This window comes from Vibrio sp. E14 (assembly GCF_020515785.1).
In the GTDB taxonomy this organism is placed as follows: Bacteria; Pseudomonadota; Gammaproteobacteria; order Enterobacterales; family Vibrionaceae; genus Vibrio; species Vibrio diabolicus.
Map to the genome: position 1 here is coordinate 57,672 of NZ_JAHPJI010000001.1, position 922,746 is coordinate 980,417.

The 922,746-nt window shown below is 44.1% G+C and carries 779 protein-coding genes, 2 tRNA genes, 9 pseudogenes and 2 riboswitches (1 of these 792 cut by a window edge); of the genes and pseudogenes, 418 read left to right on the forward strand and 372 right to left on the reverse strand.

Going from position 1 to position 922,746, the window contains the following annotated elements:
• Nucleotides 1-659: the 5' portion of a cytochrome ubiquinol oxidase subunit I gene (locus LIX84_RS00265; protein WP_226420312.1), read on the reverse strand. Its footprint begins 730 nt before the window's first position; 659 of the gene's 1,389 nt are visible here — the first part of the coding sequence; the start codon lies at nucleotides 657-659; its stop codon lies beyond the left edge, outside the window.
• 162 nt (nucleotides 660-821) lie between these two features.
• On the opposite strand from LIX84_RS00265, the gene LIX84_RS00270 reads away from it, so the two are divergent.
• Complete coding sequence (locus LIX84_RS00270; RefSeq protein ID WP_226420313.1) at nucleotides 822-2,066, forward strand: NADH:ubiquinone reductase (Na(+)-transporting) subunit B; 1,245 nt, start codon at nucleotides 822-824, stop codon at nucleotides 2,064-2,066.
• A gap of 300 nt (nucleotides 2,067-2,366) precedes the next feature.
• Entirely contained in the window at nucleotides 2,367-3,767 is a 1,401-nt protein-coding gene (locus LIX84_RS00275; RefSeq protein WP_226420314.1) for a tryptophanase, read from the forward strand.
• Nucleotides 3,768-3,840: 73 nt separating this feature from the next.
• Here the strand turns inward: LIX84_RS00275 and LIX84_RS00280 are convergent, their stop codons facing one another.
• Together LIX84_RS00280 and LIX84_RS00285 are read right to left on the reverse strand one after the other, a co-directional pair.
• Nucleotides 3,841-4,452: a DUF2913 family protein gene (locus LIX84_RS00280; protein WP_226420315.1), complete on the reverse strand. Its 612-nt coding sequence runs from the start codon at nucleotides 4,450-4,452 to the stop codon at nucleotides 3,841-3,843.
• Between the two features lie 32 nt (nucleotides 4,453-4,484).
• Nucleotides 4,485-4,568, reverse strand: a tRNA-Leu gene (locus tag LIX84_RS00285).
• A 562-nt stretch (nucleotides 4,569-5,130) separates the two neighbouring features.
• On the opposite strand from LIX84_RS00285, the gene LIX84_RS00290 reads away from it, so the two are divergent.
• A complete protein-coding gene (locus LIX84_RS00290; RefSeq protein ID WP_005393641.1) occupies nucleotides 5,131-6,339 on the forward strand; it encodes a NupC/NupG family nucleoside CNT transporter in 1,209 nt (402 codons plus the stop codon).
• Nucleotides 6,340-6,393: 54 nt separating this feature from the next.
• On the opposite strand, the gene LIX84_RS00295 is transcribed toward LIX84_RS00290, so the two are convergent.
• The gene (locus LIX84_RS00295; RefSeq protein ID WP_226420316.1) at nucleotides 6,394-7,482 is read right to left on the reverse strand and encodes a DUF3541 domain-containing protein; all 1,089 of its coding nucleotides are present in this window, start codon (nucleotides 7,480-7,482) and stop codon (nucleotides 6,394-6,396) included.
• A gap of 69 nt (nucleotides 7,483-7,551) precedes the next feature.
• A complete protein-coding gene (locus LIX84_RS00300; protein ID WP_226420824.1) occupies nucleotides 7,552-8,157 on the reverse strand; it encodes an alpha-ketoglutarate-dependent dioxygenase AlkB family protein in 606 nt (201 codons plus the stop codon).
• Nucleotides 8,158-8,288: 131 nt separating this feature from the next.
• On the opposite strand from LIX84_RS00300, the gene LIX84_RS00305 reads away from it, so the two are divergent.
• Nucleotides 8,289-9,644 carry a diguanylate cyclase gene (locus tag LIX84_RS00305; RefSeq protein ID WP_193448185.1) on the forward strand — a complete coding sequence of 452 codons (1,356 nt, stop codon included), beginning with the start codon at nucleotides 8,289-8,291 and terminating at the stop codon, nucleotides 9,642-9,644.
• 388 nt (nucleotides 9,645-10,032) lie between these two features.
• On the opposite strand, the gene LIX84_RS00310 is transcribed toward LIX84_RS00305, so the two are convergent.
• Nucleotides 10,033-11,589 (reverse strand): DUF3612 domain-containing protein, encoded by a 1,557-nt coding sequence (locus LIX84_RS00310; RefSeq protein WP_134645377.1) that lies wholly within the window; start codon nucleotides 11,587-11,589, stop codon nucleotides 10,033-10,035.
• A 176-nt stretch (nucleotides 11,590-11,765) separates the two neighbouring features.
• Between LIX84_RS00310 and LIX84_RS00315 the strand changes: the two genes are divergently transcribed.
• Entirely contained in the window at nucleotides 11,766-12,344 is a 579-nt protein-coding gene (locus tag LIX84_RS00315; protein ID WP_005393653.1) for a malate synthase, read from the forward strand.
• Between the two features lie 102 nt (nucleotides 12,345-12,446).
• Here the strand turns inward: LIX84_RS00315 and gefA are convergent, their stop codons facing one another.
• Nucleotides 12,447-13,460 (reverse strand): diguanylate cyclase GefA, encoded by a 1,014-nt coding sequence (gene gefA, locus LIX84_RS00320; protein ID WP_005393654.1) that lies wholly within the window; start codon nucleotides 13,458-13,460, stop codon nucleotides 12,447-12,449.
• A 366-nt stretch (nucleotides 13,461-13,826) separates the two neighbouring features.
• Between gefA and LIX84_RS00325 the strand changes: the two genes are divergently transcribed.
• From LIX84_RS00325 to LIX84_RS00335, 3 genes are read left to right on the forward strand one after another with little or no spacing between them, the layout of a single operon-like run.
• Nucleotides 13,827-15,161: a DASH family cryptochrome gene (locus LIX84_RS00325; RefSeq protein WP_226420317.1), complete on the forward strand. Its 1,335-nt coding sequence runs from the start codon at nucleotides 13,827-13,829 to the stop codon at nucleotides 15,159-15,161.
• 3 nt (nucleotides 15,162-15,164) lie between these two features.
• Nucleotides 15,165-16,709: a cryptochrome/photolyase family protein gene (locus LIX84_RS00330; RefSeq protein WP_226420318.1), complete on the forward strand. Its 1,545-nt coding sequence runs from the start codon at nucleotides 15,165-15,167 to the stop codon at nucleotides 16,707-16,709.
• Nucleotides 16,709-17,416 carry an SDR family oxidoreductase gene (locus LIX84_RS00335; RefSeq protein WP_226420319.1) on the forward strand — a complete coding sequence of 236 codons (708 nt, stop codon included), beginning with the start codon at nucleotides 16,709-16,711 and terminating at the stop codon, nucleotides 17,414-17,416. Before LIX84_RS00330 ends, LIX84_RS00335 begins: the two co-directional genes overlap by 1 nt.
• A gap of 68 nt (nucleotides 17,417-17,484) precedes the next feature.
• Here LIX84_RS00335 and LIX84_RS00340 read toward each other — a convergent pair whose 3' ends face one another.
• Both LIX84_RS00340 and msrB read right to left on the reverse strand, forming a co-directional pair.
• Nucleotides 17,485-17,631 carry a DUF2256 domain-containing protein gene (locus tag LIX84_RS00340; protein WP_074189751.1) on the reverse strand — a complete coding sequence of 49 codons (147 nt, stop codon included), beginning with the start codon at nucleotides 17,629-17,631 and terminating at the stop codon, nucleotides 17,485-17,487.
• A gap of 51 nt (nucleotides 17,632-17,682) precedes the next feature.
• The gene (msrB, locus tag LIX84_RS00345) at nucleotides 17,683-18,825 is read right to left on the reverse strand and encodes a peptide-methionine (R)-S-oxide reductase MsrB (protein ID WP_226420320.1); all 1,143 of its coding nucleotides are present in this window, start codon (nucleotides 18,823-18,825) and stop codon (nucleotides 17,683-17,685) included.
• Between the two features lie 203 nt (nucleotides 18,826-19,028).
• Between msrB and LIX84_RS00350 the strand changes: the two genes are divergently transcribed.
• From LIX84_RS00350 to LIX84_RS00370, 5 genes are all read left to right on the forward strand, one after another.
• Nucleotides 19,029-19,427 carry an OsmC family protein gene (locus LIX84_RS00350; RefSeq protein ID WP_005393675.1) on the forward strand — a complete coding sequence of 133 codons (399 nt, stop codon included), beginning with the start codon at nucleotides 19,029-19,031 and terminating at the stop codon, nucleotides 19,425-19,427.
• A 129-nt stretch (nucleotides 19,428-19,556) separates the two neighbouring features.
• The gene (locus tag LIX84_RS00355; RefSeq protein ID WP_005393677.1) at nucleotides 19,557-20,111 is read left to right on the forward strand and encodes a sugar O-acetyltransferase; all 555 of its coding nucleotides are present in this window, start codon (nucleotides 19,557-19,559) and stop codon (nucleotides 20,109-20,111) included.
• Between the two features lie 87 nt (nucleotides 20,112-20,198).
• A complete protein-coding gene (locus tag LIX84_RS00360; protein ID WP_005393681.1) occupies nucleotides 20,199-20,432 on the forward strand; it encodes a hypothetical protein in 234 nt (77 codons plus the stop codon).
• A gap of 1,030 nt (nucleotides 20,433-21,462) precedes the next feature.
• Nucleotides 21,463-22,332, forward strand: a complete 870-nt coding sequence (locus LIX84_RS00365; RefSeq protein WP_005479976.1) for a hypothetical protein — start codon at nucleotides 21,463-21,465, stop codon at nucleotides 22,330-22,332.
• Nucleotides 22,333-22,363: 31 nt separating this feature from the next.
• Entirely contained in the window at nucleotides 22,364-26,482 is a 4,119-nt protein-coding gene (locus LIX84_RS00370) for a M66 family metalloprotease (RefSeq protein ID WP_226420321.1), read from the forward strand.
• A 416-nt stretch (nucleotides 26,483-26,898) separates the two neighbouring features.
• Here LIX84_RS00370 and LIX84_RS00375 read toward each other — a convergent pair whose 3' ends face one another.
• From LIX84_RS00375 to LIX84_RS00385, 3 genes are all read right to left on the reverse strand, one after another.
• Nucleotides 26,899-27,585, reverse strand: coding sequence for a helix-turn-helix transcriptional regulator (locus tag LIX84_RS00375; RefSeq protein ID WP_005497912.1), 687 nt, complete (start codon nucleotides 27,583-27,585; stop codon nucleotides 26,899-26,901).
• A gap of 47 nt (nucleotides 27,586-27,632) precedes the next feature.
• Nucleotides 27,633-27,947, reverse strand: a complete 315-nt coding sequence (locus LIX84_RS00380; protein ID WP_226420322.1) for a hypothetical protein — start codon at nucleotides 27,945-27,947, stop codon at nucleotides 27,633-27,635.
• 115 nt (nucleotides 27,948-28,062) lie between these two features.
• Complete coding sequence (locus LIX84_RS00385; RefSeq protein WP_226420323.1) at nucleotides 28,063-28,986, reverse strand: LysR family transcriptional regulator; 924 nt, start codon at nucleotides 28,984-28,986, stop codon at nucleotides 28,063-28,065.
• Nucleotides 28,987-29,123: 137 nt separating this feature from the next.
• Between LIX84_RS00385 and yjjG the strand changes: the two genes are divergently transcribed.
• Both yjjG and LIX84_RS00395 read left to right on the forward strand, forming a co-directional pair.
• Nucleotides 29,124-29,798, forward strand: coding sequence for a pyrimidine 5'-nucleotidase (gene yjjG / locus LIX84_RS00390; RefSeq protein WP_029800868.1), 675 nt, complete (start codon nucleotides 29,124-29,126; stop codon nucleotides 29,796-29,798).
• A 51-nt stretch (nucleotides 29,799-29,849) separates the two neighbouring features.
• Nucleotides 29,850-30,389: an NUDIX domain-containing protein gene (locus tag LIX84_RS00395; protein WP_020834877.1), complete on the forward strand. Its 540-nt coding sequence runs from the start codon at nucleotides 29,850-29,852 to the stop codon at nucleotides 30,387-30,389.
• A 79-nt stretch (nucleotides 30,390-30,468) separates the two neighbouring features.
• On the opposite strand, the gene LIX84_RS00400 is transcribed toward LIX84_RS00395, so the two are convergent.
• The 5 genes from LIX84_RS00400 to LIX84_RS00420 form a co-directional block, all read right to left on the reverse strand.
• Nucleotides 30,469-30,903: a hypothetical protein gene (locus LIX84_RS00400; protein ID WP_005480927.1), complete on the reverse strand. Its 435-nt coding sequence runs from the start codon at nucleotides 30,901-30,903 to the stop codon at nucleotides 30,469-30,471.
• A 20-nt stretch (nucleotides 30,904-30,923) separates the two neighbouring features.
• Nucleotides 30,924-31,475, reverse strand: coding sequence for a YtfJ family protein (locus LIX84_RS00405; RefSeq protein WP_042523371.1), 552 nt, complete (start codon nucleotides 31,473-31,475; stop codon nucleotides 30,924-30,926).
• A gap of 79 nt (nucleotides 31,476-31,554) precedes the next feature.
• The gene (locus LIX84_RS00410; protein WP_069515017.1) at nucleotides 31,555-32,274 is read right to left on the reverse strand and encodes a carbonic anhydrase; all 720 of its coding nucleotides are present in this window, start codon (nucleotides 32,272-32,274) and stop codon (nucleotides 31,555-31,557) included.
• Between the two features lie 78 nt (nucleotides 32,275-32,352).
• Nucleotides 32,353-33,702, reverse strand: a complete 1,350-nt coding sequence (locus LIX84_RS00415; protein WP_226420324.1) for an OmpP1/FadL family transporter — start codon at nucleotides 33,700-33,702, stop codon at nucleotides 32,353-32,355.
• Between the two features lie 719 nt (nucleotides 33,703-34,421).
• Nucleotides 34,422-35,678 carry a type 2 secretion system lipase gene (locus LIX84_RS00420; RefSeq protein WP_150917147.1) on the reverse strand — a complete coding sequence of 419 codons (1,257 nt, stop codon included), beginning with the start codon at nucleotides 35,676-35,678 and terminating at the stop codon, nucleotides 34,422-34,424.
• A gap of 466 nt (nucleotides 35,679-36,144) precedes the next feature.
• Here LIX84_RS00420 and LIX84_RS00425 point away from each other — a divergent pair, with 466 nt between their 5' ends.
• Together LIX84_RS00425 and LIX84_RS00430 are read left to right on the forward strand one after the other, a co-directional pair.
• Nucleotides 36,145-38,178 carry a S8 family serine peptidase gene (locus LIX84_RS00425; protein ID WP_006741281.1) on the forward strand — a complete coding sequence of 678 codons (2,034 nt, stop codon included), beginning with the start codon at nucleotides 36,145-36,147 and terminating at the stop codon, nucleotides 38,176-38,178.
• Between the two features lie 9 nt (nucleotides 38,179-38,187).
• A complete protein-coding gene (locus LIX84_RS00430) occupies nucleotides 38,188-38,535 on the forward strand; it encodes a hypothetical protein (protein WP_005395359.1) in 348 nt (115 codons plus the stop codon).
• A 122-nt stretch (nucleotides 38,536-38,657) separates the two neighbouring features.
• Here the strand turns inward: LIX84_RS00430 and LIX84_RS00435 are convergent, their stop codons facing one another.
• From LIX84_RS00435 to LIX84_RS00445, 3 genes are all read right to left on the reverse strand, one after another.
• Nucleotides 38,658-39,929: a PTS ascorbate transporter subunit IIC gene (locus tag LIX84_RS00435; RefSeq protein ID WP_226420325.1), complete on the reverse strand. Its 1,272-nt coding sequence runs from the start codon at nucleotides 39,927-39,929 to the stop codon at nucleotides 38,658-38,660.
• Nucleotides 39,930-39,938: 9 nt separating this feature from the next.
• Nucleotides 39,939-40,226, reverse strand: a complete 288-nt coding sequence (locus LIX84_RS00440; protein ID WP_226420326.1) for a PTS sugar transporter subunit IIB — start codon at nucleotides 40,224-40,226, stop codon at nucleotides 39,939-39,941.
• Nucleotides 40,227-40,293: 67 nt separating this feature from the next.
• On the reverse strand, nucleotides 40,294-40,737 hold the full coding sequence (locus LIX84_RS00445; RefSeq protein ID WP_226420327.1) for a PTS sugar transporter subunit IIA: 444 nt from the start codon (nucleotides 40,735-40,737) through the stop codon (nucleotides 40,294-40,296).
• Between the two features lie 236 nt (nucleotides 40,738-40,973).
• Between LIX84_RS00445 and LIX84_RS00450 the strand changes: the two genes are divergently transcribed.
• Complete coding sequence (locus LIX84_RS00450; protein WP_226420328.1) at nucleotides 40,974-42,002, forward strand: LacI family DNA-binding transcriptional regulator; 1,029 nt, start codon at nucleotides 40,974-40,976, stop codon at nucleotides 42,000-42,002.
• 76 nt (nucleotides 42,003-42,078) lie between these two features.
• Here the strand turns inward: LIX84_RS00450 and phnX are convergent, their stop codons facing one another.
• From phnX to phnW, 3 genes are all read right to left on the reverse strand, one after another.
• On the reverse strand, nucleotides 42,079-42,894 hold the full coding sequence (gene phnX / locus LIX84_RS00455; protein WP_226420329.1) for a phosphonoacetaldehyde hydrolase: 816 nt from the start codon (nucleotides 42,892-42,894) through the stop codon (nucleotides 42,079-42,081).
• A gap of 89 nt (nucleotides 42,895-42,983) precedes the next feature.
• Nucleotides 42,984-44,363, reverse strand: a complete 1,380-nt coding sequence (locus LIX84_RS00460; RefSeq protein ID WP_226420330.1) for an aspartate aminotransferase family protein — start codon at nucleotides 44,361-44,363, stop codon at nucleotides 42,984-42,986.
• Nucleotides 44,364-44,389: 26 nt separating this feature from the next.
• On the reverse strand, nucleotides 44,390-45,493 hold the full coding sequence (gene phnW / locus LIX84_RS00465; RefSeq protein ID WP_226420331.1) for a 2-aminoethylphosphonate--pyruvate transaminase: 1,104 nt from the start codon (nucleotides 45,491-45,493) through the stop codon (nucleotides 44,390-44,392).
• A gap of 266 nt (nucleotides 45,494-45,759) precedes the next feature.
• Between phnW and LIX84_RS00470 the strand changes: the two genes are divergently transcribed.
• The 5 genes from LIX84_RS00470 to LIX84_RS00490 all read left to right on the forward strand — a co-directional run bounded on the left by LIX84_RS00470 (nucleotide 45,760) and on the right by LIX84_RS00490 (nucleotide 51,686).
• Nucleotides 45,760-46,770, forward strand: coding sequence for a putative 2-aminoethylphosphonate ABC transporter substrate-binding protein (locus LIX84_RS00470; RefSeq protein WP_226420332.1), 1,011 nt, complete (start codon nucleotides 45,760-45,762; stop codon nucleotides 46,768-46,770).
• 325 nt (nucleotides 46,771-47,095) lie between these two features.
• Nucleotides 47,096-48,202: a putative 2-aminoethylphosphonate ABC transporter ATP-binding protein gene (locus LIX84_RS00475; RefSeq protein WP_226420333.1), complete on the forward strand. Its 1,107-nt coding sequence runs from the start codon at nucleotides 47,096-47,098 to the stop codon at nucleotides 48,200-48,202.
• A gap of 8 nt (nucleotides 48,203-48,210) precedes the next feature.
• A complete protein-coding gene (locus tag LIX84_RS00480) occupies nucleotides 48,211-49,935 on the forward strand; it encodes a putative 2-aminoethylphosphonate ABC transporter permease subunit (protein WP_226420334.1) in 1,725 nt (574 codons plus the stop codon).
• A 9-nt stretch (nucleotides 49,936-49,944) separates the two neighbouring features.
• Nucleotides 49,945-50,646, forward strand: coding sequence for a phosphonate utilization transcriptional regulator PhnR (phnR, locus tag LIX84_RS00485; RefSeq protein ID WP_053808131.1), 702 nt, complete (start codon nucleotides 49,945-49,947; stop codon nucleotides 50,644-50,646).
• Between the two features lie 131 nt (nucleotides 50,647-50,777).
• Entirely contained in the window at nucleotides 50,778-51,686 is a 909-nt protein-coding gene (locus LIX84_RS00490; protein WP_085343331.1) for an EamA family transporter, read from the forward strand.
• Between the two features lie 47 nt (nucleotides 51,687-51,733).
• Here LIX84_RS00490 and LIX84_RS00495 read toward each other — a convergent pair whose 3' ends face one another.
• Complete coding sequence (locus tag LIX84_RS00495; protein ID WP_226420335.1) at nucleotides 51,734-52,285, reverse strand: porin family protein; 552 nt, start codon at nucleotides 52,283-52,285, stop codon at nucleotides 51,734-51,736.
• Nucleotides 52,286-52,336: 51 nt separating this feature from the next.
• Complete coding sequence (locus LIX84_RS00500; protein WP_226420336.1) at nucleotides 52,337-53,245, reverse strand: VirK/YbjX family protein; 909 nt, start codon at nucleotides 53,243-53,245, stop codon at nucleotides 52,337-52,339.
• A 424-nt stretch (nucleotides 53,246-53,669) separates the two neighbouring features.
• Between LIX84_RS00500 and LIX84_RS00505 the strand changes: the two genes are divergently transcribed.
• The 6 genes from LIX84_RS00505 to LIX84_RS00530 all read left to right on the forward strand — a co-directional run bounded on the left by LIX84_RS00505 (nucleotide 53,670) and on the right by LIX84_RS00530 (nucleotide 60,264).
• On the forward strand, nucleotides 53,670-54,029 hold the full coding sequence (locus tag LIX84_RS00505) for a DUF3316 domain-containing protein (protein WP_226420337.1): 360 nt from the start codon (nucleotides 53,670-53,672) through the stop codon (nucleotides 54,027-54,029).
• Nucleotides 54,030-54,246: 217 nt separating this feature from the next.
• Nucleotides 54,247-55,647, forward strand: coding sequence for an FAD-dependent oxidoreductase (locus LIX84_RS00510; RefSeq protein WP_226420338.1), 1,401 nt, complete (start codon nucleotides 54,247-54,249; stop codon nucleotides 55,645-55,647).
• 113 nt (nucleotides 55,648-55,760) lie between these two features.
• Complete coding sequence (locus tag LIX84_RS00515; RefSeq protein ID WP_005395332.1) at nucleotides 55,761-56,885, forward strand: M14 family metallopeptidase; 1,125 nt, start codon at nucleotides 55,761-55,763, stop codon at nucleotides 56,883-56,885.
• 457 nt (nucleotides 56,886-57,342) lie between these two features.
• Nucleotides 57,343-58,323, forward strand: coding sequence for an OmpA family protein (locus tag LIX84_RS00520; RefSeq protein WP_226420339.1), 981 nt, complete (start codon nucleotides 57,343-57,345; stop codon nucleotides 58,321-58,323).
• Between the two features lie 136 nt (nucleotides 58,324-58,459).
• Entirely contained in the window at nucleotides 58,460-59,329 is an 870-nt protein-coding gene (locus LIX84_RS00525) for a LysR substrate-binding domain-containing protein (RefSeq protein WP_226420340.1), read from the forward strand.
• A 161-nt stretch (nucleotides 59,330-59,490) separates the two neighbouring features.
• A complete protein-coding gene (locus LIX84_RS00530; protein WP_226420341.1) occupies nucleotides 59,491-60,264 on the forward strand; it encodes a phosphotransferase enzyme family protein in 774 nt (257 codons plus the stop codon).
• Here LIX84_RS00530 and LIX84_RS00535 read toward each other — a convergent pair.
• A complete protein-coding gene (locus LIX84_RS00535; RefSeq protein WP_104972261.1) occupies nucleotides 60,261-61,136 on the reverse strand; it encodes a LysR family transcriptional regulator in 876 nt (291 codons plus the stop codon). The two genes, LIX84_RS00530 and LIX84_RS00535, sit on opposite strands and share 4 nt — an antisense overlap.
• A 256-nt stretch (nucleotides 61,137-61,392) precedes the next feature.
• On the opposite strand from LIX84_RS00535, the gene LIX84_RS00540 reads away from it, so the two are divergent.
• The gene (locus LIX84_RS00540) at nucleotides 61,393-61,629 is read left to right on the forward strand and encodes a hypothetical protein (RefSeq protein WP_226420342.1); all 237 of its coding nucleotides are present in this window, start codon (nucleotides 61,393-61,395) and stop codon (nucleotides 61,627-61,629) included.
• A 77-nt stretch (nucleotides 61,630-61,706) separates the two neighbouring features.
• On the opposite strand, the gene LIX84_RS00545 is transcribed toward LIX84_RS00540, so the two are convergent.
• Complete coding sequence (locus LIX84_RS00545) at nucleotides 61,707-63,203, reverse strand: peptide MFS transporter (protein ID WP_226420343.1); 1,497 nt, start codon at nucleotides 63,201-63,203, stop codon at nucleotides 61,707-61,709.
• A gap of 333 nt (nucleotides 63,204-63,536) precedes the next feature.
• Nucleotides 63,537-64,907 (reverse strand): L-serine ammonia-lyase, encoded by a 1,371-nt coding sequence (locus LIX84_RS00550; protein WP_226420344.1) that lies wholly within the window; start codon nucleotides 64,905-64,907, stop codon nucleotides 63,537-63,539.
• Nucleotides 64,908-65,038: 131 nt separating this feature from the next.
• On the opposite strand from LIX84_RS00550, the gene LIX84_RS00555 reads away from it, so the two are divergent.
• Nucleotides 65,039-65,881, forward strand: coding sequence for a YdcF family protein (locus LIX84_RS00555; RefSeq protein ID WP_226420345.1), 843 nt, complete (start codon nucleotides 65,039-65,041; stop codon nucleotides 65,879-65,881).
• Here the strand turns inward: LIX84_RS00555 and LIX84_RS00560 are convergent.
• Both LIX84_RS00560 and LIX84_RS00565 read right to left on the reverse strand, forming a co-directional pair.
• Nucleotides 65,871-66,527 (reverse strand): hypothetical protein, encoded by a 657-nt coding sequence (locus LIX84_RS00560; protein ID WP_226420346.1) that lies wholly within the window; start codon nucleotides 66,525-66,527, stop codon nucleotides 65,871-65,873. The genes LIX84_RS00555 and LIX84_RS00560 overlap by 11 nt on opposite strands.
• Nucleotides 66,528-66,776: 249 nt before the next feature.
• Nucleotides 66,777-67,043 carry a putative hemolysin gene (locus LIX84_RS00565; RefSeq protein ID WP_226420347.1) on the reverse strand — a complete coding sequence of 89 codons (267 nt, stop codon included), beginning with the start codon at nucleotides 67,041-67,043 and terminating at the stop codon, nucleotides 66,777-66,779.
• Between the two features lie 278 nt (nucleotides 67,044-67,321).
• Between LIX84_RS00565 and LIX84_RS00570 the strand changes: the two genes are divergently transcribed.
• Entirely contained in the window at nucleotides 67,322-67,840 is a 519-nt protein-coding gene (locus LIX84_RS00570; RefSeq protein WP_226420348.1) for an NUDIX hydrolase, read from the forward strand.
• A 435-nt stretch (nucleotides 67,841-68,275) separates the two neighbouring features.
• Here the strand turns inward: LIX84_RS00570 and LIX84_RS00575 are convergent, their stop codons facing one another.
• From LIX84_RS00575 to flgA, 4 genes are all read right to left on the reverse strand, one after another.
• Nucleotides 68,276-69,022 (reverse strand): lytic transglycosylase domain-containing protein, encoded by a 747-nt coding sequence (locus tag LIX84_RS00575; RefSeq protein ID WP_226420349.1) that lies wholly within the window; start codon nucleotides 69,020-69,022, stop codon nucleotides 68,276-68,278.
• A complete protein-coding gene (flgN, locus tag LIX84_RS00580; protein WP_006741304.1) occupies nucleotides 69,003-69,440 on the reverse strand; it encodes a flagellar export chaperone FlgN in 438 nt (145 codons plus the stop codon). The genes LIX84_RS00575 and flgN overlap by 20 nt, the downstream gene beginning before the upstream one ends.
• A gap of 20 nt (nucleotides 69,441-69,460) precedes the next feature.
• Nucleotides 69,461-69,742: a flagellar biosynthesis anti-sigma factor FlgM gene (gene flgM, locus LIX84_RS00585; protein ID WP_006741305.1), complete on the reverse strand. Its 282-nt coding sequence runs from the start codon at nucleotides 69,740-69,742 to the stop codon at nucleotides 69,461-69,463.
• A gap of 135 nt (nucleotides 69,743-69,877) precedes the next feature.
• Nucleotides 69,878-70,675: a flagellar basal body P-ring formation chaperone FlgA gene (gene flgA / locus LIX84_RS00590; protein WP_047008010.1), complete on the reverse strand. Its 798-nt coding sequence runs from the start codon at nucleotides 70,673-70,675 to the stop codon at nucleotides 69,878-69,880.
• 77 nt (nucleotides 70,676-70,752) lie between these two features.
• Between flgA and flgB the strand changes: the two genes are divergently transcribed.
• From flgB to LIX84_RS00650, 12 genes are read left to right on the forward strand one after another with little or no spacing between them, the layout of a single operon-like run.
• Entirely contained in the window at nucleotides 70,753-71,115 is a 363-nt protein-coding gene (flgB, locus tag LIX84_RS00595; protein ID WP_005395306.1) for a flagellar basal body rod protein FlgB, read from the forward strand.
• Between the two features lie 2 nt (nucleotides 71,116-71,117).
• Nucleotides 71,118-71,552, forward strand: a complete 435-nt coding sequence (flgC, locus tag LIX84_RS00600) for a flagellar basal body rod protein FlgC (protein WP_005395305.1) — start codon at nucleotides 71,118-71,120, stop codon at nucleotides 71,550-71,552.
• Complete coding sequence (gene flgD, locus LIX84_RS00605; RefSeq protein ID WP_005395303.1) at nucleotides 71,552-72,235, forward strand: flagellar hook assembly protein FlgD; 684 nt, start codon at nucleotides 71,552-71,554, stop codon at nucleotides 72,233-72,235. The genes flgC and flgD overlap by 1 nt, the downstream gene beginning before the upstream one ends.
• Nucleotides 72,236-72,262: 27 nt before the next feature.
• Nucleotides 72,263-73,459, forward strand: a complete 1,197-nt coding sequence (gene flgE, locus LIX84_RS00610) for a flagellar hook protein FlgE (protein WP_046873843.1) — start codon at nucleotides 72,263-72,265, stop codon at nucleotides 73,457-73,459.
• A 12-nt stretch (nucleotides 73,460-73,471) separates the two neighbouring features.
• Nucleotides 73,472-74,203, forward strand: coding sequence for a flagellar basal-body rod protein FlgF (gene flgF / locus LIX84_RS00615; protein WP_006741308.1), 732 nt, complete (start codon nucleotides 73,472-73,474; stop codon nucleotides 74,201-74,203).
• Nucleotides 74,204-74,230: 27 nt separating this feature from the next.
• Nucleotides 74,231-75,016, forward strand: coding sequence for a flagellar basal-body rod protein FlgG (flgG, locus tag LIX84_RS00620; RefSeq protein ID WP_005395297.1), 786 nt, complete (start codon nucleotides 74,231-74,233; stop codon nucleotides 75,014-75,016).
• Nucleotides 75,017-75,048: 32 nt separating this feature from the next.
• On the forward strand, nucleotides 75,049-75,720 hold the full coding sequence (gene flgH / locus LIX84_RS00625) for a flagellar basal body L-ring protein FlgH (protein WP_005395295.1): 672 nt from the start codon (nucleotides 75,049-75,051) through the stop codon (nucleotides 75,718-75,720).
• Complete coding sequence (locus tag LIX84_RS00630; RefSeq protein ID WP_031780462.1) at nucleotides 75,720-76,841, forward strand: flagellar basal body P-ring protein FlgI; 1,122 nt, start codon at nucleotides 75,720-75,722, stop codon at nucleotides 76,839-76,841. Before flgH ends, LIX84_RS00630 begins: the two co-directional genes overlap by 1 nt.
• A 10-nt stretch (nucleotides 76,842-76,851) precedes the next feature.
• Nucleotides 76,852-77,400, forward strand: a complete 549-nt coding sequence (locus tag LIX84_RS00635; protein ID WP_005395292.1) for a rod-binding protein — start codon at nucleotides 76,852-76,854, stop codon at nucleotides 77,398-77,400.
• The gene (gene flgK, locus LIX84_RS00640) at nucleotides 77,401-78,774 is read left to right on the forward strand and encodes a flagellar hook-associated protein FlgK (protein WP_226420350.1); all 1,374 of its coding nucleotides are present in this window, start codon (nucleotides 77,401-77,403) and stop codon (nucleotides 78,772-78,774) included.
• A gap of 11 nt (nucleotides 78,775-78,785) precedes the next feature.
• The gene (flgL, locus tag LIX84_RS00645; protein ID WP_226420351.1) at nucleotides 78,786-79,685 is read left to right on the forward strand and encodes a flagellar hook-associated protein FlgL; all 900 of its coding nucleotides are present in this window, start codon (nucleotides 78,786-78,788) and stop codon (nucleotides 79,683-79,685) included.
• A 17-nt stretch (nucleotides 79,686-79,702) separates the two neighbouring features.
• Nucleotides 79,703-80,743 (forward strand): flagellin, encoded by a 1,041-nt coding sequence (locus tag LIX84_RS00650; RefSeq protein WP_226420352.1) that lies wholly within the window; start codon nucleotides 79,703-79,705, stop codon nucleotides 80,741-80,743.
• Nucleotides 80,744-80,831: 88 nt separating this feature from the next.
• Here LIX84_RS00650 and LIX84_RS00655 read toward each other — a convergent pair whose 3' ends face one another.
• Nucleotides 80,832-83,462, reverse strand: a complete 2,631-nt coding sequence (locus LIX84_RS00655) for a DUF2339 domain-containing protein (RefSeq protein ID WP_443083695.1) — start codon at nucleotides 83,460-83,462, stop codon at nucleotides 80,832-80,834.
• A gap of 439 nt (nucleotides 83,463-83,901) precedes the next feature.
• Here LIX84_RS00655 and LIX84_RS00660 point away from each other — a divergent pair, with 439 nt between their 5' ends.
• The 4 genes from LIX84_RS00660 (at nucleotide 83,902) to LIX84_RS00675 (ending at nucleotide 88,095) form a co-directional block, all read left to right on the forward strand.
• Nucleotides 83,902-85,701: a cation:proton antiporter gene (locus tag LIX84_RS00660; RefSeq protein WP_226420354.1), complete on the forward strand. Its 1,800-nt coding sequence runs from the start codon at nucleotides 83,902-83,904 to the stop codon at nucleotides 85,699-85,701.
• Nucleotides 85,702-85,940: 239 nt separating this feature from the next.
• Nucleotides 85,941-86,960 carry a type 2 isopentenyl-diphosphate Delta-isomerase gene (gene fni / locus LIX84_RS00665; RefSeq protein ID WP_006741316.1) on the forward strand — a complete coding sequence of 340 codons (1,020 nt, stop codon included), beginning with the start codon at nucleotides 85,941-85,943 and terminating at the stop codon, nucleotides 86,958-86,960.
• 192 nt (nucleotides 86,961-87,152) lie between these two features.
• Nucleotides 87,153-87,416: a DUF3012 domain-containing protein gene (locus LIX84_RS00670; protein WP_005395285.1), complete on the forward strand. Its 264-nt coding sequence runs from the start codon at nucleotides 87,153-87,155 to the stop codon at nucleotides 87,414-87,416.
• A gap of 280 nt (nucleotides 87,417-87,696) precedes the next feature.
• The gene (locus tag LIX84_RS00675; protein WP_005395284.1) at nucleotides 87,697-88,095 is read left to right on the forward strand and encodes a GFA family protein; all 399 of its coding nucleotides are present in this window, start codon (nucleotides 87,697-87,699) and stop codon (nucleotides 88,093-88,095) included.
• Nucleotides 88,096-88,191: 96 nt separating this feature from the next.
• Here the strand turns inward: LIX84_RS00675 and LIX84_RS00680 are convergent, their stop codons facing one another.
• Complete coding sequence (locus tag LIX84_RS00680; RefSeq protein WP_226420355.1) at nucleotides 88,192-88,542, reverse strand: rhodanese-like domain-containing protein; 351 nt, start codon at nucleotides 88,540-88,542, stop codon at nucleotides 88,192-88,194.
• 269 nt (nucleotides 88,543-88,811) lie between these two features.
• On the opposite strand from LIX84_RS00680, the gene LIX84_RS00685 reads away from it, so the two are divergent.
• From LIX84_RS00685 to LIX84_RS00710, 6 genes and pseudogenes are all read left to right on the forward strand, one after another.
• A complete protein-coding gene (locus LIX84_RS00685; RefSeq protein WP_005373989.1) occupies nucleotides 88,812-89,102 on the forward strand; it encodes a co-chaperone GroES in 291 nt (96 codons plus the stop codon).
• A gap of 33 nt (nucleotides 89,103-89,135) precedes the next feature.
• Nucleotides 89,136-90,734, forward strand: coding sequence for a chaperonin GroEL (groL, locus tag LIX84_RS00690; RefSeq protein ID WP_005463958.1), 1,599 nt, complete (start codon nucleotides 89,136-89,138; stop codon nucleotides 90,732-90,734).
• Nucleotides 90,735-90,839: 105 nt separating this feature from the next.
• A complete protein-coding gene (locus LIX84_RS00695) occupies nucleotides 90,840-91,049 on the forward strand; it encodes a hypothetical protein (RefSeq protein ID WP_226420356.1) in 210 nt (69 codons plus the stop codon).
• Between the two features lie 154 nt (nucleotides 91,050-91,203).
• The gene (locus tag LIX84_RS00700) at nucleotides 91,204-92,175 is read left to right on the forward strand and encodes a leukocidin family pore-forming toxin (RefSeq protein WP_005463923.1); all 972 of its coding nucleotides are present in this window, start codon (nucleotides 91,204-91,206) and stop codon (nucleotides 92,173-92,175) included.
• A gap of 135 nt (nucleotides 92,176-92,310) precedes the next feature.
• Nucleotides 92,311-92,638 (forward strand): annotated as a pseudogene (locus LIX84_RS00705) (LysR family transcriptional regulator); the annotation flags it as partial.
• 59 nt (nucleotides 92,639-92,697) lie between these two features.
• Entirely contained in the window at nucleotides 92,698-93,069 is a 372-nt protein-coding gene (locus LIX84_RS00710) for a VOC family protein (RefSeq protein ID WP_005395273.1), read from the forward strand.
• A 101-nt stretch (nucleotides 93,070-93,170) separates the two neighbouring features.
• On the opposite strand, the gene LIX84_RS00715 is transcribed toward LIX84_RS00710, so the two are convergent.
• Nucleotides 93,171-93,392, reverse strand: a complete 222-nt coding sequence (locus LIX84_RS00715) for a hypothetical protein (RefSeq protein WP_226420357.1) — start codon at nucleotides 93,390-93,392, stop codon at nucleotides 93,171-93,173.
• Between the two features lie 125 nt (nucleotides 93,393-93,517).
• Here LIX84_RS00715 and LIX84_RS00720 point away from each other — a divergent pair, with 125 nt between their 5' ends.
• Nucleotides 93,518-94,045: a TetR/AcrR family transcriptional regulator gene (locus tag LIX84_RS00720; protein WP_139060795.1), complete on the forward strand. Its 528-nt coding sequence runs from the start codon at nucleotides 93,518-93,520 to the stop codon at nucleotides 94,043-94,045.
• 44 nt (nucleotides 94,046-94,089) lie between these two features.
• Here the strand turns inward: LIX84_RS00720 and LIX84_RS00725 are convergent, their stop codons facing one another.
• Nucleotides 94,090-95,040, reverse strand: coding sequence for a helix-turn-helix domain-containing protein (locus LIX84_RS00725; RefSeq protein WP_226420358.1), 951 nt, complete (start codon nucleotides 95,038-95,040; stop codon nucleotides 94,090-94,092).
• Between the two features lie 184 nt (nucleotides 95,041-95,224).
• On the opposite strand from LIX84_RS00725, the gene LIX84_RS00730 reads away from it, so the two are divergent.
• The 4 genes from LIX84_RS00730 (at nucleotide 95,225) to LIX84_RS00745 (ending at nucleotide 100,187) form a co-directional block, all read left to right on the forward strand.
• Nucleotides 95,225-96,637, forward strand: a complete 1,413-nt coding sequence (locus tag LIX84_RS00730) for an ethanolamine ammonia-lyase subunit EutB (RefSeq protein WP_005388715.1) — start codon at nucleotides 95,225-95,227, stop codon at nucleotides 96,635-96,637.
• The gene (gene eutC / locus LIX84_RS00735; RefSeq protein ID WP_213895808.1) at nucleotides 96,630-97,514 is read left to right on the forward strand and encodes an ethanolamine ammonia-lyase subunit EutC; all 885 of its coding nucleotides are present in this window, start codon (nucleotides 96,630-96,632) and stop codon (nucleotides 97,512-97,514) included. Before LIX84_RS00730 ends, eutC begins: the two co-directional genes overlap by 8 nt.
• Before the next feature lie 11 nt (nucleotides 97,515-97,525).
• Complete coding sequence (gene eat, locus LIX84_RS00740; RefSeq protein WP_047008022.1) at nucleotides 97,526-98,929, forward strand: ethanolamine permease; 1,404 nt, start codon at nucleotides 97,526-97,528, stop codon at nucleotides 98,927-98,929.
• 187 nt (nucleotides 98,930-99,116) lie between these two features.
• Nucleotides 99,117-100,187, forward strand: coding sequence for an NAD(P)H-dependent flavin oxidoreductase (locus tag LIX84_RS00745; protein ID WP_226420359.1), 1,071 nt, complete (start codon nucleotides 99,117-99,119; stop codon nucleotides 100,185-100,187).
• Between the two features lie 31 nt (nucleotides 100,188-100,218).
• Here the strand turns inward: LIX84_RS00745 and LIX84_RS00750 are convergent, their stop codons facing one another.
• The 8 genes from LIX84_RS00750 to LIX84_RS00785 all read right to left on the reverse strand — a co-directional run bounded on the left by LIX84_RS00750 (nucleotide 100,219) and on the right by LIX84_RS00785 (nucleotide 116,209).
• Nucleotides 100,219-102,699, reverse strand: coding sequence for a GH92 family glycosyl hydrolase (locus LIX84_RS00750; RefSeq protein WP_226420360.1), 2,481 nt, complete (start codon nucleotides 102,697-102,699; stop codon nucleotides 100,219-100,221).
• A gap of 89 nt (nucleotides 102,700-102,788) precedes the next feature.
• A complete protein-coding gene (locus tag LIX84_RS00755; RefSeq protein WP_226420361.1) occupies nucleotides 102,789-105,245 on the reverse strand; it encodes a GH92 family glycosyl hydrolase in 2,457 nt (818 codons plus the stop codon).
• Nucleotides 105,246-105,316: 71 nt separating this feature from the next.
• Entirely contained in the window at nucleotides 105,317-108,022 is a 2,706-nt protein-coding gene (locus tag LIX84_RS00760) for a GH92 family glycosyl hydrolase (protein ID WP_226420362.1), read from the reverse strand.
• A gap of 47 nt (nucleotides 108,023-108,069) precedes the next feature.
• A complete protein-coding gene (locus tag LIX84_RS00765; RefSeq protein ID WP_226420363.1) occupies nucleotides 108,070-110,490 on the reverse strand; it encodes a GH92 family glycosyl hydrolase in 2,421 nt (806 codons plus the stop codon).
• A gap of 132 nt (nucleotides 110,491-110,622) precedes the next feature.
• On the reverse strand, nucleotides 110,623-113,454 hold the full coding sequence (locus tag LIX84_RS00770) for a GH92 family glycosyl hydrolase (RefSeq protein WP_226420364.1): 2,832 nt from the start codon (nucleotides 113,452-113,454) through the stop codon (nucleotides 110,623-110,625).
• A 129-nt stretch (nucleotides 113,455-113,583) separates the two neighbouring features.
• Nucleotides 113,584-114,984 (reverse strand): fructose-specific PTS transporter subunit EIIC, encoded by a 1,401-nt coding sequence (locus LIX84_RS00775; protein ID WP_152813424.1) that lies wholly within the window; start codon nucleotides 114,982-114,984, stop codon nucleotides 113,584-113,586.
• An 11-nt stretch (nucleotides 114,985-114,995) separates the two neighbouring features.
• Nucleotides 114,996-115,436 carry a PTS sugar transporter subunit IIA gene (locus LIX84_RS00780; RefSeq protein ID WP_170892187.1) on the reverse strand — a complete coding sequence of 147 codons (441 nt, stop codon included), beginning with the start codon at nucleotides 115,434-115,436 and terminating at the stop codon, nucleotides 114,996-114,998.
• Between the two features lie 299 nt (nucleotides 115,437-115,735).
• Nucleotides 115,736-116,209, reverse strand: coding sequence for a peptide-methionine (S)-S-oxide reductase (locus LIX84_RS00785; RefSeq protein WP_226420825.1), 474 nt, complete (start codon nucleotides 116,207-116,209; stop codon nucleotides 115,736-115,738).
• Nucleotides 116,210-116,402: 193 nt separating this feature from the next.
• Here LIX84_RS00785 and LIX84_RS00790 point away from each other — a divergent pair, with 193 nt between their 5' ends.
• Complete coding sequence (locus LIX84_RS00790; RefSeq protein WP_005429448.1) at nucleotides 116,403-116,792, forward strand: VOC family protein; 390 nt, start codon at nucleotides 116,403-116,405, stop codon at nucleotides 116,790-116,792.
• 91 nt (nucleotides 116,793-116,883) lie between these two features.
• The gene (locus tag LIX84_RS00795; protein WP_053808097.1) at nucleotides 116,884-117,624 is read left to right on the forward strand and encodes a DeoR/GlpR family DNA-binding transcription regulator; all 741 of its coding nucleotides are present in this window, start codon (nucleotides 116,884-116,886) and stop codon (nucleotides 117,622-117,624) included.
• Nucleotides 117,625-117,627: 3 nt separating this feature from the next.
• Here LIX84_RS00795 and LIX84_RS00800 read toward each other — a convergent pair whose 3' ends face one another.
• Genes LIX84_RS00800 through LIX84_RS00810 form a run of 3 tightly spaced genes read right to left on the reverse strand, consistent with a single transcriptional unit; the run spans nucleotide 117,628 to nucleotide 119,425 of the window.
• Nucleotides 117,628-117,984, reverse strand: coding sequence for a VOC family protein (locus LIX84_RS00800; protein ID WP_048624733.1), 357 nt, complete (start codon nucleotides 117,982-117,984; stop codon nucleotides 117,628-117,630).
• A gap of 29 nt (nucleotides 117,985-118,013) precedes the next feature.
• Nucleotides 118,014-118,667 carry an isochorismatase family protein gene (locus tag LIX84_RS00805; RefSeq protein WP_226420365.1) on the reverse strand — a complete coding sequence of 218 codons (654 nt, stop codon included), beginning with the start codon at nucleotides 118,665-118,667 and terminating at the stop codon, nucleotides 118,014-118,016.
• Between the two features lie 32 nt (nucleotides 118,668-118,699).
• Nucleotides 118,700-119,425, reverse strand: coding sequence for an NUDIX domain-containing protein (locus LIX84_RS00810; RefSeq protein WP_005373953.1), 726 nt, complete (start codon nucleotides 119,423-119,425; stop codon nucleotides 118,700-118,702).
• A 299-nt stretch (nucleotides 119,426-119,724) separates the two neighbouring features.
• Between LIX84_RS00810 and pncB the strand changes: the two genes are divergently transcribed.
• The 4 genes from pncB to LIX84_RS00830 all read left to right on the forward strand — a co-directional run bounded on the left by pncB (nucleotide 119,725) and on the right by LIX84_RS00830 (nucleotide 123,412).
• Nucleotides 119,725-121,035: a nicotinate phosphoribosyltransferase gene (pncB, locus tag LIX84_RS00815; protein WP_074190011.1), complete on the forward strand. Its 1,311-nt coding sequence runs from the start codon at nucleotides 119,725-119,727 to the stop codon at nucleotides 121,033-121,035.
• A 334-nt stretch (nucleotides 121,036-121,369) separates the two neighbouring features.
• Nucleotides 121,370-121,729 (forward strand): hypothetical protein, encoded by a 360-nt coding sequence (locus LIX84_RS00820; protein WP_005373947.1) that lies wholly within the window; start codon nucleotides 121,370-121,372, stop codon nucleotides 121,727-121,729.
• 214 nt (nucleotides 121,730-121,943) lie between these two features.
• The gene (locus LIX84_RS00825) at nucleotides 121,944-122,462 is read left to right on the forward strand and encodes a glycine zipper 2TM domain-containing protein (RefSeq protein WP_226420366.1); all 519 of its coding nucleotides are present in this window, start codon (nucleotides 121,944-121,946) and stop codon (nucleotides 122,460-122,462) included.
• Nucleotides 122,463-122,632: 170 nt separating this feature from the next.
• Complete coding sequence (locus LIX84_RS00830) at nucleotides 122,633-123,412, forward strand: hypothetical protein (RefSeq protein WP_005392660.1); 780 nt, start codon at nucleotides 122,633-122,635, stop codon at nucleotides 123,410-123,412.
• Nucleotides 123,413-123,476: 64 nt separating this feature from the next.
• Here LIX84_RS00830 and LIX84_RS00835 read toward each other — a convergent pair whose 3' ends face one another.
• The gene (locus tag LIX84_RS00835; RefSeq protein ID WP_226420367.1) at nucleotides 123,477-124,379 is read right to left on the reverse strand and encodes a DMT family transporter; all 903 of its coding nucleotides are present in this window, start codon (nucleotides 124,377-124,379) and stop codon (nucleotides 123,477-123,479) included.
• Nucleotides 124,380-124,473: 94 nt separating this feature from the next.
• Between LIX84_RS00835 and LIX84_RS00840 the strand changes: the two genes are divergently transcribed.
• The 3 genes from LIX84_RS00840 to LIX84_RS00850 all read left to right on the forward strand — a co-directional run bounded on the left by LIX84_RS00840 (nucleotide 124,474) and on the right by LIX84_RS00850 (nucleotide 127,981).
• Nucleotides 124,474-125,358 (forward strand): LysR family transcriptional regulator, encoded by an 885-nt coding sequence (locus tag LIX84_RS00840; RefSeq protein WP_182037067.1) that lies wholly within the window; start codon nucleotides 124,474-124,476, stop codon nucleotides 125,356-125,358.
• 180 nt (nucleotides 125,359-125,538) lie between these two features.
• Nucleotides 125,539-126,153, forward strand: coding sequence for an outer membrane beta-barrel protein (locus LIX84_RS00845; protein WP_005373936.1), 615 nt, complete (start codon nucleotides 125,539-125,541; stop codon nucleotides 126,151-126,153).
• A gap of 160 nt (nucleotides 126,154-126,313) precedes the next feature.
• Complete coding sequence (locus LIX84_RS00850; RefSeq protein ID WP_124007507.1) at nucleotides 126,314-127,981, forward strand: ABC transporter substrate-binding protein; 1,668 nt, start codon at nucleotides 126,314-126,316, stop codon at nucleotides 127,979-127,981.
• Nucleotides 127,982-128,056: 75 nt separating this feature from the next.
• On the opposite strand, the gene ompV is transcribed toward LIX84_RS00850, so the two are convergent.
• The 4 genes from ompV to LIX84_RS00870 form a co-directional block, all read right to left on the reverse strand.
• Nucleotides 128,057-128,833 carry an outer membrane protein OmpV gene (ompV, locus tag LIX84_RS00855; RefSeq protein WP_005392665.1) on the reverse strand — a complete coding sequence of 259 codons (777 nt, stop codon included), beginning with the start codon at nucleotides 128,831-128,833 and terminating at the stop codon, nucleotides 128,057-128,059.
• Nucleotides 128,834-129,052: 219 nt separating this feature from the next.
• Nucleotides 129,053-129,589, reverse strand: coding sequence for a copper resistance protein NlpE (locus tag LIX84_RS00860; RefSeq protein WP_046873821.1), 537 nt, complete (start codon nucleotides 129,587-129,589; stop codon nucleotides 129,053-129,055).
• Nucleotides 129,590-129,841: 252 nt separating this feature from the next.
• Nucleotides 129,842-131,071: a quaternary amine ABC transporter ATP-binding protein gene (locus tag LIX84_RS00865; protein ID WP_199804216.1), complete on the reverse strand. Its 1,230-nt coding sequence runs from the start codon at nucleotides 131,069-131,071 to the stop codon at nucleotides 129,842-129,844.
• On the reverse strand, nucleotides 131,064-131,963 hold the full coding sequence (locus LIX84_RS00870) for an ABC transporter permease (protein WP_046873819.1): 900 nt from the start codon (nucleotides 131,961-131,963) through the stop codon (nucleotides 131,064-131,066). Before LIX84_RS00870 ends, LIX84_RS00865 begins: the two co-directional genes overlap by 8 nt.
• Nucleotides 131,964-132,465: 502 nt before the next feature.
• Between LIX84_RS00870 and LIX84_RS00875 the strand changes: the two genes are divergently transcribed.
• Genes LIX84_RS00875 through nqrM form a run of 3 tightly spaced genes read left to right on the forward strand, consistent with a single transcriptional unit; the run spans nucleotide 132,466 to nucleotide 133,479 of the window.
• The gene (locus LIX84_RS00875) at nucleotides 132,466-132,756 is read left to right on the forward strand and encodes a DUF134 domain-containing protein (RefSeq protein ID WP_048625148.1); all 291 of its coding nucleotides are present in this window, start codon (nucleotides 132,466-132,468) and stop codon (nucleotides 132,754-132,756) included.
• A complete protein-coding gene (locus LIX84_RS00880) occupies nucleotides 132,753-133,268 on the forward strand; it encodes a NifB/NifX family molybdenum-iron cluster-binding protein (RefSeq protein ID WP_161442895.1) in 516 nt (171 codons plus the stop codon). Before LIX84_RS00875 ends, LIX84_RS00880 begins: the two co-directional genes overlap by 4 nt.
• Nucleotide 133,269: 1 nt before the next feature.
• Entirely contained in the window at nucleotides 133,270-133,479 is a 210-nt protein-coding gene (gene nqrM, locus LIX84_RS00885) for a (Na+)-NQR maturation NqrM (protein WP_054866942.1), read from the forward strand.
• On the opposite strand, the gene LIX84_RS00890 is transcribed toward nqrM, so the two are convergent.
• Entirely contained in the window at nucleotides 133,457-134,251 is a 795-nt protein-coding gene (locus tag LIX84_RS00890; RefSeq protein ID WP_226420368.1) for a phosphotransferase, read from the reverse strand. The genes nqrM and LIX84_RS00890 overlap by 23 nt on opposite strands.
• A gap of 208 nt (nucleotides 134,252-134,459) precedes the next feature.
• On the opposite strand from LIX84_RS00890, the gene LIX84_RS00895 reads away from it, so the two are divergent.
• A complete protein-coding gene (locus LIX84_RS00895) occupies nucleotides 134,460-134,654 on the forward strand; it encodes a hypothetical protein (RefSeq protein ID WP_164665409.1) in 195 nt (64 codons plus the stop codon).
• A 75-nt stretch (nucleotides 134,655-134,729) separates the two neighbouring features.
• On the opposite strand, the gene fusA is transcribed toward LIX84_RS00895, so the two are convergent.
• From fusA to LIX84_RS00920, 5 genes are all read right to left on the reverse strand, one after another.
• Nucleotides 134,730-136,754 (reverse strand): elongation factor G, encoded by a 2,025-nt coding sequence (gene fusA / locus LIX84_RS00900; RefSeq protein WP_226420369.1) that lies wholly within the window; start codon nucleotides 136,752-136,754, stop codon nucleotides 134,730-134,732.
• Between the two features lie 293 nt (nucleotides 136,755-137,047).
• Complete coding sequence (dgcA, locus tag LIX84_RS00905) at nucleotides 137,048-138,040, reverse strand: N-acetyl-D-Glu racemase DgcA (RefSeq protein ID WP_226420370.1); 993 nt, start codon at nucleotides 138,038-138,040, stop codon at nucleotides 137,048-137,050.
• 50 nt (nucleotides 138,041-138,090) lie between these two features.
• Nucleotides 138,091-139,095 (reverse strand): N-acetyltransferase DgcN, encoded by a 1,005-nt coding sequence (gene dgcN / locus LIX84_RS00910; protein ID WP_074189823.1) that lies wholly within the window; start codon nucleotides 139,093-139,095, stop codon nucleotides 138,091-138,093.
• Between the two features lie 101 nt (nucleotides 139,096-139,196).
• Nucleotides 139,197-140,078 (reverse strand): LysR family transcriptional regulator, encoded by an 882-nt coding sequence (locus tag LIX84_RS00915; RefSeq protein WP_226420371.1) that lies wholly within the window; start codon nucleotides 140,076-140,078, stop codon nucleotides 139,197-139,199.
• Between the two features lie 155 nt (nucleotides 140,079-140,233).
• Nucleotides 140,234-141,442: an MFS transporter gene (locus LIX84_RS00920; protein ID WP_226420372.1), complete on the reverse strand. Its 1,209-nt coding sequence runs from the start codon at nucleotides 141,440-141,442 to the stop codon at nucleotides 140,234-140,236.
• Nucleotides 141,443-141,643: 201 nt separating this feature from the next.
• On the opposite strand from LIX84_RS00920, the gene soxR reads away from it, so the two are divergent.
• Complete coding sequence (soxR, locus tag LIX84_RS00925) at nucleotides 141,644-142,075, forward strand: redox-sensitive transcriptional activator SoxR (protein ID WP_005392679.1); 432 nt, start codon at nucleotides 141,644-141,646, stop codon at nucleotides 142,073-142,075.
• Nucleotides 142,076-142,084: 9 nt separating this feature from the next.
• Here soxR and LIX84_RS00930 read toward each other — a convergent pair whose 3' ends face one another.
• Both LIX84_RS00930 and LIX84_RS00935 read right to left on the reverse strand, forming a co-directional pair.
• A complete protein-coding gene (locus LIX84_RS00930; protein ID WP_005373896.1) occupies nucleotides 142,085-142,480 on the reverse strand; it encodes a DUF2391 family protein in 396 nt (131 codons plus the stop codon).
• Between the two features lie 13 nt (nucleotides 142,481-142,493).
• A complete protein-coding gene (locus LIX84_RS00935) occupies nucleotides 142,494-143,339 on the reverse strand; it encodes a tetratricopeptide repeat protein (RefSeq protein WP_005392681.1) in 846 nt (281 codons plus the stop codon).
• A gap of 200 nt (nucleotides 143,340-143,539) precedes the next feature.
• Here LIX84_RS00935 and LIX84_RS00940 point away from each other — a divergent pair, with 200 nt between their 5' ends.
• On the forward strand, nucleotides 143,540-144,010 hold the full coding sequence (locus tag LIX84_RS00940) for an ASCH domain-containing protein (RefSeq protein ID WP_226420373.1): 471 nt from the start codon (nucleotides 143,540-143,542) through the stop codon (nucleotides 144,008-144,010).
• A gap of 50 nt (nucleotides 144,011-144,060) precedes the next feature.
• Here the strand turns inward: LIX84_RS00940 and LIX84_RS00945 are convergent, their stop codons facing one another.
• Nucleotides 144,061-144,648: a class I SAM-dependent methyltransferase gene (locus LIX84_RS00945; protein WP_226420374.1), complete on the reverse strand. Its 588-nt coding sequence runs from the start codon at nucleotides 144,646-144,648 to the stop codon at nucleotides 144,061-144,063.
• Between the two features lie 89 nt (nucleotides 144,649-144,737).
• Entirely contained in the window at nucleotides 144,738-146,255 is a 1,518-nt protein-coding gene (locus LIX84_RS00950) for a phospholipase D family protein (RefSeq protein ID WP_046873810.1), read from the reverse strand.
• A 518-nt stretch (nucleotides 146,256-146,773) separates the two neighbouring features.
• On the opposite strand from LIX84_RS00950, the gene LIX84_RS00955 reads away from it, so the two are divergent.
• The 5 genes from LIX84_RS00955 to LIX84_RS00975 all read left to right on the forward strand — a co-directional run bounded on the left by LIX84_RS00955 (nucleotide 146,774) and on the right by LIX84_RS00975 (nucleotide 154,506).
• A complete protein-coding gene (locus tag LIX84_RS00955) occupies nucleotides 146,774-147,931 on the forward strand; it encodes an efflux RND transporter periplasmic adaptor subunit (RefSeq protein ID WP_085343282.1) in 1,158 nt (385 codons plus the stop codon).
• Between the two features lie 13 nt (nucleotides 147,932-147,944).
• Entirely contained in the window at nucleotides 147,945-151,097 is a 3,153-nt protein-coding gene (locus LIX84_RS00960) for an efflux RND transporter permease subunit (protein ID WP_226420375.1), read from the forward strand.
• 342 nt (nucleotides 151,098-151,439) lie between these two features.
• On the forward strand, nucleotides 151,440-151,706 hold the full coding sequence (locus tag LIX84_RS00965; protein ID WP_226420376.1) for a hypothetical protein: 267 nt from the start codon (nucleotides 151,440-151,442) through the stop codon (nucleotides 151,704-151,706).
• A gap of 674 nt (nucleotides 151,707-152,380) precedes the next feature.
• Complete coding sequence (locus tag LIX84_RS00970) at nucleotides 152,381-153,688, forward strand: hypothetical protein (protein ID WP_226420377.1); 1,308 nt, start codon at nucleotides 152,381-152,383, stop codon at nucleotides 153,686-153,688.
• Nucleotides 153,688-154,506, forward strand: coding sequence for a hypothetical protein (locus LIX84_RS00975; RefSeq protein WP_226420378.1), 819 nt, complete (start codon nucleotides 153,688-153,690; stop codon nucleotides 154,504-154,506). Before LIX84_RS00970 ends, LIX84_RS00975 begins: the two co-directional genes overlap by 1 nt.
• Before the next feature lie 29 nt (nucleotides 154,507-154,535).
• Here LIX84_RS00975 and LIX84_RS00980 read toward each other — a convergent pair whose 3' ends face one another.
• Genes LIX84_RS00980 through LIX84_RS01005 form a run of 6 tightly spaced genes read right to left on the reverse strand, consistent with a single transcriptional unit; the run spans nucleotide 154,536 to nucleotide 159,796 of the window.
• A complete protein-coding gene (locus tag LIX84_RS00980) occupies nucleotides 154,536-155,195 on the reverse strand; it encodes an HAD family hydrolase (RefSeq protein WP_226420379.1) in 660 nt (219 codons plus the stop codon).
• 2 nt (nucleotides 155,196-155,197) lie between these two features.
• The gene (locus tag LIX84_RS00985) at nucleotides 155,198-156,217 is read right to left on the reverse strand and encodes an ABC transporter ATP-binding protein (RefSeq protein WP_226420380.1); all 1,020 of its coding nucleotides are present in this window, start codon (nucleotides 156,215-156,217) and stop codon (nucleotides 155,198-155,200) included.
• Nucleotides 156,214-157,002, reverse strand: coding sequence for an ABC transporter permease (locus tag LIX84_RS00990; RefSeq protein ID WP_226420381.1), 789 nt, complete (start codon nucleotides 157,000-157,002; stop codon nucleotides 156,214-156,216). Before LIX84_RS00990 ends, LIX84_RS00985 begins: the two co-directional genes overlap by 4 nt.
• 2 nt (nucleotides 157,003-157,004) lie before the next feature.
• Nucleotides 157,005-157,895, reverse strand: a complete 891-nt coding sequence (locus LIX84_RS00995) for an ABC transporter permease (protein WP_047008046.1) — start codon at nucleotides 157,893-157,895, stop codon at nucleotides 157,005-157,007.
• The gene (locus LIX84_RS01000; protein ID WP_046873802.1) at nucleotides 157,892-158,716 is read right to left on the reverse strand and encodes an alkaline phosphatase family protein; all 825 of its coding nucleotides are present in this window, start codon (nucleotides 158,714-158,716) and stop codon (nucleotides 157,892-157,894) included. The genes LIX84_RS00995 and LIX84_RS01000 overlap by 4 nt, the downstream gene beginning before the upstream one ends.
• Nucleotides 158,717-158,728: 12 nt before the next feature.
• Nucleotides 158,729-159,796, reverse strand: a complete 1,068-nt coding sequence (locus tag LIX84_RS01005; protein ID WP_226420382.1) for an ABC transporter substrate-binding protein — start codon at nucleotides 159,794-159,796, stop codon at nucleotides 158,729-158,731.
• Between the two features lie 210 nt (nucleotides 159,797-160,006).
• On the opposite strand from LIX84_RS01005, the gene LIX84_RS01010 reads away from it, so the two are divergent.
• Entirely contained in the window at nucleotides 160,007-160,735 is a 729-nt protein-coding gene (locus LIX84_RS01010; protein WP_005387087.1) for a UTRA domain-containing protein, read from the forward strand.
• A 62-nt stretch (nucleotides 160,736-160,797) separates the two neighbouring features.
• On the opposite strand, the gene LIX84_RS01015 is transcribed toward LIX84_RS01010, so the two are convergent.
• Entirely contained in the window at nucleotides 160,798-162,384 is a 1,587-nt protein-coding gene (locus LIX84_RS01015; protein ID WP_005392697.1) for a BCCT family transporter, read from the reverse strand.
• 304 nt (nucleotides 162,385-162,688) lie between these two features.
• Here LIX84_RS01015 and LIX84_RS01020 point away from each other — a divergent pair, with 304 nt between their 5' ends.
• Nucleotides 162,689-165,097, forward strand: a complete 2,409-nt coding sequence (locus LIX84_RS01020; protein WP_226420383.1) for a beta-mannosidase — start codon at nucleotides 162,689-162,691, stop codon at nucleotides 165,095-165,097.
• A 101-nt stretch (nucleotides 165,098-165,198) separates the two neighbouring features.
• Here LIX84_RS01020 and LIX84_RS01025 read toward each other — a convergent pair whose 3' ends face one another.
• From LIX84_RS01025 to LIX84_RS01045, 5 genes and pseudogenes are all read right to left on the reverse strand, one after another.
• Complete coding sequence (locus tag LIX84_RS01025; protein WP_046875806.1) at nucleotides 165,199-165,453, reverse strand: hypothetical protein; 255 nt, start codon at nucleotides 165,451-165,453, stop codon at nucleotides 165,199-165,201.
• Nucleotides 165,454-165,673: 220 nt separating this feature from the next.
• Nucleotides 165,674-167,140, reverse strand: a complete 1,467-nt coding sequence (locus LIX84_RS01030; protein ID WP_226420384.1) for an efflux transporter outer membrane subunit — start codon at nucleotides 167,138-167,140, stop codon at nucleotides 165,674-165,676.
• On the reverse strand, nucleotides 167,137-170,199 hold the full coding sequence (locus LIX84_RS01035; protein ID WP_226420385.1) for an efflux RND transporter permease subunit: 3,063 nt from the start codon (nucleotides 170,197-170,199) through the stop codon (nucleotides 167,137-167,139). Before LIX84_RS01035 ends, LIX84_RS01030 begins: the two co-directional genes overlap by 4 nt.
• Nucleotides 170,200-170,209: 10 nt before the next feature.
• Complete coding sequence (locus tag LIX84_RS01040) at nucleotides 170,210-171,292, reverse strand: efflux RND transporter periplasmic adaptor subunit (protein ID WP_226420386.1); 1,083 nt, start codon at nucleotides 171,290-171,292, stop codon at nucleotides 170,210-170,212.
• A gap of 104 nt (nucleotides 171,293-171,396) precedes the next feature.
• Nucleotides 171,397-172,277: pseudogene (locus tag LIX84_RS01045) on the reverse strand (LysR family transcriptional regulator).
• 112 nt (nucleotides 172,278-172,389) lie between these two features.
• On the opposite strand from LIX84_RS01045, the gene LIX84_RS01050 reads away from it, so the two are divergent.
• Nucleotides 172,390-172,749 carry a DUF6559 family protein gene (locus LIX84_RS01050; protein WP_181869521.1) on the forward strand — a complete coding sequence of 120 codons (360 nt, stop codon included), beginning with the start codon at nucleotides 172,390-172,392 and terminating at the stop codon, nucleotides 172,747-172,749.
• Nucleotides 172,750-172,827: 78 nt separating this feature from the next.
• Here LIX84_RS01050 and tyrS read toward each other — a convergent pair whose 3' ends face one another.
• The 4 genes from tyrS to ppsA form a co-directional block, all read right to left on the reverse strand.
• Complete coding sequence (tyrS, locus tag LIX84_RS01055) at nucleotides 172,828-174,087, reverse strand: tyrosine--tRNA ligase (RefSeq protein WP_226420387.1); 1,260 nt, start codon at nucleotides 174,085-174,087, stop codon at nucleotides 172,828-172,830.
• An 82-nt stretch (nucleotides 174,088-174,169) separates the two neighbouring features.
• A complete protein-coding gene (locus LIX84_RS01060) occupies nucleotides 174,170-174,976 on the reverse strand; it encodes a response regulator transcription factor (RefSeq protein ID WP_054866994.1) in 807 nt (268 codons plus the stop codon).
• Between the two features lie 193 nt (nucleotides 174,977-175,169).
• Complete coding sequence (locus tag LIX84_RS01065) at nucleotides 175,170-175,949, reverse strand: hypothetical protein (RefSeq protein WP_006741381.1); 780 nt, start codon at nucleotides 175,947-175,949, stop codon at nucleotides 175,170-175,172.
• 170 nt (nucleotides 175,950-176,119) lie between these two features.
• Nucleotides 176,120-178,492, reverse strand: a complete 2,373-nt coding sequence (gene ppsA / locus LIX84_RS01070) for a phosphoenolpyruvate synthase (RefSeq protein WP_226420388.1) — start codon at nucleotides 178,490-178,492, stop codon at nucleotides 176,120-176,122.
• Between the two features lie 251 nt (nucleotides 178,493-178,743).
• Between ppsA and ppsR the strand changes: the two genes are divergently transcribed.
• Nucleotides 178,744-179,580 (forward strand): posphoenolpyruvate synthetase regulatory kinase/phosphorylase PpsR, encoded by an 837-nt coding sequence (ppsR, locus tag LIX84_RS01075; RefSeq protein ID WP_005392709.1) that lies wholly within the window; start codon nucleotides 178,744-178,746, stop codon nucleotides 179,578-179,580.
• Nucleotides 179,581-179,664: 84 nt separating this feature from the next.
• On the opposite strand, the gene ansB is transcribed toward ppsR, so the two are convergent.
• Both ansB and LIX84_RS01085 read right to left on the reverse strand, forming a co-directional pair.
• Nucleotides 179,665-180,729, reverse strand: a complete 1,065-nt coding sequence (gene ansB, locus LIX84_RS01080; RefSeq protein ID WP_006741383.1) for an L-asparaginase 2 — start codon at nucleotides 180,727-180,729, stop codon at nucleotides 179,665-179,667.
• A gap of 370 nt (nucleotides 180,730-181,099) precedes the next feature.
• On the reverse strand, nucleotides 181,100-182,356 hold the full coding sequence (locus LIX84_RS01085; protein WP_226420389.1) for an adenylosuccinate synthase: 1,257 nt from the start codon (nucleotides 182,354-182,356) through the stop codon (nucleotides 181,100-181,102).
• A 105-nt stretch (nucleotides 182,357-182,461) separates the two neighbouring features.
• Between LIX84_RS01085 and LIX84_RS01090 the strand changes: the two genes are divergently transcribed.
• The 3 genes from LIX84_RS01090 to LIX84_RS01100 all read left to right on the forward strand — a co-directional run bounded on the left by LIX84_RS01090 (nucleotide 182,462) and on the right by LIX84_RS01100 (nucleotide 184,421).
• Nucleotides 182,462-183,331 carry a LysR family transcriptional regulator gene (locus LIX84_RS01090; protein WP_226420390.1) on the forward strand — a complete coding sequence of 290 codons (870 nt, stop codon included), beginning with the start codon at nucleotides 182,462-182,464 and terminating at the stop codon, nucleotides 183,329-183,331.
• Between the two features lie 3 nt (nucleotides 183,332-183,334).
• Nucleotides 183,335-183,727: a ribosome recycling factor family protein gene (locus LIX84_RS01095; protein WP_226420391.1), complete on the forward strand. Its 393-nt coding sequence runs from the start codon at nucleotides 183,335-183,337 to the stop codon at nucleotides 183,725-183,727.
• 79 nt (nucleotides 183,728-183,806) lie between these two features.
• Entirely contained in the window at nucleotides 183,807-184,421 is a 615-nt protein-coding gene (locus tag LIX84_RS01100) for a LysE family translocator (RefSeq protein ID WP_006741386.1), read from the forward strand.
• 94 nt (nucleotides 184,422-184,515) lie between these two features.
• Here LIX84_RS01100 and LIX84_RS01105 read toward each other — a convergent pair whose 3' ends face one another.
• From LIX84_RS01105 to doeA, 10 genes are all read right to left on the reverse strand, one after another.
• Nucleotides 184,516-185,037 (reverse strand): DUF2058 domain-containing protein, encoded by a 522-nt coding sequence (locus LIX84_RS01105; protein ID WP_226420392.1) that lies wholly within the window; start codon nucleotides 185,035-185,037, stop codon nucleotides 184,516-184,518.
• Between the two features lie 47 nt (nucleotides 185,038-185,084).
• Nucleotides 185,085-185,861: a maleate cis-trans isomerase family protein gene (locus tag LIX84_RS01110; protein ID WP_226420393.1), complete on the reverse strand. Its 777-nt coding sequence runs from the start codon at nucleotides 185,859-185,861 to the stop codon at nucleotides 185,085-185,087.
• A gap of 56 nt (nucleotides 185,862-185,917) precedes the next feature.
• Nucleotides 185,918-186,877 (reverse strand): cyclodeaminase, encoded by a 960-nt coding sequence (locus LIX84_RS01115; protein ID WP_226420394.1) that lies wholly within the window; start codon nucleotides 186,875-186,877, stop codon nucleotides 185,918-185,920.
• 14 nt (nucleotides 186,878-186,891) lie between these two features.
• Entirely contained in the window at nucleotides 186,892-187,866 is a 975-nt protein-coding gene (gene eutB / locus LIX84_RS01120) for a hydroxyectoine utilization dehydratase EutB (protein ID WP_226420395.1), read from the reverse strand.
• Nucleotides 187,867-187,952: 86 nt separating this feature from the next.
• Nucleotides 187,953-189,359, reverse strand: coding sequence for an aspartate aminotransferase family protein (locus LIX84_RS01125; protein WP_053808062.1), 1,407 nt, complete (start codon nucleotides 189,357-189,359; stop codon nucleotides 187,953-187,955).
• A 41-nt stretch (nucleotides 189,360-189,400) separates the two neighbouring features.
• Nucleotides 189,401-190,921: an NAD-dependent succinate-semialdehyde dehydrogenase gene (locus tag LIX84_RS01130; RefSeq protein ID WP_074190437.1), complete on the reverse strand. Its 1,521-nt coding sequence runs from the start codon at nucleotides 190,919-190,921 to the stop codon at nucleotides 189,401-189,403.
• Between the two features lie 155 nt (nucleotides 190,922-191,076).
• Nucleotides 191,077-191,556, reverse strand: coding sequence for an Lrp/AsnC family transcriptional regulator (locus LIX84_RS01135; protein ID WP_006741393.1), 480 nt, complete (start codon nucleotides 191,554-191,556; stop codon nucleotides 191,077-191,079).
• Nucleotides 191,557-191,659: 103 nt separating this feature from the next.
• Complete coding sequence (locus LIX84_RS01140) at nucleotides 191,660-192,673, reverse strand: TRAP transporter substrate-binding protein (RefSeq protein ID WP_226420396.1); 1,014 nt, start codon at nucleotides 192,671-192,673, stop codon at nucleotides 191,660-191,662.
• 332 nt (nucleotides 192,674-193,005) lie between these two features.
• On the reverse strand, nucleotides 193,006-194,013 hold the full coding sequence (doeB, locus tag LIX84_RS01145) for a N(2)-acetyl-L-2,4-diaminobutanoate deacetylase DoeB (protein WP_226420397.1): 1,008 nt from the start codon (nucleotides 194,011-194,013) through the stop codon (nucleotides 193,006-193,008).
• Nucleotides 194,014-194,067: 54 nt separating this feature from the next.
• Nucleotides 194,068-195,255: an ectoine hydrolase DoeA gene (gene doeA / locus LIX84_RS01150; protein WP_005392731.1), complete on the reverse strand. Its 1,188-nt coding sequence runs from the start codon at nucleotides 195,253-195,255 to the stop codon at nucleotides 194,068-194,070.
• Between the two features lie 273 nt (nucleotides 195,256-195,528).
• On the opposite strand from doeA, the gene ehuR reads away from it, so the two are divergent.
• The 3 genes from ehuR (at nucleotide 195,529) to LIX84_RS01165 (ending at nucleotide 198,926) form a co-directional block, all read left to right on the forward strand.
• Nucleotides 195,529-196,962, forward strand: a complete 1,434-nt coding sequence (gene ehuR / locus LIX84_RS01155; protein WP_104973447.1) for a MocR-like ectoine utilization transcription factor EhuR — start codon at nucleotides 195,529-195,531, stop codon at nucleotides 196,960-196,962.
• A gap of 132 nt (nucleotides 196,963-197,094) precedes the next feature.
• Nucleotides 197,095-197,652, forward strand: a complete 558-nt coding sequence (locus LIX84_RS01160) for a TRAP transporter small permease (protein ID WP_226420398.1) — start codon at nucleotides 197,095-197,097, stop codon at nucleotides 197,650-197,652.
• Nucleotides 197,649-198,926, forward strand: coding sequence for a TRAP transporter large permease (locus LIX84_RS01165; RefSeq protein WP_226420399.1), 1,278 nt, complete (start codon nucleotides 197,649-197,651; stop codon nucleotides 198,924-198,926). The genes LIX84_RS01160 and LIX84_RS01165 overlap by 4 nt, the downstream gene beginning before the upstream one ends.
• A 64-nt stretch (nucleotides 198,927-198,990) precedes the next feature.
• On the opposite strand, the gene LIX84_RS01170 is transcribed toward LIX84_RS01165, so the two are convergent.
• On the reverse strand, nucleotides 198,991-199,992 hold the full coding sequence (locus tag LIX84_RS01170; RefSeq protein ID WP_226420400.1) for an AraC family transcriptional regulator: 1,002 nt from the start codon (nucleotides 199,990-199,992) through the stop codon (nucleotides 198,991-198,993).
• Nucleotides 199,993-200,123: 131 nt separating this feature from the next.
• Here LIX84_RS01170 and LIX84_RS01175 point away from each other — a divergent pair, with 131 nt between their 5' ends.
• From LIX84_RS01175 to LIX84_RS01185, 3 genes are read left to right on the forward strand one after another with little or no spacing between them, the layout of a single operon-like run.
• Nucleotides 200,124-200,885, forward strand: a complete 762-nt coding sequence (locus tag LIX84_RS01175; protein WP_226420401.1) for an SDR family NAD(P)-dependent oxidoreductase — start codon at nucleotides 200,124-200,126, stop codon at nucleotides 200,883-200,885.
• A gap of 40 nt (nucleotides 200,886-200,925) precedes the next feature.
• Complete coding sequence (locus LIX84_RS01180; protein WP_226420402.1) at nucleotides 200,926-201,438, forward strand: 2,4'-dihydroxyacetophenone dioxygenase family protein; 513 nt, start codon at nucleotides 200,926-200,928, stop codon at nucleotides 201,436-201,438.
• Nucleotides 201,439-201,442: 4 nt separating this feature from the next.
• Nucleotides 201,443-202,501: a zinc-binding dehydrogenase gene (locus tag LIX84_RS01185; protein WP_226420403.1), complete on the forward strand. Its 1,059-nt coding sequence runs from the start codon at nucleotides 201,443-201,445 to the stop codon at nucleotides 202,499-202,501.
• 83 nt (nucleotides 202,502-202,584) lie between these two features.
• Here the strand turns inward: LIX84_RS01185 and LIX84_RS01190 are convergent, their stop codons facing one another.
• Together LIX84_RS01190 and grxB are read right to left on the reverse strand one after the other, a co-directional pair.
• Nucleotides 202,585-203,709, reverse strand: coding sequence for an alkene reductase (locus tag LIX84_RS01190; protein ID WP_226420404.1), 1,125 nt, complete (start codon nucleotides 203,707-203,709; stop codon nucleotides 202,585-202,587).
• Between the two features lie 10 nt (nucleotides 203,710-203,719).
• Nucleotides 203,720-204,349, reverse strand: a complete 630-nt coding sequence (grxB, locus tag LIX84_RS01195; protein ID WP_226420405.1) for a glutaredoxin 2 — start codon at nucleotides 204,347-204,349, stop codon at nucleotides 203,720-203,722.
• 199 nt (nucleotides 204,350-204,548) lie between these two features.
• Here grxB and LIX84_RS01200 point away from each other — a divergent pair, with 199 nt between their 5' ends.
• Complete coding sequence (locus LIX84_RS01200) at nucleotides 204,549-205,484, forward strand: LysR family transcriptional regulator (RefSeq protein ID WP_226420406.1); 936 nt, start codon at nucleotides 204,549-204,551, stop codon at nucleotides 205,482-205,484.
• Here the strand turns inward: LIX84_RS01200 and LIX84_RS01205 are convergent.
• Complete coding sequence (locus LIX84_RS01205; protein ID WP_226420407.1) at nucleotides 205,437-206,348, reverse strand: LysR family transcriptional regulator; 912 nt, start codon at nucleotides 206,346-206,348, stop codon at nucleotides 205,437-205,439. The genes LIX84_RS01200 and LIX84_RS01205 overlap by 48 nt on opposite strands.
• Before the next feature lie 220 nt (nucleotides 206,349-206,568).
• Between LIX84_RS01205 and LIX84_RS01210 the strand changes: the two genes are divergently transcribed.
• Nucleotides 206,569-209,448, forward strand: a complete 2,880-nt coding sequence (locus LIX84_RS01210) for an amylo-alpha-1,6-glucosidase (protein ID WP_226420408.1) — start codon at nucleotides 206,569-206,571, stop codon at nucleotides 209,446-209,448.
• Between the two features lie 105 nt (nucleotides 209,449-209,553).
• Here the strand turns inward: LIX84_RS01210 and LIX84_RS01215 are convergent, their stop codons facing one another.
• Nucleotides 209,554-211,122: a DEAD/DEAH box helicase gene (locus tag LIX84_RS01215; RefSeq protein ID WP_226420409.1), complete on the reverse strand. Its 1,569-nt coding sequence runs from the start codon at nucleotides 211,120-211,122 to the stop codon at nucleotides 209,554-209,556.
• Nucleotides 211,123-211,840: 718 nt separating this feature from the next.
• Between LIX84_RS01215 and LIX84_RS01220 the strand changes: the two genes are divergently transcribed.
• Genes LIX84_RS01220 through LIX84_RS01230 form a run of 3 tightly spaced genes read left to right on the forward strand, consistent with a single transcriptional unit; the run spans nucleotide 211,841 to nucleotide 215,538 of the window.
• On the forward strand, nucleotides 211,841-213,196 hold the full coding sequence (locus tag LIX84_RS01220; RefSeq protein WP_226420410.1) for a diguanylate cyclase domain-containing protein: 1,356 nt from the start codon (nucleotides 211,841-211,843) through the stop codon (nucleotides 213,194-213,196).
• On the forward strand, nucleotides 213,183-214,499 hold the full coding sequence (locus LIX84_RS01225) for a glycosyltransferase family 2 protein (RefSeq protein WP_226420411.1): 1,317 nt from the start codon (nucleotides 213,183-213,185) through the stop codon (nucleotides 214,497-214,499). Before LIX84_RS01220 ends, LIX84_RS01225 begins: the two co-directional genes overlap by 14 nt.
• Nucleotide 214,500: 1 nt before the next feature.
• Nucleotides 214,501-215,538 (forward strand): HlyD family secretion protein, encoded by a 1,038-nt coding sequence (locus LIX84_RS01230; protein ID WP_226420412.1) that lies wholly within the window; start codon nucleotides 214,501-214,503, stop codon nucleotides 215,536-215,538.
• Nucleotides 215,539-215,600: 62 nt separating this feature from the next.
• On the opposite strand, the gene LIX84_RS01235 is transcribed toward LIX84_RS01230, so the two are convergent.
• Nucleotides 215,601-216,311 carry a lipoate--protein ligase family protein gene (locus LIX84_RS01235; RefSeq protein WP_226420826.1) on the reverse strand — a complete coding sequence of 237 codons (711 nt, stop codon included), beginning with the start codon at nucleotides 216,309-216,311 and terminating at the stop codon, nucleotides 215,601-215,603.
• Nucleotides 216,312-216,507: 196 nt separating this feature from the next.
• On the opposite strand from LIX84_RS01235, the gene LIX84_RS01240 reads away from it, so the two are divergent.
• Nucleotides 216,508-216,837, forward strand: a complete 330-nt coding sequence (locus tag LIX84_RS01240) for a DUF4156 domain-containing protein (RefSeq protein WP_005392758.1) — start codon at nucleotides 216,508-216,510, stop codon at nucleotides 216,835-216,837.
• A 103-nt stretch (nucleotides 216,838-216,940) separates the two neighbouring features.
• On the opposite strand, the gene LIX84_RS01245 is transcribed toward LIX84_RS01240, so the two are convergent.
• Both LIX84_RS01245 and LIX84_RS01250 read right to left on the reverse strand, forming a co-directional pair.
• Nucleotides 216,941-217,969 (reverse strand): hypothetical protein, encoded by a 1,029-nt coding sequence (locus tag LIX84_RS01245; protein WP_226420413.1) that lies wholly within the window; start codon nucleotides 217,967-217,969, stop codon nucleotides 216,941-216,943.
• A gap of 411 nt (nucleotides 217,970-218,380) precedes the next feature.
• Nucleotides 218,381-219,529 (reverse strand): aminotransferase-like domain-containing protein, encoded by a 1,149-nt coding sequence (locus tag LIX84_RS01250; protein ID WP_182018749.1) that lies wholly within the window; start codon nucleotides 219,527-219,529, stop codon nucleotides 218,381-218,383.
• Nucleotides 219,530-219,655: 126 nt separating this feature from the next.
• Here LIX84_RS01250 and LIX84_RS01255 point away from each other — a divergent pair, with 126 nt between their 5' ends.
• The gene (locus LIX84_RS01255) at nucleotides 219,656-220,525 is read left to right on the forward strand and encodes an AraC family transcriptional regulator (protein WP_226420414.1); all 870 of its coding nucleotides are present in this window, start codon (nucleotides 219,656-219,658) and stop codon (nucleotides 220,523-220,525) included.
• 114 nt (nucleotides 220,526-220,639) lie between these two features.
• Here the strand turns inward: LIX84_RS01255 and LIX84_RS01260 are convergent, their stop codons facing one another.
• The gene (locus LIX84_RS01260) at nucleotides 220,640-221,677 is read right to left on the reverse strand and encodes a DUF4382 domain-containing protein (RefSeq protein WP_226420415.1); all 1,038 of its coding nucleotides are present in this window, start codon (nucleotides 221,675-221,677) and stop codon (nucleotides 220,640-220,642) included.
• Nucleotides 221,678-221,909: 232 nt separating this feature from the next.
• On the opposite strand from LIX84_RS01260, the gene LIX84_RS01265 reads away from it, so the two are divergent.
• On the forward strand, nucleotides 221,910-222,149 hold the full coding sequence (locus tag LIX84_RS01265; RefSeq protein WP_005392770.1) for a YdcH family protein: 240 nt from the start codon (nucleotides 221,910-221,912) through the stop codon (nucleotides 222,147-222,149).
• 73 nt (nucleotides 222,150-222,222) lie between these two features.
• Here LIX84_RS01265 and LIX84_RS01270 read toward each other — a convergent pair whose 3' ends face one another.
• Complete coding sequence (locus LIX84_RS01270; RefSeq protein WP_226420416.1) at nucleotides 222,223-222,894, reverse strand: cupin domain-containing protein; 672 nt, start codon at nucleotides 222,892-222,894, stop codon at nucleotides 222,223-222,225.
• Between the two features lie 206 nt (nucleotides 222,895-223,100).
• Here LIX84_RS01270 and LIX84_RS01275 point away from each other — a divergent pair, with 206 nt between their 5' ends.
• The 5 genes from LIX84_RS01275 (at nucleotide 223,101) to LIX84_RS01295 (ending at nucleotide 227,646) form a co-directional block, all read left to right on the forward strand.
• Nucleotides 223,101-224,243, forward strand: coding sequence for a hypothetical protein (locus tag LIX84_RS01275; RefSeq protein WP_226420417.1), 1,143 nt, complete (start codon nucleotides 223,101-223,103; stop codon nucleotides 224,241-224,243).
• Nucleotides 224,233-225,159: a metal ABC transporter solute-binding protein, Zn/Mn family gene (locus tag LIX84_RS01280; protein ID WP_226420418.1), complete on the forward strand. Its 927-nt coding sequence runs from the start codon at nucleotides 224,233-224,235 to the stop codon at nucleotides 225,157-225,159. The genes LIX84_RS01275 and LIX84_RS01280 overlap by 11 nt, the downstream gene beginning before the upstream one ends.
• Before the next feature lie 3 nt (nucleotides 225,160-225,162).
• Entirely contained in the window at nucleotides 225,163-225,957 is a 795-nt protein-coding gene (locus tag LIX84_RS01285) for a metal ABC transporter permease (RefSeq protein ID WP_053809276.1), read from the forward strand.
• 300 nt (nucleotides 225,958-226,257) lie between these two features.
• Nucleotides 226,258-226,977, forward strand: a complete 720-nt coding sequence (locus tag LIX84_RS01290; protein WP_046875840.1) for a beta-ketoacyl-ACP reductase — start codon at nucleotides 226,258-226,260, stop codon at nucleotides 226,975-226,977.
• 324 nt (nucleotides 226,978-227,301) lie between these two features.
• A complete protein-coding gene (locus tag LIX84_RS01295; RefSeq protein ID WP_053809278.1) occupies nucleotides 227,302-227,646 on the forward strand; it encodes a hypothetical protein in 345 nt (114 codons plus the stop codon).
• A gap of 109 nt (nucleotides 227,647-227,755) precedes the next feature.
• Here LIX84_RS01295 and LIX84_RS01300 read toward each other — a convergent pair whose 3' ends face one another.
• Entirely contained in the window at nucleotides 227,756-228,100 is a 345-nt protein-coding gene (locus LIX84_RS01300) for a hypothetical protein (protein ID WP_053809279.1), read from the reverse strand.
• A 208-nt stretch (nucleotides 228,101-228,308) separates the two neighbouring features.
• Between LIX84_RS01300 and LIX84_RS01305 the strand changes: the two genes are divergently transcribed.
• Complete coding sequence (locus tag LIX84_RS01305; protein WP_181869518.1) at nucleotides 228,309-228,449, forward strand: hypothetical protein; 141 nt, start codon at nucleotides 228,309-228,311, stop codon at nucleotides 228,447-228,449.
• 584 nt (nucleotides 228,450-229,033) lie between these two features.
• Entirely contained in the window at nucleotides 229,034-230,407 is a 1,374-nt protein-coding gene (locus tag LIX84_RS01315) for a carbohydrate porin (protein WP_226420419.1), read from the forward strand.
• Nucleotides 230,408-230,470: 63 nt separating this feature from the next.
• Here LIX84_RS01315 and LIX84_RS01320 read toward each other — a convergent pair whose 3' ends face one another.
• A complete protein-coding gene (locus LIX84_RS01320; protein WP_009698245.1) occupies nucleotides 230,471-231,457 on the reverse strand; it encodes a LacI family DNA-binding transcriptional regulator in 987 nt (328 codons plus the stop codon).
• Between the two features lie 235 nt (nucleotides 231,458-231,692).
• On the opposite strand from LIX84_RS01320, the gene LIX84_RS01325 reads away from it, so the two are divergent.
• The 3 genes from LIX84_RS01325 to LIX84_RS01335 all read left to right on the forward strand — a co-directional run bounded on the left by LIX84_RS01325 (nucleotide 231,693) and on the right by LIX84_RS01335 (nucleotide 235,707).
• The gene (locus tag LIX84_RS01325; protein WP_048624798.1) at nucleotides 231,693-233,132 is read left to right on the forward strand and encodes a sucrose-specific PTS transporter subunit IIBC; all 1,440 of its coding nucleotides are present in this window, start codon (nucleotides 231,693-231,695) and stop codon (nucleotides 233,130-233,132) included.
• Between the two features lie 165 nt (nucleotides 233,133-233,297).
• Entirely contained in the window at nucleotides 233,298-234,221 is a 924-nt protein-coding gene (locus LIX84_RS01330; protein ID WP_226420420.1) for an aminoimidazole riboside kinase, read from the forward strand.
• A gap of 31 nt (nucleotides 234,222-234,252) precedes the next feature.
• A complete protein-coding gene (locus tag LIX84_RS01335) occupies nucleotides 234,253-235,707 on the forward strand; it encodes a sucrose-6-phosphate hydrolase (RefSeq protein ID WP_226420421.1) in 1,455 nt (484 codons plus the stop codon).
• 79 nt (nucleotides 235,708-235,786) lie between these two features.
• Here LIX84_RS01335 and LIX84_RS23495 read toward each other — a convergent pair.
• Nucleotides 235,787-235,897 (reverse strand): annotated as a pseudogene (locus tag LIX84_RS23495) (dihydrofolate reductase family protein); the annotation flags it as partial.
• A gap of 254 nt (nucleotides 235,898-236,151) precedes the next feature.
• On the opposite strand from LIX84_RS23495, the gene yghU reads away from it, so the two are divergent.
• The 4 genes from yghU (at nucleotide 236,152) to LIX84_RS01355 (ending at nucleotide 241,517) form a co-directional block, all read left to right on the forward strand.
• Complete coding sequence (gene yghU, locus LIX84_RS01340; protein ID WP_006741427.1) at nucleotides 236,152-237,009, forward strand: glutathione-dependent disulfide-bond oxidoreductase; 858 nt, start codon at nucleotides 236,152-236,154, stop codon at nucleotides 237,007-237,009.
• A 1,203-nt stretch (nucleotides 237,010-238,212) separates the two neighbouring features.
• A complete protein-coding gene (locus LIX84_RS01345; protein WP_226420827.1) occupies nucleotides 238,213-239,382 on the forward strand; it encodes a D-alanyl-D-alanine carboxypeptidase family protein in 1,170 nt (389 codons plus the stop codon).
• A gap of 212 nt (nucleotides 239,383-239,594) precedes the next feature.
• Complete coding sequence (locus LIX84_RS01350) at nucleotides 239,595-240,002, forward strand: SPOR domain-containing protein (protein WP_006741205.1); 408 nt, start codon at nucleotides 239,595-239,597, stop codon at nucleotides 240,000-240,002.
• A 234-nt stretch (nucleotides 240,003-240,236) separates the two neighbouring features.
• Nucleotides 240,237-241,517: a S1 family peptidase gene (locus LIX84_RS01355; RefSeq protein ID WP_203343468.1), complete on the forward strand. Its 1,281-nt coding sequence runs from the start codon at nucleotides 240,237-240,239 to the stop codon at nucleotides 241,515-241,517.
• A 57-nt stretch (nucleotides 241,518-241,574) separates the two neighbouring features.
• On the opposite strand, the gene LIX84_RS01360 is transcribed toward LIX84_RS01355, so the two are convergent.
• The 5 genes from LIX84_RS01360 to cspE form a co-directional block, all read right to left on the reverse strand.
• Nucleotides 241,575-242,048: a peroxiredoxin gene (locus LIX84_RS01360; RefSeq protein WP_226420422.1), complete on the reverse strand. Its 474-nt coding sequence runs from the start codon at nucleotides 242,046-242,048 to the stop codon at nucleotides 241,575-241,577.
• A 129-nt stretch (nucleotides 242,049-242,177) separates the two neighbouring features.
• Nucleotides 242,178-243,191: an adenosine deaminase gene (locus LIX84_RS01365; protein WP_145472742.1), complete on the reverse strand. Its 1,014-nt coding sequence runs from the start codon at nucleotides 243,189-243,191 to the stop codon at nucleotides 242,178-242,180.
• An 89-nt stretch (nucleotides 243,192-243,280) separates the two neighbouring features.
• Nucleotides 243,281-243,380, reverse strand: a riboswitch (purine riboswitch).
• Nucleotides 243,381-243,629: 249 nt separating this feature from the next.
• Nucleotides 243,630-243,770 carry a PA3496 family putative envelope integrity protein gene (locus LIX84_RS01370; RefSeq protein WP_176319174.1) on the reverse strand — a complete coding sequence of 47 codons (141 nt, stop codon included), beginning with the start codon at nucleotides 243,768-243,770 and terminating at the stop codon, nucleotides 243,630-243,632.
• Between the two features lie 50 nt (nucleotides 243,771-243,820).
• The gene (locus tag LIX84_RS01375; protein ID WP_053807947.1) at nucleotides 243,821-244,030 is read right to left on the reverse strand and encodes a hypothetical protein; all 210 of its coding nucleotides are present in this window, start codon (nucleotides 244,028-244,030) and stop codon (nucleotides 243,821-243,823) included.
• A gap of 240 nt (nucleotides 244,031-244,270) precedes the next feature.
• On the reverse strand, nucleotides 244,271-244,480 hold the full coding sequence (cspE, locus tag LIX84_RS01380) for a transcription antiterminator/RNA stability regulator CspE (protein WP_005396336.1): 210 nt from the start codon (nucleotides 244,478-244,480) through the stop codon (nucleotides 244,271-244,273).
• 391 nt (nucleotides 244,481-244,871) lie between these two features.
• Between cspE and LIX84_RS01385 the strand changes: the two genes are divergently transcribed.
• Complete coding sequence (locus LIX84_RS01385; protein WP_114323390.1) at nucleotides 244,872-245,720, forward strand: pirin family protein; 849 nt, start codon at nucleotides 244,872-244,874, stop codon at nucleotides 245,718-245,720.
• Between the two features lie 143 nt (nucleotides 245,721-245,863).
• On the opposite strand, the gene LIX84_RS01390 is transcribed toward LIX84_RS01385, so the two are convergent.
• From LIX84_RS01390 to LIX84_RS01435, 10 genes are all read right to left on the reverse strand, one after another.
• The gene (locus LIX84_RS01390; protein ID WP_226420423.1) at nucleotides 245,864-246,712 is read right to left on the reverse strand and encodes a patatin-like phospholipase family protein; all 849 of its coding nucleotides are present in this window, start codon (nucleotides 246,710-246,712) and stop codon (nucleotides 245,864-245,866) included.
• 387 nt (nucleotides 246,713-247,099) lie between these two features.
• Nucleotides 247,100-247,438: a hypothetical protein gene (locus LIX84_RS01395; RefSeq protein ID WP_226420424.1), complete on the reverse strand. Its 339-nt coding sequence runs from the start codon at nucleotides 247,436-247,438 to the stop codon at nucleotides 247,100-247,102.
• A gap of 632 nt (nucleotides 247,439-248,070) precedes the next feature.
• Nucleotides 248,071-248,502: a YccF domain-containing protein gene (locus tag LIX84_RS01400; RefSeq protein ID WP_005373685.1), complete on the reverse strand. Its 432-nt coding sequence runs from the start codon at nucleotides 248,500-248,502 to the stop codon at nucleotides 248,071-248,073.
• A gap of 217 nt (nucleotides 248,503-248,719) precedes the next feature.
• Nucleotides 248,720-249,652 (reverse strand): Gfo/Idh/MocA family protein, encoded by a 933-nt coding sequence (locus tag LIX84_RS01405; RefSeq protein WP_226420425.1) that lies wholly within the window; start codon nucleotides 249,650-249,652, stop codon nucleotides 248,720-248,722.
• Nucleotides 249,653-249,775: 123 nt separating this feature from the next.
• Nucleotides 249,776-251,431: a phosphoethanolamine transferase gene (locus LIX84_RS01410; RefSeq protein WP_226420426.1), complete on the reverse strand. Its 1,656-nt coding sequence runs from the start codon at nucleotides 251,429-251,431 to the stop codon at nucleotides 249,776-249,778.
• Between the two features lie 22 nt (nucleotides 251,432-251,453).
• Complete coding sequence (locus LIX84_RS01415; protein ID WP_012842368.1) at nucleotides 251,454-251,810, reverse strand: diacylglycerol kinase; 357 nt, start codon at nucleotides 251,808-251,810, stop codon at nucleotides 251,454-251,456.
• Nucleotides 251,811-251,953: 143 nt separating this feature from the next.
• Nucleotides 251,954-252,346 (reverse strand): glycine zipper family protein, encoded by a 393-nt coding sequence (locus LIX84_RS01420; protein ID WP_005396344.1) that lies wholly within the window; start codon nucleotides 252,344-252,346, stop codon nucleotides 251,954-251,956.
• Between the two features lie 117 nt (nucleotides 252,347-252,463).
• A complete protein-coding gene (locus LIX84_RS01425) occupies nucleotides 252,464-253,759 on the reverse strand; it encodes an ATP-binding protein (RefSeq protein WP_048624808.1) in 1,296 nt (431 codons plus the stop codon).
• The gene (locus LIX84_RS01430) at nucleotides 253,759-254,472 is read right to left on the reverse strand and encodes a response regulator (protein WP_005396348.1); all 714 of its coding nucleotides are present in this window, start codon (nucleotides 254,470-254,472) and stop codon (nucleotides 253,759-253,761) included. Before LIX84_RS01430 ends, LIX84_RS01425 begins: the two co-directional genes overlap by 1 nt.
• A gap of 214 nt (nucleotides 254,473-254,686) precedes the next feature.
• On the reverse strand, nucleotides 254,687-254,983 hold the full coding sequence (locus LIX84_RS01435) for an isoamylase early set domain-containing protein (RefSeq protein ID WP_005396349.1): 297 nt from the start codon (nucleotides 254,981-254,983) through the stop codon (nucleotides 254,687-254,689).
• A 284-nt stretch (nucleotides 254,984-255,267) separates the two neighbouring features.
• On the opposite strand from LIX84_RS01435, the gene LIX84_RS01440 reads away from it, so the two are divergent.
• Both LIX84_RS01440 and LIX84_RS01445 read left to right on the forward strand, forming a co-directional pair.
• Nucleotides 255,268-255,648, forward strand: coding sequence for a hypothetical protein (locus LIX84_RS01440; protein WP_226420427.1), 381 nt, complete (start codon nucleotides 255,268-255,270; stop codon nucleotides 255,646-255,648).
• A gap of 83 nt (nucleotides 255,649-255,731) precedes the next feature.
• Entirely contained in the window at nucleotides 255,732-256,331 is a 600-nt protein-coding gene (locus LIX84_RS01445) for a thiol:disulfide interchange protein DsbA/DsbL (RefSeq protein WP_005396351.1), read from the forward strand.
• 70 nt (nucleotides 256,332-256,401) lie between these two features.
• On the opposite strand, the gene LIX84_RS01450 is transcribed toward LIX84_RS01445, so the two are convergent.
• From LIX84_RS01450 to LIX84_RS01515, 14 genes are all read right to left on the reverse strand, one after another.
• Entirely contained in the window at nucleotides 256,402-256,647 is a 246-nt protein-coding gene (locus tag LIX84_RS01450; protein ID WP_005373664.1) for a hypothetical protein, read from the reverse strand.
• Between the two features lie 152 nt (nucleotides 256,648-256,799).
• Nucleotides 256,800-257,243: a DUF3429 domain-containing protein gene (locus LIX84_RS01455; RefSeq protein WP_226420428.1), complete on the reverse strand. Its 444-nt coding sequence runs from the start codon at nucleotides 257,241-257,243 to the stop codon at nucleotides 256,800-256,802.
• 10 nt (nucleotides 257,244-257,253) lie between these two features.
• A complete protein-coding gene (locus LIX84_RS01460; protein ID WP_371343671.1) occupies nucleotides 257,254-257,754 on the reverse strand; it encodes a glutathione peroxidase in 501 nt (166 codons plus the stop codon).
• Between the two features lie 149 nt (nucleotides 257,755-257,903).
• Nucleotides 257,904-258,560, reverse strand: coding sequence for a 3,4-dihydroxy-2-butanone-4-phosphate synthase (ribB, locus tag LIX84_RS01465; RefSeq protein WP_005373655.1), 657 nt, complete (start codon nucleotides 258,558-258,560; stop codon nucleotides 257,904-257,906).
• Between the two features lie 113 nt (nucleotides 258,561-258,673).
• Nucleotides 258,674-258,813, reverse strand: a riboswitch (FMN riboswitch).
• Between the two features lie 104 nt (nucleotides 258,814-258,917).
• Entirely contained in the window at nucleotides 258,918-259,535 is a 618-nt protein-coding gene (locus tag LIX84_RS01470) for a cobinamide adenolsyltransferase (RefSeq protein WP_104972346.1), read from the reverse strand.
• Nucleotides 259,536-259,652: 117 nt separating this feature from the next.
• A complete protein-coding gene (locus tag LIX84_RS01475) occupies nucleotides 259,653-261,506 on the reverse strand; it encodes an MFS transporter (protein WP_104972347.1) in 1,854 nt (617 codons plus the stop codon).
• A gap of 146 nt (nucleotides 261,507-261,652) precedes the next feature.
• Nucleotides 261,653-262,411, reverse strand: a complete 759-nt coding sequence (locus LIX84_RS01480; RefSeq protein ID WP_226420429.1) for a helix-turn-helix domain-containing protein — start codon at nucleotides 262,409-262,411, stop codon at nucleotides 261,653-261,655.
• Nucleotides 262,412-263,050 carry an HD domain-containing protein gene (locus LIX84_RS01485; RefSeq protein ID WP_226420430.1) on the reverse strand — a complete coding sequence of 213 codons (639 nt, stop codon included), beginning with the start codon at nucleotides 263,048-263,050 and terminating at the stop codon, nucleotides 262,412-262,414.
• Between the two features lie 261 nt (nucleotides 263,051-263,311).
• Nucleotides 263,312-264,589 (reverse strand): cytosine deaminase, encoded by a 1,278-nt coding sequence (locus LIX84_RS01490; protein WP_226420431.1) that lies wholly within the window; start codon nucleotides 264,587-264,589, stop codon nucleotides 263,312-263,314.
• A gap of 9 nt (nucleotides 264,590-264,598) precedes the next feature.
• Nucleotides 264,599-265,837: a cytosine permease gene (gene codB, locus LIX84_RS01495; RefSeq protein WP_226420432.1), complete on the reverse strand. Its 1,239-nt coding sequence runs from the start codon at nucleotides 265,835-265,837 to the stop codon at nucleotides 264,599-264,601.
• 807 nt (nucleotides 265,838-266,644) lie between these two features.
• Nucleotides 266,645-267,991 carry a magnesium transporter gene (locus tag LIX84_RS01500; RefSeq protein WP_226420433.1) on the reverse strand — a complete coding sequence of 449 codons (1,347 nt, stop codon included), beginning with the start codon at nucleotides 267,989-267,991 and terminating at the stop codon, nucleotides 266,645-266,647.
• Between the two features lie 112 nt (nucleotides 267,992-268,103).
• Nucleotides 268,104-269,426: an ABC1 kinase family protein gene (locus LIX84_RS01505; RefSeq protein ID WP_226420434.1), complete on the reverse strand. Its 1,323-nt coding sequence runs from the start codon at nucleotides 269,424-269,426 to the stop codon at nucleotides 268,104-268,106.
• A gap of 98 nt (nucleotides 269,427-269,524) precedes the next feature.
• A complete protein-coding gene (locus tag LIX84_RS01510; protein ID WP_029835213.1) occupies nucleotides 269,525-270,748 on the reverse strand; it encodes an HlyD family secretion protein in 1,224 nt (407 codons plus the stop codon).
• Nucleotides 270,748-271,074: an MFS transporter gene (locus LIX84_RS01515; protein ID WP_226420435.1), complete on the reverse strand. Its 327-nt coding sequence runs from the start codon at nucleotides 271,072-271,074 to the stop codon at nucleotides 270,748-270,750. The genes LIX84_RS01510 and LIX84_RS01515 overlap by 1 nt, the downstream gene beginning before the upstream one ends.
• A gap of 112 nt (nucleotides 271,075-271,186) precedes the next feature.
• On the opposite strand from LIX84_RS01515, the gene LIX84_RS01520 reads away from it, so the two are divergent.
• Nucleotides 271,187-272,161: an AraC family transcriptional regulator gene (locus tag LIX84_RS01520; protein ID WP_226420828.1), complete on the forward strand. Its 975-nt coding sequence runs from the start codon at nucleotides 271,187-271,189 to the stop codon at nucleotides 272,159-272,161.
• Nucleotides 272,162-272,246: 85 nt separating this feature from the next.
• On the opposite strand, the gene LIX84_RS01525 is transcribed toward LIX84_RS01520, so the two are convergent.
• Both LIX84_RS01525 and LIX84_RS01530 read right to left on the reverse strand, forming a co-directional pair.
• Nucleotides 272,247-272,936, reverse strand: a complete 690-nt coding sequence (locus tag LIX84_RS01525; RefSeq protein WP_226420436.1) for a hypothetical protein — start codon at nucleotides 272,934-272,936, stop codon at nucleotides 272,247-272,249.
• Between the two features lie 12 nt (nucleotides 272,937-272,948).
• Nucleotides 272,949-274,490 carry a hypothetical protein gene (locus tag LIX84_RS01530; protein WP_226420437.1) on the reverse strand — a complete coding sequence of 514 codons (1,542 nt, stop codon included), beginning with the start codon at nucleotides 274,488-274,490 and terminating at the stop codon, nucleotides 272,949-272,951.
• Nucleotides 274,491-274,856: 366 nt separating this feature from the next.
• Here LIX84_RS01530 and LIX84_RS01535 point away from each other — a divergent pair, with 366 nt between their 5' ends.
• Together LIX84_RS01535 and LIX84_RS01540 are read left to right on the forward strand one after the other, a co-directional pair.
• On the forward strand, nucleotides 274,857-275,549 hold the full coding sequence (locus LIX84_RS01535; protein WP_226420438.1) for a response regulator transcription factor: 693 nt from the start codon (nucleotides 274,857-274,859) through the stop codon (nucleotides 275,547-275,549).
• Nucleotides 275,550-275,552: 3 nt separating this feature from the next.
• On the forward strand, nucleotides 275,553-276,875 hold the full coding sequence (locus LIX84_RS01540; RefSeq protein ID WP_226420439.1) for an ATP-binding protein: 1,323 nt from the start codon (nucleotides 275,553-275,555) through the stop codon (nucleotides 276,873-276,875).
• Here LIX84_RS01540 and LIX84_RS01545 read toward each other — a convergent pair.
• On the reverse strand, nucleotides 276,856-277,512 hold the full coding sequence (locus LIX84_RS01545; RefSeq protein WP_226420440.1) for a pyridoxamine 5'-phosphate oxidase family protein: 657 nt from the start codon (nucleotides 277,510-277,512) through the stop codon (nucleotides 276,856-276,858). The genes LIX84_RS01540 and LIX84_RS01545 overlap by 20 nt on opposite strands.
• A 100-nt stretch (nucleotides 277,513-277,612) precedes the next feature.
• Between LIX84_RS01545 and pdxR the strand changes: the two genes are divergently transcribed.
• Entirely contained in the window at nucleotides 277,613-279,058 is a 1,446-nt protein-coding gene (gene pdxR, locus LIX84_RS01550) for a MocR-like pyridoxine biosynthesis transcription factor PdxR (RefSeq protein ID WP_226420441.1), read from the forward strand.
• Here pdxR and yjeH read toward each other — a convergent pair whose 3' ends face one another.
• On the reverse strand, nucleotides 279,059-280,321 hold the full coding sequence (gene yjeH / locus LIX84_RS01555; RefSeq protein WP_226420442.1) for an L-methionine/branched-chain amino acid transporter: 1,263 nt from the start codon (nucleotides 280,319-280,321) through the stop codon (nucleotides 279,059-279,061). It abuts the gene before it with no gap.
• Between the two features lie 327 nt (nucleotides 280,322-280,648).
• Between yjeH and LIX84_RS01560 the strand changes: the two genes are divergently transcribed.
• From LIX84_RS01560 to LIX84_RS01575, 4 genes are all read left to right on the forward strand, one after another.
• Nucleotides 280,649-281,104 (forward strand): Lrp/AsnC family transcriptional regulator, encoded by a 456-nt coding sequence (locus LIX84_RS01560; RefSeq protein WP_005396378.1) that lies wholly within the window; start codon nucleotides 280,649-280,651, stop codon nucleotides 281,102-281,104.
• Between the two features lie 42 nt (nucleotides 281,105-281,146).
• Entirely contained in the window at nucleotides 281,147-282,082 is a 936-nt protein-coding gene (locus tag LIX84_RS01565) for a LysR family transcriptional regulator (RefSeq protein WP_226420443.1), read from the forward strand.
• Between the two features lie 75 nt (nucleotides 282,083-282,157).
• Nucleotides 282,158-282,772, forward strand: a complete 615-nt coding sequence (locus LIX84_RS01570; RefSeq protein ID WP_046875874.1) for a LysE family translocator — start codon at nucleotides 282,158-282,160, stop codon at nucleotides 282,770-282,772.
• A gap of 328 nt (nucleotides 282,773-283,100) precedes the next feature.
• Nucleotides 283,101-283,430 carry a hypothetical protein gene (locus tag LIX84_RS01575; protein WP_226420444.1) on the forward strand — a complete coding sequence of 110 codons (330 nt, stop codon included), beginning with the start codon at nucleotides 283,101-283,103 and terminating at the stop codon, nucleotides 283,428-283,430.
• A gap of 126 nt (nucleotides 283,431-283,556) precedes the next feature.
• On the opposite strand, the gene LIX84_RS01580 is transcribed toward LIX84_RS01575, so the two are convergent.
• Both LIX84_RS01580 and LIX84_RS01585 read right to left on the reverse strand, forming a co-directional pair.
• Nucleotides 283,557-283,778 carry a hypothetical protein gene (locus tag LIX84_RS01580; protein WP_005397748.1) on the reverse strand — a complete coding sequence of 74 codons (222 nt, stop codon included), beginning with the start codon at nucleotides 283,776-283,778 and terminating at the stop codon, nucleotides 283,557-283,559.
• 240 nt (nucleotides 283,779-284,018) lie between these two features.
• Nucleotides 284,019-285,452, reverse strand: coding sequence for a glyceraldehyde-3-phosphate dehydrogenase (locus LIX84_RS01585; protein WP_182034009.1), 1,434 nt, complete (start codon nucleotides 285,450-285,452; stop codon nucleotides 284,019-284,021).
• A gap of 615 nt (nucleotides 285,453-286,067) precedes the next feature.
• Here LIX84_RS01585 and LIX84_RS01590 point away from each other — a divergent pair.
• Nucleotides 286,068-288,704 carry a hybrid sensor histidine kinase/response regulator gene (locus tag LIX84_RS01590; protein ID WP_226420445.1) on the forward strand — a complete coding sequence of 879 codons (2,637 nt, stop codon included), beginning with the start codon at nucleotides 286,068-286,070 and terminating at the stop codon, nucleotides 288,702-288,704.
• A gap of 62 nt (nucleotides 288,705-288,766) precedes the next feature.
• On the opposite strand, the gene LIX84_RS01595 is transcribed toward LIX84_RS01590, so the two are convergent.
• Both LIX84_RS01595 and LIX84_RS01600 read right to left on the reverse strand, forming a co-directional pair.
• Nucleotides 288,767-290,104 carry an MATE family efflux transporter gene (locus tag LIX84_RS01595; RefSeq protein ID WP_226420446.1) on the reverse strand — a complete coding sequence of 446 codons (1,338 nt, stop codon included), beginning with the start codon at nucleotides 290,102-290,104 and terminating at the stop codon, nucleotides 288,767-288,769.
• A 121-nt stretch (nucleotides 290,105-290,225) separates the two neighbouring features.
• Nucleotides 290,226-290,540, reverse strand: coding sequence for a DUF496 family protein (locus LIX84_RS01600; protein ID WP_005373603.1), 315 nt, complete (start codon nucleotides 290,538-290,540; stop codon nucleotides 290,226-290,228).
• 220 nt (nucleotides 290,541-290,760) lie between these two features.
• On the opposite strand from LIX84_RS01600, the gene LIX84_RS01605 reads away from it, so the two are divergent.
• The 8 genes from LIX84_RS01605 to LIX84_RS01640 all read left to right on the forward strand — a co-directional run bounded on the left by LIX84_RS01605 (nucleotide 290,761) and on the right by LIX84_RS01640 (nucleotide 299,012).
• Nucleotides 290,761-290,985 carry a hypothetical protein gene (locus tag LIX84_RS01605; protein WP_005397742.1) on the forward strand — a complete coding sequence of 75 codons (225 nt, stop codon included), beginning with the start codon at nucleotides 290,761-290,763 and terminating at the stop codon, nucleotides 290,983-290,985.
• Nucleotides 290,986-291,150: 165 nt separating this feature from the next.
• A complete protein-coding gene (locus LIX84_RS01610) occupies nucleotides 291,151-291,801 on the forward strand; it encodes a YceH family protein (RefSeq protein WP_047008119.1) in 651 nt (216 codons plus the stop codon).
• On the forward strand, nucleotides 291,798-292,118 hold the full coding sequence (locus tag LIX84_RS01615) for a GIY-YIG nuclease family protein (protein WP_031780655.1): 321 nt from the start codon (nucleotides 291,798-291,800) through the stop codon (nucleotides 292,116-292,118). The genes LIX84_RS01610 and LIX84_RS01615 overlap by 4 nt, the downstream gene beginning before the upstream one ends.
• Before the next feature lie 320 nt (nucleotides 292,119-292,438).
• Nucleotides 292,439-293,536: an autoinducer 2-binding periplasmic protein LuxP gene (locus LIX84_RS01620; protein ID WP_226420447.1), complete on the forward strand. Its 1,098-nt coding sequence runs from the start codon at nucleotides 292,439-292,441 to the stop codon at nucleotides 293,534-293,536.
• Nucleotides 293,536-296,112, forward strand: a complete 2,577-nt coding sequence (gene luxQ, locus LIX84_RS01625; RefSeq protein WP_226420448.1) for a quorum-sensing autoinducer 2 sensor kinase/phosphatase LuxQ — start codon at nucleotides 293,536-293,538, stop codon at nucleotides 296,110-296,112. The genes LIX84_RS01620 and luxQ overlap by 1 nt, the downstream gene beginning before the upstream one ends.
• 300 nt (nucleotides 296,113-296,412) lie before the next feature.
• Nucleotides 296,413-296,868 carry a MarR family transcriptional regulator gene (locus tag LIX84_RS01630; protein ID WP_005397727.1) on the forward strand — a complete coding sequence of 152 codons (456 nt, stop codon included), beginning with the start codon at nucleotides 296,413-296,415 and terminating at the stop codon, nucleotides 296,866-296,868.
• Between the two features lie 35 nt (nucleotides 296,869-296,903).
• The gene (locus tag LIX84_RS01635) at nucleotides 296,904-297,962 is read left to right on the forward strand and encodes an HlyD family secretion protein (RefSeq protein WP_053807920.1); all 1,059 of its coding nucleotides are present in this window, start codon (nucleotides 296,904-296,906) and stop codon (nucleotides 297,960-297,962) included.
• 12 nt (nucleotides 297,963-297,974) lie between these two features.
• On the forward strand, nucleotides 297,975-299,012 hold the full coding sequence (locus LIX84_RS01640; RefSeq protein WP_046875880.1) for a DUF2955 domain-containing protein: 1,038 nt from the start codon (nucleotides 297,975-297,977) through the stop codon (nucleotides 299,010-299,012).
• Nucleotides 299,013-299,014: 2 nt separating this feature from the next.
• On the opposite strand, the gene LIX84_RS01645 is transcribed toward LIX84_RS01640, so the two are convergent.
• Entirely contained in the window at nucleotides 299,015-299,677 is a 663-nt protein-coding gene (locus tag LIX84_RS01645; protein ID WP_065646235.1) for a flagellar brake domain-containing protein, read from the reverse strand.
• A 94-nt stretch (nucleotides 299,678-299,771) separates the two neighbouring features.
• Nucleotides 299,772-300,698 (reverse strand): DMT family transporter, encoded by a 927-nt coding sequence (locus LIX84_RS01650; RefSeq protein WP_047008123.1) that lies wholly within the window; start codon nucleotides 300,696-300,698, stop codon nucleotides 299,772-299,774.
• Between the two features lie 148 nt (nucleotides 300,699-300,846).
• On the opposite strand from LIX84_RS01650, the gene LIX84_RS01655 reads away from it, so the two are divergent.
• Both LIX84_RS01655 and LIX84_RS01660 read left to right on the forward strand, forming a co-directional pair.
• Entirely contained in the window at nucleotides 300,847-301,302 is a 456-nt protein-coding gene (locus tag LIX84_RS01655; protein WP_031780652.1) for an Lrp/AsnC family transcriptional regulator, read from the forward strand.
• 5 nt (nucleotides 301,303-301,307) lie between these two features.
• Complete coding sequence (locus LIX84_RS01660) at nucleotides 301,308-301,931, forward strand: class I SAM-dependent methyltransferase (RefSeq protein ID WP_109168968.1); 624 nt, start codon at nucleotides 301,308-301,310, stop codon at nucleotides 301,929-301,931.
• Between the two features lie 526 nt (nucleotides 301,932-302,457).
• On the opposite strand, the gene LIX84_RS01665 is transcribed toward LIX84_RS01660, so the two are convergent.
• Complete coding sequence (locus LIX84_RS01665; RefSeq protein ID WP_226420829.1) at nucleotides 302,458-303,006, reverse strand: ATPase; 549 nt, start codon at nucleotides 303,004-303,006, stop codon at nucleotides 302,458-302,460.
• A gap of 103 nt (nucleotides 303,007-303,109) precedes the next feature.
• Between LIX84_RS01665 and LIX84_RS01670 the strand changes: the two genes are divergently transcribed.
• The 4 genes from LIX84_RS01670 (at nucleotide 303,110) to secF (ending at nucleotide 307,292) form a co-directional block, all read left to right on the forward strand.
• The gene (locus LIX84_RS01670) at nucleotides 303,110-303,778 is read left to right on the forward strand and encodes an SH3 domain-containing protein (RefSeq protein ID WP_226420449.1); all 669 of its coding nucleotides are present in this window, start codon (nucleotides 303,110-303,112) and stop codon (nucleotides 303,776-303,778) included.
• 125 nt (nucleotides 303,779-303,903) lie between these two features.
• Entirely contained in the window at nucleotides 303,904-304,383 is a 480-nt protein-coding gene (locus LIX84_RS01675) for a hypothetical protein (RefSeq protein WP_226420450.1), read from the forward strand.
• A 165-nt stretch (nucleotides 304,384-304,548) separates the two neighbouring features.
• Nucleotides 304,549-306,387, forward strand: coding sequence for a protein translocase subunit SecD (secD, locus tag LIX84_RS01680; RefSeq protein ID WP_226420451.1), 1,839 nt, complete (start codon nucleotides 304,549-304,551; stop codon nucleotides 306,385-306,387).
• A 2-nt stretch (nucleotides 306,388-306,389) separates the two neighbouring features.
• On the forward strand, nucleotides 306,390-307,292 hold the full coding sequence (secF, locus tag LIX84_RS01685; RefSeq protein ID WP_226420452.1) for a protein translocase subunit SecF: 903 nt from the start codon (nucleotides 306,390-306,392) through the stop codon (nucleotides 307,290-307,292).
• Between the two features lie 62 nt (nucleotides 307,293-307,354).
• Here the strand turns inward: secF and LIX84_RS01690 are convergent, their stop codons facing one another.
• Complete coding sequence (locus LIX84_RS01690; RefSeq protein ID WP_012842361.1) at nucleotides 307,355-307,621, reverse strand: hypothetical protein; 267 nt, start codon at nucleotides 307,619-307,621, stop codon at nucleotides 307,355-307,357.
• A 16-nt stretch (nucleotides 307,622-307,637) separates the two neighbouring features.
• On the reverse strand, nucleotides 307,638-308,258 hold the full coding sequence (locus tag LIX84_RS01695; RefSeq protein ID WP_048624835.1) for a LysE family translocator: 621 nt from the start codon (nucleotides 308,256-308,258) through the stop codon (nucleotides 307,638-307,640).
• A 1,006-nt stretch (nucleotides 308,259-309,264) separates the two neighbouring features.
• Here LIX84_RS01695 and LIX84_RS01700 point away from each other — a divergent pair.
• From LIX84_RS01700 to phaC, 4 genes are all read left to right on the forward strand, one after another.
• A complete protein-coding gene (locus LIX84_RS01700; protein WP_226420453.1) occupies nucleotides 309,265-310,005 on the forward strand; it encodes an SDR family oxidoreductase in 741 nt (246 codons plus the stop codon).
• A gap of 12 nt (nucleotides 310,006-310,017) precedes the next feature.
• Nucleotides 310,018-311,226 carry an acetyl-CoA C-acetyltransferase gene (locus tag LIX84_RS01705; protein ID WP_226420830.1) on the forward strand — a complete coding sequence of 403 codons (1,209 nt, stop codon included), beginning with the start codon at nucleotides 310,018-310,020 and terminating at the stop codon, nucleotides 311,224-311,226.
• A gap of 44 nt (nucleotides 311,227-311,270) precedes the next feature.
• The gene (locus LIX84_RS01710; protein WP_005398278.1) at nucleotides 311,271-311,618 is read left to right on the forward strand and encodes a phasin family protein; all 348 of its coding nucleotides are present in this window, start codon (nucleotides 311,271-311,273) and stop codon (nucleotides 311,616-311,618) included.
• Nucleotides 311,619-311,698: 80 nt separating this feature from the next.
• The gene (gene phaC / locus LIX84_RS01715; protein ID WP_226420454.1) at nucleotides 311,699-313,474 is read left to right on the forward strand and encodes a class I poly(R)-hydroxyalkanoic acid synthase; all 1,776 of its coding nucleotides are present in this window, start codon (nucleotides 311,699-311,701) and stop codon (nucleotides 313,472-313,474) included.
• 203 nt (nucleotides 313,475-313,677) lie between these two features.
• Here phaC and LIX84_RS01720 read toward each other — a convergent pair whose 3' ends face one another.
• The 6 genes from LIX84_RS01720 to napF form a co-directional block, all read right to left on the reverse strand.
• Nucleotides 313,678-313,812, reverse strand: coding sequence for a TIGR02808 family protein (locus tag LIX84_RS01720; RefSeq protein WP_005373546.1), 135 nt, complete (start codon nucleotides 313,810-313,812; stop codon nucleotides 313,678-313,680).
• 11 nt (nucleotides 313,813-313,823) lie between these two features.
• Complete coding sequence (locus LIX84_RS01725) at nucleotides 313,824-314,402, reverse strand: NapC/NirT family cytochrome c (protein WP_005398274.1); 579 nt, start codon at nucleotides 314,400-314,402, stop codon at nucleotides 313,824-313,826.
• Nucleotides 314,403-314,430: 28 nt separating this feature from the next.
• Entirely contained in the window at nucleotides 314,431-314,886 is a 456-nt protein-coding gene (locus LIX84_RS01730; RefSeq protein ID WP_031780699.1) for a nitrate reductase cytochrome c-type subunit, read from the reverse strand.
• Nucleotides 314,887-314,964: 78 nt separating this feature from the next.
• A complete protein-coding gene (napA, locus tag LIX84_RS01735) occupies nucleotides 314,965-317,454 on the reverse strand; it encodes a periplasmic nitrate reductase subunit alpha (protein WP_006741149.1) in 2,490 nt (829 codons plus the stop codon).
• Nucleotides 317,451-317,759: a chaperone NapD gene (locus LIX84_RS01740; protein ID WP_005398456.1), complete on the reverse strand. Its 309-nt coding sequence runs from the start codon at nucleotides 317,757-317,759 to the stop codon at nucleotides 317,451-317,453. The genes napA and LIX84_RS01740 overlap by 4 nt, the downstream gene beginning before the upstream one ends.
• 41 nt (nucleotides 317,760-317,800) lie before the next feature.
• Nucleotides 317,801-318,286: a ferredoxin-type protein NapF gene (gene napF, locus LIX84_RS01745; RefSeq protein WP_005398455.1), complete on the reverse strand. Its 486-nt coding sequence runs from the start codon at nucleotides 318,284-318,286 to the stop codon at nucleotides 317,801-317,803.
• A 247-nt stretch (nucleotides 318,287-318,533) separates the two neighbouring features.
• On the opposite strand from napF, the gene narQ reads away from it, so the two are divergent.
• Both narQ and LIX84_RS01755 read left to right on the forward strand, forming a co-directional pair.
• Nucleotides 318,534-320,270: a nitrate/nitrite two-component system sensor histidine kinase NarQ gene (narQ, locus tag LIX84_RS01750; protein ID WP_226420455.1), complete on the forward strand. Its 1,737-nt coding sequence runs from the start codon at nucleotides 318,534-318,536 to the stop codon at nucleotides 320,268-320,270.
• Entirely contained in the window at nucleotides 320,257-320,889 is a 633-nt protein-coding gene (locus tag LIX84_RS01755; protein WP_005398453.1) for a response regulator, read from the forward strand. The genes narQ and LIX84_RS01755 overlap by 14 nt, the downstream gene beginning before the upstream one ends.
• Before the next feature lie 89 nt (nucleotides 320,890-320,978).
• Here LIX84_RS01755 and LIX84_RS01760 read toward each other — a convergent pair whose 3' ends face one another.
• The gene (locus tag LIX84_RS01760) at nucleotides 320,979-321,152 is read right to left on the reverse strand and encodes a hypothetical protein (RefSeq protein ID WP_005373524.1); all 174 of its coding nucleotides are present in this window, start codon (nucleotides 321,150-321,152) and stop codon (nucleotides 320,979-320,981) included.
• Nucleotides 321,153-321,413: 261 nt separating this feature from the next.
• On the opposite strand from LIX84_RS01760, the gene LIX84_RS01765 reads away from it, so the two are divergent.
• Entirely contained in the window at nucleotides 321,414-322,277 is an 864-nt protein-coding gene (locus tag LIX84_RS01765; protein WP_226420456.1) for a DUF6279 family lipoprotein, read from the forward strand.
• Between the two features lie 170 nt (nucleotides 322,278-322,447).
• On the forward strand, nucleotides 322,448-323,677 hold the full coding sequence (gene pepT, locus LIX84_RS01770) for a peptidase T (RefSeq protein WP_048624837.1): 1,230 nt from the start codon (nucleotides 322,448-322,450) through the stop codon (nucleotides 323,675-323,677).
• Between the two features lie 87 nt (nucleotides 323,678-323,764).
• Here pepT and LIX84_RS01775 read toward each other — a convergent pair whose 3' ends face one another.
• A complete protein-coding gene (locus LIX84_RS01775) occupies nucleotides 323,765-324,229 on the reverse strand; it encodes a dCMP deaminase family protein (RefSeq protein ID WP_005373515.1) in 465 nt (154 codons plus the stop codon).
• A 417-nt stretch (nucleotides 324,230-324,646) separates the two neighbouring features.
• On the opposite strand from LIX84_RS01775, the gene vmeY reads away from it, so the two are divergent.
• Nucleotides 324,647-325,774 carry a multidrug efflux RND transporter periplasmic adaptor subunit VmeY gene (gene vmeY / locus LIX84_RS01780; RefSeq protein ID WP_005396140.1) on the forward strand — a complete coding sequence of 376 codons (1,128 nt, stop codon included), beginning with the start codon at nucleotides 324,647-324,649 and terminating at the stop codon, nucleotides 325,772-325,774.
• 8 nt (nucleotides 325,775-325,782) lie between these two features.
• Nucleotides 325,783-328,935, forward strand: coding sequence for a multidrug efflux RND transporter permease subunit VmeZ (gene vmeZ, locus LIX84_RS01785; RefSeq protein ID WP_046875892.1), 3,153 nt, complete (start codon nucleotides 325,783-325,785; stop codon nucleotides 328,933-328,935).
• Between the two features lie 91 nt (nucleotides 328,936-329,026).
• Here vmeZ and LIX84_RS01790 read toward each other — a convergent pair whose 3' ends face one another.
• Both LIX84_RS01790 and arfB read right to left on the reverse strand, forming a co-directional pair.
• Nucleotides 329,027-330,796: a methyl-accepting chemotaxis protein gene (locus tag LIX84_RS01790; RefSeq protein ID WP_226420457.1), complete on the reverse strand. Its 1,770-nt coding sequence runs from the start codon at nucleotides 330,794-330,796 to the stop codon at nucleotides 329,027-329,029.
• Between the two features lie 101 nt (nucleotides 330,797-330,897).
• Nucleotides 330,898-331,311, reverse strand: a complete 414-nt coding sequence (gene arfB, locus LIX84_RS01795; protein ID WP_005396137.1) for an alternative ribosome rescue aminoacyl-tRNA hydrolase ArfB — start codon at nucleotides 331,309-331,311, stop codon at nucleotides 330,898-330,900.
• Between the two features lie 76 nt (nucleotides 331,312-331,387).
• Between arfB and LIX84_RS01800 the strand changes: the two genes are divergently transcribed.
• Nucleotides 331,388-331,990 (forward strand): beta-phosphoglucomutase family hydrolase, encoded by a 603-nt coding sequence (locus LIX84_RS01800; protein ID WP_226420458.1) that lies wholly within the window; start codon nucleotides 331,388-331,390, stop codon nucleotides 331,988-331,990.
• Between the two features lie 87 nt (nucleotides 331,991-332,077).
• Here the strand turns inward: LIX84_RS01800 and LIX84_RS01805 are convergent, their stop codons facing one another.
• Complete coding sequence (locus tag LIX84_RS01805) at nucleotides 332,078-333,070, reverse strand: OmpA family protein (protein ID WP_005396135.1); 993 nt, start codon at nucleotides 333,068-333,070, stop codon at nucleotides 332,078-332,080.
• Between the two features lie 460 nt (nucleotides 333,071-333,530).
• On the opposite strand from LIX84_RS01805, the gene aroG reads away from it, so the two are divergent.
• The 3 genes from aroG (at nucleotide 333,531) to LIX84_RS01820 (ending at nucleotide 337,671) form a co-directional block, all read left to right on the forward strand.
• The gene (aroG, locus tag LIX84_RS01810) at nucleotides 333,531-334,583 is read left to right on the forward strand and encodes a 3-deoxy-7-phosphoheptulonate synthase AroG (protein ID WP_005396134.1); all 1,053 of its coding nucleotides are present in this window, start codon (nucleotides 333,531-333,533) and stop codon (nucleotides 334,581-334,583) included.
• A gap of 141 nt (nucleotides 334,584-334,724) precedes the next feature.
• On the forward strand, nucleotides 334,725-335,897 hold the full coding sequence (locus LIX84_RS01815) for an MFS transporter (RefSeq protein WP_085343905.1): 1,173 nt from the start codon (nucleotides 334,725-334,727) through the stop codon (nucleotides 335,895-335,897).
• 211 nt (nucleotides 335,898-336,108) lie between these two features.
• The gene (locus LIX84_RS01820; RefSeq protein ID WP_226420459.1) at nucleotides 336,109-337,671 is read left to right on the forward strand and encodes a methyl-accepting chemotaxis protein; all 1,563 of its coding nucleotides are present in this window, start codon (nucleotides 336,109-336,111) and stop codon (nucleotides 337,669-337,671) included.
• Nucleotides 337,672-337,812: 141 nt separating this feature from the next.
• Here the strand turns inward: LIX84_RS01820 and tkt are convergent, their stop codons facing one another.
• Together tkt and tal are read right to left on the reverse strand one after the other, a co-directional pair.
• Nucleotides 337,813-339,804, reverse strand: a complete 1,992-nt coding sequence (tkt, locus tag LIX84_RS01825; RefSeq protein WP_145472775.1) for a transketolase — start codon at nucleotides 339,802-339,804, stop codon at nucleotides 337,813-337,815.
• 123 nt (nucleotides 339,805-339,927) lie between these two features.
• Nucleotides 339,928-340,878, reverse strand: coding sequence for a transaldolase (tal, locus tag LIX84_RS01830; RefSeq protein WP_226420460.1), 951 nt, complete (start codon nucleotides 340,876-340,878; stop codon nucleotides 339,928-339,930).
• Nucleotides 340,879-341,344: 466 nt separating this feature from the next.
• Here tal and LIX84_RS01835 point away from each other — a divergent pair, with 466 nt between their 5' ends.
• A complete protein-coding gene (locus LIX84_RS01835) occupies nucleotides 341,345-342,346 on the forward strand; it encodes a sugar-binding transcriptional regulator (protein ID WP_005396112.1) in 1,002 nt (333 codons plus the stop codon).
• A gap of 131 nt (nucleotides 342,347-342,477) precedes the next feature.
• Nucleotides 342,478-343,770, forward strand: a complete 1,293-nt coding sequence (locus LIX84_RS01840) for a glycoside hydrolase family 18 protein (protein WP_226420461.1) — start codon at nucleotides 342,478-342,480, stop codon at nucleotides 343,768-343,770.
• A gap of 25 nt (nucleotides 343,771-343,795) precedes the next feature.
• On the opposite strand, the gene LIX84_RS01845 is transcribed toward LIX84_RS01840, so the two are convergent.
• From LIX84_RS01845 to moeA, 7 genes are all read right to left on the reverse strand, one after another.
• The gene (locus tag LIX84_RS01845) at nucleotides 343,796-346,087 is read right to left on the reverse strand and encodes a bifunctional diguanylate cyclase/phosphodiesterase (RefSeq protein ID WP_226420462.1); all 2,292 of its coding nucleotides are present in this window, start codon (nucleotides 346,085-346,087) and stop codon (nucleotides 343,796-343,798) included.
• Nucleotides 346,088-346,108: 21 nt separating this feature from the next.
• A complete protein-coding gene (locus LIX84_RS01850) occupies nucleotides 346,109-346,939 on the reverse strand; it encodes a sulfurtransferase (RefSeq protein WP_226420463.1) in 831 nt (276 codons plus the stop codon).
• Between the two features lie 39 nt (nucleotides 346,940-346,978).
• Nucleotides 346,979-347,275, reverse strand: a complete 297-nt coding sequence (locus LIX84_RS01855) for a hypothetical protein (protein WP_005396101.1) — start codon at nucleotides 347,273-347,275, stop codon at nucleotides 346,979-346,981.
• Nucleotides 347,276-347,415: 140 nt separating this feature from the next.
• Nucleotides 347,416-347,865: a hypothetical protein gene (locus tag LIX84_RS01860; protein WP_085343911.1), complete on the reverse strand. Its 450-nt coding sequence runs from the start codon at nucleotides 347,863-347,865 to the stop codon at nucleotides 347,416-347,418.
• A gap of 10 nt (nucleotides 347,866-347,875) precedes the next feature.
• On the reverse strand, nucleotides 347,876-349,987 hold the full coding sequence (locus tag LIX84_RS01865; protein ID WP_124007727.1) for an LruC domain-containing protein: 2,112 nt from the start codon (nucleotides 349,985-349,987) through the stop codon (nucleotides 347,876-347,878).
• Between the two features lie 185 nt (nucleotides 349,988-350,172).
• The gene (gene moeB / locus LIX84_RS01870; protein ID WP_226420464.1) at nucleotides 350,173-350,922 is read right to left on the reverse strand and encodes a molybdopterin-synthase adenylyltransferase MoeB; all 750 of its coding nucleotides are present in this window, start codon (nucleotides 350,920-350,922) and stop codon (nucleotides 350,173-350,175) included.
• Nucleotides 350,923-350,931: 9 nt separating this feature from the next.
• On the reverse strand, nucleotides 350,932-352,167 hold the full coding sequence (gene moeA, locus LIX84_RS01875; RefSeq protein WP_226420465.1) for a molybdopterin molybdotransferase MoeA: 1,236 nt from the start codon (nucleotides 352,165-352,167) through the stop codon (nucleotides 350,932-350,934).
• Between the two features lie 286 nt (nucleotides 352,168-352,453).
• Here moeA and folE point away from each other — a divergent pair, with 286 nt between their 5' ends.
• Both folE and LIX84_RS01885 read left to right on the forward strand, forming a co-directional pair.
• Entirely contained in the window at nucleotides 352,454-353,107 is a 654-nt protein-coding gene (folE, locus tag LIX84_RS01880) for a GTP cyclohydrolase I FolE (RefSeq protein ID WP_006741127.1), read from the forward strand.
• A gap of 275 nt (nucleotides 353,108-353,382) precedes the next feature.
• Nucleotides 353,383-354,621, forward strand: a complete 1,239-nt coding sequence (locus LIX84_RS01885) for an NRAMP family divalent metal transporter (RefSeq protein WP_226420466.1) — start codon at nucleotides 353,383-353,385, stop codon at nucleotides 354,619-354,621.
• A 45-nt stretch (nucleotides 354,622-354,666) separates the two neighbouring features.
• Here LIX84_RS01885 and LIX84_RS01890 read toward each other — a convergent pair whose 3' ends face one another.
• The gene (locus tag LIX84_RS01890; protein WP_074190502.1) at nucleotides 354,667-355,614 is read right to left on the reverse strand and encodes a TDT family transporter; all 948 of its coding nucleotides are present in this window, start codon (nucleotides 355,612-355,614) and stop codon (nucleotides 354,667-354,669) included.
• Between the two features lie 261 nt (nucleotides 355,615-355,875).
• The gene (gene clcA, locus LIX84_RS01895; RefSeq protein ID WP_074190503.1) at nucleotides 355,876-357,279 is read right to left on the reverse strand and encodes a H(+)/Cl(-) exchange transporter ClcA; all 1,404 of its coding nucleotides are present in this window, start codon (nucleotides 357,277-357,279) and stop codon (nucleotides 355,876-355,878) included.
• Between the two features lie 491 nt (nucleotides 357,280-357,770).
• Here clcA and LIX84_RS01900 point away from each other — a divergent pair, with 491 nt between their 5' ends.
• Complete coding sequence (locus LIX84_RS01900) at nucleotides 357,771-358,349, forward strand: hypothetical protein (protein WP_226420467.1); 579 nt, start codon at nucleotides 357,771-357,773, stop codon at nucleotides 358,347-358,349.
• On the opposite strand, the gene LIX84_RS01905 is transcribed toward LIX84_RS01900, so the two are convergent.
• Entirely contained in the window at nucleotides 358,330-358,743 is a 414-nt protein-coding gene (locus LIX84_RS01905; RefSeq protein WP_065645146.1) for a helix-turn-helix domain-containing protein, read from the reverse strand. The genes LIX84_RS01900 and LIX84_RS01905 overlap by 20 nt on opposite strands.
• A 95-nt stretch (nucleotides 358,744-358,838) precedes the next feature.
• Between LIX84_RS01905 and LIX84_RS01910 the strand changes: the two genes are divergently transcribed.
• The 5 genes from LIX84_RS01910 (at nucleotide 358,839) to LIX84_RS01930 (ending at nucleotide 364,663) form a co-directional block, all read left to right on the forward strand.
• Complete coding sequence (locus LIX84_RS01910) at nucleotides 358,839-359,747, forward strand: aldo/keto reductase (RefSeq protein ID WP_203343429.1); 909 nt, start codon at nucleotides 358,839-358,841, stop codon at nucleotides 359,745-359,747.
• Nucleotides 359,748-360,113: 366 nt separating this feature from the next.
• Nucleotides 360,114-361,118: a response regulator gene (locus LIX84_RS01915; protein ID WP_006741121.1), complete on the forward strand. Its 1,005-nt coding sequence runs from the start codon at nucleotides 360,114-360,116 to the stop codon at nucleotides 361,116-361,118.
• A complete protein-coding gene (locus LIX84_RS01920; protein ID WP_005396081.1) occupies nucleotides 361,118-361,555 on the forward strand; it encodes a PAS domain-containing protein in 438 nt (145 codons plus the stop codon). Before LIX84_RS01915 ends, LIX84_RS01920 begins: the two co-directional genes overlap by 1 nt.
• Nucleotides 361,556-361,641: 86 nt before the next feature.
• Nucleotides 361,642-363,183, forward strand: coding sequence for an NAD(P)H-hydrate dehydratase (locus tag LIX84_RS01925; RefSeq protein ID WP_226420468.1), 1,542 nt, complete (start codon nucleotides 361,642-361,644; stop codon nucleotides 363,181-363,183).
• A gap of 436 nt (nucleotides 363,184-363,619) precedes the next feature.
• Nucleotides 363,620-364,663, forward strand: coding sequence for a GMP reductase (locus LIX84_RS01930; RefSeq protein ID WP_005396079.1), 1,044 nt, complete (start codon nucleotides 363,620-363,622; stop codon nucleotides 364,661-364,663).
• Between the two features lie 147 nt (nucleotides 364,664-364,810).
• On the opposite strand, the gene LIX84_RS01935 is transcribed toward LIX84_RS01930, so the two are convergent.
• From LIX84_RS01935 to LIX84_RS01945, 3 genes are all read right to left on the reverse strand, one after another.
• A complete protein-coding gene (locus LIX84_RS01935; RefSeq protein ID WP_226420469.1) occupies nucleotides 364,811-366,106 on the reverse strand; it encodes a linear amide C-N hydrolase in 1,296 nt (431 codons plus the stop codon).
• A gap of 465 nt (nucleotides 366,107-366,571) precedes the next feature.
• Nucleotides 366,572-366,898, reverse strand: coding sequence for a hypothetical protein (locus LIX84_RS01940; protein WP_047008149.1), 327 nt, complete (start codon nucleotides 366,896-366,898; stop codon nucleotides 366,572-366,574).
• Between the two features lie 87 nt (nucleotides 366,899-366,985).
• On the reverse strand, nucleotides 366,986-368,677 hold the full coding sequence (locus tag LIX84_RS01945; RefSeq protein WP_226420470.1) for an FAD-binding oxidoreductase: 1,692 nt from the start codon (nucleotides 368,675-368,677) through the stop codon (nucleotides 366,986-366,988).
• Between the two features lie 283 nt (nucleotides 368,678-368,960).
• On the opposite strand from LIX84_RS01945, the gene LIX84_RS01950 reads away from it, so the two are divergent.
• Nucleotides 368,961-369,434, forward strand: coding sequence for a DUF1842 domain-containing protein (locus LIX84_RS01950; protein ID WP_226420471.1), 474 nt, complete (start codon nucleotides 368,961-368,963; stop codon nucleotides 369,432-369,434).
• A gap of 134 nt (nucleotides 369,435-369,568) precedes the next feature.
• Here the strand turns inward: LIX84_RS01950 and LIX84_RS01955 are convergent, their stop codons facing one another.
• The gene (locus LIX84_RS01955) at nucleotides 369,569-372,742 is read right to left on the reverse strand and encodes an AAA family ATPase (RefSeq protein WP_226420472.1); all 3,174 of its coding nucleotides are present in this window, start codon (nucleotides 372,740-372,742) and stop codon (nucleotides 369,569-369,571) included.
• Between the two features lie 868 nt (nucleotides 372,743-373,610).
• Between LIX84_RS01955 and LIX84_RS01960 the strand changes: the two genes are divergently transcribed.
• The 5 genes from LIX84_RS01960 (at nucleotide 373,611) to LIX84_RS01980 (ending at nucleotide 385,849) form a co-directional block, all read left to right on the forward strand.
• Nucleotides 373,611-374,909, forward strand: a complete 1,299-nt coding sequence (locus tag LIX84_RS01960; protein ID WP_226420473.1) for a hypothetical protein — start codon at nucleotides 373,611-373,613, stop codon at nucleotides 374,907-374,909.
• A 7-nt stretch (nucleotides 374,910-374,916) separates the two neighbouring features.
• A complete protein-coding gene (locus LIX84_RS01965) occupies nucleotides 374,917-375,864 on the forward strand; it encodes a formyltransferase family protein (RefSeq protein WP_226420474.1) in 948 nt (315 codons plus the stop codon).
• Nucleotides 375,865-376,010: 146 nt separating this feature from the next.
• Nucleotides 376,011-376,625: a phage tail protein gene (locus LIX84_RS01970; protein ID WP_164665489.1), complete on the forward strand. Its 615-nt coding sequence runs from the start codon at nucleotides 376,011-376,013 to the stop codon at nucleotides 376,623-376,625.
• 120 nt (nucleotides 376,626-376,745) lie between these two features.
• Entirely contained in the window at nucleotides 376,746-385,460 is an 8,715-nt protein-coding gene (locus LIX84_RS01975) for an Ig-like domain-containing protein (protein WP_226420475.1), read from the forward strand.
• Between the two features lie 236 nt (nucleotides 385,461-385,696).
• Nucleotides 385,697-385,849 carry a hypothetical protein gene (locus tag LIX84_RS01980; RefSeq protein ID WP_226420476.1) on the forward strand — a complete coding sequence of 51 codons (153 nt, stop codon included), beginning with the start codon at nucleotides 385,697-385,699 and terminating at the stop codon, nucleotides 385,847-385,849.
• A 127-nt stretch (nucleotides 385,850-385,976) separates the two neighbouring features.
• Here LIX84_RS01980 and LIX84_RS01985 read toward each other — a convergent pair whose 3' ends face one another.
• Together LIX84_RS01985 and LIX84_RS01990 are read right to left on the reverse strand one after the other, a co-directional pair.
• Entirely contained in the window at nucleotides 385,977-387,131 is a 1,155-nt protein-coding gene (locus LIX84_RS01985; protein WP_226420477.1) for an aminotransferase-like domain-containing protein, read from the reverse strand.
• 20 nt (nucleotides 387,132-387,151) lie between these two features.
• Nucleotides 387,152-387,379: a GntR family transcriptional regulator gene (locus LIX84_RS01990; RefSeq protein ID WP_226420478.1), complete on the reverse strand. Its 228-nt coding sequence runs from the start codon at nucleotides 387,377-387,379 to the stop codon at nucleotides 387,152-387,154.
• A gap of 359 nt (nucleotides 387,380-387,738) precedes the next feature.
• On the opposite strand from LIX84_RS01990, the gene ampC reads away from it, so the two are divergent.
• Together ampC and LIX84_RS02000 are read left to right on the forward strand one after the other, a co-directional pair.
• On the forward strand, nucleotides 387,739-388,890 hold the full coding sequence (gene ampC, locus LIX84_RS01995) for a class C beta-lactamase (protein ID WP_226420479.1): 1,152 nt from the start codon (nucleotides 387,739-387,741) through the stop codon (nucleotides 388,888-388,890).
• A 94-nt stretch (nucleotides 388,891-388,984) separates the two neighbouring features.
• Entirely contained in the window at nucleotides 388,985-389,629 is a 645-nt protein-coding gene (locus LIX84_RS02000) for a CatB-related O-acetyltransferase (RefSeq protein ID WP_085343962.1), read from the forward strand.
• 183 nt (nucleotides 389,630-389,812) lie between these two features.
• Here LIX84_RS02000 and LIX84_RS02005 read toward each other — a convergent pair whose 3' ends face one another.
• Together LIX84_RS02005 and LIX84_RS02010 are read right to left on the reverse strand one after the other, a co-directional pair.
• On the reverse strand, nucleotides 389,813-390,811 hold the full coding sequence (locus tag LIX84_RS02005) for a 2-oxoacid:ferredoxin oxidoreductase subunit beta (RefSeq protein WP_104973529.1): 999 nt from the start codon (nucleotides 390,809-390,811) through the stop codon (nucleotides 389,813-389,815).
• Nucleotides 390,801-392,414 carry a 2-oxoacid:acceptor oxidoreductase family protein gene (locus tag LIX84_RS02010; RefSeq protein ID WP_226420480.1) on the reverse strand — a complete coding sequence of 538 codons (1,614 nt, stop codon included), beginning with the start codon at nucleotides 392,412-392,414 and terminating at the stop codon, nucleotides 390,801-390,803. Before LIX84_RS02010 ends, LIX84_RS02005 begins: the two co-directional genes overlap by 11 nt.
• Before the next feature lie 266 nt (nucleotides 392,415-392,680).
• Between LIX84_RS02010 and LIX84_RS02015 the strand changes: the two genes are divergently transcribed.
• Nucleotides 392,681-393,610 carry a LysR family transcriptional regulator gene (locus tag LIX84_RS02015; RefSeq protein ID WP_226420481.1) on the forward strand — a complete coding sequence of 310 codons (930 nt, stop codon included), beginning with the start codon at nucleotides 392,681-392,683 and terminating at the stop codon, nucleotides 393,608-393,610.
• A gap of 249 nt (nucleotides 393,611-393,859) precedes the next feature.
• Here LIX84_RS02015 and LIX84_RS02020 read toward each other — a convergent pair whose 3' ends face one another.
• Nucleotides 393,860-394,837: a M23 family metallopeptidase gene (locus LIX84_RS02020; protein ID WP_226420482.1), complete on the reverse strand. Its 978-nt coding sequence runs from the start codon at nucleotides 394,835-394,837 to the stop codon at nucleotides 393,860-393,862.
• A gap of 252 nt (nucleotides 394,838-395,089) precedes the next feature.
• Between LIX84_RS02020 and LIX84_RS02025 the strand changes: the two genes are divergently transcribed.
• The 4 genes from LIX84_RS02025 (at nucleotide 395,090) to LIX84_RS02040 (ending at nucleotide 414,086) form a co-directional block, all read left to right on the forward strand.
• Nucleotides 395,090-405,631, forward strand: coding sequence for a tandem large repeat (locus LIX84_RS02025; RefSeq protein WP_226420483.1), 10,542 nt, complete (start codon nucleotides 395,090-395,092; stop codon nucleotides 405,629-405,631).
• Nucleotides 405,632-406,398: 767 nt separating this feature from the next.
• Nucleotides 406,399-408,150 (forward strand): hypothetical protein, encoded by a 1,752-nt coding sequence (locus tag LIX84_RS02030; protein WP_226420484.1) that lies wholly within the window; start codon nucleotides 406,399-406,401, stop codon nucleotides 408,148-408,150.
• 72 nt (nucleotides 408,151-408,222) lie between these two features.
• Nucleotides 408,223-409,347: a Tricorn protease domain-containing protein gene (locus LIX84_RS02035; protein WP_151515697.1), complete on the forward strand. Its 1,125-nt coding sequence runs from the start codon at nucleotides 408,223-408,225 to the stop codon at nucleotides 409,345-409,347.
• Entirely contained in the window at nucleotides 409,344-414,086 is a 4,743-nt protein-coding gene (locus tag LIX84_RS02040) for an OmpA family protein (protein WP_226420485.1), read from the forward strand. Before LIX84_RS02035 ends, LIX84_RS02040 begins: the two co-directional genes overlap by 4 nt.
• 90 nt (nucleotides 414,087-414,176) lie before the next feature.
• Here LIX84_RS02040 and LIX84_RS02045 read toward each other — a convergent pair whose 3' ends face one another.
• Nucleotides 414,177-415,808: a sigma-54-dependent Fis family transcriptional regulator gene (locus tag LIX84_RS02045; protein ID WP_226420486.1), complete on the reverse strand. Its 1,632-nt coding sequence runs from the start codon at nucleotides 415,806-415,808 to the stop codon at nucleotides 414,177-414,179.
• Nucleotides 415,795-418,473 carry a type VI secretion system ATPase TssH gene (gene tssH, locus LIX84_RS02050; protein ID WP_109169966.1) on the reverse strand — a complete coding sequence of 893 codons (2,679 nt, stop codon included), beginning with the start codon at nucleotides 418,471-418,473 and terminating at the stop codon, nucleotides 415,795-415,797. The genes LIX84_RS02045 and tssH overlap by 14 nt, the downstream gene beginning before the upstream one ends.
• A gap of 456 nt (nucleotides 418,474-418,929) precedes the next feature.
• On the opposite strand from tssH, the gene LIX84_RS02055 reads away from it, so the two are divergent.
• The 13 genes from LIX84_RS02055 to tssG all read left to right on the forward strand — a co-directional run bounded on the left by LIX84_RS02055 (nucleotide 418,930) and on the right by tssG (nucleotide 434,444).
• On the forward strand, nucleotides 418,930-419,448 hold the full coding sequence (locus LIX84_RS02055; protein ID WP_005373415.1) for an Hcp family type VI secretion system effector: 519 nt from the start codon (nucleotides 418,930-418,932) through the stop codon (nucleotides 419,446-419,448).
• Nucleotides 419,449-419,520: 72 nt separating this feature from the next.
• Entirely contained in the window at nucleotides 419,521-421,599 is a 2,079-nt protein-coding gene (tssI, locus tag LIX84_RS02060) for a type VI secretion system Vgr family protein (protein WP_109169809.1), read from the forward strand.
• Nucleotides 421,600-421,601: 2 nt separating this feature from the next.
• Complete coding sequence (locus tag LIX84_RS02065; RefSeq protein WP_182018675.1) at nucleotides 421,602-422,084, forward strand: hypothetical protein; 483 nt, start codon at nucleotides 421,602-421,604, stop codon at nucleotides 422,082-422,084.
• 94 nt (nucleotides 422,085-422,178) lie between these two features.
• Nucleotides 422,179-423,498 (forward strand): hypothetical protein, encoded by a 1,320-nt coding sequence (locus tag LIX84_RS02070; RefSeq protein ID WP_226420487.1) that lies wholly within the window; start codon nucleotides 422,179-422,181, stop codon nucleotides 423,496-423,498.
• The gene (locus LIX84_RS02075; protein ID WP_226420488.1) at nucleotides 423,479-424,471 is read left to right on the forward strand and encodes a DUF2169 family type VI secretion system accessory protein; all 993 of its coding nucleotides are present in this window, start codon (nucleotides 423,479-423,481) and stop codon (nucleotides 424,469-424,471) included. The genes LIX84_RS02070 and LIX84_RS02075 overlap by 20 nt, the downstream gene beginning before the upstream one ends.
• Nucleotides 424,464-425,408, forward strand: coding sequence for a hypothetical protein (locus tag LIX84_RS02080; RefSeq protein WP_176319280.1), 945 nt, complete (start codon nucleotides 424,464-424,466; stop codon nucleotides 425,406-425,408). Before LIX84_RS02075 ends, LIX84_RS02080 begins: the two co-directional genes overlap by 8 nt.
• Before the next feature lie 237 nt (nucleotides 425,409-425,645).
• Nucleotides 425,646-427,646 carry a serine/threonine protein kinase gene (locus tag LIX84_RS02085; RefSeq protein WP_226420489.1) on the forward strand — a complete coding sequence of 667 codons (2,001 nt, stop codon included), beginning with the start codon at nucleotides 425,646-425,648 and terminating at the stop codon, nucleotides 427,644-427,646.
• A complete protein-coding gene (gene tssA / locus LIX84_RS02090; protein ID WP_226420490.1) occupies nucleotides 427,633-429,201 on the forward strand; it encodes a type VI secretion system protein TssA in 1,569 nt (522 codons plus the stop codon). Before LIX84_RS02085 ends, tssA begins: the two co-directional genes overlap by 14 nt.
• Before the next feature lie 26 nt (nucleotides 429,202-429,227).
• Complete coding sequence (gene tssB / locus LIX84_RS02095) at nucleotides 429,228-429,734, forward strand: type VI secretion system contractile sheath small subunit (RefSeq protein WP_006741091.1); 507 nt, start codon at nucleotides 429,228-429,230, stop codon at nucleotides 429,732-429,734.
• Between the two features lie 8 nt (nucleotides 429,735-429,742).
• Complete coding sequence (gene tssC, locus LIX84_RS02100; RefSeq protein WP_005392635.1) at nucleotides 429,743-431,218, forward strand: type VI secretion system contractile sheath large subunit; 1,476 nt, start codon at nucleotides 429,743-429,745, stop codon at nucleotides 431,216-431,218.
• A 61-nt stretch (nucleotides 431,219-431,279) separates the two neighbouring features.
• Nucleotides 431,280-431,690, forward strand: a complete 411-nt coding sequence (tssE, locus tag LIX84_RS02105; protein WP_226420491.1) for a type VI secretion system baseplate subunit TssE — start codon at nucleotides 431,280-431,282, stop codon at nucleotides 431,688-431,690.
• A gap of 10 nt (nucleotides 431,691-431,700) precedes the next feature.
• Entirely contained in the window at nucleotides 431,701-433,449 is a 1,749-nt protein-coding gene (gene tssF, locus LIX84_RS02110) for a type VI secretion system baseplate subunit TssF (RefSeq protein WP_006741090.1), read from the forward strand.
• The gene (gene tssG / locus LIX84_RS02115; RefSeq protein WP_226420492.1) at nucleotides 433,446-434,444 is read left to right on the forward strand and encodes a type VI secretion system baseplate subunit TssG; all 999 of its coding nucleotides are present in this window, start codon (nucleotides 433,446-433,448) and stop codon (nucleotides 434,442-434,444) included. Before tssF ends, tssG begins: the two co-directional genes overlap by 4 nt.
• A gap of 54 nt (nucleotides 434,445-434,498) precedes the next feature.
• On the opposite strand, the gene LIX84_RS02120 is transcribed toward tssG, so the two are convergent.
• Genes LIX84_RS02120 through LIX84_RS02130 form a run of 3 tightly spaced genes read right to left on the reverse strand, consistent with a single transcriptional unit; the run spans nucleotide 434,499 to nucleotide 439,713 of the window.
• Nucleotides 434,499-434,951 carry an Lrp/AsnC family transcriptional regulator gene (locus tag LIX84_RS02120; protein ID WP_005373369.1) on the reverse strand — a complete coding sequence of 151 codons (453 nt, stop codon included), beginning with the start codon at nucleotides 434,949-434,951 and terminating at the stop codon, nucleotides 434,499-434,501.
• A gap of 28 nt (nucleotides 434,952-434,979) precedes the next feature.
• On the reverse strand, nucleotides 434,980-438,372 hold the full coding sequence (tssM, locus tag LIX84_RS02125; protein WP_226420493.1) for a type VI secretion system membrane subunit TssM: 3,393 nt from the start codon (nucleotides 438,370-438,372) through the stop codon (nucleotides 434,980-434,982).
• 27 nt (nucleotides 438,373-438,399) lie between these two features.
• Entirely contained in the window at nucleotides 438,400-439,713 is a 1,314-nt protein-coding gene (locus LIX84_RS02130) for a type VI secretion system ImpA family N-terminal domain-containing protein (RefSeq protein WP_226420494.1), read from the reverse strand.
• 538 nt (nucleotides 439,714-440,251) lie between these two features.
• On the opposite strand from LIX84_RS02130, the gene LIX84_RS02135 reads away from it, so the two are divergent.
• From LIX84_RS02135 to LIX84_RS02190, 12 genes and pseudogenes are all read left to right on the forward strand, one after another.
• Nucleotides 440,252-440,851, forward strand: coding sequence for a hypothetical protein (locus LIX84_RS02135; RefSeq protein ID WP_005392629.1), 600 nt, complete (start codon nucleotides 440,252-440,254; stop codon nucleotides 440,849-440,851).
• Nucleotides 440,852-440,860: 9 nt separating this feature from the next.
• Nucleotides 440,861-442,354 (forward strand): type VI secretion system-associated FHA domain protein, encoded by a 1,494-nt coding sequence (locus LIX84_RS02140; RefSeq protein WP_226420495.1) that lies wholly within the window; start codon nucleotides 440,861-440,863, stop codon nucleotides 442,352-442,354.
• Entirely contained in the window at nucleotides 442,347-442,847 is a 501-nt protein-coding gene (gene tssJ / locus LIX84_RS02145) for a type VI secretion system lipoprotein TssJ (RefSeq protein ID WP_005392625.1), read from the forward strand. Before LIX84_RS02140 ends, tssJ begins: the two co-directional genes overlap by 8 nt.
• An 11-nt stretch (nucleotides 442,848-442,858) precedes the next feature.
• Nucleotides 442,859-444,184 carry a type VI secretion system baseplate subunit TssK gene (tssK, locus tag LIX84_RS02150; protein WP_006741084.1) on the forward strand — a complete coding sequence of 442 codons (1,326 nt, stop codon included), beginning with the start codon at nucleotides 442,859-442,861 and terminating at the stop codon, nucleotides 444,182-444,184.
• On the forward strand, nucleotides 444,181-444,972 hold the full coding sequence (icmH, locus tag LIX84_RS02155; RefSeq protein WP_006741083.1) for a type IVB secretion system protein IcmH/DotU: 792 nt from the start codon (nucleotides 444,181-444,183) through the stop codon (nucleotides 444,970-444,972). Before tssK ends, icmH begins: the two co-directional genes overlap by 4 nt.
• A gap of 148 nt (nucleotides 444,973-445,120) precedes the next feature.
• Nucleotides 445,121-445,693, forward strand: a pseudogene (locus LIX84_RS23550) (DUF4150 domain-containing protein); the annotation flags it as partial.
• Nucleotides 445,694-446,590: 897 nt separating this feature from the next.
• Nucleotides 446,591-448,699, forward strand: a complete 2,109-nt coding sequence (locus tag LIX84_RS02165) for a hypothetical protein (RefSeq protein ID WP_226420497.1) — start codon at nucleotides 446,591-446,593, stop codon at nucleotides 448,697-448,699.
• Nucleotides 448,696-449,343, forward strand: a complete 648-nt coding sequence (locus LIX84_RS02170; RefSeq protein WP_226420498.1) for a hypothetical protein — start codon at nucleotides 448,696-448,698, stop codon at nucleotides 449,341-449,343. Before LIX84_RS02165 ends, LIX84_RS02170 begins: the two co-directional genes overlap by 4 nt.
• A gap of 249 nt (nucleotides 449,344-449,592) precedes the next feature.
• Nucleotides 449,593-449,991 (forward strand): hypothetical protein, encoded by a 399-nt coding sequence (locus LIX84_RS02175; protein WP_053807870.1) that lies wholly within the window; start codon nucleotides 449,593-449,595, stop codon nucleotides 449,989-449,991.
• A 372-nt stretch (nucleotides 449,992-450,363) separates the two neighbouring features.
• Complete coding sequence (locus LIX84_RS02180) at nucleotides 450,364-450,747, forward strand: hypothetical protein (RefSeq protein ID WP_226420499.1); 384 nt, start codon at nucleotides 450,364-450,366, stop codon at nucleotides 450,745-450,747.
• 203 nt (nucleotides 450,748-450,950) lie between these two features.
• A complete protein-coding gene (locus LIX84_RS02185) occupies nucleotides 450,951-451,361 on the forward strand; it encodes a hypothetical protein (RefSeq protein WP_006741077.1) in 411 nt (136 codons plus the stop codon).
• Between the two features lie 223 nt (nucleotides 451,362-451,584).
• Complete coding sequence (locus tag LIX84_RS02190; protein ID WP_226420500.1) at nucleotides 451,585-452,688, forward strand: alpha/beta hydrolase; 1,104 nt, start codon at nucleotides 451,585-451,587, stop codon at nucleotides 452,686-452,688.
• Nucleotides 452,689-452,801: 113 nt separating this feature from the next.
• Here LIX84_RS02190 and LIX84_RS02195 read toward each other — a convergent pair whose 3' ends face one another.
• Entirely contained in the window at nucleotides 452,802-453,938 is a 1,137-nt protein-coding gene (locus LIX84_RS02195; protein WP_226420501.1) for a multidrug effflux MFS transporter, read from the reverse strand.
• Nucleotides 453,939-454,037: 99 nt separating this feature from the next.
• Here LIX84_RS02195 and LIX84_RS02200 point away from each other — a divergent pair, with 99 nt between their 5' ends.
• Complete coding sequence (locus tag LIX84_RS02200; protein WP_226420831.1) at nucleotides 454,038-454,811, forward strand: AraC family transcriptional regulator; 774 nt, start codon at nucleotides 454,038-454,040, stop codon at nucleotides 454,809-454,811.
• A 93-nt stretch (nucleotides 454,812-454,904) separates the two neighbouring features.
• Here the strand turns inward: LIX84_RS02200 and LIX84_RS02205 are convergent, their stop codons facing one another.
• Entirely contained in the window at nucleotides 454,905-455,813 is a 909-nt protein-coding gene (locus LIX84_RS02205) for a LysR family transcriptional regulator (protein WP_226420502.1), read from the reverse strand.
• Nucleotides 455,814-455,948: 135 nt separating this feature from the next.
• Between LIX84_RS02205 and LIX84_RS02210 the strand changes: the two genes are divergently transcribed.
• The 9 genes from LIX84_RS02210 (at nucleotide 455,949) to mnhG (ending at nucleotide 464,020) form a co-directional block, all read left to right on the forward strand.
• Nucleotides 455,949-456,668, forward strand: coding sequence for an SDR family oxidoreductase (locus LIX84_RS02210; protein ID WP_046875926.1), 720 nt, complete (start codon nucleotides 455,949-455,951; stop codon nucleotides 456,666-456,668).
• A gap of 396 nt (nucleotides 456,669-457,064) precedes the next feature.
• Nucleotides 457,065-458,000 (forward strand): universal stress protein, encoded by a 936-nt coding sequence (locus tag LIX84_RS02215; RefSeq protein ID WP_046875927.1) that lies wholly within the window; start codon nucleotides 457,065-457,067, stop codon nucleotides 457,998-458,000.
• Between the two features lie 110 nt (nucleotides 458,001-458,110).
• The gene (locus LIX84_RS02220) at nucleotides 458,111-458,302 is read left to right on the forward strand and encodes a hypothetical protein (RefSeq protein ID WP_005392611.1); all 192 of its coding nucleotides are present in this window, start codon (nucleotides 458,111-458,113) and stop codon (nucleotides 458,300-458,302) included.
• A gap of 165 nt (nucleotides 458,303-458,467) precedes the next feature.
• Nucleotides 458,468-461,137 carry a hydrogen gas-evolving membrane-bound hydrogenase subunit E gene (gene mbhE / locus LIX84_RS02225; protein WP_226420503.1) on the forward strand — a complete coding sequence of 890 codons (2,670 nt, stop codon included), beginning with the start codon at nucleotides 458,468-458,470 and terminating at the stop codon, nucleotides 461,135-461,137.
• Entirely contained in the window at nucleotides 461,137-461,487 is a 351-nt protein-coding gene (locus tag LIX84_RS02230) for a Na+/H+ antiporter subunit C (protein ID WP_226420504.1), read from the forward strand. The genes mbhE and LIX84_RS02230 overlap by 1 nt, the downstream gene beginning before the upstream one ends.
• Nucleotides 461,487-462,983 carry a Na+/H+ antiporter subunit D gene (locus LIX84_RS02235; protein ID WP_226420505.1) on the forward strand — a complete coding sequence of 499 codons (1,497 nt, stop codon included), beginning with the start codon at nucleotides 461,487-461,489 and terminating at the stop codon, nucleotides 462,981-462,983. Before LIX84_RS02230 ends, LIX84_RS02235 begins: the two co-directional genes overlap by 1 nt.
• The gene (locus LIX84_RS02240; protein ID WP_053807862.1) at nucleotides 462,980-463,456 is read left to right on the forward strand and encodes a Na+/H+ antiporter subunit E; all 477 of its coding nucleotides are present in this window, start codon (nucleotides 462,980-462,982) and stop codon (nucleotides 463,454-463,456) included. The genes LIX84_RS02235 and LIX84_RS02240 overlap by 4 nt, the downstream gene beginning before the upstream one ends.
• Nucleotides 463,449-463,727, forward strand: a complete 279-nt coding sequence (locus LIX84_RS02245) for a cation:proton antiporter (RefSeq protein WP_005392606.1) — start codon at nucleotides 463,449-463,451, stop codon at nucleotides 463,725-463,727. Before LIX84_RS02240 ends, LIX84_RS02245 begins: the two co-directional genes overlap by 8 nt.
• Entirely contained in the window at nucleotides 463,727-464,020 is a 294-nt protein-coding gene (mnhG, locus tag LIX84_RS02250) for a monovalent cation/H(+) antiporter subunit G (RefSeq protein WP_005392605.1), read from the forward strand. The genes LIX84_RS02245 and mnhG overlap by 1 nt, the downstream gene beginning before the upstream one ends.
• A gap of 19 nt (nucleotides 464,021-464,039) precedes the next feature.
• On the opposite strand, the gene LIX84_RS02255 is transcribed toward mnhG, so the two are convergent.
• The gene (locus tag LIX84_RS02255; protein ID WP_005373312.1) at nucleotides 464,040-464,747 is read right to left on the reverse strand and encodes a GntR family transcriptional regulator; all 708 of its coding nucleotides are present in this window, start codon (nucleotides 464,745-464,747) and stop codon (nucleotides 464,040-464,042) included.
• 180 nt (nucleotides 464,748-464,927) lie between these two features.
• Between LIX84_RS02255 and LIX84_RS02260 the strand changes: the two genes are divergently transcribed.
• Together LIX84_RS02260 and LIX84_RS02265 are read left to right on the forward strand one after the other, a co-directional pair.
• Nucleotides 464,928-466,256, forward strand: coding sequence for a 6-phospho-alpha-glucosidase (locus tag LIX84_RS02260; protein WP_226420506.1), 1,329 nt, complete (start codon nucleotides 464,928-464,930; stop codon nucleotides 466,254-466,256).
• A gap of 55 nt (nucleotides 466,257-466,311) precedes the next feature.
• A complete protein-coding gene (locus LIX84_RS02265; RefSeq protein WP_226420507.1) occupies nucleotides 466,312-467,862 on the forward strand; it encodes an alpha-glucoside-specific PTS transporter subunit IIBC in 1,551 nt (516 codons plus the stop codon).
• A 178-nt stretch (nucleotides 467,863-468,040) separates the two neighbouring features.
• Here LIX84_RS02265 and LIX84_RS02270 read toward each other — a convergent pair whose 3' ends face one another.
• From LIX84_RS02270 to LIX84_RS02280, 3 genes are all read right to left on the reverse strand, one after another.
• On the reverse strand, nucleotides 468,041-470,068 hold the full coding sequence (locus tag LIX84_RS02270) for an acetoacetate--CoA ligase (protein ID WP_226420508.1): 2,028 nt from the start codon (nucleotides 470,066-470,068) through the stop codon (nucleotides 468,041-468,043).
• A gap of 87 nt (nucleotides 470,069-470,155) precedes the next feature.
• Complete coding sequence (locus LIX84_RS02275; protein ID WP_226420509.1) at nucleotides 470,156-471,082, reverse strand: electron transfer flavoprotein subunit alpha/FixB family protein; 927 nt, start codon at nucleotides 471,080-471,082, stop codon at nucleotides 470,156-470,158.
• On the reverse strand, nucleotides 471,079-471,831 hold the full coding sequence (locus LIX84_RS02280) for an electron transfer flavoprotein subunit beta/FixA family protein (RefSeq protein ID WP_226420510.1): 753 nt from the start codon (nucleotides 471,829-471,831) through the stop codon (nucleotides 471,079-471,081). The genes LIX84_RS02275 and LIX84_RS02280 overlap by 4 nt, the downstream gene beginning before the upstream one ends.
• Nucleotides 471,832-471,988: 157 nt before the next feature.
• Between LIX84_RS02280 and LIX84_RS02285 the strand changes: the two genes are divergently transcribed.
• From LIX84_RS02285 to LIX84_RS02330, 10 genes are all read left to right on the forward strand, one after another.
• Nucleotides 471,989-473,626: an electron transfer flavoprotein-ubiquinone oxidoreductase gene (locus LIX84_RS02285; protein WP_226420511.1), complete on the forward strand. Its 1,638-nt coding sequence runs from the start codon at nucleotides 471,989-471,991 to the stop codon at nucleotides 473,624-473,626.
• A gap of 241 nt (nucleotides 473,627-473,867) precedes the next feature.
• Nucleotides 473,868-474,668 (forward strand): ABC transporter ATP-binding protein, encoded by an 801-nt coding sequence (locus tag LIX84_RS02290; protein WP_005392600.1) that lies wholly within the window; start codon nucleotides 473,868-473,870, stop codon nucleotides 474,666-474,668.
• Nucleotides 474,668-476,620 carry a long-chain fatty acid--CoA ligase gene (locus LIX84_RS02295; protein ID WP_226420512.1) on the forward strand — a complete coding sequence of 651 codons (1,953 nt, stop codon included), beginning with the start codon at nucleotides 474,668-474,670 and terminating at the stop codon, nucleotides 476,618-476,620. The genes LIX84_RS02290 and LIX84_RS02295 overlap by 1 nt, the downstream gene beginning before the upstream one ends.
• Entirely contained in the window at nucleotides 476,620-477,513 is an 894-nt protein-coding gene (locus LIX84_RS02300) for a branched-chain amino acid ABC transporter permease (protein ID WP_005392598.1), read from the forward strand. Before LIX84_RS02295 ends, LIX84_RS02300 begins: the two co-directional genes overlap by 1 nt.
• 11 nt (nucleotides 477,514-477,524) lie before the next feature.
• A complete protein-coding gene (locus LIX84_RS02305; RefSeq protein ID WP_005382737.1) occupies nucleotides 477,525-478,592 on the forward strand; it encodes a branched-chain amino acid ABC transporter permease in 1,068 nt (355 codons plus the stop codon).
• Between the two features lie 45 nt (nucleotides 478,593-478,637).
• Complete coding sequence (locus LIX84_RS02310) at nucleotides 478,638-479,882, forward strand: ABC transporter substrate-binding protein (RefSeq protein ID WP_226420513.1); 1,245 nt, start codon at nucleotides 478,638-478,640, stop codon at nucleotides 479,880-479,882.
• Nucleotides 479,883-479,962: 80 nt separating this feature from the next.
• Nucleotides 479,963-480,784: an ABC transporter ATP-binding protein gene (locus tag LIX84_RS02315; RefSeq protein ID WP_005392594.1), complete on the forward strand. Its 822-nt coding sequence runs from the start codon at nucleotides 479,963-479,965 to the stop codon at nucleotides 480,782-480,784.
• Between the two features lie 9 nt (nucleotides 480,785-480,793).
• Nucleotides 480,794-481,996 carry a phenylacetate--CoA ligase family protein gene (locus LIX84_RS02320; protein WP_226420514.1) on the forward strand — a complete coding sequence of 401 codons (1,203 nt, stop codon included), beginning with the start codon at nucleotides 480,794-480,796 and terminating at the stop codon, nucleotides 481,994-481,996.
• Nucleotides 481,997-482,120: 124 nt separating this feature from the next.
• Nucleotides 482,121-482,726: a methyltransferase domain-containing protein gene (locus tag LIX84_RS02325; RefSeq protein WP_226420515.1), complete on the forward strand. Its 606-nt coding sequence runs from the start codon at nucleotides 482,121-482,123 to the stop codon at nucleotides 482,724-482,726.
• Nucleotides 482,727-482,876: 150 nt separating this feature from the next.
• Nucleotides 482,877-484,790 (forward strand): BCCT family transporter, encoded by a 1,914-nt coding sequence (locus LIX84_RS02330; protein WP_226420516.1) that lies wholly within the window; start codon nucleotides 482,877-482,879, stop codon nucleotides 484,788-484,790.
• Nucleotides 484,791-484,881: 91 nt separating this feature from the next.
• Here the strand turns inward: LIX84_RS02330 and LIX84_RS02335 are convergent, their stop codons facing one another.
• The 3 genes from LIX84_RS02335 to budA are packed head-to-tail and all read right to left on the reverse strand — an operon-like array spanning nucleotide 484,882 to nucleotide 488,155.
• Complete coding sequence (locus LIX84_RS02335; RefSeq protein ID WP_226420517.1) at nucleotides 484,882-485,640, reverse strand: SDR family NAD(P)-dependent oxidoreductase; 759 nt, start codon at nucleotides 485,638-485,640, stop codon at nucleotides 484,882-484,884.
• A complete protein-coding gene (gene alsS / locus LIX84_RS02340; protein ID WP_047008215.1) occupies nucleotides 485,637-487,340 on the reverse strand; it encodes an acetolactate synthase AlsS in 1,704 nt (567 codons plus the stop codon). Before alsS ends, LIX84_RS02335 begins: the two co-directional genes overlap by 4 nt.
• 29 nt (nucleotides 487,341-487,369) lie before the next feature.
• On the reverse strand, nucleotides 487,370-488,155 hold the full coding sequence (gene budA / locus LIX84_RS02345; protein ID WP_226420518.1) for an acetolactate decarboxylase: 786 nt from the start codon (nucleotides 488,153-488,155) through the stop codon (nucleotides 487,370-487,372).
• A 97-nt stretch (nucleotides 488,156-488,252) separates the two neighbouring features.
• On the opposite strand from budA, the gene LIX84_RS02350 reads away from it, so the two are divergent.
• The 3 genes from LIX84_RS02350 (at nucleotide 488,253) to LIX84_RS02360 (ending at nucleotide 490,487) form a co-directional block, all read left to right on the forward strand.
• Nucleotides 488,253-489,134 (forward strand): LysR family transcriptional regulator, encoded by an 882-nt coding sequence (locus LIX84_RS02350; RefSeq protein WP_048624919.1) that lies wholly within the window; start codon nucleotides 488,253-488,255, stop codon nucleotides 489,132-489,134.
• Nucleotides 489,135-489,263: 129 nt separating this feature from the next.
• Complete coding sequence (hxpB, locus tag LIX84_RS02355; RefSeq protein ID WP_054867451.1) at nucleotides 489,264-489,965, forward strand: hexitol phosphatase HxpB; 702 nt, start codon at nucleotides 489,264-489,266, stop codon at nucleotides 489,963-489,965.
• 15 nt (nucleotides 489,966-489,980) lie between these two features.
• Complete coding sequence (locus LIX84_RS02360; RefSeq protein WP_226420519.1) at nucleotides 489,981-490,487, forward strand: hypothetical protein; 507 nt, start codon at nucleotides 489,981-489,983, stop codon at nucleotides 490,485-490,487.
• A 122-nt stretch (nucleotides 490,488-490,609) separates the two neighbouring features.
• Here the strand turns inward: LIX84_RS02360 and LIX84_RS02365 are convergent, their stop codons facing one another.
• The 3 genes from LIX84_RS02365 to LIX84_RS02375 are packed head-to-tail and all read right to left on the reverse strand — an operon-like array spanning nucleotide 490,610 to nucleotide 493,159.
• On the reverse strand, nucleotides 490,610-490,738 hold the full coding sequence (locus LIX84_RS02365; RefSeq protein ID WP_124007763.1) for a DUF2474 domain-containing protein: 129 nt from the start codon (nucleotides 490,736-490,738) through the stop codon (nucleotides 490,610-490,612).
• Between the two features lie 20 nt (nucleotides 490,739-490,758).
• Nucleotides 490,759-491,766 (reverse strand): cytochrome d ubiquinol oxidase subunit II, encoded by a 1,008-nt coding sequence (gene cydB, locus LIX84_RS02370; protein ID WP_170901805.1) that lies wholly within the window; start codon nucleotides 491,764-491,766, stop codon nucleotides 490,759-490,761.
• A gap of 28 nt (nucleotides 491,767-491,794) precedes the next feature.
• A complete protein-coding gene (locus tag LIX84_RS02375; protein WP_170901804.1) occupies nucleotides 491,795-493,159 on the reverse strand; it encodes a cytochrome ubiquinol oxidase subunit I in 1,365 nt (454 codons plus the stop codon).
• 154 nt (nucleotides 493,160-493,313) lie between these two features.
• On the opposite strand from LIX84_RS02375, the gene LIX84_RS02380 reads away from it, so the two are divergent.
• A complete protein-coding gene (locus LIX84_RS02380; protein ID WP_226420832.1) occupies nucleotides 493,314-494,729 on the forward strand; it encodes an aminotransferase-like domain-containing protein in 1,416 nt (471 codons plus the stop codon).
• 9 nt (nucleotides 494,730-494,738) lie between these two features.
• On the opposite strand, the gene LIX84_RS02385 is transcribed toward LIX84_RS02380, so the two are convergent.
• Both LIX84_RS02385 and LIX84_RS02390 read right to left on the reverse strand, forming a co-directional pair.
• Nucleotides 494,739-495,287, reverse strand: a complete 549-nt coding sequence (locus tag LIX84_RS02385; RefSeq protein ID WP_005499187.1) for a sugar O-acetyltransferase — start codon at nucleotides 495,285-495,287, stop codon at nucleotides 494,739-494,741.
• 243 nt (nucleotides 495,288-495,530) lie between these two features.
• The gene (locus LIX84_RS02390) at nucleotides 495,531-495,851 is read right to left on the reverse strand and encodes a DUF1840 domain-containing protein (RefSeq protein WP_005392576.1); all 321 of its coding nucleotides are present in this window, start codon (nucleotides 495,849-495,851) and stop codon (nucleotides 495,531-495,533) included.
• Nucleotides 495,852-495,983: 132 nt separating this feature from the next.
• Between LIX84_RS02390 and LIX84_RS02395 the strand changes: the two genes are divergently transcribed.
• Both LIX84_RS02395 and LIX84_RS02400 read left to right on the forward strand, forming a co-directional pair.
• Nucleotides 495,984-496,820: a phosphate/phosphite/phosphonate ABC transporter substrate-binding protein gene (locus LIX84_RS02395; protein WP_329958986.1), complete on the forward strand. Its 837-nt coding sequence runs from the start codon at nucleotides 495,984-495,986 to the stop codon at nucleotides 496,818-496,820.
• Nucleotides 496,821-496,831: 11 nt separating this feature from the next.
• The gene (locus LIX84_RS02400) at nucleotides 496,832-499,453 is read left to right on the forward strand and encodes an ATP-binding protein (RefSeq protein WP_226420521.1); all 2,622 of its coding nucleotides are present in this window, start codon (nucleotides 496,832-496,834) and stop codon (nucleotides 499,451-499,453) included.
• Nucleotides 499,454-499,539: 86 nt separating this feature from the next.
• On the opposite strand, the gene LIX84_RS02405 is transcribed toward LIX84_RS02400, so the two are convergent.
• From LIX84_RS02405 to LIX84_RS02430, 6 genes are all read right to left on the reverse strand, one after another.
• Nucleotides 499,540-500,442, reverse strand: coding sequence for a hydroxymethylglutaryl-CoA lyase (locus tag LIX84_RS02405; protein ID WP_226420522.1), 903 nt, complete (start codon nucleotides 500,440-500,442; stop codon nucleotides 499,540-499,542).
• The gene (locus tag LIX84_RS02410; protein WP_226420523.1) at nucleotides 500,423-502,471 is read right to left on the reverse strand and encodes an acetyl/propionyl/methylcrotonyl-CoA carboxylase subunit alpha; all 2,049 of its coding nucleotides are present in this window, start codon (nucleotides 502,469-502,471) and stop codon (nucleotides 500,423-500,425) included. The genes LIX84_RS02405 and LIX84_RS02410 overlap by 20 nt, the downstream gene beginning before the upstream one ends.
• Complete coding sequence (locus LIX84_RS02415; RefSeq protein ID WP_226420524.1) at nucleotides 502,464-503,246, reverse strand: enoyl-CoA hydratase-related protein; 783 nt, start codon at nucleotides 503,244-503,246, stop codon at nucleotides 502,464-502,466. Before LIX84_RS02415 ends, LIX84_RS02410 begins: the two co-directional genes overlap by 8 nt.
• Nucleotides 503,247-503,351: 105 nt before the next feature.
• Nucleotides 503,352-504,959 carry a carboxyl transferase domain-containing protein gene (locus LIX84_RS02420; protein ID WP_226420525.1) on the reverse strand — a complete coding sequence of 536 codons (1,608 nt, stop codon included), beginning with the start codon at nucleotides 504,957-504,959 and terminating at the stop codon, nucleotides 503,352-503,354.
• A gap of 97 nt (nucleotides 504,960-505,056) precedes the next feature.
• A complete protein-coding gene (locus tag LIX84_RS02425; RefSeq protein WP_074190552.1) occupies nucleotides 505,057-506,226 on the reverse strand; it encodes an isovaleryl-CoA dehydrogenase in 1,170 nt (389 codons plus the stop codon).
• A 45-nt stretch (nucleotides 506,227-506,271) separates the two neighbouring features.
• Nucleotides 506,272-506,658: a MerR family transcriptional regulator gene (locus tag LIX84_RS02430; protein ID WP_005373242.1), complete on the reverse strand. Its 387-nt coding sequence runs from the start codon at nucleotides 506,656-506,658 to the stop codon at nucleotides 506,272-506,274.
• A gap of 209 nt (nucleotides 506,659-506,867) precedes the next feature.
• On the opposite strand from LIX84_RS02430, the gene LIX84_RS02435 reads away from it, so the two are divergent.
• The 14 genes from LIX84_RS02435 to choV all read left to right on the forward strand — a co-directional run bounded on the left by LIX84_RS02435 (nucleotide 506,868) and on the right by choV (nucleotide 524,568).
• Nucleotides 506,868-508,046 carry a thiolase family protein gene (locus LIX84_RS02435; RefSeq protein WP_226420526.1) on the forward strand — a complete coding sequence of 393 codons (1,179 nt, stop codon included), beginning with the start codon at nucleotides 506,868-506,870 and terminating at the stop codon, nucleotides 508,044-508,046.
• A gap of 70 nt (nucleotides 508,047-508,116) precedes the next feature.
• Nucleotides 508,117-509,610, forward strand: a complete 1,494-nt coding sequence (locus tag LIX84_RS02440) for a CoA-acylating methylmalonate-semialdehyde dehydrogenase (RefSeq protein WP_226420527.1) — start codon at nucleotides 508,117-508,119, stop codon at nucleotides 509,608-509,610.
• A 95-nt stretch (nucleotides 509,611-509,705) separates the two neighbouring features.
• Nucleotides 509,706-510,860, forward strand: coding sequence for an acyl-CoA dehydrogenase family protein (locus tag LIX84_RS02445; RefSeq protein ID WP_226420528.1), 1,155 nt, complete (start codon nucleotides 509,706-509,708; stop codon nucleotides 510,858-510,860).
• A gap of 49 nt (nucleotides 510,861-510,909) precedes the next feature.
• Complete coding sequence (locus LIX84_RS02450; RefSeq protein ID WP_226420529.1) at nucleotides 510,910-511,686, forward strand: enoyl-CoA hydratase; 777 nt, start codon at nucleotides 510,910-510,912, stop codon at nucleotides 511,684-511,686.
• Between the two features lie 10 nt (nucleotides 511,687-511,696).
• Nucleotides 511,697-512,827 (forward strand): enoyl-CoA hydratase/isomerase family protein, encoded by a 1,131-nt coding sequence (locus LIX84_RS02455; protein ID WP_226420530.1) that lies wholly within the window; start codon nucleotides 511,697-511,699, stop codon nucleotides 512,825-512,827.
• Between the two features lie 18 nt (nucleotides 512,828-512,845).
• On the forward strand, nucleotides 512,846-513,742 hold the full coding sequence (gene mmsB, locus LIX84_RS02460) for a 3-hydroxyisobutyrate dehydrogenase (protein WP_226420531.1): 897 nt from the start codon (nucleotides 512,846-512,848) through the stop codon (nucleotides 513,740-513,742).
• Nucleotides 513,743-513,751: 9 nt separating this feature from the next.
• Nucleotides 513,752-514,510: an SDR family oxidoreductase gene (locus LIX84_RS02465; protein ID WP_226420532.1), complete on the forward strand. Its 759-nt coding sequence runs from the start codon at nucleotides 513,752-513,754 to the stop codon at nucleotides 514,508-514,510.
• Nucleotides 514,511-514,966: 456 nt separating this feature from the next.
• A complete protein-coding gene (locus tag LIX84_RS02470) occupies nucleotides 514,967-516,988 on the forward strand; it encodes a diguanylate cyclase (protein WP_443083696.1) in 2,022 nt (673 codons plus the stop codon).
• 525 nt (nucleotides 516,989-517,513) lie between these two features.
• Entirely contained in the window at nucleotides 517,514-518,113 is a 600-nt protein-coding gene (gene betI / locus LIX84_RS02475) for a transcriptional regulator BetI (RefSeq protein WP_005392557.1), read from the forward strand.
• A gap of 18 nt (nucleotides 518,114-518,131) precedes the next feature.
• Nucleotides 518,132-519,592, forward strand: coding sequence for a betaine-aldehyde dehydrogenase (betB, locus tag LIX84_RS02480; RefSeq protein WP_012842338.1), 1,461 nt, complete (start codon nucleotides 518,132-518,134; stop codon nucleotides 519,590-519,592).
• A gap of 181 nt (nucleotides 519,593-519,773) precedes the next feature.
• Nucleotides 519,774-521,489 carry a choline dehydrogenase gene (gene betA, locus LIX84_RS02485; RefSeq protein WP_226420534.1) on the forward strand — a complete coding sequence of 572 codons (1,716 nt, stop codon included), beginning with the start codon at nucleotides 519,774-519,776 and terminating at the stop codon, nucleotides 521,487-521,489.
• A gap of 38 nt (nucleotides 521,490-521,527) precedes the next feature.
• Nucleotides 521,528-522,466 carry a choline ABC transporter substrate-binding protein gene (locus LIX84_RS02490; protein WP_005392553.1) on the forward strand — a complete coding sequence of 313 codons (939 nt, stop codon included), beginning with the start codon at nucleotides 521,528-521,530 and terminating at the stop codon, nucleotides 522,464-522,466.
• A 78-nt stretch (nucleotides 522,467-522,544) separates the two neighbouring features.
• Complete coding sequence (choW, locus tag LIX84_RS02495; RefSeq protein ID WP_005392552.1) at nucleotides 522,545-523,387, forward strand: choline ABC transporter permease subunit; 843 nt, start codon at nucleotides 522,545-522,547, stop codon at nucleotides 523,385-523,387.
• 2 nt (nucleotides 523,388-523,389) lie between these two features.
• On the forward strand, nucleotides 523,390-524,568 hold the full coding sequence (gene choV, locus LIX84_RS02500) for a choline ABC transporter ATP-binding protein (RefSeq protein WP_226420535.1): 1,179 nt from the start codon (nucleotides 523,390-523,392) through the stop codon (nucleotides 524,566-524,568).
• Nucleotides 524,569-524,671: 103 nt separating this feature from the next.
• Here the strand turns inward: choV and LIX84_RS02505 are convergent, their stop codons facing one another.
• Nucleotides 524,672-525,328 (reverse strand): NAD(P)H-dependent oxidoreductase, encoded by a 657-nt coding sequence (locus LIX84_RS02505; protein WP_031780265.1) that lies wholly within the window; start codon nucleotides 525,326-525,328, stop codon nucleotides 524,672-524,674.
• A 238-nt stretch (nucleotides 525,329-525,566) separates the two neighbouring features.
• Between LIX84_RS02505 and LIX84_RS02510 the strand changes: the two genes are divergently transcribed.
• Nucleotides 525,567-525,971 carry a globin gene (locus LIX84_RS02510; protein WP_226420536.1) on the forward strand — a complete coding sequence of 135 codons (405 nt, stop codon included), beginning with the start codon at nucleotides 525,567-525,569 and terminating at the stop codon, nucleotides 525,969-525,971.
• An 84-nt stretch (nucleotides 525,972-526,055) separates the two neighbouring features.
• Here the strand turns inward: LIX84_RS02510 and LIX84_RS02515 are convergent, their stop codons facing one another.
• From LIX84_RS02515 to LIX84_RS02525, 3 genes are all read right to left on the reverse strand, one after another.
• On the reverse strand, nucleotides 526,056-526,838 hold the full coding sequence (locus LIX84_RS02515; RefSeq protein WP_104972458.1) for a slipin family protein: 783 nt from the start codon (nucleotides 526,836-526,838) through the stop codon (nucleotides 526,056-526,058).
• Nucleotides 526,839-526,848: 10 nt separating this feature from the next.
• The gene (locus LIX84_RS02520; protein WP_104972459.1) at nucleotides 526,849-528,225 is read right to left on the reverse strand and encodes an NfeD family protein; all 1,377 of its coding nucleotides are present in this window, start codon (nucleotides 528,223-528,225) and stop codon (nucleotides 526,849-526,851) included.
• A gap of 254 nt (nucleotides 528,226-528,479) precedes the next feature.
• Nucleotides 528,480-531,203: an EAL domain-containing protein gene (locus LIX84_RS02525; RefSeq protein ID WP_226420537.1), complete on the reverse strand. Its 2,724-nt coding sequence runs from the start codon at nucleotides 531,201-531,203 to the stop codon at nucleotides 528,480-528,482.
• Between the two features lie 645 nt (nucleotides 531,204-531,848).
• Between LIX84_RS02525 and LIX84_RS02530 the strand changes: the two genes are divergently transcribed.
• The 3 genes from LIX84_RS02530 (at nucleotide 531,849) to LIX84_RS02540 (ending at nucleotide 535,733) form a co-directional block, all read left to right on the forward strand.
• Nucleotides 531,849-532,817 carry a cytochrome-c peroxidase gene (locus LIX84_RS02530; protein WP_226420538.1) on the forward strand — a complete coding sequence of 323 codons (969 nt, stop codon included), beginning with the start codon at nucleotides 531,849-531,851 and terminating at the stop codon, nucleotides 532,815-532,817.
• A complete protein-coding gene (locus LIX84_RS02535; RefSeq protein ID WP_226420539.1) occupies nucleotides 532,810-535,167 on the forward strand; it encodes an ATP-binding protein in 2,358 nt (785 codons plus the stop codon). The genes LIX84_RS02530 and LIX84_RS02535 overlap by 8 nt, the downstream gene beginning before the upstream one ends.
• A gap of 98 nt (nucleotides 535,168-535,265) precedes the next feature.
• A complete protein-coding gene (locus LIX84_RS02540; protein ID WP_005392541.1) occupies nucleotides 535,266-535,733 on the forward strand; it encodes an OsmC family protein in 468 nt (155 codons plus the stop codon).
• Nucleotides 535,734-535,808: 75 nt separating this feature from the next.
• Here LIX84_RS02540 and gdhA read toward each other — a convergent pair whose 3' ends face one another.
• Nucleotides 535,809-537,161 carry an NADP-specific glutamate dehydrogenase gene (gene gdhA / locus LIX84_RS02545; RefSeq protein ID WP_039437518.1) on the reverse strand — a complete coding sequence of 451 codons (1,353 nt, stop codon included), beginning with the start codon at nucleotides 537,159-537,161 and terminating at the stop codon, nucleotides 535,809-535,811.
• A 302-nt stretch (nucleotides 537,162-537,463) separates the two neighbouring features.
• Here gdhA and LIX84_RS02550 point away from each other — a divergent pair, with 302 nt between their 5' ends.
• On the forward strand, nucleotides 537,464-538,474 hold the full coding sequence (locus LIX84_RS02550; protein WP_226420540.1) for a DUF2804 domain-containing protein: 1,011 nt from the start codon (nucleotides 537,464-537,466) through the stop codon (nucleotides 538,472-538,474).
• 7 nt (nucleotides 538,475-538,481) lie between these two features.
• Entirely contained in the window at nucleotides 538,482-539,339 is an 858-nt protein-coding gene (locus LIX84_RS02555; RefSeq protein ID WP_085344412.1) for a sterol desaturase family protein, read from the forward strand.
• Between the two features lie 17 nt (nucleotides 539,340-539,356).
• Here LIX84_RS02555 and LIX84_RS02560 read toward each other — a convergent pair.
• Nucleotides 539,357-539,431 (reverse strand) — tRNA-Gly (locus LIX84_RS02560).
• A gap of 371 nt (nucleotides 539,432-539,802) precedes the next feature.
• Between LIX84_RS02560 and LIX84_RS02565 the strand changes: the two genes are divergently transcribed.
• Nucleotides 539,803-540,321 (forward strand): DUF4136 domain-containing protein, encoded by a 519-nt coding sequence (locus tag LIX84_RS02565; protein WP_005397138.1) that lies wholly within the window; start codon nucleotides 539,803-539,805, stop codon nucleotides 540,319-540,321.
• A gap of 575 nt (nucleotides 540,322-540,896) precedes the next feature.
• Nucleotides 540,897-541,577, forward strand: coding sequence for a DedA family protein (locus LIX84_RS02570; protein ID WP_048624942.1), 681 nt, complete (start codon nucleotides 540,897-540,899; stop codon nucleotides 541,575-541,577).
• A gap of 125 nt (nucleotides 541,578-541,702) precedes the next feature.
• On the opposite strand, the gene LIX84_RS02575 is transcribed toward LIX84_RS02570, so the two are convergent.
• The 4 genes from LIX84_RS02575 to LIX84_RS02590 all read right to left on the reverse strand — a co-directional run bounded on the left by LIX84_RS02575 (nucleotide 541,703) and on the right by LIX84_RS02590 (nucleotide 546,747).
• Entirely contained in the window at nucleotides 541,703-542,026 is a 324-nt protein-coding gene (locus tag LIX84_RS02575) for a hypothetical protein (RefSeq protein WP_182032857.1), read from the reverse strand.
• 86 nt (nucleotides 542,027-542,112) lie between these two features.
• Nucleotides 542,113-542,571: a hypothetical protein gene (locus LIX84_RS02580; protein WP_226420541.1), complete on the reverse strand. Its 459-nt coding sequence runs from the start codon at nucleotides 542,569-542,571 to the stop codon at nucleotides 542,113-542,115.
• Nucleotides 542,572-542,901: 330 nt separating this feature from the next.
• Nucleotides 542,902-543,543, reverse strand: a complete 642-nt coding sequence (locus LIX84_RS02585) for a murein L,D-transpeptidase catalytic domain family protein (protein WP_226420542.1) — start codon at nucleotides 543,541-543,543, stop codon at nucleotides 542,902-542,904.
• 837 nt (nucleotides 543,544-544,380) lie between these two features.
• On the reverse strand, nucleotides 544,381-546,747 hold the full coding sequence (locus tag LIX84_RS02590) for an EAL domain-containing protein (RefSeq protein ID WP_226420543.1): 2,367 nt from the start codon (nucleotides 546,745-546,747) through the stop codon (nucleotides 544,381-544,383).
• Nucleotides 546,748-547,219: 472 nt separating this feature from the next.
• Here LIX84_RS02590 and rbsD point away from each other — a divergent pair, with 472 nt between their 5' ends.
• From rbsD to vctC, 13 genes are all read left to right on the forward strand, one after another.
• A complete protein-coding gene (gene rbsD, locus LIX84_RS02595) occupies nucleotides 547,220-547,639 on the forward strand; it encodes a D-ribose pyranase (protein WP_226420544.1) in 420 nt (139 codons plus the stop codon).
• A 23-nt stretch (nucleotides 547,640-547,662) separates the two neighbouring features.
• A complete protein-coding gene (gene rbsA / locus LIX84_RS02600) occupies nucleotides 547,663-549,168 on the forward strand; it encodes a ribose ABC transporter ATP-binding protein RbsA (RefSeq protein WP_139061059.1) in 1,506 nt (501 codons plus the stop codon).
• Nucleotides 549,165-550,148, forward strand: a complete 984-nt coding sequence (rbsC, locus tag LIX84_RS02605; RefSeq protein WP_006741011.1) for a ribose ABC transporter permease — start codon at nucleotides 549,165-549,167, stop codon at nucleotides 550,146-550,148. The genes rbsA and rbsC overlap by 4 nt, the downstream gene beginning before the upstream one ends.
• A gap of 77 nt (nucleotides 550,149-550,225) precedes the next feature.
• A complete protein-coding gene (rbsB, locus tag LIX84_RS02610; protein ID WP_006741010.1) occupies nucleotides 550,226-551,104 on the forward strand; it encodes a ribose ABC transporter substrate-binding protein RbsB in 879 nt (292 codons plus the stop codon).
• A 225-nt stretch (nucleotides 551,105-551,329) separates the two neighbouring features.
• A complete protein-coding gene (rbsK, locus tag LIX84_RS02615; protein WP_226420545.1) occupies nucleotides 551,330-552,247 on the forward strand; it encodes a ribokinase in 918 nt (305 codons plus the stop codon).
• A gap of 33 nt (nucleotides 552,248-552,280) precedes the next feature.
• On the forward strand, nucleotides 552,281-553,303 hold the full coding sequence (locus LIX84_RS02620) for a substrate-binding domain-containing protein (protein ID WP_005397164.1): 1,023 nt from the start codon (nucleotides 552,281-552,283) through the stop codon (nucleotides 553,301-553,303).
• A gap of 500 nt (nucleotides 553,304-553,803) precedes the next feature.
• A complete protein-coding gene (pnuC, locus tag LIX84_RS02625; protein WP_226420546.1) occupies nucleotides 553,804-554,535 on the forward strand; it encodes a nicotinamide riboside transporter PnuC in 732 nt (243 codons plus the stop codon).
• A gap of 10 nt (nucleotides 554,536-554,545) precedes the next feature.
• Complete coding sequence (locus LIX84_RS02630) at nucleotides 554,546-555,277, forward strand: nucleoside phosphorylase (protein ID WP_226420547.1); 732 nt, start codon at nucleotides 554,546-554,548, stop codon at nucleotides 555,275-555,277.
• 132 nt (nucleotides 555,278-555,409) lie between these two features.
• Nucleotides 555,410-556,090 carry a Crp/Fnr family transcriptional regulator gene (locus LIX84_RS02635; protein WP_006741007.1) on the forward strand — a complete coding sequence of 227 codons (681 nt, stop codon included), beginning with the start codon at nucleotides 555,410-555,412 and terminating at the stop codon, nucleotides 556,088-556,090.
• 163 nt (nucleotides 556,091-556,253) lie between these two features.
• The gene (locus tag LIX84_RS02640; protein ID WP_134645591.1) at nucleotides 556,254-557,162 is read left to right on the forward strand and encodes a siderophore ABC transporter substrate-binding protein; all 909 of its coding nucleotides are present in this window, start codon (nucleotides 556,254-556,256) and stop codon (nucleotides 557,160-557,162) included.
• A gap of 22 nt (nucleotides 557,163-557,184) precedes the next feature.
• Nucleotides 557,185-558,120: an iron chelate uptake ABC transporter permease subunit VctD gene (gene vctD / locus LIX84_RS02645; protein ID WP_041853077.1), complete on the forward strand. Its 936-nt coding sequence runs from the start codon at nucleotides 557,185-557,187 to the stop codon at nucleotides 558,118-558,120.
• Entirely contained in the window at nucleotides 558,113-559,063 is a 951-nt protein-coding gene (gene vctG / locus LIX84_RS02650; RefSeq protein WP_226420548.1) for an iron chelate uptake ABC transporter permease subunit VctG, read from the forward strand. Before vctD ends, vctG begins: the two co-directional genes overlap by 8 nt.
• A 2-nt stretch (nucleotides 559,064-559,065) precedes the next feature.
• Nucleotides 559,066-559,821, forward strand: coding sequence for an iron chelate ABC transporter ATP-binding protein VctC (gene vctC / locus LIX84_RS02655; protein WP_226420549.1), 756 nt, complete (start codon nucleotides 559,066-559,068; stop codon nucleotides 559,819-559,821).
• Nucleotides 559,822-559,875: 54 nt separating this feature from the next.
• On the opposite strand, the gene cueR is transcribed toward vctC, so the two are convergent.
• Nucleotides 559,876-560,262 (reverse strand): Cu(I)-responsive transcriptional regulator, encoded by a 387-nt coding sequence (gene cueR / locus LIX84_RS02660; protein ID WP_226420550.1) that lies wholly within the window; start codon nucleotides 560,260-560,262, stop codon nucleotides 559,876-559,878.
• A gap of 87 nt (nucleotides 560,263-560,349) precedes the next feature.
• Nucleotides 560,350-561,318 (reverse strand): helix-turn-helix transcriptional regulator, encoded by a 969-nt coding sequence (locus tag LIX84_RS02665; protein ID WP_226420551.1) that lies wholly within the window; start codon nucleotides 561,316-561,318, stop codon nucleotides 560,350-560,352.
• A gap of 116 nt (nucleotides 561,319-561,434) precedes the next feature.
• Between LIX84_RS02665 and LIX84_RS02670 the strand changes: the two genes are divergently transcribed.
• Together LIX84_RS02670 and LIX84_RS02675 are read left to right on the forward strand one after the other, a co-directional pair.
• Nucleotides 561,435-563,441, forward strand: coding sequence for a TonB-dependent siderophore receptor (locus tag LIX84_RS02670; protein WP_226420552.1), 2,007 nt, complete (start codon nucleotides 561,435-561,437; stop codon nucleotides 563,439-563,441).
• Nucleotides 563,442-563,483: 42 nt separating this feature from the next.
• A complete protein-coding gene (locus tag LIX84_RS02675; RefSeq protein ID WP_006742780.1) occupies nucleotides 563,484-563,765 on the forward strand; it encodes a DUF2218 domain-containing protein in 282 nt (93 codons plus the stop codon).
• A 98-nt stretch (nucleotides 563,766-563,863) separates the two neighbouring features.
• On the opposite strand, the gene LIX84_RS02680 is transcribed toward LIX84_RS02675, so the two are convergent.
• The gene (locus LIX84_RS02680) at nucleotides 563,864-564,109 is read right to left on the reverse strand and encodes a YgjV family protein (RefSeq protein WP_005397186.1); all 246 of its coding nucleotides are present in this window, start codon (nucleotides 564,107-564,109) and stop codon (nucleotides 563,864-563,866) included.
• A gap of 860 nt (nucleotides 564,110-564,969) precedes the next feature.
• Here LIX84_RS02680 and LIX84_RS02685 point away from each other — a divergent pair.
• Nucleotides 564,970-580,341, forward strand: a complete 15,372-nt coding sequence (locus LIX84_RS02685) for a retention module-containing protein (protein ID WP_226420553.1) — start codon at nucleotides 564,970-564,972, stop codon at nucleotides 580,339-580,341.
• Nucleotides 580,342-580,500: 159 nt separating this feature from the next.
• On the opposite strand, the gene LIX84_RS02690 is transcribed toward LIX84_RS02685, so the two are convergent.
• The 3 genes from LIX84_RS02690 to yccS form a co-directional block, all read right to left on the reverse strand.
• Complete coding sequence (locus tag LIX84_RS02690; protein WP_170901767.1) at nucleotides 580,501-580,803, reverse strand: hypothetical protein; 303 nt, start codon at nucleotides 580,801-580,803, stop codon at nucleotides 580,501-580,503.
• 80 nt (nucleotides 580,804-580,883) lie between these two features.
• Entirely contained in the window at nucleotides 580,884-581,114 is a 231-nt protein-coding gene (locus tag LIX84_RS02695; RefSeq protein WP_041853076.1) for a hypothetical protein, read from the reverse strand.
• Nucleotides 581,115-581,298: 184 nt separating this feature from the next.
• Nucleotides 581,299-583,452 (reverse strand): YccS family putative transporter, encoded by a 2,154-nt coding sequence (gene yccS / locus LIX84_RS02700; protein ID WP_170901766.1) that lies wholly within the window; start codon nucleotides 583,450-583,452, stop codon nucleotides 581,299-581,301.
• Between the two features lie 323 nt (nucleotides 583,453-583,775).
• Here yccS and helD point away from each other — a divergent pair, with 323 nt between their 5' ends.
• Entirely contained in the window at nucleotides 583,776-585,845 is a 2,070-nt protein-coding gene (gene helD / locus LIX84_RS02705; protein WP_006742784.1) for a DNA helicase IV, read from the forward strand.
• A gap of 77 nt (nucleotides 585,846-585,922) precedes the next feature.
• On the opposite strand, the gene LIX84_RS02710 is transcribed toward helD, so the two are convergent.
• Both LIX84_RS02710 and torT read right to left on the reverse strand, forming a co-directional pair.
• The gene (locus LIX84_RS02710) at nucleotides 585,923-586,378 is read right to left on the reverse strand and encodes a methylglyoxal synthase (RefSeq protein ID WP_005376571.1); all 456 of its coding nucleotides are present in this window, start codon (nucleotides 586,376-586,378) and stop codon (nucleotides 585,923-585,925) included.
• A 64-nt stretch (nucleotides 586,379-586,442) separates the two neighbouring features.
• Nucleotides 586,443-587,492: a TMAO reductase system periplasmic protein TorT gene (gene torT / locus LIX84_RS02715; protein ID WP_080936816.1), complete on the reverse strand. Its 1,050-nt coding sequence runs from the start codon at nucleotides 587,490-587,492 to the stop codon at nucleotides 586,443-586,445.
• 43 nt (nucleotides 587,493-587,535) lie between these two features.
• On the opposite strand from torT, the gene torS reads away from it, so the two are divergent.
• Nucleotides 587,536-590,499 (forward strand): TMAO reductase system sensor histidine kinase/response regulator TorS, encoded by a 2,964-nt coding sequence (torS, locus tag LIX84_RS02720; RefSeq protein WP_226420554.1) that lies wholly within the window; start codon nucleotides 587,536-587,538, stop codon nucleotides 590,497-590,499.
• A 49-nt stretch (nucleotides 590,500-590,548) separates the two neighbouring features.
• Here the strand turns inward: torS and LIX84_RS02725 are convergent, their stop codons facing one another.
• From LIX84_RS02725 to LIX84_RS02735, 3 genes and pseudogenes are all read right to left on the reverse strand, one after another.
• Complete coding sequence (locus LIX84_RS02725) at nucleotides 590,549-590,740, reverse strand: hypothetical protein (RefSeq protein ID WP_005376565.1); 192 nt, start codon at nucleotides 590,738-590,740, stop codon at nucleotides 590,549-590,551.
• 18 nt (nucleotides 590,741-590,758) lie between these two features.
• A pseudogene (locus LIX84_RS02730) lies at nucleotides 590,759-593,113 on the reverse strand (fatty acid cis/trans isomerase).
• Nucleotides 593,114-593,202: 89 nt separating this feature from the next.
• The gene (locus LIX84_RS02735; RefSeq protein ID WP_226420555.1) at nucleotides 593,203-593,574 is read right to left on the reverse strand and encodes a winged helix-turn-helix domain-containing protein; all 372 of its coding nucleotides are present in this window, start codon (nucleotides 593,572-593,574) and stop codon (nucleotides 593,203-593,205) included.
• A gap of 330 nt (nucleotides 593,575-593,904) precedes the next feature.
• On the opposite strand from LIX84_RS02735, the gene LIX84_RS02740 reads away from it, so the two are divergent.
• Nucleotides 593,905-595,452 (forward strand): arylsulfatase, encoded by a 1,548-nt coding sequence (locus LIX84_RS02740; RefSeq protein WP_226420556.1) that lies wholly within the window; start codon nucleotides 593,905-593,907, stop codon nucleotides 595,450-595,452.
• A 123-nt stretch (nucleotides 595,453-595,575) separates the two neighbouring features.
• Here the strand turns inward: LIX84_RS02740 and LIX84_RS02745 are convergent, their stop codons facing one another.
• Nucleotides 595,576-596,433, reverse strand: coding sequence for a LysR family transcriptional regulator (locus LIX84_RS02745; protein ID WP_005396661.1), 858 nt, complete (start codon nucleotides 596,431-596,433; stop codon nucleotides 595,576-595,578).
• A 140-nt stretch (nucleotides 596,434-596,573) separates the two neighbouring features.
• On the opposite strand from LIX84_RS02745, the gene LIX84_RS02750 reads away from it, so the two are divergent.
• From LIX84_RS02750 to yegS, 11 genes are all read left to right on the forward strand, one after another.
• On the forward strand, nucleotides 596,574-598,100 hold the full coding sequence (locus LIX84_RS02750) for an arylsulfatase (RefSeq protein ID WP_104972475.1): 1,527 nt from the start codon (nucleotides 596,574-596,576) through the stop codon (nucleotides 598,098-598,100).
• Between the two features lie 106 nt (nucleotides 598,101-598,206).
• Complete coding sequence (locus tag LIX84_RS02755) at nucleotides 598,207-599,508, forward strand: anaerobic sulfatase maturase (RefSeq protein ID WP_226420557.1); 1,302 nt, start codon at nucleotides 598,207-598,209, stop codon at nucleotides 599,506-599,508.
• 85 nt (nucleotides 599,509-599,593) lie between these two features.
• Nucleotides 599,594-600,577: an AAA family ATPase gene (locus LIX84_RS02760; protein WP_226420558.1), complete on the forward strand. Its 984-nt coding sequence runs from the start codon at nucleotides 599,594-599,596 to the stop codon at nucleotides 600,575-600,577.
• A 12-nt stretch (nucleotides 600,578-600,589) separates the two neighbouring features.
• The gene (locus tag LIX84_RS02765; RefSeq protein WP_015313118.1) at nucleotides 600,590-601,552 is read left to right on the forward strand and encodes a DUF58 domain-containing protein; all 963 of its coding nucleotides are present in this window, start codon (nucleotides 600,590-600,592) and stop codon (nucleotides 601,550-601,552) included.
• Complete coding sequence (locus LIX84_RS02770; RefSeq protein WP_226420559.1) at nucleotides 601,553-602,131, forward strand: DUF4381 domain-containing protein; 579 nt, start codon at nucleotides 601,553-601,555, stop codon at nucleotides 602,129-602,131.
• Nucleotides 602,124-603,194: a vWA domain-containing protein gene (locus LIX84_RS02775; protein ID WP_226420560.1), complete on the forward strand. Its 1,071-nt coding sequence runs from the start codon at nucleotides 602,124-602,126 to the stop codon at nucleotides 603,192-603,194. Before LIX84_RS02770 ends, LIX84_RS02775 begins: the two co-directional genes overlap by 8 nt.
• Complete coding sequence (locus tag LIX84_RS02780) at nucleotides 603,187-604,917, forward strand: vWA domain-containing protein (protein ID WP_226420561.1); 1,731 nt, start codon at nucleotides 603,187-603,189, stop codon at nucleotides 604,915-604,917. Before LIX84_RS02775 ends, LIX84_RS02780 begins: the two co-directional genes overlap by 8 nt.
• On the forward strand, nucleotides 604,914-606,230 hold the full coding sequence (locus LIX84_RS02785) for a BatD family protein (protein ID WP_226420562.1): 1,317 nt from the start codon (nucleotides 604,914-604,916) through the stop codon (nucleotides 606,228-606,230). Before LIX84_RS02780 ends, LIX84_RS02785 begins: the two co-directional genes overlap by 4 nt.
• Before the next feature lie 49 nt (nucleotides 606,231-606,279).
• Nucleotides 606,280-606,705 carry a bifunctional diaminohydroxyphosphoribosylaminopyrimidine deaminase/5-amino-6-(5-phosphoribosylamino)uracil reductase RibD gene (locus LIX84_RS02790; protein WP_005498583.1) on the forward strand — a complete coding sequence of 142 codons (426 nt, stop codon included), beginning with the start codon at nucleotides 606,280-606,282 and terminating at the stop codon, nucleotides 606,703-606,705.
• Nucleotides 606,706-606,878: 173 nt separating this feature from the next.
• Nucleotides 606,879-607,784 (forward strand): LysR family transcriptional regulator, encoded by a 906-nt coding sequence (locus tag LIX84_RS02795; protein ID WP_226420563.1) that lies wholly within the window; start codon nucleotides 606,879-606,881, stop codon nucleotides 607,782-607,784.
• A gap of 8 nt (nucleotides 607,785-607,792) precedes the next feature.
• The gene (gene yegS, locus LIX84_RS02800) at nucleotides 607,793-608,695 is read left to right on the forward strand and encodes a lipid kinase YegS (protein ID WP_226420564.1); all 903 of its coding nucleotides are present in this window, start codon (nucleotides 607,793-607,795) and stop codon (nucleotides 608,693-608,695) included.
• A gap of 77 nt (nucleotides 608,696-608,772) precedes the next feature.
• Here yegS and LIX84_RS02805 read toward each other — a convergent pair whose 3' ends face one another.
• The 4 genes from LIX84_RS02805 to LIX84_RS02820 all read right to left on the reverse strand — a co-directional run bounded on the left by LIX84_RS02805 (nucleotide 608,773) and on the right by LIX84_RS02820 (nucleotide 612,850).
• A complete protein-coding gene (locus LIX84_RS02805) occupies nucleotides 608,773-609,108 on the reverse strand; it encodes a NirD/YgiW/YdeI family stress tolerance protein (protein WP_226420565.1) in 336 nt (111 codons plus the stop codon).
• 15 nt (nucleotides 609,109-609,123) lie between these two features.
• Nucleotides 609,124-609,771: an AcfA family outer membrane beta-barrel protein gene (locus LIX84_RS02810; RefSeq protein WP_104970624.1), complete on the reverse strand. Its 648-nt coding sequence runs from the start codon at nucleotides 609,769-609,771 to the stop codon at nucleotides 609,124-609,126.
• Nucleotides 609,772-609,936: 165 nt separating this feature from the next.
• Nucleotides 609,937-611,550: a VRR-NUC domain-containing protein gene (locus tag LIX84_RS02815; protein WP_226420566.1), complete on the reverse strand. Its 1,614-nt coding sequence runs from the start codon at nucleotides 611,548-611,550 to the stop codon at nucleotides 609,937-609,939.
• Nucleotides 611,551-611,617: 67 nt separating this feature from the next.
• A complete protein-coding gene (locus LIX84_RS02820; RefSeq protein ID WP_226420833.1) occupies nucleotides 611,618-612,850 on the reverse strand; it encodes an L-lactate MFS transporter in 1,233 nt (410 codons plus the stop codon).
• Nucleotides 612,851-613,426: 576 nt separating this feature from the next.
• Here LIX84_RS02820 and LIX84_RS02825 point away from each other — a divergent pair.
• A complete protein-coding gene (locus LIX84_RS02825) occupies nucleotides 613,427-613,783 on the forward strand; it encodes a hypothetical protein (protein ID WP_005398137.1) in 357 nt (118 codons plus the stop codon).
• Nucleotides 613,784-613,851: 68 nt separating this feature from the next.
• On the opposite strand, the gene LIX84_RS02830 is transcribed toward LIX84_RS02825, so the two are convergent.
• The 4 genes from LIX84_RS02830 to LIX84_RS02845 form a co-directional block, all read right to left on the reverse strand.
• Nucleotides 613,852-615,741 (reverse strand): M48 family metallopeptidase, encoded by a 1,890-nt coding sequence (locus LIX84_RS02830; RefSeq protein ID WP_226420567.1) that lies wholly within the window; start codon nucleotides 615,739-615,741, stop codon nucleotides 613,852-613,854.
• The gene (locus LIX84_RS02835; RefSeq protein WP_005398201.1) at nucleotides 615,741-616,331 is read right to left on the reverse strand and encodes a LemA family protein; all 591 of its coding nucleotides are present in this window, start codon (nucleotides 616,329-616,331) and stop codon (nucleotides 615,741-615,743) included. The genes LIX84_RS02830 and LIX84_RS02835 overlap by 1 nt, the downstream gene beginning before the upstream one ends.
• A 226-nt stretch (nucleotides 616,332-616,557) precedes the next feature.
• On the reverse strand, nucleotides 616,558-617,925 hold the full coding sequence (dcuC, locus tag LIX84_RS02840; RefSeq protein ID WP_226420568.1) for an anaerobic C4-dicarboxylate transporter DcuC: 1,368 nt from the start codon (nucleotides 617,923-617,925) through the stop codon (nucleotides 616,558-616,560).
• Nucleotides 617,926-618,280: 355 nt separating this feature from the next.
• A complete protein-coding gene (locus LIX84_RS02845) occupies nucleotides 618,281-619,405 on the reverse strand; it encodes an acyl-CoA desaturase (RefSeq protein WP_005398197.1) in 1,125 nt (374 codons plus the stop codon).
• A gap of 272 nt (nucleotides 619,406-619,677) precedes the next feature.
• Between LIX84_RS02845 and LIX84_RS02850 the strand changes: the two genes are divergently transcribed.
• Nucleotides 619,678-620,226, forward strand: coding sequence for a GNAT family N-acetyltransferase (locus LIX84_RS02850; protein ID WP_226420569.1), 549 nt, complete (start codon nucleotides 619,678-619,680; stop codon nucleotides 620,224-620,226).
• Nucleotides 620,227-620,312: 86 nt separating this feature from the next.
• Here the strand turns inward: LIX84_RS02850 and LIX84_RS02855 are convergent, their stop codons facing one another.
• Complete coding sequence (locus LIX84_RS02855; RefSeq protein WP_226420570.1) at nucleotides 620,313-620,930, reverse strand: HAD family hydrolase; 618 nt, start codon at nucleotides 620,928-620,930, stop codon at nucleotides 620,313-620,315.
• A gap of 367 nt (nucleotides 620,931-621,297) precedes the next feature.
• Here LIX84_RS02855 and LIX84_RS02860 point away from each other — a divergent pair, with 367 nt between their 5' ends.
• Nucleotides 621,298-623,343: a hybrid sensor histidine kinase/response regulator gene (locus tag LIX84_RS02860; RefSeq protein WP_182033029.1), complete on the forward strand. Its 2,046-nt coding sequence runs from the start codon at nucleotides 621,298-621,300 to the stop codon at nucleotides 623,341-623,343.
• A 104-nt stretch (nucleotides 623,344-623,447) separates the two neighbouring features.
• Here the strand turns inward: LIX84_RS02860 and cqsA are convergent, their stop codons facing one another.
• Both cqsA and ylqF read right to left on the reverse strand, forming a co-directional pair.
• Entirely contained in the window at nucleotides 623,448-624,629 is a 1,182-nt protein-coding gene (cqsA, locus tag LIX84_RS02865; RefSeq protein WP_226420571.1) for an alpha-hydroxyketone-type quorum-sensing autoinducer synthase, read from the reverse strand.
• 340 nt (nucleotides 624,630-624,969) lie between these two features.
• Nucleotides 624,970-625,914 carry a ribosome biogenesis GTPase YlqF gene (gene ylqF / locus LIX84_RS02870; protein WP_005376521.1) on the reverse strand — a complete coding sequence of 315 codons (945 nt, stop codon included), beginning with the start codon at nucleotides 625,912-625,914 and terminating at the stop codon, nucleotides 624,970-624,972.
• An 805-nt stretch (nucleotides 625,915-626,719) separates the two neighbouring features.
• Between ylqF and LIX84_RS02875 the strand changes: the two genes are divergently transcribed.
• Both LIX84_RS02875 and LIX84_RS02880 read left to right on the forward strand, forming a co-directional pair.
• A complete protein-coding gene (locus LIX84_RS02875) occupies nucleotides 626,720-627,154 on the forward strand; it encodes a type III secretion system chaperone (protein ID WP_226420572.1) in 435 nt (144 codons plus the stop codon).
• Nucleotides 627,155-627,164: 10 nt separating this feature from the next.
• Entirely contained in the window at nucleotides 627,165-629,915 is a 2,751-nt protein-coding gene (locus LIX84_RS02880) for a hypothetical protein (protein WP_226420573.1), read from the forward strand.
• 457 nt (nucleotides 629,916-630,372) lie between these two features.
• Here LIX84_RS02880 and LIX84_RS02885 read toward each other — a convergent pair whose 3' ends face one another.
• Nucleotides 630,373-631,110, reverse strand: a complete 738-nt coding sequence (locus LIX84_RS02885) for an EAL domain-containing protein (protein ID WP_226420834.1) — start codon at nucleotides 631,108-631,110, stop codon at nucleotides 630,373-630,375.
• Between the two features lie 179 nt (nucleotides 631,111-631,289).
• The gene (locus LIX84_RS02890) at nucleotides 631,290-633,506 is read right to left on the reverse strand and encodes a M9 family metallopeptidase (RefSeq protein ID WP_226420835.1); all 2,217 of its coding nucleotides are present in this window, start codon (nucleotides 633,504-633,506) and stop codon (nucleotides 631,290-631,292) included.
• A gap of 265 nt (nucleotides 633,507-633,771) precedes the next feature.
• On the opposite strand from LIX84_RS02890, the gene LIX84_RS02895 reads away from it, so the two are divergent.
• The 3 genes from LIX84_RS02895 (at nucleotide 633,772) to LIX84_RS02905 (ending at nucleotide 639,352) form a co-directional block, all read left to right on the forward strand.
• Nucleotides 633,772-636,807, forward strand: coding sequence for a M6 family metalloprotease domain-containing protein (locus LIX84_RS02895; protein WP_226420574.1), 3,036 nt, complete (start codon nucleotides 633,772-633,774; stop codon nucleotides 636,805-636,807).
• Between the two features lie 46 nt (nucleotides 636,808-636,853).
• Nucleotides 636,854-637,834, forward strand: a complete 981-nt coding sequence (locus LIX84_RS02900) for a GlxA family transcriptional regulator (RefSeq protein WP_046876016.1) — start codon at nucleotides 636,854-636,856, stop codon at nucleotides 637,832-637,834.
• Between the two features lie 609 nt (nucleotides 637,835-638,443).
• Nucleotides 638,444-639,352, forward strand: a complete 909-nt coding sequence (locus LIX84_RS02905; protein WP_124007822.1) for a LysR family transcriptional regulator — start codon at nucleotides 638,444-638,446, stop codon at nucleotides 639,350-639,352.
• 52 nt (nucleotides 639,353-639,404) lie between these two features.
• On the opposite strand, the gene LIX84_RS02910 is transcribed toward LIX84_RS02905, so the two are convergent.
• Nucleotides 639,405-639,848, reverse strand: a complete 444-nt coding sequence (locus tag LIX84_RS02910; RefSeq protein WP_046876018.1) for an A24 family peptidase — start codon at nucleotides 639,846-639,848, stop codon at nucleotides 639,405-639,407.
• Between the two features lie 194 nt (nucleotides 639,849-640,042).
• Here LIX84_RS02910 and LIX84_RS02915 point away from each other — a divergent pair, with 194 nt between their 5' ends.
• From LIX84_RS02915 to LIX84_RS02990, 16 genes and pseudogenes are all read left to right on the forward strand, one after another.
• Nucleotides 640,043-640,294: a Flp family type IVb pilin gene (locus LIX84_RS02915; protein WP_046876019.1), complete on the forward strand. Its 252-nt coding sequence runs from the start codon at nucleotides 640,043-640,045 to the stop codon at nucleotides 640,292-640,294.
• A gap of 56 nt (nucleotides 640,295-640,350) precedes the next feature.
• Nucleotides 640,351-641,106, forward strand: a complete 756-nt coding sequence (locus tag LIX84_RS02920) for a pilus assembly protein CpaB (RefSeq protein ID WP_124007824.1) — start codon at nucleotides 640,351-640,353, stop codon at nucleotides 641,104-641,106.
• Between the two features lie 2 nt (nucleotides 641,107-641,108).
• The gene (locus tag LIX84_RS02925) at nucleotides 641,109-642,452 is read left to right on the forward strand and encodes a type II and III secretion system protein family protein (protein ID WP_226420575.1); all 1,344 of its coding nucleotides are present in this window, start codon (nucleotides 641,109-641,111) and stop codon (nucleotides 642,450-642,452) included.
• Nucleotides 642,452-642,901 (forward strand): hypothetical protein, encoded by a 450-nt coding sequence (locus LIX84_RS02930; protein ID WP_005445974.1) that lies wholly within the window; start codon nucleotides 642,452-642,454, stop codon nucleotides 642,899-642,901. Before LIX84_RS02925 ends, LIX84_RS02930 begins: the two co-directional genes overlap by 1 nt.
• Nucleotides 642,902-642,904: 3 nt before the next feature.
• The gene (locus LIX84_RS02935) at nucleotides 642,905-644,104 is read left to right on the forward strand and encodes an AAA family ATPase (RefSeq protein ID WP_005445972.1); all 1,200 of its coding nucleotides are present in this window, start codon (nucleotides 642,905-642,907) and stop codon (nucleotides 644,102-644,104) included.
• On the forward strand, nucleotides 644,101-645,366 hold the full coding sequence (locus LIX84_RS02940) for a CpaF family protein (protein WP_005445970.1): 1,266 nt from the start codon (nucleotides 644,101-644,103) through the stop codon (nucleotides 645,364-645,366). Before LIX84_RS02935 ends, LIX84_RS02940 begins: the two co-directional genes overlap by 4 nt.
• A complete protein-coding gene (locus tag LIX84_RS02945) occupies nucleotides 645,363-646,277 on the forward strand; it encodes a type II secretion system F family protein (protein WP_226420576.1) in 915 nt (304 codons plus the stop codon). Before LIX84_RS02940 ends, LIX84_RS02945 begins: the two co-directional genes overlap by 4 nt.
• The gene (locus LIX84_RS02950; RefSeq protein WP_226420577.1) at nucleotides 646,277-647,143 is read left to right on the forward strand and encodes a type II secretion system F family protein; all 867 of its coding nucleotides are present in this window, start codon (nucleotides 646,277-646,279) and stop codon (nucleotides 647,141-647,143) included. Before LIX84_RS02945 ends, LIX84_RS02950 begins: the two co-directional genes overlap by 1 nt.
• The gene (locus LIX84_RS02955; protein WP_226420578.1) at nucleotides 647,143-648,231 is read left to right on the forward strand and encodes a pilus assembly protein TadD; all 1,089 of its coding nucleotides are present in this window, start codon (nucleotides 647,143-647,145) and stop codon (nucleotides 648,229-648,231) included. Before LIX84_RS02950 ends, LIX84_RS02955 begins: the two co-directional genes overlap by 1 nt.
• On the forward strand, nucleotides 648,228-648,770 hold the full coding sequence (locus tag LIX84_RS02960) for a TadE family protein (RefSeq protein ID WP_226420579.1): 543 nt from the start codon (nucleotides 648,228-648,230) through the stop codon (nucleotides 648,768-648,770). Before LIX84_RS02955 ends, LIX84_RS02960 begins: the two co-directional genes overlap by 4 nt.
• Nucleotides 648,760-649,338 (forward strand): tight adherence pilus pseudopilin TadF, encoded by a 579-nt coding sequence (tadF, locus tag LIX84_RS02965; protein ID WP_226420580.1) that lies wholly within the window; start codon nucleotides 648,760-648,762, stop codon nucleotides 649,336-649,338. The genes LIX84_RS02960 and tadF overlap by 11 nt, the downstream gene beginning before the upstream one ends.
• Nucleotide 649,339: 1 nt before the next feature.
• On the forward strand, nucleotides 649,340-650,722 hold the full coding sequence (locus LIX84_RS02970) for a TadE/TadG family type IV pilus assembly protein (RefSeq protein WP_226420581.1): 1,383 nt from the start codon (nucleotides 649,340-649,342) through the stop codon (nucleotides 650,720-650,722).
• Nucleotide 650,723: 1 nt separating this feature from the next.
• Nucleotides 650,724-651,287 carry an OmpA family protein gene (locus LIX84_RS02975; protein WP_226420582.1) on the forward strand — a complete coding sequence of 188 codons (564 nt, stop codon included), beginning with the start codon at nucleotides 650,724-650,726 and terminating at the stop codon, nucleotides 651,285-651,287.
• A gap of 318 nt (nucleotides 651,288-651,605) precedes the next feature.
• Complete coding sequence (locus LIX84_RS02980) at nucleotides 651,606-652,148, forward strand: chromosome segregation ATPase (RefSeq protein ID WP_203342552.1); 543 nt, start codon at nucleotides 651,606-651,608, stop codon at nucleotides 652,146-652,148.
• A 2-nt stretch (nucleotides 652,149-652,150) separates the two neighbouring features.
• Nucleotides 652,151-652,354: pseudogene (locus LIX84_RS02985) on the forward strand (diguanylate cyclase domain-containing protein); the annotation flags it as partial.
• Nucleotides 652,355-652,490: 136 nt separating this feature from the next.
• Nucleotides 652,491-653,378, forward strand: a complete 888-nt coding sequence (locus LIX84_RS02990; RefSeq protein ID WP_226420583.1) for a LysR family transcriptional regulator — start codon at nucleotides 652,491-652,493, stop codon at nucleotides 653,376-653,378.
• On the opposite strand, the gene LIX84_RS02995 is transcribed toward LIX84_RS02990, so the two are convergent.
• Nucleotides 653,375-653,983 (reverse strand): response regulator transcription factor, encoded by a 609-nt coding sequence (locus tag LIX84_RS02995; RefSeq protein ID WP_226420584.1) that lies wholly within the window; start codon nucleotides 653,981-653,983, stop codon nucleotides 653,375-653,377. The genes LIX84_RS02990 and LIX84_RS02995 overlap by 4 nt on opposite strands.
• A 478-nt stretch (nucleotides 653,984-654,461) precedes the next feature.
• On the opposite strand from LIX84_RS02995, the gene LIX84_RS03000 reads away from it, so the two are divergent.
• Entirely contained in the window at nucleotides 654,462-655,442 is a 981-nt protein-coding gene (locus tag LIX84_RS03000; RefSeq protein ID WP_025998672.1) for a chemotaxis protein, read from the forward strand.
• A gap of 48 nt (nucleotides 655,443-655,490) precedes the next feature.
• Here the strand turns inward: LIX84_RS03000 and LIX84_RS03005 are convergent, their stop codons facing one another.
• Complete coding sequence (locus LIX84_RS03005) at nucleotides 655,491-656,027, reverse strand: type II secretion system protein (protein ID WP_104972517.1); 537 nt, start codon at nucleotides 656,025-656,027, stop codon at nucleotides 655,491-655,493.
• A 446-nt stretch (nucleotides 656,028-656,473) separates the two neighbouring features.
• Between LIX84_RS03005 and LIX84_RS03010 the strand changes: the two genes are divergently transcribed.
• From LIX84_RS03010 to LIX84_RS03025, 4 genes are all read left to right on the forward strand, one after another.
• On the forward strand, nucleotides 656,474-657,196 hold the full coding sequence (locus tag LIX84_RS03010; protein ID WP_226420585.1) for a sulfite exporter TauE/SafE family protein: 723 nt from the start codon (nucleotides 656,474-656,476) through the stop codon (nucleotides 657,194-657,196).
• Nucleotides 657,197-657,297: 101 nt separating this feature from the next.
• Nucleotides 657,298-658,203, forward strand: a complete 906-nt coding sequence (gene rarD, locus LIX84_RS03015; RefSeq protein ID WP_005395245.1) for an EamA family transporter RarD — start codon at nucleotides 657,298-657,300, stop codon at nucleotides 658,201-658,203.
• Nucleotides 658,204-658,410: 207 nt separating this feature from the next.
• Entirely contained in the window at nucleotides 658,411-658,797 is a 387-nt protein-coding gene (locus LIX84_RS03020) for an MAPEG family protein (RefSeq protein WP_012842326.1), read from the forward strand.
• Nucleotides 658,791-659,324 (forward strand): hypothetical protein, encoded by a 534-nt coding sequence (locus tag LIX84_RS03025; RefSeq protein ID WP_047008291.1) that lies wholly within the window; start codon nucleotides 658,791-658,793, stop codon nucleotides 659,322-659,324. The genes LIX84_RS03020 and LIX84_RS03025 overlap by 7 nt, the downstream gene beginning before the upstream one ends.
• 292 nt (nucleotides 659,325-659,616) lie before the next feature.
• Here LIX84_RS03025 and LIX84_RS03030 read toward each other — a convergent pair whose 3' ends face one another.
• On the reverse strand, nucleotides 659,617-660,981 hold the full coding sequence (locus tag LIX84_RS03030; protein WP_226420586.1) for an endonuclease/exonuclease/phosphatase family protein: 1,365 nt from the start codon (nucleotides 660,979-660,981) through the stop codon (nucleotides 659,617-659,619).
• 352 nt (nucleotides 660,982-661,333) lie between these two features.
• Here LIX84_RS03030 and LIX84_RS03035 point away from each other — a divergent pair, with 352 nt between their 5' ends.
• Together LIX84_RS03035 and LIX84_RS03040 are read left to right on the forward strand one after the other, a co-directional pair.
• Nucleotides 661,334-663,439 carry a M4 family metallopeptidase gene (locus LIX84_RS03035; RefSeq protein WP_226420587.1) on the forward strand — a complete coding sequence of 702 codons (2,106 nt, stop codon included), beginning with the start codon at nucleotides 661,334-661,336 and terminating at the stop codon, nucleotides 663,437-663,439.
• A gap of 150 nt (nucleotides 663,440-663,589) precedes the next feature.
• On the forward strand, nucleotides 663,590-663,904 hold the full coding sequence (locus LIX84_RS03040) for a DMT family transporter (RefSeq protein ID WP_005395239.1): 315 nt from the start codon (nucleotides 663,590-663,592) through the stop codon (nucleotides 663,902-663,904).
• A gap of 83 nt (nucleotides 663,905-663,987) precedes the next feature.
• Here LIX84_RS03040 and LIX84_RS03045 read toward each other — a convergent pair whose 3' ends face one another.
• Nucleotides 663,988-664,893: a DMT family transporter gene (locus tag LIX84_RS03045; protein WP_005395238.1), complete on the reverse strand. Its 906-nt coding sequence runs from the start codon at nucleotides 664,891-664,893 to the stop codon at nucleotides 663,988-663,990.
• 184 nt (nucleotides 664,894-665,077) lie between these two features.
• Between LIX84_RS03045 and LIX84_RS03050 the strand changes: the two genes are divergently transcribed.
• The 3 genes from LIX84_RS03050 (at nucleotide 665,078) to LIX84_RS03060 (ending at nucleotide 667,761) form a co-directional block, all read left to right on the forward strand.
• Nucleotides 665,078-665,536, forward strand: a complete 459-nt coding sequence (locus tag LIX84_RS03050) for an NUDIX hydrolase (RefSeq protein WP_170892629.1) — start codon at nucleotides 665,078-665,080, stop codon at nucleotides 665,534-665,536.
• A gap of 114 nt (nucleotides 665,537-665,650) precedes the next feature.
• On the forward strand, nucleotides 665,651-666,223 hold the full coding sequence (locus LIX84_RS03055; RefSeq protein WP_054867401.1) for a GNAT family N-acetyltransferase: 573 nt from the start codon (nucleotides 665,651-665,653) through the stop codon (nucleotides 666,221-666,223).
• Between the two features lie 125 nt (nucleotides 666,224-666,348).
• Complete coding sequence (locus tag LIX84_RS03060) at nucleotides 666,349-667,761, forward strand: coniferyl aldehyde dehydrogenase (protein ID WP_226420588.1); 1,413 nt, start codon at nucleotides 666,349-666,351, stop codon at nucleotides 667,759-667,761.
• A gap of 170 nt (nucleotides 667,762-667,931) precedes the next feature.
• On the opposite strand, the gene LIX84_RS03065 is transcribed toward LIX84_RS03060, so the two are convergent.
• Entirely contained in the window at nucleotides 667,932-668,411 is a 480-nt protein-coding gene (locus tag LIX84_RS03065) for an aminoacyl-tRNA deacylase (RefSeq protein WP_006742302.1), read from the reverse strand.
• A gap of 157 nt (nucleotides 668,412-668,568) precedes the next feature.
• On the opposite strand from LIX84_RS03065, the gene LIX84_RS03070 reads away from it, so the two are divergent.
• The 4 genes from LIX84_RS03070 to LIX84_RS03085 all read left to right on the forward strand — a co-directional run bounded on the left by LIX84_RS03070 (nucleotide 668,569) and on the right by LIX84_RS03085 (nucleotide 673,557).
• Nucleotides 668,569-670,110, forward strand: coding sequence for a glutamate synthase-related protein (locus tag LIX84_RS03070; protein WP_104972522.1), 1,542 nt, complete (start codon nucleotides 668,569-668,571; stop codon nucleotides 670,108-670,110).
• 185 nt (nucleotides 670,111-670,295) lie between these two features.
• Nucleotides 670,296-672,467 carry a catalase/peroxidase HPI gene (gene katG / locus LIX84_RS03075; protein WP_226420589.1) on the forward strand — a complete coding sequence of 724 codons (2,172 nt, stop codon included), beginning with the start codon at nucleotides 670,296-670,298 and terminating at the stop codon, nucleotides 672,465-672,467.
• 165 nt (nucleotides 672,468-672,632) lie between these two features.
• Nucleotides 672,633-673,085: a type II RES/Xre toxin-antitoxin system antitoxin gene (parS, locus tag LIX84_RS03080; RefSeq protein WP_006742299.1), complete on the forward strand. Its 453-nt coding sequence runs from the start codon at nucleotides 672,633-672,635 to the stop codon at nucleotides 673,083-673,085.
• 1 nt (nucleotide 673,086) lies between these two features.
• On the forward strand, nucleotides 673,087-673,557 hold the full coding sequence (locus LIX84_RS03085; RefSeq protein WP_226420590.1) for an RES family NAD+ phosphorylase: 471 nt from the start codon (nucleotides 673,087-673,089) through the stop codon (nucleotides 673,555-673,557).
• 80 nt (nucleotides 673,558-673,637) lie between these two features.
• Here LIX84_RS03085 and LIX84_RS03090 read toward each other — a convergent pair whose 3' ends face one another.
• On the reverse strand, nucleotides 673,638-675,488 hold the full coding sequence (locus tag LIX84_RS03090; RefSeq protein WP_226420591.1) for an acyltransferase family protein: 1,851 nt from the start codon (nucleotides 675,486-675,488) through the stop codon (nucleotides 673,638-673,640).
• A gap of 241 nt (nucleotides 675,489-675,729) precedes the next feature.
• Between LIX84_RS03090 and LIX84_RS03095 the strand changes: the two genes are divergently transcribed.
• On the forward strand, nucleotides 675,730-676,005 hold the full coding sequence (locus LIX84_RS03095; RefSeq protein WP_226420592.1) for a nitrogenase-stabilizing/protective protein NifW: 276 nt from the start codon (nucleotides 675,730-675,732) through the stop codon (nucleotides 676,003-676,005).
• A 118-nt stretch (nucleotides 676,006-676,123) separates the two neighbouring features.
• On the opposite strand, the gene LIX84_RS03100 is transcribed toward LIX84_RS03095, so the two are convergent.
• The gene (locus tag LIX84_RS03100) at nucleotides 676,124-677,224 is read right to left on the reverse strand and encodes an alkene reductase (RefSeq protein WP_226420593.1); all 1,101 of its coding nucleotides are present in this window, start codon (nucleotides 677,222-677,224) and stop codon (nucleotides 676,124-676,126) included.
• 11 nt (nucleotides 677,225-677,235) lie between these two features.
• On the reverse strand, nucleotides 677,236-677,622 hold the full coding sequence (gene gloA, locus LIX84_RS03105) for a lactoylglutathione lyase (protein WP_226420594.1): 387 nt from the start codon (nucleotides 677,620-677,622) through the stop codon (nucleotides 677,236-677,238).
• 211 nt (nucleotides 677,623-677,833) lie between these two features.
• On the opposite strand from gloA, the gene LIX84_RS03110 reads away from it, so the two are divergent.
• Nucleotides 677,834-678,262: a PaaI family thioesterase gene (locus LIX84_RS03110; RefSeq protein ID WP_226420595.1), complete on the forward strand. Its 429-nt coding sequence runs from the start codon at nucleotides 677,834-677,836 to the stop codon at nucleotides 678,260-678,262.
• 26 nt (nucleotides 678,263-678,288) lie between these two features.
• On the forward strand, nucleotides 678,289-678,678 hold the full coding sequence (locus LIX84_RS03115; RefSeq protein WP_226420596.1) for a MazG nucleotide pyrophosphohydrolase domain-containing protein: 390 nt from the start codon (nucleotides 678,289-678,291) through the stop codon (nucleotides 678,676-678,678).
• A gap of 43 nt (nucleotides 678,679-678,721) precedes the next feature.
• Here LIX84_RS03115 and LIX84_RS03120 read toward each other — a convergent pair whose 3' ends face one another.
• Nucleotides 678,722-679,597, reverse strand: a complete 876-nt coding sequence (locus tag LIX84_RS03120; RefSeq protein ID WP_226420597.1) for a universal stress protein — start codon at nucleotides 679,595-679,597, stop codon at nucleotides 678,722-678,724.
• Nucleotides 679,598-679,809: 212 nt separating this feature from the next.
• Here LIX84_RS03120 and LIX84_RS03125 point away from each other — a divergent pair, with 212 nt between their 5' ends.
• The 8 genes from LIX84_RS03125 (at nucleotide 679,810) to def (ending at nucleotide 685,737) form a co-directional block, all read left to right on the forward strand.
• Nucleotides 679,810-679,980, forward strand: a complete 171-nt coding sequence (locus tag LIX84_RS03125; protein ID WP_226420598.1) for a hypothetical protein — start codon at nucleotides 679,810-679,812, stop codon at nucleotides 679,978-679,980.
• Nucleotides 679,977-681,155, forward strand: a complete 1,179-nt coding sequence (locus LIX84_RS23505) for a magnesium transporter (protein ID WP_329958987.1) — start codon at nucleotides 679,977-679,979, stop codon at nucleotides 681,153-681,155. Before LIX84_RS03125 ends, LIX84_RS23505 begins: the two co-directional genes overlap by 4 nt.
• 271 nt (nucleotides 681,156-681,426) lie before the next feature.
• The gene (locus LIX84_RS03135; RefSeq protein ID WP_021821594.1) at nucleotides 681,427-681,963 is read left to right on the forward strand and encodes an AAA family ATPase; all 537 of its coding nucleotides are present in this window, start codon (nucleotides 681,427-681,429) and stop codon (nucleotides 681,961-681,963) included.
• Nucleotides 681,964-682,076: 113 nt separating this feature from the next.
• Nucleotides 682,077-683,522 carry an N-acylglucosamine 2-epimerase gene (locus LIX84_RS03140; RefSeq protein WP_226420599.1) on the forward strand — a complete coding sequence of 482 codons (1,446 nt, stop codon included), beginning with the start codon at nucleotides 682,077-682,079 and terminating at the stop codon, nucleotides 683,520-683,522.
• Nucleotides 683,523-683,622: 100 nt separating this feature from the next.
• The gene (locus tag LIX84_RS03145) at nucleotides 683,623-683,874 is read left to right on the forward strand and encodes a DUF2999 family protein (RefSeq protein ID WP_005395194.1); all 252 of its coding nucleotides are present in this window, start codon (nucleotides 683,623-683,625) and stop codon (nucleotides 683,872-683,874) included.
• 316 nt (nucleotides 683,875-684,190) lie between these two features.
• On the forward strand, nucleotides 684,191-684,520 hold the full coding sequence (locus LIX84_RS03150) for a YceK/YidQ family lipoprotein (RefSeq protein ID WP_329958988.1): 330 nt from the start codon (nucleotides 684,191-684,193) through the stop codon (nucleotides 684,518-684,520).
• A gap of 31 nt (nucleotides 684,521-684,551) precedes the next feature.
• Nucleotides 684,552-685,010 carry an ABZJ_00895 family protein gene (locus LIX84_RS03155; RefSeq protein WP_226420601.1) on the forward strand — a complete coding sequence of 153 codons (459 nt, stop codon included), beginning with the start codon at nucleotides 684,552-684,554 and terminating at the stop codon, nucleotides 685,008-685,010.
• A 220-nt stretch (nucleotides 685,011-685,230) separates the two neighbouring features.
• Nucleotides 685,231-685,737 (forward strand): peptide deformylase, encoded by a 507-nt coding sequence (def, locus tag LIX84_RS03160; RefSeq protein ID WP_006742287.1) that lies wholly within the window; start codon nucleotides 685,231-685,233, stop codon nucleotides 685,735-685,737.
• Between the two features lie 66 nt (nucleotides 685,738-685,803).
• Here the strand turns inward: def and LIX84_RS03165 are convergent, their stop codons facing one another.
• Nucleotides 685,804-686,211, reverse strand: coding sequence for a helix-turn-helix domain-containing protein (locus tag LIX84_RS03165; protein WP_226420602.1), 408 nt, complete (start codon nucleotides 686,209-686,211; stop codon nucleotides 685,804-685,806).
• Between the two features lie 84 nt (nucleotides 686,212-686,295).
• Between LIX84_RS03165 and LIX84_RS03170 the strand changes: the two genes are divergently transcribed.
• The 4 genes from LIX84_RS03170 to LIX84_RS03185 all read left to right on the forward strand — a co-directional run bounded on the left by LIX84_RS03170 (nucleotide 686,296) and on the right by LIX84_RS03185 (nucleotide 689,951).
• On the forward strand, nucleotides 686,296-686,799 hold the full coding sequence (locus LIX84_RS03170) for a DUF2938 domain-containing protein (RefSeq protein WP_226420603.1): 504 nt from the start codon (nucleotides 686,296-686,298) through the stop codon (nucleotides 686,797-686,799).
• A 232-nt stretch (nucleotides 686,800-687,031) separates the two neighbouring features.
• Nucleotides 687,032-688,060 (forward strand): phospholipase A, encoded by a 1,029-nt coding sequence (locus LIX84_RS03175; protein WP_226420604.1) that lies wholly within the window; start codon nucleotides 687,032-687,034, stop codon nucleotides 688,058-688,060.
• Nucleotides 688,061-688,154: 94 nt separating this feature from the next.
• Nucleotides 688,155-688,613 carry a hypothetical protein gene (locus LIX84_RS03180; protein ID WP_005395188.1) on the forward strand — a complete coding sequence of 153 codons (459 nt, stop codon included), beginning with the start codon at nucleotides 688,155-688,157 and terminating at the stop codon, nucleotides 688,611-688,613.
• Between the two features lie 333 nt (nucleotides 688,614-688,946).
• Nucleotides 688,947-689,951, forward strand: coding sequence for a metal-dependent hydrolase (locus LIX84_RS03185; RefSeq protein WP_226420605.1), 1,005 nt, complete (start codon nucleotides 688,947-688,949; stop codon nucleotides 689,949-689,951).
• Nucleotides 689,952-689,991: 40 nt separating this feature from the next.
• On the opposite strand, the gene LIX84_RS03190 is transcribed toward LIX84_RS03185, so the two are convergent.
• From LIX84_RS03190 to LIX84_RS03200, 3 genes are all read right to left on the reverse strand, one after another.
• A complete protein-coding gene (locus LIX84_RS03190; protein ID WP_104970657.1) occupies nucleotides 689,992-690,384 on the reverse strand; it encodes a hypothetical protein in 393 nt (130 codons plus the stop codon).
• Nucleotides 690,385-690,885: 501 nt separating this feature from the next.
• Entirely contained in the window at nucleotides 690,886-692,646 is a 1,761-nt protein-coding gene (locus LIX84_RS03195) for an ABC transporter ATP-binding protein/permease (RefSeq protein ID WP_226420606.1), read from the reverse strand.
• Between the two features lie 173 nt (nucleotides 692,647-692,819).
• Nucleotides 692,820-693,434: a 3'-5' exonuclease gene (locus LIX84_RS03200; protein WP_226420607.1), complete on the reverse strand. Its 615-nt coding sequence runs from the start codon at nucleotides 693,432-693,434 to the stop codon at nucleotides 692,820-692,822.
• A 195-nt stretch (nucleotides 693,435-693,629) separates the two neighbouring features.
• Here LIX84_RS03200 and LIX84_RS03205 point away from each other — a divergent pair, with 195 nt between their 5' ends.
• Together LIX84_RS03205 and LIX84_RS03210 are read left to right on the forward strand one after the other, a co-directional pair.
• Nucleotides 693,630-693,890, forward strand: a complete 261-nt coding sequence (locus tag LIX84_RS03205; RefSeq protein WP_176296782.1) for a DUF5062 family protein — start codon at nucleotides 693,630-693,632, stop codon at nucleotides 693,888-693,890.
• A 241-nt stretch (nucleotides 693,891-694,131) separates the two neighbouring features.
• Complete coding sequence (locus LIX84_RS03210; RefSeq protein WP_226420608.1) at nucleotides 694,132-694,626, forward strand: YcxB family protein; 495 nt, start codon at nucleotides 694,132-694,134, stop codon at nucleotides 694,624-694,626.
• A 119-nt stretch (nucleotides 694,627-694,745) separates the two neighbouring features.
• On the opposite strand, the gene LIX84_RS03215 is transcribed toward LIX84_RS03210, so the two are convergent.
• The 3 genes from LIX84_RS03215 to LIX84_RS03225 form a co-directional block, all read right to left on the reverse strand.
• Nucleotides 694,746-695,486 (reverse strand): helix-turn-helix domain-containing protein, encoded by a 741-nt coding sequence (locus LIX84_RS03215; protein WP_226420609.1) that lies wholly within the window; start codon nucleotides 695,484-695,486, stop codon nucleotides 694,746-694,748.
• Between the two features lie 104 nt (nucleotides 695,487-695,590).
• Complete coding sequence (locus LIX84_RS03220) at nucleotides 695,591-696,052, reverse strand: carboxymuconolactone decarboxylase family protein (protein WP_226420610.1); 462 nt, start codon at nucleotides 696,050-696,052, stop codon at nucleotides 695,591-695,593.
• Between the two features lie 191 nt (nucleotides 696,053-696,243).
• On the reverse strand, nucleotides 696,244-697,161 hold the full coding sequence (locus LIX84_RS03225; RefSeq protein ID WP_226420611.1) for a DMT family transporter: 918 nt from the start codon (nucleotides 697,159-697,161) through the stop codon (nucleotides 696,244-696,246).
• A 93-nt stretch (nucleotides 697,162-697,254) separates the two neighbouring features.
• On the opposite strand from LIX84_RS03225, the gene LIX84_RS03230 reads away from it, so the two are divergent.
• The 3 genes from LIX84_RS03230 (at nucleotide 697,255) to LIX84_RS03240 (ending at nucleotide 699,909) form a co-directional block, all read left to right on the forward strand.
• Nucleotides 697,255-698,160, forward strand: a complete 906-nt coding sequence (locus LIX84_RS03230) for a LysR family transcriptional regulator (RefSeq protein ID WP_065646283.1) — start codon at nucleotides 697,255-697,257, stop codon at nucleotides 698,158-698,160.
• 267 nt (nucleotides 698,161-698,427) lie between these two features.
• On the forward strand, nucleotides 698,428-699,255 hold the full coding sequence (locus LIX84_RS03235) for an MBL fold metallo-hydrolase (RefSeq protein WP_226420612.1): 828 nt from the start codon (nucleotides 698,428-698,430) through the stop codon (nucleotides 699,253-699,255).
• Between the two features lie 252 nt (nucleotides 699,256-699,507).
• Nucleotides 699,508-699,909, forward strand: coding sequence for a VOC family protein (locus tag LIX84_RS03240; protein ID WP_006742276.1), 402 nt, complete (start codon nucleotides 699,508-699,510; stop codon nucleotides 699,907-699,909).
• A 243-nt stretch (nucleotides 699,910-700,152) separates the two neighbouring features.
• Here the strand turns inward: LIX84_RS03240 and gcvP are convergent, their stop codons facing one another.
• The 3 genes from gcvP to LIX84_RS03255 form a co-directional block, all read right to left on the reverse strand.
• Nucleotides 700,153-703,017, reverse strand: coding sequence for an aminomethyl-transferring glycine dehydrogenase (gene gcvP, locus LIX84_RS03245; protein ID WP_226420613.1), 2,865 nt, complete (start codon nucleotides 703,015-703,017; stop codon nucleotides 700,153-700,155).
• Nucleotides 703,018-703,145: 128 nt separating this feature from the next.
• Nucleotides 703,146-703,526: a glycine cleavage system protein GcvH gene (gene gcvH / locus LIX84_RS03250; RefSeq protein WP_046876056.1), complete on the reverse strand. Its 381-nt coding sequence runs from the start codon at nucleotides 703,524-703,526 to the stop codon at nucleotides 703,146-703,148.
• A gap of 53 nt (nucleotides 703,527-703,579) precedes the next feature.
• The gene (locus LIX84_RS03255) at nucleotides 703,580-704,875 is read right to left on the reverse strand and encodes a serine hydroxymethyltransferase (protein WP_226420614.1); all 1,296 of its coding nucleotides are present in this window, start codon (nucleotides 704,873-704,875) and stop codon (nucleotides 703,580-703,582) included.
• Nucleotides 704,876-705,251: 376 nt separating this feature from the next.
• Here LIX84_RS03255 and LIX84_RS03260 point away from each other — a divergent pair, with 376 nt between their 5' ends.
• Both LIX84_RS03260 and gcvT read left to right on the forward strand, forming a co-directional pair.
• Entirely contained in the window at nucleotides 705,252-705,875 is a 624-nt protein-coding gene (locus LIX84_RS03260) for a helix-turn-helix domain-containing protein (protein WP_005395176.1), read from the forward strand.
• A gap of 260 nt (nucleotides 705,876-706,135) precedes the next feature.
• Nucleotides 706,136-707,254 carry a glycine cleavage system aminomethyltransferase GcvT gene (gene gcvT, locus LIX84_RS03265; protein ID WP_104973651.1) on the forward strand — a complete coding sequence of 373 codons (1,119 nt, stop codon included), beginning with the start codon at nucleotides 706,136-706,138 and terminating at the stop codon, nucleotides 707,252-707,254.
• A 133-nt stretch (nucleotides 707,255-707,387) separates the two neighbouring features.
• On the opposite strand, the gene vdeR is transcribed toward gcvT, so the two are convergent.
• Nucleotides 707,388-708,116 (reverse strand): efflux transporter transcriptional repressor VdeR, encoded by a 729-nt coding sequence (gene vdeR / locus LIX84_RS03270; protein WP_006742273.1) that lies wholly within the window; start codon nucleotides 708,114-708,116, stop codon nucleotides 707,388-707,390.
• Nucleotides 708,117-708,277: 161 nt separating this feature from the next.
• Between vdeR and LIX84_RS03275 the strand changes: the two genes are divergently transcribed.
• From LIX84_RS03275 to LIX84_RS03290, 4 genes are all read left to right on the forward strand, one after another.
• Nucleotides 708,278-709,351, forward strand: coding sequence for an efflux RND transporter periplasmic adaptor subunit (locus tag LIX84_RS03275; RefSeq protein ID WP_006742272.1), 1,074 nt, complete (start codon nucleotides 708,278-708,280; stop codon nucleotides 709,349-709,351).
• Nucleotides 709,351-710,412: an efflux RND transporter periplasmic adaptor subunit gene (locus tag LIX84_RS03280; RefSeq protein ID WP_226420615.1), complete on the forward strand. Its 1,062-nt coding sequence runs from the start codon at nucleotides 709,351-709,353 to the stop codon at nucleotides 710,410-710,412. Before LIX84_RS03275 ends, LIX84_RS03280 begins: the two co-directional genes overlap by 1 nt.
• Nucleotides 710,412-713,471, forward strand: coding sequence for an efflux RND transporter permease subunit (locus LIX84_RS03285; protein ID WP_226420616.1), 3,060 nt, complete (start codon nucleotides 710,412-710,414; stop codon nucleotides 713,469-713,471). Before LIX84_RS03280 ends, LIX84_RS03285 begins: the two co-directional genes overlap by 1 nt.
• 175 nt (nucleotides 713,472-713,646) lie before the next feature.
• Entirely contained in the window at nucleotides 713,647-714,360 is a 714-nt protein-coding gene (locus LIX84_RS03290) for a hypothetical protein (protein ID WP_226420837.1), read from the forward strand.
• A gap of 82 nt (nucleotides 714,361-714,442) precedes the next feature.
• On the opposite strand, the gene fruA is transcribed toward LIX84_RS03290, so the two are convergent.
• Genes fruA through fruB form a run of 3 tightly spaced genes read right to left on the reverse strand, consistent with a single transcriptional unit; the run spans nucleotide 714,443 to nucleotide 718,315 of the window.
• The gene (gene fruA, locus LIX84_RS03295) at nucleotides 714,443-716,182 is read right to left on the reverse strand and encodes a PTS fructose transporter subunit IIBC (protein ID WP_226420617.1); all 1,740 of its coding nucleotides are present in this window, start codon (nucleotides 716,180-716,182) and stop codon (nucleotides 714,443-714,445) included.
• Nucleotides 716,183-716,200: 18 nt separating this feature from the next.
• Nucleotides 716,201-717,172 (reverse strand): 1-phosphofructokinase, encoded by a 972-nt coding sequence (gene pfkB / locus LIX84_RS03300; RefSeq protein WP_226420618.1) that lies wholly within the window; start codon nucleotides 717,170-717,172, stop codon nucleotides 716,201-716,203.
• A 9-nt stretch (nucleotides 717,173-717,181) separates the two neighbouring features.
• The gene (fruB, locus tag LIX84_RS03305; protein ID WP_226420619.1) at nucleotides 717,182-718,315 is read right to left on the reverse strand and encodes a fused PTS fructose transporter subunit IIA/HPr protein; all 1,134 of its coding nucleotides are present in this window, start codon (nucleotides 718,313-718,315) and stop codon (nucleotides 717,182-717,184) included.
• 374 nt (nucleotides 718,316-718,689) lie between these two features.
• On the opposite strand from fruB, the gene cra reads away from it, so the two are divergent.
• Nucleotides 718,690-719,670 carry a catabolite repressor/activator gene (cra, locus tag LIX84_RS03310; RefSeq protein ID WP_226420620.1) on the forward strand — a complete coding sequence of 327 codons (981 nt, stop codon included), beginning with the start codon at nucleotides 718,690-718,692 and terminating at the stop codon, nucleotides 719,668-719,670.
• Between the two features lie 17 nt (nucleotides 719,671-719,687).
• On the opposite strand, the gene LIX84_RS03315 is transcribed toward cra, so the two are convergent.
• Complete coding sequence (locus LIX84_RS03315) at nucleotides 719,688-720,641, reverse strand: endonuclease/exonuclease/phosphatase family protein (protein ID WP_182018568.1); 954 nt, start codon at nucleotides 720,639-720,641, stop codon at nucleotides 719,688-719,690.
• 226 nt (nucleotides 720,642-720,867) lie between these two features.
• Between LIX84_RS03315 and LIX84_RS03320 the strand changes: the two genes are divergently transcribed.
• Nucleotides 720,868-721,401 (forward strand): RNA-binding S4 domain-containing protein, encoded by a 534-nt coding sequence (locus LIX84_RS03320; protein ID WP_164665603.1) that lies wholly within the window; start codon nucleotides 720,868-720,870, stop codon nucleotides 721,399-721,401.
• A 103-nt stretch (nucleotides 721,402-721,504) separates the two neighbouring features.
• On the opposite strand, the gene LIX84_RS03325 is transcribed toward LIX84_RS03320, so the two are convergent.
• From LIX84_RS03325 to LIX84_RS03355, 7 genes are all read right to left on the reverse strand, one after another.
• Entirely contained in the window at nucleotides 721,505-722,323 is an 819-nt protein-coding gene (locus LIX84_RS03325) for an EAL domain-containing protein (protein ID WP_226420621.1), read from the reverse strand.
• A 92-nt stretch (nucleotides 722,324-722,415) separates the two neighbouring features.
• Nucleotides 722,416-723,336, reverse strand: a complete 921-nt coding sequence (locus tag LIX84_RS03330) for an amino acid ABC transporter permease (RefSeq protein ID WP_226420622.1) — start codon at nucleotides 723,334-723,336, stop codon at nucleotides 722,416-722,418.
• Between the two features lie 81 nt (nucleotides 723,337-723,417).
• Complete coding sequence (locus LIX84_RS03335; RefSeq protein WP_199804354.1) at nucleotides 723,418-724,236, reverse strand: transporter substrate-binding domain-containing protein; 819 nt, start codon at nucleotides 724,234-724,236, stop codon at nucleotides 723,418-723,420.
• A gap of 9 nt (nucleotides 724,237-724,245) precedes the next feature.
• Nucleotides 724,246-725,043 carry an amino acid ABC transporter permease gene (locus LIX84_RS03340; protein ID WP_134645644.1) on the reverse strand — a complete coding sequence of 266 codons (798 nt, stop codon included), beginning with the start codon at nucleotides 725,041-725,043 and terminating at the stop codon, nucleotides 724,246-724,248.
• Nucleotides 725,043-725,777, reverse strand: a complete 735-nt coding sequence (locus LIX84_RS03345) for an amino acid ABC transporter ATP-binding protein (protein WP_226420623.1) — start codon at nucleotides 725,775-725,777, stop codon at nucleotides 725,043-725,045. The genes LIX84_RS03340 and LIX84_RS03345 overlap by 1 nt, the downstream gene beginning before the upstream one ends.
• A 170-nt stretch (nucleotides 725,778-725,947) precedes the next feature.
• Nucleotides 725,948-726,595 (reverse strand): lysoplasmalogenase, encoded by a 648-nt coding sequence (locus LIX84_RS03350; RefSeq protein ID WP_104972557.1) that lies wholly within the window; start codon nucleotides 726,593-726,595, stop codon nucleotides 725,948-725,950.
• 296 nt (nucleotides 726,596-726,891) lie between these two features.
• The gene (locus LIX84_RS03355) at nucleotides 726,892-728,040 is read right to left on the reverse strand and encodes an iron-containing alcohol dehydrogenase (protein WP_226420624.1); all 1,149 of its coding nucleotides are present in this window, start codon (nucleotides 728,038-728,040) and stop codon (nucleotides 726,892-726,894) included.
• A gap of 206 nt (nucleotides 728,041-728,246) precedes the next feature.
• Here LIX84_RS03355 and LIX84_RS03360 point away from each other — a divergent pair, with 206 nt between their 5' ends.
• Nucleotides 728,247-729,128 carry an AraC family transcriptional regulator gene (locus LIX84_RS03360; protein WP_226420625.1) on the forward strand — a complete coding sequence of 294 codons (882 nt, stop codon included), beginning with the start codon at nucleotides 728,247-728,249 and terminating at the stop codon, nucleotides 729,126-729,128.
• Nucleotides 729,129-729,405: 277 nt separating this feature from the next.
• Nucleotides 729,406-732,570 (forward strand): chitinase C-terminal domain-containing protein, encoded by a 3,165-nt coding sequence (locus LIX84_RS03365; protein WP_226420626.1) that lies wholly within the window; start codon nucleotides 729,406-729,408, stop codon nucleotides 732,568-732,570.
• A 98-nt stretch (nucleotides 732,571-732,668) separates the two neighbouring features.
• On the opposite strand, the gene glgC is transcribed toward LIX84_RS03365, so the two are convergent.
• The 4 genes from glgC to LIX84_RS03385 all read right to left on the reverse strand — a co-directional run bounded on the left by glgC (nucleotide 732,669) and on the right by LIX84_RS03385 (nucleotide 738,289).
• Nucleotides 732,669-733,886 carry a glucose-1-phosphate adenylyltransferase gene (gene glgC / locus LIX84_RS03370; protein WP_065646271.1) on the reverse strand — a complete coding sequence of 406 codons (1,218 nt, stop codon included), beginning with the start codon at nucleotides 733,884-733,886 and terminating at the stop codon, nucleotides 732,669-732,671.
• Nucleotides 733,887-734,296: 410 nt separating this feature from the next.
• Complete coding sequence (locus tag LIX84_RS03375) at nucleotides 734,297-736,045, reverse strand: formate--tetrahydrofolate ligase (RefSeq protein ID WP_226420627.1); 1,749 nt, start codon at nucleotides 736,043-736,045, stop codon at nucleotides 734,297-734,299.
• A gap of 236 nt (nucleotides 736,046-736,281) precedes the next feature.
• Nucleotides 736,282-737,586, reverse strand: a complete 1,305-nt coding sequence (locus LIX84_RS03380) for an inosine/guanosine kinase (RefSeq protein WP_226420628.1) — start codon at nucleotides 737,584-737,586, stop codon at nucleotides 736,282-736,284.
• A gap of 232 nt (nucleotides 737,587-737,818) precedes the next feature.
• Nucleotides 737,819-738,289, reverse strand: a complete 471-nt coding sequence (locus LIX84_RS03385; RefSeq protein ID WP_005397614.1) for a CreA family protein — start codon at nucleotides 738,287-738,289, stop codon at nucleotides 737,819-737,821.
• Between the two features lie 266 nt (nucleotides 738,290-738,555).
• Between LIX84_RS03385 and LIX84_RS03390 the strand changes: the two genes are divergently transcribed.
• Both LIX84_RS03390 and LIX84_RS03395 read left to right on the forward strand, forming a co-directional pair.
• A complete protein-coding gene (locus tag LIX84_RS03390; protein WP_226420629.1) occupies nucleotides 738,556-739,065 on the forward strand; it encodes a flavodoxin in 510 nt (169 codons plus the stop codon).
• A gap of 194 nt (nucleotides 739,066-739,259) precedes the next feature.
• On the forward strand, nucleotides 739,260-739,928 hold the full coding sequence (locus LIX84_RS03395) for an HAD-IA family hydrolase (protein ID WP_005397612.1): 669 nt from the start codon (nucleotides 739,260-739,262) through the stop codon (nucleotides 739,926-739,928).
• Between the two features lie 429 nt (nucleotides 739,929-740,357).
• Here the strand turns inward: LIX84_RS03395 and LIX84_RS03400 are convergent, their stop codons facing one another.
• On the reverse strand, nucleotides 740,358-741,788 hold the full coding sequence (locus tag LIX84_RS03400) for a methyl-accepting chemotaxis protein (RefSeq protein ID WP_226420630.1): 1,431 nt from the start codon (nucleotides 741,786-741,788) through the stop codon (nucleotides 740,358-740,360).
• A gap of 568 nt (nucleotides 741,789-742,356) precedes the next feature.
• Between LIX84_RS03400 and LIX84_RS03405 the strand changes: the two genes are divergently transcribed.
• Complete coding sequence (locus LIX84_RS03405) at nucleotides 742,357-742,959, forward strand: acyl carrier protein phosphodiesterase (protein ID WP_226420631.1); 603 nt, start codon at nucleotides 742,357-742,359, stop codon at nucleotides 742,957-742,959.
• Between the two features lie 67 nt (nucleotides 742,960-743,026).
• Nucleotides 743,027-744,286, forward strand: coding sequence for a DEAD/DEAH box helicase (locus tag LIX84_RS03410; protein WP_226420632.1), 1,260 nt, complete (start codon nucleotides 743,027-743,029; stop codon nucleotides 744,284-744,286).
• A 27-nt stretch (nucleotides 744,287-744,313) separates the two neighbouring features.
• On the opposite strand, the gene LIX84_RS03415 is transcribed toward LIX84_RS03410, so the two are convergent.
• Both LIX84_RS03415 and LIX84_RS03420 read right to left on the reverse strand, forming a co-directional pair.
• Nucleotides 744,314-745,102: an EAL domain-containing protein gene (locus LIX84_RS03415; RefSeq protein WP_226420633.1), complete on the reverse strand. Its 789-nt coding sequence runs from the start codon at nucleotides 745,100-745,102 to the stop codon at nucleotides 744,314-744,316.
• Between the two features lie 185 nt (nucleotides 745,103-745,287).
• Complete coding sequence (locus LIX84_RS03420) at nucleotides 745,288-745,920, reverse strand: hypothetical protein (RefSeq protein WP_005395531.1); 633 nt, start codon at nucleotides 745,918-745,920, stop codon at nucleotides 745,288-745,290.
• A 186-nt stretch (nucleotides 745,921-746,106) separates the two neighbouring features.
• Between LIX84_RS03420 and LIX84_RS03425 the strand changes: the two genes are divergently transcribed.
• The 3 genes from LIX84_RS03425 (at nucleotide 746,107) to LIX84_RS03435 (ending at nucleotide 747,629) form a co-directional block, all read left to right on the forward strand.
• Nucleotides 746,107-746,349 (forward strand): DUF2164 domain-containing protein, encoded by a 243-nt coding sequence (locus LIX84_RS03425; RefSeq protein ID WP_005395529.1) that lies wholly within the window; start codon nucleotides 746,107-746,109, stop codon nucleotides 746,347-746,349.
• 174 nt (nucleotides 746,350-746,523) lie between these two features.
• Nucleotides 746,524-747,063, forward strand: coding sequence for a cytochrome b (locus LIX84_RS03430; protein WP_124007873.1), 540 nt, complete (start codon nucleotides 746,524-746,526; stop codon nucleotides 747,061-747,063).
• Nucleotides 747,060-747,629, forward strand: a complete 570-nt coding sequence (locus tag LIX84_RS03435; RefSeq protein ID WP_226420634.1) for a YceI family protein — start codon at nucleotides 747,060-747,062, stop codon at nucleotides 747,627-747,629. The genes LIX84_RS03430 and LIX84_RS03435 overlap by 4 nt, the downstream gene beginning before the upstream one ends.
• A 138-nt stretch (nucleotides 747,630-747,767) precedes the next feature.
• On the opposite strand, the gene focA is transcribed toward LIX84_RS03435, so the two are convergent.
• Nucleotides 747,768-749,219, reverse strand: a complete 1,452-nt coding sequence (gene focA, locus LIX84_RS03440; protein WP_012842317.1) for a formate transporter FocA — start codon at nucleotides 749,217-749,219, stop codon at nucleotides 747,768-747,770.
• A 304-nt stretch (nucleotides 749,220-749,523) separates the two neighbouring features.
• Between focA and LIX84_RS03445 the strand changes: the two genes are divergently transcribed.
• On the forward strand, nucleotides 749,524-750,429 hold the full coding sequence (locus LIX84_RS03445) for a LysR substrate-binding domain-containing protein (RefSeq protein ID WP_005395522.1): 906 nt from the start codon (nucleotides 749,524-749,526) through the stop codon (nucleotides 750,427-750,429).
• 434 nt (nucleotides 750,430-750,863) lie between these two features.
• On the forward strand, nucleotides 750,864-751,346 hold the full coding sequence (locus LIX84_RS03450) for a DUF1097 domain-containing protein (protein ID WP_226420838.1): 483 nt from the start codon (nucleotides 750,864-750,866) through the stop codon (nucleotides 751,344-751,346).
• A gap of 151 nt (nucleotides 751,347-751,497) precedes the next feature.
• On the opposite strand, the gene LIX84_RS03455 is transcribed toward LIX84_RS03450, so the two are convergent.
• On the reverse strand, nucleotides 751,498-753,132 hold the full coding sequence (locus LIX84_RS03455; RefSeq protein ID WP_104972571.1) for an ATP-dependent endonuclease: 1,635 nt from the start codon (nucleotides 753,130-753,132) through the stop codon (nucleotides 751,498-751,500).
• Nucleotides 753,133-753,409: 277 nt separating this feature from the next.
• Here LIX84_RS03455 and LIX84_RS03460 point away from each other — a divergent pair, with 277 nt between their 5' ends.
• The 3 genes from LIX84_RS03460 (at nucleotide 753,410) to LIX84_RS03470 (ending at nucleotide 757,265) form a co-directional block, all read left to right on the forward strand.
• Nucleotides 753,410-755,152 carry a bifunctional metallophosphatase/5'-nucleotidase gene (locus LIX84_RS03460; RefSeq protein WP_226420635.1) on the forward strand — a complete coding sequence of 581 codons (1,743 nt, stop codon included), beginning with the start codon at nucleotides 753,410-753,412 and terminating at the stop codon, nucleotides 755,150-755,152.
• 623 nt (nucleotides 755,153-755,775) lie between these two features.
• Entirely contained in the window at nucleotides 755,776-756,795 is a 1,020-nt protein-coding gene (locus LIX84_RS03465) for a TerC/Alx family metal homeostasis membrane protein (RefSeq protein ID WP_012842313.1), read from the forward strand.
• Nucleotides 756,796-757,073: 278 nt separating this feature from the next.
• Nucleotides 757,074-757,265 (forward strand): hypothetical protein, encoded by a 192-nt coding sequence (locus tag LIX84_RS03470; RefSeq protein WP_005376351.1) that lies wholly within the window; start codon nucleotides 757,074-757,076, stop codon nucleotides 757,263-757,265.
• Between the two features lie 191 nt (nucleotides 757,266-757,456).
• On the opposite strand, the gene LIX84_RS03475 is transcribed toward LIX84_RS03470, so the two are convergent.
• The 4 genes from LIX84_RS03475 to LIX84_RS03490 form a co-directional block, all read right to left on the reverse strand.
• On the reverse strand, nucleotides 757,457-758,014 hold the full coding sequence (locus LIX84_RS03475; RefSeq protein ID WP_005395511.1) for a PhnA domain-containing protein: 558 nt from the start codon (nucleotides 758,012-758,014) through the stop codon (nucleotides 757,457-757,459).
• Between the two features lie 289 nt (nucleotides 758,015-758,303).
• Complete coding sequence (locus LIX84_RS03480; RefSeq protein WP_041853072.1) at nucleotides 758,304-758,513, reverse strand: YgdI/YgdR family lipoprotein; 210 nt, start codon at nucleotides 758,511-758,513, stop codon at nucleotides 758,304-758,306.
• Nucleotides 758,514-758,648: 135 nt separating this feature from the next.
• A complete protein-coding gene (locus tag LIX84_RS03485; protein WP_226420636.1) occupies nucleotides 758,649-761,054 on the reverse strand; it encodes a VolA/Pla-1 family phospholipase in 2,406 nt (801 codons plus the stop codon).
• 20 nt (nucleotides 761,055-761,074) lie between these two features.
• Nucleotides 761,075-762,319 carry an outer membrane protein transport protein gene (locus LIX84_RS03490; protein ID WP_226420637.1) on the reverse strand — a complete coding sequence of 415 codons (1,245 nt, stop codon included), beginning with the start codon at nucleotides 762,317-762,319 and terminating at the stop codon, nucleotides 761,075-761,077.
• A 423-nt stretch (nucleotides 762,320-762,742) separates the two neighbouring features.
• Here LIX84_RS03490 and LIX84_RS03495 point away from each other — a divergent pair, with 423 nt between their 5' ends.
• Entirely contained in the window at nucleotides 762,743-763,771 is a 1,029-nt protein-coding gene (locus LIX84_RS03495; RefSeq protein ID WP_047010406.1) for a site-2 protease family protein, read from the forward strand.
• Between the two features lie 74 nt (nucleotides 763,772-763,845).
• Here the strand turns inward: LIX84_RS03495 and LIX84_RS03500 are convergent, their stop codons facing one another.
• Nucleotides 763,846-764,634, reverse strand: a complete 789-nt coding sequence (locus tag LIX84_RS03500; RefSeq protein ID WP_152814675.1) for a M48 family metallopeptidase — start codon at nucleotides 764,632-764,634, stop codon at nucleotides 763,846-763,848.
• A 203-nt stretch (nucleotides 764,635-764,837) separates the two neighbouring features.
• Between LIX84_RS03500 and LIX84_RS03505 the strand changes: the two genes are divergently transcribed.
• From LIX84_RS03505 to cutA, 5 genes are all read left to right on the forward strand, one after another.
• Nucleotides 764,838-765,272, forward strand: a complete 435-nt coding sequence (locus LIX84_RS03505) for a hotdog fold thioesterase (protein ID WP_226420638.1) — start codon at nucleotides 764,838-764,840, stop codon at nucleotides 765,270-765,272.
• A 6-nt stretch (nucleotides 765,273-765,278) separates the two neighbouring features.
• The gene (locus LIX84_RS03510; protein ID WP_005395503.1) at nucleotides 765,279-765,512 is read left to right on the forward strand and encodes a DUF3389 domain-containing protein; all 234 of its coding nucleotides are present in this window, start codon (nucleotides 765,279-765,281) and stop codon (nucleotides 765,510-765,512) included.
• Nucleotides 765,513-765,591: 79 nt separating this feature from the next.
• Nucleotides 765,592-767,301 carry an SgrR family transcriptional regulator gene (locus LIX84_RS03515; RefSeq protein ID WP_226420639.1) on the forward strand — a complete coding sequence of 570 codons (1,710 nt, stop codon included), beginning with the start codon at nucleotides 765,592-765,594 and terminating at the stop codon, nucleotides 767,299-767,301.
• Nucleotides 767,285-767,536, forward strand: a complete 252-nt coding sequence (locus LIX84_RS03520) for a hypothetical protein (RefSeq protein WP_012842304.1) — start codon at nucleotides 767,285-767,287, stop codon at nucleotides 767,534-767,536. Before LIX84_RS03515 ends, LIX84_RS03520 begins: the two co-directional genes overlap by 17 nt.
• 14 nt (nucleotides 767,537-767,550) lie before the next feature.
• Complete coding sequence (cutA, locus tag LIX84_RS03525) at nucleotides 767,551-767,883, forward strand: divalent-cation tolerance protein CutA (RefSeq protein WP_041853070.1); 333 nt, start codon at nucleotides 767,551-767,553, stop codon at nucleotides 767,881-767,883.
• Here cutA and LIX84_RS03530 read toward each other — a convergent pair.
• On the reverse strand, nucleotides 767,845-768,441 hold the full coding sequence (locus LIX84_RS03530) for a DUF2238 domain-containing protein (RefSeq protein ID WP_074190660.1): 597 nt from the start codon (nucleotides 768,439-768,441) through the stop codon (nucleotides 767,845-767,847). The genes cutA and LIX84_RS03530 overlap by 39 nt on opposite strands.
• Before the next feature lie 242 nt (nucleotides 768,442-768,683).
• Here LIX84_RS03530 and LIX84_RS03535 point away from each other — a divergent pair, with 242 nt between their 5' ends.
• Entirely contained in the window at nucleotides 768,684-769,523 is an 840-nt protein-coding gene (locus LIX84_RS03535) for an isopenicillin N synthase family dioxygenase (protein ID WP_005376329.1), read from the forward strand.
• A gap of 190 nt (nucleotides 769,524-769,713) precedes the next feature.
• Nucleotides 769,714-770,334, forward strand: a complete 621-nt coding sequence (locus LIX84_RS03540; RefSeq protein WP_226420640.1) for a DNA-J related domain-containing protein — start codon at nucleotides 769,714-769,716, stop codon at nucleotides 770,332-770,334.
• Between the two features lie 82 nt (nucleotides 770,335-770,416).
• Here the strand turns inward: LIX84_RS03540 and LIX84_RS03545 are convergent, their stop codons facing one another.
• From LIX84_RS03545 to tesA, 4 genes are all read right to left on the reverse strand, one after another.
• Nucleotides 770,417-772,072, reverse strand: coding sequence for an ABC-ATPase domain-containing protein (locus LIX84_RS03545; RefSeq protein ID WP_085343677.1), 1,656 nt, complete (start codon nucleotides 772,070-772,072; stop codon nucleotides 770,417-770,419).
• Nucleotides 772,073-772,143: 71 nt separating this feature from the next.
• Nucleotides 772,144-774,054 carry a bifunctional diguanylate cyclase/phosphodiesterase gene (locus LIX84_RS03550; RefSeq protein WP_053808423.1) on the reverse strand — a complete coding sequence of 637 codons (1,911 nt, stop codon included), beginning with the start codon at nucleotides 774,052-774,054 and terminating at the stop codon, nucleotides 772,144-772,146.
• Nucleotides 774,055-774,234: 180 nt separating this feature from the next.
• Entirely contained in the window at nucleotides 774,235-775,434 is a 1,200-nt protein-coding gene (fabV, locus tag LIX84_RS03555) for an enoyl-ACP reductase FabV (protein ID WP_226420641.1), read from the reverse strand.
• Nucleotides 775,435-775,516: 82 nt separating this feature from the next.
• Nucleotides 775,517-776,119 carry a multifunctional acyl-CoA thioesterase I/protease I/lysophospholipase L1 gene (gene tesA / locus LIX84_RS03560; RefSeq protein ID WP_005395483.1) on the reverse strand — a complete coding sequence of 201 codons (603 nt, stop codon included), beginning with the start codon at nucleotides 776,117-776,119 and terminating at the stop codon, nucleotides 775,517-775,519.
• Between tesA and LIX84_RS03565 the strand changes: the two genes are divergently transcribed.
• From LIX84_RS03565 to LIX84_RS03575, 3 genes are all read left to right on the forward strand, one after another.
• The gene (locus tag LIX84_RS03565; RefSeq protein ID WP_005395482.1) at nucleotides 776,118-776,810 is read left to right on the forward strand and encodes an ABC transporter ATP-binding protein; all 693 of its coding nucleotides are present in this window, start codon (nucleotides 776,118-776,120) and stop codon (nucleotides 776,808-776,810) included. The genes tesA and LIX84_RS03565 overlap by 2 nt on opposite strands.
• Entirely contained in the window at nucleotides 776,810-779,266 is a 2,457-nt protein-coding gene (locus tag LIX84_RS03570) for an ABC transporter permease (protein ID WP_226420642.1), read from the forward strand. Before LIX84_RS03565 ends, LIX84_RS03570 begins: the two co-directional genes overlap by 1 nt.
• Before the next feature lie 353 nt (nucleotides 779,267-779,619).
• Complete coding sequence (locus tag LIX84_RS03575; RefSeq protein ID WP_226420643.1) at nucleotides 779,620-781,059, forward strand: FAD-dependent oxidoreductase; 1,440 nt, start codon at nucleotides 779,620-779,622, stop codon at nucleotides 781,057-781,059.
• Nucleotides 781,060-781,086: 27 nt separating this feature from the next.
• Here the strand turns inward: LIX84_RS03575 and LIX84_RS03580 are convergent, their stop codons facing one another.
• From LIX84_RS03580 to LIX84_RS03590, 3 genes are read right to left on the reverse strand one after another with little or no spacing between them, the layout of a single operon-like run.
• Nucleotides 781,087-782,022 carry a biotin-dependent carboxyltransferase family protein gene (locus LIX84_RS03580; RefSeq protein ID WP_226420644.1) on the reverse strand — a complete coding sequence of 312 codons (936 nt, stop codon included), beginning with the start codon at nucleotides 782,020-782,022 and terminating at the stop codon, nucleotides 781,087-781,089.
• Nucleotides 782,019-782,702: a 5-oxoprolinase subunit B family protein gene (locus LIX84_RS03585; RefSeq protein WP_226420645.1), complete on the reverse strand. Its 684-nt coding sequence runs from the start codon at nucleotides 782,700-782,702 to the stop codon at nucleotides 782,019-782,021. Before LIX84_RS03585 ends, LIX84_RS03580 begins: the two co-directional genes overlap by 4 nt.
• Nucleotides 782,702-783,457, reverse strand: coding sequence for a 5-oxoprolinase subunit PxpA (locus LIX84_RS03590; RefSeq protein WP_167427495.1), 756 nt, complete (start codon nucleotides 783,455-783,457; stop codon nucleotides 782,702-782,704). Before LIX84_RS03590 ends, LIX84_RS03585 begins: the two co-directional genes overlap by 1 nt.
• Before the next feature lie 319 nt (nucleotides 783,458-783,776).
• Here LIX84_RS03590 and LIX84_RS03595 point away from each other — a divergent pair, with 319 nt between their 5' ends.
• On the forward strand, nucleotides 783,777-785,735 hold the full coding sequence (locus tag LIX84_RS03595) for a diguanylate cyclase domain-containing protein (RefSeq protein ID WP_226420646.1): 1,959 nt from the start codon (nucleotides 783,777-783,779) through the stop codon (nucleotides 785,733-785,735).
• A 54-nt stretch (nucleotides 785,736-785,789) separates the two neighbouring features.
• The gene (gene galE / locus LIX84_RS03600) at nucleotides 785,790-786,806 is read left to right on the forward strand and encodes a UDP-glucose 4-epimerase GalE (RefSeq protein WP_226420647.1); all 1,017 of its coding nucleotides are present in this window, start codon (nucleotides 785,790-785,792) and stop codon (nucleotides 786,804-786,806) included.
• 336 nt (nucleotides 786,807-787,142) lie between these two features.
• On the opposite strand, the gene LIX84_RS03605 is transcribed toward galE, so the two are convergent.
• Nucleotides 787,143-789,224: a TonB-dependent hemoglobin/transferrin/lactoferrin family receptor gene (locus tag LIX84_RS03605; protein WP_226420648.1), complete on the reverse strand. Its 2,082-nt coding sequence runs from the start codon at nucleotides 789,222-789,224 to the stop codon at nucleotides 787,143-787,145.
• 232 nt (nucleotides 789,225-789,456) lie between these two features.
• Here LIX84_RS03605 and LIX84_RS03610 point away from each other — a divergent pair, with 232 nt between their 5' ends.
• A complete protein-coding gene (locus LIX84_RS03610; protein ID WP_005395465.1) occupies nucleotides 789,457-790,344 on the forward strand; it encodes a LysR family transcriptional regulator in 888 nt (295 codons plus the stop codon).
• Between the two features lie 76 nt (nucleotides 790,345-790,420).
• On the opposite strand, the gene LIX84_RS03615 is transcribed toward LIX84_RS03610, so the two are convergent.
• Entirely contained in the window at nucleotides 790,421-793,054 is a 2,634-nt protein-coding gene (locus LIX84_RS03615) for a bifunctional acetate--CoA ligase family protein/GNAT family N-acetyltransferase (protein WP_226420649.1), read from the reverse strand.
• Nucleotides 793,055-793,290: 236 nt separating this feature from the next.
• Here LIX84_RS03615 and LIX84_RS03620 point away from each other — a divergent pair, with 236 nt between their 5' ends.
• The 5 genes from LIX84_RS03620 (at nucleotide 793,291) to LIX84_RS03640 (ending at nucleotide 796,755) form a co-directional block, all read left to right on the forward strand.
• Complete coding sequence (locus LIX84_RS03620; RefSeq protein WP_226420650.1) at nucleotides 793,291-793,860, forward strand: SPOR domain-containing protein; 570 nt, start codon at nucleotides 793,291-793,293, stop codon at nucleotides 793,858-793,860.
• Between the two features lie 149 nt (nucleotides 793,861-794,009).
• On the forward strand, nucleotides 794,010-794,999 hold the full coding sequence (locus tag LIX84_RS03625) for a D-alanine--D-alanine ligase (RefSeq protein ID WP_226420651.1): 990 nt from the start codon (nucleotides 794,010-794,012) through the stop codon (nucleotides 794,997-794,999).
• Between the two features lie 128 nt (nucleotides 795,000-795,127).
• Nucleotides 795,128-795,514, forward strand: coding sequence for a DUF3319 domain-containing protein (locus LIX84_RS03630; protein WP_005395460.1), 387 nt, complete (start codon nucleotides 795,128-795,130; stop codon nucleotides 795,512-795,514).
• Nucleotide 795,515: 1 nt separating this feature from the next.
• Nucleotides 795,516-795,827 (forward strand): stress response translation initiation inhibitor YciH, encoded by a 312-nt coding sequence (gene yciH / locus LIX84_RS03635; RefSeq protein WP_226420652.1) that lies wholly within the window; start codon nucleotides 795,516-795,518, stop codon nucleotides 795,825-795,827.
• Between the two features lie 502 nt (nucleotides 795,828-796,329).
• Nucleotides 796,330-796,755: a phage protein gene (locus LIX84_RS03640; protein WP_226420653.1), complete on the forward strand. Its 426-nt coding sequence runs from the start codon at nucleotides 796,330-796,332 to the stop codon at nucleotides 796,753-796,755.
• Nucleotides 796,756-796,758: 3 nt separating this feature from the next.
• On the opposite strand, the gene LIX84_RS03645 is transcribed toward LIX84_RS03640, so the two are convergent.
• From LIX84_RS03645 to LIX84_RS03745, 22 genes are all read right to left on the reverse strand, one after another.
• Entirely contained in the window at nucleotides 796,759-798,375 is a 1,617-nt protein-coding gene (locus LIX84_RS03645) for a tetratricopeptide repeat protein (RefSeq protein WP_226420654.1), read from the reverse strand.
• A gap of 236 nt (nucleotides 798,376-798,611) precedes the next feature.
• Nucleotides 798,612-798,797, reverse strand: coding sequence for a hypothetical protein (locus tag LIX84_RS03650; protein WP_029823315.1), 186 nt, complete (start codon nucleotides 798,795-798,797; stop codon nucleotides 798,612-798,614).
• Nucleotides 798,778-799,005 (reverse strand): hypothetical protein, encoded by a 228-nt coding sequence (locus LIX84_RS03655; RefSeq protein WP_226420655.1) that lies wholly within the window; start codon nucleotides 799,003-799,005, stop codon nucleotides 798,778-798,780. The genes LIX84_RS03650 and LIX84_RS03655 overlap by 20 nt, the downstream gene beginning before the upstream one ends.
• A gap of 62 nt (nucleotides 799,006-799,067) precedes the next feature.
• Complete coding sequence (locus LIX84_RS03660) at nucleotides 799,068-799,538, reverse strand: structural protein (RefSeq protein ID WP_226420656.1); 471 nt, start codon at nucleotides 799,536-799,538, stop codon at nucleotides 799,068-799,070.
• A gap of 2 nt (nucleotides 799,539-799,540) precedes the next feature.
• Nucleotides 799,541-800,665 (reverse strand): CalY family protein, encoded by a 1,125-nt coding sequence (locus LIX84_RS03665; protein WP_226420657.1) that lies wholly within the window; start codon nucleotides 800,663-800,665, stop codon nucleotides 799,541-799,543.
• 3 nt (nucleotides 800,666-800,668) lie between these two features.
• A complete protein-coding gene (locus tag LIX84_RS03670) occupies nucleotides 800,669-801,385 on the reverse strand; it encodes a hypothetical protein (protein ID WP_226420658.1) in 717 nt (238 codons plus the stop codon).
• Nucleotides 801,382-801,897 carry a chemotaxis protein gene (locus LIX84_RS03675; protein WP_226420659.1) on the reverse strand — a complete coding sequence of 172 codons (516 nt, stop codon included), beginning with the start codon at nucleotides 801,895-801,897 and terminating at the stop codon, nucleotides 801,382-801,384. Before LIX84_RS03675 ends, LIX84_RS03670 begins: the two co-directional genes overlap by 4 nt.
• Complete coding sequence (locus LIX84_RS03680) at nucleotides 801,898-802,284, reverse strand: hypothetical protein (protein WP_029823319.1); 387 nt, start codon at nucleotides 802,282-802,284, stop codon at nucleotides 801,898-801,900. It abuts the gene before it with no gap.
• Nucleotides 802,269-802,466 (reverse strand): hypothetical protein, encoded by a 198-nt coding sequence (locus LIX84_RS03685; protein ID WP_226420660.1) that lies wholly within the window; start codon nucleotides 802,464-802,466, stop codon nucleotides 802,269-802,271. The genes LIX84_RS03680 and LIX84_RS03685 overlap by 16 nt, the downstream gene beginning before the upstream one ends.
• The gene (locus tag LIX84_RS03690) at nucleotides 802,463-802,606 is read right to left on the reverse strand and encodes a hypothetical protein (protein WP_005457439.1); all 144 of its coding nucleotides are present in this window, start codon (nucleotides 802,604-802,606) and stop codon (nucleotides 802,463-802,465) included. The genes LIX84_RS03685 and LIX84_RS03690 overlap by 4 nt, the downstream gene beginning before the upstream one ends.
• Entirely contained in the window at nucleotides 802,606-802,914 is a 309-nt protein-coding gene (locus LIX84_RS03695) for a hypothetical protein (protein WP_005457431.1), read from the reverse strand. Before LIX84_RS03695 ends, LIX84_RS03690 begins: the two co-directional genes overlap by 1 nt.
• Before the next feature lie 9 nt (nucleotides 802,915-802,923).
• Nucleotides 802,924-803,751 carry a major capsid protein P2 gene (locus LIX84_RS03700; protein ID WP_047010301.1) on the reverse strand — a complete coding sequence of 276 codons (828 nt, stop codon included), beginning with the start codon at nucleotides 803,749-803,751 and terminating at the stop codon, nucleotides 802,924-802,926.
• Complete coding sequence (locus tag LIX84_RS23465; RefSeq protein ID WP_005457441.1) at nucleotides 803,751-803,879, reverse strand: hypothetical protein; 129 nt, start codon at nucleotides 803,877-803,879, stop codon at nucleotides 803,751-803,753. Before LIX84_RS23465 ends, LIX84_RS03700 begins: the two co-directional genes overlap by 1 nt.
• Nucleotides 803,880-803,991: 112 nt before the next feature.
• Nucleotides 803,992-804,750 (reverse strand): hypothetical protein, encoded by a 759-nt coding sequence (locus LIX84_RS03705; RefSeq protein ID WP_226420661.1) that lies wholly within the window; start codon nucleotides 804,748-804,750, stop codon nucleotides 803,992-803,994.
• Nucleotides 804,722-805,177, reverse strand: coding sequence for a hypothetical protein (locus tag LIX84_RS03710; RefSeq protein WP_226420662.1), 456 nt, complete (start codon nucleotides 805,175-805,177; stop codon nucleotides 804,722-804,724). The genes LIX84_RS03705 and LIX84_RS03710 overlap by 29 nt, the downstream gene beginning before the upstream one ends.
• Entirely contained in the window at nucleotides 805,167-805,712 is a 546-nt protein-coding gene (locus tag LIX84_RS03715) for a hypothetical protein (protein ID WP_226420663.1), read from the reverse strand. The genes LIX84_RS03710 and LIX84_RS03715 overlap by 11 nt, the downstream gene beginning before the upstream one ends.
• Nucleotides 805,705-806,016, reverse strand: coding sequence for a hypothetical protein (locus LIX84_RS03720; RefSeq protein ID WP_138940278.1), 312 nt, complete (start codon nucleotides 806,014-806,016; stop codon nucleotides 805,705-805,707). Before LIX84_RS03720 ends, LIX84_RS03715 begins: the two co-directional genes overlap by 8 nt.
• Nucleotides 806,017-806,019: 3 nt before the next feature.
• Nucleotides 806,020-806,175, reverse strand: coding sequence for a hypothetical protein (locus LIX84_RS03725; RefSeq protein WP_226420664.1), 156 nt, complete (start codon nucleotides 806,173-806,175; stop codon nucleotides 806,020-806,022).
• A gap of 55 nt (nucleotides 806,176-806,230) precedes the next feature.
• The gene (locus LIX84_RS03730; protein ID WP_226420665.1) at nucleotides 806,231-808,087 is read right to left on the reverse strand and encodes a hypothetical protein; all 1,857 of its coding nucleotides are present in this window, start codon (nucleotides 808,085-808,087) and stop codon (nucleotides 806,231-806,233) included.
• The gene (locus LIX84_RS03735) at nucleotides 808,084-808,434 is read right to left on the reverse strand and encodes a zinc ribbon domain-containing protein (RefSeq protein WP_226420666.1); all 351 of its coding nucleotides are present in this window, start codon (nucleotides 808,432-808,434) and stop codon (nucleotides 808,084-808,086) included. The genes LIX84_RS03730 and LIX84_RS03735 overlap by 4 nt, the downstream gene beginning before the upstream one ends.
• A 13-nt stretch (nucleotides 808,435-808,447) precedes the next feature.
• Entirely contained in the window at nucleotides 808,448-808,744 is a 297-nt protein-coding gene (locus LIX84_RS03740; RefSeq protein WP_226420667.1) for a hypothetical protein, read from the reverse strand.
• Complete coding sequence (locus tag LIX84_RS03745; protein ID WP_005457445.1) at nucleotides 808,741-808,932, reverse strand: hypothetical protein; 192 nt, start codon at nucleotides 808,930-808,932, stop codon at nucleotides 808,741-808,743. Before LIX84_RS03745 ends, LIX84_RS03740 begins: the two co-directional genes overlap by 4 nt.
• Nucleotides 808,933-809,074: 142 nt before the next feature.
• Between LIX84_RS03745 and LIX84_RS03750 the strand changes: the two genes are divergently transcribed.
• A complete protein-coding gene (locus tag LIX84_RS03750) occupies nucleotides 809,075-809,341 on the forward strand; it encodes a helix-turn-helix domain-containing protein (protein WP_005388732.1) in 267 nt (88 codons plus the stop codon).
• Nucleotides 809,342-809,381: 40 nt separating this feature from the next.
• On the opposite strand, the gene LIX84_RS03755 is transcribed toward LIX84_RS03750, so the two are convergent.
• Together LIX84_RS03755 and LIX84_RS03760 are read right to left on the reverse strand one after the other, a co-directional pair.
• Nucleotides 809,382-809,642, reverse strand: coding sequence for a hypothetical protein (locus tag LIX84_RS03755; RefSeq protein WP_226420668.1), 261 nt, complete (start codon nucleotides 809,640-809,642; stop codon nucleotides 809,382-809,384).
• Between the two features lie 458 nt (nucleotides 809,643-810,100).
• On the reverse strand, nucleotides 810,101-810,430 hold the full coding sequence (locus LIX84_RS03760) for a hypothetical protein (RefSeq protein ID WP_226420669.1): 330 nt from the start codon (nucleotides 810,428-810,430) through the stop codon (nucleotides 810,101-810,103).
• A gap of 108 nt (nucleotides 810,431-810,538) precedes the next feature.
• Between LIX84_RS03760 and LIX84_RS03765 the strand changes: the two genes are divergently transcribed.
• A complete protein-coding gene (locus LIX84_RS03765; RefSeq protein ID WP_226420670.1) occupies nucleotides 810,539-811,378 on the forward strand; it encodes a LysR family transcriptional regulator in 840 nt (279 codons plus the stop codon).
• 306 nt (nucleotides 811,379-811,684) lie between these two features.
• Nucleotides 811,685-811,897 (forward strand): hypothetical protein, encoded by a 213-nt coding sequence (locus LIX84_RS03770; RefSeq protein ID WP_012842272.1) that lies wholly within the window; start codon nucleotides 811,685-811,687, stop codon nucleotides 811,895-811,897.
• Between the two features lie 102 nt (nucleotides 811,898-811,999).
• Here the strand turns inward: LIX84_RS03770 and LIX84_RS03775 are convergent, their stop codons facing one another.
• The 10 genes from LIX84_RS03775 to LIX84_RS03820 all read right to left on the reverse strand — a co-directional run bounded on the left by LIX84_RS03775 (nucleotide 812,000) and on the right by LIX84_RS03820 (nucleotide 821,906).
• Entirely contained in the window at nucleotides 812,000-812,389 is a 390-nt protein-coding gene (locus tag LIX84_RS03775; protein WP_012842271.1) for a universal stress protein, read from the reverse strand.
• 926 nt (nucleotides 812,390-813,315) lie between these two features.
• Nucleotides 813,316-813,477, reverse strand: a complete 162-nt coding sequence (locus tag LIX84_RS03780; RefSeq protein WP_005394474.1) for a YoaH family protein — start codon at nucleotides 813,475-813,477, stop codon at nucleotides 813,316-813,318.
• Between the two features lie 42 nt (nucleotides 813,478-813,519).
• Nucleotides 813,520-814,641 (reverse strand): conjugal transfer protein TraF, encoded by a 1,122-nt coding sequence (locus LIX84_RS03785; protein ID WP_046875459.1) that lies wholly within the window; start codon nucleotides 814,639-814,641, stop codon nucleotides 813,520-813,522.
• A 60-nt stretch (nucleotides 814,642-814,701) separates the two neighbouring features.
• Entirely contained in the window at nucleotides 814,702-815,583 is an 882-nt protein-coding gene (locus LIX84_RS03790) for a DUF2861 family protein (protein WP_005394478.1), read from the reverse strand.
• A 6-nt stretch (nucleotides 815,584-815,589) separates the two neighbouring features.
• Nucleotides 815,590-816,252 (reverse strand): response regulator transcription factor VxrB, encoded by a 663-nt coding sequence (vxrB, locus tag LIX84_RS03795; protein WP_005394480.1) that lies wholly within the window; start codon nucleotides 816,250-816,252, stop codon nucleotides 815,590-815,592.
• Nucleotides 816,227-817,681, reverse strand: coding sequence for a sensor histidine kinase VxrA (vxrA, locus tag LIX84_RS03800; RefSeq protein WP_005394482.1), 1,455 nt, complete (start codon nucleotides 817,679-817,681; stop codon nucleotides 816,227-816,229). The genes vxrB and vxrA overlap by 26 nt, the downstream gene beginning before the upstream one ends.
• A gap of 155 nt (nucleotides 817,682-817,836) precedes the next feature.
• Entirely contained in the window at nucleotides 817,837-819,213 is a 1,377-nt protein-coding gene (pntB, locus tag LIX84_RS03805) for a Re/Si-specific NAD(P)(+) transhydrogenase subunit beta (protein ID WP_134645671.1), read from the reverse strand.
• 8 nt (nucleotides 819,214-819,221) lie between these two features.
• Complete coding sequence (locus tag LIX84_RS03810; protein WP_005394487.1) at nucleotides 819,222-820,778, reverse strand: Re/Si-specific NAD(P)(+) transhydrogenase subunit alpha; 1,557 nt, start codon at nucleotides 820,776-820,778, stop codon at nucleotides 819,222-819,224.
• A gap of 436 nt (nucleotides 820,779-821,214) precedes the next feature.
• The gene (locus LIX84_RS03815) at nucleotides 821,215-821,496 is read right to left on the reverse strand and encodes an HlyU family transcriptional regulator (protein WP_226420671.1); all 282 of its coding nucleotides are present in this window, start codon (nucleotides 821,494-821,496) and stop codon (nucleotides 821,215-821,217) included.
• Nucleotides 821,497-821,537: 41 nt separating this feature from the next.
• Complete coding sequence (locus LIX84_RS03820) at nucleotides 821,538-821,906, reverse strand: late competence development ComFB family protein (RefSeq protein ID WP_226420672.1); 369 nt, start codon at nucleotides 821,904-821,906, stop codon at nucleotides 821,538-821,540.
• A gap of 254 nt (nucleotides 821,907-822,160) precedes the next feature.
• Between LIX84_RS03820 and LIX84_RS03825 the strand changes: the two genes are divergently transcribed.
• Nucleotides 822,161-823,399: a GGDEF domain-containing protein gene (locus LIX84_RS03825; protein ID WP_048625059.1), complete on the forward strand. Its 1,239-nt coding sequence runs from the start codon at nucleotides 822,161-822,163 to the stop codon at nucleotides 823,397-823,399.
• Nucleotides 823,400-823,423: 24 nt separating this feature from the next.
• On the opposite strand, the gene LIX84_RS03830 is transcribed toward LIX84_RS03825, so the two are convergent.
• Both LIX84_RS03830 and LIX84_RS03835 read right to left on the reverse strand, forming a co-directional pair.
• Complete coding sequence (locus LIX84_RS03830) at nucleotides 823,424-824,416, reverse strand: Solitary outer membrane autotransporter beta-barrel domain (protein ID WP_047009190.1); 993 nt, start codon at nucleotides 824,414-824,416, stop codon at nucleotides 823,424-823,426.
• Nucleotides 824,413-825,372, reverse strand: a complete 960-nt coding sequence (locus tag LIX84_RS03835; protein WP_012842266.1) for a GGDEF domain-containing response regulator — start codon at nucleotides 825,370-825,372, stop codon at nucleotides 824,413-824,415. Before LIX84_RS03835 ends, LIX84_RS03830 begins: the two co-directional genes overlap by 4 nt.
• 273 nt (nucleotides 825,373-825,645) lie before the next feature.
• On the opposite strand from LIX84_RS03835, the gene LIX84_RS03840 reads away from it, so the two are divergent.
• Nucleotides 825,646-826,083, forward strand: a complete 438-nt coding sequence (locus LIX84_RS03840; RefSeq protein ID WP_005394495.1) for a DUF3069 domain-containing protein — start codon at nucleotides 825,646-825,648, stop codon at nucleotides 826,081-826,083.
• Nucleotides 826,084-826,154: 71 nt separating this feature from the next.
• On the opposite strand, the gene modC is transcribed toward LIX84_RS03840, so the two are convergent.
• From modC to LIX84_RS03860, 4 genes are all read right to left on the reverse strand, one after another.
• Nucleotides 826,155-827,261 (reverse strand): molybdenum ABC transporter ATP-binding protein ModC, encoded by a 1,107-nt coding sequence (gene modC, locus LIX84_RS03845; RefSeq protein ID WP_226420673.1) that lies wholly within the window; start codon nucleotides 827,259-827,261, stop codon nucleotides 826,155-826,157.
• On the reverse strand, nucleotides 827,261-827,947 hold the full coding sequence (gene modB, locus LIX84_RS03850) for a molybdate ABC transporter permease subunit (protein WP_150916537.1): 687 nt from the start codon (nucleotides 827,945-827,947) through the stop codon (nucleotides 827,261-827,263). The genes modC and modB overlap by 1 nt, the downstream gene beginning before the upstream one ends.
• Nucleotides 827,948-827,974: 27 nt before the next feature.
• Nucleotides 827,975-828,730: a molybdate ABC transporter substrate-binding protein gene (gene modA, locus LIX84_RS03855; protein ID WP_226420674.1), complete on the reverse strand. Its 756-nt coding sequence runs from the start codon at nucleotides 828,728-828,730 to the stop codon at nucleotides 827,975-827,977.
• A gap of 69 nt (nucleotides 828,731-828,799) precedes the next feature.
• Complete coding sequence (locus tag LIX84_RS03860) at nucleotides 828,800-830,251, reverse strand: cobyric acid synthase (RefSeq protein ID WP_226420675.1); 1,452 nt, start codon at nucleotides 830,249-830,251, stop codon at nucleotides 828,800-828,802.
• Between the two features lie 155 nt (nucleotides 830,252-830,406).
• On the opposite strand from LIX84_RS03860, the gene LIX84_RS03865 reads away from it, so the two are divergent.
• Nucleotides 830,407-830,781: a YgiW/YdeI family stress tolerance OB fold protein gene (locus tag LIX84_RS03865; protein WP_085343791.1), complete on the forward strand. Its 375-nt coding sequence runs from the start codon at nucleotides 830,407-830,409 to the stop codon at nucleotides 830,779-830,781.
• Nucleotides 830,782-830,934: 153 nt separating this feature from the next.
• Nucleotides 830,935-831,471, forward strand: a complete 537-nt coding sequence (locus LIX84_RS03870) for a hypothetical protein (protein WP_226420676.1) — start codon at nucleotides 830,935-830,937, stop codon at nucleotides 831,469-831,471.
• Between the two features lie 113 nt (nucleotides 831,472-831,584).
• Here LIX84_RS03870 and LIX84_RS03875 read toward each other — a convergent pair whose 3' ends face one another.
• From LIX84_RS03875 to LIX84_RS03885, 3 genes are all read right to left on the reverse strand, one after another.
• Nucleotides 831,585-832,268 carry an ATP-dependent zinc protease family protein gene (locus LIX84_RS03875; RefSeq protein ID WP_226420677.1) on the reverse strand — a complete coding sequence of 228 codons (684 nt, stop codon included), beginning with the start codon at nucleotides 832,266-832,268 and terminating at the stop codon, nucleotides 831,585-831,587.
• 11 nt (nucleotides 832,269-832,279) lie between these two features.
• On the reverse strand, nucleotides 832,280-833,467 hold the full coding sequence (locus LIX84_RS03880; RefSeq protein WP_048625063.1) for an amino acid aminotransferase: 1,188 nt from the start codon (nucleotides 833,465-833,467) through the stop codon (nucleotides 832,280-832,282).
• Nucleotides 833,468-833,622: 155 nt separating this feature from the next.
• Nucleotides 833,623-834,480, reverse strand: coding sequence for an AraC family transcriptional regulator (locus LIX84_RS03885; protein ID WP_226420678.1), 858 nt, complete (start codon nucleotides 834,478-834,480; stop codon nucleotides 833,623-833,625).
• A gap of 120 nt (nucleotides 834,481-834,600) precedes the next feature.
• On the opposite strand from LIX84_RS03885, the gene LIX84_RS03890 reads away from it, so the two are divergent.
• Nucleotides 834,601-835,986, forward strand: a complete 1,386-nt coding sequence (locus LIX84_RS03890; RefSeq protein WP_226420679.1) for an MATE family efflux transporter — start codon at nucleotides 834,601-834,603, stop codon at nucleotides 835,984-835,986.
• Nucleotides 835,987-836,070: 84 nt separating this feature from the next.
• Here LIX84_RS03890 and nrdG read toward each other — a convergent pair whose 3' ends face one another.
• Together nrdG and nrdD are read right to left on the reverse strand one after the other, a co-directional pair.
• Nucleotides 836,071-836,541: an anaerobic ribonucleoside-triphosphate reductase-activating protein gene (gene nrdG, locus LIX84_RS03895; RefSeq protein WP_005394529.1), complete on the reverse strand. Its 471-nt coding sequence runs from the start codon at nucleotides 836,539-836,541 to the stop codon at nucleotides 836,071-836,073.
• Between the two features lie 84 nt (nucleotides 836,542-836,625).
• Nucleotides 836,626-838,746 (reverse strand): anaerobic ribonucleoside-triphosphate reductase, encoded by a 2,121-nt coding sequence (nrdD, locus tag LIX84_RS03900; protein WP_005394532.1) that lies wholly within the window; start codon nucleotides 838,744-838,746, stop codon nucleotides 836,626-836,628.
• Nucleotides 838,747-839,055: 309 nt separating this feature from the next.
• Here nrdD and LIX84_RS03905 point away from each other — a divergent pair, with 309 nt between their 5' ends.
• Entirely contained in the window at nucleotides 839,056-839,922 is an 867-nt protein-coding gene (locus tag LIX84_RS03905; RefSeq protein ID WP_226420680.1) for an endonuclease/exonuclease/phosphatase family protein, read from the forward strand.
• An 87-nt stretch (nucleotides 839,923-840,009) separates the two neighbouring features.
• On the opposite strand, the gene LIX84_RS03910 is transcribed toward LIX84_RS03905, so the two are convergent.
• Genes LIX84_RS03910 through LIX84_RS03930 form a run of 5 tightly spaced genes read right to left on the reverse strand, consistent with a single transcriptional unit; the run spans nucleotide 840,010 to nucleotide 845,624 of the window.
• Entirely contained in the window at nucleotides 840,010-841,065 is a 1,056-nt protein-coding gene (locus tag LIX84_RS03910; RefSeq protein ID WP_226420681.1) for an efflux RND transporter periplasmic adaptor subunit, read from the reverse strand.
• Nucleotides 841,062-844,370, reverse strand: coding sequence for an efflux RND transporter permease subunit (locus LIX84_RS03915; RefSeq protein WP_226420682.1), 3,309 nt, complete (start codon nucleotides 844,368-844,370; stop codon nucleotides 841,062-841,064). The genes LIX84_RS03910 and LIX84_RS03915 overlap by 4 nt, the downstream gene beginning before the upstream one ends.
• 28 nt (nucleotides 844,371-844,398) lie before the next feature.
• Entirely contained in the window at nucleotides 844,399-844,857 is a 459-nt protein-coding gene (locus tag LIX84_RS03920) for a YeeE/YedE family protein (protein ID WP_226420683.1), read from the reverse strand.
• A gap of 10 nt (nucleotides 844,858-844,867) precedes the next feature.
• Nucleotides 844,868-845,287, reverse strand: coding sequence for a YeeE/YedE family protein (locus LIX84_RS03925; protein WP_048625069.1), 420 nt, complete (start codon nucleotides 845,285-845,287; stop codon nucleotides 844,868-844,870).
• Nucleotides 845,288-845,315: 28 nt separating this feature from the next.
• Nucleotides 845,316-845,624, reverse strand: a complete 309-nt coding sequence (locus LIX84_RS03930; RefSeq protein ID WP_012842251.1) for an ArsR/SmtB family transcription factor — start codon at nucleotides 845,622-845,624, stop codon at nucleotides 845,316-845,318.
• A 178-nt stretch (nucleotides 845,625-845,802) separates the two neighbouring features.
• Here LIX84_RS03930 and LIX84_RS03935 point away from each other — a divergent pair, with 178 nt between their 5' ends.
• From LIX84_RS03935 to LIX84_RS03950, 4 genes are all read left to right on the forward strand, one after another.
• A complete protein-coding gene (locus LIX84_RS03935; RefSeq protein ID WP_012842250.1) occupies nucleotides 845,803-845,988 on the forward strand; it encodes a YgaP family membrane protein in 186 nt (61 codons plus the stop codon).
• A gap of 70 nt (nucleotides 845,989-846,058) precedes the next feature.
• Entirely contained in the window at nucleotides 846,059-846,187 is a 129-nt protein-coding gene (locus tag LIX84_RS03940) for a hypothetical protein (protein WP_046875441.1), read from the forward strand.
• Nucleotides 846,188-846,310: 123 nt separating this feature from the next.
• A complete protein-coding gene (locus tag LIX84_RS03945) occupies nucleotides 846,311-848,014 on the forward strand; it encodes an FAD-dependent oxidoreductase (RefSeq protein WP_226420684.1) in 1,704 nt (567 codons plus the stop codon).
• A 439-nt stretch (nucleotides 848,015-848,453) separates the two neighbouring features.
• A complete protein-coding gene (locus tag LIX84_RS03950) occupies nucleotides 848,454-849,110 on the forward strand; it encodes a HEPN domain-containing protein (protein ID WP_025499129.1) in 657 nt (218 codons plus the stop codon).
• Nucleotides 849,111-849,170: 60 nt separating this feature from the next.
• Here the strand turns inward: LIX84_RS03950 and LIX84_RS03955 are convergent, their stop codons facing one another.
• From LIX84_RS03955 to LIX84_RS03985, 7 genes are read right to left on the reverse strand one after another with little or no spacing between them, the layout of a single operon-like run.
• Nucleotides 849,171-850,001, reverse strand: a complete 831-nt coding sequence (locus LIX84_RS03955; RefSeq protein WP_046875439.1) for a hypothetical protein — start codon at nucleotides 849,999-850,001, stop codon at nucleotides 849,171-849,173.
• Nucleotides 850,002-850,006: 5 nt separating this feature from the next.
• Nucleotides 850,007-850,471: a hypothetical protein gene (locus LIX84_RS03960; RefSeq protein WP_226420685.1), complete on the reverse strand. Its 465-nt coding sequence runs from the start codon at nucleotides 850,469-850,471 to the stop codon at nucleotides 850,007-850,009.
• Nucleotides 850,472-851,104 carry a hypothetical protein gene (locus tag LIX84_RS03965; protein ID WP_226420686.1) on the reverse strand — a complete coding sequence of 211 codons (633 nt, stop codon included), beginning with the start codon at nucleotides 851,102-851,104 and terminating at the stop codon, nucleotides 850,472-850,474.
• 23 nt (nucleotides 851,105-851,127) lie between these two features.
• The gene (locus LIX84_RS03970) at nucleotides 851,128-854,115 is read right to left on the reverse strand and encodes an ATP-binding protein (RefSeq protein ID WP_226420687.1); all 2,988 of its coding nucleotides are present in this window, start codon (nucleotides 854,113-854,115) and stop codon (nucleotides 851,128-851,130) included.
• Nucleotides 854,116-854,121: 6 nt separating this feature from the next.
• Complete coding sequence (locus LIX84_RS03975; RefSeq protein ID WP_080936791.1) at nucleotides 854,122-854,757, reverse strand: hypothetical protein; 636 nt, start codon at nucleotides 854,755-854,757, stop codon at nucleotides 854,122-854,124.
• 9 nt (nucleotides 854,758-854,766) lie between these two features.
• Nucleotides 854,767-857,532, reverse strand: coding sequence for a molecular chaperone DnaK (locus LIX84_RS03980; RefSeq protein ID WP_226420688.1), 2,766 nt, complete (start codon nucleotides 857,530-857,532; stop codon nucleotides 854,767-854,769).
• A 37-nt stretch (nucleotides 857,533-857,569) separates the two neighbouring features.
• Nucleotides 857,570-858,532 carry a helix-turn-helix transcriptional regulator gene (locus LIX84_RS03985; protein WP_226420689.1) on the reverse strand — a complete coding sequence of 321 codons (963 nt, stop codon included), beginning with the start codon at nucleotides 858,530-858,532 and terminating at the stop codon, nucleotides 857,570-857,572.
• A 940-nt stretch (nucleotides 858,533-859,472) separates the two neighbouring features.
• On the opposite strand from LIX84_RS03985, the gene LIX84_RS03990 reads away from it, so the two are divergent.
• From LIX84_RS03990 to LIX84_RS04015, 6 genes are all read left to right on the forward strand, one after another.
• Complete coding sequence (locus tag LIX84_RS03990) at nucleotides 859,473-860,153, forward strand: GGDEF domain-containing protein (protein WP_226420690.1); 681 nt, start codon at nucleotides 859,473-859,475, stop codon at nucleotides 860,151-860,153.
• 519 nt (nucleotides 860,154-860,672) lie between these two features.
• Nucleotides 860,673-861,425 (forward strand): chromosome partitioning protein ParA, encoded by a 753-nt coding sequence (locus tag LIX84_RS03995; protein WP_226420691.1) that lies wholly within the window; start codon nucleotides 860,673-860,675, stop codon nucleotides 861,423-861,425.
• Between the two features lie 89 nt (nucleotides 861,426-861,514).
• Complete coding sequence (locus LIX84_RS04000) at nucleotides 861,515-863,020, forward strand: relaxase/mobilization nuclease domain-containing protein (RefSeq protein WP_226420692.1); 1,506 nt, start codon at nucleotides 861,515-861,517, stop codon at nucleotides 863,018-863,020.
• Nucleotides 863,021-863,199: 179 nt separating this feature from the next.
• On the forward strand, nucleotides 863,200-863,976 hold the full coding sequence (locus tag LIX84_RS04005; RefSeq protein ID WP_226420693.1) for a hypothetical protein: 777 nt from the start codon (nucleotides 863,200-863,202) through the stop codon (nucleotides 863,974-863,976).
• Nucleotides 863,977-864,072: 96 nt separating this feature from the next.
• On the forward strand, nucleotides 864,073-864,330 hold the full coding sequence (locus tag LIX84_RS04010) for a helix-turn-helix domain-containing protein (protein ID WP_226420694.1): 258 nt from the start codon (nucleotides 864,073-864,075) through the stop codon (nucleotides 864,328-864,330).
• Nucleotides 864,331-864,925: 595 nt separating this feature from the next.
• Complete coding sequence (locus LIX84_RS04015) at nucleotides 864,926-865,585, forward strand: hypothetical protein (protein WP_031847057.1); 660 nt, start codon at nucleotides 864,926-864,928, stop codon at nucleotides 865,583-865,585.
• Nucleotides 865,586-865,945: 360 nt separating this feature from the next.
• Here the strand turns inward: LIX84_RS04015 and LIX84_RS04020 are convergent, their stop codons facing one another.
• The 3 genes and pseudogenes from LIX84_RS04020 to LIX84_RS04030 form a co-directional block, all read right to left on the reverse strand.
• Entirely contained in the window at nucleotides 865,946-866,809 is an 864-nt protein-coding gene (locus LIX84_RS04020; protein ID WP_194552883.1) for a hypothetical protein, read from the reverse strand.
• Nucleotides 866,806-868,452, reverse strand: a complete 1,647-nt coding sequence (locus LIX84_RS04025; RefSeq protein ID WP_226420695.1) for an ATP-dependent nuclease — start codon at nucleotides 868,450-868,452, stop codon at nucleotides 866,806-866,808. The genes LIX84_RS04020 and LIX84_RS04025 overlap by 4 nt, the downstream gene beginning before the upstream one ends.
• Before the next feature lie 388 nt (nucleotides 868,453-868,840).
• Nucleotides 868,841-869,227 (reverse strand): annotated as a pseudogene (locus tag LIX84_RS04030) (HNH endonuclease family protein); the annotation flags it as partial.
• Nucleotides 869,228-869,316: 89 nt separating this feature from the next.
• Between LIX84_RS04030 and LIX84_RS23555 the strand changes: the two are divergent.
• Nucleotides 869,317-869,550 (forward strand): annotated as a pseudogene (locus LIX84_RS23555) (diguanylate cyclase domain-containing protein); the annotation flags it as partial.
• 294 nt (nucleotides 869,551-869,844) lie between these two features.
• Here LIX84_RS23555 and LIX84_RS04040 read toward each other — a convergent pair.
• From LIX84_RS04040 to LIX84_RS04065, 6 genes are all read right to left on the reverse strand, one after another.
• Entirely contained in the window at nucleotides 869,845-871,971 is a 2,127-nt protein-coding gene (locus tag LIX84_RS04040) for a hypothetical protein (RefSeq protein ID WP_226420697.1), read from the reverse strand.
• A gap of 328 nt (nucleotides 871,972-872,299) precedes the next feature.
• Nucleotides 872,300-873,028: an NYN domain-containing protein gene (locus LIX84_RS04045; protein ID WP_122016005.1), complete on the reverse strand. Its 729-nt coding sequence runs from the start codon at nucleotides 873,026-873,028 to the stop codon at nucleotides 872,300-872,302.
• 23 nt (nucleotides 873,029-873,051) lie between these two features.
• Nucleotides 873,052-874,482: a sigma 54-interacting transcriptional regulator gene (locus tag LIX84_RS04050; protein WP_226420698.1), complete on the reverse strand. Its 1,431-nt coding sequence runs from the start codon at nucleotides 874,480-874,482 to the stop codon at nucleotides 873,052-873,054.
• A gap of 4 nt (nucleotides 874,483-874,486) precedes the next feature.
• The gene (locus LIX84_RS04055) at nucleotides 874,487-876,088 is read right to left on the reverse strand and encodes a phospholipase D-like domain-containing protein (protein ID WP_226420699.1); all 1,602 of its coding nucleotides are present in this window, start codon (nucleotides 876,086-876,088) and stop codon (nucleotides 874,487-874,489) included.
• A gap of 3 nt (nucleotides 876,089-876,091) precedes the next feature.
• Complete coding sequence (locus LIX84_RS04060; protein ID WP_226420700.1) at nucleotides 876,092-877,207, reverse strand: hypothetical protein; 1,116 nt, start codon at nucleotides 877,205-877,207, stop codon at nucleotides 876,092-876,094.
• Nucleotides 877,204-880,014: an AAA domain-containing protein gene (locus tag LIX84_RS04065; RefSeq protein ID WP_226420701.1), complete on the reverse strand. Its 2,811-nt coding sequence runs from the start codon at nucleotides 880,012-880,014 to the stop codon at nucleotides 877,204-877,206. The genes LIX84_RS04060 and LIX84_RS04065 overlap by 4 nt, the downstream gene beginning before the upstream one ends.
• 602 nt (nucleotides 880,015-880,616) lie before the next feature.
• On the opposite strand from LIX84_RS04065, the gene LIX84_RS04070 reads away from it, so the two are divergent.
• The 14 genes from LIX84_RS04070 (at nucleotide 880,617) to brxL (ending at nucleotide 904,654) form a co-directional block, all read left to right on the forward strand.
• Nucleotides 880,617-881,522, forward strand: coding sequence for a helix-turn-helix transcriptional regulator (locus tag LIX84_RS04070; RefSeq protein WP_226420702.1), 906 nt, complete (start codon nucleotides 880,617-880,619; stop codon nucleotides 881,520-881,522).
• A gap of 9 nt (nucleotides 881,523-881,531) precedes the next feature.
• Nucleotides 881,532-882,131: a DUF1819 family protein gene (locus tag LIX84_RS04075; protein ID WP_100754283.1), complete on the forward strand. Its 600-nt coding sequence runs from the start codon at nucleotides 881,532-881,534 to the stop codon at nucleotides 882,129-882,131.
• Nucleotides 882,131-882,694, forward strand: coding sequence for a DUF1788 domain-containing protein (locus LIX84_RS04080; protein WP_100754282.1), 564 nt, complete (start codon nucleotides 882,131-882,133; stop codon nucleotides 882,692-882,694). The genes LIX84_RS04075 and LIX84_RS04080 overlap by 1 nt, the downstream gene beginning before the upstream one ends.
• A gap of 133 nt (nucleotides 882,695-882,827) precedes the next feature.
• A complete protein-coding gene (brxC, locus tag LIX84_RS04085; RefSeq protein WP_226420703.1) occupies nucleotides 882,828-886,574 on the forward strand; it encodes a BREX system P-loop protein BrxC in 3,747 nt (1,248 codons plus the stop codon).
• A 105-nt stretch (nucleotides 886,575-886,679) separates the two neighbouring features.
• The gene (gene pglX, locus LIX84_RS04090; RefSeq protein ID WP_226420704.1) at nucleotides 886,680-890,342 is read left to right on the forward strand and encodes a BREX-1 system adenine-specific DNA-methyltransferase PglX; all 3,663 of its coding nucleotides are present in this window, start codon (nucleotides 886,680-886,682) and stop codon (nucleotides 890,340-890,342) included.
• Nucleotides 890,343-890,395: 53 nt separating this feature from the next.
• Nucleotides 890,396-891,580 (forward strand): YecA/YgfB family protein, encoded by a 1,185-nt coding sequence (locus LIX84_RS04095; RefSeq protein WP_226420705.1) that lies wholly within the window; start codon nucleotides 890,396-890,398, stop codon nucleotides 891,578-891,580.
• Nucleotides 891,581-891,610: 30 nt separating this feature from the next.
• Nucleotides 891,611-893,707 (forward strand): DUF262 and DUF1524 domain-containing protein, encoded by a 2,097-nt coding sequence (locus LIX84_RS04100; protein ID WP_226420706.1) that lies wholly within the window; start codon nucleotides 891,611-891,613, stop codon nucleotides 893,705-893,707.
• A 167-nt stretch (nucleotides 893,708-893,874) separates the two neighbouring features.
• Complete coding sequence (locus LIX84_RS04105) at nucleotides 893,875-894,966, forward strand: hypothetical protein (RefSeq protein WP_226420707.1); 1,092 nt, start codon at nucleotides 893,875-893,877, stop codon at nucleotides 894,964-894,966.
• A complete protein-coding gene (locus tag LIX84_RS04110) occupies nucleotides 894,959-896,089 on the forward strand; it encodes a hypothetical protein (RefSeq protein ID WP_226420708.1) in 1,131 nt (376 codons plus the stop codon). The genes LIX84_RS04105 and LIX84_RS04110 overlap by 8 nt, the downstream gene beginning before the upstream one ends.
• A complete protein-coding gene (locus tag LIX84_RS04115) occupies nucleotides 896,074-897,624 on the forward strand; it encodes an Hsp70 family protein (RefSeq protein WP_226420709.1) in 1,551 nt (516 codons plus the stop codon). The genes LIX84_RS04110 and LIX84_RS04115 overlap by 16 nt, the downstream gene beginning before the upstream one ends.
• A gap of 342 nt (nucleotides 897,625-897,966) precedes the next feature.
• Nucleotides 897,967-898,707 carry a DUF3944 domain-containing protein gene (locus LIX84_RS04120; protein ID WP_140325594.1) on the forward strand — a complete coding sequence of 247 codons (741 nt, stop codon included), beginning with the start codon at nucleotides 897,967-897,969 and terminating at the stop codon, nucleotides 898,705-898,707.
• Nucleotides 898,707-899,585: a hypothetical protein gene (locus tag LIX84_RS04125; RefSeq protein WP_226420710.1), complete on the forward strand. Its 879-nt coding sequence runs from the start codon at nucleotides 898,707-898,709 to the stop codon at nucleotides 899,583-899,585. The genes LIX84_RS04120 and LIX84_RS04125 overlap by 1 nt, the downstream gene beginning before the upstream one ends.
• Before the next feature lie 167 nt (nucleotides 899,586-899,752).
• Nucleotides 899,753-902,470 (forward strand): BREX-1 system phosphatase PglZ type A, encoded by a 2,718-nt coding sequence (gene pglZ / locus LIX84_RS04130; RefSeq protein ID WP_226420711.1) that lies wholly within the window; start codon nucleotides 899,753-899,755, stop codon nucleotides 902,468-902,470.
• A gap of 144 nt (nucleotides 902,471-902,614) precedes the next feature.
• Entirely contained in the window at nucleotides 902,615-904,654 is a 2,040-nt protein-coding gene (gene brxL, locus LIX84_RS04135; protein WP_198288624.1) for a protease Lon-related BREX system protein BrxL, read from the forward strand.
• Between the two features lie 70 nt (nucleotides 904,655-904,724).
• Here the strand turns inward: brxL and LIX84_RS04140 are convergent, their stop codons facing one another.
• The 7 genes from LIX84_RS04140 to LIX84_RS04170 form a co-directional block, all read right to left on the reverse strand.
• On the reverse strand, nucleotides 904,725-905,105 hold the full coding sequence (locus LIX84_RS04140) for a hypothetical protein (RefSeq protein ID WP_226420712.1): 381 nt from the start codon (nucleotides 905,103-905,105) through the stop codon (nucleotides 904,725-904,727).
• Between the two features lie 239 nt (nucleotides 905,106-905,344).
• Nucleotides 905,345-905,764, reverse strand: a complete 420-nt coding sequence (locus tag LIX84_RS04145; RefSeq protein ID WP_226420840.1) for an AAA family ATPase — start codon at nucleotides 905,762-905,764, stop codon at nucleotides 905,345-905,347.
• Nucleotides 905,765-905,771: 7 nt separating this feature from the next.
• On the reverse strand, nucleotides 905,772-906,476 hold the full coding sequence (locus tag LIX84_RS04150; RefSeq protein ID WP_226420713.1) for a hypothetical protein: 705 nt from the start codon (nucleotides 906,474-906,476) through the stop codon (nucleotides 905,772-905,774).
• A gap of 465 nt (nucleotides 906,477-906,941) precedes the next feature.
• Nucleotides 906,942-907,721, reverse strand: a complete 780-nt coding sequence (locus LIX84_RS04155; protein WP_226420714.1) for a hypothetical protein — start codon at nucleotides 907,719-907,721, stop codon at nucleotides 906,942-906,944.
• Nucleotides 907,694-908,341 (reverse strand): hypothetical protein, encoded by a 648-nt coding sequence (locus LIX84_RS04160; RefSeq protein ID WP_226420715.1) that lies wholly within the window; start codon nucleotides 908,339-908,341, stop codon nucleotides 907,694-907,696. Before LIX84_RS04160 ends, LIX84_RS04155 begins: the two co-directional genes overlap by 28 nt.
• A gap of 890 nt (nucleotides 908,342-909,231) precedes the next feature.
• Nucleotides 909,232-911,577 carry a hypothetical protein gene (locus tag LIX84_RS04165; RefSeq protein ID WP_226420716.1) on the reverse strand — a complete coding sequence of 782 codons (2,346 nt, stop codon included), beginning with the start codon at nucleotides 911,575-911,577 and terminating at the stop codon, nucleotides 909,232-909,234.
• A 251-nt stretch (nucleotides 911,578-911,828) separates the two neighbouring features.
• Nucleotides 911,829-913,481 carry a recombinase family protein gene (locus LIX84_RS04170; protein ID WP_226420717.1) on the reverse strand — a complete coding sequence of 551 codons (1,653 nt, stop codon included), beginning with the start codon at nucleotides 913,479-913,481 and terminating at the stop codon, nucleotides 911,829-911,831.
• A 48-nt stretch (nucleotides 913,482-913,529) separates the two neighbouring features.
• Between LIX84_RS04170 and LIX84_RS04175 the strand changes: the two are divergent.
• A pseudogene (locus LIX84_RS04175) lies at nucleotides 913,530-915,119 on the forward strand (FAD-dependent oxidoreductase); the annotation flags it as partial.
• A gap of 76 nt (nucleotides 915,120-915,195) precedes the next feature.
• Here LIX84_RS04175 and LIX84_RS04180 read toward each other — a convergent pair.
• From LIX84_RS04180 to LIX84_RS04195, 4 genes are all read right to left on the reverse strand, one after another.
• Complete coding sequence (locus LIX84_RS04180) at nucleotides 915,196-915,891, reverse strand: aspartate/glutamate racemase family protein (protein WP_203342477.1); 696 nt, start codon at nucleotides 915,889-915,891, stop codon at nucleotides 915,196-915,198.
• Nucleotides 915,892-916,036: 145 nt separating this feature from the next.
• On the reverse strand, nucleotides 916,037-916,837 hold the full coding sequence (locus LIX84_RS04185; RefSeq protein ID WP_150916512.1) for a PhzF family phenazine biosynthesis protein: 801 nt from the start codon (nucleotides 916,835-916,837) through the stop codon (nucleotides 916,037-916,039).
• Nucleotides 916,838-916,978: 141 nt separating this feature from the next.
• The gene (locus LIX84_RS04190; protein WP_226420718.1) at nucleotides 916,979-917,455 is read right to left on the reverse strand and encodes a DM13 domain-containing protein; all 477 of its coding nucleotides are present in this window, start codon (nucleotides 917,453-917,455) and stop codon (nucleotides 916,979-916,981) included.
• A 297-nt stretch (nucleotides 917,456-917,752) separates the two neighbouring features.
• Nucleotides 917,753-920,077 (reverse strand): FdhF/YdeP family oxidoreductase, encoded by a 2,325-nt coding sequence (locus tag LIX84_RS04195; RefSeq protein ID WP_226420719.1) that lies wholly within the window; start codon nucleotides 920,075-920,077, stop codon nucleotides 917,753-917,755.
• Nucleotides 920,078-920,744: 667 nt separating this feature from the next.
• Here LIX84_RS04195 and LIX84_RS04200 point away from each other — a divergent pair.
• Entirely contained in the window at nucleotides 920,745-921,629 is an 885-nt protein-coding gene (locus tag LIX84_RS04200; protein WP_226420720.1) for a LysR family transcriptional regulator, read from the forward strand.
• Nucleotides 921,630-921,682: 53 nt separating this feature from the next.
• The gene (gene fdhD / locus LIX84_RS04205; protein WP_025509306.1) at nucleotides 921,683-922,513 is read left to right on the forward strand and encodes a formate dehydrogenase accessory sulfurtransferase FdhD; all 831 of its coding nucleotides are present in this window, start codon (nucleotides 921,683-921,685) and stop codon (nucleotides 922,511-922,513) included.
• The last annotated feature ends 233 nt before the right edge of the window (nucleotides 922,514-922,746 follow it).

Here is a 922,746-nt window from a genome sequence, read left to right on the forward strand (position 1 = left end):
AACATAATTCTGGCTAGAGGGTTATGGTTTGCTTTTAGTAAGTGATAAGCGGCAACGCCCGCTACAACAAAGGCGGTAGTGAGGTAAGCGGCGAGCAACATATGAACGAGCCGGTAAGGGAAAGAAGGGTTGAAGACAATCGCCCACCAGTCTTCTGGGATAAACTGTCCGGTTTCGTTGATACTATAGCCCGCTGGTGTTTGCATCCAACTATTAACCGAAAGTATCCAAAACGCAGACAAAAACGTCCCGAATGCAACAATACAAGTCGCGGCGAAGTGAAGCCTCTTACCTACCTTATCCATACCGAAGAGCATCACGCCTAAAAACCCCGCTTCGAGGAAAAACGCAGTGAAAACTTCATAGCCCATTAACGGGCCTAAGATTGGGCCTGTTTTGTCGGCAAATACGCTCCAGTTGGTCCCGAATTGATAGCTCAACACGATGCCACTTACCACACCCATACCAAAACTGATAGCGAAGATTTTGAGCCAGTATTTATAGATCTGCATGTACTGTTTGTTGCCCGTTTTTAAGTACAAGCCCTCTAACACGGCGAGGTAACTTGCCAAACCAATCGTAAACGCTGGAAAAATGATGTGGAAAGAGACAGTAAAGGCAAATTGGAATCTGGCTAAATCGATGGCGAGTGTGTCCATGGGCATTCCCTTTTAAGTTTCGAATTAACAGTTCGCCGAATTAGAAGAGATGAGGGAAGAGCGACGAACAAAATGGAATACGAAGAAGGAAGGCTAAGAGATTAAAAAACGATCGCTTTTTACGGCAGTGCGTACCATCTTTTAGGTAAAAGAGGAGTTGTTATGAGCCTTAAACACTACTTTGAGAAAGCGACACCTAAGTTTGGCCCAGGTGGGAAGTATCACAAGTTCTATCCATTGTTCGAAGCTGTCGAAACCATTTTTTACACGCCTGGTAAGGTTAACCAGGGCATGACTCACGTTCGAGATAGCATCGATTTAAAACGTATTATGATCATGGTGTGGCTGGCGGTCTTCCCTGCCATGTTCTGGGGTATGTACAACATAGGTCAGCAGTCCAGCGATGCTTTGTTATATGGAATGGATCAAGCCTCAGCTCAGCAAGCGCTGGCTTCTTCGTGGCAACTGAGTTGGGTATGGGGCTCGTTAGATGCGGTTTCACAAGCGGGGTGGGCAAGTAAAATGTGGCTTGGTGCTACTTATTTTCTACCCGTTTATGCGACGGTGTTTATCGTTGGTGGTTTCTGGGAAGTTCTGTTTGCTATTGTGCGAAAGCACGAGGTAAATGAAGGTTTTTTTGTTAGCTCTATACTCTTTGCGTTGATCCTTCCTCCGACAATTCCACTGTGGCAAGCGGCTTTGGGTATCACTTTCGGTATTGTTGTGGCGAAGGAGATTTTCGGTGGTACGGGGCGAAACTTCTTAAACCCGGCACTAGCAGGGCGAGCCTTCTTGTACTTCGCTTATCCCGCTAACATGTCTGGCGGGGCTGTTTGGGTTGCGGCAGATGGTTACTCTGGCGCTACACCGCTGAGCCAATGGTATGAAGGTGGACAAAGTGCCTTGATAAATAGTATGACGGGACAGCCAATTTCATGGGGAGATGCTCTTGTTGGTAATTTGCCAGGCTCGATGGGTGAAGTCTCCACGCTGTTGATTGCATTAACAGGCTTTATTCTTATCTTTATGAAGATAGCGTCGTGGCGAATCGTTGCGGGCGTGTTGGGCGGTTTAGTGGCGGCTTCATTACTATTGAATGCGATCGGTTCGGTCTCTAACCCCATGTTCTCCATGCCGTTTTACTGGCACTTCGTGATTGGTGGGGTCGCGTTTGGTACCTTCTATATGGCGACAGATCCCGTCTCGGCGGCTTTTACCAATGGCGGTAAATGGGCATACGGACTATTAATCGGTGTGATGACGATTTTTATCCGAGTGCTGAACCCAGCTTATCCAGAAGGCATCATGTTAGCGATTCTATTTGCTAACTTATTCGCGCCACTTTTCGATTATTTAGTCAAAGAAAGTAATATCAAACGCAGAATGAAAAGGGCGAGACCTTCTTAAAATGAGGATGACTTCACTGAAAGTTGATTGAAAACTGCACTATATTGAAAAGGTCAGAAACATGGGGTTTCTGGCTTTTTATTTTTATCAGGAGGACGAAGACGATGAGAATAAAGGATATTCTCGATAGCCGTTTGGTGCTGTCGTTCTGGTACAACCTAGACTACTGCTTGTCTCTTCTTAGTAAAATTTCTTCTCGTTGATTTCCTCAATGCAACCGCATTGAAAAGCATTTTTATCTATTTGTTTTTTTAGTCTTACGTGATAGCGCGTAGGGCAATGCGTATAAGGAAATTAACAATGAAACGTATTCCAGAACCTTTCCGTATCAAAATGGTTGAGCCAATCAAAATGACCACTTTGGCAGACCGTGAAGTCGCGTTAAAAGAAGCGGGTTATAACCCATTTCTTCTTCGTAGTGATGATGTTTATATCGATTTGCTGACTGACTCTGGCACTGGTGCCATGAGTGATAATCAGTGGGCTGGCATCATGATGGGGGATGAATCCTATGCGGGTAGCCGAAATTACTACAACCTGTGTGATGCAGTAGAGCACTTCTTTGGTTATAAGCTCACCGTGCCTGCGCACCAAGGGCGTGGTGCCGAGCAAATTTTGTTCCCAGCTTTGATTGAGCGTATGCGTCAGGTGCGTGGTGGCGAAACGCCAGTATTTATCTCGAACTACCATTTTGATACCACAGCGGGTCATATTGAACTCAATGGCGGTAAAGCGATTAACGTGGTAACGGAAGAAGCATTCGACACCACTACGCCTTATGATTGGAAGGGCAATTTTGATATCGATAAGCTGGTGGCAACAATTGAAGCGCACGGTTCACATAACATATGTGCGATTATCACCACGATTACTTGTAATAGCTCCGGTGGCCAGCCTGTGTCGATGGAAAACATGCGCAGCGTGTACGAAATCGCAACCAAGTACGATATTCCAGTGGTGATTGACTCGGCTCGTTACTGTGAGAACGCCTACTTTATTAAGCAGCGTGAAGAGGGGTACGACGATAAATCGATTCTGGAAATCATTCGCGAGATGTATCAATACGGCGATATGTTGACGATGTCGGCTAAGAAAGACCCGATGGTAAACATTGGTGGTATGTGTTGTATTCGCGATCATAAAGAGTTGTTCCAAGCAGTGCAGACGCGTTGTGTACCCATGGAAGGATTTGTGACATACGGTGGTATGGCTGGGCGTGATATGGAAGCGCTCGCTCGCGGTTTGTATGAAGCGGCGGATGAAGATTTTCTTCACTACCGAATTAGCCAAGTTCAATACTTAGGTGAGCGCTTACGTGAGGGCGGTATTCCAATTCAATACCCAACGGGTGGTCACGCAGTGTTTGTGGATGCCGCTAAGATTTTGCCACATATTCCAGCGGATCAGTTCCCTGCGCAGGTATTGTGTAATGCCTTGTATTTGGAAGCGGGCATTCGAGCAGTAGAGATAGGATCGCTGTTGCTTGGTCGAGATCCGGAAACGGGTAAACAAAAAGCGTCAGAGCTTGAGTTGATGCGTTTGACCATTCCACGTCGTGTCTACACAAACGATCATATGGATTACATTGCGGATGCGATTATCGAACTGAAAAATCGTGCTCATGAGTTAAAAGGACTCACTTTCGAGTACGAGCCACCAGTGCTGCGCCACTTTACTGCTCGGTTTAAAGAGAACGATTAATTAAGGCTGAATATAGAAAAGCAAAAGGCCGCGAGTTTCGCGGCCTTTTTCGATTTGTTTCTTAGCGTTACACTTACGCCAACTCTAATGTAATACGAACGAACTGATCGTCCTGGTACTGCACTTCATAATTGAAGGTGCCACTGGCGTAAATACTGCCAAGGAAAAGTGAACGTTGGCTCATTGGTCCACGGAACAGCATCGAAATAGGAGCGATTAGGGCGTTATTATCATCGAAATGCTGATTTAAGTTCTCAGAAAGCACACATAGCAAACAGCCGTGTTGGTCGTGAGATAAGTCGACGTCTTCCGGTCGAGATAATAATATAGTAGTCCCCAACTTCTTCTCAATCTCGTTAATCAACAGCAAGTAGCTATCTAGATCAGGTTGAGGGTTACTTGGTTTATCTGCACCCACGCAACGTTCGAGTAACGCTTCCAGATTTCCGTTCTCGCCTTTTGCCTGTTGAGTCAAAGACTTTAACGGCTTTTTAATCAGCTTATAGCGATTACTCTTCAGTTTTGGCTTCAGCCATTTCTGCAGTAAGTCGTTACGCTCTTTAAGGGAGAGACCATCTGAGGACGCGTGAATTTTAAAGTGCAGGTGCAATAAAGCGTGAACCGCAAGCTCACTCAGAAGTTGGTTAGCATCTGTAGACTGTCTTGCCTGCTTAGAACTTTGCATTACACTCGAACAAAATTAGGGAAGAAGGATAATGGTGCCGAGAGAGGGACTCGAACCCTCACACCAAAGGCACTAGCACCTCATGCTAGCGTGTCTACCAATTTCACCATCTCGGCATCATGATGCTCTGAATACTCAGAGGCCTCGAAAAGAAGCACCGCGAATTGTATAACCAAAATCCATCTGTTGGCGAGAGCAAAATGACGAATTTTGGATCTTTCGAGTTTGATTGCGTATTTATTGGTCACTTTTGCGTTTTTTACCATCAAAGTCTGTCCTTATGCCCTTACTTTTATTAACGGTATGACGACAAAAGAACGTTTTTGCCTAAATTTTGAACGCTTGAACGTTTGCGTAAATAAATGTGATGAATATCTCTTTTTGTTGGCTATACTTGCGTCCCGTTTAAGCGGGAATTAGGGTTTAGTTGTTCAGGACCCTTACCCATACAAGCCGTCACATGGAGCAGGCTAAGCAATACGCTCGCCAGCAGTGAATGACCCCACGGACCGGACCAGCTACGTTCAATTGCTTGTATAAGGTAAAAATAAGATGTCGAACTATTCGTTCTGTCTACATTCTGGATCTGAAGGCGAGTTATCACTCGCTGCGTTGTCCCTTTCTTCTGCCAATTCCTTTGGCTCTTTTTTCTTTTTCAACGTTCAGTAGGTCCAGCTCATGAGTGTTCTATTTAGTCTATTTGGTATTGTTGCACTGCTAGGTTGTGCTTTCCTACTTTCTGAGGGCCGTTCTTCCATTAATTGGAAAACCGTATCTCGCGCCTTGATGCTACAAATGGGATTTGCTGCCTTAGTGCTTTATTTCCCGTTAGGTCAGGCGGCGCTGGCGAGTTTAAGTAATGGTGTCGCGGGGCTACTCAGCTTTGCTGATGAGGGGATTAAATTCCTCTTTGGTGACCTCGCTTCTTCTGGCTTTATCTTCGCTATTCGTGTCCTTCCTATCATCATCTTCTTCAGTGCTCTTATCTCCGCCCTTTACTACTTGGGCATCATGCAAAAAGTGATTCAATTTATTGGCGGCGCTATCCAGAAGTTCTTGGGTACGAGTAAAGCAGAGTCTCTGGTTGCAACAGGTAACATTTTCTTATCTCAAGGCGAGTCCCCACTTCTTATTCGTCCATTTCTTTCGAACATGACTCGCTCTGAACTGTTTGCTGTGATGGCTGGTGGTATGGCTTCAGTGGCGGGCAGTGTGCTTGGTGGTTATGCCGGTTTAGGTGTCGACCTAAAATACTTGATTGCGGCAAGCTTTATGGCAGCTCCAGGTAGTTTGATGATGGCAAAAATTATCGTTCCTGAACGCCAAACGCCAAGCGATTACAACGATATTGAGCTAGATAAATCAGAAGAAAGCAACGTTATTGATGCGCTAGCAAGCGGTGCCATGGGCGGTATGAAAGTGGCCGTTGCTGTTGGTACCATGCTTATCGCTTTTGTTAGTGTTATCGCGATGGTGAACACGGGACTAGAAAACTTAGGTGACATACTTGGTTTCTCTGGTGTGACGCTACAAGCGATTTTTGGTTACTTGTTTGCACCTCTAGCGTGGTTGATTGGTGTGCCAAGCCACGAAATCCTTGCTGCGGGTTCATACATTGGTCAGAAAGTGGTGATGAATGAGTTTGTTGCGTTCATCGATTTTGTACAGCACAAAGCGACGCTCTCTGAGCATACTCAAGTCATCATCACTTTTGCGTTGTGTGGCTTTGCAAACATTGGTTCAATTGCGATTCAGCTGGGTTCTATCGGCGTGATGGCACCTGAGCGCCGCAAAGATGTTGCAAGTCTAGGCCTAAAAGCGGTTGCTGCTGGCACACTCGCTAACCTGATGAGTGCGTGTTTAGCGGGTATTTTCATCTCGCTCTAATTTAGATTGAAGATGCACACTAAAAACCCGCCCAAATGGCGGGTTTTATTATTTCTAAGGCTTAGGTATTAAGCCGTAGGGTATTGATTTAAAAGCGTCAGGGTGCTCTTGATAAGTTGGCGCTTTATGTACCCCTTTCCAATCGAGCAGCATGATGGCTAGCACATTACGGTGCTCGCCGTACTTGAGATCAAAACTCCCATCGGCTGATGGAATCATCCCTTTTTCAGCGTTGATTGCGTGACGAATGGCTTGGCGGGTTTTCTCGACGACCGGATCGTGATCCAAGCCTGCTAACAAAAACGAAATGCCGACTTCTGCAATCACGTCTTCTTTGGCTCTTAGCAGGATTGTGTCGATGTTGTTGCGAAAGTAATCATAAATCCATTGGTGTTTCTTTTCGCTTACCCGCACTTGATAGTACTGTGAGTCGGCAAAGATGATGTGCGTCATACCATAGAGTTTATTCCAATACTGCTGAGCTGACAGCATCTTATCTTTATCGTCGGGATAGGTACTGCGAAAGGTTTGAGTAAATTCCTCGACCACATCTTGCTCACCAAGCTGGCGAAGCCAGTAGACTTGGTTTGCGAGCTGAGCTGCCCACGCCTCTATCATTTCTTTGTCCGTAACGTAACGCGAGAAATCGTAGCGCCTCAGGATCTTTCTCAGCGTTTTGTCTTGCTTATGTTTCAGACCATATTCGTTTGCTCTTGCCATTGCGCCAAGCAAATCCACGCCAAGATAAAGATATTCAGGATGGTGTTTAGTGACGGTATAGCGTCGTTGCCCTCGCTCACTTTCTTTCTCTTGATACGCGGTCAATCTTTGTGATGAATAAAGAATAATATCTTCAGGTTCAACGACTTCATTAGCAAATCGGTTTAATCGGCTAGCTACTTGTGCCATGTCGGTCCAAACGGCAGCGTGATATTTCTCATCTAATGTCTGGCGGTACATGCGTAAGCCAAAGTGCCCCTCTTTAAACGCAGGTAAAGTGAACAGTTCCTGCTCGTAGGTATTACGAATCAACTGTGCTGATTGAGCATTATCTAGGAGCGGTATCTCTTCCTGTGATGCCTGAACAGCAAAGGTAAGTGAGCAAGAGAGTAAGACCGCTAAGCTAAGAGGTTTGATACGCATAAATCCATTCCCTATGAAGTCCTGAATCTAAACCTACCATCAATATTAATTAAGAATGTAAAAGCTGAGTCAATAGTTAAAAATCTGTCGAAAAGTCAGATTGATACGTTCACCTTTGGTTTTCGCGGTTTTTGGTACACAGTGTTTCCAGTGATGTTGGAGCTCGCCAGCCATAACCAGTAAGGAGCCGTGAGAAAGCTCATATTCAATCTCAGTTTTACAATGTAAATTTCTGAGCAAAAATCGACGTGTTTCACCTAAATTCAAAGAGGCGATAACCGGGTTTCTACCTAGCTCTGGTTCATTGTCTTGGTGCCAGCCCATCGAATCTTGGCCGTGTCGGTATAGGTTGGCAAGTACAGAGTTGAAGGCTACATCCGCAATCGTCTCACAGCGCACTTTGAGCTGAGTTAACTCAGGAGTCCAAGGGTGAGGCTGCATGGTTAAGCCTGAGTAAGTATATGCTGCATCACCGTGCCACGCTTGTAAACGAGGTTGAAGTACTGACTTGCCGAACATGGTAATGCGCTCTTGATGCCATGGCAGTGTTTCCAGAAGTTGGTCAAAGTAGTGATCCGCTTCTAGATTGCTAAGAAAGTAAGGATCGTAATAGAGTTTACCCCTTTCTACTTCTTGCCACTGAGTACCGCCAAATAAATCGCCTTGTTGATGCATCATCTCATACCTAAAACATAAAAAATTTTAATCACTGTTACCTTTCCGATTGGGATTGGTTATTCTTGTGATAGTAAGAATTTTAACAATAAATAAAAATCTCGTAACGATATACGAGTTGTGGGGAGAAAATGCGTTATTTACCCAGAAAGCGATGCTATTTTGCATTGTTCTTCCTCTGTTTTTTCGCTTTATGCGTTGGGGTTATTGAGCTGTTGCATCGAAATCAGCAAGAGCTTCACCAAGAGCGAGTTCAAGTTGAGGCCAAAGAACAACTTTCCACCCTCCGTTCCAATTTGGAAGCGGTACTTATGGCGGATATCTATAAAGCCAGTACCTTGGCGACACTTATTACTTTACTGCCTAAAAACCAAGAAGACGAATTGAACATTGCGGCTCACCGCATCCTGAGCAAAAGCAAACATATTACGATCATTGGCATTGCGAAGAATGATGTTATCAGTCATATATTTCCCCGCCAAGGTAATGAGCGTTTAATCGGCCTCGATTACCGAACGGTGCCACAGCAGTGGGTGCAGGTGCAAAAAGCCAAGGATATACAAGAAATATTCATAGCAGGACCTGTCAACTTGATTCAAGGCGGCAAAGGCTTGATCGTGCGGGTTCCGGTTTTTCTTGACCCACCGTTGAACCAAGATTATTGGGGGGTGATCAGTGCGGTGATTAATTTTGACGCTCTGATGCGAGAAACTGGCGTGATCGATTTCTCTTATCGCTATCCTTTGATGATTCGTGGTTACGACAGTGGCGGTGCTTTTGGTGACGTTTTCTTTGGCGCGCTGAGTGAAACCAAAACGCCATACGCGAAAGAAATGGTTCATTTTCCTTATGGTGGGTGGAGTATGGTGGTTTTCTCCGGAGACAAACTCGACCGTCAAATTCCTTGGCATCAGCTTTATTTAGCAAGGCTCATCGGTTATCCCATTGTTTTTGCACTGAGCCTCGCGCTTATTGCGATTTATCGCTTGTACACCATTGCGGATGATAGAGCACTGCATGATGAACTGACACACTTACCAAACCGTCGCTATTTTATGAAGTTTTACAAGCAGCAGTTTGAAATAGCGAAACGTTACAAAAAGCGTTACAGCTTCGCCTTAATCAATATAGATCTGGATAGGTTTAAACATATTAACGATACCTATGGTCATGACGCAGGCGACAAGGTCTTAGTCGCTACGGCTGAAAGAGTGAAAAGCTCTCTGCGTAAATCAGATATAGTGGCCCGAATGGGAGGTGATGAGTTTTTAGTTGTCGTTCATAACCCTGGGACGGAAGAAAATGTTCAGTCTCTGCTACAAAAGCTTAGGTTAGCTTTATGTTCGACGCCCGTGATTTACGATGAAGCGCTCATTTACCTGAGAACCAGCATTGGGTACGCGATATTTGATCCGGACATGTCATCTCCAGAGCAAATGATGAAAATAGCCGATGAGAGAATGTATCAACAAAAACATGGCGGATGAACCTGAGCCCAATTTCAATCAGGGCTTTGGAGCAGTGGTAAGGTTAAGAATCCGAAATCTCACCATCATTTGGGTATAAGAATATATGACTTTACATGTTAATAGACTCTTTGCTGAGAGAGTCATTATTAGCAGTGCATGAAGTGGCATATTCGCATGTTGTTGCATTTTGCAAATGCAGTTTGCGAAATTTATGGTCAATAAAGCAACGATATGCATCTGGATCTATTAAAAAACGGCCTTTTTAAAGTTGGCACGCATCGTGCTTTATCTAGAGTGACCCTTATTAAGCCGAGGGTCACCTAGCCAACTGACGTTGTTAGTGAATACACATTGTTCACAAGTATATACCGCCAATCACGATTATTGTGATTGGCGTTTTTTCTTTCTAGAGACCAATAATATTCACGTTGTCACCTGTCTCATCGGCTTCTCCGCACTTACTGTAACAACTAGGCTGCCTTGGACAAACGGCCCCTCTTGAGCAGATTAGCCTAGCTTGGGTTTGAATACCTCGTTCTATCCAATTGATGTTTAATATCTTAGCAATGGTTGTTAAGTCTTTTTTGATGTGGGGAGGAATGACACTACTTCCGCCGGAAGCGACACAAAGTGACTTCAGCTCTTCCGCAATAGAAACCGCATCACCACCTTGTGCAGAAATCGCAGGGTTTAAATCTATCCCCGCGCACAACACTCGGTTGTTCCCCGCAGGGTCAAATACGTTGACTGATTCACAACAGTAAATACGTGGCTCGTCGCCCACATTCAAAATCGAAATTTGCGCTGAACTGGTATCCAAAGGTTGGGCTAGACGTCTAAATACGGCCCAGTGTTGGCAAGGATCGTTCACTTTGCGCATATTGCCCCAAGGAAGCGGGATGCCATTTCCACGATATACCGCTTTCAACTTGCCCGGACCATAGGCATCAAAGTAGTGCCAATGAGGGTACGGAGAAACCACGGTCATACGACGCATCGCAACGGAAGGAGAAACGCCGGCCTTTTTGTGAACATCAATTTCGTAACCGGAACGGTCAAGCAACTGACGAAATGGTACTTTGGGGCAAAGCAGGGCACCAGCAAAAAAGCTGGACTCAAAATCGCGCCAAGCTTGTAGGATATCTTGCGAGTTGAGCTCAGAGTTGGAAACTGGGCTGTCCATTTGCTCCCAGTTGTTTTGATGCCCAATAGATAAAACGTTATTCATTGCATCACTGCTATGGAGCACGCGATGGCCGATGTATACCGCCAAGTCATATTTCAATCGGGTTGGGTAGTCACGCATTCGTTTATTGAGATAAATGGTGCCAGGTGGTTCCATGAAAGACGTAATCAACTGTTTGGCGCTGACGCCCAGTTCATCAATCACATCCTGTGGTGCTCGGTCTACCCAGCGGATATCCAACCCCATACTTTTCGCGATATCTATCAGATCTTCTACCGATAGATTCAGGCGCTTCAAGCCGACCTCTTCAGCTGCGCGTTCTAAATCAGGAAAATGGTTTTGATGGTTCTCTTGGTGCGCACGGATCAACAAGTGGGCGAATTGACGTCCAGTAATACCCGTTTGAGACAACATCTCTGGAATCGCGATTTGGAGAATATCATTGGAGAACAAAAAGCTTGGCTCCAATGCCATACCGTTGATACCGCCACGATTCCCTTTGTTGGGGGTAATGGCCTCTAATTCCGGTTCATCATCTAAAAACCACGTAGGATCTTTTTGAAAAACTTCCGCGATTACTTCGAGCATATCAATACTCGGAACGCGTTTTCCGCGCTCTATCATCGAAAGGTAAGATACCGACGGTGCGTACTCAGGATTGATCCTTACACAGCGTGCAGATAAATCCTCCATCGTTAAATGGTTGTTTTTCCTTAGGTTGCGAATTTTCGTACCTAGAAAATGGGACTGACGGATAAGGCTTTTTGACACAGACATTTTGTAAAATTCACATTGTAAAATTTTTGTTGTGAAATTGTAGTCAATATTTCGCTAGTCTACATAATAAGCAGGCAAGGAAATTAACCATCAACTTCACAGAATTGCCTGAAACTTAAACGAAGGAATTAAGTTTTTACTCTAGGACGAGTTTTTTTAAGTGCGAGGATATGACGATGAATATGCTGAACTTCGATAAAAAAGAGATGCAACAACAACAACGCCCATTTATCGCTGAAGCTGTATTTGCCGTCGAAGCGGTAAGTGCTGAGCAGCAGAGCGAGAAGCAAGTAAAAGCGAAGCAACTACTAGACCGCATGTTCCCATTGGAGAACGGGTCGCACCAAGATGTATCAAGTTACGTAATTGATTACCGCCATGTATTGGCTTACTTCAAAGACGGCACACACAGCGGCCTGAAAAGCCCAAAACACTTTGTGGCGTATACGGGTGAGAAAGAAGATCCAAAATCGATCTTGTTTAAAGACGATTCAGGTAACCACGTAGAAGTGCTATTTGGCTGTCATAAAGGCACCGGTTGTGTGGAGTTGATGGATATTGATGACATTCAACTGGAAACACGCACTACGTTTAATCCTGAACTAACGGGCAATGCGCCGACGGCGATGCGCCACTGGATCAGCTTAATCAAAGGCGACAAAAAAGGTAAGCCGATGGCATGTAGTGAAGATAAAGAATACACTGCGAAAAACGGTGACGACTATATTCTAAGCTATTGCTACAGTGTCGATTAAGATGTGAAGCGCCAGATAAATAGACCCCGCATTTAATAGTGCGGGGTTTTTATTCTATTTCGAAAGTCGGTCCTATTAACCAAGCTTACATAACAAATTGATTTAAATGGGCATCACGCGGTTACGACCGAGTTGTTTTGCCTCATAAAGTTGCTTATCGGCTTTATTGACCAGAGCTTCAGGCGTATCACCCACCTCATATTCTGCTACCCCAAAAGAAGCGGTAATGCTGTGAACTTGTGTACCAGAACGCTTATCTCTGATGCGCAGTTTTTCTATCATGCGGCGTAGTGTGTCTGCATATTGGCGAGCAATTCGCAGAGACTTATTGGGCACAATTAAGGCGAACTCTTCACCACCAAAACGATACGCGCATATTCCATCTCGACAGCTTTGTTGTAGTCGACGGGCAATGGCTTTTAGCACCGTATCGCCGAAAAGGTGGCCGTAATTGTCGTTAAATGACTTGAAATGGTCGATATCAAGCATGATCAAGGTCATTGCTTGATTTGATGCGATAAGCGAAGACAGATCTTTATCAAAAGCTCGACGGTTGTAAAGGTTGGATAGACCATCAAATAATGCGTCTTGCTGTACTTCAGCCAGCTGATTTTTGAGGCGAGAAATTTCTTCACTCGCATTAGTTAATTGGCTATTCAAAAACTTTGTCGAGTGACGAATTTCGTGTGACTCTGCGACAAGTTGACGAATCACCACCATCACTTCTTCAATACTTAAGCTGTTGTCTTCAACTTTTTCTAGCTTATTAAAACTTTTGTCTACCATTTCAGAAAAGGAAGAAGTATCTGAAAGTGTATCGCTCATCGAGCTGGACACTTCATGCAGCAGAACTTCTACATTGGTTCTAAGATCTTCAAGGCTAGTTTCTGCTTTACTGGCAACATAGTTGTTATAAAGCTGTTTATTGGTTGCAGGCGGGCAGATACCGTAGTTTTCTAACACCGTATCCAACTCAAAGTTGAGTTCAGGAATGGTCTTGTCAACGTAGGTATACCAAAGCGCATAGTTGGCTGGCGTGGCAGCAACATGATTTTTGATCATTAGTGGGACCGCTTTTTTCAAATTAGCGGTCGATTTTTTAAACTCGTCGGTCATTTCTGCGATGGTACTAGCAAAATGGAATTGGACTTAGATTAACGGATATTAACCAATATCGCTTTAATTTTTATCATTTTTGCATGGTTTATATAAAAAATGAGTGATTAAGACCGTTATCAATATCGCCAAATTTTAATTTTATAAAATCTTAGTATGAAACATGCGCGAACGATGTTTTGGTGTTAAGGGCTCTAAGATGACCAGCCAATTGGTTTAGTGAGATTGTCAGTAACCTAATGATCGTAAAGCTCTATTGCCCGTACAACAACGAGTGGAATAAAAGACTTAGCGCTTAGGCTATTTGCAACAAGAACGCGGGGATACCGAGTTTACAAAAAACGAGTTTACAAAAGAGGGGGCGACTTGGATAAGATAATAGGACTGTATTGGTTCACTAATGACCTGCGTTTGCATGACAACCCGCTGTTGGTAGACGCTTGTGCAGAAATGGATGAGTTAATTTGTTTGTATTGTCGCCCCTCGGTGACACCTTACTTGCAGCACTTTGCGCAGGAGACCTCTTTAGGGCGTGCGAAATTGCAGTTTCTCGAGGCATCGCTTAATGAACTTAATCAATCTTTAGCTAAATTGGGGCAACGATTATGGACGGTTGAACTGACGCCCTATCAAGCGATCAAATATGCCATCAGTCATTTCGGTATCACTCATATTTATGCTGATGCGTTTGCTGGTTCGGATGAGCAACAGGCACTAGAGCGTGCAATTGAAGACACTCCCCATGTGAACATCAAACAGCAAGCGATCCGCACTTTGTTGTGCGAAGAACAGCTGCCATTTGAATTAAGGCAACTGCCTGCGACCTTCACGAAATTTAGAAAGCAGGTCGAAGGTTTAGACCTCTCTCAACCTTACGAGAGCGTTCATGCTTTACCGCCAGAACCTTCAGGTATGAATTTTCCTACCGCCACGACATATTACTTTGACACCAAACCAGCATTTGATGGCGGAGAACTGAGCGGTCTTGAACATTGTCGACGCTATTTTGCTTCAAGTTTAGCGAGTGAATATAAACAGACGCGCAATGGGCTTGATGGGGTGGAGTATTCAACTAAATTTTCACCTTGGTTAGCTCATGGTTGCGTCTCTCCTACAATCATTTATGCCATGCTCAAACAATATGAGCGGAAGAACGGAGCAAATGATTCAACCTATTGGATCTATTTCGAGTTGTTGTGGCGGGAATACTTTTATTGGTACGCGAGAAAGTATCAACAGAAGTTGTTTCGATTTGGCGGTATCGCCAACCAGCCACCACTGACCAGTTTTTATGCGCAACGCTTTAAGCAGTGGAAGAAAGGCGAGACACCTTTTCCAATAGTTAACGCATGTATGCATCAGCTTAATAAAACGGGTTATATGTCTAACCGAGGGCGCCAACTGGTCGCGAGTTGTCTGGTTCATGAACTCGGACTCGACTGGCGTTATGGTGCTGCTTATTTTGAAACTCAGCTGATTGATTACGATGTCGGCTCTAATTGGGGCAACTGGCAGTATTTGGCTGGTGTTGGCGCTGACCCACGTGGCTCACGTCAGTTTAATCTAGAAAAGCAGACACAAACTTATGACCCAGATTTTTCATTTATCGACAAATGGCAGGGGAGATGCGTAGGCGTACATCTTGATAGTGTCGATATGGTGGATTGGCCGATTGCGCCAAAAAAAGAGAGCGGGAGATAACCAATGCATTACGAGACGGTTCGGCTCATTCTTGGTGACCAACTTAATAGCGAGCATTCGTGGTTTCAACGTGTAGACGACTCGGTGCTTTACCTTGTTGCTGAGTTGAAACAAGAAAATACTTACGTTACGCATCACATTCAAAAGGTGTGTGCTTTTTTCTCTGCGATGGCGAATTTTGCCAACGAGCTGCAGGAAGAAGGGCATCAAGTTTTGCACCTTACGTTGGATGACACACAATCTTTCGAGGATCTTGCGCAAGTCTTACAACACTACGTGAGTGAAGTTGGTGCAAGTAAGTTTGAATATCAACGCCCCGACGAATACCGTTTACTAGAGCAGTTAGCCAAACTAAAGCTTGATGGGGTCGTGATGCGCAGCGTCGATTCGGAACACTTTTTGTTACCGTTTGAGGAAATAGAATCGCAGTTTCCCCAAGGTAAACACATCATGATGGAGCACTTTTATCGCCGTATGCGTAAGCGTTTCAACATTTTGATGCAAGACGATAAGCCTATTGGTGGAAAGTGGAACTACGACGCCAATAACCGAAATAAACTTAAAGCAAAAGACATTGAACAGCTGCCAAAGCCATTAATGTTTAGTCATGACGTCAGTGATATTGTCGAGCGCTTAGGTCGGCACAACATTCAAACCATAGGTAAATTAAATGGTGATTTACTTTGGCCAGTAAATCGCTCTCAAAGCTTGTCTTTACTCGCGCATTTTTGTCAGGTCTGTTTGCCACTGTTTGGTCGTTTTCAAGACGCCATGACAGGTCAGCACGAGGCTAAATGGAGCTTGTATCACAGCCGGATTTCGTTCTCGCTGAACAGCAAGCTGCTGAATCCGCGAGAGGTGATTGACGCTTCACTTAAGGCATTTCATGCCAATGCCGACATCGATATTTCTCAGGTAGAAGGTTTTATTCGTCAGATCTTGGGGTGGCGAGAGTACATCCGAGGCGTTTATTGGGCGAACATGCCTCATTACCCGAAAAAGAATGAACTGGAAGCGAGTAGAAAGCTGCCAGACTTCTTCTGGAACGGCGAAACCAAAATGGCCTGTATGCGAAACGCGATTGGCCAGTCTCTTGATTACGCTTACGCGCACCACATTCAGCGCTTGATGGTAACCGGTAACTTTTGTTTATTAACCGAGATCGACCCAGATCAAGTGGATGAATGGTATCTCGGTATCTACGTTGATGCGATTGAATGGGTAGAAATGCCCAATACGCGCGGTATGGCACTGTTTGCAGATGGTGGGATTGTTGGTACCAAACCGTATGCGGCGAGTGGCTCTTACATCAACAAAATGAGCGATTACTGTAAAGGATGTCACTACGATAACAAAGCACGCAGTGGTGAAGGTTCATGTCCGTTCAACAGCTTATATTGGCGCTTTATGAACAAACACGACAAACGCTTAGCAACGAATCCACGTATAGGGATGATTTTCCGATCTTGGGACAATATGGAAGAGCAGCAACGCCAAGCGATATTAGATACCGCAGAGCACTATATGGAAAACTTGGAGAGCTTGTAATGGACATACTGATCGTTGGTGGAAATGGCGGCATTGGATTGGCGATGGTTCAACAAGCGCTAGTTCGCTTTCCCCAAGCTCGCGTGCATGCCACTTATCGTAAGCACCAACCAGATTGGCAACACCCAAATGTAGTTTGGCATCAAGTGGATGTATCGCAGGACGAGCAGGTGAAAGCACTCGGTGAGCAAATTGAACATGTTGATTGGTTGGTGAACTGCGTTGGTATGTTGCACACCCAAGAGAAAGGCCCTGAGAAGAATCTTAGCTCGCTCGACGCAGACTTTTTTCAGCAAACCATCATGGTTAATACTTTGCCGAGTTTACTGTTGGCGAAATACTTCACGCCCAAGTTAAAACGCAGTGCCAACCCTAAGTTTGCGACCATTTCGGCCAAAGTTGGCAGTATTAGTGATAATCATTTAGGCGGTTGGTACAGCTATCGTGCATCGAAAGCCGCGTTAAATATGTTCCTCAAAACCATGTCGATTGAATGGCGGAGAATGGTCAAACACGGGACTGTACTCGCTCTTCACCCAGGCACAACAGATACGGCTTTGTCGGCACCTTTTCAAGCGAATGTACCTGAAGGAAAGCTGTTTAGCCCAGAGCGTGTCGCGCGAGACTTATGGGGATTGATTGACAAAGCAACCCCGCAGGATAGCGGGGCATTTTGGGCTTATGATGGTGCCTTGTTACCTTGGTGAAGCGCAGCTTGTGGGCCACGTTACCTTGGAAAATAAGGCTAGCAGTGCGGCATAAAGTTTTTGTGGTTCTAACTTTTGACTGATTTGTTTCTTCGGCAGCGCTCAGAACAGTAAACGACTTCGTCCCAATTTCTTGCCCATTTCTTTCTCCAAGAAAATGGGCGATGGCAAACAGAGCAGATTTTGGTTGGTAATTGTGTTTTAAAACCTTTCATCTGGTCCTCCCCATTCACCATCGTATGCCCTTGAAGTTGAATGAATACGAACTAGTTATCAAAGAGATAAAGATACTCTTCATACCCCTGCGTTTTCATTTCACTTACAGGGACAAACTTCATTGCCGCAGAGTTCATACAGTAGCGTAATCCTGTTGGCTTCGGACCGTCTTTAAAAACATGACCAAGGTGAGAATCGCCAAACTTACTGCGAACTTCCGTTCTTGGATAAATCAGCTTGTAATCGGTTTTTTCAACGATGTAACCTGGGTTGATTGGCTTAGTGAAACTTGGCCAACCCGTCCCCGATTTGTATTTATCGGTAGAAGAAAACAACGGCTCACCAGTTACGATATCAACGTAAATCCCCGCTTCTTTGTTGTCCCAATATTCGTTGTCAAACGGACGCTCGGTGCCTTCTTCTTGCGTTACGTAGTATTGCAAATCCGTTAAGTTTGATTTGATCTCGGACTTAGCAGGCTTACTGTACGCTTTCACTTTTGATATCAACTTTTTTTCTTCGATCAACTGACGAAGCGTTTTTGGGGTCTCTTTACGATCATCACCAAATACTTCATCCAAGTATTTATCTCGACCAGACGCATAGCGGTAATACTTATACTTTAAGCTGCTCTTTTTGTAGTAGTCTTGGTGATACTCTTCTGCGGGATAAAACTTCTCAAACTCGATCAGTTCTGTTTTCAACGGTTTTGGATAGATCATCGCCTTGTCGATTTCCATCATAAACTGTTCTGCGATCTGCTTTTGTTCCGCGTTATGATAGAAAATAGCAGGGCGATACTGTGGACCACGGTCGACAAAAGAGCCTTTATCGTCAGTAGGATCGATATGACGGAAAAAGTAGTCCAACACTTGCTCGTAACTAACCACTTTAGGATCGTACTTAACTTCGATCACTTCTATGTGACCTGATTTACCTGATGAAACTTGGCGATAAGTTGGGTTTTCAACATGACCACCAGAATAGCCTGATATGACATCGACTACGCCAGTCAACTGTTCCAAATCAGATTCTGTACACCAGAAACAGCCGCCAGCCAGTGTGGCGATTTCTGCATTCTCTGAAGCCTTCATCTTATCCATCGTATCGGCGGTGCCTGCTTTACTCAAAAGTAGGAACAAGACAGGAAGTGCGAAAGAGAATCCGACCAATAACTTAGATATATTCTTCATAGCTACCTCAACGTTGTTTTCCGTAGAAAGTGTGACTGAAATAAAAAGTGTTACGTATAGAGAAAGGCAACCGAGCGAAAAAATTACAGCAATGTTGAAAATTCCGTTGCCCTTTTATGCGAGAAAGCTAAAGTATCGACACGAAATACACCGCTTGATAGGGCAACGATGTCTTCAACGAGCGATGCTAAATGAGGTAAATCATGCAAGCAGAAGTTAAATGGGTAGAAGATTTTAAATTCCTTGGGCAATCTCAGTCGGGTCACTCCGTAGTGATGGATGGCAATGGCGGTGCAACGGCACCAAGCCCAATGGAAATGGTACTAATGGCCGCTGGTGGCTGTAGCTCTGTCGATGTTGTCGACGGTTTGAAAACGGCAGGACAAAAGGTCTTGTCTGTTAATGCCAAACTAACCACAGAGCGTCGTGAAACCGCACCACGTATCTTTACGCAAGTGAATATCCACTTTGAAGTTTCAGGTGACGAGCTTGACCCAGAAGTCGTAGCAAAAGTGGCGGCTGACTCGCTAGAAAAATACTGCTCGGTTTGCTTAATGCTAGGTGAAGGTGTTGAGATGACCCACAGCTGGGAAATCGTGTAAGTCGACAGACTCCACAAAATATAAAAACAGGAAAGAGAAAAGTGCAGGCTTTTCTCTTTTTTTATTCCGCAATTCACGTACCGTGTGATTAATCTGAAAGTAGTAATTGCAGGTTTTAGGAGTCTCCCAGTGACAGAACTCGAAAAAATGATGTCTGGTCAAATCTTTGATGGCATGGACAAAGAAATTGACGCAATTAGAAGTCATGCTCTTCAAGCACTTAGAGCGCTCAATAACAATACTGACGAAAGTCAGCGCGACGAATTACAAAAACAGCTGTTTGGCAAAGCGGGTCTTTGCATTGTTCAAGCACCTTTCCATTGCGAGTTCGGTAAAACCATCGAAATCGGCGAAGAAACCTTTATCAACATGAATGTGGTCATGCTTGATGGCGCTAAAATTACCATCGGGAACCACGTGCTAATCGGTCCAAGCGTGCAATTGTATACGGCTTCTCATTCTGTTGATTACCGAAGTCGCCGACGTTGGGAGACGTTTTGTAAACCTATCACGATTGAAGATGATGTGTGGATTGGTGGTAACTCCGTCATTAACCAAGGTGTAACGATTGGTGCTCGCTCGGTGATTGCGGCGAACTCGGTCGTCAACCATGATGTGCCGCCAGATTGTCTATACGGAGGCACACCTGCTAAGTTGATTCGTCGTCTCAACGAAGAAGAGTAAGAATCGATAGTGATGGTATGATGACTCGCTTTACAGGCATAAGAGAATCATGCCATCAGAAAGGGATAATTCGCCAAGGAGTCTAAGATGTCGAACAAGACAGAAGTCCTCATGTGCCCGACATGTGGGGTAGAAACGCATCATGTAGTGGTGTTAGTCAGAAAGAAAAGTGGCTTTGAAGGCGATAAAAATCGCAACAAGAAAGAGTTCATCGCTGGATTTCTCAAAAGTGTAGTGTTCGGCGCCTTCCTTGCTTCTATGGATGAATTTGAACGTCACTTGATCTGCGAAAACTGTGGTCATAAAACCATTCAACAGTAACTGATAGTCTTTCTTTCTCTGCATAAGTTCATAAGTGCGGTTTGAAGCACTGGTTATTCAAATCGCATTATCCTCTTTTAGTGCTTTTGCTCTTCTTATGTTCCTTTCTCAAAAATGAGTCACACCAGTACACATTTTAACCGCTTGGATACAGGTAAATCACTGCTATGTATAATAAATTTGGTGGGAAATACGTGTTTCAGCTCGATGTTTAACCTCTGTTCTATCGACACGTTTTGGGTCCGTAAACACTTAAATTTCGTTTGCTTTATGTTATATACAGTGCGGTTTTGTGAAATTGGTCACATTAATGTTTAATTTATAAAAAAACATTTAATGAATAGTAATTCACAAATATGCTGACCGTATGTGCTATTTAGTTTTGACTTATCCTTTGAATATTCACTTGGTGAATGCTTTGTTGGTTTTAGATTGACTGAAAGTTTGATTTTCTATTCAAACTTGTGAAGGGTTGAATAGATATATTAGAAAACATGAATTTGATCTTGTTTCTATCTTTTGTTTTAAATGCGAAATTCATTATTAACAACGGATGGTTTTGATGATTTCTCTTATGTGTATCCCACCAATTTTAGAAATTGAAAATTAAACTTTCTCAATACAATAACGACTAAAATTAAACGGAATGATGTTCTTATATTTTTTTGTATTTTAACTTATACATTTTGACTCATTCATTTTAACTGTTTTTGTTGATTTTAAGTTGTTGATAATAATTGTCTTTTGACTTTTGTTTTAATGGCGTTGCTTTGCTGCTTCTTTAACGTTGTGGTGAGTGGCTTTATTTATAAAAAGTCATTTTAAAGTACGTTTTTAAGCAAAGTAGAACACGACAATACTAAGATAAATAGTATTAAAAAATTAAATAAGGATTTAACCATAAGAGTAATTTTATGGTTGATAGGTTTATTGGGGGTGATTATCTGAATTTTTATGGAATTTCATCCCAATAATCTGTTTGTCTTTAAGTTTATTCTAATGAACTTAATTCTCATGGAAGTTTCAAAACATGCAGCACACAACAAAGTGGATGATGACGCCGCTTGCAATGTTGTTGGGTACGCTGTTTTCAGCGCCATCATTCGCGGTGGAAACGAGTGTAATTGATAGCACTAGCACGCCTGAATCTACACAAAATGAAGGAGATACGTCCTGTATTGTTTGTAAGTTTAGTGGGGCCGTTTACCTATCTTACGATACAAACATTTACGATAAAGACGACTACCGTTCTGTCCGCAATTTCTCGTGGGGAGGCGATCTCGTTTATTCCTTTTCGAGCGACACAAAAGCCTATTTTTCTACGGGTGGCTATCGTGCCCTAGAAGATGAAGTCGGCACCTACGCGACAGATTCGGTGTTGGGCTTGCAATACACGAACCTATATCGCTTTGGAGATACAGGGAAAATCGGCGTTGCGGGTCAGCTCACCATTCCAACTTCAGAAACATCTCGTAAAGATGAACTGCACACCGCGGTTCGTTTAGATGTGCCGATCTCTTTTTCAGCTTGGAGCGTCGATTTTTCGGTTTCGCCAAGATTGAGAAAAAATTTCCACGAATACAAAACCATGGGTGGACGCTCGCTGACTGAGTGGACTTACTCGTTGTTTGCTGTTGCAGAAAAGTCGTGGGAATCGTTCGCAGTGGGGATCACGGCGTTAGGTGGTAACAGCATCAGTTATCAAGGTACGCGCAGAAGCAGTTGGCAGTATGAGGGGGCGTTGTACGGCACATACGAGTTTGATGAAAGCTGGTCATTGCTACTCGCGGCGTCATCAACGGGTTTCTATCAAGATGCAGAGCGAGGCACCTTGGGCAACATCGATTTGTTGGACCAAGAGAAAGCGTCTTACATCGCGACAGTGACTTACTCCTTCTAGGAAAATAACAACAATTAAGGATATCCAAATAATGTTTAAAAAATTGACTCTGGTGTCAGCAATAACGGCCGCACTTGCAGGCTGTGGCGCAGATGATCAGGCGTATGACTATGTCGAAAGAGATGCAAAAGAAGTCGCAGTAAAAGATCTTAAAGACGGTCGTTGGTTTTACGTTCCGACGACTGGTGCCGCGCCACGCTTTGCTCTGAACCAATTCCCATTCTTGCAAGGTTCACCTCGTTACGTTGAGCTTTGTTTTACCAAAGAAGGTCTGGAAGTTCGCAGTTACGATAAAAACTACCCAGACGCGCATCTAAGCAAAGATGCTAATAATTACTGCGGTGAAGAGAAATTTGTCGCAGACGACGACGGCGTTAACTTCGCGCAAGTGCTGACGATTCCGGGTGACTTTGCGGCGTATCGCTGTCAAGAAGACGCGCATGGTGATTGCACCAACAAAGAAGAAACCAACGAAGACGCAAGCCTAAGCTACAAGAAGAAAACCCACTTCACTCCTCGCCCTGAAGATCTTGAAATTGCAGAATTCAATATGGAAGATCTGTATGGTATTACCGAGGGCATTGATGAAATTGGCGCACCACGATTGATCTCGTGGGACTTTGACCCTAAAAACGGTCTTCTCAATTTCGAACTAGAGCGCACGTTCCGTATCGATTTAGATAATATTTCCGACTACATCAACTTTGCAACGAAAGCGAGCTTGGATGAGGCGCTTGTAGATGGCGCGTTTAAATCTCGTTTCTACTACTCGTTAGTGCACGAAAGTGAAGTGGCAACTGAAGGTTACCAACCGATCTTGTACCCAGTGGGTGATGAGAACGACATTGGTTTCTTCACCACGTCGACGAAAAAGCTTAACCCAGTCACGAATAAATACGACCGTGATGTGGTTTACCTCAATCGTTTCAACCCAGATCAAGGCTCTATTAAATATTACTTGAGCGACAATTTCTTTGAAGAGAAGAACAAGTTGTTCTTGGATGCAACGCTGCAATCGATCGACAAGATGAACCAAGCGCTGAATGTATTTGGGGCGGATGCAGGCAAGCCCGAAATCGAGATTGTGAACAAAACCAAAGCGGCTGGTATTCACCCAGGCGACCTGCGTTACAACGTGATTAATCTGATTGACGAGCCTCTAGCGAACGGTCTGCTTGGCTACGGCCCGTCGGTTTCTAACCCGATGACAGGGGAAATTATCAAAGGTCACGTGAACCAGTACGCAGGCGTTGCAAGAACGGGGGTACCTTTCTACTGGGATAACTTGGCGCGATTCTACAATCGTAATCAGCTGGACTTAGATGGATTGGATCCACTGCCGACTAATAGTGAAACGGTGAAAACAGAGGTCGAGGATAGAGTTGAAGCCCTCTCGACAATGGCAGCAATGGCGAGCCTGAAATCGGATGAAAACATTTATGCGCCTTTCGTATCAAAAGAAGACATCGTTTCTGGCAAGGCGGCGACAAAGAGCCCAACTCAGCTAATGAAAAACTTCAATGATGATATGGAGTTTGAAAAGGTGGTTGCCGCTGAAGAGAACCGTTTGTCTTTTTGGGCAGAGAACAACGTCTATCCAATCGAAGCGTCGTGGGTTTCTTCAACTAACAAGGCTATGTTGGACAACTTGAAGTTGGACGACGAGCGTTACTTTGAGAGCAAACTCGATGACGCAGGTAACGAAGTATCGCGTCAGCTTAAGCGTTGGAAATACCTGCCAAAAGAGTTGCAAGTGAAAGCCGCAGATGCGATTACGGTTGCGACTTACAGCAATACGCTCGTTCACGAGCTTGGCCACAACATGGGTCTGCGCCATAACTTTAAAGGCTCAAATGACAAAGCGAACTACTACACGTTAGAGCAAGCGCATCAACTTGGTTTGAACAACATTCCTGCTTACAGTTCGACGATGGACTACGCACCAAGCATGTTGGATGAAACGCCAACTTGGGGTCTGTACGACATTGCGGCGTTTAAGTTTGGCTACGGTCGTAAAGTCGAGACGATTCAAGATTCTTCAGGCTCGGCTCCTGCACCTGTTGCGAAACCGGCAGACAGTGCGAGCGATGAAGACAAAGCGTCATACGCTCGTTACCTCGCTGATCAGCAAGCCTACCAACAAAGCTTTGCATACCAGTTTGGCAACAATCCAGACAATACATCGCTGATGGTGTGTTCTGAAGTGAAGGCGCTAACGGGGAACGAGAAAGGCAAATCACTCTACAACTGTGATTTCAGCCGATTCGATACTGCTGCATTGTCTGATGATCCTGAACTGAATGCGAAAACTCGTTATGGCGCACTTTACTACCTAGATAAAGTGAATGAAATTGAGCGTAAGTCTTACGATTTCTGTACCGATGGGAACGTTTCTCTAAACAGCGACTGTAACCGTTTTGACGAAGGTACAAACCTAGAAGAAATTGTTTCTTACGAGTGGCAGAACTATCTCGATAGCTATGATCGACGCAACTTGGAGTTATATGGGACGACGGGATTATTCTCATCCGATTATCCTGGTTACTTAGTGCGCCGTTACATGGAAATGAGCGCTATCCGTGACAAGATGGAAGATCTTGAGCGCATCGATAACCTGTACACCAATCTTGGTTACACTTCGTCAACGGATAAGCCGGGTGATTTCTTATTGCGCATTGCTTCAAACCCTCAATACTGTAGCGAAGGCAAAGCCGATAACTCATGGTTCTGTGATTACGCGAATGGGGCGAAAAAATCCGCGGCGTTCTTCCTTGATATCTTGCGCACACCAGAGCATCAATGTGTGATAGAAAATGCGGCAGGCAACCAAAAAGTGATTTCTTTTGGTCAACTGTTAGACAACAACTCACACCAAATCCCGGCTGATTACGATCTTTCAACAGCCAGCTGTTTTGATGATTTGGTAGCACGCTTTATCGAAGATTCAGATGAGGGCTATATAGCTGTTGCGGAAACTGCGAATGGACGCTTCCTAAACTCAATTGGTAGCTTTGACCCGGATTACCCTTGGTCAAATGCGGTGTCTGTGTTGGGTAACTGGCCAGACAAAGCGCTTGCGAGCTATTTCTTAGCACGTCGATTCTCGAACCGTTTTACCGATGAGGTGAGCTTTGCATCGCTGCTTGATATCCCTGGGGTGCAAGCTGAATACGAAGACATCATGGGCAACATCGTGGCAAATGACGCGTTAAATACGCCAGTCAAATTGGTGGGTAAAGACGGTAAGGAATACACCAATCTAAAAAGTGTTACTGTGAACCTACACATCACTGAGCAAATGGAGTCCCTACCACCAATGCCTCGTGGCATTGCAAGATTCCTTGATATTGGCGCAGAAGGTCGCGGACGTGTTGGCGATGTTATCCTGAGAATGGGTGTGCGCCAAATGAAGTCTTACGATTATACAGTGAAGACTCGTGGTCAATCTCAGTTTGATACGTTTACGAAGCAGCAAGACCGTTACGGTATCATCGCGGGTGACAAGGTTGAGTTTGTTATCGACGGCGAGAAGTTTGTGGCAACAAAAGCAAACAAGCTGGCTTACGACTACGCAAATCAACTGGTGACGTCCAAAGGTTACGATCTAAAAACGTACCTAGATAGCTATGAGCCTGCAACACTAAACAAGGTTGCAGAGAGCATCGATAGCGCTTGGGGGCCATTCCGAACAGCGATTGTCCCAGCGTTCCACGATCCTGTATTGCTGCTGGATGCGCCAATGGTCAACGCAATGAAGCGAACCATTGATGCGGATATCGCGGCAGGTATGCTGTCGTTTAGCCAGTCTTTCATCAACTTTACGACAGCGAATGTGACTTCGGGTGATTTGGTCATCGATGCAACTTCGGGCACATTGAGCTACAAAGGTGGTAAAGCGCACGATGAGCTGAAAGCGTTCGAAGCTTACACTGATGCGATGCTTTTGATTTACAACGATCACGCCGAAGACATGATGTTCGCGGTCGACAATGTGTACGCAGGGTACATGGCGTCTTCAGATGCTGACAAAGAACTTTGGCTGAAAGATCTCAATATGATTCAAGCGTATTTGCGTGGTGATATCGGCGCTGTGGCTGGTGATTACTACAAGATGCTTGATCGCCTACCAACTGCAGTGAGTTTCCAGTAAATAACTCTTAATTCACTCATACAAAGGCCTGCAGTAATGCAGGCCTTTTTCGTCATAGGATTGATGGAATTTAGGAGTGAAAGATGATCTGTCCGTCTTCTGTCATCACAAGTGTCGCTTTGCTTTGTTCGATAAGTTGGGCAGCATAAGAAGGGGTAACGGCCTGCATATCACCTTTAGATCGAAGAGTTAAAGACTCCCACGCTTGATCTCGATATTTCCCTGCTTGGGTGTATTGAATCAGTACTTCATAGCTTCACGCTCCGGTGTGGTTGACGTGCTACTTAAGTTAACGATCTTAGGTTGGTTACGCATCTGTTAAAAGTGAAACATTAGTTTAACCAAATGTGCCTTTCCAAATATCACGCATTGAGCAGAGCAATTTAGAATCCTTGTGATGGAAGGATGAAGAACACTTAATCTTTCGATTCATACTGCGCAATATAATGTTTGAGAGATTTGGTTTCCGCACTCTGAAACTCTTCATCGTGCATACGCAGTGCTTGGATACGGTCGAGGCGGAACTGACGGTAATCATCGCGCAATTCGCACCAGGCGACCAGCGTCCAGACTTTGCCCCAAAAGAACTGGCCTAACGGTTGGATTTTTCTTTCGGTCACTTGTCCGCTTTCATCTTGGTAATCCAAACTGACTTTAAACTGATGATCAATCGCATGGCGCAGAAGCTGCCCTCGTTTGGCAGTCTCGGATTGGGTGTGATAATCGGGCACTATCAGCGGACAATCTTCCACTTGTTGTTTGAGCTTATCGGGCAATACCGAAAGTATTTTGGTGGACGCAGAGTGAGACGCTTCGGCGAGTTCGGCATCCGACCAGGCTCGAACCATCCGCATACCCAGTTCAAGCGCCATCATCTCTTTTTCTGAGAACATCAAAGGCGGCAGATGAGAGCCAGCTTGCAATAGATAGCCAACACCTGCTTCACCTTGAATAGGAACACCAGAACTAAGCAACGACTGAATATCGCGATAAATCGTACGTTCGCTAACTTCCATTCTTTCTGCGAGCTCTTTCGCTGTCACGGCGTAACGCTTTGCGCGCAAAAGCGTCAGTAGCTCAAACAGTCGTTCTGATTTGCTCATGATGTTCCTTATCTAGACCTACTGGTTGTTAGTGGTAGTGTGGCTGATTACTTCTCTAGCTCACTGCACATTTTTAAGTTGTGATGTTTAAGCTCGAAGCTTTCGCAGTCAATCATTGATAACAGAGGCTGAAATTCAACGGCTTGCTTAATCTGTTTTCCCGCCTGTTTTGCATCGTCCATTGAACGCCAGTAAATGATGTCTGTCCACACCTCGTCCGTCGCTTCGTGACTGAGTGAGCGATACAAAAAGCCCGGCAGATTCTTCACAAACGTTTGTGACTGCTTGGCGGCGGCGATCACGTCTTGCTCTGTTGTGCCTGCTGTTAGACGAAATTGCACAGTTTCGATAATGGTTTCCATATTGTGATTCCTTATTGGTTTTGGCGGATTGCCTGTTGAGTTCCAAATAAGGTTACGCGGACGGAATGTCAGAACATGTCAGTAGTGAACTCTCACTCACTTATTATCAATATGGTTATTTTTCTGGGCTGTTGTAACGATCCCAGTAAGGTAAATCTGTGCCGAGTTTTTCGCTGATAAAATCGATAAAGGCTCTTACTTTCAACGGCATGTGCTTGCGCTCAGGGAACACCGCATAAATGGCATGTTCTGGTAGAGAATACTCTTCCATCACCGGTTTTAGATTTCCTGCGCCAAAGTCTCTTCCTGCAATAAACGTCGGTAGTTGCGCAATGCCCGAACCTCTTAACAGCAACTGACGAATGGCTTCGCTGTTATTGACGATAAAGTTTCCTTTTGGAAGCACCTTGTATTCGCTACCATTGTTGATGAACATCCATTCGACGCCGCCACGGAAATAGGAGTAGCGCAGGCAGTTGTGACTGACTAAATCACTTGGTTTTTGTGGTGTGCCGAACTCCGCTAAGTAATCTGGCGAGGCACAAAGCACACTTTTGCAAGGGGCGAGACGTTTTGCGATTAGATTGGAAGAGGTGAGTTCACCAATACGGATCCCCAAGTCAAAACCGTCTTTAACCAAATCGACCATTTTGTCTTCGAGGTTTAAATCCACTTCAATTTTCGGGTAACGAGCGAGAAACTCGCTGATCAAAGGCGCGATATGCAGCACACCGAAAGACATCGGCACGGTAATTTTGAGCCGACCTTGTGGAGAGCCTTGCAGTTCCGATACCGCGTCTACGCCTTGCTGGGCTAGGTTGAGCGCTTGAGAGGCGTACTCAAAATAGCGTTCTCCCGCTTCGGTCAGGCTCAGCTTACGCGTGGTTCGGTTAAGGAGACGAATGCCCAAATCGTCTTCTAGTTGGTTGATGCGTTTGCTGATCGCCGATTTCGTCAGATTCAGCTGTTTGGCCGCAAGGGAAAAGCTGCCGCATTCGACAACAGCAACAAAAACGGGCAGGGAGGCAATCGCGTTCACATCAATCTCCTATTATCATGAAGCATTTATTGTTGAGCAAAAGGATACAATTAATTTCCAATTATAGAGATTATCTTCAAGAAGAAAACAATCTAGACTATGCACCAGTATTACGACCTTGATTTTGGGAAGAAGAAATGAAGTACGATTGGATCCTGTTTGACGCTGACGAAACCTTATTCCACTTTGATGCTTTCAAAGGTTTGCAGCTTATGTTTTCTCGCAAAGGCGTAGATTTTACTGAACAAGATTTTGCTCATTACCAAACCGTAAACAAACCGCTTTGGGTGGATTACCAAGATGGCAAAGTAACGGCAGATGAGCTAAAACATAACCGCTTTACCGAGTGGGCTGAGAAGTTGAATACCACAACAGCAGATCTCAATAGCGCATTTTTAGAAGCAATGGCCGATATTTGCAGTTTGTTGCCAGGTGCAAAAGAGCTGATGGAAGCGCTGCAAGGCAAAGCTAAAATGGGCATCATCACCAACGGTTTTACAGAGTTGCAAGCGATCCGCCTTGAGCGCACAGGGATGACTGAGTACTTCGATAAAGTGGTGATCTCTGAACAAGTGGGCGTCGCAAAACCGGACTTAGGCATTTTTGAATACGCGATGCAGCAAATGGGCAACCCATGCAAAACGCGTGTACTGATGGTGGGTGACAACCTGCATTCCGATATTCTTGGTGGCAATAACTTTGGTATTGAAACTTGCTGGTTAAATACCACAGGCGCAAGCGTTGATGAGCGTATCGCACCAAATTACACCGTTGAGTCTTTGAGTGAACTAAAGAACATTTTGGTGGCGTAACCGAATCGGGTATTATTCCGCAGTAACCCTCAGAAAAATCAAGGAATAACCATGTCAGACATCAAACAGCTAGACAGCAAAGTCGTTTACCAGAACAAGTGGATGACGGTGCGTGAGGACAAAATTTTACGTCCGAGCGGCGCAGAGGGCATCTATGGTGTGGTCGACAAACCTGATTGTGCTGCGATTCTGGCTATCGATAACGGGATGATTCACTTGGTTCAGCAGTACCGTTACACCGTAGGTCAACGTTGTTGGGAGATCCCACAAGGGGCGTGGGAATCAAACCCAGATGCGGATCATCTTGAGCTTGCCAAAGGTGAGCTACGTGAAGAAACGGGCATGCAGGCGAGCGCAATGGCGTATGTCGGCGCGCAGTTTATCGCATACGGCTTTTTGAATCAGACATGTCACGTCTACTTCGCCAGTGACTTAACGGACGTGGGCAATCAACTCGACAGTGAAGAAGAGGATTTGATCACTCGCGCTTTTTCTGTTGAGGAGTTCGAACAGATGATGATCGACGGCACGATCAAAGATTGTGTCACCATCGCCGCTTATGGTTTGGCGAAGCTGAAGAAATTCATTTAGTTATCCATGACGATTTTTTAATGAAAACAGCGGCCTAGTGCCGCTGTTTTTAGTTTGGGTGAGTTCGTTGAGCCATCGCTTACTCGTCGATTTTCTTACCTAAGATTTCCACTTGCGCTTTTTTGGTCACCCCCGCGACTTGCAGCGCTGTGCTGCCAACCGATTCATAGTTCAACTCGATCTTGTCTAATTTCGCGTTATCTTTTGTTGGTAGGCTTAAGCTTCTTGATGACATGCCTTTAGTCAGAACCCCTAAACTGTCGAACGTCTTTTCCTGACCATCTTTCATGATTACTTTAACGCTTTTCAGATCGACCGTACCTTGCGTACATTTGATTTTTATGTGGCTGAAACGAGCGTTAGCAAATGGGGACAGTGGATTGACTGTGTCGGTTTCCGATTTAAAACTGACGGTTTTATCTGCAATCTTGTCCCAATCGTTGTCTCCAGCAACCGATTGGAAAGAGGCTACAGCCGCTAAAAGACAGAGTGCGATGGTGTTGAACAGTTTCATAGCTTTTCCTTACCTTAGGTTTAGATATTCTGTTTAATCAGTTCGATGACGTGTGTGACTTCGTCTTGAGTTAAAGCCCCTTCTTTCACGAATAAAACTTCGCCTTGTTTATTTTGTACGATAATCGCAGAACTTTCTTGCTGTAGATCCCAAGTTGTTGCTAATACGCCATTTTTGTCTAACACCATGGAAGACCAAGAGAATGTCTTTTTGCTGTCCTCTGCCGACGATTTAACAAATGTACCGGTTCCCCAAATGGCGTCTTCTTGGTTGATCACGGTTGTGGTCTGATACTGATCTTCAGGAAAGTGAGCGGCAGTGATTGCTGACATCAGCGGCGCGTTCATCTCTTTGGCTTTACTACGACCTGCAATGGCTTGTATCACACGGACTTTGCCTAACATCTGCTGAGTTGCCCAAGGTTGATAAGCCACATCGTCTCCTTGCAGCGTCATTTCGCCATAGGTATCAATGCTGACGGAAGGGGTGGTTTGACCGACAGAAAGGTTATGAGAGAAGGCGAATGTCGGGGCGAGTGCGAGTAAGAGTGACAGAACAGATGGAGTTTTCATTGGGGGTTCCTGTAACGAAGTGAGGTTAGAGCGAATCAAAATAAGGGGCAAATACGATGCCCCTTATCGGATGTGGCGTTTAGTTAGAAAGTACAACGCGCGCATTTAGCGGTTGCAGCGGACGATTGTTTTGTCCCATGACTTCCATCAGTTTCGCGGCTTGATCTTTGGATAAGGTTTGAGTGTCTTTAAGCACAAACCAGCGCACACCTTCTGAACATGGTGGTGTGGTTAAAGAGCCGTTAAATCGATAGTAGTTTGCAGTTTTTGGCAGTAAGTCGTTAATCTCAAACGTATCTTTAAAGAAAGTGGTTTGATTCTCTTGTGGGATTGCGCTGATCAGTTTAGACAGTGCTGCGTTTTGACCGCCAGCATCAAACATCACCGAAATTACCGCCAACTCGCCGTCTGCGTTGGCGTGTACAAAGTGCGCTTCAAGTGGATATTGGCGGCCTTTGATTTGGTTTTCTGAAGGTGTGTGGAAATGGAACTGTTGCAGCTCGAACGTCTCGCCATCGATGGTGAAGCTGTTACGTCCGTTCACTTGCGCTTGCAGCGTATGACCATTGTTGGTTAAACCAATGACCTGACCAGTGTACGAAAGGTTCAGTGCTTCCAGTTTTGCGTCGGCTGGGTTGTCGATGTTGATTGGGCTTTGGTTTTTCGTGGTTGCGCAGTCTTTGGCGATTTCTCCCCAGTGTTCTGGCCCGTGTTTGTCATTGCCATAGCCCCATTCAGAAGCCTGAGCAGCGCTTAGAGTGAGAAGTGAGAGTGAAAAAGCAAGTAGTGTTTTGTTCATAATAATGTCTCTGTTCGGTCGCTTTGATAAGCGTTGTTACAAGGCAATGACCTAGAGGTTTGATCACTGCCTGACAAATTAGAAACGGTGGCTGAGTTGGGCACCAATTAGGAACGCATTTGAATGGGTCACGCCCGTTACCATCGGTGCAGGAACACCTTCATACGCGTACTCTTCTACGTTGACATCTTCACCAATCAAGTACGTCATGCCGATGTCAACCGTGGTATCTGATGACCATTGGTAAGAGGCTCCCGCAGATAACCAGTGGCGGTTCGAATCTGGAATAGAAAGCGAAGTCAGCTCATCGACAGGTGTTTTGTCGAACATGTAACCCGTGCGAAGTGTCCAACGTTCATTGGCGTACCAAGTCGCACCGATGGAGTAGTGCGCGGAGTCTTGCCACTGAAAATCTTTTAGCAACTGATCATCAGCTTTCAAGCTGTCAAATGCTGACCAACCAATCCACTGCACAGAATAGTGCAGGGCAAATTTAGGTAAGACGCGGTGATAACCGGAAAACTCCGCAATATCCGGTAGCGGCATAGCAAGCGAGTCGTACGATTCGCCAGCAAAGTGGATGTCGCCCTTGGCATCTATGTTAGGGCTGTGCTTGTAGCTTAAACTTAAGCGATGACGTTCGTTAAACTCGTACATCATGCCAATGTTCGCGCCAAGCCCAATGCCGCCAGCTTCCACATCAAGTGCGTTGCCTTTTACGGATCCACAGCGTTGTTCTAGTTCGTTTCCAAGTATGTTCCCACCAACGCAAACACCCACGTCCATATCGCGGTACAGCTCACCAGAGCCGTAAATCACATCAATACCACCACCGATACTAAAACGATCGTTCACCTTGTATGCCAAGCTTGCGCCAAGGTTGACACTCGCTACGCTGGTGACACCGCCAAAAACAGGTGCGCCATAGTTTGGTTTAAACTCCATGTCGGTTCCGAAGTTGGAGTATGCCGATAAGCCTAGATACCAGTCGTCGTTGATAGGGTGAATAAAGTAAAAATTGGGTACAACGGCTGGTTGACCAACGCCATCGACGTCATCAATGTCGGTCACGGTCTCTGATGGGGTAACACTTACACTTGGTGGTTGAAGGTTGGGTATCAATCCACCTCCCATGCTAACATCGACATCCGCATTAATATTAGCTCGATGATATTGCGCATTTTTAACGGTAACGTCAGGTTTGACGTAAGTGACACCGAACGATAAGGCATTTTGTTTAAACAGCGTCATCGCTGCGGCGTTGCGGCTGACTACAGACGCATTATCACCAATGACGGCATCACCAGCAAAAGCACGACCAAGACCCGTCGCCGAATGTTCGTTAATTTGAAAACCACCGGCATACGCCGTCGATGAGGCTAAACCGATTAATAAATAAATCGGTGAAAGAGTGAATTGTCGCTGCATGTTTTTTCTCATGAATTAATTAGAGGTTGTATTGCAACGAAAAGCAGTAAAATAAACAAATCTGACCAGTATATTTAGGGGTAAAACTAACAGTATGTTGACAATAAATAAATTTAACTTAATAAATATTTATTGATGAATTTATTAATGGTTCATGTCGTGAATGTGGTGATTATTTTACGTGTAAATTAAACTCAGAGCCTCTATTTTTATTTTTGCGGTATTACTTCTCTATTTTTATTGTGCTGACTGTTCCCTAACAAACAGAGGCAAATCCAGCGATAAAGTGTCCGTGATGGAAACTCTGAGTCATTTGTATTTCCATTGCATCCCAACGTTGGTAGTTCGAATCAGCAAGAGAACTATCGTTTTAAACCCACATGACACACTCCTCTCGGTCTTACCTGTGTTATGTGGGTATTTTTTATTTAACTTGTCACTTAACTCCTCTTGAAATTCAACAATTAAAAAATGGTCATAATGAAATTTAAATGGGTGGCATGTTGAATAATTTTGTATTTTACTGGTTTGTTGGTATTTAAAAGTTTTGTTTATAATACTTATAACTTGAAATTTTGTATTTCAATTATTGTTCATCTATATTTAAATATAAATTAGACTCATGTATATGAAAACAAAATGGCCACGAAATATCGTGGCCATTTTTAATCATCAACGTATTTATGATGATTAAGAGTTTAACCTATAAGAAAGTCTTATTAAAAGCGAAACTCTTCTAAGTTATTGCTGCTTTCCAACATTTTTTCAGCAACATAACGATGCGTGGCTGTAGTTGGGTGAGTCACATCCCAGAACACAAACTTATCTGCGCCAGATGCCGCACACTCAGAGCGTAATGAATGGGTGTACATGTAATCCACAGAAGATGAGCGGTTGATGTCCAGACAAGGCTCACTTGCATTCACGAACCCGTGTTCTTCTGGTGCCGAGGTTAACGTCTCAAACAGTGCGTGCGTATCAAACAATGAAATGTTGTAACCTTGAGCTTTATAGTACATCGCTTGTGCTTTGATGAACTCGTTCATTTTCAATACTTTCGCGCGAATCGTTTCAATTTCTTCCTGCGTTGAGTATTTGAACTGTGGTGCTTTGGTTGCGTCTGGCAGTGTCATCAACATGAAGTTCTTCGCGCCCGCGTCTGTTAGACGAATCAGAGCTTCAGCGTAATCCGCTTTTACTTCCGGCACGCTACGGTTGTAGTTCATGAAATCATTTAAACCAAACTCCAACGTAAACAATGTGTTTGCTGGGTTGTAGTTTTTCGCCAGTTTTGTGTAGGTCAAGTAAGAAGAAACTTGTTCGCCGACACCTGTTAGCGCAATGTATTGGTTCTCACCTGCTGCGCCGCCAACTGCCCAGTTATAAAGCGGTAAGTTTTTGGCTTTAGCAACGTATTCCGTCCAAACAAAACCGTTCGAGAAGTGACCTAAGAACCAGCTGTTTGGGTTAGGGAAGCGCCATTGGGAAGCGTTAAAGATGTTGCCTGTATCAGATAAGCTGTCGCCCAAAGCCACTACTTTGTTGATTTGATCTGGTTGCATTGCAGCATCATTGCTCCAGATCGTGTGGTTATAAGAATAGCGATTGTCAGCAGCAAAAAACGTAATGTCTGCGTTCTCGTTCGCCAGATCTAGTGTTTCTTCACAGCGCTGGCGAATCACGTTTTGTGAGGTGTTGGTGTAGAACATGTTTTTAAATGAAACAGAGCTCCACCAATAACCGTCGATAGTGAAGTCACTACCATCTTGGTTTTTCGCCCATTTCCAGTCGGTAGCCGCATCATCCTTAGAGTGGCTCGTACGATACCAGCAGCGAACGTAAGTATAGGTTTGATTTTCTTGCGTGCTGACCACTTCAGACGCAGAAACCATTTCTGGTGATAATGTTGGCTCCTCTGCAACGGCAGAGGCAAGCGGAAGTAATGCAGTTAATAGTGTGATTGTTTTTTTCATCATTCACTCTTCTTGTAATGGTTATGGTTCCGAATACGTGAATACGCTCGGCTATAACAGTATTTAGATGAGAATTTTTCTCACTAAACCTTCTAATTCTGAGTAAATACTCAAGACAGTCAACAACTAAATATTCAATATTTCAGTTTTGGCACCACGGTCAAAAAATCCATTCAGCATAGCAATCGATTAAATGTGTACTATTTAGAATAATTACTCACTAACATTAATTTAACATGCACTTTTTGTTAATTAAGTGATTGCTTTATAAGGTTTTGTTTATGCTTTTTGATGTTAACTAAAAATGTTTATTGAATGATCTTTTGTACAAAGTTGTATATTCATGAAACAAATTGTTTGGCATTTTTGGCCTATAAACTATAGCTGAAGCTCTCATGCAAACATCATGGTGATGACTTTTCATGGGAATATAGTGAATAAAAATTAGCTCAAATAAGGAATAGGGCAAATGCACTACACAACAAGTAAAAAACAAGGCTTATTTTCGTTGTCTGCCGTAGCGATAGCACTGACCACTTCTATGTCAGCGTTTGCGGCTCCACCAATGGGATTTGATGAATCTAAGTTACCGACGAAGTACATCGTCAAATTCAAAGAAGATGCAGTCAGCCGATCTTCAATGGGTGGTAACTCATTTTGGGGACCACGAATCGCGCAGGAGTCTGTTTTAGAACAGGTGAAGGCACGTAAGGTGGAAAAACTAGGTAATCGCGCCATTTACAGCGTTGAGTTGGATGGTGATGACTTAGAACCACTTCGTAATCGCAGTGATGTGGAATATGTCGAAGTCGATCCGCCTCGCTATTTGCTAAGCGAAACTACCCCGTGGGGTTATGAAGCGGTTAATGCTCAACAGTTAGATGACTTCAATGCTGGTAATCGCACTGTATGTATTATCGATTCAGGGTACGACATCTCGCACAACGACCTAAGCGGTAACCGTGTTGCAGGTACCAACGATAGTGGTACAGGATCATGGAGCGATCCGGGTAACAATAACGCCCACGGTACTCACGTTGCAGGTACTATCGCAGCGATTGCCAACACCGAAGGTGTGAAGGGTGTGATGCCAAACCAGAATGTGAATTTGCACATCGTGAAAGTATTTAACGAATCAGGTTGGGGTTACTCATCTGGACTTGTTAAAGCGATCCAAACGTGTGCAGATAATGGTGCCAACGTTGTGAACATGAGTCTTGGTGGTAGTCAATCAAGCCGAACTGAGCAAAATGCACTGCAAAACATTTACGATCAAGGCGTTCTGCTAATCGCCGCAGCTGGTAATGACGGTAACACCGCACACAGCTACCCAGCTTCTTACGATTCAGTTATGTCTGTTGCTGCTGTCGATAACCAAAATGATCATGCGGCATTCTCGCAATCTACTGATCAAGTTGAGATCTCTGGCCCAGGTGTGGCGATCTTATCAACGGTTACGGTAGGCGAAGGTAAACTTTCTGATATTACCTTGAATGGCGTAAGCCAATTTGATCGCGGCATTGTCCCTCACAATCGTTTGATCAATAACGGCTCTTCGTATGTGCCAGATCCAATCGCTGGTTCAGTAACAGCAATGCTAGATAGCTGTGATGTATCTGGCGGTAACTTTAACTGTGGTGATATGTCGGGCAAAATTTGTTTGACTGAGCGTATTGGCAACCAGTCTTCAGGTAACTACCCAGAAGTGGATGCAGTTCAAGCTTGTTACAATGCAGGTGCACGAGCGGCAATCGTATACAGCAACTCTGAACTACCTGGTTTACAAAACCCATTCTTGGTTGACACAAACAACGCTTATCGCATGGTTTCGGTGACGGTTGACCGTGCATTTGGTCAAGAGTTGCTGGGGTATGTAGGTCAAGAAATTACGGTTTCAACTACCTCTGGTGAAGATTACGAGTACTACAATGGTACATCGATGGCAACACCTCATGTAACTGGCGTAGCTGGCTTGGTGTGGAGTTACCACCCAACGTGTACAGCAGCGCAAGTACGTAATGCCCTAGTTCAAACGGCAACAGACATTGATGTCGCTGGACGAGACAACCGCACAGGTCACGGCCTAGTGAATGCGGAAGCGGCGAAACTGTTCTTGGATGCGGGCTGTAACGGTCCTGACGGTGGCGGTAGCTCTTCGGACTCTAGCTTCTCAAACACCAGCCCTGTTGCGATTCCTGACAACAAATCTTCTGGCGCAATCAGCGCAGTAGATGTCGATCGCTCTGGTGATTCAGGTACAGTAAGTATTGACGTTGATATTAGCCACACTTACATCGGTGACCTACGAGTGACGCTAACTTCACCGACTGGTGGAGAAGTCGTGCTTCACGATAATACTGGCGGCAGCGCTAACGATATCAAAGCCACTTTCCAAGCGGATTTCTCTGGTTTTGAATCACAAGGTTCTTGGGAACTAAAAGCGGTAGACAGTGCCAGAAGAGACACAGGCACAATCAACAGTTGGACTCTGACTTTTCAATAAGGAGTGGCTATGAAGAAGTTGACCTTACTTTCTTTGTCTGCGGTGAGTGCTACCGCACTATTGGCAATCGGACTGAGCTCGGCCAGCTTGGCGAACAATCAAGGATTTCCGCTCGTGGATGAACGTTCTGAACAAGCTGAGCAACAACCTACGCGTTACTTTGTTAAGTATCACAAAGGGAAAGAGAGCGAAGTGAGAGCGCTTCTTCGTCAACATAACCTTAAAGTGGTTGATGCGTTGGTGAAGCAACAGGTACTGGTGGTGAGCGGCGAACAAGCGGACGTCGATAAGCTATCTGGTAATGAATCCGTTGAATACACCGAGCAAGAACCAACGAGAAAGTTGTTGTCTCAATAAGATAGCCTCAATATGAAAAACGCCCCTCACGTGAGGGGCGTTTTGTTTGAGTGCTTTTCCTGCTAGAGCCTTTGAGAGATGAATGCCGACGAGCCTAATTCTGCATTCATAAGAATAAAAGCTTAGCGCACAATCAGGCCAAGCAGGATACCTACAATGCCGAAGTCAGCATCACTGAATGTTGTGTTTGCAAAGCCAAGATCACCCAGTACTGGCATTAGGAAGACAGGTAGGAAAGTAATCAGTAGACCTTGTGCAAACGCACCTAGAATTGCGCCGCGACGACCACCTGTTGCGTTACCAAATACACCCGCAGCCGCACCCACAAAGAAGTGTGGAACTACACCAGGGATAATCACAGTAAGCCCCATCACGTACAGCAGGAACATGCCCACTAGACCGGCTGCAAAGCTCGATAGGAAGCCCACCAATACCGCATTTGGTGCGTATGGGAACACAACCGGACAATCCAGTGCAGGTTTTGCGTTTGGCACTAGCTTGTCTGAGATGCCTTTAAATGCAGGAACGATTTCTGCGATAACCATACGTACACCTTGCAGGATAACGTACACACCACCTGCAAATGTGATGGATTGCATTAGCGCAAACATAGACCAATGTTTACCGCCACTGACTTCACGGACAAAATCACCGCCAGCGAACAAACACGTCACCATAAAGATGATGCCCATGGTGAAAGAGATCGCCACTGGCGTATCGCGCAAGAACAACAAGCTCTTAGGTACGTTCATCTCTTCAGTAGAGTGTTCTTTGTTACCGAACTTGCTGCCAATAAAGCCCGCTAGTACGTAAGAAAGGGTAGAGAAGTGACCAATCGCAACGTCGTCAGAGCCTGTTACTTGCTTCATGTACTTGTGAGCAATCGCAGGGAAGAACACCATCACAGAGCCCACCATCACAGAGCCCACAACCAGAGAGCCAAGTGCGATCAGTGGAACACCTTTCATGCCGCTAGATGCCAGAATCGCTGCTACCATCATCGACATAAATAGCGTGTGGTGACCGGTTAGGAAGATGAATTTCCATGGCGTGAAGCGAGCGATCAAGATGTTCACTAACATACCGAAGAACATGATCATCGCCATCTCTTTACCAAACGCTTCTTGCGCGATAGAGACGATAGCTTCGTTGTTTGGAACCACGCCTGTAATGCCAAATGCGTGTTGGAAAATGGTCGCGAAGTCGCCTAGCGAGCTCACAACTAAGCCTGCACCTGCGCCAAGCACGATGAAACCAAGAATGGTTTTTACCGTGCCTTTAATGCACTCGGTAACTGGTTTTTTCTGGGCAATTAAGCCGATTAGAGCGATGAGACCGACCAGAACCGCTGGCTCTGATAGGACATCGTTCATTAAGAAACTGAAGAATTCCATAACGCCACCTTATAGAGCGCCAAGCTCTTGAAGTGCTAAAGATAAACGCTCTTTCATTGCGACTTTATCGACCATGTTATCAAGCGCTACGATACGTTGCTCAACGCTAAGAGCTTCCAACTGTTCTGCAATGTCTTTTGTGCCGATGAAAATGTCGCAACTTGTGCCTTTTGCTGAGCCAAGATCGATGTGATCCACAGCGGCATCGACGTTCAATTCTTTTACGATGCTTTTGATGCTCATTTCCATCATTAGGCTAGTGCCAAGACCGTGACCGCAAACAACCATAATTTTCATAATTCAGACCTTTTCTTTTTTATAGGGGGTATACCCATTTGTGAATGGGGTATGTCAGGAGTAAAACTTAGTATTTGTCGATGATCGCAAGAACATCTTCTTTGCTTTGAGCGTTGCAGATGGCCTCTACATGCTCTTCATTCATAAACAACTCAGCCAGTTTAGAAATCGCATCCACGTGCGAGTTACTGTCTGTCGCTGCTAGCGTAACCAGCATTTTCACTGGATCGTTACCTTCAGAATCGAAGTTCACGCCGTTTTGAATCACCGTGATGGCAAGAGACAAACGGTTAACGCCATCTTCAGGGCGAGCGTGTGGCATCGCCATGCCCGGACCTACCACGTAGTAAGGGCCAAGCTCTTCGTGCGAGCGGTAAATTGCTTCAACGTAACTTGGTTCTATCGCGCCATTTTCAATCAAAGCTTCACAAGATTTGCTGATCGCATCTTTCCAGTCGGTTGCGTCAGAATGGATGCGAATGACATCAGAGGTAATCAGTTCACGTAGCATTGGAATGTTTCCGATTTGTTGTTTTGTTGCTGCGTACTTTATCGATCAATTTTCCAGAAAAACCTGAGAATGATCACAAATGGTAGCGCTACCATTAATTGTGATAGCGCTATCATTTTTATCAGGCATCGAAGTTTCATGTGCTTGTGTTCGAGTTCTAATGCGCTAATATCAAAACCATTAAAGCGCTGTGATAAGATGTCGCAGCTGAAATTAGAGAACATTAAATAAAAACAATGAGCGAACCTCGCAAACGAAGAAGTACCGGCAATGTCACTTTGGCTGATGTCGCCAAACAAGCAGGCGTAGGCACTATGACGGTGTCGCGAGCATTACGAACGCCAGAGCTTGTATCCGATAAGCTGAGAGAAAAAATTCAACAAGTGGTTGATGAGCTCGGCTATATCCCGAACAAAGCCGCAGGGGCACTCGCATCTGCAGAAAGTTATTCCATCGCTCTTATCATTCCGTCACTGTTTGAAAAAGCATGCGCGCATTTCTTACGAAGCTTCCAACAGGCGTTAAACAAAGCGGGTTATCAATTATTACTGGGTTACAGCGACTACTCGATTGAGCAAGAAGAAAAGTTGCTTTCGACCTTTTTAGAGAGCCGTCCTGCGGGCGTTGTACTGTTTGGAAGTGAGCATAGTCAGCGAACGCATCAACTGTTAGAGGCGTCAAATACGCCAGTGTTAGAGATTGCCGAACTGAGCTCAAAGGCCAGTTATCTCAACATTGGCGTGGATCACTTCGAAGTGGGTAAGGCCTGTACCAGACACCTGATTGAACAAGGTTTTAAGAACGTTGGTTTTATCGGGGCGCGCGGGAATCACTCGACGTTGCAACGCCAGTTACACGGTTGGCAAAGTGCGATGATTGAAAACTATCTCACCCCAGATCATTTTCTGACGACTCATGAAGCGCCATCTTCACAATTGGGTGCGGAAGGATTGGCGAAGTTATTGCTGCGCGATTCAAGCTTGAATGCTTTGGTGTGTAACCATGAGGAGATAGCAATTGGTGCGCTCTTTGAGTGCCATCGCCGAGTGCTCAAAGTCCCGACAGACATTGCCATTATTTGTCTTGAAGGTTCTTCTATGGGGGAGCACGCCTATCCAAGTTTGACATCGGCAGAATTTGATTACGAGCGCATGGGCACCAAGGCGGCAGAAAAACTGTTGCATGCCATCAAAGGTGAGCCAGAAGAACGGCCAACCAGTATGGGCTTTAAGCTAAAGCGTCGAGCAAGTACCGCGATTAACTGACACTTCCGCTTTCCATAAATACAAAAAGCCTCTCAATATGGAGAGGCTTTTTACATTCTGAATTCGCGAGCGAAAACTACGGACGTTCGCCCGCGGCTAGGCGTTGTTCGATATCTACGATCACCTCTGGCAGATCGGAGATGGTGTCGATTAAGTAGTGAGGTGCACTCTTGATAAACTTCGCGCGTGCTTTTTCACGAGCTTTCTCTAAGGTTGCTTCGTCTGCGGCTTGGTATTCTTCAAATGTCAGACCCGCTTCGTTACCAGAAAGCAGCAGACCCACCGTCCACATGCCCGCATTGTGACCTTCAAAGATGCCTGGTGCTGAGTCGTCCACTTTGACGCATGCTTTAACGTCGGTTACACCAAGCTCAATCACGTTTTTCAGTGCCATAAACGGCGCAGGGCGACCGCCTTGTGTCAGATCGTCTGTCGCGACAACATAATCTGGTTGGTAGCCGTAGTTCGCTGCAACTGGAATCAATACGTCCATTACTTCGCGAGGGTAACCAGAACAAGAACCGATCTTGATGCCTTTGTCTTTCAGACCGTTTACCACTTCAACTGCGTTGAGGATTGGTTCTGCGTGGTCTGCCACTTTTGCTTTTTGCAGAGGCATAAATGCCGCGTAGATAGTGTCGATGTCTTCGCTGGTCATTGAGCGACCAAACTTTTCATTCCAACGCTTATCAACAGTAGGAATACGACCCACTGCTTGGATGTGGTCCCACTTACCAAGTCCCATTGGCTCACGCGCTTCTTCAAGGTCGATGTCAAAATCAAAGCCTTGTTTGAACGCTTCCACAAAGATACTGGTTGGCGCAAAAGAGCCGAAATCGACGATAGTGCCAGCCCAGTCAAAGATCACTGCTTGAATTGGTGAGTTGCTCATGTTCAATCCTTTTTCTTGCTTGCCAGAGCGCTTGCCTACACGTCGGAACTGCGCTCAGGATAAATTGGTTTTGTTGAGGTCTATTGACCCTAAAAGTAGTTAAAGTCTTTACACACTTTGGCGATCGCTTCTTCGAAGATCGCCAACGCTTCTGTCAGTTGCTCGCGAGTGATGATCAGCGGTGGGCTGAGTTGAATCACGTTACCTTGCGATACCTTGAAGCTCACACCATTGTTGAGGCATTGGTAAAGCACAGCTTCCGCTTCGTCATACGCGCGTACTTTGCTTTCGTGGTCGGTGACCAGTTCAATGCCCCACAACATGCCGATGCCACGCACATCACCAATCACTGGGTACTTGGCTTTCATCTCTAGCAGTTTTTCACGCATAAACTGGCTGTCGGCTTTAGCCTTATCTAACAAGCCTTCTTGCTCAATAGCTTCCATGGTTGCCAGTGCCGCAGCGCAACCGATAGGGCTTTTCTCATGAGTGTAGTGACCCATGGAGATTTGCTCGGCAGTGTTGTATTTGTCTTTGGTTACCATGGTTGCGATAGGCACTAAGCCTCCGCCCAAGCCTTTACCGATGCAGAGCATATCTGGCTCGATGTCGTAGGCTTGGTAGGTAAACCATTCACCGCTGCGACCCATACCATTCGGGATGTCGTCGATGATCAGCATGACATTGTGTTTGTCACAGATTTCACGGATGCGTTTCCAGTAGGCTTTGCTCGGCACTTGTACGTCGGTATTACGAACTGCTTCTGCGATAAACGCGCCCACGCCGCCTTCTTTCTCAATCACGTACTCAAGGTAGTCGGCATAATGCACATCGCTACCGTCGGCAACTGGGAAAGCGCCACGGTAAGATACGGCTGGTGGAATGCGCTCAACACCTGCCATTAATGGCCCCATGCCCTGGCGGAAACACGCTTCGCCGCCCACAGAGATGGCATCCAACGATGCGCCGTGGAAGGAATCCCACAGAGAGACCACCTTGTAGTTGCCCGTGATGTGGCGCGCTAGTTTAAGTGCCATGCCCACTGCAGATGTGCCACCCGGAGCAAACAGCACGCGGTTCAATTCGCCGCCACAGATTTGCGTGAGTTTTTCGGCACATTCAATCGCGGTCTCGTTGGTAAAACGACGTGGCGAAAACGGCAGTTTGGCAATTTGCTCTTGCACACGTTTAATCACATGCGGATGACCGTAGCCCAGCTGATGGACGTTATTGCCATGGAAATCCATGTACTTTTTACCGGTAGAATCTTGCATGTAGATGCCCTCTGCTGCTTCCAAGGTATCTAAGCAAGGCGTCGACATGGCTTGATGAAGAAAGACCTCGGAATCGCGCTTCAATAATGCTTGCGTGCGTTCGTCGTCCATCGACGCATTCCAAGCTTGGCGCGCCGGTGTCGTGTTGACATCGCCTTCACTACGAAAATGGGTCGGTTTGATATTCTGAGTCATAGCGCTCTCTCAATCAGAAGGCTGCTTTAAGCAACTTGCCAGTACATTGCTTTTTCAATCGCACCGATTAAGCGCTCGATATCTGCTGGGTAAACTTCACCAATGTTGCCGATACGGAAGCAATCTGCGTTCGATACCTTACCCGGATAAATCACGAAACCTTGCTCTTTCAAACGTGTGTAGAACGCTTTGAATTGGTAATCACTGTGCGTCGGAGAGTAGAAAGAAGTGATGATTGGGGAGTGAAGCTCATCATTCAGTAGCGGTTCGAAACCCAAAGAGCGCATACCTGCAACCAGTGTTTTCTGGTTAGTTTGGTAACGGTTATGACGAGCCTCAATGCCGCCTTCTTGTTCTAGCTCTAGCAATGCTTGGTAGAAAGCGCGCACCGTGTGCGTAGGAGACGTGAAACGCCATTTGCCGTGATTCACTTCCATGCAGTGCCATTGGTCGTAAAGATCAAGGCTCAAAGAACGTGCTTGACCTTTGCACTTTTCGAGCTCAGTTTGTTTTGCAATCACAAAGCCAAAGCCCGGTACGCCTTGAATACATTTGTTTGCAGAGCTGATCATAAAATCGATGCCTAGCTCAGCGATATCGATAGGAATGCCACCAAAGCTTGACATGGCATCCAGAATCACCACTTTGCCGTGCGCTTTTGCTGCAGAAGCAAATTCTTCAATTGGGTTAAGCATGCCAGTGGTTGTCTCACAGTGAACAATCGCCACGTGTGTGATAGCAGTATCCGATGCCAATGCAGTTTCCACCTCGTTCAAGTGTGGCTGTGATGTTTCGCCTGGGGAAACTACATGGCATGGAATATTTAGGTAGTCAGCGATCTGAGCGATACGCGCACCGTAAGCACCGTTGTCGACTACCAGCAGTTTTCCATCTTTGCCAATGGTGCTGCCAATCGTCGCTTCTACTGATGCGGTGCCGCTACCTTGCATGAGCACGCTGGTGTAGCCGTCTTGTTGAGTCGCCAGTTTTACAAGCTTAGTGCGGATCACTTCTACAATGTCTTTGTTGTATTCATCATCCCAAGTACACCAGTCTTTTAGCATGGCTTCACGTACCGTTTCAGAAGTAGATAGAGGACCTGGAGTCAGTAGTAGGTATTCGTTTTTCATCTCGATTTCCGTCAGAATAGGCTAATTGGTCTACACCAAATTTCCAGTTCACTCTAGCGAGGAAGAAAAGGGCAGTAAATAGGCGAATCTCCAATTTCATAAAACTTTAATATCCAGAAAATGGCGCATCAATTGAACGATTATTCATCGCAAATTTTCGTAAAACTGCCATTTAATGGTCATGATTTCGTCACAAAGGCTCAGTAGGGTGGTTATCGCTAATTGGTACAGACCAAATGAAAACTTAGCCAAATTAACTGGAGAAAATGATGAAAAACCGTTTGATGAAAGGATCGCTGGCTGCACTTGTCTCTCTGCTAGCTACGAATGCAATGGCAGCACAGGAAGTCACGGTTTACACCGCTTTCGAAACTGACATTCTTGCTAAATACAAGTCTGCGTTTGAGAAAGATAACCCAGATATCAAGATTAAGTGGGTTCGCGATTCCACCGGTATCATGACGGCGAAATTGCTGGCAGAAAAGAACAACCCTCAAGCGGAAGTGGTTTGGGGTCTTGCTGGCTCGTCAATGGCACTACTTAAAGATGAAGGTCTTCTTAAGCCTTACGCACCAAAAGGTTTGGAAGAGCTGCACGCGAACCTAAACGACCCTCAATCAAACCAAGCTTGGTTCGGTAACGATGCGTTCTTTAACGCAGTTTGTTTTAACGAAGCGGTAGCGAAACAACTTAACCTACCGAAACCAACGTCTTGGGAAGACCTAACAAAGCCGGTTTACAAAGGTCATATTGCAATGCCTAACCCAGCTTCTTCAGGCACTGGTTACATGCAAGTTTCTGCTTGGCTACAAAACATGGGTGAAGATCAGGCATGGAACTACATGCGTGACCTAGACAAGAACATTGCACACTACACGCACTCTGGCTCTAAGCCATGTGTTCAAGCGGGCATGGGTGAAGTGGCTATCGGTATTTCGATGGCAAGCCGCGGCGCGAAGTTGAAAACACAAGGCGCGCCACTAGCGGTGATCACACCAAAAGGCATCGGTTGGGAATCAGAAGCCGTTGGTCTAGTAAAAGAGTCGGATGCAGCGAAACGTGTTGTCGACTGGTCAATCTCTAAAGCGGCAAACGAGCTTTACGTAGAAATGTACCCAGTGGTTGCACATAAAGAAGTGAAAGCTACTGTGTCTAACTTCCCTAATGTTCAAGAGAACATGGCGAAGATGGACTTTGCGCAAATGGGCAGCAAGCGTGCAGAGATTCTAGCGGCTTGGTCTGAGAAGTTTGACGCGAAATCAGAGCCAAAATCTTAATTGAATTTGCTTTGAGTTGAATACTGAAATCCACCTCGGTTGAGGTGGATTTTTTGTTTTCTCTGTTATTTCAGAGTTTGCTGAAAGTAGATTCCTAGTCTCACCTAGGTTCGCTGGAACGACGGACTTAAGAAAGTTGGGAGCTTCTATCCGCACTCATGATGTCATTCTCGAGAGCGACGAAGGAGTGAGTCGGAAATCTCTAATTATCACTTAAACAAACCTCATCGCCCTTCATCTATTTGTCATCTTCTGGCTATAAATTTGTCATTGGAACGTAACACTCCAAAACTAAAGTTGGTATATACCATTTGGAGCGTGTGTTATGTCAACTAACCAACCTTATCTCAATATCGAAAATGTCGTGAAGCAATTCGGACAGTTCACTGCATTAAAGAAAATCTCGCTAGCGATTGAAAAGGGCGAGTTTGTTTGTTTTCTTGGTCCTTCTGGCTGCGGTAAAACCACTCTATTACGTGCTATTGCAGGTTTAGACTTGCCAACGTCTGGTGCGATTTTTCAAAACGGTCAAGAGACCACATTCTTGCCACCAGAGAAGCGTGATTTCGGTATCGTATTCCAGTCATATGCATTGTTCCCAAACCTAACTGTGCAAGAGAACATTGCGGTGGGTTTGAAAAACCAAGGTATGTCGACCAAAGAAGCGCTAGAGAAGGTGGACTACTGGTTAGAAACCATTGGTCTTCCAACCTCTGGCGAGAAATTCCCTAACCAACTTTCTGGTGGTCAACAGCAGCGTGTGGCACTTGCTCGCGCATTAGCGTTGTCTCCGGGTCTACTGCTACTTGATGAGCCGCTGTCAGCGCTGGATGCAAAAGTACGTGTTCACTTACGTGACGAGATTTGTAAGCTGCAACGCAAGCTGGGCATCACCACCATCATGGTTACGCACGATCAGGATGAAGCGTTGTCGATGGCGGATCGTATCGTGGTAATGAACCATGGTGTGATTGAGCAAGTCGGCACTCCTCAAGAGATCTACCAACAACCAGCCACGCGCTTTGTTGCTGAGTTTGTCGGCAGCATGAACTTTATTGAAACCTCAGTTGCAACGGACTCCCAAGTGCGCATTGCTGAAACCTTGATGCCAGCGCCAAGCTTGACCAATCGTAAGATCCAACGTGGTGACCGCTTCGACCTTGCGGTGCGTCCTGAAAGCATCAAGTTCGTTGAAAACTACAACAACTCTTTACCAGTGCGAGTTACGGCAACCGAGTTTCTAGGGGCGTTTTTCCGCATTGATTGCGTATTGCAAAACGACAGCTCAACGAAAACCATCGTCGTGGATGTGCCTGTGGAAACGGTTCAAAAACTCAATATCAAGGCGGGCGATGTACGTTACATCCAGTTTGCTGAAGAAGGGCTGCATGGTTACGCCGTGCCCTCGGTTGATAAAGCGCTAGCAGCGTAGGTGTAAACATGGATGCGAAGACAATGACGATGAATAGCCTAACCACACAAGACAAAGCAAAATCCCTACTCGGACGTGTTAGCCGCGACAACCTTGTGTTGTTTGGTTTGCTCGCTGGCTTGTCGACCATGATGGTGCTGTTCATCTTAATGCCGCTTTGGGCAATGTTGACCAAGAGTGTGCAAAATGCCAATGGCGAATTTGTCGGATTGGCAAACTTTGCGACATACTTTTCTTCTTCAAGCTTGTGGGTGTCGGTGGGCAACACTTTTACTTTGGGCGTAATAGTGACCTCGGTAGTGGGTGTGCTTGCGTTTGGTTATGCCTACGCGCTGACTCGTTCATGCATGCCGTTTAAAGATTTGTTTCAAATCCTAGGTACCGCGCCGATCCTCGCGCCTTCGTTGTTGCCGGCGATCAGTTTGATCTTCCTTTTCGGTAATCAAGGCATTGCCAAAGAGATGTTGTTAGGAAACTCGATTTACGGGGTGATTGGTATTTCGATGGGTTTGATTTTCTGGACTTTCCCTCATGCATTGATGATTTTGACCACTTCGCTGCGTACTTCAGATGCCCGCTTGTATGAAGCAGCCCGCGCACTGAAAACTTCACCAATCAAAACCTTCTTTATGGTGACGTTACCTGCGGCGAAATACGGTTTGATCAGTACGCTTATCGTGGTCTTTACACTGGTTATCACGGACTTTGGTGTGCCGAAAGTGATTGGTGGCAGCTACAACGTTCTGGCGACTGACATCTTCAAACAAGTTGTGGGACAACAAAACTTTGCTATGGGTGCAGTGACCAGCATTATGTTGTTATTCCCTGCGGTAATGGCATTCGGCGCAGACCGCTGGGTACAGAAAAAGCAGAAGAGCTTGTTCGACACACGTTCAGTGCCTTACCAGCCGGAACCTAACAAAGCGCGCGACAGCATTTGTTTGGTTTACTGCAGCATCATTTCTATCGCAGTGTTGGCTGTGCTTGGCATGGCAGTGTATGGCTCGTTAGTTACGTTCTGGCCTTGGAACAAAGCGCTGACGCTAAACAACTACAACTTTGCTGAAATGAGCACTTACGGTTGGAGCCCATTCTTCAACTCACTAACGCTGGCAGGTTGGACGGCAGTTATTGGTACTGCCATCATCTTTGTCGGTGCTTACTGCATTGAGAAAGGGCGTGCGTTTGGTCCAATTCGTCAAGTGATGCAAATGCTTAGCGTGGTGCCGATGGCGGTTCCAGGTATGGTGCTTGGCTTGGGTTACATCTTTTACTTCAACGATGCGAACAATCCTCTGAACGTGCTTTATGGCACCATGGCATTCTTGGTGATTAACACGGTAGTGCATTACTACACCGTGGGCCATATGACAGCACTGACAGCGCTAAAGCAGTTGCCATCGGAGATTGAAGCCACGGCGGCATCGGTGAAGCTTCCTCAATACAAGTTGTTCTTTAAAGTGACATTACCGGTTTGTATGCCTGCTGTTTTGGACATTGCGACTTACTTGTTTGTTAATGCATTGACCACCACTTCTGCGGTAGTATTCCTTTACTCAACCGATACGATTCCGGCTTCGGTCTCGATTCTGAATATGGACGATGCAGGTCAAACTGGCGCTGCAGCGGCAATGGCTGTGATGATCATGATTGCTGCCGCAATTGCGAAGATTGTTCAGATGACTTTGGGTAAATTGTTAGAGAATCGCACACAAGCTTGGCGCAAAAGATAAGGACACTTCGTGCAATACGTAAAAATTAAAGATTCGATTGTTGAACAGATTGAAGCGGGCATGCTATCGCCGCGTCAAAAACTGCCAGCAGAGCGTAAGTTGGCGGAGTCGTTCGATACTACACGCGTCACTCTGCGTGAAGCTTTATCACTGCTGGAAGCAGAAGGTCGAATCTATCGCGAAGATCGCCGAGGTTGGTTTATCTCACCTGAGCCATTGCGTTACGACCCAACCCAAACGTTGAACTTCCCAAACATGGCAAAAGCGCAAAATCGCGTGCCAAAAACAGAAGTGATAGCCGCAAAAGGCACCTTGGCTAATAAATTGGCCGCTCGTTTGTTGGACCTTCAGCCGTTTTCAGACGTATTTCGTGTCGACCGCGTTCGTTACCTAGAAGAGCGTCCGGTGGTTTATGTCACGAACTACATTCGACCAGACATATTTCCCAACTTATTGTCTTATGATTTATCAAACTCGTTAACCGACATTTATCGTGAACACTACGGTGTGACGTATCAAAAAATTCGTTACCGAATTTCGACTAGTACTTTGTTGGGTGAGGTGGCACAGGCATTGCGCGCGACGTCTGGTACGCCTGCAATGGTGGTTGAACGTATCAACTACAACCAACATGGCGAGTTGATTGACTGTGACATCGAATACTGGCGTCATGATGCCATCAGCATCGAGTCTGTCGCGGAGCTGAATTAATCTCTGTTTGCTGGGCATCTGTCTAGTTGGCAGCGAGCAATTTATATCTCAAATTCAAAGGCTCCATATTGGGGCCTTTGTTGTACCCAAGCACCTTGTGGGTATCTAAATATCATAAACAGGAAAACGGAATGGATCTCTTGGCAATCGCACTCGTTGTATTGTCTGCGGTTATGCATGCTGGCTGGAATATTCTTGGTAAAAGCAATGCTGGTTCAGGGCTCGCGTTTACGATGGCGGCAAGTTTATCTGCTTGCCTTCTGCTCACGCCTTATCTTATTTGGTATCTCTTTAACATTGGCTGGGCGACGTTGCCCAACGTGTTTTGGGGAATGCTGTTTATCAGTGGTTTATCTCAAATCGTCTATTTGGTTGGTTTGATCGTGGCCTACAAGCACGCCGATGTGGGAGTGATTTATCCGATTGCGAGAGCACTTCCTGTAATGATGGTGGGCGCACTCACCGTCGCCTTAGGTTATGAGTTGAACGCTCAGCAGTGGTTGGGTTTCCTGCTTATTACTTTAGGTTGTGTCCTAGTTCCAGTGACCAGTTTTCGTCAAATTACTTTTGGGGAGTACCTGAATGTTGGTGTGTTTTGGGCCTTGATTGCGGCGTTTGGCACGACGGGTTACTCCGTTGTGGACAAGCAAGCACTGAATCTGCTAACTCAACAAACATCGACCATTCTTAACGACCACTATAGCGCGATTTTTTATCTAGGCGTGCAGTTTTGGGTTATGGGAGTACCGGTTTTATTGTGGTGTATTGTTTCGGGGAGTCAGCAAGAACTACAAACCGCTTGGATGATTCGCAAAAGTGCGAGCATGGCTGGCATCATGATGGCATCAACCTACGGCTTGGTGCTGTTTGCGATGACCATGACTGATAACGTCAGCCTTGTTGTGGCTTTGCGACAAATCAGCATTGTATTTGGTTTATTAATGGGCGTGTGGTTGTTGGCTGAAAAATGGTATTTCACGCGAGGCGTCGGGGTGCTGTTGATCCTGAGCGGAATCATTCTGTCATTGAGCCCTGCTTGAGGTATAAGGCACCGATGTCGATTCGGTGCCTTGGCACAGCTAAATTTTTAAAATCGCAATTGTGCACCAAACATCACACCGCCAGAATCAAAGTCGCTATTCTTGGCGTAGTTGTACTCCAAGTTCAAACCAAAGTGTTTATAGGCCCAAGCGACACCAGCAGCGGCCTCGCCTCCAAGGCTGGACTCATCATATTCTTTGTTCTGACCATTATTTTTAAATGTATAACTTAACGTGTAGTAAGTGATACCGCCTTTCCCGTAAAGCTCAAAACCAGCTCCCAGAGGGTAACTTGCGTAACCGCTGAGTCGAGGTCCGCCATAACTGACATCGGTGATTTCTGTTAAGGGACTGATAAGTACGGAGCCAATGCCGTTAAATGCGCCCTTATAGCCAGCTTCAATGCCAAAGTTGTGATCGAACATGTAACGGTAATATACATCACCAAGGAACATGTCACCTTCATCATGGCTATTGTTCACATCGTAACTAACATTACCGTAGCCTAAATTTGCTCCAACAACATGTTGGGGTGGTTGTGCATGAGCCGTTAAGGAAAGTGCGGACAGTAAGCATGCAACGGCGTACTTGTAAGACATAAAAACTCCGAATCATAAAATGAAAAACAAAACGTCATGTGCTGCGTTGGGTTAACGTAGCCTTGCCATGAACTCCGCTTTGGTATTGTCTAACCATTCGTAACGACGTCTATACATCGAGCGTTTAGAACGCGACATGCCTTCGATATCACGACGCGGGGCATTCACATCGAGTGAGTAGAAATGACGGTTGTATTCGGTGCCGCCCAACTCTTGCCAGAGTGCATCGTAATCCGTTTTGATTCGTCCTTTACTGTAGCGTCGTGCAGCATAAGTATGGGATTGTGTTTTTACCGCTAGAATCGTATTCACTTCCCAAATTTGCGCGAGTAAAGTAAGCAAACTCACCATCAAGCTTTTTGGTCTTTGCCCGTAAAGTTTACGAGTTAACTTTTTAATTTTCGCGTTGTTCTCTTCACTGCTGCGTGGCCCTTGCAAGCCGCCAATCATAATGCTGCGTCCAGATTCTATGTGGCCGAGAGTAAATGAGAGCGTATAGAAGTTGCCATCCTCCGCGCTGTGTAGCACTAGGCTCATGTCGCCTTCTTTTTGGTAACGCGCTTCGTACACCAATCGCACAGAGTACAATGTCTCGTCGATTTCAAATGATGTTAATGCTAAGCCTGTCGAATCGGTATAGATCTCTTCAATGGTCTGTTTAGAAAACAGCTCTGAAATGGTTTTGTAGTGATCAACCACTAGGTTTGAACGATCGAACGCTGAGTTATTTTTGATGATGTAGGGACGAAACGGTTTTTCTAAAAATCGGTGCGTACGTGCACAAAGCATCTTTAGCAATGACGATTCAATATTATCTGACAGGTGCTTAAACGCTCGTTTGTAGTAAAGTGCGCGCAAGATGAACTTAGCTCTATAGGTCCAAATTGGCTTATAGACATCAGCATAATCATCTGAGTAAATTGATTTGCTATGGTAAAAAATGGATTTGTTCGCGGTCATTTTCACTCCAGATTAACGTGTGCTCAACAGCCACAATTAAGAACCGACGGACGAGCAGCGAAGAACCCGAAAAAGGGGGAAATGCAAAGCACTACTAAAAGGGGAGGTTTTGCTGTGCCCGACGTTTATATAAGGTTTTGAACACTGTTCTTTTGTTGGGATTCTAAGAGAAAATTGACCTTAGGTATTGTATGGGTTGGTAAGGAAATGTCAGTTTGGAAGCCACTTTGAACGTTGTGACTACGAGGTAGAAAAATGCTCGTGTTGGCAGAGTATGATGCCGTGTTGCTAAGTTAAAGTGAAATGAGTTGAACAAGAATTGAACGTTATTTGAAATTATTTTGACGTGTTTCTGGTCTTTATACGTACCTTATAAATATCGAGCCAATTTAGGCCCGATATAAAGGTAAGTAAGGAGAGGTTTATGAAACGCTTAATAACTTTAGCAAGTATGATTGCTCTGACTGCTGCACCTTCTGTTGTTTTTGCTGGTGGCTATCAGTGGACAAACGATACCGAAACGATCCATGGTGATGTTATGGATAGCAAACAAGCGGCTTATGAAATGGGTCGTGACATGATTCAGAACTATCAAAGCAAATCACCAGGTCAGCTTCGTGACGAGTTTACAAGCCTTACAGAGTATGTTGATCGCCAGTCGTTTTTTATCACCGACTCAAAAGTCATGGTGAATGAGTTCTTGCAAAGTGACGGGCAAGTTGTATACCAGCCTATTCTCAATGTTCAATACGAGTACCGCATGCGTGAAACCGGTAAATACTAACCAGTAAGACGGTCTCGATTTTCCGATAATTTATATCCTTGCTGTTTGTTTTGGGGAGCGCTGCTCCCCATTTTTGTATTCATTGATAGCAGAAACTTCCACTCTCTCAGCGCAACATTTGCTATCGCTCAGCGTTAGATATTCTTGCTCGTTGATTGTGCTCATCGTTTGTAAAGTGTTTGCGGAAATGGATGTAACGCACTAACGAGGATACCCGATGACACATCATTCATATTGGTTCAAGAAGGCAATTGAAGCTGAGCAACCAGAAACGCCGCAACCATTACATCAAAATATTGATACCGATATTGCTATTGTCGGTGGTGGCTACACCGGACTTTGGACAGCGATTATGATTAAGCAGCAATCTCCTGAAAAACAGGTGGTTGTTATCGAAAAGGGCTTGTGTGGCAGTGGGGCATCTGGCGCGAATGGCGGCTGTATGCTGACATGGTCTACCAAGTTCCCGACGTTGAAACGGTTATTCGGTGAAGAACATGCTGTTTGGTTGGTAAAAGAGTCGGAACAAGCGGTGTTGGAGATTGACGACTTTTGTCAGCAATACAATATCGATGCGCAATTATCGTTAAAAGGGGTTTATTACACCGCAACCAATCAGACTCAGAAAGGTGGAATGCAGCCAGTTGTCGACGAGTTACAACGGCTAGATGTGAACAGTTGGCGTCGTTGCTCGGTGGAGGAACTGCGTGCCAATGCGGGTTCACCTCGCCATATTGAAGGCTATCACTCTCCGGTTGCTGCTAACGTACAACCCGCCTTACTCGCACGAGGGTTACGCCGTGTTGCTATTGAGTTGGGTGTGGAAATTTATGAGAACACGCCAATGACGCGTCTAGATTATGGAGAACCTGCGACTGTTTGTACTCCTGAAGGCAAAATTCAAGCACATAAGGTGGTGTTGGCATTGAACGCATGGATGGTTGAGCAATTTAAGCAGTTCAAAAACAGTATTGTTGTGGTGTCTTCGGATATGGTTATTACCAAACCGCTTGGTGATACTTTGTCTCAATCTGGTTGGCAAGCAGGTTCGAGTGTGTTGGACTCACGCATCTTCGTACATTATTACCGAGATACGCCAGATAGCCGTTTGATGCTAGGTAAAGGCGGTAATCAGTTCTCTTTCAACAACCAAGTTGACGCGATGTTTAACAAGCCGACGCGTTATCAAACGCTACTAAAAAAATCATTCGACAACCTTTTTCCTCGCTTAAAAGGGGCTGAATTTGAGTACTCTTGGACTGGCGGTTCGGATCGCTCCGCAACTGGGTTTCCTTTTTTTGGCCAATTGGATGAGCAAAGTAATGTCTTTTACGGATTTGGTTATTCAGGTAACGGCGTTGCCCAAACTCGAATGGGTGGAAAAATTTTATCGTCGTTGGTGTTAGGGCTAGATAACGAATGGACGCGAAGTGGTTTAGCGCAAGGACCGCTTGGGTATTTTCCACCAGAACCAATACGTTGGCTGGGAGCAATGATGGTACGAAATGCTGTTCGCCGAAAAGAGGAAGCGGAAGACAATGAGAAACATCCGTTTGTTTGGGATAAATGGCTAGCGAAACTCGCAGGACCAGCAGGCAAAGCGGATAAGCTCGACTAAACTGAAGACTTTAGCCACAAACGAGACAGTTTGCAGTGAAAGTCATTGGGGGGCGATGTAGCCTTGTGTTAGCCTCTGTCTTTCAAGCTCAGATTTAAAAGGTGAGTAATATAATGAAAGTATTCAGCAACTTCGATAGCGGCAGCATTCACGTAGTGAAAGCGGACGACAAAAATGACATCCAACTTAAAATCCCTAATGACAATATGTCGGAATTCTATCAGTGGTTCCATTTCCGTCTAGAAACCGAAGCCGAGCAGTCGCACACGATCAAACTGCTTGATTTGGCTAAGTCGGCTTATCCAGAAGGGTGGCAAGGTTATGATGTCGTAGCGTCTTACGACCGTGAAGAATGGTTCCGTATACCAGCAGAGTTCGATGGCGACACGCTGACTTTCACTGTTATCCCTGAGCGTAGCTCAATTTACTTCGCGTACTTTGCGCCTTACACATACGATCGTCATTTAGACTTGTTACACATGGCACAAAGCGCGCACCATTGCCAACTAGAAACACTAGGCCACACATTAGACGGCAATGACATGAGCTTGCTAACGTTTGGTGAGCCGGAAGAAGGCAAAAAGAAAATCTGGATGATTGCACGCCAACATCCGGGTGAAACCATGGCTGAATGGTTCATGGAAGGTATGATCCAACGTCTACTGGACGAAAATGACACGGTTGCGCGTGCATTACTGGAAAAAGCAGTGCTTTACGTGGTACCAAACATGAACCCAGACGGTGGTATTCGCGGCCACTTGCGTACGAACGCGGTAGGCGTGAACTTGAATCGTGAATGGCAAACGCCATCAATGGAAAAGAGCCCAGAAGTCTACCTTGTGCGTCAGCGCATGCTGGAAACGGGTGTTGACATGTTTTTAGATATTCATGGAGATGAAGCGATACCGTATAACTTCGTCGCTGGCTCAGAAGGTATTCCTTCTTACGATGAAAATCTTGCCGCTTTAGAGGCATCATTTAAGCAAGCGCTACTGACTATTACCCCTGAATTCCAAGATGAGATTGGTTATGATAAAGATGAGCCGGGTAAAGCGAATTTGACGGTAGGCTCAAACTGGGTCGCGGAGCAGTTCAAATGCCTGTCGTACACGATCGAGATGCCATTTAAAGACAACAACAATCACCCAGATCCGCTTTATGGTTGGTCACCAGAACGCAGTGTATTATTTGGGCAAGATGTCTTAGCTGCAACGCTTACCGTGGCGGATAAAATCTAGTTCGATAAGTTCACGACTGTTCATTATTTCGAAAACAGCTCATTTCAAATGAGCTGTTTTTTTATGCCTTCGATATCCATTCTCTCCTGTAAAAATTTGTTGCCATTCACAGGCTTAAATGTCGATTCTTAAATTTGAGAAAATGGGTTTTTATGGTGATTTGCGTCACAGAAAACTGGCTATTTTGTGATATTCTCCGCAACGAATTGACTATGGCTAAACCAACGCAACGAGACTTTATTTCTCGGTTGGGTATGCGGATGAAGCTCATGAATAGATGGTCTTGAGGTTATCTTTCTCCGTTTTACGTCATTGGCGTTTGAATATCATTTTTTGATTCTTTCCTACGCTATTTAGCTATTTCTGTTCGAAGAAAAGAGAAAGTTACGGCTTCATATTTTACGGCAGTATGCTGCCTCGATGTGTTGCTTTGTGTACAAGAAAAAGGAAAAGAATAATGAAAAAAATCGCTATAGCAGTGGCTACTGTACTTGCTGGTGGTGTGATCTCAAACGTTGCACTTGCTGACACTTACATGGGCGGTAAAGTAGGTTACAACTCTCTAAACGATGCGTGTTACCTAAACGAACCTTGTGACGACGACAGTTTTGCAGCATCTATGCACTTAGGCTACAGCTTCAACAAGTACGTTGCGGCAGAGTATGGTGTTGATTACCTTGGTGACTTCACTGCAAACTTCAAAAAGCCTGGCCTAAACACCGTTGATGGTGATCTTTGGGCATTGACGCTTGCTCCTAAATTTAACCTACCACTAACGGATTCTTGGAATCTATTCGCGAAAGTTGGTGCTGCATACATGATGGCTGGTGACGAGAAAGATTTCGTACCAACTGGCTCTCTGGGTGCTGAATACCAAATCAACTACAACTGGAGCCTACGTGCTGAATACCAACGTTACCAAGATATGTCTGATGACGTGATTGAAGATATGGATTCAGATTTCTTCGGTATTGGTTTTAACTACAAGTTCGGCTCTGAACCAGTAGTTCAAGAAGAAGTGGTTGAGGAAGTAGTAGAAACACGCCCTGCAACACGCATTGTTGAGCATGTTTACCCTGCTCAAACAACAGCGACAGTACAATTCGACCTAGAAAGTGCAGAAGTGAAAGATGCATCGACCCTTTCTGGTACCGTTGATCTGATGAACACTTACCCACAAGCTCAAGTTGAGATTACGGGTTACAGTGATACGACGGGTTCTGCTGCGTACAACCAGCAACTTACAGAAAAACGCGCGAAAGCCGTTGCTGACGAGTTCCAAGCAAAAGGTATTGCGGCTGAGCGTATGACAGTGAAAGGCATGGGTGAAGCTAACCCAGTAGCAAGCAACGAAACACGTCAAGGTCGTCAAATGAACCGTCGTGTTGAAGTAGTTGTCCCTGCGTTTGAATACCAAACCACTGAGAAAGCAGAATAATTCCTGCTTAAGAGACAGTTCCAAAAGCCAGCGTGTATCACGCTGGCTTTTTTGAACCCGCTTAACAAAGTCAGCACTTTCATCAATGTGTCATCACCAGTTCATACCATGGCTACTGAGTATTTGGGAGAGTGTTATGCAAAGTTTACCGCCGCTTAATTTGCTCCGAGCGTTTGAAGCCACGGCGCGATTACAGAGCTTCACTAAAGCCGCAGAGGAGCTCAATGTGACCCGTGCGGCCGTCAGTCAGCAGGTGAAATCGCTAGAACTGCAGTTAAATGCAACATTATTCGAGCGCAAGGGTACGCACCTTACGCTGACCAGCTCAGCAAAAGAATACTGGCCTGTGGTTAACCATGTGCTTCAAACCTTATCAACCTCGACCCATCATTTATTTACTCGCCCACAGAACAAGCAAATTACCTTACATGTCGCCCACAGTTTTTGCTCGCAATGGCTAATGCCAAGGCTGGCCGATTTTCAGCGTCAATTTCCAGATGTTTCCTTTAAGATCTCGACAACCGCGAATACGGTTCCAAACGCCAGTGCGATCGCAGATATAGAAATTATTAACGGAGATGGCGATTGGCAAGAACAACAAGCTATTCAGCTTACCCAAGAAAACTGGATCGTTGTAGCAAGCCCCGGCTTTATTCAGTTAAATCCGATTGATGACCTCACGAAGTTGTCTCAAACACCTAAAATTTGCACCGGCGGTTATCATGAATCTTGGCAGGTGTGGTTTGCGTACCAAGGTTATCAAGGCAAGGTGAGCAAAGTGATAGCAGAATTTGAACATTCATTGCTTGCTATTCAAGCTGCAACCAATCAACTTGGTATATTGCTGGTGAGAGACTTTCTTGTTGAGGATGAGTTGCAACAAGGTATATTAGTGCAAATCGGAGATTGGCGTATGCCCAGCTCCGGCGCACACTATATGATGGTTAGAGCATCAGAAAAGTCACACGTAAACACCTTTGCCCAATGGTTAATACAAAGCCTTTGATGTTTTACGGTCTATTTTTACAGCGGTACTTATTCTTGCGATTTACCTAACAAAATGCGCGGTTTCTTATAGGGTCAGTCAACCTTCTCTAAAAGCTTTGAGTGTATGATGATCTAGCTTTACGTTATCTGATGCGCGATTAATCCACACAGGATACTGTTATGGAAACAATGCAAGGCGGTAGAGAAAATGCCATCTATCGAAAAGGGAATTTGATATCTCGTCCTGCCAGTTATTGGACGATGACTATCCATCAGCTACTTACCTATCTTCATTCACGAGGCTTTACGGCATGCCCTAAAGCGGTTGGTATTGAAAAAGGAAAAGAGTGGGTTAGCTATGTCGAAGGAGAGACTTACAACTATCCATTGATTGGCAACATTGCTTCTGTTTCCGCGCTCCAATCTGCGGCAAAAATGTTACGCGATATGCACGATGCATCTGAGGGTTTCCTTAAGCAATATCAAAATGAAACGCTGCACTGGATGCTGCCACCACGAACACCACAAGAGGTGATTTGTCATGGTGATTTCATGCCATATAACGTGGCACTCCGTGGAGAGTTTGTCGTTGGTGTGTTTGATTTTGATACGGCGCATCCGGCGCCAAGAGTTTGGGATATCGCTTTTTCGGTCTATGGTTGGGCACCATTTAAAACCGATGAGCACGATAAAATGGGCTATTTGGAGCAACAAATTCAGCGTGCAAAACTCTTCTGTGACGCTTATGGGTGTTCGAGATTGGAACGGGAAGAGCTGGTGGAGGTGATGACACATCGACTCTCCGCGTTAGTTGATTATATGAGAGGGGTCGCAGCTCAAGGTGATGATAGGTTTCAAGCGAACCTAGAAGATTGCCATCATACCGCTTACCTCAACGATATCGAGTACCTAAGAAAACATAGACAAGTCATCACCCTAGGACTTTTAGGTTAGGGCTGGGTGATATCTTTAATGACATTGAATAACCACTGGTTTATCGGGGCTTGCTGTTGTGATCGACGACAGCTCATCACGTAGCGAACATCAAGCTCTAACCCGCCAGGAAGCGCGATACTTCGGCAGCCCTTAGGCACATGTCCACTCATGGTTATACCAAAATGATCCGTTTGTAGGAGCACTTTTTGAATCATCGCAGGATGTTCAATTTCTACCTTAGGTGTGGTTCTGAACCCCATATGATTGAGCCTTTCCAACAACGGGTATCGGTAGTCGTTCCATCCCGGCGTTTTGAAAAGTAAAAAGGGGTAGTTTTCTAGCTCTTGGAAATGTTGAGCGGGATGCTCATCTCGAACAAAAAATACGGCTTTTCCTCGACCTAGTTCGTTTTGAATAATTGACTGCGGAAGATCCTCATCAAAATAATGAATCGCAATAGCGTTTTCACCCTCAGTTAATCGCTTTTTCGCGTCGCTACCCCAACGTAAACAAGAGAACTTTGCTTTTGGGGCGTGTTTTAGTAATTCTAAGTAAAACTTGTCACCAAAGTAATCCCAAAACAATGTGTTCGCATAAATAGTGATCGAGCCGTCAAAATGAGCGGGTGAAAAACTCTGTGGTTTGATGGAATCAATACTGGTGAGGATTTGTTCAAAATGTGGCATGTTCGCTTCGACAAAAGCGGTCGGTTCAAAGCCATTTTTAGTCTGAATGAACAAAGGATCATCGAGCTGCGCTTTCATTTTTGTCAGGTTTTTGCTGATTGAACCTGATGTCTTTCCGAGTGAATCTGCCACCAATCGGACGCTACGTAACTCATACATCCGTTTTAGTACCAATATGTTTTGAATGTCCAGATTAATGCTCATACATCGTCTCATTTATCTTCTGCCGAGAAATCATATCTCTGAATTTCTGAATAAAAGACAACGTTCGGTCAATTTAAGCATGCTGTCGTATCTTATGGTTTATTGAAGGCGACGGTGGACAGCAAATAGGCTTGGTCAAATCAATTTAGTGGTTTGGATTTCCATTTGGTAAATGATGACTTTCCTCGTATGAACACGTTTCTGTTGTTACAGTTTTTTCGTCGAAAGAAAGTAAGAACAAAAACAGAGGTGACGTATGAAAAAATTAATCGCACTTGGTTTGATGGTTTGCTCAACAAACATAGCATTAGCTGGCGATGGGTCATACACGGGCACGATTGATATGACGATGGCTACGAAAAATCAGGTCGACGTCGAGCGAGCAGACTCTCAGCTGACGCTGAAAGGTCGAAATGAAACGGCCTATGGCGGAGTAATCATCCGAACGGATGCTGCTACACAAAAAATTGAACTTCGTGGTCGATGTGATTAATCGAACATGTTGTTGTTAAGAAAATGCCGCGAATATCGCGGCATTTTTTATATTTTGAGATAGGTAAATCATCAAACTCAGCTTTGAACTTCAACCCCAGCTTCGATCTCGACTGGTTGCGCTTGAGTATCGCTTTCTTTCGCCGCATCAAGCATCTTGCGAATAATGAGTGACGCTGCCATTGCGATAGCGACCATCACGACAGCAAGGACAGTGAGTAATTGGAAATAATCACCATATACGTTTTGTACAATGTCTTGTGTGATGGTCTGTCCTTTCTCTAACGCGATAGAGGTTGAGAATGCAGCACCAATAATACCGCTTAATGCGATTGCAACAGAAAATAGGCTCACAGAGAAGTTTTCGATGTGCTTCGGCGCGACGGAAAGAATAAACGCTACGACCATCGAACCCACGATGACTTCTGCAATCGCCTGGAAGAAGTGAATAGCGAGAAAGATTTCTGGCATGATCACGACATCTTCACCCACGGTAGTCACGGCAAACGTCAATATACCAAACGCTATCGCGGTCAGTACAAATGCCAAGGCTATTTTTGTCGCGGTAGAGAGGTAGATATCGCGCTTTTCCAGCAACCCAAAAAAGCCAGCTACGATAGGACCACCAACCATACACCAAAGCGGGTTCATTGCCATTGCTGCTTCTGGTTCGAGCGGAATAAAACCAAATAGAGAGCCTTTTAATGTGTTGATAGCAACCATGTTCATCGAGGTCATCATTTGTCCGTAGTAAACAAAGAAACAGGTTGTCAGCAAGGTCACAATTAAGATGGTCCCCATCTTCAAAGACTCAGCTTTGCTTGCTTTAAACATCAGAGATATGAAGTATGTGATCGCCGCCCCTCCGATGGCGTATACGATATTTTGGCCAATATCCATGTTTGAAAACATGAAAAATACCAACGCGATCATTGCCAATGAAATCAATGCAAAAAGTACCCAGTTTTTTAAACTTACGGTTTTTTGATCAAGCTCAGAGGCTACGCCAACAAGATCTTTGCGGAATACCAATAGCATGATCAATGCCGCTGCTGCCATAACAGCAGAGATGGTAAAACCGCCATTAAAGCCGCTCACAAGGACAATCATTGGGAACAAATATTGACCTAAAAAGGCGCCAACATTATTCACTGAATAATTGATTGGATATCCTTTTTCAAAATCTTCTTGTGATTTGAACGTTCGTTTATAGAGGCTAGGGTAAGAGGGTGACATCAGGCCGCGGCCATAACTGGCGAGCGCAATACCACACATTGAAAGTGGAACGTTAGAAGCAGAAGCCCCCAACACGAGTAATACGTAACCGGATGCAAAAGCGAAATATGCGATAGAAAGTGAGCGATAAGCGCCTAAAAACTTATCTGCAATAAAGCCGCCCGCGATCGCGAAAAGTGGTCCGATCGCCGAAAAAGCACCAACGATCATCATCGTATCGGCTTCGTTGTAATTTAGATCCTCTAGAAAAAATCGAGTTAGACTTACTAATACACCGTAAAATGATAAGCCAAACATCATTTGGCAGAACATCATGGATTTATTGAGTTTATTCCACATAATTTTGTACTCACATTAGCGGAGAAAGGTAGGTATTGTTATTTCTATTAAATAGTAATGAAACGAAAGATTGAGTATTGAAATAATTGTCGCATAATGTGGAAATGGTGCACTATATTTTCTAATGCTTAGTTGGCTAAATGCTAATGTGTTGTTCTAGATCAATTTGAATAAAGCAGTGCTTAATTCTGTTTTTGTTTAATTTTGTTGTATTTATTACTGATTGGGGCTAATGGGGTTTTATAGGATTACTGGCAAATAAAAAGAGGTCTTGCGAGAAAGGAAATTGCTGACGAAGTGCATCGCCAGCAATGATATAGCGGGCTTATTTGACTATTCGCATGGCGGTGCCATATGAATGACGGCCAAGCCACCTAAGGAAGTTTCACGGTATTTTTTGTTCATATCTTTACCAGTTTGATACATGGTTTCGATAACTTTATCTAATGAAATAAGGCATTTGCTCGTGCGCTTTAATGCCATACGTGAGGCGTTAATGGCTTTCATTGCGCCCATGGCATTTCTTTCAATGCAAGGCACTTGAACCAAGCCGCCGATCGGGTCACAAGTCATTCCTAATGAATGCTCCATCGCAATTTCCGCAGCAATACAAATCTGCTCGTTACTGCCGCCTCTGAGCGCCGTTAAACCAGCGGCTGCCATGGATGAAGAAACCCCGACCTCTCCCTGACAACCCACTTCGGCGCCGGAAATTGACGCGTTAGTTTTGTATAAGATGCCGATAGCGCCAGCGACTGCAAGAAAATCTTTCAGCTGTTTAATATCAAGCTCTTTGATGAAGCGATGGTAGTACATCAATACCGCCGGAATCACCCCCGCAGCGCCATTAGTTGGAGAAGTAACGACTTGTCCGCCAGCTGCATTTTCTTCGCTAACCGCAAAGGCAAAGAGGTTAATCCAATCCATGATCTCCATTGGATCATTCTCAACTGCAGCGTTGGCTTCGAGCTTCTTCAAAAGGTTTGGTGCACGACGAGTGACATTGAGACCACCTTCTAAAATCCCTTCCGTATCGAAACCACGTTGCATGCAGAGCGACATCACTTTCCAAATTTGTTCTGCTCTTTGGCTAATTTCTTCATCTGAGCGGAATGCCAGTTCGTTTTGTAGAATCATACCTCCCAAACTAAAACCGTTAGTCTCGGCTTTTTCCAGCATCTCATCCGCTGATGTGAAAGGAAATGGTACCGCGATTTCATCTTGTTGCGTGCCGTTTTCTAGTTCGTCAGCGGTGGCGATGAATCCGCCTCCGATGGAATAATAAATTTCAAACGCCACTTGGTCTCCCGCAGCGTCTAGTGCAGTAATCGTCATTCCGTTTTCATGCAGGGGAAGGTTGTCACTATGAAAGACGATGTCATGGTCGTAGCTAAACTCAATCTGGTGCGTACCAGCGAGCAGCAGCGTGTTGTTGTCTATAGTATTTTGTAGCGCACTTTTAGCGCTACTCATTTTGATGGTATCGGGTTTATTTCCCATCAAACCAAGGACAGTGGCTCGGTCTGTGTGGTGCCCTCTACCAGTGAGCGATAATGAGCCATAAAGGTCCACTTGCACCCGATGCACTTTCGCCATAGAGTCGCTAACTAGTTGAGTGAAATGGAATCCGGCAAGCATAGGACCATTAGTGTGGGAGCTAGAAGGCCCAACACCAATCTTAAATATATCGAAAATCGACAGCATAATTGACTTCCTTTAGCAGTGAACCTTTATAAAGGTCTCTAGAACAGTGTTGTTAACTAGATGTTAAAGCCTGTAGGCCGGGAGTGAAAGAAGATTTTTGTAACACTGCCAACTAAGCGCGAGATTTTGAAATGAAGTTACACAATGTGGTCATCGTTTTAGGTAAACGCCTCGTCAATAGCAGATTGACCGTTGAGGGGGTAACAAGAGTCGAAGCGTTATCTAATGTGATTGCGTCATTGCCGACAGAGCGAACGGCGATTATTTTTTGTGGTGGATTAACGCAAGGTCAACGCATTTCTGAAGCAGATGCAATGTACAGTTATTTTAAATCTCTAAATGCGGCCGCTGTGCATTCGTTCCCTGAACATCAAGTACTTTTAGAAAATCGCTCTTTGAATACGTTTCAGAACATGCGTTACGCTTCTCGCGTTTTGTGTGATAGTGGTTTGTTCCAGTTATGGTCAGCGCGTCCGGTTGAGGTCACCTTGTTGTCGAATGACTACCACCTTGAGCGAATCATAGAAATCCAAACCTTGATGGATGAGCAGGGATTATTACGAGTACTAAAATCTGAATGCGCCTCCATGGGCGTTACTCTCAACTTACCCTTGGATATCAACAAACATATCAGCGTACCATACCCACATAAAGGGCCTGTGGCGGCGGCATTTTTATTACTGGATGAACTCACGACTTACCGAGTTTATTTAGAAGGGGTCAAGCAGGGAGCGTTTTTACGAGACTTATCGGTTGTCCGAAAGAAGCCGCTTATGATCGCGAGACATGCCATTCAGCAATTGCTCGCTTTACCACTCGATAAAGATAGTTTGCAACAGATTGAAGATATGAAAAAGGCCATCGAAATGACGGCCTTGGATGAATCTGTAGGAGCTGCGGAACAAGCGTTAAGGATCGTTCATCCGATATTAACTGCATTGAACCGCCGCTTGGATCCTGAGTCTATTCATTAAGTTCGCGTTTTGTGCGGACTGCGCTCAATGCGATCAAACAGTAGCAAAGGAGTTCCATGCCTTCTTCCGAAATATTTTTAACATCACGGATGTAGTTCTCGTCCATCACTTGTTGCCAAAAACTGCCCATGCCATACAAGCGAGAGAAGACCAACAATAGCATCACCGCACCAATTAACAGTTTCATGTGGGGAACCGTTAAGATGGTCGCCATTTCGTTCATGGTACCTTTACCACCTTGGTAAGCTTTGGCGCAAGCCAGTGCGGTTACAGCTAGCGCAGGGAAAACCCAAGAACCATGACGAATCATGTCTGTCCAATAGTCTGTTTCACGAATAATGAGCACCGCGAAAAAGCCGGCAATCAAAATGGCCGCATGCTTTAGCTGAGGCTGTTGTTTAGATAGGCTGAAAAATGACCATGACGCAATCGCGAGCATCACAAGTTGGAGTGTTTCTGTTATGGAAAGCTCACCAAGGCTTGAACCCAACACGACATAATCAAGGCGAAGACTGAGGTTAACGAGAATACTGATAGCGACAATCATCAATACGCTTAAACTCGATTTATAAATGATGCGCTTTGACTCTTCAGTAACAACGTTGCTTGGGGCTGACTCGGCTTCTTTTACTATTTGTGTTTTCATCTTGCTCACCTGTTCCAGAAAATGTGGAAGAAATGTGAATTAGTGTGATCTGTGTTTGGAATTTTATTGTCCAAGTGGAAAGTTATGTCAGAGGAATGTCAAGAATAGAACACTGTTCGATATAGTATCGATGTGCGGTAAAGTCAGAGGTATGTAAAAATGAAGTGAGAAAGTTTTGATAAATCAAATAAAAAAGGAGCCTAAAGGCTCCTAAGTGATAGAGGGAATCTGACGTGTCGACAAAAAAATTTAGTAGTCGCCACTCTCACTTTCTTTATGATTGTCGCGATAGTATTCCCATTGCTCGACACGATTATCGTCAGACAGTACGCAGTAAGTCACACGTTCGCCATTTTCCGAAACGGTATCCAACTCACCACCTTGCTGAACACAGTAAACGGCTGCAGGATTTGCGACGGAGGCATACTCAGTCGAGCGAGTGGCACCTTCGTAAGTTGAACAACCAGCCAGTACCAACGTTGCAGCCATAGCCATCATTAAATTTGTCTTTTTCATTCTTTATCTCCGCATGGGGTGGGCGAGTATTGTATTGATTATAGGCAACTTTCAGAGATTATTGTCTTATCGATGTTAAAAGTAAGAGGGACGTATAAGAATTTAGATATTCTCATCTTTTACTGGTTATCACGTCACACTTCTATTTGTTGCGGATTGTTACGAAGGTTAGAACCGTTGCGTTCAAACCAATGTCTTGAACGCATTTGGACCGACAACGATGATTTAAAGCGTGAAGTTCGGTAATATGCGCGCAAAACATGACAGTGGTATTTTCGATGAGACACTTAAAATCGACCGTTCATCCGGACATTGAGCACTTGGACGACAAAATTATTTGCCAGCGCAATGCGGCACGCGCCATCGTACTAGATGGTGAAGATGTGTTGTTGCTCTATACAGAGCGTTACCATGACTACACTTTGCCAGGTGGTGGTATTGATGATGGTGAAGATGTGATTGCTGGACTAGTTCGTGAACTAGAAGAAGAAACCGGCGCGCAGAATATCCATGGTATTAAGCCTTTCGGGATCTTTGAGGAGTTTCGTCCTTGGTACAAAGACGACGCTGACGTAATGCACATGGTGTCGTATTGCTATACATGTAAAATTGATCGTGAGCTAGGCGAAACGGCTTATGAAGACTATGAAGTTAAAAATGGAATGCGTCCAGTATGGATGAACATTCACGAAGCGATAGCGCACAATGAAAAGACCATGGCAGAAAGCCCGAAAAAAGGCATGAGCATCGAGCGCGAAACGTTTTTGCTTCAGTTGATTTCTAAAGAATTACTATAAATAACTTAGCTTGCCTCATAGTGACCTACCCACTCGTTGTTCTGTTGATAGGTGAGACTTTAAATCGATAAAAAAGTCCGGACTCCCCCCCGGAACCCGGACTTATTCCAGACGCGCAAGCAAAGCGTCATCTTGATATTTTAAATTTGTTTCGAACTATGAAAACAATAGCTGTTTTACATTTAGTGTGTAAATAATTATTAGGTCCAACCATTGGTTTTCATGTTTTTTGCAAACGCAATGTGACGCATATCTACCCAATTGGCAAGCGCAATTTGGGTACCTTTTAATAAACCACTACTCTTTCTTATCTTTGAGATACCTTACCTCAACTTTTTTGCACACGTTTGCATAGAGATCACGAGTTTTCAAATTGGCCGAACACGATCTTGTAATTTTACGTTTTTCTGACATTGGATTTTGTCGTGATTTTTATCACAAATTGACCAACGGAGGTAGTGGACTAAAGTCGATCAGCGGTTGCGAAACCATCGGAGCATCTGAAGCAAATAAGAGTAAAGGTTGAAATGATGAGGATTGTAACTGACCGATATCTATCAACTTTTCCAGCGCGAAGAATCGACTAACGTATTGGCGAGTCTCTTTAGGTAGTGTGAGCTTCTGGAAGTCGTTACTGCCTGCTCGCTGAATAGCGCGTGCGACACGCCCTTCGCCTGCATTGTAGGCCGCTAATGTCAGCGCCATGTTTTGATCGAATTTGTTGTATAAAAACGTCAGATACTTGAGTGCTGCAGCTGTGCTTGCTTCTGTATCAAAGCGATCGTCTTGTTTTGTATCTACAGTCAACCCGAATCGTTGAGCTGTTGCTGGTATCAGTTGCCAAAGTCCGGCGGCGTTGGCATGAGAAACGGCTTTGGGGTTGTAAGAGGATTCCAACATTGGCACTAAGGCTAGACTCTTTGGTAAAGAGTGGCTTTGCAGTTGTTTGAAAATGTGATGAATCACCGGTCTGGATGAATCGAGACGTTTGGCGATTTGTGGCTTGTATGGGGCTAAAACTTGATATTGCGTTTGAATATCAGCTGAGCTTGGTTTCGCCTGGCAGGTGATTGAAAGGCAGGATAGTAAGGCGATAAAAATAAAAAGGCCTACAGTACTCAGCCGAGATGGCGACTGAATCTGTAGGCAAGACGAACATCGTTTAGAACGATTTATCTTCATAAGTGTGTTGCACAGGTTGTTTGAGTTGACTGACCAACTCATGGAACGCCGCAGAGCTGTGGCCATTGCTCTGATTGTATTGTTGGCACTGACTTACCAACGTTTCCAATAGCGCCCATTGTTTTCTAGCTTGCATACCTATTTGGGCAGGCAAAGCATTGAAAATTCGTTTTACGCTGGCGTCATTACACGCTAACCCCAGCTCTCGCATACACTGGCTTCTATCACTGGCTGAGCGGCTAAGTTTATTGAGTATTGGCATTTGTTTCTGAACATTGTTGCTCAGTGCCTCACCATCAAACTTTAAGTACAACGTTTTTTGCTGTTGAAGCAAAGGGATAAGTTGTTGATAGAGCTTGATATCCTCAGGTATTGAGCGAATAAATTGTTGAATTCGCTGCGATACTGCGCTTGCCATGATCTCTTCCTAGTGTGTTATTACTCGTGACCTGTATGGAATTGCATGATCGCCTTTGATAGTGCTTTTGTATCTAGGCTAAGTTCGCCACGCGCTAATGCGTTACGTACTTGTTCTACTTTTTCCATATCAACATCAGGTAGTGATGCCATTTCAGCTTGAGCGCGATCTATCGCTACGGTATTCGCTTGAAATGCAGGCTCGTGTACCTTGCTCTGTTCGACGACGTCGACAGGCTGTTTGCTTGCTTGCTGTAATTTTGTTTGTGGGACATGACCGCCCGCGACTTTGTCGATTTTCATGCTGTGGTCCTCATCATCATGTTCTAAATTAAATAGGCGGTTAGGATGTGATAAACATTAAATATTTTTTTTGTACTCGAAATTCAGCGTTACTGACGAGAGCCAAAATTAAAAAATGTTACTCTGAGTCCAAAATCAAAATTGAGTATGAACCTGGTTTAACCCGGTTACGACAGCTCTAATGACCTTGCCAGAACTTAGGTTTTCTACTTCAATTTGTTGCCCTTTCGCACCATCTTCTAAGGCGACTCCTTTCGTGCTGGCGCTAAATCCATTTTTGCTCGCAATCACTATGACTTCATTGCCTTTTTCGATTAAAGGTGGAGCCGATAAATTGGATGGGTTGACCACTTGCCCTGCACGTAAACGGCGAGAGGTTTCTAAGCCTATTGCTTGTCCTGGGCGAGTATAAAAATCGTCTTGTCGCGAGATGGTGCGCGTTTCCAGTTTAACGTGCTTGGCAGTCACTACTTCATTTCGACCGACCGTGGTTGTGGCAACCAAGACAGGCAGTGTCAGAGAAGATTTTATCGTGACGTTAATTCGCCAGGGTGAAGCGATGTCATCGCAACTTACTGAGCGCTTAAGGTTTCCAACTGGCAATGCTTGATTGTCGCGACCAGTGATGACCAGAGGCGACTCACACTCAGGTAGGTGATTCGCTGAGCCTGGTACCCACATGTCGAAATCCAGTTGGTATTCTCCCCACTGGTTAGAGTGAGCATTTTGGGCCACTTCTTGTTTGAAATGCTCTGCTACAACAGATTTTATCTCCTCAACGCTTAGGGTTCTGCCAGAGGTGTTGGCGAAAGTTTGTCCTGGTACTAGAGCAAGCAGAGTTAGCATTAATGTTGAGGAAGTAAGCACTTTCCCCTTGCTTTTAATGCTTTCCGTGAGCCGGAAGTTTGGCTTCCATCCTTGTTTGTAAATCATTGATATATATAGCTATTTTTTATGGCATGCATCTTGTTTGTATGTTGGCGTATTCGAGCCAACTGTAAGGAAGATGCATGGCGATCACATTTGAAAATGCTTTAGGTGTACATCCAGAGGCACTTAATTTTCGCGTTCAGCGTACCAAAGTCCTTGCCAGTAACCTAGCAAATGTTGACACCCCTGGGTATTTGGCGAAAGACCTAAGTTTCACCACCGTAATGAACCAGGTGGCTGCAGGCGGTGTGAACAAACCAGTGCCTAAGTTTCAGGTTCAGGCCCAATACTCGGTGCCTTACCAGAACAGCAAAGATGGCAACACTGTAGAACTGGGTGTTGAACAAGCGAAATTCACGCAAAACAACATGGACTTTCAAACTAGCCTGACGTTTCTCAACATGAAATTTAATGGCTTAACGAAAGCGATTGAGGGACGTTAATTATGTCATTCACTGATATTTACTCGATCACTGGATCCGCGATGACGGCACAAACTGTGCGTCTTAACACGGTCGCCAGTAACTTAGCTAACGCGGACGCGGTGTCTGCAAATCCAGATGACGCTTATAAAGCGCTGAAGCCCGTATTCGCGACTGTGTACCAAAAAGCGCAGCTGACAACGGAAAACGGGGTTTATCCCAATGCTGAAGTTCGCATTGTTGACGTTGTGAAAAATGCGGGAGAAGCCGAGAAACGCTTTGAGCCAAACAACCCGTTGGCCAATGGTGAAGGTTATGTGTATTACCCAGATATCGATGTCGTGGCTGAAATGGCAGACATGATGTCAGCGACACGTAGCTTCGAAACCAATGTTGAAGTGTTATCAAATGTGAAAAGTATGCAGCAAGGTCTGCTTAGATTAGGGCAGGGCAGTTAATGAGTCTCGCACAATATACACCTTTATCGTCTGATGCTCCTGTGAGCACTAAAGCAAAAGAGAACAATGGCATTGCACCAAATCCTAAAGATATGAACAGTGCTTCTTCATTAGAGAACGAATTCATTTCTTTGATGGTGGCGCAGATCCAAAACCAAGATCCACTTAACCCACTTGATGGCACGGAATACGTTGGTCAGTTGGCTCAATTCTCTCAAGTTCAAAGTACCGAGAATATGTCCAAGACAATGCAACAGAGCATGATTCTCCTCGACAACATGCAAGTGCTATCGACAGCGGGGCTCGTCGGACAAACTGTTTACGTCAACTCCAAAGAATTTGAGCTTGGTGAAGGCGTACAGAACGGAAAAATCGAACTCGCTCATAGCTCAAACCAAGTGACGTTAGTTGTGAAAGATGAGTTTGGTCAATCCACTAAAGTGCCATTAGGTGCTCACGGCAAAGGTGACGTCGACTTTTCAATTAATCCTGAAGAACTTGGTCTTAAACCAGGCAAATACTCAGTGGCAGTAGAAGTGCAAGAAGGGCAAGCAAGTCCAAATGTGCTCATGGCTGGCACTGTTGAGCAAGTGCGTATTCCAAATACTGGCGGCGCAGCATTAGTCAATGTCCATGGCGTTGGCAACGTTCCTTTCTATCAAATCACTCAGTTTGGTGCTTAACCAAATAGGGAAATCAGAGGTCTTTTTATGAGTTTTAACATCGCACTAAGTGGTCTGGACGCGACCAACACAGAGCTAAACACAATCAGTCACAACATTGCCAACGCATCAACGTATGGTTTTAAAGGTGGCCGCACAGAATTCTCCGCAGTATACAACGGCATGCAACCTGGTGGTGTAGAAGTCGCGTCAATTTCACAGAACTTCGACAAAGACGGCAGTATCTCAGGAACTGGCCGTGCGATGGACTTGGCGATCAACGGTGGCGGATTCTTTGTCACTAAAGACAATATGGGTCAAACGCTATACACGCGTTCAGGTGTATTCGCGACAGATAAAGATAACTTTGTTACAGCTAACAGTGGCGCAAAACTGCAAGGTTACAGTGTGGATAGCAACAACAACCTGATGACAGGCTCTGTGGGCAATATCCAAGTATCTACGTCATCACTGAATGCAAAAGCGACAGACGGTCTTGATTTTGTTGCAAACTTTGATGCAAGTGCGTCTGCCATTGATAAAACGGTAACGCCGTTTAATCCGGACGATCCAAACTCATTCAATTCGTCTTACACCACAAAAGTCTATGACTCGCTGGGTAACTCGCACACGGTAACCCAGTACTTCACTAAGACCGCTTCTAACTCTTGGGAAGTGAATGTTCAAGTGGATGGTGGTGCAACACCAGTGACAACGGTACCAGTAACGTTTGACAAAGACGGTTCGCTTTCTTCACCGACGGCTCCGTTTAATGTTTCATTCCCTGCGGCAGGCGCAAACGCGATGAGTGTCGACATTAACTTGAAAGGCAGCACGCAGTTTGGTGCGAAATTCGGCGTAAGTACTAACAGCCCGAACGGTTACACATCCGGTGAGCTTGCAGGTGTACGCGTTGAAGGTAATGGCATGGTTTACGCGACCTACACTAACGGCCAATCACAGCTGCAAGGTCAAGTTGTACTTGCAGACTTCGCCAACACACAAGGTTTAGCAAAAGTGAGTGGTACGGCATGGACTCAAAGCTTTAGCTCTGGTGCGCCAATCATGGGGGTCCCTGGTTCAGGTACGTTGGGTGATTTAACCCCAGGTGCGCTAGAAGGTTCTAACGTTGACCTAACCAGTGAGCTTGTGGCGCTTATGACCGCACAGCGTAACTACCAAGCAAACGCGAAAACCATCTCTACCAGCGACAAGCTAACTCAAGCTTTGTTTAACGCGGTGTAATGGGAGTTTTGCATGGATAGCTTGTTATTTACTGCAACGTCAGGTGCGAGTCGAGTTCTTAAGGCTCAGCACGTGCGTTCAAACAACTTATCAAACGCTGATACTGCTGGCTTTCGAGCGGATATGGAGCGCGTGCGCAGTGTAGAAATGCAAGGCCCAGGTTTTGATGGTCGCACTATGGTTGTGACCAACTCTGCCTCAACGCGCTTTGATTCTGGCGACATTATGAAAACGGGACGCCCGTTGGATGTCGCCATCATGGGTGAGGGTTATCTTGCTGTTGAAACCCCTGCGGGTAACGAAGCGTACACGCGAGCGGGCAATATCCAAGTCGACACTTTTGGTGCCATGACTATCAACGGTTTCCCTGTTCTTGGTGAAAATGGGCCTTTGGTTGTGCCTGATTATCAAAAGATTGAAATCAGCGAGCGTGGTCAAGTATCCGTGATTCCGCCAGGTGGTGGCGCAGAAATCGTCGCGGGAACGTTGAAGTTGGTTAAACCAGAAATGAACCAACTTCAAAAAGAGAGTGACAGCCTACTGCACAGTGTAGATGGCGTGCCATTCGCTGCCGATGAAACCGTGCAACTTTCTCCTGAGCACATTGAGGGCAGTAACGTATCTGCCATTGATGAGTTGATTAGCGTGATGTCGTTAACGCGTAACTTCGAGATGCAAGTTCGCATGATGAAAACGGCCGAGACGTTGGCACAAGCTGGTAATAAATTAATGGCGGCGAGATAAGTCTCGCCCCGCAAGGAGTAATAAAAAATGCATTCAGCATTATGGGTAAGTAAAACAGGCATGGCAGCGCAGGACACGAAGATGACTGCCATTTCTAACAACCTAGCGAACGTAAATACAGTTGGCTTTAAGCGTGACCGAGTTGTATTCGAAGACCTTTTCTACAGCATTCAGCGTCAACCTGGTGCTCAAGTAGACCAAGTTAACGAGTTGCCAAGTGGTATTCAGCTAGGTAGCGGTGTTCGCGTAGTTGGCACGCAAAAAGTGTTTACGCAAGGTAACACTCAAAATACAACACAAGAGTTGGACCTTGCCGTTATGGGACAGGGTTTCTTTCAAATCGAAAACTCGGATGGACAGATCATGTACACACGTAATGGTCAGTTCCATGTCAACTCTGAAGGCTTGATGGTTAACAGCCAAGGCTTGCCGTTAGAGCCACAAATTCAGATCCCAGATAATGCCTCTTCATTCTCTGTTGGTGTTGATGGCACGGTAACAACAACGACGGCGGACGATCCAACGCCACAGCAGCTTGGTCAAATCACACTTGCAAAATTCATTAACCCAGCAGGCTTAGAGGCGGTGGGTGGTAACTTGTTCCGTGAAACGGAAGCCAGCGGCCCGGCAGATGAACTGATTGCTGGTGAAGATGGCGCAGGCCTCATCAAGCAAGGTGCATTGGAAGGTTCAAACGTACAAGTAGTGGAAGAGATGGTCGACATGATCACGACTCAACGTGCGTATGAGATGAATGCGAAAGTGGTCTCTGCTGCAGATGACATGCTGAAGTTTGTTTCGCAATCAATGTAAGTATGAAATTGGTGATGATGAAGGAAAAAGCAATGAAATGGCTTTCTAAGAGTTGGGCAGTAGCCGCCGTGTTGCTGGTGGGATGTGCCGGCCGTCAGGAATTTATTCCGCCTGAGCCAAATGCCGAGGAATACGCACCACCAACGCTCGATTACACGTTGCCGGAAACCCAGTCTGGTAGCCTTTATCGTCACCAATACACGATGACCCTGTTTCAGGATCGTCGTGCTTACCGAGTTGGCGATGTGTTAACGGTTCAACTATCAGAAGAAACCTCATCGAGCAAAAAAGCGGGTACTAAGTTTGGCAAAAGTTCAGCGGTTAATTTCGCGGCGCCGACCATTGGAACGAAAACGTTCGATGAGCTAGGGGTTAGTGTCGATGGCAGCCGCAACTTTGATGGCAGCGCTTCAAGCTCACAGGGTAACAAGCTACAAGGTGCTATCACCGTAACGGTACACGAGGTGTTACCTAATGGTGTATTGCGTATCAGTGGCGAAAAATGGCTGCGCCTTAACCAGGGAGATGAGTTTATTCGTCTCACTGGCATTGTTCGTGTGGATGATATTAATCGCAGCAACCAAGTTTCTTCTCAACGAATTGCTGATGCACGAATTACCTACGCAGGTCGCGGAGCTCTGGCTGACAGCAACGCAGCCGGATGGCTAACTCAATTCTTCAACAGCCCATGGGTACCTTTCTAATGAAGACAATGCAATCTTTCTTTACGTCTTTCCTATTGGTGTTGACCTTGGGATTACCAACCACTTCACATGCTGAAGTGGAAATTCCGATCATGGACTTGGTCGATGTACGCGGCATTCGAGAAAACCAATTGGTTGGTTATGGTTTGGTGGTTGGCTTAGCTGGCCAGGGTGACCGAAACCAAGTGAAATTTACTTCTCAATCTATCACCAACATGCTCCGTCAGTTTGGGGTTCAAATTGATGACAGTATGAACCCTAAGCTACGAAATGTGGCTTCTGTGAGCGTGACAGCAACCGTAGATCCAATGGCAGGTCCTGGACAAACTTTGGACGTGGTCGTGTCTTCTATTGGTGACGCGAAAAGCCTCCGTGGCGGTACGCTATTGTTGACGCCTTTACGCGGTATTGATGGTGAAGTGTATGCCATTGCACAAGGAAACGTCGTGGTGGGCGGTTTGTCTGCAGAAGGGCGAAGCGGCTCCAAAGTCGAAGTTAATACACCAACGGCAGGTCGCGTCCCGAATGGTGCGACGTTAGAGAGAGAAATCAAAACTGATTTCAACCAGCGTGATGAAGTCACCTTAAACCTGCGTAAACCAAGTTTCACAACGGCAAAAAATATCGCGCGTGAAATCAACAACACTTTTGGGCCTAACGTTGCTGTTGCGATCAATAAAGCGCGCATTGATATGCGTGCACCAAAAGATACCCAACAGCGCGTAGTGATGATGTCGATGCTTGAAGAAATGAGCGTCGTGGAAGGCCGCAAGCCGGCTCGAATTGTCTTTAACTCTCGTACGGGAACGGTCGTGATCGGTAAGAGTGTCAAAGTGAGTGAGGCAGCAGTGAGCCATGGCAACTTAACCGTGCGAATTTCTGAATCACAACAAGTCAGTCAGCCAAATGCGTTTGCAAATGGCGATACGAAAGTCGTTAACCAAACGGATCTTGATGTGAACGAAGATTTAGCTCAAATGGTGATTTGGCCTCCAGGCACGGAGCTCAACACTATTGTGACTGCGGTAAACAGCTTAGGTGCCACACCTACTGACTTAATGTCTATCCTGCAAGCACTGAGCGAAGCGGGTGCATTGAACGCTGAATTGGTCGTGATTTAAGGAGTTAAGGATGAAACTAGACAGTACCAATGAACAAACTCAACTGAATTCGATGCTGTATCACGACAACAGCGCACTTGCCAACATCAAGCAGAGTCGAGATCAGGAAGGCGCGCTTGAAGTAGTGGCGGGTCAATTTGAGGCGATGTTTTTACAAATGGTGCTGCGTCAAATGCGCAGCAGCAGCGATGTTCTAGCGGATAAAGACAGCCCGTTTGCAAGCCAGCAGCAAGGTGTTTTCCGCGATATGTACGATGGGCAACTGGCAATGGAACTGGCAAAAAAGCAGAGCTCCGGCATTGCCAATATGCTCATCCAGCAACTTAGCCCCTCTATGCGCGAAGTCGCCTTTGATGCTGCGCGTAACATCTCATCTGCAAACGATGGTAAAGGTGCGAATTCTGAATCTATCTCACAGCTTGATGCTAACGAGATTGAGGGGAACTCAAGCTTATTTAATACCGCCTCTCAAGCCGTCGCCTCTGTAAAACAGGTGCTCGGTGAGGCCGGTATGACTACCGCGTTTTCTCAGCCGTTGATCAGGAAAATGGAGCTGTAAATGAACCTAGTTAATATTGCCCTTTCAGGTTTAGGCGCGAACCGCGTGGCCTTAGACGTAACGGCACAAAACGTGGCGAACGTGAATACTGTGGGCTACAGCCGTCAACAAGCGTTGATGGCATCAGTTGATGACGGAAAAGCCAACCGCTTAAGCCCTGGTTTAGGGGTAGAGGTCACCAGCATTCGCCGCGTTACAGACCAATTTCTGATTAAGCAAACGTGGTCCACTAACAGTATGGCGGCGTACGCTTCTGGCTACACCAGCAACATGAGCCAATTGGAAAATACGCTAGGGGCCGATGGCTTCAGTATTTCTGCTGGTTTGGACTCTCTAAACGCTGCGCTTAACGATGCTACGGTTAAGCCTGAGTCGATCCCTTTCCGTCAACAAATCATCAACGAATCTGAAGCGTTGGCGCGCCGCTTTAATACGTTGACCGAGTCTTTGCACAACCAACATAAAGATATGAGCGACCAGCGTAATGCGGCACTCAACCACGCGAATAGCCTCATGGAAAACATCGCGAAGGTAAACAAGCAGCTGGTTGAAATGCAAGGAACAGGTGGCAACCCATCGCAACTTATGGATGAACGAGATAAATTGATCGGCGAGTTATCTCAAACCATCGAAATCAGAACAACAGAACAGCCTGACGGCAGTGTTCAGGTGACGTTGACCTCTGGTCAGCCACTTGTGATGGGCACGGACCATGGCAAACTCGCAGCCGTTCCAGACCCTAGTGACCCTTACGTAGCAGACTTACACGTAACATTCTCAAGCCAAAGTTTTGCGATTGGTGATTCTCTTGGTGGCAAATTAGGTGCGATTAACGATTATCAAACCGATGTATTAAAACCAAACCAATTGGCTTTGAATGACATGGCGAAAGCATTAGCGGATGAATACAACGCTGTGCTCGCTACTGGACAAGATTTAAATGGTAACCCAGGTAAACCATTGTTCAGTTACGACCCTGCCAACCCAGCGGCAAGTTTGGATATCACTGAGTTGACTCCAGGTGAGCTTGCGTTTTCAAGTGATGGTACGCCAGGTAATGCGGATGTATTGCAGTCGTTGATTAATTTAAGCAACAAGCCTGTTTCTGTGACTGGCTATGGCTCTGTGAGCTTGAATGACGCATTCAGTTCTATGGTGGGTCAAACCGCGATTAAAGCACGCCAAGCAGACGCCGATTACCAAGCTAAGTTAGCCATGAACAAGCAAGCACATGCGGCTCGTGACAATGTAAGTGCCGTTAACAGTGATGAAGAAGCGGCTAACTTAATGACGTTTGCTAATGCACACAATGCCAACATGAAAGTGATCAGCACAGCGAATCAGCTGTTCGATTCTGTATTGCAGTTATTCTAAAGGAAACCCAGATGCGAATCAGTGACAATCAATTTAGCCAAATGATGCTGCAAAGCCTGCAAGGTAACAATGCAGGTCTGGGGCACGTGCTACAACAAATGACGACAGGTGAGCGTCTAACTAAGCTATCTGACGATCCAATGGCATCGATTAAGCTGCTTAATTTGGATCGTGAAAACAGCGCCATCGCCCAATATCAAAACAATATCGCAAACGTCAAAACCACGCTTTCGAGTCAAGAAACACATTTAGACTCAGTGAAAAAGAGCCTGATGAGCATGCGTGATATTGCGTTGTGGGGCGCGAATGGCTCACTGACTGATCAAGACCGTACCGGTATGATCACGGAGCTAAAGAGCTATCGTGATTCAATTGAATCGTCTTTCAATGCTCAGGATGAAGAAGGGCACTACCTATTTTCAGGCACCAAAACTGACACCCCTGCTATAAACAATGCAAGCGGTAGTTATGTCATCGAGGGCAACAGCGATAAACGTGTCGTGACGATTGCGAAAGGCGTAACGATGGATTCCAACATGACGGCAAAGGACATTTTGGACCTTGGTGGCGGCAAAAACGTACTGGATCAAATTAATAATCTAATTACAGAATTTGAGAACCCGAGTCCGAATTTCCAAGCTGAAGTGGACGCAAGCCTGAGTGCCATTGATGATACGTTGGCAAGCGTACTTGGCACGATGACGGAGATTGGTGGCCGACACAATAACCTAGATTTGGTTGGCGGTGCTCATGGTGAGAATAAACTGTTCGTCGATAAAGTATCAGGTGACCTCTCAGCTCTGGATTACGGTGAAGCATCGGTACGCTTGAGCAATTACATGGCGGCTTTGCAAGCAACGCAAGCGAGCTATGTAAAGATCAATGATCTATCGTTGTTTGACCGTCTATAAGGTTAGGAAGTTCTTTTATGGTAATGAGTACAGTAGAGGTTAGACCCCATAGCATACGCTTGGGTGGGCAAGAACAAGCCTCTATCATGCCGACCCGTTCTGCAGACTCAAGTACTGCAATTAAACCGCGCCCGGTGCAAGTTCAGGCTGACACTGCGTCAGCCTACTCTGTCTCTGGGATTCAACTGACCCAGGGTCAGCAGCAAGCGACGGCAGTGCAGATCGCATCGAAATCGTTGCAGGTGATTGGCAAAGAGCTGACTCAAATTAAACGTGGTTTGACGCAAGCGGTGAATCAAGGCGTGCAAAATGTGCCTGGCTTGCAAGATACATTGGTTCGTTCTAAAGCCACCATTCAGAACGTTGTGGAGCATGCTCGTTTCGACGGCCAGAAAGTGCTCGACAACGAACTGCATTTAAAGCTAGATAAAGCAGACATTCGTCGCTTTTCTATTCCTGGCTTGAACGTACATCGCTTAAGTGACAAGGCTGAGCAAATTCGTTTGGATTTCCCTCAGGGTCAAGCGGTAATGATTCAGTTCGATGGACAAGCCGATGGTGCTCGAACTGTCAAAATGCTTGACCGAAGCTTGATTGCTTTAGGGATGCGTGCCTCATTAGCTGACGATGGCAGTATTTTATTTGAAGCCAGAGACAACGCTTATCAGCAAATGCAGCAGAAAGTGATGGTCACGGGCGAAGGGCACCGTTTTCCTGCGGGCCAGCCGAACGTTCTAAATCTAAAGTCAGAGCCAGATGGTATTGCAGAACTTGGGTTTGATTTGGCATCACGCGATGGCATGAAACAGACGATTGCCAAAGTGAACCAGCATCTAAGACAAGTGCAAACGAGCTTGCAGGAAGCGAAAGCATTTCATGGTGAATTGAATACTCAAATGCGCTCAATTCAAAATAAAACCGCGCAGCTTTCTGTGGATGATGTGAATGCAAAACTGGATGGTTTTGTGCAGAAGTCCGGTGAGTTCACCTCGACTTTTCAAGCGTTGAATGCACAAGCAAACGTGCGTCGTCATACGGTTGTTGCGTTGCTAAAATAACGAACACTCCAATGATTCCCGGCTTTGCATCGCTATCGCCCCCCAATAACGAGAACGGTGCATTGTCGGGAATCTCTCTTTAATTCATTTATGGTTCGAGTGCTTTTGCCACCGAGCGATTCAATTTCTGGAATAACCACCCAAGCGCGATTAAAGATGCTCCTAAACCTAAGAAGCTGATTGCTCTCCAGAACCCATCCAGAGAACTAACATCCCATAAGAATACTTTTAGTGCGACAAAAGCTAAAACCACTAGACCCACGCGCTGCATCATCAACCCTCTGTGTATCACACCGCGCCAAGTAAGCAATCCACCCACGAGCAAACCTGCTACTGAATAACTGAACAGTTCTGCCATGCTGGTCGGTTGGTACAGCATCATAGATGTGGTTTGCCAGAATTGACGGATAGACATACCTAACCAAATAGCAGCAAGTGCAAAGCCTAGGCTAGCAACCGCAAATCGATGAACCTGTAACGTATTCCAGCCTCTAAAGGTTGCGATAAGTAGGATGCAAGCTGGCAGCAACCAGCCGACGCTTAGCATATTAATGACGGGAAGTGCTTGTGCTGAGACGTTGTCAGTCACCAATGGCGACTCTGCCGTATTAAGCAAAATTATCAGCAATGCGAAGGCACACCAAAGCAGGTAGCTGTAGGCTTCATAGATGCGGCTTAAGCGTTGTGCAAATTGGCTACGGTAGCTGTACACCATACCCATAACCAACGCTTGGTTAGCAAAAACGATGGCGCTGGTGAAATCAAGGTGTCCTAAATAGCCGTACTGCCCAGTTAACCAGTAGTTGGTTTGGGTGAATAGCGCCATTAAGAATACATGCAAAAATGCGCTTTCAAACCAGTTGGTCAGTTCGAGGTCCACTTGCTTTAGCGTTGCTCGAGCATAGAGCAGGATGATGAGAGGCGGTAGGTAACTCACAATAACCCAAGCCCAATGTCCTGCTTCTATGGGTTGCCATTCAGGGATGAAGGGTAAAAGTGTGAGGCGGATGACCAGTATCCCCATCGCCACTTTGATCGCCCAACTTGCGGGGCGAAATAACCCTGATTGCGTCTGTAGCGCCATTACCGCAACTTGTATCGAGATTGTTGTCGTCAACCAGGTATCGCTTAACCAAACAAAGGCGACGCCTACGATTAAAGCGTGCATGACGGCTGAACATTCCAATGCTAGCGAATGCAAGCGTTGACCAAGTACAACGTAATAAACGGTCACCAATGCGCAGAATGCAGTCCAGTGCCACAGGTAGCCTTGCATAAATTCGTCGATATAAAACAACGTAATCAAACTTATTGCTGGAGCCAGTACCAACAGAAGTACGCCGCTGAGTTGCGATCGGTCACTGAGTGACTGGCAATAAGTTCGACAGCAGATCAGTGCAATACTGGTGGCCAATGCGAGTAAGATACTGGCACCATGTTCTGGCATATACAAAGCGTCAAACGCGACAGTGAGGACAACAAGTGCGGTCGCAGAGACCAATATGGAAGGCAAAAATACGCGCAATGACCAACCTGTGCGAACCGCTGGGAGCCATACTGTCGCAACGAGCAGCGCATAACAGTACACCATTTGCAGTGTGTCCAATTCTGGCATTCTGGTGACAGCCGAAAAGGTCAATAACGCAATCGCGATAGAGGTAGCGGTCGGCGGATTTGTCCACTTATTCTGGCAGTGATGATAACGAGGATTGAGTGTCCAACCCAGTCTTGGAACGGCGAAAATAAGATAAAGCGTAATTGAGAGATAAATAGCCAGCCAAGAAAAAAGTGTCTCAAGCGTCATGCTTTCAATGAGCAACAGCATCCAAACAACATGTGGAAGCGCGATGCTTGGAGAAATCCATGCACTATGCACTTTTTGCATTAGCAATGTTGCCGCGACCGAGATCGCGCTGATATACCCAGCTAATAAGAAGTAATTAGGCTCGCTTCCACCAATCCATAACGGTGCGGTATATCCACCAATCAGACCAAGCACCGCCATCAACGGCCCTTGCTGTAAAGATAGAGCCAAGCTGCAAAATGCGGCAGCGGCTAAGATGATCAGCGAGACACTAGGCGTCAGCATTTGATAAACAACAAACGCAAAGATAACCGTGCAGTAAATACCAGTTAGCCCGGTTCCGGTAACGGCGGCAGGCACATAAGTAAAGCCTTGGGCTCGTGTTGCTCGTTGAGGATTTTGTTGTTCTTTGCGGTGGAACCATTCGCCAACAAGCACCATAAGTAACGAGAGTACAAACGCAAAGGACACACGCATAAGTGGCGAAAACTCAATGTGACTACCAATAACCTGTACGAGATACCCCCCACCAATTAGCATTGCCAGCGCGCCCACCCAAACCAACCAGTTTTCTTGAATGTTGCTAAACAGACTCTGCACTCTACTTGGCAATATAGACTCTTGTTCTTGACTAAAAACGTCCAGTTGAACTTCGCTTGTCTGGTATTGAGCTTGATGTGTTGCGTTTGGATAAGATGCTCGGTCGGTAATCGGGTCATGCTCCTTAGAGGATGAGGAGTTTGCCTCTTTTGTTACCTCTTCAACACTGGATTGTTGGCGCGTTGGTTGGTTCGAGTCCTTATTTAGACTGACTCGCAGTGATGTTACCTCTTCACGAAGTTTGGTTAGCTCTTTTTCTAAAAGTGCAGCTCGGTTGGCGGCTTTCACTCCGATGAGGATGGCGAGCAACGCCATGAACAGTGCTAGTATTACGTACAATCCATTTCTCCTTGCGTACGTCGCGTGACACACGATTCTTAACTTTGAGCACGTACGCTAAAGCTTAGTCCAAGCGCTTTGCCTTAGCTTCATATAGTGCTAGGTTCCGCGCTTTATTTAAGAATCATTCTACATAATGAAACTCAATGCGTAATGATGAATTCGACGAAGCGACATACTTGTGTGTCACTTTAAGACCTGATGAACAGAAATGAGTCGTTAAGTCATTGGGGTTCAACTATATTCATAATTCTGGTGCGATACCCAAGTGACCTCAAAAATGTGCATTTCAGAGGCATGCTGTCGAAGGTAAGCCGTTTAGTCTGCATGCCAAGTCATTCTTATTGAACCGCACGCCCGAGGTTATTTGGGTATAGCGCATTCACGCGAAAAAAGACAAAACGGGTAATGATTAATGCAAGTGGGTAATGAAGCGCTGGTTCTATCAGCGGTTGGGGTCATTGGTTTAGGTTGTCAGTGGTTGGCATGGCGATTGCGCTTACCAGCTATTTTATTTTTGCTACTAGCTGGGTTGATTGTCGGGCCATTTATGCAGTGGTTAAATCCAGATGAGATTTTAGGGAATTTGCTCTTTCCGTTGGTTTCATTGGCGGTTGCGGTGATTCTTTTCGAAGGCAGCTTGACCCTAAACTTTAAAGAAATTCGCGGTGTGAGTGGCTCAGTCTGGAGTATCGTTTCCATCGGGGCCATCATTTCGTGGGCAGCAACCAGTATTGCGACGCACTATTTCCTCGGTTTTACTTGGGAGCTCGCCATGTTGTTCGGCAGCTTAACCGTGGTAACAGGTCCGACGGTGATCGTGCCACTTCTTCGGACGGTAAGGCCTAACAGTACGCTTGCTAATATTTTACGTTGGGAGGGGATCTTGATTGACCCACTCGGTGCGCTTTTTGTTGTGATGGTTTATGAGTTCATCGTATCGCACAGCGCGATAAATAGCGTTGAAGTGTTCGGGACGCTCATTGCCGTGGGCGTCATTCTTGGTGCAGCCTCTGGCGCAGCAGTCGCGACAATTATGCGCCGTGCGTGGCTACCGGAATACTTGCAGCCATTTGCAGTTTTGATGATCGTGCTCGGCGTATTTTCCGTCTCCAACCATATCGAGTCTGAAGCCGGATTACTCACGGTTACTGTAATGGGTATGTGGCTTGCCAACGCAAAGGGCATCAATATTCAACAAATTCTGCACTTTAAAGAGCACTTGACCATATTGCTGATCACCGGCCTATTTATTTTCCTTGCTGCACGCATCAGCTTGGAGGATTTTGCTGCGCTGGGTAGTGGCGCGTTATTGCTGTTTGTATTTATGCAGTTGGTGTCGCGCCCGTTGTCGATTTTCCTCTCAACCATCCGCAGTAACTTGAGACTTAAAGATAAACTGTTTCTGTCTTGGGTTGCACCGCGCGGTATTGTCGCTGCCTCTATTTCGTCTCTTTTCGCGATCAAATTGACCGAATACGGTATTGATGAAGCGATTTTACTGGTTCCTATGACCTTCATGGTGATCATCGGAACGGTTGTTTTACAAAGTGCAACGGCGCGTCCTGTCGCATTGATGTTGGGCGTCGCGGAGCCAGCGCCACGTGGCTTCTTGTTGATTGGTGCTAACCGAGTAGCCAGAGAAATTGGTCAAGCGTTGGCACGTTATGACCGCCGCATATTGATGACCGATTCTAACTGGGAGTACATCAGTCAAGTTCGTATGTTGGGGCTGGATTACTACTACGGAAATCCGATTTCTAGTCACGCAGATGACAATTTGAACCTGATAGGGGTGGGACAAGTCGTTGCATTAACGCCTGACCAGCATTTCAACATTATGGCTTGCATGCAATTTGTCGACGAGTTTGGTGAAGATAAAGTTCACTGCTTGCAAAAAGTGAAAACCAACGGCAATGGTAGCGAGAAGCACTCCGTGGCTCAGGAGTACCACGGTAAATTGCTGATGGGCGGTAACGTAAGCTATACCCAGCTGGCCAGTTTGTTGAGCCGCGGTGCAGAGATAAAACACACGAAGTTGAGCGACAACTTTACGTATCAAGACTATTTAGCGCATCACAAAGGGAACTCGGTAGTGCCGTTGTTCCACGTTGAAGAAAAAGGAAAAATTCAATTCTGTGATGACCCTGAGCAGTTTGCTCCAACCACCACAAGTACCGTTGTGTCTCTGATTCTGTCAGAAAGCGCAAAGTAAATTAGAGAAGTATGCGGCTCATTTTTATCGTGGTGTCTCGCACGCTGATTACTTCAACTTGGTGAAACACTCGCCTGCTTGTTTAAAACAGAAGGCGAGTTTCTCTTCCTATAATGTCAGAGTAAGTCGTGATTCATTACTGGTTTCGGAAAAGTAATCTCGTGAATTCAGAAAATTCGCATTGACGTTACTGATAAGGATCGCAATACTGCGCGACTGTTTTACTTTAGGGTGACATTATGGCTCCGCAAACTAACCGAAAAGATTTACATCTAGACGCTGTTTTACATCATGACATGAGCATGAAGCATAAAACGGCGGGCTTTGAGTCTGTCGAGTTTGAACACTGCGCGCTGCCAGAATGTGACTTTCAGGCGATCGACCTGTCGACTGAGTTTCTTGGCCACCGACTGGCGCTGCCGTTTTTGATTAGCTCGATGACAGGTGGAGCGAAAGACGCTGAAGTGATCAATTGTCGTTTGGCTGAAGCTGCCAGTGAATTAGGCATTGCGATGGGCGTGGGGTCGCAGCGTATTAGCTTAGAAGAGCGCCAACACGCAGGTCTAGGCAAAACCATTCGTGATTTAGCCAAAGATGTGCCGCTTTATTCCAACCTTGGAGCCGCTCAATTGCGCGACAAAGGTAAACTTGATAATGCGCAGCGTGCGGTTGAATCCATTCAAGCGGATGCGTTGTTTGTACACGTAAACCCAATGCAGGAAGCGTTTCAGAAAAATGGCGACCATAATTGGATTGGGGTCTTACACGCTATCGAGCAGCTTAAATCTCGCGTGAATGTTCCGATCATTATTAAAGAAGTCGGTTTTGGTATTAGTGGTCACGTTGCGCAGCGATTGGTTGACGCCGGTGTGGATGCCATTGACGTAGCGGGCGCGGGTGGCACAAGTTGGAGCGCGGTTGAAGGCTATTGCCAAGATAACCCGAAAATGCAGCGTGCAGCCGAGCTTTTCCGCGATTGGGGCATCCCAACGGCAAAATGTTTGACTCAAATAAGAGCACAGCATCCTACATTACCTTTGATCGCCTCAGGTGGTGTGCACAACGGACTTGAAGCGGCGAAAGCCATACATTTGGGCGCCAATCTCGTTGGGCAAGCGGGCGCAGTCTTGAAAGCGGCTACCATAAGCACTCAAGCGGTGGTCGAGCACTTTGAGCAAATGGCGTTAGAGTTACGTTTATCATGTTTTGGCACGGGGTCTTCTAAGATCAGCGCATTAACGCAAGCGCGCTGCCTATAGGTGTTTATGGTGTCATTTACGCAGCTTGGCTCAATAATTTTTCGGTGTCTTAACACGTAGACTGATAATTTCGTTATAGTTGATACAAAAGTCACTTCAACAAGTGACTGCTTAGTTCAGACCGTTGAATGGGCATTTGTTGAAGCGATTGAGTTTTATTTTAATATTGTTTGCAACTGGAACCTTAAATTTATGAAAAAACTAGTCATGCTGATGTTGGCGGCTTCTGCTTTAACCGCTTGTAGTGATGAAGTGGGCACTGAAGGCTGGTGTAACGACATGCGCGATAAGCCAAAAACAGAATGGACAGCAGACAATGCAGTAGACTTTGCGAAGCACTGTGTTCTTCAAGATGGTGTGGGCAGCGAGCAATGGTGTGAGAACTTGAAAGATAAGCCAAAAGGTGACTGGAGTGCAAACGAAGCCACCAGCTTTACTAAGCACTGCATTTTCTAAGCACTACACTTTCTCAACACGGCGTCTTTTATTAAGAGCGATGACTGTGTTAGACAAAATATTAAGAAAACACCAAGCGTCTTGCTTGGTGTTTTTGTATCGACAATAGCTTGGGCTTTCACGTTCTGAGCACACCTATCTTTCCTCTGAGTAGAGTGTTTTACATTTTCGTTTCATTTTTGAAAACCTGTATTACCTGCCTTTAATTTTTCGCATTGCAGTGGCATGGTGTCGGTGTATTCGTCTAATTCAATTAGATTCATAACAAAAAGGGACTCAAATGGAAGTACTCAAAGGCTCATGTCTGTGTGGTAAGGTGAAACTGGAAGTGGCAGATGAATTCAAGTACATGGGAAATTGCCATTGCTCGGAATGTCGAAAATTTACTGGCTCTGACTATTCATCGGCGGGCGGTATTGCTCTAGATAAGTTGCTCATTATCCAAGGAAAAGAGGATATTCAAACTTATCAGAAAAGCGAAAATACCATGTTATGTTTTTGTCGCCATTGCGGGTCGAGCCTGTATTCGAAAAAGAACAATGGGATTGTCAATATTCGCCTAGGGGTCTTGGATGATGCACCATCCCACAAGCCAAATTTCCATATTTTTGTCGCGTCCAAAGCGCCGTGGCTTGAGATATCGGATAACCTGACTCAGTTTGAGGCCGGGCCCAAATAGAGTAGTAGCGGAAGAGAATTATTTAGTAACAGAGGGCGTTGCAATAAGTCTACAACGCCCTCTACGCTTTTATTTTTGAAATTAGAACAGAGATGATTATTTGGCGTCTTGCAGTTCTTCTAAGCCACCTGCATTGTGCAGATTCGTGAACCCTTGCGATTGCAAATATTGATACGCTTTACCAGAGCGGTTACCACTGCGGCAGTACAATACGATCGCTTGATCTTTATCGACGTCTTGGAAATGTTTATCAAGCTCAGATAGAGGGAAATTGACCGCATTGTCTACATGCCCCTCAGAGAACTCTTGCGGCGTGCGCACATCGACGATTATTGCGCCTTGTTCTATCAGCTGCCATCCTTGTTCCGCGCGTTCAGAAGCTGCTACATTGGGAGAAAGCAAACCAACGCACAATGTTACAAGAAACAGAGATACGACCTTTTTCATTGTTTGATTATCCTTTTTAAGAGTATGTAACCACTCTAGATTTGATTGAACACATTTTCCATCATAAAGAGGTTTTAAGTGGTCGTGAATGTCAAAAATTTCGATAGAAGATTTTATTCAATTCAATAAAAAATTTTTATGAAATCCACCTCTTGAACTCCAATTTTTCGACCTTATTATTCTCATCGAAAGCGAGCGGTCGACTCGCAAATCCATCTTGATGTTTATTCTGTCTTTTATTTTTGGTTCCAAGTAGGAGGCACTTAAAAATGAAAATTCGTCCTTTAAATGACAAGCTAATTGTTGAAAGACAAGAGGTGGAAAATAAATCTGAAGGGGGAATCGTTTTAACTTCTCAGTCGGTGAAAAAATCAAACCGCGGGAAAGTCATTGCTGTTGGTTTAGGTAAACGCCTTGAAAATGGCGAACGCGCTGCGATGGAAGTCAAAGTGGGCGACCAAATCATTTTCAATGACGGTTACGGCGTGAAAACCGAGAAAATTGACGGCGCAGAATACTTGATTCTGTCCGAATCTGATGTGTTAGCAATCGTTGAGTAATTATTTTTGTAGTAGTTTTTTGAGGAGATAATTATGGCTGCAAAAGACGTATTATTTGCTAATGACGCACGTCAAAAAATGCTGAAAGGTGTGAACTTACTGGCGGACGCAGTAAAAGTGACACTAGGCCCTAAAGGCCGCAACGTTGTGCTTGATAAATCTTACGGCGCGCCAACCATTACTAAAGATGGTGTGTCGGTAGCGAAAGAAATCGAACTGAAAGACAAGTTCGAAAACATGGGCGCACAAATGGTGAAACAAGTGGCGTCCAAAGCGAATGATGAAGCGGGTGACGGTACAACGACCGCTACTGTACTGGCGCAATCTTTCATCAACGAAGGTCTTAAAGCGGTAGCTTCTGGCATGAACCCAATGGACCTAAAACGTGGTATCGACAAAGCTACTGAAGCGGCGGTTGAGAAACTACGTGAAATGTCTAAGCCATGCAGCGACAAAGAATCCATCACCCAAGTGGGTAGCATTTCTGCAAACAGCGATCGCGCGATCGGTGAAATCATTGCAGAAGCGATGGAAAAAGTGGGTCGCAATGGCGTGATTACGGTAGAGGAAGGCCAAGGTCTAGACAACGAATTGTCTGTGGTTGAAGGTATGCAATTCGACCGCGGTTACTTGTCGCCATACTTCATCACTAACCAAGAAAATGGCAGCGTAGAGCTAGACAACCCTTACATCCTATTGGTGGACAAAAAAGTCAGCAGCATCCGCGAGCTATTGCCAGTGCTAGAAGAAGTGGCGAAATCTTCTCGCTCGCTATTGATCATTGCTGAAGACATCGAAGGTGAAGCGCTAGCGACATTGGTTGTGAACAACATGCGCGGCATCGTGCGTGCGACTGCGGTGAAAGCACCTGGTTTTGGTGACAACCGTAAAGCGATGATGGAAGACATTGCGGTACTAACCGCAGGTACGGTCATCTCTGAAGAAATCGGCCTAGAACTCGAAAAAGCAACGCTAGAGCAACTAGGTAGCGCGAAGAAAGTGACCATCACCAAAGACACAACAACCATCGTGGGTGGTGCAGCAGAAGCAAGCGCGATTGCTGATCGTGTGGCTTCGATTGAAAAACAAATCGAAACAACCACTTCTCAATACGATAAAGACAAGCTTCAACAACGTGTTGCGAAGCTTTCTGGCGGCGTAGCGGTGATCAAGATCGGCGCTGCAACCGAAGTTGAGATGAAAGAGAAGAAAGACCGCGTGGACGATGCGCTACACGCTACTCGCGCAGCGGTTGAAGAAGGTATTGTTGCTGGTGGTGGTGTTGCTCTAACTAAGATCGCGAAAGAATTGGCGGATCTAAAAGGCGACAACGATGACCAAAACGTGGGCATCCGAGTTGCGCTACGTGCAATGGAAGAGCCTCTTCGTCAAATCGCAACCAACGCAGGTGACGAAGCTTCAGTTGTGGCGAATGCTGTCAAAGCGGGTGATGCCGATTACGGTTACAACGCTGCGACAGGTGAATACGGCAACATGATCGAAATGGGTATCTTGGACCCTGCGAAAGTAACACGCTCAGCGCTTCAATTCGCAGCGTCTGTTGCCGGCTTGATGATCACCACTGAAGCGATGATCACCAACCACGTTGAAGACAAAGAACTTGATATCTAACGTTACCAATCGTTAGTGATTAAGTAAGCGTTAAAACAACAATAACATTGCAAAACCTAAGCGGGCTCGCTTGAGCCCGCGAATCAGTCATTTGAGGTAAGTGTTATGACCCGTTTGCCTGCGTTTTCTTTCTCAATATCTGAGCCGGGCGGTAATGAAGCTTCGTCAACGTGGCCGACTGCTATTCACTTCCCCCTCGTTTCAGCTGGGCCAGAGTTTTCGATCGAAAATGCTCTGCCTAAACGTCCGACAGTGACGATATTCACTATCGATCTGTCTCAGTTACTTAAAGGGGACGCTCGGGTCATTCATTAACTGCATCGAAACAGCCAACGTAAGTTGGCTGTTTTTTTTCATTTCTGGGTGTAGGTCAAACTATTGATAATGTGAATCGTTTCCCTCACGTTGATGCAGTACATTCAATATGTTAGCTTGATTTGGGACTGTTCCCAAGTAAGGTGATAAAATAATGAATAAGAAAATACTGCTTCCCCTAATGTTAGGGATTTCCGCTACTGCTGCTGCTTCTGATAACAAGGTTGTAGAAAGTGTCTTGATTGATAACATCGCGCTAGAAGGTTACGTAAAGAAAAGTTATGAGGTCGTGATGCAAAGCGAGCCTGAGCTTTTCCCGTACGAGTTTCGTGGTAGCCGTGTGCAGATGAAGTTACTGGTTGAGTTATTCCATAACTCAAAGAACGACAAAAAAGCGGCTCGCGTGATCACTCTAGGGAATGGTTATGTACCAGGTAAGCCGGGTGTAAAACACACTTTTGATGCAGCGATTGTTGACCGTTTTACTCAAAACTACCCAGTTGCGTTCGATTACAGCATCTATCAAGCTGGTGGCACGCCTGTATTTAGTGAGGATTACTCACCGCAAAACGAAGCCAATGATGTTTCGGTATCGACAACCACGGTTGCACCGTCTATTGGCTTAACCGCGACTGCAACACCGGGCTCGGCACCAAGTTTTTCTGGCTCGTTGACGACCGATCTCGGTGTGGCTTATACGTCTCGTTACTCGAGTAAGGATTACGTCACCGCAGCCAAACCAAAGGCTTCCATGGAACGCGGTATGGGCGTTAAGTGGACCACCTCTCTTAGCCAAATTTACACCAACGACTACCAGTACTACGGTAAATGGGCGGGTGTTTACCACTACACAGGTTGTTCAAACGAAAACCTATTACCAGAAGAGAACTTGCCGCGTCTGATCTACGGCTTCAAACCGAAATTCCAGTACGTGTTCACACCAGAATTTGAGCGCGGAGAAGAGCCCAAAACGGAGATGATTGCACGAGCGGGCATGAAAGAAGTTGACGAAGGTTTCTCTCGCAATGCGTGTAACTGGTACGATCAAGGCACAACGAGCCACTACACTGAGGCGCAAATTCGCTTCACGATTGATTGGGATAAGCTCACCGTTATCACTCAATAAACGTTTCACTTATCAGACCGAAGGTTTGTGGATTGTAATGCGGCTCCAGTAGCCGCATTTTTTGTGTTCAAAATCTGACCGCAAACGTATTAAGCCTTTAAGCCCAGCATCGCGCCGAAAATGACCAAACCCGCCCCACATGCTTGGGCGGATTGGCAGCAATCAACACGTTGTGAAACCTTCAACGACAACACTCAGCAATCATTTGCGCATTTTTATTTTTGCATACAAGCCGCGGTGGATGGCTTAGGCGCGGCGATGGGATCGTATCCTTTTGTTATGGACGATATTAAGCGCGATAATTTGGTCGCGCCATTTGGTTTTGTGCTATCAGGTTGCAATTATGTTTTATTGAGCCAAGATAAAGCGTACAGAACTCGAACATAAATTCATCACGTGGTTACAAACGCAAAAGGTAGAGTGTGTACCACTACCATCGCAGCAAAATACGCAAGGCGAATAGAAGGCGCAGAGCGTGATTACGTCAGTCAGTTTGATGGAAAAGGGCTTAGGAAATTGGAAATGGAAAACCTCAATATTGTTGAAATCAAATCATTTGTTCCAGCGAAAGATTATGCGCTCTCAAAACGTTTTTATGAGGCGATAGGCTTTGATATGGCGTCAGACTTCGGTGATGTGGCGTACTTCTCTCAAGGCAGCTGCGCGTTTCTTTTACAGAATTTTTATGAGCCAGAACACGGCAACAACTTCATGATGCACTTGCTCGTAGAAGACGCAGAAAGCTGGCATCAGCACTTATCCAAAGTGGGCCATGAGGAATTTGGTTCGCGTTTAACTGAGCTGGTCGAGCAACCTTGGGGTATGCGCGAATGTTGTTTGTTTGACCCTAGTGGCGTTTTATGGCGAATCGGTCAGAACATGAATACTGACTAACGCCAGTCCTCTTTTCATCACATCTATATCGCGCAGGTATTGATATCTCGATACCTGCGCGTTTTGTTTTTTGCTTAACCTTGCCAACGTTTCTCGCGCACTCATGCCTTTTTCGAGGTGGTGTGTGATGGACTGACCCCAAAAAGCTCCTCAAGCAGCATGGCTTTGAGTTCCGCCCTGACTTCTGTCCCTCCGATTAACGCCAAAAGTGCGAGTCCACTTGGTATGAGAATCACCATCAATATGGGTCTTAAAATATAAGAAAAGCAGAATATGGTCGGCAAGAAAATCAATCCTTGGCCTAGTTTTTTTAATACGTACATGAGCGATTCCTTTTGTTTTTATATAAAAATTGAGCGCGCTCATTTTTTATAATTGAGCGCGCTCAATTTGTCAATATCAGCCGCTCAAGGTATCATCCTTTCAGGCTCATTAAGCAGATACATCAATGACGAAGCGACAACAAACCAGAGACAAAATCCTAAAAGCCGCGTGGGCATCTTTTGCTCAGAATGGCTATGACATGACGACCACAAGGCAGATTGCGAGAGAAGCAGGAGTCGCCGATGGTACGGTGTTCAGCCACTTCCCGACCAAACTGTCGATTTTGCGCGAAGGGATGCTGACGCAACTGCAACAGATCAGCCAAGAGACGCTAGTCAGTGTGGAAGGTAAGACAGCTATCGACATTGGTTTGGCGCTGACGGAGAAATACTATCGCTACTATTTTGCGAACGTCGAGCTGAGCCGAGCCTTGTTGAAAGAGGTGATTTGGGATTTGGATTATTATCAGTCGTTTAACCAAGCTTTGTTTCAATCTGTAAAGGGAAGCTGCGTCCTTGAGGGAAAAATACCGCTGATTTTTGACTGCTATTTTATGACGTTAATCTCGCACTTGAGCCGTGCAGAACCGGATGTTGAAGCGGCACTTGAAGAGCTTCATGCTAAGTTTCAACAAATCATTGCGACTGCATAACATGGCCCCAACGCAGGATCTGAAAGAATATACTGCCTGTCATTTTATTTGCTGGACTCCCATTTTCTCGTTTCAGTTGGCGTCTCACCAAATAGCCGCTTGTAGCTTTGACTGAACTGCCCGAGATGGAAAAAACCAAAGTCAAAAGCGATTTCTGCAATTGTTCGATTATCTTCAGGGCTTTGTAGCACTCTACGTACTTGATTCAGCCGAATTCGGTGTATGAATTGCTTTGGGGAAGTATTACAGCAATGTTCAAAGGTGTACTGTAGTGTGCGACGACTGACGTGTACTGCGTCACACAGTTCACTGACGGTTATCGGTGTACGGTAGTCTAGATCCTGTAGCTGTTGTTTTATACGGTGCATCACGTGTTGACGATGAGAGATTGATATCGGATGGCTCGTGTGCAGTGAACTGAGTGAGAACAACTCCAGCACAATATCTTTTAAGATTGCTTGATGTGTGGTTTCAGACCATCTTGGCTCGGCGGAACCAAGTAACGTGCCTAAGTAGTATTTAAGTTGTTGAATGTGTTTTTCCGTCAAACCCGTTAAGTGCAATGTGTTGTTTTGGATACTCCCAAGCTCAAGTTGATTTTCTATGATGTGAACGAAGTTTTTGTCGAGCACTATTCCATAGATAGAAAACTGCTCCGGTGTCATTAACTCAAAATCAGCGCCACCTTGCCTAAGCAAAAGTTGGCTTGAATTAAACTGACTGTGATTTAGGTGTAGCGGCTTATTTTCCGCACTCAAACCCAACCAAATACCTCCCTCTTCAACCCTGCATTGCTGTCTTAGCGAGCGGTTACTGTCTTCACGAAATACATGGAAATTGGGAAATCGTCGTTCTCGAATTTGACCTAAAAATCGACCATCGCTGAGTTGGTCATATTCCTGTTGCCAGTTTATCAGACTCGCAGCTTGTTGGTTTGCATCCTTAGTGTGATGGATGCACAGCATTGGTGCAGTTTGGGGCATTTGGTTACTCATCCTTGTGATACTCATTCCTTTTTTGTGAGTCATGTTGGAGCAGTATTTATATAACTCATTGTTTATTATTGGTTTATAAATGTTGCCAGTTTTTGATAACGCTACGGAACACATTTGGCAATACTTTCTTAAAGCTTATTGATAGTTCAGCAAAAAGCGAACCAAACAGTGAAGAGGAAGAGCAATGACGGCAACTTATCGTCGGCAACAAGGCAGTAAAGTCTATACCTTTAAGTCATTAGCTGACTTGATGGCGAAAGCGACACCGGAGCGCTCAGGCGATGCGTTAGCCGGGGTTTGTGCTCAGTCAGCGGCAGAACGCGTAGTCGCACAAATGGCGCTGTCTGAGTTACCACTTAAAACGTTTCTTAACGAGGCGGTTATTCCATACGAAAGCGACGATATCACTCGCCTAATTATCGATACGCATGACCTTGAAGCCTTTAAACCGATTGAGCACTTGACGGTCGGGGATTTTCGAAATTGGCTGCTGAGTGAAGAAGCCGATGGTGAAACGTTGGCTAAAATTCGTCAAGGTTTAACACCAGAAATGGTGGCCGCAGTCAGTAAGATTATGCGCAACCAGGATTTGATTCTCGTTGCTAAAAAATGCCAAGTTGTCACGGCTTTTCGGAATACGATTGGTTTGCCGAGTCGCCTGTCTACTCGCTTACAGCCGAATCACCCCACTGATTCTCTCAACGGTATCGCAGCGACCATTTTTGATGGTCTGATGTACGGAAATGGCGATGCGGTTATCGGTATCAATCCGGCAACAGATAATGTGCCTCAAGCTATTAAGTTAATGAACTTAATGGATGAGGTGATTCAACACTATCAAATACCGACTCAGTCTTGTGTGTTAACTCATGTCACGAACACGATCGAAGCCATTGAAATGGGTGCACCAGTCGATCTCGTTTTTCAGTCGATAGGCGGCACACAAGGAACGAATGATACCTTCGGAATAGACTTATCGATTTTGAAAGAGGCCCATGAAGCGGCATTGTCTTTGAATCGAGGTAGCGTAGGAAACAATGTGATGTATTTTGAAACCGGACAAGGTACAGCGTTGTCTGCGAATGCATTTCATGGGGTCGATCAACAGACTTGCGAAGCTCGTGCTTATGCTGTCGCGAAACAGTTCGATCCTTTGTTGGTCAATACAGTCGTTGGGTTCATTGGCCCAGAGTACCTGTTTGATGGCAAACAGATCATTCGTGCTGGGCTTGAAGATCATTTCTGTGGGAAGCTGCTTGGTTTACCTATGGGTTGCGACATCTGTTACACCAATCATGCCTATGCCGATCAGAATGACATGGATAATTTGCTGACACTGTTAGGCGTGGCCGAGTGCTCTTTCATCATGGGTATTCCAGGGTCTGATGACATCATGCTCAACTATCAAACTACCTCATTTCACGATGCCCTTTACGCAAGAAAAGTACTCGGTCTGAAGCCAGCTCCAGAGTTTGAACAATGGTTAATGGAGATGCAGATTTTCGAGAGCGTGCAAGACGTTCGGTTAAGTGAGCAAATCTCTCGCTCGTTTTCGGGAGCAATTAACCAACTGAATAAGGGGTATTCTCATGGGTAAAGTAATCACCATTGCTCAGTCCCCACAAGACGAGTCTGAAGTTGTCACACACAACCCGTGGGGCAAGTTACGTGACTTCACCTCTGCTCGGATCGCTCTGGGTCGTAGCGGGAACAGTGTACCAACCAACGAGTTACTCTCATTTCAGCTGGATCATGCCCAAGCTATGGATGCAGTGCATTGCAGTTTGAATATTGAGTCTCTCGTTGCTGGTTTGTCGGACTCTTACTCGATTCTTGAAAATACCTTAGAGCCTCCAGTGGTAGTGAGCAGCCAAGTGAGTGATCGGCTTATGTACCTGCAAAGGCCCGATTTAGGAAGGCAGCTCGATGAATCTTCTTGGCAAACGCTCAACTCGATAGCAAATGAGCATAACACTGACATTGATCTTGCGATTGTTATTGCTGATGGACTTTCTTCCGTTGCAATTCAAAACCATGCCGTGCCTGTTGTTACTCGATTGATTTCTCTTTTAAGCGCTGATGATGAACATCAATGGAAATTCGCGCCTATCACAATCGTAAAGCAAGGAAGAGTAGCGGTAGGGGATGATGTTGGTGAATGTTTTAACGCCAAGGCCGTGCTGGTTTTAATTGGAGAGAGGCCCGGTCTAACTTCTCCGGATAGCATGGGTATGTATCTCACTTGGGGGGCTAAACGAGGCTCTAAAGACTCCCAGAGAAACTGTATTTCCAATGTGCGTCCTCAGGGGCTCAATTATGACGATGCCTGTGAACGCGCATTTTACTTGCTCAAGGAGGCTCGAAAATTACAACTGTCAGGAGTGAACCTGAAAGATCGCTCCGATATCAATGAGCCAAGTGGCGCAAGCGTTGAAGATAAACACAGCGACAACTTTTTAATTTCATCAAAGTAGAAGGATTTACTATGTCTAAACATCAGGAGTACTTGGCCAAAAGGCAGCTAAAAAGAGGCACCGCAGGTTGGATTTTACTTGCTGGCTTAGGTGTCTCGTATGTTATATCTGGTGACTTCGCCGGTTGGAACTTTGGCATCGCTCAAGCAGGATGGGGAGGCTTTCTTATTGCTGCTATCGCGATGGCAGTAATGTATTTCACGCTAGTATTGTCTTTAGCTGAAATGTCTGCGGCGATTCCTGCTGCGGGTGGTGGTTACAGCTTCGCAAGACAGGCGATGGGGCCGACAGGCGGCTTTTTCACTGGCTTATCAGTTTTGATTGAATATGCGCTCGCGCCTGCTGCGATAGTAATTTTTATTGGCTCAGCAGTGAATGAATTGGTTGGTATCGATGGCCCTGTTGTTTACGCACTTTTCTACGCCGTCTTTATCGCTATTCATATGGCAGGGGTTGGCGAAGCTCTCAAAGTAATGATGGTCATCAGCGGTTTGGCTGTGTTAGCCATTCTCATTACTGCAGGTGTGCTTATTGGTCACTTTGATGTGAACAACTTATTCGATATTGCTCCGGCGACGGCTCAGGCAACAGAAATCTTGCCGTTTGGGTGGTATGGCGTATGGGCTGCGTTGCCATTTGCAATGTGGTTGTTTCTTGCGGTTGAAGGTGTGCCTTTAGCGGCAGAGGAGGCAAAAAATCCGGCGAAAGATGTTCCAAAAGGCATCATTGGTGCGATGTTGTTTTTATTGCTAACCGCAACTCTGGTGGTCGTTCTTTTGGCTGGTGCGGTTGGTTCAAAGGTCATAGGCGATAGCGCTGTGCCATTAGTTGACGCGCTGAAGCTTACAGGCAACTCAACGATAGCAATGGCCGTGAACTTACTCGGGTTAGCTGGTCTTATCGCTTCTTTCTTCTCTATCATTTATGGTTACAGTCGCTTGGTGTTTGCGCTTTCCCGCGCGGGTTATTTGCCGCAAACTTTGTCATTAACCAGCGACAAAAAAGTGCCTTCTCGTGCGCTTTTGGTTCCGGGCGTTTTTGGGTTCTTGGTTTCTCTTACGGGGGAGGGGGACTTAATCTTGGCGATGGCTGTTGTCGGCGCGACGGTATCGTACGCATTAATGTCCTTGAGCCATATTTTATTGCGAATTAAACAGCCGGAGTTAGCTCGCCCATATAAAACGCCTGGCGGGGTAATCACTTCGAGTATTTCTCTGGTGCTTTCTTTGATCGCAATGACAGGTGTTTATGCTTTTGATCCCTCAGCCTTCTTCATGACAATGGGATTGTTTCTTATCGGTGGTGTTTATTATGGTTTATACAGCCGCAACAAACTGGTGGCAGCAACCGCGGAGGAGGAGTTTGCCATGCTTTCTGTTGCAGAATTAGAGCTTGAATCAGATGTAGCACGATAGCCATTTCAATTCTTGTTCGCCACTACATCAAGGGAGCCATGTGCTCCCTTTGTCATTTCTATCAAAAGTGCATAGCGCACAAATGCATCACTTTAACTTTATAAGTGGTTAATCATGTGAAAGTCTAGTCTGGATAACTATGGAGCATAGCCACCACTGGTATAGGTTAAGTTTTCAAGGAAGGATCATGAAAAACAACGCATTTAATACACTTTTTGGAACAGAGTTACCGATTATTCAAGCACCAATGGCCGGCGTGCAAGACAGCCAAATGACCATAGCTGTCAGTAATGTTGGCGGGCTTGGCTCGTTACCTTGTGGAATGCTGAATAAAGACGCCATCGTTAAAGAACTTCAACTTATCAAACAGGCAACCAACCGACCGTTCAACCTCAACTTCTTTTGCCATGAAATGCCGGAATATGACGCCAACAAGCACGAAGAGTGGCAAAAAACGCTGAAACCGTATTTTGCTGAAGTGGGTGCAACCGTACAGGCTCAGCCAAATGCTCCGACAAGGATGCCTTTCAATCATGATATTGCTGACGCGATTGAACCATTTGCACCGCCAGTGATCAGTTTCCACTTTGGTTTGCCTGCCGATGACTTGTTAGCGCGAATTAGAGGCTGGGGAGGGAAGATCCTTTCGACAGCGACTACGGTGGACGAAGCACTTTGGCTAGAAGCAAAAGGCGTTGACGGTATTATCGCCCAAGGCTTGGAGGCTGGTGGACACCGAGGCATGTTTTTATCGGATGATTTATCTACTCAATTAGGCTTGATGGCGTTATTACCACAAATCGCCAAACGGGTGAATTTGCCTGTTATTGCTGCAGGCGGAATCGCTGATAGAAGTGGGGTGGAAGCCGCGTTGAGATTAGGAGCTAGTGCCGTTCAAGTTGGCAGCGCCTATTTGTTGTGTGATGAGGCGAAAACATCGTCTTTACATCGATATGCCATTGCCAGTGAGCGCGCGCAGCATACGGCGGTGACTAATGTTTTTTCGGGCAGGCCAGCACGAGGCATTGTGAATCGCGCGATGTCGGAGCTAGGTTACATCTGTGAGTCTGCGCCGAAATTCCCATATGCTTCCATTGAAATGACTCAGTTAAGAGCGCTTATGGAGAAGCAAAACCGAGATGAATTTACGCCGTTGTGGTGCGGACAAAATTCGTCGGGTTGCAAAGAAGTTTCAGCAGCAGAAATGACACTATCATTAGTGGAAGGGATTGATTTGAGCTTGTGTTCCTCAGACTGATTTGGCCTGAGGAACACATTTCAAGTGAAGGTTATTGAGGCGCTTTCATCGCTTCAGATTGCTCGCCCGTCATCACGAAGTGCAACTCACCACCCGGTTTGAACTCGGAATGGTCGAAGAAGAAACCGTTATCCAAAGCTTTGCCATTGATGGTGACAGACTTGATGTACATGTTGTCATCGGCGTTGTTCTCTGTGGTGATCGTGAACGTGCCGCCTTTCACCGGAATCACGGCTTTGTCGAATAGCGGGCGACCCACAGTGTAGATAGGTTCTGCTGCGTTCACTTGGTAGAAGCCTAATGCAGACATCACATACCAAGCGGACATTGCGCCCACGTCTTCGTTACCAATGACGCCTTCTGGCGCAGCAAAGTACATGTCATCAAGAATGTGGTCGACGACTTGTTGTGTCTTCCATGGTTCTGCGGTCCAGTTGAATAGGTAAGGAATGTGGTGCGAAGGCTCGTTACCAAACGCAACTTGACCAATCAAACCAGACATATCCGGTGTTTCTGTCCCTTGGCTTTCTGCGGTGAAGGTTGCTTCTAGGTTCTTCTGGAACTCAGCATCGCCACCCATGATGGTTTTTAAACCCGCGATGTCATGCGGTACAAACCAAGTCCACTGCCACGCGTTACCTTCGGTGTAGTTGCCTGTTTCGTGTTCTGTGCCGTATGGGTCGAATGGCGTCATGAAGGTTTCATCAATCATCACTGGGCGCATGAAGCCCGTTACACCATGTTCTGCGTATTCCGTTGGGTTGTAATCGAAGTACTTTTTGTAGTCTTTTGAGCGTTCAAGGTATTGCTCTTCCGCTTGAGTATCACCGGCTGCTTTGGCGATTTGCGCGATAGCCCAATCGTAGAACGCGTTTTCTAGACCGTAAGAAACAGACTCAACCGTGTAGTCTTCAAATACTGGCTCACCATCGACACGTTGGATAGCTGGCGTGAAGCCGTTTTTCTCAATGTAATCGATGTGCTTGGTTAAAGTGCGATCTAATACGCCCTGATCCCAATCGGCTTGCAGTGCTGGGTAGTTGTCGTAAGTCGAAGAGTCGATCGCGGCTTTCAGCGCCAGCTCTTTCTCTTGCTGAGTAAACTCTTCTGGGAATTTGGTGATCGCATCTGCAATCACTGCTACCGCTGGGTAGCCGACCATGGTGCCTGTCTCGTCACCTAAGTGTTCCCACTTCGGCAGCAAGCCGCTTTCAGTGTACTTCTGAACTAGGTTTTTCGCGTATTGCACTGCGCGGGTTGGCTCTGTGATGGTTTTTAGTGGGTGTAATGCACGTTGGGTATCCCATAGAGAGTAAACCGAGAAGTTTGGCTGTTCTTCCGTTGCTTGACCGTAAGCGATGGAGTATTCTCCTTCGCCTTCACGAATTGAGCCTTTGCCCATGCCTCGGAATCGACCATCCACGTCTTGATGCACCATCGGCGCAATTTTGGTGTGGTAAAGCGCAGTGTAGAAGATCTCTTTCTGATCTTCCGTGCCCCCTTCGATAGAGAAGTTGAGCGCTTTTGCCCATTTCTCACGTGCGTTGTTGCGCGCAGTATCGAAAGAGACATTCGCTTCGGCATCGTAGTTGTTTTCTGCACCTTGTGGGTCAACCGCAGATAACGCCACTTGCGCGTTCAACTCTTGTGAGCCTTCATCTTCAAATTCGATGTAGGCCGTGACGTCCGCTTTTACACGCTTAACTGGATTACCTTGGTCATCGTAAATCAATTCAGAAACGTGCTCTGCCGTTAGACCGTCAACAGGCTTACCATTGGCAAGGATGTAGACGTCTTTGATCTTCTTATCGAAAGTCGCATAGAAGAAGATTTTTTGGTTTTTCGCCCAACCAGAGAAGTGTGCTGCATCGCGCTCGCCCGTGATGGTATGACCGTCTTCGCTCACCGTCAGTTTGTTGCGCAGAGAAGTCGAACCCCAATCACTGTTAAGGATGGAGTTGAGGTCTACCTTCAGACGTTGTGGTTGACCTTGCGGGTAGGTGTAACGATGGAAGCCGACACGTTCAGACGCCGTAAGCTCAGCTTTGATACCGTTCTCAGCAATCTTTACAGAGTAGTAACCCGCTTCTGCCACTTCAGAGGTTTTGTCCATCTTGACTGAAATCGCTTCGCGGTAGTCGTCGCTGTCTTCGATATACTTGGCTTTGTCTTCGGTAAACGGCAGGAACAGAATGTCACCTAAGCCGCCCATGCCCGTGCCGGATAGGTGAGTGTGTGAAAAGCCAAATAGAGTCTTTTTATCGAAGTGGTAACCTGATGAAGAGTGCCAGCCGATCAGCTCGGTATCTGGAGAAAGTTGCACCATGCCTTCTGGCACAACAGGGCCCGGGAATGTGTGTCCGTTAAAGCCGGTACCAATGAATGGGTCGACGTATTTTAGGTTGGAAGTATCGACGCTTGGTGAGGTGTTATCGTCGTCATCGTTGCAGCCAGCCAAACCAATAACACTTGCAATCACAGCGGTGGCGATAGCGGTTTTCGTAAAGTTCATAATCTTGATTCCTTAGGCAGGAAGCGAGTTACGTCCTGCCACTGAGTTAATCTATCTGCTTATTCTTTAAGCATGAATTACATAAAACGTTACTGAGCTTGAAGCGCTTCTTGCTTGTCACCCGTCATGACGAAGTGAAGCTCGCCGCCCGCTTTGATTTCGCTGTGCTTGAAGGTGAAGTTGGCATCCAGCGGTTTGCCGTTGATGGTTACGGACTTCACGTACTTATTGTGTGGGCTGTTGTTGTCTGCGATGACTGTGAATTCGCCGCCTTCCACTGGAATGGTGATTTCATCAAACATAGGACGACCGATGGTGTACACCGGATCCGCAGGCGTCACTTGGTAGAAGCCCATTGCTGACATCAAGTACCAAGAGCTCATTTGACCTACGTCTTCGTTACCAATCAAACCAGTTGGCTCGCTGGTGTACATCTCTGACATGATGCGGTCTAGGTACTCTTGCGCTTTCCATGGCTCATCCGTTAGCGCGTATAGGTAAGGAATGTGGTGCGATGGTTCGTTACCGTGCATGTACTGACCGATGTAACCCGTTAGGTCTGGCAGTTCTTCACCTGTGTTTGAAGAACGCGCGTTGAATAGCTCGTCCAAGTCTTCACGGAAGGCTTTCTCTGGCGTGGTGTCTTTGCCTTGCGCCAAGTCTGCTTGGTAGATTTCTTGTTTCAGACGGTTGAAATCGTGCATTGGTTGGAACTTCCATTGCCACGCGTTCCCTTCGGTGTAGGCAAACTCGTCCACGTAGTAAGGGTCGAATGGTAGCAGTGGGCATTTCTCTTTCATCACGCCAGAGCCTTCTGGCCACTCAACCATTTCACACTCATCCAAACGCTCTTCATCAATCGGTTGGTTGAACTCCAAAGGCGGTTTGTTTGGTGATGAACTCATCGGATGGTTCTTTGGACGTAAGAAGCCTGTCTCTGCATCCCAATGGTTGAGCCAGTTGTCGGCACGAGTCATAAACTCTTCTTGCAGTTTTACATCGCCAGCCATGCGCGCGATTTCTGCCATTGCCCAATCGCCATATGCAAACTCAAGCGTGTAAGACGCACTGTTCCAGTAGCCGTGATGAACAAAGCCGTTTTCTTCGTACACCTTCACTTGCACAACGTTTGCGGCGCCGATGTTGTTGTCTTCCGTCCAATCTGGGAACTCAGAAGCCTCGTGGTAGCGCACCGTAAACTCAGCCGCGTCTTTTGCAAGTTGTGGGTCGATGTCTAAGCCTTTCGCCATCGCGTCAGCAATGATAGAGACAGCAGGGAAGCCGATCATAGTGCCTGTGTAATGGCTGTGCAGTTCCCATTTCGGCAGGATGCCACCGTCTTCGTATTTAAGAATTAGATCGTTGGCAAACTCTTCGGCACGTTCTGGGTCGATGATGGTTTTCAGTGGATGCGCTGCACGGAAGGTATCCCACATGGAGTACACAGAGTAGTTTGGTGTGTCACCCGCGTCTTTTTGAATGCGAGTTCGCATCGCAGGGTATTGACCGTCGACATCTTGGAAAATCATTGGTGCGATAGAAGCGTGGTAAAGCGCGGTGTAGAAGATCTCTTTTTGATCTTCTGTGCCGCCAGATACCATCATGCGGCTAAGCTCTTGGTGCCATGCGTCGTTGGCTTGAGCGCGCGCAGTATCAAATGACACACCTTTCGCTTCTGCTTCTAAGTTCTTCTCCGCACCTTCTGTGCCTGTCGGTGACAAGCCTACTTGGATTTCTAGCGGTGTTGATGATGGTGCGAATTCTAGGTAAGCGATGGTTTTCACTGCGTCGATGTTGTCATTGTTCACATCGATTTCCGTTTCTGCGCCGTCAACCAAAGCAATGGCTTTGACGATAGGTTGGTTGAAGGTGGCGTAGAAGTAGACGCGCTGGTTGTTCGCCCAACCGTTAGAGCTGCGTAAACCGCGAATGGTGTAAGCGTCGATGAACTCTAAATCACCCTTCATGGTGCGGTTGTTGAAGTGACCTTTGTTGAGGGTGTGGTCTAAATCGAACTTGATATGTGGCGTAGTGCCTTCTTTGAAAGTATAGCGGTGGAAGCCAACACGTTGCGTGGTGGTTAGCTCGGCTTTGATTTCGCCTTTGTTCAGTTTAACCGCGTAGTAGCCCGCTTCTGCAGTTTCGTTGTCTTTATCGAAGGTGTTGAAAACGGCGTTTTCTTTCTTGGTAAAAGGCAGAACTAAGATATCACCAAGGTCGGTAATGCCTGTGCCAGAAAGGTGAGTGTGGGAGAAGCCATATACTGGGATTTCAGTCAGCTTGCCGTGGTCGAAGTAACCTGCGGCAGAGCCCCAACCTTCCATTTCGGTATCAGGAGATAGTTGTACCAAACCGTAAGGTACAACCGCCCCCGGGAAGGTGTGACCGTCTGCGCCCGTACCAATCAATGGGTTGACGTATTGGGTCAGAGTGGTGTCGAGGGATGGTGTACCAGAGTTGCTGTTGTCGTCATCACTGTTACAGCCAGCAAGACCAAACATGGCAGCGAGAATAGCGGTAGAGATAAGGGTTCTTTTTAGTTTCATTTTTATGGTTCCACTGAAGTGAAGTTTTTAGGGGGCTAGATGCCCCCTTTCGTTATTTGGATCGGTGTCGGTTATTGCGCTTTCATCGCTTCAGATTTGTCTGAAGTCATAACGAAATGCAGTTCACCACCGTCTTTCAAATCGCTGTGCGCGAAGCTGAAGTTGTCACTCAATTGTTTGCCGTTGATGGTCACCGACTTCACGTAGATGCTCTCTTGGCTGTTGTTTTCTGAGGTGATGGTGAATTTACCGTCCGCGACTGGAATCACGGCTTTGTCGAACAGAGGACGACCGATGGTGTAACTTGCTTCGCCCGGTGTGACTTGGTAGAAGCCCAATGCAGACATCACATACCACGCCGACATCTGACCGACGTCTTCGTTACCGATCAGACCTTCATGCGTTGGGTGGTAGAACTCGTTCATCGCTTGGTCGACGATTTCTTGTGTCTTCCAAGGTTCCGCCGTCCAGTTGTATAGGTAAGGCACGTGGTGATCAGGCTCGTTACCCATCACGAACTGACCGATGTAGCCCGACATGTCGTGTGATTGGCTCGTATCGGCGTTGGAGTCCGCATTAAACAGTGCATTCAAGTTGGCTAAGAATGCCGCTTTGCCTTGTTCGGTTACGTCTTCAGGAAGAGAGAAGTCAGTACGGTTGATGTGCTCGCCACCCATCACGTTGGCTAGACCGTTCAAGTTGTGCGGTGCAAACCATGTCCATTGCCATGTGTTGCCTTCGGTGAAGTCTTCACCACGGTGCTCGGCACGGTAAGGCCAGAACACGTCGCTTTCGTTGAGTGCTTTGCGGTCTTTACAGGCGTTGTAGTCCATACCGTCTGGGATAGACAGAGCCGTGTTCTCGTCCAAACATTCGGCTTTGAGGTTGTTTGCCCAAACTTTGCTGCCGCTGTTCATGTAAGCCGGACGCATAAAGCCCGTCGCGCCCAATGCGTTGTCTTTGGTGTCTTGCAGTTTGCCGTATTGTTCAGGGTTGTAATCGAAGTAGTTCTTGAACGATTCAGAACGTGCCATGTAGCGGTCGTACTGCTGGTCGTTGCCTGCAAGTTTAGCGATCTGAGCGATACACCAGTCGTAGTAAGCGTTCTCAAGACCGTAAGACACCGACTCGTTCACGAGCTCGTCGTATTTGTCGACTTTCAAGCCTTCCACGTAACCCGGTTTGTCACCAGAGTCCGGTGCCCATTTAGTGTTAGCTGGAATAAAGCCGACGTCTTCTTGGTAGTCGTTGTGACGTGTCATGACCGTGAAGCGTTTGTCACCGTTCCAAGCATCTTGGTAAGGCACCCAACTTTCGGTTTTATCAAAGTTGAAGTTGACCGTTTCGTCAGCGGCTTTAAGTGCCAAGTCAAACTCAGCTGCGGTAAAGGCTTCAGGGTGTTTGACCATGATATCGGCAATAACCGAAACAGCAGGATGACCGACCATTTCACCGGTGTAATCCGAGTGCAGTTCCCATTTTGGTAGTACGCCGCCCGTTTGGTATTTGTTCAATAGATCGCGTGCGTGTTCAATCGCGCGGTCTTTATCGATGATGGTTTTCAGTGGGTGTGCGGCGCGGAAGGTATCCCACATTGAGTACACTGAGTAGTTCACTAAGCCGTCTTCTGCTTGGTGCACTTTGCCATCCATGCCACGGTATTTGCCATCCACATCTTGGTATAGGAATGGGGCAACGAACGTACGGTAGAGCGAGGTGTAGAACATGGTCTTGTCAGCTTTGTTGCCGCCTTCCAGTTCAAACTCGCCAAGGATGTTTTCCCAAGCCACTCGGTTTTGTTGTACGACATTGTCGAAATCCCAGCCGTTAGTGTCTGCTTCTAGGTTTTTCAGTGCGCCGTCAACACCAGTACCAGAAATCGCTACCTTGACCACCAATGGCTCATCGCTCTTACCAAAATTCAAATGAGTCAGGACATCGTTTGCGCGTTTTGCCAAACGTTCTGGATCAGGTTCTGGTTCGCCCGGCATTGGTTTGTGCTCTGCGTAGCCGCGGTAATCTTCCAAGCCGACTTCGGTAGCGTCAGTTGGAGTCAGTTTGCTTTCAGAAGCCAGCTTGGTGTACAGGTTCTCTTCAATGATTGGATCAGAGAATTCTGCCGCGAAGAAGACGGTTTGCCATTGACCCCATTCGTTTGAGGTGCGCGCGCCTACGACGGTGGTGTCATTAACGCGTTTGTAGTAGATGCTGCGAGAGTGGTTGCCGTATTGCTCCAACAGTTCGTGTTGCAGGTCGATACGCACTTTACGATCTTCACCCGGCTTGAAGGTGTAACGTTGGAACGCCACGCGGTCGGTTGCTGAAAGCTCAGCTTTTACGCCAGTTTCTACAAGGTCAACCGAGTAGTAACCAACCTCTGCCACTTCCGAGCTTTTCTCCATGGTCACGGCATCAGTATTGAAACCTGTGTATGGCAAGAAGGCGAAGTCGTTTAGGTCACCTTTACCTGCGCCAGAAATGTGGGTCATTGAGAAGCCAGAAAGCAGGCTGTGCACAGGATCGTATTCAACAGGTGAGCCTTTGCCAGTCCAACCGTTTGGATCGAAGTTATCTGGGGATGGCTGAATCATACCTTCTGGCATGACTGGAGACGGGTTAACGTTGCCAAGACCTTTAGTGCCGATCAAGGTATCAACGAATTCCAAAGTAGGGGTAGAGATAACCGGAGTTTCCGGATCAGAGTCGCTGCCACAACCAGCAAGACCAAGCATGGCGGTTAACACTGCAGTAGAGAGTAGGGTTCTTTTTAGTTTCATTGTTTTTATTCCACGAGAAAAGGGGACACGAGGTCCCCTCAAAATCATTATTCGCCTAGGTTGGCTTGCATTGCTTCAGACTTGTCAGCCGTCATCACGAAGTGTAGTTCGCCGCCTGCTTTGAATTCGCTGTGCTGGAAGGTGTTGTACACATCCAGAGGCTTACCGTTGATGGTCACTTCTTTGATGTACATGTTGTCTGGACCGTTGTTCTCAGCCGTTACCGTGAAGGTGCCAGAGCCAATGTCTACCGTCGCTTTGTCGAAGATTGGACGACCGATGCTGTACGTTGGATCGGTTGGCGAGATTTGGTAGAAGCCCAGTGCTGACATCAAGTACCACGCCGACATTTGACCTACGTCTTCGTTGCCGATGATGCCGTCTGGCGTCGGTTTGTAGAACTGGTCGTAAACTTGGTCTAGGTATTCCTGCGCCTTGTAAGACTCTTCTGTACGGTTGTACAAGTAGATGACGTGGTGCGAAGGTTCGTTACCGTGAATGTACTGACCGATGTAGCCTGTCATGTCTTGGTGCGCTTCGCCGCCATTTGGATCGGCAGTAAATAGGTTGTTCAGCTTGTCGTTCAGACCTTGCGTGCCGCCCATGATTTCAGTCAGCTTGTCTAAGTCTTGCATGAATGCCCATTGCCATTGCCATGCGTTACCTTCTGTGTAGTAGAACGCGTCAGATTTGTAAGGGTCGAAATCAGTTGAAGCGTATTTCATTGCACATGGGTCACCTTCTTTCAGTTCTGTCGGTACAAAGAAGCCCGTGCCGTCTGCGTTACCTGCTTTTGCATCCCAGTGTTTCAAAGAGTTGTAAGAACGAGCTTTGAACTCTTCATACGCGTCCATATCGCCAGCGGCTTTTGCCATTTCTGCGATCGTCCAATCGTAGAATGAGAATTCCAACGAGTAAGATACTGAGTTCCAGTTCGGGTAACGAACACACTGTTCTTTCTCGTGGTAGTTCAACTGACCTGCCATAAGTGAGCTTAGGATGTCATCATGAATCTGTGGGTACTCATGCGGTGTGTATCGAGCTGATTTCACTGATGCGGTGTAAGCTTGCTCTGCATCAATCAAGCCTTTGGTTACGGCATCGCCCAGAATCGCTGCCGATGGGTAGCCGATCATGGTGCCGGTTTCTGAACCATGACCTTCCCATTTCGGCAATAAACCAAACTCGTCGTTAGATTTACGAATCAAGTCTTTGACGTATAGCGTTGCTTGGTCTGGGTCGATGATGGTCCACATTGGGTGAACGGCGCGGAACGTATCCCACGTTGAGTAAATCGAGTAGTTTGGCGTGTCGCCATCTTTCAGTGTGCGCACTGTGCCAAGCATATCCACGTATTGACCATCCACATCGTAGAACTCGATTGGTGCGATCATCATGTGGTACATGCCGGTGTAGAAGTTGGTTTTCTCAGCTTCTGTGCCGCCTTCTACTTTGATTTTTGCTAGCTTCTCAGCCCACGCGTATTCCGCGTCTTCTTTCACTTGTGCTAGGTCGAAACTTGGTGCTTCCGCTTCTAAGTTTTTCTGTGCGCCTTGCCAGTTAACAGGAGAGATACCCACGCGGATCTCAATTGGCTCTTCGCCTGTGCCGAAGTTTAGGTAAGCGGTCAGATCATCGCCTGAGTAAACCGCACCATCACGCATTTCGCGAGTTGGTTCTAGGTCTTGTTCGCCTAACAGTGCTTTGGCGATTGGTTGGTTGAATTTCGCGTAGAAGAAGATGTCCTGACCTTGGTGATCTTGCCCTTGGAACCAGCCTGTTGATGTTTTACGACCGCGAATGGTGTATTCGTCCACGACTTCTACTTTGTTCTTCAAAGACTTGCCGTTGTTGTTCATTAGGGTATGACCCAAATCGAACTTCACGTTGCGGTCTGCGCCATCAGCAAAGGTGTATTTGTGTAAACCAACGCGTTTGGTTGCGCTCAGTTCCACTTCGATTTGACCTTGGTTTAGCTTGGTTTTGTAGTAGCCTGCGCTTGCTTCTTCATTGGCTTTGTCGAAAGAGTTCAGTTGTGTGTTCGCCATGTCTGCGTATGGCAGAACCAAGATGTCGCCTAAGTCCGTTGCGCCTGTACCTGAAAGGTGAGTATGTGAGAAGCCGTACAGCGGAACGTCAGTGTTAACCACTTCGCCAGTTTCGTAGTTGGATGAATCCCAGTAGCCAGAAGCTGAGTGCCATGGGTTAAGTCCTGATTCGTGATCAGTGTTAGAACCGATGAAAGTATCTGGAGACAGTTGAACCATACCTGCCGGTACCGTCGCGCCCGGGAATGTATGACCAGAAGCTGCTGTGCCGATCATAGGATCGACGTATTTCAATACCGCAAGATCAACAATTGGATCGCCCGGCAGTGAAGAGGAAGAATCGTTGTCGCTGTTACAGCCAGCCAAGCCACCCGTCAGACCAACCAGGATAGCCAAAGAGATAAGATTACGTTTAAACATGTGCATACCGTTTTGTCGTTATTCGTATATAAAAGTGTTTATAAGAGACTGTTTCTAAAGGACTGCTTATAAAATTTGCTTGTAGGGATAGCCGGGAGATGCGCGCTCCCGGCTGAGTTGTCACTATTGGGATTAACGAGAACCTGCTGACATCTCGTCTTCATGCAAGAACTCACCGATGCCTTGTGCTGGTGGAAGATCTTGCTCTAGAGAGCCCCAACGTTGATTTGGTTTGTCGCCCATCACGAACTCCAACTCACCGCCGTACATGATTTCGTCATGAGTCAGGTAAGTACGGTTGAAGTCTTTGCCGTTGTAGCGAGCCGATTGAATGAAGATGTTTTCGCGGCTAACGTTCTTCGCGGTAACCGTGAACTTCTGGTTGTTGCCGACATCGATAGACGTGCTTTCAAACAGCGGAGTACCGATTTCGTAGATGCCAGAAGAAGCGTTCACTGGGTAGAAGCCAAGTGCACGGAACACGAACCACGCAGAGAGCGTACCGAAGTCGTCGTTACCACAAATGCCGTCAGCGGTGTTCTTGTAGCAAATGTTGGTTGCTGCGGCGATGGCTGCCTGACCTTTCCAAGGTTGACCTACGTAGTTGTACAAGTAAGGCACGTGGATATCTGGTTCGTTACCTTGTACGTGCTGACCAACGTTACCTGTGTTGAACACTGGGAATTGGTTGTCGCCTGCGTTGCGATCTGGGTAGGTTGACCAGTATTCATCCAAGCGTGCTGCGAACAAGTCACCGCGTTCTGCTTCAGGGTTTTGTGTCTTATCGAAGCGTGTCATCAGGTCAATCAAGCCATGAATGTCGTGCTGAACACTGAACGAGTATTGCCAGCCGTTCGATTCAGAGAATGACCAGTTGAACATGTCTGGACGCCAATCCTTACCCACCGCACGACCGGTGATTGGGTCTACCCAACCTGCATCGATAAACTCGCCATCGTAGTCACGGGCTTTGAACCAACCTTGGTATTGCTTACCGCCGAAGTCGAATTGCGCTTGCCAGTTTTTAGAACGGTTAGCGAACTCGGTGTAGCGTGGATCTTCTTCACCGAACACTTCTTTGATCGATTGTGCGATTGCCCAGTCGTTCATTGAGTATTCAAGCGAGTAAGATGCTGTCCAAGAGTCTTTAAATGGTGAGTGACCGCCGTAAGAATCTGGTGGAGTGTCGTGCAATTGCGCTGGCACGTAACCTTGTTCTTCGTACTCTTTGATCCATGCTACGCCTTGGCTCGTTGCGGCGCGCGCGTCAGTGATCATCGCTTCAACTAAGCGCTCTTTAACGTCTTTGCGCTCAGCTTCTGTGAAGCCAAGATCGATCATGCGTTTTTCTAGTGAACCTTTCGACAACACATCGTGAATCACAGGCGTTGAGTGCATGCCCATCATCATGCCTGTTTCGTTGCCTTTGAATGTCCACTCAGGCAGGCGACCTTTACGCACGTTGCCTTTGTCATCCACCCATTCTTCTTCGGCGTAAGACAGCATAGACAGCACCACGTCTGCTAAGCGGTCAGGTTCAAGAATCGAAGACAGCGGTTGAACTGCGCGGTAGGTATCCCACAATGAGAAAGTGTCGTAGCGCGTGAAGTCTGCTTTGCCATCTTTGTTGGCATCGGTAGTGCGGATTGACTCTTTCAGCGTATCAATCTTATCGCCCCAAGGGGTGTTGCCATCTGGGTAAGCGTTGCGACCTTGGTGAACTTGGCGGTAGCGACCATCTAAGTCAGAGTGAATAGTTTGACCTAGGTACGAGTGGTACATCGCGGTGTAGAACGTCTGTTTGTAATCTTCGTCGCCAGAGACTTGGATCTTGCCGAGTTCGTCTTCCCATTTCTTCGTTGCCGCTTCGCGTACTTGGTCGAAGTTCATGCCAGCAACTTCTGTCATGTTAAGAGAAGCACCTGACTTGCCGTTCTCGCCGATTTCAACGTTTGATAGCGCCAATTTCGCTTCAACCGTTAAGCCGTCTTTGGATGTGTCGAACTCTACGTAAGCGCGCGCGTATTGGTACTTGCCACGTGTCTCGTTACCGATTTCAGTGATGCCTTCTGGCACGTCCATGTAACGACCTTGCTCTTTATCGTAGTAAGCAAAGCGCACGTTTTTGATTGGCTGGTCGAATTCCATCACGAAGAATTCTTTTTGGCTTGGTGCCCAGCCATCAGAGAAACGGTGACCTTCAAGACGGTTATTGTCTTTGTCCCATTTCAAGTAAGAATCTGAGGTGTAGTCCCAGTTAATTTTGAAGCCAGTGTTCACGATGATTTCTGACTTCTCATCACGAGGGAAGGTGTAGCGGTGTACACCAACGCGATCCGACGCCGTCAACTCGGCTTTGATGTCGTAATCCAATAGATCGACTTTGTAGTAGCCTGCCGTAGCTTGCTCGTCACGATGTTGGAAGCGAGACGCTTCTAGGTTTAGCGTTGCCGAACCTTCATCAATCATGTAATCCGAACGCGAGTTGATTGGCATGACAAGAATGTCGTTCAAGTCGCCAGCACCTGCTCCGGAAAGGTGGGTATGAGAGAAACCGGAAGTACGTGCGTCGTGGTAGTAGTAGCCTGAAATGTATTCCCAGCCGTTAGAACCGTTGTTTGGAGAAAGCTGCACCATGCCGTGTGGTGTGGTTGCACCAGGGTAGGTGTTGCCTAGGTTACCTGTGCCGATGAATGGGTTGACGTAGCGTGTTACGTCCATATCGGCGAAATCTACTGGGATGTGAACGCCCATGTCGATTTCAGGTGTTTCTGGGTTTGGCTTGTCATCACAGTCGCCATCGCCAACTGGAGGACATACTGGCTTGCCGCCGTCAGGAATATCCGGCAGTGCAGGGTTGGTGTCACCGCCTTCATAAATGTTGGTTGTGTCGTCGTTACAGCCTGTCAGACCGACTAGACCACTGAGAACTGCGCAAGCGAGTAGGGAAGGTTTGAATTTCATTTTTAAAGCCTTGTAAATTGTAGGGTTATATAATTAAAAAAATCAGGGGTATTACTAAAACTTAAAAACTTAAAAACTTGAAATAGAGCCCTTTGGGGGAAAGGGCTCTTAGGGGGAGGAGCTTAAGGTTTAAGCTTTCACAAGAGTCGCTGCGTTACGCATCGCTTCTTTCGTTGAACACTCAACAACGTTTGCTTTTGCAAAGCGGTGAGCGTCTTTTACTTGGATATCGTGAGCTAGAATAACCAGCTTCGCGTTTGCTACATCTAGGTCAGTGATGCGGTTCTGGATACCGTTTTGACCTTGAGTTTCTACTTTGATTTTCAGACCCGCTGCCGCACCTGCTTTCTCTAGTGCTTTCGCTGCCATGAATGTGTGTGCTACGCCAGATGGGCAACATGTTACTGCTACGATGTCGTACTCGCCTTCGCCTGCTGCTGGAGCCGCTTGAGCTTGTGCAGGTGCTGCTTCTACGATTTCGTCTTCTGCTTCTTCTTCAGCGACTGGTTTCCAGAAGCCAACGATAACTGCTGTTGTTAGTGAGCCTAGTGCGATACCCACAACGTACATAGGGATGTTGCTTGATACAGGTGCCGTGATTAGACCGCCCCATGGTGCGTGTAGCAGTACGTCTGTTAGGAAGCCGAACACACAGCCAACGATACCACCAGCAACGATTGAAGGAAGAACGCGTACAGGGTCGTTTGCTGCGAATGGGATAGCACCTTCAGAGATACCGATAGAACCCATGATTGCTGCTGCTTTACCTGCTTCTTGCTCTTGCTTAGTGAACTTCTTCTTGAATAGGAATGTTGCTAGTGCCATACCTAGAGGAGGCGTACAGATAGCGATACCAACACCGCCCATTAGCCATGGTTGAGTGTCAACTTGAGTTTGAGCGAATAGCGTTGCTACTTTATTGATTGGACCGCCCATATCGAATGCAGTCATACCACCAAGAATCGTACCTAGAACCACTTTAGAAGCGCCAGCCATAGAAGCTAGGAATTCGTTCATAGACGCCATGAAGATCTTGATTGGTTCACCGATACCCCAAAGAACGATACCTGCAGAGATAAGCGTACCAACAAGCGGGTAGATAAAGTAAGCGCCCAACGCAGTCATGTTAGCAGAAAGAGGGATCTTCTTAAGTTGTAGAACTACACCACCAGCGATAAAACCAGCGACGATACAACCTAGGAAGCCGCCGCCCATGTCAGCCATGATGCCAGAAGAGATCATCGCTGGCGCTAGTGCTGGTTTGTCTGCAATTGAGTAACCGATGAAGCCACCAAGAATAATTGGGAACAACACCAGACCTTTAATACCGATATTAGAAATATCAGCCAATAACCCGTCTGCAGGAACCGCACCTTTACCGGATGCCATTACCGCCAGAGCCAGTAGTACACCACCCGCAACGATAAATGGAAGCATGTGAGAAGTACCGAATAAAAGGTGACCTTTCATGGTACTTAGGAGTTTTTTGAAATCGCTATTATTGCTAGCTTGAGCTGTAATTGTACTCATAATTTCACGCCTTATGAATTAATTAAAATATTTAGTATTTGGTTTTCGTCTTTTGCGTTATGAATATCTTCAATAAACTCTTCGCTAAATTTTCCGAATAATTCTTGAAGAACATAAATATGGTGGTCGGTACCGTTATCTGGTGAAGCAATCATGAAGAATACGGTTGGTTTGACTCCCTCTTCGTCGCCATACTCGATGCCTTCGCGCTTTACGCCAACGGCGATTGCAGGCTCTGTAACCGCTTTGCTTTTTGCGTGTGGGTAAGCGATGCCGTCCATTGAAGTCACGCTTAATACTTCACGTGCTTCGATGTCGGTTAAAAAAGCCTCTTTGCTGCTGATTCGATTATTTTCGAATAGCATTTGTGCTAGCTCTTCAAAGACTTCTTTTTTATTATTTGCTTGAAGGTTGCTTTTAATTAAATTGACGTTTGTTAGTTCTGTAATCATTTTGTGACTCATTGGTGCTGAAGTAATGAGTCAAATTTAATTAATGAAGTGGTTTTCGGAAATAGTAAAAAAAAACCAATAACTATACTTTTGTATCACTCAATCTTAAGTGTGATAGCCGTCATTAATAATGCGGAATATTATAAAATTTATTATGTGATTTATATTCCAGTTATTTTGAAATAAATAACTAGACATGAAAATGAACTGGAGGAGGATCAATAGCCCTGGTTAGGATGCAAAAAGAGGCGTTGCGCCTCTTAGTTTGAGATAATAGAAACAGCGATAAAAGCTGGCCATTAATTTTTATATTTATGCAGCAAATCTAACGGGATATGGCAGTAGTCGTTGGGAAATCGCGTGAGTCGGTCTTGGTGCTCATCATCACTTGGCACGTAGTTTGTGAGTGGCAGTACTTCTACGGCGATTTTATCGGCATCCGGTCTTGCTGCGATAAACGCTTTAGCAATCGTTAGGTGTTTCTCGTTTTGGCTATAAACACCTGTACGGTACTTTTCACCTACGTCTTCACCTTGCTTGTTAACGCTGTACGGGTCGATGATCTCAAACAGATACCCCATTAAAGTTTCAACCGAAACTTGTTCGGGGTCGAATTGGGTTTTCACGCATTCTGCGTAACCATCGTATTCGGATTGAGTGTTATCCGTCGTGCCATTTGCTCGTCCTGCTTCGGTGCCAATTACGCCCGGAAGGTGGCGCATAAATTCTTGCACGCCCCAAAGGCAGCCGCCTGCGAAGTAAATCTCTTCCATCATTTTATCCTGTAAAACTTTGCGCCATTATGGACATCACTTTCGCTCAAACACAACTCCAACCATAGATTTAATGACTCATCGATGAGCAGTTCGGACATAAAACAGGAACAACTCGGTGGTGATTTGCTCTCTTTTTTGTGCTGCTTTTCCTCGTTAGATTGAGCGCAGTTAAGAGCTAAGGGGAATCCTAATGAAAATTGAACATATCGCGATTTGGACAGAACGTTTGGAAGAGTTAAAAGCCTTCTATGAGAAATATTTTAACGCGGTGTCTAACGATAAATACCACAATCCAACTAAGCAGTTTTCATCTTACTTTCTTTCGTTTGAAAGTGGAGCACGATTGGAGTTAATGTCGATGGAAGGTGTGACCGCTTGTGAAAAATCTCATGCGATGCAGGTAACAGGATTAGCACACTTTGCCTTCGCTTTAGGATCAGAGCAGGCAGTGGATCAATTAACCAAAACCTTAGTAGATGATGGCTACCAATGGATCGACGGTCCGAGACAAACGGGTGATGGTTACTACGAAAGCTGCGTATTAGATCCAGATGGCAACCGTCTTGAGCTTACGGTGTAACGCGACTTAGCTTATTTCTATCGTTCATAGGCTGCTTTCATATGAAAGTATTCGGGCGTATACTGCAAGCTCATTAATAAGGAGCGAGCCTGTGAACCCAAGACAAAATGAAATCCTGCAATTAGTGAATGATCGTAAACGCGTTCAAGTCACGGAGCTTTCTGACATTATAGGCGTGTCGGGCGTGACCATCAGGCAGGATTTGAATTTTCTGGAGCAACAGGGCTATCTAAAGCGCGTACACGGCGCAGCTACCGCATTGCAAAGTGATGATATTGATACCCGATTAGAAGTCCGTTTCGATATTAAACAATCACTTGCAAATAAAGCGGCGGACTTGGTATCACCAAACGAAACCGTATTGATCGAGGGCGGCAGTGCTAATGCGCTCTTGGCTCGCACTTTAGCTGAACGCGGCGATGTGACCATCATTACCCCATCGGCGTACATCGCCCATCTCATCCGTAACACTTCTGCCAACATCATCTTGCTTGGTGGTGTGTATCAGCATCAAGGCGAGAGCCTCGTTGGCCCGCTCACCAAACTCTGTATTGAGAACATTCACTTCAGCACGGCTTTCTTGGGTATCGACGGATTTCACCAAGACACTGGTTTTACTAGCCGGGACATGATGCGTGCCGACATCGCAGAGGCCATTCTGGCAAAGAATAGACGTAACATCGTACTGACGGACTCCAGTAAATTTGGACAGATTTATCCTTCTTCAATTGGCAATACCAACGAAATATCGGTGTTGTTAACCGACAAAGCCGCTCCGAAAAGCGACCTTGAGCAAATCAAAAAACTAGGTGTGGAAGTGGTGTTGGGGTAAGTACTAATGGCTCTCCGACCATACTGCGAATTCATTTCCACTTGGTTCGGTGAAGTGGAATCGACAGCCGCCGGGAAATTCGAAAATAGGGCGGATAATTTTTCCACCATGCTGCTCAACTTTTATCTGCGTGGCCTGAATATCTGAGCTATAAAACACTAAAAGTGCGCCACCATTTGCGGTTTGGTTTACAAACTCAGATTTGAAGAATCCGCCATCTAACCCTTGTCCTGAAAATGCAGAGTATTCAGGACCATAATCGATAAAGGTCCAGTCAAAGGTACGCTCAAAAAATTGTTTTGTAGCGTTAATATTGGTGGAACCAAATTCAACGTAATTCAATTTTTCATGTTGATGCATAGTGAAATCCTTCTCGGTTACTATCGTCTCTAGGCGAATTTTTCTACGATGATGTCATCCGCTTTTTCGACAAATAATGCGCCTTGATCCTTGAGCTCTGTCAGCACATTTTCAACATTATCAGGCAGTACTGCGCGAGTTGAAGCAAGGTTGACCACCACATTGTAGCCAAGATCCAGTGCTTGCATGACGGATTTCTTCACACAAAAATCTAGCGCGAGACCACCGATCACTAGGGTATCAATCCCGTTGAATTTTAGAAATTCATGTGCGCCTGTCGTTTTAGTATCGGCAATATCATGGAAGAAAATACCGTAAGGATGCGCATCAGGATCCATGCCTTTATTAACTTGAAAATCGTAGTCCAACACGGGTGGTAAACCGTCTAGCAGTTCAGAACCTGTTGTGCCAAGCACACAATGGCGGTTCCATTTTATATCCACATTGGGTAGACCGACGGGTTCAAGCATGTTGGCTAGTGTTTCTGCATCCCATTTTGCTTTCGGTGGGTGCAAGTCACGGCTCACCAGTTTTAATCGGCCTTTGGCATGATTACTCAGAAGCTCCGGTACGATTTCCAACGCACCTGCAACGGGTAGTTCATTTGGACATAACTCACTAAAGCCTTTCTCTGGATCAACGTCGATCACTGCTGTAGTTTGATAGTTTACTCGAACAGTCATGGCAGACTCCTTGTCTGTCTGATTGCCTGCGTTTATCCACGCAAACAGTTTTGAAAAAAGGTTACTTCGTCGCTGGTCAGCGTATATACCATTGCGGGTTTTCCACCTTTGCCTTTGTTGGTAGAAGCGACTTTATTGGTGGGCTTTAGTACGCCTGAATCTATCAAGCGGCGCTTAATCGTCATTCGGCTAATATCAATACCAAACTCTTGATAAGCAGAAATGATGTCGGCAACCAAAAACTCTTTGTCTAATGCAAACAAAAGAACCGATGTGTATTCAATGGATGCACGAAGCTTCTGCCACGCTTTTTCAATGGTTTTTTGATGGTCAAACGCGAGGGTCTCTTCTCCATTGAGTATAGCTTGTAGCGAAAACCATTTAAGTTGACACTCTGGTACACCTGCATTGTTGATTTGCTCTACATTGTTACGATCGACTAAGGCGTAGTGCGTAATGTTTAAGCTCCAGTCTTCTGGATCACGTTTGGGATCGCCGTCGATAAAAGCTTCACTAAAGTGACGAGGGTAGGTATGGATTTTCTCGCGGCAAATTCGGCGACGCGCCGCCTCAAAGTTTTCATCGGCCGGGCGTCCTCCTTCACTGGTTAAGTCTTTATCAAAGACAAATCCGCCCGGTAGTGCCCAGACTCCATGGTATGGCCGATTTGGATTTGAACGTTTAATCAACAACACTTCCAATCCCTTATCGGCACAGCCAGATAGCCTGAATGGAATAATGTCGACAGATACGATCATGGTTGAGTCCTAATATTGATTTGTAAGTAATCTAGCGCATAACAAGTGGTCAATCAATGGGTAAGTAACGAGTTGTGCGAAACGTTTTTGGTAGTGCTTCATAGTACGCCTTGAGTATAAATCTACGAATGAATCTGACTTATTCACAATCTGTGTGCGAATTCTAGACAGAAAAACCTTATAAAAATGAGTGGTTAGTAACAAAAGTTGACAAACTATAGATGGGTGTTTATTGTTTACGCAAATTAGTTAGTAACAAAAAGTTATATACCCAGGAAGGGCGTGTAGAAGGGCACCTAATGACCACCAAACTATTTTCTTCCCGCATCATTCAAAGCGCTTTGGATTTTGATGTTTACAAAGTCAATATGATGAGCGCAGTAACAGCGCTTTACCCTGATGCGATGGTGTCATACAAGTTTATTGTGCGTAGCGAGGAAGATCTCTCTGAACTGCTACCAGAGGTAAAAGCAGAAGTTCTTAAACTGCAAGACATTCAATTTACGCAAGAAGAAATCGAATATATTAAGCGTGTCGCGCCTTACCTGAATCCTGATTTTGTTGATGCATTGCGCCATTTCCGGTTTAACCCGCAAAGTGATGTCTCTTTCCATAATAAAGCCATGGCTGATGGCTCAAGCCAGTTACGCATTACTATCAATGGTTTGTGGCGAGATACTATTTTGTACGAAACGATCATCATGAGTATCGTGTCTGAAGTTCGTAGCCGTCAGCGTTGGTCTGATATCCCTGTAGCGCAATTTACCACCGTTTTAGAAGAGAAAGTTCGGTACCTAAAATCCGAACTAAAGCGTCGTAACATCACTAACTTTAAGTTTTCTGATATGTCGACGCGTCGACGTTTCTCTTTTCAAGCTCAGCGCACCATGCTGGAGTTCTTGTGCCAGGAAGTGCCGGAATGTTTGACAGGAACAAGCAACTACCACTTAGCAAAAGAACTGAATTTGACGCCTATCGGTACCGTTGCTCATGAATGGTTTATGGGCCATCAAGCTCTGGTGAATGTGCGAGATTCGCAAAAAGTGGCTTTGCAACGTTGGCAAAAAATGTTTAACGGTGCACTAGGTATTGCACTGACCGACACGATTGGTATTGATGCCTTCCTTAAAGACTTTGATGAAGAGCTAAGTAACGCGTATTTCGGTGTGCGTCACGATAGTGGTTGCCCTTATAGCTGGGGTGAAAAAATGATTGCACACTACCAGTCGCTTAATATAGACCCATTAACAAAAACACTGGTGTTTACCGACGGACTTAACTTCGAACAAGCGTTAGATATTTGCGAGTATTTCCAGGGACGTATTCAGGTGAGTTTTGGTATCGGTACTTTTCTTGCGAACGATATGGGTGATTATGTTAATAAAGAGGGTGAAGCCTACCAGCCACTTTCTATCGTGATCAAAATGGTCACGTGCAATGGTTCACCAGTCGCAAAAATCAGTGACGAACCTGAGAAAGCCATGTGTGAAGATATCTTCTTTTTGATGAACCTCAAGCGCCGCTTCGAGCAACCTCTTGATTTAAATGAGTGTCGTAAACTGATTGATCGTCTAGAAACTGAAGGTCAAAACTATCTCATCGACGCGTAGGCGTTATCCTCTCTCCTTGATAAGCACCCTCTATCGTTACGACAAATTTATATAGACAAACGTAGAGGGTGATTTCGTTATAGTAATACGCAGAAGTAACCAGATACAGCGTAGGAAAGCACTCGAAAATAAGGTTGTTTTTTTGATGTGCGATGTGCCTATGATTGGTGTAAATCGATACGTTACAGCATCGTGGAAGGTGTATTTTCATCGGACACTAAACTCAGTCTAATCACGTAGTTTATTCCCATGTACCATGAGGTCACTCGGGTATAGACGTCTATCTGCTTTTATGACTTTGGGCTTCGCGTAATTGCTTGAATCAGGAGTCAAAATGAACCTAGTAGTACATTTGCAAAAAAAAGCGATTCGAAAATATGGCTATGAGATGGCCACTCGTCAAGCATGGAAATGTGGCATCAAGGCAAATCTTGTTAAGCGCGTGATCGGCCTTTTTAAAGGACAAATTGTTTGTGTGGTTGAAGGCTGTCGCGCAGAGTTTTCTTCTCCTCTTAATAACCCCCTTCACGAAGATGACAAGCAAGGGCGATATGTGTTTGTTGGCGGTGTATGCTGGGAACCAAACAACATTATTGCTCCTGGTTTTCCTGACTTTATGTTTATGCACGTGCGTAACCTGAGTCACCGTCATAAGTATTTAACGGACGACGAACTGTTTTTAAGCTTGGCTTAAAAATAAGCCTCATAGGTTAATCAAGCTTAATCATAATCAGTAATGATACGGTTTTAGCTCAGTTGACATTCTGTTGAGTGTTTCTTGACGTACCTTTTATAAAACAGTGTTTCTTTACTCGTTAATGACAGAGGGTTTGTTTTCGCCTGATGTGATTTCCTAATTGCGATTTACTATACCGCTCATCAAAGCAAACCATACTGGGATGTAAATCATGAATATGAAATCTATCGCAATTGCAACGGCAGTTGTTGCTGTACTAGCAGGCTGTAAAGACAAAACGCCACCAGCTCCAACTCAAGCAAACATTACTTTGGTTGAAGCGGTGACTGAAACGGTGAAAAAGCCGCACCAAGTATGTAAAGACGTGGTAGTAACCGAGCAAGTTGCCCCTACGGATGACAATAAAATTATTGGTACGGTTGGTGGCGCAGCAGCTGGCGCGGCATTGGGCAACCAAATCGGTGGTGGCTCAGGTAAAGTGATTGCAACTGCAGCTGGTACGATTGCTGGTGCATTGACAGGTCGTAAGATCCAGGAAAATGTGCAAAAAGGCGATGTAGTAACAACGACTAAAAAACAGTGTCATACAGAATATACGACATCTGATAAAGTAGTGGGTTACGACGTCACTTACGAAGTTTCAGGTGCGCCAACGACGGTTCGCTTGGCGAGCAAGCCAGCGACAAAAACGTTCCCAATTCAAGATGGCAAAGTTGTTCTTCCGCAATAACTAGCTCCTCAACCGAAGTAATTAACAAGCCCTTTTATCTTTGAGACGAAAGGGCTTTTTCACATAAGCGGTGTTTTCATCTATTTTCCCACGGGAATGTGCAGCCAGAATTACCAGTTAATTTCAGCGTTCGATACAATCACTTTTCTAAAAGTACGAACGGAAAATACATGGAAGATTTTTACCTGACCGATCGCGGTTTAGCTGGTTATTTCGAAGCGCAATGGTTCGACAAGTTCATTGAAGATAAGCAGATTGAGACGATAACCAGTCGCTCAAAACAAGTCCCACTCTCTTTTTTGTCATCACCACATTGTTCCCAAGTCGCTGACTTTATTGCGCAGACGGCACTTGAGAGCGGCGTTCAGCCGTGTTCCCTACTTGAGGTTGGGGCGGCCCTGGGAAGAAACTATTATGAGTTAGTGCAACGCTTACCTAGCCTTAAAGAAGCGACGCTGGTTGAGCCTTCAAATAGGTTAATGGATGGCTTTAAGCAGCTTTTAATAGAAGAACAACGGGTCGAGTTAACTTATCTGCACGATGTGAACACCATAAACACGTTAGAAGTAGAGAATAGAGATATCGTGCAAAAATGTGCTCATGTTGATTTGACGCTGATTAACCAACCTTTTGAGCACGATACTCTCCAGTCTAGCTTTGATTTAGTCGTATGTTTGAACGTGGTTGATCAATGTGAGTCGCCACTTAGCGTGATCAACGCTCTAAAAGAAGCCACCAAGGTTGGCGGGCTGATGGTTGTCTCTTGCACTTATCAGTGGAACGCGAAACACATCAAAAATGAAGAAGAAGCGGTCGATGATATCAAAGAGTACTTTGCTGAAGGTTGGCGTTTAGTATCGGAAGCCGATCATGAATATCGCATCCGGTTTAATGATCGTTTTGCAAGGCAGTTTTTATCTCATGTGGTCGCTTACATCAGAATGGATTAGAGCCACATAAAAAAACCGAGTACTTACGACTCGGTTTTTTTAGTCTTTGAGATAGAGCGCGATTTTAAGTAACGTGCGCCTCTTGTTGCTCTCGCTCTCGCTCTTGCTGAGCTTGCAGCTTTTTCTTGCGACGTTCTCGTTTAGAAAGCCAAACCAGCGGCACAACAATCATTATTGTTCCTATAGCCATAAATATGTCTGGCACTTCTCCAAACCAGATTAATCCCACAAACACGGCACCAATTAAGCCACTGTATTCAGCGCTGGCAATTTTGTTGCTATCAATCGAGCGGTAAGCGATCACACATGTTGCCGCATAAATCATGATGAACAAACTTGAGCCAGCAGCGACAGGGAAAGCACTCCAGTCCCAAGGTTCCGCTTCGATCAGAACAAGTAAGAAAGCCACGGGAATACCTGCCAAGTTTGTCATTAATAGCGTTTGCATGACGGACTGATTTTTTGGCAGTTTTCTAATAAGCAAGTTATTGATTGCCAGGGTAATAGCCACAACTAAAGCCGAAATCGCTGCCCAGTCGATTTGATCTGGACGAATGATGACCAACACACCAGCAAAGCCCATGATCGCAGCCGCGACCGATTGTTTAGACAGCTGTTCGCCAAAAAATATCGCGGCAAGCGGCAGCATGATTAATGGCGCGGCGTAGAAGATTGCGTTCGCAGTTGCGAGCGGTAAAGATGAAATCGCCAAAACCATAAATATAGCACCAAGCAACCACACGTGAGCGCGGACAGCATGCCATTTAAATCCTTCAAGAAAATGAGTCTTTTTTGTCAGCAAGCAGACAGGCAGTAGGAAAAGCACTGCGGAAATTTGTCGGAAAAAGACAAACTGAAAAATAGGCACTTCATTTCCGACACTTTTAATTAAAGAGTCCGAAAGCACCGCAATGAGATTCCCAACAATTAATAGCAGCATAGCTGCGCCGACCGATGTAACTTTCACTTATTTCCTCTCCTCTTTCTTTGCCAAAGAGTAGGTGATGTCATAGGATGAAGTGAAGTGATATTTATTAGTTTAAGTATGAGATTTTTAGATAATGAAATTGCCACCACTCAGAGCGGTTCACTGTTTTGAATCTGTCGCTCGAAACTCTAGCTTTTCGCTTGCGGCTGAAGAGCTCAATGTGACGCAAAGTGCCGTTAGTCATCAGATACGATTATTGGAAGATTATTTGGGCGAGTCATTATTTATTCGTCAAGGAAGAAAGCTCTCTTTATCGGATACTGGTGCTCGTTATTTAGAGGATATTAGCCCGGCAATTAGCTCTATTGCGATGGCCAGCCAAAAGGTGAGAGAAGGGGACAAAGGCAGCATACGTTTAGCGATTTATAGCTCGCTTGCCGTAAAGTGGCTTATTCCGCGTTTGTCTGATTTTAAGCGGTTACATCCGGAAATCGATCTGACACTCAATATGGTTGTTGGTGATCCTGAGCAGACAGATAGTGTTGGTGATTGTTTTATCACGGTAGAGAAGCCAAAGCGCAACTATATGTCGGTGAAGTTATACGCGGAAACGCTGTATCCGGTATGCAGCCATAAAATTTGGAAAGAGTTACAAGATCAACCCATTCCAGAAGCGCTTTGGCGATATCCTATTTTGTCGACAGACTCTATTTATCGTGAGAGAGGAAAAGACTGGGCAGAGTGGTGCAGAGCGGGTGGTTACACTTTGCCAAAAGATGTCGATGTTCAACATTTTAGTCATATGTTGTTGGCAATTGAGGCTGCACGTTATGACCAAGGCATCGCATTTGCGAATGATTTTATGCTCAATGAAAGAGATAAAGCGCATGATTTGGTGTATATCCCTTCTCATGGATTAGAGACGGGGGACAGCTTTTATTTTATTCATAAAAAGAGCCGAACCAAGCAGGCGGAAATTATCAAACTCACTAATTGGTTGAAGCAACAGTGCTTATGAAATGACTAAATTGTCATGATTAAGAAAGAAGGTGGCAAAGTTGTGTTTAAATATTTCATGTTTTATTGAGTTTTTATTCATTAACATCAACTTGGTTTTGAAACCGAGTGAAATGGATAGCATGACGTGCTTAAGGATGGGCAAAACACAACCTCAATAATTAACAGGCAGTGAAATACAATGTTTAAAAAAACATGGCTAATGACAGCCCTTTTAGCAACATGTTCTGTTGCAAACGCAGCTCCTTACGTTGGTGCATCGGTAGGTCAAGCATCGTTTGGTGATGTTAATGGCTCTATCAATGGTGGTGGTACCAACGCTAGCACTAAGCTTAAACTTGAAGATGACTCAAGCCTTTCAGGTAAAGTATTTGGTGGTTACAAGTTCAACGAATACATTTCTCTAGAAGCAGCCATTGGTGGCTACGACGCTTTAGACGGCAAAGTTGTTACTGTTGGTGATATGAAGTATCTATCGATTCAACCAAAGGCGACTCTACCGATTGGCGATCGTTTCAACCTTTTTGCTAAAGCTGGTCTTTCTTACTTCAATGCTGAATTCAAAATTAGCAACTCTGTGATTGACGGTAGCGCAGGCCATACCACAATTTCTGACAGCACTGTAACAGGCATGTACGGTTTAGGCGCAGAGTTCGCTATTACTGAAAACTTTGCTCTGCAAGTTGAATGGGAATACATGATGCCTGAGCTAGACATTGCGAAATTTGGCAATGAAAAAGTAACGGTTGATGCAGACATCAATGTGTTCTCTGTAGGTATGAGCTACCGTTTCTAATAATACTTATTCAAGTTACCTCTTGGCTTAGTACACGTTTTTGACTTCTGTTGGTCGAGCTGAGTCCAAGCTTTGAATATATTTAGATATAGCACAGGAAGTTTAATTGCTAAGCGTCCTGTGCTATTTTTTTGCTTTGGAATAACTCTTGGGAATCTTTGTGAACGATGTCAATCTTAGGTATCTGGATCTACTGTTAAAGCACTTTGAACCTCATCAATATCACTTCGTTACGCTGTCGGAGCTTGAAGTGGTAATTTGTACGTCAAGGCGCAATGTTTCTATTGTGATGAAAAAGCTTGCCTCTTACGGTTGGGTAGATTGGAAACCTGCAATTGGCAGAAGTAACGCCAGTCGTCTGAATATTACTATTTCCCTTCAACAAGCGATGACCGAATTTTTGGTTGAGGAGCTTGGTCGGGGAAGAATGAACTCGATAACAAAACTTATCGATTGGTTCGGCCAAAGTGCTGTCAGGGCGCTGACGATTGCCTCTGAAAAAGTGAACCAGTTGAATGAGTCAAATAACGCTATTTTGATCTCCTCTTATCCTTGGGTGTCTAAGGTCGATCCTGCGAACACTTATCGTCATACTGAACTGCATGTGGCGAAAAGTGTTTATGATGTTTTGCTGACTCAAAATTCCAATGGTGGCATTGAGCCTTCGCTAGCACATGAGTGGAAAATGGAAGGCAATGTGATGACGTTATGGTTGAGGCCTGGAATATATCGTCACGATGGCGAACTTCTCAGCATACAAGATGTTGTTTGGAGCATCGAAAGACTTAAGGAAATAAAAGGACCAGTACACGAGCTCTGGCAGTGTATTGACAGTGTGATTGCCGAAACATCGAGCTGCTTAAAAATTACATTGAAACATCCGAACATGTTTTTTCCATACATGCTAGCCACTCCTCACGCTTCTATTCTTTGTCGAGATGTTGTTTCTTTCGGTTCTGGTTATTCTTACCACATAGGCACCGGACCATTTAAAATCAGTGGTTGGAACCAAGAGAGTATGCTTCTTCAAGCACACAAAGAATATTTTTCAGCGCGCGCATTGTTAGACCAAATTACGCTGTCTCATGGTAATGTTAAGACCTTGAATATGTTGAGTTTTAACCAAACCTCTGATCACGTTGAAGTGGAAAAAATCAGCGCATTTTCATATTTGACCTATCGGCAGCGCGCGGACTCTAATCTCGCAAAAGAAGACTGGCATCAACTCGCCGATTACATCAATGCGCAAAAGAGAATCTATGAGGCGCAAAGTGCCGTTGACAGCATTCAGTTAGCGACTCAAGATCAAGATTTACTAATCGCAGAGGCTGTTGTGACGCCTAAGCTACAGGGTAAAGTAGCGCTAGCCGAGCCAATCTGGACGATACCAAGTTTAATTCGTCACTCTGAGTGGTTGCACCGTGTGATTCGGGCGACGGGATTAGAGCTAGAGATCGTCATTATTGATGACATTAGTTTTCCTGAAGTCGTATCACATCGAGCGGACTTGCTCCTAATTGAAGAAGTCATGGAAGCGCCGTTTGAGTATGGCGTATTTGAGTGGCTATCGATAGCAACAGGTTTGCGTTTTAGTTTTGATCAAAGCCAGATGTTGCTCCATCGAGAAAACCTTCGCGAAGCCATGACAAATGCTCAATCTTTACAATCTCTTTTAGGCGTAGAAAAAGCGTTACGAGAGCAGTATCTTTATTTGCCTTTATTTGTTGGCTATGAAGAGGTGACAAAAACACAGCAAGTGCGCGGTGTTCAGGTGAAAAATACGGGTTATAGCGATTTGCATCGTCTCTGGATCGCTCACTCTAACTAGCATATTTCGATACGGTGAGCATAGAGTATGAATACATAAAGCCATCGCAGTGATGGCTTTATGTGGAATGTAGAGTTAGAAGTTGTACGACACACTCGCACCAACAACCCATTGGTTTGCACTATCAACAATTGAGGAATCGCTGATACCGCTGCCTAGGCGAGTGTATTGTGTCATTTGGCTCACTTGCCAGTTATCGTTGATTGGCATGACTAGCTTGTAGCCTAAACCATAGCTTACTGTTGAATCACCTTTGTACGCTTTGCGGTTTGCATTTGCTTCGCGTTGTTTTACGCCAAAGTAGTAATCTACGTAGTCTTCACTTTGATAAGTTAGGTTAGCAAAAGGAACAAAATCAACACTACCGAAGTTCATAATGTGGAAGTAAGTTGCGCCCGCTAAGTAACCTTTGTAAGCACCACTGATATCATGTTGAAGGTATGTTGAAATCACATTGTGTTGATCTAACGTAAAGTCAGTGTTCAAACCTAAATCGACAGCAAAGCGACGTTTATCCGTGCCTTTCAGGCTTTTTGCAATATCACCGTCACGCATGACACCACTACCAACAAGGTAGGCACTCATGTTGATTAATTCATTGGTGTTACCGAAGAAACGGTAGTTAATGCCACTTAGATCCGCGTTAAAGTCGTCACCATGGTAACCGCCATTTAGAATTGGAGCTGTATTGTATTTTTGATCTTTGAAAAGATCGCTGCCATGAGCCACTCCGACTTCCGCGTTCCAGCCACCTTCATTGTTGTAGATGTTACCGTTACGAATATAAGTATCACCAGCAACCGCTGAACCAGCAGCAGTCAGAGTTAGTAGTGCAATTAATGTCTTTTTCATCATTTTTCCGAGTTGTTCTGATTTGTTTTGAACACTGTACAAAATGAAGTTGTAAGCCTCTATCAGCAAAGCGTATGGAAATGTAATGAACCATCAGGATAAGAAGCGGAATGTAAGATCAGAGGAGGAAGATAAGAAAGGCAACCGCCGTCGATGGAAAGAAAAAATCCGAGTTGGGGTAGCTCGGATTTAGATTATTTATCAGGTATCGATACGAACTTATTGTTGTTTCGTTAAGTTGTATAACGGTGCTAGGTCACCTGTTACTTTTTCGCCATTCATGTCTAGCTTCATAAGTACATTTTCACCAACAAAGTATTGGTTTGGCGCATCTTCGTTTGTCAACGTTACGATGCTGCCGTTTGCATCCCAAGTGAATTGGCCTTCAGACTTTGACTGACCGTCTTCTTTGTCTTGGTAGCTTTCTTCAAGTACATAAGTGCCATCTTGATTTAGTGTGATGGTCATGTCGATACCTGAACAATCCGCACATGGAAGCGTACCTTTATATGTGCCGTTCCAGTCCAGGGCATTTTGTGCGTTATGCTCAGAGTCTACAAATGTTTCTTCAGTGATGACTTGTTCTTCTGCTACTGGCAGCGTGTCAATTGTCTCTGTAGTAACTTCTGCGCTAGTAGTGACTTCAGTTTCCGTCGCTTGAGGTACTTCAACTGCGCTTGTTTCGGCAGGTTTCTCATCTTGACAGCCTGCAAGAATGATTACCGCGCCTGTTAGTGCCAACATTGTTTTTTTCATTTTATCCCTCTTTAAATCAAGATTTTGTATGAGAGTAATAGTAGACATTTATCAGGTATTTGCGTCATCAAAAAGCAATAGAATGATCTATCTATGTCAATAAAACCGAATATGAGCATGAAATTGTCAGGAAAATCAGAACAATGTAAATGTTGATTGGGATATCAAGCTTGAGTCTACAAATAAATATCTAGAGGGGGGCAGAGATAGTGAAAACAGCCTACATTGCTGTGAGCTGTTTTATTAAATCAGTTAAGAGGCCTTATCGATGTTTGAACGTGAGGTGCTTCGTTTTGTGCTGTCTTCATCAGCGAATAAACCAGCAACAGTACGACGCTCTAATTCACCTTTCAAATGACCATGCTCATCGACAACGGGCAGTGAGTATTCGCACGACATGGTTTCAGTCAATATTTGCTCAATGGCTGAATGGGGAGAGATGATAGGCACTTCTTCATAGATATCATCATCCCAGCTTGGGGTTTGAGCTAACTTCGTCGCGTCTAGTAACCCTTGTTGCGTTATCACGCCTTGATAGCCTGCATCGGTCACATGATAAGCATAATCACGTTTTACACGTTTCATCTCACTGAGCGCTTCTTCAATGGTTTTAGCGGCAATGCGATATGAAGGTGGCTGCATCACAGTCTCAACCGTCAATGCTCGCGCTCTATTGACGTCTTTTACAAAGGCTTCAACGTACTCATCGGCAGGATGCAGCAATATTTCGTCTGGTGAACCTTGTTGGACAAGCTCACCGTCTTTAAGGATCGCAATGCGATCGCCAAGGCGCAGTGCTTCATCTAAGTCGTGAGTAATAAAAACAATCGTTTTGTGTAACTGCTGTTGCAGTTCTATTAACTGATCCTGCATTTCGCTTCGAATCAGTGGGTCCAACGCTGAGAATGCCTCGTCCATTAACAGTATTTCGGCGTTGGTTGCCAATGCTCGCGCGAGGCCTACGCGTTGCTGCTGACCACCTGATAGCTGAGCGGGGTATTGGTTCTCATAACCCGTTAATCCAACGGTATCCAACCATTCGTTTGCTTTTTCTAAGCGTGCTTCTTTATTTATTCCTTGAATTTCTAAACCGTAAGCGATGTTGTCGATAACAGTGCGATGAGGCAATAAGCCAAAACGTTGAAACACCATCGACATCTTATGACGACGAAACTGCTCTAACTCCTTGTTAGAAAGCTGCATGACATCTACCCCTTCCACCAAAATCTGTCCCATGGTTGGATCGATTAGGCGATTGAAGTGGCGAATCATGGTGGACTTTCCTGAACCGGATAATCCCATGATGACGAAAATCTCGCCCTTTTTAATTTGGAGGTTGATGTCTTTTAGCCCGACCGTGTGGCCCGTTTCCGCCAACACGTGTTCTTTACTATGTCCCAACTTGACGCGCTCAATCACGCTGTTGGGTTTGGGGCCGAAGATTTTATACAGACCGCTGATTTCGATAAGTGGACTAGTCATGCTTTAAATCTCCTAGATGGGCTTGAGTGCGTTTCGCATACGCTTGTGAAGCGCGGTCGAAAAGAATCGCTAGGGCGACAATGGCTAGACCATTTAAAAGACCAAGAGTGAAATATTGATTGGTAATCGACTTAAGAACGGGCTGGCCCAAACCTTTTACCCCAATCATCGATGCGATGACAACCATCGACAGTGCCATCATTATCGTTTGGTTGATTCCCGCCATGATGGTTGGCATTGCGAGCGGAAGTTGGACCCCAAAAAGCCGCTGTTTACTGCTGGCACCAAATGCGGTTGCGGCTTCCAACACTTCTTTATCCACCAAACGAATACCCAAATTAGTTAAACGAATAACAGGTGGAATCGCGTAGATTACTACTGCGATGAGGCCAGGAATTTTGCCGATCCCGAGTAACATCACAACTGGGATGAGGTACACAAATGCCGGCATGGTCTGCATGACGTCGAGTAATGGCGTCACAACAGACTGAATACGATTAGAGCGCGCCATGGCGATGCCGATAGGGATCCCGAGTGTGATTGCCAGCATGGTACACACCGTGATAATACTGAGCGTGCGCATTGTGTCTTCCCACATGCCGAAGTAGCCAATCAGGATAAGTGAGCCAAAACATGCGATAGCCAGTTTCCAAGAGCGACTAGCGGCATAAACGAGGGCGGTGCAGACGCCTAAAACAACGACCCAAGGTGTTGAAATAAGCAGTTTTTCAAACCAGACAAGAAATGAAAGGAGCGGATCAAAGAGAGACTCGATAAGTTCACCATATTCACGAGAGAAATCTCGGTAGGCGCCATCGAGTGTTTTGCGAATCGCTCTAAGATCAGAGCGATCCATTTCTGGGAATTCGCTGAGCCAATTCGAGTCAGACATATTTACTTCCTTTTCTGATATATCTAGGTGCCCTCAAGAGACGTGATTCAGCAAGAATGGCTGGGATCGTAGACCAAGTAATGATTGGTGGTTCGATAGGTCCTCCATCTATTGTTTTACCCTTTAGGCTCATTTCAATGCAGTCGACCTGCACTTTATAGTTACTTAGGGAGACACTCTTTTAATAAAATAATCATTAGTGTTCAAATGAGTGATTTGATCGGATTATAGTTTTTCTTCTCCAATAAAATGAATACATTAGCGCGTATTTGTATGAAAAGTCTGCGCAAACTAACGTTTTTATTATCTAGATAATTAGAATTGATCTTTTTGCTCGTTTGTCACCAAAGTTTGTAAATTTTTAGATGTCTAATTAATCCTGATGTCTTACGTATTTATCGTGTCGATTTTTGCAAACTTAGTTTATTGGCATATGCTAAAAATGTTATTGGCATATGCCAACTTAAGGCGTAATTTGACCCTGTGTTTTCGAGGGATAATGATGGCAAGACCAAAGATAGAAAGACGAATATGCGGACGTGCTGCACACCATTGTTTCAAACCCAATGGCGTGCCATTTCATCAGTTGGAGCAAGTCGCCATATTACCAGAAGAGCTAGAAGCACTGCGTTTGGCCGATTTAGAGGGGCTTAGCCAGCAGCAAGCTGCTGATCAGATGGGTGTCTCTAGACAAACTTTTGGTAACACAGTAAAAAGTGCAAGATTGAAAGTCGCAAAAAGTTTAGTTGAAGGTCATGCATTAGTTTTTCCGGATGAGGAGTCAAACTTATGATTTATGCTATTCCTAATGATGGTGAGCGGGTGGCAAACCACTTTGTTAAAGCACCATATATTGCTATTTATTCTGATACTGACGGTATGCTAAAAAACTTAGCGAACATTGCTTCGATGCCACAAGCAGGTTGCAATGCGAAGTCTCAGTTAATTCAGTCTCTGCAAGAGTATAATGTGGAGGCTGTACTTGTACGAAATATCGGTGAACGCGCACTAGAAAAATTACTTCGTAGTGGCACGCAAGTATTCAGGCTTTCTACCCGTAGCTCATTGGAAGATGTACTTGCGGTTCCAAGAGAGCCTCTCATTGAGCCGTCTCAAGGTCGTCCCTCAAACAATCATAAGAAAAATGCTCACAAGCCAAAAGGCGGTTGCGGTTCCTGTGGTTGTGGTGGCAAAAAATCCAAACCCTCCTTGCTGGCAAGACCGAAAGCACCAGCAGGGCTACTTAAAGTGACATCTCGCCCTGCTATACTTAGGCTAAAGACGATGGCTAATAAGGCAGGTTAATATGGTTTGGTTATTTACCTTTCTTGGTTTTCTCGCAATCATTTTGTTGATGTCGCTTGGCGTCATTTTCCACAACAAGCGTATTCAAGGGAGTTGTGGCGGATTGAATAATGTCGGTGTTGATAAGGTGTGCAATTGTGAAACCTCTTGTGCAGAGCCTGCAAGACGTTTGTATCAAATATCCGAACCTAACTCGTCATCTGAGCGCTAAGATCTTTTGCCCATTTCGGTAAGGTGTGTTTAAACCAGTCAATGTATTTACTGGTCTGCGGGTTCTGTCTCGAGACCAGTATGTTCACCACTTCTACCACCATCCACGTTTTAGCTATTGCAATCGTTCTTGCTAAATTACTCGCATCGCCTTGCTCTGCCGTCTTGGTATAGGTATGCGCCACACCAAGATAATCTTCGTATGTGCCCATGCCTTTGACTAGTGGCGCTAAATCTATCGCGATATGCCCTGTCGAAAAACGTTCCCAGTCGAACAGCACCAAATCGCCATTATCTCGTCGCCCCCAGTTCCCGGCATTGGTGTCTCCAGAGATCAAATTTTTGGCGTTGAAAAGCGGGCCGGATTGCTCTTGTAGCTGATAAAAGAACCACTCTGTTTTTGCGTCTAGTTTGAGCGTGCTTAAAGCTTGGGAAGTGGCTGGTTGTGTCCACTGATGAGGATGATAAACACCATCTGATGTCGGAGATAGTCTATGTATTTTAGCTAGTTGTTCTATCACGCGCGGCTCTTCAAGCAGGAATTCTTGATTGACAGAGTGCGGGATATACTCGATTCGTAACGTATTTTGTTGGTGATCGTAATCAATGAGCTCAGGTACAAGAATGCCAAGTTCATTGAATGGTTTAGCCTGGTGTTGATAAAAAGCGACCTCAACCTGTTCTACCTGTTGCTTTTCAATGAATGAAATGCCGTGTTTTTCTACCAGATAAACTTTGGCACTGCCCATCTGGTTAAGCTCTTGCTTTGACATGAGACATCCTGTCTTTTGATGGTGGAATCTTCACTTACCTTAAACGCGAAAGGTGTGTGCCAAGAATACTTAAAGAGAACATCGATACAAAATAATGCAATGGTTTGAGTATAAAATTGTCGCTAGTGTCTAAATTTTACACAGTGGCTTTTACGCATCGCTAACCACGTTCTACGCTTAATGTTCGATTTAAACAAGGAGAACCACTATGGCTGTAATAAAGCAGGATATTCCAAATCGTGTAACGGTTTATCATGACAATATCGATCAAGAACAAGAGCTGAAAAATGCGATGCTGCCAGAGAAACCGCGCTACTTTAACGGTGCTCCGACTTACAAAGCGAACAGCATCGAAGAGTTTGAAAATAAAATCAGTCAGATCGGTTTGTCTCTCGATAAATAAATTTTAATTTACCTAAAAGCGCCCTCAAAATGAGGGCGCTTTTTTATTTGTATGATTGATTTTAATCGTAGGGAATTAACCTTGTTGAGCACTGCCTTGGCAGACTTGTTTTTGCACTGCTGGTGGCGCGGGCTCGTAATGGCTTAAAGTCATACTAAAACTGCCTTCACCACCCGTGATAGCTCGCAATCGACGAGCGTAATCTTGCAACTCGTTTACTGGCGATTTGGCTTTCAACAACGTGAATTGGCTATCAATCGGTTCGGTGCCTTCTATTAATCCTCGATTACCTGACAAATCCCCAGACACGTCACCGACGTTTGTGGTTGGGACGTGTAACTCCATTTGGACAATGGGCACTAACACAATAGGATCAGCGTTGTTGATCGCGTCTAAAAAGGCTTTCTTACCTGCGATGACAAACGCAATTTCTTTTGAATCGACAGAGTGATATTTACCGTCATAAACGGTGACTTCCACATCCTTGATTGGGTTGCCAGAAATCGCCCCTTCTTCGAGTACTTGTAAAATACCTTTTTCGACCGCGGGAATAAGCGCGGTTGGAATGGCGCCACCCACCACTTTGTTGATGAACTTAAATCCGGCGCCACGTTCGAGTGGACGAACCTTCAATTGCACTTCACCAAACTGGCCTGCACCGCCACTTTGTTTTTTGTGTCGATAATGCCCTTCGGCAGGTTTGGTGATGGTTTCAAAGTATTCGACGCTTGGTTGGCAGGTTTCGACGTCCAGCTTGTACACGTTCGCCATCTTTTCTAATGCGACTTTGAGGTGAAATTCCCCTTGGCCGCTGATGATGGTTTCGTTGGTGCGAGCGCGATGTTCGATGCGCAGCGAAGGATCTTCGCTGGCGATTTTATTCAGTACATCGCCTAATTTTTGCTCATCTCCACGCTTAAGAGGCTTCAAGCACAAAGAATACATGGAGTCAGGAAGGTCCAACGTCTTGAGTTGAACACCATCTTCTTCGTGAGAGTCATGAACGATTGAATCGAATTCGAGATCATCCACTTTGGCTAAAACGCAGAAGTCGCCGGCAAGCGCGCGAGGGATCTCGGTTCTATCTTTGCCCTGCAGTTGATATAAGTGCCCAACTTTAAATGCCTTGTTGCTTTCGCCAATATAAAGCTGGCTGCCCGCATTGATTTCACCCTGATACACACGTAAGTAGGCAAGTTTTCCCATATATGGGTCGACGCTGACTTTGTACACGTGTGCGACGGTGTGCTCTAAGGTTTCGCAATTTACTTTGATTTTTTTGCCGTTCTTTTCCAATAGAGGAGGGTTACCTTCGTTTGGCATGGGCATGATCTCCGCCAAGGTACGAAGCAGAAGCTCGACGCCCGCGCCGGTTTGTGCTGAGACAAAACAGACCGGAATCACATGTCCAGTTCTCAGTGCTTCTTCAAACGGATCATGCAGTTGCTCTGCGGTGAGTTCGGAACCTTGTTCCAGATACAGTTCCATCAGTTCTTCATCGACTTCGATAACTTGGTCAATCAAGGTCTCATGAGCTTCATCTACCGTTGCAAGTAAGGTTTCTCGTCCCAATTCTGGTTCGAAATAGCAGTCAACTACAGATTCCCCGTCAGCCGAAGGTAAGTTGATCGGTAAGCAGTGGTCACCAAAATGCTCAACGATGTTCTCCATCAATCTCTCTAACTGATGACCGTGGTTATCGAGCTTATTGATGATGATCATCTGACATTTTTGCTGCTCTTTAGCAAAGGTAAATAAGCGATCGGAAGTTTGGTTAAATGGTGTTTGAGGGTCGATGACAAGGGCGGATGTTTCAACGGCAGGAAAAACGCTGATAGTACGGCCAAGTAACTCGTTTTGTCCCGGAGTGTCGATGATATTGAGCCGGTGTTTGTTCCAGCGCAGTGCGACTGGCGTTGCTTCAATACTGTGTTGATATTGGATGGATTGAGGGTCGAAGTCGGTAACGGTATCGCCTTTTTCTACGCTGCCTAAATGGTGCGTGGCATCGCAGGTGAAGAGCAGTTTTTCTATCAGCGTGGTTTTACCGGTCCCGGTTTGGCCGACAAAAGCGATATTGCGTATTTTGTTTATAGGCATAGAGCCTCCTTGCAAGATGGCGTGAAAAACCTACGAATTGCTAGGAAGTGGGTTGTTAGAGAAACCCACGAACTGCATTGGAGTAGGGCGGGATTACCGCCTATTCGTCTTCCATGTCATTTTCCGGATGACTCGATGCATAAGACCACCTTCTTGGACTACTGTAATCTTAGCATGCCGTAATAACCGTATAATTTATGTGACTTATTTCATGATGGGGCTGATTGTTTTTTAATCGAGATCATAAACTCAGAGGTTCTGACTTTTCGATCAAAACCTCTGGATTGTTTAGGCTATTTGGAAAGAACGATTTCGCCGTCGCGATAAACTAAGCTCGGCGTTACATCTTGTCCGAGCAACACCGGGCCATCAAGATCGACAACGCTCGCCTGAGCAGCAATGGGTAACGCAGCACGCATCGCCAGCGACGTCCCCAACATACAACCGGACATGAGGCTAAAACCGAGTTTTTTTGCATCGTCGGCTAGTAATAGTGCTTCTGTGAGCCCGCCCGTTTTATCTAGCTTAATGTTCACCATTTCATATTTGCCAACAAGCTGATGTAATTGCTCTTTGGTGTGACAACTTTCATCGGCGCAAAGTGGAATGGGGTGCGGAATGCTGGCGAGTACGTCGTCGCAGTCTTGTGGCAACGGTTGCTCGATCATGGTGATATTAAACGGTTGGAGTTGAGCAAATACCGTAGCGAGGTCGAGGTTTTGCCATGCTTCATTCGCATCTAAGACAATTTGCGTGTGCGGTGCGGCGTCACGCACTGCTGCAACGCGCTCAATCACGTGTTCACCATCCAGTTTTACCTTAAGCAGTTTTGCGCTTTGGCTAAGGTAAGCTTGCGCCTGTTTTGCCATCGCTTGCGGCGTATCGATAGAAACCGTCATCGCCGTCACAATCGCCTCAGGTAACGTAAAGAGGTCGTGAACTTGTTGCTTGTGGCTCAAAAGTGCAAGAAGATGCCAAAGGGCGCAATCCAACGCATTTCTTGCCGCTCCTGCGGGCAATAATGATTGAAGCTGGCTTTTGAGAGCCATCACATCAGCGTCACCTTTGGCGTACAAACTTTGCAGTTCATGCGCGGCGTGAGAAACCGCCTTAATTACCGATTCAACTGATTCACCATAACGAGGGTATGGCGTGCATTCTCCTTGGGCGATCATGCCTCGGTGTTCAATTGTCACGCGGACTACGTGGCACTCTGTCCGACTGCCGCGAGAGATGCGAAATGGTGTCGCCATAGCAATCGTGACGGGTTCTACATGAATTTTCATCTCACTAGTTTTCCCTAAACCGCAGTTATTTTCTAAACCGTAAATGTTTCTTAAATCGTAAGGAGCCTATCTGCAACCGCATCAACGCCAAAACGCACAGGGTCGGTGACGGGCACCCGATATTTGTCGCTCCAATCCTGGCATAGTTGGGCTGCATCTTCTTCGCTGATCGCCGAAGTGTTTAAGCAAATACCCACTAATTGAGCTTTTGCATTTGTGAGGCGAGCAGCGGCCAGATTCGCTTCTATCGTTTGTTCAATGGTTGGCAAGCTCGCATGTGGTAAGTTGCGGATGTGCGGGCGACCAATCTCATGGCACAGTACCAGAGCGTCCGCTTGTGCGCCGTGAAGTAAGCCCAAACTTACGCCAGCAAACGAAGGGTTAAATAACGAACCTTGCCCTTCGATGATGTCCCAATCGTGGTCGGTGAAGTCGGGGCTGATCGCTTCTACTGCGCCGGAGATAAAATCGGCAACTACGGCATCAATTGAAATGCCACTGCCTGCGATGAGAATTCCGGTTTGACCCGTTGCTTTGAACTCTGCACGACAGTTTTTACGCTTCAATGCATGCTCAATGGCAAGGGCAGAGTACATTTTGCCAACGGAGCAATCTGTCCCTACAGTAAGTACTCGCTTGCCTGCGCGAGCTTTGCCATTGCCGACCTTGAGCGGGGCATCATAATGGCGAACATCATACAGTTTGGTTAATCCGCGTTGTTCTAGATCGGCAAGAGGAGCAAATTCCGCCAAACGTTGGTGCATGCCCGATGCAATTTCAAATCCCATTTCTGCCGCTTCAAGTAAGGTAGCTTGCCAAGCTTCAGGAATGACGCCTCCTGGATTTGCAGTGCCAAGCACCAGCGTTTTTGCTCCTTGCTGCTGCGCTTGTTGTAGTGTCATGTCGGTTAAACCAAGCGATACGGTTTCTGGCGTCAGGCGGATTTGGCCAAGACAAATCTCAGGTCGCCATTGATATATGCCACGCGCGGTTTTTGCTGCGAGTGGATCGGTTACATCGCCAAGAAAGAGTAGGTAAGGTTGAGCAATTTGCATGATGGTTCCCTTCGTCATCGTTATTGCTCATTAATGTAGCCAGACTGATTTAGGAAACCGAATGCTTATTTGTTAGGCAGGTATAACTTCAGGTTATACCTTTAAACCATCTGTTGTTTTAGGGCGGTGATAAATTGCTTTGTCGCAATGGATTGAGGTGTGTGCTCTGAGAATAAAATAGAGACAGAGAAGGACATGTTTGGCTCCAAAGCATGCACGGAGACGGCATCATCTTGGCGATATTGTTTTGCAGTCCATGGATCGACAATGGCGAATCCTGCTTGGTGTTTCACCAGTTCAGCCGCTGCGGAGTAGCTGCGTACGGTGATGGCATGTTGATAATGCTCCTCACGCGCTGACAAGGTTTGATGTAACAGCAAGCCCAGAGGGTCTCGGCTATCTAAACCGATAATGGGTAAATCGTGCCTGATGAGTTCTTCTAAAATGACGGTTTTTTCTGCGGGTATCGCTGCGCTTTTAGGAGCGATCAGTGCTAAGTTTTCTTTCAATAACAGGTGCCCCATGATCGCTGGTGGTGTTTCTTCACCGAACGCAATGGCGACATCCAGTTCATGTTTCAGTAATCCTGAGCACAGCTCATCGCGATTGGCCGTTAAGAGCTCAAAGGAGATGCCGTGCTCTTTCGACAGCAACGCGACAGTCGGCGCTAACAAGTGTGCGGCCAAAACAGGCGGGGCACCGACTCGTAAATGTTGAGTTCCCTGTTTGACTTTGTTGGTCAGAGAGCGAAATTGTCCGAGTTGTTGATAGACCTTTTCTGCCTCTGGCAATAAGGCTTTGGCTTCTTGAGTGGGAACGAGACGCCCCTTTACACGCTCAAATAAAGCGAAGCTCAGTTGTTGTTCTGTATGGGCGAGAACTCGAGTGACATTAGGTTGGGAAACGTGCAGTAAGCGAGCAGCACCAGACACCGTTCCTGCTTGCATAATGGCGTAAAAGACTTCCAATTGTCTTAAGTTCACTGCGAATTCCTTCTGCTCATGTTGGTCACCTCAGAATACCCAACCTTGCTGATGAGCGATAGAGAAAAAAGTACTGGTGTAGAAAATTAGGAAGACGATTTTGGTTATCTTCTTATCTCGCTTTTTCAATTTCTCAACTTCTCAATTTCTATGCTTCACTTTGCCGCTGCATGAAGGGGCAGGTCGTTAAACGGCTCGACGTCTCGGCTGAGTAATCCCATCAATACCACTGCTAACACCATGACAACAGCTGCTATTACAAAACCGTATTGTGTTAGCTCGTAATGACTCAACATCGCGATTAATACATAACTGAGAGCTTGAATGGTGGTGGAAAACATGCTGATGCCGCCATCAACACGACCACGTTGATGAACCGCTACGGTGTGATGCATCCAGTTGACTCTTGCAATGCGATTTAGCGCGTTAAACACACCAAACAGAGCCGTAAACAATAAGATGGTCAGTGGGCTTATCGCAAAACTCATTCCGATAAACGCCAGAGATACCATGACCATCGAAGCAAACATAATGTGGCTATGAGAGGCGCGGCTTAGCACTTTGGTGACAATAAAGCCGGTTAGCAACGAGCCGAGGCCAAAACTGATGTTGAACCCTGCAAACCAATCGCCAGAGATGCCTTGTTCAGAAAACCAAATCGGCACCAGTTTGCTCAAATACGTCAATGCAGGATAAGAGAGGCAAGAGAGCAGAATAAAGCCATAAAATCGGGGTTCGAGACGGAATATTTGTTTGCTCTCTTTGAGTTGCGCGATGAAAGCAACGGATTTTGATGCCCTTAATTGTTGAGTATAAGGCGTCAGAATATAGAACATCGCTGCTAACGCAGAGGCGCTGGCCGCAAACAAAGCAAACTCTTTCATACCCCACATTTCAAGCAAAACAATACCCAACGCGCCAGCTCCGAGGGTCGTGGATTGCATTACAATTTCTTGCTGACCCGAAATTTTCGCATACTCATGGTGCTGATAATTTTCTTGGGTGAAGGCATTGTTGGTCGTCCATGCAAAATTACTCGAAACCCAATACACCAATTGCGCAAAAGCCAGCAACCAGTGTGACTCAAACCCTAACCAATAAGCAATGAACACCACCAAAGCCATACCCGATTGAATCCATTGATTGAGCACGAGTAGTACTTTGCGTGAATGTCGGTCAATTAAAGTGGAAAAGAAAGGCGTAGCTAGAAAAGAAATCGCGGTGCAGCTCAGAGAAACTAAAGCGACGAATGTACCCATGTTAGGTTCGGAAAGCATGACCCATGGCAGTGCCATCATGAACAAGCCAGAGGAAATGCTGTCGAATAAGCGGCCAGCTAAGTACGACTGAGTTTTATTTTTCATTATGTTTGCCTCTAACTCCCGATGGATTTCAAAAGGTTGATGTCCAACTGTTCTGTGTTTGACAACCAAGTCGTTCGCGCTGAACACATTATCTTGAGATCGCCGGGGTTTAGCGTTAATTAAGATGGTGCAACTTTAAAACCTCAAGTAAACTTGAGGTAAAGTATTTTTTTAACAAAATTGATACACAGGGAGTCAAGGATGGAAATCAGCGTAGGAGAAGTGGCAAAACGTTCTGGAGTGAAAGTATCTGCCCTACATTTTTACGAGCAAAAAGGACTAATTTCGAGCTGGAGAAATCAAGGGAATCAGCGTCGCTATCATCGAAGTGTGTTGCGCCGTGTTGCGGTGATTAAAGCGGCACAGCAAGTGGGGTTGTCGTTAGAAGAAATCAAACATGCGCTAGATGAGCTGCCGAAACATCAAGCGCCAAACAAACAGCAATGGGAAGTCATGGCGAGTCATTGGCATGAACAGTTGGAGCAAAAAATTCAAAAGCTCAAAGCCCTGCAAAACGATTTGGGTGGATGCATTGGCTGCGGGTGTTTGTCGTTAGAAACCTGCGCGCTGCGAAACCCAGAAGATGTGTTAGGCAAAGACCACTCGGGTTCTAATTTAACGTTAGAAGAGTAGGTGCTATTCCTATTCTTTGTCGAAACTGTCCACCACAATTGCACCCATTGACGCCGGCATTGTGATGACGATGACCCGTTTTATCGCAACCAAAGGCTCATTCATTAGTGGCAGCTTATCAAGACAGAAAAGAACTAACGCCACCACAACGGCCGCAATGAGGTACGCGATAACCACACGAAAAATAAAAATGGATACGCGATTTTTGATGTGGCTTTGGAACACGCTTTGATAGGCGAAAAAACTGAGGAAAATGACAGAAAGGCTTAACAGCATGAGCAGGTTTGCCATTGGCAAGCTTTCACCCAGTCGCCACGCCTCTTCAGAAAAAGAGATGGGTACGGCGAGGGCAAAAGCGCCAACCAACACTTGGCTGGCGTCTTCTAAGTTAAAGTGACTACTCATGCTGCTCATTCCATTATTCGTTTGCTAGGTGTAAGAGCTTTTCAAAGCGCTCGTTACCATGCAGCAATTCGAGGTCTCGCTCTTCGGCAAGCAAGTCACGAATAGATGGGCTGTATTCAATAGCGCGTTCCAAGTCTTCAATGGCTTGCTCTTCAATGCCAAGACGAGAGTATGCACAAGCACGTTGATACAGTGCAGGACCATTGGTGTAATCGACTTCAAGTACGCGGTTACAGATGCTAAGTGCCCAGTGGTATTCGTTGATTTCCATCGCGGCGTCTGCTTTGTAAGTCAACGCTTCTAAATCACCTGGGCGAATCAGCAAGATCTCATCATAGATTTCAATACGTTGCTCTGGTGTTTGTGAGCTTTGCGCACGCAACCATAAGTTATGGATCTCGTTGATTTTCTCAATTTCTTTATTGTTTTCACTGATAATGCGAGTTTTGCGTTTTAAATCTCGCTCCAGTGCGACAAATTTCTTCTCGTATTCTTGGGCGATCTTTTCTAATCGTTTATCCGCCATCTCTTTGGTGTTGTGTTTAAACTCACGCAGAGATTGCCAGCCTACAAAGGCGATCAGCGATGCGACACCTGCGATGATGTAGAAGAAGTAGGTTACGGTCACGTTGGCATAGTTCAACGATTTATCCGCAACCGTCAGCTCGCGGTCGGTGATCTCTGTGATCATTCGTTTTTCTAGGCTCTGATAGTCCTGACGCAGTGCTTTTAGCTCATCTAAAATATAGCGTTCCATTAATGGTCTATCTAACAGATCCGATTCTGAATACTTTTCGTCCGATGCCATTGTCGGCAAGGCAAGTATCAGCGAGAAAAAAATACCAATAAATAAGCGCATATAACGTCCTTTCACGAGAAGAGTACAGATAGACCATGCAACAATAGCAAATAGCACAAACGTTTAGCAAAGTTATTACAAAAGAAATAATTGTCGTCTACGTAAAAGTCATATTCTTGTTGTTTTTCAGTTTGTTCCTGGTGGTTATTTGCCGTGATATCTTTTATCCTCCTTGCGAATTTATGATTAATGGAGTGAGCATGGACGCGCGAGCTAAGGATTACTTAGAGCTGTATCTAAAATTATTATCACCAGAACAAAGAGCAGCCGTACCATCAGTTAGTGCTGACTATTATTGTGCCGATGAATACAACGCCAACGTATGCGCCGATTTGGTTCGAATTGGACAGAAAACCGCCTCTTGCAGTATGGAGCTTTGGTATCGAGAGCATGGCGAAAGCATGCCACAAGTGGGCCATTTACAAGTCGTCACGAATTGGAACGGTGACCCCGTTTGTGTGATACGAATTACTGACGTAAGTACATGCAAATATGAGGATGTAACCGCAGAGTTTGCCTACGCAGAAGGCGAAGGTGATAGAACCTTAAACTGGTGGCGTGACGCGCATACTGCATTTTTTAAAGCTGAATGCGATGAGTTGAACATAGATTGGCATGAGAAACGTACGCTAGTTTTGGAGCGTTTTGAAGTGGTTTATCCAGTCAATTAATCGCTGATAGCAGCACTGATTTGAAGTGCTGCTTTCTTGAGAGACCGCTTTTAGCGCTTGCGAGCGGTTACACTAAACATGTGCCAGTGTTTTGGGCTTCCGACTACCGTGGTTCCGTCTTCATCTCTTTCATTCAATGAAATGAGTTCGTAATCCGCGAATAAACTTTCCACTTCCTTTTTCGTTAATGCGGTAATGTTCGGATGCATTTCTGATGCAACCCAGGAGTCTTTTACTCCTAAGAAATCACCGCAAAAGATACCGCCAGGTTGTAAGGCACTGTCTATTTTGGCCCAAACTTGCTCAAAGCTTTCGTCCGGGCAAAAGAACAAACTGGCATTCGCGATAACTAGGCTGCATTGAGGGTAGTCAAACTCAGTAAAACAGCACTGTGAAATTGAGAAACGCTTATGGCCTTCAAAGCGTGTTAAACAAGTTTTTACTGCATCTTCATGGCTATCAAATGCGTGAACGTTAAACCCCTGTTCGAGGAGGAAATGACTGTCTCGACCTATTCCGCAGCCAATATCAAGAGCGACTTTGCTCTCGAGTTTCAGTAGGTTTACGGCATTTTCCACGTTTGGGCGGTGAGGTTGGTTTAAAATTTTCTGATAGTACTCGTTCCATTGTGCTGACATTGAACTTCCTTGTATTTATTGTGTTTCCCCAAATCTAGTGTCCATTCTTGTATTGCTTTATCGGGGAGGTTTTGAAACATTGGCAATTGTTATAGCTGATCTTCAATTGGCAATATGCCGGAGAACCAAGCGCCCATTTTTCGCCATACTCCGGCCTCTGGTTCAGAATCATATTCTTTGCCTGTTTTTATGTCAGTCCAGACAATGTCTCCGTCGCGTAGAGTTAAGGCATAGGCGTTATTCGACAATTGATTCGGCAGTTGTTCTAGAAACATTTGCACATATTCTGGCTGTTCGATAACAACGGCCATTTCGGTATTCAAAGCGGCTGAACGTGGATCCCAGTTCATCGAGCCAACAAACAGAGTTTTGTCATCAATCGTCATTGCTTTTGCGTGTAAACTTGCTCTGCTGCTCCCCGTGAGGCTCCACTTGCTTTTGAGTTTCGCGCTCGCTTTTACTTCCCATAGCTTGACCCCAGCTTCGAGTAGGTCTGTTCGATATTTTGCGTACCAACCATGCACGGCAAACACGTCGTTAGAGGCGAGACTATTGGTCACAATCGTGATATCAACGCCTCGCTTGGCCGCGTTACTCAATGCTTGTGTGCCGACTTCGGTTGGGACGAAATAGGGGGAGATAAGAACAAATGAATGTTCAACACTTTTAACCAGCTCCGTTAAATTATCAATAAGTTGGCTCTCTCGGGTCGCAACTTTATCGGGTAAGTCAAACCATACTTTTGCTTCTCCCCAGTAGAGCTTGAGATTGCCTTGTTTGAGAGCTTGGTACATATCCAGTTTAGTGAAGTCATAACGGCCGGTTGAGAACTTTTCCTCTAGCTGGAGTTTGTCGACCTGCTTTTGAATCGCCAGGTCAGTAATTTGCTGTGAGTCCGGTGTTATCCATTCCATTGGTATCGCATAGGCGCTATTCCAATAGAGGTCGAACTGATCTGCAGTTTGTTGTACCGCCTCACCATAGAGCAGTAGATCAAAATCACCAAATTCGACTTGTGATTCAAAAGAAAAGTACTCATTGCCGATATTCCTACCCCCGACAATGGCAGAAACACTGTCTGCAATCAGAGATTTATTGTGCATACGGCGATTAAGACGTTCAAAGTCACTGGCAAGTGCGAACCAGCGGGAGTCGCGATACTGATGCGGATTGAATAAGCGGATTTCGATATTAGGATGTGCATTGAGGGCAGCCATCACGTCATCGTTTCGCTTTTGCATATCGTCAAGCAACAGCCTTACTCGGACTCCACGCTTTGCAGCTTCATACAAGCGCCACGTTATTAGCTGACTCGTTTCGTCACCACGGTAAATATAGTATTGAAGATCAAGGCTTTTTTGTGCGGACTCGATTAGAGAGGTGCGAGCAAGAAGGGCATCGTGTCCTTGATTTAAAGGAGAAAAGCCAGTGATTGACTTTGGGTCTTTCCCGTAAGCTTCAAAGTACTGTGCAAGCACAGAGTCACCTTGATACCCAAGTTGGAAGCTAGTGGATTTTTCACTGGGATCGTTCAATGACACGGATGAACATGCCGATAAAATTGTGAATAAAGAAGGGAAGAGCAGCTTAGCGAGTGTATGTAACAAAGTACATTTCCTTGTCTTACAGAGTGTTACTTATCAGAAATTATAGACCTAAGTTGCCGCAGCGTGCATCCAACAAGGTTGGATAACGGGCTATTAATCAATGAATTGTCATGTTCTCGGGATTAAGTTCACCTTTTTGAACGCAGATAATCATTTATTTTAATTATGATTGTGTCTGAATTGGTCATAATCACTAATATCTGGTGATTATGACCAATAGCACACTGGTTAAAATAGTTGAGTAATAATAACTATTTGAATTTTAATAAATAAATGCCTGGCACGTCCCTTGCTATTTAAAAGAAGAGTTAAGTCAGGGCAACTTGCGAAGTTGGTTAATTTTTTGTTAATTTTATTAACTTTGAATTGGCAATAACTCTGTAGTTAGCAACCGAAAAAGCAAGGTACGCGCTGCTTTGACGTCTATTCAAATGTAATTCCCTCACCATCATGCTTACAGGGAGTCAAAGATTTAATAAAAGCATGGTGATGAAAACAACAATAAAAAAGGATTTTCGATGTTAGCAAAACCCGTATTACGTTGGCTTTTACCTTTCGTTGTCGTTGGTGGCTCTTATGCAGGATATGCCGCAATCGCCGCGACAGCTCCGGAAAAAGAGTCAACTAAAGATGCCATTACAGAGCCTACCGTTCAGGCTTCTTCTCTTTTTCCTACCGATCATAAAGTGGTGATAACCAGCCATGGTGAGTTAGTCCCTTTTGAAAAAACACATCTTTCCGCGCAAGTCAGTGGTGAAGTGATAAGTTGGCACCCTAATTTTGTAACGGGTGGGATCGTGAAACGAGGAGAAGTGCTGTTCACGATTGAAAGTGACAACTACGAAGCGTCGGTTTTGCAAGCCGAGGCCAATTTAGCTAGCGCACGTGCGAGCTTGATTGAGGAGCAAGCCAAAGCGGAAGTGGCAAAACGCCAGGCTAAGAGACTGAGCGATAAGCAAGTGACAGACCTGTATTTACGTAAGCCTCACGTTTTGAGCGCGCAAGCGCAAGTGAAGTCGGCTCAAGCGGCACTCAAACGAGCAAAAAGAGATTTAGAAAATTGCAAAGTCGTTGCACCTTACGATGCGCTGGTTGTTGAGCGTGATATTGGTGTTGGTCAATTTGTCACATCTGGCTCTCGAGTTGCCACGCTAAACAACATTGAAGTGGCGGAGGTGCACGTACCAATCGCCGGTTTTGATAGTGCATTTTTACCCGAATCCATTGATGAGCTCACTGCGAAAGTGACGCAGCAAGGTGTATTTTCTACCACTAGAGAAGGTCGAGTTGTTCGTGATTTAGGCATGATTGATAGCGCTACCCGAATGATTAACATGGTCATTCAAATCGCTGACCCATATGGTATTGATAATCAGCAGCCTCCAATTAAATTTGGCTCCTACGTTGAAGTGAGTTTCACAGGTAAGGAGCTAAAGCATATCTATCGCCTGCCACAGGAATTAGTCAAAAACCGCACGGTATGGGTAGTGAATGGTGAGAATCAACTTCAACCTCGGACGGTAACGGTCTTGAGAGCAGAAGGTGAATTTTTACTTGTGGGGGAAGGCTTAGAGCAAAGTGATAAGTTGGTACTTACCTTGCCGGAGTACCCTCAAAAAGGCATGGCGGTACAAATCGCAAAAAAGAGTGACGACTCCGAAACCGTCGTACAGTAAGTAGGAGTTTGTCATGGAAGATACTAAACAAAAGGGCTTAATTGCTTATTTTGCGAATAACCCCGTCGCTGCCAACCTTTTGATGGTGTTCATCATCATCATGGGTGTGGTGAGTTTTCTCTTTATTCAAAGGCAGATGTTTCCGAACATTGAGGTGAACTACATTGATGTTCGTGCGACTTATCCTGGCGCTTCACCTCAAGAAATTGAAGAAAGTATTCTCGTTAAGGTTGAGGAATCGATTAAAGATGTCACCGGGATTAAAAAAACGGTCTCAACGGCCTCTAGAGGTAGCGCGTATGTCTCTATCGAGGTAGACGTTAATGCTGATATCAAGCGTGTCTTGGATGATGTAAATCAACGCATTGATACTTTATCCAACTTACCTGCCGGTATGGAACCGATCAATGTCTACCAAGTTGAGTGGCGTCAAGATGTGATAGAAATGGGGTTAGTTGGGGACCGACCGCTTGAAGAGCTCAAACCCATTGCTAAGCAAGTCGAGGATGAATTACTTCAACTCAAAAATGTCATGTTGGTGTATTTGAGTGCACCAGAGGAAGAGATAGCGATTGAAGTTGATCCACTCGTTCTTCGTAAATACGACTTGACGTTGAGCGATATCAGCAGCGCGATCAGTCGTTATTCTGCCAACTTTTCTGCGGGCGAAGTCAAAACAAACTCAGGGATGATCGCAGTAAGGATTGAAAATCAGTACTACCGTGGTGATGAGTTTAGGAATATTCCTGTAAAGCTTGGCGCAAATGGTGCGAAGGTTTTACTGCAAGATATCGCCACGATCAAAGATGGCTTTACGGAAGAAGAGCGCTACTTTGAGTACTCAGGGCAAAATGCGATCTACATGTCTGTTGAAGCGACTCGTGATCAGAACATTATCCCTGTTGCCGAGTCTGTTCGTAATTATATCGAAGCAAAAAATAAGACATTGCCGCAGGACGTTAAGCTCAAAGTCTTAGTGGATACGACCTATTATTTAAATGGTCGTCTCGACATGATGTTGAAAAACTTGCTGCAAGGCGCTGCTCTAGTGGCGATTATGCTGACCATTTTCTTGCGCTTTCGCTTGGCAATGTGGGTAATGATTGGGCTACCAGTGTGTTTTCTTGGCGCGGTGATGATGATGCCTGCATTAGGGATCACGGTAAACATCGTATCTCTTTTCGCCTTCATTATGGTGCTCGGTATTGTGGTCGATGACGCCATCGTGATGGGAGAGAGCGCCTACAGCGAAATTGAAGAGAAAGGCGGTGGCGTAGAAAATGTGGTTCGCGGTGTCAAACGTGTTGCCACGCCAGCTACTTTTGGCGTTTTAACCACAATTGCCGTGTTTGCCCCTTTCTTGCTGTCTAGCGGTATTGACAGTGCTTTCTTCTATGGTATTGCGGGCGTTGTGATTCTTTGTTTGATCTTCAGTTTGATTGAATCGAAGTTAATCCTTCCTGCTCACCTCGCACATACTCACTTTAAGCCAGTTAAACCTGGTGGCTGGCGTGACCGATTTAACCAACACTTTTTTGGCTTTGTAAACGGCACTTATCGTAACTTTGTCACGACATGTACGCATTGGCGCTGGACAGTGTTTGCTGTGTTTTGCGGTTTACTGCTGATCAGTGCGGCTTTGGTCAACGCGAATTATGTTCGGGTGATCCCTAACCCTAAAGTGCCTACTGATTATCCTGCGATCACTATTGAAATGAACGATACCGTTTCAAGTGAGCAAACAATCAGTGCTCTTAAGACCATCGAACGTGTGATGCAAAAAATTGAATCAGAGACCATCGCAGAACATGGTCAAGGTATGATTCGTGATGTGCTTTCATACAACAGAAGCCGTACCGAAGGCCGTGTTTTGGTGCCATTGGTTGATGAGGAATTACGCCCGTTCAATACATTTGAACTTGCTCGACGTTGGCGTGAAGCTATGCCAGTTATTCCTGGAATGAAGAGCATCAAAATCCGCGAGCAGAGCGCGGGTGGCGGTGACAGAGATGAGTTTGGTTACTTGCTGTTTGGTTCTAATATTAATGAATTGAACGAGGCTGGGCGTTACTTGATAGAGCGTTTACAGCAGGAAGAAGGGTTATACGATATTTCATCTTCTATTGATTCAGGAAGCAAAGAAGTACTCCTCTCTCTTGCGCCTGTAGCGTACGATCTCGGACTGGATCTCACCATGATCGCAGAGCAAGTGGGTGGCAGCTTCTACGGTGGTGAAGCACAGCGTCTTATTCGTGATGGTGAAGAAATCAAAGTTATGGTGCGTTACCCGCAACTGACACGTGAAGCATTCTCATCATTACGTTACGCTGTGATTACCACGCCAGCAGGTAAGAAGGTCATGCTGGGTGATGTGGTTAAGATCAACGAGCAGCCGGGCGTGAGTAGCATTCGGCGTGAAGGCGGGTATCAAACCGTTTATGTCTATGGTTCGATAGACGAAGAATTGGTTGAACCTCAAGAAGTAGTGAAGGTCATCGACGACAATATCTTACCGGACATGAAGCAAGTCTTCCCGAGTGTGAAAACGGAATTGGGTGGTGATATTGAAGAGCAAGCAGCGCAGCGTAATGAACAGATTCTGTTCTTTATTGCAGGCATGATCATCGTCTACATCTTGTTAGCCGTACCGTTAAAAAGTTATACCCAACCTTTGATTGTAATGTCAGTCATTCCATTTAGTCTGACGGGGGCGATTTGGGGTCACTTCTGGCTAGGTTTGGATATCAGTATGATGTCGACATTTGGTTTGATCGCCGCTGCTGGCGTGGTTATCAACGACTCTCTAGTTATGACAGATTACGTAAACCAAGTGAGAGAAAAGGGTATGAACATCAAACAAGCGGTGGTTGAAGCGGGCTGTGCACGCTTTCGAGCGATCACGCTCACCTCCATAACGACGTTTGCGGGTGTATTGCCGATTATGTTTGAAACGAGCTTGCAGGCGCGTTTTGTCATACCAATGGCTGTAGCTTTGGGCTTTGCGGTGTTGTACGCAACGGTTCTGACTTTAGTGCTGGTGCCTTGTTTGTATTTAATGCTTGAAGATATTAAAAATATTTTCAGATCGATTAAGGGGTTTATTCATCGCTTTATCAATCGTTTCAGAAAGTCGCCAGTGACGTCGAGCGTTGAAGTAAATATATAGAGTTAACAAGCTTGATGTTAACGATTAGGAGCAGCCTTCGGGCTGCTTTTTTATTTCTGTATTTTGATTCAAAGCAGTTCTAGAGTGGGTTGTTACGTAATTTATTCGATGAAAGAACAGCGAGAAAATCTCCTGATAAATTATTCTTTTTATGAATACCTTTCGCTTGTTTGATTCCCCTGGTTAATTTAACACTTGGTTAGCGAAATTTACCAGATGGAGATAATGATGAATATATGGGATTGGTTAAGCTGTTGAAAAATAACAAAATAAAAATTGGCATCGTATGTGCAATATATAAATGGTAACTAAAACGAACTGCTAATCCTCAAGGAGCTTATTATGAAAAGCGTATTTCTATCTACTCTAAGTCTTATTGTTGTAATGTCATCATCAATCGCTGCTGCTAACACTTTAGACAAAGAGGAGTGGAGCTCAGATTTACGTCAGGACTTTTCTGAAATGAAGCATGAAGCTGTAGCAGATATTCAGCAAATGAATATGGATGCCATACACGCACGCGATGAGCGTATCGTGAAAAACATTAAAGATGAGCAAGAACAGTTAGTAAAGGTAACGTGCCACAAAGAGAAAGCAAGCAAGTCATAACCGCCGATAAAGAGACTAACAGACGAAAATGAATCCAATACGAGTTCGGTGTTAGTTAGCAGTAAGCACTGACCTTGTTGCTCTACTTGCCAGCCTTTTAAGGCTGGCTTTTTTGTTTTTACTACCAGACCAATAAAGCTGGAAGAAAAAAGCCCGCAAAGAATTTCCTCTGCGGGCGTAATAAAGGGCACCAAATTGGGTGTCTATTCATTTTGGAGGTGGTCGAACGTCCATATAAAACTGACAATAGGCTTGGTGAGAGGCTTACCACCAGCGCGACCAACGGAGCTAAAGTTAACATTGTTGCAATGATTGTTAAAATGTTAATTCTTCAATCAATGTTTTCATTATCGTTAGTCTGGATTGTGAATATGTTGTTCTATTGTTCCTGGAATGCTTGACTGTCGAATTTGAATACATCATGAGATATAGATGGCCCTTTCTTTATCCATTTTGGTTATATAAATCTTGTCATATCACACTGCTAAATATTCATAATTTTTAGCAACCCGGCATAGGTTAGGCAGGATTGTTACTGGTGTGTAAGTATCTTTGATTTTCGTTAGTTTGAACTTTGCATTGTACTTCTTGGAACGAGAAAGTCGCTCACATGGAGATTCAAATTATAAGATTGTCTTTTTATCCTTTGTGTAACTGTGGTAATAATAAGTTACATGCTTTTACCGCTTTCCTCTAAAATAATAAAATTGCTCTTTAGATTAGAATATATATTGAGTAATGTTGGCCTTATTTTAAGTTTGGAGCCTAATATGACTTGGGAAATACTTAACCAAAAGCCAACAGAGAGTAATGCTAGAGATGTTGTTGTATTGAATAGATCTAGCAACTTTTTAGGTCAGTTCGATATTGATCCTAGAATATTAGATAAGAGAGATGTTAAGATTACAAGGCAGGCGATTTTAGTTATTCAAGCAATGACAGACTTTGATCGCAAGAATGTGATAAAAGACATTTATAAAATTATAGATAATCCTAAAAGGGCGAGTCTAACTAAGCATAGCAGAAATCCTTTTTGGCGTTTGGCAAGGAATATTGACCCTTTTAGAACTTATCATTTTTTAATTCTTTATCGTATATCTGACAGTGGTTCTGTAGTCATTGAAGAGATTATGCTAGATAGTAATCTCCATGGTTCAAAGTTAGAGTCAAAAAAACAAAGAACTATGTTGTACGATGTAAGAAAAGAAACAAAATCCCGCTACTCAGAAGATAAAAATACTAATGAAGATATTCAGTCTGCATTGAATAGTTGGGATGGGAAAGGTGCCAATATCATTCCGAAGATTAACTGTGAACACGTTACTATAAATGGTATGAATAACGATTATGATACAGCATCAAAGTTAATGGGTGTTCATACTGACGTCGCATATAGGAAAGATAATATAGTTAGGTATAATTTGTTTCATAACCCTACAGATGGAGGGGTTTTTGATTTAGCAGAGTGTATCTTTGATCAAACTCGTATATTTAAAAGTAGAAATGCGAAGCAACTTGCTTCTTTAATTATTAAAACACACAGTGAGCGTCGTCGAGTAAAATGGACTGTTCATAGTCAAGGAGCTATTATATTTCGCTCTGCGATTGAGGAAGTAAAAAGTCTAAGGCCTGAACTAAGATTAGATGGACATGAATTGGCAGTGCATAGCCCTGGTGGTAATTATGGTATTTTATCAATGAAAGCAAAGCGTTTAGGTATGAAAGTTCAGCCACTTAGAGCTAACCCTGCAGACTTTGTACCTAACGTAATCGGGTTAAATGGTGTAACAAGCATAACCAAAATGAACTTGAGCTTGAGTCCTGTTTTTATTTGGGCTTGTTTTTTGTCCAAAACCATAGGTGGCAGCCCTCATTCATTACCTTATCTTGGGTTAAATACTTATGAAAAACAGCTGAGAGAGTCTGGTGCCCGGCAAAAGGCTAGGGTGATAGGTAAATATGCGAAAATTGGTAAGCATTAATGAGTATTATGTCTCTTCTAAAATTAAAATTTCGATCAGGAGCGAAATTATCTAAACCTAGCCACAGAATCTATAGGTTTGGGAGACTCGTTTGTGATTTGACCGTGCCTGGAGGGGGGTACGAATCACATAGAGCTGAAGAGGACTCAGAGATTACGAGTGATTTCTTAGAAAGTAATGTTAGGAATGATTACCATAATCAGTTTTTTTTGGTTGGGCGCTTAGAGTGGCCTTACCACACGATAATTCCATATCCTGGAACATACGATTATTATGGACAGTTAACAATGAAGCTTAGCTTGATTCCATATGTTAAGAGCTCAAATATTAAAAAATCACTATATGATATACGAGATGATATTTTCTTTCGATATGATGATTTTTACAATGCCGAAGAGCATGATCCTAAAACGGGTAGAGGTTACAATAAGTATAAAGCAAAATCTATATATAAGCATTACACCGAAGAGGTGGTTGTGGGTAATGAAGATTTAAGAAATAAACTTATTAATACTAGGGTTTCAGATATATTGGTAACTCCCCCTAATATAAGCTTACATAATAATTATATTAAATATGAGTCTGAGAAAAGTTTATCTAAATTTAAGAATCATTATTGCTTTTTATTTAATGAATATTGTTACCTGTGCATAGAGTTCCATCATGATGGATGGACTGATCGCTATATGAAAGTATGCCTTGAAAATGCGCAGGAGGCTGAAAATATGATTGTATCATCGATAAATATATCAGAGTTATTAGATGAAGAGCTTCCTGATAATGAGGTACGTAACATAAAACCAAAGAGCAGCAATTAGCTGCTCTTTATTTCTATAAAGACTGAAGGCTAATTCCAACGTAATAGCGTCCAGTTTGACCGATTCGCGTGTTCTTTTAGGCGTGGGCATGGATTTACAAGGTAACTGTAGTCTGCGTATTCACATAAAGGCAAATCGTTGATTGAATCGGTATAGAAATGGATTTCTGAATAAGGCTCAGGTTGATTTTCTAGCCACTGTTTTAAGCGCGTGACTTTACCTTCACGATAACTAGGGACACCGTCGATTTCAGCAGTATAACGGTTGTCTTTCTCGATTAAATCGATGCCGAGTGCGGTTGGAATATTAAGACGGCGACCAACGGCTTCCACCAAAAAAGTGACGCTGGCAGAGATGATAACCATATCTATACCATCACGAGACAGTTGCTCAATCAGGGTTTTGGCTTGAGGAAACTGTTTAGCCAGAATATGGCTTTCAACACATTCTTCAACCAAGGCGTTTACTTCTTCAATCGGCATGTTTTCTAGTGGCTTCATGGAGAACGCTAGGTAATCTTCCATGTCCATTTTGCCTTCAGAGTATAAGGCCATTAGACGCTGATCTTCCTTAATAAATAAAGGATCAGTTGCGATGCCTCTCTCAACCATAAACTCGTTCCAAATCATTGCGCAGTCAGCGTTTATTAGGGTTTCATCCATATCAAAAACATACAAAGGTTTGGACATGTTTAGGCTCTCACTGGTTGAATTTCGTTTAGGTTAAAGAGTAGCTCTAGTTGGCTGCCATTCGCTAGTAAGCGTTCTGAAGAGCGGTTAAGCAAGTCAACAGTGAGCTCACACTCTTCAACGTTCACTTGGTAGCGAATAACATTACCTAGAAGCTGATGGTTGGTGATCGTACCTACTTGCGGCGCTGAGATGTGGCTATCATATTGACGACCTTGCTCTTTTACATATATAGACTCTGGGCGAATCGCTACTTTCCATTCGGTATCAATGTTGAAGAGTTGCTTGGCTTTATTGGCCTCTACAAGGTTGTAGTGTCCCATGAAACCGGCCACAAACTCGTTAGCAGGATGAGTATAAATTTCTTCAGGTGTTCCTGCTTGAACAATTTCCCCTTTACTCATTAGGAAGATACGATCAGACATAATCATCGCCTCTTCTTGGTCATGAGTTACGAAGATAGTGGTGAGATTCATTTCTTTCTGAATATCTCGGATTTGCTGACGAAGATGTTTGCGGATTTTGGCATCAAGCGCAGAAAGTGGCTCATCAAGCAATAATATGCGAGGTTTCACCACCAACGCTCGGGCGAGTGCGACACGCTGGCGCTGACCGCCAGAAAGTTGATGCGGATAGTGTTTTTCTTTACCTGCCAGGTCCACCAGTTTGATGACTTTAGCTACTTCACGTCGAATATCATCATTCGCAAGCTTTTTCATTTTTAAGCCAAATGCAATGTTGCCTTCAACGGTCATATTGGGAAACAGCGCATACGATTGAAAGACCAGCCCAATACCACGCTCTTGCGGGACTTGATGCGTGATATCTTCTCCGTTTACCCAAATCTCGCCGCCATCGACAGGGTTAAGCCCTGCAAGGCTGCGAAGTAGCGTCGATTTACCACAACCGCTAGGGCCCAAAAGCGTAATGAATTCACCTTGCTCGATGTTAAAGTGAATGTCCTCAAATACGGTGTTATCACCAAAACGTTTAGTCAGATTTTTCGCAGTGACGTAGCTCATTGTTTGACTCCTCGGCTGAAACGACTTGCCAACCAAGTCAGGAAAAAAATAAATAGGAAGTAGGTCATCACTAAGGCAGACGTGAAGTGGCCGCTTGTCTGACGCATGTTATACAAGTAGATTTGCAAGGTTTCATAACGTGTGCCGACCAAAATATTGGCGAACACAAACTCTCCCAGTAGAAATGAAAATGAAAGGAAAAGCGATGCCATCAGCCCTTTCTTGAGGTTAGGTAAAATGACCATCAAGAACGCTTTGGTTGTGCTTACCCCTAGTAAGTGTGCCGCGTCCATTAAATCATTGAGGTTAATTGCTTCGAAGCTATTGGAAATCGCACGATACATGAACGGTAACGCGATGGTGAAGTAAGTGCCTATTAAAATCCAAGGGGTACCGATAAGAGATATTTCACTGTCAGCATAAAGTTGAAGCAAGCCGACGGACGACACGACTGGTGGTACAGCGAATGGTAGCAAAATCAATACGTTCATGAGCTTATCGAGCTTCGGAAAGTAGTAAAACACCACGAATATCGCTGGCAGAACCAGAATGACACTGAGGGTTAGCGAAGCAATACAAATAAACAGCGAACGCCCAAACGCTTGCAAGAAACGTGGGTCGGTCAGCAATTTAACGTACCAATCAAAAGTGAAACCATCCGGAAGCACCGTGGCGCCCCAGCGTGATGAAAGCGAATAGACAAAGGTCGCTAAAATCGGGATGAGCATGATCCCAACAATGGAATAAACCACCGTTTTATGGAATCGAGTATTAACGTTGTACATGACTACTTCCTACCTGCATAGCTTTTCGAAATGAGCCATTGGTTAATCACTGTGATAAAGGCAAGTAACGCCATTAGAATCACCGAAATTGCAGCGGCGAGATTAGGTTCAAGGAACAGGTCTCCCGATACCAGACTCGCAATTCGAATTGTGATGACGTTATAGTTACCGGAGGTCAACGCATAAACACTCGCATATGCGCCGATTGCGTTGGCTATTAAGATAATAAAGGTACCGAATAAGGCTGGTGAGAGCACTGGCAGCGCGATTTTCGCCCAATACTGCGATGTTTTGGCTCCCAGTAGCGCAGCAGCTGCTTGCCAATCATCACTCAACGCGTCGAACGCAGGGTAGATCAACAACACCGCCAGCGGGATTTGGAAGTAGATGTAAATGGCCAGCAGGCCCCATTTACCATAAAGGTCGAAATCACCGAGTAAGCCATACTGCTTGAGCAAAAGGGTAATCGCCCCATTGGTGCCCAAAATAATAATAAAAGCGAATGACAGAGGTACGCCTGCAAAGTTGCTGCTCATGTTCGTAAACGCAATCACACCGTCGCGGACTTTAGAATCGACTCTGCGTAGAGAAGAGACCAACAAAGTCGCAATGGCTAAGCCAAAAATGCTCGACCACACCGCTAACCACAAGCTGTTGCCAAACGCCTGCATCATGAAGGCGGAGTCGAGCACTTCAATGTAGTTATCTAAGGCAAACTCGCCATCGTAGATAAAGCTGTTTAACAGTACCCAAATCATCGGTGCGAGTTGAAATAGGTAGAAAAACAGCGCGAAAGGCACTAACCAAATGGCTGGCTTAAAGCGCTTTAACCAAGTACTTGCCAAATTTGAGCGTGATTCGCTAGAGCTTGGGGAGAGGACAGAACTGCTCATAGTGCTAACAATTCCTGAGTGTATGGCTTCGTGTGGTCAAGGTTTAGCAATTGACAAACGGTGCCACAAATATCAGTTTGCTTAATATGACAATCCTGATGGGTAAACTTATCGCCAATGACAAACAGAGGAACTTCTCGCTCTTCAGGTAAAATCCCACCGTGAGAAAGATCGTTGTTCATGCCATGATCGCTGGTCACAATGATTTGATACCCATCAGCAAGCCATTGTTCGATGTAGTTGGAAAGAATAATGTCTGCACCTCGCGCACAATTGCGGTATTGACGAGAGTCTAGGCCAAACTTATGTCCTGTATCGTCGATATTCATCGGGTGGATCAGTAAGAAATCAGGTTGATAGTTTCGACGTAAATACTCTGCGTCCAGGAACAAGGCTTCATCAGGATAATGATCCCAATGGTAAAAGCAGCCGTGCTGGATATTCAGAGTTTCATCATGCGTGAAACGATCGCGAACAGGTTCAAATGGCGCGCGATTATAAAGCTCACTTACCCAGTGGTAGGCAGCCGCAGCGGTCACTTTGCCTTGGGCTTTTGCCAAACTGAAAATGGAATCGTGTTTGGATAGACGAACGATATTGTTGTTTACGATGCCGCTTTCTACAGGGCGAACGCCCGTTAAAATGCACTCATAAAGTGGGCGAGACATAGAGGGCAGCTCACATTGCACAGGATAAAGCGTTGCGCGAGTTTCTTGTTGGGAACGACTTTGTTCTAGAAGACCATTGAGGTAGCCCATGCAATCACGGGCTACCTGATAGTTCAGTCCATCTAGAACAACAAGGATGACCTTATTGCTCATAACGACTTACTCTTATTGCTGGTGGATTAAGACACTTTCTTGCCATTGACGTGGCAGCTTACGCGCGGACTTTTCCCAAGCTGAGAAGTCAGTCACTGGGTGAACATTGCTGTATTGGTCGTTAGCAATTAGCTTGTCTTGCACTGCTTGAGGCAGTGTGATGTTGGTGCGGATTGGACGCGCATAACCTTCTGCTAAGTTGATTTGCCCTTGATCGCTGAAGATGTACTCACGAGCAAGCTTTGCTGCATTAGGGTTCTTCGCGTATTTATTGATTATGGTTGTATAACCAGAAATCACAGAGCCATCTTGAGGAATGCTCACTGTAAAGCGGTCGCGGTCAATTTTGTCGCGGTAGTTCAACGCATTGAAGTCCCACATGATCGCCACTTCCACTTCGCCTTTTTCTAGGTTGGCGATGTTCGGATCGGTAAATGAAAGACGACCTTGCTTCGCGAGTTCAGAAAAGAACTTGAGCGCAGGCTTGAGGTTGGATTCGTCCCCACCGTTGGCGAACGCTGCGGCGAGAACTGCGTTGTTTGCCTGTGCTGCTACGCCGACGTCACCTACGGTCACTTTGTAGTCGCCTTTTAATAGGTCATCCCACGTTTTTGGCGCGTCTTTTACGAGGTTATTGTTGGAGATAAAAGAAATAGTGCCAGTGTAAGCAAGTGCCCAATGACCATCTTCGTCTTTTGCCCAATCTGGAATGTCATTCCAAGTTGTTGGTTTGTATGGCTGAGTGACGCCTTTTTTAACCGCTACACGTGCGAAGGCAAAGCCTACGTCACCAATGTCTGCGGTCGCGTTTTTTTTCTCAGCTGCGAATTTTGCGATTTCTTGAGCCGAGCTCATATCCGTGTCTTGGTGCTTAAGGTTGTAATTTGACTTTAAATCAGCCCAAGTGTCTTTCCAGTTCGCCCAACTGTCGGGCATACCTACACTGTAAACCGCCCCTTCTTTTTGTGCTGCGGTAACCAATGACTCAATATCGGCTTCTTTCGCTACTGTTGGCGCAGCGAGCGTTACCGCAATGATTGCCGCTGGTGCGGTAATTGAACGACTTAGCAAAGTTTTCATTGTCTCCATCCTTCTGGACTAGGTCAGTAAGTTCGCTTTGTATGCTATGGATGGAATGTGACGATTTAGCGCAAGTAATTTGACAGTTTTTATGAATTTCTATGGCACTTATATTTCATACGCTCAATATGTGTTCTGTTGATTAATGTCATATTTTTGTTACGTAAACGCCTTATGTTATTCGTCAAATTATCGTTGGACTAGATCAGAATGAGAGCGACAGGCACCGGACAATTTGGTACCCAATTAGGAAAAATTAGAAGCAGCTTAAAACAGCAGATTCTTTCCGGCATCATGTCGGAAGGACAAAAACTGCCGTCAGAGAGAGAGCTCAGTGAGCTGTTTTCTACGACTCGAATCACTATCAAAGATGCGTTGGTGTCTTTGGAAACTGAAGGTCTTATTTATCGAGAAGAGCGCCGGGGTTGGTATGTATCTCCTGAGCGTATCTGTTACAACCCGTTGTCTCGTTCTCACTTCCATCAAATGATTCGAGAGCAGCATCGTATTGCGGAAACCAAATTACTCAACGTACGAAGTGAAATGGCCGCAGGTGAGTATGCAAAATCGTTAGAGGTTGAGCGAATTACCCCAATTTATGTGATTGAACGGTTGCGTTTTATTGATGGGCGAGCGGTATTGTTTGTTGAAAATGTACTCAAAGCGGCACTATTTGAAGGTATATTGTCTGAGAACCTCACCATGTCCCTGACGGGCATTTATCGTGAGAAGTATGGTTACGAGACAAAGCGCTCTCGTTTTGATGTGATTCCTACGTCAGCACCTGCTCATGTCGCTAAAGCGTTGAACTTGGCTGAAGGACAACCCGTTCTGAAAATTCGTCGAGTAAACTACAAACAAGATGGGCATTTAATGGACTGCGAATTCGAGTATTGGCGTCCAGATGCAGTGATGATTCGCATTGATAGCGTAGGATAAAGCGCAGAATTAAAAAGAGCCCAATGAAGGGCTCTTTTTCGTATATTGGTTAGAGAGGCGGTTTAAACGAGGCCTTGCTCTTTCGCCATTTTACTTGCGATGCCAGGTGCTTTCCAAATGCTTGGCAGCAAAATGAAAGACACAGGCACGGCGGTAATCACAATGAAAGACTGCAATGCAGAAATACCACCAGAGCCCATTGAGATAAGCGCAATAGCGACAATACCCATCATCAAGCCCCAGAATGAGCGAATCACTGCGTTTGGTTCCGTAGAGCCCGTCATTACCACACTGATTGTGTAAGTCATCGAGTCACCTGTCGTCACGATAAATGTTGTCGTTAAGATCAGGAACAGAACCGAAATGATCATTGGGTAAGGTAATTCACCGGTAATCGCTAGCAGTGCTGCAGGCAAGTTAAAGCCTTCAAACGCAGATGAAATCAAGCCAGGGTTATCAAGCTCAAACGCAAGGCCACTGCCGCCAACAATACTAAACCAGAAGCAAGTAATCAGCGGTGCTGCGATGCTAATAGACATGATCAGCTGGCGAATTGTACGACCACGAGAGATACGAGCAATAAAGATCGCCATCATTGGGCCATAACCGATAAACCAACCCCAGAAGAATACTGTCCACCAGCTTAGCCAGCCCGTATCACCACGGTAAAGCGCCATTGGGAAGAAGTTATCTACCATGCGACCAACGCCTTGTACATAGCCATCAACAATAAAGCTTGTCGGTCCAAAGAACAGGATGTAACCAATTAACAGCACAGACAAAATAATGTTGTAACGACTGACGATTTGAATACCTTTGCTTAAACCGCTTAGTGCGGAAAGGGTATACATCAGGATCGCTGCCATGATAACCATGCTTTGCGTTACGAACGTATCTGGCAGGCCAAACAATGAGTTTAGCGCGTAGCTAATTTGTAAACCTAAGAAGCCTATAGGGCCGATTGTTCCTGCTGCTACGGCAATAATGCTACATGCGTCAGCAACATCACCAATCCAGCCTTTAATGGCTTTATCGCCAAACACAGGGTAAAGCAGAGTACGCGGCTTAAGAGGCAGGCCTTTATCGTAATGCAAGTGCATTAAGACAATGGAAGATAGGCCACCAAGGATCGCCCAAGCTAAGAAGCCCCAGTGCATAAAAGACTGAGATAGAGCATTGATTGCGGCAGTTTTCGGTGAAGCTTCACCGTATAGAGGTGGGGCAGTCACAAAGTGCGCGATAGGCTCAGCAGCGGCCCAGAACACACCACCACCTGCAAGTAGGGTACAGAGTACAATTGACAACCACTTAAAGTTATCAATATCAGGTTTCGCTAGACCACCTAGACGCACATAACCAGTGCGACCAAACGCAAGAGCCAAACCAATAAGGAAATTCAGAAGAAGCAGTACTTGCCAGTAAGCTCCGAAATATTTAGTAGCAAAGCCGAAGCCGGTGTTAACCATTGCGGTTAGAGAGTCGGTATTCGTTAGGGCAAGTAAAACGAATAGAGTGAGGAAGCTACCACTTAACCAAAAGACAGGATTGGTGAGTTCGAGGCGCTTGAGCAGAGATGGGGGATGAATAGCAGAATAGTCAGCATCCTGAATAGGCGCTGTGTGGGAGGCGGCATTCGTCATATTTGACATAATTACTTCGCTTTTTAGGGCTATGAAGCCGTGCATTTCCCCTCACATCGTTTCGACGAAAAGTGTGAGGATGTTCAAAAAGCCGATGATGTTAACATGTCGAAGTTGCAAATATAACCTTAGATTTCGATTAATTTTTAACAGGTTAGCCAAGTTGCTGATTTTTGGGTAGAGATCAAAGGAAAGTGTTTTTACGTGAAGTGCACCGCATTTCGTATGTAAATAACATTTCCCTTGTTTTTGCATGGATTACTCAGGATTACATTGAGCAAACATGTTTCTTCTCCAAACTGAGGTTTACTCAATGGCTCACTTCGAACTTAATGGACAGTGGTTACTTACCTCGCCACAGCGTCCCGATATTGAAATTCCAATGTCTATTCCGGGCGATAATATTTCGGCGCTTTTGCAAGCAGAGCGCATTCCGGATCCTTATTTTGCCGATAATGAAAACAAAGTTCGTTGGATTGAAGAGTGTGAGTGGCATATCTCGCGTGAGTTTGAAGTCGACGCGTTTACGTTGTCTGCCAAGCAAGTTTGGATGACGCTAACTCGTGTCGATACCTTGGCAACTTTCTATATTAATGGTGAGTTAGCACTAACTTGCAGCAACATGTTTACTCAACAACGAGTTGATATCAAGCCTTATTTAAAGCAAGGCATAAACACTGTTCTTGTTCAATTCGCCAGAGTCGATATAGAAGGTGTGGAACGTGCCAAAAAATTGCCTTTCCCAATCCCTTCCGCAATGGGAAATAATCAAATTCCGCATATGAATTTGATCCGAAAAACGCAATGTCATTCCGGATGGGACTGGGGTATTTGCTTGATGGTATCGGGTATTTACGACCCCATTCAAATCGACATTGTGAATGAGCTTTGGCTCAAAGGCTTCTCGACAGAGCAGCAATGGCAAGCCGATGAGAGTGTGTTTCTTGATGTAGTAGTTGAAGTTGAAACGGACAGTCAACGCCATGAAATGATGGTTGAATTTAATGGCGAGCGTCAATGCATTCAAACAAACGGAAGTGGTCACTATCATTGCCAGTTCCACATTTCGGAGCCTCAACGCTGGTGGCCATCGGGTTATGGCGAAGCTTATCTTTACCCAATTACCATTTCTTGCAGAGAGCAAAAGTTAACGCGCAACGTTGGTTTGCGTCAGTTAACCCTAAATAATCAAGCTGACGAACACGGCTCTGCGATGGAATTTATCGTTAATGGTGTACCAATTAATGCCAAAGGTGCCAACTGGATCCCTATTGACGCAATGCCGGGGCGAGAGTGCGAAACACGTTATCGCAACCTTTTGCAAAGTGCGGTTGACGCCAACATGAATATGATACGTGTGTGGGGGGGAGGTCAGTACGAGAGTGAGATCTTTTACAATCTGTGTGATGAGCTCGGCTTGTTAGTATGGCAAGACATGATGTTCGCATGTTCACTGTACCCATCTGATAATGTCTTCTTAAAAGAGGTCGAAGGTGAGCTTCGATACCAAATATCGAGGCTTAAGGAGTACCCATCAATAGCACTTTGGTGTGGTGATAATGAAGTGATTGGAGCTATTGGTTGGTACGAAGAATCTAAGCACAACAAAGTCAAATACACGGTTAACTACGATCGCCTCAACCGCATGATTGAGCAGGTGATTACCGAACAAGATAGCGCTCGTCGTTTCTGGCCAAGTTCCCCGTGTAATGGTGAACTGGATTTCGGTGACGCGTGGCATGATGATAGTAAAGGTGATATGCACTTTTGGGACGTTTGGCATTCAGGAAAATCATTCAATGCCTACCTTGACGTGAATCCTCGTTTTTGCTCTGAGTTTGGTTTTCAATCTTGGCCGTCTTTTGCAGAAGTTAAGCAGTTTGTCCCGGAGCAAGATTGGAATATCACGTCCCTAACCTTTGAACAACATCAGAAGAATCCTCGTGGTAACAGTATCATCACAGAGATGTTCACGCGTTATTTTCGTTTTCCTTCTGGATTCGAGAGCATGCTGTATTTAAGCCAAGTTCAGCAGGCAATCGCGATCAAAACTGCGTGCGATCATTGGCGCGCCATTTCTCCAGTTTGTCGCGGTATGCTGTATTGGCAACTCAACGACAACTGGCCTGTCAGTTCTTGGTCTAGCTTGGAATACAGTGGTCGTTGGAAGCAGTTGCACTACCATGCAAAACGCTTTTTTGCGCCGCAGTATTTGGTATTTTCCGAGCATACAGGCAAGTTGAGCCTGCATTTGCTCAATGATGCCAAAGAGCCCGCAAGCGTCAACGCACTGCTCAAGTGGGTAGATTGGCAAGGGGAAGAAACGCAATGTTGGAGCTTAGAACAAACAGCCATAGCAGACAGCAATACGATTTTGTGGCAATTGGATGAATCGATTGAGAAGGATGAACTTACGTCAGGCTTCCTCTATGTTGAAGCGCAAATCGGTGAAGACAGAATAAGCAACACATGGTTTAGTACTCACGAGCTAAAAACTTTGCCTATGGCAAAAGCCAATCTTGATGTCTCTATTGAAGGAAGCCAAATTACATTGATTGCTGACAAGCCTGCGTTTTTTGTTCATTTGGAAAGTGATGTTGATGGAAGGTTCAGTAATTCCAGTTTTACTCTGCTGACCAACGTTCCAATGACGGTTGAGTATTTAGGTGATGATGTTTTAGGCATGCAACAATCGTTGAGGGTATACCACCTTAATGATTAAAACGGGCATAGAACATCTATATGCTGATATCTGGGAAGGGGGCCTTTGCTCCCTTTTCAGCTATTAAGTATCCGTTATTAAGCTCAGGTTGAGACAGAAGTTTATTTAAGTTTCTGATGAATACGGTAGCCAACAACAAAACCTATGTAGAATAGCGCTGCGAGAGTAAGCATTGCCGTCGCGTACGCCAGTAGGCTGTTTAACCCTAAACCAAAAGCCAGAGTGAAGGCGATACCATGAATGGCTTCCGCAGGGATTCGGTACCAAGCAGCGTGGACGGAAGATCCGAAGAGGATAAAGGTACTAAGTAAGACAATCGTGCCGCCTATAAAGCCGACCCATCTGCTGTTGTTCATGTTGTAATCCAGGGGTTACCGAAGTAACGTAACAAAATATTTCAGAGCCGGCATTATACAACCGAGAGAGGGTATAGGTGGTAGAAATATTTGCCTTACAAACTAAGAGGCCATCTAAGTGGCCTCTTTTTAACCGATTTTACGGCATCCGTTATGACGCAAAGGTGTGAGGCTTGTAAGAAACCTAACCTTTGGCATTCGTTTCGGGTTGTGCTTCTGGTTATAGCGTCCAATCACCACCAAGTGATTTGTAGAGCGCAATCGTAGCTTGTGCGGTTTGTAACTTTGCTGCGACTCGCTGATCTTGCATCATGCGTTGCTGACGTTGCGCATCTAAAACCGATAAGTGATCAATCAAGCCAGCTCGGTACAGTGACTTGGCTTTGTTGACGGCGTTATTGGTGGCTTTCAATGCCTCATCGATTCGACGCTGATTTTCTTGGCTGCGACCATAAGTAAACAGCGTGGATTCGGTTTCTGCCAAAGCCGCCTCTACCGTATGTTGATAAGACAATGTCGCCGAATCAAAACGCGCTTGGTTGATGGCTTCAATTGCCTCGCCACGACCCCCATCGAACAAGTTCCAGCTTACGCCTGCCGCGCCCATCCAACCGAAAGAATCGCTACTGAAAAGATCGTCAAAGCTTGACGCCGACAACCCCGGAGCGCCCGTCAAAAAGAACTTCGGATATTGTTCAGCAACGCTTGCTGCTAACTCTTCATTGAGCGCGGCCATTTCGCGCTCGGCTAAGCGAATATCGGTACGACGTTTCAACAGATCGGAAGGTAAACCGACCGGCACCATGTCTTGCATGACAGGTACACTATGTTGCTTAGACAGACGGATTTCGACTTGCGTTAGCGGCTCACCAAGCAATACTGCTAAACGATGTTTGTGCGCTTGTTGTGCAATCTCTAACTGCGGAACGAGCGATTCCATCGCCGCAAGCGTGGCCTTTGCTTGGGCTAAATCGAGATCAGAGCCGTAGCCGCTGCGCACGACTTTCTCGACGAGGTCGAGTGTACGTCGTTGATCTTCTAAGTTCGACTTTGCCAACTCAAGGCGCTCGCTTGCACCTTGGTATTGCAAGTAGTTGTGAATCAAATCCGCCGTGATCACCGTGTTCAAGCCGCTTTGATAAATCTGAGCTTGTTCGAGACGAATTTGTGCCGCGTTCGCTTGGCGGTCAATGCGCCCAAACAGATCAGCCTCCCAAGCGATACTCGCGCCTGCAAATACGCCATCGTGCTGATTATCCATTAGGGTGACGTTACCAATTTGAGGTGGCAGACCCGACACGGAATCACTGAGCGGATTCAATATCGGACCGAGTGAAGAGTCATTTTTACTGAACTGATAGTTCATGTAACCCGCACCAAGATTAATTGTCGGAACCTTGAATGACTCCACCATGGTTTTATAGTTGTTGGCCATTTTCACCCGCTCGGCCGCCACTTTCAGCGGAATGTTTTGGCTCTGCATGTCTTGAACCATTTGATTCAACACCGGATCGTGAAACTTAGTCCACCAAAACTCAACGTGTTGTGAATCGGTACTCAACCCTGCATTTTCGGCGTTCAAGTAGGTTTCTGCCATGCTGGTGGTCGGTGCTTGGTAGTCTGGCCCCACTGCACAACCCGCTAAACTTAGGGCTAGAACGACAGGCGTTAGAATGAATTTTTTCACGATGACGCCTCCTCTAGCTCAGCGTTGGTTTGTGTGGATGGTGCTTTTTCTTTGTAAGCAAGGCGATACAGCGCAGGCATGACAAACAGTGACAATATGGTTGCGGCTGCCAAGCCTCCGATGATGGTTGCCGCCATTTGGTCAAACAGCAGATCTGACAGCAGCGGGATCATGCCGAGCGCGGTCGTTAACGCACCCATAGAAATGGCCATAGTACGGTTGACCGTGGCTTCTTTGATGGCGTCAGACAAGCTCATGCCATTTGCGCGTTCGAGCTCAATTTGATCCATTAGTACGATGCCATTTTTGATGATCATCCCGGTCAGCGTGATGGCTCCGATCAGCGCCATAAAGCCAAATGGTTTATCGAATCCAAGCAGAGCAAACACAGCACCTGATGCTGCCAGTGGTAGCGTTGCGAGGATGATGATTGGCTGCTTAAAGCCGTTGAACATCGCGACTAGGATGATCACCATGATCAGCATTGCTTTTGGTTGCTGCTTCATGATGTCGGTGACCGCTTTGTCTTCATCGTAATATTCGCCGCCCCATTCCATGCTGTAACCCGCCGGAAGTTGGATAGCTTCAACCTGATCTTTAATGGCATTTCTTACGTTCGCTGGTGTGGAGTCTCGGCTCACACCCGCTTGAACTGTAATGGTTTTCACGCGGTCGCGTCGCCAAATCATGCTCTCTTCGGTGACCAGCTCGAATCCATCCACCACTTGACCAAGCGGAACGCTGTTAAAGCCAAGTAGAGAGCGCACAGGTAGCGTTTCTAGTGACGCCATGTTTTGCGATGTGCCACGTAACTGAATTGGAATCAGCTCATCATTCAGGTTCATTTGTCCGAGCGGCATGCCGTCTGATGCACGTTTTAGCGCGAAAGCGACATCGGCGCGGTTAATGCCTGCTTGACGCATTTTGTCTTGGTTTAGAATCGGCTTGAGCACTTTGCTTTCTTGGCGCCAATCATCGCGAATGTATTTTGCATCTGGGTTTGAAGCAAAAATCGTTTTCGCTTCTGCCGCTAGTTGATGTAATACGGTTTCATCCGGACCAGAAAAACGCACCTCAACCGCGAACTTATCTTTGGTTGCCAGCTTCAGCGCTCGGAAGCGAGGTTCGGCATCCGGAAACGCCTCTTTCAGCCAATCATCACCACGCGTTACCAAGTGACTGATGCTCTCGTAGTCTTTGGTGTTGATCAGAATCTGCCCGTAGGCAGGGTCGAGCGGCTCAGGCTCTACCGTTACCGAGAAGCGAGGTGCACTGGTGCCGACATAGCTAGAGATGCTTTCCACTTCTGGTTGTGCGACCAACCATTCTTCAACTTTGCGCATGTCTGCCGAGGTTTGTTCAATCTTGGCACCATTGGGTAGCCAGTAATCGAGAAACACAATTGAGCGATCCGACTGAGGAATAAAGTTCACGGCCACATACGGGATTGCCACGGCGGTGATTAAAATCAGCGGAACCAAAGCGGCTAATGCTTTACGCGGGTTGTCCACCGTCCAGAATACCAACTGTTTATAACGGCTCGGTTTGGTCTCTTCGCTGTTAGCTTTTGGCTTGATGAACATCCACGCCATTAATACCGTAAACGTCATCGCGACGATCCATGAAAGCAACAGTGACGATGCCACAATGTAGAACACAGAGCTCGCAAACTCGGCAGAGTCGGTTTTGGAGAACAACACTGGGCTTGCGCCCATAATCGCGATGATTGTTGCGCCTAAAAGTGGCACAGCGGTTTCTTTGACGGAATCAATCGCGGCGCGAGTTCGCTCGATACCTTTGTTGAGCTTTGCGATCATCATATCGGTGATCACAATGGCGTTATCCACCAACATGCCCAGTGCGAGAATAAACGTACCTAGCGAGACACGGTGCAAATCGATGCTGGCGATGTTCATGTATACAAGCGTGAGCAAAATCGTCAGGAGCAAGCTTGCGCCAACGATGGTCGCACTCTTAAAGCCCATGAAAACCAACAACACCACAAAAACAATCGCGACACTTTCAAGCAGGTTGCCAACAAAGTCGTCGATAGACTTTTGTACTTCTTCAGGTTGATAAGCAACGGTCGAGATGTCGACACCCAGCGGCAGCGTTGCCTGGTAGTTAGCGATGATGTCTTGAATCGTATCGCCAAGTGACACCACGTTAATGCCTTGAACTGGGCTCACCGCCAAGGTGACAGCGGGCTCTCCGTTGTAGCGGTTTTCTGCCAATGCTGGTGTTTGATAACCCATGGTGATGTCGGCGATGTCACCAAGACGAATCAACCCCGAGCCAAACTCGCCGGTGCCACCATTGATGATTAAATTGCGAATGTCTTCTAGAGACTGAAACTCACTGGTTTGCGCAATACGAATACGCTCTGTACCCACATCGAATTTTCCCGCTTCGAACGTGCTGTTTTGTGTGCTCAGTTGGTTCCAAACTTGTGCGATCGACAAACCATATTGAGCCAAGCGCTCGTCTGGCATATCGATATGTACAACGCGAGGTTGAATGCCGTGTAGCTCGATCTTTTTGATGCCGTCGACGGCTTTGATTTGGCGTTGCAGCTCTTCGGCGTAGCGACGCAACTCTTCTGGCGCAGCATCTGTGCTGTGGATAGAGAAAAGCATACCGTAGACTTCAGAGAACTCGTCTTGTACTACGCTGATCTGCGCGCTGGAAGGCAGCTGCAGTTTTACATCGTCCACTTTGCGTCTCAATAAGTCCCATTCCTGCGGAAGTGCTTTGGAGTTAAGGCTCTCTTTGAGGTCAACAAAGACCATAGATAAACCGGGGCGAGACAATGAGCGCAAGCGATCCAACTCTGCCATTTCCTGCAATTTGGTTTCCACGGTATCTGTGACTTGGTGCTCGACTTCTTCGGCAGATGCACCCGGGTAAAGGGTCACGACTACCGCAGTTTTTACCGTAAAGCTCGGGTCTTCCAACTTGCCTAAGTCGAAGTAAGAATAGATGCCAGCGATCACGCTCAATACGATAAAGAACAGAACGAACTTACGTTGGCGAATCGCGAATTCAGCTAAATTGATCATGGATTCGCACCTACAACGTCTTGATGGTCAGGTTTGGGGCGGCATCGCCCTCGCTCAGATAATGGCTACCGCTGATCACCACATAATCGCCTTGCTCAAAACTTCCGGTCACACACGCTTGGTATGCGTCGATAGAGTCAAGATTGACCGGCTCTGAATGAATAACCGCATCACGAACCACATTCACGTGCAGAGTTTGTTTCTCCCCCAAAATTGCAGAATAAGGGAAGCAATGGCTTGAGTTGCTGGTGTTGAGCGCGGTATTTACCGTGACTGCTTTACCGTTGAATAGCGCGCTGGAAATCGAATCGATGTCTAGCGTGACGGTATAGGTTTGTTTGAGCAGGTGCTTTTTCGGCGCTATTTCTGCCACTGTTGCTCGGTAAGATTGCTCCGAATCATACCAAGTCAACGATGCTGGCTGACCTAGTGCGAATTGCGCAATCATATTTTCCGGCACGTCGATGTCGACTTCCCAGCTGCCTTCTTGCTGAATTGACACAACACTGCCGCCCGGCAAGGTTTGCTCATGTGGATCAATAGAAACGTCGGCAACAATGCCAGGGAATGGCGCACGTAGAGTGGTGTAACGTAGGGCATCTTTTGCACGTTGGATGTTTTTCTCAACCACTTTGACGGCAGAGACGCTACGTTCGTAGCTGCTGATGGCTCGATCTAAGTTTACGCTGGCAATGGCATCATCAGAAGTTGCTTGTTTTACGCGCTTTAACTCGGCTTTCGCGAGTTTGTGTGCTGATTGCGCTTCTAACATGCGCGCTTGTAATTCTTCTAGTGAGACTTGGTAATCGTGCTTGTCCAGCGTGGCAATGACTTGGCCTTTTTCTACCACGCTGCCTTTATTTACGAACACGCTTTCCACGGTGCCAGGTACACGAAAAGAGAGTGAGGCGGTTTCTTTTGCTTTTACGATCCCGCTGAATGATTTGTTGAGTTCTTCATTCCTTTCATTGACTTCAATCACTTGAATGGGTCTGGATGCGCTTGGCTCCTCAACCTGAGGTTGAGCTTGATTACAGCCGAGTAGAGAGAGCGCGATAGTGCTCAGCGCAGCGGTTTTGATTTGATGATTCATAAGATGGCTCCATAATTTCGGCGCCATCTTATAATTCACAGATGTTCAGATAATCATGCGTACGCATGATTCAATGTCACAAAATTTATGACAATAAATGTAAACTACAAAAGTTTTGGTATTTTATTGCACAAGTGTTCAATAAGTAACCGGCTAGCTTGGTTCAGCGTTTTCGGCTTAGGGTAGAGCAACCACCCCGTTTCTTCTGTGACGGCATATTGAGACAATACTTGCACCAATGCACCGGATTCGAGCTCATTTTTTACCAACAGTTTTGGGATATAACTAATGCCGCGGTCAAGCACTGTGGAGCTTTTGATAAAGCCGATGTTGTTGGAAATGAGTTTCGGTTTGAGCGCTACGTTTTGTTCCTGAAAATGCCAAAGGTTGTCGACATTGCCATTTGGCCAACGAAAACAAATGCACTGATGATCGCTCAACTCTTCTAATGTAGCGGGCGTGCCGTGAGTTTGAAGATAGTTCGGTGAGGCAACGACACATCGGTCTAGCGTTAAGATCTTTCTCGCGACAATGTCGAATCAAACAGCATGCCGCCGTGCAGCGCGATGTCCAACCCCTGCTGAAACATATCAATAAAACCATTGTTGATATTGCGAATGTCGAGCTCAACCTGCGGATATTGATCCTGAAATTCAAACAAAATGGGTTGAAGAGGTTCATAGGTTTCTGGCAGAAGGCCAAGTTTGATTTTTCCTCTGACCTCGATGCTTTCGTTACTGGCTTGCTGGTTTGCCGAATCAAGCAAGGTGAGTACTTTTTTTAGGTCTTGGTAGTAGGCATCGCCTTTGTTTGTCAGCGAAAGGCTGCGAGTGGTGCGGTGAAAAAGTTGCGTTCCGAGGTAACGTTCCAGTTCTCCAATGCGTCGGCTAACATTTGCTCGTGGCAGGTCCAAAGCATTGGCTGCCGCTGTAAAGCTACCAAGTTGGACGACTTTGGTGAACAGTTTTAGATCGTCAATTTTCACTCTTGAACTCCATACTCTTTGAGCGCCGTGCTAAACCCTGACACTCTAGAGTATTGATGTGTGGTATACAAAACTTATTATTAATTATCGAAATATAAATAAGGGCTTCAACATGTTGAGATTTATACAACGTCGCCGTATTAAGAAAGTGATTAAGCTAATGAGTACCAGATTGGTGGTGGGATACGGCAGTCGTGAGTACTTTTCCGTCGGTCAGGTAAAGACGAGCACCAGCGAGTTAAGCTCGTGCCAACAAAAAATTGCGTTGGCGCTGTTCGCGAATCCGCAAGATCTTGATTTGGAAAATCAACCAGAGTTGCAAGCCATCCGCTCTGATGTGGCGAATGACTTCTTTGCTGGTGCCGATTATACCGCTCAAGATGTGCTTAATTTATTCGGTGCTGGTGGCTGGAAAGGCGGCCGAATGGAAGATGGAATGTCTCATCATTTTGGTATGCACAGCCGATACTAGAGCGAGCTAACCTTATAAAGTCTTGTCAGTTAACTCGCTATATCACTTTGCCTTGTGAGGTGTCACTCCGATGCTTTGTTAAGCGGCACGCTTTACGAGGCAGAAGTGCTTTTTACCGCGTTGCAGTAACCAGTATTGGTCAAACAGTGGGAAGCTTAAACTCGGGTTATCAGCCGACACTTTTTCACCGTTTACACTGATGGCGTTGTTGCTGATGTGTTCGCGCGCAACACGTTTCGAGCTTGCTAAGCCCGACTCAATCAATAGCTCAACCAAATCTTGTTGTGTGCTCTCAATGCTTGGTAAACCATCTAATTCCAACTGTTTTAATTCACCCAAACTCAGTTGTTGCACATTACCGCTGAACAGTGCTTGAGTGATGCGCTCGGCACTAGATAGGCCGTCTTCGCCATGCACAAATCGCGTCATTTCTTCAGCGAGAATACGTTGTGCTTGTGGCTTGCCTTGGCTTACTTGGTCTTGCGCTTCAATGCTGGCAATTTCTTCGCAGCTCAAGAACGTGTAGTAACGCAAGAAGTGGTAAACGTCGGCGTCTTCTGCGCCAAGCCAGAACTGGTAGAAGGCGTAAGGCGAGGTTTTGCTAGGATCTAGCCACACTGCGCCGCCTTCGGTTTTGCCAAATTTGGTGCCATCGGATTTGGTGATCAGCGGCAGAGTTAAGCCAAATACTTGCTCACCATTTTGGCGACGAGTTAAATCGATCCCGCTGACGATGTTTCCCCATTGGTCATTGCCACCGATTTGCAGACGGCAACCGTATTGACGGTTTAGCTCGGCAAAATCGTACGATTGCAGCAGAGCGTAGCTAAATTCGGTGAAGGAGATACCTTGGTCAGGTCGTTGCAGGCGTTGTTTTACCGATTCTCGGTTGATCATAGTATTGATCGAGAAGTGCTTACCCACATCGCGGAAGAAGTCGATCACATTGATCGCTTTCATCCAGTCAGCATTGTTCACCATGATCATTGGCTTAGTCAGTTGGTGATTCATCAACTGCTGAATTTGATTAGAAAGATCGTTAACCCAACCTGAGACGATTTCTGAAGAATTCAGGCTGCGCTCGGTCGCTTTAAAGCTCGGGTCGCCAATCATGCCCGTTGCACCGCCAATCAAGGCAACAGCTTGGTGTCCGGCATCTTGAAAGCGCTTAAGCATGATCAAAGGCACAAGGTGGCCGATGTGCAAGCTGCCTGCTGTAGGATCGAAGCCGCAGTAAACGGTTTGTGGCTGTGAGAGAAGTGTCTGAATTTCTTCCAAATCGCTGGCCTGTGCAATCAAGCCACGATCTTGTAAATCTTGCAGTAATGGTGTCGTCATTCTTTTTGTCTGTCTTAGTGGTTGTTGTATTCAGACTAAAACGCGACACCTTTTGTCGATATATCCCTTAAGGGACAGTTTTTTATCTTGAATGGAGAATAAGGTGATTGAGGAAAAGCTGGAATAACTCACTCAATGAAGACACATTTAACTGCGAGTAAATGCGTTTTCGATGATTTTTGACCGTGCCTTGCACTAAGTGTAACCGCGCGGCAATTTCTTTGGTGTCAAACCCTTGAGCGAGAAGTGAAGCCACCTCTTGCTCGCGACGAGTGAGTGATTCTACGCCAAATGTTGCTAAAGCTTGCTCAATGGCCAATCGCATACTGCCAGAATAAGCACTTTGGGCAAAAACAGGCTCAGAAAAGGTAAACTCCGTTTGTTTCCAGTGCTGCTGACAAAGCGATTGGATTATCGGGAAGTAGGGCTTTAATTTATTGATTTGCTGTTGAGAAAAGTATTTTCCACCATTCATATACCCGAAGTACAGCATGACCCAACGGCCAGGTTCGACTTCGACTAGCATGCTCAGTTCGTCTTTCCACCCGGTCTGATGGTAGAACTGTTCGCAGTAGGAAGTAAAATCAACGCCTTTGCGTGCTACGTCTTTGAGTGTAAATACGCCTTGTTGCTTTGTCTCGTTTAGTTTGAGAAAAAAAGGGTCATTTTGAAATGAGTCCGTAAGGTAGCGTTGAAAAAGTAATTCTCGCTCGTTCTCAATCGAGTCGTAGAGATAAATAGGATGTTTACCTTCTCGATAACCTAAAATAACCGCGCAATCAAAATGAAAAAGAGTGCGAATGACACGCATAAGCTTAGGAGTAAAGTTAGGCGTATTAAGAGCAGAAATTGCTTCTGCCAGCAGATTATTAAAGTTATTGTCAGGCATGGGATACCGAATCGCAGATGGTTTTGGGCAAGCATAACGAAAAGCCATCCAACGAGAAAGGGAAGTCACCATCTTCTGGTGACTTCCCATGAGAAAGTTGCACAAGTACTCAGTTTTGAGGAGTCATAGCTGCGTTAACTTATTGATAAGGGTGCATAACAACCGTTCTGTTTAAGCGATTAGTTGCTATGCGTTACTGCGAGTTGGTGAGCTCTTCGTTAACCCAATATTTAGAACCAGACACGTTGGCATCGATGAGCAAGCCTTTTGCATTCAACTGATAAACGGCGACGCCACTGTTAAATTGTTTTGAAAGTTGCTCTGAGTCTTCGCCAGCTACAGCAGAGGCTTCACTGGTCGCTTCCCATCCTTCGTTGACGAACGTATCAAAGTCTTCTTTGCTCTCAAACAGAATCACTTGTTGGTAAAACTTGCCGCCAGCCCCAAGTGCGACGCCCAAACCAAACATATTCATATAAGTGCGTTTTTCTGTTTCCTTATTGACTGCGACACCTGACCCTGAGTTGGTGTGAAACAACAAAGACAATTTACGAGAATCAAAGACCGCGTAGCCGTAAGCGTTGTCGTAAATGGCTTTGGCCTCCGGCTTTTCATTAAACAACTTGAGTAAAGCACTATCCGCCATTAAGTCTACGGCTTGGCGAGCTTCTTCTGGCGTGTCGCCTTCCATCAGTTCATCAATTTTCTTGTCGGCTGCATCTATCCATTCTTTGCTTTTCTCAATACTGGCTTCTGTCCACTCGCCCGCGGTATTGATTGCTTCCTCGGACCAGTTCGTGAAATCTTGCCACGCTTGTTTTGAAAAGGCTTTGGTATCGTCCCAAGCATCTTGCGCAGTATCAGAAACCGCTTCGCCTAGCTCAGACATTTTGTTGGAAATATCATCCCAATCTGCGTAAGCGGGAGATGCTAGGAGCATCAATGTGGTAATGAGTGCGATAGACTTTTTCATCAAATTCTCTCTGGAGTTGTCGATACATCATTCATTCTAGGTCATCAGACTTTGATAATGAAATTGACTAAATGGCGATCTTGAGAGAGGAATCACGAACTGATTGCGAAATGACGTATGAATAACAAAGCCCTCACAAGGGGAGTGTGAGGGCTTGAGTTTTTAGCGCGTTACTTGCTGCTAACTTTACCGAGCTGTAACCAAGTATCGATAACGGTGTCTGGGTTTAGTGAAACAGAGCTGATGCCTTGCTCCATCAACCATTCCGCCAAATCTTCATGATCTGATGGGCCCTGACCACAAATACCCACGTACTTGCCAGCTTTGGTTGCTGCGTCTATTGCCATTTTCAGCATGATTTTCACTGCTGCGTTACGCTCATCAAACAGATGTGCCACGTCGCCAGAATCACGGTCCAGACCAAGCGTTAGCTGAGTCATGTCGTTTGAACCGATAGAGAAACCATCGAAGTACTTCAAGAACTCGTCAGCAAGCACGGCGTTGGATGGCAGTTCACACATCATGATGACTTTCAGACCTTGGTCGCCACGGCGCAGATCAAACTTCGCTAGTAAATCAATCACTGATGCTGCTTCGCTTGGTGTACGCACGAATGGGATCATGATTTCAACGTTTTTCAGACCCATTTCGTTACGAACGCGCTTGATAGCTTGAGTTTCTAACTCGAAGCAATCTTCAAACACTGGAGAAATGTAACGAGACGCACCACGGAAGCCGAGCATTGGGTTTTCTTCATGCGGTTCGTAGGCTTTACCACCAACCAAGTTGCTGTATTCGTTCGACTTAAAGTCAGACATACGAACGATGACGCGTTTTGGCCAGAAAGCAGAAGCGATAGTCGCGATGCCTTCAGTCAGCTTGCTCACGTAGAAATCGATAGGATCTTTGTAACCACGAATGCGCTGTTTAATTTCTGCTTTTAGCTCATCGCTTTGCGCATCAAAGTTAAGTAATGCTTTCGGGTGAATACCGATCATCTTGTTGATGATGAACTCTAGACGAGCAAGACCAACACCTTCGTTTGGAATCTGAGCAAAGTCGAATGCGCGATCTGGGTTGCCCACATTCATCATCACTTTGGTCGGCAGTAGTGGCAGTTCATCAACAGAAGAGCGTTTTACATCAAACTCAAGTTCACCTTGGTAAACGTAACCCGTTTCGCCTTCTGCACAAGATACTGTTACTGTTGCGCCATCAGTCAGTTTGCTTGTCGCATCGCCACAGCCAACGATTGCAGGAATACCAAGTTCACGAGCAATGATTGCTGCGTGACAAGTACGTCCGCCACGGTTGGTAACAATAGCAGAAGCTTTCTTCATCACTGGTTCCCAGTCTGGGTCAGTCATGTCGGTAACCAGTACGTCACCTTCTTGAACCAGTGACATTTGGTCCAGAGAGTCAACCAAACGTACTGCACCTTTACCGATACGTTGACCGATTGCACGACCTTCAATCAAAACATCTGCTTTGTTCTGTAGTTCGTAGCGCTCAATAACGTTTTGTTCCGTTTGTGAACATACGGTTTCAGGACGCGCTTGAACAATGTACAGCTTGCCGTCGATGCCATCTTTTGCCCACTCAATGTCCATTGGACGCTGATAGTGCTTCTCGATGATCATCGCTTGTTTGGCGAGCTCTTTGATCTCTTCGTCGTTCAGTGAGAACGTGTTGCGCTCTTCATCAGAAGTATCAACGATATCAACTTGTTTGCCGATCTCTTGGTTGTTTGAGTAGATCATTTTGATCAACTTAGAACCAAATGTTTTCTTAACGATCGGGTGCTCACCTGCTTCAAGCATTGGCTTATGAACGTAGAATTCATCAGGGTTTACTGCGCCTTGAACGACCATTTCACCTAGGCCCCATGAAGAGGTGATGAAGACAACTTGGTCGAAACCAGACTCAGTATCAAGCGTAAACATTACACCCGAAGAAGCTTTGTCTGAACGCACCATACGTTGGATACCCGCCGATAGCGAGATACCACGGTGGTCGAAACCTTGGTGTACACGGTAAGAGATCGCACGGTCGTTAAATAGAGAAGCGTAAACGTGCTTAGTTGCTTCTAGTACTGCGTCGATGCCTTTCACGTTCAAAAACGTTTCTTGCTGACCAGCAAAAGAGGCATCAGGCAGGTCTTCTGCCGTAGCAGATGAACGAACTGCGACTGAAAGCTCAGGGTTGCCTTCAATCAGTTCTTGGTAGTTTTCACGGATTTCTTGTTCAAGGTCCGCAGGGAAAGGGGCCTCTAATACCCATTGACGGATGGTTGCACCTGTCTTACGCAGAGCTTCCACATCCTCAACGTCTAGTTCATCAAGTAATTGGTGAATACGCTCATCCAAACCTTCGTGGTCAAGGAATTGGTTAAACGCGTATGAGGTTGTCGCAAAACCATTTGGTACAGAAACGCCTGCGTTCGCTAGGTTAGAAACCATTTCGCCAAGTGAAGCATTCTTACCGCCGACTTTGTCGACATCATCCATGGATAGGCCATTGAACCAGAGGGTGTTCTTTTGCATGTCTTTCTCCAGAAACATTGCAGCTTAGTAGGGGGACTTAAATCGCTCTAAACAATCGCATGTTGGCTGTTATTACACTTTGACCATACATTGCTTCATTTAGATTGATATCAAAGGCAAACGATTACGTTCTGGCTGAAAAAAATTCAAAAGAATTTTTAAAGCTGTGGTGAACCTAACTGAAAGCCAAACTGATTTATTAATATTATGTTTACCATCCTACTCAAAAGATTTTGAAAAATTAAACAGAAATGCAAATAAATAACCAAAGTCGTGATGTGTTCTATGTTTCTGACGGTACGGCGATAACATGTGAGACATTAGGGCATGTTGTTCTCGGTCAATTTCCGTTCATTCCTAACGAAAAAACCTTTCCGTTCGTAGAAAGCCAGGACAAAGTTGCTGACGTTGTAAAAGAAATTGAAACTTCCTACCAACGCAATGGCGTCAAACCTCTGGTGTTTTTCTCTATCGTGGTGCCAGACGTACGTGAAATGCTGCTGGAAGCGCCTGCATACAGCTACGATGTGTTGGAAAGCATTGTACAGAAAGTGCAAGACGACATTCAGATGGCACCAAAACCCAAGTTGCAGCGTTCTCGCAGTGTGGGGAAAGATTCCGATACCTATTTCGACCGTATCGCGGCCATTGAATATACATTGGCGCATGATGATGGCATCACGCTAAAAGGGTTGGAGCAAGCCGATATCATTCTGCTGGGAGTATCGCGCAGCGGAAAAACCCCCACCAGCTTGTATATGGCGATGCAGTTTGGTTTGCGTGTCGTGAACTACCCATTTATTGCGGAAGACGTGAAGATGATGCGTTTGTTGCCTGAGTTTGAGATCCATCGTCATAAATTATTCGGGCTTACTATCGACCCTGAACGTTTGACTGAAATCCGTGAGAATCGTTTGTCTGGAAGTGATTACGCCAGTACTGAGCAGTGTAAGTTGGAGCTAGACACCGTAGAGGCGTTGTTTAGAAGAGAGGCGATCCCATACATCAATACGTCCTCTCTCTCTGTGGAAGAGATCACCACGCGTATTCTTGAAAAAGCAGGGATGAAGCGCCGTTTGTTTGGTTAACCAGGGGCGCCAACATCGTCGTGTGCAAGAGGAGGCGAGTAACACCTCCTCTTGTGCATCTAAAGATGCCTTACACAGAATGATTTAATAGTATTGGAACATCTTTTGGATGTCTTGATAGTTTTTGGTTTGAGTCAGTGACAGCATCAGTAAGATACGTGCTTTTTGTGGGTTTAGTGTGCCTGAGGCAACAAAGCCATATTTGTCGTCATCAATTTCAGCATCCAAAGTGGTTGATCCGGTTGGTGTGCGAGAGCTCCTTACAACAACAACGCCATCTTTGCTCGCTTTTTCTAACTCATCAAAGACCGTGTGGTATAAGTTACCATTACCGACACCAGCACTTACGATGCCGTCAAACTTCGCATCCACAAAGGCTTTGACTGGTAAGCTCGACGCATTTGCATAGTTATAAACAATGCCTACTTTAGGTAGTGTGTTGAGTTTTGATACATCGAATGGGGTTTCTGTCGTATGTTTACGCTCTGGGCTTCGTTGATATTTGGCATCGCTATTATGAATGTAACCGATAGGACCAAAGTTAGGTGACTGGAAAGTACTGACGGAAGTGGTGTTTGTTTTAGTTACGTCTCGCGCATCGAAAATAGTGTCATTCATCGCGACTAACACGCCGCGCCCTTCAGAATCTTCATCGGTGGCTGTCACGACGGCGTTGTATAAATTAACTGGGCCATCAGCACTCATTGCGGTGGAAGGACGCATTGCACCGACGATCACAACTGGCTTTTTGCTCTTGACGGTCAGATCAAGGAAGTAAGCGGTTTCTTCTAATGTATCGGTACCATGAGTAATGACGATACCGTCAACATCATCTTGAGCGAGCAGTTCGTTGACGCGTTTGGCTAATTTAAGCCATACCTCATCATTCATATCTTGTGAACCAATACTGACCACTTGCTCTCCGGAAATATCGGCAATGTTGGTCATGCTAGGTACCGCAGAAATCAATGATTCGACACCGACTTTACCTGCGGTGTAGTTTGACTCTGTCGCAGATTGACCTGCGCCTGCTATGGTGCCGCCAGTGGCAAGGATTTTAATGTTCGGAAGATCGGATTGCGCAAAAGAGAACGAACTGATGCATAAACCGAGAGTTATCGTACTGAGGCGGAAAAGATTTTTCGTCATAGGAATCACCTGCTGTTAGGTTGGATGTTGGGGAACTCATCTATCCTAAAAACAGCGGGTTAGATTTTTTGAGCACTAGTTCAACAAATTGCAGATGAAGATCGTGATCAAGCAATCAGTTAAAGAACATTAATTCAAACAATTAACTTAAATAACGTGCTTCTTTAACAAGTGAGATGTACTAATAACGTGCACAATGCGTTATATGCTCTAATCTATTGATTGATAAATAAAGAGGGAAGGGAGGCGCGATTAGGTTACTAAACACGAATTGAGAAGTGCAATTTCTTCAAAGTTTACAGTGTAAAAAAAAGCGGCTTTACCCCGGAACAGATAAAAGCCGCTTGCCAATGATGTGTTAATTCACATCTTATCGCATAATCATTTGTTCACGGCCTGGACCCACAGACACCATTTTTACTGGTACGCCCATCAGTTCCTCAATGCGTAGAACGTATTTCTGTGCTGCTACTGGAAGCTCTTCAAACTTACGACAACCTGTGATGTCCTCGCTCCAGCTTTCCATCTTCTCGTAGATTGGCGCAAGAGATGCCGTTTGAGGCCAGATTGGGTTTTCGCTGTGGTCGCCTTCGTATCCAACACAGATTTTCAGATCGTTAAGGCCAGTCAAACAGTCTACTTTCGTTAGTGCAATTTCAGTTGCGGCTTGCAGTTCAACGCCATTCTTCGTAGCGACTGCGTCGAAGTAACCCATATCGCGCGGACGACCTGTAGTTGCACCGAACTCGCCTGCAAGTTCTCGGAAAGCATCTTGCTCTTCCATTGCAGTGATCAACGTACCAGTACCTACTGATGAGCTGAATGCTTTTGCAACCGCAATCACGCGTTCAGGACGAAGTGCCGGAAGACCACTACCGATACCCGCATACATTGATACAACGTTAGAAGATGTTGTCCAAGGGTACTCACCGTAAACAAGGTCACGACCCGCGCCAAGCTGCGCTTCGAACAATAGTGTTTTGTCTTTCGCTTGTAGTTCTTTTAGAGGAAGCGTTACGTTGCAAATTGAATCGCGCCAAGGTGCAGACACTTCTAGCAACCAGTTCGCCATTTCTTCCGCGGTTTGCTCGAACTCGAACGTCGGGTAAAGCGCACGCAGTTGCGGCAGTTTCCAATCCATCATGAATTGAAGGCGTTCAACCAATACTTCTGGTTGCTTCAACCAACCAACAAGAATGCCTTTCTTCATTACGCGGTCACCGTACGCAGGTGCAATACCTTGACGAGTTGAACCGTATGCTTTGTCGCCTAAACGTTGTTCTTCTAGCGTATCTTCTAGTGCGTGTATAGGTAGACACAGTGTTGCGCGATCAGAGATGCACATATTCACTTTTACGCCCGCTTCTTCAACTTCCGCAATCTCCTGAGACAGCAATGCAGGGCTGATAACCATACCCGGACCTAATACTGCCAAACAGTCTGGGTTGAAAACGCCACTTGGTAGCTGGTGCAGCTTGAACGTACCTAGGTCGTTAACCACGGTATGACCCGCGTTGTTACCACCTTGGAAACGAATGCTCGCAGAAGCTTGCTCTGCCAAAAAGTCAACGATGCGGCCTTTGCCTTCATCACCCCAGTTTGCACCCACAACAACGATAGACGACATAATTTAATCTCCAAAAACAGATGCAAAAATCTTAAGGCGTTCGCCATAATAAGAGAAATTAATTATACTCATTAACTTGATAAGAATCCCATATCGGAATTGGCAATGTTAGATTTGAACTGGCTGCGAACCTTCGTAACTCTTGCAGAGGTAAAACATTTCGGCAAAACAGCGACGGAACTGCACATGACGCAGCCGAACGTAAGTTTGCATATCAAGCAGTTGGAGCAGGCCACGCGCACGAAATTGATTGAGCGAAATCCTGTGCAGTTGACGCAAGCGGGAAAGCGTTTGTTAGATACGGCTCAGCGAATGCTCAATGAGCTGCAAATTTGTCAGTCTGATCTCAATGCCATCAATGATCTTACGCAGGGGACACTTTCTATTGCGGCGAGCGATATCGTTTCACGTTTACTGCTTATCAAACCGTTCCAGCAATTCAAAAGTGAATACCCGGGTATCGACTTGGCATTGTTCAATACCACGTCTTCTCAAGCGGTGGATTTGGTGAAAAGTGCGCGTGCCGATATTGGCTTTGTTATCGCACAAAAAGAGAGTCAACCGTTGCATTTTACGCCTCTCACGCAAATTCACTGGTGTGCGTTTGGCGATAACATTTTTGAGTGGCAGGACAATCGAAAAGAGAGCCAGACGCTGATTCTGCTAGGGCACGACACGCGAACCCGTGAGCTGATAGATGCATCTTTACCTGAGTTAAATCTGCCTAAGCATCGTGTGATGGAAGTGGGCAGTGTGGAAGCACAAATCGATTGGGCAGAAGCAGGATTTGGGACCGCCATTGTGCCGGACTTCTCTCTTGATCCGAGGTTAACGCTTTCCCGAGAGATCACGCCTTTGCTTAGTTTTCCAAACACCGATTTCGGCTACATTGTGCGCCAAAATCAGGTACTCTCCAAAGCCGCCAAACAGCTACTCACCTGGGTTGGAGAGAATGTGTCAGTAGTGGGAGAGTAACGGATGAAAGATGACAACATTATTGTTTCGCTTCCCTCTCTGATTCATCGCATTGGCGGTGAGAATGCTAAACGCATTAAAGTCATTGCGGCGGATTGCGGGTGTGACGTTAAGCGAGTTAGGCGCTCTCGTCATTGGCAAGTTTCTGGAGAAGCTTTGAACTTAAAAGCGTTACTTGATCAGCTAAAAGCAGGGCAGTGTGAAGAGCTAAGGTTTGTGATGAATAAGTTGGAGAAAGGGTTATCCGTTCATCAGGACAAACTGGAACCGTTGGAAGAAAAACTGATTCGGTTGGTGGTGCAAAACCCAAATATTACCTTGGCGGAGTTGATGACAGAAACGCACTGTACGATTGCGCAAGCCAGAGCAGCTCGGTTTGAAGCGGGAATGCTCTAGCGTAGAATTTTTATTTACTCATTCTAGCAGCCAATGTTACGGTGCGGGCTATTACTAAAAATTAAGGCCATTTTTTACCATGGATATTTGGAAGCTCCTCCTTTTTATTCCCGCTTGCTTTGCTCTGAATATGACTCCAGGCCCAAACAACTTATTGGCAATGAATAATGCGCGTTGTTACGGTTTTCGTGCCGCGTTTGTCGCTAGTTTAGGGCGTATTACGGCATTTTCTGGCATGATCGCGCTGTCTGCCTCTGGGCTCGCCGTGATTTTGTACACATCAGAAATGCTGTTTTTAGCGTTAAAGCTGGTGGGGGCGTTGTATCTATTGTGGATTGCATTCAACCTTTGGCGTTCGGAATCGAGCCCGATCTCTGAGTTAACTAACTCACGCAACTATGCAGGGCTTGCGAAGCAAGAATTTACGCTTGCCGCCGGCAACCCGAAGGCGATTCTTATTTTTACTGCATTTTTGCCGCAGTTTGTAGACGTGAACGCTAACGTTCAAGAGCAGTTTTTTGCCCTTGGCTCCACGTTTTTGATATTAGAAATGGTCGCCATTTCAATTTACGCGATTTTTGGTTTGTACCTTAGACATTGGTTCTCAAATCCAAAAATGGCGAAACGTTTTAATCGCGGATGTTCGCTGTTTTTAGCCGCATCTGGTGTGAATTTGCTACTAAGTAAGCAATAACGCACATCATTTCTGTAGCGTATTTTTTCTATTAAAAAAGAGCCGCTGATGTTATATCAGCGGCTCTTTTCGTTGATGCATCTATTGTTTGTTGTTACCACATCAAGTCATCTGGCACGACGAAATCTGCGTATGGATCGTCTTCTACTGGAATGTCCGATTCTGGTTCTTTCTGTTCGATGATGACGGATTCATCACGTTGAGCAATTTTATTCGCTACTCCGCGTGGAATGACAACGTAGCTTTCACCGACAATCGCAATGGCTAGAATGCCTTTAATCAACTGTTCACGGATGAGAGCATCAACATACAGTGACTTAACCAAGGTGCCATGGGTGAAGTTGTACTTAATATCGCCATCTTTTAAGTCGATCTTGTTCATCTCAATCAATTGATTGATTTGCGCTTTGATCTCTTTATTCAAACGCTCGGCATTTTGCTGTTCGCTCAATTGTTTATCACGCTCTAACTGTTGGCGTTTATTCTCTTCAACCGCCGCTTTTACTTCGCGTGCTTGAACGCGTGATTTTTTAGAGCCTTTCTTCGCTTTCTTTAGTTTCTTTTCATTAACTAAGCCAGCTTTCAGCATTTGTTCTTGAAGGGTAAGTTTTGCCATGTTTCATCCAGTTAGTGCGCAATTTTGTGCATTTTAGCGAGTCCTTATCAGCAAGGAAAGGGCGATGATGACACGTCGGAGAAATTATCGGACTCAAGCAAACGCAATGCGTCCCAAAGCATCACTTGGTTGGAGCTTAGTACAGGAATACCAAAGCGGCTTGAGAAATAAGGTAGTAGATGCATGACTCGCATGTTCGTGCATGAAATAAATACCGCGTCCACAGTGCAATCAATCGACTCAAGCAGCTGCGCTAAGGCATTTTCTACGTCTTGTCCTCCAATGGTTGGGATATGGGGATCGTAGTCGAGATTGAAATACCCAAAGGCCAGAACGTCAATACCATGTTCGGTCATGGACTCATAAAGTGGGTGATTGACGTCATTGGTATACGGCGTCAGCATAACGATTCTTTGAGCTTGATGGTGTTCAAGCGCTCTCAGTGCGGCTTGCCAAGGGTTAGTTGTTATGGCTTCGGGTCTCTCTTGACTAATTAAATCAGTGATTTGATCGGAGCCAATGAGCACACTAGCTGACGTACAGCCAAACGCCATGACGTTGATTGGCCACATTGGCACGATGGTGCGTACACACTCGCGGATACTGTTTTCCATGTCTGTTAAGTGCAGAGGATCGACAGTACCTGTGGTGAGAAAGCGTGAAGTGTATAAGCGAACATCTGCGGGTAAATGCTCGCGCCATTCGTTTTCTAGCACATAGTCGGTCGCGAGTTGAATGAGTCCGATTGAACGTTGATAAGCGGAGACATCCGCCGAAAACTCAAACTGAGTGGTTAAAGATTGAAACGTACAGAGCTCTGGCATGTTACGGCCCTCAAAAAGTGCGGTGGTTGCCCACCGCCAAAGTCACAGGGAATAAGTTACATCGTGGATTGAATGCTGATGAGTTGTTGAGCGGTATAGTCAGCGATTGCGGTGTCTTGAACGCCAGTCCCTGTTAAATCACATACCGAAACATCGTCAACACGCCTTGAGTAGGGGTGTTTGCCGCAAATGATGTCACCAAGTTCGACTAGGCTGCGGGTGAGCGGTTTATCTACACTGCGTAACTCGCCAAGCGACTCTGACTGACTAATTCGATCAACCACCAGATGCTCAGCATTTAGAATGACTGACGTGGCAAGTTCACGTTTATGAGGGCTGTCTGAACCCATAGCGATCACGTGTGCTCCTGATGGAATATCTTCCCAATTCAGCAAAGGTTCTTTTGATGGTGTTGTCGTGACAATAATGTCGGCTTCTTGGCATGCTTGCTGGATAGAGGAGTGCACAGATACGGATAGATCGTATCGTTGCTCCATGCGTTGTTTGTAAGCCTGCGATTTTGTGTTGTCTCTTGCCCAGATGTTCACTTGGGAGATTGGCCTAACTAATTTTATTGCAGCGACTTGGAGTTCTGCTTGAAGCCCACTGCCAATAACCGTAATTTTGGATGCTTCTGAGTTCGACAGGTATTTCGCGGAGATAGCGCCGGCGAGAGCAGTACGAATGTCGGTTAGATACCCTTCGTCAAACAATACGCTATCAACCAGCCCTGTTTTCGCGCTAAAGAGCACCATCAAACCATTTAGGCTGGGTAGTCCCAGTTTTGGGTTATCAAAAAATCCTGGGCTGATTTTTATCGCGAAGCGCTCATTACCTTTGATATGCGCCGTTTTTACATCCACTTCGCCGTTATGCTCTTCGATTGCCATACTAAGAACCGGAGGCATGGTGACGTTGCCTTGCCCAAGCGCTTTGAAGCCATTTTCCACGGCCGCTAACGCATTAAGATCTAACTGAGTTACTTGCTCTATCTGAGACTTATTATAGATTTTCATTCGCACGACCTCGGTTATTCTTTGACTTGGCGGCCGATTTTTAATGCCGTCTCAAAAGTGTCTGAAGAGACGTTTTTTCCACTGAGCACCAAAACGACTTTCTTACCGCGTAAGTCCAGTTGATGCTGGTGAATGGCGGCAAGCCCCACTGCGGCCGCGCCTTCTACGGCAAATTTTTCTGCATCGAAAATATCTGCCATGCCTTTGGCGATGTTGTGTTCACTGACTAAAAACGCTTTATCCATGGCTTCTTGCACGAGTTTGAAGGTATAGCGATTGTCTAAACCTATGCCGCCACCTAAGCTGTCAGCAAACGATTCGTGCTCTTCAACTTGTACTGGTTTTCCTGCTTTAATGCTTTCTACCATCGCAGCGCCTTTGTCCATGGAAACGCCATACACGTTCACTTTGCTGCTGTTTGATTTTGCGGCCAAGCCAATACCACCAATCAATCCGCCGCCAGATAGCCCGGCGAAAATGACGTCGACATCAGGAAGATCTTCAATGATTTCTAGCCCAATGGTCCCTTGTCCGGCGATGATGTCTGGATGTTCGAATGGTGAGAGATAAGTCATCGACTCTTCTTCCGTTAGCCTCAATGCTTCTCGCTCCGCGTCGTCTTGAGCTTGACCAACTATTCGAACTTCTGCGCCTAATGCTTTAATTGCGTCGACTTTGTTTTGTGGCACTAAATTGGACATACAAATCACGGTGCGGACTCCTAGTCGTTGCCCAGCATAAGCCACGGCACGGCCGTGATTACCAGTAGAGCAAGTGACGACGCCATGTTGTTTTTGTTCCTCACTCAGTTTGTTCATGGCATGAGTCGCTCCACGCAATTTAAAAGCACCAATAGGTTGTAGTGTTTCCAGTTTTAACCAAATTTCACATTGATATTGTTGCGATAACAGTGGTGAGTGAAGTAATGGTGTGCGACTGACTAATCCGTTAATCGCTTTCTTTGCGGCAAAGATTGCTTGTGTTTCCATGTAGTACGTCTCTTAGGACCGCCCCCTCTAATTTGGTCAGAGGGGGCGGTAATCATTGGTAGGTTTGTGAGTTGGTTAATTCGCGGCTATTTTGGCTGCCACTGTTTAGACGTGACGAGGTTATCCATCACTTTATTGACCGCTTGGTGCGCTTTGTCGACAATAGTGTCGATGTCATTACGATTCGCGATAAGCGGTGGAGCAAAGCCGAGGATGTCACCATGTGGCATGGCGCGAGCGATTAAGCCTTGCTCTAAACAGGCCGCCGCGATTTGCGGACCTACTTTCAAGTTTGGATCAAAGTGTGCTCGGCGGAGTTTGTCTGAAGAAAACTCCAACGCATGCAACAAGCCAACGCCACGAGTATCACCGACTAATGGATGATCGTTAAACGTCTCCGCCATGCGTTGCTGCAAGTAAGCGCCGACTTCGGCTGCGTTTTGCACCAAGCCTTCACGTTCAATGATATCGAGGTTGCAGTTCGCGGCTGCCGCTCCCATTGGGTGACCGGAGTAGGTATAACCGTGTCCGATAGCGCCCCATTGGTCGGTGCCGTTTTCTAGCACACTCCAAACTCGTTCACCGACGATCACGCCAGACAACGGTTGATACGCTGAGGTTAACCCTTTCGCTACCGTGATAAGATCCGGTTTCATGTCGTAGTGCAGCGAGCCAAAATCGGAGCCGAGGCGACCAAAGCCACAGACCACTTCATCCGCAATCAAGAGTACATCGTATTTGTCGAGTACTTTACGAATCGCCTGCCAGTACCCTTCTGGTGGTGGCACAATACCGCCAGTACCGAGCACTGGTTCCGCAATCATCGCTGCGACCGTTTCTGGGCCTTCTTCCAAGATCATCGCTTCGAGTTGATCCGCACAATATTGAGAGAATTCAAGCTCAGACATACTCTCGTCTTCACGGCGATAGTAATACGGCGCCATGGTGTGCTTGATGCGCTCAAGCGGTAAATCAAAATGTGCGTGGAAAAGAGGCAGCCCTGTCATTGAACCCGAAGCGATACTTGAGCCATGGTAGCCGCGATCACGGGAGATAATTTTTTTCTTCTCTGGTAGACCACGAGCATTGTTGTAATACCACACCAACTTAAGTTGAGTTTCGTTCGCATCACTGCCTGACATGCCGTAGTAGACTTTACTCATGCCTTCAGGCGCCATTTTGATGATGCGATCTGACAGTGTCACTAGTGCTTCGTTCGTATGACCGACGTAAGTGTGGTAGTACGCCAGCTCTTTGGCTTGTTCATAAATAGCATCGGCCATTTCAGTCCTGCCATAGCCAATGTTCACACAATACAACCCGGCAAAGCCGTCTATCAGCTCGATGCCTTCTGAATCGGTGATGCGTATTCCGCTTCCGCTCGAGATAATTCTTCCCGAAAGCTCCCCAGCCGCATACTGCTTCAGGTGGGTTGAGGCATGAAATACTCTCTGACGGTCGATCTCTAAAAGTTGTTGGGTTTTGTTGCTCATGATCCTTCTCCTCGAATAATTGGATATCCATATTTCGTGCCTTAACTGCCACTGACGGTTGGTAAAGCGCCTAAGCAGCAGTATTTGATTTCACTGTATTCTTCAAAGCCGTGGCGACTGCCTTCTCGTCCAAGTCCAGACTGTTTCACACCGCCGAATGGGATAGGGTGGCCAGTCATCTTGACGGAGTTCACGCTCACCATGCCAAACTCCAAACCACGCATGCAGCGCCAAATTTGGTGAATATCGTGACCATAAACATAGGCAGCTAAGCCGTACTCAGTGTCGTTGCTCATTTCAATCACGGTATCTAAGTCTTGGTAAGGCAATACGCCTGCCACAGGACAAAAATTCTCTTCGCGATACACCGCCATATCAGGGGTGACATCGGCCAGCAATGTCGGCGCAAAGAAGTTTTCGCCTGGTACGGGCTGGTGGTATCCCGCTACCAATCGCGCGCCTTTGTCGAGTGCGTCACGCACCAAATCATGCGCTTTATCCACCGCAGTGCGATTGATCAGCGGCCCCATGGTGGCTTTTTCATCTAAACCATTGCCTAAAACGATGTGGCTCATTTCTTTGGCAAACGCTTCCAAAAATGCTTCGTACTTATCTTCGGGGACGAAAATACGGTTTGCGGCCAAGCAGTCTTGTCCTGCTGTTTGAAACTTGGCATCCACGGCAGCTTTGGCTGCTTGCTCGACATCCATATCTGGCAGCACGATGAAAGGGGCATTACCGCCGAGCTCCATGCTGCACTTCTTCACGGTTTGTGCCGCGTCGCGCAGCAGCAACTTACCCACTCGAGTTGAACCTGTGAACGAGAGTGCTTTGACTTTATCGGAGTGACACAAGGTTTGTGACACCATCACCGCATCGCCAGTGATCACGTTAAATACACCAGGTGGAAAGCCAGCTCGGTCTGCTAATTCTGCCAAGGCCAATGCGGAGAAAGGCGTTTCACTGGCAGGTTTGATGAGCACCGGACAGCCTATAGCTAATGCTGCGGCGGCTTTACGGGTGACCATTGCATTAGGAAAATTCCATGGTGTAATCAGAGCTGCGACACCAATCGGCTCGCGTACCGTCGATAGCTGCGCATTCGGAATATGACTTGGGATGGTTTCGCCATAGCTGCGGCGTGCTTCCTCTGCAAACCAACGAACAAAGGATGCGCCGTAGTCGATTTCACCCAAAGCATCACCTAATGTTTTGCCTTGCTCCATAACCATCAAACGAGCAAGATCTTGTTTTGATTCTAAAATCAGATCGTGCCAACGCATGAGAATTTCAGCGCGTTCTTCTGCTTGCATTTTTCGCCATTGACGAAAGGCTTGGTCGGCTTCATCAATCGCTTGATAGAGTTGTTGCTGAGATAGCTTGGTAATGTAGCCGATGACCGTACCATCCGCTGGATTATCCACCGGATGAAATTGGTCACCACTTACCCATTTGCCATTTACGTACGCTAAACCTCTCACCAAACGTACGTCTTTCATTATCGCCATCATGTCGTGCGAGGCTTTTAATTCCTCAGCATGTAAGCTGTGCAGTGCTGTCATGAGTCCTTCTCCCAGCGTCGTTGTCCATAGTTAAACTGTAATGGAGAAGTGACCGAAATAATTTCTGATGCCGAGGTTTAAACCATCAAAACTTTCTTTTCCACACCGTCAGATATGGTGATTTTTCTGGTCGTCTTTTAAGCGTGTTTTCCCTTTTAGAACAAGGCGTTTTGGTTCACTTCTAATGTGCCTGCATCACGTTTGATTGTTTTCGTCACGATGTAAGTAAAGTAGCGCTCAATGCCCACTTCTGACTCTAACCAGTTGTCGATAAGCCGCTGATATTGGTCAATATCTTCCGACTGAATTTTGAGGATGTAATCGACACCGCCGCCTGTAGCATAACAATCAGTGACTTCTGGTGAGTGTTGAACCAGTTGCTCGAAACGTTTGAACGCTTGGGCGCTGTGCTCTTTGAGCGTAACTTCAACCATGACCGATGTTCGTTTGAACAAAACATCGGTATTTACTTTTGCCCCGTAGCCTTCAATGATGCCTGCTTCTTCCAGTTTTTTGACACGCTCCCAGCAAGGGCTCACGGATAGGTTAATGGCCTCGGCAAGGTGAGATTTGGTAATACGGCCATTGTCATGAAGTATCTGTAGAATTTTTACGTCGTAGCGATCGAGGCGCATAATTGGTCTCCCTGTAAAATACCAATCAGTTCAGAATAGTTGATGACTGGTCAACCGCTATAAGGTGGCCCGAAGGCCACTCCTTTTTCTGTTATTGATTCTGTTATTGATTGAACTCTTGTTCCAGTGAGCTCAGCACTGCTTTACCGCTGTCGCCTGTAAGCTCGATGTATTTGTCCCGCATTGGCATAGAGGCTTGTTTAAATGCTGCACGTTCGTCACTGTCGAGTTTGATCATCTGCATATCTGGTTTTGCTTGCTTAATTTGATCAAGACGTTTTTGGTTAAACTCATCCTGTTTTTCAAATATAAAGTCAGTCATACCAGCGATGACTTTATTGACCTGATCTTGGCGGTCTTGTGGAAGGGTTTCGAACCAACTGTTGTTGGTAATGACAGTAGTAGTAAATTGTTGTTGTCCTGCCCAGATCATGTAGTCGTTCACTTCGTAGAACTTCATTTCTTCGATAGCAAAAACGGAGTTTACTTGACCATCGATCATTTTAAGTTGCAGTGCACCATAGACTTCTGAGTAGGGTAAAGGCGTAGGGTCGGCTCCAAACGATTTATAAGCCTCAACCAGCATTGGCGATGCCATCACGCGCATTTTGAAGTTATCAAAATCTTTTGGAGAACGAATCTCACGGTTGGTCGTCCACACCATTTCACCTTCTGGATACATAGTGAGAAGTTTGAGGTTTTTCTTTTCTAGCTTTCCGCCGAGTGTGTCATAGATAGTAGGGCTTGAACTCAGCACTTTTTTATTCACATCATTGTCTTGCGACAAAAGGTAAGGGATGGAGAAAACCTGCATTTCGGGCACGAATGAACCAAAAATACCTGGCGATGCGTTGGTAAATTGGATAATACCGTTCGCAGTAAGCTCGGTAAGATCTTCTGACTGACCCAATGTACCGTATGGATAGACTTCCACTGTGACGTCGCCATCGGTTGCATTTTCGATGCGCTTTTTAAACTCTTGCGCATAAGCATCTTGCACCGAGCCTTTGACTTCTTCTAGAGCGAATTTCCACGTCTCAGCATAAACATTGCTGGTGGCAAAGCTGGCAGCGATCAGTACGGCACTCGTTAGGTAGCTGTGTTTCATCGGATTCATCCATTTCTTCCTTAATCAGTTTGTGAGTCAATTCACCAACGGCAGGTGATACACCAGACTCGATGTTGTGTCGTGTTTAGGGCGTGTTGACCTTTCGAGCTGATTTTTGCAGCGCTTTGTGGGTGGCCTACATAAAAAGCCGATAACGCAGTAGAAATGAACCACAAAGGCTGCTCGAAGGGTTCGAGCTAGGCGCCCCCGCAAAAATCGTTTTATGCTTTGTTGAAGACTATTTGCTTAGAATGACTAGGCTGCATAGTCTTTGCCGCGCCTAAAACGATTTTACCTCGAACAAAATTTAACCGCGAAAGGTCAATACGCCCTAGTAAGAGTTAGTTTAATTCGCCACAGTCTTCGGCAATTACGGCGACCGTGTCACCAATGTTGACCATGGCAGGGAAACGACGTGCAGCAAAAATCCCACTGCGCTGCGCTTTGTATTCGATAGGGTCGCTCCCTGTACGCTCGGTTGAATAGATTCTTGCCAGTACATCGTCTTGTTTGATGGTATCGCCAAGCTCAAATAAGTATTCGGTGATACCGTTGTGCTGGCTTTGCACGTAGCAACTTGCATCGGGCATATCAAGCAACCTAGTTGGCAGGGGTGGTTTTTCGTAATCACCTGATAAGTTGCCCGAAAAACGCAAGAAGTTACGAATACCTCGGTCGGCATAAGCGATGGTTTCTGGAGTGCTGGTTCCGCCACCTCTGAGCTCTGTGGTGACGAAAATTTTGCCTTGAGATTCCACAGCGGTGTCGTATAGGCTGGTGGCGTCCATTTCGAGCAAGATCATGGTGTAAGGTGCGCCAAACAGCTTTGCACCTAAGATGCATGCTTCTTCTTGATCGAGGTTGTCGAGGCGATGGGCTGCGGCGAAAGGCACGATGTCTAACGTTTTACCACCTGAATGAATGTCTAACGCAAAATCGCACATGGGTACCAAGTAACGAGTAAAGTAATCCGCGATTTTTTCGGTCACTGAACCTACAGGGTTTCCGGGAAAGCTGCGATTTAAATTCCCTTTATCGATAGACGATGTGCGCGAGGCATTTTGTACCGCAGGTAAGTTCATCATTGGCACAATAATGACGCGACCTTGGATTTGCTCTGCTTGCAGCGAGTTTGCCAATTTAAGCAGGCTGGTAATACCTTCGTATTCATCACCGTGATTACCGCCAGTAAGCAGCGCCGTTGGCCCGTGACCATTTTTGATCACGGTGATAGGTATCATGATGCTTCCCCAAGCGGAGTCATCATGGGAATAGGGCAGCGCTAAAAAGCCGTGCTGCACGCCTTCTCGGTCAAAGTCTACGGTGGCTGTGATCGAGCTCTTTTGCATATCGAGTCCTTTTTGTTCTTAAGCCTAGTTCAACAGAACTTACGGTTTGAAAAATTAGTGTTTAACAAATAAGTGGCGTGGGAAATCACACAGTGTTTTTGCACCATCACGGGTGATCACAATGCTTTCGGTGGTTTCTAACCCCCAATCTTCAAACCATAGCCCTGGCATAAAGTGGAATGTCATGCCTTCTTTTAATACGGTTTTATCAGTGTCTCGCAAGCTCATGGTTCGTTCCCCCCAATCAGGTGGGTAGCTCAGACCAATTGGGTAACCACAGCGGGCGCCTTCACGTGAGAATCCTGCTTTATCGAGGACTTGGTTCAATGCATTGGCGATGTCGGCGCAGGTATTGCCTGGTCTTGCCACTTCTAAGCCTGCTTCGAGACCTAAAGTTAATGCTTCATCTGCACGTTTGAATTTGTCGTCCGGTTCTCCAAGAAAAATAGTGCGAGAGAGTGGGCAATGGTAACGGCGATGCGCGCCAGCGATTTCGAAAAAAGTACCTTCGCCTTTTTTGAAAGGCCTATCATCCCACGTTAGGTGAGGTGCAGAAGCATCAGAACCAGATGGCAAAAGCGGTACGATCGCGGTGTAATCGCCAAAGTGATCTTCATGCCCAAGTACTGCTTGGCGGTTAATCTCGGCGACAAGGTGATGTTTCGGCAATCCTGGCTCGATCATATCGAACGCGACGCGATGCATGTTTTCAACAATGCGAGCTGCGCGGTACATATAAGCCAGTTCTTGATCAGATTTAACGGCGCGACACCAATTGACTAGCCCGGTTGCATCGAGAAGTTGAGCATTCGGTAAGTGCGTGGTGAGTGACTCGTAAGCAGTGGCGCTAAAGTAATAGTTATCTTTTTCCACCCCGATACGGCCGCGATCCCAAAGACGCGGGGCGAGTACCGCTTCTACCAGAAAATCCATTGGGTGTAATGGTGGGTTCATTACATAATGGTCTGGGTAGTAGGTGATATTTTCTGCCGACATATACGCAGTTCTGTATGCCCCATTGGCATCTTGGCAGCGCCCAAACCAAACAGGCTCGCCAGATGATCCTACAACGACACATTGTGGGACATAAAAAGACCAACCGTCATAACCTGTCAGCCATGCCATGTTAGAAGGATCGTGAATGATAAGGACATCCAACTCTCGTTCTTCCATCGACTGCCGAACTTTTGTTAATCGGTCCTGGAATTCATCCAGTGTAAAATGCAAAGCAACGCCTCTCATATTTTCTCCTTGTTAAAAATCCGACGCCTTATGGGCCTTCGGAGACGTTGAGGTATTTCTACCTTCCACCAGGTCAGCCAGACCTGCGTTTAAAAACTATTGCAACTCACCACTGCGGCTGGGTTTGGATTAAACGATGCCATTTAACATGTTTGTTGAATCTATATTTCTCATGTCAATCATTACAATTGTGGCTCATTTTTGTGCATTACACCGCATTTGATGGCTAAAAACTCGCCATTTGTTAAATTGAAGTTACAATGAGCATTAAAAATGAATCAATTAAAATATTGTGTCATGACAATTTCTTTGAACCCGATCATTCGCCCAGGCACCGCTAAGTACATCTCCATTGGCAATTATCTTGTCGAATGTGTCCGCAGTGGTTACCTAAAACCCGGTACTCGACTACCCACACATCGTGAGTTTGCGGAGCAAATTGGCGTGAGCGTACAAACCGTCAGTCATGCATATGGTTATGCAGAGAAAAAAGGTGCGCTCGAGTCTTGGGTGGGAAACGGTACGTTTGTAAAATCAGGCTTTGTGGATGAAAGCACGGACACGGAGTTCATGCTGACGCAAGAGATGAAAGAAACGCCGGATGAAATTGATATGTCGATCGCTCATCCGGTAGTAACCGATCGCCACATTACGCTTTTTAATCAGGCGTTAATGGAAATTGCTGGGCAAACAAACAATCGCAGTTTGATCAGTAAAGCAAAGCCAGTAACAGGTCAGCCTCATCATATTGAGTCCGGAGCGCGATTTCTCAGTAGCCAAGGACTGGACGTTGGTACCGATCAAATATTACTCACAAATGGTGCGTGCCATGGCTTGACCTTGGCTTTAAGCACCGTTGTTGAACACGGTGATTTAGTCGCTTGTGGTCACTTAGTCGATCATGGCTTGATCTCTCGCTCGAGAATGCTTGGATTTAAGTTACAGCCGCTTGAGATGGATGAATTTGGTATCACGCCGGATGCATTTGAATGGGCATGTAAACACAAACCAATCAAGGCGCTGTGTTGCACACCGAGCATGGCCAATCCGAATAGTGCGCATATGGATATTTCGCGCCGAGAGGCGATAGCAAATATTGCGAAGCAGTATGAGATCTACGTGATTGAAGATGACGTGTATGGGGCACTAGAGCCCAATCGTGTCCCACCTCTCGCCGCACTGTTACCCGAGCAGGCTTTTTATGTCACCAGTTTAACCAAAGTCGTAGCGCCAGGTATGCGTACGGGCTATTTAACGGTCCCACGTCATTTTTTGCAGCATGCGATTGGCCGTTTAGCAGCGACGAGTTGGTCTGCGACCCCGCTACCGTTTGAAGTCGCTCATTTGTGGATCGAAAACGGTACATTAAATCGACTTATTCGATTTCAAGTCAATGAATTTGCCAAGCGCCAGCGAATAGCAAAAGCCACTTTAGAAGGGCATGTTTATAGCTCACACCCGAATGGTCAGCACATTTGGTTGAGGTTACCCGAGCAGTGGAGCAGTGATGATCTGGTCGCTTCGGCTAAGCGTTCTGGGGTGCAGATAACGGGGTATAAACCTTTTGTTCTCGATACTAATCAGCCAATGCCTTACGTGCGAATCAGTTTGGGAGCAGAGACTAATCGAGGCTACATCAAGCATGGGTTATCTGTGATTGCAGAAATTCTCGATACAAACCCTCCAACCTCTCACTTTTTGGTCTGAGCAGTATGCTCTGACCAATTTTTTCTGCGAAAGCGCCAAGTTCAGAAAATCTTTCTTATTCACCTGATTGACTTGATTGTCATGAAAAGGATAACGTTTCATTAACATTTTTGTTGATCAGGAGCAGCGCGGATGAAAGGGATTTTTCAGTGGCTAGATAAATATATACAGAAAGCGGAGGCGGCACTGCTCATTGGCTCGGTGCTTCTTATTGCGTTGAACTCAATTGCTAACGTGTTAGGGCGCTACCTCTTTAGCCAAAGCATCTACTTTTCGGAAGAACTCAATTATTTCCTCATTATCGCCGTCACGTTTATTGGTTGCAGTTATGCTGCCCGCCAATCTCGCCATATCCGTATGACGGCATTTACCGATATGCTTCCAAAGCGTATACAAACTTTAGCCAACGGCATTATTTATTTACTCACCGCCGCATTGGTGGCGGTGCTAACTTGGTATTCGTGGCAATACATTGGCAAGGTGAGCCAAATGGGGCGTCTTTCTCCTGCAATGCAAGTACCTCTGAGCTGGGTGTACTTAATCGCACCGATTGGCCTTTTCTTTAGCACGGTTCAGTTCGCGCGTGTGGGTGGTCGCCATATCAAACGTTTCATAACGCTGACAAAGCGTTCACGCTCATCTCGACCAGATGGCATCGGCTCTGCCACTAAGCAGGAGAAAGCGCTATGACGACCGCTCTTGTTGCAACGATGATCACGTTGTTGGCTTTTGGCTTTCCGATGTTGGTACCGCTATTAGCGGCGACCATGTTGGGATTTATTGTTTTTCTTGGCTTGGGACCAGATTTTATGATCCAGCAAATGCTTGCTGGCATCAAACCCGCTGCGTTGATCGCTGTGCCTATGTTTATTCTCGCGGCAGAAATTATTACCCGAGGCGTGGCAGCAACGCGCTTGCTAGATGTCGCAATGGCGTTTGTTGGGCACGTTCGTGGCGGTCTGGCGATCACCTCATCGCTTAGCTGTGCGATGTTTGGTGCGGTATCGGGGTCCACACAAGCCACCGTTGTTTCTGTTGGCTCTATTATGCGACCGAAAATGTTGGAGTATGGTTACAAAGACAGTTTTGCTCTGGCTTTGATTATTAACGCGTCTGACTTAGCGCTCCTTATTCCACCGAGTATCGGTATGATCATCTATGGTGTGGTGTCTGGAACATCGGTTGCTGAGCTGTTTATTGCTGGTATTGGACCGGCGATCATGATTTTATTGATGTTTTCTGCCTACTGTTATTTTTATGCAGGAAAAAGCTCTGTAGAAAATGCCCCGCGAGCCAGCTGGAAAGAGCGTTGGACCACAATACGTAAAGCGGTTTTACCATTTGGTTTTCCGATCATTACTGTTGGCGGTATTTATGCTGGAGTATTTAGCCCTACCGAAGCGGCGTCGGTTTCGGTGTTGTACGCTGTGTTATTAGAAATGGTTATCTTCCGGAAAGTGAAATGGAAGGAGCTTGGCGAAATCGCGCTTTCTACGGGCATGGTTACCGCGGTGGTATTTATCTTAGTCGCAGCAGGGGCTGCTTTTTCTTGGGTAATTTCATTTGCCCAGATCCCGCAAGAATTGTTGGGTATGATCGGGATTAATGATCTTTCGCAAACCGAGTTACTGGTCGTTATTTCAATTGCGTTCTTTATTGGTTGTATGTTCGTTGATCCAATCGTAGTGATGCTGATTTTGATCCCTATCTTTGCACCTGTGATTAAGTCCTCTGGCATTGACCCAGTACTGGTCGGCACCCTCGTGACCTTGCAAGCAGCGATAGGTTCTGCAACGCCGCCATTCGGTTGTGATATTTTTACCGCGATTGCCGTGTTTAAACGTCCTTATGTGGAAGTGATTCGCGGGACACCACCGTTTGTGTTCATCTTGCTTTTGGTCTCTGTGATGCTGATTTTCTTCCCTTCGATTTCACTTTTCTTACGTGATTTAGCGTTTCGATAGTATCGACTAAACGCTCAAAGCCGCTGAATATCGGCGGCTTTTTAATCTATGCTCTCAAACTGGTTCAACTTATTCTGTTCTCCAGTCTCCATTGGCTAGGCGACTTTCCTGTCCAACTGCGAAAGTGGCGGCTGAATACCGCAGTTTCTGCATAACCCAGTTGCAACGCGATATCGGTAATACTCTGAATATTCTCACTTAAACGCTGCTCGGCGAAATCCTGACGCACTTGCTGCAACAGCTGTCGATAACTCGTGCTCTGCTGCTTTAGCTTGCTTTGCAGCATTCTCGGATGCAGGTCTAATGCTCTTGCAACGCGCTCCACGCTGCATTCTCCCGTCGACAACAAACGACCAATCATATTCGCTGCTTGATCACTCAGATTGTTAGGATAGCGGGTTTGTAAATACTTGAGGTGCTGTTGAAAGTGGCGATCCAGTGCGTCTTCGTCTTGGTGATTCTTAGCGTTGAGCAGGTTGGCTTTGAGCAATACACCGTCAAACTTATCACCAAAACGCAGTTTGTTCTGTTGGGCAAACTTGCTTTGCTCTACTTCCAAGGTTGCGTGTTGAGTCAGATGTAACGCGAAGTGGCTTGCTTCAATATCGAGCAAACTGGCGATAAACATGGCTAAGTGCGACACACTGAGCTGCATCAACTGCGCAATACCGCGGTCACTATTCACATCAATATTGAGCGACAATCGTACCCAATCATCTTGTGGCGTCATGTTGAGAGTAACGCCTGACGAATGCAGATAGAGATAATCATTCACCCGCGCCAATGCATCACCGACCGTTTCAGCACGAGAAACCAGCATCGGCAAATCGCCTAAACTTTGCAGGTTTTGGCGCTCGGCGAGTAACGCACCAAACAACGGTTGCTTACAACGAGCAGCCGCTTCCTCCAGCAATTCAGCCAATCTTGGATAAGCGAGATAGGTATCGGGATCGCGAAACTGCGCGGCAGATAGGCCAACAGCGGCCATTATCTCTTGCGGATTCTGACCTAATTCTGAAACCAAGCTATCAAACTTATCGGCAGCGCCACTTCGTACAATATACATGTCTCGATTTTAAAATGTTAACAGGTTGTAAATCGCAATATATCAAATTTACTTCGTAAAAGGTCAAGTGAGTTTCTGCGAGTTGATCTAAGTTACATTTCGATAACAACAACGCATGGATGAGAAGCTGTATGGAACTTATCAATAAAACTGCCATCGTGACTGGCGCTGCGGGTGGAATTGGGCAAGCTATTATTGCAAAGCTAAGAGAGCAAGGAGCCAAAGTGCTTGCTGTCGATATTTCAGAGCAATCATTGCAAATGTACGCAAGTTTTGGCTCTAAGCAGTTGGAAAGCTTTGTTGCGGACGTCACCGATTACCAACAAGTCGAAGCCATGGTGAAGTACGCGGTCGAACAATTTGGCTCACTTGACATCATGGTCAACAATGCAGGCATCGGCGCACCGAAACCTCTGCTTGAACATGATCCTATCGCCGACTTTGAGCCTATCTCTAAAGTCAACCAAAACGGCGTTTACTATGGAATTCTCGCCGCTGGACGACAATTCCAAGCGCAAGGGACACCGGGCGTGATCCTCAATACCTCTTCCGTTTACGCCCAAATGGCCTCCGAGATGACGTTTACCTACAACGTCAGTAAAGCCGCAGTCGATATGATGACCAAATGCGCCGCTCTAGAGTTAGCGCCTCTGGATATTCGTGTGTGTGCCGTCGCTCCGGGACGCGTTGATACTCCGATGTTAAGGCAATACGAAGAGATCGGCTTGTGGAACCACATCTGCAAAGAACAGATGCGCCAAAACTTCACGCAACCAGAAGAGATTGCCAACGTGGTAGCGTTTCTTGTCAGCGAGAAAGCCAACTGTATCAACGGCTGCACCATCAGCGCATCTGACGGTTTCGAGAATTTTAAGTACCCACTCATGGGATAGGCGAGCACGCCACATTACAGCAATAGTGAGGATGTAAGTTATGTCATTACCAGAAGTTATTCAGCATCAAGATTTCCTATTAACTCTTAATACGAATGAAGAGTCGATCATCAAAGACGCGCTACCGGGTGTTGATGTTTACCCGCTGTTTCTTGATCCAGAAAACGGTACGTGGGTGATTCGCGCCAAGTTCAAACCGGGCGTGACTCTACCTAAGCACTTCCACACTGGTGTGGTGCACTTCTATACCCTAAGCGGCGCTTGGCACTACATTGAATACCCAGACCAAGTTCAAACCGCAGGTAGCTATTTATATGAGCCAGGTGGTTCGATTCATACCTTCCACTGTCCAGAAGAGTCGGGTGGTGCAGATGGCTTTATGGTGATCCAAGGTGCGAACATTAACTTTGACGAAGAGGGTAACTTCATCAACATCATGGACGCAGGTTGGATTGAGCAAGTGGTGGTTGCCGCCGCCAAAGCGCAAGGTTTTACTGCACGCTACATCAAGCCGGGTGCGATTGCGGCCCTGAGTGATGATCTTGCGGAGTAATCTCATGCAACAGATGAACAGTATCGTAATGCAGGATGGTAGTGTCCGCCTGCAGCAAGTCGAAATACCCCAGCCCGCAGCAGGACAAGTGTTGGTTCGAAGTCTCGCTTGTGGCATCTGTGGCTCCGACCTTCACATTACTCGCCACGCGGATGAAGTATTTGATGTATTCCACCAGCTTGGGTTGATGCCAAACGAAGTGAATGATCATGCCCAAGTGATGTTGGGGCATGAGTTCTGCGCGGAAATTGTCGAATACGGCGCTGACACGCAGCAAACGTTGCCCGTTGGTAGTCGAGTCACGTCTGTGCCGATGTTGCTCAGCCAAAATGGCGCGGGCGTTGGTGTTACTCCGGGTACTTATGGTGCTTACTCTGAGTATTTCCTACTTGATGAAGCGCTCCTACTGCCAGTGCCCGACGAAATGCCGTCTGAAGCGGCAGCGTTAACCGAGCCGCTGGCGGTCGGTTTGCATGCGGTCAATCGCAGTGAAATCGAAACGGAAGATACAGCGCTGGTTGTCGGTTGTGGCCCTATAGGGCTGGCGGTGATTGCAGCGCTCAAACAACGCGGTGTGAGCAACATTCTTGCGGTCGATCTTCAGGAAGAGAAGCTGCAACTTGCCAGCGAGTTTGGCGCAAATCGATTGATCAACCCGACCAAGGAAGACGAGATCGCCGTCGGGGCACAGTACGCAATGAATTCACGTTTGGTCATTTATGAGTGTGTTGGCAAACATACTTTAATTGATGATTTCATGCGCCGTGCTCCTGCCCGAGCACGAATCGTTGTATCAGGCATTCATACGACTCCAGCAACCGTTAACTACGCGTACGCGACGGTAAAAGAGCTCGATTTGAGATTCTCTTACTACTACCAACCACACGAGTTTGAGCAATGCCTACAAGCGATTGCCGAACATAAGTTGCCTTGGCAGAAAATGCTCACTGCCAAAGTGGGAATCGATGGTGTGGAAGATGCGTTTAGACAGTTAATGACGCCAAATGATCACATCAAAGTCGTTATCGAACCTTGGCGCAGCGGCGCGTTAGAAGTGGTTTAACTCTTAGCCAACTTAAGCTAGCCAAAACCAAGTTTAGTTTGGTGACAGCCCCAACCGTAGCAGCTAGGTTGGGGCTTTTTTTGTTAGGCCTGTTCTGCGCATTTCTGTTGCAGAGCAGGGTAATCGGTGTAGCCTCGTTCGTTTCCGCCAAACAACGTTGAGCCATCGAGTTCTGCCAACGGATGGTGATGTTGCAAGCGAGAGACTAAGTCTGGGTTTGCTACGAATGGCCGTCCGAATGCGACAAGATCCGCGTAGCCTTTCTCTAATACTTCGTTTGCTCGTTGAGGATCGTAGCGACCTGCAACAATAATAGCGTTGCGAAAGCGCTTTCTAAGTTCGACTCGAAACGCCTCAGGAATCGTTGGAGCATCGGCCCAATCGGCCTCGGACAAGTGTAAGTAGGCAATGTCGCGCTCCTGTAGTTGCTTTGATGCTTCTAAGATTGTTGGCACGATATCTGGGCAGTCCATATCTTTAAACGTAATGAATGGTGCCAATCTCACTCCAACTCGATGCGCACCAACAGCGGCGATAACTGCATCCACTACTTCGATAAGAAAACGGATACGATTTTCTCGTGGACCGCCGTAGTTGTCTGTTCGATGGTTTGAGTTGGTTCTTAAGAACTGATCGATCAGATACCCATTCCCGCCGTGGATTTCTACACCATCAAAACCCGATTCAATGGCGCGTTTGGCTGCGTTCGCGAAATCACCGACAACTCGGTTGATATCCGCTTGTGTCATGGCGCGTGGCTCAACACAATCGACCATATTGCCGTTGCCTTGTTCATCCGCAATCCAAACTTGCGTCTCTACCGGAGCGAGCGCAGATGGCGCGATAGGCTGTTCACCATTTTGGAATGTTGGGTGAGACACTCTGCCCACATGCCATAGCTGACAAAACATCGCTGCGCCTTGTGATTTGACCGCTTGGGTCACACCTTGCCAGCCCGCCACTTGCGCATCGGTGTAAACGCCAGGGGTGAACGAATAACCTTGAGAATCGTCCGAAATTTGTGTGGCTTCGGAAATGATCAGCCCGGCAGAAGCGCGCTGTTGATAATACGTTGCCATCATCTCATTCGGGATGTTGCCCGGCTGAGTGGTGCGTGCGCGAGTCATTGGTGCCATGACAATACGGTTTTGTAGTGACAACGCTTTCAGTTGAGCTGGTTCAAACAGCTTATTTGTTCTTTGTTTCATGTTGCGCTCCTCAGATAAGTACTGGCACGTTGGTCGCTTTACGAGCGGTTGCCATCCAGTGAAGTACGGCTGGATCCCATTGCACTTCGGGCGTACTGAAAAAGCCGCGTAGAATGGAGAACATAATGGCCTGATCAACCAGTGACGTTTGCTTTTCTGAACTTAGGTTGAGCAAGGGCTTGGTTTGTTCTATCAAAGCGGCGACTTCTTTCGCAATCGCAGGTGTATCGTTAATCAAAGCTTCAAAATTTAACGCTTCGGTTTCCTTTTTTGCACGCCATGCTTGTTTAGCGGTTTCTGTTGCAAATTCCGGTAACGTCATGTTTGACCAACGCGGATACCCGACTTTTTGTAGCGGTAAAAACGCTTGTTTTTGCCAGTCTAAAACCGGTGCTGAGGGTTGGCTGTTCTCGCTGGAAGATGCCAGCTCAAGGAAGTAGTTGATGATGTCTAAGCTTTCCGCCATGGCTTCACCATCGTCTTTGATCAAAAGAGGAACTTGTTTTGCGCCGATGAGGTTTGTGGTGGTGCTCTCGTCGTCATAAGCAATGTTGATGACGTCGAGCTGAATATTCAGCATGCCTGCAACAAAACGGACGCGGGCGCTAAAGGGGCAATGTTCATAAATGTACAGTTTCATTTTTTGTTTCCTATCTCTTGGCTGGGCAGGGCGTGTTGTTGTGCGTTGAACAGCGTTACGGCGTTTAACTTTGCCCTGTCACATAATGTTCTGGGTCTAAACAATGTCGATAGGGTCAGTATATGGATTCGACTTAATTTGATAATTGGGTAATATCTGAATTGATTATTCAGTTTTTCCAAATAATAAGGGCGCGAAGATGGATAAGTTTTCGGATATGACGTTGTTTGTCAGCATCGTTAAACATCAAGGTCTGGCAGCGGCGGGAAGGGAGTTAGGTTTGTCTCCGGCGACGGTAACGGCAAGGCTGCAAGCGATAGAAGAACGCTATGGCGTAAAGCTGCTCAACCGAAGCACACGCCACGTATCACTCACGGACGCAGGGGCAATGTACCATCAAGCTTGTCTGAACATCATTGATAGCGTGAAAGAGACGGAAAACTTACTGCAAACGGGTATTTCGGAAGTGCGCGGAACGTTGAAAATTTCAGCTCCACGAGATATTGGCAAACAAATTATTTCGCCGATGGTGTCGGCTTTTTCTGAGCAATATCCGGATGTGACGCCTTATCTTTATCTTAATGACAATTTATCGAACTTGGCTGAATCGGGGCTCGATTTAGTGATTCGTTACGGCGAGTTAGCGGACAGTAATCTCATTTCGCGCAAGCTGGCGTCGAGTCAACGCGTGCTGTGCGCGTCACCTGATTATTTGTCGAAGCAAGGTGTCCCAAACTGTCCACAAGATCTCGCGGATCATCGCTGCCTAGCCATGGTGCGCAGCAATGAAGAATTAAAAACGTGGCACTTTAAAGATGAAGAGTCTCACCAAACGATCACGGTCACGCCAAAGCGATTTTCTGATGATGGTGAAGTGATTCGACAATGGGCGTTGGACGGTGCGGGGATTGCGTTGAAGTCGATTTTAGATATTCAGCAAGACCTAAAACAACAACGTTTAGTAACGGTTTTGGATGGGTATATAAAAAACTTCAGCGCTTTTTCGCAAGGCGCTGAAGCGGATCTGCATGTCATTTATCAAAGCCGCCAATATCAACCGAAAAGAGTTCGCCTGTTTTTGGACTTTCTAGTTGAGCAATTTAGCGCGCTGAGTGATGCCCGCAATCAGATCTAGATGCGATTCCGAGGTTTCTCGGCGGTGGCGATAAATCCCGACGGTGCCAGCGTTTGGTTCGTTTTCCATAGTTAAGTATCGTAAGCCAAAGGATTCCAAATACGATTGCAGATGGCGGGTATAAGACATCACCGCGACGCTTTCTTTCAGTACATCAATACTGGCGAGCAGAGAATCCACTTCGTAAGTCGGTCTGTCATCCAGTTGCTGCCTTTCGCGTTCATTTTGTTTCGGGATTGGGTTATCGATGACGTGAGCGAATTTCTTAGCGTCATAAGTGACCGAAAGAGCGGGGTATTCGTGCAGCATCTCCTCGGTGACGGTTTTCCCTAGAAGTGGGTGGCTTGGGGAAACAAAATAGGCATCAACCGTTTGAAATAGCGGAATAAACGTAACATCGCATTTAGACGACAAGCCGACAATCTCGTGGCCGATGAAGAATTCAATCTGTTCGTTGATTAATGAATCCATCAAGCCTAAGTGGTTGCCAAATTCGACGTGCGTAGATGCCGATGGCTGCTTGGTCAGATGTTCATTGAGTGCTTGCTTGACGAACAGCGGCCACCACGCATCGCCAGTACCCATTTTAATTTTTCCGACTTGGTACTGTTTCCGTTCATCAATGCTTTGCATCATTTGGTTGTATTCATGCTGCATCGCGTTGCTATGGCGATAGAGGATGCGTCCGTATTCGGTCAACACCATGCCATTAGGATAACGCTCAAACAGCGTCACGCCGAGATTCTCTTCCAGCTTCTTTAAATTGCTTGTTACCGTTGGCTGGCTTAACCCTGCCATTCTTGCCGCAGCACTGATGCTTTGGCAGCGTGCAACCAGTAAAAATTGCTGCAGAGATTTGTCCATTTTCTTTCCCCTCTAAGAACGAGGGGTATTTTGCACAATTTCATTTATAAATCACAAATCTGTAATCTCATTTGATTGAAATTATGCGCATTTCATAGATCTACATCACTGTTGGGGTTTGACGTATAGATGTTATCTATAGCTCGCTCCTGACTTCCTATTTTCCCCTCAAAAAGGTGTTCTTTAGACTGTCGCCAAAACAACAATCTAAGGGATGAACATGAAACTGAGTTTTATTGCGCTTGCTGTCGCGTCTTGTATTGGTCTCGCTGGATGTGGATCAGATTCTTCTGATGCGCCTGTGCCGGTCGACAAACCAATTATTTCAGCCGACTTATATTTACGTGGTTTAAATGGGGATTGGGGCACGGCAGAGCATGCCAAGCTAAACTATTTGGGTAATAACGAGTACGAAACCGTACTGCGCGTCGCTCGAGGTAGCAATCAGTTCAAGATTGCTGATCCGGGTTGGCAGATCCAATACACCTATTTTGAGGAGCCCGCGGCGTTCGACAAAGCTCAGGAGTACCTGCCTAAACCAGACACGAATGACGCGTGTATGAACGATGATTGCAACTCTGAGATCACGTTTGAAGACAAAGGGTATTACAAGTTTTCTGTGAGCTTTGCCGATGAAAGTCGCGCGACAATGACTGTGACGAAAGCAACGCAAGAAGAAGCGGAAAAATACTACTCTGATGCGATTCTCGACCCTGCAATGGTGCATGAAGGGCATCAGAGTAAAGAAGTGAAACTGTTCGCCAATTACGATGACTCGAGTGATACCGTGATTTTTTCGGTGAAAGATCCTAAAGCTGAGCTGCGTGAATTTGGTATTTCAACGACGACAGAATTGCGTGATGCGCTCGACCAAGGCTTAGTGATTAATGAGCAAACAGGGCCGCGAGTGGTGTCGGGTGATGTCGCGTTTGACGCGTTGTTTGCGTTGACGATGAAAGAGCTAGACCAGCTTGCCGTTTCTGAAATCAAAGACGGCAATTACAACTACAACAACCCAATCAAAGCGGAAGTTTTTGAGACGGGCGCGAAGTGGCATTACGTATGGACGCGTGATTTGGCGTACGCAGCAGACCTTTCGCTTGCATTGATGAATCCAACGCGCGTGCAGAATGGTTTGAATTTCAAATTGTCCGCTTTCCGCGACACGACCGATCAGCAATATGATGGCGAGCAGATTGTGCAAGACACGGGCACTGGCGGTAGCTGGCCAATCAGTACCGACCGCACGACTTGGGCGCTTGGTGCAGAACGCTTACTTTCGGCATTGGATGGGGAAGAGTACAACCAATTTGCCGAGCGCGCTTACAAAGCGATCAGTAATACACTTGAAGCCGATCGCCTGGCGGCTTTTGATGCGAAATCTGGTTTATACACTGGCGAACAATCCTTCCTCGATTGGCGTGAGCAAACGTATTCAACGTGGATGCCAAACGATGTCAACGCGATTGGTAACAGCAAAGCGTTATCAACAAACGTGGTTCACTACCGCGCGATTCAGCTCGCGGCTAAGTTGGCAGAGAAGTACGATTCAACCAACGCGGTCAAATACACTGAATGGGCTGCGCAGTTAAAAACCGCTATCAACGATCAGTTTTGGAATGCTGCACGCGGTATGTACGTGAGTTATTTGTTTGATAATGGCAAAGACATCGCGGTTGACAAATACGACATGTTGGGCGAAGCACTGGCGATCATCAGTGGTGTAGCAAGTGATGCGCAGTCGAAACAAATCATGGCCAATTACCCACACAGTGAGTTTGGCGTGCCGGTTTACTTCCCTCAACAACCGGACGTGCCTGTGTACCATAACCGCGCAATTTGGCCATTTGTTACCGCGTACAGCTTGCGCGCCGCGCATCAAACACAAAACGTGGCAGCAGCGAACAATGCCATTCAATCGTTGGTTCGTGGTACGGCAACCAATTTATCCAACATGGAAAACTTAGAGTGGCTTTCTGGTAAGTCATTCATTATCCATAGTGATCATGGCGAAGATCCGAGCTTGGATGGCCCAGTGATTAACTCTCAGCGTCAGCTTTGGTCTGTGGGTGGCTACTTGAACATGGTGGTAGAGACCCTATTCGGCATCCATACCGAAACGGGTAAGTTGGAAGTGAAGCCGTTTATCACAAGTTGGGTGCGCAATAACTTGTTGGCTCAGTCTGAACAAATTACGTTGGAAAACTTTGCCTTTAAAGGAAATAACTATTCGGTAACCATTGATTTGCCTGAAGTAAGCAAAGATGAAACAGGTTACTACCCAGTTGAAAATGTCACGATGGACGAAGAGGGGCATTTCCACGTGACACTGGGCGCGCTTGTGAATGTAGATAGCAGCATTACTTTAGTCTCTGGTGTGAAACCGTATGTGAGTGAAGATAGCCGCGTTTATTCTCCGCAAGAGCCAACATTGGTGGTAACAAGCGTTGATAATTCGGTTTCGATTGACGTGACGAGCAAGTACAACGTGAACTTGTATCGCAATGGCGAGCTGATTCAAAAGAACGTGATTGCTCAATCTTATTCCGATACGCCAACAGGTTTTGCTTGTTATTTGGCTGAAAGCATTAACGATAAAGGCTTCCGTTCTAACCCAAGCCAACCAGTTTGTGTCGGTGAAGAGAGCCGCATCAAACTTGCTGGCGAATATCAGCCACTCAAAGACAATGTCTCAGTGGTTACGGTGAGCAAAGACAGTGGCATCGTAAAGGGTGCAGAGTCGTTTACAGCTCCTGTAACGGGCACTTACCAGTTCGATGCTTGGTACAACAATAACCTAGGGCAACTTAATACTGGCATTACGAACACCGTGAAATTGTTAGAGGTATTGGATGATGCAGGTAAAGTGGTTGGTCAAGGTTACTTGCAGATGGGCCATATTGGTGAAAACCAAGGTATGCGTTACTCAACGCCAATTGAAGTGGCGTTGGAGCAGGGGAAAACCTATCAGATCGCGCTGAAGGACCACTTCAATATGAGTTACCTCACATCGAATGAAACCTACATCTACGCTGGTGGTATTGAGGGTGAAAAGAACGAAGCTCAAATCGCAGATATTCGAATCACACCTTTAATGTAGGCTGTTTTAACAAAGCTGCGTTCTAAAAACTGTGTTCTAAGAAAAACAAAGCCGCTGAGATTATCAGCGGCTTTGTTGTATTTGCTATCGGAGGCCGTTTACAGGTTAGTTTGCAGTTTGCGGACGAGGCTTACGGCGCTGACCTGACGGTTTGTTTCCTGCAGGCTTAGCATTGTTTGGCTTGCGGTTACCTGACGGTTTACCAGCGTTGCCACTCTTACTACCGTTTGGTTTATTTCCATTCGGTTTATTGCCATTTGGCTTGTTGCCGTTAGGTTTACGGTCATCTGGTTTACTGTTTGTACGACCTTGGCCTTCACTGTTGCCTTTAGGCTTGCCCGCACCACCTTGATTGGTGCTGTTTTTGTTGCCGTTGTTACCACCGTTGAAGCGACGTTTAGGTTTGTTTGCACCATTGCCTGCTTTCTTTTCGGTTGCTGGAGCGTTTTCACCCGCAGCATTTGGCGCTTTTGGTTTTTTCGGCTTCTTAGGTTTTTTTGGTTTGATTGGTCGAGTATCCAGTTTAGATTCTGGCACTACATTGGTTGGCGCAAAACCTTCCAACTCTTTACGTGGTAGCACTTCTTGAATCAAACGTTCAATCGCAAACAACTCAGATGCTTCTAGCGCACATACCAGTGAAATCGCTTTACCTACTTCGCCCGCGCGGCCAGTACGACCAATACGGTGAACGTAGTCTTCTGCCACTTTAGGTAGCTCAAAGTTCACCACTTGTGGTAATTGAGGAATATCGATACCGCGCGCAGCAATGTCCGTCGCGACCAACACACGAATTTCACCCGATTTAAAATCCGCCAGTGCTTTGGTACGCGCGCCTTGGCTCTTGTTGCCGTGGATGGCTGCAGCCGGTAGATTTTGTTCGATAAGGAACTTCGCCAGACGGTTTGCGCCGTGTTTCGTTTTCGTAAACACCAGCACTTGCTTCCAATCGCCGTCTTTGATCAATTTAACCAACATCGGTGCTTTCTTCTTCACGTCTGCTGGGTAGATGCTTTGCTCAACCGTTCTCGCCGTCGAGTTTGCCGGGTTAACGGAAATCTCAACCGGGTTGTTCACCAAGCCTTTCGCAAGGTCGCGGATTTCATCCGAGAAAGTCGCCGAGAACAGTAGGTTCTGACGTTGTTTTGGTAGTAGTGCTAGGATCTTACGAATGTCACGGATAAAGCCCATATCCAGCATGCGGTCTGCTTCGTCCAGTACTAGCACTTCCAGTTGGTCAAACTTGACCGCATTTTGGTTGTACAAATCCATCAGGCGGCCTGGTGTCGCGACCAGCACATCCGCACCTTTGCGAAGACGCAGCATTTGCGGGTTGATCTTCACACCACCAAAAACAACTGCACTGCTTAGTGGAAGGTGACGGCTGTACATAAACACGTTTTCTTGCACCTGAGCTGCAAGCTCACGTGTTGGCGTTAGGATAAGTGCACGGACTTGGTTAGCACGAACGCGAGGGCCGTTCGATAAACGCTCAAGAATCGGTAGCGTAAAGCCTGCAGTTTTACCTGTACCAGTCTGCGCTGCTGCCATTACGTCTTTCCCTTCCAAAATAGCAGGAATTGCTTTTGCCTGAATTGGCGAAGGGGTGTCGTAGCCTTTTTCTTGAATAGCTTTAAGGATTGGAGCAGATAGACCTAAAGAGGTAAAACCCATATGTATGATTCTCAATTGTAGAGTTAGATAACAACGCGCCGAAAACAAATCGGTACGAAAAGTGCGACATTCTGAGGCTTTTACGCGCTGGCTTCAACTAATTCTGTTGTGGATAAATATTTGAACTGGATCTCATTTCTTTTTTGAACAAAAAAGAGCATAGAAAAGTGACGTAGATTCATTCTGTAGTTTGAATGTGTTACGTGTTCTTTCGGAAAAAACAGCGAGAAAAATGGTGATTATTAATCACTCAAACGGCTTAAAAATACTTGTTTGATAAATAATCAAAATGATTGAATATTATTCAGTGTTTTGCCACTCAATTTTAATGGGAATTAGTTAGTAAAGTATTACCAAGTCTCAGATTTGATACATGTCGGTATGGTTAAATGCTGAGCAGAAAGGAATCGACTGATATAAAACAATGAGCTTGATGTGAATGCAAGGATCTCATTCATCATCAAATCGCACTATTATCCCAGCTTGCTAACAAAAGGTTGTACTATGCGCTTTGCTATCCGATTTCTCTACTCACGGCCTCCTTCACACTTTATTCAGAGATCTTTCTGCTTTTACTGCCTGAGTTAAAGCTCTCTAAATATTTGTTCTATTGTTGTATTTAACGGTGGCAAGGCTTGTCTACCTAGAGTGCTTTGTTACTGCAAGTTCTATATTTCTGATGTTATGAATTAATTTTGTGGTTGTGAGAACTAATAAAATGTCGTCAATAAATAACAATTTCTACTGGGTTGGTGAACAGCCTGTCAGTGAGTTAGCTGAAGATATGGTTTTGGTTAATCATATTGATGAGGTGGCAACGGGACTCGGTGGCATGGTGTGTATTGCTTATCAAGATCCACACCAAATAGATACTGCTCTGAAAGCGTTTTATCAGGAGAAAGGGCGTTGGTCTTGGGCGGTTTATGTCTCCGTGGAAACCCCTTATTCTCGATGCGTTACCGACGGTGTATTTGAAGTTAGAGAATCAATAAAAATTTGGCGATCTATTCAAAATAAGCTCGATGCCATTGATGAACCGGAAGTGTTAGACCCTTTGATTGGTTGGCTTGGGGTCAATCGTCAGCGAAGAGTGACTGCTTTAAAAAGTTTAGAGTCTATGTCGGTTTATTCGTACCCAATCATCGATATGTTGTTTCCTGATATTTATTCGACTTATCGATACGTGCTCTCAGAGCAAGGTCGCGGAGTATTAGAAGCGGAAGTACTGATCGATAGAATTCGTGTTTGTTCTCATTGCAACAGCGGACACTTGAATTATGTAGAGGTGTGCCCGGATTGCAGCAGCATCGATATCGACTCTCAAAGCTCTTTGCACTGTTTCACTTGTGGCCATGTTGGTGAACAACACAGCTTTCAGCGCCGTGGAAAGCTTGAGTGCCCTAAATGTTTGACCCAGCTGCGCCATATCGGCGTTGATTATGATCGCCCGCTTGAAAACCACGTTTGTAATAGTTGCTCCAGTTTATTTGTTGAAGCTGCGACGATCAGTCAATGTTTAAGTTGTGACTCAAAGATCAAAGTCGAAGAGCTTGTTGTCCGTAAAATTTACCAATATCGACTTGGTGAAGTGGGTGAATACATTTTCCAACACGGTAAGTCCATTCAAGCTCCTGAGCTCTCGATCAAAGGCAAAGTGGAAGTCAGCTTTTTCCAAAATTTGCTTGTATGGTTAAATAAAGTCGCGCTGAGACACAAAGAACAGCACCTTCTACTTGGACTGCATTTACCGACGATCGATGAATACGGTAAGCAATATGGCGATGCAAAATTGTTCTCATTGATGGATCAACTGACGCGTCGTCTTAGCGGCTTGTTTAGAGATACCGATATCTGTTGTCAGTACAAACAGGATGTGTTGCTTGTCCTAATGCCAAATACGACCAACGCGAGCCTGTCCATTTTACAGCAAAAATTATCGGATCTGGGTGAACTTGTTGAAGACGAAGAGTTTGAGTTGGATGTCTTTGCTTGGGACCTGCCCGATCCGATCATTGAAGATGGTGTTTCTGTTTGGATGGAATCGCTGATGGGTGAGATTTATGCTGCAAGATAGTCTCGTTCTGCTCGACTATCTTCGAGGTATGCTACTTCACAACGAAGAGTTATGGCTATTGCTGTTTCCCGTCATGATCATTATCGAGCTACCTCTATATTTGCTGGTGCTAACAGGGATATTTCGTTGGTCATATGCGCAAGAAGACCCAGAATTAAAGCGGTTTCCTTCAGTGAGTTTCGTTATTACTTGTTATGGTGAAGGTGATGCGATTGGGATCACTATCGATACGTTAGTTGAGCAAGTTTACCCAGGTCATATTGAAGTACTTGCTGTGGTTGATGGGGCGGTACAAAACCAAGATACCTATCATGCCGCGTTAAATGGTGAGAAAAGGCATGCAGGCGTTCGTAATCGTAAAGTACGCGTGTTGCCAAAATGGCAACGAGGAGGCCGGGTTTCAACACTGAATGCCGGCTTATCAATGGCTAGCGGTGAAATCGTCATTAACGTGGATGGAGATACGTCATTCGATAACGACATGGTCTTCACCATGATGAAACAGTTTGCGGATAAAAATGTGATTGCGAGCGGTGGTGCGTTAAGAGTTCGTAACCATAACGCCAACTTGTTGACCAAAATGCAATCCTTGGAGTACATGCTGTCGATGCAAGCCGGTAAAACGGGGATGGCGACATGGGGTGTTCTCAATAACATTTCTGGCGCATTCGGAGCATTTCGGAAGAATCTGCTTAAGCAAGTGGGGGGCTGGGATACGCATACCGCAGAAGATCTCGACTTAACCATGCGCTTGAAGCAATACAAACGTCGTTACCCTGATAATAAATTGGCCTTTTCGACGCACTCCATCGGCCATACTGATGTACCAGATACGTTGAAAGGTTTGGTATTGCAGCGGTTGCGTTGGGATGGCGATTTATTATTTTTGTTTTTGCGTAAACACAATGAAGGGTTGTCTCCACGGTTACTTGGTTGGGGAAACTTCTTATTCACTTTGGCTTATGGCGTGATTCAAAACGTTTTATTGCCGCTGCTTGTGGTGATATTTAGCGTGTACATGGTGATTGTCTATCCACTTAAATTTGTATTGGCGTTGATGCTAATGCTCTATTTTGTCTACCTCTTCTTATCTTCTCTGATTTTTGTTGTCTACATTGGGCTTGTATCAGAGAGAAAAAAAGAGGATTTGAAGTCAGCGAAATGGTTATTTCTTTACCCTGTCTACCAGTTTTTCATGCGTTTGATTACCGCTTTCTCAATGGTTAATGAAGTTGTGAGGAGAAGTCATGAAGAGTCGAGTATGGCACCTTGGTGGGTATTGAAGCGAGGTAAAAAGTTTTAGTATGAAAGTTAACTTTCACTTAGATAAGAAAAACAAACCGCAGTCTGAGAACGGGATGAAAGTCGTCTACGGACAGGCAAAGCGTGGCGGTTATCGTCTCCGTTGGTACTTGATTTTAGCGATTGTAATCAGTCCGCTTTTGTTTATGGCTTATTACTTGTTTAGAACGCAAGTATTAGTGACTGCCCCTGCCATTATCACGTCACATCCACTTACGGTGACGGCAACTCGCTCTGCCATTGTTGGGCCAGTGCCAGTGAATGTCGGTACGGAAGTGACTCTGGATCAAGCGCTGCTGTTGTTAAAAGATAATGCGTTGAATAAAGAGATTGATTTCATTAAAGATGAGCTGGTGAAACTGTCTAAAAATCAGGTGCAAAGTACTGATGAGCTATACAAAAGTGCTATTGAAAGCTCAGCCGAAGGCTTGAAGAAGGTCCGTGATATTCAAAAAAAATACGACCTTTACAGAAAGAAAGGGCAAGTGTCTGAGGTGGATTACGCGGCTATTGTGAGTGTGAATAACTCACTGAGTAATCAGTTAAGCAGTCAGAAAATTGCTTATGTGGATGCGATGCGTAACTTGGAAGAGTTAGAGTTGGCTGGTCCAGTGACACAAGAGTATCGTTCTTTAATGCGTGAGCTGGTAGTAAAGCGTGCTCAACAAGAAGATCTCACCTTCCGTTCTCCTATGAACGGTCGTGTACTCGATATTCATGTGCATGAGGGGCAAAATGTATCGGAAAATACGCCATTGCTCACGATTGCTCGCAACGTGACACCTGAAATTACGGCTTTTCTAAATCCTAAATACCTCGAATACAGTAATATAGAAACCAAAGCAAAAGTCGTATTTCCTGATGGTCGAAAGTTTAATGCGACGGTATCGAAGCCAGTTGAGGTTGTGAACAAATTGCCTTCAGAACTTCAAAGCCCATTTGAAGGGCAGCCTGCCTATTTAAAAGTCACACTGAGCTTTGATGAGCCGTTGGAAAAAAGTCGATGGATTGAAGGGGTCGAAGTGGAAGTTCGCTTTTAACGTTGGTTGATTGAGTAGGAAAGGAGCGAAAAGCTCCTTTCCTTTTGGTTGTTAACGCGCCTTTAGTGGCCTTTAGCATGCATTAAAAACGCGCTAGTCAGTTGCTGAAAGAGTGAATCTACCGACGGACGGTCGGATATATGATGGAAGAGCGGTGTGTGGACATCACCACGAATATCATCGTTGTAACCGCAAAGTTGATTACACAATTTTACCGGTGCGACAATCTTTTCAACGTCGGCATCAATCAGAATGCATGCTTGTGACAATACCACTTGTCCACCGCCTTTTTTAAGTAAAACACGCTGCGCGGTTCCCACGACTTTTTGACCACCAATATTGAGGTTGTACTCGCCATCACAGTAGGAATAAGGCGTAGCATGGACATCTACTTTCACGCCCAGTTGCTCAAAGAAAACTGTCAAAATCGCACACAAATCGAGATACGCTTTCTTGATGTCGTAAGGCTCACCGTCTGGCCAGTGATAGATGTGGGATAGATTAATAATACCCGGTACTTGAGGGACGGGGGCACCACCGGTTTTACGGGAAAAGAGTTTCCAGCCAGACATGTTTAACGCATGTTCTAACTCATTAGACACTGGCCATTTCTTACCCGCGGGAAGCACGAGCGTCGGGCTTTTTACTTGCCAAAGTAATAGCACTTGCGAGAGTTGGTTGGACTGAACTTGTTTAATGAGCTCATCTTCTTTTTCAAATGCATCAGCGACTTCCGTAGCCGTATAGCGAATTAGCTTATTTTTAGCAACCAAAACTCTATCCCTCATCCGTATATTATCGCTACTGTTTTATCTTAGATGCCATGTGATTACTAGCGGTATACGCTGCCTTTAGAGTTTTCTTCGCTTCCATTATTTCTATTTAAAGGGGCGATAGAAATATTTTGTTGGTCATCACATAAGCAATTCATAAAATCCGCCATCTAAATAATTTTTAGGCGATATGACTATGAAAAAGCGAGTGATGTGTCTTGCGTTAGCGGCGTCATTGACGGGATGTGTGACGTTCCCGACCCAAGAATCTGAGCAAGTCCAAGTGCTTTGGGACAACGTGAATGCGATTGAAAACTGCGAGCTAATGGGAACGGTAATTGGCTCGGAAGGGCACTTTTATGATTATTGGCTGCACGCAGATAAAGACATGGTCTGGGGTACGTTAAACCAAATGCGCATCAAAGCGGCAGATTTAGGCGCAGATACATTGTATTTATATGAGCCGTTGGACTTCTCCACATCGGTTACCATGTTTGCCAATGCTTATAAGTGCAAACAGCCATAATTTTACTTTTCCGAAAGCAAAGACAGGCGAAATGTGCCTGTCTTTGAGCTTGCTGCCAAACAACAAGTTTACGTCTGTGCGCGTTGTGATGAGCGCTTTTCAGTTAATTTACGTTCGCTGTAGCCACTGCCGTCGTGTCAGAAAACGACAGCGTGAAGTCCTGTTCGGTATTTAATACTTTGGCCGGGAACTCCAAGCTTAACTGTGTGTGTGGTGCGACTTCTGACGCGATACTGGTGACGAATTTTCGGGTTTCACCCGGAGAGATTGACAAGCTGTTTCCCCCTCGTGATGAGAGCTCTGCGATCCCCATGGTTTCAAGCGTGTTACCCGCAGTATCTGCTAAGTTCAACAAAGACTCCGATTTATACACTAGCTCTCCGCTTTCGGTGCGATAGGCATTAAACGTGTTGAAGTTTGGCTGTAATGAACCTTGTGAACCGACGTTAGTGACGGAAAACGTCACATTAGAGCCATCAAAATTCTCGACTTTCACCAACACGTTACCGTCTTGGTAACGCGCTGCTGCGGCAGCACTGGCTTGCTGCTTCTGTCTCTGTTGTTCTTTCTCGATGTTGCTTAACTGTTCTTGCTCGCTAGCAATTCTATTTTCTGCCATGGCGTAAGATTGATCCACCATTGCTAACAAAGCGGGGATTGAATACAACGTGAGACCTTCCAAATGGTCAAAGTCGATTTTGGCATGCTGAGTAAGTTCGTGGTTCGAGAACTGGCAGTAACCATCAATCAAGCTAACAAATGCGACTTCAAAAGTACCTTGTAATCGGCTCACTTCCTGTGCGGCTTTTTCTAAATCTGAGCGTACTTTTCTGATCTCTTCCAATGTCTTTTGTGGCAAACGTCCATTGGGTGACACGTCGTTGGAAACCGAGACCAGAGCTTCGGTCACAAATGGATTGTTTTTGGCTGGAATCACCGTGGTGATGCGGTTGGATTTAGTGATGTCTTCGCCCAGTAAAACCATCATTTTTTGCGATACGGCAGTTGTGTTGCCCGCTAAAACATCACTACAGTTTGGAGACGTATTCGCATACGCGGCGAATGCGGTAAAAAGTGAAAAGATAACGGACCAGCCAGTGGCGACGAGTCCTGTCGTGGTTCGAGTGTTCATCCTGATAACCCCTCTGTCATTTGGTGCGATTCACTGACGTAATTGCCAATCAAAAGATTGGCTCGCGACATTCAGAATGGTTCTGGTCAATCCTTCGTAGTGGGTATGCCCGCAGATGCTTTCTAGTCGTTTACTCAATCGCTAAGCCACGACTGAGTAAAGTGTCTGAAATTGAGAACATTAATGCTGCGAAGTTGATGTCTTTTGTTTGAAAGATAGACGTAACTTTTCTAACCATCAAATACGTGATTAGGTTCTCATTTTTATATGAGTGAGAGGATCAAGAGAAAACAGGTACTTACTGTAGAGAGTTGATTTGAGAGAAAATATAAAATTTTTTGGGGAACTTTTTTGATGCTGCCTTTGAGACTTTTTCGAATCTCAAAGGCAGATTCTAACGTATGCGCTCAATTACAAAGCGTTGAGTACATCCGCAAGTCGAGTGACAGCAGTCGTCAGTTCTTCTGGTGTGGCATTGGTAAAGTTAAGACGCAGAGCGGCTTTTACCTTTGAACCTTCCGGATAAAATACCGGGCTTGGCACCACAGCAACCCAGTTTGCAAGAAGGGTCTTCGCAAGTTCGAACGTGTCACATTCTGGAATCTCGACCCAGACAAACATGCCACCATCGACAGGTTTGAGTACGCAACTTTCTGGCAGCTGTTTTTGCAGCTCAGTAAACATGACATCGTAACGCGATTTGTAAAGCGCACAGATGGTTGAAATGTGCGTTTCGAAGTTGTCATGTTGCAGTAGACCATGCAGCAAAGCTTGCATAGGAATACTAGAGTGCAGATCGGCACCTTGTTTGATTTTGATGAGTGGCTCAAGGTAACTGCGTTTGCCCGTTACCACACCAATACGCAAGCCTGGTGAGGCGATTTTGGAGAAAGAGCGCAACACGATGGAGTGCTGCGGGCAGAAATCCGAAACCAGCGGCAGTGCTTCACCAGAAAAACGCAGCTCGCGGTATGGTGCGTCTTCAATGAATGCCACGTCGTATTGGATACAAAGCTCGGCAACTTTTTGGCGAGTCTCTAGCGCCCAGCATACGCCCGTTGGGTTGTGAAAATCAGGTACGGCGTAGAACATTTTTGGTTGCTGCGTGGCAAAGCATTGCTCGAGTTCTTCAAGGTTTGGGCCACACTCGGTTTGCGAAACGGTCACGATGTTGGCTTGCACTAAACCGAATACTTGCATAGCACCAAGGTAGCTTGGTGCTTCCATCACCACTTTATCGCCCGGATTCACGTACGCACGCGCAATCAAATCTAGCCCTTGCTGAGAACCCGTTGTGATCATCGCCAAATGAGATTCTGGCAGCTGGTAATAATCGGTCAAAAAGTTAAGTAGCGGTGCGTAGCCTGCTGTTGCGCCATATTGAAACACCTCTGGCATGTTCGCGAGGTTTTCGAGCGTCGGTTTCATTAAGTCGATCGGGAAGGTTTTTTCGTCCGGTAAGCCACCCGCAAGAGAAATGACGTTCTTATCGCTCGCTGCTGCGAGGATCTCTCGGATGTAGGATGACTTAGTTTGTTGTAATGACTGTGCGATTTCCATGTGCTGTGCTTCTCGTAATTGTCTTTTTTTTATGTCAGAAATAGTATAGGTAAATTGCCAAGCTTGGTGTGTCCATTTATGCTGTTAAACATGTCCATTTATGCTATTTAAGTGAAAGTTTACTCCGTGAGCCATCAACAAGTTTCCAGAATCAATGACGTGTTGTTTTACATTCACCAGGACATTAGCAGAGAGTTATCGGCTAAAGAGCTGGTGGATGTAGCAGCCTATTCTGAACAACACTTCCACCGTATTTTTAAAGATGTAGTGGGGGAGTCCATCCATCAATATATCCGCCGTACAAGAATGGAATACGCTGCCAATCAACTTATGTTTGATACCAGCTCATCGGTGTTAGACATTGCTAACAAGTGCGGCTTTAGCTCGGTATCTTCTTTTAGCCGAGCGTTTAAAGCGACGTTCGCTATGTCACCTGGTGCGTGGAGAAAGCATGATTTACAAGTCGCAGAAAAACCGTATTTGAAGGATCCGGAAGTAGCAGCGGGTTATCATCGTGTTGCGAAACGCGAGTTGCCAGAACCTAAAATTATGGAGGTTCCACAACGCTTTGCGGCGTATGTAAGGCATGAGGGTTATAGCCGTTCCATTCGCAACGCGTGGCTGATTTTGAAAGCGTGGGCAAGTTCTGAGAATCGGGACTTTTCGGTTCAATACGGCTTGCATCACTCCAATCCTGCTTGGGTCGAACTCGACAAGTGTCGTTATGTGGCTTGTATGGCGATTGATACGCCGCTCAAAGTGCGCGGCGTCGTGAATCAAATGACCATCCCAGGCGGTTTACATGCCGTCTTTCGCTTAACGGGCGTATATGGTGAGCTTCTTCCTCAACTGAGTATGGTACTAGAGAAGTGGTTGCCTAACTCTGGCTTTAAACAGCGTTCTACACCCGCTTATGTCCATTATCATAAAAATCACTTTCTCAGCCATGATGAGGCGTTTGAGCTGGATTTCTATCTGCCCATTAGCTTCTTCTAAGGATGAAAATGAACGTATTATCGTGTGAGTCGGTTTATGGCGAGCAAAGAACTGACCAAGAGCGCCATGAAGAAAAGGCAGAGCTTGTGCTGACTCTGCCATTTCTAGGGGATCTTAAAAGTTTGCGTCTGTATCAGTACCAACGGATACGTTAAGTCCGCTAGTTGATTGATAAATGCTGAAAGTTTCGCCAGCGACAATACCTTCTTCAGAATCGTCATTTGCCGTACAGGTATAACCGACCGAGTAAGTACCAGGTTCTACAAAACCGAATTCGTACTCGTAATTTGCATCATCAACGTCTTGAACCACGTTCGCTGCTGCGATTGGCATTGCTTGGCCTTCTGCGCCGGCAAATGGACCCATGTTTTCTTCGGCGATATTTCCTTGATATAAGTAGACCGCGTGCGAATATCCATTTGCACTTGGGGTATCCGTTTCGCAGCTTTGATAGGTCAATGTTGCGACATCACCCTGAATCTCCCCCGTTGTAACCGTGTTAATTAAAGTGACGGAGGTGCGTTGAATGCTGTAGCCTTCGTTTTGGCCTGTTCCGTCTTTTAAGCCACGGCGCAGATCAAATTCAACTACGAACTCATTATTGTCAGGGTTGACTGCAAAGGTGTTGTTAAAGAACAGTACCCCAGAATCAGGATCCTTTCCGACACCTTGTGGGCAAGCACCATCACCTTTGACGGTCAGTGGGATTTGATTTCCTGTCGCTTCGTCAATCACATACGATGGGTAGTTTGGATGATCGCCATCATTAGCAAACACGCAGAGTTTATAATTACCAGTTGGTATCAGTTCATCATCCACCAATTCTTGTGCGTCACTGCCTTGGAAGTTGAGTAAGTTAACACTTAGGGGCAGTGGATCTTCACCATCGGGAAGGGGGTTACCATCTTCGTCGACCAAATTGCCTTCTTCGTTTGTTTTATACACATCGAATACTTGTGGTGTGCCACCATCAAGAGGAAGAAATGCAACTTTGTTATATGTGATCACCACTTCTGATACGTCATCAATAGGGGCATCTGATACAGACAAAGTAACAGGAGTCATTGTGCTGACAGAGTCACTGTCTGAATTACAGCCAATAAGTGCAACGGCTATTGATGCACTGATTAGGCCAATTTTCATGCTGTTCATTAGATGTACCTTTTTATGAGAAGTGTATTAAATGTAGCCGATTATTGGCAAAGTACAGAATAACAACGAGCGGAGTTACCGGGTCGAAAACAGTGACGAACCATCATTAAGACGTTCAGTAAAAGTGTGCTCAAATCGACGATATTGTGCTCAATGAAGTGCTATGGTTAAGAATGTGTCGCTCAAAAAATGAGCGGAGATATACATCAATAACTCTAGCCAAGAGGTCTCTATGTTAGGTGAAAATCACTCATTAACTCATGAATTCCCAGAACATTTGGATACCATTACTCAGCTTGCCGAAAACGATGCATCATTTGCTGAAACCGTTAAAAACTACAATGCTTTAGATAAGGAAATCCGCGTACTAGAACTGCAAGGAAGCCCGATTGATGATCACGAAATGAACGTGTTAAAACATAATCGAGCTGAGCTCAAAGATTGGCTCCACTCGAGAATTATGGGCTCTTAGCGACGCAATGATCATCGGCTCGTAATCTACGAGCCGATTTTAGTTTCAAGGGACGATGCCAAGTATTCCAACATTAGGATTGCTGAGCAGGAGCTTGGAGTGGCAGGTGGCCTGTTTTTACCCAAATGACCGTTTCTTGCTCTACAAAAGGAAAGTGCTCACTCATATGTGGACTGCGTATCCAAGAGTAGGGAGGATAGGTTCCTAGCTCGTCTTTAAATTCCCCCGATAACACAAAAATTTCTTCACCACCAAAGTGACGGTGTGCTTGAAACTTCTCGCCTTTCGGCCATTTAACCAATGCGACATGTTCATGCTCAAAATCATGCAATGGCATGACTTTCAGCCCACCGATGCCAGGTAACCAATTCGCTTCGTTCGTGTTGATGCGAACTGTTTCAAGATCATCAGAATTGAATTGATTTAGTTTAACTAAAATCACACAGCCTTCTTTGCTATAGGGCGCATGTTGACTTCCAGGAGGGTTACGCAAGTAGGTTCCAGCAGGGTAGTCACCATCTTCGTCAGAGAACACTCCTTCGAGCACTAATATTTCTTCTCCGTGAGGATGAGGATGAGTCGAAAAGTGCGAGTTTGGCTCATACTTCACTACGCTGGTGGTGTGCCCTGATTCTTTGGCTTCTCTTTCCAAAGGTTTACGCCACACGCCTTTGGAAGGGCTGGCGATCCACTTCTGTTCATCTGTTTCTATCACGATTCTTTTCGAGAAATCCATATTCAACATACTGAAATTCCGTTACTTATCTAATGATTGACTCTCAATAGTATACGTATAAAAAACATCAATTGATTCACTTGTGGATAGTCAAAATCAGGGATTGAATACGAGCTAGCAGTCGGAACCGAGTTAAATTTCTGCTTGTGTAATGATAATTGTTATATTATAACACCACCAAATTGAACGTTATAACATAACAAAAGGAAAAAGTAGTGAATAAGAAATTGGTTTCTCTCGCGATCGGTAGCATTTTTGCGTCCCCTGTTTTTGCCGATACATTATCGAACCCACAGATTGGTGTTGTTGTTGATGGCTACTACCAAGATGGTCAACGTCATAATTCCGATCGCGAAGAAGGTTTTGGTCTAGGCCATACGGAATTGAACTTATCATCAAATATTGACGACAAGTTTCACGGTGCGTTGACCGCTGTTCTTGAAAGTCATGGCGATGAGACAGAATTAGAGCTTGAAGAAGCATTCATCGAAACTTTGGCATTGCCTTACGGTGTAAACGTGCGCGCAGGCCGATTCCTATCTGACTTCGGTTACCTCAACAATCAACACATGCACACTGACAGTTTCGTTGAACGCCCAATTACTTACCGTACTTTCCTTGGTTCGCATTACTATGATGACGGTGTACGCGCAAACATCGTTCTGCCAACCGATCTTTACGTGAAGTTTGGTGTAGAAGCATTAAGCGGCAACAAGATGTCTTCTATTGAAGGTGGCTCTAAAGTTGGTGTTTACACGACAACGATGAAGCTTGGTAATGATTTCTCTGAATCTTCAAGTTGGCAGTTTGGTTTAAGTTACCTGCGTAACGAAAATGGCAAAGTTAAAGAATTCGAAGATCACGACCATGGTCATGGTCACGAAGAAGAACATGACCACAGCCACGCTGCTGCTGTAACGGGTGCGAACCTATACGGCGCAGATTTTGTGTGGAAGTGGGCACCAGATGGTAACTACAAGTACAGCAACTTCACGCTATCTGCGGAATACATGTTGTTAGACGGTGTAGTAGACAGCAAATACAAGAACGATGCAGAGTCACCAGACAACCTAAGCGCATACTATGTTTCGGGCGTTTACCGCTTCAACCCAAGTTGGTCAGCTGGTCTACGTTACGGCGAAGCAGAAAGCTACGATGGTCATGCACACGGCGACCACATGCATTTCACAGCACTGAATGATAAAGAGATGGATGCGATGATCGCATGGGATTCTTCTCATTTCGGTACGATCCGTGCGCAATACACTCGCATTGATAACCAAGACAGCGAAACAGACAACGTGTTTACTCTGCAATACGTGATGACATTTGGAGCGCACGGTGCACATGCGTTCTAAACTTGCGATAAGTAAATGCAGTTTAGTGATGATGGCGGCGGGAGCTGCCATCATCTCTTCGCCTGCTTTGGCTCTCAACATTTTCGTTTGTGAGCCTGAATGGAAAGCTTTTCTTGAAAGTCATGCCCCAAACGCCACCATTTACTCAGCAACCACGGCTAAGCAAGATCCGCATTATGTTCAAGCTCGTCCGTCTTTAATTGCCAAGATGCGCCAAGCTGACATGGCGATGTGCTCTGGCGCTGAGTTGGAGGTAGGTTGGTTGCCGATGCTTCAAAATAGAAGTGGCAATAGTGCTGTTCAAAATGGTGCTCAAAGCATGATTTATGCGACCGATTTCGTGCGTATGTTGGACTCTCATGATCATGTTGACCGCAGCATGGGGGATATCCATGCGCACGGAAACCCACATGTTCAGTTTGCGGCAAATGACATGATTCCATTATCTCGTAAAGTAACTGAGCGCTTAAAAGCGATTGATCCCGACAACGCGCAAAGTTACCAAGTGAATGGTATGAAGTTTCGCGCGCAGTGGCAAAAAAAGCTCAATGAATGGAATGAGAAAGGTGCGGCTTTAAAGGGTAAGCAAGTTGTCGGTTATCACGCGACGTATCGTTATTTGTACGATTGGCTCGGAATGAAGCAGATTGCCGATCTCGAACCTAAACCGGGCATTTCACCGGCCACATCTCACCTGCAATCACTTACCAAGTTAGATGCCGACAGTTTTGATGCGATTGTTTACTCCTCTCATCAGGATCAGCGTCCAGCGAACTGGTTGCAGGAGCATACTGACAAACCTGTGATTCAACTGCCATTGACCGTTTCTGAGGGTGAAAGCTTGGATGAGATGTACGATCAGGTCATTGATGATTTACTGGATGTGTTAGTGCCACCCGTTCCAGTGAAGATCTAAGTCATGGCAGATTATGCATGGCTTTTACCTGCGGTTTTGTGTGGCTTAATTGCGTTAGTTGGCAACATCGTTCTGGGGCAACAAGTTCTTAATCGTCAGATCATCTTTATAGATTTGGCGGTGGCGCAAGTTGCGGCATTGGGGGCAGCACTAAGCCACTACTGGTTGAGCCAATACGCGCTGTTCTCAGGCTCATTCTTTGGTGAAATGATTGGCCCTTGGGTTATGTCTTTGATGCTTTGCGGTTTGATTGCCTTAATGGAGAAACGATACCAGCAACATTTAGAGCCCATGATTGGCAGCTTGTTTGTGGTGTCTGCATCGCTGGCGATCCTGCTGGTGAGCAAAGACCCACACGGCGGAGACTTTATTCAAGGCATTCTTAATGGGCAACTGTTATGGGCGACTTGGGCAGACGTTTGGCCTTTGGCACTCATTACCGCTGCGATGTTGCTATTGGTTTGGTTAAAACCTGCGTTTATGTGTGGTAGTGGTTTTTATCTGATCTTTGCTATCCTGATGCCCATTACGGTCAAGTTAACCGGCATTTATTTAGAATTTGCTTTGTTGGTTATTCCAGCTTTATGTGCGGCAGCATTGAAGGGAACTCGATTCTTTGTCGCCAGTATCAGCATCGGTATTGTTGGGATTTTATCGGGTATTGCCGCATCGGCTCGCTACGACTTACCAAGTGGTGCGAGTATTGTGATCACCCTGTTTATTACTGGAATGTTGTTTAATCTTTTGCTTCAACCTTTTCTGGTGAAAATAACAAAACCAGCTTTTGTAAGAGATTAAGAGACAAGTAATATTGGTCTGATGAAGTAGTATTTGAGTCATCAGATCAATACTTTTCTATCCAAGTCCTCCAATCGTGTAACTTTGCTCCTTCCAACACACTTTCTTAAGTTGAGCTTGCCATAGTCATCAAGTTGCCTTGATTAGTTCACATCCGACTCCCAGACTGTTTCTATAGTTTTTATAAGATATAAAAGACCCTGCGTATGAGAAGCGCAGCTGTAGCGCGACTAGGCATAAAAACAAAAAACGCTAGGGATACAAGCGAATTTGTACTCTCAACATTTAAGGAAGACCAAGATGAAAGACGAAAAAGTCGCCGTCGTTACAGGAGCTGCTCGCGGTATAGGGCAGGCCATTTGCGAGCAATTACTCGAAGATGGATTCCACGTCGTGGGACTAGATATCTCGCCTGTGGAGTGGAGTCAGTCGCCAAACCTTTCAAGTTATCAAGTGAATCTCTGTGAGGCCGCAGCGGTAAGTGAAGTGGTCGACCGCATCGTCGCGAAACATCAACGCATTGATGTTCTGGTCAACAACGCCGGGATAACGAGAGATGCACTGCTGCCAGACATGTTAGAGCAAGACTGGGACAGCGTTATCGACGTGAACCTAAAAGCGGTGTTTTTACTCACCCAGCGCGTTGCACCTGTCATGCTAGAGCAAGGCGCAGGCAGTATTGTCAGTATTTCGTCTATCGTGGGAACGGATGGCAATATTGGTCAAAGTAATTATGGCGCGAGTAAAGGTGGCGTGATAGCGATGAGCAAAGGCTGGGCGAAAGAGTTAGCAAGAAAAGGCGCTCAAATCCGAGTCAACTGTGTTGCTCCAGGTTTTATCGCTACCGACATGACAAAGAGCTTGCCTGAAAAAGTCATTCAAATGATGGAAAGTAAAACGCCTCTGGGACGCATGGGCTCGGCGCAAGACATTGCGAATGGCGTTGCGTTTCTAGCGTCTGATAAAAGTGCGTTTATAACCGGACAAGTGCTCAAGATTGATGGTGGGTTGGTGTTATAACTCGCTAATCAAAACATCAAATAACAAACGCCCTTTACTTATGTGAAGGGCGTTTTGTTGGGTAACGTTAATTGCGCTGCTGGCGCGTTTTTGCCCCATTCCAATTTAGCTCGTTTTATCGCAACTTTCTTTATAAAATTACTGTATATACAGACAGTGCTTGTTACAAATCTCGACGTAATTGGTTTTAACTTTCTAGAACAACTTAACCCACAAAAATAAGGAATAAAAATGCTCGAAGAAGTTTTTAAAACCGTTAAAAATGACCTATCTGAAATACGATGATGTGATTGGTATTAGTATTAGCTTTGCTGAAAAGTAGAGATGGTGAAAGCTAAGAGCTCAGTTTCAGGTGAAGAGGCAGATGCAGAGTTTTTGCGCCTTATGGAGCTATTCCGTAAGATCGGGAATCGTAATATTTATGGCAACAACTGTACTATATTTAGACCGCCTTCAGGCTTTAGATTTACCGATGAAGTAGCTTATACTTACTATCACATGTATGAGGGTGCTCTTAAGGTATTCGAAGCTTTGAGCCTTCTAGAAGCGTTTTTTAACGCTAGTCTAGAGTACGCAGTTGGCGGTGGTCCAACGAGCATGATTCGATGGATTCTCGAAGTTGGCCGCGCTATTGCCATGCAAGAAATTGAGAACCAAATGATGTTCTGAATCCTACGCTAACTTACCTAGCAAATCAGTCATATCAAAGCCCTCTGACAACAGCATATATCTTTGGTTAACAAACTAGGAAAAAGTGGGTGTGTTAACACTAACTTTTTTAACAGGTTTCATTCAAAAGTACCTTGTAGTATTTCGGTAAGAACAACTCACCTTTTTGCCATTCTAATTGAACGTGTTGGCATCGGCCTTGGTAAAGATAGTTACCGTCGGCGTAGATTGACTTGCCTTTATCTATCACCTGATTAAGGAGCACTGCTTCTTCTATTTTATCGTCCACTCTGATTTTTGTTTGCAAGTCTCTATCATCATCTATTGCTATCGTCAGAATCCTATTTTTGGCGCTGAACTCTACAGATCTAAGATTATTAATTTTGTCTTCATCGCCACTGGTGTAAAAGTAGAACGCTACTGCAATTAAACCCAGAATAACAAATATTTTCATTTCATCCCCATAATTAATGCGTTGTATAATCAGCTATTTTAACACGTTGTTTTAGAGAGAAAAATTGATTGAAACGGCAGTCTTGTTGGAGTATTCAATAAAGAAAGATGTTTCAAAGGCCTTAGTAGAGTAAGAGAAGTTTCTTCACGTTAGGGCGTTTGACTCTAACGATCGTAAAGAGGTTGAAGACGGGGCTGCTGAAGATTACATGAAGGCAAACCAAATGGAGCCAGTAGAAGTTGCGGTATACGATGTGATTTTTCCTGTACCTACAGACAGCACAATGCCACCAACAATGCTACTAATTAGTTCAAGTTATAAGGTACTAAATAACAAGTGGCTGCATTAAATTAGCACATAACAAAGCATTTAGAGTGATTTGCAACGCGTGGCATTTTCACTATACATTGGTTTTAGTGGTTGAGGTGTTATGCGGCAGCATCAGTATTGCGTTGATCACCTCAACAGGGCGTTAAAAGCCTTTTATGTCGTTTGAACCAAGGTATCGAGATCCGCTTCGCTCTTAGTCACTTTCAAGCTTAGCCGCTGATCTTCTAGAGGTGCGTCGTCACCAAGTAGATTGGGGAAGTGAGTGATTATCATTCCCTCACGCGAACATCAAATTCCCATTCACAACCTGATATCTTCAAACTAATTCCGCTAGAACGAATAATTTAACTGTGCGCTGGTTAATGATTTTTATGTAAGTAACACAATTGAACGTGATAGAAGTAACAAATTCGCTTCCTTGCGGTAACGTTCCCGAAAATTTTATATATTATCGCCCCATTAACAAAAGTGGTAGAGACGCTCTGTATCTGAGCGCTCTGAAATTCAGACTTTAGATGGGTATTTAAAGTCACCATAAGTTTGCAATTTTACTTGGGAACGTTTGCAAATAACCTAAGTATAAATTTACGTGAGACTATGGAAATGAAACTACACACTTTGACGATGGCAGTAGCGTTTGGGCTGGTTACAGCACCTGCATTCGCAACAACAGATGTTGACGCTCTTGAAAAGCGAATTAATGAATTAGAACAGAGACTTGAACAGACAGAAAAAGTATCCACAGAAGCAAATGAGAAAGCCTCAAGCTTTGAGTTTCATGGCTACGCTCGTTCCGGGCTGCTCATTAATGATGATCTGAATGGTGCAGTGGGTACTGGTCCTTACATGACGGCAGCTGGTGCTATTGGCGCGCCAATTGGACGATTAGGGGTTGAGGATGATCATTATGTGGAAGCAAACCTTATTCACAAACGCTTTGCAGATGATGGTTCCAGCGCATTGTTCCGAATCATGTTGGCAGATAGTACGGAAACCAATAACGAATGGACAGCGAGTGAGAGTCAATTAAACGTTCGTCAGGTATATGCTGAGCTAAACAAGTTGAGCATGTTCTCTGAATCAAGTGCGTTTGCTGACGCAACGTTTTGGGCAGGTAAACGATTTGACCGTGATAACTTTGACATTCACTTCTTTGACTCGGATATCGTTTTCCTATCTGGTACTGGTGCTGGCGTGTATGACGTCCAAATGAGCGATTCGTGGAAAGCAAACTTCTCGATCTATGGTCGTGATTTTGGTGAGATTGATAGCTCGTCAACTGATGTTGAAAACTATATCGCGACAATGAACAACCGTTTTGGTAATTGGCAATTGATGCTGAGCGGCATGACGTCTGCTGATAACAATGATCGCGTAGAAGGTGCAGCAGACAAAGGTTTACATGCGATGTTTGCCTACCATGGCGATAACTTCTTTGGCATGAGTGAAGGCTTCTCTAAAACTGGTATTTTGATGGGTGATGGACTGGGTGCAGAACTTAAAGGCATTGGTTCAAACGGTGATTTGCTAGAAGACGCAAAAGCCGTACGTTTGTTCAGTTATGGTGTAACACGCATCGGCGACAACTGGCGTGTAGCACCTGCGTTGCTAGCAGAACATAGCCAAGATCGCTTTGCTAAAAATGATGAATTTACGTGGGCATCGTTCAACATCCGCTTAGCGCAAGAGTTTACACAAAACTTTGAGATGGTTTATGAAGGCTCATACCAATACATGGACCTAGACAATGCGATTGATAAAGCAAGTGGCAGTTTTTACAAAGCGACAATTGCACCAACGCTTAAGATGTCTACCGCAGCAGGTTTCTTTGACCGTCCGGAGCTACGTTTTGCTGTTAGCTACGTTGATTGGAGCGAAGACTTGAATGGCTACTCGATTAGCCAGGAAGCGGGCGCTGCAACGATGGGTGATGGTGGTGAAGTTCTGTTTGCACTGCAAATGGAAACTTGGTTCTAAAGGGATCTAACCGACAAAGAGTAATAAGAAAAGCGCCAACTGATTTCAGTTGGCGCTTTTTCATTAACAGGACTGACGCTCAATTGTTTTGAAGGTTAGTACCATCTTACTCATTTCAAAACTTCTGTTGGCAATTCTATCTAGTAACAGTTTCGCACCATTTTCCCCTGCTTTATCAAATGCATAGTTAAATGTTGATAAGGTTGGGGTGCACACTGATGCGAGCTCATCATCACCAACTCCTAGCACTAAAACGTCTTTACCCGGTGTTAACCCGAGCTCTTGAATCGCTCTCATCGCACCGATAGCAATACGGTCTGTCGCACAGAACAAGCCATCTAGCTTAGGGTTCTTTGTTAAGTGTTGTTTTGCCAATGAATAGCCAGAATCGATTGTAAAGTCACCACGAGCATGGAAGGCGAGCTCAAAACCATGGTGTTGTAGCGCTTGAACAAATCCTTCAGAGCGTTGCTTATCTACCGCGATATCGTCACCTTGCACACCAATAAAACCCATGGTTTGGCAACCTTTTGCAACCAGTCTATTTCCCGCTTCAAACCCTACTCGTGCGTCATCATGAATGATGCTTGGAATATTAAACATGGAACCATCTTGACCGACGAGCACAACTGGGACAGCTGAGTTTTGAATTGCTTTTACCAGCTTGGAATCGAGGTGGGTGGCGTAAAGAATGATCCCTTCAACCCGTTTTTGGTTAAAGATCTGAATGTATTCCAGTTCTTTTTCGTGGGCTTGGTGAGTGCTAGCAAGTAAGACATGTTTCCCAGCTTTTTCAAGGACATCGGTTAATCCATCGACACCTTGGGATGTGGCATGAGAGGAAACCCGAGGAACAATGACACCAACCAGATTGGTCTTTTGAGATTTTAGATCTTTAGCGACTTGGTTTGGCACATAGCCACACTCAGCTACTGCTTGGCGGACTTTCTGTTTTGTCGCTTCTTTTACGCCATACTCATCGTTTATAACCCGTGACACTGTTGATTTTGATACGCCAGCCAGACGGGCGACATCATGCAGACTCGCCATTGTTCCTATCCATTCTGTTTTTCGTTTTTGGGATTGTTTGCAAAGAGAAGATGAAAAGCTCTTTGATAAGTAGCGATTCTAACCTCCTATACTGCTTTTAGGGAGAGAATTTGACGATCATTCTCACATTCTCTCTGCTTTATCTTTGATCATTTGGTTTTATTGAGCAAAAATCTGTTTTGCAAACGTTCCCGAAAATTTCGCAAGCTCAGATAATAATCCAATGGGGTATGAAATGAATTATCCGGCAGTAGCAAAAGAGTTGTTAACTCTATTAGGTGGTAAAAGCAACATAACCGCACTTGCGCATTGTGCGACACGCTTACGCCTTGCCGTTGCAGATGAGCAAAAAATAGATGAACAAGCGATTGATAGCCTTGAAGGGGTAAAAGGGCAGTTCAAAGTTGCGGGTCAGTACCAAATCATTTTTGGATCAGGCATCGTAAACCAAGTTTATGCAGAAATGGCGAAGTTGACGGGGATGAGTGAAATGTCCACCAACGACGTTGCGTCAGCTGGCGCAGAGAAACAAAACATCGTTCAGCGCGCAGTGAAGGGGCTGTCTGATATTTTCGTCCCAATCATTCCAGCAATCGTCGCTGGCGGTTTGTTGATGGGTATTTACAACCTACTGACTGCCCAAGGCTTGTTTATTGATGGTAAATCCTTGATTGAGGCCAATCCAGGACTGACTGACTTGGCGAACATGATCAACACGTTTGCAAACGCGCCGTTTGTTTACCTGCCTATCCTGTTGGCATTTTCAGCCAGCAAGAAGTTTGGCGGCAACCCATATTTAGGGGCAGCGCTAGGTATGTTGATGGTTCACCCTGACTTGCTGAATGGTTGGGGATTCGGCGGCGCATCTGTGTCTGGCAACATTCCGGTTTGGAATATTCTAGGTTTTGAAATCCAAAAAGTGGGTTACCAAGGTTCAGTGTTACCGGTTTTGGTATCGGCATTCATTCTTGCGAAGGTTGAGTTAGGCTTACGTAAAGTCATACCTTCTGTTTTAGACAACCTTTTAACGCCATTACTGGCGATTTTCATAGCGGGTTTGCTGACGTTTACTGTCGTCGGTCCGTTCACGCGTGATATCGGTTTCCTATTGGGTGATGGTCTGAACTGGCTATACAACACAGCTGGCTTTGTTGGTGGTGCGGTATTTGGTCTTATTTATGCTCCGTTTGTTATTACTGGTATGCATCACAGCTTCATTGCGATTGAAACTCAACTTCTTGCGGATATTGCAACGACGGGCGGCACCTTTATCTTTCCTATTGCGGCGATGTCTAACGTTTCTCAAGGAGCGGCAGCGTTGGCGGTGGGCGTGATGAGCAAAGATAAGAAGATGAAAGGTATTGCGATTCCATCTGGTGTTACGGGTTTGCTGGGTATTACAGAACCAGCCATGTTTGGTGTTAACTTAAAACTACGTTACCCATTTATTGCGGCAGTTTGCGCTGCGGCGTTATCAAGTGCGTTCATCACAATGTTTAATGTGAAAGCTCAGGCATTGGGTGCAGCTGGTCTTCCAGGCATCATTTCCATCACGCCAGATAAGATTGGGTACTACATCGCGGGTATGGTGATCGCGTTCTTGACCGCATTTGTTCTCACCATTGTTCTTGGTATGCGTGACCGCGCTAAAGTCGGTAAAAAAGCAGCGGCTTAATCTGAACTCCTTAAGGGTGGAGTCCCCCAAAATCCACTTCTTTTCCTAAATGTTTGGGGCGCTAGCCAAGCACTCATGGCTTGGCTAGCCTTTTTCAATTTTTACTTGGTAGTGAAGGTGTTCAACACGTTGGACTATCAGGGCTTTAATTTTAAGGTAAGCAAGATGAATCAAGTGTGGGTAACTGGTGATGCTGTTGTCGATCTAATACCGGAATCTGAGACTTCTTTACTCAAATGTCCCGGTGGTGCACCAGCGAATGTCGCCGTAGCGATTGCTCGTCTATCTGGTAAGAGTGCGTTTTTTGGACGTGTAGGTGATGACCCATTTGGTCGCTTCATGCAATCAACGCTCGATCAAGAGGGCGTGAGCACGGAGTTTCTCGTTAAAGACCCTGCGCAAAGAACATCAACAGTGGTGGTGGATTTAGACGATCAAGGTGAACGCAGCTTTACATTTATGGTGAAACCGAGCGCTGATCAGTTTATGTCTGTTGAAGACATCCCTAACTTTAAGCAAGGTGACTGGCTGCATGTTTGCTCGATTTCACTGGCAAATGAGCCAAGTCGAAGCAGCACATTTGAGGCGATCAAAAGAGCAAAAGCCGCTGGTGGTTTCATTAGCTTTGACCCTAACTTGCGCGATGAAGTGTGGCAAGATCAATCAGAAATCCAAGCTGTCGTGATGAAGGCTGTAGCGATGGCTGACGTGGTTAAGTTCTCTGAAGAAGAGCTTTTGTTCTTAACTGACTCAACATCGATGGCACAGGGTTTACAACAAATAGCCGCTTTGAATATTGCGTTGGTCTTGGTGACACAAGGTGCGAAAGGCGTTTGGCGCGTCTTTGAAAGCCAGAGTGAGCTGATCACTGGTCAAGTCGTTAGTCCGGTTGATACTACAGGGGCTGGTGATGCTTTTATCGGAGGGCTACTGGCATGTTTGTCTCAGCATGACGATTGGAAAAATCATCGAGTTGTTAGCTCTGCGATTCAATGGGCAAATGGCTGTGGTGCATTAGCGACTACGCAAAAAGGCGCAATGACCGCGCTTCCGACCCAGACAGAATTGCTGCAATTTATTGGGCAATGATCTTCAGATCCAATTTCAGTTGAGAAAAATTATGAGCTTAAACAACCGTTGGACTGTAGAGCAAAGATATCGCCGACTTGAGCAAATCCCTCAGTGTGATATCGAAGAAATGACACTTTCACGTCAGCAAGATAAAGGCTTTCCTAGTTTTCATATCGCCCCTAGATTTGGGCTGTTAAATGACCCAAATGGGTTGTGCTATTTCAATGGTGAGCACCACATCTTTTACCAGTGGACGCCTGTGGGACCAGTCCATGGAATGAAGTATTGGTATCACCTTTCTACTAAAGAGTTCATCCATTTTACTGATCATGGCGTGGGTCTTCATCCCGACCAAGACTACGATTCACATGGCGTCTATTCGGGCGGCGCTTTAGTGGAAAACAACAAGGCTTTGCTGTTTTTTACTGGTAACAAGCGTGACCAAAACTGGAATCGAATCCCAACACAGTGTTTTGCCACCATGGGTTCAGATGGCAACATTGAAAAGCATGGTGTGGTCATTGAGAACGAACATTACACGGAGCACTTTCGTGACCCAAAAGTTTGGAAGAAAGGCGACGACTATTTGATGGTGGTGGGTGCTCAAACCAAAACCGAGCATGGCTCAATGGCGCTCTATCAAAGCAAAGATTTGAAAACGTGGCAGCATAAAGGTCCTATCAAGACCAAGTTTTCTGACCTTGGGTACATGTGGGAGTGTCCTGATTTCTTTGAGATTAATGGTCAGTCGGTGATGTTGTTTTCGCCACAGGGCGTGAGCAGTAGTAATCCTTATGATTTCAAAAACATCTATTCTGTCGCGTATATCGTGGGTGATCAGTTGAACCTAGAGTCGATGACTTTAGAAAACCACCAAGATATTTTACAGCCAGATTATGGGTTTGATTTCTACGCCCCACAAACCTATTTAGATGAGAGTGGGCGTCGCATTCTTATTGCATGGATAGGGTTGCCAGAAATCGACACACCATCGGTCACACACCAGTGGGCAGGAATGTTGTCTCTTCCTAGAGAACTAACGTTGAAAGATGGTTTTCTTGTTCAAACTCCACTCCCTGAGCTGAAGAGTTTAAGAAAAGAAGAGGTGGTCTTTGCACAATCCCATACACTGGAAAGCACCAGTTGTTTGATCCAATTAGACCTTGTGGTCGATGGCTTTGAACTTGAGCTGAGTAACCTCAAAGGTGACAACATCGTCTTTAGTGCGACAGAGCACGAGTTTATGCTGGACCGTCGTCACATGTCTCATTTGTACGCAGAAGAATTTGGTAGCATTCGAAAAGCACCAAGATCGGACGCTAAGCAGGCGATTGATATATATATCGACAATTCTGTCATCGAGATTTTCATTAATGGTGGCAAACACACGATGACCAGTCGTTTCTTTATTGATGACTTAAATACGGTAACGTTGAGAGGGTTGGAGCAAGCAAGGCTTTTCCCTTTGAAAGGCATCACTGGTTTGTTTGAATCAGCTAAGTAACGGTTTCGATTACAAAGATATTAAAACGCCCTTCATTGATTCAGTGAAGGGCGTTTTTCTTTTTAACTATCTAGCCTAACTATCTTTCACGTACGTAAGTCGTTTGAACTAAGGTGTCTAACACCACTTCGCTCTTGGTGATTCTAAAGTTTAGCGGTTGTTCTAAACCACCAAACAGAGGTGCGCCGCCGAGTTGAGCTTACTCATTATTGTTAGCATCTCGAACCTAACTCACATTAACACAACGTTTTTCCTTATAGCGTGAAAGAAAATCCCATAACCAAAGGTTCTAATTAAGTGAAAGGTCAGGACTTTTATTTGAAGATTCCGGCCTAATATCTTGGGTATGCCCATTTATCGAATGCGGTGGGTTACTTCATCATGCTTGCTGGCGCACTAAGTTTGCCAGTTTGATAATGCATTCAAACACAATAAGGGATAACAATGGCTAACGAATACATTCCACCAAAAGTTTGGACAAACGATAACGAAAACGGTGGTCAGTGGGCGAGCATTAACCGCCCGGACTCAGGCGCTCGTCATGAGCAAGAATTGCCTGTTGGGGAACACCCATTCCAACTTTATTCCATGGGGACTCCAAACGGCCAGAAAGTAACGATCATGTTTGAAGAGCTTCTGGCGGCAGGCGTAAAAGAAGCAGAATATGATGCATACCTGATCAAGATTGGTGACGGCGACCAGTTTGGTTCTGGCTTTGTAGCTGTTAACCCAAACTCTAAAATTCCGGCATTGGTTGACCGTTCGGGTTCTGAGCCAGTGAACGTGTTTGAATCTGGCAACATCTTGTTTTATCTAGCAGAGAAGTTTGATCATTTCTTACCAAAAGAAGGCGCTAAGCGTGCTGAGGTAATGAACTGGTTATTCTGGCTGCAAGGTTCTGCGCCATACCTAGGCGGTGGTTTTGGTCACTTCTACGCGTACGCACCAGAGAAGTTCGAGTACCCAATCAACCGTTTTACAATGGAAGCAAAACGTCAGTTAGATGTATTAGACAAGCGCCTCGCAAACAATGAGTTCCTAGGTGGCGATGAGTACAGTATCGCTGATATCGCAACATGGCCATGGTACGGCAACCTTGTACTGGGTCGTGCTTACGATGCGGCTGAATTCTTAGACGTAGAAAGCTATAAAAACGTTGTGCGTTGGGCGAAAGCGATTGATGAGCGAGAAGCTGTCCAGCGTGGTCGTATTGTGAATCGCTCATGGGGAGAAGAGTGGGAGCAGTTACCTGAACGTCACAGCGCAGAAGATATTGATAAGGTATTGAAGCTTAAACCATAAGCAAACTTGGCTCAGTCACTTCAAGTAAGTTTGTTTTCATCCGAACTCATACTCCAAAACTGATCAAATCCGTAGCGCATCTTACTAGATGCGCTACTTTTATTTGAATTGTAACCCCGTTGAAGATTATTCAATCTATAGATGGTTCTTTGCTTCTATTTGTCGTTTTCATATTCAACAAGCCCTCTGCATTTCTATTAACTATTAGCTGATGATATTCTAAAAATTTATACTTTAGATAACCTTAAATTTATAACTTAATTTTATATCTAGTATAAATAAACTTAATGATAATTAATCTTTGACATAACCTTTTATTTTGTGTGGAATGTGCAGGTTAATCTATTTAAATTTAAATTAAAATTTATAGATAAATAAAATTTAAATAATTTACTGAATTCTACATCTAGCTTTGAGCAATGTTTAATTACAACTGCTTATACCATGAAAGAGGATATGTATAATGTCGTCGTTTGATTCGTACTGGGTTGGGGTACGTGAAAGAATTGCTATACAAACTGAAGGTAACCGAAATTTAAAGTCTTTAGTGATAAAAAAGCAGAGAGTGAACTTAAATAACAGTGGCTTATCTTTTCGTGCTAAAGCCGGATGCCTTATCCCTCATTGTTACACTCAGTTTACTGATGACGATACAAACTCAAAGGCATCGAAAAAAGCCTCCCTTAGTTTTAAGAAAGGGAAATTATACTTTTCTCCTGTCTAGTAATAGATAATATTTATGTTATATATAAATTAAATTTTTATTTTTATCTGAAATTCTAACAATAAATTATTATGTTGTTATGACCGAGATGAAGCATTGGTTAGTAAATGATTATTTCGGATTATTAATTGAATTGTAGATTTTCTTAGTTGCCCCTAGTTAGATAGTGATAAAATTTTTAGCTATCTTTTCCCGTACAAGCTTAGTTTTAGATCTGGCTTGTACGGTTTTTTCTCTGAACACGAATTACATAGCATAACGGCATGATTTCTCGCCTCTTGTCTCATCTTTCTAGACGAAAGCTCTACCTACCTCTCATTATTCTCGACAAACATTGAGTAAAAGTAACTAATCGTAACAAGGTGGCTGTAACTGAGCGCCGTTTCAATATACTCGCTCTTTACCTAGGTAACCCTGCGCTTTGAATTCATTCGGGTACCGTTTGTAAGCCTTAAATGCTACTAAGATAAGATGTCATGATGAGAAAAAGTACTATATTAAACACAGTGTTAATTACAGGGTTCGCTGCTGTATCTTCGTTGGCTTATGCAGCACCAACGGTTGTGCCAAATGCACCGGAACTCAGTTCTCGTGGCTATGTTTTGATGGACTTTCACACTGGGAAAGTGCTGGTTGAACGTGATGCACATAAACGGCTAAATCCTGCGAGCTTAACGAAGTTAATGACGGCTTATGTGGCTGGTCAAGAAATTAACGCAGGTAATATTACTTTGGATGATGAGGTCGTCATTAGCCGAAATGCTTGGGCAAAAAACTTCCCAGATTCCTCAAAGATGTTTATTGAAGTCAATACTTCCGTTTCTTTATCTGACTTATACCGTGGCCTGGTTGTTCAATCAGGTAATGATGCTAGTGTGGCCATTGCTGAACATGTCGCAGGTAGTGAGTCAGGGTTTGTAAGCTTGATGAATAGTTGGGCTGCTAAGCTTGAATTAACTAACACGGCTTTCACCAACCCTCATGGTTTAGACAGTGACGGTTTATATTCAACACCTTATGACATTGCCAAGTTGGGTCAGGCTATTATTCGTGACTTACCTGATATCTACCCACTGTATAGCGAAACCTCGTTTACCTACAACGGCATTACGCAATATAACCGCAATGGTTTGCTTCGTGATCGCAGTATGAATGTCGATGGTATGAAAACTGGTTATACAAGCGGTGCGGGTTATAGTCTAGCGACTTCTGCAACACAAGGTGATATGCGTTTGATTGCCGTAGTGATGGGAGCGAAGAGTGAGAATGTTCGTGAATCAGAAAGCAAACAACTGCTAAGTTATGGCTTCCGCTTTTACGATACGGTAATGCCGACTGAGGCGGGTGCGGAACTTGCGAAAGCTCGAGTTTGGATGGGCGAAAAAGACGAGCTTACTGTTGGCGTAGCTAACGATGTTTATCTCACTTTACCAAAAGGGGATGTGAAAAAGCTACAAGCTGAAGTTGAATATAATGGCGATTTGGTAGCGCCAATTTCTCAACAACAAGTGGTTGGTAAAGTGCTTTACAAAGTCGAAGGTAAAGTTGTGAATGAAGCCGAACTTGTTGCGTTGGAATCGGTGGAAGAAGGCAGCTTATTCAAGCGAATTTTAGACTGGTTTAAGCAATTGGTCGCGAGTTGGCTCTAAAAAACAGCTAACTTCTGCCATTATCACTCTATCTTGTTATTGTTCTATTAAATCAATTTACTAAGGCGGCCAACGTGGTCGCCTTACTTTTTTGGAATACTCGTTGCGCTAAAACATCGAACCTTCTGTATGGGCTATTTTCGCCTAATTAGAAGCGTTTTTGTGTTTTTGAGTGCGAGAAAAAAGAAACTAGAACAAAAATGGAGTGACACGTGCACAAGATTTTATCTTTGACATTGATTTTATCGCTCATGGGCTGCGCTATGCCTTACCAGCAGCAGGTCGATAGTGGCCAATGTGTTGGAGTAATGACCTCTCAGGATGCGTATGGTTATTTAAACCCAAACCATTACACGATGCAGGTACTCGCGCTAAAGCAAGAAAAAGATGTGAAAGATTACATTCGTTATATCGATCCTAAGCATCCGGTTTGGGTTAACTGGAAAAACAGCCGAGGCACGCGTTGGTATACGGTAACTGTTGGCGATTTTAAAACGAAACAGGATGCCTACAATGCGCTTTCTTCACTGCCGAGCCGCGTAAAGCAGTCATCCCCATTTGTGCTGACTTTTGCGGAAATGCAGCGTAAGCAACAAACGAGTGTTGTGAGAATGCGTTAACCCTTTAGCTCTTCTCTAGGCCCCCTACAACAGGATCTAATCAAGTAGGGGGCCTCGTTTAAGGGTCTTATTTATTGGAATGCAATCACATAATTTTCAACTTTAGGTAGAAATTAAGTCAATAGTTGAATGAGCACCTACACTCTCTAAGAACACTTATCTATGCATGTGAGTGCAATTGAAGCTCAGCATGCATTTATCTCTGTTTCAATAAACTTAGGGGGAGGGGGTAGTATGTTGAACAGATGGAGATTTTTAATCAGCTTATTGATCACTTGTATACCAGCGTATGCAATTGTTGTTGAAGACAATTATACCGTACCAACTCAAGATGAGTACGAAACTCACTATTCCTTTATGGCATCAGTAAGGGCTAGTATTTTCGCCGAAGACCACTCTTGTGGCGGCACTATAATCAGCAGTCGCTGGGTGCTGACCGCTGCACATTGCCTAGTTGCTTCGGATGCAAGTTATGAGGACGGTAACGAAAACAAAGATGTCTTCACCAATTTCGATGTAGCAAAACCAAAAGAAATATCGGTGACTGTAGGGAAGTCTGACTTGGAAAGAGTTGAGCTACCAGATATATATAAAGTTACTCATGTCGTTATTCATCCCGATTATTATCCTATTAACTCAGTAACCACTGACGAATCAGGTTTGACGGTAGTTGATTCGACCGCTTTTCAAAATGATTTAGCACTGCTATATGTAGAGAGGGAATTTCCAGATGAAATGGTCAGTTCCTTATTATTGGGCAACTCTGATAGTGATCAGATGCTGTTAGATTTGGTAAATCCTGAGAGTGATTGGGACTCTGGAGAGCCAGAGCCGAACCTCAAGGTCGCGGGGTGGGGGACTGGAGGAGATAACGACCCAGATATAGGTGAAAGTAATACAAAATTTAGAGAAACTGATGTCTCTTATTACCCAGTTTCTCTTTGCTACAACCGTTTAGAGTCTGCGGAAGATCTACCTATCTACATTGAATCCCCGGTTGATCCCACAAAGTTATGTTCATTGCCTACGAAGAGCATTACGAGAGGGGACAACATTTATGGAAATGGAGCATGTGGGGGGGATACAGGAGGCCCATTGTTAATATATAGCATTGATGATAATAGCTTTTATCAAGTTGGAATTATTAGTGCTAGCCCCATAATAAATACGGTTTGTAGTTCAATCACTCTGCCTACTTGGTATACCAATGTTTCTCACTTTAGAGATTGGATCGATTCATTTACTACGTCTACAGAACCTCCAGAGGATATAGTTACCAAGCCTGATTTTTTATTAAGCTCTGATGATGAAGCTCAAGAAGACGAAGATAGCGATAGCCCAAGTGATGAAGAGGAAGTAACTGACACTAGCCAATGTGATAATCCGAGTCAGATCAATATTGGAGGAGAAGAAACAGAATTTGGTTGTAATGATGAAAGCAATAGTGGAGGAGCCACCGAGCAGGCTTACTTGTTCGCTATGTTACTGATAATGTGGATTCGAAGAAGACAGTGAGAGAAACATTAAAAGATGAACGCCCCACTAGCTTGTGGGGCGACAGTTATTCTTAGTTTAAAGCGCCGCTAAAATCGTTTCTGCTTTGCTTGCTTCAAACTTTTTGGGTTCTTCAACGTTAAGTTTGGTCACAATGCCGTTTTCAATGATCATGGCGTAGCGTTGTGAGCGAATACCACCAAAGCCGCCGGTATCCATTTCAAGACCCAATGCTTTAGTAAAGCTTGCGTCGCCATCACCCAACATCAGGATTTCTGAAGCGTTTTGAGCTTCGCCCCAAGCTTGCATCACAAATGCATCGTTTACAGAAACACACGCAATTAAATCAACACCTTTTGCCTTCAACTCGTCGGCTAATACCACATAGCCTGGTAGGTGAGCTTCCGAGCACGTTGGGGTGAATGCGCCAGGTACAGCGAAGAGTACGACTTTCTTGTTTGCAAACAGCTCAGTAACGTCGTGGTTAACCATACCATCGGCAGTCAATTCGCTTAGAGTCGCAACTGGTAGAGCTTGGCCTTGTTGAATCATGATTTTATTCCTTTTTGTGTGCTAGTTTAGCTTTCTCAGTCTAGCGCTTATAAATGCGGTTAACCACAGAGCTTTTGTAAGGTTTTAGCACCTAAGTGTTTGACCCAAGATGTAGCACTGATGGCTTTATTACAACGCTTCATGCTGACTTACGTATTGACTAACGAGATGGCGATACTTCGCTTTCAACTCATTATCGATGAAGCTAGCATCAATCGCATTCATTGTGAATTGAGCTAGTTCATTCTTACTCATTGGGTGTGCGTTGTTGACGGCTAAAAAGTTATCTGTCATGTAACCACCAAAGTATACCGGATCGTCCGAATTAATTGTCACAGCGACCCCTTTGCGCAGTAGCTCGACAATATTGTGATCGTTCATATCGTCAAATACACACAATTTAAGGTTCGATAATGGACATACCGTCAGTGGCATTTTGCTTTCAATTAACGACTCGACTAATGCTTCATCCTCAACACAGCGAACACCATGATCCACGCGGCTGACGTGAAGCATTTCAATTGCATCGGTAATGTTTTGTGCCGGGCCTTCTTCACCTGCATGAGCAACAGTCAGTAAGCCTGCTTCTACCGCTTGTTTAAATACTCGTTTGAACTTAGCTGGTGGATGGCCTTGTTCTGAAGAATCTAGACCAACACCAATGATCTTATCACGGTATTTCAGAACGGCTTGCAGAGTCTCCATGGCGCTTTCTTCTGAAAGGTGACGGAGGAAACACGCAATGATTTGTGAAGTAATGCCGAGCTTCTCGTGCCCATCTTGTAGTGCGCGGGCGATCCCGTGGATAACGGTGTCAAAGTCAATACCGCGCTCTGTATGCGTTTGCGGGTCAAAAAAGATTTCGGTATGAATAACGTTATCCGCTTTACAGTGCAGTAAGTATTCCCAAGTGAGATCGTAAAAGTCTTGCTCTGTACGCAAAACATCCGCCCCTTGGTAATAAAGGTCAAGGAATGACTGTAAGTCTTCGAACTGATACGCGCTGCGTAGTTCACTCGGAGAAGAGTAAGGAATGTCGATGCCGTTTCGTTGCGCCAGCTTGAAGAGAAGTTCTGGCTCAAGTGAACCTTCGATATGTAAGTGCAGCTCTACTTTTGGAAGACCTTGAATAAATGCGTTCATATTCCACCTTATGTGTATTGTGGATGCAGTTACTCTAAGAATAGGTATAGATAGGAATAAATCGAACGCTATCACAAAGAGTAAGACCCACGATGATCTCAACTCTTCGTAATCAGCACTTTGCGGGAACTGGTAGAGACCCCCAAACCATATCATTGGGGTTATACGAAGCAAACGAGGCGATTATACGCAAAATTCTCAATTTGGCTATACGCAAATAACCTAGTTGTCAGTAGTCGAAGGATTTTTCTAAGAAAAGTAACTGGCAACCGTATAAGTCACTTGGGTATAGAGGAGCAAATTGGTTTTTGAGCGTGAACGAGGCTTATCGTGTTGTTATAAGCGAGGAAAAGAGTGAGGCTTCGTTTGAGCAAAGGTAGGTGGCGGTACCTTGCACAACGATGGAGCAGAGAGAGAATTGAAAGAGTCAAGGATAGCTTATAGATCAAATAACTTGTCAAATTCTCTTTGTTCCATAATGTCTTCTATACGGCGTCGCGTTTTTTGTTTTACCGCCGCCGCGTTTTGCTCAGACTCTTTTTTGTCTTTTTCTGCTTGCTTCTTACTTTTTCTAGTCATTGGATACCTTCCAAATTAGTTGCATCATTCATTAATGCATGAAAACTGAATTAGTTAACAGTAAAACTTCCTAACTTTGAACCTGAATCACAGAGAATAGTTCCAGATTGCGTTTTCTCACAATATTCAAAATCGATCATGTAGCTATGAGAATGAAGCTTAGGTAATACGTGTCTTCGTAAAATATCACCATTTAATTGATGTATTTTAGCGTTCCAAGAGGTGTGAGGTTGTTCTAGATTAAATTCAATTTCTAACATTTATTCTCCTGTTTCTTAGTGATTTTGTCTTTGTTAAGTAATTGATACCAATGCCTTTGACGGCCTGTTCTTTTTGAGGACATGATTTTTCCTATAAATAATAAATTAAGCAGTACTATCCTATTTATTTTAGGTAGCACAAAGCAATGCCTGATATTAGGCTGAGTGATTAAAGTGAGAATATTTTTGAAGGAGAGAGATTTGGTGCAGCATGGGCATGCTACACCAAGAAAAGCAGTCTTATAGAGGAGTTACTTCAGTCGCTTGAGGACCTTTTTTACCTTGCTCTACGTTGAAGCTTACTTTCTGACCTTCAGTCAGTGTTTTGAAACCGTCAGAAACGATAGCGTTGAAGTGTACGAATACATCTTGACCACCGTTGTCTTGAGATAGGAAGCCAAAGCCTTTAGTTTCGTTAAACCATTTTACTGAGCCGTTTACTTTAGACATAAAAATACCTTTGAATTAAACATTAAAATTTGAATTTGTTTTGTGGATCTTTTCTAAGCTATTGAATGTTCAATCAAGAGGAAGTTGTACGCAGGTGTCTGAATTGGGGGATTCAAGATTTTACTGAGAGGAAACTTAAACTAAATGTTGCATTAACAGCTCTCTTCTAAGAGCCAAGGCCTACTATACACCTTGTTTAGGAAATAGCTACACTTATTTTTAAATATATGTCGACAGCTTGGATAAGTGGGCTGTTCGAAAAATTTGAATAAGTAGCTCAAATAGCAAGGCTCATGATTATTTTTCTTCAATCTAAAATAGAACCATATCGATAGCCATGGCTGAACATGCGGTTTGCAAGCGGCCACAAAGGTAAACGAGGAGAAATAGTATGAGCACATTCAGAGAAATTCGTCAGCTTATTCAATCACAACCCACTGCTGATGGTGACGGAGTGAAAATTCGTCGAGTAGCAGGGTTTAATAATGCGAGCTTTTCTCCATTTTTGATGATGGATGAACTTAAGTCTGACGACCGTGCTGATTATGTGGGTGGCTTTCCTCCTCATCCGCATCGCGGCATCGAGACGCTTACTTATATGTTGAAAGGTCATTTCCAGCATCGTGACCACATGGATAATGTTGGTGAGCTTCGTTCTGGTGGCGCTCAATGGATGGCGGCAGGAAGAGGCGTCATTCATAGTGAGATGCCTATTATGCAGGAAGGTGAATTGCATGGTTTCCAAATTTGGATAAACCAGCCTGCGAAAAATAAGATGGCACCGGCTCAATATCATGACTTTCAACCTGAAACGATAACGGAATTCGAAACTCAAAGCTCGGGCGTTGTACGCTTGATTGCTGGTCATCTGACTATAAACAACGAACGTATTCAGGGGCCTTTAACAGAAACAGGTGTTGCTGCCACAGTGGCCGATTGGAGAGCGATGGTTGGTCACGCTTTGAATTTGACCACGGAGCAAGACCACAACATGATGATCTACGTTTATAAAGGTCGTGTTCAGTTAAAAGATCGTGAGATCAATCAAGGCGAAATGGCGATTCTATCGAAAGGTGAATGGGTTGAATTACAAGCCGAAAAGGAGAGTGGTGCTCTGATTTTTATTGGCGAACCAATCAATGAACCAGTGGTTCACTATGGCCCTTTTGTAATGAATAGCATGGAAGAAATAGAACAAGCAATCCAAGACTACAATTCAGGATTGTTTGAAACCTACTAGCGTCAACATCCTAACTCCCTTTTCTGTGAGTAGCGCAGTTATCAACAGTCTTGAGCCTGACTATTGGGCTCGACCAGAAGCAAATACGATAATCCACTGCCATCGAATTTGCGTTAGCCACGTCTAATCCACGTGGCTTTTTTCTACTTCTGATTCCATCGCATGATGGCTTCTTTTCCTGCTTCAATACCTAACTCATAAGCTTGGCGCAATGGTGCTGGCGAGCGACTCAATCGTTTTAATTTAAATGATTCAGGAGGACAAACTTGGATGATTTCGACTCCCGATGGTGGATTGTCGATCAGTGCTAAAGTTTGATTATAGCGAACTTCACGCGTCAACATCGGCTCAATTAATCCTGGCGTTTCTTTCAACATCCGTTTGGTTAGTGCGCTGAACTTTCCTTTCGGCTTTTGATAGCTGGAGGGTTGACTGCGTAAAACCATAATCTTTTTGGCTCCTCGCTTTATTGCTTCTGCGACAGGAAGTGCATCAGAAACCCCGCCATCAACGTATCGGGTGCCGTTCAGTAAGACACCATTTCGGTAAAGTACGGGAAGCGCGCTGCTGGCTTTCATTGTTTCTGCGAGCTCGTCGACATTGGGAGTATGGTACTCGGCTTGGCCATTGTCTTGACGTGTTACGCCTAAAAAGAAAGGTCTCGAATCCGCTTTTAGTACGGACTTGTCGATACCAAGCTCTTCGAGAGTGACGTCCCACATCCAATCTAAGTTCATCATATCGCCGCCACGTAGAATCTGAGATGGTGAGATGAATTCTTTCCTTAAACTGTAATCGAGATAGATTTTTAAGTTGCGTCCGGGCATTTTAGCTAAATACGCCGCCAAGTTACTTGCGCCCGCCGATACGCCCCAAAAGCTATCAAATGGAGAGAAATCGTTAGCGAGAAAATGATCGAGTATGCCGCAAGAAAATACACCTCGCATCGCACCACCTTCGACAATCAACGCACGCTCTCCTACTTGTTCCATCACTGTGTTCCATTCTTTACCTATTGGATGAATAGAATGCAGCTTAACGCATAACGGTTTTATACCCAAGTGCTCCTAAGTGCTAGGGCATCTCCTTAAGTAAAAGAAAAGGGCATCGATGGATGCCCTTTTTATATTAAGCCTAGGGAGTTACAGGTTATTGAGCAGCTCATTTAGTGAAAGTGCACTGAATAAATATGTCACTCCCACACAGAAAGCGGCGCCTGTAATTCCGATACTGATCGTTGTTGTAATTAAAAGAAGTGTTATCTTAGACATACAAGATCAAACTCCTTTTTTATATTTAAGTGGGGCGTCGTGCGTCTGGTTATCGTTTTGAATCATGATGCAAGGGCCCTAAGTTTATTGTTCTAATAAAAGTGATGATCACTTGTCAAAAAAGCAGATAAATAGCACCCAAACTGTCGTTAATGCGAGCAGCGTAGTGAATACTTTCTGTATAGAGGCGCCATCGGTTAGGTTGTAGATTTTGATGGATTCGTTATAAAACGCCCGCTTGAACGCCTTAAAAGAAATATCATTTTTCACATGAGATTGCTCATAGTGTAGGTGTGCTGCGTCTGATAGTTGGTATTCTAAGTCTTGGAGTTCGTACTCTTTGTTAAGAAATGCCTCCCAAGCCGAAAGGCGGGCTATCGTTTTTGGAGATTGATTACCCTTTAACTTCTCTAGACGTTTGGCATAAGCAACTTGATATTTATCCACGGTGTATTCCTGTCTGAATAGACGTTGATTTAGAACATTTGTAAAAAGAAAAACGAGCAAAAAAGGGGCTTTACGTTCTATGTCTGTGATAAATGCTAAGGAGCTCAATGGTCTATTTCTCTGATGTCGCGAATAATATTGATTGAACTTAAATGCGACAAACAAAATAATTTACTCAAGATAACAACGAATATTTGTTGCCTTTTAAAGAAAAGCGATAGTGATGCGAAGTGGTGGCTTTGATCGGGAAGAAACCCGCTTTCGTAACGGCTTGCGTTTACTGAGAAAAAGTAAACGCTGGAACTATCGCTGGATTGGTGTGAGTTATTTATCGTCAAAAATCATTAATATCAACTATGCTTATAGTTCGACTTTTCGTAAATGAGCTCAATTTAGAGGAGCAGAAATAATACTGATTTTTGAGCGTGGGTGAGCTTGGAGGGTTAAGCTAATCCATTGATTAATAAAAAGTAAAGTAGTACCGAGCTAGGGTTAACTTCAACTTAAAGGTGACGGTATGGATATACAATCAACCATTATTGAATATGCGATAGCGATAATAGGCTTACTTTTGACGGGAGTTGCCCTCTGAGCAATACTGCCCAGAGGATAGAAAGTATATTGGCTGTTTGTTAGCGGTTGATATTGTACCGAGCCATTGCAGCTTCTTCTGACGACACAACCGTTTTACCAATTGGTGCGAGTGAAATAACCGCAAGCTTCAGGTGTTGGAGTGCAAACGGAATACCAATGATGGTTACAAAACACGCTGCGGCGGAAAGTACGTGACCGATTGCCAACCAAAGACCTGCAAAGACAAACCAAAGGACGTTACCGATAACGCCTAGAGGGCTCGTACCAATGTCCATTTCATTGGTCAATTCATCGCGTGAAATGGCTTCTTTTCCGAATGGGAAAAAGGAAAAATTACCCATAACGATACACGCACGCCCCCAAGGTATTCCGATGATGCTAATAAAGGCTAAGATACCGAAAAACCACCATAGCAACCCCATAAATACGCCACCAAATACAAACCAAATGATGTTACCGAGTGTTCTCATTCTATTTCCTTTACTCTTGAATATGACGATGCAGGTTCCTGAGGGTATAGTAATGTAAAACTAGAACCACTCCGTTAATAAACGTGATCCGTTCCCTCATTCACTTGCTTGATAGAATAGCCGCATAAGTATTAACAGAGAATGAATGACTCCCTGAAGCTATGTTTGTTTTAGTATAGAGCGTAATACTCGATTAAGCGTATAGCCAAGAATTAAGCTACCTATAGGTAACTTTCTCGATATATTGACAAATTTGCTCTGCTAACTGATGGCTAGCAATGTTGCGTTTCACTACTTCACTGGCGATTTTTCCAGATTCAACGACGCTAAACCAGTCGAGCAACATCGCATGGAAACCTTTGCTCGTTAGCATTGGCGTCCAATCTTTCAAATGGATTTTTTGCTCTTGGTTCGCTTGCCATCGTTTCCCTTCAACGAAAGAGTCGAATTCCACTGCTTTGTTAGCATAACAAGCTTGAACGCGCTCCATAGTCACACCGAAGTGACGATTCATCGAAGCGTGGAGTAAAGTATCTCCGTGTTGCCACTGAATATCTAAACGCGCCAATTGGTCACCCTCAAGCTGATGCGTTATGTAAGCCTCTTTTAAATCGGTCTTGGCTGTCACGTTAATACTGTCTAATGGGTGAATAAAATCATCAAATATAAAGGTACGAATATCGCCTGGTAGTTGGTGACGGTTCTTTTCCCAGCGTAGCGATTTTAGGTCAGAAATGTTGCCTTGCTGTACCTCTGGCATGTGTTGGTTGTAAAGCGGAATATGACGTCGGTTGAAGCCCACATAAAGTGGTTGTTTTTCTTTTTCGGCAATATCGTACAGTTTTTCCACGTCATCAGCGGTGTCCGCTAATGGTTTGTCGACAAAGGTTGGGATTCCATTCTGCAAAAAGAATGCTGCGATTTGAGGATGTACGCTTGTTGCTACATGAATCATGACAGCATCTACGCCAAAGTGCAGAAGCTGCTGGTAGTCTTGACAGGTCTCTGAGATTCGATATTGCTTAGCCAGACTCTCAAGTGCATTTGCGTTGCGGGTACAAAATACAAGTTCGATATTTGGAAGCTGAGTGATAACGGGAAGGTATGCTTTCTGAGCAATATCTCCTAAACCAATAATACCAATTTTCATCCTAGTCCTTATTTCGATGTATGGATGGCAGGTTGTAGTATAACGCTTGGCAAGCTGATGAGTTTAAATGCCTTGTTAGAAAAGAGCCTGACTCACATTTTGAGTCAGGCTTTGTTGGTCCACTTAGGAAGTCGTGCGGCAATCTTTGAATATATCTAACTTGTCGTCGTAGGTTTGGGTTTGTACATCCATAATGCCTAATAAAGAGTGGAACACGTTATCATGTGAGTACTGGCCTGCCTTTTGCGCTTCATTCGACAAACAGTCGGTGTTGATTTGTTTCACTTGCTTAAAGCCGGAAGATAGCCACATGAGCAAAGGAACACGTTTTTGGAAGTCTGGTGCAAGGCCGTAAGGCATGCCATGTAAGAACAATCCGTTTTCGCCTAATGATTCACCATGATCCGATACGTAGATGAGAGCGGTATTATATTGAGACTCTAATGCTTTGAGTTTGTTGATGGTTTCAGCCAACACAAGATCAGTGTAGCGTATCGTATTGTCGTACGTATTCACGATTTGTTCGACGCTACAGTTTTCTATATCTGCACGTGGGCAGTCTGGTTTGAAAAACGCTTTGTCTCTAGGATAACGCTGGAAGTAGGTAGGACCATGGCTTCCTATAAGATGCATGGCGACAACGCGATTGCCGTGCATATCCGCAACTTCTTGATCAAAGTGATCTAACAGCGCCATATCGTAACAGGTTTGACCGTTACACAGAGGACTTGTTTGCTTTCGATTTACTTCAATTTTCTTGATCTTGTGGGCGACTTCTTTGTCTCCGCCGTCGTTTTCTTTCCAGATGAGGTCAACTCCAGCGCGCTGCATGATGTCGAGAGCATTATCTTGGTTATCTGCCTTGGTCCGTTCAAACTCGCTTCGCGTGAGCTGAGAAAACATGCAAGGCACAGATACTGCAGTTGCAGTGCCACAAGATGCAACCTCTTGAAATGAAATTACATCCAGCTTACTGGTGTAAGGGTTTGTCTCTCGCTTATAGCCATTGAGTTGGTAGTTCTGCGTTCGAGCGGTTTCTCCGACAACAAACACCAGTAGTGTCGGCTTGTTCTGTGCTTGCTTTACTGCGCTATCTGACTGCTTTGCATCGATTCCAATCTCGCGGTACGGTTCTGGCGCGGTGAAGTATTTCTCCTTTACATACCCAGTCGCGCTGTAAACGAATTGAGTGGGAATAATGATTTTTTTCAGATAGCTGTTATTGCGACCGACAGATGCATAGTCTTGGTAGTAAACACTGGCAATAACAGCAATTACTGCAAGAGATGACAACATCGACACCAACTTCGTGAGAGAAAAATACAGCAATTGGTTGCGCTGAGATTGCAACTTGACCTTATAGACAATCATCGCAGGGACGCCCCCCATAAGTAGCGTCCAGATTACAGAATAAGCACTCAGGTAAGAGCTTGCCTCGCTCGAATCGGTTTCAGCAATATTAGCAATCATTCCAGAATCGAAAAGCGTGCCATAGTTGTAACTTGCGTAGCTCACCATACTCGAAATTATGAGCAAAATAATAAAGAATGGCTTTCCAACCCAAGGCCAACTAAATAAGTTAAAAAGGAAATTGAGCGCGGCAAGAAAGAAAATGGGTATCGTAATAATAAAACCAATTTTGACATTATCTAGGCTTGAAAAAATACCATTCAGCTCTTTGTAAATAGGAATGTTTACAACCAGCGCGAAATAGAGTGCCAACAAGAAAGTAAAGGTAACGTACGAGATACCTTTTTGTTGCAAATTATGTGTCTTCATAAGTAAATGTCTTGAATCAAAATCAGAGCAAGAACGAAGCCCAAACAAAAAGGGCAAGAGTGAGCGCAACAAATACTGCAGCCGAGCCGATATCTTTGGCTCTACCACTGAGCTCGTGCCAGTCATCGCTAACACGGTCGACAACCGCTTCTACGGCGGAATTAATAAGTTCGACGATCAGGACCAATAACAGGCTACTGATCATCAGTACTCTTTCAAATGTGGTGACTGGAAGGAAAAAAGCACAGACGGAAAGCACTAAGGCTAGAATTAATTCTTGTCTGAAGGCGGCTTCGTATTTCCATGCGGCTTTCAATCCCTGAAATGAATAGCCGGTCGCATCCATGACACGGCGTAGACCTGTTTTTCCTGGCTTCAAAATATGACCTTACTACAGCTTAATAATTTAGATTGTGCATCTATCCAAACGATGAAATGAGACTAATCGTTCTTGCGTGAAACATTTGTGAATGGCATTCATCACACAACGATATAGGGTTTGAATAAGAAAAAAGAGTTGAATTAATCAAGGTCGTAGACGGTATAGCCTTTATTCTGAAGGCATTTTCGCAGTACGAGAGATTGTGTCTTGGTGGAGTCATTGCTTCCACTCAACGCTCCGGCCCCTGCTCCTACAGCACCGCCTGCAGCGGCACCCACAGCAGCCCCACCTATCCCGCTTTCTAGCGCTCCAGCTGCTGCCCCAATTAGTGCACCTGTAACTGCGCCATTAGCGGCTTCAGATTTTGCAGCTTCCGTTTTGTCTACGTTGTCCGCATACCCTTGGCAATAAAGAAAATCTTGTTCATATTTAGCAGGATCAACATTAGTCATGTCGACAACAGGCTTTTGATTATAAGTACAAGCGCTAAGAGTAGAGGCAAGCGTCATAACCAGAATAAAAGGTTTGTACATGAGTATTATCCATTTGTTCTGTGAATTTATGGATTAAATGTACACTGTTTTATTGTTGAGCTCTGTCGCTGGAGTGTATTGAAGTGTCGTCTTCTGTAAAGGACGAAAGACGTTAACTTAACTGTCTGATTTTGGAAGACGAAGTGTGAAGCAAGCACCACCAAGTGGGCTATGAGAAATCGAAACCTCACCATGTTGAAGTTCCATTATCTGCCTGACGATCGCCAAACCGAGCCCAAATCCACTCGTGTTTTTGTTTCGGGACTCATCCGCGCTATAAAATGCTTCAAAAAGGTGAGGCCAATGCTGCTCTTCTATACCTATACCATCATCATGTACATGGATTAAACAGCTTTGCTGATCACTTTTTATCTCAACCATAATTTGAGTATTTGCGTATCGCATTGCATTGCGTAGCAGATTATCCAAGGCACGTTTTAGCAGTTTTGGATCGGCGAATGCGCGCGCGTTTTCAGAGTTTGTTTCATTGAGTGAGATTGATAATTTGGTCTCTTTTTGCCATCTCTGTTTTAACTCATTAACTAACTTGGCGAGCGCTACGTTTTCTGTTTGCAACGCCGTATCTGGGCGTTCCATTTTGGCGTAATAAAGCAGCTCTTCAACCATATCTTCCATCTCGTCAATGTCCTCGACGATACTACGTACATGCTTTTTCTGTTGTTCGGTTAATGTAGAGTCCGATAACAAGTCAGCTTGCCACTGTAAACGAAAAATAGGAGTGCGTAATTCATGCGCAACTGCATTGGTCAGCATTTTATTGCTAGTGATCAGGCGAGAAACTTTGTCAGCCATCGTATTAAAGCTTTTGTTCAGCGTTCCAACGGACTTGGCGCTTGAGGTGCTTGCTCGTGCTTTGAAGTTGCCTGAAGCAAACTCTACCGTGACTCTTTCTAACTCACGAATTCGACGGCTCAAAAACCAGATCAGCAGTATGCAATACAGAGCAAATCCGGCTAAAAAGAATAACCATACAATGTTGTCATCAAAGTTAATCGCCTGAATAACTGAGCTATCCGGATCATCGATCATTTTGAAAATAGGGGTGTCCGCATCTAGGCGGAACCATATATCCCTTTCTTCGTCGTAAGCCACGTTAACAGAGGTGTCACTTTCAAATGCTTTTCTGATGTCCTCTGGAAGTTCTTCGAGCGTGTGAGGAATCAACAAGCGATGGCTGGACGTGGCAAATTGCTCAAGCTGTTGTTGAGTGTATTCTAGTCCGTGCTCTTCGTAGATAGGATAGATAAGATCGTGGAAAGCTTGACCTTCTTGCTCTTGTAGCAGGTAATCGTAATCTGTGTTGATCTCATAGACTAAGAATTCGTAACCCCACAAACTCACCATAAATAGAATGATAAGACCGACAAAGCTTTCCAGATAAATCCGTCTCATTATTCATTCCATGCATCAGGCATAAATAGGTAGCCTTTGCCGCGAACCGTGATGATTTTTTGTGGAGAGCAAGAGGCATCGCCTAATTTTTTTCTCAATGTCACAATGCGGTTGTCAATGGTGCGATCTGTACCGTCGTACTCAATACCACGTAGTGTTTTTGTTAACCACTCACGTGAGAGTGTTTTTTCTGCGTGTGTTGCGAGAACCCATAATAAATCGAACTCACCGTCAGTCAGCGCAATTTCTTCCTGGTTCATGACGCATGATTTACGTAATCGGTTTAAACACAGCACTCCAATTTGTAGACCGTTTTCGGACTCGGTAGAGGCTGCCTCTTTTCTTCTCAATAGCATGCGAATGCGTGCCAGCAGCACGCGAGGTTTGATAGGCTTGGTAACAAAGTCATCGGCGCCAATTTCTAATGCGGCGACGTGATCGAAGTCGTCATCACTCGCTGTCAGCATCAACACTTTGCCTTTGTAGCATTCACGGATTTGACGACATACGCTCAGGCCGTCTTGTCCAGGTAGCATCAAATCTAACAAAACCACGTCTGGCTGTGTGTCAATAATCGCTTCCGGTGCGTCTGTCCCGTTGTCGATACATTTGACCTGGAAACCTTGTTCAACAAAATACTCTCCCAGCATAGCTTGTAATTTGGGATCGTCTTCCACAATGATTAAAGATGGTTTGACTTGTTGTGCGTTCATTTGAGTGATGTATACAATATTTAATATCACTGGAACTTAAACAAATTTACGAATTATTTCAAATAAAGCTTTCTCAGAATAAGGTTATCGGATGAGTTGATTCGATAAATACCCCAAGTAATGATTCAAACTTAATCATTAATCACATTTTGAAAAGTCTAAAAAAGGCGCAACTGTTGCGCCTTAATATGGAATATTAGGGTGAACTTACGTTTTATTCGGTGGTGCACACGACGCTGTTGTCGCTGCCAAAAGCATTGGGAACATAAGCGTCGGCTTGAGGATCGTTTTCCCACTTTGCATCATTGAGCAAGTAGCGGAACTGAACATTCTGCTCTTTAGGTAAGCGCGTTTTAAATTTAAATTGACGGCTTTTCTTCACTAATTTCATCGGTTCTGGCTGCCAGTTGTTAAAATCCCCAGCAATATGGATGGAGTCCCACTGGTCTTTATCTAGCTCGAACGTGACTTCAACTTCATCTTTTGTCTTAAAGAATCTCTTTTTAAGCATTGATCTTTCCTTGTTCGTACAAAAACTGTTCTAACTATTACTCGTGTTTCATAACGATTTCAAGTTTTATCGAATTGTCGCTGGTATCAGGTGAAGAACTATCTAAATGATGAATAGCTTAATCGCTATGAGTTCTTGTGAGAGGGGAGCGGTATTGAGAAGCCTCAAGGATATGGAACCGTTAACGTACCAAGTTTTTAGGCGAGGCGGAACTCAGAGTCCGTATCTTGAAGTCAAACCGTTATCATGTATTATCTTAAATCACCATTTTTGTTGATGTAGCTATGTTGAAGTTTAACCGTACATTGTTGACCGCGATAGTTTGTTTAGCCGCTATGCTTTTGAGCAGTGTCGCTCCTATGGCGAAGGCTTCAGCCCCGGTGAAAACAATTGAAGTACGCGATATTATTTTTCAACAGTCTGCTCTGCACAAACAACTTGGCGTCAATGACGACTGCGTAGAATCACATCACGATGAGTCAACTATCAATAAGGTGCAACAGTCTCACACGAGTTGTAGCTCTTCCTGCATGGTCAAAATTCCCGCCAACTTATCTCAAAACGACTTACTGCTTCTTCCTTACAGCCTTGCATTGATTGATAGGCCTTTAGTCGAAAAAGTAGTGACAGTGATCACCAAGCTTTATCGTCCTCCGATTGTTTAATTCCTCATCTCAAATTACTTGGGGTTTCCCCCTTTTTACCAAATGAAATGATTTGGCATTTGAATGCCACAAGGAAATAAACAATGAAAAAACTACTTGCCTTATGTAGTGCACTTTTACTGACTTTTACCGCTCACGCAGCGCAATTTGAAGAAGGGAAGCACTACAAAGTTCTGGATGTTAAGAAAGCATCGAAACCTGTTGTGACGGAATTCTTTTCTTTTTATTGCCCACATTGCTACAAGTTTGAGTCGCTTATTGAGCGTTTAAAACCTGCTCTGCCAAAAGAGGCAAAGTTTGAAAAGGTACATGTGGGGTTCATGGGCGGAGATATGGCGATTCCGATGGCCAAGTCCTACGCGACGATGGTGTCGCTCGGGGTTGAAGATACAATGATTCCTGCCATGTTTGCCCAAATTCATCAAAAGCGACAAGCGCCAAAAGATGAAGCTGAGCTGAAACAGCTCTTCGTTGATAATGGCGTAGAAGGTAAGAAGTTTGATGCCGCTTACAATAGCTTTGCCGTAAACTCAATGCAGAAAGGCTTTGACAAACAATTTGCAGCCAGCACGTTAAGAGGGGTTCCAGGTGTGGTTGTGAACAATAAATACATTGTTTTGGCCAACGAAATTCGTACTTACGACGAGTACAATCAATTAGTTAATTACTTATTGACGCTGTAACTATAAATAGCATTGATGCTTAAAAATGGCGACGGTAGAGTCGCCATTTTTTATGCTTATCACTTTCGTATTATCTAAGAACGCTTGTACATGCTTGAGTCGGAACACTAGTCATAAATATGGCATGCGGATAAAACAAGCTAGCAGCAGTGATTGCAACATTACATGGCTGAGCAATCGTAGTTTTAATCACATTGGTAAGCACGGCGCCTGTATTATTTACTGTTTGAGCGGCGGCTTGTTGTGCCTGGTAAGACACGCAACCTGTCGTTGCATTGATCATCGCAGTGCTAAACAAAAGTTTGCGAAAAAACATATTCATATCCTTTGTGAATGCTTTGAATTACTTATATGTGGATTGATTCATAAATGAAACAAAACAGTGTTCAAAATATGTGTGCATTCACGAAATGAACATTGTTTTATAAAAAGACGTTTTTTTGTGATCTTAGCACTGGACAGACCAGGTTATGAAACTAAAGCTAATCCGTGCATTACGATTACGCCGAAGGTCAGTTTGCTCCTCATTCCTTGATATCCCTTGGGCTCGGCGTCTTGTTCGACTTTCCTCACGAGTTTTTCTGCATACCAAACAGCAAGATACCCAATTGCTAAGAGTAGGGTAGCGACCGCGTAATGTTTGTGACCCTGCAGTAATGCGCCCCAAGCAAGTAAGACAAAAAGGTTGCTGAGAATTAATATATTTCTGCTAAGGCGGTGGTAGTAATGCTCAATGCCGTTACCCCAAAGGATGCCGGATAAAAAACTTAATATAACGGCGCTGTATGTGATGAAAAATTGCTGGCCACTTAAATTGAACAGTGAGATGTCAGTGAAAATCAGCCCTAAACTAAACACAAATGGAACCAGACCTAAGTAACCGAGTTGTAGCATGGTTGAGCGTGTTGTCATGGTCGTCACCTTACAATTGTTGCTCTATCATATTGGTAAGCGTAGTACTTGTCGGTGAAGTGGAGCTTGGAAAAGTAGCAATAACTTTGCCTTCAGAGCTAATTAGAAACTTATAGAAGTTCCATTTTGGTTTGATGCCAGCTTGGTTAGTAATCTCGCTGAATACGGGGTTTGCATCTACGCCTAATACTGAGGAGCGAGCCATCATTGGAAAGGTGACCCCGTAATCGAGATAACAGACTTTCGCTGTGTTTGTTTCGCTTCCTCTATCCTGTCGGAAGTCATTACTCGGGAAACCGATAACGGTGAAGTTTTGCTCTTTGTAAGTTTGATAGAGGGTTTCTAACTGTTCGAACTGAGGAGTGAAGCCGCACTGGCTTGCTGTATTGACGACTAGTAGTGTCTTTCCCTTAAAGCTTTCGCATAGATCGACTTCTTCTGTTGAGTTTAACAACCTTTGCTTACCTTGAAGAATATCAGGGCACTCAGATGCAAGAGTAAGCGAAGTCATGGAGATAAAGCCAACGAGAGCGACGAGTTTCAGTAATCCTTTCATGGTGTTGTTCCCTTTGTTTTCAATAAGTATAACTACTCAAGCGCAAAGAGGATCGATCAAAAAAGCCGCACAAATGCGCGGCTTCTTTCTGAGCTGGGATTTAATTATGCCAGTTTCAACTCGAACTGGTTTAGGTACATTACCATGTCTTCAATCGTCAGCACTGGCATGTTGTGCAGGCGACCAAACGCAACGATCTCTGGTGCTTTTGCCATCGTGCCATCTGGGTTGGTCACTTCACATAGTACGCCAGCGGGTTGAAGCCCTGCCATTTGCATCAGGTCAATCGTACCTTCTGTGTGACCACGGCGAGTCATTACACCACCTGGACGTGCGCGCAGAGGGAATACGTGGCCCGGGCGAGCAAGATCTTCAGGTTTTGCGTGCGGGTTTGCCGCCGTTTTAATGGTCGTCACTCGGTCTGCTGCTGAAACTCCCGTTGTTACACCAACTTTCGCTTCAATAGAAACCGTAAATGCGGTTTGGTTTGCACTGTTGTTGTTTACCACCATTGGAGGCAGTTCCAGTTTGTCTGCTTGAGCATCTGTTAAGCACAAACAAACGATGCCGCTACATTCGCGGATCATCAATGCCATTTGCTCGTTAGTGAGGTGCTCGACTGAATAAATGATATCGCCTTCGTTTTCGCGATCTTCATCATCAAGAAGAAGTACGCCACGGCCTTCTTTTAGAGCGATAAGTGCGTTTTCAACGCGAGTAATTGGGTCGCCGAATTCGGCAAGTAGTGATGACTGATTCATGGTTAACTCCTAAATTTCACCAGAATCAGGGCGGTATGAGAGCTCGTCGTAAAATACGATCAAAAAGAAGTGCACCAGCACTCTTAGCAATCTGACTCGCTATGCTGGTGTATTCTTATTCTCTTTCATCCGGACTATAACCGTCGGCTCTGGCATCTCACCAGATCTGCTGACCTCGACGAATCGAGCGCTCGCGGGCTCACTTGAAAAGTATACCGCCGGTGGGGAATTTCGCCCCGCCCTGAGAACAATTAAAAATGTGCCACTTCATTCAAGTTGTGAGGAAGTGGAGCTAGGATAGTACTGCGAACTGAATAGCTTGGAAAGTCGATTCCATCTGTATGATGGAAAAGTGTGCTATCGACGGAAATAATCTGTGCGAATAAAGTGATCAATCTGCAGCGGCACGAAAGTGTTGTAAATCAGACTCGTATGCGTTTGCTTCACTTCGATATGATCTTGCATACCTTCTAGTCTTGTCTCTTCTACGGTAACCGTACCGTCCGACATGGTGTTGTCATTACGGATCAATAATGGGCGAGCACCAATCGGCATCGTTCCTGCGATACTGCCGAGTTTTTGCGGAAAAGCCCACGCATCATCATGTTTGTTTAATCCGTGATGTGGCGAATTGCCTAAAATTGCACCCAACCCGAGATCTTGAATCCGACCTACTATGGACGCGCCTTTAAGAGGTGAACCGATAGCGACAACATGAGAGATTAAGCTGGTGGTTGGCTTTCTGTTGGCGAGATAGCGCTTAATCATCAAGCCTCCCAAGCTGTGCCCCACGAGCACGTTTGTGGTCAGTGGATTAAGCGAATGATCAATAGAATCAAACAGTGAAGACTCATCGATAGCAACAGTGTTATAGCTGAGCACTTGCGTTTCGTATCCGAGCTTTCGCAGCTTTTGGCTAAGAGGCTGCATGACCAGCCCATGCATATAAAGACCATGTAAGATGATGATTTTCATAATACCTCCTAGATTTATGACGTTGTAGATATCCTACTCTAATTAACAAAGAACTACTTGTGCTTTGTTGTGCATATTTACGTTTTGCTGCAAAGTTTGATCGGTAAAGCAAGCATATCAGCCCAGTAAATCCTGTACTTGTTGTTGCAATTGATGACGATTTAAAGAAGCTGGGCTTAACACGTCACCGATAACAACGTCCACTTTTGACCAAAAACGAGTCGGTCGTTTTGTGAGAGCATGTCCGCCTTTGTGGCTGAAAAAAGAACCCCAAAGCCCTTTTAGTGCCATAGGGATGACAGGTACAGGATTACGTTCAAGGATTTTTTCCACACCAGGGCGAAACTCACCCAATTGACCGTTAGACGTTAAACGACCCTCAGGGAAGATACAGACAACTTCACCGTCGTTAAGTGCTTGTTCAATCTGTTCAAATGCTCGTCGATAAGTGTCGGCACACTTACGTGGAGAACAGATCGGGATAACACCTGCATGACGGAAAACATATCTAAGAACAGGCAGCTCGCTGATGGACTTGTCCATCACAAAACGAACCGGGCGAGTAGAGGTTCCCATCAAAATCAACGCATCGACATAGCTAACATGGTTAGCCACGATTAACGCAGCACCTTGTTCAGGAATATGTTGGCGCCCCTTTACTGACACACGATACATACAATGGCTGAGTAAATAACTGATAAAGCGTTGTGTAAATTCTGGTACTTGACGATAGACATAGATTGCCACGAAGAAGTTACCTATTGCCATCATGGCAAACAGTTCCACAATAGAAAGCTCTAGTACGCTGAGTACAACGATCGAAACCAAAGCAGACACCACCATAAACAACGCATTCATGATGTTATTAGCAGCAATGGCACGTGCACATTCACCTTTGTTTGAACGCGATTGGATGAACGCATAAAGAGGAACAATAAAGACACCGCCGCTTACACCAACAAGGAATAGGTCAATCATGACGCGCAGATGTTTGGATTCAGCAACAAAGCTTTGCACATCATAAAAGTGCACCGGAAGTGATGGATAACTTGGGACTGCCCATAGCAAGTCGACGCCAAAGACTGTCAGACCAAGGATACCGAATGGCAAAATACCAAGCTCAACGTGGTTGAAAGAAAGTTTTTCACACAACCAAGAGCCTGTCGCGATACCAATGGAAAATAATGCCAACAGTAAAGAAACGACAGTACTGTCTGCAAACAAATGTTCACGCGCAAAGTTAGGGAATTGAGTCAGGTAAGTCGCCCCCATGAACCAAAACCAACTGATGGCTAGAATAGACATCCAAATGCCTCTCTGTTTTTTTGCCACTTTTAACGTGTTCTTTAAACCAGAAATCGGTTCAAATTTCGCTTTGTCATTCGATTGGCTAGGCATCGTTGGAATGTTCACACTGCTCATAAACCCAAGCAAAGACAAGGCAATCACGACACAAGAAGCAATCAAGGTACCATTAGGAATGGCTAGCAGCAGGCCTGCGCTAAGCGTACCGATAAGAATCGAAAGGAACGTGCCCATTTCAACCCAAGCATTTCCTTTAACAAGCTCATTTGGTTTGAGCGCTTGTGGTAGTAAGGCGTATTTTACGGGACCAAAATAGGCCGATTGAGTGCCTGTCATAAACAAAAGAGCCAGCATCAGCATGGCACTTTGAGTGGCAATAGCGGTTGCAGCGCAAGACATGATAGCCAGCTCGATGAGTTTTAGACGCCGGATTAATTTGGCTTTGTCCATGCTGTCAGCGACGGCACCAGCATGCGCAGAGAATAGAAAGAAAGGTAGGATGAATAAGCCTGCCGCCAAATTAACGAATAGATTGACGGATATTGGTAGGTTATCAATTTGGCTGTAAGTCACCATCAATAACAGAACGTTTTTGTAGATGTTGTCATTGAGTGCGCCAAGACACTGCGTCACAAAGTAAGGAAAAAAGCGTTTTGAGAAAAACATGCTGGCCCCGATTAAACAAAGTCGAATGAGATGGGAGCACTTTATGCTCAATGAACGATTAAACCAGCTTTCTCTTTCAAGTGACGTTGTATGCCACCAAAAGTAACGAAATTCGTTACTTTCATTTCCACTTGTTTATTGAGTTACTAATTTCGAGACTTCTGAGTGCATTTTCTTTCCCATGGTTCAAACAGAGGGAACGTCCAGCGACGCATCGCAATAATGAGAGAGGTGCCGTGCTTTTCGTCCATATCGAGAGAGCTATCACTTTGGCAAGCCTGATAAAACTCATCGATGACCTTTTGCAGTTTCTGTTGCAGCTTCTTGTTGGTTGGTACGCTCATCAATCCTGTTGCCATGGACAACTGTTCATCTTCACCAGCAAAGTAGCTTTGGAAAAAGGCGTCTTGAACTTGCTGTTGGAAGAACCGTTGAATAGGGCCGCCCATCTGCCACTTAAATGTCGGAGATATACGCAAACGAATTTTGTTATTTGTCTGCAAGTCGATGATGTTCAGACGATCCAACTGAGCAAGTTTTTGCACCAGTTCCAACTCATTGAAAGTGTATTGCTGAACGATTTGTTCAAACTGATAGCCATTTACAACACAGATCGCCACGAGTAGCAGGGCTTTATCGTCAACCAACTGCTTTTCTTGCTCTAATGTTAGCGACTCTAGACCTTTATTGTGCACAGCCGCGAGCTTAAACAGTTCCGCCATTTCTAAACCAATCAATTGGCAAATGCGTTCTAAGCGTTCAAGGCTAATGTGTTGACCTTCAGCGAGTAAACGTTTGACGCTTCCTTCACTTAAATCAAGGTGTTGTGCAACATCGGCATAATGCAGCCCAGCTAACTTTAGTTGGCGTTTAAGCTCTTTAATTAACGTATAGCTTTCTGACATTTATGCTGTCACCTCGTCGTGTAATTGCTCTATATACGCTTGCATAAAGGCTTTGCGTTTTTGCGCTTCGCGTCTCGCTGACTCCGTGTTCATAGTTTCAGCGATTTTGAATAACTTGGTTTGAAAGTGATCCAGAGTGAATTGTTTATCGTCGAGCTCTCGCTGTTGAGCAAAGATGTCTTTGTCATCGTAAAGTTGCGCATCAAACTCAGTGCTCACTTGTATACAGCGAGTAATGCCAATTGCGCCTAAAGCGTCCAGACGGTCGGCATCTTGAACGACTTTTGCCTCCAATGTGTTGGGTCTGATATTAGCGCTAAAGCTGTGTGCTTCTATCGCATGGGCAATGGCATCATGGTATTGCTGCGGATAATCGATACTTTCTAAAAACGCGACCGCTTTTTTGGCTGCAATGATTGAGCTCTGCTTGCGGTTTGGATGATCTTTCGGATAGGTAAAACAATCATGTAAATAGGCGGCGGGAAGCACAATAGATAAGTCGGCGCCTTCTTCCATAGCCAGTTTTTTTGCGGTGTTTACGACCCGTTGAACATGGCTTATGTCATGTGCCGCATCGACTTGCATCTCTTGCTGCATAAATTCCAAAAATTGCGATTCTATCTGGCTTAATAAGGTCATGAGTTATATCTACCACTAAAGTGAAGGCAGAAGTATGCCGAACGCAGAGAGGAATTTCCAAGTTCGATAGTGTAATTGAGATTTAGCCATCAGAACCTTATGCAACTTAGTAAGTATCGGGTCATCTTAAATAGCATTTTTGTACGTTCGGTTGGCTACTAAGGTCGTAAGACACAGAACAGCAGTGACGTTTGCCAATAGCAAAAGGGCCTGATGATTTCGTCAGACCCTTTTTCGTTTTAGTCGGTATTTTTACGAACCTCAGCGCTTGAACGTCACTTGCTCTGCTTGTTCAAGATGAATATGAGTCGTCGCAGGCTGTGTTTCTGCAATCACTTTACCGTGACGAACAGAGTAGCGAACCGGTACTTGGCGACGTACGACGTCAAAACCATTTTCTGCAGGAAGAATCAGTAGGCTACCTGGTTTGCCTTCTTCAATTCCATACTTGTCTTGAATGTTCAGTGTACGTGCTGAATTGGTGCTGATCAGATCCAGTGAGTTGTTGATTTGGTCGTAACCCATCACCTGACACACGTGCAGACCCATATGCAGCACTTGCAGCATGTTTGCAGTGCCTAGTGGGTACCAAGGGTCAAATACATCATCGTGTCCAAAGCAGACGTTGATGTTGGCATTCAGCATCTCTTTCACTCGTGTTACGCCGCGACGTTTTGGGTAATCATCAAAACGGCCTTGTAAGTGAATGTTCACCAATGGATTTGCCACGAAGTTGATACCGGACATGCGTAATAAACGGAACAGGCGAGATGCGTATGCACCGTTGTAGGAACCCATCGCTGTTGTGTGACTGGCCGTGACTTTATTTCCCATATCGAACTTGTGCGCTAATGCTGCCAGCGTTTCAACGAAGCGAGATTGCTCGTCATCGATTTCATCACAATGCACGTCGATCAGACGGTCGTATTTTTGTGCTAACTCGAATACGTAGTGCAGTGATTCAATGCCATATTCGCGTGTGAATTCAAAGTGTGGAATCGCGCCAATAACGTCCGCCCCCAATTTGATTGCTTCTTCTAGCAGCTCTTTGCCATTTGGGTAAGAGAGAATACCTTCCTGCGGAAACGCAACGATTTGGATGTCTACCCACTCTTTCATCTCTTCACGCACTTCTACCATCGCTTTTAGGGCAATTAGGGTAGGGTCTGAAACGTCTACGTGAGTTCGAACGTGTTGTACGCCGTTTGCGATCTGCCATTTTAAGGTTTGTTTTGCGCGCTCTTTCACGTCTTCAATCGACAGCATTTCTTTGCGCTCAGCCCAACGTTCAATACCCTCAAACAATGTGCCAGAGATGTTCCAGCTTGGCTCGCCTGCGGTTTGCGTTGTATCTAAGTGGATGTGCGGCTCGCAGAAAGGCGCCACCGCCATGCCGCCTTCAGCATCGATGGTGTCACCGTTATGATTAAGCGCCACATCGTTGCTTTCAATGCGCTTGAATTGACCATCTTCAATCAAAATTTGCTGCAGACCTTCTTGTCCTTTTAGCGTTACGTTTTTGATCAGTAGTGTTGTCATGATGGTTCCTTACGCTGGCTGTGTAGCCAGTGCTTTTTTGTTAAGAATAGGATTAAGAATCAGGAAGCTAATTGCGCCGCCAAGTACAGCGTTAATCGGTACCACGCCAGGAAGGAAGTGTCCCGCACTAACGCCAATCGCTACAGCGATAATGCCAGCCCAGTTTACGCTTTGGAACTGGGCGGCTTCAAAGTTTGCGTAGCGCTTACGGTTCGTGAAGAAGTCAGCGATGATCACGCCGCCAATCGGTGGAATTGCCAACGATAAGAAGGTTAGCCAGCCAACAAAGTTATTGTAGAGCCAGAGAGCGCAAAGTGTGCCAACAAGCCCGTTCGCCATCGAGATGTATTTGCTTGGTAAGCCAGTGATGTTGGAAAATCCAAGACCCGATGCGTAGAGCGCGTTGTCGTTGGTCGTCCAAATGTTTAACCCAAGTACGATGATGGCAGGAATCAATAAACCTTGCGCAATCATCACTTCAGAGATGTCTGATTGACCAGTCACCGACGCACCTGCCGCGCCAAAGATAAACATTAACGAGTTACCGATGAAAAATGCCACCATGGTGATCATCACGGCGCTGCGCGGCTTTTTGCCAAAGCGCACGAAATCTGCCGTTAATGTACCAGCACTGACAAAAGAGCCGACAACCATCGCGAGAGCTATTGAAAAATCGAGTGGCTCGGTTGGTTGAACCTGTTGTAGTTCGCTAATACCGCCAACGCTATTTACTGCCTCGATGACAGAGTAGCCGCCAAGTAGCGCAATGGCAGGAACGGCAATTGCTGACAACACCATCAGTGCTGAGATGCCAAAGTAAACGGTCGCGGTCATGAGCAAACCGGAGACAAGGATCAAAGTATTGGTATCGATGTCCGTTGCTTTATGCACCGGAATCGCAAACATCGCGACACCAACTCCAAACCACCCAACTTGAGTACCACCAAGAAGAGCAGAAGGAAGCCAAGATCCTTTAGAACCAAAAGAGAAACGAGCAAGAAGGTGAGTAGAGAGACCAGTAGAAGCGCCGATGTAACCGAGGAAAGAAGTGTAAATACCGAGGATTAGGTTACCGATGAGAACAGCGAGGAAAAAATCATTAAAGGAGAGCCCAGTACCGAGAGAACCCCCTGTCCACATACTTGCGGAGAAAAAAGTGAGTCCTAACATCACCATGGTTAGTGACGCCACGCCTTTTCTGGCCGTGTTGGGAACTGGTCCAAGACTGTAGTTATTGTCTCCAGCCATTATTACCTCCGCACATTGAAATGTTAAATTATAGCACCTGGTTTTCAGGCAAACGGCGCGTATTATCGTGATGTAAATTTGATAGTCAATGATAAAATTTCAACTTAAACGTTTGCTTGATTTTTGTTTTCTATTTTTTCTTTTAATAACAACAGTTTGCTTTTTAATTTCTAAAAGTGAAAAGTTTATTTTTACGTATTTTCTATGATTTATAGACAGGTTTTCTATGTGAAATGAATGTTTTGAATTGCTATTTGTTTTTATGGATTAAATTTATCTATAACTCTGGATTGTTAAGTCGATTTCTATGAAAAGAAAACGATTCTATGATGAGATTTTTGGTTTGGACGTTATTTGTTCTTTTTTGGGGTGTGTTTTCTTGGTTTTATTTGGGTTAGGTGGTTTATTTTTGTTGAAATCGGTATTTTTGGTGGGTTAGTGAGGGAATATTTGAATTTTATAAACAGTAAACAGTCGGGTGAGGGCAAGAAAAGTACAACTGATCTCGTTCAGAGGATAAAGGAGAGCAGTAGCCACATAAAAAAATAGCCAACCGCAAAGAGTGCGATTGGCTTATATACATGTGAACAAAATCAAGCTCACTAACAACGTCAGTTGGCTAGGTGACCCTCGGCTTAAGAAGGGTCAATTTATATAGTGCAGTTACTGTGCCAACTTTAATATGCCCCAAAATACGTAGTTTCTGTGACATGCGTTGCTTAAAGTTTGAGTTTGTTTGCAATTTGCAACTGCGTTATGCAATTTGACTCTATTATGCTAATGATTGATTAATAAACAGTGGACTTTTTAGAGCATGACTAAACTCGCCGTTCCCAAAAAGGCGAAGAAACCAACCACATCTGTCACCGTCGTTAGAATAACCGAACCTGCTAAGGCTGGATCCAATTTAAACTTATCCAAAATAATGGGTATCAACACACCAAATAAAGCAGCGGTAATAATGTTGACGATAATGGCCAGCGCGATGGTTCCGCCTAAAACTGGCGATTGGAACCACAATCCGGCTAACCCGCCGATGATTAGCGCCCAAGCAATGCCGTTCAGTGAGCCTATGCCCAACTCATTTTTTAAGAATTTGAATCGGTTACCTGGGGTAATCTGATTAAGCGCCATCGCACGAACCATTAGAGTCAGCGTTTGGCTGCCTGCAATGCCACCCATCGATGCAACAATTGGCATTAGTACGGCCAAAGCCACCACTTGAGCAATCACGTCTTCAAATAGCCCGATAGTGACAGACGCTAAAATTGCAGTCAGCAAATTGATGCCCAGCCACACGCCGCGTTTTTGCGAGCTTTTTAATACTGGCGCAAACAAGTCATCGCCTTCATCCATACCAGTACCGGCCATTAAGCGCGCTTCGTAGATTTCACGTTGCGTACTTAATGCAAATTGCCAATCGACTTCACCAATCAGAGTGTGGTCTGCATCGGTCACAGGCAGAGCGGGCAGTGTACTGTGCTCTAATGCTTCTACCGCTTCGGGAAGCATCATCTTACTGTCTAGCACCGTCACCGCTTCAATAACGAGTGTTTTCAAGCGAGTATCAGGATCACTACGTAAAATTTCGTAGTAATTGACTGTCCCTCGATACTGTTTATTACGGTTGATCAGGTAGACCTGTTGAGGCGTGTCGTAGCTATAGCGCTCCATTAACTGCTTAGCGGTTCCAATCGTAATATTAAAGGGCAGGGTGATGATTTTACGCTCAGCCCAGTGGCCGAGTTCTTCATCTTCATATTCGTTTGCCTGATCGTAAAGCTCTAACTCATCTTTTTCGATTAACGCGAGCGCTTCGTTGATGATCGACTCAGGCAACGAATCCGCCCATTCGATCAGCGATAAGTTATCAAGTTTAGCGAGGGTGAGTTTTAGCTCGACTTCAGATAATGCATTGATGATAGAAAAACGTACGTCGGCACGCATTTCCGTTAACACGTCGATATGCAGTTCTAGTGGCAAAGCTCGCCATAAGCGAACACGATCATCGATTGGAAAGGCTTCCAGAATTAGGGCGACTGCGCCAGGTTCGAGACCCGCTTCAATAGATTCATTGAGCGTTGCGACTTGATCCGCTTCTTCGGCTTGGCCAATTTGCTGGATTAGAGTGGAGAGATCTTGAAACTTGCTCACCGAGTACCCCGATAGTTAATTCGTTTTATGGAAGTATGGCATGTTATTGAGATGCACAACTATGCATCTTAACCTTGCTCAAGGTACTTGAAAGTAACAGAAAAACAATAGGCTATTCGCTGTTGATAGTGAGATATGGCTGTACCAACTGGCGAATGTTCACTTTTGCGCCAATTCTCGCTGCGAGCAAATACATTCCACCAATTTTACGATGTAAAAATAGGGCATCGGCAGGTGGGGTATGCCAGTACTCTTGTTCCATGCTCAAAATAGTGCCAGCTTCGCGAAGTTTTTGCGCTAAGCCACTGGCTTTAAAATCATATGGCTCATCAACTAACATGGGTTCACATGCCATTTTTACTAAATTGAGAATCGCTTGGCGCTGGTCAGGTAGGATGGTTTGGCTGAAGAAGCCAATTTGTTCAAGCGCGTCATTCAAGCCTTGTTCGTCATTATTCATGACGGACGCAAAGGCTTTGCGATAGCCGGCACTGAATCGTTCGCTGTATTCGCGAGTCGCCCCGAAATCTAACAAGCCGATTTGGCGAGTACTTTCAATGTACAAGTAATTGGCGAAGTTAGGATCGGTTTGCACCATCTTGAATTCGAACAGCTCTCTGAACAGCAATTCGAGCAAACTGTGCATGACAAAATCCCGTGTACTCTGATCATAATGTTCGATTTTCTCAATCGGGCTACCATCAATGAATTCCATCGCGAGAACGGAGTCTGAGCAACTTTCAGTATGAATCTTCGGCACGACAAAATGAGGGTGCTCCTTCAAAGCGTCATGATAACGAATGGCAAATTGCGCCTCTCGTGCGTAATCGGCTTCATCATGCAGTTGCTTTTTGGCTTCTTCTAGTAGCCCTTTGTAGTCGACGGATTCTGGAATCAACCCAACGACTTTAAGCAGCGTACCTACGTTGTCTACGTCGCTATCGATACTTTTTCGTATGCCCGGATATTGCACTTTGACGGCTAGGTTATCGCCCGCATCGCTGTAGGCTTGGTGCACCTGTCCTATTGATGCACTGGCGATTGGTTTGAAGTTAAATGATAGAAACTCAGCTTTCCAACTCGTTCCTAGCGAACTTTCCATGACTCCGTTCAGTTGCTTGGCAGGCATTGGGTCTGCGTTGGAGCGAAGACGGGAAAGAATATCGGCGAGTTCAGGTTCCAAAACATCACCAGCATCCATTGAGAGCATTTGACCAAGCTTCATTGCAGCGCCACGTAGGTGAGCAAGTTGGTCTGTCAACCGTGCGATGTTTTGTGGCGTCAGCAAGAGGTCTTTCGCTTTTGGTTTATTGCCTTTGGCGATTTGTTTCGTGCCTTCTGCAATCACATTGCCTGCGACACGGGTAGCAAGTGAAGCGAACTTGCTGAACCTTGAGATACGATGGGTAGGTAGGCTTCTTTCCTTTGCCGACATGAATCTTCTCCGCTGTTTACTAACTAATTGTTATACGGGAAAAGGATGTGTTTGGATACAAATGAAAAAACCGCCAGCGAAACTGGCGGTTTGTGAGTTTAGATGGAGTAGAAGAAGTACAGCTGAGACTTCATTCGAATGATGATCCCGCGAATCACATCCAAGAAGGCCATGAAGCCTATCGGTTTTTCACCGCTGACCCATGCGAGGCCAACAGAGCCAACAGGAATGTCGTAGCCTTCTGGCTCATCAATCTTAAGACGAACAAAGTGGTGTTTGTTCTGTAAGTTCTTGCCGGTTGTAACGCGAACAGAATCATCGAAACCCAGCAGATTACCTTGTGACTCACCTGTTGCTTCAACAATGCCTTCGACGGTCGCTGAGAAGATCTTGCCTGGGTAAACGGACGAAGAGAATTCCGCAGGTTGACCCGGTTTGATGTTACGAATCGCCTGGTGGTTGACTCGCATCAGCACATACTTCTCGTTAGTGTACATATTAATACGTGGCATCATCGAAACACGCTGACCTTCACGCAGGATAAAGTTGGTGACAAAGCCATCTGTTGGGGCATGAACTTTGGTGCTGTTCAAATCCCATTGCGCTTTTGCAATTTGCTCTTCAGCTTGGCGCAGTTCGGCTTGTTTGGTTTCAACTGCGAGCTCTGCTTTATGAATCGCCAGTTTTGCGCGGGAAATATCGACTTGTTTCTTCTTAATTTGAGACTCAAGGGTCAACACGTTGTGACGTGCCATATCAACCGCACTCGATTGTTTGTCGATGTCGCTTTCCGTGATGGTGTTTTGCACCACTCGGTTTTGCTCAACATAACGATCTAGCATCTTTTTCTGCAATTTGTAGTCAACTTTCGCCGCTTCCAATTGGCTCTTTGATGTTTCTAGATCTTGCACCAATGCTTGATGATTCGCTTCTTCAATCTCGATGTCGCCTTTTGCCGTAGCTAATGCGACTCGTGCAGAATCGGCGGATACGTTCGCCTGATTTAATGCGATTTCGTATTGAGTTGGGTCAAGTTCATAAATAAGCTGACCTTCTTTAACTTGTTGATTTGGCTTAATGTAAATGTGGTCAACTTTACCCTTCACATTGGTTGAATCTGGACGCAATTGGATGTGTGGTGACTGCACGACAGAACCACCGGATAAATCCATCGGGGTGAAGTTAATCAAACCTACCCATACGAACATCAGCCAACTCAAACCGCCAAGATAAGCGAACGATTTGGTTGCTTTGTTCCAAGGCATGCCAACCAAACGCAGCAAATAGATGAAGAGTGCCCATACCGCTAAACCTTCTAACATTACGCTTCCTCTTTTGGCTGTGTTTCTGTTTGCGGTTTACTTTTCCATGTATCACGCAGATTGATGATGGCTTTTTCCATATCAACGAATGCAAAGATAACAGCTAGCACCCAAACCCAGTGCCAGACAAACCCTATCCAGGTGAGCGCAGTGATGAGCCCTATCTGATGATGGTCTTTGCTGTGCGCCTTATTAATTGGCAACTCATGGATTTTCCAAAAGCCGTAACACGCGCCCGCGACACTCGCGATTAAAACGACGGCAGCGACAATATGTAACGCTGTATCTGCACCAGTTCCGACAAATGGGACACTCAGTAAACTCATTAAACACTCCTCTATCAAACGGTTGGCGTATTGTGATCTGGATTTGATTTAGGTCTTTCTTTGTGACAGATTCAATCAATAGAGGATTAAATTTGATGTGATTGGTCGCGCGATGGGCATTCTAAACATGCATAACCTCGCGTTATCTAAATATAATGTGGGCTCGGATGAACTGGGGATTCCGTCGTCGGTATTTCACAACCCAATGACACTGATCCCGCTAAAAGCCGTCGCAGAATGGTATCGTTGTGTTGAACAAGCCAGTAGTGATCCAGATGTGGTTTTGAGTCTCAGCCGAGGTATTGAACTGCAAAAGCTTGGACCTGTGGGACGCTGGCTATTTTCTGGGAATGATTTAGCCAGCGCGATTCGACGCGTTAATTATGGTGCGAGTAACTTACAATCTGGGGCGTTTTTTGCTGGCGAACAGTCGGGCAAAATCATCAAATGGACTTACCACAATCCGTTTATAGAAACGTCAGTAAAGGTGCACGATAGTATCCGCTGTGCGGTATTTATGATTAAAGTGCTACGCGAATTTCTTGGTAAAGACTATCAGCCTTTGCGCGTGAAGGTTTCAGGGTCGAGAAAAAATACTGAACCATACCGAGAATATTTCGGCTGCGAGGTGGAATGGAGTCAGCCAAAAACAGAAATATGGATCCCGGGAGATGACCGATTAGCTTCTCGACAAGTGAGCCTCCGAGAAGATAGCCGCTTAGCGATGAGTTTTTCCGATTTGGATGATTTGCTTAATATGCCCGACCCAGAAGATGAGTTGAAAGTGATTTATGAAGTGGTGAACTACAGCAGTCATTATGGATTGCCAACGTTAGAGCGCGTTTCTTCTCTGCTTGATTTATCTGAGCAGCAGTTTCAACGTCGTTTGCACAAATTAGGCCTCAACTTCTCGATGGTATCCGGCTATGTATTGAGTAATGTTGCGGCTGGGTTATTGAGTAAGCGCGTGAGTATTGATGACATAGCCATGCGCCTTGGTTACACCAATGTGGCGAGCTTCAATCGTATGTTTAAGAAGCATCGTGGATTAACGCCCAAGCAGTATGCGGGAAGATTAGAAAAGTAATGCTTCACTTGTCTTTATGAAAACAAGCAATAAAAGCCCTCAAGGTAGAGGGCTTTGCTATTTTTGGTGTTGTTTAATGTAATGGCTATTTCTTAGGGCGCCAGCTTAGTGCACTTGCAACAGCGCCGATGGCAATCACATCCTTTTTTTGTTCACTAAGTTCTGGGAGCATTTGTACCGCAATGGTACCGTTCGTCTGTACAGCGGCAATTTCTTGTGTGCCTTCCTTAAAGCTATAACCCAATGGAATGTCTACCGCCATCATGGCGTCGGGACTAGTATGTACGGTTTCTACATTAAAGTGGGTGCTGCCGATACGCACTACGCCAGTCTCTTTTTTCTCGAAGCTGATGTCGATGAGAGCGGATTTTGGCTCCATCGCAAATTCTCCCACTTTGACGCCATCTTGGGTGATATCACAGGTGTAAGGATCATTCCCACCAAAATCGACGCCCATGTAGTTAACCGACATACCGCCTCCAGAGCAGCTCAGAAGCCAAGTTTCCCCGTTGTCGATACGAGTCACTTCTGCGCCCATCGTACCTTCTTTGAAAGAGATATGGTTAAACCAACTTGAGTTAGAAGCACTGAGTGAATAGTTGCCTTTGTACTTACCAGCAAAATCAAAATGACCATCTGCACCGAATCCCCAAAAATCACCGTCGGTTTTGATCAGCATTTCTGGTTGTGCTTTTACGGCATCAGTACGATCCATGACGGCTAGGCCACCACAACCAGCAAGGAGCAAGGGAGTGAATAGAATAAGTTTCTTCATGTTTTTCATTGTTTATAGCTTGGTTACATCTAGGGTTTGGTCAGTGAATTGGATGTTCTGAATGTCGTACAACTCGTCAGTGCCTGTATTTGGGCACTCAACAGAAACGCTCTTTGCTTTGATAACAGTACATTCCGCCAGTTTGTGTGGCACGATATAGGTGTTGATACCGCCTTCACCATAAATGCTGTTGTCTTTGCTGTTGCCTTCAAAAGTATTGTTTTGATCATTACCGATCACATTCATCGCGTCGTCGCCAATGATCTTCACTTTTGTTAGCCACTGAGATTTGTAGGTGTACGCTTCTATCAAACCGTCTTTGTTGGGAGCCATACGGAAGGTAGGTACTGTGCCTGGATTTGTCTTTTCTGTGTAGAGCTTGACGCCCGCAGAGTCGATATTCGCGGTATATTGCAAGTATCCGTGGAATAAGCCACTGATCCAATCAACGGCTTGTGGATCTTGGGTTTGCATTTCTTCACGCGTTAACGCTTGGTAGCCATCTAAACCATGTCCGTTTGCTTTTGCTACGCCCATGTACGCTTCAAAAGCGGCAGCAAAATATTCGTGAGAATATGAAGGGCCCGTTTGTTTCACACTTTCAGGATCGAAGTCGTCCGATTTCCAATCGTCCCAGTCATACTGAGTAGGGCGCCACACCGTCGGTTTGCCCGATTGAATATCGTTATAGATGCTTAACGTATGAGCTTGAATGTCATTTTGCAGTGCCGCAGTCGCCGTGTTAGGTGCAATACCTTGCGCTTGGACCAAGTGTAAAATTTCTTCAAAAGCGGCGTCTCGTTCGGCTTTTTTACCAAGATTGGCGCAGTAATCGGCAAAATTACTCATGTAATGGCAATCGCCTTCAACTGTCAGTTCTCGATACATTAAAGATTGGCTATTCCTTAGCCAGTTTGGTGTTTCTTTACTAGTTACTAATGTTGACGCGATAGATGTGACAAGTGTATCCATATCATCTTCGTTAAGTACGATCATGCTTACAACAAACTTTTCTAGAGAACTCGTATCAAAAGAGTGTGCTAAGCCCGAGTTTGTAACTGCATCGTTCAATTTATCTTGGCGAATCAGTTCGTTGATAAAGATTTTGGTTAACATCTCATCATTCTGTTCGTCGTTTTCGGTCAGCATTAGTGTGGCATCACGCTCGGCTAATGTCTTAGCGATACGAGACTTGTCAGCACCGTACTTAGAGTCTGGTTGGTTTGTGAGAAGGTGTTGGATGATTTTGGCTGCACGAAAGATTTTTTCATTATTCGCACCGTCATCAACAGCCACAATGTGAAATGTATCATTGTTGTTTGCTTCAGAAAGGGAGATTTTCACATAGTGGGTGAAGCCCGCATCAGCAGCCACTTTTAACTTGGCTGGAAACTCTGTAGAAACGACAGTTGGGATTGTGACAGTGCTCAATGTTGGCGCTGGTGGTGGTGGAGGTGTCGTTGTCGATGGTTTCGAATTAGATTCACTGCCGCCACAAGCAGTTAGACTTATCGCGCAAAATATGGCTAAAGGTGTTAATTTGGAATATCTCATTTCATGTTACTCGTAGACTTTATTAGAGCAAGAAACTTAGAAGCAACATAAAGTCCTGTCTATATAAGCAAACTAAGTCATATATGTTGATATTGTTTTTTGGTAAGACCTATTATTCGATACATTTAAAAATATAGTGGATTTTTATTCCGAATTTTATTTTCTATGTGAAGCTATATTCTGATAATGAATAAAACCTCAGGTTATTGCATGGTTTTAGAGGTATAGAATGATTAGGATTATCGTATATGTATGGTTTGTAAGCGTATGTAAGCCTGCTTTTTATTAAAATTATCATTTAAGTGGGTTGCGCAGTATAGGACGAGCGATATACTCCCTCCATCATATTGGTGGAGTAAATGATTCATGGTGGGCAATACAATCTTACTAGTAGAAGACGACTCAGAGATTGCTCGATTAACCAAAATGTACCTCGAAGCCGAAGGGTATACGGTAGCTGTCATCGATAACGGTCAAAATGCATTAGAAACGATTAAGGGGCTCAAGCCGGACCTAGTGCTGTTAGATTTGATGTTACCAGGAAAAAATGGCGCAGAAATATGCCAAGAGGCGCGTAAGTTTTATCATGGTATTATCATTGTTTTGACTGCGACCGATGATGAAATGAGCGAGGTGAGCTTATTTAAGTTCGGTGCTGATGATTACCTTACCAAACCGATAAAAGGCAATATTTTGCTCGCCCGTATTGAAGCAGCGTTGCGTCGCTATTGTCGTCAAGTTGATATCGTTGAAGAAGAAAAGCTGAGCCGATATGGCATTAATCTTTGTCTTCGTCGTTCCCAAGCATTTTATTTGGAAAAAGATATTGGTTTAACGAGTTCTGAGTTTGAAATTTTAGAGCTCCTGATGCTGAATGTCGATAAGCCAGTATCTCGTGAATCATGTTGTCGTCTTGCCCGAGGCATTGAATACTGCATTACTGATCGTTCGATTGATATGCGTATATCCTCGCTAAGGAAGAAATTCTCCAAGGTTCATATCCATACGGCTACCATTAAAACCATACGTCACCACGGCTACATGCTGACAGGTAAATGACGCGTGTTTTCCCTGTTTACTCGTCTATATGTGGGGTTAGTTACCGGCCTTGCGCTGACTGTTGCTTTGTTTCTCTTTATGGTGGAAGAGTACATGCGCAAAACAGAAGTCGGCGTTTTTTTGAGTGATGGTGCTTATTTTGTCGATCAATACATTGAGCAACGAGGCACTCCGGACTCTCTCTACAAGAAGTTAACCGAAAACGGCAAGCAAGATTTCTTTATCTTTGATTTAACATTGGTTGAAAACTGGGACGGATCACCGCCTTGTCGAGATTGTAAGCTGCTGTACCGAATACAAGGGATACCTGTTTATCTTATTGATGGCAGTACCTATGCTGCGGTATTCCCTTTACCTAACACCTCGAAGAGTTTAGTTTTCAAAGAAAAAACGGATTTCTTTAGCCCAGATGTTGATTGGAATGAAGATTCTGAGATTGTATTTATACTGACTCTACTTTTGGTTGTTGTGTGCAGTTTAGGTGTTATGGTTTACATACCTGTACGACGTCTTGACCGCCAAATTCGGCAACTAACGGCTGCACAACAACAATTTGGTTCTGGTGAGTTGAATACGCGAGTCGATCTAAAGCAATTTTCGCAACCCGTGAAAGAGCTCGCCCAAGGCTTCAACTGCATGTCTGAAGAGATTGAGAGACGAGTACGTCAAACACACATCTTTACTCAAGCTATTCCTCATGAAGTGCGCACTCCGCTGAGTCGTATTCAGCTAGCGACGGATTTAGCTAGGCGCACGAGTGGTGAAATGCAGGCAGAGTTACATGACGATATTGAACGATACGTTGATGTAGTGACGGACTTAACGTCCGACATTGTCATGCTGTCTCGCTTGAGTGTGAAAAACCATTCTTTGAGCGATTCTGTTGAAACCATGGAACTGCCTCTTTGGTGTAAAAGCCGCATGAATTACCTAGGCTTAGAGTCCGCCATGTTGAGAGCAGAAAATGAACTCGCGAACCAATTGATTCACTTTCAGCCTACTTTGGGTAACCTCGTCCTCGATAATTTATTGCAAAACGCCAAGCGTTACGGTGAATCCTGCGTTGAGGTGACGATTCGAATGGTAGCGGATTGCTGGAGCATCGATATTGAGGACGATGGTCCGGGCATCCCTGAATCGATGCGAGAAGAAGTGTTTATGCCATTTTCACGTTTAGACAAAAGCCGTAACGCCGACGTGAAAGGTTTTGGTTTAGGGCTTGCCATCGCTACCAGTGCCGCGAGGCAACTGGGGTGGGAGCTTTCCGTCGGCGAGAGTCACTTAGGCGGCGCACGTTTTACGGTGCTTATTCCTGCCAACGATTAGAGTAGGCACTGCGGTAGTCTGGCTCAGCGATACCTTCATACAAATCGTCACAAGCTTGCAGTGGACCTACGACGGTTCGGTAGGGTAGGACACCTGCCCAAACAGCAATGTCCATGTCTTCCGCATCGTCGTTGACGCCAAAATTACTGATTTTCACAGATGCCTCTGTGAGTGGGATACGCAGCAGCATGGTGGCTTTGAGCTCTTTTTCATTGCTCAAACGGACTTGTTTTGTTCTCCCTGGAGCGATCTGTTCGATAAAGTGATTCAACAACCTGTCTTTCTCTTGGTTATCCTCCACCATCTCAAACTGGCCAAAGACCACTGCACTGCGATAATGCGCACTGTGGTGAAACGCACTTCGAGCCAATACCCAACCATCAAACAAAGTAAAGGTTAAGCACGTTTGCACTCCTTGTTTGAGTGAGCGTAACAGTCGACTGTTGTTGGCACCATGGATATACACGTAATCATCGACACGCCATGCCAGTATAGGGATGACCACAGGGCCTGACTCGTTGGTTATCGCAATATGAGCGATTAGGCTTTCATCTATGATGGCGTGCAGTTTGCTAACATCAGAGACGGCTTTATGTGCGCCTTTCTTAATTTCCGTTCTATTGGTGTTGGATAGCATTTTCTCTCCTTGTTTACTCACGATTATGAGCCATTGATCCTCACTCTTTGATTGCAATGTAGCGTTTAACTGGTAGCTTAAAGAGAGCCAGTTTTAACTAATGGATGGATCCAGTTTGTCTTTGATTGATATCGGTGACCTACATTTAAAAGACAGTGATGGAACGCGTCAGCAAGCGTTGTTTTTTGCTATCCGCGAGAAGATTGTTCAAGGGTTGTGGGCGAAGAATGGGAAATTGCCGTCTACGCGAAAGCTTTCACAAGCGCTTAATCTAAGTAGGAATACCGTGATTTCTGCCTACGAACAGTTAGTGGCGGAAGGGTACTTGAACAGCCAAAAAGGTTCTGGCTTTTATGTTGCCGTAGAACTGCCGGAGCAGTACTTGCCTGAACCTAATTCAGTTCAGAGAGACTCATCACCGAAAACCAACTTTGACATCAACCGCGCATTTGCACCGGGTGTGCCGGATTTGGACGCATTTCCGATGGCGCAGTGGCAAAAGCTAGTTGCTCGCCACATGTCCCGCACCTGCTTGCTAGGGAATCAAGATATTCAGGGCAGTTGGGCATTGCGCTGTGCTTTAGCTGACTACCTTGCATCAAGCCGTTCAGTAAATTGCTCCCCAGAGCGCATCATTATTACCTCTGGGGCACAGCAAGCGTTGTCAATCGCGACGATGGTAGCTCTAAAACAAGGTGATAAGGTTTTGATGGAGCAACCGGGTTACGCGCAAATGCGGAAGTTGATTCAGTTCCAAAACTATCAATTTGAGCCTTTGTTCGTAAGAGAGAAATTAGGCTTTGATGTGGAAGCTGTGACCTCAAGCGATGCCGATGCGCTGTATATCACACCAAGTAATCAATATCCGATGGGTACCACACTCAATACCGAGCAAAGAGGGAAGATCATCAACTGGGCGGTCGAGCAATCAAGTTGGATCATCGAGGACGATTATGACAGCGAATTTCAGTTTGCTCATCGTCCCTACACCAGCTTACAGGGGCTAGCAGCTCAAATGGGTCGAGATGATCGTGTGTTGTATGTGGGTTCCTTCAGTAAAGTGATGTTTAACGGATTGCGGCTTGGCTACCTTGTGGTTCCTGAACGTTTAGTAGAGCAATGTTTGGTGGTTAAAGATGCGTTAAGTGGTGATTCACCGACGCACACTCAAGAAGCGTTGGCGGATTTTATTACCGAGGGTGGGTTGTTGCGCCATATCCGAAAAATGCGCCGAATATATAAAACCAAGCATGAACAGATGCATTTATCCATTCAACAGCATTTTGGCGACAGTGTTTGCATCGTTAGCCAAGCGGCGGGGCTTCATATTACGTTGAAATGGCAAAACGGTATAGATGATCTGCGTTTTACAAAACTGGCAGAGCATGAAGGGATCATCTTGCGACCTTTGAGCTATTATGAACACCCAGATTTTCAAGCACGTCACTGGCATGGTGCCGTGCTTGGTTACGGCAATATCGCGTTAGAGAACATAGACGCTGGTATCCAACGTTTAGCTCACATATTTCGAAATGGGAAGCGATGACTATTCAACTACACGTGTTTGTCGCTTATGTCGCCACTGTTTCCAAGGCAGTAAAAGTAGAGTAAAAATGCCAAGTGCATAAAACATTGACCAGCCTAAACATATAAAAACACCGGTACAAAGCAGTAGGGACAGTCCCGCAAGTGTTTTACCAAATCCTCGAAGCAATTTAAAAGCGGCTAACATCGCCAACATGTAAACCAGAACGAATACACTGTTTGCGAGTTTTAGGAAAAACTCCAGATCGAGCTGTGATAGGGTTCCTATCACGCAAGATAGTAGCAGTACTCCGCCAACTAATAAGGTGGCTGAGAAAGGGACACCACGACGCGAAATCTTGGCTAGTGGGCTGTAAGGACGATGTTCCCGAGCTTGAGCCCAGACCATTCGCGCTAGGCTCTGTGTGTATAAGTTAACGCTCGCGAAACAAGCGGAGAATCCGATCAAACTGATTATCCATTTGGCCCCATCGCCAAGTAGTTGAGCACTCAACCATGGAATCGATGCATTATCGAATTGAGCATTACCATATGCACCAAACTTTAAAATAACAACAGAGCAAGCCCAGTACGTAGCTCCCGCTACAAAACAACCGACAATAATGGCAATAGGGAAGTCTCTTTGAGGGTTTTTGAATTCTTCCCCCATATGAGCAAAAGCCTCTATGCCAACAAAACACCAGAACATCACGCCAAGCGCTGCGGTAATAGGCCAAATTGACTCTTGTGTGATAGCTGGCATCACGAGATCGGCGCTGTTAACGTCGCCTTTCCATAAAAATGTGCCAACGAGCGCAAAGACACTCAAAGCAATAAGAGTTTGTAAATGACCTGATGACTTAGTGCCCATCAAGTTGACGAACACAAGAAGTGATACCGTTAGAATTTGTGCAAACAGATTATTGCTAATAGGCTCTGGCAATATTTGCTGTAGAAAGCCTGCGGCGAGTGCAATCGCGGCCGGAACCCCTACCGGAATGACACTAACAAATAGCCAAGCTACACTACTTTCCAGCTTGGCGTTAAATGCTTTACGCACAAAAAATGCGGTTCCGCCCGCGTTGGGATATCGCTTGCCTAGCTGGGCAAAAGTCAGCGCAATAGGACAAATGGCGATGAATAATAAAATCCAGGCCCATAGTGAAAAATGACCCGCTATGCCTGCTGCAATGGCTGGTATCATAAAAAGCCCCGTTCCCATTAATGTTGTGGATAGTTGGGCGATACCGGATGTGAGTGAAATGTCTTTTTTGAGCTGTTCCATGCTAATTGATTCATCCAATGTTGTAGGACTTATGACGAAAACGCTTGTGGCTTCTAATTATCTCATTTATTGGAGTTTAATGAGCCCGCTAGTGCGCTGAGTGCATAAGAAGCGTATTTGATTTCAATGCGTTATCGCTCTTTTATTTGAATGGATAACGGTGCTCATCTCATGCTTACCAAATAGCATATCCAAAATCTTAATAACAAAATGATTTACTGAACCGTCAATATGACGGTTGTTTTAAATATTTCCAACAAAATGTTGGTTTCTTATGCAGTTAGAATCGGTATAGAATGAGAAAAATAAGGAAAGCTTGGTAAGTATATGGACAAGTTTGATCACAAGATTGTGGATCTTCTCCGACACAACGCTCGGCTGTCGGTGACTGAAATTGCGGATAAAGTGAACCTTTCTCGTTCTGCGGTGACGGCTCGTATTCGTAAGCTAGAACATGACAAAGTGATTCTCGGGTATCACGCTGAAATTGCCTCTTCAGGCGGGGACTCGATTTGTGCTTATTTTGCTCTAAAGTTCGATAAATCTACATCCACGTATTATTGCGAATCATATGCCGACGAACTATACAAAATCGATGGCGTAAAATGGTGCCATGCAATCAGTGGTGAAACGGATATGATGGTTTTTGTCGAAGTACCTACGATGACTCGTTTGAACGAAATCAGAGATCAAATTCAACGTTACCCAGAGCTAAGGCACCTCATGACTCATACCGTTTTAGCTGAGTTCTTTAATACGACTGGCAACCAGTTTGTGAAATAAGCATCATGGGTGCCATTATTTATTAAACCTTCTTGAGCCGGTATGTTAAACAACATCAATTTGAATCTACTTAGATCCTTGCATGTACTTTTAGAAGAGTGTCATGTCAGCCGAACTGCAGAGCGTTTGCACATTACGCAGTCTGCGGTTAGCCGACAGCTTGCACAATTGCGCGATCTGTGTGGTGACCCACTGCTTATTCGTCAAGGTAATCAGCTGATACCAACTCCGCGAGCAATAGCGTTAAAATCAAAGCTTGATGCGTTACTGGCTGAGTTTGACCATTTACTCGATGACAAACCTTTTGAGCCGCAACTATGGCAAGGCGAGCTGGTTATTGCCTCAAGCGATTACGTGGCACAATACGTTTTGCCCGATATTGCCTCCCACTTGGGTGAACAAGCACCACAATTGGATTTGGCGTATCGACTGTGGCAGCTAGATTTTATCGATAAGCTTCACGAGTTAGGAATCCACCTTGCTTCTTCTATGTATCCCACTCAGCCTGAAGGTGTATCTAGCATCAATATTGGTTCTGATAAGTCAGTTTGTTTGATGAAGGCGTCTCACCCTTTAGCTGGTAAGGCTTCGATTTCTGTAGAGGACCTCATCAGTCATTCGCATATTCAAGTGACGGGTGGGGGAGACAAAGACTCAAGTACCGATATGGCACTAAAAGACAGGGGGTTGATGCGTCATGTTACCTTTAAAGTGCCTTTTTTCTCTGCGGCGGTAAATCGTTTGGTCTCAAGTGAGCACTTAATGGTAGTTCCGGAGCACATTGCAAATAATTTGGCCAAGCACTGGCCTTTGGTTCATAAAGCGCTTCCTTTTGAGACACCTACCCATGAATATTGGCTGATGTGGCATCCTAAATACGACAATGATCCAGCTCATCAGTGGGTGCGAGAGCAAATCCACGCGGTGATGAAAATATCGGAATACTCCATCCATAAAAGTTATGATTTTAAATCATGACTTTTATGCGAAACTTTGATTTCAAATTATAGCTCTTCAATTGATAGATTGAATTCAAATGGAGAGAGGTTATTTATGACACTAACAGTTTGGTTATCACTTTTTACCGTGTGTTTACTCGGTGCTATGTCACCTGGGCCTAGCCTAGCGATTGTGGCAAAACATGCCTTGGCTGGTGGACGCATCAATGGCTTGGCAACGGCTTGGGCACACGCTTTTGGAATTGGCATTTATGCGTTTATTACGCTGATTGGCCTCGCTGTTGTTTTGCAGCAAAGCCCGATGTTGTTCAAGACGATCAGCCTTGCAGGCGCGGCATATCTTGCATATTTAGGGTTCAATGCGCTGCGTTCGAAAGGCGGTGTGGCGGCGAAGTTGGAGTCAGGCGAGGAAACAACGGTAAGTCAGTCTGCACGGGAAGGCTTTTTTATCTCGATTTTAAGCCCCAAAATTGCCTTGTTTTTTATCGCATTATTCAGTCAGTTTGTAGCGCTAGGTAATGATTTGAGCAATCAAATGATCATTGTGGCTACACCATTTGTTGTGGACGGGCTTTGGTATACCTTTATCACCCTAGTGTTATCAAGCTCTAAAGTGGTGGACAGAATTCGTTCTAAAGCAGTGTTAATTGATCGTTTGTCAGGGATTGTTCTCATGCTATTGGCACTTCGAGTGGTCGTAACCGTATAAGTTTGCAAAGACAACAAAATATTAAAGGCAGCCCGGACGGCTGCCTTTTTCTGCTCTCAGTAAACCCTCATATAATTTACGTAATCTTGACGCTAAATGCAGCTAAAGTTAATACTATCAATAGTGTTACTTTGGTTCACATTATCATTTGTAGTAAGCGCAGCTTTCCAACGCACTGTTATAATTAGAACGAGAGCCACTTAACGTTAATACTAACAGTGTCGCATATTAAGTCGAGAATGCTTTATTGGGTAAAACGGACTTTCCTCTTACTTATCCTATGAAAGGGGTAGAGACTTCATGACCGTTTAGAAGGTGAGAGAGCAATATGCAAAGAATAGTAAATCTAGCTCTAGTAGTAATTTTGACCAGTGTTTGCAGCGTTGCTTGGATATTTCTTTCAATAAAGAGCATATGGGTGTTTTTTGAACTGTTTGTATTCACGATGCTTGGTTTTGGGCTTTTGTACGCGCTACTACAAAAGGTTGATCCTCAGCACTTTGACTTCGTTTTAAATCACATAGAAGAAATAAAGAGAGAAGGCAGAGAAGCTTGCCAAAATGGGACCCCGAAAGAATCTAACCCATACTCTGGTGTTGATGGTGATTTGTGGGAGGCTGGCTACACAGCCTCTCACAACACAAAGATAAAACAATAAGCCGCTAGTTGCTTATTTGACGTTGTGCTTTTCAAAAAAAGCACCCTGCCATTGTAAAGACAGGGTGAAAGCAAGAAGTTTCTCAGGAGCAGTCGGGGGAGAGAAACTTATATAAATTCTATTTACTTATCGGCGAACCTCTTCGAACTCACCTTCAATAGCATCGGCTTTACCAGTATTGAATTCATACTCTTCATGCATTTCTTTCTGCATTTTCTTCACGCGCTTCTCAATACGTTTGCCTGTAATTAATGCTGCGATGGTCAACGGAATCGCAATGATCAAGCTAAAGACTAATGTAAAAAAGCCCGTAATCAGTGCCAGTGCGGTAACAATAATCCGATTCATAATCATGACCTCTCTGTAATTCATGTGTTCAGATTAATGCTGTGAACATGAACAAAACATGAATGATAGTCTTCACTTTGTCCGGAGAGTGTCAAATGAGCGAAATGAAAAAACGCCTGAGGGTGATCAGGCGTATAAACGGGGAAAAATATTAGTAATGCGCTTCGCGCTTATTATTTAGAACAAATATGAGATATTGTCCGTTACGCTATGTGGTTAACGTTGTGGAGCAAAGTTCACCTATCGAGGGAATGTTTGGTAACGAACACCCATCATTTGTTCCATACAGTGCACAACTTGGCAGCTGTAACCGAATTCGTTGTCGTACCAGATGTAAAGTACGCAACGTTTGTCTTGTGCGATAGTCGCTTGACCATCCACGACGCCTGCATGGCGAGAACCAACTAAGTCAGTTGATACAATTTCTGTTGAATCGGTGTAGTCAATCTGTGCCGAAAGCTCAGAGTTCAACGCCATTTCACGCAAGTAATCGTTCAGTGAATCACGGTCTACGTCTTCACCTAAGTTTAGGTTAGCGACTGCCATCGAAACGTTTGGTGTCGGTACGCGAATTGCGTTACCTGTTAGCTTACCAGCTAGCTCTGGCAGTGCTTTTGCTACTGCTTTAGCTGCGCCAGTAGAAGTTAGAACCATGTTCAGAGAAGCACTACGTCCACGGCGGTCACCAGAGTGGAAGTTGTCGATCAAGTTTTGGTCGTTTGTGTATGAGTGCACGGTTTCGATGTGACCAGAAAGGACACCATATTTATCATTCAGCGCTTTAAGAACCGGCGTGATTGCATTTGTGGTACAGCTCGCTGCAGAGATGATGGTGTCATCTTCTTGAATAACTGATTCATTTACACCGAATACAACGTTTTTGATATCGCCTTTACCTGGTGCCGTTAGCAGCACTTTCTCTGCACCTTGACACGCTAAGTGTTGGCTTAGACCTTCAGAATCACGCCAAACACCTGTGTTATCAACAACAAGCGCGTTGCTAATACCGTAAGCAGAGTAGTCCACTTCGCTTGGATTGTTTGCGTAGATGATTTGGATGTAGTTACCGTTAACGATCAGAGCTTTACGTTCCTCATCGATCACGATGCTACCGTTGAACTGACCGTGGACTGAGTCACGACGCAGTAAGCTAGCACGCTTCTCTAAATCGCCTTTTTTACCGCCACGAACCACAATCGCTCGTAGTCGTAGTGGGTAACCTGGGCCACTTTTCTCGATCAGAAGGCGAGTTAGTAGTCGACCAATGCGACCAAAACCATAAAGAACTACATCACGCGCTTTCAATGAAGAGTCTGCATCGCGTGCGCCATCGAGTGCAGTGATAAGGAAATCATTTAGAGATGCAGTATCGTCATGCTCATTCCAGTACTTAGTTGCCAATTGGCCAACATCGACACGACACGAAGAAATGCTCATTTCACATAGCGCTTGAATGATAGGCATCGTGTGCTCAAGTGAGAGTGGGCTGCCTGTATAACGTCTTGCAACGCGATGAGTTTTGAGAATGTCTATAGTAGTAGCATTGATAAGCGTTTTACCAAACAGAACCACTTCGATTCCTTTTTGACGATATAGCTTACCAATTAGAGGGGAAATAGATTCAGCAATCGTTTGGCTAGTTTGCCAGTCTTGGAGATATTTCTCTGGACTCATTGTTGTATTAGACCTTTCACGTTTTGGGGGCTAACCATACTCTCTGCTGTTGCCTCTTCGGCAGCGTGCAAGAGTGTGGTGGGTTATGTAATCGGGTTGTAATAGTTATGTGTGCGGATTCTAAGGTCGGAGCCCTTATTCTGCTAGGAAAATTAAATCTAGTGTAAAACACTAGTTAAGGTCGTGTTAGTGGTGAATTAATGTGACTAAAGCGGTGGTTTTCACGTATTGACATTTAAAAAGTCATCCACTTTTTTCGCGATGATAATGTGTGTTTTCAAATTAGTTTTGTTGTCACTGTGAATTCGTTTGCATTTTTGTGTGATTTGTCTCGATAAGGCAACGAAATAGGTGAACATATGGTTTGGAATTTTATGAAAAGTGATGTGCATCTTAGGTATGAGTGAAACTTCACTGTTTGTACTCAGCTTGAAGATCAAAAAGTATGATTCGAGTCACAATTACCATTTCATCGGCCGATGGCGAAATAAGCAGAAAGACCATGGCTTTGGTAGGTGAATGTTGTTTTAAAGTAACCATGTCTTATATGCCTTTCAATGCTAGAAACTAGTCTAGTATTAAATAATCGGATGAGATCAACCATTGGGCTGATGGATGTTGAGATTATCAATAAAAACACGCTTAGCACTCCTCGCACTATTACCCACGGTGGTGATAGTGGTTTTTGCAGTTCAGCAGTTTTCTGACAATGCGTTGCGCGTAAGCCGTCTCAATCAAACGGTAATCAATATCCAAGGTTTCCAGTTGATATCCCAAGCCTCTCATTTTATTTACTCCATAGAGAAAGCACGCCGCCAGCCTACGCTTCAAGCATCAGCCGCACTTAATATAGAAGAACAAGACGGTGTTATTTCTTCCATGCATCAAAAATTCGTCAGTAACCCCAATACCGCTGAATATGCTGATGAGCTGAAAGAGGCCATGCTAGGGGTATTATCAGGTAGGTTGGACGAGATGGATGACCTGGGCGATTGGGCATTTCAACTGCTTCAAAATATGTCGCGCTCTTTGCTACAAAATCATCAGTGGTATGGCAGTGAGGACGGCATTCGAATGCAGAATTTTATTGCTTACCTTGCTCAGCTGTCTTTTTGGACACAGAAAGAAGCCTGGTTGACACATCGCCTAGTTCAAGATCCTAAGAGTCGGTTGAGTCAGAGTCTGTTTTTTCAGGCTATTGATCGACAGCAGCAAAATTTGGATGCGTTTTTAAATTTAGGAGGGTCATACGATCAAGTTGATAAATTGCTAGGCTTGTTTACGTCGCCGAGATATCAGAGAAATTTGGCATCTCGTGGGCGATTAATGTCAGGGGACATGTCACGTAGTGACTATGAAGCGTATTTGAGAGAACTCGATTTCCGTGTGCAACGCTTGCAAGTACTCATTGATGGGTTCACGAAACAAACAGAGCAGTCGCTCCTAACACAAGTTCATGAACAAAAGACCAATATTGCGATGGTTACCTCTGGCGTTATTTTGGTTATCGTCATGCTTTGCTGGCTTGGCTTTGGCACTTGGTTTCGGGTTAATAGCAAACTAGATGCGATTATTCATACCTTAACGGCGCTGATCAACGATGAAGAGAAACAGACGAAAGTCAAAGTCGATGGCAGTGATGAACTGACGATTTTCGCTCAGCAAGTGAATCGAGTGGTTGAAGAAAAGCAGAGACAAACAGACGAAATACTCCATGCTAAAGAGTCAGCAGTGTCTGCTAATCGCGCTAAATCAGTATTTCTTGCCAACATGTCGCATGAAATACGCACCCCCCTAAATGGTATTATGGGCATGACGGAGATACTCTCTCAAAGCGAGTTATCTTCCCATCAACAAGAAGTCGTTGATGACATTGACTCTTCATCCCAAACATTACTTACTTTGCTTAACGATATTTTGGATCTTTCTAAAATCGAATCTGGTCGACTGGAGTTGTCGCTAGTCGAGGCCGATATCCGAGAAGTGGTGTACCAATCGATGGTTTTATTTCAATCCAAAGCCACATCTAAACAGCTAGAGCTGGGGATTAACTTAGCTGAAAACATTCCAACTCGAGTGATGGTTGATGATCATCGCATCAAGCAGGTCATCACGAATCTGGTATCGAATGCGGTCAAGTTTACCGAAAGCGGTCATATACGTGTTGATGTCAGTTATGACGAGTTACCTGAGAACGAGCGCGGAACGCTGATGTTTAAAGTCGAAGATACCGGGATAGGCATTGAACAAGATAAGTTAACGACGATTTTTGAACCCTTTACTCAGGAAGATGAAGGGGTGTCGAGGCAGTTCGGCGGAACGGGACTGGGATTGGCAATCTGTCGTCAACTGGTATCCATGATGGGAGGGCAGCTTATAGCGACATCCACAAAAGGAGTGGGCACATGCTTTGAATTCTCTATTGAGGTTGACGTTATTCCGGTGTTTGGCTGGCGCTCGGACGTGATAAATAAAGGGCTCTTGATCTGCACAAATTACGATTACGCTGATCAACTTTTGAAAGAGTGTCGATTAGCAAAAATCAATCTCTTTGGTACGAATAATGTTAATGAAGTAAAAGCAATAAACGATGACTTTGATGTCATATTTCTGTGCCATAGTGACGACTCCAATTCGGATGAAGCCTTAGATGAGTTGTCACTCAAGTATGATCTTCGTCGTGTGATTATTTGTCAGCATCATCTATCCACTCCCTACGACAATGCAGAAAGAGTACATGCTGTACTCACATTGCCTTTTCTTGGCAATCGATTTAAGCATGTCATTGACGACTTAGCGAAGGTAGAAAAAACCATTTCAAGTGACACTGTCACTAATGGTGTTCCAAAGTCTGAATATCGAACGTCGCGCTCTCACAGGAGGATCTTAATCGCGGAGGATAACTTGATGAATCAGAAAATCGCGAGTTTTTTTCTGGATAAAGCAGGGTATGACTATTTGATAACAAGCAATGGACAAGAAGCGTTAGAAGCCATCACAAAGGGAGAAGAATTCGATGCAATTTTAATGGATTGTATGATGCCGGTGATGGATGGACTGACCGCGACGAAAGAAATTCGTCGTTGGGAAAAGAAATCGGGGCGTGAGAAAACGACCATTATTGCGCTCACCGCGAGTGTTTTGGAAGAAGACATTCACAACTGTTTTGCTGCAGGTATGGATGCTTATTTACCTAAGCCTTATAAATCGAATCAGCTATTTGAGCTCTTTAATGAATTAAAACTCGCCTAAATCGATAACATTTCAAGACGATAAAGCCCCAATCAAAGGGGCTTTAATTTAACCATTCATTGTCATGCGTTTGCTTGAGCGCCAGCGAGTTTACGTATGGTTTGTCGATAGGTTAGGTAAGCGGAAATGCCCGCCAGAATGTTGCCGATACAAGCGCCTAAAAGTAGACCTCGGATTCCCCCCATTTGAGCGCCAACCCATAAGCAAGGAAGGAAAAAGACAAACAAGCGTAGCGCTGAAATGGTGAGCGCGGTGTAAGACTTACCTAATGCATTGCAAAGAGAAACCATCAACATACATACACCTAGTGAACCTAAGCTGATAGGAACAATCAGCAAATGCATTTCTAATACTTGCTCTACTTGAACATCACTGGTCATCAGTAGTGCAAGTGGGTTTGCGACGACAAACGTAATGGCTGCGATCAAAAGTTGAAAGCCCAGAATGAATTTTACGGCAATACTGACTAGCGATTGGATATCTTGGTAGTTCTTTGCGCCAAGTAAGCGCCCGACCATTGGGGGCATAGACATTGTCAGCGCTAACACCGAAACGATAGCAAAGAATTCGTAGCGTGAACCGAGCGCCCAAGCGGCGACTGCTGCGGTCCCGAAGCTTGCCAACAACTTTGTTGCTAACATGGACGACAACGGAGGCAGCAGTTGGCTGATCATCGCAGGTCCCATGATGTTACCGATAGACGCAACACTTTTAGTTACGTTGAGGTCGTGCCACTGCGTTGTTGCCCAGTGATTCTTCTTTACGCGAGGCGCGACGACTAAAATACCAAACCCAAAAGCAACGATGGTTGCTATTGCGGCTCCGTTAATGCCCAAGTCAAACGTGAAAATAAATAGTGGATCGAGCACAAGGTTCACGCCGCTGGTCACCATCATCATTGTGCCAGGCAACATGGTGTTGCCGTTAGCCCGGCAAATACTGTAGTAAAAATATAAAACCGCGCCAGTCCATGAACTTAGCAGCCACCAAGGCCAGTAGCTGTCGATAATCGGCATCACAGACTCTGGAGCACTTAATAGAGATAAAATGGGGTAGCGCAAAAGCCAAATTAGCCCTCCAAAAACGGCTACGCCGATTGAGCCAATCATCAAAACTAAGCCACCGAGCTGTTTGGCATAACGACTTTCATTCGCACCAAGCGCTTTAGAAATGACAGCGGTCGTGGCGATACCTAAACCGACTTGAATGCCGATAATGACCATTTGCAACGGAAGAGTAAAACCTTGAGCGGCCAAAGGTAAAACGCCGAGCTGACCGATAAACGCACTATCTACAAGCTGAAAGCTCATTAAAGATAGAACGCCAAATAGCATTGGCCAAGTCATCGTAAATAATTGTTTTGCAAGTGTTGGTTGTGTACTTGTCGTAGTTGAGGACATAGAAAGCTGAATGCGTTAGGAATAAGAGTTGGATTGATTGTACACGGCGCTTAGTTTAGAGACAAAAATAAACCCCGAGTAAGGTAGCCTTACTCGGGGTTGGAAAATCTAGCTTACGTGTTTACTTTTTGCCGCTAGTTTGCTTGTCTTCTTCAGTCAGTTCGCGAATACGACGGCTGATGTCACGACGTGCTTTAGAGATTTCTGCACTTTTGATGATGTGGTCATCAACACGATCTTCGTAGTCTGCTTTCATATTTTTGATGATTGCGACGATTTCATCGTGAGTCATTTCTGGTTTGATGTAATCTAGAAGGTTTTCTAGAAGGTCAACACGTTTGCGGTTATCACGAACTTTCTTTTCGTTATCAAGCAGCTCACGTTTTAGTTTGTTTTTACGACGAGCTTGGTTAACGATTTCAAATACGCTACTCATAGTTCTCTTTCCTAATTTTATGAATATCTCTCTCGATTAAAGCACAACATCCAGTGGCATAACAGTCTTTAGATCAATCACAATGCAGAGTTGAACATTTCTCAACCAATTGCGATGTGTCCACATAATCACGCTTCTTTAATCGAGTTTTGGGCAACATCGTAGAATCCATCGATGCATTGTCATAACGTGGCCTTCACTATATTATCAACACCATTGAATGCAAAATGATGAACTTGATATGGACTCTGGGAACACTGCGGAGCAAGTAAGTAGTCAAGATAATGAGCAAGCCACTCGCTCTGTGGCTGAAAAGTTAAAAACAGCGTATATCAACGCTCGCGAGCAACTCGAAATCATCGAAGTTGAGCTGAATCGTTCAAAAATAATGATGGTTGATCAAGATGGCAATTTGACGAAAGTGCCAATTCTCTCGGAGCATTGATACCTGACCCGATTCGCAAAGGGTGCCAGGTCTTGCGCTATGCTTTAGCCTGACACCGACACCTGAATCGTTAACGCTTCTTGCATCTCTTTGCCAATGTATGATGCATGACTTCGAAGCGATTTAGGTACCAAGTCAAATGCAAAAATAATAAGGAAATGCATTATGAAAGTTGAGCTAACGGCAATTGAAGCACGAGTCATTGGTTGCTTGATCGAAAAAGAAGTCACCACCCCAGATCTTTACCCCCTCAGCCTAAACGCTTTAACCAACGCGTGTAATCAAAAAAGCAACCGTGATCCCGTAATGTCGCTCTCTGAGTCAGACGTTCTCGATGCCGTTGATGCTCTAATTGAGCGTAGGCTCGTCAGTGACGAAAGTGCGTTTAACAGCCGTGTTAGCAAGTATCAGCACCGTTTCTGTAATACGGAGTTTGGTGATTTAAAACTGACAGAACAAGAGAAGGGAATCGTATGTTGTATGCTTTTGCGTGGTGCTCAAACGCCTGGGGAAATTCGCACTCGTACCAATCGTCTCGCGACATTTCATGATGTAAAAGAAGTTGAAACGGTTCTGGAGCACTTAGCAAGCGAAGACAAAGGGCCATTAGTGGTCAAGTTACCGCGTGAAGCCGGAAAGCGAGAGTCACGCTATATGCATTTGTTCTGTGGCGATGTTGACGTCTCAGAGCTCGCAGTGCCAGTGTCAGCGGCTGGCTCTAATTCTGATCGAGTCAGCCAGCTAGAGCTCGAAGTTGCACAGCTTAAAGAAGAGCTCGATGAGCTTAAAGCTAAGGTCGAGTCACTACTTTCATGATTGAAAATACAGCGCAGCGTTGGAGTGTCTATTTGATACGAAATAACCGCAATGCGCTGTATTGCGGTGTTACAAACAATGTTGAGCGAAGATTCAATCAGCACCAAACGGGCAAAGGAGCGAAAGCTTTAAAAGGAAAAGGTCCCTTGGTATTGGAGTGGTCTTCGGATTTTGATTCAAAGACGCTTGCCATGCGGGCTGAGTATTATATTAAGCAACTAACAAAAGCTAAGAAAGAGCTACTTGTTACGTCAAAAGCAAGTATTGTCGTTGATGAAAATCAGCAGATGACGTTAGAAATGGCTTTATCGAAATAAGCGTTCGCGACATGCCGAATAACAAAGAAACCGTCCACTGAGGCGGTTTCTTTTTAGTTTTGGAGTACCATGTAAGAACAAACTGACGCATAATGGGTTGGTGTTCTGTTTAAACACTCAGAGTATGAAAAGGAGAAATGATATTTTGTGACCTTGTAATTAGGTACACAATAAACGTTTATTCGTTCCAACTCAGACTAAGAACCAATTTATTATTGAAACAGGCACTCAGAGGAAGGTAGATTACAAGAGTAAAGGATGACTCGGCTAGGTAACGAATAGAGCTGAATTAGGCTCATAAAAAGCTAAAAGAGCAGTAGATGAAAAAAGCGTTAGTATTCTCCCTGATGTCAATGGCCACTGTCGCGCCGATAGCGCAAGCCACTCAAGTCCTCAATGGGTATTGGGCGTATCAAGAATTTTTAGACCAGTTTCCAGAACAGAAGCAGTTAACGAATGCGTTGGCTGACGCCGTGCGAGAGACTCCTGTTCCGGTTGAAAGAGACAAAAAGCGTCCGTTAAAAATTTCTGTGGTTTATCCAGGTCAACAGATTTCGGATTATTGGATTCGAAATATCGACGCATTTGAACAGCGTTTAGATAAACTCGATATCGACTATCAACTTAATCAAGTATTTACCCGTCCCAACGCAGATATTAAGCAACAAAGTTTGTCTTTAATGGAAGCGCTGAAGAGCAACTCCGATTATCTGATTTTCACTCTCGATACCACTAGGCATCGTAAGTTTGTTGAACACGCCTTAGACTCAAAGAAAACCAAGTTGATCTTACAAAATATCACTACACCGGTAAGAGATTGGGAGGATCACCAACCGTTCCTTTATGTTGGTTTTGATCATGCTGAAGGCAGCCGTGAGCTTGCCGTGGAGTTTGGTAAGCGTTTTCCAAAACAGAGCCATTATAGTGTGCTCTACTTTTCAGAAGGATATATCAGCGATATCAGAGGCAATACCTTTATCAATCAAGTCAACCGTGATAACAACTTTGAACTACAATCTGCTTACTATACTAAAGCGACAAAGCAGTCTGGGTACGAAGCAGCAAAAGCGAGTTTGGAAAAATACCCTGACGTCGATTTTATTTATGCGTGTTCTACAGATGTTGCGCTAGGTGCTGTTGATGCGTTGAAAGAGTTAGGGCGTGATGATGTCATGATCAATGGCTGGGGTGGCGGCTCTGCAGAATTAGAAGCGCTTTCGAAAGGGGAGTTAGACGTTACTGTTATGCGTATGAACGATGATACTGGCATTGCAATGGCAGAAGCGATTAAGTGGGATCTTGAAGGGAAACCCGTTCCAACCGTTTATTCTGGTGATTTTGAAGTCGTCACGAAATCTGATTCTCCAGAAATAATTGAAGCATTAAGAAAACGCGCATTTAGATACTCAGACAATTGATGACAACTACATCAAAAACAAGAAAGCGTCGCTCATTGTCGACGCTTATTACGAAAATAATCATTCTCGTACTTGCTCCGATCATTTTAGGCATCTTCGTTCAGAGTTATTACTTCTCGAAGCAAATTATTTGGCAAGAAGTGGATAGAACTAAGCAACAGACGTCAGCGCTGATTCTTAATATTTTTGATAGCCATTTTGCTGCGATTCAGATTCATCACAACAGCAACTCGAAGAGTGATGTTGTTTTAGATTTTTATACAGAACGGGATGAAGAAGCTCTCAATTACTTTTTCATGAGTATTGACCAGAGTGATCCTTCTCATACGCCAGAATTTCGCTTTCTCACCGATCATCAAGGCATTATTTGGGACGATGGGAATGCGCATTTCTATGGCATCAATAACTTGATTCTCAATGGCCTCGCGAGCCAAGTGACTTTTAGCAACAATTGGTATTACCTCCCTTCACATACCCCAATGGGAACTCGCCATCTGTTACTGCGTCGTGTGCCGGTTTTACAACCTAAAACCGGTGAAGTGATGGGGTATTCTTACAATGTTGTTGTTCTAGATAACAACTTCGGGTTGATGGAAAGACTAAAAAACGAAGGGAACGTTGATAATGTTGTTTTGGTGGCCAACGATACGCCACTAGCCAGCTCACTAGTCGGAGATGAAGCGTACAAAATATTTGATGTTCTGAAGCGGCGCGAGTCTCAGCAAAAGCTTGACCAGTTGTTGATCATTAAAACCCCTATCGAAGTCAATGCTGCCACGACGGATTTGTGTTTACTAACCGTGCAAGACAATCAGAGTGTTGTGACGCTGCAAATCCAGCACCTTTTGGCGATGCTGGCTTCGGTTATCGGGATGGTGATGATTGCGTTGATGACCAAAGAGTGGATTGAGAATCGAGTCGTCGAAGAGCTTGGCTCGTTGATGGCATACACTCGTTCGGCTCGTGAAGAAAAAGGGTTCGAACGATTTGGCGGGTCGGATATCGAGGAGTTCGATCATATTGGTTCGACACTAGAAAACACCTTTGAAGAGCTGGAAGCGCAAAAGCGTTCATTCCGCGATCTGTTTAACTTTGCGTTATCGCCGATTATGGTGTGGTCAGAGTCTGGCGTACTCATCCAAATCAATCCGGCAGCCCGCAAAGAATTGGTCATGGAAAACGACATTGAAACTATGCACCCAGTGTTTAAAGGCTTCAAAGAAAAGTTGATGCCGCACCTGCGAATGGCAGCTCAAGGAGCCACGTTAACTGGCGTCAATGTACCAATTGGAGACAAGGTATATCGCTGGAACTTATCGCCGATTCGAGTTGACGGTGATATCAGCGGTATCATTGTTCAAGGTCAGGATATTACGACGCTTATTGAAGCGGAAAAACAAAGTAACTTGGCACGTAAAGAGGCAGAAAAATCCGCCCAAGCACGTGCCGATTTTCTGGCTAAAATGAGCCATGAAATCCGAACGCCAATCAATGGCATTCTAGGAGTTGCTCAATTATTAAAAGACTCGGTCGAAACGGAAGAACAGAATAACCAAATTGACGTACTTCGACATAGTGGTGAGCACTTACTTGCTGTTTTGAATGATATTTTGGATTTTTCGAAGATTGAGCAGGGTAAGTTTAATATTCAAAAGCACCCGTTTTCGTTCACTGACACGATTCGAACGTTAGAAAACATTTATCGTCCAATTTGCGAAAATAAAGGCGTTAACCTCGTCATTGAAAACAAGATTGATCCCAATGTTGAAATCTTTACTGACCAAGTTCGTCTGAACCAAATTTTATTTAACTTAGTCAGTAACTCAGTCAAGTTTACCCCCTCGGGCAGCGTACGCTTGCATGCTGAACTGGAGCAGTTCTACGGCGCAGAAAATAGTGTGTTGGTAGTGGAAATCACGGATACGGGCATCGGCATAGAGCCCGATAAGCTTGACCAAATGTTCGAGCCTTTCGTTCAAGAGGAAGCAACGACCACTCGAGAATACGGTGGCAGTGGTTTGGGACTGACCATTGTGAAAAGCCTCGTCGATATGCTGGAAGGTGACGTTCAAGTACGTAGTCAAAAAGGTTTAGGCACGACCTTTGTTATTACAATGCCAGTGAAAGATCGTGAGCGAGTGCTCACCCCTCTTGATTCAAGCTTGAGAGTTAAACCTGGTGAGTTATTCGCAGAGAGTCTAAAAGTACTGTTGGTAGAAGATAACCATACTAATGCCTTCATTCTCGAAGCATTTTGTAACAAGTACAAAATGCAGGTTGATTGGGCAAAAGATGGATTGGAAGCGATGGAGTTCTTAAAAGATCATACTTACGATTTGATTTTGATGGACAACCAACTGCCGCATCTTGGAGGAGTTGAAACAACCAAAGAGATCCGACAGAAGCTGAAGTTAGGCACGCCAATTTATGCTTGTACTGCCGATACGGCGAAAGAAACCAGTGATGCGTTTATGGAGGCGGGCGCGAATTACGTATTGCTCAAACCGATTAAAGAAAATGCGCTGCATGAAGCCTTTGTTGACTTCAAGCAGCGATTCTTAATTGAACGAACGTGATGAACTCATTCGCTATGAGCCTTAATTGATAATTCAATCGTTCACTAAACCGAAAAGCACAACGCCATAACTTAGGGTTGTGCTTTTTTGTATCTCAATGCTTCACTTGTTGATAAGCCAGGAGTGCTGATATCACCTTTAGTGTCGTATATCACTACTATTCAACCCAAGTACTACGTTGAGTTACGCAAACTTGTTCCACAATGGCATATTCTATGTGATTTAAATCACAAAAACTTATTTACTTAGCGTGCTAACTATTTTATATTACTTAGCAAGCTAAGTAATTGAGTAGATCTTATGATTCAAGACATCAACAGTTTGCGCGACCTTTCTCTGGCTGAAAAGTTATCTCGCGTTGCCCGTTTGTGGAAAATGGTTGCAGATCGCGAGTTGGAGCCTTTAAACCTGACGTACCCGCGTTGGACTGCGTTATGGAAACTTTATCGAATGGGCGACAACGTTAGTCAGAAGCATTTGGCTGAAGCGCTTGAGATTGAGTTGGCATCGCTGATGCGCACATTAAAGCTATTAGAAGAGCAATCTCTGATCACTCGCCATTGCAGTGAGCATGACAAGCGAGCACGCATTGTTAGCCTTACAGAAGAAGGTAAAACCCTACTCAAGCAAATGGAGACTCGAATTCTTCAAGTACGGAGCAAGCTACTGACGGAAATCAATGACCAGGAGCTTCAAAAGCTTTCATTGATCCTAGATCAGATTGCTCACAATGCACTTGATTCACTTAGCGAATAAGTCAGAAACCCGAATTAAAAGAGAAGTAAACGCCTATGACTCCAGATCAAAAATTCGCACGTTGGATCAAGTATTCTTGCGTCGCGTTTGTCCTTGTCTTTGCCTATTTTCTAGTCGCAGATCTCGCCATGCCATTGACGCCTCAGGCAATGGCAACGCGAGTGGTAACTAAAGTAGCTCCCCGTGTGAGTGGACAGATTACGCATCTTTATGTTGCCAACAACCAAGAAATAAGCCAAGGCGATCTACTATTCCAGATTGATCCACAGCCTTATCAGCTCGCCGTAGAAAAGGCTCAACTTAACCTTGAGCGTGTGATTCAAAATAATGAACAGCTTGATGCCTCTATTGCAGCGGCAAAAGCGGACGTTGAAGCGAGCAAAATTGTCGCCGAGCAAAAAGTTCGCGAAGCCAAACGTCTTGATACATTGTTTCATCGCAATGGCACCTCGCAACAACAGCGTGACGACGCACAAAGTAGTGCAACGGCAGCCAGAGCAAACTTACTGGCCGCGCGCGCTCGTTTAAAAGAGTTGGAAGTAAACCGAGGCGATTTAGGTGCAACGAATGTAAATATCCGCGTGGCACAAAACCAGCTAAAACAAGCGGAACTTAATCTGTCTTACACTCAAGTAATTGCTGAGCATGATGGCGTTGTCGCTAACTTGCAGCTGGAAACGGGTGCCTATGCGGCAGCTGGTACGCCTCTTGTGGCTTTAGTCTCGGATGACGTGGATATTATTGCCGACTTTCGTGAAAAGAGTCTGCGACACTTCAATCAGAACAGTCGGGCGTTAGTGGCCTTTGATAGCTTGCCAGGTGATGTATTTGAAGCTCGTATTACGAGTGTGGATGCAGGGGTAAGCTCAGGCCAGTTTGATGCAGATGGCCGCTTAGCGACACCGACTGACTCAAACCGTTGGGTGAGAGACGCGCAGCGTTTACGTTTACATTTAGCTATCGATGAGCCTCAACAGCGCGCATTTCCGGCCGGGGCACGTGCGACTGTGCAACTGTTGCCAGAAAACTCGTTATCTGGCTGGTTAGCGAGATGTCAGATCCGATTTTTGAGTCTTCTTCATTACATTTATTAACGGGGAGGCGACATGAAGTTATGGGATCATCCCATGTCGGAAAACGACTTCCGTCAGTGTTTGCGCATTGCAACTGGCGCGACCATTGGCTTCACCTTATGTAAGGTCTTTGGCTGGAATTATGGCGTATTTTTTACCGTAACACCGATGTTGTTACTTGGAATGGTACCAGTCATGAGCCTGCATGCTGCACGACAGCTGATTTTTTCAGCGGTCGTATGCGGATTGGAGGTCGGTATTCTTGGTGGGCTATTTGGTGGACATCCTGGCATGATGACGATAATCGCCTTCGGGTTGTTTTTGTATAAGTTCGCCTGTATGTCAAAAGGGAGCTTATTCCTGTTTGGGGCAAATAGCGTGCTGAGCTTGAGCATCATGCTGCATTTTGCGAGTTATCCAACAACCGACTTAAATGATCTGATATTCAGCAACCTACAAGCGAATGTTATTTCAGTGATCGTGGCCTACGTCGTGACATTTTTGATCCCTGATGCAGAGCCTCGTCAGCCACCGGCAAAACCATCTCAGCCTAAACAGAGTCACCGCATGCGTCATGAAGCCCTTATGGGGGCGAGCATCGCTACAATGTCTTTCCTTGTATTCCAGCTATTTGACCTCAGTGATTCTATGTCCGCTCAGGCGACAACCTTGCTTTTATTGTTTCCTATGCATTGGAACGGTGCTTTAGGGTATGCGCGCAAAAGAGCAATGGGGACCTTGATGGGGGTAACCTTTGGTATTGCTGGGCAGCTCGTACTATACGATTGGTCGGATACCTTGCTGTTTATCGTCCCATTGCTGTGGATTGGCGCGATGATGTTCAGCTATATGCATGTAAAAGAGTCTAGTGGGTCAGGAGCTGGGTTTGGCGGATTAACTACATTAGGTATTTTATTTGGCCAATACCTTACTCCGGATGGCGATTTAATGTTCAGCGCGCTGTATCGCGTGAGTAGTATTTTGTTTGCTATTGTTGTCACTCTGCTCGTGACCTATGCGGTGCACAGAGTGCTCAACAGCTTTGAGGCGACGCGCTTTAGCCAGCAGTAAGTTCAGACGTTACTGGTTAGAAAGGACTGCTCCAGTAACTCTGTTTTTAGCTCGTGACTCATCGCTATTGGGCTTTCAAACTTAATTCCTATTACCCAGCCTTTCACCAACTTCTTAATGTTGGCAATGACACACCGATTTTCTTCTCCGATATAGTGACTTAGAGAAGAGTCGATAGTGACACTTTCACCAACGTTGAATTCAGGCTCTATAAAGGTTGAGATACCAATACCTGCCAGTGAGAAGTCGATAAGGCTACCGTCGTAAACATTCCCCGCGTGAACAATCTTACAATCCATTTGCAGCTTATATCGTTCGTGTTCCCGGACTGGTTTGGTTGCAAATGTTCCTGGAATTCGAATAAATAAAAGGGGCGAAGGACGAACCGCAGTTGTTAGAACACTGGATTTAAATGCAATGACATGGCCTAACTCCGTATCTGATACACCACGCACGATGACATCGGCGTTTGGGAGCTTTCTCATCACTTGCTCTTCAAGCAAACGCATCGGTATATCAAGAATCAAATACGCGTTCTCTTTCATCCCAAGATAGGTGGTGGAATACGTATACTGGTCCTTAGGCCCAAACTCGAAATTAGTCGAAAGTTTCATTCCCGGTTTGAGGAATCTATGCAGTTCATCTTTAGTATGAGTGGCAGGCATTACATTGGCGTTTTAATTATTGGTTAAATCGAGGCTATCAAAACGCCATTTTGTTATTCAAGATAGTAGGACAAAAGTTTTTGTAAAATAATCGCTATCTGTGAAGTGGTGGGCGATAAGTTTGGCTCATTCCATCTTTCATAAAGATTTGGCTTGCCACAATACTGCCGCAGGTTACCAGCATCAGCGCTAACCAAGTCAGTGAATCTGGTTGTTCACCAAAAATTGGAACGGCAAGAAGTGTCGCGACGACTGGAGTTAATGACCCAAAAGCAGCACTGGCTTCGGCGCCAATAATTCGGATTGCATAGATAAAGGTAAAAGAGGCGATTAAGCCTGCGCCGACACCTTGCAACATCGCGTGGCCAAATAATTCTTCCCACGGCCACTGACTGATCGGCGTTATCGCTAGGTAACTATCTACCCATCCGAAGCCAACCGCAATGATGAGCAGTGCCAAAGACGCGATTGCAACGAATCCAGCACAGACATGCGCATTAAGGTTAGCAACACGAGCACTGATGGTGAAAACTGCCCACATAATGCTACCGGTTAGAAACAGGATGTGGCCTTGTAATTGAGACCAGTTGTACTCTGCACCGCTATTAGAAAGAAGAAATACGAAAATCCCTAACAGCACCGTAGAAAGCCCGATTAAGCGGTGAGCACTCAGCGACTGTTGATAGCACAACACCGCGATAGCAGAAACAAATAATGGCAAAGTGCCAGGTACTAATGCACTGCCGTGCGCCACGGGAGCGAAGTGCATAGCTGTGCCGACGACCAGCAGGTAGGGCAGGCCACTCCCTACCACAACACCAGTTAGGTAGCGTTTAGGCACGACGCGAAGCGCCTGCTTATGCTTAATCACAAATGGTAATAAAATTAAACTTGGGATTAGAAAGCGAACTAACGCGATATCGGCTGGCTGCAAGTTAGAAATTGCGCCCCCTTTTAAAGAAATAAAGAAACCAGACCAAAGCAGTAAGGTCGTTAATATAGCTGCGTATCCCAATATCATTGTCGGCATGTCCATTTGTAAATGATGTGTTAATTGTTGAATAAAACTCGTGCCAAAGGGAGGCAAAGTTTGACGTAATTAAGCTTGATGTTGGTGATAAAGCGCGTATAAATGTTAATTGTTAGTGATTATTGGCATGGAAGGGCAAATGGACAAAATTGACAGGCAACTGATCAACTTGATGCAGAAGGATGCGACCCTGACTACGGCAGAGCTCGCTGACAAAGTAGGATTGTCGGCATCACCTTGTGCAAGACGCATTAAGCGTTTAGAGCAGGAGGGCGTAATTAGCGGTTATCGAGCCATTGTGTCCAGAGACACGGTGGGTATTGCGATGACCGTATTTGTTGAAGTCAGTTTGAACAACCACCAAGCTTCTTCGATTGATGAATTTGAACATGCTGTTGTTGAAATGGACGAAGTGATCTCGTGCCATGTTGTATCAGGGGCTTATGATTATTTGTTAGAAGTGGTCAGCAAAGATCTCGCTGGTTATGAAACATTCACTAGAAAGCTACAACGATTAGAAAACGTAAAAGATATCCATACGCACTTGGCGATTAGACAAGTGAAAGGAAATGGAAGCTTGCCGATTTATGCATAAGAAAGATGAAATTTCTCGATAGACTTAAGATTGCTCACTATCACCGAAAGCGATACCGACAGTTCGGTACAGACAGAGCGCGAACGCTGGGATGGAGGGATAAGTACAGCCAAATCAGTCGATTTGAAGCCTTGTGCCGTGGGTTAACGTTAGACGGTTCAAGTCTTTTAGATATTGGGTGTGGCTACGGAGACTTATTAGCGTTTATTGAGTTCAACAATCTGCGCCCCCAAAGTTATATTGGCATTGATCAGCAAAAACAGTTTATCTCTGAGGCCAGAAAGCGGGACTTTCGTACTCAAAGTGAGTTCGTATGCGGTGACTTTTCAACGTTGGTATTGCCCCGTAGTGATTATGTCTTTGCTTCTGGATCATTAAATTATCAATCCGCGAATCCAAATCATACCATTGAGATGATCGAGAAAATGTACCGGGCCGCAGAGAGAGGGTGCGTGTTTAACTTATTGGATGAAGAAAAGCTGCCGAGCATGAGAATGCTCGCATCGCATAATAAACTTGGGGTGTTACGCTATTGCCGATGGCTATGTCCAGACGCACAATTGATCGAGGGTTATTCCGATCATGACTTTACGATTGCGATGATCAAAAAAGCGGAATCAGTTTCCTGACTCCGCCTTATAAATTCTTAAGCCTTATTGGTGCTTGTATTGTGAGATTTCACAGTTACCTGTGTATCTATCAACCTTGAATGAGAACGCAGCTGAATGGTATTCCCTCCCATCACTCCAAATTGTTTCTCCGAAGATTTTACAAAGGTCCAAATCACTGATTGAACCAAACTCTTTTACGTGCCTAACTACTGACAAAAACTTGGCTTTGGTAGCATTAGGACAGTCCCTGTTACTTAATCGATTGATAACCATGGTTGTAGCATCATCTCCAGCCAAATGTGACTTTTTATTAAATTTTATTAATGGGTAAATTAACCAAAAATTGGCCATAAGTAAAGCATTATTGTGACGTATGTCTCTATAAGTTGCCTCTCTTGGTCATGGTTTAGTCAAGTTTGTAAAAGGGAACAGTCCCATTTTTTACATATAACGTTGGGATCACTAAAAGAGGGAATTAAAGCACGAATAACGTCCAATATTGGAGTGAAAACCCGACATCGTCTTTTCAAAACGGGCTCGATTTTTACCTCGAAACATCTTGAGCGTATTGAAGCGATCTCGCTTCTTTATCATAGAGTTGCGCTAGTGCTTGGTACTGTGAAGAAAGGCGTTTGTAATCCTCGGTAAGTTGCAAAGCGTTGGTGTTATACCACTCCGCAGTGATTTGATTGGCAGTTTCGTTTGACTCACGGCACTTTTGGGCAAGTTTCTTCCATCCATTTGCTGACCATTGAGATTGTGTGCTCAATTTAATCAACTCATTAGCTTTAGTCGTGAGTTCTTCTTTATATTGAATCGAGGCTTTTAATTGAGTTTTGAACGCATTTTGGTTCGAGCGGGCGCGCCAAAGTGACACGAGTTCATGTAGGGAAAAGGTTTGGGACAATAACTGGCGCTGCTTATGTTCGGCTAAAAGTGCATTGAATACCTCAACATGCTTATTGTAATTGGACTCTAAACGATTGAATTGGGTAAGATTGTCATTCCACGACGACGGGTTACATTGAATATTGGCGTGCCCCATTATGGGGAACAGAAGAAGCAACAGTATCCAATTGAGTTTGTTGATCATTATTGCTCGCGTTAGTTGACCGACCCTTTTGAGTATATACCCAAATTTCCGCGACATGCGTGTTGCCGGTGAGATAAGAACAAAGAATGAAAAGGAAAAGTACATGAAGAAAATTCTCATCGCATTGATTGTCATACTGTTGCTCGGTGGGGCGGGTGCTGGATACTATTTCTTCTTTATGCAGAAAGATGAACCTGAGGCGCCAAAAGCTGCGCAAGTGGAGCAAGCGCCAGTGGAAGAAGAAATATCCAAACCGGTTCTGGATTTAGAAACCTCCCCTCCTGAAGTGACCGAATACTATGTCATTGAGCGTCGAATCAATGTTTACAATAAGCCAAATGCTAATGCTTTGGTTGTCGATACGCTCTATAAGGGAGAAAAAGTATCGGTGTTAGAAAAAGTGGATGGTTGGTATCGAATCTCTGGTTACCTTGTTTATGAAGAGGGCGGTGAAGAAAAAGCTGAGTGGTTGAATGCCGAGGGATTATCTGATGCAGAGCCAGTTATTAAAGAACAAGAGCGTTTAGAAATACTGGATGGATATTTGCAGAAGTCGGATGATTTAAAAGTTCACTTGGACATCTTCCGCAAGAAAACACAGCAATTGTTAGACGATGAAACCTGTGATCCGAGTGATTTTGAAGAGCTCGGCGGCTGGGTTCGTTCGGTTACTTATGACAAGCGCAATGTGTACTTCATTTATTGTGGTGGTTTGGAGCAAGAAAACAAAATCTATTTAGATGTCGATAAAGGCGATATCTTTTACCGCTAACAGAGCGCCTTTAGTTTAAAGCCTCTAGAGATTTATAACTTTTTAGTTGTTAACCATAATTAATAGGAATACTATCATCGAGTTGAGTGAAAAAACTCGACTCGTTTTGTTTTTAGTGAGTTCTTATGTCTCAGATTTGCTTGAAAAAATTGCTTTTTATGCTGCTTGCGATGGTATTGCTACCAGCGCATGTTTTTGCTGCGCAAATCGATCAGAAAGCTCATTTACCTTACTTTTCTAAGCTGCAACCATTTGTTGCGAGTATTGCTTTTGCAAATACCTCAATCAATTTTTCTGAAGTCTCAGAAGAAACGACGCAGTCTCCGATTTCTGAAAGTCACGCAAGACTCGATACGCTAGCCCTATTTAACACTCAACGTTGGGTTTCTCACTTACGTGAAGGCCTCGATGATGAGCATGTTGACGTTATTGGTGACCTAAACACGCCTTTCTATGCTGACGCAGGTTATGCCTACAGCCTGATGGATATCAATTGGCGTCAAAACCAGTACACTTTTTATCATTTCACAAGCGATCATCGCATTTCTGGTTGGAAAGAGACCAACGCAATGTACGTCGCACTCAATAGTCAATTTTCTGCCTAAACACCATCTATTTGCACCATTGTGCACTCTTAACACGACGATTGTATTCAACAGGGCGTAACCGTCCTGAGCATTTCATACCCTGAATTTTTTTCTGGGGGCATCTGTCGTGTGTTAAGCCTTGTTATTAAAAGCTTCACTTCGTAGTGAAGGGATGATGTTTACATGAAAAAAACAGCAAAGCAGCAAAAGAACAGAAAGCTGATGAATCACTATTCAGCTTGGAAATATGTCGTATTAATCACGACGGTCATTATCTTAACGTTAAGCGCGATTCCGACTTGGTTCGGTGAGCAACCATCGATCCAGCTAACGTTTTCAAACCAAAACAGCAGTGAAATGTCGGTTGTTCAGTTGAATCAACTACTGAAAACCAATCACATCTCAGCAGACAAAATCATCGAAAAAGATGGCAAAACAACCATTGTATTCGATGATGAAAATGCGCAAAGCAAAGCTCGTGCGTTACTAAACAATGAGCTAAATAAAGAAGACAGCATTACCTTCTCATATGTGTCTGTTGCTCCAGAGTGGCTGAATGAGATGGGTTTTAGCCCAATCAAACTCGGTCTTGACCTTCGCGGTGGGGTACAGTTCCTTTTGAATGTCGACGTAAATAAAGCATTTGAGGAGCAACGTAATGCTTTGATCGATGAGATCAAAGCAAGCCTGCGAGATCAGCGCGTGCGTGGTGTACAAATTCGCGCAGAAAGTGGTAACCGCATTGCGGTATACAGTGAGAGTGATACCGCCCTAGCTGAAGTAAACAAATTCTTGCGTCAAAACTATCCAGGTTGGGTGGTGAAAAGCTCGTCGCGCGGTTTTGTTCTTGAGCCAAGTGAGCAGAATATTCAAGAGTTCCAATCAACGACATTGCAACAAAACTTGAAGATTATGCGTGGTCGTATTGAAGAGCTAGGCATTACGGAAGCATTAGTTCAGCGTCAGGGTAAAGACAGCATTCGTATTGAGCTCCCAGGTGTACAAGACCCGGCACAAGCGAAAAACGTTATTGGTGCCACTGCGAGTTTGGCATTCTACGAAGTGAAAGATGCAAGCCAAGCGCGAAGCGGCCAAGATCTTGTGCTGAAAGATAACGATGGCCGAACTGTTATTCTGGAGAAACGACCAGTCCTAACGGGTGAGCACATTGTTAATGCTCGTGCAGGCGTCGACAATATGGGTATGTCAGAAGTTAACATCTCGCTTGACCACGCGGGCGGTAAAAAGATGAGTGATTTCTCTGCAACGCATATTGGCAAGCCAATGGCGACGGTTTACCGCGAATACAAGACAAACGATCGTGGCGTAACGGAGCGCAGCGAGCGCGTTATCAGCGTTGCGACTATTCAATCTCAACTTGGTAGCCAATTCCGTATTACCGGCGCTGGCAGCATGGACGAAGCGCAGCAGTTAGCGCTATTACTTCGTGCGGGGTCGCTAACAGCCCCGGTTACTATCGTAGAAGAGCGCACTATTGGTGCTTCTTTGGGAGCTGAAAACATTGAAAATGGCTTTGCGGCACTTGCTTTGGGTATGGGGTTAACACTGACCTTTATGGCCCTTTGGTACCGCCGCTTAGGTTGGGTGGCGAACGTGGCGCTTTGTGCAAACATGCTTTGTTTGCTTGGCTTAATTGCCTTGTTACCAGGTGCGGTGCTAACGCTTCCAGGTATTGCAGGGTTGGTGTTAACCGTTGGTATGGCAGTGGACACCAACGTTATTATCTTCGAACGTATTAAGGACAAAATGCGTGAAGGCCGCAGTTTCGCTCAAGCGATTGATCTGGGCTTTGATAGCGCGTTCTCGACCATCCTTGATGCCAACATTACTACCATGATCACCGCCGTGATTTTATACGCCATCGGTAACGGTCCAATCCAAGGTTTTGCCTTAACACTCGGATTAGGTTTGTTAACCAGTATGTTTACAGGCGTATTTGCCTCTCGAGCAATGATCAATTTAATTTGGGGCCGAGATGCCCGTCGTGATGTGAGGGTTTAATCATGGTCGAAATGCTAAAACAAAATATTCGTAAAATTCGCCACTTTACTACGCTAGTTTCTATCGTTTTGACGGTGATCGCACTTGGTGCTCTGGGCTTTAAAGGGTTGAACCTAGGCTTGGATTTTACTGGTGGTATGGTGACAGAAGTGAAAGTCGATAAGTCGTTAACCAACCACGATCTGCTTGATGCACTACAACCAAAACTTGGTGAATCAACCTCTGTCACCCGCACAGGTGAAGATGGTCGTTGGCTTATTCGCTACTCCGCCCCAGAAGAAGGACAAACTCTGCCGAGTGTGGAAGAGGTATTAAAGCCAGTTTCACATCAAGTTGATGTCGTTAGCAACAGTATTGTTGGTGCTCAAGTTGGTCAGGATTTGTTTGATCAAGGCGGTTTAGCACTATTGATTTGTGTGCTGAGCATCCTTGGTTACTTGTGTTTCCGTTTTGAATGGCGCTTAGCGAGTGGCTCTGTATTTGCTCTGGCTCATGACGTAATTGTCGTCCTCGGCTTCTTTGCCGTTACCCAAATGGAATTCAACTTAACGGTTTTTGCTGCCGTATTGGCAATTTTAGGCTACTCATTGAATGATTCGATCATCATTTCAGATCGAATTCGTGAGCTACTGATCGCGAAACAAAGTTGGAAAATGGAAGACATCAATGACCAGGCTGTCATCGCGACGTTCTCTAGAACGATGGTGACTTCAGGCACAACAATGATTACTGTTGGTGCACTATGGATTATGGGGGGAGCCCCGCTAGCGGGTTTCTCAATAGCGATGTTTATTGGTGTGTTATCAGGTACATGGTCTTCCATTTCCATTGGTACCGTATTACCTGAACTGTTCAAACTAGAACCGAAGCATTACTTGCCTGTTGAGATTGATACCGCGCCGTAATGCGAGGTGCTGAAGGTAAAAAGTGCTTGCGCCACTCAGTTTGAGTGGCGTTTTACTTTGTGCTATTTCACACGCATCAGGCGGTGTTTGACGTGACCTAAATCGAACTCAATGATTTGAGAGCGCTTCATCGATTCAACCAGGCGCAGCATGGATGTGTGATAACCTTTCTTTTTCATCCATTGCAATGGCTCGGAAAAGCTGTCTTCGTTTACAACGTAAGATTCGCCTTTGTGTTCTCCAGCATAAACGTTTACGACCCAAACCCGGGCCTGAAAATCTAATACTTCACTTATGTTTCGCGTAATTTTTCTTAGGATATTTTTCATCATTTCCAGCGTTGCTTTAGCTCAGTAATAGCCAAACACCAACCCCCATCATTAAAGTGCCCGCGATACGGTTCATCAGGCGCACATTCTTTGATTGACCCAACACGCGTTTCAGTCCTTTACCACCCGTGGCATACAGAGACATACAAATGAACTCAAAAAGAAGAATGATGGAGACAAGCACGATTAGCTGTGGAGCAAGAGCCGCATTTTGATCGATAAAAGGCGGCAGTAGAGAGATCATAAATGCCCAGCCTTTTGGGTTTGCGATAGCGGTAACGAAGCCTTGCATGATGAGCGCGACGTTGCCACTTCTGGGTTTTTCTAAATTATCGACATTTATTGCTAACTTACCTCGAGATCGCCACATTTCTACACCAAGATAGAGTAAGTAGCCGCCACCAATAAACTTTAGTGCGATAAACATCCAAGGATAGTTGAGCATGATCGCTGCGATCCCTAATACGGCCGAGACTGAAACCAGCGCGACACCGACGAGTTCACCAATCATCATCCATAATGTGCGGCGATAACCGATACTCATTCCTAGCGTTAAGGCGAGCGTCATGCACATTCCTGGTGTAATTGAGACAAAAAAGAAGGTAGGGATGAACATACTGAGCAATGCAAGATTCATGTTTGTTGATAACTAAGTGATTTGATAGAAGCCACAAAGATAGTGCAAATTGATAAAGGATACTATCCCCAAATATCCTCAAATAACCTCAAGGTGCCAGGTTCAGCGAGAATGACTTGGCTCACAGGCACGGCAACGATTTGAAGATCTAGTGGTTCTAAATCGAAAATCGTTAACAAAGGCTGTGGGAAAAGGCAACTCGCCCTTCGGAGCATGTCACCGACATGACTCCTGCATCTTGACGCCATTTGGGTACAACATCAATTTACTTGGGGTAAAGAATCTAGATGATTGCTTTAGGAGATGGTACCACCGAATATTGCACCGTACTGGTACTTCAATAGATAAAAAGTGATTCGATACGTTAAATGCTAGTTAATTGATGTTATTTAGATATTTAAAATAAAACTGAAATTATTTTTTAATTGTTGCGTCATAATAGTGCGAACTGCACCAAAATGAGACGTTTTCTTCTATTGTTTACATTCTAAATATACCACTTTTCATAAACGAAACTATAAATGTAAAATTAAGTTTATACTGTCTTAAATATCATTTAAGTTAGTAATTAAATGATATTACTGACAATTGCTTATATTGATATTTGAATTATTATTTTAATCGTATTTATAGAGAACAACTCTCAGCATGAGAGTTGTATCTGAAATCATGAGATGATGTAATGTCCACTGTTCGGTATGTAACTTATTGATAAATAATGCTTAAATTTATGTTCTGATAAGCTTGTGTTTAACTTTATTTTATTTAAAACAATGACTTATAAAGAGTTAATCATTTTATAACATTTCATGTTTAATGAGATCTAAATCAATCTTATGCAAATGGATTAGTTTTTTATTTGAAATGTAATATTTCTGGTTTAAATTAAAATAAAAGGCATCACAGGATTGATAGCCAAAAGAATAAATAAACACGTCAGTTGGTGATGTATTTCATCAGTGTATTTAGTTTGCTTTTTTAAATGCCGTTAAGAATGGAGTCTTCGATGAAGAAAGTCGCTTTGATCACCGGATCAAAAGGCGGAATTGGTTCTGCTATTTCCTCTCAATTAGTGAATGATGGTTACCGTGTAATCGCTACTTATTCCACAGGAAACTATGAATGTGCGTTGGAGTGGTTCAACAGTAAAGGGTTTACCAAAGATCAGGTTCGCCTTTTTGAGTTGGACGTAACAAACACTGCAGAGTGTGCAGAAAAGTTAGCGCAATTGCTTGAGGAAGAAGGGACCATTGATGTCGTTATCAACAACGCAGGTATCACACGTGATGGCGTGTTTAAAAAGATGACTGCGCAAGCTTGGAATGACGTCATTAATACCAACCTCAATAGTCTATTCAACGTTACGCAACCTCTGTTCGCTGCGATGTGCGAAAAAGGCGGTGGTCGTGTCATTAATATCTCCTCAGTCAATGGCCTAAAAGGGCAGTTTGGTCAAGCAAACTACTCGGCGGCGAAAGCTGGGATGATAGGTTTCTCTAAAGCGTTGGCGTATGAAGGTGCTCGCTCGGGTGTGACAGTAAATGTTATTGCGCCAGGTTACACTGGTACACCAATGGTTGAGCAAATGAAGCCAGAAGTATTGGAATCCATCACGAATCAAATCCCAATGAAACGTCTTGCTACACCAGAAGAAATTGCAGCATCAGTGAGCTTCTTGGTCAGCGATGCAGGGGCCTATATCACCGGTGAGACTTTGTCGGTGAACGGCGGCCTATACATGCACTAAGGAGAGAAGATGATGGAAAAAGTGTTTATCGTAGCAGCGAAGCGCACTCCAATTGGCGCCTTTGGTGGTAGCCTGAAAAATACCTCTGCTGGCAATTTGGCAGCAGTAGCGATTAAAGGCGCGTTAGAAGCGGCGAAGTTGAATGGCGACAAGATTGACGAAGTCATTGTTGGCAACGTTGTCGGCGCAGGTCAAGGCATGGGGGTTGGTCGTCAGGCGGCATTGTTCGCTGGGGTTCCGGACGCGGTTCCTGCGTATGGCGTAAACATGGTTTGCGGCAGTGGCATGAAAACGGTCATGGATGCAGTTTCACATATCCGTAGTGGCGATACAGAGATTGTTGTTGCAGCAGGTGTTGAGGTCATGTCTCAGATTCCGTTTGCCGCGCCAAGTAGTATTCGTGATGGCAACAAAATGGGCAACCTAGAGCTGAAAGACCTGCTCGTAGCGGACGGTTTAACCGACGTTTACAACCAATATCACATGGGTGTGACGGCAGAAAACGTTGCAAAAGAAATCGGCCTAACCCGTCAACAGCAAGACGAGTATGCGCTGTCTAGCCAACAGAAAGCGGTGGCGGCGATCGAAGCGGGCAAATTCAAAGACGAAATTGTGCCCGTAGAAGTAAAGCAACGCCGTGAAACGGTGCTATTCGATACCGACGAATACCCAAAGGCTAATGCGACCATGGAAGCGTTAAGCAAGCTGCGCCCTGCTTTTGACCGTGAAGGCACTGTGACTGCGGGGAATGCATCAGGTATTAACGATGGTGCGAGTGCAATTATCGTCGCGTCTGAGAGCGCAGTTAAAGCACATGGACTCACGCCTATTGCTGAGATCGTAAGCTATGCGCAATCGGGACTTGATCCGAAAATCATGGGTCTAGGTCCAGTGGAGTCAGTCAATAAAGCATTAGCAAAAGCAGAATTAACGGTAAACGACATTGACGTTTACGAGTTAAACGAAGCATTTGCCGCGCAAGCACTTGGCGTGATTCATCAGTTGGCGGAAACCAACCAAGTTCCCGTTAACGCGATTCAAGATAAAGCGAACTTTAATGGTGGTGCTATCGCGTTAGGTCACCCACTTGGTGCATCGGGCAACCGAATCTTAGTGACGCTTGTTCACGAGCTTCATAAGCAAAATGGTCAATATGGTGTCGCATCACTTTGTGTGGGCGGCGGCATGGGGACGGCTGTGGTTATAAAAGCAGTTAAGTAATTATTTAAACGGACATTTTTAATTCTTTCTCTAGGAGATAAACCATGTACACAGATTTCTTCAAAACCTTTAGCGATCAAACTGAAAAAAATCTAGAACCTTACTTGAAGTTCAACAAGCTAGTGACAAAAAACGTAGAAGTGTTGACTGAGCTTCAACTGAATGCAATTCGTACTTACAGCGAAGTGGGTCTGAACCAAATGAAAGCGGCATCAGAAATCAAAGACGTAACGTCATTGACTGCTTTCAACAGTCAGCAACTAAGCGTTCTTACTAAGCTTTCTCAACAAATGATGGATGACAGCAACAAGCTTCAAGCTATTGCAAAGGAGTTCAAAGAAGACGTTGAGAAAATGACTTCGGAAAATCTAAAGACTGTTACTCCAGCGTAATTTGTCCGATTCTCGCCGCCTTAGGGCCTCTAGACCCTAATTTGGGCGGCGTTGTTTTTTCCGAATATAGGAGTAAGACTATGTTTCAGCACTTCTTTTCGGACTATCTTGTACAGCTTCAACAAACCAATCAACAGTGGTGGCATGATTTCGAAGTGAACAAGGCAGTCGTGAACTCTCCTTTAAATAAGGCCATGCAAGAAGTGAACTTGGAAGACACTGCCAAACTCTTCGAACAAGCTGTAAATCAGCCTGCTGCGATCTTAAAACTGCAAGCAGAATGGTGGGAACAGCAGCTACAAATTTGGCAGAATGTCGCGTTGGCGGGTAATCAAAAACAGGTCATCGAAGCAGAAAAAGGGGACAAGCGTTTTTCTAATGAAGCGTGGCAAAATGAGGTGATGTATAGCTTCATTAAGCAATCCTACCTGTTATTCAGTAAGACTTATTTAGATACAATTGAGTCACTCGAAGGTTTGGATGAAAAATCTAAAGAGCGAATACTTTTCTTTTCTCGTCAAGCCATCAATGCACTTTCCCCCTCGAATTTCATCGCGACGAACCCGGAACTCTTGAAACTGACACTTGAGCAAAACGGTCAAAACCTGCTGGCTGGCTTAGAGCAGTTAAAAGAAGACGTTGAGTCCAGTGCGGACATTTTGAAAATTCGTATGACGAACAACAATGCGTTCCGTGTGGGTGATGACGTTGCGACCACCCCGGGCGATGTGGTTTTTCAAAACGAATTATTTGAGTTGATTCAATATCGACCTCTAACAGAGAAAGTGAACGCGACGCCACTGCTCATCGTTCCGCCTTTCATTAATAAATACTACATCCTTGACTTAACAGCGAAGAACTCAATGGTTCGATGGTTGCTAGAGCAGGGACATAGCGTATTTATGATGTCTTGGCGCAACCCAGGCAAGGCACAAGCGCATGTAGAGTTTGGTGACTATGTGACAGAAGGCGTCGTCAAAGCCGTCGCCGCAATTGAAGATATAACGGGCCAAGAGCAAATCAACGCGGCTGGTTACTGTATTGGTGGTACGGTTCTGGCGAGCACGGTTGCGTACTATGCGGCAAAACGTATGAAGAAGCGTATTAAGTCAGCGACTTTCTTCACCACATTGCTCGACTTTTCTCAGCCAGGCGAAGTTGGTGCGTACATCAATGACACCATTGTGAGTGCAATTGAGGCGCAAAACAACGCAAAAGGGTATATGGACGGTCGTTCATTAAGCGTCACATTCAGCTTACTGCGCGAAAACAGCTTGTACTGGAACTACTATGTCGACAACTACTTAAAGGGTAACAGCCCAGTCGATTTTGACTTGTTGTACTGGAACAGTGACAGCACCAACGTGAGTGCCGCCTCCCATAACTTCTTGCTTCGTGAGCTCTATTTAGAGAATAAGCTAGTGCAAGACAAAGGCGTCAAAATTGGTGGGGTATGGATTGACCTAAATAAGATCAAAATTCCTAGCTATTTTGTATCAACGAAAGAAGACCATATAGCGTTATGGCAGGGAACTTATCGTGGTGCACTGAACACTGGTGGCAACAAAACGTTTGTTCTCGGTGAGTCGGGTCATATTGCGGGTATCGTGAACCCTCCAGCGAAAAATAAGTATGGTTATTGGTTGAACGATACTTTGGATGATTCGGCTGACGAGTGGTTGAATAATGCCGAGCACAAAGAGGGGTCGTGGTGGACACATTGGAATGAATGGCTACTTCAATTCAATCCAAAAGAGCAAGTCGAACCATTCCCTATTGGCTCGGAAGACCACCCAGCAATCGATGAAGCGCCAGGGCAATACGTCAAGCAGGTTCTGCCAGTTAAAGAGCCTTAAACAACTCCCTATAGCAGTAAATTTTAGCGACCTTTATGGTCGCTTTTTTTGGTCGTTACTGGCTACCTTATTACACCGATTGAATATATGTATCGGTTGAGGACATTTTGGGTCGAAAGTGACGGTGAATAAAAAAGCGCCGAGTAGATACTCAGCGCTTAGTGTCAACAAATAGGCAAGTTGACGGGTAGAAGTGCGTTACGTTACACCTCTTTATCCTTACCAAATGACAGCAGCCAGAGAGAGATTGCTGCTACTGCCACAAAGCCGGAAAGAATAATCACAGGCATGGCGCTATAGCCAAGGATATGCCAAATTACAGATTCTAAAGTACTCATGGGAAGTCTCCTTAGTGCCAGCCTTCAACGCCGCTCATGTCCGGTAGTTTGTGCGCGATGCCTTTGTGACAATCTACGCAGGTTTTCTCTCCAGAAGCTAGCGCAGTAGAGTGCTGCTCCGCTGCTCGTGAGCCTTGTTGAGAGTAATCCATGTAATCAAACTCGTGACAGTTACGACACTCAAGAGAGTCATTCTTTTTCATTCGCGCCCACTCTCGCTCAGCAAGGTGTCCTCGACGCTCTTGGAACTTCTCTGGTGTATCGATAGTACGTAGAACATAGTGAGCGAATAGCTCTTTGGATGCTTGTACTTTACGAACGATCTTATCTGTCCATTCATGAGGAACGTGACAGTCTGAGCAGATGGCACGAACACCAGAACGGTTAGAGTAGTGAATTGTTTCTTGAATTTCAGCAACGATTGGTGCGTGACAGCCAGAACAGAACTCTTCTGTGTTGGTTGCCTCCATACCTGTGTTGAATGCGCCCCAAAACAAAAGACCGCCAGCAAAACCTAAGAACAAAACCACACCAGCGGCAGCTTTACTTGGGTTCTTCAGTCTTTTCCAAAACGCTTTAAGTATTTTCATAAATAACCTCTTCGTACTCGCGTTTCAATTACTGAAGCGAATCAACTGCCTCGAACTTGTTTTCAACTAGTGGCTTAGCATTAGTTTGCGGCACGTGGCATTGCAAACAGAAGTAACGACGAGGAGACATATCCGCCAATACAGCATCTTCTCGGTTTACATAGTGCGTTACGCTAATTTTAGTCGCGCCTGACTCTTTTGCATTTTTCCAGCTGTGGCACGCAAGACACTTGTTAGCATTTAACGATACTTCGTAGTGACGGATGCTGTGTGGGATCAACGGTGGTTGATAAACAAAGCTATCTTCAACAATCTGGTCTTTTGGGAAGTCTTTGAACTCATCTGCTGGGCGTGTGTCTTCCAATTGAGACATTCCACGTAGAGACTCTAGACCACCAATGCCACCTGGATTATCTAACTCAGCTTGCGCAATGCCTGTCACTAAAGCACCTACAGATAAAAGTGCGACAAGTAATTTTTTCATCATTTCATCTCCGCCTTTATGGCTTAAATTCTTTATTAGGCCGCCATAGTGACGGCCGTAGCATTCGGTATCTGAAGGTTAAGCAATCTTAGTGATTTTGACTGGACACTTCTTAAAGTCTGTCTGTTTAGACAGTGGGTCAGTCGCATCTAGGATGAGCTTGTTAATCAAAATACGAGCATCAAAGAACGGTACGAATACCAAACCTTTTGGCGGACGGTTACGACCGCGAGTTTCAACACGAACGCGTACTTCGCCGCGTTTGTTTGCCATGAGTACTTCTTCACCACGACGCACGTTACGCGCTTTTGCGTCTTCAGGGTGCATGTAACACACTGCGTCTGGTACTGCTTTGTATAGCTCAGGTACACGACGAGTCATGGTGCCTGTGTGCCAATGTTCAAGAACACGGCCAGTACATAGCCACATATCAAACTCATCGTTTGGCACTTCTGGTGGCGCTTCATATGGTGCAGAGATAATCTTCGCTTTGCCGTCAGCATTGCCGTAGAAATCCCAACCAGAACCTTCTTTTGCGTATGGGTCAGAACCTTCTTTAAAGCGCCATTGTGTTTCCTTACCATCAACAACTGGCCAACGTAGACCACGCACTTCATGGTAACGGTCGTATGGTGCTAAATCATGCCCGTGACCACGGCCAAAAGTTGCGTATTCCTCAAACAGACCTTTTTGAACATAGAAACCGAAGTGGTGGGCATCGTCATTCAATTCGCGAGCTTCTTCGATAGGGAACTTGTCGACATTACCATTGCGGTATAGTACGTCGTACATGGTTTTACCACGGTACTGAGGCGCTTTCGCTAGTAGCTCTTCAGGCCACACTTCTTCCATTTTGAAGCGTTTCGAGAACTCCATTAGCTGCCACAGGTCAGATTTTGCCTGACCGACCGTGCCCACTTGTTGGTACCAAGCTTGAGTACGACGCTCTGCGTTACCGTAAGCACCTTCTTTCTCAATCCACATTGCTGTTGGAAGAATAAGGTCTGCTGCTTGTGCTGTCGCTGTTGGGTATGGGTCAGACACAACGATGAAGTTTTCAGGGTTGCGGTAACCTGGAAGACGTTCTGTGTTGATGTTTGGACCCGCTTGCATGTTGTTATTACATTGAACCCAGTAACAGTTCAGAACACCATCATTCAACATGCGGTCTTGCAATACGGCGTGGAAGCCAGGTTTTGGTGGAATCGTCCCTTCTGGCAGTTTCCAGATGTCTTCCGCAATCTTACGGTGTTTCGGGTTAGCTACTACCATGTCTGCAGGTAGACGGTGAGCGAAAGTACCAACCTCACGAGCGGTACCACACGCAGATGGTTGACCCGTTAGTGAGAATGGGCTGTTACCCGGAGTCGAGATCTTACCGGTTAGTAGGTGGATGTTGTAAACCAAGTTATTCATCCACACGCCACGAGTATGTTGGTTCATACCCATTGTCCAAAGTGACATTACTTTCGTATTTGGATTGGCGTATTGCTTCGCAAGCTCGATAAGCTTTTCTTTTTCAACACCAGAGATTTCAGAGGCTTTCTCAGCGGTGTAAGGTGCAACAGACTTTTTGTACTCTTCGAAAGAGATAGACGTTAGTTTGCCTGAGTTAGGATTCTTCGCTGCTTTTTGTAGCGGATCATCGTCACGTAGGCCGTAACCGATGTCGGTATCTGCTTGAGTGAAGTTAGTGTGCTTGTTCACGAAGTCCCAGTTTACCGCATCGTTTTCGATGATGTAGTTCGCGATGAAGTTAGCAATCGCTAGGTCAGACTGTGGATTAAAAATGTAGCCGTGATCTGCCAACTCAAATGAACGGTGGTAGTAAGTAGAAAGCACGTTCACTTTAACGTGAGGGTGACTTAGGCGACGGTCAGTAATACGAGTCCATAGAACAGGGTGCATCTCTGCCATGTTCGAGCCCCATAGAACGAATGCGTCTGCGTTCTCAAAGTCATCGTAACAACCCATCGGCTCATCGATACCGAATGCGCGCATAAAGCCAACTACAGCAGAAGCCATACAGTGACGAGCGTTTGGATCAATGTTGTTTGAACGGAAGCCCGCTTTCATTAGCTTTGACGCAGCGTAGCCTTCCATTACTGTCCATTGGCCTGAGCCAAACATACCTACGCTTGTTGGACCTTTTTTCTCGAGGGAAGCTTTCCATTTCTCAGCCATGATGTCGAAAGCGTCATCCCAAGAGATAGGTGTAAATTCACCGTCTTTGTGGAATTTGCCATCTTTCATTCTCAGCATCGGCTGGGTCAGACGGTCTTGACCGTACATGATCTTAGAAAGGAAGTAGCCTTTAATACAGTTTAGGCCTTTGTTTACTGGTGCTTCTGGGTCACCCTGTGTTGCTACCACTTTACCATTTTGAGTACCAACAAGAACAGAACAGCCTGTACCACAGAAACGACAAGGTGCTTTGTCCCATGTGATTTTGGTTTGATCAGAGCTTGCAATCAGGTTGGCTGCAGATGCTGGTAGTGTCACACCTGCGACAGCAGCAGCTGATGCAGCCGCGTTTGCTTTCACAAACGCACGTCTTGTCATTTTCATACTTCACCCTCGATTTGGGAATGTTGTGTTCCAGTGTCTTCTTCATCCGTTTCTTCAAGCCCAGTTTCGATTTGGTGATAAACCAATACCGTGCTCAAGACATTCGGTAAATTGTTAATGGCATCGATAGTGTCTGTGATAAAACCTTGGTTCTCGGTTTCAAGCACGACGATAATCTTGCCTTCTGGACTGTCACCATAGATTTCCGCATTTTCATGTGCTTCGATCTGTTGTTTGATTTCGTCCAGATGTTCTGGCAGTACGTGTACTACCAAACTTGAAATATGCACTTCATTTAGTGACATATAGCTCTCTCATTTATTGCCTTTGGCCGACGACATACGGCTTAGGCTGTTATATTGCTCACATTGATGGATGAAGTCGGGCATACTGAAACACAGGCGCCGCAGCCGTTACACTCATCAAGGTCTAAATTGGGTTGTGCTACTTTCCCCAGCTCTAATTTGAACTGAATTGCCATCGGGTCGCACATATCCCCACAGCTTCGGCATTCGACATTTTGTTTTGCTAAGCAGCTATCATTGATGCTTGCTTTCGCTTGCCAAGGTTGCTCTGTTTTTGGCAAGAAAAGGGGCTCAGGACAGGCGTCTGCACACTGATAACAAAATGTGCATTCATCAATAGAAAAATCGACCGAAGGGAATCCGCCATCACTTTTAGTTATAATCTTTGTTTCGCAGGCCTCAATGCATTTACCGCAGCGAGTGCAATCGTCCGTAAACTGTTCTGGCTTGGTTAACCAAGGCAAACGTACGGCGTTGTCGGGGTGCGCTTTTCTTGCAAAGAGTCTTCTTCTGGAAAGGTCTACCACTTAGTCACCTCGAAACTTGGAACCCAAACTAAGCATAGTCCACAATTTTCATTAATAAACTGTCATTTAAACTAACGAAATTGTAGTTTTTGACATATTTGTATAAATACCTCTTAGGAGGTAAATGGGATGCAATATTGTTTTGGATCAATAAATTCCGTCGCAGGTGATCACATATTGATAAAGTTGAAAGGTAATGGGTTCATTGCACGTACAAATAGGGTTGTTAATGGGCGAGGAACTCAGATTGTTTAAAAATGTGAAAAAGTCAGTGACGCGCACGATTGCGTCCGCGATGCTTCTTATTTTGCTGCTTTCAGTTGCTACGACTGGTTTTGCAATTTTTACGTTAGCGTCAAGCTTGAATGATGCAGAAGCCGTCAATGTTGCTGGCTCAATGCGAATGCAAAGCTACCGTCTGGCGAATGATATTCAGGTTAAATCTGTTGACTATTCTTCACATATTGACGCATTTGAACATTCGATATACTCACCTTCCATGAAAGCACTCCGGCATTGGTCAGTGCCAGAAGACATTACTCATGATTACTACCGTCTTATTATGAGATGGCATGAGCTCAAGTCGGTGTTGAGAGGAGACAACCCGGCGGAGTACCAACTCCTAGTGGCTGGTTTTGTAAAGCAGATCGATGAGTTTGTATTTAAGCTGCAAAGCTTTTCGGAGCAAAAGCTGATTAACTTAGCTTGGATTGGCGGGTTAGGGTTAGGCGGTATCCTTTGTGTCAGTATGTTTGTTGTCCATTTTGTGCGCCTCGAAGTTGTACGGCCTTTGCGTGCTTTAGTTTTTGCTAGCGAGCAAATTAAGAATCGCTCATTTAATATATCGCTTGATGTATCCAGCGATAATGAAATGGGGATCCTGACTCGAACCTTTAATCGGATGGCGACGGACCTTGGTAAGTTATACCGAGGGCTAGAACAAGCGGTTGATGAAAAAACGCGTAAATTACAGCATGCGAATCAGTCTTTAGAAGTATTGTATGACTCGTCGAAAGAGTTAACGGCTTCGCGTATTAATCAGGATAACTTCCAAGCCATATTACAACATATTGCAAGTCTTGAAGGCATTAAAGCGGTCAAACTTGAAATAGAGCAATTGGGAGAACCGAGTTGGATATTGATGGAAGGGGAAGAATGCTGCCACGACTGTGATGAAGATTGCCACAGTAAGGCTCTAACGTTGGACGGTGAGCACTTAGGCTATTTGTATTGGAAGGCCGGGTTACCTTGTCCGAATGAGGCACTGATTGACAACTTTGTGCAGATTTTATCGCGTGCCGTGTATTACAATCGAGCCCAACGCCAAGCAGAACAAATCCTACTGATGGAAGAGCGAGCCACCATTGCTCGGGAACTGCATGATTCATTAGCTCAAGCACTCTCTTATTTAAAAATTCAGGTCGCTTTATTAAAGAGAAGCGTAAAGAATTTGCCTGATGAAAAAGCGATAGCTCAGGCGAATCAAGTCATTGCCGAGTTGGATACGGGCTTATCTGCTGCTTATACCCAACTACGCGAATTACTGACGACGTTTCGTCTTACGATTAAAGAGGGTAGTTTTGGCCAAGCATTGCAAGATATGGTCGAAACGCTCAACGAACAAACCGTCGCTGACATTACGTTAAAAAATAGACTTTCTTCAACTGAACTGGATGCACACCAGCAGGTTCATTTACTACAGTTGATAAGAGAAGCGGCAATTAATGCCATCAAGCATGCGCAAGCAGATAATATTCACATTCAATGTCTTGATAATGATGGAAAAGTCACAGTAACCGTTACCGATGATGGAATAGGCTTTGAACATCAAGACGAAAAATTAAATCATTACGGTATGAGTATCATGCAAGAGCGAGCCGCTAGGCTGCATGCCGATCTTCACATTGAAGCATCGATCAACAAAGGCTGTACCGTAAAACTAGAATTCCAACATAGTAAGGAAGTAAACAGTGACAGTGTGTAAAGTAATGCTGGTGGATGATCATCCACTCATGCGACGAGGTATTCACCAACTTTTAAGCTTTGAGCCTGAGTTTGAAGTCGTTGCAGAAGCAAGTAATGGCGCAGATGCGGTAGCGAAAGCGCATGAGCTGGAACTGGATCTTGTACTTCTTGATCTCAATATGAAAGGCATGTCAGGCCTCGATACCTTACAAGCGCTACGTGCTGATGGTTGTGAAGCTCGAATTGTTATCTTAACCGTATCGGATAGTCCTGCTGACATAGAAGCAATAGTTCGAAGTGGCGCAGATGGCTATTTATTGAAAGATACTGAGCCTGATGAGCTGGTTGAGTTGCTAAAACAAGCGCATCAAGGCGACAAAGCTTACAGCCAAGAAGTTTCTAAGTATTTGAGTGAGCGTTCAGGACAAGAGGACGTTTTTGATACGCTGACGGATCGCGAAACGCAGATCTTAAGAGAGGTGGCAAGAGGCTTCCGCAACAAGCAGATTGCCGATCGTCTTTTTATTTCTGAATCAACGGTTAAAGTGCATATGAAGAGTTTACTTAAAAAGCTTCAAGTTCCTTCTCGTACTGCGGCAACCGTTCTTTATCTTGAGCGCTTTGGCGACATCAAATAATACAGTTGAAGAACAATCCCAAACCACCAATGGAATCAATCGTTTAGCGTGATTTTAATAATAAAAAAACCGCCTTTAAGGCGGTTTTTTTATTTGTCTGGGCGAATAGAGTACAAGTCACTGTTGTGCTTACCGCACTCTAAATAGTACTGATAAGCCACTTTTTTGCTTTCAGCAATGACTCTCATGCAGTGCATTTTCCCCTGTTCAAAATATCGAATCTCATATTCTACACTGGTATCAAGTTGCTCAGCGGCTGCCATACTTCGCCTCCATAAACCATCCAAAAAACATCCATGCAAATTATATGCCGTTATAAGGAGCGTCGTTCGGTGTATTTTTTAGCCGATAATTGCGCTCTAACTCACTTTTTTGCGGATAGCTGTGATCAAAAAGTTAATTTCAAACTCTATATATTATTAAGGTGGCAATCAATATTTGTCACACTGGTGTAAGTTTGCCGCAATATTAAGTGATACAAGTTGAGTATAGAACTTAATCAATAGAAAAGGGAATACGAATAAGTGACTAAATTACAGGGTGTATCTAATAAGGGGCTTGGTTATGGCCTTCTATTTTGTTTCGTATTTCTTCTTGCCGGATGTACGAAGAAGTTTCTATACAGCAATATCGATTGGTTCGTTATCGATTACATAGAGGATTATGTTTCTCTGCAAGGTGAACAAGAAGTCTTGGTCGAAGAACGCTTATTATTGTTAGCAGAATGGCATAAGAAAGAAGAGTTACCGTTATATATCGATCATTTAAAAGAGCTTGAGAGATTAAAAGCGAGCGATATAACCCTAAATTATTTGCAGGAAAATCGAGATAGAATGCGAGCGCATTACGATAGAGTGGTAAGCAAAGCGGCACCAGACCTTTTTGCTTTGAGTTTACAGTTAACGAAAGATCAAGAACGGGAATTTCTGAGTAATGTACAAGAGCATTATCAAGAGCGAAACGCAAAATATGCGGATAAAACGGAAGATGAAATACGTGAAATTATTCTAGATAACACAGAAGAATGGATGGAAGAGTGGTTGGGAAGCCTATCAGAAAGTCAGCGCCAATTAGCTCAAACGTTTTCTCAACAAGTCACTCTTAACAGTCCTTTATGGAGAGGTTATCGAGCAACGATATATCAAGAGCTCGAATATCTGTTCGACAACAAGTCCAATGCTGTCACTTATCAGGATATATTTATGCGCCTGTTGTTCGAGCCAGAGAGCTATTACAGTGAGCAGCTTTCTAAAAATATTGATTCTAACTTTGTGCTGGTCGATCAACTGACATTAGATATTTCTCAATCTATGACCGATAAACAATGGCTTCATTTTCGCGGTAAGGTAAAAGAGTGGCGAGTACTAGCTGAGGAATTATTAGATTAGATTCATGCTTCAATTGACGAGGGGATGTGCAGTAGCCTTTCTTATGAAAAAATGATTCAAAGCAAATTCTTATTGAGCTAAGAGCGTAACATAGCTTGAGGTTTGATGAGGTAAGGTCAGCTTGCTGATGGTTGATAAAGCCTCATCGTATAAAAACAATGAGAATAAATATGAAACATTTAGTTGAAAGATTTCTTCGCTACGTCACGTTCGATACCCAATCAAATCCACATGTTACGCTTTGCCCAAGCTCGCCTGGTCAGCTTGTGTTTGCTGAGTTGCTTAAGAAAGAGATGATCGAACTTGGCTTAAGTGATGTGACATTAGATAAAAATGGCTACTTGATGGCTAGACTGCCAGCTAACGTTGATTATGAGGTGCCGCCTATAGGCTTTATTGCCCATATGGATACCGCGCCTGACGCCTCAGGAAAAAACGTAAAACCGCAATTTATTGAAGATTACCAAGGCGGCGATATTGCGCTAGGGTTGGGGGATGAAGTGTTATCTCCGGTGCAATACCCAGATTTACATCATCTACATGGCCACAATCTTATCACTACCGATGGCACTACATTACTTGGCGCGGATAACAAAGCTGGTATTGCTGAGATTCTCTCTGCAGTCGCGCTGTTACTAGAAAATCCAGACATTCCACACGGCGACATTTGTATCGGCTTTACACCAGATGAAGAGATTGGCCGGGGCGCAGATTTATTTGATGTTGAAAAGTTTGGCGCGAAATGGGCATACACTATTGATGGTGGCCCGCAAGGTGAGCTGGAATACGAAAATTTTAATGCGGCAAACGCCGATGTGATTTTTCATGGTGTCAGCGTTCACCCTGGTACTGCAAAAGGTAAAATGGTTAATGCGATGAACTTGGCTGCGAAATTTCAGGTTCAAATGCCTCAAGATCAAACTCCCGAAACAACAGAAGGCTACGAAGGGTTCTTCCATTTAAAATCGGCAGAAATGGGCGTGGCGCGAAGCGAACTTGGTTACATTATCCGAGACTTTGATCGTCAGGGCCTTGAAGAGCGAAAAGCCTTTATGCAGAAACTCGTTGATGACATGAACGCGGGCTTACGCCATGGTTCTGTAGAACTGAAAATAACAGACAGCTATTACAATATGAGAGAAATGGTTGAGCCTTACCCGCATATCATTGAGCTAGCGAAGCAAGCGATGGAAGCGTGTGATGTGGAGCCGATTATAAAACCTATTCGTGGTGGTACAGATGGCGCTCGTTTATCTTTTATGGGGTTGCCGTGCCCGAATATCTTCACTGGTGGTTTTAACTTCCATGGGATTCATGAGTTTATTTCGGTTGAAATGATGGAGAAGTCAGTGCTTGTCATCGTCAAAATTGCTGAAATCACCGCGAAAAAACACGGTTAACAGACCAGGTCGAGCGGTTCTTGTCGATTGAATGGGGAAAAATAGCCCAGAGTCATCTGGGCTATTTTTAAATTCAAAAACGAAACATTAACGTACGTCTTTGTCTTCAATTTCAATGTCTTCTAGTGGTAGCCAGTCGACTTTCACACCCGCTTGATCGAACATGTCTTGGCTGACTTGGATTTTATCTCCCCAGCGAGATAGAAAGTCTTCAGATTGCTCAGGGCAGTGCACGTGTGAGATCCCTGTTTGAATGATCTTTGCCGCGCAGTTAGGACATGGAAAATGCGTCACCCAAATATCACATCCGTCTAAATCACGTTTTGAGAACAAAATTGCGTTCTCTTCTGCATGCAGTGTTTTTAGATATTTCAACTCGCGTTCATCGGTATCGACACTGTCAGAAACACCGTGCGGGTAGCCATTAAATCCAACAGATACAATGCGATTCTGTTTAGTGATAACTGCACCGACTTGTGTTGATGGGTCCTTACTCCAAGACGCCACTAGTTCTGCCATCTGGTAAAAGCGTTTTGCCCATTTAGAAATCATAGTCATCCTCTCTGTCGAAGGCGTTGAATTAATTGAATGATAACCCATTTATATTAAAAAAATAGTCAAAATCGGGGTCTTGAGTATGAAGGCGTCATTTTTTGTCTTTTTAACCATAAAACGTTCTTATCTTGAGCACCGAATCTCACTTTCCGTCTTTATACGATATCTCACTTAGTGTTTCCTGGCGCCTCTAAATGCACGATGCCTGAGAGTGTATATCAAATAGTTATGACTGAGCTGCTTGTATATTGTTTGTTAAATATCACTGTTAACTAAATTACTTTATTTTCTTTTTGTTTCTCATGTTTACATTTAGAAACATTTTGGGGGCTTTTGAGTGAAGTTTTCAGTTGCAGCAAGGAGTAAGGTTGATGGGAATTCAACAATATCCTGTTCTATAAAGACGGTAAATACATGCAAAAGAAACCACTTGTCGCACTAATGGCGGCTACAGCAATCCTCGCTGGATGCGGGGAAGCTAATAATGCCCAAAGGGAAGGCCAAGCGCCTCTCGTAGTGACTCAGGATGTCACGGTTATCGACTACCAACCGAGCAAGTCTTATATCGGTCGCATTGAAGCAGTAGAAGATACCAATATTACCGCGCAGATTTCTGGCTATTTAAAAGCTCGTCACTTTGAAGAGGGGCAAATGGTAGAAAAAGGGCAGCTTCTTTATTCTATCGAGCCATCTTCTTTTGAAGCACAAGTCGCGAGCGCTAAAGCGGCACTTGCACAAGCAAAAGCCGCGCTAAAAAAAGCGGAACTAGACCACACCCGAGGTAAAAACTTGTTGCCTCGCGGTAGTATCTCTCAATCTGAGTTTGACGCCTTAACTGCGGCACTTCTTGGTGCGAAAGCCGAGCTAGAAGCAGCAAACGCTCAGCTTAAGCTTGCTGAAGTTAACCTTTCTTATACTCAAATCCGAGCTCCGTTCAGCGGTCGCATTAGCGATACCAAAGTGAGTACTGGTGATCTTGTTTCCCCTTCATCTGGCGTGCTGACGACATTGGTGAGCTTAGACCCAGTGCATACTTCATTTAGTGTGAGTGAGCGCGAGCGTTTAGCCATGGGTATGGATCAAGTCAAAGGCGACGGCTCAGCAGAATCAAACAGAGTTGAAGTTCAGCTTGAGCTGGAAAATGGTCAGTTTTTTGAGCATCTCGGTAAGCTCGATTTCTTAGGTAATCGTATTGATACCAAAACTGGTACGATTGCAATGCGTGCGCTAGTGCCAAACCCAGAGCAGAAGTTACTTCCGGGTCAGCACATCAAAGTGAACTTGAGAGATAAGAACACAAAAGACGTTATTGTTATCCCACGACGTGCCGTACAGACTGACTTAGAAGGTGACTTTGTGATGGTGATGGCTGAGGGAAGTGTGGCTGAGCGTCGTAACGTCGAGCTTGGACCTCAGGTTGAACAAGGCATTATCATTCGAGAAGGCCTCGAACAGGAAGATACGGTTATTACACAGGGCCTACAGCGTGTGCGTAATGGTGTAGAAGTGCGCATTCAAACACCTGCTGAAGATAAGCAGTAGGGGGCACTATGTTAAGTCGTTTCTTTATTCAGAGACCTAAATTCGCGCTGGTTATTTCGATCATATTAACGCTAGCAGGCGCGATCTCACTGGCGATTTTGCCAGTGGCGGAGTACCCACAGATAAGTCCGCCATCAGTCAGCGTTTCGGCATACTACACCGGTGCGAGTGCGGAAGTTGTCGAGCAGGCCATTGCGGACCCCATAGAGACGTCGGTCAATGGCGTTGAGGACATGATCTACATGTCTTCAAAGAGCGCGAACGATGGCTCATACAGCCTAAACGTTACGTTCGATGTCGGGACCGATCCAGACATGGCGCAAGTAAACGTGCAAAACCGTGTGTCACAGATCGAGTCAAAACTGCCTCAAGAAGTGCGCATGGTTGGTGTGACGGTGAAAAAGCGTTCACCTGACTTGCTGATGGTACTTAACTTCTATTCACCTGATGGCAAATACGATGATCAGTTCTTGATTAACTACATTAACTTGAATGTAAAAGATCAGCTGGCTCGTGCGAAAGGCATTAGTGAAGTTAACGTGATTGGTGGTGGCGAATACGCAATGCGTGTTTGGTTAGATCCGGAAAAAATGGCCAACCTTAAGCTAACCACGTCAGACGTATACGCCGCTTTGGCTGAACAGAACGTTCAAGTTGCGGCAGGGCGTGTTGGTGCAGCACCATACAACAATCCGCAAGAAGTTCAGTTTAACCTTGTGACCAAAGGTCGCTTGGAAAGCGTGAGCGAGTTTGAGAACGTTGTCCTTCGAGCTAATCCAAATGGTTCCACGGTTTATCTGAAAGATGTCGCTCGTGTCGAACTAGGTAAAAAGTTCTACGATGGTAACGGTAAATTCCGTGGTCAGGACGCGTCAATTGTTGCATTGTCTCTTCAATCGGATGCGAACGCGTTAGAAAGTGGTCAGGCCGTCATGGAGCTGCTTGAGGACTTGAGTAAAAACTTCCCTGAGGGCATGGCGTATGAGACCAGCTACGATACAACCGTGTTCGTATCTGAATCGATCAAAGGGGTAGTCAAAACACTGATTGAAGCGATTCTATTGGTGATTGCTGTAACTTACTTGTTTTTGGGTAGTGCGCGCGCAACTTTGATTCCTGTTGTTGCGATCCCCGTTTCTCTGATTGGTACGTTTGCCATCATGCAGGCGACGGGCTTCACCATCAATACGGTCACTTTGTTTGGCTTGATCCTCGCGATTGGTATCGTGGTGGACGATGCGATTCTGGTTATCGAAAACGTCGATACCACCATGGCGAAAGACCCAACCATTTCACCGCGTAAAGCGACATTGCTAGCGATGAAAGAAGTAACGGGCCCAATCATCACGTCGACCTTGGTTTTACTTGCGGTATTCATACCAGTCGCGATGCTGCCGGGTATCACTGGTATCATGTATCGCCAGTTCGCTTTGACCATCTGTATTTCGGTTGTGATCTCATCCATTAACGCATTGACGCTGTCTCCAGCACTTTGTTCTTTGGTATTGAAGCAGGGTGGGGGCAACACGGCTAACTGGTTCCAGGCTTTCAACCGAGGCTTAGAGCGTATCACAACGCGTTATGGTCAGGTCGCTGGTTTCTTGGTGAAGAAATCTTTGCTGCTCGTGACGTTCTTTATAGTCGCTATCGCGGCGGTAACTTTCTTTGCGAAAACCACCTCAACAGCGTTTGTTCCTCAAGAAGATAAAGGCATTTTGCTGGTTAACGTTCAGCTACCAGATTCAGCTTCTTTATCTCGTACTGAAGAAGTCACCAATGATTTAATGAACATGATTGGTGAAGAGCCTGGTGTGGATGGCGTGACGGTTGCGAACGGTTACTCGTTTATGACAGGCGCAGCAGCATCAAACGGTGCATCTGTGTTTATCAAACTGCATGACTGGGATACTCGTAACTCGTTGCAAGGGGAGCACTCTGCCAATGCCATCGCGGCGCGTATTAACGGTCGTGCTGCAACAGAGTTGCCTCAAGCGGTTGTGTTTGCGATGGGACCTCCGGCGGTTCCTGGTATGGGCGCTGCGTCTGGTTTTGAGTTTGTGCTTGAAGATACGCTAGGGCGAAGCCGTACCGATTTGTCGATGGTCATGGGAGAAATGATCCAAGCGGCCAACCAAGCCCCTGAAATTGCCTACACGTTTAGTACGTTCCGCGCGAATGTCCCTCACTACTACGTTGATATCGACCGTGAGAAAGCACAGCAGTTGGGTATTTCACTGTCGTCTATTTTCCAAACCTTGCAAGGCAACTTAGGTTCGCTTTATGTGAATGACTTCACCATGTTTGGTAAGAACTTCCGCGTAACCATGCAAGCTGATAGCCAGCACCGTAGCAGCATGGAAGATCTAGAGCGTTTCCATGTTCGTTCTTCGAACGGTGATATGGTTCCGCTAAGTACGCTAGTGAGCTACGAGCAAGTGTTTGAGCCTGATGTGGCATGGCGTTACAACATGTACCGCAGTGCTATCATTCAAGGCCAACCAGCTCCGGGCTACTCTAGTGGTGATGCGATTGCCGCAATGGAACGCGTTGCTGCAGAGGTTCTTCCGCAGGGCTACACGTACGAATGGACAGGCATGGCTTATCAGGAAGTACTTGCGGGTAACCAAGCCATTTATGCGTTTGCGCTGGCTTTGATCTTCATTTACTTGTTCATGGTTGCACAATATGAGAGCTGGAGTATTCCATTAGCCATCATTTTGGTGGTGCCAGTAGCAACGTTAGGCTCCTTCTTGGCGTTGAATCTGACTGGGACACCGCTTAACTTGTATGCGCAAATTGGCCTTGTCTTGCTCATAGCCTTGGCGGCGAAAAACGCAATTTTGATTGTGGAGTTCGCCAAGCAAGAACGTGAAGAAAAAGATGCTGATATCGATAGTGCAGCGGTTAAAGGAGGCACGTTACGTTTCCGCGCTGTGAATATGACATCTTGGTCGTTTATCCTGGGTATCTTCCCACTGATCTTCGCCGCAGGTGCAGGGCACGTGAGCCAAAACTCGCTCGGCGTGTCGCTGATTGGTGGTCTATTGTGTGTGCTTCTAGCAGGTACATTCTTGATCCCAGGCTTCTACGCTCTGGTGCAAAGACAGCGTGAGAAAGTTCATGGCGGCAACACCAAGCTGGTTCCTCTTGATGATGAGTAATCACACCCGCTGTGCACAGTAGAGCACGAAGTTAAAGTCGAAAAAAAGCCCGAAGCAATGATTGCCTCGGGCTTTTTATTTGTAGGGAAGGTTATTTTAGCGCGGTTTTAAATTGTGCAACGGCTTCGTCCATATCATGAGCTTGAGCAGAAACAGAGTTCACTTCGTGCAAGCATTCCTGAGCGGATTGCATGTTGTTTTCAGATATCGCGTTAAGCTCGGTGATTGAGCCACTAACTTGGTTCATCACGATACCTTGCTCCTCAATCGCAGAAGCAATGCGCTCCGAATTGCCTTGAATTGCATGCATGTCAGTGATGATCTGCTGCAGGCTAGAATCAAGTTTTTCAGAGGCATTAAGCGTTTGTTGTCCTTGCTCGTTACATTGATCAATATCCGCCACGACCGTCGACATTTGAGCTTGAATATCAACAACAACTCGCGTGATTTCCTCGGTAGATTGATGAGTTCGGCTAGCTAGGGCACGTACTTCATCGGCAACAACGGCGAAGCCACGACCTTGTTCGCCCGCTCGCGCGGCTTCAATTGCTGCATTGAGAGCCAGTAAGTTAGTTTGTTCCGCAATTTCTTGGATGATGTTCACCGCACCACCAATTTTATCTACATGCTGGTTCAACGAGCCAATCGACTGCTGACTGTTCGATAAAATACTGGTCAATTGACCAATGTTGGTTACAGTGGTTTCAACAACACTTCGGCCTTGTTCGGCATTATTCGCGGCTTGATGTACACCCTCTACCGCAACCGACGTGCTTTCCGATATTTCACCTATCGTTGCCACCATTTGCTGAACCGCAGTAGCCATCGATGCAGTGTGGTCAGTTTGAGTATGGAACTGCTCCATAACCCCTTCTAGCTCACGATGCATATTATCGGTACTGGCCGTTAACTGCGCCGATTTTTCTTGGGTGCCACTGATTAACTGCTCAAGCTTATCCAACAGATCATTGAGGTGGTGGCTGATATCAAATAGCTCATCTTTGCCTTTCAAGTCAGAGCGCAGTCCCATGTTGTTTGTTTCGCTAATGCTTCGAATGGTGCCAAGCAAGCTGTTTACTCGTGTATTGATTGAGCGAGAGATCTGCCAAATCAATGCGAAAATAACACCTAAGATCAGAGCAGTAATGACTTGCTTGATGGTCGACATTTGTTCATCACGCTTTGCAGCAGCAGAGCTAAGGGCTGTCGAAAAGGTTTCAAATTGCTCTTCTACGGCATGAGATAATGCGCGAGTTTCACCAAGTAGGCCTTGGTCGTAAGCGACCCCTACAACTTGTTTTTGTGCCGCTACTAGCTTACCTGTTTTGGTGAGCTCCGGAGCATATAGACCAACAAGCAAATCACTATTGAATTGACCTGATTTTACCGCAGAGTCAAAACGAACCAACGCCAGCAATTGCTGGTGGTCGGAGCGTTGCTTGGCTTCTAACAGTGCTTGCTCGTAACCAGAAAGAAGGCCACTCTTTGCATCAAGTCCGTAGCGTTGGTAAGCACTGACCAGATTCTGAAAGCCCTTTTGGTATGCAAGAAGGTCTTGTTTGAATCGTTGACTGGAAGGTAATTCATTGCTCGTGAGTATGCTCGCAAGCTCTTTTTCGGTATTTAGAAACTTATCAACATTCGCATCAAATTTGTTTAAGTATTTGTCATTACTACGCAGTAAGAAATCTTTCTCGTTTCTGCGTAAGTTGAGTAAACGTATTTCTAGATCGCCAACGAGTTTGATGGCGTGGTTAAGTTCATTGCTCTTATTGGCGAAATGGGATGACGTACCCAAAAGGGCCACGATGCCTAAAATGGCGATAACTCCGAGGAAGTAGAGTTTTTGCCTAATAGTCATATTGTTGTTTCCTGAATAAGTAACTAAAAAGAGAAATCCAATGAGATTTCCCAAGGGCTAGCAAACGTTGTTCAACTAACATGTCGAGAAAACGACATGCATTAATACAGCACTTTCTTACGTTGCTGCTTTTTCGCTCCATGCTTGTTCTTGGTATCAAGTCTTCGGCGTTGAGAAGCGCGGGTTGGTTTCGTTTTAATACGCTTCTTCTCCTGTAAGGCGGCAGCTTTAATTAAAGCTTGAAGCCGATTCAGGGCGTCTTCCTTATTTTGTTCTTGCGTGCGAAATTGTTGCGCTTTGATGATGATCACGCCATCTTTAGTTATACGACTGTCAGAAAGAGCAAGTAATCGTTCTTTGTAGAAGTCAGGTAAGCTGGAATGTCGGATATCAAAGCGTAAATGTATAGCGGACGCTACCTTGTTAACGTTCTGGCCACCATTTCCTTGAGCTCTAATTGGGGATAATTGAATTTCCCACTCTTGAATTGTGACGGAGTTCGAAATTTTGAGCATGATAAGTAAATGCCGGTAAGGACGATTGAAAGAGCTGATAAATTAACATCACAGATGTACAAATAGAAGAAAAGACATGAGCACGATTGATTTTAGGTCCTATGAGGGATTCATATTTGATATGGATGGTACTTTAATAGATACCATGCCAGCCCATTTGGCTGCTTGGCAAGCAACCGCAGATCGCTTTGATTTTCCGTTTTGTCAGGAGTGGTTTCACAGTTTAGGGGGCATGCCGAGCTTTAAAATTGTTGAGGAGCTAAACCGTGTGCATGAGCTTTCATTAGATCCTAAAACCGTCGCTACATTTAAAATGGAAACGTTCGCTGCTATGGAGCTGCACGGGGACGTTATTCCGTGCACTAACATCGTGTTAGAAGAATATTTAGGCCACAAGAAAATAGCGGTCGGGACTGGCAGTCAACGAGAAAGTGCCATGCGCTTATTGAGCCACTCCGGTTTATTGGACAAGTTGGATGTTGTGGTAACAGCAAGTGATGTAGAGAACCATAAGCCTTTTCCGGATACCTTTTTGGTGGCGGCCGAGCATCTTGGGTTGGAAGCGTCACAATGTCTTGTATTCGAGGATACCGAGCTAGGTAAACGAGCGGCGCATGCAGCGGGTATGGATTGCGTTATGGTGCAAGATAACGAGTTAATCTTTTTTCCAAAACCATAGTAAAAAGAGCGATAAAGCGAGATCAAAATGGGGTGCAAACGCACCCCATTAACTGTTACAACATCATAGATAAAGTATCATAGATGTTTATTCAGGTTGAACTAGCTCTTGATATTCAAACGAAGGAACCACAACCTCTACGCGACGGTTTTTCTCACGACCTTCACGAGTGCTGTTGTCAGCAACTGGGTTTTCTTCACCCATGCCTTTCACAGTTAAACGATCTGAGTCAATGCCTGCAGCAGTTAGGTAATCCGCAACAGATTGAGCACGACGCTCAGACAGTTTTTGGTTGTAAGTCGCAGGACCAGAGCTATCCGTGTAGCCAGTGATCTCTACTTGAGCTTGAGGGTATTCGTTCAAGAATGATACGAAGTTGTCTAGACGCTCCGAAACAGAGTCTGTCAGCTTAGCACTGTCGAATTCAAACGTACCTGTACCGTACTCTTCTTTGTGCACTTTGCTCATCATCACTGGTTCTGGATCTGGCTCAACCACTTCTTCTGTTACAACTGCCGCAACCACTGGCGCAGCCGCAAATTTGTAGTTAAAGCCGATACCGAAGAAGTTAGCGTCCATGTCGTCCCATACGTCATCAGACAGGTCTTGATAGCGTTGATATTCTGCGCGTACGCTCCAGTTTCTGTCGATAGTGTATTCAGCACCTAGCGAGCCAGTTGGAACGAAATCTTTTTCGTCATCAGACATCATGTAAGCACCACCGATCTTAGCGAATAAGTTCCAAGATTCGTTTAAGTGCCAGTTGAATTTAGGTGCGAGAGTTAAAGCCGTTAAATTGCCGTCGATCGTATTAACTGTATTAGCCCCTGACTTAAAGTTAGCTTTGTAATCGCCTAAGAAGTCGACACCATACTCTAGCCCGATGATATCGGTGAAGTCATAACCGATATGTAGTCCAGCACCAAAAGCTTCATCATCACAAGGGCTATTTAGATAGCAAGCATCGTCAAGTGTAGTCATGCCTACTTTGCCCCCGATATACATTTCAGCTTGAGCAGAGTTTAAAAGCGCGCTACTACCAGCTACCACTGCTGCTACTGCAATTGCTACTTTGTTCATAATGTTTCCTTGTATTGATTGCATATTAACTTCTACTTCGTTTTATCAAAAAATTAGAAAAAACCAGCGTTTATAAGAAATTAGTTTAATATTCTAATCGTTTCATATCAAGCAACAATATCTTTGAACTTGATCAACATTTACTAACCAATAACACCTCACAAACTTCTGATATTTCTTACATTGTAGTAAAGATTTTTGGGGTCATAAGAAAATTGATGATTATTTTGAACTTTTTTCGTAAAATTAATTTTACATTGTGCGCGGTAGTTAACAGGTGGTTTTTATTTGCATTTATTTGCAAAAACTGATTGCAAGTCTACGCCTAAGCCGATAAGTTACTTAAACGCTAGACAGAAAATGACCAGAGCCCTTGATGCTGCTCGCTTTGTGAACAATGTTGCAATGAGTTCAGTTGGCAAAAAATTGGGTCGGAAATAAAAACCAGGAAGTAGAAGTAATGTTTCAAACTGATGATGTAAGAATAAATAGAGTAAAAGAGTTATTGCCACCTGTAGCAGTATTAGAGAAGTTCCCAGCGACTGAAACCGCTTCTTCGACCACTTTTGATTGCCGTAATGCCATTCACAATATTCTTGAAGGAAAAGATGACCGATTGCTTGTAATTGTTGGCCCGTGTTCCATTCACGATCCTGCTGCTGCGGTTGAATATGGTAAAAAGCTAAAAGTATTACGTGATGAACTTGGTGAACAACTAGAAGTTGTGATGCGAGTTTATTTTGAGAAACCGCGTACAACGGTAGGATGGAAAGGTCTGATCAACGACCCTTACCTAAATGATACCTACAAGCTGAATGATGGTCTGCGTATTGGACGTAAGCTTCTTCTTGATCTTACCGATATGGGCTTGCCGACCGCGAGTGAGTTCTTAGATATGATCACGCCCCAGTACGTGGCGGATCTGATCAGTTGGGGTGCTATCGGTGCTCGTACGACAGAATCTCAGGTTCACCGTGAGCTTGCTTCTGGTCTTTCCTGCCCTGTTGGGTTTAAAAATGGTACAGACGGGAACATTAAGATCGCGAGCGACGCGATTCGTTCTGCAAGTGCTTCTCATCACTTCCTATCAGTAACAAAATACGGTCATTCTGCGATCGTAGAAACCGCTGGCAATCCTGATTGCCATATCATTCTCCGTGGCGGTAAAGAGCCAAACTACAGTGCAGCGCATGTGGCTCAAATTAAAGATGAGTTAGATGGCGCAGGGCTACCGAAAAAAGTGATGATTGATTTTAGCCACGCTAACAGCTCGAAGCAGTTCAAACGTCAAATGTTGGTGTCTGATGACGTATCAGAGCAAATAGCTGGTGGCGAAGAAGCAATTTTTGGTGTGATGATTGAGTCTCATTTAGTTGAAGGTCGCCAAGACTTAGTGGATGGCAAAGCGGCCACTTATGGTCAGTCGATTACCGATGCATGTATCGGTTGGGAAGATACGGAAACCGTACTTCGTCAGCTTTCTGATGCAGTAAAAGCGCGCCGTAACAAATAAGCTCAACAGAAAGAACTTTTTTAAAGAGCCAGAGGCATTGTGCCTCTGGCTCTTTTTATTGAGAATTACTCGCATCTCTTTCTATTGTTTCTGCTTTCCTATATGTTATCTGTATGCGCTGTAACCAAAAGGAATTTGGAATTGAATCGTAATGTATGGCTATTATCCCTTTGCCAAGCCCTATTAATGACAGGGAATATTTTACTCATATCTGTTATTGCCCTTATTGGCAAAACACTTGCGCCGTCATCAAGTTTTATTACGTTGCCCGTTGCGCTGCAATTTTTAGGACTGATGGCTGCGACGATCCCAGCATCACTGATTATGGGCAAGTTAGGACGTCGCCTTGGGTTTAGTCTCGGTAATGTTATTGGCATTTTGGGTGCCAGCCTAGCGACGTATGCGTTAAGTCAACAGAACTTCTATCTATTCTGTGTTTCTACCTTTTTGCTTGGTGTTGGTATTGGCTTCGGAACGCTATACAGATTTGCTGCTATTGAAGTGTGTGAAGAGTCGGCAAGACACAGGGCGATTTCGATATCTATGGCGGGAGGGGTACTAGCGGCGATACTTGGCCCTAATTTGGCAGTGTATTCGCAGCAATGGTCAGATGATGGTTTGTACATTAGTGCTTTTGCCGTGCTTATTGGACTTTATATAACTGCGTTGATCGTGCTGCAAACGATTCGTTTTCCACCAGCACACACACAAGTTCTACATACTAAAGCGGATAAAGTGGGGCACATTATCCGTCGACCTAATTTCATGCTAGCGGTTATCGCCGCAATGGTTGCGTATGCGGTAATGAACATTTTAATGACAGCAACGCCTCTGGCGATGATTGGTTGTGGCTTTGATTTTGACAAAGCGGCAGGAGTGATCGAATGGCATGTGCTGGGCATGTTTGCACCGGCGTTTGTCACGGGACGCTTGATAGAGCGGCTTGGCGCGAAGAATATGATTTTAGCCGGTGGATTGCTATTTGTTGCTTGCATTGGAATTAACATACACGGAGTGTCCATTTGGCACTTTAGTCTTGCTTTAGTTCTGTTAGGCGTTGGTTGGAACTTTATGTTTATCGCGGCAACTGGGTTATTTAGTCAAAGCTATGAAGCGAAAAACAGGAGCAAGGCTCAAGCATTTAATGAATTCTTCGTGTTCAGTTGTGTCACTATCACTGCATTACTATCTGGCTGGCTTGAATCCACCGTAGGTTGGCAAAACCTTAATTTGTACGTTCTTCCTTTTGTGCTACTCGTCATCGTGATGTTTGCTTTGAAAACGAACAAAGAAACGGAATCCCAAACTGCTTGATTAAATCTTCTATACATGGCCCGGCATAACGTGTCGGGTTTTGTTTATTAGCTCAACTCCACAACTTCTTCTTTATGTTTTTATTGATAATGTGAATTCCCACACTAAAAATGTCGAATTGATAAGACTTTTTGTCTAACTTTTTGTAATAAAAATAAAAATCCTGTATATATCTTGCCGAAAATCAATAAAAACTACAGAAGTTTCGTCTATGTCAGCCAATATTTCTCATAAAGCTCAAGAAACTCTCGTGAGGGAGTCTGAGGAACTCGTCTCAACAACGAACCTACAAGGTGTTATTACGTATTGTAACGAAGCCTTTTGCCGTGTTGCTGAGTACACTCACGAAGAACTCGTCGGTCAGAACCACAATATCGTTCGCCACAATGACATGCCTAAAGCCGCTTTCGGCGATATGTGGGCTCGTCTTAAGCAAGGCAAAGCCTGGCGCGGCATGGTTAAGAATGCCACTAAGTCGGGCGGTTACTATTGGGTTGATGCCTATGTCACCCCTATTTATGAAAATAACCACGTTGTTGGTTATCAATCTGTGCGCGTGAAGCCAAAGCGAGAGTGGGTTGATATAGCCACGAAAGCCTACAAGAGTATGCGCGCCGCCGAGAAATCAGGTCGTACTTGGTCGTTGAAACTCAATGAAACCATTCGCTATGCGATTCTACTAGGCGCATTGACCGCACCTGCAGCCGCATATGCATTGTCTATTGAAGGTCCATTAGCTTGGCTTTCAAGTGCACTACCTGCAAGTGTTCTAGCGTTGTTATTCCGCCAAGAATTAATTGATACGCCTCAACAACTGAAAAAGTTACAAAAGCAATACGACAGCGTGAGTCGTTTGATCTATTCCGGTAATACGGCATTTTCGATTGCCGATTTCCATATCAAAATGCTGTCCGCAAGAATTCGAACCGTGTTGGGAAGAATGACAGACTCCGCACTGCCGTTGCAGCATTGTGCTGAAGAATTGAGCCAAACCACAGCAGAAGTTTCGGCTGCATTAAATCAGCAAAACACCGATATTCATCGCGTACGTGACGCGACTCAAGAGGTGGAGTCTTCGGCGAATTCAGTCTCTTCTAGCACCAATGATGCCCATATGCTAATTGATGATACATTGAAGTCATGCTTGATGGCGAAGGAGACCATCGATCAAACGCACACCAATCTAGCGCAATTAAGCCTTCAAGCTGAAAAAGCGACGGAAACGACGTATCAGCTGAGTGATCAGGCGCAGAAAGTGAATCATTTGATGGAAGAGATTGGCGGGATCGCAGAACAAACCAATTTACTGGCACTTAACGCGGCAATTGAAGCGGCGAGGGCGGGTGAGCAAGGTCGTGGTTTTGCTGTTGTTGCCGATGAGGTGCGCGCGCTCTCTGGTCGCACATCCAATGCAACTGAACAAATCCAAGCGTCTATCTCTGCTATGTTGGCGACGATACAAAGTTGGCAAAAAGACATTCTGGCAAACAAAGAGCAAACGGATACATGTTCTCAGGTTGCCGAACAAAGCGCGCTTCGTTTGTCTGAGGTTGAACAGATGATGCAAAGCATGAGTGGGTTGATGGTCGATGTGGCGGAAGCGGCGAATAACCAGCTGAAGCTATCCAGCGATGTAAATCAGCATATTCACTCTATTGCTTCTACGGCAGAGCAAAACTTGGCAGCAACGCACTCCGTAGAGCAAAACAGCCGTCAGTTGAAAGAGCAAGTACAAGATTTCTATCAGCTCGCGCTTCGATTTGAAGACAAATAGCCGTAACGAAAGTCGTTGTGTTCACTTTCTGGCTGTGTTTATACAAATAGGGGCCAGATAAAAGAAAGCCCCGCCATTGCTGGCGGGGCTTTTCAGTTTTCACATTCGCAATAGAGAAAACTGATTATCTTTTTACTGCAATTACGCTAGTAGTTCTTTTGCTGTATTTACTACGTTTTCCGTAGTGAAACCGAACATTTTGAACAGTTCACCAGCAGGTGCAGATTCACCGAATGAAGTCATACCGATGATGCGACCGTCGAAGCCTACGTACTTGTACCAGAAGTCAGCAATACCTGCTTCGATAGCGATACGAGCTGTTACGTCTGATGGTAGAACGGCTTCACGGTAAGCGGCGTCTTGCTTGTCAAATGCATCTGTTGATGGCATTGAAACAACGCGTACTTTCTTACCTTCAGCAGTTAGCTGTGCTGCTGCTTCTACTGCTAGTTCAACTTCAGAACCTGTTGCGATAAGGATTAGCTCTGGCTTGCCTTCGCAATCTTTCAGGATGTAACCACCTTTCGCGATGTTTGCTAATTGCTCAGCATCACGCTCTTGTTGCGCTAGGTTTTGACGAGAGAAGATAAGCGCAGTTGGTGCATCTTTACGTTCAATCGCTAGTTTCCAAGCCACTGCTGATTCAACTTGGTCACATGGACGCCATGTGCTCATGTTTGGCGTTAGACGTAGCGATGCCATTTGCTCAACCGGTTGGTGAGTTGGGCCATCTTCGCCAAGACCGATAGAGTCATGCGTGTACACTTGGATGTTCTGAATCTTCATCAGAGCCGCCATACGCATTGCGTTACGAGCGTATTCCATGAACATTAGGAATGTCGCGCCGTAAGGAACGAAACCACCGTGTAGCGCAATACCGTTCATGATCGCCGTCATACCGAATTCACGTACACCGTAGTGGATGTAGTTACCAGAGAAGTCGCTTGCTTCTAGAGACTTAGAACCAGACCACATGGTTAGGTTAGAAGGCGCTAGATCAGCAGAACCGCCCATGAACTCAGGTAGTAGAGCACCAAATGCTTCTAGAGCATTTTGAGACGCTTTACGTGACGCAATGTTTGCTGGGTTTGCTTGAAGATCAGCAATGATTTGGCTTGCTTTCTCTTCCCACTGTGCAGGAAGCTCACCGTTTACGCGGCGTTTAAATTCAGCTGCCAGCTCAGGGTACGCTGCTTCATAAGCTGCAAATTTCTCGTTCCACGCTGCTTCCTTAGCTGCGCCTGTTTCTTTCGCTGACCATTCTGCGTAGACTTCTTGCGGAATTTCAAAAGGACCGTGCTCCCAACCTAGTTCTTTGCGTGTTGCTGCGATTTCTTCTGCACCTAGTGGTGCACCGTGACAATCGTGTGAACCAGACTTGTTTGGTGAACCAAAACCGATGATTGTCTTAGTACAGATAAGTGTAGGGCGAGGATCCGCTTTCGCCGCTTCGATTGCTGCGTTGATCGCTTCAGAATCGTGACCGTCTACTGCTGGGATTACATGCCAGCCGTACGCTTCAAAACGCTTAGGCGTGTCGTCAGAGAACCAACCTTCAACGTGACCGTCGATAGAGATGCCGTTGTCATCCCAGAATGCGATCAGTTTGCCTAGACCTAGTGTACCAGCTAGAGAGCATGCCTCGTGCGAGATACCTTCCATCAGACAGCCGTCGCCCATGAACACGTAAGTGAAGTGGTCAACGATGTCGTGGCCTTCTTTGTTGAACTGTGCTGCTAGTGCTTTCTCAGCTAGAGCCATACCAACCGCATTAGTGATGCCTTGACCTAGAGGACCCGTTGTGGTCTCGATACCAGGCGCGTAGCCGTACTCTGGGTGACCTGGAGTCTTAGAGTGAAGCTGACGGAAGTTTTTCAGATCATCGATAGATAGCTCGTAACCGCTCAAGTGCAGTAGAGAGTAAATTAGCATTGAGCCGTGGCCGTTAGACAGTACGAAACGGTCGCGGTCTGCCCACTCAGGGTTTGATGGGTTGTGGTTTAGGTGAGAGCGCCAAAGAACTTCAGCGATATCAGCCATGCCCATAGGTGCACCTGGGTGACCAGAGTTAGCTTGTTGAACACCATCCATGCTTAGCGCACGAATTGCATTTGCTAGATATTTACGATCCATAGTGATTACTTCTCGATAAGGGTTTGAATAGAGGGAACTCGTCGAAACAAGTTCAAATAGAAAATCTTGAATAAGCGCTGATGGTAAAAGCGAGTAGACGGGCTACTCGCTTTTGGTAAGCAATTAAAGCTTAGCTTCGATCATCGCTTCTAGTTTACCTTGGTCAACGGCGAAGTTGCGGATGCCTTCAGCCAGTTTCTCAACCGCCATTGGGTCTTGGTTGTGTTCCCATAGGAACTCAGAATGAGTCATTGGTGCAGGACGCTCAGCTGCGCCTTTAGAGTCAACCAACTTCTCAACCACTTTGCCTTCTGCCGCTTCTAGCTCAGCAAGTAGAGCAGGAGCGATAGTTAGACGGTCACAGCCAGCCAGTTCTAGGATCTCACCGATGTTACGGAAGCTTGCGCCCATTACTACCGTTTTGTAGCCGTACTCTTTGTAGTAGTTGTAGATCTTAGTTACAGACAGTACGCCTGGATCTTCTGAAGCTTCGAAGTCACGGCCTTCTTTCGCTTTGTACCAGTCCATAATACGGCCAACGAATGGAGAGATTAGGAATACGCCAGCTTCTGCACAAGCACGCGCTTGAGCGAATGAGAATAGAAGCGTTAGGTTACAGTTGATGCCTTCTTTCTCTAGGATTTCTGCTGCGCGGATACCTTCCCAAGTAGACGCTAGTTTGATAAGGATGCGGTCGTTCGTGATGCCTGCATCGTTGTACATTTTTACTAGTTGACGTGCTTTCGCTACGCTGCCTTCCATATCGTAAGATAGGCGTGCGTCAACTTCTGTAGAGATACGACCTGGAATAGTTTTTAGGATTTCTTTACCGATGTTTACTGCAAGCATGTCACAAGTGTCTTGAACTTGTTGAGCTTTGTCGTTGCTCTGTGCTTTAGCATATTCGATTGAAGCATCGATTAGAGGTGCGTACTCTGAGATTTGAGCGGCTTTCAGGATAAGAGAAGGGTTAGTTGTTGCGTCTTCTGGTTGATACTTTTTGATTGCATCAATTTCGCCAGTGTCTGCTACTACAGTCGTTAGTTTACGAAGTTGCTCTAACTTGTTGCTCATAATCGATCATCCTATTTAAATGGGCTTAAGCGTGATTTTTGTTATCACAGCTTGTGCATTTGCAAGCGAGTTAGCTAATCGTCTCATCGCATTTAATGAGACATCTGCTCAGCCAACTACGGAAAATTTCGTTACCGAACAAATGCAATGAACATTTGATCGATAGCTGAGTAAATGATGTGTCCATATTTATCCTATCTATGCTGAAAGTCAATCGGTGAAATCGACTTATAGTGAACTTCATCAACGTTTTTTTACTGTGTGTTTAGTGGTTAACCCAAATAAACGTTTGCCCTTATTGTTCAAAGGTTGAGCGTTGTAAGTGAGGGTAAAAAATTGTAGTGAGAAAATGTTATTGCGATGAGCAAATGTAGCGTTTAAATTGATAAAGAACATATGCTAAGTCAATGAGCATATGCTCACTTATTGCATACAATATCGATCCTCTTAAAGGGCGAGAGAAACCATGAGCAGTTCTAATCAAGATATTTCCATTGAAAACACGGATTTGTTGACAGAGATTTCCGTCGCGTATTATCAAGACGGTGCGACTCAGGAAGAGATATCGAGAAAATTTGCCATATCACGCGCAAAGGTCGGGCGAATGCTCAAGCAGGCGCGTGATGAAGGCATCGTTGAAATCACCGTTAAATACCACCCGGTGTTTAGCGCCAAGATTGAACAACGTTTGATCGAGCGATTCGGCGTCAAGCGCGCGCTTGTTGCTCTTGATCAGCCGAATGAAGAAGCACAACGACTACAGGTGTCGGGATTGGTGTCCAATTATCTCACCAGCACGCTTAAAAACGGCATGGTGGTGACCGTTGGACAGGGGCGTAACGTATCTTCTGTTGCTCATCACATTGGGGTGATCACCCCGCGCGACTGTAAATTTGTGTGTGGTATCGGCGGTATTCACCCACGTGGTGGTATGTATAACGCCGACCACATTTGTCGTCAGTTAGCTAAAAAGTACGGCGGAACGTCCGAAACGCTTTACGCGCCGGCTTACGCAGAAAATAGAGAACAGAAGTTGGCCTTCATGCAAAATGCAACCGTGAAACAAACGCTCGATTTGGCACGTAAAGCCGATGTCGCTTTGGTCGGTATTGGTGACATGAGCGAAAACAGTTACATGGTGGACTTAGGTTGGTTTACGCCTGATGAAGTGGTTCAGTCGAGACTTCAACAAGGCGTGGTCGGGGACTTTGCAGGTTATGATTTCTTTGATATTCACGGTAATGTTGCCAACACCGTAATGAGTGACCGAGTGATTGGCCTTGGTATTGAAGAGTTTCGCCCAATATCGGAAGTCATCGCGATTGCAGCGGAGAACAGCAAGCCGCTCGCCTTACTTGGAGCATTAAGAACCGGAGCGATAGACGTGATCGCCACGAGCGTCAGCAACGCATTAACGGTACTCAACTTAGATGAGCAAATGCACGGCAACGCGGCATCTGAGAGTTAGCACAAATAATATGCAACTTATGTAATCAGGCTGCGAGGAGTTATAAATGACTCGCAGCCTGATTTCGTTTTCAAGTTAAAAATATTCTCTAGGAGTAGCTTTAAATTTGTACATCTACTCTGGAGAACACAATGAAAAAGACACTTCTTGCTGCACTGATTATGGGGCTGACTGGTGCGGTGCACGCCGAGCAAAAAGTCGTAGCAGGTTACTTTGCGGATTGGCAGTACGCTAATGCAGAAAACCCATACACGGTGAACGATATTCCCGCCGATAAACTGACGCACGTGATTTACGCGTTTCTTAGTATGTGCGGCCCTCATACCGGTGCTTCTGAAACGGTACAAAAACTGGTTGCCGAACAATGTGAAGGAAAAGATCCGTATACGGCGATCATTGTCGATACCGAAGCAGCATTAGAAAAGGACTTTGGCGATGTCTCCGTTAACGTGCCATACAAAGGCCACTTCGCTCAACTTGCTGAAATGAAGAAACAACATCCTGATCTTAACATTCTCCCTTCTTTTGGTGGTTGGACAATGTCCGAACCGTTCCATGCTATGGCGAAAAGCAAACAAGCGATGGATCAATTCTCAAAAAGTGCCGTTAAGTTGATTGCTCAATATGATTTCTTTGATGGTGTTGATCTGGATTGGGAATACCCAGGTGGTGGCGGTTTAACAACGTCACCTTGGAACCCTGACACCAAGCTTTCTGATGAGCAAAAAGCATCTGAGCGTGAGGCCTTTACCTATTTAGTGAAAACCATGCGTGCAGAGTTAGATGAACTCACAAATCAAACCAAACGTGAATACGAGCTCTCTACTGCTGTAGGCGTTGGTCCAAAAGCAGCAGGTATCGATTGGAAAGCCGCGGAGCCGTACCTAACTAACATGTTTGCAATGACGTATGACTTCCTTGGTGGTTGGGGGCAGCAAACCGGGCATACTACCAACTTGCATGCGACTGAGCGAAGCTGGTGGGGCATGGGCGCAGACGTGTTCATCAACCAGATGATCGAGCTCGGTATTCCAAGTGAGAAACTGGTGATTGGCGCTGCGTTTTACGGGCGTGGCTGGCAAGGCACCAAAGACTTCTCGGGTGGCTTACCAACGCAAGATCTTGTATCCGAGCAAGGAGCGCAGTTTGGTACGGGTGAGAACGGCTATTTCATGTTTTGGGATTTGGTGAAGAACTATGGAGCGGAGCAGGGCTACGAGTACAAGTATGATGAGCAATCTCAAGCGCCTTACTTGTGGCATCCTGTAAAGAAAGTCTTTATCTCTTACGAAGATCAACGCTCGATCAAAGCCAAAGCAAATTGGGCTAAACAGGCGAACTTAGGTGGCATTTTTACCTGGGAATTATCAGGCGACCCGAAAGGCGAGTTGGTGGAGGTGATGTACCAAGAAATGAATAAATAAAACCTTCTAAGCAAAGCGATCGTAGTTATTCAACTACGGTTTCTTTGCTTTGGTTCTGCTTCGTAAAAGCGATCAAGTCTTCAAGCGATAAAGGTTTAGAGTAGAAGTAGCCCTGAATCAAATCACAACCGCAAGCTTTTAACTCATTCAGTTGTTGCAGCGTCTCTACTCCTTCAGCTAGTACTTTCATTTCAAAGTTTTTGCCGATAGAAATGATATTCTTAACCATATTCAGCGCTTTTTTGTCATGCTCAATGTGATCGATAAAGCTCTTGTCAATCTTCACTTCGTCAATAGGTAGCGTACGCAACATGCTTAATGAAGAGTAGCCAGTCCCGAAATCATCGAGCGAGATTTTAAAGCCAAGAGCATGCAAGCGCTCGCAAATTGGTGCGAACTTTTCAAGATCTTCAATAAACAGGTTTTCGGTGATCTCTAGGGTAATCTTTGAACATTCGATGCCTCGTTTCTCAATAGCATTCATAAGATTAGTAATGAATTTGGCGTGAACAAACTGTTTGACCGAGATGTTAATAGACATCTGGATAGATGTATCAATATTACCAGTCAGTTTAGCCATATCTGTCAGGCTATTTTCAATGATTTGTTCACCAATACGAACCATCAACCCAGTGCTTTCTGCGACGGGAATAAATTCACTTGGTGGGACTAAGCCGAGCTCATCATCACTCCAACGAATAAGCGCTTCGACACCATAAATATCGCCTTCTAGGTTTAACTGAGGTTGATAAACCATATGAAGCGCTTGCTTATCTATCGCGAGCCTCAAGCGTTGCTCAATTTTCATTTTACGCAGGTGTGTAGCTTGCATCTGCTGATTGAACAGGCTGTATACGTTGCGTTGTTTTTTCGCTTGATACATCGCAATATCGGCTGAAAGGAGCAGTTCATCTAATGTTTCACCATGGTGTGGATAGCAGGCAATACCAATACTGCAACTGAGCAGGAACTGACTGTCATTGACTTCGTAGGGTTCTGATAGCGCCGTTATTAAGTCGCTCGCTAGTCTTTTAACGCTTACTTCATCAATTCGATTTGTTAGAAAAATAAACTCGTCACTGGCTTCACGGATGATTAATCGGCCATCGTTAACAAAGGTGTTTAAGCGGATAGATATTTGTTTTAGAACTTCGTCGCCAAAGTCATGACCATGTGTGTCGTTGACTGATTTGAAATTATCAATATCGATAAACATCAAAGAAAAAGGATTCCCTTTCCCAGAGAGCCAGTGTCGAATGTTTGCGCGTAGGTACTCTCGGTTTGGTAATCCAGTGAGATGATCGTGGTTCGCTTGATAGAGCAAACGCAGTTTTGTTTTGTGTTCATTGTTCGCAATGGAGCGGAATAAAGCGTAAAAAGCACCTTGGACGATAAGAAAAACAATCGAGTACAGTGCAAACTGTTCGTAAAATCCGCGCTTAATAAAATTCAAATCTGTCGAGGAAGAGGCCCAAAGATGATAATCAGGAAGGTATCTCAATGTGATTAACTCACTCAGGCGAGAATTGTCGACAACAATATTTAGCGCTCGTGTGAGCTCTTTTAGTTGCGCCATATCCCAGCCTGAATCTTTTGTGATTTGAGCCATAACGGCTTTTATATCTAAATCATTGGCAGGTTTTAGGTAATCTTCTAGGGTTGTATCTTCTGACGAGCTAAAAGTAAGGTAGCCATCACTGCGGATCAATGTGACCCGGTTGTGCTCATTGGCATGGATGTCGTTACGAAAAACCGAAGATGAATTCATATTAAAGCCAGCCGTCATCACTGCTTGTACAACACCATCTTTATTTGGAATTGCTTTTCGGATCGGAATCACAAGTGAATCTTGAGCTGGCATAAAATACGTTCGACCTATAATCATTCGGTCGGAGTTGAGCGCTGCCAAAAAGGTATCACGAGTCAGTGGATCTTGTTTTAGATTATGCAGCTTTGCCAAGATCAAATTGGAGCTTACGGCGATGTAGTCTCCATCGGGGTTGGTTAGGCCGAATCCAATAATCGCCGGATGGATACTGAGCAGTTTGTCCAGCATCGGGCGAGTTTGAACTGCTGCTGTACGAGTAAAGTCATTTCTCTCGACCAACTGATGACCAATGACTTCAAGTAACGATTCTTGTCCTTTCAGAAGTGATTCGACAGAAGAGGCAAACAGCTCCAATTGTAGGAGCTGCTTATCTTTGTACTTATTCAGGGTTGACTCATAATGGTAGCGGCCAAACAACACGAACAGCACGGCGCTTATCGTAAGTAGCGCCATGTATAGTGTCCAAATGTTCTTCTTTAACCTGACCATGCCGCTTCGATAGCTCCTAGATTAGCGAGTAATGGGTAATGAGTAGTCTGCGCCCCATTCTGTCCATGACCCGTCATAGACCGATAAATCACGCCAACCTAACTGGTATGCTGCTAGCAGCAAAATACAGGCCGTTACACCTGAGCCACAACTGAAAATGATTGATTTATCATTATATAACGTTAGTGCACTAAATGCTTGTTTCAATTCCGAGTCTGCCTTTATAAAGCCATTACTCAATAATGTTTGGAAAGGGAGGCAAACAGAATTAGGAATATGACCAGAACGCAGTCCTTCTCTTGGCTCTGGTACCTCGCCTAAAAAACGTGCACGTGAGCGAGCGTCAACAATGTTTGCACTGCAATTGTTTGAGTACTCTAATATTGCATTTGCGTCCAAAAAAGCATGTTTATTTAATTTCCCGGTAAAGTTTCCAGGCTGCTTAGCTTCTGACAAGGCATCCGTGACAGGCAGTCCAGCCTCAATCCAAGCCGGTAGGCCACCATTAAGCACTTTGACATTATCATGTCCCATTGCCTTAAACATCCACCATGCGCGCGGAGAGGCGAGTGTTCCAGAGTTGTCATAAACAATAATAAGGTCTTCGTTGTTCAGGCCAAGTTTCTGAGCGCTGTGATTAAACCCTTCTTCTGTTGGCATCATATGAGGGAGATTGGTATCTGGCAGACAAAAGTCATTGTCGTAGTCGAAACGCAATGAGCCTGGAATCCACTTATTGGTGACCTTTTTCCCTTCGGAAGGAATTTGAAAACGAATACTCGCGTCTAGAAGTTTTACATTTGGTTGGTCTAATAAAGCATGAAGTTCTTTGGCATCGATCAATGCTTGCATGGTTAAATCCTTCTGATTTGGGAAGTCCGCACAGTATTTTTACTCACAGCGAATGAATGAAAGGGATGAGTCAAAACTTGAGCGGGATGCTTGGTGGAACAACGCAATAGAGCCCACTGGACAAGATGCGGACACTGGAACCGTCACTCGTTGTTGCTCTATCTCAGGTGAATTGATAGTGAGGTACCGACGTTGACCATCAAGGGACTGAGTTAAAGTATTGCTAATGACGGTGGCTGAAACCGTGTTTTCATCCGTTTGCTTAATGAGCAACAAGAGCACAAGTAGGGCAATGAAACCGCTGAAGACCAACATATAGGTTTTGGGATTATCCAATTTGCGCTCCATTGCTATTGTTTCAAGTAATCATTTTGTTTTACAACAAAAAAATCGCATGTTCAAAGAACGATGCGATTTTGTCTTAAAACCTGTGGCTTGCGCCAGTCCCGAGTATCAATGCTCACCAATAGAGCATCTTACATGCGCCATGTCGTATTTCCGGTTGAGACGACTTTTTGAAGAGGTTCTGAGCCATCGTAGAACCAAATTTCGACTAACAGGTTATCTTGGCTGTCCGAGGTGGAGAAGTCTAATTTAGCTTTCCCACTCGTCAGCGCAGCAGAAGCAATATTGCTCGAATATTTCGCTTGGTAGGTTCCAGACGCATCTTCACGGTACTCCTTATAAATGCTCAGATGTGCGCGCTGTAAAGAGTAACCACTAATATCTACCGCAAGTGAGCTTTCTAACCTTGGGTCATAATCGAACCCATCTGGTACGTCTAAATTTTGCATGCTTGGCTCTTCAACAATAACGGTAGTTTGAGCTGGAGGTGGAGTAGCGCTATCGTTGCTTTTGTCTCCACCGCCGCCACCGCCGCAGGCTGTTAACGCTAATCCCATGATGATTGTGATTAAGTTTTTCATGATGTTTCTCCTATGGAATGTAACGTTTGTTTGCTTTAGGTTGGGTATGCCAGTTTGCTCCTTCTCGCCCACCAGACTCGGCGTAGGTGGCAAACTCTGGGTAAGCGTCAACTAAGTCAACTTTCTCTAGCGGCCAATTCCACTCTTCGACGATAAGCAATGCCCAAGGGAGGTTGTTCGCTGTTTTGAAGTACACGCCTCGAGCCGGGTCACTTGCGTCTACGCCCACGCCATATAGGTTTGCGTCATCAAACTGCTCAGTTGGTGCTTGGTCTGGCAAATGTACTTCCCATTTTCTACCTGGTTGAAAGGTGATGCCATCGCCGTGATATGTATTGGGGGTGGCAAAGATAAATGGGTCATAAGGCATGGCCTGTAGCGCTGAGCGGTCGGCTCCTTCCTTAAAGTAGATGGTCAGTGTGAAAGACAACGCGACGTTATCATTACAACCCGTTTGGGTTCGAAAATACGCACATTGACTTTGCGCATACTGACTGAGGTCGTCACTGATAATGAAGATGGCTTCTTCTGATATCGCTTCTAGACCGTTGGTCGGTTGTTCTTTGCCATTAAACGTTAGCTTTGTTAAGCCGTTTTCAATGCTTGCTTTCGAAACGCCAGGTAGACGAATAGCAAAGCCATTTTTATAGCCAGCCCCATAGGCGGCCAGATCTCCGCTAATTTGGATATTTTCCACCGTGCCGTCCATACGTGTTTCAGTCATACGGAACTTAATTACAACGTCATTCATGTCGTAGTCAGCGGTGTAAGGCCAGTTGTCTTCATACGCGACCGTTGCGTAGGAATCGGCACTTGGGAAGTGCTGTACGGATACGCCGTTTTCAGTGATTGTGATTGGGTAATCTTCTACTTCACCTGATGTTGATCCGCCATCGAAGTTCAGACCAGTTTGTTGGCTAAAGCGGAATCGGCTCCAGCTAGGACCTGCGGTTGCCAGTTCAGAGACGACAAATGGAAGCGTATTGCTGCCTGCAGAGAGTAACTCATCAGTGAATACTTGCTCACCTTCGTCAGCAAAGTCACCATCTCGGTTCCAGTCAAACCAAGCTGACAAGTAGCCGGATGTCGATGCAGTTACGTTCACTAGTGAACTTAACCCTGGGTCGAGTGCGGTAACAAAGCCGACGCCATCTTCATCTGCTGTACCAACTTTGTTATCTCCAGACGGAGCCACTTGTCCATCGGCATCACCATCTGGCGCAATGGTGCCAAGCCAAGTTATACCATCAACAGCGTGGCGTGGTCCGTTAGAAGAGAGCAAGGTAGCGTAAGTGTCAGGTGCGTCACCAAAGTCAATTGGCTCGTCTTCGTCAATAACAGGAGCGTTCGCGCATCGGGCACCGTCATTTTGGCTGGAACTTGGACCGTTAGACACAAACTCTACAGCAGGAACAATGCCCGCAGCGATATTGGCGGCGTTATTTTCTGATAAGTCGACGCGATAAATTTTGCCGTCCTGGTTACGCGATACGTAGTAGTTTCCGTTTACATCAAAGTAGCCTGCACCAAAGGTACCCGTTTCCCCTGTATTGCCGATCGCGGTTGCTTGGCCTGTTTTTGTATCGAATTTATACAATACGCCAGACCCATTATCGATACCATAGAGCGCACCGTCGCCAGGGTGGAACGCAAAGTCGGTTAAACTCACACTTGCATTTGATGTGATTTTATTCAGGGTTAAGGTAGCATTTGGGTCCGTATCTAACGGCGACAGATCAATGGAAAACAGCCCTTTACCTTTGCGATACAAGTAGTAGACGTGGTTGTACACGTCGCCGACAAAAAACGTATGGCTAGGAAGCCCTTGTACGTTGAGAGTTTCTGCTTGAAAGTCCTGGCCTAAACGTACGATTTTCAAGTTGGTTGTATCGTAACCATAGATGTATCGATCAGTGAAGTTGAAACCGACGCCGTTAATACCAGATGCTAAGCCCACATCGTCGGTCAGTAACTTGGTTGATCCGGTAACCAGATTAACGCCGTAAACTTGCACTGGGGTCGATTGGAATAAATATGCTTTGCTCGGACAAGTGTCGAATGGCGCTGCGCTTACGTATGCGCTTGCGAACAGAGATCCAAGTAATAGTGATGTCCTTTTCATGATTCGCCCTCTCATTGGTTTGTATGATATGCAATGAAAGGAGTGTGCCAGTTTTTAACTTACTGTTTATAATGATTTTTATATCGGTAAGTTATTTGGTTCGAAATATGAATCTCAGAATAAGAAAAAGCTCAACGTTACGTTGAGCTTTTTGAGAATCTTCATTGATAAGCTGACAGCGTTACTTAGCCACAAACAGGGCAGGTCGGCATTTTCATCAAATTCATTTCCCGCCAGGACATGCTAAACGCATCGAGAATGAGGATCTTCCCTTTTTTGGGTTGGCCGTAATTTGCAATCACCTTGATGGTTTCCATCGCTTGTACAGCGCCAACAATACCTACAACAGGCGCCATGACGCCAGCTTCAACGCAACTTAATGCACTGCTGCCGAATAGCGCGCTCAAACACTGATAGCACGGTTGAGTTGGGTCGTCGTACGTAAACACACTCACTTGGCCTTCCATACGAATGGCTGCACCAGAAATAAGCGGTGTTTTTGTTGCAAAGCAGAGTCGGTTGAGTTGATTGCGAGTGTCGACGTTATCTGAAGCATCGACCACCACAGTGTGTTGTTCAATCAAAGCCTGAAGCTGAATGTCGTCAAGGCGTTTAGCAACGGTGTTTATCTTTATGTGAGGATTAAGTTCCCGCAACGCATCCGCCGCGGAGTCAACCTTTTTACGGCCAATATCGGCGTCGTGGTGCAATACTTGGCGTTGTAAATTGGAGAGTTCAACAATATCGTCATCGATAAACGTAATATTGCCAACACCAGCCGTGGCAAGGTATTGGCTAGAAGCGCAACCTAAACCGCCAGCACCCAAAATAAGCACCGAGCTTTGTTTGAGCGCTTCTTGCCCTTCGAAATCGAACTGGCGAAGAATGATCTGGCGGTTATAGCGCAGCATCTCCTGATCGGAAAGAATATCCACGGTATGTTCCTAGTATAACGTTGAGTTAAACAGTTGGATTTGAACCGTTTCGCCAACTTCCACACGGCCACGCTCACGTTCCAACACAACAAAGCAGTTTGCCAAACTCATTGAGCGAAAGGCTCCTGAACTTTGGTTGCCAGTGGTTTCAACGACAAATTTACCGTTCTCTAGAGTATAGATACCGCGTTGGTAGTCTGTACGTCCCGGCGCTTTCTTAAATGCGGTTTTAGTCGTAGCAGGGATAGACTCAGGTGCTTTCCATTCAGTGTGGCCAGCCAATTTAGCCAACATTGGTTGAACAAGTACGTACATGGTTAGCACCGCAGATACAGGGTTACCTGGTAGCCCACAGAACCAAGCAGTACTTAACTTGCCAAATGCGAAAGGTTTACCCGGCTTGATTGCCAGTTTCCAGAAACCGATTTCGCCAAGTTCTTCAAGAATGTCTTTGGTGTAATCTGCTTCACCAACGCTGACGCCGCCAGACGTTACAACTACATCCGCGAGCGTTTGTGCTTTTTCGAATGTTGCTTTTAGTGTTTCTGGGCAGTCAGGGATAATGCCAAGATCAATCGCTTCACAGCCAAAGTTTTCGATTAGCGGCTTAATACCGTAACGATTACTGTCGTAGATTTGACCCGCCTTGAGTGGCTCACCCAATGGTTTAAGTTCATCACCTGTGGAGAAAAATGCCACCTTTGGCTTACGCACGACGGTGACATGGCTGACACCAAGAGAGGCAATCATTGGAATATCGCGCGGTGTCAGGCGCGCGCCTTTTGCCAATACGATATCGCCTTGCTTGATGTCGTCACCCGTAGGGCGGATGTTATTTTGCGGCTTCACATCCGTTTGGTTGAACTGAATACCAGCGTCGGTCACTTCCGTATTTTCTTGCATGATAACGGCATCACAGCCTTCCGGAATTTTCGCGCCAGTCATGATTCGAACACAAGTGCCTGCCGGCCATTCATCTTCAAAAGGCTGACCAGCGAAGGATTTACCTGCCAGAGGCAACACTGTAGACACTTCTAGGTCTTGAATACGAATGGCATAACCGTCCATCGCTGAATTGTCGAAAGGGGGCACTTGAATTGGCGATAAAATGTCTTCAGCCAGCACAAAACCCAGAGCGTCAGCAAGAGGAAGAGAAAGTGTCGTTTGGATAGGTTTGATTCGCGATAGCATCTTATCCATCGCTTCTTCAATTGGCATCAAGCCAGGTGCGTCGCAGCAGCCCATTGAGATAATCCTATGTTCTTTTGTTTTGTGGCAACTCTACCATAAAAGGGGACCGAGTAAGAATGTCCACCTATAAAATATGGGTGTAATTATTCAAAAATCCGAGTATCCTTGTCACCCATCCGAAAGGGGTAAAGTTCCTACGGAGCATGAGAAAATAGCTCAGTGTATTCTTGTTATGTGCCTTGGCGTTATAAACATCGGACTGAGCGACTTTAACGCTACGGGATGAAACACGGCAATTGTATTTCACACCGAGAGTGGTAGTTACAAAAGAGGAAGTGGAATGTCAGGTCTTAGCGAGTCAGCAAAGTTAGTGAAAGAAGCGCTAGAGCAACGCGGGTTAGAAACACCAATGCGCCCTAATGCCGTTAGCCGTGAAGAGAAGAAGGAAAAGATTGAATACCACATGCGTGAGATTCTTGGTCTGCTTCAGCTCGACCTTACGGATGATAGCTTAGAGGAAACGCCACACCGCATTGCAAAAATGTACGTGGACGAGATTTTCTCTGGTTTGGATTACTCCAACTTCCCCAAGATCACAGTTATCGAAAACAAGATGAACGTGAGCGAAATGGTTCGCGTGAAAGACATTACTGTGACCAGTACGTGCGAGCACCACCTTGTGACAATCGACGGTAAAGCCGCTGTTGCTTATATTCCTCGCGGTAAGATCATTGGCCTGTCTAAGATCAACCGTATTGTTCGTTTCTTTGCGCAACGCCCTCAAGTTCAAGAGCGTATGACCCAGCAAATCCTTGTTGCTTTGCAAACATTGCTTGAGTCTGACGATGTAGCGGTGACTATCGACGCGACGCATTACTGTGTGAAATCACGCGGTGTGATGGATGCCACCAGTGAAACCACGACTACAGCGTTAGGTGGTATTTTTAAGAGCAACCCAGCGACCCGTGCTGAATTTCTGCATGGCCTGCGTTAATCAAATCGACAAATAAAATTGAGAGAGGATGGCGAGTTGCCATCCTTTTTTATATCTTTTATATCCAAATCATCGTCAAGTGAGTCGCAATAAATAGTAATTATGCAATTGTGTATTGACAGTCACATTCGTTGCTCTTAATATATGCGCCCAATGAACGGCTACAACTTGTAATCGTTTGTTTTAAAAAGAGATATTTCTCTAAGTTCAGCTGATCTCGGTCAGTTGTCTTTCTATTTTCTAATAATAGAAAGACAACAAATTTGGGACTCGGCATGACTACACAAAGCACTATCAGCACCTCCTCTATTTCAGCTCCAGTTACAGAAAGCAGTTGGCAAAAGAAAGCCATGCTTAGTGTCGCTTTTTTGATGGCGACAACCTCTGTTGGTCCCGGCTTTTTGACTCAAACCGCAGTCTTCACAAATATCTACAAAGTCGACATGGCATTTCCAGTTTTGGCTTCTATTTTTATCACGTTTGGTATCGTGATGAACTTGTGGCGTATTGTCGGCGTTTCTGGCATGCGAATCCAAGACATTGCGAACAAAGTGGCACCCGGCATGGGTTATGGTGTTGGTATTCTCCTTGCGCTTGGTGCAGTGGCGTTTAACTTTGGCAACGTGAGTGGCGCAGCGTTAGGCATCAATGTGCTAACGGGCGTGGACACAACATGGGGCGCACTGTTTACCGGTGTCGTTGGCTGTTTGTTGTTTGTGGTTCATAACGCCTCCAAGCGAATGGACCAAATGGCCCGCTACCTTGGCTTGTTCATGATTGTTCTGATTGCATACGTTGCAATGACGAGCTTACCTCCGATGGGAGAGACACTAAGTGCAGCGGTGATGCCTATGGATGTTGGTAGTTTGCTTCTGCCTACGTTGACTATCGTTGGCGGCGCAGTTGGCGGTTACTACACGGGTGCACAACGCCTAGTAGACATCGGCTTGAAAGGCAAAGAGAACGTGCCTTCCATCACCTTAACAGCGTGGGCTGGTATTTCTATCGCGGTGGTTATTCGAATCCTACTGTTTTTGGCGGTGTTTGGCGTTATCGCGACAGGCGCAACGCTGGATACGGCTAACCCTGCGGCGGATGCTTTCCGTCAAGGTGCTGGCCAGCTTGGTTACTTCATCTTTGGCTTAGTACTGTTTGTAGCTTCCATCACGTCTGTGGTTGGCAACTCTTACATGGCTATATCATTAATTAAGACGCTTTTCCCAGTTGTGGCGCGAAACGAGAAAGCGTGGTGTGTTGGTTTCATTATCCTAACCTCGCTAGGCACGGTAACCATGGACATGCCAATTCTTCTTTTGATGCTAGCGGGCCTAGTGAACAGCATTATTCTTCCTATCGTTTTGGGCACTGTATTGGTTGCGACAAAGCGCAAAGATATTGTCGGTGACTACCAACACCCAATGTACTTAACGCTAACTGGAGCAGCGATTGTTATCGTAATGGCGGCATCGAGTTTGACTAACATTGGGAACTTCATGGCGAAGTTTGTGGGTTGATGTCTTATTGATGAGATGAACAGCGGCCTCAGATGAGGCCGTTTTTTATGCTTGTTTAGAGGGCGACTTAACGATTTCTGGCCAATACATTTTGACGTAACCTGCCGATACCCAAACCACCAACACAGTCGCAATGCTGAGCTCTAAAAAGCCAAAATCGTGTAGCCAGTGCCAATGTGGATGCGATTCGGCAAAAAAGGAGGTTAAGCGGTGCATCGCAATGGCACTGATCACGGAAGGAAAGGTTACCGCCGCGATAGAAGGTTGAAACTTCAATCGAAGTAAGCGGAAGTAACACAGGTAGATCAATAACGTCATTGTGATAGCAATCCCTGCTAATGCGCCAGTCAGTATCGGATCGGGCAGGGGAAAGTTCACCAAGTATGCCGCCAATGACAAGTTTACCGGTGCGGCCATAATTGCGAGGGTCGGCCTGGCTCGTCTCGGTAGAGATCCGAAAAACACCAAACGATAGAGCACCAGCGGTAACATAAAGAAATAAATGCCAATGCACATCATCGCTAAGGTTTCAGAGAATAGGTTGTGACCCAATTGGGAGCCTGCTAATGAGCTGCTGATCAGTCCCACTGGATAGAGAAACCAGCTAGGTACAATATTCGACATTTTGAAGTTCATTAGCTGAAAGCTAAAAAACAGTACCATCATAGTAAAATGCAGCAAAAGTGCCATAAACCAGAGTGGATAAGCAATGATTGGCGCTACAGAAGCAAGATAATCTGCAAGGATCAGTAACGCCATACTCATGGGGGCCATTAAGCTACCGCTCAATGGGTGACGAATGTCGACCATAAATAATCGTGGATTCGTGGCATATTTTATCAGCACAGGGGCGAGTAAAAGCGCGCCGAGTGACGCTAAAAATGGGCGTATTGGTTCACCAATTTCAGGGACATAGAGTGCCCAAGCTTGTCCTAAACCTATCATACCTAGCGCTAACGCGGCTTGAGACGGCGGAACGCTATAAAACTGCACAAGTCTTCTCCAGTTCAAATCTACTCCATTTGATTTTTGCCTGAATGAAACGAAACGTGATGATTTGGATGAAATGCTCTATTTGAGTAGCGAATACTAGCAAGTTTAGAGAGTGCTTACTCATGAAAGGTGGTGAGGAAATATCAGAGAATGGTGTTTTTGTGAGTTTGGTATCGAATATTTTGGAAAAGATGTAAAAATGTAGAGTTTATCGCTCCAAACCCTTCGATAGTTTGGAGCGAAATAATAACAAAGCGAGAATTATGTCGATTGGTTTTCAGGAAGATCCTGCTGACGTAACTTATCGTTTTTGATTGTACGATGTAGCAACTGGCTGTAAATCGGTTGTCCGCCAAACAACTGAGCAATAATCACGGCACCTAAACAAGTAATGATAAGTGGTAGAATTAAGTAGTAGTTATTGGTCATTTCAATCACCAACAAAATGCCCGTGATCGGTGCGCGTACCGTTGCAGCAAACAGGGCCCCCATGCCCGCAATAGCAAATACGCCAGGTTCGATATCAAGCGTAGGAAGCAACACATCAGCACTCGCTCCGAATGCATAGCCAAACAAGGTCCCCAGAGCAAGCATCGGTGCAAAGATACCGCCCGGCGCACCAGAGCCAAAGCATAGCAACGTCGTGATGACGCGACCAAAGAAAAGCAGAACTAAAACGGATACCGAGTAGTTGCCATTGGTAATATCAGGAATAAGGCCGATGCCACCGCCAGTTAGCTGTGGCACGTATAAGAGAAGCAGACCAAAAATGCCACCAAGTAGTGAACCCACGATTAAATAGCGTTTACGATCGTTTTTGTGAATTGCGACAAAACTGTCTTGTGCCACGGTAATCAATTTATTGAAGATCACTCCGAATACGCCAAACAATGCGCCAAGCAATAAAAATAACCAAAGGGACTGAAGCTCTGGAGAGTGATATTGCGGCATTGTGATGACAGCGTCTTGCCCGTTGATGGCACGAAACACAATATTGGCCATAATAGCAGAGATGATCACCGCGCGAATTGAGATCAGAGAATAGCGAAACTGAGGTCGCATTTCCTCCACAACGAACATAATGCCAGCGAGTGGGGCATTAAAGGCGGCAGCCAAACCACCAGCGGCACCTGAAGCGAGTAGGGAATGACGAGTATCGTCATCTTTCACACGGAAAATATCGGTCACCATTCGACCGACAGCACCGCCCATTTGCACCGTTGGGCCTTCACGACCGAGCACCATTCCGGAGCCAAGTGCGCCCATGCCGCCGAAGAATTTTACTGGCAGGACTCGCCACCAACGCACAGGGCGAATGTTGTCCATCGCGCCTTCAATTTCAGGGATACCTGAGCCCGCCGCCTCTGGGGCAAAGCGGTGAACAAGAAAGTAGCCAATAAAAGCAAGCAACGCGCTGATCAGCACCGCAGCAAGCCAAAGAGGAAGTACGCTACCGATTTCGCTTCTCAGCCATTCGGTACGGGTTTCAGAAACAAAATGAACCGCAAGTTCGAAGTAAGTGCCGACAAAACCAGCTAGTGTGCCAACGATTGCGGCCATAATCAGGACAGAAAATGGTGTGGACCCTCGAGAGACAAACTGGTTAATCGCATCTTTCGGTACGTGCGCTAACACAGATTTCACAATTCTCTCTCGTTTGGTCATTAACAAGTTCTCCTGTTGCTGGTGGAAGGGACGCGAGAAAGTATACGCTTCGCAGAGTCTAGACCTAATCAATAAAGATGCAATTTAGCTTTTCACTATTGAGTGTTCGAAGTGTCGCGATATCATTCATTCACCAAAACTGTGCTATTGCTCTCATAATTTGGGATAAAAAACTTGTTTTTTGAGCAAAATGAACCATGCTTTAGGTGTAAAGCAACATGACTGCTTCAGAAGGAGGGATGTGAGGTTTTACACACAATTTGGATGGATTCAAACCCTACGGTAAGTCCTCGTTTTATGTTCGGGATGTATCAATAGACATCTTCGATTCGCACACTCACGATTGAGTAACGAGGTAGAGGCGCACGCAAATGTGCGCCTTCTTAATTTCTGCTCTACAACTTTCCGCACTACCTGCCACTATTTTTATCTTGAACAATTTCTACTAGTCGGTAATGTCTGGGTTCGATGTTAATCAACCAGAGTAATTCATGCGCTTTTATCCTCGAGTCCTGTTTTCTTTATGTTGTTTTTCGGTAACGTTTCCAGCATTTTCGACGCCGAGTTGGTGGCAGGACACGTTGTCTTCAATGCCGTACTCCAATTTAAAAGAGCGTATAGAAACAAAGGGAAGCTGGTATCGCTGTGACGTGCAGCAGCAAGATGCTTCAACGTATTTCAGCACATTTTGTTTGGACGATTTTTCGTACTATCAGCAGCATCTGTATGGTGAAGTTGTTTTGGGAAAGGACAGTGCTCTGTTCTCTTTTTTGACCGAATATCAATGGCAAAGTCTCAATGACTTAATCCTCAATTTAAGAAAAGACGGGTTGGTTTTACGTAGTATAACTATCGGACAAGAGCACTATGACGTCGTTGAAGCGCTGGAAAAGAAATCTTCTGAGCTTGTCGATAAAGAAGTTATCTTGTTGATAAACCGCTATCCGCAAGAAACGATTCGAAGCTTACTTTGGGTAAAGCCGGACGAGTTTGCGTCGCCATCACCGTCTTTAAATGTGGAATTGCACAGCGATGGCGAAATTATCGATGTTAAAGTGACTCGTTTTTAGATTCTTTATGGAGAGATAGGAAGGTCGCCATCGCAGACTCGTCTAAAAATCCATCCGATTTTTTGTGCGCACGCAGGTATTGATAGCCAGCGATGAGATTACGGTGCTGTTCTTCTGCCTCATCTGGCAACGGCTGATTCATAACGTGTTGAAATGCAAGTTTGTACGCATCCATATCTACGACTTCAGCGCGGCGATATAAATAACCACATCCGGTCGCTAACCATTCAAGAGAGCAGTTGGCTCGCATCGCAATTTGATTTGCTTTCGTAAGGCTCGGTTCACTGCCTTTTAAATATTTGCGTATTAAAGCTTCAGACACATCAACGCGTCGTGCAAATCCGCTGATGCTTTCTTCTCCAATCAAGGTGGCTAGGCGTTGGGCAAAAGACATATTTCGTACTCTAGTTCGAATTGCCAAAGTTTACCCGTTGAGCCGATGTGAAAACAAGACTACGATGAATGCAGATCAATTGAAGGAGAAAAACCATGGTTGCAAAAGTTGTGACTGCACCAAAAGGCCCTGAGTTCTCAGAGCTGGTCCAAGGATATTGGCGTGCAGTTGATTGGGGCATGACTGCTCAAGAGCGTTTGTCATTCCTCAAGCAACATATTGAGTTAGGCATTACCACGGTCGATCACGCGGACATATACGGTAATTACGAGTGTGAGAAATTGTTTGGTGAAGCACTTGCTCTCGATAAGAGTGTGCGAGAGCAGATTCAGATCGTCACAAAGTGTGATATCAACCTGTGCGGAGATAAAACACCAGAGCGTAAGATCAATCACTATGATACGAGTTCCGCTCACATCTACCAATCGGTGAATAACTCGCTTGAGCGTTTGAATGTGGACGAAATCGATGTGCTTTTAATCCATCGCCCTGACGTGTTAATGGATGCCGATGAAGTGGCTGAAGCATTCTCAGAGTTACACAAAGTGGGTAAAGTGAAGCACTTTGGTGTATCTAACTTTACTCCACGTCAGTTTGAGCTGTTGCAATCTCGTTTGGGTAAGCCTCTTGTAACTAACCAAGTGGAAATCAACCCGCTTAATTTTGAAGTTGCACACGATGGAACGCTTGATCAAATGCAAATGCTGCGTACGCGCCCAATGGCTTGGTCTTGCCTCGGTGGTGGCTCCATCTTCAGTGGTGACAGTGAGCAAGCCGTTCGTGTTCGCAACGAATTAGAAGCAATTCGTGAAGAAGTGGGCGCAGCGAGTATTGACCAAGTAATTTATGCCTGGGTACGTCGTTTGCCATCTAACCCTATTCCAATCATTGGCTCTGGTAAGATTGAGCGTGTGCAAACGGCAGTAAATGCGCTGAATATCGAATTGACTCGTGAGCAATGGTATCGCGTATGGGTGGCTTCGAAAGGTCACGGTGTGCCATAGAAGTGACACTTTATTGATGAATACATTATTCAAGGCACCCTATGAAAGGGTGCTTTTTTATTGCTACGCGGTACCGATTTCCCCAGTACTCATACTGAGCGGATAGAGAGGGAGTAAAAACGGATTTTTAATTTAAAATGCAACTTTGTGCTTATTTTTAATGGAGGCGTTTTATCCATGTTTGTTTCATGTCACTAAACAGCGAATGGGATGTTTGCTTTTTCGCCATTTTGTTCACTCATCCATTCATATTGCGTATGCTTATTGAATAAAAAAGAAATAAAAACTCGTCAGTTTTCTCGTATTACATGCTGTAACAATCTGTTAGACTCCGGCGCAGATTGTGGAATATAAAAAGGTGATTGAATGTCTTTTCCCGTACTCATCTGTGATGATTCAGCGTTAGCACGCAAACAGATGGCGAGATCACTACCAGCCACATTGAATGCCGATATTACGTTTGCTATCCACGGAAAAAATGCGCTAGAAGAACTCGAAAAGAACGAGTTTAAATTGATGTTTCTTGATTTGACCATGCCAGAAATGGATGGCTTTGAAACACTAGAAAACATGCAGCGGTTAGGGAATACAACTCCGGTGGTTGTGGTGTCGGGGGATATCCAACCTAAAGCGAAAGAGCGCGTGTTCGCACTGGGTGCAAAAGCGTTTATTCAAAAACCGATCGCCAAAGATGAACTCAAGAATGCGCTTAAAGAGTTGGTTGAGCCAGAGCCTCGTCCTCAAATTATCACGCCTGTTTCTATTGAGTTACCGATTTTACGTCGTCGCGATATTTATATGGAAGTGGCGAACGTCTCTATTGGTCGAGCCGCAGATGCATTGGCGCGTCATTTTGATGTGTTTGTGCAATTACCGCTCCCGAACGTTAATATCTTCGAAGTGAGCGAACTACACATGGCACTCCGTGACTTAGCGTCGCATGATAACGTATCGGGCGTTTGTCAGGGCTTTTGTGGCGAAGGTATTGCGGGTGAAGCGCTGGTGATTTTGAGCGATTCGAGTGTATCGGATCTCAAGAAGTTGATGAAAGTGCCAGCTGACAGCGACGAACTGGAAGAGCTTGAGCTGCTTATGGATATTTCCAACATCTTGGTGGGGTCATTCTTAAATGGCTTAGGCGAACAATCTGAAGTGCGATTCTTCCAAAGCCCTCCAGTGCTTCTTGGTCAGCATATATCAATTGATTCGATCATTGAGTCTACGACGGGCGCATTCAGCCGCACCATGACATTCGAGGTGAGCTACAACATTGAGGGAACGTCAATCCGTTGTGATTTATTGTTTATGTTCGTCGATGAATCTTTGCCGCTGCTCGATAACAAACTGTCATATCTAATGGAGGAGTTCTAATGTTGAATATGCCAGCAGAGTTTGAACAATTCCATTGGATGGTCGACATGGTACAAAACGTCGACATGGGGCTCGTCGTCATTGACCGAGATTATAATGTGCAAGTGTGGAATGGGTTTATGACTCATCACAGTGGTTTGCAATCTCATGATGCAATTGGTCGTTCTATCTTTGATATCTTCCCTGAAATCCCGCAGGAATGGTTTAAGTTAAAAACAAAGCCAGTGTATGATTTAGGTTGCCGCAGCTTTATTACGTGGCGCCAGCGTCCTTACTTGTTCCGCTGCCGTAACGTACGTCCTGTCACTCAGCAAGCGGAGTTTATGTACCAGAACGTTACGCTGAACCCCATGCGTACCCCGACTGGAAAAATCAATTCGTTGTTTTTATCTATACAAGACGCGACGGCTGAAGCATTGATGTCTCAGAGTCAGTAGCGATAAAAAACTTTCTCAAAAGCCAAGGTTCGCCTTGGCTTTTTTGTATACTTATAATTGTGTTTCCTAATGCGCAGAACGTGAAGATGGACTTTAATCTCGCCCTAAAACTCTACACCGCAGAACAAGTAAAAAACGGTGAAACGCTGGCAGCGCAAATGGCTGGTGTTTCTATGTATAGCCTAATGCAACGCGCAGGTATGGCTGTGTATGAGCGTTTTTTACACTTGTATCCCAAATCAAAAAATATCTTAGTCATTTGTGGCAAAGGGAATAATGGTGGTGACGGATACGTATTTGCCTCGCTTGCTAAACAAGCGCAACTCAATGTACAGGTTTTCCAACTTGGTGATGTGACTGCGCTCAAAGGTGATGCTTTACGCGCATATCAAGATTGGCAGTCCATCGATGGTGTTAACAATGATTGGGATGAGTGGAATACCGCATTGCTAGAAGCCGATGTGATCATTGATGCCATGTTAGGCACTGGTTTAAGTGGTGAGATTCGTTCGGAGTACCGTCGCTACATTGAGCAAATCAATCAAATTCACACCCCAGTGATTGCAGTCGATATTCCTTCCGGGTTGTGTGCAAATACAGGTGCTATTTTAGGCGATGCCATTCACGCTGAGCATACCGTAACTTTTATTGGTGTTAAGCAAGGCTTGTGCACCGGACAAGCGAGAGATCGAGTTGGTGAACTCCACTTTTGTGGATTGGGTGTAAATGTTGAGTTTGATTCTATCGAAGTAGAAAGCGCACTAGGTATTGATCATCAGGTTGTTTCAAGGTTAATACCCAAGCCAAACCCGACCGCACACAAAGGTGACAATGGCAAACTACTTTGTGTCGGTGGTAACCAAGGTATGTCAGGAGCGATTCGTTTATGTTCCTCCGCAGCGGTTAGATCCGGAGCGGGTTTAACTGCCGCAATTACTCACCCGAGTAGCCTTATTCCACTACAGATTGGCTGCCCAGAAGTAATGAGCCAAAGCATCACCGCCGACTTACTCAGGGATACTGAGAACGACTTAACCAAACGCATTCGCTGGGCTGAAGTATTGGTGTTTGGTCCAGGTTTTGGTGATGATGAGTGGGCTTATCAAGCCTATCAATATCTGGCTCAAGAACAGAAACCTAAAGTTGTTGATGCTGATGGGCTCAATATTCTAGCGATGCTAAGCCAACGATGTGATGGCACTTTGGTGTGCGACAACCAGCGAGTGATCACGCCGCATCCTGGAGAGGCAGCTCGACTATTAAATGTGACCACTCAACAAATAGAAAGTGACCGATATTCTGCTGCAAGACAACTGCAAGAGCGTTATGGCGGTGTGGTGGTTTTAAAAGGTGCGGGAACGCTTATTTACGATGGAACGAGAATGTACGTCTGCCTAGCGGGCAACGCAGGAATGGCGACGGGCGGAATGGGAGATGTGCTATCAGGTGTTATTGGTGCATTGCTAGCTAAAGGGTTACCCATTTCCATCGCGGCACGTTTAGGTGTGGTACTCCACAGTCATGCTGCCGATATAAACGTGAGTCAGCATGGTCAAATTGGTCTTTTGGCAAGTGATGTAGTTAGCACACTTCGTACCGCTATTACTCAACAAATCGATAGGACGTAGCTAGATCTCGCTCATTACTATGAAAAAGTGGGCCATTTTTTTGAGTACTTTTTCCGAATTGGCAGCGCATCTTAGTATTAGGTGATTGAGTTTTAGGCAGATTTGAGAGGTTGTGCGTTTTCATTTTAAAGGTATGACGCAAAGGTTTGCGCAATAGGTTAACTTGAACGTTTTCTTAAGTTGTTGATAATTATAAATAATGAGAAAAAATAACGACTTGAGGAGTGTTTTTGATATGCGATTATCAAGATGGTATCACAAAAAAAATTCAAATATCAGACTTGTAGGAAATAAATCACAGCCTATAATGCTGAAAACCGGAGCGTCTGCCAACGCTCCGGTTTTTTTGTGTCCGAAGAATAGTGAACTCGTCTGCCAACGATGTCACTACGCACTCTGAAATGACACATATACATATGAATCAAGGAATTACACAATGCGTATCGAACAAGAACTTAAGTTAGGTTTTAAAGATGTACTGTTTCGCCCGAAACGTTCTACCCTTAAGAGCCGTTCTCAAGTAAATTTAACCCGCGATTTTACATTCAAGCATAGTGGTCGTCAATGGTCTGGTGTGCCTGTAATCGCAGCAAACATGGATTCGGTTGGTAGCTTTGCAATGGCTAAAGCGCTAGCTGAGCATGGTGTAATGACTGCTGTTCACAAACATTACACGGTAGAAGATTGGGCTGAGTTTGCTAAATCAGCTGATAAAGCAACCCTGAATAACGTAATGGTGTCTACGGGAACATCTGACGCGGATTTCCAAAAAACCAAAGATATTATGGCGCTTTCAGATGAATTTATTTTCATCTGTATCGATATTGCAAATGGTTACTCAGAGCATTTAGTCGAGTATGTTGAACGCGTGCGAGCAGAGTTCCCAGACAAGGTGATTTCTGCGGGTAACGTGGTTACTGGTGATATGTGTGAAGAGTTGATCCTCGCTGGTGCAGACATCGTGAAAGTAGGCATTGGCCCTGGCTCAGTTTGTACAACTCGTGTAAAAACGGGTGTTGGTTACCCGCAGCTTTCTGCAATCATCGAGTGTGGCGATGCAGCGCACGGCCTTGGTGGCATGATCATCGGTGACGGCGGTTGCTCATGCGCAGGTGATGTATCCAAAGCATTCGGCGGCGGTGCGGACTTTGTTATGCTAGGCGGCATGTTAGCGGGCCACGAAGAGTCAGGCGGCGAAGTTATCGAGAAAGACGGCGAGAAGTTCATGAAATTCTACGGCATGTCTTCTAAGAGCGCGATGGAGAAGCACTCAGGTGGTGTTGCTGGCTACCGTGCGGCCGAAGGTAAAACCGTATTATTGCCATACCGTGGTAGCGTTCACGGCACTATTCAAGACATCCTTGGCGGCGTTCGCTCAACTTGTACATACGTGGGTGCAGCAAAGCTTAAAGAGCTAACCAAGCGTACTACATTCATCCGTGTTCAAGAACAAGAGAACAACGTGTTCGGTAAAGAGTAAATCGACTGAATGTAACAAGTGTAAAAGCAACCATACGTTATATCTATAGCAGATAAAACTATACTATATGCAGCTATGAGCCAGAGTGAGATTGATTTCTTACTCTGGCTTTTTTGCTTCTCATTTGTTTGCGCTTCAAAATTAACTCTAAGCGATTTTAATAGTTGGTCGAGATTCGACTTGTTCAAACGGTAATGATGTTGTAACTGGCATGAGCTGTAAAACGTTTGAAATCTGACAGTCTCTATTTAATCCAATATAGTCTTTGACATTGGCTACTCGCCAAGTCATGTCTCCGTAAGTACGCAGATAGAACGCGGGTGACTGATGACTGTTATGTCTAATAACGCTCCATTGGGTGATATCACTAAAAAAGACTTCAGGGTTATCGGATGTCTCAAACTCATTCGCCATGATGCCCAAAGGTATATCAACGCGATTAAGTAGCTTTTGTCCGAGTGAGAAGGCTTCGTCGAAGTTAGTTGGTTGTTCGCTTAACTGCTTAATTGCATAGGTTTGTACAAATCGAGACGGCGGTGTTGGGTCGGCGGGTAGACCCATCAAGCCAGCGCCATTGATTGATTGAAGTGGGCCAGGCACTTGGACATGACGTTGCATGGTTACTTCATTGTTTGGTTCTGGGTTGTAGTTGCGCAAATTGGAAAAATAAGAGAGGTGATTGACATGCCAATGGTAATTTGGGCAGTTAGTCATTACTCCTACATAGGAGTGGTCCACAACCACTTTATAATCATCAAAGTCGTATTCGGTACATTGATAGCGTGCTTGCTGATTTTCCTCTTTGCTGAACATATCGCTTTCTTTGAATGCTCGATAGATATGCATATTACCGTTAAGAAACTCAATGACCGCACTGTCATTATTTGCATCGTGAATCACGAAATGCTGATCCAACGTCATATTGTCACTCTCTGTTTCACCAGTTGAAATAGTCGAGTTAAACACGTAAACGGGGTGAGTAGTGAAGTACGTCACCATCTCGTCCACAGTATTAAACGTAGACAAGATAAAAGTACCAAACAGGCCGCTGCCTAATGCAAAGGCATCATCAGGGATGTGAGAGGTCGATACATTTTGATTGAGAATGGGCAAGTACAGTGACCCAACAGAAAGGCCAGATTCATTAATGCCATCAGCTGTTAAAAGAGGGTTATTATACCGGGTAATGGCGTTGCAGTGTATGAAGCTCAACTCTCCCTGCCAATTTGCTCGAAACTCACATTCTTTACTGTGACGTTTTGGCGGCTGACCATTGAAAACACGGTCGGCTTTGCCGTCGGAAGTAAAGGTCGTAATTTGGTAAGTTTGTTGGGCCCTAAACCAAATCTCGGTCTGAAGGTTAACTGCAAACTCCATCGTTCTAGCGGATAAGGTTTGGTTGTTGCAACCATAATTGATATTCACATCTGTACACATAGCCATGCTTTCCGTTGTTTATCTTGAATGATGCATATCCAAGAAACTCTCTGAATCAAATGCTTGGAGATTAAGTGGATATAGAAGAATTACACTTTAATAATGGTTTTAGCCATTGAGATAAGCGCATGCTATTAAGTTAAGCATTCAATCAAAAAACGTCAGTAGCAGTTTAGTATCAGTTGATAGAGTTAAAATAAAAAGTGATGTATTAAGTAAAACTCTTTGATCTTAGAACTCAATAATATATTTATTTTTTCAATCTTGGTTACTCTAGATTTAAAGTTGATTTTAAAAGTGATTTGTATTTATTCGATTATCTTGCAGTGGTGATATAAAGTGAGAACATAAAGTTAACAATTTCAGATTGTGATTGAAAATGGGGAGAGTCTTCAATCCAAATACCGAGAAATGAAACTGCCCGAGAAGTTGTGCAACTGTCTCGGGCGAAGTGATGAATCGGGTAAGTGGCTATAAAGTTTTCTCACAAGAACCGCTAAGTGGTGGAGATATTTTTAAATTATCATTAAAGATTTCCACAGCGACGGGGCCTTTATTTTCGTCTTTTGCATAGTATGCACAGGATTTGTCCCCAGTATAGGTTTCACCTGCCTTTTTGAAACTGTAGTACCAGGAGTCATGGGTAGCGGCACCGGATTCAAAACTAGCAGATTCAGATTGTTCGCCAGTATTCAAGTCGAAACGGACCTCCATTTCCGGAGAGTCTTTAAATCTCACATATCCGGTGATTTTATCGCTGGAGTTATTTTTAACGTAAAATGAACCCTTAGTTGTCATAATTTTTCCTCTTTTTTAATTTCTATACGTGATAGAGCGTCCAAATGACGGCCTGTAAATATATGCTTTTTAAGATGCATATTGATGTTAAATGATGGTCTTATTAGTTCTAAGATGATTAAACTTATCCTTAGCGTATTTTTCTTTTATACCGATTAAGTCGCGGTAGCTTCGATCAAAATAAACGCTTGTCGGAATTGCCGGATCTTTAAAGCTGATGAAGGCACCATAGGTTCCCGGTATATCAGCTTCTCTGGCTTTATCAATCCAGTCCATGGCTCTGTTTACATCAACAAGTACTGGGTTATTTTGTAGTTCTAGTTTTTGCTTGATCTCTTCATTCCACCAGGTTTGGTATTGGACCGTATATTGACACTGGCGGTAGGGGAAAGATATGTCTTCAAGATCGTCTAAGTGATGATAAAAACCGCCAGTGATCGCCCCTAAGGTTACGTAACTAAATAGCCCTTGATCGCGGTTTTCTGGCTTTATCAAAGGTGAAGTTAAGCTTTGCAAAAGTGCAGTATAGCCCTCAGGTTTAAGACCTCGCTCTGACACCAATCGCGAAGTGATTTTGTGAGGTGCTGGGGCGTCATAATCTGGAGGGAAAGGAGAACCGCTTTGACACAAAGAATCGCGCCCCCATGTGCTCATCAGGGAGTGATCGTATTTCTTCCCGTCAAAATCAGTGCCATGTGCTTCATAGACTTGAACTAAATCAGGGGAGCAAGCGCCAAATTGAACGGCTATAAATTGGTCAAGATCTTGCACTGTTCCTTCCCAGTAACCGTACATAGTGCAGTGATGGCTGATGGTTTCGAGATCACAGTGGTTAGATGATTCAGGCAGAGCATCAATTTGCAAGTTGGTGCCAAGAAGTTTAGGCGTATCGAGGCTTTTTATAGCCTGCTCCCAATTTTTTAGCACATCTATGGTAGGGTGCGTTGGTATTGGCTGAAGCATACCGTTGATTTTTGGATAGAGGTTCCACTGAAGCTCGAAGCGGTGGATCTCTTTGGGTAAAGGGAATGTTTTTACGCGTAGCTCGGTAACAATGCCATAACTCATGCCTCCGCCGCCTCTTAGTGCCCAAAATAGGTGAGGGTTGGACTCTGCTGAGACTTCTGTGATCGTACCATCACCCAATACCACGGTTGCACTCACTAGGTGCTCACAACACATGCCGTATTTTCGAGTCCAAGGGCCCCATCCTCCGCCTTGAATATAGCCAGTCAACCCAACTGTGGCACAGGTTCCATGTGCAATCATTCGATCATGCTCTGCAAGTTTTGGTGTCAGTTGATAGAAGCGATAGCCAGCACCAATGGTGGCGATATTTTCACACAATTGAAAGGTCTTAATTCTGCTCACGTCAATCAAAATGACGTTGTCACCACTGCATTCACCTGCGTGATCATGCCCTCCTGAGCGAACACGAATCGGGAGACTGAATCGAGTTGCTGTTAGATAGGCTTGTTGAACTTCTTGCGTACTTTCGCACATGACAATGACAAAGGGTTGGTGTTGATAGCGAGTATTGAAGATGAGTGACTCGACTTGATATTGGTTCAAACCGGGAACCGGTGAAACCGTGTTTTCAAGAGGTGTCAGTAGTCGCTCTTTAGGAAAACCGCATTTATCCATTTTCTGAATAAACAGTTTGGCATTATTGATTGAGATTGAGTACGCGTTAAGTACAGCGAGGCGTTGTATTTGAGGGTTAGGGTGCTGTTCTACCACTTGGTTTTCTTTCGTTCCCTGCATCCATTCTTGTTCCATTATTTTTTCCATTTGGCTTATGTATTGAGTAGTTGTTTAAATATTAACTCGCACGCATATGTTTGCCATATCAGTTTGGTATCAGTTGTTCTGTACAAATCGCCAAAAGCATCAGCGAGAGAGCAATAATATCTGGTTGATGAAAAGAACGAGCGGCATCTGCGTGACCTTAGATAATTTATGTAGTCAAGTAGATCTGAGCCTAAAGTGATACTGAACTTGAATGACGTGTTATCTACATTGAATGGGTCACTAACGACAATAAATTCAGTTGGAGAACACAATGAAAATGGAATCAAAAGAATCACAAGCAATTTTTACTGCTCATTATCAAATTGGTAACGGCTTACCTGGAGGAGTGAACTTCGATGTTAATCTACTCGTGGCCAGCGAAGACAAATCAATAGTGGGTAAAGGACATATCTTTCAGGCCATTAACCCACCGTTAAATGTGGTGTCTGATCTCAATGGCAGTTTCAACTATCAATGCACGATGCGTGATTGTCATATCATGGTGACGTTGCAGGGCTACCAGCCTTACCTAGGTATTGCTCCTCTAGAAGCAGATCTTCACAACGTAACGCTCAACATCCTACTTAATGATGATTGGAAGTCAGGCGTGGCATTTTATCGATATAAAAATAGTTCAGGTAAATGGATTGAAGTAGCAAATCAACGCGTTACTCTACTTTTACCTGAGCATGTTCCTAGCATCGAAAACTTTAAGGTGGAGCAAAGTGATCTTGCGCCAGCATAAATCTAATCAGCGATGACACTGTGCCAAAACACAGATATTCGATGGTTTCGAATATCTGTGTTTGATGAGGTAAATCGAGCAAACAAGATGATTTGACGGTGCAATTAATCGACTTTCTTCGTTTATTGAATATTTCATGGTTGAGTAGATGTGAAGAGCCAATGGTCGAGCTCATCAACACTTATTTGAGCCTGGTTCAGTTGATGCTTACGCGCGGCCTGATTGAAGTTTAACAACTCAGAGACAGAGCTGGACTGGTCGAGTAAGGCAAGCATCAGATTCGCTTGTTCAATATAAAAATCACCCCATGGATGCGGATCTTCTCGGGTGAAGTTAGCAAGCTTATCGCGATATTTTCGAAGTAGCGCAGGCTGCTTATACTGCCACGCTACTTGGATTCCTTGTTGGTAAAAGCGTAAATAGTTATGACCAACACAGGTTGATTCTAGCCAAGCCTCACCAGTGCGCAAAGCGGAGAGGGCCGTTGATTCATCGCCACAAATAAGTGCCTTGGTAGATACGAGCCAAGGACCAATAAAATTGTGTAGCTTATTGATATGAACAAGATCTAGAGCCGTGTCGATGTCCGAAAGGGCTTTCTCCTCTTTTCCCTGATACCAGTGCAATCTTGCACTGGACTCCAAAAGAAAAGCGACAAATCGATGAGCATTAAGCTGTTTTGAAAGTTGCAGAGCGGTCGAGATTTCGTTTTCAGCTTGCACCAAGACATTACGGTCGAGAAAGATCCATGCTGCCGTAAGTCTGGAAACAATTTCTGCTCGGCGGTTTGCCGTGAGATAGGCAAGATTCGAGGCATGCTGAGCCTGTTTTAGTGCTTCGTCAGATTGCAGTTGATAGATCATCACTGTTGCCAGCATGTAGCGATTGGCAGTTTCAATCGAAAGCAACTGATGCTCTTCACACAGTTGCAAACACTCGGTTAAGTGCTCGTATGAGCGAGCCATTTTTCCTTGTGCGTAGGCACAATCACCGAGGCCGCCAAGCGATTTTGCTTTCGCGCGAAAACAGTTTGCTCGCTGACTGTAATCTAATGCAAGTAAATGTTCTTTCTCACATTCGTCTAGCTGCCCAGTAGGGAACAGCATATTACCTCTCATCGAGTGGATTTCACACAAAGATTTATTTAACGTCAGCTTTTCGCACAGGGCTTGGGCTTGGTCTAAAATCGACATCGCTTGTACAAAGTTGTCGGTTAAGCGGTAGGGGTTAATGAGGTCTAAATAGTATTGAACACGTTCAGGATCATTTTCTGTGTGATGAACCGCTTGCTCAAGAACCTCAATACTCTCTTTGATGCGTCCCATCGAATACAGGCAGTTTCCTTTCATATTTAGTGCATACGCCATCTGTTCTTTAGGTGACTCTTTAATAGCGTACTCAATAAGAGTCAGTGCTTTTTCAAACTGATAATTACTCAGGTAATGTTTGGCGGTCTGTTCAAGAACAGTAAATACACCTTCGACCTTGGCATGATTAATATGGACGGCATATAAGAATCGATCTCGGTTCTCATACCATTTTGCACAGGCCATGTGTATTTTTGAACACTGTGACTTGTCTATTTGACGGAAAACAGCATTGCAAATCAAATCATGATGGAAAAGGTATTGATCGCCATTGAGTTTTACTAAGCCAGCGTCGACTAACTTATCTGGTACGTAGCCGGGAATTCGAGTGATTTCACGCAGTTGCTCCAGTTGAAAGCACTGCCCCAACACAGAGGCAGTACAGAGTGCTTGGCGATCTTGGTCTGGAAGTTGAGCTAATTGTATCGAAACTAAATGTTCCAATGACTCCGGAACGTCTTTATCAAACTGAGAGCAAAGCAGTGTTTGGCGCAAGTATAGAGGATGGCCTTTCGCAAGCTTTATACAGTCATTGATATGTTTATTCTGTTGGCATGTGATTGAGCAAGCTAACTCGTAAGACTCTTCAGATGATAACTCCCTAAGTTCGATTAGATTCACGTTGGCAAACCAAGATTGTTTGGAACTAAGTCGTTTTTGCTGCCTAAACGTCAGAAAGAGTAAAATATTGGTTTTTGTGATATGAGGTAGCAGTGTCTCAAGAAATGCCAACATTACTTCGTCGGCCCAATGGACATCTTCAACAATAATCAAATGCGGTTTGCTGGTCTGCCGTTGTTGAATTAAGAAAGGGATAGATTGCTCTATCGTTTGTTTCAGCGTTTGGAACTCCATTAAGTTCAGCAACTGCTTTTCTGATTCGTTGAGTGTTACCCCCATTAACCAATAAAGGCAGAGGTGGAAAGAAGAGGGAATTGATGACTCGACAGTTTGCTGACGAATAGAATCATCGGTATCTTCACGAGTAAATGAACAAATTGCCCGAGTGAATATATTTTGAGGGGACAAGAGATCAGCACTGCCATGATTCAGGATTTGAATCTCTGTGGTTAAACACGAAGATCGATTCAAAGACGCAATGACTTGGTTGAGTAGGCTGGTCTTTCCTATCCCTGCGGTACCAGTAATACAATACGTTTGGCCTGCTTCTTGTTTTTGCCATCGCTTGATTCCGCTATTCAATGTTTCTAGTTCAAGTTTACGCCCTACAAAACAGTCAGTATGGCTTTGGTGTAAGGATACAAGATGCCAGTTGTTGAAGTCTGGCTCTCCTGTTAGAAACGGTTTTATTGGTCTGGCACAATTGGACGAGATAAAGCAAGGACAAGCAGCTATTTCTCCCCAAGGGATTTTAACTAGGATTTCATTGATTGGGGTTATCGCATTCGGATGTTCCAATAGCTCAGTGACTCGATGTTTGTATTTCACATTGATAAAAGACCGAATCGAAGCCGAAAGAGCAACCTGTAATTGAAGGGCTAGTTGTCGAATTCGTTCAAAAACATATTCGTCCGATTCCTGTATAGACCAAGTAAGAACAAACGTCCGGTTTTGTATTATGGGTGTAGTGTTTTGGCTAAAAAGTAATGTTTGCAGAGTCTTTGCGGTCAAATCACACTTTGCTTCGATTGCAAAAATAAAAAAATATGGTGGTGATGAAGGCACATTTGTAAGTAATGGTTCTGAGGCGCGATCTATTAAGAGGTCCTCTAGGGGGACAGAAAAGTATTCCGCGAGATTGGATGCGGTACGATACAGCACATTCGCCCCAGACTCTGCTCGCTTTATGGAAGCAATAGATACGACAAAACCCTGTTGAAAGCATTCTTCCGCCAGTCTTTCTTGGCTCAGTCCTAATTTCTTTCTCAGTTCTTTGAGTCGTAATACGTTGAGTGGAATTCTTCCATCCCTATTTGCCATATTTCACTCCGTTGTAACGTATAGCTTTTCCCAGTAAACCTGAATCGATTGGATATGTTGAGTGAATAAATTTATCTTATTTCACCACATATAATACTAGTAGTTAAAATGTTATATACGAAAATGAAATGGGCATTTTAATCTTCAAACTACCTTAATTTATTGTTGTATTAGTGGTGTTTTCGTTATTAATAATTTTGATAATTATTGTTGTGAATTCATGTTTTTATTAATAAATTTTTTGAAATGTCTTTAAATGTATGTCTTTTAAAAAATTGCACACCTTCAACTTATATTGGACTGCATTGAACTTTAACAATTAAATTCTTTAATTTTAGATACATAAATTGATAATCTTATTTTTAGTGTTTTTTTTATTCCTATTCTGGCGAGTTAAGTTTTTCTAGTCTATAAATTTAATATCGGCACTTTCTAAATAAATTCCGATAAAATTATTTTAATTTCAATATTATAAATAGTTGGCTTTATACAATGGATATTGGCTTTTTATGCCTGTTAAAAGGATTTCATATTACACCACACTTGAATGCCGCGCTTACCTCTATCAAGGAGACTGCGTGGCTGCCACATGTCAAACGATCTTGTTATCGAGGGGATTGGCAAGCGCTTGCTTTAGAAGAATCCTATCGAAAGGCCTATTACCCTAACTATTTACTACTCTCTGAATTTCCAGAATTGGAACTGTTTTTATCTCAATTTTTCTGCCCAATTTTGTCAGTACGGTTTATGAAATTAGATCCGTGAGCTCAGATATTATAACGCCGAGCTTATGGCGTATGTTTTTCTCAAGTACAGGCTTGTTTACATCATTAACTACTGCTACAGCGGCAATTGAGGTTCATGAATTATGCAAAAGGGCTCACCTATAGAATTCTACCAGCAACGTCCTCAATCTCGTGAGACGGTCGGTGTTGAAGAAGTGCAGCAACAAACTCAACAGTTTGGTTTTGCTGAACCCGAAATGGATGAGCTGCTTAAGTACTCATTACGGACTCAACTTGAGGCTATGCTCCAAAACCAACTCAGCACGGCTGAACGCCAACGGCAACTGAAAGAGAGTTTCGCTGCGGCAGTTGAGCTCGTATTGAAGGAGACGAAAGTTGAGCACCGAACACTGGTGCAAGCCTTTCAGACCATGTATGGCAACGCTTGCCAATCTCTTTCTCTGGCTAAACTCACTCAAGAGGAACTGACCCGACAGTACATTTCCACGTCTGGGCTGGTGATGTCTCCACTTAACTGTAAACACACCATCAAAGATGTGTACCGAATTAAAGGCTTTGCGTGTGGTACAAACAAAGCTATCCAACAAATGCTTGCCAACAAGCCACAGGTTAAAGTGCTTTATCCAGCTTGCGGCCCCTTTGCACCATTGCTGCTGCCTTTACTTGCTCACTACAAACAAAGTGATCGGATTAGCGCAGAGCAGCTTCAGGTGACACTAGTAGATATTCACCCCGGAGCGATTAAAGCACTCAATCAATTGATCGCTGATCTCGATATCGCAGACTACATTGAAGCCTTAGTGGAAGAAGATGCTACCCAATTTTCGTCAACTCAAACGTTTGATCTCCTGATACTTGAAGCGATGCAGCATGGCTTTAGTCGGGAAGGGTTCCTAAGCATCGCGAAACATTTGGTTCAATATTTACATATTCAAGGCGAAATAATCCCCAATCAGGTATCTGTGCGCGCCATGATGGTCATCGGGGAGACGGAATTTAATCAACAATGGGAAAAAGCAGAGTATGCACATTCCAACCATTGCCAGCCGGAAGCGATAGATGATCGAATTGATCTGGGAGAAATTCTTAACGTCAATAAAGCCATGTTGCTCAGAAGCGAGATTTTTGAGCTAGATGGTGGAATAAAAATGCTGCAAGGCAACACCATTGAGCTGCCGAAAGATGTGCCAGATATGGCAAAACGTATCCTCGCCATTTACAGCCATATCGATACTTACGGAGATGCGATGGTCGGACAATACGACTCTGGTATTACCCATCCTAAACCCGACATGACTTTTTATGTGGATGCCAAGCCCAAAGCTGTTGAACACCATTACTTTGAAGCGAAGGGAGGGGATAAGGTCAGTTTCTATTATCAGTTAACCGGATTGCCAGGTTTTGTCGCCACCCATGGATGATTTCGATATGCAGCAAAAATACGTCGTTTTTACAGGAAGTTGTTACGCCTTGCCCATCATTCAATTGTTGGCACAACAGCATAAATTGGCGGGCGTGGTAGTACCGGAAGGAGAACTAAATCCTGACTTACAGCAGCTACAGAGCTATCTGAGCGCTCAATCGATTCATATTGCTCAGTATACCGCCAATGACAGTAGTGCTTTGATAGCGCAACTCGATGCTTGGCGAGTCACGGATGGCGTCATCTATTTGTTCAGGCACATAGTTCATTCCTCGCTGTGTCAGTTTTTCAACGGAAACTTGTACAACATTCATCCGGGAAAGCTGCCCGAGTATCGAGGCCCGATGCCTCTCTATTGGCAATTAAGAGACGGTTTAGACACCTTTAGCCTCACCCTGCATCGTCTTGAGGCATCGGCTGATTCTGGCGCTATAGGAATGGAGTTAGAGGTACCATTTCACCCGTTTGAGACCTTAACCAGTGCTCAGCAAAAAGCGTCACAAATGACGGCTAAGCTGATGTATGACTTCCTCATCGCGCAACAAAAGCAAGGGCTGGTTTGGCATAAGCAAGTATCAAACCCCAACGAAGTGGCACGAGCAGTAAACCAACATGATCTGCACATTCGTTGGAACGTGCAAACGAGTCGCGAAATCGTCAACTTAGTGCGAGCAGGCAATCATGACTTCGGAGGTGCGATGTTGAGCTTGCCAAATGGTGTCGCCAATGTTTTGCAAGCAAGCGCAATGGAGACTTCTTTAGCCGGTGTTGAGGCGGGGAGCATTCTCGAGATCAGCCCACAACATGGGTTACAAGTGAAAACGTTAGATAGCGCAATATCAATAGATGTTATTGCTACACAGCAAGGCGTGTTTTCGGGTTATCGCTACGCGCAAATGGCCGGGCTGGACGCTGGGATGTCATTGCTTCAGCACGCTTCAGCCTGCGAGTAAAGAAATATCTCAATACGGCTCTTTGCGGCATTAATGAAGCCCGCAACGGTATTTAGTAATGCGAGATTGGAAAGTTTTACCCAACCACACCAATTACGTTATGGGTTGGTTTTAACTTAAGTGTATACGTTAAAAGGAAGAACAGTATGGCTACAGAACCGTATCTTGGGACACTAACCGCATTTGGCGGCAATTTTGCAATTAGAAATTGGGCAATGTGCTCGGGGCAAATGCAGGCAATTGAAGATAATCCAGCACTCTTCTCTCTAGTTAGCACTCTATACGGAGGTGACGCCCGAACTACCTTTGGTTTACCTGATTTGCGTGGCCGCAGTCCAGTTGGTGTAGGCACACGACCTGGGGGGATGGATTATCATCAGGGAGAAAGATTGGGTACTGAACTGGTAACTATTGATATAACCCAAATGCCAGCACACTTACATACGGCAATTTTTACCCCTCTTGGCACTTCTGCACCTGTAACAGGCAGGATGCAGGTTGCTACCAATGCTGCAAATACGCAGGTACCCGAAAGTAATTCGTATATAGCGCAAAACTCTACCCCCGGGTTCTATAAACCGACGTTTCAGCAACCAGATTTGACCGAGATCGAAGGCTTAAGTGTGTCTGGTGGTGGCTCGGAAGGAGGTACTGTAACTGTGACTGAAACAGGCGGTTCAGAGCCACTTAATATTTTGAGCCCGGTATTGCCGATTAATTGGTTAATTGCCACTGCGGGAGTATACCCACCGCGTAGCTAATCAACCAAGAAAGAATTGGCTGAAACTTTCGCTAATCCTTTCCTATAAAAAAATTAAATATTTAAGTTGATTATGATAACCCGGCTATGTTGATAAGGCCGTCATCTTCAGGAGAGGAAAATGAGATTACGTCGTCAGGTAGCGATCGCAATTACAACAGCATGGGTGTCCTCAGCGTTTTTTTCCGGTGAAGCCTGGGCCGCACAGCAAACGATTAACTACTCTAATGGTTCAGGTTCCAATTTTAGTGAGGTGGAGACAGGCGTCACTGGGGGGATGCCCTCGGTCACTCTTACCAATACAGGTGCTGTGTCTATGGTATTAGATGCTGGCAATAGCACTGATAGCACTCCGTTTACTGGCCTAAATGACCTCGGGTTTGTAGCTGGTGTTTTTTTCTCAAATACCATGATTAATGAGTTCAACAATCGTGGCTTCCGCTTTTTTGAGAGATCAAGTACTAACTTCAGTTTCGACGAAATTACCTTTATGCAGGGGTCGGCCCGAGACTCAGATAAAACGTATCAACTTGTGTTAACTGGCTTCTCTAATAATACTCAAACAGTGACCGAAACTGTCACCTTGCCAAAAGGTGGTGAAGCAAACTCAGGGTTACAGGATTTGTTTACCCTGACCCGTGGTACAGACTTTACTGATCCGGCATGGCAGGACGTTGATACAGTGACTATGGCGTTTACCCGAAGTCCAGGTGCTGACTCTCGTTATCTTATCAGAAGTATCAAGATTGATGACGCTGCGGTTTCAGACTCAACCGCGCCTACTTTTGTCAGTGCGAGCTCAACCCCCACTGATGATGCAACCAATGTTTCTGTTAGCAACAACATCGAGATTGCCTTTGATGAGAATATTGAGCTGAAGAGCGGCAATATTACCATTCGTAATGTTACAGACAGTCGCGATTTTGAAGTATTTAATGTTGCCACCGAAAGCGATGGCACAACAACTTCACCAGGCGCTGGCCGCATCAGTGTTACCAACGATAAAGTTTATTTAAACCCAACCAGTGATCTGATAGGAAACCGGACTTACGCCATTCATATTGAATCCAGTGCCGTGGCTGACACCGCAAATAATAGCTTTGCTGGGATCAGCGATGATGCCACATTTAACTTTACTACAGTCGATACCACGCCAAATACGCCATCTACACCCGATTTAGATGCTAGTTCGGATACCGGATCATTAAATACTGATAATATTACCAGTGACGCTACTCCAACGTTTAGTGGGATTTCTGAGAGTGGATCGATCGTTACTTTATACAGTGATCAAGTCGGTGGAGGTGCAACGGTTATTGGCACAGGCACTGCTACTGGAGGAAACTGGAAGATAACAACCAATGAGTTGGCGTCTGGTATTACACATGCAATAAGTGCTAAAGCGTCTGATAGCGATGATAATGTTAGCTCGGCATCCAACGCGTTAAGTGTCACCATTGATACAGTAGCACCATCCGTAGTGAGCATTACCACGCCGATTGAGGCTGATAGTATCGTCAACGCTGCAGAAGACAACGATGTGCTTATCGCTGGCTCCGGCGCGGAAGCAGGCAACAGCGTGACCGTGACTATCACAGACAATAACAGCTCTGTCAGTCGTACGGTGACGGCCGACAACTCAGGCAACTGGACGCTGAGCGGCAGCGAGCTGGATATCAGTGGCCTGAACAATGGTACCCTGACGGTATCTGCAACCCAAGCTGATATAGCAGGTAATATCTCCACCGCAGCCACACAGATCATTACCCTGGACAATGCTGCCCCATCAGCAGTGACCATCACCACGCCGATTGAAACCGACGGTATCGTCAATGCGACAGAAGATAACGATGTGTTGATCGCTGGCTCCGGCGCGGAAGCAGGCAACAGCGTGACCGTGACCATCACGGACAATAACAGCTTTGTCAGTCGTACGGTGACGGCCGACAACTCAGGCAACTGGACGTTGAGCGGCAGCGAGCTTGATGTAAGTGCGTTTAACAACGGCACCCTTACGGTGTCTGCAACCCAAGCAGATATAGCAGGTAATACTTCCACCGCCGCCACCCAGAGCATTACCCTGGATAACGCCGCACCATCAGCTGTGACCATCACCACGCCGATTGAAACTGATGGCATCGTCAATGCGGCAGAAGACAACGACGTGCTGATTGCTGGCTCCGGCGCGGAAGCAGGCAATAGCGTGACCGTGACCATCACGGACTACAGCAATTATGCCAGTCGTACGGTGACGGCCGACAACTCAGGCAACTGGACGTTGAGCGGCAGTGAGCTTGATGTAAGTGCGTTTAACAACGGCACCCTGACGGTCGCGGCTAGCCAGAGCGATGCTGCGGGCAACACCTCCAGTGCAGATAGTAAAACATTTACGTTAGATAACGTGCAGCCAACTGTTTCTTTGAGCAGCTCAGACCTCGATTTGATCTCTGGCGAAATGGCGAGTGTCACGTTCACCTTAAGTGAGTCATCAAGTGACTTTGCTGAGTCAGATGTCACCGTCACTGGCGGCAGTTTGTCCAACTTTGCAGGCAGTGGTAGCAGTTACACGGCGACCTTTACACCAACGGAAGAGAGTGTGGCGAGCGGCACCATTGATGTTGCCACCGGCACATTTACCGATGCCTCTGGTAACAGCAATAGTGCAGCAACACCACTTTCCATCAGCGTCGATACTATGCTTCCAACCGTCAGTATCACTAGCTCCAGCGCTGCGCTGAAAGCGGGTGAAACGACAACACTCACGTTTACCTTGAGTGAAGCCGCAACTGATTTTGCCGAAGCCGATGTGACCGTTGCTGGCGGAACTCTTTCTAACTTTGCGGGCAGTGGCGCCAGTTACACGGCTACCTTTACACCTGCAGAAGAAAGCACTGAGGATGCAACTATTAATGTTGCAGCAGAGCAATTTAGCGACGCTGCAGGTAACCTCAATACTGCAGCGACTCAGTTGTTGATTTCAGTGGATACGGGGATCCCGACTGGACATAGCATCAGCATTGATCAGGAGAGCATTAACAAAACCAACGAACAAGCGATGAGCTTTACCTTCGCAGCAGCTGAAGTGAACGCGATGTTCACTTATCGCGTGACCGACGGTACCACGACCATTGACGGCGCTAGTCAAACAATCTCCTCGGAGACCATGCAAGTAACGGGCATTGACGTCACTGGTTTGCAAGAGGGGACGTTGACAGTAAGCGTGGTGGTAACCGATGCCGCAGGCAACGCATCTGATGCAGTGACGGATACGGTGACTAAACGCTACGATGTCGCGCCAACGGCAGTTGATGATAGCTTCTCGACTGAGGAAGATACGGCGAAACAGTTTGATCTGTTAGCCAACGATTCCGATATAAATGATGACATGGTCGCTTCTTCTGCAACGGTTAAAACACAACCAATTAAAGGTCAGGTGTCGATCAGCAACGGCGTTGTTACCTATACGCCAAATAGTAATGAGACAGGCACGGATAGCTTTACCTATACCGTGAAAGATGCCCTGTTACAGGAGTCACAAGACGCGACAGTAACCGTCACTATCAAGGCTATAAATGATGCGCCAGTCGCGAAAGCGCTGACCATTAACACTGACGAAGATACAGCAAGCGCAGCAGTCACCGCGCGTAGTCAAGCGAAGGATGTTGAAGATGGCATCCCAACGGGTGATTTAGCGTTAGTTAGTTTGCCTCAAAAAGGACAAGTCACCATTGATCAAACTGTAGGCACTTTTGTATATACGCCGAATGCGAATGAAAATGGTAGCGACAGTTTTACTTACACGATCGCAGACAGTGAAGGCGGCGTTTCTCTTGCGGCCACGGTCAGCGTCAATATCGGTTCCGTCAATGACTCACCAGTGGCGGAGGCAGACAGTTTTACCTTTGATGAAGATGTCACATCGACACTCGATGTTTTAAGTAACGACAGTGATATTGAAGATGGGTCATTCACCGCGAGTAGTATTACCCTACAAGATCTTGGTCAAGGAGAGGGGGGATACAGTTTTGCCACGGTCAGTGTCAATGCCGATGGGACCTTAAAGATTGTGCCAACAGCGAACGTTAATGGTCAACATAGCTTTACCTACACGTTAACCGATAGTGGTCAGGCAGTCTCCGTGCCAGCAACCGTCACACTCAATATTACGCCAGTGAATGATGCCCCCGTTGCTGTTGATAACAGTGCACAACTACTGGAGGGAGGCTCCTTTGAAGTCAACGTATTAGGCAATGATAGTGATGCCGATGCTGGAGACAGTTTTGAACTCACTAGTGTCACAGTCGTCGATACGCCAGCATATGGCAGTGTGAACGTGACGGCGTCTGGAGCGATTGTTTACAACCCCAATGAAAACTACTTCGGTGAAGACAGCTTCACCTATACGGTGGCAGACTTAGCAGGTGCTGTATCTAACGTCGCAACAGTGACCATGACGGTAACACCGGTCAACGACGCACCAATGGCGCAAGCACAGTCACAAACGCTTGATGAAGACAATAGTTTGGTGATCACGTTGGTTGGTTCAGATATTGATAACGATGATGACACTCTGCAGTATCTTATCACTGAGCAAGTCAGTCATGGCGTGCTAGAGCAGTTGACCAATAATGGTTGGCGCTATACACCAGAAGCGAACTTCAATGGCTCCGACTTCTTCTTGTTCAAGGTCAACGACGGTGATCTAGACTCGACAGAGGTTCGTGTCGATTTGACGGTTAATCCAGTCAACGATACACCAACCGCGACCGATATCAGTGCTACGGGAGAGGAAGAGATACCGCTGACCATTACTTTAAATGGTAACGATGCAGAAGGCTCATCTTTGAGCTATCAAATTGTAAAATCGCCAGTCAACGGTAATGTTACCGTCACAGGCAATCACGCGGTTTATACGGGTAACAGTAACTTCTTTGGTCAGGACAGTTTCACTTACAGCGTAAGTGACGGAGAACTTACCTCTGGAGTGGCGTTAGTGACCATCACGGTGAATAACGTTAATGACTCGCCAGTGATTACGGGTACCCCATCGGCGCAAGTGGATGAAGATAGTGTGTATCAGTTTGTGCCCGCGGCATTGGACAATGACCCAGCGGATACTCTGACCTACTTGATAGCTAACAAGCCACCTTGGGCTACATTTGACAAGACAACAGGAGCACTTTCTGGCACGCCAAGTAACAGTGATGTGGGTACTTATCCAGATATCGTGATTAGCGTATCCGATGGCACTATTTCTTCCTCATTGTCAGCGTTTTCGATTACTGTGAATAACGTTAACGATGCACCCGTTATCTCTGGTTCACCAGCAACACAAGTGAATGAAGACAGTACCTATCTGTTCACGCCACAAGTGTCAGATGTTGACAGCCAAGCCTTTACCTTCAGTATCGTGAACAAGCCATCTTGGGCTAGCTTTGATGCATCAACAGGCACGCTCAGTGGTACACCAGATAATGGTGATGTTGGCAAATATCAGGGCATTGTTATCTCGGTTTCTGATGGTCTCACGACCACAATGCTCAATAGATTCAGTATTGTGGTTAACAATGTCAATGACGCGCCAGTGATCAGTGGCACTCCTGCTCTTACCGTCAACGAAGGCAGTACGTATCGCTTTGCGCTGCAGGCATCGGATGTTGATAGTAGTAGCTTGAGCTTTTCAATCCGCAATAAACCATCATGGGCAACCTTTAATAGAGCAACTGGGTTGCTAAGTGGTACGCCGGAAAATGAGCATGTTGGCAGTACCAATAATATTGTTATTAGTGTCTCAGACGGTGAGCTAAGCGCATCTCTAGCAGCGTTTAGCATCACGGTAATCAACGTCAATGATGAGCCAGTGGCGGTTAATGATACCTATGTCTTTACCGAGAGTAACGATGGTAGCTACTTATTGGATGTACTCAGCAACGACAGCGATATTGATCTAGACACATTACAACTGGAATGGGTTAAACCTACATCTGGAACGGCAACGATTATGGGCAGTCAAATCCAATTGGTAACGACCTCAATTGGTACAGTGACAGTGCAATACAGTATGAAAGATGGTAATGGTGGAAAGGCCACCGCGAAAGCAATCGTGACAATTAAAAGTGCGAAATTGGACGCACCAACAATAACCGCACCTTCAGATATTGAAGTGAAAGCAACTTCGCTCTTTACTAAAGTTGCATTAGGCTCTGCCGTGGCCCGAGATAGTACAGGCAAGCTATTACCTGTTTCATTGGTCGACAGCACGACCTTCTTCCGACCTGGAACTAATACGGTCTATTGGCGTACTCAAGACTCTGATGGAAACGTCGCTGAGGCTAGTCAAACGGTAACAGTGTATCCACTGATAAGTATCTCCAAAGATGCGCAAACCACGGAAGGCACCAACCATAGCGTAACGATATACCTTAACGGCCCTTCGCCGAGTTACCCAGTAGTCGTACCTTACACGGTTTCAGGAAGCACAGACAGTGATGACCACACACTCACCTCTGGTGAAGTGGTGATAACTAGTGGTACCGAAGGCAAACTTTCGTTCGAACTACTTAATGATGGACAAAGTGAAGGCGTTGAAACCTTAGTGATTGATTTGGACAGTACCCTTAATCTAGGTAGTAAGCGTCGTTACACCTTGACAATCTTTGAAGAGAATGTGGCTCCGAAGGTCTCGGTAAGTGTATCTCAGGCGGGGGAGCAGCGGAGCCAAATTGAAAATGGTGTTGAGCCGGTCACAATCACAAGCAGTGTTAATGATGCCAATATGTCCGATATACACAGTTTCAGATGGACTAGTGATAGCGATGTACTTAACCAAGCGATTGAGGGGCAGATGTACAGCGAAACATTGACTTTCTCTCCGCAATTACTGAGTTCAGCAATTTACAATTTGCAATTGACAGTTACTGACAATGGCACTCCACCATTATCAGTGACACGGAATGTCTATTTAGAAGTGGTACAAACATTGGCGGAGCTCGGAAGTGAAGATAGTGATGGCGACTTAATCCCTGATGATCAAGAAGGCCATAATGATAGTGATGGTGATGGCATTCCTGACTATCTTGACGCAATTTCTGACTGTAACGTAATTCAACAGGTTGTGTCAGAAAAAGATCGCTTCCTCATTGAGGGGCAGCCAGGTGTCTGTTTACGCAAAGGAATAACCATTCTGACTAACACAACAGGAGGAGCTTTATTGCTAGATGAGGAGCTTCCTAAAGATATCAACATGAAGAGCATCGGGGGAATCTTTGATTTTGTAGTAACTAATTTGCCGCTGCCCGGCCAAAGCTATCAATTAGTTTTGCCTCAGCGTTTACCTGTTCCAGCAAATGCAGTGTACCGAAAGTATAACGCTGAACAGGGGTGGATAGACTTTATTGAGGATGCTCAAAACACAGTGTCTTCTAGTGCTGGCGAGGCTGGTTATTGTCCGCCACCAGGGCACAGTTCATGGTCACAGGGTCTGACTGAAGGTGACTGGTGTGTACAACTTACCATTGAAGACGGTGGTCCGAACGATGATGACGGATTGGCTAATGGCAGTGTCGTTGACCCTGGCGTCGTTGCCGCTCGTGTAAACAATAATGCACTCCCTCAAGCGATTGACGACAATGCGTTTGTTAGTCTCAATGGTACGGTGACGCTCGATGTATTGAGCAATGATACCGATGCTGATGGTGATGGGCTGAAGGTAAGTCGCGCTTCTGTAGATATTGGTAGTGTTAGTGTGGTTGATAATAAACTAAGTTATGTCACTCAACCACAGTACTACGGGGAGGCTTTGATCACTTATAGCGTAACGGATGGTAATGGTGGAACGGGATCGGCGAAGGTGACGGTGAATGTGGTAAACAGTCAGAATCCGAATGCGGTGGACGATAATATTACCACCGATGATCGTACCCCTGTCACGGTTTATGTCCTTGCTAACGATACCGATCCGGATAACGACACATTGAAGTTGGTTTCAGTCCAAGCGCAGTATGGGCAGGTGGTCATGAATGCAGATCAGAGCGTGACCTATACCCCTACCTCAGGGTTTGAAGGCAATGATGTGTTGACATATATCATTCAAGATAGCCAAGGCCTGCAAGACACAGGGAAAGTTATAGTGACAGTTAAGTTGGTAAGAGATGTAAAGGTTGAAAATACTTCAGCAGGATCATTGGGTGGCATGGTGTTGATGCTTTTGATTTTGTTAGGAGCCATGAAACGTTATGGAAGAAACAGTGCTCTAGCACTAATTGCTGTGTTTAGTTTTAGTAGTCAAGCTGGTTGGTATGTTGATGTTCAAATGGGGTCAAGCCATGCAGATGAGCGTGATGCTGTTAAAGGTGATAACGTAATCTCTACTGACAACACCGGGCTCTACCGTTCTATCGGGTTTGGATATGCTTTTTCTGAGCAATGGTCAGGAACTATCCGTTATATTGATATGGGTGAAGGCAGTGCAACATTGCGCAGTGCGACTACTTCACCAGAAGACTATCACACCAGTGTCGCATCTATAGCACCGCTCCTTGTAAAGGGCATAGGCTTCAACATCGGCTATAAGTTCTGGCAATACAATTCATGGTCCGCAAAACTGAGTTTGGGGGGCTTGTTCTGGGATACCGATATTGAAAGTACGTATCAAGGCAGCAAGATAACGACGGAAGTGGATGGTTTTGATGGATATATTGGTGCAGAAGTTGGCTACAACCTCTCAGATAATTGGGAGATCGGAGTCCAAGGCGCTCGTTATTTTTTACATGAAAATGATGTTGATATAATTGCGCTACAACTTCGTTATTTTTTTGAGCCGTTAGCAGCGTATTAACTTATGGTTTGGTATTTTTCGATAATTTATATCCCAATTGCTCATGAAGCGGTATGGTAAATCACTGGAGATTAATGTCGTGATTGTGCTCTTTATTATGTAGATCAATAGTCCATGAAAAATCCTTAATTATCTTGAAGTCTTTTCTTCTTTAACATCTAGGGAAAGATAGTGATTGATAGAGTGTTAAGCAGAACTTACTATCCGTTCGATATTAGAAAAATAAGGTTCATTGGATGCTCGATGTGAACTTAAAAGAAGATGATTTACGTAATAGTGTTGCTGGGGGCGCTGAAAATGTCAGCGTGATACGTCGCTTTACTTTGAACCTAGTACGTTTACAGTCGAAGAAATATAGTTTTGGGGCTGAAGCAAACCAAGCGGGTTAGAGCGACACAATTCGTAGTGAACCCTTATTGAGTTGAAAAGCGTTCCAAGCTCGCAGTTGCTCTGACTCTGCTGGTGATAACACGACGATAAATTGATACCTATCAAAACGATAATTTTATATCTGCTTTAATCCAATACTGATTGAATAATATCAAATGCTTTTTCTATTTTTGGGGTAGGGATAATGCCAAACCCAAATAAGAGGGCATTAGAATGATTGTTGATAGAAAAATGCGATGATGGGTAAACCGCTACATTGGATGAAGCAAGCTTATTCATCATTTGTGTCGCGCATCCCGATACTTCAGCTGCTATATGCAATCCACCTTGGCTTGGAATACGTTGTAAGCAATCTATGTTGTCAATTAATTGAGTGAGTTTATGATACCTTTCGCTATAGATTTTATTCATATTGAGTAAATGGTGAGAGAAATGACCGTCACGCATGAATTCGTCAAGTAGGATTTGAGACACCACAGATGTACTTCGTCCCAAGTGCCATAACATATTTGAAATTGGATCTATTAAAGATTTTGGCGGAATCATATAGCCAATGCGTAAGCCGGGAAATAGTATTTTAGAGAAACTGCCTATCATAATGACGCAGTCATTTTTGTCTTGTGATTTGAGAGCTTGCTTACTGGTATTGAGATAGTGATATTCCGCATCATAATCATCTTCGATAATGATTGCGTTATTAACTTCTGCCCACCTCAACAGTTCTAACTTTCTTTCGACGGAGTAGCTAAAGCCTAAAGGGAACTGATGACTAGGCGTTGTATAAATAATTTTGGTATTAGAAGGGATTGATTCAACGACAACGCCTTGGTCGTCCATCGGCACGGTGCCTATTTGCGCGCCAAGTAATCGAGCTTGATTTCGAAAAACAGGATATCCTGGATCTTCCGTCGACACGAGGTCCCCCGGAGAGAGCAATGTAAGGAGAGTCGTCATTATTGCCTGCTGGCACCCTTGCGTAATGATGATACCTTCAGGGTCACAGATTACGCCTCTCGAATGTCTTACATACTCGCAGATAGACTCTCGTAAACAAGCTAGTCCTTGCAAATCACCACCATGTGCAAACTCTGGAGTTAATGCATTGAGCCTACTCAGTCTTGAGTGTCGCCAAATATGCTTTGCTATTCTCTGATGATCAGGAACGCCTAAAGTGAAGTCATAGTCTAGATTCTTTGGTGCGATGATCTCTGGCTTTTTCGCTGCGTTAGTGCCAAACACCCCTAGTTGGTAGTGTTTTATTGATCTCTTATCTTGATTCACCGTTTGTTCTAGAGCATTACTTACGTACGTGCCAGACCCTGCCTTTTTACTATCCACCCCTCGAACTGAAGTCGCTCATACACCGAAATGACAGTGTTTCTTGCTATGCCTAACTTTTTTGACAACATGCGAGTCGACGGTAATCTCTCATTTGATCGTAATCTGCCTTCTAATATCCCTTGGTATATCTCGGAATAAAGCTGTTGGCTGGTGACTTTTCCAGTTTCGAAGTGTAGTGAAAATGGCATCGTTTTCTCTGTAGACGTTGAAAAGTGGTTCTAAAGCGTTGTGAGGATGTGGATCTGTATATACCAAGTATATCTACCTAGTATACCGTTATCTTGGTATGGAGAAAGCGCATTTGAGTACACTATTTCCTCATTTTGCAAACGGATGTTACTTACATTCGTATCTAATCGGCCTACCTATCAACGGTGATCAGGTTTAAACCTGTTTATATCGCACTAAAAATTTGAAGACATAGTGTTATTCATCGGGGGTTAACGATTGGAGTTCTTCAAGTCAGGATTACTTTTATATAAAAAGCTAAAAGCCTTGGAATAAACTAGAAATTAATTATAAGTGAAAATTAAAAATTGAGGGTTCAATGAAATTAAACAATGCCTTGGTGGCTATTTTATCGCTCACGTCTTTCGTCACGTTTGCGAAAACAGAGTCAACGGTTAGCAGTCAATTAAAGAGCGTAGTTGATGAATGTGCTAAAGGATTAATGAACGAATACGACATTCCGGGGTTGGCTGTTGCAGTAACGATCGATGGTAAGCGTTATTTTTACAATTACGGTTTCGCTGACGAAAGTCAGGGGAGTTTAGTCACTAACGACACAATTTTTGAACTCGGCTCTATCAGTAAAACTTTTGCCGCTACTTTGACTGGGTACGCCCAAGAAAAAGGTAAGTTGAACATGGATGACAAGGTCAAAGATTATATTCCAGAATTAGAAAATAGTGTCCTGGGTAATACCAAGCTAGTTCATGTCGCAACCTACACTGCAGGTGGTCTACCATTGCAATTCCCTAGTGAAGTAACGAACGACGCTGACATGATGCAGTACTACAAAACGTGGAAGCCGGAGTACGAAGCTGGTACTAAGAGGAAGTACTCAAACCCTAGTATTGGTCTATTTGGCTACATCGGTGCCTTGAGTATGAAGTCAGACTATACGGAAATGATGGAAACCGTCATCCTACCTGAGCTCGGTATGACCAATACGTTTGTCGATGTACCAAAGGATCAGCTTAACAACTATGCTTTTGGTTATAGTTCTGAGGGAAAACCCGTTAGAGTTAATCCAGGTATTCTTGATGCACAAGCCTATGGTATTAAATCAACAAGCTTAGATATGCTTCAATATATCGAAGCAAATATGGGTCAAGCGCAACTTAATACTGATATAGAAAATGCGCTAGAGCGAACTCATACTAAGTATTTTGATACCGACACGTTTACACAAGCCGTAGGATGGGAGGGTTATGATTACCCCGTTTCACTTTCGCAATTATTGAAGGGTAACTCCAGCGATGTAATTCTCAACGCTAAACCGGTTCAAGCAAGTGTATCCGGTACTCTCGGTCGTGACGTTTGGTATAACAAAACGGGCTCAACAGGTGGCTTTGGGGCATATGTCGCGTATGTACCCTCTGAAAAAATAGGCATAGTGATGCTGGCGAATAAAAACTACCCTAATGCAGAAAGAGTAGAGGCTGCTTACAATATTATTAGCTCGGTGGTGAAGTAAATTTTAGTGGTAATAGGAACTACGTAATTATTAGAGCTTATTTAGATACATACTATCTGCAGTGTTTTATTCGATAGTATTTATAGGAGTATTCATGAAAACTAAGCATTGGTCTAAGGTGACTTTGCTACATGAAGTTGTTACGAACCCAAATATAACGATTAAAGGTAAACATAGTTATTACAGTGATTGTTGGGACGCCGGTTTTGAGGAGTCCGTTGTAAGATATCTACAAGGCGATGAGTTCAGCCGAGATTGGGAACCAAAATGGAAGATTGATAAGTTACATATAGGTGACTTTGTCTGCATTGCAGCGGAAGTTGTGATTGTTATGGGGGGAAATAGTACACATAGAGCTGATTGGTTCTCCTTGTACCCATTTATGGACTTTATTGAAGAAGCGTACGTCGGGAAAGGAGATACTCACATTGGCGATGGTGCCTGGCTCGGTATGCGATCCATGATAATGCCGGGTGTGACTATCGGAGAAGGAGCAATCGTTGCGGCAAACAGCGTGGTGACGAAAGATGTTGAGCCTTACAGCATGGTTGCAGGCTCACCAGCTAAGCATATCAAATATCGCTTTTCTCGCGAGACGATAGACGAACTGCTCGCCCTTAGGATATATGATTGGCCTGATAAGAAAATCGACAGTCTGAAGAGGTTGTTATGTTCAGACGATTTAGAAGGGCTGAAAAAGGCAAGCGCTGAATACGATAGAAACCATTCAGAAGAGTGACGATGTCACTATTTTAAAAAACAGAAGAGGCTCATTATAGAGCCTCTTTTTAGTGTGATGGATCTCTGCAACCACCACACTTCCTTATCAACTCATCATTCAGCAAGTCGCCAACTAGAATCGGAAACCTTTTAGTTTCATCTTTGCAGGGAAGGTTACCTCAATAGCTGGCTCTTTCAATTGTTAGCAGAGACGCTCATAACTGTTTTGTTTGAGCAATTCGGTTAAGTCGCCTTGACCATATTTTAGAGTTGCTTGGTGTTTTTGATGTCGAATGACCTGATCAAAAGTAGGTCGAGTCACTGAACGAAAAACGCCCACGGGTACGGGAAAGTCTGGATAGCTCAAGTTAGCAAGCGCATAAGCATAGTATGACTCCTCGCATTGACTGGAGTGGAGCAAAAGGTTCGGGGCCTCTGATTCGACAATCTCGAAACCAAACCCTCTATTGATCAACGCTTTTGAGTGTGTTTTACCAAACAATAACGGTTCATTATCTGAGAGATAAAGTAGATGTTCGCTTCTATTAGCTGGGCCGTTGTAAGGTTCGTGCACTTTATCGTTAAAAATGACACAGTTTTGCAGGATTTCAACCACAGCAGTGCCCGAATGCGCGGCGGCAGCCTCTAACACCATCGTCATGTGTGCAGGATCATTGTCTGATGTTCGTGCTATGAACGTAGCACCTGCGGATGCTGCCAATGCCAAAGGTTTAAGCGCTTGATCGGGAGAGCCTTCAGGACTCGACTTAGAAATGAAGCCCTGTTCGCTTGTCGGGGAAAATTGGCCTTTGGTCAGTCCATAGACAGCATTATTAAAAAGCAAAATTTTAATGTCTTGGTTGCGTCGAATCGCGTGAATAAAGTGATTTCCGCCAATACTCAGTGCGTCACCATCGCCGGTTACGACCCAAACATCTAACTCTGGATTGCTCGCTTTTACACCAGTAGCGATGGCAGGGGCACGGCCGTGAATCGTATGAAATCCATAAGTATCGAGATAATAAGGAAAACGAGATGAGCAGCCAATCCCTGAGATGAATACGGTGTTCTCTTTAGTTCGACCTAATCGTGCTAGAACGGATTGCATCGTTTTTAATACGTTAAAATCACCACAGCCTCGACACCATTTGACTTCAACATCAGATGCGAAATCTTTGCGGTTGAGTACCTTAGTCGTCATTTTTAATATCCTTCAGGTGGTGGTTAATAGACTCAATGACCTCGTGAACTTTGAATGGTAACCCCTTAACTTGGGTTACGGAGCGTGCAGAAATGGCATATTGTGAGCGAATCACTTTGACGAGTTGTTGGTTATTCAACTCAAAAACAAGCACATGTTTGAATTGGCTAATGATCTCTTCCAAATTGCTTGGAAACGGGTTTAGATACTTAATATGGGCGTGGGCAACCGATGCGCCTTGCTTTCTCAGATGCTCAATTGCGGTCGACACAGAACCTTGCGTGCCTCCCCAACTTAGCACTAGCAGTGAGTCTAGAGTACTGCCTGTTAGTGTTTGTTTAGGGATGAAATGGCAGATGTTATTTATTTTTTTTGCTCTTTCATCAGTCATGCGCTGGTGGTTTTCAGGATCATGAGAAGGGTTGCCTGTAATCGCTTGCTTTTCCAATCCTCCAATGCGATGCATTTTCTCTTTTGTACCAGGCGTGACCCACTCTCTGCTGTAATACACGTCATCACGGGCATAGGGATAAAACGGGCTTATGTTTGCTTTTGCTGCCTCGGCAGTGAGCTTAATCTCATCAGGGTTGGGCACGAGCCAAGATTCGGAGCCGTTTGCTAAGTAGCCGTCACTCAATAAGATCACTGGCGTCATAAATGTAGTAGCAATTCGACAGGCCTCGATTGCCATGTCAAAGCAGTCTGCGGGAGAAGCAGGAGCCAACACTGGGAGTGGTGAATCCCCATTTCTACCATACAAAGACAAAAGCAAGTCTGATTGCTCTGTTTTAGTCGGTAGGCCAGTTGAGGCGGGTGTTATGGGGTACGAGCCCAAAAATAGCTGGCGTTGGAGTTTTTCTGCTGCGCATATTAACCCAAGCGATAATGCTTCGTTCCCTGAAACAGTACGATACAAGCCAGTTTTATCTGCTACGGGAGCAACCTGAAAACAGTCGCTGAATATTTCGGTTGTTTCAGCATAATTAAATCCCGACTTTATGGCTAAAGTGTTTGCCTCTCTCACTTGCGAATTGTCAGCGAATTTATTATTTAGCCATTCAATGGTCGGTTCTAGCGGACGGCTGTAAATCCATAAAACAATACCAAGCATAAAAAAGTTTTTGCTTCGCTTCACTACTTTAGGCGCTATGTTTAACTCAGAAAGAGATTGAACGGTTAAACGCGTAAAACTGTCACTAATCACTCGATAATCTGCGAGGCTACCATCGCTCAATGGGTTCGATTCATAGCCAGCAAGCTCAAGGTTTTTTTTATTAAAACCATCGAGATCAATAAGCACCAAACCGCCTTCAACGAGTTGTGAGATTTTGGTTTTTAATGCAGCGGCATTCAAAGCGATTAAGACTGAAAAATCGTCGCCAGGAGTATAAATCTCTGTTGAGGCAAATTGCATCTGAAAAGCCGATACTCCAGATGTGGTTCCTGCCGGAGCCCGTATCTCAGCTGGATAATCAGGTAACGTCATGACATCGTTTCCTTGTTTCGACGAGTTGTCTGAAAAGCGTTCTCCAAGTAATTGGATACCATCTCCAGAATCTCCAGCAAAACAGATCACTTCGCGTTTAAGTTGAATTATTGTCATTAAAACCTCTTACCGTGTTAGAGCAAGTTCAGTATGTTTCATTGCACTTAATGAGATGCAATGGAATTAAAGGTTGGAGAAAATGCCGTAAGCACGAGCATTTTGAGTGTAGAGTTAATGGTGTTGGCTTTATTTGTCGTCTCTGAGGTCAGTAGAAATATCCATAGCTAGGTATGCTTTTCCGAAATACTAGAAAAGTTTGCATGACACAAAAATACTTTTTCTGTCATATTAGATGTGATTATTTTTCATTAATTGTGAGCGTTATGGATAAGCTGTCATTAATAAAGTTGTTTGTATCTGTTGTGGACTTAGGGAACTTTACAGCAGTCGCGAATCAATTAGGGCAGTCGCCTTCTACTGTTAGTAAAGCGATTGCTCGCCTAGAACAGGATTTGGGTGTTCGTTTAGTTCACCGTACAACACGTCAACTCCAGCTCACTGAAGCGGGGTTTAACTACCTTGAGACGGCAAGAGAAGTGATCAACTTGCTCAGAAGTAGTGAAGAGCAGCTTCATCAAAGTATTGCATCTCCGTTTGGTACACTTCGTGTCAGCCTTCCTTTATCGTTCGGGCAAAACTATATAACTCCGCTGATTCCAGAGTTTTGCGAACGTTACCCTGAAGTGAAGTTGGATCTTAGCTTTTCCGATGAATACACCAGTATATTGGAGAGTGGGATGGACGTTGCTATTCGAAGCGGGAGACTAAATGACAGCAACCTGATTGCGAGGCGATTATGTCCTATTGATATGGGTATGTTTGCCAGTCCGGAGTACATAAAGAAGTTTGGTCGGCCTCAGAGTGTTGAAGCGCTTAACCAGCACAAATGGATAATGTACCGCTATAAACAATCGGGGCGCTTGCTTACCTTGACGATGCCTTTAGATGGGCAATTAGTAGAATTTAGTCCTACACATCAAGTGACAGTAGACAATGGTTATGCGATGGCCTCTTTAGCGAGTTTAGGAGCAGGGATTGCACTGATGCCCCAATATCTTGCTCGAGACTTAGTACAGCAAGGTAAACTGATGTTGGTTTCTGAACCTCAAAGAACCGATGGTCAGGGTGTCTATATATACTATCCAAGTCGTAAGTTTGTGCCCGCGAAAGTAAAAGTGTTTATCGACTATATTATTCGTAAACTGGATGAGCAGGGAGAGACGATCAACAGCAGTTGGATGCTGAACCATTAAAGCTCTTACTGGAGGATGATGGCTTTTTCTGAAGTTTAAGCGTGTTACGTGCCAGTAAGTTTTCTACATTTAGTTGTGCCCACAAAAATATTAACTCATGGGTCTGTAAACAAAGATTTGCATCATTAAGAGCCGCATATAGCAGCTCTTTTTTGTCCTGAACTTGGAAAGTGGCGACAGGACTTGAAGCGCTCAGAGGGTTACGAGGACTCGCTTCAGATAAATGAAGAAAGATCGAACCGAAGTATTTTATTGCCGATTTGACTGCATATACCGTTGCCATTCCGTTGTTAATTCAGCTTTTTCTTTTCTCGCTGCAATCAGCATTTCTATATTAACGTCAGTGTTTGGGTGCTTTTGAATGTATCGCTCGTAATCAACCGGAATACCATTAATGTGCAGTTCAAGGTGTAAATGCGGCCCTGTTGTTCTTCCTGTGTTACCCGTTTTTCCTATCACTTGTCCTCGTCTGATCTTCTCGCCAACGTGGACGTTGCGTTGAGATAAGTGTAGGTAGCGTGATACCGCACCATTTGTGTGGCGGATATTAATGTAGTTGCCCGCAAAACGGTTGTAACGAGACTTTAAAACGATACCATCAGCAATACTACGAATCGGTGTACCTACTGGTGTTGCATAGTCAGTGCCTAAGTGCGGAGTCGTTATATTAGTTACTGGGTGTGTTCGTTTTAAGTCATAGCCAGAGCTTACTCTGTAGCTTTTATCAAAGGGATCTGAAAATCGGAGTTTATTTTTTATTGACACGCCATGTTCATCAAATATGTTACCTTGCCCATCATTGATAATAAATAAATCGGTTTTACTACCTAAATAGTAAAAAGAACTAATATAGGTTTCATTTCTACTATTTAACTTAGTTCTTAAGATAAAATGGTCACCTCTCTTAACTGAATCAATAATATTAAAGTTACTTTTAATAAGGGCCAATAGCAAATTAATCTCTTTTTGACTTATTCCTGATTTTAACAATGAAGCGACAAACGAGTACTCAACCACACCTATGATGATTTTTTGTCTAAGAGTACCCACTTCAAAAGGCGCTTGAACTCCCTCATTCTTGAACTCCAAAGGCTTAACGGTAGGCAGTCTATCCATGGGAGTGAGAATGTGGTGAGAAAGAGACACGCCAATAAAAATGAGTAAGGCAATGGTGAGAAGGGTTGCGGTAGGAGTTCGCACACTCCTTTTTATTATCAAAATAGTCATTAGTTTTGGTGGTTTATCAAGGCTGACAGTTGTGCGTAGAGTATAATATTTTAAATAAAACCTAGCATTAAAGTATGGCTAATTCCTCCGTTTTAACTAAGTGAATAATTATAGGTGATGATTTTAATTTAATAATTTAGTAAAAGTGACGGTTGGCCTGGTGTTTTTGGCTTTTTAAATGGTGTTATTGTCACGTTGAGAAAATATTTTACAATAATATAATCTCGGCAAAATATATTTTGCCAAATTACTATGTTCGCTAAAAATACGCTGAAATTAACATTAGGTCTTACGCTTACATCTCTTTTATTGAGTGCATGTGGTGGTGGTGATGGAGGAGACAACACACCTCCAGCTAGAAGCAAAGGAAGCATTTCCGGTATGGTTTTTGACGCCCCTGTAAATGGCGCAAAGATTGAGGTTTTCGAGTTCAAAAATGGAAACTTAGGCCGGAAGTTGGCTAACACGACGTCTGATGCGTTCGGAAACTATCTGTTAGAGTTTGAATCGTCTTCAATGCCTCTTTTTGTTGTTGCAAAAGAGGGGAGTTATACCGACCCGTTTACGAATGAAACGGTATCAGTGAGCAATGCGAAGACACTTAAATTTGAAGGTGTTGTGAACTTTAAAGAGGGGAGTGAGCAAAAGTTAATGCTTACTCCGCTGTCGAACTTGGCAGCAGGCTTGGCAAAGTACAAAATTTCTCAAGGATCCACAGATGAGAGTGCCTTTTCAACCGCTTTGGATAGTATCAATAGCATGTATGGGTTTGACGTAAATGAGACCAAACCTATTGATATAACCAAAGGTGGGCAAAGCAGTTTTGCTAGTGCTGGGCATCAATACGGCGCTTTATTAACTGCATACTCGTCTTACTCTTACGATCTTATAAAAAAATACGGCAACAGCGATAACGTCTACACTTCAATGCATTTCGCTGACATCCAATATCGGGATGTTATTGCAGATGGTGTTCTTGATGGTCTTGAAGTGAGCCAGACTTCAGGAGCAGTGACTCCCCTCAGCTTTGGACAGAAAAAGATAAATAGCGACATTTATACACGTGATTTATCTCAGCATGTTCTGATCGTGGTAAACGATCCAAGTGTCAATATCTCTGGTACTGATGCCGCAGACTATGTCGACTTTAGTAAGAAGCTTAATGACCTAGGTACATATGGCAGTACTGATGGCGTCATTCCGCCGCGAGATGGTACGGATATCGATACAGATGCGCCAATAGTTATTCGTACGGACAGTGATGTGCTCGCTGGCACCGATAAAGTTGATCTAAAGATTGTTGATGATATCGGTGTAGAAGACGTATCTGCCTTTATTCAGTATCAGGTCAATGGCTCTTGGTCTGGTGAATTTCAATGTAACGACATACAAGATTTTGGAAGCACATTCTGTTCGGTTGAATTTGATGATTTTGAAGTTGGCCTTCGAGAGACCAACGTTAAAGTTAACATTAATACCAAAGAGATCGATAGTGTGGATATGAACCCTGCCACAGGGCTCTCAAACGTAACAGCAGCACGATTAGTCTTATATACAGCGGATGTACTGGGTAATGAGCTAATTTTAGGTAGCCATTCGGGTCTTCATATCGATTTTGAGTGGGATAACGATGCGCCTGTTATTGATATTACATCGGCGAGTGCAATTAATAATCAACTTAAAGAGTATGTTCTGAAAGGGGTTGTAAAAGAAAGCTCGCAAGAGATTAGTTCGGTCAGTATTTCATTTAAAGATGGCTTACATGAGGACGTCACATGTTCTCCTGTCACTGTAGAGTCTGGAAATGCTTGTGAGTTTAGTAAGGCTTACCCAACTGATGAATTCCTATCTACGACGGTCTTTGAGGTTCGAGCGAAGGATAGCAAAGGTAATACGGGCACCAGTCAGCATGCAGTAAGTCGTGACGATCAAGCGCCAGCACAAACGATTACTTATCCTGAAGGTGCGTCAATGACGTACGTAAATGTCGGTTTAGATGGTGAACGAACCACTTACGATGGTATCTACTCTCAAGATACGTATACCCCAGACAATGTTCAAGCGAGCCGTGATTACCTAAAGATAGACTACGCTTACGCGAGTATAGGCATTCAGAATTCATTAAAAGGGGTAGATTTTAGTAACTTCAACGCTAACTTGTTGAAAGAGAATAAAATCCCTTATGTTCGTGTGAAAGTATCGGACGTAAATACCGATACGGTTTTAGGCTCCAACGCCAATAAACTTAAGCTCGTCGTCAAGTATTATGTCAGCCAAAATAACGATAACAACTACTCACTTCAGCAAGTTATTGATACAACCGCATCGGATGATGACTACATCGCAAAAATTCCGCACGAAACGCTGTTAGATAACAATGGGCGAGTAGAGGATGTCATCTATTATATTCCATTTGTAAGAGATATTTTGGGTGACAGCTTTAAATCGGTATCAGAAAACAGTAGTCAAAAGTTAGTCATTCAAACCGTCGATGAGTCTGATAACGAAAGCACTCCAAGAGAAGTATATTTTAGAAGTAGCTTTGATCTGCCAACTATAAAAGTGGTGACACCATTTATTGGTGCGCGAGCGCAACTTGAAGGGTTGAGTCCAAATGGTGAATTCACTTCACTTGCGAGTTGTACCACTATCCAACAATTGGAAAGTGACCAATCAATGGCTCTTGACGTCGCGAGTTGTGAAACCACAACTGATGTTGTGAATTATGACTTCATGCGTGTTCGTTTAATTGGTATCGAAGGCAGCGAGCCATACTACTATCAATGGAAAAGAGATCCAGGAACCAAAAAAGTAACGGTTGATTTAAACAAGGCCAATATTGGTGTGTACTTTAAGCTCAATGGCTCCCAGACTTACTATATTACTGAACTATCGACATATCAGACTAGCTTGTTTGATTTCCAGTGGGATCAAGTCACTGCCGGAGAGAAAACTTCTGAGCGTGCGATTCAAATTCTTGATGAGGTGCGCTACGCGTTATCAGGCACGAACAACAACTCATTCTTTGGGTTTGATCCAACGGTTGTGCCTTATGCAACCAATGAAATGCTTGCTACCAAAGCGATTCCAGAAAAGCCATCAAACGATTATCTACACCGATTTCTTGTCGAAGCCATCGATAGTATTGCTCAAGGAATGCCGAGAAATAACTCATTAGATTTTGCCTCCGCTATTTACGATGATTTGAGCTTTGATGGAAAAGCGAATGGTATTGGTGTTGGTGGACGTCAGGTTATGCTCGATTCTTATCAATTCGGTTCCGATACTTATCGAAAGGATTTAGCGCAATCGTATTACGAAATCATGGCGAGCAAATACGGTATTGAGACCAATATCGCGCAGCTCTATGCTGATGATATTTCGATGGCTAATCCTAACTTAAATGGTAAGAACATTTTTGATACAGAGGGTAGCAGTATCGATATCTTGCCTCCACAGCCAAAATTAACGATTGAAAGCGGTCGAGAGACGATGGTTGGCAATAGGCTTTATATTGCTGGTGAAGTTGTTTCTAAAATTATCCTAGACGATCCTTCTGGTATTGTAGAAACCGACGCTTATGGTCCGAAGTTTAGCACGATGTGGTATCAAGCCAGTGAGCCAAGCATTGAAATACCGCTGGACATTAACATTGTAGAGAACCCTGGCAACAGCAATGCTTATCGAAAAGAGTACCTCTTTACCCTTAACTCTCAGTCTAGTGAACTAAAAGATATTGTAGAGTTTGCTGTGGAAACCAGTGCCATGGACCCACATGGCAATGCGTATGGTTACGATGGCAAAGCTCCGTTTATAGAAACGGTATTTATTGATAATGATTTCCCTAAAACGAGTTACCTCCCACCTAATGACGTCGATGGTAAACCTGTAGAAGACGGTATTTATTTAAATGCCAAAAATACCCATGAATTGACCTTCAAAGTTGAAGACGTTGTGGGTGACAAGCTTTCTTTAAGAGGTCTTGTTTTCTACCAGCAAACGGGTGAAAAAGTCACATACACACCAGAGGACTTTTCGAATAACTCGAAAGACGCCTTTAAAGTCAAATTATGTACGGGGGAGCTTTGTTCAAATCAAGGCGCGACGATTTACCCGGGTGATGGTGATTGGTTAGTTGTTGCCGCAGCAGAGGACAACTTAGGTAACTCCGTTTCAGAGTTAACTAGCACCGCTCCGAGATTCAATATTCGTATCGACTCTGAAGCTCCTATTGTAAAAAGCGAGCAGGTTCAAAGCCGTTTAGGTGGTAATAACCAATGGACACCTGTCATTGATTGGGGAACGTTAAGCTCTGGCAATAACGTAAAAATAGATCTGCGCCGCGGATCTGGTCAGGCTCTGACATTAGAAAGCTGTGACCCTCTAACAGAGGCGTGTGACGTACCATACCTAGTTGGTGAACAGCCTGACGTCAAAGTCCAACTGGTTTCAAAAGCATTTGATTACGATGAATGGAATGAATTTTACGTCACTGCGACGGACAACGCTTACCCTGCCAATGTCAGTACAACAGGGAAATTCACCTTCCAAGTCGATAACAAAGGCCCCGAAATCATCCTAAATACGCCTTGGGTTGAAGACACATTGTCTAAAGAGAACTATGTCATAGGGCGTGAGTTCAATGTGCGATTTAAATCCGTAATAGACGATTCAGACCTTGAGCAAGTCTCGCTGTATCAAAGTGGTAAAGATTCGCCAATTAAGACAATTGTGCCAACGGATTCATCTAAAGAGTTTGTCATGTCTCTTATCAAGAGTGACACAGATAAAATAGACATTTCTGAAGATGAAAAAACAACGTCATTGTATGTAAAAGCAACCGATATTTATGGTTTTGAGTCTAGTTCTAACACGCACAAGGTTATTCTTGATCGTGATGGACCAACATTAGGATTAAGTGGTTTCAATGCGAATGACTACTACTTAGGTAACTATGTCTTTGACCTAACGGCTCTAGACCTAAATGCAAACGGTGATGTTTCAATTAATGGTGTCAATCGAGAAAGCCTAGAGTATTGGACGTTTAGCGATCTGGAGCCATTACCTGGCTCTCCCGGTACAAAAATCAATGAGGATCTCAAAGTGAGCCTTGGTGATTTAGGTACGGGTACACACAAGGTTCGTTTAAAAGGGTCTGATGTTCGTGGCAACACAACCTTAACCAGTGATGAGCAAGATTTTACCGTCAAAGTGTACAACTCAATCCCGCAGGTGACGCTGGCGATGAGTTACACGGATGGAACGCCAATTACAAACAACACCATCTATCAAGATGGGAATATCGTACTTACGCTTGATATTGTTGATGATAGTGGCGTTGATCGAATTGACTCAACGTATAGATTCTCTGGAGAGCAAAACGGGACTAACTTTACGTTCTCAGAAACCGCAGATGGCACTTGGACGGCAACGTTGCTTTCTACACAAATTGCCAAAGATGGTAATTATGAACTTGATATCAAAGTTTATAACAAAGTTCGTTACCTTGATGAAAAAGACCGAAAGGTTGGAAAAGTAAACCAAACCTTTAGCGTACAGCGTGAAGGCGTGGTTCTAACAGTTGAAAGCCCGCTGGACTTCCAAAATTACTTATCTGATGGTGTTCTTGATGTCACCTTTACTACATTGAGTGCGGTCAAAGCCAAAACGTTAGAGTGTTGGGTTCGTGAAGAGTACAACTCTCTAGATGCACCACCAACTAATGAGCAACCAACTTCTGGTGTTATCAACGTATCGCAAGAACCTTACAGTTGTAGTGTCAATGTTGGGCAAAACATGACGAAAGCACCTGTCACTTTGATCACTAAAACCTTGGGTACAAATGGGCGTGAAACGATCAACAAGTTCAATTTTTCGATGGTGGATATTGATGCACCAACAGTCATTGATGGTAACTCATACAGTTTTAAAGGAAGTGATGTTTGGTTTGATGAAGCTTTGAAGAAGAAGATGCTCACATTTGAGCTCTCTTTCAATGATGCTTTGTCAGGCGTGAATACCGAAAGTTCAGATGAATATCCAAAGTTGGTTCGTAATCTTGGCAACAAAGCTTATACACCAACGACTTGTGCCAAAGGTGTTGGAAATATCAAGTGTACGTATTCTGAATCCTATGCCGATATTATTGATGGCCTGAGTACAACTCAAGAATACAAAATCAAGAACTTATCTGATTTAGCAGGAAACTTGACGCCAGAGCACGATCTACTGCTTGAATTACCTAAAGGTTCGGTAGTCGTCGAAATTACTGATCCGATTGGAAACACAACCATTAATGGTCAGCAGCTTGTCGCCAAATTCAGAATTAAGCTGTATGAAAACTCTAGACTAGACAATGTGATGGCCAGGTTTGGAACGGAATCCTACAACTATAAAGATAATCCGGAGAAGTTTGCACAATTAGAGGTGTGTGCAGATGATCCAACCTACAAGTGTTCAACATTTACAAGTGAACTTCCTAGCGATGCGGATGGAAAAACGATCAGGACAACGATTACCGCAACGGATGTGTGGTCGAGAGTCGGTGAAGCGACCGTTGATATTAAAGTTGACAATACATCTCCAAGTGTTGGCGATGAGATTATCGTAACTGAATCGCCAACAAATCCAGATAATGTTCGTTTTCGTTTCGACATAACGGACACTGGTAGCAGCCTCGCAAAAGTAAACTACTCGGTTTTAAACCCGAGTTATCAAGAAGAAAGAGTAGAGGATGGGAATGGTTCATCTACGTACTTTGAACTACCGAAATCTCAGTTAGAGGGGCGTGGTTCAATCACAGTAGACATCAAAGCGACAGATAGCGTCGGACTGTATTCTGATATCAGAAAAGTCATTGATATTAGTGTTCCTAAAGTCACAGTTGATTTCGATGGAATTACGAGTTTGCAGGGTGGGAAACTGTTTTTAACCAAGGCGAGCCAGCCGTTTACGGTATCTACGGTGGAAGGAGAAAGAGTGAAAGCTTCACAATATTCTGTGGAGCTTATTCCAAGCCTAGGTGATTCCTTGCGTTACTCAGGTGATGTTATCTCATCTAGTGGTAATGGAATGATGAACTTTGCCGTCGATAACCAAGGGTCATATACCCTTAAGGTGACGGTGACGGACTCAGTTGGAAGAGAGAATACAAGCTTTGAATTACTAGGCAAAAGTTATGATGGACAAGTTATCGAGTCTATTGTTGATTATGACGTTCCAAGTATTTCTGGCTTAAGTGCTAATCAAATTTCTAAGGTACCGACAAACGATAAGTATCAGCTAGAAATTAGCGCCTACATTACAGATAAAAATTTAAACCTCGTCACGTCAAAAGCGGTGAGTGGTGGCAGCACTGTGGCTCCTCAAGCGATTACTGAGCCGACAACCGAAGCGGGGCCTTATGTCATAAGCTATTTGTTACCTAAAGGCGATCATACGATCACGGTGGCAGCAACAGACAAGGTGGATAACAAGAGTGAAAGTTCTATTGACGCGCATGTGGAAGCGGCAACCGTTCCCGGGCTAAGTATCTCTACCGCCTCAAGCGCCCCTCTTTTTGGAGGCGAAGAGATTACGCTCGCGTTTAACTTTACAGAAGAAGTTACGAACTTTGATATCTCAGATGTCCATCTTGTCGCTAGTGATAGCGGTGCAACAGGAACGTTAAAACAAGATACTTGGTCGACTTCAGACAATATTACGTGGACGGTTAACTATGTCAGCCCAGAAAAACAAGATAAAAATATCACTATTCAGGTAGAAGACAATAGCTATCAAAGTACCAACACAATTCCTGGAAAAGGAAGCAGCTTAAGTATCGCGGTTGAAGGAGCCTTACCAAAACTGACCAATGTGACATTTAACCCCGAGCATCAGAGCGTGGGGCAAAGCGTGAGTGTCTCGCTTGAGTTTGATAAAGAGCTCCAAGAGGCGACCGCTACGCTTGGCGGCAATCGCATTAGTTCTCTGTCAGCAACGGCAGATAAAAAGGTCTGGGTTGGTGATGTACAAGTTCCGAGCACCACGCTGTTAAGTGTCGACTTGGTTGTTAGTCAGTTTAAAGATTTGACTGGTAACATAGGGGAGGATAACACCGCTCACGAATTACCGATCACACCGACCTTAGCTATTACGCCAGTGGGCAGTATGGATGAAACGCATGCTGCCACGCTACAATTCGAAGGTACGTCGACACGTTTTGACGGTCAGTCCCTGCGTCTTGAAGTGAAAGCCCAAGGCAGCGCGACGGTACTAAAAAGCGGCAGTGCGACAGTACAAGCCGGTGGCACTTGGACCAGTGACGTAATGGATATGAGTCACCAAACCAATGGCACTTACACCGTGATGGTAACGGGGACGAACTCAGCGGGCATTGAAGTGAGTGAAAGCCAGAGCTTTACTCTCGCGCAATCCTTGCCAACGCTGACTAACGTGACGTTTACTCCTGAGCATCAAGCCATCGGCCAAAGCGTGACGGTAACGCTGGAATTTGATAAAGCATTGCAAGCTGCCACTGCGGAGTTAGGTGGTACAACGATCACTTCATTAGTGGCAACCGCGGACCCAAGCGTTTGGACTGGTGATGTGGTGGTACCAAGCACGTCAGAGCTCAATGTGGCGTTGCTGGTTCGTGACTACCAAGACTTGTCAGGGAATACCGGTAGTCAGAACACGGCTTACTCCATGCCGATCACACCGACCTTAGCTATTACGCCAGTGGGCAGTGTGGATGAAACGCATGCCGCCACGCTACAATTTGAAGGCACGTCGACACGTTTTGATGGACAGTCCCTGCATCTTGAAGTGAAAGCCCAAGGCAGCGCGACGGTATTGAAAAGCAGCAGTGCGACGGTACAAGCCGGTGGCACTTGGACCAGTGACGTAATTGATATGAGTCACCAAACCAATGGCACTTATACCGTGATTGTGACGGGGACGAACTCTGCGGGTATTGAAGTGAGTGAAAGCCAGAGCTTTACTCTCGCGCAATCCTTGCCAACACTGACTAACGTGACGTTTACTCCTGAGCATCAAGCCATCGGCCAAAGCGTGACGGTAACGCTGGAATTTGATAAAGCATTGCAAGCTGCCACTGCGGAGTTAGGTCGTACAACGATCACTTCATTAGTGGCAACCGCGGACCCAAGCGTTTGGACTGGTGATGTGGTGGTACCAAGCACGTCAGAGCTCAATGTGGCGTTACTGGTTCGTGACTACCAAGACTTATCAGGAAACACCGGTAGCCAGAACACGGCTTACTCCATGCCGATCACGCCGACCTTAGCCATCACGCCAGTGGGCAGTGTGAATGAAACGCATGCCGCCACGTTACAATTCGAAGGCACGTCGACACGTTTTGATGGACAGTCCCTGCATCTTGAAGTGAAAGCCCAAGGCAGCGCGACGGTATTGAAAAGCAGCAGTGCGACGGTACAAGCCGGTGGCACTTGGACCAGTGACGTAATTGATATGAGTCACCAAACCAATGGCACTTATACCGTGATTGTGACGGGGACGAACTCTGCGGGTATTGAAGTGAGTGAAAGCCAGAGCTTTACTCTCGCGCAATCCTTGCCAACACTGACTAACGTGACGTTTACTCCTGAGCATCAAGCCATCGGCCAAAGCGTGACGGTAACGCTGGAATTCGATAAAGATCTGCAATCCGCAGCGGCGGAGTTAGGCGGTACGACGATCACCTCATTAGTGGCAACATCGGATCCGAGCGTTTGGACTGGTGATGTGGTGGTACCAGGCTCGTCAGAACTCAATGTGGCGTTACTGGTTCGTGACTACCAAGACTTGTCAGGGAATACAGGTAGCCAGAACACGGCTTACTCCATGCCGATCACGCCGACCTTAGCCATCACTCCAGTGGGCAGTGTAGATGAAACGCAAGCCGCCACGTTACAATTTGAAGGCACGTCGACACGTTTTGACGGTCAGTCCCTGCGTCTTGAAGTAAAAGCCCAAGGCAGCGCGACGGTATTGAAAAGCAGCAGTGCGACGGTACAAGCCGGTGGCACTTGGACCAGTGACGCGATTGATATGAGTCACCAAACCAATGGCACTTATACCGTGATTGTGACGGGGACGAACTCAGCGGGTATTGAAGTGAGTGAAAGCCAGAGCTTTACACTCGCGCAGTCTCTGCCAACCTTGACTAACGTGACGTTTACGCCTGAGCACCAAGCCATCGGCCAAAGCGTGATGGTAACACTGGAATTCGATAAAGATCTGCAATCCGTAGCGGCGGAGTTAGGTGGCACGACGATCACCTCATTAATGGCAACCGCGGACCCAAGTGTTTGGACTGGTGATGTAGTGGTACCAGACTCGTCAGAGCTGAATATGGCGTTACTAGTTCGTGACTACCAAGACTTATCAGGAAACACCGGTAGCCAGAACACGGCTTACTCCATGCCAATCACACCAACAATACATCTAGATGCTATCAACGATGTTGCTGGAGTGGAAAGCGTGACAATAAGTGGTAGCAGTGAACGATTTGAAGATAGTGAGTTCATAGATATCAAAGCAGTCGACGCTGATGGTACAGAAGCCACAGGCATGGCAACCGTGTTTTCAGACTCATGGACAATTGACTTAGATCTTTCAGGACTGAAAGACGGGGCGGTGACGATTTATGTGAATGGTACCAACAAGCTGTCTGCCTCTGCCGAAGAGGTCCAAGCAACATTTAACTATGATCGTTTCGCAAGTACAGCCTCCTTAGGTGCTGTCTACAACCGATATTTTAGTGAGAACAAAACTTTAAAAAATGCGGCATAAATAAAGCGAGCGTTTAGCTCGCTTTATTTATTTGGGACTTTTTGTGATATTTATCAAAATAATTGCCTTTATTGATAAGTTACTCGAATTAATGAATCGCCTTAATACAAGGCTGAATAACTATAATAACTAGGCCAATGTTGCTTTTAGGTGTGTATGACGTGATTGTGATGGTCGCTCGGTAGATGCTGTGGTGAATGTGTCGCGTTGAAAATCTTTTTAAATATTATATATTTACGAACGTTTCTATACTCTGTGTATAGTGTTCTGCATGAGGTCGATGGGTAATACCTCGCCTCTTTAACACGCGATGAAGCAAATTTAATCCTAGCAAGCTTCAGAGCAGTTACTTTTGTGAGTGCGTAATGCGCTCACCTTTTTATTTAAACTTCCTCAGTAACAGTCAATTTGTTGTTTGTTGCTGAGGAGGGCACCTCATCAGCTTCTGACTTTCCGAGCGCTTACCTCAAGCTCACGTTATTACAATTTTTGTTAACTTCAGTCCATAAATTAAATTTTTTTAGAGAGTAAGATTTTACCATTTTGACAAAGTGGGTGATGTTACTGGTTTCTGTTGTGGTTAAATTGCCCATTTTGATAGTAAAAATCACCACTTTTATGGTGTTTTTGATTTTAGGCGATTTTTCTATCTCGTTGAAAATAAATGGCTAAGTAAGTAGGATACGTAGACCAAATCGTACTTGTAAGCCTTATCAGCTTAATTGTCACCGCAGCCATATTTACGATGTTGGTTGTGGAGAATTCAAATGCATTTAGTTTGCAAATTTATACCTAGCTCGAAGCTATCCTCCAACGAGCTATCTTATGTTCTTACACCGGACGAGTGTATAGGGCAGCTTTCGCGTTTGCGCAATTCAGATGACATCCTTAGAAACCTCCCTAAAGAGTTGGCGCAAAAGATTTCCATCTCTGCCAAAAAAACGACCAGCGCATTGCTAGCTGCTATAAGAATCGAATTGGGAAAAGGCAATTGGGTGTCATTATCTACCGTTGCTCGTCGGTCGCCATTGACGGACTCTCAGCTGCAAAGTTTCCCTAGACTTAAAACACTCGTTGACTCTGTATCTGCTTCGAATGAAAGCAAAGCTTTTAAAGCGGGTTATAAGCAGGTTACTGACGATGTTGCTTTAGTTCGTAGTTACACGCATGTCCCCTCTGAGCCAAGCCCAGACCAAAAAATCGTTGTCGAGTTTGCAGGGCAGTGGTCTAGCAACGCGGCATGTTTGATGTTAGGTAAAACCGAAGCTCAAAAAGAAAAAGTCACAGTAGGCAAGGCTGATACAGAAAACAAACACCGCAGCCTCGCGACATTTAAAGATCTCGAAGCTGAGGGCAAAACGCTCTATATCAAAATCCCTTGCACTGACCAGCCTCAGCCGATTTTGCTTAAACTCGCCGAAGACCTGCAACCCGTTGATAAAGATACTCAGATGGATGAGTGGGATAACGTGTTGGTGCCTGTGGTTCCGCTGCACTTCCCTGGTAGCGATAAATCAGATGAAGCTGCAGAAGTGTTTAAATCAGGCTACGTGTATGTTGTTTGGAACAATAAAATTTGGCGCGAAGTGGCAATTACGGAAAATGGTTACTTTTCAGATACGGACATTAATAGTGTTCGTGAAGGCTCTAGACCCAAAAGGCACGCCGATATCTATATGACCAATCCTGAAACAGGCGGTGTTTTCGCTTATGAGCCTTTCCAAATCGTGCAGAACGGCAAGGTGGTAAGTGAAGGCTATTTGAATGGCTCTGGAGAGGCTCGAGTGTTCAACTTATTTGAGGAAGAAGTTGAGATAGTCATGACCGGCTATGAGCCACAAATCAAAGAAAAGATTGAAACAAATTTGAGCCCTATTAATGCTTCTAGCCCAGTGGAGCGGAGCGCGCAAGGTTACCCTCTCCCGCATATATGGCTTCCTTACAAGATTAAAGGTGAGCCTCAAGAAGTATATTTGGCTTATAACAGTAAACGATTGAGCGAGAGTGAACTATCTGAACTAGAAAGTGATCCCGGAACCAAGGCCATAAAAGTCACTGATCTTAACCATTATAGCAGTGAGAAAAGCTTTAAAATTGGAGACGGTTCTGTTCGCCTGCTCTCAGTATTACCAAGTGCTGCGACCTCAAAACCTGAAAAATACGCAATGTTACGAAGCCAGGTAAATAAAAATGTAGCGGTCGTGTATTTACTTAAATCTGTCGAGATAGTTTTCGAATATCCGGGTTATACGACGCTGGACGAGTCAGATGATTACTTTGAGTTAAGGCAAAGCGATGGTGATTGGTCGCAGCGAGTGTGCTTGCGCCAATGTATAAAAAAAGAGAATGGTTCTAGGTTGATTCGTTTTACTGGTTGGCCTGCAGAGGTTAAAGAAGTGGATCTTCTCCGTGGTTATCAGGGCAATAGTCATCACGGAAGAGATAATAAAACGGTCATTTTTGCTCAAACACCCATTGCGGATTTACTGGCTTATAAGAAAAAAGATCAGACAAGTTAACAAAACAACTTATTCGGGTTGCGTTGTCACACCATTAAACGCGATCGAGAAAGATAACGAAGAGAATATAAGATGAATCTACGTCATACATTATGCTTGATTACTTTAGCGGTCTTATCTGGCTGTAATCAAGAATCGGCCAAGGAACCTGAACAACACGCGCCAAAACCTCAGACGGTTCAAGACCGAATCGCAGAAAAAAATGCTCAACAGTGGGAAGATGGTCGTGTTTATATCACAGAAAACAATTACGTTATTTATGACAAAGAGACGGGTAAACCTAAACACTTTATTTTTAAAGCTAAAGAATGGCCACGTGAAGATCTCACCAATGAAGGCTCTTATGATTTACCACGTGTAGTGTTTCGTTGGGATAACGCCCGAAATGAAGCGAAAGACCACTATGATCAAAGGGATAAAGTGTGGAGTATCAAAACGGATGGGACAGACTTACGTCTGGTCGCAGATGAGTTTGTTGGCAAAGTTCGTCTAATGCGTGTCTCTCCAAATAATCGCTACTTGGCTTTGGCCTATTCGGCCTCAGAAGGGATGTTTAAAGTAATTAAAGATCTTAAGACGGGTGAGTATATTGAACTAGGTCGTTCACGTGGCTACCCAGAGTTTCTATGGGCAGAAGACAGCAGCTATCTTTACTACGTAGACAAGTTTAAAGACTGGAAGTACACCTTAGCGACAGGCGACAAACAGCAAGTAGACACAGAGTTTAATGAGTACTCCGTGATTTATGATGGCAAGCGTTATATGGTCGATGAATATGGGGTTGGTGTCTTTGATGAGCGCACGGGAAAGGAGCTTTACTCGATAGTGCCGGATAGTTCACGTTCTGCAGATGAAGCCCGTTTTCGTAAGAAATCAATTAGCCCAACGGGGCGCTATTCTTGGGCCGAAACTAGAACGCACCGTTATCTTATTGATACCCAAAGTAGAACCTTCCAATCAGAAGAAATCGTACCGCGAGCGGTAGGTAAACTGCGCTATTTTGAGATTTTGAGTAAAGATGCGAATTATGCTCGGGATGGAGCGGCACGGGCCATCCTCAGTAAACTAAAAGAAAATAAAGAATTTGGTTCTTATTTAAAATGGGAGCAAATAGGGACGGGCCACAGTGCCAGTAATTCTTCTCTTTACAATGCCTTTGCCAACAATGGTGATTTTGTTAAAGGGGATGAACTGTGAGCACTCATGATACCTGTAACGCGATACCTTTGCGTGCCAATTACTATTTGTTTGGTGCTTATTTTCCTGCTACTCAGGAGGGTAGAAAAAACGTCTATCCAACTTGGCACGAAGAGCCTAGCTTGCTTAAAAATAAAGACGTGACTAATCTTCGCCCTTTAGCGAAAGTGCCGATGCTTAACGTCACCGATAGCGATAGGCCTAAGCTTTGGGCTACCGACCATAAATTTAAGTTATGTTCACTGGGTAATGGAAAGCCCGATCAATATGGGACTTTTGAGGTCCTGACACCAGAGCACACAATTCATGCGTTAGGTAGGGATCTACCCAAAGAGGGTGAGCAGACCTTCACTTTCCGCTTTCCGCCCTTGCCTTTAATAGCTTCACTTTCTGAGTTAAACCCCAAAGAGTTAGCTACAAAAGTTGCAGAGTTGAGTAGCCAGTTGGAAAACAGCGAAGCAAAACTCACCTTGACAGAGGTCAGCATTGAACAATTGGCTAAGCCTTACGAACCAGCTGCGAACGAGGGGCTCAGCGAAGAACAGGCAGAATATAATAAGTGGTATGAAGATGTAAGTGAATCGGGAGAGACACTAAAAGGCTTCGTTTTACCTGTTGTGGCGAGTTGCGCTGTGGTTTTTTCTGATCAAGGCTATGAAAGTGCGACGGTTACTTTGCAAAAGTTTGATTCAACCAAAGAAGGTGGGGAATACAAAACGATAGGCTCTTCAGTACAAGCGGCATTACCTGAAGATGAGCATTCAGAAGAAAATGCTAAGCAATATCCATGCGCGATGTTTCACGTTGATCCTGCTGATTTTAAAGAAGGCTTATACAGTATCCGTGTCGAATTTATTCCAAGCCAGATGAAAAATGGCGTTCCACAGTTCATTAAAGACGCTCATATTCAGCAATTTTCTGAAGGTTTAGATACAGTCTACACTTACGAGCTACGTGAACAGATTACCTTTTCTTCAAGCACTCCGTTAGGGAAATTTGCTATTGTCAGTGGCGATATGATCTCCCTTGAGGAATCCTTGATTTATCAATACCCTCAGTACTTTGGAAATATGAAACATTACCTTCACGGTAATGTACAAGGTGCAACTGCCAATACGCCAGCTTCAAGAAGTATTGCGTTACTCAAGAATATCCGAGATGTGTCTGCTCAGCTAGGAGCAGGGCTGCTGAGCGGTAGCTTGCAAGACACTTTAGACCGTGATGGCCGCCAAGCGGTGTTTAATAACGTCTCGAAACTGTATTGGGATGCAGTTAAGTCCGAGATGCCGCCTGCGATGAAAGCGGCGGGCGAATTGTATTACGGTATTTACAGTACGAAAGAAGCGCTTGATAAATTGCAGGAACTCCACAATCCAGCTATCGCGGGTATTGGTTGGAAGGCGCTATTTCACGATAAGGTTTTTAACACCAATGAAGCTCGGGCAAGCGCACTAGCACTTTCTTTAGAATCACGTCTGGGTAACCGACGTGTGGTTGCCGGGCGAGTTGCGGAAGCTTGGCTTTCTGGTGGTAAAACCGTTGGTTTTAATGGCTTCGGAACGGGACTGACAGCACTTAGTTTGTATAAAAAAGCTAAACAGCTGGTTAATCAAAATAAAAAGGTTGATAAAGCAGAGCAAGGAACAGAAGAAGTTACAAAAGACTACCTTGCTCAAATTCCAGTTTGGAAGACAGCTAACCATATCCAGGAAGAAAAACTAGAACAGGCTTTAAAAGATGCGCGTGATCAATCTGGCAATCAGATTGACGCCATTCTCGTAAATAGCTCTAGAGGCGCAGGAATAAAAATAGAATTTGCCTTTAACTCGCGTGAAAAAGAGTTAAAGGATCATGCATCTATATTTAAACAGCTTGCTGCTTCTCTTGCCAACGTTTTAGAGAATGAGCCAAACCTTAGAGTAGAGATAGAAGGGCATGCTTGCCAAGTCGGTACCGAGAAAGCAAATATGCAGGTCTCGGCAGAGCGCGCAGAATATGCGAAAAAACTGCTCATGAAGGAGTTCCCTGTTTTTGAAGGTCGTGTTTCGGTAGCCGCTTTTGGTGAAAGTAAACCTGTCTATGTTCCCAAACAAGGTGAAAAAGTCGACCGCAACAACCCTAATCTAAGACAAAACCGTCGGGTTGTAATCCGTATTTACCTGCAATCCCTGAACATATTCTTTCATCCCAGTCGCTATGGCTCGCATGCAATGGAACGCTCTAGGCTTGCTCTAGAAGCTGAGATGGTTGCGCAAGATAAAGCAGAAGTCGCACTGCGAATGGCGATTTTTGACAGTGTCGTTGACGTCGCTTCCTATATTCCTGCTATAGCTCCTGCGGCAAGAGGGTTTATGCTTGCCATAGAGGGGTCAAAGACAGCAATATCTGCGGTGAAAGTGATTGATAGTTTAATGTTGGACTCCTTCCTAGAAGAGTTAAAGCAAAGCCATGAGGTTGTCAGTGAGCTTGAAAGGCTAGCAAAAATACATATCGAGTTACTTAACGATTTGCGACGCAGTAAGGTAGATGTAGGTATTGAATGTAGGTCTTATCAGGAACTCATTACTCACCTTGAGAGCGAAGAAGTTCGTAAGGAGGTGTTAAAACGCTACCAACTACGAGCGCTTGCTATTAATGGCTTAGTGTTATTACTTGCTGACCTAGGATCTCAAACCAAACGGAATTCTAATATCTCGTTTAGGTTTTTGGTTGAGCGTTACAAGGTGAAGGAATACATTGAGAATTACATTTTGAGCGATGATTGGTCTGTACATACGATCAAAGGAAACACCTTAGCGGCTAACTGGAAGAACCGTTGTGATAACGAGTACTACATCGAATTATCGACAAATATGCCACAAGGTGCACAGCATTGGCCTGCTCCAATAACAACTAATAGCAAAGTTTCTCATCTCTCTATAACCGAAAACAGGGATAGCCTTAAAGCGGCAGGTGCATTTAATCAAATCTTCCCGATACAAACTATGTTGTTTGAACATCCAAATGAAACGATGTTTGATAACTTTACCGAGTCATTTAACCCGCAGGGAAGTGAGTTAAAGAAAGATGAAATCGGCTATTGTCGAATACTAGTTCAGTCAGCTCGCTATGCTGAAAGTGATGAACCGGAATGGATGTCATACGATAGTTGGATTCAGCAATCTAGCAACAGTCGTCTAGGTCCATACGATAAAGTGAAAGTGCAGTTGGTACTTAAAAAAGAAAACAAGTATGCGAAACCAGTTACTATTGGCTACGATCGCGTCGACGGGCTCGAAAATATTAAAGGCCCAGCTTTCAGTGACTGGATGTTGCCAATGAAGGTTAGTGACTTCAAAGCTGATCCTGATGGGCGAATAAGTGCTTTTTACAAGCAACAGGGGATTGATGACGGCGCTACGTTGATTGCTATTGAGCATATTCCCTCATTCCGCTTCGGTGATGTGATGATCGACGGTATGAAACCAATGACCTCTAAAGCAAAGCTAATATTCTCTGATGCAATGTTCAGTATGGCAGTTTCCGGAGCAGCGATATCGGGTCAGCCAAGCGACTATTTTGCAGAAGCGGATTCCTTTAAGCGCTATGTAAAAGGCGGAGGCTTCCAAAATATGCGTTACTGCTTGGGAATTAGAACGAATCAAGGGCAACATAGTTTTTACTTACCACAAGAGTACAGTCTGGGGCAGAAGTTTGATGATGCCGAAGATGAGTTGCAAATTGGCGCTTTAAGTACAGAAACTAGACTGGTTTTGCTTGATACCTATTTGGGAGAGCAGCAACTGCGTCTACGTGAACAGGACCTTATGGTAGAGAGCTTTACCTTAATGGCAAGTGAGGGAGACAAAAATACCATCCCTATACTTCATGGCATTAAACAGCAAGTGGTGGCTATAGACACCAAAGCGTCTGGTTTGAACTTTTTCAGTGAAAGAAAATGGTACCAATCGGCTGATAATATCTGGCGTGATGGTTTCTCATGGGGAAACAAAAAGAAAGACGATCCTGCCAGTATTTATGTACTGATTTTGGGTGAAAGTCATGAAAAAGCACTTTATGAACGTTTGGGTATGTCGTGGGAAGCAGTGAATATGTGTATTCAACTGGCGCTCGACGGAAATGATGGTAAGCCAGTTAAAGGTCCTCTTTACTTCACCGATATGTATCATATTGGTGAGTTTGTTCATAAAAACGAAGAGTGGATGTTTACTGAATCTATTTCAGAAAACCATCGAGAACAAGTTGATGCCATGAGTGAGTTTATAGGTGAAGCAGTAAGCAGCCTCACTAAAGAGAATGAGCTATCTAAGAGCAAAAGCTATACGATGTACTGCATGAGGTTTAACTTGGAATATGTTGCACCAACGGGAGTTAGGTTAAAAGGCCTAAGACCGTTTGGTGGTGTAATTGGTGGTAAAGCGAACTTGGAGCTTTCGGTTGCTCATCTAAAACAAGTCGGATTAAATGGAGTTGATGACTATGATATTGGTCGTGATGCTGTAATTTCTATTCCTTCTTTAAATGCGGATAGTGCTTTGGCAGGTAATTTCTTTAGTGATATGCCTTGGCTAATTGAGAAAGAGTCGACAGAGGAAGGCGTAGACAAGTCTGCGGCTGAAACTTGGAAGCAGTACAATGAATCTCAACGCAAGAAATGGTTGAAAAATTGGATTGAGAAACAACCTGCGGTAACTCAAGCACCCAAGCCCTTGGAAAAGTCACTTGATAACCCTTCCTAGATGCAAAAAAACCGCCTTCGGGCGGTTTTTCTTCTCTTACCAACGGAAACTGAAGTAAAGTTTTCTCGCTTCTCGCTTCTCGCTTCTCGCTTAACCAGCTGCAGAAATGTCGTATTTCTTCATCTTATGGTTGAGAGTGCTCATTGGAAGTGCCAATTGTTCAGCGGCCTTCTTGGTGTGCCAATTACACGCATTTAAGCAATCGATGATCACTGTACGCTCATATTGGCTGACAACGTCCTTAAGACTCTTTGAAGCGTCTTTTAAATCCGCTTGTGCCTGCCGCTCGTAAGCAGGTTGCTCTGGGGTAGGTGAGGCTGCTTTCATGTCGATACTTGGTACATCTTCTGGGATTTGTTCGCCAAACTCAATGTGAGTAATGGTTTCAAAATCGGACAGTAGCACCGAGCGCTCAATGATGTTCTTAAGCTCACGCACGTTACCTGGGTATTGATAGGCAAGGAGCTGTTTACGTACATTGGCACTTAACCCTGGCGCTTGCGGCAAACCTAGCGTGTTAGTCGTGTGTTGCACGAAATGCTCAGCAAGGGGAATAATGTCCGACTTGCGTGCTCTCAGTGGTGGTAATGTAATAGGGAAGACATTCAAGCGATAGAACAAGTCGGCACGAAATCCGCCATCTTTGATTTGCTGCATAAGATTACAGTGGGTTGCGGCGATAACGCGAACGTCCACTTCAATCTCTTTGCTAGTGCCGATTGGGCGAACTTTACGCTCTTGCAGTACACGCAGTAACTTCGCTTGTAGTAGCATTGGCATATCGCCAATTTCATCTAGGAAAAGCGTGCCGCCGTTGGCTGCTTCAAACAAACCGACTTTGTCTTTGTCCGCGCCAGTGAATGAGCCTTTCTTATGGCCAAAGAGTTCCGACTCTAATAACTGCTCTGGGATTGCGGCACAGTTCTGTACGATCAAAGGTTGTTCTGAACGATTAGAGTTTTCGTGAATGTATTTCGCGATCACCTCTTTACCAGCGCCCGTTTCACCACGCAACAGCACATCGACAGGAAGAGATAGCACCTTATCAAGACGATTCAAGACATTGAGCATTTCTTCGCTCTCTGCAATAGGACCTTGATAGGCTTTCTGGGTACGTTTTTTGAGCTGAGTGTTCTCGCGTACTAGGGCTTGATTGTCGGCATTGAGATTTTTTATTACTTGCCCGTATTGCTCTAACCAAACGGCTTGGCGAATATTACTCGCAGCCATACGACAAAACTCAGTCAATGCAGCTTCATTGTCGATAACACTTAAATCGAGTAAGACTAACAGTCCAATGGTTTTGCTTTCGCTATCAATCAAAGGCCAAGCCAATAAGTTCTCGCTTTTTAATCCCAGTGTCTGCTCAGTTTGATAGATGCTTTCGCAGTCATAGCCGTTGTACTTATACAACTCGTTAATCAACACGACTTCACCATTACGAATGGCAAAGTTAAATGGGTCGTTCTCACTGGCTGAGTCTAACTGTAATGCTTCCCAAGGGTGGGAAACGATAGTTTTATCGTTATGGTGAGCGGTACTTGGAATCAACGCCTGCCCAGTCTGGTCCAAAACATAAATGATGCCGTGCTTTGCGAGGGTCATTTGTCTCGCAGCAGTCAACACAGCATCCAACGTTTGGGTAAGCTGGCTGCGATCAGCCAAAGACTGACTGATCGCAAGTAGGGCGTTACTAAGTTCGCTATGGTTAGCTGAACGCATAGGTTAGTGTTCCTTGCTCATCGACAGACACTTCGATTTGCGTATGTGAATCATCCTTGTCATGCACTAAGAGCTGAGTCGATAGTTGCGGCAGCAACTGACGGTTGATGACCGCGTCGATATTACGTGCGCCTGTTTCAGCAAGGCGACAGTTACCTAGTACGAACTCAACCAAGCTTTCTTCGTAGCTTAGCGACAACTTGTGATGGCTCTGTAGACGCTGAGAAACTTTGTTCAGCTTGTGGTGAATAATTTCTGTCATTGCTTCATCAGACAGCGGAACAAACGGAAGCACAGACATACGTGCCAATAGCGCCGGTTTGAAGTGTTGGTTCAAAGTAGGGCGGATAGCTTCTGCGATGATGTTTGCATCGATGTCTTTGGATTGATGAACCAAAGATTCGATCTCGTGCGTTGCAAGGTTACTGGTCATGATGATCAGCGTGTTCTTGAAGTCGATGGTGCGGCCTTCGCCATCGTTCAGCGTACCTTTGTCGAACACTTGGTAGAACAGGTTCAACACTTCTGGATCGGCTTTTTCAACTTCATCAAGAAGTACAACAGAATATGGACGCTGACGTACCGCTTCTGTCAGCATACCGCCTTCACCGTAACCTACGTAACCCGGAGGCGAACCGATTAGGCGAGATACCGTGTGCTTCTCTTGGAACTCAGACATGTTGATGGTCGTCATAAAGCGCTCACCACCAAACATTTGATCAGCGATCGCACGAGCCGTTTCGGTTTTACCCACACCACTTGGGCCAACCAGTAGGAATACGCCCGTCGGTGCGTCTGGGTTGCCTAGGCCTGCTTTTGCGGTTTGAATGCCTTCAGACAGTGCATCGATAGCGTATTCTTGGCCTTTGATGCTTTGTGTTAGGCTTTCTTTCAGTTTTAGCGTGGTTTCTGCTTCGTCTTGAAGCATCTTACCCATTGGAATACCGGTCCAGTCTGAGATGACGTGGCTGACTTCATCTGGACCCACTTCAAAGTGAACCAGTGGGTTGCCATTGCGGATTGCGTCTAGCTGTTCTTGGCAGGCCGAAATTGCAATGCGAACTGCTTCTTCATCCATCTCTGCATATGGAGAAACGTCTTGCTCTTGTTCTGAATCTTCTTCTGCAACAAGCTCTTCTTCATTTGTTTCGCCAAAGACCAGTTCATGTAAGCGAGATCGTAGAGCAATCATCTCTTGGATCTGCTCTTTCTCTTTGTGCCATTGCGCTTCTTGTTCTGCTAGCTCTTCTTTCGTTGTTTCCATGGCCAGTTTTAGGTCTGGAATATTAGCAAGGCTGTGCTTGTCGCCAGTTTGCTGCAGAGCATCACGCTCAAGTGCTTCTAGCTCGCGCTGTTGAGCTGCAAGTTCTTGCTGTAGAGTCTCAACAGAAGCAGGAATGGCATTAAGGCTGATGTTCACTCGTGCGCATGCTGTATCTAGAACATCAATGGCTTTATCTGGCAGTTGACGACCAGAGATGTAACGAGCAGAAAGTGCTGCCGCAGCAGTGATAGCATCGTCACGCACGTAAACGTTATGTGATTTTTCATAAGCAGGGCGCAGACCACGAATGATCAATGCTGCTTGTTCAGGAGATGGTTCGTCGAGTTTCACCAATTGGAAGCGACGTGCAAGGGCAGGATCTTTCTCGAAGTACTTCTTGTATTCCGACCATGTTGTCGCAGCGATGGTTTTCACTTCACCACGCGCTAGGGCTGGTTTTAGCAAGTTTGCCGCGTCGCTGCCGCCTGCTTGGTTACCACCGCCAACAAGGGTGTGTGCTTCATCGATGAATAGAATGATTGGAGTTGGTGAGTTTTTCACTTCATCCAATACCGCGTTTAGGCGTTTTTCGAATTCACCTTTTACGCTTGCACCAGCTTGCAGAAGACCCATATCTAGCCCGTAAAGCTCAACACCTTTGAGGTTGTCTGGTACGTCACCTTGTACAATTTTAAGTGCCAAACCTTCTACTACTGCGGTTTTACCAACGCCCGGTTCACCAACAGCAATAGGGTTGTTTTTACGGCGACGAGCAAGAATGTCCACGATTTGGCGGATTTCTTGGTCGCGGCAGAAAACAGGGTCGATTTCGCCTTTGCGTGCTTTACCAGTGAAGTCGGTTGTGAACTTGCTCAGTGCTGAGCCATCCTCACGAGCTTGTGTTTTCTCTGAAGTAGCTACTTGCGCCTCAATAGAGTGGCTTGTTAGCTCTGCAAAGTTACGCTTAAGGCTGTCAGGGTTTACCGCTTCAAGGATAGAGGCGTAACCATGTTGGCCGTAACGGAGAGGGTTGCTAACAAGAGTAAGGAGTAGGGCACCAGAGCGGATTTGTGTTTCGGATAGATCTAAAGAAGAAACCAGCCAGCTTTCTTGTAACCATTCGATTAATAACGCAGAAAAAACAGGTTTGCTGCCATTTCCTTTGGCGTTGGTGTCGAGTGTGGATCGAACCGATTGTCTTAATAAGTTCTCAGAACAATCAAAATGACTTAATAAGACGTCAAAATCACTATTTGGCCTTTCTAATAGACTCAGTAAATAATGCTCAATTTGAACTTCGTTTGCTTTTTCAGAGACTGCAAGTGCAGCGGCGTCTTCTAATGCTACTTTTGCAATCGGGTGTAGACGCTGAATTAATGAAGAAAGGTTTATATTTATCATAGCCATTTTATTCTTTAGAGGAAAAGAGGTAGCGGCTATTATACTAAAAGTGATTGCGTTCTTTTTTTATCAAGATATTTTGACTATCGTTTGTTGGTTATTTTTAATGATTATTGTGACATTAATGTTTGTGGTTATTTTAATGGTGTTGTTATTCTAAATTAATTGATAGTAAAAGTGTCGGATTTATTAGTTTTAATGACTTTATTTACACAGTTTTATATGGTTATTTTCACTTTTTAAAGTTAGAACAATTTATTATTATCTTAATCCAACTTTTTGGTTTTTTATCCAATAAATTGTACTCAAGATATTAGTGAATAATGCCTTAATTTGTTTAAGTTGTTGTTTTTGTTTGGTTTTTAAAGTTGGCACGGACTTTGATTGTACCAAGTAGTCGCGGTGATAAGCGATTTGGTGATTTAAACAAAACAGATTTTAGAAAAGGAAATAGCGATGCCAACTCCAGCATATATGTCTATCCAAGGTGAGACTCAAGGCCATATTACTAAAGATACTTACTCTGCAGATTCAGTAGGTAACACATGGCAAGAAGCTCACGTTGATGAGTTCCTAGTACAAGAACTTGATCACGTGCTAACTGTTCCACGTGATCCACAAAGTGGTCAGCCAACTGGTCAACGTGTACACCGTCCACTTGTTGTAACTAAAGTTCAAGATCGCTCATCTCCACTACTATTCAACGCACTAGTATCTGGCGAAAAACTTCCTGAGTGTGTGATCCGCTTCTACCGTACTTCAGTTCAAGGTAAACAAGAGCACTACTACTCAATCAAATTGATTGATGCGCTACTTGTCGATATCCAAACTCGTATGAACCACTGTCAAGACGCAGCAACAGCTGACCGCGTGACAGAAGAAGTGCTTAAGTTCACTTACCGTGCGATCGAAGTAACTCACGAAAACTGTGGTACTGCGGGTAACGACGACTGGCGTGCTCCACGCGAAGCTTAATTGCTCGTTGCGTAAAGATTCAGGGCCAACGATTGTTGGCCCTAATTCGATTATTTGTATCAGGTAAAAGATATGGTGAATGACGTAGAATTTAAATTTGAAGTGCCTGGATGTGGGCATGAATTTCGGGTTGAGAGCTTTCATGTTCATGAAGAGTTATCTAAGCCTTTCCACATCAATCTCTCATTACTTTCACTTGATCCAGATATCTCGTTCGATGAGTTAATACGTAAAGCAGGAACATTGACACTTTACGGACAAGGTGTTGGGGCTGCGCGTGTGTTCAACGGCGTGGTGAATGAAGTTCGTTACTTAGGGACTGGACGTCGTTTTTCTCGTTATCAATTAGTCTTGGTTCCTCAAGCTTGGTTCTTATCTCAGCGCCAAGATTGTCGTATTTTCCAGCAAAAGTCAGCGCAAGACATCATCACAGAAGTACTCGATGATGGGGCAGTCACCGATTACCGATTTGAAGTGTCGGGTACTTATCCTCCAAAAGAATACGTTCTGCAATACCGTGAGTCTGACTTGCACTTCGTGCAGCGTATGATGGCTGAACACGGTATGTGGTATTACTTTGACCATAGCGATTCAAATCATACGATGGTCATTGTCGACAGTAATGACGCGATTGCACCTTTGATAAGCTCGCCACTAAATGCTTCTTACATTGGGCCGATTGTTTATCATGCCGATGGTGGCGGTGTTGCCGATCGCGAACATATCTCTGATCTCGAGTTAGTTAACCGCGTTAGAACGGGACAGGTTACGTACACAGATTACAACTACGAACACCCTAAAATTCCACAAGAGATGACACAGGCTGGCGAGCTAGACCAAGATCTCAAGCAGTTTGATTATCCTGGACGATACGTCGACCCGCTGATGGGTCAGGTGAGAACCACGGAGTGGATGTCGGAACACATAGTCGATAATCAACAAGTGGAAGCAACGAGTGACGTAATGCGCTTAGCATCTGGTTACAGCTTTAACGTCAGTGACCACCCGCGTTCTGAGATTAACCGCGATTACCTTATGTTGTCTGTAATGCACACAGGGCAAGATCCGCAAGTGCATGAAGATGAAGCGAGTGGTATGCCAACCACTTACTACAACCAGTTCTCATGTATTCCACGTGATGTGGTATTTAAAGCGCCTAAACTAGCGGCACCAGTAGTGGATGGCCCGCAAACAGCGGTTGTTGTAGGACCAGAAGGTGAAGAGATTTACACCGACAAGCTTGGTCGAGTGAAAGTACAGTTCCATTGGGATCGCTATGGCGATAACGATGAACACTCAAGTTGCTGGATCCGCGTAAGCCAATCAATGGCGGCGCCAACTTGGGGCGCAGTGTACTTGCCGCGTATTGGCCATGAAGTCGTAGTGACTTTCCTTGAGGGGGATCCAGATCGTCCGTTAGTTACGGGCGCAGTTTACAACGGTTTACATTTTCCTCCGTACTCTTTACCTGAAAACAAAACTCGCACCACGTTCCGGACGCAAACGCACAAAGGAACAGGTTACAACGAGTTGAGTTTTGAAGACGAAGCGAACCAAGAAGAAGTCTATATTCACGCTCAAAAAGACATGTCGACTAAGGTGCTCAACAACCGTTACCGTGATATCGGTCAAGATGAATTCTTGAAGGTTGCACGTCACCAAACGAATGAAGTTCATGGTGACCATAAAGAAACCATTCATGGGCATAAAACGACACAAGTAAACAGTACGTTTACCGAGACAGTCGAGCAAGACGTTACCGTCACATACAACGCGAATGAAGCTCAGTATGTGAAAAACAATTCTGACTTAGAAATTGGTGATAACCGTACGACTAAGATCGGCAAAAATGATGATTTAGATATTGGTGAAAACAGTAACCTTACTATCGGTGCATCTAAGAGTTCAGACATTGGTGCGGATGATAACCAGACGGTTGGTGGCAACTTAACGGTATCAGTGAAAGGTAACACCGCTTATAAAGCCGATGGTGCGACGCAAATTATCAGTGGCGACAAGATTGTATTGAAAACGGGTGGTTCCTCTTTAGTGATGAACAGTGATGGTTCAATAAAGTTATCAGGCTCGGCTATTACGATCGAAGGCAGTGACAAAGTCGTCGTGAAAGGTGGCAACGTAGTGGTTAACTAACAATGGAAAAACAACCTCTTACAACAGAAGTAATATCAGAGCAGCAAGCCGAATCAACGGCTTGCTTTTCGCGTTTTGGAAGAATAGTGGCTATCAATGAGTCTACGGGCAGTGTGCGAGTTGATTTTGATGGTAACCCATTTAAGCAGCCACTCACTGCGAGACTAGGACGTGGCTTTCGTCGTTCTGAACTGCAAATGGCTATCGATAATCGATTAAGTTGTCGAGTTGAGTTTTTGAACGACGACTTAAGCTTGCCTCTTGTGACGGACATTTTCTTCTCTATTCTGGATGACTCTGATGAGTTTGTACTGCGAGCGAAGAAGATGGTGATCGAGACAGAACAAGAGTTGATAGTCAAAAGTGGTGAGACAGAAACTCGCTACAGCGGGCGTGATGGCCGTATTACAACTAAAGCGAAGTACGTCACTTCTCAAGCAGAAAAAGCACAAAAAATTCAAGGCGGAACGATCGCAATTAACTAATTACCTCGCGTTAGCTAATTTACCTCGCGTTAGCTAATTACTTCGTATTAACTAATTGCAATCGCGTTATGGCACGCTAATAACGGATAACTAGATGCGACAAAGAATCGGTGTCGAGCACCTAAAGGCACCCATAACCAATCAAGAAGTCGAAGGCGCGTTAGCAAAAGCTGAGCGTGCTGTGAACGATCTTTCCCACTTGCCAGTAACGTGGCTGGATTTCTGTAATGAAAAGCTGTCCATTGCTTCTGAAAGTATCGGGTTCTTAATCAGGCAGCGAGTTCAAATTCACAAAAGGGGTTATTCAAGTCGTGAGTTGGAGTATCTCAAACTGATCGAACGCCAAATTGAAGAACTGAAGCAGGTGTACTTGTCGTTTTATCGATTAGCGCCGGGGTTGATTCATCAATTAAGAGACCAGGAGCCAGAAATCTACGGCTGGCTGATGCTACAGGGCGAGTTGGGCTCAGAGTTGGATAACCTTTTGTGTGGATTGAGTTTACTCGAAGAGTTAGATGCTAAAACTGCAATGGTCATTGCCGTACAATCTCCGGTTGAGTCTATGGATAGCACGCTTTCGGAGCTTATTGAGGGTAATGCGACATCCAGTGCGTTTTACTTTGAATGCTTACGTGTCCGCCAGACATTAAGTGTTTCTCTCATCAAGCGCTGGCACAAAGCCAGCATCATTAGCTCTCATGTTGCTTTGCCACTACTCGCTTTACAAGACGTGAAAGAGGGGATTGATTGGCTCAATGACAATGCAGGCAGCGAACAATATCTATTTGAACGTTTGATTACCAAACGTGACAGAGGTACTTGGTTCCGTCAGTGCTTTGGCATCGAACCAAGTGGATTACCATCAGCGCAAGTGCTCACTTATGCCAAGTTGCTTGAGTTAAAAGAGTTTGAGGCGTTTGATATCTCTTCTCCATTAGCACCTGTTGATTTTGCTCTGAGTGGTGATTGGAAGTTGATGCCCCAAATCATCGAGCACTTGGAAAGCCTAGAGGAAGCAGAGGGTGAAATTTGGCTTCAAGCCTTGTATGTCGTCTACGGAAAACTTCTTCCTCTGACTCCGCAAGATGTTGGTGTCGAGTATGAATGGGAAGAGATCGTCGATCTTCTCAATGAGTGGGTGGAAGATGAAAAATATATCCAAAATCTACCAAGCCGCTTGGGTTACGCATTGAGCTTCGAGTCTACGTTAGCTGCGATGCAAGATGCTAACGTTGATGTGCTGTTCCGCGATTGGCTATGGCGTCAACTCTGTATTCAATCCAGAGCCTACGTGCCTTGGGATATGGCAATGCCGATTCATCAACAAGACTGGAACTTTAACAATTTAAAGGCCGCACCTTCTGCGAGCGAACGATTCAACTTAAGGAATAGCAATGCAGTTATGGGATATTGAGGCGCACCCTGAGTTATCACTTAAAGGTCGTTTTCAACGTGACGAAAACGGCGATGAAGTCTGGGTTGTGGTCGCCAAACGCACATGGCAATTCGATGGTGTGGTTTGGCACGAATTAGGTGAAAGTGAAATCTTCGATGATCCCCAATATTTGGGCGAAGAAGGCTTCTCTGCGATGAAAGTTGACCACGAGTTCGCGTATACCAAAGAAAACACAGATGTACTTGTTTACGGCAAAGCGCGCAGCTACGCGAAAAAGCCAGTGACATACCAAGAGTGTCGTGTGCTGATTGATGGTCATATCGATAAGACTCTCGCTATTCACGGGGAACGCGTATGGGTTGAGCATGCTGGCAGTATCACGCTGAGTAATCCCATCCCATTTATTGAAAAAGACATTGATTACACTCGCGCGGTAGGCGGTGATTTACGTAACCGAATAGGTGGTGGGGTTGCCGACTCCAACAAAGAATTGCTTGAACAGAAAGTACCCTCGGTTTTTTATCCTCGAGAGGACTGGAGTGCCGCCGCGAAAAAACTACGCGTTGCGGGGTTCGGGCCAGTCCCTCCGTTCTTTGAGTCGCGCCAGAAGCTGGCCGGCACGTTCGATGACGATTGGATTGAGAACCGCAAGCCAATGTTGCCACTCGATTTTGATAAGCGCTTCTTCCAAAGCGCGCCTATTGATCAACAGTGCAAAGGCTTCCTTCGTGGAGGAGAGCGTTTGATGATGAGTGGCTTTTGTCATGATGACACGCTTTCATTCCGCATTCCTAAAGAGAAATATCGAGCAACTGCCGTTTTTAATAACGATAGCTATCAAGTTGATATGGCGATGTACACCTTATTCGTTGATGCTGAAAAGAAAACCATATCAATCAGTTACACCGCCGCGTTTCCTTGTCAGGGGAAAGAACACTTGCTGGTGTCTACATCTATCGCTAAGTTGGAAGAGGTAAGCGAGCATGCATAATTCTACAGGTCGCTATGTGTTGGGTATGGAAGTGATGACACCAACTGGTATGAACTTAGATATTGCCAGTGCAGTTTCGTATGCTGATTTAGGAAGATTCGACCAATGTGTAGGGGATGATGGTATCGAGCGGTTTACTTACGCAAACATCGAGTACACCAAAGAAATTGAGCAGTTTGAGAAAACGTGTGAGTTAATAACCCACTTGCTTGATTCATTGTTAGCGCAGTTACCACGTTCATTGAGACCAATACCTTTGCTTATAGCGGTGCCTGCGTCTGTTTCACTAGTAAAGGTGCAAGAATGGCTTGGTGAAAGTCACTACGCTGACTTTCTCTCTGTGGTGAATGCAGTTCATGCCAGTGGGCCTAGTTTCGTTCTCCAGGCCATGAAATCATTGGATAAATATGATGCCATGATGTGTATCAGTGTCGATTCCTTGGTGAATTCGATGCAAACACTCATCGACGATGCGATGGTAATGAGTACGAATAATCCATGGGGCGTTATTCCGAGCGAGGGTGGGGCAGGTTTAATTCTTTGTCGCAGAAATACCATAGAGACATTGAAACTTAAGCCTCAAGCGCAGCTTGGCTACATTGATACGGAATTAAACACTTCAGACCGAAGAGGCATGTTTCGACTTGTTCAACGTGCGAGTAAAAAGCTCGATTCATTTGGTGAAGTGTATTCCGATATGACGAACCTTCGCATGCACTCGGAAGATTACGGCTTTGCTCTGGGGGCTAAAGCAGAACGATTCACGAACCCAGAACAACCGCAGCTTATCAATGAGTTGTGGGGCACGATGGGCAGTTGCTCTTCTCTAGCCTTAATCGCCTTTGCGGTCAGAGATCACCATTTTAGGCAACCAACCACGTTGTTAATGTTTGACTTTCATGGTGACAAGGGGATTCTCCAGTTGCTGCAATGTTAGTAGGCACTCATCGATCAAATGGCAATGAAAATACACTCATATTATTAGGTTTACGTTTGTATCATGAAAAAGCGTATAACTGATGCAGTGAAAGCGTAAGTAAAAAACTCTAATAAGTTAGTAATAATAACTAAAATAATAGGCTTACTGTTTGTTTTAAATACTAGCCTTGATACAAGTATGTTCAAGAAAATATTATTCAACTCTAATAATATTTATTCTATGAAAGAGTACTAAGTGTCTAATAATCAGAGTACAGCCAAAGGATATATCGATCAGTTGGTTGTGAAAGCTATTGAGAAAAAGAAACTGAATGAGCAAAGGCTAGCAGAAAAAAATAAGCCAAAGCTTGAGTACGTGCTTTTTTCACAATTTGATGTATTAGACAAGCTTCCCTCTAAAAATGGTAAAACAACCGTTTATCATCTCGCAAAAAAAGGGCAGCCAGAAAAGCAGATCTGTTGCAAAGTTATCAATGATGACTCGCCAGAATTTGCGAGTAAAATGTTGGTTAACGAAGCGAGTCGATTAGAGCTTTCCCAACATCCTAGCGTGGCTAACTTCATAAAAATCGGCAACGAATTCGAACGCCCATATTTGATGTACGAGTGGATCCAAGGTGAATCACTGGCAGAAAAGATGGAGCGTCACTCTTCTAAAGGTTTCCGCCACGACCATATCGCTTGGTTGGTATATCAACTCGCTGGTGCCTTAGAGTTTATGCACACAAGAGGCATCTGCCATCTTGATATTAAGCCATCCAACGTACTAGTGAGTGAAGGCGATTACGTTAAACTCATCGATTTCGGTGCTGCTCGTTATATTGGAGAAACGGAACCTTACGCAGAAGCAAGCTTGAACTACGCTTCACCTCTTTATATCGAAACTGGCATCGCGGAACCGCAAGATGATGTTTACTCCCTTGCTTTGCTCGCTGGACATTTATTTTTGGGTTCAATATTTGGTGATACTTGGAATAAACAATTAAAAGACCGAAAGCGTCCTGCATTGATCCCGGCTCATATTTGGAAGTTGCTCAAACAAGTCATCAATAAACCAAGAGGGCATGGCTATACCGCTATTTCTTTCGCCCAGCAGTTAGCACGAATCGATACTCAATCGATTAACTCAAATTCTAACGCACCAATTTTCAGTAGCTTGCGTAATGCGGATCTTCTGCTTACACACTGTAAGTCGAATGATAAAACAGCGTACGGACGCTTCAAACTATTGGAGGCGAGTTTAGTGTTGAGTGTGGTGGCAATGACAGGAAGTTATTTGTATCAGCAAAATTCGGATGCATTGGATGCTATTTTTGCCAAAGAAACGACACCTTTAAGTCACACAATCACGCCCACAGATACTGCTTCTTTTTTGGCTGAGCCGCCATGGAAAATCAAAGAAGTATTAGCAAAAACTGAGCAGAGCGTTGATACGACTGAAGCCTACCGAGAAGCGTATCGAGTTCAGCAATTAAGCCTTTCGGGTTTATATAATGAAAAACAGACTCAGTTGAAGTCTTATCAAGCTTTAGCTGATGGACTACCACAGACATTAGTGGATTTACGCAAGGAGCTTATCACGTTGCGAGAGGAACTCGTTCGTGATGGTGCATTGTTTCCCTATGCGGACGAAACACTGACTAAAGTGATGTCGGGTTTGAATGTCGCCTCTGTTGATTCCATGAAAGTATCTGCCATTGCTGGCAGTCGTGACAAGCAGATTGCTCACTTAATTTTAAGCGGTGAAGCTAAGCTCGCAGAAGATGAAATGAAAGAAGCATGGTTATTAAACCAGTCACAGGCATATTTCTATAGCCAAATCTTACCAAAGAGAGTGATGGAAAATATTAATGACTCCATTGATAAACGTGCAGAAGCGCACTTTTACACCAAAGCGATTGAAGAAGCTGAATTAGCCAAAGACTACTTCGGTAATACGCCAGAACTAGAAAAAAAAATAACAGACTTAATCATCGCAAGAAGCGAATTTATTTTGTTTAGTACGGTGATGGAGCAATCCATTTTCGACAAACAGAAATTGCATGAGTCCCTTGCTGATTTAGAACGAAATGCGCCAAGAAAATTTACAGAAATCACAAAAATTCTAGATAGCATGGCGTCGGATGCGATTAATCAGAGTCATCAGTTTTCTAAGCCTGCAAATGGTGCCATTGCCGTAGCTCGTGCATTGAGAGACTACTTGACTGAAGGAGATGCGAATTTTGTCCAACATTGATACTGATCACCTTCTTAAACCGATTTCTGATGAATCTCCTGCGGGTAACGATGCTCGTTACGAGTTTTGCTATGAAATGATGGAAGCCGAGGTAAAAAAGTTCGGCTCTCTATTTGGCGAAACAGTCGACTGGAATGTAGTAAAAACCAATGCGATGGAAGTGCTCGAGCATCATAGTAAAGATTTAAAAGCACTTTGCTATTTAGTACGAGCGCTTGCCGAGGAATCTGGGCTCAAAGGTTTTGATCAAGGTCTGAAACTGCTTAATGAGGCGTTAGCTTGCTTCGGTAGTGATCTTTACCCGTCACGGAAACGCGGTAGAGACGGTGCGGTGGAGTGGTTGAATCATCAATTTAAATTGATGAGCACTAAGCTTGCGGACAGTGCGCAACCTTGGGAATTAGTTTCAGGTTGCATTTCGACTATTGAAGAAGTGCAGCGTCAGTACGATGATGTTTACCAAGATTCCGAAGCTGACTTCTTTGAGATTCGCACGCAGCTCAATGTTTTATCTCAACAAGCAGCTGCCGATGACCAGAGCGATGACGCAATAGCTACCATCGAACAAGCGGCACCAGCTACGCAGCCTGCCGCGGTAGAAACGCCAGCACAGAACGACGTTCAAACCGCTTCAGCGAAGACGGTTCCGCCGGCCTCTAAACCTGCGCCAGTTAAGAAAGCCGTAGCAAAAGAAGTCGATGTCGATACAGATTTCTCATCGCCTACGGCTTCAAAACGCACGTTAAAAAAAGTCGCGGAAGTCATGCTTCATGCGAATCCAAGTGATCCGCTGGCTTACCGAATTTATCGTCATCTGACTTGGGATGACATTGATGGTCTACCTGACCACCAAAACGATCAAACGCCATTGAGCTTGGCGGTATCGTCCGATCAACAAGCGGAATACCGCGACAAAGCCAATCAGGAAAGTGACATCGACACGATTAAACGTTTGGAGCGCACGCTAACTGACGCGCCATTTTGGCTCACAGGCCACCATTTCGTGTATTTGATGCTTACTAACTTAGGTTTTGATGACGCAGCACTTGCCGTGAAACAAGAAGTAAAGCGGTTTGTTGAGTCACTGGAGGGCATCGAACGCCTCTCTTTTAAGAATTCTATACCATTTGCAGATGAAGCAACATTGAGTTGGTTGTCTACTCAAGATGCTACTTCATCGGCAGCACAAACTGTCGTACAGACGGTTGTGATCGCTGAAGAAGATTCATTGCTGGTGGAGGATATCACTCTAGAAAATCTAGGGGAATATGCCGCAGAACTCGCCCGCAAACTTGAGCTGGATGGCTCAGGGCGTGGACAGTTCATGCTGTATTTACAATTGATAGCAGCTTACCAGTCTGTTGGATTATACCCGTTGTGTTTGCCGTATCTTGAGAAGGGGTGGGAAGTACAAAATGCGTTTAATCTCGCGAGCTGGGAACCCCACTTATCGTCGCAGTTAGAAGACCTGATTCGAAAAACACTCCATCAGTTATTCAGAAGTAAGGATCTTTTACCTGAGAAGTATGAAGAGTGGAAAGCAATTTATGACTAATTAAAGAGTTAGATAAGGAACGAATTATGTCACGTGACGGCTCGGTGGCTCCTAAAGAGCGAATTAATATCCGTTATGTTCCAGCAACTGGCGATACGCAAGAAGACGTAGAACTGCCGCTAAGCATGATGGTGGTTGGCGACTTTACTGCACGTGCAGATGAGACGCCAATTGAAGAACGCACTCCAATCAATATCGATAAAGACAACTTTAACGAAGTGCTAGAAGGCATGTCTCCAAACGTTAAAGTGAACGTTGAAAACCGTCTTTCTGATGAAGAAGGCGGCCAAATCGGTGTTGATCTAACGTTCCAAAACATGAAGGACTTCTCTCCAGAAGCGATCGCGAAAAGCGTACCTGAACTAAACAGCCTTCTTGAACTTCGCGAAGCCTTGGTGGCGTTGAAAGGCCCTCTAGGTAATGTTCCTGCATTCCGCAAGAAGATCGCATCAGTACTTCAAGATGAAGACGCGAGAAAGAAACTGTTGGATGAACTAAGCATTGGTAACGACCAAGAAGCGAAAGAAGAGTAAGGGATATCATGTCTGCAGAAGCACAAGCGCCAGAACAAGAAGCAGCCTTAGTTGAATCAGGCTCACTTCTGGATAGCATTCTTAACGAAACTCGTTTAAAGCCAAGTGATGAAGGTTTTGATGTTGCAAAACGCGGCGTAGAAGCATTCATTAGTGAGCTACTAAGCAGCTCGAACACAGAGAAAGTGGATCAGTCTTTAGTTGATCTGATGATCTCAGAAATTGACCAAAAACTGTCTAAGCAAGTTGATGCAATTCTTCACAACGAAGAAGTTCAAGCGATTGAATCAACTTGGCGTGGCCTTAAGTACCTGGTTGACCACACTGACTTCCGCGAGAACATTCAAATCGAACTGATCTCTGCGAAGAAAGACGAAGTTCTTGATGACTTCGAAGACGCGCCAGAAGTGGTGAAGTCTGGTTTGTACAAACAAATCTATACGCGTGAATATGGCCAATTTGGTGGTAAACCTGTTGGCGCAGTCATTTGTGACTACGATATGTCGGCTTCGTCTCCAGACATCAAACTGATGGAGTACATGGCAAACGTAGGTGCAATGTCTCATGCACCATTTATTACATCGGCGTCTGCGAAGTTCTTTGGTCTAGATAGCTATGAAGAGCTACCGAATCTAAAAGATCTTAAGTCAGTATTTGAAGGCCCACAATACACTAAATGGCGTAGTCTACGTGAACACGAAGATGCACGTTACCTAGGTCTATGTACGTCTCGCTTTATGCTACGTACACCTTACTCTGTAGAAGATAACCCAATTAAGGCGTTTGACTACGATGAGCAAGTAACAGACAGCCATGACAACTACCTATGGGGTAACTCTGCGTACGCGATGGCATCAAAAATTAGTGAGTCTTTCGCTAAGTACCGTTGGTGTCCAAACATCATTGGTCCTCAAAGCGGTGGTACTGTGCATGACTTACCGGTTTACAACTTTGAAGCCATGGGTCAAATCGAAACTAAGATCCCAACTGAGATTCTTGTTTCTGACCGTCGCGAGTACGAGCTGGCAGAAGAGGGCTTCATCGCGTTAACTATGCGCAAGGGTTCTGATAATGCGGCGTTCTTCTCTGCAAACTCAGTTCAAAAACCGAAAGTGTTTGCGAACACGCCAGAAGGCAAACAAGCAGAGATGAACTACAAGCTAGGTACTCAGCTTCCTTACATGTTCATCATCAACCGTCTAGCACACTACATCAAAGTGCTACAGCGTGAGCAAATCGGTTCGTGGAAAGAGCGTTCAGACCTAGAAATTGAACTGAACAAGTGGATTCGTCAATACGTTTCTGACCAGGAAAACCCGCCAGCAGAAGTCCGTGGTCGTCGTCCACTACGTGCTGCTAAGGTTGAAGTGTCAGACGTAGAAGGCGACCCAGGTTGGTACAAAGTATCAATGTCTGTGCGTCCTCACTTCAAGTACATGGGTGCAAGCTTCGACTTGTCTCTAGTTGGTAAGTTAGACCAATAACCCATTGCTGAAACCATAAAGCAGCCAGTAAAGACTGGCTGCTTTTTTCGTAGGAGTGAAGATGGAAAAAGGTTATCGCCTTTTAGAGCGGATTGAGCTTGGTGAACCCAAAAACTGTTACGAGAAAGTCGTTTCTCACAAGCATTTGATTGAATCTATTCATTCTCATCTCGCAGACTTGCTGAATACCCATTCTGGGAATGCAATGATCGACAATGAGTATGGTTTGCCAGATTTTAATGACGTACTTTCTAACAACACGAACCTAGTTCGCCACATTCAAAAAAATATCACGTCAACCATAGAGCGCTTTGAACCGCGACTGTTGAATGTCGAGGTTAATTACCGTGAAGATCACCATAACCTGCTACAACTCGGCTTTGGTATTCGCGGCGAAGTTTCCCATAACGGCGGTAAAGTCCCAATGTCGATAGACGTCTACATGGGAACCGACGGCCAATTTAACGTTTAGTAGGTGCCACTTGAGTAACAGTAAATACTTTCAAGATGAACTCACGTATTTGCGTGAGTCGGGTAGTGAGTTTGCCAAATATCATCCGAAGTTAACTCACTTTCTCTCTGAGGGAACCTTTGACCCAGATGTCGAACGACTGCTGGAAGGTTTTGCCTTTCTGACAGGTCGTATCCGCGAAAAGATTGACGATGAACTGCCTGAGCTGACGCAATCTCTAATGACTTTGCTGTGGCCACATTACATGCGTTCGATTCCGTCTTTGTGCATTAGCGAACTAAAACCGCATACCGGAAGTGTTACTGAGAAAACCGTGGTGAAACGTGGCGCAGAAATGGCGAGTGAACAGGTAGAGGGCACGCAATGCTTGTTCCGTACTTGTTACGACGTCAACCTATACCCAATTACGATCACTAACATCGAACAGACCAACAGCCGCACCAGTTCGATGATTGATGTGACTTTATCGACGGAGCATGGTCTTGAACTGTCTCGGATCGGTTTAGACACGCTGCGATTACACCTGCATGGCGAGATTCATATTACTCGAACTGTCTTCTTATGGCTGTTCCGTTACCTAGATTATGTCGAATTAGATGTTGGTGGTGGTTACAAACATCGCTTAGGGCCAGAATATGTTAAGCCAGTTGGGCATGAAGAGGACGAAGCGCTCCTGCCTTACAGCAAAAATTCATTTGCAGGCTACCGTTTGCTGCAAGAATTCTTCTCTTTGCCAGATAAGTTCATGTTCTTCGACATTAAAGGCTTAGAGTGGCTAAAAGGCATTCCACAACGTAGCACGGTCAAAATCAAATTCCACTTTAAGCGTGCATTACCGTCAGAAGTGGTGCTTAAAGATAAACACTTGAAGTTGCACTGTACGCCTGCCGTTAACTTGTTTGAAAAAGATGGCGATCCAATTCGTTTAGAGCACCGACGTAACGAGTACAAGGTACGTCCGCAAAGCAACACTCAGGAGCATTACGAAGTCTATTCCATTGAGCAAGTGGAAAGCTGGAGTAAAGACGAGCGTCGTCGAAAGTCTCTGATTGAATTTGAATCATTTGAGCATCAAATTAACCAACGAGATAAGCGCGAGTTCTACAAATCTAAAGTCGCTGAGCGTGTAAGCGGTAGAGGCCTTGAGCGCTACATATCATTTCATACTCATAATGGGGACATTGCGGAACTGGGGACAGAAACGGTACTCATGAAACTGCAATGTAGTAACGCAGATTTGGCGGAACGTTTGTCAGTGGGGGACATCACTTACGCGACTCATAAATCACCGACCTATGCGACGTTTAGGAATATTACCAAGCCCACTCAATCGGTCAGTCCGCAAGTGAATGGTGAGCTTCAGTGGCAGCTAATTGCGAATATGTCACTCAACTATTTATCGCTGGCAAATATTGATGTACTTAAAGTACTTCTCTCTACCTATGATTTCCACTCTCGTGTTGACAGACAAGCCCACCGTGCATCCATTCATCGACTTGACGGGGTTATCTCTTCGGAAATGAAACCAATCGACCGTGTGTTTCGTGGCGTTTCGGTACGCGGCAATCAGTTTAAGTTGGTCACCAATTCCAAATTTTTTGTCAATGAAGGCGACATGTTCTTGATGGCGACGGTGCTTAACGAATTCATCCGTTTGTATTCGAGTGTGAACTCCTTTACCGAACTGGAAGTGTTTGATGAAGCGACAGGCGAGGTTTATAACTGGGCAAGTCTTATCGGACAGCAGACGATACTATGATTAATACACTTTCTGATAAGTCGAATGAGTTTAGTTTCTATCAAGCCGTCTTGCTGCTAGAGAAGCATTATCAACTAGAGCCGAACTCTAACTTTGTCGCCGTCGGTGAGAACAAGTACTTCCACCAAGAACGTATTGAGTTCAGCGTTTCGCCAAACTTATCTTTTCCAAAGAGCGATATGGACTTTATTGTTCATATGGAGAGAAATGGCCAGCAGTATTCTAGAGTCGAAACTAACTTTCTTGGCTTGCATGGTTCAAGCTCACCACTTCCTGCTTCTTATACTGAGAAACTGGCAGGGCGAGATCCTGAAGACAATCCGGTAAAAGATTTCTTTGATTTTTTCCATAATCGGTACACCAGTTTGTTGTACCGGGTTTGGAAGAAATACCGATATCACGTGCAGTACCAAAGCGGGGCAAGTGATGCCTTCTCTGGACGTATGCTGCACTTGGCGGGCCTATCTAGCGTAATGCAAGATAGTAAGGTCGCAGAGTTAGATCGAGCGAAAATACTGTCTTATGTAAACCAACTTTCTACGCGTACACGCTCTCCAAAGCTGATATCCGGTATTGTTTCGCACTACTTTTCACTGCCGAATGTGCGTATTGAAGAGTGGGTTTATAGACGCGTGGAAATCGCAGAAAGCCAACGGAATAAACTCAGCCGTGCTAATTGCATATTAGGGCAAAATTTGCACTTAGGACAAAGCATTGCGGACTTAAACGGCAAATTTAATCTCTGCATCGACAGCATCGATTTTGAAACATTTAAGCAGTTTTCCTACGATGGTGAGTTACACAAAACACTGGTTGGCCTGATGCGTTTCATTTTGCGTGACCCGATGTCGTGGGACTTAAAGTTGACAGTTAACTTAGATAGTATTCCAGAGAATAAGCTAGGTAATGGGGAAGGGAACCACTTAGGACAAACATTCTGGTTAGGTAACCCAAGTGATAAAGATGCCAAAATCCGAGTTATCGGAAGCATATAAGAAAGCCGCTCTACGAGCGGCTTTTTATGTTGTCATCAAAAAGGTCAGAAAAGCTTAGCGGCTGATCGGCTGGTGAAGTACGACGGTAGTATCAAGCCTTTGAATCCCGTTAAATGACTCAATTTCGTTACAAAGATGATGAATAGACTGCAGATCGGGCGCTTCAATTAGGGCAATAATATCAAAGTTGCCACCAACAACGCTTGTTAAGCGAACCTCAGGGATTTCTTTAAGCGCATTTGTTACATCATTTTTCTTACCCTTTTCACAAGATATCAATAGATAGCTTGCGGCTTTGCGCCCTTCGTTTTCTACACGAATTTGTGCGGTATAGCCTTTGATAATACCGGTCTTTTCTAAACGATTAATCCTTTCTGCTACTGCTGTACGAGACAAACCAATGTTTCGAGATAGATTCGCAATAGACTCACGCCCGTTTGACAATAGACTTGAAAGTATTTTTCGATCTAATTTATCTAAACCTTGTAAAGTCATGTTTGAAATCATGTGTTCTGCCTATTTTGTTTTTATATTGTTATTTAATCGACTCTGGGAGCGTAAAGTTATATAGCTCAGCAAGAGTGAATGGGTTTTTCTGCGTCAATGGAGTGATGCGTAAGCTTAAGTCCCTCCCTGACACTTTTATGTCACTGACAAAGCTGCCGTTATGAGTGTTTGTCAAGGTCGAGTTACCTAGCAATCTGTATATCGCCCATTGACCACTCTTATTTAAAACGTGCTGTCTACCTTCGTCTGTTACATCCTGGAGTGTGATACTAATATTGAAGTCACCATTTTGCGGTGGCCAGGCCATTTCACGAATTCGGCTTGGACCGTGGTAGTAACTCATATTGGTATCTGCAATTTTTAAACTGGCTCTAATTGCACTAGAGTCAAGGTCGAGTACTCTTGCACTAAACGGAATATGAACTCGGTTGGTGCTTTTATTAATTAATGTATCTCGAATGACATTATAGTTGCGTAGTTGCACTAGCAGAGCTGGAGAGATTGGCATCGTCTCACCATCTACCTGCTTTGGCGTCCACAAGTTCGTATCGTAGAACGGTGCAAAGTTTTTCTGAATAAATGTGTCTAACAAGCCACCTGAAGCAAATAGCAATTCGAAATCTTCAATTGAGATTTCCTCGGTCGCTGTTAGGTCAAATGGATATTTCCCTAATCCAATCTCTTTAAACTTGGTATAAATTTCACTGTACCACTGAGTTTGGATGCCTTTTGCGGACTCTGTAATCATTACTGACCAGCTTTGCTGAACCACATCTAGTAACCAGCTGCGAACGGGTTCTGGTGATTTTTGTGCAATCTGTTTAAGCTTGATTAATGGGTCCGCCTCAGTACTGTTCATTCGATGCTGTGCTGCTGCTAGCGCCGCCATTTGTGGATCTGGCGCGTCGGCGATGTCTTTCATGTAGGTGCGAACACGACTCAACGCTGCAACGGTCTCATCCCAAGGAGTAGGGGAGTTTGGTGTCTCACTCACTTGAAGCTGGTTTAATAGGTGAAAGGCTTGCTCAACACGTTGCATTAGTAAGTAATCAGGCTTTACCACTTCTTCTACGGCATCTGATGCCGAATCTGCTGCTGCCGCGAGTTTCGGGTCAAGTTTTGAAATTAGAGCGCTTTTTTCGCCAACGGGTGAAAATTGTGTGTTGGCATAGACCTGCTTCAATACCGTTGTCATTGGTGAAGAAGGGCCAGAGATTAAGTCTATCGCGTTGGTCAGGTCACCAACGTTGTCATAGTGTTGGACTTTGAGCTCACTCAGCGCATTACGCCAGTTATTGATGTAGTCATCAGTATATTTTTTCCGCACTTCTTCTTTAAAGGCTTCTTGCTCTTCGTTGGTAGGGATGACATGTTGCGATAGACCTAGAACCCAGTTGTCGCTGATTACTCGTTGTGACATTAAGTCCACGCGTGGTCGATAAAAGGTGCTAAAACCAGTGGAGGTATAGATCTTATCGACGATTAAGCGTTCGCTATCGATTGGCGTGTTAAATACATTGCTAAACTCAAAACCGACGGCTCGTTGCAGATCTAATGTTCCTAAATCAATAGAGCTTGCTTCGTTTAAAATGCCTGCATACACGAGGTCGACATTCGAATTTGCAAGTAATGAGCGACGTGTTGCACGAACAAGATCCATGTTGATATCGATTGGAGCAAATTGTGTGCGAAAGTAGGCGTCTAAGTAGCGCATGGCCTGATCTACGACGTCACTTCGGTTACTCAAATCACTCATCATTTGGAGTGTTTGATGACGTAAAAAACGGATATCACGCTTAGATGGATCGTTAAGCATTAAATACCCCTTCAATAGAGGTAAAGCGCGCGTGAAAGCGTTTTGATTTTGTGCCAATTGTAGGCGGTAACCTTTCTCAATCAGAGGTATTAGCTGCTGAGCGACTTCCTTAAGTAACGCTTCGTAGGCAATGCGAGTGCTTTGATCCAAACGGCTAATATTGAGTGGTAATATTTCCTCATCTAAAGCCTTAGAACCTTTAAGCCATGCCCCATAAGACGGTTCTATCGCTTTGGTTGCATTTTCTAAAAGCTCACTAAATCTTGCATCGTGCTCTGCTTGTGATTTGTCATCAATACTTAGTAGTTGATTCATCACATGTAAGTTACTGTCTAACGTAGTTGCAAAAAAGTAACTACCGCCAGCAAGCAGAATAATGGAGCCGAGTATGGCTAAACGGCTTTGTCTCTGAATTAGACGAAGATACGTCTTGTTTTCTCCCGCAAAATCGCTTTCAGGCAATATTTGCGAATCAATCAGAAAGCGAGAAAAATACGGTGTTTCCGTCAACTGGGTATGCTCAGAGGCGATAATTGGTAAGTTGAAGTAGTTACTACAACTTTTTGCTAGTAAATTGTATTTACGACCGCCTTGTAAACTTGAGCTAAAGAAAATTTCACGGATATCTAGCGAATAAACACCGTTGTTAACATCACACAGACGCTCAAGGACATAGCTGACTTCAGACTGACATAGCTCAAACTGCTTAGGGAAAGCGAGAATTGCCTGTTTCTCGTCGATATCTGTTGAGTTAGCTGATGCATCTAGCGCGTTACTTTCAAGCACTTTAACTAGATTTCGGTAGCTATCACGGTAGTATTCTGAAAAAACACCTTTGGCCTCTTTCAGCGGGATAGAAAGGAACTCTACACGTGTCTTAAGAGAGCTAAAGTGCATGTATTCTTTAAATCCATCTAACTTGTCTAGCTTCGACATAATTAGATAAATGGGTAATGCTGACGACGTTTTAGAGTTGATAGTGCTCAAGCGCTCCAATAACGACGAAATAGTGTACTCTTTTTGTTCTGGCTCAGAGACGATCATGAACTCGAAGTCGATAAAGAATAAACAGCCAGAAAATGGTTTTCTAGGTCGGTGGCGAATCACTTCTTCGATGAATGTATTCCATAAAGAAGCATCACTGCTTGATATTTCTTGAAACACTAAGCGTGGGTCAGGTTTGATGTATACAGCGCTGTCAGATTCGTACCATTCAAAAAAATCATTCTTAGCGGTTCTCGTGCGATCCATTGGTTTAATTGCACTAGAATTAAATAAAAATTGACGTCGCCCTGACCCTTTATTACCAAGCATCAGATAAATTGGTTTCTTGCCTGAGTTAGCAAGAAGAGGTTGGATAACCATAGAAAGAGCTTCTTCCTCAGTTTCCAAATTTTGAGCTTTAGCGCTGTTCTTTTTTTTCAACCATAGTGTGAATTGAAAAGTGATGTAGAAAATGGCGATAACACCAAGGCTCAGCCAAAGATACAGTTTATCTGCATCTTTTAGAAAAAGAAGATAAATAGCGGTAATGGTTATCGCCACTAAAAGCGTTAATATAGTAGAAATCACAACTGGATTTCTAAACAGTTTTTGTTTGAACATAAGCCTAAAACTTCTTTAATTGTATTGTTATTTATTGTCAGTTTTTTCAGCTTGTAGCTGACTCAATTTATATAGGTAGATGTTCAGTAAAAGGGTTGCGCGGTCAATTTCCTTTTGCTGTGAATACTTTTCAGCGTATTCAATACGACCTAGAAGCGGGAATAGTGAGTTACTATATTCGTACGCCGTTTTAGAGTTCTTATCTACATTCTGTCTAGCTACGTTGGCAAACACCGTTCTTGCGTCTGAGAATCGCTTATACACATCCATAAACTGGTCTTCTAAATGGGCGCTCTGTGTCAAAAAGTTTTGACGTAGCTGCTGGGCAGAAGATGAATCTGGATAGATTGCGATTAATTCATTGGTCAAGCTATCGAGCTCGCTGACGTTACTTACTTTGGCCGAGTCTAAAAACCAGTTATTCATCATAATATCTACGCGATTAATAGTTGGTGTTTTCAGTGACTGGGCATATTTTTTATTTTCGTAATCTAACGAGGCGACCAACTTTACAAGTTCATTAAGTGAAGCTTGACTAATTTTTTGCTCCAGCGTTCGATAGCGTTGTTGTTCGTAAACAAAATGTGAACATATCGCCGTAACAATCAAGCCAATGATGAAGTAGATCATAAATCGGCCGGACTTTGTTGGGGTCGTTTTTTCACTGTTGTTGAGGGGGGATGGCGAGTCCGGGGCAGGAGAGGGAGACACATTCACTTTAATTTCAGGTGTTGCCTGTGCGGAAGCAGCAGCGTTAGTATTTGCTTGTTTTTTCTCGCGTAACTCTATGGCATGTTGTTGTTCTTTTATCTGTTCAGCCCATTGATTTAAGATACGACGAATGCGACCAAATGAAGGCGCTTGAATACCGTAATGAAGGCGAAGCTCTTCCTCTATTCTTAAACACAACTGGTGCGCAGCTTCAATCAGTGGAAGTTCTTCCGGCAACGCACGGTGCTTATTAATACGTTTTTCAGTATGCTCCACCATCCATTCAATTGCGCTCATTCGTGCTTTTGACTTTGAATGTTCAGGGTATGCGGTGTTCCAATAGACGACACACACATCAAGCAATGAATTTAACCCTTCAACAAGGCCTCTTAGACCATCGTTATATGTTGATGCGACAGTGAAGTAGCAGCAACAACGTAAGTCTTTTGCGTGAGTGCTCAAGATTTTTTTTGAGAGTGTTTGAACCGTTTTCCAAGAGACTCTTCCGGTGACTTTATTAAGATTATTTATTTGACGTTTTATTTCGTCAAAGTCTTCAGAGCCATTAGGGTTAGAGCCGCTTGGGTTATTTTCATCGATTGGTCTTCGAGCGAAGTCGCTAAAAAACATAAGGCAAATTCCAACTGATCATATAGAAGTATTAAGGTATATAGGACTCCACTGCTGTTATATTAAATTGTAAGCAGTGCATTACCGAAGTGATTCTATAGATAAAAGAAGTTGTTTAGATAATAAAAACACTAAAAAAATAAATTAAATTATCCTTAGTGTGATCTTTGTTCATAATATTAATGTCAATAGTTCGATTTGTTTTTAAGGAGAGCCTTATATATGACGAAGTCGATCTTTTGAGTTAATAAATGTGACTAAATTGTTAACTTTGTCTGTTTTTTGTTCGCCTGTGTTCTTTAAATTAGCCCTCTTAAATTGGTGATAGAGCCTTCTTAATTTTTATTTAATTAAATAGGTTTACAGGCTCATTGCTTTAACTCAGTTCGGTCCATTAGTTTTTGTTTGTAGGTAAAATAACCAACCCTATAGTTGAAATGTATTAAGTTATAGGTGTTTTTTTAGGCTTATTGAAAAAGAGAATATAATTGATATCTTTCGCCTCTAAGTAGAATATCGGTTTTCCTAGAGGGACGAAATGCTAAAACCAAGTCAAATCGGGCTGATTTCAGCCATGTGTCTATTTTCTTCTTTTGCAGTCGCAAAGGGAGAGCGTTATGGACTCTCTGCCAGTATGTTGACTATCGATAGCATTAATTACGAAGAAGGTAACAGTGGTGAACAAGACACTCTAAGGTTTGGCTTGGTTCATTCTCGCCCTATTGATGAAAATAATAACCGTTGGCGCTGGTGGTTAGGGCTTAACTACCTAGCAGAAGATATCGAAGCGCCAGCTAGCGGTCTATATCAAGAAGTAACTAACTATGAACTTCGTGTTGTACCGCAATATGCGCTGGCTTCTTGGAGCGTTTTCACACCGTACGTAGGTGCTGGTTTATCTGCAGGTTACTCACAATATTCAAACCGTTGGCAAGTTGACCCAGAAGGTTACCGCTATAAGAGTGTCGAGGACATCGATCAGTTCGAGCTGGGTGCAGTTATCGCCGTTGGTACGGTCATTAAGCTAGGTAGTAACCCAGATGCTCATATACAAATCATTCCTCAAGCCTCTTATATTCTCCCAGTTATCAATGATGGGATAGGTGGGCTTGAACTGTCTGTTTCTATGCTATTTTGAGGTATATAGATGCACTCAAATCAGCTAGTTCTATTTATTTCTAAATGCCCAGAGGAATACACAGGTGTCAAGCACATTGAAATGCCCGAGAGTGGTGGTTCAATGGGGCGTTCACCAAGTTGTAGTGTGTCTTTAACCGATCACAACCGCTTTATATCAGGCACTCATTGCCTGATCAGTGTGTATGGAGATACCTACTATATTAGTGACGTATCCACTAATGGCACTATGGTTAACGGAAACAAAATACTAAAAAATCAACCTGTTGCGATAGTCGATGGCGATATTATTTCTTTAGGACAATATGAAATTGGCGTTTCTCTGGAGCATGTTACCTCGACACAAGACATTGCCGCTGATATAGCCCCTGAGCGAGTATCCAATGATCCTTTGGTTAGCCTCGGAGACGCAGTTGTCGAAGAAGAAGAAAAAGTAGGCGCTTTAGAAGATTTGTTTATGGAGACTAAACAGGATGACATTGATTGTCATGATCCTGTTGCGCACCTTAACTTTTCAATGCAGCGAGATGATGATTATTTAATTCGTGACGATGAGCATCCAGAGCCTGAACAGCCTAAAACGGTGGAAAGCACACGTCAGGTGGTCGATGACAGTTTCAGCATATACTCCGAGTTCGATCAGCCAAGCCTCATCCCTGAAGATTGGATGGCTACGGAGACCAAGAGTAACGCATCAATAAAGGGTTCGTTAGGGGTAGAGAACGGTACGCCATATAGAGAAGATATTGTCTCAGAAGAGACGGTTCAACCCCAAACGACGATTCTAGATAGGGCAGTTCAAAGACAGCATCATGCACCTAACTCCACCGAGACGATCGTCGAACATACTGCTAAAGGTTCAAAATGGGAAGAGATGACACAGTCATTTACTCCCTCTTCTCAAGCTAATCAGCAACTGCAAATGCCTGCGGTAGAACCTACGATAAACAGTACGACTAAAGAGCAAGCGGGTATCGAAGCAACCGCCTGTTCTCAAGATATAGCACAAGCGTTCTTTGATGGTTTGGGTATTAGAAATCCTGAGCTAATGACGAATGAAGCTCAGTTGTTCAAACAAATGGGCACTTGTTTGCGCTTATGTATTGATAACCTGCAGAAAGAACTACACGAAGTAGAGTCCTTGAAAGAGGAGCAGAGTACGAGTGAGTCTAACTCTAACATTGCGGAGCTGATGCTGACTCTCAATAGCCAACATCTACTGGCTCCAAATGAACTGGTAGAACAAATGCTTGATGAGTTGAATGACCACCAAGTCACTTTTAATAAAGCGCTGAATGAGCTCATTTTAGAACAATCAGAGACGAACGATCCCGTTGCATTTGCTAACAAAGTGGCGAGTCAATCTTTGTTCTCAACGAAGTCAAAACTGTGGGGCGAATATTTAGATTTCTACTCTAACAATCGTCGCCTGCTCAACGAAACATCCTTAAAAGGGCTGATTAAGAAAAACTATAACAAAGTGATTAAGGGAAACCATGCGTAGTATCGCCGTATTACTCGGATTTGCCATGTTGTCCGGTTGTTCCATGTGGGATCAATTTAAAGAGTCCACGGGTATCACACCAGAAACTTCGTCCATTGAATTGGTTATTGAGGCGTCACCTGTACTCAATGTGAGAGATGGGGGGCAGTCATCTCCGGTCATTCTCCGTCTTCACGAATTAAATTCGCCAGTTTTATTCCGAAGCTTAGATTTTTTTGCGCTGTTTGAAAACGATAAAGCGTCGTTGGGTGATGAGTACATCAAACGTTATGAATATCAAATACAGCCAGGTGGAAAAGTTCATGAAATGCTAACGCTAGACCCTGACACTCGTGCCGTCGGTTTTTCTGTGGCCTTTCGTGATATTGATGGTTCGTCATGGCGTAAAGTTGAAGTCATTGAAGAGAAGAGCGAGTACTACATCAAGCTCAAGTTAGAAGGCAGTGAGTTAATTTCTGATAATACTCGCGGCATTGAACAGGTTTACTTTTAAGGGATAGAAACATGTCTTTATACAATCCAGTTGTTTGGCAAGATGGAATGTTCATGAAGCCGCAGCATTTTCAACAACTCGATCGTTCGCAAAGTAAACTGTCGAGTATGTTGAGCAACAACGCGTCTCCTTTACATTGGGGGATTAAGCGTTTGGAAATTAATTCACAACTGCTAGCCCTCGGTAAAATTGGTATTACGCGTGCAGAAGGCATCCTACAGGACCGCACGCCATTTGAACTTCCACTGCTCGCTGAACTACCAGAAGTGAAAGATGTGGATCCTTCGATTGCCGATAAAGTGGTTTATTTGTGCTGTCCGTTACCATCGGAACGTTCTGAGTTATTTGGCACTAAAAAAGACGGTGCACGTTATACGATGGAATCTCAAGAAGCGGTTGATGCTTGTTATGATTCGGAAGACATGGCAAATATCGTCGTCGGTAAGCTTAACTTTTGCTTAATGTACGACCATGAAGATAAAAGTGCTTACACGTCTATTCCGATCCTCAAGATCTCGGAAGTGAAGCCAGATGGCAGCGTGATCTTAGATGATAGTTTCATTCCTACCTGTATTGATATTCACGCATCTACGGTACTTAATAAGTTCGCGACGGAGTTTGCTTCTATGCTCAAGCACCGCGCAGAATCCATAGTTCAGCGATTAGGGGTAGTGGATCAACAAGGCGTATCATCAGTTTCTGACTTTATGCTTTTGCAAGCGCTCAATAGATACGAACCCTTGTTTTGGCATTTTGCAAACACAGAAGCTGTACACCCTGAGTCTTTGTATCGAATTCTTCTTCAGGCAGAGGGCGAGCTTTCGACGCTGTGCTCGACGACACGCCGACCTATTGAGTTTACTAAGTACAATCATGGTGATTTAACTAGTTGTCTTTCTCGCGTTCTAGACAGTGCGAAAATGACATTGAGCGTGATGTCTGAACAAAGAGCAATTCCACTGACCTTAAAAGATCAGAACTATGGCATCAGAACGGCAGCGATCCCTGATAATAAGATCATTGATACGACGACCTTTATTCTTGCAGTTAAAGCCGACGTTACCTTGGATGTCCTGCATACGCAATTTGTCAGCCAAACGAAGATCGGTTCAATCGATAACATTCGCGACTTGATTAACCTTCAACTGCCTGGGATTGAGATCAAACCAATGCCAGTTGTGCCACGCGCGCTGCCGTATCACGCTGGCTATACCTATTTCGAGCTCGATAAAACGGGTGAAGAGTGGATGGCATTGAAGAACACTGCTGCGATTGCGATTCACGTTGCGGGCGATTTCGCTAACTTATCATTGCAACTTTGGGCCGTTCGTCTATGAGTTACGCAGAAACAGACGTCACCGTAGTCTTATTCCAACCAGAGCCTGGCAAACCAATGGAGGTAATGCCAGCGCCTGACTTATCGAGAAACATCGCAGTACAAGATCTATCTATCGACAACATGGGTATTAACCCGCTGGTAGATCAATTCTCATGGTTGATCGCCAGTCTGTCTTGTATGTCTTCGATCCCTTGGCTTGATGACCCGATGCCATTTCGTGAACAAGTGGCACGTGAGATTCGAAAAGGTGAACGAAAACTTAATGAAATGGAGCTCGATCGTGCTTCGGTTCTTGTTATTCGTTACTGCTTGTGTGCGGCGATTGATGAATCTGTTTGTCGGCAAGAATGGGGGGCAAATAGTCACTGGAGCCAGAACAGCTTACTGTCTGAATTCCATAACGAAACATCTGGTGGTGACAAGTTTTTCGTTATTCTCGACCGCTTAAAAGCCGACCCTCGCAAATACCGTCACGTTATAGAGTTTCTCTATTTATTGCTTCAACTTGGTTTCCAAGGCAAGTACGGCCGTGAAGAGCGTGGTAACGAAAAGTTAGCGGAAATTGGCAGCACCATTTATCGATTAGTGCGAGATGACCGCCTAGCAGAACAAGAAAAAGTTTCTTTAATCAACCTTAAAGCTAAATACCTAAAGAAGCCGTTAAAAAGGGTAATTTCACCCAAGCTGATCTTGAGTCTTAGTGCGATTACGTTTGCGCTTATGTATGCGGCAACCTACATCGTCATAGACTTAAAATTCCAGCAACTGCTTGAAGTGTATAGATAACCAGAAATCTAAAAATGAGATCTTCTGCCAGTTTTAAGGTTTGCTGTGAATATCACTGGTCTTTTAGTGAAATTCACTAGTCATTTAGAGAGATTGCAATGTGCGATCTCTTTTATCATTCAATCAATAAAATTCAAATGGATTGGTTATGGGCGTAACAGTTGGTGCGAATGGACTTTCGATAGTTCATAAAGGCTCAGGTGGTGAAGCGAATGCAACGCTCCCAGATGTTTGTTTAACTAAGGTCGGCAAGCCAGTCGTTCCTATCCCTTATGGCAATAATGCTAAATCAGCAGACCTTGCAGGTGGGACTACGACGGTCTCTATGGATGGCGGTAACAGTGTCGCTATCAAGGGCAGTACGTTCTCAAAAAGTACTGGCGATGCGGGCGGTGACAGAAAAGGCGTTGCCTCAGGCACGATAGAAGCCGAAGCAAAATTCATTTCAGCTTCACCAACGGTTAAGTTTGAAGGTAAGGGCGTATGTCGCCTGTCCGATCAAATGACCATGAACAAAGCTAACACTATGTGTTTGGGTGGCGCACAAAACCCATCGGTTTCTGTGACTGAAGAGCAGGAAGGGACGTATACGTTGGATATAGAATGCAAATATCCAAATGGGCTCCCTTACTCTAATGCACAATTTTCTTTAGTCGAACCTTCAGGTGCTGTCATTGGGAGTGGAGTGCTGGATTCTAGCGGAAAAGCATCTGTTAATGGTCTCGCTCTAAAAGAATGCAAGTTAGTGCTCAGCGAAACTCAAGACTCTTATACGCCGAACCAATCTTTAGCTGAAAATATTGTGACGGAAACTTACCCTGATCCGAATGATTTTTGTACGTTTGTCGCAGGTCGCCGCTCGCCATTTTGGGAAGATCGTGTTGGGGTTGCTAATGACTGGGGGATATTGATGTCCCCATCCTTCAGTGATGATGACTTTAAAGATATTGTGTTAGAGCAAAGCCGTATATCGTCTCCTTATGCGATTAGTCAAAATCACTCTAAAGATTTTTCTGATGCTTATGTTTCGGCACTTTATCACATCCAAACTGATACTACTGCGCTAGAGAAATATGAACCTTTAGTTGAACTGCTCTTGGAGCAAGTGCACGAAAATGGCGATATATTGAGAGTCTTATATCAAGCTGATGTGTTTGAGCCTCCCTATGAATTATTAGCGAAGCTTCGCTTTTTAGGGACTGGGAATACTGTGAAGTATTTGCAGTTTGTTTTATGGACGTTGATAAACAATCAAATCTGTTCATACATCGATGAGCTAAACAGTGAAATCATCGGTCGTTTAGATTTCATACAAAGCCAAGCTTCTGCAAGATCGTTGAGTTCTGTTGAAGAGGGTATAAACGGTTATAAAAAAGCACTTAACCACTTCAAACAAGCACTTCCTGACGTCATTAGCCAAATTTTCGAAACCAAAAATGACACCCTAATTTCTATATCGGCAATGGCCCTTGGGAGCACCGTTAACATAGCGAGCCGATCTAGCTTTGCTACTAATTTAGGTAGGGTTAATGCGGTGGTGTACACGAAGTCAAACAACTTGAACCGCCCATCATTTGTCACTTTTGACGATAACTTTTCTGACTAGGACATTTAAATCATGGATGCAGTTTTTCCGATAGCGCAACGAGAAGGTGACGCTTACTACACGCTCAGTGATTTTACGAAATTGTTTGCTCAAGCTAAGAGTGGTCGTTACTTAATAGGACAAGGATATGGTTGGCATAGTGGCGTTCACTTAACATCAAAAATGTTACCGTGGGGGAAAGGGCTCAGACCTATTCAAGCGATGCTTGATGGAAAAATAGTGGCATTTCGCATAAATCCTGATTACCTAACATCAACGTACCAAGAGCAAGAGTTTAAATACAGTAATAACTTTGTGCTTATCGAGCATGAGGCTGCAAACCCCGAAGATAGTGAAGATGTATTTAAATTCTATACACTTTATATGCACCTTGCGCCACCTTCAGATATTGGCGCCAATTCATCAATAAACACGCGTTATCGCTTACAAGAAAGGCGTAATGTACGCATTTTCGAACATAGTGATGTGCCTACTAACTCTAGCGTAAAAGTAAAAAAACGGTCGATGTCTAAAGGGACATTACTTGAATACCTGTATGCTGAAGAGAAGGAAACCCACCCATACCAGATCGGCAAAAATACCTACAAAATGATAAAGTGCCGTGTGGTAGAGAATGGTGAATCGCCAAGTGGTAGCGAAAAAGCACTGTTAAACAAGATTGTTTGGTTTGCTTCGGGTCTCAATAGTGACTTTGACATTTTGGAAGATTCCTCTGCTGTCCTATCAGAATCGGTTTCAGAACCTAAATGGATGTCGGACAACGCGGCAATGATTAGGGACGGTAGTGTGGTTTCTTTACTCTCGATCTTATTTAGAGAGGGAATAAAAGTTTCAGCTGGGGAAGATATCGGCTACATGGGACTGCACGAGTACAGCAACGATGCAATAGGAACTAAGAAAGACGATAATCGCGTGCATATCGAGATGTTTTCTTTTGAGGAGCCGCCCGAATTTTTCAAAAAACAGATTTCTCCCAAAAATGCGGAAGAAAATCCACTGGTCGTTCTCGATGGATCCGATAGTAGTGGTGCCGTTGATATGAGTAATTTGTTTATTCAGCAGTTACTTGAATCTGTGACAGAAGATCAAGTAACGGATTTTTCCTCGTTCACTGCTCGTGATGCCAAAGTATACTTAGATGGTAAGCGTAAACACTTTGAGCGATTTATAGTGAAACATCCTACAGATTGGCATACAGAATCGTCACAAAGTCTTTATGAATCAATCCATCAGACCGCAAAGGAAGCAATAGATATTAAGTGCTCGGCCGGTTTTGTGACTGAAGAAGACTACCGTAACTCCCCATGGCGCGATCAAGTGATGGATAGCTTTGATCTTTTCTCGCAATTCGAACTGGAAAGAGCAGATAAGTTCTCATGGATGCAAGATTTACAAGGTGATTTACAACTAGGTGATGATAAGAGCCTTTGGCATTATTGGCCGTTTACGCCTCATAGTTACGGTTTTAGTATCGATATTGAATATTTTATAACACAGTATAAGCTTAGGTTTCCTAAGTTACGTCAACCATTTATTTTCGGCTCTCGTTCAGAAGGAAACTTGAGGAATTTGTTAAAAGTTATAAACGAATACTATTCTGAATCTAGTAATGAATATAAGTTTGATGTTAGAAAAGTAGCGTATATGTTAGCAACGGCACAACATGAAGCTTATCATTTTTTAAGTGGTGAGTATTTTAGCTTAAAACCAGAAATAGGAAGCAAAGACTACTTTAATAAATATGATCCAGTTTTGGCGGATACAGCTGAGTATCGTGAAAGAGCAAAACTAAATGGTAATTTAAAAGAAGGTGATGGATTCAAGTATCGAGGAAGAGGATATGTACATTTAACATGGAAAAATAATTATCAAAGAGCTAAGGATAAATTTGGCATTGACTTTGTTAACTCTCCCGATTTGGCAATGACGCTTCACAACTCTTTTATGATAATGTTGTGGGGAATGGAAGAAGGAATTTTCACTGGTAAGAGCTTAGATGACTACATTGGTAAGAATACAGATTACATTAATTCTAGAAAGATAATTAATGGTTCAGATCAAGCAGATTTGATAGCTTCTTATGCAAAAGAATTTGAAAGTATATTAGGTGATTCGATATGAAAAAAATATTTCTATTTGTGCTTTCCATAGCTATTTATGGTTGCGCTCATGCAAGCACAGTTTATAAAGAAGACGATGGTGACTTATTGATTTTAGGTAAGCCATACGATGACATTTTGAAAAAGGGCTATTCAAGGAGTGTTAATCTTATTAAGTTTAACGATCAACCTGCATTAGAACTAACCAATGTAAATGGTGTCAACGCTATATTTACTTTTAGTGAGCGTCAAATTGATAAAATAAACTGTATTTATAATAATAGCCGAAACCCAATGAATGGCATATTAAATAGAAATGCAGTTTGTGGTCTTTCCATTGACATAGTTGATGCATTGGATAACTACTCTAATGTTATTAACAAAGTAAGTAATAAAGAAAATAGTTTTATATTTTCTGAAGATAAATTGTCTTTCTTTGATAATGGTACTGGATTGGAAATAGAAAAATATAAATTAAATGATTATTATGCAAATATCATATATTACTCCTTGGATGATTTTATAAACTCTCGCCCTGTTGTTGATTTTTATATAAAAGGACATCGTGGGAAATATAAAAATTATTATTTTGTTTATGATGTTAATTACAAGCTGGACCACATTCTGTATCTTGCAAAGTCATGGAATAAAATTAGTATTAATTAACAACATCACTCGAGATAGAGGTTGGTACCTAGGGTGTTTCTTAAAGATAAGCCTAGTAATTTCATTTTAAAATAATAAAGTTTTTTGACTTTAAATCGCCTAGCCCTTAGGACACAGATACAAAAAGCGCCTTTTGGCGCTTTTTGTAGCTGTAAATTCAAATATATCTAATAATATTCTTAGTTGGACTAGGAGTTACATATTCTTAGAGAAAGCGAGATATTAGAAATTTATGGTAAACAACGTGTTATGACTGACGACGAAAGCATATTTAAAAAACACTACGAGCTATTTAATATGAACTATTATTTGATTTTATCATTAATTTCGAACGTATCAACTGCAAGCAGTTTATCTGTGAAAGATAGAAATTTCCTTTATAGTAGTGATGGAAAATCGTTCTATCTTTATCCAAAGAATAGCTATTATGAATCAGTTACTACTGATGAAGAAATATCGATATCTCCCAATCGTAACTATGCTATTCTTCCTAAAGTTGAAATAGTCTCCTTTTGGAATGAAGATGGACAAGAAGTTAGAAGAGAGATACAACACTGCGATTTGATCGACATGCGCTCAGGGTGTGCGTACTTGAAACCTATTCTGGAGAGCCATGCGCAGCACAATGGAGTGGGGATGATGGAATAACTACTTCTTATGGCTCAATCCAGATACCAGACACATCAAATCAAGAGGAGCCTGCACAGTTGTTATTGGATCTAGATTATACTGTTCTTGAGTTTTCAATAAATAACTACCAGGCCTGCTACCCATTGACCTCTGAAAATGAAAATACATATAGAAATATAACAGAAAAACTGAAAGATAATTATAATAGAACAGATTAATATATAACTTTAGTGAGCTGGATTTTTTATAATATCCCATTATCAAGAATGATTCCTACCCACTTTCTTAGTAGTACATAAATTTTTTAAATGAAATTTTTATTTATTGTATTGTTACCATTTTTTTGTAAATACAGGCTGCGAACAAGACTCTGTTATATTTACATGTGATTTGGAAAATAAAGGTGGTGGCTTGAAAGCTTGTTTTAATCAAGCCGAGAATTCGATGTGCTTCTTTGTTGACGAAAATGGGTTGAAAACAGTTTATGCCTCACGACAAGGGAAGAGTTTAGATAGCTATAAATGGATAGATATTTCTCTTGAAGAACCTGAATTCATTCCTTTGAAATTTGAAGTAAATGAAAACAAGAATGCGTACTTTTCATTGACAAGAGGTGGTGGACGGTTGAGTGTCGTTGCTAACTCCGTTGACATGATTGAAGATGAAAATGCTGTTGAGTACTACTGTGAATTGGGAACTGAAACAGCTCTGGCTCCTAGCGTTAGATTAAAAATAAAACACGTAAAGCCCAATGAGTTTGAAGCTTGGGATTAAATAGCAATAGATTCCAGTGAGAGCCTAAATAAAATTCATTGTAATAAAGAGTTAGCTTTTCTAGAAAATTTACTCGAGACGTTTGGATAAGAAATGTTCAGATAAAAAGCGCCGAAAGGCGCTTTTTATTTTCTTTAAAATAAAGTATGGTCTCCCTCCTTTTAAAATGGTAAGTGTTGAATAATTATACAGTGGTTAGGTAAATGAATAAAATAACTAAACTCGCTTTGGCTTTGTCCGTATTGACATCTGTTGTTGGGTGTCAACTGGTGTCAAATACGCCGATGCAATCGACAGCAACGAAGGAAATAATTGAAAAAGCAAAGGCAGAGTTTGATGGACAACGCTTTTATAAGTTGAATGAATATGATGAAGAAATCAACGTTTCAGATGATGGGGTCATTACCTTCAAGTCTTACTTACCACGCAGCGGCGGCTATGAATGGGTACCAATTGTGATACGCGATACTAGTTTTCGTGTTTCTTGCGATTATTTCAGTGAATATGTTGAAGCTGGAATGGTTGTTCAGGTTCAGTTTGTAGGTAAACGCGGGCGCATTGAAAATTACGACAAGCAACGTTGTGAAGAGTTTGGCGAGCCAACATGGCAATAAGATCTATGGATAATTAAAGCGCCGACAGGCGCTTTTTATTTACGCCTTAATTAACGTTAGAAAAGGTTTAGACCAATCTTCGGAAGATTAGGCAAGCAATGCGTAGTATCTGGTTAACGAAAAAATACGAAAGTTGCAACAATGTACGTGTCAGTAAAGTAGGAGCGATAAAGCATCCGCGTACTGTACTCATCGTGTGTTACGTTAATTAGGAGTGTCTACCATGAAAAGCCAGAACGACAATCAAGCAAGTTACCAAGATGAACCTGATGAAGGTCGTCGCAATATGATGAAAATGACGGGTGCCAGCGTGGTTGCTATGGGAGTTGGATCGCTCTCAACGAGTTCCGTTCAAGCTGAGACGCAAATAAATCTTGGTGACACCTGGGATAAAACATTTACGAAAAGTAACCAAGTTCAACATCGCAAAGTGAGTTTTAAAAACCGTTATGGCATCACGTTGGCAGCGGATCTTTATCGACCTAAAAATAAAAGTGGCAAGCTTGCGGCTATCGTCATTAGTGGTCCATTTGGCGCTGTGAAAGAGCAGTCTTCAGGGTTATATGCTCAAACATTAGCCGATCGAGGCTTCATTACTTTAGCGTTTGATCCGTCGTATACCGGAGAGAGTGGTGGTGAACCAAGAAACGTTGCATCACCTGATATCAATACAGAGGACTTTAGTGCAGCTGTGGACTTTATTGGTCTACAGAAAGACGTTGATCGTCAGAAAATTGGTGTGATAGGCATATGTGGTTGGGGCGGCATGGCGTTAAACGCAGTTGCTGCAGATAAACGCGTCAAAGCAGTCGCAACCAGTACGATGTATGATATGACCCGTGTAATGTCTAAAGGCTATAACGACAGTACGACGTTTGAACAGCGCACGCAAACGTTAGAGCAGCTAAGCCTGCAACGATGGGAAGATGCCGAAAATGGAACGCCTACTTACGGGCCAGTATCGCTTGAGTTAGTTGGAGGTGAGCCCCAATTTGTTGTTGAGTATGCAGCCTATTACAAGTCTCCTGAACGAGGCTTTCATCCACGAGCGATTAACTCAAATGCAGCATGGACACTCACAACGCCGCTGTCGTTTATGAATATGCCAATTCTGACCTACATTGAAGAGATATCTCCACGCCCAGTGTTGTTCATTCATGGCGAAAAGGCGCACTCTCGCTATTTCAGTGAAACGGCGTATGAAGCGGCGGCAGAGCCTAAAGAATTGATGGTCATTCCAAATGCGAATCATACGGATCTCTACGATCAATTGGATGTGATCCCATTTGATAAATTAGAGAGCTTCTTTAAGGTTAATTTAGTTTAGAACGCACTCTAGAAGACAACTGAGGAGCGGTTACTATTGTGCTCCTCAGTTCCTATTGATTGAAAAATTCTCTAGATTCTCGGTGAACCATTACGGAGAGTATTTCATTATTGTCACAAGTCGGTATGAACTTGTTTTGTAGAAAACGCCAATAAAATTGCTAAACAGCTACATGCTAGTAGAACGACACCTAAGTTTTGTGCTGTTCCAGCCATCGCTAATCCCGTCCCGATCATGATGTAGTACATGAGCCCAAATAAAGCGCCTGCGCTACCTACTTGTTGTTTATAATCAACGAGTGCGTCACTGAGTATATTGGGTATCGCAATCCCATAAGACATGACGACTAACACCATTGGAGTAACAAACCAGATTGATTGGTTCAGAATCAACACACCGACTGATCCCAAACTAAGCAATACTGCTGAGAGCCAAAGTAGTTGGCTTTTTCGAACATTTTTAGACACTAGGGATTTATTTAAATAACTTCCAAGCAGAGTGCCTAACCCCAGTACCATGCCACTGTATCCAAATTGTTCGGAGTTATACCCAAGTGCTGAGAAAGTAAATGCGCCAAGTTGGTAATAAGCAAACAGAGCAATGTTATACAAAGCGACTAATAATGCTGAGCGCCAAATTCGCGCGTCTCTTAGCATTTTCAAGCTAAGTTGATGCAACCGCACTGGTGTGTGTTCCTTCTGTGTTTCAGGAAGCTTAATAACGTTATAAGCGAGCAATACTAGCGCGATTAAAAATAAGGCAAAAAACACATAACGATATCCACCAAGCCCTGTAAGCTGTCCGCCTAATAGCATGCCTACTACCGGGCTGATTGATATACCCATCCCCATTAAGCTGAAGACTTTACTCAGTTCTTGACCGTCAAACGCGTCACGAAGCATGGTCTGTGTGACAACGGAACCTACCGCGATACCAAATGCGCTCAGGGCTCGCGCAGCCATGACAACAGCAAAACTCTCGGTTTGAGTTGCGAGTAAAGACGCAAAACCATAGATAAAGAGCCCAATTAACATGGTAGGCCTTCTTCCCAGTTTATCTGCGAGCACTCCCCAAACAACGACGCCAATGGCAAACGCTAGGAAGTAAATCGACAGTGTTTGTGCTGCTTGTGCGTGGTTTACATCAAATGATAGAGCGATTGAGCTCAACGCTGGGCTATAGATGGTTTCTACAATTTGCGGAAACATCAACATAACCAGCATGAGCCATAAAGAGGGCTTAGTATTCATATTGTTACCCATTGTTAATGAAGTTGGCGGGCAGTATAAATGAGGCTATGATTGAGCTAATAACAACATAAAAACCAAATGCATCAATATTCGGACAAAATGGCACTTATTGACGAAGAAACACAATTTGACGCAGACAAAATTTCTAATTGTGTAGTGGGAATTGCTGCGGATATTGGCAAGCACGACTCAGGCATGCATCAGCACAAGAAAGGGCAGTTATTGTACGCACCTCAAGGTTGTATGAGTTTTGCTCTGAAAGACTCGATTTGTATTTTGCCCCCGACAAAGGCGGTTTGGATCCCACCTAATACGCCGCATCGCGCACTGATGACGAATGTGGTTGCGTATCGATCTTTGTATTTTGATTGTGAGGTGTTTGCGTGTCCGAGTAAGATCACGATGATAGAAGTGAATACTTTACTCCAAGCTCTCATTGATAAAATGTCATTCTGGGAGTGGGATAAGCGTAAGAGCGAGATGATAAATACGACAGCACTCTTCTGGGAGGAGTTTTATGCTGCGAAACGTTATTCGTTTCAGTTGCCTTTGCCATCACATCGGCGTTTAGCAACGTTTCGCCAAGAGGTGGTGGAACCTTCATTTCTCGCTCCTTCGCTTACTACTCTTGCAGACAAAGTGGGGGCAAGTACCAAGACGGTAACACGATTATTTAAGTCGGAAACGGGCATGAATTATCAAGATTGGCGTCAACAGTGGAGGCTCTTAAAAGCAGTTGAATTGTTATCAACGGGAATGCAAGTCAGCGCAGTTGCTGATTGGCTGGAGTTTTCGTCAGACAGTGCTTTTATTGCATTTTTCAAAAAGCAAACTGGGCAAACACCGCTAATGTTTATGAAAACTAGACCTTAAAACATCACGATGCTTACGTATTTCTTTAGTACAAATCTGGGCTCTATAGATTCCGTATATATTGGTTCACATAGGGAAATTCTATCGAGCACTTTACTTGTGCTTACTCGGCAGCTGACGAAAATATTGAGTAGCAAAATCAACAAAGGCTCGGATGCGTTTTGGTTGATGTCGGTCGTGATGGTAAAGGAGTGAAAACTCCACACTCGGAATGCTCCAGTCGGTAAACACTTCTTTTAGCTTGCCTGTCTTGAGTTCTTGTTGGCAATAAAGTGCTGGTACACGGATGATACCATTTCCCGCCAACGCTGCTTTTATCATTACTCTGCCACTCTTACATCGTAACTGTCCACGTATCTGGTGTTCCGTTGACTGCTTTGTATTTGTGTTCTCGAATGCCCAGCGTGTCACACTACCTGTCAAACAAATGTGTTTTTCTAAGTCTTTTGGATGCGAAGGATAGCCATGTGTTTCTAAATAACTTGGGCTTGCGTACGTCCCCATTTCCACATCAATCAGTTTGCGAGCGATAAAGTTGGAGTCTTCTAACTTTCCCATTCGAAAAGCGATGTCGAATTCATCCGCGATTAAATCGACACGATGGCTGCTGAAATCTAAGTTAATGCTCACCTGTGGGTGTTGGATTAGAAACTGAGAAACGATATCTGCAACAACGTCTTCTCCTAAATAACCCCCCACGCAGTTGATACGAATTTCGCCTCTTAATTCTTCTACATCATCAACCACTGCCATAACAGCTTGATCAATATTATGAAGGGCAGTTTCACACTGTTTATACAGAACCTTGCCTGCTTCGGTGAGGTTCAGTGCTCGAGTGGTCCTTTGTAGCAAAGTGACACCAATCTGTTGTTCCAGATTTGTTATTTGACGTGAAACGTGTGAGCGAGAAACGCCAAGTTGCTGTGCTGCTTTCGTGAAGTTTCCTAGTTGAGCGATTAGGACGAAAGAGCGGATATCCGCAAGGTTGATGTGTGTTTGCATGATGACTTCTGCGTAATTCAAAAAAGTATTGTTGCAGTATAACAACAGTGTTTCAACTAGGTCGGTATATATCAACAAACAAAGTTTTCTTAAACTTATCGCCACTGAGGTAAACCGTTCTATTAAGGATTCAAAATGAAAAAGTTAATTGTTATTACAGGCGCTAGTTCAGGCATTGGTGAAGCGATTGCACGTCACTTCAGTGAACAGGGCCACGCTCTTCTTTTGTTAGCAAGACGTGTAGAACGTTTAGAAGCATTAAACTTACCAAATACGCTTTGTGAAAAGGTAGATGTGACCGATAAAGCTTCTTTTGAAGCGGCAATTGAGAAAGCTGAAGCGTTGTATGGTCCGGTAGATGCACTTGTAAATAACGCAGGCGTTATGCTTCTAGGCCAGATAGATACTCAGGACGCATCGGAGTGGAAGCGCATGTTTGATGTGAACGTACTTGGCTTGCTAAATGGCATGCAGTCCGTCTTAGCACCGATGAAAGCGCGTAACAGTGGTACGATCATCAATATCAGCTCTATTGCGGGCAAGAAAACATTCCCTGATCATGCCGCTTACTGTGGTACCAAATTTGCGGTTCATGCGATTTCTGAAAACGTACGTGAAGAAGTCGCATCATCGAATGTTCGCGTTACGACTATTGCACCTGGCGCTGTGGAAACGGAATTACTTTCACATACTACGTCTCAAGATATTAAAGATGGCTATGATGCTTGGAAAGAGGATATGGGGGGCGTGTTGGCAGCCGACGATATTGCACGAGCAGTGCTGTTTGCTTATCAGCAACCGCAAGGTGTATGTGTTCGCGAAATTGCTTTGGCACCAACAAAACAGCAACCTTAACATTAATTTACAGCGACTTCTGGATCATTAGGGCTGTGAATATTTGCACACTGATTCGTGATTGATATGGCATCTTTCAACTAAGTCGTATGAAAATTTAGGTTACCCATTTAAGTCCGTAGCCTAAGTGTGTTATTGCTTATACCCAAGTTACTCAAGGTGAGAAAAAACTTTGAGTAATTTGGGTTTTTATTTGGTCTCAATTTTTAGTATGTCGCTCTATTGGGGTCAGCGGGCCACAGTCGTAAAGAAAAGGAGAAGGTGACGTAAAGCAAAATGAAGCAATATCCATAGCTTAATGAGAATTGATTTCATCAACGTCACAAGCCGTTACAATTATCCGTTAGGTATTATACTTTGTGGGTGGTTAATATTTAACCAAACAAGGAGGTGTGTATGAAACGATTCGCGAACATACTTTTTGCAACACAAGGATTGCCTGGTCATAGTGAGGCGCTCGAACAAGCGATGAGGATCGCATCCAGCAACAAAGTGCCTGTTTCAGGGCTAATTGCGTGCCCCGACTTCCCCGCGGATATGCTCCAGTATCAGCAAAGTTATGAGCAATCGCTACAAGACTCCCTCAAACAAAGCATTCAGGAATACAGACAGAAGCTCGATCTTTCTGAAGATGATCTGGCATTTCCTCTTACTGTGAAAAGCAGTGAAAAACCCGCTGTCTGTATCATTAAAGAAGCATTAGCTGACAACAAAGATCTTATCATCAAAGAAGCTGAACCACTCGGTGAAGGCGCTGAAGGCTTCAAAGCCATTGATATGACACTGTTACGCAAATGTCCTTGTCCATTATGGTTACACCGACCGATTGATAAGCCGAGAGACAAACGCCGTGTGGCTGTTGCTATAGATCCGCTAACGGCGAGCGATGAACAGCACTCATTAGCGGTGCGTTTACTTGAATTATCTCGTTCAATAGCCGACACCTGTGACAGTCGTTTACATGTGATTTCTTGCTGGGAATATTACTTAGAGAATTACCTACATGACAATGCTTGGATTCAAGTCGACGATGCTGAGTTGAAACATGAACTCGACAAAGCAAAAGCCGATCATAAACAAGCTCTACAACAACTGCTGGAAGAGTCGGGGATTACGGGTGAAATTGTGATTCATCATTTACACGGAAAGCCTGATGAAAAAATCCCGGATTACGTAGAAAGCATAGAAGTGGACGTTCTAGTCATGGGTACCTTAGCGAGAACTGGGATATCTGGCTACGTCATTGGTAATACGGCTGAAAACATTTTGCAATCTATAAACTGTAGTTTGGTCGCTCTTAAGCCCGATGGTTTTGTATCGCCGATTCAGTAATTGGTGTGTAACAAACCTGGGTTTAAGTGGTTGTTTTAGGTAAAGGAGGGAGACGGAGTTCTAGAACATGGAATTATCAGTGTATCAATAAGTTATCAGAGGAGAGTGACATGAAAAACCTATGCCCGAAATGCCACACAGAAATGATAGAACGTTCGAACGTTTATGTTTGTCCGAGAAATGATATCGGTGACTGCACCTACGATGCGTTCGAGTTAACTGATGACGATAATCCATACACATTCAGTCGAGAACACGTAAGTAGTGATCTACGTTCTTACACCGTAGCGGACAGCAAGTAGCTGTTTGTATTAACGTTCCTTTAAGTAGCATTCAGTGATTGCTGTTTGCTACTTATCCCTTGGTTTTATGATCTTTTTTGAAATGCTGGGCTAAAACAATCAAGTGGAGCTTTTTATCTTTGCGCTAAATAGGGCGAACTTTCTTATAAAAATGAATGGGCTGCGATGTTGAATAGCATAACGGGTAAAGAAAACCTGCCAAAAAATCCCGATAATCAGTTGGTCTTACTGATTTTCCCTGTGCTGCCAATTTTAATCTTCTCTTTTCTTTTTTACATCTACACACCCGCAGGCGTAAGCTGGAATGCGGAATGGATACCTGGCCTCGATATTAACTTCAGCTTTAGGTTAGATGGTCTGTCATTCCTTTTTGCCGGGCTGATCAGCGGGATTGGCGCACTGATCCAAATATACGCTTTGGCTTACTTACGAGAGAGTGATAGCCGATTTTCCTTTCATTTATACCTAACCCTATTCATGCTTGCCATGCTAGGGATTGTGATGAGCGATAACATCCTGTTGTTATTTGTTTTCTGGGAACTCACCACCATCACTTCTTACTTACTGATTGGTTTTAATCACGAAAACAAAACGTCACGAAAAAATGCACTGCAGTCGTTGATCGTTACAGGTGCTGGTGGGCTAGCGTTGCTAGCTGGTCTTATCTTGCTGGGAGCAATGGCAGGGAGTTATGAGCTAAATACCATTATCGAGCAGGCAGACACGATTGCGCAGCACGAATGGTTTATGCCATCTCTCGTGCTCATACTACTCGGTGCATTTACTAAATCTGCGCAGTTCCCGTTTCATTTTTGGCTACCTAACGCGATGGCAGCGCCCACTCCAGTCAGTGCGTATTTACACTCGGCAACAATGGTAAAGGCGGGCATTTACTTGTTAGCGCGTTTATCGCCAGTTTATGCTCATAGCGAGGTTTGGTTTTATGCCTTAGTGATCACAGGGAGTATCACCGCCGTTTGGTGTACATTTGTCGCATTAAAACAAACTGACTTGAAGCTGATGCTAGCCTACAGCACGAATGTTGCTTTGGGTAAATTAACATTATTGTTAGGTATGGGCACAGAATTGGCCGTGAGTGCGGTATTGATGTTTATCCTTGCCCACTCTTTCTATAAAGCAGCGCTGTTTATGGTGGTGGGCAATATCGACAAAGCGACAGGAACACGAGATATCGATCAACTGTATGGCTTGAAGTCAGTGCTCGTCATCAGCATGGTTGCGGGGAGTTTGGCAGCGTTGTCGAAAGCTGGGTTTCCGCCGTTGTTAGGCTTTTTGAGCAAAGAATACATGTACAAAGCCGCCGTAGAGCTCAATAACTGGATCGCCTTTGTACTTTTAATCGTGAATATACTGATGGTTGCGCTAACCATTATGCTTATAGCGAGACCATTCTTTGCTCGCCGTGATCTCGTGCCAATTGAAACGAAGCCGATTGAGGCCAAAAAGGCTATGTGGGTTTCACCTTTACTCTTGGCACTTGGCAGTCTCATCGTTCCTTTAGTCGGTTTAAATTGGTTAGATCACTACATCATCTTTCCTGGCTCTGCTGACATTCTGCCTGCAGCCGATATTAAAGCGACATCATTATGGCATGGTGTGAATGTACCGCTGGTCCTAAGCGTTATCACGCTAGTATTGGGGTATGTGGTGTACCGTGTTTATCCCACTGTGTCTGCATTTTTTCAGCGGTTACATCTATTCGTCCCCAAAGCGGAGAATGTTTTTGAACGACTATTAGATGACATGATGACACTGGCGAAGTGGCAAACGGCGCTGTTGCAGCAAAAGAAGTTGAGTCGTTATGTTCTGCTATTTTTCACGGTACTCGCCGTCGCTTTGCTTGGTCAGGTAGCATTTATTCCTCTGCCTTTGTTTGAACAGCTTTCAAACGTGGCTTTCTATGAGATTGGCATTGCCTTATTGCTGATTGGTGCAGCGATCGTATGTACGTTGTCTCACTCAAGGCTTCTTGCGATTTCTGCGCTAGGTATGATTGGTTTTATGACCACGCTTGTTTTCATGATCTACAGTGCTCCGGACGTCGCGAAGACTTTACTGTTAGTTGAAACATTAATGGTGGTCTTTTTAGCATTGTTAATGCGTCATATGCCGCGTTTAACCACCGTGCCCAAGCATTCAATAAAACGCAAAGTGGCGAATGCTTGTATAGCGGGCGTGATAGGTGTTTCGATTACTTTCCTCTTGTTAGGAATCACGTCCCAGCCGATGGATTCGTCGGTGTCGGATTTCTTTGCGGAAAATAGTGTCCCAGGCGGGCATGGGCGCAATATTGTTAACGTTATTCTGGTCGACTTTCGTGCGTTCGATACATTGGGAGAGGTTGTCGTCGTTGTCATTGCTGGGATTGCAGCAGTGAGCTTGCTTAAGACAAGAGCGAAAAAGCAAAACCGTATTCAATCATTAATTTTTGCAACCACGGCACATATCGTCGCGGCGCTCATGCTCGTGTTCTCAGTGTATCTGTTATTACGTGGTCATAACGAACCGGGTGGTGGCTTCATTGGTGCATTGATTGCCGTTATTGGCTTATCGCTTCTTATGTTCGCGGAATCACCGAAATACGTTCGTTCTAGATTGTATTTCAAGCCGTTTTTCATTGCGTTATCTGGCATCGCATTGAGCTTAATATCTGGTGCTTTAAGCTTTGCGTTTGATAAACCGTTTTTAACCGGGTTGTGGTGGAAAGATATTATACCACTAGGTACGCCGTTGGTTTTTGATGTTGGTGTTTATCTTGCCGTTATAGGTGGCGTGATGGGGATGCTGCTTCGTATTAATGAGGAGCTAGAGTGATGGAAATAGTCTGGAGTGTTGTCGTTGGAGTATTTGTGGCCGCAGGCGTTTACTTAATGCTGGAAAAGCATATCTTGCGTCTTTTGTTCGGTATCATGTTACTCAGCAGTGCGGTTAACCTTGCTATTTTTACAGCGGGAAGGCTGACTCCTGGAGAGCCGCCACTGATTGGCGATAATGCTCTTTTGCCACCAGATGGCGCAGCAAACCCATTACCTCAAGCGCTAATTTTAACTGCGATAGTCATCGGTTTTGGGCTACTTATTTTTGCTTTAATGTTGCTCTATCGAGCTTATAAAGATTCTGGAACCGCAGACGTCGATGAAATGCAACGTTCTGAGGAGGGCTAATGAGTTCGATTTTGCTGACGTTACCTGTTGTTCTTTCATTGAGTACGGCGCTGACCATTTTCTTTGTACGTCGCTCAACAAAAAGTGCTGAGTGGTTAAGTGGCGCGAGTGCGATTTTGAGCCTTGTCGTCGCAGGCCTTCTCACAGAAAACATCATAAGTAATGGTATTCAAGCCGTTGCTTTTGGCCAGTGGCAAGCACCGTTTGGTATCGTCTTTGTCGCAGATTACTTCAGCGTTGCCATGGTGATGATTACGGCAGTGATTGGTGCGATATGTGTTTTCTATGCCATGGCGGACCTTCACCGAAAACCTTCCTATAGCAATTACCATGCGTTGACGCACGTGTTGCTTGCTGGTGTTTATGGCGCGTTCCTCACCGGAGATATTTTTAATCTGTATGTTTGGTTCGAGGTCATGCTCATCGCGTCATTTGGTTTAATGGTATTAGATGCAACGAAAACTCAAATTGATGGGGCAGTGAAGTATGTGATGTTGAACCTGATTTCGACGCTAGTGTTCTTACTTGCCATCGGTTTGTTGTATGGCGCAACGGGCACCTTGAACTTGGCAGACCTCTATACCAAAGCGGGAGAGAGCGAACTGAGCATCAACATGATGTTGTCCGCCTTGTTTTTGTTTGCCTTCTCTATTAAGGCGGCGCTATTTCCTTTATTTGTTTGGTTGCCAGCTTCTTATCACACCTTACCAAGTGGTGTGGTTGCGCTGTTTGCTGCGTTGCTTACTAAAGTCGGCGTATACGCGTTAATACGAGTCTTCACATTAGTATTTCCGCTCGCCGAGAGTGGTTGGCAGCCGACGTTGATTTGGATTGCTGGCCTCACCATGTTAACGGGCGTTTTGGGGGCGGCAAGTCAATTCGACATTAAGAAAATTCTTTCTTTTCACATCATTAGCCAAATAGGTTACATGATAATGGGATTAGCGATTTACACTCCTTTAGCTTTGGCTGGCGCTATTTTCTACATTGTTCATCACATCATTGTAAAAGCGAATTTGTTCTTAATCGGTGGCTTTATTGAGCGCAAATATGGCTCTAGTCAACTTGAACATTTGGGCGGGGTATATAAAGCAATGCCTTGGTTAGCGTTCTTGTTTCTTGTCCCTGCGTTTTCTCTGGCAGGATTTCCGCCGCTCTCTGGTTTCTGGGGCAAATTTTTGGTGATCAAATCGAGTTTACAGGCTGAATATTACTGGTTAGCCGGTACCGCGCTATTGGTGGGGCTGCTTACCGTCTACTCGATGACGAAAATTTGGAGTGAGGCATTCTGGAAAAAGCCGGTTAGGGAGAAAACAGAACAGACTCTGCAAGTCAAAGTACATTGGTTGTATTGCGTTCCAATTGCCGTATTGACCATGTTCACGTTGATCATAGGCTTGGTGGCGGAGCCTTTTTATCAGTTTTCTGTTCAAGCTGCTGAACAACTGTTAAATCCGAATGAATACATTCGAGCGGTATTGGGAGGAAATTTATGATCTATCTATTCCTTAATCTTTTCTTAGCATTAGCATGGATGATGTTAAACGGCAGTTATTCGAGTCTTAATTTTGTCGTCGGATTTACGGTCGGTTTTTTTGCCTTACGGTTGAGCCAACCATTTGGATTAAAAACCAGCTACTTTCGACGTTTTGCGTCGGCGTTGAAGTTACTGGTGTACTTCGCTTATGAAATGATCATATCGGTTGCAAGAGTCGTGTGGGATGTCGTGACGCCAACGCATTTGAGCCAGCCAGATATCGTCTACGTCCCTTTGGACGTCGATTCAGACCTTGAAATCACCTTACTTGCGAATATGGTTTCGTTAACACCGGGCACACTCAGTTTGGATGTTACGCCTGATAAAAAGCATCTTATCGTTCATGCCATGTTTGCGCCTGAGCATGAAGAAGTTATCCGTGGAATTAAAAACGGATTAGAGCATCGAATTTTGGAGGTGACGCGTGGATAGTTGGCTGCAAATAAGTGTCACTTTTGCCTATGCAGGGCTATTACTCAGTTTTGTTATGGCTTTCTTCCGTTTAATTTTAGGACCAACGCTGGCTGACCGAGTTGTGGCGTTAGATTTGATTTCATTTATTACCATCGGCTTTATTACGGTTTACACCTTAGACAGTGGTGAGGATGCCTTGTTAGATATCGCCATTACATTAGGTTTGGTCGCATTTCTTGGCACAATCGCATTTGCGCGTTTGATCGTTAAAAGGAAGGAGAAAGAATAATGGATGTGTTGATTGGGCTGTTTTTATGTTTAGGGACGTTATTGATCCTAAGCGCTAGTTTAGGTGTGTTGCGGTTGCCAGATCTATATACCCGAATGCATGCCGCAACCAAAGCCGGTACCGTTGGAGTTAGTTGCTTACTACTAGCGGTTGCCTTTTCACTCCCTGAAGTTACTGTGATCTCTCGGGTTATCGGTACGATGTTGTTTATCGTTCTCACTGCGCCAGTTGCCTCCCACCTGCTCGGCAGAGCAATGCGAGAGGTCGGATATAAGATTTGGCGCAATGATTAACCATTAGCGTCGAATAGTACTACGTCCTAGTTGAAATAAACTCGAAGCTGTATTGATGAAGTCGGAAGTAATTGACGGTATATTCAAATGCACGACCATCTTCTAGGTAACCAGTGGACTCAACTTTTAGAATAGGGGAAGCTTCTGATTCATTCAGGTATGAGGCCGTCTCTGCATCTAACAAATACGGTTTGACAGACTGACTGCTTTTCGCAATTTTCAATCCTTTGCTATTTTCAATGTACTCATATTTAGAACCATTCATTATGGCTATGCTCAAGTCTGGAAATAACACTGCTGGCATATGAGTGACTTCGTAAATTTCAGGCTCATCATTAATACATCTGAGTCTATGTATTTCATATGTATCATCATTGGGCGAGAGATTTAACTGCTTAGCAACCTGCTCATTCGGCTTTTTAAGTTCGAACTTTATGACTTGAGAGCTAGGAGTTTTCCCCTGTTTACTGACTTCCTCGATAAAACCCAGCAAATGTAAGGCATCATGTTGGGCTTTTAGATCGTTTACATAAGTTCCACTACCTCTTGTCCGACTAATTAAATTATTGTCGACCAGAATTTGTAAGCTTTTTCTGATGGTTACGCGGCTTACGGAAAACTCTTCTTGCAAATCACTCTCTTTTGGAAGCATCGATTTAGGTTGTAGTTCCCCATCTTTGATCTTTTTTTCTAATCGTTCCGCAATGTCTATGTATTTGGGTTTCATAATACCTCGCTAAGTCTTGGATCATGATAGCAAGAATGTGATCTGAGATGTAGTTAATACTTTTCCTTAGAATTTTTGTGTGATTTTTATCTCGTATCTTTGTGCTTACACTTTAAATGTATTAAAAAAGTATTAATACTTATTTTATACATTTGCAGGGTAAACATTTGAGGTAGCGAAATGAAACGTCAAAAATTAACGATTGTTGGTGCTGGCAGTACATACACACTTGGTATGATGAACAGCCTTATTGCCGAAAAAGATAACTTTCCACTCGCAAAAGTCGTGTTTTACGACATAGATGAAAAACGCCAAGAGTCGAATGCATTAGCTACTGAAATTCTATTGCGAGAACACTATCCAGAAGTTGAAGAGTTTGTTTATACAACGGATAAATCTGTCGCATTCGCAGATTCGGACTTTTTCTTTATCCAGATCCGCACTGGTGGGTTGGCCATGCGCGAGCGTGATGAACAAATTCCGCTATCCAACTCTTGTGTTGGTCAAGAGACATGTGGCGCGGGAGGAATGGCATATGGACTTCGCTCTATCGGCGACATGATCCAGCTAGTGAACGAGATCCGACAAACGTGTCCAGATGCGTGGATTCTTAATTACACCAACCCGGCGGCAATTGTCGCTGAAGCTTTAAATCGTGAATTTCCGCATGATAAGCGAATTCTAAATATCTGTGATATGCCAGCAGCGATTATGGTCAGCTATGCGCAATTGTTAGGATGTGAAATTTGGGACTTTGTTCCTGAATATTTTGGGCTTAATCACTATGGCTGGTTTACCAAAATTCGTAACAAACAGGGTGAAGACTTAACGGATAAAATTAAAAATATCATCCTAAAAGAAGGAATCAGTGCGGTTGATGCGGAAATAGCGGATGACCCATCGTGGCAAGCCACATTCAAAAACATGAGAACGATGCTTGCTGATAATCCAGAGTTTTTGCCGAATACGTATCTTCAATACTATTTGTACCCTGAAAAAATGGTGGCGAAAGAGGAGATCAACAATACTCGCGCAAGGCAGGTAATTAACGGCCGTGAGAAGCGAGTGTTCGAATTGAACGCAAGAATAATTGAAGCGGGCACCACGAAGCACGAAACACTGCATGCCGATATCCATGGTCGATACATGGTGAGAGTCGCGGCTTCGCTAGCCTACAACTTGAGCGATGTATATCTCGTCATCGTACCGAATAATGGTGCTATTACAAACTTACAAAATGACGCCATGGTAGAAGTTCCAGCAGCGCTAACTAGTGATGGACCGAAAGCTTTTACTGTAGGAAAAATCCCAACTTTCCAAAAAGCCATGATTGAGAGCCAACTTGGTTACGAGAAATTAGTCGTGGATGCTTGGTACGAAGGAAGTCAGCAAAAGCTGATTAATGCACTCACACTTAACCGTACCGTGGTTAATGTGCCAAAAGCTAAAGAAATAACAAAACAATTACTAGAAGAAAATAAAGCCTACCTTCCTCAATTTTTTCAATAACAACTGGACGTTCGGGGCCTACTTGTAGGCTCCGTGAATGAAACAAGAGGTTTATATGAAAGACATTATTCAAAGGTTCGGGGCCGCGATGTTTGTTCCTGTTCTATTATTTCCAGCAGCGGGCATGTTATTGGGTTTCTCCGTTGTGCTGTTAAATCAAGAAGTGTTTCCTTGGGCACTGGAGGGGAGTGCTTGGGTTAAAGTCTCGACGATCATTTTACAGGCATCACTCGCCGTATTTAAAAATATGGCACTTATTTTTGCCGTTGGGTTACCTATCGCTTTAGCTAAAAAAGCATCTGGTCGCGCTGTACTTGCAACACTCGTTTCCTACATTACGTTTAACTACGTTATTGGTGGAATCCTTCAATTTTGGGGACCAGAACTGGGCGTTAACTATACGGAAGGTGAGCGAGGTTTGACTGAAGTTGGTGGTATTCTAACGCTTGATACAAACTTGCTAGGTGCCATTTTAATTGCAAGTCTTTCTGTTTGGGTTCACAACCGATTCTTTGATAAAAAGCTACCGGATTGGGCGGCTGTATTTGGCGGAACGCCATTGGTTGTGATCATTAGTTTCCCAATTATGGTCGTGATGGCAATTCTAACTTGTTTGACTTGGCCAAGTATTCAGCATGGTATTAACAATCTGCAATCATTTTTGGTTTCTGCTGGATCTTTAGGGGTATGGCTATTTACGTTTTTAGAGCGAATCATGATACCAACGGGGTTGCATCATTTCGTATATGGTCCCGTTTTTTATGGGCCAGTTGCAGTCGATGGCGGGACGGTTGCCTATTGGATTCAAAATATACAGACATTCGCCCAGAGCTCGGAAAGTTTAACGACACAATTTCCCCAAGGTGGTTTGATGTTGACGGGAATGGGTAAAGTGTTTGGTTGTACGGGTATCGCACTAGCACTTTATTCAGTTGCGAAAAAAGAAAATAAAAAGATGGTGATGGGGTTAGTGCTCGGAGCTGCAATCACAGCAATTCTTACCGGGATCACTGAACCAATAGAGTTTACATTCTTATTTATCGCACCTGCGCTGTTTGCTTTGCATGCGTTGTTATCTGCGACAATGGCAACGATCGCCTTTATGTTTGGTGTTTCCGGTAACTTTCAGACTGGCTTGATAGACTTTATTTTCCAAAACTGGTTGCCTTTGGCTGGTAACCATGCGGGAACATACGTGATTCAGATTATTATTGGTCTCATGTTTACTGGTGTTTACTTTGTGACGTTTCGCGCGCTTATTTTAAAATACAACATACTTACTCCGGGACGTGAAGGTGCAGATAGTAAGTTGTATTCCAAAGCTGACTACAAAGAAGCGAAAGCGGTCCACAACAGTAGCGCAAGTCCGTCACAAGCTAGTGCCTTTATTGAAGGTTTGGGTGGAAAAGAAAACATTGAATTGTTAACTAATTGCGCGACGCGTCTGCGTGTTAAAGTTAAAGATGTCTCCCTTGTACAGGAGAACGCATTTTTCACACAGAACGGAGCGGTGAATATTGTTAGAAATCAAGAGAGCCTTCAAATCATCGTTGGTTTAACGGTGCCACAAGTTCGCGAAGATATGAGCCAACTGATAAAAGCTTAACCCCCAAACTAATGCTCCAGCTCATATGGTTCAAAGGTGAGATAGAATTATCTCACCTTTTTTGTGTACATGAAGCATATTTCGCTCAGTTTCCACGAAAGTGGGGAGGAGTTATCGAGCGAGCTAAAAATACAGTTAGGTTATACCCGTCTGTATTGTTGGAAGACTTGTTGGGTCTCTAAGTGACAGTGGCGCCTTCTATGTTGAAAAGCGTTTTAATTTCTTCCAGCACTTCTGGGTTAGCAATAGCACCAATGTTTTTTATAGCTTGTCCGTTAACCAATTGTTTCACAGCTAGTTCAACGAGTTTGCCTGATCGCGTTTTAGGAATATCACTGATAGCAAAAATTTGGCGCGGTACATGGCGCGGTGAACATGTTGTTTTTAGTGTTTGGCGAATTGAATCGGTGAGTTGTTGGGTTAACTCGACGTCGTGAGCGAGTTTTACTAGTAACCAGATTTCTTCAGACTGCTGCTTTAACTTGCCGACGGCGATGGAGTCCTCGACCTCGGGTAACGCGTTCACTTGCTGATAGATCTCAGCGGTGCCGATTCGTACGCCGCCTGGATTCAATGTCGCATCGCTACGACCATAAAAAATAAAACCGCCATGTTCGGTTTGCATCACATCGTCGCCGTGGTGCCAGATATCGGTAAACTTGCTCCAATAAGCGTTGTGATAGCGTTCGCCGTTGTCGTGCCAAAACCCAATAGGGAAGTTAGGTAGTGAGTTATTGCAAGTCAGTTCGCCGCGTTGCTGTGTAATGGTTTTTCCCTCGTCGTCCAAAACACGCACGTCGATTCCAAGCCCTGAACCTTGGCATTCGCCTTTGTACACTGGTGAGATAGGGTTTCCAAGTACAAAACACCCACAAATATCAGTGCCGCCAGCGATAGAAGCTAGATGTAAATCCTGCTTGATGTGCTGATAGACATAATTAAATTGTTCTGGGTAAAGCACTGAGCCAGTCGAACACAGGGTTGTGAGTGATTTCAGGTCATGTTCTGACTTGGGAGAGTAGCTCGCATGTTCCAGTGCTTCTAAGTATTTCGCTGACGTACCAAACAGTGACACGCTATGTTCTTCCGCTAATCGCCATAAGACGGAGTGATCAGGGTAAACCGGACTACCATCGTAAATCACTAAGGTAGCACCACTCGCAAGTGCTGAAACATGCCAGTTCCACATCATCCAGCCACATGTTGTGTAGTAGAAAACCTTGTCTTGTGGTTTGATATCGCAATGTAGTTGATGTTCTTTGAGGTGATTGAGCAAGGTACCGCCCACGGAATGGACAATACACTTAGGTTGCCCCGTTGTGCCAGAAGAATACAAAATGAATAACGGGTCATTAAACAGTATTGGTTGATATTGAATTGATAGTGGAGAAAAGTGGTGAGCAATATCAGACCAATACACAAAGTCAGAAGTGCTAGCACTCTTAGCGTTTTGTATATATTCGATTTGGCATACGCTAATAGTGGCGTATTCGGAGACACTGCTTAGCTTACTACTAAGAGTCGTGTTTTTGTCCGTCATATCGAAAGCTTTGCCTCCGAACTGGTAGCCATCACAGCAAAAAAGAACTTTCGGTTTGACCTGACCAAAACGCTCTACGACGCTATCGATACCAAAATCAGGAGAGGTTGAAGTCCAAATAGCGCCAAGACTTGTAGTAGCCAACATGGCTATAACGGTTTCTGGAAGGTAGGGCAAATAGCCCGCAACGACATCGCCTTTGCCAACACCACAATTGAGTAGCCATTGCTGAACGACAGACACTTGTTCGAGCAACTGTGTACCAGTGAGCTGCTTGTGTTCACCGCTTTCATTAGTAAAAACGATAAACTCACGCTCAGGTGTTTGTTCGGCCTGAGAGAGGAGATTTTCTGCGTAGTTAAGCGTGGCGTCAGCAAACCATACTGTGTCCCTATTGACATGGCTCTGAGTAGAATCTGTCTGTGTCCACTTGGGAGCATCAAGGCTTTTGACTTGCGAGCCAATATTTCCAATGACGTTACAGAAATGCCAGGTATGTCGCCAAAATTCGTCATTGTGGTTAATGGACCACTGGTGTAAAGACGTGTAATTATTGATTGCGGTACCTTCGGCTTTGTCTTTATTAACTTTTTCGATGAACCGCAATAAGTTGCTATTGCTGACGCGTTCAGAAGATGGTGACCAAATAGGTGCAGAATTTGTCATAGGTCCCTCTAATTTCAATTCTTTTTGAATATGACCAAAACAAAATAAAGGGGCGAACATAGCAGTGTTCGCCCCTTATCTGATTGTTTAAAGTTGTTCGGCAAGCTGAGGTAGTACCTCAAACAAATCACCAACCAATCCATAGTCGGCAACTTCGAAGATAGGAGATTCTGGATCTTTGTTGATCGCGACAATCACTTTGGATTCCTTCATCCCGGCAAGGTGCTGGATGGCACCGGAAATCCCAACCGCTATATAAAGCTTAGGTGCAACGATTTTACCGGTTTGACCCACTTGTAAGTCGTTGGCAACAAACCCGGCATCAACTGCCGCACGAGAAGCGCCAATGGCAGCACCTAGTTTATCGGCAACTTGTTCGATCAACGCGAAGTTCTCTTTGCTACCGACCCCGCGTCCACCTGACACAACCACCTCTGCCGCGCTTAATTCAGGACGTTCTGACACGGTTTTATCGACAGAAACCAATTCAACCATTGGAGCTGAGATAGTGACCTGCTGATGCTTAATACCAGCTTGGTTGTGACAAGTAACCGGCTCAAACGCAGACGCGCGCACGGTGATGACGCGAACCTTGTCGCTGGTGGTCACTTTGGCAAATGCGTTTCCTGCGTAAATAGGGCGGATAAAAGTGTTTTCATCGATAACTTGGACAATATCAGAAATTTGCCCAACGCCGAACTTCGCTGCTACTCGCGGTGCAAGATCTTTCCCTTTTGATGATGAGCTAGCCCAGATTGCGTCAAAACCTTCAGCAATACTCACCACAATAGGTGCGATACTCTCGGCAAATTGATGCTTAAGTTGCTCATCATCGACACAAATTACATTTGATATACCATCAACGCGACAGGCTTGCTGAGCGACTTCTTCACACTGGTGGCCCACTACGATCAAAACATTGTCTTGGCTGACTTGTTTTGCTGCATTAACCACTTTGAGTGTGTCCGCATGCAATTGGTTATTGTCATGTTCCGCTATGATTAAGTTCTTCATGAAATCACCTTCGCTTCGTTACGCAGCTTATCGAGAAGCTCTGAGACAGATTCAACCTTGACGCCACCTTTTCTTTGCGCTGGTGGTGTTACTTCTTGAATGGTTTGGCTAAACACCACCTCGACACCAAGGCTCTCTGGTGTGATCGTATCTAGCGGCTTGCGCTTGGCTTTCATGATATTAGGAAGAGAGGCAAAACGCGGCTCATTCAGACGTAAGTCGGTGCTGATCACGGCAGGCAAATTCATCGCAACCGTCAACAAGCCACCATCCACTTCTCTTACGACTTGCACTTTTTGATCTTCAATTTTTACATCAGATGCAAATGTGGCTTGAGGCCAGTCAAGTAGGGCTGCCAACATCTGAGCCACTTGGTTGTTATCGGTATCAATCGACTGTTTACCGGTAATCACGAGCTGCGCTTGTTCTTGCTCAACCAGAGATTTAAGCAGCTTAGCGACGACCAATGGCTCTATTTTGTCTTCAGTATCGATATGAATAGCGCGATCGGCACCTAACGCAAGCGCAGTACGTAGTTGCTCCTGACACTGGCTACCACCAGCACTGACAACGATGACTTCTTCCGCAATACCTTGCTCCTTTAGTCGTACGGCTTCTTCAACGGCTATTTCGCAAAATGGATTAATCGTCATCTTGACGTTATTGGTTTCAACATCGCTATGGTCCGCTTTCACGCGAACTTTAACGTAGGGATCAATGACCCTTTTGATTGGCACTAGTATTTTCACGTTAGATTCCTTTTTACAGTGAAGACTATGTGTTTACAGTGAAGACGATGTGATGACGTCTTTAATATGATGTTAATTTACCTTTACGTTTGCGTCAACTTTAAATATATTGTTGCTTAACAAGTTGGCAACATGCAAAGAAAAAAGGAATGCAATCATGGAAAGAGACTGCATGGAATTTGATGTTCTGATTGTAGGCGCTGGTCCCGCAGGTTTGTCTGCGGCATGCCGAATCAAACAATTAGCAGCAGAAAAAGAACAAGACCTCTCTGTTTGCGTGGTAGAAAAAGGCTCTGAAGTTGGAGCGCATATTTTATCGGGTGCGGTGTTTGAAACGCGCAGTTTGGATGAACTGTTTCCCGACTGGCAGGCGAAAGGCGCACCGCTCAATACCAAAGTAAACAAAGATAAAACCTACTATCTAGGCAATGAAATCAATGGTCATGAACTGCCTTCTTGGGCAGTGCCTAATACGTTACATAACGACGGTAATTACATTATAAGTTTGGGCAGTCTATGCCGATGGATGGCGTTGCAGGCCGAGAACTTAGGGGGGGAGATCTACCCAGGTTTTACTGCCAGCCAAGCGATCATCGATGAAGACAACCGCGTTTGTGGCGTGATCACGGGCGATATGGGGTTAGACAAAAATGGTGAACAAAAAGGAAATTTCGAACCTGGTATTGAACTGCGAGCGAAGTTTACTTTATTTGCTGAAGGCGCACGGGGGCATATTGGTAAGCAATTGATTAACCGATTTAATCTTGCTGAAGAGAAAACGCCTCAGCATTACGCTATCGGTTTTAAAGAGCTGTGGGAAATACCACCAGAGCAGCATCAACAAGGGTTAGTGGTTCACGGCTTAGGATGGCCGTTAGCGAACGAAGCCACAGGTGGCAGTTACCTCTACCATTTAGAGGGAAACCAAGTTGCCGTTGGGTTGATTGTTGACTTGAATTATAAGAACCCGCACTTGAGTCCATTTGATGAGTTTCAACGTTTTAAACATCACCCGTTGATTGAGCAATACCTCAAAAATGGTAAACGCATTAGTTATGGCGCAAGAGCGATCACCAAGGGCGGTTTCCATTCGCTTCCCACGCAGCAGTTTGCTGGTGGCTTGTTGATTGGCTGTGATGCAGGAACGCTTAACTGCGCTAAAATCAAAGGCACGCACACCGCAATGAAATCTGGCATGCTTGCCGCCGAAGCAGTATGTGAAGCCCTTGAGAGTCAGTCAGTCACTGCTGATTATCAAAAGCATTTCAAACAGTCTTGGCTGCACGAAGAACTCTACCAAGCGCGTAACTTCTCAAGTGGCATTCACCGCTTTGGATCTTGGTTGGGTGGTGGTTTAGCATTGTTGGAACATAACGTGTTAAAAGGCAAAGCTAAGTGGCATATCCGCTGTGATAAGCCCGATCATCAGTCTCTGCTATTGGCGGAAAACAGCAATGAAATTGTCTATCCAAAGCCTGACGGTGTGTTAAGTTTCGATCGCCTTTCTTCTGTCTATCTATCCAATATCTTCCATGAAGAGGATCAGCCATGCCACTTACGTTTGGCGAATCAGCGCATACCGATTGAGCAGAACCTCGAACTGTACGCCGAGCCTGCACAGCGCTATTGCCCGGCTGGCGTTTATGAAATCGTACAGGGGGATCAGCAGCCAGAGCTACAAATAAATGCGGCAAACTGTATCCACTGTAAGACCTGCGACATCAAAGATCCAAGTCAAAATATTACCTGGACACCGCCGGAAGGTGGTGGTGGCCCTAACTATCCGAATATGTAGTCGTCTGAGAATAATTTTTATTAACAATTTATTTACTTAAAGTTTGCGTTAGTTCAAATCTTTCTCGATGAACTCGATTGCAACTTAATCTTTCAAGCACTATTCTGATTTTAAATTGACGTTTACGTAAACTGAATACAAAGTTGATGCATAGGTGTAAAAGCGGTTACCAGTATCAAAGTTAGGTTTGATTAAATAGTGTTCAATGGAACGCACTTAAATAACGAAAGGGAGATCAACTATGGTATCGGAATCGCCTCTGTTGCAGGTAAACGATATTTCATTGGCTTTTGGTGGGGTGAAAGCTCTAACTGACGTGAGCTTCCATGTGAATGAAAAGGAAATCTTTTCAATCATTGGTCCAAACGGTGCAGGTAAAACCTCAATGCTCAATTGCATCTCTGGTCGATACACACCAAACAAAGGCTCTGTAATCTTCGCTGGAGATGATGTAACCAAACGAACACCTAGCCAACGAGCAGAGTTAGGGTTGGGAAGGACCTTCCAGAACTTAGCACTCTTTTCTCATATGTCGGTACTCGACAACATTATGGTTGGTCGACATCACCTACTGAAAAACAACTTCGTCACAGGACCACTTTACTGGTTCTCTAACGCGCAGAAAGAAGAAATGGCGCACCGTAAATACGTAGAAGACGTAATCGATTTTCTTGAAATTCAGCACATTCGCAAAGCCACCGCTGGCACACTTTCTTACGGTTTACGTAAACGTGTAGAGCTTGCTCGTGCCATTGCCTTAAAACCTAAGTTACTGCTGCTTGATGAACCAATGGCAGGCATGAACTTGGAAGAAAAGGAAGACATGGCGCGTTACATCATGGATTTAAACGAAGAGTTAGACATCACCATCATCATGATCGAGCACGATATGGGCGTGGTGATGGATATCTCTAACCGCGTATTGGTGTTGGATTTTGGTAAACACATTGCGATGGGCGAGCCAGAAGAAGTGATGGCCAACCCACATGTGAAACAAGCGTACTTAGGCGAAGAGCTACCGACATTAGAGGAGAGTGCATAATGGCACAGCAACATAATGATTGGGCAGATATAACCCGCTTAGATACCTTTCCAAAAGTGTTGCAGCACAATGCCAAGCACTGGCCCGAGCAAGTCGCAATGCGTGAAAAGGAGTTTGGTATTTGGCGAGAGTTCACTTGGCAAGATTATGAAAATCGAGTGAAGTGGATGGCGCTGGCACTTCAAGATTTAGGTGTTGGTGAGCAAGACGTTGTTGGTTTGCTGGGTGATAACCGCCCGGAATGGGTATGGGGCGAGTTGGCCGCACATGCGATCAAAGGTTTCTCGCTGGGCATCTATCAAGATTCCATGCACGAAGAAGTGGCGTACCTCATCAACTATGCCAAAGCAAAAGTCGTGGTTGCGGAAGATGAAGAGCAATGCGATAAGCTACTTGAGCTCGGTGATGAGATCCCAAGCGTAGAATTCATTATCTATTGTGACCCGCGTGGAATGCGCAAGTACGACGACCCGCGACTGATTGACGTTGAGCAGGTCTATAAAAAAGGTCAACTGATCGACAAAGCGGATCCGGATAAATATCTCAATATGGTTGCGGCAACCAAAGGCAGCGATCTTTCGATTCTTTGTACCACGTCGGGTACGACTTCCAAACCAAAGTTGGCTCAGCTACACAGCGGCACTTTCTTAGATCACTGTGCGGCTTATCTGCGTGCCGACCCGCGCTCTCCAGGCGACAACTACGTTTCTGTTCTGCCTTTGCCTTGGATTATGGAGCAGGTGTATGTGGTTGGTCAGGCGTTGATTTCTCGTCAAATCGTTAACTTCGTGGAAGAACAAGAAACCATGATGTCTGACTTGCGCGAAATTGGCCCGAACTTCGTGCTGCTTGCGCCGCGAGTGTGGGAAAACATTGTGGCAGACGTGTCTGCACGAATGATGGATTCCACACCGTTTAAGCAGAAGATGTACAAGCTGGGCATGAGCTTAGCCAACAAAGCGCTGGAGCAGGGTAAACGCTCTAAGTTGGCTGAATGGATTCTTCTGCGTGCTCTGCGTGACCGTTTAGGGTTTTCGAACCTGACATCTGCGGCAACCGGCGGTGCGGCGATGGGACCGGATACTTTCCGTTACTTGCAAGCGATCGGTGTACCACTCAAGCAGCTTTACGGTCAAACCGAAATGTGTGGTGCGTACACCGTCCACCAAGCCGATGACGTGGACTATGATTCGGTCGGCGTTGCGTTTGATAATGCAGAAGTGAAAGTCATCAACCCAGACAGCAATGGCGTGGGTGAGATCATCGCGAAAAGTACCGGCATGTTTACTGGCTACCAGAACAACCAGGAAGCGTATGATGAAGACGTGCAAGACGGATGGATGCACACGGGTGATGCGGGTTACTTTAAAGACTCTGGTCACTTGGTGGTGATTGATCGTCTGAAAGATATGTCGGAAACCAGCCATGGCGACCGCTACTCTCCGCAGTTCATTGAAAATAAACTCAAGTTCTCGCCGTTTATTGCAGAAGCCGTAGTGGTGGGCAAAGGTCGACCTTGGCTATCCGCCATCATCTGTATTCGCTACGCGATTGTTGCGAAGTGGGCAGAGCAGCGAGGCTTAGCATTCACTAACTACACCAACTTATCTGCTCAACCAGAAGTGTATCAAGTCATTCGTGAAGAAGTGCTGAAAGTGAACGAATCCCTACCCGATGCACAAAAGATCAGCAAATTCATTCTACTTTACAAAGAGCTGGATGCCGACGATGGCGAGCTAACTCGCACACGTAAAGTACGCCGTGGTGTGGTTGCGGAGAAATACGGAGACATCATCGAAACCATCTACAGCGACGATCCAAAAGTCGATGTGGATACGGTGATCACTTATCAGGATGGCACCAAAACACGCATTCAAACGTCGCTAGTGATTGAAACGCTTATTGAACATGAGCCAACACTGGTGGATAGCGAACAACGGAGGATCGCATAGTGAATACGGATTTATTACTGCAACTCGTCATTAATGGCGTGATCGTTGGCATGTTGTATGGCGTGGTCGCCATGTGCTTTGTACTGATATACAAATCGACTCAGGTGGTCAACTTCGCTCAGGGTGAGTTCTTGTTGATTGGCGCATGGGTATGCTGGGCGGCGCTTGTTCATCTGCAACTGCCATTTTTTATCGGCTTTTTACTCACGCTCGCGTTCATGATGGTGTTCGGTATTGCGGTGCAAACCATTGTGCTCAGGCCGTTAATTGGTGAACCGATTATCTCTGTGATCATGGTGACCATCGGTCTGTCTATGTTCTTCCAAGCATTGATGAAATGGATATTTGGTGTCTCAGCTGTGTCGTATCCGCAAGTGTTCGAAACAAATGTGGTGAATATCGGTGGTTTGAACGTTGAGTTCGCTTACATTCTGAGTTTGATCTTCTCGATGCTCATCATGGGCGCGTTCTACTGGTTCTTCAAATTCAGCAAAATGGGTCTGGCAATGCGCGCAACGGCATTTAACCAGCAAGTAGCCCAAAGTCTTGGCATTTCCATCAAGAAAGTGTTCGCCATTAGTTGGGCTATTTCGGCAATGGTATCTGCAACAGCAGGGATTGTTATCGGGATCGTTAACGGCGTATCTGACGCGCTATCCATTATTGGTATCAAAGTTTTCCCAGCCGTTATTTTAGGTGGCTTAGATTCTGTAGTCGGCGCAATTGTCGGTGGCATCACCATCGGGGTGCTAGAGAACTTAGCTGAGTTTTTTGATAGCCAATACCTGCAAGTGGGTAACCTGTACAACATCGCACCATTCTATGTGCTGTTAATCATTCTTGCCTTCAAGCCATACGGGCTGTTTGGTACCAAAGATATCGAGCGTATTTAAGGAGAAATAACATGGCTCAACTTAGCATGCGCCCATGTGGGGATTTTCGAACCACATACAAAAGTGATACGCCAATTTTTGAAACCAAAACCATCAGAAGCCTTGCGATTGCTGGTGTCATCGCCATGCTGGCAGCACCGCTGGTCTTGGATATTTACTTCCTCAACCTGTTTATTCAGATTGCGTATCTTGGAATCGCGGCGCTGGGCTTAAACATTCTGGTTGGTTTTACCGGACAAATTTCCCTAGGTCATGGCGCGTTCTTTGGCTTTGGTGCCTTTGCATCGGCTTGGCTGAATAACCAGTTCAATATTCCAGTCGTGTTTGCGATTCCGCTTGCGGGTTACTTAACCATGATTGTGGGGATGCTGTTTGGTCTGCCAGCGGCTCGAATTAAAGGTTTATATCTAGCTATCGCAACGTTGGCGGCGCAGTTTATTTTAGAGGACTTCTTTGCTCGCGCAGATTGGTTCAGTGGCGGCTCATACGGTGCAAGCGCGAACCCAATTAATTTGTTTGGTTTTGAGTTTACGACTGACGAAAGCTTCTTCTACATCGCTCTGTTTGCGCTGATCTTCATGTATATGTGGGCATCAAACTTAATCCGTTCTCGTGACGGTCGCGCGTTTGTCTCAGTACGAGATCACTATCTGTCAGCAGAGATCATGGGCATCAACCTAACCAAGTATCGTCTGCTCTCATTTGGAGTGTGTGCATTCTATGCAGGCATCGGGGGCGCACTCTACGGACATTATCTAGGGTTTGTATCAGCAGAAGGCTTCACCATCATGATGTCTATCCAGTTTTTGGCCATGATCATCATTGGTGGCTTAGGATCAGTCAAAGGTACGCTGATGGGGACGATATTTATCGTACTGCTGCCTGAAGTTTTAGAGTTTGGCGTAACGGGGCTTTCAGCGTTTGGTGATACCACCGCTTTCACTGATGGTCTGGCTTACTTCAAAGAGATGGCGATTGGTTTAGTCATCATGCTGTTCCTCATTTTCGAACCTCAAGGATTATCGCATCGCTGGCAACAGATTCGAGCATATTGGAAACACTATCCGTTCTCATATTAACGTGGAATTAAGTGGAATATACCTCAATAACAAGGACAACGAGTTATGAACAAAGGACATTTAGCGACAACGTTGGTGCTGTCATCTGCACTGTTTACTACCGCAACTTGGGCAAAAGATTCTGTGTTTGTCGGGCAATTAGTCGACTTTTCTGGACCAACTGCCTATGTGAGCAAGCCTTATGGTTCTGGCGTGCGAGACGCATTGCGTTGGATTAACCAAAACGGTGGCATTAACGGTACCGAGCTCGAATTTGAAACAGTAGACATGGCGTACAAAGTACCAGTGGCGATTTCTAACTATAAACGTTGGGTGGCGCGTAAAGACATGGTTGCGCTGCAAGGCTGGGGTACGGCGGATACCGAAGCACTTATTTCGTTTGTTACCAAAGACAAAGTGCCGGTGTTCTCTGCTTCTTACTCTGGTCACTTAACTGACCCAACTGGCAAAAACCCAAAAACCGCGAAACCAGCGCCTTATAATTTCTTTTATGGTGCGTCGTACTCAGATGCGTGCCGTGCGCTAGTTAAGTGGGCGAAAGAAGATTGGGAATCTAAGGGCAATCAAGGTGCGCCGAAATTTACGCACATTGGCGATAACCATCCATTCCCGAATGCGCCAAAAGAAGCGTGTGCAGAGTACGCCAAAGAGCTTGGTTTTGATGTGCAAAACCCAGTCGTTGTGTCACTAAAACCAGGGGACTTCAAAGCGCAATGTTTGTCGCTGAAAGAGTCAGGCACCAACTACGGTTACATTGCTAATATCGGTAGCTCGGTTATCTCACTAGTGAAGTCTTGTAACACGGTTGGGACAGAGTTCCAGTACATGGCAAACATTTGGGGCGGCGATAAGCCAGTGCTTGAAGCAGCAGGCGATGGCCTTAAAGATTACGTTTTCCCAGGTATGACAGCGTTTTGGGGAGATGATAATGAAGGCATGAAACTGGTCCGTGAGATTTCTAAGCAGTCTGAATCAAAGCCTGGCGAGTTTAGAACTCACCACTACATTCGCGGCATTTGTTCTGCGTTCTACATGAAAGAAGCGATGGAGTGGGCGAAAGACAACGGTGGCATCACGGGTGAAAACATCAAGAAGGGCATGTATGTCCATGACAACTGGGTCCCACAAGGCTTAGAAGGTGTTTGTGTACCTGCGAACTGGAAGCCGGAAGATCACCGTGGCACAACAACCGTGAACGTGTTTATGGGTAACAACAACGGCGGCGCAGTCGATATTAAGAAAGTGTCCCAAGTGACATTGTCACGTCGTGACGATTGGCTAGGTTACTAATCTACGACTTATTAATAACAAAGCTTACTGAAAATAAGGATGGGTGAGAGAACACTCTCACCCTAGCAAGGAGTAGCTTGATGGCTGAATTAGCAACGAATATCGAACCGGCAGAAATACTGCTTTCAGTGAACAACATTGAAGTCGTCTACGACGAAGTAATACTAGTACTTCGCGGTGTGAGCTTAGAAGTTCCAAAAGGGCAGATTGTGACCTTACTGGGCGCCAACGGTGCGGGTAAATCCACGACGTTAAAAGCCATTTCTGGTTTGTTGAAAACCGAAGATGGTGAAGTGACGCGCGGCGAAATCAACTTCATGGGCGAGCGCATAGACAACAAAAGCCCGGAAGAGATCGTCCGTTCGGGCATCTTCCAAGTTATGGAAGGGCGCCGAATTGTTGAAGACATGACGGTGATAGAAAATCTTCGCTTAGGCGCTTACACGCGCACGGACAACGAAGTCGAGCAAGACATCGAAATGGTGTTTGATTATTTCCCTCGCCTTAAAGAGCGCACCGGTCTAGCGGGTTATTTGTCAGGTGGTGAGCAGCAAATGCTGGCGATTGGTCGTGCACTGATGGCTCGCCCGAAAATGATCTTGTTGGATGAGCCGTCGATGGGGCTTTCGCCGCTGTTGGTGAAGGAGGTGTTCAGCATTATTAACAAGATTAATAAAGATCAAGGCATTACCATGCTTTTGGTTGAGCAGAATGCCAACTTTGCCCTTCAAGCGGCCGATTACGGTTACATCATGGAATCAGGCAAAATCGTACTGGATGGCAGCAAGCACGAACTGCTAAACAATGAAGATGTGAAAGAGTTCTACCTTGGCGGCGGCGATGAAGATCGCAAGAGCTTCAAGAATCTGAAATCTTACAAACGTCGTAAGCGTTGGTTATAAGGAGCAAGGATGAACGAACTATTTGATGCGAAAGAATCGTTGTCTCCGCAGGCACGAGAAGAATCGCTGTTTCAACGTCTGCCAACGTTGATTGAAAATGCAAAAGCCAACAGCGAACATTATGCGGCGCATTTTGCTGAGTTAGAGCCTACGTTGGCGAATAATCGTGAAGGACTTACCCAGTTTCCGATTACGCGCAAATTCAATGTGCCAAACCAGCAGCAACTTAAACCGCCGTTTGGTGGTTTAAATAGTGTTGCGATTGGTCAGATGGCGCGCGTATTCCAATCTCCGGGGCCGTTGTATGAGGCACAAACGGATGAGGCGGATTTCTGGCGTATGGGGCGCGCGTTTCACGCAGCTGGGTTTTGTGCGGGCGATTTAGTGCATAACACGCTCTCTTACCATTTCTCGCCTGGCGGATTTATTATGGATGGTGGCGCAAGAGCTTGTGGCTGTGCGGTATTTCCGGCGGGTGTCGGGAATACTGAAGCACAAATTGAAGCGATTAAACAGCTTCAGCCAACGGGTTATACGGGCACGCCTTCTTACTTGCTGACGTTGTTACAAAAGTACCAAGAACAATACGGTGAGTCGCCGAGTTTTACCAAAGCGCTGGTCTCTGGTGAAGCGGTCACCGCAGACATGCAACAGATGTTTGAGGACAAAGGCATTGCAGTCTCTCAAGCCTACGCAAGTGCAGAGCTTGGTTTGATTGCTTATCAAGTGTCTGGCGAGCAAGGCTTGGTGATTGCCGAAGATATCATCGTGGAAATCGTTAATCCTGATGGCATTCCTGTACAACCGGGAGAAGTCGGTGAAGTAGTCGTGACATCGCTCGATGAGAAGTTTCCGCTGATTCGCTACGCAACGGGAGATTTATCGGCATACCTAGAAACGGGCTCGGGTTCGCCACGCACGAATGCGCGAATTAAAGGCTGGATGGGGCGTGCGGACTCAGCGGTGAAAGTGAAAGGCCTGTTTGTTTATCCGCATCAGATCCAAGAAGTCTGTCGTCGCCACGATATTAAAGGCTCCTTGAAAATTGAGCGTGATGGCTTCAACGATACCATTACTTTCTGCTGTCATGATGTTCATGTATCAGCAGAGGACATTCAAGCAACACTCCAGTCTGTCACTAAACTGAAAGGCAATGTCCAGTTTGTACCGAACCAAGCGGAGCAGCCGTTAATCAATGACCTGCGCAGTTAACCCATCATTGTAAAACGCATTTATAAAAAGCTAACAACGTAAAAATCAAAGGCTAGGAGAGGGGATACCACATTGTGCTGCGTATCCCTTTCTTTTTGTGCCAGTACAATCAGGAGGGCGATAAATGAAGCAGGCACCGACCATCAATCAACAGTTTTGGGATAATTTGTTTACCCAAGGCACCATGCCGTGGGATGCCAAAACCACACCTCAAGAGCTAAAAGCTTACCTAGAAAACGCGCTTCATAGCGGTCAGTCTGTATTTATCCCTGGCTGTGGTGCTGCTTATGAACTCAGCTCTTTTATTCAATATGGGCATGATGTGATCGCGATGGATTACAGCCAACAAGCAGTAAAAATGGCGCAATCGACGTTAGGCAAGCACAAAGATAAAGTCGTGCTGGGGGATGTATTTAACGCTGACTCTACGCACCCATTTGATGTGATTTACGAGCGTGCCTTTCTCGCTGCACTACCGAGAGACCAGTGGCCAGATTACTTTGCTATGGTGGATAAATTGCTGCCAAGAGACGGTTTGTTAATTGGTTATTTCGTTATAGATGATGATTACCACTCTCGCTTCCCTCCATTTTGTTTGCGAAGTGGGGAGTTGGAGGGTTATCTAGAACCGGAGTTTAAGCTTGTGGAATCCTCAGTGGTGGCAAACAGTGTTGAGGTTTTTAAAGGTAGAGAGCACTGGATGGTGTGGCAGAAAAGTTGCCGTATTTAAACGCTATGGCATCAAATAATGAATACCAAATCAGCGTCACATAATGCATATTTTAAAGACAATTATTCTTGTGGTAACGATAAGTGTTGTGAATTGGCGAAGTTGTGAGAAATGTAGATCATGTCCTTTGAAAACATAAGGATATATAATATGGACAAATCATTTTCTCTCATCGATAAGCCTACCTTCTTAGGCTCACTCTTTCTTTTACTCAGCGTCGTTATACCTTTAATTTTATTTCCCACACAAGGTGCGGATTGGATAGCTTCGGCCAAATTTTTCATGACCGATAAGCTTGGTGTGTTATACCTCGCACTGGGTATCGCAGCAATGTGTTTTATGATTTACACCGTGTTCAGCGATCTTGGCCAAATCAAACTTGGTGAAGCCGACGAGCAACCAGAATTTGGTAACGCCTCATGGGCTGCAATGCTATTTTGTGGAGGTATTGGCGCAAGTATTCTGTATTGGGGGTGTATCGAGTGGGCATACTACTATCAATCACCACCATTTCAGTTGGAAGCTGGCAGTGAAGAAGCCATTCGCTGGGCCGCGACTTATGGTCTGTTTCACTGGGGACCGATCGCTTGGTCAATTTACCTTATTCCTGCTCTGCCTATCGCTTACTTCTTTTATGTACGCAAACAACCTGTTTTGAAAATCTCTAGTGCGTTAATGCCTGTATTAGGAGAAAAGCGCGCAAACGGTGGTATTGGCAAGTTTATTGATGTGCTGTTTATTTTTGGTATGTTGGGTGGCGCGGCGACTACGCTTGGCTTAGCAGCGCCTCTTATCAACGGTGGTCTACATCATATCTTCGGTCTTCCAAACAATACCTTCAGCCAAGTGGCTGTATTACTTCTCTGTACTGCGATTTTTGGTTACTCCGCGTATGCAGGGCTTGAGAAGGGGATCAAATTCCTTAGTAACATTAACTTCTGGGGTGCGATGGGCTTGTTACTCTTTGTACTCGCCGTTGGGCCAACCGTGTTCATGTTAGAGACAGGCTTAGATTCTATTGGTCGTATGTTGTCTAACTTCTTTGTTATGGCCACCTGGGCGGAGCCGTTTGGTGGTTATGGTGAATTTACGGATACACACTTCCCGCAAGACTGGACTATTTTCTACTGGGCATGGTGGTTGGTCTTTGCTCCTTGCATGGGATTGTTTGTTGCTCGTATCTCGCGTGGAAGAACGATCAAACAGATGGTCGTAGGTTCTATATTTTACGGTTCTTTAGGTTGTTTCTTATTCTTCATTGTTTTAGGTAACTATGGTTTATCGTTGCAATTGACGGGTGAGCTTGATGTCATCGCAATCCTTAACGAATCAGGCGCACCGGCGGCTATTTTTGCAACGTTAGACACATTACCGTTAGGGTCAATCGTTATTGGTGTTTTTACACTGTTGTGTATTATTTTTACGGCGACGTCGTTTGACTCTATCTCGTACATTCTTGCGTCTGTGGTTCAAAATGATGTGACGGAAGAACCGATGCGCTGGAACCGTTTGTTCTGGGCGTTTACTTTGTCTTTTCTGCCAACCGTCCTAATGTTCATGGGAGGTTTATCGACATTACAAACCGCTGCGATCGTGGGCGGTTTACCGTTGTTAGTTATCTCGGTGATGTTGATGGTGTCCTTTGTTCGCGCGGCGAGCCTAGATATTAAACATCAAGCAGAATACGAAGAGCCAACCATTAACATTGAAGAACTGCCGGAAATTGACCCTTGGTCAACAGAGGGAATGGCTTTGGCGAAATTTGAGCGCTTTAAAGACTTAGCTCAACAGGCGGCTGAAGAAGAGCGCGAAGCAATGGCGGCCCTGATGAGCATGCGTAAGAGAATTCGCGCATTTGCCTTAGAGCACTGCTGTGAATCTGGGTTTTCGGACCATCATTTACCAGAAGAGATGCAAACAGAGCTACAGCAACTAACCGAAGCGCTTGAGTTCGCTCAACAGAAGAAGCAAGAACTGTCTGAACAAGCCCAAGAATCTCGAATGGAATTTAATCATGTGTTATTAGGCGGCGCGTCGGCAGGTTTAGCAACGTCGCAGGCTTAAGAACAGACACACAAGAGCCGAGTACAAACTCGGCTCTTTTTTTGGCGTGGATACCTTACAGTTAAAAATTCTGCTCAGTCAGTGTTAATGCTTATACTATTTTAGGTTGACCATCTGATGCGGTGGCACCGCCGTCTACAGGTAGGTTTACGCCATTAATGAAAGATGCGTCATCACTTGCCAAGAAAGCCACGACAGACGCAATTTCTTCAGGTTCGGCGGCTCGGCCGAGCGCAATGCGCTCATTGAATTTATCGCGGATTTCCTGCGGCCAGCCGTTCGTCATGTTGGTTTTTACTAAGCTTGGGCATACGGCGTTAATTCTTACACCCTCCGCACCATGGTCCAATGCCATCGCTCTAGTAAGGTTGACCACAGCGCCTTTACTCGCGCAATAGAATGCGGCACCCCAGTCACCACCCAAACCAGAAACGGACGCGGTATTCACCATACAACCTTTCGTTTTTAAGAGTTCAGGTAACGCAAACTTCGCGCAATAAACGACGCCGTCAATGTTTACACCAGAGATCTTCTTCCAGTCTTCCACACTACCTTCAATCACGGAACCTGGGACATGTACACCAGCATTGTTTACTAAAATATCCAGTCTACCAAAACGGGTAACAACATCAGAAATCAGTGCTGCGACTTTGCCTGGGTCAGAAACATCAATGGAATGTGCAGACACACGCTGTTTATCAAAGCCTTCAACGGCGTTTGCCAACTGCTCTTCATTCCAATCGGCAAGAGCGACGTTTGCGCCTTCTTCATACAAACGTTTTGCGATGGCCAAACCAATACCATTGGCAGAACCAGTGACGAGTGCGACTTTATTTTTTAATCCTCTCATGCGATTTCTCCTTCGAAACTTACAAAAACGGGATCTTGATTTTTCTCTGTGCGCGGCAACATCAGTTTGTCGTTGTCGCTGTAATCTACGGGGATAGCCACCACTGCTGGTCCTTCAACGTCCATGGCTTTATTCAATGTCGGTAGCAATTCGTGTTGACTAGTCACTGCGAAGCCTTTCGCGCCAAATGATTCGGCGTACGCCTTGAAATCAATTGGTCCAAATTTCACACCAGAGCAGCGCTGATATTTGTTGATCTCTTGCATTTCTACCATGTTGTAGGCGTTATCAACCCACACAATATGGACGATATTGCAGTTCAGTCTAACCGCGGTTTCTAACTCCATGCTCGATTGCATAAAACCGCCGTCTCCTGATATCGATACCACTTTGCTGCCAGGTTTCAGTAGGCTGGCACCAATGGCCCATGGCAGTGCAACGCCCATCGTTTGTTGGCCGTTAGACACCAGCATTTGGCGAGCTCGAAAACAACTTAAGTAACGAGCGATCCAGATGTGGAAGCTCCCCATATCAAGACATAACGTGGTATCTGGTGTGATGATAGATTGCATGGCTTTAATCAGTGCCAGTGGATGAAATCCTTGCTTGTTATAGACATTGGGATAGGTTTTGATCACTTGCCGTTGCAGTGCTACCTCTTCCAGTACTGAAAGTGCCGTTGGGGAAAGGCGCGCATATTCAGAGATATAGCTGCCCATCTTGTCTAATGACTGCGCAATGTTTCCGACGATTTCAACACAAGGCTGATAATTAAGTTGGTATTCTGCCGGTTCAATATCGAGGTGAATCACTGGGTTGCGGTGGCTGTTCCAAAGCTCAGGGTCATACTCTATTGGGCTAAAGCCGATGGTGAGAATTAAATCGGCATCACGCAGTAAAACATCGCCGGGTTGGTTGTTAAATAAACCAACACGACCAGCAAAGTGGTGATAGTAGTTGATGTCTACCGTGCCGGCGGCTTGGTAAGTGCCGACAACGGGTAGCTGCGTATTTTGAAGAAATCGGGCGATAGCAGCAGCGTTTTGGCTGCGGCTCGCGTGAAGGCCAAGTAAAACCACACAACGCTTTGCTTTGCTGATTCGACTGACCGCTTCTTCGATTGCTGCGATGTCTGCGCAACCAGGCTGTGTGTAAGGCGAGGGGACAATAATGTCCGTTTGGGTTTGCTCGGATAAAACATCTTGGGGGAGACTCAAAAAGCAAGCCCCAGGACGACCTGACTCTGCGATACGAAATGCGTTCGCCATGATCTCGCTTGCGGCGTCCACATGCTGCACTTCAGCACTGAACTTGGTTATAGAGCGAAAAATACTGACGGTATCCATGCTCTGGTGTGTTTGTTTTTGCTGGTCAGTTCGTTTCACAGCACCACCGATAGCAATCAGCGGATCGCCTTCGGAGTTTGCTGTTGCCACCCCTGTAACTAGGTTTCCACAGCCTGGACCTGACGTAACCATTGTGACGCCTGCTTTGCCGGTTAGTCTTCCCATAACGCCCGCCATAAACGCGCCGTTAGCCTCGTGACGTACCGGAATCATTTGGATGTTAGTGTCTTCAATCGCATCGAACAGTCGATCGATTTTTGCACCGGGAATACCGAAAATGTACTTAATGCCGAGAGACTCTAGCTGTTGAGCGATCAACTGAGCTCCATTTTTATTTGAAGGTTTGGATTGCATTTGTTGTCCTTATTATTTGCCTGACTTTGTTACTTTTCCGCCTTTTCTATAGCGGTATTTATATCTTCCGGAGCCAAATTGGCAGTGAGGAAGTCTGTCGATACTGGTGTATCAATCACTAGCCGCGAGACTTTGCCAATCTGGAGAAATCCTGACGAAATGCTGTAATCCTGGATATGACCACCTCCTTGGCGGTCATCGGTAATAAAGTGTTCGTGATAGCCGGGTACATTGATGCCAGTCGTATATTTAGGACTGCGAAAGCCGGCGACCACGCCTTGCTTATACGTGAAGCGGAACGTTGGTTGTTCTTTGACCACTTCAAGCATTGGCCGATAAGGGCGTGTTTGTTTAGGTACGGTGCGAGTACGAACTGAATCGAAAACGCCATCAATGCGCACTGCGCAAAATAGGTTATCGCTTGGAACCATGTCGTCTATGAGGCTATGGACTTCATGACGTGACATGCGCGATGTCAGTGGCAGCTCGATATCAGGCTTAAAAAAAGTCATGACAGCAAAGGGCGTTTTTTGCGCCAGGTCTGCCGGGTTTGCGGAGCCATCCGACTTGAGTTGAAAAACTTCCTTATCAAAAGCAATCAACTCACCATCCAATTCATTGAACGTACCTAAACCAAAATCCCCATGTTTCAGCAGTTCTTCTATGGTTGTTGAGCCTTCGTAAACACCAGCGATCAAAGCACTCATCAACGAAGTCTGATAAATCTCACCATCTCCGGTAACGTGATGGTATTCAGAAAATTCTTTCGCTACTTCAAGCGAACAAGCACATAGAGGGTTATAAAATCCACGCATGAGTAAGACCAGTTATGCAATGAAGAGTATATTTAGATTGACTTCTACACGGTGCTAAATCCAATATAAAAAAGATTTATTTTGATATGGAAAATATATGGAATTTCGCTACCTGAAGTATTTTGTCGCGGTCGCCGAGACTCGTCACTTTACCCGAGCCGCTGAACAGTTAGGGATTGCGCAACCTCCTTTAAGTCAACAAATCAAAAAGTTAGAGCACGAGCTTGGTGTGGACCTATTTAAGCGCTTGTCTAGAGGGGTAGAACTGACCCATGCTGGGCAAGTCTTCTATACGGATGCGGTAAATATTCTTGCTGATGTGGAACGCGCTAAAGCAAAAGCCCGACAGATTGCCCGTGGTGAAAATACGCAGGTTAAAATCGGGTTCGCAACGTCAACATCAACCTGCATTAAGGTATTAGAGAGGGTGGGGCGTATTCAAGAGAATGGGGTTCATTTACAGGCGGCGGAACTGTCAATGCCAGAGCTTGCCGCTCAGTTAAAAAGCAAACAACTTGATCTCGCAATCATGCGGCTACCCTGTTACGCCAGTGAGCCTTTTGAGCACAAGGTGTTGTTTAACGACCCTTTTGTCGCGGTGATTCCGGCGGGGCACGAACTGGCAAAATATCCCTGTATCCAGATGAAACAGTTGAGAGGCCATAAAATTTTACTGTTTCCACGAGAGACTGGACCTGCATTGTTTGATGGCATGAGCACACTTTTTGCCGACGCAGGAGTAAGGCTCGAACCACAGTTCGCAGCACCGCAACTTCGTACGACGATCGCCATGGCGCAGGCAGGGCTAGGTATTGCTCTCGTTCCGCGCTCACTGGCTGAACATCTCGATGATTCCGCGACAGTCGCCGAGATTGATGATATCCCCCTAACCAGTCGTGTTGTCGTTGCTTGGGAGGCGTCTAATCTCAATAAGCTGGCGTTAAAAGTAGTCACGAACATCAGTCATGTTGAGGCTTAAAGATGAGTTATCGAACTGGCTCTGATAGCCCCAGGCAAATGTGATACTCTCCCTCGTTATATGCAAAGCTATGCTTTGGTTGAATAGACAAATCTTACTCAACGAATAGAACTTACTGAGGGTGTACCAATGATATACGCTGCGGTCTTTGATATGGACGGGTTGCTGATTGATTCAGAACCTTTGTGGAAGGAAGCTGAAAAGCAGGTGTTTTCATCAGTTGGCGTCCAAGTGACCGAAGTATTATCAAAGCAGACTGCGACGATGACGACAGGTGAAGTAACAAGGTTTTGGTATGAACGTAATCCTTGGCAAGAAAAGAGCCTAGAGGAAGTAGAGAATGCTGTTGTGGATAAAGTGGAGGCATTAATAATTGAAAAAGGATGCGAATTAGAGGGTGTTACAGAAACACTCAAATTGCTTAAGGAAAAAGGGTTTAAGATAGGATTGTCTACTAATTCACCTTATCAACTCATTCCCATCATTTTGAACAAACTCGGTATTGCCAGTTACTTTGACGCGATATCATCGTCAGACGATGTAGAACAGGGCAAGCCAGAGCCAGATGTCTACCTTTCAACAATCAATAAACTAGGTGTAGATTCAAGTAACTGTATTGCCTTTGAAGACTCTTATTCGGGTATGCTTGCGGCAACACGAGCAAACATAAAAACAGTCGTGATACCTCAACCTGAGAAGTTCTACCAAGAGTTTAATGAAGCCAGTCTAAAGCTGCAAAAGCTATCAGAGTTTAATGAAAGCCATTTGGCGAGTTTAATGGACTTGAGTTTGAGAGCAACAATTGCACCAACACCGTATGAAAGTTTTTAGAAAAAGGGCTTGATTGTGAACAGTCGGTCGCTGAAAAAATACCTACTGCCAATGTTCTTATTGGTTTTACCTATAGAATCATTCGCAAAAGATACGACTATGTTGGACGAGCTCAATAATCGATTTGTTACATTTGAAAGGCGATTTGATGATTGTATCAACTCTTCTTCTCAAAATGATGTGAGTGAAAACATTGTCGATAAGATTCAAGCGCTTAATATTGATTTTGAAATTTCTGTTGGCTATTTATACAAACAATCACTTTATTTATGCTCTGATAATGAATTCAGTGAGTTAGCAAGGATTATCATGATAATTGAAACCTCCGATAATGATGGATTGCAATTATCAAAGGCAAAAGCTAGTCAAATTAGAAAGCTACTTTTTAGCAAAGTGGATTTACGTTTAGAGTCGAAGTTTCAAAGTTTACCGCAAGATAAAAAGGAAGCATTACTGAACCTTGCGAAAAAGCTTGAACCTTTTGATCTCGTAAGCATGCATGAACGACTGCAGGCAATGTAGACTTATGAAAGAGTGTTTTGAGTAGATTCTTAACACTTGGCTTTATCATTAAGATTGAGTATTAGGTTCAACGCCTCTAGCTCTTACACAAGCTCTAGAGGCATCCATTTAAAAGTGCCGAGCTAAGATTTTAATCCTGCAGCGGTCATCATGACGCGAAATAACATAGACACTAACCCTAATGCAGCGACGCTAGCGACCCAAATTCCAACCATCCACGCCCATTGGCGGCACCAATTTTTGACTTTCATACTCACTCCTTATCAACTCGTTAATGGTACGCTTCGTCTTCTTTCACTTTTCCAGAGAAGACGTAGTAACTCCAAAAGGTGTAAGCCAGAATGATCGGGATGATGATCACTGCTCCAACGAGCATAAAGCGCTGACTGCTTGCAGGAGCCGCTGCTTCCCATATTGATATGCTAGGAGGAATGATATTTGGCCAGATACTGATACCAAGCCCAGCGAACCCGAGAATCACGATCAATAACGCCATCACGAAAGGGCTGCGCTCTTTACGCTTTTTAACGGAGTCGGCAATCTTCAAACATACCAGCCCAGTAATGACAGGTACGGGCAGTAAGTAGAACAAATTAGGCAGAGAAAACCATCTTTCCGCAATGGCAGGGTAAGCAAGTGGGGTCCAAGCGCTCACAATGACTAATGCGGAGATCATCGCCAGTAGTGTTTTGTTAGTGAAGCGGTACATCGTGTTTTGCAGTGCACCTTCCGTTTTCATGATGAGCCATGTGCTACCAAGCAGTGCGTACGTTGCGACTAAACCCAAACCACAAAAGATGGGAAAAGGGGTGAGCCAGTCTAGTTGGCTACCTACGAAAACGCGGTTTTCCACCGCAAAGCCTTGAATTACCGCGCCAACAACGATGCCTTGGAAAAACGTGGTTAAAATCGAGCCGACCATAAAAGAGCGATCCCAGAACTTTAAGTGGTTTTCCAATGCTTTAAAGCGAAACTCAAACGCTACGCCACGAAAGATCAAAGCAATCAACATCAACGTCAAAGGGATGGTTAGCGCTTCAATAATTACCGCGTAAGCCATCGGAAAAGCGCCAAATAGAGATGCGCCTCCAAGAACAATCCAAGTTTCGTTGCCGTCCCAAACTGGCGCGACACTGTTGACCATGACGTCTTTTTGTTTTTCATCCTTGATGAAGGGCATCAGTATTCCAATACCCAAATCGAAGCCATCCATGATGATGTACATCAAAGTGGCAAAAACGATGATCGCGAACCAAATCACGGATAAATCAAAATGCATATTCTTTACCTTCACTTTGTGACAAATTCTAAATGCGACCTGAAACGGTCGTCATGTCGTGCTCATCGTGCTCGATTGCATCGGGGCCTTTCTTGATTTGGTGGATCATGTAGTAATAACCAAAACCAAATACCAAGCTGTATACAACAAGGAAACACAGCAGGCTGATGCTCATTTGTAGGTCTCCATGTGCAGAAACCGCATCACGCGTTTTTTGTACGCCATACACGACCCAAGGTTGCCGACCAACCTCTGTCGTAAACCAGCCAGCAAGTATTGCGATAAGACCAGATGGCCCCATAAACAATGAAAACTTGAGGAACCAACGCGAGGTATAAAGCGTGTTCTTTTTTCGTAACCACATGCTGTAGAAGCTTTGAAAAATCATCAGAAGTCCTAGTCCGACCATGATTCGAAATGACCAAAAGACGATAGGTGAGTTCGGTCGTTCCTCTTTCGGGAAGTCTTTCAGCGCCGGGATTGGCTCAGTTAAACTGTGGCGTAGGATCAAACTTCCTAGAACAGGAACTTCTATGGCATAGTCTGTGCGTTCTTGTTCCATGTTTGGCATGCCGAACAATATCAATGGGGTTGGTTTGCCATCGCTGTTATCCCAATGTCCTTCGATGGCGGCGATTTTGGCAGGCTGGTATTCCAAGGTGTTTAGCCCGTGCACATCGCCAATCACGGCTTGGAGTGGCGCAAGGAACACTAAGATCCCGAGCGACATCGAAAACATGGTTTTTACCGCAGTCGATTGATTGCCTCTCAATAAATGCCAAGCGGCTGACGCGCCTACAAAGAGTGCTGAACTGACGAAAGCCGCGACGCTCATGTGCGCCAAACGATAAGGAAATGAAGGATTGAAAACGATAGCAAACCAGTCGGTTGGCACCACACGTCCGTCGACAATTTCATAGCCTTGTGGCGTTTGCATCCAACTGTTGGAGGCGAGAATCCAGAACGTCGAAATGATCGTGCCTAACGCCACCATCGAGGTTGCAAAAAAGTGCAGCTTTTCGCCGACGCGACGCCACCCAAACAGCATTACGCCAAGAAATCCGGCTTCGAGAAAGAAAGCCGTTAACACTTCATAAGTCAGTAATGGGCCAGTGATAGAACCAGCGAAGTCGGAGAAACCACTCCAGTTGGTGCCGAATTGATAGGCCATGACAAGACCAGATACAACACCCATTCCAAAGTTAACCGCAAAAATTTTCGACCAGAAGTGATAGAGCTTTTGGTAATCGGGATTACGTGTTTTTAGCCATAAGCCTTCCAGCACGGCGAGATAGGTGGCCAAACCTATGGTGATAGCGGGGAAAATAATATGAAAGGATACCGTAAAGGCGAACTGTATCCGTGCAAGCATAAATGCGTCGAGGCCAAACATTAAACTTCCTTTGATCTTTTAAGTTTTATGAGAGAGCTATTTTAAAAGGAGCGGAATGAGGGAAGTAGGTACAGACAGTGACTATAAACCTATAACAGATTAAATGTTGAAGTGTTATTATTTTGAATTCGGCTTTATGGAGGGGGATTTGCGTTTGGCGAAGTACCAAGAGTTAGTGGAACAGCTTAAAAGGCAGATAAAATCGGGGATATGGCATCCGGGTGACAAGCTGCCTTCTCTGCGTCGCCAATCTGAACACTCGGGTTTGAGCTTGATGACGGTATTGCACGCTTATCAAATTCTGGAATCTCAAGGCTGGGTAACGTCACAGCCGCGCTCTGGTTATCGAGTTGCTCCCTATATTAAGAGTTCAAATGAACCCCAAGCGCCAGCAGCGGTCTCGTGGACAGAGCAGGTAGACATCAATGAGTTTATCTTTGATGTGCTGCAGGCGAGTAAAAATCCATCCATGATCAATTTTGGCTTTGCCTATCCAGATCCAAGTTTATACCCACGCTATCACGTGAATCGGGCGATGAGCGCAGCCGCTCGCAATATGCCGATTTCCACCACCTTTGATAACTTACCTCCGGGAAACGAACAATTACGTACCATCATCGCGAAGCGTTATGCTGCGAAAGGCATTGAAATTTCACCCGATGAAATTGTCATTACGGCAGGCGCGCTGGAGGCGTTAACGCTCAGTTTGCAAGCCTGCACAAGACCGGGAGATTGGGTGGTTGTGGAGTCGCCTGCATTCTATGGCGCATTGCAATCCTTAGAGCGGTTAGGTTTGAAAGCGCTCTCAGTAAGAACAGACCCAGTCACGGGTATTGACCTAGATTCATTGGAACGAGCGCTGCAAACACACGATGTGAAAGCATGTTGGCTGATGTCGAACTTCCAAAATCCTCTGGGTTTTACGCTCTCCGACGAGAAAAAACAAAAGCTGATTGAACTGACACAGCGATATAACGTGCCAGTGATTGAAGATGATGTGTACAGCGAACTGCATGCCGGGAATGACTCGGTTTACCCACTAAGAATGTTTGATGACACGGGCAATACCATGTTGTGCTCCTCGTTTTCAAAATCATTAATCGCAGGGCTACGTATTGGTTGGGTTGCGGCGGGAAAGCGGGCGCTAGAGGTACAAAAGTTACAGTTAATGAGTACATTAGCGACGAGTGCACCAGTGCAAATGACATTGGTGCACTATTTAACAAGCCGCAATTATGAATCGCATTTGAAGCAGTTACGGAAAAAGCTGTTTGAACGTAAAAGTAAAATGACGGATCTGCTTAATGAGCTGTTACCTGAAGAAGTCAAAGCGTTAAGCCAAAGCGGCGGGTACTTTATTTGGTTAGAGCTTCCCAAGCATATCGACGCCTTGCAGATATATCGAGAAGCGCTAAAAGATAATATCAGCATCGCACCGGGAAAGATGTTCAGCCTGACAGAACAATACGATCACTGTATTCGTCTTAACGCTTCTTTTGAGCTCAATGACAAATACGTCCATGCTCTCAATCTGCTTGCCAACATTATTCGCGATCATTTGGCGAAATAGCGACTTTCTTCAGTTTTTTGGTTTAATGGAGCGCGCTGGATTTCCAGCAACTCGATCGCCCGGCGCAACGTCTTTGGTTATGACAGAGCCAGCGCCGACGACGGCCTCATCGCCAATGGTCACGCCTGGCAGTATGATTGCGCCCCCACCAATCCAAACGTTATTGCCGATTTTTACCGGTTTGGCGATCTCATCTCCGGCTAAGCGTCTTTGTGTATCGAGTGAATGAGCGGCTGTGTAAATTTGCACTCTAGGCCCAATCATGACGTTCGCGCCAATCTCAACCTGCCCATTGTCCAGAATAATGGCATCCCAGTTGATGTAGGTGTTTTCCCCGATGGACAAGTGGCAACCGTAGGTAAGTTGAAGCGGTGGCTCTATACAGGCGCTGTTTTCTAATTGGACGCCCATTTCCGCCAATAGTTGTCTACGGATATCTGGGTTTGGCTCGTGGTTAAATTGGAAGACAAGCTGCGCGGTTTTGGCGCGCATGAGCTTTAGTTCTTCATCCAGGCAATTATAGGTTTCTCCAGAGCGCATCCGAGTCAGTTCTGACATAACAATCATTCCATTAATGGTTTGCAGTTGAGGCCACAATGATAAGTGAGTGTTTCAGTCAATAGGGGATTTTTATTATGAAATCAGATGTTTATCACTGATTTATATTCAATAGGTTAGGTTTGAGTAAGCACTCGTTAAGAGTCATTCAAACAGAGAAGTGAATTGGGTAAGTTCCTTTTAGCAGGGGAGGAAAGTATAGATTGGATGTTGCTTTCCTCTCCACAGCTTGATTTGGAGCATTTATTGGCTGTCCCACATCACTTCGCACTCTTCTTTAATTGCCGATTTTAAAAGCTCAATAAGTGGAAATGCTCTGCGTCCTAAACTGACCGTTTGTTCCTCTTGCTCCTCATCTTCTTCCATTGCTTGACTGTTGTTCTTCTCTATCGCTTCTTGTGCTGCGAGAGCGGAGGTCAATCTAGATAGAGCATCAGGGATGTCTTGAGCGGAAATAGACCCTGGTACTGAGCCACTATGGCCCATCATTTTGATCATCTTTATCGCAATATCGCCAAACATAGTGACGTTCGAGTGGCTATGGCAACGAAATGTAATAAGCATTTACCTGCTCCTGTTTTAGGTGTTCATTTGAGTATAAATGGTATCTGAGACACGAGGCAATTTAATCCGATAATTCGCAATCTTTCAGATAGCTATCTATCTTTAACGAAAGACAAACATAAGGAGATGATTTTGTTGAACTCCCAACTAAAGACGTTGATTTGGCGGCTTCACAAGCGAATATTTACGTTGCTTATGATGTTATGCACATGGTCACCTTCTGTCGTTGCTCAACCTTCCATTGTTTTTGGTGTCGTACCGCAACAGTCGGCGACCAAACTAGTGCAACAATGGCAGCCATTACTGCAACGCTGGGGAGATCTTGCTGGCGTTGAGATTAAGTTTGCCACGGCACGTGATATTCCCACGTTCGAAGCACGCTTGATGGCTGGAGCCTACGACATTGCATACATGAACCCATATCACTTTACCTTGGTGAATCAAAACCCAGGTTATACGGCTTTAGCAAGAGCGAAAAATAAGCGTATCACAGGCATTATTGTAGCAAGGCGAGGGAAGTCGGTTTCCCTTGATGAGCTGCAAGAAAAGACCATCGCTTTTCCTGCTCCACGAGCATTTGCTGCCTCTATCATCACACAATCAGAGTTGGCGCAGAAAGGCATCAAGTTTACGCCTAAATACGTTGGTTCGCACGACTCAGTCTATTTGGGGGTACTTAAAGGTTTGTACATTGCTGGTGGTGGCGTGAAGCGTACCTTTGAGAGCTTACCGAGTGAAATAAAAGACCAACTTAGCATCATTTATACAACTGCTGGTTATACGCCTCATGCTATTGCGGTTTCAAATAATGTCGATGAAGAGATTACTCTTGCCTTACGAAAGGCAATTTCGCAACTTAATGATGATCCAAAAGCACAGGAGAGTTTTACTTTACTCAACATTGACGGGTTACAGCTTGCACAAGACCAAGATTGGCAAGATGTTGTTCAATTGGGAATCTCAAGATAAATGGTTGTCCTATGACGCTGCGTTCGAAAACGATACTTGGCATTGCTCTTATTGAGGCCCTTGCGCTCGGTGTACTCATCATTAGTGGGCTTAATTGGTTGGAAAGTTCCAACGAGACTAGCCTCGAGGTTGGGAGCCAACACTTGGTGAGTGTATTTGCTCAGGCGTCGAGAGATGCGGTGATTGCGACGGACTTAGCCTATCTAGACAGTTTTGCTCGTTCTGTCGTGAGTGAGCACGAGCTGGCTTATATTCGTATTGTTAATCAAGATGGCGTCGAGCTGACGCTACAGGGGGATTACAGCGGTGTTGATACTGGTGTGAGACCGTTTGATGTGACCGATGGAGTTTACGATGTTGCGCAAGAGATTACTCTTGGAGAGCAGACTTTCGGTAAGGTTGAAATGGGTGTGAATGTTGAACATGTACATCAAGTTCTTTCATTTGCGACTCATGCAAGTTTGGTTATCGCCTTTATTGAAATGTCGCTGGTGGCCATGTTTTCGTATGCTCTCGGTAGCTATTTGATGAAGCGGCTCGATCTTCTTCGTACTGGGGTAATCAAGGTTTCACAGCAAGGTCCGGGTTCTCAAATTTCGATTTCAGGCAATGACGAAGTTACACGTGTTGGCGAAGCGTTTAACCAAATGTCACGCTCTTTAGCTCAAGCGCAAACTAAACTTCAGCAAGAGCATCAAACCCAGCAACAGTTATCGGCCAAAATATCGCAGCTTGCTGAGGTTGCAGAACATGCGCGTGATACCATTATCATTACTCACCCTGACGGCACTATTGCATGGGTAAACCCTGCGTTTGAACAGCTAACCGAATATACGTTGGAAGAAGTTATTGGCAAATCGCCGGGCGAGTTACTCCAAGGGCCAGACACAGACCCAAATACGGTGGCATTGCTCTCAAAAAGTGTCCGTAAGCACTCTCCTATTAGGGTTGAAATACTCAACTACACCAAGTCGAAGCACCCGTATTGGGTCGAGTTGGAGCTCTCTCCTGTGTTTGATGAAGATGGCGGGCTGTTACGTTTTATTGCGGTAGAGCGTGACATCACCGACAGGCGCAGGATGGAGAGGCGTCTGTCGTCTGCTTTAGATAAATCGAAAAAGGCGATGCAAGCCAAATCGGAATTTTTGGCGAACATGAGCCATGAGATTCGTACCCCAATGAACGCGATCATGGGGATCAGCGAGATATTGCTTGAGAACGAAAACCGTCGAGAGCCAAGGGAGTTATTACTCTTGCTGCACAAATCTGCCAACAACCTTGTGACGATCATTAACGACATCCTCGACTACAGCAAAGTAGAAGCGGGCAAGTTGACGTTAGTTGAAGAGGATTTTGACTTGCGTTCACTCGTCGAGAGTTGCACCGCTTTGTGTGCCTATCAGGCGGATAAAAAGAACCTTAAGTTGTTGGTTGATATGCCATTGTCTATGAATACGGTCGTGGTCGGCGATAAAGGTCGGATTAATCAAATCTTGCTTAACTTGATCGGTAATGCGGTGAAATTCACAGATGAAGGCCATGTGCTACTCAAAGTCAGAGAAAGTGAGCTCGGTTTTGATTTTTCCGTGAGTGATACGGGCATTGGTATTCCCGAAGATCGATTGGCTCATATTATGGATAAGTTTGAGCAGGTCGATACCTCCGCGACAAGACGCCATGAAGGTACAGGCTTGGGGTTGGCAATCTCAAAGCGTTTGATCAGCATGTACAACGGCGAGCTTTGTGTGCATTCGGATTTTGGCAAAGGGTCGTGTTTTAGCTTTAGTTTGCAGTTGCCTAAGCAAAGTCAGCTTCTTTCCGAACCGATAGAGCTGAGTGCAAATCGACTTTTGTTGATTGATGATTATCAACCGCGCGTGCAACACTTGATACATTTAACTCAAGAGATTGGCATTGAAGTTACTCATGCCAACGATTGGTCAACTGCGCAGTCTTTGGGTAAAAAATTGGATGGTTTTGATCGTATCCTCGCGAGTGTAAACAATGCTCAAGATAGAGATGCGCTCTATGAGCTTGATGCGACAGAATCCGCCGCCAAACGGGTACTGTTCCTTGCACCTTGCGTGATGGAGGAAGGGCAGGCATGGTCGTGCGAGCGGGATCGTTTATTGCCGCAACCGGTCACGCAGCATAAACTGCAAGCTCTGTTTTCTACTAAGACACAAAAGCGTCGAGAACTTTCCTCAGATGAGAACCCTGACTTTTCTAGCCTGCACCTATTAGTCGCAGAAGACAGCCATATCAATCGAATATTGATTGAAAAAATGTTGCAAGACACAGGTGTTAAACTGACGTTGGCGGAAGATGGTGTTGAAGCCGTTGAACTTTATAAACAGCTTTCTCCGGACTTGGTGATTACCGATATTTCTATGCCAAACAAAGATGGTTTTGGCGTGACAAAAGACATTCGTGAGTTACAGGAAAGTGGTGCGTTTCCTTGGTGTCCAATCGTTGCGTTTTCCGCACATGCGATGCAAGAGCAGCAACAAAAAAGTATCGCATTAGGTATGGATGATTACCTGACAAAACCAGTTCAGAAAAGTGATTTGCTTAATATGATCGCGAAGTGGGGATGCCATACCCTTGCAGAGGAAAAGCACGCCTCTGTTTAGTGTTTCAGTTAGATTAAATCGGCTCAAAAAAACGAGCACGTTATTAAACATGCTCGTTTGTAGTTGTGTATCGTGGGTTGAGCAATTTACAAGCTGTTTGGGTCACCCAAAGCGAGTGCTACTTTGGAAGACGGACGTTTACCTAATGCATGGCAAATTTGCCAACCCGCTTCATTGATGATGTTGAGATCAATCTCCGTTTCAATCCCAAGTTGCTCACAAAGATAAAGCACATCTTCCGTTGCAACATTGCCACTGGCACCTTTCGCGTAAGGGCAGCCGCCCAAACCAGCAACCGCACTATCAATGGTGTTGATGCCCATTAACAAGGCTTGGTAAATATTGGCCAAAGCTTGTCCATAGGTGTCATGAAAATGTACCGCGAGCGCGTCTTTTGGCAGTTGTGTTAACAGCGAATCCAGCATGGCGATAACGCGATTGGGCGTTGCTTTACCGACAGTATCGCCCAGAGATATTTCATAGCATCCCATATCAAAAAGCACATTCGCTACCGCTGTGGTTTGCTCTGGTTTTATTTCTCCCTCGTAGGGGCAAACCATGGTGCAGGATAAATACCCACGCACAGGAATGTTGTGTTGCTTTGCGAGCTCGATCACGGGCTCAAAGCGAGAGAGGCTTTCGGCAATGCTGCAGTTGATGTTCTTCTGGCTGAACGCTTCTGAAGCGGAGCCAAATACCGCAATTTGTTTTACGCCACTTTCCAGCGCTCGTTCTAACCCTGCGAGATTTGGTGTGAGCGCACTATAAACCACGTTCGGTTGCTGAGTGATCCCCGCAAACACCTGAGCGGAATCGGCCATTTGAGGTACCCATTTCGGCGAGACGAAAGAGCCTGCTTCAATGTGCTTTAAGCCACTGTTGCTTAGCAGATTGATCAAACGGATTTTATCAACCAGCGTCACTGCCGTTTCATTCTGCAAGCCATCACGCGCACCAACTTCGACGATATTAACCTTCGCTGGTAGCATATTCGCGCTCCTTATCGGCACAACCACTTTCTGGCGTAGAAGCCAAATGCAGCAGGATGGAACCGTGTTGTACTTGGTCTCCGTGCTGATAAAACACTTCATCAACGGTTGCTGCTACCGGAGCCGTGATGGTGTACTCCATCTTCATCGCTTCGAGCACTAACAGCGGATCGCCAGCCGCTACTTCGTCTCCCTTATTCACCATGACCGCCGAGATCACACCGTTCAGTGGCGCGGTTGGACTAAGTTCGTCGTCTTTGCCTTTTGGTGATTCAAAACTTGGTTGATGAGCGAACGTACGTTGCTGACCAAGATAAAACAGCGTTGTCTTTTGTTCGTCGCTAAGTGCATTAAAGGTGTAACGCACATTATCAATATCGACGATAAACTGGTTGCCACTTTCAAGCAGGATGACCTGATGCAACTCCTCGCCGCATCGGACAGTGAAGTGAGAACCTGTATCTTGCGATGATTGTTGCAAACGTACATGATGGTTGGCATTGGCATCCGTGAAGTTAAATCGATAGACGTTGTCAACCGACAGCCTAAAACCTTGTGCGGTTGGGGCGGGTAACGTTGAGCTGCCTGATTTAGCAGTGAGAGCATTCCAGCGAGCAACCGCCGCCAACGTTAGCCAGATAGAATCTGACACATTTTGCTGAGCGCTAATGCCTTGCTGATGTTTAACTAGGAAGTCGGTATCAAGTTCGCTATTGGCAAAGGCTGGCTGCGAAATAATGCTGTGCAGATAACCAATGTTTGTTGTCACTCCACGCACGTGATATTGAGTTAAGGCCTGTTTAAGCTGTTTGAGCGCGATATCACGTGTTTGGCCCCAGACGATCAGTTTGCTGATCATAGGATCGTAGTATTCGCTAATGGTATCGCCTTGGGTAACACCGCTATCAACACGCACACAAGCTAGTCGAACATTGTTGTCCGTGATGGGTTCTTGTAAATAATCAATGCATCCAGTCGACGGCATAAAGTCATTGTCTGCATCTTCGGCGTAAATTCTCAGCTCGATTGAGTGACCGTTATGAGTGATTTCGGATTGCGAGATCGGTAAATGCTCGCCAGCCGCAACTTTGAATTGCCATTCAACCAAATCAACGCCGGTGATCAATTCAGTGACAGGGTGTTCAACTTGCAGACGGGTATTCATTTCCATGAAGTAGAAATGACCTCGGCTATCGAGCAAGAATTCAACCGTACCAGCGCCAACGTAGTCTATTGCTTGCGCGGCCTGAACCGCGGCTTCACCCATTTGTTTACGCAGTTCATCACTAAGACCGGGTGCAGGTGCTTCTTCGACTACTTTTTGGTGACGACGCTGAATGGAACAGTCGCGGTCAGACAGGTAAACACAGTTGCCATGCTGGTCAGCAAACACCTGAACTTCAACGTGGCGCGGCTGCAAAATACATTTTTCGATAAGAAGCTGCTTGTCGCCAAAACTTGAAAGCGCTTCACGCTGCGCACCGTCGATGGCCAACGGCATTTCGGCTGCACTGTTGACCACTCGCATGCCTTTACCGCCACCACCTTGTGTTGCTTTAAGCATCACTGGGTAACCGATTTTTTCTGCTTCAGCCAATAAGTGCTCAACGCTGTTGTCTGTGCCGTGATAGCCCGGAACCAAGGGCACGTTCGCCTCTGACATGATGGCTTTGGCTTGCGACTTCGAACCCATTGCTTCAATTGCGCTGGTGGAAGGGCCAATAAATACAATGCCATTTTCGCTGCACGCTTTGGCTAGTTTTGGGTTCTCGGAAAGAAAACCATACCCGGGGTGGATAGCATCAGCTTGCCATTTTTTCGCAGCGCCAATAATCGCATCGATATCAAGATACGATTCACTCGCCGGAGCAGAGCCAATAAATTCAGCAAAATCCGCCTGTTTTACATGTAAGCTGCTTCGATCCGCTTCGGAATAGACGGCAACCGTCTCTATAGCCATGCTTTTTGCGGTTTTAATAATTCGGCATGCAATTTCACCGCGGTTTGCGATCAGTATTCTTTTAAACATGATTCCTCCAATTGGCGGCGCGCTTTTCAAAAAATGCACTCAGTCCTTCCTGTCCTTCGCTGGACACGCGGGCGGTTGCAATCGCTTGGCTGGTGTATTTAATTAATGAGTGATCGATAGGTTGGCTATCACAACGTAAGCAGAGCGTTTTTGCTGCCTGCATGGCTTGTGGACCGTTGTTGAGCAGGTGATCAATGGTGCGATTGACAGCTTCACGTGGTTGAGAGTCGATCTGATGAAGAATATTCATCGATAGCGCGGTTTCGGCATCGATCAGTTCCGCGGTTAAAAAGTAGCGTCGGCTTTGTCGTTGTCCAATCGCTCGGATTACGTAAGGTCCGATGGTAGCGGGTAATAAACCGAGCTTCACTTCACTCAAACAGAAGCGACTTTCAGGTGTACCGATTGCGATATCGCAGCAGCAGATAAGCCCAAGTGCGCCGCCAAATGCAGCGCCGTGCACCATAGCAATGGTTGGTTTGCTAAAGGTATCCAGCGTATGCAAAAGTTTTGCTAGTTGCTGTGCGTCTTGCAGGTTTTCACTCTCTGTTTTGGTGGCCATTGACTGCATCCAGCCAAGATCCGCACCGGCAGAAAAGTGTTTTCCTTGCGCAGTGAGTACCAACGCGCGTAGAGAGTCGTCTTGCTCAAGTTGTTCCAAAGCTTCGATAAGTGAAGCAATCAATTCATCATCAAACGCGTTGTGTTTCTCTGGTCGATTGAGGCTCAACCAGGCAACGCCATTGCTGTCTTTTTCAAGCAGTAGTCCGGTCATGTGACTTCCTTTGTCTGACATTTCAGTCTCTATTCCAATACTCGCTAGCCGTTATTTGTATAAACATCGGTATTCGCGAGGAGTTAAGGGTTGCTTTGTATCCGACTACATACGGAAGATGCCAAACTTACTGTCTGGTATTGGCGCATTGAGTGCAGCAGACAGAGCAATGCCGACAACATCGCGAGTTTTAGCGGGATCAATAATGCCGTCGTCCCACAGTCGCGCACTGGCGTAATAAGAGTGGCTTTGGACTTGATATTGCTCCGCAATTGGACGTTTGAACGCTTCTTCTTCCTCTACGCTCCAGCTTTCACCTTTGCGCGTTTTGATATCGCGGGTCACTTGCGCCATCACGCCAGCCGCTTGCTCTCCACCCATTACGGAGATGCGTGCGTTTGGCCACATCCACATCATGGTTGGGTCATAAGCTCGGCCACACATACCGTAGTTACCTGCACCATACGATCCACCTATAACCACGGTAAACTTCGGTACGTCTGCACACGCAACAGCGGTCACCATTTTCGCGCCATGCTTGGCGATGCCTTCGGCTTCGTACTTCTGGCCGACCATAAAGCCAGTGATGTTCTGCAAAAATAGCAGAGGAATTTTGCGCTGTGCGCACAGCTCAATAAAATGCGCACCTTTCTGTGCCGATTCCGAAAATAGAATGCCGTTGTTAGCGACAATGCCAATCGGCATGCCGTGAATATGGGCAAAGCCACAGACCAAGGTTTCACCGAACAAGGCTTTAAATTCATCAAATTGTGAATCATCAATAATTCGGGCAATGACCTCTTTAACATCAAACGGCTTTTTAAGATCGGTTCCGACGATTCCGTACAGCTCTTGCGCAGTAAAGCGTGGTTCCTGTGGCGCTTTTTGCTTGAGTTGGACGGGTTTCAAGTGGTTGATTTGAGAGACCGCTTGTCTTGCCAGCTCTAACGCGTGGTGATCATTTTCTGCATAATAGTCGGCTACGCCAGACGTACGGCAGTGAACGTCTGCGCCACCAAGATCTTCCGCGCTGACTTCTTCCCCTGTTGCTGCTTTTACCAGAGGAGGGCCCGCTAAGAAGATCGTGCCTTGCTCTTTGACTATGATGGAAACATCACACATGGCAGGAACGTACGCCCCGCCAGCGGTACATAGCCCCATGACCACTGCAATTTGCGGGATGCCCTTGGCTGACATTCGAGCTTGGTTGTAGAAAATACGTCCGAAGTGGTCTTTATCAGGGAAGACTTCATCTTGGCGGGGTAGGTTAGCACCGCCAGAGTCGACCAAGTAAACACAAGGCAACTGACACTTCTCTGCGATTTCCTGTGCGCGTAAGTGCTTTTTAACCGTGAGCGGGTAGTAACTACCGCCTTTTACCGTCACGTCGTTGGCAACGATCATACACTCGGTGCCGTCTATTACACCCACGCCAGCAACCACGCCAGCGCATGGAACGTAATCTGGATACACATCCCAGCCAGCAAACTGACCAACTTCTAGAAAGGATGAACCAGGGTCGAGTAGGGCAAGAATACGCTCGCGTACCGGAAGTTTGCCTTTCTTCTGCTGATGCTCGCGGGCTTTCTCACCGCCACCATCTTCTATTTGGGCAGTCACGGTATAAAGTTGATCCACAAGCGACGCCATAGAGCGGTAGTTTTCCTGATACTGCTCTGAATGGGTATTAATATTGGTCGTCAAACAAGCCATAAATAGCCGATCTCCATTCGGTAGACGGGTGACAAACCCCGTCTTTATTTAGGTTGAGTAAGAAAATGTTTTTTAGTCAGAACGCCTGGACAGATTATTAGGCGCTTTCGTTAAACAATTCGCGACCAATAAGCATGCGGCGAATTTCTGAAGTGCCCGCACCGATTTCATACAGCTTGGCATCTCGCAACAAACGGCCCGTATCAAACTCGTTGATGTAGCCGTTACCGCCAAGTAGTTGAATCGCATCCAGTGCCATCTTGGTTGCCAGCTCTGCGCTGTAGAGGATCGCGCCAGCAGAATCTTTACGGGTGGTTTCACCACGATCACAAGCGGCAGCGACGGCGTAAACATACGCTTTAGCGGCATTCATTTGTGTGTACATATCCGCAATTTTTGCTTGAACTAGCTGGAATTCACCGATGGATTTGCCAAACTGTTTACGGTCGTGAATGTAAGGCACAACGATATCCATACACGCCTGCATAATGCCAAGCGGGCCACCGGCAAGCACCACGCGTTCGTAGTCCAAACCGCTCATCAACACTTTCACGCCTTGGTTTTCTTTGCCGAGAATATTGTCCGCAGGGACTTCGCAGTTTTGGAAGACCAGCTCACACGTATTCGAGCCGCGCATGCCCAACTTGTCGAGTTTTTGTGCTTGAGTAAATCCAGGGAATCCGCGTTCTACGATAAAGGCCGTGATGCCTTTGGAGTGCTGGCTTGGGTCGGTTTTGGCGTAGACAACATAGGTGTGCGCATCTGGGCCGTTAGTGATCCACATTTTGTTGCCATTTAGCAGGAATATATCGCCTTTACGTTCCGCTTTAAGCTGCATAGAGACCACATCTGAGCCTGCACCGGGTTCACTCATGGCAAGGGCACCGATATGTTCACCGGAGATGAGTTTTGGTAGGTATTTTTCTTTTTGTGCTTGTGTGCCGTTGCGGTGGATTTGGTTGACACAAAGATTGGAGTGAGCGCCGTAACTTAACGCAACCGAAGCGGATGCTCGACTGATTTCTTCCATAGCGATAACGTGGGCGAGATAACCCATGTTCGCACCACCAAACTCTTCGCTGGTGGTCACACCTAAAAGACCCATGTCACCCAGTTTGGACCAAAGATGGTTTGGAAAGTCGTTAGATTGGTCGATAGATTGCGCTAGCGGCGCAATTTCTCTTGCAGCAAAACTATTGATTTGCTCGCGAAGCAAATCGGTATTTTCGTCATAAACAAAGTTCAGGGAAGAGTAGGTAGATTTCATTGCGTGTCCTTGCCTTTACGTCACCTACATCCCAGAGTTGAGGTGTTAGGTGACTTTTTCGCCTTTCATGGATCTCAGTGTGTTTTGGCATCGCAACTGTGCCGCGTTTAACTCCATCATTACCGCTTGAATGTCGTTTGCTTGCTGTTGCAATGCTGCCTTCTTCTCTTCGATCAACCGAATCATATAGTTCAACTGCTCAGTACTTTGATCGGTATCGTAGAGTTCAAATAACTCTTTGATATCTGCAAGAGAAAAGCCCAATCGCTTACCTCGCAAAATCAGTTTTAGTCGAATTCGATCGCGACCATTGTAGATTCGTGTGTTGCCTTTACGTTCTGGAGTTAGGAGACCTAAATCTTCGTAGAAGCGAATACTTCGGGTAGTAATGTCGAACTCTTTCGCGAGCTCGCTGATCTTAAATGTGTTCATTCCTTAACCTTACGACTTTCGTATAACATTCATACGAATATACAATTCGTTAACGTTAAAGTAAATAAACAACATCCACTCTTGAGCCTTGATATCACTCGCATTTACTCGAAATAAAATAGTTACTCGAACAAACAATAACCTCAAACTTGACGTTAACGTAAATGTTAGTATAGTTATGACGTAAACGTCAACAAAAGGTTAATGGAATGAAAAATGAAACATGGATTGTTGCCGCTAAGCGAACGCCTATCGGCTCTTTTCAAGGTGCATTAGCTTCAACAGATGTCACGGAACTCGGTGCGAAAGCCATCCAAGGGGCACTAGCCGAAAGCCAACTCGATGTGCAAAAAATAGACGAAGTGTTGATGGGATGCGTTTTACCCGCCGGCGTGGGGCAAGCGCCAGCAAGACAAGCAAGTCTTAAAGCAGAAATGCCAAAATCGATCGGTTGTACGACACTGAATAAAGTCTGTGGTTCGGGTATGAAAACCGTCATGCTGGCACATGATATTATTCAATCTGGTAACGCGCACGCGGTTATCGCTGGCGGTATGGAAAACATGTCCTCTTCTCCTTATCTACTTAAGAAAGCGCGTGATGGTTTCCGTTTAGGTCACGAGCAAGTGCTTGATCACATGTTTTATGACGGTTTGCAGGATGCCTACCAAGGCGAATTGATGGGTGCCTTTGCCGAACAAACCGCGCAAAAGTACCAATTCAGCCGTGAAAGTATGGATATCTGGGCACAGCAGTCGGTGACTCGTGCGCAGCAAGCGATTGAGCAAGGTTTGTTCAAAGAAGAGATCGTGCCTGTTAACGTAAAAAATCGACGCGACGAAACCTTGGTGGTAGACGATGAGCAACCGAGCAAACTCGACGTCACTAAAATTCCCACCTTACGACCTGCGTTTGCCAAAGATGGCGGCGTAACGGCAGCCAACTCAAGTTCTATTTCTGATGGTGCATCGGCAATGGTATTGGTTGATAGTGAATTTGGCCGTCAGGAAAACGTTCAACCTCTAGCCAAAATTGTCGCGTACAGCACGCATGCAAGACAGCCTGATGAGTTCACCATCGCACCCGTATTCGCGATTGAAACGCTGCTGGAAAAAACGGGCTGGGACAAATCAGACGTGGACCTTTGGGAAATCAATGAAGCCTTTGCCGTTGTCGCTCAATACGCGGTGAAAGCACTCGAATTGGACGAGAGCAAAGTGAACCCTCGCGGCGGCGCTTGTGCGTTGGGGCATCCAATTGGTGCGAGTGGTAACCGAATCCTCGTGACTTTGATTCACGCTCTTAAACAAACAGGCGGTAAACGTGGCGTTGCATCGCTTTGTATTGGCGGCGGCGAGGCTACCGCAATCGCGATTGAAATCTGCTAATTCATTCTCAACAAAGTTTCACTTACATAACAGTAGTCAGTAACAAGCTGAAAAATACAAGGATGTCATCATGACAGAACAAGTAAAGCAGTATATCGGTGGTGAATTTGCCATCTCCGACTCAAAACAATGGCTAGATGTAACTAACCCGGCAACCAACGAAGTGATTGCGCAAGTACCTTGTGCCACGGAATCAGAAATGAATGCGGCGATTGCCAGCGCAACAGAAACGTTCAAACGCTGGAAAGAAGTTGCAGCGCCGGAGCGTGCTAGATTGATGCTGCGCTACCAACATTTGCTAAAAGAGCAACACGATGAGTTGGCGATACTGCTTTCAAGTGAGACAGGCAAAACCCTCGCGGATGCAAAGGGTGACATTTGGCGCGGAATTGAAGTGGTAGAGCAAGCTGCAAACATTTGTAGCTCAATGATGGGCGAAACGGTGGAAAACGTCGCGACCAATATTAATGGTTACTCTTACATTCAACCGCTCGGCGTTTGTGCTGGCATTACACCGTTTAACTTCCCTGCGATGATCCCATTGTGGATGTTCCCGATGGCGATCGCTTGTGGCAACACCTTTATTTTGAAGCCGTCAGAGCAAGTGCCACTAACGGCAATGAAACTGGCGGAGCTGTTTGAACAAGCTGGCGCACCAAAAGGCGTATTGCAAGTTGTTCACGGTACCAAAGAGCAAGTCGACCGCATTCTGACTGATCCAGTCGTTCGTGCGATCTCTTTTGTTGGCTCTGTGCCAATTGGTGAGTACATCTACAAAACAGGTACAGACAACCTGAAACGCGTGCAGTCATTTGCAGGTGCTAAGAACCACATGGTCATCATGCCGGATGCAAACAAACAGCAAGTCATCAATAACCTAGTTGGCGCGTCAGTTGGTGCTGCAGGCCAACGCTGTATGGCGATTTCGGTTGCCGTATTTGTAGGCGAAACCAAAGAATGGATTCCAGAGCTTAAAGAGGCGTTAGCTCAGGTTCAGCCTGGCGCATGGGATGATGAAACCGCCGGTTATGGTCCGCTGATTAGCCCTCAAGCGAAGCAGCGAGTGGTGAATCTGATTAATGAAGGCAAAGCGTCAGGCGCGAATTGTGTTCTGGACGGGACAGATTGCCAGGTACCTGGCTTCCCGAACGGTAACTGGGTGGGGCCAACACTGTTTACCAACGTGACCACAGACATGTCGATTTATCAGGAAGAAATTTTCGGGCCTGTACTGTTAACTATGGAAGTGGATGACCTAGATGAAGCGATTGAACTGATCAATGCAAACCGCTTTGGTAATGGTACGTCTATTTTCACGGCGAACGGCGCTGCCGCGAGAAAGTATCAACACAATATCGAAGTGGGTAACGTAGGCATCAACGTGCCGATTCCTGTGCCATTACCGTTCTTCTCATTTACGGGTTGGAAAGGCAGCTTCTATGGCGATTTGCATGCTTATGGAAAACAGGCGGTTCGCTTCTACACCGAGACGAAAACCGTCACCGCGCGTTGGTTTGAAGATGACATTCCAAGCGGCCCAAACATGACCATTCAATTGAGCTAGTCACAGAAGTAGCGATACCTCTAGCCAAGCCCTTCAACCCTTTAGAGGGCTTGGCTCGGATACAAATGCAACGAATTAGACCTTAGGACTTCAAGATGGATTTTGAATTAAACGAAGATCAACTCGCGTTTGCCGAAGTAGCAAAGCAGTTTGCAGACCAAATGTTAGCGCCGCATGCGGCCGAGTGGGATGAAAACCATCACTTCCCTAAAGATGTACTGCGTCAAGCGGGTGAGCTTGGCTTTTTGAGCATCTATACACCGCCAGAGCATGGTGGTTTGGGATTGTCTCGTTTGGATGCGGCGATCATTTTCGAGCAGTTGGCTATGGGTTGTACCGCGACTACTGCGTTTATGACCATTCACAACATGGCGACGTGGATGATCACCAGCTTTGCCAAAGCGGAAGTGGCGCAACAATTTAGCGCGGATCTAATTTCGGGTGAAAAGCTCGCTTCCTACTGCTTAACCGAACCTAATGCCGGCTCTGATGCCGCTTCACTGACGACAAGTGCAGTGCGTGACGGCGATGAGTTTGTCCTGAATGGCGCAAAAGTGTTTATCTCTGGCGCGGGTGATACAGATGTATTGGTCGTGATGGCGCGTTCATGCGGCGAAGGGGCGGGTGGTGTTTCTGCATTCGTTGTTCCTGCTGATTGCGAAGGTATTAGCTACGGTAAGAAAGAAGCCAAAATGGGTTGGAACTGCCAACCAACGCGCATGATCACCTTTGAAAATGTCCGCATTCCGGCTGACTATCTGTTGGGTGAAGAGGGCGAAGGCTTTAAGTTCGCCATGCTTGGTCTGGATGGCGGCCGAATCAACATCGCTACTTGTTCCGTCGGCACGGCACAACAAGCACTGAACGAAGCCAAACAATACATGACAGAACGCAAACAGTTCGGACGTTCACTGGCGCAATTCCAAGCCCTGCAATTCAAGTTGGCCGATATGGCGACTGAGCTGGTTGCCGCGCGTCAAATGGTGCGACTTGCTGCCGCTAAACTCGATGCGCAACATACAGAAAAAAGCGCGTACTGTGCCATGGCAAAACGCTTTGCTACTGATGTTGGCTTTAAAGTCTGCGATCAGGCGCTTCAAATTCACGGTGGCTATGGCTACATCAAAGAATATCCAGTCGAGCGCCATTTCCGAGACGTTCGTGTTCACCAAATTCTTGAAGGCACCAACGAAATCATGCGTCTGATCGTCGCAAGACGATTACTAACGGAAGGCGTTGAGCTGCTTTAGTCAGAGAGACGCAGCCTTACCTAAAGAAATTAAAAAGGACTGAAAGAATATGACGGCACAGATCAAATTAGAGCGCGAGGCACACATTGCTAAGCTGACGATTAGTAATCCACCTGCCAATACTTGGACGCTTGAATCTCTCAATCAACTTAAAGAGCTGGCGATAGAACTGAGTAATGATGGCTCTATTTATGCGTTGGTACTGACGGGCGAAGGCGAGAAATTCTTTTCTGCTGGAGCGGATCTCAACAACTTTGCATCGGGTGATAAATCACAAGCAGCAGATATGGCGTTCGCATTTGGTGAAGCGTTTGAAGCGCTGTCTGCATTCGATGGAGTTTCTATCGCAGCGGTTAATGGCTATGCGATGGGTGGTGGTCTGGAAGTGGCGATGGCGTGTGACATTCGCATCGCAGAAGAACAAGTACAAATGGCACTTCCTGAAGCATCGGTCGGCTTGTTGCCTTGCGCGGGCGGAACGCAAAACCTGACCGCGTTGGTAGGTGAAGGTTGGGCGAAGCGTATGATTCTGTGTGGCGAACGAGTGACGGCCGAGCGAGCGGAAAAAATTGGTTTAGTCGAAGAAGTGGTGGCGAAAGGCCAAGCACTAGAAGCGGCGATAGTACTTGCACAGCGTGTTGCTGGCCAATCGCCGAAATCCGTGTCTGCGTGCAAAACGCTCATTCAAGGTCGACGCAGCCAAACTCACGCGGCCGGATTGGTCTCGGAGCGTGAACTGTTCTTGCAGTTGTTCAATACACAAGATCAGACTGAGGGTGTAAACGCCTTCTTGCAAAAGCGTAAGCCACAATGGACAAACAGCTAGCGGAGGCCAAATGACAGGTACAGTAAATGTTTCAAAACTTGAGTGCGCTGATGGCTCTGTCATTGGTGTGTTGGAGCTTGATAATCCAGCCGCCCTTAACGCGCTGAGTTACGTGATGATTGAGCAGTTGTACAAACAGCTTAATGAATGGCAAATGGACGACAGTATCGTCGGGGTCTTTTTGCATGCCAAGGGTGAAAAAGCGTTTTGTGCTGGTGGTGACATTCAAGCGATTTACCGTGCACTTGAAAACAAAGAGCAAGACTTTGATTCTGCGTTTTCAGCGATGGAAACCTTCTTTGACCTCGAATATCGCTGTGATCATCTTATTCACACTTATCCAAAACCGATCATCGCGTGGGGGCATGGTTATCTGATGGGCGGCGGTGTGGGCTTATTTATGGGCGCAAGTCATCGCGTAGCAGAAACCACCACACGCTTTGCGATGCCAGAGATTAAAATCGGCCTTTACCCAGACGTAGGCGCGACGTACTTCCTAAATCAGTTGCCAAAACACTTGGCACTTTTCCTAAGTTTGACGGCTTGCCAAATTAACGCGACAGACATGAAAGCGTTGGGATTAAGCCAATGGATTGCACAGCCAGAAAGCAAACAAGCTCTGTTGGATCTACTCGCATCGGTAAGTTGGAAGGATGAAGCGAACATCAACGAAAAAATCGCTACTACGCTACGTTCGGTACAAGTGGACGAGCCAAGCGAAGGGATGTTGATGCCATATGCGGGATTGATTGAGCAGCTTTGTTCGGGTGATTTAGATTCGATTGTTCGCGCAATCAGCAGTGCCGACGTTGATGATAAGTGGTTCGTCAATGCGCAAAAAGCATTGAACTATGGTAGTCCGTTGTCGCTCAATATCACCTATCAGCAGTTAACGCAGTATCAAAATCTCTCTTTGAAAGTGTGTTTTGATATGGAATTTAATCTGACGTTACGTTGCGGCTTAGAAGGTGATTTTAGAGAAGGGGTTCGTGCGCTGATTATCGATAAAACCAATCAACCGATTTGGCAACATCGCACGGTTTCTGACGTAACACCACAAGTTTTGGAACGCTTCTTCGCACCAATTGACTCAGCAGAATACCCACTGACCGCATCCTCAGTTGCCACTGTGGCACTTTAGACAAGGAAGAAATACGACATGGATAAAATTGCATTTATTGGCCTTGGCAACATGGGTGCGCCTATGGCTAAGAACCTACTCACAGCGGGCTTGAACGTCGAAGTGTTTGATTTGAATCCAAACGCTGTGGCAGAACTTACCGCATTTGGTGCGTCGAGTGCAGATTCGGTAAAACAAGCCGTTCAAGGTGCGAGCGTGGTGGTCACCATGCTACCTGCTAGCCAACACGTTCAAAGTGTTTATCTTGGTCAAGACGGGATCTTAGATAGCGTAGATTCTGGAACGCTGCTAATCGACTCTTCGACCATCGATCCAGCGACCGCTCGTTTGGTTGGCGAAAAGGCGCTGCATCTTGGCATCAGCTTTGTTGATGCACCGGTATCTGGTGGCGTTGCGGGCGCAGCGGCAGGTACGTTGACTTTCATTGTTGGCGGCTCACAAGAGAACTTTGTTCAAGCCAAGGTGGTGCTTAGCCACATGGGCAAAAACATTTTCCATGCAGGTGATGCCGGAGCCGGTCAGGTGGCGAAGATCTGCAATAACATGATGTTGGGCATTTTGATGAGCGGCACTTGTGAAGCACTCAATTTAGGCATGGAAAACGGACTCGATCCCAAAGTGCTGTCTGACATCATGCTGCAAAGTTCAGGCCGTAACTGGGCGCTAGAGCTTTACAACCCGTGCCCAGGTGTGATGGAAAACACGCCTGCAAGCAATGGTTATCAGGGCGGCTTTATGAGTCAGTTAATGGCGAAAGATCTCGGTCTTGCGATGGAAGCGGCGGTTACCAGTCAAACATCAACACCAATGGGCAGCTTGGCTCGTAACCTGTTTAATTTTCACAACGGTCAGGGCAACGGACAAAAAGATTTTTCAAGCTTGTTTGAGTTCTACCAAAAGCAAAATCAGGCCTAAGGAGTGCTTATGGATCTAGCAAATAAGGTTATTGCGATCACGGGGGCCGGGCAGGGGCTTGGTAAACAAATGGCGCTGTCGCTAGCGGAAAGCAGTGTTCACCTTGCGCTTATCGACCTCAATTCAGACCAACTGGCTGAAACGAAAGCGGAGTGTGAATCTTTCGGCGTCACCACTCGTTTTTATGTAGCGAACGTGACGGAAGAACAAGAAGTGTGCGCTGCTTTTACGCAAATTGAAGCGGATTTCAAACAGCTCAATGGCGTGATCAATAACGCAGGCATTATGCGCGATGGCATGTTCATCAAAGTTAAAGATGGTCAGGTTAACGCGATGTCGCTGGAACAATTTCAGTCTGTTATGGATGTGAATGTGACAGGCACTTTTCTGTGTGGCCGCGAAGCGAGCAAGGTAATGCTGAACACCGATAGCAAAGGTGTTCTGATCAACATATCGAGCGTCGCGCGTGCGGGGAATATTGGTCAAACTAACTATTCAGCGTCTAAAGCGGCGGTAGCCACCATGGCGACGGTGTGGGCGAAAGAGTTAGGGCGTTTCGGAATTCGCTCAGTAGCGATTGCTCCGGGTGTCATCAAGACTGCCATGACGGACCAAATAAAACCTGAAGCGATGGAGCGTTTAGTCAAAATGATTCCTGTCGGACGCTTAGGTCTTGCTGATGAAATTTCTTCGACCATCAAATACGTGTTAACCAATGAGTTCGTGACTGGAAGAGTATTCGAAGTCGATGGCGGAATGCGAATGTAGCCCCTCCTCATATTAAAAAGGGGAGCGAGCTTGGTTGTCCGCTTCCTTCCTCCTTTCTTATATTGTTTCTATCGATAATTTTTAATGGATGTTTTAGTAACGGCTGCTGTACCGATTACATTTACAACTCTTTTGTATTTTTGGTATGAATAAGTTCTCTCGTGTTAATTTTTATGTAAATGCATTAATTCACAATCAAGACAATTTTTTGTCTCATTGATGAGATTTTTCTTCTTGGGGTATGAAAAACACTCTTATTGATTATATTGTGACCGAAAACCATTTCGACATCTAAAGATGGTGATTTATTATTCAGCGCAAAATACATGGGAATATGAGGCTGGCTGAATAACCTTCAGCTACCTTAATAATAAAATAACCAGAATTCTCTATTACACTGAAGTAACTACCCATTAGGGAAGAGCAATAATGTCACTATTTCATTCGCTTAGGACGATGCCACTACTATTGGGGTGTCTGTGTCTTTCTATTCAGGCATCCGCAGAAAAGGTTGAACAAGAAGGTAAGTTTTTACAGTCGCTAGAAGGCATTGAAAATCAAATTTACGCATTACCTCAGAGCTCTTTGGCTTTGATTGAGGCGTTAGAAGAAGACTCTCTACTACAAAATCAACCAACAGAGCTACTGGTACGTTATTGGCTTGCAAAGTCCACGGTTCTAGAGCTACTTGGGCGCGCGGAAGAGAGCCAAAACGTCGCACAAAAAGGGTTGGAACTTGTGCGTCCACAAAGCCATGAGTATCTCTTATTTAAGTTGATTCAGATGCGAACTATGGTCGGAAAGAGCGATATCGATACCGCGCTTTCTTCGTTGGATAGTTTGTTGGAAACATCGCGTGAAAATGGCGATAAGCAGCTCGAGTCTGAGATCCTGTTGCTAAAAGGACGTTACTACGATGAGCAGGGCGAGTTTAAAAAATCCTATGCCGCAATTATGTCGTCAATGGATGCGGCTGAGTCCTCTGGCGTTCAAGGATTGGTCGAACGGGCGGCGCTAGAGCTTGGTGACGTACTGGTCAAAATTCAGGGCTATGACCGTTCAGAAGCATTGTTGGAACAAGCGTACCGTTATTTTAGGGATAGACGCATGTCGTTCAATGAGCTGCTGAGCGTCTTAACGATAGCAAAGCTTCATAAGGCACAGTTCCAATACGAAGAGGCGATTGTATCGTATCAGAGAGCGCTAAAGCTCGCGCAAATCATCGGTGACGGGCGCTTTAGGTTTCGAGTTAACCTCGAGCTTGCTGCGTTATACCGTGAGACGAACCAAGAAAATAAGATGGTTCGCCACTTAAAGTTGGCGGAGAACTTACAGTATAGAGAAACCTCTAGCGCCTACTTAGCGACATTTAAGCTGTTGCAAGCCGAATATATGCTAGAACAGAAGCAGTTTGAGACACTTCTAGCGATGATCGCGCCTATGTTGCCGGAAATTATCGAGAGCCGATATGTTAAGCAACAGCAAATGGAACTACTAAAAGTGGCTGCCATGGCCTACGCGGGAAGCAATGACTTTAAATTAGCGTATAAAACTTACGGCAACTATCACGATAAATTCATCCAATTTAGCAACCAAAGAGAATTTGAAAATCTTGAACGTCAGCAGACGCTATTTGAACTAGAAAGACTTGAATATGAGAACGAAGATCTCAACTGGAACAACGTGTTGCAGCGTATGGAACTGGAAAATAATCGTCGTACCTTTTATCTATTGGGTGAAGCGCTACTAGCACTCATTGGTGTTCTCTTTTTGATGGCAGTGGTATTCCTTGTTGTGAATCGATCACGTTTAAGAATGCGCCGCCTAGCAAAGACAGATACGTTGACAGGGTTATTCAATCGCCGTTTTTTAGAAGATTGGTTTACTAAACCCGTAGAGACGAAACGTGAACGCAAAGAAAAGCCGACGCCTCAATCTAAGCAAGAAAAGGTGCAGCATTTTGTGTCTGAGCAAGTCGAGCAAGTTAAGTACGGCTACCTAGCTTTAAACAAATGGGTGGATAGCAAACTCGATAAACAGAAAATGGTGCCAAAGAAGCCGCAGTCGGGGCCGGTAAGTTTAGCGCTAATCGATGTAGATTATTTTAAACAGGTAAATGATACCTATGGACATGTGTTCGGTGATGCCGTACTAACAGGCGTTGCCAAAGTGCTAGAAGAGACGGTGCGTGAAAATGACATTGTTGCACGCTTTGGTGGTGAGGAGTTTGTTGTTGTGATGCCCAATACCGATCATGAAGACTCTCTCATTACCGCTGAACGATTACGTAGCGCTTTATCCTTACATGGGTTCGTCACGGAACAGAATGAAGAAGTGAGAGTGACCTGTAGTTTTGGTGTTGTGACGACTGAAGATAGTGAGATGAATTTTAAATCACTCTGTGATCAGGCAGATAAATTACTTTATCAAGCTAAAGCGGATGGACGTAACTGCGTGAAAGGGCGCAAGCTGACCTAATAAAATCAAGAATGCAGGCTCATCAAACGGTGAGCCTGAACTTACCCTTCCTACTGATTACTTCAGAATCACTTAAGAGTATCGAATTACATACTCATAGCGTTCAGTATTATCTACTCGTTTTATCTCCCACATTTTCAAAGTACTAATGTCACTTGTGTATACGAAGCTATAACACACGAGTATGTCTGTTTTTTATACAAACAAAGCCGATACAGGTGAAATGATTAGTGGTCGATGTAAAATTTTTCTGGTGTGGATTTTTGTGGCACGAAAAACAATTCTCTGAAAGGTGTGTTAAAAATTGACACTTCAATAAGTTATTGGTTTATTTGTGTTTTTATTTGGGTTTTTAAACGCATCTTTGACTTTTACGACAAGTTATCGCATAGAAATTTTGCGTACACCATCAACTTTCCTTCCTTTGTTAATAACCTTTTTCTTAAAAAATGATTTGAGTTCGAACTAATTTTCAGGCATTTTATATTTAACTAACCGTTCAATTAAAAATAACAAGGACGCAAAATGCCAAAGGTGGGGATGCCTGAAATCAGAAAACCACAGCTGGTGAAAGCGACAATGTCAGTGATTGATAGAGTCGGTTTACACGCTGCGAGTATTTCGTTAATCAGCAAAGAAGCCGGAGTATCAACGGGGATTATCAACCACTATTTCGGTGGTAAGCACGGATTGCTGGAGGAAACGATGCGCGAAATCTTGCGTCAGCTTTCGTCTACTATCACACAGAAGTTACGTGAGCTGCCAAGTGATGCTCATCACCAAAGAATTAATGCCATCATTGACGGTAACTTTGTCGGCTATCAGGCAGAAAACCAAGTTGCTAAGACTTGGCTAGCGTTCTGGTCGTACTCAATGCATGACGAGCAGCTTAAGCGTTTGCAGCGTGTCAATGAACGACGTTTATTGTCCCACCTAAGAAAAGAACTCAAAGCATTATTAAATGCAGAGCAGGCCGAACTGGTTGCTCATGGTATTGCGTCACTTATTGATGGTATTTGGCTGCGCGGAACGCTCAACCCGCAAGGCATTGATGCAGAAAGAGCGAGAATCATCATCAACGACTATCTCGACAAACAACTTACGTTTTATTCTGAAAAAATATAAAAGTCACAGGTCTTCAAAATGGAAATGAAAGCACACTATATCAATGGTGCGATGTACAACGGGTGTTCAGATGAGCACTTCACCACTTACAATCCGGCGAATGGTGAGCCATTGGCCAACATTAAACAAGCGAACCAAGACGATCTCGAAGCGGCGATTGAGTCGGCAAAGAAAGGTTTTGCTGCATGGTCAGCAATGACTGCGATCGAGCGCAGCCGTATTTTACACAAAGCCGTTGCCATTTTACGTGAGCGTAATGACGAGCTTGCTTCATTAGAAGTTGCAGATACTGGTAAGCCAATTCAAGAAGCTATCGCGGTTGATATAACAACAGGTGCCGATGTTCTTGAGTACTATGCGGGTCTTGCTCCAAGCTTGCAAGGTGAGCAGCAGCCACTCAGCGAAGACCAGTTTTTCTACACACGTCGCGAGCCCTTGGGCATTTGCGCAGGTATTGGCGCTTGGAATTATCCAATCCAAATTGCGATGTGGAAATCGGCGCCAGCACTGGCTGCGGGCAACGCTATGATCTTCAAACCATCAGAAGAAACACCATTAACAGCGCTTAAGCTAGCAGAAATTTATTCAGAAGCGGGCATGCCAGATGGCGTATTTAATGTCGTACAAGGGGATTACCGAGTAGGGCAGATGCTAACGGCGCATCCTGACATCGCAAAAGTATCGTTCACGGGCGAATCAGGCACCGGTAAAGTCGTCATGAGTGACAGCGCTAAGACACTAAAACAAGTAACGATGGAGCTGGGTGGTAAGTCTCCACTGATTATTTTTGATGATGCAAAGTTAAACGATGCCGTTTCTGCGGCCATGGTGGCGAACTTCTACACGCAAGGTGAAGTTTGTACGCACGGTACACGCGTGTTTGTTCATGAAGGTATTTATGATGACTTCATCGCACAACTTAAAGCTCGAACTGAATTGTTAGTTGTCGGCGATCCGCTTGATGAGAACACGCAAATTGGCGCGCTGATCTCTAAAGATCATGAATCGAAAGTACTAGGAGCGATTGAAGCCGCGAAAGCGAGTGGCGCGACGTTACTGACTGGTGGCTACAAAGTAACAGAGAATGGCTTAGCCAATGGTAACTTTGTTGCTCCAACCGTATTTGTCGATTGCGATGATGACATGAGCCACGTTCAGCAAGAAATCTTTGGTCCGGTAATGTCAGTGCTGAAATTCCGTGATGAGTCGGAAGTGATTGCGCGTGCAAATGGCACCGATTATGGCTTGGCTGCAGGCGTATTTACTCAAAACCTATCTCGTGCCCACCGCGTGATTCATCAAATTCAAGCTGGTATTTGTTGGGTGAATACATGGGGCGACTCACCTGCGGAAATGCCAGTTGGTGGCTACAAACAATCAGGTGTTGGCCGTGAAAACGGTGTCGAAACCCTTAAACATTACACGCAAACGAAGAGTGTTCTGGTTCAGCTAAGCGACTTCGAAAGCCCTTACAAATGATACCAATCGTAGTAGATAACTGACCACTTTAGCTTGTTAAAATGCTCGATAACTGCGTTGTCAATTTTGATTGTAGGCTAACTACTTATCGAAAATTTCCGCCTTGTTCTCAAGCATTTTTCCTACGCTAATTTCGTTCACTTATCTACTGTGATTGGTATTAACTCCTAGGAGAATCAAAATGCAACAACACTACGATTATATCATCGTCGGTGCGGGTTCGGCCGGCTGTGTGTTAGCGGATCGCTTAAGTGAAAGTGGTCAATATTCGGTCCTATTACTCGAAGCGGGTGGGTCGGATAAAAGTATTTTTATCCAAATGCCAACGGCGCTTTCTTACCCGATGAACACTGAAAAATACGCGTGGCAGTTTGAGACAGTTGAAGAGCAAGGGTTGGATGGCCGTCAACTTCATTGTCCTCGCGGGAAAGTTCTGGGCGGTAGTTCGTCGATCAACGGCATGGTTTACGTTCGTGGACACGCTTGTGACTTTGACCAGTGGGAAGAGGAAGGCGCGAAAGGCTGGAATTATCAATCGTGTTTGCCTTATTTCCGTAGGGCAGAGTCTTGGATTGGTGGTGCTGATGAATACCGAGGCGATAATGGTCCAGTCGGCACATGTAACGGCAACGATATGAAGCTCAATCCACTGTACCAAGCTTTTATTGATGCAGGCAAAGAAGCAGGCTACCCAGAAACAAAAGATTACAACGGTTATCAGCAAGAGGGCTTTGGCCCAATGCATATGACCGTTGACAAAGGCGTACGCGCTTCAACCTCTAATGCATACTTAAGCCGTGCAAAAAAACGCAAAAACTTCACCCTAATGAAGAGGGTGACGGTTCATCGAGTTTTATTAGAGGAAACAGGTGCAGAAGGCAAGAAAGCGGTAGGCGTTGAATTTGAAAAGTCAGGTTCAGTTCAGCAATGTTTTGCGAATCATGAAGTGATTTCGAGTGCGGGTTCGGTTGGCTCAGTTCAACTACTACAACTTTCAGGCATTGGCCCTAAGGCAGTATTAGAAAAAGCGGGCATTGAAGTGAAACACCCGTTGGAAGGGGTAGGTAAAAACCTGCAAGATCACTTAGAAGTGTACTTCCAATATCACTGTAAGCAACCTATCACGCTCAACAGCAAATTAGGTTTGGTGAGCAAGGGCTTGATTGGCACTGAGTGGATATTAACTCGCAAAGGCCTTGGGGCTACTAACCACTTTGAATCATGTGCGTTTATCCGTTCTCGTGAGGGACTAAAGTGGCCAAATATTCAATATCACTTTTTGCCAGCGGCAATGCGTTATGACGGACAAGCTGCTTTTGACGGTCATGGTTTCCAAGTGCATGTTGGACCTAACAAGCCCGAAAGTCGCGGTTCGGTCGAAGTTGTCTCTGCGAATCCGAATGATAAGCCGAAGATTGAGTTTAACTACATTTCCACTGAACAAGATAAGCAGGATTGGCGTGATTGTATTCGCCTTACTCGCGAGATCCTCAATCAGCCAGCCATGGATGAGTTTCGTGGTGATGAGATCCAGCCGGGTCTGAATATCACAACGGATGAACAAATTGATGAATGGGTGAAGAAGAATGTCGAGAGTGCTTACCATCCATCTTGTACCTGCAAAATGGGCGCAGACAATGACCCATTAGCGGTTTTGAATGAGCGATGCCAAGTACGCGGTATTCAAGGCTTGCGTGTGGTGGACTCTTCTATTTTCCCAACCATTCCGAACGGTAATTTAAATGCGCCAACTATTATGGTGGCAGAACGTGCCGCGGACATGATTTTGGATAACGTCCTGGAAACGTCGAACAACGCACCAGTTTGGATTGCACCGAACTGGCAAGAGATGCAACGAATGCATCCGCCAAAAAGAGATCTCGATTCGATCTCATAAAAACGAAAAAAGTCAGTAATCATTACAAGGAATTCAATATGTCTAAGATGACAAAAATCTTCTCAACAATCGCACTAAGTACTTTAGCAACAGGCGCTTATGCCAACCAATGTGAAACGGTACGTTTTGCAGATGTAGGTTGGACCGACATTACGGCGACCACCGCCGTGACATCTGAGCTGCTAAAAGGGTTGGGGTACAAAACGAAGACCGATCTTCTGTCAGTGCCTGTAACTTACTCCTCTATGGCCAATGGCGATATCGACATTTTCCTAGGTAACTGGATGCCAACAATGGAAGGTGACATCGCGAAATACCGTGATGCAGGTACCGTTGAAACCGTACGAGCGAACCTCGTCGGCGCAAAATACACACTCGCGGTTCCAAAATACGTTTATGACGCAGGCGTGACCAACTTCGCTGATCTAGTAAAACATGCCGACAAATTTAAAGACCGCATTTACGGCATTGAACCAGGTAACGATGGTAACCGCTTAATTCAGTCAATGATTGATAGCAACGCATTCGGCCTAAAAGACTTCAGCCTAGTCGAATCCAGTGAAGCTGGCATGGTGTCTCAAGTATCACGTGCTGCGCGCCGCAACCAATGGATTGTGTACCTAGGTTGGGCCCCGCACCCAATGAACAGCAACGTTGAAATGGAATACCTAGCGGGTGGTGACGACTTCTTCGGCCCTAACTACGGCGGCGCGAATGTCTACACAAACGTACGTAAAAACTACCTTGCTGAGTGTCCAAATGTAGGTCAGCTAGTGAAAAACCTAGAATTCAACCTAGAAATGGAAAACGAATTGATGGAAGCGATTCTCAACCAGAAGCAGAAACCGTCGAAAGCAGCGCAAGCATGGTTGAACGCAAACCAAGAACAAATTGAAGCGTGGCTAGAAGGCGTTAAGACGGTGGATGGTCAAGACGCAGTAACAGCAATTACAAACTATTTAAAAACTAACGCTTAATTAAGCAGTTTTTAAGCGCGTTTTTTTGAAAAAGAAAGTGGGCAGTCATGCCCGCTTCATTAACACAAAGGTTTTATTTTGAATTTTATTACGGACAACAAACTACCGTTGGGCCAATGGATGGAAACTGGCGTCGATTGGTTAACCATCAATGCATCGGGTTTCTTCGATGCAATCTCTATTACACTTGAAACGATCATTCTTTTCGTGGTGGACATTTTTAAATGGATGCCACCTGCAGCGCCAATCATTATGACGGCGGCAATTGCTTGGTTCTTACACCGCAGCATTCCGCTTGTTGTATTCATCGTGTTGGCCTTGCTCGCAATTCTCAACCTTGGTTACTGGCAAGAAATGCTGGAAACCTTTGTCCTTGTGTTTGCAGCGACAACGATTTCCGTATTAATTGGCGTGCCGTTGGGCATTATGGCGGCACACCGTCCTTGGTTATACACCTTGTTGCGACCAATCCTCGATTTGATGCAGACCGTACCGACATTCGTTTACCTAATTCCAACCTTGGTTCTGTTTGGCTTAGGTATTGTCCCTGGCCTAATTTCGACCATCATTTTCGCTATCGCTGCGCCAATTCGATTGACGTACCTCGGTATTATTAAAGTGCCGGAGGAGCTACTTGAAGCGGGCAAAGCATTTGGTGCAAGCCGCATGAAGCTGCTGTTTAAGGTAGAGTTACCTGCGGCATTACCAAGTATTATGGCCGGTGTTACGCAATGTATTATGTTGTCTCTCTCTATGGTGGTCATTGCGGCACTTGTTGGTGCTGATGGACTTGGTAAGCCAGTCGTACGTGCACTGAATACCGTAAACATCTCGCAAGGTTTTGAAGCGGGTTTAGCGATTGTACTCGTCGCCATCATTCTTGACCGCTTGTGTAAAGCACCAAACCAGAAGGAGGCTTAATCATGGACGCTATTACTATTCAAAATCTTGATGTGGTTTTTGGTCAGCAGCAGTCACAAGCGTTAGCACTACTAGACCAAGGCAAGTCTCGACAAGAAATCATCGACGAAACTGGCCAAGTGGTTGGGGTTGATAATGTTTCGCTGAACGTGAAACAGGGTGAGATCTGTGTTTTGATGGGGCTTTCAGGCTCGGGTAAATCAAGTTTGCTGCGAACAGTTAACGGGTTGAACGAAATTTCTCGTGGCTCTCTGAAAATTAAAGACGGCGACGACATGGTTGAGCTCTCTAACTGTGACGAACAGAGGCTGCGCCACCTTCGTACTCACCGCGTATCCATGGTGTTTCAGAAGTTTGCATTGATGCCATGGCTAACGGTATTGGATAACGTTGCGTTTGGTCTAGAAATGCAAGGCATTGGCAAAGCAGAGCGCCGTAAAAAAGCGCGTGAACAGCTCGAAATGGTCGGTTTGTCTGAGTGGGAAACGAAATTCCCACACGAGCTTTCTGGTGGTATGCAGCAGCGTGTTGGCCTAGCGCGAGCGTTCGCGATGGACACAGATATCTTGTTAATGGATGAGCCGTTTTCAGCGCTTGACCCATTGATTCGTGCTCAGCTTCAAGATGAATTGATTCTGCTTCAAGAAAAGCTAAACAAAACTATTCTTTTTGTGAGCCACGACTTGGATGAAGCGCTAAAAATCGGTAATAACATCGCCATTATGGAATCAGGAAAACTGATTCAACACGGCAAGCCCGAGCAGATCATTCTTGCTCCAGAAAACGATTATGTGGCTGACTTTGTAGCCCACACTAATCCATTGAACGTACTTAAGGGACGCTCTTTGATGCGTGACGACTTAGTTCGTGAAGATGAGCGTGTTCTGATTTGCCCTGACAAAGATATTTGGGTGACCCAAGAGAGCAAAGGCTTAAGCTTAGCGGGTACAGATAAGTCGTTGGTTCAATGGAAGAGCGATTCTTCGAACCTTGATGAGGTAAACGAAAATTCTCTGGTTCAGGTTAGCCCGGAAATCAGTATGCGAGAAGCGATTGAGCTTAAGCAGCGCAGCAATCAGCCTCTGCTTATGGTGGAGGACAATCAGTTAGTTGGTGTGTTAAGCGACAACGAGCTTTACGATGCATTGCTTGGTAACTTTAAGTCCGAGCAAGTGGCATAAAGTTAGAGTAGAGTTGAAGCCAAGCTAAAAAAGAGCCGCATATTAGTGCGGCTCTTTTTGGTTTAAACAATGAGTTAAGTAGTTAAGCTAAGGAAACGGTCGATTATAGAGTCGTAATTACATCATCCATCGCAAGGCGAGCTTTTGGTAGACCATGATTATAATCTTCCCCGTCTTTGTGATAGCCAATCGCCAGTGCAACTTCACAGACATGGCCTTCTAATTCTTCTTTGAATACTTCTCCAATCAGTGTTGGATCTACACCTTCCATCGGCGTTGAGTCAATACCCAGACGAGCCAATGTGTGTAGTAGGTTGCCTAGTGCCAAATAGACTTGCGCTTTTGTCCAGTTTCCGTTGAAGCCATTTTCGTCCGTATTTGCATCGGCAAAAGCGTAGGCGCCCATAAAGTTGTTGTACATTTCCGCCGGTAGGTGACCAGATGTTACTTCGGCATCCACACGTTTCGCGAACTTCTCTTTGGTGAAGTTTGGATCGTACGCAAACAGAATCGTATGTGACGCGGCTTTCGCGTGTGGCTGGTTAAATTGGTGCATATTTGCAAATGTATCGTGGAAACGTTGCTTGGCTTCATCACTTTCAATCACGATGAATTTCCACGGTTGCGAGTTAATCGAAGACGCTGAAAGACGGAGTGCTTCTTTGATGATTGCCATATCTTCTTGAGAAACGCGTTTAGTTTCGTCGTATTTTTTAGCAGTGTAGCGGCTGTTTAGATCAGTAATGATTTGATGAGACACGTTTGTATCCTTTTTATTTTTGTGACAAATGAGGATGCGCTTAGCATCGACAACCATGCGTACCTCGAATATGGATTTATAATACGGGATATTTTTTCATTGATAAGAGGGCGTTTATTTGAATCACTTTTTACTTTTTATTGAAAATTGGCGTGCTTCATAGGGTTAGGCATCGTCATTTAGATGCTTTTGATGATTATTAAATTACACTCATATTAAGAGGGTGATGGAGAGCAACATGAACGTGATTCAAGTTTTCAACGATAGTTATGAACGTTGTATCGCGAACCAAGGCTTTTTCGACTTGTTTTACAAGAATTTATGGTCAAAAAGTACAAGCTTCAGACAAAAGTTTGATGGTGTCGACATGCACCAACAGGTGCGAATGCTTAGAGGATCTATCGTGTTTTTTATGATGGCCGATACCTCTAACGAGGCGCACAAGATGGTGGAAAAATATGGTAAGAAGCATGCGAGTTCCGATATTGGCATTGAACCACAGGATATTGATGTTTGGTTTGAAAGCCTTATCGAAACAGTTCAAGAGTGTGATTTTGAATACGACGATGATGTCGAAACAGCGTGGAGGACTTGTTTTAACACAGGTTTGTCGGTAATGAAGCGGGAGTGCTCCAAACACTAAAAGAGAAACTAAATGCTCTTCGAAAACAAGCAAGTTAAAGCAAGGAAGTAACGTGTAAACAGCTTACTTCCTTGAGTATGGCTTTTATTTGTCTTGTGTCTCTTTATTCTTTTTTACCGCTTCGGCGATATCACTGACGGCTTCGACAAGGTTGATCGGCATAGGGAAGATAATAGTCGATGTTTTGTCTGTCGTGATTTCCGTGAGTGTCTGCATGTAACGCAATTGCAGCGCATTCGGCGCTTTGTTGAGCATTTGAGCTGCCTCTTTTAATTTATTAGAAGCTTCTAACTCACCGGTAGCGTGAATTATTTTCGCACGACGGTTCCGTTCTGCTTCGGCCTGACGCGCTAGCGCTCTGACCATGCTGTCATTTAAATCAACATGTTTGACTTCAACCGTGGCAATCTTGATGCCCCAGTCATCAGTCTGTTGATCGAGGATGGATTGTAAATCCTTATTGAGACGCTCGCGCTCTGATAGTAATTCATCCAGTTCATGTTGACCTAATACTGATCGCAGCGTGGTTTGCGCTAACTGGCTGGTGGCATCGCTGTAACTTTCGATGTTGTTAATTGCCATTTGAGGATCGACTACGCGAAAATAAACAACCGCATTGACGCGCACAGACACGTTATCTTTGGTTATCAAGTCTTGTGTCGGCACATCCAAAACGACAGTACGTAAATCCACCCGTACCATTTGTTGGATAAATGGGATAAGAATGATTAAGCCAGGGCCTTTTACTTCTTGAAAGCGACCAAGAAAGAATACAACCCCACGTTCATACTCTCTCAAAACCTTAAACATTTGGGTCGCAAGTGCGAACAACAGCACCACGATCACCGCAACAGTATAGAGCATCATAAAGCGCCTCCTATTTATTTTGGCGGTCATCAGGCATCACGGTTAAGGTCAGCCCTTTCACATTCACAATGGTGACATGATCACCTTGTTTGAGTTGTTGATAGTCTTTGGTTTTGGCTCTCCATAGCGCACCGTCAAGTTGAACGCGCCCTTCGCCATCGATAAAGTCATCGCTCACGACAGCGATTTTCCCAGGGTAAGTTTCTAAACCTGTTGTCACACGTCGTCGGCGTATTTTGAGCAGCAGGCCGACCGTCAACACGATCAGCGCGACAGAAAAGATAGAAATACCGAAAATTAAAGGAAGGGCGATCTGAAATCCTGGCAACTCACTGTCCATGAGGAATATGGAACCGAGCACAAAGGCGACAACACCACCTAAGCCCAAAATGCCAAAGCTCGGACTGAATGCTTCCGCGATCATCAGTGCAATTCCGAGTAACAGCAGACCAAGCCCAGCGTAGTTCACAGGCATCATTTGTAATGCGTACATGGCGAGGAGCAAACAAATACCACCCAACACGCCGGGTAAGCCAATGCCCGGGTTGTAAAACTCAAGAAGCAAACCGTAGATGCCAATGAGCATCAGGATGTAGGCGACGTTTGGGTTTGTGATAACGGCTAGCATTTCTGCTCGCCAATCGGGTGTTCTTTCAATCCATACGGGATTTTCCAGTGACAATGTCACATCGCGATTATTAACTTTAACAGTTTGTCCATCAATGGCTTTGACTAAATCCTCTGGTGAGTTGGCTATATAATCAATAACGTTTAATTCTAATGCCTCTGTGGCGTCCAAACTCGCTGCTTCACTTACTGCTTTCTCTGCCCACTCTGCATTTCGGCCATGAAGCTTTGCTAAGCCTTTAATATAGGCTCTAGCATCATTAATCACCTTTTTCTCCATCGCGGTTTTCGCAGGAACTTTCTCTGAACTTTCGTTGGTTCCTTCTGACGTTTCTTCCGCGTTTTGATCTTTGCCATCATCCGATGAAGGGGGCTGAGGGGCACCACCTAACGCGACGGGCGTTGCCGCGCCAAGGTTGGTGGCTTCAGCCATGGCAGCAACGTGGCTGGCGAGTAAAATATATGTCCCTGCGCTAGCCGCTCTAGATCCTGACGGGCCAACCCAAGTCGCAATTGGAGTGGAGGAGGTGGTAATCGCGTGAATAATATCTCTCATTGCGCTGTCTAAGCCGCCAGGAGTGTCCATCTCTAAGATCACTAAACTGACACCGTTGAGTTGCGCTTCTTCTATCTCACGAGACAAATAGTCGCTGGTAGCAGGACCTATAGCGCCTTTGACGGGAACAATCCAGACAGTATTGGCCAGTGCTTGACTAGCAAACAATAGTAAAGGTAAGACCCATATCCATAGTCGTTTCATGCAGTCCTCCTTGTGCGGTCACAGGGACTTTTTGAAAACCTAATTCAAGTATATACGCAGTAATACTAGTGCAAATAAGTAATTGATCACTCGAATTAGTCATATCAGCATTTATCATGGCACATCTGAGGCTACGGGCCTTGATATGAATATCGGTCGTCACTAATCGTGGGGCGTCTGGTGTGAAGAGGTTCAAAAAAAGGCAAAGTGACGGTAATCACTTTGCCTTCCTAATGTGTTTTAGAGGAGAGAGCCTAACTGTTTATGTGGCGAGAAAATTGAACGAGTGCTTGCTCGGCAGGCATCGGTTTGTGAAAGTAAAACCCTTGCAACTCATCAATATTCCAAACTTTAAGCTTGCGTACTTGGCTCGCGGTTTCAACACCTTCGGCGACAATCGTTAAGCCTAATTCTTGAGACATGTTGGCAATGTTTCTTACCAGTGTTTTCGCTCTGTCATTGGTTTCAATCTCGTCGATATAAGATTTATCCAGCTTCACAATATCCAATGGAAAATTACATACACTACTGAATGATGCGTATCCAGTACCAAAATCATCCAAAGCGAGTCCAACACCAAGTCGCTTGATGTCTTGAATGCTTTGGATTGATTCTATTTCTCCGCCCATCAACATACTTTCGGTAATTTCAAGCACAAGCTGACCCGCAGAGAGGTTGTATTGAGCCATCACTTTTTTTAGGTAGGGCATCAGTCCTGAATGATAAAAGTGTTGCGCGCTTAAGTTCACATGCACGCTTAACATCGACAGACCTTGCGCATGACGAACTCCATTGAGCCGACTGATAAATTCGCACGATTGTTTGAGAATGGACTCTCCCAATTCGACGATAAGTTTTCCTTGTTCTGCCATCGGAATAAATACTTCTGGTGAAATCATCCCTAATGTTGGATGTTGCCAACGAGCAAGTGCTTCGAAGCTAATGACTTCAGTGGTTTTAGCATCCACGATAGGCTGGAAAAACGGTTTAATCGCATCTTGTCTAATGGCATTTTCTAAATCGCGATTGATCACCATAGACGTTTCCGCTTGCTCTGATAGTTCTTCATCAATGACTAATACTTCGTGATAGTGACGACCCTTAGCGGATTGTGATGAGAAACGTGCTGCAAGCAGTAAATGCTCGACAGACTGGTGAGTAATGTTTAGATCCATCATCACCGCTTTACTGTCTAATGACATCATGATCCCAGAGAGCTGGACCTTATGTGACAAATGATTCAGTAATCTATTGGTAGCATCTATCGCTTTTTGGTGGTGCTCGATATCTGGAATCAAAACGATAAATTCATGCTCACTAATTCGGCCTATTTGGAATGCCCCTAATTGCTCGCGTATTGCGGATGCGATGTATTGAATCACTTCATCAAAAATGAGGTGACCGTATACCCCTGCAATTTGCTTGAGAGTCTTACTGTTAATGTACACAAACGAAAAATGGTTTGGCCGTGTCTCTACGAGCTCGTGCAGTGCATTGAGAATGACAGGACGATTACAGAAACCGGATACCGGATCAAAGTCGGTGAGTTTTTGGATCATTTCTGCTTGCTGTTTTGTCTCTCTCATATCTTGAAGCAACAACATCAGCGCACTTTGACCATGATGTTGAATAAGCGTGGCTTCTATCAAACAGTCGATTTCTTCGGTATTGTTATCGAGCACTTGCGCTTCGAATTGTGTTTTACCGTTTTTCAGCTCTCTGAACATTGCGTCAACTCGACATTCATCGTCCTCCGATGGGCACAAGGTGTCTAGAGGACGATCTATCAATTGCGATTTGCTGTAGCTCAACAGATCTAACGCTCGTTGGTTTACATCGACAATTTTACGATCGATAACAATTAGCATGCCCAGTGAGGAGCTATGGTACAGAGCACCAAACTTTTCCATCGAGTCTTTCAATTGCAGTTGGGTTAACGATGTATTTTCAGAGAGCTTTTGTACCAGTTTTGTCGCTAACTCTAATTCGTCTACTTTTACAGAGTGCAACCCTTCAAGTTGGTATTGAGAGGCGATTTCGCTTATTCCCTCAGCAAAATGATTAAAGCGAGTGGCGACCTTATTTTTAAACGTGATGTAGGTACCCGCAGCGATGATTGATGCCACAACGCCAACCGTTGCAAACAGGTACATAAATAGCGTATTACCTTTCGCATAATGCTCTCGCTGTGTTTTCGTTTTTAGCCATGCGATCGGTTCACCAGATAAATCAGAGAGTGAGGCCCATTTTGTTATTGACCGCGAGGTCTTCTCTATATCCCGCATCTCACTACTGTCTGATCCACTTACCATCTGCGTCTCTAATGAGTTTTCCGCAGTTAAAATGGATTTAAAGTCTCCAGGAAAGCGCAAAGATAGGTTTCTTCCCCAAAGCATCCATCCGTTAGAAGGGCGGTCGCCTTCACTATTTCTAACTGGGCTGAGGCTAAGACCCCAAATAGTATCGTTGATTTTAAACAACCCTGAGATGCTCTCTCTATGGATATCAAGCTTGTGATTCATGGACTTGATGTAATCTTGAAGAGTAGGTTGATTCGCCATTTTAGCGGTGAGTTCTGAAGAAGTGTCGGGGTTATCCTCACGAGTTAAGGAGAGCAGGGTTTGCCCATTAGTCGTGATAAACGCCATCATATCGAGGTTTAACGCATCAATGCTCTCTGTGTAAAGGTTTCGCTCGGTATATTTCGCAATATCACGATCAACAAACAGATCGTACGTTTCGTCCCAGTACGCCCAGTCGTATGAGGCGCTTTCTTGCTGGCTCACCATCATGTCGATGACAGCGAGTGCTTGCTGATTCGCATGGTTAATTTCCATGTCTTCGAGCTCATCTAAGCTATACAGGAAAAAATAACGGCTAATAAAAAGGAAGCTGATGACCATGCCCAGCAGTCCTAATGAAAAGTATAGGGCGGTTTTATAGCGAAGATTCAAGTTAAACAAGCGAAGTGTTTTCATTAAAAAATAGTTATAGATGTTAATTCACTGAAAGTGTACGACATGTTCTAACAGAAATTGTTGATATAGATTCAAATTATAGAGATAAAATGAAGGATTTGCTGAGCTGATATGGTAAGTGAAACGTTTGCTTTAATTGCTAGATTTTCGTGTTTGCAATTAAAATGCTCAATAACGTACCGCGCATTCAAATTACGGTTTAATCGTTCAGCTAGTAAAGGTGTAAATCTTTTTATAAAACAGTCTATTAGTGTAACTAGTGCTTTTCTTCTGTATCTAAACTTCTTTTGTAATAGTAAACTGCGAAAAAATGATGGGTAATTATGATGTTTATTGTTCAACGCTTGGTCAAACTGGCCATTATCTGTGCCATTTTCTTTACTATCTTCGATCTCATCTCTTATGGTGAGATTACTTGGGTTCAAAGGTTGTTGGCTTCTATAAGCTAAATCTAGAATTCAATATGCACACATAACTCCACGAAGCGAGTCAATTCTTCGTTACTCGCCTTCGTCATTTGCTCCTTATCTGAGCTTTAAATAAAAGTCCCTCCGCGTGCAGTTCTGGTAACCGTTTTCCATTAATGGAAAAAACCTAAAAATGCAACTAACTTCATACTAATGGCAAGTGTAAGGTATGCAGTTGATGAGGCAATTCAGCATAGTCACATTAGTTGTTGTGGCACTCATTTTGAGCCAAGCAACAATCGCAAGAAATGCTAAGGTGCTAGGTGATATTTCGTTAGTTCAGCCGATAGAAGGTGACCCTGTCGTAGATATTAAGCTGGCGAGAATTGGCTGGCATCTCTTTCGTGATCCTCAGCTATCTTCAAACGGTAGAGTCAGTTGTGCGACGTGCCACAACTTGCAAACCAATGGCGCTGAAAATACCCCCGTCTCTACAGGAGTGAAAGGTGATGGAACTCGAAACTCCATCACAGTGTTTAATGCAGCGTTAAATTATCGTTTTTTATGGGATGGTACCGAAAACACTTTGATGGCTCAGATTGATGGGCCAATCCACAATCCAATAGAAATGGACTCAAACTGGCAAACAATCGAGCAGTACGTGAAAGGAAACGAACGTTATCAAGCGCTATTTAGTCGTGATGGTGAGCTACCGATTAATATTAACAATATTAAGTCTGCCATTGTGGAGTTTGTCGAAGGGCTCCAAACTCCAGGTGCACCATTCGATGCCTACTTACTGGGTTACACTCATGTCCTCAGTGAGCAGCAAATTAGGGGATGGAAAACATTTCAGTCTTCAGGTTGCGTACAGTGTCATCAGGGCAAAAATATTGGTGGAGCGATGATACAAAGGTTCGCCTATTTTAAAGATAAGCCAGTAGTAGAGGATTCGGGACGGCACCTGATTACGACGGAAAGTGAAGAACAATTCTATTTTAGAGTCGCCAGTTTACGTAATGTCGCCCTAACAAGCCCTTATTTTCATAACGGACGAGTTGACCAGTTATCTGAGGCGATACAGATTATGGCGAAAACGCAGCTCGGAATTACGATGAGCGATGAAAGTGTCGCTGATATTGAAGCGTTCTTACAGTCTTTAACAGCACCCAGACCCGTGATTTTAGAGGTGTTGGAAAATGAGTAAATTCAAACTGGTTAATATCTGCTTTTTTATTGTCATGCTGACGTGTTGTGTATTGGCGTACATGTCACATGTGAATTCAAAAAGTGCACAAGAATTCCACACGGAGTTGACGGATATTGGGCACAAGTTGATTGAAGAGCGCGATGTTATCGTGAATCGATATGCGGTTGAAGATAGGAAGAATTATGAACTGACGACATCTTTAGTAGATATAGAAGTCGCAGCCGAGGAATTGCTAAATTCATCAAGGGAGTCAGTTTGGTTCCCTGTGACGCCCAATCATAAAAAAGTTGAGGATACGCTCAACCTATTCAAAAACCGTGTTCTTGATACAACTCTGAAGCTTGATATGTTGATTGGCGTACAGGTGGAGAATCAATACGCGTTATTAATGCTATTCAACTTATATCAGCAAGATGTTTCTACAGATACCGGAAAGACGTTGAGTGGGCATCACTATTTTGAGTTTCTCAACCAACTGCTTTTGACACAAAACGTAGTTGAGAGTGAAAGTGAAGCCAATTTCTTAGATCGGCTTCAAGCGAGCGATAAAAGGATAGAACTACTCACGAATGAACTGCTTGATCATGGATACTTTGTTTTTATCGAGGATGCGGAGCATCGGCTGCTCAATATTGCCCAAAGTGAAGCGCGTTTTACTTGGTTGTTTGTTTTTATTGCCGTGATGTTGTTAGTCAGTGCATTCTTGTATCAATCGCAATATCGAATGTACAACTTGAAACAATTGAACCTCGAAATCGAGGAGGCGCGAAATAAAGCCGAGCGAGCGGCAAAAGCCAAATCAAGTTTTCTCGCCGCAATGAGTCACGAATTAAGAACGCCGATGAATGGTGTATTAGGTCTTTCTCAAATGATTGCAGAGGAAACCAAAGAGCCGACGACTAAAGAGTACGTGAAAGTCATTCTTGATTCTGGCCAACACTTGATGACGATTCTCAACGATATTTTGGATTTCTCCAAAGTTGAAGAAAACAAACTGGAATTTGAGCAGGCTAAGTTCAATTTAGACCAAGTCATTTCTCCTGTGTGTAGCGCAATAAAACCGCTCATCGATGAAAAAAATATCGAATTGATCGTGGAAAATGAAGTGCCTGAATACATTGAATTTACCGGAGACTGCGCACGTTTACGACAGATTTTGTTTAATCTTGCTGGCAACGCGGTGAAGTTTACCAGTGAAGGGCATGTGTTAATCAGAACGGAACTTGATAAGGTAAATCAGTGCTTGGTGATGATTGTGAGCGATACTGGTATTGGTATTGCGCTAGACAAGCAAGAACATGTTTTCAATTCGTTTGAGCAAGCCGATTCTTCAACTACCCGAAAATTTGGAGGCACAGGGCTTGGTTTGGCAATAGTTAAAAAATTAACTGGCTTGATGGATGGCAAGATTACATTGAAAAGTGTGGAGGGCGTCGGAAGTCAATTCATCGTCGAACTGCCCATTCCTTGGGTTGAATGCGAACTTCCAAAGGCACAAGAGCCACCAAAAACGCGCAAGAAAACACACAATTTGCAGATATTGCTTGCTGAAGATAACCGAGTGAACGCCATTGTGGCGAAAGGGTTTTGCGAAAAGTTGGGACATGAAGTGGATGTTGCTGAAAACGGATTGGTGGCGGTTAAAAAGGCGAGAGATAACGAATATGACCTGATTCTGATGGACAATCACATGCCTGAGATGAATGGTGTTGAAGCGACGCGTGTGATTCGACAAGAGTTAGGTATCAAAACATTACTCTTTGCGTATACGGCAGATGTATTTCGTGAGGCGCATGATAGCTTTATTGAAGCCGGAGCGGATCATGTGCTTACAAAACCGCTACAGCAAGAGAGCTTTTCGGACGCTCTTAAACAGTTTGCTGCGAGGCTCGAACCAAAAGAGAATTTACCATTAACGAATGACAACAACGTTCTCCAGTTGCAGCGCGAGCCAATAGAGAAGTTACGGCTGACAGAAGAAGAGTTATCCAGTTCAGAGATGCTCATTTCTTTGCAAGAAGCGCCGGAAGCGATAGATGAGCTACTAAAAAGTATTATTGTCGATTTTGAATCATCGGTTGATGAACTTATTGATTATTTTATGGCTGAAGATTTCGCGTCTCTAGAAGATACGTTGCATAAAACAAAAGGTATGGCATTGAACCTTGGTTTGCCGATTTTAGCTGGACAAACGGAGGCGCTAGAAAACACGCTCAAAGCGAAGCAAACTCCTGAAATTGAGCGGTTACAGATGCTAATCAACCGATTACAAGTTAACATCCATCAGGCTAATCGACTTCTGGATGACATACAGAAAAAAAACGTCGATCCTCAACAAATTTTGTAACCTCTCTGAGTTCATACGTTCCTTACCTTGTTTCGTTATGGTTTACTATGACGTGAATGGATGTGTTGATTCGTCAATGAGAAAATCAGGGAGTTAGAATGAGTAAGCATTCCGCTTTAATCGAATGGCATCGCGAAGCTGACGAAGTATTCAGTGATAACCAGTATAGTCGGGCGCACATTTGGAAGTTTGATGGCGGGTTGCAAGTCCCTGCGTCACCATCTCCACACGTAGTGCCGTTGCCATTATCTGTAGAAGAAAACGTTGATCCGGAAGAAGCATTTGTTGCGGCACTTTCCAGTTGTCACATGCTTGTTTTTCTTTCTATTGCGGCGAAACGACGTTACGTTGTGGATCGCTACCTAGATGAAGCAGTAGGGGAGCTGAAAAAAGGTGAAAATGGAAAAGAATGGGTGTCTAAGGTAACACTAAACCCTAAGATAACATTTGCTGGTGATAATCAACCGACACGATCTCAATTAGAAAAAATGCACCACATGGCTCATGAGAATTGTTTTATCGCCAATTCGGTTAAAACTGAAGTGACGACGCTTATTGCAGATTAAATGAAGCTCTTTGTCAAAGCGCAGTGTATCGCCGAATAGTGTTAAGCCAGCAGTCAGGCTGCTGGCTATTGTGAACTAAACGATGCCTTGCTCGATCATCGCATCAGCGACTCTTCTAAAGCCGGCAATGTTTGCGCCTAAAACTAAATTACCAGGTTGACCAAACTCTCGACTGGTTTCGTTTGCATTAATAAAGATGTTTTTCATGATGGTCTGTAACTGGCTATCGACTTGCTCAAAGGTCCAGTTTTGCATGCTGGCATTTTGTGCCATTTCAAGCTGACTGGTTGCAACGCCGCCTGCATTGGCTGCTTTCGCTGGCCCATAAGCCATTTCGGAATCCACGATGATATTGGCCGCATCACGAGTGGTTGGCATGTTTGCGCCTTCACTAATCAAAACACACCCATTATCGATAAGAGCAAGAGCATCGTTTGACGTTAGTTCATTTTGGGTCGCGCAAGGGAATGCGGCGTCAGCTTGATATCGCCATACAGCATGCCCTTCATTAGGATAGTCACCCAACGGCGTATACTCTGCTTCAGGGTAAGTGTCTAAATACTCTTCTAAACTTGCTCTTTTCACTTCTTTAAGTTGCTTGAGGAGCTGCAGGTCAATACCGTGCTCATGATAGATCGTGCCTCTAGAATCGCTGCATGTTACTGGGGTTGCTCCCATGTGGTATAGCTTTTCAATTGCATAGATAGCGACGTTACCTGCGCCAGAAACGAGGCAAGTTTTGCCTTTGAGTGAATCATTACGGTCATTGAGCATGCATTCCGCAAAATATACGGTTCCATATCCCGTTGCTTCTTTCCTAACAAGTGAGCCCCCCCAAAGAAGGCTCTTGCCTGTAAGTACCCCTTCGTAGCGGCCCGTCAATCGCTTATATTGACCAAACATATAACCAATTTCACGCGCACCGACGCCGATATCGCCAGCAGGAACATCGGTAACAGGACCAATGTGGCGGTATAACTCGTTCATAAATGATTGGCAAAATCGCATGATTTCACCGTCAGATTTTCCTTTAGGATCGAAATTTGAACCGCCTTTTCCGCCACCAATTGGAAGGCCAGTAAGCGCGTTTTTAAAAATCTGTTCAAAGCCGAGGAACTTTATGATGCTCGCGTTCACTGAATGATGGAACCTCAGTCCGCCTTTGTATGGACCTAACGCGGAGTTAAACTCGACGCGGTAGCCTTTGTTTACTTGCACATTCCCTGCGTCATCGACCCAAGGAACTCGAAACATGATTTGACGTTCTGGTTCTACGATTCTTTGGATAATCGCTTGTTCTTTATATTTATTATTGCTTTCTATGACTGGAGCGAGAGAAGTTAATACTTCTTCTACGGCTTGGTAAAACTCTTTTTGAGCCGGGCTACTGTGTTGCAACGCAACAATAGTATCGTGTATGTGTGACATAGATCTCTTCCTTGATATGAATAAGCAATCAGTTTATATGAATTTATTCCCATTAAATAGTGATTTTGACCAATTCTCAATGGCTATAATGGTCTTTCCTGCGGATTAGAACGCTCAATTTCCAACTTCTGTTCGTATTGATGAGGAAGATTAAGTGAGTGACATGAGTGGATAGTTGAGTGATCGGTTTCACATATAGCGAGCCGAAGCCAAATTAGTCGATATTGTTGTGCTGTCACGCAAATTGTTTTTGTTAACGTAGTGTTAGCATCTGAGCGTGTTGACTCGAAAAAGATAAAAATATGCATGAGCTTAAGACTCTGGACTCGTTTATGCAGCAAGACGGTCTACCAGTGTTTGGCCATCTTGATGGGATTCCCACATCTTTACAGTTAGATAAGTTTACCTACCTTGATGAGATGGATAAGCCAGCGTCTAAGTGGCGCCGTTACTGTGATTATAAGCAGTTTCAGTTCGTTAATTTGGTCACACCTAACTACGTGATTGGGGTTGCGATTGCGGATATTAGGTATTTAGCATCTGGTTTTTGCTATCTGTTTGACATTCAAAATAATGAGTTAGTGGAGCAGCAGTGGTTAAAGCCTTTTAATATTGATTATCAAACTCAGCCTTCCAGTTGGTCTAGTCATGCCCATCTTGCTGACAAAAGTATTCAGTTTTCTATTCAGAATGGTATTTGGCACGTCCACTTTGTGACAAAGTCTGTCAATGCTGATCTCTACTTACGTCGAGAAAGTATGAGTTTGCCATTAATGTTATGTACGCCAACCGGTTATGCGGGTTGGACTTATACGCAGAAGCATAATGCGTTAACGGTAGATGGCAATTTATTCATATTAGGAAAGGAACAAGATCTTTCAGAAGTGGCTGCTGGTTACGACTTTTCCGCTGGGTACATGCGACGGGAGACAAGTTGGCGGTGGGCGAGTATTAATTGCTTTGAAAGCGGCAGACGGTTGGGGCTGAACTTAGCTGCAGGCGTCAATGAAACGGGCTACTGTGAAAATGTATTCTGGATTAATGGTGAACGGCATTTTTTACAGCCTGTTCAGTTTCAATTTTCACGAAATGATGAAGGACAAAGATGGCATATCACGTCGGAAGATAAACGGATTGACCTAGTATTCACGCCTTTAAATCTGCGTTCAGAAAAGAAGAACTTTTGGTTTCTCAAAAGCAATTTTCGTCAATATATCGGCTATTTCTCTGGCTACATCGTTGATGGGAATGGTATCAAACATCAGTTAGAAGAAGTCATAGGTCTTACTGAAGATCACTATGCAAAATGGTAGAAACACAATGGATTGGACACAGTTGATGGAACGCCCTGAATTACTTCTGATGATTTTGGCGCCAGTTTTCTTTTTATGTATGGTTGCAGAGTACTGGTTTGGACAACGAAGGGGACGTTTACCTGAAAGCGCGATGTATTATATTCCGGAAGTTGTATGTAATTTTGTACTTGCGGGCTTACACCAAGCGACAGACATACTCACGGGTTTACTGATTGCTCAGTTATATTTGTGGTGGTTTGATTGGCGATTGTTTGATATCGAAATGAGCGTTTCAGCGTTTTTGTTACTTGTCGTCCTGCAAGATTTTTTCTATTACTGGTTTCATCGAGCTAGCCACCGTATTCGTTGGATGTGGGCTGCGCACGTGGTCCATCACAGCTCGGAGAGAATGAATTTCAGCACCGCGTTTCGTCAAAGCTTGATGTATCCGTTAGCGGGGATGTGGATTTTCTGGTTGCCTTTGGTGATTATTGGCTTTGATCCTAAGTGGGTCGTCTTCGTTGTGCTGTTTAATCTGGGCTTACAGTTTTTTGTTCATACTCAATCAATTCGCTCGCTTGGACCGCTAGAGTGGGTATTTAACACGCCATCTCATCATCGTGTTCATCATGGTATAAACCGTCAGTACATCGACAAAAATTACGCGGGAGTGTTGATTATCTGGGATCGGATGTTTGGAACGTTTGAACCAGAAGTGGAAACCGTTAGGTATGGAATTTCTAAACCTGTAAACAGTTTTAATCCCATTCGAGTGACGTTTGCAGAATGGAAAGATATGTTTTATGACGTAACGCGACCAAATTTAACGTGGAAACAACGTTGGCGCTGTCTATTTGCTCCGCCATCGGATTCTTTTGAGTAGATTGAGATAAAAGAGATTGGAGCGGGCAGCGGGAATCGAACCCGCATCATCAGCTTGGAAGGCTGAGGTAATAGCCATTATACGATGCCCGCGCATCGATAGGACTCAGCTAATATGCCACACTGAACGAAAAAGAAAAGTCTTTTCTCATCAATTGTTTGTCAGGTGCCTAAAAAAGTAGCGTCTTGGTGTTAAAGTGTTCATTGTCTCTGTTTTTCAGGAGGGTCAGCGATTCCGCTTCTAAAATCGATGGCTGCTAATTGGGGGTAAACACACTGTCTACTAGCGTTTAGGCATTGATGATATTAAAGATTGTCAGTGTAAAGGTTAATCGCGTTTATTGAACAGTCAGGTTTCATGGTCAAGACTAGATATTGAAATGATTACTTTTTACTGCTGAAGCGTATGTATAGCACTAGCGTAATTCCGCTGAAACAGTCAGCTTAACCAAAGGAGATTTAACATGTGGAAAGGTTTGATATTAGGGGCGGTGATGATGCTCGTGTCTGCTTGTACAACCGTAACGACGGATGTTGATAAGCAAGCCGATTTTTCAGCTTACAGAACGTTTGATTTCGGTGCCCAAGCAGAAGCCCCTACGAGTATTGATGGTCGACGTATTGAACAAGGATTGGCTGAACAGCTTGAAGACAAGGGCCTAATTAAAGTGAATAGTGGTGGGGACCTTTACGTTCATCATGATATCGTCGAAGAGTCCGAGCTTGTCTCTTCTGGGTCTTCGGTGAGTTTCGGTTATGGTTGGAATAGCTTTGGCGTGATCACTTCAAGCCCGGAACGATACAAAGAACGTAAGTATGGCAAACTGGTGGTAGAGCTTGTTGATGCAAAGGCTAATCAGGTTGTGTGGAAAGGTGTTTCAAGCAGGAAACTGTCTGAGTCTATGAGCTCTGAGAAAAGAGAATCTCTGATTGAAGAAGAAATTGCGAAAATGTTTGAAAACTACCCTTACGGTGAAAAATAATTAGTATTCTTAACGATTAAGAATACTAATTGCCAATCGTTACGCACAGGGTTAAAAGAACTTATTATTTTGGTTTTGGTTACCTTTGTGCGTACGACTCTGATTGCTTTACTCGGACTACTTTTCTGCTTGTTGGCTCCGAGCATGAGTATGGCGCACTCATACCCAAATTTTCTTTCATTTCATAACCAGAATATTGCTGTTGACGCTAAGTCGAAGCACTTTTCAGAATACCCTGTCTCTCCAATACAACAAGACTATCCGAGTTTAAACAGCCGGAATATATTGAGGGTTAGCCATTCTAAGGAAACGAGCTCGAACGACGATGTAGAGCTCGAATGCTTTGAAACGCTTGCTGTAGTATGGTGGACACATCGTTCGGCATTTCACTCGATGGGGCCGCTAAAACGCATCGGCAATGAAGCTTTAGGTCGTTGTGTTGAAAGTATTTTTACTCATTCTAAATACAGAATCGGTGCGAGGAAAGAATCGAATCTCATATACCGCTTTATACATGCTCACTAACACATTCCATGTTTTTACAATTTTTGGTTAGTTATGCTTAGGAGCGGTTTATGTTTGATTCGATAATTCAGGTCTTGAGTGCCTTTTGGCATCAAGATTTCACGGCGTTAATGGCGCCAGGCGGTGCAGGATTGGTTTATTTTGTTGTTGCTGCGCTTATCTTTTTGGAAAGTGGTTTTATTCCTGCTGCGCCATTCCCATGCGACAGTGTCGTCGTATTATCCGGTACGCTGGCGGCGGTTGGCGTCCTTGATCCCATTATGATTATGTTGGTAATAGCTGTTAGTGCGGGGCTAGGAAGTTGGGCGGCTTACTTACAAGGCAAGTGGCTAAATCGCTTACCTAAGGTTCAAGGCTGGGTGAGCGCGGTTCCTCAAAAGCGTTTGGAACAGGTCGACGTATTACTCAGTAAACATGGATTGATCGCACTTTTTTGTGCGCGGTTTATTCCGGTTGTTCGTTCCCTATTGCCATTAATGATGGGGTTGCGAGTGAAAGGTATTAGTAAATTCCATTACTTTGCGTGGCTGAGTGCGATTTTATGGACGCTGATATTATGCGGTTTTGGTTTATTGCTTCCCTTGTTACCAGAGAATATGAGCAAAACGATCACAATGCTATTAATGGCGGCCCCAATAATTACACTCGTGATTGGGGTACTTAGTTTCTTGTTTGTTAAAGCACGTCGAGCGTTCTGTAAATCCAAGGATGTGTCAGAGTTTTCCCAGTAAGTTTACTTTGAGTTGCACTTTTAAGCTTGTATACAGATTAGACATCTAATCGGCTGGTTTTTATCAGTAAAAAGAAAGGCGCAATGTATGCGCCTTTCTTTTTGAGTGTCGTTAGGGTTTCGAGTTTAATAGCCAATGCTATATAGGTACTCGCCAACCTCTTTACACTGAGACTTGTAGATAGTTTCAACTTCGGATTCATTCTTATCTGCTGCTTTAAATTCAAGCTCAGCAGAAGATAACTGGCTGAAACTATAGTTTCTTTCAGACATTAGGTAGTGTCTGAACATCGCTCTGTGTTCTGGAATCGCAATACGTGCATTAGAAACGTTGGCACACTCTAGCAGAGTCTCATTGCTCATTTCTTCTGGCTTTGCTTCTGTGTTAGCGAAGGCAGAGCCCGTTGCAAATAGTAATGCTAGTGCGATAGTCGTAGCGAATTTTGTCATTATATGGACCTCAAATTGGTTCTAGTAACAATGAGCGTATTGGTTCTCATCGTTACATTTCCGTGTTCTCTGTATGTCATAAAAAGTTAAACAACAGGGAAGGCGTTGCGACCATGAGTAAAGACGTACATCAAATTGGCTTCTTTTCTTCCTGAGAGTCGATAGAGAGAGCGTTTACTCATCAGCCCGCCATAACCATCAAGAGGTAAGCGAGATGCTTGTTTCGCCAATTCCAATAGTGGTGGGGAAGAGAAAGCAACAAGTAAAAAATAATCAGGAGTAAAATCAGATGATAAAACACCATCAGTGGCGGATGTTCGACGGCAGGAAACCAGCGCTAACAACTCGCGCTTTATGTGCAGATAATAACCTTCTGAGCCCCAAGAACTTGGAGAGGCAAATGTATGGAATTCGCTGTGTGCTAGTTCAAAATCGTCTTGTTGCGCAAGTTTAAGCAAGCGTTCAGAGGTGTAATGTTTAGTGTGGTGATACGTATGCGCATATGAGACAACGATGAACCCTGAAAATAGGGACAATGAAAGCATCAATAATATACGGTGTAGATAACGCAAGAAGTAACCCTAAACATATAACGTCATAGACTATCACTATGACTACGGAATCTTAGTGACACTATGATAACAATGAAAATCGGTGTTTGACCAACTCAGCGTATACTAACGAGATGGAAGAGGGATGAACAGAGTTTTCTGATGTTATCTAGGTATAAGCTAATACCTAAATAATTTTAGCGTTGAAGCAAGCGAAAACTGGATAAACAGGTAAAGAGAATCTTGATAAAAGGAAGCTTGAGCCAATCCGATTATTTGTTGGGGAAGAAATAGAGCATTCTTCCCCACATAATTTGCACCGTGTTATGCGCTTGCATAAATAACACTGCCGCCTTTTATGGTGTCAATGATCTCACGAGACAACTTCTTTGGCAGTGCAGGGCAACCCCAACTGCGCCCAAGGTAACCATTCTTCTTGATAAAAGAAGGGTTAGCATAGTCGGCACCGTGCACCACGATATAACGCTCGCGAGCTTTATCGTTCAACCCTGAGCTTAGACCATCTAATCGAAGTGAATAACCATTTGATCCGTAGTAGGTGGTGTCAGTCAAAAACGTACCCAGCGATGTTTTACGCGAGTTCACCACGTTTGAAAATTGCGTCGCTGTTTTCTTTCCACTGTTCACACCGTGAGAAACATAAGTATTGTAGATAAGCTTCTTTTTATCTAAATCAACCACATAAAAGCGTTTTTCAGTCGATGGTTTACTATAGTCGATGATGGTTAGTACTGATTTCTTTCTATCAGGTGTTTTTTGGTACGCGATGTAAGCGTCACGAAACAATTTAAAGTCTACTACGCCATCTAACTTTGCTTGTTTGAACACTTGTTCAATTTGATTCTGTGGTATGTGACTTTTGACTTCGTTATCTGCTTGTTTTGCAAAGGCAAAAGGAGAGGCAGACAGAAATGTCCATATAAATAATAAAATTAAATTTTTCATCTTGGCTAAATAAAACTCTATGGTGTTACAAATTTACCGATTGCTTCATGCATTCGTTAAAACAACATGCACATCAATATAATTCTATTCCCAATGTTTCTTATTGTACGCTTAGGTACTTAATATTGGGTTAACGATAAGTTTTCAAGTTAAAAACTAACTGTTTGAAACTCAAATAAATTATGAAGTTAATCGATTGTTTCGATAAACTTCGGCATAAATAATATCTGATATGCGTAATTAATAAAACTGTGTTTAAGGATATTTGTGAGATGGCGAATTTATAAAAACGACGTTTTATTTTTTCTAGATTAGAAACTCTTTTTATTTCAATGTGTTTGTCTTTTGTGCGTCTATTCAGCCTGCGTTTAGATTTGTGATTTGACTCGTAACAAATCGTAACGTCAACTCGTTATGTGTGTTAGTGCATTTTAAGTGAGTGGGTAAACAACAAGATGGATAAGAAAGGTAGAGAAATACCGAGAAGAAGGGCATTTCCTGTTCACAAGTGATAAAGCTAAGCGAGGCTGACACATGAGCTTCTACACGAATCATCTAAGCCGGTGATTAGCAGTACAAAAGTAAGTTTTGTCAGCTTTTACTTATTTCCTCATGTTTTCAATTAAATACATAAAATCTGAACTAAACTTACCAAAAATTAATTCTATCGTTTTGATTAAATATTTAAATAACTGAGAGATTTCATCGAAAAATAATAATACCAAAAATTAACGTACGAACTTATGTGGTTGCTTATATTATTGAAACTAAGGGTAAAGTCTTGTTTCTATATTATATAAGTACAGCAGCCACATACATGGCTTCTGTACTTAATCTTTAATAAGATGTCCCTTGAACAGTAATTGAACCTACTATGGAACCATCGAAGCGGCTATCGTCATTTGCGGATTGCCACCACAAATTCAGTTGTTCCTTACTCATTGGCTTACCAAATAAATAGCCTTGCATATAGTCACAGCGGTAGGACGATAACCATTCATGCATCACATTGTGCTCAATACCTTCTGCGGTGACCGTTTTATTTTGAGCGTGGCATAGATCGATGATGGGTTTGATCACATGACCGTTGTTGGTTTTCATCAATGTAACGAGGAACTCTCGGTCAAACTTGATCTTTTGAACTGGATATTGAACAAGTTGAGTCAGCGATGTATAGCCAGAGCCAAAGTCATCAATGGCGAGACGATAGCCACGCTTCGACAGCTCATCAAGTAATGCTGTACCTTGTTGTTCTGCGGCAAAGGTTTCTGTTATTTCTAACTCAATACATTCTGGCTTCACACCGTTTTTGCTTGCTTGGTCATGAATATAATTCGCCATTTCGATGGAGTTAAGTTCTGCTGAAGAGAGGTTGATCGAAAGGACAATGTCTTTGCCAAAAATATTTCTTAATTGGTGATATTCCGCTGTAGCGTTGGCGAAAACCCAGCGATCAATTTTATCAAATAAGCCCGCCTGTTCCGCGATTGGGATAAACTCTTTCGGAGGCACGGGACCAATGCCTTCCGCTTCCCAGCGCAATAATACCTCTAGTCCTTCAATCTCGTTGTCCCGATTATTCATATAGGGTTGAAAAACGAGATGGAACTCTTCTTCCACGTTGCTTTTTCTGAGCGCTCGCTCAAGCTGACTGCGTCTTTGAGACTCAACATTGAGAGCAGCTGAGTAATAAGCGTACTGGTTTTTCCCGGCTCGTTTGGCTTGATACATTGCCGCATCGGCACTGGAGAGTAATTTCGCGACGTCTGTACCGTCTTGAGGGTACTGAGCGATACCTACGCTTGCAGTCACGGGGAATGAATTACTCCAAGGTGGACTGAGATTGCTAATCGGTTTTAGCAACTCTGAGGCCAGCAAGTCGGGTAGGCGTTGTGCTTCCTGATTTGAGCTCAATAAAATAGCAAATTCGTCACCAGACAATCTTGCTGCAAAACAGGGACTATCGTAGTCGTGCGAGAATTTTTGACAGACATTTTTGATGTGTGATGAAAACACCTTTAATAAGTTGTCTCCCAGTTCATGCCCGTATTTGTCATTAACGTACTTAAAGTTATCGAGATCGACATAAATGACCCACAAATGCTGCGAAGGGGAGACGAGTTCACGAGTTGCAAGTTCATGGAAACGATGGCGATTAGCGAGTTGCGTTAGGTGATCCGTTTCAGCCAGGCGTTTTGTCTTCTTATATATGACGTTGAGCTCTTCATACATATCAAAAAAGCGTGAGGATAAGCGTCCTATTTCATCGTTTGTTTCTAGCTTTTCAATGTTGCCGCGTTGATTTGTTTCCAGCTCTTGTAGCTGTTTATCGAGGCGAGAAACGGGGTGTAATACATAACGATACAAAACCAAAACAATTAAGGTGATGGTGCAAAACGCCGCCACACCAAAGGAAAGGGCCAGTTCTAGCCACACTTTATCGACTTTATTCCACATCAAATATTCAGCGGGGGAGAGTACCGCATAAAAGTGTGGCAATAATTCAATCGTCTGAGCGAGAGGAATATCGAGATAAATAGGCTTGTCGGCAAAAGTTATCACGCTATGCGTGTCGAACTCGATTTCGTGCTTGATCTCATTGAAGGCTTCGAGCGATACCGATACCACCACGAAAAAGACATTTTGCGGATCAAAACTTAGAGGTTGTGTCCCTGTTCGTTTGTCGATCAGTTCGTATTGCAGAAGAATACTTTGCCCGCTGGAATTGTAAATAAAGCCAGTATGGTTAAACGCTTCTCTCGTACTAAAGCTTCGCGAGATGTAATCCAATACCTTAGGGTCGACTACACCTGAAGATTCGTAGTATTTATTTTCTGTGTAATAAAGAAGGTTTTGTTTCCCGTCGAGAATCGCCATGCTTGCATCGCCTGTATAGCCATGGCTTAACACATCTGCGGTTTCATCGAGTCGGTTAAATAACACGCGCTCACGATACGGATTGCTATGATTCACCAAGTAGTCTTGCAATACATCACTTTTTCTTAATGTGTATGCATAACTATTGAGGAATATGTTGGCTTGTCGGAACTGCCCAGCGAGCTTTTCCATTTGCAATTGGATATAGCTGTCTTCTCGCTTGATGAGCGTTACTTTTTGAATGCTGTAAATAATATAACTTGATACCAGCGCGCTTAATAAGATCACTGGCGCGACAAGCAAGATGACTCGATTGCTTAACTTCATTATGGTTTTGTGTTTCCGTTTGTGTCCCTACAAACGTCGCATACCACATAAGGTACTGAACGGATGATGTGTTTTGCAAATTGTAACCAGATTGTAAGGTGAGCGTTCTCCAAAATCAGACAACCATCCAAGAACTGTGATGATGTGTAAGGTTTCCATCTCATTCACTAGAGTGTTTCTCAGTAATGGGACGTATCTCTTTTTCAACTGTCTTTAAAAACCTCACTTCAAGTGTAGATTAAACTAGCCATCGAAACGTTTCGATGGCAAAGTGTGACTCATGTACCTTTTTACTATTCGATGACCCGTTAATTACGGATCATTCTCACACCTTATCGATCTCACTCTGGTCAAATTACCACAACGAATTATTATTTCATCGAAACGTTTCGATGAGTTTTCTGTTAATAACGAAAACACTTTAAAACAGGCGCTCATGGTTGTATGAACGTGTAACCGAAAGGTCGATGAGATGAAAAAAAGTACCCTAATTAACTCAGATATTTCTTACTTGGTGGCGACGCTAGGCCACACCGATGAGATCACGATATGTGACGCTGGCCTGCCAATCCCTGAGCATGCACAGCGAATTGATTTGGCGCTAACGCATGGCGTACCAAGTTTTCTTGATACTGTTCGCGTGATTCTATCTGAGTCGCAAATCGAAGGGGTCATCATTGCGGAAGAGTTTTCTGATGTAAGCCCTGTTTTGCATCAAGCATTGCTTAACGAACTGAGCAAAGAGAGCGAAGAAACGGGTAAATCTATCGAGATCAGCTACGTGTCACATGAAGCATTTAAAGCACGCACGGCACAAAGCCGCGCTGTCGTTCGAACTGGCGAATGCTCGCCATACGCGAACGTTATCTTTCAAGCGGGCGTGGTTTTTTAAGCCAGAGATATTGAGGACAGATTATGACTCAAGCCATTCTACAACTGAGCGACATTGAGAAAGCGTTCCCGGGCGTAAAAGCACTGGACAAAGCGAGCCTGAATGTTTACCCAGGCCGTGTCATGGCGCTCATGGGAGAAAATGGAGCAGGCAAGTCAACATTGATGAAGGTGCTGACTGGCATCTATCACATGGATGCGGGTAGCATCCAATATCAAGGCCAACCTGCCGCGTTTAAAGGGCCGCGTGACTCACAGGAAGCGGGCATCAGCATCATTCACCAAGAATTGAACTTGATCCCTGAACTGACGATTGCTGAAAACATCTATCTAGGTCGTGAATTTACCGGCACGATGGGGCGTATTCAGTGGGGCAAGATGTATGAAGAAGCAGACAAGTTGCTTCAACGCCTTAACGTTAAACATTCATCAAAAACGTTGCTTGGTGATTTGAGCCTTGGTGAGCAACAAATGGTGGAGATTGCGAAAGCGCTTTCGTTTGAATCGAAAGTCATCATTATGGATGAGCCAACCGACGCGCTGACCGATACCGAGACGGAGTCACTATTTAAAGTGATCAACGAGCTTCGAGAGCAGGGCTGCGGCATCGTTTACATCTCACACCGTCTTAAAGAAATCTTTGAAATCTGTGACGACATTACCGTGCTTCGTGATGGTAAATTTATCGGTGAATGCAAAGTAGCAGACACTGATGAAGACGGCCTGATCGAAATGATGGTTGGTCGTAAGTTAGAAGAGCAATACCCACGTATTGATGTGCGACATGGCGAAACTTGCCTTGAAGTGATTGGCCTGACTGGCTCTGGCGTTCACGATGTGAGCTTCACGCTGAAACGCGGTGAGATATTGGGTATTTCTGGTTTGATGGGGGCAGGCCGCACCGAACTGATGAAAGTGATTTACGGCGCGTTGCCAAGTGAGCATGGTGTTATCAACCTCGATAACAAAACCATTAACCCGGTTAGCCCACAAGATGGCTTAGCAAATGGCATCGCTTACATCTCTGAAGATCGCAAAGGCGATGGCTTGGTGTTAGGTCTCTCGGTTAAGGAGAATATGTCACTTTGTTCTCTCAATCATTTGACTAAAGGCTTCCAAATCCAACATAGCGACGAAGTGATTGCCGTGGAAGATTTTATCAAGCTATTTAATATCAAAACCCCTACGCGCGACCAAATCATTGGTAACTTATCCGGCGGTAACCAACAAAAAGTGGCGATCGCGAAAGGGTTAATGACCAAACCTAAAGTTCTGATTCTCGATGAGCCAACACGTGGCGTCGATGTCGGTGCGAAAAAAGAAATTTATCAACTCATCAACAAGTTCAAAGCCGAAGGCATGAGCATCATCTTGGTGTCTTCCGAGATGCCAGAAGTGCTGGGTATGAGTGACCGCATTCTGGTTATGCATGAAGGTCGTATTACTGGCGAATTCGATGCGAAAGACGCCGATCAAGAAAAATTACTCGCCTGTGCCGTAGGCAAAAAGATCAATGAGGAAGCAGCATGAGTACTAATACCATGAGCAAACCAACCGAAGCTAGCAACAAGAAGCTGTTCACAAAAGAGTGGTTGATTGAACAGAAATCACTGATAGCACTGATTTTTTTGATTGTTGTTGTGTCATTTTTGAACCCGAACTTCTTTACGGTCGACAATATTCTCAACATTCTTCGTCAAACCTCAGTGAATGCCATTATCGCGGTAGGTATGACACTGGTTATTTTAACCGCAGGCATCGACTTGAGTGTTGGTTCCGTACTGGCGTTATGTGGTGCCTTTGCGGCAAGCATGATTGCGCTTGAAGTCCCGGTGCTGGTGGCGGTTCCGACCGCTTTAGTCGCAGGTGCAGCGTTAGGTGCAATTAGCGGCATCATCATTGCGAAGGGCAAAGTACAGGCCTTTATCGCTACGCTGGTTACCATGACGTTACTACGCGGTGTGACTATGGTGTACACCGAAGGTCGTCCAATCTCGACAGGTTTTACTGACACAGCTGATGCGTTTGCATGGTTTGGTACCGGCTACGCGCTAGGTATTCCAGTACCTGTTTGGTTGATGGTGGTTGTGTTCGCAGCGGCTTGGTACTTACTTAACCACACTCGCTTTGGTCGCTACGTTTATGCACTAGGTGGCAACGAATCAGCGACTCGTCTATCTGGTATCAATGTAGACCGAGTGAAGATTGGTGTGTACGCCATCTGCGGTATGCTGGCAGCGCTTGCAGGTATCATCGTAACTTCTCGTCTATCTTCCGCTCAGCCAACTGCAGGTATGGGTTACGAGTTAGATGCGATTGCTGCGGTTGTACTTGGCGGTACCAGCTTGATGGGCGGTAAAGGCCGTATCATGGGTACCTTGATTGGTGCGCTGATCATCGGTTTCTTGAACAACGCTCTTAACCTACTAGACGTTTCCTCTTACTACCAAATGATTGCCAAAGCAGTGGTTATCTTGCTCGCAGTACTGGTAGACAACAAAAACAAATAATCCATAACCATTAAATCCTGAATACAAACCGAGCCAGTGGGCGTGTGCTGGCTCACCCTACACAAAGGACTAGAACGATGAAAAAACTTGCAACTCTTATCTCTGCTGCACTTCTTTCTTCCACTGTATCAGTAGCGGCACAAGCCCAAGATACGATGGCGATTGTGGTTTCGACGCTAAACAACCCGTTCTTCGTAACGATGAAAGACGGTGCGGAAGCTAAAGCGAAAGAATTGGGGTACGACTTAATTGTACTGGACTCGCAAAATGACCCGAGCAAAGAACTGTCGAACATCGAGGATTTAAGTATTCGCGGCGTAAAAGCTATTCTTATCAACCCAACGGATTCTGATGCTGTGTCTAATGCGATTCGTATGGCGAACCGTTCTAAGATCCCTGTATTGACACTAGACCGTGGCGCAAGCCGTGGTGAAGTCGTGAGTCACATCGCGTCCGACAACGTGATCGGTGGTGAAATGGCAGGCCACTACATCATGGAAAAAGTTGGCGAAAAAGCAAAAGTAATTCAGCTTGAAGGTATTGCGGGCACATCGGCGGCGCGCGAGCGTGGTGAAGGTTTCATGAATGCCGTGAAGGGGAGCGATATGGATCTTCTTGCCAGCCAGCCAGCAGACTTTGACCGTACTAAAGGCCTAAACGTGATGGAAAACCTACTCGCGGCTAACCCTGATGTACAGGCGGTATTCGCACAGAATGATGAGATGGCGCTAGGGGCACTTCGCGCCGTTCAAGCATCTGGCAAAGACGTCGTTATCGTTGGTTTTGATGGCACGGAAGACGGCATTGCGGCAGTTAACCGTGGCAAACTAGCAGCAACCATCGCGCAGCAGCCAGATCTTATCGGTGCTTTGGGTGTCGAAACGGCTGACAAAGTCTTGAAAGGTGAAAAAGTAGAAGCATACATTCCGGTACCACTAAAAGTAGTGACTAAATAAGTTTGACGTTCAATAAAGCGTCCTAATTTTTGCTCTCTCCTCCGTTTATATCTGTCGTTTATGAGGAGAGGGCAAACATACCCAAGTGACTTAAAAATGCAGGGTATAGATGCCTTTGGCTTTTTATCATGACTCCTTCGTTAAGAAGAGAAGTTAAAGTCATCTAATGTATTTTCCAAAATAGTTTTTCAAAAAAAGGGTTCATTCAGAACCGAGGATAACCGTATGAATAAGTTAGTGGTGTTAGGTAGTGTAAACGCTGACCATGTTCTTCAAGTGCCTTCTTTCCCTCGCCCTGGCGAAACGCTACATGGTCGCAACTATCAAGTTATCCCAGGTGGCAAAGGTGCCAACCAAGCTGTTGCTGCAGCTCGACTCAAGGCTGATATTGGCTTTATTGCTTGTGTAGGCGATGACTCGTTCGGCATCAATATTCGTGAAAACTTCAATATGGACGGCATCGACATCACCGGTGTGAAGATGCAACCAAACTGCCCAACTGGCATTGCGATGATTCAAGTGTCGGATAGTGGTGAAAACAGCATTTGTATTTCAGCAGAAGCGAATGCCAAATTGACAGCAGAAGCGATTGAGCCAGATTTAGAACGCATTCGCCAAGCGGATTATCTGCTGATGCAATTGGAAACGCCGATGTGCGGCATTGAGAAAGCCGCGCGAGTGGCGAAAGATGCAAAAACTAACGTCATTTTAAACCCTGCCCCTGCTCGTGAACTGTCAGACGAACTGCTTGCTTGTATTGATGTCATTACACCAAATGAAACCGAAGCTGAAGTGTTGACGGGGGTAACGGTAACTGATAAAGACAGCGCGCAAGAAGCGGCGAATGTGCTTCATAGCAAAGGTATCGAAATTGTCATGATCACTCTCGGTGCGAAGGGTGTTTGGTTAAGTCAAAATGGTAGAGGTGAGCTCATCCCGGGGTTCCGTGTTGACGCGACTGATACTACCGCAGCAGGGGATACGTTTAATGGAGCATTCGTCACTGGCCTGTTAGAGGATTTACCTTTAGAATCAGCAATTAAGTTTGCACATGCGGCGGCTGCAATTTCTGTGACCCGCTTTGGCGCGCAGACGTCGATCCCAACTCGCGAAGAGGTGGACGCGTTTCTCGCAGCACAATAGGGCCTAAACGCCTCATTAATTAGGAGTAATAACATGGCGACGATGAAAGACATCGCAAAACTGGCAGGGGTTTCCACTTCAACAGTGAGCCATGTTATTAACAAGACGCGTTTTGTGAGTGAAGAGATCTCCGAACGCGTCAATAATGCCGCAAAAGAACTCAACTACTATGCGCCATCTGCTTTGGCGCGAAGCCTCAAAGTCAATCGCACCAAAACCATTGGTATGCTAGTGACCACTTCAACCAACCCATTCTTTGGCGAAGTCGTAAAAGGCGTCGAACGCAGTTGCTATCACAAAGGCTATAGTCTCATTCTATGTAACACAGAAGGTGATAATGAACGCATGCGCCAATCCATTAATACGCTTTTGCAAAAGCGTGTCGATGGTTTGATCTTGATGTGCTCCTCGCTAGAAGGGGAGCGTATCGATGTATTTGAGCGTTATCCTGATATCCCTGTCGTGGTGATGGATTGGGGGCCGATGCTGTTTACGAGCGACAAAATTCAAGATAACTCGCTTCGTGGCGGTTACCTAGCGGCGAAATACCTGATTGATTGCGGCCACACAGAAATAGGATGTATCACCGGCCCTTTGATTAAACACCAAGCACAAATGCGATACGAAGGTTACAAACGTGCGATGAACGAAGCAGGCTTGGAATTTAATGCCAACTGGATCATTGAATCGGACTTCGAATGTGAAGGCGGATACCAAGCATTTATGAAAATGGCGCAGCGAGGCACCTTACCCAGCTCGATTTTCGTTTCCAATGATATGATGGCGATGGGTGTGATTAACGCCGCAAATGAGCTCAATATTAAAGTCCCGGAACAGATTTCAATCATCGGTTACGATGACATACATATCGCGAAGTTCATGTCGCCATCACTCACCACAATTCACCAGCCTAAATACCGTCTTGGGCAAGCTGCCGTGGAAACGCTTGTCCGAAAATTGGATGATAAATCAACAGAAGCGCAAGTCGTGCAATTAGAACCTACCTTAGTTGAACGAAAAAGTGTCAAGATATTAAAGTCAAGCAGCACTAGATGACCTGTGATGTTGAGCTAAAAAATCAAAAAAGTCGTTTCTCTTTATACTATAAAGCCTTACTATCACCATTGATTATAAATAAAAATATTAATTGTTGTCTGGCGGATTAGTTAAATGTTATCAAAAGGTTACGCTAAGTTCTCCGTAAAGCATCCTTGGTTTCACCGAGTTAATGTTATTGCGGTCATACTGATTTTTTTTATGAGCTGTTATCAGCTTTTGGTGAATGAAGCATTCGAGTACGCAATTGGGTTTGTTATTACACTTTTGGCGTCAGCTTTATTTGCATCAGCTTCCGCATTCAAAAAGCGCTATTTAGGTTTGGATTCTTAGGCGTGTTAATTTCCAAGCGGTTCAATTGAGTCATTTATTGCTTTCAAGCAAATATTGAACTGAATTATGATCGAGTGCATCAAGAGGGGGACAAATGTCCTCCTTTTTGTTAGGTGTCACGCCCTAATATAGGCATATTCCCAAACAAAATAATAAAGGACATCGACATGGACCTACTTGCCTTACTCGATATAAACAACACCCTGGTTAACATTCCAATTGGCGGCGGTTACGCAATGAGTTGGATCGAAGCTTTCGGTACGGTTTTTGGATTGCTTTGCATTTGGTTTGCTAGCCAAGAAAAAACCATCAACTACTTATTCGGTTTGCTGAATGTCACTCTTTTTGCCGTTATCTTTTTCCAAATTCAGTTATACGGATTATTACTTCTTCAACTGTTTTTCTTCTGTGCGAACATTTACGGTTGGTATGCGTGGACTCGTCCAAACGCGGAAGGTGAAACGCTGGAAGTACGCTGGTTAAACAAACAGAAACTCATCGCCACTGCTTCTATTAGCGTTGTGTCTATCGCGTTGTTAACCATCTACATCGACCCTTTTTTCTTTGCATTAGCAAACATTGCTGTTGATAGCTTGAATCTCTTTGGTGCAGGTTTGGCTGATCCGGTACTTGAACCTGATGCGTTCCCGTTTTGGGATGCAACCATGACAGTACTTTCTGTTGTTGCACAAATTCTGATGACACGTAAATATGTGGAAAACTGGATTCTTTGGGTTGTGATTAACATCATCAGTGTTGGCATCTACGGGACACAGGGTGTTTATGCGATGTCTGTTCAGTATGCGATTTTGATGTTCATTGCTGCCAATGGTACGCGTGAATGGGCCCGTAGCGCCAAGCGCAATGGCGATAAAACCTTAGCTCAAGCTGCAGCTTAAGGAACGAAAAATGGCGAAACAACCTCATATTGGTGTTGATGAAACACAAGTCGCTCCTCTCGTCATTGTATGTGGTGAGCCAGACCGAGCTAATCGTATTGCCGTATTATTGGATGATGCAGAAATGATCTCGGAAAATCGCGAGTACCGTGTTTTTACTGGCAAATACAAGGACCAGCCTGTTTCAGTATGCAGCACAGGCATCGGCGCCCCATCGATGATCATCGCAGTTGAAGAGCTAAAACAGTGCGGCGTAACTCATGTAGTACGTGTCGGATCGGCAGGTGCGATGCAATCTGGTATTCAGCTTGGCGAGCTAATCATTGCTGAAGGTGCGGTAAGAGATGAAGGCGGCTCCAAAGCGTATGTGGATTCGGCTTATCCGGCGTACGCAAGCTTTTCCTTATTAAAGGAAGTTGAGCGTTACCTGTCAGTACAAGAGGCGCGTTATCATTTCGGTGTGGTACGTTCTCACGACAGTTTCTATACCGATGACGAAGAGGCCATTTGTCAGTACTGGAACAAGAAAGGTATTCTAGGTGCAGACATGGAAACCTCAGCTCTGTTGGCCGTTGGCCGGTTACGTGGCCTTCATGTAGCTTCGATCTTAAATAACGTCGTTTTGTACCAACAAGATGTGAAAGAAGGGGTTGGCCAGTACGTTGATGAAGCGAAAGTAATGATGCAAGGTGAGAAGCTTGCTGCAATGACGGCGTTAGAAGCGCTGATCGCTCAGAGGTAGTCCCTACTAACTTCAGTAACTCTTATAAATCAATGAATGTAAAGCGACAGGCCACTGTCGCTTTTTTATTTGGTGTTACGGGGTACAATCCACCTGAGATAGTTATCAGTAACTTTTCTGAGAGAGCAGAGAATGAAAATCAGCCCGTATCCAACTGGCCGCTTCAAAACATACCTTGAAAAAAAGAGCGTTGCCTTTCGTGAGATGATCTATCAGTGTCAAATTAGTACGCGTTACTTTGATGCTGGGGAAGAAATTCTCCGCCAAGGTGAGCAACTTCAGTACTTATATGTTGTGCCGGTAGGTCGAGTGTCAATGAGTATATTGGCCGCGAATGGGCGACGCTTTCAATTAGGAGAGGCAAACTGCGACTACCATATCTATGGTGAAATGGAGTACTTCACTCAGACTCCTTGCCAATGGAATGTGATTGCAGATGAGCACATGCAGGTTGATGTCATCTGCATCCAAAAACTAACTGAAGCGCTACAAAAGCATCCAGAAATGATGGTGTTCTTTGCTTCAGCGTTGGCCGAAGATTATCAAGATTCTATGGATATCTATACCAATCGGTTATTGCATCCCATTACTTATAATATTGCGTATGATCTTTTCGTCCGTAATCAAACCAACACATTGCTCGGTGGCTTTGACAAAGTAAATCAAGAAGCTGAGCGATTTGGTACTTCTGGTCGTGTTTATCGACGTGCAGTTAAAGATTTGATTGAAAAGGGATTGATTGCAAAAACGGAAAACGGGTTGGAGATTATTGATGAGCTTGCACTTAAAGCATTTATCGAAGCGCATGAATGATACACCTAGATATTGCAATGAATGGTTTTTATAAGTCTTTGATATAGTTGAAGCTCGAATAAGCGTGACTAATGTAAAGTACCTTAAATTTTGTTGAATGCAGTAAAGAGTAACGTTATATTGCGAACGCGCATGATAATAGATCTCATTAAGGCTTAACAAAATGAAAAAATTCGTCGGTGCGGCTATGTTGTCGCTATTTACTGTTTCTCCTTCTTTCGCTGCTAAGGTTGTGATTGACCATTACATGGGTCAAACCGAGCTAGAGCAGTCACCAGAACGCGTGGTTGTGATTGGCTTTGGACCGCTAGATGCGCTGGACAACTTTGGTATCGATCCTGTTGCAGTCTCTAACTCTTCTAATCTGCCTAGCTACCTTTCAAAATACAGCAAAGATAACTACACCTCTGCGGGTAGTTTGTTTGAACCTGACTTTGAAACCATTTACATGCAAAAACCGGATTTGATATTGGTTGGTCCGCGAGCGTCTGCGAAATATGAAGAGCTGAGTGAAATTGCTCCTACGGTCGTTTTTGCTGCGAAAGAAAATCAAGGTTATTGGGAAGGTACGCAAGCACAGTGGCGCAATATTGGTAAAATCTTCGATATCGAAGAAAAAGTAGAGCAGAAAATTGAAGCGCTAGATGCTCAATTCAAAGCAATCCGTGACTACAACCAATCAAATAACAATGATGCGTTAACGATTTTAAGCATGGGTGACAACATCAGTGCGTTTGGAGCTCAATCGCGATTTGGTGTGATTTATAACGATTTCGGTTTCTTGGAAACGGTTGAACACGTGAAAACGGGCACTCACGGAGATGTTATTTCTTATGAATTTATTCGTGAAGCTAACCCGAAAAATATACTCGTAGTTGACCGCAATTCGCTGAAAGGCACGCCAGATAACGATATTCGTAAGTCCATGGATAACGACTTAGTCAAAGCAACCGCCGCATATAAGAATCACAAAATCACTTATTTAGACGTGGACGCGTGGTACTTGTCGATGTCTGGTGTGACTGCAACAGAAAAAATGGTCAGTGAGATCAAGCAAACCGTTGAACTGTAATCCAAGATAGCAGAGGTTAACTTTGAAAAAGTTATTGCTAACCCTTGTGGTTTTAAGCACGGTTTCGTTATTTGTTGGGGTGGCAAACATGACGCCCCAACAACTCTTTTCGGGTGATGAGAAAGCATTAGAGCTTTTCTTTACCAGCCGTATACCACGTTTATTCGCCATACTGCTTGCTGGTGCAGGCTTAAGTATTGCAGGCCTTATTATGCAGCAAATCAGCCAGAACCGATTTGCTGCACCTTCTACAACCGGTACGATCGAATGTGCCATGCTGGGCTACGTACTGAGCGTGGTTTTCTTTGGAAACGACAATCACCTATGGCTTGTCTTTGGTATCTCGGTGTTCGGGACGCTAGCATTTATTTTCTTTATTCAACGCATTCAATTTAAGAGTGTGGTCTTTGTGCCACTTGTCGGAATTATTTTCGGCAATGTCATCCAATCCATGACTACATTTATTGCTTACAAATACGATGCGTTACAAAGTCTAAACGCTTGGACGGTAGCGAATTTTGCCAACATCTTACGTGGTGACTTTGAGCTACTGTACATCGCGGTACCAATGGCTATTCTCAGCTATCTTTTTGCCGCACGGATTTCAGCCGTGGGTATCGGAAAAGATTTCGCGGTTAACTTGGGGTTAAATTATCAGCAGGTTGTCACGATTGGTGTGCTGTTGGTGTCCATCATGTCGGCAAGTGTCGTGATGATTGTTGGGCAACTGCCATTCCTGGGTCTGATTGTACCAAATCTCGTTAGTCACTTTTATGGTGATAACCTCAAAAAGAACATCCCGCTTACGGCCATGTATGGGGCGACTTTAGTGCTGTGTTGCGACTTGGTGAGTCGTTTGATTATCTTCCCTCATGAAATGCCAATCTCTATCGTGATCAGCATATTGGGTGGCGTGGTATTCATCGCGATGTTGTTGCGAGGTAAGCAACATGCGTGATTCAACGAAAATCCTGCTGCTAGGTGGCATTGCGGTACTTTTTGCATGTTTGTTTATTGGTATTGGGCTAACGGCTGACAACTACCAGTATTTTTTATCTCGTAGAGTTCCTAAAGTATTGGCGATAGTGCTAGCGGGTGTGGCTATTGCTCAGTCTTCACTTGTATTTCAAACCATTACGCACAACCAAATTTTAACGCCAAGTATCATGGGGTTTGATGCGTTGTATGTGTTGACGCAAATTTTGATCGTGCTGATTTTTGGTGGTTTGAGTACTTTAGTTCTTAACTTGTACGTCAATTTCACGATTGCCGTAATTGTAATGGTGTCGTTTTCGTTATTGTTGTTTGGTTTTTACTTTTCTAAAGGAAGCAAGAACTTGATTACGTTGCTATTGGTCGGCTTGATCTTTGGTCAGCTATTTTCTAATGCGGCGTCATTTTTCTCTTTGCTGATGGATCCAAATACGTTTGCAATCGTTCAATCGAAACTTTACGCCAGCTTTAATAATGTCAAAGTGAATTTGGTTTACTTTAGTGCGCCAGCTTTGATGTTTGCATGTTGGTTGCTATTTAGTATGCATCGCACTTTAGACGTGTTTTGGCTCGACCAAGACAATGCGAAAAGTTTGGGCGTCGACGTACCTAAGGTGACGCGAAATGTATTCATTATCTCGGCGGTTCTGATTGCTATTTCTACGGCTCTAGTGGGACCAATTATGTTCTTTGGTTTGCTGGTGACCAACTTAAGCCGAGAAATGTTCCGAAGTTACCAACACAAAACGCTACTGGTTGGTTGTTCGTTTCTCTCCATCAGCTCGTTACTGGCTGGGCAATGGATTATCGAGAACGTATTCAGTTTTGAGACGACGTTGAGTGTCGTTATTAACTTTATTGGTGGTGCGTATTTCTTATACCTACTACTGAAAAACAAAGTTGTATAAATATGATAGTGATAGACAAATTAACGAAGGCCTTCGGTTCAAATAAAGTGGTTGATGAGGCCAATACTCAGTTTGAAAAGGGCAAGGTAACATCGATTATTGGCCCGAATGGCGCGGGAAAGAGTACGCTGTTATCTATGGCTTCGCGCTTAACGGAGCGGGATGGTGGTAGTGTTATCATTGATTGCAAGGAAATTGCGGAATGGGACACTAAAGAGTTAGCGAAAAAGCTGGCGGTACTTCGTCAAGCCAACTCGATTACCATGCGATTTACCGTGAAAGAGTTGGTCTCTTTTGGCCGTTTCCCATACTCCAAAGGAAATCTGACCAAAGAAGATCATGCGGTGATTGAACAAGCGATCGACTACCTAGATTTACAAGGTATCCAAGACAAATATTTGGATGAATTAAGTGGTGGTCAGCGACAGCTTGCGTTTATTGCCATGGTGATTGCACAAGATACAGACTACGTTTTTCTTGATGAACCACTTAACAATCTAGATATCAAACACTCTCTTCAGATCATGAAAGTGGTCCAGCGGTTAGCTCATGACATGAACAAAGCCATGGTGGTGGTCATTCATGATATTAATTTCGCAGCGTGCTACTCGGATGTCATATTGGCGCTTAAGCAAGGCAAAGTTGTGGCAAGTGGTGTGGTGGAAGAGGTGATTCAGGCGTCTACGCTAGAGGATATCTACGAAACGCCGTTTAATATTATCGAATTAAACGGCAAGCGCATGTGTACTTACCACTAATCCAACCTCAGGGCTTAATGAAAGCGATTCTTCAATGAGGATAGATAGGCGAGTTTACTTGGTGAGCTCGTCTATGATTGGGCATCGGCTTTCAGCGTCTCCCGGACAAGAAGAAACCCAACCTTCAAGTTGCGTTTTGATCTCCATAAGGTGCGCGATTTTTTCTTCAACCTCTCTCAGCTTATCCATGGCTCTTGCTTTTACTTCGCTGCTTTTTCGGTTGGGATTATGGGCAAGCTGCACAAACTCTTTGCATTCTTGCAGTGAAAAGCCAGCGCTTTTTGCGCGTGATACTAAGTTAAGCTCTTGAATATGATTATCTGAATATTCGCGATAGCCAGAGTCGCTGCGCGCTGGTGGAGATATGATCCCTTTGTCTTCATACAATCGAATCGACTTAGATGAAAGCCCAGTAAGCTTTGCAACAGCACCAATATTCATGTTTAACCTCCATAACGTTTAAGGCGAGTATATACCGATGTTGCGGATAAGACACTCCTAAATAACAGTCAGTTACCTGGGGCCGCTTTACTCTTTTATCACTTCATGCGGTGGTACACCAAATACCTTTTTGAAAGCGCAGGTGAAGTTGGAAGGGTGGTGGTATCCGGCTTCATAAGCAGCTTCCGTGATCGTCACTAGGCCACGTTCCAAGTGTTGCCTCGCAATCTCAAGGCGACGAAAGCGAATATAACCATTTACGGTCATATTGAGTGATTGTTTAAATCGGCGCTGCAGGTTTGAAACACTCATTGAGAATTGGCTCGCCAAGTTTTCCAAGCGTAGTTCTTGATCAAGGTGAGTTTCAATATAGCTGACAATATCCTCAGTCCGACCATCAATGTGTCGTTCAATACTGCTGTTTTTAGCACAGAAATTCTTAGGAATTTGCTTGGTGGCTTGATGTAAAATTTGATAGATCAAGCTTTCGACCTCTAGCTTCTCTTGGAACTCTTGCGGTGTTTCTCTATTTGTTAACGTGTCAGCCAGCTCGCATAGCGTCTGGTTAAGCTCCAACTGTTGAAACGCCTGATGAGAGTTAAAAAAGGACCGATGACGACAGGTTTGGTCAAGGCGAGCCTCTAGCCACTGGGGCTTAACCAATATGTTGATCTTATTAATGAGGTTATCTTTGAGCAGTGAACGACGAAAGTTTGCAGGTTTGAGTAGGTTCACCACGACACCTTTAGGGCCGTCGCTTGCGTCTAAATCAAATTGCAAATCGTCATAGCCAAACGAGAGCTTACCTTCTAAAAGAATAGTGACCAACAGTGAGGCGTGTGCAGTAGAAACAATATGTGAATCAACAAGCTCTAGGCAGCGTCCACCATGAACAAAGATTTGATCATTGTACTGATATGATAGGAATTTGCCTTCTGCCAGTTGAGTTTGACAAGGTTGACCTTGCGTGACGATCCACTGCTTTTCTGTGGCTTCCAGTTTTTGGGTTAAAGCGATCTTGGCAATTCTAGTTCGTTTTGGTGTGACTTCCTGCATTTGACACTTCCTCATAACACTTGTGCGATTTCGCATAATCAAATCGCCTTTGTATTTATAAAACTCATGCTTATTATACCTGAGAATTATTATCATTAATATTTATGAATGAAGTTATGGAAAGCTCTGCTTGTTCATCTATCAAGCTTTCAAGCCTTTGCCTTGCAGTGGGAATGGCGCTATCAACCCCTGTTTTAGCTCAAGATACCGAGTCACATTTTGAAGAAGTCGTTGTATGGGGAACAAAAGTTTCTAGCAATACCGAGTCGATGTTTGCGGACGACATGTCACTGAAGCAAGCGGATCATATGTCTGATTTACTGCGCGATATTCCCGGTGTGGATGTTGGTGGAACACACTCTGTGAATCAACGTATTACCATTCGTGGTTTGAGCGAAACCGATTTGGACATTCGTCTTGATGGTGCTTCTCAGCATGCGAGCATGTTCCATCACATTGGTAACTTGACGCTAAATCCTGACATTCTCAAATCTGCCGATATCCAGGTGGGTAATAATTCTGTGACTCAAAATGGCTTAGGCGGCTCGGTTTATTTTGAAACGAAAGACGCTCGCGATTTACTTCGTTACGATGAAAAGTTTGGTGCTCGTGTTTATGGCGGTTATGCATCCAACGACAACCAACAAGGCTCGTTGACACTGTACGGGCTTTTGTCCGAAAACATTGATGCGATGGTTTATGGCCATTACGTTACGCGCGATGATTTTGAAGATGGTGACGGCAACAAAACCTATGGCGCTGCGGGCGATGTTTACAACATTCTGGCTAAGTTGGGGTATGAACTAAACGACATCCATCGTTTTGAGCTCTCTTATGACATGTACCGAGACAGCGGTGATTACAGTCCGCGTCCTGATATGTCGGGTAGTGCGAACAATGGCTTATCGAGCACGTTACTTATTCCTACGGATTATGACCGAGATACCGTTACCTTGAGTTACGAGCTGCGAGGCGAACAACATCAAGGTAACGTCACACTTTATAATACCGAGACGGAAATTAAACGGGATGAGAGCGTTATGGCTCCTCGCTGGCCTTCGAACCGTTTATCGAAGAACACCGCTAAAAACCAAAACTTTGGTTTGAATGGTAAGTTCCAGTCGGATGTTATGTTAGGTGAGTTTGATAATCGAATCACCTATGGTTTCGACTACATGGATAAGACATCTTCAAGTTACTACGGTAGTCGTAAGTTCATGGATGAATCGGCCATTTCAACCGCATTGTTTGTAGAAGACCAGTTCTTCTTCTCTGATGCTTTCTTTGTTACCGCAGGTATGCGTTTTGATGATTACAAACGTGAAGCTGAAACGGGGACGAGTAACTATGATGATGTGACCTGGGCCCTAGCAGCAGAATGGGCAGTCACTCAGGATTGGACGTTGTTTGCGAGCGCACGCTCTCTATTCAAAGGCCCTGAGCTGATGGAAACCTTTATTGCTTACCAAGACGTTGCATTTTTAGAGGATGGACTAAAGCCAGAAACGGGGTTGAACACACAGGGTGGTGTCCGTTTTGATAAAACCTTTGATAAGCATTTCTTTGGAGCGAATATTACGGCATTCCAAACGGAAATTGATGATTACATTGCAGACCAGTACCAAAACGCGACTCAAACTTACCTGATTTACAACTTAGGTGATGTTGAGATTAAAGGCTTTGAGGCAAGTGCTTCTTATGGCTACGACAAGTTTAACAGCAAACTTTCTTACTCTAAGTCGGACACCAAAAACAAGAATACCGGTGGCCCTGTTGCTGGGGGTAATGGGCGTAGCATTGATATGGGTGATAGTATTGCTCTAACTTTGGATTACCAGTCAGACGCTTTAGAAACGATCTTCGGGTGGAACTCAATGTTTGTTCTAGAGGAAGACAACGTCTTTGATGGTCAGCCAAAGAAAGCAAGTTATGATGTACATAATCTATATGCTCAATGGGTGCCGTCTAATATTGATGGACTGTCGGTGACCTTTGGTATTGATAATGTATTTGACGAGTTATACAGCTCTCATGCGTCTCGTTCGGGTACGGCACGTGGCTTCACGCTTGATGACTACGAGCCGGGTCGCAACTTCAAACTTTCTGCTGCTTATCAATTCTAATAGGGCTCCCGAGAGGGGGCGCTTCAAAACACGAGTAAATTCATGATTAAAGAAAGCACCCGAATAGATAGCGAACACGCTGACAAATACTTAGTGACACTTTGTCGGCATTTTGGACGAAAGGTTCCTGCTACTTGGAATGAAAACAGCGGTTTGGTGACATTCCCGACGGGAAAAGCGGAGTTTGCTCTTTGCGAGTCTAGCTTGACCATTATTTGTGAGGCAGATTCAGAAGAGAGATTGAGCACAGTGAAGGCGATAATCTCATCGCATGTAGACATGTTCTCTCGTAGAGAAACATTAGCACTTAACTGGGTTCGCTAGAGCTATTGATGAATGTGCAGAAAATGAGAGCGCATTAAAAGCAAAAAGCCCGCGATCTTATCATTCGCGGGCTTTTATTGTTCGAATGCTATTGCTTTTTAGGCTCTAGATTCTAGGCTTTTTTTTTCCTGTTGCATTTTTGCTAGGAAGTAGATATTAACGCAAGCAATAAAGCCGTTAGTTAATACTACAGGCCAAGAATCAATCATTAGTCCGTAAGCAGTAAATAGCGCACAACCAATAAAGTTAAGGATACGAAGCTTAACAATATCTTTCATAGTTAGCGAAATTGCGACCATGATTGAAGCTGCATAACCTAAAATCTCAACCATATTCATGTCCATTTTTTGACCCTCTTAAAATCTGCCGAATTTTGTCGGTACCAATTCTTCTCATCTTGAGATTAATGAGGAAGCTCCATGCCTCGAATGGTCTTTTTTTGTTGTATGGACGCACTATATCAATGGAAAAACCGTGATAAAAGCCTCAAATCAAGGTTAAGAGAAGGTTAGCGATTACGCAAACGTTTAGGACGGGAATTACTGATAATTTTACTTATTGTGTTGATTGATAATAACGATGGTATTAATAGCTCTCACATCATTGAAAGTGGGGGAATATTTACATATGATTGAAAATGATAATTATTTTCAAGTGTGGTGTTTATGTATTTTCTTATTAGCTTGCTCGTATTTTTTTTACTGTATATCAGGACAAAGCCGAATTCGTGGTGCTCGGGAATTCATATTGTGAGCCACATTTTTATGGTTATATTTTGTCCAACGATTTATGTCATTCAATATTTAATCGTCACGTTTTTCTCGTCACCGATATTGATTAAGTTGTCATCACGTTCAGGTGTATACAACATTCTTATTGCTTTTCTTCCATTATTGATTGCAACCGGTAGTTTGGCGTTTAGCTGAGCGTTTTCATCTATCTTCTTTTTTAAAACGACTACACTTATACGGAATAAGGTATCAATTTCATATAATTAATCGATATTGCGGTGTTAGGACATGTGTCACATTTCTGTGACTACTAGTAAGTTTTACTTACTTTGCTCATTAGTGCGCCATTTATCGATTGTTTAATGAGTTGATACTTAGTCTAATCGTCTAAAGGTGTGCAGTATGCCGCACTAAATCATTTAAAAACTATCTAAAAAGGTTAATGGGAAACGTAGGCCATTAGCGGAGGTCAGATGAGTACGCAAACCGTGCCGCAGAACGCGATTGTAAATGCTGTCAAAGGTGAAGTCTTGGTTTTAGGTCTGGATGGAAAAGTCAGGTCTATAAAAGCGGGGGATGAGTTAATATCTGGCGAAGTGATCATTACTGAAAATAACGCTTCTCTTGATGTACAGATACATAATGAGCTGTATCTGGTTGATGCTAATTGTGTCGCGTGCCTTCCAGAACCTTCTTTTGAACAACCAGAAACCTTGCTGCAATCTCCAGTTAATGGCCAGGTTACTTTCGATCCAACAGCTATCGAAGGTGCTAACTTTGACGCTAATGATGTCGCGGCTATCCAACAGGCCATTTTAGATGGTGCTGACCCGACTGCTATTTTGGAAGCAACGGCTGCTGGTGCTGGCGCTGAAGGCTCAGCCAATGCTGGCTATGTGACCGTTGAATATAATAATCCGGAAGTACTTGCCTCCACCTTTTTTGAGACGTCAGCGACTCGTAGCGGTGTAGAAGAACGCGATGAAGCTGATGATTTAGATGTCACTATTTTTGCCGATGGCGGACAATCATTGCAATCTAGCGTAACAGAAGGCTCAATTTCTCTATCAAGCTATCCGCAAACCATTTCTTCTAGTGTGCTGGTTGAAGCAGGGGATCTCGCACTTGATACCGCTTCATTTGTACCTGAAACGTCCTCATTAGAGTCTCTGTTAACCGAGCTAAATAGTGATATTACCTCTGCTGGTCAGCCAGTGGCGTTCGTTTATGACGAAGCGCAAAATGCCATTATCGGCACTCAAGAAGGTAACGAAGTGCTTCGTATAGAGATCGAAGCGACATCTTTAGGCCGTGATTTAGAGTTAGAGGTCGTTACCACGATTAGCCAGGGCATTGACCATGTCGCTTCTGTTGCTGATGGTCAAGTTTCCATCTCCGGTGATCAAATCAATATCGCTTTTGACATTACAGGCGCAGATATTGGTGGTAACAGTATTCAAGCCCCTATTGATTTTACGACAACCGTTATTGATGGCGATGATCCTGCGCCGCAAAACGTTACTTTTGAAAACGTCGAATCTTCTTCTGCACCAATTACTGGCACCTTTGTTGATATTGGTAGTGATCAATTGGCAACCGTCACGTTTAATCAAGAAGGACTTAGTCAGTTCGATGGCCTACTGAGTGATAATCAGGCGACAGAAGCGGTACTCTCTGAAGACGGCAGTACTATCACCCTGTCCATTGCGGGCTCGAGTGAAACCGTCTTAACCATCAGTCTGAATACTGATGGTACCTACCAATTTGAGCAATTTAAGCCGTTAGAACAAACAAACGGTGAAGATACGATTGAGCTCTCTTTGCCAACCACAATCGTCGATTTCGACCAAGATACGGCAAGCAACACCTTTACGTTAAACATCCTTGATGGCGATAATCCAGTGATTGAAACCGTGACGGGATTGTCTTTAGACGAAGCGGGTGTTGACCAAGGTTCACAGGAAGGCGCGGTAGTAACAAGTGGCTCTGGGTCGATTACGACAGCGGTCGGTAGTGACATCATTGATCACTATGAGTTGGAACCTACAGAGTTTAATGTTGGTGGAGAACTCCAATCTCAAGGGCAGGTTGTTCAACTGGAACTAGCGTCTGAGAGTAACGGCGTGCGCACTTACGAAGGCTTCATCGAGTTGGATGGCGTGCGTATTACCGTATTTGATGTGGCGATCGATGCCCCTGCATTGGGCGAATATCAATTCAACTTGTATGAACAACTCGACCATACGGGTGCTAATGATGATGCGCTCACTTTCTCACTGCCAGTTTACGCGGTAGATGCGGATGGCGATCGCTCCTCGATTACCCAAGGTTCGAACACACCAGAAGCGGCGCAAATTGTCATTCAAGTTCAAGATGACGTTCCTACGATTGATGGCGTTGATGCGCTAGCCGTCGATGAAGACGATTTATCAAGCATCGGCTCCGATCAAAGCGATTCTGTGCTCGCGCAAGGCAGTTTCACGACGACTCAGGGCTCAGACCGTGTTGTAAGTTATCAATTAGAGAGCGGCACTGATCCACTCAATGGGTTGGAATCACAGGGTCGATCTATCTCTCTGACGGAAACTGTCAACTCAGATGGCAGCTTTACCTATTCTGCAACGGCAGAAGGGGACGCTATCTTCACCTTACAAGTGAACCCTGATGGTTCTTATTCATTTAGTCTTGAAGGCCCAATCGATCATGCTGTGGGTAGCGATAGCTTAACTCTAGACTTCACTATTGTCGCAACGGACTTTGACGGTGACACCAGTTCACTTGTTCTACCGGTAACCATTGCTGATGATGTGCCAACCATTAACGACGTTGTTGCTCTTACCGTCGATGAAGATGACTTAAGTTCGGTAGGCTCTGACCAATCACAGCCAACGCTGGTTGAAGGTCAGTTCACGACGACTCAGGGTTCTGATGGCGTCGTACAGTATCAGTTGGATGTAAACGCTGATCCTTTAAATGGCCTGCAATCTCAAGGGCAAACCGTCTCCATTGCCGAAACGCAAAATGCAGACGGCAGTTACACTTACAGCGCAACGGCAAATGGCAGTGCAGTCTTCACATTGATTTTGAATACCGACGGCTCGTACAGTTTTGAGCTGCAAGGTCCAATCGACCATGCGGCAAATAGCGACAGCTTAACCCTTGATTTTAGTGTTATTGCTACCGACTTCGATGGTGACACAAGCCAAATCGTACTGCCTGTTACCATCGTGGATGATAAACCGACCATTACCGATGTTGATGCGATTACTGTTGATGAAGATGATTTAGGCACGATTGGCTCAGATCAGACAGGCCCGATTTCAATCGATGGCAACTTCACCACCACACAAGGCTCGGACCGAGTGGTGAGCTATCAGCTCGATGCTTCTGCAACACCAGTTGACGGCCTTACATCACAAGGCGTTGCAGTCACGCTAACTGAAACCGCAAACGGTGATGGCAGCTTTACTTATAAAGCAACAGCAGGCACTGAGTCGGTCTTTACACTGACAGTGAACACTGATGGCTCTTATAACTTCACGCTTGAAGGGCCAATCGACCACGCAGTAGATAGCGATGAGTTAACGCTCAACTTTCCAATCATCGCAACAGACTTTGATGGCGACACCACAAATGCCACTATCCCAGTGACAATTGTGGACGATAAGCCAGTGATTAATGACGTCGACGCCATTACTGTTAATGAAGATGATCTAGCATCAATCGGTTCAGATCAAAGCAATCCGATTTCTATTGATGGTAGTTTCACCACCACGCAAGGCTCAGACCGTGTGGTGAGCTACCAACTCGATGCTTTATCAACACCAGTTGACGGTTTAACGTCGCAAGGTGTAGTGGTCACGCTAACTGAAACCGCAAATGGTGATGGCAGCTTTACTTACGAGGCGACAGCGGGTACTGAAGCGGTCTTTACGCTGACAGTGAATACTGATGGTTCTTATAACTTCACGCTAGAAGGGCCGATTGATCATGCGGTTGATAGTGATGAGTTGACACTGAACTTCCCAATTATAGCCACCGACTTTGATGGCGACACAGTAACTGAAATCATTCCAGTCACGATTGTTGATGATGTACCGACTATTACAGCGGTTGATGCGTTGAGTGTCGATGAAGATGACCTTAGCGGTGTGGGTTCAGACCCAGGCGGCGATCTGTTTGTTGAAGGCGCGTTTACCACCACTCAAGGCTCTGACCGAGTGGTGAGCTATCAACTGGATTCAACCGCTGATCCTGTTGCGGGGCTGACCTCTCAAGGTGAGGCGATTACCCTGGTGGAAACCGCGAATGGTGATGGCAGCTTTACCTATGTTGCGACCGCAGATGGCAATCCAGTATTCACGTTAAACGTCGCAACAGATGGTACTTACGACTTTACGCTGCAAGGCCCGATTGACCATGCAGTAAATAGCGACAGCCTAACGATTGATTTCCCAATTGTTGCCACCGATTTTGATGGTGATACAACTTCAGCAAGCATTCCAGTTACGATCACGGATGATGCACCAATCATCGATAATGTCGTGCCTCTGGCTGTGGATGAAGATGATTTATCAGGTATTGGCTCAGACCAAAGTGACGCTGTTTATGTAGAAGGTGCGTTCACGACCACTCAAGGCTCAGACCGTGTGGTGAGCTACCAACTTGATTCAACGGCTGATCCTGTTGCAGGTTTAACCTCTCAAGGTGAGCCTGTTACTCTGGTAGAGACTGCGAATGCCGATGGCAGCTTTACTTACGTTGCTACCGCGGATGGTAACCCTGTCTTCACCATGAATGTGAATGCAGACGGTACATACAACTTCCGTCTGGAAGGGCCAGTTGATCATGCGTTAAATAGCGATGAATTAGTTCTGAACTTTCCAATCATTGCAACAGACTTTGATGGCGATACGACGACGGCGACCATTCCAGTCACGATTACTGATGACGTTCCAACCATTGATAATGTTGTCCCACTGACAGTAGACGAAGATGATCTCGCCTCAATTGGCTCAGACCAAAACGATGATGCGTTTATGTCGGGTTCTTTCAGCACAACTGAAGGCTCGGACAGTGTTGTTAAATACCAGCTTGATGCAACAGCAGATCCAGTAGCAGGGTTGACCTCTCATGGTGAACCTGTCGTGCTTGCTGAGACGGCAAACGGTGATGGTAGCTTTACTTACACTGCCACAGCAGATGGCAATGCCGTATTTGAATTAGTGCTGAAGCCAGATGGCAGCTACACCTTTACTCTGCAAGGTCCATTAGACCATGCGATGAATAGCGACAGCCTACAAATCGATTTCCCGATTATCGCAACAGACTTTGATGGCGACACTTCAACTAAAATACTGCCTGTCACTATTGTTGATGATCAGCCAAGCATCACTAATGTTGATGCGATCAGCGTGGATGAAGATGACTTGGCGACGATTGGCTCTGATCAAAACGAGTCCGTGTCGATTGATGGTCACTTTGTCACGATGGGCTCTGATCATGTTGTGCGTTATCAGTTAGACGCGTCCTCTAACCCTGTTGATGGCTTAACCTCACACGGGGTTGTGGTGACAATTACGGAAAGCGCGAATGCGGATGGCAGTTTCACCTATACCGCTACCGCAGGATCAGAAGCCGTATTTACCTTGACGGTGAACAGCGACGGCAGTTATAACTTCACGCTTGAAGGTCCAATTGACCATGCAACAGGTAGTGATGAGCTGACGCTCAACTTCCCAATCATCGCGACGGATTTTGATGGTGATACCACCACAGAAACGATCCCAGTCACCATCGTCGATGACAAGCCGACTATTACTGATGTTGATGCGATTACCGTTGATGAAGATGATTTAGCCACGATTGGCTCGGATCAAAACGATCCAATATCAATCGATGGCAACTTCACCACAACGCAAGGCTCTGACCGAGTGGTAAGCTATCAGCTCGACGCTTCTGCAACACCAGTTGATGGCCTTACATCACAAGGCGTGGCGGTCACGCTGATTGAAACCGCAAATGGCGACGGCAGCTTTACGTACGAGGCGACAGCGGGTACTGAAGCGGTCTTTACGCTGACAGTGAATACTGATGGTAGCTATAACTTCACGCTTGAAGGACCAATCGATCACGCAGTAGATAGTGACGAGTTGACGCTCAACTTCCCAATCATTGCAACAGACTTTGATGGCGATACCTCTGCTGAGACAATTCCGGTCAAGATCATTGATGACAAGCCGACACTTGGTGGCATCGAAGCAATAAGTGTGCAAACGGTTGATGAGGACGATATCCCAACGGTCGGATCTGATGGTACGCAGTCGAACAGCATTGCAGGTAACTTCATCGCGACTGATGGCTCTGATGGCATTGTCGAGTACGGTGTTTCTGACCTAACGACGCCAGTACAAGGCCTGACCTCTGGTGGTCAATCACTGGTCATGGTTGAAGTATCAAACGCAGGTGGCGTTTCAGTTTACGAAGCGCGTATTGATGGCACGACGACACCAGTATTCCGAGTGACCCTTGATGCCTCTGATGACAGCTACACGTTCGATTTGCTCGCTCCTCTCGATCATCCAAATGCTGATGGCCAAAATGAACTGGTCATCAATTTGCCGATAAACGCGACTGACTTTGATGGAGACGTGTCGAACAACATCACCTTACCAATTACGGTTGTGGATGATGTTCCGACCATTGATGGTTTACTAGCAGGCAGTGGACAAACCGTTGATGAAGATGACCTACCAGCAGGTACTGATGCTGCAAGTGCAGAAGATACTGTTATTTCAGGTACTTTTGATATCACCGAAGGTGCTGACCAAGTTGCTTCTATTCAGCTTAGTGACCTGACCACGCCTGTTGCGTCACTGACTTCAGATGGTGAAGCTATCACCTTAGTTCTGTCTTCTAGCGCAAACGGCGTGAACGTATACCAAGGTGTTGCTGGCAATCCTGCTGGACTGGTTTTCGAACTGACGTTGGATGCAACGAACAACACCTACGAGTTCGATTTACAGAAGCCGCTTGATCATCCAGATGGTAATCAGCAAAACGAGATTGTTATTAACCTCCCTGTGACGGCGACAGATAATGATGGTGATACGTCACCAGCCTTCACATTGCCAATTACCGTTGTGGACGATGTTCCAGTTGTTACCAATATTGAAAGTCTACGTGTCGACGAAGATGACTTACCTCTTGGTTCTGATGGCACGAAAGAGCCATTAACGGTATCAGGTGAATTCGAAGTCACTAGCGCAGATGGTATTGATGCGTTCGAATTGGATCTGAGCTCAAACCCTATCCCGAATCTGAAATCGGGTGGAGAAGAGGTAACGCTTTCTCAAGACACTAGTGCTTCAACTGCTGACGCACTTGTTTACGTGGGACAAACTCCGAGCGGAGTGACGGTCTTCACGTTGACACTTCATCAAGATGGTAAATACGACTTTGAGTTATCTGGTCAATTAGATCACGCGGTTAACTCTGATGAGATTTTGTTGAATCTACCTGTGAAGATCACGGATGGCGATAACGACACCATCACTGCGACCTTGCTAGTGACCATCGTAGATGACAAGCCAACCATTGATGCTATTAGCTCTGGTAGTACCTTGTCTGTGGATGAGGATGATATTCCAAGCCAAGGGTCGGACGACACGCCAGAATCCAATATCATTGGTGGCAACTTTGACGTTACCGATGGTGCCGATTCTATCGTTAGCTTCCAGTTGGATAGCTTAACATCGCCTGTTTCTAGCCTTACCTCAGGTGGTCAACCGCTTGAGTTGGTTGAGTTTTCAAATTCAAACGGTGTGATTGAGTACCGAGCTTATGTACAAGGTACGACGGACACCGTCTTTAAACTGACACTAAATGGTTCAGCAGACAGTTATGAATTTGAACTGTTGGGTGCACTTGATCATCCTGCGGGTAACGATGAAAACTCGTTGGTCATTAACTTCCCAGTCAACGCGACTGATTTTGATGGCGATGTGTCCAATAACATCACCTTGCCGATCACAGTGGTGGACGATGTTCCAGCTATTGTGAAAGTGACAGACTCTAGCCAACAAACCGTTGATGAAGATGATCTTGCTGGTGGCTCTGACACGACAAGTGGCGATTCGACGGTACTGACTGGCGGATTTGAAGTCGTTGATGGCGCAGATGAGATTGTCAGCTACCAAATTTCTGATCTCAATGCAGTTGTGTCTGGTTTAACTTCGAATGGCAGCAGCATCGAGTTGAATGTGGTGAGCTCGGTTGGTGGTGTAACCAGTTACGAAGCGGTGATTACTGGCACATCAACTAAGATCTTCACGCTGTCTCTTGATGCGAATAACGACAGTTACCAATTTGAACTGTTGGGACCAATCGACCATGACGCTGTTCAAGGTGAAAACAACCTTGTCATTGATATCCCAATTACAGTTACAGATTTTGATGGTGACACGTCATCATCACTGAATCTTCCAATTACCGTGGTTGATGACATTCCCGAAATTAAATCAGCAGATGCTTTGGCTGTTGACGAGGATGACCTCGCTAATGGTTCTCAGGCAACCAACAAAGACAGCCTAGAAGCAACGGGCAATTTCGATACGGTGGAAGGGGCAGATACCGTTGTCTCTTACCAACTGGACCTGACATCTAACCCGATCTCAGGAGTCACTTCAGGTGGCCTTGCGGTGACGTTAGTTCAAACCGCGGTAAGCAACAACAACTTTACTTATCAAGGTCAAACACCTGATGGTAACTCAGTGTTCACGCTAGTTTTGAACGCTGACGGCTCTTACAAGTTTACGCTTGAGGGTGCTCTAGACCACTCAACCCAAGGCGAAGATACACTCATACTTGATCTCCCAGTCTTCGCGACCGATGTCGATGGCGATACGGCCGGTATTAACTTACCAGTGACGATTACCGATGATGTTCCAACCTTGTACGATGCATCTATTTCACGTGTTGAGGGACAAGGCAGCCGCACGGTTCACTTATTCCAAGACCCTGTAGAAGGTGATGACGATCTTGGTGCTGACGGCGCACAAGTGACTTCATTTTCGGCTGATGATTCAGGCATTTACTTTAAGCAAAACGGTGTTGATTCTGATTCTGTCGATTTGAACGGCAGCGACCAAGTCGTATTTGTTCACAAGGTTCTTGACGGAGTGGATACTGAAATCGGTCGTTTGGTTGTTCGAACTGATGGCAGTGTGTCATTCCGTCCGAATGACGATCTTGACCATACAGAAACCGACTCGATTGATTTCACCATCAACGTTGTTGCAACCGATGGTGATGGCGATATCGCAGATGCCGATGTGGATATCTCGATAAGAGACCGCAATGCGCAAATTGACACGTCTACCGTTACTGCGTTCGAGGACCAAGGGCGTGATGGTGTCGTTGTGGGCGTTGACTCTGCAAATACTCAGGATAACTTGTCGACGCTGGATGTGACGCCGGCGAAAGTCGATTTGGTTATCGATTTGCATGATATCGATCGTAACGAAAGCTTAGGTGATATCACTATTCGAGATGCAAGCACGCACAACGGTACTTTCTATTACCGAGATGGGAGCGGTAACTTCATTGAACTGACACCAGTAGGCGATACGGTTGTTCTCGATGCGTCGAATGTCGAGCAATCATTTAGTGGCGAGCTGGTCTCGTTAGATAACTTGTACTTCGTACCAGATCGTCATACCTCGACCGATGCTTCTGGTATCGATCCTCGTATCCGTGTGGAAATTCTTAACAATGGTACGCCAGATCATACGATTAATGGTCGTTTAGACATTGAAGTCGCTGCCGTTGCAGATATTGCAACGTGGACGGCAAACAGTGAATTTAACTACTCGGTTGATGAAGATGGAAATAATGTCGCACTTAATATCACGGCGGAAACTCAGGATATTAGCAATCCTGAAGATATAGTCTACGAGCTCGTCTTTACACAAGGGGAAGGTAACGCAGAGTTAGTGTATTCGGATGGTAGCGCGATTCCAAAAACTGGTGGTGTTTATCTCGTAGATGCCAGCCGAATTGGTGACGTTCAAATTGATCCAATCGATAATTTCTCGGGCGAAATCAAGATTGATGTAACCGCGATTACGACAGAAAACAATAATCCGTTATCAGGGAAGGAAACGGCACGTTCAGAGACAGAAACTATCATCATTGATGTTAACCCAATCGCGGACCCAGGTAGTTTTACAGTCAACCGAATCAATGTCTTTGAGGATAACGCTCGAACTCAAGACACCGTCAATCCTGTCACGGATCATGATCCACTTCAGTTAAGTGAAGTGATTACCATGAAGCCGTCTGCGGATTTAGATGGTTCTGAAGCACTATTTGTGCGTATTTCTGACTTCTCAATTGATGGCGTTACGTTAGTGTGGCTTGATTCAGCAAACCCAAGTCAAATCGTGGAAGTGACCGATTCAAGCGGCAATGTACTCTATTACGAAGTGCCAGAATCTGAGTTAGCCAACGTCGAAGTGCTTCCTCCGTTGCACAGCAATGATGACTTTACTTTCAACGTTGAAGGTATCGTCAAAGACACGGCATCGTTATCTAATGGGGTTGCCGAAGATATGTTGTCACTAGGCAGCAAAACAGTGATCGTCGGTGTGAAAGGCGTAGCTGACATACCATTTATTGAGCTGAATGATAAATCAGGGATCTGGCATGAGTTTAATGACGGTAATGTAAGAGGTATTGAGACTAATATCGATGAGAATGGTCAAGTAGAGTTGGGCTTTAGTGTCATCTCTGGCGAGTTACCAGATAACCCGAATGACCACTCAGAGTCGGTTACGGTTCTGCTGTCCAATATTCCTGCAGGTGTTGAGGTATTTGATAGCGATGGTGCATCCGTCGATCTGACTTTTGTCGGCTATGACGCGCAAAATCAGCCAATCTATGAAGCCAACATCACCACGGCGAATATTAATTCTGGAATTGTTATTAAACCGGAAGCGTCATCGACGGAGAACATTCATATTACAGCGACGACGATCGTCACTGAGAATGATGGTCACAGTCGAACCTCATCGGGTGAGATCCGAATTATTGTCGCTCCTGTCATTGATGCGCAAGATAACTACACGGTTCAATCAGAAGGTGATGAAGATACACGCTTTAATATTGATTGGAAGCCAACGTTGGCTCAAAGCCCTGATACAGACGAGTTCTTTAGTGATGTAACGATCTCTGGGTTTCCTCCAGGCAGCACGGTTTATGTCGATGGCGTAGCACAAACATTGGTTTCTGGAACATTAACACTTTCGCCACTAGCGAACGAGTCGGAGCAAGACTTTTCTGCTCGAATCTCTCAAAGCGGGTATGTCCAGGTGCAATTAGAGCAAGACTCTAGTACTGACTTTGATTTGAATACTACGGTGACGGTGAAAGAGATTGACCACGAATATGTCGATGCTTCTAATCCAGGGCAGGGAATTGCAGAAAAAACCATCAATGGCATGGTGCATGTCCAAGTCAATCCAATCGTTGAGCCAGAAAATACAACAGGATCGCTAGACGCCCAGACACGTTTGCTTGTTACTGAAAGCACTGGCGTTGTCACTGACATCGTGAAGTCAGACGGTCAAGGGAACATTGATTTTACGATCAATACTTCAACGGGTGGGGAGTCTGGTGCGAATATCATCAAATACCAAGAGTTTGACGCCTCTTCAGATGAAGTGGTGACTCAGCTTGTTGTTCAGTTCCACAATGTCGACCCTGAGATTCTCAATCAATTGGTCATTGTTGGTGCATTGAACGAAGGCGGCGGTCGATGGACAGTCATTGACGAAGAAAACTTCTCAATTAAAGCGCCTTCGGGTCTTGATTTAACGCCAAACGACGACAGCGATGATGGTGACAACGGCGGTCTATCTCAAATTGGGTTAACCATCTATGCCGAGGTCAACGATTTAGGTGAAGATGCCGTTGAAAAAGACGCAACAGTAGTAAGAGAAACTGACGTGACACTTGAGTTTCCGACGGTTCTCACGCCGAAAACGAGTGTTGCCGCTGAAATTCAGGTGGCTGATGACGTCCAAATTGAAGAATCGGAAGACAATGCGATCGACCTTGGTACTCAATTGACGTCGAAAGTCGATGCGATTAATGCGGATGGTGTGGAAGATGTTTTGACTGTTGTTATTGATCCATCTGCACCCGGTATTCCTCCAGGCTTGGTGATAACAGGTACTGATATCGATTTTGTCAATGGTAAATACGTTTTCCAAGCAGATATTGATGCTAGTGGCAATATCACAGGTTTGGACGGTTTAACGATGCACTTGGCAGAAGATTACGCTGGTGATTTCGAATTGCCTGTGAGGTTTGTCACCAAAGACACAGAGTCTGGCGACGAAAAAGAAAACAACGTGCGAATTCCAGTTCAGGTTTTACCGATTGCAGATGTTCCGAGTTCGGCGGGTGATCAGCCATTAGATGGTGATGTTACACCAAATGTGACAGTGGATATCATAGGTACTCTCGGTTTAGACGCTAACAAACAACCAGTTAATGACCTAAATAACGATGTACCAACGGCGGATGGTGTGGGTTATGAAGATGGTTTAATCCAACTTAATCTAAATGTCGATTTTGCTGACCGTTATAACAATATCCAAGGTGGTCAGGAAACGCTAACGAATATCAAGTTAGAGCTCGATGACACAACACTGGGGGAGTTTGTTGACGCAAATGGCAATAGCTTAGGGACAAGTATTGAGTTTAATGAAGCTGAGATTTTAGCGGGTGCGCTTGATAATGTTCTGTTTAAGCCGAAAGAAAATTATCCCGTAGGTGGGGGACAAAACACCGTCAAGATTAATATCGAAGGAGAGATCACGGACGAGGCTGTATTTGATCAGTCTATCCTAAATAACCCTGGCGATAATATCGATATAAGAACTTTTACTGATGACGTGACATTCGAAGTTACGCCAGTGGTGGACGATATTACGATTACAGGTGCCGATCCTACGAAGCCAATTACCGTGGTTGATGACGAAGATACTTTAATTTCGTTGAATCAATCGGGCTCAGGGGTTTCGATCAGCTTAAACGATAATGATGGCTCTGAAAGTTTCGTTTCACTCAAGTTAACAGGGATCCCTGATGACTTTGTCGTTCAATCCAATTCCTCTGATTATGTTGTTAAGAACAACGGCGGAGGAGAATGGAGTATTCAGCTAAAAGACCTTACTCAGACATCCGTTGATTTGAGTGACATCCAAATCAAACCGCCGAAAAACTTCAGTGGCGAGGCAGAGATTGGCATTACCGTGTTCATCCAAGAAGAATTGTTACAAGTACCAACTGAGCGAACTAATAACTTTACGCTGGTTGTGAATCCTATTGGCGATGATGTCGATGTGAATCCTGATACTTCAGCTGCGGGGAATGAGGGAGAAGATATTGTTATCAACGTTAATGCGTTGGTGGTTGATAACAAAGAGTCCATCGGAGATGGCGCAACCTACCAGGAAAATGATCCAGAGACGCTGAGAGTTGAGATTTCAAATGTCCCTGATGGGGCGAGTGTTTCATTACCTGATGGAACGGTGTTTACTGACCAAGGAAGTGGCGTCTTCGTATTAGAAATCGATGCTCAAGATTTGGATCAAGTGGTCTTTAATTCTGGTGATCGAAACGATAACTCATGGGGTGGGTCACTGCATTTCAAAGTGCAAGCGGTTGATACCGGGCTCGATGGTCGCCAAAATTTAGGTTCAGCCGAGGAGTTTGACGTAGCTGTTGATGTTGAAGCGGTGAATGATCGACCGGACTTCGTGAATGTCATTGACGTTGAAACACCAGAAGACAACGCTATCCTGCTGGATACATTTGGTATTTCGGATGTGGATGCGGTACTTGATGATCCTACCGCAGAGTATGTCTTGAATATTGCTGTCGATAGCGGTTACTTGGCGCTCAATCCATCGATTATTGCCAATTACGGATTGACGGTTTCAGGAGACGGCACGGGTTCAATTGAACTGAAAGGAACCGTATCTGACCTTAACGCCGCTATCGCTGATGGTTTAGTGGAGTTTAACCCAGCGCTTAACTTCTTTGGTAACGTCAATGTCGACATCTCTGTCGATGACCAAGGCAACGAAGGGATTGTGATTAGCGGTGTTGACGAAACACTCAATTCAAATAGCAGCCAATTTGTAATTGAAGTCACAGAGGTGAACGATGCGCCAACAACATCTGAAGTGACGTTGACAAGTATTGATGAAGACAGCGGCGCTGTTATTATTACCGCAGCAGGCTTGCTGGTTAATGCGGTTGATATTGAGTCGGACAATTTAACCGTTAGCAATGTTACGCTTGTCGACTCTGCAGCAGGGACGCTTACTCAACTGAGCTCAACGGAGTGGAGCTTTGAACCTGCTCCTGATTTTTACGGGGATGTAAGCTTTAATTACGATATTACGGATGATGGCATGACCAATGGCGTCTCGGATCCGAAGACCGTCAGTGGCTCAGCCGTGATGACAGTGCAGGCGATTAACGATGCTCCGGAGATTGATGGTTCAATGGCCACAAATACGATTATGGAGTCATCGGATCAAAAAATCTCAGGTATCGAAATTACCGATGTTGATTTTGCAGGTATTCATGAGAATGAAATCATGACGGTGTCACTCAGCATCGATGAGGGTGATATAAGTGTCCTTGTCCCGGCTGGGAGTGGCATTACTCAAGGCGTTGGTTTAGCAGGTGAAACTGTACTGATGGGGACCTTGTCTCAGCTTAATAGTCTTTTCGCTTCGACGGATCCGGATGCCGGTGTATTTATTGATGCCAGTGACGTGAACAGCAATTCTATTGCGCTTACCGTTACCGCTGATGACAACGGTATCTTCTATGACAACTTAACGGGTACCTCACTACAAACATCAGAAACGTTTGATATTAATGTAACGCCGGTCGCTGACGTACCAAACCTAGCCATTGATCAGAACTTTAGTTACATTCAAAGAATTAGTGCGAGTCAAAGTGCAAGCCGTCAAGGCATCGCGCTGGTGGGTATTATGGCGGCGTTGACAGATGTCGATGAAGTACTGGCCTTAGAGCTCACTGGCGTGCCAAGAGGAGCCACTATCACGAGTGAAGCTACAACATCGAATATCAGCTTTGATGGTACAACATGGACTGTTCCAGAAGATGAAATTGATACGCTACACATCAATAATGCGATCCCGGGAGATTACGATATTACATTGACTGCGGTTTCTACTGCATCAAATGGTGATCAAGCGTATTCAACGCCATTAGATATTAATCTAAACGTTACGCTAAATAATCAAGATATTGATCAGTCCGCTGAAAGTGAAGACAGCTATCTTATTGGTAGTGATGCAGGCATTACTTTAGCAGCAGGTACGGGAGATGATTATATCCTAGGAGGAGATGGAGACGACGTGCTTATCGGTGGACTAGGCTCTGATATTCTGACTGGTGGTGCGGGTAGCGATATCTTTAAATGGACAGAAGACACGGTGGATAATGGTGCGATTGACACCATCACTGACTTTAGCGTTAATGAGGACACCATTGACCTCAAAGACGTGATCGCTGATTTGAATGATCCAACGGCAGGTATTGATGATTTACTTGCGCACATTCAAGCCGATTACGACGCATCAACAGAAAATGTTTCTCTGAACATTACGACGGATGCAAATGTCCAGCAAACCATTGTTGTGGAAAACTTAGGTACATCGATAGACTTCAACGGTCTTAGCTCCAATGAGATTGTAGAGTCATTGCTGAATCACGGTGTTATTGATAACGGATAAATTTGGATTCAACATAAAACGGGCGGCTTTAACAAGGCGTCCGTTTTTATTGGGAGTTATTGGTTTTTATCGAGACTTATTGAATCGAAATAGCACAACATTAGGTAGCAAAAGAGGGCTTGTTACGGATTTGTAGTGACAGGTCGGAACTAAGAAGTTTTAGACGTGAATATCGAGTAAGCTGCCAATGACTTCATTGTTTTTCTCAATGACGGACGCACCCACTCGGTTGTAACCTGCAGCTTGCGTAAGGTTGATGAGTGATTCAACTTTTTGAGAAGGGAGGCTAGGAGTTGAAGCGGTTATTGCGATATCTGCCACTTTAGCCAAATCGATGTTGTGAGAAGCGATCTCTTCTTTCACTTTACCTAAATTATCATTAATGCCATGCGCGGCTTTTTCAGCCATCTGCTGTGACATCTGAAGAATTTGGTGCCCAGATTGAATTCCTGATACAGGCATATCACCACTCCCAATACTATGCTAATGAGAGCATAGGTGGAGTTTATAAAACGTTCAAGTGTTTTATATCAATGATTTGATTAAGCAAACAGTTTAGAAAGCATTTCTCTTTCTTCAACAGAAAGTACTGGGTTTTGTGTTTTGTTTAACTTTACGCTTATCTCACCCTGTAATGATTTCAACTGACTCGCCGTTAAATCACTGAGCTTTTGTTTAAGTTCATTAAATTGTTGTGCGTTCATCTCAATACCCTCGTTGTAATTCGGTTTATCCTTCATTTCCCGAAATTCTTCGTCCTTTGGATACAACATATTTATTCAACCTAGATAGATTAGAATTTGATCGATTGCTTTTTGTCCGAACATTGTCAAGGTGTGTTAAGTGATACGTCAGATTTTTCCTATGAAGGTACATAATTACCCACTTTGGGGTAGATAGAAAAGTAGAAAGAAAAAAGGAAGCGACAATTCGCTTCCCTTTTATATGCGTGTGTTACTAGTTCACCCTCACTGCAAACTTACTGGCAAGTGAATGTAGCTCTGGGAGCATGCGATAGATAAGGTGAAGTTGCTGCAGTACCATGCGAGCGGAACTATCATCTTCATCTCGCCACTCATTCAAGCGTTGCTCAAGTCCTGCGTCGTCAATATTAGATAAATCGCACTCTTCGCAATGCTGGTGAAGCTGTTTATGGAGGACGTCTAAATGCTGATGAATACAGCGGTGTGCATCTAAAACGAGCTTATGAATTGACTCATCTTCAATGCGAGTTCGGTGCGCACCAAGAGCAGAAATATAGTTCAGCATTGCGTGATTTAACGTTAAGAAGCGGAAGCTCTCATCAACGGCAGCACGATATTTACCAGGTTCCGCAAGCATTGTACTGATGGCAGAAGAAAGTGAGGCATCACTGTTATGGGCCTGACGACGAGCAATGCGATAGCTCAAGTTGTCCTTTTTACCAATTCGATACTGACCAATGATCTGATCGAGATACTGTTTGTTAGCCTCTATCGCATCCGACATGACTTTGTGCAGCCTTCTCGATTGCCAATCTGGCAAAATAACCAGTACGGCTCCTACAGCAAGCACACACCCGATGAGGGTATCGGCCAGTCGAGGAAGCACAACCGCGTAACCTTCACCTAACTGGTTGAATAAGAAGAGGACCAGTAGCGTTATAAAGCCGGTTGCGTATCCGTAATTGTTCATCCGAAAGGCGAAAAACATCACGCCAGAAATAACGATGAATACTAACTGGCTTTCTTGAGAAGGGAAGAAAGTCAGTAATGGTACGCCAATTAACAAACCGGCTAATGTGCCTACGACTCGCGCTGTCAGTTTTTGACGTGTTGCGCTGTAGTTCGGCTGACACACGAAGAGAGTGGTTAAGAGTATCCAGTAACCTCGGTCGATGCTGAACACTTGAATGATTCCATAACCAATCGTCAAGGCAATCGACATACGCAATGCGTGTCGAAACAGCATCGAATCTTTGTGTAAATTCGCGGATATACGCTGCCACATGGCTTTTAATGTGTGCGGGTTAGTATCGGCGAGCGTATCTTCCTCTAGGCCCTCAACATCTGGGTTGTTAATGTTATTCAGTTGCTTTTCTACCGTCGCTAAGTTATTGAATAAATATGTTAACTGCATTAGCAGACGTTTCCAGTGTCCTTGCTTTTGTTCTTCTAAGTAAGCAAGTGAATTTTGCACTTCAGCTAAGGCCAAGATGGACTGATCGGTATGTGAGTATTCATTCCCTAGCTGAATCGCTAATGCAATATCACGACACGCTTGAGCTTGAGATTCCAAAAGATATTTAAAACGAAACAGCACATCAGAACGTTCAAATTCAGTTGCTAAATCTTGATAGCGGTAATGGCTAGAGCTGACTCGTTCGTGGATGTCTTGAGCGATGAAGTAGATATTTAAGAATCGGTCACTAGGACCATCAATGTGGCCGCGTTTCGAGCGGTTTAGTAATGTGGCTTTGCAAGCGTTTAGCGCCATCACCGTCGCTGCGTTGCACTTGGCGGCTTCAATCCGAAGTGGCTGTGGCGTTAGGTTGGTGACAGGGTGAAAAAGCTTGGCTTTCGCATCGAGATAATTTGCCATTTGGAAGAACACATTGGCTAAGCTTTGTTGTACAGGCTGAAGAGGCCAAAATATCTGCCAAATCATCGACATGAAGTAATACCAAGCCGCACCAGTTAAAAGCAGCAGTGGCTGAAACCAAATGTTAGTACTCTCATGTGCGCCAAGCATGGTGTAAATGGCGATCAGCAAAGAGCCAAAAGCAATGCTCGCATATTTAGGACCTATCGCCCCAAGAATGATAAAACCAAAGGTTGAGATAAATAACCCTAATGCAAATGCCCAAGGGGTGTCGAACAAGATTTCAATTGAGAAAGCGGCGAGCGCAAAACAGAGAAAGGTCAGAATCAGCGCTTTGATGCGCCCAGTGAAGCTGTCATCACTCTCTGCCAAAGCAGCAGCAATAACGCCCAATATTAGCGGCGTGATCAGCGTGTTTTGCTCGAAGTACCAAGTCGGGATAACCACACCCAGTAAGGTGATTAGGATAAGAACGCTGTAATTTATGGTCTTGTTTGCCCAATAGAGCCGAAATTTAGAAGTTGCTTGCACAATGCGCCTTATGTTTCCGATGAAGAACGGGGGAATACTACCAAACCCACTATAGCGCGTTTATGATTTACTTTAAGAAAAATTCGTTGTTGCTGATAAAATCAACAGGGATGTCATTGACTTATACTAAAGCAGCCACGCAATGTGTCTATAATTGTAAAGTCAGCTTCAAATAGAATGAGCTTTAGGTTACTAAATCGACAGTAATGTGAATTTTATTAAAGAATAAAAGAAGATGCTTACTTAGGTGCTCGCCATTGCTACAATTTGGCGCCTTAAAATGATATAAATCGACAACTTCTAAATTAAAAGGCGCACGTTTCATGCAGCTCACTGCCACTAGCAAAGCACAGTTTTTTATTCAAAATGAGTACCATCACGTCGAAATAAAAGAGAACAGTGTTTTATTAAGCTCAATAGGCAGTGAAGAACATATTCCTTTTACGATCTGGAATGGCAAAGTTAGCGTAAAGCGTGGGTTGTTATGGAGCTCTTTGCAGTTTTTTGCTCATGAGCACGAAGGCAAACAACAAAGTTGGCTAGTACAAGGGCTACCGTGGCCACAATGCCGTAAGTTTGCTCTTGAAGCTGTTCGTCAGTATCAAGAATGGCACAATACTCAGTGCCGAAAACTGGCTGAGTATCTACCTAAGTGGGAAGAAGAGCTCTACAAACTTAAGCATCTTCCTGCCTATCTATCGCACTCTCAAGTGGTCTCCTGGGTGGAAAGTCTTAACCAAGAGTTAAGCGAAATGAAAACCACTCTAGAAGAAGCCAAAATGCGGATGCCGAATCGCATGGCGGAAATCGAACCTTGGCTTATTGATACGTCTGCGACGCTTGGTGAGCGTAATCGTGATTGGCTTGAGGAAGAACGTCCGAATTGGGAAGTGCTGTTTAATCGCATAGAATCTTCGCCTTTAAACTTATCCCAGCAATATGCGGTGTTGCTTAACGATGATCACAACTTAGTCCTTGCTGGCGCAGGCTCTGGCAAAACCAGTGTTTTAACGGCTCGAGTTGCATACTTGTTGCAAAGCCACCAGGCTCAAGCAGAAGAGTTGCTTATGCTGGCTTTCGGTCGTGATGCCGCGACTGAAATGAAAGAGCGTTTAGTGGATAAAGTAGGCATGGCCGCAGACGGTGTGCGTGTGAATACGTTCCATCAACTAGGCTTATATATACTCAATCAAGTTGAGCAACAGCCTGTTGAGATCAGTCCGTTGGCGTTAGATGACAACCAGCGAACAGCATGGTGTGTAGATTGGCTGAAAAAGCATTGGATGACGCCTACTAACTTTAAACGTTGGCAAAAACATTTAGACAAATGGCCGATTGCCTATTTAAAAGGGGACGATGAGTTAGGAAGTCACTCAGAAAACCCAAAACTGATCGCGTGGCTAGACTCTCAGTTGTCTCACTTAGCTGCGGTAGGGCTAACCAAAAAGCAAGTGCAAGAAAAGTTGGTAAATCACCAAGACTATACTCGTTTAAACAGCGAACTCGCCTTGTGTTGGCCATGTTTTACTGCGTGGCAGAAAATGCTTAAAGAAAGCAATCAAGTGGATTTCCCTACCATGATCAGTCGTGCGACAGATTATGTAAATAAAGGGAAATTTGTATCCCCATGGCGCTTCATTATGGTCGATGAGTACCAAGATATCTCTCCAGACCGTTTAGCTCTGATTGAAGCACTGTGCGAATCTACACAGAAACAAGCGGGTGCGACGTTGTTTGCGGTTGGTGATGACTGGCAGGCCATCTATCAGTTTGCTGGTGCGGACGTCGATCTTATCACTGGGTTTAAAGAGCGCTTTGCTCACTCTACCGTTCATCATCTAGATACGACTTATCGTTTCAACAATCAGATTGGTGATGTGGCAAACACTTTTGTTCAGCAAAACCCATCGCAATTGCCGAAAACACTAAATAGCCACAAGCAACGTAAGCAGAAGAGTGTGCATACCGCACCGAGCAACCAAGTTGAAAAGATCTTGGATCAATTGAATCAACAAGCCAAGCAAACCAAGTCAGTCTTATTGTTAGGACGTAATCATTATCATAAGCCCGACTTGTATGACGATTGGTTGCGACGTTTTCCTAATCTCGATATTCGTTTTATGACTTGCCATGCGAGTAAAGGGCGAGAGGCTGATTTTGTCATTATTCTTTCTGTGGATGAGGGGCAATTCCCTGCGAAGAAGAAGCAAATTCACATTGATGGCGCATTGACCGAGTCCAAAGACAAATTCCCTCACGCAGAAGAGCGCAGGCTGTTTTACGTGGCGATTACTCGTGCGAAAGAGAAGGTTTGGATTACGCACACTGGCGCTGGGTCCGCATTTGTTCAAGAGCTCGTCAATGGCGATTATCCGATCATCACTTCGCGTTGAAGGCAGAGTTCTGAATTTTAGAAACAATAAAGGCGATACTCAGTATCGCCTTTACGTTATTCGGTTGGAATCAAAGCTTACATGCGTTCAGCAAGATACGCTTCGTAATCCGGTACTTCAATATCCACTTCTTGCTCAAGAAGAGGGGAGTTAAACAAGAACTTAGCGGTGGCTCGGTTCGTTGCCACAGGAATATTCCAAACGCTAGCAATACGAAGAAGCGCTTTAACGTCTGGGTCGTGAGGTACGGCGTTGAGCGGATCCCAGAAGAAAACGAGAACGTCGATTTTGCCTTCTGAAATGAGCGCGCCAAGTTGTTGGTCACCGCCCATTGGGCCACTGATCATGCTCTTAATCGCCAGTCCAGTTTCTTTGCTCAACATGTGCCCGGTTGTGCCTGTCGCGTAAAGAAAGTGACTCTGCAGTTTTTCTTTGTTTTCTTTTACCCAGCGAAGTAGCTCAGGTTTGCAGTTGTCATGGGCAACCAAAGCCACATGTTTGTGGGTTGGCATGGTACGAATGGTTTTTTGCATCAAGATGTTTCCGTTTGTATGATTTTAAAATTGTTGTTATTCAATAGAACACGTTTTTTGTCTTTCAATCAACAGCCTTAACACGGAATGTCGGCCTATATTCTGACGGAGATAACGATTCTTCGATCGTATCGTCATGAAGTGTCTTCGGAGTCAGTGGCTTGATCGTTGGTGAGGCATGTTTGTCATACTCTTCACCCCTCAAGTAATGCGCTGCTTGCATGACGGAAAGCCTGCCTTGCTGCACCATTTTATCTGTTGGCGCGAAGAGCACTTTGTTACGCAATAGTCCTCGGTAAACACCATGACTTAAGTACACAGAAACCAAACCGATCTCCTCAGCTTTGCCTGCGCTACGCAGTTCACTGATAGCGGCTTCAATCGCAACCGCGCTGCCAACGATATAATCTATATTTCCCATATCAATCACACGTTGAACCAAGTTACGCTGTAACTCTTTGTCGTTGTCTGCCCAAAACGAGTCAACGATGTTGATATCACTTCCTTGGATCGCTTCATAAAATCCGGCAGTCACGGGCTTCGTGCCTCCACGAGTACGCGGCCCCAAAAGTAAGGCAATGTTTGTTTTTCCTGATCCCTTTGGATGACGAGCAGCCAGATATTTTCCTGCTTCGTATCCCATCCAGTGCCAGTCAACACCGACCGTACCTTTTAACAGCTCACTTTGCTCTTCATCCAGATCGAGTTGGTTCACAGTAGCAAAGACAGGAATGTTTCCGACCCAATTCTTAAGCGAATGTTCATAGGCTTGTGGGTCCACGGTCCCAAGGACAATCGCATCTGCTCCCCATTGGCTGCACAGTGCGAGTTGTTGCTCTTGACGCGTTTTGTTTGGGTAGCCACCCGCTTCAAGGACTCTCAGCTCGACGCCTTCTTTTTTCGCTTCGGACACCATTCCATAGTTTACTGATAACCAGTATGAATCCTTTAGGTGAGGGTAAATGGCACATACTTTTTCTGCTGCAACCACTGGTAAAGAAGCGACAAGGGCTAATGTGACTGCAGAATGTTTGAAAATTGTGCGAAATGCGTGTTGATTTTTAACCATGAAATGAAGTTCGTTGGCATAGATTAAGTAAACACTGCAAAATATAACGTAATATGTCGCTGAACACGAACATTAAGGTCATGAAAATATGTTGCTAGCAACCGCAAGCATCGGTCGTAAACTCTTGTTGTCTTTCATTGCGATGGCAATGCTGGTTATGTTATCGGCACTTATTGGTGTGTCTGGATTTTCTTTAGTTGCCAAGACGGAAAGAAATGTCGTGGATTCTGCAATTCCCGCCATGATTGAAGCGAGGCAAGTCTCTGAGTTGAGTACTCGCATCATTTCGTCTGTACAACTGTTATCGAACGCAAGAAACGAGCAGGAAAGAAAAGAGTCTGGGCGTGTGCTTTTCGAACAGCTCGAATCATTGCTTACTCATATCAAAGAGCTGGGGAGTGAGTCGTTTGATTCTCAATTGCTAGAAGATCTCGAGAGTAACGTCCAGAACGTTATCGACAACTTGGCAGAACTTGGTGTTTCGGTTGAAAGAAAGCTGTGGCTGGCAAAAGAGATTGATACTCGTGTCGAAGAGATGCGCTTACTGAGTGAAGAGTTGGAACAGCTAACTCGCACGCAAGTTCAGAACACGAGCACCATTGCCGTTGCTAACGTCACACACATCTATGACTTATTAGAATCGAATAAAAAATCGCAAGTTTATCAGGCACTAGATGCGCTGGTGGAAGTGGATCTAGATCTGACGGAGCGATTGCATGAGCTGCACTTACTGGCTTTTAAAATGCTGAATCAAATTGAAGAAGCTCGCACATTAACCAATATTGAGCGCATCCAGCAGGTGCAAGGTGATTTTGAAAGTAATCTCAAAATCATGAAGCGCCGTGTGCTTGCCGTGGAAGATCCCACTCGCTCTAAACAAATGAGCCAACTACTAACAGAGCTCGGTAAGCGTCAGGTCGTGTTCACTATTTTGATGCAGCAGTATGAGAATAACGAACAATCTCAACAACTGATGCAAAAGACACTGGAATTGTTTTCGGAGCTGAATGGCACCGTAAACAAATTGGTTGATGATTCAAACAAAACGACAACCGTCGCTGTGGATGAATTGACGAGCACGCTGAAATTCGCTCAGTGGTCTCTAACGGTGATTTCAATTGTTGGTTTGATTGTGTTGGTGCTGATTTTATGGCGTGTTGTATACCTTTCTGTGGTTAAGCGATTGGCAGAGTACTCTGCCGCGCTGCTTTCTGTGGCGCAGGGTAACTTAGCCGTCGAGCTGGAGGTAAAAGGCAAAGATGAGCTAGCGCATATGGGGCAAGCTATCATCACGGCTCGAAATACAGCGCAAGCGCTAAAAGTGGTCGCAGAGGGAGAAGCTCAAGCCAAGCGAGAGCTCGAAGAGCACAAAGAGCATTTGGAAGAGCTCGTTGAGCAACGTACTTCGCAGTTAAAACAAGCGAACCGCCGTTTGAATGAAGAGGTTTTGAATCACGCGAAAGCTCGTAAGCAAGCAGAGCAAGCGAGTCGAGCTAAATCAGCATTCTTGGCGACCATGAGCCATGAGATCAGAACGCCGATGAATGGAGTGCTCGGAACGGCACGTTTGTTGATTGATTCAGGCCTCAACCCTATTCAAAAGCGTTATGCGGAAATCATCAACCGCAGTGGTAAAACGTTGCTCGCGATTCTGAATGATGTGCTGGACTACTCCAAGATTGAAGCAGGGCATTTAGAGATTCGCCACATGGGCTTCGATTTACACCAAATGGTTGAAGACACTTTCCAGTTAATGAATAGCCGAGCTCAAGAGAAGAAGCTGTTGTTTTCCTATCATATTGAAAGTGATGTAAGTCGCTATTGGAAAGGGGATGTCACCAGAATCAGTCAGGTGCTGAACAATCTCGTCGGAAACGCGATTAAATTTACTGACGAAGGTGAAATTGATATCTATGTTAGCCTCAACCCAGAGGATGAGTCGCAAGTCCTATTCGAAGTATCAGATACCGGGATAGGTATTGCCAAAAAAGATCAGAGAACGTTGTTTGATGCCTTCACGCAAGCCGAAGGTGGGATGAGTCAAACAGGAGGAACAGGGCTTGGCCTTGCCATCAGTAAACGAATCATTGAAGCGATGGGCGGCATTTTAGAAGTCGATTCTGAAGAAGGACATGGCAGTCGATTCTGGTTCTCCATTCCATTAGAGGAAAGTGAGCCTGTTGAAACCGGTGCAGTGGCAACCGCGCGCTGCAAAGTGAAAGCGAAAGTCTTGTTGGTAGAAGACAATGAAGTAAACCGAGTGGTTGCGGAAGGCTTTTTAGAAAGCATGGGCCACCAGGTCGTGATGGCAGAAAACGGCTCACAAGCAGAGCGACTGATCAGCACGCAGGATTTTGATATCGCTTTAGTCGACATCAACTTGCCAGACTGTGATGGAACCGAGTTAATCCAACGTTTAAAACAAATTGAATGTAACAAACCAGCCAATAAAGCCCTTGCTGCTACGCCTATGATCGCAGTGTCTGCACACGTTTTTGCCGAAGAAGTTGAGCGCTATTTAGCTGCAGGTTTTGACGGGTATTTACCTAAACCATTGGCAAAAGAAGCTCTAGCGGCATTGATTCAGGACGTGCTGGATGGAAAACCGTTGTTGTTGCCACAAAATGCCGACTGTACCCCGTTTGATCAAACTTCGCCTCAAGAACAAGCGATACAATCAAAGGTTGTTCAAGTCCCTAAAACAGAGGAATCAGATGTGGTCATCATTAACCCGAGCGTGATTGAGTCCGATATGAAAATCTTGGGCAGAGAGAAGATGTTGCACATCATTAATCTGTTTAGAACGACCAGTGCCGATGTACTAAGCAAGCTGCAAGCGTCTGCTGGTGGTAATGACAGTAAAGAAGTGAAGAACCTTGCTCACAAACTAAAAGGCAGCGCAGGGAGTTTAGGGCTTACGGCATTAATGAACTCTTGCCAAGCAATTGAAGCTGCACCTCAACCTTTAGATACCTATATGGCGACTAAAGATCAATTGGCGTCTCAAGTGTCTGAATCAATTCAAGCTCTTGATGAGTTGATGGCGAAGTAAATCAATTGCATCCCAAAAACAAAAACCTCCGGCAAGCCGGAGGTTTTTTCTATTCGGTCATGTCATCTTCCCACTCGAATCGAGTGTCTAGGGCATAAGGGTCGTCATCAAAAGGATGCTCCACTTTGCCACGCAAGTATTCGAGTTGATGCTCAAGCATGTTGACCGTTTCGTAGTCTCCCTCAGAACAAGCAACGTAAATCTGTTGTTCAAGAGCGGCAATGTTATCTCGGATACCCATGAGAACCCCCTTAAATCATCATCGATTCTCAAAACGATTATAGTCAAGTAATCCAAATTCGATCGGTTGTTTTGTACGGTACCAATTATGCAGACGATCGCTAAACGGCCAGAATTTTTCTGAGCTTCTGCGAATCGCAAAATTATCCAATAACTTAACGTAATCGGATTCATTTTGGATGGCACTAAATTGATCGACAAATTCTTTTACTTGATTTTCGTTTATCGAGAAAAATGCCGCTGGGTAGCTTCCCACAACGCCACGTACGATGGTCATATCATCGTTAGCAAAGTCCCGGTTGCTTTCTTCATCAAACAAGCTAGAGATATTCGTGTGTGCATTATTGTGAAGTAGGGTGAACAACTCATCTTTTCCAGATTGGCTTCTCACCATAAGCATGGTGATTTGCGGAACGGTTTTCAGACCTTCTCCGCGAACTTGGCCAATACGTTGGAGCTGTTGTTCACTTTGAGCAGAAAGCTCAGTATCTTTAACCTCGTAGCGCGGAAGAAGAACATCTGAAACTCGTTCTCTAAGCAACTCGACTAACTCTGTTTTTGGTTCGTTAGTTTTGTACTCGACGCTGGTTGGTTGGTTAAATGGTTTCACGTTGCGTTGTAAAAAGTCACTTAACTGTGGACTTTGATCTTTATACCAGCTTGATTGCAGTTCATGACGCATGTCGGTTGGCAGCAAAGATATAAAGTTACTTTCGCCTTCCAGACGCAAGAAGTCCATGAACATTCGTGTCATGAGTTGGTGGCCGAAGTTGCCGTACACATCAAACCCAGCAACGAGCAAATAGTGGATGCGTTCTAGCAACGCGTAGTCAAGAATCCATACCGTTTTCGGCTGCTCGCCAACTAACCCTTGTACGACTGACGCGCTGTCAAAGTGGCGGAAAATCGTTAATGCCGCATTGTGGTTGGTGCCATTACCGTCCCAAATTACGTCGGTGGATAGGTTTTCGCCTTCCTTAAACCAGTTATTGGTAAATTCAGACTTGGCTTCTAGGTAGCGAGTTTGCTGACGCGCGTATTTAACCCAGTTGGTAACAGGCAGCGTGTTGCTTTCCTGCTCTGCTGGCAGTCTTAGGTTATCAGCCTGAGAGCGGTAAAACTCATTTACTTCAGGGATATCTGCTTTATCTGGATCTAGAAAGAATATCCAAAAGCGATCATTGATAACATTCAGTGCAAGTTGGCCACGACAAACAGGCCCTTTAATGTAAGCCATGATCGTGTTTTGCGCATTGTCCAACATAAACTTGAAGCGTGATTTAACCGGAAGATCGATAAATGATGTCATCGGGTTTGCAGCAACTTCAGGTTCATAACTCGGTAGTTGATTAACCGTGTAATCAGCATCGATAAACCAAGTGTTCCAGTTTTCAATACGTTGCTTGTTTAACGCGAACGGCATGTGCGTTTTATCTACAATCGTCCCTTGTTCTGGAATAATTCGATAAAACACGCGCTCAACCCCGGGGTCATCGTACGGGCGACGTGTTGAAATACGTTTTACTGGTTGCCCCGGTGGAGTAGAAGAACGAACTAATGTAAAGAATCGAGGATCTTCAGTGAGTTCTGAAAAGTAGAGGTGAGACAAAAACAAATGCTCGTAAATATAGCGAGCCATCAGTTGATTTTTTAGATCAGCGCGATTGAGCAAAGTTTCATACTTGTCGATTTGAGCTTGCTCTTGTTCACTAATTGGTTGATGAACGTTCATTATCGCGCCGTTTTCCAGCCAAGTCATCAGTGTGTGGTATTCACTGTTTGATAGGTTTGGCATACCAAAAGGCATTCCCCAGGTTGGGTTATCTTTTTCGTACTATTCGTACTCTTCAATTGTTGGACAGGTTTGTTCTCGGTCTATCGAAAAATCAAAACCTTCTAACTGGACTTGATCAGGCAGCGGGTGGCGTTCTTTTTGTTGTAGCAAACGTGCAATGAGGCCTGCATCAATGTTGGCCGCCATGTTCTGATCACGTTCGTTAAGTACCGGATGAAAACCCGCATCACGCCACTCTTGGGTTGTTTCTGCATCTTCGAATAAGCGTGTTGGCGCGGCGGCAGTAAGTCTTGTTCCTTCATATACCAGTGCTTTGCTTGCGCCACGGTCAATACCCTCAACGGAAGAAAGCTTAAGCTGACATGGTGCATCGTAGCACGCATGACAGACGACACAGCGGTTATCCATAATGGGTTTGACTTCGCTTTGGAAGAAGTTTGCTTGAGGTGTAGCTACGTCCGCCGTACGTTCACGAACGAGCTGTGGACCAAACAGTTGGTCATAGTTAAGGCCCGCATAGGTTGCACAGCCAGCAAACAATGTAGCAATGCAAAGTATAAAAATTAAGCGCAAATTCATTGAGTTATTTTACGTGATTAGAATTTGCATTAATTAAAGCAAAATAAGCGGTCAATTACCAAAAGTTGGAGCAATTCGCCGCGATTTCTTTACTTTTTCGCATGCTTAAATACATAACCTTGTCGATGAACGGTCTGAATTCGATCCGCGTTAATCCCTTCGCTAACCAGTCGTTTTCTTATTCTACTAATGTGCATATCGAGTGCGCGGTCATGCTCCGAGAAAGTGCGCTTCAGTACCGTTTCATAAAGGAAAGGTTTGCTAAGCACTTGATCTTGATAATGAGTCAGAGTACGGAGCAGCTCGAATTGAACGCTTGTGAGCTGAACAAACTTTTTGTCTGGCGGACGATTTATCATCACAGTATGGCTGTGCTTATCCAGTACGAGCTCATATTCATTATTGAGACCGTTATTGGAAGCTGCCGTCTTAGGAGCAGACGAAAGGGTAGACTCAAACATATTGGCATTTTAATTATTAATGATAGTAAAAACTATTATCATTAATGTTGGCGTGAAATCAATGCTGTATTTTATTTGTAATGCAATATGTCGGAGTCATATCAAAATTCTGATATGGAAGAAATGACTCTACGAGGGAACGAGCACCAATTTAAATCGCCAAATCAATAAGTATTACCACAATTTCTAAAGCAAATAATCAGCTATTTTGGGGACTAGAGCAGCTTTTAATGTATCTAAAGTTCTTATTTCTAAGATTCGCTTATCCACTATTTCTAGACTATACATTCTGTTGCAGGAAGCTCTTTTCTAATACACACAGAGGTTTATATGACAGCGAAATATGGCGTAAAACGTCGATTAGCGATTCTTGCCGCCGCCTTAATTGGCGCGACAAGTAGCAGTATCGCGGCAGAGAAACCTAACATTCTCGTCATTTGGGGTGATGATATTGGCCAGTCCAATCTCAGTGCTTACACCTTCGGTTTGATGGGATACAAAACACCAAACATAGACAGCATCGCGAAAGAGGGCATGATGTTCACGGATTATTACGGTGAACAATCTTGTACTGCGGGCCGTTCTACTTTTATCACCGGCCAGACCGTCCTTAGAACGGGTTTAAGTAAAGTAGGGCTTCCTGGCGCAGATCTTGGCTTGAAGGAAGAAGATGCCACCATTGCCGAAATGTTGAAGCCGATGGGCTATATGACGGGTCAATTTGGTAAAAATCATTTAGGCGACAAAGACGAACACCTGCCTACTAACCACGGCTTCGATGAATTTTTTGGCAACCTTTATCACTTGAACGCCGAGGAAGAACCAGAAAACGTCGATTACCCTAAAGATCCAGAATTTCGTAAAAAGTTTGGTCCACGAGGCGTTATTCGCTCGTACGCTGACGGCAAAATCGAGGACACCGGGCCTCTGACTCGCAAGCGTATGGAAACCGTGGATGAAGAGACGTTGGATGCGGCACTCGATTTTATGGATCGTGCCGTCAAAGCTGAAAAACCTTTCTTCGTCTGGTGGAACGCAACGCGTATGCATTTCCGCACCCACGTGAAAGAAGAGAATTCGGGAAAAACAGGCATCAGTGAGTATGCAGATGGCATGGTCGAGCATGATAATCATGTCGGCCAACTACTGAAAAAAGTGGACGATTTGGGCATAAAAGACAACACGATAGTCTTTTATTCAACCGATAATGGTCCGCACATGAACTCGTGGCCAGATGCAGGTACAACGCCATTCCGTGGAGAGAAAAATACCAACTGGGAAGGTGCGTATCGAGTCCCTGCGATGGTACGTTGGCCGGGTAAAATTAAAGCTGGCGCTGTCTCGAATGATATCATGCACCATATGGACTGGATGCCAACTTTCGTTGCTGCCGCAGGTGATGACAGTATCAAAGAGAAATTACTCAAAGGCTATAGTGCGAATGGTAAGAAATTCAAAGTTCATCTCGATGGTTACAACTTCCTGCCATATTTAACTGGCAAAGAAGAGAAAGCACCGCGTGAAGAGATTTTTTACTTCTCGGATGATGGAGACTTAACCGCACTTCGTTATAACAAGTGGAAACTGGTTTTCATGGAGCAACGAGCAAAAGGTACGCTGCGCATTTGGGCGGAACCATTCACCACACTTCGTGTTCCTAAGATCTTCAACTTACGTATGGACCCTTACGAAGTGGCTGATATCACTTCCAACACCTACTATGATTGGATGCTAGACCGTGCTTACATGCTGGTTCCTGCCCAAGCTTACGTAGGCAGATTCCTCGAAACGTTTAAAGAGTTCCCACCAAGGCAAAAAGCAGCAAGCTTCTCGCTCGATCAGGTGATGGAGAAATTAAAAGAGAACCCAAATAAGTAGGCTAGTGCTACGTAAGCAATACGATGCAACCATATAGAAAAGAGGCTCATATGAGCCTCTTTTTTCCGTCTAATAAAAGCTTTCAGAGCAACGAATGGCAAAGAAAATGCGAATCAACAAGGCCTACAAGGAAACTGGCTCGTAGTGGGCTGCCGTTAAGTTCGCTTTAATTTTTTCACGTAGCGCAATATGAGCAGGGTTGTTCATCTCTCGCTTATGGTAAACAAACTTGTAAGGGATAGCGCATATAGAAATAGGGCATTGCAGAACTTGAAGCTTAAGGGCTTTACTCCATTTGTTTGCAAAAGATTGAGACACTAAGCCTAAACAATCGCGTTGCGCGACGTACAACGCCATACCAGCAAGCGAAGATGTGATCAAATCGACTTTTCTCTCTTGAATAGTTTCTTGGGATAGCTGCTCAAAACCGCTCATGTTGTTCCATTTCCCTGAAAACAAACAGTGAGTTTCCTCATAAAACTGTTCTTTTGAGAGCGAGCCTTGTACGCGGGGATGATTCTCACGACAGATAATCACCGCCTCTTCTTCGTAGGCATCTTCAATAATAAACGCCGCATCTTTTGTGATAACAGTATCAATGACAAGATCGACTTTTTGTTGTCTTAGAAGCTCAAATAATAAGAACTTTTCGGGTGGTGATTCATAAAAAATAGTGTTCTTTATCGGGTCCATAATGTGCAATAAAATTTCGGAACAACACACTTCAAAATGATTCTTATCGGATATCGCATTATCAATGATATTAACCGCTTGCTGGAATTGTGGTAGCAGTTGATAGGCGGTGGATGTTAGTGCGATTCCTCGCCCTTTTTTGACAAATAATTGCTTATCGACCACTTGTTCTAAACGCTTTATTGCAGCGCTCACAGCAGGTTGCGTAAGCCCCAATTGTTCCGCGGCTTTTGTATAAGATTGGAACTCCGCGACAACAAGAAAAGTTTGGATCAAATTCAAGTCCATAACGTTACTCATAAATTTAATTTATAGGTTAACTAATTCTGACTGCATTTATCGCCTGAAATTAGTGCTTTATCTTATATCAACAATGGTATTGAAAAGCGAATACCATTTTTACGCACTAGCGAACTCTTGGAGATAATATGAAAAATGCGACCAAAACGAGCAGTAAAAAACTCGTACTTAACGCATGTACGTTAGCATTAGGCGCTGCATCTGCAGTTGCACACGCAGCGGACAAACCCAACATTCTTGTCATCTTTGGTGATGATGTTGGTTACTGGAACCTTAGTACCTACAACCAAGGCATGATGGCGTACAACACGCCGAACATCGATAGCATTGCTAAAGAAGGTGCGAAGTTCACTAACTTCTACGCACAGCAAAGTTCGACAGCAGGCCGTTCTGCATTCATCACTGGTCAAATGCCAAAACGTACTGGTCTATCAAAAGTGGGCTTACCAGGCGCTCCGCAAGGTATCTCGGAAAAAGATCCAACGATTGCAACCGTGCTTAAGCAAATGGGTTATGCAACCGGACAATTTGGTAAGAACCATTTAGGCGACCGAGACGAACACCTTCCTACCAACCACGGTTTTGATGAGTTTTTCGGCAACCTATATCACTTGAACGCGGAAGAAGAGCCAGAGAACGTGGATTATCCTAAAGATCCAGAGTTCAAGAAGAAATTTGGCCCTCGTGGCGTAATCCACTCTTACGCTGACGGCAAAATTGAAGATACCGGTCCACTTACGCGTAAGCGTATGGAAAATGTTGACGGTGAATTCCTTGATGCTGCGGAAACCTTCATAGAAAAACAAGTAAAAGCGGATAAGCCGTTCTTTACTTGGTTTAACACCACTCGCATGCACAACTTCACGCATGTTCCTGAAGAATACAAAGGTAAAACAGGCGCTGGTTTTTATGCAGATGGCGTGAAGCAGCACGATGATCAAATTGGTCACCTACTTAACAAGATCAAAGAGTTGGGTGTGGATGACAATACAATCATTGTTTACACCACTGACAACGGCCCTATGGTTGATTTGTGGCCTGATGCAGGGATGACACCATTCCGCTCTGAGAAAAACACTGGCTGGGAAGGCAGTTTCCGTGTGCCGATGTTGATTAAATGGCCTGGAAACATCGAAGCAGGTAAAACGTTCAACGGCATGATGTCATTAGAGGATTTCTTCCCGACATTGGTTGCTGCAGCGGGTGACACCAAAGTTAAAGATGAATTACTAAAAGGTAAGAAAGTTGGTGATATGGACTATAAAGTTCACCTAGATGGTTATAACCAACTGCCATATCTAACGGGTAAATCAGACAAATCTGCTCGTAATGAGTTCGTTTACTGGAGCGATGACGGTGATCTTGTGGCATTACGCCAAGGAAAGTACAAGTTCCACTTTATGATTCAAGAGAATGAAACGGGCATGGATGTATGGCGCAAGCCGTTTACTAAACTTCGTGTTCCATTGATCTTCGACTTGAGTATCGACCCATTCGAACGTGGTGACCAAGGTATGGGTTACTCTCGTTGGATGTACGAGCGTTCATTCTTAATGATGCCAGCGATGGATACAGTGAAAGAAGTGATGGGTACATTCAAAGAATTCCCACCTCGTATGGAAGCAGGTTCGTTCGTACCTAAGTCTTCTAAGTAATTAATATTATATAGCGCTTTTCGGAGCGCTATATACCCAAATAGCTTCAATTCCTGCTGAAATGTGATTACGAGGTTATTTGGGTATATTAAATAGTGAGAAACGTATGAGTAAGATTTCCCCTCGCCATTCTACTACCATGCCTATTGTTCCTCTTAAAACGGCGTCTAAAGCACCGGTTCCGGGTGCTTACGATCGTCGATTCCATGTGATGGCAAAGCCAGGCGGAGCAAAATGCAATATCGATTGTCAGTACTGCTTTTATCTGCATAAAGAAAATCTATTGCACCAAGAAAAGCAGCCAAAAATGGACGATGCAACACTGGAAGCGTTCGTGAAAAGCTACATCGAAAGTCAGGATGGCGAAGAAATTGTTTTCTCATGGCAGGGCGGTGAGCCAACGCTACTTGGGTTGGACTATTTCCGCAATGTTGTAGCTCTGCAAAAGAAACATCAGCCGAAAGGCGTTCGCATTGAAAACGACCTTCAGACCAACGGCATTTTGCTAAACGATGAGTGGTGCGCGTTTTTAAAAGAGCACAACTTCCTAGTTGGCTTGTCGATTGATGGGCCACGAGAGCTGCACGACAAATATCGCAAAACCCGCAGCGGTAAGCCGACGTTTGATCTGGTGATGAAAGCGGTAGATAAGCTCAAAGCGCATGGCGTGAAATTCAACGCGTTGGTGACGGTCAATCGTCACAATGCGAAATACCCGCTCGAAGTGTATCGATTTTTAACCCAAGAATTGGGTGTGACTTACATTCAGTTTGCACCGGTGGTAGAAGCGAACGACTTCCAAACAACCGCGCCGCAGTTTTGGAACGAACAGATGATCCCAACCAAAGGCAGTGATCTGGCGAAACCGGGTCACCCAATGTCTGTTGTGACGGATTGGTCGGTCGATCCTGAAGATTGGGGACGCTTTTTAATGGCGACCTTTGAAGAGTGGGTGAATAACGATCTTGGCCGTGTACTGGTTAACCTGTTTGAAACCGCGGTAGCGCAAGTAATGGGAAAACCTTCCCAACTTTGCGTGACAGCTGAGTTTTGTGGCAAAGGCTTGGCGATTGAGCACAATGGCGACGTGTTCAGTTGCGACCACTATGTGTACCCAGAATACAAACTCGCCAACATTCATGAACACTCATTGAATGACATGGCCTTCTCTACACGACAATACACCTTTGGCATGGCAAAACGCGCATCTTTGCCGGCGTATTGTAAGCAGTGTCCCTACTTGACTTATTGCTGGGGCGAGTGTCCGAAAAACCGTCTGATCAAAACGCCGAATGGCGAGGCTGGACTAAACTATCTGTGTTCGGGAATCAAAATGTTCTTTGATTACTCGTTACCGATGTTGGTTGGTCTTGCGCAGCTTCTCCAATCTGAAGAACCGCAAAGATAACATAGTGAATATAACCTTAAGTTATTTCATTTGTTCTTATACTTAACTATTGAAAAGACGGCTTAAACCACTGAAAAGGTACCCTATGAACCGCGCACAACAAGCGATAAAAGAACTCATCGAACAAACAGAAAAAAGCGTCATTGGACAAAGCCACGTGGTTCGAGCTTTAGTCATCGGGTTATTAACGAACGGGCACATTCTTCTAGAAGGTTTACCGGGAACGGCAAAAACACGTTCTGTAAAATCGTTGGCGAACTTGTTAAACACCAGTTTTGGGCGAATCCAGTTTACGCCGGACCTTTTACCATCAGACGTGACGGGGACCGAGGTTTATCAAGAGTTGGATGGCAAGCCGCAACTCCATTTTCAGCCAGGGCCAATTTTTAATAGCATTGTGCTTGCCGATGAGGTCAACCGTGCGCCAGCCAAAGTACAAGCAGCGCTGCTTGAAGCCATGGCCGAAGGCACAATCACGGTAGGTGATAAAACTCACGTATTGCCAGACTTGTTTATGGTGCTTGCAACGCAAAACCCAGTAGAACAAGAGGGCACGTATCCGCTGCCAGAAGCACAAATGGACCGTTTTATCATGAAGGTTACCGTCGATTACCCAGAAGATGAAGCCGAACGTGACATCATTCGATTGGTGCGCAGTGAAGAATTAGGTGCGGAAACCAGCAGCGAAATTATTACGCCAAAACACATCGAACCTGACGAGGTGCTAGAAGCACGTCGTCAACTACCTGATATTGTTGTGTCAGATCTAGTGGAAAACTACATTGTCGCGTTAGTGATGGCGACTCGTAAGCCAGAGCGTTATGCCGATTCAAACTTAGCAAAATGGATTGAGATTGGCTCTAGTCCTCGTGCTTCCATCGCACTAGACAAATGCGCTCGTGCGTATGCGTGGATGCAAGGACGTGACCATGTCACTCCTGACGATGTGCGAGCCATGGTCCCGTCTGTACTGGGCCACCGTTTTTCTTTGACCTACGATGCACTAGCAGACGGAGTCGATCACCAACGCGTCGTGCAAGAGCTGCTAGATTGTGTAGAAATTGGGTAAGCGGGAGGCATTATGGCTAAGCCAACTCTTGCGCCAAAATCACAGGGGATGGATCCCCGTTTGTACTGCGATTACGCTCGCTTAGTACGCTTGCAAGCACAAGCAGAATCATTCAGTTTACTTCCTCACCTAAAAGCGGGCAGCGTACTCTCAGGCCGCCACAATTCGCTGTTTCGTGGTCGTGGATTGAACTTCGAAGAGCTGCGTCATTACCAATTGGGTGACGACATTCGTAATCTGGATTGGAAAGTTACGATGCGCACAGGCAAGCCGCACGTGCGCAGTTACACCGAAGAAAAAGATCGCAACGTGATCGTGTGTGTCGACCAGCGCAGCGCAATGTTTTTTGCTTCGACACAAGTCATGAAATCGGTTGTCGCGGCAGAAATCGCGGCCATGTGCGGGTGGCGCGTGTTAAAAGATGGCGACCGAGTTGGTTTTGTCATCGCATCCCAACAGGCGTTGTTTCACAGCAAGGCGCAGCGTTCGCAAAACGATCTTCTGGCTCAACTTAAGCGTCTCGCTAAAGCCAATCAATCGCTCAATGTGGACTCCCGCAATTCCGAAAAAGTGACGTTCAGTCAATGGATTGAGCTCATTAAACGCATGAAGCTCAAACAATCCACTTTGATTTTTATCAGCGACTGGAGCGACTGCGAGGAGCACCACCTTGATCACCTTAAACAGCTACAACAGCACAACGATGTTCTTGCAGTGATGGTCAGTGACCCATTAGAACAAGCGCTACCAGACGATTTGGCAAAATCGAAATGGGTGGTTGGTGATGGGCAGTATCAACTCAATTTAGACAGCAAAGCAAAGGTAGAAGCCGCGAGCGCAAAGCTTGAGGCTCGAACTAGCTTACAGCGACAATCACTCTCTCAACTTATGGCGATGAAACACCTTCCGCACATTGAACTCGATACGACAGGCGAGCACATTAAACAATTTCAAAAACTGGTAGGAGGGCGTTAAATGAGTGGTCTTCCTACGCCTCCGAGTACCTATATACTCAGAGAGCTACATGATGTGGCCGTGCCACCAAGCGTGAATTGGTATCCGCAAACTATTGGCTGGAAAATTTTAGCTGCGGTTGTGCTCATTGCATTAGTGTATGTCGCGTATCGTTTGGCTCAACAGTGGTGGTGTAACCGCTACCGACAAGAAGCTCTGTTGGCGATTTCGCAAATCAAACCGAGCGACAAAGGCATGCCTAAAGCATTGTTCTCTGTGCTTAAAATTGTGTTGATTCATGTTGATAGCCGTAACGCGAAATTGTTTGATACCGCCTTTTTGCGCAAGCTCGATGCGCTATATCCGCAAACCGGAGATTCTCTAGCAAACTCGCAAGTGGTCTTTAACGATGAGCTTTCAAAGCGCTGGCTACAAAGTATTGTTGACCCCAGCGTTACGCTAACCAACGAAGAGCGAGTAACGCTTATTGCTCGTGCGAAAAACTGGGTGAGTGAACACCGCTGTGATGCTCAAAAAAGCGCGGCAAAGAAATCTCCATTATTGAAACGCAAAGCAAATCAGGGAGGTCAACATGAATGATCTTCTTGTATCGCTAACGGGCTTGTCTGGTTTTGAATTTGCTCACCCAATGTGGTTTCTGATTTTGCCGCTGCCATTGGTGGTGTACTACTTGGTGCCTGCATATCGCACTAAGCAAATGGCGATCAAAGTGCCGTTTTTTAGTCAGTTGGTGGAAGCGATTGGCGAGACGCCGTCAGAAGGTGCAAGCCAGTTAACCCCAAGCTGGTGGCAACGAGCAACGTTAATTCTATCATGGCTTTTGGTGGTGTGTGCGATGGCAAAACCCACCGTGTTAGGCGAGCCTCAAGTTCGCGAGAGTTTAGGGCGCGATGTTATGGTGGTGGTGGATCTTTCGGGTTCCATGGCTGAGCCTGATTTCACCTCTCGTACAGGTGAAAAAATTTCTCGCCTTGATGCGGCAAAAGAAGTGCTGACGGAGTTTGTTCAGTCTCGTAAAGGTGACCGATTAGGCTTGGTACTTTTTGGTGATGCCGCTTTTGTGCAAACGCCATTTACCGCAGACCAAAAAGTGTGGCTCGAACTGCTTAACCAAACCGATGTGGCGATGGCAGGGCAGAGTACCCATCTTGGTGATGCGATTGGCTTAGCGATTAAAGTTTTTGAGCAAAGCGATAAGTCGCGTGGTGCTTTAGAGCAAGATCAAAACCGTGAAAAAGTCGCGATTGTATTAACCGATGGTAACGACACGGGCAGTTTTGTCGAACCGATTGATGCGGCGAAAGTTGCGAAAGCTAAAGACGTGCGAGTGCACGTGATTGCGATGGGCGATCCGGAAACGATAGGTGAAACCGCGTTGGATATGGACACGATTCATCGCATTGCGAAAGAATCCGGCGGTGAAGCGTTTGAAGCTCTCAACCGTGATGAACTGTCGGCTGCCTACGACGAGATTGGCAAACTGGAACCTCAACTTTACGAAAGCACCACATACCGCCCAAAACAAAGTCTTCACCATTACTTGATGGCGTTAGTGGTCATCATGCATTTACTCGCGTTCAGCGTCGCGACACTTAAAAGAAGGGCTGCAACACGATCATCATTAGGAGAGAGCGATGTTTGATTCTCTTAGTTGGACGCAATTCTTTACGCAGTTTCATTTTATTCGACCGCAGTGGTTACTGGCTTTGATCCCTATGTTTTTCTTGGTGTGGTTGCGCTGGCGAGAAGAAAGCAAACCAAGCTGGAAGGATATTCTGCCCGAACATTTACGCAATGCTTTGACGATTGGTGAGCAAGGTTGGCGTAAGCAACTGCCGCTTAAGCTCTTGATGCTGATTGTGCTAATTGCCATTGTGATTTGTGCAGGCCCAACGTGGCAACGTGAATCTTCCCCCTTTGGCGAAGATAAAGCCTCTCTGCTTGTGGTGCTTGATAACAGCGACTCGATGCTGCAAAAAGATCTCCCACCAAGCCGCCTTGAGCGTTCTAAACAGAAAGTACGCGATCTGTTAGCCGCTCGAAAAGGCGGAAAAACGGGTTTAGTCGTGTTTGCGGGCAGTGCTCATGTGGCGATGCCTGTGACTCAAGACAGCAAAGTATTTGACCCATTTTTGGCGGCCATTATGCCAGAAATCATGCCCGTGCAAGGTAAGCTTGCTGAAAAAGCCTTGCCGTTAATTGATCAACAATTGCAAGGTCAACCAGGCTCCACCGTTCTGTTGGTGAGCGACGGCGTGAACCCGGCCACGATTAAGCAATACCAAGCGTATTTTGCAGACAAACCTTATCAACTGTTAATTCTTGCTGCGGGGAATACAGACATCGTGAGTAACAACCCGATGGATTTGGATTCTCTGCAAAAACTGGCCAGCCAGACCAACGGTCGATTGGTGGAAGTGACGGTCGATAACAGTGATATTGAACAACTGAATCGATACGTTGAGCGCAATATGCAGCTTAATGGCGAATCTTCAATGCCTTGGAAAGACATGGGTTATCAACTGCTGTTCCCAATCGCGTTGATCACGATGCTGTGGTTTAGAAAAGGGTGGTTAGTGCAGTGGTGCGTGATTGCAATGGTGAGCAGTACACTCTTGATGCCGACCAGTGCAATGGCGGAGAACGTTTCTGTTAAAGCCGAGCAGCCACAAGTTGTGCAAAAAGTGACGACCTTCGACAAGGTGGCGCAATGGTGGTGGGATTTGTGGCTGACGCCAGACCAACAAGGACAGCGTTTGTTCAACCAACAAGCGTATTTAGAAGCTGCAAAACACTTTGTCGATCCATTACGCAAAGGCACGGCGTACTACTACGCTAGCGAGTTTGAGCTCGCGCACAGTGCGTTTTTGGAAATGCAAAACGACCCGTCCGAAGAGGTCCGAGATTACGGTCTTTACAATGCGGCGAGCGCATTGGCGCGCCAGCGTGAATATTTGGCTGCTCGTGACTTGTTAAAATCCCTAGCCAGCAAGCCAACGTTGAGCGAGTCGTTAAGACCTGATGTCGAGCACAACTTGAAAGTGATTGCTGGCATCGTCGATGAGATAAATCAGATGAGTGAAAGTCAAGCCGGAACAGAGCAAGAGGCGTCAACCGAGCTAGGCGACAACCCTCAAACCGCAGAAGGAGCGGATGAACAAACGTCAGCAGAGTTGATGATTAAAGAGACGTTAAGCGCAGACGACATCTTAGGTAGCCAAGAGTTAGCCGACAAGTGGCTAAAGCGAGTCGAAGCGGATCCGAAGTATTTCTTACGCGCTAAATTCCAAATTCAATTACGCTCGCCAACAACGGGTAGCTTAACTACGACAACGGAACACAATACAGAGGAGGCTGCCCAATGATGATGAATGTCCATCGCGTTACCTCTTTTGCACTTCCTGCACGGATAGTGGCATGGTTAGTGGTTTGTTTGAGTCTGCTCGTAAGTCGTCACGTTTTCGCTCAGGACATTTACGATGCTCAACGCAATCATGGTGTTGAGTTGCAAGCGTGGGTTGGTCAACAACCAACGGCTGGAGAAAAGCGTAAAACGCCAAGTTTTAGTGTCAACGAGCAAGTCATTTTAACCATCGAAGTGGCAACGCCGCGCTGGTTTACGGGTGGGACGAGAATTGGCAGTATTGAAATACCCAATGTTATCGCCAAACAGCGTAATCAGCTAGCCACTAACTTCACGGAGCACAAGGGCGGACAAACTTGGTCGCGTCAACGCTGGGAAGTGACTTTGTATCCGCAAGCATCTGGTGATTTTGTGATTCCACCTGTCGCAGTGGGCGTTCAGGTGTCAGTACCGGACGGCGAGAAGGTGTCCGGCACACTTTACACGCAGCCGATTAAGTTCAAAACCGCCTTGCCATCGGGATTGTTAAGCGGTGACACGCCTTGGTTTTCTGCAACGCACGTAGACGTAAAACAAGAGTGGGAAACCTCCACTGAGTCACTCAAAGTTGGGGATGCAATCACGCGTAAAATCACCATTTCAGCTCAAGATTCGCTATCTGTGTTGCTACCAGACTTGTTGAAAGGAGAATCAACAACCCGTTACCAAGCGTATCCTCAACCGCACCGTCTTACAGATACGCAAACACGTGGTGATTACCAGTCAACACGCACAGAAGAGAGCGTGTACGTGATTCAACAAGGTGGTGAATTAACCCTGCCAGATTATGAGTTCCGTTGGTGGAACAGTAAGACTCAGCAAGTGGAAACGGTGGTGTTAGAGGGCAAAACATTTGCTGCGAAGCACACGTTGAAATCCTTCATCAAAACGTACTTTGCATGGATTGTATCCACGCTTGTATTGCTGGGTTTTGTGACTGTTTCATTGGTAGCCATTAAACGTTACTACCGCAACAAACCGACACCAGCATGGTTGACGTTCCACCGTTTGTTAAAGGCTAAACGTTGGTCTGAAGCAAGGGCCGTATTGTACAAACAATTACGTTTAAATACGGCAGAGCTGGAAATGACCAAAGCCGATACGAGTGAATCGTGGCAAAAAAGTGCGTCGCGAATGCAAAATGGTGAAAATAGCGCTCATTTAATGAAGTCGATGTGGCACAAGATCCAGACCAAACAACAACGTTTTAAATTCCGTATACCGCGAGCGTTACCAGGACTGGACAAAGTCATTGGAAGAGATGGCAATGAATAAAACGGGGCGCTAATATAGCGCCTCGTTTTTATTAGAGAATAGAGTTCAAATGAGCCAAGAGTTTATGCGCCGCGCATTGGAAGTGTCCAAAAATGCGCTTCCTGAATGTCAACCCAACCCGCCAGTTGGCTGCGTGTTAGTTAAAGACAATCAAATCGTTTCAGAAGGTCATACTCAAGCTATTGGTGGCAACCACGCGGAAGTAGAAGCGCTGAATGCATATCAAGGCTCGTTAGAATCGGTGACGGCATACGTTACGCTCGAACCGTGTTCGTTTGTAGGTCGCACGCCAGCTTGTGCGGTGACATTAGTAAAATCCGGTATTGGCAAAGTCGTCGTAGCCATGTTGGATCCAGATCCGCGCAACAGTGGTCGAGGTATCGAGATTCTAAAACAAGCCGGTATTGAGGTAGAAATTGGTTTATGCGGCGAGGAAGTCAGCGAGTTTCTTACCCCATATTTAGGCAAATCTTAATGTAAGTATTGGCTTGCACGTTAGCTACTCACTTACGCGGTGAGTGGAGTACGTCAAAATTGAGTTAAAACTCATTAAAACAGGTCGTACCGCCCATTTCTTGTACTTGGCTACGTTAACTATCATGCTGTTAGATTAAAATAGAAAAAGTGATTTTCGAAAAATTTAATAGCATGAAACCGACCGATCTTAATCTCATCCCCATTTTTATTGCCATTTATGACGAGGGGAACTTATCTAAAGCGGCAGCACGTCTCAGTATCACGCAGCCCGCAGTCAGCAAAGCGTTGGCACGCCTTCGTGATATTTATGACGAACCTTTATTTCATCGCTGTACCAAGGGGGTAGAACCTACCTCTTTTGCTATGGATATTTACCCTGCGCTGCTTACTTCGGTGCAAAACTTTACTTCAACTCTGGCGGCTTCTAGCGAATTTGACCCTAAAGTGTCGAATCGAGTGTTTTCCATTGCTTGTGTCTCTGTTGCAAGTTTTGAGTTGCTCCCTCAAGGCATGAAACAGATCCGTGAGTTAGCACCACATATTGCTTTAGAGGTTCATCCACTCTTTACGGAAGATTTTGAAAGCGATCTACGTTTGCAACGTTACGACTTGATCATTGATATCGCGCCAAGAGCACGAACGGTTTTAAAAGTTGAAACTGTGCTTACTGAGCGCTTGGTGGTGGTGTGTAGCGAGGAGCACCCACGCTTAAAGGGCGAGATTACGGCTGAACAATTTTTTGAAGAAGAACATGTGGTGGTTTCGCAGTGGCAGAGTCGTAAGAGCTTGTTAAACGCCGATGATATTGTCGACTTGGACAAAAGAAAGATAAAGTATCGAGCTTCTGGCGTGTTGGAAATGCTACCTGTTATCTGCGGTAGTGAATATATTGGTTTAATGCCCGAGTCGATGATCAACTTGTTCAACCACACCTATCATGTTAAATCTTTATCTATGCCATTTGATGAACAAACCTATGAGCTCTGCACTATATGGCATCCTAGTCGGACAAACGACAGTGCCCATCAATGGTTGCGATCACAGATTAAACAAGCAGGGAAAGTCATCAACCAATAGGAAGTACAATGAAGAAGACAATACGTGCCATCCTTAACGGCAAAAAAGCTGGGAACCCAGAGTTAAGAGATGCAATCATGAAAATGAGAGACAAGGGCGTCGATGTGCAAGTGCGAGTGACTTGGGAATCTCAAGACATGCCGCGCTTGGTGAAAGAAGCGGTTGATGAAGGGATTGAACGTATTGTTGTCGCTGGTGGCGATGGGACCGTCAATGAGGCGGCTTCTGCGATTATCCAAATTGAAGAAGAAAAACGCCCTGAGTTAGCCATTATCCCTCTTGGTACCGCAAATGATTTTGCCACCGCGATCCAAGTGCCAGCTTCTATCAAGGCTTCTTTATCTCTCGCCGTAGAAGGGCAGTCTGCTTTGGTCGATTGTGTCAAGGCTAACGATCGATACTTTATTAACGTGGCAACAGCAGGGTTTGGCGCAGAAGTTACGGCAGAAACGCCTGTTGAACTTAAAAACTTTCTTGGTGGCGGCGCTTATACACTAACTGGTGTTGTAAAAGCGCTCGGCTTTAAACCTTATGACGGAACAATAACAATTGAAGGCGGGGCTTATCAGGGAGAAATGTTGCTTGGCGCTTTCTGCAATGGTCGCTTAGCTGGAGGTGGGCAAGAGTTAGCGTCGAAGGCGATGATTAATGATGGCTTGATGGATCTAACATTGGTGCGTCCATTCTTGCCTCATGAGCTGCCAAAAGTTATCGAAGAGATCAATAATCCTAGCGAGAAAGGTGAGTTTGTAAAACACACAAGAGCAAGCTGGTTGGAGATAGACTTTCCAAATCCACTTCCGCTCAATTTAGATGGCGAACCATATCATTCGAGAACAATACGGTTTGATGTTCAGCCTAAGGGTATACGATTAGTCTTGCCGCAAGATTGTCCTTGCTTGACCAGCTAAACGAGTAGTTTCAAGGCCCATAAACAACACAGCCTCCAATATGTGGCTGTGTTGTTTGTGTTGAGGTGTCAGGCGAATTAAAGCTTTTGAATGGTCTCTACGTCAATCTGCGTGGTTGTCCACTCTGAGTCAACTTCGCCTCGAATCGTCACTTTATCGTTTGGACCAACGTCTAGTCCCATCCAATCTTCATTGTCGATTTCTACTTCGATTTCGCCAGTCTCATCTTTGAACAAGTAAGTCTCGTTACCAAGAGATTGAACAATGTGCCCGGTTAACATGACGGCGCTGTCATCGGTTGCGTTGTGCGCCTCTTTCACCGAATTAATTACGCTTACTTCTGGACCATTAAACGCGGCGAAAGCTGAGTTTGAAAGTAGGGCAAACATGGATGCTAAAATCATTTTTTTCATTATCGTCTCCTTAAATTAGAAGTAGTAAGTTGTGCCTACGTTAAAGGATGCAGTGTTTGCGTAGCTGTCTAGTTGATATTTTGCGTTTGCACCAATGGTGAACTGCGGGAAAATTCTGTATTCCGCACCCACTGAGAACATTGCGCCTAGCTCGTTGTTTTTCTCCGTGCTATGGAAAAGCGTGTTGTTCATTTCCACATCGTCGTTCGCGACAAGCTCGTATTCTTGATGTTTAGAAACCTTGGCGTTGTATTCCGTGTACGTTAAACCCGCTTTGAATTTTGTTGTCCATTTATCATTTAATGCATAGTTAAACACAGGTGCCAGCGACACTTGCTTGGCTTTGATTGACGCATCCCAATCCATTTCATGATGGTAATCTTTGCCATCGATTGACTTGATACCTAGGTTTTTTGAACGACTATCATCAAGGTCAAACTGGCTGTAACCCAGTTCCAATGCCCAGTTGTCATTAAATGCGTAACCGACAAAGCCTGAGAAAATACCGTCTTCAAGCTCAGGGTTGAGTGTTACGTTGTCAGTTGAAAAGTGAGGTTCCAAATCATGGTCAGTGGTGCCTAGTCCATATTCCAGACCTACATAAGGAGCCGCAGATACCGAAACAGAGCAGGTAACAAGTAACGCAAGAAGTGTTTTGTTCATTTTATTTTTCCTCTTCAAGTCAACTTAGTGAGTAGAAGCGCATTTTGTGTGAAGAAGCGTGAAGCGATCGTGAAGAAACGAAAAAATTTTTAGAAAAAAGAGCAAGGGGCGATAACCGAGGGGCGGTTTGAGTGAACAAACACCAAGCTCTTTATATAGAGTAAGTTAAGTTGCTGCGACGTAACACACCGCAAACGGGACATTAAGGCGAGTAAACTCTTTGATCCAACGCCATTGGTTATCCTGGAGTTTATCGCCAGGGCCTTTCACTTCAATCCACTCGAACTCATTTTCTTTAAAAGCAATGAGATCCGGCATCCCATTACGGTAAAGCTTAAGGTCGCTCAATTGTATTTTGAACAGCGCCATCAGCATATTGGTTGGGATAGTGTTGAGCGCTGTTTCGAGTAGCTCTTTACTTATTAAATTCCAATGTACAAATGGATTACTAATGCCAAACTTCTCATCGTATTTTGTCAATAACGTCTGGGTGTTGCCCGCTTCTAGTTCGGCAAAAGCGGTGTCTATCAAAGCTTGGCGCTTGGTAACAAAATCTGAGTGATATAAATCTAAAGGACGGTGTTGATAAGCGTTAATGAATGCCCCTTCAATAGGAGCAAAAATCGCATCCCAGAATGTAAGCCCCAGTAGCGAGTTGAGCAACGCATTTTCAGCGTAAAACACATTCCAGCCTAAGGACTCAAAATACGCTTTACTGGCAAGCTCGACTCGTTGTTGAGATAAATCCAGTTCAATATGGTATTCGGAGCAGAGTGGCTTCGCTACTCTTGGTACTTTCGCGCCTTGTTTTCGCTTCAACCGTTGCTCAAGTTTTTGTGCGACTTCGAGCTCAGACACATCAATTGGCGACTGCAGCATCTCTGTGACAATGTCACTAAATAAATCATCTTGGTTTAGTTTGTCATAGATACGTGCACGTCGTTCTCGGCTCGGAGCGAGCTGAGTTTGGCTAAATAGAGATAGGGCGGTCTCTAGATCATTAAGCCGTTCGTAATCACGTGCTATGTCATTCAACATGTGCTCACGTTTACGATCTACGTAATGGTGATTAACGGGCTGAGGCATTGCCTCAATTAATAAGTCGAGATTGGCTTTGTCTTTTCGATCAAATTGCCAGTACAGGTTGGCCAGTTGGCTCAGTTCAATTAAGCGGTCTATTTGCTCACGTGAATCAAAGAAACGGCGCACTTTACTCAATTGGTATTGCTCGAACTGATGTAGACCTAAGTCATCAAGCACAAACTGACTTAAGTCTTGATGGGTGTTGGCAAAAAATAGGGTGAGTAAAACGTCGATCATGTGGGCGGAATTGAGTTTGATGATCGTAAACTCAAGCTGCTCAAAACGATCAAATTCCGTGTTGCTTAAACTCTCCACAAGGGCATCTTTCTTTAATGACTTCGGTAGCTCTGGGTAAAGTGCAGAGATCTCCGGTTTCGTCAGTAAGTTAGACGCTAACTCTTGATGAGAGAGTGTGGGGGAAAGGGCCACAAACTCATGTTGACTCAATTCTGCCAGTGCTTCATTGATTGAAGGTATTTCTTGATAACTCAGCTTATCACTTCGAAACCAACACCCTTTTCGGCTGTATAAACGCACCAACAGGCACTGGGCGTGTTTGCTCAAGGAATCAAACGAGCAAAGCCAAGCGTGTTCTTCCTCAGCCAGTAAATCGCTGTACCAGGTTACTGCGTGGTGAGTCAGCTTAAAGAAGTTTTCTAGATAGTAGTCTGGTGCAAGTTCGATAGGGCTTTCCATAAACGACCGATAACAAAAAAGGCTTAACCCATAGGTTAAGCCTTTTCGCTATCAAATCAATTCGCAATTATGCGTTTTTTAGCTGCGCTACTTTCGCTTCAGACAGTGGCTTAGTGATGAACGCAAGTACGATACATACTGCCATCATTGCTGAAGAAATAGTGTAAGCCAAGGTGTAGCCTTCGCTGTTCGTCATAGAGAAGCCAACAACTGCTGCGCCGATTGCACCACCGATACCCCATGCAGTGTAAAGCACACCGTAGTTAGTACCGTAGTTTTTCAAACCGTAGAACTCGGCCGTTAGAGTAGGGAATACCGCTAGAAGGGTACCGTAACCTACCGCTGCGATCGCAGTACCAATGATCAGAGTAAACTCAGAGTCGAACGTTGCGAACAGCACCATGTTTACGCCTTGTAAGACGAACGCAAGTAGAAGCGTACGAACACCGCCGATTTTATCTGCAAGCATACCCGCAGCAACACGACCGCCAGAGTTGAATACAGCAAGAATGGACGCTAGGTAAACCGCGTTTGGCAAGTTTGCTTGAACGCTTGCGATGGTCGTGATGTTACCGATGATCATTAGACCAACAGAAGCTGCGAACGCGTACATGATCCATAGAGAGTAGAACTGTGGCGTTTTCAACATTGCTTTCCAAGTTAGGTCATCTGACTTTTTAACCGCTTTAGGTGCTTGACCTTCTTTTACTTTCGGCTCTGCAGGTGTGTAGTCTGCTGGTGGGTTATTGATGGTTGCTGCAAGAGGAACTGCAATTGCCAGGATACCAACACCAAGAACCATAAAGCTCGTTTGAATGCCCATGCTGTCGATCAATGATGATGTTACTGGTGCTAGGTAGATAGCCGCTAGACCAAAACCTGCCGCAATAATGCCGTTAACCATACCTTTCTTCGAAGCGTGGAACCACTTCATCGCAGAAGGTGAAAGACATGCATAACCAAAACCGATACCTGCACCTGTGATCACACCGAAGGTAATGTTCAGCATGAGTGGAGTATCAACAAAGCCAGATGCGATCATGCCTAGACCTGTAAGAACAGTACCTAGGATAAGGATCATACGCGGACCCATGCGGTCTTGAAGAATACCTGCAACAAGAAGACAGATAGAGAAAGTGATGGTTGCAGTTGCGTAAGGTGCAGAAGCTTCTGCAGCACTCCAGCCTGATTCAGTTACCAGTGCCTTGTTGAATACACTCCAAGCATACAGGATGCCAAGACAAAGGTTGATACAGAACCCTGCTAACAGGATGCGCATAGCTTTATCAATCTTGCTCATTTTCATTCTCAGTTTTCCTCTTGTTGGCAATGCCGCAAAGAGGGTTGGTTTAAAGATGTTTTTTCTCAAAATTAGTTTGCGTTTTTCAACGATTAACGCAGTGAGCGCGGATTATAACCAATAAATATGTGATTGGAATCTCTTTTTGCCGTTACTGATAAAATAATTTGAAACATTAAAAGCGGATGTAAATTCATGGTTTTGCATGTGGTTGTAGTGTTATCAAAAAGTGATGATTTTTGTTATTGGGAATGAGGAACTAGTCAAAACAGAGAATTCAGTGCGCAGTTGGGTGCACAGCTCACATTTCATATAAAAAATTTCAAAATGTTACCGTGTTAACTCCCTGTAACAAAAATGACTGAAATATCGTCTTGTCGCCGTAAGTATTGGATGTAAAGGGTTTCTTAAATTTAAATTGTTAACCTTTTGTAATAACTAGAGCTGATTAGGTTTTTTGTGCATTAAGTGAACAAAAAAGTCACTTGTAATTGCAGATTATAGGAGCAGAATATAGCGAAAAATGAGATTTCATTTATGAAGGGATGCTTTTTTAGACTTGTTGTGAGGTGACTTATGAAACTGTTCCTATTACTCATGGCTTCGGTATCTGCTGGTGTCGCATCTGCAGACCACATCCATTCATTTATGTTGGGCCTATCTATTGCTTCTCTAGCGGTAGGGAGCTGTTATTTCTTTGCATTCCGTAGCTCGCGCTTTCCACAGCTTGCTTTATTCTTACTAATCTGCGGCATGCTTTCTAAGTTGACGATAACGGTTGTTGGTGTGATGTGGGGAATGTCGGCTGAATTAATTACATCTCCAATCGTATTCGCACTTTCGTATTTATTCTTCTCTCTCGCCGTGACCTATTTATGGTTTAGTTATCGAGAGAGTATCACTAAGATCCCTGATCGATTTAAGTCAGCGTAAATCGTCAAATAAGAAAACATAATAAAAAAACGCCAGCAAAAGTGCTGGCGTTTTTGTTTAAAGCTAAGTCAGTTAGCTTGTTGTGTTTGGCTCGGTAGGGTTTGTCCTGTATTGACTGATACTGTTAGTGGCGGCTCTGGAGCTTCTAAGAAGCAGGCGATTACCCTATAGAGTTCTCCTTCCGCAACGGTAACCTTTCCATCCGATTCAATCGCTATTCGACACGCTTTTACGAACAAGCGACGACTTTTCGGTTTGAGTTGCAGTAGGAGCTCTAAAGCAGCGCGATTTAGGCCCCAGTTCTTATTTGCGGGTTGTAACTCTGCATCATTAAAGCCCAAACAGGTTAGGGCGCTGCTAAATGCACGTTGAGCGTCTTCCGGTTGAGAGTGACTAACCCAAGCCAATTCGCGCAGTAGCCAAAACACACTCTCTTTTAATTGCTTTAAAGATTGGATCTTTTTTGTACATCCATACGATTCGAGTAGTTGCTTCTCCAATAAGTTGATGACACACCATTCTGCTAGTGAGTAGTGATCATCAGTTTGAGAGAGTTCGCGTAGCACCTGGCACAGTCTGTTTTTCTGACCCTCACTCAGCGATTTCAAGGCAGGGATGGAGAGTTCGAGTAATGGAAAGCGTAGATGAAGAGGCAAATCATAATCTAGCCATGGTAATAATTGTGCTTGAGACACATTTGGGATATGACTTTTTATCATCTCTCGCTGGAGTTCACTGCCATCAAATATCAAGGCAAAAGCAATAAAGCGCGCACTGTATGGTTCACGAGCGATGTCGACAAGTTCGGAAGGAAGTTGGTTAAGTAGTTGTTGACCTACTTCGCTGAGTTCTGCAGTGGTTGGTTTCTCCGGTTGCGTCGATGTCCCTGATGTGAATCCACTAACGTTATCATTCTCAAAGCTTGTCGTTGGACGATGCGAACTTTGAGAAAAACTTCCATCCCAACCAGGTTCAATTCGGCGAATCCGTTCTTCTAGTGGAGGGTGAGTAGCAAATAGGCCAGAAAAGCCGGAGAGTTTGCTTTGACCAAACATCATATGGCTCATCTCATCGCTTGCTTTTGTATTCAATGAAGAACCCGCCATATGACTACCAATTTTCTTGAGTGCACCAGCAATGCCTTGATCGTTTCGAGTAAATTGAACGGCACTGGCATCAGCGAGAAATTCACGTTGACGAGAGATTGCGGCTTTGATCATCGAGCCAAACAAGGTGCCAATCCAGCCCAGAACCAAACAGATAATCGCAATCAGCATGATAACCGCAAAGCCTTTATCGGAATCGGAAGAACTTCTTGATACGCGACTCGTATGATGAGTGTTATCTAAGACCAAGTGTCCAAAATGTGCAATGCAAGTGATGCCAAACAGTACGCCGATAAGACGCGTATTCAAACGCATATCTCCGTTTAAGATATGGCTGAATTCATGAGCAATGACACCTTGTAGTTCATCTCGCGTGAAGCTATCCAGTGAGCCTTGTGTGACGCCGATGACGGCATCATCAATGCTCATGCCTGCTGCGAAAGCATTGATACCGCGCTCTTCCTGCATCACATAGACGGGAGGAACCGGAATGCCAGATGCAATAGCCATCTCTTCCACAACGTTGAGCAGTTGTCTATGTTTTGCATCTAAGGTGTTTGAGGAAATCAGCTTGCCACCTATGCTCTCAGCAACCCCTCGGCCTCCATTGGAGGTAAGGGCGGATAAGCGAACCATTGAACTTATCGTAACAACCAGCAATACGCCAGCAAAGCACAACAAGACGTAGGTAAGTGCGGTTTCTTGATCAAAGTGTTCGCCTGTTACTCCGTAATAGATACCAATCGATAATACGCTTACCAAACCAGTGATGGTGACAAGTGCTAAGGAAAACAGGAACACCAAAAGCCCAGTGCGTTGACGCGCGGTATCTTGATGGTCAAAGAAATCCATTAGAACTCAACCTTCGGGGCCGCTTGTATTTCAGCACTGTCAGAAAACTCTAACAGTTTGCCATCTTGGAATCCGAATGCATTGGAAAACAACACTGGCGGGAACGTTTGTTTGTATGTGTTGTAGCTGGTTACCGCATCATTAAATGCTTGGCGAGCAAACGCAACTTTGTTTTCAGTGCTGGTTAATTCTTCTTGAAGCTGACTCATGGTTTCATTTGCTTTAAGCTCAGGGTAGGCTTCCACTACCACATTAAGTTTGCCCAACGCACTTTGCAGCATGCCTTCCGCTTGGTTTAGTTGGCTAATTGCCGCATCACTACCAGGCGCGTCACTGGCTGCTTTCAGGCCAGCAATTGCTTGATTACGAGCTTGGATAACACGTTCAAATGTTTCTTTTTCGTGTTCCATATAGCCTTTTGCAGTATTAACTAAGTTCGGAATCAAATCGTATCGACGTTTTAATTGAACCTCTATTTGAGCGAAGCTGTTTTTGAAACGGTTTTGTAGAGTAACGAGCTTGTTGTAGATACTGACGGCGTACACCACAATGAGCAGGACAATAACGATAAAGACAATAAATGCAGTCATAATAAATCCCATTTTCTTAATGTATTCAGTTCTTATATAAACTGTTGAGATATTAAGCAAATGCTTCTGAAGAAGCGATGTAATAACCGAGAAATATGTCACGAGTTGAGTAACAATTAAAATGCATTTACAAAGCAATACAGAAAGAATAATGACACTGGAGAGATGAAAGAAATAGGCCCAGCTAGAAGCCGGGCCTTGTCGATAAGCAATATTGGCGATGCCGTTAGGCACTCATTGGAACAAGCACCATAGTACCAATTATAACTGTGATAAGACCTGCAAGAACCGGAACAGATGTACGTTTTACAACCTCAAACGGGCTGATGTTCGCCATACCGGATGTCGCAACGATTACGCCAGACACTGGTGAGATAGTACGACCTAGGTTTGATGCTTGAAGCATCGGGATAATTAGGAACGCTGGGTTTAGTCCCATTTTCGCAGCCAAAGATGGTGCCAACTCCACAAATGCATAGAAAGGTGCGTTACCAGACCCCGTTGCAATCGCTGCTGCAACTGTCAATGCAGTAAGGATAAGCATTAAAGCAACACCGCCTGCACCTGCATTGTCTGCAAGGTGAAGTAGGTTATCGATAGCGCCGATAGACATTAGACCTTGCGCAAAAACCCCCGCTGCAACCAAAAGCATCACAACGCCTTTGAACGCGTCAGCCATGCCAGCGTAACAAGAATCTAAATCTTCCAGTGATTTCTTACCATCAAACTTATTTACAACGTAATGGATCAGAGCGCCAAGGAAAATCGAACCGACCACAATAGTGTAAATGTCTAGGCTAAGTCCTGGAATGGTACGACCGTTGAATAGGAACACGCCGATGATAGGTAGAAATGGCAGTGCCGCATAAAACGCTGGTGCATCGGCTTTGATCTCTGATACATCAATTTTTTCCATTGGCGTATTTTCTTTCTTATCTAAGTATTTGTTCCAGAAGAAAGCCGCGGCAGCCATCACGATGATTGCGCAAATAGAAACAGGCAACACTGTTTGTACCGCAAACACATCAAGCGCCAAGCCAGATTTTTCGGCGGCGATCACCACATCACCAGAGGTTGGAGAAAGAATGATTGCCGCAGGAGAGGCACAAACTGCAACCGCTGCTGGACGAGAGATCCCCATCGCGACCATCATTGGGAACAATGTCGCCATTAATAGTACGCCAAGGCCAGTTGCAGAACTTACCGCAAGAGACATCAAACACGCCACAATGTAAGCCGCTACCAAAAGGATATAAGGAGACTTGATAACAGAAAGCGGTTTAGAGAACTGTTTCACTACAACGTTATTCGCGCCGATGTGAGTCATATAGGAAGCGAAGCCACATAGCAACATGATTTGCATACCAAGGCCGCCGCCGCGGTATTGTAGCATGTATTTCACGTATTCTAGCGCGTCTGTCACCATGTTACCGGTTGAGGTGATTTTTGAGGGCAGTACGTCATGCCCCAATACGCCAGTCATAAGAAGTAAAGCAATACCAGCCGTCAGTAACACGCCCGCTGCTTTATAGCCTTTGACGATAAAGTAACCCACAGCAATGGTGACAACTAAGCCAATTAAGAGCTCTAACATAGGGATCTCCGAATGTTATGAAAAAAAGAAAGAAACTGTTTCAGTTTATGACAAGGAATTTACAGAATTCTTAACTGTGGCACGAGACAAATATGGGGCTTGCATGATCTGAGACAAATAATAATTTAATAATTAATTTCGTTAGATTGTATTGTTAGAATTTGGTTTTCTAAGTGTTATGTGCTGGTTTGAAGCTGTTTGCAGGAAGGAAAATATGACCAGAAATTTGAATAAATAGTGAGGGAATTGATTCAAAATGAGAAAAAGAAACAACTCAGTGAGTTGGGAGAGGGTAATAATCCTTGCAACAAAAAAGCTTCGCCGAAGCGAAGCTAAATCGTAAGGATGGGTTAAGTTAAGCGTATCGGCGCACCATTAGGTTCCAACTGCGTTGTTGCCGCTCGAACTCCGCTTTGATTTGCTGATACTTTATCTTTGTCACAGAGCACTCGTATTTTTTTACCACACTGGCTGTTTTTGCACCGAGTACTTCCTTGCGCATTTCATAATATTCCTGCATGTGATGAACTAGCGCATCAAACTCGTGTTGTAACTGATCAAGAATCGTTTGCGTATTCGGTTTTGCTCCCAGTTTTTCTTTTGCTTTCTTCAAGAGTTGAGTTGCGCGAGCTTTTTCAATTCTAAATGTAGGCGTTGTGCGCAACTTAGATGTGAGTCCAAGCCAAGAACAAGACTTAATCAACCACTTGGTCGGGTCGTAATGCCACCAATACACACCATTACGATAGTCATTCTCGAAGATATGATGGAAATTGTGGTAGCCCTCACCAAATGTGAAAAAGGCTAACACGCCGTTGTCGCGAGCGGTGTTTTTGTCCGTGAAAGTCTGTTTTCCCCAAACATGCGCAAGTGAGTTAATGAAAAAGGTCGTGTGGTGGCTCATAAAGAGTCGAGCGGCACCAACTACTAATAACATACCCCAAATATCGCCGTAGATAATACCAAGAGCGACCGGAAAGCCAATATTGGTGAGTAGAGCAAGTGGAACATAGTACTTATGTTGCCACATGACGATTTTGTCACGCTTTAAATCGCGGCAGTTGGTGTATTCGTTTTCCTGCGATTTGTTGTAGTCGCGTAACATCCAACCAATATGAGAATACCAAAAGCCACGTTTCGCTGAGTAAGGATCTTTGTCGTTATTGTCGACATGCTTGTGGTGTACACGATGATCAGAAGACCAGTGTAATGCACTATTTTGCAAAGAAAATGCTCCTCCAATCGCAAAAATAGCACGTAAAATTGGATGAGCTTCGTATGTTTTGTGGCTCCAGAGTCGGTGATAGCCTGCGGTAATAGAAAGATTCGTAAAACTGAATGCCATCACTCCCCAAACTAGATGCTCCCAACCCAGTCCAAAATGATATGCATACCAAGGCATTACAATAAAAGTCAGAACAAAACTGGAAGAAAATATCAATGTATTCAACCAGATAATGGGTGGTTTGTTTTGAGTCACAGGTGTATTCCTAACTTTGAGCTAACAACTGTTCGCCAGAATATCAGCGTACACGTGTAAGTCAAATTAAAGTTAGACAAATGTGACTGTTCCTTTGGATGTACATTAAGGAACTTGATGGGATATTTTGCTTTTAATTGAATAATGAGTAGTATTAAAAAATGAGCTCTGGCTTAAGGTGTATAAAATCTGCCAAGAAACAAGTGTTATAAAGGTGGAATATGCCGAGACTCTATAAAGAAGCAAAAAATGTAAGAAAATAGGAATACGTAATGGATTTACGATTAGCGGAATATAAGGACTACGAGCGCATTGCGCATCTTCATGCGGATAGTTGGAAGCGTCATTACCGTGGCATTCTTAGTGATAACTATCTTGATAAAGAGGCGATTGACGACAAACTACTGATCTGGCAAACCCGTCTGACCAACCCACCATTCAACCAGCACATTGTCTTGGCGGAAGAGGGTGGTTTGTTGCTCGGCTTCGTTTGTGTGTTTGGCAACCATGATTTCGAGCATGGAACCTTTATTGACGCACTGCATGTTGATGACAGCTACCGCGGTCGTGGTATTGGCAAGCAGCTATTACTTGCTGTCGCAGAATGGCAACAACAGTATTTTAAAGACACTGGTCTTTATCTAGAAGTCGTATCGCAAAACATTTCTGCAATTGAATTCTACCGCCATATTGGAGGTCAAGAATGTCAAGAGCGAACTTGGCGTGCGCCAGGTGGTACAGAAGTATTGGAGAAGGTATTCCGTTGGAAGAATGCTCAGTCACTAGTCAGTGGGATAGAAGAAAACGTTATTTACTCCTAGTCTGACGTTTTAGCTTAGCAATAAGAGCAGCATCAACGCTGCTCTTTTTTGTGCCTGCCCTAAAGTTTTGTGTTTCAGTGGGCGACTCAAAAGCAAAGCCCCATGGCTTTTAGCTCTGACTCGCATTGCTGAGCATTTTCAAATTGAATGGCTTCCATGCCTACCGCTCGGGCCCCTTCGACGTTGTATGGCATATCATCAAGAAATACCGTTTCCTCAGCCTGAAGTTGATACGTTGAAAGTAGGGCTTGGTAGATCTCAGCTTGTGGCTTTAGTAACTGCACTTCAGAAGAGATGATTGCACCGTCAAACAGCGGCCAGAATTCATAGGTAGCACGAAGATGCTCGACAATTTCGTTGACGTTGTCTGTGAGCGCATAAACGCGATATCCTGCACTTTTTACTCTTTTTAGCAGTTCGACACTGCTGTAAAGTAATACTTGTGTATGTTTGACATAGTAAAAAAAGCGGTCCATTTTTTCCGCTGTCACCTGATGCTCACGTTGATAGCACAGTTTGGCTTCCTTTTCGGAAATGATTCCTTTGTTTAAGTCTTTCCAGATTTGTGATGAAAACAGCAACTGGGCCATTTTTTCCGCTTCTACTGAGTGACCAAATGTTAAGCGAACAATCTCTACCGGAGACCAGCGTACTAATACATTTCCCACATCAAAAATTACGTTTTTTATTTGTAAAGGTTCCATAACACACCCCAAGCCAATTGTTCATCACCGCGTTACATCCACAGTGAGTGCTGTCGTTAAATCTTTGGAAGTTCGAGCCAAAGGCGCGGTTTAAATGTCTCGAACGTATATGAGATTAACATCCCTTAGGATACAACGCGATTATCGCAAAATTACACTAAACTATATGCAACTTCATTTATTTGGTTGTAAATCAAGTGTCGCTATCTTAAAAGATTGAAATTAAAGACAAGCGTCGCGAAATATTTGCGCCATTTCGCGCTGCTTATAAGCGTTAAGTAATATATAATTACTTAATAATAAAACGATAAGAATGAATGCAAATCACACTTTTGGGACGTCAGGCGGAGTAGGCAAAATAGATAATATGGACTCGATACGTAAGGTTTATCAATATGCAGAGCCCAACCTGACTCTCGTTGGTTGGATGGGGTTTCTTGGCTTTCCGCTGTACTACTTTGTTTGGGATTTTGTTTTCCCACAGGCTTATGAAAACTTGCCGCTCAGATTGTTTTGTTCACTATTGTTCTTTGGCATCATTTTTAGAAATCGCCTGTCGTCAACGTGGCGAAAATATATCCATATTTACTACCAAGTGACGATAACGATCTGCTTACCGTTTTTCTTTTTCTATATGTTACTGATGAATGATTGGTCCAATGTTTGGGTCATGTCCTTTATGTCCGCGATTTTCTTGCACATTCTATTGGTTCATGTCACAAGAGTTATGTTCGCTCAAACTTTTGCCGGAATAGGTTTAGCGACGTTCTTTGCTTGGGTGGCGAAAGGGTTTCATCTTGATTTAACAATGGACTGGACACATGTGCCAATCTTTCTCTTTATTTATGTATTTGGCAATTTATTCTATTTTCGGAACCAAGTGGAGCACGAAGCGAAGGTGTCGTTGGCCAAGTCATTCGGGGCCGGAATTGCGCATGAAATGCGTAACCCTTTAAGTGGCCTTTGCACGTCAATCGATGTTATCCAATCAGTCTTACCCAATAAAAAAGAAGCCGAGAAAGACCAATATCTGATGAGCGGAGAGGATGTCACCCTGCTGCGCGAAGTTAGTGAGGATGCGATGAACATCATCCAGTCGGGCAACGAGACGATAGATTTACTTCTGACATCGATAGACGAAAACCGTGTCTCGCGATCCAGTTTCCAAAAGCACTCTGCTCACTCTGTGGTTGAAAAAGCGATTGAAAGCTTTAGTTATAAGCGTGCGACGGATCGCTTTGCTATATCCCTAGATGCGAGAAGTGAGTTTGATTTTCTTGGTAGCGATACCTTACTTAAATACGTTATGTATAACCTTTTCAAGAACGCCTTCCATCACCGCACATCTGAAGATTTCCACATACATGTGTCCATGACGAGCACGGAGCACTCAAACCAAATCGTTGTTACTGATAATGGTGCAGGCATTGCTCCTGATGTCCTACGTAATATATTTCAGGACTTTTACACAACTGGTAAGTCAGGCAGCTATGGTTTGGGTTTGCCATTTTGTAAAAAAGTGATGCGCTCTTTTGGAGGTAACATTGAATGCCAGTCTCAGCTAGGTGAGTGGTCTCAGTTCACGTTAACTTTCCCGCCGATCACATCTGATATCGTGACTGAAATTAAAAACGATTTGACCAAACTCAAAACCATCCTAACGGTGACTAATCAAGATATTCTTGTGTCGAAAGTGACGGACATTAGCCGTTTCATGGGTTTTGAATCAACGATCTTAGATGTTAATCAAGTGCTCAAAAAGAAAGAGTATGAGTTCGAATTCGACCTGATTTTTATCGATCTTGAGAGCTTGGATGCAAGAGCAAACCAATTGGATAGATTAGAATCTCTTTTGTCTTTCACGGAAGCTCGTATCGTTTATCTTTTTGAGCATCACCCGACACAGAGAGCACGCAAAGCGGCATATGAGCCTATTTGGGTGGAGACTCAAGCCTGGTTATTGAATACTAAGCCAACCATTGACCGTCTCTTGTATGATTCAAGCTATGTGTCGACACCAACGGCCTCAGTGGCTTTGGATACGTCAAATAAACGGACAATTATGGTCGTGGATGATAACGAATCTTTGCGAAAATTTACCGCGATGTTACTCGAAAAGCAGGGCTTTGAAGTGATTCAGAAAGAAGACGGGCAGCAAGCACTGGATACATTAGAGCAAGAGAACGTTGACCTCATTCTTATGGATATCGAGATGCCCATCATGGATGGTGTAGAAGCTTCAAGGCGAATTCGAAGCTCGGATAAAAACTATGCGTCGGTACCTATTATTGCGCATACTGGGGATAGCTCACCTGTTACGCTGGACAAAATAGGCTCTTCTGGCATGTCTGACTTTATCGTAAAACCAGCGGATAAAAATCGCTTATTCGACAAAATCGCAAACTGGATTTAATCACTCGCAACAGTGTTATCTTGAGACGAGTTGCTCATAACGACGAATACGAATAAAGAGCTCAGCAAAACTGCTGAACTCTTTATTTTTACCGACACTCTAGCTTATACAAACTCTAGATCGGGATGAACAAACGCTTCTTGGCAGGCGGAAAGAACGTGATCGACTTCGGCGGCAGTCATGTCCGCATTGACAGAAAAACGAATGATGTTCTTGTTTCTTCCTGTTGCAGGGCGACAGAAAACTGCGCCAAAGACATTCCTTTCTTCTAAAAAGTCGCGAACTCGCTCAGTGTTTCTTTCGTTGCCACATTCTAGCGCGATAATTTGCGACTCACTGCGAATAGTAAACCCAATACGTTTTAAACCAACGGCTAGAGACTTCGCTCTTTTAAACAAAATCTCCCGCTTGTCATCGACTTTTTTTATGACGTCCAGTGTTTTTTCTAACCGAATAATCTCTTGCGGTAACACGGTAGAGCTGAAAATGGCAGGATACGCGACAAATGGAAGCGTCTTCGCCAGCTTTTCTGCCCCTAAAATTGCGCCAGCACGATAAGCAAATGTCTTTGCAAGACTTACGGTTACAAAATCCACCATATGAGTCAAATCCAGCTCTTGCAGTAGCCCCGCGCCTTGCGGACCGTGCGTACCTAACGAGTGCGATTCATCCACAACTAAGCCGCAGTCAAACTCCTGTGCTATTTCGTAGATATCACGTAGAGGAGCAATGGTTCCGATGGTGCTGTAAACCGAATCCACAACAATAATCCCCGAACCATGGCGTGAAATCTGTTTTCGCAAGTGGTTGGTGTTGTTATGCATGAACGGATGAATTTGTGCTCCTGCGATACGTGCACCTTCCCATAAAGACATATGCGCAAAGAAGTCGATATACACAGGTATGTTCGGTGCACAAATAGTTTGTAATAAACCGACATTCGCAGCCCATCCCGATTGAGAAAGCAGACAGCTAGGCATGCCGACAAAACTGGCTAGTTGAGTTTCAAATGCAGGTTTCGACTCATCATCTTGCAAGAAAATCGCGGACATCACGACGTTGTCATCGTGTTGAGAAATCGCATCACGATGCGCGTTTTGAATCTCCTTGTTATGAGACAGTGCCAGGTAATCATTGCTTTGCATAACAACGGCATTACATGGTGGACGTTTACCAAGAACAAGGTGTTTCTTGTTCTCGTTCGGTTCAATTAGATCTTGAATATGAAAATCTAGGCGTTCCTCAATAAAGGAAGGAAGTGGTTTGCTTTGTATAGTTTCACTCATAATAAATCTCTTCTTCATATGGAAAAACGCCAGCGCTGACACTTATTCATATTGCGGATTTTGGGGAGAGTGTCACTAACCAGGTTGCATAAGTTTGCAGACCCTTGCAAACTCGACATTTGAGGGTTGGATGGTGGCTGTAACTCTATAGGGGCCCGGGGTCTAAACTAGTTTGTGCTTAAAGTTTATACGGCGATTTTGCGGTGTTTTTTTCGTGCTTTATGTCTGGACTTTTTATGAGGAATATAAAGTTTGAAAAGTGAAAAAATGGGCGCATTCGATAACAAAAAAGGCGCGAAAATCGCGCCTTAAAATATGATTGGGAAAAGATAATATCAGTTTATCGCTTATTACGTAGATAGCGCTTGCGGCGCTCTTCTTTACGCTTCGCTTTTTCTTCTTCTTTACGAGCGGTTTCAATCTCGACTTCAATCAGCTCTTGAGTGATCATTTCTGGGCGCTCTAGTGTAATTTGGCCTAGTGTCCCTTGGCGAAGTTCGTGCAACAAAATCTCTGATACTTTGTGCAAGTCCACACGTCCACCTGCGCGTAGTGCACCACGGCGACGACCAATTTCTTCCATGATCTCGATATCTGATTCAGGAAGCTCTTCGATTTGGTAACGCTCTTTAAGCTTGTCTGCATAGTGGGCTGCTAGGTACTCAATGGTGTAAAACGCAACCTCGTCGTATTCCATCGCAGTATCTTTTACAGCGCCAGTAGCAGCTAAACGGAAGCCACTGTGTGGGTTTTCCACTTTTGGCCACAGAATCCCTGGTGTATCGGATAAAACGATGCCATTTTGCAGATTGATGCGCTGCTGACGACGTGTTACCGCGGGCTGGTTACCAGTCACCGCGATCGTTCGACCAGCTAGAGTATTGATGATTGTCGATTTCCCAACGTTTGGGATCCCCATGATCATGGTACGAATGTTTTTACCGATCTCTTCACGGTGTGGGGCAAGTTTACGGCAAAGCTCCATGATTCGATGCACTTCTTGCGGTTCTGACGTCGTGATTGCCATTGCTTTTACGTGTTGCTCTTGCTCCAAGTGCTCAATCCATAATTGAGTTAACTCAGGATCGGCCAAATCACGCTTGTTCAAGACTTTAACGACCGGCTTGTCACCACGGATTTGAGAAATCAAAGGGTTTTCACTACTGAAAGGAATACGAGCATCCAGTACTTCGATGATCACATCCACTTGTGGGATTGCTTCTTCGATCTCTTTACGTGCTTTGTGCATGTGGCCAGGAAACCACTGGATTGAGTTATTAACCATTTGAAAAATATACCTTTAGTTTTTATGGCTAAGCTGGTGTGGCATCAAGTGGGGTACCAAATGTATTTTATTCTTCACTTGTAGCTACAACAGCACTGATGTGACCATCTTAACATTTTATTTTGGGTACTAAAATGTTGATAACTACTAAGCCAACCTTTCTAGTTCTATTGCTAACAACGAAAAATGATGCGTAAATGCACTATTGAAGTTCAGAGTAATTGGTGTTGTGAGTGTAAAAATAGGCATGTTTATATCATGATAAAAACTTAAATGCATCAAGTGTAATTATTTCACAGTTGTAGAACGAATTATTCCGAATACTTATAAAGTTATATGTACTCTATCGTTATCATGTATCCATATTAACGAAGGAAACTCCTAATGTCGATTCAATTTGAAGTGACTATTAATTTCTTAATTTTTGATGTTTTAGGTGGGTTAGCTTGATGTTTTTTATAAATGACCATCATAAATAACATTTTTATATCTTATATTATAAATTCCTATAGGAGTGCTTTTTGGACAAGGTAATCATACTGTAAATATATTTATTATAAAGGATTAATAAAGTAGTAAGTTACCTTAAATACAAGTGTAAGCCGATTTAAAAAATATCGAAGAGAAAATAGAGCTCTAAACTTAACGCCTAAAACTTTTCGCCGAGTACTGATAAAAAAAGTCTGTTACTGATAACGCCCTTTTTCTGAGAGTTTTAACATGAGTTAAAAACGAGGCCATAAAAACAAACTGTATTTTGTTAACCGTGGCGTCAGAACCTCTCTCGGAAAAGTTTGGAGTTGTTATGGAAAAAATGCAGTGGGAGAAAGTGCTCGGTGACACAGTAGGTCAGCCAGTCTCTTTCGACGAATTCTCATTAACATCGGTAATGTTTGAAGAGCCTAAAATGATAGTCAATTTCGAACTTCGCGTAAATGAACTTGTTATTTATGCCTTGGTTGGAGAGCTGATAGAAGAAAGGCAAATGCGGGGGCTTCTTGAAGGGAACTGTCTCTGGAATTCAACCAATGGTGCAACGCTCTCATTGCTCGATGAGAAGCGTGTTTTGCTCGCTATGTCTGTGAGCCACCAAGACAAACTTCGTTTTTCTGAACTTCTTTCCGGGTTTGTCGATGCTGCTAGCTACTGGCAGCAAAAGTTATTAGAGGCGGAGCCAGCGACAGTTGATGCGCAGGATATGAGTGGCTTCTCTTCTCCTCGCAGTTCTTTATTTGTTTAGGAGTGATGCCATGACTTCAGTGAATACGTCTTTCGTTGATCGTTCTCTTCATACTAATTCTGTACAGGAAGTGGAAGGTGCTAACACCAACAGTCCGTTGGCGCTAAATGTAGCGAGCAATCCACAGCTAAGTGGCAATGCTAGCTTATCATCTGCGCACCGCGTTGAAGCCTTGTTTAGCCAAAATCAACGGGAAATCTTCACTAATTTTCCCCAGTCTGTCCAAACGGCTTTATTGGAAACGCCTTATCTAAAAGAAAAGAGCGATACCTTATCAAACCGAGAGTTTGGAAAGGTGCTTGCTGCGGCAGGACATTTAGAAACGTATCTAGGTTCTTCTTCTAGCAATCTACAACTGTTTGCCAACGCGGCGCTTGGTAACGTATTTAAAACTGGCGATAGTTCGCTATTACTTAAAGCGCTGGATCGTCTTCCTGTGTCTGAAAGTGTCAATACTGCCCGTGATGCGGTGTCCACACTAAAGAGCGACAAGACCGCAGAAAATTACAGTAATGCTTATCAAGCGCTGGCAAAGATATGCGAAAACTTGGGAAAGGGGTCTCCAGAGCACACTCGAATTGCCGGACTAGCAGAACAGTTACGCAGCGGAGGGCTAGAGCAGCTACGTGATCAATTCAAACAGCAATTAACCGAGCAGTTCAGTGGATTAACTAAAGGCGGCACGGAGTCAGCCGTATCGACCTCTTTTGAGATAGGTCCTGCGCTTGGTCTGTTTAATCTTGAGGCCGCATCGGTAACCGTTGAGCTCAAATACGACTTCAAAGTGTTTGGTGGTGATGACACAAAAATTCGCGCGAAGCATAACTTCTCTCTTGGTGTTAATGCCTCAGCGGGTGGAGGCGAAGTACCTGTAGACGTTCATGTTGGTCGTAATTTGGGGCTGGGCGCAGCACAAAGCTTCCCGAATCTTAAGTCGTTTGTGGATTATCATGCCAATGATATGATCGCGATGCTTGCAGGAAGTGGTGTTAAGAAATTGACCAATTTAGGCGGTATCCATCAAGCTCGTAAAGCTGACCGATTACTTGAAAGTGTTGTCGCAAACAACCACAAACTACAGCAAGACTTACGTCAGCAAGGGATCTTAGGACAAGGCGACAAAATAGAAGTAAAAGGCAGAAAGTACGATGCTCCGGTGAAAGCAGAAACCTTTGCTGGAAGTCTTTCTGGCGGTGCTGGTGTAGGGATAAAAGATCTTTCTAAAATCAGCGGTGGTGGCTCTGCGTCGATAACCGAGACTTACTTCACTAAGCATACCGATTTGCTCCAACAACTGCGTCAGCAACCTGTCCGACTTATGGCTCGTAATCCGGACTATTTTACTGTTTCAGTACCGTTTGAAGGATATGCAAAAGACGCTGAATTTCTTGGCAGTCGCCAGACTCTAAGCGGTTCACAAGGTTTAGAGTGGATGAAAGAAACGGCGTTGGAGGTCAGTGACCTTGCCCAAAAGGTAAAAGCAGATCCAACGGCTCAAAACCCCAAAACCGGCGAAATCAATGCTGATGTCTTGAAAGCAAAGCGTGCTGAGATCAAAGACGTCATTACCACTTTGTACAAAGAGTACGAGAGCTATTCAATCCTCGTTAACCAGAAGGATTCGAGTAAAAGCCGCGATGCGGATAAGCAAATGGGCGTTATTAAGCATGGTATGGAAAGTGACCGCGGTGCTGTTGGTCGAGGAGAGTATTTACGCGCGGTGATCTGTAGTCATGTTGCGTTAACCCAAGCTTACTTGGCGAGCTTCTCTGAGGGAGAGGTGCCTTATCTTAATAAAGACGAAGCAGGGTTTTGCCAATTCCTTACCGAGATCGACCGTGCTTACAGTAACCCTCAAATGAACCTTGACCAAAAGCGAGACATTGAAAGACAGCTAACGCTAGTGTCGGGTGCGCAAAGCACCAACGTACAACTGAGTGGTAATGTATCTGTGCAAGTTCCGGGTGTGAGCAAAGATGTTGGAATGGTCGTCAAATACAACAATATTGTAGGAGACATCAACCCCGACAATGATGGTGAATACCTTAATATCGCCTTCACTGCCAATATCCCGCTAGGTGAGCCGTCATCAAAAGAGGGAACACAAGGTGCGAAGAAAACCTTTGCTCGTGCGGTTTTAGGGGAGGCGCTTAGTCAGTTTCTTTCGAGAAATTCCATCGAAGCTCAGTTGCCAAGTGACGCGACTTTAGGGCTGGAAGGTGCACTTGGACTCGGTGCTCAACTTGAGTTAAACATGGTGAAAGGGGAAGACAATAAATTCCATATTCAATACATTCGCGCGACGAAATCCAGCTCACTAGGTGGCAAAGGTTCCGTGACTGCAGGTGCTGTTAAGTTTGGTGGTGGTGTGAGTGTTTCTTCTAATACGCATTTATCTGAGTGGTTAGGTGATGACACGTTAACCTACTTACAAACCAAGTTTAACGGCTGGTCAGTGGGGCAAGAGCCACAGCTTTGGCAACGTTATTGCGATAATCACCACAAAGGTTTGGAGAAGGTATTCAATAAACTTATTGTGCCTTCTAGCAATGCGGCAAAAGAGCTCACCAAGATGGCTGAAGACTCGAAGGATATGAAAACACTCAAATCCGATCTGCTCTCTAAAATTGGCGAATGGGCTGAAGATAAGTCCGAGGCAACATTCAATAACGCATTAGACAGTTTCAGTAAGGTGCTTGCTGGGCAACATCACGCCTATAAAGATGAAGCCGTATCCCGCCTATACTCAAAAAAGCGCTAATCTAATTTATTGCATAAAAATTAAAAGGGCCCTATCGATAGAGACAAGAGGGTCCTACTTTGGCAAAGTTTTCTAGTTCTTTATTTTTAATTAAGAAGTACATAACCAGTTTGGTCTTTATATAAGGCACACTCTGGAAGGAGAGTGGTTTCATTATTCTTACTACCTGTTCGGATAGTTGTAAGGTAAATGGGAGAGTATTAGAGCTACTTTTAGAATGTGATTAGGCAAGCTTTAAAGTCTAAATATCAACAATTTTACAGAGCTTGCTTTAAAGCATCAGCTCTAAATTTTCCTAGCTATCTTTAGCTACTCATAAACACGTTTTTTAGTCATTATATCTAGTGTTAAGCTCTTATTTATCAGTTGGTTGCATTGTTCAGACGTTTTAAGTTCAGTGTTTATGCAAGGTTTGATTCCTGTGCGACCTCTATATTGAAAGTTTTGGGCTCTTTGTCTATCCTACATACGAGAGCTTTCCGGAGTCGGAAGCGCACGGTTTTGAATCGAGAGAGTTTAATGGGGACGGTCTAAAGTAATAGTAACCTTGAGTCAACGAGTGGCTTGTTTTTAACATCTTATGATGTTCGATGTACTCAGCGCCCTCGAAGATCAATCCGTGTAAACAGAAAGGGGCTAAAAAGTACTCTAGAGCTTGTATAGACTCTTGGCCGGCGTGTTTTAGAAAGCTTTTGTCAATCTTGATACGATCCCAAAGTATTTTGCCAAGAGACATGTTAGCCAGCTTGTTGTTACGGTGATAGTCATCCAGCCAAATTTCGATATTGTTCGTTTGTAACATTGATAAATTTTCGCGTATTTCTTTTGATTCGGTATAACAATCAAGCTCGCTTATCTCAAGAGCAAACTTAGCACCATTGAAGCTTAAAAGCTCACGGACAAAGTTCTCATCAGCTAAGCAAGAAAGTTTAATATTAAAAGAGTGTAGTTGGTGAGGGTATTTTGCAAGAGAAAATCGAATTTGTTGTAAAGCGAGAGTTTGAATAAACGTGTTGTCTATAATGGAAAAGAATACATCGTTGTTTATGTTGCTTTTATCAAAAGTGCGTATCTTAGACAAAGTTTCGTAATATTTAATTTCTTGGCTTCTAGGACAGAGGATAGGTTGTACTAACGTTTTTATATCAAAGTCAGTCAATTTGAAGCTAGGTAGGTAAGGCATATTCCTTTTCATATTATCCACTTTATCAGTTAATTATTACTATGTTTGACTCACACTTAAACATCGCTTCATATTCTATATCTAAAGTTATCACGTCAGGAAATTAAGAATTATAATGCCTCTATAAATAATATTTAATGTTCATTAAGCACCATCGCTAAAACAGGTGCTTAATGAACAATGAGAGTAATTTATTTCGCAACAACAGACAGTTCTACGTCGTAGTCTTCACGACCACTGATGCTGAAATAGTATTGGCCCATTTTGATTGAACCGTCTTCATTTTTGGGGATTGAAATCGTTTCATTACTGCCATGGGTGTAGTTCGACCATTCATATTCAAAGTAGTGGCAGACTTTGTCGTAACAAGCGTATAGATCGGCATCACCAGTGCCGGAGATAGACACTTCCAGTTGATTATAACTTTCCGAAACATCGACAAAGAAGAGCGTTTCAGAGAACTTTTTACCGCTTACTTGGATGCTGGTATTGAGTTCGATTTTCTTAGGCTTCTCTTTCGGTTTTGGCTGAGAAATATCCGAATCGTCAATGTCTTTCGTCACCTCATCCAACCACGAATGAAACTCGGTATTGTAAGCAGGCCCTAATCGTTCAAGCAGTTTTACCCACTCTTTGTATTGGCCGGTACGCGAGTAACCTAACAGTTCAGTAACGTCTTCAGGGTGTTTCTCTATCATGAAGCGTACAGCTAAGTAGCCCCAGCGATACACACGGTTTAAACCGTCGCTGTAGTTCGTACTGAACACGTCTGCCAATGTGTGCGTCTTTTCTTTGCCAAGTACTAGAGCAGCATTGTAGCCCTCTTTGTAATACATGTATTCAGCAAAACCTTCCAACCACCACACGATACTGCCTTCGCGCATTGTGTCATGGAAGTCACCGTATTGGTTGAATCGACCATCTAAATAATGCACATATTCGTGCTCTAAGTTTAGAATCGAAAAGTCGTCATCCCATCCGTTTTGATAAGCGACGAATCGAGGTACATTTCCTTGTTTTGATGGGTCTCGCTCAAGGAACTGTCCGCCGTTGTTGGTTGTGTTATCAAAAAGGAAGCTGGAGTAGGTCGAATAGTCACTTTTGGTTTTAAAAACAATAACATCGACACTATCGCTATAATCATCAGCGACAGGCTGATATCCGGTGTTAACAGTTTGGTGAAAGTCATCTTCTTTGAAGTTTAATGTTTCGCAGCTTGTTATTGCTTGAGCTTCTGTCATCTCTTGAGCAAGAATTCGCGCGGGTCCGCGACAATCATAACTGAATGTCATTATTCGCTGTTTTAATACGGATTTTGAGTTACTCAGCCCTAGCTGCTCAAGATAATCTGATGCATAAGCGTCAACCATTTCGGCGATGCCAACCCAAATTCTGTCTGACTTACCGCCTAGCGGGTAGCGCTTTAGCAAAGAATCTAAAGTGTCGACAACGACTTTTTTTGTCTCTGCATCTTCAGTTTTTACCAGCCTAGCGAGCTCTCGCGCGGCATTGCCAAGTAGTTGTTCAGAATCCGTAGCTATCGCCCATTCGTTGTTGGTAATAAAACCACTCAAACGATGGATATAACTTGAGTCAGATTCAATCACATCGTAAAACGCTTTGGTTTGTGAGTGCCCAGCCATAGCGACAAAGATATTGTTGATGGCTTTACGGTAGTAATAGCTGTCGCTTTTATCCGCTGAAAAGCTATCAAGAATAGCGAAAACATCGGGTGCGGCGATGGCGAGTTGACGAATACTATCAACAACAATCAACATGGATGCGAGCGCTTCTTGCTGTTCGCGGCCGCCAGTTAGAGCGTATGGCGAGCGCAAAAATTGTTGAATGGTATTGGCAATATTTACGCTTAATTCGGATGGGAAAGGTTGCAACTTTTTAGCAAAGGTATCGTGTCGGTTTTTGTAAGCTGCCTTAATGAACTCACCTAAATAGTATATTTGCTGAGCTTGCTCTTTTGTTCCTTTATAAGCTTCAGTTGCCTTTTTTAATCCGCCAGTAATTCGACTCACGCTCATGGTACTGAAGACGACGTCTGCTTGCTCTAACGATGGCGAAAACCACGTTCTCATGCACTCGTAGTCACTGTTTGCGACTCTTGATGCGATATTGACTCGGTCAACCGTAAAATCTTCAACAGTACATTTTCCTTTGTGTGGGAAAAGCTCAGTTTCGTGATCTACCACGGTGTCATCGTCAGTGGTATCGTCGTCTTTCGTGGAATCATCATCGACGGTACTGTCATCATCTGTATCTGTATCGTCATCTACAGTTGAATCTACGTCAGCGTTGTCATCGTTTTTGTCGCCAGAATCTACGCCAGCGACGGGAACAGTCTTGACTCCACCGGAAGAATCATCACCACCACATCCAGTTAAAACACCAAGCATGGATAATAGAAGACATGCAGTTTTAATATTTTTCATAGAATTAGTATTGTATTTGAAATGGACGTCAAATATATATTTTTACTGATGCATAGTTAAATAATAGAATTTAATGGTTAGATAAAAATGTATTATGCTCAACAGGCCTATTTTTATGTGATATTGAACAAATAACCATTATTTATAAATTCAGTAGAAATGTTAATTGGGAAGGAAAAATTGATTTTGATATACATAACGCTTGGTTTTTATTTTAGTCGACGGGTATATGAAGAAAATATATTTTCCAATCATCAGCACTTTGATGGTTTCCTTTGCTCATGCCAATACGCTGCCTGCGCCAACTTGGCATCAATTTCAGTTAAATGATGGCTCAAAGAAAGAATTAAAACTTTATGGCGATCAAGAATCTTTCTGGTATCAAGATAGAGAAGGCATTATTTATGTCTACGATGAAGAGACAGGGTGGTTTTATGGTAACCATGAAATTGTTGATGGTCGTTTTGTCGTCACTTCTCTTGGGGTTGAAGCCAAATTAGAAATGCCACAAGCTGTGAGAGAGCTGTTAAAAGAGCGCGTCACCCCGACGTCTTCTTTATTGCCTTCTGAGCACGTTTATCCAATGAATGAGCCATATCTTGAGCAAACTCCCATTCGAGCACTAAACGCAACAAATGAGCCCACGCCCCAACCTTTGCTTGTTGTTCAGGTGAGCTTTAACAACCAAGACTTTGTGAATGACTTCACCAATGTGATTTTTGGTGATAATCAGCAAAGTGTAAAAGACTACTTCAGTAAGAATAGTTACGGACGTTACATCGTAGAGCCTGCGAAAGAAACGGAAGGTACGGCGAACGATGGTGTTATCGATCTTACGTTGGATATCGCTCACCCGAACTGCCACTCAAAAAATGATGCGACTTGTGACAGTAAGTTAAATGAAGCCTTTAAAGCCGCTTACGACAAGTTGGACCGTTATGTGGATTTGTCTACTTACGATTTGAATAACGACGACAAAATCACGCCTGACGAATTGTCTGTGATGTTTGTATTTGCGGGGTATGACAAATCTGCCGGTTCAGTAAATACGCCGTACATTTGGCCTCATCGTTATAGTCATAATGCGATTGAGATCGATGGAAAGACCATTCGAGATTACTGCTTGTTTGCTGACTTCCAAAGTGACCATCAATCTACGATGGGCGTGATTGCCCATGAACTTGGACACTTGATGCTTGGTCTACCTGATTTGTACTCCTACAAACATTCCGGCTCTGTTGGCCAATGGGGATTAATGGGTGGCGGAAGCTGGGCAAGTAAACAAGGTGATACGTATGCAGGGGAAACGCCGGTCAATATGTTGGCATGGAGTAAAGAAGCTGCTGGTTTCATCAAGCCGAAAGTGATTGAAGCGTCTGGTTCTAGCACGATCGAGACTCGTCAAGGCGAGGGTGTGGTGTATCTCGATCCGTACTTGAAACAGCAAGGTCCAAGAGCTTACTTCGAAAACAGAAGAAAAACGGAATACGACCTTGCGTTGTCAGGTGAAGGTCTTTTGATCACGGCCGTAAGTATCGACAACCGTTTCAATGACACAGGGCCAATGCAAGTTCAGGTATTCCAAGCGGACGGTCTGGATGAACTACAAACTCGTGGTTGGTCAGATCAAGGTGATGTGTTCCCGGGCTCAAGCAATGTGGTCACTATTTCGGACGATACAACTCCTTCTTTAAAACTCATCACCGGTGGCCGGGAAACCAATATCTCGATTAATGATATCGCCAGTACAGATCAAAGCGGCACGTTACGAGCATCTATTCCTTCATCGACGAATAAATCGGCTTGGATAACGTCACTTTCAAGAACGTACGTGTATGAAGACAGCCGCAACAATACGATAGGGTTTGGGTTAGAAAACAACGACGGTTACCAATCTTTGGTTGGTTTCTACTTATTTGCTAAGCCAATCCTACCAAACTCCGAGATGCGTTATCGCATGTTTAAATATGACCTGACTACAAACCGTTGGGGGAATGCTGCTATTAACGTTGACACTCAAGTTGAAGTGTCATCGGGGGTGATTCCTACGTTTGGTGGTCGAGTTATGTTTGCATCGCCATTTGATATCGATGAAGGTGAGCAGTTGTTGGTCATTGAGCTAGAAAACGCTAAGCCAGAATACAGCTATTCATTCTTGGACGCTTATTTGTCTAACGGAGAGAAAAAGAAGCAGTTCTATGGAAATGCCAGTTCGTACAAGACGAGCGGATTAAGCGAAGGGCGTGGCCGTAACTATCCTTTTGCTGCTTTGTTAGAAAAACCTCAGGCGAAACCTAGTATTACGGTTGAAACGGATTCCGTCACCGTATTAAGCGGTGAAAGTATTACGATTGATGTACTGGCGAATGACCACTCATCAGATGCGAATAGCACACTGAAGCTAGACAAGATCACATCAAAGCCTTCGATTGGTAGCGCTGAAATCTCAGGACAAAAAATCCACTATTCTGTTCCTGTTTCGGACATTCCAGAACAACGAGCAGTAATGAAGTATCAAGTGTCTGACGATTTTGGGACGACAGCAGAAGGTGAGGTGGTCATCACGATCAATTCTCCAGTAATCACCGCCAATAGTCTTCAATACAAAGCGCTAGAAGATACGCCACTGGAACTTAACTTACGTCAGCAACAAGGACTAGAGAAAGGGGACACCATCGTCATTAAAAAGCCGCCGATGCACGGCAAGATTGATGGAAATACCTACCAAAGCAAGGAAAACTACTTTGGTAATGACCAGTTTGAGTTTTCTATTGTTAAAGAGAACGGACGTGAATCTAATACAGCTATGGCTGTAATTTCGGTCGAAGCGGTTAATGATGAGCCGATCTTTTCTATCGAAGCGAGTCGTAAAGAAGGCCTATCAAATGAAAAAGTCACACTATCTGTACTTGTCTTAAAAGACGTTGATTCAACCAATCATTCATTCAAATGGCGTCAAGTTTCTGGGACTAAAGCCCAGTTTGCCACCACGGACACGATAAGTGTAGAAGTGACGTTACCAAAAGTGAGTGAAAAAAGTGAAAAGCTGACGTTTGAAGTGACGGTAAACGACAATGATGGTGCAATTATTACTAAGAACGTTGCTATGGTTGTTAAGCAAGAAGTTGTTGTGGAAAATGATCCTGGCAAGAGTGAAGAAGGTGGCTCTATGGGGCTGTGGGTCATTCTGTGTATGATCCTGATTAGCCTAAGAACAAAGGTTAATAATTTGTATAGATTCGTAATAAGAAATGATATTTGGTAGAAAAATATTATAATTCATCGCCTTGTATTCGCAGGATGAATGAAGATTGAAGGAAACCAATAAGAAAAACCTCCGTGTCGTAGCGCTTGCTCCGACAGGGAGGTATTTTGCATCAATAATAAGCTCATTAGAGATCTTGGAAACAGCAGCTGAATTTGCAGAGTTCCAAGGTTTCATGACACACGTCGTTACGGCAAACAATCGGCCGTTAATTGGTCGAGGGGGAATCAGCGTTCAACCTACCGCACAATGGCAATCATTTGATTTTACAAACATATTAATCATTGGCTCTATTGGCGATCCTTTAGAATCGTTAGATAAGATCGATCCTGCATTGTTCGATTGGATCAGAGAGTTACACCTAAAAGGCAGCAAAATAGTTGCAATTGACACTGGTATTTTTGTCGTCGCGAAAGCCGGTCTTTTGCAGCAAAACAAAGCTGTAATGCATTCTTACTTCGCCCACCTCTTTGGCGAACTGTTCCCTGAGATAATGCTCATGACTGAGCAGAAAGCACTCATTGACGGAAACGTCTATCTTTCGTCTGGACCTTACTCTCACTCAAGTGTGATGCTGGAAATAGTAGAAGAGTATTTTGGAAAGCACACTCGAAACCTTGGTAACCAGTTTTTAAGTACAATAGAGAGCAGTGGAAACTCTCATTCATACTGTGATGTTTTCCGTTACATGCAACACAGAGATGAGCTGATTCTAAAAATCCAAAAATGGATTCTCACCACGGATCTAGACATCGTTTCTATCAGTGATTTAGCGAATGAAGCTTGCTTATCAGAACGGCAGTTAAAACGCCGATTTAAAGAGGCGACATCCATCAGTCCGTTAAAGTTTATTCAGTTAGGGCGTTTATCTTTTGCAAAAGAACTGTTGAGGTCAACAAAATTGTCAATTGATGAAGTGGCAAGTCGATCTGGTTATGTTGATACACAGTTTTTCAGGCAGATATTCAAACGAGAAAATGATTGTTCTCCACTTGAATATCGTAAAAGAAACCAAATTAAAGCTTAATGATAAGCATATCTCATGGCCAGAATTATGATCTATACAACATTATTAATTGAATAGTCATATTTACATTCGTTTTAAATCCACATTATAGTTCGAACGAAAATAGCAAACGTTTGCTATTTTCGTTCGAGTATAAATGAGTTAGTCTTGAATTAATTATTAATAACGGCAACTTATACTTATATATACGTATTCTTATAATTACTTAATTTCTATTAATAATATTGTCGTTCATATAATGTATATATTTTGTTATGAAATAAAACTATATGAATATTATTAAGTGATTACTTAAAATAAAAGGGGGATTTAGACCTTATAAAGGGGGTGATTAAGACACAATATTATAAATTTACCTTTTTTAAATCAATTATTTTTCAGCGTAAAATAATAATTAAAACATGTGTTTGCAATGTTTTTTGTCTTTTCGGATCAGTGGAAAACTTAGTTAATAAGAAACTCGTTTCTTATACAACTGTTTAATGCTTAGACGTAAAATAAGAGACTGAGTTATAGAGGGGAGCTATTTATTAACTAGCTTCATCTGTAGCTTTATGGATTTATAAAAATTATAACTATCGGAAATTATTGGGTCTTGGTGTTATTAAAATGAAAGCAAATAAACGTACCATCGATGTAAAGTACTTGCGCACTTTTTCACATGTTGCAAGGCATAGAAGTTTTACTGCGGCAGCAGAAAGTCTATATTTAACCCAACCAGCCGTTTCACAACATATTAAAAAACTTGAATGTACTATAGGGGCTGAAGTCTTCGATCGAAAAGATGGATTCAATCTGACTAAACATGGCCAAATATTACTTAGTTATACAGACAGAACAATGTCTTTATATGACCAATTATTTGACGAATTGGCTCAAGTAGATATGTTTGATCGGTATTCTATTGCTATATCTGATTCATTTGCTCCTGAATTGGTAGCGAAGGTAATTAGCTCTTTTAGAGTGTATAACGACGTCGAGTTAGCTATTACAAGTTATAGCGACATGAATTGTGTTGATAAAGATAACCACGATTTAGTCTTCGCTATTGGTGACACCACATCCGTGGAAGGTCGCGTTTTCCCCCTAAATAGAGAGCAATACATTTTGGCTTGCGGCTGTGCAGTCAAACCTGAGGAATGCTACCCTGAGCGAATCGTCTTTTGTAATACTTTGACTAGGCGAGATGCTGAGGTATTGCTTGACTCTTCTGGGGTGGATACTTCTAGAGTAAAACATTGGCTTACTACTTCTTCGTCTCGATTGATGATCAATGAACTGCAAGCGGAAAATACTTTTGTTATCTGTCCTAGTTGGACACTGGGCGATTACAAGTGTAGCCAGTATCCGCTATCCAAGTACATCGAGATGTACGTATGGTGTAATGATTCTGCTGCGAAGAAAATCGACCAAGAACGTTTGAGAAGTTTGATTACCGAAACATTCCGACTGACTTCTAAAGGCGTGGTTGGTAGACCACCTACGGGTCGGTTACTAACCAGTTGTGAAGTGATGTAGAAAAACGCCATGCCTATTGAATAAATAGACATGGCGTTTGTTTTAATAATGATTAAATTAATGACATGTAGAAGAAAAAGAGCCCACTCGTACCAATTGGTATTGTGTAAGGGATGCCGTTCTCAAAAAAATTTTTTTTGTGATAAACAGACATTAACCACATAACCAATATTTGAATCCCACCCATTAATCCGATCGCTACTATTGCAGCTAACATATATTCATCGTTCACTCCTAAGAAAAGTGCACCAATGAGTTTTACATCTCCGCCTCCTACAATGTTTATCAACCAAAGTATAAAGAAACAAATAAAAACAGAGATACTCACTGTGAGTTGAGCTAGTGGTTCTGGAGTAAACAACAAGCTAAGTAGTGAAGTAATAAAGATAATAAGAAGAAATCGATGTTTCACAATTCTATAACGAATATCGTCATAGAATATGAGTAAGACGTTGACCAGGCAAGTTAGCCACAAAGCAAAATTTATATAATTCATTTTCCTATTTTAAATTTTTCACTTATAAATTCAAATTGTTTTCGATAATAAAAATTTATGTAATGGATTTCATTGATTTCATAACAACATCTTATATGTGAATAAAAAAGCTTAATTGGTGTGATTGTTTCTGTTGATGTAAATTTTATTCGTTCACGAAATGAGTGATTAATTCAAGGGAAATAGAGGTAAACATGCTTTTAAATATCAATAATAAACTTCGTAATATCCGCCATAAATTTAATTCTGACAAACGTGGTGTCACTGCTGTGGAATACGCAATCATCGCTGTAGCAATGTCTTCAATTATTCTATTTGTTTTCAAAGATGGCACTTTGAAAACAACGTTAAATGATGCGATGGGCAAAATTTCCACTTCAATGGAAAGTGCTAACTCTGCTGGAGGTTCTGGCTCTGGCAATAAAGCTGACGGTAAACAAGGATAAGTTAACCAGTTATAAATTTAGAGAGGGGAAACCCTCTCTTTTAAGGTTTTTATTCTATGAGTAGAGCATTAGTTTTTGTATTTGTTGCTATCACTATGTTTTTGGCTTTTTTCTACGTCAGCGATTTTTTTGATCAGCCTGAGCCAGTGGCTGTGGTCGAAAATGAAGTGTTTGTAGAGGTCGCATTCGTTAATCGAGCTGTAAACAAAGCTGAGCCGGTTAACACCGATGCAATAGATATTCGTGAGTTTCCCGAGTCGGAAGCAAAACAGCATTCATACGTTCCTTACGCGAGTATCAAGATTGATTCAGGTGCTCTATGGGCGAAAGACGTCAATGAAGGTATGCAATTAACACCAGACTTGGTTTCTAATCCTGGTGAAAAAGATTACATGTATCTTTCACTTAAAAAAGACCAAGTGCCTTACTACTACTTGTCGCAAGGCAGTAGCATTGTAGAAGCGCTACCAATTCAACCTGGCGATCGCGTCAGTTTTGTTGCCACAACCTCATCTCAATCTAATTTATTAGAAAGTGGCTATTCCGATATCGATAGCTTAACGAGCAACGTCATCATTGACGGGGCTTTGGTTTTGCAATCGATGAACGTTTCTGAAGATGATGATTCGTCAAATGAAGAATATGGCTTGATTATCGCGTTGACCGTTAAACAGGTACTTAAGCTTGAAATGGCACAGAAAATCGGAGCCATTACTCTGGTTCCAGCAAAGATGGTTCATAAATACTTATCTGTAAAAAGTAGCGATTTGATTGAGCATCGATTTGGCGTTCGACAGCTGAGAGGGAATTAAGGGTGTTCAATAAAAATATATTATCAGTCACGCTGGGATTGGTTTTGCTTCTCCCGGTTTCCGCGTCAGCTGGGGATCTATTAAGCCTTGATAAAGGTGCAGCGAAGACGATTAATGTAAAACGCAACATTGATACCGTGTTTGTCGCAGATACCCAAATTGCGGATTACAAGGTCATCGCAAACGGGAAATTGGTGATTTACGGTATTGGCCGTGGTGCCACTTCCATTATCGCGTACGACCGAGCAGGAAACGAAATTTATAACGCAGAAGTGGTAGTAAATAAAAGCTTAAGGCTTTTAAAACAAACGCTTATTGCAAGGTATCCCGATGAAGACATTAAGCTGACCAATATTGGTGAGCAGGTTGTCATTGATGGTGTCGTGAGCAGCGAAGAAATCAAAAACAAGGTGTATCGCCACGTAGGTGAAATGCTGAAAAAGAGCAAACAAAGGAACACTTTTGAGCTTACTAATGCAAACGGAGAAGCTGGCGATGCTCTCGACTACACAGCGACTTATGTGTTTGAAGACATCATCAACAACCTGAAAGTTCTCACTACTGATCAAATCAACGTAAAGCTGACGGTTGCAGAAGTTTCAAGTTCATTCTTGACCGAGCTAGGGGTTTCATACGCTGAAACAAACGGTAAGTCCATTGGTGGTGCTGGTCAGTTCGTCAATAAAATTTTAGATTTTACTGCTGAGGATATCGTTGCGGTTATTTCAGCGAGTGGTAATGATAGCATTGGACAAGTGCTTGCCGAACCAAATTTATCAGTGATTTCCGGTGAGTCCGCAAGCTTTCTAGTCGGTGGTGAGATTCCTATTACAGTTCGCGATAACGACGGCATCTCTGTTACTTACAAAGAGTACGGCGTAAAGCTGTCGATGGTTGCTAAAGTAACAGACTCTGAAAATATTCGTTTGTCACTGCTGCCGGAAGTGAGCTCTATTGATAAGACCAATGGCGTGAACTCTGGACTCATCAGTGTGCCTTCTTTGAGGACTCGCAAAGCCCAAACGACCGTGCAATTGAAAGATGGTCAAAGCTTTGTTCTAGCGGGCCTGTTGACATCAGAAGAGCAGGAATCACTAGCCAAAATCCCTTACCTAGGTGATATCCCGATTTTGGGTGCACTGTTTAGTAAAACCAATACTGAAAGAAGAAAGACTGAGCTGATTATCGTGGCGACAGTTAACCTCGTCGATCCCGTTAGAGAAACCGATATTAAACTGCCGAAGTTTAAACGAACGAGTGATCTTGAGCGTTTGTTGAAACTTGATCTTTCAAATGTTGATGACGAAGAGCTGGAAAATACGATAAAGGCGGGAGGCTTTAACTAATGAAGGCAAATCTATTGTTGGTGGTTTCTGTATTACTCTCGGGTTGCTCGGTATCGGTAACACCAAACAAAACAACCGTAGACACAATTGTAGAAACCTTTGAGTTTCGAGTCACAAACAAAGAAGTGGCGATGGATAAGTCGGTTAACTTCGTCAATCAAATCAATCTTCAGTATCCGAAGTCGACATTTGCAATCAATTACGACGCCAAAGAAAGTCAGTTTGTTGATGGCTTTGTGAAAGAAATCAAAGCCAAAGGCGTAAACAAGTTGCGTTATACCCTGAACGCAAACAGCGAAAGCAAAGGCGTAAAAATCGTTGCGAAATACCACAAGATGCAAGAGCAAACTTGTGATGCTGTTTCATTCAACACCCTTAAACATCATCCATTTGGGTGCAGCTTGGAATACAACAGACGCTTGAGTATGACGAATCCTGTGGCGGAGTAAAAAATGGATTTAGATAACCTATTCAAAACGACTTCATCAAGCAAAGATAAGAAGAACAACACCATTGATCTGGTTGTTTCAGATGATTTGGCTTTTCTTCAAGCAATCGACGAGCTCTACGCAATCGAAGGTTTCGCTTCACCTTTAAAAGTCGACGATATTGATGACGAAAGTTGGCATAAAACTAACGCTGAAATAAAACATGTCATTCTTGACTTAAGAGCATGTGGCGAGTTGATTTCAGAAGTTGCGGAGATCTCTTCAAGATTAGACGTCAGTATTTCTCTTATTGTAGTGAGTAACATGGACTCAATACTGATGCGAGATAAAGTCTTGTCATTGGGTGCCAACTACATTCTTTGGGACCCTGAACTCGATGGTTTGTTAGGGGCGCTTAAAGAGTCAAGTGCTGCGACATTCTCACCAACAGTTAAGAAGAAGTCTCGCATTGCCAAGCGAGTCTTAATGCTTGGTAGCAAAGGTGGGGTGGGCGTGTCCACGATCAGTGCCTTTCTTTCACACAGTTTGAGTCAACAAGCTAATTTAAAAACCTTGCTTGTTGAGCATGACACCATCGCACTAAACTCAGACATATTTCTAGGCTTAAAAGGGCTAAAAGCGCAGCAAAACAGCATTGATTTGAACCAGTCTGAACTGGATGCCGCGATTGCTGGAAGCTATGTAAAACCCGTTAAAGATAAGCTCAACTTCCTCACATTAGAAAAGAACGTTGCTTGCTTGAGCGATCATGTAGATTCGTTGTTTCGCATCTCTAATGAACTGGTTGATCAGTACAACTTTATCATTGATTCCATGCCGCTCAGTGCGATTGATGAGTTGACAGCAGAAGACATCAGTGACCGATACAACCGTATTTTTATTGTTTGTGAACCTTCTGTGGCCTCACTAAGAGCGTACCACTCAATCAAGAAGAAGCTGGGTAAGTCTGAGCATCGAGTGATTTTCTCGATGACGCGATCTCAGAAGGACTACATGATGCCGCTTCAAGGGGCGAAAGAGAAAATCAAAGCCAAAGACGCGATTGATTTTGCTTATGAAGCCAATCTAGAGAAGCTCATTATTCAACAAGGCATTCAAAATACGGCAAAGCTTAAGTTTGCACCTGCCATTGCCAATATTGTGAATTCGTTGACGGGTAAAAAAGTCAAAGTGCAGAAAAAGTTCGCGTGGTTTAAGAAATGAATCACTTGAAAGAAGTTTATATTGAAATTCGAGATGAGATCTTTGACGCCTTAGATGCAGCCTCGTTAGTTGACGTTGAACCGTTGGAGCTTGAGAGCCAGCTAAAAGACTCCGTTAATATTCTTATTGAGAAGAAGCAACTTCAAATCAGTAGCTTAAAGCGTTTAGAGCTGGTTAAAGCACTGCTTGACGAGTTGAAAGGTCTTGGCCCCCTTCAAGCGTTGGTCGATAATGATGAAATCTCGGACATCATGATCAATGGTCCTTCGGACATCTTTATCGAATTGAACGGTAAGGTAGAAAAATCACCAATTCAGTTTGTTAACGAGAAACAGCTCAACACCATTGCTAAGCGTATTGCCTCAAATGTGGGGCGTCGAATTGATGAATCAAAACCGCTTTGTGATGCTCGTTTGGAAGATGGAAGTCGTGTAAACATTGTTATTCCGCCTCTTGCAATCGATGGGACATCCATTTCGATTCGTAAGTTCAAAGAGCAAAAAATCAAGCTAGAAAACTTGGTTCAGTTTGGCGCGCTATCGGTTGAAATGGCAAAACTGCTTTCGATTGCCAGCCATTGTAAGTGCAACATCCTTATCTCTGGGGGTACGGGTTCAGGTAAAACAACCCTGTTGAACGCATTGTCCGGTTTCATTGGTAGTGGTGAACGTATCGTTACCATTGAAGATGCGGCCGAACTTCAATTGCAGCAACCACACATTGTTCGATTGGAAACTCGTCAAGCAAGTGTTGAAGGGACGGGTGAAATCACTGCGCGAGACTTGGTGATCAACGCCCTGCGTATGCGACCAGATAGAATCATTGTTGGTGAGTGTCGTGGTGGTGAAGCGTTTGAAATGCTTCAAGCAATGAACACTGGTCACGATGGCTCAATGTCTACGCTCCACGCGAACACCCCTCGTGATGCGATTGCTCGTGTGGAGAGTATGGTAATGATGGCGACAGCCAGTCTACCGCTTGAGGCGATTCGTCGAACCATCGTGAGTGCGGTTGATCTGATAGTCCAAGTACGACGACTCCATGATGGAAGTCGTAAAATCTTGTTTATCAGTGAAATTGTTGGTCTCGAAGGTGACAACGTTGTTATGGAAGATATCTTCCGGTTTGAAAACAACGGAATGGGTGATGAAGGCAAAATCTCGGGCGAATTCCGAACGCCAGGTCTTTCTAAGCGCTCTGTAATTTATGAGCGAGCGAAGTTCTTTGGCTTGGATGGGGCGCTGCAGGAGCTGTTCTCATGATGTTGATTGTCATTTTGCTATGGGTTGTAATTGCGTTGTTTCTGTTTATTGGGCATTCGAAAAAACAGAAAGAAATCACATCGATCATTGAGCAATCTAATACGTTCGAGGGCGTTTCTGGCTCTCGAGCGGTTATCGATTCAGAAAGCTTTGATATCAGCTACCGAAAAAAGATTAAGGATAAATTTAAGCAGTTGAAAAAGCTGTTGAGTCCTAATGCAGGAATCAAATTAATTGGCTTTTTTGCGGGCTCTTCATTAGCGGTTTACTTCGTTAACGATTGGTTCTTCATGTTTGAGTATTGGAGAGTGTTGCTTGCTTTGGAGCCAATACTATTTGTGATGTTTATTCTCAAACTTAGTGGCATTCAAGCGCAGCGATTCAAGGATAACTTCCCGGATGCGCTGAACATTCTTTCTGGTGCGCTCTCCTCGGGTCAGAGTATTGTCCATGCGTTCGAATATGTGGGCACTCAGCTTGATAATGAAGTAGGCGAAGAGTTCAAGAAGATGTCAGAGCGCTTACTTATCGGTGAAGACCCAGATGATGTCTTGGCGCGAAGTGCTGCGTCGTTCCCTTATGTTGAGTACTTTTTCTTTGCGGCGACGATTCGAATCAACTTGAGTCGAGGTGGCCAACTAAAAGATGTCATTAACCGCATCAACCGAATCATGTTTGAAGCAAGGGCAATCGAGAAGAAGAAAAACGCACTGACGTCAGAGGCGCGTGCTTCAGCAAAAATCATCGCGGCTCTACCGGTAATCTTTATCATGATTTTGAAAGTAACCAGCCCTGAAAATTATAACTTCGTAATGTTTGAAGAAGGCGGGAAACCCATCTTTTATTACGTGCTGATCAGTGAAGCTATCGGATTCTTCTTTATCTATATGATATTAAGAGGAGTGAAGTAATGGTCGACATTAAATTCATCTTTTTAGCATTGGGGTTGTTTATTTCACTATCTGTCGCGTATTACTCGTTAAAAGTGTTTGATAAAACCAAAGCGAATATTTCGACAAAGAAGATCATTGACTCAACCCAAGAAAAGACGCCTTTTACCGATAAGTTGGCAGTACAACTTGCGCGTATGTCTTTTAATAAAGAAGAAACGAAAAACAACTTAGTTAGAGCAGGGATTCATAGTGATTTTATTGCGCAAGCTTATTATCTGCTGAAGATTATACCGCTGTTGTTTTGCTTAGCATTTATTGGTTATTCTTACATGCAGGGAGACATGGAATTTTCATCTGCGTTTATTTCATTCTCGCTTTCGATGCTTGTGTGTTTGATTGCGCCAGATATGTACATTTCATCGAAAGGGAATGCGAACGTTCGTCACGTCAGTAGTCGACTGCCTTTTTTGCTCGACTTGATGAACGTGTGTGTGCATACCGGAATGACGCTCGAAGCGAGCTTGGAATATCTATCGAACGAGCTAAAAACTGTCGATGAAAACCTGGCTTACGTTGTTAAAAAAACATCAGAACGAGCCAAAATTGTTGGTTTGGATCGAGCGCTTACTGAGTTCTATGATCTGGTTCCAACCACAGAAGCGCAAAGCTTTGTAATGACTCTTACTCAAAGCTTGAAGTACGGCTCATCAGTAGGTGCGGTATTAGCTTCCCTCGCTTCTGATATTCGAGAAATAAACATGCTCGATTTGGAAGAAAAAATAGGAAAGATGGGGGCAAAAATGTCCATACCAATGATCGCTTTTATCATGGTTCCTATTGTTGTTCTAATCGCAGCGCCAGGGATAATGAGGATGCTAGGATAATGAATGTAAAAAACTATATTTCCCTTTTTGTTTTACTGCTTTTAAGTGGTTGTTCTACTATCAATCAGGAATTAGTAACCAAAGAAAAACTACTAACTAATTCTGGGCAAACTGAACAACTGATCGAGTTTTATAAAGCAAATTTGGTTGAAGTTCCAAGCTATAAGATAAAACTGATCAATTTATATCTCGATAATAAAGACCAAAAGTCTGCCGAGTTATACATAAATACTCTTGAGAAGAAAGACCTCGAAGATCCAGAGATTATTTATATCTTAGCTAAGTTGGAATATCTAAAACGTAATTATGTCGCAAGTGAGCGCTATCTAGATGACTATTTAGAAAACGGTGGTCCGAAGGGAAATTATTATCTTTTAAAAGGCAAGATTTTAGCGCGTAAGAAAGACTACAACGGTGCAATCGCTAACTTCAATGACAGCAAGAAGAACGGCGCATTGGACCGAGAAGCGAATAACAATATCGCCGTCGTGATGATGTTGCAAGGTCGTCCGGAACCTGCGATGGAACTTCTATACAGCTTGTTTGCGGCTAATCCGAACGATGAAAAAGTCCGCTCAAATCTACTATTAGCTTCGACTCGGTCACACCGACCTGACGTGGCACTGGAAGTGTTAAAGCACGACAGCAGCGAACAAGAAGCGCGAGTCAAACTGAAAAAACTCATGCAGAGCGTTAAACCGCTTCCTAAAAAAGTAACGAAAACAGCTCCATCAAAGCAGGTCGCTAAAGTAAAGGAAAAGAAAAATATGGAAATGGAAACGAAATCAGTCGATTTGAAACCAAAGTACGTAGCGCGCTCAGTTCTAGATCCAAAAAACTTACGCCCTAAAGCACCTTCAATTTACCGAATTCAAGTTTTGGCAACCTATAAGGTGATTCCTTCGGACTACTTAAACTATCTAAAAGGCAACTATGGAAGTGTGTATTCCTACACGCACGGCTTATGGAAGCGCTACTGCATTGGTGAGTTCAGTGATATCAATGACGCAAAGAAATTTCTTGAAAATATGGATATCAAAGGTGCCTTTGTTGTTGATTACACGAAGAAAAGGTACGTCGAGCTATGATCAAGTTTCAAAAGGGAAGTTTGACTGTTGAGACCGCAATGGGCTTACCGATTTTATTAATGGTTCTGTTTACTTGGTTTGACTTGTCGGTTCTAACGTACTCAATGGGCGTGACGGATCATGCATTAACCACAGCAGTGATGAGCAGTAAAAAGCAAGGCAGCTCTCACAGTACTGAAAAAGTCGACTACCAAGACGTAATAAAAACCAAGCTTAAATCAAGTGGTGGTGCACTATGGTCAAAAGTTGTTGATCACTCAACGGTTTCGGCATCGGTTTATTACTTTAAAAACCTAACTGACTTTATCCATTGTAATCGCAGTGGAAAAGCGTTGAGTGAATGCCCAAACATCAAGAAAGGCGACACTGCTGAAAACTCAGTCAACATGCCAATTGCCATATACCAATTGAGCTTCACCTATCAGCCTCTGTTTAACTTTGTTATGCCAAGCATGAACATTAGTCGTGAGATGGTCGCGGTTCAGGAGTACGAGCGCTGCACGTTCAAGTTAGGAGAGGAGATCAGTTGTGGTAACTAAGTCAAAGCAAACCGGTGCTTTTATTGTTGAGCTTGCATTGGTCTTACTCTTTTTTGGCTCCATTATTGCCATGCATATCAACTACACCATCGCCGTTAATAAAAAAGGGCAGTTGGATAGGGTGGTGTATTCGATCGTCAGTGTTATTAGTGAACGCCGACAGTTGTTTGCCAATGAACTTGATATTTGCGGCGCAGGAGGTAAGCAGTGCGAGACACACATGAACAATTCGTTCGATATGGCGAAAGGCATGTTGAAACGCACACTACCAGATTTTGACGAAAATGAGCTGGGGATGCGAGTCTTAGAGCTATCTTTGATTGATAAAGATAAGAAGCTTGTTAGAACCACCGCCTTAAAGGGCATGACGGCGGGGTGTAATTTTCCGGAGCTAGAGGACATTACAGTGGAAAAAGCAACAAAACTATTGCCTTTGACCACGCAGAAACGACGCCTTCCTCTTTATCACGTGTCTCTTTGCTACAAAACGCCGTTTAACATTATCGGTCTTATGAGCGGTGAGCCGATCAAAGTAGTGACCAGTTCCTATTCATTTGCAAGGATTTAATATGAATCGCTTCACTAAGCAAAAAGGGGTTGCTGGGATCATATTTCTTTCGTTTCTCCCTATATTAATCATCACTTTCTCGTTTTCTGTTGGCTATACGCAACGTTTGCTTGCGCACTCAAAAATAGAAGAGGCGGCTGAAGTTGCAAGTCTTGCCTTGATTGCAAGTCCGGGCAAAGACAATCAAGAAGACAAAGACTATGCGCAGAGAATTGTTGACTTATATATTACCGACAATATTAGCGACATTCAGATCAATGTATCGACCAAGAAGTGTGAGTACAAAGACGGTTGTGTTCAGAAAGCCAATGAGTTATCGCCATTTGCAGACTTCACCGTGGTTGCCACCTCTGAGCATGATTCATGGATTTCACATAATGAAATCGGCGTAGAGCCAAAATTCAAAGTGTCTGGCGACTCGATCACCCGGAAATACTTACCTCAACCGGTGGATATCTACTTCATACTGGATACCAGTCAATCGATGAGTAACCTGTGGTATGGGCAAAACAACAAAACTCAGATGCAGGTGGTGAAGGAAACGATCACCAAGGTTGTCGAAGATTTGAAGGACTTCAAAACCGGTGAGAATAAGAAGAGTCGCGTTGCCTTGTTGACTTACAACGCCTACAACGTGAAATACGATAAAAAGGATCGCAGACTAAAATTCTACGACTATGCAAGTGAGTTTTCTCACACAGAAGCATCTTTCCAAAGCATTGTCGATGATATGTTTGACCAGTCTGTGGATGAACAAAACGTGTACCACTCTAGTTATTATAATCAGGCACGAGATATTCCAATAACAGACAACTATCAGGACTTTATCAATATATTGAATTCCAACAAGGTAATGCCTGCAAGAGGGGGCGGTACCGACTCTTGGTTAGGCTTGATTGCAGCAGCGAAAGAAGCGGACAAAGTGAAGAAAGAAGATCGTAACCCGGAGCAGGTATTTATCTTCCTTTCTGATGGTGCAGATACAGACGTACGATTCCCTGACCATCTCCATAGAAATAGTACGTATAGAAACAAATACGATGTAGTCACAAAAAGTTATCGAGACAGTTATGGTTATATTCAGTATCAACAAGTTTACGACAAGTTCTTAAAGTCATTAGTGCGTGAACACAACCTTTGTGAACAGCTCAAGAAAAGAATTTCTAGCAAAGAAAATAAGTTTCAAAGTGAACACGCGAAGTTAGAAGGTGAAAAAACAAAAGTCACTATGGGCGTTATAGGTGTTAACTACAACGTACAAAAAGACGATGGGTTCGGTGATTGTGTTGGCGAGAAAAATATTTATCACGCAAAAAATGGTAAAGATGTCTACAAATACATATTAAATCTGATTAACGAAGAGACAGGACGATTAAAAGATTAAAATGAAAAAATTATTATCAATCGCGATTATTTTTACCTCAAATGTCGCACTCGCTAATTGTATTAATCATGATGAAAACTACGTGAGCTCCAAAATTCTTAAAAGTTCCGAAACCAAAGTCACTCAGGTTGTTGGTAAGTTAGCGGTGACGGTAAATGAAGAACGTTCTATTGTACAGGATAAGAGAGTAGTTAAGGTTGAGGGGGCGAATGCGACCGACAGCTGCACCTTTGATAAGAACTCGATGTCGTTGATCCTCAACTATGATACTGATAAATACCTTTTAACAGATGCTCACAAACAAGCGATTTCACAATACTTGGAACTGGTTGACGAGGGTACTCGTGTTCTTGTTGAGGGGCATACTGATGAGGTCGGTTCTCAATCTTATAACAAAGGCTTGTCTGCTCGTCGCGCGAATGCCGCAACAACATACCTGAAACAAGGGTTAGGTCTAGGCAACAGGATTGTTGAAAAAGCATTCGGTGAGTCTGCGCCGATTTGTAAGGTAAATGAAAACAAAGTATCTGGCTGTAACCGTCGAGTTGTACTGACTATAGAGTAATGTGCAATCCACTAGTTGCTGTCGTGATTTTAATATTTATGTGCTCAATTTTATGTGGTGTTTAAACGTCTTTGCTGATTTTTAGATGGCGTCGAAATAGGTTGGAAATACTAAACGACATCTAAATTATAAACAAAGATTAGAGTGGGTAGAGCGATAAATACTAGCGATATATTAAATATGAGCCCTATTTTTGGCTCAAAGTTTTCTTATTTTAATTGAAGATGATTTAATGTGGTGAGTATAAGTTCTACTTTAATATCACATAGATTAATTTTTAGATATAGAACATTTTTTACAATATTTGCGGATTGATAAATGAAGCTTAATTATGTTTTACAAATGCTAATTTTGTTTTTAGGAAACTCTTGTTATTCTTATGGTAAAGTAGAAAATCTAAGTATGAGTGAACAACTGGAGGTATATGTATATAACACACGTATAATTAAGGATACGTCGGATTCTTTAGTCGGGATAGACTTAGATAGAAATAGTATTCGTGATGACGTTGATAAAGCTATCGGTTATCTTTCGGTAAGCGAGGTTGATAAAGAATTTGTTTCTCGCTATGTAAAGTACGCAACAAAAATACTGGAATATAATTTCAAATTAGATAGGTTGGAAAATAAACTAGTTGCGGATGAGCTTTACAAAGAGCATATATATATTAAAAAATGTTATAAGGAGTCTGGCGTTGATGGCAAGGAACTATATGACTCAATAAATGCTTTAAATGTCTTAATTTTTAATACAGAAACTAGGATAATGGCTTACCTCTACTATGAGAAGTACTTAGATATAAGGCAAACTTACATGGGGGTAAGCTATGATTGTAAAAATAGTAATTTCTATCAAATATGATTATTTTGCCCGGATGCAGCATGAGCAAAGCTTCCATGTTAGCGAAAAAGCTCCGTGGCGTTGTTAAACACAATCGTTTAAATACATTAGATATAGAGATCAGTGTTAGTACTGGTGTTGCTGTGCGCGAAGAGGATGAAACGCTGCAAGAGGTGATCGTGAGAGCAGATGAAGAGTTATATGAAATGAAAAAACAGCGTGTTTGAGGACAACAATACATAACCATGACATAACTGTTTGATAAATTTGACCAAGCAGTACCCTTGGTCTTTTATATTATTCGAGCAATGCATAATGCTCCTTTGATTGCTGATTAGCATAAGACCCAACTGGTACTGTATCGTGAACAAAGACCTTGATCTAAACCTATTAAAAATACTGGTTCTGTTAGAAAAGCATCGTCAGCTTAAACCCGTAGCGAAAGCCTTGGGTAAGAGTGAGGCGTCGGTCAGTAAATATCTTGCTCGCTTACGCATCCAACTTGGTGATGAACTATTCATTCGTCACCCACATCATTTAGAGCCCACCAACTTTCTGATGCGTCAGTTACCCAAAATTGCAGATGCATTAGATAACTTAGAAACATGCTTAGTTCGATCAGAATTCAAACCAGAAAAATACAGTAAGGATATAACGGTCTGTTTACCCCAAACGGCTCAGTACTCATTTGGACACTTGTTGGCGATGGATTTAATGACGCTGTTTCCTAAAGCTCATATTACTGTCGCAACCATCACGGAATATACGGTGGACGAAATCCTTTTAGGCAAAGTGGATGCCCAGCTTCATTACTTCAATGATGAATTGCCAAAATCTATCCATCAGAAATTTATTGGCTACGCGCCTGCTGTGGTTGTTGTTCCGGAAGAGCTTGAGATCACCACTCTTGAAGAGGCTGCCAAACTGCCATTTATTATGCTTGAAATTATCGGTTGGAAAGAGAAAGAGCAGCTTGCAAAACGAGCAATGGAGAATCACGGTATGGTGATCAATCGAATTGCAGCGCTAGATAACGTGAGCAGTGTGCTAAAGCTGCTCAAACAAAAAAAGGCGGCGACGGTTTTTCTGGAGTATCAGGCGCCAATCGAAGGATACCGTTTTATTCGTATTCCTGAATCTTATTACCCCAACGGCTGGCCAAAGGTTGTACTTCAGATGAAGCAAAGCCATCGTCACGACGCAATGCATCAGATATTAACCGATGCCATTGCAAAATATATGAAGAACTAACGATCGTATTGAATGTTTTCAGCGCTTGGGATCGTATGCAGTAATTCAATCAATGAATCTGCATGGTATTTTTTCAAAATACGAGTTTTGTAAGTGCTGATGGTTTTAGCGCTGAGCGATAGTTGTTCTGAAATACGTTTATTTGAATAGCCCTGAGCTAAGTAGTCGAACACCATGGCTTCGCGATTGGATAGCGTGACATCACCAGTAGAAGGAGCGTGAGTAGACTTAAACATAGAGTACCCACGTGAGACACTCACAATCGCGTCAGCAATAGCTTCTTTTGTCTCGTTTTTATTCAAGAAACCATGAGCTCCCATCTCGTAAGCCGCTTTAGAAAGGCTGGAATAGTCGCGTGAAGAAATGAAAAGTAATTTACCTTGATAGCCCGTTGCTAAAATATTCTTCGCCAAACGCATACCATCTCGATCAGCAAGGACAACGTCTAGAATAATAAAATCAATTTTTGTATTTCGAACTAAGTCCATTACTTCTGCGCTGTCTTTCGACTGAATGACTTCGGCTGTGTTGATTACGCTCTCAACAAGAGAAGTCAGTGCTTCGCTGTAAAGTGGTTGGTCATCAATGATAAGAACATTATTCAAATGGAGCCTCACTACTATCCGAACTGTCATACCGCCCAACGCAATATGATTGTATTAAGAGGGATTGTAGGAAAAACCTTGCTGGTGGAAAGTAAAATGACATTTTCTATAATTGAAATTCACTGAGCACAATTGAATAAGATACTGTCGAATACGCCAATACACGAGGGATTTCATATGTGTGGGAATAGTGATAGGCCAACGAAAAACATCAATATTAACCCTAAACTTTTTATCGAAATGGCCGCTAAAAGTGGGAAGGTAAGGTCGCACTAAGTTAACTCATGTTATCCTGTTCAAAAATGAGACATTTTTTCACAGTTTGATATGGAAATGTGCGTTGGCCGTCCTTTTGGTGGTTTACAAACTTTGTTGTAACGACTAAAAAGGATGCTTGGATTTTTAGCCTGAGAATGGCTTCTCATGGCGTTTGCATCAAACTTTTTCTGATGCGTATTTTGGTTGGATAATTGGCTTTATGAGTAACGTAACCAGCACCATTTTGACAGAAAGTGGTACCAATGAGCTTGAAATCATCGAGTTTCATTTAGAAAAAACATTGCCGGATGGCAGCACAAAAACTTGTTATTACGGCATCAACGTTGCGAAAGTACGAGAAGTGATTCGCGTACCAGAGACAACCGATTATCCAAACGCACAACCTCACATGATCGGGGTGTTTTCGTCCAGAGATGTATTGACGCCTTTAGTAGATTTAGCTGGTTGGTTAGGTGTACCAACACGCCAGGACCTAGAGCGTAAGTTTGTTATCGTTACTGATTTCAACAAAATGACCAATGGCTTTCTGATTGATAGTATTTCACGTATTCATCGTATCTCTTGGAATGATGTGGAATCACCAAGTCAGTTTTTGGAAGCGGGCGAACAAGATTGTGTAGTGGCCGTTGTTCGCAAAGAAGGCAACCTGATCATGATTCTCGACTTTGAAAAAATCATCGCGGATATTAACCCAGAACTGAGTATGGAAAAGTACGATGTGAAAGGGGACAAGTCGGTGGATCTCAACCAGAGAATGGTCGGTAAGCGTAATGCTAAAACGATCATGGTGGTGGATGACTCAGCATTTATTCGCTCTTTGATCCAAGATACATTAGCTTCTTCAGGTTACAATGTGATCACATGTAAAGACGGTGGTGAGGCGCATGAGAAGTTGATGAGCTTGATCGAGGTCGCGAAAGAAGAAAACTTGCCAGTTAAAGAGCTATTAGATGCGGTGGTTACGGACGTAGAAATGCCTCGAATGGATGGTATGCACTTAGTGAAGAGACTACGCGATACCGAAGCGTTTCATGAAATGCCGATCATTATGTTCTCGTCATTGATGAGTGAGGATAACCGAGCGAAAGCACTGTCTCTTGGCGCAAATGATACGATTACCAAGCCAGAGATTGGCCGTATGGTGAATATGATGGATAAATACGTGTTTAACTTTGCGTAAACAAACCCGATAAGATTAAAAATAAGGCTGCCGATGGGCAGCCTTATTTTATTGTGAACATGGAAGAATTTCCAAGGTGTAATTTTCGTTTGGACCCTGCGGTGGTCCATATAAAATCCCACATTGAGTTAAACTGCTATTTTTATCATCTCTTGCTGAAATAACGACTTTAATGTTGTTAGTTTGAACAATTTTCCAGTCACTATCTCCATACTGATTCTCAAGTTCTGAGACTAATATAGCTAAGCTTGTTTCATCTGCATCTGGGTAACCGTACCTAAATGTACAGCTAAGAGAACCATTCAACTCACAACCTGAGAAAGGCAAATTTTCAGGGCCTTTACCTGAACCTGCGTCTGTGTGTTTGTTTGATATATATGGATAGTGTTCCAACCCTGCAATCGCCATTTTCCCATAACCGACACCGAGCGCTGATGCAATCGCGCCCTTCATGCCTTCTAAACGCGCTTCACGCGCATCACTTTGAAGGTTTAAAAAGCGTGGTGCGGCAGTGACAGCAAGAATGCCGAGCACGACAAGAACTACGACTAACTCTATTAGAGTAAATCCAGTTTGTTTTCTCATATTATTTTCACAGCAAGTTAAAGGTAGAAAAAGTAACACTGACCGTACACTTGTTGTTGTGTAAATAAGTACGGTAATGACAAAATGATCAATAGTATAAAGCGATGAGTCATAAAGTGCTATACCGACGTAATGAGAATCGGCTACGCCTATATAGAGCAGGAGGAGGGTTCAAAGATCTAATGCGGCCGTTTTTGAGCAGTCATTAATTCCGTGGAAGAAATGCTGCATGAACAGTCGAGCATGAATTCGCCTAGATATAAGCATACGCGTACATCGGCTGAATGAAAGACGAAAAGAAGTGATGGCAAACCGCACAAATGGATTGTCTTTTTGTTCACTTTGATGAATGCTACGCGAGATTCATATCACAACACACTCGATGCATTCATCGTGCGAATGTGCTTTGGTTTCGTGTTTGGCTTTCAAATATAAGAATAATCTAAATGGAATTCGATTCGATAAACTTGCTTGCGATAGGGCTAATATTTCTTGGCTCTTATGTACAAACCGCAATAGGCTTTGGCTTGGCAATTGTTGCCGCACCTTTACTGATTCTTTGGGCGCCGGAGTATGTGCCTGTACCAATCTGTTTAGTCGCGTTATTTATTTCGTTGATGAATGCGATGAAGCACCGCAGTAGTGTTGAAATCGGCGGTTTAAAAATGGCATTGATTGGGCGTGTGCCCGGATCGGTCGCTGGCGGCTTGCTACTGTTTTTTGTCTCGACTCAAGCTCTTACACTTTGGATTGGTTTTTTGGTGTTATTCGCGGTTGTGGTGAGTGTTTTACCGTTTCGGGTTGAACCCACACCAGCGCGTATGACATTAGCAGGATTCTTTTCTGGATTGTTTGGTACCAGTTCGGCGATTGGAGGCCCACCGATGGCGTTGTTGTTGCAACATCAAGAAGCGAACCAGTTACGTGGTAACCTATCGGCATTTTTTGTTTTCAGTTCCATCATTTCGCTTGTTGTTCAAATTCCCGTTGGCTTCTTCACATTACACCATTTGATGATTACTATTCCGCTATTACCTGCGGCAGCGCTTGGGTATTGGCTCGCGATGAAAACCACCCAATCGTTACCAAAAGAAAAAATTCGGTTTGGAGCACTTATGTTGTGTTTTGTGAGTGGGTTTACAGCAGTAGTACAAGCGTTGAACCAGTAATGCCCTCAGCATCTTAAACTCACAGGGATACCGCGTTCCTTTTATTATGCATAGCGCGATTTGTTTGCGCTGACTTATTCGTTTAGATGAGCGATAGTTTTATGAATAACACTCGTTATGGCACTTTTATGGCAGCATTCTCCTTTGTAATTTGGGGGCTGCTACCCATTTATTATCGTTATTTACCGAATGCTTCAATGGATGAGTTGCTGGCATGGCGAATCATCGGCTCAGTTCCTGTCGGTTTTTTAATTGTGCTTGGTATAACCCGTCGAGGACCGAATTGGAAAGAAATCTGGTGTGACAAAAAATCTTTGTGGTACACGTTTGTCGCGAGCAGTTTGATGTGTATTTCATGGAGTGCGTTCACTTGGGCTTTGACTCACCATCGAGTCATTGATGCAAGCTTAGGCTTTTTTATTGGACCGTTGGTGTCAGTGGCGTTAGGCGTGTTTATTCTTGGAGATAAGCTTTCAAAAGGCAAACTCATCGCAATTGTGCTAGCAACAATTGGCGTGATGTATCAAGTGATTCATTATGGCCAGTTGCCTGTTATCGCACTAACGATGGGGTTGTTCTTTGCTTTGTATGGCTTGTACAAGAAGAAGATAACATACGACTGGAGCACCACCTTGTTTGTTGAGGCCCTGCTATTGACTCCAGTTGCTGTGGCGTATTTGTTTTACAAACAATGGACAGTGGGTGAGTTGGCTTCAGGCGTAGATATAACAACATTGCTTTTGTACTTTGGCAGCGCACCGATCACGCTTTTACCACTGATTTTTTATTCTATCGCGATACGTATAACAAACTTATCGACAGTTGGTTTAATGCAATACATTGAACCAAGCTTGCAGTTTGTTTTGGCTGTCATGTTTTTCGGTGAACTGTTTGATGAAGTTAAAGCAGTGACCTTTGCCTTTATTTGGGTGGGGCTGTTATTTACAATCTTTGAAAGTATTGTCAAAGGGCATAAGCGTAAAAAGCTGGCCAATCATCCTTTATAGACCACCATTCTTGAATATTCACGATTTCACTCTCACGCCCTCTATTCGAGGGCGTTTTTAGTTCCATAAAGTATTCTCTTACTCGTTTTCTTATATTCGAGTAAAATCATAATTTGAGGTTAATTGACGCATTATCATTAGGATACCGCTATATTTATAGCCAAGTGACACGCTATATAATGAAAACCGGATCAAAAAGGACGACATATGATCACAGCTCTATACGCTAGCATTCTTGCAATACTGATTATTTGGTTGGCCGTTCAAGTGATTAAGCAGCGTCGCTTAAATCAGGTTGCTTATGCTGACGGAGGAGTAGAGGCTCTCCAAATCGCTCGTAGTGCACAGAGTAACGCGACAGAATATATCCCCATTACTCTGATTCTAATGGCACTATTAGAATTCAATAGTGCTTACCCAACCTGGATACATCTCACAGGCATTATTTTCGTGATCGGTCGAATTATCCATGCTCGAGGTATATTGAAAGAGGACTTAAAAAGGCGTGTTAGGGGCATGCAGGTGACATTCCTAGTGATACTTTCGCTGGTTGTGTTGAATATGATTTATCTTCCGTACGATAAGTTATGGTAAGTCTTCGTAGCTATATCCCGCCGCCATGGGTACTCGTTCTGATTGGGTTAGTACTGAATATTGGCGCGATCGTTCTTACTAGCTTGGTCCTTGATAGGCTTGGCAAACAGTATTCGCAACTCGCAGAGCAAAAGGCGGAAAACTTGTATTCCATCCAACTCGCGTGGAATAGCGTTGAAACTCTAGAAAGAAAAAGAGAGGCGTTGCTGCTTCACTTGCACATAGGTCAGAGCGCAGCGATACCTTCGGAGATAGAACAGATATTGGAAGGGCACTTATCCTCTTGGACTCATCACGAATCGGATGAAATACAAATAGATAAACTCCCTCAGCTAATGTCAAAGATAAACCAAGCACAAGCTTCGTATAGAGATCGCATTGATGACTATTACATTGAGAATGTAGAGCTCAATGAGGTAATGGCAAAGCAAGATGAAAAGATCGCTTGGTACAAGAATATCGGGCTCTTCTTGCAAGTATTCGGACTCGCATTAATCCTCGCACGTGATTTGGCTAGGAAGCCATAGAACAAAAGTTAACGGTAGGGTTTATTGCGAAATGCCAATTATAATTTGCAAATTGCAATTCATTGCGTGAGCAAACAGTGGCTATTGGTGAAGTTTTAATGAAAGTGGTTAAATAACAATCTGTTTTTGTGCGCTACAAAGTTGGCACGTCTCATGCTTTAGTATGAATGACCCTTTCTAAGCCGAGGGTCACCTAGCCAACTGACGTTGTTAGTGAACCACTTTGTTCACAAATATATACAGCCAATCACGAATCCTTGTGGTTGGCTTTTTTTTATTTAAATGACACAGTTTAGAACTGTGCTTTAATCCAGATCATGCGATGGTCGGAAGACACATCTTTACCATCACCATACTTGCCGATACGCGTATCGTTAAATAGCTTACGACCTTCTTCATAAGAAGCTGACCAGTATACGCCAGAGTCCACCACATTTAGGTTTGCAGAAGGCAAGGCATAATCTACACCCAAGCCAAACGTCGAAGTGATGCGATTCGGATATGGGTGAGTGGAGCTGCGGTCAACAGCGTGTTCGGCTGCACCAAAGCTTGTCGGATAAAGCTCGCCATTCATCACGGTTTGGTTAACCAATGGATCATTATGCAGTTCTTGCATTACAGAGCTAATACCGTCACCGGCCACGGGATCAAGGTTTTGATCGCCCATCATTACGAATTTAGCCCCGCTCGCTAAGCCGCCTTTCTTACCTGCATCGTCGTAGAAATAGTCTTTACCTTGAATGTAGTGATGCCAGAACTCTACTTCGGCTGCGTTTTGCGCTTTGTTTTTACCTGGATCGAATACTGGTGGAGTAGGGTGCGACATCAGTAGATGCACAACTTCCTCGCCACTGCGAGTCGGAATGATAATTGGTGCATCTACGTGGTTTTTAGAAGATAGGCGTACTTGATCCCATTCTTCTGCAGAGTACCACTCATCACCACACTTCATGCCATCTGGAATCTTTTGTGAGCCGTCACAGATAGTAATGGTTGGAACCTTAGCACCTTCCATATCTTTCCATTTAAACGCTTGGAACGTACGCGTATTTGCCGTATCAATCTTGTATTTAGACATTAGGGCAAAGGCATATTGACCGTGGTACATGCCAAAGCCCCATGCATCGCCCGGCATTTGACCTGCTGTTCCATTGTTGTCGAGGTCAAACTCGCTTAGCAAACCTGTGTTGGTAGAGTAAGACTCCGCGTAAGGATATTCGATAGGTTCAAGGTTCGCTTCACCGCCTGCACCATTGATGCTTTGCGCGACAGACAGGTAGTTCTTCTGGAAGCCTTCAATGGCTGCTTTGTTTTCGCCTGTTCCGTCGTTGTTGTATTCCGCCATCATAAGAACGTCAGGGCGATTCTTCTGAATAATCGCAGCAACGTTTCGAATTTGAATGACTTTTTCCGCAGTGGTTTTGTCTTCAGCGGCGATAGAACCGTCTAAATAGGCAGTAACCAATACAGTTTGCTGCGCTGGTTCAATTTGCATTTCGCTCACTAAAGCTTCAAAAGTTGCACGGTCAAAAGAGAGGTTGTAAGTCGCTATTTTTACTTCTTTAGGCTGAACATTGACGTATTCAGTGTCGTCATTACATCCAGATAATAGAGCGGCGCCAACCAGGAGAGCGATAGAGGTTTTGATTGTTTTCATGGGTACGTCATACCTTATAATTGATTCGGCTGAATATTAAAGTCATCAGTAATTGTTTTAAGCGATATCAATCACACAAACGTTTTCATATTTACATGTTCAATTAGTTTTTGTGTGATTTGTGCAATAAACGCAACACTTTCAACACCAAAAGGTTATATGCAAATTGTTAAAAAACGGTGTCGCTTTTAATAGATGAAATGGCACTAAAACATAAGCTGTATGATTGTGTGTGCTAAAATCAATGAGCGGGATGATTACGATAAGTTTGACTTCACTTTTAGGTGAGAAACAAACAAATAAGAACTGGTCAGTTTGGCTTTGCTATTGATGCAAAATAGGGGGCTAACCGATGGGTTCAGTATCAAACTATCAGAGCAGGTTATTTGTCACGGCAATGCTTGCTTCACCACTTCTTTTTTCAACACCTTTATCCGCCGCTCAGTCCGAACGGTTAGAGCAAAACCATGGGCTTGTTGTTACTTTAGAAAAACGCAACCTTGCAGCCACACAAAATATAGATCGTGTGTTAGGTTTACAAAATGGAAATCGTGTACAAAAGCTGAAAACCAACCAAGGTAAAAACGGCGGTACGCATAGTCGTTATCAGCAGATGTTTAAAGGCGTCCCGATTTGGGGCAAGCAAATTGTCGTACATCGTGATAAAAAGGGCCAAATCAAGCACATCAACGGCACTCTCGTAAAGGATATTGCCCGAGATATCAATGATATGGTGCCTAGATTGTCGCTTTCTCAAGTAATGTCTTCAACGCAAAAGCCGTACCGTGAAAACGGATACCAAATAGATAATCAGCGCCAAGGTTTGCGTATTTATGTCGATAAAAGTGACGTGGCGCACTTAGCTTATATTGTCCAGTTTTTTGCTGATAATGAGCATGGTGGTAAGCCTACGCGTCCCACCTTTCTTATTGATGCTAAAACAGGAAACATTTTGCTGCAATATGAGGGGTTAGCGCACGTAGAAGCGAATGGTCCGGGAGGAAACCAAAAAATTGGTCGTTATCATTATGGTGTGGACTTTGAGTCTCTATTAGTCCAGCAATCTGGTGATACGTGTTTGATGGATATTCCTGGCGTGGTCAAAACCATCAACTTGAATGGTAGGACGTCTGGCAATACACATACGTTCGTTTGTCCAACCAATAGTGTTAAAGAAATTAATGGAGCGTACAGCCCGTTAAATGATGCGCATTACTTTGGCAAAGTGGTATACGACATGTACAAAGATTGGCTGAATACCGCGCCCTTAACGTTTCAGCTTCAAATGCGAGTGCATTACCGCAAACGCTATGAAAACGCCTTTTGGAATGGTTCGAGCATGACTTTTGGTGACGGTGCGAGTTATTTCTATCCTTTAGTGAGTTTAGATGTTTCAGCACACGAGGTTAGCCATGGATTTACAGAACAAAACTCTGATCTGATTTATTCAGAGCAATCAGGCGGAATCAATGAGGCGTTCTCAGATATGGCAGGTGAGGCGGCTGAATTCTATTCACGTGGTTCTAACGATTGGAAAGTTGGGTACGATATTAGAAAGGCTGCCAATGCGGCGCTGCGCTACATGGATAATCCGCCCCTTGATGGTCGTTCAATTGATCACGCGTCTCAGTATGTGAGTGGCATGGATGTGCATTATTCAAGTGGTGTGTTTAACAAAGCATTTTATCTATTGGCGGTTGAGTACAATTGGGGAACGCGACAAGCGTTCGAGGTTTTTGCGTACGCTAACCAGAACTACTGGACGCCAAGCGAAACGTTTGACTCTGCAGCTGCGGGTGTATTGGCGGCCGCCCAAAGCTTAAACGTGGCGGCGAATGATGTAGCCGACGCTTTTGCTCAGGTCGGTGTTTCAGTTGATGGCGGAGTCGTCGAGCCACCATCTAGCACGTGTGAGGCTATCGCCCTAAACAATGGTGTTTCCAGCAACATAGACTCTTCATCTACTGGTGAGTGGCATTGTTTTACGATTGATGTGCCTACCAACAGTTCAGACTTTATTGTTACCACATCGGGAGTAAACGGCGATGCGGATCTTTATGTTAAGCTGGGAAGTGAACCAAGTTTAACCAGCTACGATTGTCGCTCATACAGTGGCAACAGTAATGAAGCATGTAGTATTACTTCTCCGAATGAAGGAACGTGGCACATTGGTGTGTACGCTTACAGCAGCTACAGTAACTTGAATGTGGAAGCAAGTTATGTAGGAGAAGAGGCGCCACCACCATCTGATGAAGTTACTACACAATCAATCAACAATGGTAAAACATGGACGGCGATTATTACTGGTTCTGGCTTGATGAATGGCGTGTGGAATGTTATTTCAAATACGCCGTGTGATAACGATAACGAGTGCAGTTTATCCGGTATCGGAAAGAAAACCAGTGAGGTGAGCTTTACGTTGACGGATGGTACCGTATTCATCATCGCTAAGCCCTAGCGATTTTTATGTAAAGAGGCCCTGAAATATCAGGGCCTTATTTTTTTACGTTCAATTTTCTGTATATAATAGCGAGTCACAAAGAAGTGAGGACGACCTCACCGCTCTATCTTTTCTCGGGGACGACCCCATCTCGTTGGGAAATATGACATGGCTTGGGGAATTCTCTTCATTGCTGGCTTATGCGAAGTGGCATGGGCTGTCGGACTAAAATACTCACAAGGTTTTACCAAATTGGCGGCATCTGGCTTTACCGTTACGTTTATGGTGTTGAGCTTTTGGTTACTTGGAATTGCATTAAGGACGCTACCACTCGGTATCGCTTACGGCGTTTGGGTAGGTATAGGAGCGATTGGAACGGCAATCGTCAGTATCTACATATTTAACGAGCCCGCGACGCTGATAAAATTGCTGAGTTTATTGCTTATTGTAGCTGGTATCGCTGGATTAAAATTATCCGCTTAACGTCAGGTTAAACATAAAAAAGAAAGCCAGAGTCGACTCTGGCTTTTTACGTTTTAGTGTTGTCTCGCTTTAGGGCTGAAGGGTTAAGCGCTGCGCTTAACGAATGGCAATCGCAAATGGTGGCCAAATACGTTAATGAGTGCGCCCGCTACAATTAGTGCACCACCGATGTACGTCCAGATGAGCGGGATTTCGCCGAAGAAAATGATGCCTAACAACACAGAAAATACGATCTGAATATACGAGTAAGCAGACGCTTTGCCCGCTTGCTGAGTTTGCATTGCTTTGGTTAATCCCAATTGCCCAACTTGGGTGAATACACCAACCAAAACCAACATGAAAGTCAGATACAGGTCGGGCATAACAAAATCATCGCCAATCAGTAAGAGTGAAGCGGGTAGAGCAACCAAAGGGAAATAGAAAATGATCACTGAACTATCTTCAGTTTGGCTAAGTTTTCTAACAATGACATAAGCAATTGAGCTACCAAATGCGCCCAAGATTGCAATCATTACGCTAAACATAGGTAAAGTGCGCTCTGCTTCTTGTCCTGTTTCTGGACTTACCATTATATAGATGCCGAGTAAGCACAAGGCAATGCAAAGGAACGTCGATGGTTGAATGCGTTCCTTCAAGAAAAAGACGGCTAGGAGCGCAGTAAATACTGGGTGAATGTATTGGAAGATGGTCGCTTCTGCCAAAGGTAAGGTAGTCACCGAATAATATACGCACATCAATGCCATGGTGCCCACTGCGCCACGCGCAAACAGTAATGGCTTATTATTGCCCCATACAGAAATTCGTTTTCGCTTAACATCTAAATAGCTGATAACAAGTGAGACGAGTGCCCTCGCTGCAACAATCTCAAATACAGGGATACCATGAAGACTGACATGCTTTACTGTGGCAGACATTAGCGCGAAACCGAATGCGGAGAGCACCATAAAGCGCACACCAATGGGAACCAGAGTGTTGAATGAATTAGACATTTTACTGCTCATTTGTTGCGACAGATCGCACTTTAGCATACTCAGCTCACAAAATGATCCGTGATATATAAACACATCTGCCGAGAGTGAGAATAAGCAGTAGACTATGGGTTCTCAAGCAACCTTATCTTTCATTCGCGCATGGAGCGCATCTAGGAAATATCTAGATATTTAAGGAGCATACATGATCCCAGTACAAGCTACGCATACTTCTGGCGTTGTCATTTCTAAAATTGATGGCGTCGATAGAATGCTGTTGCTCAAACGTGTTAAAGGTGGTTATTGGTGCCATGTTGCTGGTGGGGTAGAGGCCGGTGAAACCGGATGGCAAACTATTCTCAGAGAACTGAAAGAGGAGACGCAAATTGACGATGTTGAGTTACATACTGCAGACTTTCTAGAACAGTTCTACGAAGCAAAAAATAACCGCATCATGGTTATTCCATGCTTCGTAATGTTTTGTCCACCTAACCAATCGGTTGTACTTAACGAAGAACACACAGAGTATTGTTGGTGTACGCTTGAAGAAGCAAAACGACTAGCCCCGTTTGCAAATCAACACCACCTTTACGAACATGTGTGGAGGCATTACGTGGATGTGGAGTCGTTGACGCCATTTACGTTAATTGAACAAACAGACTAGACGAGATAGCCATCCTTTTAAGCACGTTTGACATAACGAATATGGAAGTTTGTTCTCAACGCAATGAGGCGGTAGGATTTATGAGTAGTGTTTACCGAAAAAGGGATAATGTGGATGGATGAGGTCATGTGCCAAAAGGCGTATCAAGGAAATAGCATGCAGGCCAGTTTTTCTGTTTCAGAAAGGGTCTCAATTGAGCCTCTTACCACCAAACACGCGACCGTTTTACTGGAAGTGGTGAACACGTATCGAAACAGCCTCTCTGGCTATTTGCCTTGGACGGACTTTGTGACCAACCGCAGAGAAGCGGTGAACTACATCTCTCAGCGCGTGAACAGCAAAGCGTTAGATGCCCACTGGTGCGCTATTTATTTTGATGGGCAGTTTACGGGTGTTATTGGCATTAAAGGTGTGGATTCGCACACACGCGTCACTGAGATTGGCTATTGGCTTGCCAACAATGGGCGAGGACACCGAGTGATCGACCAAGTACTCGCGGTGTTGATTCCTTTTTTGAAGCAGAAAGGGCACGCGCAATTCATCCAATTCCACTGTATGGAAGATAACATTGCCAGCATCAATATTGCTGAGCGTGCTGGTGCTACATTAAAAGAATACATTGATCACGAGTTCGAGACGCTTGACCGCTCTCAACGGCTCGGCATTTATGAGTTGCGTCTGACTTAGTTCCAAACCCACTGATATTTTAATCAGAGTTCGAACTCTAATTTCGCGAGCGCTACAATAGTAACATTGTTGCGCTCGTGTTAATTTGGAGCGTCATTGGTTGAAACTAGGTTAGGAGAAGCATCATGAACGCAATCGCAGAGGTTGAAGTGGACAACCTGTTACAACAAAGCCTTGATCGCTTAAAAGCGGCGTATGCCGCCGAACCTTATCCTAGTTTGGATGAGCGTAAGCAGCGCCTTGTCTTGCTAAAACAAGCTCTGATTGCGAATAAACAAGCATTGGTGGAAGCGCTGAGTGACGATTTTGGTTATCGTTCCGAATTTGATACCGCCATGACCGACGTTTTGCCGACGGTCTCGCACATCAATTACACCATCAAGCAGCTAAAAAAGTGGTGCAAACCAAGTAAGCGTGAATCCGGTCTGTTGCTTGCTCCGTCGAAAGTGACTGTTCAGTATCAGCCACTCGGCGTGGTCGGGATCATTTCGCCGTGGAATTTTCCTGTCATTTTGAGCCTTGCGCCTTTAGTTACTGCTTTGGCCGCAGGTAACCGTGTGATGATGAAGCTCAGCGAATTTACGCCCAAAACCAATAAAGTCATCGTCAATATTTGTCGCGAGTTGTCTGAATATGTCGAAGTATTTGAAGGTGAAGCGGACGTTGCACGATCATTCAGCCAACTGCCATTCGATCATCTTTTGTTTACTGGCTCGACAAATGTTGGTCGCGCTGTGGCAAAAGCAGCGGCTGAAAACCTGACTCCAGTGACGTTAGAGCTGGGCGGGAAATCCCCGGTGATCATTGCGGAAGATGCAGACATGAAGAAAACCGTTGATGCGATTTTGTTTGGGAAATGCATCAATGCCGGCCAGATTTGTGTGGCGCCAGATTACGCGTTTGTACCACAAGAACGCGTCGAAGAGTTCATTACGCTGTTCTTAAAACGTTTTGAAAAACTCTATTTGAAATCCAACAAGAATCAAAAGCTGACCCATATTATCAATCAACGACAGTATGATCGTTTGACTGCGCTACTTGAGGATGCCAAAGCTCAGGGCGCAAGCATCCGTACCGTTGAAGCCTCACCTCAACAGGAAAGGCTTTTGTATCCTCATTTGATCACAGACGTGTCGACAGATATGCGCATCATGCAAGAGGAAATATTTGGGCCATTTCTACCCATCAAGCCCTACAAAGCGGTAGATGAAGCGATTGACTACATTAATCAACACCAAAGACCACTTGCGCTGTATGTTATGTCGGACAACAAATCGACCATCAGACATATTGTACGCAACACACATAGTGGCGGCGTCGGCATCAACGACACGGTATTACACGTTGGCGCTGAAGATGCGCCTTTCGGTGGCGTTGGTGAATCAGGCATTGGTCATTATCACGGAGTGGAAGGATTCAGAAACTTTAGCCACGCGAAAACCGTACTCCACACGCCGAAATGGCTACCAAGGACGGGGGCATTAATGCGTCGCAGAGCTATGGCGATAAAAGCGATACAAAAGATCTTTGTTCGATAGTGGTTGGATTGTTAAAAACCGCTCAAACGGGCGGTTTTTTTTGGTTTCTATGCGTTCTGAATTGCGGATGACCAAAAGCTGAGAAGCTTCCGACACGCACCGCCAATAGAAAAAGAAAGGCTCTTTTTGAAAGAGCCTTTTTCACGAAATGTCGACAGATTTTTGGAAGTTTAATGCAGAACTTCACTGCTGAATCTTAAGTATTTGCAGTCGTTCATTAGCTCTTTAAATGCCTTTCTATCTAGCTTAATCAGAGTTTCATGATCGCCGGCTTCAAGATAGACATGTTCCAAGTTTGCTAATCTTTCATCACAAACGGTCGACATGTGGTAAGGACTACCAATCGGTGGAATCGCGCCGTGCTCACAATCAGTGAAGAGTCGGTAAACCATACGCTCTTTCACCAAGTGGAAAGTAGCGTTAAATTCGTCGTTTAATCTCGACAAACTGATTTTGTTGTTGGCAGGTAAGACTGCCATCATATGATGCCCTTCATGATCCTCAAGAATGACGCCTTTTGCGATATTCATTAAAGGCACACCTGCGGCAACACCACTTTGTAGCGAGCTATGACTGTGGCTGTGATTCACGGTTTGAAAGTGAATGTTATGCTCAGTCAAATATTCATCTAATCGGGTTGCAATCGTCATATAGCCTCCACGTGCATGAGACCCATAAAGAGTATAGGTGAGGCAAGCGACAATCGCGTATTTTACTCTGGTTTCGCTGACGCTCTTTCCGCTCCTGTTCTACGCTTATTGCAAGCCAGCGAGAAAGCGTGGTTAACAATAATAAACAGGGGGCAACATGAGCAAGCCAATCATCGCCGATAATAAGCCGATTAAAGTGAATCTAACCGAAGGGCAAGAATATTACTTTTGCCGATGTGGACGTTCTAAAAATCAACCTTATTGCGATGGGTCGCATTCGGGAACAGGCTTAAAGCCAATGAGCTTTACTGCGGAAAAAGATGAAGAAGCGTATCTCTGCCAGTGCAAGCATACCTCTAATGCCCCATTTTGTGATGGAACACATAAGCGTTTTTCTTCTGAGCAAGTCGGCAAAGAAGGCCCTGAGAAAAAACGAGAGAAAAGTGACAAACCGACTGCGTCCGCTACTCAAGAAGAACCAACCCTAGAGTTTATCCACCAATTAGCGAGAGAAGGGCTCTCTAAACTCGGTCATCATGGTCCGATGGCTGCAATGGGGGTTCCTAGGCATTTGCTACCACATTGGGATGCTATACAAATCATGGTGGCGCAAATGGCGACACAACCGTTGTTGGAAGATGTTCCCGTATCAACTGAGTTGATTGTAGGGCCAAACGCGCGTAAGCCGCTCAAGCTCGCTATTCCTTTGTTGGTGTCGGACATGAGTTTTGGCGCACTCTCGGAAGAGGCGAAAATTGCGTTAGCAAAAGGTGCTGAGTTGGCAGGGACTGGGATTTGCTCCGGTGAAGGGGGGATGCTACCTGAAGAACAAGCTGCAAATTCGCGGTATTTCTATGAGCTTGCCAGTGCTCAGTTTGGCTACGATGAATCCAAGCTTCTTAATGTTCAGGCTTTTCATTTTAAAGGTGGGCAGGGCGCCAAAACAGGCACGGGTGGTCATCTTCCAGCAAATAAAAATGTAGGTAAGATCTCTCAGGTGAGAGGTATCCCCGAAGGCCAACCAGCAATCTCACCGCCAACATTTAAAGATCTTCATACTACTCACGATTTCAGAAAGTTTGCTGACAGAGTCCGTGGCATCACGGGCGGCATTCCAATTGGCTTTAAACTCAGTGCCAACCATATTGAGCAAGACATTCAGTTTGCGCTTGATGCTGGGGCTGATTACATCATCTTAGATGGTCGCGGTGGTGGCACGGGTGCGGCGCCAACTATGTTCCGTGATCATATTAGTGTGCCCACCATCCCAGCATTAGCTCGTGCACGTAAGTACTTAGATGAAAAAGGCGCAAGTGATCGCGTCACATTAATCATCACCGGTGGGTTGCGAGTTCCTACGGATTTTGTCAAAGCGTTGGCACTTGGGGCAGACGGAGTGGCGATAGCAAACAGTGCGATGCAATCTATCGGTTGCGTCGCGGCCCGGATTTGTAACACCAATAATTGCCCTGCGGGGATCGCAACGCAAAATGCCGATTTGAGGCAGCGTCTCGATATCGAAAAATCATCTCAGCAACTGAAAAATTTCTTCGAATCCTCGGTCGAGCTCATGCAAGTTATGGCAAGGGCATGTGGTCACCACGCTCTGAATGAATTTAGTCGCCATGATTTAGCGACCTGGGATCACAACATGGCGAGGCTGTCTGGAATCAAGTATTCAGGTATGGACTTAAACTGATCTCTATCCATATTTTCTGCATATAGGTACATGTTTGATAACAATTATTTATTAGCCGAGATATGGAAATTTTGACTTGGCGTTAACTAAAAATTCAGTGTATGAACTACGCTGTTTGAGGTGGATATTCGATTTGTTGAATAACAAAGAGTGGTTACCACAACCACGATACGAAGGAGCATTATATGAGCAACACAAACGGCGGTTCGGTAGGTAAATGTCCAGTTATGCATGGTGGGCAAACATCTACAGATAAGTCGGTGATGGATTGGTGGCCGAATGCCTTAAACTTAGACATCCTGCATCAACACGACTCCAAAACCAACCCATTTGGCCAGGACTTTAATTACAAAGAAGAACTGAAAAAGCTAGATGTCGAAGCACTTAAAAAAGACTTAAAAGACTTAATGACTGATAGCCAAGACTGGTGGCCTGCCGACTGGGGACATTACGGCGGTTTAATGATCCGAATGGCATGGCACGCAGCGGGTAGTTATCGTATCGCGGATGGACGTGGCGGCGCTGCGACAGGCAACCAGCGTTTTGCTCCCCTCAACTCTTGGCCAGATAACGCAAACCTCGATAAGGCTCGCCGCCTTTTATGGCCCATCAAGAAAAAATATGGCAACAAATTAAGTTGGGCCGATCTGATTGTCCTTGCCGGTAACATGGCGTATGAATCCATGGGCTTTAAGACCTTTGGTTTTGGCTTTGGGCGAGAAGACATTTGGCATCCCGAAAAAGACACTTACTGGGGGTCCGAGCAAGAATGGTTAGCCACAAGTGACGCTGATAACAGCCGCTACTCTGGTGAGCGAGATTTAGAAAACCCGCTTGCTGCGGTAATGATGGGTCTTATCTATGTGAACCCTGAAGGGGTGGACGGTAACCCAGATCCCCTCAAAACAGCACATGACATGCGTGTGACCTTTGCGCGAATGGCAATGAACGATGAAGAAACTGTCGCGCTCACAGCGGGTGGTCACACGGTCGGTAAGTGTCATGGTAATGGTGATGCCGCAAACCTTGGTCCAGAGCCCGAAGCCGCAGACGTTCATGAACAAGGTCTTGGCTGGATTAACCACAAAACACGTGGCATTGGCCGTGACGCGGTAACGAGCGGTATTGAAGGTGCTTGGACGACACACCCTACACAATGGGACTACGGATACTTCCACCTACTATTTAAGTACGATTGGGAACTGAAAAAGAGCCCAGCAGGTGCGTGGCAGTGGGAGCCAATCGACATTGAAGAAGAAGACAAGCCTATCGATGTTGAAGACGGTTCTAAGCGCTACAATCCAATCATGACTGACGCTGATATGGCGCTCAAAATGGACCCTGAATATCGCAAGATTGCAGAAAAGTTCCAAAATGACCCAGCGTACTTTGATGACGTTTTTGCTCGTGCCTGGTTTAAGTTGACACACCGTGATCTAGGACCAAAATCATGTTATTTCGGACCTGATGTGCCAAGCGAAGATCTTATTTGGCAAGACCCAACGCCTGCAGGTAAGACAGACTACGATGTCGATTTAGTGAAAACAAAAATCGAAGCAAGTGGCCTATCCATTAGTGAGCTAGTAAGTACGGCGTGGGATAGTGCGCGTACTTACCGTGGCTCTGACCGCCGAGGTGGCGCAAATGGTGCGAGAATTCGTTTGGCTCCGCAAAAAGATTGGCAAGGAAACGAGCCAGAGCGTCTAAGTCGTGTTCTTGCTGTGCTAGAAAAAATAGCAGCAGAAGAGGGCTGTAGTGTTGCTGACGCTATCGTGCTTGCTGGTAACGTAGGTATTGAACTGGCTGCGCGTGCCGCAGGTCATGATGTTTCCGTACCATTCGCGCCAGGCCGAGGTGATGCCACCCAAGAGATGACGGATGTTGAATCGTTCGAAGTTCTTGAGCCTGTTGCTGACGGTTTCCGAAATTGGTTGAAGAAAGACTACGCGGTTAAGCCGGAAGAGTTGTTGCTCGACCGAGCGCAGCTTATGGGTTTGACAGCACCAGAAATGACGGTACTCATAGGTGGTATGCGCGTTCTAGGCAGTAACTACGGCGGTGGAAAAGAGGGCGTATTTACTGACCGAGTAGGCACTTTGTCGAATGATTTCTTCGTGAACCTTACTGACATGGCATATACGTGGAAACCAGTGAGTGCTAATCAATATGAAATCCGTGATCGTAAAACCGACGCTGTGAAGTGGACGGCAACCCGTGTGGATCTTGTCTTTGGTTCAAACTCGATTCTACGTTCATACGCGGAAGTGTATGCGCAAGATGATAATCAGGAAAAATTCATCCACGACTTCATCGCTGCATGGACGAAAGTCATGAACGCCGACCGTTTTGACTTGTAATAAGTGAAACGATGCAAATCGGTAGATGCGGAAACAAAGTTGATGAATAAGTAAGAGAGGCGGGCGCAAAGCTCGCCTTTTTCTTTACCTATCTTTTTACTTTGATTGAAATTTGAGCTCATTTGAACCATAATAACTAGACCATATGAACCATAGGAGCTTGATATGGCAACTGCAGCATTAAAAAGCTTTAAGCCGAAACAATCTCATAAAGCCAATTTCTGGCTTATGTTAGGTATTGAAGACGCTGAAACGGGTCGTATTGATGCGGTTCACAAAGGCTTTGAGCCCAAGGTATACCGGAACATTGTTGATCGAGTAAAGCTTTCTCAAAGTGAATTCCAACATGTGACACTGATTCCTGTTAGTACAATTAAGCGTCGTCTTAAAAATGATGAGCGTTTTAATACTCAAGAGAGTGATGCAATCTATCGATTAGCGATGTTATTGAAACTCGCGACAGAGTTGTTTGACGACGAAGAGCGCGCGTTAAAATGGATGAGAGAGAATGTGTACGGCTTAGGTGGAAAAAGGCCGCTAGACATGGTCTCGACCACGGTGGATTTTGAAATCGTGAAAGATTTGATCGGCCGTTTAGAGCACGGGGTGTTCTCGTAATATGAAGCTCTATCGTCTCACACAAAAGAAATTTGCTGACACGCCATTCAGTCCCGTTGGGGCAAAGTTGTTTGGAGGGCGATGGAACTCAAAAGGAACCGAAGCCCTCTACTTCTCTGAATCGGAATCCCTTTGCTCGTTGGAAGTGTTTGTTCACGTAAATAACGATCCAGCTATCATCAAACTGTACGATTTATATCGTATTGAAATGCCCGAATATCTCATCGCCACCTTAGATGAAGAAGATCTCCCTGTGACGTGGCGAGCAATACCGGCGAGCGAGTCTACACAGTACATTGGTGACCAGTTTCTCAATGATCCTCATCCCGAGTTTGCCGCGCTGCAAGTGCCTTCAACGATTTCACCTCGTGATAAAAACTACGTGGTGAACCCAAATCATCCCAAAATGAAAGAGATCATCAAGAAAGCCGAAAAGCTCGATTTCGCGTTTGACCCACGCATTTTCAAATAAACGCGCTGGCTTTCTCTCGCTTTAAAATATTCAGCGCTTACCTGAGATAAGCGCTGAAGCATAAAAGTTTATTCCCTTGGTTATTGTCGGTCGTAAGTGAACTGTTGCGCTTCATTTGTACTGTTGTGGTAATGCCCAAGCACCAACTCAGCACCTTTGTAAGATAAATGACTGTCATCCGTATACATCGCATTGTTTGCTCCAACTCTCATTCGACATACGCCATTTCTGCAAATGGCATCGGTCAAGTCGACAAACTCAACGTGCTCAAATTGCTCAAAGTAGTTCACTAACTTCGCCACGTTTTGAGGGTGATGTTGTTTAGGAGAAAAGTCGCAGGCAGACTCTTCCGTCTCGCCAAACAAACGCGCTTTCCAAAGGCATTCACCTACCGCAAACGGTGCAGAAGGCGTTGGGCCGAAAACGACCACTTCTTTCCCTTCCAGTTCATTCAACAATCCAGTTAATGATGCCTCATAGTCGGCTTGTGAAAGCTCTTTATTGAAGTTGGAAGAGATAACGACGCGACGAATAGAAGGGGTACGCAAAATGGTATCGACTGCCTGTTTGAAGAACTGTCGGCAAGAAACTGAGCCAGCCTCTTTGATGATGTCGATATAACCGACCGCACAGGAATCTTGAGTAAGTTGCACCACGCCAGTTGGTGTTACTTCGGACAGACGCTTCACGTAAACCATGCTGTGACTATTGCCTAACACAGCGATGGTGGGCTGCGGCGCAGACGAGCACACATCGTTAACGTCGGTGTTGCCGTTGCAATATAAACCGTAACCGTTGTTCACGCGCATGGCCTCGAAAAATGCACTTCTTTCTGGAAAACCACCGTTTTGATGACCAATAACGCCGAACGTCAGCAAGGGTAACGTCAAAACCGCAATAACCGCAGACACAGTGCGCATGCTCATGGCTTTTCGGCTGCGGAACGGCTTTTCAACAAAGCGCCAAGTGAAGTAAGACAGTATAAAAAGAGCGGCAATGTAAATCGGGATATTGACGTCTTGAGTTGCATCCAGCATGTAGCGGTAAAACACAAATAGCGGAATATGCCACAAGTACAAGCTGTAGCTGATTAAGCCGACGAACACGACCCATTTTAGGCTCAGCAATTTACCGCAGACATTGTCTTTAGAGGCAAACAAAATCACTAACGCGCTACCGATGACCGGCACCAGCAAAGTGATACCCGCGCCATCTTGCGATTTTTCAAACAAAAGCGCGGAAGCCAATATCAAAACGATGCCAATGGTTGCTAGAGTATCGTTAGATTGAACTTGGACTTTTCTCATCACTAATGCGAGTAATGAACCGGTTGCCAGCTCCCAAGCACGAGAGAAGATCATGTAGAAGGCGAAATCAGGATCGTTGCTCGCATAGACAATAGTCATCAAACTCAGCGCAAATACCGCGACAAAAAAAGTCAGGAAAAACGCGTTTTTGCCACGAGCGAGAAGCATGAGTAGCAAAGGAATGACAATGTAGTATTGTTCTTCAACGCCCAAGCTCCAAGTGTGAAACAGCGGATTGGCTTGATCTTCTAAACCGAAGTAATTGTGGCCTTTTAAATACAGAAGAATGTTGGATGAAGAAAGAATAGAAGACACTGCGAACTGACCAACGTCTTTGTGCGCTTGTGGCAAAAATAACCACCAAGACATCAAATAGCTTACGGCAATCACCACCAGTAGCAGGGGAAGTATGCGGCGAATGCGTCGCTCATAAAAATCACCGAGGCTGAACTTCTGGTTTTCCAAATCGTTAATCACGATGGTGGTGATCAAATAGCCGCTGATAACAAAAAATACGTCGACGCCAATAAAGCCACCAGCGAACTGCTCAACTCCTGCATGAAATAAAATCACCAACGTGACAGCAATCGCCCTTAATCCGTCTACTTCCGCTCTGTAAGTCATATCGTGTCCCTCCAACATTCCGTTTAACGAAGTAGAGCAAAATATGAACCAGAAATAATGTTGCTTTAAATCAGAGCCTTAAAGTGATTATCAAAATGAAAAGGCTGGGGGAAATAACGAATTCCCAAATTGAATTTCAATATGGAAATCCCAGAAAGAGTGATGTTAAGAAGCGCTAAATCAAAGAACGTAAAGCGCGAGGCTCTTAGACTTCATTGAAAATGATAACGCTAAAGAAACAATGACAGAGAATACGATTCAGGAAAAAATTGCCAGCTTTACTTGTATCGAAGAAGCGTTGGATTACTTCGAAATCGAGTTTGATAGCCGATTTATCGAAAACAACCGAATCGAGTTGATTAAGAGGTTTAACGGCTACTTAATCCTCACTAAACCGGATGATTGGTTTTCAGGCCGCCGCGCACTGAAAAATGCCTACTGTAAAGTACAACGCAGTTTACTAAGTAAAACGACGCGCTCAGCGTGCCGAGGTTGTACATCTTGTCAAAGACGTTAATTTTTGGTGGCTTGCCTAAAAAGAACCCTGCATCTTGGCGTCACAGGGGGAAGAGCAAGGTTCTTTTGGGTTAGCTATTGGTTTGTCGCGAGTTGCGAATCAGCTTTACGTAGATGAATTAACCCGCGTGATACGCAGGGTAGTCCACTAAACCTTTTTCACCGCCGCCGAACAATGTCGTAGGGTCATGTTCTGCCAGCGGATAGCCGTGCTTGATGCGGCTTGGTAAGTCTGGGTTTGCAACAAACGGACGACCAAAACCGATCATGTCGGCTAAACCACTTTCAATCGCGTGTTGCGCCTTTTCTGCGTTGTAACGACCGGCATAGATCAGTGTGCCTTTATACGCCTCACGAACTGCGGTTTTAAAGTCATGCGGAGTGTCTGGCGCGTCGTCCCAATCCACTTCTGCAATGTGAATGTAAATCACATTGAGTTTATCAAGCAGCACAGCAGCAGCGGTGTAGGTGTCGACTGGTGTGCTATCGACGGTGCCGTTTAACGAAGTGAATGGTGCAAGGCGAACACCAACACGATCTGCGCCAATGGCTTGCGTCATCGCTTCTACCACTTCACCAAGAAAACGCAGACGGTTTTCAATTGAGCCGCCGTATTCATCGGTGCGGTTGTTCGCTTCAGAATCGATAAACTGGTTAACCAAGTAGCCATTTGCTGCGTGAAGTTCGACACCATCAAACCCAGCTTTTATCGCGTTTAATGCGGCTTGGCGGTATTCTTCAATAACATTCTTGATGTCTTGCTTGGTCATTTCACGTGGCTCAACCACGTCGACAAAGCCAGGTTCGTCTGTGCCATTGTCGATAAATACTTTCACGTTTTCTGCTTTAAGCGCAGAAGAAGAAATAGGTTGCTCGCCGCCGATGTTGTCAGGATGAGTCACACGACCAACGTGCCATAATTGCGCGAAGATAACGCCGCCTTTCTCGTGCACTGCATCAGTTACTTTTTTCCAGCCAGCAATTTGCTCTGGGCTATAAATACCCGGAGTCCACGCATAGCCTTGACCCGTTGGTGAAATTTGCGTGCCTTCAGCAACGATTAATCCCGCTTCAGCACGTTGAGAATAGTAGGTCGCCATCATGTCGTTAGCGATATTACCTGGTTGAGAAGCACGAGAGCGCGTCATCGGAGGCATAACGATGCGGTTTTTTAATGAGAGAGAGCCAAGTTGAATCGGTTGAAATAATGCGTCTGTCATAGGAAATCTCGTTATTGTTTAGTTTGAATCAGTTCGATTTGGTAGCCGTCGGGATCTTTAATGAACGCGATGTGCGTTTCTCCTCCTTTCATTGGACCGGGTTCGCGAGTGACGTTACCACCAAGCGCTTTGATTTTTTCGCAAGCTGCGTAAATGTCTTCACACCCAAGCGCTATGTGCCCGAATGCGTTACCTAAGTCGTAACTGGCGGTATCCCAGTTATAAGTTAGCTCGATGGTCGCGCCATCTGGTTGATCAGGGCTACCAACAAACACCAGTGAGTAACGGTATTCTTGGTTTTCAAAACGATCCAAAACGCTCATTCCCAGAACGTTTGTATAAAATTCGATAGATTTGTCTAGGTCAACAACACGGATCATTGTGTGGAGAAACTTCATAAGTCGTCTTTCATAACGTTGCGTAATCACGATGCAAACCTTATCGCTACTCTAAATTAACTGGAAATTATCGTTAATTATGAAAATGATTATTTAACGTTATGGATAATGAGGTTGTTGGCCCTACAACGTGCAAACAAAGATTACTCGCCATTTCTTTTTAATAATTGGCATATGCTAATTACTCCTTTTTACAAGCCGAGTACTTAACATGTCCGCAAATAGTCACTTTCATTCCACTCACGAATCTCATTATCAATGTGCGGTTTGTTCTTCAATCGATGCGAATCCGAACTCTTTGGCTGTGAACTACCAGTGCCTAGCCGATGGTTCTGTTATCGGAGAGTTTCACGTTTTACCGCGTCATCAAGGTTACACAGACCTGTTGCATGGTGGCATTGCGAGTTCGCTGCTCGATGGTGCAATGACGCACTGTTTGTTATTTAGAGACATTCAAGCCCTTACAGCGCAGTTGGATGTGCGCTACCATGCACCTATTGAGCTAGATGAGCGCGTCACGATTACTGCACACTGTGAAGGTGAACGCCGCGGTATATATCAACTGGTGGCTCAATTACTGGTCAATAATGAAGTTAGAGTGACGGCAAAAGGGAAGTTTATTCGTCCTAAAGAGGCGTAAATAAAAACTCGTTCAACGGAGAGATAATGAAGAAATTTGATGAGTTGTACGCAATTGCGACGAGAAAATCTCAATATGACCAAACCAACACTTGGTTTAAAGGCGTAGAGACTTATCTGGAGGCCATTGGCAAAGAAGTCGATGAAGTCCGTGAAGAGATTCGTGAGGATCGCCTTTGTCATTTGGAAGACGAGTTAGGCGATGTGTTGTGGAACTATCTTAACGTATTAAAAGCGTTGGAAAGAGAAAAGGGTATAGATCCTGAGAAAGTACTCGAAAGAGCCTGCAACAAATACGATCAGCGTGTATCTGCGATTGAGTTGGGACGCAGTTGGGATGAGATAAAACAGCAGCAGAAACAAGCCTTGAACGCAGAGCATGAAGCCGCGCAGTTAGAAGATGTAAAGAGCCAATAACTGCGCTTGGTATTGAAAGGGTTGGTTAATAGGGAATACCTAGTCAGCCGTTGGAACTGTTGACCAACAACAGGTCGCAAGGCGGTTGATCAAGTAACGTGTCTACAGTGCTGCCAGACCAAAATTGGGATGACATGCTTCGCTTACACGCGCCCATAATCAGAATTGCCGCTTGTGATTGCTTAACTGCTTTTGGTAACGCCGTTTCAGGGTTTCCTTCTGGCAGCAGTAGTGGTACTCGTGTTAACTTTTGCGCAGTAATAAAGTCCGTAATGCCTGCTTTTTGGTTGCTCAGGATTTCTGCACGATAGCGAGACAGATAAGGCGCAACGTAGCGGCAGTAAACTAACGTCATTTTTCCGCTCAAGGTTTTTTCTAGCTTTGAGCCTCGCGATACGATGGCTTTATCTACGACTGATTTTGCATCTCCGCGATGAAGCGGATCTATCGCGCAAAGCATGTTGGCGTGAGAAGGCCATGAACGCTCACTTAATAGCAATAGATCACAATCGTTTTTTGCTAGCTCGGTGAGTAAGGTTTGAATGTTGTGCTTGTTAAAATGCCCCACGAGCAGTAAATCTGTGTGGTCGACAAGCCGTTTCGCGACTTGAGCGATCCAATGACTCCCTTTGAAATGCTCGTAAGAGAGTGTTGGCGTTTCAACTTCCTCTTCTTCACAAAGTTCGATAACGAAGTCTTTAAATTTTGATGTCCAAGCTTCAAACTCAGCTTGTCTCTTTTCTATATGGTCAGAGTTGAAACTAAGGAAATGCGCGAACGCGTGATCTTCACTCCGGCGGTGATCTTCCACCAATACCACGATGGGTTGAGCCAGCGCTGTCGCAAACTGAATCACTTTACGAAGCACCTTACGACTTGGTAAGGCGGCTTGCTGAGTCAGAAAAAATACTGGTGCCATTGATTACTCCATTATCAAACGAGGCAAATGCGCCTAATGCACACTAAAAGTTTATACCATCCCCTTATGCAAAGACGTTCTGTTTCTGCGAGCAAAATATAAATTCCGCAATTGTGCGTGCCATTGCCTAGAATTTTAACATCAGGATCTCATGCCTTTAGGTAATAGACATCGTGTTGACACTAACGTGATGCCCAAGGAAATCGGTGACAATGATGATAGATTCCAGCCAATTACAAATTAATCGCAAAGTGCCTCATTTGCTTGCCGAGATCATTAAAGCGATAGAGTCGACCGAAGACCTCGGTTTTTTGAAAGACTATCAGGAAGCGCAAATCGCGAACATTTTGGAGTCGTCAACATTGCTTATCGTAAACGCGTGATAGAAGCGGTGCCGCCAGAGAAGTACTGGACGGTATTAAATTTGCTGCGATACGACACCGCCAAGCATATTCATCAATCACTCAACAAAGAGCTGCAACATGAACGCTTAGCGTACATCACGGATTCGGAACTGATCATCTTTGCAGACTTTCTACCGACCGAATTTGTGGATGAGTACCTTATCGACCAAAGTGAAGAGTCGGTCGCGCACATTCAACAAGCGCTGTCGTATGAAGATAACAAAGTGGGGAGATATGCCGAACCGCATTTTTTAGTCGCAAATTCTAAAAACAGCGTAGGAGGCATCAAAACCGAGTTGTTAAAACGTGGACAAAGCCCGGTGCGATTGATCATTGTGCGCGATGTCGGAGGCGTTATTGGGACGATAGAACCTCAAATCCTGTTGCTGCATGAGAACCATACCAAACTCACAGACTTGACCGTAGTCACGCCAATTCTGGAAGATATCCAAACGATTCAAAGCGTCAGTAAACAGGTCTCGATTGATGGTGGAGCGCATTGGTTTCCTATCATGGCTGGTGGCAAAATTATGGGCGTTTTATCGATGGCGACCATCGCGATTACCTTGCGTGAACTCAGCCTACAAGCTGTAGTGGCAGAAAACGTACGAAGTGAAGAAGATTTGTTCACACCATTAACTGTGGCGACAAGGCTAAGAGCACTTTGGTTGGTGATTAACTTGCTGACCGCTTTTGTTGCCTCTGCCATCATCGGTATTTTTGATAATGTGGTCGAGCAAGTCGTTGCGCTTGCTATCTTAATGCCTGTTGTGGCGAGCATGAGCGGCATCGCAGGTAGCCAAACCTTAGCAGTGGCCATTCGGGGTATCGCATTGAACCACTTGCACCAAAGTAACTTGAAGCTATTGGTGAATAAGGAATTAAAAATCGCTACCATTAATGGCTTGATCATGGGATTAGTCATCGCGGGTGTCGTCTACATGGTGTTTGACTCTTGGCCATTGGCGCTTATTATCTGTTGTGCAATTTTCCTCAATAGTTTGGCGGCCGCGGCATCGGGTACGTTGATACCATTCACCTTGAAGAAGTTTAACATTGACCCCGCCGTGGCTGGCTCGGTAGTATTGACAACCGTTACCGATGTCGTCGGTTTCTTTGCGTTCTTAGGCTTAGGTGCCATCTTCTTGATATAGAAAGCCAATTGACGCGTTAACCTGATGATCCAATCTCTTCATTTCCCAACCCAATATTTTGGGCAAGTTTGGTTCGCTCAAAATTCCTCCGTTTTTCATAAACGCTGAACACGCCGTTTAAGCTTTCATTTCATCAATATTTTTCACTGCTCATTTCTATCCCAAAACTTTCCATTGCCGATCTCGCTTAACGCTGGTGTGCCAAATGCCATGCCAATTTTCTTGGCCGTACACGCATTACTTCACTCAAACAAAAAATAAGGAAAAGATTTTGAACAAACTCATCGTATTCACTGGTGGTCCCGGTGCAGGAAAAACCTCGGTTATCGAACAACTAAAAATACAAGGCTTTATCTGCGCGCCAGAAACTGGTCGTCACGTGATACAAACGCAGGTTGCGAATCACGGTTCAGCATTACCTTGGAATGACAAACAAGCCTTTCGAGATGAAATGACAAAAGAAGAAGTGAGCAACTACCGATCTTTCAATGTCCGCCAAGGGGACGTATTTTTTGATCGCAGTATTGTGGACGTATATGGCTACAGCAAGTTGGAACAACTGCCAATCTCGCATGAGCTCATCACGCATTGCCAGACGCTTCGTTATCATCCTCAAGTATTCATTTTTCCACCGTGGGCATCGATATTCAGTAACGATGAAGAGCGAAAACAAGATTTTTCTGAAGCGGTCGCCACGTATCAACAGATGGTCGATGCATACCACAAGTTCGGTTATCAATTGATCGAAGTGCCCAAAATGTCAGTCGAAGACAGAGTGGCGTTTATTCTCGACTCAGTCATCGAATAAGGCAGACAGATGAATAATGCAAACAAATGCGTAAGGCGATTGTGACCACGACGACAATATGTGTAAAGGGAGTTATTTATACTGGATAAAATTCAATAACTTAATTGAGTATTATGTCTTTTAAATATCTTACCTTATTGCTCGCAACGACGAGCATGAACAGCTTTGCTGATGTGGACCTGCCTTCGGGGGATGATTGGTTAAACCATGTGACAAATGGTCTAGCTCCATATTGGATGATGGAAAGTGCGCATGGGCAACCTGCGGGGAATTTTCCGACATTTCGTTGTGATAACGGTGTCATTCTCGACCCACAAAAACCGTGTGAAGAATTAAACAAAGGGTGGATTAGCCCGCACTTCGATCGCGAATACACACGCATGAAATCGCGTCAAACTTACGCTTATGGCGTGCTTTTTCATCTTACGGGTGACAAACAAGCATTAGAGCTAGCCAAGAAAGGGGCTTATTACCTGATTGATCATCTACAAGATGAGAAAAACGGTGGCTTCGTGAGCTTTACGCGTAGTGGAAAACCGGGGATGGAGTGGCAACAGCGAACTTCTCAAGACCAAGCTTACGCCTTGGTGGGCTTGGCGATGTACTACTACTTGACGCAAGATCCAAAGGTTGAACAAGCACTTATCGACCAGCAAGCGTTTATATTTAAACAATACCGACGAAGCGATGATCGCGGTCTGGCGTGGGTTTTGAAAGATGGTGATGGGGAAAGTGAGAAGCAGCAAGAGTTAGTCGCTCAACTTGACCAAATTAATGGCTATCTGTTGCTAACGGCGCCACTTTTACCAGAGCCAGCGCAAGCCAAGTGGAAGCAAGATCTGCAATGGCTGACGCAAGTGATGCTGGATAACTACCACTCCGACAAAGAGCAGCGCTTTTATGGCGCGATACACCACAAAGCGGTAATGATGCCAGATGCGAAACACAATGATTTTGGACACACCATCAAAGCGTATTGGATGACGTATCTCACTGGTCAGTTGTTGGAGAATTCCAATTGGACAGAGTTTGGTTTCAAAGGAATGAAACACACGCTTAAACAAGCGCAATACCAGCAAAACTTTGAGCAAGTCAAAGCGTTCTTCTCGCCAGAATGGCAGAGTAAATGGACGCAAGAGAGCATTCCTGCTTGGCAATCAAGACCGCACAAACACTATAGCTCGTCTTGGGAATGGGCAGAACTCGATCAAGCGGCGATGACGGTTTCTCTTGTCGATGATTCGATGAAAGAAACGTTGCAATACACGTTACCCACCTTTATGGACGTGTGGGTGGATCATCAATACGGAGGTGTTGGTCTGAATCCTAAATCAACCAAAGCGTTCCATTGGGGAAATGGTTACCACCAGTTTGAACATGCGTTGGTAGGGTATTTGTACGCGCAACAAATGGCAAAACAGCCCGCTAAGCTTTACTACGCGCGACCAGCCGAGAGTAAAATACCACTTAATCCATATTACTTTAACGCGGATATAAAAGCGCTTTCATCGCAAAGTGATGGAGTCACTACCGCAACGTTCACCAATATTCGACCATAACTTGGTCGATGGTGGTGTGGTGGTTAAAGTCTGCGTGCAAACTAACAAAACCCAATGGTAAACTGCGGGTCTGTTTTACATAGTATTTAAAGGTAATTTGATGAACCCGATTCTTGCGATGTTGAAAGAAAACAATATTAGCGACGAGCAAATCAACGAGCTATTTCAGGCGTTAACTCAAAACCCTCTGGCTGCAATGGCAACTATCAGCCAACTAGGTCTGCCACAAGATCAGCTTCAAGCGTTAATGGCGCAGGTAATGCAAAACCCTGTACTGATTAAAGAAGCAGTGGAAGAGCTAGGCCTAGACTTCTCCAAAGTAGTAGAAGCCAAAGCGAAGCTACAGCAGTAATCGAGTTTTCGATAAAAACAAAAGCCGCCAGAGCCAAATGGTTCTGGCGGCTTTTTTACATCAGATGAAAGGTACGCGACTCCAACGGGAAAGCGAATAGGTTGAGCTTAACTTGGTGCTTGCATAAAAAATCAAGTGCGATTCTAGTCACGTCGCATGAACTCACGGGTGCTATTGGCAATAAATGAATTGTTTCTAATACATAGAACGTATTAACATGGTTGCACTAGACCTATATGAGTAAATTCATTGAATATACAATTTGAGAGAGAGGGTTTAGTTTTAAAAAATAATAGTTAGTTGGAATCTAGGTTAAATGAAAATAAATATATTTAAAAAGCTACAAGTTGTATGTCTTGTGGTGTCAGCATCTTTAATGGTGGGGTGTTCATCTATAGATGCGCATGCTGGTGGCGGATACGGAAAGCCGTTTTCAGGCACCGCGTTATCAGTCGCACGACAACCTTGCTATTTAAGATCTGATATTACTTCCATCGCGTTATATCCACTTTCATTGATTGACATTCCTTTGTCGTTAGCAACGGACGTTGTGTTTCTTCCTGTTGATTTAGTCATGGTAGCTACACCCACAACGAGTTATGGCGGTGTTGTTTCTCTAGGCTGTCCAAGCGGCAGCATGATCTAAAGTCTGATTTTATTGAAATAAATGGAAGGAAATGAAAGTGGAATCGAAAAATAATTACTCAACAGAAAACAACGCTCCCTCGGTGCTCTTTGTAACGTCGCTTTTGTGTTTGGCATCAGTTTGTTTGGCCATACTGCTATTTATTATTGAGTACATTTCTGGCATGGAAATGAACGGTATCGGCTTTCTTGGAACGTTAATACCAGCGATGAGTGTAGGATATTATTTTGGCTATAAAACAGGGAATATAATGCCTTCGACAACGAGATGGTATTCAGTGCTGCTTTGGAATTTATCGAGCTTAGTGGTGTTTTCTCTCATCTTAATGTTTTTGGGCATCTCTATATTTGAACTGATAGCGGAACTAGGCTGGTTCAGTATTATTATCATTATGTTAACGTTAATAACCGTTTGTCTCGGGTACTTTATTTTCAAGAGTGGTGAAAAAATGGCGATTAAGGTTTCGCTAAAAGCGCAAAAGAGTGCGTAACTCACATATAACGAAGGCTTAAAGATAGATACGTAAAAAAGACGCCAGCTATATCGTACTGGCGTTATTGTTTTCTCTTCCTTGGTGCCTCTTTGGTCTCTAGCAAAATCGAATGTTTTAGACGAAACGGTATTTCCACGAAAACTCAACCTGTTTATGTCTGCCCAAACGTGTGTATAATTCGCCGGAAATTACGATTTACAGATAACGAAAGGTAAGTATGGCAGTCCTCGAAATTCTCTCCATTCCAGACCCAAGGCTTAAAGTAAAAGCAGAAAAAGTCACTGATGTATCGACAGTACAAACGTTGATCGACGATATGCTAGAAACACTTTACGCAACGGGCAATGGCATCGGTTTAGCTTCAACCCAAGTGGGCAGAAAAGAGGCGGTTGTTGTCATCGATATCTCTGACGAACGCAATGATCCTTTAATCTTGGTCAACCCTGAAGTGGTGAGCGGAGAAAACAAAGCACTTGGTCAAGAAGGGTGCCTATCTGTTCCCGAATACTACGCCGATGTAGAGCGTTACACATCAGTTGTTGTGTCTGCATTGGACCGTGATGGTAACCCGATGACAATCGAGAGCGATGAGTTTTTAGCGATTGTGATGCAGCACGAAATCGACCACTTATCTGGTAACTTGTTCATTGATTATCTTTCACCGCTAAAGCAAAAAATGGCGATGAAAAAAGTGAAGAAGTACGTAAAAGCGCAAGCTAAGTAAAAAATGAGAGGAAGTAACTCACAACCGCGAGTTGCTTCCTTTTACATCAAGAATAAGCAGAGTGGTTTATCGCGTTTTTTTGGGGACATAACGCTTTACGACCTTCATAAGCTTCTGAAATGAAGAACAGTCCATATGTGACTCATGAGGGCAGGTGGCAACATGGTTTAGGCTGTCTCGCACCGCTTTCAAACGTGTTATTTGCTCATCAATTTCAAGCGCCTTTTTCGCCAGTAAGTCACGATCAATGTATGGTTTTGAACCTTCTGAGTGATTCAACATTTCTGCCATTTCGTTAAGTGATATTCCAGCGATACGCCCCAAACTAATGATGTTGAGTTTATTGAGTACCTCTGGTGAATATTGACGTCTCAATCCATTCCTTCCTATCGAGCGAATTAACCCCAACTGTTCGTAGTATCTGAGCATTGAGGTCGGCAATCCTGATTTTTTAACCACTTCTGCAATATCCATATTATTCCTCATTGACTTCAAGTTGGCTTTAAGTTGTAGCATGCAACTAAGACCTTAACAAATCAAAAACTTGAGGAGCGAAAAATGCTGTTTTTAATAGGATTACAAGCGGCGCTAATAGGGATTGGTGCGACTTTGATAATGGATTTATGGGCTTGGCTACAAAGGAGAGTGTTTGGTATTCCCTCACTAAACTATGCATTTGTCGCGCGCTGGGTTTTGTACATGCCCAAAGGAAAGCTTATGCATGCGCCAATTATGGCAACAGACCCGATTTCGGGAGAAAAAGCACTCGGTTGGTTTTTGCACTATGCCATTGGTGTTGTTTTCGCTTTGGCTCACATTGCTGCTTTTGGGCATCATTGGTTGGTAGAGCCTAGTCTAGTGCCCGGCTTAGCCACTGGTGTGGTCACGTTGGTGTTCCCTTTTTTTGTCATTCAACCTTGTCTAGGATTTGGTTTTGCTGCCAGTAAAACCCCAACACCTTGGAAAGCCCGTGTTCTTAGCACATTGGCGCATTTAGCTTATGGCTTGGGTTTATTCATAGTCGGGTTTGCAATCAAAGTGGCGAGCCAGTATTTTGCATAGGGAATATGAGCATCATGCAAACGAGTTGTTTTTGTTGTTATTTATGATGCTCAACTCTTGGTCGTTTTTGGCGCGTTGCTCATAGTGGGCCGATATGTTTGAGGTCTGTCGTATTTATCCAAGACGTAAAGTCGGCGAACATTTAACATTGCCTTAACGCCAGAATGGCAAGCGGTTTACCAAGAAAAATTAAAATTATCTGGTTTGACATAAAGAATATTAAGGGTTTCAGATGGCTTCAAAAGTGGCAGGGATATCAATACTGAGCTTATTGGCAGCGCCAGTTGCGATGGGAGAAACAGCCAGTGCTTATGATTTATGTTTGCTAGACAAAATCAAGCAAAGCGAAGGTGAGGAAACCATAAAGAGCATTCGCGCGCAGTGTGAGCTCGATGCAGTAACAAGTACAGTGCCCGCTGAACCAGAAATTGAAGAACCTGAGGAGCTTCAGGAAAGCTTGGTCGACAAGCGTTTGGAGTCAGAACGAGAAAACGCATTTGAACCATTTAGTTTGGTGGCGCATCGTGTTAACTACATCTTGCCGTTCACTTACAGTGATCGCGTAAATAAGCGTGCTTATGCAGACACTAAGTACGGGGATGAGCTGCGTAAGGAAGAAGCGGAGTTCCAAATTAGTTTTAAAGTGCCAATGAACTACGACGATTTGTTGTTTGATGGGGATGGTTTGTTCTTTGGTATGACGCTCAAGTCATTTTGGCAGGTGTATACAGGAGCAGCATCGCGTCCATTTCGTGAAACCAATTATCGTCCTGAGCTTTTTTATTATACTCCGACAGACTGGAAGCCACTTGATGGTTCGACTTGGTTAGGTTTTGGTATTGAACATGAGTCGAATGGGCAGAGACAAGAGTTATCGCGCAGTTGGAATCGTGTTTACGCCAACTTAACCTTTGCGAAAGACAATTTTGCGGTTTCTCTTCAACCGTGGTGGCGTATACCTGAGGATGAAAAAACATCTCCGAATGATCCTAAAGGTGATGATAACCCGGATATCGAAGATTACATGGGGCACTTTGAGCTATCGAGTGCGTACAAATGGAATGGTTATGAGTTTACCTTCTTAGGCCGCCAGAACTTCCAAACGCATAAAGGCTTTGCCGAATTAGGGGTGTCATTTCCGATCTGGGGCAAACTTCAGGGATACGCACAGTACTCGACGGGGTATGGTAAGAGCTTGATTGACTATGATCATAATCAGCAGCGCATTGGTGTTGGTATCGCGATCAACGGTGTTCTGTAGTTTTTCGATAGCCCAATAGAAATAAACGCTGGCAATTGAGATTTCAGTATTTAGAATGCGTGGCTGAAATTGATTTCCAACCTAGAGTGATTTTATGCTTCGTGATTACACCTTCGATTGTCTTGTAACCATGCCTCGTCATGAACTGGAAGAGTTTAGTGCTCGCATGATCAGTAAAATGGTGCCGGAAGACGTGATGAATGAGCTATTTACTTTCGATCAAGAAGAAGTGGATAGCGAAGACCGTATGTTGTCTGCACGTCTTGATGCCATGTTACGCATGACAGCAATCGCACTGAGTGAAATTCAACAAGCGTTTGATGACTCAGACAATGCGAAGCAAAATAGCGAGCGAATGACGCGACTGGTTCTTTGGCATTTCTATGCGATTTCATTCCATTTGGAAGAGGCGATCACGTTAGAAACACACTGTGCATTAGTGGAAAAGCTACTCGAAAATACACCTTCGGATGTTTTTGATTGGGTAAAAACATTGACGGAACTTCTGCACACTTACGCTGAAATCAACGCGAAAGAAAACCCTCAAGACTAAGGTTTTTGTCGTTAATCGTTCAGTAAACAAGGCGAGCCATCCGGTTCGCCTTGTTTTATTTTTGCATCTGTAAAATCCGCAGTTTTGGACTTTTGACGTACACCACGATCCTCGCTTTAGGTTCGCTTCTCACTAGCGAATAGGGCGATTCCTTCTTACACTAAAATCAAAGTATTTGTTTTCGAACACTTTAATGCGTCATTAAGGTGTGTCTTCCAATCCACTTAAATACGGATAATTTATGTCGGAGAACGTTCTGGTTTTTAAATTTGAGCCTATTTTGAAGCGCATATGCCTTCTATCTCGGCTACATTTTCGTTGCGGGCGTAAATAATGGACCCGTTAACGCAAGGTTTACTGGGCGCTGCTTTGCCACAGTCTGCGAGTAACAAGCGGCACATTGTGGCTGCTGGCGTGTTAGGCGTGGTTTCAGGGATGGCGCCGGATTTGGACGTACTTATCCGTTCATCAACTGACCCATTGCTGTTTTTGGAATATCACCGACACTTTACCCATTCATTGTTGTTTATCCCTTTTGGCAGCTTTCTCTGTGCTTTAGTGTTGTATCCGTTGTTTGCAAAAAGACGAGGGCTAAACTTCCGACAGAGTTGGTTTTATTGTGCCCTTGGTTATAGCACCCATGCGCTGTTAGATGCTTGCACCAGCTATGGGACTCAGCTTTTTTGGCCGATAAGCAACATACGCTATGCTTGGAACACAATCTCGGTTATCGACCCCGCTTTCACATTTCCTATTTTGATCCTGCTTTTCTTTACCGCACTGAAGCAAAATCGAAATTACGCGCGTATCGCATTTCTATGGTCTCTGGCTTATCTAACACTTGGGGTGATTCAACGAGATAGAGCAGAAGCGACCGGATGGAAAATCGTCCAAGAGCGACAGCACAGTGCTGTGCAGCTAAAAGCAAAACCAACCTTCGGCAATCTTTTGGTCTGGAAAGTGATTTATGAAACGGAAGATAGCTACTATGTGGATGCGGTAAGAGTGGGGCGCTCAATAAAAATCTATCCTGGCGAATCCACACCAAAGCTCAATGTAAAAACACAATTTCCATGGCTCGACCCGCAATCGCAGCAAGCGAAAGATATTGAACGTTTCCGTTGGTTTTCAAATGGTTTTGTAGCGCAAGACCCGAATAACGAAATGCGAATTGTTGACGTGCGTTACTCTATCGTTCCAAACCATATTAACGCGCTGTGGGGCATCAATTTATCACCCAAAGCTAGCCCGAACGAGCATGTTGAATACACTGCTCATCGAGGTAGTACAACCGAAGATCGCCAAACTTTTCTCAATATGCTTACAGATTTTGAGTGATGGTTTTACTTTGGATACCGATGCGGTGCCGTAATAACTATTACGCGGACTGAAAGTCCTTCACTAGGGTCGGCTTGCTGGCGAAGAAAATTTTGCCAAACAGAGACTTATACTTCCATCCAAGAGACAAAAGTCGTTTTGCTAAGCTTTTGTTTTCAATGATAGCGACTTCAACGCCTTGGTAATGGTATGGATTGCTTTTAATGTAGTCGATAAATGCAGTAAGCACGCCTTGCCCACGAACGGAGGGCGCAAAGTTGACTGCAACAATGGAAAAGCGCTGACTGCCAACAGGGCAACGGACAAAGCAGTGTCCAAGCGGATGAGTGATGGTCTCGGAAAACTCAGGAAACGCGCGAGACTCTAGTTCTTGAGAAAGCGCATCGTATTGCTGACATAAATGATAAAAAAGTTGTTTCGCTTCACTGTTCATCTCGGTGCCACTTACTTTTAATTTGGTTTAAAGGCATTGATTTCACAAATATTGTAACCATAGTCAGCAAGACAAAACGCGGTGAACTTTTACAGTGGTGATTTCCTATTTTTGAAAGCTAACTTATTACAAATGAAGTTGATTGGATTTTATATGGTACTTGGGGAGGAGTGTTTCTAGTTGAAGGGAGAGTACGCTGGTTACTGGATTCTTACCTGAGTTCCTGTATTAAAAGGAGAACCACTTGGTTTAATGCCGCTCGTTTAACTACGAGTGGCATCTTTTTGTATTTCGTCATCTTGTACAGCGACGAAGGTGCGTGATATAGGATCTTCTATCCTAGCTCTTTATGGTCAAAATTGTCTCTTTAACCACTCAGCACGTTGCTATTAGATTCCTAGTCTCGCCAAGGCTCGCTGGAATGACACAAAAACATCGTTAAGCTATTGGCATTAAATCTCTTGGTCCGTTTTTGCTTATTCTTGAGGGCTTAACTAGGCATTACTCTAAGTGCTTAAATTGCAATGCCACAAGTCGCTGATACAACTCACAGCTTTGCATTAATGATTGGTGGTTACCAACATCGACTAACTCGCCATTGTCGAGCACCGCAATTTTATCCGCATGTTGGATGGTCGAAAGACGATGAGCAATGATAAGCGTCGTGCGTCCTTTCATCAGTGTTTCAAGTGCTTGCTGAACGTGGTGTTCACTTTCACTATCAAGGGCGCTGGTGGCTTCATCCAGCAGTAAGATTTTTGGATCTTTTAGAATCGCGCGAGCAATCGCAATGCGCTGCTTTTGACCGCCTGATAGTCTAACGCCGCGCTCGCCTAAAAAGCTGTGATAGCCTTCGGGAAGCTTCTCAATAAACTCATGGGCATGAGCTTTTTTGGCGGCTTCGATGACTTGTTCATCCGTGGCTTCTGGATTGCCGTAGCGAATATTATGGAATACATCATGGCTAAACAGCGCGGGTTGTTGTGGTACGAGTGCCATTTGGCGCCGAAGCTCGTTTGGGTCGAACTGTCGAATATCTTCACCACCAAACAACACTTGCCCTTGCTGCGGGTCATAAAAGCGTTGCAGCAATTCGAATAGTGTCGTTTTACCTGCACCAGAAGGGCCGACTAACGCCAATACTTTGCCTTGTTCAGCGGTTAGGTTTAATCCTTTGATAGCAGGTTGATTTGGGCGAGAAGGGTAGTTGAAACTCACCGAATTAAAGTTAACCTCAGCAGGCATGTCGGAACGGACAGGCAAATGGTTGCTTGGCGCTTTAATATCGCTGTCTACTTGAAGGATCTCAATCAGTCGCTCGGTAGCACCTGCGGCTCTTTGCAGTTCACCCATGACTTCGGAAATGGTTGCAGTCGATGAGGCAACCATAATGGCATAAAACACAAATGCGGCTAGGTCACCCGCAGACATCTTTCCGTGAATCACATCGCTGCCGCCAACCCAAAGCATGCCTGCAATTGCGCTGAACACAATCACAATAACGCCAGAGATTAGGATTGCGCGCTGTTTTACTCTCTGTCTGCCTACTTCATAAGCTTTTTCCACCTCGACAGCGAAAGCCGCTCGTTCGTACGGCTCTGAGCTAAAACTTTGCACGGTTTTAATATGTTCTATCGCTTCACCTGCGTAGCTGCCGACATCGGCCATTGAGTCCTGACTTTGGCGAGAGAGCGCACGCACGCGTCGTCCATAAAACAAAATTGGAACCAGAACCAAAGGCACAGAAGCCAGCACAATCAGTGTGAGCTTAACGTTGGTGGCAAACAACATTATGATGGCCCCAAAGCACATCAAAGCGCTACGCATCGCCATCGAGAACGATGAACCAATAATACTTTGCAGCAACGTGGTATCGGTAGTCAGGCGCGAAATAATATCGCCGCTACTGTTGTTCTCAAAATAGCTCGGATGCAGCGTAATCACATGGTTAAACACCGCAAGGCGAATATCCGCACTGACGCGCTCACCTACGGAAGACACAAGGTAGAAGCGAAAGAAGGTCCCAATGGCAATACACAGTGTGACACCGACAATAAACTGAATCGCATTGGTGAGCTCTTGCAATGATTGCTGTGCAAAGCCTTGGTCGATAAGAATACGCACCCCATAGCCAACGGATAACGTCAAACTTGCCGTCGCGACAAGGGCAACCAAAGCCGCCGCAACCCGCCATTTATAAGGTGCAATAAAGATGTTGAGTTTAAGAAGAATGCTGAGATTTTTGTTATTTTTTCTGCTCATGAGTGACTCACAAAGCGTTTTAGGTAACTGGCATAGTAAGCCAGTTTTGTAGGGGAGACCAGCGAACTGCCGCTTTCGGAGTAGGAAGTTCACTGGGATGCACAATATCTTATGTATATCGAAACTTGCTTAAATGTCTAAGAGTCAAAAATGAACTTTGAGTGAGGAGGGAGTTAAGCACGGCTTTTGGCGAGTAGCAGGTCGACTTTTCCTTTGGCTGTTTTACTAACCGTTTGCATCAACTGAAAACTTGGTTTTGCGACGCCTAAGTTTTCTATCCCTTCGACCATTAAGAGCCAAAGCTTGGCCGTCATTTGTGCATCGGCTAGTGCGCGGTGAAAAACACCGTCGTTGTCGATATTTTTATAGCGAACAAGTTCACCTAGCTTGTGTGACGGAGCATCTTGAATGAGCCGTCTTGCTACCAGTAAGGAGCAAGCAAACTCACCCGAATAACCACAGTTGATTCGTTCAAGCTCTGCATCTAAAAATCGTTTATCGAAGGACGCGTTGTGAGCGATAAGGTTCTCGCCAGCAATGAACTCACTAAATGACGCCATTACCTCTTCGCAGCTTGGTGCCGATCGCAACATATTGTTGGTAATGCCGGTGTAGTTCTCAATGAAAGAACTCACTCTGAAACCGGGATTCATGAGTCGCTGAAAACTATCGACAACCTCGCCATCGACTAACTTTACCGCACCAATTTCTATTGCGCGGTCACCCAAAGTAGGAGAGAGACCAGTGGTTTCAAAGTCGAGTACGACCACAGAGTTTGCTTGAGGCATAAAATTTTCCAGCTGAGTAATATTGCGCAAGAGTATTATCGAAAGCGACAGAAAAAGAAAGGCGAACCAATTGGTATATCTTTGTCGATGTAGATTCCAAAAAATCGACTCTACGTAATCAATATGAGAGTTTTATAACACGTTATTGGCGATACTTAATGTATTCTTAGCCGAAGCGAAGAAGAGGATTTATCAATGTCAAAAAGCTCCAAGCTTCACAATGAAGACAAACTGGTTAAGAAGGCACTAGAGATTGGTGGTAAGATGGCGAAGCTACAAGGTTTTGACCTTCCACAGTCACCACAACCTCTAAGAGTAAAAGCGATTTACCTATTCTTGGTCGATGCAAAACAGATAACACCACTACCGGAAAGTAAGCTAGACGGCGCAAGCATCAAACACCGACTGGCAGTATGGATACACAGTGCATTGCCAAACAACGACCCTCTAAAGTAGAAAACTCAAGAAGTCACATAGGTCATTACTTAACACAGGCCATTAATTAACAAGGCGAGCCAAATGGTTCGCCTTGTTTGATCTTGGCGAGTGCACCGAGGTCTTTTTTGCGTGGCGGTATCATTGATTTACAAAACAGAATCAAAAGGACTAAAGATAAATCCCGAGAAGCGCTACAATGCAGGCGTTGCGAGAGTGCAACCAAGATTACTCATTTACAGAAGCCTTGAAGTAACCATACATGTCTAAAGATTTCGAATTCACTACAGAATACATACTCGACAAATCTTTCTTTGCTGAGTGTTATGATCAAACTAGCCAGCGAACGAAGTTCCCACAAGCGTACTTAAAAGGGATACTGTTTCTTATCTTTGGTGTGGTTTTATTGGAGTTTGAACTGCTACCTAACGGTTATGTCGGTTGGTTCTTTATCGTATTGAGTGTGATTGAAGCGTGCAGCGTTTACTTCAAAAGAACTTGGTGGCTGTGGCGTCAAACCATCAGTTCAAGCCGTGGCAGTAAAGTGGCTTTTGAAGTGAATGCAGATGGCGTGCGCTACAAAAGTGGTAAAGTTGACCGCAGCCTCGCTTGGAATGATATCGACCAACTCGAACAAACTGATTTGGGCTTTATCCTTCACCTTGGTAAACAACGCCAATACATCAGCAAATCTTGCTTAAACGAAGAAGTGAGCGCGTTTATGGTAGAGCAGCACGCGGCATCAAAAGCGAGCTAACAAATTCACATCAAGCTGGAATGAGCGATCTAAAAAGTAGGTGATATATGAGCGAACATCATAACAAGTGATTGGTTGATTCTGAATCAACTGGGTTTGATGTACAAAACTAATAGGGTTTAGAGATTTCTCTTTCGGACAAACTGCTTCGGTGTCATGCGCGCAATCTGCTTACACTCTCTAGTCATGTGTGCTTGATCGGAAAAACCTTGCTCCAGCGCCAACTCCGATAAAGTAAGATCGGGTTGCGCTCGGAGTTGCTCTAAAGTGTGCTTCACTCGTTTAATGCGTTGGTAATGTTTAGGAGTAATCCCCAACCATTTCTGAAAATTGCGCTCTCTCTGGCGCTGACTGAGCGTCCCTGTAGGCTGGTCAATGATGTGGCGGACGTACTGTGGTTCATATTCCTCAATCAGTGCTTGAACCCAGCGATACAAAGTAGAAATCCTTGCAGACGGCGAACGCGCTGTTTTCAGAGACTCAAATGTTGCTAGCGCAGAAGAAGCCAATGGGTGGTCGTCTTGAATCCGCAATAGCTGATCTAGGCGATTACCAAATAGTTGATAACCAACTGCAGGATGAAAGCGTACGCCAGTCATCACCGCGCCTGGCGGTAGGCAGACCTGATGTGCAAGAATGCTCACAGGTAGTAGGACAACCCCCGGCGCCTGCCGTTCACCATCCATTTGTACTTCATTTTGTAAAATGAATACCACACCTGTACCAGCATCACTGAGTAATTGTTTACATACGGTTTGCGTCGTATCAGGTTTGACGGATGCTGACCAAATGGCTTGAACATAGCCAGCTAAAGCCCTTTGAGGTTTTAAAATATCAAATTCTAGGTTCAAATGAATCATCCTATTTAACCTCAACTTAAATGAGAAAGTGATATACATGTACTTTTCATCATATTAAGTTGAGGTATAAGCAGTGGCTTACAAGTAAGAATCGTCAAATAGAATTATCGAGGTTTATAGACTCCAACCTTTGGCTTAAATGCCTTAACTATTCGGTTCCAACTATTGATCGCGTTGATCGCAATTGTTAGGTTGACCATAGCTTCTTCTCCGAAGGTATTCAAGGTCAGCTGATAGGTATCATCATCTACTGGTACGCCAGCAGTTAGTAATTCAGCCCAACCTAGTGCAACGTGTTCTGCATCGCTGTAGAATGGCATATCTTTCCATGCACTAAGCCCCCATATGCGTTCCGGCTTTTCACCTAACTTAAGTGCATCTTTACTATGCATGTCGATACAAAATGCACATTGATTGATTTGCGATATGCGTAACTTAACCAGTTCCCATATGATCATGTTCATGGTTTCTGATTGGCTAAATTGTTCATGGAAGTAAGCTTCCTGAGCGTATAGGATTTCTATTGCCTTTGGCGCTACTTCAATATAGTTGAGTCGTTTCTTCATGGTCATTCTCCTCTGTTTTTTACATAGTAAAAAACGCTCTTAGCAAAAGATTGAAGATTTTCGACATGCACTCAATAAAGTTAGATAAAAGAGTGAACGACGAAAGCGAAAAAGTGTACCTATTGGAAACCAAGAAAACTTATGCCAATTAACAAAGTATTGCGCTAAATAATGCGACTTAAGGTTGGCGTCTATTTTTGCTCCGCTAACCTCCGTAAACGAGCAAAAGGCGCTGAGTTACCTATATACACACCAGCCGCAACGATAAAGACGCCTAAAACATTTTTCCATTGAGCCTGCTCACCAGAAATGAACGAAATCAGTAGAGTGAATACCGGCATAATATTAAATAATGGAGACATTTTATCTGGACCAAGAACGATAGCACCTTTCATCCAAAAGTAATAAGCGATCAAAGTGCCAAACAGGCTCATGTACGCTATTAGTGATAGGTCTTTGAATGTTATGGTATTTAAGCTACGGCTAAAGTCGCCGTGGTAAATCGCTATAGCGACCATTTGAATGGCACCAATACTTAACACCCAACGTAACTGCTGAGTTACTGGGATATGAGATGTTAAACGCTTCGCTAGAATCGTGTATAAACACCCACTAATTAAAGCAAATAACATGTATAGATCACCAATATTACTATTGCGGCCAATAGGATGAATATTTCCGCCTGTAATGACGATTACCACTCCACAAAAACTGATTAGTGCACCTAAAATAGTTTTAACCGAAATGGAAGTCTTGAGAATAAAGCCCGACAACAAGATGGTGACAAGTGGTAGATTTGCCTGAACAACAGCTGCGTTAACTGGGGTAGTAAAGCTCATTGCAGAGAAAATAGAGAAGTTTTGGATAGTTACACCCACGGTCGCTATAACAAACAACGACAACATGCTTTTTCGTGTGAGTTTGGATCCATATGGAGAGCGTTTGGTACCCCTTATCAACAAGAGTATTAAAGCTGCAACGGAAAACCGTAACGTCGCTGAATCCAAAGGAGAGACATCGCTACTAATAGCCTTTATTACGTTAAAGTTACTAGACCAAAAAAAGATAGCGACAACAACACCGCACCAAATTGATAAATGCTTAGACATAGATCTTCCTGATAAAAATTAACTTGACGCGATAATGTTATATATTTCATATTTGATTTTTAATAGCCAAATTTAAGAGGGTTAATCCCAAATATGGAACGTCACTCTTTGGATGACCTTTTGTTATTCGTTTCTGTTGCTCGCTATCAAAGCCTAACACAAGCATCTGAGCGTCTTAATGTCCCGTTAGCCACGCTAAGCCGGAAGTTAAAAAGGCTGGAAACAAACTTAAATTGCAGACTATTTAACCGCAGTGCACACCACTTTGCGCTAACAACTGATGGCGAAAAATATTATCAACTCTGTGAGCCGTTACTTCTTAGCTTAAATAATGTGACATCGAGAATTGCAACTGAGCGTCAGTCTTTAAGCGGAACGATCAAAATATCAGCGCCAATTAACATGACACAGATGTGGTTAAAGCGGTGTGTTTATGAATTTGCAGAGCAACATCCGAAGATATGTATCGATTTAGATGTACAGAATGAAAAAATCAATCTTGTATCTAACCGTGTCGATGTTAGTTTTCGTCTTGGTGATCTTATTGAACAAGACTGGATTGCTCAGAAATTATGGTCGATTCCATTTGCGCTTTGTGCATCACGAAGCTATTTAGAACAACACCAACCGATTACCCATCCAGAACAACTTATCCATCATCGCCTAATTACGGTAAACAACGACAGCCAATGGAAATTAGTTAATCAAATCACCAATGAAACATTTGACCATCCGCTAAAGTTTCAATTCACTTCAAATGATGTACTACTAGTTAGAGACGCCGTCATTCATGGTTTAGGAATTGCGTGGATTCCAACCTATTACTTTCATGAGCTAAATCATGATCAACATAACCTGCTGCCTTTGTTGCCAGAATGGCAATGCGCGGGTAAAGAAGTATTCATTATGTATCGGGACCGTGATAAAAGGCCTGCAAGAGTTGATGCATTTATTGAACATGTCTTCAATTGGAAAAATCGCATTCAAATGTTTGCTTGAAAGAGGTTTATCACATTGTGCTGTGCCGGTAACCTCAAGTGAAGCGTCATGACTCTGCTTCAATTGAGTTCATTTATTTAACCTCTAAAAGAATCATGAGATACATAGGCAGTTAATGGGGTTCGAGTTTACAAGTGATTCGGTCAGCTAAAACTCAAGCTAAGTAGAAAGTATTTGCAGTTGTATTTGCCTCTGAAAATCGTTTAGAGCTTTCTCATCCGCGAGGTTCTATAAGAAATTATTAAGGATATATTTGTGTGTGATTTCGTGAAAAAAATTATTGTAGGTTTACTTTTCAGTGCTTCGTCTTTTGCTTCCTTAAGTCAATATGTTCCAGCAATGAATGATAAGAACGGTTATGTAGAACCATTTCAAATGTTTGATAATGTCTATTATGTAGGAGACAAGTGGGTCTCATCATATGCCATTGCTACAGACGACGGACTCGTTATCATTGATACGCTTGATTTCCCTTACTCTGAGTGGATACCTATCAACCTAGAGAAGCTAGGGCTAAAAGATAAGCCAATAACGCACATATTGGTAACTCATGGGCATTCTGACCACGTCGGAGGCGCCCAGTTACTTCAAGGGAAGTATGGTTCCAAAGTCGTGATGACCAAAAGCGCTCATGAACTATCTATACAGCAATCAAACAAAAGCGAAGATGAGAACAAGTTCCTTCCTCCAAATTTAGACATAGAGATAAAAAGCGATAGCTCTATGGTTATTGGTGGACATGAGTTTAAGTTCTATCTCACACCTGGCCACACGGAAGGTGATTATTCCTTAGACTTCACTGTTGAAGATAATGGAGAACAATATCGTGCTTTTATCGTTGGTGGGCATAGCGTAAATAGCAATGATCCAGAAGTTATTGGCCAGTTCCTGAGTAGCATGGAGAAAATTAGAAAAATTTCACTACAGGCACCTATTGTGAACGTTAACCTTTCGAACCATCCACATAAAAATTTCCTTTTTGAAAATAGGAAGAAACTAGGCACAAGCGGTAACCCGTTTATCAGTGAGGCAAACTTCTTCATGTTCCTTAAGCAACAAGAAGATTTAGCTAAGGGAAAACTAGAAGAACTATAATACCGTGGCATACGAGCAGCGTTCGTTATTAGGTTAGAGGTTTGCTCTTGAGTTATAGCTAAGGCTTTAATAAGTTGCTCAATCAAGATTCGACACTTTTGTGGTAGCTATATTGTTTGTAGGTTCTAGTGACAAAGGCGCTGTGCGTAAACATTCGTATTGTGTGCCTTACACTTTTGCAAGGCGTTACGTGCTTTCTAGAAAAGCCTCAAAATAGCGTACAATTAGCGTTTTGACATAGCGGAAATCATCATGTCCAAAACTGTTCAGCAGCAAATCGGAAACATTGCTCTAGTCGTTGAAAATTACGACGATGCTATCGAATTTTATACTCAAAAACTTCAATTCACCCTGGTTGAAGATACCAACCTAGGAGGTGGTAAACGCTGGGTTCAAGTTTCTCCTCCAAACTCCAATGGTACAAACCTACTTTTAGCTCAGGCAAGTACACCGGAGCAAACGCACGCAGTAGGAAATCAAACAGGTGGTCGTGTTTTCTTGTTTCTGCAAACTAATGATTTCTGGCGTGACTATGAGTTGATGAAGAAAAATGGTGTTGTATTTAATGAAGAGCCTCGTGTGGAAGAATACGGAACAGTGGTGGTGTTCCAAGATCTCTATGGTAATAAATGGGACTTACTGCAACTGAACTGAGAAACTACGTAGCATGTGCATAACAAAGCGTTCATGAGGAGTTTCCCAACAAGCCTTTAAGGTTTTGAGATATTTTTCTATTTCAAAGGTTCTCAGAAGTCACTATATTTCTAAATCACTTTTGCGCAAACAATAACTAGTGATCATTCCTCCACGATGTATCAACAAATGTTAGGGCGGCACACCAAAAACAAAAAGGCGAACCAAACGGTTCGCCTTTGTCTATTTAGATGCTACCAAAAATTAATCTTCGTAGTTATCGATGCTTGGGCATGAGCAGATTAGGTTACGGTCGCCGTATACGTTATCTACGCGGTTTACTGTTGGCCAGTACTTCCAAGATTTGGTCGCTTTAGAAGGGAAGCAGCCAAGCTCGCGAGAGTAAGGACGGTCCCACTCTTCAGCAGAAAGGTCAACTTGCGTGTGTGGCGCATTAACGAGAGGGTTGTTCTCTAGCGGCCATTCACCGTTTTTCACTTTTTCCATTTCTTCGCGGATAGCGATCATCGCATCACAGAAGCGGTCTAGCTCTTCTAGATCCTCCGATTCCGTTGGCTCAACCATTAGCGTGCCCGCCACAGGGAACGACATAGTTGGTGCGTGGAAACCGTAGTCCATTAGACGCTTCGCAATGTCTTCTTCGCTGATGCCTGTTTCTTCTTTCAGTGGACGAATGTCGATAATACATTCGTGCGCTACACGACCATTTTTGCCACGATAAAGAACAGGGTAGTGTTGGCGAAGTGTTTCCATCACGTAGTTTGCGTTCAGAATTGCTACTTTTGTTGCATCTGTTAGGCCTGCTTCGCCCATCATTGCGATGTAAGCCCAAGAGATCGGTAGGATAGAAGCGCTACCCATATCTGCTGCTGATACTGCAAAATCTTCGCCTTCTACGCCGTCTTCAATATGGCCTGGTAGGAAAGGCGCTAGGTGAGATTTCACTCCGATAGGACCCATACCCGGACCGCCACCACCGTGCGGGATGCAGAAGGTTTTGTGTAGGTTTAGGTGAGAAACGTCTGAACCAATAAAGCCTGGTGATGTTAGACCAACCTGCGCGTTCATATTAGCGCCGTCTAGGTAAACCTGACCGCCAGCGGCATGAACCATTTCACACACTTCTTTCACTTTCTCTTCGTAAACGCCGTGCGTAGAAGGGTAAGTGATCATAATGCTTGATAGGTTGTTTTTGTGCTTCTCGATTTTCGCTGCTAGGTCATCGATGTCGATGTTGCCTTCTTCATCACACTTAATCACCACCACTTTCATTGACACCATAGAGGCTGTCGCAGGGTTAGTACCGTGCGCAGAGCTTGGGATCAAACATACGTTGCGGTGACCTTCGCCACGGCTTTCGTGGTAGCGTTGAATCGCGATAAGACCTGCATACTCACCAGATGCACCAGAGTTTGGCTGAAGTGAGAATGCGTCGTAGCCTGTGATCTCACAAAGCTTCTCTTTTAGATCTTTCGCTAGTGCTGCATAGCCCGCCGCTTGTTCTGCTGGCGCGAATGGGTGGATAGAACCAAACTCAGGCCAAGTGATTGGGATCATCTCTGCTGCTGCGTTCAGCTTCATCGTACAGCTGCCTAGTGGGATCATGCCGTGCGTTAGCGAGAAGTCTTTGTTCTCTAGCTGTTTCAGGTAACGCATCATTTGCGTTTCGCTATGGTGCGTATTGAATACAGGGTGAGTCAGGTATTCTGTTGTGCGGCGTAGCGCTTCTGGAATTGCCGCAAACTCGTTGCTTGCGATCTCCGTCGATAGCGCTGCTACGTCTTCTTTTACACCAAAGACTGCAAATAGTGCTTCTACATCAGCGATCGTGGTTGTTTCGTCACAGCTAATACCTAGCTTGCCAGGTAGTAGACGTAGGTTGATGTCTGCTGAAAGTGCTTTTGCGTAAAGCTCTTCTGTTTTTGAACCTGTGTTGATGGTGATGGTATCGAAGAAGCTGTTATGAGCAAGTTCAAAGCCGCCTTTGGTTAGGCCAGCGGCTATAATCGCAGTCATATGGTGTGTACGGCGAGCAATAGTGCGTAGACCTTCTGCGCCGTGGTAAACCGCGTAAAAAGACGCCATGTTCGCAAGCAATGCTTGAGCGGTACAGATGTTCGATGTCGCTTTTTCGCGGCGGATATGCTGCTCACGAGTTTGCATTGCCATGCGCAGTGCTTGGTTACCGTTGGTATCGATAGAAACACCGATAACACGACCTGGCATGGTACGCTTGTGTTTGTCACGCGTTGCCATGAATGCTGCGTGTGGACCGCCGTAACCCATAGGAACGCCAAAACGTTGTGCAGAACCGATTGCTACGTCTGCGCCCATTTCACCAGCAGGCTTCAATAGGGTAGAAGCAAGCAGGTCAGTCGCAACAGTGACAAGCGTTTTGTTTGCTTGCGCTTTTGCGATGATGTCCGTTAGGTCACGAACTTCACCTGTTGTGCTTGGGTATTGAACTAAAGCGCCGAACACGTCTTGCTCTGGTAGGGATTCTAGCGAACCAACCAGAACTTCAAAGCCGATGAATTTTGCACGAGTTTTTACTACTTCTAGCGTTTGTGGGTGAACATCGTCAGCCACAAAGAATACGTTACTCTTGCTCTTACCTGCGCGCTTACACAGAGTCATTGCTTCTGCTGCCGCTGTTGCTTCGTCTAGCAATGAGGCGTTCGCGATTTCCATACCAGTTAGGTCGATGATCATTTGTTGGAAGTTTAAAAGGGCTTCCAAGCGACCTTGAGAAATTTCAGGTTGGTAAGGTGTGTAAGCAGTATACCAGCCAGGGTTTTCTAGCACGTTACGTAGAATGACGTTTGGAGTAAACGTGTTGTAGTAGCCCTGGCCAATGAATGTACGTTTAATTTGGTTTTGTTTAGCAAACTGCTTCATCGTCACTAGCATGTCTGCTTCGCTTTTCGCTTCTGCCAACGTCATTGGTTGTTCTAGGCGAATTTGTGCAGGCACGGTTTCTTCGATGAGGGCGTCAAGGCTTACCGCGTTGATGGCATCCAACATTTTTTGTTGGTCTGATTTGCTTGGTCCGTTGTGGCGTCCAACGAACTCATTTTGTGTGCTGAGGCTTTGAAGTAATTCAGTCATTGTCCTTTACCTACTCCTTGGCTCGGGTAACGGAAATGGTCGTTAGTGACACATTTAATTATACGTCCGAACCTAGAAAAAAAGCTGCTCTCTAAACAGGCTAGGGAACAGCTTTCGTCACATCCTAATTACTCTTCTTCGATAGAGTTTAGGTATTCTTCCGCGTCTTTTAAGTCATCCAACTCAGATGGGTTTGAAAGCTTCACTTTCACAATCCAACCACCTTCGTACGGTTCTTCGTTGATTAGCTCTGGGCTGTCTTCTAGTTCTTCGTTGATTTCTACGATTTCACCGGTAACAGGAGAGTAGATATCTGACGCTGCTTTTACAGACTCAACCAAAGAGAAGCTTTCACCTGCTTCTACTTCGTCTTCTACGTCTGGTAGGTCAACGAATACTACGTCACCCAACATTTCTTGCGCATGCTCAGAAATACCAAGTGTTACTGTGCCGTCACCGTTGTCACGTACCCACTCGTGGCTATCTGTAAACTTCAGTGTTTTGTCCATTGCTTAATCTCCAAATAACTTGTCAGGAATTATTGTGATTTTTAAAAAATCGTTTATTGGTAAAGAGGGAAGCGACTGCAAAGTTCTTTTACTTCTTTGCGAACGCGTTTTTCAACGTCTGCGTCACCTTCTGGGTTGTTCACCAAACCATCCAGTACGTCACCAATCCAATTACCGATGAGTTTGAATTCTTCAGCGCCAAAGCCGCGGCTTGTACCCGCAGGCGTTCCTAAACGGATGCCCGATGTAATCATAGGCTTCTCTGTATCGAATGGGATGCCATTTTTGTTACATGTGATCCCAGCACGTTCTAGTGCTTCTTCTGCTTTGTTGCCTTTCAAGCCTATAGGGCGAAGGTCAACCAGCATTAGGTGCGTGTCTGTGCCACCAGTTACGATGTCGCAACCGCGAGTTTGCAATACTTCCGCTAGGACTTTTGCGTTATTGATCACCGAATCAATATAAGTTTTAAATTCAGGGCCAAGCGCTTCTCCAAATGCAACCGCTTTTGCTGCGATAACGTGCATCAGTGGGCCGCCTTGTAGGCCAGGGAATACGGCGGAGTTGATTTTCTTAATGATGTCTTCGTGGTTAGTAAGAATCATACCGCCGCGAGGGCCACGCAATGTTTTGTGTGTTGTGGTTGTCACAACATGCGCATGTGGCAATGGGCTAGGGTGTGCACCTGTTGCGATAAGGCCAGCAATGTGCGCCATATCGACCATAAGAATTGCGCCAACTTCGTCAGCGATTTCACGGAACTTAGCAAAATCGATAACGCGTGGAATAGCACTGCCACCTGCGATGATCATCTTTGGTTTGTGTTCTACTGCAAGTGCATGAACGTCGTCGTAGTTGATTTCCAATGTTTCGCGATCAACGCCGTATTGAACTGCGTTAAACCATTTACCAGAAAGTGCTGGGCGTGCACCGTGCGTTAGGTGGCCACCAGCATCCAAAGACATGCCAAGAATGGTGTCGCCTGGTTGAAGAAGAGCCAGTTTCACCGCACCATTTGCTTGAGCGCCTGAGTGAGGTTGAACGTTTGCGTATTCGCAATTAAAAAGTTTTTTCGCACGTTCGATGGCAATGGCTTCCACTGTATCTACGTGCTCACAACCACCGTAGTAACGACGACCTGGATAACCTTCAGCGTATTTGTTTGTTAGGCATGTGCCTTGAGCTTGCATTACCGCTTTAGAAACAATGTTCTCAGAAGCGATAAGTTCGATTTGTTCGTTTTGGCGAGCGGATTCCGCCTGAATTCCAGCAAAGACAGCATCATCTGTCGCAGAGAGGTTGGTAGAGAAAAAGTTTTCCAAGCTGTGGTTAGGGTAACTCTTATTCATGGTAGTTGACCTTCCAAATCTTAAAATGAACCCGCAATAGATGAATTATGATTTGCGGTTGTGGTTCATTTGTCCTCAAACAGCTGAACTGCATAGCAGAACAGAGTGAACATCCGGCCCTAAATGTGGGCAAAAACTCCGTCGGATTGCGTGTTTCCTTTACCAATCTCTTACGGAAATATGCATCTCTACATCTAACAAGTTGGTAACATAGCGCCTGCGGCGGGAACAATCAACCAAAAATTTCCTATAGGAAACAAGATTTCAAAAATTGTTAACAAGAGCACGGTTTAATTCACTTGGTGGACTTTTATCCACTATGTGCTTCATGCACAATGCTAGTAGGACAAAAATAAGGATATCTATAGAGGGATTTATGGCAGAAAGTATTTACGATGAATACCCATCGATGACGTTAGCGAAAGAGCAAAACGATCAAAATATCGAGCCATTAAAGCTGGGTCAGCGTATCAAGGATATCCGCTCAAAACTTGGTATTACACTAGAAGAAGCCAGTCAGCGAACAGGGCTTGCTCGTTCTACACTGAGTAAAATAGAAAATGAGCAGATTTCTCCGACATTTCAAGCAATGCAAAAATTGGCGCTTGGCTTACAAATTGACATGCCGCAACTCTTTGAGCCGCCTAGAAAAAAAGTTGCAACGGGGCGTAGGGATGTTACCAAGAAGAATGAAGGTAAACCACACCCAACGCAAACTTATGAACATGAGCTGCTCGCTACTCAACTTTCCAATAAGAAAATGATGCCGTTTAAGAGCCAAATTCGTGCTCGCAGTTTTGATGAATACAAAGACTGGGTTCGTCATGATGGCGAAGAATTTCTGCTTATCTTATCTGGTGAGGTCATGTTCTATTCTGAGTTCTACGAACCTGTTGTTCTAAGCGAGGGCGACAGCGTCTATTACGATGCGAACATGGGACATATGTTGACCAGTGTTAGCGAGGAAGATGCGCACATTTTGTGGGTGACAGCCAAATAGAGATAAATAGTTGTAAATTTCCTATAGTGAAAGCAAACGATTGCTGTTGCTGATCGTTATGATGAAAAGGCGCTTTTTTGATGAGAATGTACTCATTAAAGCGCTTTTTTTGTACGATTTGTTGTGATTAAAATGTTAAGAGTCACACTTTTGCAAGTCGATCTACGTCTTGTTCGTGCAAAATAGAATGAGCCATGTTTATTATTGGAAACACATCGAATGCCGATAGCATTCTCGGGTCTATCTAAATGGAGACGAAAATGACTCAAGAACTACTGAAAACACCACTACACGCACTTCATGTTGAAGTTGGTGCCAAAATGGTCCCGTTCGCGGGTTACGATATGCCTGTTCAGTATCCTCTAGGCGTAAAAAAGGAACACTTACACACTCGTGATGCGGCAGGTCTGTTTGATGTTTCTCATATGGGACAACTTCGCCTACTTGGTGACGGTGCAGCTGCGTTCCTAGAAACATTAGTGCCAGTGGATATTGTGGATCTTGAGTCTGGTAAACAGCGTTATGCGTTCTTCACTAATGAAGAGGGCGGCATCATGGATGACTTGATGGTAGCTAATCTAGGCGATCATCTTTTTGTGGTTGTGAACGCGGCATGCAAAGAACAAGACATTGCACACCTACAATCGCATTTGCCATCTGGTGTTGAGTTAGAAATTATCGAAGACCGTGCTCTGCTTGCGATCCAAGGCCCTAAAGCAGCGGCTGTATTGGCGCGTTTTGCCCCAGAAGTTTCTGACATGCTGTTCATGGATATTCGTAAAGTCGATATTTTAGGCGCCGAATGCATTGTTTCTCGTAGTGGCTACACTGGTGAAGATGGTTACGAGATCTCGGTTCCTGCTGACAAGGCAGAAGAACTAGCACGTAAACTGACCGCGGAAGAGGAAGTTGAATGGATTGGCCTTGGTGCTCGTGATTCACTTCGTCTTGAGTGTGGTCTTTGCCTATACGGTCATGACCTAGACACAACCACTACGCCTGTAGAAGCAAGCTTGTTATGGGGCATCCAAAAGGTTCGTCGTATCGGCGGTGAACGTGAAGGTGGTTTCCCAGGTGCGGATATTATTCTTAAGCAGATCGAGACCAAAGATGTGGCGCGCAAGCGTGTCGGTTTGGTTGGCCAAACAAAAGCACCAGTCCGTGAAGGCGCGGAATTGTTTGATGCTGATGGGGTTAAAATTGGCGTTGTAACCAGCGGCACTGCGGGTCCAAATGCAGGTAAGCCTGTCTCAATGGGTTATGTGCGTGCTGATCTTGCTGCGATTGGTACCGAATTGTTCGCTGAAGTACGCGGAAAAATGCTACCAATGACGGTTGAGAAAATGCCGTTTGTACCGCAACGTTACTACCGCGGTTAGGTTACTCATTATTGTCATTCTTCGCGTATTCGCGAGGCAAGAAACAAGCAAAAATGCCGAGCTTTCTAGCTCGGCATTTTTATGTATATCGGCTTTATATATACGCTTGGAAGTTATCGTAGTTTCTGCAGCCTTATCCGACCGCTTTGTCGATTGTACAACACATGTCGATAACGATATCTTCAAGTTTTTCCGGATGAATCATGTCTTCTTTTGCAATCCCAAACTGAGACGCCATGATCGTATTGAACAGCTCCCAATGTTTGATCAGCATTTTTTCGCGATTATCAGCGATGTCAGGCCATGTCTCTTGCATCATCGGAGTAAGACTGATTGCACCATGTGCAAAAATCAACATCTGCCACTTTGATTCCCACTGATCAAATTGGGCGTTAGGGTTTTCACTGTTGTACTGCTCAAAAATTCCGGTAAATATCGCAGCAAACTCATCTTTTGACTTTAAGAAATACTGCAGCAGGGCACCATCATCGCCTTGGCGAATAGCATCAGCGATCATCTGTACTGGGTGAGGATTAACGAGCGCAAATGCCAGCATGCGAACCATAAACAGATAAATTTTTCTATTCGAAGGTGTGTTCTCAGGCATCTCATTGATTAATTCAGCCATATAGCACTGCATGAATTCATCCATCGCGTCGCTAACCGCTTGCCAAATCTTCTCTTTGCTGCCGAAGTGGTGACGGATCAAACTATGTGAAACACCAGCCTTTTCACTGATATTGCGCAGTGAGACACGCTCGTAACCAAGTTCACAAAACATATCTGCTGCCACCTTAAGGATCAGACACTTAGTTTGTTCTGCGGCTTCAGCACTTCTACGCCCCTGCTTTCTTTCATTCATAGTTCGAATTTTCCCGAATATTAATCAACGCGCTTACTTTTACCAGAAACCGGACGCTTTGACTAATTAATTTGCTTTCCATATGGGAAATATATTGATCGATTTCAAATTCTGCATATACTGCACGGCTGTGTAATAAATAAAACCTACGGAGAAAGCGGGTGCGAAAACAATATTTAAAGCGCACTTTAGTTGGTGCTGTGGTGACATTAAGTCTCTCTGGCATGCTAACTGGGTGTAACAAAGCCATTTCCGAGCCGTCTGAACCTTTAATCAAACCTGTAAAATTACTGGCGGTGAAAGATCTAGAAGTTGAAGACTCGCATGCCTTTTTAGCGCGTATTGATGCGACACATCGCGCACAGCTTTCTTTTCAGGTTGGTGGTGAGGTCGATGAATTACTTGTTCGCATGGGCCAAGAGGTAAAAAAAGGTGAAGTGCTTGCAACGTTAGACCCTAAAGATCTTCAGCTTGCGTTAGACGCCTCTCAAGCACAATTCGCGTTAGCAAAAACGCAATGGGAGCGCGCGAAAAACCTTTATGGAAAAAAGCTGATTAGTACAGATGAGTACGACCAGAAAGAAACTCAATATAAAGCGGCATTGGCAAACTACGAACAAGCCAAAACAGATTTGAGTTATACCAAGATTCACGCACCTTTTGATGGCATCGTGTCATACACCTATGTCAACCCGTTTCAAGTGGTCGCAGAGAAGCAAGAGATCCTGAATCTTATCGATAACACGACCTTAGATGTGTCGTTCACACTGCCAGTCAGTTATGCGGAATCCGTATCACTTGAGTCACTGCAAAACTCCGATATGTGGGTGACGATGGATAGCGAGCCAGGAAAACGTATCCCTGGAAAATTTAAAGAAATTTCGACTCAGCCAAATATCGATACCAACAGTTATGAGGCGATCGTAACCATCACTCGACCAGAAGATCGCAATTTGCTAACAGGTATGACAGGGCAGGTGCACATAGCTAAACAACATCTATCGGACGCGATGACGTTGCCTCAATCTGCTTGGGTAAACAAAAAAGAGACGCAAGGCGAAGTGTGGGTAATGGACAGAAACACACAGCAAGTTAATAAAGTCACAGTGTCTCTTGATGCCTCTGGAGGTGTGAAAGCAGGGCTTGATAACAATGATTACGTTGTTGTTGCTGGCGTTGAGCGACTGGTCGAAGGACAAGTCGTGAAAGCTTGGGTTCGTGAGGGAGGCATTTAATGAAACGATCTCTATTTACGATCTCTGCAATTGCGCTTGCAGTTTTAACGGGTTGCAAAAATGAAAACCAAGCTGTCGTCGAGCAGTCGCTTTTTGTGTCGACTGTCTCTGTGGATGCGCCGGTACAAAGCCAATATCGAGCTTTTAAAGGAATAGTTGTACCAGCAGAGCAAACACCTATGGCATTCCGCCGCGCGGGAGAAATTCAACACGTGTTGGTGAAAGCGGGCGACGTTGTTAAGCAAGGCCAAATGATCGCAAAGCTGGATGACAGTAAAGAAAAGCAAGCCGTAAATGACGCAGAAGCGCAATATACACTGGCGATTCGTCAGCTCAAACGCGGCGAAGACCTACACGCACGTCAGATGATCTCAAAGGCCGAGCTTGATGAGCTAACGGCTAATAAAGAGTTGGCAGAGGCTAATTTCTATAACGCCACCAATCAATTGAACTACACCCGTTTATTTGCCCCGTTCGCCGGTAAAGTGTCGGACGTTTTCAAAGAGCGTTTTGAACGTGTGGCAGTTGGAGAGCCGGTGTTGAACCTATACCAAAACGATTTGGTGTACGTGCGTATTGAGCTTTCCGACAATGTTCTCGCTATGGTGGACCCAAATTCAGACAACATGAGTTACAAGCCTAGAGCAACTTTCTCCGGCATTAATGACACATTTGCTTTGGACTATTTAGAGCACACAAGTGAGCCTAATTCCGAAACTCAAACTTACGAAATGTATTTGACGATGCCACAGCCAAAAGCAGAGATTCTACCGGGAACCAGCGTCAGTGTTCTGGTCGATATGGTTAAGGCGGGGATTACCTCCATCGATGGTTACAGTATTCCAGTAACGGCGCTTCAAGCGGGCAGCGAAGAGAATGAGTTCTTTGTATGGAAAAAAGAGGGTGACGTTGTCACTCGGGTGCCTGTGATGATTTCCCAAGTGAATGGCAACGGAGCCATTGTGTCGTCAGGAGTTAAGCAAGGCGACGTTCTGATTAATTCAAACCTACGTAAATTACGTGAAGGTAAACATGTGGATGTTGTGGAGAATAAACAATAATGAACATTGCTGAGTACTCAATAAAAAATAAAGTCATCAGCTGGTTGTTTATTATTATCCTTGCTGTTGGTGGTCTAACGTCGTTTTTGGAGCTTGGGCGACTAGAAGACCCGGCATTTACGATTAAAGATGCCATGATCATTTCAACATACCCTGGCGCGACGTCGAAAGAGGTTGAAGAAGAGCTGACGTATCCTTTAGAAAAAGAGATTCGAAAACTGCCTTATATAGACAAAATTACCTCTACGTCTTCTGATGGTATGTCTCAAATCACGGTCAGTATGGAAATGGACTATGGTCCTGATGAACTGCCGCAAATTTGGGATGAAATGCGCCGTAAAATTAATGACTTGCGACCAACTTTGCCTCAGGGCGTACAATCTTTGCAGATCATTGATGATTTCGGTGACGTTTATGGCGTGATGCTGATGCTCACTGGTGACGATTACGATTATGTCGAGCTAAAACGCTATGCTGATTACCTGACTCGTGAAATCGAGCTGGTTGATGGCGTAGGAAAGGTGGATATCACGGGCGATCAGCAAGAAATGTTATTCGTTGAGATCTCACTTGACCGCCTTGCGGCATTGAACTTAGACATGAACGTGGTTGCGAGCTTGTTGAACCAACAAAATAATGTGGTTTCAGCAGGGGAAGTGATGATCAATGGCGAAAGCCTTGTCATTCGTCCAAGTGGTACCTTAAACACCGTAGAAGCGCTAGAAAACTTGATCATTCATGGTCGTGACACTGGGAACCTAATTCGTCTAAAAGATGTAGCAACGATTTCTCGTGGTATCCAAGAGAAGCCAAGCAACGTCGTACTCTTTAACGGTCAAAAAGCAATTAATATCGGTATCTCGTTTGCGTCAGGTGTGAACGTGGTTGAGGTTGGCGAACGTTTGGATGCGGAGCTTGCGAGCCTTGAGTCTATCAAGCCTGCTGGCATCGATATGAACTACTTTTACAACCAAGCCAATGAAGTGGATGAGTCCGTTAAAGCGTTTGTGATTAGCCTAGCAGAGGCTGTGGCGATCGTTATCATCGTTCTGCTGTTTACGATGGGATTACGCAGTGGTGTCATCATTGGCGTCGTGCTGTTATTGACGGTGTTCGGTACCTTCATCTTGATGAACTACAACAATATCGAGCTGCACCGTATTTCTCTTGGCGCGTTAATTATTGCTCTGGGTATGCTGGTTGATAACGCGATTGTGGTCGTGGAAGGCATCTTGGTTGGCCTAAAAAAAGGGCGCACTAAAGTTCAAGCGGCCGTCGATATTGTAAAGCAAACACAGTGGCCTTTGCTTGGCGCAACCATCATTGCGATTACGGCTTTTGCACCTATCGGTTTGTCGCAAGATGCAACGGGTGAATTCATGGGCTCTCTATTCTGGGTGCTGTGTTTCTCACTATTTTTGAGCTGGATTACCGCTATTACGCTGACGCCATTCCTCGCAGATCTATTGTTGAAAGAAGAGGACAAGGGCCAAGATACTAACGAAGAAGATCCCTACAAAGGTTGGCTGTTTGTTGTATTTGGCGCATCGCTGAAATTCGCACTGCGATTCCGTTGGCTCACGGTTGCTGGCATGGTCGCGCTATTAGTGGGTGCTGTCGTGGCATTTGGTAATGTAAAACAGCAGTTTTTCCCACCATCCAATACGCCGATGTTTTACGTTGATATGTGGATGCCAGAAGGTACGGACATCCGCGAAACGATCAAAAAAGCTGAAGAGGTCGAAAGCTACATTCGTCAGCAAGATGATATTGACTTTGTTTCTGCTTCAATTGGGCAGGGTTTGCAGCGTTTCGCTCTGACTTACCAGCCGGAGAAAAGCTACGAAGCTTACGCCCAGTTCCAAGTTCGCGCCACTGATCGTGAGAACATGTTCGGTTTGTTGCACAAGTTAGATGCGAATCTGGCGAAAACATTTGATGCGCCTACGTTCCAGTTTAAATTGATGGAATTTGGCCCTTCACCAGCGTCTAAGATCGAAGCGCGTATTACTGGCCCTGACCCACAAGTTTTACGTGACTTGGCGGTACAAGTGGAAGATATCCTTCATACCGACCCTGGTGCCCGAAACATTCGTCACGATTGGCGAGAGCGTACTAAGGAGCTTGTGCCTGTTTTCAATGAGTCTAAAGCTCGTCGCTTGGGCATTTCGAAAGAAGATCTTTCAAGCACACTGCAAATGGCGTTTGGTGGTAGCACGTTGGGTTACTTACGTGATGGTACACACACTTTGCCAATTATGACACGCCTTCCTGAAGAAGAACGCGTGGACTTTGAATCACTACAAAACGTGACCATTTGGAGCCCATCACTGCAAACGTATATTCCGGTCGACCAAGTGATTGATGGCGTTAAATTGGATTGGAGCGAGCCGCTAATTCAGCGTCGTGACCGAAAGCGCACGTTAACTGTGCTCGCTGACCACGATGTGTTGAGCGACGACACGGCGGCAAGCTTGTTTGCGCGTGTGCAGCCTAAAGTGATGGCACTGCATATTCCAGAAGGTTACGAAATTACATGGGGTGGTGAGTATGAATCATCGAAAGATGCGCAAGAAGGTCTGTTTGGTTCGTTGCCGATGGGTTACTTGTTGATGTTCATCATTACTATTTTGCTGTTTAACTCAATTAAAAAGCCGTTGGTCATTTGGTTCACCGTTCCGTTGGCGATCATTGGTGTTGCTTTTGGTTTGCTCACCACGAATATGCCGTTCAGCTTTACAGCATTCCTTGGTTTGCTGAGCCTAAGTGGGATGATTTTGAAAAACGGTATTGTGTTGCTTGATCAAATTAACCTTGAGTTGGAGTCAGGGAAAGAGCCTTACCTCGCGATTGTCGATAGTGCGATCAGTCGTGTTCGTCCGGTAAGTATGGCTGCTCTGACGACCATCTTGGGGATGATTCCACTCGTCTTCGATGCCTTCTTTGGATCGATGGCAATAACGATTATGGCAGGTCTTGGTTTTGCTACAGTACTGACACTGATTGTAGTGCCAGTAATGTTTGCGATTCTGTTTAGGGTAAAACCGACCACTGCATAGGGACTCCTGGCTATTTGCCAGCTTCCTGCCTAGCCCTGAAGGTTTTCTTCAGGGCTTTTTTGATCTTACCAATGTACACCAATCCATTCATTTACTTGATTCTAATGATTTTCTTACGAATGCAATGCAAATCATGCGTATACTGATGGAACGATACATCAAAGAGCGAGATAACATGAACAAGCGCGTATTACACGGACTCTTCTTCGTCGGTTCTTTCACCTTGGTCGGCTGTACTACGACAGACAGTATGACTACAGAAGAGGCTAAGCAAGCCGTTCCTAAAATCAACAGCGTTAGCACTGAAGTCATCTCCAACTGGATTGATAGCAAGGTTTTAGCGCCTGAAGGGCTTTCACTCGAACAAGACAATCTACGTTATCTATCGGGTAGCGCCGACTTAAACAGCGATGGCAATGCAGAACACATTGTATTGCTACAGCACCGTTATTTCTGTGGCAGCGGTGGTTGTGCAGCTTATATGTTTGATAATGAGGGGAACGTTATCAATCGAATGTCTGTCACTCGCTCGCCTATTGTACTTGCAGATAGCTACAGCAATGGCTGGCAAGATTTCATCGTTTGGAGTAATGGCTCATATCGACTCATGAGTTACAACGGTGAATCTTACCCGAGTAACCCTTCTTTGGAGCCAAAGGTGGATCGTGACTCAAACCAGCAGGCGGCAATTGCGAATGTAATGGCGACAGAGCTTTATCAGCAAGATGGCTATGACATTATGCCCGCTGATTCGAAAACTTTGTGGACGCCGGCCAATGTATACAACTTCACCTTTAAACATTACGGTGATCCGCATAGTACTTATAAAGCGACGGTGGATATGAACAGTGGGGAAGTAGACATTGTTGCCGTTCCGGCTGCGGAATAAAAAACACCTCCCTTAACCGGAATTAAAGGGAGGTGCTGAATGCCAAATTCGAGGGTGGCATTGTTAAGCGGAGTAATTCTGTTTATGCCGCGACTTCTTGTTTGGCTTCTGCTTTGCTTTTTAAGAAAGCGTAAGTAAAGCCAGTTACTGCTGTACCAGCTGCGATAGCCACTAAGTACATTAACACTGGTGAAATGGCGTTAGGGATTAACAGTACGAACAGACCGCCGTGTGGTGCCATTAATTTTGCACCGAACAGCATGGATAGGGCACCAGTAAGCGCGCCACCTGCCATACAAGATGGAATCACACGCATTGGATCTTTGGCGGCAAATGGAATTGCGCCTTCAGAGATGAAACACAGGCCCAATACAAATGATGCTTTACCAGCCTCACGTTCATTTTGTTCAAATTTGTTCTTCGCAATGAAGGTCGCTAAACCCATACCTAGCGCAGGAACCATACCAGCAGCCATGATTGCTGCCATTGGCGCGTAAGTTTGCGAAGCCAATAGACCGACGCCAAATGCGTAAGCGGCTTTGTTGACTGGGCCACCTAGGTCGAAACACATCATCGCACCAAGGATAATACCTAGCAGAACTGCACTGTCAGATCCCATGTTGTTTAGGAAGTCAGTCAGGCCGTTCATGATACCTGAAACTGGGCCACCTACGATGTAGATCATCACAAGGCCAGTGAACAGTGTTGCTACAAATGGAATGATCAGAATTGGTTTAAGCGCTTCCATCGATTGTGGGAGTTTTACTTTGTCCGCAAGGAGCTTCGCCGCGTAACCGGCAATGAAGCCAGCAGCGATACCACCTAGGAAACCAGCACCCGTTGAACTCGCTAGCATACCGCCAACAAGACCAGGAGCCAGACCTGGACGGTCAGCGATTGAGAACGCGATGTAACCCGCAAGAACAGGAATCATCAATGCGAATGCAGAGCCACCACCAATGTTCATCAACGCTGCTGCTAGCGTACCTTCTTCTTTAAATGCTTCAATACCAAACACGAACGATAGGGCGATGATCAAACCACCTGCGACAACCACAGGCAGCATGTGCGATACCCCTGTCATCAAGTGTTTGTAAGCGCCTTTCTTCTCGTCCGCTGCCGAAGCAGAATTTGCAGAACCTGAATGTTGGTAAATCGTGGCTTGCTCGAATGCTTTGTCCATCTCTTCGGGTGTTTTCTTCAGAGCTGGGCCTGTTTTCGTGCGGTACATCTTTTTGCCGTTGAAGCGGTCAAGTGGCACTTCGATATCTGCAGCAATGATCACTAGATCAGCGTCTGCGATGTCTTGATCTGTCAGTTGGTTTTTCGCACCAACTGAACCACGAGTTTCCACCTTGATTTGATGGCCACGGCGTTTGCCTTCTTCTTCTAGCGCTTCTGCTGCCATAAAGGTATGCGCAACGCCAGTAGGACAAGCGGTGATTGCGACAATTTTCTTCGCTGCTGATGTTGCTTCAGGAGTGATAGGGGCTGCAAGTGTGGTTGCTTTTTCAAGTAAAGTGGCGTTTTCAACCGCCTGCTGGAGAAACGCAGTTGCGTCTTTTGCTACTTCGCTGATTTCCGCTTGGTAAACCTTTTTCCCTACGAAACGAGAAGTATCCACGCTAGTATTTGCCGCAATGATAATGACTTCTGCTTGTTCAACGTCAGCTTCCGTCAGCAGTGTAGGTTCAACCACACTTGATTGACATTCGATTTTTGGATTCCAGGTTAATTTTGCGGCTGCTTGTTCTAGTAACCCTGCCGCAAGGATGCTATTTGCAACACCGCTCGGACAGGCAGTAATAATGGCAATATTCATACGATAACCTTCTGTTCCTTAGTTTTGTTCTAAGTTTGTAATAGGGTAAAGCTCGCTAACTTCAGTTTGCTGCTTGATGTTCTCCAGTTCTTCCTGACTGGTTAGCCCTACGCCGACTTGACTAACTGCCAAGGCAGAAAGTGCTGTAGCGAAGCGCAATAAATCGTTTTTCGGCATCAGTTGCATGTGGCCCCAACACAAGCCAGCAACTAGCGTATCGCCTGCGCCAACGGTGCTTACCACATTCATTCGAGGGGGTTGTGCACGAAGCCATTTGCCTTGGTTTAGCCACATCACACCGTCAGCGCCCATCGACACAACAATGTTCTCGATGCCTTTGTCACTCAGTGTTTGCGCGGCGGCTTGGCATTGTTCTGGTGTTTCTAGATATTCGCCAACAAAATCACCAAGTTCTTCATTGTTAGGCTTAATCAACCATGGGTGAGCCTCAATACCTGATTTCAATGCGGCTTTACTGCTGTCGAACAACACCTTTTTGCCTTGTTGATGTAGTGCTTTTATCCACGCAGCACATTGTTCGGCGGTTACGCCTCCAGGTAAGCTACCTGCAAGCACAAAGTAATCGTGAGTCTTTGCGAGACGGAATAGCGTCTCCTCAAAGCGAGCAATTTCGTCAGCCGTTACTTGAACACCAGGGAAGTTAATGTCACTAACGTTGCCACTAGCCTCAACGAGCTTGACGTTGATACGAGTGGCACCTTGTACTTCTACAAACTCATTCTTAACGCCGATGTCATTGAAAAGCTGATGGAATAGCTCAGGGTTATCTTTACCAAGAAAGCCGGTAACCGTGACATCTGCGCCTAAATCGCTCAACACTTTTGCTACGTTGACACCTTTACCTGCAGCATGGAGATTGCTTTGCTGCACTAGGCTCACGGAACCAACGTTTAGCTCATTTACTGAACCTGTTAAATCCAATGCCGGGTTGAGCGTAATAGTGACAACTTTACTTGTTTTGTTCGTCATATCGGCTCCTTAACCTTCACCAAGGCCAGAAGCGATGGCATTCCCGATAGACTCCAAGGCTTGCGGTGCATCAGGGCCTTCCGCAGTAAATTGAAGTTGATGACCGTGCTTAACGCCAAGCGCAATGACTTTCATTAGGCTCTTCGCGTTTACTGTTTTGCCATCACCGTCTAGGTTGGCAACGCGAATGGTGGATTCAAATTTTTTCGCTTCCGCCACTAACATTGCACCCGGACGAGCATGTAAACCATGAGAGTTTTTGATTTTAAATACAGCGGTATTGCCTTCTTCTGAAGATGCGGCTGTGACTTCTTCACCTTTAAACAAAGCAAGAATCTGTTCTACTGATGCATCTAAAAGCTTGCCGTGCTCATTGTTAAACACAATATTAGAAAGCGTTTTTAGGATAGGCTGGTGAGCATTGTTACATGCCGCAAACGCGACAAGTGCACGCACTTTTTGACCTTCATATTCGCAGTCGTTTGCCGTCGAGACAAATGACACGCCTGTGCGAGTTACATGTTTGTCACTGCCAATTAACCAAAGGCCATTACCTAAGTGAGTTGGTTGTTTGGTAACGAGATCAGCAACGAACTCGTTATCAGCACAGCCCGTGTTTTTCAAAAGACCACCAGCAACAGCACTCATTTGTAGCATATCGCTCGCAGGGAACATAAGTTGAATTAAAGAGGCGTCAAAGTCTGCTTCAAGCTGAACATCACCGTGGAGCAGGGAAATAATCTCGTCTTCATTTTTTGCATTACGTAGGCGTTCTTCTACGCCGTCAGCGCCTAGCACTTTCGTTAGCTGTTTAAGAATGCCAAGGTGCTCATCAGATTTAGCTGCAATGCCGATAGCGACGAATACCGTGTTACCATCGCCCCAGTCGACACCTTGTGGAAAGTGGTGCACAGCAACACCCGTTGTTTTCACCATTGAGCGAGTGTCAGTCGTGCCATGTGGGATAGCAATACCGTTCCCCAAAAACGTTGAGTTTTGGTTTTCACGGTTTAGCATGCCTTCCACATAACCTTGTTCAACAAGGCCTTTGTCTGTCAGGCTTTGCGCAATATTCTTGATTGCTGCAAACTTATCTGTCGCTGATTGCGAGAGGGTAATGTCGTTCTTATTTAGCTTAAGCATGGTGCTTCTCCAGCCTTAAGGTATCAATTTAAAAATGTATTCTGTGTGAGAAGTTGAACGCTGCTTCTTCTGAGAGCTTATCACTCCTCAAACCATTCTATTTTTCAAGCTAAATCGATTCAGCTTATTGGTAAATTTTTTAAAAGACTCAGAAAAACTATTTTAAAAACTGACGTTAACAAATGAGTCTTTGGCGCTGTCCTATAGCCTAGCCTACAAATTGGTTTGTTGTGTATTCAGGTGATTTACGTCAATTTTTAAGTTTTGCTGAATCCTTTCAGCTTTTATACTGAATCGGTTCAGCTTATAATTCAACTTATCGAAAGATCGCTGATGTATTAATATGATCGCGCGCACAGAATAAGGTTTAGAATATGACACTGGATGAAATAGCCAAATTAGCAGGCGTTTCTAAGACAACTGCAAGCTATGTGATTAACGGAAAAGCGCAGAAATATCGCATCAGCGAGAAGACTCAGAAGAAAGTGATGGCCGTTGTAGAAGAATACAATTATAAGCCAGATCATGCGGCGTCTTCTTTGCGAGCAGGTAATTCACGCTCATTTGGGCTTATCATCCCAGACTTAGAAAACACCAGTTATGCGCGTCTTGCAAAACTGATTGAACAAAACTCGCGTAAAGCAGGGTACCAAATTTTAATTGGCTGCTCTGATGATGATCCTGATACAGAGCAAAAGGTGGCGGAAGCGTTAGTCAGTCGTCGCATTGATGCGTTGTTTGTGGCAAGTGGTATGCCCACTGCAAACGAGTATTATCTTAAGTTGCAAAATTCTGGTACGCCAGTTATCGCGCTAGACCGCCCAATGGATGATGAGCACTTTTGTTGTGTCATCAGCGAAGATTTTGACGCCGCACTTGAACTCACTCAGTCAGTACTGTCCGAGGATATAAAGTCCATTGGCTTAATCGGCGCATTGCAAGATCTTCAAGTTTCAAAAGAGCGTGAGCTCGGTTTTCTATCCGCTTCTCAACAAGGTGGCAAAACGGCAACAGTGGGTTATGGGCAGCACTTCTCTCGAGAAGAAGGCAAGAAAGTCTTAGAGAGATGGTTAACAGATAACGCATTGCCAGATGCCATTGTTACAATGTCATACACACTGTTAGAAGGTGTGTTGGATGTAATGCTAGAAAAACCAGAACTGATGGGAAAGGTGCGTTTAGCGACATTTGGTGATAATCGACTGCTGGACTTCTTGCCTGTGAAAATCAACTCTTTGCCTCAACAGTTTGAGTTGATCGCGGACAGCGCAATGGAGTTAGCACTCAACGCTTCCGCTAAGCGTTACAAGCCTGGCGTAGAACTTATCCCGCGTAAAATTGTGAAACGTCACTAAGTAACTAAATAGGTTGCTCAAAGCTTTACTTCAGCCGTCAGCGCCACAAATGCGTGGTCGCTGGCGTTTTTATCTCTGTCATAAATCGGGTTGATCAGATGTTGGTTAGACACCTGATAATCAACAACCTCGGCAACCGATATATCTGATAAGGTGTCAAACTCTTGAGAGAGCAAGATATAGTCGAGCACATTCCCAGTGGAAAAATGATAATGCGTAGCGGGGCGTTCATCCTTCAGAGCGTCACTTTGTAATGACCATCCATCTTTGAGTTGCAATTCAGTGACGCTGTCACCAGCATTGGATACTAATGCGCTATTAACACTGGTTGGAGTGATAGGTTGATTCATATCACCCATTAACACCGTTGGCATTGGCTCCTTTCTATACCTTTTTTGCATCGCGTCTCTTAACATCGCAGCTTCCCAACCTCTTTGCTGGGTGGATAACCAGCGCCCAATAATCGTGCTAGACGTTTCTGGTTGTTCTGAGTCGGCTGGGCGTTGAGATTTTAGGTGCGTCACGTAAACGGCGATATGGCCGAGTACAGGATGTATCACTTGCGCATAGATAGGTTTGCGACTGAACTCTGGAGCAACATTCACTCCAAAAGGCTCAAGTGTTGCTAAGTCAAACTCTACCGCTTGTACTTTTTCGATTGGAAACCGAGATGCGATTGCCACAACAGGGCTTGAGTAAATGTACTCATCCTCTACATGTGGGGTGTCAACGGTCGCAAAGTAGGGGTAGCCGATGGTTGAAAAGAATGCCTGAGTCTTCTCGAGACTGAACACTTCTTGTAAGCCAATCACGTCAGCTTCGAGTTTTTCAATTTGGCGTTGCGTCCAAGCAAGTTTGTCTTGCCATTGCTCTAACGAGTAGATGTTTTCGAAATCATAGTAGGCATCAGGAGGTGCGACAAAATTAAACAAGTTAGCCGTGACAAAGGTAATTCTACTTGGTTGAGACAAAGTATTCGCTCTTTTCAACAATAACTTGAAGAGTATATACCTTCAGGTTGCGTAATTGCAGCTTCGTTTGAGCTACGCATCGATATACAAGCTAACGAGCGACAAGTTAAATGGGTTAAGAGGTGCTCAAATGCCAAGGCTAATCGGTGATTGAGCATCGGCAGAGGTTTCTATTTTTAAGCATTGCGTTTAAACTTCAGGGCATCAAATAGTAAGAGTAAGTAACATGACCCAAGATTACGACCACGAAGAGTATTTAGAAGGCGAAGAGATTGAGATCGAAGCAATTGGCATCGACGTTGATGCGCATCCGATCGAACTGTACAAGCTTTTTAAAATCGCGAACTTGGTCAGCGGTGGCGGCGAAGCAAAGCATATCATCGAAGAAGGTTACGTCGCGGTGAATGGTGAGCTAGAAACACGTAAGCGCCGCAAGATGTATGATGGTGACTTTTTTGAGTTTAACCAGGAATATTATGTTGTGGTTTGCGATGCGCCAGTAACTGAACCTGAAACGGCAGAGCAAAAAGCGGAAAAGAAAGCGAAGAAAGAAGCGCAATCTGCACGTAAAGAGAAATCTCGCCAAAGCAAGTCAGATAAAGGCTCTGGACCTAAGTCAACAGGCCGAAAAGCAGCGCATAAAGAGCGGAAAGCACAACAAAACGCGCTGTCGCAATCGGCGAAGAAAGGTAAGAAAGCTGAAAAGCCGCAATCGACTCGTGATCCGAAGAGCGGACGTAACTCTATTGACTTTTTCTAAGCAAATTAATACCTAGCTAGGCATGTCATCGCCAAGCAAAACCCAAAAGCGCCGAGTATATATCGACGCTTTTTTGGTTTTACTGTATCGTAAGGGGGTAGTGTCAATGCACTGTCGTCTCAATGTTTAGGCTATCGGTCCAGTGATGAATGGCGCAAGGCTTACCTAAGTAAAAGCCTTGGTAATAATCTAAATCAAGTTGATACATCGCTTGCAGCTGCACGTCTTCTTCTACCCCTTCTATGATCACTTTTGCTCCCATATGAGCCGCGAGCTCAACGGCGCTATGTATGGAAAAGGTTTCTCCGGGGCAGTAATCAAGTAGATAGGAGCGATCGATTTTTATGATGTCAGGGCAGAGCTGCTGAACACGTGCGATATCAGAATGTTGAGCGCCAAAATCATCGATAGCAAAGATAAAGCCATTCGCTCTCATTAACTGTACGGCTTTGATCAGTAAATCAGTATCACCGCATGACTCTTCGACTACTTCAAACACCACGCCTGATGGGCTCATACCAAGGTCGGAAAGGCGCTTGTAAAGCAGGCCGTTGTCTTTAAAGCCCATGTCTTTGGTTAGGGTGAGTAGGGTTTGAGGCATGACATTGAGAAACAGTTTGATAGGCGTTCCTGCGAAACAGTGTGCAAAATTTCGAATGTGCATTGCTCTGGATAAAAACTCAACACACAATCGAAAGTAGGGATCGAGGCCATTGTTGGCCAGAAATACATCAGGACGAATTAACGAACCATCAATGCCACGAATTCGCAGTAGAGCTTCCATTCCAATAATACGCTGGTGCTTATCAAAAATCGGCTGATAAACACTGTGAAAAGTGAATTGATTGAGAACTACGTAATATTCACCAAGATCATCTTGCTTAATGTATCGCTCGTAGTCCGATTGATTCTTTAACTCCATGAAAAACGCCGAAAATTTAGCATCTTTTCAATGTAACAGGATGCAATTCTGATTTGAAGATTCAAATGTGTCTAATTACATATACGGTTGAGTTAATTTGAAATGGATTCCGATTTTGCTTCAATGTAGCGAAAAATAAGTGACAACCCGAAACAAATCAAAAAGTAAGCAAGGCCGACAATCAGCCAAATTTCAAAGATATATCCTGATGAGTTTGCCATCTCTGTCCCAACGAAAGTCATTTCTTGTATAGAAATTAGCGAAACGATGGAGGTGTCTTTCACCAAAGAGATGGTTTGACCTGCAAGTGCTGGGGTGATGACTTTGAGCACTTGCGGCGCGATAACGAATCGGTATTTCACCCACCGAGACAAGCCCAATGAATCTGCCGCTTCCCACTGTCCTTGGTCGATACTTTGTAAACCTGCACGCACCACTTCTGCAACGTAGGCAGAAGAGAGTAGGCCGACGCATAACACGCCAGAGGCAAGATTTTCCCAAAGGTTATAAGGCCCAAAAAGAAAGCTCTGTAGCGCATTTGGTTCGCTGTTATAGTTTCGTAGAATATCTTCCAAACCGAGTAATGGGATCAATTGGTTGGAAATGAAAAAGTAGAAGATGAAAACAAACACCAGCGGCGGAATGTTTCTCACCAATTGGATAAACGCATTAGCAGGTGTGCGCAACCAAACGGAGCGAGAGAAGCGCGCTAAGCCCAATAAGGTGCCAAGTACTAGTGCGAAGCTGATGCCCCAAATACTGAGCCTTAACGTCGAAATCAAACCTTGGAAGAAGTAGGGCAAACCACCATCGGCTCTTGGCGTAAAAAGTAGTTCAAACGCCTCTTTCCACTGCCACAAATAATGCACACCAACAGTGGAGCGATGGTACAGCCAAACGCCACCAATACCACAGATAATAAGCAGTACCCAATCTAGCGTGTTTAACCGCGATAGAAAGGAACCTGTGTTGGAATTAGTGGGTACTGTGCGAGTGGTGGTTTGTTCGCCCAAAAATTTGACTCCGATAGATGATGAAAAAGTAAAATGGATGATTGGAAAGTATAGGCTCGCGAAGACCACGAGCCACTCAGATTACTGACCTTGCGCGACTTGATCTTGCCAATCTAATGTCGAGAACCAGTATTCATAACGTTGTTTTAACCATCCATCTTGGGTTCTTGCTTCAATCCATTTATTGAAAAAGGCTTTTTTATCTTCTTCCCCCAAGCGAACTGCAAAGGCTTCGTTACCTTTTGATAATCGCTCAGAGAATGGAAGGAATAGTTTGTCGCTGTGTTTCACTGTCTCATGTTCTGGTTTTGGGCTAGAAGCAATGACCGCGTGGGCGTTACCATTCAGCACCTCTTGGAACGCTTGAGCGTCATCATCAAATTGCAGAATCTTCGCTTTCGGGAAGGTTTCTCTGGCGACTTGAACGGTGAATGCGCCGCGACGGGCCGCTATTTTTACGCGTCGTGAGTCAAAGTCCGAAAACTCGCTAAAACCAGAAGCCAGTTTTTTATTTGCTGCTACTTGAACACCGGAGTGTGAATAGGGTTCAGTAAACAACACGCTTTTGGAACGCTCGGGCGTGACCGACATGCCACCGATGATCACGTCGAACTTTTTCGCCAGTAGTGCGGGAATAATGCCATCCCACGCGGTCGGTACAAATTCCACTTTCAAACCTGAATCTTCTGCTAAGCGTTTGGCAACATCGATTTCAAAACCGATTAACTCACCTTGCTTGTTGCGCATTGCCCAAGGTACAAATGTTGACATACCAACGCGCAAAGTGCCTCGTTCTTTGATTTGATCTACATTGGGTGTGGCAACATCTTCTTTCGCGATTGTAGGCATAGCGATGGCTAGCCCTAATAATGCAGTAATGGTCGCTTTGAATAACTTCATGTTATCTCCTTATAATTTGCGCCAACTGGCTCCGAGTTTGTGTTCTAGCCATGCAGACAAGCCAGACAATGATAGAGTGAGAGCAAGATAAATTGCTGCCACGGTAAACCAAATTTCGAACGGCATTGCCGTCTCTGAGACGATGTTGCGTGCCTGTGTTGTTAAATCAAAAATCGCCATCACGCTTACAATGGAAGAGTTTTTGATCAAAGAAACCACTTCATTGGTCAGTGGCGGTAATGTGCGCTGTAAAACCTGGGGCAAAATTACGTCTTTGTAAGTGTAAGACGGTGATAACCCGAGTGTTTGTGCTGCTTCGAATTGCCCTTTAGGAATACTCTTTAAACCTGCGCGGAATATTTCTGCAGTGTAAGCTCCTTGGAAAAGGGACAAAGCCAAAACGGCGGTGCTGAATCGGTCCAAACCAATCACGGGGCCAAACACGAAGTAGAGCAAATAGATTTGCACCAACAACGGCGTGTTACGTATTACCTCGACATAAGTGGTGCCAATAACATTGCCGACTTTCGAATCGCTAAGCCTTAGTAACGCGGTGACCAACCCCAACACTAAGGTGAAGAATAGGCTAATGGCCGAGATGTTAAGCGTGACCAACAGCCCATCGATAAGTTCTGCCGGCCACCATTCGCCATCTTCATAAAAAGCGATGTAATCAGGTACGCGTTCCCATTGCCATTGATACCCCATAGCGTTGGCACCAGAGTCTAACACCCACACAATCGCGATGAAGAGGAGCGTCATTTGTAGTAAAGCTTGAAGCACAGGTTTGATTACGCGAACTATCATCAGTAACTTAAAATTTGGTTCAAAAATGCTTGGGTTCGTGGATGCTGTGGTGTCTCAAATAAGGCGATCGGTGAGTTCATTTCCACGATTTGGCCTTCATCCATAAATACCACGCGGTTCGCTACTTTTTTGGCAAATCCCATTTCGTGAGTGACGCAAATCATCGTCATTCCGCTTTGTGCCAGCTCAACCATGACATCCAACACTTCGTTGATCATTTCCGGATCAAGCGCCGAAGTCGGTTCGTCAAACAGGAGCAAGCCTGGTTCCATACATAAGGAACGGGCAATCGCGACGCGTTGCTGCTGACCGCCAGAAAGCTGGATGGGATACTTACTCGCTTGCTCTTCAATATTGACTCGTTTGAGGTAATGTCGTGCGCGTTTTTCAGCTTCTTGTTTTGACAATTTGAGTGTGCGAATCGGCGCTAAGGTGAGGTTTTCCAGTACAGTCAAATGAGGAAAAAGGTGGAAGTGCTGGAACACCATGCCGATTTTACCGGGCTTGAGAGATTTTGCGTGAGAAGGCTGGTCAAACACATGAAGTTGACCTTCTTGAATCGATTCAAGATGGTTGATGCAACGAATGAGCGTTGATTTTCCTGAACCAGAAGGGCCACACACCACGACGATCTCGCCAGAATGTACGGAGAAGTTGATATCTTTTAGAGCGTGGTAATCGCCATACCACTTGTTTACGTTGCTAAATTCAACAACAGGAGTGTTCTCTTTCAAAGGGGCACGCTATAAAGGAAAAATATCCTTCTACAATAGCAAGTTGTGCGCATTATTTCATTAAGAACAAGCTTATATTCAGGTTCTAAGATTAAGAACCTGCTCACTTTAGTGTTTGATAAAGTAATGTTTTAAGAATTAGGTACAAAAGCTATTACTAATAAGTCAGTTCAACTGAGATACGGATAACGAACAACGATGGCAACAACGGACATTACCATCAATGTTTGTGCGGAATAGTAGGTCACCATGACGACTTGTCGCGAAAATACGGATCGTCCCCCGAAGCGTTCAAAAGCTAAGACGGTACCAGAAACGATGAAGATAAAGCTTCCGAGCACTGCAAATGAGGACGATTGAGTTTTTCCACTCAAATAATACTCGATAGCAGCCCAACACATGGTCATCAATACCAATATGTAGCTGGCAACCGGGAGCTTTTCTTGACCAAGGTCCGGTCGAAACAACCAATAGAAACATACACCGAGTCCAAATAAAGCAATAGGGAGCCAAGGCGTAAAATGCCAAGCGGACATGATGGTAAAACCGTAGCTATAGGAAAGATGGGCAGAGCAGAAGAGCACTAATCCGGTAATAAACTTATCTCTAGGGAGCATTAATAGTAGATCACCAAGCAACGAGAGCGATAAGCCAACCAAAATCCAATGCGTGTATGGCATATGATAGGCAGGAGACTGGATTAAAATCCCTAACATACAGAGCACTGGTAATGGTTTGGATACGTAGAAGACCCACTTAGGACCTTTACGGATACTGATGATATGTATGAATGCTAATACGACAACAACTAGCCACATAAAATGGATTCTCGAACAGACAAGCTAATGTAGTGGATAACTACAACAAATAAAAGGTCCATTAAATGAGTAAGTTAGACCTTTGAATTCAATTTTATTTTTGTTTGTGTAAAGCTAGACAGTTGTCTCTTTACTGACCTACACGATCAATGAGTTTGTAGGGATTAATCGTTATTTTGAGGAGTTCCCGAATTTGAACGTGATGAAGCTTACAAAATAGCATAAAAAAACGGTATTGTGACCGTTAAGTCACAATACCGTTAAACCCTAGAAAGGGCAGTGAACTGTTTTTGCTGTTAGGCAACAGCGAGTTCTAAAATTTCACGACTACGTTCAAGAGTAATCGCTTGGTTTTCACCGAGAACGGTCATTCCGTGTTTGTTGAGTTGTTCGATGATGGCATCGATCGCTTGTTCACGACTTTCACCATAGTTTTCTAGCTTAGTTGCGACATCAAGTTGATGATAAAACGCTTCGATCGCTTCGATGGTACGTTCAGCAAGGTCGTCTCCAGCTTCAAGTCCAAATACGTTGCGACCCATTTGCTCTAGCTTAGGACGTTTAAATTGCATTTGGTTGCGAAGTAGCGATGGTTGGACGATTGCAAGAGAACGTGCATGATCGACGCCCCATAGAGCCGTTAATTCATGGCCGATCATATGTGTCGCCCAGTCTTGTGGAACGCCACTACCAATTAACCCGTTCAATGCTTGGTTAGCAGACCACATTAAGTTTGCGCGCCACATATCGTCGTCTCGCTCGGCAAACTGTTCTCCGAGTGTTTTTAAGGTTTTCAGCAGTGTTTCTGCATAACCATCTTGAACCATTGCGCCGGTAGGAAGCGTCAAGTATTGCTCACATACGTGTACCCATGCGTCAACAATGCCGTTGATAAGCTGGCGTTCTGGCAATGTTTTCATTACATCCGGGTCTAACACAGCAAATTTAGGCTGTACTGCTGGAGACATGAACGGAAGTTTGTCTTGAGTTTCTTTTTTAGTGATAACTGCGCCCATGTTTGACTCTGAGCCTGTTGCTGGCAGTGTCAAAATTGCAGCTAGAGGCGTCGCTTCAGTGACTTGGTGTTTACCAATCATGATATCCCAGCCATCACCATCATACTTAGATGCTGCTGCTACGTATTTAGAGCCATCAATGACTGAACCACCACCTACAGCAAGAATAAAGTCAACACCATGTTCTTTTACCATTGCGACCGCTTTATCGAGTGTTTCTTTGGTTGGGTTTGGTTCAACACCTGAAAACTCTAGCCATTCATGTCCCTCAAGAGCTTCTGCTACTTGGTCGTACACGCCATTTTTTTTGATGGAGCCACCACCGTATACCACTAAAACTTTTTGGTCGGATGGGATAGCTTCTTTGATTGCTGCTATTTGTTTTTGACCAAAGAAAATCTTGGTTGGGTTTACATAAGAAAAGTTCATTATTAGCCCTCTTGCTTCCAGTGAAGGAGATTGAATACATGCATATTAGTCATGATTGACGATGGTTAACAGGTCGATTTCTGCAAATAATTTGCCTATTTCTACAAAATTAATGCTCTTGAGCTAGAAAGTTAAAGTCGAGAGGAAGTATAGTGCTCGAAACGATAATAGAGACCAAACTCGTTGGTCATTGATGGAGCGCTCTAATGCACACTCTCGCAGATATCATGCAGCAATATGTTGAAAAGCAGGGGCTGCATGACCTAGAAGGTATGAAGAAAACAGCGATAGATGGCGTATGGTTTTATCGCAGTAGCAAAGGGAATCATCGCCAGCCGTTTGTCTATCAGTCCGGCATCATCGTATTGGGTCAAGGGCATAAGAACATTCATATTGGTGATACACCAGTGCAATATGGTCCCGATGATTACCTTGTTGTCGGGGTTCCCATGCCACTAGAGTGCGAAGCGTTTGCGACAAACAATGAGCCTTTACTTGGCATTTCGATAGATATTTCGCCAACGCTTCTTCATAAGCTCGTTAAAAAACTTGAGGCTGAGAAATTCAGTAGTAAGTGTCTGGACGCTACCCGTTGCGGCCTTAAATCGGTACGCATGAGCGAAGGTATGCTGGATGCATGCAAGCGACTAATGAGCGCGTTGTGTAATGAGCTAGATGTTGTCATGCTCGGTGATCTACTTCTTGAGGAAATTGTTTATCGCACTTTGGTAAGCAAAGAAGGGTATGTTTTATTTGACTTAGCACACCAAGAAGGCTCTTACGCTAGAGTGGCCAAAGCACTGAATCGTGTTCATCAAGCGTACCATGAACAGTTGAGCGTACAAACATTGGCAGAAGAAGCCAATATGAGTGTGTCTGCTTTCCATCAAGCTTTTCGCAATGTCACGCTTGAATCTCCGTTGCAATACATTAAGAAAGTTCGACTTAATAAAGCGCGCGAGTTGATCCAGCTGGAGGGGAGACGAGTCAACGATGCCGCGAGACTGGTCGGGTACAAAAGCCTATCACAGTTTAGTCGTGAGTACAAGCGACATTTTAATGAAACGCCAAGGTCAACAAAGGCTTAGTGATCTTTATTTCAAAATAACGACTTTTTTTGCCTTTTTTATTAATTTGCGAGTGACATATTTATTTGATTTATAAAATTAGTTACTGGTGCCAAATAATAGGTACGTTATTGCAAGCATTTAGTGGATTGTTGCGAGGCGGTGTGGAAAACTCGTAAATAGATAGTGTGAAATCACCAACTTGTACTTAAGTTATTTTACGTCGAAATAAAAGTATAAGTGCGCTTTGTTTAGCGCATTTAGTATTGTTTTAACAATAACTTAAGGAAGAGCGATTATGCACCTTAAAAACGGCAACGCAGTGAAAAGCGTGTTCACACTAAGCACTCTCACCGCTTCTTGTCTTATGGCCTTCAATAGCTACGCAGCGGTTGACTGTGCCCCTCTAGAAACTTGGCAATCATCAAAAGTTTATAACGGTGGTGACCAAGTTCAACATGAAGGTAATGCTTACAAAGCACGCTACTGGACGCAAAACAGTAACCCAGCGCAATCTGGTGAGTGGGGCGAGTGGGAAACACTTGGCGCATGTGATGGCACTGGACCGGTTGATCCACCTCAGAATGAAGTCCCGACTGTTACTCTAACATCGCCTTCTGCGTCGGCTTCTGTGATTGCAGGGGATGTTGTTAACCTAGCTGCAGATGCAGCTGATACCGATGGTACTGTTAGCAAAGTAGAATTCTTTGTTGATGGCGTATTAGTTGGTCAGGCAACGTCTGCGCCTTATGCTGCGTCATGGACAGCGACTGAAGGCCAGCACGAATTCTCTACTAAGGCGTATGACGATACAGGTGCAGTAAGCACAGCAAGCGCTGTGACGTTAACTGTGGCACCAGCACAATCTGGTAACGAAGCGCCGACAGTGGATGTTGCACTTTCTGCGACTTCTATTGACTTGGGTGGCTCCGTCACACTGACTGCGAATGCCGCAGATGCGGATGGCACCGTTGCTAAAGTTGATTTCTATGTGGCGGGTGTCCTTGCTGGCACCGCAACAACTGCACCATACACGCTTGATGTAACGCCTTCACAAGCTGGTTCGCTAAGTGTTTATGCGAGAGCAACCGATGATGCCGGAGCAACTGCAGATTCTGCACTTGCGACGTTAACGGTAAACGGTGGTGCGGTGACATCTAACTGTCGCCCTGATGGCTTGTATCAAACAACGGGTGTAGACGTTCCTTACTGTTCTATTTATGACGAAGAAGGTCGCGAGAAAATGGGCGCCGATCACCCACGTCGTGTGATTGGTTACTTTACTAGTTGGCGCGCAGGTGAGGACCCTCAATCGACTTACCTTGTTAAAGATATTCCTTGGGAGCAACTTACTCACATTAACTACGCGTTTGTGAGCATTGGTTCTGATGGTAAAGTAAACGTTGGTGACGTTAATGACCCTAACAACCCTGCTACGGGTAAAACTTGGCCTGGCGTTGAGGTAGATCCTGCTCTTGGCTTTAAAGGTCACTTTGGTGCGCTCGCGACTTACAAGCAAAAACATGATGTTAAAACGCTAATCTCTATCGGTGGTTGGGCTGAAACGGGCGGTCACTTCGATACGAATGGCGATCGTGTGGCTGATGGTGGCTTCTACACCATGACGACGAATGCGGACGGTTCTATTAACCATGCAGGCATCGAGAAGTTCGCAACTTCAGCCGTTGAAATGATGCGTCAGTACAAGTTCGATGGCCTGGATATCGACTATGAATACCCGACATCAATGGCAGGTGCTGGTAACCCTTACGACAAAGATTTCATGGAACCACGTCGTCAGTATCTATGGGCGTCTTACCAAGAGCTGATGAAAGTATTGCGTGAGAAACTTGACGCGGCATCCGCGCAAGATGGCATTCATTATATGCTGACTATCGCAGCACCATCTTCAGGTTACCTACTGCGTGGTATGGAAACCTTCGATGTAACTAAGTACCTAGACTACGTAAACATCATGTCTTACGACTTACATGGGGCTTGGAATGATCACGTTGGTCACAATGCGGCATTATTCGATACAGGTAAAGACTCGGAGCTAGCGCAGTGGAACGTATACGGCACTGCTGCATACGGTGGTATCGGTTACTTGAACACAGACTGGGCTTACCATTACTTCCGTGGTTCTATGCCTGCAGGTCGTATCAACATTGGTGTTCCTTACTACACCCGTGGTTGGCAAGGTGTTACTGGTGGTGAAAATGGCCTATGGGGCCGAGCAGCACTGCCGAACCAAGCTGAGTGTCAACCAGGTACCGGTGAAGGGGAGAAGAACAACTGTGGTCACGGTGCTATTGGTATCGACAACATGTGGCACGATACCGACCCTAAAGGCAACGAAATGGGCGCTGGCTCTAACCCAATGTGGCATGCGAAGAACCTAGAAAATGGTATTTGGGGCTCTTACGCAGCCGCGTACGGTCTTGATCCAGTTAACGATCCTTCGGATAAGTTTGTTGGTACATATACTCGTCATTACGATAGCGTTGCTGTAGCGCCTTGGTTGTGGAACGCAGAGAAGAGCGTGTTCCTATCTACGGAAGATAAAGCTTCTATCGAAGTGAAAGCTGATTACGTTATCGATAAAGAAATCGGCGGTATTATGTTCTGGGAACTGGCAGGCGACTACAACTGTTACGTACTGGATGCAAATGGTAATCGTACGGCAGTAGATGCAACAGAACAAGCTTGTGCAGCTGGTAATGGTGAGTACCACATGGGTAACACTATGACCAAAGCTATCTACGACAAGTTTAAGTCTGCAACACCTTACGGTAATAAAGTCGCGACGGGTCCGACACCAACAGAAGCGGTAGACATTACAGTCAGCGTTGGCGGCTTTAAGGTTGGTGACCAAAACTACCCAATTAATCCGAAGATCACGTTTACGAACAACACTGGTCAAGCGATCCCTGGTGGTACTGAATTCCAGTTTGATATCCCAGTATCAGCTCCTGATAATGCGAAAGATCAATCTGGTGGCGGTTTGAAAGTCATTGCTTCTGGACATACTCGTGCAAACAACATCGGTGGCTTAGATGGCGTAATGCACCGCGTATCGTTCTCTCTACCTGCTTGGAAAGATTTACCAGCGGGCGGTACTTACGAGCTTGATATGGTTTACTACCTACCAATCTCTGGTCCGGCTAACTACTCAGTGATTTCTGGTGGTAAAGAGTTTGCGTTCAAGTTTGAACAGCCAGAACTACCAATTGGCGACCTAAATGCAGGCTCGGGTGATGGTGGTACTACTGAACCTGGTACGTGTGATACGACAGGTTTAGTGACATACCCAGCTTTACCACAAACGGATTGGGCTGGTAACCCAAGCCACGCAAACCAGGGTGATAAGATCATCCACAACGGTGTGGTTTACCAAGCGAATTGGTGGACAGCGGCTGAGCCGGGCACAGATGGTAGTTGGTCAACGGTATGTAACATCTAATCGTTTTTGATTAACTGTTATAGCCTAACGTTAATAGGCTCTTAAACAAAAGCGCACGATGATGATCGTGCGCTTTTTTCGTTGCGATGGTTTGTCGTTTAGTCGAATTGGTAACTTTCGGGTATGACGACAATACCTTTGTCTGAGATTTTAAATCGCTTCGCATCTTCTAGTTTGTTGATGCCAATTTGAGTATGTGGCGGAATACGAACATGTTTATCAACTATGCAGTTGACCAACTGACTTCCTTCACCGACCTCTACGTCATCAAAAATGATGGAATCGACTACCGTGGCACTGTCTTGAATGCGTACGTTAGAGGAAATAATGGAATGCTGTACTGAGCCTCCAGAATTGATGACACCGGTAGCAATGATGGAGTTAATAAAAATACCTTCATTGCCCGTGGCTGACGATACAGTACGAGCTGGTGGAAACTGCGGCTCGTAAGTACGAATCGCCCAATTGGACTGATAAAGGTTCATTGGCGGCATAGGTTCTAGTAGATCCATATTCGCTTCATAGAAGGAATCAATGGTACCCACGTCGCGCCAATAGCAATCTTTATCGACGCGCCCTTTACTGCCACAGAATTGATAAGCGTAAACGGATTCCGTATCAATCAGCTTAGGTATGATGTCTTTTCCAAAGTCATGACTTGATGAATCGAGTTTTGAGTCGTCTTCGAGTGCTTCTTTTAAAACATCCATATCAAAGATATAAATCCCCATGGAAACGAGGCTTCTGGTTTTACTTCCTGGAAGGGTAGGTGGGCATTCTGGTTTTTCTATAAATGAAGTAACTAGCCCGTTTTCTGCGGTGCCCATTACCCCGAATGCTGAAGCATCCTCTACGGGAACATCCATACAGGCAACGGTGAGCTTAGCACCTTTCTCTTTATGCTCTTCAAGCATTGCGGCGTAGTCCATTCGATAGATATGATCGCCGGATAACACAACCACATACTTCGCGTCATTGCGCGATAGTAACCACATGTTGTGATAAATCGCATCAGCGGTTCCTTCATACCATGCACCACCTTTGCGCATTTGAGGTGGAACCGCAGTAATGTACTCGCCAAGCTCTGGATTGAATATTGACCAACCATCTCGCAAGTGTTTTTGAAGTGAATGAGATTTGTATTGGGTCAAAACAAGGATTTTACGTAAACCTGAGTGTAAACAGTTGGTTAGTGTGAAATCTATAATTCTATACTTTCCGCCAAAAGGTACTGCTGGCTTGGTTCTATCATCGGTGAGTGGGCTGAGTCTAGACCCCATCCCTCCTGCTAAAATTACGGCGAGTGCGTCTTCCATATTGTTCCCTTTCCCTTTTTTGCATGCATCAAAACGGTGCTAACCAGGAGGAAGTGGTTTACAGCGCAGGGGTTTTGAAAATGCTTCTGCTGATGTGTTTACTACTGCAAACTTTAGTACAAGATTCGAGCCATAGAATATCTCTTTAAAAATCAAAGGGGTTAAAAGTTCATCGCAAGGCAATTGCACCACATTGGTGAAGTGCTAAGTAGGCCGTGCATCAAATTGGCGCAAGATTATAGGGAAGGGGAGAAAATAAGTATGGATTTACAATGTAAAGTGGAGATAAAACAGTAAGATAAAGATAATCAAGCACGCCTCTTCGTCTGTCCAAAGTGAGTGGATATAGAAGTAAACCACTCACTCTTTAAACGTGCTTCCTTTATAGTCAACTATACGTTGATGTTACACTAAGAGAGACCGACGATATTTCCTTCATTATCAAGGTCTAAATTCATAAATGCAGGTTTATCAGGCAAACCTGGCATAGTCATCACCGTGCCTGATAACGCATACACAAACCCAGCGCCAGCACACAGACGTAACTCGCGGATAGGGACGGTAAAACCTGTCGGCGCGCCTTTGACAGCGGAATCTGTTGTTATCGATAGTGGGGTTTTCGCTATGCAAACCGCTAAGTTGTTAAAACCTAGATTTTCAAAATGGTTGAGCTGTTCAGTAGCAAGGGAACTCATTTCTATATTGGCGGCACCATAGCCAGCTTCACATACAGCCATAAGTTTTTCGTGTAATGATTGTTCTTTATTGTATAAAGGACGAAACTCTGTAGGCTGGGTACAAGCGTCAATAACATGTTGAGCTAACTGAGTTGTGCCTTGCCCGCCTTGCGCAAAAGCGGTGCTGATAGCGACTTTAACTTCCGGATTAAATTTCTGAACCAGCTCTTCAAGTTTTTTAAGCTCTTTCTCACAATCTTGCGGAAACTGGTTAATAGCGACAACAGCTGGAATGCCATATTTATGAACGTTATTAATGTGCCATTTTAAGTTTTCAAATCCCGCTTCCAATGCTGCTTGGTCTGGATTAAAAATGGAATCTGGAATGGCCATACCTGGTCGTAAATCGTAGTGTCCAGAATTTGCTTTGAGGCCGCGTAATGTCGCTACTATCACTACACAATCTGGCGCCTTGCTGGCGGCGGCTGCTTTAATATTACACGCTTTCTCAAATCCCATGTCCGAACCAAATCCCGCCTCTGTTACAGTGTAACTTGATAGTTTTAACGCGATATCGTCGGCAATAATGGATGAATTTCCATGGGCGATGTTTGCAAACGGGCCTGCGTGAATCAACGTAGGAACACCTTCCAGAGTTTGCATCAGTGTCGGTGCAATGGCCTCTTTTAATGTCACTGCCATTGCTCCTGCAACTTGCAGATCCTCCGTGGTTACCGGGTTTCCGTTCAAATCGTACGCTACGACAATTTTCCCAATACGCTGACGTAAATCTTTTAAATCTTTAGCCAGTGCAATGATAGCCATTAACTCAGACGCGGCAGAAATATCGAACCCTTCGTCGCGTTCGTATCCATTGATGACTTTTCCTGGCTCATTTAACCCAATTTTGACTTTACGTAGTGCACGATCATTATGGTCCATTACTCGTTTCCAAGTAATGCTCGCCGTATCGATTTTAAGTGCCTTTAATCCAGTACGTGCTTCAAAGGCATCATAGCCTTCTCGCTGTTCATGATACAAGCGAGCATCAAGCGCGGCTGAAGCTAGATTATGCGCCGTCGTCACCGCATGGATGTCACCAGTAAGGTGCAAGTTCAGTTCTTCCATTGGAGCAACTTGGGAATAACCACCGCCAGCAGCACCGCCTTTAATACCGAATACAGGCCCCATAGAAGGTTGTCTAATACATGCGATAACGGATTGTCTAAGCTTAGCTAAACCTTGCGCCAGTCCGATTGTTGTAACGGTTTTTCCTTCGCCAAGTGGGGTAGGAGTGATCGCAGTAACAAGCACAAGCTTACCGTTATCATTCTCTTTGAGCCGCTCCAAACATTTTGGATGGACTTTGGCTTTGTGCTTCCCGTGAGTGTCATATTCTTCGAGTAATAACCCTACTTTTTCCGCAATAACATCAATAGAAGAAAGTGGTGTGTTTCGGCAAATTTCAATATCTGACTGCATGGATAATCCCTAAAGTGACTCGCAGGTAGTGTTGAAAAACAATCTGAGTTGGAGCAAGTATTATTGTTGGGTAAACGTTTGCTTGGTGATGGTACTGTTTCGATTCTGTATGTAAAGAGTTTACTGCTCTATACTGTGCTACATACTAACAAAATCTACTAATTACTGCGCCAGATCAAAACAAAAAGGCCACCAAATGGTGACCTTGATGTATTTTTAGCTTTAAAGCTGTGATCTTAACGATCCCAGTAAGTTTCTTCTAAGCTATCTTCTCGTTCAGGAAGTGCTCGCGATAGGCGAGGAGAGTGTTGCGTCAACACTTCATAGCTTACTCGGTTTGCATATTTACAGATCTGAGAAAGTGATGAGTAAGTCAAACAGTGTACTTCGTGCTTTTCTGAGTTAGGCACTTCTTTTTGATGGAAAGAGTTTGCAGCCATATCATGCAGTAAAGCAGAAAGCGCCGCATCACCTGCGCCGTTGGTGTTCTTAATCTCTAGTGGACCCCCCAGGTAAGGACCAATGTAAGAGTATACCTTCATTGGCTTCTCACAATCTCCTTTACGCATCGCACGACTAAATTCGTATTGGTTAAAGGCTTCAATTGAACTTTCAAGAATGTCGTGTGTGGTTTCTCGTTTTACTTTTTCGTCAGTGTAACCTGCCATGTATAGGCCATTTGGCCCAGCAGTACATAGAACAAGATCGACCCACTCAAGTGCTTTATCAGCAGCCGCAAGCGGTTCTGTCTCGCCTGTTAATGCGGCGCCTTCTTCTTCATTCATTGCAACAACAGATATGTTCTCGCGAATGTACTCTTGCCACCATTGTGCGTTACCTTCGATAACGTACTTTGTGCCTAAAGTCAGTACAACAGGGACATCGTGCTTCTTGGCAAAGTCGATCGCTTTTTGTACTGCTTTCGGCATTGGATCCTCTTCTTTACCGCGCATTAGGTAAGAAGAAACAACCAGAGCTGATGCTTTCTCAAAGATTTCTTCAGGAATGCTTTCCGGAAGTAGTTGGTTCATGTGACCTTCATTGATAGCAAATGTGCGTTCACCATCTTGAGAAATCAGGGTATAACAACGACCAATAGGACCATCTACTGTTTGTAGGTGGTTGAGGTTCATGCGTGAAGACGTGCGGCAAAGGTAACGGTAAGCAAAAGAACCAACTTGAATGTTCTTGGACATCACACCGAGCAAAACGGATTTGCTATCCGCCAATACTGAGTAATTGTGGAGCGTGTTGCCAATCGTGTCACCTGGGTATTGGTGTGTGATCAGGCCTTGCTCAACCAGTTCTTCGTAAAGTGCATCTGCTTTGCTTTCTTCAAGAACGAGTGAATGTCCTTTACTTAGGTTGTATTTTTCTAAAAACGCATCATCTACACGCGCTTCGATATCTACGATGGTTTGACCGACACCAACAATAGTTGGGCGATATAGCTTAGGCGCTTGTCGGATTTGGTTTACTAATGGATCTCGAGCGTGAGTTGGGAAGTAGTGTTTAGATTTACGCTGACCAGGAAACTTCATGCTTGTTCTTGAGTGAGAAAAAAAAGAGGCGGGATTGTATCACAAAAAAATGAAAATCGTGGCGTTTTATTACAAAGAAGTTCGCCCGCTGAAAAAATCAGCGAGCTGGAGAAATTGCGACCAAGATAGCCTAAATTACTGATGCTTATAGTACTGCAATTGGTCGCTTTTCAGATTGTTGATCGGTTATTCTCTTTAACAACGAGCTTGGAGCTACCCAAAATTAGCTGCGTTACTTTTTCACTTCAGTTGGTTCAACGTAAGCCTTGGTGCCCCAAAGTGGAACCGTCGATAGGCTGTGCTTAAAGCTACCGTCTGTCTCTTTTGTTGTGTAAGACAGGTAGAGTAAGGTTTGGTTGTCTGCATCATAAATTCGGCGAACCTTCATTGTTTTGAAGAAAATACTTTTTGACTTCTTAAATACAATTTCGCCAGACTTACTTTTATCTATTTTTGCAATCATTTCCGGCGTGATTTCGCCAGTCTGACGACATGATATTGAGCTGTCACTTGGATCCGCTAAGCTAAAATCGGCTTCGATAGAAGCTATATGACACGTTACCCCCGTGACTACCTCGTCTTTTAATTCACCTACTTTGATGTCTTTCAAAGTAAACCAACCGAGTCCTACATCAGCAACATCGTTATCTGAACAACCAACCAGCGTAGTAGCAAGCAATGCACTTAACAGCATCTTTTTCATTATTTTTGTCCTTAACTAGGAAAGATATTGATGAAATCTATCAGAGGTTTGCAACTAAAACAAAATTTAGCCAAGGAAAGGTCTACGCACGCTAGGTTTGTTGTGGGCTTCATGCTAATGTACAGCTCTAAACGAAATGATGAGTTAGAGTGACCATACTTTCTCCCAATATGTTTGACTTTATATCGCTTGTCGCTCTGTCTAAGCTTCACTCTATGTGAGAATGAAACACTCTGCACATTTCGTTTTGCAACTAAGGTATCAAAATGAATGAACAACAGTTAGCCAGTATCGAGCGTAAAAATACATGGCTGTATGATTTGGTTGAAGTTGAATTTCCAACACCAGAGAGTCTGAAAGGGCGTGATGTCTATTTCAAAGCACTAGAACAAGCAACCTATCAAGTGGTCGACAAAGACACGCTACTTGAGAGTAATTCTGAATTTAGCTCTGACGATATTTTTCTGGTCGATTTTCACCGACTTACTATCATGTTTTCTGTCCTGCAGTCTCAGCGTTGGGATCAACAGTACGATAAAGATATGATTGTGGAATATCTCACTCAGATAATTCTAACGCCAGATTTTGAATTATATGTTGGTTTTAAAGCTGGAGCTCCAATTGGTGCCGCTATTATTAGCCACCTTGAAGGAAACACGCTTATCTCTGATGTCGCGGTTTCTGAATCAAAATACAAGAGTTCGTTTGTGGCGGATCTTGCTAAAAGACTAAGTAGCGAACACAAGCTTTTAGATTCGGTGATTATTGAAAGCTAATTTACGCACTCAAATGCATAAAAAGCAAAGCAAGATGACGATAGGTGATCTTGCTTAGAAAAACTGTAATTGCTCCCCTCTATTTCCATGAAATGCCAAGCTCGTCGTTTCAACAATCCCAAACTTAAATAAGATTAAGCCAACATTTTTAAAATCAGCTAGGGCATTAGCCTTTAAGATGTCTGGAGATGGCTATGGCAATTACCAATATTAAGTGCGTGATATTTGATTGTGATGGTACGTTGGTCGATAGTGAACGATTGTGTTGCCAAGCTCTCGTCAATGTATTTAACCTGCATGGCGCAGAATTAACGATGGAAGAGTGCGTTTCTCATTTTAAAGGAGGAAAGCTCGCTGACATCCTTTTAGATACTAAAGAGCTGAAAGATATCAAAGTCCCTATTGATGTCTTAGAGCCGCAATACCGTGAAGAAGTCCAGTCTCTTTTTGTTCGCCACTTACAGCCGATGGATGGCGCAAAGCGATTAATTCAGTTTTTAGATTCGCATAATATCGAATATTGTGTCGCGTCCAATGGGCCGAAAGATAAAATAGAATACGCATTGGAGTTAACAGGATTGCTCGATGCTTTCCAGGGGAAAGTGTTCTCTGCATTCGATGCGAATAGTTGGAAGCCTGAACCTGACTTAATTATGTACAGTGCAATGAGCATGGGCTTTTTACCGAGCGACTGTCTTTATATTGATGACACACCTAAAGGCGTAGAAGCGGGATTAAACGCTGGCATTAAAACCGTACAGCTATTTAATGGTGAGGCAATCAATCGTGTTGATGATGAACGCGTAATTCGCATTCAACATTTAGATGAATTAAAAGAGCAGCTATTTAGCTGCTCTGTTTAATCTCTTAATGGCACACCGTACTTAAGCTATGGATATGTTTAAGTTTGGACTGTAGGTAAGGGGTTTGATGTAGGCATTGGATGGATGAGAAGCTTTTTGTATGAAATCCGCAAGCAGCGCATGTGAATTTCTCTCCATCCGATGAAATGAGATATTCATCCCCCTGGCAGAGAGGGCAACTTAGGTTTTCGATGTCTTTTGTATCTTTGTAATTATTCATATTGTTTTCCAGCAGCAAATTGGAATTGGCAGGATTAAGCATAGCGGAACGCTTTGTTTATGAACATTATTTCATCAGGTACAGCGAGAACTTGAGATTCACTTCAAATATCCACTTGTGTGTAGTAGAAAATATCGACGATAACGGCTGAAAACGGTTTAAAGAAAAGGGCACCTGAGGAGCCCTTGTTGATCATAAATGCTGCAAAGTTATGCTGTGCGGTAGCGTTGTAATACCTCACCAAGAGACACTGACGCCTGAGTGAGATTAGCTACCCCTACGGTAGATTGCTCTGCAACTTCTCTGATTGTGCTCGACTGGCTGCGAATTTCTGAAAGCTCAGATGCAATATCGTTGGCGACTGCGCTTTGTTCTTCTGCTGAGGTGGAAATTTGGATACTCATGTCCATCAATGAGCGTGCGGATTCAGCAATAGACGTCACATCATGACCAATTTCATCAATAAGCTGGCTACTGGTTTGCGCTTGTTGAACGGTTCGATCAGTGATTGAAGCAATGTTCTGGCTCTCGGTTTGTAGTTTCTCAATCATGGCTTGAATTTCTACTGTTGCCTGTTGAGTTCGGCTTGCCAATGTACGCACTTCATCAGCAACCACAGCAAATCCACGACCTTGTTCACCAGCGCGTGCTGCTTCAATTGCCGCATTCAGAGCCAATAGGTTGGTTTGTTCTGAAATGGCATTGATCGTTGTGATAACGTCATTAATCTGCGTCGTGTTTTCATTTAAATTGGTTACTGACGTGGAAGCCTGTTCAATATAGCTGGATAACGTCTCAATTTCTCCAATCACATTTTGCACGCGATTTCTGCTTAGCTCGATCTTTTGAGCATCCTGATCGGATTGCATCGTCGCTTGTTGGGAAATGCTGGATACTTCTTTTGCAGAGGCTGTCATTTCTTCCATTGCTGTCGCGACGGAATCGAGTGTTTGATATTGATGAGATATCTGCGTTTCGCTCAACTGCATATCTTTTTCGAATGCAGAAGATGTCTCACTCAATGTAGCCGCATTATTTTTCACACTGTTAACCAGTTCACTTAAGGTGTCCATAGATTTATCTAACGCGCAACCAATGGTGCCAAACTCGTCTCGGCCAGGATGAAAACCAAGGCGAGAGGTTAAATCACCTTCACCAATTTTTTCGGTTGTCGTATATAAAACCCACAGGGCGCCTCCTATAAAGGTCGCAACCCAGTAAGAGAAAAGGGCAAAAGGAACAACCCATAAAAAGCTGAGTAACAGAGAGGTTGAGGCTGACGACTTTGCAGATTCGTATTGCGCGGATACGTTTTGAGTCAACTTGATCACTTCGCCAGAATGCAACTTTGCATAAGCGGTGACAGAGCCGTCAACAAAAGAGCTCTCGCTTACGCGACTTGATTTCGATACGCCGTCAATTTGTGGAACATGACCTGGTTGAGCGTCAACAATACCAGAAAGTTTCGCTTCGCTAGCAGAAATCGCTTGTTGTTTAAATTGTTGTATTTCATTGAAGTAGCGGCTTCCAGCCACAGAAGTGAGGGCTACTAAAAACAGCAGGAATATAACCCACATTTTGTCGTTGATAGACATCTTGATAAACAGCCTGTCTATCGTTCTAAACTCAACTTCTCTCATTTAAAGCTCCATTAGAGATAAAAGATATTGACCAAATCTATTGCTATATCGAAACAAAATATGCGAAGTTAATCAGCAAAATATGTAACGAAAACTAAATTTAGTTTAAGAAATGAGATCTAAGGACGCCTATAACGGTATGTTATATCTTTAAATTGACATAAATATTGATAAAAGAGCTATTTCTCTGAAGTGCTAAGTAGATATGAAATCTGGTTGCAAACGTTTACTTTTGATTCTGCTCATAGGTTTTTAAATCTTTACTTCTCGCTGTCATGAATGTGTCATATAAAGACTATAAAAAGGAGTTGTTGACGTGGATATGGCAAGGCCAAGCCGTCAGCAAGTACAAGCAAGAGAGCTTAAAATAAAGGAGGTCACAATGAGCGACCAATACCAAAACGATGAGAGCCTAGAGCTGCTAGATGCGCTTGAAATTGGCATTATCTTGTCGGAATACGTTGGCTCAGACAACGAAGCCGAATAGCGGAACACTCTCATCTCGTCGTAATTGACGTTATACTAAGTTCATGTCACACCAAGCCTTAAAGGCCAAAACTGGCGTCGGATGAACTTTCTAGCCCACCTGCATATCGCAGACCACTGTAACAGCCATTTATTGGGAAACTTGCTTGGAGACTTCGTAAAAGGAGATCCAAGCAAGCTGTATGAACGTGATATCTCTAACGGCATCAAATTACATAGATTTGTTGACAGCATTACTGATCACCATCCTATTGTTAACGAATGCAAACCTCACTTCAAAGGTACTGCGCGGCGCTTTGCCCCTATCGCTCTCGATATGTTCTGGGACCATTGTCTCGCAAAACACTGGAACGACTTTTATGCCGTATCTCTCGAACACTTTGTCGATTCGGCATACGAGCGAGTAAACCGTGACGTTAATGAACATTTGCCGCCGCGCTTTTTGGTGCTCCACAGCCGGATGTGGCACGGTCGATGGCTTCAGTCATACCAAGACATGGATAATATCGAATTTGCACTACATCGAATGTCGCAAAGAAGCCCGAGAATGGCTGACCTTACTACAACATTTAAAGTGATTGAGAGTGATTACACAGTATTGGAAGAGAAGTTCTCGACACTTTATCGAGACGTTTTACGCCAGTCGTATGATTTTCACCAACATCTTATTGATTCAGCCCAATGAAATAGAAAAGTAGTATGGCTATTGGGGCTCTGGTAAACTCTGCGCTCCAAAAATAATGAGGTTACACATGTCTGTTAATTTTGCTGACTTAGGTATTGAACAAAAGCTAATCGAGACGCTAAGCAATCTAAATATCGTGACGCCAACACCAGTGCAAGAAAAGTCTATTCCACATGTCCTTGAAGGAAAGAACTTACTTGCTGCTGCACAAACTGGTACGGGGAAAACAGCTGCGTTTGGTTTACCTATTATACAAACCGTTCAGCAAAAGAAACTCAACGGTACGCCTCAAGCATTGGTTTTGGTTCCAACACGCGAGCTTGCGCAGCAGGTATTTGATAATTTGAATCAGTACTCTGCACAAACCGAACTTCGCATTGTGTGTGTTTATGGTGGTACAAGCATTGGCGTACAAAAGAGGAAGTTAGAAGAGGGCGCTGATATTTTGATTGCAACACCAGGCCGCCTTTTGGATCATCTGTTTAATGGCAACGTAAACATCTCCAAAACCAGTATGCTCGTTCTAGACGAAGCCGACCGTATGTTAGATATGGGATTCTGGCCTGACTTGCAACGCATCTTCCGACGTTTACCCGCCGAAAAACAGATTCTGTTGTTCTCTGCGACATTTGAAAAGCGAATCAAGACTATTGCGTACAAACTCATGGAATCGCCGGTTGAAGTTGAAGTGTCACCAGCAAACACGACGGCAGAAACAGTAAAACAGATGGTTTATCCTGTAGACAAAAAGCGTAAACGTGAATTATTGGCGTACTTGATTGGCTCGCGCAATTGGCAGCAAGTGCTTGTATTTACAAAAACTAAGCAAGGTAGCGATGAGCTAGCAAAAGAGCTTAAGTTAGATGGCATAAAAGCGGTTTCAATTAACGGGGATAAGTCACAGGGTGCGCGTCAAAGAGCGTTGGATGAGTTCAAACAAGGTAAGGTGCGTGCGTTGATTGCGACAGATGTAGCAGCACGAGGGCTGGATATTCAAGAGTTAGAGCAAGTGGTGAACTTTGATATGCCATTTAAAGCAGAAGATTATGTCCACCGTATAGGCCGTACTGGCCGTGCAGGAAAGTCAGGTCTAGCTATCTCTCTAATGAGTCGGGAAGAAGAATATTTATTGCATGCTATCGAGAATTTGCTTGATCAACGCCTACCGCAAGAATGGTTGGCAGGCTTCGAGCCAAGCCTTATAGAAGAAGTCGAGCCTGAGAAAAATGGTAATGGACGCCGTCGAAGCCGTTCATCAGAGAAGCGTAAGCTAAAAGCAAAATTAGCGATTCATAAGAACCGTGGTAAATCACGTAACTCTCGCTAAACCGCACAAACTTTTGTTCTTACATAGTCAGGCTGTTTTTGCCTCTTCATAAACGTCTAACGTTTGCGGGATAGCGAGTAGGTATCCTTGATACATATCGAAACCGAGTTTTTTCATTAAGTTAAGTTGATGCTCGGTTTCAATTCCTTCGATAACGGTTTTAGAGCGCAACGTTCTTGCTAGTGATAATGCATCGACTAGAGCTTTCCAGTCACCATTTTCGTATCTCAGCATTAACGAGCGATCCATCTTTATTATGTCTGGACGAACGCCTTTCACTCGTTCAATTGTTGAGGCATTGACGCCATAATCGTCGATCGCCAATTTAAACCCGCCTTGGCTTAATTCACGAGCTGCTTGCGACAACGAGGACTCGTCTTCTACGTTCAACTCAAGCAACTCCATGACGATTGGTTCATTTACTAAATGAGATTGATAAATGGTTTGTTTTAGCAGCCTATTGTACGTGATGTCTCTGGCTAGTATTTTTGCTGCTTCTGGTAATACATTAAGAAACAGTTGTTTATTGTGAAAGTGAGATTGGGCAAAGTTTTTGATATGAATTAGGCGACTTAAGCGTTCGACATTGAGTAGGTCTTGAGCGGCAATGGTTTTTGATTGGAAAAACTGATCTGGCCTGATCATGGTGCCATTAGCATTGGTAATTCTTACTAGTGCCTCAAGTCCAACGATAGAAATATCTTTTTTATATATAGGTTGAAAGACACTTCGAAGAGTGAGCTTTGCGTATTTCGCAATATATTGCCCGTCGGCTTGTTTGCGGATGCAACTAAGGAGTTGCGAGGTGCTCATCATTGTTACAACAACCTAAATCAATGCTTCTACATCAGCGCTATCGTGCTAATTTTTATTTCATTGGCAGTGAATCTAAGTGGGCTCATGAACTCAAGCAAGAATGATGGTAAAAGATGATTAGATTTGTCGAGTGATATCAAACAAATTGATGAAATGACTGACAATCTTCCTAATGCAATTTGATGTTACCATTGTAGTACTGCATACAGTTGTAAGTATTTTCTGACCAACTGTTGTTTGTTCGAGCGACGTAAAGGATGACCAAACTTAATGTAACAAGGACTAATGCCAAATCGAGTGTCTAACGATTGCGTGAGCTGTGATTCGCTGGTGTACAGCGTGATGCCTTGCTCCGTGTATTCGTTGATCTGATCGGGCAGTTCACCCATCCACCAATGAAGCAACTCTCGGCTCGTTTTACTGCGACTGATCCAATGATCACAAACTAAAAAGAGTAGATCATTCGGTTGCAGCGCATAACCATATTCGCTTTGCCATTCCGTAATTGATGAGAGTAAGTTTTCTCGACAAGATTTTCCCGCACTGACCATATGGTGGCTCAGGACCCAAACCGTGCCTATTTCAGATGAAATACGGTAGTGATGAGGAAGGTCCGGAGTATTTAAAACTTCAATTGGTTTTACCACGCTGTTGTATCCGAAGTGACGGAAAGTGTGTTCCATTCTTCTTGAAAACGCGAGACCAAGATGATGCTCACTCATGCCTTGGTTATGTACCGCAGGGTAATGCTTTTCACACAGCTTAAGACAGTCGTCTTGAAAATCATTAACACTTTGAATCACTAGGTCGAGTAGCAAAGAATATCCCTTAATAATTAACAAAACGAACTGCAAAAGGTTAGCATAGTCTTTTGAGAATAGACTAATTTACTTCGGCAACTTCTTGATCTAAACACCAAATTTCTCACAAATGATCGCGCCTACTCTTTAAGAGAGCAAGACGATAGAAGCACACATAGAACAAAATTCTGAAAAAGGGCAAAGATGATAAAGTTAGAACGTGCACAAAAAGAAACGCTGGCAACCGCCATTCAAGATTATATGCAGGACGAACTAGATGTTGAGATTGGCCAGTTCGATAGTGAATTTCTTATTGATTTCATTACAGAAAAACTAGGGCCAATTTATTACAACAAGGGAGTGGAAGATGCAAAATCACTGGTTGAACGTAGAATGTTAGAAGTGTCCGAAGAGCTGTATGAGATAGAACAAGAAGTTAAGCTGTAAGTTTCAGTTTTATAAACGATTTAAAGTTCCTTCAAAAAATTCGAACAACTTGATAGATACGGTGCCATTGGCTGGATGTAAATGATGGTAAATAATCTGTTTCATATGACGTAAATAGGTTAATGTAGTGTTTCTTGCTCAACATTAACTTAGGAATATATCTAGGAACTTGAGATGGATACACTGGTAAAGAATTACAACCTTACTGCACGCGTGATGCACTGGTTATCTGCGTTGTGCATTATTGGTCTATTTGCAGTGGGTTTGTGGATGGTCGACCTTAGCTATTACAGCGAATGGTATCGAACTGCGCCACATTACCATCGCTCTGTCGGTATTTTACTCGCTATTTTAACTTTGGCACGCATTGTATGGAAACATGTTACGGCGTCACCAAAGGTAGAAGGCAAACCTTACGAAGTGCTTGCTGCTAAAGCAGCGCATGGTGTTATGTACCTACTATTGATCACCATCTTTGTTTCAGGTTACCTCATTTCAACGTCTGATGGACGCGGTATCGAAGTGTTTAATTGGTTTACCGTGCCAGGAGCGGGAGAGTTATTCCCAGGACAATCAGACATAGCGGGTGAAATTCACTTCTACGCAGCTTGGGCCGTCATCCTGATAGCAGGTTTGCACGCTATTGCTGCGCTTAAACACCACTTTATCGATAAAGACAACACATTAAGAAAAATGTTAGGAGCTTCAAAATGAAAAAGTCACTCTTCGCTACAGGATTAGCTATCGCTATGGCACTACCATTTGGTGCGCAAGCTGCAGATTATGTCATCGATACCAAAGGTGCTCACGCTTCAATTAACTTTAAAGTTAGCCACTTGGGTTACAGCTTCATCAAAGGTCGTTTCAATACATTTTCTGGTGACTTTTCTTTTGATGAGAACAACATTGCTGATTCAAAAGTGAATGTTGTTGTTGATACAACTAGCTTAGACTCCAACCACGCTGAACGTGACAAGCACATTCGTAGTGGTGACTTCATTGATGCTGGTAAATACAGCGAAGCGACCTTTAAAAGCACAAAAGTGGTTGATAAAGGTAATGGCAAGCTAGATGTAACTGGTGATCTAACGCTACACGGTGTTACTAAGCCTATTACTATCGAAGCTGAATTCGTTGGCGCAGGTAGTGACCCATGGGGTGGTGAGCGCGCTGGCTTCGTTGGTAACACTCGCCTTGAGCTTGCTGACTTTGATATCCCAGTAATGAGCGCTTCAAGCTATGTTGATATGGAACTTCATATCGAAGGCGTTAAGAAGTAACGAACTTCTTTTAGATACAGTAAAAGCGCTCTTCAACGAAAGAGCGCTTTTTTATTACCTCAATCACAATCGACAACATTGGCAAGCCAGTCAGTGACAGCGATTGAAAGCCAACAGACGTTGCAAGCGTTTAATGAATTACGCTGTTTCTAACTCGTTTTTTTCTACTAGGTTTAAACGCTCACCAAAAATCGGGCGTAGTGCTTTTAATACTTCAGTACGAGTAACAACACCGACCATCTGGCCATTTTCAAGTACAGGAAGTACTTGTGGCTTGCTCACTTTGATGCTTTTTGCGCGTTCTTCTAAAGATAAAGATGTCATGCGAGTGGCGATGCCCATGCTGCTCGTTGGGTACAACTGCTCTTTATCGATACATAGGAATTCGACAACATCAACGAGACGATCACCAGCATCAATTGCGACCACATCGCGGCTCATGATGTCGACGACTTTTTGGTCTTTCACCGGAATGTAGTCCTCACACCATAGTTCTACCATCACATCGTGAGCAGAGAAGAAGCCAACCAATCGATTTTGTACGTCTACAACAGGTGCGCTAGTTACGTTGTTATCAAGTAGCACATCTAGTGCGATTGCTATCGGTGTTTCTGCACTGATGGTAACTGGTTTTGGGTTCATAATGTCTTTAACAAAAGATGCGTTTTTCATGGTGAAATCCTTAACTGACGAGAGTGTTGTAGTCGTTGTGATAGAAGATATATTCGCTGCTTTTAGTTCTGGTCGGCGAAAAATGCACCAGTTTGCAAGACCAACTAAAACCGCTCCGCCGACGATGTTGCCAAGCGTGACAGGAATTAAGTTAGCGGTAATAAAGTGCCCAATATTTAAGTCTGCGTACTGTGAAGCGGGCACACCGACAGAGGCCCAAAAAGACTCAGGTGCAAAATTCGCGATAACAATGCCAAGTGGAACCATAAACATGTTCGCGACACAGTGTTCAAAGCCACTGCTGACAAACATGGCCACAGGCATGATTGTCATTGCTGCTTTTGTCATTGCATTTGCAGAGCTAAACGTTAACCAAATCGCGAGGCAGACCAATAGGTTACAAAGGATGCCGAGCGCAAACGCCTGAATGAGAGTGTGATGAAGCTTGTGCTGCGCGATGTTAAGCGCATTTAACCCCCATTGACCGCTATCCATTTGATAAAGACCAGCTGCAGTAACTAGCGCAAGTAGGAACATCGCACCAATGAAGTTGCCAACGTAAACCTTGCCCCAAATAGAAAGCATTTTTCCGAACGAGATTTGCTTATTGGCCCATGAGATACTGGAAAGAACTGAGCTGGTAAATAGTTCACCGCCGCAGATCACGATGAGGATCAAGCCCATACTAAATGCTAATCCGCCAGCAAGACGGCTTAAGCCCCAACCAGCGCCAGCGCTGCCAGTAGTCACCGTGATGTAAAACAAGAACGCCAATCCAATGAACGCGCCCGCCATGATGGCAAGACTCAGTGTCATACTGCTGGTTTTGTTTGCTTTACTTAACGCAAATTTTTCCGCTTCAGCCATCATTTCTTTTGGAGAAAAGTACTGGTGATTTTGAGAGCTGGTCACCGCCATATTGACTCCTTAATTTGTAATCGCATAAAAATTCCTTGGTTATTAACTCAAAAATGAAATTGTTGTTTTTATTTAGAAGCCTCAATGACTTCAGTCTCAAAGTCATTGAGGCTTGCGGTGTTCCCGAACCGCACAGTCAGAATAAGGAGCAGGGTTTGGTAGGTAAAATTGATAATATTTAGAAACCTCATCAAATTAATTGATAACTTTATGCGGCTAGGTAAAATGAACTCTATTGCTTATTGGGGCATGTTTTTAACGATTGTGAGGGTATGAAAAATACTCACCAATAATGGAGGACACTTTGCGCTACTCACTTAAGCAATTAGCGGTTTTTGACGCAGTTGCAGATACCGGCAGTGTAAGCCAGGCCGCAGAGAAACTGGCTTTGACACAATCAGCGACAAGTATGTCGCTTGCGCAATTAGAAAAAATGCTTGGCAGGCCTTTATTTGAGAGGCAAGGCAAGCAAATGGCGTTAACCCATTGGGGTATGTGGTTACGACCAAAAGCAAAACGCTTATTACAAGACGCACTGCAGATTGAAATGGGCTTTTATGAGCAACATTTGTTAAGCGGTGAGATTCGCATGGGCGCGAGTCAAACTCCGGCAGAGCATCTGGTTCCAGACCTTATCAGTATCATTGATAATGACTTTCCAGAAATGCGTATTTCCCTTGGTGTGCAGAGTACAAAAGGGGTTATTGATGGCGTATTAGATTATAAATATGATTTAGGGATCATCGAGGGGCGTTGTGACGATAACCGTTTGCACCAAGAAGTCTGGTGCCGAGACCATCTTACTGTTGTCGCTGCATCTCATCATCCTTTTGCTCGCAATCAATCTGTAAGCCTCGCGCAGTTAGAACAAGCGAAGTGGGTGTTGAGAGAGCATGGCTCTGGCACACGAAAAACATTTGATAGCTCTATTCATCATCTAATTGAAGATTTGGATGTGTGGCGAGAGTACGAGCACGTTCCGGTGTTACGCAGCTTAGTTGCTAACGGCCAGTACCTTACTTGTTTACCGTATTTAGATGTAGAGCGATATATAGAAGCGGGTCATCTTGTTGCGTTAAATGTGCCCGAGCTAAAAATGGAAAGGACACTGTCATTTATATGGCGAGCTGATATGGCAGAAAACCCACTAGTCGACTGCATTAAACGAGAAGGTCTGCGAATGATGAAAGGTAAGCCTTCGGTATTGTAAGTTACCACTCAAATAAGCTCTAGAAGTACAGCAATGCCACTCGCTTAATTGGGAGTGGCATATTTCTATGTACAGTATACTGAACTTCGAAGAACAAGCGTGATTCAGGAGCTTTTATGCACTCACTTGGTGATCCATGATTCTGCACGCCGATATTAGCTTCCTAGTCTCGTTAAAGCTTGCTGGAGTGACCTATTGGAACTATCCAACACACATCCTTTTTACCTAGCACTAGAAATACTCATTCCCTAAATCTGTTGATTTATCGGTTGCGTCAAACTTTTAGTGCAAGTCATGAAATTTTTATAACCTTATTGTGATCATTGTCACCGATAAACAAGACTGATGTATCTAACATGTGTCCTTGATTTCAATGTATGAAGGCAGTTATTGAGCCATATGGGTACGATAATAGCCAAGCAGGTACGACTACCATGACGACACTTTTAACTATCTCTATCACTACTGGAATTTTATCTGGCGTATGGGGTTGGATCGCCATTTCTTTAGGTTTGCTTTCTTGGGCTGGTTTTTTAGGTTGCACGAGCTACTTTGCTGCGCCAACTAGCGGATTGAAAGGACTTGGTATCAGCTTAATCACTAATATGACGGGTGTATTCTGGGCAATGGTAATTATCCACGGTTCAACTTACGTTGGTTTGGAAATTATCGGTTATGTGATTACCGCTATTGTGGCATTTTTCATGTGTATTCAAGCGAAACAGGCTTGGCTCGCGTACATTCCAGGCACTTTTATTGGTTCCTGCGCAACATTTGCCGCTGATGGAAACTGGCAACTTGTCATTCCATCTTTGCTGCTAGGTGGTGTGTTTGGTTATCTAATGAAAGCGACTGGACTTTGGTTGCATACGAAATCAAGCACTACTTCTTCTACGCTTGCTGAGCAAGCACAGTAGTGAACCCCCGATCTTATTTGTATCCACTGTGTATTGAGTTTTATCCCTCTCAATACCTTTAATCAAAATTAATGATGTTTGATACAAGCACACCAATTTGGTGTGCTTTTTTTGTATTACAAGGCAAGGTGTGAGTGTGAAATACTCTAACTCATGTATTACCGTTTGCCATGGTAACAACGCGTTTAAGTGTCCAACGCAGAAGTACAGGAATGCATTCCATACCTCGCTCTTCACAGTAAGAGACAATGGCCAAAGCTAAGTCCGGTTTTGCATGCTTTTTCAAAACACGGTTTACGACTTTTTTAGCTGGGATAGGGTGATCATGAGGAACTTTGATGATGTCCTTAAAGAAAAGTTCAAATCCATGATTGTATAGAAAATGTTCGATGTCTCGATCAGGTAACTCTGTAAGTCTATGCCTTTCCTGATCATGATCGAGTTGCGCTCTCACGGCATGCGCGTACTTTTTACCTGCCGGGTCACCATCGGTAACAACATGCCAGTCGATACCGAACTCTTTTGCTACTTTGATCAGTGACTTCAGTCCTGACTGTGCAAATTCAACGATTTGAACTCCTTCCGCAGCTAAGTCATATCCGCATTGGCGAGCCAGTTCATGAAATAACCAAACTTCAGTTTCGCCCTCTACGAGTAACCAACACCGTGCAAACAACGCCCCTGAGCGATGAAAACGAATGTGGAAACCAATTCGGCGTAACTCATCTCTACCAAACTTGGCAGAGTTTAAGCTCTTGGCAATGGTTCGGTCTGACAAGCGAATCAAACGTCGGATTGAATAAAGTGGAACCGAGCCAAGTAACGTACCGCTGTTGGTAGTTAAAATCTTTTGCATTGGCAACAACTGCAATAATGACCACGCTCTAGCGAGATGAGTTGGGTGTAGTCGGCCTTCCGGGTCTTCGATGATCAGTATAGGTCTTGCGCAGCGTCTTAAATCGGTAGGGCCTTTTGCTTGAAGGTAAGCATTGAGAAGCCCCATTAAAAGCAAGCGGCTTTGCTTGTCATTTGTTTCCTTAAGGAATTGACTTAATCCTTTATCAGAGGAAGGGCTTGTATAAAAAAGACCATCACGAGGTTTTCGTGGGTTACCTTTGCTGACACTGCGGAACGCAAAATAGTGTTCGACAAGTGTTTGCATTGAATCGAGACTACTGCGAATCTCCCCCTTGTTTACGTGCCCAGGCATCGCCAATAGCCGTCGGCAGGTGTTGTTGATTCGTTTTTCAATCCGAGCATTTTTGCTGTCGCCGTTGACGTGGTTTAAATCTGGGAAGCGTCGGGAGTCTCGTAGGCGGATAACAGGGTGAAGAGTCATCAACTCTACAGCGAGTTTCTCAGAGTGGTGCAGTTTCTTCGGCTTGCCGTTATGATCCAAAAATGCGTATTCAGTTTTAATATCATACTCGTCGCGAGACGCACTAATTCGATAGTAAATGACCTGCTCACCATCCTCGTTTGTGCACCATGCAGGTTTTATCCGTCGATAACGCCCAGCTTTTACTTCGTTCTTGTCTTGTGCTTTAAAGCAAACAATGATCTGCAAGTGTTGGGTTTGTGGATGAGAAATTGAGTAATCAACGTGAAAATCTTTTAGTTCGAATTGATATAATGAGCCATTAGCAGGTAGCGCGATAGAAAGGGCATCGAGCAATGATGATTTGCCCCACGTGTTCTCACCGATGAGCGTAGTGAGTTCGTCAAAAGAGAGTGAAAGGCGTTTGATGCCTCTAAACCCGGAGATTTCGATGCGTTCTAGTCTCATCTCAATCCTCCTTGCAATTATTTGAATTATAGAGAGTTATTTTGCTACTCCTAAGCATATATTAATTCGAAATATTGGAGTTAAGCTCAGTTCACAAAATTACGAGAGCCCCTTAATGAATAGAGACCGCAACAAGCGACGCTTGCTTTCAAAAGTAGTGTAGATAGCATCGTGATCACTTAAACATGAAATCAAAAAATCACAGTTTCATAAAATTCATGATTCTGTCATGATTCACTTCTTATTATTATAAGGAATGAAAAGAGAGAAGATGAAGATGAAGATGAATAACAATCATAAGCCAGTGAGAATCAAACTGGCACACATCAATGACACACATTCCTACTTTGAGCCAACGTCATTACAGTTAAAGCTTAAGATCAACAATGAACTCACGCTAGAGCCATACGTGAGTGCTGGCGGGTTTTCTCGCATCGCAACCCGAGTAGAGCAGCTACGAGACGACGCTCAACGTCAAGGGCATGGGATGTTATTTCTCCATGCTGGAGACTGTTTCCAAGGCACACTTTATTTCTCATTATTTAAAGGTAAAGCCAACGCCGATTTGTTGAATGCGTTAAAGATTGATGCGATGGCGTTAGGCAACCATGAATTGGATATGGGTAATGAACCTGTTGCCTTATTCTGTCAACGCACTCAGTTTCCATTGCTTGCTGGTAACTGGGATCTATCAAATGAATCGCTTCAAAAGCCTCACCGAGTCAGCGATAGCAACAATGTGTATAGCTATCAAACGGAGACACAAAGCGCACAATACATCGTCAAAGAGTTTCATGGTGAGCAGGTTGCGATTTTCGGATTATCCATTGATAAAATGAGCGATATCGCGAACCCAGATGCAGATACGCCATTTAAGTCTGCAATTGAAACCGCTAAGGCGACCGTAAAACAAATTCACTACTCTGGTATTAAAAATATCATTCTTCTGAGCCACTTAGGTTATGAAGGCGATTTAGAGTTGGCTGAACAAGTTGAGGGGATTGGTATTATTGTTGGTGGACATAGCCACCGACTGCAAGGCGATTTCTCATCAATAGGTTTAGGGCAAGATGACCCTTATGGTGTCAAAGTAAAAGATACCTACGTTGTGCAAGCGGGCTTTCATGCTTTGACCATGGGGCACTGCGTCATTGAATTTGATGAAAACGGCAAAGCAACCATGCTGAGTGGTCAAAATGAACTGTTACTTGGCCGACGTATTTTTTGGGACTCGACACTAAATCAACAGCTTGACCAAGGCGTATTCGAAACCGCGTGTGACTTTATCCATGGTCAACCTAATGTGGTGGTCTGTAAGAAACACCCGGAGACTCAAGCGATCCTAAGTGATAAATACATCCCTCGGGTAAGGCAGTTACAGTCACAAGTCATTGCCAGTATTGACACCAAAAAGCGTCATGTGCGAATCCCAGATGAGTTTGGTGAGAGCGAGCTGGCTTCTTCTGTTGCTCGTTCATTTTTGTACAGCCTAAATAAACGCGGGCATGAGGTCCAATTTGCGATTCATAATGCGGGTGGCGTGCGAACATCATTGAATCCTGGCAACATCACAGTGGCAGATATTGCCGGACGATTGTTGCCTTTTGCCGTTCCGATCGGCTTTTACGACGTAAAAGGCAGTGCTATTCGCCGAGCACTTGAAGGCGCCATAAACAATGCACTCAACAATGGTGTGGAAGGTACTGGCTCTGGCAGTTATCCGTACACTTACAATTTAAACTTTGAGTACCGAGCGGATGCCCCTAAAGGTGAAAGAATTCAGTCATTAGCGATTTTTGATGGTAAACGATGGGCCGACGTTCAAGACGACACCTGGTATCGAGGCACTTCCTCCGCTTATACCATGAAAGGGAAAGAAGGTTACGATGCGCTACTAGAGATGAAAGGCGAGGGGCGTGTAACCAACTTATCCATGGCAGACTGTTTTATTGAACTTCTAACCGATGAGCCAAACTGTTTGAATCAAAGTCACAAACTTTATACACAGCAACACAGGTAGTAGATATTGGTATCGATTTTGCTGTCTTTCAATTGCTACATGCGATGATGAGGGTGGCAGTATGTGGAATAAAGATTGGACAGATACGGCAGTGGTGGTTGCTTGGGTCGCAATTTGGTCAACGTTAGTTTACTTTGTACCTTTGAGCGGTTTTTGAATTGCTAATAACACGGAAGTTAGGAAAGGAGCAGTTATGCTCCTTTTTTGTGTCTATGTTCTCAGAGACATCGCTCCGACTCTTAAATGTATCACCTTGAGTCACTTGCTGATCTTTACATCTAACAAAAGTTCACGAGGTTGAACCAATTCCTTTGTTTTTATATTTCTTTCTGATTTTTAATAAGAATTTTATTTCGATTGGACAAAGCTTTTTTGTTGGAAAGCGTTACATTCGGCGTTATCATTGCGGCGTTTGGGGAGTAGTTAGCGCAAGTTTACTTATCGTCATCTCGTTAAGCATCAGCTTATCCGGTAAGTAAAGGTGTTGCGTGATTCATCCACGCCGACACTTCAACGAGACCAACGCATTCATTGACTGGCAGCACATGATTACTATGTGACTGCTTGTTGTTATTGTCTGCGGAAGGTCACCAAACTCATGTCCTTCCGCCATGGGAGGAAGCATGTCTCTTATCGAAAGTACCACCCAATTGAGCCAATCGGCACCACTTCAAGAGTCATTAGCGATGTATGGCGCTTTTGGCCTTTTTACGCTTGTTCTTGTTGCGCTTGATATCTATCAAACGCGTGGTGGCGTTATAACGATGAAAAAAGCCATCCTTTGGAGTGTTTTCTGGTTCTTACTTGCCTTTGTTTTTGCAGGTTCTATCTATTTATTCTGGGACTTTTACGCACCGCACAGCACTTATACGAACGATAAAGCAACGGTTTCATTCTTAACAGGCTACTTACTAGAGAAGTCGCTAAGCGTGGATAACTTGTTTGTGTTTGCCATCATCTTTGCACAATACAGTGTGCCGGAGCATTTGCGTCCGCGAGCGCTGCTTTGGGGCGTGATTGGTGCGTTAGTTCTACGGGCTATCATGATTGCGGTTGGTGCTCAGTTACTTGCGCAATACCACTGGGTGTTGTACCTCTTTGCCGCATTCCTTATTTGGACAGGTATTAAGCTTGCTCGCGACAAAGGTGAAGCAGAAGAGGTTAACCCATACCCTGAGCAGTTTATTCGCAGAATATTGCCAGTTACGGATGATTACCAAGGAAATCACTTAATCTTAAAGCAAGCTGGTAAGTGGGTGGCAACACCAATGCTGATCGTAGTCGGTGTAATTGCAGTGATGGACGTAATGTTTGCACTGGATTCTATACCTGCCATATTCGCGGTAACACGAGAGCCATTTTTAGTCTTAGCCGCGAACGTGTTTGCACTGTTGGGTTTGCGATCTTTGTACTTTGTTCTGCAAGCGATGTTAGACAAGTTTGTGTACTTAAAACCAGCATTATCGGTGATCATGATGTTTATCGGTGTAAAGATGTTATTGGTGGGAACAGAGTATGAGATTCCGACAACGTGGTCACTCACATTCTTAATCGTTGTGATGACATCAGCGGTTGTGGCATCGCTCCTCAAAAATAAGTCGAACAGTCGCTCTAGCGTTAAAATTACTAATCAAAAAATATAAGTAAAGCGCTAAAAATAAAATAAATAACGAAACTTAATGTTAAAAATATGTTGTTAGTCGAGATGACTTTATGCAGGTAACGTTAAGTTATTCAACATAATTAGACAGTTTATGACTATTTATGCTGTTATTATTCATTTGTATTTTTGATGTTTGTAATGGACTTGTTTTATTAGATAATCTAATCCGAATGGGGAAAATTTGTCATTTCTTAAACAATAAGAAACTGACTAATATACAACCAACAAAACAGACTACTGCTTTAAAGAGAGGCAATCATGGCACAAGCAATGCAAATGACAAATGTAGCTTTACCAACCTCTATGGATAAGAAAACCTACGCGGTTAACTTCAAAGGACTGATTGCTCACTTACTAGACATTCTATTCGTAGATAATACTGCACCACGCAGTTACTATGCGGAAGATTTGTCAGCTCACATTCAAAAAGATATCGGTATGTACCGTTAATCTTGAAATAATGAATGAAAATACCGGCTTATAAGCCGGTATTTTTTTAGCTGCTCAAACGCGAATAACGGAGCTAGAACTCTATACAGAGTCAATACCGGAGTAGAGGAGCTTATTCCAAATTGGTGTTCATTAGAAATGAAAACGGGGCACTAATAGTGCCCCGTTTTGACTTGTAGAGTAATACGATATTACTTCTTACGGCAGTATTCTGCGATCACGTACATTGACTGACCGCCATTTGCCTTGCCCGAAACTAGTTTCGGATCATCACCAAGGCTGATACCACGGATCACTGTGCCTTGTTTGATTACTTGGTTAGTGCCTTTAACTGGTAGGTCTTTGATTACCGTTACATCGTCACCTTTCTTAAGTTCAGTGCCGTTGCAATCCAGCGTTTTGTCATCATCAGACATACCCTTCATCGCCCAGTTCATTTGCTCTTCTTCCATGTACATCATGTCAAGAGCATCTTGAGCCCAGCTTTCAGAGTTTAGGCGAGTGAGTTGGCGCCATGCTGTCACTTGTACTGCAGGAACCTGGCTCCACATGCTTTCGTTTAGACAACGCCAGTGGTTAATGTCTTTTGGTTCATCGATCTCACCCAGACACTTATCACAAACCATGATAGCAGTATCAACGGTCACGTTACCGTGAGGTGGGACAGCGTATGCTGTTAGTTGAGATTCAGAAGAACACAGTTCACATTTTGACTCGCAGCGCGCAAGCAGAGTAGCTTCAATAGACATAAGGACTCACCTTAGTAATGTTATTTTGTGGCGGTATTATCCACTTTATCCTGAGAAATAAAAGGGTGTTAGCGAATTAAAGCCGAGATTTTACAATATTCCAACCTGATTAGGGTGAAGATGTAAAATATTCGCTAAACAAATAATACCTGTATATAAGAAAATGCATTGATTGCTTTGAATTATGAATTGGTTGCTTCATTTCTTGAGGAAGTTAGAGGTTCGTTGTGAGTATTAACTGCGCTCAGAAGTATAGGGAGAGCCCTCTAAATACATAGAGGGCATATTGCTAGCGTTCAATAATCTGCACAATTTGATCTTTTGAAATGCTCATTTCTTTCCCATCCATGTCTTCATACTCGTACATACCCGTTTCTTCGTTAAGGTCTGGTTTTCCGTAAGAAGTAATAATTTTCCCTTCATTTGTCGACATAAGATATTGGCTACTTCCGCATGCAGCAAGAAGTAAAGCAGTGGCCATTATAGTGAATATGCGCATAGAGTTTTCCTTTCAAACAAGTAAGTTAGGTACGGCACCGATTTAACTATAGCAAAGGATATACGGGACGGTTTTTTATGATAGAGAACGAAAAAGCCCAGTCGAAACTGGGCTTTGGTAAGAGAGGTAATACGATTACTTCAGAACGGAAGTATTAGTCACACCCGTTAAAGTGTCATCCATTAAGAAGTCTGTGTTTTCCATTTGCATCTCAACGTGATGGTCAATATCAGACAGAGTGCCATTTGGCGAAGCAAAAGTACTGTGCGATGCAGCAGCATTAAACTGTACAAAGCTCGCAGTTGCATTCACAGTAGTGTCCGTACTGTTCACAGTCTTCAACCTTAGCTTATTAGCAATCGGTTCAGTACCCGCGAATGGTGCATTTGGAACGCTGTTTGGTACTGTGCTATCGCCATCCACCTCTGTCATAAAGAATGGTGTCGTTAGTGAACCAGATGCCACTAAATCTGAAGCGTTTGTGAACGGATCGACAGTGTCTAGTGTAGTCTGTGCCGCGTAGATAAATTGTGAGAAACCTGCTTCTAGCGCTGCTACTTGAGCTTCCGTTGCCGCAGCCTCAAATGCTTCGTAACATGTTTTATCTTCTAGATCCGCACATGATGCATCAGCGTAATTCGCATAGTCTTTTGATGCTGCATAAGCGAGGTTATGTTTGATCTGAGGGCCGTAATTGTCTGAACCTAGTAACAAATTACCAATTTGTCCACCAGAGTTCTGTACTGATGCAGAGCTAAAGGTGTACAGCGCATCCGCAGTAGGGCTGCCCAATGTATTGTTTGCTGCTGCGACGGCAGATGTAGCCACAATACCGCCAAGTGAATGACCTAGCATTTTGACTTTTGAACCCGTCATTGGGTTGAAGCCTTGCAGAGGACCTCCAGCTAAAAGACCGCCTTGCGCCGATACTACCAAGCTAGCGCGCAAACCTAACACATCCAGAACACTTTGACGTAGATTGTCACGCGCAACGGCTAAGTTGGAAAGATTTAGATAAGCCAGTACATTCGCATTTGCGGAACGTTGTTCATCTAAGCTGCGCGTACCGTGAATAGGTAAGTCAATAGCAATAACAGCCACACCTGCTTTTACCATATTGAACGCGAACGCGTACGCATTCTCTTTCGCTGAAGTGATGCCGTGTTGATAAATCACAACGTCGGTCGCGACACCAGATTTAGGTGTGAAGACAAGTACTTCGACATCTTCTACCGATTTAACGACTGGAACTGGGGAGTAGCGAGTCACAATACGTTCACTGTCGAGTTGGGTACCATCGCTTAATGTGAGTTTAGCACCCACCAGTTTTAGCTGCTCTGTAGGATCGGTTGCAAGCTTTGTCACGTCAACAGGGTTATTTGCGAAAACGCCGGTTGATAGCTGCTGAACCATGTTCGCTTGCTCGTTCGGATCCGCCAGTGCTGCGCTTAGCTTCGCTAGGCTTGGCATCGCAGATACCATTGGCTGCATGTTCCAGTTTGCCCCTTTTTCTAGATAATGAGGCAGTCTGACCACACCTTGAGTCACATTTACATCGGCACCTGACTTCGCATAAAGGCCTTTAATTGCCGTTTTAGCTGCGTCTAGGTCACTAACGTACTTACTAAAGTCATCGTCAGAGTCTAGCGCAGTGCTAAAGTCTTGTGTTGCACCAAGTGTCATTGTGTAGGCTGTTGATAAATCTACTGAACCTTCGTTCGCATCGTTTTTGTAAACCGCGTTTAATGTAGCACCCGTTGAAAAACCGGTTGCAGTTACACCTTTAACCGCCGCCAAAGTGTCACCTACAGACTGAGTGCTGAACCAGGAGGAGTAAACGATGTCGTCAGGGTTAACTTGAGATAGGCCAAAAATGCCTTCCACCGCTTGTGTCACCGCTTGAATAGAAGCAAGAGCACCAGTTTCATAAACGATTTCTTTCGATTTACCTGTCGCGTAACTGGCTGATGTACCGATTGGCTCACCATTCACGTCAGTAACATCTTGTGTTACTGCAAAAATGTACTCGCTTGACTCATCAAGCGCATCCATGAACTGGATATATAGAGAGTTGCCTTTTGCTTGAACAACGTAGTCTTGGTTCTGAACGAGAACTTCTTCGATTGGGTTAGACTTACCATCCCACTCGGTCAAACGTTGATTAATCTTGATGACTTTAATACCAGACGGCAGCATACCCGTTGCAAAACCATCGCCTTTAAAGTTCAGAACGATTGGCATAGACGTTGACCATCCATCCATCGTGTTCATTGAGGCTCTAGGGTTGGTTAATGCATCATCGCCATCAGTTGGCAGACCAAGCGTACCATCGCTTGTGTCCATTAATAAGTAAGACGGTGCCGGTACATCTGCGTTCGCTCCTTGAAGCGTAAAACTGATGGATGTTTCGCGATCAAGCAATGCTTGGACTTCATCTTCAAATTGAACTTTGTCGGAAGTACCAGAACTGGAGGTATCATCACCACAACCAGCAAGAAGGATTGCAGAACAAAGCATTGATAATTTAAACGTGTGTTTCATTGGTTTACTCCGTAATCCCATTATTTGAAGGTGTAGTTCATCTGTACCGCGCTGATGTAAGCAGTACCTTCTGAGTCAAACTTAATCTCTTCACCCAGAGCATTTGTCTCAGTGAAAGAGCCTGATTTACTCTTAACAAGTGCAAAGCCTGCATCGAAAGTTAAATTCTCACTCATTGCGTAAGTTAGGCCCGCGCTGTACCAAAAACGGTCACTGTCAGGGATGCTCAATGTGGCTTCACCTGCTTGTTCGTCGTATGCAAAGCCTGCACGGAATGTCCAATCCGCATTGAGGGTGTAAGTGGCACCAATAGAATAACGATTGTTGTCTTCGTATTTCTCTGGTTTGTAGAAACATTGACCAGCAGTTCCATCATTACATTGAGGACTCGTCGCTTTCAGTTCTTTAAATGTGCTCCAATCGGTCTGTTGCCAGCCGTAATGTACTGCCCATTGTTCATTCAGTTGATGGAAAGCCGATAATTCGATAATTGAAGGGAGAGAGATTTTTAAACGGCCATCCACTTTTGGTGATGGAGCTCGGCCTGAGTCGTAACTACTAAACTCACCGTCGTCAAAATCTAGATCAACTTTAGAACGGTAACCAAAGCCAAAACGGTTGTTTTCATCTAGCTCAAATAAAGCGCCGACATTCCAACCCCAAGCGAAAGTTTCGCCTTCCATGCCGACAAGGTTATCGGACTTATTACCACCTAAAATACCGGCGAGTGCGCCTTTGTGACGAGTCAGCTCCGCTTCCGCGTACACTAGGTTGATACCGCCACCGACACTGAAAGACTCGTTAATACGGTAAGCGACATTAGGATTAATGTTTACTGAAAGTAGGGAAGTGTCACCCGCCATATCACCCGCAGAAATATCATCTGGATAGTCAGTGGCAACACCGTATGTTGTGAACATACCGATACCCCAAGCCCAGTTATCGTTGATAGGGCTGATGTAATAACCCGCTGGCACGACTTGTAAAGGGGCAACATCTTTTGCATGTTCTTTGTTAACCGTGTCATACACATCGACTTCAGGATCGATGATAGATAACGCGCCCGAGAATTGAGCTTCTTTGAAAAGCGTCATCGCTGCCGGGTTTCGTGCAAGAACGCTGGCATTGTCTGCGACCGCTCCTTCACCTGAAAATGCTCGACCAAGACCAGATGCTGAATGCTCAGCTACCTGGAAGCCCGCTGAATGGGCATTACACGCAAACAATATCGAAATTGTAAGCAGAGAGCAGTGCTTCTTGTTCATCCTTGACCCTCCTAGGGTGTCATAGTGTTGGACCGAAGTCCTTGTAATTGTTGTGTGATACTTACACCAGTTGTTAATACGTGAAATACAACTGTGATGTAAATGTAATGTTAATTGTATGTTTAATAACTTGTCAAAGTTTGAGCGTATTTTGCGTTTTAAATATGATGCATAGGTCAAACGGTGATTCGTAAGGGCATGTATTATCGTTATATTTTTTAAGAGAATGGTACGACCAGAATTGTTTTACGGGCTTTATGGTTAAATGGCATTCAAACCAAGAGATAGCGGGCTTTGCCGTTTCTGTACTTAGCAGGCATAATTCGCGCCTCGCTTTGTTGTTATTCAATAGACGCAATAGGAATCGTGTTGGAATTACTGAATGTTGAATTTTTAGGTCGTTCGTTAAGGCTCGAAGGATCGATGGCTGGTTGGCAGCAGTTATATTGGGATAACACCTTGGTGTCCCAAATAGATGCCAGTGATAATGTTGCAGACACTTGCCTTCACCAGTTTAGACTCTCTGCAGGGGAGGAAGTCCTGGTATGCCATTTGGAGTGTTCATTAACATGGCAACCGTTTGAATTGAGTTACAAGGTCACAATTAACGATGAGCTTATTAGCGAAGGTTGCCGAAATGAAAAAGACATCGAACGCCAAGTGCCAGAAGTTGAGCCGCCAACAGAAAAGCGTTTAAGTGTGATAGGGCTAGTATCGCTTGGAATGAAAGCACTCAAGAGTGCGAAAGTAATCAAAGTGGCGCTAGCATCTGCAAGTCTTGCTGCATATTCTTGGCTATTTTCTATCGAGTTCGCGTTAGCTTTGATCGCCTGTTTAGTTTTCCATGAGTATGGCCATATTAGGGCGATGAAGTACTTTGGAATGAAGACCAAGGGCATCTATTTGATTCCATTTCTTGGCGGTTTAGCGCTGAGTGATGAAAAGATCAACACACGCTGGCAAGATGTGGTTATCTCGATTATGGGACCATTTTTTGGTTTAGTTCTTAGCATCGCGTTTACTTTGCTTTATTGGATGACTGGAGAGGTGCTCTTCGCTGGCCTAGCAGTGTTTAACGCGTTACTAAACCTGTTTAATCTGTTGCCTATTCTGCCACTAGATGGTGGTCATGTACTCAAAAGCATTACCTTCTCAATGAACACTTGGGTTGGATTAGTCGGCAGTATAGCTGCTGCCTTGTTGGGTATTTTTATCAGCTATTCTTTCGGGCTGACATTGCTAGGGTTTTTATTGTTAATGGGGATGCTAGAAGTGGTCATGGAATGGAGAGGTCGACATCATAGTCATTTATTGCCGTTAACCCGTTACGGACAACTCTTCTCACTTGCTTGGTACTTGGTTTCTGTCGGTGGTTTTGTCGCTATCATTTGGTATTTTGCTACCCTTGGAGATAGCCTGTTGAGCTTGCCACTACAGATACTGGGTACTTAAACTATTCCTTATACCCATTAAAAAAAGCTCCCAAGGGAGCTTTTTTGCGAATAATAGCCGCTTTTAGCAGAAGTTTAGCCACATTTTGGCGCTTTCGCCTTATACGCAGGCAACTTATTTATGGTTGCTTGTAAATCTTTAATACGCGTACTGTGCGATGGGTGAGTTGAGAAGAATTCAGGTGGTTGAGAACCACCGGATGCAGCACTCATATTTTTCCATAAATCGACACTTTGACGTGGGTCGAAGCCTGCTTTTGCCATAAACTCAAGCCCGACAATATCAGCCTCGGATTCCTGTGTACGACCGTATGGTAAAATAACACCGTATTGGACACCGACACCAAGTGCCGCCATCGTCATTTGCTGATACTGTTTGTACTCGGAAGCTCCTATAGCAACGTTTGCCAGAGACAATCCCGCATTTGCTAACTGGCTTTGTGAAAGGCGTTCATTACTGTGGTCAGCAAGGACGTGAGCCACTTCGTGACCAATGACTGTTGCCAACTGATCTTGGTTTTTCGCGACACCTAAAAGCCCGGTGTAAACGCCGATCTTCCCACCAGGTAGAGCAAACGCATTGACTTGTTCACTATCAAAAACAACCACCTCCCAATCTTTAAACCCAGCTTGCGCAGGGATGGTGTCAGTGATGTGTTTGGCAACGCATTGTACGTAGGCATTCGTTTTGCGATCTTTGCTGATTGGGATATCTTTCTTCATTTGTTCGAAAGATTTGGCGCCAAGCGATGACATTTCTTGATCTGAAAACATCAGGATCTGGTTACGGCCAGTCGGTGATGCGCTACATGCCGTTAAGCCCGCGATAGTTAAAAGAGCAGAGGCTTTCATCCATACCTTCATAATAGGCTCCATCTAAATTATTTTTGTTTTGAAGCAATAGTATATACCCGAATAGTAACACGATGCATAGATCAAATTATTCATCAACTGGCAAGGAGGCCAAGATGTTACACCTTGAAGTTAGACCTAAGTAAAGTCTATGCTAGCTCTCTAATAAATCGTTACAATCCGACAAACCAGTTTGTGAAATTAAGAGTAAAACAATGAGTATATGGAAAAAGCCCGTTAGCATAGTGATTCTGAATGCTACGTCAAAAAATACCCTGATCGAGCACCTACAAATTGAATACACAGATTTCACGGATGACTCCCTTACAGCAACCATGCCTGTATGTAGTTTTACTCATCAACCTTTAGGAATGCTTCATGGTGGCGCTTCTGTTGTGCTCGCAGAAACATTAGGCTCTTTAGCTGCAAATTTCTCTGTCGATGAGGGGAGTTACTGTGTCGGTTTGGATATCAACGCGAACCATGTACGTGCAATGCGAAGTGGTCATGTGATTGGTACGGCAAAACCCGTACACCTTGGCGTTTCAACACAAGTGTGGCAAATCGACATAACTGATGAACGAGGCCGATTAGTGTGTACCAGTCGCTTAACTATCGCAGTGAAGCAACATAAAACGAAGTCGGTATAAAGCAAGATGGTGATTGAGTTTTCATTAGGAAAAATCATTGCTACCCAGCGTGAAATCGTGATTAAGCTCTCCGGCAGTGCAATGGTGACTTTACAAGCGCAAACCGATTCTATCCAGTTACTGGGTAGAGGAGCGAACGTTGTTTTATCTCATGGTGCAGAGTGTAAATGGTCTATCAAGCTGGATAATGAGGAACAACTGGCCGATCTTGCACGAGAAATTGGCATCGATATTCAATAATTTACTGCGTGACGTTTGCACTTTTTGATAAAAATGAGGAAACTTAGCTTATCAACAATAAGATAAGAATTTCCTCTTTATGAGTAGCCCTCGTTTACGTGTTCAGTTCGAAACACTGTTTGAAAAATTTTCCGGTCACGATACGGACGTTCAGCTTGAAGACATCACCGAAGCGCTGTTTTGTACACGTCGTAATGCTCGTATTGTTCTCAATAAATTAGAAGAGGAGGGCTGGATTGAATGGCATCCCGCGGCGGGTCGAGGAAAACTCTCAAAACTCGTTTTCAAACGTAACCGTAGCGATGTCAGTGAAAACCTCGCCAGACGTTATCTCGACGAAGGGAAAATTGGCCAGGCTCTAGATGCGCTTGATAACGACGCGGCTCGATTAACGCAGGTTATTCAGGGTTATTTAGGGCTTCAGCATCGACAGGGCGAACAGGTGGTACGTTTGCCTTATTATCGACCATTGGCGATGTTAAACCCACAGAAACCGATGCGGCGTTCTGAACAGCACATCGCCAGACAAATTTTTAGCGGGCTAACTCGCCTTGATGAAAATGAACAACTTCAGCCAGATTTAGCCCACACATGGGAAGCCATTTCTGATACGCACTGGCGTTTTTATCTTCGTCGTGGGGTGCGTTTTCATAATGGTGAACCGTTATCAACCAGTTGTGTACTTGAAAGTGTGCTTGCACTAAGTAGCTTGAACCTGTTTTCTCATATAAAAAAGGTATCTTCACCACAGGAATGGACCGTCGATATTGAACTCGTCCGTCCTGATCGCTACCTGCCTTTGGCGCTGAGTGAGTCGCAAGCAAAAATTTTGCTACCAAGCGCTTTGCGTTCAGAAAACTTCGATAGACAACCAATAGGGACTGGGCCGTTCCAAGTTAAAATGAATGATGATAAGCGTCTCATTTTGACTGCTTTTGATGGCTACTTTGGCTTTCGTCCCTTGCTGGACCAAGTTGAGGTGTGGGTAATTGATGAAGCGTACTCTTCAATGGTCTATCCAAGCTTGTCTAAGCCAAAGATGGATAAACAAGGTTCATCTGATGAGGTCGAGCTTGATCCTGGCTGTACATTTCTATTACTAAACAAAAACACCGGGATTGCAAAAGACCCACGCTGGGCAGAATTTCTATCACAAACTCTCAACAGTCACCAGATTTACGCGCATGTTCCTCAAGATAAAGTGATGGAATTGGGTGTATTGCAAGCCTTTGGCCTTAAGCCAGGTTGGATTGATCTTAGGCCAGCAGAGGCGGGCAGCGTGCCGCAGGCTGATAAGGTGATTTCCGTAGCGTATCAGAAAAAGCATCCGATGTTTCCAGTAGTTGCCAAGGCCATCAAGACACTCTTAAAACCGCACGGTATAGAGGTCGAGTTTATTCGTTATGATTCTCAACCGCCCGCACCGGAGGAAGTGGATATTTGGGTGAAAGCCATGGGTATTGCAACGAATCGAAATGACGCGTTGGCTGGCTGGCTTCTGGATTACAGTGATATTGAGAAATTCAGTTCTGGTTACGATTTTAGCGAATGGGCGAAGCTCGTTGATCAGTGGCGTGCTGGTGTTTATCCAGACTTCCCTGCACGTGAGTTAGGACGTCAGTTGGTAAAAAGTTGTCAGGTGATTCCGATGTTTCACTGCTGGTTGGGTGTCAATAAAGACCACAGCGGCGCCTTACAAAATGCAAAGTGTAATGCCTTAGGTTGGTTTGACTTTAATAACGTATGGGTAAAACCTGATATAGAAATGAATCATGGCGAAACCGAATAAGAAACAGCCGACGAAAACCGTCGATATCTATTGCTCAAAGTGTAAAACTCAACTATTCAAGTACCGTAAAGGCGGAAAAGGCGCACTGGTCAAGTGCTTCAAAGAGCGCATTGTTGACGATTTCACACAAACCCCATGCACCTGTCCCAGTTGCGGGCAAGAGTTTGCAAGAGATACCCTAGTGAGAGGAACGCCCGCTTACAAAATGATTGGCGGCAAAGTGACAATGAAATAATGAAGGGCTAGAAAATGAGTATAAAACATGACTACTGCATGGTGTTAAGCACAACCAGCAACGAAAAAAATCGAGATCAGATCATTAAAGGTTTGCTAGATGCCCAATTAGCCGCGTGTATTCAAACGATGCCTATTGAAAGTCACTATGTGTGGAAAGGGGAGATTTGTACTGACAACGAATGGTTGCTGGTGATCAAAACTCGCCGAGAGCTCTATGAATTGGTGGAAGAGAAAATAGAAAACCTGCACGAATATGAAGTAGCACAGATCGTACAGGTTCCAATTGTTGATGGGTTTAACCCTTATTTAGAGTGGCTGAGAAAATCGACGCTGAGCCGACATTAAAAACAGCGACAACGCTGCACCGACGGTGTCGCACAACATATCTTTCTGGGCGTCCCATATGTCACCTTGCGAGCCCAGAAAGGCGATTCCTTCATCGCCGCCAGCCAATTCTGCATACCACCATTCGATAATCTCATAGCCTGCTGCAAGCGACATGATCGCAAACAAAGCAAACCAGCAAGAGAACGTTTTGTTGAACTTGTTCTTGTGTATCAAGTATTCAGCTATCGGATACGCATAAAGGCCAATCGAAAAGTGCGCAACGCGATCAAAGTTGTTTCTATCTGAACCAATCATGTCGTTAAACCAGTCAAATGGTACTTCGGAAAACGTATATTTCGCTCCGATAGTGTGCAAACAGAGCCAGATGAACATTAAAAGGTAAGCCGTATTACTGAATTGATAGCGAATCGAGATTACCCAAATAGCAACAAGAATACCAATTGCTGGGATAATCTCTGCAAACCAAACGGCACGTGAGTTAGGTTCTAACGCAGAAAATAAAAACACGATGGCATAAAAAATCGTCAATCCTAAGAGTGTCGAGGTGCTTTTCATAGAGTTACTTGATCCTTCAATTTATCTTACAGTGGGACTCCATAGACTTGGGTAATGATTACACTTAATTGAACGGTGTGCAATTGTTATTTTGATGGTGTTTTTGATCACTGAAAATGTTGATTTATTGCCAAACTGCTCAACATTAAAACGTTTGCGTGTGCACTTTTCATTAAAGTTTGATTTACAACATGCCCATCCATAGAATCCGTGATTCAGTCTAATAAAAAAGAAGTAAGGCCATGAAACTGGAAACTGTCGATTATCTTGCTGACGATGCTGCTCAACAGTTCGTTACCTCTCTGCGCGAAACAGGGTTCGGTGTGTTGAAAAACCACCCGATTCCACAAGAGCTTGTAGAGTCAATTTACAAAAACTGGCATGAGTTTTTCTGTTCAGATCAAAAGAATGATTTTCACTTTAACGTAGACACCCAAGATGGCTACTTCCCACCTTCTGTGTCTGAAGTAGCGAAAGGGCACAAAGTGAAAGACATCAAAGAGTACTTTCATGTTTACCCTTGGGGCCAGATCCCAGAGCAACTTAAAGCTGAAATCTTAGAGTACTATGAGCGGGCGAATGCATTTGCTCAGGAGCTATTAGGCTGGGTTGAAGCGTACGCACCTAAGGACGTTCAAGAGAAGTTTTCTATCGCGTTGTCAGAAATGATCAATAACAGCGACAAAACATTACTACGCGTTCTTCACTACCCACCAATGACAGGGGAAGAAGAGCCAGGCGCTATCCGTGCTGCCGCGCATGAAGACATTAACCTGCTAACGGTTCTGCCAGCCGCTAATGAGCCTGGACTGCAAGTAAAGAGCAAAGAAGGTGATTGGATTGATGTACCCTGTGACTTTGGTAACTTAATTATCAACATTGGTGATATGCTTCAAGAAGCGTCGGGCGGTTACTTTCCTTCAACGACTCATCGTGTAATCAACCCAACGGGTGGCCGTCAAGAAAAGTCGCGTATTTCATTGCCGTTGTTCTTGCATCCAAAGCCAGAAGTGGTTTTGTCAGAGCGCTACACCGCACATAGCTACCTTATGGAACGTTTACGTGAACTAGGGGTTATTTAACCTTTACGTGATCTCCTTACAAAGGCCGATGGTTGATGACTATCGGCCTTTTGTTGTTTATGGTACAAAATGATACCACGCTTAATTCGGTGCCACAGAAATTGGGCCTGAAACACGCGTCAGCAAGCATTTTTACCAGTACAGATCTGAGATTAGAGTGATGCTTCAATATTAAAAACAGAGAGGATGAATGGAAGGACAACGCACGGTCAGTAGTATTGAGACTCACGCAATAGAAAACCCGTTGCTTTGGCCAATGCTAGAAATTCTTAGAAAGCAGCCTTCCGATTGGAAAGTTCACACCTTAGCAAGCAAGTTGAGTGAACAGGGCTACATTTCGAAATTGGATGATTCTCCTGATAAGGATTTATTCAAACGAAATTTCTTAATCATGAACGCGCTATACCAACTGCAAGGAACGCTTTACCCAGATGCCTGGCTGCAAGTTGAAGCGATGAATATCCAGCTGATGTCTTCGTTAGAAGCTTCGAGGCATATCGTTGATATTAACGACCCTTTGCGTGAATATTATCTGGATTGGCGCAACTACGAAGCGGACGAAGATGAAGTGCGTCGATTGTTGAATGAATTTTGGACCACTTATCAAAAATTCATTGGTGGTTCGTCTACAGTCAGTGTGGATAAAACAAAAGCACTCTCACTGTTTGAGCTTAACCCTGATGCAACACCCGCAGAAATTAGAAAGCAGTGGCGAAAACTCGCGCTTCGTTGGCACCCAGATAGAGAGAATGGTGATGCAGAAAGGTTTAGAATTCTTTGCGAAGCGTGGAATGTACTGAGAAACGAATGATTCGGTATGAATAAAGATAAAGGAAGGCAGCTAACTATTAGCTGCCTTTTTTCATTGGATTGTCTCAATCAGCGTATCAAAACTAGCATGAAGGCTTAAACTGAGATTTTCTCATGCGATTAAGCGCAGCCATTACGTCTAGTGTGCGTGGTTTGGCTAAGTCCCCTTGCTTAGGAAGCGATGCATGCCACTCACCAGACAGCATTTCTTCAATTTCTTTCGCTGGATGATTACACCAGCCTGGAAGCTGAGCGATTTGGAACCATAACCAGCCAATCGTGTTGACTTCATCAGCGGACTCAATCTGTTCCAAAGCGCTAAGGTCAGTAAACTCTTTGCCAAATCGAAGTGACTCTTTGCCTTTCGCATTCACACGGAATTTACCGTCAGTGAGAATATTCATCAAAGCAACGCGATTCAGGGCGCGAGGCGGGAAGGTTTGTAAACTTTCTTCCGATTCGTTATGACGTTGAGTAGGGTGCTGAGCGATCACTTCTTTCGCTTTTTCTGTCACATCAACCGCTTGGTAGTCGTGCATCTGAATGACTGTGTCGGCAACGTCTAAGTAGTCGCCTGAACCACCCATAACGATAATGGTAGAGATATCGAGATCATCTCGCAATTGACCAATGCGATCGACAAGAGGAGTAATTGGTTCATCACCTTTTGCCACCAATGCCTGCATACGTTCATCTCGAATCATGAAGTTCGTCGCAGAGGTGTCTTCATCAATCAATAACGTGCTCGCACCCGCTTCAATAGACTCTTGAAGCCAAGCGGCTTGTGATGTTGAGCCTGATGCATCTTGAGTCGAAAAATCCGCAGTATCTTTACCCATTGGCAAATGGTTGATGTAATTCGACAGGTTCAAATGATGCACGCATCGACCATCTTCGGCGCGGATCTTCATTGCTTTGTCATCAGCTACGATGTATTCACGACCATCTCCTGGAATATGATCGTAAATCGAACGCTCAATAGCATTCAGTAAGGTAGATTTACCGTGGAAACCGCCACCTACGATAAGTGTAATGCCCTTTGGAATCCCTAATCCCGTGACATGGCCTTTGTTTGGCGCATGTAAAGTCACTTGCAGCGATTCAGGGGCTTTGAATTCAACCGCCTCTTTCATTGGGAGATCACAGTTACCGGCAATTCGAGGGAGAATGCTGCCATTTGCGACAAACGCAACTAGGTTATTGGCTTCCAACTGTGCACGCAGGGCATCTTGGTCTTCAACAACTTGGCAATGCTCAATCAATGCTGCTTTGTCGAGTTCACGTTCTAAGGTCGCTCGACGGATAAACTTCGGCAAATGGAAAGTCAGTATGTTGTTGGCTTTTTTCCCCAACACTGAACGACCTTCAGCAGGCAAGTTAACTCGAAAACGCAGTTCAATACCTTCCTCGGTAAACAATACTGCGGTGCTATCCAACACAGTTTGGCCATTCAATGAAATGGATACGGAGTTTTCTTGTTTAGCAAACTGCTCAAAACTGCGCGCAATAAAGTCACGTGCTGCTCGTTGAAAAGCAGGGGACTCGTCTTTTAACCATTCCAGACCAGTCAAGGACCAGGCGCGAGTTGCACGAAAACGTGACGCGGAAGCATACGGATCTCCTTGTACGTGATCGATGAACAAAGTGAAATCAGTGAAGTCGTATTGACCTTTGATTTGCTGATAAGCGCGGTAGTTCTGCTTTTCAATTTTCTTAAGCGTGGCAGTCAACTGATCCATGAAGATATTGGCCTTTTAATAGAAGCGGGCGGCGATTATAGAAACCACCGACACCTTAGTAAAGAGAATGCTTAGGAAGAGTAGGCGTATTGTCCGCCTGAAAGACGCTGATTAAACAAACTTTGCTCAAATTCATTACAAGGCATCGGTTTACCATAGAGAAAGCCTTGCCCAATATCACAACCCTCACCAATAAGAAACTGCTCTTGTTGGGGGGATTCAATGCCCTCAATAACCACTTGGAGGTCCAGTTTTTTAGCTATGTGTATGATAGAGCAAATGATCGCACGATCATCGTCCGACTTTTCCATTTGCTGGACAAAGCTCTTATCAATCTTGATGGCATCAAATGGGTATTTCTTCAAATAGCTGAAAGAGGCGTACCCTGTACCGAAGTCATCTAGTGACAACGTCACACCTAGTTCGTGCAATTTGTTTAGCGTTGTGCGTGCTACGATTTCATCGGCAATTAAAGCGCTCTCGGTCACCTCGAGTTCGAGAAAATGTGCTGGTAAGTGAAAGGATTCGAGTAGGTGTTGCACTTGCTCCGCAAAGTTCACGTTTTGTAATTGAATTGGAGATACGTTAACGGCAATTTTGAAATTATCAATTAACTCCGACCACTGTTTAGCTTTGTCTATCGCGGTACGAAGAACAAAAGAGCCAACTTCAAAAATAAGTCCGTTTTGTTCGGCCATATGTATTAATGCTTCGTTAGAGACGTCTCCCAGTATTGGGTGTCTCCAGCGCAGCAATGCTTCTGCGCCAATCCATTTGTGAGTATGGGGATGAACTTTGGGCTGAAAGTACAGCATCAGGTCGTCATTTCTTACCGCTTGCAATAAGTAGCTTTCCAATTGATTGTGGTTGTTTAGCTCATTCGAATGACTTTCACAAAAATAACTATACGCTTCGCCAGACTCTTTACACAGCAGCATGGCATAGCATGCATTTTGAAGAAGTTGTTTGGCATTGCTGGTTTGGTGGGCTTGTACAACACCAATATAAGAGTTGAGGTGAACCTCTGTGTCTTTTATATAAAAGCTTCCCAAGCCAATATTGGTGATATCATCCAGTAGCTTACGCAATTTCATATCAATATCGTTGCCCCAAATGAGTAATACAAGGTCATTCGAGCTCGGCCTCCCGGTAACAAAATAACTCGATTCTCGTTTACCAAGGCGATACCGAAATTCCTTTAATATCTCGTCAAAGGCCTCAAAGCCATACCGGGTTTGGATACTGCGAGCATTACTAAAGCCAATGTTTATCACGAGCAGTGATTGCTGGCTATGATCCAACGTTCCGAGCGTTTCTCCGACAACACTTTCAAGTGCTGCACGGTTTAAGAATCCGGTTCCCTGATCGTGTGTTTTTTGGTAGCTCACTTGTTTTTCTGCGGCCTTACGACGATCAATCTCTTTTGTTAGGGAGTAACTCAACTGCGCTAAGTCCGTAGTACGGTTCTCAACTCGATTTTTGAGTTCATTATTAAGACGCTGGAGCTTGTGTTGCTGATACACGACGGAGAGCTGCGCTTCGATTGAGTCTTTGAAAGTTCCGAGCAATTGGCGGTAAGTGTCGCTGTATTCATTCTTCTTGGAATCAAGCATGCAGATGGTTCCAAACGTCTCTCCGTTTGGCCAGAATAACGGTAAACCACAATAAGATATCATGCCTAGTTTGATGTCAGGGTTGTTGCACCATTCTTCATCCTCGAGCGCATTAGGAACCATGAGTTCGCTCTTATGCTCAATGACATGCTCACAATACAAACCGTTCCCGAGTAGTTCAGCATCGCCGGTACGATAGGGGTTACCTTGAGTTTCACTGGATGTGTTGACTTCAATACGATCTGGATGGATACGCATGATTAATGTGGTGGGTACGTGCGTTATTTGAGCCAGTAAGTTGACGATTTCCTGCCAACTTTTTTGCATAGACTCAGGGATTTCATAATCTAATGTTTGCAATCTCCCCATATAGGTCATCCTTTACGTGGTTTCACTTCCTGTGAATTTAAAATGTAGACTGCTCTATCTTGTTCTCGGTTTTTAATTAAGTATAGGGTGGCTGGGGCTTGAAACAAAAAAAAGTCCTGAAAAGTGTTCAGGACTAGGAATAGTTATCACATATCTCATACTTGAAACAGATAACAAGCATTAAGGTTTAAGCGATTTTAGCGACTCAATAGAAATGTCTTGCGAATAGTCGACGTCTTCAAAGTTAAAGCCATTTAGCTTCATAAACTCATCTTTAAAGCCTTGGTAATCACCAACCTCTTTAAAGTTATTCGCGTTCATTTGCTCTAAAAGAGCATGGACTTCTTGTTGTACTTGCGGGTCAAGCTCTAAGTCGTCTATTCGGATTAAGCGTTCGCCGTCAACAGGCACTTTATCTTGATCGTATAACTTGGTGGTAAACAGTCGCTGCATTTGTTCAATACAACGTTCGTGAGTACCTTTTTCCTTCATCACTCGATAAAGCGCTAATAGGTAGGGACTTAGCGCAGGAATGAACACACTGGCTTTCGTCACCAACGCCTTACACACTGTTGCGTAAGCACCGCCGTCAAAGTTGGCAAGTTTTAGATTCAACGAGTGACTTGTTTGGTGTAAATCTATTTTCGCTCGACCTAACGTACCATCGAGATAGATAGGGTGCGTAACGTCTGGTCCCATGTAAGAAAACGCGATGGTTTTGCAGCCTTGTGCAATCGAGTCATTATTAATCAGTGTATCAATCCAGCTTTCCCAGTCTTCACCGCCCATCACTTTGATAGTGGCTTCGGCCTCTTCCTCTGTTGCTGGAGTTAAAGTGGCTTCTACCCACTGATCGTTCTCCAGCATAATTGAAGCGCCAGTGACAGACTCACCAATAGGCTTAATGACGCTGCGCCAAAACTCATCAGACTCTGGTTTAGGTCGAACACCCGTCGCTAAGCTATAGATGACTAAATCAACTTCACCTTCAAAGTACGTTTCAATGGCTTCAATCACTTGATTGCGGACAGAGTCAGAGAATGCGTCACCAACAATATTGATGGCGGTACGCCCCGCGTGATTTGCTTCTTGTTTAAAAAAGATGTTGTTATACCAACCCGCACTTCCAACGCCTTTATCTGAAGGCCCGCGCTCGAAGGAGACACCAATGGTATCAGCTTTAGCACCTCCGAAGGTGAGGGCAATACGAGCCGCTAACCCGAAACCAGAGGAAGCACCAATAATCAAAACCCGTTTTGGACCGCTTTTGATCTGCGGGGCGTGTTTTACGTATTCAATTTGCTCTTTAATGGATGCATGACACCCGTGTGGGTGAGCAGAGCGAGCAACAACACCTTGAATTAAAGGGTCTATTCGCATGTTGTTATCTATCCTCGATGAGTGGAATTGAAAATAGATTAACGTAAAGTTAAGTAAAACTTATTGAGCTAGACCATTAAAATTAGAGATGTTTAATTAATTCTTGAGCAACAAAGTCAGCAATCCAAGGCTGTGCATCAGGCTTGGGGTGAAGGCCATCATCCATCATCCACTCGGGTTTGATGACCACATGCTCCAAGAAGAATGGCATCAAGGTAACTTGTTGATGTTGTGCAAGCTTAGGGTAGATATCGTAAAACATATCGCTATAGCGCTTACCATAATTAGGTGGCACTCGAATTTGCATCATGACAACGTCCGCACCTGAATCTTTTATCATGGTAATCATTTTTGAGAGATTCGACGTAATAAGTTTAGGAGGGAAACCTCTTAGGCCATCGTTGGCACCTAACTCAATGAGCACCATATCAGGGCTGTGTTGGGTTAGTAGCTGTGGTAATCGAGCTAAGCCGTTGCCTGTGGTATCGCCAGAAATGCTGGCATTAATAACTGTTACATCTTGACCATGTTCTGACAACGCATCAGGGAGTAAGCTAGGCCAACTCTTTTCGATCGGCATCTGATAGCCCGCGCTCAGGCTATCACCTAAGACAAGTAGCTTTTCGCTCGCATGTGCAGTAGCGGAAAAACAAAAAAATAGAACTAAGGAAAGTATACGAATCATGCAAACACCTGTACTTAATGCACCTATTGTTCAAGCCAATTTGGTTTCTAAACAAGTCTCTACTAATCAAGAGCAATTAACAATCCTCAAAGATGTAAATGTTGACATCAGGAAAGGAGAAAAAATCGCCATCGTCGGTACTTCCGGTGCGGGTAAGTCAACGTTGATGACGTTGTTAGCTGGCCTTGATACACCAACATCAGGTGAAATTACCTTGTTGGGACATGAGTTATCAAAACTTGACGATGAAGCTCGCGCAAAAATTCGCGCTGACTCTCTAGGTTTTGTTTTCCAAAGTTTCTTATTAATCCCGAGTTTGAGTGCATTACGCAATGTCACGCTTCCTTGTCTTTTACGTGGTGAAGCCGAAGATGAAGCAAGAGCCGCCGAATTATTAACCGCTGTTGGATTGGAAAAACGTGTCGATCATCTTCCAAGTCAATTATCTGGTGGTGAACAACAACGTGTCGCGCTAGCACGTGCCTTTATGACACAGCCTGAACTGTTGTTCGCAGACGAGCCTACCGGCAATCTTGACCATCAAACCGCAGACAAAGTGATTGAGCTGCTATTCGATCTTAATGAGCAGCATGGAACAACGCTGATATTAGTTACACACGATGGTCATCTAGCAAGTCGATGTGACCGTATTTATCGTATGGAGGCGGGTGAGCTTAAGGAGGAGGTGTAATGTCTGCAGTATCATCAAGCGAAGCAACATCGACAGAAAGAAGCAGTGCAATAAAACACTCGTCAAACAAAAGCCTAATACGTTGGAGTTTCGGCGAAATAAGACAGGGGAACCTTTGGCCTATTAGCGTTGCTCTTATTCTTGTGATTGCGAGCATCTTTGCGCTTTCTGCATTAGCGGAGCGAATGGAGCAGGTGATCGTCAAACAGGGGAAGGATGCATTGACAGCGGATGCGGTGTTTGTGTCTGCTAATCCTATACCTGACACGTTGTTAACCTCGACTGAAAACCTAGAACGTTCAACGATGACACGATTTGCCACGATGGCATTTAGCGACAATGGTATGCAGTTGATTTCTGTAAGGGCAGTGGACGACAATTACCCTTTAATGGGAGAACTGGTATTAGACAACAACCCATCCGGTCGCGTTAAAGAGAACCAACTCTGGCTTGATGAGCGGATTATGGCTCAACTAGACGTCAAGTCGGGTGACAGCGTCACTATAGGCGATGCCGATTTTAAGGTTTCAGGTGCAGTGCTGATGGAACCTGGGTTAAGCTTTAACCCATTTCAACAAATGCCCTCTGCATACATTCATCAAAAAGACGTTGAGAAAACGGGAGCGATTCAAGTCGGGAGTCGAGTTCAATACCGTCTGTTTCTAGAAGCCGATGATAAAACGCTAAAAAGCCTGCAAGAAGATACGGTTCTTTCTCCTAGTGATCGCTGGCGCACGCAAGATACTGCCAGTCGTAGCAATGAGGTTTTTGAACGAACGACGCAGTATTTGTCTCTAACGGTTGCGATTGTCATCATTATGGCAGCGACAACATTGGTTCTTACTTGCCAAAACTATGTGAATAGTCGAACACAAACCATTGCGATGCTAAAAAGCCTTGGCGCAAGTCGACGATGGATTGAAAAATGGCTGTTTATTCAAGTCACAATCCTGCTCATTAGCGCCAGTGTCGTTGGGTTATTGTTGGGAAGTGGGCTGGAGTACTTGTTGCGCATTCCACTCAAAGACTTATTACCCGAGCCATTACCTAGTTACGGCGTCACTCCATATTTGGTGTCGTTTATCTCAGCGGTCCTGATCACCGTTCCTGCCCTTGGCATACCATTGTTGGGTTTGATTAAAACTCCAGCCTTAGAAGTGCTACAGCAGGGCAAAGCACAACGTTCTTGGAAGCGAATGTTGCTCGTTCTAGTCCCCGTTGTTCCATTACTTTTGCTTTATGCTGATAACACCTTAGTTTGGATTGTTCTTATTGGTATTGCAGTACTTTTTGTTGTGCTTGCTGCAGTGAGCGTCGCACTCACAAAATTGTTTGCGCGTATTTCAACACAACCTGCCATGAAGCTTGCGTTGAGTCGTATCAACCGCACGCCAGTAACCAGTGGCCTGCAGTTTGGTGCTTTGGCGTTGTCTTTGATGCTGCTATCTATTATCTGGCTTGTGCGCAGCGATATTCTCGCGGATTGGGAGAGAACCTTACCTGCAGACGCACCAAATGTCTTTGCATTAAATATTGGTGATTACGAACTCGATAGCTACCTAGAAACCTTAGATAAAAATGGGGTTACACGGTCACAAGCTTATCCAATTATTCGTGGTCGATTGACAGAGATTAATGGTCAAAACGTCAAAGAGATTGAATACGAAGGAGAAGGCTCTGACGCAATACGTCGTGAATTGAACCTTACGTGGGGAAACAGCCTGCCAGAGTATAATGATGTGCTTGCGGGTGAATGGACAAATAAAGGGAGTGTCTCTGTAGAAGCCGATGTAGCAAATGACTTGGGCATCGAACTTGGTGACAAACTGCGCTTTGTTATTAATAGCCAGAACTACGATGCGGTAGTAGATACCATTCGTTATGTTGAATGGCGTGATATGAAGCCTAACTTTTACTTTATTTTCTCATCCGACGTTATGGCTAATCTACCGGGTTCTTACCTCATCAGTTATAGAATTGATGAAGGGAATGAAGCACTATTAACGTCTATGTCTCGATCTCACCCAACGGTATCTGTTTTAGATATTCGTACCATGGGCGAAAAAATCCAGGACTTGATTCAACAAATCGTATCGGCAATCACTATTCTTGCTCTTTTAGGCGTGGTTGCGGGGTTGCTACTTATCTTTACGCTATTGAGATTAAGCTTATCCCTACGTCAGCAGGAGATCCGCTTGTATCGCACATTAGGTTCAAGTAAAAAACGGATCAATACGACTCTGTGGGCCGAATACGGCATTATGGCGTTGATAGCTAGCGGTGTTGCGGTATTCGCTGCGGAAGTTTGTGTGGCCGCGGTAATGACATATGGCTTCGACTTGAACGCACAAATTCACCCCGAATTGTGGATAGCTTTACCACTGGCAACATTTGTTACGTTGGCACTTGTCGTAATGAGTTTGTTGAAAAGATTGTTAACGCCAGTAAACACTTAATCACTACAAATGTTATTAAATGTGGAACACTCCATGACACTTTTATTTTAGTTATCCACAAAAACAGTGGATAACTTTTGGGATAACTAAATGGGGTAAAAAGTGGGGTGTTTCTGCAGGCTTTGCGCCATGGGTCTTACAGTGAAATTGTTATTCACATAGGTATAAAAAAGTGTCTTCCTAACCATGTCGTCAAGTACTTTTTTTGCAATTTTTTTCTACTTTAACGCACCATAAAGGCGCAGTTGGATATTTCGCAAACCCATGAACTTTTTGTGATTTTAATCAAGCCCAAACACGAGTAGAATCCATCTTTAGTAAAGAATTTTCCTTATAAAATTTTTAGTGAAGCAATGAAGTCTGAGTTTCCAAATTACAAAGATAAGCACATCGCTGTTGTTGGTGGCGGTGTCGCAGGTGCAACAGCAGCAATTCATTTTGCGGAGCTGGGTTTTAAAGTTTCCGTAATAGAGAAGGGCGTATCACTGGTAAATGGTCCGCCCATTTGCCATTTACATGCAGGTGGCAACTTATATCGAGAGATTTCTGAGCAACAATGTTTAGATTTGTTAGCACAATCCATTGATACCGTTCGCCTATATCCGCTTTCACTGAATATTCGCCCGACGATCATTGCAGTCCCTTATTCTGATGGTGGAGATCCATCCGCACTGATTCCTCGACTAGAGGTGGTGAAAAATGCGTATCAAAAGCTCGTTGATAAAGATCAAAGCAACAAAGTGCTTGGTGAGCCAAGCGAATACTACAAATTGTATTCAAAAGAGGATCTAGAAGCACTCGCACAACGTACTCAACCAAGTCACCCTGCAACCTTTGATGAGTGGTGTATTCCTTTTGCTCAACATGCTGATCTAGAAGGGCTAAAGTACCCAGTTGTGGCGGTTCAGGAATATGGCTGGAGTGTTTTTCGCCTTGCCGCAATTGCCAACTTAACGTTGAACGCTCTGCCAAACGCCTCAGTATGCATACAAGCAACGCTCAAACAAGCGGACTGGATGGGTAATCACTGGCAACTTGGTTACGAACGAGATGGCATTGATTATCTTATGACATGTGACTACTTGGTCAATGCATGTGGTTTTGAAACAGGCTCCATTGACAATACCATCGGTGCCAAGCGTGATAGGTTAGTTGAGTTTAAAGCCGCTTACGTAACCAAGTGGGCAGACTGCCAACAACTGTGGCCAGAAGTTATTTTCCATGGGCCGCGTGGAACTGATAAAGGAATGGCTCAACTGACCCCCTATGGTGATGGTTATTTTCAGCTTCACGGCATGACGAAAGGCATTACGCTATTTGAAGATGGCTTAGTTGAGAGTACGCCGTCCTCAGCTCAGCCCGAACTGCCAGTTCCTTTACTCTCAAAGATACGTAACGGTTGGCGAGAAGAAGTCTTAGAAGAACGAACCAATAATGCTATCAAACACATGGCGCAGTTCATTCCCGACTATCACTCTGCTATCAAAGGGGGAAAAGCCCTGTTTGGTGCCCAGCAAATTCCTGGAACGGATCCGGTACTCAGGGCAGCCGATGTGACCTTTGAAGACAACCATTACGCGCGGATAGAAGTGGTAAAAGCGTCATCAACACTACTCGCAGCGCAAAAAATGCTTCAGTTCTGGTTTGATATTGAACCTAACCAAAATGTGGAATCCCAACATCCTGTCGCTGTGCATTGGTCTGAACAAGAAATTGAGCAGTACGCGATTAAACTCACGCAAGAGCGAGACTATCCGCAAGCGTTAGCAGAGCGTTATGGGATGCCTGCATAACCGTTACGTATGGGCTCAGAGGTTGTACTAATATCCAAAAAACTGAGCCCATTGGCACCATACTTCTTGCAAGCCTTGTCTATCTCCTTTCACAAAATTCACTTTTTGCCCGGGTTTCGCCTGTGCCAACCTTGGCAGGTCAATACGTGCTACACAGCCAAACTTAGGATAGCCACCGATGGTTTGGTGATCGTTGAGCAACACAATGGGATTACCATCGTTAGGAACTTGAATCGATCCTAGCGCAATTCCTTCCGACAGTACGCCTTCGTAAGGCGGTTTGATTTTGTTTCCCTCAAGACGATAGCCCATTCGATTTGAATCAGGGGATATGGTGAATGCGTTGCTATAAAAGGCTTGGCGAGTGTCTTCATCAAAGTCCTCATTTTGATAGCCTTCAATCACTCTCAGCTTAATGGGTAAGTTGTAATCCGGCTTAAAGCGAAACGTCATCAGCCTTGGTTTGTGTTTCGGTAAGTTATGAGGAAAAAAGGGAAGAATATCGCCTGCTTTTAAAGCGCCACCATTTGAGTCATAACCACCAAGAGATTCTCTCGTGACTGTAGAGGCACTTCCTAAGTGCTGAGCAATATCGAATCCACCTTTAACCGCAAGATAGGATCGAAGTCCATTTTTTGCGACTCCGAACTGCAGCTTCTGCCCCTTCTTCAACGTAAAGTCAGACCAATTTGAGATAGGCTCACCATCTACTTTTGCATTCAAATCACCACCACATATTACAAGATGGCAGTTATGTAGTGCGACAAAGCAAGCGTTACCCAAAGTAATTTCAATCGCTGCACAATTGACTACGTTACCAAGTAAATGGTTTGCCCAACTGTAGGCGTAATCATCTACGGGGCCACCTTGAGTCACGCCAATATGCGCTAAGCCAAAACGACCAAAGTCTTGAATCAAAGAAAGTGGCCCTGACTTTTCCACCAGCAATCCAGCGTAACTCATAGAACACCTCCTAACTCGATAAACTTTTGTTTGGAAATGGCATTAAACGTGACCTTGTCACCTACTTCAAACGGTATAAAAGGTGGCGTATCAGAGAAAAGGGGAAGCGGGCTTCTACCGATAATGTTCCATCCGCCAGGACTATCTGATGGATAGACGGCCGTTTTAGAGTCTGCGATTCCCACGCTTCCGGCTGGTACTCGCGTTCTTGGTGTAGCTAACCTTGGCATATGTAATTGAGTATCGACATCGGAGAGGAATGCAAAACCTGGAGCAAAACCAATCGCTGAAACCGCATACTCGGCCTGAGTATGTAAAGAAATGAGCGCGTCTAATGATAGTCCACGATCTTGAAAGCGGGACAAATCTAGCGCGGTTTCTTCGGAGTAGTATACGGGAATAGTGATGTGGTTAGGTTGAACAAGGCTGAGCGATTGAGTATCAAACTGACGGATCATTTGATGCAGTTTATGCACTAAATCTTTTTCATTGATTCGAAAAGGCAAGTAATCAATCAGGATGGTTTGATAGGCTGGGACTACGTTCATAATGATTGACGCTAGAGTGTCTTTGATGTTTCGAGCAAGTTCTCCGACCGCATTTTCAGAGATATTCTCGTCAAACTTAATGAAAATACTGCACTCAGAGATCAAAGAGATACTAAATTTCTCTTTATGCATTAATTTCCTCCCGCGTATAGGCTTTGACGGATCTTTTGGATCAGCGCGATCGACTCTTCATTGTCACCATGAACACAAATCGTATCGGCTTCCAGTAAAATGTAGCCGCCAGAAGCGGTTTTGACACGCCCAGAGTCTGCTAACGTACGGACTTGCTCAAGTATCGCATGCTCATTCTTTAACACGGCATTAGGCTGTGTCCTAGGTGTAAGTAATCCGTCATCTTGATACAAACGGTCTGCAAATGCTTCAAACAGCAAGGGAACGTCATAATCATCTGCGATTTCTAAGTATTTTTCGTTTTCCTGTGACGCTAAAATCATTAACGGTACTTTGAACAAAGCTGCCGCCTTTACGACTGCTCTAAGTATCGCATCACTTTTCATCATGTCGTTGTATAACGCGCCATGAGGCTTTATATAGCTGATATCTGTGTATTGAGCCCGACAAAGTGCCTGTAAAGCGCCTACTTGGTATATAACCATGTTAGTAATTTCATCACCCGTCATGTTTATACTGCGCCTGCCGAAGCCTTGGAGGTCGGCGTAGCCCGGGTGTGCTCCAATATCAACATCGTTGTCGTTGGCGAGAGTGATAGTGTCGTGCATGACATTAGGATCGGAAGCATGAAAACCACACGCGATGTTTGCCATATCAACATGAGGCATAACATCTTCGTCTGCCCCCATAATCCAAGAGCCAAAGCTCTCACCCATGTCGCAGTTCAATGTAAGTTGCTGTTTATTCAATGTCATACGTTTTATTTCTACACAAGCAATGGGTTCACGATGCAGGAAAATGCATCTAGGTTCAGTGACTCACTTCATTCTTCTATCATGAAAGCGAGGTTTATGATCTGATGGCTGACGAAAAAGATCACTTTAGTCCATAAAGATGTTGCCGTTATTTGAGTTGATCCGAATTTTAAGGTATTTCGTTCCTTTTCCATCCAATTTTTGAGAATTTAAGGTTATTTTGCATTGGCATCGTGTTAATCTTGTCGCCCTTAATGGGTAATAGATTGCATAACAACGCTTCTGTCATTTTTAGTGGTTGTCTGCGACAGGAATACATATGTCATTACGAGCAAAGCTTATTTGGCCAATTTTGGTCTTTATAACGGCTATCTTTGTTATCTCAAAAGGTTATACCTCGTATACTGCATACCAATCGTCTAAGCATGAGTTGGTCGAACAAACGAGAAAGTTGATTAACAATGTTTCTTTCTCAATTAAAGATGCGCTAACGACAAAGAACAAGCAAAAAGCTCAAACTACTCTCATCAACTTTTTAAACCAGCCAAATGTTACGCGGGTCAAACTTTACGACCAAGATGATCAACCTTTCGTTGTTCTTGAAGGAAGTGGGGTATCAGCTCCCGTCCCTAATCAAACTGAAAGAAGCAAGTTACACGCGCTAGGTTATGCCTTATCAGCCAAATTTCTTTATGTTCTAGAACCGATTATTCACGATGGTCGTGTCATTGGCAGTATGAGGGTTACGCTTTCCCATCGTCCAATCATAGAAGCCCAACAATCTTTACTTCAAGATGGTGCTGTACTTCTTCTGTTACTATTCGCTGGTGGCACTATCTTTTACATAAGTATCGATAGGCTTGTTCTCAAACCTGTTATAGAACTGAGTCATACGATAGAGAGTGTGACACACGGACAAAATACGGATACTCAAGTTCGCTATTACTCCAAGGATGAAATTGGAGAACTCGCACATTCCTTCAATCAAATGATGAACAAGTTAACAACACGCGAGAAACAGCGGCAACATTCATTAGAAATGTTAGAACAAAAGCGGGCGTTTTCAGAAGAAGTCATTGAATCTATTCAACATGCATTAGTTATTACCGACAACTTCGGGCGTGTTATTTACTGTAATACTGCGACTCGGCAGATATTTCAAAAAAAGTCAGAGGAACTTGACCATGCCAATATCCGTGATCTAATTAAAACGAAAACACCGAATGAGCTGAGCCAAATCCTAAGTAGGGGGTTAGAATGCGATGACATTCACCTCAAAAATGCAGACAACGAACAGAAGTTGAGTTTAACCAGTCGTCGTTTGTCCACACATGGACACTTATTGTTTTCGATTCAAGATATCACCGAAATTGAAGAGGCCATGAGCAGGCAGCGTGTTGCGGGGCGTGTTTTTGAGAGCAGCCAAGATGGCCTCATCGTTCTTAATCATCGAGGTGTTATCACAATGGCTAACCCTGCAGTCACTAAGTTAGTTGGACTAGAGATGGATCAGCTTATTGGGAAGTCATTTATCCAAACACTTAAGTGGCGCAAGTTGCAGGAAATGATGCCTAGCATCATTGAATCGATAGAAAACTACGGGGTATGGCAAGGGGAAGTTATTGAACAGAACCATCTTGGCCAGTTTGTGCCGATGTTTGCAAGGGTTAATCGTATCGTTAAGTGTGAAGACAATGGGTTCTACGACCTAGTCATTGTTCTTACCGATCTTTCTGGTGCAAAAGAGATGGAACGACTTGAGTACTTAGCTCATCACGATGCACTAACGGGGTTAGCGAATCGCTCCAAGTTCCATTTAGAGTTGGAAGAATTAGTACAACGGTCGGGATACTTACGTGACGAATTTGCGGTGCTTTACCTCGATCTCGATGGTTTTAAAGAGGTTAATGATACCTATGGCCATGACGCAGGTGATGAAGTTCTGAAAAAAGTAGCCGAGCGTCTAACATCTGCGACTCGACATAGTGATTTAATCGCAAGACTTTCGGGTGATGAATTTGTCATGTTGGTTAATCCTGCCAACCAAAAAGTCGTCACCCGAATTGCAGAACAACTGCTCGAAAGCGTATGCACACCAATCGAGTACAAAGGTAACTCGCTCAAGGTTGGCGTTAGCATCGGCGTAAAATTGGTCGGTGTTAATGAGCGAGATGCCACTCGAGTGTTAAAAAGTGCAGATACTGCAATGTACCAAGCTAAAAAAGCCGGAAAAGGCCAAGCAATATTAATGGGATGTGAATTGCAGGAGACAGTTTAAATCGTAACGTCAAAGCTTTAAACTAAACCCATTCGCGTCAGAAGGAATGATAAAATGAAAGTACTTGTTACGGGTGGTATGGGCTATATTGGTAGCCATACATGTATTCAAATGATCGAAGCTGGTATGACGCCAGTGATTCTAGATAACCTGTACAACAGTAAGTCTACGGTCTTAGAGCGCATTGAAAAGGTATGTGGCGTAAAGCCAACCTTCATCCAAGCCGATATCAGAGATAAATCGACAATGGTAGAGGTTCTAAAATCGCACGATATAGAAGCGGTTATCCATTTTGCAGGTTTAAAGGCCGTCGGTGAGTCCGTAGCAAAACCTCTAGAGTATTATGACAACAATGTGAATGGCACTTTGATATTGGTTGATGCAATGCGCGAAGCTGGAGTTAAATCGTTGGTATTTAGCTCCTCAGCAACTGTCTATGGCGATCCTGCATCTGTTCCAATCACAGAAGACTTTCCAACTAGCGCAACTAACCCTTACGGACGCAGTAAATTAATGGTGGAAGAGTGTTTAACAGACTTCCAAAAGGCGAATCCAGATTGGAGCATCACACTTCTTCGTTACTTTAACCCTGTAGGTTCACATCCAACAGGTGAGTTAGGTGAAGATCCTCAAGGTATTCCAAATAACCTAATGCCGTTTGTTTCTCAAGTTGCGGTGGGCCGCCGAGAGTTCCTCTCTGTATTCGGTAGCGACTACCCAACGAAAGATGGCACCGGCGTGCGTGACTACATTCATGTGATGGACTTATCCGATGGTCACGTCGCTGCTTTGGAAAAAGTAGGTAACAAAGCTGGGCTTCATGTCTACAACCTTGGCACTGGCAATGGCTACAGTGTGCTTGAAATGGTGAAAGCGTTTGAAACCGCAAGTGGTAAAGATGTTCCATACCAACTTGTTGAACGTCGTCCAGGCGATATTGCGGAGTGCTGGGCTGATCCATCAAAAGCAATGAATGAGTTAGGTTGGAAAGCGTCTCGCACTCTAGAAGAAATGACGGGTGATACATGGCGTTGGCAATCTAACAACCCTCAAGGTTATCCAGACGCCTAATTTTGATTTACACAATAATAACAAAAAGACGCATAATTGCGTCTTTTTTGATCCAAATCGGAAAAAATCGTAAATTACTGGTTAAAAGGTAGCAAGTCTATATAGAGCTGTTAAACTATGTCCGACTCTTAATTTGGGTTATAAATTTTCTCATAGCTATTGGGGTAGTTCATGGAACTCGGTCTGATCATCACTTTTATCATTGCAGCAGCAGTAATGGTGAAAAAAGAGATGGCAAAACAGTAAACTTTCATTTTTCATACTTTTCTTTACATTTTTGAAATGAAAGCCATAAAAAAAGCCAGCATTAAGCTGGCTTTTGTGTTTTCGGAGGCTTTAGAACTCGTATTTAGCTGTAATTGACCAGTTCCGCCCAGCTTGAGTCAGATCTTTGTTTTCTGTCTGAAGGTCACGCACATCATTCCAATTGTAGTACTCTTCATCTGTTACGTTGAACATACCTGCTCGCAACGTAAGGTCTTTAATAGGTTTGTAGTACGCGGTGATATCTACAACCGTAGCTGCGGAGATAGGCAACACTTTATCGTCATTTATGTCGCTTTTATCTTTAGATGCGGTGTAGTTAATGGTTAACGTGGTTCCCCAGTTTTGTTCTGAATCGTAATTAAAACCAGCGACAAGGTTCCAAGGGTTAACACTGTTTAGTGGATTATTGTTTCCATCTTCACCTTCCGTATACGCCGCTGCTACACGAGAGCTAAATCCTTCGATTGGCATGAACTTGTTCCACGAAAGTTGGTTTGAAAACTCAATTCCTTTAATTGTCGCTTTGCCAATATTTACGTACTGCAGAATCGCAGGGTCAGTCACAGGAGTCCAAGTGCCAGAGACGGTTTTACTTTCGATGAAGTTGTCGTAATCGCTGTAGAAAACTGACACTTCATTGCTAGAAATGTCATTATTATGTCGCCAACCAAATTCGTACGAAATGCTGTCTTCTGCTTTTAAATCAGGATTTGGCTTAAAAATATAGCCATGCATTGGGTTGCCGAAGGAGTAGTACAACTCTTGGAAATCTGGAGCACGGAAACCTTGGCTGATTTGCGCGAATAAACGATGTTGTTCATTAAGCTTATAAACAGAACCTAAGCGGCCTGTAAATGCAGAATCAGAAAACTTTTTGTAGTCGCTAGCCGCGTTACCACTTGGGTTGCTGCTTGTGTCACCTGGATCGGTTTCAAATGCATCCCACCGTACGCCCGGGGTAATCGTAAAGTTACCTACCGTAATTTCGTCTTGTAAAAATAGCCCGTAACGACGCTCGCTCGCAGAAGGGATATAGAAAATTTCTTTGTTTCCGCTTGCACTGTTGTACTCTTTGTTAACGTTCTTAATGTCTTTATCACTGAAGGATGCACCGTACACAAAGTAATGCTCTGTACTACCAAGCATGAGATATTTGTCGAACTGAGAATCAAACTGGTAGCCTTCATCCTCGTAGATGTAGTCTTTACGTTGGTTATTCTGACCTTTAACACGATCAGTAATGCCGTTTTCTTCTTTGCTAAGCCAATCTAGTTGCCAGGTAAGGGAGTCCGCTACGGCCGTTTGCATCTCCCAAATATGTTTTATACCAACTTGATATTGTTCTGTTACATCTTCACTTGTTGCATTAGTATAACCGTTGTAAGACTGCTTTCCGTTGCCTTTGTTGCGAATATAATTCCCATTGAACTCAACACGATGTGCATCATTGAGTTGGTACTGAAGCTTAACCAGTAAGTTGTTCGCTTCTGTATCTGCATCTGCTAGATCTCCAAAGTTATCCAGTTCATTGCCGTCGCGACGCGTATAAGCAAGTAAAGATTCCAAGTCGCCAGTTTTGTGCGCTAATGCCACAGATTCACTGAATGTATTGTCTTCGGAAGAGTAGTTGAACTTCGCATGGCCACCAAAGTTACGACCCTTAAGGAAATCAGCCGGATCTTTAGTTTCAAATGCAACAATGCCACCAATTGCGTCAGAACCATGTAGAGACGATGCTGCACCTTTTACAATTTCAACCGCTTTTATTAGGTCGGTATCCACGTTAACGCGAGCAGAGTTAATGAACGTATTCCCTGATTCGAACTGGTTACCTTGAGATACGCCGTCCACAAGAACTTTAATTCGATTGCCTTCGATACCACGGATATTGATACTCTGGACACCTTGGCGAGAGTTTGTCTTAACCGTGACTCCTGGCGTGTACTCAAAGAGGTCATCTAAGCCAGTGACCATGCTTTCTTCGATGTTCTTATCAGTAACGACCGCAACAGAAGCAGCAGTGTCTTCGATTTGGCTATTAGTACGAGTCGCAGTCACGACCACTTCATTGAAGGTTGAATGATCTTCAGCGTAGGCACCTTGGGATAGTGCAATCAGAATAGAGGCTGACAAAATGGTTTTTTTATACATTGGCTTCAATACCTTAGATCCATAATAGGTAACAACAAACGGGATATTAATAGATCTAAATAATAATTACTATCATTACCATTGTTATTTGTGGTTTTATCTTGAGTAGAACTCTTAGGTTATGAGCATTTCTAGTCTTTAGTTATCAGTGTGTTATATTGTTTAACGTTAGTTCTTGATAAGATCATCCAAATACAATCAATGTGACAAAAATCACATTAAGAGAGGCCATGTGCAGAGTCCAATTACGTTAGAAGCGCTCCATATTCTGGATGCCATTGACCGAAGAGGGAGTTTTGCAGCTGCTGCGAATGAATTAGATAGAGCCCCGTCATCACTGAGTTATCAGATCCAGAAACTCGAGCAAGACTTAGACATCATTATCTTCGATCGCTCTGGTCACAAAGCCCATTTTACTGAAGCAGGAAAGCTCATCCTTGAAAGAGGACGAGCCATTTTACAAGCCAGTGAAAAGTTAGTGAATGATGCAACGTTATTGGCGAATGGCTGGGAACTGGATATTACCATTGCCTTTGATGGCATTATTCCTATATCCAATTTCTTCCCTATGGTTGATGCATTGGCTGAAGTAAGCTCAACACGAGTCAGACTGCAAGAAGAGATCTTGGCTGGTAGCTGGGAATCGCTGAATACAGGTAGAGCGGATTTACTGATTTGCCCATCACTGGATACACTTCCTCAAGAAGTCAAATCAGAAAAAATTGGTAAAATGAGCATGTTTTGGGTAGCGGCAGCTGATCACTATGTTCACAAGCGTAGTGGTAAGTTTGATGAGGCGGCGCGAGAAAAGTACCGAATCATTGCCATTGCAGACACTGCACGCGAACAACCCGCGCTCTCAATTAATATCATTCAAAAACAGCCTCGCTTGACCGTCACCAACTTTACGGCAAAAGTAGATGCGCTCACTGCAGGTTTAGGCATTGGTACGTTACCAAGCCAAATTGCACAACCTTTGATTGATAGTGGCGTATTGAAGCGAATCGAAGGTACAGAAGAGCAGCCGATGGATATTATCTTAGCATGGCGCCGAAATACCATGGGTGAGGCGAAATCCTGGTGTATTCAATACTTGAAAAAGAATTGGAAACTAAAGTAACAACGTAACTTTTACTTCTTAGGTTCCCATTGCTTATCGAATCTAAGAAGTAAAGTTATCGCTAATGCTTTATTTTTCAATTTAAAGGAAGCACCATATCTGCCGTACCATCGGCAAACTGAACATCGACTTCAAATCCCAGGTTTTGAGCTAACATCAACATCCCTCTGTTTGTAGGCATGGTCATTCCAGACATTTGCTTTGTGCCTTTAATCTTGCAATAGCTGATAATTTTCTGCATCAGCACTTTACCTAAGCCTTTTCCTTTCAAATCTGAACGAACCAAAATAGCAAACTCAGCATCACTATTATCTGGGGTAATCAATGCGCGGGCTACGCCTATGATAGACGGTCCGTCGGTATTAAACGCTACCGCAACAAACGCCATTTCGCGGTCATAGTCGATTTGAGTGAAGTTTGCCAAAGCCTCATGGTTGAACTCACCAACCTCAGAAAAGAAACGCTTATACAGATCTTCTTTCGATACGCTATTAATGAATTGAGCATGCAGCGGCTCATCTTCAGGCAGGATAGGGCGAAGCAGGATAGGTTGGCCATCTCGAAGCGTTACAGTTTCGACAAATTCTGCCGGGAAAGGACGAATCGCCAGACGTTTTTGCGCATCTCCCTCGTATTTACACAGTGTGATGTCCGCATCGAGGATAGTTAAATCGCTTCCCGACACCAATACTGGATGGATATCCAGTCTTTGTATTTCTGGCAACTCAACCGCCATTTGGGAGATACGAACTAAGAATTTCGACAACTCACTAATATCGAGCGCATCTTTGTGTTTCTGCAGGCGAATCTTTCCAGACTTTAAAGCAACAACGATAAGGTAGCGTGCAAGCGTCATGTTCAAAGGAGGAAGTGCAGCGACGGCATCTTGGGCGATATTCCACTCCGAGCCGCCTTGACCCAGCAAGATGACAGGTCCAAAGACCTTATCTACTGCAATGCTAATCCTTAGTTCTTCAGCGCTGCCGAGCTTTGCCATACCTTGCACCAATAGACCGTGTACATTGGCAGAAGGGTAACTTAGCTTTACGGTATCTAGAATGGATAGCGCTGCGTTGGAAACTTCTCGACTGTTTCTCAAATTCAGGGCGACACCGTGTACATCCGATTTATGAGGAATGTCTGGAGATCGCAACTTAACCGCAACAGGGTATCCGATATTTTCTGCCATATGCACGGCTTCAATTTCGTCAGATGCAATCCATGTTGGCAGAACATTAAACCCGAACAGCTTAAATAATGGGCTGGTTTGATGCGTATCCAAGGTGACTGTGTTTTTATCCAGTAGTCGTTCATTTACCCATTCTTTTGCAGAACTCACACTTCCAGAGTGCAATGGCTCAGCCGTCGTTGGCGTTTCCATTAATTGCTTCTGGTTTCGGCGATACTCAACCAAGTGCATGTATGCAACAACCGCACTTTCCGGCGTTCGATAGGTTGGAATGCCAGCTTGAGTAAATGCCAGCCGTGCCTCTCTCGACGTTTGTTCTCCTGACCAGTTGGTCAAGATATTAAAATGCTTATGCCGAGGGTGAGCCTTGATCGCCTCAATAACAGCTTGAGCAGTTTCAAGAGGGTCGGAAACCGCTGAAGGACTATGCATAATCAAGATCGCATCTGCACAGTCGTTATTCATCAGTGCGTTAATGGTGTCAATGTAGCGTTTTTTTGTTGCGTCACCAGACAGATCAATCGGATTTCGAGCGCGCCAGTTGGACGGGAGTACTGTTTGTAATTGCTCAATGGCAGCGTCATCAAGCGTTGCGAGCTGGCCACCACGTTCAATCAAAGTATCAACGGACATAACTGCAGGGCCGCCGCCATTGGTGACGATCGCTAAACGCTCCCCACGAAGTGGAACAGAATGCGTGAGTGTTTCTACCGCAGCGAAGAGCTCATGCGTATTGCTGACTCGTAACATACCAGTTCGACGGATGGCAGAATCGTAAATTACATCAAGCGTATCACCATCTTGCTGTTCGAAAGTATTCATCTCTTTAGAGCGGCCAGCTTTTAATACCAATATACGGCGGTTACGTGAAGCAGCTCGCGCAGCAGACATAAATCGTCGAGCATCTTGGATGTTATCCACATAAAGCAGAATAGCTTCCGTATTCCCATCCATACTTAAGTAATCAAGCAAATCAGCAAAATCGATATCCTGTCCGCGTCCAATCGAAATGAACGAAGAAAAGCCAATATTCTTATCATTTGCCCAGTCTAACACTGTGGTACAAACCGCCGCAGATTGTGAGATGAACGCAATTTTTCCGGGCTTAGCCGCAACAGGAGAAAACGTGCAGTTAAAATTGTGCCAAGGCAAGATAATACCTAAGCTGTTTGGTCCTAAAACTCGAATATTCAATGATGAAATATTTAAAGGCTGGGCGTCATCAGAGATAACAATCGCAAACGGTGTGCCTCTCTCATCTAACTCTTTAAGCAGTTGCTCGTTGCGTGAAACGTTCGTACATAAAATCGCAATATCTGGCGTATAGGGTAGGGAAGCCACATCAGGGTAGGCTATAACTCCGGATACCGCTTTGTATCGCGGCGTTACTGGCATAATCGCGCCACCAAACCCACTTTGTAGAAGGTTGCGCATAACTACATGTCCTGCTCGCAATGCTTTTTGAGATGCCCCAATAACGGCCACAGAGTTGGGTTTAAAGAGTTTATGTAGTTTATTCATGCTGACTCCTAGCCGTTTGCAAGTAACGTTTGCCTATCGGTTTAATATCAATCATAAACGAATAATTTATTGATAAAACGTCTTCAGACTAGACATTGCATAAAATGTGGGCGATGCTTATGGAGTTTGTGTTATTCATCACATCAAAATCACAGATTATTGTATTTGATGCTTGATAAACGGCCCTGCTATCGGCATGATTTATCGTAATATTTATCCAGAGCATTTGTTACTTCATGAAAAAAATCGCAATCATCGGCTTGTCAGTCCTGCTTTCTGCTTGTGCATCTGAAACTTACATCACAGACGTAACTTCTGAAAGTTATCGAGAGGACTACAAATCAGATCGTATCTCTAAGCCAATTATGGCGTCTGAAAACGCGGTAGTAGAAAAAGACGTACAACCAACTGTTGTGAAAATGACGGCAAAGCCTGAAGAGAAGAAAGTAGTCAAGCTAACGCCAAAAGAGCAGGCGAAGCCAGTTAAGATCGTACCACCGAGTAAAAAGCAAGCAGGTATTCAACGATTCGGCTATACCATTCAAGTCGCGGCTGTGGGTAGCCAAGCGAAAGTCGATCAGTTTGCAAATAAGCTGCCACAGAACGGTCAGCCAATTTGGGAAAACTACAAAGTCGTCAACGGTACTAAGTGGTTCTCAGTTTTATACGGAGACTACGCAACAAGCGCGAAAGCCAAGCAAGCGATTTCGACTTTGCCTGCTCAATTTCAGCAGTTAAGACCATTTGTTAAAAGCATTGACGCCATTAAAAACTCAGCTTACCCAACGCTTAACAAATTAAACTAACACATCAAATAAGGGAGCGAATAGCTCCCTTATTTATTTGTTCAAATCCTACTCGAACAAAATTCCTCACACTAAAATTACTGTACGTCACACTTCAAAGGTTTATCATAATAAATAGTATCTTTTGTAGGTCACGGAAAGATTGATTCATGATTAAAAATATTCTTCTACTATGCGGCGGCGGCTCTTCTGAGCACGAGATTTCATTATTGTCTGCAAACTTTGTCGAACAACAATTAAATCTTCTTGAAGACGTTCACGTTACACGCGTAGAAATTAAAAACGAAGGTTGGATGACCAACCAAGGTGAGTTGGTTTACTTGGATCTCAATACCAAGCAGTTGTGCTCAAGTGAATCTAATCAAACCATCGATTTCATTGTGCCTTGTATACATGGTTTTCCAGGCGAGACAGGTGATATTCAATCTCTGTTTGAAATCGCAGGCATTCCTTACCTTGGTTGCGGGCCAGAAGCAAGTAGCAATAGCTTCAATAAAATCACATCTAAGCTTTGGTACGACGCTATCGGCATTCCCAATACGCCTTACTTATTCTTAACGCGCAACGATGAAGAAGCTCATGCTCAAGCTCATAAAGCGTTTGAAAAATGGGGAAAAGTCTTTGTCAAAGCCGCTCGTCAAGGGTCATCTGTTGGATGTTACAGCGTCATAGAAAAAGATAAACTTTCCAATGCAGTAAATGATGCGTTTGGGTTTTCTGACCAAGTGTTGGTTGAAAAATCAGTAAAACCACGAGAGCTTGAAGTTGCTGCATATGAGATGAATGGCCAGCTGCACATAACCAAACCAGGCGAGGTTATTGCACCTGACGGTGCTTTTTACTCGTACGATGAAAAGTACAGCAGTTCAAGTCACTCGCTCACCGAAGTTGAAGCGAAGAATCTAACCCAAGCACAATTAGATGCAATTCAGCACGCATCTGAAAGGGTATTTAAGCAAATGAATCTTCGCCATTTGTCTCGTATCGACTTTTTCTTAACGGAAGATGATGAGATTTACTTAAACGAAGTAAACACATTCCCAGGTATGACTCCTATCTCGATGTTTCCTAAAATGCTTCAAAATAACGGGCACAAATTCCATGAGTTCTTGGAAGATTGTATAAACAGTGCAAAGTGATTAACGTTATCGAGGCGCGTTTTATGATAGAAATTGTTTTCTAGAGCAAGGTTTATTCAAGCCGTATTTGAATATTGCTCAGTAGCAATTATGATTATATCAACGCATTAAACAGATGACTCAGTGGTATGGCGATTTCAAACTATAGAGGTTTTAACCTGCAGTCAGGCGGACCAGATGGCAGTATTTGGAAGGTTAAAATCAAAAACCACGTCTTACAAGGTAGTTTGACGGCGGTAAAGAAAAGCATTGATTGGTGGTGCGATACCGCATCAATTATTGATCCCAAAGAGTTTGCTGCGCTTGGACAAAGAGCGCAGCAAGTTGGTGGTGCAAAATCAGAAGTCTTTAACGGTTATACTATTCAAAATGATACAGGTCAGCCCAACTCTTGGTACTGTATGTTTAATGGTAAACTGATTAAGGGTAGTAAAACTGCTATTCAACGTCATATCGAAGCTTATTTAGTTGCAAAGCAAAAAGCGATGCAAGCTCAACAACAAAAGAAACAATAGAATGACTCTGGTATATTCAACAGAAACCGGTCGAATTAAGCCGGAAGAAGAAAAAACATCTCGCCCCAAAGGCGACGGTATTGTACGAATTCAGCGCCAAACGAAAGGCCGTAAAGGTAAAGGTGTATGCATCGTTACAGGTTTAGACTTGGATGATGCACCTTTAAAATTATTAGCTGCAGAACTCAAAAAAGTCTGCGGCTGTGGTGGCTCGGTAAAAGATGGCAATATCGAAATTCAAGGTGATTCTAGAGACAAGATCAAAGCGCATCTTGAAAAGAAAGGCATGACAGTCAAATTAGCCGGTGGCTAATTTACATTAAGGAAAACTCAGAATGGCGTCTAAAAATAGACGCCATTTTTTATTTTAGTAAGTAATACGCTAATTGCAGAACAAGCAATCGCAGATTGATAGATCGATATTAGCTATTTTATGGTAAATAGCCATTATGTTGAATGATTATGATAGAGACCTTAAATTTCAAATCGACAGGGGAATAGGAGTGCTCATTGGTAACATTTGGCGTACGAATACATCTTATTTAACATAATATACATAATGCGCACTAAGGGGTAATTTGTTAACAAAGGCTAACTCTTTGATTAAGCGTTTCATAAGTGTCTGATAACCAAGCCGTAATTTTTTATTTTGTCGATTTCCATAACGCAAGTTACTTGTACTATTCGTGACGTTCGTTTTGTGCAATCAACGAAAAACCACTAAAACCCTGACCGCCACATAATGTTGCGTTCGGTAACGCCCAAAACAACAAGAAAAATATTTTTAGTCAGTTATTCAATATGCGAGCGTTGTCATGTTTCACGAATCATTCCGCACACTCTTTTGGCGTGAGTTTACCTCCATCAAGCAAGGCGCTGAATATTTTCATGTGTCTAAACCGACGATTACCCGTTGGTTAGATGGCACGGTTCCAGTCAATCCGATGGCGGAAAAGCTACTGCTCATCAAATCACTTGGCTATTTGCCTAATGATATTCGTTGGTCTGGATTTCGAGTTTGTGAGCAACGCGCGGTGTTAATCACACCATCCGGCCGTGAGTTCAGCCCTAAAGAATTGGAAAGTTTTGTGTTCTGGCGTGACGAACATCGTCAGTTTGTGGAAATGTACGGACACTTCGAGTATCCCAAAGTTTATCCTGCTAAAGAAAATGTCTTACCGTTTCGTGGCGGCCGTCGAATGAAGGCCGCTGAATGGGTTCCAACTAAACGCAAGAAGTAGCTATTAGCTTTTCTTTGTAAAGATTAAAACTGTCTTATCCCCATTTGATTTCGAAAAAATATGGAGTTCGTTATTTTCAACATAACCACAACAGATAAAGCTGATATCTTTAGGCACAAGAAAAGAACTATACTTATCAGGGTGCGTTTTATTATATCTTCCTTCAAATGTTGAGCCTTGAACTTCACCGTTCAAGCTGCACTTAGCCTCAATTTTAGACTGGCTTGCATCTCTATAAACCGTCCACTTCAAGTCGAATTTATTTTCATTTGGTTGAATTTGAACTTCTATTCCGTCGCCTGTCAGCCAAGTTCCTATCAACTCTTCGCTGCTAGGTAAGTAATACTTCTCGATATATTTCTGATAGTAAATCTGCTTCTTTCGTGCATACTTGAGAGACTCCGCCCACTTTTCATTTTCCTTCTTTCTTTCGCTCTCTATGTCTGAAATTAACCTGTGCACGTTTGGATGGGGCTTCTTCATCTGAAGGGCCTTTTGAGCTAGCTTTTCAGCATCATCAGCAAAACCAACCCCCAACAAAGCATAGCCTTGATTAGCTAACGCCAAGCTTTCATGCAGGTCAGCGGCCTTTTTGTAGCTTTGGATAGATTTAATATTAAACCCAGCCTTCTTTGCTTGAACGCCCAAGTTGTTCCATGCATCAGCGTTTTGAGGCTGCCTTCTCGTCAGTAGGTTGTAATGAACAATTGCCAACTCAGATATGTCACATTCAGATGCATAAAACGCGGCATCAAAGAGCTCTTGTGTATTTTCAGGGCAATATTCAACTGCCTGATTTAAACAGGCTGCAGCAACGGTTTTGTTACCCAATTTATCTTCTGCTTTTGAGAGTTTTATGTATATTTCTGACTTTTGCGAGTTGAGGCTGGTTTCTTTTAGGGCCTTTAGGAGCACATCTTTCGCTAGTAACGGTTCGTCATTTGCGAAATGATGTGTAGCTATATCTATGTACCCTTCAACGACTAACTTTGAATTAGTAGATTTTGATATAAAGTCATCCCATAACTTTATTGCTCTGGCGTGCTGCTTGTCAATTAACAAGCCACTTGAAAGCCAAGATAAAGCATTAGCTCTTAGCTCGTCATTTATTGCGTTTTGTGTATGCAGCTCTAATTGATTTAGAGCATCCATATCATTTCCATCTGTAAATTTTAGGTATAGAAATAAGCTTCGCTCTCTATATATTTTGTTAACATCCTTCTGTTGTTGGCAAAAATTACCGAACACAAGATCAGCTTTGTTTGTATCACCGCCGTTTAAGGCAGCTGTCACTTTCTCCCACCAATCATCACTGACTTCGACGACTCCCTCACTGTCCTGGTTCTCAACATTTTCTACCTCGTTGAGCTTTGCGCCCTCATTAATGATAGGTTTCGCGCTTTCTTCTTTGGAGCTAGAAGGCTCTTTAGGCTCATTGCCACCTTCACTTTCGAGCTTAAAATCTTTATAAGAAAACACTTTAGCGTTAGATATAAAATTAGATATTGGTTTACGAAAAAGACACAGTGCAAATATTACAATTATTAAGAGGGTCACCCAACCAAAATGGTTTTCTAATACGGATGTAAGGACATCAAATCCATTGTCATTTTTTTCCATAGACCTTTCATTTTAAAAGCAAATAGTAAACCTATTTTATAGCCTGATAATTATTTGGTATACAAAAATAAAAAGCCGAACCCCATCGCTAAGGGTTCGGCTTTTTTAGGCTTCTGCTTTGGTGGCATTCATTTGAAGCCTGTCGAGGTCAATCGACCCGCCAAAAGTATCGGCTCCCTACTCGCTGTGTAAATCGTCATTAATGACGTTTCGAACCAGTTCGCAGGGTTTAAGCCTTAGCTTTCATTGTTACGCGTAGCCGTTAGAACCAAAACACTTTCTCGCACATCTTGCAGCCCTTGGGTAAGTTGCTTATTGATGGCGATTTGGTACTTGAGATTCATGCCGATAAGTACAAACATGACCAGCGACTCAGACGAAAAGCCCAAGCCCGACAAGGCGTTAATTAAGGCGTTTTCCATCCAAGCCCCCTACTTTTTTGCTTGGTTTCCACTTGTCCGGCAGCGATTCATAGGCACCAATCACGGCAGGAATGGCCAAGCCAACCGCACCGCCGAAATTCACGCCCGTGTCGGTCATTTCCACGCTGAATAAATGGCCGTAGCCCGTTGCCGCAGCGATAACAGAACCAATAAGCGTTAAGCCTTTTAATGTTGAACGTTCAAACATAATTTTTTCCTTAATATAGTTAAACGTCATATGACGCTATCAATGACGTTTTCAACGACGTTTTAAACCAGATTGACGCCTTTCAGCACCGTGTGTTTGTTGTAATGGCGACCCACTTCCATGATGCTCATGGCGTGAAGCACTTCGACCAGCAACGGCTTGTTGTTCACCAAGTCAATGCGCTCATCCATACCGACGCCCACACGACCCGCGACAAAGCGTGCATAGTTGGCCGTGTGGTTTTCGTTTGGTGGCGCAAAGCGGTGAATGATTTCGGTTAGTGTGTGCAGTTCGTGGCGGAGCTGATAGTTACGCAGCAAAATCGCTCCGGCACGAAAGCCCCATTCGGGCGCTTTAAAGGTTTCAAAGGCTTTATCACGTGACGGCGTCACCTTGCCTTTCCATGCATTAGGTGCAATACGAATGTTAAGCGGGTTATGAATGCGAATCCCGCGAACGCTTGATGTGGTTGAGGTTGTCATAGTAAAGGCTCCAATCCCTAAGAGTATGATGACAAAGATAAAGAGCGGCATAACTACACCGCTTGATAGTTGGCTGAGCTGAAGTAATTCAAGTGCACAGGCGATTCCGAGTAGTACGCCATGATGACGGTGGTTGCATCGGCAACCGCTCCGCGCACACTGACTTGGTCATAACGGGTTTTCACCACTTCGGCGGGCAAGTTTTGCACGGTGTAGTATCCTGGCGTGCCTTTTAAGCTCGCAAAGATAAGGTGCTTTTCCATGCCAAACGGCATCAAAAACTTACTCACGTTGAGGTGGACGCCCGCTTCAACATCTGCTTTGCTGAATTCGCCAAACGACTCCGTCAGACGAAAGCGGCGCGTGGCGGTATCGCTCGGCGTCAGGTCTGGAATGGTGTCGAGTTCATCAGGGTTTAAAAACACGCCCGCACTGACTGGACTTGAAGTGAACTCGCCCAAGCTGGTATCTGACTCCACAAAGTAAGCGTACAAACCGCCCGCTTGGAGTTTGATGCCGTGCAACCATGCTTGTGAAAACTGGTTAAACCCAGCTTCGGCGGGAATCTGCGCTTGTGCCACATACCCGACGAAATCGCCGTTTGCATCAAGTTCAAGCAAACCAAAGCGCACGGCGGTGTTCTTTTCACCACGGAAAAACAAGCTGTACGATTGATTTTCTGGCACCCACGCGGTGCCCTCATCGTTGAGTGCTCGAAGCTCTCGGTCAAAAGGCGCACTGAACACACTGAAATGCAACACTCGGCTGTTTGAGCCTGTCGCCAGTAGATAGGACGCTTTGGCTGTGTAGTCGAACTTCTCAATATCACCGCCCAGACTTGAGTACGCCACGCTGTGATAATCGCTCACGCCATCAATCGGCACGACTTCCACACCCCAACCCACGGGAGCCGGACGGCCAAAGCTGCGCCCAAGGTGCATTTGGTTCGCGGCTTGGTCTTTGTAGGTGTAAGCATTGGTGAGCCAACGTAATTGATGCGGTGAACCCATCGCCAAATCAACACCAGAATGGGATAACTCAGGGTTTACCAATAGGTTTTGCGGTGCGTCGCTTGCGCTCTCTGCACTCGCGGCCTTGGCGTCGTCGATGCAATCGGCCAAGTATTCAATTTTGTTGCGTGGGTCGCCGTTGGGTAGGTTCTCTCGTACTTGTCCCATGCGTTAAATCTCCATAGTCGTGACGGTGTCACCCGTCGTGCCTGTTAAGGTCATGTCGGCCGTGCTTTCAATGGTGATGCGCTCGCCCGCTTCCAGTTCAAACGCATCAATAAACACCGAGGCGCTATTGGCTTTCGCGGCCTTAATCGTGATGGCTTTGCGTGTGGCGTTGTGTGCAATGTTGTGCGGGAACACGCTCACCGCTTCGGTGATGAGGTTTCCACTGACTTGTTCATCCACTTTGACCACTTGCGCGGCTTCGAGCGTGACCGCGGGCAATGATTGAACATTCACGGGTTGCGGCGCTTTGAACTCAACAGGCGGTAAGGCTGTCACCCCCAACTGTTGATTCGCGGCCAATTCAACCGCGGGAAGCTGATTCACTGCCAGTTGTTGATTGGGCGCGATTTCTACCGCGGGCATCTGTTCAATCACCACATTCGGCAGTGCTTGCACCACGACGCTTTGCCCCTCAACTGGCGGCGTAAACGTCCCAAAACCAAACTGAATTTCAATCTGGTTATCGGTGCGACTTGAGATAAGCAAACGCCCAAGGTGTTTACCCTCGCCCACGTTAAACACCGACGACTTGCCAAGCGTGACGCGCTCGCCGGACGATTCCCGATAGATTTCAATTTCAGCTTGCGCCGCTTTCAGATACAGCCAGTTACCATCAGGTGTCAGCGGGATGGCTTGACCCGCTAATAGTTGCGTGTTCATCGTTTCTTCACCATTACGTAGCCAAGCACCAATACAAGCACGATTGCCAGAACGACCATCATCTTGCTTGTTTCGACTTGCCCGCCGTCTTGTTTGAATTTCGCCAAGTCCATCATGGCTTGCAGATTCTTCGAGTTTTGTGCCGCTTGGCTGCCCGCCAGTCCCGCCAACATATCGAGGTTTTCACTGTTGGTTGAGGCGTACGTTGCCAAGGAGTCGCCCGCAAAATCGGCCACTTCATCAATGGCGGTTTCGGCTATGTCTTGCGTGGTGTCCATCGCTTCAAGCGAAATGCGCTCATTGCTGTTGAGCATTTCCCCGCCAAACTCAAAGGCCTGTTCGCCAAGCTCCATTGCGGCATTGACTGCGCCGTGGTCGGTCATGGTGGTGTTGATGGTCGAGTTATTAACCCCCGAAATCGCTACACCGAGGTTATCGCCACTAATGGCATTCTGACCGCTGACGTTAGTGGTGTTACTGGTATTACTCGATTTTGATTTAGAACTACCCATTTACTGCACTCCCAAATCCAAACGAATAAAGTCACCGTCTTGCTTGGCGGTGACGCCAATTGAGCGCACCAAACGGGCAACGCCATCAAAGGCGGTATCGGCGGTCATGGATGACATGCCCGCCGCTTTCACCACTTTGCATAACTGGATAATTCCCGAACGCAGACCACGACCCGCGACGCCCCACAAAAAGTAGTTATCCCCATCACGCTCACCCGCAATGATGAGATCATTTTCATTGCTGATTAGGCGATACAGACTGACGCGGCCATCCTTGACCGCTTTGCACAGCTCGACATACGCATCAGGGCAAGCGCGAAACGCGGGCTTGAGCTCCCCAAGCGCACGTTTCGATTGCGTCACGACTTCAATTACTTCTTTTTCCATAGCAACACCGCCGCAATCACAATCACTACAAGAATCATCAACGTGGTGGAACTGCCCCCGCCCATATTGATATTGCCTACCGAGAGGCTGCCACTTGATTCGCCATCGGCACCGCTGACCGCGGGACCACCGTTGGCGCTAATTGGCATCGAGCCGGAATTGCCTAAAAGCCCACCAATCATAATTTGAATCCTTTCTTGTACAGGACATAACACACCAGAAGCAGACCGAGCACCCATCCGATGCGGTCAAACCCGCCCGTGATTTTGATGCCCGCCCATACGCCCACCGCACCTGCAATCAGGTATGGAATAAACGGCATTACTTCTTCCCCTTAGCAACGTAGAACATCGCCAATAACAACAGTACGAACAGCATCCCCATCATCAGGTGCGTGGTGGTCACCCCCGCAAACGCGGAGGTGTACACAGGCTCACCCGTGGGTTGTTGGTAGTCGTTATTGTGCTTTCGCTGTTCATCTGGGTTACTCGACTGGACGCGGTCGGCTTCGTTTTCAATCTTCACGCCAAGCCAGTCCTTGCCTAAGTCGGTAACGTCGGTCATCAGCTCGCCGCCCGTTTCTAGGACGCCGTCCCAAATGGAACCCCACATGCTTTGCTCTTGCGCCATAACGCCCCCTTACTGCGCGGTAGGCACCGCCACTTGTTCGATGGCTTCAATCAGTACCGGAATGCTGCCCGGTGCCGTTTTTTCCACTTCAAACGCCAGTTGTTTCATGGCCGCCGTTGGTAAACGTGCTTCGCTACCAAAACCGCAACGCGTGAAGTCCATCGAGAAGAAGCCCGCATTTTGCTCACGACCCGCCGCGGCTAAGTCGTAGGCGTTATCGGTCTTGTTCACGTTGAGCTCTTCACGTTCATCACGCAGGACGCGAACACGTTCAATCGTGTTGTCTTTGAGGTGCAAACGCTTGATAGACAGCGCCGCGCTACGCTCAGCAAAGTCAAACGGTGTGCGACCACTTGATGCGGCGTACCACGTTTGGGAATAGATGCGCGGCATGTAAATGCGTTGGCTTTGCGCCGCCGTGGTATGAGCACGAGCGCGAATCATTGGTGCCGCGGCACCCGTTTTGGCTTTTAGCTGGATGTACATAAACCAGATTTCGCCTTGCAGTGTGACTAGCTCACCTGTACGGATACCCAGTTTGGTGCGCATCGACATATCGGAGAAATTCAGCACGTAGCGACCCGCTTGCACGTATTCTTTCTTGTGCTCTTGCAAGTCAATAAGGTCTTGACCCGTGACGTTGACGATTTCACGGCCGTTCACTTTCACCGTGATGCGCTCGATGTCTGCCGCATCGAGAATATCCGTCACCAGTTCAATGTTTTGGTAGGTTGGACCCGACACCAAGCGCAGTGTGGCTTGGTTGCCCCAGTTCACACCCTCAACAGGGTCAAGCTCACGTGGACGCGGGTTAAAAGGTTGTTTTAGTGCTTCCATTAGAACCACCCATTTTCGCCGTTAAGAGTTTCACGCACTGGGTTGAGCACGCTGATGTTGTTGATAGCGGCAATCACGATTAACGTGATAATCAGTGCCATCAATAGGTTTTTGTGTTGCTGTTTCATGTTGTCCCTTTCGGTTGTACACGGTTAAAAAGTGATTTCATGAAACAGGGAAACGGACAGGCTTGGAAGTGAGGGCAACCTATAGGTTAAGTGGTTAACCTATAGGTTGGATTTAGCGTTGAAGTGTTCCGGTTAGACAGTTGAATGCGCCTTTTTCGACGTTGCCGATACCGTCACGAACCAATAGATATTCGGCAATCGGCTTACCAATCGCGGCTTTGTTGTGCTTGGCAGATTTCAACCCCGCCAAGGTATCGACGCACAACCCTTTTTTATCGGCGAGCCATCGTGCATCGGCCATCGAGTTGACCGCGCCAATCCACCATACAGGTGATTGCTCGGTGACGGTCTTGGGCACTTCCTGCCCGCGTTGGAAAATCGAATGCAGCACAAGCCCATATTGACGCCCACCGCGCCACAATTCGCCCGCCTTGCCTTTGAGTTTGCCGGACGTTTCCACGCAGCTTGCAAGCTCTTCGATGATCACATGCAGTTGTTTGGCGTCGCCATTACCCACCGCCCACACCGCCGCGCTGAAGAACTCCAATTCTTCCGAGCAAGCCCCATCTTTAGGGATATACGCCAGTTTGAACGACTTGCCGCGTTTACGTGCCATCACCAACGCTTTGACGAACGCCACGCGGGAACTGGTTTCAAGGCATTGTTGACCGCGGAATTTCGCCCCCGCGTAGTTGCGGTAAGGGTCAAAAAAAACCGCTTGCGCGGCTTTTGGCACTAACCCCAAATGCTTAACGGCGGAGGTTTTACCCCCGCCCGTGCCCGCCACGTAGATGACATGCTCGGCATCGTGTGACGGGTTGGAGTTGACCGGATTGGGGAATTTAAGCGGCGTCTTTTTCTTTTTGCTCACGCTGTTTTTCCTCCTCTATCGCTAACAGCTCTTTTTGATATGCCATGGTTTTCTTGGCACTGTAGACCAGCGACAACACCGCCAAACCTAAAACGGCCTCTTGCATGTAATCACCAAACATCGACGACACGCTATCACTGTGTTTTTCCAAGACAGGCAACGCCGCATCAATCACCGCCGCTTTGCCTTTTTCGTCAAACTCAAAATCCACACCGGAAATAATCGACGTCGCTTGTTCGGCAATGGTGAACAGCACCGACAATGCGCCCTCAAACATTTCACCCGCGGGTTGGTGGTTGTCGTCGTTGGCCGCTTCGGTTGGTAAGTCGGTTAGTTCGCTGGCTTCGGTTTGTTCCAGTCCACTGATAACCGCGGAAAAGTCGCCCCAATCATCTAATTCTGGTTGGTTTTCCATTTCATCCTGCATTGATTGGCTCCCCTTGTTCGGTATCTGGTTCGGTTGGTTTCTTGGTTGGCATCAGTTGACGAATTGCCCAAATCAGCAAGGCGACAAAGGCTATCCCCGCTAAGACTTTTTTAACCGGAAACGGCGGCTTTTTAACGGGTGTTGGTGCAGGTTCCGCTTCGGTTGCTTGCTCGGTTTCAACGCTTGGCGCTTCCACTGATTCAGTAGCTGCAATGCTAGGCATATCAGTGCTTGCAACGGTTTCGGGTACTGGTTCAACCGTTGGCGATTCAGCCTCGATTGTGACAGCGTCACCCACTTCTAACTGCTCAACCGATTCAACCATGTTGGATTCAACAAAGGCGTTGATGCTCTTGCTCATTGGGCTGTTGCCACAGCTCGGACACTTGTAATAAAGCAGCCCTAAATTGCGTCCGTTTTTGGTAGGTTCGCCCTCGGCAATCAGTTTGCCCTCACCGACGCGATGCACGGTAGAAGCCGAACTACAAACGGGGCACGATACGTGCCCACGAATTGGGTTGGGATGTTTACTCATCGGCGGCCGCCTCGACTGTTTCTAATTGCTGCATGTTGCCTTTGACACAACCACGATACTTTTCACGCACCTTGTTGTTGAGCTTGGTGAGCTGCTCGATTTGGTCGAACAGCGTCGGATTTAAACCAAACGCTTCAAGCGAGAAATTACCCGTCATGAGCATCTTGCTTGCGCGCTTGATAATCGCGTTGGTGTCCATTTGTTTAAACTGGCTCAACTCCTTTTCGACACTGGCGTTGAGTTTGTCGGCCGCATCGAGCGCGGCCATTGCTTGCTGACATTCTTTAAGAGATAGCATTTCCATTGTTTAAGCCTCGGCTAGTTCTTCATCGGTGTTCGGTTTGTTCTGAATCTGTTTGTTGACTTCTTTCATCCAGACCAGCAATAGACGCCAAAACACGCCGCCCTTGCTGCGCTTTACTTCGGCTTCCATTTCTCGGGTGATTTTGTCGATGTTGCTCATTGGGTTGTCCTTACCTAGTTGCTGAAATCGTTGTCGCAAGCAATGCCCAAGCGGGCTAATGAACGTAGTGGCAATAATCATGGTAAATAGCCATGTCATTGCTCTTGATTATGTTGATGTCCGGCTCTGGCGGCCGCTCTTGTGCTAACTGATTTTTCCAGTCAGCTTGTCGTAGTTGAAATCGTTCAAACTGCTCTTTGTAAAGGTCGGTGGCGTCGTCACGAGTTAACGTCAAATCATTACCATCACGCTCGGCGGTACACTCCATCGACCAACCACGCGCACCGCGTGCCCAATACAAAAACGCCCCCGCCTTGTGTTTGGATTTTTCGCCCTCAAACACGATAGAAAATTGGTTCAAGCTACTGGCGAACGTGCCGCGGCTCTTGATTTGATTGCGAATCTGGCGTGCTTCGTGGTCTAGCTTCTTAATCAGATGATTAAGCTTTTGTACCGCGTCGTGATTGCCTTGTTTGCGGTTGATGTCGATAGCGCGAATCGCATCTTGCTTTTTGGTTTCTTTGCGTCGGATTTCTCGCTGCATTGGCTTGCGCCATTGCTCCAACATGTAACCGCACTCTTTGATGATGCCCGTCATGTTGTCCACTTCGAACGATGCCAATACATCCCAATCAGGGGCACGGCTACAGCGTGCGATGTTGTAGCGGTTGCCCCTTATCAGTCCCTGGTCGGCGTTATCGCCCTTAGCCGCATAACCCACGGCTTTGATGAGATAGCCCGCCGCCGCTTCGCTGAATTTGATTTTCTCCAGATGCGCCATGCCATTACCCCAAAGCTGCTCGATGCGGTTCGCCCATCCTGCAAAGTGGTGCTGTTCCACTCGCCAGTTCAGCAGCACATGCACATGAGGGTTAGGCTCGCCATCTTCATTCGCCGGAGATTCCGCGACCCAAATGTAATGAAAATCAAACGGGTTGGCGGTTGGTCCATGAATTTCTTTAACGTGCTTGATGCCGTCGTCATCTTTCCAAGCAGCTTTAAGTGGGCGGCCAATTCGGCCATTCACTTTGACTTTGTCACCGTCTAACCCAAGTGACCCCGCCTCGCTTGCGGAATACTCAAACCCGCGTTGGTACATTTTCTTGAGGCCATTTAGAAAGCGGGATACCTCGGCACCAATCGTGGTTTGGATTGGGCAATATGGCAGCCCCTCATCGGTGACCGCTTCGCCACCAAAAATGCGTTCGCGTTGCTTTTGAGTAAACGTCAGGGTGAGAAACGTGCTGAATCCACCGTGACACGCGGCAACATACGCACCCGATTCAAAGATTTTCTTCACGGCGCGTGGGTTTAGTTTGTCAGTGAAACGCTCACCACTTTGCGGCGCGGGCGCTTCGGACGGGCTTGGGTGGTATTTCACCTGCATTTTCATCTGTTGTGCCCAACCGCGAGACATCAAATACGCTCGGCTAGTGCCAATCGGTTGCCACTCAAGGCGGTTGTTTTCGTTACGAATCCAACCTGTTTGTGCTTGTGAGCGTGCCCGATATTCATCGGTCACGTTGTCGCCACAAAACGATTCCGTTTTATGGCGCGGCGGCAGACGTCGAGAACGGGTCATTAAGCGGTCTATCTGCTTACGTTTTCCGTGTCCGACTTTTGCGCCCTTTGACGAGCCTAGTCTTTTCTGGACTTCGTCCAGCGCTTCGCGCCCAAGTTCAGCACTTTTTAAGGTGCGTAAATGGTGGATTTGGTCAAACGATTTAAACTTTTGCAGTTCACTTTCCATCCAATCACGGTTTGGAGCACTAAAAAAACCGCTTTCGACAGCGGCAATGTTTTTCTCGGTAACGGTAACGTCTTGCGCTAACGCCGTAATAAAGCCCACATCATGCGGGCTTAAAAGTTGGGTAAACTCACGCGGCGGTTGCACGTCATAAAGATGGCTCATTTCGGTAAGTTCTCCAAAGATTGACCAGCGCGAGCAAGCTTGTTCAGTGTCATGTCTAAACTGGTTTTATCAATACGAACTTTCTGCCCCAATGCGCCTTGCTCCACAGAGATACAAGCACTTATTTCTTTCGAGGCTTCAGAAATGCAGTTACCCGCACGCCTTACACTAACGCGTTGAGCCTCGTGCTTTTCTTTGATGGTGTCGAAAACAAGTTCAGCCGCTTTTCTATCGCACTGAGTACAGGTCGTTGTACATGGTGCAATATCAAAAATCTTAATGTGCTTGAGGAATTCATGACCGCAGCTAGAACATAGGTAGCGGTATCCTTTAGGGGGTAAACTCATGCTCAAAGTCTCCCTATAAGGAAGAATCCGCGCCCACTTGGGGCGCTTCATCTTGCTTGCGGATTTCGTGTAGTGGTTCGCCGTTGTTTTGCGCACCAAGTGTCGCCATGCGATGAGCGGCGCTAGTAATATCAACGAGCGTGGCGTCTTTCGCTTTAATACAAGCAACAAGCGTCATGCCTTGATAAAGCCAAAGAGAGGCTTCAACGGCTTCAAGCTCAAAACTGTCGAAGTAAATATGAGTTCCGTTGCATTGTGATGCAACAAGTTGGCGCTGATTGCGGCGCGTTTTCCAGATACTCAAATTCATGCTACAACCCCCTGACGAAAACGTGTAGGAATGTAGGTCTGCTTCTTCTTTGGGAATTGTTCAGCGAACTTTTCTCGTAATTGTGCAATCTTAAGAAGTGAGTTTGCTGTTTTAGCTGGGTCAGGATTGGTGCACCCTGCCATATCTGGGCAAGGTAAGTGAATTGGGTCGGTAACGATACGTTCCATGTTGTAGCCTCCGCAAGCTATTGATTTCCTGTCTCAAAAATAACGTTAAGGAAATCTTTTTAAGCACGCAAGTGGCTTGCGGTAGTGAAAGAAGCCAGACTATCCACTAAAATTTAACAATATTGCGAAAGGATGCGGGAACATGACTAATTACACAAATGTGCTTTTAGATAGACTGAAAACCCAGTTAGAGCTTACCTCTGACTATCAGTTAGCTAAAGTTTTGGACGTTGGCACAAGTAGAATTAGCAATTACCGCAATGGTCGCAGTGTTCTTGATTGGGAAATTGCCTTTAAAATCGCCGACTTATTGGGGCTAGATGATCAAGATGTGGTATACGGTTTACTCGAAGATAAGTCTATAAACCCCCGCCTAATCAATGCCTTACAGGCAGGGGCACCAGCCTAACCTCTCATTTACCAGCTTATACATAATACGCACTTTAGAGTTAGAAGATTAGCATTGGCGATGATAGCTTAGTGACACCGTATTTGGCTGTTGCGGCCTTGCAAGCTTCATAAGCTGTCTTGTATGGGCCGTGAACTTCGATTTCACCACAGCGGCCACTTGATAAGAACCAGTCATCAACTTTAAAACCGTGTAGCTGATTAAGTTCCTGCACTGTATCTTGGGTTACGTTCGACACCATACACGTTGGTTCTGCATCTTGCTCATTCAAGTAACCGAACAACTGGATTGGATATTCCATTATTTCTCTCCAACTTTCTGAGTTAACAAGATCTTTGGCTGGCGTTCTTGAAGTTCTGATACTAACTCTGCTGGGCATGAGCTAGTGTTTAAGTTATATCAGAGAAGCAACCTAACGATTGCTTAAAGTCTTTGTCTTCAAATTTATTGCTCATTTATCCTTTCGATAACTTATGTTTTAAGTTATCGAAAGGATGATAAAATTCAATGTTCTCACTTATGGTCACGTATTGTCCATCCCAAAAAGTGTAATTATTACATTAGCTTTATAGGAACAAGGCATCCATTAGATGTAAACTCTCTACTTTTCAATCTATACCTAGATCTTTCTTCATATGTTCACTCAACTCGCTAGTGGTTCTTACATTAATTTTATGTTTGCAATGATGGATTCTCAACTCTTCACCAAATAATTTTACTAATGATTTTGTATACAAAGCACTAATATTATTTATTATTCTATACAATGTACCTTTCTGATAAACAGATCTTTTCGAATTTTGTATTGCAGTCTTCATATTTAAATATTCTCACATTTTTAACTTTATAATTTAAAGAATTATTTTCAAGTTCGATATTTATTATTGCTTTTGTCGATATTGAATGAGTCATTATCAATGATGCGCAATCGACAATTAAATTACCTGAATCCAACTTAGTAATTTCACGAGAGAGAATTTTTATTTTTAAATTTTCTTTTTCGTTATTTAAGTCGATTGAGTTAATTTCTTCAGGATATTTGTTTAACTTAATATCCAATATGGTTTTATCAAGATAGTAGTCTGCCATTATTTCATGACGGCTTTTAAATATCATTGTCTCCCTCCGTTGATGCAAGTTATACTTTCCCTCCCGTTAAAAGACAACGTGACTCAGAGTTGCAAAAAGGTAACAATCATGGAATTGATGAACAATGAGCTGGTCTGCTTTGCAGCCATTTGTAAACACCTCTCTCTTACAGAGGCATCAAAAGAACTTGGAAAGTCGAAAGCTCAAGTCAGCAGGCAGTTAGCGGCATTAGAAAAACAACTTGGTGTAACACTCGTCCACAGGACAACAAGAAAACTCGTTTTAACTGATCATGGTGAAAGCATTAGAGAGCTTGCCATCAAAACGTTAGAGAGCTTGCAGGAGTTGAATTACAGAGCTAGCTCGTTGAGTGAGTGCATTAATGGAAAGTTTAAAATTACAATGCCCAACTCTATAGCCTCTTCTATTTTTGGTTCTGTTCTTAAAGGCTTACAAGAACGATATCCAGCAGTGAACTTTGAAATATCATCAAGTAACAATGTTGAGAATTTATTAGAAAGCAATGTAGATTTAGCGATTAGGCTTAATAATATTATTGATGACACTCTGATTGCACATAAAATCGGTGATTATAACGATGTTTTAATATCTACAGTTAACAATGCCAATAACAACACGCTATTAATCTACAAGAATCACTCGAATAAGGAATCAATTAAAAAGCAGTACACTGACGTTATCGAAGTTGATAACACCTCTATTTTAATAAACTTTGTCTCTGAGGGGGTTGGGGTTGGCGTCATTCCAAATTACCTTGTAAAAAGTAACCATATAGACAACAATATCCAAATTTCACAAAATTTTGATATAGAACGCTCCATGTATATCGCCTACCCTTATCAAAACCCTTTACCAAGAAAGCTAGCTGAAATATCTACTTTTATTAGGTCTGAGTTATCAAAAATATTGAAAAATGAATCACTTTAGGATGGCTTTTCAGGTTTATAATTTTCCTTTGATAACTCATGAGATCTAGCGAGAAGCTTTGTAACGTATTGTTTCAAAGAGCCTCGTTAGGCATTTATGAAAATCCCCAACTTTATGCTTGTTATCACAACATGAGATGCTATACCGTTTCATTATCAAGGCTTTGCGTGGAATAAATCACGTGGGTTAAACGATAGATTGACTTACATTAAAAATTTAATCGAAAGCAGCTTTATATTAAATTGATTTCATACCGTTCTGCGTGTATCTTCTACCCATATCCCCACAATAACCAAGGAGAATGCCATGGATAAGCTACTCGCGTCTGCACTAGAAATTAAGCAGCGAACTATGGTGACTGGCTTTTTTGCTAGAAATGGATTCAAAATTGCTATGACCGATTTTGATGATGTCACTTTTGAGCGAGAAGGTGTGCAAGTTAACGTGCATTTTGATTTGCAGTCAAACGCAGAGTCTGCATCTATTTTATCCCAAGAGGCATCTGCCATTCCTGGTTAGTTATTTTGTTGTCAATCATACGCAAAGCCGAACGCAAACGTTCGGCTTTTTAATATGCGAAAAACGGGATTACAAAAGATGTGGCACAAACCTGCGTTACTGTCACTCATCCAAGTAAACAATCAATAAATCTGCTTCAACCTCATTCGCTACCCTTGGTACCGATGAAAAGAAACGGCTCAATAAATTATGATGATGACCGCAGACTACTAGGTCTATTCCCTCTTTTTTTACGATTCCCGACAATTTGATATGAAGGTCACCGATAACTGCCATCGTCTCGTGTACTGGATATAGGCATTTATCAGCGAGTTCTTGTAGCTCCTTTTGCAACTTTTGTTCTTCTTTCGGCTCCATGATCACACGATCAACATCCACATAAACGAATGAAAGTTTGGCGTTCGAGTTCTTTGCTTGAGTTATTGCTTTTTCGATAACGACTTGGCTAGATTGAGATAAATCAACAGCGACTAAAACGTGCTTGTAACTCATTCTTTCTCTCCTAGTTAGTTTTCATGTGCTTATAGTAAGTCTAGTTCACTAAGAGCGAATGCAATGTCTAAACTCATATTTCATGAAAATATGGGAGTTTGATATAAGAATGTGGAAACAGCCGAGCGATCAGCTATCTAATAGCCATTGAAGGCTCGTGAAGTCAACTAGTGACTTAGGAACCAGTTATTGATATGTGGCCCATTTTGTTCTCCCTCCTTAAGATGTACATAACTATGTAACTAACGCAAACAAACCCACGTTACGCCGTCACTACGCTTCTAAACCCTGTCAATTTCTATTGCAGCTTGTTTTATATTCCTAATTACAACGTCGCCTAGTTTAGTAAAACCACTTGGCAATAAGTAATTTTTTCGTGTAATCCATCGATCAAGATTAAGAGTTATTTCATAGACAACACTGAATTAAAGACAAGATTTAGAGTTAAAACAGAGTCCAACACTCCTATGTTCAACCTAAAACCGACATACGTCTGCGAGCACTTACTGTCTATATAACGTCAACTATATAACTATATTCAGATTTTATTTTTCTGTTACAACGTGTCTTTTTTATCTTCACAGCATAATCCTCTACTTGAAAACATACCCAATCATCATCTTGTAATTTAATTACACAAAAAGATGATCTAAACATAACCACAAGACAAAAAACCAACACAAGCCACTGAATTTATTAATTTTAATTTAAAAAATAGCATTTCACCCATATTCGTTCAAGCCAGAACGCATCAAGGTTAACTTAAACAAGTAAAATTTTACCAATTACTTAGTACAGAATAGAGGAAGTTGAATAAATTGAAAGGTATAGAAATAACGTTACGACGTAACTACGTTAAGGTGTGAAGATATTTGAGGATTATATGAGACCAAAAAAAACAGGGCCAAAGCCCTGATATGAATTAATTAGTTTTGTTGCTGTTGTTTTTCTGCGTACTCAGATCGAATCTGTTCGGCAACAATTTTGATGGCTTCTGCTGTACTTGTGCCCTTCGCCATCAATTCTTGAATTTTCTCTACAGCTTGTTGTTGCTCTTGGTGAGATAGAGGGGGTAAATCGTCAAACATAAAAAAGCTCCTCATTTTGAGGAGCAGACTATAACGATTCAATTAATAGGTCGCAAGGAAATTAATGGATGCCCCCATTGCGTTCTCGTTCGTGTACTGAGCAGCAATATCTAATTCGATCAACTTAAGTGGAGACAGTCCAATACCTGCAGTAATGGTACCTTCGTCGCTACTTCGAGCTAAGTTTTTCATATAACCCGCTCGCAATGCCATTTGACGCAAGATATCAAATTCAATACCAGCTCGAATCATTTGTGTATTATCATCAAAGGATGAAAAACGTTTTTCTTCATTAAGATCGTAGTCGACACTCATAGTAAAGTAATCGGCAACAACCCCTGCCCCGACCGTATATACGGGACGCATGCTGTATTCGTATGATTTTATCGTATCACTGCCATACATGAACGATTTTGTTTTAACGTCTCTTCCGATCAAGTTTTTTGCTGAAATACCGACACGATATGGGCCAAAGAACCAAAGCGCGCCCGCATCCAAGTTAAACATCGTTTCCGCTGTCTCATGTTCACGTAAGTCTTTGGTATCGAAATTCTGAAAACTCGTGGCGTAAGAGTACGTATAAATACGCTGAAGTTTAGGCGTAACACCAAATGAAAGGTGTTGATTCATAAAGTTGGTGTATTTAGCAAGTGATACACCTGCTTCAGCAACACCAATAGAAACACCTTGTACGTAGCTATCGTCTAACGGATTAGTACCTGACGTATCTACTTTTGGTTGTACGAATGATTCAGTGTATAACTTACCGTAAGCAGTTGCAGATAAAAATTTATTAGGAATACCTATAGCGACAACGCCACCAAGATCAAAGTCAGTTTTTTTTCCATCTATGGCATTCATCGATTTTTTGATTTCATCGACATCGGTCAATTTGCTGATGCGTTCGATTTCATCGACAAGATCATATTGATCATCGTAGTTACCACCAAAACTTGGCACGATCATTCCTGCATCGTCGTTTCGGCGATAAATTGCAGTAAGTGCGGGGTTGAAAAAAGGAGCAGTCAGATAAGTTGCTGATACCGTACCAACGCCACCCATCGCATCGCTACGAGCTTCTATCGCATAAGTGGCAGCCGAAGCAACGTTTGCGAAAAGTGTGGTGGCAACTGAGGTGGCTAGAATTTTATATTTGGTTTTCATACTACACTTGTGATTTTGGTTCTTCCTGAACCTTTATCGGCACAAATGGTATTTCTTTAACTATTCTTCTTGGGAAAGATCATAAGTTCGGCTAATAGTTTGAGCTTGCTCAACAATTATATCGCCCTGCCAACGACGACTGTTGATACTCACTGCTAGCACGTATCTATCATTTGGGACACCCGCAAGCTCTAGTGAATTGGGATAGTTAGACTCGTACGTCTTTTTCCACATTTGCTCGTATTGACCATCAATGTAGTCATATAAACCAACTTCAAGTTGCGGTAATGGACAATGGGGATTACGAAGTGCGCTCTTTTCTACTTTCCAATTCTCTTTAGATGTCCAACGAACATATTGCGAAGAATTGGAATCTCCTAATATTACCCAAGTTCGATACTCTTGTTTATCTTTAGAAACAATAGTTAAGTGATACAAGCCTGCTTCAAGCTTACCCGTGAGGTTATAGCGTTTCGAATAACTACGCTCATTGGCTAATTCCGTACCGCTCGGCTGTTCTTCATAACTGAATGAACTGTCTGCGGATATAGAATCATCCACCCATCGATTAAATGAAATATTTTCGATGTCAGTTGTAGCTCTTAGCTTGATCACTAACCTAAATGTATCTCGCCCAGGGCTTTGGATAGTCTGACGAATAACGTTCACGCCACTTATCCATTCAGGCAGCGTTACACCAGTGAGAGACTTGCCACAGTTTTTAGATAGTGACTGACCAAGAAGGTCATTGAGATGAGGAGTCAAATCTTTACTTGGTTCCGTTTGCCACAGTTCAACAAGAGAGTTGAACATACCGGCAAGATCATCTTCAAGTAAGTGTTGATGTGCCTGCGTTAAAGGCGTGTTAGTTTGAAACCAGTCCATTGCATGGACTGGTTTCACTAACGCTAATGAGAGAACTACGGGGAGTAGTGTTTTCATTATGACTTATGCTTTCATCTTGTAGCCAACACCGCGAAGTGTTTCAATTTCCAGTCCTGGCAGTTTTTGACGAAGCTGCAATACGTGCGTATCCACAGTACGTGTTGTTGGGAAGTGATTATAACCCCAAACGTGGTCAAGTAGCTCATCACGAGTAAACACGCGACCTAAGTTCGACGCTAAAAATAGCAGTAGATCAAACTCTGTACGAGTTAACGTAATTAGCTCATCTTTATAGGTAACTTCACGAGTTGAACGATCAATTTCTAAGTCTTTTGTGATCACTTTATCAGCGCTGCTTTGCTCTGCTGAATCCGGTGCTCGTAGCTGTGCACGGATTCTCGCAAAGAGTTCCGCTTCAGCAAAAGGCTTCGTTAAGTAGTCGTTCGCGCCGGAATCAAGGCCTGCAACTTTATCTTTTACGGTAACAAGTGCCGTTAGCAAGATAACTGGTACGTCTTTAATCTGTTTCCATTCTGGGAGACATTGTACAGAGTCACCATCTGGGAGTTGGCGATCGAGAATAACCAAGTCAGCTTTTTTCCATTGTGGTTCTACGTCTGCAATACGTTCCACATGTAAACACTCATATCCTGCTTGTTCCAGGCTTACTAACAGGCCATCAGCCAAGTTTTTATCGTCCTCAACGAGAAGCAGTGTCTGTTTCACAAGGTATCTCCAATATAAAAGTTGTAGGTGGTCCCATCAGGGACATTTTTCCGCCCATGCGGCCTACCATAGATTCAACGATTGTTAACCCAAGTCCTAACCCGCTCTTACTGACGAACGGTTTCTTCAAATTTGCCCAATCTTTAGCCGTTAGGCCACCAGCATCTCGGACTTGGAATACTATTTTTTCTTCACTAGTTGAAACATCCAATTCAACTGGTGCAATACCGTACTTAAGCGCATTACGAAGCAAGTTATCGATACAAGTTCCTAACCAGTACACATTAACTTTAGCAGCCACATCTTCATTGATGTTGAAAAGCACGGCACTATCAAATTCTTCTTCGATCTTAAATTCTAACCAGTCTGCGACAGACGGAACCCAATCTGTTGCAAGCATTTGGTTATCAGATTGCAAATAATCTTTACTCGCTTCTGCCAATTGACGCAAACGACGTGTATCTTCACACAATCTGCGGAACTCGTCATATACGCTTTCAGGTAGATGCTCGAATTCTCGGCGAAAGCCCTCAACCGTCAGTGATAGAGATGCAATCGGTGTTCTGAGCTCATGCGTTAAAATTTGCAACACAAGCATTCTACTACGGAGCTCTTCTCGCTTACTATTCCAGCGGTATACAGCCCAACCAATCACTAGAAGAATATTTGCGATTACCAGTATGATCATACTGATCCGCAAAACTTGTGAGTGATCTTCTACATCCCAACAAATATTGCCTCGTTTAACAAAGCAACTTTTGCTTTGAGACGCTAGAGCGTACGACAGACCCGCATTAGCGACGTTTTCTTCCCAGATATCTTTCTCGAAAACAAAGTAACGGTCACCACGTCGTAACCAAAGTTCGTTACCTTCGATAAACATGCTCGCGCCTGCAATCAAAGCATTAATGGCGTCGTCGTCCATGTTTTTCAAGCTTTCTAGCAACTCATCCCCTTCCTCATTGTCACGCTCTTTAATATGCATGTATTGAGCAAGCTTGGGTTTGAGTTCTGGATACTTATCCACATAGCGTGCAGCATAAGTCCCACCACCAGGGTGAATGAGGCCACTACGCGAAAACCAACGTGGTGTCAGTTGCGTCCCTTTACAGATGGCTCTTGTAAATACTAACGGCTCAGTAATTAAAGGACTTAGTGGCAATTTACCACGACAAGTATTCGCTAAGCTGTAAAGCTGTTGTATATCTTTTAACGGATAGTCAGACGTTTGCGGCAGAAGCGAATCTGGCGCAAGTAACTTGGTAGGATAATTTGATTGCAGAATACGAATATCATACGATTTAAGAGCTACTTCATAATTAAATAGCTCTGTAAACGTATCTATTCTTTCTGGTAGTGAATCGGAAAATGCAGGTGCCGAAAAAAGCGGCAATACAGTTGCAAAACCGAGCAAAAACTTTTTAATCAAACTGTTACCGTCACTTGTTACATTAGCCAAAACTATACATCAATCTACAAGCAATTGACATCTGCTAACAGAAGGATTTGCATTACTATAACATTGAAACGGAACAAAAAAGGGCCAGCGATTGCTGACCCTGTATAGTTTTAAATCAAGAATGGTTAGAGTGCTTTAAAAATAGACTCGACACTTTCCTTCGCATCACCAAATAGCATTGATGTATTTTCTTTGAAGAACAGTGGGTTCTGTACACCTGCGTAACCAGTATTCATTGAACGCTTGAATACCACTACATTTTTCGCGTTCCAAACCTCCAGTACAGGCATACCAGCAATCGGGCTGTTCGGATCTTCCAGAGCTGCTGGGTTTACCGTATCGTTAGCGCCGATAACCAGTACTGTATCTGTTTCAGCGAAGTCATCATTGATTTCATCCATTTCAAGAACGATATCATACGGTACTTTCGCTTCAGCAAGTAACACGTTCATATGTCCCGGAAGACGACCTGCTACTGGGTGAATACCAAAGCGAACCTCAATACCTTTTGAACGAAGTACGTCAGTAATTTCATGCACTGGATACTGCGCTTGCGCTACAGCCATACCATATCCTGGGGTGATGATTACTGATTTTGAGTTCTTCAGCATTTCAGCGACTTCTTCTGCCGTTGTTTCGCGGTGTTCGCCCTGCTCTTCGTCACCTGAAATTACAATCTCTTGACCAAAGCCACCAGCAATAACACTGATAAACGAACGGTTCATGGCTTTACACATGATGTAAGAAAGAATCGCACCTGAAGAACCAACCAACGCACCTGTTACGATTAATAGGTCATTTGCGAGCATGAAACCTGCTGCTGCTGCTGCCCAACCTGAATATGAGTTCAGCATTGAAACGACAACTGGCATATCAGCACCACCAATTGAAGCAACTAAGTGGTAACCGAACGCGAACGCAATCAGTGTCATCACAATCAGAGCGAACATGCTGCCATCTGCATTTACGAAGTAGATCATAAGAAGCGTAGAAATCACAACCGCTGCAAGGTTCATTTTGTGCTTGTGAGGAAGGTTAAGCGGCGAAGAAGAAATCACACCACGTAACTTACCAAATGCAACAATTGAACCCGTGAAGGTTACGGCACCAATGAAAACACCCAAGAATACTTCTACAAGGTGGATAACATGTTCAGCATGAGTTGCTGCTTCTGGCGCATCAAGGTAACTGTTGTAGCCAACTAAAACCGCAGCTAAACCTACAAAGCTGTGCAGTATCGCAACCAGTTCTGGCATCTCGGTCATTTCTACTTTCTTCGCATAGAAAATACCGATCGCCCCACCTATCGCCATCGCAATAATGATCCACCCAAAGCCTTGAGCATCAGGGCTGAAGATCGTCGCGATCAGCGCGATCGTCATACCTGCGATACCATAGTAGTTACCATTACGAGCGGACTCTTGCTTTGAAAGCCCCGCCAAACTCATGATGAAAAATAATGCAGCAACAATGTAAGCTGCTTGTACTAATCCTGCAGACATTGTAACTCCTATTTATCTTTGCGGAACATTTCAAGCATACGCTTGGTGACGGTGAAACCACCGAAGATATTGATGCTGGCGATCAATACAGCAATAAAGGATAGGAATGAAACGACCCCATTACCTTGCCCAATTTGCAGTAATGCACCAACCACAATAATGCCGGAGATAGCATTCGTTACCGACATAAGCGGAGTATGAAGTGCATGGGTAACATTCCAAACCACGTAGTAGCCGACAACACAAGCTAAAACAAATACAGTAAAGTGAGAAAGGAACGCTGCCGGCGCAACCGATGCAATCCAAGCAAAAGCACCTACTGCCGCGGCTACACCAATAATTTTCTTCGTTGGAGAGGTAGGTTCTTCTACTTTAGGCTCTGGTTTCGCAGGTTGCTCTTGTTTCACTTGCGGCTGCGCTGAAACCTGGATTGGTGGCGCAGGCCATGTAATTTCACCTTCTTTAACCACGGTGACACCACGGATAACAACATCTTCGAAATCAATATTGATGTTACCGTCTTTTTCTTTACACAGCAGTTTTAGAAGGTTAACAAGGTTTGTCGCGTAAAGTTGAGAAGATTGCGTTGGCAAACGGCCGACCATGTCAGTGTAACCAACAATTTTTACGCCATTATCTGTCATGATAACTTGGTCTTTAACTGTGTATTCACAGTTACCGCCATTAGCAGCTGCCAAGTCAACAATGACACTGCCCGCTTTCATGCTGTCGACCATTTCCTTGGTGATCAGCTTCGGAGCAGGTTTGCCAGGGATTAGTGCCGTTGTAATAATGATATCAACATCTTTAGCTTGCTCTGCATATAACTCTGCCGCTTTTTTGTTGAAGTCATCGGACATTTCTTTTGCGTAGCCGTCACCAGAACCAGAGTCTTCTTGGAAATCCACGGTCAGGAACTCTGCTCCCATGGACTCAACTTGTTCTTTTACTTCTGGGCGAACGTCAAATGCACGAACAATAGCCCCTAGGCTACCCGCAGCACCGATTGCAGCCAAACCAGCCACACCCGCACCAGCGACCAATACTTTCGCTGGTGGTACTTTACCGGCAGCCGTGATTTGACCTGTAAAGAAACGACCAAACTCATGAGCTGCTTCAACAACCGCACGATACCCAGCGATGTTAGCCATCGAAGAGAGCGCGTCTAAGGCTTGTGCACGAGAGATACGAGGAACAGAATCCATGGCAAGAACGTTAATGTTCTTACTTGAAAGTTGTTCCATCAACTCTGCGTTTTGAGCAGGCCAAATAAAGCTAACAAGTGTTGCACCATCTTGTAGTAGTGCGATTTCGTCAATGCCTTGTTCTTCATCTACGATTGGCGCATTAACTTTTAGAATAAGACCAGATGCCCAAACTTCTTCACTAGAAACGATTTTCGCACCAGCAGCTTCATAAGCAGCATCATCGAAACTCGCAAGCACCCCCGCTTGGGATTCAATCGCGATATCGAATCCCAACTTTATTAACTGCTCAACCGACTTCGGCGATGCAGCTACTCGCGATTCACCCGCAAGTATCTCTTTAGGTACACCGATTTGCAAAACGCATACTCCTTGTATACATATCAATAAATTAGTCCCAAAACAGAGCGTCGCTCTACTCTAACTCTTTTTTATTTCTATCTGTTTACCACGCAAGACAATTGCAAACGAAAGATGGTGTTTGGGGCCACCCATTTGCACAATAACACCTTGACTAACAGCCCTGTTATTATTCTGTTTGTATCGAACGCGTCTCATTACTTCAAGTGTTTTGTAATTTAAATACTAAATTTCATTACATATAACGCTAAGTAATGAATGATTGTCGCTCTGAGCACGAAAAATAACAACGCCATGCCTTACTAGACTGAGGTCTAACCAGATCATAATTAAATACTGACTTAACAAACATTTAAGCTCTAAAAAAAGAAAGAGCCATCAGCATATACACTAATGGCTCTTTTTAAGATGATTGGAATCAAGTTGCGGTGAATTGTTAGTCGAAGATTTTATCGCCCATTTGATCGATAAACATCTGAGATTTCTTCAACATAAGTTCATTGGCATCTTGTTCCGAGCCGAGTAAATCTGAACGAATAAATCGATGTGTTTTTACCTCATCGTCGTATTGCTTTTCTATTCGACCAGCAATGCGGTATTGCCCACCCTCTGAAAGGCTCTCTTGGTAAATAAGGAAACCTTTGTACTCAACTGGTTCCACAGTTTTTACTTCAGCAGTCTTTTCACAACCACCAAACAAACGCGAAAAAAATCCCACGGTTCCTCCTAGGGTAAGCTCATCGATAGATTAAGCTTGTATCACTTAATATTGACATTGAGGATTGGTTTTTCATACCAGTCCAATTCTTTGTCTTCATCATAACTGGTATGAGTAAAAATTACAGGTACATCATGATCTCGGTTTTTACGCCGGTCTTCTTTGACCATTTCTGCCGCGTTGTTCACCGCGATATCTGCACTTTGCTTAAATTGGGTGAGTTTTTGTTCCGGAAGCGAAGATAAAAAATCAATATCATGACGAATATAGACAGGTTTGAGTTGAATAAGTGCAAGGCACGCGATATCTGCGAGCTGCTCGTTGTCATACTGCTCTACAAACTGAGGCAAACTGAGCACTTGTCCAACAAGTGTTTCCATGTAGTTATGCACATCTGAGCTTATCTGCATTGGCAAATCTCCCTTGTTCTATGAAAACAAGTATAGCAACGACTTGTTTATAACAACTTATTGATTGCTCTTAATTTAATCAATCTCTCTCTTTTTGTCGTAATGTCTCCCAAAATACTTGGGAAAATGAGCAAATAGACGTATTCTTGCTAGTTCTCGAAGCATGAAAATCGATAGCAGATTAATATCTATATTGATGAAACGCTTAACCTAACCAATTATATAATCAACTATTTTCAGGCAATTTGTAATAGATGTCCTCATCATCAATGACTTCATCAGGCTTTAGGTTCCTTTTCCCATTTATGTTGCTGGGATTAGTGAGTTCGAGCATGAACAACATCATTCAGATGACTCAGTCAAACTGGGGTATTGCCGCAAATTTGCCGTACATACTGTTAGGCTGTGCACTGCTCCTTTGCTATTCATTTAAGCAAGGTAGGGAGTCAATGGTGTGCTTAGCGATGTTACTGGCCTATTTCGTGATACAGCATAGGCTACAAGTCCCACTTCAAAGTGGTACAGCCTTACTTGAGCTGACCATTTTAGCCACGCTACTTCCTGTTTCTTTTCTTGCGGTATTTTTGTTTAGTAAAGACGGTTTTGACTCAAGAGCCATGTTTACTTACCTCTTGATGTTAACGATGTTCGTTCTTTGGTCTTACCTTACGTTAGCGTATTACGTTGAAGGTGGGTTTGAACAATGGACAAGCGGCATTTTATTTATCGTACCTACGGTTTCTAAACTGCCTTTTATTCTAGTTTTATATTGTGTGGGTATTGTCTGCTTCCTCGGAATTCTTGTTTTAAAGAAGAATGAAATCATCCATGCGATGACCTACTCTGCAATGGTGCTGGCGTCCGCGACGTTCATTTTCTTTGATGTGCAATACATATCTAGCACCATGTTTACGCTAACGGGGTTGCTTATCATTATTTATGCAGCCTCTGCGAGCCATCAGTTGGCTTTCACAGATAGCTTAACGCGTATCCCGAGTAGACGCGCACTCGACCTTGACTTAAAACACATGGGCAAAAAGTTCACGATCGCAATGCTTGATGTTGACCACTTTAAAAAGTTTAACGATACCTACGGTCACGATACGGGTGATGACGTATTAAAAATGGTCGCTTCGCGTCTAACTAAAACTCCCGGTGGCGCAAAAGTATACCGGTTTGGCGGAGAAGAATTTACCATCGTCTTTAAAGGTAAGTACGCAGATGAGTGTAAAGAATTTTTAGAAGAAGCACGTAAATCCATTGCAGAGTATGAGATGATTTTACGTGATGAAGAATCCCGCCCAGATAACCATAAACAAGGCCAAAAAAAGCGTGGTAACGACAGTTCGAGGAGAAAGTCAGTCTTTGTCACCGCAAGTTTCGGAGCGGCCGACAGTAAAAACGGGCAAGCACCTCAGGATGTGATTAAGTTAGCGGACGAAGCGCTTTACAAAGCGAAAAAAGCTGGACGCAATTGCGTGAGGCTTCATTAATACCCCAGAGCGAAAGTTAGCTGACTAATCTTGATTAAAGAACAAGACTAAGCTTCCTCCTTTTAACGCACTGCCATAATTGATCGTTAATCCGATCCCGATATTATCTATCCAATCGGAGTCAAATGGTGGTGTCATTAACCATCCAACACTGGCTTCGTAGTAGTGCACAGTATTCATGGGTTTTCTTGTATCACCACCAATATCAACTCGATTGAAGCTCGAATACACTGACTGCACAGTATCTCCAATGTGGGTAAAATCATAAAACACCTTTATTCCATTGACCCAATACCAGCCTTCCGGATTGCCAATATCACCATTATTTGCTTTACCCCAGCCAGTGCCATAAAAATAGTGAGGAGCCGACCAGAGGTACCATTTCCCCCACGATTCATGCTCTAGGTATTTGAGCTTTGTGTTGACTTCTCCGACAACGGCCCAAGCACTGGTGTTTAGGTATACACCTTCTAGAAATGGTTTTAGGTCATTCAGTGCATTACTACGATAACTATAATCGTTTTGATAGTACATTAAGTGTGAGCCGATTGCGCCACTAAGCGTTAGCTTATCAGTGAGGTGTTTTTCTCCAGCAAACTCAATATATCCGCCCATAACTAACTCTTTACTTTTATCTGGAATCTGTCCTTTTTGGTCTACATACACATCTTGCTCTGTACTTAAGGCATAAACTCGGCCATTTAATAGGTAGTGAGTTTGTATTCCCTCTTGTTCAAACAAATCAAAACTAAATGGTAGCGTTGATACTGCGATCTTCTTTCTGAGATCAACCGAATCTTGAGTACCAATGTCTTCGTTATCTATGTTGAAGTATTCGTTCGGATCGAAATCATGAAATCCTACCGTAAAGACATCGCTATCTGACAGAACGATCCCAATAGCAAAGTTCCTTTCATACTCTTTTTGTATCTGATCTTGAATCGAATTAGCCTTAGAACATAATGAAAAAAGTGACAGTGTAGCTAAGGCGTAACTATTGATAACAGCTTGTTTCAACTTGCATTTACCACCGTATGTGTATTTCTTCCTAAAGACTTTGAGGTATACAGCGCTCTATCCACCGTCGCATACAAATCAGACTGCTGCTCTTTTCCCGTCGGTTGAAAAACAAAAACACCCTGTGACACTGTCACCCTATTAGACACGCTAGAATACTCATGTGGGTAATCCAGAAAATACATGGCCTCTTGTATACGTTCTGCTTCTCTCTCTGCGGTTTGGGCGTCTGTGCAACCCAGTAACACCACAAACTCTTCTCCGCCATAACGCCCTACGTATTCGCCAGAGCGACAAAATGTTGCTTTAAGTTGGTTCGCAATGGCTTGCAAGCAACGATCTCCTTCTATATGACCGTAATTATCATTAAACGGTTTGAAAAAATCGACGTCCAATAAAATCAAAGCCATTGGCATGTTGTGACGGCCATGCCATGCAACCATCGATTCTAACTTATGATCGATATAACGACGGTTATAGAGTTTGGTTAAGCCATCTTCATTCGCTTGCTGGGTCAAAAGTTGATTCACTTTCTCCAACTGAGCTGTCGCTTGTTTAAGCTCTCGTCTCATATGGGCAATACGCTGCATTGCGATAAGCTTAGAGTTCAGTACGAGTTTATCTACGGGTTTAATTAAATAATCATCACCGCCGGCCTCTATGGCTTTTGCAATCATTTCTGGCTCTTCGTGACTGCTCAGGAAAATTATTGGGATCCAGTCGGGAAAGGTTTCTCTGATATGAAGAGAGACTTCAAAACCGTTCATATCTGGCATCGATATATCGAGTAATACCAGTTCAGGATCAAAACTCTCGTAGGTGTTTAGTGCTTCTAGCCCACTACCCACCGCTTTTACAATATGTCCAAGTTGCTTAAGACGAATAGCCAACTGCATCCTATCTAGCTGAACATCGTCAACCAGGAGGATTCGCATTGATGTCCCTGTCGGTTGCATAACGCGTTCCATTTCTTATTTTGTCTTTATTAAACATATACCATACTCATAGAGTTGTTGCATTCGACTCATAATTAAGTGCTATATTTTTGTTTAAATATCACGGAATCAATTGTCTATAACGATTACACTGAGAATTGCCCTACCAAAACATGACCAACGAACGTTAGTTCAACAAACTCACGTGTTCTGGTCATCTTGCGGACACATGGGTATAGCTATTTGATGCATTTGGTATTAATATTCCCGCCTTTTTGTAATGAGAGACACACCATGTCAGAAGCAACTAACAGCGAAAGCAAAAAAATCGATCTAGCAACCATTTCTCCTGAACTACGTAAAGTTATTGAGTTTGACGAAGTTCCAGAGCAAATGTTCGAAATGGTTACCTCTATCCATGAAGTGTCTGAAGAAGCAGTGCGTGAGTCTTGGGACGAAATGCCTGCAAGTGCTCAGAACATTCTAGATAACTTCGAGCAATTTCATGCTCTAGTTTCTGTTGGCCAAGCATTTGCTGGTATCAACGTGATGGAAGAATTCCCTACTCTTAATCTGCCAGAAAACATGACAGATGAAGATAAAGAAGAATACCGCGCTCAATTACTTGATAATGTGCTTCACAACTGCGTGAAAGACATGGTTAAGCAACTTAAGAAAGCACGTCGCGACCCACTTCTTAAACGCGAATTCAAAGAAGTGTTCGCAAAATAACGTTTTTCCGACAAAATAAAGGCCGCGTTTGCGGCCTTTTTTGATCATTAAGCGTGCGTAGCTTTAAATGATTAATGCGGCGCTAATGCCACGTCTTTTTGCGTGACACTGACACCTTTAATTTGTGCGAATACACTATCACCTGCCTTTAAGTCGAGATCATCAAGCGCCCAAGGTGTTATCGTTGCCCACAAATAACATCCCTCATCTAGCTTTAGCGATACATTAATACTCTGTTTATCATCAGCCGCGTTAAACACCTCGATTGAATCGACCGTCGCAGGCAGGATATTTCGAATAGAAGTCGCCTTAGGTTGCTCTAGCGTAATAGAAACGTCGTTGGCACGCACTTGTAAGCGAATTGGCGTCTCTGGCTCACCATCAATCTTTTGCACCCATAGTGATGCATTAGGTGCAAGGCTGACACAAGTCAGCGCATAACGCTCATGATGTTCAGCAATTCGGCCTTCAAATAAGCTGCTTTGATCCGAGAAAGACTGCCATGGACGCATCGCATGAGAAGCCCACACCTCTTCAAGCTTACCTGAACTCGTAATTTTACCTTGATCGATAATAGCGAGGTGTTGAGCGAGTCTTAAGATCTCCTGCAGGCTATGCGTGACATAGATAATCGGAATATTAACCTTATCCGACAATTCCTCCAGAAATGGCATCACCTCACGTTTTCTCGGCATATCAAGCGACGCAAGTGGTTCATCCATCAAAAGCAAGTTGGGTTTTGATAGTAATGCGCGCGCAATCGCAACACGTTGCTTTTCACCACCAGACAGTGAGATCGGGAAGCGCTTTAGTAACGGTTTGATAGACAAGAGTTCGGTGACTGCATCAAAGTACTCGTCATCTTTTTCTTTAACGCCATACAACAAGTTGCCTTGAACCGAATAGTGAGGAAATAAACGCGAATCCTGAAACACGTAACCAATGCCGCGCTTATGTGTTGGTAAGTTGATCCCCTGTTCACTATCAAACAAAACGTGATCGCCAATCGCAACATGTCCCTGCTTTGGTGCAACTAATCCGCTGAAAATATTAATTAACGTGGTTTTCCCCGCACCAGATCGCCCAAACAAAGCACTAATTCCGTTACAAGGTAACTCAAGTTTGATATCGAAATCAGTATCACCAAGAATTTGTTTAAATTGAACTTTAATCGTCATTACTTTGCACCCAATCGACTTGCCGCTTTGCGATTTAGCCATTCAGAGATCATTAATGTAGACAAAGCTAGCACGATAGAAATGATACATAGGCGAGCCGCCTGCATTTCCGCGCCTGGCGTTTCAATAAAGTTGTACATTGCTAGTGGAATCGTTTGGGTCTCTCCCGGAATGTTAGAGACGAAACTGATCGTCGCCCCGAATTCACCAAGACTACGAGCAAAGGACAGCATCGTCCCAGTAATAATTCCGGGAATGGTCAGTGGTAACGTAATGGTGAGAAAAACTTTTAAAGGAGAAGCGCCTAACGTTGAAGCGGCATGTTCAAGTTTAGGGTCAACGTTCTCTAAACTTAACCGCACAGACCGAACCATCAAAGGCAAGGCCACGACAATACAAGCGACTACTGCTCCTTTCCAATTAAAGCTAAAGACTAGCCCTACATGTTCATAGAGCCACTTGCCAAGAAACCCTTGCCGCCCAAGAGAAATCAACAACAAATAGCCGATAACCACTGGCGGCAATACCAGTGGTAAATGAATTAAGCTATCGAGGATCGATTTACCGAAGAACGTTTTTCGAGAAAGTAGCCAAGCAAGAAAAACGCCGAGAGGAATGAGCCAAAGTACTGCGTACGCGCCCACTTTGAGGCTTAACATTAAGGCTTGGTATTCCAGTTCTGTCACGCTTTGTTCCTATGATTGAAAGCCGGTTTATTGCTGAAAGCCATATTGAGCAAAAACGCGTGCGGCTTCGTCCGATTTTAGGTACTGGAAGAACTGCTCGGACTCAGTAGAATCATTCACAATTGCAGCCGGGTAAACAATAGCCGCATGCGTATCACTCGCAAATTCACCAACAATTTTGACTTTGTCGGTTAACTGCGCATCGGTTTTGTAGACCACGCCTAAAGGTGCTTCCCCACGTTCAACCAACGCCAAAGCTAGGCGCACATTCTTTGCTGGTGCGATTTGAGTTTGGATCTCTTTCCATACACCCAGTGTAGTCAGTGATTCTTTCGCGTACATACCAGCAGGCACTGACGTCGGATTGCCTAACGCAAGGCGATTTCCATGCAATGCCTTTTCCCATGCTGTTGCATCAGAGAAGTTAAATGAGGTTAATTCTGAAGACTGAGGCGCAATCAACACTAAGCTATTGCGCACCAAGCTTATGACATTGTCACGAGAAATAACGTCTTTATCGACCAAATAATCCATCCATTTTGTATTCGCAGAAATAAATATGTCCGCTGGTGCGCCGTTGATAATTTGTCGAGCGATAGAAGAAGAACCACCATAAACGGGAGTGATAGAAACGTCATACTTTTCTTCAAAGTTTTGTGCGATTTCGTCGATCGCATTCGTCATCGAAGACGCCGCATACACTTTGAGGTTCGTAGCTGCGTTAGCTGAAAATGAAATGCTTAATATTGCCGCGAGGCAAGCATGCGTTTTCCATGCTTTCATAGAGAAACTCCAATACAAGGCAAGCGAAAGAACTGGTTATTTGGGTAGAAAGTTCAATCAGTTAATGTGCTATTTAAACAAAAAATCAAGGTTCATATGTTGTTCTATCGCATCTGCAATACGATTAATTCCTTGCTCCTTTAACTCTTCAAAGTCTTGTTGTTTGATTTGAGTGCCGTTTACCCATTCTGACACCAGGCTTAAGACATCTGCCTCATCAAAGAACCCGTGAAGGTAGGTTCCCATGATTTGGCCACACTTGCTGATAGCCCCCTCTGCTTCATCGGAACTCAATGTAAGAGGTTGAACGCCCTGCACTTCACTTTGTCCTACGTGGATTTCATAACCCTTTACATTGGCTGTTTTGCCATTAAGAGAAAGCTGTGCTTGTGTATTTGTAAGCTGTTTGCTGTTAGTTAGCGTCGTGGTGATGTCTAGTAAGCCAAGCCCTTCGCTTTGACCCGGCTGGCCTTCGACGCCATTTGGATCATCAATCAAGCTTCCAAGCATCTGGTAGCCACCGCAGATACCAATCACTTTTCCACCAAGACGAATATGACGTAAGATATCTTTATCCCACCCTTGGCTTCTTAGATACTCTAAGTCGTCTCTAACTGATTTGGTCCCAGGCAAAATAACAAGGTCGGCTTTATCTATTTTCTCGCCTTTGCCTACATAACGTAGATTGATGTCGGGATTCAATCGCAACACATCAAAATCAGTATGATTACTAATCCGGGTTAAAACAGGCACAGCGACATTCAGTTTTACCTCAGAGTGCAACTCTTGCTGCGCGGTGATCGCGTCTTCTGCTTCTAAATTCAAACCATGAAGAAAAGGAAGCACGCCGAGTACAGGTTTGCCTGTTTTTTCTTCTAGCCAGTCGAGGCCCGATTGCAATAAACGAATATCACCTCGAAAACGGTTGATAACAAATCCTTTTACTCGCGCTTGTTCAGATTCAGAAAGTAACGCGAGTGTTCCGTACAAATGCGCAAATACACCACCACGATCAATATCAGCAACAATGATCACCGGAACATCAGCGGCCTCCGCAAAACCCATGTTCGCGATATCGCCTTCACGTAAATTGATTTCAGCAGGACTCCCTGCACCCTCGATCATGATCGAATCAAATTCTTGAGTCAGACGAGAGAAGGAATCTAACACCGTGTCCATCGCAACTTTCTTGTAATCATGAAAACCAACCGCATCCATATTGGAAATTGCCTTGCCCTGCAAAATGATCTGAGCACCTGTATCACTATTGGGTTTAATCAAAACCGGATTCATATGCACGGTTGGCTCAATATTACACGCCTGTGCCTGAACTGCCTGAGCTCGACCTATTTCACCGCCATCTTTGGTTACCGCACTATTTAGTGCCATGTTTTGTGGCTTAAATGGGGCAACGTTTATCCCTTTTCTCGCTAATACACGGCATAAACCTGCCACAAGGACACTTTTTCCGGCATCCGAAGTGGTGCCTTGAACCATTAAAGATGGGATCGCTGATTTCATGAACATTTGTAAGGAATAGAGGAAGATGAACAATCATAACGTCATCGTCCCCACTTACTCAAGCAAATGAATAGAATATGAATGTTGAAATCATCATTGGTTCAAACAAGCTCTGTTTTAATGAACCCATCAAAACAAACCGATGAGGATGTAACATGAAAAAGAATACAATTATCGCAACAATCGCCGCCTTAGTTATTGCTCCTTCTATCGCATTCGCGAAAGATCACGCTCAAAACCAATCAAACTTGCAGTTTAATGGTCCTGTCACTGTGGAAAAATTGGACGCCTTGCTAAACGACTCCAATATGTTTACTGAAAAAGATGTAGTCGTTGAAGGTAACTTATTACGTCAAGTTCGCGCGGATAAGTTTGTCTTTAGCGACGGTTCCGGTGAAGTGATGGTGGAATTCGATGACGATATTCAGCTAAACACTCCGATTGATCACACGACTAAAGTCCGTCTGTTTGGTGAATTTGAAGGCGGAAATAAGCCAGAAATTGAAGTCGAGCAACTGGTGATCATGTAAAACAACCCCGATTGCTTTGGATATCAGCATGATGTGGTGAGCATTACAGCTAAATGGTGACGGCAAGCACTTAAAATGATAGCTTTATCAATCTTGGTCTGCTTTTTGCAGACCATTTTTTTGTTCATTTTAATCATCTTGCCCGGAGACACCATGCTAGGTAAAGCTCTAAAGGTTGCAGCCTTTGGTTTGTGCGCTGTTTTGCCACTTTCCGCACATGCAAATAATTTCAACTACAACACGATGGAATTTCGCATGGGCACTAGCCCTGGTACATTTGGTGGCGAGTTCAATACCTACTTTACAGAAAACACCCACTTCATTACTCGCGCAGACAGTGAGTTTAGCGGAGACTGGGACATTGCTGGTGGTATTGGCTTTAACGGCCCAGCAGGCCAATTTGCAGATATTTATGGCCAAATGTTGGTACACAACATTAAAGAAAACGGCAGTGATAAAGTGGGTGACGAGTGGCGCACTGAGGTGAATATTGGTACTCGTATTTGGTTCATGCAAAATGTTGAGCTACATGCCCGTATCGGTCAAATAATGGATAACGACGATTCCAATACCGTTTATAATTTTGGCGCAAGATTCCACTCTACTCAGCAACTATCACTTGGCGCGGATTTCAAAAATAATGGTGTCTATGGCCAACAAATTGTGATGTCTGCTCGTTTTGCATTTTAATTAAGTAACTAAGCAACTGCATTAACAAGTGTGTGATTCAATAAAAATGGCCTCCGGTTTCGGAGGCCATTTTTGTTAAGTACCGATTGTTAGCCGGAACTAGTAATAAGGCATTAATTTTTGCCGGATTTTTTAGGTTTATCTTGGACATACTTTTTCGATACATCCACAACGGCGATATCTCTAAAAAAGCTTCGACCAAGTAAAATTGGAAACTTCATATGCCCACGTTCAGCTAACGTAAACTCTGTCTTTTCTTTGTGGTCACCGACAGTAATATACGCTTTTACTACCGCTCGTTTATCCACTTCTTCTGACGATGACTGCTTGATTTTAGCCCAGCGCTCTACAGGTACTTTAAACTCTTTAGTTTCTTTATCGCCCAAGTCGATCTTAAACTGAACCCAATCTTTACCATCACGCTCAAACGGAACAATGTCTGTCGCGCTAATTGATGATGTTGTCGCCCCTGTATCGACCCTAGCTTTGAAGGTTTGATCAATTTCAGGAACGTAAACCCACTCTTCAGAACCAAGAATCAACATGCCGTCTGGTGTTTTTGTCACTTTGGCTGGTTTTGTCGGTTTTGGCTCGGGCTTTTTCTCAGGTTTTACTTTAGGCTTAGGCTCCACCTCAGGCGTTGGATCAACCTCTGGTTTCACTTCTGGCTCTACTTTGACAGGTTCTTCGACCTTCGGCGACTCAGGCTCAGCAGGTTCCGGCGTCGTTTGAGTTGACGTACAAGCAATTAAACTGCCGCTCATCATAAGCGGCAGAATCAGTTTCCAGTTTTTCATCCACACTCCAATTAAGCTTGAGATACTTTCTTAATTGCGTCCGCTACGTATGGAATATGAGTTTCGGTAAGTCCAGCGATGTTAATTCGACCATCGCCAACACCATAAATGCCATAATCTTCACGCAGTTGCGCCATTTGGTTTTCACTAAAGCCTAGCACAGTAAACATGCCTTTGTGACCCTCAATGAAGTCAAATTGATCGGTATTATGGTTGTTTCTCAATTCGTTACACAAACTTTGACGAAGACTAACCAAACGATGTTGCATTTCACTCAACTCTTGCTTCCAAACGGAAGTCAAGTTGTCATCTTGAAGAATCGTCTTAACCAAAGCCGCTCCATGATCGGGTGGCATCGTGTAAGTAGAACGCGCTAACGTAAGTAACTTGCCTTTTGCGTTGGCCACGTCTTGCATGTTCTTACCAACGACAATCGCCGCACCTGTGCGCTCGCGATATAGGCCAAAGTTCTTCGAACATGATGTCGTAATTAACATCTCTTCAACGTTATCTGCCATGAAGCGAAGCCCTTTTGCGTCTTCCTCTAGGCCATCACCAAAGCCTTGGTAGGCAATATCAACAAATGGTGTGAAACCGTTCTTCTGTGACAATTCCGTAATGGCTTGCCAAGCAGAAAAATCGATATCTGCGCCTGTTGGGTTGTGACAACAACCATGCAGCAATACAACATCAGAAGGCCCTGCTTTCGCAAGATCATCCATCATTTTTGCTGTGTCTACTTGTTTCGTTTCTGGAGAAAAGTAATGGTAGAACTTAACTTTAAGACCTGCCGCTTCCATCACTGGTTTATGGTTTACGTAGCTAGGATTTGAAATCCAAACCGTCGTATCTGGCTGTGCGACCTTCATCAGGTCACCTAACATACGCAGCGCACCACTTGCACCTGGCGTTTGAATGGCAGCAACACGATCCATTGCTGACGTTCCCGTCAGTAGCAAATCGATCATGCTTTTATTAAATTCTTCGCAACCCGCAAGACCAACGTACGATTTGGTTTTTTGAGTTTCAACAACGACATCCTGCGCCATTTGAATGGCTTTCATGATCGGCGTTTCACCTGCGCTGTTCTTATAGACGCCAATACCAAGGTCAACCTTGTTTGGACGGTCATCGTTACGGTATGCAACGGATAGAGATAAAATAGGATCTAATACGGGAGTTGGGAGATTAGAAAACATGAAAGTCATAACCCTTTGAAATTCAAGTACCGAACCTCACGTTAACACCATCGCAAAAAATGGCGAAATGATTTTTCACTTATTTCATCAATTAGAGAACAAAATTCTGGGTTGCGATAAGTTTTGTGCGCTCTATCGGTTATAAAAAGAACGATTCACTCCTCAATATACCAATCCACTCTTGCGTTTTTCCTAAATTCTCTTGGCGTCATGCTCGACCACGCTTTAAAACGTGTACTAAAGTTGGCACTAGTTGGATATCCGACTATCTCTCCAATATGTTGAATCGGCCATTCTGTTGAACGAAGTAGCCTAGCAGCATATTCCATGCGCATACGTGTTAAATGTGCCATCGGGCTTCGACCAAACTGCTTTTGAGTCAGACGGTGCAAATGTGGCTCCGAACATGGATATAAAGCTGCCACTTGCTCGACACTCCAATCCTTATGCAGCTGACGCTGGACAAGATCGAATACGCGCCGAAGCCTCAATTGGCTGCGTGATATCGACTCTGAGGGCGGCATGTTTAACATCAGCTCTAACTGAGCCACGCTATGTGCACCAACCGCACCACCATAATCAATAGGAAGATTAATGCTGCGTAACAACGTTTGGATACACGCATACATCACCTCAGGTGCAGATGTGAGCTGGTAACTAATATTACTCTCTATCATTGGCCATGCTCTATCAGGAGCAAGAAAAAGCCATGCGATCTGCCAGAGTTCCTCTTCCATACCAAAACCGTTTTCAACACCTGCTGGCACCGTGATCAACGAGCCAGGCTCCAAATCATATCGACACGCCCCACTTTCTAACCAACCTTTACCGCGCACGGTGTAAAGCAGCATGTGTTTTTTTTGGTTTTTACGATAAACAGAGAAGAAGTCACGACAGGTTGCAATTCCGCACTGCACAATGCCTCTCTCCTCCAATGCCAGTACTCGACTGTGATCAATAAACTCTTGATAGGTTTTTTCTGAAATCGCGTAGCGTTCTTGTTTATCTTCCATGATTTATTGGCTCACATATACACTAGTGGAGAGTTTTACAAAGGTTTTGGATGCCTTTGAAAAATACACCGCCAAATCATAGGGATAAACTACTCGCATTAATCTTTAAGGAGAAATGCGATGCTCTTAACACGCGAATACATCGATAAAGCATTTTGGCAAAAGCTGATTGCGATTGGCCTTCCTGTTTCACTTCAATCCATGCTTTTTGCGTTACTCGGCGTCGTGGATATTTTCATGGTGAGCCAACTCGGCGAATCCGCCACTGCAGCCGTTGGAGTCGGAAATCGCATTTTTTTCTTTAACCTTGCAGTCATTTTCGGTCTTTGCGGTGCAGTAACAGTGCTGGCTTCTCAATATTACGGTTCAGGGAACCTGGCAGGAATCCGCAGAACATTGGCGCAATCTTGGTTTATTTCCATTTTAGTGACGCTGCCGTTTATTGTTCTTTATGCGATTTTTGATAAAGAGATCGTCTCTTTCATGTCAGACGATCCTGAATACGTCACTTATGCACGTGATTATCTTGTGGTTACGGGCTTTAGTCTTATTGCAACGGCGATAGTGGTACCTATTGAAGCGGTATTGCGCTCCGTAGGCCAAACCAAACTGGCAACCAACGTCAGTGTCTCGTCTATTGTCGTGAATGTCGTGCTTAATTATGTTTTGATTTTCGGTTTATTCGGCTTCCCTCAATGGGGCGTATTTGGTGCAGCCGTTGGCAGCTTTGTTTCTCGATTTTTCCAAACGGCAGTGTTGATTTACTTTTTCTGTAAACGCTACGCATACCTTATTCCGACCAAGTTCGATTGGGCGCAAGGCCGTTTAAAGCAGTATCGTCAAAAATACTTTAAGGTTTCTCTACCCATGTTGGTCCACGATGCGCTCTGGACTGGTGGGCTGATCGTTTACAGCATCATCTATGGTCAATTGGGCGTTTCAGAACTTGCGATCATCTCATTCTTATCACCGATTGAAGGTGTACTGATTTCAACCTTTATGGGATTTGCGGTCGCTGCATCCGTTCTTCTTGGGAATGATATTGGCGCAAAACATTATGATCGGGTCGAGAAAACAGCGTGGTGGTATGTGTTAACCAGCGCAATCTTAGCCACCTTATTGTTTTTCCTAGTGTGGTTGAGCTCGCCTTTGATTCATCATCTATTAGTACTGAGCCCATTAACCGATGCAGAAATGGCACTCAACGTATGCTTAGTCATGGCGCTGGGTATGATTTTGAGAGTGTTTAACATGGTAGGGATTGGAGGCGTACTAAAGAGCGGCGCAGATATTCGCTACAGCATTTTCATTGATACGTTTGGTCAGTGGGCTATTGGTATTCCCCTTACCTATTACACTGGTATGGTACTCGGGTTGCCTTTGCATTTTGTCTTGATGTCTCTGCTAGCTGAAGAATTTGTGAAAGGCGTACTGACGACTTATCGTATCCAATCTAAACGTTGGATAAACAATATGGTCGAAGATGACCAAACGGTGACAGCGTAACTGAAAATACACTGACGAACTCACACCAAAAGGGCTCACACGTTATGCACGTGTGAGCCCTTTTTATGTTTGGAGAATGCTTGATTAAATATCCGTAAAGCGATGAATGATTTGGTTTGAACTGCCACGCCATTCGAGATTGAGATCTTTCTTGTCTTGTTCAAACTTACCATCAATCAAAACATCGATGTATTGCACCACTTCTCTTTGCGCGTCATCCAGTTCAGCCAGCGTGTAGCCTGTCCAAACCCAGATGTCTTTACCGGGACACTCTTCTCTCACCCTTTTCACGATCTTTAAAATATGAGGCACATTAGCAGGATGAAGCGGATCTCCGCCCGACAACGACAAACCGCGACGTTTAATGCGCGTGTCATTCAAGTCATTGATGATTTTGTCTTCCGCTTCTTGCGTGAACAACACACCCGAATCCAAGCGTTGCGTCGACTGGTTATAACAGCCACGACACTGATGTACACAGCCCGACACAAACAATGTGCAGCGCGTACCCGGTCCGTTAACAACGTCAATTGGATAATATTGGTGGTAGTTCATAATGCGTCTCTTTGTTATCGCGAAAAAGAAAATCAACCTAAAGCAGGTTGATTTTCAAAGTGTTGAATCGAGTGGTAATTAACCTTATAGGTGTTTCACTCGACGTTTAACTTCTTCTTGTTTGCCGAAGTTAAACGGACGTGCATCTGGGCTGCCCAAGTAGCCACATACGCGACGTGTCACCGATACTTTGGTTGAATCGTGGTTGCCACAACTTGGGCAAGTAAAGCCTTTGCTTGTACATTCAAACTCACCGGTGTAACCACATTCATAACACTCATCAATCGGAGTGTTGGTTCCGTAGTAAGGAACGCGGGTGTAACTGTAGTCCCACACGTTTTCTAGCGCTTCTACGTTACGTTGCATGTTCGGGAACTCACCGTAACAGATGAAGCCACCGCTTGAGATTTCTGGGTAAGGCATCTCGAAGTCGATCTTGTCGTAAGGGTTAACCTTCTTCTCAACATCTAAGTGGAAGCTGTTAGTGTAGTAACCTTTGTCTGTTACGCCTTCAATCAAACCAAACTCTTTGGTGTCGATGCGGCAGAAACGACTACATAGGTTTTCACTTGGTGTTGCGTACAAGCTAAAGCCATAGCCAGTTTCGTCAGCCCATTGATTCACTGCATCTTTTAGATGTTTGATGATCGCGACCGCTTTTTCACGCAATACGGCATCATCGTAAACGTGCGCTTCAGTACCAAACAACGCGTTGATAGTTTCATGCACGCCAATGTAGCCTAGAGAAATTGACGCACGGCCGTTTTTGAAGATTTCTGCAATCGAATCGTCCGCTTTCAAGCGCACACCACATGCACCTTCCATATATAGAATTGGTGCAACGCGCGCTTTTACGTTCTCTAGACGAGAAATACGCGTTTCTAGTGCTTTACGAGCAAGACGTAGACGATCATCAAGCAGTTCATAGAACTTCGCTTCGCTGCCTTTTGCGCGAAGCGCGATACGTGGCAAGTTCAAGCTAACTACACCAAGGTTGTTACGACCTTCATGGATAAGTTCACCATCCTCTTCGTAAGTGCCTAGGAAGCTACGACAGCCCATAGGTGTTTTGAATGACCCCGTTACTTCCACGACTTTGTCGTAGTTAAGAATGTCTGGGTACATACGTTTTGAAGCACACTCAAGTGCAAGCTTCTTAATGTCGTAGTTAGGATCTTCTGCCTTGTGGTTTAGACCGTCTTTAATACCGAACACCAATTTAGGGAATACGGCGGTTTTACGGTTTTTGCCAAGACCAGCGATACGGTTTTTCAAAATAGATTGCTGAATAAGACGAGACGCCCAGCTTGTACCAAGCCCAAAACCAAACGTAACGAATGGCGTTTGACCATTTGCCGTGTGTAGTGTGTTTACTTCGTACTCTAGCGATTGGAATGCGTCGTAACACTCTTTCTCAGTGCGAGCTTTAGCGAACTCTTCTGGCTCAGCAATGTTCCACTCTTTCGCGATTTCTAAATGCTTTTCATAGCTCGTGATGACGTAAGGTTCTAACACTTCGTCGATACGGTTGATGGTTGTACCGCCATAAATATGGCTAGCCACTTGAGCAATAATTTGCGCTGTTACTGCGGTCGCAGTTGAAATCGATTTAGGCGTATCGATTTCTGCATTACCCATTTTGAAGCCGTGCGTTAGCATGCCTTTCAAATCGATAAGCATACAGTTAAACATCGGGAAGAATGGTGCGTAATCCAGATCGTGGTAGTGAATGTCACCCACTTCGTGTGCTTGAACCACATCGCGAGGAAGGATGTGCGTTTTCGCGTAGTGCTTCGCCACGATACCAGCCAACAAGTCACGCTGAGTTGGGATAACTTTGCCGTCTTTGTTCGCGTTTTCGTTGATCAAATCAAGGTTACTTTCTTCAATCAAGCCTTCGATTTCACGAGTTAGTGCACTTTGCTTTTCACGCGCGATGTCGCGGTCATGTCGATATTCAATGTAAGAACGTGCTAGGGCTTTGTAAGGACCTTGCATGAGTTCATTCTCGACTAAGTCTTGAATCTCATGGATGTGAACTTCATCGTGATCTTTTAGCTGTAACTCGACAGCAAGAGCGACATTAAGAGCATAAATGGCGACATCTTTATCTTTGTTTTCCGCTGCCGCTTCAACTGCTGCTTGGATACGATCCCTGTTGAACGGAGCTCTTGAGCCGTCACGCTTGATTACGATTGGTTTCACTTTCTTCTCCTTACCCCAGCATACTCACAGAGTTATCCACAAACACACTATATGGGGTTATTTTTTATTCTGCTAACACAATATATTGTGGCGTATTTAACGAAAAGCACCACTTGAAAACATTGATTTTGATCAATAAAGATCGGCTAGCGGACAAGAACAAATCGATCTTATTGGTACTGATCTCAGTTGCGAAGAAAACCGTGAAAATTGCAAAATTGGAACTAAATCTACTTGCTTTTTTGGGATGTCTTATAGAATAAAGGTTGGAAAGGAATACGCTAAAAACCAGGAGTGAAACAAGCCAATATGCGATCACTATTTGTTACTGCCTTATTAATTTTTAGTTCAACGTCACTTGCTCAAAACTCCATCAACTTAACCAGTTGGAATATAGAATGGCTGTCTATAAATGGAGGTAAGGTTTCGAGAAGCAGTGACGATTTCGTCAAACTCAACCAATATGTGGATAAAACTCAAGCCGACATCATCGCCTTTCAGGAGGTCGACTCCAAAGCCGCGGTTCAAAAAGCCGTAGGCGATGGCTACGCGATTTACCTCTCTGATCGAGCTCAATCAAACAATAAGCACCTTCAGTTTTCTGATACCAACCAGTACACCGGTTTTGCTGTGCGCAAAGACATTGAAGTGTCTGACCCAGCAGACTTCTCAATCACGCGTGGTAATAGCAAGTTGCGCTTTGCCAGCTACATCGTCGTTAACCCAAACCAAAAGGACGAGCTTCACCTGCTCTCTGTGCATCTAAAAGCAGGATGCAGCGGAGCATACAAAAACAACCGCAATTGCCAAACACTGAGCCAACAAGGAGAAGCTCTTGCGAAATGGATGAGCGAGAGAGAAAAGAAAAAGCAGCAGTACGCCGTAATGGGCGATTTCAATCACAACTTGTCGTATCAACGTGATTGGCTGTGGGCGATCATGACGCTTGGTAACGATGCACAATTGGTAACGCGAGATACCAAAGCGGATTGCAAGGTTCGCTCAAATAAGAACCCAAGAAAAACACACCAATTCCGCTCTTTGATTGATCACATTATTGTTAGCCCGCAAACAAAAGCGAAAAACGCACATCAAACGCTGTTCAGCTCACAAGATGTTTTGGATTACAAACTGAGTGACCATTGTCCTGTAAACGCAACGGTAACGCTTAACTGAACGAACAAAATAGCCCAGCATCATCTGGGCTGTTTTATGTTGTTTGTTAGATAGACGTTTAACTAGTTAACAAAAGAAACCGCTCTATCAAAGCGCTCTTGGATTCAGCAGTACGACGTCACCCTGCTTCAACCCCGTTCGCACTCTCCCCAACTCTCCAAGCTGAATAAGCCGAGTTTCTACCTCACCGCTGTCTTGCACCACTTTTACGTAGTCCAATTGGCCAACTTGGTAAACCGCCTCTTTTGGCACGCGAAGTACAACATCGTCGGTCAAGGTCAACGCGACTTTGGCGTATGTACCTGGATAGATAGCCGTTAGCGGCTCAAATTGAAGCTTTACGGTATAACTGCGCGAGTTGGCATCTGCCGACGGCGTCACTTCTTTTACAGCCGCTTGCGCGTTGAGGTGGTAAGACGGAAAAACAACGTCCACTTCTTTATCGTAAGTCACATAAGGCATGACAGACTCAGCAAAGTTCACCTCTATTTCCAACGAGTTTGGATTGTACATTGATAAAAGCAAAGCCCCCGGCGTCGCAGTATCACCTTTGTTGATGGGCTTTTGCGTGATCAAGCCATCAAACGGCGCAGTAATAATGCTGTAGCCAAAGGTCGTTTCCGCCTCAGAGACCGCCGCCTGAGCTTTATTGAAGTTGGCTTGCGCGGTTTGCAACGCACTTTCCACTTGGTCAAATTGCGATTGAGGGATCAGTTTTTTGTTTAAAAGCGCTCTGACACGAGAAAACTCCTTTCTCGCCGCATTGAGCTGCGCTTGTGCAGAGGATAAAGCCTCCTCACTTTGACGAACTCGCGCGTCGAGATCATCGCTTTCTAGCCGCGCCAACACGTCTCCTTGCTTCACTCTATCGCCAACCTTCACCAATACCTCCATCACCGATGCCGTTAACCGTGCAGCGATATCGGCGTGCTGCTCTGCAACGACGACGCCCGGAAACTCTCGAACAACCGATTCGCTGGTTAACATCAGTTGATGTGTCTCTGCGTTATTTACATCAATCTGGTTGGTTTTCGCGTCATGTTCTGTCGGCAACTTTTCTGTAAAAAAACCAGCCATATAGAGAAAAAGAAGCGCGAGTATGGCAAACAGAATCACGCCTAACCATTTGGTATCTAATTTCATTGCTCTTCCTCCATCTGAGGTAATCCATGTCCTTTGGTGTTTTGGTATGCAAGGTTGTAAACCACCGGAACCACAAGCAACGTAAAGATGGTCGAGGCGGTAATTCCGAATATGATTGCCCAAGCCAAACCGTTAAAAATTGGGTCTAACGTAATCACAACGTTACCCAGTAACGTTGTGCCCGCGGTCAGCAATATTGGCCGCATACGAACAACACCAGATTCAATCAACGCATCATGTAGGCTACGACCTTCAGCCAACGATTGCTGAACAAATTCAATCAAAACGAGAGAGTTACGCACCACAATCCCTGCTAGCGCAATCATGCCGATCATCGCGGTCGCCGTGAACAGAGCCGGGTTCGGGTAATGACCGATATCACTGCTTAACACATTCAAAATCCAGAACCCCGGCATAATCCCAATCACGGTCAGAGGTATCGCCAGCATGATGATACCCGATACCGCAGGTAAACCAGTTTGAATCAACATCACCACAAATACGCCAAGCAGCGCAGCGCCATAAGCAATGCCTAAATCGCGGAATACGTCCACTGTGATTTTCCATTCCCCCTCACCACTCCAAACCACTTCGATGTTGTCTGGCACGCTCCAAGTGACACCAGCGCCATTGTTCAAGTACGTGCGATCTTGCCAGTGACGATGCACATCTTCCGCGTGAGTTGTATCTTGGTCAGCCATCACATCGGCAATCACTTCACCCGGAACACGCCCAACTACCTCGGCGTAGACATACACAACAGGCTTGAGGTTTTTATGGAAAATCGGTTTATCCGCTGCGCGTTTCACAAAATGACCGACTTCAGACAACTGCACGATAGGCTGAGGAGCATCCACAACCGCCCCATTGGATTCTACTTTTGCAATACCCGGACGGCCTCGCACATAAAGCTGCTCTAGTTGATTCAGGTTATCTCTGTCTTCGCGTCGGAGCTGCACTTCGATAGGTAATGGATCCACTTCTCTTGGATCGGCGATATAACCGAGCACTTTGGCGTTCGCGGCGGTAATAAGCGTGTTATTGATATCAGCAACAGAAACTCCAGACAGCGCCGCTTTTTCTTGATCAACGATGAATTGCCACGTTTCTAAATCACCTTGGATGCTGGTATCCACCTCAGAAACCAACTGTTCTTTGCGAAGCCTATCCGCGACTTTCTCTGCTTGGATCATCAGATCTTCATAAGATGTCGCTTCATCACCGTAAACTTCTGCCGTAATGGTGGCGATAACAGGCGGGCCTGGCGGCACTTCGACTAGCTGCACGTCAGCGTCAAACTTATCTGCAATCTGCTCTAAATCCGCCCTGAGCCGTGTCACCAGTTCGTGTGATTGCATTGCGCGGCGATTCTTCTCTGCAAGAACGACTCGAAGCTCGCCTTGGTATGGTTCGCTGCGCATAAAGTAGTGGCGCACCATGCCGTTGAAATCCATTGGGGAAGCGGTGCCTGCAAAGCCCGACACACTTGTCACTTCCGGCACCGTCATTAAATAGTCCGTAAAGCTCGACAGCGCGTTGGAGGTATCCACAAAGCTTGAAGACTCTGGCATGTTTAATACCAATTGGAACTCGTTTTTATTGTCATAAGGCAGCAACTTGAGTGGAACTAAGCGAAGTGCTGGCAACAATGCAGCCAAGACGAACAACAAGGCAACCAAACCAAGGAAAAGCCACGCTTTCTTGCGACTTTCAAGTAGCGGAATCAACACACCACGATACAAGCGATACATCGGCGAAGATTGGATGTCATAGTGGCCGTTTTCCTCAGCACCTTTGAGTAGCTTCTTGGCAAGCCAAGGCGTGATCATAAACGCGACAACGGTACTAAAGATAACGCTGATCGGAACGTTGAACGCCAGTGGCGCCATGTAAGGCCCCATCATCCCAGTGATAAAAAACATCGGCGTAAACACGATCACGATTGCGACCGTCGACATTAACAAGGCGCTACGAATTTCTGCCATGGCGAGAACAATCGCGTTGGTTCGTGTTAGATTTTTGCGTTTGAGGTAGCGTTCAATGTTGTCGATACTGGCGATCGGATCGTCCACGATCAAACCTAGCGCCAAAATCAATGCAAAGAGTGTGACTCGGTTGATGGAATAGCCAAATGCCAAGTCCATCCCGAGCGCGGCGCCATAGCTAATCGGAATCGCGATGCCAACCACCAATGCACTTCGCCAGTTCAAGAACAAACCAACAAACACCACGACCGTTAGAATAGAGATGCCAAGGCTTGATACCAAGTTGTTCACTTTCGCATTCGCTGTTTCGCCATAGTCCCGAATGACTTCAACTTGTACTTGCGGAGGAAACTGCTCGGATTGAAGCTCCGCCAGTTTATCCCGAACAGACTGAGCAACGTTAACCGCGTTCGAGCCTTTTTGTTTAGCGACAGAAATGAACACCGCTGGGTATGCTTCATCGTGGTTTTTATCGCGATACCAAGTATCGGATGTTGCCTCACCTTCACCGTCGTAAATACGCGCGACATCTTTCAAGTAAACGGGTTTGCCATTGAGCACCGCAATAACAAGGTCGCCAACTTCTTCGGCGTTGGTCAGAAACCGTCCCGACTCCAATGTGTAATTTTGCCCGTTTACGCGAACGTTCTTGCCTTGGGTTTTACTATTACTGAGCTGAATGGCCTGTTCGAGGTCATCGATGGTTACTTTGAAGTTTGCCATCGCAACGGAATCAAGCTCTATCTGGATTTTTCTCGGCTCACCGCCAATCACTTCCACCTTGTTGGTGGCATCCAATGATTTAATGCCTAACGTGGCTTGGTCTGCAATACGTCTCAGCTGATGGCGATCAAGAATGTCTGGATCGGTGGAATAAATTGCGGCAACAACAATGGGTACATCATCGATTTCAACAGGCTTTACAAGCCAGTTAGTGACAGAAGGAGGAACTTTGTCTTGGTTGGAATAGAGTTTGTTGTAAAGCTTAACCAGAGCATCTTCGCGGTTTTCGCCGACATAGAAACGAACGATGACTTGCGCAGCACCTTCCATTGACGAAGAATAAACGTATTCCACACCGTCAATTTGGCTAACAAGCTTTTCTAATGGTTCAGTGATTTGATTCTCGACTTGAGAAGCGCTTAGTCCGGGAGCCGAAACCAATACATCGGCCATCGGCACAACGATTTGCGGGTCTTCCTCTTTCGGGGTCAACCACAAGGCCGCAGCACCGACCACAAGCGCCAGTAAAATCATGATCGGAGGGAAAAAGCTGTTCATCACAGACTGAACAAAGCTTCGCTTTAGTTTGTCGGGCATCCTTTCCCCTCCATATCAGATTGATTGTTTACGCGCTCGCGGTTTTCATCTTCTTCGCGTTACGGTTAGTAATGATCGCTTTCGCGAACAGAGATCCAACTAACATCGCAAGGAAGAACACTACAATGCTCACGTTGCCTAATGCCAAACTCGCAACTGCAGGGCCAGGGCAAATACCTGCCAACCCCCAACCTAAACCAAAGATCGCCGCACCAGATAACAAACGTCCGTCGATGTTCTTATTGGTTGGAGTACAAAACGCTTCCCCGCTAACTGATTGTTTTCTCGGCTTGATGATTAAAAAATAGCTTGGCATGAATACCGCGAGTGCGCCGCCCATCACAAAAGCCAAACTTGGATCCCAACTGCCATAAATATCTAAAAATCCAATGACTTTAGCTGGGTCGATCATGCCAGACACCGCCATGCCCATACCGAATAACACACCGCTCAAAAGAGCAGAAAAACGAAAAGTAGTCTTGTTCATGGAATCTCTCTTAAACTAAGTGAAGTCGAACGAATACCGTTAGGCCAGCGACAGCCATAAATACACAGGTCGCCACAATAGAGCGCTTAGACAAACGGCCCATGCCACAAATGCCGTGTCCACTAGTACATCCGTTACCCAGTCTGGTTCCGATTCCTACCAATAAACCAGCGGCAATCACCATCCCTAAAGAAAGGTTCGCGGTACTAGGAACCGCAACGCCCAACATTAGGACGCTAATCAAGCCACCAGCTATCATTCCAACCGCAAAAAGCAATCGCCACGAATAATCGCCTTTTTTCGGTGACATAATGCCATTCATAATTCCACTGATTCCGGCAATTTTCCCGTTAACCAACAACAATATAGTGGCGGAGATCCCTAACAAAAGGCCACCAAACAACGATTCCCATGGAATAACGTTTAACATTATTTACCTCTAAAATCTTAGCTACGAATTAGTTACAGAAAACGCTATGAAGCGCTTTGATTAATGACTCAACTCTCGGTTCTGACAACGAATAAAACACTTGCTGTGATGCCTTACGAGCCTTGATCAATTTGTGTTTGCGAAGCACCGTTAAGTGCTGTGAAAAGGCGGATTGGCTAAGGAACGAGTTCTTTTGCAGCTCCCCAACACCAACCTCACCTTGGGTCAGTTGGCACAACACCATTAGCCTTTCCGGATGTGCCATTACTTTTAGGAGATCAGCAGCTTCATTGGCATTGCCTTTCATTGCTGCTACATCCATATCTGTATAGCTCATGACTCACCTCTACATTAAAAACTAAATTAGATATTACTAAAACAACACATTTAGTCAACGCTAAATTAGCAATTGTGAATTTAGATAAATTAACATTAGACATTTCTAATTTAGATAATTATAGTGATGAATATCAAAGGATGGCGTTCTCAGTTTGAGAGTACGAAGGAGAAGAGTTATGACGTTAGAAAATGCAGTACGAATTTTTGCAGGCACGATGGTATTGATCTCGGTCATACTAACCGTGTTCGTTCACAGTAACTTCATTTGGTTCACCGTGTTTATCGGGGTTAATCTTATTCAAAGTGCTTACACGGGAATCTGCCCTGCTGCTTATTTTTTAAAGAAATTTGGTTTTAGATAATCTAGAGCGTAGTGACCTTTCACACTGGCTATTCGTGAAGGTCAGCTCGCCCTAAAACTTGGAGTTAAAAATGACTAAGATCTTAATCGTCGGTGGTGTTGCAGGTGGTGCATCTGCGGCGGCGCGTGCTCGTCGTCTAAGCGAAGATGCCGAAATCATCATGTTTGAACGTGGCCCGTTTGTTTCATTAGTCAACTAGATGATGGCCGACATTTAAAATAGTTTTACATTGCTCTTATTAACATCTTAAAAACAAACAAAAATTCACTTGTTTTTGAGTGTGTTATTGTTTGTTTTTTACTCGCTAAGTTGGAGTGTCTATATGACCAAAATTCTCATTGTCGGTGGTGTGGCTGGCGGTGCATCAGCAGCAGCCCGCGCTCGTCGTTTAAGTGAAAATGCAGAAATTATTATGTTCGAACGAGGTAGTTTCGTGTCTTTTGCTAACTGTGGCCTTCCCTATCACATCGGTGGCGACATCAAAGATCGCAGTAAATTATTGCTACAAACACCAGAAAGCTTTTTAGCGCGTTTCAACGTTGATGTTCGTGTAATGAATGAAGTGATATCGATAAACCGTCAAGACAAAACAGTGACAGTAAAAAATCTTCTTGATGGCTCAGAATATGAAGAAACATACGACTTCCTATTACTTAGCCCAGGTGCAGGCCCTATCGTTCCACCAATTCCTGGTCTGGATAATCCGTTGACTCACTCACTACGTAATATCCCTGATATGGATCGCATCATTAAAACGATCCAGATGAACAAACCAGAGCACGCCACGGTTGTAGGTGGCGGTTTCATTGGTTTAGAAGTAATGGAAGCCTTCCATCAACTGGGTATTAAAACCACTTTGCTTGAAATGGCAGAGCAAGTCATGACACCTGTTGACCGTGAAATGGCAGGTTTTGCTCACGCAGAAATCCGTGAAAAAGGGATCGACCTTAAATTGGGCGTTGCTCTGGAGTCTGTACAATTTATTCCAAATGAACATGTGGCTAGCGTAGATGCAGGTGAGAGTGAGAAACATCAACACTTAGAAGGTGAATTGGAGCTTACGCTTAATAACGGTGAAAAACTAACCACCGATATCCTGATTATGGCTATTGGTGTTCGCCCAGAAACTAAATTAGCAAAAGAAGCGGGATTAGAAATTGGGACGCTTGGTGGTATCTACACTAATGAATACATGCAAACTAGCGATCCTTCAATTTACGCTGTTGGTGATGCAGTTGAAGAAAAAGATTTTGTCACTGGCGAGCAGACACTTGTTCCTCTAGCGGGTCCAGCCAACCGTCAAGGTCGTATGGCAGCCGATAACATGCTTGGTCGTAGCGAGACTTATCAAGGTACACAAGGTACGGCGATTTGTAAGATCTTTGACCTTGCTGTGGCTTCAACGGGTAAAAATGAGAAACAGCTAAAACGCTCAGGCATTGAATACGAAAAAGTTTACGTACACACCGCAAGCCACGCGAGTTACTACCCTGGCGCTGAAATTGTTTCATTCAAAATGTTGTTCGATCCGAAATCAGGCAAGATTTTAGGTGCTCAAGCAGTTGGTAAAGACGGTATCGATAAGCGTATCGACGTTATGGCTGTTGCTCAGCGTGCAGGTATGACGGTTGAACAGCTACAACATCTAGAGTTGACTTACGCGCCCCCTTACGGCAGTGCAAAAGACGTAATAAACCAAGCTGCATTTGTCGCAAATAACATCATCAAAGGGGATGCGACAGCAATTCACTATGATGAAATGGATTCCTTAACCGAAGACCAGGTGCTACTTGATGTACGTAACCCAGGTGAACTTGAAAACGTTGGTTTTATTAAAGATGCAATCAACATTCCTGTCGACCAATTACGTCATCGTATGGACGAACTTCCAAAAGACAAAGAAATCGTGATTTATTGCCAAGTTGGGTTACGTGGTAACGTCGCGTACCGTCAATTAGTGAACTCAGGCTTTAAAGCTCGTAACTTGATTGGCGGTTATAGAACATATAAATTCGCTCATTTATAATTAGAAATGTAGAAAGCCGAGTAAGCCTCGGCTTTCTCTATAATACCAAGCAACACTACAGTTAAAATAGCATACGACTATCTACCAAATTTTACTATAAGTATCGCCCTAATTTACTTACCAGTTATTAAAACTACTCTTTTGATATGTTACCTTGTCACATGTATTTATTTACAATTGTGCAATTAACGACCTATTAATAAATAGGAGATCCACCTCTACTCTGTAAATTCAAGAGATAAAGTTCAAAACAATTAACTTTTTGAACTTAAGCAAGCTATATATTCTATTTGTAAGTTATCATTGAGCAGAGTGCTTAAGTCAGTAAAAAAATCTTGTTAAGCTCAGTTTTTACCAATCCAATTGGATTTACGCAATTTGATTAAATTTCTGATTTTGGCCTTCGAGAAAAATAAAAACAAAAAATTAAGAGGAACAAATGCTTACTTTTAATACGTTAAAAGAACGTCACCGTCGTGAGCGAAATAGCTATTCGCAATCACTTTCTACTCGTGTGCATCGCTCTCTAAGTTGGCTAAAGAAAGCGGAAGCATGTGAAGATGATGATTCTACATTTACTTTCCTTTGGATAGCTTTCAACTCAGCTTACGCTCAAGATTTTGAACAAAAAGCAAACTACGGTGAGCGTGGCTTGTACCAAGAGTTTTTATCTCGCCTTGTTGAACTAGATTCTGATAACTTGTTAGCTGAAATTGTCTGGCAAAACTACTCAGGTGTAATACGAGCACTGCTCGATAACGAGTTTATTCTTGAAAGCTATTGGAGCTACCATGCGGGACGCATTAGTGAACAAGAATGGAAAGAAGCTCGCAGTAAAGCTAAGGTCGCAGCTAATACAGCACTTGGGCATAACAACACAGCGTCAGTGCTTTCTATCGTATTCTCACGCCTTTACACGCTGCGTAATCAAATAATTCACGGTGGTGCGACTTATAGCAGCTCTGCGAATAGACAGCAATTAAGAGATTGCACCGTGCTCTTGGAAAAGGTTCTACCAGTTATCATCAAGATTATGATGGATGGTAGTAGTGAGCTATGGGGTGACCCTGTTTATCCGTTTATTACTGAGCAATAATATAGATCGAAGCGACATTCTATGAATGTCGCTTTTCTATTTCTGAACATCCAGCTAAAGCTACAACTTCACGACAGATGGTTTAATAACTTTACCTGTTTTGGTATTAACGTAACCATGAAGCATAATCTGGGTGATAGAGCCACTTGTGTTGTGGCTAGAGCTATGTTTTATGTGACACTGAGTGTCAAACGAGTCCCCAGAGCTAACCTCTTGAAGTGCGAACATAGGATAAGCTAAAGTAAAACGCTTAAATAACAGATTGAATAGCGAAATCACATTAGCTATATCACCATTATTTCCGTTGACTGTTTCACTCTTCGCATAATCCCATAGATTAGAAATATTTTTCTCTTGAATCCCACAAGAAATCAAACCTTGAACTGTTGTATCTTTAAAGATTCCAGATAAAGACTGAAGTGTTTGCTCTGACAATCGGCTATATAACTCGAGAACTTGTAGATCATCACGGAAATTATTTCTGTAATACTCAAGCTTCTGGTTTAACTCGGTCACATCATTCTGTAACTGATTCTTCGTCTCTGCTAGTAGTTTAAGATCAGCCTGTAGTTTCACAACCAACAGATCCTTATCCCCATTTTGTTCAGAAAGTTGCTCAACCCTAACTCCAGCCTTTTCTTTAGCTTCTTTCTCCATACAAAGCAAAGACTTTAACTTATCAATAAATTGTTTCAAGTCTTCGTTCTCACTCTCAACCTTTTGTAGGCTCTCTTTCACACACTCTAATTCAGAATCATCAAAACTGGATACTTGTTCAGTTTCTAACGGTGGCTCTACGCAATCATTTTTTTCAACAACTATCTCACGCACCTTTGCTCGCACTTTTTCATCATCCAGAGCCTTTAATAAGGTTTGAATATTAATATCCATAGCACTTACCTACGTCCGTAATCTCTGGTTTTTTTTCGATAGAAAGCTTGAAGGCTCGTTCCATCTGAGAGTTCCTCCATCTCCGATGTGTCAACGGCTTTTATGCTAGATGCGACAGACGAAAAAGAAGGTGCAGTATATGGAATTGGTGTTTCAATTTGGGGATAACTTGCTACAGCAGCCCCAGGAAAGATTAACTCTTCTGTAAGCCAACCAATTTCTTTTACAGAGTTAACAAAGCTATCTGAAATACTTATATCAGAGTCAACCTGGAAGCTCTTATCGTCCGAAATAATCACTAAAGCTAAGGTTTCATTATCAACGTACTCAATCTTATTCTTGAAAATATCCCAGAAGTTTTCTTGAGGAACAGCCATTTCACCAGCAAATAAAATAGGTTCAAGCTCACCGCCAATCACTCGGTTTGCTTGAACTCGATTCTTCTTTGCCTGAATGATAAAGTCAGACATTTAAAATTTTAACTCCATAACCTTGTCTTCGATTTGTTCAGTCGTAAGCTCAGGCTCAAGTTTTTGATATGCCTCAACTAGGGCGCTGGCATGCTTATGGCTCTCATCAATGCTCAACTCATCTTTTAAATACAAGCTGTAGTCATCAGTATTGAGGTTTTTCTCTTTATACGCCTTAATCGTACCAATAATTTCTTTCGCTTCTAAATCTAGTGCGGCAACTGTTGCCATAAATGATGGACTTACAACAGTATCAAGTTTCTCATTAATACCTTTTAAGGTGATAGAAGCACCAATAGATGATCTCGCCAATTTCTCGGCATCACTAAGGTTATCGAATTTTTCTTTGTCAATCACCACATCATTTCTTAAGTGGTCGATATATTCACTTATTGAGGCAAAATCATCGGGAGTCTTCTCACTCAGCATTGCTTTCTCACCAAGTTCTTCCATGTTCTCTTCAGGACGGATAATACCTAGAGAAATACCCACATTTTTTACCGCCTCTCCTACTTTTTCAGCCAGGTTGACCCCTAAGCTAGCAATAGATGCCGCAACATTGGCAATCCCTGAGCCTATTTTCGATACAGCATCACCAATTGCACTACAGGCACTACTTACAAAACTGCTCACGCTACTCCAAAAACCCATAATTCCTAGCCTCTCACTTTGATATCTTTTCTGAATTCATCTCGCTGATACATTGAAATGCGAGTTTCGCTATCTTCATTTAAGCATGAGAGGAAGTCATACAATGTACCTTCTCGGGTCTCTTTATCTTTTGCACTACTTGGGTTATAGCAACATAGGGAAATATATTGATACATAAACTCCCAGCCAAACTTCTCCAAACATTGAATAAGTCTGCGTCTATCTTTTTCTTTGCCTAACGTGTCATACCAGGCTTCTGCAATTTCACCATGAAGAAACTTTTCCACGTCATCAATAGAAGGCTCCTCTTCTAATAGCTCTAAGCCCTGAATTAAACCTGACTTATAATTCTTTGCATAGTAAGCAAGAGCAAGTTGACTAATGTCGCTAGGAGACACATCTTTTTCATTGGTCGTACTAACAAGTTCTTTGATCTGAACTTGAAGCGGTTTGCTCATACCTGAACTGGATAATATCACTCGGCCAGGTTCAAGGTTGGATAGAAAGTCTTTCTGTTCATCAGAAAGAGCCATCGTATTACCCACAGCTTCTTTGTCATCTTTTGCGAAAAGCTTATGAATGATCTTTGTGTTGGTATTTTTTAACACTTCTGGTGTGAGTTTATTTGGAATTTGGTCTACGATAATGAGTGATTCACCATACTTACGAACCTCTGCCAACATATCGGCAAACGCTTCAACACCTTGTTTCTTATTCTGGCTATCTCCTGGTTCAAATTTCGATAACAATCGGTGCGCTTCTTCGATCAAAGTAATGTGACGGAACTTCTTTCCTTCACTCTGATACTCATAATAATTAGCTCTAATCGCTTCATTTAAGTTAGCTAGCACAAAACCCATAACAAGCGACTTTTCACTTGGATTGCGAATTTCTTCAAGCTCTAAAATCACATTTTTAGTCGCTAAGTCTTTAAAGTTAATAGAGCGAGGGGTATCTAGCATTAGCCCTTTTGAACCAATAAGTAAACCTTGCAATCTAGCCTTAATGGAGCCTATATAATCTTGTTTCAGCCTGTCATCAAATCCCTGTTCCATAACGACTTGTTCAGTCATAGCAATCAGGTCGCTCAAGGTAGGGAACGCATAAACACCTGGAGCGAACGGATCATCAAATCGCTTGTTCTTAGACGTCGCAATATTCCAACCTTTATTCTCGTAGCTTCTATAGATTGAAGTTTCTATTAACTGAGGTATTGCCGCTTCCATATCAAAAGCAGATTCGATACTTGCTTTGATCATATCAACACGAGAAGTAATGTTTTCGTGCGGAAAAAACTCAAAAGGATTCAACCTGAAGGGGGCAATATTATCGTTACCAAGAGTAAAAATAAGAATGTTTTTGCTCTTCTTGGTTAATACCCGATACTCTGTTTTTGCAGGTTCTATTACCAAGAATGGCATTTTTGCTGACTCAAGTAAACGATGACAAGTCGTTGTCTTACCACTACCCGTAACTCCAGCGATAAAGGTGTGCTTATCAAGATCTCTCTTGTCTATATTGACATCGATATTTTGATGTAAACCACTTTTCACTAGATTACCTAGATAGAGTTGGTTTTCATTTTCGATCTCTGAACTCACATTCAAACCAAACTCGACTTCTTCTTTCAGTGTTAAGCCGACTATCTCTTTTTGAGGCAAACCTGCAACTACACTCAACTCATTAGTTGACAACCAATTACACAAATAACGATTAAATGGCTTTCTAGAAAAAAGTAAATCTAGTTGCTGTTCATTGCTAATACTTCCATCAAGCGAATCCTTATAATTTTTTTTAAGCATGGGGAATTGGAAATTCTTTACTGCATTTAGCTCATTTGGATTGGCTACGTTCTTAAACGTTAAAGGTGATTTATTTATGTCCTCACCAGAAAATATAGATCGAGCTGTATTCCCAAGTTTTAGTACACTTGCTATCGAGTCAGAAAAAAGGTAAACATTAGATAAATAAAGGCCTTTATTTTTTCCAACCTGTACGCGTTTCAATAATACCTCATCAATATAGGTAAGCCATTCTTGTATTGATTTATCACCATACTCTCGTGACTCGCTTGATGACCTGCCTTTTTGATTTGATGTATTGCTACCCACATTTTTAGCAATTGATTTTGAAGTCGTTGTCCCTTTAGTTTTCGCTTCAGAACCATTTTGATGTTTATGATGGTCAATTTCAGCAGCGCTTCGTGAGGTTTGCTCGCTGCTACCAGTTTTGTTTGTTCCAGTAGTTATTGTTACTGATTTCCCTGTATTCTTAGTAATACTAATTCCGTCATTTTCCCCTGTTGAGGTAGTGTCAGTTGATCCTTCCGACGTGCCTTGAGTCGTTGAAAAATTATCGCCATCCTGAACACTTTTTTTCGATAGAGGCAAAAGCTTGTTGTAAATACTATATAACTGGCTCTCTATCTGATTGATTTCTCGTAGAGATAGAGGATCTGCCATTACCATCAAGCAGAAATTATCACCATTCATAATATCAACTAGGCGGTCAACCCCTTGGAATTGTTCATTATCTTCATGAACACTCGGTACTCCGTCTAACTTTGCTATATGAGCATACGACTCTATGGTGCTTTTTACTACGACACGCTCTACTTTATCTAGGCGCCTTACAACACTACCTCTAAAGTTACCTTCGAGTGAGGGCTTTAGAATTGATTCGCCTATATCATCAACATCAAGAACTAATTCACCTTTGTATTTTTTATCCTTAGCTATACCAAATAAGAAATTGACCTTTTTACCATCACTTAACAGAACATAGATGAATATAACCCCTTCAATGCTGAGTGAACTCAATACATTCTCAAACGCTTCTTTTCTCGGCGAGTCTTCATCAAAGGTGACTTCTTTTATGTGATATAAAGTAAAGTCATGGTCATTAAGCCAGGTTGGTTTCTCTAAGTATTCTCTGGATTCAACTTTATGCTCTGCTGTTCGAATTAGTTCTGCTAACGCTTTGTCTGACATCATAAATCCTTAGCGTAAATCCATTACAGCATCTTCTGCTTCTTCCACACTCATCGTTGGATTGGCAGTCTGATAAGCATTAACGAATACATTACTATGTCGGTGAGTATCCTCAATACTCAAAGAATTACCCAAATACTTTTGAACATCATCTGAATTTAAACCACTTGATTCATAAGATTTCACAAGGGCAATAACGACTGTCGGATCGATATCAAGCTCACTGATAGCGTTTAAGAATGGAATCGAAACATCTGCTTCCAATGCTTGCTCCATACCTTTTACGGCAATTGCAACACCAACAGCTTGACGTGTTATTACATCAACAGCATCAGTGCTAAGGTTTTCTTCATCAATGATTACATCATTTCGCAAATAATCGATGTAATCATTGATCTGTTCGAAATCTTCTGGCGTCTTTTCCGCTGCCATTGCCTTCGCGCCAAGCTCGTCAGCACGTTCGTTAGGTTTTAATACATCAGCCACCAGGCTGATGGCCTCTACTGTATTTACAACTTTCGGCAAGTTTTTACCAACAACCTCAATGACCATCGGGGCATACTTGGCAATCATGGGACCAATGCTAGATGCAATCTTGGTAATTGTTGTAATAATACTTGGGATCAGGGTCGGAGGAACAATCATTCTTTTACCTTATAGCTCAATACGTTGAATTTCGTTTAGGTATTGCTCTTTAACAATATCTGCTTCATTTGCCACGACATACTCGATTGCGGTTGGTGATACTAACTTAATATAAACAAGAGCTTCTTCATTCGTTACATCAAGCTTAACTACTTTCTTTTTAATGCTACTGTCACCTATCGACATCTGACCAGTGCTTGAACTTGGCTGTTCCGTAAAGAAGATTTCAAACGTGTCATAATAAGCATCTATGAAGTCATACCACTGATTTAACTTCATCTCTCTATCGATTAGAGGCTTGAATTTTTTCTTACGACTTTCACCCAGGTAGTATTTGAAGCGAACATCTTCATCTGCAATGTTATGATCGACAACTTTTACGCTGCCACCATCACGAGACTCGATAAGACCAAATGCAACGCCAGTTTTACCCGTAGGCTTCTCAACATCATTCTTATCAGTCCCTAAAGGAGCAAACAACTCAAAACGGCTTTCATCTTCAGATACGCCCATGTCTTGGTGCTGTATAGCTATATGTTTTTTAAATAGAGTATTTACAAAGCTTGACTGACTAGAATTACCAGCAAGGAAAATTTTCACATTATCGATATCTGTTAATGTAAGCCGACTGTTACTAAATGCCAAGCGTAACGCATCAAAGAAATTCTCAACTCCTCGTTCAATACGATCTGACAAGATTTGATTCAGCTCTTCTAAATCAATATCTAGAGCAAAAGCAGAGTGTCGAACACCATTAATATCTGTCAACGTCACTGAAAGCTCACCAGACGCATCGAATGAAAAGTCCTCATGCTCTTCCCAGAATGGACGTAAAGCAATACAAAGTTGCTTGGTGTTCATTCTTGCTTCTTGGGAGTTACTTAGGAGCTGCTCACTGCCTGCAAACGCATCTCTTTCTGGATGTTTTTCAAACTGAATGCCTTTTTCAAGCAGAGCGCTCTTGTTCTTTTTAAATACTTCAAAAGCAAGAAGCTCCAATAGGTTTTCTCCTCCTAAGAACTTGTCACCACCCGCACCAAAGTGTTCAATCACGTAGTCAAAGCGTCTTTTATCTTTGCGATCTGTTGGTTCGCTGTAGATGCCAAAATCAAAGTCTGTCGTGCCACCACCGAAATCAAATACGCCATAAAACACACGCTCATCACCTTCTGGATCAAAACCGTACTGTTGTAAAGCAGTCAATGCATAAGCAGCAGGTTCACTTGCACCTTTAGTCACAGTGACCTGGTTAATCGTTCCTTCGCCAAGTTCAGCAGGAAGCGACTTCTTAAGGCCTTTTTCAAAACTCTCGATAATCTTGTCACGGATTGGCATTTCATACGTGACAGGGAAAGAGAGAATGTAATCCATGAAGATACCGTTATTGAGGTTATTAATATACAAACCTAGGTAATAGGCATAGATTTCAATTGGGTTGAAATCATCATCTTTTAACTCAAGAAATGGAGGTAAATCGATAACCTTTCCATTCTGACCTACGATCTTGAGTTTTCTATTTTTATCACCCGCCCACTGCTTAATTTCATCTAAGAACGTGTTGAATTTGCTTGACTCACTACCTTGCATGGAGTTTTGTGCAGTGTGAGATATTGTTAGATCTTTCCAACGTGTATAAGGTTTGTTTGCTTTAGCGTTATAGGCACTCGTAAAGGACTCTAGATTGATAAACTCCATGATGGTTGGGTTTTCATAGTGATGAGAAGCAATCTCTTTACTAAGGTCACCAGTACCAATACGCATCGGGTGAATATTGATGTTATCTTTCTGATATACAACTACTGTGCTTTTTGTACCGAAGTCAATTGATACCACACCATCATTAATGCTTGTTTTTGGATCTCGTGCAACTAGCTTGGTTGGTAAATCGACGGTAATAGAAGCACTAGTATCTATTTCATCTTGCCACAATGACCAATGACCCAACTCGGTATCATCAAGGATTTTCTTATGGTAAGGGCTAATATCAGCCCGTATTGTATCTTCAATAAGAAGCGAATTAACTACCTTCTGCGTTACTGCCCTACCTATTACTTCATCAGCAATATTTGTATACTTACTGAAAAGGCTCTTATCTCCAAGATGGAATATCTTTAATAGAGTTAGATAATCTTCATTATTTTTAAGCTCTACGAACTTAAAGCCGCGCTTGAGAATCTCAATAAATAGTTCTCTATTAGTCATTGCTTTAACATCAGACGATAGGAATGGAATTGGCATTCCAAACGCACACTCATGGAGCTTATTATGATCACACAGAAAACCCGAGACATGATCATTAAGATCATACAATGCGCGGTTATATTGATATGGCCTACCATTAAATGTTTCAAACGGAACACTACTTAGAGTAGTTAGATTTAACAACTCTTCTTTGTTTGGGATTGACCACTCATTGATTGGATCTAAAATTATGTTGTTTATGTCATCTTCAACATAACTTAATTCTGTCCCTGCATCATAATCCTTAAAGAAAGACGGCTCTGACTTTATAAACCAAAAGCCAAGTACCGACTTATCAAAATATATGTCATTATCTAAACTGACCCAGCGTTCTGCTGACATTTCGTTCTGAACAGACTTGTAGCAGCGATTGAGTAGTTCGAGTATAGGACTAAAAGACTTTGCTTTCTTTAGAAACAGTTCTATATCTCTTTTCAAAATTGCCTGAAATGTTCGATCAGTTTCATCGAATAAACCTAGCTTTTCTGACAGTTCAGGAGTTAATCCCCATTGAGATACAAGTTTAGTATTCATATTTGTTCTCGTTTTAGTTTTTCAAACAGTTAACAGATTAGTTATCGATACTTGTTAAGCACACATCCCAAATATTTTCTTTGAAGCCATCTAACCAATGCTGGAGCTGCTTCGAACGAACTACTGTCGCAAACACGTTATAATGTTTGTCTGACTCAGTAATAGTTTGATCTGTTGACAATGGTGTTTCGGTAAGATGGAAACCAGCTTCCTTTGTGATAGAGAACGACAGAGAGCACTTCTCCCCTTCACCAAAACGAAACCTGCCATCAGCATCATACTGACTTAGCTTGAATGTTTTGGGGCGCTCAAATGTGAACGTCGAACTAGCTGCTTTTGTAATTCTATGAATGGCTAAACTACGCTCATTGTCATATCCATCAAAACGACAAACAAGGTAAAGTCTATGCCCTTGTTGCGCTAACCCCAAGGGCATCACTATTCCTGACTTATGTTCTTGTCGAGCATTATAGTACTCGATGTTTAATAGACGATTATGATAAAGCGCGTTGCTAATTTCTTGAAAAACACAGGAGTCAACTTTAGGTGGAAGTAAAGGTTGAGTTTCACTAACAACAGCAACTTTTTTTAACCACTGACGCTCCTTACTATTGATTAAACTAGGATTAAGTTGGTATTTAGCTTCTTGGAAGAACCCATCAAGTGACGAAAGTAAGTTAGCTGGTAGAAGATGCGTCAAATACTCTTGGGACAATGCCAACAGTAACGCTTCTTGAGGTGTTAGGTTTTGTAACGCCAGACTTTCACTGTTTCTATCCCACCGATAACCATATGGCTTACTACGATCATCGCGCACAATATCAAAATGTTCGCAAAGCATCTCCAGCGTCCGTTGGACACTTCGCAAATCACGAACTAAACCTATTTGACACAGTTGTTCATGTAGTTCTTTTGCTGTAGTTTGATGAAATTTAGGAATACGTTTCAAAATTTCAAACGCAATTACTAAAGATTCTTGGGTGCTTGCTCGCTTAGCCATCTGATCCAACTTGTATAGAATATAATGATTCAAAAGATATCCGACTCATTGTGAGGTTCGTGCTCACTACGCGTGAAACGGATAAATTTCATACAACACATTGATTTTTTTATTTATAATTCTAAATATTAATACGCTTTTTGTCCTTTTTATGCAACTATGAGTTCGTCACTTCGCCTGACAATTCAATAAAATGAAGAGTACATCAACTTCTGACATAATGTGTCGTATATAACCTGGCCAGGTCCCCTTAATCTAATTCAGTTAATATCGAGCAATGTTCATATATCCAAAAAATCGTGAGCATGAAAAACGCTCAATGAAAAGCAAACCATTGCCATTTTAAAGGGAGCGAAAGAAGGTATTTCAGACCGAGCGCTTTGCAGCAAGCTTTGAATCTAGGATGGTTTTAACATGCCGCAAAACATACGCTGCACTGGATGCCCTCTGAAGCTCGTCTAAAAGCACTAAAAGAGGAAATGTCCGACTCAAAAAGTTGCTGGTTGAGAAACTGCTAGATGCTGAAGCCCCGAAGATTGCTCTCCACCAAAAGGACTGGCCGCATATGACAAGCTCAAGGTTGGTAAAGTCCCCCTAAAAGGTATCGCCCTTTCTAAGCAGATAAACTGTCTATTCGTCAGTATTCAACACGTATCAATACGTTATTAAACCACAAGCGAGTTTACCTCTTGAACTATCAATAGGCGTAATGGTCAACAAACGAAGACGGAAAAAGTCACATGAACAAAAATCAATCAATATCTCTCGATATGGATTACAATAAGAATCACCTCCACATAGCTCAGGTTTAGATCAGCTTTCTATGCAAATTAAAATCTATTATTGATACTTCTATTGGATAATAAGCAAAACAAATACGACACATTACGACGTAGTACTATGTATTCTCAACGCCTGTGTTAAAACTGATGTTGGGTGAATGATGGTATTTGATTCTATTGAGAGACACGAAGACAGAGTTAACTCTCGCTACGAGAAAACACTGCAAGAAACGATTTTTCATTTAGAGCAAAAAAACAAAGAACTTATGCAAAAAATCACGCAACTTGAATCACGACTTAATCATGATTATCTAACAAAGCTTAAGAGCCGTGAAGCTGCCCTGAACGCTATAGATTCGTCTTTGAAAAACAATGAGATTCATACTATAGCAGTAGTATTTATGGATATGGATAATTTAAAATTAATCAATGATTATGGTGGTCATATCTTAGGTGATGAGGCGTTGAAACTCTTTGGTTCAACTTTAAAATCATTAGAAAAGCCTGCACACTGCATATCCCGTCTAGGAGGAGACGAATTTATTGCGATCTTACCAAATTACTCAGAAAGTCAAGTACATGAATGGTGCTTGGCACTAGATGAATTACTTAAACAAACCAATCCACTGAGCTTCAATGCACAAAAAATCAAAGTTACAGTTTCAACAGGATATTATTTATACGACAAGCACTCTGATAACCCAACTAAAACCAGTCAGGATATGATTGAACTGGCTGATTCTTCTATGTATGTGTCTAAACGAGAAAAGTTTACAATAAGGAAAAGAACTCCAACAACACAGACGATTCAACATATAAACAAACCAATAACATATTAGCCCTCGGTTAATAAATTTCTTATTATCTTATCAAGATAACATTAAAATTATGATTTTGGACCTATATTCAACCAAATGTTAAACCATAAAATATAGACATCCATAAGGAAAACAATTTAATTTACAAAAAATAAATAGCATACTAAATACTGCATGAAAAAATATAAGTAGAATTTACTTTGTTATTTAAAATTTAAAGTAAATCACCTTTCATCATTTTAAATAATCTAAACATTTATATTTATTAGTACGATAATTTTTAAATAACCAAAAAATTAAACCTGGTTATATACAGTGAAGAACAAAAAATAAATTCCAATTGTATAGTATCTATGGTTATAATATAAGAAAAAATAAATTAACAAGCGGATACTGCTCTTCCCAATTTGTTCCAATTTGGTCGTTTGTAGCTTTAGCCTCCTGCTAGTCGGTTGCGCTAACATGCTTCGCAGTTATCGCTAAGTCGCACGCTGTTTCTTTCTAGATAATAAAAATAATAATAAAAAGAGAAATAATAAAATGAAGATTTCAGAAAAAGAAGACTTAAATAAAATAATAAGAGAAGTAGTAGTTAACACAAAAAGAGAAAATAAAGACAAACTAAGAGCGCTTATCGAGCAGACAGATTACAGCTTAGAAGAATTACAATTTATTGTACCTTCTCTTCTTCCTCAATTTTCAAACACATCAAAAATTACATTTAGTTCTCATGCGCATTTTTGTAACTACATAGTAAAAAGTATTTACGTTAAAAATAATCCAGATAACTTTGATGAAAATGCTGTTGATGACTCGCGTCACATTCTCGATGCAGTAGAAAACGGCTTCAAAGAAGAGCGCAAAGAAACTAAAGACTTATGCGATGTAGCAATAAAAACACATGTAACTAAAGAAACAAAAAAACACTTCACAGCGTGCAGAAATAGTTACAACTACCGATCTGATGCTGCTTTTCTGAGAGATATTATCTCAAACCAAATCGAGCCGCGACCGAACAATGACGAAGCGTATTTACAGTACTTTAAAGAAACCAAAGAGCTATCAAAAGCACTTCAAGTGCTTGCAGAGAACATTGAAGATGCTGACAGCGCTGAGATAGCTGAACTGAGTAAATGCATTAAAGAACTTGAGAAGATCGTTGATATTATACGCAAGCTAGCAATAGATTCTCACTCATCAGCAACAGCTAAAGTACTAGCTTTAAAATACTTATCTTCGCGTCAGTTAGATGAGATATGCAAACAAAAGATACTAGAAGAAGCTGAATTATAAATCATGAATTCCCGCCTTATTTTTAAGGCGGGTTTATCTACCTTTTCTTATTACTTTCTCACTAACGATAATAATAAAGAGACAATAAAATGATATTTACAGAATTAGAATGCACAAGAAGTCAACAAACCGCCAGAGACGCACAGAACCTCGTCGAATACGGCGCTAAACAGAAAGACGCAGACAACTTAGTTAAATATGGAGCTGGTAAAACAAAACATGCTCCTGCATCCGAGGGACACTCATTCTTCATCTGCGCTAATGAAATCGAATCCATACCTGTTGAAATGGGTGAGCTAGCTACTGGTGCGGACTGGCACGATGCTATCACTGAACTGCAAAGCAGCTATAAGCACAACCCTACAGTCAAACACCCTTTTCGCCACTTCGTCATATCTATAGACGAAGGAGAGCGACTTACAAACAAGCAATGGCGTAAAACCGTTAGAAAGACAATGAACCGCCTAGGTTACAAAAACGCACGCTACATCGCATTTAGACACGAAGATACTGATTCTCAGCACGTACACATAACAGTATCAACACAAGACTTGGAAACAAACAAAGTGATATCGAACTGGATGTCTGTTGAAACCGCCCAAGAGGTAATGCGCGAACAAGAAAAAGAGTTTGGATTAAGACAGCTAGAAAACTCAGCATCAGTACTAGCAAAAGGTGAAGCAGTCACTTCGGACAAGCACTCTCACTCAGTGAAGTTGATGATGAGACGCTTAGTTGAATCAAGCATTAAAGAGCTGCCAGCGTTAGTGCAAGCCAGGGCAAATAATCTAACGAAACTAGGTGTAAACGATGAGCACACTAGTAAAGCGAGCTTGGCTCTTTATCAAATAGCGCTATTAAGAAACGGCGTTGAGATAATACTTAAAGAAGACAGAAACAACGAAAAATTCATTGGTCTTGTTTACAAATACAATGACTTCATCATACCCGCATCTAAGCTTAGAAGTGGGAACAAGTTCACCTTAGGTGGATTAATAAAATCTGGTGTTCTAACAAGTGATACAAACATGATAAGTAGTTATGACGAGTCACAAGTTGAAAATTATGCAGTTAGAGAAATATTTGAATCGCAAAAAGAAAATACAGTGCATAGATTTGAAACAGTAAGAAGAGATGCTGAAGCACATGCTGACAAAGTAAAGAAGCAAGCCGAGGAATGGGATAAGCACATGCTTAACTGCTTCATTATCTCAGGACGAAAGCAATATCAAAAAGAGATAGAGGATGCTATCGATTTCTGGTTGTACCACGGCAAGCGCATCAACAGACGCGATAGAGCTTTCGTCCACACAATTTACGAACAAGAGAAAGGCATATACTCAGCATCTAAGACGCTAAGTAAATTCTTCTATCATCTGCTTCTAATCCTCTTCGAACTGAACAAAAAAAATCATTGGGAATTGAAAATAACCCCTGTCGCGGCGCATGGAGATCAAGACCTGGCAATTAACCAAGCCATTGAACAAATAGAAAAAACATATAAAAACGAAGGTATCTTTGCTGACAACAAAAAGCAGAACAGAAGACGCAACATCAAGAAGAAACCAAAAGATATCGCTGAAAATACATATTAATTTAAAAAAGAGGGCTGAAGCTATATTTTTATTTTTGTAATATAAATAGAAAAAACCACCATCATTTAAAAATAAAAAAACCAACTAAAGAATTTAATACAAACAATAACATTATAGTTTATATTATAAATTTAAATGTTATAATTAAAATATAAAAATAATAATAAAAAGATAATAATATGAGTATTTTTAAAAAAATAAATAATGAATTAACTGATAACGTTACAGTAACACCAAAACAAAAGAAATCTCCCCTACCGCGATTTCAAAAAAACAAAAGCGGCAAGATACTTTACATTATTGTCCGAGATCCTGAGTTAATAAATGGTAGCGGCAACGCAACACATATAACATTAATAAAGCTACCGATCACTGCCCCCTCCTCTCCGCGTTCTATAAAACACCTCATTGCCAAATATGGCACTGAAGAAGCGAAATCTGGAAAGTACGAAATCACTGAGCACAACTTTGAAGAAATTATGTCTCACTTCAAACCCGCAAATGCGCTATACAAGAAGTACAGAAAAGAAGAACTGCATGAAAAGCAAAGCGTTGTTATTAATTCAAAAGAAGAGCAAGTCTGCAAGATTGCTGCATTGATACATCAAGCATCAGATGCTTTTGACGAGCTAGAGGGTGAAGATGAGATTGATGTTCTTGAAGCACAAGAAATCCATCAGGCTTTGTACCGAGTGAAAAACAGACTCAGAGCTGCAAGAATGCCTGATACTTACTATAACGAGTTTCTCTTTAAAGAAGATGATAAAGAATCTGTTGAGCATATGCGCAGTAAGCGTAAGTTTAACCTTGAAGACAAAGCTAGCCTTATGAGATTCGTTAAAGTCTTTTCTAAGCTAACCCCTCTAAAGCTTCGTGACCGTGACTCATCAAAAACTGATACAAAAGCAGTAGCAATAAGAAGAAAAATCGAAGAACTCAAACAAAAAGTAGAATAGAACCAACAGCCCCGATGGGGCTGTTTTTCCTTTTTACCCTTGACTGCGGGTAAAGCACAAACTACCCTCTATCGTGGGTAGATACGAGGAATTGTTATGTTGATAACATCATCTAGGCAGTTAGCAATACATCTGCGTGACGAAAGAAAACACAAGAACCTGTCGCAAGCTAAGGCTGCCGACCCCGTGGGTCTAAAACAAGACACTATTTCCAAGTTTGAGATTAATCCAGAGACCACCAGGATTCAGACGCTATTTCGCATCTTATCATCGCTAAATCTGGAAATGCATATAGTGCCGAAAGGAGAAAGTATCGAACTGAAAGCCTACAGTGGGATCGAAGAGAAATGGTGAATAAAGCCATTCCCACTCATGAGAATCAACAAAATCAGCATGTTCAACGAAATAAAGTGCCGCTGATTTTAAGCAAGCTACCCCATTCCCATGCATGGGAATACAATTAGACATCTGATCGTCATATTAACTCTGAAAAGTTATGGCTAGATCGTACAAATCAATCTGCTGGTATCGTAGCTCACAACTGGACAAAAATGAGTCAGCTCAGATCAAGCTGACTCGAAGATGGACAGAGCCAATCCAGAACAACCTGCTAAGTCTATTTACAACGTTGCTTCGCTGCCACAAAGTGGCTCCTTACTGCTGCTCATCTTGTAGCTATGTCAATTGTTCTTCGTAAGCGGCAAGGTCTCGCTTACAATTGGCAATGTAGGTCACGGTGTGATTTAGCCTGGTTGATGGTGTGTTTTAGCAGTCGGATGCACTATTTAAGTTTTTCAACATGCGTAATGATTTGTCCTGCAATTAGTTTTATTTTTTCTAATGTGATCGTTCTCTTATATGTCAGTCTCTAAAAATTTATCTAACATCTTGACTTTATTGATAATAGTGTTTGAATATTGGCCATATAACTGTCTTAGAAAAGAATAAAATGGAACTAGCAATTAAAATGTCTGCTGCCAGCAAAGGCGCATATAAAGGTGAATATTCAGTAAGCAGCGGCGAAGTCATCGACTCAGATGTATTGACTCAAACTCACATCCACACAAGCCGAGTGATGACCAGTAACGGGCCTGAGATTGCCGAAATTACCAGTAGCTCATCTGCTAAAACGGTTTTTTGGGTACGCTTTGATAGTGGACGTGAACTCAAGTACACAATCAATTCTGAAATTGACCTATTGAAAGGCCAGCGAGTTAGCCTACTATTCATCAACAGTAAAGCGAACACACGGCTAGTGGGCATTGCGAATCATAACTCCAACGAATATACAGACTTGTCTACTAAAGAGCGATACGCTTCTTGTTTAAGACCTAACAAAGATAAACTTCAATACACGTTTGCGTTTGGTGCGGGGCTGTTAACTGCCATTGCATATATGTTTGATGAATTTGCTAAAGGTCCAGGTGTAATTGGATGGATTGTCCTATCTGGCATTGTGTTCATCGGTTGTGTTCTTACCGCATTTCTTGTTTATGGCCCAATCGCTGGATTGTTTGGCTGGCTGACAGACTTGGGTAATTTTGGGAAATTCAAAAGTGAAGTTAAGCAGAACCTAATCAAGCTCCTGACAGATGGTGCTAATCAGTAAGCCCAACTGCATTGCGAAGCCCAAAAGTTTTTTTAACTTACAGGATAGAATACATTTCAACAGACAGTTGCACTTTTCGAGTTAAGTACATTTCTAATTAGCTTTGACATAGAGAGCATACATCGTCTGGATGAATGAAAGTTTCTAAAAAATTTGGGAAATTAGTTTTCCCAAATTGATCTCATTAATCCAAGTATTGGATTAACAAGGAAAGGGGCAAAGGTGTGTTTGCCGTGATTCAGCGATATCACACCTCTGGACAGAAGCGAGTCAGCGACTTTGCTAAGTTAGCAAATTATTGATAACTACAAATATGGAAAGTCGCTTAAGTTGGTGTCCACTATTGATGGAGAAGATTACTTAGCGGGTTACCACATCATTATGGCGTTCAACTAGCCAGTCATGTAGTTGAGGTGCGTTAAGAAGTCCGTGCACAAGTATTGAGTTCCAATTGTTTTTTGAACCTGTTTGCTCATCATAGCTTTCGAGTAAATCTTCTAGTTTTTCGACCAACTCATCCTTGTCTATTGTCCTTCGTCTTGAAATGCCTTTAACAACATTGGCAGGAAACTCTACAAGCGTATTCAGTTGTCCGCGTATCCACCCTTCTATATCATTTTTGATAACTACGTTCTTGGTATGATATTTAATCGATTCGATTTCAGGGTGGTTATCATCCACATAGCAGACTTTTGCTCGTATCAAACTGAAGTCGTTTGAATGAATAAAGGTAGTTGTCAATATTCTTTCTTGAAGGCACGTATCAAAATACGGATGTAATATTCGAGCTTGTTTATCAGCTCGCCCTTTAAGAAGCCTACCTCGCTCACGATTACAACTGCATGCTGGAACTAAATTTGGTGAAAAAATTGACCATGCAGGATAATCTTCCTTCGGCAATAGATGGTCTAACTCCGTAGGCTTAAAACCACCACACATCGGGCATACTTCTGGTGAAGAATCTCGTAGACTTTCTATAAAATTTAATGACGTAGGAGGGCTTTTATAGTGTGTTCGCAATGCTGTTTGTAGATCCGCTGTAATGCCTACATTAGCGATATTCCAAGGGTTACCATTACTATTTGTGTAATCTACGTAAGCAGCTTCAACCAAATGAATCTGCTGTCTCAGGATAGGGTAACTAGTCTTATGGAGGTTCTGATTTTGTGCCAGCGTATGCAAAATGTTAACATCTTGAATTTGAGGTAAGTTAAGTTTTTTCATTCACTCAACATCTTATCTTGTAGTTGTAACATAGCTGACATAGACAGCTCCCCCTCAAGCTTACTTTTTACTTCTTCAAATGACAGGTTTTTTACCTTGCTGAAAAGTTTCTCTGCCAATCTGTTATCAACATCTTCATCAAAAATAAACTGAGAAATCGATTCTATATCCGCTCCGAAAGTCCGTAGTCTTGGAGACACAATAGATATTTCATCTGACACATTTTTGAGAAGAACATGAACTTGTTCACGACTTATTTCCCTTACGAAATATGCAGAGTGAGTTGCAATAAGCGCTTGAGAGCCAGTATCTTCGAGCAATTGGTCCAATAATCCTACAAAATCTGCAATCATATTTGGATGCATATGCGTCTCTGGCTCATCTAAAAGAACAAAAGAGCCATTTTCAATATAAAGACAACAAAGAAGAGCGAACTTTAGAAATGTAAGCTGTCCACTACTAAGAGAGTGTGAATCTTCTCCAATTTTGAGCTTAGGTTCAGCCCCCGTATCAATGCTCCCCCAATGTTCGAGAGACTCTTGTTCCCCACCTAGCTTGTTCAATTTAATTAATTGTAAATAACTTCCACTAGTTTTCTGCACCACAACCTTGTCGATAGGTATCGTATTTGATAAAGCTTCGATAAAAAGTTGCCATCTAGACTTGCTTCCTATTACTTCGTCAGAGCGAACCAATTGGATGATCAATTCATTTATCGACCGAGATCTCTTAGCTCGACCATTTCTAGTTAAAGATAAACGACGGTAGTATAACTTTTGCGTAGCTACCCTTTCACCAGGAAAGGTATTTTGAGTTTCTCCTGGTGTCGCAATAGCAAGGAGCCTATTAATCATAGGGCGCCCTTTGCTATAACGATCAACTAGGGAAATAGAAGGGTCTTTATACTGGAGTGCGGCCCTACAAAATGACTTTAATGCTTGGCTCTTACCTAGCCCATTCTTTCCTATTAAAACGTTTATTCTTTTGGGTATGATGCTTTGATGGTCATATTTTAAAGGGATTGTATGTTGATTCTTAAACCCGTCTAAAGAAAAATTTAGATCCAACTCTTGTGATATCCCACCAAAGACTTCATCTTGAACACCTGCTAACAAGCTGTCTGCATTATTGAATGCAAAGAACCCTTCGGAATGTCGCATGAACCCTAGTTGGAACACTTCAGACTTTGTTGCAGCATCAACCCATTTATCAGATGAATCCTTATGGAGCACCATGTCGTTAATCGCTTGTAAAACAACTTTTAATTGCTCTGAACCCAGAGCTTCAACAACCATCCGATAGTCAGCCATACTGGGTAGCATTGTAAAAAACTGCATACTATCGATATAAGAGTTAAACGCCTCAGGATCTTTTGAAAACCTCTTAGATAAGTTTCTCGACTCCTCATTCATTTCCTTGCGGGTTTTACTGTTTACTTGGTTTGAATCCAAAGACAGAAAGCCAATATAAGTACCAAAAGTAAATGTGCTATCAGTTAGCGTGTTGAATATAGAACAGGTACATTTGATCTTAAATCCAAAGTCATTCCAGTTATCAAATGACGGATAGATCAAAACTTCTCCAGGTAATACTGAAGCCCTCTTTAGACCAAATACTACTCTTAGTTTTTTATCACTTTCCATTTCAGAATATTCAAACTTCACAACCTACCAACAAGATGCATATTATGAATCAAATATACCACCTCAGTAAATATAACTTTTACAAATGGTTAAGAGTGGTAAGCCCCTTAATCCGCAGACTCACACAAAGTATGAGAAAACGTAGGTCAAGCCACCTCACAGAGGTTTGAAAGGTTGAGCGTCGCTAGCACGAAAAGGGGCAAAGGTGATTTAAGCAACTACGAAGGATTCCTTCCTAGTTGCCAGCACGGAATAAGAGCAATTCGAGTTATCTTTTTTCATTTAGTACAAGTAAAACATTGAATTAACTTATATGGAAGCGGAACCGAGTCAGAGTTACGAAGTCCGCTTAACTTTATTTATTCAAGATTAGCTCTTACAACTTACACTACTGATTACACAGAGTCTTGATCATATGAGTTTCATGGTTAAGGATATTTTCTCGCCCTACTCCATCAGGCCCCCACTTATGGTAGCTCATCATAATTGCTTGCTTTAAGCTCTCTGCACGATTGTTCTCTTGATAGAACGTCTTCTTATCTTGCGGAGAGTAATTACTAAGCCTTGAGTTACTGCTTGGCGAAATAAGACAAAGATTGCCGAAGCGATCAACGTCTTCCATCTTACTTGCGCCCGATGGATCGGTTTGTGGAAAGTAATGTTCAACAGAGGTTCGGAATGAAAATTGGAAATCCTCAAAGTGTTTTCCAAGTTCTTTTTTACTTATACCATCAAATGACTCATTGTCTGATAGACGCTTCCACAATAGGTAGTCTAAACGGTTGAAAACAAAGTTTTGTACGTCAGTCCCCTTATGTAAAACACCTACATTATTCTCTGTAAACTACAGACAAAACTTCGGAAGCAAAGTCGATAGCGAATAAACTTAATCAGCTAATTTCAGCCCCAGTGTACGTAAGTACACTCTGTCATGAAATAACCATTAGAGCTAGCATCGGTATCGGTATATACCCAGATGATTCAAGTAGTTTATCTACACTAATAGAGTTAGCGGATAAGGCGATGTATAGAGCCAAAATTGCAAATGAGCCATACATGTTTGTTTCCGAAAAGGGAACAGCTCCAACAGTTCTTTAAACTGAGTTGACCATGTACAAAATTGGTTCGCCTCCGCTCCTTGATCAACTGCAAAGACATACATTAAGTAAACGGTAGTTTTGCAACAGTATAAGATCTAAAATCTAGTTGTAGTAGTTAGATATAACAACTCAGTATGTGGAAATTTTTACTTTTACGCAGAGTCATTTGAGGTCGCTTCCGTTTTTAAGAATAATAATCGAAACTAGCTAGTTCATTCCCATGCATGGGAATCAGTAATCGATCGCCGAAGGGTTTGTACATCACAAGCTCTAGTCTAATAATTACTTTGCGTTAACTATCAGAAGGGTCAGACAGCATATCTTGCAAGCCCAGTTTCTCTGCAAAACTCTGGTTTCTCATCTTAGCTCGCTGAGAAATATCAGATAGTGTCAGAATCTCCATTCGGATATTTGCAATAGTCTGTCTGATCCTATAATCGGCACTTCTTACAGGTATAGAGTCCCTATACCAACTACCAGAAACGGACTGTTCGTATTCATTCAAAGATGAGATTGGTGATATTTTTTCACCGATTAAGTAACAGTAGAACTTCTCTAACGGCACGTTGGCATAATTAGCCAATAAATTGCAGTAGTCTGGCATTTGTTGCAAATATGCTGACAACTCAACATCTTGTGCTTTAAACTCAAGTAAAATACATTTACCCTCTCCTGCATACAAATAGACGTCAGGTCTCTGATTTGGCCTGAACCCAAACTCTGCCATCGCCTCGTATGCATCCTCTCGGAGTAATGGTCTACCATCAGGTAAAGTCATTTTACTCAGCTCCATTTCTGAGAAACCTTGGTAGTACAAAAACTCTTCATCGAGCACCCAAAGATCATTGATATCACCCTTTGTTTTTCTTTTAAAAAACAAATCGTGGATTATCCCTTCCTTGTCTCTCTTTTTTCCTTTGGGTATATCTATTTTTTGAGCTTCAAGGTCGTTAGATACGATCTTATCTAGCAGTTTTGCTACTAGCTCTCTTCGCACGACGTATTTTGAAAGCTCTTCTTTGTTTTGTTCATCAACAAGCAACGATAGCTCTTTAGATTTCTCAGCTATCTTAACTTGATAATCCTCTGATGCTGGATTTAGTCGGTCGAGCTGTTTAACAATACATCTTGCTTTATTGCTTTTATCCGCAATAATTTTTGCTAACTCAATATGTAGTACATTAGTAATACTTTCATCAGAGGCATTTAGCTTTACTTTCCCTTTAGCCAGTTCTGCGACTTTGGCTGATAAACCAAGCTCACGGGCAAGTCGCATCACTCTCTTGGTTGTTGCCTCTTTTGCATCAATCAGCTCTTCGTAAATGCTCTCTAGTTGGACGCTTGCTTGCTTCTTAATGTCATCCAGATACACATACGAATCATCACCAAATAAACCTGATGATATTTCCTTAACCTCTGATTTCGATTTAATCTTAAACGAGTCTACTGCATCATTAACGTTGTCTGATATATCTAAATAGTTTCCATAAAATGCTACAACTTTCTTTTTTCCACTCAATGAGTTGGCATTATTGATAACTGAGTTTTTAATATGTTCAACTGGGATATCTTTACTACAGAGAAATGCCCCGTGACTTTCAATTGACTCGGCATCAAACTCAAAAACTAACCAACTGAAACGCTCAGGTTCTTTGCTCGTATCTCGCACCCATTCGATACCATTTTTAGCCTTATGTGCTTCTTTAGGGTAGCAATAATTGATTGAGAATTGACCTGAGTCACTAGGTTCAGGGAAGTCATCTGGAGTGAGAGTTACACACTCTAAATCTGAGGCTACCGAGTATTCAAACTGAAGTTTAAGATCTGGAAAAGTCATACCTTTTTGCTTTTCCAGATAAACACGTAAAGCATATTGAGACTGGATCAGCGATACAAATTTTTTTAAACTCAATGCGCTAAAGAACGCTGAATCTCTCTTCTGTGGTTGAAACCCCTGCAAAGTGATTGTTGTCAGTACTTCATCCGAGTCTGTGGGTTCAAAGCGGTCATCGAAAATAAAATTATCACTACTGCTCTTGAAAGCCCTCAGAAAATGTTCATTATTTTCAAAATATTGACTCACAACGCTAACGTGAGAAAAGCGATGTAGGAGCTGCAAACGTCCAGTACCTCGGTTGTGGTAGCCTTTCGATTTATCAAGTAGAGAACCGAATCTTTCAAAAGATGCTGAGTTAAAACCTGCTCCTGTATCTGAAATTACGATCTGTTCAAGTTTTTTCTGTTCTTCATCAATATCATTAAAACGAAAAGTAATGCTAATAACTTGCTTTTCTTCACTTTTTCTTTCAAGAATTGACTCCAATGAGTTGGTTATTGCTTCAAAAACAGGAGCTAACGTATTTTTTGATGCAGGAATGAGCTTCAACATTCCAGATAAATGTGCGCTTGGGTTTCTCATCGTAAGCCAACTTTGATTAGACGAAAGTACTGATTAACGTAGTGTATATATGATCAGGGTAGCAACAAATACCTGTAATTTCACTACTTGTTAAGAGTACCGAAAGGTTCCCTTGATTTCTGTTAAGTACGTATAGCTTTAAAAATCATCACGTGAATGGATCACTATAGCTCGCAGAACACGTATGGGTAACCCTAATATTATATATGGTAGCTACACTGCTTATCTGTAGCCTACCCTAGAGACGCAGTATGGTTTTACCATACTGCTTACACTATTTAGGAGTGTAGAGAGCAGTTCCAGCAGCTTTAGCGCACTGCTTGTGCTTTTAAATCTGAATTTCATTTTTCTTGGTTCTTTTCTTATCGCGTACCCAAATGATAGAACCATTCGTTTTTTTCATATCAAACAGATCGATAGCAGCAAACAAATCACTCAGTTTCTTAAATCCATAATTTCTTTGATCAAAAGATGCGTGATTCGAAATATGGTTTCCGATAGGTCCAAGCTTTGCCCAGCCATTATCTCCCTCTGTCGCTTCTATCGCTTGCCTTAACAAATTGATAAGCCTTGTATCACCTTTTAAAGTCGTATCGACCGTCACTTTCGGTTGAGAATGGGTATCAGCCTCTTTATCTAAGTAAAGAAACTTAGAACAACTATTTACGAAAGGTAATGGGGCTTTTCGCTCTCCAAAGCCAACAACTATTTTACCATCAGCTAGTGATCTCGTTACTAGTGGAGTGAAATCACAATCTGACGACACCAAACAAATGACATCTATATCCTTGGTATAGAGTATATCCATCACATCTATAACGAGTGCCATATCTGTCGCGTTTTTCCCTTTTACTAGATCAAATTGCTGGACTGGCTGAATAGCGTGCTCATGCAAAACATCCTCCCACGCCTTCAAGTTTTGACTCTTCCAGTTCCCATATGCCTTCCTAATATTAACTACACCATAACGAGCTAACTCGGATAGGATCTTATCGATTTTAGTGGCTGGTGCGTTATCTGCATCGATAAATAGGCCGATCTTATCTGTATCTTTCACATCACTTTCCATTCATTGAAGTTTTAACTTGAGACTTTCGCATCATCGCGCAATATCCTGTCTGAACAATCTAAATGCTCAGCCGCCTGCTTCCATGTTCCAAACCTATCTTTTGCCCAAATAGCCAAGTCCGACTTAAAGCGGCTTAGGTGTTCATCTCTGCTCAAGGACGAGTCATCGTTAAAAGGAGGTCTAACAAAGCGACTTCTGTCTGTTTCCCACAGTTTGATACCGACACTTATGCATTTTTGAGCATCTGATTCATCCCAATAGGCCATGATCAAAACTGCTAGCTTCTGAAGATCTCTTATATTTCCAGGCAACGCATCTGTTTGGAATATCTCTTCAAGGTCTGAACTCATTGGCGCTATTTTTGAGTACAGATTATTTACATTAAGCTCATCCCATACCTGCTGCCAGTCATTTTTTAGATCCTGCCTACAGTTGCGCAATGCTGGTATAGTTACCTTTAGCATAGATATACGATCTAGAAAATCGGCATCCAACACACCTGCTAACTCCGAACAATTCTTATTTGAAGCACAAATCAATTCGAAGCTTGATGTTTCTTCTTTATCCGCTCCTATTGGTCTATAACGATGTTGATAATCCTGTAAAACTCTCACTAGCTTACGCTGAACTGTTTGTGGTAAATCTTGTATCTCATCTAAAAATAGAACCTTTCCATCTGCTGACTTAAGAATCCCTTCTCTATCGGATGTTGCTCCAGTAAAAGCTCCTTTTGTATGTCCGAATATAAGGCTCTCCGCTACAGATGAATCAAGGCCACCGCATGCAATGGTAACAACTTCTTTTTGCTTGGTAGCTTTAACAAAAGTTTCTATTAGCCGCGTTTTCCCCGTACCTCGCTCCCCAAGAACCAGTAATGGTACATGTGGAATTGAGGTAAAACGCTTTAACTGCTCAAAGGCTTCCCGTCTGTCTTTTGAGACTGGCTCTACTTCATAGATAGCCATATTTGGCGTCGTATAAGATTGCTCCCTAATCTCAGCCATGTAAGTCGAAATATTGAAATTAACTGGTTTGAGACTGGTTCGTTTAGTTTTAGGGTTTCGTTGTGTAGACCAGAGTTTTGTCGTTGGCGGAAAGCGTCCACCAGCATGCAATATTAGCCAGACAGAATGCATTGCTGGCGTACCTGGGGAAACATTGATATGAAGATTCGTAATCCCTTTAATTTTAGGTAAAACTTGCTCCACGATTTTCTGATATACCAGACTATGCTCGGTCGGGTCAGAAAGTTCAATTAACTCGGAATTGACTCGTTTGCTAAGATCGTCATCTATGTTGAGCTGTTGTTCCTCCTGTTGAAGGAGCATGATCCTGTCAATCCGAGTACCAAGCTTTGATTCCAACTTCTTGACAGCATTAATTAAAACATCATCACCAGCTCTAACTGCTTGCCAGCATAGAAGTACATGCTCCTTCTCCATTTACTTAGCCCGCCTTTTTTAACACAATACTAGCCGTAGGAAAGCTTTCCGTTTTAAGTCGAATAGCACCCGCTAAATCGTCGCTTTGAGATATAGCTATTAGCTTACGATTTCCAACTTGATAAACTTTTGGTTCGTATGAGTGTTTGATGACTTTCATCTTTGGCTTTTTCTTTTTGCGATTAGCTTTAGTGCTTACTTGTTCTTCATTCTCATGTGAGATTTCTTGTTTCTCCTCCCAAAGCACTTCCTTACAATTTACTGGTAGCTCTGGAGGCAAAACCTGCCATTTATACTCGACAAGGCAACTAGGACTACTTTTCCAGTTAGTCACAGGAAACTCGGGTTCTAGTTCTAAGTCCGTCAAGCATTCAGCAGTTAATGATGGGATCTCTTTGATTTCTGTACTCGATATCACTAAAGACTGTAACCGCCCATCTTGCCAATACTGTATTTCACCCGCATGGGAAGAAAGCATACTGTTAAGTAGCAACTTCCTGATATCACTGTTTGAGTTCCCCAATAGACCGACTAAACATTGATTAATAAGCTTTGCTCGTTCACCGTCTAATGTCACTCCTACCTCAAAACCTGTATCAAGTCCGTGCTCCTGTAAGTTAGCCGACATAATCATCCCATGATTATGTTCATTCCAAATAGCTTTCGCATGCAACCACTTAAATCCAAACACCTCTGCACCTGCTTCAGCCAATTTGATAAGAGAAGGCATTGAGCTTGGTCTTACCCGCGATAGGATAGTAACTTTAACGCCCTGCTTGGCTTTCTCACAAATTGCATCAATCACTTCGTGGTCTTTCTGCCAACCAAAACTTGAAATCATCAACTCCTGGGAACTTTCATTAATCAACTTCAGTACGTGCGCTTTCAAAGAATGCTGACTATTGGTGGTACAAACTATTCGTTTGAGGTCATTGGGAAAGGCTATGACGTTTTGCGTACTAGTTGCAGAGAATTCGGAATTATCCAACATCTCATGTTCAGCGTACTCAAACATCGCCCATTTCAAGAGCTTCACAGTTTCCTGTACCTCTTCAGATGAAAGACAAACCGCTAGCTCTTCATTTCTTTCAAATGCTTCGCGGGTTAGATTAGCAGTCAACAATACCCCTTTAGCAATGTGCGATGTGTTACCTGGTAATGCATCGACTAAAACTATCTTAGAGTGGAAATGAGGTGCGGAGCGAACCACAACTCTACCACCTAGTCGTTTTAGCATTTTGGTATGTTGGAGTAAGCACTCTTTCCCAAAATCATCGTCAGGGACGTCACCTTCTAATCTCGTTTCACAAGCAAGCATCAAATAGACACGTACGCCTCTTTCCGTTGCGTCAAAAATCGCGTCCTCTATGATGGTATCCGCTAACAAAAAGCTGCTTAATACAACGGATTCTCGGGCATTATTTATCAGGTCAACAACGTAACTAGCTAGCTCTCGTTTTTTCCCAGAGATAAACAAATCACTCTGAGTCTCTGCCACGGCCTCTCGCTTAGAAACTCCGTTATGACACCATACTGGAGGTAATCGAGTATTTGACTGGTCGACGGTTTTGCTAAAGTACTTTGCATATTTTTGAATATTATTCATCTTTTATAATCCCCAATCTGCCGCAGCCACGATATGCCAATCCCTCTTTGAGCGTGCTTTCGGATCTAGGATTACACTGTTTGCCAATTCATCCCTGGAAGGAAGATTAATTTCAAAGTCTTTGAAAGGCATTTTCGCTTTCTCCAGCCACTTTTCATACTTTTCGACTGTCGCATAGTTATCAATGTATGAAAGCAGTAACCATTCAGACCATCGTTGCGCACATACTTCAGTTTTTGGTCTTAGCCGAACTCCCTTTGCTATAACAGAATTAAACCGATTTAATCCATTTAGAGATGGCCTTGGAAACTCAATGTTTATTCGCATTGTGCTTTTAGAACTGTCAGGGACATCATCGAAATATTCTTCGAACTCGGCTGTATCGTTTCTCCAAGAGTCAATTTTCCGACCACCTAGCAACAGTTCATACCAAACTTCGTCTAAATATCTATTTGGAGCTTTGAACTTACTTACTTCTTTACTATCTTTGTACAACGTCAACGACTGTTTAGTCACATTCCACTTAACTGACAGTTTGAATGGAGAGTCAACCGTTTCCCCCTTCAACTTGATTTCACCAATATGAATTATTTCTCCTCCAGTACATGGCTGCCCGACTTCGTCCTGTACTCGATTTTTAATCCAATGAGGAATTTTTTTAAAATTGGCTATTCTCTTGTCAGTTTCGTGCTTGTTACGACGCAATGCTTCATCCATGGCCTTTGGCTCTGCGTGTTTTTCAATAGCCATAATGGGAAACGGCAACAATGGATCATTACTAAAAGTAATCTTCCAAACCCCCTCTTCGGGAACGAAAATTCGTTGCTCTTTGATAGCCTCATAACCTTCATCCGTTAGTGCGTATTTCCCACGTTTTTTGAAAGCCAAATTTAAGTCTATTGCTCTGTTGAGCATGCGCTGCGCAATCCCCAAACGTGCTCGATCATCAAACAAAAGGTGTTGTGCGACCTGTTCTTCAGTACAAACACCATCTCGAATACATTTCAAAATCAAATCATATTCAGGGCGTTTTTCTGCTTTGGATATCGTTGCGGAGACAACCCATGTTTCTAGTTGAATTTCCCTTTCGAGAATCAGGTCGTTTTTCATTATTTTCATTCCACCACCTCGATGGTACGTGACCAATCCGTATCTTCCGCTAAATGCGCTAATACGCCAGATGCCTTTTTCATTGCATTTCGGTTTCCAAATATTACTTGTGCGTACTTTGCCCGCGTAACTGCAACATTGAGTCTATTTGGGCTTTCGAGAAAGCTCGTAGCATGTGAATTCACAAAGCTCAGTAACACTAGGTCCGCCTCGTGACCTTGGAATTTATCGACTGTACAGACTTGAACATCGATAAATGGAGAGCGTTTATCACCTTTAGTAAAATGACGGTATGCTCTCGGGTTCATCGCCCATGTTCTCAAGCGATTCCTAAGTTCACGTTCCTGGCCTCGATAAAAGGACAACACAGCCACTTCCCATGGTTTGCCATCTTCCTTTGGACTTTTGACAGCCCATTTCTCAAAGTTAGTTAGTTCAGCTATAAGTTGTTCAGCTTCCTTAGGGTTTCTATTACCACTTGTCGTACGTCCTCCTTGTACATCAACCCATACCGTGCGTTTTCTGTCAGGTCTATAACTCCATGCTCTTTTTTCGATCATTTCTTCTGGCGTGTATAACGCATCTTGGTTATAGATCCTGTTGTGAGAAAAACTCGCTATGTCAGGATGCATCCTGTGTTGATAAATTAGTGTTATAGATCTCTGACTAAGTACATCATCAGGTAGGCCATCAGAGAGCGCCGTACCATGCCGCTGACGCTTCGACCTTTGAAAACCAGACTGAAGAGACTCCAATATAGAAGGAAGAGCCACTTTTTTTACTCTGTTGATTTGATCAATAACAGAGTCTTTTCCGCGTTTGCCATCGAAAGGCAATAGAGCCTCTACCTGACGAGATAACTTTTCTGAAGTCGTTATTCTTTCATCAGAGGTATCTTTGTTTAGCCTTTGCTCATACTGTCTAGCCATGCGCCAAGCAATCTCATTTTCCCAATTGCTGTCGCTACTGTGTTGATGGCGATTTTTATACTCAATTGCTCTTTTCCGATACACAACAGAAGGCGGGATACTATTCAGGTTGCCTCGAATGCGCATAATATCCAAAGGCATAACTTCCTGATTTTCAGTTAAAAATTTTTGATCTCCTACAATCAACGATGAATAAGGAATACTTTTGCTATCTCCCCCTGGCGTAGCTACCAAAACACCATTTTCCTCCCCTTGCCTCTTATAAAAATCTTGTACGATATTGCTGCTATTTAACACAATTGATGAGATTCGCCTTCGCGCAGGACTTACTTGATCTGAGGCACTAAATACATCAAGACATGCTTCGCGCTTATATACTTCAGGCAGACATGGGGCGATGTTAACCGCCGTTGATTCATCATCAACGTAGGGTGATAGTTGTTTTTTGTCGCCGACCAAAATCCACCTCTTTGCCAAAAGTGCTGGAACCAAAAACTCTTGGAAAGTGGTCTTGGATGCCTCATCAATGATCATGTAATCAAATTGAGCGGTTGGCGTGTCAGTATTCTTAATATCTGGATGTTTTAAGATACCGATGGTAGTGCCACAAATAAGATTTGCAGACTCCAACGCCATTCGCTCAATAGTGTTGTTACCACGATTAAGTTCAACCATGAGCTGTTGTTGAGCTTCCGTTAACGTTGAAACCTTATGAAGTTCAGACAAGAGCCGTTTTCTTTCGGTAGATAGAAATTTTTCTAGCTGGTAAGGTTTAACCTTCTCTGAAATATTCGATTTATCACCGATTCGCAGAGCAATAATCGCATCTCGAACTGTGCTATCTTCTTCAATTATTCTCTCAAGCACATTGTCGACGGCCACATGAGTTGAGGCACACAATAAGATTCGCTTACCTCGCAAGACAAGTTGAATGATAAGCTCTAATATCGCGGTCGTTTTACCTGAACCAGGAGGTCCCTCCATAAATGCAAAATCAGGTGTGTTCAGCGAAATTTCTACGAATTTTCGTTGTTCAAGCGTACCAGGTCTGCTTTCATCCGTTAGTACATACCATTTATCAACTCGGGCAGTTTGGTTACTGCCTACATTTAAAAACTCTTCGAAGAGTGCTGAAAAATCAGACTGTTCTAAGTTTGGGAATTTATCCCATCTAGCATGATCATTTGATTCAAACAACCTTAATAGAGGTCGATGGAAAATGCTTGGTGAACTCTGCAAAGCCTGTATCGCATTTATCTGGCACCGAAGCGTATATGTATTTGGACGTAGTACAATAAATTCCTTACTTGGCATTTTATTGACTAACAATTGCTCAGATTCTGGATCTCTATCTAGAATGGAAATCTTATTTCTATTATCAAACCAGACTCGATCAGCATCAAAGTGCTTGGTTAAGTGCCAACCATATCCTTGCTCACACTCATAGACTTTTAACGACCTTTTCGAGTATGAAGCGACTTCTAAGGCATGTTCCTCTGTTTGATACGCCATTTTAGGCTTACCACTACGATCTTTGCAGGCAGGGCAATCACTTGCGGGGCTGCCAACAAACCTCCAATTTGCATTATTTGCCTCGTAGATATCTTCGTTACTTTCATCAAGAAATGACTTAAATACTGACTCTTGAGTAGAACCATCTACTTCCAATAGCTGTATCCATACTCCCTTCACATCCTTTCGCTCTCCAACAGGATTAACCTCCCTGTCGACAACCTCCCAGCGAAGGCGTTTGACCGCACCTGAACTTTCTAAATATCTTTTTGTGGTGTCTAGATATTTGTAAAAATCCTCCAAGCCATTGAATGTTTTTTGAAGGAGTATATCTGGCCGATGTTCTTCTAAATTTGCATAATGTAGTAATGCCATTGCCTATCCTCGTTTGTTTTTCTAGTAATTAAATACAATTAGCATGCCATTACATAAAAAATTTAATCCATTGATTTTATTAAAAAAGAATAAAATCAAATTTTAGGATTATGGAGAGTTAATTCCATTCAGGAAAATTTGTTCCATTTTTAATGATTTGAATCAATCCATCAAATACAACACCGTACATGTGTGATTCATTTCTCCAAACGGGTAGGCACATTTTCGGAACCCTTTGACGTGAAAGATTTTACAAGGTAACTAGAGCCAAGCAAGCTGTACCCTTGTAGAAACACAAAGCCTCCTAGGTACTTATTGAAGATCAAAACCAGCGGATACTGATATCTTTAGCCATGAATATTCGTTTATCTATGAGTATCAGGGTCAATTAAGCGAACACTAAACATTAGGAATGCTGTATGGCAGAGCCATACAGCTTCTTCTAACTACTCAGCGATAATCTCACTATCTATGCTGATATAATATTGAGAAAAGTGCATAGATTAGTTCTAGTGAGTTATGTCTGCCTGAGTCATATCTCAAATTGAAGTCCAACCCAAAATGGTTCATACTATGCCCAAATTAAAAATAGTATGAATTCCATGGATAATCTCAACTACGCACAAAAACAAAGGCTTGCTTTCATTGACTTTAAGTTAATGTTTGTCGGTCACTTTACGCGTTCCGAAGTCGTAGAACATTTTAAAATGGGACTATCCAACGCGACTCGCGATATCAACTTATACAAAGAGTTAGCAGCCCATAACCTTACCTACGACAACGCTGAGAAACGGTACTTTCAAACAAAAGCATTTGTCCCACTGTTTAACCACAACACAAACGATACGCTCGGAAAGCTTGCAAACCAACTTTCAGGGGAAGACAGCGTCATCAATGGATTAGGCATACCGTTTGAAACACCGAGCCAACTTAACGCGCCTGACACCAGCATCATAGCTGTACTAACTCAAGCCGCGTTAAACAGCAAAGGTGTTAAAATTCGCTATGTATCCTTAAGAAGTGGCGAAAGCACCCGAATTGTTATCCCCCACTCTATAGTCGATAACGGACTACGCTGGCATATTCGTGCATACGATTACCAGTCAAGAGAGTTCCGAGATTTTGTGATTTCTCGTATCACCAAAGCTGAACTATCGGACAACACCGTACTTCAGACTCAAACCATGCTGGCTGATAAACAATGGATGAGGTTCGTACCATTAGAGCTAGTACCGCACCCAAACAATGTAAATTATCCAAAAGCGATTGAGCTTGATTACTCTATGAAGAATGGAAAATTATCAATCGAAGTTCGTGCTGCTTTAACTGGCTATTTACTGCGACGTTGGAATGTCGATTGCTCTGAGAAAGCAACACAAACAACGCCCGAGCATCAACTTTGGTTAGCAAACCGACCGACTTTATATGGTGTTGAAAACTTGCACCTTGCATCAGGTTACACCGACCCCGAAGCAGAACACTCAGTCCCTACACACAGCATTAAATAGGACGTGAAGATGAGCGAATATAAGAAATACCTTGGCGACCTAATCGGTGGCAGCCTTATGATTACAGAGGCTCAGCTAATTGCTGAGTTACTCCTTTCTGAACCAAGTAAAGAACAATGGGATGAAGCCATTGTTGAACAAAACATTCTGCAAAAGCGTTCGCCAGCTTCAGCAAAACGTAACGCGGCTACAATCAAAAAACGTATCGCAAATCTAGGTAACAAGTTCCTATCAGCACTTGTTAAGGCTAACCACGAGGAAGCGGCGCAGTTAATGATGGCTGCAACCCTAATTAACTCTCCACTGCTTGCTGACTTCATGCGCACTGTTGTAATGGATGCTAAACGTATGTACCGCGAAAACATTGACATGAAAGATTGGGAGTACTTCTGGGAAGATAAGTGCCGCATCTATCCTGATTTTGCCGATATGTCTGAATCCTCAACCTACAAAATTGCTCAAGTCGCTTTTAAAGTTATGACTGATGGCGGTTTCTTGGAAAGCACAAAAACAAAAGTACTCACCAATATTTACATAACCCCAGATGTTCGTGATCTACTCGTTGAGATGGATAGAGACGATATCATCCAAGCTATGGAGATCTACTAATGCTCCAGCTACAACAACGTTTAGATAACATCCAATCTCGTTTAGAGAGTGACGAGTTCCTTCAAAACAAAGAACTCGGTGGTGAAATTGGCTTTTACATCTTTGACTATAAACCTGAACATGAACTAGCGGTTCGAGAGCATATCGAATTGCTAGAGAAAAAACTGTCAAATCGTGGCTACACATTCGCCAGCATTAACCTATTTGAAATGATCATCAAACTACTAGAATCACGGCGATTATTAGATAAGTCATTCAAAATGCAGTTTGCCAAAGGTGATGAAGCTCTCTTTAAAGCACTCAAAGGGCCTCTAGAGCAAAACCGAGTCGCTGAGTTCATCGTGAAAGAAGCAAATATAGAAAATTGTGACTTTATCATGCTTCATGGTATGGGAAGTGTTTGGCCGATTGTCCGAGGTCACGGACTACTCAATGCGTTGCACGCTAAAGTAGGCCAGGTTCCAACGGTCATGTTCTACCCTGGTGAATACGATGGCGCTTCACTTAAACCATTTGGTCGAATCGAATCAAACAACTATTACCGAGCCTTTAAGTTGGCATAGCGCACAGTAGTGACGGTTAAGAAAAGGTAGCTGCCAAGCAAATGCAGTTACTAATCAAAACGTACGCTAAACAAGTAAATACTGAATCAAGATATTCTCATTAACAAATTGAGAAAGTTAGCTAGGAATTCCCATGCAGTTAAAGCAGCTATTTAAAAAAGATATCTCACGCCCAATCAACGGCGTAGTTAAAGCTGACCAAGTCGGAAACGAAACCGTCTTCGTCGAACTTGATGAGTATGTCATCACCGCTGAACTTAAAGGTCACATTGAGCAATTCTTCAAATACTACATGCCGTCTGTTGATGACCCTAAAAAGGCGTCTGAAACGGGTAAATCTGGCATCTGGGTATCAGGCTTCTTTGGCTCGGGTAAATCTCACTTCATTAAAATCATGTCGTACTTGCTCAAAAACGTTGAGACATCTAATGATGGCGTAACAAAACGAGCAATTGATTTCTTTGAAGACAAGCTAGCAGAAGACCAAATGCTGTTGGGCGATATGCGTCGTGCGATCCAGAAAGAGAACAACGTTATCCTCTTTAACATTGATAGCCGCGCTGACACAGATGACAAAGAAGATGCCATCTTAAAAGTATTCCTAAAAGTCTTTAATGAGAAAATGGGTTACTCGGGCGACCATGCACACATTGCAGACCTAGAACGTGACCTAGATGCGCGTGGCAAACTGCAAGAGTTCCACCAAGCTTTTGAAGAGCTATCGGGTTCATCATGGTTAGAAGAACGTGACTCTTATGACTTTTACCGTGACGATCTCGCGGAGGCATTTGCCAAAGTAACAGGTCAGTCTGAAGAAGCGGGTCGCCAAGCTATCGAGCGACTTGAAAACAACTTCAGCTTAGACATTCAAAATTTCTGTAAATGGGTTAAGCAATACCTTGATGGTAGTCCTGAACGCCGCATCAGCTTCTTTGTGGATGAGATTGGTCAATACATTGGTCAAAACGCTCAAATGATGTTGAAGCTGCAAACTATTACAGAAAATTTAGGCACAATCTGTGAAGGTCGTGCATGGGTGGTAGTGACATCACAAGAAGACATGGACACTGTTCTAGGTCAAATGCAACAAGGTTCTCGTAAAAATGACTTTTCTCGGATCCAACAACGCTTTGATCGAATCTCGCTCTCAAGCTCAAACGTCAACGAGGTTATTGAGAAACGTCTACTAGCTAAAACAGAGCCTGCGCAAACTGCACTAACAGCCTTGTATAATGAAAAAGGCGACATCATTCGAAGTCAGCTTAGCTTTGAGAAAACCAATAAGGCTGAGTTTTCTAACTTCACAGGTACAAACAACTTCGTATCGAGCTACCCGTTTGCACCGTACCAGTACAACCTAATCCAAAAAGTATTTTCTGGTATCTCCCAAGCTGGGGCAGCGGGTACTCACCTAGCAAAAGGTGAACGTTCTCTCATCGAAGCATTTCAAACGGCTACTAATCAGTTCGTTACTGACGAGATTGGACGTTTAATCCCGCTTTATAGTTTTTATCCTTCAATTAAGAAATTCCTTGATACTGCTGTAGTGCGTGACATTAACCACGCGGCAGAGAAAAGCTCTATTTCCGATTTCTCGGTTCAAGTTTTACAAACACTATTTATGATCCGTTACGTAGATGAGATGAAATCTACCATCGACAACATCGTGACGCTTTGTATCTCGGAAGTTGACCAAGACAAACGCCAACTTCGTATTGATATTACTGAAAGCTTGGACGCATTGGAAAATAACCTTCTTATTGCTCGTCAAGGAGACGAGTACATCTTCTTAACAAACGAAGAAAAAGAAATCGAAAAAGAGATCCAAAACACAGAGATCGAAACGTCCGATGAAACAGCGGAGCTAAGTAAAATCCTATTTGAAGAGATTTTACGCAGCAGCAAAACCTATCGCTATCCTGAGAACAAACAAGATTTCCCAGTTTCACGCTACTGCAATGGTCAACCGTTCGAGAAAGGCTCAATTGACAACGACCTACACTTAAAGATTGTGTCGCCAATTGACGCTAGCTATGACGATATGACCGATGCCGTCTGCAGTAATGAATCTAAAGATGCCATCTTAATTAAACTACAAGACAAGGCGCGTCTATTTGGGGAACTACGAACCTACATTCGTACCGCTAAGTACACAAAACGTAATGCAGGTCGTGATGCGGATATGGAACTTCTGATCCGAGCGAAAGCAGCAGAGAACAGTGCAAGACGTAAACAAATCGTCTCTGAGCTAGAAGATATTATTAAGCAATCAGACTTTTACTTGTTAGGGCAGAGCTATAAAACTAAAGGTGCAACAGCCACTGCTATCATCGACAACGCATACCGCCAGGTTATCGAAGACACCTTCAGTAAACTTAAGTATGTGACGCCCTATTCTGGTGATATTCGTCAACAAATTCAGCAAACTCTTATCGTTGACGACTTGAGCCAATTGAATATTGATTTGTCAGATGTTGAAGCAAACCCTCGCGCTCTGTTCGAGCTAGAGCAACACATCTCAATCAGTGATGAATACGGGCGTCCCCTGACCGCTGGTGACTTGGTGAAGAAGTTTTCTCGTCGCCCATTCGGTTGGAATGATTACGAAATCATCCTGATGATTGCTCGCCTAGCCGTCGCAAACAAAATTACGCTTCAAGCAAATCAGCAAGATGTGCCGTTGCGTAGTGCTTTTGAGCATTTAGACAAAAATTCCAAGCGTGCCAACTTACGAATCCGACGCATTCAGCAACAATCAGAAGCAAACCTGAAGAAAGCAGCCAAGTTGTACAAGTCTGTATTCCATAAGAATGCACCGACAACCGAAAAAGATCTTCATGAGCAAGCACTTCAGCTTTTAAAGAGCATGCTCGCAAAGCTCAAAGATTTTAAAGCGAAATCAACCACAGGTAAGTTCCCAGGCAAAACTGAAATCGAAGATGGCATTATCTCGATCTCGTCCCTTGTCGAGCAACAAGGAAGCTACAAGTTCATTGATGAATTCTTACGTCAAGGTTCTGATTTAGAAGAGTTTGAAGAGGATTATGAAGAGCTTGAAGTCTTCTATGAAAAACAATTTTCAACATGGCAAAGCTTGGCGAATGCTTTGAGTATCGAGTTTGCGAAAAACCGTCACCTACTCAAAACGTCTGAAGTTGCCAATAGCGCATTAGAAAAGCTGGAAGCGATATATAACGATGATCGTCCTTACGGAAAGATCCGTCAGGTGCAAGGCTTAATCGAAACGGTGAGAGCTGTAAACGATGAGATGCTGGTTGCTCACCGTAAAGAAGTAGCAAGCAAGCTAGAGACTGCAATTGATGACGTTCAGCAACACGTGAGCGAGGCTAAAGCACCAGATACCATCAGTAACGATGCGCTTCGCCCGTTACAACTGTCTCTAAAACGATTAGAGCACCTGACCAGCATCGCTGAAATCAACGAAGAGCTTCGAAATTCAGAGAGTTTAGTAGAGCAAGCTGAAGAAATCATTAATGCCTTTATCGACCAGCAAATTAAAGCGGCTGAACGCCAAGTAGCGCTAGAAGCAGAACGTCGCAAGCAAGAAGCTGAAACTAATGCAGGCAATGACTCCAAAGGTGGTAACGGTACATTAGAACTAGAACCTAACGACTCGAATGGTTATGGCACTTCCTCTGCAACAATGAACGCGACCAAAGAGCCATTAAAAGTAGCGGAACCTGTAGTCACAAAACCTAAAGCGAAAAAAGTGGTGACGGTTAAAGCTGGGGCCGTTTTCCAAGAGCTAGGTGATACCACTTACCTAGAAACGGAAGAAGAGCTAGAAAGCTACTTAGCGGCATTGAAAACTCAACTTTCCGAATTGTTAGCTTCGAACCATAAAGTACGAATCAAGTAAGTAGCAGCGTCTCTCACACAGAGAAAGGCCCAACTGAACCATAAAGATAAATAGTGAACCACGCTCTTTGAGCGTGGATTTCTAAACGAATGAAATGAGTATTCAATGAACACCAACAAACTTAAAGCCTACGCACCAAAAGCTCGTGTTGCTTTTATGGAAGCAGTTAAGAACCGAGCAGCAAAACTAGGTATTTTCGAAGACCGAATTAGCGAGATCACGATTGACGGTGATAGCGCGATTATCGAGAAAGAAGTTTACACTCGCAAGCAAGGCCAGCAGCGTAACCAGCTAGTAAAACGTATTGAAGCGTTAGGCACGCACGATGGTAAATTCGTGCATAAAGACGGTTTTAACCAGTTTATCAACGAAACAGCCTTTACATGGTTTAACCGCCTAACAGCTATCCGCTATATGGAGGTTAACGAATACCTAGACCATGGTTTTCGTGTGTTAAGTAAAACCGAAGGCGCACAGTTTGGTGAAGGCTTTGAGATCTTAAACTCAGCGGCTGACGTAGCTGATGAGCTTGGTTTGAACAAAGACCAAATCATTGACATGGTGCTTGATGGTAACAAAGAAGAAGAGCTTTACCGCACTCTCCTTCTAGCGCAGTGCCACCAGCTAAGCGAAGCCATGCCATTCATGTTTGAAAAGCTGGATGATGCAACCGAGCTACTGCTGCCAGATAACCTTACAAAAACCGATTCAATCTTAAAGGATTTGGTTAACGATATCCCTGAAGATAATTGGCGAGAGATTGAAGTTATCGGTTGGCTTTACCAGTTCTACATCTCTGAGCACAAAGATGCTGTTATTGGCAAAGTCGTCAAGCGCGAGGACATCCCTGCTGCAACTCAGCTCTTTACGCCGAACTGGATTGTCAAGTATCTAGTACAAAACTCTCTAGGTCGTCAGTGGTTAGCAACCTACCCTGACTCCGAACTGAAAGAAAAAATGGAGTATTACATCACGCCTGCCGAGCAAAGTGATGATGTAATCGAACAGCTCAAAGTCATTACACCGACAAGTATTGATCCTGAAGAAATCAAAGTGCTCGACCCTGCTTGTGGCAGTGGCCACATCCTAGTTGAAGTGTATGAAGTGCTGCGTGAAATTTACCTAGAGCGTGGCTATCGCTTACGCGATATTCCAGAGCTGATCCTAACCAAAAACATCTATGGTCTAGATATTGATGATCGCGCTGCACAGTTGGCAGCATTCGCGGTACTAATGAAAGCTCGTGAAGATGATAAACGTATCTTCACACGTGATATCAAGCTTAACATCCATTCAGTTCAATCAACTGAAAACCTGAACATTAACCAGCTTTGGGCAGACTTGGATCTTGATGGCAACAAGCAAACAGGTTCAATGGGTGACCTATTTTCAGAGCCACAACTCGACATCCGCGAAGTATCCGAAGAAAACAAGATTTACCTTGATTTGCTTAGCTACCTACAAAAGCAGTTTATTGATGCTAAAAACTTAGGTTCATTGGTTGAAATTGCGAGTAACAACCTTAAAACTCTCATCCAGTTAAAGGAAAAGCTAGTACGCAAAGCTCAAGGTAACGAATCAACATCCAAGCAAGCATCAGAAGCACTGTTACCAATTGTTGAACAATCAATTGTACTCGCGACTAAATATGATGTGGTCTTGGCAAACCCTCCTTACATGGGTTTAAAAGGGATGAATGCTGCTTTAAAAAATTTCGCAAAGGAATACTATCCGAATTCTAAATTTGACTTGTTTTCCCTATTTATGGAACGAGCTTTTAAAGTATTGAACAATAATGGAATAAATTCTCAAGTAAATATGCAGTCTTGGATGTTTCTATCCAGTTATGAAAAACTCCGTAAGTCTATTTTCCGAGAACATACAATAGACTCGTTGATTCATATTGGATTTAACAGTTTCCCTGAGTTAAATTCGAAGGTTGTGCAATGTGTCGCTTTTTCTATTAGAAAACAGCCAATTAATAACTATGCAGCAAGCTATATTGATCTGAATAGTGCTCCACAATCAGCAAATAAACGTGAAGTTTTTTTGAATCGAGACCAACATTCTACTTTCCAAGTTTCATCAGAAAGCTTCAAGAAAATTCCAGGATGGCCTGTAGTTTATTGGGTCAAAGATGAACTAAGAAATTGTTTCAGTAAAAATCTCATAGAATCGTCCTCTTATGTATCAAATGGGATACAAACAGGCAACAACGAGCGATTTATGCGTAATTGGCACGAGGTATCACAAAGTAAAGTTGGCAATAAATGGTTCCCTTACAATAAAGGTGGGGATTATAGAAAGTGGTATGGAAATAACTTCTATTATGTCAATTGGGAGGACAATGGTGATTTAATTAAGCAACAGTCTAATAGTTGTACGCGAGGAGAAAATTACTACCTTAAACCTGGAATTACTTGGTCTGATATCACTTCATCATTCTCTTCATTTAGATATTTCCCAAGAAATCACTTATTTGATGCAAAAGGCCCATCAGCTTTTTTCAGTGAAGACGACCTATTTTATGCAATTGCATTTTTAAACTCATCGACTAACGAGGTTTTCACCAAACTCTTAAATCCAACGCTGAGCTTCCAAATAGGAGAGTTTAAAAAACTGCCATTTTTGATCAGTGAACTTAAGAGAAACCCAGAGATATCAAACATTGCTAAACAGCAAATTGAGATAAGTAAAAAAGACTGGGATAGTTTCGAAACCTCATGGGATTTCAAATCACTTAATATCTCTGATTCGTGTGGCTCTCAAGATTACTGGAATAAATACCAACTTGATTCTAATAAAATGATCGATGAAATGTATTCCAATGAAGAATTGAACAACTCCTATATCGCAAATGTATATGGACTTGAAAATAATATCAAAAATGTAATCCCTTTGAAAACAATCACACTACTCAGAAATCCGTATTACAGATATACCAAAACTGAGGACAGGAAAGAGTTAACAGCTCTGCAAAAGAATGACTGTTTTATAAACTTAATCAGTTATTCATTAGGCTGCATTATGGGGCGCTACTCTCTTGATCGCGAAGGATTAGTCTATGCACACTCTGGAAATGACGGCTTTAAAGAGTTAGTTATAGACGGTGCATACAAAACCTTCCCTGCTGATGATGACGGCATTGTTCCATTAGCTGATGAAGACTGGGTATTTGAAGATGATGCTACCACCCGCTTCCGTGAATTTGTGAAAACGGTATGGGGTGAAAAGCACTTACAAGAAAACTTGGACTTTGTGGCTGAAAGCCTGTGCTTGGATGCCATCAAAGCTAAAAAAGGTGAAAGCTCGATCGATACTATCCGTCGTTACTTCTCGACTCAGTTCTACAAAGATCATTTGAAAACTTATAAAAAGCGCCCTATTTATTGGCTGTTTAGCTCAGGTAAGGCAAAAGCATTCGAGTGTTTGGTTTACCTACACCGTTACAACGAAGGTACGTTGTCACGTATGCGCACTGAGTATGTCACACCACTTATGGGTAAACTTGAAAGTCGCAAGAACATTCTTGAAGACTCAAAAGCAACAGCGTCTGGTGCAGAGCTACGCGCAATAGACAAAGAGCTGAAAACGATTGAGAAGAAACAAGCTGAACTGGTCACTTTCGATGAAGAGCTAAAACACTTAGCTGAAATGAAGATCAGCCTAGACCTCGATGACGGCGTTAAAGTCAACTACGGCAAATTCGGTAACCTACTCGCTGATGTGAAAGCGATCCATGGTAAGAAGCCAGAAGTGATCAAGTAACTAAATATATTGAGCAGCGTTATAGCTGCTCTTTTTCTATAGCGAAAACAAAAATGACAATATCAATAATAGAACCTTGTGCGGCTAGGTTGTTCAATATCTATTACCAACATACGCAGTCATCCAGCCTAGAGAGCCTACAATACTTGGTTGAAGAGGCGTATAAGCTGCACGAACGTCTGCGTAAAAACCCTACGACCAAACTTGGATTGTTTGAACTCGATGAGTTCCTATTATTAAAAGCGTTACGTAATTACTCTGTTCATCAGGGTGAGTTCTTAGGTGAGGCTTACTATATCGATTTCGAGTTCGCCAAAAGCCTTCAGCTAGAATTGATTCGTGTGTGCTTAGTGAAGAAATCGACTGTCAACTTAGCCATCAATCATGAACCCAATTTAGAGCACGGCGAAGAAAACAAGATTGCTCGTATCCGTACTCAGCTCATCGACTTCGGTGATTACTTCAACCTTGAACCCGTAATTTTCAACTTCATGGTGAAGGTATTTGAAAAGCTAGATGCACTAAAATTCGCTGTACCAGGTAAAGGTTACGAAGATATCAAACAGGCTTATCAACGCGAAAAATACTACAACTACTCTCACTATTTGCCGCTTAACCCACCTAACTGTGATGCGGTAACTATTAGTAGCAATCTTATACCTATTACTGCCTCTGCAATCAAAAACAAAACGGGATTACCAAACCCTAAGTCAGATCCATTTCATCAATTCTCTACACTCGAATTAGACTATTCAACATTAAGTGTGATTGATTATGAAGGTGATGACTATGTCGCTATCCATGAAACGTTGACCGAACAGATCAATAGTAGACCAGACAGTCTAACGGTTGCTCAAGTACTACCTGAACACCGTGGAATGGCGTTTATCGCATCAGAAAACGGTATTGATGTCACGTGCTTTAATATCAATGAGCAGCGTGAACTATTTGAAGAAAACAACATTCAAATCGATCCATATTTCTATTCACCTGCGATTGGTGAACTCCTCGCTATCTTTGTCCATGAGGGCCAAGTCTTCCCTGTAATACTTCATAAATCAGATCTAGTCTCTGTAGCTAAACCAAAACCTACAGAAATGCCTAGCCGTGAGTATTGGGATGAACTAGTCGACTCGATTCGTACTGAATTGGAAGAACCAATCACCTCGATTAAAATCGGTCGAAATGCGCCTTGCCCTTGCGGTTCGGGAAAAAAATACAAAAAGTGTTGTGCATAAAATATATAAATAGACTCAGTTGGTGTGACCATGAAGGCAACAGAAAGTAAGTTATTCAAGTTTTTACAAAAATCAGCCCAATTCATTATTCCTATTTACCAGCGCCAATATAGCTGGACTCAGGATCAATGTGAGCAACTATGGAAAGATATCGTTCGTGCGGGTACGACTGACCTTGAAGCTCATTTCATAGGCTCTGTAGTCTATGTGGAACGAGGCTTATACAGCCATAGTGATGTCCCTCAGCTACTCGTTATTGATGGGCAACAGAGGCTGACCTCTACGACACTCTTAATCGCCGCATTAGTTTCAGAACTGAATGCTCGTAGTGCAGACAATACATCCGTTATTGAAGGTACAAATGCCAAGAAGCTGAAGAAATATTACCTTTGTAATGATGCTGAAGATGGTGATCTTTATTACAAGCTCCTACTCACTAAAGCAGATGACAAAGAGCTAAGAGCCATTGTCGACGGTGAAGCCAAACACGATGAGGATGCAACGTCTCGTGTTACTAAAAATTACCAATTCTTCAAAGACAAGTTGAGTCGCCTTAGTAACGAGCAAGTATCAGAAATCTACCTTGGCCTGCAAAAACTACTTATTGTCGATATCGCTTTAGATCGAGAGAGAGACAATCCCCAGCTCATATTTGAAAGCCTCAACTCGACAGGTCTAGATTTAAGCCAAGCGGATCTCATCCGTAACTTCGTACTCATGGGGCTTGAGCCAAAACAGCAAAACACCCTCTATGAGCGATACTGGTTTCCAATGGAAAGCGACTTTGGAAACGGTGAGTACAGTTGGTTGTTTAATCAGTTCATGCGTGATTATTTGACACTTAAGACTAACAAGCCCCCAAGAATCAATGATGTTTATGAAGCATTCAAGAAATATGTTAGTAGCTCACATCTTGATATCGAAGATGTCGTGGCAGATGTACGCAAACACGCTCAATTCTATATCGCTTTTTCTTTAGAACAGGAAAAAGAGCAAAAATTGCTAGAAGCCTTTCAAGACCTAAACGCATATAAAGTCGATGTATCTTATCCTTTGATACTAGAGCTGTATCATGACTACGATAGCCAGATTTTAACGCTCGATGAGTTCATTGAGTGTGTACGCCTGGTTGAGAGCTATGTGTTCCGACGTTATGTATGCGACATTCCAACCAACTCACTTAACAAAACATTCGCGAGTTTCGCTCGCTCTATTCGTAAATCCAGTTATTTGGAGAGCTTCAAAGCTGAGCTAATTAGTTTAAGCTCTTATCGCCGTTTCCCATCAGATTCTGAGCTAAATCGCTGCCTTCAACACAAAGACATGTACAACGTTCGCAGCAGAGCCTATTGGCTGCGTCGCATAGAAAACCAGGATAAGAAAGAACGTATAAGCGTTGAAAATTACACTATTGAGCACGTGTTACCGCAGAACAAAAATCTGTCTACTCAATGGCAGCTAGCGCTAGGTGATGATTGGCAATCAGTTCAAGAAGAGTACGTCCATACTATTGGTAATCTAACATTAACAGGGTACAACTCTGAGCTAAGTGACCGATTCTTTACTGAAAAGCGTGATATGGAAGGCGGTTTCGCAAACAGTCCACTAGCCCTAAACCAAAGCTTAAGAAGCCATGAAACTTGGAACAAAGATTCAATTCAAGCTCGCTCTAAATTACTTGCGGACAAAATGCAGACGGTATGGCGTTACCCTAGCTTAAGTGCTGAAATTTTAGAGAAATACCAAGCCCAACCAACCGAGAAAGCCGCTTATACAATTTCAGATCATCCATATATTGCAGTTGGGTCTTCAAAAGAGCTATTCCAAGTGTTTAGCCAGAAAGTCATGTCGCTCGATGAAAATGTGAAGCAAGAATTTTTGAAACTTTATGTCGCTTTCAAACTCGATACCAACTTTGTCGATGTAGTCCCTCAGGCTTCTGGGCTAAGGCTATCTCTCAACTGTAAGTTCACTGAAATTCATGATCCAAAGAAGCTATGCCGAGACGTGACTAATCTTGGTCGTTGGGGTAATGGTGACGTTGAATACAAAATCACTGAATTATCAGATATCCCCTACGCCATCCAGTTGATCCAGCAAGTCATTGACATACAAGTTGAAGGTTAAAAATCATTTAGTTAGAGCTAGCACAGTCTTACGACTGTGCCTTGTTCTACTGACATAAACAGATTAATAGACACTCTCGCTTCGGGCTAGATAGTATTGTTAGGGATATCTCCCTCAGCGTTAGCAAGTGTTCAGCCCTTTCACAAAAGGTGTTTAACAGGTGATTTATGAGCAACTACTACACAAATTTTATCGACCCTGGTAATAGTGGAGGTTCCGTACCAACACCAGATACCACTATCCCTTTTACGCCCAATACTGCGTTGTATGCTTGCCGTTTTTGTAGTGCAACCTTCGCTACTGATCATCTTAGGGTTAGCCATGAATGGGATGAGCATCCAAGCAAAAACCCTCAACTACATATATTCCAAAAGGCTGTTGGCTCTACTCGACTTGTTATACATACGAAACTCTCTCCCGAGGATATCGAGTTGACGTATTGCGATCAGATCTTTATCAATGGAGAAGCTATTGATATTGATGTCGCACCTGAATTGCTCTCTTCTAAACATAAATACTTTTTCGAAGTTCGAGCGGTTAACCAAGGTGTGACTAGAGAATTTAAAATCGATATCGATGTGGCAGATTCAAATGAATTAGAACAAGTCGACAAGTTATTCTGGGTAATTCTCAGTAGGGATGATTTTACTGAAGAACTTGTAACACAATTCGTCAAATCCTGTGCTGATTTTAATACTACTGTCGAATACGTTGACGGAATTGTAAAGTACTTGCAAGGCATCATGGCCAAGGATGGCAAAGCCCAGGTGTTAACATTTGAGGATTTTGATAAACGCTTCAACCAAGCAAGATCCAAACTACAACAGTTCAACACCCCCCTTTCGAGAGCTATTCAAAGTGTCATTGATTTCAACCAAAATCAATTTGGTACAACTGGATTAGAATCTGTTCCTTTTCTAAAACAAGCAATGGCGCTGTTTTTGAATGATAGATCCTTATACGTTGATAAAGGTTTGCAAGAAACCACTAAGAAATTGCCTGTCGATCGTATGACAGCCTTGCTTGTCGATGATGTTATAAATAATTTTGATGAACATTCTGTTGACTCAATCCAAGAGTTCTTAGATCGACTCCCTAGACGCAACATAAGCTTAAATGATCGACAAAAACTACAATTCCTATTAGTTAAAAAAGCATACAACACTGGGCATAAGACGATTATAAAGCCATTGATAAAACGGCTTGCATCGGCCGATACATTCAACCTTAATTTTATAGAAGAAACTGACTATGAGTAACACTCTTTCACTAAAATCAAAAAAGCAGGTTATCAACTTCAGTAGCCTCAATGGACTGATAGAGAACCTATTTAGTCCAGTGATTGATAAAAAGACCGATAAGATGAAACCAATCAAATTATTGGCTTCTCACGTCAACTCTTTGGTTGATTTGCCAATATCAACAAAACTGTCCACCAATGAGCGAGAATCTCTGAGCAAAATAGTATTAGAATCCGACGGTGAGCTTAAAACACTTCTTTCACTACTAGTTGCAAGCGAAAAGGCTCGACATCCTGAGGTTCGAAAAGAAGTCCTAGAATTTACGTGCCATGTCATAAATAACATTACGTTTCTCAACCCAACTTCAGATACAAATATTTTCTTGCTAAAAGACATGTCCCAGACTAACTCTGGCTACTTAGCTCGACTAGTTAAAGTACTGCAAGGCCGATTTGAAATATACAAAGGTGAGAACTACAAACCCTCTCAAAAGCGTAACTTAGAGGCGAACATTCTAGCTATCGCTCACATATGGGCCTTTGAAACATGTAAGGCTGATATAGATACTACTCTAAACAGCTTTGCTCGCTTATTGGCTACACGTGTTCCTGATGACATCGAAAAACATGTAAATCTAGAAGTGGATAATCAAGCAACAACGGGGATGGTGTATTTCTTAGCTTCACAAACTAATAGCTCCTTACTAAAGGACTTATCCTCTACTCTCTCGTTCTTTAAAGCTCGACAAGAAGCTGCTCAAAGTGAAAGTAATACCCTCAAGAGAACGAATTCTGATTTGCAAGCGAGGCACGGTAAACTTTTAGAGCAGATTGAAAGCTTGAAAGCAGATGGTTTGAAGAAAGACAACCTTATTAAACAGCTCAGTGAAGAAATTTTCTCTCTAAAGGAACAGCACTCTGAAAGTGAGCAGTCGCTAAAAGCTCAAAAAGTTCACCTTAAAGATGACACTTCTAAAGCAAAAGCAAAAGCACTGAACTTTTTAGAAGAAGAAGTGTTATCTACGCTGGAAAACTCATACAAAGCGCTGGATCGCGAAACCCCTAAAGTACATGTGGCACTGCATAACTTAGATGTGATGATCGAACGCGTTGAGGAGGAACTCAGATGGTTCAAAAAATAGGCATCGATTTTGGTACGACAAACAGTTTAATTTCTGTAGTAACTAAAGAAGGGATGGTTAAGTCATTTACTGATAGAAACCGCCCTCACCCATCAGTTGTCTCTTATGACAACGGGAAAGTTGTATGTGGTTCAAAAGCTAAGAAAAAGCTTGAAGATAGTGGTATCGGCGTATTTGGTAATACAATTCGCGGCCCCAAAAAGTTCATCGGCGGAGATCATATTCCTGTTGGGGGTGAGATCAAACACCCGAAAGATGTTGTTGCTGATTTAATGAGGTTTCTAATCGAACACGCAGAGGAAGATGATGCTCGTGAAATTGCCGATCTTTCTACTGCCGTGGTAACTATACCTGTTGCGATGGATGGCAGGTCAAGACATGCACTGCGAGAAGCCCTTTTAGATGCGGGTATTAATGTTGATAGTTTTGTCCATGAGCCATTAGCTGCCCTCTATGGCTATTATCAAGATCAGGAAGACCCACAGAATGCCATGCTCAGAGATGAAGGGAAAACGGTACTCGTTTTTGATTGGGGTGGCGGCACTCTCGATCTAACACTCTGTCAAATACGCGGTGGTATGATTGTGCAGGTAATGAACCGTGGTAACAATAAAGTAGGCGGAGATTACCTAGATGACGCAATCCTTAACTTTGTAGAAGAGCAGCACGCCCTTAAATTTGGTTGGACTGAGGAAACTAAAAAGCCTCGTCACCCAGGTATGAAAGCGAAGCTTCTTGAACAGTGTGAAAAGGCTAAGATAACTTTATCAAAGCGTTCAAAAGACATCATCTTCGTTCCTGACTACTATAGTGCTGACTCAGAAGAAGAATCTGAAATTGAATTTGAGCTAACAAAAGAGACACTTGACCGTATATCCAGCACAATTGTATCACAAGGAATTAGTGAAATTGAAACACTCTTAAGTGCTGAACAGGCGGATATGGATCATCAAACTATCGCTCTCTGCTTAGCTACGGGTGGCATGGTTAATATGCCTATTATTGAGCAACAATTGCGAGAAATATTTGGGGTCGCGGTATTGGAAGTATCACCAAAAGGCGATCGAATTATCTCTGAAGGTGCAGCTTGGATAGCAAAAAATGACTTGGGCTTAACTCTTGCCAAACCTTTCGAATTGGTTGAAGCTCGCAACTCGCTGCTGTCACTTATTCCAGAAGGTACTGAACTACCAAAACGTGGAAACACCAAATCAATCACTCAGGGGCTATATTGCGCAGACCCTAGAGACGGCAAAGCAGTGTTAACGTTTAAACGCCCTCAAATGGTTGGAAAATCAGCAGCAAGTGATCGACGTACAACCTATGCAAATCTTAGCGTTCCTGTTAACCCAGACTTTCCGCCAATGAAGGAAAGAATAGATGTACTTCTGGAAATAGACGAAAACTACATAGTAACTGTCAGAGCAAAAGCGAATGACCTAAAGCATTCAGTCTCACAACAAATTTTCGACTTAGAGTTCGCACTCCAAGCGACAAAAGATACCTCGGAAGGTACGCAAGGAAAAAAGTACTGAAGGGGCAAGGTGAACATCAAGGTGTTGCAGTAAGGTCGAACGTTACTCACCTCCCGAATGCATGGAACCTTGTCCCTGGAGAGCTTCTTAAAGAGTTTAATGACAAAAATCCGTACCTAAAGCAGAACATGACTAACGAACAGTGGGATGAATATTTGTTCTACCAACCTTGCTCGAACTGTGGCTCTAGGTGGAAAATTGGCTGTTGTTAAAACCTTTAAAAGAGCAGCTAAGGTTGCTTTTAAATTTATGACGATTTAAAAATATCCCTCAAAAAACAATAAGTTGTAGCCAAGAGCTGTATAGTCTCGGCACTCACTTGCAATCTCTAGAAGAAAAAAAATGAGCAATACTTACAAACAAGATAAAGATTTAGAGCTTCTACGTTATGCAGATAACGATATGTTAGGTGTTTTAGTTAACTATCTTACCACTGACAAAGATGGAAAAACTCGTTACACCGAGACGTTAACAGGAGACAAGCAGTTCCAAGCTGCGAAAGGCGATTACCAACAAGTGTGGCAGCAAATTGCTGGTGAGCTACAGCATTTTGGCGGTGATACGCTGGTTAACTTATTCAGACGTTCAGGGGTTGAATATAAGGAAATTCTTATTGATGTTTGCAAGAAGCTTAGCATCAAAACAGACTACAAAGCTGAGGCTGTTGATATTGAGCAGGCTCTTCTAGCAAAGCTATTTGCGGATTCCTGGGAAAAAATGTCTGAAGCTGAGCGAGAGGAGTTACGAAAAGAGTTAAAAATCGATGCGTCATTAACAAGCAGTGCCGCCTTGACTGCAATCATCGCAGCCATTCGAATGGGAGGATTTATGTCCTATCAGGTTGCTATGATTGTTGCTAATGCAGTAGCTAAAGCGCTGCTTGGAAGAGGCTTAACCATAGCAGCCAACGCTGGTTTAGCGCGTGCTATCGGTGTTTTAGCTGGGCCTATAGGTATAGCAATTACTGTGCTTTTAACTGTACCAGCTATTAGTGGACCAGCTTTTAGAGTAACCCTGCCCGCTGTCGTACAAGTTGCAGCAATGCGCCAGCAAATGCTCAATGGAGAGGAGCCTATTTTCTAATGGAAACTATATTTACTTTTGACTGGGAAAAAGTTTACCCCGAAGTCCTTGAAGGCCTACAAAACGGAAAAATAACTCTAAGAGATGGGGTCGCCTACTGGACAGAACTGGCTGAAAAATCTGGGATCGTGCAGCATATGCCGCTAAAAGAAGTTGCATTCGATCCTGAAAAATTAAATGAGATCAGTAAGCTAATACAAGCAAGCCATGCTACTCAAATGGCGGCTATTGGACTGTCTACAACTATTATTGTTGGTGCTATCGTTGTTCAAACAATGTATTTGGCAAGAAAAATAGACAAGCTTCAAGAGACAATGGATCTAATTTCTTCAGATATTAGCGCTCAAAATATATTGTTTTACATGGAAAAATTATCTAAGTATTTTGGAGCGATAGAGTCTACAAGGGTTCTTTTGTTGGATAAATCTTTGGTTTCTGAAACCCAAGATATCGCCGTAAACCTTATCTCTCAACTTTCTATTGAGAGAAACGAGGTTCTATCATTGATTGATAACCTTATCTCGTTTGCAGATCAGCTTACCGATCGTCACCTCGAGCAAATGCTAGATTTCATCACCATGGTTCTGGATATAATGCCAAAGGCAATCTATCTAGAAAGTCAGCTTTGTGACCGTTATGGTAAATTTAAATTATCCGAACATCTTATGCGAGAAAATACAAAGCGCTACAACCACACGCTACAGCAATACAGAAACTGGTGTAACTCAAAAGCAAAAGCAACGATCCGTGGGGATGCAAACCCTATAGCATTAACCTTCCACGATAAAAAGAATGACTTGAAAGCTCTATTTGACTCTAGTAACAACAATGCTCTACTCCAGCAACTTGTCAGTCCATCTTTGGAGTTGGCGAGTTAATCGAGCAATTTGGTGCTTGTTTAGCCTCAACGTAAACAACAGTTACACAAGCACCAATCTCTCACTTTACCCCTTCAGCTCTCAGCGATTTTTGCTTCATAAAGTGTTAAACTCCCAAACAGTTAGCACTTTTTTCACAGCCAACATTTAGGCGATGCAAAACAACAATGAATATTGACCAGATCACTAGCGGGCTAATAGCCAAATTTGAAAAAAGCAGACTTGTCTTTTGGCAGGACACGGACAATGAGTTCAACGACCTTATCGGATCGCTTTCTCTAGACTCATCTTACGAAAGTACGAAAATAATCCATCTAGATACGTTGTCACACCTCGAAGTTAAACACCGTATTGAACTGCTAGAACCAGAGACGGCTTTTCTGCTTTATAGCAATAAAGCACCTAACGAACCAACACGCGACTGGTTATATGACATTAGACTTTATGCGCAAGAGTTCTATGCCGATAGCAGTTCTATGATCCTGAATGATATTGGTATGAACATGGAGTTTCGACCTGTCATTGCTAAGTACAAAACCTTTTTTGGCAATAAACAGCGTGTTACTCGATTGAAGAAGATCCTTCCACCTTCAGCTAACGAAAGGGAGCTAGAGTTAGCACTTATTGCCGCGACTTTAAAAATCGAAACGCCAACGTTTGTTACTATTTTACAAGCTTTACTTGCTGAACTAGCTAATGATTTCGAATCCAAAGAACTACTAACCGAACTTGATAAATTCAATTTAAGCGAACCATTTTGGAGATTTGCTTATGAAGAATTAGGTTATATCGTTGAAACAACAGATGAGAATATTAAAGCGCCATCGATTCAAGAATTGGCTGTAAAGCTTCTCTTTACAGAATGCTATCAGTCACTAATCAATAGTGGTTGCTCAAATGTCGACGAAGTAGTTACTCGTTTTACAACACACCTATTACCAATGCCAACAAAAGAACAGCTTGAAGCTGGGTATACGGCAGAACGTGTTGGTATGAATTCAGGCAGACGTGCTCAAGTTGTTAGCTTCGTTATTCAACTAAGAGAAAGCCGCATTCATCAAGATAACTACAATCGCCTTGCTCGGCAGATAGAGCGAGATTATGAGATTTCCGACAAGTTAAGACTTATTGATACCCCGAAAAAGCTAAAACTTGTTGAGACCTTTGAGTTTGCAGATAAACAATTATCTATCTTACTCGTCAACAACATCTCATCGTTAAGTAGCGAAGAGATAAACAGCCTTGTATCACATAGGCTTACTACGCATTGGTGCCACGTTAAGCCTGAATTTGTGGATACTAAATATAAGAATGTATATTTAGCTATCAAATCGGCTAAGCAGTTCTATACCTTACGAGCTAAGTATATTGATGGATTTGATTTCAGCTCAGCAAAAGAACTTTACAGGGCTTATGAGCAAGAGCTTTTCCTTTTCGATACCGCTTACCGAAGCTTCTTTGAAAATGCGAGCCATGTTGCCCATCAAGGCTCAGATATTTTGAAGAAGCTAAAACTTGTTGAAGATATCGAAGACTTATATGTCAACTGGTACTTACACGATTTGGCGATCGCCTGGGGCAAACATGTCGATCAAGAAAGCCTACTAGATACATGGAAGATTAGTGGCGTCTTTAACCAATACGATTTCTACAAGAATGAAGTGGAACGTATATTCCAATCAAGCCAGATCAAACGTGTATTTGTCATTGTCAGTGACGCTCTTCGTTATGAAGTTGCCCATGAAATACATGAAAAAATAAACAAAGAAAAACGGTTTAAGTCTGTCATTAAATCTCAGCTTGGTGTGGTTCCTAGCTATACCCAGCTTGGAATGGCATCGCTTCTTCCCCACCAAGAACTCACTGCCCATATTGGTAAGGATATTAAATACAAAGCTGATGGGATGAGTGTACATGGTCTGGATAATCGCAACGCTATCCTTGAGAAGTATCACGGGATGGCAGTGAAAGCATCCGATGTGCTCAATTGGACAAATGAGGAAGGACGTAAAGCTGTTTCAGACGCTCGTGTTGTTTATATTTACCACGACCAGATTGATGCAATCGGCGATAAAGCCGCAACAGAAAACCAGACATTTGATGCTTGTGCAGATGGAATTGAGCAAGTGAGATTACTAGTAGAAAGAGTTATTAATAAACTAAACGGTAATCGTATCCTTGTGACTGCCGACCACGGATTTTTGTTTAAATCTAGTGATGTTGTTGAATCTGATAAGACGGCACTATCAGTAAAGCCACATGGCACAGTTGAAGCTAAAAAGCGCTACCTCATCGGACAGAAGCTTCCAGAAGACAGTTTTTACTGGAAAGGTGACATGGCCGTAACGGCTAAGTTGTCTGCCAATGGTGACCAAGCCGAGTTTATTGTTCCTCGAGGCTCAAACCGCTTTAACTTTGTGGGTGGTGCTAAGTTCATTCACGGTGGAATAATGCCACAAGAGATTTGTGTTCCAGTTCTTCGTATTGAGCACTTGAAAACGACCAAGCAAAAGACAACCGCAAAACAAAAAGTAGGTGTAGTGCCACTTAGTAATGGGCTTCGTATTGTTACACTTAGTGAGAAAATTGAGTTCTTACAAACAAATGCCGTTGGCGAACAATTTAAAGAACGTAACCTAAATATTTGGATAGAAGATCCTGAAGGCACAGTTGTTTCAAACAAAGCACAGATACTGTTTGACTCTTCAGCCTTAAATTCTGATGAACGCAAACGCAATGCGATACTGACGCTAAACGGCAGCAACTTCGATCGAACCACCCCATATAAACTAATCATGTGGGATAGTGAGCAGGGTGATCGCTACGCAACTCATTCGGTAACAATCGACTTAGCAATCCAAGACGATTTTGATGATCTTTTTTAACGGAACCTATTCATGATTGACGATAACAACGATAGTAAAGCAACGGAAGTTCATCACTACCATCATTTTGACAATAAAGAAAATGACACGTCTCCACAACCTGATGAAAGCCCCCTTTCTCAGGAAGAGGTCATTACACAAGAAATCAAAGATGTTCGAGATGTCGACTTAGACGCTCTCATGACCACTGAGTTCAAAGGGCGCGTTGTTCGCAAAGACTTAACGAAACAGCTTAAAGAAGGGGCAAACGTCCCCGTTTACGTCCTTGAATATCTGCTTGGTATGTACTGTTCGGCAACCGATGACGATCTTATCGAAGCAGGAATGGGACGCGTTAAGAAAATCTTAACGGATAACTACGTTCGACCTGATGAAGCTGAAAAAGTTAAATCTCTCATACGTGAACGCGGTACACATAAAGTCATTGATAAGATATCGGTTAAGCTCAACCAAAAGAAAGACGTATATGAGGCTAGCCTATCTAACCTTGGTATTAAAGATGCCGTTATCCCTGCAAGTATGGTCAAAGAGAATGAAAAGCTCTTAACTGGAGGGATCTGGTGTATCGTAACGTTGAGCTACTTCTTTGAAGAAGGTCAGAAAACATCGCCATTTTCTATTCTGGGTCTAAAAGCTATTCAGATGCCCTCTATGAACATGGAGGAAGTATTTAGCGCTCGTAAAAATTTTACTTTAGATCAGTGGCTCGACCTATTACTGCGATCTATTGGCATGGAACCAACGAACCTGGAACAACGTGCCAAATGGCATATTCTCGCTCGTATGATTCCGTTCGTTGAGAATAATTATAATGTGTGTGAGCTAGGTCCTCGTGGCACAGGTAAGTCTCACGTTTATAAAGAGTGTTCTCCAAACTCCCTACTCGTTTCTGGTGGTCAAACAACGGTAGCAAACCTTTTCTACAATATGTCGAGCCGCCAGGTAGGCCTTGTTGGCATGTGGGATATCGTCGCTTTTGATGAAGTCGCTGGTATCCGTTTTAAAGACAAAGATGGCGTGCAGATCATGAAGGACTACATGGCTTCAGGGTCTTTTAGCCGTGGTAGGGATTCCATTGAAGCGAAAGCTTCGATGGTTTTCGTCGGTAACATTGACCAAAGCGTTGAGACCTTGGTGAAAACTAGTCATCTACTGGCTCCTTTCCCCACCGAGATGATTGACTCTGCATTCTTTGACCGTTTCCATGCCTACATTCCTGGCTGGGAAATTCCTAAGATGCGACCTGAGTTCTTCACCAACCGTTACGGCTTAATAACAGACTACCTTGCTGAATACATGCGTGAAATGCGCAAACACGGCTTCGCGGACGCTATCGATAAGTTCTTTAAGTTGGGTAACAACCTCAATCAACGTGACGTTATTGCCGTTCGTAGAACAACATCAGGTCTGTTAAAACTTCTAGTACCTCATGGAGAGTACTCTAAAGAAGATGTGCGTACATGTTTGACTTATGCCCTTGAAGTTCGTCGCCGCGTAAAAGAACAGCTCAAGAAAATTGGCGGTATGGAGTTCTTCGATGTCAATTTCTCATACATCGATAATGAGACGCTCGAAGAGTTTTTTGTAAACGTTCCAGAGCAAGGTGGTTCGCAGATTATCCCACCAGGTATGCCTAATGCGGGTGTGATTCACTTTGTGAGTCCTGGTGCTGCGGGTAAACTTGGTGTTTTCCGAATTGAAACGCAAAAAACAGCAGGCAACGGCAAACTCACTACATCAGGGCTTGGCTCTGATACGGAAGCAAAAGAGCAAGTAAAAGTTGGCTTCGAGTATTTCAAAGGAAATTTGTCACGAATCGCGGCTAATAGTCAGTATTCTGATCATGAGTTCCACTTACACTTTGTTGACTTGCAAATGTCTGGTAATTCACACAGCTCTAGCCTTGCATCACTGATAGCAAACTGCTCTATCCTATTGGGTAAGCCGATGCAGGAATCAATGGTCGTCCTCGGCACTATGACACTAGGTGGAGTACTAAATCCTGTGCAGGATTTAGCTGGTTCTATGCAAGTCGCTCTTGAGGCTGGAGCGACTAAGATCCTAATCCCAATGTCATCTGCTAGCGATATACCGACAGTTCCAGCTGAAACGTTTACTAAATTCCAAGTAAGCTTTTACAGTGACCCCATCGACGCAGTGTACAAAGCGCTTGGGGTTAGTTAAGCTAACCTACAAAAAGAAGCGATCATTTTGATCGCTTCTGTATCTCATCTAATTAGCTTAGCGAAATGAATCAATCGTACTCACAATCAACCATTTTCTTATACATCTGTAGTGCAAAATTCCCATCATTCCAAAATAGCTGACGTCCGTTAATTTCACTACACTCCTCTACATATTCGTCGTATTCTTTCTCGCTATCAAACACTTTGGTACGATTGATCATGAGATCGCCGTTTGCTTCAAAGTCGATTGCTACGAGCACAACCTTATCTCCATTGACTTCGGTGTATTTTTCTAAATGGAAACCGCCCACGACTCCACAGCCAACAGCACTTGTAGAAGATTCATTTAGTTTCAACCCACAACGTTCCTCTAACAGTACATCAAGGGTACATGCTTCAGAAAAGCCTTGCTCGGCTTCAGCGACCACCTCTTCAAAGAATCTGCTCATTAGGTCTTCCTCAAAGATACCTAATTCATCTGTATCTTTGTAATTAGCCCAAAGGCAGTCATCATGACTGATATCGCAAGATTGAATTTGACAGTAACAATCAAACTCACCATCCACTAACTGAACCGAAAGCTCACCCTCCCACTTGATAGCATCACTCTCAACACTCGCCTATACCAATGCTTCGTAGCTTTCGTATTCATTTTTTTCAATGTTACTAAATCTTACTTCAATCTTACTCATGCTGCGTAACCTCTTTTTGTAGTTCCAAAGCTTGAGTCAAGCGTTTCAAACTGAGAAGCCATACGAGCAACCACTGAATCAGGAACACCATGTATATTCTGATAATTCCCCTTCATTTCAATGACCTCAAAGGCTAGTCCCATGTCATTCGCTAGATTTTGATAAAATTTCATTTCCCAGTTTTTCACAAACGTGTTTGCAACAACAACATTGAAACCAGCTTTCAAGAGACGCTTAGTTTCAAGCTTGCACCAGTTATGAGCATCCTTAATGTAAGTACTATCGTGTTGATATCGGCCATCTTTATCGATGAAAAACTGATCAGCCTCAACCAACTTTGCATCTAAAGTCTTAGCGTGCGTTGACTTCCCAGAGCCTGGGATACCTCTCACTAGAGTAAGTTTTTGCTCGTTGATCACCATCTTATACCTGACCTTCTTTGAGAATTGACGATACAAATAACGGTTCTTTAGTCATCAACATGGCACGAGGAACACGATTGAAGCGAAGATCTTCATTCAGAGTCTTAACCTTTTCTACAAGGTCTGCTTTAACTTGCTTGGTCAGTACTTGAACCTTGGCACCAAACGAATCGAGTATTTCAGAGGTTAGTTTGTCACTATAAATTGCGTTGCCAATGACTAATTCAGATGTAAATGATACCTTTTGGTCTTCGGCGGAAAAACTCAACGCAGCGATGTCTCCATAATCGTGTAGAAGAAGAACTTCATCACCATTAAGAGTGTGAACTGCGTATTGACCATCTCGCAATGCTTGTCGTACTATCAATGAGATAGCATTAAACTCACTGATTTCGAACAAAAACTCTGGAGCAAGCAAATACCCAGAAAAAAGTTGGGTTATAAGTTGCCTATGATTAGCAAAAGACGGATGTAGCTCTAAGTCGCTAATACCGTAACACTCATCAGCATTACAAATAGCAACTAGTTCTAAATCGACAAAGAGTCTTATCTGATATTGACCTGATACATCATCTAGGAGTGGAGTACCGTCGCAAGACGTAACTATGAGATGGGCGTTGGAGGACTCTAAAAGAGAATTCAATTTCTCCCCATCAAGATCTAGGAAGAAAGAAGTGAACTGTTTTTCTGTGTTAAAAATATCCATGATGGACTCCATTAATAATATAAACTCATTATTGAGTTTGATAACTTAGTTCAAACACCAAACTTTCTGACTAATTTTTAGTCATTTTGGCACGTATCTTTAGATGCTGTTTCAAGTACTTTTATAGAAATACACATCCAACGTATTATTTTATTATCTAAGTTGTTATATTATTATTGAGTCCATAGAGCTTCCTCAGTGGAACGCTATAAAAGCTACCACTACATCCAATACAAAGTCAACAGAAAAAACCATTTTATAAAACAAATAAAATTCCAAAATCTCATTTTCACTGCATTTATGTATAATAAAAGCATGAGCATTGAGCGTATTAGTGGAAAAGCTTCGCTCAAGATCAGTCGAGGAAGTCATGAACAACACCACGATTCTCGGGAACAACGCATCTCTAGAAAAAGCAGTATGATGAATCATACTGCCCTGTCTACATTAAGCAATAAGCTCCCTTTAAACTAACAAATCAATTATTGAGATTGCGTTCATTTGCTTTTGTTTGTGAATACAAACCTCGTATTCACGGTCATCGATTAAGCATATTACATCCAAGTTTTCTCGATTACTCTTAACGTGAGATGCATAAATGCTAAAAATAAATCTAGTCTCACAACCATCAGCAGTCAGGAATTTAGCTATAAGAGCGCTACTTTTTTCTGAATTTGAAAATCTGATTGCATCGAAACTTTTCAAAATCCAAGAGGGTTTTGATTTCGAAAACGTGACTGCTAATGACGCAGCGTTGTGTGGGATCATCTCTAACTTATCATTCACTTTCAACTTTGACATGACACCGTACGAAGGTATATTGACGTTTAATAATGTAGTACCGTGACTCATGTTTCGGTTCTGGTAGTTAAAATCAGTTTTTATATCTTGAAAATGTAATTGATATACATCGTAATCAATCGTGATGCACCGCCCATTATCCTGGTCAATTATATAGTTACCAATTTCAGTACTTACAGACTTCTTACTAAATCGCTCAAAAAGTTTCTGCAAATACTCATCATTTATTCTCATATCCGACACCTTAGTTCTTCCATCAACTATCATTAAACAACATTCAATCAATTCTTTATTAAACTGAGAACCTCTCGGGTTCTGTCTCAGTAACATCCTCTCTATCGGTGTGAGTTGATAAACAAATCTAAGCGCACCAAAGCAGTACGTTTCAGAATATCTAATCATATAGTCTCCCTTACCTAGTAAAACAGCTTCTTCTCGTGCCACAAAACTAATGTGGCAATTGTGACAACTTTTAGATGTGGCTTATATTCCCACTTAGTTATTTCTTCTGACAAAGGTATAAGAAAATCATCAACTTGGCAGAAAATATAATCTACACCTTTAACATGATGGCTTTGTAAATCAGAGGTTCTATTTATGAATAAGCAAGACAAATGAGAACCACTCTTGGTGATTAACCTGAACTTAAACGCAGAAAAACAGTCATTATCGACTATTAGATTGTTACCGTGATATAACAAAATATGCTTAATCTCATTTAGAGCAGAAAGTTCCCCGCTAAGATCACTTTCGAGAAAGTACATAAAATCCGTACCAAGATAGACTTGCCTAATATAGCTTTCTAACTCAGTATATTCAGTTATGTTTGAGTTGTATTTTGAGAGGCTGTAACTAATATCCCAATCTAAATACATGTCTGGCTTTCTATTTAATAGTGCCAGTTGCACTGATTTAATTAATGGAATGTCACATATATATTCTTTACGATTAATATTGTTAACAACACCGATATTATTAATAATATTAGATATGTGTAAATGAAGTTTTGATGAAGTTAAAGGATGATTAGATTGATCGAAGTCAGTAGTATCACAATTGTACATAATGTCCTCCATAGAGAGTTAGAATTAAGTAAGTTTAAATTTTGCTTTAAGCAATTTTATTTTTCTTAATACTGTTATTATCTATTGAGGACACCGATATCAGAACGATACATTTAGTGTCTAGTTAGCGATAGGAGACCAATTGCCAGCTAACTTATGAATTACATTAATTACTTATATATAAAAAGTCAATGATTTTTCAAATATAAGTAAAGTAAATCACTTTGGTTGATTATGTATTTGGTAGCCGAGCTGGTTGGTCAATATCGTTAAAGTTATTGACCGATTATAATTACCTGTGATCATACACAACAGCCATTTTACTTTCCCATATAAGCCCACCGACAACGATAACCCCCTTGATTTAGTCACCAGAGTATATGTAAGTAGTTAAAATGGTGAGACAAATGCTAAGTCGTTTTTCTTTAGAAAACTATCACCATACGACTCTCAGCTCTTATAACCCTTACGGTCGAGTATTTCATTTAAAATTAAGTCCTGAAGCTCTTCCCCTTCGAGCTGAAGTAGCAACCATTGTTGATTATTTCTGACATAAATAACGGTATAGCTCATAGGTATATAGAAGCCGCTATACAGATCAAGTTCGGCAAAAAATTTTAAGTCGAGATAGCCAGCATTAGTCAGTCGGAGTATACAAGGTTTAATCCTTTTGGTTTTTGCAAAGCTTCAACTTAGCTAGAAAATATATACCTGATTAGCATAGTTAAGATTCGTAATGCATCCTATAGATTAAGCTGAAAATTAGAAAATGCACACTGCTTAGCAGTGTGCTTTCTCTATGGTCTACTTATAAAGTTTCGACACCCAACCAGATCACAAAGTTAGTATTTATTTATAATAAAATTGAACTTAGTGACCCATTTTATTTTCTATCGGTCACTTTCCGACTTAGTTAACGCTGCTTTAGCCAATGAGTTAAATTGGTATGGTCTGCGTCGGTTTTTCTTATTACCGATAGGTTTACCTTTTTCGATACCCAAGCGTTTAAGCAGATCATTTAAGCGAGTAGTTGCAGAATTTTTTGATTCAGTAACTTCCATACTATCGAACTTTACAGCGTACTTCTTGTCGAAGGTTCCTTTAAGTAGCTCCTTATGTGTAATGATGCTGTTATATACTTTTAGTGAGTCTGCTATTTCAAATGTACCGTCTACTCTTAGCCCCTCTACTCCTACGGCAGATACGACAATAGCTAACTTTGATTCAAGGCTATCTTTTGCTGATTTTCCCTGTGCAACACGAAGAAATGCTTGTGACGCTTTAAATTCAAATTGATCATGGAAGCCAACCACATCTTTTGTCACATCTTCAACAGAAATATTAAGCATATCTGCGATTCTCCACCGCTCAATTGCCATTTCATCGGCAATTGTTAGTGCAGAGCTTCTACTTAGCTGATAATACTCCGCTTGTGACAAAATTCTCGATTTGGGAATTTCTTCTAATCGCTCTTTAGCCGTGCTAATAGAACTTTGGCTAACATAACTTACGTCAAGTAACGAGATCGGTTGCACAGTTAAGTCAAAACCAAGCTCTTTTAGTGTCTCCTGCAAAGCTAGTGGTTGATTTAATTTTAGTAGTGTTTCACGCTTATCAAACTCTCTCTCCAACCTTTCAGCTAGCGCTTCATCACCCTGCGGCTCAAAGCGCAACTTTGATGTGTCATATTTGAAGTCGAGACTATGCGACACTGCAAATCGGATCTTAGTGGCTTTTCTTAATCGCCTAGCCAACTGAACAAGCTGTAACGGCTGTAAAACATTACGACTTAGTACGATCACTTCATCACAGTAACGAGTTCTTATATCAAAGCCTTCACGCAAACTTGGGCTAACAATAACCGTTCGATATTTGCTTATTTCTTGATTAGGCTTTTCTAAAAAAGCAGCTTGCTCTTCAAACTCTTTTACCTTGCTATGGACGACCAAAATTCCTGCTTTTAGTGCAGATTTTGGGCAAGCATAGCCTTTGTTATCGATGTAGCCGCTTTCTCTCAGCAGGTGTTCAATCAGTTTTCGGCTATCGCACGCAATAAACTGCCTATTCGAACTAAGCAATTTATTTGCAACTAGATCTGCTTGGACTAACGTCAGTTCATCAATATACGCCTCGATCTTGTTATAAGCAGTGGTAGGAAAGTTTACCGTTATAACTTCTTCTTCATTCTCATTTCGATACTCACGAACATAAGCACTGGTAACAGCATCACTGGCATCTGCATCCATAAATATTAATTTCTTCGATTTATTTTGAAGTAGATCAGCGAGACGTTTGCGAATAATTTTTTTGTCTGATAGCGGTATGTAAGTGACGTTCGGATCAAACAACGCTTGAAGGACTTTCTCACTCTCATCAATCACTATTGTGTCAGATTGAGCGACCTTGTAATAGTGAAAGTCGTTCACTAACGCATTAATGGTTAGACTGAAATGATCAGCATTTTCTATTTCATGCATAGCCTCGTCGTAAAATGCTGCCTTGATCTTTTCAGGTTTATGTTGCTTTACGACACTAACCAAGTTACTAATGATTGCAGTCTTTCTCCCTTTTGTTTTTTCTCGTTTACACATCCTTAATGCCTGGTGAGTTTTACCGACCCCAGTACCCGCACGAACAACATATACGCTTCGATTGTCATGCCAGAAGGGGCCCATATGTAGATAAACTACGGAATCAATAGCAATATCAGTATTAATTGAGACTGTTTCCTTGACGACTTTTCTTATTGGACATGGTGATGTATGAATAAATGATTGGATTTCTTGAGGTGTTTCCTCAAGTCTATCTGCTAGAAATGAGATAGCTTGCTCTCTCTGAGATAAATTGAGTTTGCTGCGCGTAGCCTCAAAGAGATATTTCTTTAGGGTTTTTGAATGAGGAAATTTTTGATAAACGGCGAGAGGGTAAGCTACTTGGGGAAAATCTTTCGATTGAAAAGTCACTCTTTCTTCAGTTTTCGCATCGGCAATTAATATATGACGTTTAACACATATCAAAGCTAGGTTTTCTGCATTTTTACTAGCAAACGGAATATAAATGCAACCTATGGTTTTCGATTTTGCTAAGTGCATATCTATTACTTTTTCGAGGTTCTTTTCTGTTGTTTCTATCAAGCGATTTTTACAGTACTTAATCACTCTTTCAGCACTGGAATTGCTTTCACTAACCAGAATATCCACTAGATTTTTTTCTGGGTTTTTAATTACTTGATACATTACGAACCTTTACACGATACTCTGACTAAACGGGTTTTAAATAAAGTTCTCATTCTGTTCTAGAAAACCCTGAACACTGACTCAATTTGTTTAATAAAACTAAAATGAGACAGGATTTCCGCTACTTTCACGAAATCTCAATACAGTAACAACTCATATTAAAACAGACGTAACTGAAACACTCTATTGTTTTCAGTATTTCCTTTTAATTATAAAAGATTAGATAAATTTACGACCTGACCGTTCAAACGCTACAGCTTTCCCGAAGATAGCAACAGCGATGGAACGTTTCCCTTCCTCAATACAATACCTTTCATGTTGTCTTTTACATTTACAACAAACTTGCTAACATCTCTTTCCGTGTAGTCATGCGGGATTCTGATTTCAAAATCGTGCCAAACTCCGATTTTAACCACCACCTGCATTTCGCAAAAGACAACTGTAATTTTATAATCTTTCATTATTTGATTAAATCTGAATCTGTCTTCTGATCTACTGAGGTCTAAGTTTAGGTCTTTTAATGTCCCTGTTACTCTTGCTTTAGAATTTTCGATTTCTTCGGTAATAAGAGCTTCCTTGGCAAGCAATTCTTCGTAATCCTTTTCCCAGCTCGGATCAGAAGGGAATTTGATCATATATTCCCTAACAGTATCTAATTGTTTGATTTTCTCATCTCTTTTCGCTTCTAATGCTGAAATATCAATCGAGCTGCTCACTTCATATTTAATTTCTTTTAATACTGCATAGACTGTGTTTTGAGCTTGAAAATAGTTGACGTTTTTCGCTTTACAACGATGACGTTTCCTCTTGTTATTGCACTTGAGATACATTCCTTTGGGCGGTTCAGTTCCTTTTCTTCGTTCATACGCCAACGAGTATCCACACTCATTCCCTCGCCCATTAGGCCAACCGCATGTTGCGATGTTACGGAATACATTCTTGAAATCTTCATTACCTCCCCCTCCCGTACTTGTGCCAAAAGTTTTCTGCACTGCATAATACACAGCTTCATCTACAATTGGTGGGTAGTACGTTTTTTGATCGCCCAAGTGACCAATTACATTTTTATTACGTAAAATTGTATTAACTGTAGATTCGGCAAGAGGAGAATTCAACGCCCCTTGAACTAACTCCCCGTCATCGTTGTATGTATATCTGGCTAAAATTAGATTTGGTTTATTATCCACCGCAACAAAACCTTTTAGCTTGCCCTTTGCCTCTAACGCTCTTAAGTGATTCATGATTCTTAAAGCTCCCCAACCATGCTCCAATTTCAGCTCAAAGATCTTCTGAACAATCTCAGCATTTTGAGGAATAACTTCATGACCCTTTCGGTCATATGAACGAGCCAGCCAGATGGGTGTTTTAGCTATATGCTTTAATCCTTTCTCTTTCATTGTTTTATTGCTTGCTCGAATCCTTGCGCTTTTCTGGGACGACTCCTGGTTCGCAAGATAAATGCTAATCTCAAGCAATACTCTTGCACTTACTCCTTCAATCCCTTGCATATCCTCTTCAAAAACAATATCCCATTTTGTAATTGCTATCTTCACACCCGCTGACAAAATTTTTTCAAACTGCTTACGCACAAAGTCGGGCTTAGCTCGGCTAAATCTATCAATCAGTTCTATAACAATAATGTCGCCTTCCACTATAAAGCCGCGCTCAATATCACTCATGAGTTGACCAAGCTCTCCGTTTTTTAAGTTAGCCGCTGTATACCCACTGCGCCCTCTATCTTCGTATATCTGTCCACGGTTATAACTCGGCAAACCATTATCAATTCGTTTCTTGTTATGGTTTTCAATCCAAACTTCACTGCTCTGTTGTTGACGATCAATACCGTGTCCTTCTTCACTTTGGACAACTTTACTGACACGATGATAAAGATGGTATTTGCTCATAACTAACTCTCGATAAGCCTATAAAATTTGTAGTCTATCATACAATTTACTTTTGCCAACTGTGGCTTGCCTTATCACATCGGCGGCGATATCCAAGAACGCAGTAAGTTACTACTACAAACGCCAGAAAGCTTTTTAGCACGTTTTAACGTTGATGTTCGCGTGATGAATGAAGTAGTTTCTATTAACCGACAGGACAAAACCGTTACGATCAAAAACCTGTTGGATGAGTCTGAATACGTAGAATCATACGACTTCCTACTGCTTAGCCCAGGTGCAGGCCCTATTGTTCCGCCAATCCCAGGTCTCGATAACCCGCTAACCCACTCGCTACGTAACATTCCAGATATGGATCGCATCATCGAAACGATCCAAATGAACAAACCAGAGCATGCTACGGTTGTTGGCGGCGGTTTCATCGGTTTAGAAATGATGGAAGCCTTCCACCAACTTGGCATTAAAACCTCTCTGATCGAAATGGCAGACCAAGTCATGACGCCAGTAGACCGTGAAATGGCAGGTTTTGCTCATGCAGAAATTCGTGACAAAGGTGTCGACCTAAAACTTGGCGTCGCGCTTGAATCTGTGAAATTCGTACCTAACGAGCACGTTGCAAGTTTCGACTCTGGTGAGAGTGAGAAACACCAACACCTAGAAGGTGAATTGGAGTTAACACTAAACAACGGTGAAAAACTCACCACCGATATTTTGATTATGGCAATTGGTGTTCGTCCTGAGACAAAACTGGCGCAAGAAGCCGGCCTTCAAATTGGCGCGCTAGGCGGTATTTACACGAACGAACACATGCAAACCAGCGATCCATCTATCTACGCTGTCGGTGACGCGGTAGAAGAGAAAGACTTCGTGACTGGCGAGCAAACTCTAGTGCCACTTGCAGGCCCGGCAAACCGTCAAGGTCGTATGGCAGCAGACAATATGCTAGGCCGCAAAGAAGCTTACCAAGGCACACAAGGGACAGCGATTTGTAAAATCTTTGACCTTGCTGTGGCTTCAACAGGTAAAAATGAGAAACAATTGAAACGCGCTGGTATTGAATACGACAAAGTGTACGTGCATACCGCAAGCCACGCGAGCTACTACCCTGGTGCAGAAGTGGTGTCGTTCAAAATGTTGTTCGATCCAAAATCAGGCAAGATTTTAGGTGCTCAAGCAGTTGGTAAAGACGGTATCGACAAACGTATTGACGTTATGGCTGTTGCACAACGTGCTGGCATGACGGTTGAACAACTGCAGCATCTTGAACTGACTTACGCGCCACCTTACGGCAGTGCAAAAGATGTGATCAACCAAGCGGCGTTTGTGGCAAATAACATCATCAAAGGTGACGCAGCGGCGATTCATTACGATGAAATCGACAACCTGACTGAAGATCAAATTCTCCTCGACGTCCGTAACCCGGGTGAATTGGAGTCTGTTGGTTATCTTGAAGGGGCAATCAACATTCCGGTTGATCAGCTACGCCATCGTATGGGTGAACTACCAAAAGACAAAGAGATTGTGATTTACTGTCAAGTAGGCTTGCGCGGTAACGTGGCATACCGTCAACTGGTCAACAATGGTTACAAAGCTCGTAACTTGATTGGTGGATACAAAACACTCAAATTCTCGCGCTTATAACGGGATAATAAAAACAGAGAAAACCGAGAGATTGGTTTTCTCTTTTGTTTATTTACATGGACTCAAATCTAACTCATTAACCTTCTATCGCCAAACGGACTGCCGCTTGAGCATGGATAGAAGTAGTATCAAGTAGCGTAACATCGGTGTGACTTTGGTTTACAAGTAAGGCAATTTCAGTGCACCCGAGAATCACAGCTTCAGCTCCCTGCTCTTTTAGTTTTTCAATAATTTGCAGGTATATCGTTCTCGATTCCTCTTTGATTTCACCTTGGCATAACTCTTTATAAATAATGTTATGCACTATAGAGCGATCATCTTGAGCAGGAGTTATGACATCCAGCCCATAGAGGTCGGAAAGCCGTCCTTTGTAAAAGTCTTGCTCCATTGTGAATTGAGTACCTAGGAGTCCGACCTTTTGAACCTCTTTCTCACGAAGTAACTCAGCAGTCGCGTCTGCGATATGTAGTATGGGGATATTAATGCTGGCTTCAATTTGAGGAGCAACTTTGTGCATTGTGTTCGTACAAATAAGAATAAAATCAGCGCCCCCTTTTTCTATTGAAGATGCAGCATCAGATAGAATACTTGCCGTTTCTTCCCATTTACCTTGGTGTTGAAGTTTCTCTATCTCTGAAAAATTCACGCTATACATACAAACTTTTGCGGAATTTAGGCCACCTAACGCCTCTTTGACCCCTTCGTTGATCAATTTGTAATAACTAAGCGTCGACTCCCAACTCATGCCGCCTAGAAGACCGATAGTTTTCATATAACTCTCCAATCGTTATACACCACTATGGGAGGGGTGCTTTTACAAACAAAATCAACCACGTGGATAGACAGCTTTCTAGCTTTGTCACTAGTGAAAACTGGATAAACCTGCGATCAAAAAAAACGAGAACCAAAAAGGACGACTACGCGATTCTCATATCTCCTCGCAACATTGTTACCGCACTTCCAGAAAGCTTAACGTATTCCGGACTCAATAGTTCTGTATAAACAACTCCACTTCTCTTGGATGCTTGGAAGCCTTTTAATTGCGCTTTACCGAGCTCTTTGGCCCAGTAAACACATAAAGCGCAATGAGCAGAACCTGTTACTGGGTCCTCATCAACACCCACCCAAGGGGCAAAGTAACGAGAGACAAAATCAGCGTCAGTGCTTGAGTGAGCAGTGATAACAACTCCACGACCTTTTTGTTTAAGTAGCGCACTAAAATCAGGTTCGAGTTGCTCTATCAAAGACTCATCATTGATGACGATCAACTGCTTATTATCAAACTGACCATAAGCGTTTACATCAGCCACATCGAGCCCTAAGCCGTGAAGCAAGTCTGTGTTAATACTTGCTCGCATATCTAAAATAGGAGCAGGAAACACCAAATGAATGTCGTCATGATCAAGTTGTGCAGTTAAAGCGCCGGATAGCGTGCCAAACTCAATGGTATCACCAGTACTATATAACCCTTGCTCTCTCAGCACGTGCGCCGTGGCCAATGTGCCATGTCCACACAAAGCGACTTCCGTTTCAGGTGTAAACCAACGAAGTTGCATTGTGTTTAATGACAGAAACGCGGTTTCAGATAGTGACATCTCTGCCGCTATGGCCAACATCATTTCCTCATCAAGGCTTGATTCTGTGATACACACACCTGCAGGGTTGCCTTTGAACACATCTGATGTAAACGAGTCGACCTGAAAAATTTTAACTTCCACAAAATATCCTTAAGTTCTATCAACCACTGTAGAACCATTAGCAGCACTTAGTGCATTTGTACCACGTAATGTATTGCACCTGTTGTTTGAGCAGTAAACCTTTATTAAATAAGAAGAAACCACTTTTTCTCCTAATGGGATTTATTGGTATTTTGCCGAAGTAATGAACTCACCGAATGTTTCACACCAAACAACAACAGTATTGTATTCAGAAATGGAAATCCCTTGAGGAACCTCAACAACGAAGTTATTGAATGTTTTGACATCACCAACCAAGCTCATCTCAGATTTAAGGTCATTAAACGCTTGTTCCGTTTCGACAAACTTAGGAGATAGATAGAGTTTATAGTCTGGTCCGGGAGCGAGTTTTCCTACCAACGTAATGACTTCAGAACTCAAATGAATTTCTCCCTCTCCCCAATGAAAAGCGTCGCTACCTTTGAGTTCCCTCTTAAACACTGCGCTGTATTCTGCACCTTGCATGCGCTCAGAAACTTGCTCATCGGTCGGCGCAGGCGGTGCAATAAGAATCGGTAAAGTATAGATACCTATCGCAATACCAATCGCAACAGCCACTAAGTGGCTTAACGTTAATTTAATTATACTTTTCAAGGTCATCTATCTTCTTGTTAGTTTCATCAGCTTAGATTTCGGATCAAATACAGACATCCATCAGGTTATACGTCTAATAGACTAATTTCATTAATATTATACACAAGCTGGACCAATGCGCCTTAATTGCTGCCTTTTAGAGTGCTATCCAATAACCCCGTTATTAACGAAAATAACTATTTTAATTCAGCCCCCTACACGCCTTCGACGAAATGATCTAAATGCAAAGTGAGCAATTAAAAACGGCTGATAATTGATATCAGCCGTTTGCTTATCGGGAATGTCGTTGTGCTGGTTTGGGAACTATTCTGCTTCCACCAAAGCGATCTTATCGGATGTCGATTTTTCCAATTTGATCGCAATAAACTTAGAGGTTGGCGTAAACGTTCTATCCCCATAACTATCTAAAGGAACCAATGGGTTCGTTTCTGGATAGTAAGCCGCCGCCTGACCTGCTGGTACGTCATAGGCAACAAGCGTAAATCCGCTCACACGGCGCTCAACGCCATCTTCCCACAATGACACCATGTCCACTTTATCGCCCGGTTCAAATCCGAGTTTACGAATATCCGCTTCATTGATAAACAGCACTTCGCGCATGCCAAATACTCCACGATAACGGTCATTCAAGCCGTAAAGTGTCGTATTGTATTGGTCGTGTGAGCGCATGGTTTGCAAAATCAAATCTGGCTTTTGGCCTTTTTCGAGTATCGCTTCGCTGATCAACTGCTTCGGCAACTCGCTAGAGCTGAACTGTGCTTTGCCGCTTGGTGTATTCCATCGACGCTCGGCTGCTGGGTTTACCAAGTGGAATCCACCCGGGTGTTTAAGCTTATGGTTAAAGTCGGTAAAGCCCGGAATGGTATCGGCAATCAAATCGCGAATACGGTCGTAATCTTCAATTGCCCACAGCCAATCAATTGGTTTTGCCCCAAGTGTAGCATTGGCAATACCGGCAATAATCGCTGGTTCTGAACGCAAATGCTCCGAACGCGGTTTTAGCTGACCAAATGAGATATGCACCATGCTGAAGGTATCTTCAACCGTCACGCCTTGTGGGCCAGTCGCTTGCTGATCAATCTCAGTACGACCTAAGCATGGAAGAATAAGCGCATCTTTACCTGTGACAAGGTGAGAACGATTTAACTTCGTCGAAATGTGTACGGTTAAATTACAGTTTCGCATCGCGTTGTGCGTACGTTCTGTGTCTGGCGTTGCTTGTGCAAAGTTACCGCCCAAACCGATAAATACTTTCGCTTGCCCTTCTTCCATCGCTTTAATGGCTTGCACAGTGTTGTGGCCTTCACCACGCGGGACGGCAAAGTTAAATCGACTTTCAATGCGATCCAACAACAGATCTGAAGGTTTTTCATCAATGCCCATCGTACGGTCGCCCTGAACGTTACTGTGGCCACGCACTGGTGAAAGACCCGCGCCCGGCTTACCAACGTTACCTCGTAACATTTGAACGTTTGCGACTTCTTTAATGGTTGGCACAGAGTGACGATGCTGAGTCAACCCCATTGCCCAACACATGATCACACGTTCTGCACGTCGATACATGCTCGCCACCATCTCGATTTCACTTAAATCAAGACCCGATTGTTCCGCGATGTGTTCCCAAGAGGTTGCGTCCACTTCAGCCAAATACTCATCAATACCTATCGTGTGTTGCTTGATGAATTCACGGTCAAATACCGCTTTGCCACCGTTTTGCAATGCCTCGCGTTCCCATTGCAACAAGAATTTCGCGATGCCACGAAACACTGCCATGTCTCCGCCTAAAGCAGGACGCAGGTACGCCGTGTTTGTAGGCTCTGAGCCGTTACTCAACATCTCAATCGGCATTTGTGGGTTTTGGAAACGCTCTAATCCGCGCTCTTTCAGCGGGTTTAGACAGATAACCTGTGCACCACGTTTTACCGCTTCGCGCAGAGGTTCAAGCATTCGTGGGTGGTTCGTGCCCGGGTTTTGCCCAATCACGAAAATCGCATCGGCTTTTTCAAAATCATCAAAGATCACTGTGCCTTTACCAACGCCAATGGTGTCTTTCATCCCGATTGCACTGGCTTCGTGACACATGTTGGAACAATCTGGGAAGTTGTTGGTACCGAATGCGCGCACAAATAGCTGATACAAAAACGCCGCTTCGTTGCTTGCACGACCAGAGGTATAAAACTCAGCTTGGTGCGGTGAGTCCAATTGATTGAGATGTTTCGCGACAAGTGCAAAAGCCTCATCCCAAGAGACAGGTACATAGTGATCGGACTCGGCATCGTATCGCATTGGGTGCGTGATACGGCCTTGGTATTCCAACCAGTAATCGGTTTGCGTTGAGAGAGATGAAACGCTGTGATTGGCAAAAAACTCAGGATCAACCAGACGATTGGTCGCTTCCCAGTTTACTGCTTTCGCGCCATTCTCACAGAAATTGACTTTACCACTATCTGGCGACTCACCCCATGCACATCCCGGGCAGTCGAACCCGCCATTTTGGTTGGTTTTGAGCATAGTGCGAATGTTCTTCACTGCATTTTCACTGCCCCACCAACTTCTGGTTACGGCTTTCAATGCCCCCCAACCACCAGCTGGACCTTTGTATGCTTTTATTTGTTCTTTTTGGCTCACGACTTTACTCCTCGCAGATATACCAGCAAGCAGGGGGCCCGTGAAAACAAGCGCGTTATTTATTGAGATAATGCGGAAGTATTGAAGGGCTTAGTTTCTAATCCATGTATTTTTTAATCCAAATAAGTAACTACTCAACATGCTCTCGCTTGTCCGAGCGTTTACTTATCTAGATTCTTGATATCGGATACCCGCCTACTGTTTCTAAGACTGTTAGATTCAATTCGCATTGTTGCGCCTTGATCTAAATCAAAGGTTAAGTCGTTATTCAATATGCGTCCAATTGATAATCCTGACCGAGTGATAAACAAAATCTATGACGAATTTTTCCACTGACGCTCATCACATTTTTAATCAATACAGTTTATGAGGTTAATCGTTTTCCCATTCGATTCCACCTAGTTAGCTTAACGAACTCAATAAAATCGGCATTCTTGATAATAGATAGTATCTATCACACTATAGATACTTTAAATTTGACCCTAATTAATATCAGGAATAGCCTTGATTCAGATCAATTTTGAGTGTGGTTTTATTCTTGACTTGGTTTTGGTTTTCCATTTCCCAGTTAAAACGCTCCAGCGCTTAAAAAGTACGGTAGTGCTGTGCCCTTTTTTAGGGAGTTCCCCCGTACATGTGACTCACAACGCAAGGTGAACAATCCATTATGGATATCAAACAACTGAAATATCTCATCGCACTTGAACAGACCAAACACTTTGGTCAAGCCGCCGCATTGTGCCACATTACGCAGCCTACCTTATCCATGAGAATCCGAAGCTTAGAGGAAGAACTCAACCTCGAATTAATCCAGAGAAGTCAACGATTTGAAGGATTTACTGAAGCCGGAGAACGCATTTTAGCTTGGGCGAAAACCGTATTAGCCGCTCATGATGGATTGCAAGCCGAGGCTGCTAACTGCCGTGGTCAGTTGGTCGGTTCACTTCGGCTTGGAATGGTGCCACTCGCCAGCCAAAACCCTATGCAATTGCTCAAACCATTAGCTCAACAGTTCCCTGAGTTACGCTTTCAAATACTCTCCATGACGACCGAACAGATCATAGACCAACTCAATCGAAATCAACTTGATTTGGGGATGTGTTATGTCGATCAAGTTAACACCGCTTACTTCGATGTTATCGAGCTAGATTCGACCAAGCTTGGCGTTTTATTCGATGAGCGTCATTTTGATTTTGCCGAATCTGAAGTGTTGTGGGAGTCACTCAATAACATTCCGCTAGGGCTGCTTTCAAAGGGTATGCACTATCGCCACTCCATTGATCTTAGCTTTGTGAGTAAAGGGCTGGTTCCGCAAACCGTCATTGAAAGTAACTCAACCTTTCACTTGATCCAAGCAGTAACCAGTGGCCTTTGTTGCGCCATTATGCCGCTGAATTGTGGATTGGAAGAGTTGAACGATACGCTTCGCATTATTCCTATCGAAGAAGCCGCCGTTCACGCCCCGCTAGGTTTGTTAAAGCGAAAACAAGAACCCTTCTCCGCGCTAACCGATCAGTGTTTCGCAGAAGCAAAAAGCATATTCAATCGATAACAACAATCCACACGTCAATTTTTGGCATACACAACGGCTTATGAGGTGATTTCATGAGATGTACTACTCAATCTTATTTTGAACTGTCCGATTTCAATCAAGCACCACCTCAACCAAGTGCATTCAATTACCGAGAATTGATTGATGGCCGCCCAGTGCAACAAATGTCGTTGGCGAGCGAGTCCGCTTTAGCTATCAGCTACAACGGCATTAGCCAAGCGGTCATGATGGTGACGCCAGGCCATCTGGAAGACTTCGTGAAAGGGTTTAGCTTAAGCACAGGCATCGTCCACGACTTCAAAGAGATCAAAGACATTGAAATTGGTGGCGATCACGAATCTCACTATGCGGAAGTGGAAATCAGCAACCGCGCTTTCTGGGCGTTAAAAACACAACGCCGAAATCTTGCTGGCACAACTGGATGCGGCATTTGTGGCGTCGAGGCTCTTGAACAAGCTTTGCCTGATTTAGCACCGCTGACACCGTCTCTTCCTCCGCGCTCCGATGTATTCGAAGGGCTGCGAGACAAAGTCGCACTGCATCAAGAAGCCGCACGTGAATCTGGCGCGTTACACGCCGCCTTATTTGCAGATTTACAAGGCAACATCAAGTTGTGCCGAGAGGACATCGGCCGCCACAACGCGCTAGATAAGTTGATTGGCGCATTGGCCAACAATCACATCGAGCCTCAAAGTGGCTTCGCAATCATGACAAGCCGTTGCAGCTTGGAGTTGATCCACAAAGCCGTTCGCGCGCGTATCTCCACTCTGGTTTGCTTATCTGCACCTACAGCGTTAACCGTCGAATGGGCAAGAAGAAACCATTTGAACCTAATTCACTTGCCAAAACACGGCTCGCCGCGTCTATACAGCCCTGCGCCTTAACACGTCAACTTAGTCGAATTCCTAATATTTCTAACAGAGACCTCTGGGTCTCTGTTGTTTGCTTCTCGTTCCCAATTGATACTTAGCGACAAGACACTATTCTCTCCAACCAAACGTGCTCACCCCTTGCCAGCACTAAGCTTGCGTATATTAACCCGCTTGCATTTGAACGCTTTCCAATCCGATAAGAACCCTGTCAAAAACCCATAAATTAGTAAGGATTTTGTGTGACT

Coding starts and splice junctions, on each gene's coding strand:
- LIX84_RS00270 (WP_226420313.1), top strand. CDS start 822: ATGAGCCTTAAACACTACTTTGAGAAAGCGACACCTAAGTTTGGCCCA.
- LIX84_RS00275 (WP_226420314.1), top strand. CDS start 2,367: ATGAAACGTATTCCAGAACCTTTCCGTATCAAAATGGTTGAGCCAATC.
- LIX84_RS00280 (WP_226420315.1), bottom strand. CDS start 4,452: ATGCAAAGTTCTAAGCAGGCAAGACAGTCTACAGATGCTAACCAACTT.
- LIX84_RS00290 (WP_005393641.1), top strand. CDS start 5,131: ATGAGTGTTCTATTTAGTCTATTTGGTATTGTTGCACTGCTAGGTTGT.
- LIX84_RS00295 (WP_226420316.1), bottom strand. CDS start 7,482: ATGCGTATCAAACCTCTTAGCTTAGCGGTCTTACTCTCTTGCTCACTT.
- LIX84_RS00300 (WP_226420824.1), bottom strand. CDS start 8,157: ATGCATCAACAAGGCGATTTATTTGGCGGTACTCAGTGGCAAGAAGTA.
- LIX84_RS00305 (WP_193448185.1), top strand. CDS start 8,289: ATGCGTTATTTACCCAGAAAGCGATGCTATTTTGCATTGTTCTTCCTC.
- LIX84_RS00310 (WP_134645377.1), bottom strand. CDS start 11,589: ATGTCTGTGTCAAAAAGCCTTATCCGTCAGTCCCATTTTCTAGGTACG.
- LIX84_RS00315 (WP_005393653.1), top strand. CDS start 11,766: ATGAATATGCTGAACTTCGATAAAAAAGAGATGCAACAACAACAACGC.
- gefA (WP_005393654.1), bottom strand. CDS start 13,460: ATGACCGACGAGTTTAAAAAATCGACCGCTAATTTGAAAAAAGCGGTC.
- LIX84_RS00330 (WP_226420318.1), top strand. CDS start 15,165: ATGCATTACGAGACGGTTCGGCTCATTCTTGGTGACCAACTTAATAGC.
- LIX84_RS00335 (WP_226420319.1), top strand. CDS start 16,709: ATGGACATACTGATCGTTGGTGGAAATGGCGGCATTGGATTGGCGATG.
- LIX84_RS00340 (WP_074189751.1), bottom strand. CDS start 17,631: ATGAAAGGTTTTAAAACACAATTACCAACCAAAATCTGCTCTGTTTGC.
- msrB (WP_226420320.1), bottom strand. CDS start 18,825: ATGAAGAATATATCTAAGTTATTGGTCGGATTCTCTTTCGCACTTCCT.
- LIX84_RS00350 (WP_005393675.1), top strand. CDS start 19,029: ATGCAAGCAGAAGTTAAATGGGTAGAAGATTTTAAATTCCTTGGGCAA.
- LIX84_RS00360 (WP_005393681.1), top strand. CDS start 20,199: ATGTCGAACAAGACAGAAGTCCTCATGTGCCCGACATGTGGGGTAGAA.
- LIX84_RS00365 (WP_005479976.1), top strand. CDS start 21,463: ATGCAGCACACAACAAAGTGGATGATGACGCCGCTTGCAATGTTGTTG.
- LIX84_RS00370 (WP_226420321.1), top strand. CDS start 22,364: ATGTTTAAAAAATTGACTCTGGTGTCAGCAATAACGGCCGCACTTGCA.
- LIX84_RS00375 (WP_005497912.1), bottom strand. CDS start 27,585: ATGAGCAAATCAGAACGACTGTTTGAGCTACTGACGCTTTTGCGCGCA.
- LIX84_RS00380 (WP_226420322.1), bottom strand. CDS start 27,947: ATGGAAACCATTATCGAAACTGTGCAATTTCGTCTAACAGCAGGCACA.
- yjjG (WP_029800868.1), top strand. CDS start 29,124: ATGAAGTACGATTGGATCCTGTTTGACGCTGACGAAACCTTATTCCAC.
- LIX84_RS00395 (WP_020834877.1), top strand. CDS start 29,850: ATGTCAGACATCAAACAGCTAGACAGCAAAGTCGTTTACCAGAACAAG.
- LIX84_RS00400 (WP_005480927.1), bottom strand. CDS start 30,903: ATGAAACTGTTCAACACCATCGCACTCTGTCTTTTAGCGGCTGTAGCC.
- LIX84_RS00405 (WP_042523371.1), bottom strand. CDS start 31,475: ATGAAAACTCCATCTGTTCTGTCACTCTTACTCGCACTCGCCCCGACA.
- LIX84_RS00410 (WP_069515017.1), bottom strand. CDS start 32,274: ATGAACAAAACACTACTTGCTTTTTCACTCTCACTTCTCACTCTAAGC.
- LIX84_RS00415 (WP_226420324.1), bottom strand. CDS start 33,702: ATGCAGCGACAATTCACTCTTTCACCGATTTATTTATTAATCGGTTTA.
- LIX84_RS00420 (WP_150917147.1), bottom strand. CDS start 35,678: ATGATGAAAAAAACAATCACACTATTAACTGCATTACTTCCGCTTGCC.
- LIX84_RS00425 (WP_006741281.1), top strand. CDS start 36,145: ATGCACTACACAACAAGTAAAAAACAAGGCTTATTTTCGTTGTCTGCC.
- LIX84_RS00430 (WP_005395359.1), top strand. CDS start 38,188: ATGAAGAAGTTGACCTTACTTTCTTTGTCTGCGGTGAGTGCTACCGCA.
- LIX84_RS00435 (WP_226420325.1), bottom strand. CDS start 39,929: ATGGAATTCTTCAGTTTCTTAATGAACGATGTCCTATCAGAGCCAGCG.
- LIX84_RS00440 (WP_226420326.1), bottom strand. CDS start 40,226: ATGAAAATTATGGTTGTTTGCGGTCACGGTCTTGGCACTAGCCTAATG.
- LIX84_RS00445 (WP_226420327.1), bottom strand. CDS start 40,737: ATGCTACGTGAACTGATTACCTCTGATGTCATTCGCATCCATTCTGAC.
- LIX84_RS00450 (WP_226420328.1), top strand. CDS start 40,974: ATGAGCGAACCTCGCAAACGAAGAAGTACCGGCAATGTCACTTTGGCT.
- phnX (WP_226420329.1), bottom strand. CDS start 42,894: ATGAGCAACTCACCAATTCAAGCAGTGATCTTTGACTGGGCTGGCACT.
- LIX84_RS00460 (WP_226420330.1), bottom strand. CDS start 44,363: ATGACTCAGAATATCAAACCGACCCATTTTCGTAGTGAAGGCGATGTC.
- phnW (WP_226420331.1), bottom strand. CDS start 45,493: ATGAAAAACGAATACCTACTACTGACTCCAGGTCCTCTATCTACTTCT.
- LIX84_RS00470 (WP_226420332.1), top strand. CDS start 45,760: ATGATGAAAAACCGTTTGATGAAAGGATCGCTGGCTGCACTTGTCTCT.
- LIX84_RS00475 (WP_226420333.1), top strand. CDS start 47,096: ATGTCAACTAACCAACCTTATCTCAATATCGAAAATGTCGTGAAGCAA.
- LIX84_RS00480 (WP_226420334.1), top strand. CDS start 48,211: ATGGATGCGAAGACAATGACGATGAATAGCCTAACCACACAAGACAAA.
- LIX84_RS00490 (WP_085343331.1), top strand. CDS start 50,778: ATGGATCTCTTGGCAATCGCACTCGTTGTATTGTCTGCGGTTATGCAT.
- LIX84_RS00495 (WP_226420335.1), bottom strand. CDS start 52,285: ATGTCTTACAAGTACGCCGTTGCATGCTTACTGTCCGCACTTTCCTTA.
- LIX84_RS00500 (WP_226420336.1), bottom strand. CDS start 53,245: ATGACCGCGAACAAATCCATTTTTTACCATAGCAAATCAATTTACTCA.
- LIX84_RS00505 (WP_226420337.1), top strand. CDS start 53,670: ATGAAACGCTTAATAACTTTAGCAAGTATGATTGCTCTGACTGCTGCA.
- LIX84_RS00510 (WP_226420338.1), top strand. CDS start 54,247: ATGACACATCATTCATATTGGTTCAAGAAGGCAATTGAAGCTGAGCAA.
- LIX84_RS00515 (WP_005395332.1), top strand. CDS start 55,761: ATGAAAGTATTCAGCAACTTCGATAGCGGCAGCATTCACGTAGTGAAA.
- LIX84_RS00520 (WP_226420339.1), top strand. CDS start 57,343: ATGAAAAAAATCGCTATAGCAGTGGCTACTGTACTTGCTGGTGGTGTG.
- LIX84_RS00525 (WP_226420340.1), top strand. CDS start 58,460: ATGCAAAGTTTACCGCCGCTTAATTTGCTCCGAGCGTTTGAAGCCACG.
- LIX84_RS00530 (WP_226420341.1), top strand. CDS start 59,491: ATGGAAACAATGCAAGGCGGTAGAGAAAATGCCATCTATCGAAAAGGG.
- LIX84_RS00535 (WP_104972261.1), bottom strand. CDS start 61,136: ATGAGCATTAATCTGGACATTCAAAACATATTGGTACTAAAACGGATG.
- LIX84_RS00540 (WP_226420342.1), top strand. CDS start 61,393: ATGAAAAAATTAATCGCACTTGGTTTGATGGTTTGCTCAACAAACATA.
- LIX84_RS00545 (WP_226420343.1), bottom strand. CDS start 63,203: ATGTGGAATAAACTCAATAAATCCATGATGTTCTGCCAAATGATGTTT.
- LIX84_RS00550 (WP_226420344.1), bottom strand. CDS start 64,907: ATGCTGTCGATTTTCGATATATTTAAGATTGGTGTTGGGCCTTCTAGC.
- LIX84_RS00555 (WP_226420345.1), top strand. CDS start 65,039: ATGAAGTTACACAATGTGGTCATCGTTTTAGGTAAACGCCTCGTCAAT.
- LIX84_RS00560 (WP_226420346.1), bottom strand. CDS start 66,527: ATGAAAACACAAATAGTAAAAGAAGCCGAGTCAGCCCCAAGCAACGTT.
- LIX84_RS00565 (WP_226420347.1), bottom strand. CDS start 67,043: ATGAAAAAGACAAATTTAATGATGGCTATGGCTGCAACGTTGGTACTG.
- LIX84_RS00570 (WP_226420348.1), top strand. CDS start 67,322: ATGAGACACTTAAAATCGACCGTTCATCCGGACATTGAGCACTTGGAC.
- LIX84_RS00575 (WP_226420349.1), bottom strand. CDS start 69,022: ATGAAGATAAATCGTTCTAAACGATGTTCGTCTTGCCTACAGATTCAG.
- flgN (WP_006741304.1), bottom strand. CDS start 69,440: ATGGCAAGCGCAGTATCGCAGCGAATTCAACAATTTATTCGCTCAATA.
- flgM (WP_006741305.1), bottom strand. CDS start 69,742: ATGAAAATCGACAAAGTCGCGGGCGGTCATGTCCCACAAACAAAATTA.
- flgA (WP_047008010.1), bottom strand. CDS start 70,675: ATGATTTACAAACAAGGATGGAAGCCAAACTTCCGGCTCACGGAAAGC.
- flgB (WP_005395306.1), top strand. CDS start 70,753: ATGGCGATCACATTTGAAAATGCTTTAGGTGTACATCCAGAGGCACTT.
- flgC (WP_005395305.1), top strand. CDS start 71,118: ATGTCATTCACTGATATTTACTCGATCACTGGATCCGCGATGACGGCA.
- flgD (WP_005395303.1), top strand. CDS start 71,552: ATGAGTCTCGCACAATATACACCTTTATCGTCTGATGCTCCTGTGAGC.
- flgE (WP_046873843.1), top strand. CDS start 72,263: ATGAGTTTTAACATCGCACTAAGTGGTCTGGACGCGACCAACACAGAG.
- flgF (WP_006741308.1), top strand. CDS start 73,472: ATGGATAGCTTGTTATTTACTGCAACGTCAGGTGCGAGTCGAGTTCTT.
- flgG (WP_005395297.1), top strand. CDS start 74,231: ATGCATTCAGCATTATGGGTAAGTAAAACAGGCATGGCAGCGCAGGAC.
- flgH (WP_005395295.1), top strand. CDS start 75,049: ATGAAATGGCTTTCTAAGAGTTGGGCAGTAGCCGCCGTGTTGCTGGTG.
- LIX84_RS00630 (WP_031780462.1), top strand. CDS start 75,720: ATGAAGACAATGCAATCTTTCTTTACGTCTTTCCTATTGGTGTTGACC.
- LIX84_RS00635 (WP_005395292.1), top strand. CDS start 76,852: ATGAAACTAGACAGTACCAATGAACAAACTCAACTGAATTCGATGCTG.
- flgK (WP_226420350.1), top strand. CDS start 77,401: ATGAACCTAGTTAATATTGCCCTTTCAGGTTTAGGCGCGAACCGCGTG.
- flgL (WP_226420351.1), top strand. CDS start 78,786: ATGCGAATCAGTGACAATCAATTTAGCCAAATGATGCTGCAAAGCCTG.
- LIX84_RS00650 (WP_226420352.1), top strand. CDS start 79,703: ATGGTAATGAGTACAGTAGAGGTTAGACCCCATAGCATACGCTTGGGT.
- LIX84_RS00655 (WP_443083695.1), bottom strand. CDS start 83,462: ATGGCGTTGCTCGCCATCCTCATCGGAGTGAAAGCCGCCAACCGAGCT.
- LIX84_RS00660 (WP_226420354.1), top strand. CDS start 83,902: ATGCAAGTGGGTAATGAAGCGCTGGTTCTATCAGCGGTTGGGGTCATT.
- fni (WP_006741316.1), top strand. CDS start 85,941: ATGGCTCCGCAAACTAACCGAAAAGATTTACATCTAGACGCTGTTTTA.
- LIX84_RS00670 (WP_005395285.1), top strand. CDS start 87,153: ATGAAAAAACTAGTCATGCTGATGTTGGCGGCTTCTGCTTTAACCGCT.
- LIX84_RS00675 (WP_005395284.1), top strand. CDS start 87,697: ATGGAAGTACTCAAAGGCTCATGTCTGTGTGGTAAGGTGAAACTGGAA.
- LIX84_RS00680 (WP_226420355.1), bottom strand. CDS start 88,542: ATGAAAAAGGTCGTATCTCTGTTTCTTGTAACATTGTGCGTTGGTTTG.
- LIX84_RS00685 (WP_005373989.1), top strand. CDS start 88,812: ATGAAAATTCGTCCTTTAAATGACAAGCTAATTGTTGAAAGACAAGAG.
- groL (WP_005463958.1), top strand. CDS start 89,136: ATGGCTGCAAAAGACGTATTATTTGCTAATGACGCACGTCAAAAAATG.
- LIX84_RS00695 (WP_226420356.1), top strand. CDS start 90,840: ATGACCCGTTTGCCTGCGTTTTCTTTCTCAATATCTGAGCCGGGCGGT.
- LIX84_RS00700 (WP_005463923.1), top strand. CDS start 91,204: ATGAATAAGAAAATACTGCTTCCCCTAATGTTAGGGATTTCCGCTACT.
- LIX84_RS00710 (WP_005395273.1), top strand. CDS start 92,698: ATGGAAAACCTCAATATTGTTGAAATCAAATCATTTGTTCCAGCGAAA.
- LIX84_RS00715 (WP_226420357.1), bottom strand. CDS start 93,392: ATGTACGTATTAAAAAAACTAGGCCAAGGATTGATTTTCTTGCCGACC.
- LIX84_RS00720 (WP_139060795.1), top strand. CDS start 93,518: ATGACGAAGCGACAACAAACCAGAGACAAAATCCTAAAAGCCGCGTGG.
- LIX84_RS00725 (WP_226420358.1), bottom strand. CDS start 95,040: ATGAGTAACCAAATGCCCCAAACTGCACCAATGCTGTGCATCCATCAC.
- LIX84_RS00730 (WP_005388715.1), top strand. CDS start 95,225: ATGACGGCAACTTATCGTCGGCAACAAGGCAGTAAAGTCTATACCTTT.
- eutC (WP_213895808.1), top strand. CDS start 96,630: ATGGGTAAAGTAATCACCATTGCTCAGTCCCCACAAGACGAGTCTGAA.
- eat (WP_047008022.1), top strand. CDS start 97,526: ATGTCTAAACATCAGGAGTACTTGGCCAAAAGGCAGCTAAAAAGAGGC.
- LIX84_RS00745 (WP_226420359.1), top strand. CDS start 99,117: ATGAAAAACAACGCATTTAATACACTTTTTGGAACAGAGTTACCGATT.
- LIX84_RS00750 (WP_226420360.1), bottom strand. CDS start 102,699: ATGAACTTTACGAAAACCGCTATCGCCACCGCTGTGATTGCAAGTGTT.
- LIX84_RS00755 (WP_226420361.1), bottom strand. CDS start 105,245: ATGAAACTAAAAAGAACCCTTATCTCTACCGCTATTCTCGCTGCCATG.
- LIX84_RS00760 (WP_226420362.1), bottom strand. CDS start 108,022: ATGAAACTAAAAAGAACCCTACTCTCTACTGCAGTGTTAACCGCCATG.
- LIX84_RS00765 (WP_226420363.1), bottom strand. CDS start 110,490: ATGTTTAAACGTAATCTTATCTCTTTGGCTATCCTGGTTGGTCTGACG.
- LIX84_RS00770 (WP_226420364.1), bottom strand. CDS start 113,454: ATGAAATTCAAACCTTCCCTACTCGCTTGCGCAGTTCTCAGTGGTCTA.
- LIX84_RS00775 (WP_152813424.1), bottom strand. CDS start 114,984: ATGAGTACAATTACAGCTCAAGCTAGCAATAATAGCGATTTCAAAAAA.
- LIX84_RS00780 (WP_170892187.1), bottom strand. CDS start 115,436: ATGATTACAGAACTAACAAACGTCAATTTAATTAAAAGCAACCTTCAA.
- LIX84_RS00785 (WP_226420825.1), bottom strand. CDS start 116,209: ATGGAAGAGATTTACTTCGCAGGCGGCTGCCTTTGGGGCGTGCAAGAA.
- LIX84_RS00790 (WP_005429448.1), top strand. CDS start 116,403: ATGAAAATTGAACATATCGCGATTTGGACAGAACGTTTGGAAGAGTTA.
- LIX84_RS00800 (WP_048624733.1), bottom strand. CDS start 117,984: ATGCATCAACATGAAAAATTGAATTACGTTGAATTTGGTTCCACCAAT.
- LIX84_RS00805 (WP_226420365.1), bottom strand. CDS start 118,667: ATGACTGTTCGAGTAAACTATCAAACTACAGCAGTGATCGACGTTGAT.
- LIX84_RS00810 (WP_005373953.1), bottom strand. CDS start 119,425: ATGATCGTATCTGTCGACATTATTCCATTCAGGCTATCTGGCTGTGCC.
- pncB (WP_074190011.1), top strand. CDS start 119,725: ATGACCACCAAACTATTTTCTTCCCGCATCATTCAAAGCGCTTTGGAT.
- LIX84_RS00820 (WP_005373947.1), top strand. CDS start 121,370: ATGAACCTAGTAGTACATTTGCAAAAAAAAGCGATTCGAAAATATGGC.
- LIX84_RS00825 (WP_226420366.1), top strand. CDS start 121,944: ATGAATATGAAATCTATCGCAATTGCAACGGCAGTTGTTGCTGTACTA.
- LIX84_RS00830 (WP_005392660.1), top strand. CDS start 122,633: ATGGAAGATTTTTACCTGACCGATCGCGGTTTAGCTGGTTATTTCGAA.
- LIX84_RS00840 (WP_182037067.1), top strand. CDS start 124,474: ATGAAATTGCCACCACTCAGAGCGGTTCACTGTTTTGAATCTGTCGCT.
- LIX84_RS00845 (WP_005373936.1), top strand. CDS start 125,539: ATGTTTAAAAAAACATGGCTAATGACAGCCCTTTTAGCAACATGTTCT.
- ompV (WP_005392665.1), bottom strand. CDS start 128,833: ATGAAAAAGACATTAATTGCACTACTAACTCTGACTGCTGCTGGTTCA.
- LIX84_RS00860 (WP_046873821.1), bottom strand. CDS start 129,589: ATGAAAAAAACAATGTTGGCACTAACAGGCGCGGTAATCATTCTTGCA.
- LIX84_RS00865 (WP_199804216.1), bottom strand. CDS start 131,071: ATGACTAGTCCACTTATCGAAATCAGCGGTCTGTATAAAATCTTCGGC.
- LIX84_RS00870 (WP_046873819.1), bottom strand. CDS start 131,963: ATGTCTGACTCGAATTGGCTCAGCGAATTCCCAGAAATGGATCGCTCT.
- LIX84_RS00875 (WP_048625148.1), top strand. CDS start 132,466: ATGGCAAGACCAAAGATAGAAAGACGAATATGCGGACGTGCTGCACAC.
- LIX84_RS00880 (WP_161442895.1), top strand. CDS start 132,753: ATGATTTATGCTATTCCTAATGATGGTGAGCGGGTGGCAAACCACTTT.
- nqrM (WP_054866942.1), top strand. CDS start 133,270: ATGGTTTGGTTATTTACCTTTCTTGGTTTTCTCGCAATCATTTTGTTG.
- LIX84_RS00890 (WP_226420368.1), bottom strand. CDS start 134,251: ATGTCAAAGCAAGAGCTTAACCAGATGGGCAGTGCCAAAGTTTATCTG.
- LIX84_RS00895 (WP_164665409.1), top strand. CDS start 134,460: ATGGCTGTAATAAAGCAGGATATTCCAAATCGTGTAACGGTTTATCAT.
- fusA (WP_226420369.1), bottom strand. CDS start 136,754: ATGCCTATAAACAAAATACGCAATATCGCTTTTGTCGGCCAAACCGGG.
- dgcA (WP_226420370.1), bottom strand. CDS start 138,040: ATGAAAATTCATGTAGAACCCGTCACGATTGCTATGGCGACACCATTT.
- dgcN (WP_074189823.1), bottom strand. CDS start 139,095: ATGCAAATTGCTCAACCTTACCTACTCTTTCTTGGCGATGTAACCGAT.
- LIX84_RS00920 (WP_226420372.1), bottom strand. CDS start 141,442: ATGAAAAATAAAACTCAGTCGTACTTAGCTGGCCGCTTATTCGACAGC.
- soxR (WP_005392679.1), top strand. CDS start 141,644: ATGGAAATCAGCGTAGGAGAAGTGGCAAAACGTTCTGGAGTGAAAGTA.
- LIX84_RS00930 (WP_005373896.1), bottom strand. CDS start 142,480: ATGAGTAGTCACTTTAACTTAGAAGACGCCAGCCAAGTGTTGGTTGGC.
- LIX84_RS00935 (WP_005392681.1), bottom strand. CDS start 143,339: ATGCGCTTATTTATTGGTATTTTTTTCTCGCTGATACTTGCCTTGCCG.
- LIX84_RS00940 (WP_226420373.1), top strand. CDS start 143,540: ATGGACGCGCGAGCTAAGGATTACTTAGAGCTGTATCTAAAATTATTA.
- LIX84_RS00945 (WP_226420374.1), bottom strand. CDS start 144,648: ATGTCAGCACAATGGAACGAGTACTATCAGAAAATTTTAAACCAACCT.
- LIX84_RS00955 (WP_085343282.1), top strand. CDS start 146,774: ATGTTAGCAAAACCCGTATTACGTTGGCTTTTACCTTTCGTTGTCGTT.
- LIX84_RS00960 (WP_226420375.1), top strand. CDS start 147,945: ATGGAAGATACTAAACAAAAGGGCTTAATTGCTTATTTTGCGAATAAC.
- LIX84_RS00965 (WP_226420376.1), top strand. CDS start 151,440: ATGAAAAGCGTATTTCTATCTACTCTAAGTCTTATTGTTGTAATGTCA.
- LIX84_RS00970 (WP_226420377.1), top strand. CDS start 152,381: ATGCTTTTACCGCTTTCCTCTAAAATAATAAAATTGCTCTTTAGATTA.
- LIX84_RS00975 (WP_226420378.1), top strand. CDS start 153,688: ATGAGTATTATGTCTCTTCTAAAATTAAAATTTCGATCAGGAGCGAAA.
- LIX84_RS00980 (WP_226420379.1), bottom strand. CDS start 155,195: ATGTCCAAACCTTTGTATGTTTTTGATATGGATGAAACCCTAATAAAC.
- LIX84_RS00985 (WP_226420380.1), bottom strand. CDS start 156,217: ATGAGCTACGTCACTGCGAAAAATCTGACTAAACGTTTTGGTGATAAC.
- LIX84_RS00990 (WP_226420381.1), bottom strand. CDS start 157,002: ATGTACAACGTTAATACTCGATTCCATAAAACGGTGGTTTATTCCATT.
- LIX84_RS00995 (WP_047008046.1), bottom strand. CDS start 157,895: ATGAGCAGTTCTGTCCTCTCCCCAAGCTCTAGCGAATCACGCTCAAAT.
- LIX84_RS01000 (WP_046873802.1), bottom strand. CDS start 158,716: ATGAGCAATAAGGTCATCCTTGTTGTTCTAGATGGACTGAACTATCAG.
- LIX84_RS01005 (WP_226420382.1), bottom strand. CDS start 159,796: ATGAAAACTTTGCTAAGTCGTTCAATTACCGCACCAGCGGCAATCATT.
- LIX84_RS01010 (WP_005387087.1), top strand. CDS start 160,007: ATGAGAGCGACAGGCACCGGACAATTTGGTACCCAATTAGGAAAAATT.
- LIX84_RS01015 (WP_005392697.1), bottom strand. CDS start 162,384: ATGTCAAATATGACGAATGCCGCCTCCCACACAGCGCCTATTCAGGAT.
- LIX84_RS01020 (WP_226420383.1), top strand. CDS start 162,689: ATGGCTCACTTCGAACTTAATGGACAGTGGTTACTTACCTCGCCACAG.
- LIX84_RS01025 (WP_046875806.1), bottom strand. CDS start 165,453: ATGAACAACAGCAGATGGGTCGGCTTTATAGGCGGCACGATTGTCTTA.
- LIX84_RS01035 (WP_226420385.1), bottom strand. CDS start 170,199: ATGATCAATTTAGCTGAATTCGCGATTCGCCAACGTAAGTTCGTTCTG.
- LIX84_RS01040 (WP_226420386.1), bottom strand. CDS start 171,292: ATGAATCATCAAATCAAAACCGCTGCGCTGAGCACTATCGCGCTCTCT.
- LIX84_RS01050 (WP_181869521.1), top strand. CDS start 172,390: ATGTTGAGATTTATACAACGTCGCCGTATTAAGAAAGTGATTAAGCTA.
- tyrS (WP_226420387.1), bottom strand. CDS start 174,087: ATGACGACACCATTACTGCAAGATTTACAAGATCGTGGCTTGATTGCA.
- LIX84_RS01060 (WP_054866994.1), bottom strand. CDS start 174,976: ATGCCTGACAATAACTTTAATAATCTGCTGGCAGAAGCAATTTCTGCT.
- LIX84_RS01065 (WP_006741381.1), bottom strand. CDS start 175,949: ATGAAAAAGTCTATCGCACTCATTACCACATTGATGCTCCTAGCATCT.
- ppsA (WP_226420388.1), bottom strand. CDS start 178,492: ATGCAAAAGAACACCCTCTGGTTCAATGGCCTATCCATGGATGATGTC.
- ppsR (WP_005392709.1), top strand. CDS start 178,744: ATGCAAATAAATAACCAAAGTCGTGATGTGTTCTATGTTTCTGACGGT.
- ansB (WP_006741383.1), bottom strand. CDS start 180,729: ATGACGAAAAATCTTTTCCGCCTCAGTACGATAACTCTCGGTTTATGC.
- LIX84_RS01085 (WP_226420389.1), bottom strand. CDS start 182,356: ATGTCGTCTATCGTTGTTGTGGGTGCAAACTGGGGTGATGAAGGCAAA.
- LIX84_RS01090 (WP_226420390.1), top strand. CDS start 182,462: ATGTTAGATTTGAACTGGCTGCGAACCTTCGTAACTCTTGCAGAGGTA.
- LIX84_RS01095 (WP_226420391.1), top strand. CDS start 183,335: ATGAAAGATGACAACATTATTGTTTCGCTTCCCTCTCTGATTCATCGC.
- LIX84_RS01100 (WP_006741386.1), top strand. CDS start 183,807: ATGGATATTTGGAAGCTCCTCCTTTTTATTCCCGCTTGCTTTGCTCTG.
- LIX84_RS01105 (WP_226420392.1), bottom strand. CDS start 185,037: ATGGCAAAACTTACCCTTCAAGAACAAATGCTGAAAGCTGGCTTAGTT.
- LIX84_RS01110 (WP_226420393.1), bottom strand. CDS start 185,861: ATGCCAGAGCTCTGTACGTTTCAATCTTTAACCACTCAGTTTGAGTTT.
- LIX84_RS01115 (WP_226420394.1), bottom strand. CDS start 186,877: ATGAAAATCTATAATAAGTCTCAGATAGAGCAAGTAACTCAGTTAGAT.
- eutB (WP_226420395.1), bottom strand. CDS start 187,866: ATGGAAACACAAGCAATCTTTGCCGCAAAGAAAGCGATTAACGGATTA.
- LIX84_RS01125 (WP_053808062.1), bottom strand. CDS start 189,359: ATGAGCAACAAAACCCAACAACTTTTAGAGATCGACCGTCAGAGAGTA.
- LIX84_RS01130 (WP_074190437.1), bottom strand. CDS start 190,921: ATGACAGCACTGCACAGCTTACATGCTGAGGAATTAAAAGCCTCGCAC.
- LIX84_RS01135 (WP_006741393.1), bottom strand. CDS start 191,556: ATGCGCCTCGATCGCTACGACGTAAAAATTCTACAGATACTTCATGAC.
- LIX84_RS01140 (WP_226420396.1), bottom strand. CDS start 192,673: ATGAATCCGATGAAACACAGCTACCTAACGAGTGCCGTACTGATCGCT.
- doeB (WP_226420397.1), bottom strand. CDS start 194,013: ATGCAAAAGAGCTCGATCACAGCCACCGTAGACTTTGACCGAGAAGGC.
- doeA (WP_005392731.1), bottom strand. CDS start 195,255: ATGAGAGGCGTTGCTTTGCATTTTACACTGGATGAATTCCAGGACCGA.
- ehuR (WP_104973447.1), top strand. CDS start 195,529: ATGAATCAATTAAAATATTGTGTCATGACAATTTCTTTGAACCCGATC.
- LIX84_RS01160 (WP_226420398.1), top strand. CDS start 197,095: ATGAAAGGGATTTTTCAGTGGCTAGATAAATATATACAGAAAGCGGAG.
- LIX84_RS01165 (WP_226420399.1), top strand. CDS start 197,649: ATGACGACCGCTCTTGTTGCAACGATGATCACGTTGTTGGCTTTTGGC.
- LIX84_RS01170 (WP_226420400.1), bottom strand. CDS start 199,992: ATGTATATTGTACGAAGTGGCGCTGCCGATAAGTTTGATAGCTTGGTT.
- LIX84_RS01175 (WP_226420401.1), top strand. CDS start 200,124: ATGGAACTTATCAATAAAACTGCCATCGTGACTGGCGCTGCGGGTGGA.
- LIX84_RS01180 (WP_226420402.1), top strand. CDS start 200,926: ATGTCATTACCAGAAGTTATTCAGCATCAAGATTTCCTATTAACTCTT.
- LIX84_RS01185 (WP_226420403.1), top strand. CDS start 201,443: ATGCAACAGATGAACAGTATCGTAATGCAGGATGGTAGTGTCCGCCTG.
- LIX84_RS01190 (WP_226420404.1), bottom strand. CDS start 203,709: ATGAAACAAAGAACAAATAAGCTGTTTGAACCAGCTCAACTGAAAGCG.
- grxB (WP_226420405.1), bottom strand. CDS start 204,349: ATGAAACTGTACATTTATGAACATTGCCCCTTTAGCGCCCGCGTCCGT.
- LIX84_RS01200 (WP_226420406.1), top strand. CDS start 204,549: ATGGATAAGTTTTCGGATATGACGTTGTTTGTCAGCATCGTTAAACAT.
- LIX84_RS01205 (WP_226420407.1), bottom strand. CDS start 206,348: ATGGACAAATCTCTGCAGCAATTTTTACTGGTTGCACGCTGCCAAAGC.
- LIX84_RS01210 (WP_226420408.1), top strand. CDS start 206,569: ATGAAACTGAGTTTTATTGCGCTTGCTGTCGCGTCTTGTATTGGTCTC.
- LIX84_RS01215 (WP_226420409.1), bottom strand. CDS start 211,122: ATGGGTTTTACCTCTTTAGGTCTATCTGCTCCAATCCTTAAAGCTATT.
- LIX84_RS01220 (WP_226420410.1), top strand. CDS start 211,841: ATGTCGTCAATAAATAACAATTTCTACTGGGTTGGTGAACAGCCTGTC.
- LIX84_RS01225 (WP_226420411.1), top strand. CDS start 213,183: ATGCTGCAAGATAGTCTCGTTCTGCTCGACTATCTTCGAGGTATGCTA.
- LIX84_RS01230 (WP_226420412.1), top strand. CDS start 214,501: ATGAAAGTTAACTTTCACTTAGATAAGAAAAACAAACCGCAGTCTGAG.
- LIX84_RS01240 (WP_005392758.1), top strand. CDS start 216,508: ATGAAAAAGCGAGTGATGTGTCTTGCGTTAGCGGCGTCATTGACGGGA.
- LIX84_RS01245 (WP_226420413.1), bottom strand. CDS start 217,969: ATGAACACTCGAACCACGACAGGACTCGTCGCCACTGGCTGGTCCGTT.
- LIX84_RS01250 (WP_182018749.1), bottom strand. CDS start 219,529: ATGGAAATCGCACAGTCATTACAACAAACTAAGTCATCCTACATCCGA.
- LIX84_RS01260 (WP_226420415.1), bottom strand. CDS start 221,677: ATGAACAGCATGAAAATTGGCCTAATCAGTGCATCAATAGCCGTTGCA.
- LIX84_RS01265 (WP_005392770.1), top strand. CDS start 221,910: ATGTTAGGTGAAAATCACTCATTAACTCATGAATTCCCAGAACATTTG.
- LIX84_RS01270 (WP_226420416.1), bottom strand. CDS start 222,894: ATGTTGAATATGGATTTCTCGAAAAGAATCGTGATAGAAACAGATGAA.
- LIX84_RS01280 (WP_226420418.1), top strand. CDS start 224,233: ATGCGTTCTAAACTTGCGATAAGTAAATGCAGTTTAGTGATGATGGCG.
- LIX84_RS01285 (WP_053809276.1), top strand. CDS start 225,163: ATGGCAGATTATGCATGGCTTTTACCTGCGGTTTTGTGTGGCTTAATT.
- LIX84_RS01290 (WP_046875840.1), top strand. CDS start 226,258: ATGAAAGACGAAAAAGTCGCCGTCGTTACAGGAGCTGCTCGCGGTATA.
- LIX84_RS01295 (WP_053809278.1), top strand. CDS start 227,302: ATGGTGAAAGCTAAGAGCTCAGTTTCAGGTGAAGAGGCAGATGCAGAG.
- LIX84_RS01300 (WP_053809279.1), bottom strand. CDS start 228,100: ATGAAAATATTTGTTATTCTGGGTTTAATTGCAGTAGCGTTCTACTTT.
- LIX84_RS01305 (WP_181869518.1), top strand. CDS start 228,309: ATGAAGGCAAACCAAATGGAGCCAGTAGAAGTTGCGGTATACGATGTG.
- LIX84_RS01315 (WP_226420419.1), top strand. CDS start 229,034: ATGAAACTACACACTTTGACGATGGCAGTAGCGTTTGGGCTGGTTACA.
- LIX84_RS01320 (WP_009698245.1), bottom strand. CDS start 231,457: ATGGCGAGTCTGCATGATGTCGCCCGTCTGGCTGGCGTATCAAAATCA.
- LIX84_RS01325 (WP_048624798.1), top strand. CDS start 231,693: ATGAATTATCCGGCAGTAGCAAAAGAGTTGTTAACTCTATTAGGTGGT.
- LIX84_RS01330 (WP_226420420.1), top strand. CDS start 233,298: ATGAATCAAGTGTGGGTAACTGGTGATGCTGTTGTCGATCTAATACCG.
- LIX84_RS01335 (WP_226420421.1), top strand. CDS start 234,253: ATGAGCTTAAACAACCGTTGGACTGTAGAGCAAAGATATCGCCGACTT.
- yghU (WP_006741427.1), top strand. CDS start 236,152: ATGGCTAACGAATACATTCCACCAAAAGTTTGGACAAACGATAACGAA.
- LIX84_RS01345 (WP_226420827.1), top strand. CDS start 238,213: ATGAGAAAAAGTACTATATTAAACACAGTGTTAATTACAGGGTTCGCT.
- LIX84_RS01355 (WP_203343468.1), top strand. CDS start 240,237: ATGTTGAACAGATGGAGATTTTTAATCAGCTTATTGATCACTTGTATA.
- LIX84_RS01360 (WP_226420422.1), bottom strand. CDS start 242,048: ATGATTCAACAAGGCCAAGCTCTACCAGTTGCGACTCTAAGCGAATTG.
- LIX84_RS01365 (WP_145472742.1), bottom strand. CDS start 243,191: ATGAACGCATTTATTCAAGGTCTTCCAAAAGTAGAGCTGCACTTACAT.
- LIX84_RS01370 (WP_176319174.1), bottom strand. CDS start 243,770: ATGACTAGAAAAAGTAAGAAGCAAGCAGAAAAAGACAAAAAAGAGTCT.
- LIX84_RS01375 (WP_053807947.1), bottom strand. CDS start 244,030: ATGTTAGAAATTGAATTTAATCTAGAACAACCTCACACCTCTTGGAAC.
- cspE (WP_005396336.1), bottom strand. CDS start 244,480: ATGTCTAAAGTAAACGGCTCAGTAAAATGGTTTAACGAAACTAAAGGC.
- LIX84_RS01385 (WP_114323390.1), top strand. CDS start 244,872: ATGAGCACATTCAGAGAAATTCGTCAGCTTATTCAATCACAACCCACT.
- LIX84_RS01390 (WP_226420423.1), bottom strand. CDS start 246,712: ATGGAACAAGTAGGAGAGCGTGCGTTGATTGTCGAAGGTGGTGCGATG.
- LIX84_RS01400 (WP_005373685.1), bottom strand. CDS start 248,502: ATGAGAACACTCGGTAACATCATTTGGTTTGTATTTGGTGGCGTATTT.
- LIX84_RS01405 (WP_226420425.1), bottom strand. CDS start 249,652: ATGAAAATTGGTATTATTGGTTTAGGAGATATTGCTCAGAAAGCATAC.
- LIX84_RS01410 (WP_226420426.1), bottom strand. CDS start 251,431: ATGAAGACACATAATTTGCAACAAAAAGGTATCTCGTACGTTACCTTT.
- LIX84_RS01420 (WP_005396344.1), bottom strand. CDS start 252,346: ATGTACAAACCTTTTATTCTGGTTATGACGCTTGCCTCTACTCTTAGC.
- LIX84_RS01425 (WP_048624808.1), bottom strand. CDS start 253,759: ATGAGACGGATTTATCTGGAAAGCTTTGTCGGTCTTATCATTCTATTT.
- LIX84_RS01430 (WP_005396348.1), bottom strand. CDS start 254,472: ATGAACGCACAACAAGTCAAACCATCTTTAATCATTGTGGAAGACGAT.
- LIX84_RS01435 (WP_005396349.1), bottom strand. CDS start 254,983: ATGCTTAAAAAGAGATTCTTTAAGACAAAAGATGAAGTTGAAGTCACG.
- LIX84_RS01440 (WP_226420427.1), top strand. CDS start 255,268: ATGTTGAAGTTTAACCGTACATTGTTGACCGCGATAGTTTGTTTAGCC.
- LIX84_RS01445 (WP_005396351.1), top strand. CDS start 255,732: ATGAAAAAACTACTTGCCTTATGTAGTGCACTTTTACTGACTTTTACC.
- LIX84_RS01450 (WP_005373664.1), bottom strand. CDS start 256,647: ATGTTTTTTCGCAAACTTTTGTTTAGCACTGCGATGATCAATGCAACG.
- LIX84_RS01455 (WP_226420428.1), bottom strand. CDS start 257,243: ATGACAACACGCTCAACCATGCTACAACTCGGTTACTTAGGTCTGGTT.
- LIX84_RS01460 (WP_371343671.1), bottom strand. CDS start 257,754: ATGACTTCGCTTACTCTTGCATCTGAGTGCCCTGATATTCTTCAAGGT.
- ribB (WP_005373655.1), bottom strand. CDS start 258,560: ATGAATCAGTCATCACTACTTGCCGAATTCGGCGACCCAATTACTCGC.
- LIX84_RS01470 (WP_104972346.1), bottom strand. CDS start 259,535: ATGAAAATCATCATCTTACATGGTCTTTATATGCATGGGCTGGTCATG.
- LIX84_RS01475 (WP_104972347.1), bottom strand. CDS start 261,506: ATGTTTTTCTCAAAACGCTTTTTTCCTTACTTTGTGACGCAGTGTCTT.
- LIX84_RS01480 (WP_226420429.1), bottom strand. CDS start 262,411: ATGTCAGAAAGCTATACGTTAATTAAAGAGCTTAAACGCCAACTAAAG.
- LIX84_RS01485 (WP_226420430.1), bottom strand. CDS start 263,050: ATGACCTTATTAAGCCAGATAGAATCGCAATTTTTGGAATTTATGCAG.
- LIX84_RS01490 (WP_226420431.1), bottom strand. CDS start 264,589: ATGACAACACTACTGATCAAAAACGTAACGCTAAAAGGACAAGAAGGT.
- codB (WP_226420432.1), bottom strand. CDS start 265,837: ATGGCTGGAGACAATAACTACAGTCTTGGACCAGTTCCCAACACGGCC.
- LIX84_RS01505 (WP_226420434.1), bottom strand. CDS start 269,426: ATGTCGGCAAAGGAAAGAAGCCTACCTACCCATCGTATCTCAAGGTTC.
- LIX84_RS01510 (WP_029835213.1), bottom strand. CDS start 270,748: ATGTTAGAAGGTTTAGCGGTATGGGCACTCTTCATCTATTTGCTGCGT.
- LIX84_RS01515 (WP_226420435.1), bottom strand. CDS start 271,074: ATGAGTTTACTGAGTGTCCCATTTGTCGGAACTGGTGCAGATACAGCG.
- LIX84_RS01520 (WP_226420828.1), top strand. CDS start 271,187: ATGGGCATTCTAAACATGCATAACCTCGCGTTATCTAAATATAATGTG.
- LIX84_RS01525 (WP_226420436.1), bottom strand. CDS start 272,936: ATGAAGAAACTTATTCTATTCACTCCCTTGCTCCTTGCTGGTTGTGGT.
- LIX84_RS01530 (WP_226420437.1), bottom strand. CDS start 274,490: ATGAGATATTCCAAATTAACACCTTTAGCCATATTTTGCGCGATAAGT.
- LIX84_RS01535 (WP_226420438.1), top strand. CDS start 274,857: ATGGTGGGCAATACAATCTTACTAGTAGAAGACGACTCAGAGATTGCT.
- LIX84_RS01545 (WP_226420440.1), bottom strand. CDS start 277,512: ATGCTATCCAACACCAATAGAACGGAAATTAAGAAAGGCGCACATAAA.
- pdxR (WP_226420441.1), top strand. CDS start 277,613: ATGGATGGATCCAGTTTGTCTTTGATTGATATCGGTGACCTACATTTA.
- yjeH (WP_226420442.1), bottom strand. CDS start 280,321: ATGGAACAGCTCAAAAAAGACATTTCACTCACATCCGGTATCGCCCAA.
- LIX84_RS01560 (WP_005396378.1), top strand. CDS start 280,649: ATGGACAAGTTTGATCACAAGATTGTGGATCTTCTCCGACACAACGCT.
- LIX84_RS01565 (WP_226420443.1), top strand. CDS start 281,147: ATGTTAAACAACATCAATTTGAATCTACTTAGATCCTTGCATGTACTT.
- LIX84_RS01570 (WP_046875874.1), top strand. CDS start 282,158: ATGACACTAACAGTTTGGTTATCACTTTTTACCGTGTGTTTACTCGGT.
- LIX84_RS01575 (WP_226420444.1), top strand. CDS start 283,101: ATGCAAAGAATAGTAAATCTAGCTCTAGTAGTAATTTTGACCAGTGTT.
- LIX84_RS01580 (WP_005397748.1), bottom strand. CDS start 283,778: ATGAATCGGATTATTGTTACCGCACTGGCACTGATTACGGGCTTTTTT.
- LIX84_RS01585 (WP_182034009.1), bottom strand. CDS start 285,452: ATGAGTCCAGAGAAATATCTCCAAGACTGGCAAACTAGCCAAACGATT.
- LIX84_RS01590 (WP_226420445.1), top strand. CDS start 286,068: ATGTTGAGATTATCAATAAAAACACGCTTAGCACTCCTCGCACTATTA.
- LIX84_RS01595 (WP_226420446.1), bottom strand. CDS start 290,104: ATGTCCTCAACTACGACAAGTACACAACCAACACTTGCAAAACAATTA.
- LIX84_RS01600 (WP_005373603.1), bottom strand. CDS start 290,540: ATGAGTAGCGTATTTGAAATCGTTAACCAAGCTCGTCGTAAAAACAAA.
- LIX84_RS01605 (WP_005397742.1), top strand. CDS start 290,761: ATGCAAAATGATGAACTTGATATGGACTCTGGGAACACTGCGGAGCAA.
- LIX84_RS01610 (WP_047008119.1), top strand. CDS start 291,151: ATGAAAGTTGAGCTAACGGCAATTGAAGCACGAGTCATTGGTTGCTTG.
- LIX84_RS01615 (WP_031780655.1), top strand. CDS start 291,798: ATGATTGAAAATACAGCGCAGCGTTGGAGTGTCTATTTGATACGAAAT.
- LIX84_RS01620 (WP_226420447.1), top strand. CDS start 292,439: ATGAAAAAAGCGTTAGTATTCTCCCTGATGTCAATGGCCACTGTCGCG.
- luxQ (WP_226420448.1), top strand. CDS start 293,536: ATGACAACTACATCAAAAACAAGAAAGCGTCGCTCATTGTCGACGCTT.
- LIX84_RS01630 (WP_005397727.1), top strand. CDS start 296,413: ATGATTCAAGACATCAACAGTTTGCGCGACCTTTCTCTGGCTGAAAAG.
- LIX84_RS01635 (WP_053807920.1), top strand. CDS start 296,904: ATGACTCCAGATCAAAAATTCGCACGTTGGATCAAGTATTCTTGCGTC.
- LIX84_RS01640 (WP_046875880.1), top strand. CDS start 297,975: ATGAAGTTATGGGATCATCCCATGTCGGAAAACGACTTCCGTCAGTGT.
- LIX84_RS01645 (WP_065646235.1), bottom strand. CDS start 299,677: ATGCCTGCCACTCATACTAAAGATGAACTGCATAGATTCCTCAAACCG.
- LIX84_RS01650 (WP_047008123.1), bottom strand. CDS start 300,698: ATGATATTGGGATACGCAGCTATATTAACGACCTTACTGCTTTGGTCT.
- LIX84_RS01655 (WP_031780652.1), top strand. CDS start 300,847: ATGGACAAAATTGACAGGCAACTGATCAACTTGATGCAGAAGGATGCG.
- LIX84_RS01660 (WP_109168968.1), top strand. CDS start 301,308: ATGAAATTTCTCGATAGACTTAAGATTGCTCACTATCACCGAAAGCGA.
- LIX84_RS01665 (WP_226420829.1), bottom strand. CDS start 303,006: ATGATCAACAAACTCAATTGGATACTGTTGCTTCTTCTGTTCCCCATA.
- LIX84_RS01670 (WP_226420449.1), top strand. CDS start 303,110: ATGAAGAAAATTCTCATCGCATTGATTGTCATACTGTTGCTCGGTGGG.
- LIX84_RS01675 (WP_226420450.1), top strand. CDS start 303,904: ATGTCTCAGATTTGCTTGAAAAAATTGCTTTTTATGCTGCTTGCGATG.
- secD (WP_226420451.1), top strand. CDS start 304,549: ATGAAAAAAACAGCAAAGCAGCAAAAGAACAGAAAGCTGATGAATCAC.
- secF (WP_226420452.1), top strand. CDS start 306,390: ATGGTCGAAATGCTAAAACAAAATATTCGTAAAATTCGCCACTTTACT.
- LIX84_RS01690 (WP_012842361.1), bottom strand. CDS start 307,621: ATGAAAAATATCCTAAGAAAAATTACGCGAAACATAAGTGAAGTATTA.
- LIX84_RS01695 (WP_048624835.1), bottom strand. CDS start 308,258: ATGAATCTTGCATTGCTCAGTATGTTCATCCCTACCTTCTTTTTTGTC.
- LIX84_RS01700 (WP_226420453.1), top strand. CDS start 309,265: ATGAAGAAAGTCGCTTTGATCACCGGATCAAAAGGCGGAATTGGTTCT.
- LIX84_RS01705 (WP_226420830.1), top strand. CDS start 310,018: ATGGAAAAAGTGTTTATCGTAGCAGCGAAGCGCACTCCAATTGGCGCC.
- LIX84_RS01710 (WP_005398278.1), top strand. CDS start 311,271: ATGTACACAGATTTCTTCAAAACCTTTAGCGATCAAACTGAAAAAAAT.
- phaC (WP_226420454.1), top strand. CDS start 311,699: ATGTTTCAGCACTTCTTTTCGGACTATCTTGTACAGCTTCAACAAACC.
- LIX84_RS01720 (WP_005373546.1), bottom strand. CDS start 313,812: ATGAGTACTTTAGAATCTGTAATTTGGCATATCCTTGGCTATAGCGCC.
- LIX84_RS01725 (WP_005398274.1), bottom strand. CDS start 314,402: ATGAAAATACTTAAAGCGTTTTGGAAAAGACTGAAGAACCCAAGTAAA.
- LIX84_RS01730 (WP_031780699.1), bottom strand. CDS start 314,886: ATGAAAAAATTACTTGTCGCACTTTTATCTGTAGGTGCTTTAGTGACA.
- napA (WP_006741149.1), bottom strand. CDS start 317,454: ATGAAAATGACAAGACGTGCGTTTGTGAAAGCAAACGCGGCTGCATCA.
- LIX84_RS01740 (WP_005398456.1), bottom strand. CDS start 317,759: ATGTCACTAAATGAAGTGCATATTTCAAGTTTGGTAGTACACGTACTG.
- LIX84_RS01760 (WP_005373524.1), bottom strand. CDS start 321,152: ATGGCAGCCGCTGAGCAACTTGATACCAGTGTAGAATATGAGATTCGA.
- pepT (WP_048624837.1), top strand. CDS start 322,448: ATGAAACATTTAGTTGAAAGATTTCTTCGCTACGTCACGTTCGATACC.
- LIX84_RS01775 (WP_005373515.1), bottom strand. CDS start 324,229: ATGATTTCTAAATGGGCAAAACGCTTTTACCAGATGGCAGAACTAGTG.
- vmeY (WP_005396140.1), top strand. CDS start 324,647: ATGCAAAAGAAACCACTTGTCGCACTAATGGCGGCTACAGCAATCCTC.
- vmeZ (WP_046875892.1), top strand. CDS start 325,783: ATGTTAAGTCGTTTCTTTATTCAGAGACCTAAATTCGCGCTGGTTATT.
- LIX84_RS01790 (WP_226420457.1), bottom strand. CDS start 330,796: ATGACTATTAGGCAAAAACTCTACTTCCTCGGAGTTATCGCCATTTTA.
- arfB (WP_005396137.1), bottom strand. CDS start 331,311: ATGCTCAAAATTTCGAACTCCGTCACAATTCAAGAGTGGGAAATTCAA.
- LIX84_RS01800 (WP_226420458.1), top strand. CDS start 331,388: ATGAGCACGATTGATTTTAGGTCCTATGAGGGATTCATATTTGATATG.
- LIX84_RS01805 (WP_005396135.1), bottom strand. CDS start 333,070: ATGAACAAAGTAGCAATTGCAGTAGCAGCAGTGGTAGCTGGTAGTAGC.
- aroG (WP_005396134.1), top strand. CDS start 333,531: ATGTTTCAAACTGATGATGTAAGAATAAATAGAGTAAAAGAGTTATTG.
- LIX84_RS01820 (WP_226420459.1), top strand. CDS start 336,109: ATGTCAGCCAATATTTCTCATAAAGCTCAAGAAACTCTCGTGAGGGAG.
- tkt (WP_145472775.1), bottom strand. CDS start 339,804: ATGGATCGTAAATATCTAGCAAATGCAATTCGTGCGCTAAGCATGGAT.
- tal (WP_226420460.1), bottom strand. CDS start 340,878: ATGAGCAACAAGTTAGAGCAACTTCGTAAACTAACGACTGTAGTAGCA.
- LIX84_RS01835 (WP_005396112.1), top strand. CDS start 341,345: ATGAGCAGTTCTAATCAAGATATTTCCATTGAAAACACGGATTTGTTG.
- LIX84_RS01840 (WP_226420461.1), top strand. CDS start 342,478: ATGAAAAAGACACTTCTTGCTGCACTGATTATGGGGCTGACTGGTGCG.
- LIX84_RS01845 (WP_226420462.1), bottom strand. CDS start 346,087: ATGGTCAGGTTAAAGAAGAACATTTGGACACTATACATGGCGCTACTT.
- LIX84_RS01850 (WP_226420463.1), bottom strand. CDS start 346,939: ATGCAAGCATTGATCGATGCCAAAGAACTTCATGCTTTATTAGACCAA.
- LIX84_RS01860 (WP_085343911.1), bottom strand. CDS start 347,865: ATGAAAAACTTAATCACAATCATCATGGGATTAGCGTTAACAGCCTGC.
- LIX84_RS01865 (WP_124007727.1), bottom strand. CDS start 349,987: ATGAAAAGGACATCACTATTACTTGGATCTCTGTTCGCAAGCGCATAC.
- moeA (WP_226420465.1), bottom strand. CDS start 352,167: ATGGGCTGCTGCGACGCACCTGGCTTGATGCCAATTGAAGAAGCGATG.
- folE (WP_006741127.1), top strand. CDS start 352,454: ATGTCAGGTCTTAGCGAGTCAGCAAAGTTAGTGAAAGAAGCGCTAGAG.
- LIX84_RS01885 (WP_226420466.1), top strand. CDS start 353,383: ATGACTACACAAAGCACTATCAGCACCTCCTCTATTTCAGCTCCAGTT.
- clcA (WP_074190503.1), bottom strand. CDS start 357,279: ATGACCAAACGAGAGAGAATTGTGAAATCTGTGTTAGCGCACGTACCG.
- LIX84_RS01900 (WP_226420467.1), top strand. CDS start 357,771: ATGCGCTTTTATCCTCGAGTCCTGTTTTCTTTATGTTGTTTTTCGGTA.
- LIX84_RS01905 (WP_065645146.1), bottom strand. CDS start 358,743: ATGTCTTTTGCCCAACGCCTAGCCACCTTGATTGGAGAAGAAAGCATC.
- LIX84_RS01910 (WP_203343429.1), top strand. CDS start 358,839: ATGGTTGCAAAAGTTGTGACTGCACCAAAAGGCCCTGAGTTCTCAGAG.
- LIX84_RS01915 (WP_006741121.1), top strand. CDS start 360,114: ATGTCTTTTCCCGTACTCATCTGTGATGATTCAGCGTTAGCACGCAAA.
- LIX84_RS01920 (WP_005396081.1), top strand. CDS start 361,118: ATGTTGAATATGCCAGCAGAGTTTGAACAATTCCATTGGATGGTCGAC.
- LIX84_RS01925 (WP_226420468.1), top strand. CDS start 361,642: ATGGACTTTAATCTCGCCCTAAAACTCTACACCGCAGAACAAGTAAAA.
- LIX84_RS01930 (WP_005396079.1), top strand. CDS start 363,620: ATGCGTATCGAACAAGAACTTAAGTTAGGTTTTAAAGATGTACTGTTT.
- LIX84_RS01935 (WP_226420469.1), bottom strand. CDS start 366,106: ATGGCTATGTGTACAGATGTGAATATCAATTATGGTTGCAACAACCAA.
- LIX84_RS01940 (WP_047008149.1), bottom strand. CDS start 366,898: ATGACAACTAAGGGTTCATTTTACGTTAAAAATAACTCCAGCGATAAA.
- LIX84_RS01945 (WP_226420470.1), bottom strand. CDS start 368,677: ATGGAACAAGAATGGATGCAGGGAACGAAAGAAAACCAAGTGGTAGAA.
- LIX84_RS01950 (WP_226420471.1), top strand. CDS start 368,961: ATGAAAATGGAATCAAAAGAATCACAAGCAATTTTTACTGCTCATTAT.
- LIX84_RS01955 (WP_226420472.1), bottom strand. CDS start 372,742: ATGGCAAATAGGGATGGAAGAATTCCACTCAACGTATTACGACTCAAA.
- LIX84_RS01960 (WP_226420473.1), top strand. CDS start 373,611: ATGCAAAAGGGCTCACCTATAGAATTCTACCAGCAACGTCCTCAATCT.
- LIX84_RS01965 (WP_226420474.1), top strand. CDS start 374,917: ATGCAGCAAAAATACGTCGTTTTTACAGGAAGTTGTTACGCCTTGCCC.
- LIX84_RS01970 (WP_164665489.1), top strand. CDS start 376,011: ATGGCTACAGAACCGTATCTTGGGACACTAACCGCATTTGGCGGCAAT.
- LIX84_RS01975 (WP_226420475.1), top strand. CDS start 376,746: ATGAGATTACGTCGTCAGGTAGCGATCGCAATTACAACAGCATGGGTG.
- LIX84_RS01980 (WP_226420476.1), top strand. CDS start 385,697: ATGCTCGATGTGAACTTAAAAGAAGATGATTTACGTAATAGTGTTGCT.
- LIX84_RS01990 (WP_226420478.1), bottom strand. CDS start 387,379: ATGCCATTTTCACTACACTTCGAAACTGGAAAAGTCACCAGCCAACAG.
- ampC (WP_226420479.1), top strand. CDS start 387,739: ATGAAATTAAACAATGCCTTGGTGGCTATTTTATCGCTCACGTCTTTC.
- LIX84_RS02000 (WP_085343962.1), top strand. CDS start 388,985: ATGAAAACTAAGCATTGGTCTAAGGTGACTTTGCTACATGAAGTTGTT.
- LIX84_RS02005 (WP_104973529.1), bottom strand. CDS start 390,811: ATGACGACTAAGGTACTCAACCGCAAAGATTTCGCATCTGATGTTGAA.
- LIX84_RS02010 (WP_226420480.1), bottom strand. CDS start 392,414: ATGACAATAATTCAACTTAAACGCGAAGTGATCTGTTTTGCTGGAGAT.
- LIX84_RS02015 (WP_226420481.1), top strand. CDS start 392,681: ATGGATAAGCTGTCATTAATAAAGTTGTTTGTATCTGTTGTGGACTTA.
- LIX84_RS02020 (WP_226420482.1), bottom strand. CDS start 394,837: ATGACTATTTTGATAATAAAAAGGAGTGTGCGAACTCCTACCGCAACC.
- LIX84_RS02025 (WP_226420483.1), top strand. CDS start 395,090: ATGTTCGCTAAAAATACGCTGAAATTAACATTAGGTCTTACGCTTACA.
- LIX84_RS02030 (WP_226420484.1), top strand. CDS start 406,399: ATGCATTTAGTTTGCAAATTTATACCTAGCTCGAAGCTATCCTCCAAC.
- LIX84_RS02035 (WP_151515697.1), top strand. CDS start 408,223: ATGAATCTACGTCATACATTATGCTTGATTACTTTAGCGGTCTTATCT.
- LIX84_RS02045 (WP_226420486.1), bottom strand. CDS start 415,808: ATGCGTTCAGCTAACCATAGCGAACTTAGTAACGCCCTACTTGCGATC.
- tssH (WP_109169966.1), bottom strand. CDS start 418,473: ATGATAAATATAAACCTTTCTTCATTAATTCAGCGTCTACACCCGATT.
- LIX84_RS02055 (WP_005373415.1), top strand. CDS start 418,930: ATGCCAACTCCAGCATATATGTCTATCCAAGGTGAGACTCAAGGCCAT.
- tssI (WP_109169809.1), top strand. CDS start 419,521: ATGGTGAATGACGTAGAATTTAAATTTGAAGTGCCTGGATGTGGGCAT.
- LIX84_RS02065 (WP_182018675.1), top strand. CDS start 421,602: ATGGAAAAACAACCTCTTACAACAGAAGTAATATCAGAGCAGCAAGCC.
- LIX84_RS02070 (WP_226420487.1), top strand. CDS start 422,179: ATGCGACAAAGAATCGGTGTCGAGCACCTAAAGGCACCCATAACCAAT.
- LIX84_RS02075 (WP_226420488.1), top strand. CDS start 423,479: ATGCAGTTATGGGATATTGAGGCGCACCCTGAGTTATCACTTAAAGGT.
- LIX84_RS02080 (WP_176319280.1), top strand. CDS start 424,464: ATGCATAATTCTACAGGTCGCTATGTGTTGGGTATGGAAGTGATGACA.
- tssB (WP_006741091.1), top strand. CDS start 429,228: ATGTCACGTGACGGCTCGGTGGCTCCTAAAGAGCGAATTAATATCCGT.
- tssC (WP_005392635.1), top strand. CDS start 429,743: ATGTCTGCAGAAGCACAAGCGCCAGAACAAGAAGCAGCCTTAGTTGAA.
- tssE (WP_226420491.1), top strand. CDS start 431,280: ATGGAAAAAGGTTATCGCCTTTTAGAGCGGATTGAGCTTGGTGAACCC.
- tssG (WP_226420492.1), top strand. CDS start 433,446: ATGATTAATACACTTTCTGATAAGTCGAATGAGTTTAGTTTCTATCAA.
- LIX84_RS02120 (WP_005373369.1), bottom strand. CDS start 434,951: ATGATTTCAAACATGACTTTACAAGGTTTAGATAAATTAGATCGAAAA.
- tssM (WP_226420493.1), bottom strand. CDS start 438,372: ATGTTCAAACAAAAACTGTTTAGAAATCCAGTTGTGATTTCTACTATA.
- LIX84_RS02130 (WP_226420494.1), bottom strand. CDS start 439,713: ATGTTTTTTAGCGACTTCGCTCGAAGACCAATCGATGAAAATAACCCA.
- LIX84_RS02135 (WP_005392629.1), top strand. CDS start 440,252: ATGCTAAAACCAAGTCAAATCGGGCTGATTTCAGCCATGTGTCTATTT.
- LIX84_RS02140 (WP_226420495.1), top strand. CDS start 440,861: ATGCACTCAAATCAGCTAGTTCTATTTATTTCTAAATGCCCAGAGGAA.
- tssJ (WP_005392625.1), top strand. CDS start 442,347: ATGCGTAGTATCGCCGTATTACTCGGATTTGCCATGTTGTCCGGTTGT.
- tssK (WP_006741084.1), top strand. CDS start 442,859: ATGTCTTTATACAATCCAGTTGTTTGGCAAGATGGAATGTTCATGAAG.
- icmH (WP_006741083.1), top strand. CDS start 444,181: ATGAGTTACGCAGAAACAGACGTCACCGTAGTCTTATTCCAACCAGAG.
- LIX84_RS02165 (WP_226420497.1), top strand. CDS start 446,591: ATGGATGCAGTTTTTCCGATAGCGCAACGAGAAGGTGACGCTTACTAC.
- LIX84_RS02170 (WP_226420498.1), top strand. CDS start 448,696: ATGAAAAAAATATTTCTATTTGTGCTTTCCATAGCTATTTATGGTTGC.
- LIX84_RS02175 (WP_053807870.1), top strand. CDS start 449,593: ATGACTGACGACGAAAGCATATTTAAAAAACACTACGAGCTATTTAAT.
- LIX84_RS02185 (WP_006741077.1), top strand. CDS start 450,951: ATGAATAAAATAACTAAACTCGCTTTGGCTTTGTCCGTATTGACATCT.
- LIX84_RS02190 (WP_226420500.1), top strand. CDS start 451,585: ATGAAAAGCCAGAACGACAATCAAGCAAGTTACCAAGATGAACCTGAT.
- LIX84_RS02195 (WP_226420501.1), bottom strand. CDS start 453,938: ATGAATACTAAGCCCTCTTTATGGCTCATGCTGGTTATGTTGATGTTT.
- LIX84_RS02200 (WP_226420831.1), top strand. CDS start 454,038: ATGGCACTTATTGACGAAGAAACACAATTTGACGCAGACAAAATTTCT.
- LIX84_RS02205 (WP_226420502.1), bottom strand. CDS start 455,813: ATGCAAACACACATCAACCTTGCGGATATCCGCTCTTTCGTCCTAATC.
- LIX84_RS02210 (WP_046875926.1), top strand. CDS start 455,949: ATGAAAAAGTTAATTGTTATTACAGGCGCTAGTTCAGGCATTGGTGAA.
- LIX84_RS02215 (WP_046875927.1), top strand. CDS start 457,065: ATGAAACGATTCGCGAACATACTTTTTGCAACACAAGGATTGCCTGGT.
- LIX84_RS02220 (WP_005392611.1), top strand. CDS start 458,111: ATGAAAAACCTATGCCCGAAATGCCACACAGAAATGATAGAACGTTCG.
- mbhE (WP_226420503.1), top strand. CDS start 458,468: ATGTTGAATAGCATAACGGGTAAAGAAAACCTGCCAAAAAATCCCGAT.
- LIX84_RS02230 (WP_226420504.1), top strand. CDS start 461,137: ATGGAAATAGTCTGGAGTGTTGTCGTTGGAGTATTTGTGGCCGCAGGC.
- LIX84_RS02235 (WP_226420505.1), top strand. CDS start 461,487: ATGAGTTCGATTTTGCTGACGTTACCTGTTGTTCTTTCATTGAGTACG.
- LIX84_RS02240 (WP_053807862.1), top strand. CDS start 462,980: ATGATCTATCTATTCCTTAATCTTTTCTTAGCATTAGCATGGATGATG.
- mnhG (WP_005392605.1), top strand. CDS start 463,727: ATGGATGTGTTGATTGGGCTGTTTTTATGTTTAGGGACGTTATTGATC.
- LIX84_RS02255 (WP_005373312.1), bottom strand. CDS start 464,747: ATGAAACCCAAATACATAGACATTGCGGAACGATTAGAAAAAAAGATC.
- LIX84_RS02260 (WP_226420506.1), top strand. CDS start 464,928: ATGAAACGTCAAAAATTAACGATTGTTGGTGCTGGCAGTACATACACA.
- LIX84_RS02265 (WP_226420507.1), top strand. CDS start 466,312: ATGAAAGACATTATTCAAAGGTTCGGGGCCGCGATGTTTGTTCCTGTT.
- LIX84_RS02270 (WP_226420508.1), bottom strand. CDS start 470,068: ATGACAAATTCTGCACCTATTTGGTCACCATCTTCTGAACGCGTCAGC.
- LIX84_RS02275 (WP_226420509.1), bottom strand. CDS start 471,082: ATGAAGAACTTAATCATAGCGGAACATGACAATAACCAATTGCATGCG.
- LIX84_RS02285 (WP_226420511.1), top strand. CDS start 471,989: ATGGAAAGAGACTGCATGGAATTTGATGTTCTGATTGTAGGCGCTGGT.
- LIX84_RS02290 (WP_005392600.1), top strand. CDS start 473,868: ATGGTATCGGAATCGCCTCTGTTGCAGGTAAACGATATTTCATTGGCT.
- LIX84_RS02295 (WP_226420512.1), top strand. CDS start 474,668: ATGGCACAGCAACATAATGATTGGGCAGATATAACCCGCTTAGATACC.
- LIX84_RS02305 (WP_005382737.1), top strand. CDS start 477,525: ATGGCTCAACTTAGCATGCGCCCATGTGGGGATTTTCGAACCACATAC.
- LIX84_RS02310 (WP_226420513.1), top strand. CDS start 478,638: ATGAACAAAGGACATTTAGCGACAACGTTGGTGCTGTCATCTGCACTG.
- LIX84_RS02315 (WP_005392594.1), top strand. CDS start 479,963: ATGGCTGAATTAGCAACGAATATCGAACCGGCAGAAATACTGCTTTCA.
- LIX84_RS02320 (WP_226420514.1), top strand. CDS start 480,794: ATGAACGAACTATTTGATGCGAAAGAATCGTTGTCTCCGCAGGCACGA.
- LIX84_RS02325 (WP_226420515.1), top strand. CDS start 482,121: ATGAAGCAGGCACCGACCATCAATCAACAGTTTTGGGATAATTTGTTT.
- LIX84_RS02330 (WP_226420516.1), top strand. CDS start 482,877: ATGGACAAATCATTTTCTCTCATCGATAAGCCTACCTTCTTAGGCTCA.
- LIX84_RS02335 (WP_226420517.1), bottom strand. CDS start 485,640: ATGAGAGGATTAAAAAATAAAGTCGCACTCGTCACTGGTTCTGCCAAT.
- alsS (WP_047008215.1), bottom strand. CDS start 487,340: ATGCAATCCAAACCTTCAAATAAAAATGGAGCTCAGTTGATCGCTCAA.
- budA (WP_226420518.1), bottom strand. CDS start 488,155: ATGCGTGGATTTTATAACCCTCTATGTGCTTGTTCGCTTGAAGTAGCG.
- LIX84_RS02350 (WP_048624919.1), top strand. CDS start 488,253: ATGGAATTTCGCTACCTGAAGTATTTTGTCGCGGTCGCCGAGACTCGT.
- hxpB (WP_054867451.1), top strand. CDS start 489,264: ATGATATACGCTGCGGTCTTTGATATGGACGGGTTGCTGATTGATTCA.
- LIX84_RS02365 (WP_124007763.1), bottom strand. CDS start 490,738: ATGAAAGTCAAAAATTGGTGCCGCCAATGGGCGTGGATGGTTGGAATT.
- cydB (WP_170901805.1), bottom strand. CDS start 491,766: ATGCATTTTGATTTATCCGTGATTTGGTTCGCGATCATCGTTTTTGCC.
- LIX84_RS02375 (WP_170901804.1), bottom strand. CDS start 493,159: ATGTTTGGCCTCGACGCATTTATGCTTGCACGGATACAGTTCGCCTTT.
- LIX84_RS02385 (WP_005499187.1), bottom strand. CDS start 495,287: ATGTCAGAACTGACTCGGATGCGCTCTGGAGAAACCTATAATTGCCTG.
- LIX84_RS02390 (WP_005392576.1), bottom strand. CDS start 495,851: ATGCTTATTACATTTCGTTGCCATAGCCACTCGAACGTCACTATGTTT.
- LIX84_RS02400 (WP_226420521.1), top strand. CDS start 496,832: ATGACGCTGCGTTCGAAAACGATACTTGGCATTGCTCTTATTGAGGCC.
- LIX84_RS02405 (WP_226420522.1), bottom strand. CDS start 500,442: ATGCTACCAGCGAAGGTTAATATCGTCGAAGTTGGTGCGCGTGATGGC.
- LIX84_RS02410 (WP_226420523.1), bottom strand. CDS start 502,471: ATGTTTAAAAGAATACTGATCGCAAACCGCGGTGAAATTGCATGCCGA.
- LIX84_RS02415 (WP_226420524.1), bottom strand. CDS start 503,246: ATGACCGGACTACTGCTTGAAAAAGACAGCAATGGCGTTGCCTGGTTG.
- LIX84_RS02420 (WP_226420525.1), bottom strand. CDS start 504,959: ATGGCTTGTTTGACGACCAATATTAATACCCATTCAGAGCAGTATCAG.
- LIX84_RS02425 (WP_074190552.1), bottom strand. CDS start 506,226: ATGAAATCTACCTACTCTTCCCTGAACTTTGTTTATGACGAAAATACC.
- LIX84_RS02430 (WP_005373242.1), bottom strand. CDS start 506,658: ATGAACACATTTAAGATCAGCGAGCTCGCGAAAGAGTTCGACATTACT.
- LIX84_RS02435 (WP_226420526.1), top strand. CDS start 506,868: ATGAAAAATGAAACATGGATTGTTGCCGCTAAGCGAACGCCTATCGGC.
- LIX84_RS02440 (WP_226420527.1), top strand. CDS start 508,117: ATGACAGAACAAGTAAAGCAGTATATCGGTGGTGAATTTGCCATCTCC.
- LIX84_RS02445 (WP_226420528.1), top strand. CDS start 509,706: ATGGATTTTGAATTAAACGAAGATCAACTCGCGTTTGCCGAAGTAGCA.
- LIX84_RS02450 (WP_226420529.1), top strand. CDS start 510,910: ATGACGGCACAGATCAAATTAGAGCGCGAGGCACACATTGCTAAGCTG.
- LIX84_RS02455 (WP_226420530.1), top strand. CDS start 511,697: ATGACAGGTACAGTAAATGTTTCAAAACTTGAGTGCGCTGATGGCTCT.
- mmsB (WP_226420531.1), top strand. CDS start 512,846: ATGGATAAAATTGCATTTATTGGCCTTGGCAACATGGGTGCGCCTATG.
- LIX84_RS02465 (WP_226420532.1), top strand. CDS start 513,752: ATGGATCTAGCAAATAAGGTTATTGCGATCACGGGGGCCGGGCAGGGG.
- LIX84_RS02470 (WP_443083696.1), top strand. CDS start 514,967: ATGCCACTACTATTGGGGTGTCTGTGTCTTTCTATTCAGGCATCCGCA.
- betI (WP_005392557.1), top strand. CDS start 517,514: ATGCCAAAGGTGGGGATGCCTGAAATCAGAAAACCACAGCTGGTGAAA.
- betB (WP_012842338.1), top strand. CDS start 518,132: ATGGAAATGAAAGCACACTATATCAATGGTGCGATGTACAACGGGTGT.
- betA (WP_226420534.1), top strand. CDS start 519,774: ATGCAACAACACTACGATTATATCATCGTCGGTGCGGGTTCGGCCGGC.
- LIX84_RS02490 (WP_005392553.1), top strand. CDS start 521,528: ATGTCTAAGATGACAAAAATCTTCTCAACAATCGCACTAAGTACTTTA.
- choV (WP_226420535.1), top strand. CDS start 523,390: ATGGACGCTATTACTATTCAAAATCTTGATGTGGTTTTTGGTCAGCAG.
- LIX84_RS02510 (WP_226420536.1), top strand. CDS start 525,567: ATGAACGTGATTCAAGTTTTCAACGATAGTTATGAACGTTGTATCGCG.
- LIX84_RS02515 (WP_104972458.1), bottom strand. CDS start 526,838: ATGATGCTCTATACTGTTGCGGTGATCGTGGTGCTGTTGTTCGCACTT.
- LIX84_RS02520 (WP_104972459.1), bottom strand. CDS start 528,225: ATGAAACGACTATGGATATGGGTCTTACCTTTACTATTGTTTGCTAGT.
- LIX84_RS02525 (WP_226420537.1), bottom strand. CDS start 531,203: ATGAAAACACTTCGCTTGTTTAACTTGAATCTTCGCTATAAAACCGCC.
- LIX84_RS02530 (WP_226420538.1), top strand. CDS start 531,849: ATGAGGCAATTCAGCATAGTCACATTAGTTGTTGTGGCACTCATTTTG.
- LIX84_RS02535 (WP_226420539.1), top strand. CDS start 532,810: ATGAGTAAATTCAAACTGGTTAATATCTGCTTTTTTATTGTCATGCTG.
- LIX84_RS02540 (WP_005392541.1), top strand. CDS start 535,266: ATGAGTAAGCATTCCGCTTTAATCGAATGGCATCGCGAAGCTGACGAA.
- gdhA (WP_039437518.1), bottom strand. CDS start 537,161: ATGTCACACATACACGATACTATTGTTGCGTTGCAACACAGTAGCCCG.
- LIX84_RS02550 (WP_226420540.1), top strand. CDS start 537,464: ATGCATGAGCTTAAGACTCTGGACTCGTTTATGCAGCAAGACGGTCTA.
- LIX84_RS02555 (WP_085344412.1), top strand. CDS start 538,482: ATGGATTGGACACAGTTGATGGAACGCCCTGAATTACTTCTGATGATT.
- LIX84_RS02565 (WP_005397138.1), top strand. CDS start 539,803: ATGTGGAAAGGTTTGATATTAGGGGCGGTGATGATGCTCGTGTCTGCT.
- LIX84_RS02570 (WP_048624942.1), top strand. CDS start 540,897: ATGTTTGATTCGATAATTCAGGTCTTGAGTGCCTTTTGGCATCAAGAT.
- LIX84_RS02575 (WP_182032857.1), bottom strand. CDS start 542,026: ATGACAAAATTCGCTACGACTATCGCACTAGCATTACTATTTGCAACG.
- LIX84_RS02580 (WP_226420541.1), bottom strand. CDS start 542,571: ATGCTTTCATTGTCCCTATTTTCAGGGTTCATCGTTGTCTCATATGCG.
- LIX84_RS02585 (WP_226420542.1), bottom strand. CDS start 543,543: ATGAAAAATTTAATTTTATTATTTATATGGACATTTCTGTCTGCCTCT.
- LIX84_RS02590 (WP_226420543.1), bottom strand. CDS start 546,747: ATGAAGTTAAGCAATCGAGTCATCTTGCTTGTCGCGCCAGTGATCTTA.
- rbsD (WP_226420544.1), top strand. CDS start 547,220: ATGAAAAAAAGTACCCTAATTAACTCAGATATTTCTTACTTGGTGGCG.
- rbsA (WP_139061059.1), top strand. CDS start 547,663: ATGACTCAAGCCATTCTACAACTGAGCGACATTGAGAAAGCGTTCCCG.
- rbsC (WP_006741011.1), top strand. CDS start 549,165: ATGAGTACTAATACCATGAGCAAACCAACCGAAGCTAGCAACAAGAAG.
- rbsB (WP_006741010.1), top strand. CDS start 550,226: ATGAAAAAACTTGCAACTCTTATCTCTGCTGCACTTCTTTCTTCCACT.
- rbsK (WP_226420545.1), top strand. CDS start 551,330: ATGAATAAGTTAGTGGTGTTAGGTAGTGTAAACGCTGACCATGTTCTT.
- LIX84_RS02620 (WP_005397164.1), top strand. CDS start 552,281: ATGGCGACGATGAAAGACATCGCAAAACTGGCAGGGGTTTCCACTTCA.
- pnuC (WP_226420546.1), top strand. CDS start 553,804: ATGGACCTACTTGCCTTACTCGATATAAACAACACCCTGGTTAACATT.
- LIX84_RS02630 (WP_226420547.1), top strand. CDS start 554,546: ATGGCGAAACAACCTCATATTGGTGTTGATGAAACACAAGTCGCTCCT.
- LIX84_RS02635 (WP_006741007.1), top strand. CDS start 555,410: ATGAAAATCAGCCCGTATCCAACTGGCCGCTTCAAAACATACCTTGAA.
- LIX84_RS02640 (WP_134645591.1), top strand. CDS start 556,254: ATGAAAAAATTCGTCGGTGCGGCTATGTTGTCGCTATTTACTGTTTCT.
- vctG (WP_226420548.1), top strand. CDS start 558,113: ATGCGTGATTCAACGAAAATCCTGCTGCTAGGTGGCATTGCGGTACTT.
- vctC (WP_226420549.1), top strand. CDS start 559,066: ATGATAGTGATAGACAAATTAACGAAGGCCTTCGGTTCAAATAAAGTG.
- cueR (WP_226420550.1), bottom strand. CDS start 560,262: ATGAATATTGGTGCTGTTGCAAAGCTTACTGGGCTTTCATCTAAGTCG.
- LIX84_RS02665 (WP_226420551.1), bottom strand. CDS start 561,318: ATGCAGGAAGTCACACCAAAACGAACTAGAATTGCCAAGATCGCTTTA.
- LIX84_RS02670 (WP_226420552.1), top strand. CDS start 561,435: ATGGAAAGCTCTGCTTGTTCATCTATCAAGCTTTCAAGCCTTTGCCTT.
- LIX84_RS02675 (WP_006742780.1), top strand. CDS start 563,484: ATGATTAAAGAAAGCACCCGAATAGATAGCGAACACGCTGACAAATAC.
- LIX84_RS02680 (WP_005397186.1), bottom strand. CDS start 564,109: ATGGACATGAATATGGTTGAGATTTTAGGTTATGCAGCTTCAATCATG.
- LIX84_RS02685 (WP_226420553.1), top strand. CDS start 564,970: ATGAGTACGCAAACCGTGCCGCAGAACGCGATTGTAAATGCTGTCAAA.
- LIX84_RS02690 (WP_170901767.1), bottom strand. CDS start 580,803: ATGCCTGTATCAGGAATTCAATCTGGGCACCAAATTCTTCAGATGTCA.
- LIX84_RS02695 (WP_041853076.1), bottom strand. CDS start 581,114: ATGTTGTATCCAAAGGACGAAGAATTTCGGGAAATGAAGGATAAACCG.
- helD (WP_006742784.1), top strand. CDS start 583,776: ATGCAGCTCACTGCCACTAGCAAAGCACAGTTTTTTATTCAAAATGAG.
- LIX84_RS02710 (WP_005376571.1), bottom strand. CDS start 586,378: ATGCAAAAAACCATTCGTACCATGCCAACCCACAAACATGTGGCTTTG.
- torS (WP_226420554.1), top strand. CDS start 587,536: ATGTTGCTAGCAACCGCAAGCATCGGTCGTAAACTCTTGTTGTCTTTC.
- LIX84_RS02725 (WP_005376565.1), bottom strand. CDS start 590,740: ATGGGTATCCGAGATAACATTGCCGCTCTTGAACAACAGATTTACGTT.
- LIX84_RS02735 (WP_226420555.1), bottom strand. CDS start 593,574: ATGTTTGAGTCTACCCTTTCGTCTGCTCCTAAGACGGCAGCTTCCAAT.
- LIX84_RS02740 (WP_226420556.1), top strand. CDS start 593,905: ATGACAGCGAAATATGGCGTAAAACGTCGATTAGCGATTCTTGCCGCC.
- LIX84_RS02745 (WP_005396661.1), bottom strand. CDS start 596,433: ATGGACTTGAATTTGATCCAAACTTTTCTTGTTGTCGCGGAGTTCCAA.
- LIX84_RS02750 (WP_104972475.1), top strand. CDS start 596,574: ATGAAAAATGCGACCAAAACGAGCAGTAAAAAACTCGTACTTAACGCA.
- LIX84_RS02755 (WP_226420557.1), top strand. CDS start 598,207: ATGAGTAAGATTTCCCCTCGCCATTCTACTACCATGCCTATTGTTCCT.
- LIX84_RS02760 (WP_226420558.1), top strand. CDS start 599,594: ATGAACCGCGCACAACAAGCGATAAAAGAACTCATCGAACAAACAGAA.
- LIX84_RS02765 (WP_015313118.1), top strand. CDS start 600,590: ATGGCTAAGCCAACTCTTGCGCCAAAATCACAGGGGATGGATCCCCGT.
- LIX84_RS02770 (WP_226420559.1), top strand. CDS start 601,553: ATGAGTGGTCTTCCTACGCCTCCGAGTACCTATATACTCAGAGAGCTA.
- LIX84_RS02775 (WP_226420560.1), top strand. CDS start 602,124: ATGAATGATCTTCTTGTATCGCTAACGGGCTTGTCTGGTTTTGAATTT.
- LIX84_RS02780 (WP_226420561.1), top strand. CDS start 603,187: ATGTTTGATTCTCTTAGTTGGACGCAATTCTTTACGCAGTTTCATTTT.
- LIX84_RS02785 (WP_226420562.1), top strand. CDS start 604,914: ATGATGATGAATGTCCATCGCGTTACCTCTTTTGCACTTCCTGCACGG.
- LIX84_RS02790 (WP_005498583.1), top strand. CDS start 606,280: ATGAGCCAAGAGTTTATGCGCCGCGCATTGGAAGTGTCCAAAAATGCG.
- LIX84_RS02795 (WP_226420563.1), top strand. CDS start 606,879: ATGAAACCGACCGATCTTAATCTCATCCCCATTTTTATTGCCATTTAT.
- yegS (WP_226420564.1), top strand. CDS start 607,793: ATGAAGAAGACAATACGTGCCATCCTTAACGGCAAAAAAGCTGGGAAC.
- LIX84_RS02805 (WP_226420565.1), bottom strand. CDS start 609,108: ATGAAAAAAATGATTTTAGCATCCATGTTTGCCCTACTTTCAAACTCA.
- LIX84_RS02810 (WP_104970624.1), bottom strand. CDS start 609,771: ATGAACAAAACACTTCTTGCGTTACTTGTTACCTGCTCTGTTTCGGTA.
- LIX84_RS02815 (WP_226420566.1), bottom strand. CDS start 611,550: ATGGAAAGCCCTATCGAACTTGCACCAGACTACTATCTAGAAAACTTC.
- LIX84_RS02820 (WP_226420833.1), bottom strand. CDS start 612,850: ATGAGCAAGATTGATAAAGCTATGCGCATCCTGTTAGCAGGGTTCTGT.
- LIX84_RS02825 (WP_005398137.1), top strand. CDS start 613,427: ATGAAACTGTTCCTATTACTCATGGCTTCGGTATCTGCTGGTGTCGCA.
- LIX84_RS02830 (WP_226420567.1), bottom strand. CDS start 615,741: ATGGATTTCTTTGACCATCAAGATACCGCGCGTCAACGCACTGGGCTT.
- LIX84_RS02835 (WP_005398201.1), bottom strand. CDS start 616,331: ATGACTGCATTTATTGTCTTTATCGTTATTGTCCTGCTCATTGTGGTG.
- dcuC (WP_226420568.1), bottom strand. CDS start 617,925: ATGTTAGAGCTCTTAATTGGCTTAGTTGTCACCATTGCTGTGGGTTAC.
- LIX84_RS02850 (WP_226420569.1), top strand. CDS start 619,678: ATGGATTTACGATTAGCGGAATATAAGGACTACGAGCGCATTGCGCAT.
- LIX84_RS02855 (WP_226420570.1), bottom strand. CDS start 620,930: ATGGAACCTTTACAAATAAAAAACGTAATTTTTGATGTGGGAAATGTA.
- LIX84_RS02860 (WP_182033029.1), top strand. CDS start 621,298: ATGGACTCGATACGTAAGGTTTATCAATATGCAGAGCCCAACCTGACT.
- cqsA (WP_226420571.1), bottom strand. CDS start 624,629: ATGAGTGAAACTATACAAAGCAAACCACTTCCTTCCTTTATTGAGGAA.
- ylqF (WP_005376521.1), bottom strand. CDS start 625,914: ATGGTTAATAACTCAATCCAGTGGTTTCCTGGCCACATGCACAAAGCA.
- LIX84_RS02875 (WP_226420572.1), top strand. CDS start 626,720: ATGGAAAAAATGCAGTGGGAGAAAGTGCTCGGTGACACAGTAGGTCAG.
- LIX84_RS02880 (WP_226420573.1), top strand. CDS start 627,165: ATGACTTCAGTGAATACGTCTTTCGTTGATCGTTCTCTTCATACTAAT.
- LIX84_RS02885 (WP_226420834.1), bottom strand. CDS start 631,110: ATGAAAAGGAATATGCCTTACCTACCTAGCTTCAAATTGACTGACTTT.
- LIX84_RS02890 (WP_226420835.1), bottom strand. CDS start 633,506: ATGCTTGGTGTTTTAACTGGATGTGGTGGTGATGATTCTTCCGGTGGA.
- LIX84_RS02895 (WP_226420574.1), top strand. CDS start 633,772: ATGAAGAAAATATATTTTCCAATCATCAGCACTTTGATGGTTTCCTTT.
- LIX84_RS02905 (WP_124007822.1), top strand. CDS start 638,444: ATGAAAGCAAATAAACGTACCATCGATGTAAAGTACTTGCGCACTTTT.
- LIX84_RS02910 (WP_046876018.1), bottom strand. CDS start 639,848: ATGAATTATATAAATTTTGCTTTGTGGCTAACTTGCCTGGTCAACGTC.
- LIX84_RS02915 (WP_046876019.1), top strand. CDS start 640,043: ATGCTTTTAAATATCAATAATAAACTTCGTAATATCCGCCATAAATTT.
- LIX84_RS02920 (WP_124007824.1), top strand. CDS start 640,351: ATGAGTAGAGCATTAGTTTTTGTATTTGTTGCTATCACTATGTTTTTG.
- LIX84_RS02930 (WP_005445974.1), top strand. CDS start 642,452: ATGAAGGCAAATCTATTGTTGGTGGTTTCTGTATTACTCTCGGGTTGC.
- LIX84_RS02935 (WP_005445972.1), top strand. CDS start 642,905: ATGGATTTAGATAACCTATTCAAAACGACTTCATCAAGCAAAGATAAG.
- LIX84_RS02940 (WP_005445970.1), top strand. CDS start 644,101: ATGAATCACTTGAAAGAAGTTTATATTGAAATTCGAGATGAGATCTTT.
- LIX84_RS02945 (WP_226420576.1), top strand. CDS start 645,363: ATGATGTTGATTGTCATTTTGCTATGGGTTGTAATTGCGTTGTTTCTG.
- LIX84_RS02950 (WP_226420577.1), top strand. CDS start 646,277: ATGGTCGACATTAAATTCATCTTTTTAGCATTGGGGTTGTTTATTTCA.
- LIX84_RS02955 (WP_226420578.1), top strand. CDS start 647,143: ATGAATGTAAAAAACTATATTTCCCTTTTTGTTTTACTGCTTTTAAGT.
- LIX84_RS02960 (WP_226420579.1), top strand. CDS start 648,228: ATGATCAAGTTTCAAAAGGGAAGTTTGACTGTTGAGACCGCAATGGGC.
- LIX84_RS02970 (WP_226420581.1), top strand. CDS start 649,340: ATGAATCGCTTCACTAAGCAAAAAGGGGTTGCTGGGATCATATTTCTT.
- LIX84_RS02975 (WP_226420582.1), top strand. CDS start 650,724: ATGAAAAAATTATTATCAATCGCGATTATTTTTACCTCAAATGTCGCA.
- LIX84_RS02980 (WP_203342552.1), top strand. CDS start 651,606: ATGAAGCTTAATTATGTTTTACAAATGCTAATTTTGTTTTTAGGAAAC.
- LIX84_RS03000 (WP_025998672.1), top strand. CDS start 654,462: ATGAGTAACGTAACCAGCACCATTTTGACAGAAAGTGGTACCAATGAG.
- LIX84_RS03005 (WP_104972517.1), bottom strand. CDS start 656,027: ATGAGAAAACAAACTGGATTTACTCTAATAGAGTTAGTCGTAGTTCTT.
- LIX84_RS03010 (WP_226420585.1), top strand. CDS start 656,474: ATGGAATTCGATTCGATAAACTTGCTTGCGATAGGGCTAATATTTCTT.
- rarD (WP_005395245.1), top strand. CDS start 657,298: ATGAATAACACTCGTTATGGCACTTTTATGGCAGCATTCTCCTTTGTA.
- LIX84_RS03020 (WP_012842326.1), top strand. CDS start 658,411: ATGATCACAGCTCTATACGCTAGCATTCTTGCAATACTGATTATTTGG.
- LIX84_RS03025 (WP_047008291.1), top strand. CDS start 658,791: ATGGTAAGTCTTCGTAGCTATATCCCGCCGCCATGGGTACTCGTTCTG.
- LIX84_RS03030 (WP_226420586.1), bottom strand. CDS start 660,981: ATGAAAACAATCAAAACCTCTATCGCTCTCCTGGTTGGCGCCGCTCTA.
- LIX84_RS03035 (WP_226420587.1), top strand. CDS start 661,334: ATGGGTTCAGTATCAAACTATCAGAGCAGGTTATTTGTCACGGCAATG.
- LIX84_RS03040 (WP_005395239.1), top strand. CDS start 663,590: ATGGCTTGGGGAATTCTCTTCATTGCTGGCTTATGCGAAGTGGCATGG.
- LIX84_RS03045 (WP_005395238.1), bottom strand. CDS start 664,893: ATGTCTAATTCATTCAACACTCTGGTTCCCATTGGTGTGCGCTTTATG.
- LIX84_RS03050 (WP_170892629.1), top strand. CDS start 665,078: ATGATCCCAGTACAAGCTACGCATACTTCTGGCGTTGTCATTTCTAAA.
- LIX84_RS03055 (WP_054867401.1), top strand. CDS start 665,651: ATGGATGAGGTCATGTGCCAAAAGGCGTATCAAGGAAATAGCATGCAG.
- LIX84_RS03060 (WP_226420588.1), top strand. CDS start 666,349: ATGAACGCAATCGCAGAGGTTGAAGTGGACAACCTGTTACAACAAAGC.
- LIX84_RS03065 (WP_006742302.1), bottom strand. CDS start 668,411: ATGACGATTGCAACCCGATTAGATGAATATTTGACTGAGCATAACATT.
- LIX84_RS03070 (WP_104972522.1), top strand. CDS start 668,569: ATGAGCAAGCCAATCATCGCCGATAATAAGCCGATTAAAGTGAATCTA.
- katG (WP_226420589.1), top strand. CDS start 670,296: ATGAGCAACACAAACGGCGGTTCGGTAGGTAAATGTCCAGTTATGCAT.
- parS (WP_006742299.1), top strand. CDS start 672,633: ATGGCAACTGCAGCATTAAAAAGCTTTAAGCCGAAACAATCTCATAAA.
- LIX84_RS03085 (WP_226420590.1), top strand. CDS start 673,087: ATGAAGCTCTATCGTCTCACACAAAAGAAATTTGCTGACACGCCATTC.
- LIX84_RS03090 (WP_226420591.1), bottom strand. CDS start 675,488: ATGACTTACAGAGCGGAAGTAGACGGATTAAGGGCGATTGCTGTCACG.
- LIX84_RS03095 (WP_226420592.1), top strand. CDS start 675,730: ATGACAGAGAATACGATTCAGGAAAAAATTGCCAGCTTTACTTGTATC.
- LIX84_RS03100 (WP_226420593.1), bottom strand. CDS start 677,224: ATGACAGACGCATTATTTCAACCGATTCAACTTGGCTCTCTCTCATTA.
- gloA (WP_226420594.1), bottom strand. CDS start 677,622: ATGAAGTTTCTCCACACAATGATCCGTGTTGTTGACCTAGACAAATCT.
- LIX84_RS03110 (WP_226420595.1), top strand. CDS start 677,834: ATGTCCGCAAATAGTCACTTTCATTCCACTCACGAATCTCATTATCAA.
- LIX84_RS03115 (WP_226420596.1), top strand. CDS start 678,289: ATGAAGAAATTTGATGAGTTGTACGCAATTGCGACGAGAAAATCTCAA.
- LIX84_RS03120 (WP_226420597.1), bottom strand. CDS start 679,597: ATGGCACCAGTATTTTTTCTGACTCAGCAAGCCGCCTTACCAAGTCGT.
- LIX84_RS03125 (WP_226420598.1), top strand. CDS start 679,810: ATGATGATAGATTCCAGCCAATTACAAATTAATCGCAAAGTGCCTCAT.
- LIX84_RS03140 (WP_226420599.1), top strand. CDS start 682,077: ATGTCTTTTAAATATCTTACCTTATTGCTCGCAACGACGAGCATGAAC.
- LIX84_RS03145 (WP_005395194.1), top strand. CDS start 683,623: ATGAACCCGATTCTTGCGATGTTGAAAGAAAACAATATTAGCGACGAG.
- LIX84_RS03150 (WP_329958988.1), top strand. CDS start 684,191: ATGAAAATAAATATATTTAAAAAGCTACAAGTTGTATGTCTTGTGGTG.
- LIX84_RS03155 (WP_226420601.1), top strand. CDS start 684,552: ATGAAAGTGGAATCGAAAAATAATTACTCAACAGAAAACAACGCTCCC.
- def (WP_006742287.1), top strand. CDS start 685,231: ATGGCAGTCCTCGAAATTCTCTCCATTCCAGACCCAAGGCTTAAAGTA.
- LIX84_RS03165 (WP_226420602.1), bottom strand. CDS start 686,211: ATGGATATTGCAGAAGTGGTTAAAAAATCAGGATTGCCGACCTCAATG.
- LIX84_RS03170 (WP_226420603.1), top strand. CDS start 686,296: ATGCTGTTTTTAATAGGATTACAAGCGGCGCTAATAGGGATTGGTGCG.
- LIX84_RS03175 (WP_226420604.1), top strand. CDS start 687,032: ATGGCTTCAAAAGTGGCAGGGATATCAATACTGAGCTTATTGGCAGCG.
- LIX84_RS03180 (WP_005395188.1), top strand. CDS start 688,155: ATGCTTCGTGATTACACCTTCGATTGTCTTGTAACCATGCCTCGTCAT.
- LIX84_RS03185 (WP_226420605.1), top strand. CDS start 688,947: ATGGACCCGTTAACGCAAGGTTTACTGGGCGCTGCTTTGCCACAGTCT.
- LIX84_RS03190 (WP_104970657.1), bottom strand. CDS start 690,384: ATGAACAGTGAAGCGAAACAACTTTTTTATCATTTATGTCAGCAATAC.
- LIX84_RS03195 (WP_226420606.1), bottom strand. CDS start 692,646: ATGAGCAGAAAAAATAACAAAAATCTCAGCATTCTTCTTAAACTCAAC.
- LIX84_RS03200 (WP_226420607.1), bottom strand. CDS start 693,434: ATGCCTCAAGCAAACTCTGTGGTCGTACTCGACTTTGAAACCACTGGT.
- LIX84_RS03205 (WP_176296782.1), top strand. CDS start 693,630: ATGTCAAAAAGCTCCAAGCTTCACAATGAAGACAAACTGGTTAAGAAG.
- LIX84_RS03210 (WP_226420608.1), top strand. CDS start 694,132: ATGTCTAAAGATTTCGAATTCACTACAGAATACATACTCGACAAATCT.
- LIX84_RS03215 (WP_226420609.1), bottom strand. CDS start 695,486: ATGATTCATTTGAACCTAGAATTTGATATTTTAAAACCTCAAAGGGCT.
- LIX84_RS03220 (WP_226420610.1), bottom strand. CDS start 696,052: ATGAAGAAACGACTCAACTATATTGAAGTAGCGCCAAAGGCAATAGAA.
- LIX84_RS03225 (WP_226420611.1), bottom strand. CDS start 697,161: ATGTCTAAGCATTTATCAATTTGGTGCGGTGTTGTTGTCGCTATCTTT.
- LIX84_RS03230 (WP_065646283.1), top strand. CDS start 697,255: ATGGAACGTCACTCTTTGGATGACCTTTTGTTATTCGTTTCTGTTGCT.
- LIX84_RS03240 (WP_006742276.1), top strand. CDS start 699,508: ATGTCCAAAACTGTTCAGCAGCAAATCGGAAACATTGCTCTAGTCGTT.
- gcvP (WP_226420613.1), bottom strand. CDS start 703,017: ATGACTGAATTACTTCAAAGCCTCAGCACACAAAATGAGTTCGTTGGA.
- gcvH (WP_046876056.1), bottom strand. CDS start 703,526: ATGGACAAAACACTGAAGTTTACAGATAGCCACGAGTGGGTACGTGAC.
- LIX84_RS03255 (WP_226420614.1), bottom strand. CDS start 704,875: ATGAATAAGAGTTACCCTAACCACAGCTTGGAAAACTTTTTCTCTACC.
- LIX84_RS03260 (WP_005395176.1), top strand. CDS start 705,252: ATGGCAGAAAGTATTTACGATGAATACCCATCGATGACGTTAGCGAAA.
- gcvT (WP_104973651.1), top strand. CDS start 706,136: ATGACTCAAGAACTACTGAAAACACCACTACACGCACTTCATGTTGAA.
- vdeR (WP_006742273.1), bottom strand. CDS start 708,116: ATGAATGAAAGAAAGCAGGGGCGTAGAAGTGCTGAAGCCGCAGAACAA.
- LIX84_RS03280 (WP_226420615.1), top strand. CDS start 709,351: ATGAAACGATCTCTATTTACGATCTCTGCAATTGCGCTTGCAGTTTTA.
- LIX84_RS03285 (WP_226420616.1), top strand. CDS start 710,412: ATGAACATTGCTGAGTACTCAATAAAAAATAAAGTCATCAGCTGGTTG.
- LIX84_RS03290 (WP_226420837.1), top strand. CDS start 713,647: ATGAACAAGCGCGTATTACACGGACTCTTCTTCGTCGGTTCTTTCACC.
- fruA (WP_226420617.1), bottom strand. CDS start 716,182: ATGAATATTGCCATTATTACTGCCTGTCCGAGCGGTGTTGCAAATAGC.
- pfkB (WP_226420618.1), bottom strand. CDS start 717,172: ATGACGAACAAAACAAGTAAAGTTGTCACTATTACGCTCAACCCGGCA.
- fruB (WP_226420619.1), bottom strand. CDS start 718,315: ATGCTTAAGCTAAATAAGAACGACATTACCCTCTCGCAATCAGCGACA.
- cra (WP_226420620.1), top strand. CDS start 718,690: ATGACACTGGATGAAATAGCCAAATTAGCAGGCGTTTCTAAGACAACT.
- LIX84_RS03320 (WP_164665603.1), top strand. CDS start 720,868: ATGACCCAAGATTACGACCACGAAGAGTATTTAGAAGGCGAAGAGATT.
- LIX84_RS03325 (WP_226420621.1), bottom strand. CDS start 722,323: ATGGAGTTAAAGAATCAATCGGACTACGAGCGATACATTAAGCAAGAT.
- LIX84_RS03335 (WP_199804354.1), bottom strand. CDS start 724,236: ATGAAGTTATTCAAAGCGACCATTACTGCATTATTAGGGCTAGCCATC.
- LIX84_RS03340 (WP_134645644.1), bottom strand. CDS start 725,043: ATGATAGTTCGCGTAATCAAACCTGTGCTTCAAGCTTTACTACAAATG.
- LIX84_RS03350 (WP_104972557.1), bottom strand. CDS start 726,595: ATGTGGCTAGTTGTTGTCGTATTAGCATTCATACATATCATCAGTATC.
- LIX84_RS03355 (WP_226420624.1), bottom strand. CDS start 728,040: ATGAACTTTTCTTATGTAAACCCAACCAAGATTTTCTTTGGTCAAAAA.
- LIX84_RS03360 (WP_226420625.1), top strand. CDS start 728,247: ATGCACACTCTCGCAGATATCATGCAGCAATATGTTGAAAAGCAGGGG.
- LIX84_RS03365 (WP_226420626.1), top strand. CDS start 729,406: ATGCACCTTAAAAACGGCAACGCAGTGAAAAGCGTGTTCACACTAAGC.
- glgC (WP_065646271.1), bottom strand. CDS start 733,886: ATGGAAGACGCACTCGCCGTAATTTTAGCAGGAGGGATGGGGTCTAGA.
- LIX84_RS03375 (WP_226420627.1), bottom strand. CDS start 736,045: ATGCAGTCAGATATTGAAATTTGCCGAAACACACCACTTTCTTCTATT.
- LIX84_RS03380 (WP_226420628.1), bottom strand. CDS start 737,586: ATGAAGTTTCCTGGTCAGCGTAAATCTAAACACTACTTCCCAACTCAC.
- LIX84_RS03385 (WP_005397614.1), bottom strand. CDS start 738,289: ATGAAAAAGATGCTGTTAAGTGCATTGCTTGCTACTACGCTGGTTGGT.
- LIX84_RS03390 (WP_226420629.1), top strand. CDS start 738,556: ATGAATGAACAACAGTTAGCCAGTATCGAGCGTAAAAATACATGGCTG.
- LIX84_RS03395 (WP_005397612.1), top strand. CDS start 739,260: ATGGCAATTACCAATATTAAGTGCGTGATATTTGATTGTGATGGTACG.
- LIX84_RS03400 (WP_226420630.1), bottom strand. CDS start 741,788: ATGAGAGAAGTTGAGTTTAGAACGATAGACAGGCTGTTTATCAAGATG.
- LIX84_RS03405 (WP_226420631.1), top strand. CDS start 742,357: ATGAACTTTCTAGCCCACCTGCATATCGCAGACCACTGTAACAGCCAT.
- LIX84_RS03410 (WP_226420632.1), top strand. CDS start 743,027: ATGTCTGTTAATTTTGCTGACTTAGGTATTGAACAAAAGCTAATCGAG.
- LIX84_RS03415 (WP_226420633.1), bottom strand. CDS start 745,102: ATGATGAGCACCTCGCAACTCCTTAGTTGCATCCGCAAACAAGCCGAC.
- LIX84_RS03425 (WP_005395529.1), top strand. CDS start 746,107: ATGATAAAGTTAGAACGTGCACAAAAAGAAACGCTGGCAACCGCCATT.
- LIX84_RS03430 (WP_124007873.1), top strand. CDS start 746,524: ATGGATACACTGGTAAAGAATTACAACCTTACTGCACGCGTGATGCAC.
- LIX84_RS03435 (WP_226420634.1), top strand. CDS start 747,060: ATGAAAAAGTCACTCTTCGCTACAGGATTAGCTATCGCTATGGCACTA.
- focA (WP_012842317.1), bottom strand. CDS start 749,219: ATGGCGGTGACCAGCTCTCAAAATCACCAGTACTTTTCTCCAAAAGAA.
- LIX84_RS03450 (WP_226420838.1), top strand. CDS start 750,864: ATGACGACACTTTTAACTATCTCTATCACTACTGGAATTTTATCTGGC.
- LIX84_RS03455 (WP_104972571.1), bottom strand. CDS start 753,132: ATGAGACTAGAACGCATCGAAATCTCCGGGTTTAGAGGCATCAAACGC.
- LIX84_RS03460 (WP_226420635.1), top strand. CDS start 753,410: ATGAAGATGAATAACAATCATAAGCCAGTGAGAATCAAACTGGCACAC.
- LIX84_RS03465 (WP_012842313.1), top strand. CDS start 755,776: ATGTCTCTTATCGAAAGTACCACCCAATTGAGCCAATCGGCACCACTT.
- LIX84_RS03470 (WP_005376351.1), top strand. CDS start 757,074: ATGGCACAAGCAATGCAAATGACAAATGTAGCTTTACCAACCTCTATG.
- LIX84_RS03475 (WP_005395511.1), bottom strand. CDS start 758,014: ATGTCTATTGAAGCTACTCTGCTTGCGCGCTGCGAGTCAAAATGTGAA.
- LIX84_RS03480 (WP_041853072.1), bottom strand. CDS start 758,513: ATGCGCATATTCACTATAATGGCCACTGCTTTACTTCTTGCTGCATGC.
- LIX84_RS03485 (WP_226420636.1), bottom strand. CDS start 761,054: ATGAAACACACGTTTAAATTATCAATGCTTTGTTCTGCAATCCTTCTT.
- LIX84_RS03490 (WP_226420637.1), bottom strand. CDS start 762,319: ATGAACAAGAAGCACTGCTCTCTGCTTACAATTTCGATATTGTTTGCG.
- LIX84_RS03495 (WP_047010406.1), top strand. CDS start 762,743: ATGGCTGGTTGGCAGCAGTTATATTGGGATAACACCTTGGTGTCCCAA.
- LIX84_RS03500 (WP_152814675.1), bottom strand. CDS start 764,634: ATGAAGGTATGGATGAAAGCCTCTGCTCTTTTAACTATCGCGGGCTTA.
- LIX84_RS03505 (WP_226420638.1), top strand. CDS start 764,838: ATGAGTATATGGAAAAAGCCCGTTAGCATAGTGATTCTGAATGCTACG.
- LIX84_RS03510 (WP_005395503.1), top strand. CDS start 765,279: ATGGTGATTGAGTTTTCATTAGGAAAAATCATTGCTACCCAGCGTGAA.
- LIX84_RS03515 (WP_226420639.1), top strand. CDS start 765,592: ATGAGTAGCCCTCGTTTACGTGTTCAGTTCGAAACACTGTTTGAAAAA.
- LIX84_RS03520 (WP_012842304.1), top strand. CDS start 767,285: ATGGCGAAACCGAATAAGAAACAGCCGACGAAAACCGTCGATATCTAT.
- cutA (WP_041853070.1), top strand. CDS start 767,551: ATGAGTATAAAACATGACTACTGCATGGTGTTAAGCACAACCAGCAAC.
- LIX84_RS03530 (WP_074190660.1), bottom strand. CDS start 768,441: ATGAAAAGCACCTCGACACTCTTAGGATTGACGATTTTTTATGCCATC.
- LIX84_RS03535 (WP_005376329.1), top strand. CDS start 768,684: ATGAAACTGGAAACTGTCGATTATCTTGCTGACGATGCTGCTCAACAG.
- LIX84_RS03540 (WP_226420640.1), top strand. CDS start 769,714: ATGGAAGGACAACGCACGGTCAGTAGTATTGAGACTCACGCAATAGAA.
- LIX84_RS03545 (WP_085343677.1), bottom strand. CDS start 772,072: ATGGATCAGTTGACTGCCACGCTTAAGAAAATTGAAAAGCAGAACTAC.
- LIX84_RS03550 (WP_053808423.1), bottom strand. CDS start 774,054: ATGGGGAGATTGCAAACATTAGATTATGAAATCCCTGAGTCTATGCAA.
- fabV (WP_226420641.1), bottom strand. CDS start 775,434: ATGCGAATAGACCCTTTAATTCAAGGTGTTGTTGCTCGCTCTGCTCAC.
- LIX84_RS03565 (WP_005395482.1), top strand. CDS start 776,118: ATGCAAACACCTGTACTTAATGCACCTATTGTTCAAGCCAATTTGGTT.
- tesA (WP_005395483.1), bottom strand. CDS start 776,119: ATGATTCGTATACTTTCCTTAGTTCTATTTTTTTGTTTTTCCGCTACT.
- LIX84_RS03570 (WP_226420642.1), top strand. CDS start 776,810: ATGTCTGCAGTATCATCAAGCGAAGCAACATCGACAGAAAGAAGCAGT.
- LIX84_RS03575 (WP_226420643.1), top strand. CDS start 779,620: ATGAAGTCTGAGTTTCCAAATTACAAAGATAAGCACATCGCTGTTGTT.
- LIX84_RS03580 (WP_226420644.1), bottom strand. CDS start 782,022: ATGAGTTACGCTGGATTGCTGGTGGAAAAGTCAGGGCCACTTTCTTTG.
- LIX84_RS03585 (WP_226420645.1), bottom strand. CDS start 782,702: ATGCATAAAGAGAAATTTAGTATCTCTTTGATCTCTGAGTGCAGTATT.
- LIX84_RS03590 (WP_167427495.1), bottom strand. CDS start 783,457: ATGACATTGAATAAACAGCAACTTACATTGAACTGCGACATGGGTGAG.
- LIX84_RS03595 (WP_226420646.1), top strand. CDS start 783,777: ATGTCATTACGAGCAAAGCTTATTTGGCCAATTTTGGTCTTTATAACG.
- galE (WP_226420647.1), top strand. CDS start 785,790: ATGAAAGTACTTGTTACGGGTGGTATGGGCTATATTGGTAGCCATACA.
- LIX84_RS03605 (WP_226420648.1), bottom strand. CDS start 789,224: ATGTATAAAAAAACCATTTTGTCAGCCTCTATTCTGATTGCACTATCC.
- LIX84_RS03615 (WP_226420649.1), bottom strand. CDS start 793,054: ATGAATAAACTACATAAACTCTTTAAACCCAACTCTGTGGCCGTTATT.
- LIX84_RS03620 (WP_226420650.1), top strand. CDS start 793,291: ATGAAAAAAATCGCAATCATCGGCTTGTCAGTCCTGCTTTCTGCTTGT.
- LIX84_RS03625 (WP_226420651.1), top strand. CDS start 794,010: ATGATTAAAAATATTCTTCTACTATGCGGCGGCGGCTCTTCTGAGCAC.
- LIX84_RS03630 (WP_005395460.1), top strand. CDS start 795,128: ATGGCGATTTCAAACTATAGAGGTTTTAACCTGCAGTCAGGCGGACCA.
- yciH (WP_226420652.1), top strand. CDS start 795,516: ATGACTCTGGTATATTCAACAGAAACCGGTCGAATTAAGCCGGAAGAA.
- LIX84_RS03640 (WP_226420653.1), top strand. CDS start 796,330: ATGTTTCACGAATCATTCCGCACACTCTTTTGGCGTGAGTTTACCTCC.
- LIX84_RS03645 (WP_226420654.1), bottom strand. CDS start 798,375: ATGGAAAAAAATGACAATGGATTTGATGTCCTTACATCCGTATTAGAA.
- LIX84_RS03650 (WP_029823315.1), bottom strand. CDS start 798,797: ATGGAAAACGCCTTAATTAACGCCTTGTCGGGCTTGGGCTTTTCGTCT.
- LIX84_RS03655 (WP_226420655.1), bottom strand. CDS start 799,005: ATGTTTGAACGTTCAACATTAAAAGGCTTAACGCTTATTGGTTCTGTT.
- LIX84_RS03660 (WP_226420656.1), bottom strand. CDS start 799,538: ATGCCGCTCTTTATCTTTGTCATCATACTCTTAGGGATTGGAGCCTTT.
- LIX84_RS03665 (WP_226420657.1), bottom strand. CDS start 800,665: ATGGGACAAGTACGAGAGAACCTACCCAACGGCGACCCACGCAACAAA.
- LIX84_RS03670 (WP_226420658.1), bottom strand. CDS start 801,385: ATGAACACGCAACTATTAGCGGGTCAAGCCATCCCGCTGACACCTGAT.
- LIX84_RS03675 (WP_226420659.1), bottom strand. CDS start 801,897: ATGGGTAGTTCTAAATCAAAATCGAGTAATACCAGTAACACCACTAAC.
- LIX84_RS03680 (WP_029823319.1), bottom strand. CDS start 802,284: ATGGAAAAAGAAGTAATTGAAGTCGTGACGCAATCGAAACGTGCGCTT.
- LIX84_RS03685 (WP_226420660.1), bottom strand. CDS start 802,466: ATGATTGGTGGGCTTTTAGGCAATTCCGGCTCGATGCCAATTAGCGCC.
- LIX84_RS03690 (WP_005457439.1), bottom strand. CDS start 802,606: ATGCCGTTTATTCCATACCTGATTGCAGGTGCGGTGGGCGTATGGGCG.
- LIX84_RS03695 (WP_005457431.1), bottom strand. CDS start 802,914: ATGGCGCAAGAGCAAAGCATGTGGGGTTCCATTTGGGACGGCGTCCTA.
- LIX84_RS03700 (WP_047010301.1), bottom strand. CDS start 803,751: ATGGAAGCACTAAAACAACCTTTTAACCCGCGTCCACGTGAGCTTGAC.
- LIX84_RS23465 (WP_005457441.1), bottom strand. CDS start 803,879: ATGAAACAGCAACACAAAAACCTATTGATGGCACTGATTATCACGTTA.
- LIX84_RS03710 (WP_226420662.1), bottom strand. CDS start 805,177: ATGCAGGATGAAATGGAAAACCAACCAGAATTAGATGATTGGGGCGAC.
- LIX84_RS03715 (WP_226420663.1), bottom strand. CDS start 805,712: ATGAGTAAACATCCCAACCCAATTCGTGGGCACGTATCGTGCCCCGTT.
- LIX84_RS03720 (WP_138940278.1), bottom strand. CDS start 806,016: ATGGAAATGCTATCTCTTAAAGAATGTCAGCAAGCAATGGCCGCGCTC.
- LIX84_RS03725 (WP_226420664.1), bottom strand. CDS start 806,175: ATGAGCAACATCGACAAAATCACCCGAGAAATGGAAGCCGAAGTAAAG.
- LIX84_RS03730 (WP_226420665.1), bottom strand. CDS start 808,087: ATGAGCCATCTTTATGACGTGCAACCGCCGCGTGAGTTTACCCAACTT.
- LIX84_RS03735 (WP_226420666.1), bottom strand. CDS start 808,434: ATGAGTTTACCCCCTAAAGGATACCGCTACCTATGTTCTAGCTGCGGT.
- LIX84_RS03740 (WP_226420667.1), bottom strand. CDS start 808,744: ATGAATTTGAGTATCTGGAAAACGCGCCGCAATCAGCGCCAACTTGTT.
- LIX84_RS03745 (WP_005457445.1), bottom strand. CDS start 808,932: ATGGAACGTATCGTTACCGACCCAATTCACTTACCTTGCCCAGATATG.
- LIX84_RS03750 (WP_005388732.1), top strand. CDS start 809,075: ATGACTAATTACACAAATGTGCTTTTAGATAGACTGAAAACCCAGTTA.
- LIX84_RS03755 (WP_226420668.1), bottom strand. CDS start 809,642: ATGGAATATCCAATCCAGTTGTTCGGTTACTTGAATGAGCAAGATGCA.
- LIX84_RS03760 (WP_226420669.1), bottom strand. CDS start 810,430: ATGGCAGACTACTATCTTGATAAAACCATATTGGATATTAAGTTAAAC.
- LIX84_RS03765 (WP_226420670.1), top strand. CDS start 810,539: ATGGAATTGATGAACAATGAGCTGGTCTGCTTTGCAGCCATTTGTAAA.
- LIX84_RS03770 (WP_012842272.1), top strand. CDS start 811,685: ATGGATAAGCTACTCGCGTCTGCACTAGAAATTAAGCAGCGAACTATG.
- LIX84_RS03775 (WP_012842271.1), bottom strand. CDS start 812,389: ATGAGTTACAAGCACGTTTTAGTCGCTGTTGATTTATCTCAATCTAGC.
- LIX84_RS03780 (WP_005394474.1), bottom strand. CDS start 813,477: ATGTTTGACGATTTACCCCCTCTATCTCACCAAGAGCAACAACAAGCT.
- LIX84_RS03785 (WP_046875459.1), bottom strand. CDS start 814,641: ATGAAAACCAAATATAAAATTCTAGCCACCTCAGTTGCCACCACACTT.
- LIX84_RS03790 (WP_005394478.1), bottom strand. CDS start 815,583: ATGAAAACACTACTCCCCGTAGTTCTCTCATTAGCGTTAGTGAAACCA.
- pntB (WP_134645671.1), bottom strand. CDS start 819,213: ATGTCTGCAGGATTAGTACAAGCAGCTTACATTGTTGCTGCATTATTT.
- LIX84_RS03820 (WP_226420672.1), bottom strand. CDS start 821,906: ATGCAGATAAGCTCAGATGTGCATAACTACATGGAAACACTTGTTGGA.
- LIX84_RS03825 (WP_048625059.1), top strand. CDS start 822,161: ATGTCCTCATCATCAATGACTTCATCAGGCTTTAGGTTCCTTTTCCCA.
- LIX84_RS03835 (WP_012842266.1), bottom strand. CDS start 825,372: ATGCAACCGACAGGGACATCAATGCGAATCCTCCTGGTTGACGATGTT.
- LIX84_RS03840 (WP_005394495.1), top strand. CDS start 825,646: ATGTCAGAAGCAACTAACAGCGAAAGCAAAAAAATCGATCTAGCAACC.
- modC (WP_226420673.1), bottom strand. CDS start 827,261: ATGACGATTAAAGTTCAATTTAAACAAATTCTTGGTGATACTGATTTC.
- modA (WP_226420674.1), bottom strand. CDS start 828,730: ATGAAAGCATGGAAAACGCATGCTTGCCTCGCGGCAATATTAAGCATT.
- LIX84_RS03860 (WP_226420675.1), bottom strand. CDS start 830,251: ATGAAATCAGCGATCCCATCTTTAATGGTTCAAGGCACCACTTCGGAT.
- LIX84_RS03865 (WP_085343791.1), top strand. CDS start 830,407: ATGAAAAAGAATACAATTATCGCAACAATCGCCGCCTTAGTTATTGCT.
- LIX84_RS03870 (WP_226420676.1), top strand. CDS start 830,935: ATGCTAGGTAAAGCTCTAAAGGTTGCAGCCTTTGGTTTGTGCGCTGTT.
- LIX84_RS03875 (WP_226420677.1), bottom strand. CDS start 832,268: ATGAAAAACTGGAAACTGATTCTGCCGCTTATGATGAGCGGCAGTTTA.
- LIX84_RS03880 (WP_048625063.1), bottom strand. CDS start 833,467: ATGTTTTCTAATCTCCCAACTCCCGTATTAGATCCTATTTTATCTCTA.
- LIX84_RS03885 (WP_226420678.1), bottom strand. CDS start 834,480: ATGGAAGATAAACAAGAACGCTACGCGATTTCAGAAAAAACCTATCAA.
- LIX84_RS03890 (WP_226420679.1), top strand. CDS start 834,601: ATGCTCTTAACACGCGAATACATCGATAAAGCATTTTGGCAAAAGCTG.
- nrdG (WP_005394529.1), bottom strand. CDS start 836,541: ATGAACTACCACCAATATTATCCAATTGACGTTGTTAACGGACCGGGT.
- LIX84_RS03905 (WP_226420680.1), top strand. CDS start 839,056: ATGCGATCACTATTTGTTACTGCCTTATTAATTTTTAGTTCAACGTCA.
- LIX84_RS03910 (WP_226420681.1), bottom strand. CDS start 841,065: ATGAAATTAGATACCAAATGGTTAGGCGTGATTCTGTTTGCCATACTC.
- LIX84_RS03915 (WP_226420682.1), bottom strand. CDS start 844,370: ATGCCCGACAAACTAAAGCGAAGCTTTGTTCAGTCTGTGATGAACAGC.
- LIX84_RS03920 (WP_226420683.1), bottom strand. CDS start 844,857: ATGAACAAGACTACTTTTCGTTTTTCTGCTCTTTTGAGCGGTGTGTTA.
- LIX84_RS03925 (WP_048625069.1), bottom strand. CDS start 845,287: ATGTTAAACGTTATTCCATGGGAATCGTTGTTTGGTGGCCTTTTGTTA.
- LIX84_RS03930 (WP_012842251.1), bottom strand. CDS start 845,624: ATGAGCTATACAGATATGGATGTAGCAGCAATGAAAGGCAATGCCAAT.
- LIX84_RS03935 (WP_012842250.1), top strand. CDS start 845,803: ATGACGTTAGAAAATGCAGTACGAATTTTTGCAGGCACGATGGTATTG.
- LIX84_RS03940 (WP_046875441.1), top strand. CDS start 846,059: ATGACTAAGATCTTAATCGTCGGTGGTGTTGCAGGTGGTGCATCTGCG.
- LIX84_RS03945 (WP_226420684.1), top strand. CDS start 846,311: ATGACCAAAATTCTCATTGTCGGTGGTGTGGCTGGCGGTGCATCAGCA.
- LIX84_RS03950 (WP_025499129.1), top strand. CDS start 848,454: ATGCTTACTTTTAATACGTTAAAAGAACGTCACCGTCGTGAGCGAAAT.
- LIX84_RS03955 (WP_046875439.1), bottom strand. CDS start 850,001: ATGGATATTAATATTCAAACCTTATTAAAGGCTCTGGATGATGAAAAA.
- LIX84_RS03960 (WP_226420685.1), bottom strand. CDS start 850,471: ATGTCTGACTTTATCATTCAGGCAAAGAAGAATCGAGTTCAAGCAAAC.
- LIX84_RS03970 (WP_226420687.1), bottom strand. CDS start 854,115: ATGATGTCAGACAAAGCGTTAGCAGAACTAATTCGAACAGCAGAGCAT.
- LIX84_RS03975 (WP_080936791.1), bottom strand. CDS start 854,757: ATGATTGTTCCTCCGACCCTGATCCCAAGTATTATTACAACAATTACC.
- LIX84_RS03980 (WP_226420688.1), bottom strand. CDS start 857,532: ATGAATACTAAACTTGTATCTCAATGGGGATTAACTCCTGAACTGTCA.
- LIX84_RS03985 (WP_226420689.1), bottom strand. CDS start 858,532: ATGGCTAAGCGAGCAAGCACCCAAGAATCTTTAGTAATTGCGTTTGAA.
- LIX84_RS03990 (WP_226420690.1), top strand. CDS start 859,473: ATGATGGTATTTGATTCTATTGAGAGACACGAAGACAGAGTTAACTCT.
- LIX84_RS03995 (WP_226420691.1), top strand. CDS start 860,673: ATGAAGATTTCAGAAAAAGAAGACTTAAATAAAATAATAAGAGAAGTA.
- LIX84_RS04000 (WP_226420692.1), top strand. CDS start 861,515: ATGATATTTACAGAATTAGAATGCACAAGAAGTCAACAAACCGCCAGA.
- LIX84_RS04005 (WP_226420693.1), top strand. CDS start 863,200: ATGAGTATTTTTAAAAAAATAAATAATGAATTAACTGATAACGTTACA.
- LIX84_RS04010 (WP_226420694.1), top strand. CDS start 864,073: ATGTTGATAACATCATCTAGGCAGTTAGCAATACATCTGCGTGACGAA.
- LIX84_RS04015 (WP_031847057.1), top strand. CDS start 864,926: ATGGAACTAGCAATTAAAATGTCTGCTGCCAGCAAAGGCGCATATAAA.
- LIX84_RS04020 (WP_194552883.1), bottom strand. CDS start 866,809: ATGAAAAAACTTAACTTACCTCAAATTCAAGATGTTAACATTTTGCAT.
- LIX84_RS04025 (WP_226420695.1), bottom strand. CDS start 868,452: ATGGAAAGTGATAAAAAACTAAGAGTAGTATTTGGTCTAAAGAGGGCT.
- LIX84_RS04040 (WP_226420697.1), bottom strand. CDS start 871,971: ATGAGAAACCCAAGCGCACATTTATCTGGAATGTTGAAGCTCATTCCT.
- LIX84_RS04050 (WP_226420698.1), bottom strand. CDS start 874,482: ATGGAGAAGGAGCATGTACTTCTATGCTGGCAAGCAGTTAGAGCTGGT.
- LIX84_RS04055 (WP_226420699.1), bottom strand. CDS start 876,088: ATGAATAATATTCAAAAATATGCAAAGTACTTTAGCAAAACCGTCGAC.
- LIX84_RS04060 (WP_226420700.1), bottom strand. CDS start 877,207: ATGAAAATAATGAAAAACGACCTGATTCTCGAAAGGGAAATTCAACTA.
- LIX84_RS04065 (WP_226420701.1), bottom strand. CDS start 880,014: ATGGCATTACTACATTATGCAAATTTAGAAGAACATCGGCCAGATATA.
- LIX84_RS04070 (WP_226420702.1), top strand. CDS start 880,617: ATGGATAATCTCAACTACGCACAAAAACAAAGGCTTGCTTTCATTGAC.
- LIX84_RS04075 (WP_100754283.1), top strand. CDS start 881,532: ATGAGCGAATATAAGAAATACCTTGGCGACCTAATCGGTGGCAGCCTT.
- LIX84_RS04080 (WP_100754282.1), top strand. CDS start 882,131: ATGCTCCAGCTACAACAACGTTTAGATAACATCCAATCTCGTTTAGAG.
- brxC (WP_226420703.1), top strand. CDS start 882,828: ATGCAGTTAAAGCAGCTATTTAAAAAAGATATCTCACGCCCAATCAAC.
- pglX (WP_226420704.1), top strand. CDS start 886,680: ATGAACACCAACAAACTTAAAGCCTACGCACCAAAAGCTCGTGTTGCT.
- LIX84_RS04095 (WP_226420705.1), top strand. CDS start 890,396: ATGACAATATCAATAATAGAACCTTGTGCGGCTAGGTTGTTCAATATC.
- LIX84_RS04100 (WP_226420706.1), top strand. CDS start 891,611: ATGAAGGCAACAGAAAGTAAGTTATTCAAGTTTTTACAAAAATCAGCC.
- LIX84_RS04105 (WP_226420707.1), top strand. CDS start 893,875: ATGAGCAACTACTACACAAATTTTATCGACCCTGGTAATAGTGGAGGT.
- LIX84_RS04110 (WP_226420708.1), top strand. CDS start 894,959: ATGAGTAACACTCTTTCACTAAAATCAAAAAAGCAGGTTATCAACTTC.
- LIX84_RS04115 (WP_226420709.1), top strand. CDS start 896,074: ATGGTTCAAAAAATAGGCATCGATTTTGGTACGACAAACAGTTTAATT.
- LIX84_RS04120 (WP_140325594.1), top strand. CDS start 897,967: ATGAGCAATACTTACAAACAAGATAAAGATTTAGAGCTTCTACGTTAT.
- LIX84_RS04125 (WP_226420710.1), top strand. CDS start 898,707: ATGGAAACTATATTTACTTTTGACTGGGAAAAAGTTTACCCCGAAGTC.
- pglZ (WP_226420711.1), top strand. CDS start 899,753: ATGAATATTGACCAGATCACTAGCGGGCTAATAGCCAAATTTGAAAAA.
- LIX84_RS04140 (WP_226420712.1), bottom strand. CDS start 905,105: ATGAGCAGATTCTTTGAAGAGGTGGTCGCTGAAGCCGAGCAAGGCTTT.
- LIX84_RS04150 (WP_226420713.1), bottom strand. CDS start 906,476: ATGGATATTTTTAACACAGAAAAACAGTTCACTTCTTTCTTCCTAGAT.
- LIX84_RS04160 (WP_226420715.1), bottom strand. CDS start 908,341: ATGTACAATTGTGATACTACTGACTTCGATCAATCTAATCATCCTTTA.
- LIX84_RS04165 (WP_226420716.1), bottom strand. CDS start 911,577: ATGTATCAAGTAATTAAAAACCCAGAAAAAAATCTAGTGGATATTCTG.
- LIX84_RS04170 (WP_226420717.1), bottom strand. CDS start 913,481: ATGAGCAAATACCATCTTTATCATCGTGTCAGTAAAGTTGTCCAAAGT.
- LIX84_RS04180 (WP_203342477.1), bottom strand. CDS start 915,891: ATGAAAACTATCGGTCTTCTAGGCGGCATGAGTTGGGAGTCGACGCTT.
- LIX84_RS04190 (WP_226420718.1), bottom strand. CDS start 917,455: ATGACCTTGAAAAGTATAATTAAATTAACGTTAAGCCACTTAGTGGCT.
- LIX84_RS04200 (WP_226420720.1), top strand. CDS start 920,745: ATGGATATCAAACAACTGAAATATCTCATCGCACTTGAACAGACCAAA.
- fdhD (WP_025509306.1), top strand. CDS start 921,683: ATGAGATGTACTACTCAATCTTATTTTGAACTGTCCGATTTCAATCAA.